Annotated in this window: 812 protein-coding genes, 9 tRNA genes, 3 rRNA genes, 6 pseudogenes and 4 riboswitches (2 of these 834 running past the window's edge); of the genes and pseudogenes, 533 read left to right on the top strand and 297 right to left on the bottom strand. The window is 72.0% G+C overall.

The annotated features are described in order from the left end of the window. The 3 genes from sucB to P8A18_RS08045 form a co-directional block, all read right to left on the bottom strand. On the bottom strand, positions 1–1411 hold the 5' portion of the coding sequence (gene sucB, locus P8A18_RS08055) for a 2-oxoglutarate dehydrogenase, E2 component, dihydrolipoamide succinyltransferase (protein ID WP_306053073.1). It extends 389 nt beyond the left edge of the window; 1411 of the gene's 1800 nt are visible here — the first part of the coding sequence; its start codon is at positions 1409–1411; its stop codon lies off the left edge, out of view. A gap of 60 nt (positions 1412–1471) precedes the next feature. Further along, positions 1472–2860, bottom strand: a complete 1389-nt coding sequence (lpdA, locus tag P8A18_RS08050) for a dihydrolipoyl dehydrogenase (protein ID WP_306053071.1) — start codon at positions 2858–2860, stop codon at positions 1472–1474. A 370-nt stretch (positions 2861–3230) separates the two neighbouring features. Continuing rightward, positions 3231–4784 carry a leucyl aminopeptidase gene (locus P8A18_RS08045; RefSeq protein WP_306053070.1) on the bottom strand — a complete coding sequence of 518 codons (1554 nt, stop codon included), beginning with the start codon at positions 4782–4784 and terminating at the stop codon, positions 3231–3233. Positions 4785–5042: 258 nt separating this feature from the next. Here P8A18_RS08045 and P8A18_RS08040 point away from each other — a divergent pair, with 258 nt between their 5' ends. Beyond that, positions 5043–5897: an endo alpha-1,4 polygalactosaminidase gene (locus P8A18_RS08040; RefSeq protein ID WP_306053068.1), complete on the top strand. Its 855-nt coding sequence runs from the start codon at positions 5043–5045 to the stop codon at positions 5895–5897. A 9-nt stretch (positions 5898–5906) separates the two neighbouring features. Here P8A18_RS08040 and cobS read toward each other — a convergent pair whose 3' ends face one another. Continuing rightward, complete coding sequence (gene cobS / locus P8A18_RS08035) at positions 5907–6686, bottom strand: adenosylcobinamide-GDP ribazoletransferase (protein WP_306053066.1); 780 nt, start codon at positions 6684–6686, stop codon at positions 5907–5909. Positions 6687–6774: 88 nt separating this feature from the next. Here cobS and P8A18_RS08030 point away from each other — a divergent pair, with 88 nt between their 5' ends. Then, on the top strand, positions 6775–7536 hold the full coding sequence (locus P8A18_RS08030; protein WP_306053063.1) for a hypothetical protein: 762 nt from the start codon (positions 6775–6777) through the stop codon (positions 7534–7536). Here the strand turns inward: P8A18_RS08030 and P8A18_RS08025 are convergent. The 4 genes from P8A18_RS08025 to P8A18_RS08010 form a co-directional block, all read right to left on the bottom strand. Beyond that, positions 7479–8201: a hypothetical protein gene (locus tag P8A18_RS08025; protein WP_306053061.1), complete on the bottom strand. Its 723-nt coding sequence runs from the start codon at positions 8199–8201 to the stop codon at positions 7479–7481. The genes P8A18_RS08030 and P8A18_RS08025 overlap by 58 nt on opposite strands. Beyond that, complete coding sequence (locus P8A18_RS08020; RefSeq protein ID WP_306053059.1) at positions 8198–10027, bottom strand: phosphatidylglycerol lysyltransferase domain-containing protein; 1830 nt, start codon at positions 10025–10027, stop codon at positions 8198–8200. The genes P8A18_RS08025 and P8A18_RS08020 overlap by 4 nt, the downstream gene beginning before the upstream one ends. A 91-nt stretch (positions 10028–10118) precedes the next feature. Beyond that, positions 10119–11207, bottom strand: a complete 1089-nt coding sequence (locus tag P8A18_RS08015) for a nicotinate-nucleotide--dimethylbenzimidazole phosphoribosyltransferase (RefSeq protein ID WP_306053057.1) — start codon at positions 11205–11207, stop codon at positions 10119–10121. A 283-nt stretch (positions 11208–11490) separates the two neighbouring features. Then, on the bottom strand, positions 11491–12693 hold the full coding sequence (locus tag P8A18_RS08010) for a bifunctional adenosylcobinamide kinase/adenosylcobinamide-phosphate guanylyltransferase (RefSeq protein ID WP_306053055.1): 1203 nt from the start codon (positions 12691–12693) through the stop codon (positions 11491–11493). 127 nt (positions 12694–12820) lie between these two features. On the opposite strand from P8A18_RS08010, the gene P8A18_RS08005 reads away from it, so the two are divergent. Next, a complete protein-coding gene (locus tag P8A18_RS08005; protein ID WP_306053053.1) occupies positions 12821–13033 on the top strand; it encodes a hypothetical protein in 213 nt (70 codons plus the stop codon). A 66-nt stretch (positions 13034–13099) separates the two neighbouring features. Here the strand turns inward: P8A18_RS08005 and P8A18_RS08000 are convergent, their stop codons facing one another. The 3 genes from P8A18_RS08000 to P8A18_RS07990 form a co-directional block, all read right to left on the bottom strand. Continuing rightward, positions 13100–14191, bottom strand: coding sequence for a S1C family serine protease (locus tag P8A18_RS08000; RefSeq protein WP_306053051.1), 1092 nt, complete (start codon positions 14189–14191; stop codon positions 13100–13102). Between the two features lie 78 nt (positions 14192–14269). Further along, positions 14270–14953, bottom strand: coding sequence for a class I SAM-dependent methyltransferase (locus P8A18_RS07995; protein ID WP_306060748.1), 684 nt, complete (start codon positions 14951–14953; stop codon positions 14270–14272). 158 nt (positions 14954–15111) lie between these two features. After that, entirely contained in the window at positions 15112–15711 is a 600-nt protein-coding gene (locus P8A18_RS07990; protein ID WP_026249333.1) for a DUF3043 domain-containing protein, read from the bottom strand. Between the two features lie 338 nt (positions 15712–16049). Here P8A18_RS07990 and P8A18_RS07985 point away from each other — a divergent pair, with 338 nt between their 5' ends. The 5 genes from P8A18_RS07985 to P8A18_RS07965 all read left to right on the top strand — a co-directional run bounded on the left by P8A18_RS07985 (position 16050) and on the right by P8A18_RS07965 (position 22553). After that, entirely contained in the window at positions 16050–16826 is a 777-nt protein-coding gene (locus P8A18_RS07985) for a PspA/IM30 family protein (protein ID WP_026249332.1), read from the top strand. 9 nt (positions 16827–16835) lie between these two features. After that, a complete protein-coding gene (gene pspAA / locus P8A18_RS07980) occupies positions 16836–17114 on the top strand; it encodes a PspA-associated protein PspAA (RefSeq protein WP_018550150.1) in 279 nt (92 codons plus the stop codon). Positions 17115–17265: 151 nt separating this feature from the next. Then, the gene (locus P8A18_RS07975; RefSeq protein ID WP_306053048.1) at positions 17266–18540 is read left to right on the top strand and encodes a sensor histidine kinase; all 1275 of its coding nucleotides are present in this window, start codon (positions 17266–17268) and stop codon (positions 18538–18540) included. After that, positions 18537–19232: a response regulator gene (locus tag P8A18_RS07970; RefSeq protein WP_306053046.1), complete on the top strand. Its 696-nt coding sequence runs from the start codon at positions 18537–18539 to the stop codon at positions 19230–19232. The genes P8A18_RS07975 and P8A18_RS07970 overlap by 4 nt, the downstream gene beginning before the upstream one ends. Before the next feature lie 165 nt (positions 19233–19397). Continuing rightward, a complete protein-coding gene (locus P8A18_RS07965) occupies positions 19398–22553 on the top strand; it encodes an efflux RND transporter permease subunit (RefSeq protein ID WP_306053044.1) in 3156 nt (1051 codons plus the stop codon). 112 nt (positions 22554–22665) lie between these two features. Here the strand turns inward: P8A18_RS07965 and P8A18_RS07960 are convergent, their stop codons facing one another. The 3 genes from P8A18_RS07960 to P8A18_RS07950 form a co-directional block, all read right to left on the bottom strand. Further along, the gene (locus tag P8A18_RS07960) at positions 22666–27723 is read right to left on the bottom strand and encodes a tetratricopeptide repeat protein (RefSeq protein ID WP_306053042.1); all 5058 of its coding nucleotides are present in this window, start codon (positions 27721–27723) and stop codon (positions 22666–22668) included. A 284-nt stretch (positions 27724–28007) separates the two neighbouring features. Next, positions 28008–28202 (bottom strand): DUF397 domain-containing protein, encoded by a 195-nt coding sequence (locus P8A18_RS07955; RefSeq protein ID WP_306053040.1) that lies wholly within the window; start codon positions 28200–28202, stop codon positions 28008–28010. Then, on the bottom strand, positions 28199–29026 hold the full coding sequence (locus P8A18_RS07950; RefSeq protein WP_306053038.1) for a helix-turn-helix domain-containing protein: 828 nt from the start codon (positions 29024–29026) through the stop codon (positions 28199–28201). Before P8A18_RS07950 ends, P8A18_RS07955 begins: the two co-directional genes overlap by 4 nt. Before the next feature lie 177 nt (positions 29027–29203). Between P8A18_RS07950 and P8A18_RS07945 the strand changes: the two genes are divergently transcribed. Then, a complete protein-coding gene (locus P8A18_RS07945) occupies positions 29204–29542 on the top strand; it encodes a hypothetical protein (protein ID WP_306053036.1) in 339 nt (112 codons plus the stop codon). On the opposite strand, the gene P8A18_RS07940 is transcribed toward P8A18_RS07945, so the two are convergent. From P8A18_RS07940 to nadA, 4 genes are all read right to left on the bottom strand, one after another. After that, positions 29472–29840: a hypothetical protein gene (locus P8A18_RS07940; protein WP_306053034.1), complete on the bottom strand. Its 369-nt coding sequence runs from the start codon at positions 29838–29840 to the stop codon at positions 29472–29474. The two genes, P8A18_RS07945 and P8A18_RS07940, sit on opposite strands and share 71 nt — an antisense overlap. 322 nt (positions 29841–30162) lie before the next feature. Beyond that, complete coding sequence (locus P8A18_RS07935; RefSeq protein WP_306053032.1) at positions 30163–35202, bottom strand: tetratricopeptide repeat protein; 5040 nt, start codon at positions 35200–35202, stop codon at positions 30163–30165. A 2-nt stretch (positions 35203–35204) separates the two neighbouring features. Next, on the bottom strand, positions 35205–36608 hold the full coding sequence (locus P8A18_RS07930; RefSeq protein WP_306053030.1) for an alpha/beta hydrolase: 1404 nt from the start codon (positions 36606–36608) through the stop codon (positions 35205–35207). A 158-nt stretch (positions 36609–36766) separates the two neighbouring features. Next, a complete protein-coding gene (gene nadA / locus P8A18_RS07925) occupies positions 36767–37963 on the bottom strand; it encodes a quinolinate synthase NadA (protein ID WP_026250333.1) in 1197 nt (398 codons plus the stop codon). A 234-nt stretch (positions 37964–38197) separates the two neighbouring features. On the opposite strand from nadA, the gene P8A18_RS07920 reads away from it, so the two are divergent. After that, positions 38198–38554 carry an iron-sulfur cluster assembly accessory protein gene (locus P8A18_RS07920; RefSeq protein ID WP_018555456.1) on the top strand — a complete coding sequence of 119 codons (357 nt, stop codon included), beginning with the start codon at positions 38198–38200 and terminating at the stop codon, positions 38552–38554. A 100-nt stretch (positions 38555–38654) separates the two neighbouring features. Here the strand turns inward: P8A18_RS07920 and P8A18_RS07915 are convergent, their stop codons facing one another. Next, positions 38655–40112 carry a hypothetical protein gene (locus P8A18_RS07915; protein ID WP_306053026.1) on the bottom strand — a complete coding sequence of 486 codons (1458 nt, stop codon included), beginning with the start codon at positions 40110–40112 and terminating at the stop codon, positions 38655–38657. Positions 40113–40258: 146 nt separating this feature from the next. Next, positions 40259–40456 (bottom strand): hypothetical protein, encoded by a 198-nt coding sequence (locus P8A18_RS07910; protein WP_306053024.1) that lies wholly within the window; start codon positions 40454–40456, stop codon positions 40259–40261. A gap of 156 nt (positions 40457–40612) precedes the next feature. Here P8A18_RS07910 and P8A18_RS07905 point away from each other — a divergent pair, with 156 nt between their 5' ends. Further along, a complete protein-coding gene (locus P8A18_RS07905) occupies positions 40613–41587 on the top strand; it encodes a carbohydrate kinase family protein (RefSeq protein ID WP_306053022.1) in 975 nt (324 codons plus the stop codon). Between the two features lie 10 nt (positions 41588–41597). Here the strand turns inward: P8A18_RS07905 and P8A18_RS07900 are convergent, their stop codons facing one another. Further along, a complete protein-coding gene (locus tag P8A18_RS07900) occupies positions 41598–42992 on the bottom strand; it encodes a cysteine desulfurase/sulfurtransferase TusA family protein (RefSeq protein ID WP_306053020.1) in 1395 nt (464 codons plus the stop codon). A gap of 262 nt (positions 42993–43254) precedes the next feature. On the opposite strand from P8A18_RS07900, the gene ctaC reads away from it, so the two are divergent. From ctaC to P8A18_RS07880, 4 genes are all read left to right on the top strand, one after another. Then, the gene (ctaC, locus tag P8A18_RS07895) at positions 43255–44217 is read left to right on the top strand and encodes an aa3-type cytochrome oxidase subunit II (protein ID WP_018555461.1); all 963 of its coding nucleotides are present in this window, start codon (positions 43255–43257) and stop codon (positions 44215–44217) included. Further along, complete coding sequence (ctaD, locus tag P8A18_RS07890; RefSeq protein ID WP_018555462.1) at positions 44214–45950, top strand: aa3-type cytochrome oxidase subunit I; 1737 nt, start codon at positions 44214–44216, stop codon at positions 45948–45950. Before ctaC ends, ctaD begins: the two co-directional genes overlap by 4 nt. Then, positions 45947–46345: a cytochrome c oxidase subunit 4 gene (locus P8A18_RS07885; RefSeq protein WP_306053018.1), complete on the top strand. Its 399-nt coding sequence runs from the start codon at positions 45947–45949 to the stop codon at positions 46343–46345. Before ctaD ends, P8A18_RS07885 begins: the two co-directional genes overlap by 4 nt. A 125-nt stretch (positions 46346–46470) precedes the next feature. After that, positions 46471–47727, top strand: a complete 1257-nt coding sequence (locus tag P8A18_RS07880; RefSeq protein WP_306053016.1) for a L,D-transpeptidase — start codon at positions 46471–46473, stop codon at positions 47725–47727. Positions 47728–47773: 46 nt separating this feature from the next. Here P8A18_RS07880 and P8A18_RS07875 read toward each other — a convergent pair whose 3' ends face one another. Further along, a complete protein-coding gene (locus P8A18_RS07875) occupies positions 47774–48175 on the bottom strand; it encodes a response regulator transcription factor (protein WP_018104389.1) in 402 nt (133 codons plus the stop codon). 202 nt (positions 48176–48377) lie between these two features. Here P8A18_RS07875 and ctaE point away from each other — a divergent pair, with 202 nt between their 5' ends. The 6 genes from ctaE (at position 48378) to P8A18_RS07845 (ending at position 55547) form a co-directional block, all read left to right on the top strand. Then, positions 48378–48998 carry an aa3-type cytochrome oxidase subunit III gene (gene ctaE / locus P8A18_RS07870; RefSeq protein WP_026250335.1) on the top strand — a complete coding sequence of 207 codons (621 nt, stop codon included), beginning with the start codon at positions 48378–48380 and terminating at the stop codon, positions 48996–48998. 62 nt (positions 48999–49060) lie between these two features. Then, the gene (gene qcrC / locus P8A18_RS07865; RefSeq protein WP_026250336.1) at positions 49061–49870 is read left to right on the top strand and encodes a cytochrome bc1 complex diheme cytochrome c subunit; all 810 of its coding nucleotides are present in this window, start codon (positions 49061–49063) and stop codon (positions 49868–49870) included. Beyond that, complete coding sequence (gene qcrA, locus P8A18_RS07860; RefSeq protein WP_306053013.1) at positions 49867–50919, top strand: cytochrome bc1 complex Rieske iron-sulfur subunit; 1053 nt, start codon at positions 49867–49869, stop codon at positions 50917–50919. The genes qcrC and qcrA overlap by 4 nt, the downstream gene beginning before the upstream one ends. After that, positions 50916–52565 (top strand): cytochrome bc1 complex cytochrome b subunit, encoded by a 1650-nt coding sequence (gene qcrB / locus P8A18_RS07855; protein ID WP_306053011.1) that lies wholly within the window; start codon positions 50916–50918, stop codon positions 52563–52565. Before qcrA ends, qcrB begins: the two co-directional genes overlap by 4 nt. Before the next feature lie 126 nt (positions 52566–52691). Then, positions 52692–53756: an anthranilate phosphoribosyltransferase gene (gene trpD, locus P8A18_RS07850; protein WP_306053009.1), complete on the top strand. Its 1065-nt coding sequence runs from the start codon at positions 52692–52694 to the stop codon at positions 53754–53756. 82 nt (positions 53757–53838) lie between these two features. Next, a riboswitch (SAM riboswitch) is annotated at positions 53839–53956 on the top strand. Between the two features lie 175 nt (positions 53957–54131). After that, positions 54132–55547, top strand: a complete 1416-nt coding sequence (locus P8A18_RS07845) for an aminotransferase class V-fold PLP-dependent enzyme (RefSeq protein ID WP_306053007.1) — start codon at positions 54132–54134, stop codon at positions 55545–55547. A 73-nt stretch (positions 55548–55620) separates the two neighbouring features. Here the strand turns inward: P8A18_RS07845 and P8A18_RS07840 are convergent, their stop codons facing one another. Together P8A18_RS07840 and P8A18_RS07835 are read right to left on the bottom strand one after the other, a co-directional pair. After that, positions 55621–55902, bottom strand: a complete 282-nt coding sequence (locus P8A18_RS07840) for an Lrp/AsnC family transcriptional regulator (protein ID WP_018555470.1) — start codon at positions 55900–55902, stop codon at positions 55621–55623. Next, on the bottom strand, positions 55899–56636 hold the full coding sequence (locus P8A18_RS07835; RefSeq protein ID WP_306053004.1) for a rhomboid family intramembrane serine protease: 738 nt from the start codon (positions 56634–56636) through the stop codon (positions 55899–55901). Before P8A18_RS07835 ends, P8A18_RS07840 begins: the two co-directional genes overlap by 4 nt. Positions 56637–56796: 160 nt before the next feature. On the opposite strand from P8A18_RS07835, the gene P8A18_RS07830 reads away from it, so the two are divergent. From P8A18_RS07830 to P8A18_RS07810, 5 genes are all read left to right on the top strand, one after another. Continuing rightward, positions 56797–57039 (top strand): hypothetical protein, encoded by a 243-nt coding sequence (locus P8A18_RS07830; RefSeq protein WP_018555472.1) that lies wholly within the window; start codon positions 56797–56799, stop codon positions 57037–57039. A gap of 34 nt (positions 57040–57073) precedes the next feature. Beyond that, positions 57074–58435, top strand: a complete 1362-nt coding sequence (locus P8A18_RS07825) for an NYN domain-containing protein (protein ID WP_306060746.1) — start codon at positions 57074–57076, stop codon at positions 58433–58435. A gap of 286 nt (positions 58436–58721) precedes the next feature. Beyond that, complete coding sequence (locus P8A18_RS07820) at positions 58722–59747, top strand: C40 family peptidase (RefSeq protein ID WP_306053001.1); 1026 nt, start codon at positions 58722–58724, stop codon at positions 59745–59747. A 236-nt stretch (positions 59748–59983) separates the two neighbouring features. Further along, positions 59984–61015, top strand: a complete 1032-nt coding sequence (locus P8A18_RS07815; RefSeq protein ID WP_306052999.1) for a C40 family peptidase — start codon at positions 59984–59986, stop codon at positions 61013–61015. A 29-nt stretch (positions 61016–61044) separates the two neighbouring features. Then, positions 61045–62298 (top strand): hypothetical protein, encoded by a 1254-nt coding sequence (locus tag P8A18_RS07810; RefSeq protein WP_306052997.1) that lies wholly within the window; start codon positions 61045–61047, stop codon positions 62296–62298. On the opposite strand, the gene P8A18_RS07805 is transcribed toward P8A18_RS07810, so the two are convergent. Continuing rightward, positions 62255–63523 (bottom strand): glycosyltransferase 87 family protein, encoded by a 1269-nt coding sequence (locus tag P8A18_RS07805; protein ID WP_306052995.1) that lies wholly within the window; start codon positions 63521–63523, stop codon positions 62255–62257. The genes P8A18_RS07810 and P8A18_RS07805 overlap by 44 nt on opposite strands. Before the next feature lie 101 nt (positions 63524–63624). Here P8A18_RS07805 and P8A18_RS07800 point away from each other — a divergent pair, with 101 nt between their 5' ends. Then, entirely contained in the window at positions 63625–64767 is a 1143-nt protein-coding gene (locus P8A18_RS07800) for a glycosyltransferase family 4 protein (RefSeq protein WP_306052993.1), read from the top strand. A gap of 76 nt (positions 64768–64843) precedes the next feature. Here the strand turns inward: P8A18_RS07800 and P8A18_RS07795 are convergent, their stop codons facing one another. Continuing rightward, a complete protein-coding gene (locus tag P8A18_RS07795; protein WP_306052991.1) occupies positions 64844–66640 on the bottom strand; it encodes an AMP-dependent synthetase/ligase in 1797 nt (598 codons plus the stop codon). A gap of 277 nt (positions 66641–66917) precedes the next feature. Here P8A18_RS07795 and P8A18_RS07790 point away from each other — a divergent pair, with 277 nt between their 5' ends. The 6 genes from P8A18_RS07790 to P8A18_RS07765 all read left to right on the top strand — a co-directional run bounded on the left by P8A18_RS07790 (position 66918) and on the right by P8A18_RS07765 (position 71897). Continuing rightward, the gene (locus P8A18_RS07790; RefSeq protein WP_306052989.1) at positions 66918–67721 is read left to right on the top strand and encodes a metallophosphoesterase family protein; all 804 of its coding nucleotides are present in this window, start codon (positions 66918–66920) and stop codon (positions 67719–67721) included. Positions 67722–67838: 117 nt separating this feature from the next. Continuing rightward, positions 67839–68288 (top strand): SRPBCC family protein, encoded by a 450-nt coding sequence (locus tag P8A18_RS07785; RefSeq protein WP_306052987.1) that lies wholly within the window; start codon positions 67839–67841, stop codon positions 68286–68288. A gap of 4 nt (positions 68289–68292) precedes the next feature. Beyond that, positions 68293–69501, top strand: coding sequence for an ArsA family ATPase (locus tag P8A18_RS07780; RefSeq protein ID WP_306052985.1), 1209 nt, complete (start codon positions 68293–68295; stop codon positions 69499–69501). Positions 69502–69581: 80 nt separating this feature from the next. Beyond that, positions 69582–70040 carry a DUF5304 domain-containing protein gene (locus P8A18_RS07775; RefSeq protein WP_306052983.1) on the top strand — a complete coding sequence of 153 codons (459 nt, stop codon included), beginning with the start codon at positions 69582–69584 and terminating at the stop codon, positions 70038–70040. 73 nt (positions 70041–70113) lie between these two features. After that, positions 70114–71055, top strand: coding sequence for an ROK family glucokinase (locus P8A18_RS07770; protein ID WP_018555484.1), 942 nt, complete (start codon positions 70114–70116; stop codon positions 71053–71055). Between the two features lie 80 nt (positions 71056–71135). Beyond that, the gene (locus P8A18_RS07765; protein ID WP_306052980.1) at positions 71136–71897 is read left to right on the top strand and encodes an endonuclease/exonuclease/phosphatase family protein; all 762 of its coding nucleotides are present in this window, start codon (positions 71136–71138) and stop codon (positions 71895–71897) included. Positions 71898–71907: 10 nt separating this feature from the next. Here P8A18_RS07765 and P8A18_RS07760 read toward each other — a convergent pair whose 3' ends face one another. Together P8A18_RS07760 and P8A18_RS07755 are read right to left on the bottom strand one after the other, a co-directional pair. Beyond that, positions 71908–72600 (bottom strand): hypothetical protein, encoded by a 693-nt coding sequence (locus tag P8A18_RS07760; protein ID WP_306052979.1) that lies wholly within the window; start codon positions 72598–72600, stop codon positions 71908–71910. After that, on the bottom strand, positions 72593–73369 hold the full coding sequence (locus P8A18_RS07755) for an alpha/beta hydrolase (protein WP_306052977.1): 777 nt from the start codon (positions 73367–73369) through the stop codon (positions 72593–72595). Before P8A18_RS07755 ends, P8A18_RS07760 begins: the two co-directional genes overlap by 8 nt. A gap of 208 nt (positions 73370–73577) precedes the next feature. Here P8A18_RS07755 and P8A18_RS07750 point away from each other — a divergent pair, with 208 nt between their 5' ends. From P8A18_RS07750 to P8A18_RS07735, 4 genes are all read left to right on the top strand, one after another. Continuing rightward, entirely contained in the window at positions 73578–74315 is a 738-nt protein-coding gene (locus tag P8A18_RS07750; RefSeq protein ID WP_306060744.1) for a lysophospholipid acyltransferase family protein, read from the top strand. Between the two features lie 36 nt (positions 74316–74351). Then, positions 74352–75584 carry a MacS family sensor histidine kinase gene (macS, locus tag P8A18_RS07745; protein ID WP_306052975.1) on the top strand — a complete coding sequence of 411 codons (1233 nt, stop codon included), beginning with the start codon at positions 74352–74354 and terminating at the stop codon, positions 75582–75584. Continuing rightward, the gene (locus P8A18_RS07740) at positions 75581–76273 is read left to right on the top strand and encodes a response regulator (protein WP_306052973.1); all 693 of its coding nucleotides are present in this window, start codon (positions 75581–75583) and stop codon (positions 76271–76273) included. The genes macS and P8A18_RS07740 overlap by 4 nt, the downstream gene beginning before the upstream one ends. A 67-nt stretch (positions 76274–76340) precedes the next feature. Continuing rightward, on the top strand, positions 76341–77345 hold the full coding sequence (locus P8A18_RS07735) for a 2-hydroxyacid dehydrogenase (RefSeq protein ID WP_306060742.1): 1005 nt from the start codon (positions 76341–76343) through the stop codon (positions 77343–77345). A 28-nt stretch (positions 77346–77373) separates the two neighbouring features. Here P8A18_RS07735 and P8A18_RS07730 read toward each other — a convergent pair whose 3' ends face one another. The 3 genes from P8A18_RS07730 to P8A18_RS07725 all read right to left on the bottom strand — a co-directional run bounded on the left by P8A18_RS07730 (position 77374) and on the right by P8A18_RS07725 (position 82330). Beyond that, complete coding sequence (locus P8A18_RS07730; RefSeq protein ID WP_306052971.1) at positions 77374–79287, bottom strand: anthranilate synthase family protein; 1914 nt, start codon at positions 79285–79287, stop codon at positions 77374–77376. A gap of 100 nt (positions 79288–79387) precedes the next feature. Continuing rightward, positions 79388–79444 carry a trp operon leader peptide gene (locus P8A18_RS34275; RefSeq protein WP_073735655.1) on the bottom strand — a complete coding sequence of 19 codons (57 nt, stop codon included), beginning with the start codon at positions 79442–79444 and terminating at the stop codon, positions 79388–79390. A 93-nt stretch (positions 79445–79537) separates the two neighbouring features. Continuing rightward, complete coding sequence (locus P8A18_RS07725; RefSeq protein WP_306052969.1) at positions 79538–82330, bottom strand: N-acetylmuramoyl-L-alanine amidase; 2793 nt, start codon at positions 82328–82330, stop codon at positions 79538–79540. A 157-nt stretch (positions 82331–82487) separates the two neighbouring features. Between P8A18_RS07725 and P8A18_RS07720 the strand changes: the two genes are divergently transcribed. Together P8A18_RS07720 and P8A18_RS07715 are read left to right on the top strand one after the other, a co-directional pair. After that, positions 82488–83834, top strand: coding sequence for a class II 3-deoxy-7-phosphoheptulonate synthase (locus tag P8A18_RS07720; RefSeq protein WP_306052968.1), 1347 nt, complete (start codon positions 82488–82490; stop codon positions 83832–83834). A gap of 163 nt (positions 83835–83997) precedes the next feature. Continuing rightward, on the top strand, positions 83998–84267 hold the full coding sequence (locus P8A18_RS07715; protein ID WP_371933648.1) for a (2Fe-2S)-binding protein: 270 nt from the start codon (positions 83998–84000) through the stop codon (positions 84265–84267). 24 nt (positions 84268–84291) lie between these two features. Here the strand turns inward: P8A18_RS07715 and bfr are convergent, their stop codons facing one another. Continuing rightward, on the bottom strand, positions 84292–84771 hold the full coding sequence (bfr, locus tag P8A18_RS07710; protein ID WP_018555496.1) for a bacterioferritin: 480 nt from the start codon (positions 84769–84771) through the stop codon (positions 84292–84294). 154 nt (positions 84772–84925) lie between these two features. Here bfr and P8A18_RS07705 point away from each other — a divergent pair, with 154 nt between their 5' ends. After that, on the top strand, positions 84926–85558 hold the full coding sequence (locus P8A18_RS07705; RefSeq protein WP_306052963.1) for a sulfite oxidase-like oxidoreductase: 633 nt from the start codon (positions 84926–84928) through the stop codon (positions 85556–85558). 30 nt (positions 85559–85588) lie between these two features. Here the strand turns inward: P8A18_RS07705 and P8A18_RS07700 are convergent, their stop codons facing one another. The 5 genes from P8A18_RS07700 to thiO form a co-directional block, all read right to left on the bottom strand. Beyond that, positions 85589–86446, bottom strand: a complete 858-nt coding sequence (locus P8A18_RS07700; RefSeq protein ID WP_306052961.1) for a deoxyribonuclease IV — start codon at positions 86444–86446, stop codon at positions 85589–85591. A gap of 6 nt (positions 86447–86452) precedes the next feature. Next, positions 86453–88399, bottom strand: coding sequence for a Stk1 family PASTA domain-containing Ser/Thr kinase (pknB, locus tag P8A18_RS07695; protein WP_306060740.1), 1947 nt, complete (start codon positions 88397–88399; stop codon positions 86453–86455). 137 nt (positions 88400–88536) lie between these two features. After that, positions 88537–89331, bottom strand: coding sequence for a thiazole synthase (locus P8A18_RS07690; protein ID WP_306052959.1), 795 nt, complete (start codon positions 89329–89331; stop codon positions 88537–88539). Positions 89332–89333: 2 nt separating this feature from the next. Then, on the bottom strand, positions 89334–89552 hold the full coding sequence (gene thiS / locus P8A18_RS07685) for a sulfur carrier protein ThiS (protein ID WP_306052957.1): 219 nt from the start codon (positions 89550–89552) through the stop codon (positions 89334–89336). Then, positions 89549–90727: a glycine oxidase ThiO gene (thiO, locus tag P8A18_RS07680; protein ID WP_306052955.1), complete on the bottom strand. Its 1179-nt coding sequence runs from the start codon at positions 90725–90727 to the stop codon at positions 89549–89551. The genes thiS and thiO overlap by 4 nt, the downstream gene beginning before the upstream one ends. Next, a riboswitch (TPP riboswitch) is annotated at positions 90725–90836 on the bottom strand. (Overlaps the previous gene by 3 nt.) 99 nt (positions 90837–90935) lie before the next feature. Between thiO and P8A18_RS07675 the strand changes: the two genes are divergently transcribed. From P8A18_RS07675 to P8A18_RS07655, 5 genes are all read left to right on the top strand, one after another. Further along, on the top strand, positions 90936–92165 hold the full coding sequence (locus tag P8A18_RS07675) for an NAD(P)/FAD-dependent oxidoreductase (protein ID WP_306052953.1): 1230 nt from the start codon (positions 90936–90938) through the stop codon (positions 92163–92165). Between the two features lie 66 nt (positions 92166–92231). Continuing rightward, positions 92232–92597, top strand: coding sequence for an Rv2175c family DNA-binding protein (locus tag P8A18_RS07670; RefSeq protein WP_306052951.1), 366 nt, complete (start codon positions 92232–92234; stop codon positions 92595–92597). A 105-nt stretch (positions 92598–92702) separates the two neighbouring features. After that, entirely contained in the window at positions 92703–93356 is a 654-nt protein-coding gene (gene thiE, locus P8A18_RS07665) for a thiamine phosphate synthase (protein ID WP_306052949.1), read from the top strand. A 128-nt stretch (positions 93357–93484) separates the two neighbouring features. Then, positions 93485–94402 carry a methylenetetrahydrofolate reductase [NAD(P)H] gene (gene metF / locus P8A18_RS07660; protein WP_306052947.1) on the top strand — a complete coding sequence of 306 codons (918 nt, stop codon included), beginning with the start codon at positions 93485–93487 and terminating at the stop codon, positions 94400–94402. A 50-nt stretch (positions 94403–94452) separates the two neighbouring features. After that, positions 94453–95364: a hypothetical protein gene (locus P8A18_RS07655; RefSeq protein WP_306052945.1), complete on the top strand. Its 912-nt coding sequence runs from the start codon at positions 94453–94455 to the stop codon at positions 95362–95364. A 19-nt stretch (positions 95365–95383) separates the two neighbouring features. Here P8A18_RS07655 and P8A18_RS07650 read toward each other — a convergent pair whose 3' ends face one another. From P8A18_RS07650 to P8A18_RS07630, 5 genes are all read right to left on the bottom strand, one after another. Next, positions 95384–96892 (bottom strand): phytoene desaturase family protein, encoded by a 1509-nt coding sequence (locus tag P8A18_RS07650; RefSeq protein ID WP_306052942.1) that lies wholly within the window; start codon positions 96890–96892, stop codon positions 95384–95386. Between the two features lie 51 nt (positions 96893–96943). Next, a complete protein-coding gene (locus P8A18_RS07645; RefSeq protein ID WP_306052940.1) occupies positions 96944–97558 on the bottom strand; it encodes a DUF4126 domain-containing protein in 615 nt (204 codons plus the stop codon). Between the two features lie 362 nt (positions 97559–97920). Then, the gene (locus P8A18_RS07640) at positions 97921–98532 is read right to left on the bottom strand and encodes a TetR/AcrR family transcriptional regulator (protein WP_306052938.1); all 612 of its coding nucleotides are present in this window, start codon (positions 98530–98532) and stop codon (positions 97921–97923) included. Positions 98533–98561: 29 nt separating this feature from the next. Next, a complete protein-coding gene (locus P8A18_RS07635) occupies positions 98562–100649 on the bottom strand; it encodes a YhgE/Pip domain-containing protein (RefSeq protein ID WP_306052936.1) in 2088 nt (695 codons plus the stop codon). Then, a complete protein-coding gene (locus tag P8A18_RS07630; RefSeq protein WP_306060738.1) occupies positions 100621–101421 on the bottom strand; it encodes an ATP-binding cassette domain-containing protein in 801 nt (266 codons plus the stop codon). Before P8A18_RS07630 ends, P8A18_RS07635 begins: the two co-directional genes overlap by 29 nt. 185 nt (positions 101422–101606) lie before the next feature. Here P8A18_RS07630 and P8A18_RS07625 point away from each other — a divergent pair, with 185 nt between their 5' ends. From P8A18_RS07625 to P8A18_RS07615, 3 genes are all read left to right on the top strand, one after another. Continuing rightward, positions 101607–102134: an SAV_6107 family HEPN domain-containing protein gene (locus tag P8A18_RS07625; RefSeq protein ID WP_306052934.1), complete on the top strand. Its 528-nt coding sequence runs from the start codon at positions 101607–101609 to the stop codon at positions 102132–102134. A 99-nt stretch (positions 102135–102233) separates the two neighbouring features. Next, positions 102234–102992, top strand: a complete 759-nt coding sequence (locus P8A18_RS07620) for a class I SAM-dependent methyltransferase (protein ID WP_306052932.1) — start codon at positions 102234–102236, stop codon at positions 102990–102992. A 285-nt stretch (positions 102993–103277) separates the two neighbouring features. After that, complete coding sequence (locus tag P8A18_RS07615; protein ID WP_306052930.1) at positions 103278–103679, top strand: SCO2097 family morphological protein; 402 nt, start codon at positions 103278–103280, stop codon at positions 103677–103679. Between the two features lie 172 nt (positions 103680–103851). Here the strand turns inward: P8A18_RS07615 and P8A18_RS07610 are convergent, their stop codons facing one another. The 4 genes from P8A18_RS07610 to P8A18_RS07595 all read right to left on the bottom strand — a co-directional run bounded on the left by P8A18_RS07610 (position 103852) and on the right by P8A18_RS07595 (position 109501). Next, entirely contained in the window at positions 103852–106263 is a 2412-nt protein-coding gene (locus tag P8A18_RS07610) for a transglutaminase TgpA family protein (protein WP_306052928.1), read from the bottom strand. A 10-nt stretch (positions 106264–106273) separates the two neighbouring features. Next, positions 106274–107629: a DUF58 domain-containing protein gene (locus P8A18_RS07605; protein ID WP_306052926.1), complete on the bottom strand. Its 1356-nt coding sequence runs from the start codon at positions 107627–107629 to the stop codon at positions 106274–106276. Beyond that, positions 107629–108678, bottom strand: coding sequence for an AAA family ATPase (locus P8A18_RS07600; protein WP_306052924.1), 1050 nt, complete (start codon positions 108676–108678; stop codon positions 107629–107631). The genes P8A18_RS07605 and P8A18_RS07600 overlap by 1 nt, the downstream gene beginning before the upstream one ends. Before the next feature lie 274 nt (positions 108679–108952). Then, positions 108953–109501: a beta-class carbonic anhydrase gene (locus P8A18_RS07595; protein WP_018555519.1), complete on the bottom strand. Its 549-nt coding sequence runs from the start codon at positions 109499–109501 to the stop codon at positions 108953–108955. Between the two features lie 377 nt (positions 109502–109878). On the opposite strand from P8A18_RS07595, the gene rsmH reads away from it, so the two are divergent. The 16 genes from rsmH to P8A18_RS07515 all read left to right on the top strand — a co-directional run bounded on the left by rsmH (position 109879) and on the right by P8A18_RS07515 (position 127711). Next, positions 109879–110844 carry a 16S rRNA (cytosine(1402)-N(4))-methyltransferase RsmH gene (gene rsmH / locus P8A18_RS07590; protein ID WP_306052922.1) on the top strand — a complete coding sequence of 322 codons (966 nt, stop codon included), beginning with the start codon at positions 109879–109881 and terminating at the stop codon, positions 110842–110844. 97 nt (positions 110845–110941) lie between these two features. Next, positions 110942–111439, top strand: coding sequence for a cell division protein FtsL (ftsL, locus tag P8A18_RS07585; RefSeq protein ID WP_306060737.1), 498 nt, complete (start codon positions 110942–110944; stop codon positions 111437–111439). Positions 111440–111443: 4 nt separating this feature from the next. Continuing rightward, positions 111444–113429: a peptidoglycan D,D-transpeptidase FtsI family protein gene (locus P8A18_RS07580; RefSeq protein WP_306052920.1), complete on the top strand. Its 1986-nt coding sequence runs from the start codon at positions 111444–111446 to the stop codon at positions 113427–113429. Positions 113430–113446: 17 nt separating this feature from the next. Beyond that, positions 113447–115165, top strand: a complete 1719-nt coding sequence (locus P8A18_RS07575; protein WP_371933647.1) for a UDP-N-acetylmuramoyl-L-alanyl-D-glutamate--2,6-diaminopimelate ligase — start codon at positions 113447–113449, stop codon at positions 115163–115165. 4 nt (positions 115166–115169) lie between these two features. Then, on the top strand, positions 115170–116576 hold the full coding sequence (locus P8A18_RS07570; protein ID WP_306052916.1) for a UDP-N-acetylmuramoyl-tripeptide--D-alanyl-D-alanine ligase: 1407 nt from the start codon (positions 115170–115172) through the stop codon (positions 116574–116576). After that, the gene (gene mraY / locus P8A18_RS07565) at positions 116573–117643 is read left to right on the top strand and encodes a phospho-N-acetylmuramoyl-pentapeptide-transferase (protein ID WP_018555525.1); all 1071 of its coding nucleotides are present in this window, start codon (positions 116573–116575) and stop codon (positions 117641–117643) included. The genes P8A18_RS07570 and mraY overlap by 4 nt, the downstream gene beginning before the upstream one ends. Beyond that, a complete protein-coding gene (murD, locus tag P8A18_RS07560) occupies positions 117640–119067 on the top strand; it encodes a UDP-N-acetylmuramoyl-L-alanine--D-glutamate ligase (RefSeq protein WP_306060735.1) in 1428 nt (475 codons plus the stop codon). Before mraY ends, murD begins: the two co-directional genes overlap by 4 nt. Before the next feature lie 109 nt (positions 119068–119176). Further along, positions 119177–120508, top strand: coding sequence for a putative lipid II flippase FtsW (gene ftsW / locus P8A18_RS07555; protein WP_306052914.1), 1332 nt, complete (start codon positions 119177–119179; stop codon positions 120506–120508). A 6-nt stretch (positions 120509–120514) separates the two neighbouring features. Next, positions 120515–121609 (top strand): undecaprenyldiphospho-muramoylpentapeptide beta-N-acetylglucosaminyltransferase, encoded by a 1095-nt coding sequence (gene murG / locus P8A18_RS07550; protein WP_306052913.1) that lies wholly within the window; start codon positions 120515–120517, stop codon positions 121607–121609. Positions 121610–121660: 51 nt separating this feature from the next. Then, a complete protein-coding gene (locus P8A18_RS07545; RefSeq protein WP_306052911.1) occupies positions 121661–122455 on the top strand; it encodes a cell division protein FtsQ/DivIB in 795 nt (264 codons plus the stop codon). Positions 122456–122731: 276 nt separating this feature from the next. Further along, entirely contained in the window at positions 122732–123952 is a 1221-nt protein-coding gene (ftsZ, locus tag P8A18_RS07540; protein ID WP_306052909.1) for a cell division protein FtsZ, read from the top strand. Further along, complete coding sequence (gene pgeF / locus P8A18_RS07535; RefSeq protein ID WP_371933646.1) at positions 123949–124707, top strand: peptidoglycan editing factor PgeF; 759 nt, start codon at positions 123949–123951, stop codon at positions 124705–124707. Before ftsZ ends, pgeF begins: the two co-directional genes overlap by 4 nt. Positions 124708–124713: 6 nt before the next feature. Next, positions 124714–125433, top strand: a complete 720-nt coding sequence (locus P8A18_RS07530; RefSeq protein WP_018555532.1) for a YggS family pyridoxal phosphate-dependent enzyme — start codon at positions 124714–124716, stop codon at positions 125431–125433. A 127-nt stretch (positions 125434–125560) separates the two neighbouring features. Next, positions 125561–126166: a cell division protein SepF gene (locus P8A18_RS07525; protein WP_306052904.1), complete on the top strand. Its 606-nt coding sequence runs from the start codon at positions 125561–125563 to the stop codon at positions 126164–126166. 71 nt (positions 126167–126237) lie between these two features. Beyond that, positions 126238–126522, top strand: a complete 285-nt coding sequence (locus P8A18_RS07520) for a YggT family protein (RefSeq protein ID WP_018518688.1) — start codon at positions 126238–126240, stop codon at positions 126520–126522. 49 nt (positions 126523–126571) lie between these two features. After that, a complete protein-coding gene (locus P8A18_RS07515; protein WP_306052899.1) occupies positions 126572–127711 on the top strand; it encodes a DivIVA domain-containing protein in 1140 nt (379 codons plus the stop codon). A 299-nt stretch (positions 127712–128010) separates the two neighbouring features. On the opposite strand, the gene ileS is transcribed toward P8A18_RS07515, so the two are convergent. Beyond that, positions 128011–131187, bottom strand: coding sequence for an isoleucine--tRNA ligase (gene ileS, locus P8A18_RS07510; protein WP_306052897.1), 3177 nt, complete (start codon positions 131185–131187; stop codon positions 128011–128013). Positions 131188–131752: 565 nt separating this feature from the next. On the opposite strand from ileS, the gene P8A18_RS07505 reads away from it, so the two are divergent. The 5 genes from P8A18_RS07505 to P8A18_RS07485 all read left to right on the top strand — a co-directional run bounded on the left by P8A18_RS07505 (position 131753) and on the right by P8A18_RS07485 (position 136333). After that, complete coding sequence (locus tag P8A18_RS07505; protein WP_306052895.1) at positions 131753–132472, top strand: TraR/DksA family transcriptional regulator; 720 nt, start codon at positions 131753–131755, stop codon at positions 132470–132472. Between the two features lie 57 nt (positions 132473–132529). After that, entirely contained in the window at positions 132530–133201 is a 672-nt protein-coding gene (lspA, locus tag P8A18_RS07500; RefSeq protein ID WP_306052893.1) for a signal peptidase II, read from the top strand. 23 nt (positions 133202–133224) lie between these two features. Further along, positions 133225–134166 carry an RluA family pseudouridine synthase gene (locus P8A18_RS07495; protein ID WP_018555538.1) on the top strand — a complete coding sequence of 314 codons (942 nt, stop codon included), beginning with the start codon at positions 133225–133227 and terminating at the stop codon, positions 134164–134166. Beyond that, complete coding sequence (locus P8A18_RS07490; protein WP_306052889.1) at positions 134163–134639, top strand: GNAT family N-acetyltransferase; 477 nt, start codon at positions 134163–134165, stop codon at positions 134637–134639. The genes P8A18_RS07495 and P8A18_RS07490 overlap by 4 nt, the downstream gene beginning before the upstream one ends. Positions 134640–134746: 107 nt before the next feature. Further along, positions 134747–136333, top strand: a complete 1587-nt coding sequence (locus tag P8A18_RS07485) for a Na+/H+ antiporter (protein WP_306052887.1) — start codon at positions 134747–134749, stop codon at positions 136331–136333. A gap of 24 nt (positions 136334–136357) precedes the next feature. On the opposite strand, the gene P8A18_RS07480 is transcribed toward P8A18_RS07485, so the two are convergent. Continuing rightward, positions 136358–137482, bottom strand: coding sequence for a mechanosensitive ion channel family protein (locus P8A18_RS07480; protein ID WP_306052885.1), 1125 nt, complete (start codon positions 137480–137482; stop codon positions 136358–136360). Between the two features lie 37 nt (positions 137483–137519). Between P8A18_RS07480 and P8A18_RS07475 the strand changes: the two genes are divergently transcribed. Then, complete coding sequence (locus P8A18_RS07475; protein WP_018555542.1) at positions 137520–138098, top strand: dienelactone hydrolase family protein; 579 nt, start codon at positions 137520–137522, stop codon at positions 138096–138098. A gap of 57 nt (positions 138099–138155) precedes the next feature. Here the strand turns inward: P8A18_RS07475 and P8A18_RS07470 are convergent, their stop codons facing one another. From P8A18_RS07470 to P8A18_RS07460, 3 genes are read right to left on the bottom strand one after another with little or no spacing between them, the layout of a single operon-like run. Beyond that, the gene (locus P8A18_RS07470) at positions 138156–139001 is read right to left on the bottom strand and encodes a thioredoxin domain-containing protein (protein WP_306052882.1); all 846 of its coding nucleotides are present in this window, start codon (positions 138999–139001) and stop codon (positions 138156–138158) included. 51 nt (positions 139002–139052) lie between these two features. Beyond that, positions 139053–139772 (bottom strand): hypothetical protein, encoded by a 720-nt coding sequence (locus P8A18_RS07465; RefSeq protein ID WP_306060733.1) that lies wholly within the window; start codon positions 139770–139772, stop codon positions 139053–139055. 60 nt (positions 139773–139832) lie between these two features. Continuing rightward, complete coding sequence (locus P8A18_RS07460) at positions 139833–141158, bottom strand: DUF2252 domain-containing protein (RefSeq protein ID WP_306052880.1); 1326 nt, start codon at positions 141156–141158, stop codon at positions 139833–139835. A 192-nt stretch (positions 141159–141350) separates the two neighbouring features. Between P8A18_RS07460 and dnaE the strand changes: the two genes are divergently transcribed. Further along, on the top strand, positions 141351–144887 hold the full coding sequence (gene dnaE, locus P8A18_RS07455) for a DNA polymerase III subunit alpha (RefSeq protein ID WP_306052878.1): 3537 nt from the start codon (positions 141351–141353) through the stop codon (positions 144885–144887). 88 nt (positions 144888–144975) lie between these two features. Here the strand turns inward: dnaE and P8A18_RS07450 are convergent, their stop codons facing one another. After that, a complete protein-coding gene (locus P8A18_RS07450; protein ID WP_306052876.1) occupies positions 144976–145155 on the bottom strand; it encodes a hypothetical protein in 180 nt (59 codons plus the stop codon). 222 nt (positions 145156–145377) lie between these two features. Between P8A18_RS07450 and P8A18_RS07445 the strand changes: the two genes are divergently transcribed. From P8A18_RS07445 to P8A18_RS07430, 4 genes are all read left to right on the top strand, one after another. After that, entirely contained in the window at positions 145378–146676 is a 1299-nt protein-coding gene (locus P8A18_RS07445; RefSeq protein WP_306060731.1) for an NYN domain-containing protein, read from the top strand. Positions 146677–146886: 210 nt separating this feature from the next. Then, positions 146887–147861, top strand: a complete 975-nt coding sequence (locus P8A18_RS07440; protein ID WP_306060729.1) for an ABC transporter ATP-binding protein — start codon at positions 146887–146889, stop codon at positions 147859–147861. Continuing rightward, positions 147858–148643, top strand: a complete 786-nt coding sequence (locus P8A18_RS07435) for an ABC transporter permease (protein ID WP_306052874.1) — start codon at positions 147858–147860, stop codon at positions 148641–148643. Before P8A18_RS07440 ends, P8A18_RS07435 begins: the two co-directional genes overlap by 4 nt. A gap of 34 nt (positions 148644–148677) precedes the next feature. Next, a complete protein-coding gene (locus P8A18_RS07430) occupies positions 148678–149460 on the top strand; it encodes an ABC transporter permease (RefSeq protein ID WP_306052872.1) in 783 nt (260 codons plus the stop codon). Between the two features lie 127 nt (positions 149461–149587). Here the strand turns inward: P8A18_RS07430 and ybaK are convergent, their stop codons facing one another. From ybaK to P8A18_RS07410, 4 genes are all read right to left on the bottom strand, one after another. After that, complete coding sequence (gene ybaK, locus P8A18_RS07425; protein WP_306052870.1) at positions 149588–150100, bottom strand: Cys-tRNA(Pro) deacylase; 513 nt, start codon at positions 150098–150100, stop codon at positions 149588–149590. A 26-nt stretch (positions 150101–150126) separates the two neighbouring features. Continuing rightward, positions 150127–150870 (bottom strand): LON peptidase substrate-binding domain-containing protein, encoded by a 744-nt coding sequence (locus tag P8A18_RS07420; protein WP_306052868.1) that lies wholly within the window; start codon positions 150868–150870, stop codon positions 150127–150129. Positions 150871–150875: 5 nt separating this feature from the next. Further along, on the bottom strand, positions 150876–151913 hold the full coding sequence (locus P8A18_RS07415; protein WP_306052866.1) for a hypothetical protein: 1038 nt from the start codon (positions 151911–151913) through the stop codon (positions 150876–150878). 219 nt (positions 151914–152132) lie between these two features. Further along, positions 152133–153734: an oxidoreductase gene (locus P8A18_RS07410; protein WP_306052864.1), complete on the bottom strand. Its 1602-nt coding sequence runs from the start codon at positions 153732–153734 to the stop codon at positions 152133–152135. Between the two features lie 146 nt (positions 153735–153880). On the opposite strand from P8A18_RS07410, the gene hisD reads away from it, so the two are divergent. The 12 genes from hisD to P8A18_RS07350 all read left to right on the top strand — a co-directional run bounded on the left by hisD (position 153881) and on the right by P8A18_RS07350 (position 166441). Beyond that, positions 153881–155203 carry a histidinol dehydrogenase gene (gene hisD / locus P8A18_RS07405; RefSeq protein WP_306052862.1) on the top strand — a complete coding sequence of 441 codons (1323 nt, stop codon included), beginning with the start codon at positions 153881–153883 and terminating at the stop codon, positions 155201–155203. Then, on the top strand, positions 155200–156327 hold the full coding sequence (locus P8A18_RS07400) for a histidinol-phosphate transaminase (protein ID WP_306052860.1): 1128 nt from the start codon (positions 155200–155202) through the stop codon (positions 156325–156327). Before hisD ends, P8A18_RS07400 begins: the two co-directional genes overlap by 4 nt. Beyond that, positions 156324–156926 (top strand): imidazoleglycerol-phosphate dehydratase HisB, encoded by a 603-nt coding sequence (gene hisB, locus P8A18_RS07395; protein WP_037711239.1) that lies wholly within the window; start codon positions 156324–156326, stop codon positions 156924–156926. Before P8A18_RS07400 ends, hisB begins: the two co-directional genes overlap by 4 nt. After that, entirely contained in the window at positions 156923–157090 is a 168-nt protein-coding gene (locus P8A18_RS07390; protein WP_306052858.1) for a CG2302 family histidine operon protein, read from the top strand. The genes hisB and P8A18_RS07390 overlap by 4 nt, the downstream gene beginning before the upstream one ends. A 10-nt stretch (positions 157091–157100) precedes the next feature. Then, complete coding sequence (gene hisH / locus P8A18_RS07385; RefSeq protein WP_306052856.1) at positions 157101–157742, top strand: imidazole glycerol phosphate synthase subunit HisH; 642 nt, start codon at positions 157101–157103, stop codon at positions 157740–157742. Then, complete coding sequence (gene priA / locus P8A18_RS07380; protein ID WP_306052854.1) at positions 157742–158467, top strand: bifunctional 1-(5-phosphoribosyl)-5-((5-phosphoribosylamino)methylideneamino)imidazole-4-carboxamide isomerase/phosphoribosylanthranilate isomerase PriA; 726 nt, start codon at positions 157742–157744, stop codon at positions 158465–158467. The genes hisH and priA overlap by 1 nt, the downstream gene beginning before the upstream one ends. Further along, positions 158464–158862 (top strand): RidA family protein, encoded by a 399-nt coding sequence (locus P8A18_RS07375; protein ID WP_306052852.1) that lies wholly within the window; start codon positions 158464–158466, stop codon positions 158860–158862. The genes priA and P8A18_RS07375 overlap by 4 nt, the downstream gene beginning before the upstream one ends. After that, positions 158859–159614 carry an imidazole glycerol phosphate synthase subunit HisF gene (gene hisF / locus P8A18_RS07370; protein ID WP_306052850.1) on the top strand — a complete coding sequence of 252 codons (756 nt, stop codon included), beginning with the start codon at positions 158859–158861 and terminating at the stop codon, positions 159612–159614. The genes P8A18_RS07375 and hisF overlap by 4 nt, the downstream gene beginning before the upstream one ends. A 110-nt stretch (positions 159615–159724) precedes the next feature. Further along, positions 159725–162742, top strand: a complete 3018-nt coding sequence (locus P8A18_RS07365) for an AAA family ATPase (RefSeq protein WP_306052848.1) — start codon at positions 159725–159727, stop codon at positions 162740–162742. A 232-nt stretch (positions 162743–162974) separates the two neighbouring features. Beyond that, positions 162975–164324 carry an RsbRD N-terminal domain-containing protein gene (locus P8A18_RS07360; RefSeq protein WP_306052846.1) on the top strand — a complete coding sequence of 450 codons (1350 nt, stop codon included), beginning with the start codon at positions 162975–162977 and terminating at the stop codon, positions 164322–164324. Between the two features lie 256 nt (positions 164325–164580). After that, positions 164581–165168 carry a winged helix-turn-helix domain-containing protein gene (locus tag P8A18_RS07355; RefSeq protein ID WP_306052844.1) on the top strand — a complete coding sequence of 196 codons (588 nt, stop codon included), beginning with the start codon at positions 164581–164583 and terminating at the stop codon, positions 165166–165168. 25 nt (positions 165169–165193) lie between these two features. After that, positions 165194–166441: an MFS transporter gene (locus P8A18_RS07350; protein WP_306052842.1), complete on the top strand. Its 1248-nt coding sequence runs from the start codon at positions 165194–165196 to the stop codon at positions 166439–166441. Positions 166442–166499: 58 nt separating this feature from the next. Here the strand turns inward: P8A18_RS07350 and P8A18_RS07345 are convergent, their stop codons facing one another. Next, positions 166500–167132: a TIGR03085 family metal-binding protein gene (locus P8A18_RS07345; RefSeq protein WP_306052841.1), complete on the bottom strand. Its 633-nt coding sequence runs from the start codon at positions 167130–167132 to the stop codon at positions 166500–166502. A gap of 84 nt (positions 167133–167216) precedes the next feature. Here P8A18_RS07345 and hisI point away from each other — a divergent pair, with 84 nt between their 5' ends. The 11 genes from hisI (at position 167217) to lgt (ending at position 176156) form a co-directional block, all read left to right on the top strand. Then, complete coding sequence (gene hisI, locus P8A18_RS07340) at positions 167217–167597, top strand: phosphoribosyl-AMP cyclohydrolase (protein WP_306052839.1); 381 nt, start codon at positions 167217–167219, stop codon at positions 167595–167597. 11 nt (positions 167598–167608) lie between these two features. Beyond that, on the top strand, positions 167609–169096 hold the full coding sequence (locus P8A18_RS07335; RefSeq protein ID WP_306052838.1) for an anthranilate synthase component I: 1488 nt from the start codon (positions 167609–167611) through the stop codon (positions 169094–169096). A gap of 58 nt (positions 169097–169154) precedes the next feature. Further along, a complete protein-coding gene (locus P8A18_RS07330; RefSeq protein WP_306052837.1) occupies positions 169155–169811 on the top strand; it encodes a TIGR02234 family membrane protein in 657 nt (218 codons plus the stop codon). A gap of 137 nt (positions 169812–169948) precedes the next feature. Further along, a complete protein-coding gene (locus tag P8A18_RS07325) occupies positions 169949–170197 on the top strand; it encodes an HGxxPAAW family protein (RefSeq protein ID WP_306052835.1) in 249 nt (82 codons plus the stop codon). Between the two features lie 131 nt (positions 170198–170328). After that, positions 170329–170802 (top strand): DUF2752 domain-containing protein, encoded by a 474-nt coding sequence (locus P8A18_RS07320; protein WP_306060727.1) that lies wholly within the window; start codon positions 170329–170331, stop codon positions 170800–170802. A 126-nt stretch (positions 170803–170928) separates the two neighbouring features. Further along, positions 170929–171738, top strand: coding sequence for an indole-3-glycerol phosphate synthase TrpC (gene trpC, locus P8A18_RS07315; protein WP_306052832.1), 810 nt, complete (start codon positions 170929–170931; stop codon positions 171736–171738). Further along, positions 171735–171911 carry a tryptophan biosynthesis modulator TrpM gene (trpM, locus tag P8A18_RS34270; RefSeq protein ID WP_371933764.1) on the top strand — a complete coding sequence of 59 codons (177 nt, stop codon included), beginning with the start codon at positions 171735–171737 and terminating at the stop codon, positions 171909–171911. Before trpC ends, trpM begins: the two co-directional genes overlap by 4 nt. A gap of 145 nt (positions 171912–172056) precedes the next feature. Continuing rightward, the gene (trpB, locus tag P8A18_RS07310) at positions 172057–173343 is read left to right on the top strand and encodes a tryptophan synthase subunit beta (protein WP_306052830.1); all 1287 of its coding nucleotides are present in this window, start codon (positions 172057–172059) and stop codon (positions 173341–173343) included. Beyond that, positions 173340–174152 (top strand): tryptophan synthase subunit alpha, encoded by an 813-nt coding sequence (gene trpA, locus P8A18_RS07305; RefSeq protein WP_018555576.1) that lies wholly within the window; start codon positions 173340–173342, stop codon positions 174150–174152. Before trpB ends, trpA begins: the two co-directional genes overlap by 4 nt. A gap of 76 nt (positions 174153–174228) precedes the next feature. Further along, positions 174229–175047 carry a DsbA family protein gene (locus P8A18_RS07300; RefSeq protein WP_306052828.1) on the top strand — a complete coding sequence of 273 codons (819 nt, stop codon included), beginning with the start codon at positions 174229–174231 and terminating at the stop codon, positions 175045–175047. Positions 175048–175208: 161 nt separating this feature from the next. Further along, positions 175209–176156, top strand: coding sequence for a prolipoprotein diacylglyceryl transferase (gene lgt, locus P8A18_RS07295; RefSeq protein ID WP_306052826.1), 948 nt, complete (start codon positions 175209–175211; stop codon positions 176154–176156). A gap of 106 nt (positions 176157–176262) precedes the next feature. Here lgt and P8A18_RS07290 read toward each other — a convergent pair whose 3' ends face one another. Genes P8A18_RS07290 through P8A18_RS07260 form a run of 7 tightly spaced genes read right to left on the bottom strand, consistent with a single transcriptional unit; the run spans position 176263 to position 183974 of the window. After that, positions 176263–177075: an HpcH/HpaI aldolase/citrate lyase family protein gene (locus P8A18_RS07290; RefSeq protein WP_306052824.1), complete on the bottom strand. Its 813-nt coding sequence runs from the start codon at positions 177073–177075 to the stop codon at positions 176263–176265. Next, on the bottom strand, positions 177072–178271 hold the full coding sequence (locus P8A18_RS07285) for a CaiB/BaiF CoA transferase family protein (protein ID WP_306052822.1): 1200 nt from the start codon (positions 178269–178271) through the stop codon (positions 177072–177074). The genes P8A18_RS07290 and P8A18_RS07285 overlap by 4 nt, the downstream gene beginning before the upstream one ends. After that, the gene (gene rbsK / locus P8A18_RS07280) at positions 178268–179152 is read right to left on the bottom strand and encodes a ribokinase (protein WP_306052820.1); all 885 of its coding nucleotides are present in this window, start codon (positions 179150–179152) and stop codon (positions 178268–178270) included. The genes P8A18_RS07285 and rbsK overlap by 4 nt, the downstream gene beginning before the upstream one ends. Beyond that, entirely contained in the window at positions 179149–180531 is a 1383-nt protein-coding gene (locus P8A18_RS07275; protein WP_306052818.1) for an ADP-ribosylglycohydrolase family protein, read from the bottom strand. Before P8A18_RS07275 ends, rbsK begins: the two co-directional genes overlap by 4 nt. Beyond that, positions 180528–181721, bottom strand: coding sequence for an ADP-ribosylglycohydrolase family protein (locus P8A18_RS07270; protein WP_306052816.1), 1194 nt, complete (start codon positions 181719–181721; stop codon positions 180528–180530). The genes P8A18_RS07275 and P8A18_RS07270 overlap by 4 nt, the downstream gene beginning before the upstream one ends. Continuing rightward, on the bottom strand, positions 181657–182865 hold the full coding sequence (locus P8A18_RS07265) for an ADP-ribosylglycohydrolase family protein (RefSeq protein ID WP_306052814.1): 1209 nt from the start codon (positions 182863–182865) through the stop codon (positions 181657–181659). Before P8A18_RS07265 ends, P8A18_RS07270 begins: the two co-directional genes overlap by 65 nt. Then, on the bottom strand, positions 182862–183974 hold the full coding sequence (locus tag P8A18_RS07260) for an ADP-ribosylglycohydrolase family protein (RefSeq protein ID WP_306052812.1): 1113 nt from the start codon (positions 183972–183974) through the stop codon (positions 182862–182864). The genes P8A18_RS07265 and P8A18_RS07260 overlap by 4 nt, the downstream gene beginning before the upstream one ends. A gap of 270 nt (positions 183975–184244) precedes the next feature. Between P8A18_RS07260 and P8A18_RS07255 the strand changes: the two genes are divergently transcribed. From P8A18_RS07255 to P8A18_RS07245, 3 genes are all read left to right on the top strand, one after another. Then, entirely contained in the window at positions 184245–184979 is a 735-nt protein-coding gene (locus P8A18_RS07255) for a VIT1/CCC1 transporter family protein (protein ID WP_306052810.1), read from the top strand. 398 nt (positions 184980–185377) lie between these two features. Next, the gene (gene gltB, locus P8A18_RS07250) at positions 185378–189937 is read left to right on the top strand and encodes a glutamate synthase large subunit (RefSeq protein WP_306052808.1); all 4560 of its coding nucleotides are present in this window, start codon (positions 185378–185380) and stop codon (positions 189935–189937) included. Continuing rightward, on the top strand, positions 189930–191390 hold the full coding sequence (locus tag P8A18_RS07245) for a glutamate synthase subunit beta (protein WP_306052806.1): 1461 nt from the start codon (positions 189930–189932) through the stop codon (positions 191388–191390). Before gltB ends, P8A18_RS07245 begins: the two co-directional genes overlap by 8 nt. A 117-nt stretch (positions 191391–191507) precedes the next feature. Here the strand turns inward: P8A18_RS07245 and P8A18_RS07240 are convergent, their stop codons facing one another. Continuing rightward, the gene (locus P8A18_RS07240; RefSeq protein ID WP_306052804.1) at positions 191508–192737 is read right to left on the bottom strand and encodes an SLC13 family permease; all 1230 of its coding nucleotides are present in this window, start codon (positions 192735–192737) and stop codon (positions 191508–191510) included. Positions 192738–192773: 36 nt separating this feature from the next. After that, on the bottom strand, positions 192774–193697 hold the full coding sequence (locus P8A18_RS07235) for a rhomboid family intramembrane serine protease (protein ID WP_306052802.1): 924 nt from the start codon (positions 193695–193697) through the stop codon (positions 192774–192776). 186 nt (positions 193698–193883) lie between these two features. Between P8A18_RS07235 and P8A18_RS07230 the strand changes: the two genes are divergently transcribed. From P8A18_RS07230 to P8A18_RS07215, 4 genes are all read left to right on the top strand, one after another. After that, entirely contained in the window at positions 193884–194390 is a 507-nt protein-coding gene (locus P8A18_RS07230; RefSeq protein WP_306052800.1) for a pyridoxamine 5'-phosphate oxidase family protein, read from the top strand. Between the two features lie 48 nt (positions 194391–194438). Next, entirely contained in the window at positions 194439–195050 is a 612-nt protein-coding gene (locus tag P8A18_RS07225; RefSeq protein WP_306052798.1) for a TetR/AcrR family transcriptional regulator, read from the top strand. A 210-nt stretch (positions 195051–195260) separates the two neighbouring features. Further along, positions 195261–195464 carry a cold-shock protein gene (locus tag P8A18_RS07220; protein WP_018555593.1) on the top strand — a complete coding sequence of 68 codons (204 nt, stop codon included), beginning with the start codon at positions 195261–195263 and terminating at the stop codon, positions 195462–195464. Between the two features lie 84 nt (positions 195465–195548). Next, positions 195549–197123 (top strand): DEAD/DEAH box helicase, encoded by a 1575-nt coding sequence (locus P8A18_RS07215; protein WP_306052795.1) that lies wholly within the window; start codon positions 195549–195551, stop codon positions 197121–197123. Positions 197124–197206: 83 nt separating this feature from the next. Here the strand turns inward: P8A18_RS07215 and P8A18_RS07210 are convergent, their stop codons facing one another. Continuing rightward, entirely contained in the window at positions 197207–198115 is a 909-nt protein-coding gene (locus tag P8A18_RS07210) for a hypothetical protein (protein WP_306052793.1), read from the bottom strand. A 73-nt stretch (positions 198116–198188) separates the two neighbouring features. After that, complete coding sequence (locus tag P8A18_RS07205; RefSeq protein ID WP_306052791.1) at positions 198189–199976, bottom strand: glycoside hydrolase family 35 protein; 1788 nt, start codon at positions 199974–199976, stop codon at positions 198189–198191. Positions 199977–200124: 148 nt separating this feature from the next. On the opposite strand from P8A18_RS07205, the gene P8A18_RS07200 reads away from it, so the two are divergent. Continuing rightward, the gene (locus P8A18_RS07200; protein ID WP_306052789.1) at positions 200125–201003 is read left to right on the top strand and encodes a helix-turn-helix domain-containing protein; all 879 of its coding nucleotides are present in this window, start codon (positions 200125–200127) and stop codon (positions 201001–201003) included. Between the two features lie 51 nt (positions 201004–201054). Continuing rightward, on the top strand, positions 201055–201393 hold the full coding sequence (locus tag P8A18_RS07195) for a chorismate mutase (protein ID WP_018555598.1): 339 nt from the start codon (positions 201055–201057) through the stop codon (positions 201391–201393). Between the two features lie 35 nt (positions 201394–201428). Here P8A18_RS07195 and P8A18_RS07190 read toward each other — a convergent pair whose 3' ends face one another. Next, on the bottom strand, positions 201429–202865 hold the full coding sequence (locus P8A18_RS07190; RefSeq protein WP_306052787.1) for an MFS transporter: 1437 nt from the start codon (positions 202863–202865) through the stop codon (positions 201429–201431). Positions 202866–203200: 335 nt separating this feature from the next. On the opposite strand from P8A18_RS07190, the gene P8A18_RS07185 reads away from it, so the two are divergent. The 11 genes from P8A18_RS07185 to P8A18_RS07135 all read left to right on the top strand — a co-directional run bounded on the left by P8A18_RS07185 (position 203201) and on the right by P8A18_RS07135 (position 213686). Continuing rightward, positions 203201–204685 (top strand): aldehyde dehydrogenase, encoded by a 1485-nt coding sequence (locus P8A18_RS07185; RefSeq protein ID WP_306052785.1) that lies wholly within the window; start codon positions 203201–203203, stop codon positions 204683–204685. A gap of 38 nt (positions 204686–204723) precedes the next feature. Next, on the top strand, positions 204724–205773 hold the full coding sequence (locus tag P8A18_RS07180) for a VOC family protein (protein WP_306052783.1): 1050 nt from the start codon (positions 204724–204726) through the stop codon (positions 205771–205773). Continuing rightward, positions 205770–206609 (top strand): aspartate dehydrogenase domain-containing protein, encoded by an 840-nt coding sequence (locus P8A18_RS07175; protein ID WP_018555602.1) that lies wholly within the window; start codon positions 205770–205772, stop codon positions 206607–206609. Before P8A18_RS07180 ends, P8A18_RS07175 begins: the two co-directional genes overlap by 4 nt. Continuing rightward, the gene (locus tag P8A18_RS07170; RefSeq protein ID WP_306052781.1) at positions 206606–207394 is read left to right on the top strand and encodes an alpha/beta fold hydrolase; all 789 of its coding nucleotides are present in this window, start codon (positions 206606–206608) and stop codon (positions 207392–207394) included. Before P8A18_RS07175 ends, P8A18_RS07170 begins: the two co-directional genes overlap by 4 nt. 42 nt (positions 207395–207436) lie before the next feature. Continuing rightward, positions 207437–207958: a cupin domain-containing protein gene (locus P8A18_RS07165; RefSeq protein WP_371933645.1), complete on the top strand. Its 522-nt coding sequence runs from the start codon at positions 207437–207439 to the stop codon at positions 207956–207958. Beyond that, positions 207958–208716: an SDR family oxidoreductase gene (locus P8A18_RS07160; protein WP_306052779.1), complete on the top strand. Its 759-nt coding sequence runs from the start codon at positions 207958–207960 to the stop codon at positions 208714–208716. Before P8A18_RS07165 ends, P8A18_RS07160 begins: the two co-directional genes overlap by 1 nt. 186 nt (positions 208717–208902) lie before the next feature. Further along, on the top strand, positions 208903–209688 hold the full coding sequence (locus tag P8A18_RS07155; protein WP_018555606.1) for an SDR family oxidoreductase: 786 nt from the start codon (positions 208903–208905) through the stop codon (positions 209686–209688). A 35-nt stretch (positions 209689–209723) separates the two neighbouring features. Beyond that, positions 209724–211400, top strand: a complete 1677-nt coding sequence (locus P8A18_RS07150) for a thiamine pyrophosphate-binding protein (protein WP_306052777.1) — start codon at positions 209724–209726, stop codon at positions 211398–211400. Continuing rightward, positions 211397–212359 (top strand): PDR/VanB family oxidoreductase, encoded by a 963-nt coding sequence (locus tag P8A18_RS07145; protein ID WP_306052775.1) that lies wholly within the window; start codon positions 211397–211399, stop codon positions 212357–212359. Before P8A18_RS07150 ends, P8A18_RS07145 begins: the two co-directional genes overlap by 4 nt. 21 nt (positions 212360–212380) lie before the next feature. Beyond that, positions 212381–212611 carry a recombinase-like helix-turn-helix domain-containing protein gene (locus P8A18_RS07140; protein WP_306052773.1) on the top strand — a complete coding sequence of 77 codons (231 nt, stop codon included), beginning with the start codon at positions 212381–212383 and terminating at the stop codon, positions 212609–212611. 7 nt (positions 212612–212618) lie between these two features. Further along, complete coding sequence (locus P8A18_RS07135) at positions 212619–213686, top strand: Rieske 2Fe-2S domain-containing protein (RefSeq protein WP_306052771.1); 1068 nt, start codon at positions 212619–212621, stop codon at positions 213684–213686. A gap of 143 nt (positions 213687–213829) precedes the next feature. Here P8A18_RS07135 and P8A18_RS07130 read toward each other — a convergent pair whose 3' ends face one another. Next, entirely contained in the window at positions 213830–214342 is a 513-nt protein-coding gene (locus tag P8A18_RS07130) for a MarR family winged helix-turn-helix transcriptional regulator (protein WP_018555611.1), read from the bottom strand. A gap of 127 nt (positions 214343–214469) precedes the next feature. Between P8A18_RS07130 and pepN the strand changes: the two genes are divergently transcribed. The 3 genes from pepN to P8A18_RS07115 all read left to right on the top strand — a co-directional run bounded on the left by pepN (position 214470) and on the right by P8A18_RS07115 (position 220072). Continuing rightward, complete coding sequence (pepN, locus tag P8A18_RS07125; RefSeq protein WP_306052769.1) at positions 214470–217010, top strand: aminopeptidase N; 2541 nt, start codon at positions 214470–214472, stop codon at positions 217008–217010. Positions 217011–217265: 255 nt separating this feature from the next. Then, positions 217266–218669 carry a pyridoxal phosphate-dependent decarboxylase family protein gene (locus P8A18_RS07120; RefSeq protein WP_306052767.1) on the top strand — a complete coding sequence of 468 codons (1404 nt, stop codon included), beginning with the start codon at positions 217266–217268 and terminating at the stop codon, positions 218667–218669. After that, on the top strand, positions 218666–220072 hold the full coding sequence (locus P8A18_RS07115; RefSeq protein ID WP_306052765.1) for a lysine N(6)-hydroxylase/L-ornithine N(5)-oxygenase family protein: 1407 nt from the start codon (positions 218666–218668) through the stop codon (positions 220070–220072). Before P8A18_RS07120 ends, P8A18_RS07115 begins: the two co-directional genes overlap by 4 nt. Positions 220073–220159: 87 nt before the next feature. On the opposite strand, the gene P8A18_RS07110 is transcribed toward P8A18_RS07115, so the two are convergent. Further along, positions 220160–221971, bottom strand: a complete 1812-nt coding sequence (locus tag P8A18_RS07110; protein WP_306052763.1) for a bifunctional metallophosphatase/5'-nucleotidase — start codon at positions 221969–221971, stop codon at positions 220160–220162. 278 nt (positions 221972–222249) lie between these two features. Between P8A18_RS07110 and P8A18_RS07105 the strand changes: the two genes are divergently transcribed. Next, positions 222250–222954, top strand: a complete 705-nt coding sequence (locus P8A18_RS07105; RefSeq protein ID WP_018555616.1) for an SIMPL domain-containing protein — start codon at positions 222250–222252, stop codon at positions 222952–222954. Positions 222955–223099: 145 nt separating this feature from the next. Beyond that, positions 223100–224533 (top strand): pyruvate kinase, encoded by a 1434-nt coding sequence (gene pyk / locus P8A18_RS07100; protein ID WP_306052761.1) that lies wholly within the window; start codon positions 223100–223102, stop codon positions 224531–224533. 10 nt (positions 224534–224543) lie between these two features. On the opposite strand, the gene P8A18_RS07095 is transcribed toward pyk, so the two are convergent. Next, positions 224544–225302 carry a helix-turn-helix domain-containing protein gene (locus tag P8A18_RS07095; protein ID WP_306060723.1) on the bottom strand — a complete coding sequence of 253 codons (759 nt, stop codon included), beginning with the start codon at positions 225300–225302 and terminating at the stop codon, positions 224544–224546. Positions 225303–225410: 108 nt separating this feature from the next. Further along, positions 225411–225485 (bottom strand) — tRNA-Leu (locus tag P8A18_RS07090). A gap of 97 nt (positions 225486–225582) precedes the next feature. Here P8A18_RS07090 and P8A18_RS07085 point away from each other — a divergent pair. Further along, a complete protein-coding gene (locus tag P8A18_RS07085) occupies positions 225583–226233 on the top strand; it encodes an ANTAR domain-containing response regulator (RefSeq protein ID WP_306052759.1) in 651 nt (216 codons plus the stop codon). A gap of 63 nt (positions 226234–226296) precedes the next feature. Here the strand turns inward: P8A18_RS07085 and P8A18_RS07080 are convergent, their stop codons facing one another. From P8A18_RS07080 to P8A18_RS07050, 7 genes are all read right to left on the bottom strand, one after another. Then, positions 226297–227013: an ABC transporter ATP-binding protein gene (locus P8A18_RS07080; protein WP_018555620.1), complete on the bottom strand. Its 717-nt coding sequence runs from the start codon at positions 227011–227013 to the stop codon at positions 226297–226299. Beyond that, positions 227010–227945 (bottom strand): ABC transporter ATP-binding protein, encoded by a 936-nt coding sequence (locus tag P8A18_RS07075; protein WP_306052756.1) that lies wholly within the window; start codon positions 227943–227945, stop codon positions 227010–227012. Before P8A18_RS07075 ends, P8A18_RS07080 begins: the two co-directional genes overlap by 4 nt. A gap of 5 nt (positions 227946–227950) precedes the next feature. Continuing rightward, positions 227951–229735: a branched-chain amino acid ABC transporter permease gene (locus P8A18_RS07070; RefSeq protein WP_306052754.1), complete on the bottom strand. Its 1785-nt coding sequence runs from the start codon at positions 229733–229735 to the stop codon at positions 227951–227953. A 5-nt stretch (positions 229736–229740) separates the two neighbouring features. Continuing rightward, complete coding sequence (locus P8A18_RS07065; RefSeq protein WP_018555623.1) at positions 229741–230670, bottom strand: branched-chain amino acid ABC transporter permease; 930 nt, start codon at positions 230668–230670, stop codon at positions 229741–229743. A 99-nt stretch (positions 230671–230769) separates the two neighbouring features. Beyond that, the gene (locus P8A18_RS07060; protein WP_018555624.1) at positions 230770–231987 is read right to left on the bottom strand and encodes a branched-chain amino acid ABC transporter substrate-binding protein; all 1218 of its coding nucleotides are present in this window, start codon (positions 231985–231987) and stop codon (positions 230770–230772) included. 651 nt (positions 231988–232638) lie between these two features. Further along, positions 232639–233109 (bottom strand): PaaI family thioesterase, encoded by a 471-nt coding sequence (locus tag P8A18_RS07055; RefSeq protein ID WP_306052752.1) that lies wholly within the window; start codon positions 233107–233109, stop codon positions 232639–232641. A 97-nt stretch (positions 233110–233206) separates the two neighbouring features. Next, on the bottom strand, positions 233207–235480 hold the full coding sequence (locus tag P8A18_RS07050) for an FdhF/YdeP family oxidoreductase (protein ID WP_306052750.1): 2274 nt from the start codon (positions 235478–235480) through the stop codon (positions 233207–233209). A 132-nt stretch (positions 235481–235612) separates the two neighbouring features. On the opposite strand from P8A18_RS07050, the gene polA reads away from it, so the two are divergent. Then, positions 235613–238324, top strand: a complete 2712-nt coding sequence (gene polA, locus P8A18_RS07045; protein ID WP_306052748.1) for a DNA polymerase I — start codon at positions 235613–235615, stop codon at positions 238322–238324. Here polA and P8A18_RS07040 read toward each other — a convergent pair. Next, a complete protein-coding gene (locus P8A18_RS07040; protein WP_306052746.1) occupies positions 238310–239203 on the bottom strand; it encodes a DUF4184 family protein in 894 nt (297 codons plus the stop codon). The two genes, polA and P8A18_RS07040, sit on opposite strands and share 15 nt — an antisense overlap. A 222-nt stretch (positions 239204–239425) precedes the next feature. Between P8A18_RS07040 and P8A18_RS07035 the strand changes: the two genes are divergently transcribed. The 3 genes from P8A18_RS07035 (at position 239426) to pgfA (ending at position 242421) form a co-directional block, all read left to right on the top strand. Next, a complete protein-coding gene (locus tag P8A18_RS07035) occupies positions 239426–241141 on the top strand; it encodes a lytic transglycosylase domain-containing protein (protein WP_306052744.1) in 1716 nt (571 codons plus the stop codon). 128 nt (positions 241142–241269) lie between these two features. Beyond that, a complete protein-coding gene (locus tag P8A18_RS07030; RefSeq protein ID WP_018555630.1) occupies positions 241270–241407 on the top strand; it encodes an SPW_0924 family protein in 138 nt (45 codons plus the stop codon). Positions 241408–241443: 36 nt separating this feature from the next. Continuing rightward, entirely contained in the window at positions 241444–242421 is a 978-nt protein-coding gene (pgfA, locus tag P8A18_RS07025; RefSeq protein WP_306052741.1) for a cell envelope lipid trafficking protein PgfA, read from the top strand. Here pgfA and hrpB read toward each other — a convergent pair. Both hrpB and P8A18_RS07015 read right to left on the bottom strand, forming a co-directional pair. Further along, the gene (gene hrpB / locus P8A18_RS07020; RefSeq protein WP_306052738.1) at positions 242408–244915 is read right to left on the bottom strand and encodes an ATP-dependent helicase HrpB; all 2508 of its coding nucleotides are present in this window, start codon (positions 244913–244915) and stop codon (positions 242408–242410) included. The genes pgfA and hrpB overlap by 14 nt on opposite strands. Positions 244916–244964: 49 nt before the next feature. Continuing rightward, positions 244965–245777: a class I SAM-dependent methyltransferase gene (locus P8A18_RS07015; RefSeq protein WP_026250358.1), complete on the bottom strand. Its 813-nt coding sequence runs from the start codon at positions 245775–245777 to the stop codon at positions 244965–244967. A gap of 396 nt (positions 245778–246173) precedes the next feature. On the opposite strand from P8A18_RS07015, the gene rpsA reads away from it, so the two are divergent. After that, positions 246174–247685, top strand: coding sequence for a 30S ribosomal protein S1 (rpsA, locus tag P8A18_RS07010; RefSeq protein WP_306052736.1), 1512 nt, complete (start codon positions 246174–246176; stop codon positions 247683–247685). An 89-nt stretch (positions 247686–247774) separates the two neighbouring features. On the opposite strand, the gene P8A18_RS07005 is transcribed toward rpsA, so the two are convergent. After that, entirely contained in the window at positions 247775–248737 is a 963-nt protein-coding gene (locus P8A18_RS07005) for a right-handed parallel beta-helix repeat-containing protein (RefSeq protein WP_306052734.1), read from the bottom strand. Positions 248738–248891: 154 nt separating this feature from the next. On the opposite strand from P8A18_RS07005, the gene P8A18_RS07000 reads away from it, so the two are divergent. The 3 genes from P8A18_RS07000 to P8A18_RS06990 all read left to right on the top strand — a co-directional run bounded on the left by P8A18_RS07000 (position 248892) and on the right by P8A18_RS06990 (position 250939). Continuing rightward, complete coding sequence (locus tag P8A18_RS07000; protein WP_199783874.1) at positions 248892–249830, top strand: PAC2 family protein; 939 nt, start codon at positions 248892–248894, stop codon at positions 249828–249830. A 57-nt stretch (positions 249831–249887) separates the two neighbouring features. Continuing rightward, the gene (gene coaE, locus P8A18_RS06995; RefSeq protein ID WP_306052732.1) at positions 249888–250490 is read left to right on the top strand and encodes a dephospho-CoA kinase; all 603 of its coding nucleotides are present in this window, start codon (positions 249888–249890) and stop codon (positions 250488–250490) included. An 83-nt stretch (positions 250491–250573) separates the two neighbouring features. Then, positions 250574–250939 carry a tetratricopeptide repeat protein gene (locus P8A18_RS06990; protein ID WP_018555638.1) on the top strand — a complete coding sequence of 122 codons (366 nt, stop codon included), beginning with the start codon at positions 250574–250576 and terminating at the stop codon, positions 250937–250939. Between the two features lie 10 nt (positions 250940–250949). On the opposite strand, the pseudogene P8A18_RS06985 reads toward P8A18_RS06990, so the two are convergent. The 4 genes and pseudogenes from P8A18_RS06985 to P8A18_RS06970 form a co-directional block, all read right to left on the bottom strand. Further along, positions 250950–251195, bottom strand: a pseudogene (locus P8A18_RS06985) (DUF6343 family protein); the annotation flags it as partial. Positions 251196–251287: 92 nt separating this feature from the next. After that, the gene (locus tag P8A18_RS06980; RefSeq protein ID WP_306052729.1) at positions 251288–252367 is read right to left on the bottom strand and encodes a tyrosine-protein phosphatase; all 1080 of its coding nucleotides are present in this window, start codon (positions 252365–252367) and stop codon (positions 251288–251290) included. 37 nt (positions 252368–252404) lie between these two features. After that, positions 252405–254396 (bottom strand): hypothetical protein, encoded by a 1992-nt coding sequence (locus tag P8A18_RS06975; RefSeq protein ID WP_306052727.1) that lies wholly within the window; start codon positions 254394–254396, stop codon positions 252405–252407. A gap of 3 nt (positions 254397–254399) precedes the next feature. Then, on the bottom strand, positions 254400–255302 hold the full coding sequence (locus tag P8A18_RS06970) for an SGNH/GDSL hydrolase family protein (RefSeq protein ID WP_306052726.1): 903 nt from the start codon (positions 255300–255302) through the stop codon (positions 254400–254402). Positions 255303–255507: 205 nt separating this feature from the next. Here P8A18_RS06970 and P8A18_RS06965 point away from each other — a divergent pair, with 205 nt between their 5' ends. Both P8A18_RS06965 and P8A18_RS06960 read left to right on the top strand, forming a co-directional pair. Then, a complete protein-coding gene (locus tag P8A18_RS06965) occupies positions 255508–256719 on the top strand; it encodes a helix-turn-helix domain-containing protein (RefSeq protein ID WP_306060721.1) in 1212 nt (403 codons plus the stop codon). A 38-nt stretch (positions 256720–256757) separates the two neighbouring features. Further along, on the top strand, positions 256758–257450 hold the full coding sequence (locus tag P8A18_RS06960) for a class I SAM-dependent methyltransferase (RefSeq protein WP_306052724.1): 693 nt from the start codon (positions 256758–256760) through the stop codon (positions 257448–257450). A gap of 14 nt (positions 257451–257464) precedes the next feature. On the opposite strand, the gene P8A18_RS06955 is transcribed toward P8A18_RS06960, so the two are convergent. Next, entirely contained in the window at positions 257465–257812 is a 348-nt protein-coding gene (locus P8A18_RS06955) for a hypothetical protein (RefSeq protein ID WP_306052722.1), read from the bottom strand. 246 nt (positions 257813–258058) lie between these two features. Here P8A18_RS06955 and P8A18_RS06950 point away from each other — a divergent pair, with 246 nt between their 5' ends. The 3 genes from P8A18_RS06950 (at position 258059) to P8A18_RS06940 (ending at position 263658) form a co-directional block, all read left to right on the top strand. Next, positions 258059–259093, top strand: a complete 1035-nt coding sequence (locus P8A18_RS06950) for a slipin family protein (protein ID WP_306052720.1) — start codon at positions 258059–258061, stop codon at positions 259091–259093. A gap of 330 nt (positions 259094–259423) precedes the next feature. Then, positions 259424–262327 carry an SCO1167/SCO6262 family helicase gene (locus tag P8A18_RS06945; protein WP_306052718.1) on the top strand — a complete coding sequence of 968 codons (2904 nt, stop codon included), beginning with the start codon at positions 259424–259426 and terminating at the stop codon, positions 262325–262327. Next, positions 262324–263658 carry an SWIM zinc finger family protein gene (locus tag P8A18_RS06940; protein ID WP_306052716.1) on the top strand — a complete coding sequence of 445 codons (1335 nt, stop codon included), beginning with the start codon at positions 262324–262326 and terminating at the stop codon, positions 263656–263658. Before P8A18_RS06945 ends, P8A18_RS06940 begins: the two co-directional genes overlap by 4 nt. Before the next feature lie 26 nt (positions 263659–263684). On the opposite strand, the gene P8A18_RS06935 is transcribed toward P8A18_RS06940, so the two are convergent. Beyond that, on the bottom strand, positions 263685–264275 hold the full coding sequence (locus P8A18_RS06935; RefSeq protein WP_306052714.1) for a TetR/AcrR family transcriptional regulator: 591 nt from the start codon (positions 264273–264275) through the stop codon (positions 263685–263687). A gap of 86 nt (positions 264276–264361) precedes the next feature. Here P8A18_RS06935 and P8A18_RS06930 point away from each other — a divergent pair, with 86 nt between their 5' ends. Continuing rightward, positions 264362–264907: an HXXEE domain-containing protein gene (locus P8A18_RS06930; RefSeq protein ID WP_306052712.1), complete on the top strand. Its 546-nt coding sequence runs from the start codon at positions 264362–264364 to the stop codon at positions 264905–264907. Positions 264908–265031: 124 nt separating this feature from the next. Here P8A18_RS06930 and P8A18_RS06925 read toward each other — a convergent pair whose 3' ends face one another. After that, positions 265032–265577, bottom strand: a complete 546-nt coding sequence (locus P8A18_RS06925; protein WP_306052710.1) for a DUF3574 domain-containing protein — start codon at positions 265575–265577, stop codon at positions 265032–265034. Positions 265578–265804: 227 nt separating this feature from the next. Continuing rightward, positions 265805–267019 carry a pyridoxal phosphate-dependent aminotransferase gene (locus P8A18_RS06920; protein ID WP_306052708.1) on the bottom strand — a complete coding sequence of 405 codons (1215 nt, stop codon included), beginning with the start codon at positions 267017–267019 and terminating at the stop codon, positions 265805–265807. 84 nt (positions 267020–267103) lie between these two features. Here P8A18_RS06920 and P8A18_RS06915 point away from each other — a divergent pair, with 84 nt between their 5' ends. Both P8A18_RS06915 and P8A18_RS06910 read left to right on the top strand, forming a co-directional pair. Beyond that, the gene (locus P8A18_RS06915; RefSeq protein WP_306052706.1) at positions 267104–267781 is read left to right on the top strand and encodes a winged helix-turn-helix transcriptional regulator; all 678 of its coding nucleotides are present in this window, start codon (positions 267104–267106) and stop codon (positions 267779–267781) included. A 110-nt stretch (positions 267782–267891) separates the two neighbouring features. After that, positions 267892–268404, top strand: coding sequence for a cupin domain-containing protein (locus P8A18_RS06910; protein WP_306052704.1), 513 nt, complete (start codon positions 267892–267894; stop codon positions 268402–268404). A 64-nt stretch (positions 268405–268468) separates the two neighbouring features. Here the strand turns inward: P8A18_RS06910 and P8A18_RS06905 are convergent, their stop codons facing one another. Further along, on the bottom strand, positions 268469–268834 hold the full coding sequence (locus P8A18_RS06905) for a nuclear transport factor 2 family protein (protein ID WP_306052702.1): 366 nt from the start codon (positions 268832–268834) through the stop codon (positions 268469–268471). Between the two features lie 99 nt (positions 268835–268933). Between P8A18_RS06905 and P8A18_RS06900 the strand changes: the two genes are divergently transcribed. Then, complete coding sequence (locus tag P8A18_RS06900) at positions 268934–269572, top strand: nucleoside/nucleotide kinase family protein (protein WP_306052700.1); 639 nt, start codon at positions 268934–268936, stop codon at positions 269570–269572. Between the two features lie 36 nt (positions 269573–269608). Continuing rightward, positions 269609–270862, top strand: coding sequence for an MFS transporter (locus tag P8A18_RS06895; protein WP_306052698.1), 1254 nt, complete (start codon positions 269609–269611; stop codon positions 270860–270862). Positions 270863–270943: 81 nt separating this feature from the next. Here P8A18_RS06895 and P8A18_RS06890 read toward each other — a convergent pair whose 3' ends face one another. Further along, positions 270944–271858, bottom strand: a complete 915-nt coding sequence (locus P8A18_RS06890) for a carbohydrate kinase family protein (protein WP_306052696.1) — start codon at positions 271856–271858, stop codon at positions 270944–270946. Then, positions 271855–272796: a pseudouridine-5'-phosphate glycosidase gene (locus P8A18_RS06885; RefSeq protein WP_306052694.1), complete on the bottom strand. Its 942-nt coding sequence runs from the start codon at positions 272794–272796 to the stop codon at positions 271855–271857. Before P8A18_RS06885 ends, P8A18_RS06890 begins: the two co-directional genes overlap by 4 nt. Positions 272797–272922: 126 nt before the next feature. Here P8A18_RS06885 and P8A18_RS06880 point away from each other — a divergent pair, with 126 nt between their 5' ends. Further along, positions 272923–273771: a class I SAM-dependent methyltransferase gene (locus tag P8A18_RS06880; protein WP_306052692.1), complete on the top strand. Its 849-nt coding sequence runs from the start codon at positions 272923–272925 to the stop codon at positions 273769–273771. Between the two features lie 76 nt (positions 273772–273847). On the opposite strand, the gene P8A18_RS06875 is transcribed toward P8A18_RS06880, so the two are convergent. Beyond that, complete coding sequence (locus tag P8A18_RS06875; protein WP_306052690.1) at positions 273848–274792, bottom strand: glycerophosphodiester phosphodiesterase; 945 nt, start codon at positions 274790–274792, stop codon at positions 273848–273850. A 215-nt stretch (positions 274793–275007) separates the two neighbouring features. Between P8A18_RS06875 and P8A18_RS06870 the strand changes: the two genes are divergently transcribed. The 5 genes from P8A18_RS06870 to P8A18_RS06850 all read left to right on the top strand — a co-directional run bounded on the left by P8A18_RS06870 (position 275008) and on the right by P8A18_RS06850 (position 282222). Beyond that, positions 275008–275892, top strand: a complete 885-nt coding sequence (locus tag P8A18_RS06870; RefSeq protein ID WP_306052688.1) for an MHYT domain-containing protein — start codon at positions 275008–275010, stop codon at positions 275890–275892. Between the two features lie 73 nt (positions 275893–275965). After that, complete coding sequence (gene uvrB / locus P8A18_RS06865; RefSeq protein ID WP_306052686.1) at positions 275966–278113, top strand: excinuclease ABC subunit UvrB; 2148 nt, start codon at positions 275966–275968, stop codon at positions 278111–278113. A gap of 128 nt (positions 278114–278241) precedes the next feature. Then, entirely contained in the window at positions 278242–278820 is a 579-nt protein-coding gene (locus tag P8A18_RS06860) for a TerD family protein (RefSeq protein ID WP_026250367.1), read from the top strand. Positions 278821–278979: 159 nt separating this feature from the next. Next, positions 278980–280968, top strand: coding sequence for a TerD family protein (locus tag P8A18_RS06855; protein WP_306052683.1), 1989 nt, complete (start codon positions 278980–278982; stop codon positions 280966–280968). Positions 280969–281241: 273 nt separating this feature from the next. Continuing rightward, positions 281242–282222, top strand: coding sequence for a TerC family protein (locus tag P8A18_RS06850; RefSeq protein WP_306052681.1), 981 nt, complete (start codon positions 281242–281244; stop codon positions 282220–282222). Positions 282223–282234: 12 nt separating this feature from the next. Here the strand turns inward: P8A18_RS06850 and P8A18_RS06845 are convergent, their stop codons facing one another. After that, entirely contained in the window at positions 282235–282891 is a 657-nt protein-coding gene (locus P8A18_RS06845) for an MBL fold metallo-hydrolase (protein ID WP_306052679.1), read from the bottom strand. Between the two features lie 26 nt (positions 282892–282917). Then, positions 282918–283607 carry a maleylpyruvate isomerase family mycothiol-dependent enzyme gene (locus P8A18_RS06840; protein ID WP_306052677.1) on the bottom strand — a complete coding sequence of 230 codons (690 nt, stop codon included), beginning with the start codon at positions 283605–283607 and terminating at the stop codon, positions 282918–282920. 176 nt (positions 283608–283783) lie between these two features. On the opposite strand from P8A18_RS06840, the gene uvrA reads away from it, so the two are divergent. Together uvrA and P8A18_RS06830 are read left to right on the top strand one after the other, a co-directional pair. After that, entirely contained in the window at positions 283784–286786 is a 3003-nt protein-coding gene (uvrA, locus tag P8A18_RS06835) for an excinuclease ABC subunit UvrA (RefSeq protein WP_306052675.1), read from the top strand. Between the two features lie 222 nt (positions 286787–287008). Beyond that, complete coding sequence (locus tag P8A18_RS06830; RefSeq protein ID WP_306052673.1) at positions 287009–287437, top strand: Rieske (2Fe-2S) protein; 429 nt, start codon at positions 287009–287011, stop codon at positions 287435–287437. A gap of 30 nt (positions 287438–287467) precedes the next feature. Here P8A18_RS06830 and P8A18_RS06825 read toward each other — a convergent pair whose 3' ends face one another. Next, entirely contained in the window at positions 287468–288394 is a 927-nt protein-coding gene (locus tag P8A18_RS06825) for a hypothetical protein (protein WP_306052671.1), read from the bottom strand. 226 nt (positions 288395–288620) lie between these two features. Here P8A18_RS06825 and P8A18_RS06820 point away from each other — a divergent pair, with 226 nt between their 5' ends. The 12 genes from P8A18_RS06820 (at position 288621) to pgi (ending at position 301263) form a co-directional block, all read left to right on the top strand. Continuing rightward, positions 288621–289292, top strand: coding sequence for a papain-like cysteine protease family protein (locus P8A18_RS06820; RefSeq protein ID WP_306052669.1), 672 nt, complete (start codon positions 288621–288623; stop codon positions 289290–289292). Between the two features lie 4 nt (positions 289293–289296). Then, positions 289297–290163 (top strand): hypothetical protein, encoded by an 867-nt coding sequence (locus P8A18_RS06815; protein ID WP_306052667.1) that lies wholly within the window; start codon positions 289297–289299, stop codon positions 290161–290163. 110 nt (positions 290164–290273) lie between these two features. Next, on the top strand, positions 290274–292307 hold the full coding sequence (gene uvrC, locus P8A18_RS06810; protein WP_306052665.1) for an excinuclease ABC subunit UvrC: 2034 nt from the start codon (positions 290274–290276) through the stop codon (positions 292305–292307). After that, positions 292304–293269 carry an RNase adapter RapZ gene (rapZ, locus tag P8A18_RS06805; protein ID WP_026250370.1) on the top strand — a complete coding sequence of 322 codons (966 nt, stop codon included), beginning with the start codon at positions 292304–292306 and terminating at the stop codon, positions 293267–293269. Before uvrC ends, rapZ begins: the two co-directional genes overlap by 4 nt. Then, on the top strand, positions 293266–294300 hold the full coding sequence (locus tag P8A18_RS06800) for a gluconeogenesis factor YvcK family protein (protein WP_018555681.1): 1035 nt from the start codon (positions 293266–293268) through the stop codon (positions 294298–294300). Before rapZ ends, P8A18_RS06800 begins: the two co-directional genes overlap by 4 nt. After that, positions 294291–295280 carry a DNA-binding protein WhiA gene (gene whiA / locus P8A18_RS06795; RefSeq protein WP_018104603.1) on the top strand — a complete coding sequence of 330 codons (990 nt, stop codon included), beginning with the start codon at positions 294291–294293 and terminating at the stop codon, positions 295278–295280. The genes P8A18_RS06800 and whiA overlap by 10 nt, the downstream gene beginning before the upstream one ends. A gap of 259 nt (positions 295281–295539) precedes the next feature. After that, entirely contained in the window at positions 295540–296550 is a 1011-nt protein-coding gene (gene gap, locus P8A18_RS06790) for a type I glyceraldehyde-3-phosphate dehydrogenase (protein WP_306052663.1), read from the top strand. A gap of 111 nt (positions 296551–296661) precedes the next feature. After that, on the top strand, positions 296662–297873 hold the full coding sequence (locus tag P8A18_RS06785) for a phosphoglycerate kinase (protein WP_306052661.1): 1212 nt from the start codon (positions 296662–296664) through the stop codon (positions 297871–297873). 6 nt (positions 297874–297879) lie between these two features. After that, on the top strand, positions 297880–298656 hold the full coding sequence (gene tpiA, locus P8A18_RS06780; protein ID WP_018555685.1) for a triose-phosphate isomerase: 777 nt from the start codon (positions 297880–297882) through the stop codon (positions 298654–298656). A 110-nt stretch (positions 298657–298766) separates the two neighbouring features. Continuing rightward, entirely contained in the window at positions 298767–299003 is a 237-nt protein-coding gene (gene secG / locus P8A18_RS06775; RefSeq protein ID WP_018104607.1) for a preprotein translocase subunit SecG, read from the top strand. Positions 299004–299112: 109 nt separating this feature from the next. After that, positions 299113–299448, top strand: coding sequence for an RNA polymerase-binding protein RbpA (locus P8A18_RS06770; RefSeq protein ID WP_078622699.1), 336 nt, complete (start codon positions 299113–299115; stop codon positions 299446–299448). 150 nt (positions 299449–299598) lie between these two features. Next, a complete protein-coding gene (gene pgi, locus P8A18_RS06765) occupies positions 299599–301263 on the top strand; it encodes a glucose-6-phosphate isomerase (RefSeq protein ID WP_306052655.1) in 1665 nt (554 codons plus the stop codon). 69 nt (positions 301264–301332) lie between these two features. Here pgi and pgl read toward each other — a convergent pair whose 3' ends face one another. From pgl to tkt, 5 genes are read right to left on the bottom strand one after another with little or no spacing between them, the layout of a single operon-like run. After that, on the bottom strand, positions 301333–302118 hold the full coding sequence (gene pgl, locus P8A18_RS06760) for a 6-phosphogluconolactonase (protein WP_306052653.1): 786 nt from the start codon (positions 302116–302118) through the stop codon (positions 301333–301335). Further along, positions 302115–303134: a glucose-6-phosphate dehydrogenase assembly protein OpcA gene (gene opcA / locus P8A18_RS06755; protein WP_306052651.1), complete on the bottom strand. Its 1020-nt coding sequence runs from the start codon at positions 303132–303134 to the stop codon at positions 302115–302117. Before opcA ends, pgl begins: the two co-directional genes overlap by 4 nt. After that, on the bottom strand, positions 303131–304663 hold the full coding sequence (zwf, locus tag P8A18_RS06750; protein WP_018555691.1) for a glucose-6-phosphate dehydrogenase: 1533 nt from the start codon (positions 304661–304663) through the stop codon (positions 303131–303133). Before zwf ends, opcA begins: the two co-directional genes overlap by 4 nt. Positions 304664–304668: 5 nt before the next feature. Continuing rightward, positions 304669–305787 carry a transaldolase gene (gene tal, locus P8A18_RS06745; RefSeq protein ID WP_306052649.1) on the bottom strand — a complete coding sequence of 373 codons (1119 nt, stop codon included), beginning with the start codon at positions 305785–305787 and terminating at the stop codon, positions 304669–304671. A gap of 34 nt (positions 305788–305821) precedes the next feature. Next, positions 305822–307909 carry a transketolase gene (gene tkt / locus P8A18_RS06740; RefSeq protein ID WP_306052647.1) on the bottom strand — a complete coding sequence of 696 codons (2088 nt, stop codon included), beginning with the start codon at positions 307907–307909 and terminating at the stop codon, positions 305822–305824. 447 nt (positions 307910–308356) lie between these two features. Here tkt and P8A18_RS06735 point away from each other — a divergent pair, with 447 nt between their 5' ends. Continuing rightward, the gene (locus P8A18_RS06735; protein WP_306052645.1) at positions 308357–309310 is read left to right on the top strand and encodes a heme o synthase; all 954 of its coding nucleotides are present in this window, start codon (positions 308357–308359) and stop codon (positions 309308–309310) included. Positions 309311–309411: 101 nt separating this feature from the next. Then, positions 309412–309768, top strand: a complete 357-nt coding sequence (locus tag P8A18_RS06730; protein ID WP_371933763.1) for a hypothetical protein — start codon at positions 309412–309414, stop codon at positions 309766–309768. A 97-nt stretch (positions 309769–309865) separates the two neighbouring features. On the opposite strand, the gene P8A18_RS06725 is transcribed toward P8A18_RS06730, so the two are convergent. The 3 genes from P8A18_RS06725 to P8A18_RS06715 form a co-directional block, all read right to left on the bottom strand. After that, complete coding sequence (locus tag P8A18_RS06725) at positions 309866–310879, bottom strand: COX15/CtaA family protein (RefSeq protein WP_306052641.1); 1014 nt, start codon at positions 310877–310879, stop codon at positions 309866–309868. A 75-nt stretch (positions 310880–310954) separates the two neighbouring features. Continuing rightward, positions 310955–311722 (bottom strand): ABC transporter permease, encoded by a 768-nt coding sequence (locus P8A18_RS06720; protein ID WP_306052639.1) that lies wholly within the window; start codon positions 311720–311722, stop codon positions 310955–310957. Then, a complete protein-coding gene (locus P8A18_RS06715; protein ID WP_306052637.1) occupies positions 311719–312666 on the bottom strand; it encodes an ABC transporter ATP-binding protein in 948 nt (315 codons plus the stop codon). Before P8A18_RS06715 ends, P8A18_RS06720 begins: the two co-directional genes overlap by 4 nt. A gap of 136 nt (positions 312667–312802) precedes the next feature. On the opposite strand from P8A18_RS06715, the gene P8A18_RS06710 reads away from it, so the two are divergent. The 9 genes from P8A18_RS06710 (at position 312803) to P8A18_RS06670 (ending at position 319932) form a co-directional block, all read left to right on the top strand. Next, on the top strand, positions 312803–313546 hold the full coding sequence (locus P8A18_RS06710) for a helix-turn-helix transcriptional regulator (RefSeq protein WP_306052635.1): 744 nt from the start codon (positions 312803–312805) through the stop codon (positions 313544–313546). Beyond that, a complete protein-coding gene (sufB, locus tag P8A18_RS06705) occupies positions 313543–314964 on the top strand; it encodes a Fe-S cluster assembly protein SufB (protein WP_306052633.1) in 1422 nt (473 codons plus the stop codon). The genes P8A18_RS06710 and sufB overlap by 4 nt, the downstream gene beginning before the upstream one ends. Positions 314965–315048: 84 nt before the next feature. Next, on the top strand, positions 315049–316266 hold the full coding sequence (sufD, locus tag P8A18_RS06700; RefSeq protein WP_371933644.1) for a Fe-S cluster assembly protein SufD: 1218 nt from the start codon (positions 315049–315051) through the stop codon (positions 316264–316266). After that, on the top strand, positions 316266–316583 hold the full coding sequence (locus P8A18_RS06695; RefSeq protein ID WP_018555702.1) for a bifunctional 3-phenylpropionate/cinnamic acid dioxygenase ferredoxin subunit: 318 nt from the start codon (positions 316266–316268) through the stop codon (positions 316581–316583). Before sufD ends, P8A18_RS06695 begins: the two co-directional genes overlap by 1 nt. 7 nt (positions 316584–316590) lie before the next feature. Continuing rightward, a complete protein-coding gene (sufC, locus tag P8A18_RS06690) occupies positions 316591–317382 on the top strand; it encodes a Fe-S cluster assembly ATPase SufC (protein WP_306052629.1) in 792 nt (263 codons plus the stop codon). After that, positions 317379–318635: a cysteine desulfurase gene (locus tag P8A18_RS06685; RefSeq protein ID WP_018555704.1), complete on the top strand. Its 1257-nt coding sequence runs from the start codon at positions 317379–317381 to the stop codon at positions 318633–318635. Before sufC ends, P8A18_RS06685 begins: the two co-directional genes overlap by 4 nt. Before the next feature lie 19 nt (positions 318636–318654). Continuing rightward, complete coding sequence (gene sufU, locus P8A18_RS06680; protein WP_306052627.1) at positions 318655–319110, top strand: Fe-S cluster assembly sulfur transfer protein SufU; 456 nt, start codon at positions 318655–318657, stop codon at positions 319108–319110. After that, entirely contained in the window at positions 319107–319445 is a 339-nt protein-coding gene (locus P8A18_RS06675; protein WP_018518837.1) for a metal-sulfur cluster assembly factor, read from the top strand. Before sufU ends, P8A18_RS06675 begins: the two co-directional genes overlap by 4 nt. Positions 319446–319566: 121 nt before the next feature. Further along, a complete protein-coding gene (locus P8A18_RS06670) occupies positions 319567–319932 on the top strand; it encodes a VOC family protein (RefSeq protein WP_018555706.1) in 366 nt (121 codons plus the stop codon). Positions 319933–319954: 22 nt separating this feature from the next. On the opposite strand, the gene P8A18_RS06665 is transcribed toward P8A18_RS06670, so the two are convergent. Next, a complete protein-coding gene (locus P8A18_RS06665) occupies positions 319955–320974 on the bottom strand; it encodes a DUF7847 domain-containing protein (protein ID WP_306052625.1) in 1020 nt (339 codons plus the stop codon). Positions 320975–321181: 207 nt separating this feature from the next. Here P8A18_RS06665 and P8A18_RS06660 point away from each other — a divergent pair, with 207 nt between their 5' ends. Next, on the top strand, positions 321182–321502 hold the full coding sequence (locus P8A18_RS06660) for a DMT family transporter (protein ID WP_018555708.1): 321 nt from the start codon (positions 321182–321184) through the stop codon (positions 321500–321502). Further along, the gene (locus tag P8A18_RS06655) at positions 321502–322038 is read left to right on the top strand and encodes a TetR/AcrR family transcriptional regulator (RefSeq protein ID WP_306052623.1); all 537 of its coding nucleotides are present in this window, start codon (positions 321502–321504) and stop codon (positions 322036–322038) included. Before P8A18_RS06660 ends, P8A18_RS06655 begins: the two co-directional genes overlap by 1 nt. A 39-nt stretch (positions 322039–322077) precedes the next feature. Here P8A18_RS06655 and P8A18_RS06650 read toward each other — a convergent pair whose 3' ends face one another. Continuing rightward, positions 322078–322968: a winged helix-turn-helix transcriptional regulator gene (locus tag P8A18_RS06650; RefSeq protein ID WP_306052621.1), complete on the bottom strand. Its 891-nt coding sequence runs from the start codon at positions 322966–322968 to the stop codon at positions 322078–322080. A gap of 197 nt (positions 322969–323165) precedes the next feature. Here P8A18_RS06650 and dapD point away from each other — a divergent pair, with 197 nt between their 5' ends. After that, positions 323166–324155, top strand: coding sequence for a 2,3,4,5-tetrahydropyridine-2,6-dicarboxylate N-succinyltransferase (dapD, locus tag P8A18_RS06645; protein WP_306052619.1), 990 nt, complete (start codon positions 323166–323168; stop codon positions 324153–324155). Here dapD and dapA read toward each other — a convergent pair. Beyond that, the gene (dapA, locus tag P8A18_RS06640) at positions 324152–325054 is read right to left on the bottom strand and encodes a 4-hydroxy-tetrahydrodipicolinate synthase (RefSeq protein WP_306052616.1); all 903 of its coding nucleotides are present in this window, start codon (positions 325052–325054) and stop codon (positions 324152–324154) included. The genes dapD and dapA overlap by 4 nt on opposite strands. Before the next feature lie 302 nt (positions 325055–325356). Here dapA and P8A18_RS06635 point away from each other — a divergent pair, with 302 nt between their 5' ends. The 3 genes from P8A18_RS06635 to P8A18_RS06625 all read left to right on the top strand — a co-directional run bounded on the left by P8A18_RS06635 (position 325357) and on the right by P8A18_RS06625 (position 328888). Further along, positions 325357–326838, top strand: a complete 1482-nt coding sequence (locus P8A18_RS06635; protein WP_306052614.1) for a hypothetical protein — start codon at positions 325357–325359, stop codon at positions 326836–326838. Positions 326839–327017: 179 nt separating this feature from the next. Continuing rightward, positions 327018–328493, top strand: coding sequence for an alkaline phosphatase PhoX (locus P8A18_RS06630; protein ID WP_306052612.1), 1476 nt, complete (start codon positions 327018–327020; stop codon positions 328491–328493). A gap of 164 nt (positions 328494–328657) precedes the next feature. Further along, on the top strand, positions 328658–328888 hold the full coding sequence (locus tag P8A18_RS06625) for a hypothetical protein (RefSeq protein ID WP_037711258.1): 231 nt from the start codon (positions 328658–328660) through the stop codon (positions 328886–328888). A 100-nt stretch (positions 328889–328988) separates the two neighbouring features. Here the strand turns inward: P8A18_RS06625 and P8A18_RS06620 are convergent, their stop codons facing one another. The 3 genes from P8A18_RS06620 to P8A18_RS06610 all read right to left on the bottom strand — a co-directional run bounded on the left by P8A18_RS06620 (position 328989) and on the right by P8A18_RS06610 (position 331421). Further along, the gene (locus P8A18_RS06620; RefSeq protein ID WP_306052604.1) at positions 328989–330224 is read right to left on the bottom strand and encodes a TerD family protein; all 1236 of its coding nucleotides are present in this window, start codon (positions 330222–330224) and stop codon (positions 328989–328991) included. Positions 330225–330334: 110 nt separating this feature from the next. Continuing rightward, a complete protein-coding gene (locus P8A18_RS06615; protein WP_306052603.1) occupies positions 330335–330553 on the bottom strand; it encodes a hypothetical protein in 219 nt (72 codons plus the stop codon). A 52-nt stretch (positions 330554–330605) separates the two neighbouring features. Beyond that, complete coding sequence (locus tag P8A18_RS06610; RefSeq protein WP_306052602.1) at positions 330606–331421, bottom strand: NAD-dependent epimerase/dehydratase family protein; 816 nt, start codon at positions 331419–331421, stop codon at positions 330606–330608. 750 nt (positions 331422–332171) lie between these two features. Here P8A18_RS06610 and P8A18_RS06605 point away from each other — a divergent pair. Continuing rightward, positions 332172–333131: a 5-dehydro-4-deoxyglucarate dehydratase gene (locus P8A18_RS06605; protein ID WP_306052600.1), complete on the top strand. Its 960-nt coding sequence runs from the start codon at positions 332172–332174 to the stop codon at positions 333129–333131. Continuing rightward, positions 333128–334303, top strand: a complete 1176-nt coding sequence (locus P8A18_RS06600) for a hypothetical protein (protein ID WP_306052599.1) — start codon at positions 333128–333130, stop codon at positions 334301–334303. The genes P8A18_RS06605 and P8A18_RS06600 overlap by 4 nt, the downstream gene beginning before the upstream one ends. Here the strand turns inward: P8A18_RS06600 and P8A18_RS06595 are convergent. Further along, positions 334289–335494, bottom strand: coding sequence for an MFS transporter (locus P8A18_RS06595; RefSeq protein WP_306060719.1), 1206 nt, complete (start codon positions 335492–335494; stop codon positions 334289–334291). The two genes, P8A18_RS06600 and P8A18_RS06595, sit on opposite strands and share 15 nt — an antisense overlap. 265 nt (positions 335495–335759) lie before the next feature. On the opposite strand from P8A18_RS06595, the gene P8A18_RS06590 reads away from it, so the two are divergent. From P8A18_RS06590 to P8A18_RS06535, 11 genes are all read left to right on the top strand, one after another. Further along, on the top strand, positions 335760–336416 hold the full coding sequence (locus P8A18_RS06590; RefSeq protein WP_306052598.1) for a GntR family transcriptional regulator: 657 nt from the start codon (positions 335760–335762) through the stop codon (positions 336414–336416). A 29-nt stretch (positions 336417–336445) separates the two neighbouring features. Then, the gene (locus P8A18_RS06585) at positions 336446–337348 is read left to right on the top strand and encodes a dihydrodipicolinate synthase family protein (RefSeq protein ID WP_306052596.1); all 903 of its coding nucleotides are present in this window, start codon (positions 336446–336448) and stop codon (positions 337346–337348) included. Continuing rightward, the gene (gene araD / locus P8A18_RS06580) at positions 337345–339075 is read left to right on the top strand and encodes an L-arabinonate dehydratase (protein ID WP_306052594.1); all 1731 of its coding nucleotides are present in this window, start codon (positions 337345–337347) and stop codon (positions 339073–339075) included. Before P8A18_RS06585 ends, araD begins: the two co-directional genes overlap by 4 nt. 138 nt (positions 339076–339213) lie before the next feature. Beyond that, positions 339214–340143 (top strand): carbohydrate ABC transporter permease, encoded by a 930-nt coding sequence (locus P8A18_RS06575; RefSeq protein ID WP_018553282.1) that lies wholly within the window; start codon positions 339214–339216, stop codon positions 340141–340143. Continuing rightward, complete coding sequence (locus P8A18_RS06570) at positions 340140–341057, top strand: carbohydrate ABC transporter permease (protein ID WP_018553283.1); 918 nt, start codon at positions 340140–340142, stop codon at positions 341055–341057. The genes P8A18_RS06575 and P8A18_RS06570 overlap by 4 nt, the downstream gene beginning before the upstream one ends. A 5-nt stretch (positions 341058–341062) precedes the next feature. Next, positions 341063–342244 carry a Gfo/Idh/MocA family protein gene (locus P8A18_RS06565; protein ID WP_306052591.1) on the top strand — a complete coding sequence of 394 codons (1182 nt, stop codon included), beginning with the start codon at positions 341063–341065 and terminating at the stop codon, positions 342242–342244. Then, positions 342241–343068, top strand: coding sequence for a DUF6807 domain-containing protein (locus P8A18_RS06560; RefSeq protein ID WP_306052590.1), 828 nt, complete (start codon positions 342241–342243; stop codon positions 343066–343068). Before P8A18_RS06565 ends, P8A18_RS06560 begins: the two co-directional genes overlap by 4 nt. Positions 343069–343193: 125 nt before the next feature. Continuing rightward, the gene (locus P8A18_RS06555) at positions 343194–344678 is read left to right on the top strand and encodes a glycoside hydrolase family 43 protein (RefSeq protein WP_306060717.1); all 1485 of its coding nucleotides are present in this window, start codon (positions 343194–343196) and stop codon (positions 344676–344678) included. An 87-nt stretch (positions 344679–344765) separates the two neighbouring features. Continuing rightward, the gene (locus tag P8A18_RS06550; protein WP_306052588.1) at positions 344766–346100 is read left to right on the top strand and encodes an ABC transporter substrate-binding protein; all 1335 of its coding nucleotides are present in this window, start codon (positions 344766–344768) and stop codon (positions 346098–346100) included. Between the two features lie 366 nt (positions 346101–346466). Continuing rightward, a complete protein-coding gene (locus tag P8A18_RS06540) occupies positions 346467–347786 on the top strand; it encodes a pectate lyase family protein (RefSeq protein ID WP_445978204.1) in 1320 nt (439 codons plus the stop codon). Positions 347787–347892: 106 nt separating this feature from the next. Beyond that, the gene (locus P8A18_RS06535; protein ID WP_306052584.1) at positions 347893–348984 is read left to right on the top strand and encodes a pectinesterase family protein; all 1092 of its coding nucleotides are present in this window, start codon (positions 347893–347895) and stop codon (positions 348982–348984) included. Positions 348985–349025: 41 nt separating this feature from the next. On the opposite strand, the gene P8A18_RS06530 is transcribed toward P8A18_RS06535, so the two are convergent. From P8A18_RS06530 to P8A18_RS06500, 7 genes are all read right to left on the bottom strand, one after another. Beyond that, entirely contained in the window at positions 349026–349763 is a 738-nt protein-coding gene (locus P8A18_RS06530) for a hypothetical protein (RefSeq protein WP_306052582.1), read from the bottom strand. Continuing rightward, entirely contained in the window at positions 349760–350335 is a 576-nt protein-coding gene (locus P8A18_RS06525; protein ID WP_306060715.1) for a SigE family RNA polymerase sigma factor, read from the bottom strand. The genes P8A18_RS06530 and P8A18_RS06525 overlap by 4 nt, the downstream gene beginning before the upstream one ends. A gap of 117 nt (positions 350336–350452) precedes the next feature. Next, complete coding sequence (locus P8A18_RS06520; RefSeq protein WP_306052580.1) at positions 350453–351898, bottom strand: peptidoglycan D,D-transpeptidase FtsI family protein; 1446 nt, start codon at positions 351896–351898, stop codon at positions 350453–350455. A 94-nt stretch (positions 351899–351992) separates the two neighbouring features. After that, positions 351993–352652, bottom strand: a complete 660-nt coding sequence (locus P8A18_RS06515; protein ID WP_306052578.1) for a response regulator transcription factor — start codon at positions 352650–352652, stop codon at positions 351993–351995. After that, positions 352649–353914, bottom strand: coding sequence for a sensor histidine kinase (locus P8A18_RS06510; protein ID WP_306052576.1), 1266 nt, complete (start codon positions 353912–353914; stop codon positions 352649–352651). The genes P8A18_RS06515 and P8A18_RS06510 overlap by 4 nt, the downstream gene beginning before the upstream one ends. Further along, a complete protein-coding gene (locus P8A18_RS06505) occupies positions 353911–354885 on the bottom strand; it encodes a hypothetical protein (RefSeq protein WP_306052574.1) in 975 nt (324 codons plus the stop codon). Before P8A18_RS06505 ends, P8A18_RS06510 begins: the two co-directional genes overlap by 4 nt. Positions 354886–354972: 87 nt before the next feature. After that, a complete protein-coding gene (locus tag P8A18_RS06500) occupies positions 354973–355743 on the bottom strand; it encodes an IclR family transcriptional regulator (RefSeq protein WP_306052572.1) in 771 nt (256 codons plus the stop codon). Positions 355744–355912: 169 nt separating this feature from the next. On the opposite strand from P8A18_RS06500, the gene P8A18_RS06495 reads away from it, so the two are divergent. The 7 genes and pseudogenes from P8A18_RS06495 to P8A18_RS34265 all read left to right on the top strand — a co-directional run. Further along, a complete protein-coding gene (locus P8A18_RS06495) occupies positions 355913–357433 on the top strand; it encodes an aldehyde dehydrogenase (NADP(+)) (RefSeq protein ID WP_306052570.1) in 1521 nt (506 codons plus the stop codon). Next, positions 357430–358041: a DUF1349 domain-containing protein gene (locus tag P8A18_RS06490; protein ID WP_306052568.1), complete on the top strand. Its 612-nt coding sequence runs from the start codon at positions 357430–357432 to the stop codon at positions 358039–358041. The genes P8A18_RS06495 and P8A18_RS06490 overlap by 4 nt, the downstream gene beginning before the upstream one ends. Before the next feature lie 113 nt (positions 358042–358154). Next, complete coding sequence (locus tag P8A18_RS06485; RefSeq protein ID WP_306052566.1) at positions 358155–358883, top strand: type 1 glutamine amidotransferase family protein; 729 nt, start codon at positions 358155–358157, stop codon at positions 358881–358883. A 63-nt stretch (positions 358884–358946) separates the two neighbouring features. Next, positions 358947–359432: a GNAT family N-acetyltransferase gene (locus tag P8A18_RS06480; RefSeq protein WP_306052564.1), complete on the top strand. Its 486-nt coding sequence runs from the start codon at positions 358947–358949 to the stop codon at positions 359430–359432. 113 nt (positions 359433–359545) lie between these two features. Beyond that, a complete protein-coding gene (locus tag P8A18_RS06475; RefSeq protein ID WP_306052562.1) occupies positions 359546–360265 on the top strand; it encodes a DsbA family oxidoreductase in 720 nt (239 codons plus the stop codon). A gap of 101 nt (positions 360266–360366) precedes the next feature. After that, the gene (locus P8A18_RS06470) at positions 360367–361428 is read left to right on the top strand and encodes an aminotransferase class V-fold PLP-dependent enzyme (RefSeq protein ID WP_306052560.1); all 1062 of its coding nucleotides are present in this window, start codon (positions 360367–360369) and stop codon (positions 361426–361428) included. Positions 361429–361539: 111 nt separating this feature from the next. Beyond that, a pseudogene (locus tag P8A18_RS34265) lies at positions 361540–361752 on the top strand (hypothetical protein); the annotation flags it as partial. Here the strand turns inward: P8A18_RS34265 and P8A18_RS06465 are convergent. From P8A18_RS06465 to P8A18_RS06435, 7 genes are all read right to left on the bottom strand, one after another. Then, positions 361700–362725 carry a VOC family protein gene (locus tag P8A18_RS06465; protein ID WP_306052558.1) on the bottom strand — a complete coding sequence of 342 codons (1026 nt, stop codon included), beginning with the start codon at positions 362723–362725 and terminating at the stop codon, positions 361700–361702. The pseudogene P8A18_RS34265 and the gene P8A18_RS06465 overlap by 53 nt on opposite strands. Before the next feature lie 86 nt (positions 362726–362811). Continuing rightward, positions 362812–363729 carry a hypothetical protein gene (locus P8A18_RS06460; RefSeq protein WP_306052557.1) on the bottom strand — a complete coding sequence of 306 codons (918 nt, stop codon included), beginning with the start codon at positions 363727–363729 and terminating at the stop codon, positions 362812–362814. Positions 363730–363877: 148 nt separating this feature from the next. Beyond that, positions 363878–364771 carry an ectoine hydroxylase gene (thpD, locus tag P8A18_RS06455; protein WP_306052555.1) on the bottom strand — a complete coding sequence of 298 codons (894 nt, stop codon included), beginning with the start codon at positions 364769–364771 and terminating at the stop codon, positions 363878–363880. Positions 364772–364775: 4 nt separating this feature from the next. Next, a complete protein-coding gene (locus P8A18_RS06450) occupies positions 364776–365174 on the bottom strand; it encodes an ectoine synthase (protein ID WP_018553312.1) in 399 nt (132 codons plus the stop codon). Positions 365175–365245: 71 nt separating this feature from the next. Then, positions 365246–366508 carry a diaminobutyrate--2-oxoglutarate transaminase gene (gene ectB / locus P8A18_RS06445; RefSeq protein WP_018553313.1) on the bottom strand — a complete coding sequence of 421 codons (1263 nt, stop codon included), beginning with the start codon at positions 366506–366508 and terminating at the stop codon, positions 365246–365248. 86 nt (positions 366509–366594) lie between these two features. Further along, the gene (gene ectA, locus P8A18_RS06440) at positions 366595–367059 is read right to left on the bottom strand and encodes a diaminobutyrate acetyltransferase (protein ID WP_018553314.1); all 465 of its coding nucleotides are present in this window, start codon (positions 367057–367059) and stop codon (positions 366595–366597) included. Between the two features lie 384 nt (positions 367060–367443). Beyond that, a complete protein-coding gene (locus P8A18_RS06435; RefSeq protein ID WP_306052548.1) occupies positions 367444–368550 on the bottom strand; it encodes an aminotransferase class V-fold PLP-dependent enzyme in 1107 nt (368 codons plus the stop codon). Positions 368551–368686: 136 nt separating this feature from the next. Here P8A18_RS06435 and P8A18_RS06430 point away from each other — a divergent pair, with 136 nt between their 5' ends. Then, positions 368687–369787, top strand: coding sequence for an amidohydrolase family protein (locus P8A18_RS06430; protein ID WP_306052546.1), 1101 nt, complete (start codon positions 368687–368689; stop codon positions 369785–369787). A gap of 322 nt (positions 369788–370109) precedes the next feature. Continuing rightward, positions 370110–371234 (top strand): SCO1860 family LAETG-anchored protein, encoded by a 1125-nt coding sequence (locus P8A18_RS06425; protein WP_306052544.1) that lies wholly within the window; start codon positions 370110–370112, stop codon positions 371232–371234. 426 nt (positions 371235–371660) lie between these two features. Here the strand turns inward: P8A18_RS06425 and cobC are convergent. Beyond that, positions 371661–373182: pseudogene (gene cobC / locus P8A18_RS06420) on the bottom strand (Rv2231c family histidinol phosphate aminotransferase CobC). A gap of 138 nt (positions 373183–373320) precedes the next feature. Here cobC and P8A18_RS06410 point away from each other — a divergent pair. Continuing rightward, positions 373321–374043 (top strand): ZIP family metal transporter, encoded by a 723-nt coding sequence (locus tag P8A18_RS06410; protein WP_306052540.1) that lies wholly within the window; start codon positions 373321–373323, stop codon positions 374041–374043. A gap of 5 nt (positions 374044–374048) precedes the next feature. Here P8A18_RS06410 and P8A18_RS06405 read toward each other — a convergent pair whose 3' ends face one another. The 7 genes from P8A18_RS06405 to P8A18_RS06375 all read right to left on the bottom strand — a co-directional run bounded on the left by P8A18_RS06405 (position 374049) and on the right by P8A18_RS06375 (position 382752). After that, complete coding sequence (locus tag P8A18_RS06405; RefSeq protein ID WP_306052538.1) at positions 374049–375560, bottom strand: cobyrinic acid a,c-diamide synthase CobB; 1512 nt, start codon at positions 375558–375560, stop codon at positions 374049–374051. Continuing rightward, positions 375554–376153 carry a cob(I)yrinic acid a,c-diamide adenosyltransferase gene (gene cobO, locus P8A18_RS06400; RefSeq protein WP_306052536.1) on the bottom strand — a complete coding sequence of 200 codons (600 nt, stop codon included), beginning with the start codon at positions 376151–376153 and terminating at the stop codon, positions 375554–375556. The genes P8A18_RS06405 and cobO overlap by 7 nt, the downstream gene beginning before the upstream one ends. Further along, entirely contained in the window at positions 376153–378204 is a 2052-nt protein-coding gene (locus P8A18_RS06395) for a putative cobaltochelatase (protein WP_306052535.1), read from the bottom strand. Before P8A18_RS06395 ends, cobO begins: the two co-directional genes overlap by 1 nt. After that, entirely contained in the window at positions 378201–379763 is a 1563-nt protein-coding gene (locus P8A18_RS06390) for a cobyric acid synthase (protein WP_306052533.1), read from the bottom strand. The genes P8A18_RS06395 and P8A18_RS06390 overlap by 4 nt, the downstream gene beginning before the upstream one ends. After that, a complete protein-coding gene (locus tag P8A18_RS06385) occupies positions 379760–380773 on the bottom strand; it encodes a cobalamin biosynthesis protein (RefSeq protein ID WP_306052531.1) in 1014 nt (337 codons plus the stop codon). The genes P8A18_RS06390 and P8A18_RS06385 overlap by 4 nt, the downstream gene beginning before the upstream one ends. Before the next feature lie 144 nt (positions 380774–380917). After that, a riboswitch (cobalamin riboswitch) is annotated at positions 380918–381046 on the bottom strand. Positions 381047–381196: 150 nt separating this feature from the next. Further along, positions 381197–381430, bottom strand: coding sequence for a hypothetical protein (locus P8A18_RS06380; RefSeq protein ID WP_306052529.1), 234 nt, complete (start codon positions 381428–381430; stop codon positions 381197–381199). A 50-nt stretch (positions 381431–381480) separates the two neighbouring features. Continuing rightward, entirely contained in the window at positions 381481–382752 is a 1272-nt protein-coding gene (locus tag P8A18_RS06375) for an inorganic phosphate transporter (protein ID WP_018553327.1), read from the bottom strand. Positions 382753–382884: 132 nt separating this feature from the next. On the opposite strand from P8A18_RS06375, the gene P8A18_RS06370 reads away from it, so the two are divergent. From P8A18_RS06370 to P8A18_RS06360, 3 genes are all read left to right on the top strand, one after another. Continuing rightward, the gene (locus P8A18_RS06370) at positions 382885–383544 is read left to right on the top strand and encodes a class II aldolase/adducin family protein (RefSeq protein ID WP_306052527.1); all 660 of its coding nucleotides are present in this window, start codon (positions 382885–382887) and stop codon (positions 383542–383544) included. Between the two features lie 72 nt (positions 383545–383616). Further along, a complete protein-coding gene (locus P8A18_RS06365; protein WP_306052525.1) occupies positions 383617–384744 on the top strand; it encodes an alpha/beta hydrolase in 1128 nt (375 codons plus the stop codon). 186 nt (positions 384745–384930) lie between these two features. Continuing rightward, positions 384931–386241, top strand: a complete 1311-nt coding sequence (locus tag P8A18_RS06360; RefSeq protein ID WP_306060713.1) for a hypothetical protein — start codon at positions 384931–384933, stop codon at positions 386239–386241. 34 nt (positions 386242–386275) lie between these two features. Here P8A18_RS06360 and P8A18_RS06355 read toward each other — a convergent pair whose 3' ends face one another. Next, positions 386276–386689: a VOC family protein gene (locus P8A18_RS06355; protein ID WP_306052523.1), complete on the bottom strand. Its 414-nt coding sequence runs from the start codon at positions 386687–386689 to the stop codon at positions 386276–386278. 286 nt (positions 386690–386975) lie between these two features. Here P8A18_RS06355 and P8A18_RS06350 point away from each other — a divergent pair, with 286 nt between their 5' ends. From P8A18_RS06350 to P8A18_RS06340, 3 genes are all read left to right on the top strand, one after another. Beyond that, a complete protein-coding gene (locus tag P8A18_RS06350; RefSeq protein WP_018553332.1) occupies positions 386976–388574 on the top strand; it encodes an ABC-F family ATP-binding cassette domain-containing protein in 1599 nt (532 codons plus the stop codon). A 320-nt stretch (positions 388575–388894) separates the two neighbouring features. Beyond that, the gene (locus P8A18_RS06345) at positions 388895–389116 is read left to right on the top strand and encodes a helix-turn-helix domain-containing protein (protein WP_018518904.1); all 222 of its coding nucleotides are present in this window, start codon (positions 388895–388897) and stop codon (positions 389114–389116) included. A gap of 151 nt (positions 389117–389267) precedes the next feature. After that, complete coding sequence (locus P8A18_RS06340; RefSeq protein WP_306052512.1) at positions 389268–390059, top strand: enoyl-CoA hydratase/isomerase family protein; 792 nt, start codon at positions 389268–389270, stop codon at positions 390057–390059. Positions 390060–390104: 45 nt separating this feature from the next. Here P8A18_RS06340 and P8A18_RS06335 read toward each other — a convergent pair whose 3' ends face one another. Beyond that, entirely contained in the window at positions 390105–390815 is a 711-nt protein-coding gene (locus tag P8A18_RS06335) for an Asp23/Gls24 family envelope stress response protein (RefSeq protein WP_306052510.1), read from the bottom strand. Between the two features lie 93 nt (positions 390816–390908). On the opposite strand from P8A18_RS06335, the gene P8A18_RS06330 reads away from it, so the two are divergent. From P8A18_RS06330 to amaP, 5 genes are read left to right on the top strand one after another with little or no spacing between them, the layout of a single operon-like run. Next, positions 390909–391391, top strand: coding sequence for an Asp23/Gls24 family envelope stress response protein (locus P8A18_RS06330; protein WP_018553335.1), 483 nt, complete (start codon positions 390909–390911; stop codon positions 391389–391391). A 32-nt stretch (positions 391392–391423) separates the two neighbouring features. After that, positions 391424–391615 (top strand): hypothetical protein, encoded by a 192-nt coding sequence (locus P8A18_RS06325; RefSeq protein WP_018553336.1) that lies wholly within the window; start codon positions 391424–391426, stop codon positions 391613–391615. Beyond that, entirely contained in the window at positions 391612–391974 is a 363-nt protein-coding gene (locus P8A18_RS06320; protein WP_371933643.1) for an Asp23/Gls24 family envelope stress response protein, read from the top strand. The genes P8A18_RS06325 and P8A18_RS06320 overlap by 4 nt, the downstream gene beginning before the upstream one ends. Next, on the top strand, positions 391971–392657 hold the full coding sequence (locus P8A18_RS06315) for a DUF6286 domain-containing protein (protein WP_306052507.1): 687 nt from the start codon (positions 391971–391973) through the stop codon (positions 392655–392657). Before P8A18_RS06320 ends, P8A18_RS06315 begins: the two co-directional genes overlap by 4 nt. Next, positions 392654–393241 carry an alkaline shock response membrane anchor protein AmaP gene (gene amaP / locus P8A18_RS06310; protein WP_306052505.1) on the top strand — a complete coding sequence of 196 codons (588 nt, stop codon included), beginning with the start codon at positions 392654–392656 and terminating at the stop codon, positions 393239–393241. The genes P8A18_RS06315 and amaP overlap by 4 nt, the downstream gene beginning before the upstream one ends. A 57-nt stretch (positions 393242–393298) precedes the next feature. Here the strand turns inward: amaP and P8A18_RS06305 are convergent, their stop codons facing one another. The 5 genes from P8A18_RS06305 to P8A18_RS06285 form a co-directional block, all read right to left on the bottom strand. Continuing rightward, entirely contained in the window at positions 393299–394054 is a 756-nt protein-coding gene (locus P8A18_RS06305) for an SDR family oxidoreductase (protein WP_306052503.1), read from the bottom strand. A 4-nt stretch (positions 394055–394058) separates the two neighbouring features. Beyond that, entirely contained in the window at positions 394059–395888 is a 1830-nt protein-coding gene (locus P8A18_RS06300) for a glycoside hydrolase family 15 protein (RefSeq protein ID WP_306052500.1), read from the bottom strand. Positions 395889–395971: 83 nt separating this feature from the next. Beyond that, the gene (locus P8A18_RS06295) at positions 395972–396781 is read right to left on the bottom strand and encodes an SURF1 family cytochrome oxidase biogenesis protein (protein ID WP_306052498.1); all 810 of its coding nucleotides are present in this window, start codon (positions 396779–396781) and stop codon (positions 395972–395974) included. A gap of 71 nt (positions 396782–396852) precedes the next feature. After that, positions 396853–397086 (bottom strand): metallothionein, encoded by a 234-nt coding sequence (locus tag P8A18_RS06290; protein WP_026249933.1) that lies wholly within the window; start codon positions 397084–397086, stop codon positions 396853–396855. Between the two features lie 64 nt (positions 397087–397150). Then, positions 397151–398155: a DEDDh family exonuclease gene (locus tag P8A18_RS06285; protein ID WP_306052496.1), complete on the bottom strand. Its 1005-nt coding sequence runs from the start codon at positions 398153–398155 to the stop codon at positions 397151–397153. A gap of 114 nt (positions 398156–398269) precedes the next feature. On the opposite strand from P8A18_RS06285, the gene P8A18_RS06280 reads away from it, so the two are divergent. From P8A18_RS06280 to P8A18_RS06270, 3 genes are all read left to right on the top strand, one after another. Beyond that, complete coding sequence (locus P8A18_RS06280) at positions 398270–398983, top strand: VIT1/CCC1 transporter family protein (protein WP_306052494.1); 714 nt, start codon at positions 398270–398272, stop codon at positions 398981–398983. A gap of 122 nt (positions 398984–399105) precedes the next feature. Next, positions 399106–400002, top strand: coding sequence for a sterol desaturase family protein (locus P8A18_RS06275; RefSeq protein ID WP_306052492.1), 897 nt, complete (start codon positions 399106–399108; stop codon positions 400000–400002). Continuing rightward, positions 399999–400700 (top strand): lysoplasmalogenase, encoded by a 702-nt coding sequence (locus P8A18_RS06270; RefSeq protein ID WP_306052490.1) that lies wholly within the window; start codon positions 399999–400001, stop codon positions 400698–400700. The genes P8A18_RS06275 and P8A18_RS06270 overlap by 4 nt, the downstream gene beginning before the upstream one ends. Here P8A18_RS06270 and P8A18_RS06265 read toward each other — a convergent pair. Further along, a complete protein-coding gene (locus P8A18_RS06265) occupies positions 400675–401166 on the bottom strand; it encodes a pyridoxamine 5'-phosphate oxidase family protein (protein WP_306052488.1) in 492 nt (163 codons plus the stop codon). The two genes, P8A18_RS06270 and P8A18_RS06265, sit on opposite strands and share 26 nt — an antisense overlap. A 405-nt stretch (positions 401167–401571) precedes the next feature. Here P8A18_RS06265 and P8A18_RS06260 point away from each other — a divergent pair, with 405 nt between their 5' ends. Then, positions 401572–402051, top strand: coding sequence for a hypothetical protein (locus P8A18_RS06260; RefSeq protein WP_306060709.1), 480 nt, complete (start codon positions 401572–401574; stop codon positions 402049–402051). 139 nt (positions 402052–402190) lie between these two features. Here the strand turns inward: P8A18_RS06260 and P8A18_RS06255 are convergent, their stop codons facing one another. Beyond that, a complete protein-coding gene (locus P8A18_RS06255; RefSeq protein ID WP_306052486.1) occupies positions 402191–402616 on the bottom strand; it encodes a hypothetical protein in 426 nt (141 codons plus the stop codon). A 65-nt stretch (positions 402617–402681) separates the two neighbouring features. Continuing rightward, the gene (locus tag P8A18_RS06250) at positions 402682–403512 is read right to left on the bottom strand and encodes a globin domain-containing protein (protein ID WP_306052485.1); all 831 of its coding nucleotides are present in this window, start codon (positions 403510–403512) and stop codon (positions 402682–402684) included. A 327-nt stretch (positions 403513–403839) separates the two neighbouring features. Between P8A18_RS06250 and P8A18_RS06245 the strand changes: the two genes are divergently transcribed. Continuing rightward, positions 403840–404583 (top strand): response regulator, encoded by a 744-nt coding sequence (locus P8A18_RS06245; protein WP_306052483.1) that lies wholly within the window; start codon positions 403840–403842, stop codon positions 404581–404583. A gap of 65 nt (positions 404584–404648) precedes the next feature. On the opposite strand, the gene P8A18_RS06240 is transcribed toward P8A18_RS06245, so the two are convergent. After that, on the bottom strand, positions 404649–406319 hold the full coding sequence (locus P8A18_RS06240; protein WP_306060706.1) for a GAF domain-containing sensor histidine kinase: 1671 nt from the start codon (positions 406317–406319) through the stop codon (positions 404649–404651). A 607-nt stretch (positions 406320–406926) separates the two neighbouring features. On the opposite strand from P8A18_RS06240, the gene P8A18_RS06235 reads away from it, so the two are divergent. After that, a complete protein-coding gene (locus P8A18_RS06235; RefSeq protein ID WP_306052481.1) occupies positions 406927–407277 on the top strand; it encodes a hypothetical protein in 351 nt (116 codons plus the stop codon). Between the two features lie 46 nt (positions 407278–407323). Here the strand turns inward: P8A18_RS06235 and P8A18_RS06230 are convergent, their stop codons facing one another. Further along, on the bottom strand, positions 407324–408841 hold the full coding sequence (locus tag P8A18_RS06230) for a S8 family peptidase (RefSeq protein WP_306052479.1): 1518 nt from the start codon (positions 408839–408841) through the stop codon (positions 407324–407326). 290 nt (positions 408842–409131) lie between these two features. Between P8A18_RS06230 and P8A18_RS06225 the strand changes: the two genes are divergently transcribed. From P8A18_RS06225 to moaA, 3 genes are all read left to right on the top strand, one after another. Beyond that, on the top strand, positions 409132–409497 hold the full coding sequence (locus P8A18_RS06225; protein ID WP_306052477.1) for a DUF485 domain-containing protein: 366 nt from the start codon (positions 409132–409134) through the stop codon (positions 409495–409497). After that, on the top strand, positions 409494–411131 hold the full coding sequence (locus tag P8A18_RS06220; protein ID WP_306052475.1) for a monocarboxylic acid transporter: 1638 nt from the start codon (positions 409494–409496) through the stop codon (positions 411129–411131). Before P8A18_RS06225 ends, P8A18_RS06220 begins: the two co-directional genes overlap by 4 nt. A gap of 174 nt (positions 411132–411305) precedes the next feature. After that, on the top strand, positions 411306–412295 hold the full coding sequence (gene moaA / locus P8A18_RS06215; protein WP_306052473.1) for a GTP 3',8-cyclase MoaA: 990 nt from the start codon (positions 411306–411308) through the stop codon (positions 412293–412295). A 14-nt stretch (positions 412296–412309) separates the two neighbouring features. Here the strand turns inward: moaA and P8A18_RS06210 are convergent, their stop codons facing one another. After that, positions 412310–412573, bottom strand: a complete 264-nt coding sequence (locus tag P8A18_RS06210) for a hypothetical protein (protein WP_306052471.1) — start codon at positions 412571–412573, stop codon at positions 412310–412312. Between the two features lie 216 nt (positions 412574–412789). Then, positions 412790–413170 (bottom strand): DUF3099 domain-containing protein, encoded by a 381-nt coding sequence (locus tag P8A18_RS06205; protein ID WP_306052469.1) that lies wholly within the window; start codon positions 413168–413170, stop codon positions 412790–412792. Positions 413171–413375: 205 nt separating this feature from the next. Here P8A18_RS06205 and P8A18_RS06200 point away from each other — a divergent pair, with 205 nt between their 5' ends. Next, the gene (locus P8A18_RS06200; RefSeq protein ID WP_018553361.1) at positions 413376–413651 is read left to right on the top strand and encodes a GlsB/YeaQ/YmgE family stress response membrane protein; all 276 of its coding nucleotides are present in this window, start codon (positions 413376–413378) and stop codon (positions 413649–413651) included. Between the two features lie 107 nt (positions 413652–413758). Here P8A18_RS06200 and P8A18_RS06195 read toward each other — a convergent pair whose 3' ends face one another. The 4 genes from P8A18_RS06195 to P8A18_RS06180 all read right to left on the bottom strand — a co-directional run bounded on the left by P8A18_RS06195 (position 413759) and on the right by P8A18_RS06180 (position 419465). Then, on the bottom strand, positions 413759–414823 hold the full coding sequence (locus P8A18_RS06195; RefSeq protein WP_306052466.1) for a 2,3-butanediol dehydrogenase: 1065 nt from the start codon (positions 414821–414823) through the stop codon (positions 413759–413761). Between the two features lie 228 nt (positions 414824–415051). Continuing rightward, complete coding sequence (gene tyrS / locus P8A18_RS06190) at positions 415052–416320, bottom strand: tyrosine--tRNA ligase (RefSeq protein ID WP_306052464.1); 1269 nt, start codon at positions 416318–416320, stop codon at positions 415052–415054. 58 nt (positions 416321–416378) lie between these two features. Then, entirely contained in the window at positions 416379–417773 is a 1395-nt protein-coding gene (locus P8A18_RS06185; protein WP_306052462.1) for a metallopeptidase TldD-related protein, read from the bottom strand. A 168-nt stretch (positions 417774–417941) separates the two neighbouring features. Next, positions 417942–419465, bottom strand: a complete 1524-nt coding sequence (locus tag P8A18_RS06180) for a TldD/PmbA family protein (protein ID WP_306052460.1) — start codon at positions 419463–419465, stop codon at positions 417942–417944. A gap of 220 nt (positions 419466–419685) precedes the next feature. Here P8A18_RS06180 and P8A18_RS06175 point away from each other — a divergent pair, with 220 nt between their 5' ends. The 3 genes from P8A18_RS06175 to P8A18_RS06165 are packed head-to-tail and all read left to right on the top strand — an operon-like array spanning position 419686 to position 426520. Next, entirely contained in the window at positions 419686–423369 is a 3684-nt protein-coding gene (locus tag P8A18_RS06175; RefSeq protein WP_306052458.1) for a DEAD/DEAH box helicase family protein, read from the top strand. Further along, positions 423366–424892, top strand: coding sequence for a restriction endonuclease subunit S (locus P8A18_RS06170; protein ID WP_306052456.1), 1527 nt, complete (start codon positions 423366–423368; stop codon positions 424890–424892). Before P8A18_RS06175 ends, P8A18_RS06170 begins: the two co-directional genes overlap by 4 nt. Positions 424893–424900: 8 nt before the next feature. Beyond that, entirely contained in the window at positions 424901–426520 is a 1620-nt protein-coding gene (locus tag P8A18_RS06165) for a class I SAM-dependent DNA methyltransferase (protein ID WP_306052454.1), read from the top strand. Between the two features lie 66 nt (positions 426521–426586). Here P8A18_RS06165 and P8A18_RS06160 read toward each other — a convergent pair whose 3' ends face one another. From P8A18_RS06160 to P8A18_RS34255, 3 genes are read right to left on the bottom strand one after another with little or no spacing between them, the layout of a single operon-like run. Continuing rightward, the gene (locus tag P8A18_RS06160; protein WP_306052452.1) at positions 426587–426808 is read right to left on the bottom strand and encodes a DUF397 domain-containing protein; all 222 of its coding nucleotides are present in this window, start codon (positions 426806–426808) and stop codon (positions 426587–426589) included. Continuing rightward, a complete protein-coding gene (locus P8A18_RS34260; RefSeq protein WP_371933642.1) occupies positions 426805–427209 on the bottom strand; it encodes a DUF5753 domain-containing protein in 405 nt (134 codons plus the stop codon). Before P8A18_RS34260 ends, P8A18_RS06160 begins: the two co-directional genes overlap by 4 nt. Further along, a complete protein-coding gene (locus tag P8A18_RS34255; protein ID WP_371933641.1) occupies positions 427145–427675 on the bottom strand; it encodes a Scr1 family TA system antitoxin-like transcriptional regulator in 531 nt (176 codons plus the stop codon). The genes P8A18_RS34260 and P8A18_RS34255 overlap by 65 nt, the downstream gene beginning before the upstream one ends. A gap of 157 nt (positions 427676–427832) precedes the next feature. On the opposite strand from P8A18_RS34255, the gene P8A18_RS06150 reads away from it, so the two are divergent. The 9 genes from P8A18_RS06150 to P8A18_RS06110 all read left to right on the top strand — a co-directional run bounded on the left by P8A18_RS06150 (position 427833) and on the right by P8A18_RS06110 (position 435170). Beyond that, entirely contained in the window at positions 427833–427988 is a 156-nt protein-coding gene (locus P8A18_RS06150; RefSeq protein WP_306052450.1) for a hypothetical protein, read from the top strand. A gap of 6 nt (positions 427989–427994) precedes the next feature. Continuing rightward, on the top strand, positions 427995–428303 hold the full coding sequence (locus P8A18_RS06145; RefSeq protein ID WP_306052446.1) for an ATP-binding protein: 309 nt from the start codon (positions 427995–427997) through the stop codon (positions 428301–428303). A gap of 206 nt (positions 428304–428509) precedes the next feature. Further along, positions 428510–430015, top strand: coding sequence for an HsdM family class I SAM-dependent methyltransferase (locus P8A18_RS06140; protein WP_306052444.1), 1506 nt, complete (start codon positions 428510–428512; stop codon positions 430013–430015). A 59-nt stretch (positions 430016–430074) separates the two neighbouring features. Next, positions 430075–432231 (top strand): AIPR family protein, encoded by a 2157-nt coding sequence (locus P8A18_RS06135; protein WP_306052442.1) that lies wholly within the window; start codon positions 430075–430077, stop codon positions 432229–432231. Positions 432232–432323: 92 nt separating this feature from the next. Next, a complete protein-coding gene (locus P8A18_RS06130; protein WP_306052441.1) occupies positions 432324–432608 on the top strand; it encodes a type II toxin-antitoxin system Phd/YefM family antitoxin in 285 nt (94 codons plus the stop codon). Between the two features lie 5 nt (positions 432609–432613). Beyond that, positions 432614–433000, top strand: a complete 387-nt coding sequence (locus tag P8A18_RS06125) for a type II toxin-antitoxin system VapC family toxin (RefSeq protein WP_306052439.1) — start codon at positions 432614–432616, stop codon at positions 432998–433000. A gap of 126 nt (positions 433001–433126) precedes the next feature. Next, positions 433127–433846 (top strand): 3-oxoacyl-[acyl-carrier-protein] reductase, encoded by a 720-nt coding sequence (gene fabG, locus P8A18_RS06120; RefSeq protein WP_018553366.1) that lies wholly within the window; start codon positions 433127–433129, stop codon positions 433844–433846. A 5-nt stretch (positions 433847–433851) separates the two neighbouring features. Further along, complete coding sequence (gene fabI / locus P8A18_RS06115; RefSeq protein ID WP_306052436.1) at positions 433852–434619, top strand: enoyl-ACP reductase FabI; 768 nt, start codon at positions 433852–433854, stop codon at positions 434617–434619. 173 nt (positions 434620–434792) lie between these two features. After that, on the top strand, positions 434793–435170 hold the full coding sequence (locus P8A18_RS06110) for a hypothetical protein (protein ID WP_306052434.1): 378 nt from the start codon (positions 434793–434795) through the stop codon (positions 435168–435170). 32 nt (positions 435171–435202) lie between these two features. Here P8A18_RS06110 and P8A18_RS06105 read toward each other — a convergent pair whose 3' ends face one another. Then, positions 435203–435889 carry a FadR/GntR family transcriptional regulator gene (locus P8A18_RS06105; protein WP_018553369.1) on the bottom strand — a complete coding sequence of 229 codons (687 nt, stop codon included), beginning with the start codon at positions 435887–435889 and terminating at the stop codon, positions 435203–435205. 101 nt (positions 435890–435990) lie between these two features. Here P8A18_RS06105 and P8A18_RS06100 point away from each other — a divergent pair, with 101 nt between their 5' ends. From P8A18_RS06100 to P8A18_RS06085, 4 genes are all read left to right on the top strand, one after another. Then, the gene (locus P8A18_RS06100) at positions 435991–437301 is read left to right on the top strand and encodes a CynX/NimT family MFS transporter (protein WP_306052432.1); all 1311 of its coding nucleotides are present in this window, start codon (positions 435991–435993) and stop codon (positions 437299–437301) included. Positions 437302–437327: 26 nt separating this feature from the next. Then, on the top strand, positions 437328–437438 hold the full coding sequence (locus P8A18_RS06095) for an SGM_5486 family transporter-associated protein (RefSeq protein ID WP_018553371.1): 111 nt from the start codon (positions 437328–437330) through the stop codon (positions 437436–437438). Between the two features lie 145 nt (positions 437439–437583). Further along, the gene (locus P8A18_RS06090) at positions 437584–437790 is read left to right on the top strand and encodes a hypothetical protein (protein ID WP_306052430.1); all 207 of its coding nucleotides are present in this window, start codon (positions 437584–437586) and stop codon (positions 437788–437790) included. Between the two features lie 86 nt (positions 437791–437876). Next, positions 437877–438395: a SixA phosphatase family protein gene (locus P8A18_RS06085; protein WP_306052428.1), complete on the top strand. Its 519-nt coding sequence runs from the start codon at positions 437877–437879 to the stop codon at positions 438393–438395. A gap of 85 nt (positions 438396–438480) precedes the next feature. On the opposite strand, the gene serB is transcribed toward P8A18_RS06085, so the two are convergent. Beyond that, complete coding sequence (serB, locus tag P8A18_RS06080; RefSeq protein ID WP_306052426.1) at positions 438481–439737, bottom strand: phosphoserine phosphatase SerB; 1257 nt, start codon at positions 439735–439737, stop codon at positions 438481–438483. 229 nt (positions 439738–439966) lie between these two features. Here serB and P8A18_RS06075 point away from each other — a divergent pair, with 229 nt between their 5' ends. Continuing rightward, positions 439967–442495, top strand: a complete 2529-nt coding sequence (locus tag P8A18_RS06075; RefSeq protein WP_306052424.1) for an ABC transporter ATP-binding protein/permease — start codon at positions 439967–439969, stop codon at positions 442493–442495. Between the two features lie 85 nt (positions 442496–442580). On the opposite strand, the gene P8A18_RS06070 is transcribed toward P8A18_RS06075, so the two are convergent. Beyond that, on the bottom strand, positions 442581–443318 hold the full coding sequence (locus P8A18_RS06070) for a transglycosylase SLT domain-containing protein (RefSeq protein ID WP_306052422.1): 738 nt from the start codon (positions 443316–443318) through the stop codon (positions 442581–442583). 434 nt (positions 443319–443752) lie between these two features. Between P8A18_RS06070 and P8A18_RS06065 the strand changes: the two genes are divergently transcribed. Further along, on the top strand, positions 443753–444898 hold the full coding sequence (locus P8A18_RS06065; RefSeq protein ID WP_306052420.1) for a GAF domain-containing sensor histidine kinase: 1146 nt from the start codon (positions 443753–443755) through the stop codon (positions 444896–444898). Beyond that, the gene (locus P8A18_RS06060; protein WP_306052418.1) at positions 444891–445541 is read left to right on the top strand and encodes a response regulator; all 651 of its coding nucleotides are present in this window, start codon (positions 444891–444893) and stop codon (positions 445539–445541) included. Before P8A18_RS06065 ends, P8A18_RS06060 begins: the two co-directional genes overlap by 8 nt. 51 nt (positions 445542–445592) lie before the next feature. On the opposite strand, the gene P8A18_RS06055 is transcribed toward P8A18_RS06060, so the two are convergent. After that, complete coding sequence (locus P8A18_RS06055; protein WP_306052416.1) at positions 445593–446372, bottom strand: Rv1486c family protein; 780 nt, start codon at positions 446370–446372, stop codon at positions 445593–445595. 154 nt (positions 446373–446526) lie between these two features. On the opposite strand from P8A18_RS06055, the gene P8A18_RS06050 reads away from it, so the two are divergent. The 4 genes from P8A18_RS06050 to P8A18_RS06035 all read left to right on the top strand — a co-directional run bounded on the left by P8A18_RS06050 (position 446527) and on the right by P8A18_RS06035 (position 449681). After that, positions 446527–447324, top strand: a complete 798-nt coding sequence (locus P8A18_RS06050; RefSeq protein WP_306052414.1) for an ABC transporter ATP-binding protein — start codon at positions 446527–446529, stop codon at positions 447322–447324. Between the two features lie 91 nt (positions 447325–447415). Next, entirely contained in the window at positions 447416–447847 is a 432-nt protein-coding gene (locus tag P8A18_RS06045; RefSeq protein WP_306052412.1) for an NfeD family protein, read from the top strand. A gap of 74 nt (positions 447848–447921) precedes the next feature. Next, on the top strand, positions 447922–448851 hold the full coding sequence (locus tag P8A18_RS06040) for an SPFH domain-containing protein (protein WP_306052410.1): 930 nt from the start codon (positions 447922–447924) through the stop codon (positions 448849–448851). 62 nt (positions 448852–448913) lie between these two features. Beyond that, complete coding sequence (locus P8A18_RS06035) at positions 448914–449681, top strand: sulfite exporter TauE/SafE family protein (protein ID WP_306052408.1); 768 nt, start codon at positions 448914–448916, stop codon at positions 449679–449681. A 61-nt stretch (positions 449682–449742) separates the two neighbouring features. On the opposite strand, the gene P8A18_RS06030 is transcribed toward P8A18_RS06035, so the two are convergent. The 3 genes from P8A18_RS06030 to P8A18_RS06020 all read right to left on the bottom strand — a co-directional run bounded on the left by P8A18_RS06030 (position 449743) and on the right by P8A18_RS06020 (position 451804). After that, positions 449743–450249, bottom strand: a complete 507-nt coding sequence (locus tag P8A18_RS06030) for an HNH endonuclease (RefSeq protein WP_018553384.1) — start codon at positions 450247–450249, stop codon at positions 449743–449745. 147 nt (positions 450250–450396) lie between these two features. Next, positions 450397–450936 (bottom strand): YbhB/YbcL family Raf kinase inhibitor-like protein, encoded by a 540-nt coding sequence (locus P8A18_RS06025; RefSeq protein ID WP_306052405.1) that lies wholly within the window; start codon positions 450934–450936, stop codon positions 450397–450399. Positions 450937–451021: 85 nt separating this feature from the next. Continuing rightward, positions 451022–451804, bottom strand: coding sequence for a sporulation protein (locus P8A18_RS06020; protein WP_018553386.1), 783 nt, complete (start codon positions 451802–451804; stop codon positions 451022–451024). 73 nt (positions 451805–451877) lie between these two features. On the opposite strand from P8A18_RS06020, the gene P8A18_RS06015 reads away from it, so the two are divergent. From P8A18_RS06015 to P8A18_RS05990, 6 genes and pseudogenes are all read left to right on the top strand, one after another. Further along, positions 451878–452519 (top strand): DNA-3-methyladenine glycosylase, encoded by a 642-nt coding sequence (locus P8A18_RS06015; protein ID WP_306052403.1) that lies wholly within the window; start codon positions 451878–451880, stop codon positions 452517–452519. Between the two features lie 591 nt (positions 452520–453110). Continuing rightward, positions 453111–454636, top strand: a 16S ribosomal RNA gene (locus P8A18_RS06010). 306 nt (positions 454637–454942) lie between these two features. Further along, positions 454943–458067, top strand: a 23S ribosomal RNA gene (locus P8A18_RS06005). A 111-nt stretch (positions 458068–458178) separates the two neighbouring features. Next, positions 458179–458295 (top strand): 5S ribosomal RNA (gene rrf / locus P8A18_RS06000). Together the 16S, 23S and 5S rRNA genes form the textbook arrangement of a ribosomal RNA operon. A gap of 129 nt (positions 458296–458424) precedes the next feature. Beyond that, positions 458425–459492 (top strand): annotated as a pseudogene (locus tag P8A18_RS05995) (hypothetical protein); the annotation flags it as partial. A gap of 423 nt (positions 459493–459915) precedes the next feature. Beyond that, positions 459916–460662, top strand: a complete 747-nt coding sequence (locus tag P8A18_RS05990) for a tetratricopeptide repeat protein (protein WP_306060703.1) — start codon at positions 459916–459918, stop codon at positions 460660–460662. Between the two features lie 70 nt (positions 460663–460732). Here P8A18_RS05990 and P8A18_RS05985 read toward each other — a convergent pair whose 3' ends face one another. Continuing rightward, a complete protein-coding gene (locus tag P8A18_RS05985) occupies positions 460733–462013 on the bottom strand; it encodes a DUF1015 domain-containing protein (protein WP_306052401.1) in 1281 nt (426 codons plus the stop codon). 71 nt (positions 462014–462084) lie between these two features. Here P8A18_RS05985 and P8A18_RS05980 point away from each other — a divergent pair, with 71 nt between their 5' ends. The 4 genes from P8A18_RS05980 to P8A18_RS05965 all read left to right on the top strand — a co-directional run bounded on the left by P8A18_RS05980 (position 462085) and on the right by P8A18_RS05965 (position 466211). Continuing rightward, entirely contained in the window at positions 462085–463113 is a 1029-nt protein-coding gene (locus P8A18_RS05980; RefSeq protein WP_306052399.1) for an HAD-IIA family hydrolase, read from the top strand. 202 nt (positions 463114–463315) lie between these two features. Then, a complete protein-coding gene (locus tag P8A18_RS05975; protein ID WP_306060701.1) occupies positions 463316–464275 on the top strand; it encodes a FecCD family ABC transporter permease in 960 nt (319 codons plus the stop codon). Continuing rightward, on the top strand, positions 464272–465345 hold the full coding sequence (locus P8A18_RS05970) for a FecCD family ABC transporter permease (protein ID WP_306052397.1): 1074 nt from the start codon (positions 464272–464274) through the stop codon (positions 465343–465345). The genes P8A18_RS05975 and P8A18_RS05970 overlap by 4 nt, the downstream gene beginning before the upstream one ends. A gap of 56 nt (positions 465346–465401) precedes the next feature. Further along, positions 465402–466211: an ABC transporter ATP-binding protein gene (locus P8A18_RS05965; protein WP_306060699.1), complete on the top strand. Its 810-nt coding sequence runs from the start codon at positions 465402–465404 to the stop codon at positions 466209–466211. A gap of 59 nt (positions 466212–466270) precedes the next feature. On the opposite strand, the gene P8A18_RS05960 is transcribed toward P8A18_RS05965, so the two are convergent. Beyond that, positions 466271–466618: an SCP2 sterol-binding domain-containing protein gene (locus P8A18_RS05960; protein ID WP_306052395.1), complete on the bottom strand. Its 348-nt coding sequence runs from the start codon at positions 466616–466618 to the stop codon at positions 466271–466273. A gap of 55 nt (positions 466619–466673) precedes the next feature. Here P8A18_RS05960 and P8A18_RS05955 point away from each other — a divergent pair, with 55 nt between their 5' ends. The 6 genes from P8A18_RS05955 to P8A18_RS05930 all read left to right on the top strand — a co-directional run bounded on the left by P8A18_RS05955 (position 466674) and on the right by P8A18_RS05930 (position 472766). Then, positions 466674–466943 carry a hypothetical protein gene (locus P8A18_RS05955; RefSeq protein WP_306060697.1) on the top strand — a complete coding sequence of 90 codons (270 nt, stop codon included), beginning with the start codon at positions 466674–466676 and terminating at the stop codon, positions 466941–466943. Positions 466944–466950: 7 nt separating this feature from the next. After that, complete coding sequence (locus P8A18_RS05950) at positions 466951–467766, top strand: TlyA family RNA methyltransferase (RefSeq protein ID WP_018556008.1); 816 nt, start codon at positions 466951–466953, stop codon at positions 467764–467766. Next, positions 467763–468668: an NAD kinase gene (locus P8A18_RS05945; RefSeq protein ID WP_306052393.1), complete on the top strand. Its 906-nt coding sequence runs from the start codon at positions 467763–467765 to the stop codon at positions 468666–468668. The genes P8A18_RS05950 and P8A18_RS05945 overlap by 4 nt, the downstream gene beginning before the upstream one ends. A gap of 74 nt (positions 468669–468742) precedes the next feature. Next, positions 468743–470488, top strand: coding sequence for a DNA repair protein RecN (recN, locus tag P8A18_RS05940; protein ID WP_306052391.1), 1746 nt, complete (start codon positions 468743–468745; stop codon positions 470486–470488). A gap of 216 nt (positions 470489–470704) precedes the next feature. After that, complete coding sequence (locus P8A18_RS05935) at positions 470705–471790, top strand: glycosyltransferase family 4 protein (RefSeq protein WP_306052389.1); 1086 nt, start codon at positions 470705–470707, stop codon at positions 471788–471790. A 91-nt stretch (positions 471791–471881) separates the two neighbouring features. Further along, entirely contained in the window at positions 471882–472766 is an 885-nt protein-coding gene (locus tag P8A18_RS05930) for a sulfurtransferase (protein WP_306052387.1), read from the top strand. A 302-nt stretch (positions 472767–473068) separates the two neighbouring features. Here the strand turns inward: P8A18_RS05930 and P8A18_RS05925 are convergent, their stop codons facing one another. Beyond that, a complete protein-coding gene (locus P8A18_RS05925; RefSeq protein WP_306052385.1) occupies positions 473069–473689 on the bottom strand; it encodes a TetR/AcrR family transcriptional regulator in 621 nt (206 codons plus the stop codon). Positions 473690–473759: 70 nt separating this feature from the next. Between P8A18_RS05925 and P8A18_RS05920 the strand changes: the two genes are divergently transcribed. Then, entirely contained in the window at positions 473760–474653 is an 894-nt protein-coding gene (locus P8A18_RS05920; protein WP_306052383.1) for an NADP-dependent oxidoreductase, read from the top strand. A gap of 193 nt (positions 474654–474846) precedes the next feature. Here the strand turns inward: P8A18_RS05920 and P8A18_RS05915 are convergent, their stop codons facing one another. Further along, a complete protein-coding gene (locus P8A18_RS05915) occupies positions 474847–476673 on the bottom strand; it encodes a glycoside hydrolase family 15 protein (RefSeq protein WP_306052381.1) in 1827 nt (608 codons plus the stop codon). A gap of 379 nt (positions 476674–477052) precedes the next feature. Between P8A18_RS05915 and pyrG the strand changes: the two genes are divergently transcribed. From pyrG to P8A18_RS05845, 14 genes are all read left to right on the top strand, one after another. Then, positions 477053–478726, top strand: a complete 1674-nt coding sequence (gene pyrG, locus P8A18_RS05910) for a CTP synthase (RefSeq protein WP_306052379.1) — start codon at positions 477053–477055, stop codon at positions 478724–478726. A gap of 88 nt (positions 478727–478814) precedes the next feature. Continuing rightward, complete coding sequence (locus P8A18_RS05905; protein ID WP_306052377.1) at positions 478815–479441, top strand: NUDIX domain-containing protein; 627 nt, start codon at positions 478815–478817, stop codon at positions 479439–479441. Between the two features lie 168 nt (positions 479442–479609). Further along, positions 479610–481673 carry a tetratricopeptide repeat protein gene (locus P8A18_RS05900; RefSeq protein WP_306052375.1) on the top strand — a complete coding sequence of 688 codons (2064 nt, stop codon included), beginning with the start codon at positions 479610–479612 and terminating at the stop codon, positions 481671–481673. A gap of 142 nt (positions 481674–481815) precedes the next feature. Continuing rightward, positions 481816–482931 carry an alanine dehydrogenase gene (ald, locus tag P8A18_RS05895; RefSeq protein WP_306060695.1) on the top strand — a complete coding sequence of 372 codons (1116 nt, stop codon included), beginning with the start codon at positions 481816–481818 and terminating at the stop codon, positions 482929–482931. A 367-nt stretch (positions 482932–483298) separates the two neighbouring features. Next, positions 483299–484417, top strand: a complete 1119-nt coding sequence (locus P8A18_RS05890) for a ParA family protein (RefSeq protein ID WP_026250431.1) — start codon at positions 483299–483301, stop codon at positions 484415–484417. Then, the gene (locus tag P8A18_RS05885) at positions 484414–485007 is read left to right on the top strand and encodes a hypothetical protein (RefSeq protein ID WP_306060693.1); all 594 of its coding nucleotides are present in this window, start codon (positions 484414–484416) and stop codon (positions 485005–485007) included. The genes P8A18_RS05890 and P8A18_RS05885 overlap by 4 nt, the downstream gene beginning before the upstream one ends. A gap of 107 nt (positions 485008–485114) precedes the next feature. After that, the gene (locus tag P8A18_RS05880; protein ID WP_306052372.1) at positions 485115–486086 is read left to right on the top strand and encodes a segregation and condensation protein A; all 972 of its coding nucleotides are present in this window, start codon (positions 485115–485117) and stop codon (positions 486084–486086) included. Continuing rightward, a complete protein-coding gene (gene scpB, locus P8A18_RS05875; protein WP_306052370.1) occupies positions 486083–486730 on the top strand; it encodes an SMC-Scp complex subunit ScpB in 648 nt (215 codons plus the stop codon). The genes P8A18_RS05880 and scpB overlap by 4 nt, the downstream gene beginning before the upstream one ends. Further along, the gene (locus P8A18_RS05870; RefSeq protein ID WP_306052368.1) at positions 486730–487878 is read left to right on the top strand and encodes a pseudouridine synthase; all 1149 of its coding nucleotides are present in this window, start codon (positions 486730–486732) and stop codon (positions 487876–487878) included. The genes scpB and P8A18_RS05870 overlap by 1 nt, the downstream gene beginning before the upstream one ends. Before the next feature lie 132 nt (positions 487879–488010). Further along, positions 488011–488664, top strand: a complete 654-nt coding sequence (pnuC, locus tag P8A18_RS05865; RefSeq protein WP_306052366.1) for a nicotinamide riboside transporter PnuC — start codon at positions 488011–488013, stop codon at positions 488662–488664. Continuing rightward, a complete protein-coding gene (locus P8A18_RS05860) occupies positions 488661–489740 on the top strand; it encodes an AAA family ATPase (protein ID WP_306052364.1) in 1080 nt (359 codons plus the stop codon). Before pnuC ends, P8A18_RS05860 begins: the two co-directional genes overlap by 4 nt. Beyond that, on the top strand, positions 489737–490471 hold the full coding sequence (locus P8A18_RS05855; protein WP_306052362.1) for an NUDIX hydrolase: 735 nt from the start codon (positions 489737–489739) through the stop codon (positions 490469–490471). Before P8A18_RS05860 ends, P8A18_RS05855 begins: the two co-directional genes overlap by 4 nt. Continuing rightward, positions 490468–491484, top strand: coding sequence for an ADP-ribosylglycohydrolase family protein (locus P8A18_RS05850; RefSeq protein ID WP_306052360.1), 1017 nt, complete (start codon positions 490468–490470; stop codon positions 491482–491484). The genes P8A18_RS05855 and P8A18_RS05850 overlap by 4 nt, the downstream gene beginning before the upstream one ends. 3 nt (positions 491485–491487) lie before the next feature. Then, the gene (locus P8A18_RS05845; RefSeq protein WP_306052358.1) at positions 491488–492279 is read left to right on the top strand and encodes a nucleotidyltransferase domain-containing protein; all 792 of its coding nucleotides are present in this window, start codon (positions 491488–491490) and stop codon (positions 492277–492279) included. On the opposite strand, the gene P8A18_RS05840 is transcribed toward P8A18_RS05845, so the two are convergent. Continuing rightward, positions 492268–492984 (bottom strand): nucleotidyltransferase domain-containing protein, encoded by a 717-nt coding sequence (locus P8A18_RS05840; RefSeq protein ID WP_306052356.1) that lies wholly within the window; start codon positions 492982–492984, stop codon positions 492268–492270. The genes P8A18_RS05845 and P8A18_RS05840 overlap by 12 nt on opposite strands. 129 nt (positions 492985–493113) lie before the next feature. Between P8A18_RS05840 and aroH the strand changes: the two genes are divergently transcribed. The 5 genes from aroH to der all read left to right on the top strand — a co-directional run bounded on the left by aroH (position 493114) and on the right by der (position 497636). Further along, complete coding sequence (gene aroH, locus P8A18_RS05835; RefSeq protein WP_306052354.1) at positions 493114–493476, top strand: chorismate mutase; 363 nt, start codon at positions 493114–493116, stop codon at positions 493474–493476. Continuing rightward, positions 493473–494558, top strand: coding sequence for a prephenate dehydrogenase (locus tag P8A18_RS05830; RefSeq protein WP_306052352.1), 1086 nt, complete (start codon positions 493473–493475; stop codon positions 494556–494558). The genes aroH and P8A18_RS05830 overlap by 4 nt, the downstream gene beginning before the upstream one ends. Positions 494559–494684: 126 nt before the next feature. Beyond that, positions 494685–495401, top strand: coding sequence for a (d)CMP kinase (gene cmk / locus P8A18_RS05825; protein WP_306052350.1), 717 nt, complete (start codon positions 494685–494687; stop codon positions 495399–495401). Beyond that, positions 495398–496102: a lysophospholipid acyltransferase family protein gene (locus tag P8A18_RS05820; protein WP_306052348.1), complete on the top strand. Its 705-nt coding sequence runs from the start codon at positions 495398–495400 to the stop codon at positions 496100–496102. The genes cmk and P8A18_RS05820 overlap by 4 nt, the downstream gene beginning before the upstream one ends. Positions 496103–496166: 64 nt before the next feature. Then, entirely contained in the window at positions 496167–497636 is a 1470-nt protein-coding gene (der, locus tag P8A18_RS05815) for a ribosome biogenesis GTPase Der (protein WP_306052346.1), read from the top strand. A gap of 101 nt (positions 497637–497737) precedes the next feature. On the opposite strand, the gene P8A18_RS05810 is transcribed toward der, so the two are convergent. Together P8A18_RS05810 and P8A18_RS05805 are read right to left on the bottom strand one after the other, a co-directional pair. Then, positions 497738–498088 (bottom strand): hypothetical protein, encoded by a 351-nt coding sequence (locus P8A18_RS05810; protein WP_306052344.1) that lies wholly within the window; start codon positions 498086–498088, stop codon positions 497738–497740. 152 nt (positions 498089–498240) lie between these two features. Next, positions 498241–499023, bottom strand: a complete 783-nt coding sequence (locus P8A18_RS05805; protein ID WP_306052342.1) for a DUF8842 C-terminal domain-containing protein — start codon at positions 499021–499023, stop codon at positions 498241–498243. A 666-nt stretch (positions 499024–499689) separates the two neighbouring features. On the opposite strand from P8A18_RS05805, the gene P8A18_RS05800 reads away from it, so the two are divergent. Further along, on the top strand, positions 499690–499905 hold the full coding sequence (locus P8A18_RS05800) for an I78 family peptidase inhibitor (protein ID WP_306052340.1): 216 nt from the start codon (positions 499690–499692) through the stop codon (positions 499903–499905). Between the two features lie 76 nt (positions 499906–499981). Here the strand turns inward: P8A18_RS05800 and P8A18_RS05795 are convergent, their stop codons facing one another. After that, positions 499982–501001, bottom strand: coding sequence for a phosphatase PAP2 family protein (locus P8A18_RS05795; RefSeq protein ID WP_306052338.1), 1020 nt, complete (start codon positions 500999–501001; stop codon positions 499982–499984). Positions 501002–501535: 534 nt separating this feature from the next. Here P8A18_RS05795 and P8A18_RS05790 point away from each other — a divergent pair. Both P8A18_RS05790 and P8A18_RS05785 read left to right on the top strand, forming a co-directional pair. Then, positions 501536–503272, top strand: a complete 1737-nt coding sequence (locus P8A18_RS05790) for an MFS transporter (RefSeq protein ID WP_306052336.1) — start codon at positions 501536–501538, stop codon at positions 503270–503272. A gap of 63 nt (positions 503273–503335) precedes the next feature. Beyond that, positions 503336–504547, top strand: coding sequence for an acyl-CoA dehydrogenase family protein (locus P8A18_RS05785; RefSeq protein WP_306052334.1), 1212 nt, complete (start codon positions 503336–503338; stop codon positions 504545–504547). A 15-nt stretch (positions 504548–504562) separates the two neighbouring features. Here P8A18_RS05785 and P8A18_RS05780 read toward each other — a convergent pair whose 3' ends face one another. Beyond that, positions 504563–505006 (bottom strand): cell division protein SepF, encoded by a 444-nt coding sequence (locus tag P8A18_RS05780; protein ID WP_306052332.1) that lies wholly within the window; start codon positions 505004–505006, stop codon positions 504563–504565. Positions 505007–505282: 276 nt separating this feature from the next. Between P8A18_RS05780 and P8A18_RS05775 the strand changes: the two genes are divergently transcribed. From P8A18_RS05775 to P8A18_RS05750, 6 genes are all read left to right on the top strand, one after another. Further along, positions 505283–506533, top strand: a complete 1251-nt coding sequence (locus P8A18_RS05775; protein WP_306052330.1) for a DUF5685 family protein — start codon at positions 505283–505285, stop codon at positions 506531–506533. A gap of 530 nt (positions 506534–507063) precedes the next feature. Next, entirely contained in the window at positions 507064–508908 is a 1845-nt protein-coding gene (locus tag P8A18_RS05770) for an FAD/NAD(P)-binding protein (RefSeq protein ID WP_306060691.1), read from the top strand. Positions 508909–508978: 70 nt separating this feature from the next. Then, on the top strand, positions 508979–510046 hold the full coding sequence (locus P8A18_RS05765) for an LLM class flavin-dependent oxidoreductase (RefSeq protein WP_306052328.1): 1068 nt from the start codon (positions 508979–508981) through the stop codon (positions 510044–510046). Then, on the top strand, positions 510043–511386 hold the full coding sequence (locus P8A18_RS05760) for an NtaA/DmoA family FMN-dependent monooxygenase (protein WP_306052326.1): 1344 nt from the start codon (positions 510043–510045) through the stop codon (positions 511384–511386). The genes P8A18_RS05765 and P8A18_RS05760 overlap by 4 nt, the downstream gene beginning before the upstream one ends. A 3-nt stretch (positions 511387–511389) precedes the next feature. Then, positions 511390–512190, top strand: a complete 801-nt coding sequence (locus tag P8A18_RS05755) for a DUF1684 domain-containing protein (RefSeq protein WP_306052324.1) — start codon at positions 511390–511392, stop codon at positions 512188–512190. Positions 512191–512431: 241 nt separating this feature from the next. Further along, positions 512432–513340, top strand: a complete 909-nt coding sequence (locus P8A18_RS05750; RefSeq protein ID WP_306052322.1) for a S1 family peptidase — start codon at positions 512432–512434, stop codon at positions 513338–513340. Between the two features lie 154 nt (positions 513341–513494). Here the strand turns inward: P8A18_RS05750 and P8A18_RS05745 are convergent, their stop codons facing one another. Continuing rightward, positions 513495–514058 (bottom strand): DUF4231 domain-containing protein, encoded by a 564-nt coding sequence (locus tag P8A18_RS05745; RefSeq protein WP_306052320.1) that lies wholly within the window; start codon positions 514056–514058, stop codon positions 513495–513497. Between the two features lie 128 nt (positions 514059–514186). Between P8A18_RS05745 and fxsT the strand changes: the two genes are divergently transcribed. The 3 genes from fxsT (at position 514187) to P8A18_RS05730 (ending at position 520057) form a co-directional block, all read left to right on the top strand. After that, complete coding sequence (fxsT, locus tag P8A18_RS05740) at positions 514187–517870, top strand: FxSxx-COOH system tetratricopeptide repeat protein (protein WP_306052318.1); 3684 nt, start codon at positions 514187–514189, stop codon at positions 517868–517870. 209 nt (positions 517871–518079) lie between these two features. Then, positions 518080–519165, top strand: coding sequence for a S1 family peptidase (locus tag P8A18_RS05735; protein WP_306052316.1), 1086 nt, complete (start codon positions 518080–518082; stop codon positions 519163–519165). A gap of 73 nt (positions 519166–519238) precedes the next feature. After that, complete coding sequence (locus P8A18_RS05730) at positions 519239–520057, top strand: tetratricopeptide repeat protein (RefSeq protein ID WP_306052315.1); 819 nt, start codon at positions 519239–519241, stop codon at positions 520055–520057. A gap of 57 nt (positions 520058–520114) precedes the next feature. Here P8A18_RS05730 and P8A18_RS05725 read toward each other — a convergent pair whose 3' ends face one another. Next, complete coding sequence (locus P8A18_RS05725; protein WP_306052313.1) at positions 520115–520612, bottom strand: phospholipase; 498 nt, start codon at positions 520610–520612, stop codon at positions 520115–520117. 333 nt (positions 520613–520945) lie between these two features. Beyond that, a complete protein-coding gene (locus P8A18_RS05720; protein ID WP_306052311.1) occupies positions 520946–522025 on the bottom strand; it encodes a DUF3533 domain-containing protein in 1080 nt (359 codons plus the stop codon). Between the two features lie 110 nt (positions 522026–522135). Here P8A18_RS05720 and P8A18_RS05715 point away from each other — a divergent pair, with 110 nt between their 5' ends. The 4 genes from P8A18_RS05715 (at position 522136) to P8A18_RS05700 (ending at position 529831) form a co-directional block, all read left to right on the top strand. Continuing rightward, on the top strand, positions 522136–525690 hold the full coding sequence (locus P8A18_RS05715; protein WP_306052309.1) for a DNA polymerase III subunit alpha: 3555 nt from the start codon (positions 522136–522138) through the stop codon (positions 525688–525690). A 284-nt stretch (positions 525691–525974) separates the two neighbouring features. After that, complete coding sequence (locus tag P8A18_RS05710) at positions 525975–526946, top strand: DNA polymerase Y family protein (RefSeq protein WP_371933762.1); 972 nt, start codon at positions 525975–525977, stop codon at positions 526944–526946. A gap of 374 nt (positions 526947–527320) precedes the next feature. Continuing rightward, a complete protein-coding gene (locus P8A18_RS05705) occupies positions 527321–528217 on the top strand; it encodes an esterase/lipase family protein (RefSeq protein WP_306052307.1) in 897 nt (298 codons plus the stop codon). Between the two features lie 135 nt (positions 528218–528352). Further along, positions 528353–529831 carry a trifunctional class I SAM-dependent methyltransferase/NUDIX hydrolase/VOC family protein gene (locus P8A18_RS05700; RefSeq protein ID WP_306052305.1) on the top strand — a complete coding sequence of 493 codons (1479 nt, stop codon included), beginning with the start codon at positions 528353–528355 and terminating at the stop codon, positions 529829–529831. Positions 529832–529859: 28 nt separating this feature from the next. Here P8A18_RS05700 and P8A18_RS05695 read toward each other — a convergent pair whose 3' ends face one another. Together P8A18_RS05695 and P8A18_RS05690 are read right to left on the bottom strand one after the other, a co-directional pair. Continuing rightward, positions 529860–530357: a ribonuclease FAU-1 family protein gene (locus P8A18_RS05695; RefSeq protein ID WP_306052303.1), complete on the bottom strand. Its 498-nt coding sequence runs from the start codon at positions 530355–530357 to the stop codon at positions 529860–529862. Next, on the bottom strand, positions 530338–531258 hold the full coding sequence (locus P8A18_RS05690) for a GNAT family N-acetyltransferase (RefSeq protein WP_306052301.1): 921 nt from the start codon (positions 531256–531258) through the stop codon (positions 530338–530340). Before P8A18_RS05690 ends, P8A18_RS05695 begins: the two co-directional genes overlap by 20 nt. A gap of 80 nt (positions 531259–531338) precedes the next feature. Here P8A18_RS05690 and P8A18_RS05685 point away from each other — a divergent pair, with 80 nt between their 5' ends. Next, positions 531339–531713: a GntR family transcriptional regulator gene (locus tag P8A18_RS05685; RefSeq protein WP_306052300.1), complete on the top strand. Its 375-nt coding sequence runs from the start codon at positions 531339–531341 to the stop codon at positions 531711–531713. A 15-nt stretch (positions 531714–531728) separates the two neighbouring features. Here the strand turns inward: P8A18_RS05685 and P8A18_RS05680 are convergent, their stop codons facing one another. Continuing rightward, complete coding sequence (locus P8A18_RS05680; RefSeq protein WP_306052298.1) at positions 531729–532823, bottom strand: DUF5925 domain-containing protein; 1095 nt, start codon at positions 532821–532823, stop codon at positions 531729–531731. 234 nt (positions 532824–533057) lie between these two features. On the opposite strand from P8A18_RS05680, the gene P8A18_RS05675 reads away from it, so the two are divergent. From P8A18_RS05675 to P8A18_RS05665, 3 genes are all read left to right on the top strand, one after another. Further along, positions 533058–533840, top strand: a complete 783-nt coding sequence (locus tag P8A18_RS05675) for an SGNH/GDSL hydrolase family protein (protein WP_306060686.1) — start codon at positions 533058–533060, stop codon at positions 533838–533840. A 195-nt stretch (positions 533841–534035) separates the two neighbouring features. Beyond that, positions 534036–534299: a hypothetical protein gene (locus tag P8A18_RS05670; protein WP_018556059.1), complete on the top strand. Its 264-nt coding sequence runs from the start codon at positions 534036–534038 to the stop codon at positions 534297–534299. Between the two features lie 167 nt (positions 534300–534466). Continuing rightward, complete coding sequence (locus tag P8A18_RS05665) at positions 534467–535093, top strand: TetR/AcrR family transcriptional regulator (protein ID WP_306052296.1); 627 nt, start codon at positions 534467–534469, stop codon at positions 535091–535093. Positions 535094–535102: 9 nt separating this feature from the next. On the opposite strand, the gene P8A18_RS05660 is transcribed toward P8A18_RS05665, so the two are convergent. From P8A18_RS05660 to hmgA, 3 genes are all read right to left on the bottom strand, one after another. Then, complete coding sequence (locus tag P8A18_RS05660) at positions 535103–536347, bottom strand: type ISP restriction/modification enzyme (protein ID WP_306052295.1); 1245 nt, start codon at positions 536345–536347, stop codon at positions 535103–535105. 109 nt (positions 536348–536456) lie between these two features. Then, positions 536457–537257 carry a GntR family transcriptional regulator gene (locus P8A18_RS05655; protein ID WP_306052293.1) on the bottom strand — a complete coding sequence of 267 codons (801 nt, stop codon included), beginning with the start codon at positions 537255–537257 and terminating at the stop codon, positions 536457–536459. 28 nt (positions 537258–537285) lie between these two features. Next, on the bottom strand, positions 537286–538614 hold the full coding sequence (hmgA, locus tag P8A18_RS05650; RefSeq protein ID WP_306052291.1) for a homogentisate 1,2-dioxygenase: 1329 nt from the start codon (positions 538612–538614) through the stop codon (positions 537286–537288). A gap of 121 nt (positions 538615–538735) precedes the next feature. On the opposite strand from hmgA, the gene P8A18_RS05645 reads away from it, so the two are divergent. The 7 genes from P8A18_RS05645 to P8A18_RS05615 all read left to right on the top strand — a co-directional run bounded on the left by P8A18_RS05645 (position 538736) and on the right by P8A18_RS05615 (position 547790). Beyond that, on the top strand, positions 538736–540844 hold the full coding sequence (locus tag P8A18_RS05645) for a right-handed parallel beta-helix repeat-containing protein (RefSeq protein WP_306052289.1): 2109 nt from the start codon (positions 538736–538738) through the stop codon (positions 540842–540844). Further along, on the top strand, positions 540841–541650 hold the full coding sequence (locus tag P8A18_RS05640; RefSeq protein WP_306052287.1) for a cupredoxin domain-containing protein: 810 nt from the start codon (positions 540841–540843) through the stop codon (positions 541648–541650). Before P8A18_RS05645 ends, P8A18_RS05640 begins: the two co-directional genes overlap by 4 nt. Then, complete coding sequence (locus tag P8A18_RS05635; RefSeq protein WP_306052285.1) at positions 541647–542969, top strand: hypothetical protein; 1323 nt, start codon at positions 541647–541649, stop codon at positions 542967–542969. Before P8A18_RS05640 ends, P8A18_RS05635 begins: the two co-directional genes overlap by 4 nt. Positions 542970–543010: 41 nt before the next feature. After that, positions 543011–543631: a TetR/AcrR family transcriptional regulator gene (locus P8A18_RS05630; RefSeq protein WP_018556067.1), complete on the top strand. Its 621-nt coding sequence runs from the start codon at positions 543011–543013 to the stop codon at positions 543629–543631. Between the two features lie 138 nt (positions 543632–543769). After that, on the top strand, positions 543770–545131 hold the full coding sequence (locus P8A18_RS05625; RefSeq protein WP_306052283.1) for an ABC transporter ATP-binding protein: 1362 nt from the start codon (positions 543770–543772) through the stop codon (positions 545129–545131). Positions 545132–545268: 137 nt separating this feature from the next. After that, on the top strand, positions 545269–546663 hold the full coding sequence (locus tag P8A18_RS05620) for an aldehyde dehydrogenase family protein (protein ID WP_306052281.1): 1395 nt from the start codon (positions 545269–545271) through the stop codon (positions 546661–546663). Between the two features lie 47 nt (positions 546664–546710). Then, on the top strand, positions 546711–547790 hold the full coding sequence (locus P8A18_RS05615) for a Zn-dependent alcohol dehydrogenase (RefSeq protein WP_306052279.1): 1080 nt from the start codon (positions 546711–546713) through the stop codon (positions 547788–547790). Here the strand turns inward: P8A18_RS05615 and P8A18_RS05610 are convergent. Further along, on the bottom strand, positions 547787–548455 hold the full coding sequence (locus tag P8A18_RS05610) for a TetR/AcrR family transcriptional regulator (protein WP_306052277.1): 669 nt from the start codon (positions 548453–548455) through the stop codon (positions 547787–547789). The two genes, P8A18_RS05615 and P8A18_RS05610, sit on opposite strands and share 4 nt — an antisense overlap. 64 nt (positions 548456–548519) lie before the next feature. Here P8A18_RS05610 and P8A18_RS05605 point away from each other — a divergent pair, with 64 nt between their 5' ends. The 3 genes from P8A18_RS05605 (at position 548520) to P8A18_RS05595 (ending at position 550741) form a co-directional block, all read left to right on the top strand. Next, positions 548520–549671: an acyl-CoA dehydrogenase family protein gene (locus tag P8A18_RS05605; protein ID WP_306052275.1), complete on the top strand. Its 1152-nt coding sequence runs from the start codon at positions 548520–548522 to the stop codon at positions 549669–549671. Between the two features lie 59 nt (positions 549672–549730). Further along, positions 549731–550021: a YiaA/YiaB family inner membrane protein gene (locus P8A18_RS05600; RefSeq protein ID WP_037711450.1), complete on the top strand. Its 291-nt coding sequence runs from the start codon at positions 549731–549733 to the stop codon at positions 550019–550021. A 96-nt stretch (positions 550022–550117) separates the two neighbouring features. Next, positions 550118–550741: a TetR/AcrR family transcriptional regulator gene (locus P8A18_RS05595; protein ID WP_018556074.1), complete on the top strand. Its 624-nt coding sequence runs from the start codon at positions 550118–550120 to the stop codon at positions 550739–550741. Positions 550742–550811: 70 nt separating this feature from the next. Here the strand turns inward: P8A18_RS05595 and P8A18_RS05590 are convergent, their stop codons facing one another. Next, complete coding sequence (locus tag P8A18_RS05590; RefSeq protein ID WP_306052272.1) at positions 550812–551273, bottom strand: MaoC family dehydratase; 462 nt, start codon at positions 551271–551273, stop codon at positions 550812–550814. 130 nt (positions 551274–551403) lie between these two features. On the opposite strand from P8A18_RS05590, the gene soxR reads away from it, so the two are divergent. Beyond that, positions 551404–551904, top strand: coding sequence for a redox-sensitive transcriptional activator SoxR (soxR, locus tag P8A18_RS05585; RefSeq protein WP_306052270.1), 501 nt, complete (start codon positions 551404–551406; stop codon positions 551902–551904). Between the two features lie 16 nt (positions 551905–551920). Here the strand turns inward: soxR and P8A18_RS05580 are convergent, their stop codons facing one another. Continuing rightward, on the bottom strand, positions 551921–552532 hold the full coding sequence (locus P8A18_RS05580; protein ID WP_018556077.1) for a hypothetical protein: 612 nt from the start codon (positions 552530–552532) through the stop codon (positions 551921–551923). A gap of 229 nt (positions 552533–552761) precedes the next feature. Here P8A18_RS05580 and P8A18_RS05575 point away from each other — a divergent pair, with 229 nt between their 5' ends. After that, on the top strand, positions 552762–555596 hold the full coding sequence (locus P8A18_RS05575) for a penicillin acylase family protein (protein ID WP_306052268.1): 2835 nt from the start codon (positions 552762–552764) through the stop codon (positions 555594–555596). 82 nt (positions 555597–555678) lie between these two features. Here the strand turns inward: P8A18_RS05575 and P8A18_RS05570 are convergent, their stop codons facing one another. Next, a complete protein-coding gene (locus P8A18_RS05570; protein ID WP_306052266.1) occupies positions 555679–556968 on the bottom strand; it encodes an exo-beta-N-acetylmuramidase NamZ family protein in 1290 nt (429 codons plus the stop codon). A gap of 188 nt (positions 556969–557156) precedes the next feature. Here P8A18_RS05570 and P8A18_RS05565 point away from each other — a divergent pair, with 188 nt between their 5' ends. The 3 genes and pseudogenes from P8A18_RS05565 (at position 557157) to P8A18_RS05555 (ending at position 560211) form a co-directional block, all read left to right on the top strand. After that, on the top strand, positions 557157–557921 hold the full coding sequence (locus P8A18_RS05565; protein ID WP_306052264.1) for an SDR family oxidoreductase: 765 nt from the start codon (positions 557157–557159) through the stop codon (positions 557919–557921). Then, positions 557918–559566, top strand: a pseudogene (locus tag P8A18_RS05560) (AMP-binding protein). The gene P8A18_RS05565 and the pseudogene P8A18_RS05560 overlap by 4 nt, the downstream one beginning before the upstream one ends. Before the next feature lie 51 nt (positions 559567–559617). Further along, a complete protein-coding gene (locus P8A18_RS05555; protein ID WP_306052263.1) occupies positions 559618–560211 on the top strand; it encodes a TetR/AcrR family transcriptional regulator in 594 nt (197 codons plus the stop codon). On the opposite strand, the gene P8A18_RS05550 is transcribed toward P8A18_RS05555, so the two are convergent. Further along, positions 560201–561088 carry a LysR family transcriptional regulator gene (locus P8A18_RS05550; RefSeq protein WP_306052261.1) on the bottom strand — a complete coding sequence of 296 codons (888 nt, stop codon included), beginning with the start codon at positions 561086–561088 and terminating at the stop codon, positions 560201–560203. The genes P8A18_RS05555 and P8A18_RS05550 overlap by 11 nt on opposite strands. 74 nt (positions 561089–561162) lie before the next feature. Between P8A18_RS05550 and P8A18_RS05545 the strand changes: the two genes are divergently transcribed. After that, positions 561163–561327, top strand: a complete 165-nt coding sequence (locus P8A18_RS05545; protein ID WP_306052259.1) for a hypothetical protein — start codon at positions 561163–561165, stop codon at positions 561325–561327. 94 nt (positions 561328–561421) lie between these two features. On the opposite strand, the gene P8A18_RS05540 is transcribed toward P8A18_RS05545, so the two are convergent. Beyond that, positions 561422–562636, bottom strand: coding sequence for an acyl-CoA dehydrogenase family protein (locus tag P8A18_RS05540; RefSeq protein ID WP_306052257.1), 1215 nt, complete (start codon positions 562634–562636; stop codon positions 561422–561424). Positions 562637–562644: 8 nt separating this feature from the next. Then, positions 562645–563667 (bottom strand): phosphotransferase family protein, encoded by a 1023-nt coding sequence (locus P8A18_RS05535; RefSeq protein ID WP_306052255.1) that lies wholly within the window; start codon positions 563665–563667, stop codon positions 562645–562647. Positions 563668–563821: 154 nt separating this feature from the next. Between P8A18_RS05535 and P8A18_RS05530 the strand changes: the two genes are divergently transcribed. Both P8A18_RS05530 and P8A18_RS05525 read left to right on the top strand, forming a co-directional pair. Next, a complete protein-coding gene (locus P8A18_RS05530; protein ID WP_306052253.1) occupies positions 563822–565126 on the top strand; it encodes a glucarate dehydratase family protein in 1305 nt (434 codons plus the stop codon). A gap of 49 nt (positions 565127–565175) precedes the next feature. After that, the gene (locus P8A18_RS05525) at positions 565176–566120 is read left to right on the top strand and encodes an NADP-dependent oxidoreductase (protein ID WP_306052252.1); all 945 of its coding nucleotides are present in this window, start codon (positions 565176–565178) and stop codon (positions 566118–566120) included. A 194-nt stretch (positions 566121–566314) separates the two neighbouring features. On the opposite strand, the gene P8A18_RS05520 is transcribed toward P8A18_RS05525, so the two are convergent. Genes P8A18_RS05520 through P8A18_RS05505 form a run of 4 tightly spaced genes read right to left on the bottom strand, consistent with a single transcriptional unit; the run spans position 566315 to position 568521 of the window. Continuing rightward, positions 566315–566626 carry a DUF202 domain-containing protein gene (locus tag P8A18_RS05520; protein ID WP_306052250.1) on the bottom strand — a complete coding sequence of 104 codons (312 nt, stop codon included), beginning with the start codon at positions 566624–566626 and terminating at the stop codon, positions 566315–566317. Further along, entirely contained in the window at positions 566623–567018 is a 396-nt protein-coding gene (locus P8A18_RS05515; protein ID WP_306052249.1) for a YidH family protein, read from the bottom strand. Before P8A18_RS05515 ends, P8A18_RS05520 begins: the two co-directional genes overlap by 4 nt. A 43-nt stretch (positions 567019–567061) precedes the next feature. Then, positions 567062–567580, bottom strand: a complete 519-nt coding sequence (locus P8A18_RS05510) for an NUDIX domain-containing protein (protein WP_306052247.1) — start codon at positions 567578–567580, stop codon at positions 567062–567064. A 47-nt stretch (positions 567581–567627) separates the two neighbouring features. Further along, positions 567628–568521 (bottom strand): DMT family transporter, encoded by an 894-nt coding sequence (locus P8A18_RS05505; protein ID WP_306052245.1) that lies wholly within the window; start codon positions 568519–568521, stop codon positions 567628–567630. A gap of 189 nt (positions 568522–568710) precedes the next feature. Between P8A18_RS05505 and P8A18_RS05500 the strand changes: the two genes are divergently transcribed. Together P8A18_RS05500 and P8A18_RS05495 are read left to right on the top strand one after the other, a co-directional pair. Beyond that, positions 568711–570366 carry an FAD-binding dehydrogenase gene (locus tag P8A18_RS05500; RefSeq protein ID WP_306052243.1) on the top strand — a complete coding sequence of 552 codons (1656 nt, stop codon included), beginning with the start codon at positions 568711–568713 and terminating at the stop codon, positions 570364–570366. 122 nt (positions 570367–570488) lie between these two features. Then, positions 570489–571736, top strand: a complete 1248-nt coding sequence (locus P8A18_RS05495) for an FUSC family protein (RefSeq protein ID WP_306052242.1) — start codon at positions 570489–570491, stop codon at positions 571734–571736. A 17-nt stretch (positions 571737–571753) separates the two neighbouring features. Here the strand turns inward: P8A18_RS05495 and P8A18_RS05490 are convergent, their stop codons facing one another. The 3 genes from P8A18_RS05490 to P8A18_RS05480 form a co-directional block, all read right to left on the bottom strand. Continuing rightward, positions 571754–572182 carry an ASCH domain-containing protein gene (locus tag P8A18_RS05490; RefSeq protein WP_306052240.1) on the bottom strand — a complete coding sequence of 143 codons (429 nt, stop codon included), beginning with the start codon at positions 572180–572182 and terminating at the stop codon, positions 571754–571756. Positions 572183–572263: 81 nt separating this feature from the next. After that, positions 572264–573661: a GntP family permease gene (locus P8A18_RS05485; protein ID WP_306052238.1), complete on the bottom strand. Its 1398-nt coding sequence runs from the start codon at positions 573659–573661 to the stop codon at positions 572264–572266. Positions 573662–573672: 11 nt separating this feature from the next. Then, complete coding sequence (locus P8A18_RS05480) at positions 573673–574182, bottom strand: gluconokinase (RefSeq protein ID WP_306052236.1); 510 nt, start codon at positions 574180–574182, stop codon at positions 573673–573675. A gap of 142 nt (positions 574183–574324) precedes the next feature. Here P8A18_RS05480 and P8A18_RS05475 point away from each other — a divergent pair, with 142 nt between their 5' ends. The 3 genes from P8A18_RS05475 (at position 574325) to P8A18_RS05465 (ending at position 576845) form a co-directional block, all read left to right on the top strand. Then, a complete protein-coding gene (locus tag P8A18_RS05475) occupies positions 574325–575026 on the top strand; it encodes a FadR/GntR family transcriptional regulator (RefSeq protein ID WP_306052234.1) in 702 nt (233 codons plus the stop codon). A 104-nt stretch (positions 575027–575130) separates the two neighbouring features. Then, positions 575131–576216, top strand: a complete 1086-nt coding sequence (locus tag P8A18_RS05470; RefSeq protein ID WP_306052232.1) for an S-(hydroxymethyl)mycothiol dehydrogenase — start codon at positions 575131–575133, stop codon at positions 576214–576216. Beyond that, positions 576216–576845, top strand: a complete 630-nt coding sequence (locus tag P8A18_RS05465; RefSeq protein WP_306052230.1) for an MBL fold metallo-hydrolase — start codon at positions 576216–576218, stop codon at positions 576843–576845. The genes P8A18_RS05470 and P8A18_RS05465 overlap by 1 nt, the downstream gene beginning before the upstream one ends. Before the next feature lie 12 nt (positions 576846–576857). On the opposite strand, the gene P8A18_RS05460 is transcribed toward P8A18_RS05465, so the two are convergent. The 4 genes from P8A18_RS05460 to P8A18_RS05445 all read right to left on the bottom strand — a co-directional run bounded on the left by P8A18_RS05460 (position 576858) and on the right by P8A18_RS05445 (position 583243). After that, the gene (locus P8A18_RS05460) at positions 576858–577793 is read right to left on the bottom strand and encodes a pseudouridine synthase (protein WP_306052228.1); all 936 of its coding nucleotides are present in this window, start codon (positions 577791–577793) and stop codon (positions 576858–576860) included. Between the two features lie 74 nt (positions 577794–577867). Beyond that, positions 577868–579136, bottom strand: coding sequence for a hypothetical protein (locus P8A18_RS05455; protein WP_306052226.1), 1269 nt, complete (start codon positions 579134–579136; stop codon positions 577868–577870). After that, complete coding sequence (locus P8A18_RS05450; protein ID WP_306052224.1) at positions 579133–580212, bottom strand: hypothetical protein; 1080 nt, start codon at positions 580210–580212, stop codon at positions 579133–579135. Before P8A18_RS05450 ends, P8A18_RS05455 begins: the two co-directional genes overlap by 4 nt. Before the next feature lie 145 nt (positions 580213–580357). Further along, positions 580358–583243, bottom strand: a complete 2886-nt coding sequence (locus P8A18_RS05445; RefSeq protein ID WP_306052222.1) for a glycoside hydrolase family 2 TIM barrel-domain containing protein — start codon at positions 583241–583243, stop codon at positions 580358–580360. 316 nt (positions 583244–583559) lie between these two features. Between P8A18_RS05445 and P8A18_RS05440 the strand changes: the two genes are divergently transcribed. The 8 genes from P8A18_RS05440 to P8A18_RS05405 are packed head-to-tail and all read left to right on the top strand — an operon-like array spanning position 583560 to position 596779. Continuing rightward, the gene (locus P8A18_RS05440; RefSeq protein WP_306052220.1) at positions 583560–585395 is read left to right on the top strand and encodes a hypothetical protein; all 1836 of its coding nucleotides are present in this window, start codon (positions 583560–583562) and stop codon (positions 585393–585395) included. A 27-nt stretch (positions 585396–585422) separates the two neighbouring features. Beyond that, positions 585423–586604, top strand: coding sequence for a hypothetical protein (locus P8A18_RS05435; RefSeq protein WP_306052219.1), 1182 nt, complete (start codon positions 585423–585425; stop codon positions 586602–586604). Continuing rightward, positions 586601–589243, top strand: coding sequence for a hypothetical protein (locus P8A18_RS05430; protein WP_306052217.1), 2643 nt, complete (start codon positions 586601–586603; stop codon positions 589241–589243). The genes P8A18_RS05435 and P8A18_RS05430 overlap by 4 nt, the downstream gene beginning before the upstream one ends. Beyond that, on the top strand, positions 589240–590577 hold the full coding sequence (locus P8A18_RS05425; protein ID WP_306052215.1) for a hypothetical protein: 1338 nt from the start codon (positions 589240–589242) through the stop codon (positions 590575–590577). Before P8A18_RS05430 ends, P8A18_RS05425 begins: the two co-directional genes overlap by 4 nt. Beyond that, entirely contained in the window at positions 590574–592139 is a 1566-nt protein-coding gene (locus P8A18_RS05420; protein ID WP_306052213.1) for a vWA domain-containing protein, read from the top strand. The genes P8A18_RS05425 and P8A18_RS05420 overlap by 4 nt, the downstream gene beginning before the upstream one ends. Then, on the top strand, positions 592136–592801 hold the full coding sequence (locus tag P8A18_RS05415; RefSeq protein ID WP_306052210.1) for a 4Fe-4S single cluster domain-containing protein: 666 nt from the start codon (positions 592136–592138) through the stop codon (positions 592799–592801). The genes P8A18_RS05420 and P8A18_RS05415 overlap by 4 nt, the downstream gene beginning before the upstream one ends. Beyond that, positions 592791–594197, top strand: coding sequence for a hypothetical protein (locus tag P8A18_RS05410; RefSeq protein WP_306052208.1), 1407 nt, complete (start codon positions 592791–592793; stop codon positions 594195–594197). Before P8A18_RS05415 ends, P8A18_RS05410 begins: the two co-directional genes overlap by 11 nt. Next, the gene (locus P8A18_RS05405) at positions 594194–596779 is read left to right on the top strand and encodes an AAA family ATPase (protein WP_306052206.1); all 2586 of its coding nucleotides are present in this window, start codon (positions 594194–594196) and stop codon (positions 596777–596779) included. The genes P8A18_RS05410 and P8A18_RS05405 overlap by 4 nt, the downstream gene beginning before the upstream one ends. A gap of 36 nt (positions 596780–596815) precedes the next feature. On the opposite strand, the gene P8A18_RS05400 is transcribed toward P8A18_RS05405, so the two are convergent. Then, complete coding sequence (locus tag P8A18_RS05400; RefSeq protein WP_306052204.1) at positions 596816–597808, bottom strand: coiled-coil domain-containing protein; 993 nt, start codon at positions 597806–597808, stop codon at positions 596816–596818. A 273-nt stretch (positions 597809–598081) separates the two neighbouring features. Between P8A18_RS05400 and P8A18_RS05395 the strand changes: the two genes are divergently transcribed. The 3 genes from P8A18_RS05395 (at position 598082) to P8A18_RS05385 (ending at position 604044) form a co-directional block, all read left to right on the top strand. Then, positions 598082–598411: a CU044_2847 family protein gene (locus P8A18_RS05395; RefSeq protein ID WP_306052202.1), complete on the top strand. Its 330-nt coding sequence runs from the start codon at positions 598082–598084 to the stop codon at positions 598409–598411. Positions 598412–598417: 6 nt separating this feature from the next. Beyond that, on the top strand, positions 598418–602902 hold the full coding sequence (locus tag P8A18_RS05390) for a tetratricopeptide repeat protein (RefSeq protein WP_306052200.1): 4485 nt from the start codon (positions 598418–598420) through the stop codon (positions 602900–602902). 95 nt (positions 602903–602997) lie between these two features. Further along, entirely contained in the window at positions 602998–604044 is a 1047-nt protein-coding gene (locus P8A18_RS05385) for a methyltransferase domain-containing protein (protein ID WP_306052198.1), read from the top strand. An 85-nt stretch (positions 604045–604129) separates the two neighbouring features. On the opposite strand, the gene P8A18_RS05380 is transcribed toward P8A18_RS05385, so the two are convergent. Next, positions 604130–604217 (bottom strand) — tRNA-Leu (locus P8A18_RS05380). A 183-nt stretch (positions 604218–604400) separates the two neighbouring features. Between P8A18_RS05380 and P8A18_RS05375 the strand changes: the two genes are divergently transcribed. The 3 genes from P8A18_RS05375 (at position 604401) to P8A18_RS05365 (ending at position 607010) form a co-directional block, all read left to right on the top strand. After that, complete coding sequence (locus P8A18_RS05375; protein ID WP_306052196.1) at positions 604401–605735, top strand: M20/M25/M40 family metallo-hydrolase; 1335 nt, start codon at positions 604401–604403, stop codon at positions 605733–605735. A 145-nt stretch (positions 605736–605880) separates the two neighbouring features. Further along, complete coding sequence (chpH, locus tag P8A18_RS05370; RefSeq protein ID WP_306052194.1) at positions 605881–606114, top strand: chaplin ChpH; 234 nt, start codon at positions 605881–605883, stop codon at positions 606112–606114. Between the two features lie 137 nt (positions 606115–606251). Further along, complete coding sequence (locus tag P8A18_RS05365) at positions 606252–607010, top strand: chaplin (protein ID WP_306052192.1); 759 nt, start codon at positions 606252–606254, stop codon at positions 607008–607010. 103 nt (positions 607011–607113) lie between these two features. Here P8A18_RS05365 and P8A18_RS05360 read toward each other — a convergent pair whose 3' ends face one another. After that, entirely contained in the window at positions 607114–607302 is a 189-nt protein-coding gene (locus tag P8A18_RS05360) for a DUF5703 family protein (protein WP_018103708.1), read from the bottom strand. Between the two features lie 47 nt (positions 607303–607349). Between P8A18_RS05360 and P8A18_RS05355 the strand changes: the two genes are divergently transcribed. Beyond that, entirely contained in the window at positions 607350–608009 is a 660-nt protein-coding gene (locus P8A18_RS05355) for a hypothetical protein (protein ID WP_306052190.1), read from the top strand. A gap of 76 nt (positions 608010–608085) precedes the next feature. On the opposite strand, the gene P8A18_RS05350 is transcribed toward P8A18_RS05355, so the two are convergent. Beyond that, positions 608086–610302: a helix-hairpin-helix domain-containing protein gene (locus P8A18_RS05350; RefSeq protein WP_306052188.1), complete on the bottom strand. Its 2217-nt coding sequence runs from the start codon at positions 610300–610302 to the stop codon at positions 608086–608088. After that, positions 610299–611282, bottom strand: coding sequence for an aldo/keto reductase (locus P8A18_RS05345; RefSeq protein ID WP_306052187.1), 984 nt, complete (start codon positions 611280–611282; stop codon positions 610299–610301). Before P8A18_RS05345 ends, P8A18_RS05350 begins: the two co-directional genes overlap by 4 nt. Before the next feature lie 141 nt (positions 611283–611423). On the opposite strand from P8A18_RS05345, the gene P8A18_RS05340 reads away from it, so the two are divergent. Both P8A18_RS05340 and P8A18_RS05335 read left to right on the top strand, forming a co-directional pair. Next, entirely contained in the window at positions 611424–612473 is a 1050-nt protein-coding gene (locus P8A18_RS05340) for an LLM class F420-dependent oxidoreductase (RefSeq protein ID WP_018556121.1), read from the top strand. Between the two features lie 350 nt (positions 612474–612823). Further along, positions 612824–613612 carry a ferritin family protein gene (locus tag P8A18_RS05335; RefSeq protein WP_306052183.1) on the top strand — a complete coding sequence of 263 codons (789 nt, stop codon included), beginning with the start codon at positions 612824–612826 and terminating at the stop codon, positions 613610–613612. 12 nt (positions 613613–613624) lie between these two features. Here the strand turns inward: P8A18_RS05335 and corA are convergent, their stop codons facing one another. Next, the gene (gene corA / locus P8A18_RS05330) at positions 613625–614620 is read right to left on the bottom strand and encodes a magnesium/cobalt transporter CorA (RefSeq protein WP_306052181.1); all 996 of its coding nucleotides are present in this window, start codon (positions 614618–614620) and stop codon (positions 613625–613627) included. An 86-nt stretch (positions 614621–614706) separates the two neighbouring features. Here corA and P8A18_RS05325 point away from each other — a divergent pair, with 86 nt between their 5' ends. From P8A18_RS05325 to P8A18_RS05305, 5 genes are all read left to right on the top strand, one after another. Beyond that, positions 614707–615405: a histidine phosphatase family protein gene (locus P8A18_RS05325; RefSeq protein WP_306052179.1), complete on the top strand. Its 699-nt coding sequence runs from the start codon at positions 614707–614709 to the stop codon at positions 615403–615405. A 107-nt stretch (positions 615406–615512) separates the two neighbouring features. Then, complete coding sequence (locus P8A18_RS05320; RefSeq protein ID WP_018556125.1) at positions 615513–616103, top strand: Rv2134c family protein; 591 nt, start codon at positions 615513–615515, stop codon at positions 616101–616103. Continuing rightward, a complete protein-coding gene (locus P8A18_RS05315) occupies positions 616067–616906 on the top strand; it encodes an Rv2133c family protein (RefSeq protein WP_306052177.1) in 840 nt (279 codons plus the stop codon). Before P8A18_RS05320 ends, P8A18_RS05315 begins: the two co-directional genes overlap by 37 nt. A gap of 138 nt (positions 616907–617044) precedes the next feature. Next, a complete protein-coding gene (gene mshC, locus P8A18_RS05310; protein ID WP_306052175.1) occupies positions 617045–618274 on the top strand; it encodes a cysteine--1-D-myo-inosityl 2-amino-2-deoxy-alpha-D-glucopyranoside ligase in 1230 nt (409 codons plus the stop codon). Between the two features lie 124 nt (positions 618275–618398). Next, on the top strand, positions 618399–621449 hold the full coding sequence (locus P8A18_RS05305; RefSeq protein WP_306052173.1) for an NPCBM/NEW2 domain-containing protein: 3051 nt from the start codon (positions 618399–618401) through the stop codon (positions 621447–621449). A gap of 108 nt (positions 621450–621557) precedes the next feature. Here the strand turns inward: P8A18_RS05305 and P8A18_RS05300 are convergent, their stop codons facing one another. Beyond that, on the bottom strand, positions 621558–622697 hold the full coding sequence (locus P8A18_RS05300; RefSeq protein WP_306052172.1) for a PAC2 family protein: 1140 nt from the start codon (positions 622695–622697) through the stop codon (positions 621558–621560). Between the two features lie 206 nt (positions 622698–622903). Between P8A18_RS05300 and P8A18_RS05295 the strand changes: the two genes are divergently transcribed. From P8A18_RS05295 to P8A18_RS05275, 5 genes are all read left to right on the top strand, one after another. Then, positions 622904–624238, top strand: coding sequence for an L-fuconate dehydratase (locus P8A18_RS05295; protein ID WP_306052170.1), 1335 nt, complete (start codon positions 622904–622906; stop codon positions 624236–624238). Continuing rightward, positions 624235–625014, top strand: a complete 780-nt coding sequence (locus P8A18_RS05290) for an SDR family NAD(P)-dependent oxidoreductase (protein WP_306052168.1) — start codon at positions 624235–624237, stop codon at positions 625012–625014. The genes P8A18_RS05295 and P8A18_RS05290 overlap by 4 nt, the downstream gene beginning before the upstream one ends. A gap of 62 nt (positions 625015–625076) precedes the next feature. Beyond that, the gene (locus P8A18_RS05285) at positions 625077–626117 is read left to right on the top strand and encodes a sugar ABC transporter substrate-binding protein (RefSeq protein WP_018556132.1); all 1041 of its coding nucleotides are present in this window, start codon (positions 625077–625079) and stop codon (positions 626115–626117) included. A gap of 9 nt (positions 626118–626126) precedes the next feature. After that, positions 626127–627644 carry a sugar ABC transporter ATP-binding protein gene (locus P8A18_RS05280; RefSeq protein ID WP_306052166.1) on the top strand — a complete coding sequence of 506 codons (1518 nt, stop codon included), beginning with the start codon at positions 626127–626129 and terminating at the stop codon, positions 627642–627644. Next, on the top strand, positions 627641–628693 hold the full coding sequence (locus tag P8A18_RS05275; RefSeq protein WP_306052164.1) for an ABC transporter permease: 1053 nt from the start codon (positions 627641–627643) through the stop codon (positions 628691–628693). The genes P8A18_RS05280 and P8A18_RS05275 overlap by 4 nt, the downstream gene beginning before the upstream one ends. 104 nt (positions 628694–628797) lie before the next feature. Here P8A18_RS05275 and P8A18_RS05270 read toward each other — a convergent pair whose 3' ends face one another. From P8A18_RS05270 to P8A18_RS05250, 5 genes are all read right to left on the bottom strand, one after another. Further along, positions 628798–629469, bottom strand: a complete 672-nt coding sequence (locus tag P8A18_RS05270; protein ID WP_306052162.1) for a FadR/GntR family transcriptional regulator — start codon at positions 629467–629469, stop codon at positions 628798–628800. 109 nt (positions 629470–629578) lie between these two features. After that, positions 629579–631192, bottom strand: a complete 1614-nt coding sequence (locus P8A18_RS05265) for a glycerol-3-phosphate dehydrogenase/oxidase (RefSeq protein WP_306052160.1) — start codon at positions 631190–631192, stop codon at positions 629579–629581. A 5-nt stretch (positions 631193–631197) separates the two neighbouring features. Next, positions 631198–632739, bottom strand: coding sequence for a glycerol kinase GlpK (gene glpK / locus P8A18_RS05260; RefSeq protein WP_018556137.1), 1542 nt, complete (start codon positions 632737–632739; stop codon positions 631198–631200). 52 nt (positions 632740–632791) lie between these two features. After that, positions 632792–633583 (bottom strand): MIP/aquaporin family protein, encoded by a 792-nt coding sequence (locus P8A18_RS05255; protein WP_306052158.1) that lies wholly within the window; start codon positions 633581–633583, stop codon positions 632792–632794. 261 nt (positions 633584–633844) lie between these two features. Then, entirely contained in the window at positions 633845–634609 is a 765-nt protein-coding gene (locus P8A18_RS05250; RefSeq protein WP_306060684.1) for an IclR family transcriptional regulator, read from the bottom strand. A gap of 238 nt (positions 634610–634847) precedes the next feature. On the opposite strand from P8A18_RS05250, the gene metH reads away from it, so the two are divergent. Next, entirely contained in the window at positions 634848–638360 is a 3513-nt protein-coding gene (gene metH / locus P8A18_RS05245; protein ID WP_306052156.1) for a methionine synthase, read from the top strand. Between the two features lie 119 nt (positions 638361–638479). Next, positions 638480–639172, top strand: a complete 693-nt coding sequence (locus P8A18_RS05240; protein ID WP_306052154.1) for an HAD family hydrolase — start codon at positions 638480–638482, stop codon at positions 639170–639172. A gap of 46 nt (positions 639173–639218) precedes the next feature. On the opposite strand, the gene P8A18_RS05235 is transcribed toward P8A18_RS05240, so the two are convergent. Beyond that, positions 639219–639890, bottom strand: coding sequence for a response regulator (locus tag P8A18_RS05235; RefSeq protein ID WP_018103734.1), 672 nt, complete (start codon positions 639888–639890; stop codon positions 639219–639221). A gap of 9 nt (positions 639891–639899) precedes the next feature. Next, positions 639900–640745 carry a RecB family exonuclease gene (locus P8A18_RS05230; RefSeq protein WP_371933761.1) on the bottom strand — a complete coding sequence of 282 codons (846 nt, stop codon included), beginning with the start codon at positions 640743–640745 and terminating at the stop codon, positions 639900–639902. Between the two features lie 172 nt (positions 640746–640917). Between P8A18_RS05230 and P8A18_RS05225 the strand changes: the two genes are divergently transcribed. The 3 genes from P8A18_RS05225 to P8A18_RS05215 all read left to right on the top strand — a co-directional run bounded on the left by P8A18_RS05225 (position 640918) and on the right by P8A18_RS05215 (position 643951). Beyond that, positions 640918–642168, top strand: coding sequence for a site-2 protease family protein (locus P8A18_RS05225; RefSeq protein WP_306052150.1), 1251 nt, complete (start codon positions 640918–640920; stop codon positions 642166–642168). A gap of 61 nt (positions 642169–642229) precedes the next feature. Continuing rightward, positions 642230–643135: a tRNA (adenine-N1)-methyltransferase gene (locus P8A18_RS05220; RefSeq protein WP_018556144.1), complete on the top strand. Its 906-nt coding sequence runs from the start codon at positions 642230–642232 to the stop codon at positions 643133–643135. Positions 643136–643369: 234 nt separating this feature from the next. Continuing rightward, positions 643370–643951: a hypothetical protein gene (locus tag P8A18_RS05215; RefSeq protein ID WP_306052148.1), complete on the top strand. Its 582-nt coding sequence runs from the start codon at positions 643370–643372 to the stop codon at positions 643949–643951. A 22-nt stretch (positions 643952–643973) separates the two neighbouring features. Here P8A18_RS05215 and P8A18_RS05210 read toward each other — a convergent pair whose 3' ends face one another. Then, positions 643974–644285, bottom strand: coding sequence for a ferredoxin (locus tag P8A18_RS05210; RefSeq protein ID WP_306052145.1), 312 nt, complete (start codon positions 644283–644285; stop codon positions 643974–643976). A gap of 241 nt (positions 644286–644526) precedes the next feature. On the opposite strand from P8A18_RS05210, the gene arc reads away from it, so the two are divergent. The 6 genes from arc to prcA all read left to right on the top strand — a co-directional run bounded on the left by arc (position 644527) and on the right by prcA (position 650371). Beyond that, on the top strand, positions 644527–646293 hold the full coding sequence (gene arc / locus P8A18_RS05205) for a proteasome ATPase (protein ID WP_026250450.1): 1767 nt from the start codon (positions 644527–644529) through the stop codon (positions 646291–646293). A 238-nt stretch (positions 646294–646531) separates the two neighbouring features. Then, positions 646532–648043: a depupylase/deamidase Dop gene (gene dop, locus P8A18_RS05200; RefSeq protein ID WP_306052143.1), complete on the top strand. Its 1512-nt coding sequence runs from the start codon at positions 646532–646534 to the stop codon at positions 648041–648043. Between the two features lie 121 nt (positions 648044–648164). After that, positions 648165–648383 (top strand): ubiquitin-like protein Pup, encoded by a 219-nt coding sequence (locus P8A18_RS05195; protein WP_306052141.1) that lies wholly within the window; start codon positions 648165–648167, stop codon positions 648381–648383. Between the two features lie 31 nt (positions 648384–648414). After that, positions 648415–648669 carry an endonuclease domain-containing protein gene (locus tag P8A18_RS05190; RefSeq protein WP_306060682.1) on the top strand — a complete coding sequence of 85 codons (255 nt, stop codon included), beginning with the start codon at positions 648415–648417 and terminating at the stop codon, positions 648667–648669. Further along, positions 648621–649466, top strand: coding sequence for a proteasome subunit beta (prcB, locus tag P8A18_RS05185; protein ID WP_306052139.1), 846 nt, complete (start codon positions 648621–648623; stop codon positions 649464–649466). The genes P8A18_RS05190 and prcB overlap by 49 nt, the downstream gene beginning before the upstream one ends. A 59-nt stretch (positions 649467–649525) precedes the next feature. After that, complete coding sequence (prcA, locus tag P8A18_RS05180; protein ID WP_306052137.1) at positions 649526–650371, top strand: proteasome subunit alpha; 846 nt, start codon at positions 649526–649528, stop codon at positions 650369–650371. 68 nt (positions 650372–650439) lie between these two features. On the opposite strand, the gene P8A18_RS05175 is transcribed toward prcA, so the two are convergent. After that, positions 650440–651477, bottom strand: coding sequence for a LacI family DNA-binding transcriptional regulator (locus P8A18_RS05175; protein ID WP_306052135.1), 1038 nt, complete (start codon positions 651475–651477; stop codon positions 650440–650442). A 130-nt stretch (positions 651478–651607) separates the two neighbouring features. On the opposite strand from P8A18_RS05175, the gene P8A18_RS05170 reads away from it, so the two are divergent. The 12 genes from P8A18_RS05170 (at position 651608) to P8A18_RS05115 (ending at position 663696) form a co-directional block, all read left to right on the top strand. Continuing rightward, complete coding sequence (locus P8A18_RS05170) at positions 651608–652867, top strand: MFS transporter (protein WP_306052133.1); 1260 nt, start codon at positions 651608–651610, stop codon at positions 652865–652867. 9 nt (positions 652868–652876) lie between these two features. After that, a complete protein-coding gene (pafA, locus tag P8A18_RS05165; protein ID WP_306052131.1) occupies positions 652877–654238 on the top strand; it encodes a Pup--protein ligase in 1362 nt (453 codons plus the stop codon). Between the two features lie 148 nt (positions 654239–654386). Next, entirely contained in the window at positions 654387–655343 is a 957-nt protein-coding gene (locus tag P8A18_RS05160; RefSeq protein ID WP_306052129.1) for an FKBP-type peptidyl-prolyl cis-trans isomerase, read from the top strand. A gap of 43 nt (positions 655344–655386) precedes the next feature. Further along, on the top strand, positions 655387–655761 hold the full coding sequence (locus tag P8A18_RS05155; protein WP_306052127.1) for an FKBP-type peptidyl-prolyl cis-trans isomerase: 375 nt from the start codon (positions 655387–655389) through the stop codon (positions 655759–655761). Between the two features lie 113 nt (positions 655762–655874). Continuing rightward, the gene (locus P8A18_RS05150; RefSeq protein WP_018556157.1) at positions 655875–656828 is read left to right on the top strand and encodes a helix-turn-helix transcriptional regulator; all 954 of its coding nucleotides are present in this window, start codon (positions 655875–655877) and stop codon (positions 656826–656828) included. A gap of 14 nt (positions 656829–656842) precedes the next feature. Then, positions 656843–657799 (top strand): helix-turn-helix transcriptional regulator, encoded by a 957-nt coding sequence (locus P8A18_RS05145; RefSeq protein WP_306052125.1) that lies wholly within the window; start codon positions 656843–656845, stop codon positions 657797–657799. Positions 657800–657817: 18 nt separating this feature from the next. Beyond that, on the top strand, positions 657818–658096 hold the full coding sequence (locus P8A18_RS05140; RefSeq protein WP_306052123.1) for a hypothetical protein: 279 nt from the start codon (positions 657818–657820) through the stop codon (positions 658094–658096). Positions 658097–658153: 57 nt separating this feature from the next. Continuing rightward, on the top strand, positions 658154–658351 hold the full coding sequence (locus tag P8A18_RS05135; RefSeq protein WP_306052121.1) for a hypothetical protein: 198 nt from the start codon (positions 658154–658156) through the stop codon (positions 658349–658351). Between the two features lie 229 nt (positions 658352–658580). Next, the gene (gene tatA, locus P8A18_RS05130) at positions 658581–658868 is read left to right on the top strand and encodes a Sec-independent protein translocase subunit TatA (protein ID WP_026250455.1); all 288 of its coding nucleotides are present in this window, start codon (positions 658581–658583) and stop codon (positions 658866–658868) included. A 51-nt stretch (positions 658869–658919) separates the two neighbouring features. Beyond that, a complete protein-coding gene (tatC, locus tag P8A18_RS05125) occupies positions 658920–659882 on the top strand; it encodes a twin-arginine translocase subunit TatC (RefSeq protein ID WP_306052119.1) in 963 nt (320 codons plus the stop codon). 17 nt (positions 659883–659899) lie between these two features. Continuing rightward, on the top strand, positions 659900–660817 hold the full coding sequence (locus P8A18_RS05120) for a diacylglycerol kinase (protein WP_306052117.1): 918 nt from the start codon (positions 659900–659902) through the stop codon (positions 660815–660817). A 44-nt stretch (positions 660818–660861) separates the two neighbouring features. Beyond that, positions 660862–663696, top strand: a complete 2835-nt coding sequence (locus P8A18_RS05115) for a DEAD/DEAH box helicase (protein ID WP_306060679.1) — start codon at positions 660862–660864, stop codon at positions 663694–663696. A gap of 117 nt (positions 663697–663813) precedes the next feature. Here P8A18_RS05115 and P8A18_RS05110 read toward each other — a convergent pair whose 3' ends face one another. The 6 genes from P8A18_RS05110 to P8A18_RS05085 form a co-directional block, all read right to left on the bottom strand. Beyond that, on the bottom strand, positions 663814–664263 hold the full coding sequence (locus tag P8A18_RS05110; RefSeq protein WP_199783888.1) for an SPW repeat protein: 450 nt from the start codon (positions 664261–664263) through the stop codon (positions 663814–663816). Between the two features lie 182 nt (positions 664264–664445). Continuing rightward, a complete protein-coding gene (locus P8A18_RS05105; RefSeq protein ID WP_306052114.1) occupies positions 664446–665099 on the bottom strand; it encodes a fasciclin domain-containing protein in 654 nt (217 codons plus the stop codon). 109 nt (positions 665100–665208) lie between these two features. Next, on the bottom strand, positions 665209–666819 hold the full coding sequence (locus P8A18_RS05100; RefSeq protein WP_371933640.1) for a molybdopterin-dependent oxidoreductase: 1611 nt from the start codon (positions 666817–666819) through the stop codon (positions 665209–665211). Between the two features lie 135 nt (positions 666820–666954). Next, a complete protein-coding gene (locus P8A18_RS05095; protein ID WP_306052112.1) occupies positions 666955–667719 on the bottom strand; it encodes an anti-sigma factor in 765 nt (254 codons plus the stop codon). Beyond that, positions 667716–668300, bottom strand: a complete 585-nt coding sequence (locus tag P8A18_RS05090) for a sigma-70 family RNA polymerase sigma factor (protein WP_306052110.1) — start codon at positions 668298–668300, stop codon at positions 667716–667718. Before P8A18_RS05090 ends, P8A18_RS05095 begins: the two co-directional genes overlap by 4 nt. Before the next feature lie 189 nt (positions 668301–668489). Beyond that, positions 668490–669428, bottom strand: a complete 939-nt coding sequence (locus P8A18_RS05085; protein WP_306052109.1) for a hypothetical protein — start codon at positions 669426–669428, stop codon at positions 668490–668492. Between the two features lie 166 nt (positions 669429–669594). On the opposite strand from P8A18_RS05085, the gene P8A18_RS05080 reads away from it, so the two are divergent. After that, positions 669595–670248, top strand: coding sequence for a MerR family transcriptional regulator (locus P8A18_RS05080; RefSeq protein WP_306052107.1), 654 nt, complete (start codon positions 669595–669597; stop codon positions 670246–670248). A 63-nt stretch (positions 670249–670311) separates the two neighbouring features. Here P8A18_RS05080 and P8A18_RS05075 read toward each other — a convergent pair whose 3' ends face one another. Beyond that, positions 670312–671154, bottom strand: a complete 843-nt coding sequence (locus tag P8A18_RS05075) for a siderophore-interacting protein (protein WP_306052105.1) — start codon at positions 671152–671154, stop codon at positions 670312–670314. Between the two features lie 78 nt (positions 671155–671232). After that, a complete protein-coding gene (locus P8A18_RS05070) occupies positions 671233–672141 on the bottom strand; it encodes a 5'-3' exonuclease (RefSeq protein WP_306060675.1) in 909 nt (302 codons plus the stop codon). A gap of 318 nt (positions 672142–672459) precedes the next feature. Between P8A18_RS05070 and P8A18_RS05065 the strand changes: the two genes are divergently transcribed. From P8A18_RS05065 to P8A18_RS05055, 3 genes are all read left to right on the top strand, one after another. Continuing rightward, entirely contained in the window at positions 672460–673524 is a 1065-nt protein-coding gene (locus P8A18_RS05065; protein WP_306052103.1) for a quaternary amine ABC transporter ATP-binding protein, read from the top strand. Beyond that, complete coding sequence (locus tag P8A18_RS05060; RefSeq protein WP_306052101.1) at positions 673517–676153, top strand: ABC transporter permease/substrate binding protein; 2637 nt, start codon at positions 673517–673519, stop codon at positions 676151–676153. The genes P8A18_RS05065 and P8A18_RS05060 overlap by 8 nt, the downstream gene beginning before the upstream one ends. A gap of 170 nt (positions 676154–676323) precedes the next feature. Then, positions 676324–676869 (top strand): helix-turn-helix transcriptional regulator, encoded by a 546-nt coding sequence (locus P8A18_RS05055; protein ID WP_018556176.1) that lies wholly within the window; start codon positions 676324–676326, stop codon positions 676867–676869. A gap of 33 nt (positions 676870–676902) precedes the next feature. Here the strand turns inward: P8A18_RS05055 and P8A18_RS05050 are convergent, their stop codons facing one another. Then, positions 676903–678051, bottom strand: coding sequence for a TDT family transporter (locus P8A18_RS05050; protein WP_306052099.1), 1149 nt, complete (start codon positions 678049–678051; stop codon positions 676903–676905). 70 nt (positions 678052–678121) lie between these two features. On the opposite strand from P8A18_RS05050, the gene P8A18_RS05045 reads away from it, so the two are divergent. Both P8A18_RS05045 and P8A18_RS05040 read left to right on the top strand, forming a co-directional pair. Next, the gene (locus P8A18_RS05045; protein ID WP_306052097.1) at positions 678122–679060 is read left to right on the top strand and encodes a LysR family transcriptional regulator; all 939 of its coding nucleotides are present in this window, start codon (positions 678122–678124) and stop codon (positions 679058–679060) included. A 99-nt stretch (positions 679061–679159) separates the two neighbouring features. Next, positions 679160–680131 (top strand): phosphotransferase, encoded by a 972-nt coding sequence (locus P8A18_RS05040; RefSeq protein WP_306052095.1) that lies wholly within the window; start codon positions 679160–679162, stop codon positions 680129–680131. On the opposite strand, the gene P8A18_RS05035 is transcribed toward P8A18_RS05040, so the two are convergent. Further along, positions 680099–680863 carry a gamma-glutamyl-gamma-aminobutyrate hydrolase family protein gene (locus tag P8A18_RS05035; protein WP_306052093.1) on the bottom strand — a complete coding sequence of 255 codons (765 nt, stop codon included), beginning with the start codon at positions 680861–680863 and terminating at the stop codon, positions 680099–680101. The genes P8A18_RS05040 and P8A18_RS05035 overlap by 33 nt on opposite strands. Positions 680864–680986: 123 nt before the next feature. Here P8A18_RS05035 and P8A18_RS05030 point away from each other — a divergent pair, with 123 nt between their 5' ends. Genes P8A18_RS05030 through P8A18_RS05015 form a run of 4 tightly spaced genes read left to right on the top strand, consistent with a single transcriptional unit; the run spans position 680987 to position 685559 of the window. Then, positions 680987–682354, top strand: a complete 1368-nt coding sequence (locus tag P8A18_RS05030) for a glutamine synthetase family protein (RefSeq protein ID WP_306052091.1) — start codon at positions 680987–680989, stop codon at positions 682352–682354. A gap of 48 nt (positions 682355–682402) precedes the next feature. Beyond that, on the top strand, positions 682403–683767 hold the full coding sequence (locus P8A18_RS05025; protein ID WP_306052088.1) for an aldehyde dehydrogenase family protein: 1365 nt from the start codon (positions 682403–682405) through the stop codon (positions 683765–683767). Between the two features lie 6 nt (positions 683768–683773). Further along, a complete protein-coding gene (locus P8A18_RS05020) occupies positions 683774–684562 on the top strand; it encodes a 3-oxoacyl-ACP reductase (RefSeq protein WP_306052086.1) in 789 nt (262 codons plus the stop codon). Between the two features lie 40 nt (positions 684563–684602). Continuing rightward, positions 684603–685559, top strand: a complete 957-nt coding sequence (locus tag P8A18_RS05015) for a DUF2510 domain-containing protein (RefSeq protein ID WP_306052084.1) — start codon at positions 684603–684605, stop codon at positions 685557–685559. Between the two features lie 8 nt (positions 685560–685567). Here P8A18_RS05015 and P8A18_RS05010 read toward each other — a convergent pair whose 3' ends face one another. Next, entirely contained in the window at positions 685568–686770 is a 1203-nt protein-coding gene (locus tag P8A18_RS05010) for an amino acid deaminase/aldolase (protein ID WP_306052082.1), read from the bottom strand. 537 nt (positions 686771–687307) lie between these two features. Between P8A18_RS05010 and P8A18_RS05005 the strand changes: the two genes are divergently transcribed. Both P8A18_RS05005 and mycP read left to right on the top strand, forming a co-directional pair. Further along, complete coding sequence (locus P8A18_RS05005; protein ID WP_371933639.1) at positions 687308–688045, top strand: hypothetical protein; 738 nt, start codon at positions 687308–687310, stop codon at positions 688043–688045. Continuing rightward, positions 688042–689232: a type VII secretion-associated serine protease mycosin gene (gene mycP, locus P8A18_RS05000; RefSeq protein WP_306052078.1), complete on the top strand. Its 1191-nt coding sequence runs from the start codon at positions 688042–688044 to the stop codon at positions 689230–689232. Before P8A18_RS05005 ends, mycP begins: the two co-directional genes overlap by 4 nt. Positions 689233–689244: 12 nt before the next feature. Here the strand turns inward: mycP and P8A18_RS04995 are convergent, their stop codons facing one another. Next, positions 689245–690165 (bottom strand): serine hydrolase, encoded by a 921-nt coding sequence (locus tag P8A18_RS04995; protein ID WP_306052076.1) that lies wholly within the window; start codon positions 690163–690165, stop codon positions 689245–689247. 86 nt (positions 690166–690251) lie between these two features. Here P8A18_RS04995 and P8A18_RS04990 point away from each other — a divergent pair, with 86 nt between their 5' ends. Together P8A18_RS04990 and P8A18_RS04985 are read left to right on the top strand one after the other, a co-directional pair. Then, positions 690252–690980 carry an SseB family protein gene (locus P8A18_RS04990; RefSeq protein WP_306052074.1) on the top strand — a complete coding sequence of 243 codons (729 nt, stop codon included), beginning with the start codon at positions 690252–690254 and terminating at the stop codon, positions 690978–690980. Positions 690981–691063: 83 nt separating this feature from the next. Further along, entirely contained in the window at positions 691064–691783 is a 720-nt protein-coding gene (locus tag P8A18_RS04985) for an MIP family channel protein (protein ID WP_306052072.1), read from the top strand. Between the two features lie 87 nt (positions 691784–691870). Here P8A18_RS04985 and P8A18_RS04980 read toward each other — a convergent pair whose 3' ends face one another. After that, entirely contained in the window at positions 691871–692233 is a 363-nt protein-coding gene (locus P8A18_RS04980; RefSeq protein ID WP_306052070.1) for a DUF1844 domain-containing protein, read from the bottom strand. Between the two features lie 310 nt (positions 692234–692543). Here P8A18_RS04980 and infC point away from each other — a divergent pair, with 310 nt between their 5' ends. The 9 genes from infC (at position 692544) to P8A18_RS04935 (ending at position 702384) form a co-directional block, all read left to right on the top strand. Then, positions 692544–693299, top strand: a complete 756-nt coding sequence (infC, locus tag P8A18_RS04975) for a translation initiation factor IF-3 (protein WP_306052068.1) — start codon at positions 692544–692546, stop codon at positions 693297–693299. A gap of 122 nt (positions 693300–693421) precedes the next feature. Continuing rightward, a complete protein-coding gene (rpmI, locus tag P8A18_RS04970; RefSeq protein WP_003970213.1) occupies positions 693422–693616 on the top strand; it encodes a 50S ribosomal protein L35 in 195 nt (64 codons plus the stop codon). Positions 693617–693723: 107 nt separating this feature from the next. Then, a complete protein-coding gene (gene rplT, locus P8A18_RS04965; protein WP_143625552.1) occupies positions 693724–694107 on the top strand; it encodes a 50S ribosomal protein L20 in 384 nt (127 codons plus the stop codon). 131 nt (positions 694108–694238) lie between these two features. Then, positions 694239–695081, top strand: coding sequence for a TrmH family RNA methyltransferase (locus tag P8A18_RS04960; protein WP_306052058.1), 843 nt, complete (start codon positions 694239–694241; stop codon positions 695079–695081). A gap of 122 nt (positions 695082–695203) precedes the next feature. Then, on the top strand, positions 695204–696355 hold the full coding sequence (locus tag P8A18_RS04955) for a sensor histidine kinase (RefSeq protein ID WP_306052056.1): 1152 nt from the start codon (positions 695204–695206) through the stop codon (positions 696353–696355). A 155-nt stretch (positions 696356–696510) separates the two neighbouring features. After that, on the top strand, positions 696511–697638 hold the full coding sequence (gene pheS / locus P8A18_RS04950) for a phenylalanine--tRNA ligase subunit alpha (protein ID WP_018556195.1): 1128 nt from the start codon (positions 696511–696513) through the stop codon (positions 697636–697638). Continuing rightward, positions 697638–700148: a phenylalanine--tRNA ligase subunit beta gene (pheT, locus tag P8A18_RS04945; RefSeq protein ID WP_306052052.1), complete on the top strand. Its 2511-nt coding sequence runs from the start codon at positions 697638–697640 to the stop codon at positions 700146–700148. Before pheS ends, pheT begins: the two co-directional genes overlap by 1 nt. 304 nt (positions 700149–700452) lie before the next feature. Beyond that, positions 700453–701802, top strand: a complete 1350-nt coding sequence (locus tag P8A18_RS04940; protein WP_306052051.1) for an NsdA family TPR-like regulatory protein — start codon at positions 700453–700455, stop codon at positions 701800–701802. 51 nt (positions 701803–701853) lie between these two features. Continuing rightward, on the top strand, positions 701854–702384 hold the full coding sequence (locus P8A18_RS04935) for an NUDIX domain-containing protein (RefSeq protein WP_306052049.1): 531 nt from the start codon (positions 701854–701856) through the stop codon (positions 702382–702384). A gap of 160 nt (positions 702385–702544) precedes the next feature. On the opposite strand, the gene P8A18_RS04930 is transcribed toward P8A18_RS04935, so the two are convergent. Genes P8A18_RS04930 through P8A18_RS04920 form a run of 3 tightly spaced genes read right to left on the bottom strand, consistent with a single transcriptional unit; the run spans position 702545 to position 705563 of the window. After that, positions 702545–703393 carry an amino acid kinase family protein gene (locus P8A18_RS04930; RefSeq protein ID WP_306052046.1) on the bottom strand — a complete coding sequence of 283 codons (849 nt, stop codon included), beginning with the start codon at positions 703391–703393 and terminating at the stop codon, positions 702545–702547. Next, entirely contained in the window at positions 703390–704913 is a 1524-nt protein-coding gene (locus P8A18_RS04925) for a sulfatase-like hydrolase/transferase (protein WP_306052044.1), read from the bottom strand. Before P8A18_RS04925 ends, P8A18_RS04930 begins: the two co-directional genes overlap by 4 nt. Next, positions 704910–705563 (bottom strand): pyridoxine/pyridoxamine 5'-phosphate oxidase, encoded by a 654-nt coding sequence (locus P8A18_RS04920; RefSeq protein WP_306052042.1) that lies wholly within the window; start codon positions 705561–705563, stop codon positions 704910–704912. The genes P8A18_RS04925 and P8A18_RS04920 overlap by 4 nt, the downstream gene beginning before the upstream one ends. Positions 705564–706025: 462 nt before the next feature. Between P8A18_RS04920 and P8A18_RS04915 the strand changes: the two genes are divergently transcribed. The 12 genes from P8A18_RS04915 to P8A18_RS04860 all read left to right on the top strand — a co-directional run bounded on the left by P8A18_RS04915 (position 706026) and on the right by P8A18_RS04860 (position 721218). After that, complete coding sequence (locus tag P8A18_RS04915) at positions 706026–707648, top strand: isocitrate lyase/phosphoenolpyruvate mutase family protein (RefSeq protein ID WP_306052040.1); 1623 nt, start codon at positions 706026–706028, stop codon at positions 707646–707648. Next, a complete protein-coding gene (gene aepY / locus P8A18_RS04910; RefSeq protein WP_306052038.1) occupies positions 707645–708772 on the top strand; it encodes a phosphonopyruvate decarboxylase in 1128 nt (375 codons plus the stop codon). Before P8A18_RS04915 ends, aepY begins: the two co-directional genes overlap by 4 nt. Next, a complete protein-coding gene (locus P8A18_RS04905; protein ID WP_306052036.1) occupies positions 708769–709926 on the top strand; it encodes a pyridoxal-phosphate-dependent aminotransferase family protein in 1158 nt (385 codons plus the stop codon). The genes aepY and P8A18_RS04905 overlap by 4 nt, the downstream gene beginning before the upstream one ends. Beyond that, the gene (locus P8A18_RS04900) at positions 709923–711602 is read left to right on the top strand and encodes an Sden_1168 family B12-binding radical SAM P-methyltransferase (RefSeq protein ID WP_306052034.1); all 1680 of its coding nucleotides are present in this window, start codon (positions 709923–709925) and stop codon (positions 711600–711602) included. Before P8A18_RS04905 ends, P8A18_RS04900 begins: the two co-directional genes overlap by 4 nt. A 92-nt stretch (positions 711603–711694) precedes the next feature. Beyond that, positions 711695–713971 carry an FAD/NAD(P)-binding protein gene (locus tag P8A18_RS04895; RefSeq protein WP_371933638.1) on the top strand — a complete coding sequence of 759 codons (2277 nt, stop codon included), beginning with the start codon at positions 711695–711697 and terminating at the stop codon, positions 713969–713971. Next, positions 713968–714786 (top strand): Sden_1164 family protein, encoded by an 819-nt coding sequence (locus tag P8A18_RS04890; protein ID WP_306052032.1) that lies wholly within the window; start codon positions 713968–713970, stop codon positions 714784–714786. Before P8A18_RS04895 ends, P8A18_RS04890 begins: the two co-directional genes overlap by 4 nt. A gap of 168 nt (positions 714787–714954) precedes the next feature. Next, a complete protein-coding gene (locus P8A18_RS04885) occupies positions 714955–715776 on the top strand; it encodes a nucleoside/nucleotide kinase family protein (RefSeq protein ID WP_306052030.1) in 822 nt (273 codons plus the stop codon). Positions 715777–715799: 23 nt separating this feature from the next. Next, entirely contained in the window at positions 715800–717086 is a 1287-nt protein-coding gene (locus tag P8A18_RS04880; RefSeq protein ID WP_306052028.1) for an MFS transporter, read from the top strand. Between the two features lie 67 nt (positions 717087–717153). Then, entirely contained in the window at positions 717154–719364 is a 2211-nt protein-coding gene (asnB, locus tag P8A18_RS04875; RefSeq protein WP_306052026.1) for an asparagine synthase (glutamine-hydrolyzing), read from the top strand. A gap of 20 nt (positions 719365–719384) precedes the next feature. Then, positions 719385–720149 (top strand): CPBP family glutamic-type intramembrane protease, encoded by a 765-nt coding sequence (locus tag P8A18_RS04870; RefSeq protein ID WP_306052024.1) that lies wholly within the window; start codon positions 719385–719387, stop codon positions 720147–720149. Further along, positions 720146–720934: a nucleotidyltransferase family protein gene (locus P8A18_RS04865; protein WP_306052021.1), complete on the top strand. Its 789-nt coding sequence runs from the start codon at positions 720146–720148 to the stop codon at positions 720932–720934. The genes P8A18_RS04870 and P8A18_RS04865 overlap by 4 nt, the downstream gene beginning before the upstream one ends. Next, the gene (locus P8A18_RS04860) at positions 720934–721218 is read left to right on the top strand and encodes a PqqD family protein (RefSeq protein WP_306052019.1); all 285 of its coding nucleotides are present in this window, start codon (positions 720934–720936) and stop codon (positions 721216–721218) included. The genes P8A18_RS04865 and P8A18_RS04860 overlap by 1 nt, the downstream gene beginning before the upstream one ends. 176 nt (positions 721219–721394) lie before the next feature. On the opposite strand, the gene P8A18_RS04855 is transcribed toward P8A18_RS04860, so the two are convergent. After that, the gene (locus tag P8A18_RS04855) at positions 721395–722252 is read right to left on the bottom strand and encodes a 3-hydroxybutyryl-CoA dehydrogenase (RefSeq protein ID WP_306052017.1); all 858 of its coding nucleotides are present in this window, start codon (positions 722250–722252) and stop codon (positions 721395–721397) included. Between the two features lie 188 nt (positions 722253–722440). On the opposite strand from P8A18_RS04855, the gene P8A18_RS04850 reads away from it, so the two are divergent. Beyond that, positions 722441–723721, top strand: coding sequence for a glycoside hydrolase family 10-like protein (locus P8A18_RS04850; RefSeq protein ID WP_445978189.1), 1281 nt, complete (start codon positions 722441–722443; stop codon positions 723719–723721). A 63-nt stretch (positions 723722–723784) separates the two neighbouring features. Here the strand turns inward: P8A18_RS04850 and P8A18_RS04845 are convergent, their stop codons facing one another. Together P8A18_RS04845 and P8A18_RS04840 are read right to left on the bottom strand one after the other, a co-directional pair. Continuing rightward, positions 723785–724000 carry a DUF1918 domain-containing protein gene (locus P8A18_RS04845; RefSeq protein WP_136204415.1) on the bottom strand — a complete coding sequence of 72 codons (216 nt, stop codon included), beginning with the start codon at positions 723998–724000 and terminating at the stop codon, positions 723785–723787. A 42-nt stretch (positions 724001–724042) separates the two neighbouring features. Beyond that, positions 724043–725002: a DMT family transporter gene (locus P8A18_RS04840; RefSeq protein WP_306052012.1), complete on the bottom strand. Its 960-nt coding sequence runs from the start codon at positions 725000–725002 to the stop codon at positions 724043–724045. Between P8A18_RS04840 and P8A18_RS04835 the strand changes: the two genes are divergently transcribed. Together P8A18_RS04835 and P8A18_RS04830 are read left to right on the top strand one after the other, a co-directional pair. After that, on the top strand, positions 725001–726467 hold the full coding sequence (locus tag P8A18_RS04835; RefSeq protein ID WP_306052011.1) for an aminotransferase-like domain-containing protein: 1467 nt from the start codon (positions 725001–725003) through the stop codon (positions 726465–726467). The two genes, P8A18_RS04840 and P8A18_RS04835, sit on opposite strands and share 2 nt — an antisense overlap. 72 nt (positions 726468–726539) lie before the next feature. Next, positions 726540–727115 carry a histidine phosphatase family protein gene (locus P8A18_RS04830; protein WP_306052009.1) on the top strand — a complete coding sequence of 192 codons (576 nt, stop codon included), beginning with the start codon at positions 726540–726542 and terminating at the stop codon, positions 727113–727115. A 92-nt stretch (positions 727116–727207) separates the two neighbouring features. On the opposite strand, the gene P8A18_RS04825 is transcribed toward P8A18_RS04830, so the two are convergent. The 4 genes from P8A18_RS04825 to P8A18_RS04810 form a co-directional block, all read right to left on the bottom strand. Next, positions 727208–727987, bottom strand: a complete 780-nt coding sequence (locus P8A18_RS04825; RefSeq protein ID WP_018556205.1) for a Clp protease N-terminal domain-containing protein — start codon at positions 727985–727987, stop codon at positions 727208–727210. Between the two features lie 156 nt (positions 727988–728143). Next, positions 728144–728641: a peptidylprolyl isomerase gene (locus P8A18_RS04820; protein ID WP_306052007.1), complete on the bottom strand. Its 498-nt coding sequence runs from the start codon at positions 728639–728641 to the stop codon at positions 728144–728146. 46 nt (positions 728642–728687) lie between these two features. After that, the gene (locus tag P8A18_RS04815) at positions 728688–729200 is read right to left on the bottom strand and encodes a DinB family protein (protein WP_306052006.1); all 513 of its coding nucleotides are present in this window, start codon (positions 729198–729200) and stop codon (positions 728688–728690) included. A gap of 51 nt (positions 729201–729251) precedes the next feature. Further along, positions 729252–730037, bottom strand: a complete 786-nt coding sequence (locus P8A18_RS04810; RefSeq protein ID WP_306052005.1) for a LysR substrate-binding domain-containing protein — start codon at positions 730035–730037, stop codon at positions 729252–729254. 67 nt (positions 730038–730104) lie between these two features. On the opposite strand from P8A18_RS04810, the gene P8A18_RS04805 reads away from it, so the two are divergent. Continuing rightward, positions 730105–730509 (top strand): DUF5997 family protein, encoded by a 405-nt coding sequence (locus P8A18_RS04805; protein ID WP_306052004.1) that lies wholly within the window; start codon positions 730105–730107, stop codon positions 730507–730509. A 69-nt stretch (positions 730510–730578) separates the two neighbouring features. Here P8A18_RS04805 and P8A18_RS04800 read toward each other — a convergent pair whose 3' ends face one another. The 5 genes from P8A18_RS04800 to P8A18_RS04780 form a co-directional block, all read right to left on the bottom strand. After that, entirely contained in the window at positions 730579–732048 is a 1470-nt protein-coding gene (locus P8A18_RS04800; RefSeq protein WP_371933760.1) for an FG-GAP-like repeat-containing protein, read from the bottom strand. Positions 732049–732245: 197 nt separating this feature from the next. Next, entirely contained in the window at positions 732246–733244 is a 999-nt protein-coding gene (gene gap / locus P8A18_RS04795; RefSeq protein ID WP_306052002.1) for a type I glyceraldehyde-3-phosphate dehydrogenase, read from the bottom strand. Positions 733245–733390: 146 nt separating this feature from the next. Continuing rightward, on the bottom strand, positions 733391–734359 hold the full coding sequence (locus tag P8A18_RS04790) for a GlxA family transcriptional regulator (protein ID WP_306052000.1): 969 nt from the start codon (positions 734357–734359) through the stop codon (positions 733391–733393). A 77-nt stretch (positions 734360–734436) separates the two neighbouring features. Next, on the bottom strand, positions 734437–735198 hold the full coding sequence (locus P8A18_RS04785; RefSeq protein WP_306051998.1) for a DUF6193 family natural product biosynthesis protein: 762 nt from the start codon (positions 735196–735198) through the stop codon (positions 734437–734439). 49 nt (positions 735199–735247) lie between these two features. Further along, the gene (locus P8A18_RS04780) at positions 735248–735682 is read right to left on the bottom strand and encodes a VOC family protein (protein ID WP_306051996.1); all 435 of its coding nucleotides are present in this window, start codon (positions 735680–735682) and stop codon (positions 735248–735250) included. Positions 735683–735911: 229 nt separating this feature from the next. Here P8A18_RS04780 and argC point away from each other — a divergent pair, with 229 nt between their 5' ends. From argC to P8A18_RS04755, 5 genes are read left to right on the top strand one after another with little or no spacing between them, the layout of a single operon-like run. Continuing rightward, positions 735912–736940, top strand: a complete 1029-nt coding sequence (gene argC, locus P8A18_RS04775; protein WP_306051995.1) for an N-acetyl-gamma-glutamyl-phosphate reductase — start codon at positions 735912–735914, stop codon at positions 736938–736940. Continuing rightward, complete coding sequence (argJ, locus tag P8A18_RS04770; protein ID WP_306051994.1) at positions 736937–738091, top strand: bifunctional glutamate N-acetyltransferase/amino-acid acetyltransferase ArgJ; 1155 nt, start codon at positions 736937–736939, stop codon at positions 738089–738091. Before argC ends, argJ begins: the two co-directional genes overlap by 4 nt. Next, complete coding sequence (argB, locus tag P8A18_RS04765) at positions 738088–738990, top strand: acetylglutamate kinase (protein WP_306051993.1); 903 nt, start codon at positions 738088–738090, stop codon at positions 738988–738990. The genes argJ and argB overlap by 4 nt, the downstream gene beginning before the upstream one ends. After that, positions 738987–740198, top strand: coding sequence for an acetylornithine transaminase (locus P8A18_RS04760; RefSeq protein ID WP_306051992.1), 1212 nt, complete (start codon positions 738987–738989; stop codon positions 740196–740198). Before argB ends, P8A18_RS04760 begins: the two co-directional genes overlap by 4 nt. A gap of 10 nt (positions 740199–740208) precedes the next feature. Beyond that, on the top strand, positions 740209–740745 hold the full coding sequence (locus P8A18_RS04755; protein ID WP_018556219.1) for an arginine repressor: 537 nt from the start codon (positions 740209–740211) through the stop codon (positions 740743–740745). A 16-nt stretch (positions 740746–740761) separates the two neighbouring features. On the opposite strand, the gene P8A18_RS04750 is transcribed toward P8A18_RS04755, so the two are convergent. Together P8A18_RS04750 and P8A18_RS04745 are read right to left on the bottom strand one after the other, a co-directional pair. Next, a complete protein-coding gene (locus P8A18_RS04750; protein ID WP_306051991.1) occupies positions 740762–741469 on the bottom strand; it encodes a L,D-transpeptidase family protein in 708 nt (235 codons plus the stop codon). Between the two features lie 28 nt (positions 741470–741497). Further along, complete coding sequence (locus P8A18_RS04745; RefSeq protein ID WP_306051990.1) at positions 741498–742670, bottom strand: HEAT repeat domain-containing protein; 1173 nt, start codon at positions 742668–742670, stop codon at positions 741498–741500. A 230-nt stretch (positions 742671–742900) separates the two neighbouring features. On the opposite strand from P8A18_RS04745, the gene argH reads away from it, so the two are divergent. Together argH and P8A18_RS04735 are read left to right on the top strand one after the other, a co-directional pair. Beyond that, positions 742901–744334 (top strand): argininosuccinate lyase, encoded by a 1434-nt coding sequence (argH, locus tag P8A18_RS04740; RefSeq protein WP_306051989.1) that lies wholly within the window; start codon positions 742901–742903, stop codon positions 744332–744334. 66 nt (positions 744335–744400) lie between these two features. Continuing rightward, positions 744401–745372, top strand: coding sequence for an aldo/keto reductase (locus tag P8A18_RS04735; RefSeq protein ID WP_018556223.1), 972 nt, complete (start codon positions 744401–744403; stop codon positions 745370–745372). 4 nt (positions 745373–745376) lie between these two features. On the opposite strand, the gene P8A18_RS04730 is transcribed toward P8A18_RS04735, so the two are convergent. Next, complete coding sequence (locus P8A18_RS04730) at positions 745377–745901, bottom strand: HAD domain-containing protein (RefSeq protein WP_306051988.1); 525 nt, start codon at positions 745899–745901, stop codon at positions 745377–745379. Between the two features lie 84 nt (positions 745902–745985). Between P8A18_RS04730 and P8A18_RS04725 the strand changes: the two genes are divergently transcribed. Next, positions 745986–746537, top strand: coding sequence for a TetR/AcrR family transcriptional regulator (locus tag P8A18_RS04725; protein WP_026250467.1), 552 nt, complete (start codon positions 745986–745988; stop codon positions 746535–746537). After that, positions 746534–748078, top strand: coding sequence for an MFS transporter (locus tag P8A18_RS04720; protein WP_306051987.1), 1545 nt, complete (start codon positions 746534–746536; stop codon positions 748076–748078). The genes P8A18_RS04725 and P8A18_RS04720 overlap by 4 nt, the downstream gene beginning before the upstream one ends. Positions 748079–748183: 105 nt before the next feature. On the opposite strand, the gene P8A18_RS04715 is transcribed toward P8A18_RS04720, so the two are convergent. After that, on the bottom strand, positions 748184–748855 hold the full coding sequence (locus tag P8A18_RS04715) for a lysophospholipid acyltransferase family protein (RefSeq protein WP_136315766.1): 672 nt from the start codon (positions 748853–748855) through the stop codon (positions 748184–748186). A 234-nt stretch (positions 748856–749089) separates the two neighbouring features. On the opposite strand from P8A18_RS04715, the gene P8A18_RS04710 reads away from it, so the two are divergent. The 3 genes and pseudogenes from P8A18_RS04710 (at position 749090) to P8A18_RS04700 (ending at position 751038) form a co-directional block, all read left to right on the top strand. Then, positions 749090–750244, top strand: a complete 1155-nt coding sequence (locus P8A18_RS04710) for a glycerophosphodiester phosphodiesterase (protein WP_306051986.1) — start codon at positions 749090–749092, stop codon at positions 750242–750244. Positions 750245–750278: 34 nt separating this feature from the next. Then, positions 750279–750494, top strand: a pseudogene (locus P8A18_RS34430) (sigma-70 family RNA polymerase sigma factor); the annotation flags it as partial. 37 nt (positions 750495–750531) lie between these two features. Continuing rightward, complete coding sequence (locus tag P8A18_RS04700) at positions 750532–751038, top strand: GNAT family N-acetyltransferase (protein WP_306051985.1); 507 nt, start codon at positions 750532–750534, stop codon at positions 751036–751038. Between the two features lie 24 nt (positions 751039–751062). Here P8A18_RS04700 and P8A18_RS04695 read toward each other — a convergent pair whose 3' ends face one another. Together P8A18_RS04695 and P8A18_RS04690 are read right to left on the bottom strand one after the other, a co-directional pair. Continuing rightward, complete coding sequence (locus tag P8A18_RS04695; RefSeq protein WP_306051984.1) at positions 751063–751506, bottom strand: hypothetical protein; 444 nt, start codon at positions 751504–751506, stop codon at positions 751063–751065. Positions 751507–751508: 2 nt separating this feature from the next. Continuing rightward, positions 751509–751868, bottom strand: a complete 360-nt coding sequence (locus tag P8A18_RS04690) for a hypothetical protein (protein WP_306051983.1) — start codon at positions 751866–751868, stop codon at positions 751509–751511. A gap of 635 nt (positions 751869–752503) precedes the next feature. Here P8A18_RS04690 and P8A18_RS04685 point away from each other — a divergent pair. The 8 genes from P8A18_RS04685 (at position 752504) to P8A18_RS04650 (ending at position 763568) form a co-directional block, all read left to right on the top strand. Further along, the gene (locus tag P8A18_RS04685) at positions 752504–753562 is read left to right on the top strand and encodes a methionine ABC transporter ATP-binding protein (protein WP_306051982.1); all 1059 of its coding nucleotides are present in this window, start codon (positions 752504–752506) and stop codon (positions 753560–753562) included. Further along, on the top strand, positions 753559–754227 hold the full coding sequence (locus P8A18_RS04680) for a methionine ABC transporter permease (protein WP_306051981.1): 669 nt from the start codon (positions 753559–753561) through the stop codon (positions 754225–754227). Before P8A18_RS04685 ends, P8A18_RS04680 begins: the two co-directional genes overlap by 4 nt. A gap of 73 nt (positions 754228–754300) precedes the next feature. Continuing rightward, positions 754301–755158 (top strand): MetQ/NlpA family ABC transporter substrate-binding protein, encoded by an 858-nt coding sequence (locus P8A18_RS04675; RefSeq protein ID WP_306051980.1) that lies wholly within the window; start codon positions 754301–754303, stop codon positions 755156–755158. Positions 755159–755260: 102 nt separating this feature from the next. Further along, entirely contained in the window at positions 755261–755938 is a 678-nt protein-coding gene (locus tag P8A18_RS04670) for a GNAT family N-acetyltransferase (RefSeq protein WP_018556235.1), read from the top strand. Positions 755939–756035: 97 nt separating this feature from the next. Continuing rightward, positions 756036–757274, top strand: a complete 1239-nt coding sequence (cbiE, locus tag P8A18_RS04665) for a precorrin-6y C5,15-methyltransferase (decarboxylating) subunit CbiE (RefSeq protein WP_306051979.1) — start codon at positions 756036–756038, stop codon at positions 757272–757274. 332 nt (positions 757275–757606) lie between these two features. Then, a complete protein-coding gene (gene cobT / locus P8A18_RS04660) occupies positions 757607–761008 on the top strand; it encodes a nicotinate-nucleotide--dimethylbenzimidazole phosphoribosyltransferase (protein ID WP_306051978.1) in 3402 nt (1133 codons plus the stop codon). Between the two features lie 427 nt (positions 761009–761435). Further along, entirely contained in the window at positions 761436–762686 is a 1251-nt protein-coding gene (cobA, locus tag P8A18_RS04655) for a uroporphyrinogen-III C-methyltransferase (protein WP_306051977.1), read from the top strand. A 63-nt stretch (positions 762687–762749) separates the two neighbouring features. After that, the gene (locus P8A18_RS04650) at positions 762750–763568 is read left to right on the top strand and encodes a TrmH family RNA methyltransferase (protein WP_306051976.1); all 819 of its coding nucleotides are present in this window, start codon (positions 762750–762752) and stop codon (positions 763566–763568) included. A gap of 11 nt (positions 763569–763579) precedes the next feature. Here P8A18_RS04650 and P8A18_RS04645 read toward each other — a convergent pair whose 3' ends face one another. After that, positions 763580–764869 carry a serine/threonine-protein kinase gene (locus P8A18_RS04645; protein WP_306051975.1) on the bottom strand — a complete coding sequence of 430 codons (1290 nt, stop codon included), beginning with the start codon at positions 764867–764869 and terminating at the stop codon, positions 763580–763582. Positions 764870–765074: 205 nt separating this feature from the next. Here P8A18_RS04645 and P8A18_RS04640 point away from each other — a divergent pair, with 205 nt between their 5' ends. The 4 genes from P8A18_RS04640 (at position 765075) to P8A18_RS04625 (ending at position 767650) form a co-directional block, all read left to right on the top strand. Further along, positions 765075–765335, top strand: a complete 261-nt coding sequence (locus tag P8A18_RS04640) for a DUF8836 family protein (RefSeq protein ID WP_018556252.1) — start codon at positions 765075–765077, stop codon at positions 765333–765335. Between the two features lie 186 nt (positions 765336–765521). Further along, positions 765522–765731: a hypothetical protein gene (locus P8A18_RS04635; RefSeq protein WP_018556253.1), complete on the top strand. Its 210-nt coding sequence runs from the start codon at positions 765522–765524 to the stop codon at positions 765729–765731. 585 nt (positions 765732–766316) lie between these two features. Beyond that, positions 766317–767303, top strand: a complete 987-nt coding sequence (locus P8A18_RS04630; RefSeq protein ID WP_306051974.1) for a phosphotransferase enzyme family protein — start codon at positions 766317–766319, stop codon at positions 767301–767303. Between the two features lie 68 nt (positions 767304–767371). Beyond that, the gene (locus P8A18_RS04625) at positions 767372–767650 is read left to right on the top strand and encodes a TFIIB-type zinc ribbon-containing protein (protein WP_306051973.1); all 279 of its coding nucleotides are present in this window, start codon (positions 767372–767374) and stop codon (positions 767648–767650) included. A gap of 54 nt (positions 767651–767704) precedes the next feature. On the opposite strand, the gene P8A18_RS04620 is transcribed toward P8A18_RS04625, so the two are convergent. From P8A18_RS04620 to P8A18_RS04600, 5 genes are all read right to left on the bottom strand, one after another. After that, positions 767705–767776: transfer RNA gene (locus tag P8A18_RS04620), tRNA-Val, on the bottom strand. Between the two features lie 22 nt (positions 767777–767798). Beyond that, positions 767799–767870 (bottom strand) — tRNA-Val (locus P8A18_RS04615). Positions 767871–767906: 36 nt separating this feature from the next. Beyond that, positions 767907–767978, bottom strand: a tRNA-Val gene (locus P8A18_RS04610). 1 nt (position 767979) lies between these two features. Further along, positions 767980–768053: transfer RNA gene (locus tag P8A18_RS04605), tRNA-Cys, on the bottom strand. Between the two features lie 37 nt (positions 768054–768090). Next, positions 768091–768163, bottom strand: a tRNA-Gly gene (locus P8A18_RS04600). A gap of 162 nt (positions 768164–768325) precedes the next feature. Here P8A18_RS04600 and P8A18_RS04595 point away from each other — a divergent pair. The 3 genes from P8A18_RS04595 to P8A18_RS04585 all read left to right on the top strand — a co-directional run bounded on the left by P8A18_RS04595 (position 768326) and on the right by P8A18_RS04585 (position 771094). Then, on the top strand, positions 768326–769363 hold the full coding sequence (locus P8A18_RS04595) for a chorismate-binding protein (RefSeq protein WP_306060671.1): 1038 nt from the start codon (positions 768326–768328) through the stop codon (positions 769361–769363). Beyond that, on the top strand, positions 769360–770181 hold the full coding sequence (locus P8A18_RS04590; RefSeq protein ID WP_306051972.1) for an aminotransferase class IV: 822 nt from the start codon (positions 769360–769362) through the stop codon (positions 770179–770181). Before P8A18_RS04595 ends, P8A18_RS04590 begins: the two co-directional genes overlap by 4 nt. A 76-nt stretch (positions 770182–770257) precedes the next feature. Next, complete coding sequence (locus P8A18_RS04585) at positions 770258–771094, top strand: GNAT family N-acetyltransferase (RefSeq protein ID WP_306051971.1); 837 nt, start codon at positions 770258–770260, stop codon at positions 771092–771094. Positions 771095–771109: 15 nt separating this feature from the next. Here P8A18_RS04585 and P8A18_RS04580 read toward each other — a convergent pair whose 3' ends face one another. Continuing rightward, entirely contained in the window at positions 771110–771625 is a 516-nt protein-coding gene (locus P8A18_RS04580; protein ID WP_306051970.1) for a DsbA family protein, read from the bottom strand. 156 nt (positions 771626–771781) lie between these two features. Between P8A18_RS04580 and P8A18_RS04575 the strand changes: the two genes are divergently transcribed. From P8A18_RS04575 to P8A18_RS04565, 3 genes are all read left to right on the top strand, one after another. After that, complete coding sequence (locus P8A18_RS04575) at positions 771782–772243, top strand: hypothetical protein (protein ID WP_306051969.1); 462 nt, start codon at positions 771782–771784, stop codon at positions 772241–772243. 228 nt (positions 772244–772471) lie between these two features. Beyond that, complete coding sequence (locus P8A18_RS04570; protein ID WP_306051968.1) at positions 772472–773443, top strand: acetylxylan esterase; 972 nt, start codon at positions 772472–772474, stop codon at positions 773441–773443. 169 nt (positions 773444–773612) lie between these two features. After that, entirely contained in the window at positions 773613–773768 is a 156-nt protein-coding gene (locus P8A18_RS04565; RefSeq protein ID WP_018551415.1) for a hypothetical protein, read from the top strand. A gap of 4 nt (positions 773769–773772) precedes the next feature. On the opposite strand, the gene P8A18_RS04560 is transcribed toward P8A18_RS04565, so the two are convergent. After that, entirely contained in the window at positions 773773–774348 is a 576-nt protein-coding gene (locus P8A18_RS04560) for a CGNR zinc finger domain-containing protein (protein ID WP_306051967.1), read from the bottom strand. Between the two features lie 250 nt (positions 774349–774598). Beyond that, positions 774599–775012, bottom strand: a complete 414-nt coding sequence (locus tag P8A18_RS04555; RefSeq protein ID WP_003959770.1) for an SsgA family sporulation/cell division regulator — start codon at positions 775010–775012, stop codon at positions 774599–774601. A gap of 189 nt (positions 775013–775201) precedes the next feature. Between P8A18_RS04555 and P8A18_RS04550 the strand changes: the two genes are divergently transcribed. Then, positions 775202–775693, top strand: a complete 492-nt coding sequence (locus tag P8A18_RS04550) for a TIGR02611 family protein (RefSeq protein ID WP_306051966.1) — start codon at positions 775202–775204, stop codon at positions 775691–775693. 54 nt (positions 775694–775747) lie between these two features. After that, positions 775748–775819 (top strand) — tRNA-Val (locus tag P8A18_RS04545). Positions 775820–775880: 61 nt separating this feature from the next. On the opposite strand, the gene P8A18_RS04540 is transcribed toward P8A18_RS04545, so the two are convergent. Then, complete coding sequence (locus tag P8A18_RS04540) at positions 775881–778403, bottom strand: SCO7613 C-terminal domain-containing membrane protein (RefSeq protein ID WP_306051965.1); 2523 nt, start codon at positions 778401–778403, stop codon at positions 775881–775883. Between the two features lie 161 nt (positions 778404–778564). Here P8A18_RS04540 and P8A18_RS04535 point away from each other — a divergent pair. Beyond that, positions 778565–778636: transfer RNA gene (locus tag P8A18_RS04535), tRNA-Val, on the top strand. Between the two features lie 59 nt (positions 778637–778695). Here the strand turns inward: P8A18_RS04535 and P8A18_RS04530 are convergent. Next, positions 778696–779421, bottom strand: coding sequence for a 3'-5' exonuclease (locus tag P8A18_RS04530; RefSeq protein WP_306051964.1), 726 nt, complete (start codon positions 779419–779421; stop codon positions 778696–778698). Positions 779422–779727: 306 nt separating this feature from the next. Between P8A18_RS04530 and thrS the strand changes: the two genes are divergently transcribed. Next, positions 779728–781704 carry a threonine--tRNA ligase gene (thrS, locus tag P8A18_RS04525; RefSeq protein WP_306051963.1) on the top strand — a complete coding sequence of 659 codons (1977 nt, stop codon included), beginning with the start codon at positions 779728–779730 and terminating at the stop codon, positions 781702–781704. A 38-nt stretch (positions 781705–781742) separates the two neighbouring features. Here the strand turns inward: thrS and P8A18_RS04520 are convergent, their stop codons facing one another. Beyond that, positions 781743–782420: a potassium channel family protein gene (locus P8A18_RS04520; protein ID WP_306051962.1), complete on the bottom strand. Its 678-nt coding sequence runs from the start codon at positions 782418–782420 to the stop codon at positions 781743–781745. Between the two features lie 66 nt (positions 782421–782486). Here P8A18_RS04520 and P8A18_RS04515 point away from each other — a divergent pair, with 66 nt between their 5' ends. Next, positions 782487–783050 carry an HIT family protein gene (locus tag P8A18_RS04515; RefSeq protein WP_306051961.1) on the top strand — a complete coding sequence of 188 codons (564 nt, stop codon included), beginning with the start codon at positions 782487–782489 and terminating at the stop codon, positions 783048–783050. A 66-nt stretch (positions 783051–783116) separates the two neighbouring features. On the opposite strand, the gene P8A18_RS04510 is transcribed toward P8A18_RS04515, so the two are convergent. Further along, on the bottom strand, positions 783117–784787 hold the full coding sequence (locus tag P8A18_RS04510; protein WP_306051960.1) for an AbeC-like domain-containing protein: 1671 nt from the start codon (positions 784785–784787) through the stop codon (positions 783117–783119). Positions 784788–784941: 154 nt separating this feature from the next. Next, positions 784942–787149, bottom strand: a complete 2208-nt coding sequence (locus tag P8A18_RS04505) for an elongation factor G-like protein EF-G2 (RefSeq protein ID WP_306051959.1) — start codon at positions 787147–787149, stop codon at positions 784942–784944. Positions 787150–787546: 397 nt separating this feature from the next. On the opposite strand from P8A18_RS04505, the gene pgsA reads away from it, so the two are divergent. The 15 genes from pgsA to P8A18_RS04430 all read left to right on the top strand — a co-directional run bounded on the left by pgsA (position 787547) and on the right by P8A18_RS04430 (position 802900). Continuing rightward, positions 787547–788188 carry a phosphatidylinositol phosphate synthase gene (gene pgsA, locus P8A18_RS04500; RefSeq protein WP_018551405.1) on the top strand — a complete coding sequence of 214 codons (642 nt, stop codon included), beginning with the start codon at positions 787547–787549 and terminating at the stop codon, positions 788186–788188. Continuing rightward, entirely contained in the window at positions 788185–789153 is a 969-nt protein-coding gene (locus tag P8A18_RS04495) for a phosphatidylinositol mannoside acyltransferase (RefSeq protein WP_306051958.1), read from the top strand. Before pgsA ends, P8A18_RS04495 begins: the two co-directional genes overlap by 4 nt. Next, positions 789150–790313 carry a glycosyltransferase family 4 protein gene (locus P8A18_RS04490; RefSeq protein WP_306051957.1) on the top strand — a complete coding sequence of 388 codons (1164 nt, stop codon included), beginning with the start codon at positions 789150–789152 and terminating at the stop codon, positions 790311–790313. The genes P8A18_RS04495 and P8A18_RS04490 overlap by 4 nt, the downstream gene beginning before the upstream one ends. 70 nt (positions 790314–790383) lie before the next feature. Continuing rightward, a complete protein-coding gene (locus P8A18_RS04485) occupies positions 790384–790938 on the top strand; it encodes a LemA family protein (protein ID WP_306051956.1) in 555 nt (184 codons plus the stop codon). Between the two features lie 230 nt (positions 790939–791168). After that, entirely contained in the window at positions 791169–792089 is a 921-nt protein-coding gene (pdxS, locus tag P8A18_RS04480) for a pyridoxal 5'-phosphate synthase lyase subunit PdxS (RefSeq protein WP_306051955.1), read from the top strand. A gap of 7 nt (positions 792090–792096) precedes the next feature. Next, positions 792097–792690, top strand: coding sequence for a pyridoxal 5'-phosphate synthase glutaminase subunit PdxT (gene pdxT, locus P8A18_RS04475; RefSeq protein ID WP_306051954.1), 594 nt, complete (start codon positions 792097–792099; stop codon positions 792688–792690). 61 nt (positions 792691–792751) lie between these two features. Continuing rightward, positions 792752–793504: a YebC/PmpR family DNA-binding transcriptional regulator gene (locus P8A18_RS04470; RefSeq protein WP_306051953.1), complete on the top strand. Its 753-nt coding sequence runs from the start codon at positions 792752–792754 to the stop codon at positions 793502–793504. 125 nt (positions 793505–793629) lie between these two features. After that, positions 793630–794199, top strand: a complete 570-nt coding sequence (ruvC, locus tag P8A18_RS04465; RefSeq protein WP_306051952.1) for a crossover junction endodeoxyribonuclease RuvC — start codon at positions 793630–793632, stop codon at positions 794197–794199. Next, the gene (gene ruvA, locus P8A18_RS04460; RefSeq protein ID WP_306051951.1) at positions 794196–794822 is read left to right on the top strand and encodes a Holliday junction branch migration protein RuvA; all 627 of its coding nucleotides are present in this window, start codon (positions 794196–794198) and stop codon (positions 794820–794822) included. Before ruvC ends, ruvA begins: the two co-directional genes overlap by 4 nt. A gap of 79 nt (positions 794823–794901) precedes the next feature. Continuing rightward, positions 794902–795975, top strand: coding sequence for a Holliday junction branch migration DNA helicase RuvB (ruvB, locus tag P8A18_RS04455; RefSeq protein ID WP_306051950.1), 1074 nt, complete (start codon positions 794902–794904; stop codon positions 795973–795975). A gap of 164 nt (positions 795976–796139) precedes the next feature. Beyond that, positions 796140–796625 (top strand): preprotein translocase subunit YajC, encoded by a 486-nt coding sequence (gene yajC, locus P8A18_RS04450; RefSeq protein WP_306051949.1) that lies wholly within the window; start codon positions 796140–796142, stop codon positions 796623–796625. Between the two features lie 147 nt (positions 796626–796772). After that, complete coding sequence (gene secD, locus P8A18_RS04445) at positions 796773–798503, top strand: protein translocase subunit SecD (protein ID WP_306051948.1); 1731 nt, start codon at positions 796773–796775, stop codon at positions 798501–798503. Position 798504: 1 nt separating this feature from the next. Then, the gene (gene secF, locus P8A18_RS04440) at positions 798505–799617 is read left to right on the top strand and encodes a protein translocase subunit SecF (protein WP_306051947.1); all 1113 of its coding nucleotides are present in this window, start codon (positions 798505–798507) and stop codon (positions 799615–799617) included. Then, positions 799617–800168: an adenine phosphoribosyltransferase gene (locus P8A18_RS04435; RefSeq protein ID WP_306051946.1), complete on the top strand. Its 552-nt coding sequence runs from the start codon at positions 799617–799619 to the stop codon at positions 800166–800168. The genes secF and P8A18_RS04435 overlap by 1 nt, the downstream gene beginning before the upstream one ends. Before the next feature lie 170 nt (positions 800169–800338). After that, entirely contained in the window at positions 800339–802900 is a 2562-nt protein-coding gene (locus tag P8A18_RS04430) for a RelA/SpoT family protein (protein ID WP_306051945.1), read from the top strand. A 5-nt stretch (positions 802901–802905) separates the two neighbouring features. Here P8A18_RS04430 and P8A18_RS04425 read toward each other — a convergent pair whose 3' ends face one another. The 3 genes from P8A18_RS04425 to P8A18_RS04415 form a co-directional block, all read right to left on the bottom strand. Further along, positions 802906–803517: a hypothetical protein gene (locus tag P8A18_RS04425; protein ID WP_306051944.1), complete on the bottom strand. Its 612-nt coding sequence runs from the start codon at positions 803515–803517 to the stop codon at positions 802906–802908. A 212-nt stretch (positions 803518–803729) separates the two neighbouring features. Continuing rightward, complete coding sequence (locus tag P8A18_RS04420; protein ID WP_306051943.1) at positions 803730–804959, bottom strand: DUF349 domain-containing protein; 1230 nt, start codon at positions 804957–804959, stop codon at positions 803730–803732. A 194-nt stretch (positions 804960–805153) separates the two neighbouring features. Then, entirely contained in the window at positions 805154–805948 is a 795-nt protein-coding gene (locus P8A18_RS04415; protein ID WP_306051942.1) for a peptidylprolyl isomerase, read from the bottom strand. 147 nt (positions 805949–806095) lie between these two features. Between P8A18_RS04415 and P8A18_RS04410 the strand changes: the two genes are divergently transcribed. The 4 genes from P8A18_RS04410 (at position 806096) to P8A18_RS04395 (ending at position 810429) form a co-directional block, all read left to right on the top strand. Continuing rightward, positions 806096–806791 (top strand): MBL fold metallo-hydrolase, encoded by a 696-nt coding sequence (locus tag P8A18_RS04410; RefSeq protein ID WP_306051941.1) that lies wholly within the window; start codon positions 806096–806098, stop codon positions 806789–806791. A 13-nt stretch (positions 806792–806804) separates the two neighbouring features. Then, complete coding sequence (gene hisS / locus P8A18_RS04405) at positions 806805–808067, top strand: histidine--tRNA ligase (RefSeq protein ID WP_306051940.1); 1263 nt, start codon at positions 806805–806807, stop codon at positions 808065–808067. Between the two features lie 286 nt (positions 808068–808353). Then, entirely contained in the window at positions 808354–808989 is a 636-nt protein-coding gene (locus P8A18_RS04400; protein WP_306051939.1) for a vitamin K epoxide reductase family protein, read from the top strand. Between the two features lie 63 nt (positions 808990–809052). Next, on the top strand, positions 809053–810429 hold the full coding sequence (locus tag P8A18_RS04395) for a replication-associated recombination protein A (RefSeq protein ID WP_306051938.1): 1377 nt from the start codon (positions 809053–809055) through the stop codon (positions 810427–810429). A gap of 54 nt (positions 810430–810483) precedes the next feature. Here P8A18_RS04395 and P8A18_RS04390 read toward each other — a convergent pair whose 3' ends face one another. Continuing rightward, positions 810484–811185, bottom strand: a complete 702-nt coding sequence (locus P8A18_RS04390) for a DUF2470 domain-containing protein (protein WP_306051937.1) — start codon at positions 811183–811185, stop codon at positions 810484–810486. Between the two features lie 188 nt (positions 811186–811373). Between P8A18_RS04390 and rpsD the strand changes: the two genes are divergently transcribed. Next, a complete protein-coding gene (gene rpsD / locus P8A18_RS04385) occupies positions 811374–811988 on the top strand; it encodes a 30S ribosomal protein S4 (protein WP_018103888.1) in 615 nt (204 codons plus the stop codon). A gap of 18 nt (positions 811989–812006) precedes the next feature. Here rpsD and P8A18_RS04380 read toward each other — a convergent pair whose 3' ends face one another. Continuing rightward, positions 812007–814247, bottom strand: coding sequence for an ATP-binding protein (locus P8A18_RS04380; RefSeq protein WP_306051936.1), 2241 nt, complete (start codon positions 814245–814247; stop codon positions 812007–812009). 275 nt (positions 814248–814522) lie between these two features. On the opposite strand from P8A18_RS04380, the gene P8A18_RS04375 reads away from it, so the two are divergent. The 13 genes from P8A18_RS04375 to nusB all read left to right on the top strand — a co-directional run bounded on the left by P8A18_RS04375 (position 814523) and on the right by nusB (position 827849). Beyond that, the gene (locus P8A18_RS04375; protein WP_018551381.1) at positions 814523–814963 is read left to right on the top strand and encodes a DUF948 domain-containing protein; all 441 of its coding nucleotides are present in this window, start codon (positions 814523–814525) and stop codon (positions 814961–814963) included. A 7-nt stretch (positions 814964–814970) separates the two neighbouring features. Next, a complete protein-coding gene (locus tag P8A18_RS04370) occupies positions 814971–815315 on the top strand; it encodes a DUF6167 family protein (RefSeq protein WP_306051935.1) in 345 nt (114 codons plus the stop codon). After that, the gene (alaS, locus tag P8A18_RS04365) at positions 815315–817984 is read left to right on the top strand and encodes an alanine--tRNA ligase (protein ID WP_306051934.1); all 2670 of its coding nucleotides are present in this window, start codon (positions 815315–815317) and stop codon (positions 817982–817984) included. Before P8A18_RS04370 ends, alaS begins: the two co-directional genes overlap by 1 nt. A gap of 8 nt (positions 817985–817992) precedes the next feature. Next, positions 817993–818466 (top strand): Holliday junction resolvase RuvX, encoded by a 474-nt coding sequence (gene ruvX / locus P8A18_RS04360; RefSeq protein WP_199783776.1) that lies wholly within the window; start codon positions 817993–817995, stop codon positions 818464–818466. A 95-nt stretch (positions 818467–818561) separates the two neighbouring features. Next, the gene (gene mltG / locus P8A18_RS04355; protein ID WP_306051933.1) at positions 818562–820370 is read left to right on the top strand and encodes an endolytic transglycosylase MltG; all 1809 of its coding nucleotides are present in this window, start codon (positions 818562–818564) and stop codon (positions 820368–820370) included. After that, positions 820348–821193 (top strand): shikimate dehydrogenase, encoded by an 846-nt coding sequence (locus P8A18_RS04350; RefSeq protein WP_306051932.1) that lies wholly within the window; start codon positions 820348–820350, stop codon positions 821191–821193. Before mltG ends, P8A18_RS04350 begins: the two co-directional genes overlap by 23 nt. Positions 821194–821338: 145 nt before the next feature. Further along, on the top strand, positions 821339–822523 hold the full coding sequence (gene aroC, locus P8A18_RS04345) for a chorismate synthase (protein ID WP_306051931.1): 1185 nt from the start codon (positions 821339–821341) through the stop codon (positions 822521–822523). After that, positions 822520–824154, top strand: a complete 1635-nt coding sequence (gene aroB / locus P8A18_RS04340) for a 3-dehydroquinate synthase (protein ID WP_306051930.1) — start codon at positions 822520–822522, stop codon at positions 824152–824154. Before aroC ends, aroB begins: the two co-directional genes overlap by 4 nt. Continuing rightward, a complete protein-coding gene (gene aroQ, locus P8A18_RS04335) occupies positions 824151–824591 on the top strand; it encodes a type II 3-dehydroquinate dehydratase (RefSeq protein ID WP_306051929.1) in 441 nt (146 codons plus the stop codon). Before aroB ends, aroQ begins: the two co-directional genes overlap by 4 nt. Positions 824592–824731: 140 nt before the next feature. Then, on the top strand, positions 824732–825598 hold the full coding sequence (locus tag P8A18_RS04330) for a Pro-rich N-terminal domain-containing protein (protein WP_306051928.1): 867 nt from the start codon (positions 824732–824734) through the stop codon (positions 825596–825598). Positions 825599–825691: 93 nt separating this feature from the next. Then, the gene (locus P8A18_RS04325; protein WP_306051927.1) at positions 825692–826798 is read left to right on the top strand and encodes a M24 family metallopeptidase; all 1107 of its coding nucleotides are present in this window, start codon (positions 825692–825694) and stop codon (positions 826796–826798) included. A gap of 50 nt (positions 826799–826848) precedes the next feature. After that, positions 826849–827415, top strand: coding sequence for an elongation factor P (efp, locus tag P8A18_RS04320; protein ID WP_018551370.1), 567 nt, complete (start codon positions 826849–826851; stop codon positions 827413–827415). Between the two features lie 2 nt (positions 827416–827417). Then, the gene (gene nusB / locus P8A18_RS04315) at positions 827418–827849 is read left to right on the top strand and encodes a transcription antitermination factor NusB (RefSeq protein WP_018551369.1); all 432 of its coding nucleotides are present in this window, start codon (positions 827418–827420) and stop codon (positions 827847–827849) included. Between the two features lie 170 nt (positions 827850–828019). Here nusB and bldD read toward each other — a convergent pair whose 3' ends face one another. Beyond that, positions 828020–828520, bottom strand: a complete 501-nt coding sequence (gene bldD, locus P8A18_RS04310; RefSeq protein ID WP_018103903.1) for a transcriptional regulator BldD — start codon at positions 828518–828520, stop codon at positions 828020–828022. A 220-nt stretch (positions 828521–828740) separates the two neighbouring features. Between bldD and pyrR the strand changes: the two genes are divergently transcribed. From pyrR to P8A18_RS04240, 14 genes are all read left to right on the top strand, one after another. Further along, on the top strand, positions 828741–829325 hold the full coding sequence (gene pyrR, locus P8A18_RS04305; RefSeq protein WP_018551367.1) for a bifunctional pyr operon transcriptional regulator/uracil phosphoribosyltransferase PyrR: 585 nt from the start codon (positions 828741–828743) through the stop codon (positions 829323–829325). An 86-nt stretch (positions 829326–829411) separates the two neighbouring features. Further along, the gene (locus tag P8A18_RS04300) at positions 829412–830401 is read left to right on the top strand and encodes an aspartate carbamoyltransferase catalytic subunit (RefSeq protein WP_018551366.1); all 990 of its coding nucleotides are present in this window, start codon (positions 829412–829414) and stop codon (positions 830399–830401) included. Positions 830402–830403: 2 nt separating this feature from the next. Next, entirely contained in the window at positions 830404–831690 is a 1287-nt protein-coding gene (locus P8A18_RS04295) for a dihydroorotase (RefSeq protein ID WP_306051926.1), read from the top strand. Next, positions 831687–832262 carry a PH-like domain-containing protein gene (locus P8A18_RS04290; RefSeq protein WP_306051925.1) on the top strand — a complete coding sequence of 192 codons (576 nt, stop codon included), beginning with the start codon at positions 831687–831689 and terminating at the stop codon, positions 832260–832262. Before P8A18_RS04295 ends, P8A18_RS04290 begins: the two co-directional genes overlap by 4 nt. Next, positions 832259–833398 (top strand): glutamine-hydrolyzing carbamoyl-phosphate synthase small subunit, encoded by a 1140-nt coding sequence (carA, locus tag P8A18_RS04285; protein ID WP_306051924.1) that lies wholly within the window; start codon positions 832259–832261, stop codon positions 833396–833398. Before P8A18_RS04290 ends, carA begins: the two co-directional genes overlap by 4 nt. After that, complete coding sequence (gene carB, locus P8A18_RS04280) at positions 833391–836699, top strand: carbamoyl-phosphate synthase large subunit (protein WP_306051923.1); 3309 nt, start codon at positions 833391–833393, stop codon at positions 836697–836699. The genes carA and carB overlap by 8 nt, the downstream gene beginning before the upstream one ends. Before the next feature lie 55 nt (positions 836700–836754). Then, entirely contained in the window at positions 836755–837864 is a 1110-nt protein-coding gene (locus P8A18_RS04275; RefSeq protein WP_306051922.1) for a quinone-dependent dihydroorotate dehydrogenase, read from the top strand. Beyond that, entirely contained in the window at positions 837861–838700 is an 840-nt protein-coding gene (gene pyrF, locus P8A18_RS04270; protein WP_306051921.1) for an orotidine-5'-phosphate decarboxylase, read from the top strand. Before P8A18_RS04275 ends, pyrF begins: the two co-directional genes overlap by 4 nt. A 245-nt stretch (positions 838701–838945) precedes the next feature. Continuing rightward, on the top strand, positions 838946–839269 hold the full coding sequence (locus P8A18_RS04265; RefSeq protein ID WP_018524251.1) for an integration host factor: 324 nt from the start codon (positions 838946–838948) through the stop codon (positions 839267–839269). Positions 839270–839307: 38 nt separating this feature from the next. Continuing rightward, positions 839308–839925: a guanylate kinase gene (gene gmk / locus P8A18_RS04260; RefSeq protein WP_136318255.1), complete on the top strand. Its 618-nt coding sequence runs from the start codon at positions 839308–839310 to the stop codon at positions 839923–839925. 96 nt (positions 839926–840021) lie between these two features. Then, positions 840022–840294, top strand: coding sequence for a DNA-directed RNA polymerase subunit omega (rpoZ, locus tag P8A18_RS04255; protein ID WP_003970369.1), 273 nt, complete (start codon positions 840022–840024; stop codon positions 840292–840294). A 148-nt stretch (positions 840295–840442) separates the two neighbouring features. Further along, on the top strand, positions 840443–841645 hold the full coding sequence (coaBC, locus tag P8A18_RS04250) for a bifunctional phosphopantothenoylcysteine decarboxylase/phosphopantothenate--cysteine ligase CoaBC (protein WP_306051920.1): 1203 nt from the start codon (positions 840443–840445) through the stop codon (positions 841643–841645). 241 nt (positions 841646–841886) lie between these two features. Next, positions 841887–843095 (top strand): methionine adenosyltransferase, encoded by a 1209-nt coding sequence (gene metK / locus P8A18_RS04245; RefSeq protein ID WP_018551357.1) that lies wholly within the window; start codon positions 841887–841889, stop codon positions 843093–843095. Between the two features lie 121 nt (positions 843096–843216). Further along, positions 843217–845355 (top strand): primosomal protein N', encoded by a 2139-nt coding sequence (locus tag P8A18_RS04240; RefSeq protein ID WP_306051919.1) that lies wholly within the window; start codon positions 843217–843219, stop codon positions 845353–845355. 203 nt (positions 845356–845558) lie between these two features. On the opposite strand, the gene P8A18_RS04235 is transcribed toward P8A18_RS04240, so the two are convergent. Further along, the gene (locus tag P8A18_RS04235; RefSeq protein WP_306051918.1) at positions 845559–846086 is read right to left on the bottom strand and encodes a hypothetical protein; all 528 of its coding nucleotides are present in this window, start codon (positions 846084–846086) and stop codon (positions 845559–845561) included. Positions 846087–846316: 230 nt separating this feature from the next. On the opposite strand from P8A18_RS04235, the gene fmt reads away from it, so the two are divergent. From fmt to P8A18_RS04215, 4 genes are all read left to right on the top strand, one after another. Further along, entirely contained in the window at positions 846317–847249 is a 933-nt protein-coding gene (gene fmt / locus P8A18_RS04230) for a methionyl-tRNA formyltransferase (RefSeq protein ID WP_306051917.1), read from the top strand. 73 nt (positions 847250–847322) lie between these two features. Then, a complete protein-coding gene (locus tag P8A18_RS04225; protein WP_306051916.1) occupies positions 847323–848756 on the top strand; it encodes an RsmB/NOP family class I SAM-dependent RNA methyltransferase in 1434 nt (477 codons plus the stop codon). Positions 848757–848879: 123 nt separating this feature from the next. Then, positions 848880–849563: a ribulose-phosphate 3-epimerase gene (gene rpe / locus P8A18_RS04220; RefSeq protein ID WP_306051915.1), complete on the top strand. Its 684-nt coding sequence runs from the start codon at positions 848880–848882 to the stop codon at positions 849561–849563. Between the two features lie 151 nt (positions 849564–849714). Beyond that, positions 849715–850731, top strand: coding sequence for a sugar-binding transcriptional regulator (locus P8A18_RS04215; RefSeq protein WP_306060669.1), 1017 nt, complete (start codon positions 849715–849717; stop codon positions 850729–850731). A 63-nt stretch (positions 850732–850794) separates the two neighbouring features. On the opposite strand, the gene P8A18_RS04210 is transcribed toward P8A18_RS04215, so the two are convergent. Then, positions 850795–851817, bottom strand: coding sequence for a terpene synthase family protein (locus P8A18_RS04210; RefSeq protein WP_306051914.1), 1023 nt, complete (start codon positions 851815–851817; stop codon positions 850795–850797). Between the two features lie 306 nt (positions 851818–852123). Between P8A18_RS04210 and P8A18_RS04205 the strand changes: the two genes are divergently transcribed. From P8A18_RS04205 to P8A18_RS04180, 6 genes are all read left to right on the top strand, one after another. Then, the gene (locus tag P8A18_RS04205; RefSeq protein ID WP_306051913.1) at positions 852124–853590 is read left to right on the top strand and encodes a GuaB1 family IMP dehydrogenase-related protein; all 1467 of its coding nucleotides are present in this window, start codon (positions 852124–852126) and stop codon (positions 853588–853590) included. A gap of 198 nt (positions 853591–853788) precedes the next feature. Further along, positions 853789–855246 carry an aldehyde dehydrogenase family protein gene (locus P8A18_RS04200; protein ID WP_306051912.1) on the top strand — a complete coding sequence of 486 codons (1458 nt, stop codon included), beginning with the start codon at positions 853789–853791 and terminating at the stop codon, positions 855244–855246. 140 nt (positions 855247–855386) lie between these two features. Then, entirely contained in the window at positions 855387–855842 is a 456-nt protein-coding gene (locus tag P8A18_RS04195) for an Lrp/AsnC family transcriptional regulator (RefSeq protein WP_018103925.1), read from the top strand. A gap of 151 nt (positions 855843–855993) precedes the next feature. Continuing rightward, positions 855994–856791, top strand: coding sequence for a carbon-nitrogen hydrolase family protein (locus tag P8A18_RS04190; protein WP_306051911.1), 798 nt, complete (start codon positions 855994–855996; stop codon positions 856789–856791). Positions 856792–856850: 59 nt separating this feature from the next. Next, positions 856851–858551: a flavin monoamine oxidase family protein gene (locus tag P8A18_RS04185; protein ID WP_306051910.1), complete on the top strand. Its 1701-nt coding sequence runs from the start codon at positions 856851–856853 to the stop codon at positions 858549–858551. Between the two features lie 120 nt (positions 858552–858671). Then, positions 858672–859781 (top strand): glycoside hydrolase family 6 protein, encoded by a 1110-nt coding sequence (locus P8A18_RS04180; RefSeq protein ID WP_306060667.1) that lies wholly within the window; start codon positions 858672–858674, stop codon positions 859779–859781. A gap of 5 nt (positions 859782–859786) precedes the next feature. Here P8A18_RS04180 and P8A18_RS04175 read toward each other — a convergent pair whose 3' ends face one another. Both P8A18_RS04175 and P8A18_RS04170 read right to left on the bottom strand, forming a co-directional pair. After that, complete coding sequence (locus P8A18_RS04175; protein WP_018551344.1) at positions 859787–861178, bottom strand: uracil-xanthine permease family protein; 1392 nt, start codon at positions 861176–861178, stop codon at positions 859787–859789. Between the two features lie 140 nt (positions 861179–861318). Continuing rightward, positions 861319–862554, bottom strand: a complete 1236-nt coding sequence (locus P8A18_RS04170; protein WP_306051909.1) for an MFS transporter — start codon at positions 862552–862554, stop codon at positions 861319–861321. Positions 862555–862675: 121 nt separating this feature from the next. Between P8A18_RS04170 and P8A18_RS04165 the strand changes: the two genes are divergently transcribed. Next, a complete protein-coding gene (locus P8A18_RS04165; protein WP_306051908.1) occupies positions 862676–863905 on the top strand; it encodes an ROK family transcriptional regulator in 1230 nt (409 codons plus the stop codon). Positions 863906–864414: 509 nt separating this feature from the next. Here the strand turns inward: P8A18_RS04165 and P8A18_RS04160 are convergent. Beyond that, positions 864415–866760, bottom strand: a complete 2346-nt coding sequence (locus tag P8A18_RS04160) for a chitinase C-terminal domain-containing protein (RefSeq protein WP_306051907.1) — start codon at positions 866758–866760, stop codon at positions 864415–864417. A 275-nt stretch (positions 866761–867035) separates the two neighbouring features. Further along, a riboswitch (FMN riboswitch) is annotated at positions 867036–867166 on the top strand. Between the two features lie 156 nt (positions 867167–867322). Here P8A18_RS04160 and ribD point away from each other — a divergent pair. The 10 genes from ribD (at position 867323) to P8A18_RS04110 (ending at position 875857) form a co-directional block, all read left to right on the top strand. After that, positions 867323–868426 carry a bifunctional diaminohydroxyphosphoribosylaminopyrimidine deaminase/5-amino-6-(5-phosphoribosylamino)uracil reductase RibD gene (ribD, locus tag P8A18_RS04155; RefSeq protein ID WP_306051906.1) on the top strand — a complete coding sequence of 368 codons (1104 nt, stop codon included), beginning with the start codon at positions 867323–867325 and terminating at the stop codon, positions 868424–868426. Then, positions 868427–869050: a riboflavin synthase gene (locus tag P8A18_RS04150; protein ID WP_306051905.1), complete on the top strand. Its 624-nt coding sequence runs from the start codon at positions 868427–868429 to the stop codon at positions 869048–869050. It abuts the gene before it with no gap. Continuing rightward, a complete protein-coding gene (locus tag P8A18_RS04145; protein ID WP_306051904.1) occupies positions 869047–869691 on the top strand; it encodes a nicotinamide mononucleotide transporter family protein in 645 nt (214 codons plus the stop codon). Before P8A18_RS04150 ends, P8A18_RS04145 begins: the two co-directional genes overlap by 4 nt. After that, positions 869688–870986: a bifunctional 3,4-dihydroxy-2-butanone-4-phosphate synthase/GTP cyclohydrolase II gene (locus P8A18_RS04140; RefSeq protein ID WP_306051903.1), complete on the top strand. Its 1299-nt coding sequence runs from the start codon at positions 869688–869690 to the stop codon at positions 870984–870986. The genes P8A18_RS04145 and P8A18_RS04140 overlap by 4 nt, the downstream gene beginning before the upstream one ends. 39 nt (positions 870987–871025) lie before the next feature. Beyond that, positions 871026–871511 (top strand): 6,7-dimethyl-8-ribityllumazine synthase, encoded by a 486-nt coding sequence (gene ribH, locus P8A18_RS04135; protein ID WP_306051902.1) that lies wholly within the window; start codon positions 871026–871028, stop codon positions 871509–871511. Between the two features lie 34 nt (positions 871512–871545). Next, the gene (locus tag P8A18_RS04130; protein ID WP_306051901.1) at positions 871546–871818 is read left to right on the top strand and encodes a phosphoribosyl-ATP diphosphatase; all 273 of its coding nucleotides are present in this window, start codon (positions 871546–871548) and stop codon (positions 871816–871818) included. Positions 871819–871879: 61 nt separating this feature from the next. Continuing rightward, complete coding sequence (gene hisG, locus P8A18_RS04125; protein WP_306051900.1) at positions 871880–872728, top strand: ATP phosphoribosyltransferase; 849 nt, start codon at positions 871880–871882, stop codon at positions 872726–872728. 22 nt (positions 872729–872750) lie between these two features. Then, positions 872751–873215 carry a PH domain-containing protein gene (locus tag P8A18_RS04120; RefSeq protein WP_018551333.1) on the top strand — a complete coding sequence of 155 codons (465 nt, stop codon included), beginning with the start codon at positions 872751–872753 and terminating at the stop codon, positions 873213–873215. Between the two features lie 186 nt (positions 873216–873401). After that, entirely contained in the window at positions 873402–874763 is a 1362-nt protein-coding gene (locus P8A18_RS04115; protein ID WP_306051899.1) for a hemolysin family protein, read from the top strand. Beyond that, positions 874760–875857, top strand: coding sequence for a hemolysin family protein (locus tag P8A18_RS04110; RefSeq protein ID WP_306051898.1), 1098 nt, complete (start codon positions 874760–874762; stop codon positions 875855–875857). The genes P8A18_RS04115 and P8A18_RS04110 overlap by 4 nt, the downstream gene beginning before the upstream one ends. Before the next feature lie 75 nt (positions 875858–875932). Here P8A18_RS04110 and P8A18_RS04105 read toward each other — a convergent pair whose 3' ends face one another. Both P8A18_RS04105 and P8A18_RS04100 read right to left on the bottom strand, forming a co-directional pair. Further along, on the bottom strand, positions 875933–877849 hold the full coding sequence (locus P8A18_RS04105; RefSeq protein ID WP_306051897.1) for an AAA family ATPase: 1917 nt from the start codon (positions 877847–877849) through the stop codon (positions 875933–875935). Positions 877850–878251: 402 nt separating this feature from the next. Further along, positions 878252–878836, bottom strand: a complete 585-nt coding sequence (locus tag P8A18_RS04100; RefSeq protein ID WP_306051896.1) for a uridine kinase family protein — start codon at positions 878834–878836, stop codon at positions 878252–878254. 188 nt (positions 878837–879024) lie between these two features. Here P8A18_RS04100 and P8A18_RS04095 point away from each other — a divergent pair, with 188 nt between their 5' ends. The 6 genes from P8A18_RS04095 (at position 879025) to P8A18_RS04070 (ending at position 885668) form a co-directional block, all read left to right on the top strand. Further along, positions 879025–880380, top strand: a complete 1356-nt coding sequence (locus P8A18_RS04095) for a C39 family peptidase (RefSeq protein WP_306051895.1) — start codon at positions 879025–879027, stop codon at positions 880378–880380. 438 nt (positions 880381–880818) lie between these two features. Then, entirely contained in the window at positions 880819–881553 is a 735-nt protein-coding gene (locus P8A18_RS04090) for a MerR family transcriptional regulator (protein ID WP_306051894.1), read from the top strand. A 5-nt stretch (positions 881554–881558) separates the two neighbouring features. Beyond that, positions 881559–882332, top strand: a complete 774-nt coding sequence (locus P8A18_RS04085; RefSeq protein WP_306060665.1) for a TIGR03084 family metal-binding protein — start codon at positions 881559–881561, stop codon at positions 882330–882332. A gap of 92 nt (positions 882333–882424) precedes the next feature. Then, positions 882425–883735, top strand: coding sequence for an ABC1 kinase family protein (locus P8A18_RS04080; protein ID WP_306051893.1), 1311 nt, complete (start codon positions 882425–882427; stop codon positions 883733–883735). 212 nt (positions 883736–883947) lie between these two features. Continuing rightward, positions 883948–884970, top strand: a complete 1023-nt coding sequence (locus tag P8A18_RS04075) for an NAD-dependent epimerase/dehydratase family protein (RefSeq protein ID WP_306051892.1) — start codon at positions 883948–883950, stop codon at positions 884968–884970. Then, positions 884967–885668 (top strand): maleylpyruvate isomerase family mycothiol-dependent enzyme, encoded by a 702-nt coding sequence (locus tag P8A18_RS04070; protein WP_306051891.1) that lies wholly within the window; start codon positions 884967–884969, stop codon positions 885666–885668. The genes P8A18_RS04075 and P8A18_RS04070 overlap by 4 nt, the downstream gene beginning before the upstream one ends. 131 nt (positions 885669–885799) lie before the next feature. On the opposite strand, the gene P8A18_RS04065 is transcribed toward P8A18_RS04070, so the two are convergent. From P8A18_RS04065 to P8A18_RS04045, 5 genes are all read right to left on the bottom strand, one after another. Then, positions 885800–886597: a helix-turn-helix transcriptional regulator gene (locus P8A18_RS04065; protein WP_306051890.1), complete on the bottom strand. Its 798-nt coding sequence runs from the start codon at positions 886595–886597 to the stop codon at positions 885800–885802. 357 nt (positions 886598–886954) lie between these two features. After that, the gene (locus P8A18_RS04060; RefSeq protein WP_306051889.1) at positions 886955–888010 is read right to left on the bottom strand and encodes a carboxymuconolactone decarboxylase family protein; all 1056 of its coding nucleotides are present in this window, start codon (positions 888008–888010) and stop codon (positions 886955–886957) included. A gap of 276 nt (positions 888011–888286) precedes the next feature. After that, positions 888287–889165 (bottom strand): SDR family NAD(P)-dependent oxidoreductase, encoded by an 879-nt coding sequence (locus P8A18_RS04055; RefSeq protein WP_306051888.1) that lies wholly within the window; start codon positions 889163–889165, stop codon positions 888287–888289. Next, positions 889162–889797 carry a carboxymuconolactone decarboxylase family protein gene (locus P8A18_RS04050; RefSeq protein WP_018551319.1) on the bottom strand — a complete coding sequence of 212 codons (636 nt, stop codon included), beginning with the start codon at positions 889795–889797 and terminating at the stop codon, positions 889162–889164. The genes P8A18_RS04055 and P8A18_RS04050 overlap by 4 nt, the downstream gene beginning before the upstream one ends. Positions 889798–890057: 260 nt before the next feature. Continuing rightward, a complete protein-coding gene (locus P8A18_RS04045) occupies positions 890058–891605 on the bottom strand; it encodes a GMC family oxidoreductase (protein ID WP_306051887.1) in 1548 nt (515 codons plus the stop codon). A gap of 321 nt (positions 891606–891926) precedes the next feature. Between P8A18_RS04045 and P8A18_RS04040 the strand changes: the two genes are divergently transcribed. Genes P8A18_RS04040 through P8A18_RS04020 form a run of 5 tightly spaced genes read left to right on the top strand, consistent with a single transcriptional unit; the run spans position 891927 to position 901813 of the window. Continuing rightward, positions 891927–893867 (top strand): FG-GAP-like repeat-containing protein, encoded by a 1941-nt coding sequence (locus P8A18_RS04040; RefSeq protein WP_306051886.1) that lies wholly within the window; start codon positions 891927–891929, stop codon positions 893865–893867. Then, positions 893864–894883 carry an enediyne biosynthesis protein gene (locus P8A18_RS04035; protein ID WP_306051885.1) on the top strand — a complete coding sequence of 340 codons (1020 nt, stop codon included), beginning with the start codon at positions 893864–893866 and terminating at the stop codon, positions 894881–894883. The genes P8A18_RS04040 and P8A18_RS04035 overlap by 4 nt, the downstream gene beginning before the upstream one ends. Next, complete coding sequence (locus tag P8A18_RS04030; RefSeq protein WP_306051884.1) at positions 894880–900765, top strand: type I polyketide synthase; 5886 nt, start codon at positions 894880–894882, stop codon at positions 900763–900765. Before P8A18_RS04035 ends, P8A18_RS04030 begins: the two co-directional genes overlap by 4 nt. Further along, positions 900762–901238, top strand: a complete 477-nt coding sequence (locus P8A18_RS04025; RefSeq protein ID WP_306051883.1) for an acyl-CoA thioesterase — start codon at positions 900762–900764, stop codon at positions 901236–901238. The genes P8A18_RS04030 and P8A18_RS04025 overlap by 4 nt, the downstream gene beginning before the upstream one ends. Before the next feature lie 5 nt (positions 901239–901243). Next, positions 901244–901813 (top strand): flavin reductase family protein, encoded by a 570-nt coding sequence (locus P8A18_RS04020; RefSeq protein ID WP_371933636.1) that lies wholly within the window; start codon positions 901244–901246, stop codon positions 901811–901813. Positions 901814–901971: 158 nt separating this feature from the next. On the opposite strand, the gene P8A18_RS04015 is transcribed toward P8A18_RS04020, so the two are convergent. Both P8A18_RS04015 and P8A18_RS04010 read right to left on the bottom strand, forming a co-directional pair. Further along, positions 901972–903369 (bottom strand): cytochrome P450, encoded by a 1398-nt coding sequence (locus tag P8A18_RS04015; RefSeq protein ID WP_306051881.1) that lies wholly within the window; start codon positions 903367–903369, stop codon positions 901972–901974. Next, positions 903366–904349, bottom strand: a complete 984-nt coding sequence (locus tag P8A18_RS04010) for a DUF1702 family protein (protein WP_306051880.1) — start codon at positions 904347–904349, stop codon at positions 903366–903368. The genes P8A18_RS04015 and P8A18_RS04010 overlap by 4 nt, the downstream gene beginning before the upstream one ends. Positions 904350–904617: 268 nt before the next feature. Here P8A18_RS04010 and P8A18_RS04005 point away from each other — a divergent pair, with 268 nt between their 5' ends. Beyond that, positions 904618–905586 carry a hypothetical protein gene (locus P8A18_RS04005; protein WP_306051879.1) on the top strand — a complete coding sequence of 323 codons (969 nt, stop codon included), beginning with the start codon at positions 904618–904620 and terminating at the stop codon, positions 905584–905586. 47 nt (positions 905587–905633) lie between these two features. On the opposite strand, the gene P8A18_RS04000 is transcribed toward P8A18_RS04005, so the two are convergent. After that, on the bottom strand, positions 905634–906284 hold the full coding sequence (locus P8A18_RS04000) for a TetR/AcrR family transcriptional regulator (RefSeq protein WP_306051878.1): 651 nt from the start codon (positions 906282–906284) through the stop codon (positions 905634–905636). A gap of 80 nt (positions 906285–906364) precedes the next feature. Here P8A18_RS04000 and P8A18_RS03995 point away from each other — a divergent pair, with 80 nt between their 5' ends. After that, positions 906365–907750, top strand: a complete 1386-nt coding sequence (locus P8A18_RS03995; RefSeq protein ID WP_306051877.1) for a carotenoid oxygenase family protein — start codon at positions 906365–906367, stop codon at positions 907748–907750. Between the two features lie 122 nt (positions 907751–907872). On the opposite strand, the gene P8A18_RS03990 is transcribed toward P8A18_RS03995, so the two are convergent. From P8A18_RS03990 to P8A18_RS03980, 3 genes are all read right to left on the bottom strand, one after another. Beyond that, positions 907873–909246, bottom strand: a complete 1374-nt coding sequence (locus P8A18_RS03990; RefSeq protein WP_371933759.1) for an MFS transporter — start codon at positions 909244–909246, stop codon at positions 907873–907875. Between the two features lie 294 nt (positions 909247–909540). Further along, the gene (locus P8A18_RS03985) at positions 909541–909897 is read right to left on the bottom strand and encodes an ArsR/SmtB family transcription factor (RefSeq protein ID WP_103516765.1); all 357 of its coding nucleotides are present in this window, start codon (positions 909895–909897) and stop codon (positions 909541–909543) included. Beyond that, positions 909894–910340, bottom strand: a complete 447-nt coding sequence (locus P8A18_RS03980) for an SRPBCC domain-containing protein (protein WP_018551305.1) — start codon at positions 910338–910340, stop codon at positions 909894–909896. The genes P8A18_RS03985 and P8A18_RS03980 overlap by 4 nt, the downstream gene beginning before the upstream one ends. A gap of 473 nt (positions 910341–910813) precedes the next feature. On the opposite strand from P8A18_RS03980, the gene P8A18_RS03975 reads away from it, so the two are divergent. Next, complete coding sequence (locus tag P8A18_RS03975) at positions 910814–911155, top strand: VOC family protein (protein WP_306051875.1); 342 nt, start codon at positions 910814–910816, stop codon at positions 911153–911155. 121 nt (positions 911156–911276) lie between these two features. On the opposite strand, the gene P8A18_RS03970 is transcribed toward P8A18_RS03975, so the two are convergent. The 9 genes from P8A18_RS03970 to P8A18_RS03930 form a co-directional block, all read right to left on the bottom strand. Beyond that, a complete protein-coding gene (locus P8A18_RS03970) occupies positions 911277–911780 on the bottom strand; it encodes a pyridoxamine 5'-phosphate oxidase family protein (RefSeq protein ID WP_306051874.1) in 504 nt (167 codons plus the stop codon). Positions 911781–911886: 106 nt separating this feature from the next. Beyond that, the gene (locus tag P8A18_RS03965; RefSeq protein WP_306051873.1) at positions 911887–912294 is read right to left on the bottom strand and encodes a GFA family protein; all 408 of its coding nucleotides are present in this window, start codon (positions 912292–912294) and stop codon (positions 911887–911889) included. Between the two features lie 98 nt (positions 912295–912392). Next, positions 912393–913109 carry an NADPH-dependent F420 reductase gene (locus P8A18_RS03960; RefSeq protein WP_306051872.1) on the bottom strand — a complete coding sequence of 239 codons (717 nt, stop codon included), beginning with the start codon at positions 913107–913109 and terminating at the stop codon, positions 912393–912395. Positions 913110–913167: 58 nt separating this feature from the next. Then, complete coding sequence (locus P8A18_RS03955; protein ID WP_306051871.1) at positions 913168–914352, bottom strand: acyl-CoA dehydrogenase family protein; 1185 nt, start codon at positions 914350–914352, stop codon at positions 913168–913170. Positions 914353–914385: 33 nt separating this feature from the next. After that, complete coding sequence (locus tag P8A18_RS03950; RefSeq protein WP_306051870.1) at positions 914386–915333, bottom strand: alpha/beta fold hydrolase; 948 nt, start codon at positions 915331–915333, stop codon at positions 914386–914388. A gap of 279 nt (positions 915334–915612) precedes the next feature. Then, positions 915613–916359: an SDR family NAD(P)-dependent oxidoreductase gene (locus tag P8A18_RS03945; RefSeq protein WP_306051869.1), complete on the bottom strand. Its 747-nt coding sequence runs from the start codon at positions 916357–916359 to the stop codon at positions 915613–915615. Positions 916360–916499: 140 nt separating this feature from the next. After that, entirely contained in the window at positions 916500–917198 is a 699-nt protein-coding gene (locus P8A18_RS03940; protein WP_306051868.1) for a DUF899 domain-containing protein, read from the bottom strand. Between the two features lie 36 nt (positions 917199–917234). Beyond that, positions 917235–918785 carry an AMP-binding protein gene (locus tag P8A18_RS03935; RefSeq protein WP_306051867.1) on the bottom strand — a complete coding sequence of 517 codons (1551 nt, stop codon included), beginning with the start codon at positions 918783–918785 and terminating at the stop codon, positions 917235–917237. Next, entirely contained in the window at positions 918782–919606 is an 825-nt protein-coding gene (locus tag P8A18_RS03930) for a p-hydroxycinnamoyl CoA hydratase/lyase (protein WP_306051866.1), read from the bottom strand. Before P8A18_RS03930 ends, P8A18_RS03935 begins: the two co-directional genes overlap by 4 nt. 496 nt (positions 919607–920102) lie before the next feature. Here P8A18_RS03930 and P8A18_RS03925 point away from each other — a divergent pair, with 496 nt between their 5' ends. After that, positions 920103–920876 carry a DUF6008 family protein gene (locus P8A18_RS03925; protein WP_306051865.1) on the top strand — a complete coding sequence of 258 codons (774 nt, stop codon included), beginning with the start codon at positions 920103–920105 and terminating at the stop codon, positions 920874–920876. Between the two features lie 1200 nt (positions 920877–922076). Then, positions 922077–922746: the 5' portion of a helix-turn-helix transcriptional regulator gene (locus P8A18_RS03920; RefSeq protein WP_306051864.1), read on the top strand. Its footprint extends 170 nt past the window's final position; the window shows 670 of its 840 coding nt (coding positions 1–670); its start codon is at positions 922077–922079; its stop codon lies off the right edge, out of view.

Genomic DNA, 922746 nt, shown 5'->3' with positions numbered 1-922746 from the left:
GGGTCATCAGGCCCTTCTCGGCGTCCACGGCGATGCCGATGTTCTCCGAGTCGAAGTACGTGATCGTGCCTTCGTCCTCGTTGATCCGGGCGTTGATGACCGGGTGGGCCTTCAGCGCCTGGGCGGCGGCCTTGACGTAGAACGGCATCGGGGAGAGCTTGACGCCCTCGCGGGCCGCGAAGCCGTCCTTCGCCTTGTTGCGCAGCTTCATCAGCTTGGTGACGTCGACCTCGACGACCGAGGTCAGCTGGGCCTGCGAGTGCAGCGCCTTCATCATGTTGTCGCCGATGACCTTGCGCATGCGGGTCATCTTGACCGTCTGACCGCGCAGCGGGGAGGCCTCCAGCTTCGGCGCCTTGGAGGCGGCGGCACGGCCCCCGGCAGTCACGGCGGCGGGCGCCGGGGCGGCAGCGGCGGCCTTGGCGGCCTCCGCGGCGGCCACCACGTCCTGCTTGCGGATACGGCCACCGACGCCGGTGCCCTTGACCGAGCCCAGGTCGACGCCGTTCTCGGCGGCGAGCTTGCGGACCAGCGGCGTGACGTACGCGCCGTCGTCACCGGAGGTCGCGGCCGGGGCGGCCGGAGCCTGAGCGGCCGGAGCCGGAGCCGGGGCAGCCGGAGCCGCGGGCGCCGGAGCGGCCGGTGCCGGGGCCGCCGGAGCCGGAGCGGGCGCGGCGGGTGCCGGCGCGGGGGCGGCCGGAGCGGCGGGCGCCGGAGCCGGAGCCGCCGGAGCCGGTGCGGGGGCGGCCGGGGCCGGGGCCGGAGCGGCGGCCGGGGCGGCACCGGGCGCACCGATGACGGCGAGCTTGGCGCCGACCTCGGCGGTCTCGTCCTCGGCGACGACGATCTCCAGCAGCACGCCGGAGACCGGGGCCGGGATCTCGGTGTCGACCTTGTCCGTGGAGACCTCCAGGAGGGGCTCGTCCTCCGTGACCTCCTCGCCGATCTCCTTCAGCCAGCGGGTGACGGTGCCCTCGGTGACGCTCTCGCCGAGCGCCGGCAGGGTGACGTCGGTACCGGAGGCGGAGGAGGCGCCGGCGGTGGCCTCGGCGCTCGGCGCCTCGGCCGGGGCCTGGGTCTCGGTCGACGGGGCGGCCGGGGCCTCGGTGGCGGCCGGGGCGGGGACCGCGGCCGGCTCGGCGGCCGGGGCGGCCTCGGCGGCCGGAGCGCCCGAGCCGTCGTCGATGACGGCCAGCTCGGCGCCGACCTCGACGGTCTCGTCCTCGGCGACCTTGATGGCGGAGAGGATGCCGGAGGCGGGGGCCGGGATCTCGGTGTCGACCTTGTCGGTCGACACCTCGAGCAGCGGCTCGTCGGCCTCGACGCGCTCGCCCTCGGCCTTCAGCCAGCGGGTGACAGTGCCCTCGGTGACGCTCTCTCCGAGCGCCGGCAGGGTTACGGAAACCGACATGGTTTCAGTTGCTCCTAACGAAAATGCGGAAGTGGTCGGTCGTCGCGCCCGGTCGACTGGTCAGTCGTGGGAGTGCAGGGGCTTGCCGGCCAGGGCCAGGTGGGCCTCGCCGAGCGCCTCGCTCTGGGTCGGGTGGGCGTGGATGAGCTGGGCGACCTCGGCCGGCAGCGCCTCCCAGTTGTAGATCAGCTGGGCTTCGCCGACCTGCTCGCCCATACGGTCACCGACCATGTGGACGCCGACCACGGCACCGTCCTTGACCTGGACGAGCTTGATCTCGCCCGCGGTCTTGAGGATCTTGCTCTTGCCGTTGCCCGCGAGGTTGTACTTCAGCGCGACGACCTTGTCCGCGCCGTAGAGCTCCTTGGCCTTGGCCTCGGTGATACCGACGGAGGCGACCTCGGGGTGGCAGTACGTCACCCGGGGAACACCGTCGTAGTCGACCGGGACGGTCTGCAGACCGGCCAGTCGCTCCGCCACGAGGATGCCCTCGGCGAAGCCGACGTGCGCCAGCTGGAGCGTCGGGACCAGGTCGCCGACGGCGGAGATCGTCTCCACGTTGGTCCGCATGTACTCGTCGACCAGGACGTAGCCGCGGTCCATGGCGACCCCGGCCTCCTCGTAGCCCAGGCCCTGCGAGACCGGGCCGCGGCCGATGGCGACCAGCAGCACCTCCGCCTCGAAGGTCTTGCCGTCGGCGAGGGTCACCCGGACGCCGTCCTGTGTGTACTCGGCGCTCTGGAAGAACGTGCCGAGGTTGAACTTGATGCCGCGCTTGCGGAACGCGCGCTCCAGGAGCTTCGAGCTGTTCTCGTCCTCGACCGGGACGAGGTGCTTCAGGCCCTCGATGATCGTCACGTCGGTGCCGAACGAGGTCCACGCGGAGGCGAACTCGACGCCGATGACGCCGCCGCCCAGCACGATCGCGGACTTCGGCACGCGGTCCAGCTTCAGCGCGTGGTCCGAGGAGATGATGCGGTTGCCGTCGATCTCCAGGCCCGGGAGCGACTTCGGCACGGAGCCGGTCGCCAGGAGCACGTGGCGGCCCTGGACGCGCTGGCCGTTCACGTCCACCGAGGTGGGGGAGGAGAGCCGGCCCTCACCCTCGATGTAGTGCACCTTGCGGGAGGCGACGAGACCCTGGAGACCCTTGTACAGGCCCGAGATCACGTCGTCCTTGTACTTGTGGACGGCCGCCATGTCGACGCCCTCGAAGGTGGCCTTGACGCCGAACTGGCCGGCCTCGCGGGCCTGGTCCGCGATCTCGCCCGCGTGCAGCAGGGCCTTCGTGGGGATGCAGCCGTTGTGCAGGCAGGTGCCGCCGACCTTGCCCTTCTCGATCAGAGCGACGTCCAGGCCCAGCTGCGCTCCGCGCAGGGCCGCGGCATACCCGCCGCTGCCACCGCCGAGGATCACTAGGTCGAAAACGGTGCTGGCGTCGTTCGCCACGTCACGTCCTCCATGCATGTGCGCCGTACGCCGGGCCCCGTCCTCGGGGTGTGACCGGCCGGTCGGCTGGTGTGCGGCCGCTTTGTCTTCGGCCCTGTGGTGGGGGCCCTGTCCTGCCGAGAACCCATCTTCGCACTTGTTGACGGTGGGCGGGACGCGGGGCCCGTGTCCGGGACGGATGATCGTCCGTCCCAGTGGATTACCGCTGGGTAGGAAACAGAGGATTTCGTCGAGAGCGAAACCGTCCCTTTCCCGGCCGCGGTGCCGTGAGGGGAACGCGTACGGCCCCGGACGTATGCCCGGGGCCGCAGGGGCGCCTCGCCGTTCGTGGCCGGGGCCGCGGCGCGACGCCCCTGGCGCGGCCGTCGCCTCAGCCGAGGTCGCCGTCGGCGGTGCGCTCCGCCAGCTTGACCAGGGTGCGGATCGCCGATCCGGTGCCGCCCTTGGGCGTGTAGCCGTACGGGGCGCCCTCGTGGAAGGCGGGGCCCGCGATGTCCAGGTGCGCCCAGGCGATGCCCTCGCCCACGAACTCCTTCAGGAACAGACCGGCCACCAGGCCGCCGCCCATCCGCTCGCCCATGTTGGCGATGTCGGCGGTCGGCGAGTCCATGCCCTTGCGCAGGTCGGCCGGGAGCGGCATCGGCCAGGACGCCTCGCCGACCTCGTCGGCGATCTCGTGGATCGAGGTCCGGAAGGCGTCGTCGTTGGCCATGATGCCGAACGTGCGGTTGCCCAGGGCCAGCACCATCGCGCCGGTCAGGGTCGCCACGTCGACGATCGCGTCCGGCTTCTCCTCCGACGCGCGGGTCAGCGCGTCGGCCAGGACGAGCCGGCCCTCGGCGTCGGTGTTGAGGACCTCGACGGTCTTGCCGCTGTACATGCGCAGGACGTCACCGGGGCGGGTGGCGCTGCCCGACGGCATGTTCTCGGCGAGCGCCAGCCAGCCGGTGACGTTGACGCGCAGGCCCAGACGGGCGGCCGAGACGACGGTCGCGAACACAGCGGCCGCGCCGGCCATGTCGCACTTCATCGTCTCGTTGTGCCCGGCCGGCTTGAGCGAGATGCCGCCCGAGTCGTAGGTGATGCCCTTGCCCACGAGGGCCAGGGTCTTCTCCGCCTTCGGGTGCGTGTAGGCGAGCTTCACCAGGCGCGGGCCGCGGGCCGCGCCCTGGCCGACGCCGAGGATGCCGCCGAAGCCGCCCTTGACGAGTGCCTTCTCGTCGAAGACCTGCACCTTGACGCCGTGCTCCTTGCCGGCGGCGGTGGCCACGGCGGCGAAGGACTCGGGGTACAGGTCGTTCGGCGGGGTGTTCACCAGGTCGCGGGCGCGGTTGATCTCCTCGGCCACGGCGAGGGCGCGCTCCGCGGCGGCCTTGAACGCCTTGTCACGCGGCTTGGCGCCGAGCACGGCGACCTCGGCGAGCGGCAGCTTCGGGCCGCCGGCCTTGGCGTCCTTGGGGGCGAGCTTGTTCTCGCCGGCCTGGTAGGCGGTGAAGGCGTACGCGCCGAGCAGCGCGCCCTCCGCGATGGCCTCGGCGTCCTCGACGGAGGCGATGGGCAGCGCGAAGCCGGCCTTCTTGGCGCCGGCCAGCGAGCGGGCGGCCGCACCGGCGGCCCGGCGCAGCGCCTCGGCGTCGTACGCGCCGTCCTTCTTCGGGGCCGCGCCGAGACCGGCCGCGACGACGACCGGGGCCTTGAGGCCCTCGGGGGCGGGGACCTTGGTCAGCTCGCCCTCGGCACCCGAGGCGCCCAGGGTCGCCAGGACGGCGGCGAGCTTCCCGCCGAACGCCTTGTCCACGGCCTCGGCGCCCGGTGCGAGGACGAGGTCCCCAGACTTGGATCCAGCGCCCTTGGCGACGCCCACGACGAGGGCGTCGGCGCGCAGCGTCGCCGCACCGGCAGTGCTGAGAGTGAGAGCAGTCACGGTGGTGAAATCTCGCTTCCGTTGAGTTCTTTTCCGGTCTGTGTCGGTCGAAGGGGTGGCCGACCGGGCCCGGCGCATCGTAGACGCCGCCGCAATGTGCCGGGAATGAGCCTACGCGCGCCTTTGCTGCCTGATCACGGCGGCGGGGCGTCCGGCGTCCGCGGGCGTCGTACGGTGGTGGTCCCGGGAAGATCGTCCCGGCGGAACGGGTCCCGGGCGCAGAGGCGTTGGCGGGGGCCGAGGGAACATGGGGGAACGATGCGCGACCGGACGGCCGCTCGGGTGACCGCGGGGCGCGGTGCTCTCGCCGTCACCGTACTGATGGTGCTGGTGACGCTCACGGGCTGCTCGTCGCGGTCCGAGCGGGCCCCCGAGGGCAAGGAATCCGCCTCCCCGCGGCCCGCCGCGCGCTGGCAGCCGGAGCCGGGCACCGACTGGCAGTGGCAGCTGTCGGGCGGGCTCGACACGACGGTGGACGCCCCGGTGTACGACATCGACGGCTTCGACCGGGACGCGGCCGACGTCGAGGCGCTGCACGGCGCGGGGCGCAAGGTCATCTGTTACCTGTCCACCGGCGCCTGGGAGGACTTCCGCCCGGACGCGGCGCGGTTCCCCACCGCCGTTCTCGGCAAGGGCAACGGCTGGAAGGGTGAGCGCTGGCTCGACATCCGGCGCACCGACGTCCTGGAGCCGCTGATGGAGACCCGGATCGCGATGTGCGCGAAGAAGGGCTTCGACGCGGTGGAGCCGGACAACATGGACGGCTACCGCAACAAGAGCGGCTTCCCGCTGACCGCCGCCGACCAGCTGCGCTACAACCGGCTCATCGCGCGCCTGGTCCACCGCCACGGGATGGCCGTCGGCCTGAAGAACGACCTCCCGCAGATCCCGGAGCTGGTCGCCGACTTCGACTTCGCGGTCAACGAGCAGTGCGCCCAGTACGAGGAGTGCGAGGAGCTCACCCCGTTCGTGAAGGCGGGCAAGGCGGTCTTCCACGTGGAGTACGAGCTGCCCGCGGCACGGTTCTGCGAGCGGTCCCGGAAGCTGGGGCTCAGCTCCCTGCGCAAGGAGTACGAGCTGGGCGTCGAGCGCGAGACCTGCGCGCGGGGCTGACGGGCCGCCTCAGCCGAGCGCCAGGCCCACCAGCGTCACCGTCGCCGCCGTCTCGGCCAGGGCGCCGAACACGTCCCCGGTCACCCCGCCGAACCGCCGCACGCAGTGCCGCAGCAGCAGCTGGGCGACCACGAGCGCGGCCACCGCCGACAGGGCGCAGCGCGGCGCCCCGTACCCGCCGAGCAGCGCGCCCGCGCCCGCGCAGGCCGCCATCGTCACGAGCGCGGCGGCCACCGCGCCGGCCACCGGGACCGTGCCGGCGACGGCCGCGCCCAGCCCCTCGGGCCGGGCCGGGGGGACGCCGCGCCGGGAGGCCAGGGTGAGCGCGAGCCGGGCGGTGACGGCGGAGACGACGGCCGCGACCGCCCCGTGCGTCCAGCCCCGCGCGTACAGCTGCTGGAGGACCGCCACCTGGGCCAGCAGGACGAACAGCAGGGTGATCACGCCGAAGGGCCCGATGTCCGACTGCTTCATGATCCGCAGCGCGTCGTCGGCCGGCTTGCCGCTGCCCAGCCCGTCGGCGGTGTCGGCGAGACCGTCCAGGTGGAGCCCCCGGGTGAGGGCGGCCGGCACCGCGGCCGAGGCGACGGCGGCGAGCAGCGGCCCCGCGCCGCCCCACAGCAGCAGGCTGCCCGGGACGGCCGCGAGCACGCCGACGACGAGCCCGGCCAGGGGCGCGCACAGCATCCCGGCACGCGCGGCCTCGCGGTCCCAGCGGGTGACGCGGACGGGGAGCACGGTCAGGGTGCCGAAGGCGAAACGTACGCCGTGGCTGTTCAGGGAGGTCACGGCGCGCAGGCTAATCGGTGGGGGCGCCCGCTAGATTGTCCGAAATACCGCATAACGGGGCAGAAGCGGATTGTCGGGAGTGAGTGGCATGGGTCACTGGTTCGATCAGAACTTCGTCGAGCCGGGGAAGCTGCCGCTGCTCCTGGCCCTGGCCGCCTTCGTGCTGACGTTCGGGATCACCCGGGTCATCACCCGGATGATCCGGGCCGGGAAGGGACCGTTCCGCAACATCACACCCGGCGGCGTCCACGTCCACCACGTGGTGCCCGGTGTGGTGCTCACGGTGGTCGGCGGCTTCGGCGCGGTGGCCGGCGGGCAGCACGGCGTCACGGCTTCGGTCTGCGCGGTCGTCTTCGGGATGGGTGCGGGGCTGGTGCTGGACGAGTTCGCGCTGATCCTGCACCTGGACGACGTGTACTGGACCGAGGAGGGGCGCCAGAGCGTGGAGGTCGTGGTGCTCACGGCGGCCCTGGTGCTGCTGGTGCTCGGCGGGTTCTCCCCGCTGGGCGTGGACGACCTGAGCGACGATCAGCAACAGGGCCGCCTCGGCGCCGTGCTCACCGTCGTCGTCAACTTCTGCTTCGTGCTGATCGCCCTGTTCAAGGGCAAGGCGCGGATGGCCGTGGTCGGCACGCTGATCCCGTTCGTCGCCCTGGTTGGCGCCGTCCGGCTGGCCCGGCCGACCTCGGTGTGGGCCAAGCGGTTCTACCGCGGCCGGCACCGCGCCCGCTCCCGCGCGGTGCTGCGGGCCTACCACCACGACCTCCGCTGGGCCGGGCCGCGCCGCAGGTTTCAGGACCTGATCGGCGGGGCGCCGGACCGCGTCCCCACCCCGTCGCCCAAGCCCTGACCGCCCCGCCGCCTCCCGCGCACCACCGGGGTCGCGCACAGGGCGACGGCCGCCACGATGGCCGCCAGGTGCTCCCGGCCCGCCAGGTTGTCCTTCATCACGGTCTCGGCCGCCATCGCCGCGATCACCAGCGCCCCGGTGACCCGGGCCCGGTGGGCGCAGCAGACGCAGACGGCCAGCGCGACGACCGCCGCCGACGGGCCGGTGTCCACGATCCACGCGTCGGAGGCGGGCAGCCCGAAGAACCCGTCGGGCCCGGCCGCTATGCCGGCCCGCGCGTACAGCGTCCCGGCGAGCGTCGCCGCGTACGCGATCAGCAGGGTCCGCCACCGGCCGAGGCAGATCTCCGCCGCCCCGAACACCACCAGCATCTGCGCCAGCGCGCCCCACACCGGCAGGTCCAGCGCGGGTACGAACAGCGACAGCGGGGTACGCAGCAGGGCCATGCCGAGCGGGTCCTGGGCCCGCACCGCGCCGAGCGCCTGCACCGGCCCGTAGCCCCAGGGCCGGTTCTGCACCACCTGGAGCAGCCCCGTCAGGCACACCGCCGCCAGAGTCATCGGCACGGCCCGCGGCCCCTTGGCGGCGAGCGGGGCGCTTACGGCGGACCGGAGCGGGCCCCACTCGTGGCGGGCCGCCCGGCGGAGCACGCCCAGGACCTTCATCCACGCGGTCCCGACGGGACGTCGCGGCCCCGGCCGAGCCGCGAGCGGTGCAGCCACTTGGGCAGGCCCGGGGCCTCCAGGAACCCTTCGGCGCGGCCGGCCGCGACGCCGATGCGCAGCAGGTCCGCGCTCTTCTCGAAGAGCAGGAACCGGGGCTCCCAGATCGGGCGGTACTTGGCGTTGGCGCGGTAGAGCGACTCGATCTGCCACCACCGCGAGAAGAAGCTGAGCAGCGACCGCCACATGCGCAGCACCGGCCCCGCGCCGAGCCGCGAGCCCCGCTCGAAGACCGAGCGGAACATCGCGAAGTTCAGCGACACCTGCGTCACGCCGATCTTCTCGGCCCGTTGCAGGAGTTCGATGACCATGAACTCCATCAGCCCGTTCTCGGCGTCCCGGTCACGCCGCATCAGGTCGAGCGAGAGCCCTTCGGGGCCCCATGGGACGAAGCTCAGCAGGGCCCGCAACTCGCCCCGCGTACCGTCCTCGCCGGGGGTGGCGTCCCGGCACTCCAGCATCACGCACTGCCCGTCGGCCGGATCGCCGAGCCGGCCCAGCGCCATCGAGAAACCGCGCTCGGTCGCCCCGTCGCGCCAGTCGTCGGCCCGCCGCACCAACTCCGCCATCTCCTCATCGGGGATGTCGGCGTGCCGGCGCACCGTCACCTCGTACCCCGCCCGCCGCACCCGGTTGTAGGCCTGGCGGACCGTCCTCATCGCCCGGCCCTCCAGGGTGAATTCGGCGGTCTCCACGATCGCCTCGTCGCCCAGCTCCAGGGCGTCGAGGCCGTGCCGGGCGTAGACCGTGCCGGCTTCCTCGCTCGCCCCCATCACGGCCGGGATCCAGCCGTGCTCGCGGGCCTCGGCCAGCCACGGTGTGATCGCCCCCGGCCAGGCCTCCGGGTCCCCGATCGGATCGCCGGACGCCAGCGAGACCCCGCCGACCACCCGGTAGGCGACCGCCGCCTTCCCGGTCGGGGACCAGACGGCGCTCTTCTCGCGGCGCAGCGCGAAGTAGCCCAGCGAGTCCCGCTCGCCGTGCTTGTCGAGCAGCGCCCGCAGCGCCGCCTCGTCCCCGGGGGTGATCGGGTCGACCGCGCGACGGGAGCGGAAGGCCGCGTACACGACGGCGATCAGCAGCAGCGTGGACAGGACGTTGACGGCGACGTCGACCCAGCCCGGCGCGGTGATGCCGGGGAACCGGTAGTCGCTGGCCGCGACGGACACCAGCCGCAGCGCGCCGTAGCCCCAGCGGTCCAGGAACGTCGAACGGTATTCGTCGTGCGCGGTGTTGGTGACCGTGACCAGGAGGGCCGCGAGCAGCGAGGTGATCAGCAGCCCGCCGACCGCCACCGCCGCCGCGAGCTTCGGGTTGGACCGGTCGCCCTTCGCGTAGAACTCGCGCCGGCCGAGGGCCAGCGCCACCACGAACGCGGCGGTCAGCGCCAGCGAGATCCAGTTCTGCGGGTACCGCCGGACCTCCGGGAAGCCGATCACGGCGGCGAGCAGCAGCAGCGTCAGCCCGCTCAGCACCATGTTGACGATCCAGGCGGCCCGTTTGCGCCGCCGCATGGTGACGGCCAGGAAGAGCGCGACCACACCCGAGGAGAAGCCCGCGGTGAGCAGGTACGGGGTGAAGTAGTTGTCCGTGTTGTGACGGCGCAGATCCTGGCCGAAGGTGACCCAGACGGCGCTCAGGAAATTGATGAACGACACGACGCGCAGGTACCAGATGACCAGAGCCGCGCCGCGCCGTGAACGCTGTGTGCTGGGTCTGCGGGCGGCACCCCGCCCGGATTCCTCACCGGCCATCTGGACCTCTCCCATGGAAAGCGATCATATGGGGCATCACGCTTCATGGGGGCTGCTCCGCGGCCGGTGTCAGGCAGCCGCGGAGCGAGGAACCGGCAGCCTGCCGTCAGTCCTCCGCGTCGCCCTTCCCGGCGTCCGTGCCGTCCTCCTGTGCCACCGGCTCACGCTCGGGCAGCTCCGCCGCCAGCGCGGCCGCGGCCTGGACGAACGGCAGGGCGAGCAGCGCCCCGCACCCCTCACCGACGATGACGCCGTGGTCCAGCACCGGGTTGAGCGCCATCCGGTCGAGCGCCTTCGCCTGCGCCGGCTCACCGCTCAGCTGCCCCGCCAGCCACCAGTCCGGCGCCCGGAACGCGGCCCGCTGGCCGACCAGCGCCGCGGCCGCGCCGACCACCCCGTCCAGGACCACCGGGAGCCGTCGCACCGCGCACTGGAGCAGGAAGCCGGTCATCGCGGCCAGATCGGCGCCGCCCACCGTGGCCAGCAGCTCCAGCTGGTCGCCCAGCACCGGCCGGGCCCGCCGCAGCGAATCGCGTACCGCCGCGCACTTGCGCATCCACGCCAGGTCGTCGATCCCCGCGCCGCCGCGCCCGGTGACCACCGAGGCGTCCGTGCCGCACAGTGCCGCGATCAGCGTGGCCGCGGCCGTCGTCCCGCCGACGCTCAGGTCGCCGAGCACCACCAGATCGGTGCCCGAGTCGGCCTCCTCGTCGGCCACCGCGACACCGAGCCGGACCGCCGCCTCGGCCTCCTCGGCCGTCAGCGCGTCCTCGACGTCGATCCGGCCGCTGCCCCGGCGCACCCGGGTCCGTACCACCGCTTCCGGCAGCAGCTCCGGGTCGCAGTCGAGACCGGCGTCGACGATCCGCACCGGCACGGAGAACCGGCGGGCCAGCACCGCCAGCGGCGTCGCCCCGTCCAGCGTGGCCCGCACCAGCTCGTGCGCCGTACCGGCCCCGCGCCCGGACACATCGAGCTCCGCCACCCCGTGGTCACCGGCGAACAGCACCACGCGCGGCTGCTCGACGGCCCGCACCGGTACCGCCTGCTGGGCGGCCGAGAGCCACGCGCCCAGCTCGTCCAGGCGGCCGAGGGCCCCCGGAGGGACGCTGAACCGCTCCCGGCGTTCCTCGGCGTCTCGCCGTACACCCCCGTCGGGGCGTTCGATCAGGTCGGAGAAGTCGTCCAGATTCACGGGGATCTGCCTCGCGGGTCGATACGTGGGGTGGGCCGGGGAGCCCGGCGGGGGCTCACTGCGGAACAGTACCCGCCGCGTTTTCCGGCCCCGGCCGGTGCGCCGGAGCCCATGCGCGCGCGACCGGGCCCGCCCGACGGTTCGGCATGCCCATCGAGTCGGACCGGAGCCCACGCGCGCGGCCGGACCGGGACGCCCGTCCGGTCGGCCCGGACGGCCGTCCCCGGAGCCCACGCGCGCAGGGCCGGCCCCGCGAAGCGCGCGGCTGCCCCGCCCGGCACGGTCAGCCGCGCAGCGTCAGCACCTGTCCGGCCACGACCAGCAGCACCTGCTCGCACTCCTCGGCCACCGCCGCGTTCAGCCGCCCCAGCTCGTCCCGGAAACGCCGCCCGGCCGCCGTCGCCGGGACCACACCGGAGCCGGTCTCGTTGGTCACCAGGACGACGGTGCGCCGCGTCCCGCGCACCGCGGCGACCAGCTCGCCGGTCCTGTCCCGCAGCGCCCGCTCACCGCCCCGCGCCCACGCCGCGTCGTCCCAGGCGCCCACCCGGTCCATCGCGTCGGTCAGCCAGAGCGACAGGCAGTCGATCAGCAGCGGCGGCCCGTCCGAGGCCAGCAGCCCGGCCACCTCGCACGTCTCCTCGGTGCGCCAGGCCGCCGGCCTCCGCTCCCGGTGCAGCCCCACCCGCGCCGCCCACTCCGCGTCCCCGTCCCGGCCGCCCCCGGTCGCCACGTACACGACCTCGGGGTACGTCTCCAGGCGCCGTTCCGCCTCGACCGACTTGCCGGAGCGCGCGCCGCCGGTGACCAGCGTGCGCCGGGGCACGACGGGCGGCGCGGGGTAGCCGCCCACCGTCAGGGTCGTGCCGTCCGGGACGGCCCGCGCCCCGGCCGCGGCGAGCCGGCGCTCCAGCTCGGGCCCCGGCGGGGCGTCGTGGTCCAGGTGGACGGCGACCAGCTCGGTGGCCGGCCCGGCCGCCCCGACGGCCCGCAGCCGTGCCACCGCGTCGGGCCGCCCCACGATGTCCGCCGCCACCAGGTCGTACGGCTGGGCGGCCGGCTCGGTGAGGCCGGCCGGTGCGCCGCCCGGCGGCAGGTAGAGCAGCCGGGCGCCCTCCGGCGACGTCACCTCGTAACCCGTCCCCGGCGCGTCCATCGGCACGGCCCGCACCCGGTGTCCGCTGATCAGCGTCAGCACCCGGCCGTCCGGCACCCGGCCCGCGGGCGGCAGCCCGGCGGGCAGTTCGACGGCGGGCCCGTCGTGCGGATGGGTGAGGAGCACCTGGCGTACGCCGGTGAGCGAGTGCCCCGCGCGGGCGGCGGCGAACACGGCCCCGGGCGTGAGGTCGAGCAGCAGCGCGTCGTCGACCAGAAGGGCGGTCGCGGCCCGGCTGCCCGCCCCGCGGGCGGTGGCGCAGGCGGCGCAGGGGCAGTCGGGCCGCGGCAGCCCGTCGGGGGCTCCGGTGCCGAGGAGAGTCAGTTCCACGTTCCGATCCTCCCGCGTGCACGCGGGAGGTGCGCGACGTGGGGTACGCGAGGCGCGACCGGGCCCCTTCTGTTCCGGACCGGAGCGATTAGGCTGCGGACCGTAACAAATGACCAGGGAGGCGCACATGGCGTGGACGTGGCGGTTCGAGAAGTCCGACGGTACGGAGACGGAGCCGGCCCTGCAGCCGGAGGAATTCACGACGCAGGGTGACGCGGAGTCCTGGATCGGCGAGTACTGGAAGGAACTCCTGGACGGCGGGGCGGAGCAGGTGACGCTCTTCGACGACGGGACGAAGATCTACGGCCCGATGAGCCTCCGGGCCGACGAGGCCGGCTGACGGGACGCGACGGCCGCCGGGCGGGCCCGATGGGCCTGCCCGGCGGCCGTCGCCGTGCCGCGTCCCTCAGATCTCGCCGAGCGTCACATCGGCGGTCTTCTCCGCGTTGCCGCGCATGTAGGTCACGGTCACCTTGTCGCCCGGCTTGTTCCCGGCCAGGGCCTCGGAGAGCGAGGTGATCGTGGTGACGGGGGTGCCGCCGACCTTGGTGATGATGTCGCCGGACCGCAGCCCCGCGTCGGCGGCCGCGCCGCCCTTTTTCGCGCTGACGATCGCGACGCCCGCGGGCTGGTAACTGGCGTTGACGACCGTGCGGCCCGTGATGTCCAGAGCGGCCCGGCCCGAGTCGATGACCTTGCCGTTCTTGATGATCTGGTCCGCCACCGTCCGCACCATCGAGGCGGGGATGGCGAAGCCGATCCCGGGCGCCGCGCTGTCGCCCATCTGCGGGTCGGAGGCCGCGAGCGTCGGAATGCCGATGACCTGGCTGTTCAGGTTGACGAGGGCGCCGCCGCTGTTGCCCGGGTTGATCGCGGCCGACGTCTGGACCATGTTCGCGATGGTCGCTCCGGTCCCGCCGCCCGAGCTGCTCTCGCTCACGGTCCGGCCGAGCGCCGAGACGATGCCCTGGGTGACGCTGCTGGACAGGCCGAGCGGCGAGCCCATCGCCAGCACGATCTGTCCCACGGCGACCTTCTCCGAGTCGCCGAACTTCGCGGCCCGCAGCCCGTCGGGCACGTCGTCGAGCTTGATGACGGCGAGATCCTGCTCGGGATAGGTGGCGACCAGTGACGCCTTCAGGACCTTCTCGCCGGTGGCCACCGTGACCTTGAACGTCTTCTCCTCGCCGACGACGTGGGCGTTGGTGACGATGTGGCCCTTGGCGTCGTAGACCACACCGGAGCCGAGGCTGTCGGACGCGTCGATCTGCACGACGGACGGCAGCACGTCGTTGATGACGGACTGGTACTCGCTCTGCAGATCACCGGCGGCCTTCGGGGCAGGGCCGGGCTGGGCCGATCCGGACTTCGTCGCGTCGGGCTTCGAGGCGGAGGCGTTCGAACCGGAGCAGCCGCTCACCAGCGCGAGGGCGCAGAAGCCGGCGGACAGGGGCAGCAGCAGCCGGCGCGCACGACGGCGGGAGTGAAAGACATCCATGTCCGGATTATTACTTTCGGCCCCGATGGCGGCCTGTTGAGCGCATCCACCGGGGCACCGCGCGGCCGGACGGGAGATCTACCCCCGCACCCCGCACAGGTGCAGCAGCGCGGCCACCCCGCGATAGGGGTCCGTCCGCCCCGCCCGGTCCTCCGCCGCGAGCACCCGTTCCAGCTCTGCCGCGGGCGGCAGCTCGACGTCGTTGCTCACGTTGTCCGTGAAGATCCGCACCCCGTACCAGGCGTGCAGCGGCGCCGCGATCGAGGCCAGCGTCGCCGTGAGCGCGTCGAGCCGGTCCGCGCGCACGGACAGCCCGAGCCGGTTGGTGTACCGGGCGCTGTCGAACGCGGCCAGCGCCCCGTCCCAGTCCCCGGCCGTCCCGGGCCGCATCGCCAGCGCGTCCGCGTTCCGTACGAGCAGCGACAGCAGCCCGCCCGGCGCCAGCATCCTCGCCAGGCCCGCGACCATCGCGTCCGGCTCCTGGACGTACATCAGGACGCCGTGGCAGAGCACCACGTCGAAGCTGCCGGGCAGGAAGTGCACCCCGGTGTCCTGGCCGTTGCCCTCGATGAGGCGGACCCGCTCGCGGATGCCCGCGGGCTCGCCGCCGAGCGCCTCACGGGCGACCCGCAGCATCTCCGGGTCGGACTCCAGCCCGGTCACCGTGTGGCCGGCGCGGGCGAGCCGGAGCGCCTGCGTGCCCTGGCCCATGCCGACGTCGAGGATGCGCAGCCGCTGCCCGACCGGGAAGCGGGCCGCCATCTGCTCGTCCAGCTGCCGGGCGACCAGCTCCTGGCGCACGGTGTTGCGCAGCCCGGAGAGCCCCTTCGTCCAGGCCGGAGCGGCCCCGGCGAAACCGGTGACCGCACCGTCCCGCCGGCCGGCGGCTACGCCGTCGGCCGAGCCGGGGAACTCCGTACTCAGGGCCGCTCCCCGCGCTTGACCTGCGGCTTCGGCAGACGGAGCCGACGCATCTGGAGCGTACGCATCAGCCCGTAGGCGACCGCGCCGCGCTTCGGGGTGTCCGGGAAGCGCGTGTTCAGCTGCTTGCGCAGCCGGAACGCGAGCCCGATCGAGTCGATCACGATCAGCACGATCACGATCAGCCACAGCAGCAGCGAGATGTTCTGGATGCCCTGCACCTGGATCACGCTGAGAATCAGGATGATCACGGCGAGCGGCAGGAAGAACTCCGCGATGCAGAAGCGCGAGTCCACGAAGTCGCGGACGAAGCGGCGCACGGGCCCCTTGTCGCGCGCGGGCAGATAGCGCTCGTCACCACTGGCGAGCGCCTCCCGCTGCTTGGCCATGTCCACACGCCGCGCTTCGCGCTGGCGCTTCATGGCCTCCTTGCGGTCGAGCGGCGCGCCACTGGAGGCACGACGGCGCTGCGACTGGGCCTCGCTGCGCTTGGGGGTGGGGCGACCTTTGGGGGCCTGCGGGTCGCGGGACGTCTTGGAGAGGTCCGCCGTCACCTTGTCGGTGGGGGCCTTCTCTTCCTTGGAGCGGCTACGGAACACAAGGCCCAAGGGTACGGGGTCGATCGCGACGACCCCAGACCGGCCGGGAACGATCCGGCAACGGCCTGCGTCCTGGTGGGTGTACGAGCGGGACGATACGGGCGTCATCAGCGGATTCCCGGACCTTCACCCGCCCGATTCCCGGCCTTCACACCGTTTCCCGGACCCTCACCTACTCCCTGGGCCGGAGCGGTCCGGGGGCACAGTCGTCCTTGGGGAGGACCCCATCCTCGCTCGAACAGTGCGGTAATAGAGGCAGGGCCCGTACTGTGGGTTCTGTTGGAGTGCTGGAGCCCAGTTGAGTCAGAAGGGGGCGCGCGAAGCCCATGAGCGGTGTCATGAAGCGTATGGGGATGATCTTCCGCGCGAAGGCAAACAAGGCCCTTGACCGGGCCGAGGATCCGCGCGAGACCCTCGATTACTCGTACCAGAAGCAGCTGGAGCTGCTTCAGAAGGTGCGCCGCGGGGTCGCCGACGTGGCGACTTCGCGCAAGCGGCTGGAGCTGCAGCTGAACCAGTTGCAGGGCCAGTCTTCGAAGCTGGAGGACCAGGGCCGCAAGGCGCTCGCGCTCGGCCGCGAGGACCTGGCGCGCGAGGCGCTGTCGCGCCGTGCCGCCCTCCAGCAGCAGGTCACCGACCTGGAGACGCAGCACACCACGCTGCAGGGCGAGGAGGAGAAGCTCACTCTGGCGGCCCAGCGGCTGCAGGCCAAGGTGGATGCCTTCCGGACGAAGAAGGAGACCATCAAGGCCACCTACACGGCGGCCCAGGCGCAGACCCGGATCGGGGAGGCCTTCTCCGGCATCTCCGAGGAGATGGGCGACGTCGGCCTCGCCATTCAGCGGGCCGAGGACAAGACCCAGCAGCTCCAGGCGCGCGCGGGCGCGATCGACGAGCTGCTCGCCTCCGGCGCCCTGGACGACCCGAGCGGCACGGCGAAGGACGACATCGCCGCCGAGCTGGACCGGATCTCCGGTGGTACGGATGTGGAGCTGGAACTTCAGCGCATGAAGGCCGAACTGGCCGGCGGTTCCTCCTCGCAGCAGGCGATCGAGGGCGGCCCGCAGGACGCCCAGCAGCAGACCGGTCAGTCCCACAAGTTCGACAAGAATTAAGGCAGCGTCATGATCGTACGGATCATGGGGGAGGGCCAGGCAGTCCTGGCCGACAGTCATCTCGCCGAGCTCGACAAGCTCGACGACGCCCTGCTCACCGAGATGGAGAGCGGTGACGGGCCGGGCTTCCGCACCACCCTCCACGCGCTCCTGGCCCGGGTGCGCGAACTCGGCACACCCTTGCCCGACGACTCCCTGGAGCCGTCCGAGCTGATCCTGCCGTCGCCCGACGCGACCCTCGAAGAGGTACGCGCCATGCTCAGCGACGACGGCCTGATCCCCGGCTGACACCCGGCGGCTCTCCAGCACCCGCACTCTGTGCCCCGCGCCCGGCCCCCGCCGGACGCGGGGCACAGTGCCGTACGGGCGGCCCCGCCGCTCGCCGCGCTCCCCGGCGGCCGGACCGGGCCGCGAGCGACACGCCGTAACGTAGCTGGACGTGACCACCCTCGGAACCGGGGTCCTGCGCGTACGCCACTGGCTGCGCGCCCATCCCCTCGCGCTGGACGGCGCGCTCGCCCTGGCCGTCCTCGTGGCCATGCTCGTCGCGTCGTACGTCGACCCGGGCGGGCACCACGGGCCGCCCACCTTCGGCACCCGCACCCCGGCCCCGAGCAGTCTGCTGCTGATGACGCTGGGCGGCCTGGCGCTGGTCCGGCGCCGCCGCGAACCCATGGCGGTGCTCGCCGTCACCGTCGCGCTGGCCTTCGTGGAGCTGGTCACGGCCGACCCGCCGACGCCCGTGGTGATGAGCGCGGTCATCGCGCTGTACACCGTCGCCGCCCGCACCGACCGGCCCACCACCTGGCGGGTCGGGCTGCTCACCATGGCCGCGCTCACCGCCGGCGCCATGCTCTTCGGCTCGGCGCCCTGGTACGGCCAGGAGAACCTGGGCGTCTTCGCCTGGACCGGCATGGCCGCGGCGGCGGGCGACGCGGTCCGCTCCCGGCGCGCGTTCGTCGACGCGATCAGGGAGCGCGCCGAGCGGGCCGAGCGCACCCGCGAGGAGGAGGCCCGCCGCCGGGTGGCCGAGGAGCGGCTGCGGATCGCCCGCGACCTGCACGACGTCGTCGCCCACCACATCGCCCTGGTCAACGTGCAGGCCGGAGTCGCCGCCCACATCATGGACAAACGCCCCGACCAGGCCAAACAGGCCCTCGCCCACGTCCGCGAGGCGAGCCGCTCCGCGCTCAACGAACTCCGCGCCACCGTCGGGCTGCTGCGCCAGTCCGGCGACCCGGAGGCCCCCACCGAACCGGCCCCCGGCCTCGCTCTCCTGGGCCAACTCGTGGCGAGCGTCCGGCAGGCGGGACTGTCCGTCGAGGTGGCCTGCGCGGTGGGGGAGGAGCCCCCGCTGCCCGCGGCCGTCGACCTGGCCGCGTACCGGGTCATCCAGGAGGCCCTGACCAATGTGCGCAAGCACGCCGGTCCGGGTGCCAGGGCCGAGGTGAGTGTCGTACGGGTCGGAGCCACGGCCGAGGTCATGGTGCTGGACGACGGCCGGGGGAACGCCGCCGGCACCCCGCAGGCCACGCGCGGCGGCGGCCACGGCCTGCTCGGGATGCGTGAACGCGTCACCGCGCTCGGCGGCACCCTCACCGCCGGTCCCCGCTACGGGGGCGGCTTCCGCGTCCATGCGATCCTGCCCGTCGAGGCCCGCGCGCAGGAGCCCGGTCGGCCGGGCGCGGCGGACCGGACGGGGGAGAACGCATGACAGCTGCCATCAAGGTCCTGCTCGTGGACGACCAGGCGCTGCTGCGCAGCGCGTTCCGGGTGCTGGTCGACTCGGAGCCCGACATGCGGGTGGTGGGCGAGGCGGCGGACGGGACGCAGGCCGTGGAGGTGGCCCGCACCGAGCGGCCCGACGTGGTGCTGATGGACATCCGGATGCCCGGTACGGACGGGCTGACCGCGACCCGGATGATCAGCGCCGACCCGGATCTCGCGGACGTCCGCGTGGTCATGCTCACCACCTTCGAGGTGGACGAGTACGTGGTGCAGTCGCTGCGCGCCGGTGCCTCGGGCTTCCTCGGCAAGGGCGCCGAACCGGACGAACTCCTCAACGCCATCCGGATCGCGGCCGGGGGCGAGGCGCTGCTCTCGCCCGCCGCGACCAAGGGCCTGATCGCCACGTTCCTCGCACAGAGCGCGAACGGGGCCGACGCGGGGCCGGGCGCGGCCGTGTACTCCGAGCGGCTGGCGGCCCTCACCGGCCGGGAGCGCGAGGTGCTGGTCCTGGTCGCGGGCGGGCTGTCCAACGACGAGATCGCCGAGCGCCTGGTCGTCAGCCCACTCACCGTCAAGACGCATGTGAACCGGGCCATGGCGAAGCTGGGCGCCCGGGACCGCGCGCAACTGGTGGTAATTGCGTACGAATCGGGCCTGGTGCGCCCTCGGGTGGAGTAAGGGTGCAGCTGGGGCGTACTCCAGCTGCGGTATGCGCGGCATCAGAAAGCGACCCTGGGGCCGACGCTTTTGCCTTCGGGGATCGGCGATCGTATAGGTGGGCCGGGTGTGTCCCCGAGTTACCCCGCCCACCTGCCGCGTAAGCCACAGAAGAGAGACCCACCCATGTCCTGGCTGTCCAGATTCAGCCTCGCGCAAAGGGCCCTGATCGGGCTGATCTCGATCGTCGCGCTCGTTTTCGGCGCGATCGCGATCCCGCAGCTCAAGCAGCAGTTGCTGCCCACCATCGAACTTCCGATGGTGTCGGTGCTCGCCCCCTATCAGGGCGCGTCCCCCGATGTGGTCGAGAAGCAGGTCGTCGAACCGCTCGAGAATTCGATCAAGGCCGTAGACGGTGTCACCGGCATCACGTCGACCGCCAGCGAGGGCAACGCCGTCATCATGGCGTCCTTCGACTTCGGTTCCGACGGCACCAAGCAGCTTGTCGCCGACATCCAGCAGGCCGTGAACCGCGCCCGCGTCCAGCTGCCCGCCGATGTCGACCCGCAGGTCATCGCCGGCTCGACGGACGACATCCCGACCGTCGTCCTCGCGGTCACCTCCGACAAGGACCAGCAGGCGCTCGCCGACCAGCTGGACCGCACCGTCGTCCCCGCCCTGGAGGACATCGACGGTGTCGGCCAGGTCTCCGTCGATGGTGTACGGGACCTCCAGATCTCCGTCACCCCCGACGACAAGAAGCTCGCCGCCGCCGGTCTGGACGCGTCCTCGCTCTCCCAGGCCCTCCAGGCGGGCGGCGCGACCGTCCCCGCCGGCGCCTTCTCCGAGTCCGGCAAGAGCCGCACCATCCAGGTGGGTGGTGCCTTCTCCTCGCTGAAGCAGATCGAGGACCTGCGGGTCACCGGTCAGGACCCGGCGTCCGGCAAGCCCGGCAAGCCGGTGCGCGTCAGTGACATCGCGACGGTGAAGCAGGAGCCCGCCGCCGCGGACTCCATCACCCGCACCAACGGCAGGCCGAGCCTCGCCGTCATGGCGACGATGGACAAGGACGGCAGCGCCGTCGCCATCTCGAACGCGGTCGAGGACAAGCTCCCGGACCTGCGCAAGGACCTCGGCTCCGGCGCCGAGCTGACCGTCGTCTCCGACCAGGGCCCCGCCGTCTCCAAGGCGATCTCCGGCCTGACCACCGAGGGCGCGCTCGGCCTGGTCTTCGCGGTCATCGTGATCCTGGTCTTCCTCGGCTCGCTCCGCTCCACCCTGGTCACCGCGGTCTCCATCCCGCTCTCCGTGGTCCTCGCGCTGATCGTGCTCTGGACCCGTGACCTCTCGCTCAACATGCTGACCCTGGGCGCGCTCACCATCGCGATCGGCCGGGTCGTGGACGACTCGATCGTCGTCCTGGAGAACATCAAGCGGCACCTCGGCTACGGCGAGGAGCGCCAGTCGGCGATCCTCACCGCGGTGAAGGAGGTGGCCGGCGCGGTCACCTCGTCCACGCTCACCACCGTCGCCGTCTTCCTGCCGATCGGCCTCGTCGGCGGCATGGTCGGCGAGCTGTTCGGCTCCTTCTCGCTGACCGTCACCGCGGCCCTGCTGGCCTCGCTGCTCGTCTCGCTGACCGTGGTCCCCGTCCTGTCGTTCTGGTTCCTGCGCGCCCCCAAGGGCACCGCGGAGGACCCGGACAAGGCGCGCCGCGACGCCGAGGAGAAGGAAGCCCGCAGCCGGCTCCAGCGGATCTACGTCCCGGTGCTCCGCTTCGCCACCCGGCGCCGCATCACCAGTGTCGTCATCGCCGTCGCCGTCCTGTTCGGCACCTTCGGCATGGCCCCGCTGCTGAAGACGAACTTCTTCGACCAGGGCGAGCAGGAAGTCCTGTCCATCAAGCAGAAGCTGACCCCGGGCACCAGCCTGGCGGCCGCCGACGAGGCGGCCAAGAAGGTCGAGAAGCTCCTCTCCGACGACAAGGGCGTCAAGGACTACCAGGTCACCGTCGGCTCGTCCGGCTTCATGGCGGCCTTCGGCGGCGGTACCGGCGCCAACCAGGCCTCCTACCAGGTCACCCTGAAGGACTCGGCCGGCTTCGAGGCCACCCAGGACCGCATCGAGAAGGGCCTCGCCAAGCTCGACGGCATCGGTGACACCACCATCAGCGCCGGCGACGGCTTCGGCAGCCAGGACCTGAGCGTCGTGGTCAAGTCGGCCGACGGGGACACCCTGAGGAAGGCGTCCGAGCAGGTGCGCGCCGAGGTCGCCAAGCTCAAGGACGTCACCGACGTCCAGAGCGACCTGGCGCAGAGCGTCCCGCGGATCTCGGTCAAGGCCAACGACAAGGCGGCCGACGCCGGATACAACCAGGCCACGCTGGGCGCGGCCGTCGCCGCGGCGGTGCGCGGCACCCCGTCCGGCAAGGCGATCATGGACGACGCCGAGCGCGACGTCGTCATCAAGTCGGCCCACCCGGCCACCACGATGCAGGAGCTGAAGGATCTTCCGCTCGGCGGCACCAAGCTCGGCTCGATCGCCGAGGTGAAGCTGGTCCCCGGTCCGGTCTCCATGACCCGCATCGACGGTCAGCGCGCCGCGACCATCACCGCGCGCCCCACGGGTGACAACACCGGCGCGGTCAGCACCTCGCTCCAGACGAAGATCAACGCCCTGGACCTCCCGGACGGTGCCACCGCCACCATCGGCGGTGTCTCCGAGGACCAGGACGACGCCTTCGTGAACCTGGGCCTGGCCATGCTGGCGGCCATCGCGATCGTCTTCATGCTGCTGGTCGCCACCTTCCGGTCGCTGATCCAGCCGCTGATCCTGCTGGTCTCCATCCCGTTCGCGGCCACCGGCGCGCTCGGCCTGCTCATCGTCACCGGCACCCCGATGGGTGTCCCGGCGATGATCGGCATGCTGATGCTGATCGGCATCGTGGTGACCAACGCGATCGTGCTGATCGACCTGATCAACCAGTACCGCACCCAGGGCCTGGGCGTCGTCGAAGCGGTCATCGAGGGCGGACGCCACCGTCTGCGCCCGATCCTCATGACCGCCCTGGCGACGATCTTCGCCCTCCTCCCGATGGCGCTCGGCGTCACCGGCGAGGGCGGCTTCATCTCCCAGCCGCTGGCCGTGGTCGTCATCGGCGGCCTGATCAGCTCGACCCTGCTGACGCTCCTCCTGGTGCCGACGCTGTACGCGATGGTCGAGCTCCGCAAGGAACGGCGCGCCGGGAAGAAGGCCGCGAAGCGCGCCAGGAAGGCGGGCCTCCCGGCCCCGGCCGAGTCGCAGGAAGCCTCCTCCGACGAGCTGGAGCCCGCGAAGGGCTGATCGGGCCGGAGAAGGCCTGATCCGGTCCGGCTGTCCGGTCCGCCCGGCACGAACAGGGGCCTGTCCCGCACCGAGTGTGCGGGACAGGCCCCTTCGGGTTCGGCGGCGGGTGTCAGGCGGCCCCGCTGAGCGCCTGGACCATGCGGAGCCACAGCTCGCCGTGCGGGTGGGCGTGCTGGACGCTGAGGCCGGCGATCTCCCTCAGCAGCCGGACCCGGACCTCCTCGCGCGAGCGGGGGATCAGGATGGCCAGTTCGCTCGGTTCGACGCCCTCGACGGCACCGGCGAGCACCATGCCGGCCTGGGCGTGGGTGAGGGAGGACAGCTGGTCGTTGAAGACCTGCCCCTCGATGGCCGCCGCGGTCATCAGGGCGTTGCCGTCCCCGTCCGCCATCGCCCGCTCCACATAGGCGTGGAGGGCGTCGCGGTCCTCCACCAGGCGGTACGCGGCGTCCATCCCCTCCGCGCGGGAGACATCGAGGAGGGCGACGTGCGAGAGCGGGGTGTCCGGGGACGGCCGGACCCCGAGAAGGCGCGGGTGGTCCTGGAGGAAGGCCCGCGACTCGGCCCAGGACTCGCAGCCCACCCACTCGGCCAGCTGCTCCGAGAGGATCAGCGGGTCGTACGCGGCGGTCACCCCGTGGACGAGTACGAGCTCACGGAGCGCGGCGTGCCGCTGCGCGGTACGGGCGTCCAGGAGCGCCAGTTCCTCGAGAGCCGTCGCGGTCTCCTCGCCGCCGAGGACCTCGGTGTTCCGGGACCAGACATCGCGTGACGTGGGCCAGTCGGGCGCGAACAGCCAGGAGCTGACCAGGTCCAGCGTCTCCTGCGACAGGCCGAGCCAGTCGGGCGCCGGGCCGAAGGTCTCCGCCTCCCACGCGGCGCGCACGGCCTCGGCATCGCCGTGGGCGCGAAGCGCACGCCGGGCCCGTACGGTCACCACGTCCGGGCCGTCGTCCTCCTCGGCACCGCCGTCCCCGCCGAGGAAGGACACGAGTGCCCGTACGCCGTCCGAGGGGCGGGTACCGGGGCAGTCCAGCAGGAAGATGCTCCGCTCGACACCGAGGCGCCGGGCGGTCGCCGGGTGGACGGCGGCGAACTCCGCCACGACCGCGTCGAACGCCGCGACCGCCGCGTCGTGGTCGTCGGTGCGGGCGAGCGCGTGGGCCAGGTCGCCCAGGGAGTGCAGCAGGTCCCCCGCGAAGGCGCGGGGGTCAGTCAGGGCCAGGGCCCGGTAGGCGGCGACCGCTTCCCGGGCCGTGCCCACCGCCCTTTCGGGGTCCTGGCCCATCCCCAGGAGCTTGCCGAGGTTGCGCAGGGCGAGAGCCAGATCGGGGCGGTGGGCGCCGCTCTGCTCGTCCGCGAGCCCGCGCCAGAGGAGGACACCTTCCCGGGCCGCGGTCAGAGCCTCCTGCGGACTGCCGGTGTGGGCGAGGTTCTGGGCCAGGGTGCCGAGCGAGCCCGCGAGGGAGGAGCGGAGGACGGGCGCGTCGGCGACGAGTTCCCGCAGCAGCGCGACGCCCTCCTCCGATGCCCGCAGCCCCTCCGCCGGTTCCCCGGCCCTGTTCAGGTGGGCGGCGAGATTGGCGAGCGAGGTGGCCAGCTCCTGCCGGAAGACGTCGGGCTGCTGTGCGGCGAGTTCACGGCGGATGGCGACCGCTTCCCGGCCGGCCGCGAGCGCCCCCGACATGTCGCCCAGGGTCGCGCGGAAGTTGCCGAGGTTGTTGAGGGCGACCGCGAACTCCGCGAGGAAGGCGTCCCGGTCCTCGGCGGCGAGGTGCCCGTAGAGCGCGACCGCCTCCTCGGAGTGGGGCAGGGCCTCCCCGGGCTCACCCGCGGTGCCGAGATGCATCGCGAGGTTGTTGAGCATCGCGGCCAGCCCCGGCGCCGAGGCCGTCGGGCGGTTCCGGACCAGATCGCGCTGGATGCGGACGGCCTCGCGGGCGAGCAGCACACCCGACGCCCGGTCTCCGGCGGTGGCGGTCTTGTTGGCCAGCGAGGTCAGGGTGCGCGCGAGATCCGGCTGGAAGACGTCGGGGTGCTCCTTGGCGAGTCCGGCGAACATGCGCGCGGCCTCCCGGGCCGGGGCGAGCGCGCCCTCGTGGTCCCCGGTGGCGGAGATCCGTTCCGCCAGGTTGTGGAGGGCGGCGGCCAGGTCCTGCCGGAAGGCGTCCGGGTGCCGTGAGACGAGTTCCCGGCAGATGTCCACGGCCTCCCGGGCGGGCGCGAGAGATCCCGCGAGATCGCCCATGTCCGCCCGGTGCTCGGACAGATTGGTCAGGGAGCCCGGCAGCGCGGCCCGCAGGGCGGTGGGGTGGCGCTCGGCGACCTTCCGGTTGACCCGGACCGCCGCCTCCGCGTGCGGGAGCGCGTCCGCCTGCCGCCCCACGGCCTTCAGGACGTAGGCCAGATTGGTCAGGGAGGAGGCGAGGGGCGCCAGGAACTCGTCCGGATGCGAGGCGGCCAGCTCGGTGTGGAGCCGTACCGCCTCCTGCGCGGGCTCAACGGCGGCCCGGCGTTCCCCGACGGCCGCCAGGCTCACCGCCAGGTTGGTCAGCGAGGCGGCGAGCCGCGGACGGAAGGCCGCGGGTTCCTCCTCGGCCAGCTCCCGGAAGATACCGGTGGCGGCCCGCGTCAGCGTGAGCCCCTCCTCGCGGTCACCGATGCCGTGGACGCGGCGGCCGAGCGTGGCGAGGGCGAGAGCCAGGTCCGGCCGCGACGCGCTGCCTTCCGCCTCGGCGGCTCTCCGCTGGAGCGCGACCGCCTCGCGCGCCGGAACCAGCGCCCCTTCACGGTCGCCGATGTCGGCGCACCGGTTGGCGACGCTGACGAGCGTGTGGACCAGCGACGTCGTGCAGGACCCGGGGGCGGCCTCCTCCAGCGCCCCGTAGAGGAGGGCGGCCTCCCGCGCCGCCTCCACCGCCGCGTCCAGTTCCCCTTCCCTCCCGAGCCGTTCGGACAAGCCGTGCAACGCCTGGGCCAGCACCGGCACCGCGCTCGGCCCGACCCGCTCCGCCAGTCCCCGCAGCATCCCGATGCCCGGCTCACCCGCCCGCACCGCGTGCCGCGACAGCCCCCGCACCACGTACGGATCGACCGACTGCCAGCCGCCGTCCGCCGTGCGCCGCTCGGTGTGCGCGGCGAGCGCGGCGAGCACCACCTCGGCGGCCTTGGCGCCCCCCGGCGCCGGCCGGTCCGCGAGGTGGGACACGAACTCCCGGTGGTACAGCCGGTACACCGCCTGCCCGCTCTCCGAGTCCTCGACGATGTAACGCCCGTACGCGGACAGCACCCAGTCCACGTCGCTCTCGTCGTACGGCACGTCACGGCCGCCCAGCGCTCCGGCGACCTCCTCCCAGACGCCTCCGGCGGGCATCCCGCGCCCCACCGTCCACGCCAGCGCGGTCAGCAGATCCCGGGCGGCGGACGGCAGTTCGGTGCCGTCCACCAGGGACCGGACCGGACCCGCCCGCAGATCGTCCTCGAACGCCGCCTCGATGGAGTCCGGCAGCCCGTCCCGCAGGCCGTCCTCCCCGGCGGCCTGCCCCCGCGCCAGCAGCGAGCCCGTCACCAGCCGGGCGAACAGGAACCCGCCGTCCACCGCCGTGGCCCGCGAGGCGACCGCTTCGCCCGCCTCCCGCGCCCGGTCCTCCGGGACACCGGCCGCCGCGCACCTGCGGAACACGTACGCGGCGATGTCCTCCTGCGTGTGCGGCTCCCGCTCCAGGTCCGCGGTGACGACGCCCGCCCCGATCAGCCTGGCCAGCGCGTCCGGCAGGGTCTCGTCCTGGTGCCCGCCGTCCGACAGGCGGCTGCGGAACGCGCGTTCGCGGGAGCCGAGCAGGACCGGGACCGCCCGCCCGAGCGGGAAGACCAGCTCCTCGATCATGGCGCGCAGATGCTCGGCGGGCACCTCGTCCAGACCGTCCAGCACCAGCACCGGCTGCCGGGGCAACTCGCGCAGCTCACCCCGGAAGTCGTCCGTGTTGCGGGGCTCCGGCAGCCCCAGCTGCCGGGCCAGCTCCGCGGCTGCCTGGAGCGGGCTCAGTCCGCGCAGATGCACCGAGGCGAGGGAGCGCTCCGGGCGCGGGCCCGGATCCGGGTCGCCCTCGCGCAGCCCGCCCTGGGCCTCGGTCTCCTCGCGCTGCACGGGATCGGTCAGCGTCGCGATCCGGCCGAGCACGGCCGACTTGCCGCTGCCGGCGGGACCGGTCACCAGGAAGAGCCCGGCCTCGTCCGCCTCCAGCCAGGAGACGATCCGGCCCAGCACCTCCTTGCGGCCCGTGAAGAACCAGCCCTCCTCGCGGTAGCCGACCCCGCGCGCCGCGAGCACCAGGTGCTCCACGAGCCGGGCCGGGGCCCCGGGCACATGGCGCGGGTTGGGGAAGACCGGCCGCCCGGTGCCCACGGTCGCGGGCACCGGCGTCTGACCCTCGCCGCGCCAGCGCTCACCCAGCGCGGCCAGCAGGTCCGGGCCGCTGATCCACGCGTTGTGCGCGCTCCACGCCGAGCGGTACTCGGTGGTGGCCGGACCGGCCTTCAGCACCTCCGTCAGCGCGTCGAGCAGCGGGCCGTCGCCGTCCGAGGTCTCCCCGCGCCGGCAGCTCGCCATGATCCCGAACCACTGGACCCGGCCGGGCGGCATGGACGCGGCCTCCCAGCGCCGCAGCGCCTTCTCCAGGCCCCGGCCCACCGCGTCCCCCGCGTGGCAGGTGTCGATGACCATCAGAATCTGGTCGGCTCCCGAGGCCACCGCCTCATTGACCAGCGTCTCGGCCGCGACGCCCCGCCTGAGGGCGCGTGTCTCGCGCGTCACCTGATCGTCGCCGAGATCCAAATCGCTCAGGGCAAGGCGCAGTTCGCCGTCCACCAGCACCCCGTGCCCCGACCAGACGATGACCGCGGGCTTGGGCGCGCCCGACCCCCGCCACCCCTCGCTCCAGGCGCCGAGGGCCTGCTCGAAGGCCGCCCAGGACGGGTTCCCGTCGTCCACCACCCGCGCCGCGATCCCCAGCCCCTCCAGCAGTTCCGCGATGCCCTCCATCTGGGCCACGGCCCCGGTCAGCCGGGGAAAGCTCCGCTCGTCGGCGTACTCCTCGCACACCACACACAGCGCCGTTCCCGCGGGCTCGTGTCCCTCGTCGTCCACCACGCCCGCCTCATACGCCATCGTTCGCTTCGCCTTCCCGTACCAGCATCAGAGAGGTCATCACCGATCGCCGGACACGCTGCGTGTGCAAGCGGGCCCGCTCCGTACTCACGCCGATGAAGAAAGCAGCGTACGCACGGATGGGGCGCCCCGGGGCCGGTCCGGACAAACTCGGCTGTTTCCAGCCCTCGGGTGGTAAGGGCGAGTTCGGGCGGTGCGGAGGTTCGGCCAGGTGCCGGGCGCAAAGGAAGACGGCCTGTCCCACACCCGCGTGTGGGACAGGCCGTTGCGCTGTTTCCGAGCCCCTACTTGAGGAACGTGACGAACTCGGTCCAGGCTGCGGCCTGGACGACGAGGGCGGGGCCGGTGGGGTTCTTGCTGTCGCGTACGGGGACGATGCCGGGGAAGTCGTCGCTGATCTCGACGCATTCGCCCCCGTTGGAATTGCTGTAGCTGCTGCGGCGCCAGCGGGCGGTACTCAGCTCGGGGGAGTGAGTCATGGTCGGAAGTCCTCCATCACGGTACGGATCAGTTCCGCCGACTCGGCCAGGGGGAGCGAGTTGGCGCGCAGTACCTCGTACTGCCGCCGCCACCTCTTCACCGCGGCCGGGTCCTCGTAGAGATGACCGGCCTGGATGCTCTCCTCGTACGCCACCGAGGTGCCGTCCGGCAGGGTCAGCAGAGTCAGCGCGCCACCCAGGAGCGAGTGGAGTCCCGCACTGAACGGCATCACCTGAACTTTACTGTTCGGAGTATCCACTTGCTCCAGCAGCGAGGCCAGTTGCTGGTACATGCAGGCCCGGCTGCCCATCTGCCTCCGTAGTACGGCTTCGTCGATGACTGCCCATCGGAACGGCGGATTCTCTGAACGCTGCCGCTCCTGCCGGGACATGCGCGCGGTGACGCGTTCCTCGATCACTTCCTCGCTCAGGTCCTCCTGGCAGCGGAGGAACGTGCGCGCGTACTCCTCGGTCTGTAACAAGCCGGGCAGCGCCTGCGCGCCGTACTGCTCTATGACCTCGGCCCGAGCCTCGAAGTCCATGTACCGCTGGTACTGGTCGGGGTGGATCTCGCGGCGGGCGAGTTCGTAGAGCCCATGGAAGTGCCTGTCCGTCCCGAATGCCGTGTCCAGTCGGCTGGGAATGTCCGGTGGCGGCATCAGTTCCGCCGTCTCGATCCGGGCGAGGGTGCTCTTGCTGGAGTTGAGGATGTCCGCCAGCTGTACGAGGGAGAGGTCCGCGCGCTCGCGGTGGCGGCGCTGCTCCGAGCCGAAGTAGTGGCGGGCGGAGAGGTAGGGCGTGAGTGGCTGGGGTCTGAACGTCATGGAGCGCGCCTTCCGTGTGTCCCGCGCTGAACGTCGGGACGGGGCGGGCCTGTTGCTGCGACCCGCCGCAGCGCGACGATTGCGGCACACACCGTAACCAGCGGGTGCGACCGGGGGCCAGAGTGCTCCTCGAACGGAGGCGGAGACGACATGATGTTCGACGCGCAGGGGAGCCCGATGAGGTTGCTCCCATGGGTCGGCGAGAGCGGGGCGCCGTGCTACCTGAGCACCGACGACCCGGGCAGCCGGATGTCGCTCCTGGCCGACGAGGTGGAGGCGGACCTGCTCGACTCGGCCCAGTACGTCCTGACCGAGGCGCGGGCGTTGTTGGCCGAAACGGGCGTGGGGACGCGCGAGTTGCGGTTCACCGGGGTGCGGCTGGCGGAGTCGTTGCGGGACACCCTGCGGATCGCGGAGAGCCGGGGGTACCGGCTGGCTCCGGCCCTCACGTCTCCGGAGGACGAGGAAACCACGGCTTGCGCGGCGGCCCCGGGGGCCGGTACCAGCGAGGCTTGAGCGGCTTGCCCGGCGGGACGGGGCGGTCGGAGGCGGCGATCAGGAAGTGGGCCTCGGGGAGGTGGCCCGGAGTGCTGTGCAGCACCGGCGGCGTGGTGCAGCCGATGAGCGCGAGCAGCTTGCAGGCGGTGGCGTGGGCGCTCAGCACGGAGTCGCCCTCGGCGAGGTTGCGGTAGAAGACCCGGGCGTACGTACACGCGTGCGCGTGGGGGACCTGCCCCTCCCACCCGATGGCCACGGGGACGAGGCCGGCCATCTCCTTGGCCAACGGCTCCGTCCAGCACGCGTTGAGGACCACCAGCCGCAGCCCGAGCGGGGCGGCGTCGGCGACGCAGTCGCGTAACCCGTCCAGGGCAACGGGCGCCTCGCCGCCGTCGTCGGTGACGAAGCGGGGCCCGCCTCGGGCGTGCCGCGCCCCGCGAAGTGCAGGACGTGCGGCACGGTGGCCGCCAGGTACTGCACCAGATCCTCGGCCCGAGCGGCCGGCAGGACGTCGAGCCGGAACAGGTGCCCGAACCGGGCGTGCGTGACGCTGCGCTGCACGTCCCGGTGCTCCTCATGGAGCGCGGGCGCCCGGCCGGCCTCGGGCGAGGCGGCGAGCACGAGACAGACGGCGGTCGTCACCCGGTGGTGGCCAGTGCCTGAATGATCCGCGCCCAGTGCGCGGCGTGCTGGGGCGCGTGCGCCGCGCTCAGGGCGGCGGTCTCGGAGATCAGCCGGTTGCGGGTGTCGGGTGAGGCGTCGGCGACGAGGGGGGCGAGGCTTTCGGGGTCGGCCTCGTCGGGGGTGCCTGCGAGGAGCAGGGCGGCCTGGTGGTGGGTGTGGGCGGAGAGCTGGTCGTCGTACACCTCGTACTCGATGGAGGCCGCGTGGCGGAGGGCTTCGGCGTCGCCGCTGGTGAGGGCGTTGTCGATGTGCTGCTGGAGGGCGGTGCGGTCGCGTACGAGGGCGTAGGCCGTGGGGATGTCGTGGGTGCGGGCTGCGTGGAGGAGGGCGGCCGGAGTGGGCGGGGCGAAGGCGGGCGGGTCGGTGGCGAGGAGGTCCGGGTGGGCTCGGAGGAACTGTTCGGACTCCTCCCAGGTGGTGGAAGCCGCCCAGTCGGCCAACTGCTCGCCGACGATGAGGGGGTGGTAGGCGGCGGGTGCGCCTCGGGTGAGGATTTCCTCCCGGAGCGCCTCGTATTCGGCTACGGCCTCGGGGTCGAGGAGCGCGTATTCGGTGAGGGCTGCTGCGGCTTCGGGGTCACTCAGGAGCTCGGCGTGTTCGGTCCAGTGGGTGTACGAGTCGGACCAGGTGGGTGAGGTCAGCCACTTGGCGACTGTGTCCAGTGCCTCGGGGGAAAGCGCCAGCCAAGCGGGAAGCGACCCGGCGGTTTCGTCCTGCCAGATGGTTGTTAACTCCTCGTGGTGTGCAGCACTTTCCTGTACGCGTCGGCGGAGTATTCCCCGGGCTCGGAATGTCACTTGGTCCGGTACTTCTGCGGTTGGGGTGCTCGCCAATCGAGCGAGACCTCGCAGGCCGGCTGGGGCAGAACACTCCGTCCTGCTGATCAGAAACGTGTCCCGTTCGAGAGTGATGGCGCGGCCTGCTGTCGGGCGCTTGGGGCTGAGGTCGGCGATGACGCGCTCGTAGGCATGGATTGCACCCGACAGGTCTCCAGAGTCTGCGAGTTGGTTGGCGAGGTTGTTGAGTGATGCGGCGAGGTGGGGGGTGAAGGTTGTGGGGTGTTGTTCGGCGAGGGCGCGTCGGAGTTGTACGGCTTCGTGGGCCGCCGTGAGTGCGCCTCGGCGGTCTCCCACACTGGCGAGGCAGTTGGCGAGGTTGTTGAGTGATGCGGCGAGGTCGTGGGTGAAGGTTGTGGGGTGTTGTTCGGCGAGGGCGCGTCGGATGTGTACGGCCTCGTGAGCGGGTGCGAGTGCGCCTTGGCGGTCTCCCACATCGGCGAGGCGGCTGGCGAGATTGCTGAGGGCGGTGGCGAGGTGGGGGGTGAAGGCTGTGGGGTGTTGTTGGGCGAGGGCGCGGTAGAGGTTGGCCGCTTCGTGGGCCGGTGCGAGTGCGCCTTGGTGGTCTCCCACACTGGCGAGGCAGTTGGCGAGGTTGTTGAGTGATGCGGCGAGGTCGTGGGTGAAGGTTGTGGGGTGTTGTTCGGCGAGGGCGCGTCGGATGTGTACGGCCTCGTGAGCGGGTGCGAGTGCGCCTTGGTGGTCTCCCACATTGCCAAGGTGGTTGGCGAGGTTGCTGAGGGAGCCGGCGAGGTGGGGGGTGAAGGCTGTGGGGTGTTGTTCGGCGAGGGTGCGGTAGATGTCGGTGGCTTCGTGGGCGGGTGCGAGTGCGCCTTGGTGGTCTCCCATATCGGCAAGGTGGTTGGCGAGGTTGTTGAGAATGCCGGCGAGGTCGGGGGTGAAGGCTGTGGGGTGTTGTTCGGCGAGGGTGCGGTAGAGGTTGGTGGCTTCGTGGGCGGGTGCGAGTGCACCTTGGCGGTCGCCTGTGTTGGCGAGTTGGTAGGCGAGGTTGTTGAGGGCGGTGGCGAGGTCGTGGGTGAAGGCTGTGGGGTGTTGTTCGGCGAGGGTGCGGTAGATGTCGGTGGCTTCGTGGGCGGGTGCGAGTGCACCTTGGCGGTCTCCCACATCGGCGAGGCGATTGGCGAGGTTGCTGAGTGATGCGGCGAGGTCGTGGGTGAAGGCTGTGGGGTGTTGTTCAGTGAGGGCGCGTCGAATGTGTACGGCATCCTGGGCCGCCACGAGTGCGCCTCGGCGGTCTCCCACACCGGCGAGGCGATTGGCAAGGTTGTTGAGGGAACCGGCGAGGTCGGGGGTGAAGGCTGTGGGGTGTTGTTCGGCGAGGGTGCGGTAGAGGTTGGTGGCTTCGTGGGCGGGTGCGAGTGCGCCTTGGCGGTCGCCTGTGTTGGCGAGTTGGTAGGCGAGGTTGTTGAGGGCGGTGGCGAGGTGGGGGGTGAAGGTTGTGGGGTGTTGTTCGGCGAGGGTGCGGTAGAGGTTGGTGGCTTCGTGGGCGGGTGCGAGTGCGCCTTGGCGGTCTCCCACATCGGCGAGGCGGACGGCGAGGTTGTTGAGTGATGTGGCGAGTTCGTGGGTGAAGGTTGTGGGGTGTTGTTCAGTGAGGGCGCGTCGGATGTGTACGGCATCCTGGGCCGCCGCGAGTGCGCCTTGGCGGTCGCCTGTGTTGGCGAGTTGGTTGGCGAGGTTGTTGAGTGATGCGGCGAGGTCGGGGGTGAAGGCTGTGGGGTGTTGTTCGGCGAGGGTGCGGTAGAGGTTGGTGGCCTTTTGGGCCGGTGTGAGTGCGCCTTGACGGTCCCCCATATCGGAGAGGAAGACAGCGAGGTTGTTGAGGCAGGCAGCGAGATCCGGCAGGTAGTTCTCTGCACTCGTCGCGCATAGCTGTTCGTAGTGATCGACTGCCTCGCGCGAATAGACCAGAGCCTCGTCACGCAGCCCCGACTTCGACAACACCTGGGACAGTCTGTGCATGGCCGCAGCCAGGTAGGTCGGCCCACACCCCCCGTCCCAAGCCACCACCCCCCGCAGCATTTCCACCCCCGCCCCGCCACACCGCACCGCATGCCCCACCAGTCCCCGCGTCACATACGGGTCCACCCCCGACCAGTCACCCACCCGCCCCTGCCGCTTGACCAGCTCCACCAGCGTCCGCAACACCACCTCGTCCGCAGCCGTCCCGCCCAGCCCCTCCCGCCGCATGAGGTGAGCAACGAACTCCCGGTGGTACAGGCGATACACCGCCTGCCCCTCCTCCGCGTCCTCCACGATGTAGCGGCCGAAGACCGACAGCGCCCAGTCCACGTCGCTCTCGTCGTACTCGACTCCTCCGCCCAGCGCCCCGGCCACCGCCTCCCACACGCCGCCCGCAGGCATCCCCTGGCCCACCGTCCAGGCCAGCGCGGACAACAGGTCCCAGGCCGCCGACGGGAGCACCGTGCCGTCGTCCCGCACCCGCGCGGGAACCGCCCGCAGCTCGTCCTCGAACGCGGCGTCGATGGAGTCGGGCAGCTCCGTCAGCAGAGCCCCGTCCTCCTCTGAGCCGACCCGCGCCAGGACCGTACTCGTGACCAGGCGGGCGAACAGGAAGCCGCCCCCGACATCTGTGGCCCGCTCCGCGATCGCCGCTCCGGCGTCCCGCGCCAGGCCCTCCGCGACCCTCGCCGCCTCGCACCGGCGCCGCACGTACTCGCCGATGTCGTTCTGCGTGTGCGGTTCGACTTCGAGGTCGACGGCCGTGACACCCGCCCCGATGTGCCGGGCCAGCGCCTGCACCAGCGACTCGTTGTCCTCCAGCTTGTTGCGGAACGGGCGCTCCCGCGAACCGAGCAGCACCGGGACCGTCCGGCTGAGCGGGAACACCAGGTCCTCGATCATGCTCTGCGTGTGCTCGGCCGGTACCTCGTCCAGGCCATCGATGACCAGGACCGGCTGCGGCGACAACTCCCGTACCTCGGCACGGAAATCGTCCGTGTTTCGGGGCCGGGGCAGCCCCAGGGCGCGCGCCAGCCGCTCCGACGCCTGCAACGGAGTCAGGTCGCGCAGGTGCACCGCCGCGAGGGTGCGCTCCGCGCGGACGCCGGGGTCCGGGTCGCCCACGCGCAGTGCGCCGTTCTCCTCGGCCCTCGCGCGCTGCTCCGGGTCCGCGAGCGTGGCGATACGGCCCAGCACGGCGGACTTCCCGCAGCCTGCGGGGCCGGTCACCAGGAACAGGCCGGGTGCGTCCTCGCCCAGCCACTCCACGATCCGGCCCAGCACCCTCGTACGGCCCGTGAAGAACCAGCCCTCCTCCGTGGGCCCGACCCCGCGTGCCGCCTGCACCAGGTGTTCTACGAGCCGGGCCGGGGCGCCGGGGGAGTGGAGGGGGTTGGGGAAGACGGGGCGTCCGTCGCCCACGGACGCGGGAACCGGTGTCTGGCCCTGGCCGTCGTCCCACCGCGTGGCGATGGCACTCATCAGGTCCGGGCCGCTGACGAAGGCGTTGTGGTCACTCCACGCGGAGCGGTACTCGCTGCCCGCAGGGCCTGCCCTCAGCACCTCGGCCAGAGCGGCCAGCAGCGGACCGCTGCCGTCCGAGGTCTCGTGGCTCTGACAACTCGCAAGGAATCCCAGCCACTTGGCGTGCCCGGGTGGCGCGGACTCCTCCGCCCAGCGCCCGAGGGCCGTATCCATCGCCGGAACCGCGCCGCCGCCCGCGTAACAGGTGTCGACGACCAGCAGGACGTGTTCGGCGCCGGACCCGACGGCCTCGCTGACCAGATCATCGATGATGACCCCGTGCCGCCGCACGCGTGCCTTCCACTGCCCGGGGTCGGCGACAGGCTTCAGGTCCGAGAGCACAAGCCGTGTCTGACCGTCGACGCGCACGCCGTGCCCCGACCAGATCACGAGAGCCGGTCTGGCGATACCGGTGGCCACCCACCCCTCGGACCACTCCTCGCTCTCCCTGCGGAACGCCTCCGACGAAGGGTCCCCACCCCCCACCTTCCGCGTCTCGTACCCCAGCCCCTCCAGCAGCCCCACGATCTCGTCCATCTGGGCCCCGGCCCCCACGAGCCGGGGAAACCGCGCCGCGTCCGCGTACTCCTCGCACACCACACACAGCGCCGTCCCCGCCGGTCCCGGCCTGCCCTCGTCCGCACCCGTCATCGTCAGCCCCGCTCCAAAACCAGTACCAACGCGGTCATCACCACATTGGCCGAATTACGCGTCCCGATCCGCACCCGATGCCCGCCCGCCGGAAGGCTCTTGACCCGGGCGGTGTACACCCCGCCGCCCCGGTTGGTCATCGTGCGCATCGGACCGCCCTCCACCCCCGCGAAGACCGCGATCCGGTCGTGGCCCGGCACGTCCGGGGCAGCGGTGGCCCGGATCTCGTACGCGTCCCCCTCCACCAGGATTTCCGGCGCGTCCACCGAGAGCGGCACATCGTCGTCGTCCGGGCCCCGGTGCACCGGCGGCTCCGGGGTGAGCCAGTTGTAGAGGGCCTGGCGCACCGCCTTGTTGTTCTGGAGGGAGCCGTGCTTCTCCCACGGGGTGTACGCGTGCCGGCCCGCACCCACAGCCCGGCTGGAAAGATGCGGCACCCGCCCGTCGCCCCCCTCGTCCGCCCCGTCGATGGTGAGCAGGGCGCGCAGGCCGTCGCCCTCCGCCTCGGCGGTCGTCGGCGTCGGCTGGCGTACCCCGCCGACCGGGACGTACTCCACCCCGTACCGCGCACCCGCGCCCGAGTCCCGCAGGTCCGCGTGGAACCGGCCCGCGTGGCGCAGCAGTTCCTCATCCACCCCCGGCAGGCCCGTGACCTCGCGGGCGTACCGCAACGGCGAGCCGCCGGCCGTCGTCAGGCAGGCGTAGTCCGGGGTGAGCTGGTGCAGCGACGGGAGGCTGCGGGCGAACGCCGTGAGGTCGAGGCCCACCGGGCCGATCCCGTACCGCATGCCGTTGACCAGGTACAGCAGCGCGTCGAGCGACCCCCGGTACGGCGTCCCGAGCGTGACCACGCGGCGCGTGACCTCCGCGCCGCCGCACTGCTCGACGTAGCCGCGCGTGACGAGGCCGCCCATGGAGTGGCAGAGGAAGACGACCTTGGCGTCCCGCCGGTCCGGCCGGGACGCCCGCCAGCGGCCCAGCTCCTCGTCCACGCGCTCGGCCAGCCGCTCCGCGTTGTAGCGGCAGGAGAGCCGCCAGTCGTAGGCGAAGCCGACGAGGTTGGCCGGGACGTCGGCCGCCTCGCCGGGCAGGCGGCGCCGAAGGGTGAAGTTGGCTTCCAGCCAGTTCAGCAGGCCGCTGTACCCGTCCACGGGGTTCCACACACCCGGCAGGGCGTGCACATCGGACATGAGCCCGGTGGGCCGTACGCCGTCGCCGGGATGTTCGTCGCCCAGGCCGGCCGGGAGCGTCAGGCCCTTGACCGAGTTCCCGAAGGTGCGGATGCCCCGCAGCAGGGCCTTCCCGGAGGCCGCCCAGACCTCGTGCCCTTCCGCGTCCGCCAGCGTGCTGCCGAGGATTCCCGGTACGACGACCACCAGGTCCTCGGCCCTGCTGCGCTGCGCCATATGACAGTCCCCCGTATCCACGCCGCCGATCGAGGACAGCAGCGTAGATACGGGGGACGGGGTTCCGGGCCGGTCCGGACAAAATCGGCCGCGTCCGGACCTTCCGCACGAAGAGCGCTACCGGAGGCAGCGGGAAGCGCCTACGGCAGCGCGGAGCGCTACGGCAGCGCCAGCATCCGCTCCAGCGCCAGCTTCGCGTACTTCTCCGTCTCCGGGTCCACCACGATCCGGTTGACGAGCTTGCCCTCCGCGAGCGACTCCAGCGTCCACACCAGGTGCGGCAGGTCGATGCGGTTCATCGTCGAGCAGAAGCACACCGTCTTGTCGAGGAAGACGATCTCCTTGTCCTCGGCGGCGAAACGGTTCGCCAGGCGGCGTACGAGGTTCAGCTCGGTGCCGATCGCCCACTTGGAGCCGGCCGGGGCCGCCTCCAGGGCCTTGATGATGTACTCCGTCGAGCCGACCTGGTCCGCGGCGGCGACGACCTCGTGCTTGCACTCCGGGTGCACCAGCACGTTGACGCCGGGTATCCGGGCGCGCACGTCGTTGACGGACTCCACCGAGAAGCGGCCGTGGACCGAGCAGTGCCCGCGCCACAGGATCATCTTCGCGTCGCGCAGCTCCTCGGCGGTGAGCCCGCCGTTCGGCTTGTGCGGGTTGTAGAGGACACAGTCCTCCAGGGACATGCCCATGTCCCGGACGGCGGTGTTGCGGCCCAGGTGCTGGTCGGGCAGGAAGAGGACCTTCTCGCCCTGCTCGAAGGCCCACTCCAGGGCCCGCTTCGCGTTGGACGAGGTGCAGATCGTGCCGCCGTGACGGCCGGTGAAGGCCTTGATGTCGGCGGAGGAGTTCATGTAGGAGACGGGCACGACCTGCTCGGCGACGCCCGCATCGGTCAGCACGTCCCAGCACTCGGCGACCTGCTCGGCGGTGGCCATGTCGGCCATCGAGCAGCCCGCCGCCAGGTCCGGCAGCACGACCTGCTGGTCGTCGGTGGTCAGGATGTCCGCGGACTCGGCCATGAAGTGCACACCGCAGAAGACGATGTACTCGGCCTCCGGGCGGGCCGCCGCGTCACGGGCGAGCTTGAAGGAGTCGCCGGTCACATCCGCGAACTGGATGACCTCGTCGCGCTGGTAGTGGTGCCCGAGGACGAAGACCTTCTCCCCCAGCTTCTCCTTGGCCGCGCGGGCGCGCTCCACCAGGTCCGGGTCGGACGGGGAGGGCAGGTCGCCGGGGCACTCGACACCGCGCTCGCTCCTGGGGTCGGCGTCGCGGCCCAGCAGGAGCAGGGCGAGGGGCGTCGGCTGGACATCGAGATCCTGGACGGGGTGGGCCGTGGTCACGTCACGCACCCTTTCTTCTGCGGACTTCTCTGCCGAGAAAGCCTTTTCGTCTAATTGACGCTATCTATCATAGCCGCTTCACGTCACTTTGACGATGCCGATAGCGTCAATGTGACGCATCCGCCGGCCGGACCGGTGTGCGAGCATGAAGGGAACAGGCAAGCGCGCGGCCCGGAATGAATCCGCGGTCCCGACGGTTGCTACGTCGGCAAGCAGTCTCCGTACAACCCGGGAGAGAAGCAGATGTCCGTATCGGACGAGACCACCACCGTGAGCGACGGCATCCTCCTGTCCGACGCCGCCGCAGCCAAGGTCAAGGCCCTGCTGGAGCAGGAGGGGCGCGAAGACCTGGCTCTCCGTGTCGCCGTCCAGCCCGGCGGCTGCTCGGGCCTGCGTTACCAGCTCTTCTTCGATGAGCGTTCCCTCGACGGCGACGTCGTGAAGGACTTCGACGGTGTGAAGGTCGTCACCGACCGCATGAGCGCCCCGTACCTGGGCGGCGCCTCGGTCGACTTCGTGGACACCATCGAGAAGCAGGGCTTCACCATCGACAACCCGAACGCCACGGGCTCCTGCGCCTGCGGCGACTCCTTCAGCTAAAGCGCGCAGCGGCAGGCGGAGGTACGGCGGCGGCCCCGGGATTCCGATCCCGGGGCCGCCGCCGTTGTCGCTCCGTTGTCGCTGCCGTACGCGGGTGGTGTCAGGTGCGCGGGACCGTGGAGCCCGAGGCCGCGTCGACCACCTTCCGGCCGTCCAGCGGCTGGTCCAGCGTGACCGTACGGGTCATCTCCTTGGCGATCATCACGCAGACCTTGCCCGGCTCCGCCTTCTCCTCCCGGACGCTCACCCGCACCGTGTCGCCGTCCTCGCGCGCGCTCGCCGTGTACGTACTGCACGCGCCGCCCCAGAACGTCACCGCGAGGGACCGCCCGCCGGCGCTGTACGACCGGACCGTGCGGGCCTTCGTCGTGGCGTCGCCGTCCGGGGTCGCCCCCTGTGACGGCCCCCGCGTCAGATACGCCGGGTCCACGGCCACCTGGGTGACCGTGTCGCCCCGGCCGCCGGCCGGCTCCACCGAGAAGATCCAGGACGGTACGAGCAGCTGCTCGCCCCCCGCGGAGTGGACCGCCAGACCGAAGACCGCCTTGCTCACCGTCACCGTCGTCGTGGGCGGCTCCGCCTCCCCCTTCTGCTTGCCGCAGCGGTAGAGGGGCGCCATCTCGCCCTCCTTGGCCGGCGGGGGATCGATGCAGCCGCCGATCCTCCCGCTCTCCGGCTGCGCGGCGTTCAGCTGCTTCACCGCCTCGTCCGCGCTGATCACCGGATACTCCGCACCCTTCTCCAGGCCCTTCAACTGCCCGCTGCCGCCGATCACTTCACCGTCCGGGCCCACCTGGACGCCGGTCGACCAGCCGTACGTGGGCAGCCCGTCCACCACCGGATCGGCGTTCACCACCCGGGCCGAGCCCATGAGCTGGCCCGCGTCGAGCGCCGCGTCGCCCTGGCCGGCCGCCTTCAGCACCGGGGCGGCGGCGGCCTTCGCGGCCTTCTCGCTCACCGGGGAGCCGGAGCCGCCGGGCGCCACCTGCCCGCCCGAACAGACGGCCCCCTTCTTGCAGTTGTCCGTGGAGCCGGAGCCGTAGCGGGTGAAGGTCCAGGTCCCGGGCGCCTGCTTGTCCACCCGCAGGACCGGCCCCGAACCGTCCCCGTCGGAGCCCACCTTCCAGAAGGTGGCCCCGGACTGCGGGGCGCCGGTCAGCCCGAGCGCCTTCGCCAGCCTGGTCACCTCGGCGGCCGACACGGTCCCCTTCGCGCGCTGGACGGCCGCCCGCTCGGGGCCGTCCGGAAGTTCGCCGGAGGCGCGGTAGACCAGCCGGCCGCCGTGCGGATCGGGCTCACCGGGGGCGATGCCCTCGGGCGCGCCGGAGGGATCGGGCGACGGCTCGGCGGGTGTGCCCGTGGCGTCCAGCGACAGGGGTGGGGGAGTGGAACCGTCCCCCGCCGCGCTCCGCGCGCCGTCCCCGCCGTCCGCCGCGGTCGCCGCCCAGTAGGCGCCGCCGCCACCGGCCAGCAGTACGGCCGCCGCCACCGAGGCCGCGACCAGCGGCGAACGCCGCCGGGAAGTGGTCACGTCGTTGTCGGGTCGCTCGGTGCTCACCGGATCGCTCCTTCGCCTGCATCGCCGTCGTACGCCTGGACCGGCGTACGGCCCGCCCCGGAGGGTGGACGGGGATGGGACGGGGCGAAGGGGCGCATGGTTCCCCCGGGCCGGCGAAGGAGGGGGCGCCGGCGAGGGAGGGGGGCTCAGTCCCCGTACTCCGCCGTCGCGTCGATCAGCCGGGCCGATGCGGGCGGCACGGTCACGCCGTTGATCAGGGCGGGTGCGACAGGGGTAGGGGTGATCTTCGCGGGTACCACCCAGTGCGGGGCCATCCGTGCGCAGTCTCCGCGCAGCTCGGCCAGACCGGTCTCGGACTCGCGCGGGGCGATGTGGTTCGACATAACCGCACCGTAGGCACCACCGAGCTCGGGAAGAAAGCCCTACTATCGGGTAGTTTTTCCGCTTCGGGCCATGGGAAAGCGGGTAGCGTGAACTGTCACGCCACCCAGGGGATACGGACAAGCGTTCCCCTCGACCTCCGCAGGAGCAGTCTCCCCGTGCGTATCGCAGTCACCGGCTCCATCGCCACCGACCACCTCATGACCTTCCCCGGCCGCTTCGCCGACCAGCTGGTCGCCGATCAGCTGCACACGGTCTCGCTCTCCTTCCTGGTCGACAACCTGGACGTGCGCCGGGGAGGTGTCGCCGCCAACATCTGCTTCGGCATGGGCCTGCTCGGCACCCGGCCGATCCTGGTCGGGGCCGCCGGGTCCGACTTCGACGAGTACCGGGCCTGGCTCGACCGCCACGGCGTCGACACCGGATCGGTGCGGATCTCCGAGGTCCTGCACACCGCCCGGTTCGTCTGCACGACCGACGCCGACCACAACCAGATCGGCTCCTTCTACACCGGCGCCATGAGCGAGGCCCGGCTGATCGAGCTGAAGGCCGTCGCCGACCGGGTGGGCGGGCTCGACCTCGTCTCCATCGGCGCCGACGACCCGGAGGGCATGCTCCGCCACACCGAGGAGTGCCGTACGCGCGGCATCCCGTTCGCCGCGGACTTCTCCCAGCAGATCGCCCGGATGAACGGCGACGAGATCCGCATCCTCCTGGAGGGCGCCACCTACCTCTTCTCCAACGAGTACGAGAAGGGGCTCATCGAGTCCAAGACCGGCTGGACCGACGCGGAGATCCTGGCCAAGGTCGGCCACCGGGTCACCACGCTCGGCGCCCAGGGCGTGCGCATCGAGCGGGCGGGCGAGGAGCCCATCGAGGTCGGCTGCCCCGAGGAGAACGCCAAGGCCGACCCGACCGGCGTCGGCGACGCCTTCCGGGCCGGGTTCCTCTCCGGTCTCGCCTGGGGCGTCGGCCTGGAGCGGGCCGCCCAGGTCGGCTGCATGCTCGCCACGCTCGTCATCGAGACCGTCGGCACCCAGGAGTACACCCTGCACCGCAACCACTTCATGGACCGCTTCACCAAGGCGTACGGCCACGAGGCCGCCGCCGAGGTCCACACGCACCTCGCCTGACGCGGACCGGTCAGGAGAGCCGGCGGACCACATGGGCCGCGCCCCGGTCCGCCGGCTCCTCGCCCACGTACTCCTGCTCCCGCATCGCGCACCAGGCCGGGATGTCCAGCCGGGCCGCCTCGTCGTCGGACAGCACGGTCACCGTCCCGCCCACCGGCACCCCTCCGATCACCTTTGCGAGCTCGATCACCGGAATCGGGCAGCGCTTGCCGAGCGTGTCCAGCACCAGCGAGTCGTCCGGAGCGGGGGAGGGGGAAGGGGAGGGGGCGGCCGGCGCGGACGCCTCCAGCTTCTCGCGCACCCCGGCCACCAGACCGGGGAGCACCGCCAGGAAGCCGTCGACGTCCTCGTCCGTGGTGCCCCGGGGCAGCGACACCCGGACATTGCCCTCCGACAGCACCCCCATCGCCTTGAGCACATGGCTCGGCGTCAGGGTGCTGCTCGTGCAGGACGAACCGGACGATACGGAGAATCCGGCCCGGTCGAGCTCGTGGAGCAGGGTCTCCCCGTCGACATAGAGACAGGAGAAGGTGACCAGATGCGGCAGCCGCCGCTCCGGATCGCCGACCACCTCCACATCGGGTACCAGCTCGGGCACCCGGGTCCTGATCCGGTCGACCAGCGCCCGCAGCCGCACCGCGTCCGCGTCCGCCTCCGCCCGCACCGCCCGCAGGGAGGCGGCCGCCGCGACGATCGCCGGAAGGTTCTCGAAGCCGGGCGCCCGTCCCGACTCCCGCTCGTCCGCCGGGCCTTGCGGTGCGAACCGGACACCCTTGCGCACCGCGAGCAGCCCGACCCCGGCGGGCCCGCCCCATTTGTGCGCGCTGCCCGCGAGCAGCGACCACCCCTCCGGCACCGGTCCCCAGGCCAGCGACTGGGCGGCGTCCACCAGCAGCGGCACCCCCGCCGACCGGCAGATTCCGGCCACCTCGGCCACCGGCTGCTCGGTGCCGACCTCGTGGCTGGCGGACTGGAGGCAGGCCAGCGCGGTGTCCTCGCGCAGCGCCTCCCCGAACACCCGCGGGCTCACCGCGCCCGTGCGGTCCACCGGCACCCGGGCGACGGAGCCGCCCCGGTCCTCGTGGTCGGACGCCGCGTGCAGGACCGACGAGTGCTCGACCGCCGACACCACCAGATGGCGGCCGACACGCCGACGCCCGGCGAGCGCCCCGGAAATTCCGGAATGCACCGCACGGGTGCCCGACGAGGTGAAGGTCAGCTCGTCCGGCCGGCACCCGACGGCCTCGGCGGCCGCCTCCCGGGCCGCGTCCAGCAGCAGCCGGGCGCGCCGCCCCTCGCGGTAGAGCCTGGCCGGGTCGGCCCAGCCCTCGTCCAGCGCGGCAAGCAGCGCCTGGCGGGCGACGGGATGCAGGGGGGCGGCCGACGCCGCGTCGAAGTAGGGCACCCGGCCACGCTAGCCGGGCCGGGCCCGGGGCCCGGGACCGGCCGTGCCGGGAGAGGGGGCGTCAGATGGCGGCCGGAGGCGCGAATTCCACCCCTTCGGGGAGTCGGGCGGCGCGTTGGGCACCCTCCCCGCGCGACCCCAAATAGCGTCCAGTAGGGTTTGGTCCGCATAAACATCCAAACCCCTGCCCGCACAGGGCCGGCGACCGACCAGCGAGACGGCCGCGCCGACCGTGCGGGCGAGACTCTCGGGAAGGCGCTACGTGAGTCCCAACGGCTCCGACCGCTCGTCGCGGCGCCCGATGCGGCGGAAGCTGCCGCAGGTGCTGACTGCGGGCCTGATCCTGGCGACCGCCACAGGTTGCACGTACAAGGACTTCCCCCGCCTTGGTATGCCTACGCCGGTAACGGAAGAGGCCCCACGGATCCTTTCCCTCTGGCAGGGCTCGTGGGCGGCAGCGCTCGCCACGGGCGTGCTGGTCTGGGGCCTGATCCTGTGGAGCGTCATCTTCCACCGGCGCAGCCGCACCAAGGTGGAGGTACCTCCGCAGACCCGGTACAACATGCCCATCGAGGCGCTGTACACCGTGGTCCCCCTGATCATCGTCTCGGTGTTGTTCTACTTCACCGCACGGGACGAGACGAAGCTCCTCACGCTCTCCCCCAAGCCCGCCCACACCATCAACGTGGTCGGCTACCAGTGGAGCTGGGCCTTCAACTACATCGAGAACGTGGACGGCTCCGCCGCCACGGGCAACGAGATCCCCAAGGAGCTCGACGCCATCCCGAACAGGTTCCGTGAGGCTTTCCCCAAGAACGCTGACGGCGTCTACGACGCCGGCATCCCGGGGGACCGGAACCCGCAGACCGGCAACCCGGGGCCGACCCTCTGGCTGCCCAAGGGTGAGACGGTCCGTTTCATCCTGACTTCGCGTGACGTCATCCACTCCTTCTGGGTGGTGCCGTTCCTCATGAAGCAGGACGTCATTCCGGGCCACACCAACGCCTTCGAGGTGACTCCCAACCAGGAGGGCACCTTCCTGGGCAAGTGCGCCGAGCTCTGCGGCGTCGACCACTCCCGGATGCTCTTCAACGTCAAGGTCGTCTCCCCGGAGCGCTATCAGGCGCACCTCGAGGAGCTGGCGAAGAAGGGCCAGACGGGCTACGTGCCGGCCGGCATCGAGCAGACTGACCCGGCCAGGAATGCGGAGACGAACAAACTGTGAGCATCCTCAACGAACCTCAGGGTGCCGCGGCAGCAGACGACTCGTACGAGGACGAGCTGCCGGTCCGGCGCAAGCAGCCGGGAAACGTCGTCATCAAGTGGCTGACCACCACTGACCACAAGACGATCGGCACGATGTACCTGGTCACATCGTTCGCCTTCTTCTGCATCGGCGGTCTGATGGCGCTCTTCATGCGCGCCGAGCTGGCCCGTCCGGGCACGCAGATCATGTCGAACGAGCAGTTCAACCAGGCGTTCACGATGCACGGCACGATCATGCTGCTGATGTTCGCGACGCCGCTGTTCGCCGGATTCGCGAACTGGATCATGCCGCTCCAGATCGGCGCGCCCGACGTGGCGTTCCCGCGGCTGAACATGTTCGCGTACTGGCTGTACCTCTTCGGCTCGATCATCGCGGTGGCCGGCTTCCTCACCCCGCAGGGTGCGGCCGACTTCGGGTGGTTCGCCTACTCCCCGCTCTCGGACGCCGTCCGTTCGCCGGGTGTCGGCGCCGACATGTGGATCATGGGTCTGGCCTTCTCCGGCTTCGGCACGATCCTCGGTTCGGTCAACTTCATCACCACGATCATCTGCATGCGCGCCCCCGGCATGACGATGTTCCGCATGCCGATCTTCGTCTGGAACGTCCTGCTGACCGGTGTGCTGGTCCTGCTGGCCTTCCCGGTGCTGGCGGCCGCGCTGTTCGCCCTGGAGGCGGACCGGAAGTTCGGTGCGCATATCTTCGACGCGTCCAACGGCGGCGCGTTGCTCTGGCAACACCTCTTCTGGTTCTTCGGGCATCCAGAGGTGTACATCATCGCCTTGCCGTTCTTCGGGATCATCTCGGAAGTGATCCCGGTGTTCAGCCGCAAGCCGATGTTCGGCTACATCGGCCTGGTGGCCGCGACGATCTCCATCGCCGGTCTCTCGGTGACCGTGTGGGCCCACCACATGTACGTCACCGGCGGGGTACTGCTGCCGTTCTTCTCCTTCATGACGTTCCTCATCGCGGTACCCACCGGGGTGAAGTTCTTCAACTGGATCGGCACGATGTGGAAGGGCTCGCTGTCCTTCGAGACACCGATGCTCTGGGCGATCGGCTTCCTGATCACCTTCACCTTCGGTGGTCTGACCGGCGTCATCCTGGCCTCGCCGCCGATGGACTTCCACGTCTCGGACTCGTACTTCGTGGTCGCGCACTTCCACTACGTCGTCTTCGGCACCGTGGTGTTCGCGATGTTCTCCGGATTCCACTTCTGGTGGCCGAAGTTCACCGGCAAGATGCTGGACGAGCGGCTCGGCAAGATCACCTTCTGGACGCTGTTCGTGGGCTTCCACGGCACGTTCCTGGTGCAGCACTGGCTGGGCGCGGAGGGCATGCCGCGGCGTTACGCGGACTACCTCGCCGCGGACGGCTTCACCGCGCTGAACACGATCTCGACGATCTCCTCGTTCCTGCTCGGCCTGTCGATCCTGCCGTTCTTCTACAACGTCTGGAAGACCGCCAAGTACGGCAAGAAGATCGAGGTGGACGACCCGTGGGGCTACGGCCGCTCGCTGGAGTGGGCGACCTCCTGCCCGCCGCCGCGGCACAACTTCCTCACGCTGCCGCGCATCCGCTCCGAATCGCCGGCGTTCGACCTGCACCACCCGGAGATCACGGCACTCGAACAGCTGGATCACCTCTCCGAGGGTGACAAGGCCCTCGCGGGTGGCAAGGAGGCGGGCAAGTGAAGATCCAGGGCAAGATGTTCCTCGGTCTGGCGCTGTTCATCCTCATCATCGCCATCACGTACGGCGTGTGGTCGAAGGAGCCCGTCGGCACCACCGCGCTGGTCCTGGCGTTCGGCCTGAGCGTGATGATCGGCTTCTACCTGGCCTTCACGGCCCGGCGGGTCGACGCGCTGGCGCAGGACAACAAGGAAGCCGACGTGGCGGACGAGGCCGGCGAGGTGGGGTTCTTCTCCCCGCACAGCTGGCAGCCGCTCTCGCTGGCGATCGGCGGAGCCTTCGCCTTCATGGGCGTCGTCTTCGGCTGGTGGCTGCTGTTCTTCTCGGCCCCGCTCCTCCTGATCGGCCTGTTCGGTTGGGTGTTCGAGTACTACCGGGGTGAGAACCGCACCCAGTGACACCGTTGCACCGGTGACACACCGCTCCACCTGACGGGGGGCCGACACTTCCGAGAGGAAGAGCCGGCCCCCCGTTTGCAGTCATCCGGCGCGCTGAAACGGATGAATCTTCTTAGCGTGAGTTCATGAACCACACGCCGCGCATCCGTCCCGTAGTGAGCTGCACTCTGCTGGCCGCGACCCTGGTCGCCGGGGCGGCAGCCTGCGGGAAGTCCGAAGGTCACCCGCTCTCGGCCCAGCCGTACGACGCGGCCGACGAGATCTCCTTCAACACCCCCGACGGCGGCAAGAAGGTCGATCCCGACAAGCCCCTCGAAGTCACCGTCGACAGCGACGACGGCCGGATCACCGACGTATCGGCCGTGGACGCCGCAGGACGCCATCTGGCGGGCGAACTCGACGCCGACGGACACCGCTGGCACTCCACGGCCCCGCTGGCCGCAGGGACCCGCTACACCGTCAAGGTCCGCATGGAGGACGACGACGGCGCCCCGGGCACCCGCACGATGTCCTTCGACACCGCGGCGGCCCAGAAGTTCCTGAAGGTCACCTTCGGCCCCCACGCGGGCACCTACGGCGTCGGGCAGCCCCTCACGGCCCAGCTCAGCGCCCCGGTCACCGACAACGCCTCCCGCGCCACCGTCGAGCGCGGTCTGAGGGTGCGCTCCACGCCCGCGGTCACCGGCTCCTGGTACTGGGTCGACGACAAGACGCTGCACTACCGGCCCAAGGAGTACTGGCCGGCGAAGGCCACCATCGAGGTCAGCAGCAACCTGACCGGCATCAAGGTCACCAACGCGCTCTACGGAGCACCCGCGAAAGCGCTGAAGATCACTACCGGCGACCGCATCGAGGCCGTCACCGACGCCTCGGAGCACTCCATGACGGTGCTGCGCAACGGCGAAGTGATCAACACCATTCCGGTGACCACCGGCAAGCCGGGCTTCGACACCCGCAACGGCGTCAAGGTCGTGCTGGGCAAGGAGTACTACGTACGTATGCGCGGGGAGTCCATCGGCATCGCCGAGGGTTCGTCGGACTCCTACGACCTCGATGTCTACTACGCCACCCGGGTCACCTGGAGCGGCGAGTACGTGCACGCGGCCCCCTGGTCCACCGGATCGCAGGGGTCCGCGAACGTCAGCCACGGCTGCACCGGCATGAGCACCAGCGAGGCCGAGTGGTTCTTCAACACCGTCCGCGAGGGCGACATCGTCAGCGTCGTCGGCAGCGACGGCGAGACCATGACGCCGTTCGACAACGGCTACGGCGACTGGAACCTGTCCTGGGCCAAGTGGCAGAAGGGCAGCGCACTGCACAACGACACCACCGCACCGCGCGTCGACACGGTGCGGGCGGCGCGGCTGCGCCCCCAGGTCTGACGGCCCGGGAGTGCGCCGCCCCTCCGGAAGGCCGGCGGGCGGGGGCTCAGGCCCCCACGGAGAGCCTGGTGCGCAGCAGGGCGGCCAGGGAGTCGGCGAACTCCACCGGTTCGACCGGCAGGGTCACCGCGGCGTCCGCGCGGCTCCAGGTGGCCAGCCAGGCGTCCTGCGGGCGTCCGATCAGGACCAGGACGGGCGGGCAGCGGAAGATCTCGTCCTTGATCTGCCGGCAGACCCCCATCCCGCCCGCCGGGGCCGTCTCACCGTCCAGCACGCAGACGTCGACACCCCCGTGCTCCAGGGCGTCCAGGACGGCGGGCAGGGTGGCGCACTCCAGGAACTCCACCGGCGGCACGTCCGCCGCGGGCCTGCGACCCGCTGCCAGCCTCACCTGCTCACGGGTGTGCGCGTTGTCGCTGTAGACCAGGACCGTGGCGGTCGGCTGCATGGTTCCTCCGTGACATCCGTGTCTTCGGGGCACTCGGGGCGCTCGGTGTACGAGAGCGGCCCGATGCGCGGATCGTACTCCGACCGACAGCCTGTCAGCATCGGTCCGGACAGGGGAAGCATGGGCCGTTCGAGCAGGACACACCCCCCTGACACACCGAACGGCACCCCCCGGAGTGAGGGCGGGATAAGCGACCGACATAATGTCGGTCGTGGCGACAGCAACGACAGTAGATACCGGGCACGCGCACCCGTCGGTCAATCGACCGAACCTCACCAGCGTCGGAACCATCATCTGGTTGAGTTCCGAGCTGATGTTCTTCGCGGCCCTCTTCGCGATGTACTTCACCCTGCGATCGGTGACCGGACCGGAACACTGGAAGGAAATGGCGTCCGCCCTGAACTTCCCGTTCTCGGCGACGAACACCACGATCCTGGTGCTCTCCTCACTCACCTGCCAGCTCGGCGTCTTCGCCGCGGAGCGGGGCGATGTGAAGAAGCTCCGTGCCTGGTTCGTGATCACTTTCGTGATGGGTTCGATCTTCATCGGAGGCCAGGTCTTCGAGTACACGGAGCTGGTGAAGAAGGACGGCCTCTCGCTGTCCTCGGACCCGTACGGCTCGGTGTTCTACCTGACCACCGGCTTCCACGGTCTGCATGTGACAGGCGGCCTCATCGCCTTCCTGCTCGTCCTGGGCAGGACATACGCGGCCAAGAGGTTCACCCATGAACAGGCGACCGCTGCCATCGTCGTGTCCTATTACTGGCACTTCGTCGATGTCGTGTGGATCGGCCTCTTCGCCACGATCTACATGATCAAGTAACCGGGCCCGAGCCCGAACCACATCCAGCATCGACGCAGAAGATCCTGACACCGGGGTAATCCGTGAAAAAGCTCTCCGCACGACGACGCCATCCGTTGGCGGCGGTCGTCGTACTACTCCTCGCGCTGGCGGCCACCGGGGGGCTGTACGCCGCGTTTGCGCCCGCGAGTAAGGCGCAGGCCGACGACACCGCCCAGTCCCTCGCCATCGACGAGGGCAAGAAGCTGTACTCCGTCGGTTGCGCCAGCTGCCACGGAACCGGCGGTCAGGGCACCACCGACGGGCCCCAGCTTGTCGGCGTGGGCTCCGCCGCCGTGGACTTCCAGGTCGGTACGGGCCGTATGCCCGCGCAGCAGCCGGGCGCCCAGGTACCGAAGAAGAAGGTCATCTACAGCCAGGCCGAGATCGACCAGCTCGCGGCCTACGTCGCGTCGCTCGGCGCCGGCCCGGTCGTTCCGACCAAGAGCCAGGTCAGCCCGGAAGGTGCGGACGTCGCCAAGGGTGGCGACCTGTTCCGTACCAACTGCGCCCAGTGCCACAACTTCACCGGCAAGGGCGGCGCGCTGACGAACGGCAAGTACGCGCCCGACCTCAACGGGGTGGACCCGAAGCACATCTACGAGGCCATGCAGACCGGCCCGCAGAGCATGCCGTCCTTCCCGGACTCGACGATGCCCAATCAGCAGAAGCGGGACATCATCGCCTACATCAAGACCGTGAACAGCTCCGAGTCCGCGAGCCCCGGCGGCCTCAGCCTCGGAGGTCTGGGTCCGGTCAGCGAGGGTCTGTTCGGCTGGATCTTCGGGCTGGGCGGTCTGATCGCAGTTGCCATTTGGGTCGCGGCCCACACCGCTAAGGCCAAGAAGTCATGAGTAGCCAAGAGATTCCAGAAGAGAACCTGCCGGAAGAGCAGGGCGCCGCGCACGACGCGGTGGACAAGTCGCACGACCCCTTCGCCGACCCCGGACTGCCGGCACACCAGCCGCGCATCCAGGACATCGACGAGCGGGCCGCGAATCGCTCCGAGCGCGTCGTCGCGACCATGTTCCTGTTGTCCATGCTGGCGACGGTGGGCTTCATCGCCTCCTACGTCATCTTCCCGGTCGACAAGATCGTCTTCATCTTCCCGTTCGGTCATGTGAGCGCGCTCAACTTCTCCCTGGGTCTGACCCTGGGCCTGGCGCTCTTCCTGATCGGCGCGGGTGCCGTCCACTGGGCGCGCACGCTGATGTCCGACGTCGAGGTCGCCGACGACCGGCACCCCATCGAGGCGGCGCCCGAGGTCAAGGCCAAGGTCATGGCCGACTTCGCGGACGGCGCCCGGGAGTCCGCTCTCGGCCGGCGCAAGCTGATCCGCAACACGATGTTCGGCGCGCTGGCCCTGGTGCCGCTCTCCGGCGTGGTGCTGCTGCGCGACCTGGGTCCGCTGCCGGAGAAGAAGCTCCGCAACACCCTGTGGGCCAAGGGCAAGCAGCTGGTCAACATGAACACCATGCAGCCGCTGCGTCCCGAGGACGTCGTCGTCGGTTCGCTGACCTTCGCCATGCCCGAGGGCCTGGAGGAGGACTCGCACGACTTCCAGACGCAGATCGCCAAGGCCGCGCTGATGATCATCCGCATCGAGCCGGACGACATCAAGGACAAGCGCGAGCGCGAGTGGGCCCACGAGGGCATCGTGGCCTTCTCGAAGATCTGCACCCACGTGGGCTGCCCGATCAGCCTGTACGAGCAGCAGACGCACCACGTGCTCTGCCCGTGCCACCAGTCCACCTTCGACCTGTCCGACGGCGCCCGCGTCATCTTCGGTCCGGCCGGTCACGCCCTCCCGCAGCTGCGGATCGGCGTGAACAGCGAGGGCAACCTCGAGGCGCTCGGTGACTTCGAAGAGCCCGTCGGTCCTGCATTCTGGGAGCGCGGATGAGTACTGCGACCACGAACACGCCCGGCGCGGCAGCGCCGGACAATCGGAAGGCGCCCGCCGGTGAGCGGGTGGCCGACTGGGCGGACGGCCGGCTGGGGATCTACTCCCTCGCCAAGGCCAACATGCGCAAGATCTTCCCGGACCACTGGTCCTTCATGCTCGGTGAGATCTGCCTCTACAGCTTCATCATCATCATCCTCACGGGTGTGTACCTGACGCTGTTCTTCCACCCGAGCATGAACGAGGTCGTCTACCACGGCCCGTACGAGCCCATGCAGGGCATCCGGATGTCCGAGGCGTACGCCTCGACGCTGAACATCAGCTTCGACGTCCGCGGTGGTCTGCTGGTCCGGCAGATCCACCACTGGGCCGCGGTCATCTTCCTGGCCGGCATGTTCGTGCACATGTTCCGGGTGTTCTTCACCGGCGCGTACCGCAAGCCGCGCGAGATCAACTGGCTGTTCGGCTTCCTGCTGTTCGTCCTCGGCATGTTCACCGGTTTCACCGGTTACTCGCTGCCGGACGACCTGCTCTCCGGTACGGGTGTGCGCTTCACCCAGGGCGCGATCCTGTCGATGCCCGTCGTCGGTACGTACATCTCGATGTTCCTGTTCGGCGGGGAGTTCCCCGGCGGCGACATCATCGCGAGGTTCTACTCGATCCACATCCTGCTGCTGCCGGGCATCATGCTCGGGCTCGTGGTCGGCCACCTGATCCTGGTCTTCTACCACAAGCACACGCAGTTCGCGGGTCCCGGACGCACCAACAAGAACGTCGTCGGCATGCCGTTGCTGCCGGTGTACATGGCGAAGGCCGGCGGGTTCTTCTTCCTGGTCTTCGGCTTCATCTCGGTCATCGCGGCCATCGCCACGATCAACCCGATCTGGGGAATCGGCCCGTACCGTCCCGACCAGGTGTCCACGGGCGCCCAGCCGGACTGGTACATGGGCTTCGCCGAGGGCTTCGTCCGTGTGATGCCGGGCTGGGAGATCAACCTCTGGGGCCACACGCTGGTCCTGGGCGTGCTCATCCCGCTGGTCCTGTTCGGTCTGATCCTCGGTCTCCTGGCCCTCTGGCCGTTCATCGAGTCCTGGATCACCGGGGACAAGCGCGAGCACCACATCCTGGACAAGCCGCGCAACGCCCCGACCCGGACGGCGCTCGGTGTCGCCTGGGTGACGATCTACTTCGTCATGCTGATCGGTGGCGGCAACGACATCTGGGCGACGCACTTCGACCTGTCGCTCAACGCGATCAGCTGGTTCGTGCGCGTCGCGTTCTTCGCCGGACCCGTCCTGGCGTTCATCGTCACCCGGCGGATCTGCCTCGGCCTCCAGCGCCGCGACAAGGAGAAGGTGCTGCACGGGCGCGAGTCCGGGCTCATCAAGCGCCTGCCGCACGGTGAGTTCGTCGAGGTCCACGAGCCGCTCTCGCCCGAGCACCTGCACAAGCTCACGGCGCACGAGCAGTACAAGCCGCTCGAAATCGGCCCGACGGTCGACGAGAACGGCGTGGAGCGCAAGGTGTCCAGGCTCCAGAAGGTCCGGGCCAGGCTCAGCAAGAGCCTGTACGGCGAGGACAACCAGATCGCCAAGCCCACCGCCGAGGAGTACAAGGAGATCACCAGCGGCCACGGCCACCACTGATCACCCGTTCTGATCGCCACGGCGAGAGCCCCGTCCATTCGCTGGACGGGGCTCTTTGCCGTCCGTGGGGCTCGATAGGGTGTTCCCGACCCCCTTTATCGGCTGTGGACCCCCCAGGAGCGGACCATGAACGTTGTGACCCCGGACGGCGGCGACAGCGTGGCGGCCCCTTCCTGGCCCGGCGTGCTGACCCCCCTGCTGCGCGGCGAGGACCTGAGCGCCGACGCCACCGCGTGGGCGATGGACCGCATCATGAGCGGCGAGGCGACCGACGTGCAGATCGCCGGTTTCGCGGTGGCCCTGCGCGCCAAGGGCGAGACGGTCACGGAGGTCTCCGGCCTGGTCCGCGCGATGTACCAGCACGCCACGACCATCGAGGTGCCCGGCCGGACCGTCGACATCGTCGGCACCGGCGGCGACATGGCCAAGACCGTCAACATCTCCACGATGTCCGCGATCGTCGTGGCCGGGACCGGTGCCAAGGTCGTCAAGCACGGCAGCCGCGCCTCGTCGTCGGCCAGCGGTTCCTCCGACGTCCTCGGGAAGCTCGGCGTCAACCTGGAGCTGTCCCCGCGGCGGGTGGTGGAGGTGGCCGAGGAGGCCGGCATCACCTTCTGCTTCGCGGTGAAGTTCCACCCGGCCCTGCGCCACGCGGCCAAGGCGCGGGCGGAGCTGGGCGCGCCGACCACCTTCAACATCCTCGGGCCGCTGACCAATCCGGCCAGGGTGCGCTCGCAGGCCATCGGGGTCGCCGATCTGCGGATGGCCCCCATCGTCGCCGGTGTCCTCGCCGAACGCGGCAACTCGGCCCTGGTCTTCCGGGGGGACGACGGGCTGGACGAGCTGACCACCACCGCGACCTCGCGGGTGTGGGTGGCCCGGGACGGCGCGGTGCGCGAGGAGTCCTTCGACCCGCGCGACGTCGGCCTGGAACTGGTCCCGGTGGAGGCGCTGCGCGGCGCCGACGCCTCGTACAACGCCGATGTGGCCCGCCGGCTGCTGGCCGGTGGGACGGGCCCGGTGCGGGACGCCGTCCTGCTCAACTCGGCGGCCGCGCTGGTCGCGCTGGACCCGGGCGAGGGCACGCTCACCGAGCAGATCCGCGCCGGAATGGCGAAGGCCGCCGAGTCCATCGACTCGGGGGCGGCCGGGCGGGCGCTGGAGAGATGGGTCGTCGCCAGCAACGCGTGAGCCCATGGGTGTGCGGCAGGGCGCGGTCCGGATTCTGGACCGCGCCTTGCGCGTTCCCGTACATATGGCAGGATGCTGCGCAGGTCATGAGTGACAGCGACTACGGCCCCGGCCCGCTGTCCGGCAACCCTCCGTCCGTGGCGGGGTGCCCCGGGTGAAGACCAGGCCGTAGGCAGCGAGGTCTGCGGCAAGCGCGGACCCCTTGACGTCGCGTGACGTCCGCCCGTGGGGTCCTTGGTCCTCAGGGAGCCTCTTGTGAGCAAGCGAATGCGTTAGGGCCCTCGGCCCTGTTCCGCGTACCCCTCTTCTCTCCACTCCGTGCTGCCGCGTACCCGCAGGCACGCGGAATTCGCCTGCCTGTAACGGGAGTTCGTCATGTCTGTCTTCGCCGCTGCCGCCGACCAGTCCCTTTGTGCGCCTCTGCCGGTTCTGGGTGAGGATGTCCTCGTCCCGTTGGTCACCGGGGGAGAGGTCGGGTACGCCGCGCTGGACTACGCCGCGAGCGCCCCGGCGCTGAAGCGGGTGTGGGACGACGTGGCCGCGTACGCCCCGTACTACGGCAGCGTCCACCGCGGGGCCGGTTACCTCTCGCAGCTGTCCACGGATCTCTTCGAGGGCAGCCGCGCCACGGTGGCCGAGTTCCTGGGCTGCCGCCCCGGGGACCAGGTGGTCTTCACCCGGTCGACCACCGATTCGCTGAACCTGCTGGCCGCCGCGCTGCCCGCCGACTGCCAGGTCTTCGTCTTCGAGACCGAGCACCACGCCTCGCTGCTGCCCTGGCGCGATGCCCGGGTGACCTACCTGAACGCCCCGCGCACCCCCGCCCAGGCCGTCGCCACCCTGGAGCGCGCCCTCGCCGACCGTGAGCCTTCCCCGAGCTCTCAGCTTCGTTCGAGCAGGGGAGGCCCCATTGGTCCCGCGCTGGTCTGCGTGACCGGCGCGTCCAACGTCACCGGTGAGCTGTGGCCGGTCAGGGAACTGGCCGCCGCCGCGCACGCCCACGGCGCGAGGATCGTCCTGGACGCCGCCCAGCTGGCCCCGCACCACCCCCTCGACATCGCCGAACTGGACGTGGACTGGGTCGCCTTCTCCGGGCACAAGCTGTACGCGCCGTTCGGCTCGGGTGTCCTGGCCGGCCGCTCCGACTGGCTGTGCGGCGCCGAGCCGTACCTCGCCGGCGGCGGCGCCTCCCGCAAGGTCGCCCGGCGCGCGGACGGCGGGGTCGACGTCGAGTGGCACACCACCGCCGCCCGCCACGAGGCCGGTTCGCCCAACGTCATCGGCGTCTACTCCATCGCCTCCGCCTGCAAGGCGCTCACCGAGGCCGGCTTCGACCGGCTGGTCGCCCGTGAGCAGCACCTCGTCGGCGAGGTGCTGGCCGGGCTCGCCGAGGTCCCCGAGGTCAAGGTGCTCTCGCTGTTCGGCGACGACGCCCCGCGGGTCGGCGTGATCTCGTTCGTGGTGGAGGGCTGGAACAGCTCCCACTTCGCCGCCGCCCTGTCCGCCGAGTACGGCATCGGGGTGCGCGACGGCCTCTTCTGCGCCCACCCGCTCGTGCGCACCCTGCTCGGCAGCGACCCGGGTGAGGCCGGCGAGTGCGGGGCGCCGGAGGCCGAGCCGGGCGAGAGGTCGCTCAACGCCATCCGGGTCAGCTTCGGCGCCGGTACGCCGGACGAGCACATCGAGCGGTTCCTGCGGGCGGTCCGGGAACTGGTGAGCGACGGGGCCCGCTGGAAGTACCGCACCGAGGACGGCCGTTGCGTCCCGGACCGGGGCGCGGCCCAGGTCTGACACGGGTCCGCGTGCGACCGCGGCCGGGTACGGAGCCCCGTACCCGGCCGCGGCCGCGTGTGCGCGTACGTCCCTACGCGTCCAGGCCGATGGAGAAGGCCGCCTCCAGGTCGTGCTGCGAGTACGTACGGAAGGCGACGTGGGTGTCGGTTCCCTCGACCCCGGGGATCTTGCTGATCCGGCCGGGGATGACCTCGGCGAGATCGTCGTGCTTGGACACCCGGACCATGGCGATCAGGTCGTAGGTACCGGTGACCGAGAAGACCTCGCTGACGCTGTCCAGCGCGGCGATGGCCTCGGCGATCTCGGGAATCCGGTCCACGCTGGTTTTGATGAGCACGATCGCGGTGATCACGGCTGGCTTTCTCCCTCGGTGGCCGTGGCTGGAGACTTCACTCTAGCCCCACGTCCGTACCGCCCCCAGGCGTAGAGGAACCCGGTGGCGAAGCCGACCACATGGGCCAGGTAGGCCACCCCCGGGCCGCTCCCCGCGCCCTCGGCGGCCAGCCACTGGAGGACGAACCAGAAGATCAGCACCATCCAGGCGGGGAAGCGCAGCGGCAGGAAGAGCAGGAACGGGAAGAGGCTGGTGACCCGGGCGCGGGGGAAGAGGTAGAGGAACGCCCCCAGCACCGCCGAGATCGCCCCCGACGCGCCGACGAGCGTCTGGTCGGACGTGGCGTGCGCCGCCGCGTAGGCGAGCAGGGCGAGATAGCCGCAGCCGAGGTAAAAGAGGGCGAACTCCGTGTGGCCCATGCGCTCCTCGGCCATCGCGCCGAACACGTACAGGAACAGCATGTTGCCGAGCAGGTGCAGCCAGCTGCCGTGGACGAAGAGCGCGGTGAACGGGGCCAGCACGGCGTGTGCCGAGCCGTCCCACAGTTCGCTCGGGATGACGCCCCACCGTTCGAAGTACCCCGCCTGGGCGGCGAGCAGGGCGTCCGCGCCCCCGCTCACCGGGACGAAACCGGAGAGCGGGCTGATGACGAACACCGCGCAGCACAGGGCGATGAGGGCGTACGTCACCGGCGGCCCGCCCGAAGTGGCCGCGCGCAGGAGCCTGCCGGCCGCACTCCGCCGATCGATCATGAACAGAGCATGACGCAAGCGGAGCGAACCGGACAGAGCGCCTCGCCGTGCCGGAGGGAAGCGCCGAGGCCGTAGGGTGACAGGTGGACATCCGCAGTTCGACGGCGCACCGCGAGACCCTTGTCCGGCAGCTCACGGCTCGACGAAAGAGGACGCACCGATGACGACCGTTCCCCAGCCGACCGACGCGACCCGCTGGCGCTGCACGCTCTGCGGAAACCTCACGCGCTTCGACGTGACGCGCTCGTCCAAGGTCGTCGAGTACGTCCATCTCGACCTGGCCGGGGAGTCGAGCGTCGAGGAACGCGAGGTGGTCAGTGAGACCATCGAGTCGGTGCGCTGTCGTTGGTGCAACGCAGTGGACCAGATCGAGCTGGTTGACAGGCCGGGTGCCGACTCCTGACGGGGCCGTGCGGAGACACATGAGGTGACGGATGGTGGAGCAGCCCGCGGGCGGCGCCGCGTCGGCCGAAGGGGCCGACGACGCCGTGGAGGCGCTCGACCGCCCGCTGCCCGAAGGGGTACGGCGCCGGGTCGTCGCGCTGGTCTCGGACGCGTTCGGCGGTCTCACCGTGACCGAACTGCCCACTCAGCTGAGACAGTACGCCCGCTTCACGCCGTCCCGGCGCGCCAAGTTCGCCGGGAACGCGATGGCGGCCGCGGTCGCGGGCGACGCCGTGTTCCGACGCCGTATCGGCGACCGGCTCCGGGAGTCCCAGCCGGAGCTGACGGGCGCCCTGGAGGCCGGGGCGCCGCCCGCCGCCGCCGACCCGGTGGACGTGGCGGCGGCCGCCTATGTGCTGCGGCCCGACGGCTGGGTGAAGCTGGTCGCCGCGGCGGGCGAGGAGGTCCAGCGGGCCGACGCCGAGCGGGCCGACGAGGAGACCAGGCGCGAGCTGGAACGGCTGCGTGAGGAACTCGCCCTGGCCAGGGCCCAGACCAGGAGCGAGACGGAACGGCTCCGCGCCGAGCTGGAGGCGGCCCGCAGGGAGGCCGACTCCCTCCAGCGCAAGCTGCGCAGCGCGCTCAGCGAGGTCAAGCGCGGCGAGGCCGCGCTGCGCCGGGGCAGGGCCGAGACCGATGCCGTACGCGCCGAGGCGGCCGCCCAGGTCTCCGCGGCCGAGAGCGAGACCCGGCGGCTGCGGGCGAGGCTCGGGGAGGCCGAGGCGTCCGTCGAGGCGAGCCGCCGGGCCGCCCGCGAGGGGCGCTCGGTCGAGGACATGCGGCTGCGGCTGCTGCTGGACACGGTGCTCGAAGCGGCCGGCGGGCTGCGGCGCGAACTGGCGCTGCCGCCCTCGTCGATGCGGCCGGCGGACAGTGTGGACGCGGTCGAGCCGGGCCGGATGTCGCCCAAGGACATCGCGGCCAGGGCACTTTCGGAGACCGATCCGGCGCTGCTCGACCAGCTCCTCGCGCTGCCGCAGGCCCATATGATCGTGGACGGCTACAACGTCACCAAGACCGGCTATCCGCAGATGCCGCTGGAGAAGCAGCGGCTGCGGCTGCTCGGCGGCCTTTCGGTGCTGGCGGCGCGCACGGGCGCCGAGATGACCTGTGTGTTCGACGGGGCCGAACTGGCCGCTCCGGTGCTGCTCGCGCCGCCGCGCGGGGTGCGGGTGCTGTTCAGCAAGCCGGGTGTCACCGCCGACGAGCTCATCCGTCAACTGGCGCGCGCGGAACCGTCCGGGCGGCCGGTGGTCGTCGTCTCCACCGACCGCGAGGTGGCCGACGGAGTGGCGAAGGCGGGGGCCAGGCCCGTTGCGTCCGCCTTGCTCCTGAAGCGGCTTTCGCGGGTTTAGCGCACCTTGCGGTGACTTGCCGGAGGTTAAGGAACGGACCGTCAAGTCACCGCTACACCCGGTGGGGTGTGGGTAAAGAAGTGCCGGGTGTGACGAGATTTTGCCTGTGAGGATTTGAACTGATCACAAGATGGTCACTAGGGTCAGGCCTCGAACCTTCGCACGGTCGATCACCCATCCGGGGTGACGGCGAAGGAACCGCCGAGTCCGTGACGTGCACGGAGCCGGGGATTCACCTCCCCCCATTTGGCCCGGTAGGCGGCTCAGGAAGAAGGAGCTCGCCTTCGTGGCGTCCCACCGTCGTCCCAAGCAGCCGAGCCGCACTCGTGTGACCGTGCTCACCGCGACCGCGGCAGCGGCCGTGGCCCTGTCCGCCCAGGCCGCCCACGCCGACCCCAAGCCGACCAAGAGCGAGGTCAAGGCGAAGGTCGACAGGCTCTACCACGAGGCCGGGGCGGCCACCGAGCAGTACAACGGGGCCAAGGAGAAGCAGGAGAAGCTCGAGAAGCAGATCAGCGCGCTCCAGGACAAGGTGGCCCGCGGGCAGCAGGAGCTCAACTCGCTCCGCTCCGGCCTCGGCTCCCTCGCCGCCGCGCAGTACCGCTCCGGAGGCATCGACCCCTCCGTGCAGCTCTTCCTCTCCTCCGACCCGGACAGCTTCCTCGACCAGGCCTCCGCGCTCGACCAGCTGACGGCCAAGCAGACCGAGGCGCTGTCCAAGGTCCAGGAGAAGCAGCGGGCCCTCGCGCAGCAGCGCAAGGAGGCCCAGGACAAGCTCAGCGACCTCTCGGACGTCCGCAAGACGCTCGGCGAGAAGAAGAAGAAGCAGCAGGCGAAGCTCGCCGAAGCGCGTCAGCTGCTCAACAGCCTCACCGCTGCCGAGCGCGAGAAGATCCGCGAGGACGAGGCCCGCGCCAGCCGTGACGCCGGCACCCGCGTCGAGCTCGGCAACGAGGCCCCCGCCTCCGGTCTCGGCGCCGCCGCCCTCAACGCCGCCGCCACCCGGCTGGGCATGCCGTACGTCTCCACGGCCACCGGCCCCAACTCCTTCGACTGCTCGGGCCTGACGATGTGGGCCTACGCGCAGGCCGGCGCCAACATCACCCGCACCACCTACACCCAGATCAACCAGGGAACCAGGATCGGGGTCAGCCAGCTGAAGCCCGGCGACCTGGTCTTCTTCAACGGCAACGAGCACGTGGGCCTCTACGCGGGCAACGGACAGGTCCTGCACGCCCCGTACCCCGGCGCGTACGTCCGCTACGAGTCGATGAGCACCATCGGCAGCATCTACGGCGCGGTGCGCATCTGACCACGCCCGAACGGGCGAATTCCCGCGCCCCGTACTGACGGCCGCCCCGCCGGAGACCACAGGTCACCGGCGGGGCGTCACTGTGTGTGCTCCCCGCCGCACCGGCGTGTCTTTGTCCGCTCCGTGATCACACGGTTACTGTCTGCCTGCTGTGCGGCTCCCGTGTGTCGGTCCGCCCGTCCGGGCGGCAGGGGCCGCGCGCGTCTGCGTACAAGCGGAAGGGAGCGCGGCGTCCTGTGGGGTCCCATCGCCGTTCCACACAGCCCGGTGCCGGTCTCGGTGCCCGGGTCACCGTCCTGACGGCCGCCGCGGCGACCGCCGCCGCGACACTCGGCGCGGCCACCGCGAACGCCGAGCCGCAGGACACCCCGCAGACCGCCGGGGCCCGCGTCGACCGCCTCTACACGGAGGCCGAGCGCGCCACCGAGCAGTACAACAAGGCCGGCGAGGACGTGGCGCGGCTGCGCGGCGAGGTGAGCCGGGCCCAGGACCGCGCCGCCCGGGGCCAGGAGCGCATCAACCGCATGCGGGACGAACTCGGCTCGGCGGCCAGGGCGCAGTACCGTTCCGGCGGCATCGACCCCTCGCTCGCCCTGCTGCTCACCTCCGACCCCGACAGCTACCTCGACCGGGCCGCCGCCGTCGGCCGGGCCGACATCCGGCGCGCCGCCGCCCTGGCCGAGCTGAGCAGGGCCCAGCGGGCACTCGCCCAGACCCGCGCCGAGGCCACCCGCTCGCTCGCCGGACTGGAGCGCGGCCGGGAAGCCGTCAGCCGCCACAAGCGGACCGTCGCACGCAAGCTGCTCCAGGCCCGGCAGGTGCTGAAGTCGCTGCCCGGCCCCGAGCGGGCCGCCTTCGAACGGGCCTCGCGCGACAGCCGGGACATGACCGCGGGGCCCGTCACCGGTCTGCCCGCGGGCTCCTCACGGGCGGCGGCCGCCGTCCTCGCCGTCCACCGGGCGCTCGGCCGGCCGTACGTCTGGGGCGCGAACGGCCCCTCCGGCTTCGACTGCTCCGGGCTGATGCAGTGGGCCTACGCCCAGGCCGGGGTCAGCCTGCCGCGCACCTCCCAGGCCCAGCGGTACGCCGGCCGCATGGTGCCGCTCTCCGAGGCCCGCCCCGGCGACCTCGTCGCCTACCGCGCGGACGCAAGCCACATCGGCATGTACGTCGGGAACGGCCAGGTCATCCACGCCCCGTACCCCGGCGCCCCGGTCCGCTACGACCCCGTCGGCATGATGCCCGTCTCCTCGGTCACCCGCGTCTGACCGCACGGGACAGCCCTTACGCTCGTCATGTGGCGGATCAGGTGCGCACCGCGGAGCGGGCGCGTGGCGGACGGCGGCGGGCTGCGGGTGCCGTGCTCGCCGCGCTGCTGTGCGCGGCCGGCTGCTCGGCCCCGGCCGACGAGGCGCCGGACACCACCGCCCGCGACATCCGCGCCACCCTGGACCGGCGCGCCGCCGCCGTGCTGCACCACGACGCGGCCGGCTACGCCGCCGTCGTCGCCCCGGACGCGACCGCCCTGCGCAGCGCCCAGCGGCGCGAGATCGCCCGGCTCGCGGACGTACCGCTCGGCTCCTGGTCGTACGAGCTGACCGACCTGTCCGCGCACGGGAGCGACCGGGCCACCGCCGACGTCCGGCTCGGCTACCGGATCAAGGGCTACGACGGCGCCCCCGTCTCCGTCGACCGGATCGTGGAGCTGGCCCGCGACCCCGGGGACGGCCGCTGGTACGTCACCGCGGACCGGGCCGCGGACGGCGGCGTCCGGCAGCTGTGGGAGCAGGGCGACATCGAGGTGGTGCGCGGGGCGCACAGCCTGGTGCTCGGCGTCGGCCGCTCGCGGGACGAGCTGGACAAGATCGCCGCCACCGCGGACGAGGCGGTACCGGCCGTCTCCGCCGCCTGGCCGGAGCGGTGGGCCGGGCGCGTGGTGGTGCTGGTGCCGGACAGCGTGACGGAGATGGGTGAGCTGCTCGGGTCGCCCGCCGCGAACTACCGGGGCATAGCGGCCGTCACCACCGGCGAGACCGGCGGCTCGGGGAAGGCGCCCGCCGACCGGGTCATCGTCAACCCGGAGGCGTACGCCCAGCTCGGCGACTTCGGGCAGCGCGTCGTCCTCACCCACGAGACCACCCATGTGGCCACCCGGAAGCGGACCTCGGCCGCCACCCCGACCTGGCTCTCCGAGGGCTTCGCGGACTGGGCGGCCTACCGCGACCAGGAGCGCACCGCCGAGGAGATCGCCCCCGAGCTGGCCGACGCCGTCCGGGCCGGCGACGGGCCCGCCGCACTGCCCGAGGACGAGGACTTCGCCTTCGCCGGTGAAGCGGGCCGGCTGGCGAAGGCGTACGAGGGTGGCTGGCTGGCCTGCGAGCTGATCGCCGGCCACTGGGGCGAGGCGAAGCTGTTCGCGTTCTACCGGGCCGTCGGCGCCCACCGGGGGCGGGACGGCGCGGTGGAGGAGGCCCTGCACGAGGTGCTGGGCACCACCCCGCAGGACTTCACCGCACGCTGGCGGGTGTATCTGCGGGACCGCCTCGGCTGAGCGCGGGGGCGGCTCCCGCCTCCCGCGCACCGGGCTCCGCCTCCGGGGCCCGTACGGTGTCCCGCCACAGCCGTACGGCAGCGAGCACGGACGCGGCGACCAGCAGCCCGTTGCGCAGGAACATCAGGGTCACGCCCGTCGCGTCGCTCGTCACCACATGGACGAAGCCGATCGGGAACTCCAGCTGCGTGACGCCCGTGGCCACCACCACCAGAACGGCGGGCCACCCCATCCGGCTCTCGCGCAGCACCAGGCACACCGCGGCGAGCCCGACCAGCCACAGCATGTACTGCGGGCTGATCACCCGGCTCGTCGTCGTGAACAGCAGCACCGCGGTGAACGCCGCGTCCGCCGGCGTACTCGGCCCGAACGCGCGCGCCCGCAGCCGCCACACCAGCAGCCAGCCGAACGCGGCCAGGCTCAGCCCCAGCGCCAGCGTGCTCACCAGACCCACGTGCGGGCCCAGGAACTCCAGCGAGCCGTAGTGCAGCTCCACCCGGCCCTCCCAGCCGAACTGCCGGGCCACATGGAAGTACAGCGCCCCCAGCGACTCCACCTCGGTGCCCCGGTCGCGCTGGAAGCCCAGGAACGCCAGCGACCCCGGAGCCGCCGCCGCGCACAGCACCAGCAGCCCGGCCGCCACCCCGGCCGCCGTCGCCCACGCCAGCCGGGTCTGCCGCCCCCGGGCCGTCCCCGCGAGCAGCAGCGCGGGCCACACCTTCAGCAGCGCCCCGAACGCCGCCAGCGCCCCCAGCACCCGGGGACGGCGCAGCCCGGCCAGCAGCGCCGCCACCGCCACCGCCGTCACCATCACGTCGTACCGGGCGTACGCCGTCGTGCCGAGCAGCGGCACCCCCGCCACCCACACCCACACCCCGGCCTGCCGCCGGCCCGCGCCGCTGCTCGCGCGCAGGAGCAGGCCCATGACCAGCGCGTCGCACAGGAACGCCAGGACGTAGAAGGCCGTGGCGTAGTCCAGGAACGGCAGCAGGGCGGGGGAGAGGATCGCCAGGGCCGCCACCGGCGGGTACTGCCAGGTGACGTCGGACTGCGGATAGGTGCCCGAGCGCAGCACGTCGTACCAGCCGTGGTAGATCACCGACACGTCACTCGTCACGTCGAGCCCCGGCGGGACGATCACCTTGCTCACCCAGAGCAGCAGCAGTGCCCTGCTCAGCGCCCACACCGCGAACGCCGCCGGACGTGTGCCGCTGGAACCCGTCATGACCTGTCTCACCCGTCCTGTTCGCCGTACGAGGAGCCATGATGCCCGTCCGGGCTGTGCGCGGGCCATCAGGCAGGGCCGGGCCGGTACTGTCGGCGGCGATGGACAAGACCTTGATCGTGACCAATGATTTCCCGCCCCGCCCCGGGGGCATCCAGGCGTTCCTGCACAACATGGCGCTGCGGCTGGACCCCGACCGGGTCGTCGTCTACGCCTCCACCTGGAAGCGGGGGGCCGAGGGCGAGTCCGCCACCGCCGCCTTCGACGCGGAGCAGCCCTTCACAGTGGTCCGCGACCGTACGACGATGCTGCTGCCGACCCCGCGCGTGACCCGGCGCGCCACCGAGCTGCTGCGCGGCCACGGCTGCTCGTCCGTCTGGTTCGGGGCCGCCGCCCCGCTCGGGCTGATGGGCCCGGCGCTGCGCGAGGCGGGCGCCAGGCGGCTGGTCGCCACCACACACGGCCACGAGGCCGGCTGGGCCCAGCTGCCCGCGTCCCGGCGGCTGCTGCGGCGCATCGGCGAGGGCACCGACACGCTCACCTACCTCGGCGAGTACACCCGCTCCCGGATCGCCGCCGCGCTCACCCCGGCCGCCGCCGCCCGCATGGTCCAGCTGCCGCCGGGCGTCGACGAGAAGACCTTCCACCCGGACTCCGGCGGCGACCTCGTGCGGGCCCGGCTCGGGCTCACCGACCGGCCGGTCGTGGTCTGCGTGTCCCGGCTGGTGCCCCGCAAGGGCCAGGACACCCTGATCCTCGCGATGCCCGCGATCCTGGCCGAGCAGCCGGAGGCGGTCCTGCTGATCGTGGGCGGCGGGCCCTACGAGGGGCAGCTGCGCAAGCTCGCCGCGCGCACCGGTGTGGCGGACTCCGTGCGGTTCACCGGTCCCGTGCCCTGGGCGGAGCTGCCCGCGCACTACGGGGCCGGTGACGTCTTCGCGATGCCGTGCAGGACCCGGCGCGGCGGCCTCGACGTGGAGGGGCTGGGCATCGTCTACCTGGAGGCGTCCGCGACCGGGCTGCCGGTGGTGGCGGGCGACTCGGGCGGTGCCCCGGACGCCGTGCTCGACGGCGAGACGGGCTGGGTGGTGCGCGGCGGCTCGGCCGACGAGGCGGCGGAGCGGATCAACGCGCTGCTCGGCGACGCGGAGCTGCGTCGGCGGATGGGGGAGCGGGGCCGGGCCTGGGTCGAGGAGAAGTGGCGCTGGGACCTGCTGGCGCAGAGGCTCAAGGAGCTGCTCTGACACGGGGACGGGCCCGCACCGGAAGCGGTGCGGGCCCGTACGCGTCACGTGCTCAGGCGCTCACGAACTCACGTGTTCACGAGCGGTAGAGCGACTCCACCTCGTCCGCGAAGTCCTTCGCCACCACGTTCCGCTTCAGCTTCAGCGAGGGCGTGATGTGGCCCGCCTCCTCCGTGAACTGGGCGCCCAGGACGCGGAACTTGCGTACGGACTCCGCCTTGGAGACCGCCGCGTTCCCGTCGTCCACCGCGCGCTGCACCTCGGCCAGCAGCTCCGGGTCCTCGCGCAGCGACAGGGCGGTCGAGCCGGCCGGCTTGCCGTGCTCCTCGGCCCAGTGCCCCAGGAACTCCTCGTCCAGCGTCACCAGCGCGCCGACGAACGGGCGGCCGTCGCCGACCACCATGCACTCCGCCACCAGGGCGTGGCCGCGGATGCGGTCCTCGATGACGGCGGGGGCGACGTTCTTGCCGCCGGCCGTGACGATGATCTCCTTCTTGCGGCCGGTGATCGCGAGGTAGCCGTCCTCGTCCAGGGTGCCGATGTCCCCGGTGTGGAACCAGCCGTCGGCCAGCGCCTCGGCCGTCGCCGCCTCGTTGTTCCAGTAGCCGGAGAACAGGTGCTCGCCGTGCAGCAGCACCTCGCCGTCGTCGGCGATCCGCACCACGGAGCCGGGCAGCGGCTGGCCGACCGTACCGATCTTCTGCCGGTCCCACGGGTTGAAGGCGGTCGCCGCGCACGTCTCGGTCAGGCCGTAGCCCTCCAGGACGGTGAAGCCGATGCCCCGGTAGAAGTGGCCGAGCCGCTCGCCGAGCGGGGCGCCGCCGGAGATCGCGTACTCGCCGCGCCCGCCGAGTACGGCCCGCAGCTTGCCGTAGACCAGCCGGTCGAAGACCTTGTGCCTGACCTTCAGGCCCATCGACGGGCCCTGCGGGGTGCCCAGCGCGCGGCTGTAGGCGATCGCCGTGTTCGCGGCCCGGTCGAAGATCTTGCCCTTGCCGTCGGCCTGCGCCTTGGCGCGCGCCGCGTTGTAGACCTTCTCGAAGACGCGCGGCACACCGAGGATCAGCGTCGGCCGGAACGCGGCCAGCTCGTCGGTGAGGTTCTTGATGTCCGGTACGCAGCCGAGCTTGATCGGGGCCATCACCGAGGCCACCTCGACCAGGCGGCCGAAGACATGGGCGGCGGGCAGGAAGAGCAGGACGGAGCACTCGCCGGTCCGGAAGAGGGGCTTGAGCCGCTCCACCACGTTGCCGCACTCCGCGAAGAAGCTGCGGTGCGTCAGCACACAGCCCTTGGGGCGGCCCGTGGTGCCCGAGGTGTAGACGATGGTGGCCGGGTCGTCGGCGCCGGCGGCGGCGCTGCGCAGGTCGACGGTCTCCTCGGAGACCTCCGCGCCCCCCGTCCGGAGCGCGTCGACGGCGCCCTTCTCGATCTGCCAGACGTGGCGCAGCTCCGGCAGCCGGTCGTGCACGGCGGCGACGGCCTCGGCGTGCGCGTCGCTCTCCACCAGGACCGCGACGGCCCCCGAGTCACCGAGGATCCACTGCACCTGCTCGGGGGAGCTGGTCTCGTAGACCGGGACGGTGACCGCGCCCGCGCTCCAGATCGCGAAGTCCAGCAGCACCCACTCGTACCGGGTGCGGGACATCAGGGCGACCCGGTCGCCGGGCTCGACGCCCGCGGCGATCAGGCCCTTGGCGGCCGTCCGGACCTCGGCCAGGAACTGGGTGGCGGTGACGTCGGTCCAGACACCGGCCACTTTGCGGCTCATCACCGCGACATCGGGATGCTGAGCGGCATTGCGGCGGATGAGATCCGTCAGGTTGCCGTCCGAGGGAACCTCGTACAGGGCCGGAAGGCTGAACTCGCGCAAGACTGCTGCTCCTCATCGGGCTCCGGTGCCACGGCTCTGTGTGATGCACCGGCGCGGTCCAAGATGGCGGGTGCTCAGTGGGGTGAGCACGACTGGACTGCCCGGACGTTACCCACCAGTACTCGGTTCCGGATAGGGGGTTCCGGCCAGATGTCTTATGCGTCACACATATCGGTCGTTCTTTCGCGCACAGTAGTCCACCCGCGCGCACACCCGGAAGTAACCGCAGGTCCGGGGCCTCTACCCAGGTGAGAGCGGTCGTCCTAGGCTGATCCGCATGCGAGCAGGAGTGAACGGCCGGGAGGCCGCCGGGCGGCGCACCCGCGTCCACGTGGTCAGCGACGTGCACGGCAACACCGAGGCGCTGGCCCGCGCCGGGGACGGCGCCGACGCTCTGGTCTGCCTGGGCGACCTGATCCTGTTCCTCGACTACGCCGACCACTCGCGCGGCATCTTCCCCGACCTCTTCGGCGTCGAGAACGCCGACCGGATCGTCGCCCTGCGCACCGCCCGCCGCTTCGACGAGGCCCGCGACTTCGGCCGCGCCCTGTGGCAGGGCATGGACCGCGACGCCGCGATCACCGGGGCGGTGCGCAGGCAGTACGCGGAGATGTTCGCCGCCCTGCCCACCCCGACCTACGCCACCTACGGCAACGTCGACGTCCCCGCCCTGTGGCCCGAGTACGCCGGCCCCGGCACCACCGTCCTGGACGGCGAGCGGGTCGAGATCGGCGGCCGGGTCTTCGGCTTCGTCGGCGGCGGCCTGCGCACCCCGATGCGCACCCCGTACGAGATCGGCGACGAGGAGTACGCCGCGAAGATCGAGGCGATCGGCGAGGTCGACGTGCTCTGCACCCACATCCCGCCCGAGGTGCCGGAGCTGGTCTACGACACCGTCGCGCGCCGCTTCGAGCGGGGCAGCCGGGCCCTGCTCGACGCCATCCACCGCACCCGCCCGCGCTACGCGCTTTTCGGCCATGTCCACCAGCCGCTGGTCCGCCGGATGCGCGTCGGCGCCACCGAGTGCGTGAACGTCGGCCACTTCGCCTCCACCGGCCGGCCCTGGGCACTGGAGTGGTGAGCCGCCGGGCCGGCCTCCCGGGCCCGACCCTGGGACGGGCCGCCGGGTCCACGCGATAGCCTTCTGGCGGCAGGCCTCTGCCGACGTACCGGTACACCGCACTGGAGGGCCACAGCGATGGCTGAACACACCAGCTCGACGATCACGATCGAGGCGGCACCGGCCGACGTCATGGATGTGATCGCCGACTTCGACCGCTATCCGGAATGGACCGGCGAGGTCAAGGAGGCCGAGGTCATCGGCACCGACGAGCGCGGCCGCGCCGAGCAGGTCCGCCTCGTCCTCGACGCCGGCGCGATCAAGGACGACCACACCCTCGCCTACACCTGGATCGGCGACTACGAGGTCAGCTGGACCCTGGTCAAGTCGCAGATGCTCCGCGCCATCGACGGCTCCTACGCGCTCGCGCCGCTCGGCGACGGCGACCGCACCGAGGTCACCTACCGGCTCACCGTCGACGTCAAGATCCCGATGCTCGGCATGATCAAGCGCAAGGCCGAGAAGGTCATCATCGACCGGGCGCTCGCCGGCCTCAAGAAGCGCGTCGAGTCCGTCCCGAAGGGCTGAGCCCGTGCGTACGGTCCTGGTCACCGGCCCCGGCGGAGCAGGCCGTACCACGCTCGCCGCGGCGACCGCGCTGGCCGCCGCCCGCGACGGCGCCCGCACCCTGCTGATCTCCGCCGACCCCATACCCGGCTTCCCCGCCACCACCGCGCCCGCCCCGGTCACCGAGGGGCTGTGGTCCGTCCGGCTCGACTCCGGCGCCCACTTCCGCGGCGAACTGGTCACCCTCCAGGAGCAGTTGTCCGGGGTGCTCGAACTGCTCGGCGGCAACCCGCTGGACGCCGAGGAGCTGACCGAACTCCCCGGCAGCGCCGAACTCGCCCTCCTGCACGCACTGCGCCGCGCCACCCACGGCGACTGGTCCCACGAGGCGTACGACCTCCTCGTCGTCGACCTGCCGCCCCTGCGCGAGGCCCTCGCCCTGCTCGCCCTGCCCGAGCAGCTGCGCCGCTACCTGCGCCGGCTGCTGCCCCAGGAACGCCAGGCCGCCCGCGCCCTGCGCCCGATGCTCGCCCAGCTGGCCGGTGTGCCCATGCCGGCCCAGTGGCTGTACGAGGCCGCGGCCCGGCGCGATGCCGAGCTGGCCCAGGTCCAGGCGCTGATCGAGGACCGTGCCACCACCCTGTGGCTGGTCGCCGAACCGGGCCCGGCCGCCGAGGACGCCCTGCGCACCGCCCGCACCGGACTCGCCCTGTACGGCCTGCGCACCGAAGCCCTGGTGGCCAACCGGGTGCTCCCCGGCCACTCGTCGGACCCGTTCTTCGCCGCGCTCGCCGCCCAGCAGGAGAAGACCCTCGGCCACTGGGGCGAGGAGGGGCCCGCCCCGGTCCGGGTGGCACACCTCGGCCGCGACCCGCAGGGCCCCGACGACCTCCTGGCCCTCGCCGGGCCGGACGGCGCGCCGACCGTCCCCGCGACCGGTGGCGAGGGCGGCAGGGCCGAGGCCCCCTGGTGGATCGAGGAGGCCGGCGCCCCCGGAGAGCCGGAGGGCGACGGGATACTCGTCTGGTGCCTGCGGCTGCCCGGCGCCGTCAAGAAGGACCTCCAGCTCGTCCGGCGCGGCGGCGAACTCCTCCTGACCGTCGGTCCGTTCCACCGCATCGTGCCCCTGGAGCCCGCGCTGCGCCGCTGCACCGTGACCGGCGCGGCGCTCACCGACGGGGTGCTGCGGGTCCGTTTCACCCCCGACCCCGCACTGTGGCCCCGGACGAGCTGAACGGCGTACCACCGTTCGGGTACCGTCGAAGGTACGTGTCCGGAATGCCGGGCCGGCCATCCATGTCGCAGGAGTCCGCCATGAGCGAAGCCACCGATCGTCCCGTCGACGACGACGCGTGGGCCCAGGCCTGCGCCGAGGACCTCGCCGCCGAGAAGGCCCGCCGCCGCGCCGCGTACGGCCCGCCGCCCGGCTCCGCCGCCGAGGAGCTGCGCAAGCTGGTGGACGCCGTGGCCGACAAGCTCGGGTCGCTCCAGACGCCCCTGCTCGGCCTCGCCGCCCAGGGCGCCGTGCAGCAGGCCATCCAGCAGGCCAAGGCCGCCGTCGAGCCCGTCATCGAGCGCAATCCGGACGTTTTCGATCACATCGCGGCGGCCGGAAGCGAACTGCTCGCCGCCTACCGCTCGGCGGTCCAGAGCCAGGAGGGCCGCTGGACCCAGGGCGCGGGCGACCCCGCGGGCACGGAAAAGAAGGCGGACGACCCCTCCGACCCCCGCGACGAGGGGCCCGGAGCCGGCGAGCACATCGACCTGGACTGACCGGCGCCGACAGGAGGAGGCCCGGCCTCGGGTACGGTTGGCTCAGCGGGGCTCGACCGAAACTGAGGGATTCATGGGACTCACCATCGGCGTCGATATCGGCGGCACGAAGATCGCAGCTGGAGTGGTCGACGAAGAGGGCCAGATCCTCTCGACCTTCAAGGTGTCGACCCCGCCGACGGCCGAAGGCATCGTGGACGCGATCGCGGCGGCGGTGTCCGGCGCGAGCGAGGGGCACCCGGTCGAAGCGGTCGGTATCGGCGCTGCCGGATACGTCGACGACAAGCGGGCCACGGTGCTGTTCGCACCCAACATCAACTGGCGCCACGAGCCGCTCAAGGACAAGGTCGAACAGCGCGTCGGCCTCCCCGTGGTCGTCGAGAACGACGCCAACGCGGCGGCCTGGGGCGAATACCGCTTCGGTGCCGGCCAGGGCCACGACGACGTCATCTGCATCACGCTGGGCACCGGCCTCGGCGGCGGCATCATCATCGGCAACAAGCTGCGCCGCGGACGCTTCGGCGTGGCCGCCGAGTTCGGCCACATCCGGGTCGTCCCGGACGGCCTGCTCTGCGGCTGCGGCAGCCAGGGCTGCTGGGAGCAGTACGCCTCCGGCCGCGCGCTCGTCAGGTACGCGAAGCAGCGTGCCAACGCCACCCCGGAGAACGCCACGATCCTGCTGGCGCTCGGTGACGGCACCGTCGAGGGCATCGAGGGCAAGCACATCAGCGAGGCCGCCCGCCAGGGCTGCCCGGTGGCCGTCGACTCGTTCCGCGAGCTGGCCCGCTGGGCCGGCTCCGGACTGGCCGACCTCGCCTCGCTGTTCGACCCGTCCGCGTTCATCGTCGGCGGCGGCGTGTCGGACGAGGGCGAGTTGGTCCTCGACCCGATCCGCAAGTCGTTCCGGCGCTGGCTGATCGGCGGCGAGTGGCGCCCGCACGCCCAGGTGCTCGCGGCCCAACTGGGCGGCAAGGCAGGGCTCGTGGGCGCGGCGGACCTGGCCCGCCAGGGCTGAGCGGCCCGCACGCAGCGAAACACCGGACGCCCGTCGCGCCCCTTCGGGGAGCGGCGGGCGTCCGGCATATCGTGAGCGGCATGGCCACGATGTCGCTGCCCGATTCCCGCACCGAGCAGGACGGCACCGCCGTCATCAGAGTGCTCAGCTACAACATCCGGTCGATGCGCGACGACCGCGCGGTCCTCGCCCGGGTCGTCCGCGCCTGCGCCCCCGACCTGGTGCTCGTCCAGGAGGCGCCGCGGTTCTTCCGCTGGCGCAAGTACGCCGCCCGGCTCGCCGCCGCCACCGACCTGGTGGTCCTCGGCGGGGGCGCCACCGCCGCCGGGCCGCTGCTGCTGTGTTCGCTGCGGGCCACGGTGGAACGCACCGATGACATCCTGCTGCCGCGCACCCCGGGGCTGCACCGCCGGGGCTTCGCCACCGCCGTGGTCCGGTTCGCGGGCGCCCGGCTCGGGGTGGTGAGCTGCCACCTGAGCCTCCAGCGGCAGGAGCGGCTGGCCCAGGCGGAGCGGCTGGTGGAGACCGTGGACGCGTTGGACGTGGAGCACGCCGTCGTCGCGGGCGACCTCAACGACGTACCGAGCGGGCGGTCCTTCCGGCGGCTGGCCGGGCGCTACCAGGACTGCTGGGAGGTGCGGCCGCAGGGCGGCGAGTACACCTTCCCCGCGCACGACCCGCGCCGGCGGCTCGATGCCGTCTTCGCGTCCGACGGCATCGAGGTGCTCGGCTGCGGGGTCCCGAGCGGGCTGCCCGGTGTACGCGACGCCGACCTGCGGGCGGCGACCGACCACCTGCCGGTGCTGGCCGCGCTGCGGGTGCCCGCGGCGCGGGCCGTCTGAGCCGTCCGGCTCAGACCACCGCGCCGCGGCCGGGGTCGTCGTTGTCCTCGTCGTCGGACTCCATCCGCGCCACCAGCGTCACGAAGCCGCCCAGGAAGCCGCCGACGCAGACCGTCGTCAGCCACCACGTCATCTCCCAGGACAGCAGCACCGCGAGCAGCATCAGCACCGGCCCGCCGACCACCGCGAGCCAGGCGAACTTCGCCGTGACATCGGCCTCCGGCAGCGGCGGCGGCTCCGGCGGCACGAAATGCCCCTCGTCGCTGTCGTCCGGGCCGGAGCCGGGGCCGGAGCCGGTGGGGGCGTCCGGGTCGGCCGGCGTGTAGTCGCGCGGGCCGACGCCGGGCGCGAACACCACGGAGCTGCCGAGCGGCGGGTCCGGTTCGGGCTCCGGCTTGGGCGGCTTCTTGCCGAAGCCCTTGTCCGGGTCGAGTGCGGTCAGCGGCCCATCGCCCGGCAGAGCCAGGTCCTCGATCGAACGGAACGGCCGCGAACCCGGCGGGTCCGGCGGCTCCTGTCCGTACCCCGCGACGATGGCCTGCCAGGCGGCCTCCTCGTCGATCGGCTTCTCCACCTCGCCGCCGGCCGGTGCGGCCGGGGCGTCGGACACCGCGGCGCCACCGCCGTCGGCCGCCGCCCCCTCGGCGGCGATCGGCTCGCGCTCCTCGTCGCTGCCCGCGCGTTCCGCGTCGTGCTCAGCCACTGGACGTGCCCCCCTTCTTCAGACTCGGAGCGAGGCGGTCGATGAACGCATGGCTCTCCTCGAAGATCCGCTTCGCATCATGGTCCAACGTCGCCACGTGGTAGCTCTGTTCCAGCAGGATCTCCCGGACATCCGTCGAGGAGACCCGGCTCAGGACGCGGGCCGAGTCGGCGGGCGGCACCACATGGTCCTGCGGGCTGTGCAGCAGCAGGAGCGGCTGGGTCACCTGGGGCAGATCGCCGTCGACCAGCCGGAAGAACGTACGCACCGAATGCGCCGCGTGCAGCGGCACCCGGTCGTAGCCCACCTCCTTCGAACCCCGCAACGCGATGTCGCTGACCAGCCCCTTCGTCGTGGGCACCAGATGGCGGACCACCGGCAGCGCGTGGGCCGCCAGACCGTGCACCTTGTTGGCCGGGTTGACGAGGACCAGGCCACTGACCGCGTCCCCGTGCTTCGCCGCCAGCCGCAGCGCCAGCGCACCACCCATGGAGAGCCCGAAGACGAACACCCGCGCGCAGCGCTCCAGCAGTCCGCGCAGCTCCCGGTCCACCTCCGCGTACCAGTCCTGCCACCCGGTCACCTGCATGTCCTGCCAGCGGGTGCCGTGTCCGGGCAGCAGCGGGAGCGAGACCGTCAGGCCCTGCTCGGCCAGATACCCGGCCCAGGGGCGCAGCGACTGCGGGGAACCGGTGAATCCGTGACAGAGGAGGACGCCGACCTCTCCGCCCTCGTGGCGGAACGGCTCGGCTCCGGGAAGGACCGGCACCAAGATCTCCTGTTCGTGAGGCTCGCGGGGAGCGAAAGGGGGGAGTGCGGAAGGATTACTTCACCGTACGCGACCGGGCCGACACCGACCAGGGCCGTCACCGGCCGGGGCGCGGGCACCCCGTCCGTGCCAGGAGGGAAGACGGGACACGGCGGGTTAAGGTCTGTCGGACAGCACACAGGAGGCACCCGAGTTGATCTACGGCGCTATGAAGTTCTCCATCGGCGGGTCCCTGAAGCTCGCCTTCAGGCCGTGGGTGGAGGGCCTGGAGAACATCCCCGAGCGGGGGCCCGCGATCCTCGCCAGCAACCATCTGTCGTTCTCCGACTCCTTCTTCCTGCCTGCCGTCCTGGACCGCAAGGTCACCTTCATCGCGAAGGCCGAGTACTTCACCGCGCCCGGCGTCAAGGGCAAGCTCACCGCCGCGTTCTTCAAGGGCGTCGGCCAGCTCCCCGTGGACCGCTCCGGCGCGCGCGGCGCCGGCGAGGCGGCGATCCGGGCGGGCATCGAGGTCATCGAGAGCGGCGGCCTCTTCGGCATCTACCCGGAGGGCACCCGCTCGCCCGACGGCCGGCTCTACCGGGGCAAGCCCGGCGGGCTCGCCCGGGTCGCGCTCGCCACCGGGGCGCCGGTCGTCCCCGTCGCGATGATCGACACGGAGAAGATCCAGCCGCCCGGCCAGGTGATGCCGAAGCTGATGCGCCCCGGCATCCGCATCGGCAAGCCGCTCGACTTCAGCCGCTACCACGGCATGGAGGGCGACCGCTTCATCCTGCGCTCCGTCACCGACGAGGTGATGTACGAGATCATGAAGCTCTCGGGCCAGGAGTACGTCGACATCTACGCGACCGCGGCCAAGCGGCAGATCGCCGACGAGGCCAAGCGGCGGACCGAAGCCGCGAAGAGGACACCGTCGGGCACGGAGGCGGACCGCGACGGCGCCTGAGGGCGCACCGGTCCGCCGGGGGTGGGGGAGGACAGCATGGTCAAGCGCGTACGCGTGGTACGGATGTCGGTCGAGCAGCCGCTGTGGCGTGCCCTGTCGGCGTACCGCGTCCTGACGATGCTCTACGCGGTCCTGCTCGCCGCCTTCGCCCGGCACGACTACGAACGGCCCTGGATAGCGATCACCTTCCTGTCGCTGATGTCCGTCTGGACGCTCGCCACCCTGCCCAAGGTGGGCAGCGCCGCCGCCTGCACCAGACGCTTCCTCGGCGCCGACCTGGCCATCGCCCTCACCGGCATCATCGTCACCCCGCTCGCCGACCTCCAGGCCCAGCACGTCGACGGACCGACCCTGCCGTCCATCTGGACCGCGGGCTCCGTCCTGGCCTTCGCGATCAAGGGCGGCTGGCGCTGGGCCGGCTTCGCCTCCAGCCTCGTCGCCGTCGCCAACCTCATCGAGCGCGGCGAGCCCAGCCGCGACACCCTGCACAACGTGATGCTGGTCTGGGTCGCCTCCATCGCCATCGGGTACGTCGTGGAGGTCGCCCGCGCCAGTGAGCGCACCCTCGCCCGCGCCCTGGAGATCGAGGCCGCCACGCGCGAACGGGAGCGGCTGGCCCGGGACATCCACGACGGCGTGCTCCAGGTCCTCGCGATGGTGCAGCGGCGCGGCGCCGCGCTCGGCGGGGAGGCCGCGGAGCTGGGCCGGATGGCCGGGGAGCAGGAGGTCGCCCTGCGCACCCTGGTCTCCAGCGGCCTGGTGCCCCCGACCCGGGTCTCCGAGGACGTCTCCGAGGGCGCCGTCGTCCGCACCGTCGACACGGACGACGACGAGCCGGGCGACGCGGACGGCGGCGAGCGCGATCTGCGTACGCTGCTCGCCCCGCACGCCGGTTCCCGGGTCAGCTTCGCGGAGCCGGGCGCCCCGGTGCTGCTGCCCGCCCCGGCGGCGGCGGAACTGGCGGCGGCCGTCGGCGCGGCCCTGGACAATGTCCGGGCGCACGCGGGGGAGAACGCCCAGGCGTGGATCCTGCTGGAGGACTGGCCGCACGAGGTGATCGTGACGGTCCGGGACGACGGCCCAGGCATCCCCGAGGGGCGCCTCGCGCAGGCCGAGGGCGAAGGGCGGCTCGGCGTCGCCCTGTCGATCCGCGGGCGGCTGCGCGACCTGGGCGGTACGGCAGAGGTGATCTCGGTGCCCGGCCAGGGCACCGAAGTCGAATTGAAGGTTCCGAAGGTTTCACGGGGGAAGGCGGGTTCGGTCCGATGAGCGCGACACACGAAGAGGGCACCGGGCAGCGGACGATCAGGGTGATGGTGGTCGACGACCACCCGATGTGGCGCGACGCCGTCGCCCGGGACCTCGCCGAGGCGGGCTTCGACGTGGTGGCGACCGCCGGCGACGGGCCGCAGGCCGTCCGCCGGGCCGGAGCCGTCACCCCCGAGGTCCTGGTCCTCGACCTCAACCTGCCCGGCATGCCCGGGGTCCAGGTCTGCAAGACCCTCGTCGGCGCGCAGCCCGGCCTGCGGGTCCTGGTGCTCTCCGCCAGCGGTGAGCACGCCGACGTCCTGGAGGCGGTCAAGTCCGGCGCCACCGGCTACCTGATGAAGTCGGCGAGCACCCAGGAGCTGACCGACGCGGTCCGCCGCACCGCCGCGGGCGACGCCGTCTTCACGCCGGGCCTCGCCGGTCTGGTGCTCGGCGAGTACCGCAGGCTGGCCTCCGAACCGGCCCCGGCCGCCTCCGACGAGCCGAAGGCCCCCGAGCTCACCGAGCGGGAGACCGAGGTGCTGCGGCTGGTGGCCAAGGGGCTCTCGTACAAGCAGATCGCCGAGCGGCTCGTCATCTCGCACCGCACCGTCCAGAACCACGTCCAGAACACCCTGGGCAAGCTCCAGCTGCACAACAGGGTCGAGCTGGTGCGGTACGCCATAGAGCGCGGTCTGGACGACGCCTGAGCGGCGGGGCCGGGTCCGCGGCCGTATATTCGCGATGACCGGCCGCGCACAGAGCAGGGGAGACGTCGTGGAGATCCTGGCCTTCGGAGTGCAGTCCGACGAGAAGCCGCTGATCGAGAAGGCCTTCGCGGGCAAGCACGACGTCCGGTGCCTGGACGTCTTCCTGAACCGGGACACCGCGCCCATCGCGGCCGGCTACGAGATCATCTCCACCAGCGTCAACGCCGACCTGGGCGGCGGCGTCCTGCAGACCCTCGCGGCCGGCGGCACGCAGATGATCGCCCAGCGCTCCACCGGCTTCAACAACATCGACCTGGACGTCGCCGAACGCCTCGCCCTGCGCGTCTCCCGGGTCTCCTCCTACTCCCCCTACTCGGTCGCCGAATTCGCCTGGACACTCGCCATGGCGGTCAACCGCCGGGTGATCCGGGCCGCCGGCCGCACCCGCGACTTCGACTTCCGCCTCGACGGGCTCCTCGGCCGCGACATGCACGGCCGCACGGCCGGCGTCATCGGCACGGGCAAGATCGGCGAGGCCTTCACCCGGATCGCCCACGGCTTCGGTATGGAGCTGCTCGGCTGGGACGTCGCCGAGAACCCGGCCTGCGCCGAGCTGGGCATGCGCTACGTCGACAAGGAGCAGCTGCTCGCCGAGGCGGACGTGATCAGCCTGCACGTACCGCTGCTGCCCTCGACCCACCACCTCATCGACAAGGCCGCCCTCGCCCGCATGAAGGACGACGCGATCCTGGTCAACTCCAGCCGCGGCGGCCTCATCGACACCTCGGCCCTCGTCGGTGAGCTGCGCGCGGGCCGGTTCCTGGGCGTCGGGCTCGATGTGTACGAGGCGGAGGCCGGGCTCTTCTTCCTCGACAAGTCCCTGGAGGGCGTGGACGACGACACGCTGGCCCGGCTCGTCACCTTCCCGAACGTCATCGTCACCTCGCACCAGGCGTACTACACCGAGGACGCGGTGGGCCAGATCATCGACGCCACCGTCCAGAACGTCGACGACTACCTGGCCGGCCGCCGCGGCGACAACGTCCTGGTGCCCGCGCGCCCCGGGTCCTGACCCCCCTCCCAGGACCCGGGGCCGCGCCTCAGCCCACCGGGAGCCCGGCCAGCAGCTCGGTCACGATCTCGGACCCGCGCAGCGTCAGCACCGACTCCGGGTGGAACTGCACCGAGGCGAACCCGCCCCCGCGCAGCGCGTGCAGCTCCCCGCTCTCCGCGTCCCGGCTCGCTTCGATGCCCCGCGCCGCCAGCGCGGCCGCCCCCGCTCCGTCGCAGCGCGCGGTGAAGCTGTTGTAGAAGCCGACCGTCTCCGGCCGCCCGAACAGATCGATACGGGTCTGCGCACCCTGGTACGGCACCGCCTTGCGGACGATCTCCAGGCCCAGTTCCGCCGCGATCAGCTCATGGCCCAGGCACACCCCGAGCAGCCCGTGCCGGTGCTCCCGCACCAGCTCGGCGGCCATCGCGCGCAGCAGCCGCATCTTCGGGTCGGCCGCGTTGCCAGGATTCCCCGGGCCGGGGCCGAGCACCACGGGCCCGGCGTGCGCCCGCACGGCCTCGCGCAGCCCCGGCTCGTCGTACCGGCGCACGGTGACATCGAGCCCCGCGGCGCGCAGCAGGTGCCCCAGCATCGCGGTGAACGTGTCCTCCCCGTCCACCACCAGCGCGTGGCCCAGGCGTTGGCCGGAGCGTTCCTGCATCCGCAGCCAGAACGGGGCGAGCCCGTCCCGCCGGGAGTCCAGCGCCGCCCGCACCCGCGGGTCGGCGGCCAGCCGGGGCCGCGCCCCCTCCGCCTCGGGCCGGGCCGGCCGCACGCCCAGCGCCGCCAGCACCCCGGCCGCCTTCGCATGGGTCTCGGCGACCTCGCCCTCCGGGTCGGAGTGGCGCACCAGCGTCGCGCCGACCGGCACCCGCAGCCCGCCGTCGGACGCGATGTCGGCGGTCCGGATCAGGATCGGCGAGTCCAGGGTCTGCGTCCCGTCGGGCGCCCGGTGCAGCAGGGCCAGCGCGCCCGCGTAGTAGCCGCGCCCGCCGTCCTCGTACCGCTCGATGACCCGGCAGGCGTTCTGCACGGGGGAGCCGGTGACGGTCGCCGCGAACATCGTCTCCTTCAGCACCTCCCGCACGTCCAGCGAGGACCGGCCGCGCAACTCGTACTCGGTGTGGGCGAGATGGGCCATCTCCTTGAGGCGCGGGCCGATCACCACCCCGCCCATGTCGCCGACCGTGCACATCATCTTGAGCTCCTCGTCGACCACCATGGAGAGCTCCTCGGTCTCCTTGCGGTCGCCGAGGAAGGCGAGCAGGCTCTCGGCGCTCGGCCCCTCGGCGGGGTAGCGGTAGGTGCCGCTGATGGGGTTCATCACGACGGTCCCGCCGGACATCCGCACATGCACCTCGGGGCTCGCGCCGACCAGCGTCCGCCCGCCCGTCGCCCGCCGCCCCGATGAGGAGTGCCCTTCGGGCTCGCCGCCTCCCGTGTGCACGACGAACGTCCAGTACGCCCCCCGCTCCCCGGCCAGCAGCCGCCGGAACAGGGCCAGCGCGTCCGCCCGGCCGAACCCCGGGATCTCCCCCCGGAAGGTCCGCCGGATCACGAAGTTCGCCCCCTCGCCCCGGCCGATCTCGTCCTCGATCACCCGCCGCACGGTCCCGGCGTACTCCTCGTCGGTGACGTCGAACGCCCCGTTCTCCACCCGCACTTCATGGCGCGGAAGCTGATCGAGCGCCTCGTCCAGGGGCATCGTGTACGACTCGTCGGCCACCAGGACCGACAGCGGCGTCCCGTCGTCGCGTACGTCGAAGCCGCGCTCCGCGATCTGCCGGAACGGCACCAGCGCCAGCGACGGCCGCTCGCCGACGGGGATCTCGGCCAGCCGGTCCACCTCGTGGACCCGGCCGATCAGCACCTCGACCGTGTCGTGGTCGTGGCCGGGGGTGCGCCTGCGCAGCAGGGCGAAGGGCGGGCAGTCGTCGCTCAGGAGTCTGTCGAGGTTCATGGGGTCGGTTCCTTCCAGGGGAATCAGCTGGGAGGAACGGCCCGCGGACACGGAAAAGGCCGCCCCTCGGGCGGCCTCTGCGTCGGTGTGTACGCGCGAATCAGTGGGCCGCCGGATGAGCGGTCCACCACCAGTTACGGGTCGAGTGCGCGAACATGCCCCGTACCTTAGCCCACGCCGTACGACGACGGGGCCCGCCGCCACCCGGCCGGGTGGCGGCGGGCCCCGTCGTCAAGGGGCGTCCGGTTGACTAGAACAGGGTGTCGTAGATCTGCCACCCGGTCCCGACCTGCGACTTCGTCGCGAACGGAGCCGTCACGCTGCCGGTGGAGCGGTAGAACCAGAAGTTCCCGGAACCGTCCACGGCGACCAGGTCGCCCCGGCCGTCACGGTCCAGGTCGCTCGGTCCGAGCAGCAGCTTGTACTTGCCCCAGCCCGTGCCGATCCGCACCCGCTTGTCGTACGGGGAGGCGGCCGAGCCGGTGCCCGTGTAGATCCACAGCACCCCGGACTTGTCCCGGGCCACGAAGTCCGCCTTGCCGTCACCGTTCAGGTCGCCGGTGGAGACGATCGCGTCGTAGATCTGCCAGCCGGTGCCGATCTGGGCCTTGGGCAGGAAGGGCTTCGACGGTTCGCCGGTGCCCTTGTAGAAATAGATCACGCCGGCGGCGTTGCGGGCGATCAGGTCGGCCTTGCCGTCACCGTCGAGGTCGCGCATGCCGGTCAGGCTGTCGTACTGGTTCCAGCCGCTGCCGACCTTGAGCCGGGCCATGTACGGCTTGTCCGGGTTGCCGCTGCCCCGGTAGTACCAGAGCACCCCGTCCTTGTCGCGGGCCACGAAGTCACCCGTGCCGTCCGCCCGCAGCGCGGTCATGGCGGTGATCGCCGTGTAGCTGCCCCAGCCGTAGCCCGCCTGGTAGCGGCGGTAGTACGGCGAGGAGGCGCTGCCGGTGCCCTGGTACTGCCAGATGCGTCCGGCGCTGTCCCGGCCGATCATGTCGTACCGGTCGGTCCCGGCATCCGGAACGGTGCTGCTCGCCTGCTGGACGTCGCTCGCCTTCACCCACGCGATGCGGTGGTTGTAGCGGATCGGGGTGTAGAGCGTGGTGCCCACGACCCGGGTCTGCGAGGAGCCGAAGTAGTCGTCGCCCCGGACGTCCGCCCCGGCCCGCACGTACGCCTGCCCGGCGGGCAGCTTGTACTTCGTCAGGTGGTCGGGGTTGTCCGTCGGTGCGTCGGCGCCCGTTCCCTCGTAGGCCGCGGCCTCCGGGAAGGTGCGGCCGTAGAGCCGGGCCGTGGCGCCGTCCTTCAGCTTGATCACGGCCGGGGCCTGGCCGCCGACGCGTGCGGTGAACTGGCCGCCGGGGTTCGAGAACCACGCCTTCTGTCCGCCGTACCAGATCGCGGTCCAGTCGGCCTTGGCCTCGGCGACGACGTACTCACCGCCGGCGACGACCTTGTTGCCCCAGTTCGGGCCGTCGGTCGCCTTCACGTTCGGCATGTACGGGTCGACGATCTTCGCCCCGGACGTGGAGGGCGAGGTGTAGAGGTAGCCGAAGTTCGCCGGCTGCTTGGCGACGTTGGCGCCGCCGTACGTCAGCTCCGGCTGGTTGGCGGTGGTGAACGGGGGAACGACCCGGACCACCTGGCCGGCCTTGACCGGGCCGCCGGCGCCCTCGGCCCCGGTCGGGGCACCCATGAGTGCCATGTAGTGGTTCCAGTCCCAGAACGGGCCCGCGTCCCAGTGCATCCCGCCGACATCGCCGTCCAGCGACCCGGGCACCTCGTCGTGGCCGACGATGTGCTCACGGTCGAGCGGGACGCCGTACTTGCCGGCCAGGAACTTCACCAGGGCGGCGGAGGATTCGTACTGCGGCTCCGTGTACCAGCTGCCCGACTTGATCGCGTAGCCCTCGTGCTCCACGCCGATCGAGTGCATGTTCATCGACCAGTTGCCCGCGTGCCACGCCAGGTTCTTGTTCTCGACCAGCTGGGTGACCAGGCCGTCCGAGGCGCGGATCAGGTAGTGGGCACTCGCCCCGCTCGCCGAGTTGCGGAAGGTGTCCAGCGAACCCTGGTAGCCGCCCTCGGTGTCGTGGATGACGATCTGGCGGATGTCGAACCCGCCGTTGGCCCGGTTGGCCAGGCTGTAGTTGCGCGCGCCGTTCTTCGGGTCCTCGGCCGGGATGAAGTTGCAGTTCAGGCCCGAGGGGCACTCCGGCGTCACGGCCGCGGCCGCGGCCGGGCTCGCGGGCGCCGCGGCGAGGGAGAGCTTCGACGGCTCGACCGGCTCCACCGAGGGGTCGGCGGCCAGGACGACCTGCTGGCCGTCGGACGTGACCTGCTGCTCGCCGGTCCTGATCGACTCGAAGACCCGCTCGGCGAAGAGGTCGGCCCCCTTCTTGTCCGGGGACTGGCTGTACCTGGCCACCGCGGCGTACCAGCCGCCCGGGTCGTCCGGCAGCGAGCCGGTCGCGTCCCGCTGGTACTCCGCCAGCAGCGCCGCACCCGCGCGGATGCTCTGCTCCGTACTGTCGCGGACCGCGTCGATGCCGGTGCCGATCAGCCCGGCGGCCTTGTCCAGCGTGTGCAGCCGGGGGTCGCTGGTGTCGACGGCCTCCTTCGGCAGGGTGCTCACGGCCTTGGCGGCGTCGTACTTCCGTTCGACCTCGGGGCTGTCGCTCGCGTTGAAGTGCGCGACGCGCTCCTCGGAGTCCGGCTGGACGACGTCCTGCGCCGTCACCCGGGTCAGCCCCATGACGTTGTACGCGCCGCTGGTGCTCGGCTCGCCGTCGTGGCTCTCCCACAGCGTCTGCCGGTAGGAGACCGCCATCAGGACGCTCTGCGGCACGTCGAACTCGCGAGCCGCGTTCTCGAACTGGGCCTGGAGCACCGCGGAGGGCGATGCCGGCTTCGCGTCCGTGGACCCGGGGTCCTGGGAGGCGATGGCCAGGGTGCTGATCGTCGCGGTGGCGACGACAGCGGCACCGGCGGCGAACAGCAGCCGTTTCTTCCGGAGGTCCCTACGGTGATTCCGCTTCAAGTCCCCACCCCTGTTGTCCACTTGTTCAACGCTGAAAAGTGTGAGGCTAGCAGGCAGCTCCGCCGCGCCCCGCGCGTGCCGCGCCGAGACGTCCGTCTCAGTCACTGAGCAACCGGAAAAGCAGTGGACGCGAACCCGTAATGTGGGAGCCGTGACCGTGAACGCCAATACCTCCGTCGCCGGTGGCAACACCTGGCGAGACCTTCCCGCGGCGCAGCAGCCCGAGTACCCCGACTCCGAGGCCCTGCGCGATGTACTCGCGGACCTCGCGTCGTATCCGCCGCTCGTCTTCGCCGGTGAGTGCGACCAGCTGCGTGCCCGTATGGGAGCCGTCGCCAAGGGCGAGGCGTTCCTGTTGCAGGGCGGCGACTGCGCCGAGGCCTTCGACGCCGTGTCGGCCGAGCACATCCGGGCGAAGCTGAAGACGCTGCTCCAGATGAGCGCCGTCCTGACCTACGCGGCCTCCGTGCCCGTCGTCAAGGTCGGCCGGATCGCCGGCCAGTACTCCAAGCCGCGCTCCAAGCCGACCGAGACCCGCGACGGCGTGACGCTGCCGACCTACCGCGGCGACTCCGTCAACGGCTTCGCCTTCACCGAGGCCGAGCGGGTCCCCGACCCGGACCGGCTGAAGCGGATGTACCACGCCTCCGCCTCCACGCTGAACCTCGTCCGCGCCTTCACCACCGGCGGTTACGCGGACCTGCGCCAGGTGCACGCCTGGAACCAGGACTTCGTGAAGTCCTCGCCCTCCGGCCAGCGCTACGAGGCCCTGGCCCGCGAGATCGACAACGCGCTGAACTTCATGAAGGCGTGCGGCACCGACCCGGCCGAGTTCAAGGCCGTCGAGTTCTACGCCTCGCACGAGGCGCTGCTGCTGGACTACGAGACGGCGCTGACCCGCACCGACTCGCGTACCGAACGGCTGTACGACACCTCGGGCCACATGGTGTGGATCGGTGAGCGCACCCGCCAGATGGACGGGGCGCACATCGAGTTCGCCTCGAAGATCCGCAACCCCATCGGCATCAAGCTCGGCCCGACGACCACCGTCGACGAGGCCCTCGGCTACGTCGAGCGCCTCGACCCCGACCGCGAGCCCGGCCGGCTGACCTTCATCGTCCGGATGGGCGCCGACAAGGTCCGCGACAAGCTGCCGGAGCTGGTCGAGAAGGTCACCGCGTCCGGTGCCACCGTGGCCTGGGTGACCGACCCGATGCACGGCAACACCTTCGAGGCGGCCTCCGGCCACAAGACGCGCCGCTTCGACGACGTCCTGGACGAGGTCAAGGGCTTCTTCGAGGTGCACAAGGGCCTCGGCACGCACCCGGGCGGCATCCACGTCGAGCTGACCGGCGACGACGTCACCGAGTGCGTCGGTGGCGGCCACGAGATCTTCGTGGACGACCTCCACCAGCGCTACGAGACGGCGTGCGACCCCCGGCTCAACCGCAGCCAGTCGCTCGACCTGGCGTTCCTGGTCGCCGAGATGTACCGCGACCAGTGAGCCGTCACGGCAGGTAGCACCCGTACGACTGTGGGGCACGGATCGCATGTGATCCGTGCCCCACAGGGCGTTCACGGGCTTTTGCCACCCCGGGGCGACGGGTAAGGTTAGGTTAGCCTCACCGATTATCGGGGCGGCGCCCAAGACCCGTCCCCGCCGGGAGGTGAACCGCGTGTACGTCTGCTCGTGCTTCGGCGTTACGGAGCAGCAGGTCAAGGACCATGCGGCAGCCGGCGCCTGCACACCCCGCCAGATCGCCTCCGCCTGCAAGGCGGGCACGGACTGCGGCGGCTGCGTGCGCACGATTCAGGCGATGCTCGGCCGCGGCGCCTGCCCGCGCCGCGAACTGCTCGACCGGAAGCAGACGCCTGCCACCGCCGCCGTTCCCGCGCCCCTCCCCGAACCGGCTTCCGGGCTTCCCGAAGCGGCCTGAGCGCCGCCCGGCCGCGCCGCGCGGTCAGCTGTCCGGCTGCTCGATCAGCTGGGCGATGTACAGCGGCTCACCGAGCTTCTCGACCAGGTCCAGCTGCGTGTCGAGATAGTCGATGTGGTGCTCCTCGTCCGCGAGGATCGACTCGAAGATGTTCGCCGACGTGATGTCGCCCTTGGCGCGCATCAGCTCGATACCGCGCTTGAGGCGGTCGATCGCCTCCACCTCCACCTGCCGGTCCGCCTGGAACATCTCGGTGACCGTCTGGCCCACGCGCACGTGGAAGAGCCGCTGATAGTTCGGCAGGCCGTCGAGAAAGAGAATGCGGTCGGTCAGGATCTCGGCGTGCTTCATCTCGTCGAAGGACTCCGAGCGCGTGTATTTCGCGAGCTTCGTCCAGCCGAAGTTGTCCTGCATCTTCGCGTGCAGGAAGTACTGATTGATGGCAGTCAATTCGGCGGTCAGCTGTTCGTTGAGGAACTCGATGACCTCGGGGTCGCCCTGCATCGCAGAGGCTCCTTCCAACCGGTGAACTGGGCAAGTTGGCCGCATCCTCGCATCGCACCCGGTGGTCGTCCAGTAAGTGCACGCTTAGTACGAGTTGCCCCAATCGACTCCGCCCTGGTCACGACCACCCCCGCCTGTCTGTCACCATGGAGGCATGGGTCAGCCGGAAAGCCGGGAACACCGCGCATCAGAGCAGTCCGAGCTTCCGCCGGGCCAGCGACTGCAGCGCGGATGGCCGGTCACCCACTACGGACCGGTGCCCAAGTTCAAGCCCGACCGCTGGGAGTTCCGCGTTTTCGGCGCCACTGCCGACGGCGACAAGCACTGCTGGAACCACGAGGAATTCTCGGCGCTGCCGTTCTCCTCGGTCGTCGCCGATCTGCATTGCGTGACGAAATTCAGCATGCTCGGAGCCGAATGGGGCGGCGTGCTCGCCCGCGATGTCGTGGCTCTCGCGCCGCCCGCCCCTCAGGTCACCCATGTGATGGTGTGGGCCGAGTACGGATTCAGTTCGAATCTCCGGCTCGACGATTTCATCTCCGACCGGACCCTTTTCGCCACCCACAAGGGCGGTGAACTGCTCACCGCCGAGCACGGCTTCCCGCTCCGGCTCGTCGTGCCGCACCTGTACGCCTGGAAGGGCCCGAAATGGGTCCGGGGCATCGAGTACATGACCGCGGACCGCCGGGGCTTCTGGGAGGAGCGCGGCTATCACAACGTCGGCGATCCCTGGAAGGAACAGCGCTACTCCTACCAGGAGGAGCCGGAGGACGGCCCCGAGCTCTGACCCGGGCGTGGCGTCCGCGCCCCCGCCCGGTCAGTTCCCGTCGCGCAGCGCCTGGAGCCGGGCCACGTCGGCGGCGTGTCCCTCCTTGCCGCCCGGGGTCTCGATGACCAGGGGGACTTTCTCGGTGGCGGGATGCGTGAACAGCTCGCGGAACGGCTCCTCGCCGATGTGACCCGCCCCGATGTTCTCGTGCCGGTCCTTGTGGGCGCCGCTGACGTCCTTGGAGTCATTGGCGTGGATCAGCTTCAGCCGGCCCTCGCCGACCGTCTCCACCAGCAGGTCCAGCGTCTCCTTCATGCCGCCGGGGCCCGCGAGGTCGTGCCCCGCCGCGAAGATGTGGCAGGTGTCCAGGCAGACACCGAGCTTCGGGTGCGCGTCCAGCGCCTCGAAGTACGGGCCGAAGTCCCAGGTCCGCGAGCAGAGCGAGGAGCCCTGGCCGGCGGTCGACTCCAGCAGCAGGAACGGGTCGTCGTCGTGCGTCAGCTCGTCCAGCAGCGGCCGCAGGTACGTGCGCACCTGGGCCAGGGCCTCCTCGCGGGGACGCCCGCCGGTCGCCGACCCGGTGTGCACCACGACGCCCAGAGCGCCGATCTCGCGGGCCCGGCGCAGCGAGTGGCGCAGCGACTGGACGGACCGCTCCACCGTGGCCGGGGTGTGCGAGCCGAAGTTGATCAGGTACGGGGCGTGTACGTACGCCGGTAGGGACGCGGCGGCGCACCCGGCACGGAACAGCTCGTCCTGCGCCGGGCTGCCGGCCGGGGTGGCCCAGCCGCGCGGGTTGGCGACGAAGACCTGGACGGCCTCCGCGCCCATCTCGCGGGCGTACGGAAGGCCGACCTTGGCGAGGCCGCCGGCCACCGGCACATGGCCGCCGACAGGATTACGCATGCGGATCTACAGTCCCTTGGTCTTGATGGTGATGGTGCTGCCCTCGGGGGCCGTGTCGCCGCCGTGCACGGACTGGCCGGCGATCTTGTCGCTGAAGGAGAGGAACCCGCGGTCGACCTTGACCTCGAAGCCGGCCGCCTCCAGCTCGTCGCGGGCGTCGTCCACGTCCTTGCCGACGACGTCCGGGACCTCGATCATCCGGGGCCCGTCGGACACCGTCAGCGTAACGGTGTCGCCCTCGGCCGCCTCGGTGCCCTCGGCCGGCGACTGGCGGGCGATGTCGCCCTTGTCCTCGGGCGAGTGCACCCGGCCGGGCGCCACCTCGGCCTTCAGCCCCTCGTCGGCCAGCGCGTCGGTGGCGTCCTCGACGGAGAGCCCGGTGACGTCGGGGACGTCGATGGGGCTGCCCTTGGAGACGACGATCGCGACCGCCGAGTCCGGGTGGCGCTCGGTGCCCGCCTCGGGGTCCGTACGCACCACCTCACCGGCCGGCACGTCGTCGTCGAACTCCTTGGTGACCATGCCGGGGAGCAGGCCCGCCTTCGTCAGCTGCCGCTTGGCGTCGGCGAGGCCGACGCCCTCGACGTCGGGCACCTCCACGATCTCGGGCCCGCGCGAGACGACCAGCTTCACCGAGCCGTTGTCCCTGATCCGCGCGCCCGACTTCGGATCGCTGCTGATCACCTTGCCCCGGTCGACGGTGTCGCTGTAGGCGCGATCGACGCCCTTCACGTCGAGACCGCTGTCCGAGAGCCGCTGGCGGGCGGTCTTCTCGGTCTGGCCGAGCAGTGAGGGGACCTTGGTGAACTGCCCGGAGTTGATGTACCAGACGCCGCCGCCGACGCCCAGGACCAGCAGCACCGCGAGGACCGCCGCGATCACGCCGCGCCGGGGGCCGCCGCGCAGCCCGGTCCCGCGGGGCGGCAGCGGGTGCTCCGGGGGCGGGGGCGTCTCCAGCCGGCTGGTGTGGTGGGCGGTGCCCAGTTCGTTCGGGAGGACCCGGGGGAGCACCGTCGTGCGGGCGTCGGTCTTCTCCGTGTCCCCGTCCGCCCCGGCGGAGTCCCGCGCCCCGGTGCGGGCCTGCGGGGGTATGGCGTCGAGCTGCTCGTCGGTGAGGGCGGCGCGCGCCCGGCGGGTCGCGGCGAGCAGCGCCACCGCGTCGAACGGACGGACCTCCGGGTCGCGGGCGGTGGCGCTCGCGACCAGCTCGTCCAGTTCGGGGGCGAGCCCGGGGACGGCGGCGGACGGGGGCGCCACGTCCTCGTTCAGGTGCTGGTAGATGATCTGGGCGGGCGAGTCGCCGTCACGCGGCTTGTCGCCGGTCAGCATCTCGTACAGCACGACGCCGCAGGCGTACACGTCGGCGCGGGTGTCGGCCGTGCCGTGCTCGATCTGCTCGGGGGCGAGGTAGGAGACGGTGCCGAGGATCGTCCCGGTGGTGTTCGTCACCGAGTCCACGGCCCTGACCAGGCCGAAGTCGGCGACCTTGACCCGGCCGTCGTCCCCGATGAGCACGTTCTCCGGCTTCATGTCGCGGTGCACGAAACCCGCCCGGTGCGCCGCGCCGAGCGCCGCGAGCACCGACTCCAGCACGTCCAGCGCGGCCCGCGGCTGGAGCGCCCCGCGCTCGCTCAGCACATCGCGCAGCGTGCACCCGGCGACGTACTCCATCGCCAGGTAGACGTACTGCCCCTGGGCACCCTGGTCGAAGACCGCGACGACGTTGGGGTGGGCGAGCAGCGCCACCGACTTGGCCTCGCGGATGAAGCGCTCGACGAACGAGGCATCGGTCGCCAGCGCCGGGTGCATCACCTTGAGGGCGAGCACCCGGTCGAGCCGGGTGTCCATGGCCCGGTAGACCGTGGCCATGCCGCCCACGGCGATGCGGGCATCGACGCGGTAGCGGCCGTCGAGCAGCTGCCCGACGAGGGGGTCCTGGAGGGTCGTATCCACCATGCGAGTCTACGAGCCGCCACGGACAGGCCCGACGGTCCGGGGCGAACCCGGCGCAGTACTGAAGCCGAGCCGTGACAGGGACATGCGGGCGGCGGCCGGAATCACGGGCTCCGGCCGCCGCCCGGTGACGTACGTCAGAACGCCGGCCGCTCCGGGTCGAGCACCGCACGCCCGGCCACCGGCGACGACGCCTCGGCGAAGTGGCGGCGCGGGATGCGCCCGGCGCGGTACGCGAGGCGTCCGCCCCGGACCGCGTGCCGCATCGCGGCGGCCATCAGCTCGGGCTCCTGGGCGCGGGTCACCGCCGACGCGAGCATCACGGCCGCGCAGCCGAGCTCCATGGCGAGCGCCACGTCCGACGCGGTCCCGGCGCCCGCGTCCAGGATCACCGGCACCCGGGCCCGCTCGGTGATCAGCTGGAAGTTGTGCGGGTTGCGGATGCCCAGACCCGAGCCGATCGGGGAGCCGAGCGGCATGACCGCGGCGCACCCCACGTCCTCCAGCTTCCGGGCCAGGACCGGGTCGTCGTTGGTGTACGGCAGCACCGTGAAACCGTCGTCGACCAGCGTCTCGGCGGCGTCCAGCAGCTCGACCGGGTCGGGCAGCAGGGTGCGCTCGTCGGCCACCACCTCCAGCTTGATCCAGTCCGTCCCGAGCGCCTCGCGGGCCAGCCGGGCGGTGAGCACGGCCTCGCCCGCGGTGTAGCAGCCGGCCGTGTTCGGCAGCACCCGGATGGCGAGCTTCTCCAGTACGGAGAGGACGGAGCCCCGGACGGTCGGGTCGAGGCGGCGCATCGCGACCGTGGTCAGCTCGGTGCCGGACGCGGTCAGGGACCGTTCCAGGACGTCCAGGCTGGGCGCCCCGCCCGTTCCCATGATCAGCCGGGAGCCGAAGTCGCTCCCGCCGAGGGTGAAGGTGTCGTCGGACATGGTCAGCCTCCCTGGACCGCGGTCAGGACCTCGACCCGGTCGCCGTCGCTGAGCGCGGCCGATGGCCACTGGCCGCGCGGTACGACGGTCTCGTTGAGCGCGGCCGCCACCCCCGCCGGGGCGCCGGTCAGCGTCGCGACGAGGGCGTCCAGGGTGGTGCCGGCGGCGACGGCGACCGGCTCGCCGTTCACGGACACGGTGAGCGGGGTGGACTGGGTCATGCGGGCTGCTCCTGGGGTACGGGTGCGGCAGGCGGGAATCGGCCGGGGGAGAAGGGGCGGACCGCGTCCGGCAGCGCGCCGTCGGCCAGCAGCGACGCCATGGCGTCTCCGGTGACGGGGGTGAGCAGCACGCCGTTGCGGTGGTGGCCGGTGGCGAGGTGGAGGCCGGGCAGCGCGGTGCGGCCGAGCAGCGGGGCGTTGTCGGGGGAGGCGGGGCGCAGACCGGCCCGGGTCTCGGTGAGCGGCAGTTCGGTGATGCCGGGCACCAGCTCGTGCGCGTCGCGCAGCAGCTCGTACACCCCGCCCGCCGTCACGGTGGTGTCCCAGCCCATCTCCTCGCTGGTGGCGCCGACGACCAGCTCGCCGTTCTCGCGGGGCACGAGGTAGATGTGGCTGCCCCGGACCACCGCCCGCACGGTGCGCGAGAGGAAGGGGGCGTACGCCGGGGGTACGGTCAGCCGCAGCACCTGGCCCTTCACCGGGCGGACCGGCGGCAGGACATGGGTGGGCACCCCGGCGAGCCGGCCGCTGAGACTGCCGGCCGCGAGCACGACCTGATCGGCCGCCGCCTCCGTGCCGTCGTCCAGGACGGCCCCGGCGGCCCGGCCCGCCACCACCGAGAGGCGGTCGGCCCGGCGGCGGTGGAAGACCACGCCGGCCCGTTCGCAGGCCGTCAGCAGCGCGGCGGCCAGCCGGCGCGGGTCGACCTGGTGGTCGCCGTCCACCCGCAGCCCCCCGCGCACGCCGGGCGCGAGCATCGGTTCCAGGCGGCGGCACTCGCGCCCGGTGAGCCACTCCGAATCGAGCCCCGAGCGGCGTTGCAGCTCGTGGAGTTCGCGCAGATGGGCGCGGTCGTCGGCGTCCAGCGCGACGGCCAGGGTGCCGCAGGCGCGGAAGCCGATGTCCTGCCCGCTCGCCGCCTCCAGCTCGGCCGTGAACGACGGATAGCGCCGGGCCGACGCGAGGTTGAGCCCGAGCAGCGTCTCCTCGCCGTAGTGCAGCTCGGTGACGGCGGCCAGCATTCCGGCCGCGACCCGGGCCGCTCCGCCGCCCGGTCCGGGATCGGCGAGCGCGGTGGACAGGCCGCGCTGCGCGGCCCGCCAGGCGGTCACCAGGCCGATGACGCCGCCCCCGATGACGAGGACGTCGGACCCGTCGGTGCGATGAGTGCCCATGGGTGTCCAGCCCCTCCCTTCGCCGGCATGACCCGGATCAGGTTCGTACGGTCGGAGGCCGCCAGCCTCCCTCTCAGCCCGGTGCGTCCGGGCTCCCGCGAGTGTCTTACCGTGGCCACCCTAACGACCTCACCCACGGAGCGGGCGGGGAGGGCGGTGAATGCGGCCGCCCCTTCCTGACGTTCCGTCAGATGCGTAAGGTGGACAGGTGAGCGAGCAACAGCAGCGGACGGAGCGCCGGGTCGTCATCGCCGGTGCGGGCATGGCGGGCGTGCAGACCGCCGTCGCCCTGCGGGAACAGGGCTTCACCGGCCCCGTCACCCTGATCGGCGCCGAACCCCACCAGCCCTACGACCGGCCCCCGCTGTCCAAGGCGGTGCTGCTCGGCAAGGCCGAGGAATCCGCCTTCGACATCGACTTCGACGGGCTCGGCATCACCCTGCGCCTGGGCTGCGAGGTGACCGGGGTGCGCTCCGGCGCCCATGAACTGGACACCTCGCAGGGCCCGGTCCCCTACGACGTCCTGGTCCTCGCCACCGGCGCCGAACCCGTCGCCCTGCCCGGCTCCGACGGGATGCCCGGCGTCCACCTCCTGCGCACCCTGGACGACGCGGCCCGGCTGCGCCCCGTGCTCGAAGCGGGCCACACCGTCGTGGTCGTCGGCGCCGGCTGGATCGGCGCCGAATTCGCCACCGCCGCCCGTGCCGCCGGCTGCGCGGTCACCGTCGTCGAGGCCGCCGGCCGCCCCCTGGCCGGCGCCCTGCCCGCCGAGGTCACGGCCCCGATGGCCGACTGGTACGAACAGAGCGGCGCCCGGCTCCTCACCGGGGCCCGGGTGGCCCGCGTCGAGCCCGGCGCGGTGGTCCTCGCCGACGGCCGCACCCTGGCCGCCGACGCGGTCGTCGTCGGCATCGGCGCCCGGCCCGCCACGGGCTGGCTGGCCGGCTCCGGCATCGCGCTCGGCCCCGAGGGATCGGTGACCGCCGACGCCGCGCTGCGCACCTCGCAGCCCGATGTGTACGCGGTCGGCGACTGCGCCTCCTTCCCCTCCGCCCGCTACGGCACCCGCCTGGTCGTCCACCACTGGGACAACGCCCTCCAGGGCCCCCGGACCGCCGCCGCCCACATCGCGGCCGAGGACGCCGGGGAGATCCCGCCCTACGACCCGGTGCCCTACTTCTGGTCCGAGCAGTTCGGCCGGTTCGTCCAGTACGCGGGCCACCACGCGGACGCCGACACCCTGCTGTGGCGCGGCGACCCGGCCGGGCCCGCCTGGTCGGTGTGCTGGCTGCGCGACGGCGTCCTGGCCGCGGTGCTCGCGGTCGGCCGGCCGCGCGACCTGGCCCAGGGGCGCCGGCTCATCGAGGCCGGTGCCCGGCTCGACGCGGAGCGGGCCGGCGACCCGTCCGTACCGCTGAAGTCGGCGGTGCTGCCGTGAGGGGCGCGCCCCTGAAGGGCCGAGTCCGGGTTTCGGCTGTCAGTCCGGGATGGCAGGCTTGTCCCCGTGACCGAGATTGACGCAAAGATCGATGCACTCGTCCCCGCCTGGCTCTACCTGCCCGACATCGCCGAAATGCTCGATGTCGAGGTGACGCGTGTGCGGCAGCTGGTCAAGGAGGGCCAGCTCATCGCCGTACGCCGTGGGGAGAACCGGGCCCTCCAGGTGCCCGCCGCCTTCATCGACGACAGCCGGGTGGTCAAGGGCCTCTCCGGGACCCTGACGCTCCTGAAGGACGACGGCTACTCCGACGAGGAGATGCTCGAATGGCTCTTCACCCCCGACCCGACCCTGCCCGGCACCCCCGCGCAGGCGCTGAGTGAGAATCGCGGCACGGAGGTGAAGCGCCGCGCCCAGGCGCTCGCCGTCTGACCGACCGCAGTACCGGGAACGCGGGCCGCGCCGCACGGGCGGCCCGCGTTCCCGCGCCCGCACCACCGCTTCGCCGTCACCGTCTTCCCCGGGGGGAACCACACCATGTCCACGCCTCGCGCGGCGCTGTCCGATGCCCGGCTCTACCTGTGCACGGACGCGCGCAGGCGCCAGGGCGACCTTCCCGAGTTCCTCGACGCGGTGCTCGCGGGCGGGGTGGACATCGTCCAGCTGCGCGACAAGGGCATGGAGGCGGCCGAGGAGCTCGACCACCTCGCGGTCCTCGCCGACGCCTGCGAGCGCCACGGCAAGCTCCTCGCGGTCAACGACCGGGCGGACGTCGCCCACGCCATCGGCTCCGACGTGCTGCACCTGGGCCAGGGCGACCTCCCGGTGCCCGCCGCCCGCGCGATCATCGGACCGGACGTGGTCATCGGCCGCTCCACACACGCCGAGTCCGAGGTCGACGCGGCCATCGCCGAGCCCGGCGTCGACTACTTCTGCACCGGCCCCTGCTGGCCCACCCCCACCAAGCCCGGCCGGCACGCCCCCGGACTGGACCTCGTGCGCTACGCGGCCTCGCGCGTCCCCGCCCGCCCCTGGTTCGCCATCGGCGGGATCGACGCGGACAACCTCGACCAGGTGCTGGACGCCGGAGCGCGCCGGATCGTCGTCGTACGGGCGCTCACCGAGGCGTCCGACCCGGGCGCGGCCGCCGCTGAGCTGGCACGAAGGGTCCGTGAGCGCGCCGGAGCCTGACCGGGACGCTCCCGCCCGGACAGCGACTCTGGGACAGATCTGTCCGAAGGGTGGACAAGAATCAGTCAATTCCGGCAAATGACCCCGGTTCGGTTGGGGGGTCGCTCCGCCCTGGTTAACCTGCCGGTATGGCCCTTGGCACACCCTCCACCAGGACAGATCACGCGCGTACCGTGCGTGAGATGCTCGCGACCGGCGAGACCTCGTACTCGTTCGAGTTCTGGGCGCCCAAGACCGAGAAGGGCGAGCGCAACCTGTGGAACGCGCTGCGCCGGGTCGAGGCGGTCGGGCCGAGCTTCGTCTCCGTCACGTACGGGGCCGGTGGCTCCACCCGTGCCGGGACGGTCAAGGCCACCCAGGACATCGCCGCCGAATCCACGCTCACCCCGGTCGCCCACCTCACCGCGGTCGACCACTCCGTCGCCGAACTGCGCAACATGGTCGGCCAGTACGCGGACGCGGGCATCCGGAACATCCTCGCCGTGCGCGGGGACCCGCCGGGCGACCCGATGGGCCCGTGGGTCGAGCACCCGCGGGGCGTGAAGTACGCGGCGGACCTGGTCCGGCTGATCAAGGAGGCCGGCGACTTCTGCGTCGGCGTCGCGGCGTTCCCGGAGAGGCACCCGCGCTCCACCGACTGGGACACCGACGTCCGGCATTTCGTGGACAAGTGCCGCGCGGGCGCCGACTACGCGATCACGCAGATGTTCTTCGACCCGGACGCGTATCTGCGGCTGCGTGACCGCGTGGTCGCCGCGGGTTGCGACACCCCGATCATTCCCGAGGTCATGCCCGTCACCAGCGTCCGGCAATTGGAGAGATTCCCCCAGCTCAGCAACGCGAAGCTGCCCGAGGAGCTGAAAGAGCGCATCCTCGCGGTCAAGGACGACGCCGCCGCTGTACGCTCCATCGGTATCGACTTCGCAACGCGGTTCTGCGCGAAGCTGCTGTCCGAGGGTGTGCCCGGACTGCACTTCATCACGCTGAACAACTCGACTGCGACGCTTGAGATCCACGAGAATCTCGGACTGCACAGGCAGTCGTGACCGGCCGTACCCGCCATGATCCCGGGCGGTGGCCGTAGAAGGGGGCGGGCATGGGCTGGACGGTCCTCTACATCGCGTTCGGTGTCGTCGCGCTTTGGCTGCTCGGCGAAGTGCTGCTGCAGTACAAGGCGCGGCTGCGCTGGCGGCTGCTCGCCTTCACCGGCTTCCTCGGTGTGGTCATCGGCGTCCTGGTGCCGTCCGTGCCCGTCATCGCCCTCGGCGCGGTGGCCTTCGCCACCGGCCAGACCTACGTCACGCTCTCGTTCCGCAAGGGCTTCTCGACCGGCTGGGCGATAGGGGGCAAACCCGGGGAGAGCCGCCGCCGGCGCGGCGGACGCGACCGCAAGCCCACGCTGGAGGTCTCCGGCCTGGAAGCGGAGTACGAGGGCGACGCCCCGGCCGCCCCTCCCGCCCCGCAGTTCGCCCCGTCCCCGGCCGCGGTCTACGAGCCGGAGCCGATGCCCGAGGACACCGGGCAGTACGGCGTCTACACCGGCCAATCCCCATCACAGCCCCAGCCGCAGCAGCAGTCCCAGGAGCCCCAGGGCGCGCCGCAGTACGACGCGTACGACCCCTACGCCGGCTACCCGGCCCCCCAGCCCCAGGACCAGGGCGCCTACCCCGGCCAGGACACCTACGCCGGGACCGGGCAGTACGACTACGGCACGGACCGGCAGCAGTACGCCGCCTACTCCGACCCGTACATCGGCACCACCACGGGCACCCCGCAGTACGGCACGTACGACAGCTACGGGAACTACGACGCCTACGGCGGCCAGCAGCAGCACACCGGGGCGTACGGGCAGTCCGACGCGTACGCCTCCGAGACCCCGCCGGGCGGTGTCTGGGTGCCGCAGCAGCGCGAGGGCGAGCAGTACCCGCCGGAGCAGCCCGCCGCCCAGCCGCCGGCCCCGTACCCGCACGGCTACGACCCCGGCCACAACGAGCAGTACCGCTACTGACGGCCCGCCGGCCGGCACCTCACCGGGACCCGCGGAAGCCGTCCCCCTCGACCACGGTCCCCGCGACCAGCGCCCCGGACATGCCCGCGTGCGCCAGACCGCCGCCCGGATGGGACCAGCCGCCCGCCAGCAGCAGACCCGGCAGCCGCGTGCGGTTCGCGGCGTGCAGGAACCCGCCCCCGGCACCCGCCAGCGCGGGCGGGGGAACGGCGCCGCCCTCCGCGCCCGTGTCCGCGGCGGTCTCGGCGGGCGTCCGCACCCAGCTGTGCAGCACCCGCTCGCGCAGGCCGGGCACGGCCGCGTCCGCCGCGTCGATCAGCGTGTCCGCGTACCGCGCCCGCAGCGACTCGTCCGTCCAGTCCACCGGACCGTGCGGGGCGACCGTCGCCGTCAGCGTCACCGCCTCGTGCGCCTCGTCGGGGCGGGTCGACGGGTCGTCGGGCCGCAGCACGGTCACCGTGGGATGCGCCGCGGTCCGGCCCCCGAACACCGCCTCGCGCTCGGCCGCCCCGTCCGCCGGGTGCACCACCGTCCGGTGCACCGTGCCCGCGGGCCGGGCCCCGCGCAGCGCCAGCAGGACCACGAAACGGCCGGAGCCGGAGCCCCCCGGACGCACCGTCACCCCGCCCTCACCCCACAGCTCCTGACCCGGCACCAGATCCGGCCTCGGCCGGGCACCCAGCACCACATGGGCGGCCTCCGCGACCGTCCCGTCCGCCAGCTCCACGCCCGCCGCCCGGCCGTCCTTCTCCACGACCCGGGCCACCTCGGCGCCGAGGACGAACTCCACCTTCCGCGCCAGGCACCGCTCGTACACCGCCCGCGCCAGCTCCCGCATGCCGCCCACCACGTACCAGCTGCCGAACGTCTCCTCCATGTACGGCAGCAGTGCCGCGCTCGCCGGGGCGCGCAGCGGGTCCAGGCCGTAGCCGAGGGCGTATCCGTCGAGCAGGGCCGCCAGCCGGGCATCCGCCAGCTCCCAGGCGCCGATCTCCGCCACCGTCCCCGCCCGCCGGGCCGGGCGCAGCAGCCGCCGCCGTTCCTCGGCCGGATACGGATCGCGGGCCAGCACCTGCCGGTCGGGGCGCAGCGGCTCCTCCAGGAGCGGCCGGCGCGAGCGGTCCCAGGCATCCCCGGCCCGGTCGAGGAACGCCCCCCACTTCGCCCCCGCCCCGCCGCCGAGCGCGGCGTCCAGGGCGGCGACGGTCCCGGCGCGTGACGCGTTCGGCAGGGACACCGCGGTGCCGTCGGCGAAGACATGACGGCTCGCCGGGTCGACCTGGGCCAGCGTGACGCACCGCTCCAGCGGCTCCTTGCCGGTCTTCACGAACAGGTCCCGGTAGACCGCGGGGAGCGGGAGCAGACCGGGCCCGGTGTCGAAGGTGAAGCCCTCGGCGGCATGCCGGCCGAGCGAGCCGCCGTACGTCCCGGACCGCTCGTACACCGTCACCCGGTGGCCTGCCACGGCCAGCCGGGCCGCCGCCGCCATCGCGCCCATCCCGGCGCCGATCACCGCAATTCGTGCCATGGCTGCGACCCTAACGGCCGCCACCGACAGCCCGGCCGCCGGCCTCGGCCGTCAGGCCGGTGGCGGGAAGGCGGCCTGGGCCCGGCGTTTCTCCTCGCGGCGCTGCGCCCTGCGGCGCAGGAACCGGCGGATGCGGGAGGCCAGGAAGACCAGTATCACCAGGCCGAACAGGAGCAGCGTCCCGGCGATGGCCGCCGCGATCCACGGATGGAATATCGCGAAGGTGACGACGCCCGCGACGCCCAGGTCCTCGACCGCGCTCAGCGCGATGTTGCTGAACGGCTCGGGGGAGGTGTTGACCGCCATCCTCGTGCCGGCCTTCACCAGATGGCTCACCAGCGCGGTGGAGCCCCCGATGGCCCCGGCCGCGATCTGCGGCAGCGAACCGCTCTCACCGGCCAGCAGGGCCGCGACGACCGCGCCCGCCAGCGGCCTGACGACGGTGTGCACCGAGTCCCAGACCGTGTCCACGTACGGGATCTTGTCCGCGACCACCTCGACGAGGAAGAGCACCGCGACGACCACGAGCACGTCGGTGCGCTGGAGCGAGGCGGGCACCTCGTCGCTGACACCGGTCGCGCCGAAAATGCCGAGCAGGAGGACCACCGCGTACGCGTTGATCCCGCTCGCCCAGCCGCTTGTGAACACCAGAGGGAGTACGGACACGGACGTGATCGTAGCCAAGGGGTCCGACAGCGCGGCAGGGCGCGGAGGCCCGGAGCTGAGTACGCGTACTCAGCGGGCGGGATGAGTAGCCGCACGGATGGGCCGGGACCCGCCCGAGAGGCAGAGTGGTCGGCACGGAAGGGGCGCTGCCCCGGTACCCGCCGGCACGGGGCGGCGGAACCGGAGCGGCGCTCCCATCCGAACGGGGGTGCGCGGCGGAGGACTCGGGACCACGGGGGACACGGGGTCACGGGGGATGGTCCTCCGGCAGCACGGAAGGCGCCGGTCGGGCGGGCCCGGAAGCATCGGGCCACGCCGGACCGGCGCCTTCGTGCGTACGCGGTCGTGGCCGGCCGGCGGGCTCAGTGGCCGCTGACGCGGCCGCGCAGCAGCAGGGACAGCGCCGAGTGCACGTCGTCGATCGAGCGCTCCGGCTGGAACGCCTGCCAGTCCAGCGCCGCCACCAGCACCATGCCGACCAGCGCCGCCGCCGTCAGCGGCACGTCGATCTCCTCGCTCAGCTCACCGCCCGCCACGCCGTCCGCGATCACGCCCTCCACCACCGCGACGGCGTCGCGGCGCACCACCAGCAGGGTGGACTGCCAGGCGCGGTTGGTGCGCCACAGCTCGGCCACGTACAGCTGGGTGAAGGCGGGATAGCGGTCGATGAAGACCAGGCCGGCCCGGATCATGGCGTCCAGCGACTCGACCCGGCTGCCGCCGCGCGCGGCGGTCTCCTCGGCCGCCGTCCGCAGGGACGCGGTGAGCAGCCCGACGCCGTGGCGCAGCAACTCCTCGAACAGTTCGGTCTTGCTCTTGAAGTTGTAGTAGACCGTGCCCTTCGCGACCCCGGCGCGGTCGGCGATCTCGTCCACCGTGGTCGCCGAGAAGCCCTTCTCGGCGATGAGGGTGACGGCCGCTTCGTAGAGCTTCTGCCGGGTGGCCTGGCGGCGCGTGCTGCTACTGCTTTCCATACCTCCGATTCTCACAGGTCCCGGTGCGCTCACAGGCTCAGCTCCGGGTGGAGCCGCTCCAGCGTCCACATCTGCTTGCGGCGCGCGGTCAGCGAGGTCAGCGCGAGCGCCCCGGCGGTGAAGGCCACGAGGACCGCGCAGCCCTGCCAGACGGGGCCCGGTCCGCCGCCTGTGATCAGCCGGCGCAGCCCCTCGACGACGTAGCTCATCGGCAGGTAGGGGTGGATCGCGTTGAAGAAGCCCGGACTGGTCTGTACGGGGTACGTGCCGCCCGCCGAGGTCAGCTGGAGCATCAGCAGCGCGAGCACGAGGATGCGCCCCGCCGCTCCGAAGCAGGCGTTCAGCCACTGCACGATCGCCGCGAAGCAGCAGGTGACCAGGGCCAGGAATCCGAGCGTCCCGGCGGTGTGCGCCATCCGCAGGCCCGGCCCGAAGTACAGGACGGTCATCAGCGCGGCCACCTGGAGCAGCCCGATCGCGGCCACCGGCAGCCAGCCCGCCAGCGCGATCCGCCGGGCCGGTGCCCCGGCGGCCAGGGCGCGCCTGCTGAGCGGCTGGATCAGCATGTACGCCACCATCGCGCCGACCCAGAGCGAGAGCGGGATGAAGTAGGGCGCGAAGCCCGTGCCGTAGTTGGGGGCGGAGTGCAGCGACTGGGAGGCCAGCCGCACGGGGTCGGCCATGACCTCCGTACGGGCGTCGCGGTCCTTCTTGTCGTAGTCGGGGATCCTGCCGACGCCGTCGCCGAGGCCCTGGGCGAGCGTGGCGGAACCGTCGCTGAGCCGGACCATCCCCTTGTCCAGGTCGGTCGCGCCCTTGTCGAGCTTGCCGACGCCGGTCTTCAGGTCGGCCGAACCGGTCCTGGCCGTGGCCAGCCCGGTGTGCAGCTGGGCCGCGCCCTTGGCGACCTTGTGGGCGCCGGTGTTGAGCGCGTTGACCTTCTTGACGGCGGCTTCGAGGTCCTCGTCCAGATGCGGGGAACGCGCGGCGAGGGCCTTCGCCTGCTTCTCCAGGGTGGTCAGCTGGGTGCGCAGCTGCTTGAGGTCCCCGTTCTGGTTCTCGACGAGGGCGTTCACGTCGTCGGCCACGGCCGCGACATCGGCCGCGGACGTCACGGCGCGCTTCAGCGGCGGGCACACGGCGGGGTCGGGGTCCGGCTGCTCCTCGCACTGGGTGCGGTGGACCTCGGTGAGGTCGTCGGCGGCGGTGTGCGCGGCGGTCGCGGCGGTGGGCGCGGCCTTCACGAGCAGGTCGAGGTTGTCCCGCACGGTCCTGGAGGAGTCGGCGACGAGCCGGGCGGTGTCCCCGATGGCCTTGCCGTTGTCCTTCAGGAAGGGGCGTACGTCGGCGGCCACCCCGTTGACCTTGTCGGCGAGCAGCTGGGTGCCGTCGGCGACCTGGTGCGAGCCGGTCTTCAGGTCGCCCGCGCCCTTGTCCAGCTTCACGATGCCGTCCGCCAGCCGGCTGCTGCCGGACTTCGCGTCACCCAGCCCGTCGGCGAGGTCCTTGGAGCCCTTCTTCGCCTTGCCGATCCCGCTCCTGAGGTCGGCGGCGCCCTTGGCGGCCTTCGCCGTCTCGTCGTGCAGGTCGGAGAAGCTGATGAAGATCCGGTCCAGGAACCCGCGCGACGCGTTGGCCGAGGCGGCCGTGCGGACCTCGGAGAACACCGTCCGCGAGATCTGCCCGACGATGTAGTTGTTCGCGTCGTTGGTACGCACCTGGAGCGCGCCGGTCTCGGGGGAGTCGCCCGCGCTGGAGGCGATGCGCTCGCTGAAGTCGGCGGGCATGCGCAGCGAGAGGTAGTACGTGCCGTCCTCGACGCCCTTGTCCGCCTCGGCGGCGGAGACCTCGTGCCAGGCGAAGACCTTGGAGTCGAGCAGCTTGCCGGTGATCTCGTCGCCCGCGGTGATGCGCTCGCCGTCGGCGGTGGCGCCCTTGTCGTCGTTGACCAGGGCGACCGGGATGCGGTCCAGGCGGCCGTACGGGTCCCAGAAGGACCACAGGTACAGGGCGCCGTAGAGCAGCGGGAGCAGGAGGAGCGCGGCGAGGGCCGCGCGCGGCAGCCGCCCCCTGCCGAAGCGCCTCAGCTCAAGCGTGGCCAGTCTCGGCGAACGCATCGGCCGCCCCCTCCTCGTGCGTGGTCGTGCCGGATTCCCCGGTCTTCGCCGGTCCCCCGGCGTCGGTGGTGCCGGAAGCGGTGCCCGTGCGTACGGTGACGGCGCCCTCGGGAGCCTCGCTGCAGACGGCCAGCACGGTCGTCCCCGCTCCGGCCACGGAACGCAGCAGCCGCCAGGCCTCGGCCCGCTCGGCGCCGGACAGCTTGAGGTCGGCGTCGTCCACCGCGAGCAGCCGGGGCCGGCCGATCAGCGCGAGGGCGACGGAGAGCCGCAGCGCCTCCAGCCGCTCCAGGTCCCGTACGGCGGTCCGCTCGGCCTTCGGGAGCGTGGCGGGGTCGAGTCCGGCGGCGTCCAGGGCCGCGTCGATCCGGTCGCGCGCCGCGGCGGTCCGCTCGCGGGGCGACCGCAGCAGGGCGCGCACGGGGCCGCCGTAGCGGCGCTGGAGCAGGGCCCGCTCGCGCAGGTGCTCGGCGACCGTGAACGCCGGGTCCAGCTCGCTGACCCCGGGCACCGGGCCCAGGGCCGCGATACGGCGCACGGCGGCCGCCCGGCGCGGCAGGGCGAGGCCCCCCGTCCCGGCCTCGCCCTCGGTGGGGCGCATACGGCCGGTGAGGGCGAGCAGGAGACAGGTGCGGCCGGAGCCGGACGGGCCCTCGACCGCGATCAGGGAGCCGGGCCCGGCGTCGAACGTCACATCGCGGAAGGCCCAGCCGCGTGGTCCTTCGAGCCCGAGGCCCTCGGCACTGACGGCTGCTCCGTGCGGACTGTCCACTTGCTTCGGCCTGTCCACGGAACCCCTCCCCTCTTTGAACTGACTGGTCAGTACAAAAAGGTAGCCCGAACTCGCGATCGAAGCAAAAGCCCAGGTCAGGGCCGGATCGAGACCGATTGTCAGTGGGGGCCGTCACGATGGACACAGACGGCCACGAAGCCGTTACCGAGACAGGAGGTTCTGTCATGGCCCACTCGTCCGCAGCCGCCGCCCCGCGACGCCGCGCAGACGGCCCTGCTCCCTCACCGACCGGCCCGGCCCACGATGTCCACCCCGTCGTCCGGCGCACCACCGCGCCGCCCGCTGCCCTCGATCTCCTCGCCCAGGCCCGTGCCGGCCTGGCGGAGGCAGCTGTTCTCGACGTGCCCAACGAGCGGTACGCCACGGCACACCTCGCGGCCCTGCGCACCGCGGCGGCCGTGCTCGCCGTCCGCGGCCGCCCCGAGACCTCGCGCCGGCGCCGGGAGAGGATCCGCAGCGCCTGGGAGATCCTGCCGGAGCTGGCCCCCGAGCTGACCGAGTGGAGCGCCCTGTTCGCCGCGGGTGCCGCCCGGCGGGCCCGCGCGGAGGCGGGGATACCCGGCGCGGCGGGCCGGCGGGACGCGGACGACCTGCTGCGGGACGCGGCGATGTTCCTGCGCCTGGTCGAGCGGCTGCTCGTGCTCCAGCCGGTGCTGCCACAGCCCCGCGGGGAGCGGCCCGAGGCGGGATGACCGCGGGGGCGGTGCCAGGCAATAGGGTGGACAGGACCTATCACCTGCGCTGTTCACGCTCCGCCCCCGCCGGCGGCCCGTGCCGAGGAGTCAACTGCCGTGTCGGACCCGCTGCGCCCCCGCGCCTCCCTCCGTACCGCTGTGGTCTGGGAGGTCCTCAAGGACGCCCTCGACCGCCGGGTCAAGGCGACCGGCAGGGACGCCCTGGACGTGCTGGACACCGGCGGCGGCACGGGCAATTTCGCCGTGCCCGTCGCCCGTCTGGGCCACCGGGTCACGGTCGTCGACCCCAGCCCCAACGCGCTGTTCGCGCTGGAGCGCCGGGCCGCCGAGGCCGGGGTCGCCGACCGGGTCCGCGGGGTGCAGGGCGACATCCTCGGTCTGTTCGACGTGGTGGAGCGCGGTGGTTACGACGCGGTGCTCTGCCACGGCGTCCTGGAGTACGTGGACGACCCCGCCGAGGGCGTGCGGCACGCGGTGGAGGCGCTGCGCCCGGCCGGTGCGCTGAGTCTGCTCGCCGCCGGGCTGGGGGGAGCGGTCCTGGCCCGCGCCCTGGCCGGCCACTTCACCGAGGCCAGGCACGCGCTCGGCGACCCGGAAGGCCGGTGGGGCGAGGGCGACCCGATGCCCCGGCGGTACACCGCCGAGCAGCTCACCGCGCTGGTCACCGGAGCCGACGTGGAGGTCGGCGCGGTCCACGGCGTCCGCGTCTTCGCCGACCTCGTCCCCGGAGTCCTGGTGGACACCGAACCCGGCGCGATGGAAGCCCTCCTCAAGCTGGAGGCCGCGGCCGCCGAACTGCCCGCCTTCCACTCGGTGGCCACCCAGCTGCACGTCCTGGGCACCAAACGCGGCTGAGACACCGGCCCGGCGACCGGCGGCAGCGCGGCTGATCAGCAACGCAGCCGCAGACGGAGTACGCACCGGCAGCCCCGTTCGGGCCCCGGGCCCCGTATGATCGGGGGACACCATCCGGCATGACGGATCGGAGGTTGGGGAATCAACGCCTCAGCAGCTGAGCCGCCGTGGCGGCCCGGACTGGCTGATTGGCAATGAGGGCGGGTTTCACGGGGGCGATTCCCTGCCTATCCTGGAAGGGCCGCATACCGGCCGCCCCCCGCGGCCGACGACGAGGAGGACTCCGTGCCGCTCTCGGAGCACGAGCAGCGAATGCTCGAGCAAATGGAGCGAGCGCTGTACGCCGAAGATCCCAAGTTCGCGACAGCGCTCGAGGGAAGTGGGCTGCGTACATACACCCGGCGACGGGTCTACCAGGCAGTTGCTGGCTTTCTGGTGGGTATCGCGCTCCTCATGGCCGGAATGGTCGCTCAGCAGATCTGGATCAGCGTGGTGGGCTTTCTCGTCATGCTGGGCTGCGCGGTGCTCGCGGTCACGGGCTGGCGCAAGGCACCCAAGCCGGGCGAGCAGCAGCAGGCGGTGCGCGCCGGTGGTGCGAGTGAGCGCCGGCAGTCCCGACAGCGCCGGTCCGTGATGAACCGGATCGAACAGCGGTGGCAGCGCCGCCGCGACGAGCAGGGACAGTAGACGTACAGAGCGTTTCGCAGACGTACAGAGCACTTCTGGGTGAGGGGCGGTCGCGGACATCGCGACCGCCCCTCACGCGTGCGGTGACGAGGCGAAGCGGGTAACGGGGAGAAACGGGGCTGGGGCGGGGCTGGGGCTGGGGCGGAGACGCCCCGCCCCAGCCCCGCCCTCCTCAGCCCTCCTGACGGGACGGGCGCCGGGTCCAGGCCGGCCTGGCCGGCAGCCGCAGGCGCCCCGCCAGGGCCGCCCGGCGCCGGGAGAGCGCCCACACCACTCGTACGGCCGAGCGCGGCGCCACGAGCGCCCGGAGCCGGATGGCCCGCCCGGCCGCGACGCCGAGCCCGGCCCGTACCGCGCGGGCGTCCTCGGCGAGCCCCGAGACCGGACGCGGCTCCGGCGCGTACAGCACCTGCTCCACCGCCCCCGCGACCCGGTGCGCCGCGTCCGCCGCCTCCGTGTCGAGCCGGCCCAGGCGCACCAGCCGCTCGGCGGCCCTGCGCGGGGTCAGCGCGTCGTCCGGGAGGACGCCGTGGTCCCACGCCGTGTCGGTGACCTCCCGCCACACCGCCAGCGTCCTCGCGGTGGTGTCGGCGGGGGTGCGGCCCGCCGACGAGCCCAGCCTGCGGGCCCGCGCCCGCAGGCGCCAGCACATCGGCAGCAGCGGCAGCACCAGGACCAGCACGGCCGCCAGGGCGATGCCGAGCACAGTGCCCGCCGGAGTGCCCGTGTCCGTCGGCGCGGCGGCCCCGGGCGCCGCCGTCTGCCCGCACTCGCCCTGCTTGCGCATCTGCGCCGGGCAGCTCTCCGACGCGGACGGGGCGGCCGCCTCCGGCGCCGAGGCGTCCGCCTCGGGCCTGGCCGGGTCCGCCGTGTCACCGGTCGGGGCGTCGGGCAGCGTGTACGACGGGACGAAGCCACGCGTCGGGGTCGGCTCGAAGCGGGTCCAGCCGATGCCCTCGAAGTACAGCTCGGGCCACGCGTGCGCGTCCCGCAGCCCGACCGAGTACGTACCGTCGGCCTGCGCCGAGCCCGGCGTGAAGCCCACCGCGACCCGGGCCGGAATCCCCAGCGTCCGGGCCATCGCGGCCATCGTGAACGAGAAGTGGACGCAGAAGCCCTTCCGGTCCTTGAGGAAACGGGCGATCGCGGCCGTGCCCGTACCCGAGCTGACCGAGGTGTCGTACGTGAACCCGCCGTCGGTGGAGAAGTAGTCCTGGAGCTTCACCGCCCGCTCGTAGGCGTTGCCCGTGCCCCGCGTGACCTCCTCGGCGGTTTCCGCGACCACCTTCGGCAGCGTGTCCGGCACCTGGGTGTACTCACGCAGCAGCGCCGCCGGGACCGCGCCCGCACGGGCGAGCTGCTCGGCCGTCGGCTGCACATCGAGGCTGGTCACCGTGTACTGAGCGCCGCTGGTGGTCTCCCCGTCGTCCCCGACGAGCGTGCGGCCCTCCTCCTCGAAGCGCCACCGCCCGTCGACCCGCACCTCGGCCGCCGGAAAGGGCAGCGGCAGATAGGTCTGCCGGTACGAGCGGGAGGCCGAGACGGTCGACTTGACCTCCGAGACCGTGACGGCGGGGGAGAGGCCGGCCGGCGTCGGAAGCCGCTTCGGCACGTCCTGGAGCCGGCGCGTGGAAGCCCGCCACTCGTTCCCGTTGAACTGGTCCAGGGCCAGGATGCGCAGATAGAAGTCGCCGGGGCTGTCGGAGTCGGTGCGGTACGACATCACCTGCCGGTTCTCCGGCTGGTTCAGGTTGTCCTGGAGCGAGACCAGCGGGTTGACCGCGGAGATGGTGCCGCCGCCGCGCCCCTTGGCGCCCCCGCTGCCCGAACCCGTCAGCAGCCCGCCGTCCAGCGCGGGCAGCGCCGCCGGCACGACCAGCGCGATCCCGAGGGCCAGCGCGCCGATCCGCCGCCCCGTACGAACCGGGGCGAGCGCCCTGCCGCCCGAGGCTTCGAGCCCGGCGGACGAACCGCCCCGGGACCCGGCCGCTCCGGCGAAGACCCGCCCCCACTGGGAGAGCCGGTCGCGCCCCTCGGCCAGCAGGAGCAGCAGATAGCCGCAGGCCGCCAGCAGGAACCACAGCCAGTCCGTGCCGCCGTCCGAGAGCCCGGCGGCCACCGAGTAGAGCGCCAGCAGGGGCAGCCCGGCGGGCGCGGCGCTGCGGAAGGTCACCGCCAGCGTGTCCACCGCGAGCCCGACCAGCAGCACCCCGCCCACCAGCATCAGCCGGATGCCCGGGGTCGCCGGCGCCGGAATCGCGTACCGGCTGACGTCGTCCGTGCCGGCCGTCAGCAGGTCCGTGAGCTGCCGCACCGCCTGCGGTCCGGGCAGCACGCCCGCCACCGCCTGCTCCCTGGCGAACGCCACCGTCAGCAGCACCAGCACGACCAGCGCCTGCGCGACGACCGTCAGCAGCCTGGGCAGCGGCACCCGCCGGCCCAGCGCGCCCACCCCGAACTGGATCGCCAGCAGGAACGCGGCCTGCACGAGCCATTTGGCCGGGTCCACCAGTGGCAGCATCGAGCAGGCCGCCATCAGTGTCGCCGCGAAGGCGCACAGCGCCAGCCGACCACGACCGCTCATGACCGCCCCCTCATGACCAGCCCCCGGAGAATCCCGCCGTGCCGGAACCGGCCGGCGTGCCGTGGCGTCCGGCCTGCTGCCACAGCACGGGCAGCTCGGCGCCGGGCTCCACCGGCACCACCGTCCACCCCGACTCGCGCAGCGGCCGCAGCCGCCGCTCGGACGCCTCGCGGGTGGCGGGCGAGGCGCCGTTCACCCAGGCGGTGGCGTCCAGGACGAAGGCCACGGCCCCGCTGCTGCGCTGCCGCATCCGGGCGGCCACGGCGGCCTGCGCCTCGTCCAGATCGCCGAGGAAGGCGATCAGCAGCCCCTCGTCGCCCCCGCGCAGCCCGTCGTACGCGCGGGACAGGCCCCCGCCGTCGGAGTGCTCGACGACCGCGAGGGTGTCCATCATCAGCCCGGCGGACTCCGCCGAGTCGTGGGTGGCGCCGGCGAGGCCGGCCCCGCCCGGCGCCGCGCCGCCCACGTCGGTGAGCAGCTGGACCGCGAAGCCGCGCTCCAGCATGTGCACCAGCGCGGAGGCCGCCCCGGAGACGGCCCACTCGAACGCGGAGTCCGGCCCCGTGCCCCGGTAGGCGACGCGCCGGGTGTCGAGCAGGACCGTGCACCTGGCCCGCTGCGGCTGCTCCTCGCGGCGCACCATCAACTCGCCGTGGCGCGCGGTGGAGCGCCAGTGGACGCGGCGCAGATCGTCCCCGTAGCGGTAGCCGCGCGGGATCACGTCGTCCTCACCGGCCAGCGCCAGGGAGCGCTGGCGCCCCTCGCCGTGGCCGGAGGCCTCGCCGGCCAGCCGCACCGGCGGCAGCGGCTCGGTCCTCGGGACCACGACCAGGGTGTCGTAGGCGCTGAAGGAACGCGTCAGCTCGCACATGCCGAACGGGTCGCTCAGCCGCAGTTGCAGCGGGCCGAGCGGATAGCGCCCGCGCAGGTCCGAACGGACCCGGTAGGACACCTCGCGCCGGCCGCCCGCCTCCACCCGGTCCAGCACGAACCGGGGACGCGGACCGAGCACGTACGGCACCCGGTCCTGGAGCATCAGCAGGCCCGTGGGCAGGCGCGAGACGTTGTCCATCCGCAGACGCACGCGGGCCTCGGAACCTGCCGGGACCCGCGAAGGGGAGAGCCGGCGGGTGCCCGCCACCCGGTAGCGGGTCCGGTAGAGCACGGTCGCGCACACCAGCGGCAGCACGGCGAGCAGCAGACCGACCCGCAGCAGGTCCCCCTGGCCCAGCGCGTAGGCGCAGACCGCCGCGGCGATCCCGGCCGCGAGGAAGGACCGCCCCCGGGTGGTCAGCCCGCCGAGCGCGGCCCGCACACCCCCCTTGCCCTCGCCGCCGTCCATCGCGACGGGCCCCGCCCCGGCCATCACGTCCGCCGGGGGGCGGGCTGCTGTCGGCCGCCGTACGCCGGGCCCGCCTGATACTGCGGAGCGGCGGCGGCCGGGCCGCCCACGGCCGTGGGCACCGGGGTCTGCTGGAGGATCTCCAGCACGACCTGCTCGGCGCTGCGGCGGTTCAGCTGGGCCTGCGCGGTGGGCAGCAGCCGGTGGGCGAGCACCGCCACGGCCAGGGCCTGCACATCGTCCGGCAGGCAGTAGTCCCGGCCGCACAGCGCCGCGGACGCCTTGGCGGCCCGCAGCAGATGCAGCGTGGCGCGCGGCGAGGCGCCGAGCCGGAGGTCGGGGTGGTTGCGGGTGGCGCCGACGAGCTGCACCGCGTACCTGCGGACGGCCTCGGCGACATGGACCGCCCGCACCGCGTCGATCAGCTTCACGATGTCGTGCGCGTGGGCCACCGGCTGGAGGTCGTCCAGGGGGGAGAGCCCGCCGTGCACGTCGAGCATCCGCAGCTCGGCCTCCGCGCTGGGATAGCCGATCGACACCCGGGCCATGAACCGGTCGCGCTGGGCCTCGGGCAGCGGATACGTGCCCTCCATCTCCACCGGGTTCTGCGTGGCCACGACCATGAAGGGGTCGGGCAGCTCGTAGGTGTGCCCGTCGATGGTGACCTGGCGCTCCTCCATCGACTCCAGCAGCGCGGACTGGGTCTTGGGGGAGGCGCGGTTGATCTCGTCGCCGATCACCACCTGGGCGAAGATCGCCCCCGGCTTGAACTCGAAGTCGCGGCGCTGCTGGTCGTAGATCGACACCCCGGTGATGTCCGACGGCAGCAGGTCCGGCGTGAACTGGATGCGGCGCACCGAACAGTCGATGGACCTGGCCAGCGCCTTGGCCAGCATGGTCTTGCCGACGCCCGGGACATCCTCGATGAGCAGATGCCCCTCCGCGAGCAGCACGGTCAGCGAGAGCCGTACGACCTCCGGCTTGCCCTCGATCACGGCCTCCACCGACCTGCGCACCCGCTCTGCGGTGGTGGTCAGATCTGTGAGGCTCGCTCGATCGTCATAGGTCGTCACCCGGCCCTCCTCGGCCCTGCCCCACGCTCACCAGGAGCACGGGATTCCCCAGTCACGGGCCGGTGCCCTCGTGCGGCCCGGCCCTCCCCGAAATGCGGACACCGCGCCGGACGGCGAGGTCCGACGGGGTGTCACTCACGCATTCTTGTTGCCGTTACCGCTTTGTGTCACTCGCCTGTGGACAACCAAGGGCGATATGTCGGATTGGGTGAGGATTTCGTCACCGGAAGGTGCTCGTCCGCCACCTCCCGGCGACCTCGGGCGCACGGCCGGATCAGGAAGCCGGGAAGATCTCGCGCAGCTTGCCGGAGGTCACGTCGAAGACAAAACCGCGCACGTCATCGGTGTGCTTGAGGAACGGCGAGGTGCGCGCGCGCTGCATCGACTGCCGCACGTCCTGGTCGGCGTCGGTGTACGACTCCACGGCCCAGGACGGGCGCTGGCCGACCTCCATCTCCAGCTCCTGGCGGAAGTCCTCCGTGATCGACTCCATGCCGCAGTTGGTGTGGTGGATCAGGATGATGCTGCGGGTGCCCAGCGCCCGCTGGCTGATCGCCAGCGAACGGATGACGTCGTCGGTGACCACGCCGCCCGCGTTGCGGATGGTGTGGCAGTCGCCCAGCGACAGGCCGAGAGCCTTGTGCAGGTCGAGCCGGGCGTCCATGCAGGCGACCACGGCGACGCGGAGCACCGGCTTGGCGTCCATCCCGGGGTCCTTGAACTCCGAGGCGTAGTGGCCATTCGCCTCGACCAGACGGTCGGTGACCGTACCGGCGGCGGCGGAGGCGGGAGGTTCGGCGGGGGCGTGCGCGGAAGTCGACATGGACAAGACGTTAGCCCCGCCACCGGCGGCGACCGGAGGGGGAAGCGGACAAAAAACGTCAACAGTGCTTGTTGTGAGGTACTCCACAAGCCCGCCCGCGGTCATCCGGGCGGGTGAACGCGCGGCGGCCGACGCGCTGCCGGGTTGATTGATCGGGAATCGATCGAGTGGCAGGGTGGACTAAAGTGACGGGAAGTTACCGACACCCTGCACATTTCGAACTTTTCCCCGTGTGCGCGGCGTACGTACGGCCCGGCCCTCTCCCGCTCGCCGGTCGGCTGACGCCCCTTCCCCGGCGCCGGCGGACCTCCCCTTCGCGAGCGGGCGGGGACCAGGCCGTACGTCCCGCCACCCGGGACCTGAGCCTGAGAGGGCGCATGAGCCAGACCCGACACGTCCCGGTGATGCTCCAGCGATGCCTGGACCTGTTGGCACCGGCTCTGGAGGCGCCCGGCCCCCGGCCCCCCGTGGTCGTCGACTGCACCCTGGGCCTCGGCGGACACAGCGAGGCGCTCCTCGCCGCCTTCCCGACCGCCCGGCTGATCGCCCTGGACCGCGACAAGGAGGCCCTCCGCCTCTCCGGCGAGCGGCTCGCCCCCTACGGCGACCGCGCGACGCTGGTGCACGCCGTCTACGACGAGCTGCCCGAGGTGCTCGACCGGCTCGGCATCCCCAAGGTGCAGGGCGTCCTGTTCGACCTCGGCGTCTCCTCCATGCAGCTGGACGAGGCCGACCGCGGCTTCGCGTACGCCCGCGACGCCCCGCTCGACATGCGCATGGACCAGACGACCGGCATCGGCGCCGCCGAGGTCCTCAACACCTACCCGCCGGGCGAACTGGTGCGCATCCTGCGCGCGTACGGCGAGGAGAAGCAGGCGAAGCGGATCGTCTCCGCCGTCGTGCGCGAACGCGAGAAGGAGCCCTTCAGCAACAGCGCCCGGCTCGTCGAGCTGATCCGCGAAGCCCTGCCGCAGGCCGCCATGCGCACCGGCGGCAACCCCGCCAAGCGCACCTTCCAGGCCCTGCGCATCGAGGTCAACGGCGAACTCACCGTGCTGGAGCGGGCCATTCCGGCCGCCGTCCGGAGCCTCGCCGTCGGCGGCCGCATCGCGGTCCTGTCGTACCAGTCGCTGGAGGACCGGCTGGTCAAGCAGGTCCTCGCGGCCGGAGCCGCCAACACCGCGCCGCCCGGCCTGCCCGTCGTCCCCGAGCGCTACCAGCCCCGGCTGAAGCTGCTCACCCGGGGCGCCGAGCTCCCCACCGAGGAGGAGGTCGCCGAGAACCGGCGGGCCGCCCCCGCCCGGCTGCGCGGCGCCCAGCGCATCCGTGAGGACGAGCGGTGAGCGCCCGGCTCCCGGCCGCCGGCGCCGGGGACGGAGCGGTGCGGTGAGCGAACCGGCCGGGCAGCGGCAAGGACGCGCCGCACGGCTCACCCGGCTGATGCCCGCCGGGCCGAGCACCGCGGCCCGCACTCCGTTCGTCCTGCTGGTCGTCCTGCTGCTGGGCGGCGGCCTGATCACCCTGCTGCTGCTCAACTCCGCGCTCAACGAGGGATCGTTCCGGCTGAGCGAGCTGAAGAAGCGGACCACCGAACTCACCGACGAGCAGCAGGCCCTCCAGCGCGACGTCGACGCCTCCTTCGAGCCCGACGCCCTGGCACGCCGGGCCCGGGAGCTGGGCATGGTCCCCGGCGGCAGCCCCGCCTTCCTCGACCCGGGCGGCACGGTCCGGGGGGTGCCGTCCAAGGCCACGCCGGGCCCGGACCCCGTATCCACCCCGACCACCCCCGCGCCGGCCACGTCGGCGCCCGCGAGCCCGGCCACGCCCACGGCCCCCGCGGCCACCACCCCCGCGCCCGGCACCGCGACGGCGGGACCGGGCACCTCCACGGCCTCCGGCGCGCCGGCGGCACAGCCCTCCACGAGCCCCGGCAGGTGACCGAGTGCCCTCCAAGCAACCACCGCGCCGCCGGGTCCCCGGCCCCGCGCGCCCCCGCAACGCCGCCTCGTCCGGCCGCCCGCGCCCCGAGCAGCGGCGGCGCGGCCCGTCCGGCGCACCGCGCGGGCGCACGGCGCGCAGCCGCTCCGGCCGGCCGCTGCGGCTGGGCAGCCCGCGCCCGAGGCTGCGGCTGGTCAGCCTCGCGCTGACGCTCGTCATGATCGCGTTCGTCGTCCGCCTCCTCCAGGTCCAGGCAGTCGACGCCCACGCGTACGCCGCGAAGGCCGAGGAGAACCGCTACCTGAGCTACACCGTGGCGGCGGAGCGCGGTGAGATCACCGACCGCGGCGGCATCGCGCTGGCCACCAGCGTCGACGCGTACGACATCACGGCCGACCCCAAGATGTTCACGCCGGCCGACAGCAAGGCGCCCGACGCCCCCCAGCAGGCCGCCGCCCTCCTCGCGCCCATCCTCGGCGTCGACGCGGCCGATCTGACGAAGCGGCTCTCCAAGCCCAAGAGCCGCTACGCGGTCCTGGCCCGCAGGCAGACCCCGCAGGTCTGGAAGCAGATCAAGGACCTGAAGTCCGCCTTCGCCGAGAAGGCCGCGAAGGACAAGGCGGCCGGCGGCCCCGGCGCCAACGTGCTGGCCGGCGTCTTCCAGGAGGCGACCACCAAGCGCGTCTACCCCAACGGCGCCCTGGCCGCCGGGATACTGGGTTATGTCAACGCCGAGGGCAAGGGCGCGGGCGGCCTCGAATCGCAGCTGGACAAGGAACTCGCGGGCGAGGACGGCACGATCAAGTACGCCCAGTCCGGCGGCCGGCGGGTGCCCACCGCGGGCACCAAGGAGGTGCCGGCGGTCCCCGGCTCCGACATCGAGCTGACCATCGACCGCGACATCCAGTGGGCGGCCCAGAAGGCCATCTCCGACCAGGTCGAGAAGTCGAAGGCCGACCGCGGCTACGTCATCGTGCAGAACACCCGCACCGGCGAGGTCCTCGCCATGGCCAACGCCCCCGGCTTCGACCCCAACGACCTCTCCCAGGCCGACGCCGCGTCCCTGGGCAACGCGGCCCTCCAGGACGTCTACGAGCCCGGCTCCACCAGCAAGGTGATGTCCATGGCCGCCGTGCTGGAGGAGGGCGTCGCCACCCCCGGTACGCACGTCACGGTCCCCAACCGGCTGCACCGGGGCGACCGGCTCTTCAAGGACGACATCGACCACCCCACGTGGTACCTGACGCTCAACGGCGTACTCGCCAAGTCCAGCAACATCGGAACGATCCTGGCCACCGGTCAGCTCGGCAAGACGCAGGCCGAGTCGAACAAGGTGCTGCACTCCTACCTGAGGAAGTTCGGCATCGGGTCGCCCACCGGCCTCGACTACCCCGGCGAGACCCCCGGCATCCTCGCCAAGCCGCAGGACTGGTCGACCTCGCAGCAGTTCACGATCCCCTTCGGCCAGGGCCTCTCCCTCAACGCCATGCAGGCCGCCTCGATCTACTCGACCATCGCCAACGGCGGCGTCCGGATCGAACCGACCCTCGTCCGCGGCACCAGGGGCGCCGACGGCCGCTACACCCCCGCCGAGGCCCCCGAACAGACCAGGGTGGTCAGCGAGAAGACGGCGAAGACGCTCGCCACCATGCTCGAATCGGTGGTCGGCGACGAGGAGGGCACCGGAACGAAGGCCAAGATCCCCGGCTACCGGGTCGCGGGCAAGACCGGCACCGCCAACCGGGTCGACCCGGTGCGCGGCGGCTACCACGGCTACACGGCCTCCTTCGCCGGCTTCGCGCCCGCCGACGACCCCCAGATCACCGTCTACTGTGCGATCCAGAACCCCACCAAGGGCAGTTACTTCGGCGGCCAGATCTGCGGCCCCATCTACAAGCAGGTCATGGAGTTCGCCCTCAAGACGCTCCAGACCCCCCCGTCCGGCAGTGAGCCGGCCCGGCTGCCGGTGTCCTACGCACCCGGCGAGTGAACTCGCGGAGACCACCAGTGACAACCATCACCCCCGATCCCGGGAACCGGAACGAGAACCCCCGGACCCCGGCCCCCTCACTTCGCGAGAGGTCCGGTGCGCCCGGTACGCTCACCGCCGTGCCCCACGCTGAACAGTCCCGAACGACCCAGAAGGACGCGCCTGTGAACTACCCGGGAGCGCCCCGCCCGGATCGGCTGCGGCCGACCCCCCTGGTAACACTGGCGGCCCGTCTGGGAGCCGAACCGCCGGGCACCGGTGACGTCACCGGCATCACCCACGACTCCCGCGCCGTACGCCCCGGGGACCTCTACGCGGCCCTGCCGGGCGCCCGGCTGCACGGCGCCGACTTCGCCGCCCAGGCGGCCGGTCTCGGCGCGGCGGCCATCCTCACCGATCCGTCCGGCGCCGAGCGCGCCCGCGCCACCGGGGTGCCGGTCCTCGTCACCGACGACCCGCGCGGCCGGATGGGCGAACTCGCCGCCGAGATCTACGGCCACCCCGGCGCCGACCTGCTCCAGATCGGCATCACCGGCACCTCCGGCAAGACCACCACCGCCTACCTCATCGAAGGCGGCTTCCGCGGCGCCGGACGCGACACCGGCCTCATCGGCACCGTCGAGATGCGGATCGGCGACGAACGCATCAAGTCCGAGCGCACCACCCCGGAAGCCACCGATCTCCAGGCCCTGTACGCCGTCATGCGCGAACGCGGCGTGGACGCGGTGACCATGGAGGTCTCCAGCCACGCCCTGGTGCTCGGCCGGGTCGACGGCTGCGTCTTCGACGTCGCCGTCTTCAACAACCTCAGCCCGGAGCACATGGAGTTCCACTCCGGCATGGAGGACTACTTCCAGGCCAAGGCGCGGCTGTTCACCCCGCAGCGCAGCAAACAGGGCGTCGTCAACTACGACGACGAGTACGGCCGCAGGCTCATCACCGAGGCGTCCGTGCCCATCACCACCTTCTCCGCCGAGGGCCACCCGGACGCCGACTGGCGGGCCGAGGACGTCGTCGTCGGCCAGCTCGGCTCCACCCTCACCGTGGTCGGCCCGAACGGCGAGCGGGCCACCGCCAAGGCCCCGCTGCCCGGCCCGTTCAACGTCGCCAACACCCTGGCCGCGATCGTCACCCTCGCCGTCGCCGGCATCGACCCGCAGACCGCGGCCGACGGCGTCGCGTCCGTCCCCGGGGTGCCCGGCCGGCTGGAACGCGTCGACGCCGGACAGCCCTACCTCGCGCTCGTCGACTACGCGCACAAGACCGACGCCGTCGAGTCCGTGCTGCGCTCCCTGCGCAAGGTCACCAAGGGCAGGCTGCACATCGTCCTCGGCTGCGGCGGCGACCGCGACACCACCAAGCGCGGCCCGATGGGCGCCGCCGCCGCCCGGCTCGCCGACACCGCCGTACTGACCTCCGACAACCCCCGCTCCGAGGACCCGCTCGGCATCCTGGCCGCCATGCTCTCCGGCGCCGCCGAGGTGCCCGTCCACGAGCGCGGCGACGTCCTGGTCGACGCCGACCGGGCCGCGGCCGTCGCCGCCGTCGTCGGCCGCGCCGAGCCCGGGGACACCGTGCTCATCGCCGGCAAGGGCCACGAGCAGGGCCAGGACATCCACGGCGTCGTCCGCCCCTTCGACGACCGGGTGGTCCTGCGCGCCGCCATCGAGCGGTCCCTGGGGCACGAGAGCGCCACCCCCTGTGCCTCCACCCACGAGAACAACAGTCAGGGATGACCAAGTGATCGCCCTTTCCCTCGCCGAGATCGCCGCAATCGTCGGCGGGCAGACGCACGACATACCGGATCCGTCAGCAACCGTCAGCGGGCCGGTCGTCATCGACTCCCGCAAGGTGACCCCAGGCAGCCTTTTCGTCGCCTTCGCCGGCGAACGCGCCGACGGCCACGACTACGCCGGGCGCGCCGTCGAGGCGGGTGCGGCGCTCGTCCTGGCCACCCGCCCCGTCGGCGTCCCCGCGATCGTCGTGGACGACGTGGTGGCGGCCCTCGGGGCGCTCTCCCGCGCCGTCGTCGCCCGCCTCGGCACCACCGTCGTCGCCCTGACCGGCTCCGCGGGCAAGACCTCCACCAAGGACCTCATCGCGCAGCTCCTGGAGCGCAAGGGGCCCACCGTCTACCCCGAGGGCAACCTCAACAACGAGATCGGCCTGCCGCTCACCGCGCTGCGCGCCACCGACGAGACCCAGCACCTGGTCCTCGAAATGGGCGCCCGCTACATCGGCGACATCCGCTACCTCACCGGACTCGTCCCGCCGCGCGTCGGCCTCGTACTGAACGTCGGCAGCGCCCACATCGGCGAGTTCGGAGGCAAGGAGCAGATCGCCCAGGCCAAGGGCGAGATGGTCGAGTCGCTGCCCGAGGACGGCACCGCCGTGCTCAACGCCGACGACCCCCTCGTACGCGCCATGGCCTCCCGCACCAAGGCCCGTGTGCTCTTCTTCGGCGAAGCCGCGGATGCGGACGTACGGGGTGAGAACGTCCACCTCACCGACGACGGACGCCCCGCGTTCCGGCTCCACACACCCACCGGGTGCAGCGATGTGACCATGCGCCTGTACGGTGAGCACCACGTGTCGAACGCGCTCGCCGCGGCCGCCGTCGCCCATGAGCTGGGCCTGTCCGCAGACGAGATCGCCGAAGCGCTCTCCGAGGCGGGCACCCTCTCCCGCTGGCGCATGGAGGTCACCGAGCGTCCGGACGGCGTGACGTTCGTCAATGACGCCTACAACGCCAACCCCGAATCCATGAAGGCCGCGCTGCGCGCGCTGGCCGCCATGGGGAAGGGGCGTCGTACGTGGGCGGTGCTCGGCCTGATGGCCGAGCTCGGCGACGCCTCGCTCGCCGAGCACGACGCGGTCGGACGGCTCGCCGTCCGGCTCAACGTCAGCAAGCTCGTCGCGGTCGGGGGCAGAGAAGCCTCCTGGCTGCAACTGGGCGCATACAACGAGGGTTCGTGGGGTGAGGAGTCGGTGCACGTGTCCGACGCACAGGCTGCCGTCGACCTGTTGCGCAGGGAACTGCGCCCGGGAGACGTCGTGCTGGTGAAGGCGTCCCGGTCGGTAGGCCTGGAGCAGGTCGTAACGGCACTGCTGGAGAACGCGACCGAGGGCGAGGTCGCGGGCCGATGAGGCAGATCCTCTTCGCGGGAGCCATCGGGCTCTTCCTGACCCTGGTCGGCACTCCGCTGCTGATCAAGCTCCTGGCCCGCAAGGGATACGGGCAGTTCATCCGGGACGACGGGCCGCGCACCCACGGCTCGAAGAAGGGCACGCCCACGATGGGCGGCATCGCCTTCATCCTGGCGACGATCATCGCGTACGTCCTGGCGAAGGTGATCACCGGCGAGGACATGCGCTTCTCCGGCGTGCTGGTCCTCTTCCTGATGGCCGGTATGGGACTCGTCGGCTTCCTCGACGACTACATCAAGATCGTCAAGCAGCGCTCGCTCGGACTGCGGGCCAAGGCGAAGATGGCCGGCCAGCTGATAGTCGGGATCGCCTTCGCGGTGCTCTCGCTCCAGTTCGCCGACGCCCGGGGCAACACCCCGGCGTCCACCAAGCTCTCGTTCGTCGAGGACTTCGGCTGGTCCGTCGGCCCGGTGATCTTCGTCGTCTGGGCCCTGTTCATGATTCTCGCCATGTCCAACGGCGTGAACCTGACGGACGGTCTGGACGGCCTGGCCACCGGTGCGTCGGTGATGGTCTTCGGCGCGTACACCTTCATCGGGCTCTGGCAGTTCCAGGAGTCCTGCGCCAACGCCGCCACCCTCACCAATCCGAGCGCCTGTTTCGAAGTGCGAGATCCACTCGACCTCGCGGTCGTGGCCTCCGCGCTGATGGGTTCCTGCTTCGGCTTCCTGTGGTGGAACACCTCCCCGGCCAAGATCTTCATGGGCGACACCGGCTCGCTCGCCCTCGGCGGCGCGCTCGCGGGGCTCGCGATCTGCTCCCGCACCGAGTTCCTGATGGCGGTGCTCGGCGGCCTCTTCGTGATGATCACGATGTCCGTCGTCATCCAGGTCGGCTCGTTCAAGATGACCGGCAAGCGCGTCTTCCGCATGGCACCGCTCCAGCACCACTTCGAACTCAAGGGGTGGTCCGAAGTCCTTGTCGTGGTCCGCTTCTGGATCATCCAGGGCATGTGCGTGATCGTCGGACTCGGCCTCTTCTACGCAGGATGGGCAGCCAAGAAGTGAGCAACGCGGACTGGCAGGGCAAGCACGTCACGGTCGCCGGACTCGGAGTATCCGGAATCCCGGCGGCCCGCGTCCTGCACGGCCTCGGCGCCGTCGTCACCGTCGTCAACGACGGGGACGACGAGCGCTCGCGCGCCCAGGCCGCCGAGCTGGAGGCGCAGGGCATCACCGTGCGCCTCGGCGACGGGGACACCCTGCCCGAGTCCACCGAGCTGATCGTCACCGCCCCCGGCTGGAAGCCCGGCAAGCCGCTGTTCGCGGCGGCAGCCGAAGCGGGCGTCCCGGTCTGGGGCGATGTCGAACTCGCCTGGCGGCTGCGCGGGCGGGACGGCCGGGAGCCGGCACCCTGGCTCGCGGTCACCGGCACCAACGGCAAGACCACGACCGTACGGATGCTCGCCTCCATCCTGGAGGCCGCCGGGCTGCGCACCGCCGCCGTCGGCAACATCGGCGTCTCCCTCCTGGACGCCGTGGCGGGCGAGCAGACGTACGACGTACTCGCCGTCGAACTCTCCAGCTACCAGCTGCACTGGGCGCCCTCGCTGCGCGCCCACTCCGCAGCCGTGCTCAACCTGGCCCCCGACCACCTCGACTGGCACGGCTCCATGGAGGCGTACACCGCCGACAAGGGCCGGATCTACGAGGGCAACCAGGTGGCCTGCGTCTACAACGCCGCGGACCCCGCCACCGAGGACCTGGTGCGCGAGGCGGACGTCGAGGAGGGGTGCCGGGCCATCGGCTTCACCCTCGGTACGCCTGGGCCCTCCCAGCTCGGTGTCGTCGACGGCATCCTCGTCGACCGGGCCTTCGTGGCCAACCGGCAGAAGCAGGCCCAGGAGCTGGCCGAGGTGGCCGACGTCAACCCGCCGGCCCCGCACAACATCGCCAACGCCCTGGCCGCCGCCGCCCTGGCCCGCGCCTTCGGCGTCGAGCCCGCGGCCGTGCGCGACGGGCTGCGCGCCTTCCGCCCCGACCCGCACCGCATCGAGCACGTCGCCGACGTCGACGGGGTCGCGTACGTGGACGACTCCAAGGCGACCAACACGCACGCCGCCGAAGCCTCCCTCGCCGCCTACGACCCCATCGTCTGGATCGCCGGCGGCCTGGCCAAGGGCGCCACGTTCGACGAGCTGGTGACCGGCTGCGCCAAGCGCCTGCGGGGCGTCGTGCTGATGGGCGCCGACCGCGCCCTGATCCGCGAAGCCCTCGCGCGACACGCCCCCGAGGTCCCGGTGGTCGACCTCGACCGGACCGACACTGGGGCGATGTCCGAGGCGGTCCGCGAGGCGGCACGGCTCGCCCGGCCGGGAGACACCGTACTGATGGCCCCGGCCTGCGCCTCCATGGACATGTTCGTCAACTACAACAAGCGGGGCGAGGCCTTCGCGGACGCCGTCCGCGCACGCGCCGCCGAGAGCGCCTGACGGCCCGGCCGCCGCGCCGTACCGTCCCGGACCACCGGGGCGGTACGGCTGTGCCGGGGCGGGCCCCGGCACCGGAGCCCCGGGCACGAGCAGTGGAGGGGACAGGGACATGCCGGCCGAAGAGAGCGTGCGTGTACGGCCCGCCAAGGCGCGGCGCCCCGCGGCGGTGCGCGCCCGGAGCACGAGCAGCCCGCGCAGCCCCCGAGGCGGCGGCGCGCGGCGGCTGTACGAGCAGGCGCGCAGGGCCTGGGACCGCCCGCTGACGGCGTACTACGTGATCCTGGGCGCCGGACTCCTGATCACCGTGCTCGGCCTGGTGATGGTCTACTCCGCCTCGATGATCAAGGCCCTGGAACTCGGCAAGCCGGGCACCTACTTCTTCCGCAAGCAGTTCCTGGCCGCGGTGATCGGGGCCGGGCTGATGGCGCTCGCCGCCCGGATGCCGGTCAAGCTGCACCGGGCGCTGGCCTACCCGCTGCTCCTGGGAGCCGTCTTCCTGATGGTGCTGGTCCAGGTGCCGGGGATAGGGATGTCGGTCAACGGCAACCGCAACTGGCTCTACCTGGGCGGCCCCTTCCAGCTCCAGCCCAGCGAGTTCGGCAAACTGGCCCTCGTGCTGTGGGGGGCGGACCTGCTCGCCCGCAAACAGGACAAGCGGCTGCTGGCCCAGTGGAAGCACATGCTCGTGCCGCTGGTCCCGGTCGCCTTCATGCTGCTCGGGCTGATCATGCTCGGCGGCGACATGGGTACTGCGATCATTCTCACGGCCATCCTCTTCGGACTGCTCTGGCTGGCCGGTGCGCCGACCCGGATGTTCGCCGCAGTGCTCGCCACCGCCGGTCTCATCGGCTTCCTGCTGATCAAGACCAGCCCCAACCGCATGTCCCGGCTGGAGTGCATGGGAGCCAGCGAGCCCGGCCCCGGCGGCTCGTGCTGGCAGGCCGTGCACGGCATCTATGCTCTGGCGTCGGGCGGATGGTTCGGATCGGGGCTCGGTGCGAGTGTGGAAAAATGGGGTCAACTTCCTGAACCCCACACCGACTTCATCTTCGCCATCACCGGGGAGGAACTGGGGTTGGCGGGGACGCTGTCGGTACTCGCCCTCTTCGCGGCTCTAGGCTATGCGGGTATCCGCGTGGCGGGACGCACGGAGGACCCCTTCGTGAGGTACGCAGCGGGAGGTGTGACCACCTGGATCACGGCGCAGGCCGTGATCAACATCGGTGCGGTGCTCGGCCTGCTGCCGATCGCCGGTGTCCCGCTCCCGCTGTTCTCCTACGGGGGGTCGGCCCTGCTGCCGACCATGTTCGCCGTCGGGCTGATGATCGCGTTCGCGCGGGACGAGCCCGCCGCGAAGGCTGCCCTGGCCGTGCGGAGGCCCGGGGTGAGATGGAAGACGATGAGACGGCGCGTCAAGAAGCGTTCGTCCGGAGAGCGGTGAATTTCGGTGCATGTCGTACTCGCCGGCGGGGGGACCGCCGGCCACATCGAGCCCGCGCTTGCCCTCGCGGACGCCCTGCGCAGGCAGGACCCGAGCGTGGGGATCACCGCACTCGGCACGGAGCGGGGACTTGAGACCAGGCTCGTACCCGAGCGGGGGTACGAACTCGCCCTGATCCCGGCCGTACCGCTGCCGCGCAAGCCGACCCCCGAGCTCATCACCGTCCCGGGCCGGCTGCGCGGCACCATCAAGGCGGCCGAGCAGATTCTCGAACGCACCAGGGCCGACTGCGTGGTCGGCTTCGGCGGTTACGTCGCCCTGCCCGGCTACCTGGCCGCCAAACGCGCCGGCGTCCCGATCGTGGTCCACGAGGCCAACGCCCGCCCGGGGCTGGCCAACAAGATCGGGTCGCGGTACGCGCACGGCGTCGCCGTCTCCACGCCCGACAGCAAGCTGCGCGGCGCCCGCTACATCGGCATCCCGCTGCGCCGCACCATCGCCACCCTCGACCGGGCCCGGATGCGCCCCGAGGCGCGTGCCGCGTTCGGCCTCGACCCCAACCTGCCGACGCTGCTGGTCTCCGGCGGCTCGCAGGGCGCCCGCCACCTCAACGAGGTGGTCCAGCGGGTCGCTCCGCTGCTCCAGCGCTCCGGCATCCAGATCCTGCACGTGGTCGGCCCCAAGAACGAATTGCCGCGCGTGGACAACATGCCCGGGATGCCCCCCTACATCCCGGTACCGTACGTGGACCGGATGGACCTCGCGTACGCCGCGGCCGACATGATGCTCTGCCGCGCGGGCGCGATGACCGTCGCCGAACTCTCCGCCGTCGGGCTGCCCGCCGCCTACGTCCCGTTGCCCATCGGCAACGGCGAGCAGCGGCTGAACGCCCAGCCGGTGGTCAACGCCGGCGGCGGCCTGCTGGTGGACGACGCGGTGCTCACCCCCGAGTGGGTGCAGGGAACCGTCCTTCCGGTGCTGTCCGATCCGCACAGGTTGTATGAAATGTCCCGCGCCGCCGCGGAGTTCGGGCGCCGGGACGCCGACGATCTGCTGGTCGGCATGGTGTACGAGGCGATTGCCGCACGTCGTAACGCGTGAGGCGGGCGGGTCCGGGGGCGCAGGCCCCCGGACCCGGCATAAGGAGCGAGCGTGGCCGGACCGACGACCGCCCAGCGTGGTGCAGGGAAGCAGGAGGGCGCCCGGGACCGGCCGCCGGGCCCACGCCCGGAGGGGTCCCGCATTCCCCGGCGCAGGCTGCTGATCCTGATCGCCGCGGCCGTCCTCCTGCTCGGCTCGGGCGCCGTCTGGGCGCTCTACGGCTCCTCCTGGCTCCGGGTCGAACAGGTCAGGATCACCGGGGTGCGGGTGCTGACGCCGGCCGAGGTGGAGAACGCGGCGCGGGTGCCGATGGGCACCCCGCTCGTATCCGTGGACACCGGCGCGATCGAGAAAAGGTTGCGCCAGAAGTTGCCTCGTATCGACTCGGTGGATGTCGTACGGTCATGGCCGCACGGCATCGGACTTAAAGTGACCGAGCGAAAGCCGGTCCTGTTGGTGAAAAAGGGCGCAAAGTTCATTGAAGTGGACGCCGAAGGCGTGCGTTTCGCCACGGTGGACAAGGCTCCCGGGCACGTGCCTCTGCTGGAAACGGCCACCGGCCGGTCAGCGAGTCTGCGCCGTTTCGGGGCCGACCGGCTGGTGCGGGAAGCGGTCCGGGTCGCGGGCGACCTCCCGGGCGGCGTCGCGGAGGACACCCGGGTCGTACGGGTCGCCTCGTACGACGCCATCTCCCTGGAGCTCACCGGGGACCGCACGGTGAACTGGGGAAGTGGTGAACAGGGCGCGGTGAAGGCGAAAGTCCTCACCGCTCTCATGAAAGCCGCCCCCAAAGCGGGACACTTCGACGTGAGTGCACCCACCGCTCCCGCGGTGTCGGGTAGTTGACGCACATTTGGCCTGGCCAGCACCCTGGTTGGTCAGCGCTACGGGTGATCACATAGGGTGAAAAGAAAAACGGGAGGTTCGGCGTGTTCGTTGAACGGGCGCCACTTGTCGACTTAGTGTCCTGTTCGGAAGAGTCCATGAAGCAGACACACTGGTAACCCTAAACTTCAGCGTTAGGGTTTGGGTCGGCGTTCGGACCGTCCCAATCGGCATCCGTCGTCGCGGCGGGATCACCGCGAAGCGACGACACGTAACTCGAGGCGAGAGGCCTTCGACGTGGCAGCACCGCAGAACTACCTCGCAGTCATCAAGGTCATCGGTGTCGGCGGCGGTGGTGTCAATGCCATCAACCGAATGATCGAGGTCGGTCTCAAGGGCGTCGAGTTCATCGCGATCAACACGGATGCGCAAGCCCTGTTGATGAGCGACGCCGACGTCAAGCTCGACGTCGGCCGCGAACTCACCCGCGGCCTCGGCGCCGGGGCGAACCCGGCCGTCGGTCGTAAGGCGGCAGAGGACCACCGTGAGGAGATCGAGGAGGTCCTCAAGGGGGCCGACATGGTCTTCGTCACCGCAGGCGAAGGCGGCGGCACCGGTACCGGTGGCGCACCCGTCGTCGCGAACATCGCGCGCTCGCTCGGCGCCCTGACGATCGGTGTGGTCACCCGCCCGTTCACCTTCGAGGGCCGGCGTCGCGCGAACCAGGCGGAGGACGGCATCGCCGAACTCCGCGAAGAGGTCGACACCCTCATCGTCATTCCCAACGACCGTCTGCTGTCCATCTCGGACCGCCAGGTCAGCGTGCTCGACGCGTTCAAGTCGGCCGACCAGGTGCTGCTCTCGGGTGTCCAGGGCATCACCGACCTCATCACCACCCCGGGTCTGATCAACCTCGACTTCGCCGACGTCAAGTCGGTCATGTCCGAGGCCGGATCGGCGCTCATGGGCATCGGCTCGGCCCGCGGCGACGACCGCGCGGTGGCCGCCGCGGAGATGGCGATCTCCTCGCCGCTCCTGGAGGCGTCCATCGACGGCGCCCGCGGTGTCCTGCTCTCCATCTCCGGCGGCAGCGACCTCGGTCTCTTCGAGATCAACGAGGCCGCCCAGCTGGTGAGCGAGGCGGCGCACCCCGAGGCGAACATCATCTTCGGCGCGGTCATCGACGACGCGCTGGGCGACGAGGTGCGGGTCACCGTCATCGCGGCGGGCTTCGACGGCGGGCAGCCGCCGGCCCGGCGGGAGAACGTCCTCGGGGCGAACAGCGCCAAGCGCGAGGAGCCGGCCCCGACGCCGGTCCGGGCCGCCGAGCCCGTGCGCCAGTCGGGCGGACTGGGCTCCGTGCCCCCGCGCGAGGAGCCGCCGGTCCAGTCGGAGCCGGCGCCGGTCGCCCACGAGACGCACCTGCCGCCGGTCGTCGCGCCGCCGCACGTCCCGCCGGCCCGTCCCTACCAGGACTCCCAGGCCGAAGAGCTGGACGTACCGGACTTCTTGAAGTGATAGGTCCGCATGACGCAGTGAGCTCGAAGGTTTCTGTCTTTTCGCGGGGCGGCGCTCACTTCTCCTTCACCGACAGGTGGGGCGGGGTGAGCGCCGCTCCGTACGCGGAGCTCAACCTCGGCGGCGCGGTCGGCGACGACCCCGCCGCCGTTCTCGCCAACCGGGAGCGGGCCGCGCGCGCCCGGGGGCTCGATCCGGCGCGGGTCGTCTGGATGAACCAGGTCCACGGCCGCGATGTGGCCGTGGTCGACGAACCCTGGGGCGACACGCGGGAGATCCCCGCCGTGGACGCGGTGGTGACCGCGCGGCGCGGGCTCCCGCTCGCCGTTCTCACCGCCGACTGCACCCCCGTCCTGCTCGCCGACCCCGTCGCCGGTGTCGTCGCGGCGGCGCACGCGGGACGGCCGGGGCTGGTCGCCGGAGTCGTGCCGGCCGCGGTCGGGGCCATGGTCCGGCTCGGCGCGGAGGTCTCCCGGATCACCGCCCGTACCGGGCCCGCCGTCTGCGGGCGGTGCTACGAGGTGCCGGCCGCGATGCGGGACGAGGTCGCCGCGCGCGTGCCGGGCTCCCGGTCCGAGACCGGCTGGGGCACTCCGGCGGTGGACGTCACCGCCGGAGTCCACGCCCAGCTGGCGGAGCTCGGCGTCACCGACCGGCACAAGTCGCCCTTCTGCACCCTCGAATCGGGCGACCACTTCTCGTATCGACGCGACCGCACCACCGGGCGGCTCGCCGGATATGTCTGGCTGGACTGATAGGGCATGACGGAACGCAAGGAACAACTCGCAGCGAATCTGGCGCGGGTGGAGGAACGGATCGTTTCCGCCTGCGCCGCGGCCGGCCGCGCGCGGGAAGAGGTGACCCTCATCGTGGTCACCAAGACCTATCCCGCGAGTGATGTGCGGATTCTGCACGGACTCGGTGTGCGTCAGGTCGCGGAGAACCGCGACCAGGACGCCGCTCCCAAAGCCGCCGCCTGTACGGATCTGTCGCTCTCTTGGCACTTTGTCGGTCAATTGCAGACCAACAAGGTCCGTTCTGTGGCGAGTTATGCCGATGTTGTGCAGTCGGTGGACCGTACGAAGCTGGTGACCGCCCTCTCGGCCGCGGCCGGCCGCGGCGGTCGCGAACTCGGCTGCCTCATCCAGGTCGCGCTCGACGCGGAGAGCGGCGAGCGCGGGGCCCGCGGTGGCGTCGCACCCGACGGGATCGAGGAGTTGGCCGACGCGGTCGCGGCGGCGCCGGGCCTGCGGCTGGACGGTCTGATGACCGTCGCGCCGCTCGCCGGGCCGTACGCCGGACGGCAACGGGCCGCGTTCGACCGGCTGATGGAATTCTCATCCCGGCTGCGCGGGAACCATCCGGCTGCGAACATGGTCTCCGCAGGGATGAGTGCGGACCTGGAGGACGCCATCGCGGCCGGAGCGACACATGTGCGCGTCGGTACTGCGGTACTCGGAGTCCGCCCCGGGCTCGGGTAACGTCGCCAAGCAAGTCGGACCACAGCAGAAAATATGGTCATTACCGCCCATGGCGGTACAGGCCGGAGTGGATCGCGGGCACTTGGTGAACAGATGCCGATCCACCACAGAGCGGAGGACTCAGAGCATGGCCGGCGCGATGCGCAAGATGGCGGTCTACCTCGGCCTCGTGGAGGACGATGGGTACGACGGCCCGGGGTTCGACCCCGACGACGAATTCGAACCCGAGCCGGAGCCCGAGCGCGACCGGCGCCGGCACCAGCCCGCACATCAGGTGGAGCGCGACGAACCGGTCCGGGCGGTGCAGCCGCCGGCCCAGCGGGAGCCGGTCCAGATCCCGGCGGAGCGCGAGCGACCCGCCCGGATCGCACCCGTGGCATCCATCACACCTGAACGCCCGAACATGGAGAAGAACGCACCGGTGATCATGCCCAAGGTCGTGTCCGAGCGGGAGCCCTACCGGATCACCACGCTGCACCCCAGGACGTACAACGAGGCCCGTACCATCGGGGAACACTTCCGTGAGGGCACCCCCGTGATCATGAATCTCACGGAGATGGACGATACGGACGCAAAGCGACTTGTCGACTTTGCCGCGGGACTCGTCTTCGGTCTCCATGGCAGCATTGAGCGCGTGACACAGAAGGTGTTCCTGTTGTCGCCTGCTAACGTCGATGTCACGGCGGAGGACAAGGCCCGCATCGCAGAGGGCGGATTCTTCAACCAGAGCTGAGAACACGACACCGGGAACAACCCGGCCGCGAGGCCGGAGCTACGAGAGCCAGGGGAGAGGGAAGCGCGAGGATGGGCGTCGCACAAAGTGTTGTCTACATCGCGTTGATGTGTTTCCTCATCGTGCTGATCTTCCGGCTCGTCATGGACTACGTCTTCCAGTTCGCACGTTCATGGCAGCCGGGCAAGCCGATGGTGGTGGTCCTGGAGACCACTTACACGGTCACCGATCCACCGCTCAAGCTCCTGCGGCGGTTCATCCCGCCGCTGCGTCTCGGGGGCGTGGCACTCGACCTGTCCTTCTTCGTTCTGATGATCATCGTTTCCATCCTGATCAGCATCGTGACCAGGCTGTGAGCGATACGGTCTTGCCGACTGCCGACGACTACGTAGAGGTGAAGAAGAGATGCCGCTGACTCCCGAGGACGTGCGGAACAAGCAGTTCACGACGGTCCGCCTCCGAGAGGGCTACGACGAGGACGAGGTCGATGCCTTCCTCGACGAGGTCGAGTCGGAGCTGACCCGCCTGCTCCGTGAGAACGAGGACCTGCGCGCGAAGCTGGCCGCCGCCACGCGTGCCGCCGCGCAGAACCAGCAGCAGGGCATGCGCAAGCCGCCCGAGCAGCAGGACCGGCCGGGGGCCCCGGTGCCCGCCGCCATATCGGGCCCGCCGGTTCAGCAGCAGCCCCCGCAGATGGGTCCCCCCCAGCTGCCCGGTGGTGCTCCGCAGCTGCCGGCCGGTCCCAGCGGCCACGGCCCCCAGGGTCCGCACGGCCCCGGTCCGCAGGGCCCCCACGGCCCCGGCCCGATGCAGGGTGGTCCCATGGGCGGACCGATGGGCGGCCCCATGGGAGGTCACAACCCTCAGCAGCAGCAGATGCAGCAGCAGCAGCCGCCGCAGATGCAGCAGCAGCAGGGCCCTGGTGGCGACAGCGCCGCCCGTGTCCTGTCCCTCGCCCAGCAGACCGCCGACCAGGCGATCGCGGAGGCCCGTTCCGAGGCCAACAAGATCGTCGGCGAGGCCCGCAGCCGCGCCGAGGGCCTGGAGCGGGACGCCCGCGCCAAGGCGGACGCGCTGGAGCGGGACGCGCAGGAGAAGCACCGCGTGGCGATGGGCTCGCTGGAGTCGGCCCGCGCGACGCTGGAGCGCAAGGTCGAGGACCTGCGGGGCTTCGAGCGCGAGTACCGGACCCGTCTGAAGTCCTACCTGGAGAGCCAGCTGCGTCAGCTGGAGACCCAGGCCGACGACTCGCTGGCCCCGCCGCGGACCCCGGCGGCCGCTTCGCTGCCGCCGTCGCCCTCGCTGGCTCCGGCCGGTGCCGGTGCCATGGGACACACGATGGGCGGCAACCACGGCGGCCACGGCAGCCAGCCGATGGGCGGCAACCCGTCCATGGGCGGTGGCCCGTCCTACGGTGGCCAGCAGCAGATGTCCCCGGCGATGACGCAGCCGATGGCGCCGGTGCGGCCGCAGGCGCCGCAGCCGATGCAGCAGCAGGCGCCGTCGCCGATGCGGGGCTTTCTGATCGACGAGGACGACAACTGAGCGGGGCGCGCTCGTCGAGCGCGTAGCCGTCGGCAGGCTGAGGGCCGGGCCCCGGGGTTTCCCCGGGGCCCGGCCCTTTTGCGTGGCCGCTGCGCGGGGCTTGTTCCCCTACCCGCCCCTTCCCGAAACTGGGGCTCCGCCCCAGACCCCGCGCCTCAAACGCCGGCGAGGCTGGTTCTTCAGCCCCTCCGGCGATTGAGGAGCGGGGGCCCGGGGGCCCCGGTTCGGGAAGGGGCGGGTAGGGGAACAGCAAAGGGCCCGGCCGGAGCGTTCTCCGGCCGGGCCCCCTCGGGTTACGGCTACGCCTTGCGTAGGCGGAACGTCAGGGACAGGGGCTCGTCCTCGAACGGCGTGCCGTACGTGTCGTCCGCGCCGCCCTGTGCGTAGTCCACGGCCAGGACCTCGTCCGCGATCAGCGCCGCGTGCTCGGTCAGGGCCTCCGTCGTCGCGGGGGAGGCGGAGGTCCAGCGGACGGCGATGCGGTCCGCGACGTCCAGGCCGCTGTTCTTGCGGGCCTCCTGGATCAGGCGGATCGCGTCACGGGCCAGGCCCGCCCGGCGCAGCTCCGGGGTGATCTCCAGGTCCAGGGCGACCGTGGCGCCGGAGTCGGAGGCGACCGACCAGCCCTCGCGCGGGGTCTCCGTGATGATGACCTCGTCCGGGGCGAGGGTGATCCGCTCGCCGTCGACCTCGACCGTCGCCGTGCCCTCGCGCAGGGCCAGCGACAGCGCCGCCGCGTCCGCGTTCGCCACGGCCTTGGCCACCGCCTGGACGCCCTTGCCGAAGCGCTTGCCCAGCGCCCGGAAGTTCGCCTTGGCCGTGGTGTCGACCAGCGAGCCGCCCACCTCGGACAGGGAGGCCAGCGAGGAGACGTTCAGCTCCTCCGTGATCTGGGCGTGCAGCTCCGGGGAGAGGCGCTCGAAGCCCGAGGCCGCGACCAGCGCGCGGGAGAGCGGCTGGCGGGTCTTGACGCCCGACTCGGCACGCGTGGCCCGGCCCAGCTCCACCAGGCGGCGCACCAGCGCCATCTGCGTGGAGAGCGCGGGGTCGATCGCCGACAGGTCCGCCTTCGGCCAGGAGGACAGGTGGACCGACTCCGGGGCGTCCGGGGCGACCGGCACGACCAGGTCCTGCCAGACCCGCTCGGTGATGAACGGGGTCAGCGGGGCCATCAGCCGCGTCACCGTCTCGACGACCTCGTGGAGCGTGCGCAGCGCCGCCTTGTCGCCCTGCCAGAAGCGGCGGCGGGAGCGGCGCACGTACCAGTTGGACAGGTCGTCGACGAACGCGGACAGCAGCTTGCCGGCGCGCTGGGTGTCGTAGCCCTCCAGCGCCTGAGTGACCTGGTCCACCAGCGCGTTCAGCTCGCTGAGGAGCCAGCGGTCCAGGACCGTGCGGTCGGCCGGGGCCGGGTCGGCGGCCGAGGGGGCCCAGTTCGACGTACGGGCGTACAGCGCCTGGAAGGCGACCGTGTTCCAGTACGTGAGGAGGGTCTTGCGGACGACCTCCTGGATCGTGCCGTGGCCGACGCGGCGCGCCGCCCAGGGGGAGCCGCCGGCCGCCATGAACCAGCGGACCGCGTCGGCGCCGTGCTGGTCCATGAGCGGGATCGGCTGGAGGATGTTGCCCAGGTGCTTGGACATCTTCCGGCCGTCCTCGGCGAGGATGTGGCCCAGGCAGACCACGTTCTCGTAGGACGACTTGTCGAAGACCAGCGTGCCGACCGCCATCAGCGTGTAGAACCAGCCGCGCGTCTGGTCGATGGCCTCCGAGATGAACTGCGCCGGGTAGCGGCTCTCGAAGACCTCCTTGTTCTTGTACGGGTAGCCCCACTGCGCGAACGGCATCGAGCCCGAGTCGTACCAGGCGTCGATGACCTCGGGGACGCGGTACGCCTCCAGCTGGCAGCTCTCGTGCGAGCAGGTGAACGTGATCTCGTCGATGAACGGCCGGTGCGGGTCCAGGCCGGAGAGGTCGGTGCCGCTCAGCTCGCTCAGCTCGGCGCGCGAGCCCACGCAGGTGAGGTGGCCGTCCTCGCAGCGCCAGATCGGCAGCGGGGTGCCCCAGTAGCGGTTGCGGGACAGCGCCCAGTCGACGTTGTTGGTCAGCCAGTCGCCGAACCGGCCGTGCTTGACCGAGTCGGGGAACCAGTTGGTCTTCTCGTTCTCCTGGAGCAGCCGCTCCTTGACCGCCGTGGTGCGGATGTACCAGGACGGCTGCGCGTAGTACAGCAGCGCGGTGTGGCAGCGCCAGCAGTGCGGGTAGCTGTGCTCGTACGGGACGTGGCGGAAGAGCAGGCCGCGGTCCTTGAGGTCCTCGGTCAGTGCCTCGTCGGCCTTCTTGAAGAAGACCCCGCCGACCAGCGGCACGTCCTCCTCGAAGGTGCCGTCGGGGCGGACCGGGTTCACCACCGGCAGTCCGTACGCCTTGCAGACCTGGAGGTCGTCGGCGCCGAAGGCGGGGGACTGGTGGACCAGACCCGTACCGTCCTCGGTCGTCACGTACTCGGCGTTGACGATGAAGTGCGCCTCGGCCGGGCTGTGCCCATCGCTTCCCTCGCCTGCGCTCGGGAAGTCGACGAGGGCGAACGGGCGCTCGTAGGTCCAGCGCTCCATCTCGCGGCCCGTGAAGGTCCGGCCGGTGAGCTCCCAGCCCTCGCCGAGCGCCTTCTCGACCAGCGGCCGGGCGACGACGAGCTTCTCCTCGCCGTTCGTCGCGACGACGTAGGTGACGTCCGGGTGCGCGGCGACGGCGGTGTTGGAGACCAGGGTCCACGGGGTCGTCGTCCAGACCAGGAGCGCCGCCTCGCCGGCCAGCGGGCCGCTCGTCAGCGGGAAGCGCACGAAGACCGAGGGGTCGACGACCGTCTCGTAGCCCTGCGCCAGCTCGTGGTCGGACAGGCCGGTGCCGCAGCGCGGGCACCAGGGGGCGACGCGGTGGTCCTGGACCAGCAGGCCCTTGTTGAAGATCTCCTTCAGCGACCACCAGACGGACTCGACGTACTCGGGGTCCATCGTGCGGTACGCGTCGTCCAGGTCGACCCAGTAGCCCATGCGGGTCGTCAGCTCGGCGAAGGCGTCGGTGTGCCGGGTCACGGACTCGCGGCACTTGGCGTTGAACTCGGCGATGCCGTACGCCTCGATGTCCTTCTTGCCGTTGAAGCCCAGCTCCTTCTCGACCGCGAGCTCGACCGGCAGGCCGTGGCAGTCCCAGCCGGCCTTGCGGCCCACGTGGTAGCCCTGCATGGTCCGGAAGCGGGGGAAGACGTCCTTGAAGACGCGGGCCTCGATGTGGTGGGCACCCGGCATGCCGTTGGCGGTCGGCGGGCCTTCGTAGAACACCCACTCGGGGCGGCCGGCGGACTGGTCGAGGCTCTTGGTGAAGACCTTGCTCTCGCGCCAGAAGTCGAGCACGGCGTGCTCCAGCGCGGGCAGGTCGACCTGGGCGGGTACCTGGCGGTACTGCGGCGATGTCATGTGCGGGCTTCCTCCGGCGGACGTCTTCCACTTCCGTCGGAGGGACGAGAACCGACGCCGGTCCCCGCGGTACCACCCTCCTTGGCCCCGGGCGTGCGCCCCGGGCCCCCTCATTGGGGTGCGATGCCGGTTCTACTGGCTCCGGGGACCGTGGGCGGACCCACCTGTCCCGGGCTTTCTTCCGACGGCTCCGGGTGATCTTCACGACGCGCTCGCCCCCGGGCTTCCACCGTCCCCGGGTCGCTCCTGGCTGCGTACGACGCTACTCGTCCCATCCACGCCTCTCGCTGGCCCCAGTGTACGGGCCCCGGGGGCGGCGGCCGACCCGTTTACCGAGCGGCCCGCGCGTGACCCGAATGGCCAGACGGGACGTACCCGGTCGCGGCGCCCGGCGGAAAGCCGGAATACCCGGCGGGGAGCTGGGCACAACGGATGCAGGCGCGCGGTGATCCGGACACGGGGAGGGGCGATGCGGCGGCGTGCCCCGTTGCCGCGGGGCTGGGGTCGACTTATCGTCCCAGCACGACTCGCGAGCAAGATCACACTGCGTGAAGGGGCCGCGGCCATGGTGGAGAAGAAGGCAGCCGCACGGAAGACGGCGGCGGCCGACAAGGCGCCCGCCAGGAAGGCCGCGGCGAAGAAGGCGCCCGCGAAGAAGTCCGCCGGGAAGTCCGCGGGCAAGTCCGCCGGCAAGTCCGCCGGGAAAGCCGCAGCCAAGAAGACCCCGGCCGGGACTCCGGCAGGGGAGGGGTCGAAGACCACGGGGGCGGCGCAGGCCGCCGAGCAGACGGGAGCCCACACGGTGGTAGCCAAGAAGAGCGCGGCCGGCACCCGAACCGCAGGCGCGAGCACGGCACCCGTGCCGCCTGCCCGGGTCGCCGCGGCACCGGGGGAGCTGGCCGTACGGCCGGGCGAGGACCCCTGGACGCCGGAAGAGGTCGCGGCCGCGCGCACCGAGCTGACCAGCGAGAGCACCCGGCTGCGCGACGAGCTGGAGGCCTCAGGTCTGGCGCTGGCCGGGCTGATGCGGGACTCCGGCGACGGGGCGGGCGACGACGAGGCCGACACCGGCACCAAGAACATCACCCGCGAGCACGAGATGCAGCTCGCCGCCAACGCCCAGGAGATGCTGGACCAGACCGAGCGGGCGCTGGCCCGGCTGGAGGCCGGTACGTACGGGCTCTGCGAGGTCTGCGGCAACCCGATCGGCAAGGCGCGGATGCAGGCGTTCCCCCGGGCCACCCTCTGCGTCGAGGACAAACAGAAGCAGGAGCGACGAGGCTGATCCGCACTGGTGTGCCGTACCCTCGTTCTCTGTCGGGAACTAGCTTGAGGGACTCACGTGGCAGAGGCGGAGCGCATCATCGGTACGCCGGACATCACCGGGGCTGAGGGAAGCGGAGAGACCGGGCCGGACGGCGCGGCCGCTTCCCCGGACGCCGTCACGCCGGACGGGCAGGACACCGCCGCGACAGCGGCCGACGCCGAGGCCGATGCGGAAGCGGCGGTCGACCGGTCGCCGGCCACTCGCCGGCGCCGGATCATCCTGCTCTTCTGCGTCGCCGTCGTCGCCTACCTGTTCGACCTCGGCAGCAAGATGCTCGTCGTGGCGAAGCTGGAGCACCAGGAGCCGATCGAGCTGCTCGGCGACTGGCTCAAGCTCGACGCCATCCGCAACGCGGGCGCCGCGTTCGGGATCGGCGAGGCCTTCACGATCATCTTCACCATCATCGCGACGACCGTCATCGTGGTGATCGCGCGGCTCGCTCGCAAGCTGTACAGCCTGCCGTGGGCCGTCGCGCTCGGTCTGCTGCTCGGCGGGGCGCTCGGCAACCTCACCGACCGCATCTTCCGCGCGCCGGGCGTGTTCGAGGGCGCGGTGGTGGACTTCATCGCCCCCGCCCACTTCGCCGTCTTCAACCTCGCCGACTCCGCGATCGTCTGCGGCGGCATCCTGATCGTCCTCCTCTCCTTCAAGGGCCTGGACCCCGACGGCACCGTGCACAAGGACTAGTAAGGGCAAGGCATACTCGACAGGTGAGTACGCAACCCGAGGTCCGCACCCTGCCCGTCCCCGATGGCCTGGAGGGCGAGCGCGTCGACGCCGCCATCTCCCGGATGTTCGGTTTCTCCCGCACCAAGGCCGCCGATCTGGCCGCTGCCGGGAAGGTGCAGGTGGACGGCTCGGTGGTCGGGAAGTCCGAGCGGGTGCACGGCGGTGCCTGGCTCGAAGTGGAGATGCCGCAGGCCCCCGCACCCGTGCAGATCGTCGCCGAGCCCGTCGAGGGCATGGAGATCGTGCACGACGACGACGACATCGTCGTGATCGCGAAGCCGGTCGGCGTCGCCGCGCACCCCAGCCCCGGCTGGACCGGCACCACCGTCATCGGCGGCCTCGCCGCCGCCGGCTACCGGATCTCGACCTCGGGCGCCGCCGAGCGCCAGGGCATCGTCCACCGCCTCGACGTCGGGACCTCCGGGCTGATGGTCGTCGCCAAGTCGGAGCGCGCCTACACCCTGCTGAAGGCCCAGTTCCGCGACCGGGTCGTCGAGAAGAAGTACAACGCGCTGGTCCAGGGCCACCCGGACCCGATGAGCGGCACCATCGACGCGCCCATCGGCCGCCACCCCAACCACGACTACAAGTGGGCGGTCGTCGCGGACGGCAAGGCATCGGTGACGCACTACGACCTGATCGAGGCGTACCGGGCCGCCAGCCTCCTGGACATCAAGCTGGAGACCGGCCGCACCCACCAGATCCGGGTGCACATGTCCGCCCACCGGCACCCCTGCGTCGGTGACCTCACCTACGGCGCCGACCCGACCATGGCCAAGCGCCTCGGGCTGACCCGGCAGTGGCTGCACGCGGTCAAGCTCGGCTTCGAGCACCCCTCGGACGGCCGCTGGGTCGAGTTCACCAGTTCCTACCCCGACGACCTCCAGCAGGCGCTGGACCGTATCGCCGCGGAGAGCGAATGACCCCCAGGCCCCCTTGGTACGTCACCCGTACCGTCACCGACGAGCAGGACCGCGCCGCGTGCTTCCAGCTCCGCAAGGACGTCTTCGTCGGTGAGCAGAACGTGCCCGAGGAGATCGAGTACGACGTCCACGACGCCGACGCGGTGCACGTGATCGCGGTCGCGGCCGACGGCACCGCGCTCGGTACCGGGCGGCTGCTGCACGGCCCGGCCGCCGCGGGCCACACGGGCGGGGACCCGGCGGTCGGCTCGCTCGGCCGGCTCGCGGTGAGCAAGGAAGCGCGCGGGCTCGGCGTCGGCGCCGCCCTGGTGCGGGCCATAGAGGACGCGGCCCGGGACAACGGCCTGGCCGCCGTCGACCTGCACGCCCAGACGCACGCGCTCCGCTTCTACGAGCGCCTCGGCTATGTCGCGTACGGCCCCGAGTTCACCGACGCCGGCATCCCGCACCGGGCGATGCGCCGGACGATCTGACGCCCCGCCGCACCCCCTGACCCCGGGGCCGCCGGGGTGCGTGGCAGGGTAAAGGGCATCGGCCGAGCGGAGACCGGGCCCGGCCGGAGCGCTTCGGAAGGCACCCCGTGGACCAGATGACCCTGCTGTTCCTGCTGTTGCTCGGAGCAGTGGTCACGGTTCCGCTCGGGGACCGTCTCAAGCTGCCCGCGCCCGTGCTGATGACGCTCCTGGGCGTCCTGATGGCCTTCGCCAGCTTCGTGCCCAAGGTGGACATTCCGCCGGAGATCATCCTCCCCGCGCTGCTGCCCCCGCTGCTCTACGCCTCCGTCCAGCGCACCTCCTGGCGGCAGTTCGCCGCCAACAAGCGGCCCATCTTCCTGCTGGCCGTCGCGCTGGTCTTCCTGACGACGGCGGCCGTCGCCGCGGTGGCCAACGCGATCGTCCCCGGACTGCCCATCGCCGCCGCCGTCGCGCTCGGCGCGCTCGTCGCACCCCCCGACCCGGTCGCCGCCACCGCCGTCGCGGGCTCGGTCGGGCTGCCCCGCAGGCTCGTCTCCATCCTGGAGGGCGAGGGACTGTTCAACGACGTCACCGCGATCGTGCTGTACCACGTGGCCATCGCGGCGGCGGTCAGCGGGACCTTCTCGCTGCCCGAGGCGTTCGGCCTGCTGGTCCTGTCCGCCGTCGTCGCCGTCGCGGTCGGTGTCGCGCTCGGCTGGATCACCATCAAGCTCATGGGGCTGCTCGGTGACGCCACCCTCCAGGTCGGCCTGACCCTGCTGGTGCCGTTCATCAGCTACGTGCTCGCCGAGGAGCTGATGGGCTCCGGCGTGCTCGCCGTCCTGACCACCGCGCTCTTCCTCGCCGAGCACACCGCGGACGCCGACGACGTGCTGGGCCGGCTCACCGGACGCACCTTCTGGGAAATCGTCGACACCCTCGTCACCGGTGTCGCCTTCGGGCTGATCGGGCTCGAACTGCACAACGTGTTCGGCACGGCCGACGGGCGCGAGCTGGAGATGGCCGGCTGGGCGCTCGCGGTCGTCGCGGTCGTCGTCGGCGTACGGCTGCTGTATCTGCTGCCGGCGACCTGGCTGGCCAAACGGCTGCACACCCGGCGGGACGTCAGCGAGGAGATCCCCACCAGCTGGCGCGAGACGGTGATCATGTGGTGGGCCGGGATGCGCGGGGTGGCCTCCGTCGCCCTGGCGCTCGCGATCCCGCTGGAGACGGACGACGGCCGGCCCTTCCCCGGCCGCGACGAGATCGTCTTCATCGCCTTCGCCGTGATCATGGTGACCCTGGTCTTCCAGGGCCTGACGCTGCCGTGGCTGGTGCGCCGGCTGGGCGTGCGCGCGGACACGGACGCCGAGGCGGCCCTGGAGAAGGACCTCGCCGTACGGGCGGCCAAGGCGGCCAGGCAGCGGCTCAAGGAGATCGAGGAGACCGAGGACTTCCCGGAGGAGGTCACCGAGCGGCTGCACCGGCTCGCCTACGACGTGGGGGCGAGGATCAGCCCCGAGATGGTCGACGACGAGCGGCGCGACGCCTACGCGAAGCGCGCCGAGCGCTTCCAGGCGGTCAGCCGCGTCCAGCGCGAGATGATGTCGGCCGCCCGCCACGCCGTGCTCTCCGCCCGCAGCGAGCCCGGCGCCGACCCCGAGGTCGTGGACCGGGTCCTGCGGCAGCTGGACGTACGCAGCCTGCGCTGACCCCGGCCGCCCGGGGCGGGCCCGTCAGCCGCGTCCCGTGCGCGGGGCCCTGCCCCAGCCCGCCGGGCTCTCCGCCCGGCCGTTCGCGGAGGGCCGCGGGATCTCGGGCGGGAGCGCCGCGGGGGACGTCGCGACCCGCGGCAGCGCGTACGGGTGGTGGTCGCGCAGCCAGCCGATCATCTGCTCGCGGACCGCGCAGCGCGCCGTCCAGAGGTCGCCCGAGTCCTTCGCCGTGACGACCGCGCGCACCTGGATCGTGGTGGGCGTGGTGTCCGTGACCGCGAGCGACCAGTCCCGGCCGTCCCAGGCGGCGCATTCGCCGAGGATGTCCCGCAACTGGTCGCGCATCGCCTCGATGGGCGCCGAGTGGTCGAGATGGAAGAAGACCGCGCCGGTCATCTGCACACCGCCGCGCGACCAGTTCTCGAAGGGCTTGCCCGTGAAGTAGGAGACCGGCATGGTGATCCGCCGCTCGTCCCACGTCCGCACGGCGAGGAAGGTCAGCGTGATCTCCTCGATGGTGCCCCACTCCTCGTCCACCACCACGGTGTCCCCGATCCGCACCATGTCGCCGAAGGCGATCTGGAGTCCGGCGAAGAGATTGCCGAGCGTGGACTGGGCGGCGACACCGGCGACGATGCCGAGGAGACCGGCCGAGGCCAGCATCGAGGTGCCGACCGTCTGCATCGCGGGGAACGTCAGCAGCATCGCGGCCACCGCGACGGTCGCCACCACCGCGACGACCACGCGCTGGATCAGCGTCACCTGCGTACGCACCCGGCGCACCCGGGCCGGGTCCCGGTTGTGGGCCGCCGCGTAGCGCGCGTACACCGAGTCCACCACCGCGACGGCGATCCGCACCACCAGCCAGGCCGAAGCGCCGATCAGCACCAGCGTCAGCAGCCGGCCGATGCCCACCCGGTGGTCCCGGACCGCGCCGAGCCCGGTGTGGGCGTACGTGCCGCGCAGCAGGGCCGCGCACATGACCAGCTGGAACGGTATCCGGCAGCGCCGCAGCAGGCCCCACAGCGGGGTCTCGTGGTGCCGGGCGTCGGCACGTCTGAGCAGCAGGTCGAGCAGCCAGCCCGCCGCCAGCGTGATCACGATCGAACCGCCGAGGACGATCAGCGGCCGCAGAACGTTCTCCATGCTGTCGCTCTCCATCCCTTCGAACGCAACTGGCACCATGGGCCTCATGAACATCATGCTTTTCCACTCGATGTACGGTCTGCGCCCTGCGGTCCACGCGGCAGCCGACCGGCTGCGCGCCGCCGGGCACGAGGTGCGCGTGCCCGATCTCTTCGAGGGCCACACCTTCGAATCGGTGGAGGAAGCGGAGGCGTTCCGGGAGGAGACCGGCAAGGAGGAGCTGCTGAAGCGGGCTGTGCTGGCCGCAGCGCCCTACTCCGACCAGGGCCTGGTGTACGCCGGTTTCTCGCTCGGCGCCTCGGTCGCGCAGACGCTGGCCCTCGGTGACGCGAAGGCGCGCGGGCTGCTGCTCTTCCACGGCACGTCGGACATCGCCGAGAACGCCTCCGTGGACGAGCTGCCCGTACAGCTGCACGTCGCCGATCCGGACCCGTACGAGACGCACGACTGGCTGAACTCGTGGTACCTGGAGATGCAGCGCACCGGGGCGGACGTCGAGGTCTACCGCTACCCGGGCGCCGGGCACCTGTTCACCGACGCGGAGCTGCCGGACTTCGACCAGGCGGCGGCGGAGCTGGCCTGGAAGGTCGCGATCGGGTTCCTCGCCACGCTGTGACGCGCGAGGGGCTCCGCGCGGTGGCCGCGCGGAGCCCCTCGGGTGGTGCGGGGCGGATCAGCCCTTCAGGGCGGCGGTGATCGCCTTGTTGAAGGACTCCACGCTCATCGGCGCGTTGTCGCTGCCTTCCTCGGTGAGCTTCTTGCCGTCCATGACGAGCGAGGGCGTGCCGGTCACCTCGTCCTTGTTCTTGTCGAACGTCTCGGACATCTTCAGGGCCCACGCGTCGTACGTGCCGTCGTTGACGGCGTTCTGGAAGGTCTTGTTGCCCTTGAGGGCGTCCACCGATTCGGCGACCTTGATCAGGTAGCTGTCGTCCTTGAACTTGTCGTCGGACTCCTCGGGGTGGAACTCAGCGGAGTAGAGCGCGCTCTTGTAGTCCAGGAAGGCGTCCTGGCTCACGTTCAGCGCCGCTCCGAGCGCGCTCAGGGCGTTCTTGGAGCCCTCGCCGCGGTTGCCGATGACGCCGTCGCCGAGGCTGTCGCCGTCGATGAACGACGCACCGATGTACTGGATCTTGTACTTGCCGTCCTCGACGTCCTTGGCGAGGGTCGGGCCGACGGTCTGCTCGAAGGACGCGCAGATCGGGCAGCGGGAGTCCTCGTACAGCTTCAGGGTCTTCTTCGCGCTGTCCTTGCCGATGACGACGGTGGTGCCGTTCTCGCCCGAGGTGTTCTTGGGCGCGGTCACCGACTTCTCGTCCTTGAGGGACTCCCAGTGCGACGGCTTGTTCATCTCCATCACGGCGTAGCTGACGCCGGCGACGACGGCGAGGCCGGCGACGACCGAGACAGCGACGACGAGCTGCCGGCGGGCCTTGTCCTTCTTCGCCTGGCGCTCGCGTTCGGCGCGCAGCCGCTCGCGGGCGGCGGACTTGTTGGCCTGGCTGTTGCGGTTGCTCATGGGGGTGTCTTCTCCGTGGGGTGGGTGGTCTGCGGTACGGGGTCGCGGTGCTCAGGCGGCACAGGCGCCGAGCGGCGGTCCCCTCCGTCCCACGGAGTGCACGAGGAGGCGGGCGTGGACGAGCAGATGCGGCCGGGGCGCTGCGGCGAGCGCCTCGCGGTGTACGGAGCGGCCGGCCGTTCCCACCACGGCCACCGCGGTGAGCAGCGGGCGGAACGCCAGCAGCGCGCACGCCCCCAGCAGCCCCGCGAGCGCCAGTTCGCCGCGGTGCAGCCAGGCGGCGGCGAGCAGCCCGACCGACACATGGGCGGCCAGCAGCAGCCACGGGACCAGCGGGCCGGGAGAGGCGAACAGCGCGGCGGCGCCCTGGCCGCCCGCGGTCACCGAGGCCAGTGGGGTGCCGACGTCGCCGAGGTGCGGGGCACCGGCCCCGACCTCACCGCCGCCGCACAGCACATCGACGCCGACCGACCGCAGCGGGCCCGCTATCGGGCCGCCCGCCGCCCCGTAACAGAGGTGCTGGCCGGTGGTGAAGAAGGTGTCGGCGGCCAGCTCCAGCGGAACCAGCAGCCCGGCGATCGCCCCGAATCCGCGCTGCCGGCCGGCCAGCGCGTAGGCGGCGGCGAAGACGGCACCGGCCAGCACGGCGATCGGGACCAGCGGCAGCGGGGCCTGCGAGAGCAGCACATGGGACGCGGCGGAGAGCGTCACGACGAGCGCTGTGAAAAGCGCCGCGCGTGCCGCTCTGAGCTGCGTCCCGGATATGTCCATCGCCCAGGAGTGTCGCATGCGAACCTGTAAACGACTCCTAAAGCCCCGGCGGCCGCCTGCTCACAGCCCCGGGATGCGGCCGTTGCGGAAGAGGTCCACGAAGATCTGGTGGTCCGCCCGCGCCCGCGCCCCGTAACTGTGGGCGAAGTCCACCAGCAGCTCCCCGAACCCCTCCTCGTCGGCCGCGATGGCCGCGTCGATCGCGCGCTCGGTGGAGAACGGCACCAGCGAGTGGCCGCTCTCGTCGTCCGCCGCCGCGTGCATCGTCGCCGTGGCCCGGCCGAGGTCGGCGACGACCGCCGCGATGTCCTCCGGCTCGTCGATGCCGGACCAGTCCAGGTCGACCGCGTACGGCGAGACCTCGGCGACCAGCTGGCCCGCCCCGTCCAGCTCGGTCCAGCCCAGCCACGGGTCGGCGTGTGCCTGGAGGGCACGCTGCGAGATCACCGTGCGGTGCCCCTCGTGCTGGAAGTAGTCCCGCACCGCCGCGTCCGTGATGTGCCGGGAGACGGCGGGGGTCTGGGCCTGCTTGAGGTAGATCACCACATCGTTCTCCAGGGCGTCGCTGTTGCCCTCCAGCAGGATGTTGTACGAGGGCAGGCCCGCCGACCCGATGCCGATGCCGCGCCGGCCCACGACGTCCTTCACCCGGTAGGAGTCGGGGCGGGCCAGGCTCGACTCCGGCAGCGTCTCCAGGTAGCCGTCGAACGCGGCCAGCACCTTGTACCGCGTCGCCGCGTCCAGGTCGATGGCGCCGCCGCCGTCCGAGAACCGGCGCTCGAAGTCGCGGATCTCGGTCATCGAGTCGAGCAGCGAGAACCGGGTCAGCGACCGGGCGGTCCGCAGCGCGCCGAGCAGCGGGCCGTCGGCGGTGTCCAGCGTGAACGGCGGCAGCTCGTCGTTCTTCGCGCCCGTCGCCAGGGCGTGGACGCGCTCGCGGTAGGCAGCCGCGTAGATCCGGACGAGCTCGGTGATCTGCTCGTCGCTCAGCGCCTTCGCGTACCCCAGCAGGGCGACCGAGGCGACGAAGCGCTTGAGATCCCAGGTGAAGGGGCCCACGTACGCCTCGTCGAAGTCGTTCACGTTGAAGACGAGGCGGCCGTTGGCGTCCATGTAGGTGCCGAAGTTCTCCGCGTGCAGGTCGCCGTGGATCCACACCCGGCCGGTGCGCTCGTCCAGATACGGGCCGCCGCGCCGCTCGCGCTCCAGGTCCTCGTAGAACAGGCAGGCCGTGCCCCGATAGAACGCGAAGGCCGAGCCCGCCATCCTGCGGAACTTGACCCGGAAGGCGGCCGGATCGGCGGCCAGCAGCTGACCGAAGGCGGTGTCGAGGACCTGGAGGATCTGCTCCCCGCGCCGCGCCGCGCCGGTCTGCGTGTCCGACATCTCTGGGTGCCTCCTGTGTACCTGGTCCGCATGACGACGTACATGACAAAAGGGACGGGTGGTCCCGCCCCTCCAACGCGTGACCGTCTCGGGGAGTGCCCGCCGTTCGGCTCCGCGGAGACGTAGACTTCCACGCTGTCCCCCCAGACATCCCCAGCCCCGTCGTCCCCATTTCTCCGGAGGCACAGCGCCGTGACCAAGCCGCCCTTCACGCACCTTCACGTCCACACCCAGTACTCGCTCCTGGACGGTGCCGCGCGGCTCAAGGACATGTTCAACGCGTGCAACGAGATGGGCATGTCCCATATCGCGATGACCGACCACGGCAACCTGCACGGGGCGTACGACTTCTTCCACTCGGCGCAGAAGGCGGACGTGACGCCGATCATCGGCATCGAGGCGTACGTCGCGCCCGAGTCGCGCAAGCACAAGCGGAAGATCCAGTGGGGACAGCCGCACCAGAAGCGCGACGACGTCTCCGGTTCGGGTGGTTACACCCACAAGACGATCTGGGCGGCGAACGCGAAGGGGCTGCACAACCTCTTCAAGCTGTCCTCGGACGCCTACGCCGAGGGCTGGCTCCAGAAGTGGCCGCGCATGGACAAGGAGACCATCGCGCAGTGGTCCGAGGGCCTGATCGCCTCCACCGGCTGCCCCTCCGGCGAGGTCCAGACACGGCTGCGGCTCGGCCAGTTCGACGAGGCGGTCCAGGCGGCCTCCGACTACAAGGACATCTTCGGTGAGGGCCGCTACTTCCTGGAGCTGATGGACCACGGCATCGAGATCGAGCGCCGGGTCCGCGACGGGCTCCTGGAGATCGGCAGGAAGCTCGGCATCCCGCCGCTCGTCACGAACGACTCGCACTACACGTACGCCTCCGAGGCGACCGCGCACGACGCCCTGCTGTGCATCCAGACCGGCAAGAACCTCTCCGACCCGGACCGCTTCCGCTTCGACGGCACCGGCTACTACCTCAAGACCACGGACGAGATGTACGGCGTCGACTCCTCCGACGCCTGGCAGGAGGGCTGCGCCAACACCCTCCTGGTCGCCCAGCAGATCGACACCACCGGGATGTTCGAGAAGCGCGACCTGATGCCGAAGTTCGAGATCCCCGAGGGCTACACGGAGATCACCTGGTTCCAGGAGGAGGTCCGGGTCGGGATGAACCGCCGTTTCCCGAACGGCGTCCCCGAGGACCGGCAGAAGCAGGTCGAGTACGAGATGGACATCATCATCCAGATGGGGTTCCCGGGGTACTTCCTGGTCGTCGCCGACTTCATCATGTGGGCCAAGAACAACGGCATCGCCGTCGGCCCCGGCCGAGGCTCGGCGGCCGGTTCGATCGTGTCGTACGCCATGGGCATCACCGACCTCGACCCGATCGAGCACGGACTGATCTTCGAGCGCTTCCTCAACCCCGAGCGCGTCTCCATGCCCGACGTCGACATCGACTTCGACGAGCGCAGGCGCGTCGAGGTCATCCGGTACGTGACGGAGAAGTACGGCGCCGACAAGGTCGCCATGATCGGCACCTACGGCAAGATCAAGGCCAAGAACGCGATCAAGGACTCGGCCCGCGTCCTCGGCTACCCGTACGCCATGGGCGACCGGCTCACCAAGGCCATGCCCGCCGACGTCCTCGGCAAGGGCATCGACCTCAACGGCATCACCGACCCCAAGCACCCGCGCTACAGCGAGGCGGGCGAGATCCGGGGGATGTACGAGAGCGAGCCGGACGTCAAGAAGGTCATCGACACCGCCAAGGGTGTCGAGGGCCTGGTCCGGCAGATGGGCGTGCACGCCGCGGGCGTCATCATGTCCAGCGAACCGATCGTCGACCACGCCCCGGTCTGGGTGCGGCACACCGACGGCGTCACCATCACGCAGTGGGACTACCCGCAGTGCGAGTCGCTCGGCCTGCTGAAGATGGACTTCCTGGGGCTGCGCAACCTGACGATCATGGACGACGCCATCAAGATGGTGAAGTCCAACAAGGGCATCGACCTGGAGATGCTCGCCCTCCCGCTGGACGACCCCAAGACCTACGAACTGCTCTGCCGCGGTGACACGCTCGGCGTGTTCCAGTTCGACGGCGGCCCGATGCGCTCCCTGCTGCGCCAGATGCAGCCCGACAACTTCGAGGACATTTCCGCCGTCTCGGCCCTCTACCGGCCGGGCCCGATGGGCATGAACTCGCACACGAACTACGCCGAGCGCAAGAACGGCCGCCAGGAGATCACCCCGATCCACCCGGAGCTGGAGGAGCCCCTCAAGGAGGTCCTCGGCCTCACCTACGGCCTGATCGTGTACCAGGAGCAGGTGCAGAAGGCCGCCCAGATCGTCGCCGGCTACTCGCTCGGCGAGGCCGACATTCTGCGCCGTGTGATGGGCAAGAAGAAGCCCGAGGAACTGGCGAAGAACTTCGTGCTCTTCGAGGCGGGCGCCAAGGAGAAGGGCTTCTCCGACGCGGCGATCAAGGCGCTGTGGGACGTGCTGGTCCCGTTCGCCGGGTACGCGTTCAACAAGGCGCACTCCTCCGCGTACGGCCTGGTCACCTACTGGACCGCCTACCTCAAGGCGAACTACCCCGCCGAGTACATGGCCGCCCTGCTGACCTCGGTCAAGGACGACAAGGACAAGTCCGCGGTCTACCTCAACGAGTGCCGGCGCATGGGCATCAAGGTGCTCCCGCCGAACGTCAACGAGTCGGAGTCCAACTTCGCCGCGCAGGGTGACGACATCATCCTCTTCGGGCTGACCGCCGTCCGCAACGTCGGCCAGAACGTCGTGGACTCGATCATCCGGTGCCGCAAGACGAAGGGGAAGTACAGCACCTTCCCCGACTTCCTGGACAAGGTCGAGGCGGTCGTCTGCAACAAGCGGACCGTGGAATCGCTGATCAAGGCCGGCGCCTTCGACGAGATGGGCCACACCCGCAAGGGGCTCGTCGCCCACCACGAGCCCATGATCGACAACGTGGTGCAGGTCAAGCGCAAGGAGGCCGAGGGGCAGTTCGACCTCTTCGGCGGCGGCGAGGAGGACAGCGACGAGCCGGGCTTCGGGCTCGACGTGGAGTTCTCCGACATCGAGTGGGAGAAGTCCTACCTGCTGGCCCAGGAGCGCGAGATGCTCGGGCTCTACGTCTCCGACCACCCGCTGTTCGGTCTGGAGCACGTCCTGTCCGACAAGTCGGACGCGTCGATCTCGCAGCTGACCGGCGGTGAGCACGCGGACGGCGCGATCGTGACCGTGGGCGGCATCATCTCCGGCCTCCAGCGCAAGATGACCAAGCAGGGCAACGCCTGGGCCATCGCCACGGTGGAGGACCTGGCCGGTTCCATCGAGTGCATGTTCTTCCCGGCCACCTACCAGCTGGTCTCCACCCAGCTCGTCGAGGACACCGTCGTCTTCGTCAAGGGGCGTCTCGACAAGCGCGAGGACGTGCCGCGTCTGGTCGCGATGGAGATGCAGGTCCCCGACATCTCGAACGCGGGAACCAACGCCCCCGTGGTGCTGACCATCCCCACCGTCAAGATCACCCCGCCCATGGTCAGCCGGCTCGGCGAGGTGCTCAGCAGCCACCGCGGCGACACCGAGGTGCGCATCCGGCTCCAGGGCCCCCGCAAGACCACGGTGCTCCGGCTCGACCGGCACCGGGTGAAGGCCGATCCGGCGCTCTTCGGTGACCTGAAGGTGCTGCTCGGCCCGTCCTGCCTGGCCGGCTGAGCACAGACGTACGAGAGGGGCGGCTCCGCTTGCGCGGGGGCCGCCCCTCTCGGTCCTACCGGCCTGTGGCCGTACCGGAAGAGTCCGGTCAGTTGTGGCCGAAGCGCCGCTGATGCTTGCGCGCAACATCGGCAGGGCTGCCCTGGGACTGTGCCTGCGGCTGGTCCTGCGACTCGTAAGCCGTCGAACGTGCCTCCTGCGCACCGCGCTCCGCCTGCGAAGCGCGGTCCTGCTGGCTGCCCTGCTTGCGGTTCTTGTTCTTGGCCATGGTGTTCCTCCTGTAAGGACTCTCGGGGCCAGGACCACCGTCAGATTCACATAATCGGATAAACATCGCATGTCGGATCATTACCGTGCGTAGTGACGGGGTATGATGCGCGCTTTTCCCGATCCGCCACGCCGATGATCGAGTTCCGGCCGTTAACCCCGGCGTGGTCGGGCAGACTCGAAGGAACTCTTGGAAAACCCGATCCCGAATTCCTGGAAGAGGGTGGAACGCGTGGACCGTTGCGTCGTCCTGGTGGACGCCGGGTATCTGCTGGGCGCAGCCGCGAGCCTGCTGGCGGGAGAGCCCGCCCGGTCCCGCATCACCGTCGACCACGCGGCCCTCATCCAGCAGCTGCGCGAACGGGCCGAGGCCGACACCGAGCAGCCGCTGCTGCGGATCTACTGGTTCGACGGCGCCCCCGACCGCGTGCCGCAGCCCGAGCACCGGCGGCTGCGCGTCATGCCGAGGGTCACCGTCCGCCTGGGAGCGCTCACCCGCAGTGACGGCCGCTGGGCGCAGAAGGGTGTCGACGCGGCCATGCACGCCGAACTCACCGAGCTCGCGCGCAACCGGGCCTGCTCCGACGTCGTGCTGGTGACCGGCGACGGCGACCTGCTGCCCGGCCTGATGTCCGCCAAGGAACACGGCGTCGCCGTCCACCTCTGGGCCGTCCAGGCAGCCGACGGCGACTACAACCAGTCCGAGGACCTGGTCGCCGAGGCCGACGAGCGCCGCGTCCTGGACCGGGCCTGGATCACCCAGGCCGTACGGGCCAAGGAGACCGGCGGCGCCTGCGCCCCGACGCCCGTGACGCGGCCCGAGATCGCCGCGATCCTCTCCGCGCCGCTGCCCGAATCGGCCCTCGCCGCCTCCGCCGAGCGTGCCTCCCGGGCCGCGCGGGCCGAGGCCGCCCGCACCGAGGAGGAGGCGGCCCCGCCGCCCGACGCGGGCACCGCCGCCCAGCCCCCGCCCAGCCACGGCACCAAGGGCGTTCCCACCCCGAAGGACCTCGCCGGCACCCTGCGCGGCCCCGTCGGACAGGCCGAGCGGCCCCCCGCCCCGCAGTCGGCGGCGACCCTGCGCTGGTCCTCCGACCGGGGCTGGGTGGAGCGCGGCGGCCCCCTGGGCGAACCCGCCGAGACGGCGTCCCTGCCCACGCTGGCCCAGCTCACCAGCGCCGAACAGCGCTGGGCCGACCGCGAGGAGGACATCACCACGGTCGGCGGCGACCCCTTCGAGGTGGGGCAGGTCTTCGCCCGGCGCTGGATGGAACGGCTGCCGGAGGCCACCCACCTCCAGAAGCTCTCCACCCTCTACCCCCGCGTCCCGCACCGCATCGACGGCGAACTGCTGCGGTACGCGGCACGCTTCGGGCTCCTCGCCCACAAGGACGACCAGATCGACGAACACGACCGGTACGCGATCCGGGCCGGGTTCTGGCGCGAGATCGACGTACGGGCGGCGGCCGATCACGCCCCGGCGGCGGAGAAGGCGGCGAAATCCGGCCCGGCAGGGGAGTGAGGCGGCGCGACCGGGCCGCGTCGTGGAGTGAATCCGCATTTGTTCCCCCGCCGGGCGCACGAGAAACCTTTCCGGGCGCTCAACCCGCCCGCCGCTCGCCGCGTTGATGTCCGATCGGTGCGGCCCCGGGCGTAATGCCGGTCCCCGGACCCCGTACTCTCGTACCTCGTGAGTACGGGGACAGCGCAGGCGCCGACGACGACCGGCACCGTGTGCGCGGTGCGTGATCTGGTGAAGACCTACCCCCCGGCCCGGGGACGCCGCGGCACGCCCGCGACCCCGGAAGTACGCGCCACCGACGGCATCAGCCTCGACGTCAGGCGCGGCGAGATCTTCGGCCTGCTCGGGCCCAACGGAGCGGGGAAGTCCACCCTCGTACGGCAGCTCACCGGCCTCATGCGGCCCGACTCCGGCACCGTCGACATGCTGGGCCACGACCTCGTACGCCACCCCGAGCGGGCCTCCCGGCTGATCGGCTACCTCGGGCAGGAGTCCACCGCGCTGGACGAGCTGACCGTCTCCCTCGCCGCCGAGACCACCGCGCGGCTGCGCGGGCTCCCGGTGCGCGAGGCCCGTGCCGAGCGCGACGCCGTCCTGGACGAACTCGGCCTCGCCGATATCGCGGGCCGGCCCCTGAAGAAGCTCTCGGGCGGCCAGCGGCGGCTGGCCTGCGTCGCCGCCGCGCTCGTCGGGGAGCGCCCGGTGCTCGTCCTGGACGAACCGACGACCGGTATGGACCCGGTGGCCCGGCGCGCGGTCTGGGCCGCCGTCGACCGCCGTCGCGCCGAACGCGGCGCGACGGTCCTGCTGGTCACCCACAACGTCATCGAGGCCGAGACCGTCCTCGACCGGGTCGCCGTCATCGAACGCGGCAGGGTCATCGCCTGCGACACCCCCGCCGGGCTCAAGGAGCGCGTCGCGGGTGAGGTCAGGGTCGAGCTGGTGTGGCGCGAACGCGCCCCCCTGGAGATCCCCGAGGTCGCCGCCCTGCGCGCGTGCGCGCAGGAGTCCGGGCGCCGCTGGGCGCTGCGGCTCGCGCCGGACGAGGCGCGGGCGGCGGTCGCCGCGGTGACCGGTGGCGCGGCCTTCGCCGCGCTGGACGACTTCAGCCTGGCGACGCCGAGCCTGGAGGACGTCTACCTGGCCCTCGGCGGCGGCGCGACCAAGGGACTGGTGAAGGCGTGAGCGCCCTCGGTGCGGCGGCCGGGGCGGCCGCGACCCTCGCGCCCCGGGCCCGGCTCTTCCCCTCCCTCGCGGCCGTCTACCGGGCCCAGCTCTCCCGGGCCCGGGTGGCCCGCATCCCGCTGCTGTTCGTCGCGACGTTCCAGTCCGTCGGGATCATGATCCTGATGCGCGGGGTCGTGGACGGCGGCTCCGAGGCGCGGGCCGTCGTGGCCGGGTCCAGCGTCCTGGTCGTCGCCTTCGTCGCGCTGAACCTGCTCGCCCAGTACTTCGGGCAGCTGAGGGCCGGCGGGGGGCTCGACCACTACGCGACCCTGCCGGTGCCGCCCGCCGCCGTGGTGCTCGGGGCGGCCGGGGCGTACGCCTCCTTCACCGTGCCCGGCACGATCGTCACCGCTGTCACCGGCAGTGTGCTGTTCGGGCTGCCGGTGACGCACCTGTGGGTGCTCGTCGCCGTCATCCCGCTCTCCGGGGCGGCGCTCTCCGGCCTCGGCGCCGCCCTCGGGCTCCTCGCGCCGCGCCAGGAACTCGCCACGCTGCTCGGGCAGCTGGGCATGTCCGCCGCGCTGCTGCTGGGCATCCTGCCGGCCGACCGGCTGCCGGGGCCGATCGGCTGGGCCCGCGATCTGCTGCCGTCCACGTACGGGGTCGAGGCGCTCTCCCGGTCCTTCGACGCCCACCCCGACTGGGCGGTCGTCGCCCTCGACCTGGCCGTCTGCGCCGTCGTCGGCGTGGTCTCGCTCGCCGTGGCCACGTGGGCGTACCGCAGGGCAGCGGTCCGGTGAGGCGCGGCGCGCGGGCGCCTGGCACGATGGCACGGTGACCGCACCCCTGACGCCGCCGCACCGGCCCTCGTCCGACGACCACCACGACTGGCAGAAGCCGCCGGCCGGGGGCGGGTCCGACGGGCCCCTCGGCCCCCACGGCTCCCACTGGGCCCCGTCGAAGGCCGAGCAGGAGAGCGACCTGGGTGCGGATCTGCGCAGGGCCGGCCTCGTCCTGGCGCTGGTGACCGTCTCCGGGGCGCTGCTCGGGCTCCTGTGGCTGTGGCTGGCGCCCCGGGTGCCGCTCGTCTCCGACAACACGGCCGTCTTCCTCGCCGACAGCGAGGGCGAGGAGGCGATCGGGGCCGACGGCACGTTCGTCCTGCTCGGGCTGGCGTTCGGGGTGGTCTCGGCCGCCCTGGTCTTCTGGTTCAACCGGCGCGGCGGCATCCTGCTGACGGTCGGGCTCGCCCTGGGCAGTGTGCTCGGGCCGGTGCTGGCCTGGCAGCTCGGGACGCGGCTCGGGCCGACGGACGACGTGGTGGCCCATGCGCGCGAGGTCGGCAAGGGCGTGATCTTCGACGCGCCGCTGGAGCTGCACGCGAAGGGGGCGCTGCTGGCGTGGGGGCTGGCGGCGATGGCGGTGTACCTGGGGGTGACCGCGGTGTTCGGGCCGCGGGAGTTCGAGGGGGAGTGGGGGACGTACGGGGGGTGGGGTTCGCCTGAGGCGCCGGCTTCGGGGGCGGGTGGGCCTTCGCCTTTGCCTTCGGAGCCGGTTTCCGGGGGGCCGGGGCCGGGGTCGTCGGCGCCGCCGCCGTTGCCGCCTGCGGGGGAGTGAGGGCGGGGGCCCTGCTTTCCCTCCCCGGAACCGGGGCTCCGCCCCGGACCCCGGTCCTCGAACGCCGGACGGGCTGGGAGTGGCCGGTCGGGCTGGAGGTGGGCGGTCGGTTCGTGAGGTGTGCGGGTTACGGCCTCCCGCCGCGGGCGATCGGGGCGAACACCGCCCCCGTCAGCGTCGCCAGGTCCTCGGGGGACAGCTCCACCTCCAGGCCCCGGCGGCCCGCCGACACGCAGATCGTCGCGTGGGCGCGGGCCGACGCGTCCAGGACCGTGGGGAGGCGTTTGCGCTGGCCCAGGGGGGAGATCCCGCCCCGTACGTAGCCCGTGGTGCGTTCCGCCGCGGCCGGGTCCGCCATCGTGGCGCGTTTGCCGCCGGCCGCCGAGGCCAGGGCCTTGAGGTCCAGGGAGCCCGCCACCGGGACCACCGCCACCGTCAGCCGGCCGTCCACGTCGGCCACCAGGGTCTTGAAGACGCGGTCGGGGGAGACGCCCAGGGCCTCGGCCGCCTCCTCGCCGTAGGAGGGGGACGCGGGGTCGTGCTCGTACGCGTGCACCGTGAACGGGGTGCCCGCCGCGGTCAGGGCGACCGTGGCGGGGGTGCCGCCGGACTGGGGCTGCTTCTTCTGCTTCTTCGCCACGGGGCGGGGCTCTCCGGGTGGTCGCGTCAGTTGAGGTGGGTCGGGGCGACGGTCAGATCCACCGCCGGGAGCGACGGCAGGTGCCGGATGACCGCGGTCTCCGAGCGCAGCAGCTTCAGCTCCTCGCGGAGGCGGGTCGCGGTGTCCGGGGCCTGGAGGAGGCGCTGCCGGGCGGGGACGTCCAGGACCACGGCGGAGGCGACCAGGTAGGAGACGACCGACGGGTCGTCGGGCAGGTCGGCGCCCGTGGTGAGGGACTGTTCGCTCGCCCCGGCCAGACGCTTCTGGTAGCCCCGGAAGGCCCGCAGGACGCCCTCGGCGAGCGGGCCCGCCTCGTCGCCCGGGTCCTCCTCCAGCTCCTCCAGCTCGGCCGTGAGGTACGGGCCGCTCGCGTCGACCGAGAGGAGCCGGACGCGGGTGGTGCCGGTGGCCAGCACCTCGTAGCTGCCGTCCGCGCGCTCCCGGATGCTCGCCGCGTCGGCGACGCAGCCCACCCGGTGCAGGGCCTGGACGGGGTCGGCGCCGAAACCGTCGGACGGGCCGCGTTCGACGGGTTTGCGCACCGCCTCCGGCATGCCGACGCCCGTGGCGGCGGTCTCGCGGCCGTCGCGGACGGCGACCACGGCGAAGCGGCGCGGTTCGTCCTCGTCGATGGTCAGGAGCTCACGCATCATGGCGCGATATCGCTCCTCGAACACGTTGAGGGGCAGCACGAGGCCGGGGAACAGCACCGCGTTCAGCGGGAACAGAGGCAGGCGAGCGGTGGTCACAGCGGTCAAGCGTAATGGCCGCGCGCCCGTCCTCGTCCGGCCCCGTGGCGCAGCGGTGTCGCGGAGGCCACCCGGAGCCTTGTGCTGTCCCGCGCGGCGAGGAACCGGCCCAGCGGATCTCCGGACACCGAGGCCCACGGGAACGAGGCCGCGTGCGGCCCGATCCGCCGGAACTGTTCCAGCGCCTCGGCCCAGCGGCCCCGTACCACCAGCACGTACGCGAGGAGGTTGCGCACCTCGGCCGGCCAGGGGTCGCCCGGGGCGAAACCGGCGGACAGCGTGATCGCCAGGTCCACCGCCGCGTCGATCCGCTCCTCCTGCACCGATGTGGACAGGGCCCCCGGCCCCTCGGCCAGCATCGCGAACGCGGCCCGCAGCGGCAGCGCCTGCACCAGGGAGGTGGGCAGCGAGTCCTCCGCGGCCCGCTCGGCGAAGTCGAAGCACTCGCGGTGCGAGCCGTACCAGGCGGCCGACAGGTACTGCAGGGCCGCGACATGGCAGCCGTAGTGGTGCGTGGAGCGTTGCAGCGCCTGCTCCCACAGCACCTCGAACGTGGTGTGAGTGGCCTGGGTGCCCCGGGCGTGGTCCAGCGCGAGGCGCCAGGGCACCGGGTCCCGCGGATCGCTCTGCGCGGCGGCCGTGATCATCGGCCCCACCTCGCGCAGCTGCTCCGCGCGGGCCGGTGACTCCCAGGCGCGGTCGACGGCGAGCTGGGCCTTGACCAGCAGGGCGTCGGGGTCGCGCGGCGCGGCGGACAGCCAGTGGCCGAGCCAGCCGTCCCGGTTGCGGGCGAACGCGACGAGCCGCTTCAGATAGCGGTCCCGGCTCTCCCACTCGGCCCCGTCCCGGGTGGTGGCCAGCAGCTTCGCGGCCGGTTCGTACTCCCCGGCGGCGGCGGCCACCAGCGCGGGTGACAACCGCTCGTCGGGGGCGTCGAGCAGCACCGCGTGGTCCGCGGCCAACCCGGAGGACAGCTCCGGGGTGTTGCGGATCACGCGCGCCGTACGGAGGAGAGCGCGGAGGAAAGGCATGGTGCAGACCATTGAAAAGCGCTGGTGGGGGCAGGCGCCAGGGGAGCGCTGTGAAGCTTTGGTGCCGAGTGGATGGGTTGCTCGGGCTCCAGTCAAGAAGAAGCAAAGGAAAGCGCGGATTCTGGCTGATACTCGCCGGTGCTGGGCAGAAGGTCCGTGGACTGCCCGGCGCCGACGGGCGGCTCCGCGGCCCGCCGCGCGAGGGAAGGCCGCCCCCGGCGCCGGTATCCGTCAGCCGCGGCGCAGCAGCCGGGAGGCGCCGGCCGCGACCGTGGTGGCCAGTATCCAGCCCAGCAGGATCAGCGCGGCGGCCATCCACTGCCAGCCGCCCTCCATCCGCCAGTAGCCGTCCTGGCCGAGATCGATCACCGGGATGAGCAGATCCAGCGCGTACAGCGACGCGTTCCACTGCGGATGCTCCTCGCCCTTGATCGCGGCCGGGTCGTACCGCGAGAACGCCAGCGTGCCCGCCGCCCACAGCACCGCCATCCACACCGCAGCCCGCCCCGGCCGGTAGCCGTACGCCACCGTCCAGTCCTGGAGGTAGCCCCAGAGCTTCCCGGCGGGCGGCAGCGTCTCCCGGCGGCGGCGCTGCTTGGCGAGCAGCACCTCCCGGGCGTCCGCGTCCTCGCCGCTGTTGCGCAGCACCGCCGCCAGCCGCTCGTAGGGCTCCGGCACGTACTCCGGGGTGGCCGCCGCCACCCACTCCAGGCGCCGGGAGAGCGGGAAGTGCCCGTACGGGACGAGGTTCTCGTAGACGAACCCGCCCATCGCCAGGCCGCCGGGGCCCGGCCAGCTCGTCGACACGTCGATCAGCGTGACCACCTTCGCGCCGTTGAGCACGACCCGCCCCCGGGCCGGGCGCTCGGGGTTGAACCGCAGCTCCGGGGTGACCGTGCGGCGCAGCGACAGCTCCTCGTGCGTGTCCAGTACGAAGACCGCCTTGTGCAGGTCCACCGCGTCACCGAACCGGCCGTCGTCCAGGCGCACCCCGCCCCGGCAGCGGAACACCTGCGAGCGGGTGCCGTGCGCCGGGGTCGGGGACGTGGCGATGCCGTACGGGGGAGTCGTGCCCTGGTTGCCCGTGTCCACGCTGACCCACGCCTCGCTCATGTACAGCGTCCGCTCGACGCTCAGCTGCGGTGCGTTCAGCGCGCGGCGGCCCCGGCCGGCGCGCAGCCGGCTGCCGCGCAGGCTCAGCGAACCGCCCACCTTGGCCCCGCGCAGACTCAGCTCGCCCAGTGTCTCGACCATCTCGGCCTGGAGGTCCTGGGCGACCGTCAGCCCGTCCCCGAGCAGCGCCCGGCCCTGCCGGTCCGGGCCGATGTCGATCTGGCTGAGCAGCAGATCCGTACCGATCTGGGCGTCCGTGAGCCGGATGCCGCGCTCCACCCGGCAGCGCGGCAGATGCAGATCGCCCTCGGTGCGCAGCCGGGCCGCCTCCAGGCGCGGCACCGCGCACCCCACCAGCCGCAGCGTCGTGAAGTGGCATTCGGGGAACGCCACCTCCTCGTCGAACCGGCAGCCGGTCAACTCCACGTACGGAGCGACACGCCCGCCCGCCAGGTCCAGCCTTCCCATGATCCGCACGCCCCTCAGCTTCAGGGCCGTCACCCGGCCGGGCCGGGCCGGCGGACCGCTCAGCAGCAGCCGGGCGACGACCCGGGCCTCCACGCTGCGCTCGGGGCCCCAGGCGTGCGGGGCGAAGGGATCGTCGCGGGCCCGGTCGCGGGCCCGCAGGTCGTAGGTGGTGCCGTTCCGGAAGGACTGCCACATGCCCAGCTCCGCGGCGCTGAGGCCGTCCGGGAGATCCCCGTCGTGCCGCTCCGTCACCGGTGCCCCTTTCGTTCGGAGGCGTGATCCCGTTATTCCCTCTGGGTGACCGGATGAACGCACATAGTCAGCCGTCACAGCGGGGGCATGTATCAGCCAGTGATACGGGCGTCCGGACGTTCGCGGCGGTCTGCGAGAATTGCCGGGTGATCTCTCGAATCGATCTGCGCGGCAATGTCCTCCCCGAGGGCGGCGTCCTGCGCGACCTGCTGCCCCGTGCCGAGTTCGACGTGGAAGCCGCCCTGGAGACGGTGCGGCCCATCTGCGAGGACGTACGCCATCGTGGCTCGGCGGCAGTGATCGACTGGGGGGAGAAGTTCGACGGCGTCCGGATCGAGTCGGTCCGGGTGCCCGCCGCCGCCCTCGCACAGGCGCTCGAAGAGCTGGATCCGGCCGTCCGCGCCGCCCTGGAGGAGTCGGTCCGCCGCGCCCGCCTCGTCCACCGCGAGCAGCGCCGCACCACGCACACCACCCAGGTCGTCCCCGGCGGCACCGTCACCGAGAAGTGGGTGCCGGTCCAGCGCGTCGGGCTCTACGTGCCGGGCGGCCGCGCGGTCTACCCGTCCTCCGTCGTGATGAACGTCGTCCCGGCCCAGGAGGCGGGCGTCGAGGGCCTCGCCGTCTCCTCCCCGCCGCAGAAGGCGTTCGGCGGACTGCCGCACCCCACGATCCTGGCCGCCTGCGCCCTGCTCGGGGTGGACGAGGTCTACGCGGCCGGCGGCGCCCAGGCCGTCGCGATGTTCGCGTACGGCACCGAGGAGTGCCTGCCCGTCGACCTGGTCACCGGACCCGGCAACATCTACGTCGCCGCCGCCAAGCGCCTCCTCAAGGGCCGCATCGGCATCGACGCCGAGGCCGGACCCACCGAGATCGCCGTCCTCGCCGACGCCACCGCCGACCCGGTGCACGTCGCCGCCGACCTGATCAGCCAGGCCGAGCACGACCCGATGGCCGCCGCCGTCCTGGTCACCGACTCCGAGGAGCTGGCCGCCGCCACCGAGGCCGAGCTGGCCCGGCAGGTCGCCGCGACCAAGCACGTCAAGGAGCGCATCGAGCCCGCGCTGGCCGGCCGCCAGTCCGCGATCGTCCTGGTCAACGACCTGGAGGACGGGCTCACGGTGGTCGACGCCTACGCCGCCGAGCACCTGGAGATCCAGACCGCCGACGCCGCCGCGCTCGCCGGCCGGGTCCGCAACGCCGGAGCGGTCTTCGTCGGCCCCTGGTCGCCCGTCTCGCTCGGCGACTACTGCGCCGGCTCCAACCACGTCCTGCCCACCGGCGGCTGCGCCTGCCACTCGTCGGGCCTGTCCGTGCAGTCCTTCCTGCGCGGCATCCACATCGTCGACTACACGCGCGACGCGCTCGCCGAGGTCACCCACCACGTGGTGACCCTCGCCGAGGCGGAGGACCTCCCCGCCCACGGCGCCGCGCTCAAGGCCAGGTTCGGGTGGAAGGTTCCGCAGCAGTGACGAACGACCGCACCGCGCTCAACCCCTGGGACGCCCTGCCCATCCGCGACGAGCTGCGCGGCCAGTCCCCGTACGGGGCGCCGCAGCTCGACGTACCCGTGCGCCTCAACACCAACGAGAATCCGTACCCGCTGCCCGAAGCGCTCGTCGACCGCATCGCCGAACGGGTCCGCGAGGCCGCCCGCGACCTCAACCGCTACCCCGACCGCAACGCCGTCGAACTCCGTACCGAGCTGGCCCGCTACCTCACCCGCACCGCCGGGCACGAGGTCGGGACCGCCAACGTCTGGGCGGCCAACGGCTCCAACGAGGTGCTCCAGCAGCTGCTCCAGACCTTCGGCGGACCCGGGCGCACCGCGATCGGCTTCGAGCCCTCGTACTCCATGCACGCCCTCATCGCCCGCGGCACCGGAACGGGCTGGATCTCCGGGCCGCGCAACGAGGACTTCACCATCGACGTGGACGCCGCCCGCGCGGTGATCGCCGAGCGCCGGCCCGACGTCGTCTTCATCACCTCCCCCAACAACCCCACCGGCACCGCCGTCGACGCCGGGACCGTCCTCGCGCTGTACGAGGCGGCGCAGGCGGCCAAGCCGTCGATGGTCGTGGTGGACGAGGCGTACGGCGAATTCAGCCACCACCCCTCGCTGCTCCCGCTGATCGGGGGCCGCCCCCACCTGGTCCTCTCGCGCACCATGTCGAAGGCGTTCGGCGCCGCCGGGCTCCGCCTCGGCTACCTCGCCGCCGACCCGGCCGTCGTGGACGCGGTCCAGCTGGTGCGGCTGCCCTACCACCTGTCCTCCGTCACCCAGGCCACCGCGCTCGCCGCCCTGGAGCACACCGATACGCTCCTCGGGTACGTCGCGCAGCTCAAGAGCGAGCGCGACCGGATCGTCGGCGAGCTGCGCGGCGCCGGCTTCGACGTCACCGAATCGGACGCCAACTTCGTCCAGTTCGGCCGCTTCGCCGACAGCCACGCCGCCTGGGAGTACATCCTCGACCGGGGCGTCCTGGTCCGGGACAACGGCGTACCGGGATGGCTGCGGGTCTCCGCAGGGACCCCGGAAGAGAACGACGCGTTCCTCGATGCGGTGCGCGGACTGAAGAAGGAGCACGACGCATGACTCGCGAGGCCCGCGTAGGAAGAGTGGAGCGGACCACCAAGGAGACGTCCGTGGTCGTCGAGATCGACCTCGACGGCACCGGAAAGGTCGATGTCGCGACCGGGGTCGGCTTCTACGACCACATGCTCGACCAGCTCGGCCGGCACGGTCTGTTCGACCTCACGGTCAAGACCGACGGCGACCTGCACATCGACTCGCACCACACCATCGAGGACACCGCCCTCGCGCTCGGCGCCGCCTTCAAGCAGGCGCTCGGCGACAAGGTCGGCATCTACCGCTTCGGCAACTGCACCGTCCCGCTGGACGAGTCGCTCGCCCAGGTCACCGTCGACCTCTCCGGCCGCCCCTACCTGGTGCACACCGAGCCCGAGAACATGGCGCCCATGATCGGCGCCTACGACACGACGATGACCCGGCACATCCTGGAGTCCTTCGTCGCCCAGGCGCAGATCGCCCTGCACGTCCACGTCCCGTACGGGCGCAACGCGCACCACATCGTGGAGTGCCAGTTCAAGGCGCTCGCCCGCGCCCTGCGCTACGCCAGCGAGCACGACCCGCGCGCGGCCGGCATCCTCCCCTCCACGAAGGGCGCCCTGTGACCGGCCTGAACACCATCCTGATCCTGGTCGGCCTGTTCCTGGCCGGCGGGGTCTACTCCTTCTCGAAGCAGGGCATGCCCAAGGGCGTCATCGTGCTGCTGTCGATCGCCTCCGTGATGTGCCTGGTAGCGGGCGTCATGCGGATCCAGGGCCTCTGGGACTGAGGGAGCACACGTGGATACGAAGAAGAAGGTCGTCGTCTTCGACTACGGCTTCGGCAACGTCCGCTCCGCCGAGCGCGCCCTCGCCCACGTCGGCGCGGACGTCGAGATCACCCGTGACTTCGACACCGCGATGAACGCCGACGGGCTGCTGGTGCCCGGCGTCGGCGCGTTCTCGGCGTGCATGGAGGGCCTGAGGAAGGCCCGCGGCGAGTGGGTCATCGGCCGCAGGCTGGCCGGCGGACGCCCCGTCATGGGCATCTGCGTCGGCATGCAGATCCTCTTCGAGCGGGGCATCGAGCACGGCGTGGAGACCGAGGGCCTGGACGAGTGGCCCGGCACCGTCGGCCCGCTGAAGGCCGACATCGTCCCGCACATGGGCTGGAACACCGTCGAAGCCCCCGAGGAATCCCAGCTGTTCGCCGGACTCGACCCCGAGGCCCGGTACTACTTCGTGCACTCCTACGCGGCGCACGACTGGTCCCTCGAAGTCACCAACGCGAAGATCCGCGCCCCCAGGGTCACCTGGGCCACGCACGGCGAACGGTTCGTGGCGGCCGTGGAGAACGGCGCGCTGTGGGCCACCCAGTTCCACCCCGAGAAGTCCGGCGACGCCGGCGCCCAGCTGCTGACCAACTGGATCGAGACGCTGTAATGCCGAAGCTTGAACTGCTCCCCGCCGTAGACGTCCGCGACGGCCAGGCGGTCCGCCTGGTGCACGGCGAGTCCGGCTCCGAGACGTCCTACGGCTCCCCGCTGGAGGCCGCACTCGCCTGGCAGCGCGCCGGCGCCGAGTGGCTGCACCTGGTCGACCTGGACGCCGCCTTCGGCACCGGCGACAACCGCGCGCTCATCGCCGAGGTGGCCGGCGCCATGGACATCAAGGTCGAGCTGTCCGGCGGCATCCGCGACGACGCCTCGCTCGCCGCCGCCCTGGCCACCGGCTGCCGCCGGGTCAACCTCGGCACCGCCGCCCTGGAGACCCCCGAGTGGGTCGCCAAGGTCATCGCCGAGCACGGCGACCAGATCGCCGTCGGCCTCGACGTGCGCGGCACCACCCTGCGCGGCCGGGGCTGGACCCGCGACGGCGGCGACCTCTACGAGACGCTGGAGCGCCTCGACTCCGAGGGCTGCGCCCGCTACGTCGTCACCGACATCGCCAAGGACGGCACGCTCCAGGGCCCCAACCTGGAGCTCCTGAAGAACGTCTGCGCCGCCACCGACAAGCCCGTCGTCGCCTCCGGCGGCGTCTCCTCGCTGGACGACCTGCGGGCCATCGCCTCACTGGTCCCGGCAGGCGTCGAGGGCGCCATCGTCGGCAAGGCCCTGTACGCGAAGGCGTTCACCCTCGAAGAGGCGCTGGAGGCGGTCTCCGTATGACCGATTCCGTACGCCGTGTCTCCTCCGGCGGTCCCTGGGAGGAGAAGTTCGGCTACTCCCGCGCGGTCGAACTGCCCAACGGGCTGGTGCTGGTGGCCGGCTGCACTTCGGTGGCGGGCGGCGAGATCGCCTCCGGCGGCCCCTACGAGCAGACCGTCACCGCCTTCCGGGTCGCCTTCGACGCGCTGAAGGAGCTGGGCCTGGGCCGCGAGGACGTCGTCCGCACCCGGATGTACGTCATGCACGCCCGGGACACGGAGGAGGTCGGCCGCGCCCACAAGGAGCTGTTCGACGCCGTGCGCCCGGCCGCCTCGATGATCGTCGTGTCCGGTTTCGTGGACCCCGGCCTCGTCGTCGAGGTCGAGGTCGAGGCCTACCGGGCGGGGGCGCGATGAGCCTCGCGGTACGCGTCATCCCCTGCCTCGACGTGGACGGGGGCCGGGTCGTCAAGGGCGTCAACTTCCAGAACCTGCGCGACGCGGGCGACCCCGTCGAGATGGCGAAGCTGTACGACGCCGAGGGCGCCGACGAGCTGACCTTCCTGGACATCACCGCCTCCAGCGGCGACCGGGCGACCACCTACGACGTGGTGCGCCGCACCGCCGAGCAGGTCTTCATCCCGCTCACCGTCGGCGGCGGCGTCCGCACCCCCGACGACGTCGACAAGCTGCTGCGGGCCGGCGCGGACAAGGTCGGCGTCAACACGGCGGCCATCGCCCGGCCGGAGCTGATCCGGGAGATCGCCGAGCGCTTCGGCCGCCAGGTCCTGGTGCTCTCCGTGGACGCCCGGCGCACCCCCGCCGGCACCTTCGAGGTCACCACGCACGGCGGCCGCAGGGGCACCGGCATCGACGCCGTCGAGTGGGCCCACCGGGCCGCCGAACTCGGCGCCGGCGAGATCCTGCTCAACTCGATGGACGCCGACGGCACGAAGGACGGCTACGACACCGAGATGATCGCCGCCGTACGCGAGCACGTCGGCGTCCCCGTCATCGCCTCCGGCGGCGCGGGCCGGCTCGCGGACTTCGCACCGGCCATCGACGCCGGGGCCGACGCGGTCCTGGCCGCGTCCGTCTTCCACTTCGGCGACCTGCGGATCTCCGAGGTCAAGGGCGCCCTCGCGGAGGCCGGACACCCGGTCCGCTGACCCCGGCCGGCTGTGCCGGCGCACAGCCCGGGGCGCTCCTCCTTGGGAGGGCGCCCCGTGGGCCGCCGCGCGCCTTCCGGCTCCGTACCCCCGGACGTAGCGTGCCCGGCGTGACTCCCCCCACGACCGTGCACAGTCCGCCCCGGCTGTACGGCCGCGGCGCCGAACTCGCCGTCCTCGACACCCTCCTGACGCGCCTTCGGCAGGGCGACGGCGGGGCCCTGGTCCTCACGGCCCCGCCCGGCACGGGCCTCACCGCACTGCTGGACCGGACCGCCGCCGCACACCGCGAGCGGCACACCGGACCCGTGCTGTGGGCCACCGCCGCCCCCGCCGAGCAGTGGCTGCCCCACAGCGGCCTGCACGCCCTGCTGTGCTCCGCGCCCGGCCCCCTGCCCCTCGACCCCGACCGGGTGCTGCGCGACGGCCTCCCGCCCGCCGCCCTCCTCGCCCTCCTGCGGCGGCTCGGTGCGGAGCGGCCCCTGCTGGTGTGCGTGGACGACGCCCACGCCTGGGACCCCGGCTCCAGGGCCGCCCTCGCCTTCGCGGCCCGCCGGCTCGGCCCGCGCAGCCGGGTCGCCGCGGTGATCGGCGCCGGGGACGGGGCGGGCTTCGCCGGGCTGCCCGCGCTCCGCCTCGGCCCCCTCGGCGACGAGGCGGCCTCGGCGCTCCTGGACCGGCTCACCGAAGCGGCCGGGACGGACCGGGCCGACCCGGTGGTCCGCGGCGAGCTGCTGCGCGAGGCGGCGGGGAACCCCCGGCTGCTCGCCGGTCTCACCGCCCGGCTCACCCCCGCACAGCTCGCCGGACGGACCCCGCTGCCCCACCCGCTGCCCGGCGGCGACGACGTCCTGGCCGCCCACGCCGCCCGCCTCGGCCACCTGCCCGCCGCCACCCGCACCCTCCTGCTGATCGCCGCCGCCGCCCACGCGCACGAACCGGAGGGCGCCGGCGCCGACCTGGACCTCGTACGCCGCGCCGCCCTCGCGGCAGCCGTCCGTCCCGCCGCGCTCGACCTGGCCCTGCTCGCCCCGGGCGGCACCGCGGGCGCCCTCCAACGAGCGGGCGACCGCGTCCACTTCAGCCACCCACTGCTGCGCCGCGCCCTCCTGCACCGAGCACCCCCGCACCACCGCCGCGCGGTCCACGACCTGCTGGCCGGCCTCCTGACGGGTGGGGGACGCGGCCCGGAGCCGGGTGCGGGCGGTGTGGTGACGGGATCGTGCGGCCTGGACCCGGTCGAGGGTTCTGTGGTGAGTGGCCCGTGCGGCCTGGACCCGGTCGCCGGTCCCGTGGTGACCGGCCCGAGCTGCCTGGACCCGGTCGCCGGCCCCGTTCCGACCGGCCTGTGCGGCCTGGACCCGGTCGCCGGTCCCGTGGTGACCGGATCGAGCTGCTCGGACCCGGTCAACGGCCCCGTTCCGACCGGCCCGTGCGGCTCCGCCCCGCTCGCCGCCCTCGTCCAGCGGGCCTGCGCCGCCACCGGGCCCGACGCGCCGCTCGCCGACGCGCTGGAGGCCGCCGCCGCGCCTCGTCCGCACGCCGAGCGGGCCGCCGCACTCGCCCGCGCCGCCGGCCTGACCCCGGGCGAGGCGCTGCGGGCGGCCCGGTTCGCGGCGGCGGCCGATCACACCCGGCTCGCCGGGGACCCCGGGCGGGCCCGCGCACTGCTGGCCAGGGCCGGTGCGCACCCCGCCGCCCACCACGTACGCGGCCTGCTCGCCCTGCGGGACGGCCCTGCCCCCGACGCCCACGAGGCCCTGCTCACCGCCGCCGCCCTGCTCGCCCCGAGTCAACCCGGCCGCGCGCTCGACGCCCTCCTCGGCGCCGCCGAGGCCGCCTGGGCGGCGGGCGACGCCCTCGGCTACCTGGACGCGCTGACCCGTATCCCCGCCGACGTACCCGACCGGGCCCTCGCGCAGTACCGGGACGGCATGTGCGCCGTGCTGCGCGGGCGGATCGGCGAGGGGCACGCGCTGCTGCGCCGCCTGCTCGGCTCGGCCGCCCGGTCCCAGGACCCCGCGGCCCTGCTGCGGAGCGGGGCGGCGGGGCTGGTGCTCGGCGATCTCGACGCCGCCTGCCGGGCCGGGGTCCGCGCGCTGGCCGCCGTGCGCGCGAGCGGCGCCGACGCGCTGCTGCCGCAGGCCCTGGAACACCTGGCCTACGCGGAACTGCGCGCCGGACGCCATGCCCGCGCCCGCGCCCACGCGCTGGACGGCCTGCGCGCGGCCCGCCGCTGCGGACAGCCCAACGCCGCCGCCCATCTGCACGCCGTGCTGGCCCTCGCCGCGTCGGTGGAGGGCGGGGCGCGGGAGTGCGCCGCGCACGCCGACGCCGCCCTGGCGGGCGCGGCACCGCACGGGCTCGTCCAGGCCGCGACCCTGGCCACCTGGGCGCAGGCCCGCGCCGATCTGGCGGCGGGGCGCTCGGCCGAGGCGGCGACCCGGCTCGACCCGCTGGTGCGGCCGGGGCCGGGGCGCGGCCACTTCGCCACCAGGATGCTCGCCGTCCCCTGCTACGTGGAGGCGTCGGTGCGGGCCGGGCGGGCGCGCCGGGGGAGGGCCGTGGATCCGGTGGCCGACGCGGTGGGGGAGTTCGCCGTGTGGGCCACCCGCACCACGGACCCCCAGGTACCCGCCCAACTGGCCCGCTGCCGGGCCCTGCTGGCGCCGCCGGGCGAGGTGGCCGGGCGGTACGAGGAGGCGCTCGCCCACCACGACCGGGCGGGCGGCGACTTCGAACACGCCCGCACCCGCCTCCTGTTCGGCTCCTGGCTGCGCAGGCGCCGCCGCACCCGGGAGGCCCGGGAGCCGTTGCGGGACGCGCTGGTGGCGTTCGAACGCTGCGGCGCGCGGGCCTGGGCGGACCGGACCAGCGGTGAACTGCGGGCCGCCGGGGAGTCGGTGGAAGCGCCGGACCCGGCCCGGGGCGCCGATCCGCTGGCCGCTCTGACCCCGCAGCAGCAGCGGATCGCCCGGTGCGTCGGGGAAGGGGCCACCAACCGGGAGGTGGCGCTGCGGCTCTCGGTGAGCACGCGGACCGTCGACCACCATCTGCGCAACGTGTTCGCCGCGCTGGGGGTGCGCTCCCGGACGGAGCTGGCCAGGCTGCTGGACGGGAGGCGGTAGAAACCAGGCCCCGGACCGCTGCGGGGGCGGTCCGGGGCCGCTTCGGGGCGGGTCCGGAGCGGCGAGGTTGCAGGACCGTGATGAGAAGGAGGACGCAGACCCCTAGGTACCGACTGGGCGGTATGTCATTCTGCGGGCGTCAGGATCATTCGGTGCGCCCGTGCCTCGTGCTGGGCAGGGCGAACCGGAGCCGGCCGTTGACCGAGCCGGCCGAATCCCGGTGGAGGCCGCCATGCCACAGGTCGTACGTTCACGGGTCAGGGCGCTGCACGCGCCGCCGCCCGTCGCCCCGGTCCCGCGCCGCTTCCGTTCGCTGGCCGACCGCGAGGCGGTCGCCGTACTGCACCGGGCCGCCCGGGTGCTGGTCGCGGCGCTGCCGGAGCTGACGGACCGGATGGTGGAGGCGCTGCGCGAGCGGGAGCCCGGCTACCGCGCGGCGATCGAGGCCGACCCGGCGGAGATCTGGCAGGAGGTGCACCAGTCGCTGCGGCACAACGTCGGCTCGCTGATCCAGCCCCGCGAGTTCCGGGACGCCGCACACCGCACCTCCCGGCGGATCGGCGAGGTCCGGGCGGAGCAGGGGGTGCCGCTGGACGCGGTCCTGCACGCGTTCCGGATGGGCGGGGCGATGGTCTGGCAGGACCTGGTGGACGAGACCGCGCGCCGCCACCCCGAGGACGTCCGGCTGCTCGTCCATGTCGCCGCGGACGTCTGGAACTTCGTGGACGAGCACTGCGGTGTCGTCGCCGACGCCTACCGGCGGGCCGAGCGCCGGCTGGCCTGGCGCCGGGAGAACCGCCAGCGCCTGATGACGGCCGCCCTGCTGGACGGCACCGCGCAGATCGCCGACCTCCCGGACACCGCCGCCGTGCTCGGGCTGCCGGAGGACGGCCGGTACGCGGTCCTCGCCTTCGTCGACGCCCGCCGCTCCCCGTACGGCGCCATCCATCCGCGCCTGGAACTGCCCGCGGGCCCGGACGCGCTCTGGCACGCGGGCCCGGAGGCGGAGTTCGCCATCCTGCCGCTGGGCCGGGGCGGGGACGCGGACCCGGGTGCGGACGAACCCGCCGTGCCCGGGGAGCCCGAGCGGGCGGAAGCGGTGGACGCCGGGGACGGGGCGCTCCTCGCGCTCGCCGCGGAGTTGCGCGTACCGCCCGGGGCCCGGGTCGGCATCAGCTCGGCCGTCGACGGCCTCGCGGCGGTCGGGGACGCCCGGCGGCTCGCGGAGACCGCCCTGCGGGCCTGCCCGGCGGACGGCGGGGTGGTCCTGCTCGACCAGCAACTGCCCGCCGCCCTGGTCGTCTCGTCCCCGGGACTCGGCACGGCCCTCGCCCACCGGGTGCTGGGGCCCCTGGACCGGCTGGACCCGGCCGACCGGGACGTGCTCATCGACACGCTCACGGCGTGGTTCGACTGCGACGGCTCGGCCCCCCGGGCGGGCGCCCGCCTCTACTGCCACCGCAACACCGTCCTGAACCGGCTCCGCCGCTTCGAGCAGCTGACCGGCCGCTGCCTGACCCGCCCGTCCGACGCGGTCGAGGTCTCCCTGGCCCTGGCGGCCCGGCGCCTGCTCCCCGGCTGAAGACGGGCCCTGGGCGGCGCGGGCTCGCGCCGGGGAGCCGTGGCCGGTCCCCGCTGCGGGGGCGTGGTCAGGCGGGTGTGCGCCCGCGCCCGCTGGCCGCGCCCCCCCCCGCTCGCCGCGCCCGCGCCCCCGCCTGTGCCCCCGCACAGTCCCCGCCCCCGCGCCCTGTCACCGCGCAGCGCCCCGGAAGCAGGCGTGCAACTTTTATTGCGCAATAGATATTGCGCAACTTTCCTTTCCTATCTACGGTCGGGGCATGGCAAGCGACGAATCACGCCGGGTCTCCGACCTCGGCACCCTCAAGGCGTTCGGGCACCCCCTGCGGATGAAGCTCTACCGGGCGCTGTACATCGCCCGGCAGGCCACCGCCTCCCAGCTCGCCGAGCAGGTCGACGAAGCGGTCTCGCTCGTCAGCTACCACCTGCGCAAGCTCGCCGAGCACGGCCTGATCGAGGAGGCCGAGGGGCAGGGGAGCGATGCCCGTGAGCGCTGGTGGCAGCCCGCGTCCAAGGGGCTGCGCTTTTACGACGAGGACTTCCGCGACGCCCCCGAGAAGGTCGCCACGCACGCCGCCGTCAGCCGGCTCTCCTTCGAACAGCACGTCGACATGTACCGCCGCCACCTCGACGCGACCCCCGGCTGGGCACCCGAGTGGCGCAGGGCCTCCTTCGGCTCGGAATACCTGGCCCGGCTGAACCCCGAGGAGCTCGCCGCCCTCGAACGCGAGATGGACGCGCTCGTCAAGCGGTACGAGGCACAGGGCCGCACCCGCGAGGAGGCCGGGGACACCGAGAACCGCGAGAACGTCGCCCTGCACCTGTACGGCTTCCCGTTCCGGACCTGACCCGGTGACCCGAGAGGACGATCCCGTGACCGCCACCCTGCCCGTCTTCGACGAGGCACCCGGCCGCCCGGCCCACCGCGACGGCAACGTCCTGCGCTGGCTCGGCGCGTACACCGCGTCCATGGTCGGCGACAGCGTCTACTACATGGCCCTCGCCTGGGCCGCCACCCGCACCGGCACCGCCTCGCAGACCGGCCTGGTGCTCGCCGTGGGCTCCATACCCCGGGCCGTGCTGCTGCTGGGCGGGGGAGTGCTCGCCGACCGGCTCGGGCCGCGCCGCGTGGTCGTCGCGAGCGACACCGCGCGCTGCCTCGTCATCCTCGGCCTGGCCGGCACCCTGCTCCTCACCTCGCCCACGGTGTGGATGCTGGTCGCCGTCGCGCTTGTCTTCGGCGCGGTCGACGCCCTCTTCCTGCCCGCCGTCGGCGCCCTGCCGCCCAGGATCACCGCCGCCTCCCAGCTCGCCCGCGTCCAGGGCATGCGCGGCCTCGCCGCCCGCACCGCCAACGTCGTCGGCGCCCCGCTCGGCGGCGCGGCCGTGGCCCTCGGCGGACCGGTCCTCGCCTTCGGCGCGGCCGGCGTGCTCTTCGCCGTCTCGCTGCCCCTCCTGCTGGCCGTACGGATGAGCCCGCTGCCCGAACAAGACGCGGCAGAACCCGCCGGCACCGCCCGGCGCGAACTGGCCGACGGGCTGCGGTACATCTGCCGCCACCCGCTGCTCGGCCCCGTCATGCTCGTCGTCGCCCTCAGCGAACTGGGCTTCGTCGGCCCCCTCAACCTCGGCCTGATCCTGCTCAGCGACGAACGCGGCTGGGGCGCCTCGGGCATGGGCTGGATCGTCGCCGCCTTCGGCGTCGGCGCGGGCGCCTCCGCACTGCTCCTCACCGTGCGCGGCCGGGCACCCAGGGCCGGGCTCACCATGTGCGTCACCGTGCTGATCGGCGCGGTCGCCATCGGCGCCCTGGCGTACGCACCCTCCCTGCCCCTCGCCGCGGGGGTCGCCGTCCTCATCGGACTCTTCGCGGGACTCGGCGGCGCCCTGTGCGGCGCGCTGATCCAGACCGCGGCCGACCCCGCCTACCTCGGCCGGGTCACCTCGGTCTCCACGCTCTTCACCCACGCCCTCGCACCGCTCAGCTACCCCGTCACCGGAGCCGCCGTCGCCCTGTGGGGCACCGGTCCCGTCTTCGTCACCAGCGCCGGGACATGCGCGGCCGGCGCCCTCACCGGCCTCGTCCTCACCCCACTGCGCCGCGCCGAACTCCCGCGCTGAACCGGGCGCACGTACGTACGACTCCCGCGCCGGGCACCGCGTACGAGGCGCGGGCGGGTCACATGCCCAGCTTCGCCGTCGTCACCCGGCCGATCGCGTCCGGCTCACCCTCCAGCTCCACCCGCGCCGCCTCCTGCCGCCCGAACGCGAACAGCAGCAGCTCGCCCGGCTCACCGGTCACCGTCACCACCGGCGTGCCCCGGTGCGCCACCGCGGTCTGCCCGTCCGGGCGGCGCAGGACCAGACCCACCGGCGCCTTGCGGCCCAGCATCCGGGCCGCCTTCTCCGTACGCGACCACAGGACATCGGCGAAGACCGGGTCCAGCTCCCGCGCCGACCAGTCGGGCTGGGCCCGGCGCACGTCCTCGGCGTGGATGTAGAACTCCACCGTGTTCGCCGCCTCGTCCAGCTGCTTCAGCCCGAACGGGGACATCCGCGGCGGACCCGTACGGATGAGCTGGATCAGTTCCTCGTACGGCTTCGCGGTGAACTCGGCCATGACCCGGTCACGCCGGTTCCGCAGCGGTCCGACGACCAGCCCGGCCGCCGCGTCCGGCCGTCGCTCCCGCACCACCACATGGGCCGCGAGATCACGGGCCGTCCAGCCGTGGCAGAGGGTCGGGGCCTGCGGGCCCGCCGCCTCCAACAGGTCGGCGAGCAGAAGTCGTTCGCGCTTCGCATGGGTCGACATGCCCGCCAGCGTACGGCCGCCGTCCCCCGTCCGCCCAGTGGACGCACGCCGGGACGCCCCGCGCCACCACGGCACAATGGGCGCATGACCAGCACGCCCACGCCCGGCACCCCCCGCCCCGCCAGCGCCCTCGATCCCGCCATCGCCGCCCGCCTCAAGCGCGGCGCCGACGGACTGGTCCCGGCCATCGCCCAGCAGTACGACACCGGCGAGGTACTGATGCTGGGCTGGATGGACGACGAGGCGCTGCACCGCACCCTCACCACCGGCCGCTGCACCTACTGGTCGCGCAGCCGCCAGGAGTACTGGGTCAAGGGCGACACCTCGGGCCACATCCAGCAGGTCAGGTCCGTCGCCCTGGACTGCGACGCCGACACCGTCCTCGTCAAGGTCGACCAGACGGGCGCCGCCTGCCACACGGGTGACCGCACCTGCTTCGACGCCGACGTCCTGCTCGGACAGTAGGGTCTGCCGCCATGGACCTCGACACGTTCCGCAAGCTGGCCGTCGACCGGCGCGTCATCCCCGTCACCCGCCGCCTCCTCGCGGACGGCGACACCCCGGTCGGTCTCTACCGCAAGCTCGCGGGCGAACGCACCGGCACCTTCCTCCTCGAATCCGCGGAGAACGGCCGCACCTGGTCGCGCTACTCCTTCATCGGCGTACGCAGCGCCGCGACTCTCACCACCCGCGACGGCGAGGCCCACTGGCTCGGCACCCCGCCCGTCGGCGTCCCCGTCGACGGCGACCCGCTCCAGGCCCTGCGCGCCACCATCGAGACCCTGCACACCCCGCACGACCAGGAACCCGGCCTCCCGCCCTTCACCGGCGGCATGGTCGGCTACCTCGGCTACGACATCGTGCGACGCCTGGAGAAGATCGGCGACAGCGGCGGCGACGACCTGAAGCTGCCCGAGCTGACCATGCTGCTCACCTCCGACCTCGCGGTCCTGGACCACTGGGACGGCAGCGTCCTGCTCATCGCCAACGCCATCAACCACAACGACCTGGCCACCGGCGTCGACGAGGCGTACGGCGACGCGGTCGCCCGGCTCGACGCGATGGAGCGGGACCTGCGCCGCCCCGTGGAGAACGCCCCCGCCGCCCTGCCCGCCTCCGAGCTGCCCCCGTACACCGCGCTCTGGGGCGGCAAGGCCTACCAGGACGCCGTCGAGGACGTGAAGGAGCGCATCCGGGCCGGCGAGGCCTTCCAGGTCGTGCCCTCCCAGCGCTTCGAGACGCCCTGCACGGCGAGCGCCCTCGACGTCTACCGGGTCCTGCGCGCCACCAACCCCTCGCCGTACATGTACCTCTTCCGGTTCGACGGCTTCGACGTCGCCGGATCCAGCCCCGAGGCACTCGTCAAGGTCGAGGACGGCCGGGCGATGGTCCACCCCATCGCCGGCACCCGGCACCGCGGCGCCACCCCGCAGGAGGACCAGGCGCTCGCCGACGAACTCCTCGCCGACCCCAAGGAGCGCGCCGAGCACCTGATGCTCGTCGACCTCGGGCGCAACGACCTGGGCCGGGTCTGCGAACCGGGCAGCGTCGAGGTGGTCGACTTCATGTCCATCGAGCGCTACTCGCACGTGATGCACATCGTCTCCACCGTCACCGGCCGCGTCGCCGAGGGCCGCACGGCCTTCGACGTGCTGACCGCCTGCTTCCCCGCCGGCACCCTCTCCGGCGCCCCCAAGCCCCGCGCCCTCCAGATCATCGAGGAGCTGGAACCCACCCGCCGCGGCCTGTACGGCGGCTGCGTCGGCTACCTCGACTTCGCCGGGGACTCCGACACCGCCATCGCCATCCGCACCGCCCTGCTGCGCGACGGCACCGCCTACGTCCAGGCCGGGGCGGGCGTCGTCGCCGACTCCGACCCGGTCGCCGAGGACAACGAGTGCCGCAACAAGGCGGCGGCGGTGCTCCGCGCCGTCCACACCGCCAACCGCCTCGGCGCCGCCTGAGCCGGGCCCCGGCCCACGGCGAGGGGCGCGGTGGGCCGCCGCGGGCCGGTAAGGGATAGTGGAGTACGTGAGTGCTGTCCCCGTACCCCAGCCACGTGCCGAAGCCGCCGCCGCGCCCGACAGCGCGGGAAACCGCCGCAGCCTGGCCGCCGGCCTGCTCCTCGGCGCGGCCGGCGCGACCGTCGTCCTGCTCGCCTCCGGGCAGACCTGGGCCGAGGGCAAGGCCCAGGTCGGCGGCGGCACCCTGCCCCTGAGCGCCGACGGCCAGGACGTCACCGGACTGCCCGCCGCCCTCGCCATCGTGGGCCTGGCCGCCCTCGTCGCCGTCTTCGCCGTGCGCGCCGCCGGCCGGCGCGTGGTGGCGGGACTGCTCGCGCTCAGCGGGCTCGGCGCCGCGCTGAGCGCCTTCCTCGGCGCTTCCGACAGCGGGGCGCTCGACGAGAAGGCCGCGCAGACCAGCGGCGACAGCTCCGCGACCATCACCGCCCTCACCCACACCGCCTGGCCCTACGTCACGGCGGCGGGCGGCCTGCTGATCCTGCTCGCCGGGCTGCTCGCCCTGCGCTACGGCAGCCGCTGGCCCACGATGTCGGGACGCTACGAGCGCGACGGCAGCCCCCGCCCCCGCAAGGCCCCCAGGGCCCCGGACCCGGACCGGCCCGAGGACCTGTGGAAGGCCCTGGACCGCGGCGAGGACCCGACGCGCGAGGCATGACCCCCCAGCTCACGTCCTACCCGCACGTACGGGACAATGGCCGTGAGCTCACAGCACAGCGGCACCCACAGCGGCACCGGCCGTGCGTACAGCCACCCGAGCGATTCCAACAGCGCAACACCAACGAGGAGCAACTCATGGCGGGCAGCAGCCACGGACACACCCCGGCCGCCTGGACCGGTGTCATCATCGCCTTCATCGGCTTCTGCGTCGCGGGCGTCTTCATGGTCGCGGCCAACCCGCTCGGCTTCTGGGCCGGCATGGGCGTCGTCCTCATCGGTGGTGTCGTCGGCCTCGCGATGAAGGTCGCGGGACTCGGCATGCCGAAGGAGTCGGCCGACCTGGCCGCCGCCAGGGCCCGCGCCGGCCACGCGCAGACCTCCTGACCCCGCGCGACCCGCGCATACGAGGCGCGGCCCCGGCCGGGGCTGCGCCTTCGCGCGTCAGGGGCGACAATCACCGGGTGGACGCATCGCCTACCCCCGCCCCGGTACCACCCGACCGGGCCCCCCTGCCGGTGGACGCCGGACCGCCGCCCGCCCCCGGCCCCCCGGCGGGCCCCCCGCCGCTCTTCCCCGCCGCGCCCGGCGGCTCCTCCCGGCTGCGCCGGATCGCCACCCCGGTGGGCGTCCTGGCCGCCGTCGTCGGTGCCTTCGGCTACGTGGCGACGGTCGACCCGAACCAGCCGGGCCACTACCCCGTCTGCCCGCTGCTGCGGCTCACCGGCATCTACTGCCCCGGCTGCGGCGGACTGCGCAGCGCCCACGCCTTCGCCCACGGAGACCTGGCGGCCGCCTTCGGCTCCAATGCCCTGGCCGTCGTCGGGTACGGGCTCTTCGCCGTGCTCTGGGCGGTGTGGATGGTCCGCGAGGCGGCCGGGAGGCCCTGGCGGTTCGCTCTGAGGCCGGTCCACTGGTGGGGGATCGGAGCCGTACTGCTGATCTTCACCGTCGTCCGGAATCTGCCGTTCGGGTCGGCGATCGCTCCCTGAATGCCCAGGTTGTGGGACAGGCGGTGGCCGGATGCGGGCCCAGCGGCCTCCTGCGGATACCATCTGAGTGGCTGATCCTGTGGCCTGTACGTTCCGTTGTCACCGTTCCGGAAGGGGGCCGCTCGCGTGAGTGTGCTCGACGAGATCATCGACGGCGTCCGCGCCGACCTTGCGGAGCGGCAGGCGCGCGTCGGCCTCGACGAGCTCAAGGAACGCGCCGCCCGCGCCCCCCAGGCCAAGGACGGCGTCGCCGCCCTGCGCGGCGAGGGCGTGACGGTCATCTGCGAGGTCAAGCGCTCCAGCCCCTCCAAGGGCGCGCTCGCCGCCATCGCCGACCCGGCCGCGCTCGCCGCGGACTACGAGGCCGGCGGGGCCTCCGTCATCTCCGTCCTCACCGAGGAGCGCCGCTTCGGCGGCTCGCTGGCCGACCTGGAGGCCGTCCGCGCCAAGGTCGACATCCCGATCCTGCGCAAGGACTTCATCGTCACCTCGTACCAGCTGTGGGAGGCCCGCGCCTACGGTGCCGACCTCGTGCTGCTGATCGTCGCCGCCCTCGAACAGGAGGCGCTGGTCTCCCTGATCGAGCGCGCCGAGTCCATCGGCCTGACGCCGCTGGTCGAGGCGCACGACGAGGAGGAGGCCGAGCGTGCCGTGGAGGCGGGCGCCAGGATCATCGGCGTCAACGCGCGCAACCTGAAGGACCTCAAGGTCGACCGCTCCACCTTCGAGCGCGTCGCCCCCGAGATCCCCGACCACATCGTCAAGGTCGCCGAGTCCGGCGTCCGCGGCCCGCACGACCTCATCGCCTACGCCAACGCCGGCGCGGACGCCGTGCTCGTCGGCGAGTCCCTGGTCACCGGCCGCGACCCGCGCACCGCCGTAGCCGACCTGGTCGCCGCCGGCGCCCACCCGGCCCTGCGCCACGGCCGGAGCTGAGCCGCGCCATGTCCCTCCCGCACCCCGAGCCGATGCGCTGCGCACTGCCGTCGTGGCACCGCGGCTGCCGGGCCCCGGCACGCCGTGTGCACGGCCGGCGGGTGCGGTACGTGATCGGCGACGAGCCCGGTCAGGTCAACGGCATGCGATGGCGCACGGGGTCCGCGCAGTAGAGCGAGCCCCGGCCGCCGTGACACCCCGGCCCACCAGGGCCGGGTTCCGCGCGCCCGCATCCGCCCCGGCCCCGGGCCGAGGCGGCGCTCCGCTCACGGCGCACACGCTGCAACCAGCCATGCCATGACGAGGAGCAACTCCACGATGTTGTCCGAATTCTTCATCCCGGACCCCGAGGGTCTGATCCCCAGCGCCGAGGGATACTTCGGCGCCTACGGCGGAAAGTTCATCCCCGAGGCGCTCGTCGCCGCCGTGGACGAGGTCGCCGACGAGTACGAGAAGGCCAAGGCCGACCCCGCCTTCGCGGCCGAGCTGGGCGAGCTGATGGTCCACTACACCGGCCGCCCCAGCGCCCTCACCGAGGTGTCGCGCTTCGCCGAGCACGCGGGCGGCGCCCGCGTCTTCCTCAAGCGCGAGGACCTCAACCACACCGGCTCCCACAAGATCAACAACGTGCTGGGGCAGGCCCTGCTGACCCGGCGCATGGGCAAGACCCGGGTCATCGCCGAGACCGGCGCCGGCCAGCACGGCGTGGCCACCGCCACCGCCTGCGCCCTCTTCGGCCTCGACTGCACGATCTACATGGGCGAGATCGACACCGAGCGCCAGGCGCTGAACGTGGCGCGGATGCGGATGCTGGGCGCCGAGGTCATCGCCGTGAAGTCCGGCTCCCGCACCCTGAAGGACGCCATCAACGAGGCGTTCCGCGACTGGGTCGCCAACGTGGACCGCACCCACTACCTCTTCGGTACGGTCGCGGGCCCGCACCCCTTCCCGGCGATGGTCCGCGACTTCCACCGCGTCATCGGCGTCGAGGCCAGGCGGCAGATCCTGGAGCGGGCCGGCCGGCTGCCGGACGCCGCCGTGGCCTGCGTCGGCGGCGGCTCCAACGCCATCGGCCTCTTCCACGCCTTCGTCCCCGACAGCGACGTCCGCCTCATCGGCTGCGAGCCCGCGGGCCACGGCGTGGAGACCGGGGAGCACGCGGCGACCCTCACCGCGGGCGAGCCCGGCATCCTGCACGGCTCGCGCAGCTACGTCCTCCAGGACGAGGAGGGCCAGATCACCGAGCCCTACTCCATCTCGGCGGGCCTGGACTACCCGGGCATCGGCCCCGAGCACGCGTACCTGAAGGACACCGGCCGGGGCGAGTACCGCGCGGTCACCGACGACGCGGCCATGCAGGCGCTGCGCCTGCTCTCCCGTACCGAGGGCATCATCCCGGCCATCGAGAGCGCGCACGCGCTGGCCGGGGCCCTGGAGGTCGGCAAGGAGCTGGGCAGGGACGGGCTGATCCTGGTCAACCTCTCCGGCCGGGGCGACAAGGACATGGACACGGCGGCCCGCTACTTCGGGCTGTACGAGACGGACGCGGCCGTCGAGGCGGACGCCGCCGGTGCGAACGCGGAGATCGAGGGGGACGTCCAGTGAGCGGCAACACCGAACTGCTGAGCACCACGCTCGCCACCGCGCGCGCCGAGGACCGGGCCGCGCTGATCGCGTACCTGCCGGCCGGCTTCCCGACCGTGGACGGCGGCATCGAGGCCGTCAAGGCGGTCGTCGCGGGCGGCGCCGACGTCGTCGAGGTGGGGCTGCCGCACAGCGACCCCGTGCTCGACGGCCCGGTCATCCAGACCGCCGACGACATCGCGCTGCGCGGCGGCGTGAAGATCGCCGACGTGATGCGCACGGTGCGCGAGGCGTACGAGGCGACCGGGGCACCGATCCTCGTCATGACGTACTGGAACCCGATCGACCGGTACGGCGTCGAGCGCTTCACCGCCGAGCTCGCCGCCGCGGGCGGCGCCGGGTGCATCCTGCCCGACCTGCCGGTCCAGGAGTCCGCGCTGTGGCGCGAGCACGCCGAGCGGCACGGTCTGGCCACCGTCTTCGTCGTCGCTCCCAGCAGCAGGGACGAGCGGATCGCCACCATCACTGAGGCCGGCTCCGGCTTCGTCTACGCGGCCTCCCTGATGGGCGTCACCGGCACCCGCGCCTCGGTCGGCGCCCAGGCCCAGGACCTGGTGCGGCGCACCCGCGCCACGACCGAGCTGCCGGTCTGTGTCGGCCTCGGCGTATCCGACGCGGCCCAGGCCGCGGAGGTCGCCGGCTTCGCCGACGGCGTCATCGTCGGATCGGCCTTCGTGAAGCGGATGCTGGACGCCCCCGACGAGGCGGCGGGCCTCGCCGCCGTCCGTTCGCTGGCGGCCGACCTCGCCGAAGGTGTTCGAAAGCGCTGACACCGGGCGTCATCCGAACGGGTGGACCTCGGCCCGGGGAGGCACGCGAGTGCCTCCCCGGGTCGTTGCTGCGGTTGTGAGCGAGAAGAACCAGCAAGGCAAGAGGGCCGCGCGAGACCGGCTGATCCAGCAGCGCGAGGAGGCGAGGGCGCGAGACCGCCGCCGCCGGACGCTGATCGTGTCCACCGCCGTGGTGGGGGTGCTGGGACTGGCCGCCGTCATCGGCGTGATCGCGGCCAATACCGACGGCAAGGGCGACAAGTCCAAGGCGTCCGGCCCGGCCGTGGCGCCTTCGGGCGCGACCGGCAAGGACGCCCTGGCGATCCGGGTCGGCGCGGACGACGCCCCGTCCACCCTCACCATCTGGGAGGACTTCCGCTGCCCGGTCTGCGCCCAGTTCGAGAACGCGTTCCGCGACACGCTCCACGAGCTGGAGCAGGACGGCCAGATCAAGGTCGACTACCACCTGGCCACGATCATCGACGGCAACATGGGCGGCAGCGGCTCCCTCAAGGCGGCCAACGCCGCGGCCTGCGCGCAGGACGCCGGCAAGTTCTCCGCCTACCACGACGTGCTGTACCGCAACCAGCCGCAGGAGACCGAGGACACCTTCGGTGACAACGCCGAGCTGATCAAGCTCGCCAAGAAGGTCGACGGGCTCGACACGCCCGGATTCCGCAGCTGCGTCGAGGACGGCAAGCACGACTCCTGGGTCGAGAAGTCGAACCAGGCCTTCCGCGACGGCGGCTTCCAGGGCACCCCGACCGTGCTGCTCAACGGGAAGTCGGTCTTCCCGAAGAACGGCGACGAGGCGATCTCCGTGGCCAACCTGAAGAAGTGGGTCGCCGAGGCCAACAAGGGCAAGAAACCGGGCACCGCGACGCCCACGCCGTAGGGCCTGTCGTCACATTCCCGTCTGCCGCCCTCCGGGCGAACGACGGGAATGTGACGACAGGCCCCAGGGCCGGTCGGGGGAATCGATGACCCGCTCGTTACCCAGACGTTGCCGGGCGGGTTGCCGTACCTCCCGCCCGGCAAGGTAGCGTCGATGCTGTCATGAACCTTGCCTACATTCCCAGCCCGTCGACCGGCGTGATCGATCTCGGACCGATCCCGCTCCGCGGCTACGCGTTCTGCATCATCATCGGTGTCTTCGTCGCCGTCTGGTTCGGCAACAAGCGCTGGGTCGCCCGAGGAGGCACCGCCGGCACTGTCGCCGACATCGCCGTCTGGGCGGTGCCCTTCGGGCTTGTCGGCGGCCGGCTCTACCACGTCATCACCGATTACCAGCTGTACTTCAGCGACGGTGAGAACTGGGTCGACGCCTTCAAGATCTGGCAGGGCGGCCTCGGTATCTGGGGTGCGATCGCGCTGGGCGCGGTCGGTGCCTGGATCGGCTGCCGCCGCCGCGGGATCCCGCTGCCCGCCTGGGCCGACGCGCTCGCCCCCGGCATCGCCCTCGCCCAGGCCTGCGGCCGCTGGGGCAACTGGTTCAACCAGGAGCTGTACGGCCGGCAGACCGACGTCCCGTGGGCGCTGAAGATCAGCGAAGGCCCGAACCGGGTGGCCGGCACCTACCACCCGACCTTCCTGTACGAGTCGCTGTGGTGCGTCGGTGTGGCGCTCCTCGTCATCTGGGCCGACCGCCGCTTCAAGCTCGGACACGGGCGGGCGTTCGCGCTGTACGTCGCGGCGTACTGCGCCGGGCGCGCGTGGATCGAGTACATGCGGGTGGACGAGGCCCACCACATCCTGGGCCTGCGGCTGAACGTGTGGACCGCGCTGATCGTGTTCGTCCTGGCGGTCGCGTACATCGTGGTCTCGGCGAAGATCCGGCCGGGGCGCGAGGAGATCGTCGAACCCGGGGCGCTGGAGGCGTCGGAGTCGTCGGACGAGCCCGAGGGCGAGGCCTCTGGGACCTCCGATGAGGCCGTGGACGCGGATGCGGATGCGGACGCGGATGCGCCGAAGGCGGATGGGGCTGCCGAGGCGGCCAAGGGCTGACGTCGCGCGACAACCGGGTGAGGGGCCGCCGAGATTCTCGGCGGCCCCTCACCCCTATCCAGCCCGTCCGGCGATCGCGGACAAAGCGGTCAGGCGGGGCGCCGGGTCACCGCTCGCGCTCGGCCAGGGCGAGCGTGCGTTGCGCTTGTGCGACCACCGCCGCGTCCACGAAGCGGCCGTCCGGGAGGGCCTGGGCTCCTGCCTGGTCGCGGGCCGCCTCCACGACGTGCCAGGCCGCTTCGACCTCTTGCGGGGTCGGCCGGAACGCCCGTTCGATCACAGGGAGCTGCCGGGGGTGGATCGCCGCCCGGCCCAGGAAGCCCAGCGCCCGGCCGTGGGCGCACGAGGACCACAGGCCGTCCAGGTCCCGGATGTCCGGGAAGACCGACTGGGCCGGCGGTGCCAGGCCGGCCGCACGGGCGGCGACCACCACCCGGCTGCGCGACCAGTCGAGCCCCGCGTCCTCCCGTACGCCCAGATCGGCCCTCAGGTCCGCCTCGCCCAGGGCGACCGCGTGGACCTGGGGGTGGGCGGAGGCCACCGAGTAGGCGTGCTCGATGCCGAGGGCGGACTCCAGCAGCGGGCAGAGGGCGACCCCGGGGGCCAGCGCCGCGATGTGGTGGACGGACGCGGCGTGGGTGATCTTCGGCAGCCGCAGCCCGCCGAGCCCCGGCAGCCCCGCCAGGGCCAGCACGTCCGCCTCGTCGTTGACCCGGACATGGACCGGCGCCGCCGTGGCGGAGGGCGGGTCGGAGAGGAGTTCCACCGTCGCCGAGCGCGCGTACTCCTTGCGGTCGGGGGCGACCGCGTCCTCCAGGTCCACGATCACCACGTCCGCCCCCGAGACGGCCGCCTTGCGGATCACGTCCGCCCGGTCCCCGGGCACGTACAGCAGGGTGAGCGGGGCCGCCGCGCTCACAGCACCCGCTCCGCCCGCAGCGCCGAGATCTCCGGGCCGCTCAGCCCCAGCTCGGTGAGGATCTCCTCGGTGTCGGCCCCGTGCGGGCGGCCCGTCCAGCGGATCGCCCCCGGGGTCCGGGAGAGCCGGAAGAGGACGTTCTGCATCCGCAGCGGGCCCAGCTCCGGGTCGTCCACCTCGGTGACGGAGTCCAGAGCGCGGTACTGCGGGTCCTCCATCACGTCCCGGATGTCGTGGACGGGTGCGATGGCTGCCTCCGCCTTCTCGAACGCGGACAGGGCCTCGTCCCGGGTGTGCCGGGCGATCCAGTGGCCGACGGCCTCGTCCAGCTCGTCGCTGTGCTCCGCGCGGGTGGTGCCGGAGGCGAACCACGGCTCGTCGATCAGCTCCGCCCGCCCGACCAGGCGCATCACCCGTTCCGCGACGGACTGCGCGGAGGTGGAGACGGCTACCCACTGGCCGTCCGATGTGCGGTAGGTGTTGCGGGGGGCGTTGTTGCGCGAGCGGTTGCCAGTGCGCGGCTGTACGTAACCGAGCTGGTCGTACCAGAGCGGCTGAGGGCCGAGCACGGTCAGGATCGGCTCGATGATCGCCATGTCGACCACCTGCCCCTCGCCGGTGCGGTCGCGGCCGGCCAGCGCCGCCATCACCGCGTACGCCGTGGCGAGCGCCGCGATCGAATCGGCCAGCCCGAACGGCGGCAGCGTCGGCGGCCCGTCCGGCTCACCGGTGATCGCCGCGAAGCCGCTCATCGCCTCGGCGAGGGTCCCGAAGCCGGGCCGGTGGGCGTAAGGGCCGAACTGGCCGAAGCCCGTGACACGGACCAGCACCAGCCGTGGGTTGACGGCGTGCAGTTCCTCCGGGCCGAGGCCCCAGCGTTCCAGCGTGCCCGGCCGGAAGTTCTCGATGATCACATCGGTGCTCCCGGCCAGCCGCAGCAGCAGATCGCGGCCGTCCGGGCAGGACAGGTCCAGCGTCAGGTTCCGCTTGTTGCGGCCGAGCAGTTTCCACCACAGGCCGATGCCGTCCTTCGCGGGCCCGTGACCCCGGGAGGGGTCGGGGCGGGTGGGGTGCTCGACCTTGATCACCTCGGCGCCGAAGTCGCCGAGCATCGTGGCGCAGAGCGGGCCCGCGAACAGCGTGGCGAGATCGACGACGCGCAGCCCGGTCAGCGGCGCCGCCCCCGGCGCGCTCACGCGGCGTCGATTTCGCTGCGGTACGGCATGGAGACCGAGGCGCCCGGTTTCTGCACGCAGAGCGCGGCGGCCGCCGAGGCCCAGGCGATGGCCTGCGGCACCGGACGGCCCTCGCCGAGCGCCACGGCGAGCGTGCCGACGAAGGTGTCCCCGGCGCCCGTGGTGTCGACGGCGATGACCTCCGGGGCGGGGAAGTGGATCGTGCGGCTGCCCCGGGCCGCGTACAGGCAGCCCTTCGCGCCGAGCGTGATGAGCACCGCCGGGACCTGGGAGAGCAGGATCTCCGCCGCCGCGTGCGGCTCCTCGTAGCCGGACAGCTCGGCCGCCTCGTGCTCGTTGGGGATCAGCAGATCGACGTGGTCGAGGAGTTCGGCGGGCAGTTTCCGCACGGGGGAGGGGGTGAGCAGGGTCCGTACACCCTGGGCGTGACCGGCCCTGGCGCCCTCGATCACCGCCGACAGCGGCAGCTCCAGCTGGAGCAGCAGCAGATCGGCCTCGGCGATGGCGGCGATCTCACCGGGGCCGAGCGAGGTGACGGTGCCGTTGGCGCCGGGGACGACCACGATCGCGTTGGAGCCCTGGGCGTCGACCACGATGTGCGCGGTGCCGCTGGGGCCCTCGGCGGTGTGCAGGAGATCGGTGTCGACGCAGGAGTGCTCCAGGCTCTCCCGCATCCGTACGCCGTACTCGTCGTCGCCGACCGCGCCGATCATCAGCACGTCGCCGCCCGCGCGGGCCGCGGCGACGGCCTGGTTGGCGCCCTTGCCGCCGGGGATGGTGCGGAACTCCCGGCCGGTGACGGTCTGCCCGCGCTCCGGGGCCCGGTCGACGTAGGCCACAAGATCCATATTGGTGCTGCCGAGCACCGCGACTCTGGTCATGGGCGGAGTGCCTCCTCGTGGGTGAGCCGGTGGGTCAGGCCGGCCAGGGTGTCGAAGCCGGCCGAGTCGAATCCGGGGACGGACGTGGCGAGCCGGTTCTTCAGCGGGGTGGTCCACCGGTCCGGCAGCGCGTCGGGCCGCCCGGCGAGCAGTCCGGCGAGCGAACCGGCGGTCGCGCCATTGGAATCGGTGTCCCAGCCGCCGGAGACGGCCTTGCAGACGGAACCGGTGAAGTCGCCGTCGGCATGGGTGAGGGCGGCGGCCAGCAGGGCCGCGTTGGGCAGCACATGCACCCAGTGATACCTGCCGTACACCGCGTGCAGGTGGTCGACGACCGTATCGAAATCATGTTCCGCGCGGGCCGCCGCGATGCCGTCCCGCACCGCGCGGGCGTACCGCGAGCGCGGCGGCACCACCCGCAGCCCGGTGGCCAGGCAGCCGTGCACATCGGTCTCGCCCGCGGCCGCCTCGGCCAGCGCCGCCGCCGTGAACATCGCCCCGTAGACGCCGTTCCCGGTGTGGGTGAGGACCGCGTCGCGGTACGCCTGCTCCGCCGCACCCGCCGGGTCGCCCGGCCGGGTCCAGCCGTGCATGTCGGCGCGGATCCGGGCGCCGATCCACTCCCGGAACGGGTTGCGGTGGCGGGCGGTGTCCGGCGGCTCCACCCCGTCCAGCAGATTGCGGTACGCGATCCGCTCGGCGGTGAAGGTACGCCCCGCCGGAAGCTCGTCCAGCCACAGCCGGGCCAGGTCGGCGGTGGTGAACGACCGGCCGTGCCGCTGGAGCAGCAGCAGGGTGAGCAGCGGGTGGTTGAGGTCGTCGTCCTCGGGCATCCCGTCGATGTTCTCGGCCAGCGAGGTGGCGGCGGAGCGCCGGTTCCACGGGTAGGTGGCCGCCAGCGACGCGGGCAGGCCCCGGGCGGTGAACCAGGTGTCCAGCGGCCAGTTCCCGGTGGCGCGGGCCAGGGCGCGGATGCCTTCGAGCGGCAGCTTCTCGACGGGTTTGCCCAGCAGACAGCCGGCCGCGCGCCCCAGCCAGGCCGCGTGCAGCCGTTCCCGGCCGGCCGCCGCCTGCCAGGTCCGGGGGTGCGGCCACTGCGGGCAGGCGGCCCGGATCGCGTCCAGGCCGGTCGGTTCGTCGTCCGCCAGCGGGGATTCCAGCTGGGCGAGTTCGTCCAGCAGCCGTTCGGCGACCGCGCGCAGTCCGGGCGGGGCGCCCGGGGCGGAGGCGCCCGCGCGCTCCGGGGCGGGGGAGCCGCCGGCCTCGTACCACCGGCGTGCGATGTCGCGCGCGTCGCGCCCGTCCTCGGCGGCCTGCCGCAGCTCGTGGCCCACCAGGTCCTCCGGCTGCACCCAGGTCACGCGCACCGCCGTGGTCACGGGGTGCCCGCCAGCGTGGCGAAGGCGGCCTCGTGGGCCCGGCGGCGGTCGGTGTCCTGCGCGAACACCTCGCGGGCCACCTCCGCCAGGGTCCGGGCCGGGGCACGCAGATCGAGGCGGCTGGCCTCGGCCACCGTCGTCGCCCAGTCGGCGGGGACGGCCCGCTCGCCGTGCAGGGCGCCCGCGAGCGCGCCGCTCATGGTGGCGATCGAGTCGCAGTCGCGCCCGTAGTTGACCGAACCGAGCACCGCCCGCCGGTAGTCCCCGCCCGCGACGAGCAGCATGCCGAGCGCGATGGGGAGTTCCTCGATGGCGTGCAGCCGTGAGGGGCGGCGGGCGCCGAGCGAGGGCGCGCGGTAGTCGGGACCGACGGTGTCGAAGGGGGCGACGGCCTCACGCAGCGGGGCGAGCGCGGCCTCGAAGTCCTGGTGGCGGGCGGCGGTTTCGCAGACGGCCTCGATCGCGGCCCGGGTGCCGTCCTTGGCCAGCGACAGACAGGTTTCCACGACCGAGGCGGGCGTCGCCCGGGGGGCGCAGGCCGCGGCGACGGCCGCCGCGAAGACGCCCGCCGCCTCCCGGCCGTAACTGGACTGATGGGCGCCCGCCACATCGAGCGCCTCGGCGTACGCGGCGTGCGGCTGGGCGGCGTTCACCAGCCCGACCGGCGCCATGTACATCGCCGCCCCGCAGTTGACGATGTTTCCGCAGCCCGCCTCGCGCGGGTCGACGTGCCCGTAGTGCAGCCGGGCCACGATCCACTTCTCGGCGAGGAAGACCCGCTGGAGCGGCAGCGCCTCGGCCTCCAGCTCCGGAATCCAGCGTGTTTCGCCGATCAGTTCCGGCACGAGGTGGTCGGCCACCGCGTACGCGTCGAGATGGCCGCGCACCTTCCCGTACACCCGCACCAGCGCATGGGTCATCAAGGTGTCGTCGGTGACGTGCCCGTCGCCCTTGTGGTACGGGGCGATCGGGCGGGCGGTGCGCCAGTCGGCGCCGTCCCACGGGCCGACGACGCCGGTGATCCGGCCGCCGTGGCGCGCCACGATCTGCTCCGGGGGGCGGCCCTCGACCGGGCCGCCGAGCGCGTCGCCGACCGCGGCGCCGAGCAGGGCGCCCGCGATCCGGTCATCGAGCGTGGGTGTCGTGGGGGACGCGGACGTCGGGGGCGCCAGGGGCACTGTGGATGTCATGCCCGAATTGTCCACCTCCGGGTGCCGGTTCCGTGGCTGCCAGCAGCCCGGCGAGTTCGATCAGATCCGTGCCCGCGAACCGGGGCAGCGCACACCCGGCCAGCGTCCGGCACGCCTCGCGCCAGCCGTCGGGTACGGAGCCGAGCGATCCCAGGGCCCCGGTCAGCGCCCCGGCCAGGGCGGGCGCCGAATCAGCCACCCTGGACAGGCAGGCCGCCGCGGGCACCGCCTGCGCGAGGTCGCCCCGGGCCGCGGTGGTCAGGGCGAGGGCGACCGGGACGGTCTCGGCGGCGGCGATCCCGTAGCTGTAGACGTGGTCCACGATCTGATGCTCCAGCACGGGGACCAGGGCGAACGCCCCGGCCCGCTCCCCGGCGAACTCCCGGGCGATCCGGACCGCGTGGGCGGCGTTGCGCGCGATCTCGGTGCCCTCGGGGAGCTGGTCGAGCGCGGCGTTCACCGCCGTGTCGACGTCCGCGCCGCCCAGCGCCTCGGCGCTCGCGGCGGCCATGGCCCGCGCCCCGTGCACCCCGTCGCCGTCCTGCGTGTAGCGGGCGTCGAACTCCGCGAGGGCCGCCGCCGCGACCGGGTCGCCGGGGTGGACGACGGCGAGCACGGCCGCCCGTACGCACGCCGCGTCGTCGAAGTAGTGCGGGTTGTCGTGGCCGGTGGCGGGCGGGCGGAGCCCGGCGGCGAGGTTGCCGAGCCCGGCCCGCACCGAGATCCGGGCGCGCAGTGGCAGCACCGCCGACTCGACCTCGGGCGCGCGGGCGGCGGCAGCGGCGACCTCGGCGGCCAGCGCGTTCCAGGCGCTGTCCACGGCGGCCCGCATCCGGCGGCCGGGGGAGCGGCCGTCCCGGGGACCGGTGGCCGCGGCGAGTACGGTGCCCGCCGCGAAGGCCGCCCACTCGGCGTCGTCGGACGGGCCGAGCCGCAGCGGCTCCGGGGGCTGGTTGAGCGCGATGGGGACGGGCAGTGTGGTCGTCGCGTTCTGCTCGGCGAAGGTGTCCAGCTCGCGGGTCAGGCGCCGGGTCCACTCCGGCATCCGGGCCGCCCGGTGGCGCGCGGCCGGCCACCCCGCCGCGTCGCCGGCCGCCAGCCCGATCAGCAGCCCCTCGATCCGGGCCCGCCGCACCCCGCTCACCGCCGCACCGCCCCGGCGTCCGGCCCGCGCGGGGCCTCGCCGCCGTCGGCTCTCGTCGCTCGGTCCGGAGCGAGCAGATCCGCGATGTCCAGGACGTGGTACCCGCGCATCGAGGGCAGGCAGCTCCCGCGCACCGGCCCGATCGCGTCCGCCCAGACGCGCGGGACGGCCGAAGCCCCGTGCAGCGCCCCGGCCAGCGCACCCGCCACCGCGGCCGTCGTATCGGCGTCCCGGCCCATGTTGACCGCCGTCAGCACCGCCGTACGGAAGTCGCCGCGCGCCGCCGCGAACGCGCCGAAGGCCAGGCCCACCGCCTCCGGCGCCAGGTCCGTCCACGGGTAGCCGCCGACCACGACGGCCGAGCGCAGCGCGCGTTCCCCGGTGAGCCGGTCGGGGTAGGGGCGCCGCGCGGCCGTCACCGCGCGGCGCAGCGAGCGGGCCGTCCAGGAGTCCATGGGGACGACGGAGAGCGCGGCGGCGATCACGGAGGTGACACCGGCCCCGGTCATCGCGGCCGCCACGCCCGCGGCGACGGCCTGGCCGCCGTAGATGCCCTCGCCCTCGTGGCTGACCCGGCCGTCGACCGCGACCAGCCGGGCCGCCTCGGCGGGGTGCCCGGCCGCGAAGACGCCGAAGGGCGCGGCCCGCATCGCCAGGCCGTCGCTCCAGGCGTGCCGGTGCTGGGCGGAGATCGGGGCGGCGAGGCCCCGGCGCAGGTTCTCCAGCGTGCCGCGCTCGCTGAAGCCCGCGCCCCGGAACGGCCCCTCGTCCAGGTCCGCGATCCACAGCCGCCAGGCCCGCTCCACATCGGTGACGGTCAGCGCCGAACCGTGCCGGGCCAGCAGCAGCCCGGAGAAGATCGCGTACTCGGTGTCGTCGGTGCCGGCCGGGTCGTCGCTGACGAAGCCCTCGATCCGGCCCCAGCGGCGGCGGATCTCGGAGGGCCGCATGTTCTCCGCCGGGGCGCCGAGCGCGTCGCCGACCGCGAGGCCGAGCAGCGCGCCCCTGGCCCGGTCACCCGGTGTGTCCCGGTCCGGACCGGCCGGGAGCCGGGCCGTCTGTGTGCCGCCCGCCCGCGGCGCCGCCGGATTTCCTGCGACCGTCTCCATCGCGTCGACCCTTCGCTCGTACCGAGCCAGTTCTCGTCTCTGTGGGATCCGTTCCACGCGGAGCGCGCGCGAAGGCCGGTTATCCGTACAAAAAGCCCAGTCGGATGAAACCTTCCGGACAGCAAGGCAAGCCGTACCTATCCGGTTACGCAGGGTGGTAAGTACGGCCTTCCTTGCTGGCGGGGGCCCTTTTTCGTGCGTACTTTCGATGGTGTCGAGCGGGGGCGGAGCGGGTGAACGCCGTTCCCGGAGAAGGGGAGAGGGACAGCTGTGGCCATCATCGAGACCGACGCCGTACTGCACGAGGCACACCGGGACAACCACACCCACCGTGACGTCAACGGCGGCTGGCTGCGTCCCGCGGTCTTCGGCGCGATGGACGGGCTCGTCTCGAACCTGGCCCTGATGACCGGTGTCGCGGGCGGCGCCGTCTCGCACCGCACCATCGTCATCACGGGCCTGGCCGGTCTGGCCGCGGGCGCCTTCTCCATGGCGGCCGGCGAATACACCTCCGTGGCCTCCCAGCGCGAGCTGGTCGAGGCGGAGCTGGACGTCGAGCGGCGCGAGCTGCGCAAGCACCCGGTGGACGAGGAGCGGGAGCTGGCCGAGCTCTACGTGTCCCGGGGTGTCGAGCCGGTGCTGGCCCGTGAGGTCGCCCGGCAGCTCTCGCGCGACCCCGAGCAGGCCCTCGAAATACACGCCCGCGAGGAGCTGGGCATCGACCCCGGCGACCTGCCCTCCCCGCTGGTGGCGGCCGTGTCCTCGTTCGGCGCCTTCGCGCTGGGCGCGCTGCTGCCGGTCCTGCCCTACCTGCTGGGCGCGGACACCCTGTGGTCGGCCGTGCTGCTCGCCCTGGTGGGGCTGTTCGGCTGCGGTGCCGTGGTGGCCCGGGTCACGGCCCGCAGCTGGTGGTTCAGCGGGCTGCGGCAGCTGACGCTCGGTGGCGCGGCCGCCGCGATCACCTACGGGCTCGGCGCGCTGTTCGGTGTGGCCGTCGGAGGCTGAGACCGCCTCGCGCTCACGCGATCGGCCCGTAACGGCCTCATCCGCGCGCCATCCGTGTGACGTACGTCTTGGTCCGCGCCACTGGGCGTGACGGCCGCACGCGCCGTAAAATGAGTCTCTATGCAGGGCTACACATAAGTAGCCATTACCCGGCGGTTTCGTTTTCTCTCCCACCGGGCAAGAGCCGTAGACACCACAGGCAACGTCGCCTGGGTTTCTCGGGTCCCGGGCGCCGATCCTCCGACAGCGACCCTCCCACCGTCATCGACGGTGTCCGTATGTTGGACGATCCATCCGCTTTGTGAGAAGCGACCCATCATGTAATCTGCACCAACTTTCGCAGAGGGCCAACGTCGTCCCTCGGCACTGCATATGCCACGACGACGACGGGAGAGCCGATGCGCACCGACGCCTGGTCGCCCATGGACGGTCGCCCCGCCCCGCAGGGAATGTACGACCCCCGCAACGAGCACGACGCCTGTGGCGTGGGCTTCGTAGCCACACTGACCGGTGTGCCCGGCCACGAGATGGTCGAGCAGGCGCTGACCGTCCTGCGCAACCTCGAACACCGCGGAGCCACCGGATCCGAGCCGGACTCCGGTGACGGCGCCGGAATCCTCCTCCAGGTGCCGGACGCCTTCCTGCGCGCCGAAGCCCCCTTCGCCCTCCCCGACGCCGGCGCCTACGCCGTCGGCATCGCCTTCCTGCCCGCCGACGACTCCGCCGCCGCTGTCGACGCCCTGGAACGGATCGCGGGCGAGGAGGGCCTGAACGTCCTCGGCTGGCGCGAGGTCCCGGTCACCCCGGACATCCTCGGCAACGGCGCCCGCGCCACCATGCCCGAGTTCCGCCAGCTGTTCGTGGCGGACGGCGAGAGCACCGGCATCGCCCTGGACCGCAAGGCCTTCGCGCTGCGCAAGCGCGCCGAGCGTGAGGCCGGGGTCTACTTCCCGTCGCTCTCCGCCCGCACGATCGTCTACAAGGGGATGCTCACCACCGGGCAGCTGGAACCTTTCTTCCCGGACCTCTCCGACCCCCGCTTCGCCACCGCCGTCGCGCTGGTCCACTCGCGCTTCTCGACGAACACCTTCCCGAGCTGGCCGCTCGCACACCCGTACCGCTTCGTCGCGCACAACGGCGAGATCAACACGGTCAAGGGCAACCGCAACTGGATGAAGGCCCGCGAGTCCCAGCTCGCCTCCGGCCTCTTCGGTGACGCGCCCCTCGACCGGATCTTCCCCGTCTGCACCCCCGACGCCTCCGACTCCGCCTCCTTCGACGAGGTCCTGGAGCTGCTCCACCTCGGCGGCCGCTCGCTGCCGCACTCGGTGCTGATGATGGTCCCCGAGGCGTGGGAGAACCACGACTCCATGGATACAGCACGGCGCGCCTTCTACCAGTACCACTCCGCGATGATGGAGCCCTGGGACGGCCCGGCCTGCGTCACCTTCACCGACGGCGTCCAGGTCGGCGCGGTCCTCGACCGCAACGGCCTGCGCCCCGGCCGTTACTGGGTCACCGACGACGGCCTCGTCGTGCTCTCCTCCGAGGTCGGCGTCCTGGACATCGACCCCGCCAAGGTCGTCCGCAAGGGCCGCCTCCAGCCCGGCCGGATGTTCCTCGTGGACACCGCCGAGCACCGCATCATCGAGGACGACGAGATCAAGGCGTCCCTCGCCGCCGAGCACCCCTACCAGGAGTGGCTGGAGACCGGCGAGATCGAACTGGAGGACCTCCCCGAGCGGGAGCACATCGTGCACACGCACGCCTCCGTCACCCGCCGCCAGCAGACCTTCGGCTACACCGAGGAAGAGCTGCGCGTCATCCTCGCCCCGATGGCCCGCACCGCTGGCGAACCGCTCGGCTCCATGGGCACCGACTCGCCCATCGCCGCGCTCTCGGCCCGCCCCCGGCTGCTCTTCGACTACTTCACCCAGCTCTTCGCACAGGTCACCAACCCGCCGCTGGACGCCATCCGCGAGGAGCTCGTCACCTCGCTGCGCTCCGTGCTGGGCCCCTCGGGCAACCTCCTGGAGCCGGGCGCCGCCTCCTGCCGCAGCGTCGCGCTCCCGTTCCCGGTGATCGACAACGACGAGCTGGCCAAGCTCATACACATCAACGCCGACGGCGACATGCCGGGCATGAAGGCCGCCACGCTCTCCGGCCTGTACCGGGTGGGCGGCGGCGGCGAGGCGCTGGCCGCGCGGATCGAGGAGATCTGCACCGAGGTCGACGCCTCCATCGAGGACGGCGCCCGCCTGATCGTCCTGTCCGACCGGCACTCCGACGCCGAGCACGCGCCGATCCCCTCGCTGCTGCTCACCTCCGCCGTCCACCACCACCTCATCCGCACCAAGCAGCGCACCCAGGTGGGCCTGCTGGTCGAGGCCGGTGACGTCCGCGAGGTCCACCACGTCGCGCTGCTGATCGGCTACGGCGCCGCCGCCGTCAACCCGTACCTGGCCATGGAGTCCGTCGAGGACCTGGTTCGCGCCGGCACCTTCATCGAGGGCATCGAGGCCGAGCAGGCCATCCGCAACCTCATCCACGCCCTGGGCAAGGGCGTCCTGAAGGTCATGTCCAAGATGGGCATCTCCACCGTCGCCTCCTACCGGGGCGCCCAGGTCTTCGAGGCCGTCGGCCTCGACCAGGCCTTCGTCGACCGGTACTTCAACGGCACCGCCACCAAGATCGGCGGCGCCGGGCTCGACGTCGTCGCCAGGGAGGTCGCCGCCCGGCACACCAAGGGCTACCCCGCCTCCGGCATCTCCGCGTCGCACCGCGCGCTGGAGATCGGCGGCGAGTACCAGTGGCGCCGCGAGGGCGAGCCGCACCTGTTCGACCCGGAGACGGTCTTCCGCCTCCAGCACGCCACCCGCAACCGCCGGTACGACATCTTCAAGAAGTACACGGACCGGGTGAACGAGCAGTCCGAGCGGCTGATGACGCTGCGCGGCCTGTTCGGCTTCAAGCCGGACCGCGAGGCGATCGACATCGAAGAGGTCGAGTCCGTCGCGGACATCGTCAAGCGCTTCTCCACGGGCGCCATGTCCTACGGCTCGATCTCCCGCGAGGCGCACGAGACCCTCGCCATCGCCATGAACCAGCTGGGCGGCAAGTCCAACACCGGCGAGGGCGGCGAGGACGCCGACCGCCTCTACGACCCGGCCCGCCGCTCGTCCATCAAGCAGGTCGCCTCCGGCCGCTTCGGTGTCACCAGCGAGTACCTGGTCAACGCGGACGACATCCAGATCAAGATGGCCCAGGGCGCCAAGCCCGGCGAGGGCGGCCAGCTGCCCGGCCACAAGGTCTACCCCTGGGTCGCCAAGACCCGGCACTCCACCCCGGGCGTCGGCCTCATCTCCCCGCCCCCGCACCACGACATCTACTCCATCGAGGACCTGGCCCAGCTGATCCACGACCTCAAGAACGCCAACCCGGCGGCCCGCATCCACGTGAAGCTGGTCTCCGAGGTCGGCGTCGGCACGGTCGCGGCCGGTGTCTCCAAGGCCCACGCGGACGTCGTCCTCATCTCCGGCCACGACGGCGGAACGGGCGCCTCCCCGCTCACCTCGCTCAAGCACGCGGGCGGCCCCTGGGAGCTGGGCCTCGCCGAGACCCAGCAGACGCTGCTGCTCAACGGCCTGCGCGACCGCATCGTCGTACAGACCGACGGACAGCTCAAGACCGGCCGCGACGTCGTCATCGCCGCGCTGCTCGGCGCAGAGGAGTTCGGCTTCGCGACCGCCCCGCTCGTCGTCTCCGGCTGCGTCATGATGCGCGTCTGCCACCTCGACACCTGCCCGGTCGGCATCGCCACCCAGAACCCGGTCCTCCGCGACCGCTTCTCCGGCAAGGCCGAGTACATCGTCAACTTCTTCGAGTTCATCGCCCAGGAGGTCCGCGAACTCCTCGCCGAGCTCGGCTTCCGGACGATCGAGGAGGCCGTCGGCCACGCCGAGCTGCTCGACACCGACCGCGCCGTCACGCACTGGAAGGCGCAGGGCCTGGACCTCGCCCCGCTGTTCTACGTCCCCGAGCTGCCCGAGAGCGCGGTCCGGTACCGGAACACCGAGCAGGACCACGGACTGGCCAAGGCCCTCGACAACGAGCTGATCAAGCTCGCGGCCGACGCCCTCAAGGCTGACAGCCCCGAGAGCGCCCAGCCGGTCCGCGCGCAGATCGCCGTACGCAACATCAACCGGACGGTCGGCACCATGCTCGGCCACGAGGTGACGAAGAAGTTCGGCGGTGCGGGCCTGCCCGAGGACACCATCGACATCACCTTCACCGGCTCCGCCGGCCAGTCCTTCGGCGCCTTCCTGCCCAGCGGCGTCACCCTGCGCCTGGAGGGCGACGCCAACGACTACGTCGGCAAGGGCCTGTCCGGCGGCCGCGTCATCGTCCGCCCGGACCGCGGCGCCGACCACCTCGCCGAGTACTCCACCATCGCGGGCAACACCATCGCCTACGGCGCGACCGGCGGCGAGCTGTTCCTGCGCGGCCGTACCGGTGAGCGGTTCTGCGTCCGCAACTCCGGCGCCACCGTCGTCTCCGAAGGCGTGGGCGACCACGGCTGCGAGTACATGACCGGCGGCCACGCCGTGGTGCTCGGCGAGACCGGACGCAACTTCGCGGCCGGCATGTCCGGCGGCGTCGCCTACGTCATCGACCTGAACCGCGACAACGTCAACGCCGGCAACCTCGGCGCGGTCGAGGAGCTCACCGGCACCGACAAGCAGTGGCTGCACGACGTCGTGCGCCGCCACCAGGAGGAGACCGGCTCCACTGTCGCCGGGAAGCTCCTCGCCGAGTGGGACACCGCAGTGGCCCGCTTCAGCAAGATCATCCCGTCCACCTACAAGGCAGTGCTCGCCGCCAAGGACGCCGCTGAGCTCGCCGGTCTCTCCGAGCAGGAGACCACCGAGAAGATGATGGAGGCGGCGACCAATGGCTGACCCCAAGGGCTTCCTGACCACCGGCCGCGAGGTCGCCGAGACCCGCCCGGTGGGCGAGCGCGTCAAGGACTGGAACGAGGTCTACGTTCCCGGCTCGCTGCTCCCGATCATCAGCAAGCAGGCCGGCCGCTGCATGGACTGCGGCATCCCGTTCTGCCACAACGGCTGCCCGCTCGGAAACCTCATCCCCGAGTGGAACGACTACGCCTACCGCGAGGACTGGTCCGCCGCGTCCGAGCGGCTGCACGCCACGAACAACTTCCCGGAGTTCACCGGGCGGCTGTGCCCGGCCCCCTGCGAGTCGGCGTGCGTGCTCGGCATCAACCAGCCGGCCGTCACCATCAAGAACGTCGAGGTCTCGATCATCGACAAGGCGTGGGGCAACGGCGACGTCACCCCGCAGCCGCCCGAGCGCCTCTCCGGCAAGACCGTCGCCGTCATCGGCTCCGGCCCGGCCGGACTCGCCGCCGCCCAGCAGCTGACCCGGGCCGGCCACACGGTCGCCGTCTACGAGCGGGCGGACCGCATCGGGGGCCTCCTGCGCTACGGCATCCCCGAGTTCAAGATGGAGAAGTCGCACATCAACCGCCGCGTCGAGCAGATGCGCGCGGAGGGCACCAAGTTCCGCACCGAGACCGAGATCGGCCGGGACATCGACGCCGCGAAGCTGCGCCGCCGCTACGACGCCGTGGTCATCGCCGCCGGCGCCACCGTCTCGCGCGACCTGCCCGTCCCGGGCCGTGAGCTGAACGGCGTGCACTTCGCGATGGAGTACCTGCCGCTCGCCAACAAGGTGCAGGAGGGCGACCTGACGGTCTCCCCGATCACCGCCGAGGGCAAGCACGTCGTCGTCATCGGCGGCGGCGACACCGGCGCCGACTGCGTCGGCACCGCACACCGCCAGGGCGCCCTGTCCGTCACCCAGCTGGAGATCATGCCCCGGCCGGGCGAGGAGCGGAACGCCAACCAGCCCTGGCCGACCTTCCCCATGCTCTACAAGGTCACCTCCGCGCACGAGGAGGGCGGCGAGCGGGTCTACTCCGTCTCGACCACGCACTTCGAGGGCGACGAGGACGGCAACGTCCAGGCCCTCCACCTCGTCGAGGTGGAGTTCAAGGACGGTAAGCTGGAGCAGAAGCCCGGCACCGAGCGGACCATTCCCGCGCAGCTGGTCACGCTCGCGATGGGCTTCACCGGCACCGACCAGGCCAACGGCCTGGTCCAGCAGTTCGGTCTGGAGCTCGACGCACGGGGCAACGTCGCCCGTGACGAGGACTACGCCACCAACGTCGGCGGCGTCTTCGTCGCCGGAGACGCGGGCCGCGGCCAGTCCCTCATCGTGTGGGCCATCGCCGAGGGCCGCTCCGCGGCACGCGGCGTGGACCGCTTCCTGACCGGAGCCAGCGCACTGCCGGCCCCGATCCGCCCGACGGACCGTTCGCTGATGGTCTGACACGGCACACAGACGTCCCGTACAACGGCGTGCGGAACTGAACGCGGCGCCTGCCCGTCCCCGACCGGACGATTCGGCAGGCGCCGTGGCGCATTCGGGGCCGGGCGCCGCCCGGCCTCAGACGGTCAGGGCCAGCGCACAGGTGGCGGCGCCCGTCGCCCCCACCGCCAGCACCAGACCGGTCAGCGCGAACCGCCGCACCCCGATGCGCGTCCCCTGCCACCGGCACCGCTCGAACCACAGCAGCGTCGCCAGCGACCCCCACGGCGTGACCAGCGGGCCCGCGTTGACCCCGACCAGCAGGGCGAGCAGCTGATGGTGGTTGCCCGCCGGGACGACCGCCTCGCCCGCCACGTACGCCGGAAGGTTGTTCAGCACGTTGGCGAGCCCCGCGCCGACCCCGGCCGTGCGCAGCATGCCCGCGAGGCCGTCGTCCGAGCCGAGCGCCCGCACCAGCAGCCCGTGCAGCCCGTGCGCGTCGACCGTCTCCACGACCAGGAACATCCCGGGCACCAGGACCAGCAGCCGCCACGGCACCAGCGACAGCCGCAGCTCCGCGCGGCGCCGCACCGCGTAGGCCGCCACCACGACCGCCATCGCCACCAGCGAGGCCGACCACAGCGGCACGTCCACGACCAGGATCGCCAGCAGGAACCCGGCGCACGCCACCGAGCTGACACCCAGCAGCACCCGGTCGTCGGGGGAGGGCACCGGCGGCGGGGTGTACGTGTCGGCGCCCCGCCGGCCACGGCGCCAGTAGAACACCCACAGGCACAGGGCCGTCACCCCGATCGCGGCCAGCTGCGGCAGCCACATCACGGCCGCGAGACCGGTGGGCGACAGCGCCACCCGTTCCGCCGCCAGCAGGTTGGTCAGATTCGACACCGGCAGCAGCAGGCTCGCGGTGTTGGCCAGCCACACCGTCGTCATGGCGAGCGGCACCGCCGCGATGCCCACCCGGCCGGCCAGCGCCAGCATCACCGGAGTGAGCAGGACGGCCGTGGTGTCCAGGTTCAGGGTGATCGTGGTGAGCGAGGCGAACGCCACGCACAGCGCGAACAGCAGCGGATAACGGCCCCGGCCCGCTCGGGCCACCCAGGCCGCCACCACATCGAAGACCTGGGCCCGGCCCGCCAGTTCCGCCAGCACGATCACCGTGGCCAGGAACGCCAGCAGCGGCCCGATGCGCCGCATCTGGTCCTGGGCGGGACCGGCGGGCAGCAGCCCGGTCGCCGCGGCGACCACTCCGGTCAGAAGCAGCCCGCCCGCCAGCCAGTCCAGCGGATGCAGCCGCCGGACCCGGGCCCCGAGGCGCGGGCCCACGGAAGTGGAGTGATCGTTCCGCATGCGGTCATCGTGTCAGACCTGGCACCCCGGACCCGCTCAGCCCGTCAGCGCCGACGTCTTGAGGACCACCAGAAGCACCAGCACCGCCGCCAGCACCACACACCCGGCCGCCTGCACCGCCGTACGCCGCCCGGCGGGGGCGTACGCGTACACGACCGTCACCGCCGCCCCGGTCAGCAGCCCGCCCAGGTGCGCCTGCCAGGAGGTGAAGCCCGCCGAGATCAGCATCCAGATCAGGAACACGGCCAGGAAGCGGTTGACCGCCCCCATGTCCCGGCCCAGACGGCGGCTGATCACGTAGAACGCGGCCGCGAGACCGAAGATCGCACCCGAGGCGCCCACCACGGAGTCGGACGGCACGATCAGGTAGACCAGCACCGAACCGCCGAGCGCGGACAGCAGGTACAGCCCCAGATACCGGGCCCGCCCGAGCTGCTCCTCGACGAGCCTGCCCAGATTCCACAGCGCGTACATGTTGAACACGATGTGCAGCACACCGAACGGCACCGAACCGAGCGCGGAATCGCCCGGCGGCAGGTGCAGGAAGGACCCGGTCAGCAGCCGGTACCACTCACCGTCCAGTACGCCGATCACGTCGAAGCCGGGGAGATCCCCGCTCACGTACAGGTACCGGCCGCCGTCCGGACCGGTCAGCCCGGCCCCCGTCATCGAGAACCGGTCCACGACCTCCGGACGGATCAGCTCCGCCAGGTACCCCAGGACGTTGAGGCCGATCAGTACGTAGGTGACGACCGGCACCGCGCCGCGCGCCACCGCACCGCCGAACGCCGTCCGAGCCTGCCGGACCGAGCGGTGCCCCTCCTTCACGCACTCCACGCACTGATGGCCGACAGCCGCCTCGCGCATGCAGTCCGGGCAGATGAAGCGCTCGCAGCGGACACAGCTCACATACGTCTCGTACGAGGGATGGCGGTAGCACGTGGTGACGGCGGCCTCCATGGCCGGCTCCTTCGTCTGTACGGGGACCAGAGGCCGGTGGGGGCGGCGGCGATCAAGATAGCGAACGCGGCACCGCACCCCGCAGCCGGGCTCCGCGGGCCGCGAAGGCGTCCGAACGGGTGGGCCGTGGCAGGTCCCGCCGGAATCCCGACAGAGGATGTCGGGATTCCCGGGTTCGATGACCTCATGACTTCGAGTTCCTGGACAGACTTCCGGACCGCCGAGCCCGTCTTCGCCGACACCGTGCGCCGGCGGTTCGCGCGGTACCGCCACCACGTCCTCGCCACGCTCCGCACGGACGGATCGCCCCGGCTCACCGGCCTGGAGGTCGACTTCTGGCGGGACGAACCGCATCTCGGCATGATGCCGAACTCCCGCAAGGCCCTCGACCTGCGCCGCGACCCCCGCTTCTCGGTGCACGCCAACCCGGGGCCGGACGCCGAGATGGCCGACGGGGACGTCCGGATCTCCGGGCGCGCGGTCGAGGTGACCGACCCCGCCGTGCTCGCCCGCTTCATCGAGGAGCGCAAGCCCCCCGAGCCCTTCCACCTCTTCCGCGTCGAGCCCACCGAGGTGGTGCGCGTCGGCCTGGAGGGCGGCGACACCCTCGTCATCAGCACCTGGCGGCCCGGCCGCCCGCTGCGCACGATCCGCCGGGGCAACGACGAGGGGACGCCCCCGCGGGACGCCTGAGGGCGGCCTTCGGCCCGTGAGCCGCGCCGCGGGCGGGAGAATGGGCGGGTGCCTACCAAGAAGAAGCCCCAGGGGACCCCCTCGCCCGAGCGCCGCGCCGAACTGCTCGCCACCGCCGCCGAGGTCTTCGCCGCCCAGGGATACAACGCCACGACCGTGCGCAGGATCGCGGACGCGGCCGGAATGCTCGCGGGCAGCCTCTACTACCACTTCGATTCCAAGGAATCGATGGTGGACGAGATCCTCTCCACCTTCCTGAACGAGCTCTGGGAGGGGTACGACGTGGTGCTGGAAGCCGGGCTCGGCCCCAGGGAGACCATCGAGGCGCTGGTCACCGAGTCCTTCCGGGAGATCGACCGGCACCGCGACGTCGTCGCCATCTACCAGAAGGAGGCCCGGCACCTGGCCGCCCAGCCGAGGTTCCAGTACCTGGACGACTCGCAGCGCAAGTTCGAGAAGGCCTGGCTCGGCACCCTGGAGCGCGGCGTCGCCGATGGCACCTTCCGCGCCGACCTGGACATCCGTCTCACCTACCGGTTCGTCCGCGACACCGTCTGGGTCGCGGCGTCCTGGTACCGGCCCGGCGGGCGCCACAGCCCCGAGGAGATCGCCCGCCAGTACCTGTCGATGGTCCTGGACGGAATCGCCCTGCGGCACTGACACGTCCCGCCCGCCCGACACCCGCCGCCGGATCGTGCTACGGTGTTCCCGTTGCAGTTTTGGTACCCATGAACTTTATGTGCGCCTGACGGGAATGCTTCGTCAGGCGCTTTATTGTTTTTCCGGCTTTCTCCGGAGTGGGGCTCAATGCGGCGACTTGGAATTCGTAAAGTGCGAATTTCCGGCACTGCACCTCCTTAGGAGAATGACATGGCTACTGGAACCGTGAAGTGGTTCAACTCTGAAAAGGGCTTCGGCTTCATCGAGCAGGACGGCGGCGGCGCCGACGTCTTCGCCCACTACTCGAACATCGCCACCTCGGGCTTCCGCGAGCTCCTGGAAGGCCAGAAGGTCACCTTCGACGTCACGCAGGGCCAGAAGGGCCCGCAGGCGGAGAACATCGTCCCGGCCTAATTGCCGGACGCGTACCTCGCAGCCGGGGCCCGCACCGTGAAGGTGCGGGCCCCGGCTCGTGCTGTCCCAGGAGGACATTCCGTTATGACCCGCTCCGAACGTCAGGACCGTCCCGCCCGCAACCGCCCGTCGAGGGGGCGCGGTACGGCCCAGGCAAAGGCAACCGCACAGGGTTCCGGCAAGGGATCCGGAAAGGCGTCGCCCCGTCGCAGGGCCACGCCGCCGCAGGGCGAATTCGCGCTGCCCGAGACCATCACCCCCGCACTGCCCGCCGTCGAGGCGTTCGCCGAGCTGGACATGCCCGCCGCCCTGCTGAAAACCCTTGCCGCGCAGGGCGTCACCGAACCGTTCCCGATCCAGGGCGCCACCCTGCCGAACTCGCTGGCCGGCCGGGACATCCTCGGCCGGGGCCGCACCGGCTCCGGCAAGACCCTCGCCTTCGGCCTCGCGCTCCTGGCCCGCACCGCCGGCCGCCGCGCCGAGCCCAAGGCACCCCTGGTCCTCGTCCTCGTCCCGACCCGCGAGCTCGCCCAGCAGGTCACCGACGCCCTGACCCCGTACGCCACCGCGGTCAACCTGCGCCTGGCCACCGTCGTCGGCGGCATGTCGATCACCAAGCAGTCGGCCACGCTGCGGCGCGGCGCCGAGGTGCTCGTCGCGACCCCGGGCCGGCTCAAGGACCTCATCGAGCGCGGCGACTGCCGCCTGGACCAGGTCGCCATCACCGTCCTGGACGAGGCCGACCAGATGGCCGACATGGGCTTCATGCCGCAGGTCGTCGCCCTGCTCAAGCAGGTCGAGCCGGACGGACAGCGGATGCTGTTCTCCGCGACCCTCGACAAGAACATCGACCGCCTGGTCAAGATGTTCCTCACCGACCCCGTCGTGCACTCGGTCGACCCGTCCGCCGGCGCCGTCACCACCATGGAGCACCACGTGCTGCATGTGCTGGACGAGACCGACAAGAAGGCCGTCGCCACGAAGATCGCCGCCCGGGAGGGCCGCGTGATCATGTTCGTGGACACCAAGCGCGCCGCCGACCGCTTCGCCAAGCGGCTGCTGGCCAGCGGGGTGAGGGCCGCCGCCCTGCACGGCGGGCGTTCCCAGCCGCAGCGCAACCGGACCCTGGACCAGTTCAAGAACGGCCAGGTCACCGCCCTCGTCGCGACGAACGTGGCGGCGCGCGGCATCCACGTCGACGACCTCGACCTCGTCGTCAACGTGGACCCGCCCACCGACCACAAGGACTACCTGCACCGCGGCGGGCGCACCGCGCGGGCCGGGGAGTCCGGCAGCGTCGTCACGCTGGTGCTGCCCGAGGAGAAGCGGGAGATGACCCGGCTGATGCAGGACGCGGGCATCGCGCCGCGCACCACCCGCATCAAGTCCAGCGACGAGGAGCTGACCCGGATCACCGGGGCACGCGAACCGTCCGGTGTCGCGGTCGTCATAGAGGTCCCGCAGCCCACCCAGCCCAAGCCGCGCACCCGGCCGGCCGGGAACGGAGCGGGTACGGGTACCGGGACCCGGGTCCGCTCGGGCAGCCGGGGCCGCGGGCGACGCGGCGGTGGCGCGGGTGGCACCGGGGCCGCCGCCGGTGGCGCTTCGCGCGGGACCGGCCGGGGCGCAGCGCCCTCGCGTGGGCGTCGCGCGGCGTAAGCAGGCCCGTTCGCCGGAGGGGCGACAAGCCCCTCCGGCGACTGAGGAGCGGGGCCCGGGGCGGAGCCCCCGCACCGGGACGCTCAGGTCGTGCAGTCCAGCACCGTGCGGCACAGCCCGCACCGCACCCGCACCCGGCCCCGGACCGGCACCCTGTTGCGCTGGTGACAGGTCGGGCACGGGAAGGAGACCCGCAGCCCGTCCCCGGTGGTCTCGAAGCCGTACGGGACCTCCCGGCCCGGTGCCGCCCCCGCGCCCGGGTGGTCCAGCGCGTACCGCCGGTCCTTCGCGTACCTGCGGCGGCCCGCCCAGCCGGCCGCCGTGAGCGGCGGCTGCGCGCTCTCCCGCAGCGCCCGCGCCCGGCCCTCGGTGTACGCGGTGTACGCCTGCGGGCTGGTGAACCACGGCGAGGGGTCCTCGCCGAACACCAGCGCCCGCTTGGCCAGCACGTACCCGAACTCCTCCGGGGTGAGGTAGCCCAGCTTCTGACTGGACGTGGCGTCCTCGCGGAACGCGTCCAGCAGCAGCCAGCCCGCCCCCAGATAGGCCGCCGCCGTGTCGGTCAGGATCTCGTTGTCACGGGTCCCGGGGAATTCGAGGCCGAGCCGGTGCAGCAGCACATGCGTGACCTCGTGCGACAGGGCCGCGCCGATGTCCCGGCGGTGCGTACGGAAGCGGTCGTTCAGCTCGATGAAGTACTCGGGGCCCGCCGCGAGTTCGACACTGCCCGCGTGCTCCATCGACCGGAACGCCACGATCATCCGCGCGTCGGGCAGCCGGAAGTGGTGCACCATCGCCCGCGCCACCCGCTGCGCGCCCCCATGGAGATCGTCCGTGTCGGCGAACGCGGCGTCGACCGGGGCGAGGCTGGAGGCGAACTGCTGGACCCCGTCGTACGAGAGCCGCCGGTACAGCGCGGTGATCGCCGAACGGACCGTGGCCAGATGCGGGAAACCGTGCTCCACCGGGCTGCGACGGGGGCTCTCCGGCACCTGCCCACCCCCACTCGCGCGCCGCTCCGGACTCCTCGCCACTGTAGACCTCGGCGGCCGCCCCGGGGTTGACTCAGCGGCCCGCCCGCACCGGCAGCCCCGGACCCAGCTCGACGTACGGCGCCCCCGCGCCCTCCGTCTCCAGCACCCACACCTCGTTGGCACCCTCCCGCAGCACGGGCCCCGGCACGTACAGCGTCCGCTGCGGCCCCACCGACCAGTAGCGGCCGAGGCAGAAGCCGTTCACCCAGACGAATCCGCGCGTCCAGCCGGGGAGTTCGAGACCGGCGTGGTCCAGGCCGTCCGCGCCCGCGATCTCGAACGCGCCCCGGTACAGGCCCGTAGTGCCGGACCCGTCGACCGGCGCGAACGCGACCCCCGCCACCGCGCCCGGCTCGTCGAACGCGTCGAGCCGCAGCGCCCGCGCCCGCACCCCGTGCAGGTACTGGCGCTCATGCAGCACACCCCCGGTGATCCCCTTCGGCTCGCCCAGGCGCGGCCCGTAGTTGACCCGGCCCAGCGACTCCACCCACAGCTCCACTTCGGCGGGCCCGGCCACCGGCTCCGCCAGGTCCGCCGCCTCCTCGCTCAGCACGCCCCGGAGCTCCCCGTCCACGTACACCACGGCCCGGTCCCGCAGCCCCGCCACACCCAGGGTGTACGGGCGGCGGGGACCCGGCACGGCGACCCGGTAACGCACCAGGCCCCGGTCGACGCCCAGCTCCTCGAAGGTGGGCGGCACCCCGGACTCCTCGGACTCCTCCTCACCCAGCGCCTCCAGCACGGCGGGCAGCGGCGCCCACTCGGTCAGCTCGGCCCGCACCGGGGCGGCCGGTCCGACGGGCTCGGGCGGCGGCTCCGGCAGCGGCCCGTCCGCGTACCCGGCGAGGACCTCGCGGAACAGGCGGAACTTCTCCGTGGCCCGGCCGTACTCGTCGACCGGCGCGTCATAGTCGTACGACGTCACCGTCGGCCGCAGCTCCCCGTCCTGGAGCGGGCCCGAGCGGTTGGCGCCCGCCCAGCCCGCGAAGTTCGTGCCGCCGTGCGCCATGTAGACGTTCACCGACGCCCCGCACTCCAGGATCTCCGCCAGCGCCCCGGCGGCCTGCGCCGGGTCCCGGACGACCGGCGGCGCGCCCCAGTGCTCGAACCAGCCGCACCAGAACTCCATGCACATCAGCGGGCCCGTCGCCCGGTGGCGGCGCAGCACCCGGAACGCCTCACGGGCGCCCGAGCCGAAGTTCGCCGTGGCGAGCAGACCGGCCACCGAACCACCGGTGAGCATGTGGTCCTCGGGGCCGTCCGATGTGAACAGCGGAACGCCCACGCCGCACTCGCCGAGCATCTCGGCCACGCGGCGCAGATACACCTCGTCGGTGCCGTAACTCCCGTACTCGTTCTCGGCCTGCACCATGATCACCGGGCCGCCGCGGCCGATCTGCCGCTCCGCGACCTGCGGCAGCAGCGCGGCGAACCAGGAGCGCACCGCGCCGAGATAGTCCTCGTCCCGGGTCCGGACCCGCCGCCCGAACCGGCCGGTCACCCAGGCGGGCAGGCCACCGTTCTCCCACTCCGCACAGATGTACGGCCCGGGGCGCACGATCGCCCACAGCCCGGCCCGCTGCGCCGCGTCCAGGAACCGGCCGAGCGCCCCGACGTCCCGGAAACGGCCGGGCGCCGGCTCGTGGAGGTTCCACGGGACGTACGTCTCCACGCAGTTCAGACCCATCGCCCGGAGCATCGCGAGCCGGTGGTCCCACTGGGCCTCGTGCACCCGGAAGTAGTGCAGGGCCCCCGACAGCAGCCGTACGGGCCTCCCGTCGATCCGGAAGCCGTCGTCCCCCACGGTGAAGTCAGCCATCGTGCTCGTTCTCTCCATGTGCGCGGAATGTGTCGGTCCAGGCTCACCCCTGGTGTGCGGCCGGTCCATGGACAAAGATCATGGCTGTTTGGACGCAGCGCCCGTGCGGCTGCGGCGCGCGAGGCGAGGACCGGGGGAGTGACAGCCGATGTACCACACCTGGATGCGTTTCTTCACCCCGAGCCCGCTCCACCACCGCCTCGGCCTGGTCTGCCTCGGGGTCGGCCTCCAGCACGGCACGCTGCCGACCGTGGGCCCGCGCACCCTCGACCACCACGTGGCCGTCGTCATCAACGCGGGCAGCGGGTGGTTCGCCGGGCCGGACGGGCGCCGGGTGCCCGTGACCGCGCCCAGCCTGATCTGGCTGACCCCGGGCACCCCGCACCACTACGGCGCGGACCCGGCGACCGGCTGGGACGAGAGCTTCGTCGACTTCACCGGGCCCGCCACCACCACGTACACCGAGCTCGGCTACATCGAGCCGGACCGCCCCCTGGTCCCGCTGGCCGACACCGCCGCCCCGCGCGCCGCGGTCGGCCGCATGGTCCGCGCTGCCCGGCGCGGCAACCCGCTCCTGGAGGTGGAGACCGGGGCGGCCGTCCACGAACTCCTGGTCGCGCTGCGCAGGGCCCGCGCCGATGTCGGCCCGGACGGCGATCCGGTCCTCCAGGCACTGGCCCGGGACGCCTTCCAGCCGCTGTCGGTGGCCGAGCACGCGGCCCGGCACGGCATGACGTCCGCCGAGCTGCGGACGGTGGTGCGCCGGGGAGCGGGGTGCAGCCCGAAGGACTACCTCCTGGGCATCCGGCTCGGCCGTGCCAAGGAACTCCTGGCCACCGGCGACCTGCCGGTCGCGGCCGTGGCCCGCCGCGTCGGCTACGACGACCCGGCGTACTTCTCGCGCCTGTTCGCCCGCCGGGTGGGCATGGCCCCGGTCCGCTTCCGCGAACAGCAGGGGCGCAGTGTGCCGGGCGGCTGGAGCGACCGGGTCCCCGACGCCGAGCACCCGCCGACGGTCATCCCCTAGGCCCTGTCCGGCGGATCTTCGTGGGCCCGCGAGGCCCTAAGCTCGCTGACCATGACCACGAGCGACATCGACGACTCCGTACGCGTCGAACTGAACCGGCTGCGCCAGAGCATCGACAACATTGACGCGGCCGTCGTCCACATGCTGGCCGAGCGCTTCAAGTGCACCCAGCAGGTCGGCCACCTCAAGGCCGCCCACCAGCTGCCCCCGGCCGACCCGGCCCGCGAGGCCCGGCAGATCGCCCGGCTGCGCGAGCTGGCGGAGAGCGCCCACCTGGACCCGGCCTTCGCCGAGAAGCTGCTGAACTTCGTGGTCGCCGAGGTCATCCGCCACCACGAGCGCATCGCGGAGGAGTCGGTCAACGACGCGGCGAGGGCCGGGGAGCGGTAGCCTCCCCGGCCCTCCTGGCCTCCCGCGCCCCGGTCTCAGGGGGAGATCTCCTCCAGGGGCCGGTTCGCGGTCTCCTCCGCCAGGGTGCCGGCGACCACCGCGCCGACCACCGCCACCGCGGCGAGCATCACGAAGACGGCGGTCACGCTGTCGTTGGCCGCGTAGACCACGCCGACGAGGATCGGGCCGAGGATCACGCCCAGCCGGTTGACCGCGCCGCCGACGCTGCACCCCAGCGCCCGCATCCGGGTCGGGTACAGCTCGGGCGTGTACAGGTACAGGCAGATGTTGGAGCCGAAGAAGCCGACCGCCGAGAGCGAGGTCCAGATCAGGACCTGGACGGGGGAGCCGGCGCCGAGCGCGGCCAGGGTGAGCAGGAGGGCGGCCGAGGCGCCGAGGCAGATCGCGAAGATCCGCCGGCGGCCCAGGGCGTCCACGGTGAGGGCGACGACCAGGCAGCCGATCAGGCCGGCGACCGAGGTCACCGTGGAGTAGAGCAGGGCGTCGGAGAGGGTGAGGCCGTACTCGTCCTTGTAGATGCTGGGCAGCCAGGACGTCACGCCGTAGTTCACGAAGTAGCCGGTGAACCAGATCGCGCCGACGACCAGGGTGCGGCGCCGGTAGCGGCCGGTGAACAGGCCGCGCACGCCGGTCGCGGCGCGCTCCGCCGCGGTGGCGGTGGCGGCCCGGGGAGCGGTGGCGGGGGAGGTCTTCGGCGTACCCGGGGCGGGGAGCGGCTGCCCCGTCGCCGCCACCACCTTCGCCTCGATCTCGGTCATCACCGCTTCCGCCTCGGCGAGCCGGCCCCGGTCCGCGAGCCAGCGGGGCGACTCCGGGACCCGGCGCTGGACGAGGAAGGCCAGCAGCCCGGGCACGGCGGCGACCGCGAACATGGTGCGCCAGCCGGCCGCCGGGACCACCCAGGCCGCGACCAGCGCCCCGACGGTGAGGCCCGCCGGGAAGACCAGCTCGTACAGCAGGACGAAGCGGCCCCGCTTGAAGCTGCGCGTGATCTCGCTGATGAAGGCGGCGGCCACCGGCACCTCGCCGCCGATCGCGAGCCCCTGGACGAAGCGCAGCGCCAGGAACGGGGTGAGCGAGGTGCAGGCGGTCAGGGCCAGGCTGACCAGGCCCGAAGCGGCCACGCAGTACGCGATCACCTTCACCCGGCCGTAGCGGTCCGCGAGCCTCCCCGAGAGCAGGGCGCCGACGAGCATGCCGACCGAGCCGACGGTGAGGACGGCGGTGGCGTCGCCCGTGCTCAGGTGCCACTCGTCACGCAGCTCGGGCAGCGCGTAGGCGATCAGCAGCTGGTCGAACGCCTCGAAGAAGGTGACCACACCCACGATCAGGCGGACGGTGACGTGCCAGCGGGAGGGCGGCAGCCGCTCGAAGCGGGCCGCGACGGCGGTGCGGGTGGTGCCGCCGGGCGAGGAGCCCGGTGCGGCGTCCTGCGAGATGTCGGTGCTCATCCAGGGTTCCTCCTGCTCCGCGGGGGGCCGGAGCGGTTGGGGAGCCAGGTGTACGGGTTTGCAGAGGGATGTGGGTCAGCCGAGCGTACGGGTGGGGGAGCGGCACGCGGTGCCCGTGGGGCGGGTGACGTCGCCCACGAACCTCTGTAAGCACCTAGCTTCTTAGGGCTTAAGTTCTATCCGTCCGGGGGTGGCGGCCGTCAAGACCCCGGGAGCAAAAGAGTTTTTGCCCGGGGGGCTTGCGGGCAGTTACTTAAGCACTTAGCTTTTTAGCCCTGAGGTAACCGGCTCCCGTGGCCGGACCGAGAACCGCTACGACCGCAGGAGGCCAACCGATGCTTGCCGACGAGGTGTTGGTCGCAGGACAGTGGCGCCAGGGGCGGGGCGCCCTCATCGAGACCGCCGACCCGGCCACCGGCCAGGTCATCGCCACCGTGCACGCCGCATCCCTCGAAGACGTCGAGGAAGCCGCGACCGCGGCCGCCCACGCCGCCCAGGACCCCGCCTGGCGCGAGCTGCCCGCCCACCTCCGCGCCCGGCTGCTGCACCGCGTCGCCGACCTCGTCGAGCAGAGCGCCGAGAGGCTCTCCGCCCTCCAGACCGCCGACACCGGCAAGTGCCGCACCGAGACCCGCGCCCTCGTCCTCAGCGCCGCCGGCACCTTCCGCTACACCGCCGCCGCCCTGGAGACCGCCGAGGACGCCCTCACCCCCGCGCGCGGCCCGTACGTCACGATGAGCGTCCACGAACCCATCGGCGTCGTCGGCGCGATCACTCCCTGGAACTCGCCGATCGCCAGCGACGCCCAGAAGCTCGCCCCCGCGCTCGCCGCCGGCAACGCCGTCCTCCTCAAGCCCGCCGAGTGGACCCCGCTCGTCGCCCTCGCGCTCGGCCGCCTCGTCCACCAGGCGCTCACCGAGGCCGGCCTGCCCACCGCGCTGCTCTCGGTCCTGCCGGGGCGCGGCAGCGTCATCGGCGACGCGATCGTGCGCCACCCGGCCGTCGGGAAGATCACCTTCACCGGCGGTACGGCCACCGGCCGCACCCTCGCCCACGCCGCCGCCGACAAACTGATCCCCGTCTCCCTCGAACTCGGCGGAAAGTCACCGACGATCGTCCTGGAGGACGCCGACCTGGAGCAGGCACTCGCCGGCGTCATGTACGGCGTCTTCTCCTCCACCGGGCAGAGCTGCATCGCCGGCTCCCGCCTCTTCGTCCACCGCTCCCGCTACGAGGAGTTCCTCGGCGAACTCGTCGCCCGTACGCAGAAGCTGCGCGTCGGCCCCGGCACCGACCCGGACACCCAGGTCGCCCCGCTCGTCCACCACCGCCACCGCGACAGCGTCGCCGCCTACGTCGACCTGGCCCGCGAGGAGGGCGCCACCGTCCGGTGCGGGGGAGCCGCCCCCGAGGGCCCGCGCCACCGGGCCGGCGCCTACTACCTGCCCACCGTCCTGGACGGGCTCCCCCACACCGCCCGGGTCTGCCAGGAGGAGATCTTCGGCCCGGTCCTGGTCGCCCTGCCCTTCGATGACGACGACGACCTCGTCACCCGGGCCAACGCCAGCGTCTACGGCCTGGCCTGCGGCATCTGGACCCGCGACCACGCCCGTGCCTGGCGCCTCGCCCGCCGGATCGACGCGGGGACCGTCTGGATCAACACGTACAAGCAGTTCAGCATCTCCACCCCGTTCGGCGGGCTGAAGGACAGCGGCATCGGCACCGAGAAGGGCCGCGACCTCATCCGCGGCTACCAACGGCAGAAGTCCCTCTACTGGGCCACCGACACCACCCCGCTGCCCTGGGCCGCCGCCCACTGACACCGCACGCGCCCCACCCACCCGAGCGGGAGAACACCATGCCCCACCCCCACCCCCAGCCGATCGCCCGGCTCCGCGCCCTGCGCTCCGTCGAACTCCGCACCCCCGCCTTCACCGAGTCCGCCGACTTCTACGCGGAGGTCTGGGGCCTGGAACCCGTCGAACGCGACACCGACACCACCTGGCTGCGCGGCACCGGCGAGGAACACCACGTCCTCCAGCTGACCCGCGGCGAACACAACGGGCTCGGCCGCATCGCCTTCGCCGTCGCCACCCCCGCCGAGGTGGACGAGGCCGCCCGCCGGCTCCTCGCCCGGTCCATCGTCCCCGTCGCCGGTCCCGGCCCCCTCGACCAGGCCGGCGGCGGCTACGGGCTCCGCTTCACCGACCCCGAGGGCCGGCTGATCGAACTCAGCGCTCAGACCCACGCCGTCACCCCGCGCGGCCGGGACGCCGCCGTGCCCGTCGGCGTCACCCACACCGTCCTCAACACCACGGACATCGACGCCGCCGTCGCCTTCTACACCTCCGTGCTCGGGCTGCGCGTCTCCGACTGGTCCGAGCACCAGATGGCCTTCCTGCGCTGCAACGCCGACCACCACTGCATCGCGTTCAACCAGGCCGAGTGGACCTCCCTCAACCACGTCGCCTACGAGATGAGCGACGTCGACCACTTCATGCGCGGCCTCGGCCGGCTCCGCCACCACGGCATCAGCCCCCAGTGGGGGCCCGGCCGGCACGGCCCCGGCAACAACACCTTCTCCTACTTCACCGACCCGGCCGGACTTGTCTGCGAATACACCTCCGAGGTCGCGCAGATCGTCGAGGACGCCTGGATCGCCAAGGTCTGGCGCCGCACCCCCGACCTCTCCGACCTGTGGGGCACCGCCGGACCGCCCTCGCCCGCGATCCGCTCCCACATGGCCGGCACCCCCGACCCGGGCCCCCTCGCCGGAGCCACCCCGCGCCCCTTCGCCGGAGCCACCCCGCGCCCCTTCGCCGGAGCCACCCCGCGCCCCTTCGCCGAAGCCACCCCCGGCCCTCTCGCCGACACCACCGCCGACACCACCGAAGAGGTGACCGCGTGACCGCCACCCTCACCCCCCGGCCGGACACCCCCGCCCGTCCCGACCGCCCCGTGCGCCGCATCGGCCTCGTCGGCTGGGGCGCCATCGGACGCGTCGTCGGCACCGCACTCGCCGAAGGCCGCGTCCCCGGCGCCGAACTCACCTGCGTCATCGACAACCGGCCCCTGGTCGACGCCCCCGCACCCCAGCTCTCCTTCGACGACGCCCTCGCCGTCTGCGACCTCGTCGTGGAAGCGGCCGGCCAGGGAGTCGTACGCGAATGGGCCGAACGCGTCCTCACCAGCGGCGCCGACCTGCTCATCGCCTCCACCGGAGCCCTGGTCGACCCCGAACTCACCGCCCGGCTGCGCGCCGCCGGACCCGGCCGCGTCTACTTCACCGGGGGCGCCGTCGGCGGCCTCGACCTCCTCCAGGCCGTCCGCGGACTCGGCCCCCTCACCTCGGTCACCCTCACCACCACCAAGCTCCCCGCCACCCTCCACCAGCCCTGGATGGACGCCGCGCTCACCGCCCGGCTGCACACCACCACCGAACCCGTCGAGGTCATGCGCGGCACCGCCCGCGACGTCCCGGCCAAGTTCCCCAAGTCGACCAACGTCGCCGCGTCCGTCGCCCTCGCCACCGGCGACCCGGACCTCGTGGAGGTCGTCGTCGTCGCGGACCCGGACGCCACCCTCACCCGGCACGTCATCGAGGCGGCCGGCCCGCACGGCACATACCGCTTCGAGGTCGAACACCGGCCCGACGCCGCCAACCCCGCCACCAGCCAGGTCGTCCCGCACGCCGTGCTCCGCAGCCTCGGCGCCGTCGTCGGCCGGGCGGGACAGATCCTGTGACCGCCGCCGGAATCCACACCCGGGAAGCCGGCGACCCCGAAGCCCCGCTCCTGCTCTGCCTGCACGGCATCGGCTCCTCGTCCGCCGCCTTCGCCCCCCAGCTCGCCGGCCTCGCCGACCAGGTACGCGTGGTGGCCTGGGACGCCCCGGGATACGCGGACTCCGCCGACCCCGCCCACGCCCCCGGCCTCGACGGCTACGCCGACACCGCCGCCGCCCTCATCCGCGCCCACGGCGGCCCCGCCCACGTCCTCGGCGTCTCCTGGGGCGGCGTCATCGCCCTGCGCCTCGCCGCCCGCCACCCCGGCCTCGTCGCCTCGCTGATCGTCGCCGACTCCAGCCGGGGCTCCGGCACCGACCCGGACAAGGCGAAGGCGATGCGCGCACGGGCCGGGCAGCTCGCCGCCGAAGGACCCGACGCCTTCGCCGCGGCCCGCGGCCCCCGCCTCGTCTCGGACGCCGCACCGCCCGCCCTCGTCCAACACGTCGTCGCCACCATGGCCGCCGCCGTCCGCGACCCCGGCTACGGATACGCCGCCGAGGCCATGGCCGGGGCCGACCTCACCGACGACCTGCCCGCCATCACCGCACCCGCCCTCGTCCTGTGCGGCGAGCAGGACACGGTCACCGGCACCGACGAGTCCCAGATCCTGGCGGGCGGCCTGGAGAAATCCGTCTACGTCACCCTCTCCGGCGCCGGACACCTGGCCAACCAGGAACGCCCCGAGGCCTTCAACGCCTGGGTCCGCGCCCACCTCCACGTCGTCGCCCGCGTTCCCGCGTAACGACGAGACCCCCACCCCCACCGATACACCGAGGAGCATCCCGTGCCCATCGACAAGACCCCGTACGAGAACAACGGCGACCTCGCGAAGTTCACCGACTCCCTCATCGCCACCAAGGACTCCCGCGAACCCGACTGGGACACCCTGTCCTTCCAGGAGAAGGCCGGCGCCCAGTACCGCCGCGCCCAGATCCGCTACGTCGGCTCCGGCGCCACCGGCAACCACGAGAGCGACAACCGCATCCTGCCCTCGGGCGGCTTCACCCTCTCCAACATGCTGCTCCCGCCGGGCGCCGAGGGCCCCGAGCACACTCACCACGACGTGGAGGAGGCGTTCTTCGTCCTGGAGGGCCGGGTCAGGGTCGGCATCCACCGCGGCGCCGGCGAGAGCGAGTACCGCACCCTCGGCTACCGCGACATGATCGTCGTCCCCGCCGGAGTGGCCCGCTCCCTGAAGAACGAGGGCGACACCGACGCCCTGTTCTGCGTCATCATCGGCACCCGCAAGCCGCAGGTCCCCACCTACCCCGAGCACTCCCCGATGCACGGCGTCACCCGCGACTGATGGCCGCCGACGACACCCCCCGCACGGTCGTCGTCACCGGCGCCGGCCGCGGCCTCGGACTGGCCGCGGCCCGCCGGATCGGCGGCGACGGATTCCGCGTCGTCATCGCCGAACTCGACGCGGCCACCGGCCGGCGGGCGGAGGCAGAACTGCGCGCCGACGGCATCACCGCGGACTACCGCCCGCTCGACGTCGCCGACCCGCACTCCGTCACCGCCCTCGCCGACTCCCTCGCCCACGACGGCAGCCGGCTCCACGGGCTGGTCAACAACGCCGGGCTCGCCAACGCGGTCGGCGGCAAACCGTTCCACGAGATCGACATCGAGACCTGGGACCGCATCATGACGGTCAACGCCCGCGGCCCCTGGCTCGTCGCCCGCGCCCTCCTCCCGCTCATGCGGGCCAACGGCGCCGGACGCATCGTCAACCTCGCATCGGACGCCGCCCTCTACGGCTCACCCCGGCTCGCCCACTACATCGCGTCCAAGGGCGCGGTGATCTCCCTGACCCGGGCCATGGCACGCGAGACCGGCGACCTCGGCATCACCGTCAACGCGGTCGCCCCCGGCCTCACGGAAGGGGAGTCCGCCGTGGACATCCCGGCCGAACGCCACGAGCTGTACCGGCTGAACCGGGCCATCTCCCGTCCCCAGCAACCCTCCGACCTGGTCGGCCTGATCGCCTTCCTCATCGGCGAGGAGTCCGGCTACATCACCGGCCAGACCTTCGCGGTCAACGGCGGCTTCACGATGAACTGACCAACCCCCGAACGAATCCGAGCCAGCCCGGCACATCCGGGCCAGCCCGGCACATCCAAGCCCGTCCGGCGATTGAGGACACCGCCCGCACCGGGGTCCCGGCGCCCCCGCGGAGCGCCCCCGCGAACCGCCCCCGCGGAGCGCCCCGCAGACCGCCCCGCCCACCCACCCGCAAGGAGCCGCGACATGGACCTCCGCCTGAAAGGCACCCGCATCCTCGTCACCGGCGGCAGCTCCGGCGTCGGCCTCGCCACCGTCCGCACACTGCTCCGGGAAGGCGCCCGCGTCGCCACCTGCGGCCGCCGCGCCGACGCCCTCGCGAAGGCCCTCGACGGCCTCGCCGGACCCGGCTCGCTCTACCACGCCCCCTGCGACGTGACCGACGAGGCCGCCGTACGCGCCTTCACCGACGCCGCCGCCGACCACCTCGGCGGCCTCGACGGCCTCGTCAACAACGCCGGCGCCTCCCGGATGAAACCCTTCGCCGAGACCACCCCCGCCGACTGGCGCGAGGAGCTGGAACTCAAATTCTTCGGCGTCCTCAACCCCCTGCACGCCGCCCTGCCCCACCTGCGCGCATCCGGCGCCGCCTCCGTCGTCAACATCAACGCCGTCCTCGCCAAACAGCCCGAGACCCGGCTGATGACCACCAGCGCCGCCCGCGCCGGCATCCTCAACCTCTCCACCTCCCTGTCCAAGGAACTCGCCCCCGACAACATCCGCGTCAACTCCGTCTGCCTCGGCCTCATCGACACCGGGCAGTGGGAACGCCGCCACGCCGCCTCCGGCAGTCCCCTGGACTACCCCGCCTGGCAGGCCGAACTCGCCGCCGACCGGGGCATCGCGCTCGGCCGCCTCGGCAACGCCGACGAAGTCGCGTACGCCGTCACCGCCCTGCTCTCACCCAGGGCCTCCTACATCACCGGCACCACCGTCGACGTCTGCGGCGGCGTCAACCGAGCCGTCGCATAACCCCCTGCCCGCACCCCTCACCAGGAGCACCCGACATGACCCGACCCAACGGCGGCGACCTGCTCGTCGAGACGCTACGAGGACTGGGCGTCGACACGGTGTTCGGCATCGTCAGCGTGCACAACCTGCCGCTCGTCGAAGCCGTCGACCGCGACCTGCGCTTCGTCCCCGTCCGCCACGAGGCCGCGGCCGTCAACGCCGCCGACGGCTACGCCCGCGCCACCGGCAACCTCGGCTGCGCCCTCACCAGCACCGGTACCGGGGCGGGCAACGCGGCCGGCTCCCTCATCGAGTCCCTCAGCTCCGGCACCCCCGTCCTCCACATCACCGGACAGATCGACAGCGCCCACCTCGGCTCCGGACGCGGCTTCATCCACGAGACCAAGGACCAGCTCGGCATGCTCCGCGCGGTCTCCGCCCACGCCGTCACCGTCACCGACGCCGAGAACGCCGGCAGTCTCCTGCGCGAGGCGGCGGCCCGCGCCCTGACCGCCCCGCACGGCCCGGTCAGCGTCGAGTGGCCCATCGACCTCCAGTTCGCGCCCCAGCGGCTCACCGGCACCCCCGTGCCCCGGGCCCCCGCCCCCGCCCTGCCCGACGCGGCGCTCCTGGACGAGGCGGCCGCCCTGCTGTCCGCCGCCCGCCGCCCCCTGCTCTGGGCCGGCGGCGGAGCCAACAGCGCCCGCCCCGAGGTCGCCGCCCTCCTGGACGCCCTGAACGCCGGACTCGTCACCTCCAACTCCGGCCGCGGCGCCGTCCCCGAGTCCGACGACCGGGTCCTCGGCAACTACGCCACCGCCCCGGCCGGCCGCGCCCTGCTCGCCGAGGCCGACACGCTGCTCTCCATCGGCACCCACTTCCGCTCCAACGAGACCGCCGACTACGGCCTCGAACTCCCCGCCACCCACATCCAGATCGACCTGGACCCGGCCGCCCCCGGCCGCGTGTACCCGGCCACCGTCGCCCTCACCGGCGACGCCACCGCCGTACTCGCCGCCCTCCTGGGCCGCGTCACCAGCGGCGGTACGGAGCCGAGCTGGCCCGAGCGCGTACGCGAGGCCCGTACCGGCGCCCGCACCGCGCAGCGCCACGCCATCGGGCCGCAGGCGGCGATCAACGACGCGATCCGCGACACCTGCCCGCCCGGGTCCGTCATCGCCAGGGACGTCACCATCCCGTCGTCCACCTGGGGAAACCGGCTCCTGGAGATCACCGACCCGGCCACCAACGTCTTCCCGCGCGGCGGCGGCATCGGCCAGGGCCTCGCCATGGGCATCGGCGCCGCACTCGGCCGCCCCGGCACCCCCACCGTCGTCATCGCCGGAGACGGCGGCCTCGCCGTCCACCTCGGCGAACTCCTCACCCTCGCCCAGGAGAAGCCCGACCTCACCCTCCTCGTCTTCAACGACGGCGGCTACGGCGTCCTGCGCAACATGCAGGACAGCCACTTCCCCCGCCGCTCCGGAGTCGACCTCACCACCCCCGACTTCGCCCTGCTCGCCGCCGCCGTCGGCCTCCCGTACGCCCGGATCGCCGCCGAGGCCGACGCGGGGCCCGTCATCAAGGAGGCCGTCACCACCCCCGGCCCGGCCCTGGTCGAGATCGACCTCGTCGCGCTCGGCCCGATGAACACCCCGTTCACCCCGCCCGTCAAGCTTCCCGCCACCGCCACCGCCGCCGACACCCAGGGAGAAGGAGGCAACCCGTCATGACATCCGCCGAGGAACCCCGGCTCGACCTGCTCGTCCACCGCATGACGTGGGAGGCCGACGGGGTGCTGAGCATCGAACTCACCCACCCCGACGGCGCCCCCCTCCCCGCCTGGCAGCCCGGCGCCCACATCGACGTGCACACCGGCGGCCGCATCCGCCAGTACTCCCTGTGCTCCGACCCCGCCGACACCACCCGCTGGCGCATCGGCGTCCTGCGCGAACCCGCCTCACGCGGCGGCTCCGCCCACATCCACACCCAGCTGAGGCCCGGCCAGACCCTCCACATCCAGGGCCCCCGCAACCACTTCGCGCTCGACCCAGCGGGCGACGCCACCGGCTACCTCTTCATCGCCGGAGGCATCGGCATCACCCCGCTCCTGGCCATGGCCCGCGAGGCCGCCCGCACCGGCACCCCCTGGCGACTCGTCCACGGCGGCCGCACCCGCGCCTCCATGGCCTTCACCGCCGAACTCACCGCACTCGCCGGGCTCCCCGGCGCCACCGTCGAGTTCATCCCCCAGGACGAACAGGGCCACCCCGACCTCGACACCCTGCTCGGCACCCTCGAACCGGGCACCCAGGTCTACTGCTGCGGCCCCGAACCCCTCCTCGCCGCCGTCGAGGAACGCTGCCCCGACGCCCGTACCGAACGCTTCGCCGCACCCGCCGCCCCGCGGCCCGACGGCCAGGACACCGGCTTCGACGTCGTCTGCTCCCGCACCGGACGCACCGTCGAGGTCACCCCCGGCACCACCGCGCTCGACGCCCTGGAGAACGCCGGTATCCCCGTCGCCTCCTCCTGCCGCGACGGCATCTGCGGCACCTGCGAGACCAAGGTCCTCGAAGGCGTCCCCGACCACCGCGACTTCCTCCTCAGCGACGGCGAACGCGAAGCCGGCGCCTCGATCATGCTCTGCGTCTCCCGCTCCCGCACCCCCCGCCTCGTACTCGACCTCTGAACCGCCCCGAAGGGAGCCGACATGACCGGCCCGACCAGCCCGCAGTACCTCGACCCGAACCAGGCCCGCACCGCCGAGCCCACCCCGTACGAGAAGAAGCTCGCCGCCGTCATCGAGGAGGTCTTCGGCAGCGGAGCCCACGACCTGCCCGGACTCGTCGCCGGACTCAACGCCCGCGACCTGCCCGCCCCCGACGGCAGCCCCTGGACCGAGGACACCTTCCGCACCGAGATGCGCCGACTGGGAGCGTGAGACACCCATGACCACCGCCACCACCCCCGTGCCGCAGGGCACCCCCACCCGCCCCTCCGAAGTCGCCCGCCCCGGCGACCGCACCGCCGACCGGCTCTTCGCCACCGGCATCCGCAACCAGTGGTACGCCGTCTGCCCCTCGGACTTCGTCCCCGCCGGCGGAATGAAACGCCTCACCCTCCTCGGCGAGGAATGGCTCCTCTTCCGCCGCGCCGACGGCACCCTCCACATGCTGGAGGACCGCTGCCCCCACCGCGGCGCCCGCCTCTCCCTCGGCAAACACCTCGGCGACCGCATCGCCTGCTGGTACCACGGCGTCCAGGTCGACGGCACCGGCACCGTCGCCGCCGTCCCCGGCCTGCCCGGCTGCAACCTCGAAGGCAAACAGCTCGTCGCCGCCCCCCACCTCATCGAGACCGGCGGCGCGATCCTCGCCTACTTCGGCGACCACACCCACGCCGAACCCGCCCCGCTCACCCTCCCCGAACCGCTCACCGACCCCGGCACCTCGGCCTTCCTCTGCTACGCCGAGTGGAACGTCAACTGGCGCTACGCCGTCGAGAACCTGCTCGACCCCATGCACGGCTCGTTCCTCCACCGCGACTCGCACAGCATGGCCGAGGGACAGACCACCGCCCGCTTCCGCATCCGCGAGACCGAACGCGGGTTCTTCTTCGAGAAGACCGACCAGAGCGGCGTCAACTTCGACTGGGTCGAGCTCTGCCGCACCGGCGTCGACTGGGTCGACCTCACCATCCCCTACCCGCCGACCGCCGGCCCCGGCGGCCCGTTCGGCATCGTCGGCATGGCCACCCCCATCGACGAGAACCGCTGCTCCGTCTTCTTCTGGCGCTACCGCAAGGTCACCGGCTGGCAGCGCGACACCTGGCGCTTCCTGTACAAGACGCTCCTGGAGGACCGCCACTGGGAGGTCCTCGAACAGGACCGCGTCATGCTGGAGGACCTGCGCGCCGACGCCGACCAGGCGGAGAACCTCTACCAGCACGACCTGGGCGTGGTACGAGTCCGCCGCATGTACCGCACAGAGGCGGAGACCCAGGCCGCGAAGGCCTGACGACCCTCCCCGGCCGCCGGCGGCAAGCCCGTCCGGCGGCCGGGGACTCCCGCACGAGGCCGAGGACGCCCACGAACCAGGCCCGTCCGGCGACCGACCGGGGACCCCACCCGCACCGGGTTCACCGGTGCCCCGCGGAGCGCCTACGCACCGCCCTCCGCGTCGAGCACCGACCGCTCCAGCTTCTCCAGCAACCCCGCCAGCTGCTCGCACTCCGCCTCCGACAACCCCGCCAGCATCCGCCGCTCGTTGTCCAGATGCTCCGAGAACAGCTCGTCGATCAGCGAAAGCCCCTCGTCCGTCAGCCGCGAGTGCACCACCCGCCGGTCCTGCGGATCGCGCTCGCGCCGGATCAGCCCGTCCTTCTCCAGCCGGTCGATCCGCAGCGTCACACCCGCCGAACTGATCAGCCCGGAATCCGCCAGCTCACCCGCCGTACGCCGGAACGGCGCCCCCGCCCGGCGCAGCGCCGTCAGCACGTCGAACCCCGCCATCGACAGACCCTTGCGCTCCACCGGCCGGGAGATCGCCGTGCTGTACCGCAGGAACGCCCGGTGCAGCCGGCCGAAGACCTCCAGCGGAGCCGTGTCCAGCTCGGGCCGCTCGCGCCGCCAGTCCGCCACGATCGACGCCACCGCGTCCTGGTCCTTCGCCATCCCGCCACACCCTCCGCGCAGGTACACAATGGGGTAAGAATCTTAGCCCTCAAAGGATCGGCCGCCCCCGCCCGGTTCCGCCGGAACCCGCCTGCACGCCGCCCCGCGGATACGGCAGCATGTCCCCATGTCCGTACTGACGCGCGATGAAGCGCAGACCCGAGCCCAGATCCTCGACGTACAGCGATACACGATCGAACTCGATCTCACCGCGGGGGAGGAGACCTTCGGCTCCCGCGCCGTGATCGACTTCACCGCACGCACCGCCGGTGACACCTTCATCGAGCTCAAGCCCGCGACCCTGCGCTCGGTCAGCCTGGACGGACAGCCGCTGAACCCCGCGGACCTCACCGAGAACCGCTTCCCCCTGCGCGGCCTCACCGCCGGGACCCACGAACTGCGCGTCGACGCCACGATGACCTACTCCCGCACCGGCGAAGGCATGCACCGCTTCACCGACCCCAGCGACAACGAGACGTACGTCTACACCCAGCTGTTCATGGACGACGTCCAGCGCGTCTTCGCCGCGTTCGACCAGCCCGACCTGAAATCCGTCTTCGCCCTCACCGTCACCGCCCCCGAGGGCTGGACCGTCCTCGGCAACGGAATCGCCGAGCACACCGGAAACGGCCGCTGGACCATCGCCCCCACGCCGCCGGTCTCCACCTACCTCGTCGCCGTCGCCGCAGGCCCCTGGCACTCCGTGACCACCGAGCACGCCGGCCTGCCCTTCGGCATCCACTGCCGCCGGTCCCTCGCCCCCCACCTCGACGCCGACGCCGACGAGATCCTCGGCATCACCCGGGCCTGCTTCGACCGGTTCCAGGAGAAGTTCGACGAGCCCTACCCGTTCGACTCCTACGACCAGGCGTTCGTCCCCGAATTCAACGCCGGCGCCATGGAGAACCCCGGCCTCGTCACCCTCCGCGACGAATTCGTCTACCGCTCGGCCGTCACCGACACCGAACGCCAGACCCGCGGCATGGTCATCGCCCACGAGATGGCGCACATGTGGTTCGGCGACCTCGTCACCCTCGCCTGGTGGGACGACATCTGGCTCAACGAGTCCTTCGCCGAGTACATGGGCTACCAGACCCTCGCCGAAGCCACCCTTCCGCACGGCCTCAACTCCGTTCGAGCAGGCAAGACCCCATTCCCCGGCATCTGGGTCGACTTCGCCCTCGCCCGCAAGGGCTGGGGCTACGACGCCGACCAGCGCCCCTCCACCCACCCCGTCGCCCCCGACCCCGCCGACGTACCCGACACCGCGTCCGCCCTGCTCAACTTCGACGGCATCTCCTACGCCAAGGGCGCGTCCGCCCTGCGCCAACTCGTCGCCTGGCTCGGCGAAAAGGACTTCCTCGCCGGCATCAACACCCACTTCGCCCGCCACAAATTCGCCAACGCCACCCTCGCCGACTTCATCGACAACCTCGCCTCGGCCACCGACCGCGACGTCCACGGCTGGGCCGACCAGTGGCTGCGCACCACCGGAATCGACACCCTCACCGCACACACCACCGAGACCGACACCACCTGGTCCCTCACCATCGGCCACCAGGGCACCCGCCCCCACCGCATCAGCGTCGGCGCCTACGACCACTCCCTCGACACCCGGCACGGCCCCGCCACCCTCGTCCTGCGCGAACGCTTCGAGACCGGCATCCCCGAAGACACCCCCCTCACCCGCCCCGGCCGCCGCCCCGCCCTCGTCGTCATCAACGACGAAGACCTCACCTACGCCAAGATCCGCCTCGACCCCCACTCCTGGAACACCGTCCTCACCAGCCTCTCCGGCATCCCCGACGCCCTCACCCGCGCCGTCATCTGGAACGCCGCCCGCGACATGGTCCGAGACGGCGAACTGGCCCCCGCCACCTACCTCGAAGCCGCCCGCACCCACATCCCGCACGAGACCGACCCCGTCATCATCCAACGCGTCCTCACCTTCGCCGACACCCAGATCGCCGCCCGGTACACCGCCCCCGACAACCGGCCCGCCGCCCTCGCCACCCTCACCGCCCTGTGCCGCGACCTCATCCGCCGCACCGAGGACGGCACCCGCCCCGGCCTCCGCCTCACCGCCGTACGCCACCTCATCGACGCCGCCACCCAGCCCGACACCATCCAGGGCTGGCTCAGCGACGACACCGTCCCCGGCGGACCCGAACTCGACCCCGAACTGCGCTGGCGCATCCTCACCCGCCTCGCCGTCCTCGGCGCCACCGACGAAACCGCCATCGCCGCCGCCCTCGAAGCCGACCCCAGCGCCACCGGCCAGGAAGGCGCCGCCCGCTGCCGCGCCGCCCTGCCCACCCCCGAGGCCAAAGCCGCCGCCTGGCACGCCATGTTCAGCGACGACACCCTCTCCAACTACCTCTTCACCGCCATCGCCCAAGGCTTCTGGCAGCCCGAACAGACCGACCTCGTCCGCGCATACGTGCCCCGCTACTACCCCGACGCCAACCGACTCGCCAACCGCCGCGGCCCCGCCATCGCCGAAGCCGCCGGAGCCCACGCCTTCCCCGCCCACGCCATCGACACCGACAGCCTCCACCTCGGCGAAGAAGCCCTCACCGACCAGACCCTCACCCCCGCCCTGCGCCGCAAGATCACCGACCAGCTCGACGACCTGCGCCGCGCCCTGACCGTACGCGCCGCCCACTGACCCGAAACATGCTCTGAACGACCCGCACCACCCGTGCCCGGCCCGCCCCACCACCGAGGAGCAGGCCGGGCACACCCGTACGAGCACACCCGCATACCACCCCGACCACCGGCAACCCGGACCGATCCACACGCGGCCACCCCTTCGAGTTCAGATCATCCGCCTCCCCGGCAGAGCCACCCGAAAACCGGACAAGCTGGCATGCACACCCATGCCCGCACACCACCCACGCACGCCCGAAGGACCAACCACCCCATGCCCACCCCACCCCTCGCCGGATCCACCACCGGACCCACCGCACTGCGCCCCCTCCTCGACACCGTCCTCACCGCACTCACCGAAGGCGCCCGCCGCCGCGACGGCCCCCTCCCCGCAGGCGGACCCGACACCGTCACCCCCCACATGCGCACCACCCTCACCCCCCTCATCCCCGACCAGGGAACCGGCGCCCACCACGCCCTCGCCACCATCGTCCAAGCCCTCACCGAAGGCGCCGCCGACCCCGCCGACCCACTCTGCGCCGCCCACCTCCACACCCCGCCCCTCGCCCTCGCCGCCGCCGCCGACCTCGCCGCCTCCGCCCTCAACCCCTCCATGGACTCCTGGGACCAGGCCCCCGCCGCCTCCACCCTCGAAGCCGACACCACCGCCGGGCTCGCCGCCGAGATCTACCCCCACCACCCCGCACCCGACGCCGTCATCACCACCGGCGGCACCGAGGCCAACCAACTCGCCCTCCTCCTCGCCCGCGAACGCCACGGCCCCGTCCAGACCGTCACCGGCACCAACGCCCACCACAGCACCGCCCGCGCCGCCTGGCTCCTCGGCCTCCCCGAACCCCTCACCGTGCCCGCCCCCACCGGCACCATCGACCTCACCGCCCTCCACGACACCCTCACCCGCAACCAGGGCAAGGCCCCCCTCCTCGTCACCGCCACCGCAGGCACCACCGACACCGGACAGATCGACCCCCTCACCGACATCGCCGACCTCTGCGCCCAACACGGCGCCGAACTCCACATCGACGCCGCCTACGGCGGACCCCTCCTCTTCAGCCCCACCCACCGCCACCTCGTCAACGGCCTCGACCGCGCCGACAGCGTCACCTTCGACCTGCACAAACTCGGCTGGCAACCCGCATCCGCCGGCATCCTCGCCGTCCCCGACCGCCGCCACCTCCACGCCCTCCACCACCACGCCCCCTACCTCAACGCCGACGACGACACCGAAGCCGGCCTCCCCGACCTCCTCGGCCGCTCCCTGCGCACCACCCGCCGCCCCGACGCCCTCAAAATCGCCATCACCCTCCAGGCACTCGGCCGCACCGGACTCGCCGACCTCATCGACCGCACCTGCGCCGCCGCCCACCACCTCGCCGACCTCATCACCCGCACCCCCACCCTCGACCTCTACGACCGCCCCACCATCAGCACCGTCCTCTTCCGCCCCACCGCCGCTGACGACCACACCGTCGCCACCATCCGCCGCACCCTCCTCACCCGCGGCCACGCCGTACTCGGCCGCACCCACGCCCACGGCCGCCTCTGGTTCAAAGCCACCCTCCTCAACCCCCACACCACCCCCGAGGACCTCCGCCGCCTCCTCGACCTCGTCACCCACCTCACCACCGAACTCAAGGAAGGCAGCACCCTGCGATGACCGACCGGCCCACCCCCGAGGACCCCCACCGCCCGCACGACCTCGTCGGCATCGGCATCGGCCCCTTCAACCTCTCCCTCGCCGCCCTCGCCCACGGCGTGACCACCCCCCTCACCACCGCCTTCTACGAACAGCGCCCCGCCTTCCACTGGCACCCCGGACTCCTCATCGACGGCGCCACCCTCCAAGTCCCCTTCCTCGCCGACCTCGTCACCCTCGCCGACCCCACCAGCCCCTGGAGCTTCCTCAACTACCAACGCACCCAGGACCGCCTCTTCCCCTTCTACTTCGCCGAGCGCTTCCATATCCACCGCGCCGAATACGACGCCTACTGCCGCTGGGTCAGCGACCAGCTCCCCGGTCTCTACTTCGGCCACCGGGTCGACGCCGTCCGCTGGAACCCCCGGGCCGCCCACTTCGAAGTCGACCACACCCAACTCGACGCCCTCGGCGAAGCCGCCTCACCCGGCCGCACCCACACCCGCCACATCGCCCTCGGCATCGGCACCGAACCCCACATCCCCGAACCCCTCAAACCCCTCACCGACGCCGGCACCGTCCCCGTCATCCACTCCGCCGACTACCTCCACCACCGCGACCGCCTCCTCGACGCCGGACACATCACCGTCATCGGCTCCGGCCAGTCCGGCGCCGAGATCTTCCTCGACCTCCTGCGCGCCCGCCCCGCCGGCCACGAAAAACTCCACTGGCTCGCCCGCACCCCCGCCTTCGCCCCCATGGAGTACTCCAAACTCGGCCTCGAACACTTCACCCCCGACTACACCCGCTACTTCCACGCACTCCCCGAACCCACCCGCGACACCCTCGTCCCCCACCAATGGCAGCTCCACAAAGGCATCGACCACGACACCATCGCCGCCATCCACGACGAGCTCTACCGCCGCACCCTCCACGGCGGCTGGCCCGACGCCACCCTCACCCCCGGCGTAGCCGTACGCACCGCCGGCCGCATCGCCAACACCCGCGTCGAACTCCACCTCGAACACACCCAGCAAGGCACCCGCAGCCGCCTCACCACCGACGCCGTCGTCCTCGCCACCGGCTACCGCGAACGCCCCCTCGACCACATCCTCGAAGGGCTCGCCCCCCACCTGCGCCGCGACACCTCCGGCCGCCCCCGCATCGACGACCGCTACCGCCTCGACCTCGGCCCCGCCATCACCGGCCACATCTACGTACAGAACGCCGAACGCCACACCCACGGCGTCGGCGCCCCCGACCTCGGCCTCGCCGCCTGGCGCAGCGCCACCATCCTCAACGACCTCACCGGCACCACCCCCTACCCCCTCCCGCGACGCACCGCCTTCACCACCTTCGGCCTCACCCAGCCCGCCATCCCCGCCCAGAACCCCACCCCCACCCCCCTCACCCGCAACAACTGACCACCCACACACGCGAAAAGGGCGGCCGCCCCACCTCCCGCACCGGGAAGAGGAACGACCGCCCACAGCACACCCGAACCGCCGGGATCAGAACACCGGCGTACCGTCCCGCGTCAGCCGCCAGTCCACCGAAGCGAACTGCGCACCATCCACCGAACCCTTCGCCTGCACCCAGCCGATGATCGTGTTCCGGATCTCCTCCGAATTCGCCCACAACTGCTTCGCACCCGGCACATGCGGGAAATTACCCCCGCCGCTCGCCCGGTAATTGTTCACCGCCAGCACGAACTGCGCCGCCGGGTCGATCGCCTTCCCCTCGAACGACAGATCCACGATCCGCGAACCCGCCGGCTTCGCGATGTCGATGTCGTACGTCAGACCCGACACCGCGTCGTAGTTGTAATCCGGCGTGTCGTCCGCATTCGTCAACTTCTCCGGGTCCACCGCCGCACCCGCGGCCGTCTGCACGTAATACCGCGCCGAGAACTCCAGGTAATCCAGGATCTGCGCGCCCGTCAGCAGCCGCGCCTCCAGCGTGTTCTCGAACGGATACAGCCCCGCCGCGTCCTTGATCGTCACATCACCGGCCGGAATCCGAGCCGTACGCGAGAAGCACGACGCCTGCGACAGCACCGGCAGATCCGCGTACTCGCCACCGGCCAGCGCCTCCTTCACCGTCTCCGTCTGGACGACATTGATCAGATCGATGATCGGCTCGTCCTTCCACGCCGCCTCGGCCGTCGTCATCGCCGCCGTCGACGTCCCGATCACCTGGTTGACGTACGCCACGACCTTCTTGTGCTCGCCCGTCAGCAGCTTCGTGATCTTCGGGTCCTCCGCCGCCGTGTTCGAGTTCAGCACCCGGGAACCGGCCTTCTCCACCACCCAGCGGCCCTTCTCCCACACCACGTCGAAATCGAACAGCGTCAGCCGCTGCCCCCACTTCAACGGCTCCGAGAGCACGACCTTCTTCCCGGTCTTCTTGTTCTCCACGAAGTACTCGGGAATCTCCAGATGCGCGTGACCCACCAGAATCGCGTCGATCCCCGGCACCTGCTCCGCCACCAGACCCGCCGCGTTCTCCACATACGGAATCTGGTCCCCGTACGACGACGTCCCGCTGTTACCCGAGTGCGCCGACACGATCACCACGTCCGCGCCCATCGAACGCAGCCGCGGCACATACTTCGCCGCCTGCTCCTCCAGACCCGGGAACACCATCTTCCCGCCGACGTTCGCCTTGTCCCAGATCGCGATCCCCGGATTCGTCAGACCCAGCACCGCCACCTTCACATCCCGGCCGTGCGGCGTGCGCAGCTTCTTGATCACGTACGGCGCGAACGCCGGCCGCAACGTCTTCGCGTCCAGCGCGTTCGCCCCGAGCAGCGGGAAATCGCACTGCTCCTCGAACTTCCGCAGCACCGGAATGCCGTAGTTGAACTCGTGGTTGCCCAGCGCCGCCGCGTCGTAACCGATCGCGTTCATCGCCCGCGCCATCGGGTGCACCGGACCGCGCTTCGCCGTGATCGGGTCGATCTTCGCGTAGTAGTACGACAGCTGGGTGCCCTGAATCGTGTCACCCGCGTCGATCATCAGCGTGTTGTGACGGCCCTTCTCCCGCCGCACCTGATCCACCAGCGTCGAGATCTTCGCCAGACCGACGTCGTTGTGGTCCTTGTCGTCGAACTCCGCGTCGGTGAAATAGTCCCAGTTGAAGACGTTCCCGTGCAGGTCGGTCGTCCCCATCACGGTGAACGAATACCGCTTCTGCCCATGCCCGTGCCCATGACCCGGCCCGCGACCGTGCGCCTGGGCGGGCGCCGCGGCACCGCCCGCGATCACCGCACCCGCGCCGGCCGCGGCCGATGTCCCCAGGAACGTCCTTCGGTTCAGCGGCATCTCGTCTCCCACATCTCAGTTCTCTTGGTGCGAAGTTCCGTCGTGCGCGGCTCAGCCGCGCACCGTTGCGTCGGTCACCGTTCCGTCGTGCGCGGGTTTGTCCCTCATGTGACGCGTGTAGATCGAACGCATACGGCCGGACGACGCGCGTAGATAATCACCCACGCACCACCCCCGGCAACACCCCCGGCAGGTTTCCGTTCCATGACCACCCGTTGTCCCCCCACCGTCGCCACGAAGACGCACCGACTGTCACACCGGGATGCCACAGTGAACGCATGACCGACACCGCCCAGCCCTACGGCACCCCCGACCAGCCCCGCCTCGCCGTCCGAGGCGAAGCCCGCCTCGAAGTCGACCCCGAGATCGCCCACCTCTCCATCACCGTCACCGCCCGCGGCAAGGACCGCCGCGCCGCCCTCGAAGACCTCACCCGCCGCAACACCACAGTCCTCGACCTCGCCCGCGGCTACGGGAACGCCGTCGAGAAACTCGAAACCGGCGCCCTCTCCATCACCCCCGAACTCACCCAGCGCGGCCGCGACGAGAAGATCCGCGCCTACCACGGCCGCGTCCACATCACCGCCGTCCTCAACGACTTCACCGCCCTCGGCGAATTCATCACCCGCGTCGGCGACCTCGACATGACCCGCGTCGGCGGCCCCTGGTGGGCCCTGCGCCCCACCTCACCCGCCCACGGCGAAGCCCGCCGCCAGGCCGTCCGCGAAGCCGTCCAGCGCGCCCGCGAATACGCCGGAGCCGTCGGCGCGGAGCTCGCCGCCCTGGTGGAGCTCGCCGACATCGGCGCGGAGAACGCCGCCCCCGCCGGCTACGCCCGGCGCGGCGCAGCCGCACCCCCCGCCCCCGGAGGTTTCGCGGGCGCCGCCGCCGCCCCGCCGCCCGCCATGGACCTCGAACCCCAGCAGCAGACCGTCTACGCCCAGGTGAACGCCCGCTTCACCATGACCCCGCCGAAACTCTGAATTCCCGCCCACCGCACGACCCGGCGTGCTCATCCGAGCACGCCGCCGCACAATTCAACACTTGTCAATAACCCTTCATTCAAAGGTGGTTGGACAGTCATACAGAGCCAATTACCTACCCATAGGTAAGGTCTAGGGTCGAACCATGCGCCGAGCCAAAATCGTTTGCACCCTGGGACCCGCCACCGACACATACGACCAGATCAAGGGCCTTGTCGAGGCGGGAATGGACATCGCCCGCCTCAACCTCAGCCACGGCAGCTACGCCGAACACGAAGAGCGCTACCACCGCGTCCGCAAGGCGTCCGACGAGGCCCGCCGCAGCGTCGGCATCCTCGCCGACCTTCAAGGCCCGAAGATCCGCCTCGGACGCTTCCGCGAAGGCCCCGTACTCCTTGAACGCGGCGACGACTTCACCATCACCGTCGAACCCATGGAGGGCGACCGCCACGCCTGCGGCACCACGTACAGCGGCCTCGCCGCCGACGTCACCCCCGGCGAGCGCATCCTGATCGACGACGGCCGCGTCACCCTCGAAGTCATCGAGGTCGACGGCCCCCGCGTCCGCACCACCGTCGTCGAGGGCGGCATGGTCTCCGACCACAAGGGACTCAACCTCCCCGGCGTCGCCGTCTCCGTCCCCGCGCTCTCCGAGAAGGACATCGACGACCTGCGCTGGGCCATCCGCACGGGCGCCGACATCATCGCCCTCTCCTTCGTCCGCAGCGGGCGCGACATCGAGGACGTCCACCGCGTGATGGACGAGGAGGGCCGCCGCCTCCCCGTCATCGCCAAGGTCGAGAAGCCCCAGGCCGTCGACAACATCGAGGACATCGTCGCCGCCTTCGACGGCATCATGGTCGCCCGGGGCGACCTCGGCGTCGAAATGCCGCTGGAGCAGGTTCCGATCGTCCAGAAGCGCGCGGTCAAGCTCGCCAAGCGCAACGCGAAGCCGGTCATCGTCGCGACCCAGATGCTCGACTCGATGATCGACAACTCCCGGCCCACCCGCGCCGAGGCCTCCGACGTCGCCAACGCCGTCATCGACGGCACGGACGCGGTGATGCTCTCCGGTGAGACCAGCGTCGGCAAGTATCCGATCGAGACGGTCCGCACGATGTCCCGCATCGTGGAGGCGGCCGAGGAGGACATCCTCGCCAAGGGGCTCCCGCCCCTCACCGACCGCAACAAGCCCCGCACCCAGGGCGGCGCGGTCGCCCGCGCGGCGGCCGAGATGGGCGACTTCCTCGGCGCGAAGTTCCTGGTGGCCTTCACCCAGAGCGGCGACACGGTCAAGCGCCTCTCCCGCTACCGCTCACCCATCCCCGTCCTGGCCTTCACCCCGGACCCGGCCACCCGCTCCCAGCTGAACCTGACCTGGGGCGTGGAAACGTTCCTCGGCCCGCACGTGGACTCGACGGACGCGATGGTCGCCCAGGTGGACGAGGAGCTGCTGAAGATCGGCCGCTGCCAGAAGGGCGACGTGGTGGTGATCACGGCCGGCTCCCCGCCGGGCGTCGCCGGATCGACGAACCTGGTGCGCGTACACCACATCGGCGAGGACGACAGCCCGAAGTAGGGCGGCTCGCTCAGTATTTCGGCCCGACGTGTGCATCCATGAGGGCGACGGATGCCCGTCGGGCTACGGAGATGTTCTTGCCGTTGGCGCGCTTCCACTCGACGCCCACCTGATCGAGGGTGCTGGTGAAGAGGTCCAGGATGTCGGCGGACAGGTTGGTGAAGAAGTAGCGGGGGTACTCGTAGCGCCGCCGTTCGCCGCGGACGGTGCGGGTGGTCCAGTTGATGACCCGGCAGCCGTCGGAGTGGATGAGGCCCCGGATGAACTCCCATGGATGTGCGTCCACGATGTCCTGTTGCCACTCGGCCGGCTCGATGGTGCGGTCATGCTTCTTGCCGGGACCGTGCTGGGGGAACAGGCAAGGCCAGTGCTTGCTCAGACATGTGACGTACTGGCAGCCCTGCCGCTGAACGCGAAAGACTTTGTTGTTCGGCCGAATGACCTGCATGGCCTCGCTGCACGCGTCGATGAGTCCGGGCCATGCGTCGGCACAGGCGATGCGGAGTGAGTACACGCCGCGTTTGCCCTGGCTGATGCAACCGTCTCCGAGGTAGAGCCCGAGTAAGTACGCGTACGCGGACGGGTCATCGAATGGCCGGGATGCGCATCGCGGGCACTCCGAAGCCCGTCCACGGCCGATGGGCTCCAACCGCTGCCGCCAAGAACGAATGGCTGCCCGCGAAATGCCCGTCTGCTTGCTTACAGAGTTCTGGCTGAGGCCGCGATCCAGGAGGGCCAGCGCGCGCTTGCGTGTTTCAAGGTCGTACACATCGGCGATCATGTCCGAGTCCAGCGAAACGGTGCTGGAAAAGGTGGCGGCTCACACGTTTCCGTGAAAACTCAAAATTTTGCTGCGACCTTCAGATCGAAGGAAAAGTGCCCCGAGTCGGATTCGAACCGACACTGTATGGGTTTTGAATCCATTGCCTGCTGCCAATTGGGCTACCGGGGCTGGCAGAATCGAAGGTTTCCTTCGACCCGCTGCGCGACCACCATACCGTAGCTGGGTAGGCTCAGGGCAGCAGTCCCTGCCCTGAACGAGGAGCCCCGTGACCACCCCCGAGTCGCCCCAGCCCGTCGCCGACGACGACAAGTCGCACGTCCCGCCGCTGACGACCCGCGTCGTCATCGCCGAGGACGAGGCGCTCATTCGCCTCGATCTCAAAGAGATGCTCGAAGAAGAGGGCTACTCGGTCGTCGGTGAGGCCGGGGACGGGCAGCAGGCTGTCGAGCTGGCCCGGGAGCACAAGCCGGACCTGGTCATCCTCGATGTGAAGATGCCCGTCCTCGACGGGATCTCCGCCGCCGAGAAGATCGCCGAGGAGTCCATCGCGCCGGTCCTCATGCTCACCGCCTTCTCGCAGCGCGACCTCGTGGAGCGGGCCAGGGACGCCGGGGCGATGGCGTACCTCGTGAAGCCGTTCAGCAAGAGCGACGTCGTGCCGGCCATCGAGATGGCCGTCTCGCGGTTCTCGGAGCTGAAGGCCCTGGAGAGCGAGGTCGCGGACCTGGCACAGCGGCTGGAGACGCGGAAGCTGGTGGACCGGGCGAAGAGCATTCTGCAGACGGACTACGGGCTGTCGGAGCCGGAGGCGTTCCGGTGGATCCAGAAGACGTCGATGGACCGCCGGCTGTCGATGCAGCAGCTCGCCGAGGCGCTGATCGAGGACGCCGAGGAGAAGAAGCGGGCCGCCGAGTAGGTTGCCAGGAGTACGAGAAAGGCCCGCGCCACGAGGCGCGGGCCTTTCTCGTACTCCTGGGGCTCAGTCCTCGCCGAGGTACGCCTTGCGGACGGACTCGTCGTGGAGGAGGTCCGCTCCGGTGCCGGAGAGGACGATCTTGCCGATCTCCATGACGTGGCCCTGGTCCGCGAGGGAGAGCGCGGCCTGGGCGTTCTGCTCGACCAGGAGGATCGTCGTGCCGGAGGCCCGCAGTTCGACGATGGTCTCCATGATCTTCTGCATCATGATCGGGGAGAGGCCCATGGACGGCTCGTCCAGCATGAGGAGCTTCGGCTGGGACATGAGCGCGCGGCCCATGGCGAGCATCTGCTGTTCGCCGCCGGAGAGCGTTCCGGCGGCCTGCTTGCGGCGTTCCCCGAGGATGGGGAAGAGGTCGTAGGCGCGCTGGACGTCCTTCTCGATGCCTGCCTTGTCGCTGCGGAGGTAGGCGCCGAGGAGGAGGTTCTCCGTGATCGTCAGCCGGGGGAAGATGTGGCGGCCCTCGGGGGAGTGGGCGAGGCCCAGGGAGACGATCTTGTGTGCGGGGATGTTGGTGAGCGGTTTGCCCTCGAAGAGGATGCGGCCGCCGAGGGGTTTGAGCAGCCCGGAGAGGGTGCGCAGGGTGGTGGTCTTGCCGGCGCCGTTGGTGCCGATGAGGGTGACCACCTGGCCGGTCTCGACGGTGAACGAGATGCCCTTGACGGCTTCGATCTTGCCGTAGGCGACGCGGAGGTCCTCGACCTCCAGCAGTGCGGTCATCGGTTGTCCTCCTCTTCGGTGGGAGCGGTGGTGGCGGCCGGGGCGTCCTCGGCCGGGGTGGCCGGGGTGGCCGCTTCCGGTGCTGCCGCGGCTTCCGCCTCGGCGGCTTCGACCTCGGCGACCTCCTCGGCGCCGGGGGCGCCCTCGAAGGGGGTGCCGAGGTAGGCGGCGATGACGCGTTCGTCGCTCTGGACGACGGAGGCCGTGCCCTCGACCAGCTTCTCGCCCTGGACGAGGCAGGCGACGCGGTCGCAGAGGTTGAAGATGAAGCGCATGTCGTGCTCGATGACGAGGACGGCGATGCCCTGGTCCCGGATGGCGAAGATGAGTTCTTCGGTGACGCGGGTTTCCTGGGGGTTCATGCCGGCGGTGGGCTCGTCCAGGAGGAGGAGTCCGGGGTCGCTGGCGAGCGCGCGGGCGATTTCCAGCTTGCGCTGGTCTCCGTAGGGGAGGTTGCGCGCGAGGTGGTCGGCCTTGTCCTGGAGGCCGATGAACTCCAGGAGTTCCATGGCGCGTTCGCGGCTGCCGTTCTCCGCCTTGGTGTAGCCGGGCAGGCGCAGGAGCGCGGACCAGAGGCCTTCCTTGGTCCTGGTGTGGCGTCCGACGAGGACGTTCTCCAGGACGGTCATGTTGGCGAAGAGCCTGATGTTCTGGAAGGTGCGGGCGATGCCGGCCTTGGTGACGAGGTGGGGCTTGGGCGGCAGGACGGTGCCCTTGTAGCTGACCTTGCCCTCGGTGGGGACGTAGAGGCCGGTGAGGCAGTTGAAGAAGGTGGTCTTGCCGGCGCCGTTGGGGCCGATGAGACCGACGATCTCGCCGGCGTTGACGGTGAGGTCGACGCCTCGTACGGCGGTGAGGCCGCCGAAGCGCATAGTGACTCCGCTGGCGTCCAGGACGGTCGTCGCGGTGGTGGCGGTCTTTGTGGTGGTCATGGTGGTTACGCCCCCGCCTTGGCGATGCCGGCGTCTGTCTCGTCGGGCTTCCGGGGTTTGGGCACGTCGAGCTGGTCGGTCTCGTGGAATTCGAGCTGCTTCCTGCGGTCGGCGACCAGGCCCTCGGGGCGGAAGCGCATGAGGAGGACGAGCGCGATGCCGAAGAGGAAGAGCTGGTAGTCCTGCATGAACTGCAGCTTGGCCGGGATCAGGTAGAGCAGCGCGGCGCCGACGAAGGGTCCGCTGAGGGTTCCCATGCCGCCGAGGATGACGGCGGCGAGGAGGAACGCGGAGTTCGGGGGAACGGAGCCGGCGAACTGGTACTGCTCGGGCGTCACGGTGTAGTTGACGTGTGCCTGGACCGTGCCGGCGAGGCCGGCGAGGGTGGCGCCGAGGGCGAAGGCGAGCAGCTTGAGCCGGAAGGCGTTGATGCCCATGGCGGTGGCGGCGGTCTCGTCCTCGCGGATGGCGACCCAGGCGCGGCCGATGCGGGAGTCGCCGGAGCGGCGGAAGACGAGGACGACGACGGCGGTGACGACGAGCATCAGCAGGTAGTAGTTGGCCGGCCTGCTGAGGGTGAAGGGGCCGAGTTCGTGGGTGAGCCCGAAGTCGATCCCGAACAGGTTGAGGTCGGGGATGCTGGGGATGCCCTGGGAGCCGTTGGTGAGGTCGGGTCCGCTGTTGCCGTTGAGGTTGTTGACGGTGACGCGGAAGATCTCTCCGAAGCCGAGCGTGACGATGGCGAGGTAGTCGCCGCGCAGGCGCAGGGTCGGGGCGCCGATGAGGACGCCGAAGATCAGGGAGACCACGGCTCCGGTGAGGACGGCGGCCCAGAAGGGGAACTGGACGCCGATCGCGGAGAGCGGTGCGCCGGAGACGAGTGCGGCGGTGTAGGCGCCGACGCCGAGGAAGGCGACGTAGCCGAGGTCGAGGAGGCCGGCGAGGCCGACGACGACGTTCAGGCCGAGTGCGACGGTGGCGAAGATGAGGATGTTCGCGCCGATGAGGGCGTATTCCGCGGTGTTCTGGGTGAAGGGGAAGCAGAACGCCGCGACCAGGGCCGCGGTGAGGGTGACGTTGCGGTGCTTGGAGGTCAGCGCGGTGATGCGGGCGATGAGTCCGGCCCGGGTGAGCGCGGTGAACGCGAGGACCGCGGTGATGAGGAAGCCGATGAACTGCTCGGAGTCCTCGGTGGGGATGTCGATCCCGTAGGTGAAGAGGTACAGCGCCAGGCCGAAGGCTCCGGCGATGACGAGGATCTCGGCCCAGCCGGGGAGGGCCCTGGCGCGGGGTGCCGAGGGGGCGGCGAGGCTGTTGCGGAAGCGCTGCCACCCGGTCGGTTCGGGTCCTTCGGCGGGGAGTGCCACGTCGCTGGGGAGTGCGAGGGAGGCGATGACGGCGACGAGTGCGCCGATGCCGCTGACCCAGGCCCCGGGTTCGAGGTTGACGACGCCGCCGAGCTCGTAGGAGATGGCGCCCATGGCGTAGCCGGTGGTGCCGAGGACGGCGAGGGCCAGGAGGCGGACGGGGCTGTTGGTGCCGCCGGGGATGAGCCAGCGCAGTCCGGGGATGCCGTATCCGGTGAGGGTGAACAGCAGGGTGAGGACGGCGCCGGTGAGGGTGAGGACCTGGAGGCCGCCGGGGTAGCCGGTGACGGTGAGGTCGCCGGGGAATTCGGAGGTCCAGGTCCAGGGGAGGAAGGTTCCGGCGAGTGCGGCCGCGGCGCCGGCGAGGGTGGCGATCCGGGCGATGGGTGCGGGGAGCGGGACGAGCGGGTTCTGGGTGGTCATCCGTATCACGCCCTGTCCGCGACGCGTTCGCCGAGCAGGCCTTGTGGCCGCAGCAGCAGGACGACGATGAGGAGGACGAAGGCCCATACGTCCTTCCAGGCGCCGCCGCCGAAGAGGTCCATACCGGGGACGTCGCTCATGTAGCCGGTGGCGAGGGATTCGGCGACGCCGAGTACGACGCCGCCGAGCATGGCGCCGTAGATGTTGCCGATGCCGCCGAGTACGGCCGCGGTGAAGGCCTTGAGGCCCATGAGGAAGCCCATTTTGAAGCCGATCTGGCCGTTCTTGAGCCCGTAGGCGACGGCGGCGACGGCGGCGAACGCGGCACCGATGGCGAAGGCCATGACGATGATGCGGTCGGTGTTGATGCCCATGAGCTTGGCGGTGTCGGGGTCCTGCGAGGTGGCCTGCATGCCGCGGCCGGCGCGGGTCTTGGAGACGAAGAGGCCGAGGGCGATCATGCAGACGGGGGCGGAGATGAGGACGAAGAGGTCACCGCGCTGGACGTGGGCGCCGAAGATGTCGAAGGCCTCGCCCTTGAACTGGGGGAAGGGGCGGTCCTTGGTGGCGTTGGGGTACCACTTCCAGATGGCCTGCTGGAGGGCGAGGGAGAGCCCGATCGCGGTGATCAGCGGGGCGAGCCGGGGGGCGTTGCGCAGCGGCCGGTAGGCGAAGCGTTCGGCGGCGACGCTGACGGCGACGGAGCATATGACGCCGCCGATGATCATGAGGGGGACGATTGCGAGGAGGTTGGAGCCGGCCGGCATCCAGAGGTACACGGTGAGAGCTCCGAAGCCTCCGATCATGAAGATCTCGCCGTGGGCGAAGTTGATGAGCTGGATGATTCCGTAGACCATCGTGTAGCCGATCGCGATGAGTCCGTACATCGCGCCGAGGATGAGTCCATTGGCCAGCTGTTGCGGCAGTTCGTGCACCGCAGGGCCTCCGTGGAGTGGTTCGGATATGGCACCGCGCGGGAGTGCTGGTAGCGCTCCCGCGCGGTCTGGGGTCAGTCGGGCGTGACCGGGAGCTTGTTACGGCTTGTAGGCCTCGCTGAGCTTGGAGACCCACTTGCCGCCGTCGACCTGGTAGGCGGTCATCATGGTGTTGGTGGTGTCGCCGTACTCGTCGAACGAGACGGGGCCGGTGACGCCGTCGAACTTGACCTTGCTCATGGCGTCGAGGACCTTGGCGCGGGCGTCGTCGGGGAGCTTGCCGTCGTTCTCGGAGACGGCGAGCTTGACGGCCTCGATGATCGACCAGGTGGCGTCGTAGGTGCCGCCCCCGTAGGCCTCGTAGGCGTCCTTGTAGCCGGCCGTCTTGTAGTCCTCGATGAACTTCTTGGCGGAGTCGAGTTCCTCGACGGGCTTGCCGACGGAGGTGGCGATGTCGCCCTGGGCCTTCTTGTTGAGCTTGATGAAGTCGGCGCTGTACATGCCGTCGCCGCCCATGAGGGGGATCTGGACGCTGTCCTTGAGCTGCTGGCTCAGGGGGGCGCCGGCGGGGTATTCGCCGCCGTAGTAGACGGCCTTGGCGCCGGACTTCTTGACCTTGGTGACGACGGCGTTGAAGTCGCGGTCCTCGGGGTTGACGTGGTCGGAGCCGGCGATCTTGCCGCCGAGGTCGGTGAAGGTGGCCTTGAAGGAGGCCGCGAGACCGGCGCCGTAGGGCTTCTGGTCGTCGATGAGGTAGACCTGCTTGATCTTCGCGTCGTTGTACAGGTACTTCGCTGCGAAGGCGCCCTGGATCTGGTCCGTGGTGGCGGTGCGGAAGTAGGTCTTGAAGGGGCGCTTCTTGTCGCCGGTCTTCCAGTCGTTGCCCTGGGTCAGCTCGGTGCCGGTGTTGGCGGGGGAGACCTGGGTGAGGCCCGCGTCGTTGAGCGGCTTCTGCATCGACTGGGAGACGCCGGAGTTCAGCGGGCCGACGACGCCGACGACCTTCTTGTTGTCGATGAACTTCGTGGCGTTCTGCTGGCCGACGGAGGGCTGGGCCTGGTCGTCGAGCGGCTGGATCTCGAAGGTGATGCCCGGGACGGTCTTCTCCTTGTTCGCCGTTTTGGCGGCGAGGTCGGCGGAGTTCTTGATGCCGAGGCCGAGGGCGGAGAGGTCGCCGGTGAGGGGTGCGTCGAGACCGATGACGACGGTCTGGTTGCCGCTGCCGCTGTTGCCGTCGCTCTTGTTGTCGTCGTCGCGCGACCCGCAGGCGGTGAGCGTCAGTGCGCCTGTGGTGAGCACTGTGGTGAGGATGAGCAAAGAACGGTGTCGCACGAAAGGTCCTTTCCCTGGCGCGGCCTCCTCTGCTTGAGGTGCCGTGTCGTTCGCCGGGCCGTACTGGGTTGGTACAGGGCCGTGCTGCAGACGCGCCCGGCGGCGCGGTGACTGGCGGTGACTCTAAGGGCAGTGGTGGGGGTCGGGGATGGTGGTGGCTCAGGATGTGACTGTCTTGTTATGCCCTTGAGCAAGGCTTGAGGTGGCTGTGCGGACATGTACGGCTTTTTACCGGATCGTAAAGTGACCGCATTCTGAGAACCCCCAGCTCTGCTAAGGGGCTTGGAGTGATCTTGCTGCTGTCGCCCGATGAGGGTTGCGCGGGGGTGTGCGTGGGCAGGCCGCGGGGCCCGGCGGCGGTGGGGGCCGGGCTGGTGGCGTCGCGGCGGGGTTTCTCACCCCGGTCGTTGATTACGCAGTGTTACTTCGGTGGGGGTGCGGCGACGCGGTGTGGCGGTGGGGCGGGCCGGGTGTGGGAGCCGAGTGGGCCATGGAACGAGGCGTGGGGTCAAGGGGGTTGACGCGGTGTGCCCGGCAAGTGCCTTATGTGTGGCGCTGGTTGTGTCCGGATATGGCCCTGCCCGGCCGCTTTGGGGTGCGGCCGGGCAGGGGTGTGGTGACGCGTGTCGGTGCGGGTCAGGAGGCCGTGGGGGTGGGGGTGTCACGCAGGAGGCAGGTGAGGCGGGCGGTGCAGACGCGCTTGTCGTGCTCGTCGGTGATGGCGATCTCGTACGTGGCGGTGGTGCGGCCGCGGTGTACGGGGGTGGCGACCCCGGTGACGAGGCCGCTTCGTACCCCTCGGTGATGGGTGCAGTTCAGGTCGACGCCGACGGCGAGCTTGGAGGGGCCGCCGTGGAGCATGGAGCCGACGGAGCCGAGGGTCTCGGCGAGGACGGCGGAGGCGCCGCCGTGCAGGAGGCCGTAGGGCTGGGTGTTGCCCTCGACGGGCATGGTGCCCACGACGCGCTCCGCGGAGGCCTCGGTGATCCGTACGCCCATGCGCTCGCCGAGGTGGCCGGCGGAGAACAGGGCGGGCAGGTCGACGCCGAGCGCGGCGTACTCGTCGATGATCTCCTGGGGGAACGTGGGTGCGGTGTGCTCGCCCATGGGGCCGCCTTCCGTCTGGTGCGTGTCTGTGTGCGTCGTTCTTATCAGACGGCTGAGCGGGCGCTTAGGCCCTGTCCGGCGGGGGCTCCCGCGCGGCTCAGCCCGCGGGCTCGAAGCGCACCACGACGGACTTGCTGGCGGGGGTGTTGCTGGTGTCGGCGGTGGAGTCGAGGGGGACCAGCACGTTGGTCTCGGGGTAGTAGGCGGCGGCGCAGCCCCGGGCGGTGGGGTAGTGGACGACGCGGAAGCCGGGGGCGCGGCGTTCGACGCCGTCCTTCCACTCGCTGACGAGGTCGGTGTAGGCGCCGTCGGCGAGTCCGAGGGCGGCGCCGTCGTCGGGGTGTACGAGGACGACGCGGCGGCCGCCCTTGATGCCGCGGTAGTGGTCGTCGAGGCCGTAGATGGTGGTGTTGTACTGGTCGTGGGAGCGCAGGGTCTGGAGCAGCAGCCGGCCTTCGGGGAGTTCGGGGAACTCGACGGGGGCGGCGGTGAAGTTGGCCTTCCCGGTGGCGGTGGGGAAGCGGCGGGAGTCGCGGGGGGCGTGCGGGAGGGTGAAGCCGCCGGGGTGGGCGATGCGCGCGTTGAAGTTCTCGAAGCCGGGCACGACGCGGGAGATGCGGTCGCGGATCGTCGCGTAGTCCTTCTCGAACTCCTCCCAGGGTGTCGCGGATCCGGGGCCGAGCACGGCGCGGGCGAGGCGGGCGACGATGGCGGGTTCGGAGAGCAGGTGGGGGCTCGCGGGGGTGAGGTTGCCGCGTGAGGCGTGGACCTTGCTCATGGAGTCCTCGACGGTGACGAACTGCTTGCCGCCCGCCTGGACGTCCTTGTCGGTGCGGCCGAGGGTGGGCAGGATCAGCGCCCGGGTTCCGGTGACGGCGTGGGAGCGGTTGAGTTTGGTGGAGACGTGGACGGTGAGACGGGCGTTGCGCATCGCGGCCTCGGTGACGGCGGTGTCGGGGGTGGCGGCGACGAAGTTGCCGCCCATGGCGAAGAAGACCTTGGCGTCGCCGTCGCGCAGGGCTCGGATCGCGCGGACCACGTCGTAGCCGTGGTGGCGCGGTGAGGTGATCGCGAATTCCTTGTCGAGGGCGTCGAGGAAGGCGGGTGAGGGCCGTTCGAAGATGCCCATGGTGCGGTCGCCCTGGACGTTGGAGTGTCCGCGGACGGGGCAGACGCCGGCGCCGGGGCGGCCGATGTTGCCGCGCAGCAGGAGGAAGTTGACGATCTCGCGGATGGTCGGGACGGAGTGCTTGTGCTGGGTGAGGCCCATGGCCCAGCACACGACGGTGCGCCGCGAGGCGAGGATCAGGTCGAGGGCCTGTTCGATGGCGGCGCGGTCGAGTCCGGTCGCGGCGAGTGTGGTGTCCCAGTCGGCTTCGGCCGCGGTGGCGGCGAACTCCTCGTAGCCGTGGGTGTGTTCGGCGACGAACGTCTCGTCGACGGCGCCCTCGGTCTGAAGGATCAGCCTGTTCAGGAGCCGGAAGAGTGCCTGGTCGCCGCCGATGCGGATCTGGAGGAAGAGGTCGTTCAGCGCGGCGCCCCTGACCAGGCCGAGGGGGGTCTGCGGGTTCTTGAACCGTTCGAGGCCGGCCTCGGGCAGCGGGTTCACCGAGATGATCTTCGCCCCGGCGGCCTTGGCCTTCTCCAGGGCGGAGAGCATCCGGGGGTGGTTGGTGCCGGGGTTCTGCCCGGCGATGATGATCAGGTCGGAGTGGTGGAGGTCTTCGAGGGACACGGAGCCCTTGCCGACGCCGATCGTCTCGGTGAGCGCGGAGCCCGAGGACTCGTGGCACATGTTGGAGCAGTCGGGCAGGTTGTTGGTGCCGAATTCGCGGGCGAACAGCTGGAGCAGGAACGCGGCCTCGTTGCTGGTGCGCCCGGAGGTGTAGAACAGCGCCTCGTCGGGCGAGCCGAGCGCGCCCAGTTCCTCGGCGATGATCCCGAAGGCGCGCTCCCAGGTCACGGCCTCGTAGCGGTCGGCGCCCTCGGGCAGGTACATGGGCTGGGTGATGCGTCCCTGCTGGCCGAGCCAGTAGCCGCTGCGGCCGGCGAGGTCGGCGACGGGGTGGGCGGCGAAGAAGTCCGGGGTGACCCGGCGCAGGGTCGCCTCCTCGGCGACGGCCTTGGCGCCGTTCTCGCAGAATTCGGCGGTGTGCCGCTGGTCGCCCTCGGGCCAGGCGCAGCCGGGGCAGTCGAAGCCGTCCTTCTGGTTGACCTTGAGGAGGGTCTGCGCGGTGCGGCGCAGCCCCATCTGCTGCTGGGCGATGCGCAGGCTCCGGGCGACGGCGGGCAGCCCGGCGGCGGCGTGCTTGGCCGGTTCGACCTGCGGGGCGTCCTGGACGGGGTCTCCTGCGGGCGGCTTGCTGGCCATGGTGCTCCCCTTCGGTCCTGCTGGGTGTCTCCTTGCCTTCGATCCTGGCACGCGGGGCGGGCGGGGCGCCCGGTGAGGCGTCGCGGGCGGTGGCCGGTCCGGATTGTCAGTGGTACGTGGCAGGATCGGGGTGTGGCTGAGACGGCATCGAAGAAGACGGCAGACAACCGACCGCGCCTGCTCCTGATGGACGGGCACTCCCTGGCGTACCGGGCGTTCTTTGCGCTGCCTGCGGAGAATTTCACGACGGGGGCGGGCCAGCCGACCAACGCGGTGTACGGCTTCATGTCGATGCTCGCGAACACGTTGCGTGACGAGGCGCCCACGCACTTCGCGGTGGCGTTCGACGTGTCCCGCAAGACGTGGCGGGCGGCGGAGTTCCCGGAGTACAAGGCGAACCGGTCGAAGACCCCCGACGAGTTCAAGGGGCAGGTCGAGCTGATCGGGGAGCTGCTCGACGCGATGCACGCGGACCGTTTCGCGGTCGAGGGCTTCGAGGCGGACGATGTCATCGCCACGCTGGCCACGCAGGCGGAGGCGGCCGGCTTCGAGGTGCTGATCGTCACCGGTGACCGCGATTCGTTCCAGCTGATCACGGACAACGTGACGGTGCTCTACCCGACCAAGGGTGTCTCCGAGCTGACCCGGTTCACACCGGAGAAGGTCGTTGAGAAGTACGGCCTCACCCCCCGGCAGTATCCGGACTTCGCGGCGCTGCGCGGTGACCCGTCGGACAACCTTCCGGGCATTCCCGGGGTCGGTGAGAAGACGGCCGCCAAGTGGATCAACCAGTTCGGTTCGTTCGACGAGCTGGTGGAGCGGGCCGATGAGGTCAAGGGCAAGGCGGGCCAGAATTTCCGCGACCACCTGGACGCGGTGAAGATGAACCGCGTGCTGACCGAGATGGTCCGGGACGTGGAGCTGCCGAAGACCCCGGCCGACCTGGAGCGCGCCCCCTACGACCGTACGGCGGTCACTGGTGTCCTGGACGTGCTGGAGATCCGCAACCCGAGCCTGCGCGAGCGGCTGCTCGCGGTGGACCCGGGCGCGGCCGAGGACGAGGCCCCGGCGCCCGCCGCGGGCGTCGCGCTGGACGGTGCGGTGCTCGGCGCGGGCGAGCTCACCCCGTGGCTGGAGGCGCACGGCGCGCAGCCGCTCGGTGTCGCCACGGTGGACACCTGGGCGCTGGGCATCGGCACGGTCACGGAGATCGCGCTCGCCGCGGCGGACGGGGCGGCGGCCTGGTTCGACCCGGCGCTGCTCGACGAGCCCGACGAGCAGGCGTTCGCGGCCTGGATCGCGGACCCGGCCCGTCCCAAGGTCATGCACAACGCCAAGAGCGCGATGCGGGTCTTCCCGGAGCACGGCTGGCGGATCGAGGGCGTCTCGATGGACACCGCGCTCGCCGCCTACCTCGTCAAGCCCGGCCGGCGTTCCTTCGCGCTGGACGCCCTGGCCGTGGAGTACCTGGGCCGGGAGCTGGCCCCCGCCGCCGCCGCGGACGGGCAGCTGGCCTTCGGCGCCGAGGACCAGGCCGAGGCCGATGCCCTGATGGCGCAGGCCCGCGCCGTCCTGGACCTGGGCGACGCGTTCACGGAGCGGCTGAAGGAGGTCGGCGCGGCCGAGCTGCTGCACGACATGGAGCTGCCGACGTCGATTCTGCTGGCCCGCCTGGAGCGGCACGGCATCGCGGCGGACCGGGCGCACCTGGAGGGCATGGAGCAGCAGTTCGCCGGGGCCGTCCAGCAGGCGGTGAAGGAGGCGCACGCGGCGGTGGGCCGGGAGTTCAACCTGGGTTCGCCCAAGCAGCTCCAGGAGGTCCTGTTCGGTGAGCTGGGCCTGCCGAAGACGAAGAAGACCAAGACCGGTTACACGACGGACGCGGACGCGCTGGCCTGGCTGGCCGCGCAGACCGAGCACGAGCTGCCCGTCCTCATGCTGCGCCACCGCGAGCAGGCGAAGCTGCGGGTCACCGTCGAGGGCCTGGTGAAGTCGATCGCCGCGGACGGCCGCATCCACACCACGTTCAACCAGACCGTGGCGGCGACCGGCCGGCTCTCGTCCACCGACCCCAACCTGCAGAACATCCCCGTCCGCACGGACGAGGGCCGGGCGATCCGCCGGGGCTTCGTCGTCGGTGAGGGTTTCGAGACGCTGATGACGGCGGACTACAGCCAGATCGAACTGCGGGTGATGGCCCACCTCTCCGAGGACGCGGGCCTGATCGAGGCGTTCACCTCCGGCGAGGATCTGCACACCACGGTCGCCTCGCAGGTCTTCGGCGTCGAGAAGTCGGCGGTCGACCCGGAGATGCGCCGCAAGATCAAGGCCATGAGCTACGGGCTCGCGTACGGCCTCTCCGCGTTCGGTCTCTCCCAGCAGCTGAACATCGAGGCGGGTGAGGCCCGGGGCCTGATGGACACCTACTTCGAGCGGTTCGGTGGTGTCCGCGACTACCTGCGCCGGGTGGTGGAGGAGGCCAGGGCCACCGGATACACCGAGACGGTCTTCGGCCGCCGCCGCTATCTGCCGGACCTGAACAGCGACAACCGCCAGCGCCGTGAGACCGCCGAGCGGATGGCGCTCAACGCCCCGATCCAGGGCACCGCCGCCGACATCGTCAAGGTCGCCATGCTGCATGTCGACCGGGCGCTGACCGGGGCGGAGCTGAAGTCGCGGATGCTGCTCCAGGTGCACGACGAAATCGTGCTGGAGATCGCGGCGGGCGAGCGGGAGCAGGTCGAGCGGATCCTGCGTCACGAGATGTCCACGGCGGTGCGTCTGCGGGCCCCGCTGGATGTGTCGGTGGGCGTCGGCGGCGACTGGGAGTCAGCGGCGCACTGACCGCGATGTGCCGGGGCGCGCGGAGGCCCCGGCACCGGTCCCGGGCCGCTTGGGCGGCGGGCCGGGGCGGCGGTGGGTGAGCCGGATCGCCGCCCCGTAGAGCAGGAGTCCGGCCGCGAGGCCGGCGCCCGCGCCGAAGCAGGCCGTAGGAATGATGTCCAGCGGGGTGTCGATGTGCCCGAAGTAGGCGTACCAGCGGGCGCACCGGTGGGCGATGCCCAGCAGGACGCACAGCCCGATGCCGGTGAGCGCCCAGCGCCGGGTCCGCCGGTCCAGGACCGGTACGGAGGCGGGCACCGGCCGCTCCCCGGCCCGTCGCAGCGCCGACGTCGTGAACCAGGCGAGGACGAGTAGGGCGGGTGCCGACGTGCCGTACTGGACGAGGGTGAAGACGGGGAGCCCGCCGACGCTGCCGTCGAGCCCCGGCACCAGCCGTACGCCCCAGCGGTCGTGGTGGGTGAAGGCGTCCCAGACGACGTGCGTGGCCGAGCCGATGACCGCCGACACGGCGAACCACGCCGCGCCCCGCAGGTGAAGTGCGCCGCGCCCGGCGCCTGTTGCGGAGCGGGGCCCGCCCAGACACGCGTACACCCGCCCCCGCGCGCGTTGCGGCAGCAGGGCCACCAGGGGTTCGCGCAGCAGCAGCCACACGGCGACCGCGAGCCCGGTGATCAGGACGTCCACCGTGACGACGCCCCACGCCGCGTGGGTGACCTCGCCGAACGCCATCGCGCCCGGGATCGCCGTGTCCGCGAAGTACGTCAGGTCGGGGGCGAACGAACCGGCGACCAGGGCCGAGGCGACGAGCGGGCCGCGGCCTCTGCCGTCGCGCCGGATTCCCGGCAGTACGGCGGCGGCATGGCTGAGAGTGAAGGGCATGCGGGCAGTATGCGTGCACCGGGGGGACAGTGAAGGGTGGCCTATCGGGCCTGAGCGGCCGTCATCCGCCCGCCCTCCCGTGGACAACATGTGTTCGGGAAGGTGAGAAAGCGGTAAGAACCGGTCCGTCCGCTGTGTGCGGGCGAGATGAGTTGCCGTAGGGTCGCCTGAGTCCAGGCGCAGGGGAGCGCCGACAGCGACGACGGGGAGGGCCCACACGTCATGGCAGCGCAATTCGGTCGCCGACTGTACAGAGGGGCGGCCACCACCGCCGTGGCAGCCGCCGCGGTGGCGGCACTCTCCGCCTCGCAGGCCCCGGGATCTCCGCTGGTCGCGGCGGACGGCGAGCAGCCGGCCGCCGGGGCGACGACGCCCGGCGCGGGGAGCGGGGACGGCAGCGTCTCCGGCGACTCGCCGTACTACACGGACCTGCCGCCGCTGAACACGCCGGAGAAGACGGACACTTCGGCCGTTCTGCCGGTGACCGGCAGTGCGGAGTCGGGGATACCGGCCTCCGTGCTGGCGGCCTACAAGAAGGCCGAGCGGACCGTCGCGGGCACCGACGCGGCCTGCCGGCTGCCGTGGCAGCTGCTCGCCGCGATCGGCAAGGTCGAGTCCGGGCAGGCCCGGGGCGGCAAGGTCGACGCGCAGGGCACCACGCTCACGCCGATCCTCGGTCCCGCCCTCAACGGCCAGGGTTTCGCCCTGATCAAGGACACCGACAACGGCGCCTACGACGGGGACCGGGAGCACGACCGGGCGGTCGGCCCGATGCAGTTCATCCCGTCCACGTGGGAGGTCTGGGGCCAGGACGGCAACGGCGACGGCCGCAAGGACCCGAACAACATCTACGACGCGGCGCTCGCCGCCGGACGCTACCTCTGCGCCGGCTCCCGCGACCTGTCGACCGCCACGGACCTGGACCGGGCGGTCCTGAGCTACAACCATTCGGACGAGTACCTGCGTACGGTCCGCTCCTGGTTCGAGTACTACAACCGGGGCACGCACGAGGTCCCCGACGGCACCGGCGTCCTGCCGTCCGGCCCCACGAGCCGTGACCCGGGCTCGGGAAGCAGCCATGTGGGCGGCGGCCCCTCGAAGTCGCCGTCCCCGACGCCCTCCCCGAAGCCGGGCGGCTCCACCAAGCCGAAGCCCCCCTCGGAGCCGAGCCCCGAGCCGTCGGCGCCGGGCGACCTCGGCAAGCCCACGTCGCCCACCCCGACACCGGCCCCCACCCCGTCCGAGACCGTGACCGGGCTGCGGAACGCCGGTACCGGCGCGCTCACCGCCACGGCGGGCGACCCGTTCGCCGAGCGGATCAAGGTGCGGGCGCACAACGGCCTCGGCGGCGCGGTCGCCAAGACGTCGGTGACCTTCAAGGTCACCGGCGACACCGACGCCACGTTCGCCGGCGGCGGGAAGACGGCGACCGTCGCCACCGGGACCGACGGCACCGCCACCGCCCCCGTGCTCGAAGCGGGCGAGAAGACCGGCGGGTTCACCGTGCTCGCCACCGCCACGGGCACCTCGCTGGCGCCCGTCACGTACACCGCGACCGTCACCGCCCGCCAGGCGGACGCCCTCGCCAGGACCGGCACCGAGGAGCTGACCGCCCTGGCCGGCGAGACGTTCGAGGACATCGCGGTCGCCGCCACCTACAAGGGCGAGACGGCCGACCGGGTCGCCGTCACCGCCACCATGATCACCGGCGGGCTGCTGCCGGTCGAGAACGACAAGGGCCCCTACCTCACCGACGACAACGGCGACCCCGTCCGCAGCATCGTCCTGACCACGGACGCCGACGGGAAGCTCACCCTCCCGAAGGTCTACGCCGACGGCCCGGCGGGCACGTACAAGCTGCGCCTCACCACCGAGGGCGGCGCCGACCTCGTCATCGAGCTGACCGTCGAGGAGCGCACGGCCTCCGCCGCCTCCTGACCCGTCCGCTCCGAACAGCCCCTCGGCCGCCACCCGGCCGGGGGGCTGTTCGGCGTGTTCTCATCTCGCGCCCCGGTTGCTACGGTGCCTCAGCCCTGACGACCCATCAGCTCACCGGGAGGCCGAGCATGCGTGCCCTCGTCGCCGCCGCCATCGGACTGGCCGCCGCCCTCGCCCTCGTCCTCACCGTCAGCGCGGTGGGGGCCCCGCCGGGCGAGACGTCCCCCAAGCCCCTGCTGACCACCGTCCCGGGCCCCAAGAAGTAGCCGTCCGCGCCACGCACCGCCGAGGGAGGACACCCCATGCGCCGTCGAGCAGGCCTCGTACTCCTGGCCTTCGCCGTCTTCTTCGCCGCGCTGTCACCGCTGCTGCGCTGGTACGCCTTCCCGAGGCTCGCGAAGATCCCGCCCAGCCAGTACCAGGAGACCGTGCTGGAGGCGAAGCCCGCCACGCTGCTCGACTACAGCACCCTCACCGCCAAGAAGGTCGACAAGCTCACCATCGTGCAGACGCTCAAGGGCAACGTCGAGGAGTCCGAGCGGATCGAACGCACCGCGGGCCGTGACGTCGTCGTCTGGGACGCGCTCTCCTACGTCCAGGGCCCCGACGGCAAGATGGTCTCCAAGATCCCCGAGCGCTACATCTTCGACGCCCACAGCCAGGACCCCGTCCACGCCACCGGCGAGATGGTCGACGGCGACCCGGTCACCCGCGACGGCATCGAGTTCAAGTGGCCCTTCCTCACCGAGAAGCGCGACTACCAGTACTTCGACGCGCAGACCCGCACCAGCTCGCCCATCCACTACCGGGGCACCCGCACCTTCCACGGCCTGGAGGTCTACTACTTCGAGCAGACCGTCCCGTGGACCGAGGTCCCCATGCCCAAGACCATGCCCATCAAGGGCATCACCCCGCAGCAGATCGCCAGGACCGGCATGACCCGCTGGTACACCACCAAGCGGATGTTCTGGGTCGACCCCGTCACCGGGGCACCGGTCAACGGCGAGGAGATCCACCGCGAGGAGATGCGCAACGCCAAGGCCATGGGCATGCCCCAGGACACCGTCACGGTGTTCGCCGGACACGTGAAGATGCGCGCGGACTACGTCGACTCGATCGTCGACCTGGTCAAGTCCCAGCGGCTGCTGGTCCTGCTGCTGACCTCGTACCTGCCGTGGGGCTTCCTCGCCCTGGCCGCCGTGCTCCTGGCGCTCGCACTCTGGCTGGAGGCCCGCTCCCGGCGCCCGGTACCGGCGCAGGCGCCTCCTACTCCCGCCTGAGCCGCGCCTTGGTGAACCGGGTCGCCGCCACCGTCGTGGGGTCCTCGGGCCACGGATGCCTCGGATACCGGCCGCGCAGCTCCGCCCGCACCGCCCGGTAGCCCTCGCGCCAGAACGACGCCAGGTCCGCCGTCACCGCGGCGGGCCGTCCGGCCGGGGAGAGCAGATGGACCAGGACCGGTACGCCGGCCACCCTCGGGGTCTCCTGTAGACCGAACAGCTCCTGGAGCTTCACCGCCAGCACCGGCTGGTCCCCGCCGTACTCCACCCTGATCCGCGAACCGCTCGGCACCTCGATCCGCTCCGGCGCCAGCTCGTCCAGCCGCACCGCCTCACCCGTCGCCCACGGCAGCAGCCTGCGCAGCGCCTGGCCCGCGTCGATCCCGGCCAGGTCCGCCCGGCGCCCGGCCCGCGACAGCTCCGGCTCCAGCCACTGCTCCGGGCGCTCCAGCAGCGCCTCGTCCGACACGTCGGGCCAGGGCTCGCCCAGCTCCCGGTGGAGGAACGCGAGCCGCTCCCGCAGCTGCCCCGCGTCCCGGCTCCAGCGCAGCAGACCGGGCCCCTCCCGCCGCAGCCCCTCCACCAGGGCCTCGCGGACCAGCGCCGGACCGGGCCGCTTCAGCGGGCGCGCCGACAGCTCGACCGCCCCCAGGCGCTCCACCCGGCGGGCCACCACGTCCCGGCCGTCCCAGCGGACCTCCTCGCCCGCGAACCGCAGATGCCCGGCCGCCAGGCGCGCGGTGTCCTCGTCGATGACGGCCGCGAGGCGCACCCGGGCCGACGCCGCGTGCGCCGGCCGGTCCGCGACCGCGACGGCCAGCCAGGGCGCGCTGCGCAGCCGTGAGCCCTCGCCCAGCTCCGCGCCCGTGCCCGACGCCATCAGGAACGCCCCGTCGCCCCGCGCCCGCGCCACCCGCTCCGGGAACGCCAGGGCCGCCACCAGCCCCACCGCCGCATCGTCGGTACCCGGCCCGCCCGGCCCGCCGCCGTCGCCCTTCACCGAGGACGACAGGCGCCGCACCTCCTGGCGCCAGCGCGCCGCGTAACCGTCCTGGCCCCGGCGCGCGGTGCGCAGCGCGGCCGCCAGATCGTCCCCGTACGCCCGCGGCGGCTCCTCGCTGAGCAGCGCCACCACCTCGGCGGCCCGGCGCCCGCCGGCCTCGGCCGCCCCGTCCAGCAGCGCGCGGGCCAGCCGGGGGTGCAGCCCGATGCGGGACATGCGCACCCCCCGCTCGGTGACCCGCCCGTCCGGGCCCACCGCGCCGACCGCGGCCAGCACCTCGCGCGCGGCGGCCATCGCCCCGTCCGGCGGCGCGTCCAGCAGCGCCAGCCCCGAGGCGTCCGGGTCGCCCCAGCAGGCCGCCTGGAGGGCGAACGCGGCAAGGTCGGCCACCTTGATCTCCGGGGACGGGAACCGGGCGAGCCGTCCGTCCTCCGCCTGCTCCCAGCACCGGTAGACCGTCCCGGGCGCCTCGCGTCCCGCCCGGCCCGCGCGCTGGCGGCCCGCCGCCTGCGAGGCCCGTACCGTCGTCAGCGCGCTCAGGCCCCGGGCGTGGTCGGTGCGCGGCTCCCTGGCCAGCCCGGAGTCGACCACCGTCCGCACCCCGGGCACGGTCAGCGACGACTCCGCGACCGAGGTCGCCAGCACGACGCGCCGCCCTCCGGACGGTCCGGCCAGCACGGCGTCCTGCACCGCCGCCGGGGCCCGCCCGTGCACCTGGAGCACCTCGGCCCCCGCCCCGGCCAGCTGGCCGGCCACCCGGCCGATCTCGCCGACCCCCGGCAGGAAGCACAGCACGTCCCCTTCGCGCTCGGCCAGGGCCCGCCGCACCACGGAGGCGACATGGCTCAGCAGCGCCGGATCGACCCTCATCCCGTGCGGTGGCCGCACCGGCGCGGCCGGCGGGGCCCACACCACCTCCACCGGGTGCGACACCCCCCGCGCCTCGATCACCGGGGCGTCGCCCAGCAGCCGCGCCCAGCCCTGCGCGTCCGTCGTCGCCGACGCGGCCACCAGCCGCAGATCGGGGCGGATCGCCTCGCGCACGTCCAGCAGGAACGCGGCCACCGTGTCCGCGTCGAGATGGCGCTCGTGGCACTCGTCGATGATCACCGCGTCCACGCCCGCCAGCTCCTGGTCGCGTTGCAGCCGCTGGAGCAGGACCCCGGTGGTGACGACCTCCACGACGGTGCCGGGGCCCACCACCCGCTCGCCGCGCACGGTGAAGCCGACCCGCTCACCGGCCCGCTCGCCCAGCAGCCAGGCCATGCGCCGGGCCGCCGCGCGGGCGGCGATCCGGCGCGGTTCGGCGACCACGACCCGGCGCACCGGGCCGTCCCCGGTCAGCCCGGCCAGGACGAGCGGGACGAGCGTGGTCTTGCCGGTGCCCGGGGGTGCGCACAGCACCGCGACCCCGCGGTCGTCGAGCGCCCGCCGCAGCGCGGGCACGGCGGAGCGGACGGGCAGCAGGTCGAGGGCGTCGGTGCGGATCACGCCCCCAGTCTCGTACGGCCGGCGCCCGCCCCCCGCACCGGCCGGTCTCTCAGTCGCGTACGCAGACGAAGATCGCGGTGCCCGGGATCAGGTTGCCGCGCAGCGGGGACCAGCCGCCCCACTCCTGGTCGTTCCAGGCGGGCCACTCCGGCTCGACCAGGTCGGCCAGCCGGAAGCCGCCCGCCACCACGTCCCGCACCCGGTCGCCCAGCGTGCGGTGGTGCTCGACGTACACCGCCTCGCCCCGCTCGTCCTGCTCGACGTACGGGGTGCGGTCGAAGTAGGAGGCGGCCACCGACAGGCCCTCGGGGCCCGGCTCGTCCGGGAACGCCCAGCGGATGGGGTGCGTCACGGAGAAGACCCAGCGGCCGCCGGGGCGCAGCACCCGGTGGACCTCCCGGAAGACCTGGACCGGGTCGGCGACGAAGGGGACCGCGCCGTAGGCGGAGCAGGCCAGGTCGAAGGAGTTGTCCCGGAAGGGCAGCCGCCCGGCGTCCGCCTCGACCAGCGGGACGTCCTCGCCGATGCGCAGGGCGTGCTGGAGCTGGCGGTGGGAGAGGTCCAGGGCGACCGGGCGGGCGCCCCGCGCGGCCAGCCAGCGCGAGCACTGCGCCGCGCCGGCGCCGATCTCCAGGACGTCGAGGTCCTTCAGCGCGGCGGCGGGGCCGAGGAGTCCGGCATCCGCCTCGTCCAGGCCCTCCGGGCCCCAGACGAAGCGGTCGTCGCCGAGGAAGGCGCCGTGGTCGCTCTGGTACTCGTCGGCGTTGCGGTCCCACCAGCCGCGGCTGGCCCGGCTGCTCTCCGTCCCGCCCGCGTTCCGGCGTGTCGCCTCGGGTTCGGCGGCGTACATCTCTTGGCTCATCGTGTCCGTCGTTGTAGTTTGCCTTCACCCCGTCGTACGCGGTACGTACCAAGGGGGCCTGTGGAGTGCGGGACCCGTGTGTCCGGACTTCGCCGGGGCCGATCCCGCCTCGGTGAACCCGAGTTGTGCCGGGTATGGGTCGTTCCGCCCGTGGTGTGCGCCTTCGCGCATTGACCCTGCCTTGCTGCCCCCGTATGCTACAAGTTGCGCTGCGAGCCTGCGCGCCTCAGACCTAGCAGGCCGCGCTCGCATCTGTTGTATGTCCCCTCGGTTCACGAGGCGCCTCCCGGACACGGGCTGGGTGCTTCCCAGGCTGTCCGGCTTATGCAGAGGCGATACGGGTTCACGGCGTAGCAGTACCTACGACTCACTGTCCGTACCGGAGCCCTTTCCCACATGACGAGCAGCACCGAGACCACCGCCACCACTCCGCAGGTTGCGGTCAACGACATCGGCGACGCGGACGCGTTCCTCGCGGCGATCGACGAGACGATCAAGTACTTCAACGACGGCGACATCGTTGACGGTGTCATCGTCAAGGTTGACCGGGACGAGGTTCTCCTCGACATCGGTTACAAGACCGAAGGCGTCATCCCGAGCCGCGAGCTCTCGATCAAGCACGACGTCGACCCGAACGAGGTCGTCAAGGTCGGTGACGAGATCGAGGCCCTGGTTCTCCAGAAGGAGGACAAGGAAGGCCGCCTGATCCTCTCGAAGAAGCGCGCTCAGTACGAGCGTGCCTGGGGCACCATCGAGAAGATCAAGGAAGAAGACGGCATCGTCACCGGTACCGTCATCGAGGTCGTCAAGGGTGGTCTCATCCTCGACATCGGCCTCCGCGGCTTCCTGCCGGCGTCGCTCGTCGAGATGCGCCGCGTCCGCGACCTCCAGCCGTACGTGGGCAAGGAGCTCGAAGCCAAGATCATCGAGCTGGACAAGAACCGCAACAACGTGGTCCTGTCCCGCCGTGCCTGGCTCGAGCAGACCCAGTCCGAGGTCCGTCAGACGTTCCTCACGACCCTCCAGAAGGGTCAGGTCCGCTCCGGCGTCGTCTCCTCGATCGTCAACTTCGGTGCCTTCGTGGACCTGGGTGGCGTCGACGGTCTGGTGCACGTCTCCGAGCTGTCCTGGAAGCACATCGACCACCCCTCCGAGGTTGTCGAGGTCGGCCAGGAAGTCACCGTCGAGGTCCTCGACGTCGACATGGACCGCGAGCGCGTGTCCCTGTCGCTCAAGGCGACGCAGGAAGACCCGTGGCAGCAGTTCGCCCGTACGCACCAGATCGGGCAGGTCGTTCCCGGTAAGGTCACCAAGCTCGTTCCGTTCGGTGCGTTCGTGCGCGTCGACGAGGGCATCGAGGGCCTGGTCCACATCTCCGAGCTGGCCGAGCGCCACGTGGAGATCCCGGAGCAGGTCGTCCAGGTCAACGACGAGATCTTCGTCAAGGTCATCGACATCGACCTGGAGCGCCGTCGCATCAGCCTCTCGCTGAAGCAGGCCAACGAGTCCTTCGGTGGCGACCCGGCCTCGGTCGAGTTCGACCCGACCCTGTACGGCATGGCCGCGTCCTACGACGACCAGGGCAACTACATCTACCCCGAGGGCTTCGACCCCGAGACCAACGACTGGCTCGAGGGCTTCGAGGCTCAGCGCGAGGTCTGGGAGACCCAGTACGCCGAGGCGCAGCAGCGCTTCGAGCAGCACCAGGCCCAGGTCATCAAGTCCCGCGAGGCCGACGAGGCCGCTGCCGCCGAGGGCGCTGCCGCCCCCGCCGGCAACGCCCCGGCCGCCTCGGGCGGCAGCGGTGGCGGCTCGTACTCCTCGGAGTCGGCGGACAACTCCGGCGCCCTGGCGTCGGACGAGGCCCTTGCCGCTCTGCGCGAGAAGCTGGCGGGCGGCCAGAGCTGAAGCTCTGACCTTCCGGCCGGTCATCGGCTGCGGTCGTAGGTGACCGTGAGGCCCGCTCCCTCCGGGGAGCGGGCCTCACGCGTTTCCGGCTACGGGGTCACCGGGATGTTGGTCAGCCCGTTGCCCCCGGTGACGGTGTTGCTCGCGTAGACCGTCGTGGGGCAACTCGCGCTGTAGTTGGTGACGTTGAACGCGATCCGCTTGTCGCCGCTCGCGCCGGCCAGGTCCGAGGTGTTGTCCTTGAAGACGGTCCCGCAGCCCCAGCCGCTCTGCTGGGTGTGCGTCTCGTACCCGTTGTTGGTCGTACGGGTGCCGTGGTTGCCCTCGACCAGCACGTCGTTGCCCTTCACGTCGACCCAGGAGTCGTCGTAGTTGGCGCCGGTCAGGCCGCTGCCGTCGAAGGTGTTACCGATGACGCGGGTCCCGGTGGTGCCCTCCTTGATGTCGACGTTCTCGCCGCCGACGTCCGGCCCGATCGTGTTGTTCACTATCCGCACCCGGTCGCTGTTGTCGGAGAGGTCGCCCGCCGTGCCGACGTAGACGCCCTCACCCATGCCGCGGCCGTTGTGTCCGGTGTCGTAGATCCGCGAGTCCCGGATGATGCCGTCGCTGCTGGACGTACGGAAGTGGACGCCCTCCATGTCGAGGTCGTGCACGGTCACCGATTCGATGACCACGCCGTTCGCGCCGTCGGTCACGATGCCCTTCTGGCCACCGGTGACGGTGACGCCGCGCACCGTCCAGTACGAAGCGCCGTTGAGGTGCAGCCCGTAGCCGCCGCCGGCGGTCAGGACCGCCCCGGCGGAGCCGGTGAGGGTGATGCGCGCGGAGGCGGTCGCGGGGACGAGCGCCTTGAAGTTCCCGGTGTACGTGCCGTCCGCGAGGTGGATCGTGTCGCCGGGGACGACGGCGGTCAGCGCCGCCTTGAGCTGGGCGGCGGTGCTCACCTCGATGACGGTCGCCGCGCCGGCGCTGCCGGCGCAGCCGAGGACCAGGCCGCCGGTGGCGAGTGCGGTGCTCAGCAGGGCGGGGAGGAGAGTGCGGGTGCGCATGGGGGGCCTTCCCGTGAAGGGGTGCGGATGTTCTGGCACTTGAGACTTCCCCGCGGCGAAGATCGGCAAGTTCCGTCCGGGAAAGGGGTGCGCACGGGAATGCCCGTGATCCGCGGGACGTTCTTCCCCAGGAACACAAGGAGGAGCGGTAACCGTGCCTGATCCGCAGAGTTTGTACGAATGGGAGCCGAAGGGCCTGGCTGTCGTCGACATGGCGCTCGCCCAGGAGTCGGCCGGTCTGGTCATGCTCTACCACTTCGAGGGATACATCGACGCGGGTGAGACGGGTGAGCAGATCGTCGACGGCCTGCTCGAATCGCTGCCGCACCAGGTCGTGGCCCGCTTCGACCACGACCGTCTCGTCGACTACCGCGCACGGCGCCCGCTGCTGACCTTCAAGCGCGACCGCTGGTCGTCGTACGCGACCCCGACCCTGGACGTCCGCGTGGTCCAGGACGCCACCGGGGCGCCGTTCCTGCTGCTGTCCGGGCCGGAGCCGGACGTCGAGTGGGAGAGGTTCGCCGCCGCCGTCGAGGAGATCGTGGAGCGGCTCGGTGTCCGCCTCGCGGTCAACTTCCACGGCATCCCGATGGGCGTGCCGCACACCCGCCCCGTCGGCATCACCCCGCACGGCAACCGCACCGACCTGACCCCCGGCCACCGCAGCCCCTTCGAGGAGGCGCAGGTGCCCGGCTCCGCCGAGGCGCTGGTCGAGTTCCGCCTGATGGAGGCCGGACACGATGTGCTGGGCGTCGCCGCCCATGTGCCGCACTACGTGGCCCGTTCCTCCTACCCCGACGCCGCGCTCACCGCGCTGGAGACGATCACGGCCGCGACCGGCCTGGTCCTGCCCACCGTCGCGCACGCACTGCGCACCGAGGCGCACCGCACCCAGACCGAGATCGACCGCCAGATCGACCAGGGGGACGAGGAGCTGGTCTCGCTGGTCGAGGGCCTTGAGCACCAGTACGACGCGGTCGCGGGCGCCGAGACCCGGGGCAATTTGGTCGCCGAACCGGCGGACCTGCCGTCCGCCGACGAGATCGGCCTCGAATTCGAGAAGTTCCTCGCCGAACGCGAAGGGGACGTCTGAGCCGCGCCGCCGCCCCGCCCCTGGGTCCCCCGGGCGGCGGGCACTAGGCTGCCGCCCATGCTGAAAGTGGGCCTGACCGGTGGCATCGGCGCCGGCAAGAGCGAAGTGTCCCGGCTGCTCGTCGGCCATGGAGCCGTCCTCATCGACGCGGACCGGATCGCCCGCGAGGTGGTCGAGCCCGGCACCCCGGGCCTCGCCGCCGTCGTCGCCGAGTTCGGCTCCGGCATCCTGACCCCGGAAGGCACCCTGGACCGGCCCGCGCTCGGCTCCATCGTCTTCGCCGACCGCGACCGGCTCGCCGCGCTCAACGCGATCGTCCACCCCCTCGTCGGCGCCCGTTCCGCCGAGCTGGAGAAGGCCGCCGGGCCCGGGTCCGTCGTCGTCAACGACGTGCCGCTCCTCACCGAGAACGGCCTCGCCCCCCTCTACGACCTGGTCGTCGTGGTCGACGCCGCCCCGGAGACCCAGCTCGACCGGCTCGTACGGCTGCGCGGCATGACCGAGGCGGACGCCCGCGCCCGTATGGCCGCCCAGGCCACCCGCGAGCAGCGGCGCGCGGTGGCGGATCTGGTCATCGACAACGACGGGCCGGTCGAGGAGCTGGAGGCTCAGGTGCGTACGGTCTGGGCGGAGCTGGAACGGCGGGCCGCGGCCGCCTGACCCCGGGGCCGGAATACCGGCGGGCGGGCCGATGTTGACCCCGGAACGGACGAGTCCCGCGAGGACGACGGAAGGATGCGACCGTGCCCGAGAGGAACCCGGAGACCGACGTCATCGACTTCCGCGCGGCCGAGCAGCTGCTCGCCGCGCGCGACCCCCGGGGCGCCGTGCGGCTGCTCGACTCGGTGATCGCCGCCCACCCCGAGAACACCGCGGCCCGGCTGCTGCGCGCCCGCGCGTTCTTCGCCGCCGCGCAGCTGCGCCCCGCCGAGCTGGAATTCGAGCTGGTGCTGGAGCGGGAGCCGGACAACGCCTTCGCGCACTTCGCCCTCGCCCGCACCTTCGAGCGCTCCGGCCACCCGGAGCGGGCCGTCCGCCATTTCCGGCTGGCCGCCGCGCTCGACCCGAAGCCGGAGTACCTGCGAGCGGCCCGCTTCGACAGCCCTTAGGGCGCCCTTAGGGCCTGTCCGGCGGATCAGGGCCCGAGCGGCCCGGCTGGCCGCCTCTGCGCAGGCGGTACACCACCACGCACAGGTCCACGAGGATCAGTGCGAGCAGCACCCCGCAGGCGACGGCCCAGCCGGTGCGGCCGTTCACCGCGAAGGCGGTCACGCCGAAGACGGCCCAGGCCAGTCCCCACAGACTGAGCCAGAGCCGCATCCGCAGGGGGCTGCGGGCGGTCGTCGGTTCCTTGCCGGTACGCATGGCATCGCCTCACCTACCAGCATGGACCCGTGGCGGCGTATGTGCAGCAAGGGACCGGCCCCCGGCTCGCCGCCGGGGGCCGGCCGGAGGGTTCAGGCGGTCAGCATCCTGGCCCGCAGCGTCTCCACGGTCGCCGCGTCGAGCCTCAGCCCCTCGCGTACGTACGTGTCGAAGTCGCCGTAGATGTGGTCCACCTCCGCGAACGCGGCGCGCAGCCAGTCCAGTTCGACGGCCTTCGGGTTGCCGGTGTACTCGTTGCTGGCGAGGAAGTCCGCCTCGACCGTCTCCCGGGGGACCCCGAGCAGGGTCAGCAGGACGGCGGTGCCCCAGCCGGTGCGGTCCTTGCCGGCGCTGCAGTGGAAGACCGTGGCACCCGAGGTGTTCGTGGTGACGGCCGTGACCAGGTCGTGGAAGGCGTAGTCCGCGCCCACGAAGTTGACCATGAACGGGTAGCCGATGGACTGGCCCAGGTTGGAGGAGCCGGAGAAGAGACCGGCGGCGATGGCCTCGGCCAGGGTCATGAGGGCCGAGTCGTGGAAGCGGATGCCGTGGGCGAGCGAGACGACGTCGGCGACCTGGTAGGTGACGCCCGCGGGCAGCCGGTCGGGGTCGTCGTGGCGCTCCATGGCGTTGCGCAGGTCCACGTCGAGCGTGAGGTTCTGGGAGACCAGCCGCTGCTGGTCGGCGTCGGTGAGACCGCTCAGCTTGTTGGAGCGGTAGACGAGACCGGGGCGGACCCAGTGCCCGTCCGTGGTGCGGTAGCCGCCGATGTCCCGGAAGTTGCGGGCCGACTCCAGGCCGAGCGACCGGTCGGCGACGACCAGGGGGCTCCCGCTGTCCGGGACCAGCCGGAAGTACCAGCGCCCCGCCTCCGGGAGCGTCCCCGGCGCGACGGTCAGCGAGCCGGTGCCCGCCGCCGTGCCGAGCGCGGTGCCGGTGGTGGCGTCGGGCGAGGTCACGGCGGTGACGGTCACCGATCCGGCGGGCGAGGCCCAGGACAGGGCGTAACCCCCGTCGGCGGCGCGCGCGGCGGTGGCGGCGGTGAACGGTACGGCGGCCTGCGCGACGGCCGACGCGGCCGCGGGCGGCGCGGCGAACGCGGCCGGCGCCATGGCCGTACCGGTGAGGAGGGCGGCCGCGAGGACGGCTCCGGCTGTGCGGTGCGTACGCATGGTGCTCCTTGTCTGGTCCCTGCGGACAGGGGAGGCGTCAGGAGGTCGGTGTGGCGGTGCACGGCGTGGTGCCGCAGACATTGATGACACGGCCGGTGGTCAGGAAGGTGGCCTTCTGCTGACGCGCGGCGGGCGAGTTGCGGGGATCTTCGTGCGGGTCGTGCCCGTAGGCGGGCCCGGTGGGCGGGGTGTTGCTGACGGGCGGCGTGGGCGTGCCGCTGTCCCAGACGGTCATGGCCGAGCCCCGGTAGGGCGGTTGGCCGGGGCCGATGCGGCGGATGCCCCAGTACGGGACGGTGTCCGGGCTCCGGCCGGCGGCGAGCGCGGGGGAGAGGAGCCGGGCGCCGATGGTCCGGGCCTGGACGTCGGCCGCCGCGTTCGCGACCTGGTGGTCGCCGTACGCGATGTGCATCAGGACCTGGTGGTGGTCGGTGAGGTGGTTCGCGTACGCGTCGGTCTCGCCCCGGTCCCAGACCATCTGGAACAGCTGGAGGACCAGTTGCTGGCGCAGCTTGTCCGGGTAGGCGGCGTCCAGGACCTGCTGGAACGGGGCGAAGTCGGCGCTGCGGTTGAGGAGCAGCCCGTAGTTCATGCCGGTGACGCCGAGCACGGCGCGCCGGATGTCGGACGAGGCGGCGACGAGGGCCCCGCCGAGGATGCCGCCCTGGCTGTTCCCGTCGTAGGCCAGGCCGTGCCGGATGTCGACGAGCGGGCGTCCGGCGGCGGTGCGGAACGCCGGGTCGGTGGTCAGGCCCTTGGCGTGGATCAGGGCGCGGCCGAGGAACAGGGCGCCCAGCATGCCCTGTTCGCTGCGTTCGGGGACGGCCGGGAAGAGGGTCGGGTCGGCGAGCGCGGCCAGTACGACGGGGATGTCGTCCTTGGCCATGCCGATCCAGTCCGTCGCGCAGAAGGTGAAGTCGTGCTCGGCGGCCATGTCCTTGACGTTGCCCGCGCCCACCTCGTCGCGGGAGCCGAGCAGCCCGTGCCCGTAGAGCGAGGGCCGGGAGGGGGTACGGAAGGCGGCGCGCGGGATCTCGCAGCGGAAGGCGGCGAGCTGGGTGCCGTGCGGGAGCCTGCGCGGGGTGCCGTTCCGGTCGCGGTTCAGCACGGCGCCGGGCGGGCCGCCCGGCTCGTCCAGATAGCCGGGGACGGTGATCCGTCCGGTGACCTCGCGGGCGATCCGGGGGTCCTGGTCCGCGGTGAAGTCGGTGACCTGGGTGACGGTGAAGTCGGGCGAGCGGTCACCGAGCCGGCGGAACGCGTCGTCGCGGATGGTGAAGAGGTCGCCGGTGAGACCGCGGGTGGAGGCGACCGTGAAGTCCCAGGCCAGATTGAGGCCCCGGGTGGAGACCCCGGCTCCGCGCAGGGCGGTCAGTGCGGGCCGCAGCCGGTCCTGGCGGGCGCGCAGCGGATCGTGTGCCGGCAGCCGCTTCCCGGCGACGGCGGCGAACGGGGCGGCGGCCGGGATCGTGCGGCCGGAGCCGTCCTTGAGCCGGCGCAGCGCCACGGCGTAGTGGTGGCCGTCGCGGAAGTTGCGGGCCGGGTGGATCAGCAGGGCGCGGCGGGCGGGGTCGGTGGCGTTGGCGTCGGGCTCCGCCCAGTAGGGCCACCGCTCACCGGTCGTGGTGTCCAGGAGGACGATTGGGGCGTCCCGGTCCAGGGAGCCGCCGATGTCGGTGAGCGGGGCGGCGCCGGTCCTGGCCAGGTCGAGGCCCGGCACCTGGGCGATCAGGGCGGAGCCGGGGGAGAAGCCGTCGGCCCGGTTCCAGGCGGCCGGGTCGACGGCCGTCCCGGTCGCGGGGCGGGGCAGGACGGAGGCGTCGAAGGCCACCCGGCGGCCCGTGTCGGTGCGCGGGTCCGGCCGGGTGTACCAGTCGTTGGGGAACGGCAGCAGGCACTCCGCGGGTGCCAGCGGGTCGCATCCCCCCGCCCGGGAAGGTCCCGCCGGTGCCGCGTGGGCGGGCGGGGCGAGGAGCGCGGCGGCGCCGAGCGCCGCCGCGAGCAGTCCGTGAAGGAGCCGCTGCCGCACGGGTCAGCTCCCCTGGAGGTGCGCGCCGATGATGCGGGCGTAGGCGGCCTCACCCTGCTTGTTCGGGTGCAGCGGTGCTGCCGCCGCGGTCGGCACGTACCCCTCGACCCACTTGTCCGACGGTGCCTGGCAGGCGTCGTGGCCCTTGCTCGGGGTGGCGACGTCGACGTACTCGGCGCCGTGCGCGGCGCTCTGCTCGGCGATGACCGTGTTCATCCGGTCGACGCTGCCCTGGAGGAAGTCGGCGTCCACCGGGAGCACGGGCTGAAGCGGCCAGCAGCCGCCCGGCTTGATGTAGAGGCCGTAGCCCGTGACGAGCACCCGGGCCTGCGGCGAGCGCTGGTGGATGCCGTCCAGTACGGCTCCGAGGCGCGGCGCGAACTCCGCGATCCGCTGCGCCACCTGGTCGACCCCGCCCTCGGTCAGCTTCTCCTTGCACGGGGTGGCGGTCGGGTCGAGCTGCATGCAGTCCTGCGCGATGCCGACGAGACCGGCGTCGTTGCCGCCGATGGTCAGGGTCACCAGGTCGGTGTCCGTGCGCAGCGCGTCGAACTGGGGCGGGGCCGAACCCATCGGGATGTCGAGCAGCGACAGCGACTGCTTCTCCGTCATGTGCGTGGACTTGGCGCCGCTGCATGTGACGTCGCGCAGCGAGGCGCCGATGCTCGCCGCCAGTTCGTGCGCGTAGTTGTGGGTGGAACGGCCGCAGGCCACCGGCCCTGTGATGTCCGGGATGAGCGGGCCCGAGGCCATGGAGTCGCCGAGCGCCACGTACGAGACGGGTTCGTCGGCGGCCGCCGCCCAGGCGCCGGACGCGGTGGTGCCGACGGCCAGGCCGGCCAGTGCGACGGCGGTGGCCGCGCCTCTGACGGTCCGACAGAATGCCTTGTTTCGGGACGAGTTCACGGCGACCTCCGGTGCGGTGCGAGTGGGGGTATGGCGGGTGTCGCCGGTCATCATGCAGACTCGAACGCCGTCGTTTAACTGGTGGGTAACGCAGACTTCGCCGGGGGCTTTTGTGACGCATGACAAAGAGCGGCTCGCCGCGGGAGGCGGACGCACGGGCCGCGGGGCCGCCCGGCAGCGGCCGCTCTCCATCGCGGGACGCCCCGTGGCGGGCCGGCTGCGGGCCCGGGTCCCCGCCCTGACCGCCCGGGTCGTCGCCCGGCTCCTGAGCGATCTGCCGGTCTACGCGGAGCTGCCGCACGAGGAGATCGCGGGCGACATCGCGGACATCGTCCAGCACAACCTGCGCCTCTTCGCGGACGTACTGGAACACCGCAGGGGCGCCACCGACGCCGAACTCGCCCAGCAGCGCGACTCGGCGGCCCAGCGCGCCGAGGAGGGTGTGCCGCTGGACGCCATCCTCGCCGCGTACCAGGTGGGCATCGCGATGTGCTGGGAGGAGACCGCGCGGGACGCCGGGCCCGGGGACCTGCACGCCGTGCTGGAGATCATGGACCGCATCCTGGTCCTCCAGCAGCAGCTGACCTCCGCGGTGAGCGGCGCCTATCTGGAGGCCCGGACGATCCTGGACAGCCAGGAGCACGGCGGGCGGCACGCGCTGATGGCCGCGCTGCTGACCGGTGAGGACCTGGACGGCTTCACCCGGCGCACCGGCCTGCGCCCGGCGGCCCGCTATCTGACGATGACGCTCGCGCTGGCCCCGCATCCGGACGAGGCGTGCGGGCAGGGGGCGGGGGCGGTGATGCCGCAGGGTCCGGGCGCGGGGGTGGCCGCCCGGCGCAAGATACGGCGCATCCGGACGGCCCTGGACCGGTTCGCCGGTACGCCGGCGCTGACCGCCCTGGACGCGTCCGGCGGCACCGTGCTGCTGCCGGTCGCCGAGCCGCCGCCGTGGAGCGGGCCCGGCGGGCTGTGCGAACTGATCGCCGAGGCGACCCGGGCGGCGGGGGTCCCCGTCACGGCCGCCGCCGAGACCGCGCGGCCGGAGGGGGTGCCGGCGGCGGTGGCCCGCAACGGCGAGATCGTCGACCTCGTCGCCCGTACCGGACGGGCCCCCGGCCTCTACCGGCTGGCCGACGTGCTCCTCGAATACCAGCTGAGCAGGCCCAGCGAGGCGCTGCGCGGGCTCGCGGGCCTGCTCGACCCGCTGGAGGCCAAACCGGAGCTGCTGCACACCCTGGAGACGTATCTCGGACACGGGCTGGACCGCCGGGCCGCGGCGGCGGCGCTGCATGTGCACCCCAACACCGTCGACTACCGCATCCGCCGCATCGACCGCCTCACCGGTCTCTCCCCGGGCCGCCCGGCCGACCTCCAGCACCTGAGCGCGGCCCTGGTCGCGCGGCGCTCGGTGTGAACGGGGAACGGCCGCTTTCCGCCGATCGTTCGGTGGGCATGGGAGGACAACTGGTACGTGAGGGTTATTCAGGGACGGGGCCGGGCGCCATCACCCCGGACGGCTGCGCGGTCGAGCTGTACACGCGGCTGGCGGTGGGCGACGAGCCGGACGTGATCGAGGCGGCGGTCCCCGCCGGGGCGAGCATCCTCGAACTGGGCTGCGGCGCGGGCCGGGTGACGCACCCGCTGATCGAGCGCGGCTTCACGGTCACGGCGGTGGACGAGTCGGCGCAGATGCTGGAGCACGTGCGCGGGGCGCGGACGGTGCGCAGCCCCATCGAGTCGCTGGACCTCGGGGACGAGACCTTCGACGTGGTGATGCTGGCGTCGTTCCTGGTGCACGCGGGCGAGCACCGGGTGCGCGACGGGCTGCTGCGGACCTGCCGCAGATATGTGCGCGAGGGGGGAGTGGTGCTCATCCAGCGCGAGGGCGCTGACTACCACGAGGTCCCGCGCGAGCGCGTCCACCCCGCCGGCTACACCGTGCGCATCGTCTCGTCGGAGCCGGTCGGGGACGGGGTGCGCTCGGTGCGCGCCGAGTACGTGTTCGACGACGCGCGGTGGACGCAGACCTTCCTGTCCCGGGAGCTGTCGCAGGAGGCGTTCGAGGGATACCTGGAGGCGGCCGGGCTGAGGGTGGACCGCTGCCTCACGGACGACGGCATCTGGGTACGGGCCGTGCCGTTCTAGGGTCCGTACGGCGGTCAGTGGATGGTGCTGAAGCTGCGCCAGGGCTTGGCGTCGGCCGCGTTGACGTCGGAGAACGTGGTCGCCAGATAGGTCGTGCCCGGCCCGGTGCAGTCCGGTGTCGGGTACAGGATGATGTCGATCAGGGTGTTGTTGGAGACCTCTTTGGCACCCTCGGGTACGAGCCGGTGGCAGCCCTTGACCGAAGGGCTGTTCACCTCGACCACGGCGTCCTGCTCGGTCGTGTAGATGACCGGTCCGACCGCGGTCCGGCCGAGGCCCGAACAGCCCGCGACGGTCAGGGTCAGGAACACGGCCTGGGCGGCGATGCCGAGCCGGCGGCGTCGGCGTTCGATCACGGGCATGGGCGGGTCCTCGTCTGTCTCGTCACCACGCACACCCGCGGTGCACGTGCCGGTGCTGGTCACCCTGCCCGCTTCCCCGGGCCCCGGCATCCGGGACGCGGCCGGGTGGGGGAGTAGGGCGTACGGGGGGAGTGCGGGGAGACGTTCGCCCCACGGCTCGACCGGGCATACCGTGGTATTAGCGCCCAATGGGGTGTGAGTGGTACGAGCAGTGAGTACGGTACTTCCGGCCGGCAGGGGGCCGTCATGGTTCAGGACCTCTTGATCGCGTTGATCGCGGTGGTGGCGGCGGGCGCCGTGTACATGATGGCCGCCGCCCGGATCATCAAACAGTACGAGCGGGGTGTGGTCCTCAGACTGGGGCGGCTCCGCGACGACGTGCGCGGACCAGGTTTCACGATGGTGCTGCCGGTCGTCGACCGGCTGCGCAAGGTCAACATGCAGATCGTGACCATGCCCGTCCCGTCGCAGGACGGGATCACTCGGGACAACGTCACGGTCCGGGTGGACGCCGTCATCTACTTCAAGGTGGTCGACGCGGCGAGCGCGGTCGTCCGGGTGGAGGACTACCGCTTCGCGGTCTCGCAGATGGCGCAGACGTCGCTCCGTTCCATCATTGGTAAGAGCGACCTGGACGACCTCCTTTCCAACCGGGAGAAGCTGAACGAGGGCCTCGAAATCATGATCGACAGCCCGGCGGTGGGCTGGGGCGTCCAGATCGACCGGGTCGAGATCAAGGACGTCTCGCTGCCGGAGACGATGAAGCGGTCCATGGCCCGGCAGGCCGAGGCGGACCGTGAGCGGCGGGCCCGGGTCATCAACGCGGACGCGGAACTCCAGGCGTCCAAGAAGCTGGCCGAGGCGGCGTCGCAGATGTCCGCCCAGCCCGCGGCGCTCCAGCTGCGACTGCTCCAGACCATGGTGGCCGTCGCGGCGGAGAAGAACTCGACGCTGGTGCTGCCGTTCCCGGTGGAGCTGCTGCGCTTCCTGGAACGGGCCCAGCTGGGGCAGGCACCGGACCAGGGCACACCGCAGGTGACGCCGGGCACCGGGCAGGAACCCGGATCGCCCGCACCGGCGGGCCAGGAGCCCAATTCGGCCGGGCAGGAGCCCGCACCGGCCGCACCGACCGGCCAGGAGCCCGCATCGGCCGCATCGGCCGGTCAGGAGCCCGCACCGGCCGGTCAGGAGCCCCGATCGCCTGAGCAGCCGCCCGCGCCCGGCCCCGACGCGGAGGCGTCCGACGACCTGGGCGCGTCGCGACACTTCGCCCGGCACTGACCGGACACCGGACATCGGACGCCGGACACCGGAGCCCGGCACCGGCCGGGCGTCCGGGACACCGGACCGGCCCGGCGACCGCGCGGCGCGGAGGGCGCGAGGAGGTTCCCGGGCAGGCGTACCGGCCCCGCGGCCCGCGACCGCGCGGCGCCTTCCCCGGCCGTCGCCCGACCCCGTACGAGCTGCGGGAACGGCGGCGGCCGGTCCGTTGTCGTACCCCCCGCCTAGACTCGCGAGTCAGAGGATTCGATTCCGGGGAATCCCGTGCTGACCTGGCACGGAGCGCGAGGACGCGGCACCCGGGCCGCCAGGACGGGAGGGGAGGGACGGGTGACCACCGCAGCACCGCCGCAGGACGCGGACGAGAACCGCCTGCTGCGCTGCGCCGCCGTCTTCCTGCCCGGTACGCCGCCCCGCCAGGGGCGCATCGCGTTCTGGGACCCGGGTCACACCCCGCTGCCCATCGCGACGGACGGCGGCGCCCGGAGCGAGGAGATCACGGTGGTGCGGCCGTACGGCGAGGAGGGCGAGGTCCGCCGGCACACCGTGCCCGCCTTCCTGCTCCCCGTCGCCGAGGCCCTGCCCCTGCTGGCCCGCGCCCGGCACCTGCGCTCCGCCCACCCCGCGACCCGGTGCTGGGGGGCCGCCGCCCTGCACGCGCTGCACCTGGTGGCGGGCGGCCGGATGCTCCCCGGGCTGACGGCCGACGACTACGACGCCTGGCGGGCCGGCCCCCGTGACGCCGGGGACGTCGCCCATCTGCGGGCGGTGGCCGCCGCCCTGCCGTGGGAGGGGCACGCCGTCCCGCTGCCCGACCGGACCCCGCTCCACCTCCCCGACCCCGAGGCGCTCATCGGCTCCTTCCTCGACGCGGTCGCCGACACACTGCCCCGGACCCCCGCCGCCGCGTTCGCCATGGGCGCGCCCTTCGCCGCGCCCGAGCCCCAGCACCTGCCCGGCGCGCGGGAGTGGGCCGTGGAGGTCGCCTCGGGTCTGGACGCCGGGGTGCGGGTGTCGCTGCGCCTGGACCTCTCCGCGTACGAGCTCTTCGACACGACCGGCCCCGCCGGCGAGGAGCGCGACCCCGAGGCCACCGCGCCCGAAACCGCCTCCCCCTCCGCCGCCCGGCACGCCGCGGCCGCCGTGACCCAGGTCCACAGCCTCGCCGACCCCACCCACGTGGTCGACGTCGCCGCACTGTGGGCGGGCGAGGCGGGCGAGCCCTTCGGCCCCCGGGCCCGGGTCGACACCGCGCTGGCCCTGCGCCGCGCCGCCCGTGTCTGGGCCCCGCTCGAACGGCTGCTGGACCAGCCGGTGCCCGACGTGCTGGCCCTCGGCGAGGACGAGCTGTACGAGCTGCTGGGCGACGCCGGGGCCAGGCTGTCGGCCGCCGGGGTGAGCGTGCACTGGCCCCGGGAGCTGGCCCGGTCCCTCACCGCGGCGGCCGTGGTCAGGCCCGCGCCCGGGACCGCCACCGACGGCACCTCGTTCTTCGACGCCGAACAGCTCTTCGCCTTCAACTGGCAGCTCTCCCTGGGCGACGAGCAGCTCACCGAGGCCGAGATGGACGTGCTCGCCGAGGCACACCGGCCCGTGGTGCGGCTGCGCGACCAGTGGGTCGTGGTCGATCCCGCGCTCGTCCGCAAGGCGCGCAAGCGGGAGCTGGGCCTGCTCGACCCCGTGGACGCCCTGGCCGTCGCCCTGACCGGCAGCGCGGAGGTGGACGGCGAGCAGGTCGAGGCGGTGCCGCTCGGCGCGCTGGCGCAGCTGCGTACGCGCATCCTCACCGACGACGCCACCCTCGCCCCGCCACCAGGACTCCACGCGACGCTCCGCGACTACCAGCTGCGCGGGCTCGCCTGGCTGGACCGGATGACCTCGCTCGGCCTCGGCGGCTGCCTCGCCGACGACATGGGCCTCGGCAAGACGATCACTCTGATCGCCCTCCACCTGCACCGCGCCCACCCCGCGCCCACCCTGGTGATCTGCCCCGCCTCCCTCCTGGGCAACTGGCACCGCGAGATCAACCGCTTCGCACCCGGGGTGCCCGTGCGCCGGTTCCACGGCACCGGCCGCACCCTCGCCGGAGCCGGCGGCGGCTTCGTCCTCACCACCTACGGCACGATGCGTTCCAGCGCGGCCGAGCTGGCCGCCCACGGCTGGGGGCTGGTCGTCGCCGACGAGGCACAGCACGTGAAGAACCCCCACTCCTCCACCGCGAAGGCCCTGCGCACCATTCCGTCCCCCGCACGGGTCGCCCTGACCGGCACGCCCGTGGAGAACAACCTCTCCGAGCTCTGGGCGCTGCTCGACTGGACGACGCCCGGACTGCTCGGCCCCCTCAAGGCGTTCCGGGCCCGCCACGCCCGGATCGTGGAGAACACCGGCACGGCGGCGGGCCTCGGCAACGACGAGGCGGTGGAGCGGCTGTCCCGGCTGGTGCGGCCCTTCCTGCTGCGCCGCAAGAAGTCCGACCCCGGCATCGCGCCCGAGCTGCCGCCCAAGACGGAGACCGACCACCCCGTCTTCCTCACCCGCGAGCAGGTCACGCTCTACGAGGCCACCGTGCGCGAGACCATGGCGTACATCGAGGCGTCGGAGGGCATCGCCAGACGCGGCCTGATCATGAAGCTGCTCGCCTCCCTCAAGCAGATCTGCAACCACCCCGCGCAGTATCTGAAGGAGGACGCGGCCCGCCTCACCGGCCGCTCCGGCAAGCTCGCCCTGCTCGACGAACTCCTCGACACGATCCTCACCGAGGACGGCTCGGTCCTCGTCTTCACCCAGTACGTGACGATGGCCCGGCTGCTCTCGGCGCACCTGGCCGCGCGCGCGATCCCCTCCCAGCTGCTGCACGGCGGCACCCCGGTGCCCGAGCGGGAGCGGATGGTGGACCGTTTCCAGTCCGGCGAGGTGCCGGTCTTCCTGCTCTCCCTGAAGGCGGCGGGCACCGGCCTCAATCTGACCCGGGCCGCGCATGTCATCCACTACGACCGCTGGTGGAATCCGGCGGTCGAGGAACAGGCCACGGACCGCGCCTACCGCATCGGCCAGACCCAGCCCGTCCAGGTGCACCGGCTGATCGCCGAGGGCACGGTGGAGGACCGCATCGGCGAGATGCTCCTCGCCAAGCGTGCCCTGGCCGACGCCGTCCTCGGCACCGGCGAGAGCGCGCTGACCGAGCTCAGCGACCGCGACCTGGCCGACCTCGTCTCCCTCCGGAGGCCGTCATGAGCCCCGCACCCGGCGCCGCCCGCCCCGCCTCCGGGCCGCTCGCCGCCCGGCGCGACGCACGGCCCGCCGCCCGCTCCCGCCCCGGCCCCGACGATCTGCGGCGCACCTTCGAGGCCGTGCCCGCGCGCACCTCCGGCGAGGACGGGCCGTTCGCGGAGAGCTGGTGGGGCCGCGCCTGGGTGGCCGCCCTGGAGTCCCTGTCGATGGACGCGCCGAGGCTCGCCCGGGGCCGGGCGTACGCGGACGGCGGGCACGTCGCCGCGATTACCGTCACCCCGGGGCACGTCGTCGCCTATGTGCACGGCAGCCGCCCCCGCCCCTACCGCGCCGAGCTGCGGCTGCGCACCTTCGCCGACGCCGACTGGGACACCCTGCTCGACGCGGTCGCCGCCCGCCCCGGCCACCTCGCCGCGCTGCTCGCCAAGGAGATGCCGCACTCCCTGGCCGAGACCGCCACCACCGCCGGGATCACCCTGCTGCCCGCCCCCGGCGACCTCGATCCCGCCTGCACCTGCCCCGACCGGGGCCGGCCCTGCAAGCACGTGGCGGCCCTCTGCTACCAGATGGCCCTCCTCCTGGACACCGACCCGTTCGTCCTGCTCCTGCTGCGCGGCCGGGGCGAGCGGGCCCTCCTGGAGGAGCTGGGCCGGCGCAACGCCGCGCACTCCGCCCGGGAGCGGCCCGCCGCCCCCGACACCCCGTCCGTACCGGCGAAGGAGGCACTCGCCGGCCGCTTCCTGCCGCCGCTGCCCGCGCCCTTCCCGGTGGAGCCGCACCCCGGCCGCCCGCCCGCCTGTCCGGCGCTCCCCGGCGCCCGGGACCCGCTCGCCCTCGACCAGCTCGCCACCGACGCGGCGGCCCGCGCCCACGCGCTGCTCACCACCGGCCGCGACCCGCTCGCCGGACTCACCGCCTGGCAGGACGCCGTCCGGCTGGCAGCGGCAGGCCCCACCGCCGGGCTCACCGCCACCACCCGCGCCCTCTACCGGGAGCTGGCCTCCGCCACCGGCCGCAACACCACGGACCTGGCTCGCGCCGTGGCCGCCTGGCGCCAGGGCGAGGCCGAGGGACTGGCGGTCCTGGAAACGCCGTGGGACCCCCCGGCGGGCCCCTTCGACCGCGCCCGCCCGGCCCTCGCCGCCGCCGGCTTCCCCCGCTTCCAGCCCTGGCGCAACCACCTCACCCACCCGGGCCACGCCTTCCAGCTCCGCTTCGGCCGCGACGGCCGCTGGTACGGCTACGAGTCCGACCCCGGCGAGGACGACTGGTGGCCCCGCGCCGCCCCGGGCCGCGACCCGGTGACCACGCTCCTGGAGCTGACCGGCGGCTGAAGGGCTCCCGCACCACGTCCGGCGGTTCAGGCCGTGCGCCGGGCGGGCAGCACCGCGTCGACGACGGCGGCCGCGAAGCCGGGCGGAACCGGCTCGTTCCGGAGCAGCGCCCGCACCCAGACGGCTCCGGCGATCAGGTCGAGCAGCAGCATCGGGTCGGTGTCCGGGGGCAGTTCACCGCGTGCGAAGGCCCGGGTGAACACGGGCTGCTCACGGGAGAACCGGTCGGCGAAGAAGTCCCTGGCCAGGGAGGCGAGACCGTCGTCCGGCAGACCGGGACCCGAGGCGACGGCCCGCACGATCGCCCGACTGCGTACGCCCGTGACCAGGTCGATCACCTGGTCCGCCAGGGCGATCAGGTCCCCGCGCAGGGAGCCGGTGTCGGGGATCTCGATGTCCAGGACCCGGGCCCGGAGCAGGGCGGCGTGCAGCAGCGCCGCCTTGGACGGCCACCAGCGGTAGATCGTCGTCTTGTTGACCCCGGCCGCCAGGGCGACGGCCTCGATGGTGAGCCCGTCGTATCCGCGCTCGGCGAGCAGACGCAGCGTGGCGTCGAAGATCGCCCCGGCGGCGCGGGGGCCCTTGCCGGGGCGGGGCTGCGGGGACGGGACTGACATGGCGGCTCCAGAGAAATGCAACGCAACGTTGCGTTGCATTATATGCTGCGGCCGACTGGCGGCGCACGACACGCAGAGGGGTGCTCATGAGGAGCGACAGGACCTCCGGGGTTTCCGGAGCGGTGACCTGGGGACTGCTGGCAGCCTGGGCCGCCAACGACCTGGAGGAGATCGTCACCATGGCGGGCTGGCTCCGCACCGCCCGGCCGAAGCTCAAGGAGCGGTTGCCGTGGGTGCCCGGCCGGGTGTGGGAGCGCACGGACCTCTCGCAGCGCGAGGTGAACGCGGCCATCGGCCTCATGGGCGGGATCGTTGCCGCTGCCGCCGCCGACGGGGCGCGCACCGGCGGGCGCAGCCCCTTCTTCCGTACCGTCCTGGCCGGATTCGGGCTCCACGGGGTGGCGCACATCGCGCAGTCGGCCGCGTACGGCGGCTACACCCCGGGCGTCGCCACCTCGCCGACCGTCGTCATCCCGTACTCGCTCTGGGCGCTGCGCCGGCTGCGGGCGGCGGGGATCGGGGCGGGCGGGGGGCGCGCGGCGGCCACCGGGCTGATGTTCCTGCCGGTGGCCGTGGCGGGGGTGCACGCGGCGGCCCGCGTCCTGGCCGGGCCGCGTACGGCGGACGCGTGAGCCGAACACCCGGGGCGGCGACGGCCTGCCGAACCGTCAGACGTACCGCGCCGCTCGCCGGTGGACGTACCGCGTCGCTCGCCGTCGTGCGTACCGCGCGCGGCTCCCGGCGGGTCGCGCGGTGTCAGAAGTCGGCGTTCAGCCGCTCCTCCAGCCGTGCCACCGAGTCCTGGGCGTACGCCTTCTCGTAGGCGTCGCGGATGCGCTCGATCTGCGGGCCGCGGACCCGGGCCTCGGACGCCGGGTAGAGCAGGGTCAGCTCGTAGCTCCGCTCCCGCTCGATCACCCCGTTGGAGTCGCGCCACTGTCCGCGGCCGTTCTGGATGGTCAGCCCGTTGGGGAAGCGCGGGGTGACCTCGGAGTCGATGAAGTCCAGGAACTGTCGGTCAGTCACATCGGGCCCGCCGTCCGGGCGTTCGGTGCCGAACAGCAGCCGCGTCTCGATGTAGTCCTTGCCCCGCACGGCGCTCGCGACCGCGGGCCGCGGCTCCGGCGTGGCGGCCGAGCCGAGCGTGGCGTAGGCGACGGGGGCGCCCGCCGCCAGGACGGCGATGCCCGTCGTGGCGGCGACGAGCGCGGCACGCCGTCGCGGGCGGCGACGGTCGTCCGGGCAGTCGCGGGGGGCGGTGGCCCGGGTCTCGTTGCCGGTCGGGCGGGGGAGGAGAGGCATGACGGAGCCCTTCGTTCCGGATGCGGGGGAGTGCGCTGACGCGCGCCGGGCTCACTGTCGCAAGCGCCCCCCGGCCGACGGGGGCGGACGGGAGGCGTCACCGGGAAACCACCCGAACGGGCGGGAGCGCACAGGGGCACACCCGGGCTCGCTCCCGTCACACGGAGTGGCTCGCTCCCGTCATGCGGAGAGGGGCGTCCCCGTCACACGCCCGGAGGCCCGCCCCGTCACCGCTGCCGGTACCCGGCAAGGAACCGGCCGATGCGGCTGATCGCCGCGTCCAGGTCGTCGACGTAGGGCAGGGTCAGGATGCGGAAGTGGTCGGGGCGCGGCCAGTTGAAGCCGGTGCCCTGGACCACCTGGATCTTCTCGCGCAGCAGCAGGTCCAGGACGAACTTCTCGTCGTCCACGATCGGGTGCACCTTCGGGTCGATGCGCGGGAAGGCGTACAGCGCGCCCTTGGGCTTCACGCAGGAGACGCCGGGAATCTCGTTCAGCTTCTGCCAGGCGCGGTTGCGCTGCTCGTACAGTCTGCCCCCGGGCACCACCAGCTCCCGGATCGACTGCCGGCCGCCGAGCGCGGCCTGAATCGCGTACTGGGCGGGGGCGTTGGGGCACAGCCGCATGGAGGCGAGCATGGTCAGCCCCTCCAGATAGCTGCGGGCGTGCTGCTTCGGTCCCGAGACCACCATCCAGCCCGAGCGGAACCCGGCCACCCGGTACGTCTTCGAGAGCCCGCTGAAGGTGAGGCAGACCAGGTCGGGGGCGAGCACCGCCACGCTGTGGTGCTCGGCGTCGTCGTACAGGATCTGGTCGTAGATCTCGTCCGCGAACACCATCAGGCCGTGCCTGCGGGCCAGGTCGAGGATGTCCTCCAGGACCTCGCGCGGATAGACGGCGCCGGTCGGGTTGTTGGGGTTGATGATCACGACGGCCCGGGTGCGGTCGGTGATCTTCGACGCCATGTCGGCGACATCGGGGTTCCAGTCCGAGGCCTCGTCGCACGTGTAGTGCACGGCCTTCCCGCCGGCCAGTGTCGTCACCGCGGTCCACAGCGGATAGTCGGGGGACGGGATCAGGACCTCGTCGCCGTCCTCCAGCAGCCCCTGCACGGCCATCGAGATCAGCTCGGAGACGCCGTTGCCGAGGAAGACGTCGTCCACGCCGATCTCCGTCAGGCCCATCGCCTGGTAGCGCTGGGCCACGGCGCGGCGGGCGGACAGGATGCCCCGTGAGTCGGTGTAGCCGTGGGCCTGCGGGAGCATCCGGATCATGTCCTGGACGATCTCCTCCGGCGCCTCGAAGCCGAACAGCGCCGGGTTGCCCGTGTTGAGCCGGAGCACGCTGTGGCCCGCCTCCTCCAGGGCGTTGGCGTGCTCGATGACCGGGCCCCGGATCTCGTAACAGACCTCGTTGAGCTTGCTGGACTGGCGGAATTCCATGCGGTGCCTCCCGACCCGATTGCGATACTTGGTTTTACCAAGCTCGGGCTTGGAAAGTCCAACAACATGTCTAGACTGCGTCGCATGCCACGTCAGCAACAGCCCGCAACCCGCCCGGTCCGCCGCCGGAGTTACGACCAGTTCTGCGCCAGTGCCCGCGCGCTGGACGCGGTCGGCGACCGGTGGACCCTGCTGATCGTCCGTGAACTGCTGGCCGGTCCCCGCCGCTACACCGATCTGCACGCCGACCTGCCCGGCGTCAGCACGGACGTCCTGGCCTCCCGGCTCAAGGACATGGAGCAGGGCGGCCTCGTCACCCGCCGCAAGCTGCCGCCGCCGGCCGCCGCCTCGGTGTACGAACTCACCGCGCGCGGCCACGGACTGCTGCCGGTCCTCGCCGCCCTCGCCGAGTGGGGCGCCCCGGCACTGGCCGAGCGCCGGCCGACGGACGCGGTCCGGGCACACTGGTTCGCGCTCCCGCTGCTGCGCGCGCTGGAGGGACCGGGCGGCCCGATCGCCACGGGCGTGCTCGACGTCCACCTGGACGAGGGCGAGTTCCATGTGCGTACGGGAGTGACGGCCGCCGGGGGCCCGGTGTACGGGGACGGGCCCGCCGCCCGCGCCGACGCGCGCATCGCCCTCGACGCGGAGCTGTGCCTCGCGCTGGGGCGCGGCGAGCCGACGTTCGCCGAGGCGGTCAAGGACGGCCGGATCGAGGTGTCGGGCGACGGCGCGCTGGCCGCGGAGCTGCGCGGCGAGTGACCGGCGGGAGCACGGGGCGGAGCGGGCCGATGGCGGTGACGGGGTTCCTGCGGCCTGCATCCGGGTAGCGTCGGGGCATTTGGGATGTCCGTGACACCTGTGGAGAGGGGATGCCCGTGAGGATCGGCAGATACCAGGAGCAGCAGGGGCTACCGGGACGACAGGGGCGGCTGGGAAAGTCGCTCGTCATCGCGGGATGCGTGGCCGCGCTCGCCTTCGTACCGACGGCGGCCGGCGCCACCCCCGGCAGCGGGGTGAGCGCCACCGTCGTGGCCGAGGGCACCTCGGCGGGCAAGCTGAAGGTGAAGACGCCCAAGGGGCGCACCGATGTCACCTTCCGCAGGATCACCATCGAACCGGGCGGCTCCACCGGCTGGCACACCCACCGCGGTCAGCTGATCGCCGTCGTCAAGGCCGGGACGCTCACCCGCACGCTGGACGACTGCTCGGTCGAGGTGTCACCGGCGGGGACCTCGTTCATCGAGCCGTCCGGCAAGAAGCACCGCCACATCGGGCGCAATCTGGGCAGCGAGCCCGTCGTGCTCTGGGTGACCTATCTGCTGCCCGAGGGCAGCGAACTCTCCGACGACGCCGACGCGGTGGACTGCGGACCGGGCAAGTGACGCGCGGCGGCACCCGCCCGCGTGCCACCGCGTCGCCGGCCACCGCGCCGCCGGGCGCCGGATGTCAGCGGGCGAGTGTCTCCCCGTACGCGCCGAGACCGGCGCTCACCAGGCCGTCGCGGAAGGTCAGCACCTCGTAGACCCGGCCGCCGATCTGGTTGCGGTAGTCGATGACCAGCGTGTCGACGCCCGCCCGGACGTCCATCACCTCGAACTCCAGGTCGGGGATGAGTTCGAGGCCGCGCGCCCAGTACGCCCGCAGCGCGTCCTTGCCGCGTACGGTTCCCGAGGCGTCCCCGGTGAACCGGGCGATCATCGGGGAGCTGAACGTCACGTCCTCGTGATAGTGCGTCAGGACGCGTTCCAGGTCGTGGGAGTTCCAGTCGTCCTGCCACTCGGCGGCGAACTTACGGGCGAATGCGAGATCCATGAGTACGACCGTAATCGGCCGAGCGGGCCGTGACCGCGGGTTTTCGCACCGAGTGCCTCCCCCGGTCCCGGGCCGCCGGCCGGGGGACATGATGGACGCGTGCGATTCGAAGCGATCACCTGGGAACGGCTCACGGACGCGCTGGCCGAGCACGCCGACGCGCGGGAGCCGGCCGACGGCTCGGCCTGGCTCAAAGTCGCCGTGGACGGCGCACCGGCCGCCCGCCCCGGCGGCCTGGCGGAGTCGGTCGCCGACGCCCTGCGACTCCGGGGCCGCGCCGTACTGCCCGTATCCACCGCCGGTTTCCTGCGGCCGGCCAGCCTGCGGTACGAGTACGGCAAACGGGACCCGGACTCGTACTACGGCAGCTGGTTCGACACCGGGGCCCTGTGGCGTGAGGTGTTCGGGCCTCTGGAACCGGGCGGCAGCGGACGCGTGCTGCCCGACCTGTGGGACCCGGCGACGGACCGGGCCACCCGCAGCCCGTACGCGCACCTGCCGGACGGCGGGGTGCTGATCCTGCACGGGCCGATGCTGCTCGGGCACTGGTTCCCGTTCGACCTGACCGTCCATCTGCGCCTGTCCCCCGGCGCACTGCGGCGCCGTACGGCGCAGGACGAGCACTGGACCCTCCCCGCCTTCGAGCGGTACGAGGACGAGGCGGCGCCCAGCGAGAACGCGGACGCGGTGGTGCGCGCCGACGACCCGCACCACCCCGCCTGGACCGGGCTGCGGTGAGCCACGAAAACGCCCGGTGATCAGTAAGAGGTGACGATGTTCTCCGTACTGCGGACTCCCAAGGTCGGCCGCGTGTGGTCCGGTCAGCTCGTCAGCATGCTCGGCGACGGGGTCTACACCGTCACCGTCTCCCTGTACCTGCTGCCCCGGGCCGACGCCGCGCAGGCGCTGGGCAGTCTGCTGGCCGCCACCGCGCTCGGCAGCATCGCCACGCTCGTCGTCGGCGGAGCCGTCGCCGACCGGGTCCGCAGGTCCCTGGTGATCTGTGCCGCCGACCTGCTGCGGATCCTCGGGGTCGTCGCCCTGCTGCTCGCGGGCCAGGACGCGCACATCGGGGTGCTGGTCGTCCTCGGGGTGGTGTTCGGCTGCGGCGCCGGTATCCACCGGCCCGCGTACACGGCGCTCATCGCCCAGCTCGCCGGACGGGAGAAGCGCCGGGAGACCTCGGCCCTGCGTTCGGCCACCAGCCGATTCACCGGGATCGTCGGTCCCGTCGTCGGCGGGGCCGTCGCGGCCGCCTCGTCACCTCGCTGGGGCCTCCTGATCAACATCCTCACCTTCGTGTTCAGCCTCGCCACGCTCGCGAGGCTGGACGAACCGCACGTCCGCGGGGACGAGGACAAGAAGGAGGAGAAGGCCGGAATACTGCGCGAGGCCCAGGACGGCCTGCGGTATGTCCGGCGCCGGAAGTGGATGCTCGGCGTCATGCTCCAGGGCACGGCGCAGGCGGCCCTGGTCATCGCCCCGATGGCGGTGATCCTGCCGCTCGTGATGGGCGGACGCGGGCCCGCCGCCCTCGGCCTCGTCACGAGCGCCACCGCGTGCGGTGCGCTCGCGGCGTCCCTCACCGCCTCCCGGATCCGCGCCAGGCAGCCCGGCGCGGTCGCCATGCTCGCCCTGATGTGCGAACTGCCCCAGATCGTCGCCGTGGCGGTGGACGCGCCGACCGTGCTGGTGGTCGCCTTCAGCGCCCTCACCGGAGCGGGGGCCTCGGTGTTCGCCGTCCTGTGGGGAGCGGCGTTGCAGGAGCGGACCCCGGACGCCATGCTCGGCCGGGTCTACGCCCTGGACGCGCTGCTCACCCAGGCCCTCATGCCGCTGTGCATGGCCGCGGCCGGGCTCCTGCTGGCCGTGCTCTCCACGTCCGCCATCGCGGTCGTCGCCGCCTGCGCCCTGCCGGTGACCGTGGTCGCCGTCCTGCGCATACCCGGGGTCATGACCCTGGGCGGCACCACCGAGGACCGGGGGACCGGCGAGGCGGTGTCCGCGAAACCGGCCGGCCTGGCGTGAACCGGCCGCCGCGCTCCGCAGGAGGTACGGGCCACGCCGCGAGAGGGGCCGGACGTTCACGGGACGGCAGCCACGGTGCTTTCACGGCACGTCCCGCTCGCCCGGCAACGGCGGCCGCCCGCCCACCGTCCCGACGGCCTCGGCACCCGCCCGGCACCCCGCCGCCGCGGCCTCCGTGTCGCCCGCCCCCGCCAGCCGCGCCGCGAGGAAGCCGCCGGTGAACGCGTCGCCCGCCCCGGTGGAGTCCACGGCCACCCGCACCGGACCGGCCGGAACGCGCCCGGTCACCACGCCCCCGGCGGCGAGCAGCGCCCCGTCCCCGCCGAGTGTGACGACGACCTGGCGGGCGGGCATGCTCAGCTTGGCCGCCGCGTCAGCGGCCTCGGGCAGTCCGGTCAGGAGCAGCGCCTCGTCCGCGTTGGGCAGCAGGAGGTCCGCCTCCTCGGTCAGGGCCAGGAACCGGTCGACGCCGAGACCGGTGAGGAAGCCGGCCGAAGCGGGGTCGACGCTGACCGGGATGTTCCGCCGCCGGGCCTCCCGCAGCGCGAGCAGGGCCGTCTCCCGGCTCGTCGCGGCGAACAGCAGGTAGCCGGAGAGGTGGAGGTGGGCGACCCCGTCGAGCAGCGAGGGCGACCAGTCGTCGGGGGACAGCCGCAGCACCGCACCGCTGTCGGTGAGGAACGTGCGCTCGGCGGCGGAGTCGACCAGGGCCACGACGGTCGCGGTCGGCGCCTCCTCGTCCACCGCCAGCAGCCCGCGCACCCCCGCCCGGCGCAGCAGCTCCCGGTGCCAGCCGGCCGAGTCGGCGCCGACCCGGGCCAGCAGCCGTACGTCACGGCAGCCGGCCCGCACCGCCCAGCACGCCACGTTGGCCCCCGCGCCGCCCGCCCGCGTCCGGATCGCGGCCATCGTGTCCGTGCCGTGGACCAGCGCCGAACCGTGCCGGGCCACCACATCGGTGACCACGTCCCCGACGACGAGCAGGGCGCCGGTCACCGGGCCGTCCAGGCGGTGGCGATGCGGGCGGCGAGCGTCACATTGCCGCGGACGGCCGCGAGGTTGGCCTCCAGGGACGCGCCCTTCGTGTGCCGCGTCAGATGGTCGAGCAGGAACGGCGTGACGGCCTGCCCCACGACCCCCCGCTCCCGGCACGCCGCCAGCGCCTCGGCGAGCACCCGGTCGTGCAGGGCGGGGTCCAGCTGCCGCGCACGCGGTACGGGGTTGGCCACGATCAGCGCCGCGTCCGGGCCGCCGAGCGCGTCCTGGGCCCGCATCACCTCGGCGACCTCCTCCGGCGATTCCACCGTCCAGTCGACCGGCTCGCCCGAACTGCTCAGGTAGAAGCCGGGGAACCGGTCGGTGCCGTAGCCCAGCACCCCGACCCCCAGCGTCTCCAGGCGTTGCAGCGTGGCCGGCACGTCCAGGATCGACTTCACGCCCGCGCAGACCACGGTCATTCCGGTCCGCGCCAGCAGCCGCAGGTCCGCCGACTCGTCCTGGGTCTCCGTCCAGCCCCGGTGCACCCCGCCGAGCCCGCCGGTCGCGAAGATCCGCAGCCCCGTCCGGGCGGCGAGGAAGGCGGTCGCGGACACCGTCGTCGCCCCGCTCGCGCCCGCCGCCAGGGCCGGGGCGAGGTCGCGGTGGCCCAGCTTGCGCATCGCCGGGTCCTCGGCCACCCGCTCCAGCTCGGCCTTGTCCAGGCCGACCCTGGCCCGGCCGTCCAGCACGGCGATGGTGGCGGGGACGGCCCCGGCCGACCGCACGAGCCCCTCCAGCTCCTCGGCGACCCGCAGATTACGGGGGCGGGGCAGACCGTGGGCGATGATCGTCGATTCCAGGGCGACGACGGGCCGGTGTGCGGCGAGGGCGTCCCGCACCTCGGCGGAGAGCGCGGGGGCGTACGGGCCGGCGTCGGAGCGCGCAGTTAGTGACATGTCCACATCCCTGTCGCGGGCGGGCGGGGCTCAAACGTGCGGTGACGGCGTGCGCCCGCGCGCGGACGGGGCGATGGCGCGAAAAGTCCCACCACCCCGTGCACCCAAGCGCGTTAGGGTCAGCGCATGCGGCACGCGACGACTCCCGCCCTCGCCACCGTGCGTCACTTCTACGACGGCCTGGCCGCCGGCTACGACCTCATGTACGCCGACTGGCAGGCGAGCATCGACCGCCAGGCGACCGCGCTCTCCACCCTGATCGACGCGGCCCTCGGGAGCGGCGAGGGCGTCGCCCACGACGTGCTGGACTGCGCCTGCGGCATCGGAACCCAGGCGCTGGGCCTCGCCGCGCGCGGACACCGGGTCACGGGCAGCGACCTGAGCCCCGTGGCCGCGGGCCGCGCCGCGAGGGAGGCGGCCGCGCGCGGGCTGGGCCTGCGCACCCTGGCCGCCGACATGACGCGGCTGCCGTTCGGTGACGGCTTGTTCGACGTCGTCGTGTGCGCGGACAACTCGCTGCCGCACCTGCTCACACCGGAGGCGGTGGAGGCCGCGCTCGGCGAGATGCGCAGGGTGCTGCGGCCCGGCGGCGTGCTGCTGCTGTCCACCCGGCCGTACGACCGGCTGCGCCGCGAACGGCCCGCGTCCACACCGCCGCAGGTCAGGCAGGACACCGGCGGCCGGGTCGTCACCTTCCAGCTCTGGCACTGGAGGCCGGACGGCGAGCGCTACGACCTGGAGCACTTCCAGCTGCTGCCCGGCGGTGCGGGGGAGGCCGGGGACGCCGCGTACGAGGTGCGTACGCGCCGCACCTCGTACTGGGCGCTGTCGCAGGCACAGCTCACCGCGTTCGCACGGCGGGCCGGGTTGACGGAGCCCGCCTGGCACGAGCCGGAGGAGTCGGGCTTCTTCCAGCCGGTACTGGTGGCACGCGGGCCCGGGGCGGACGGCGAAGGGCCGCCCCGGCCCACGTGACGACCCCGTTGCTGTTCATGGGAACCACCGTACGACCGGCCACTGACAACGGACGGCGGCGGCCGGTCCCGGGAGGTCAGGAACCCGGGCGGGTCGCCGCGCGCACCACGTCGGGGGTGTTGCTGATGATGCCGTCCACGCCCATGCCGTTCACCTGGAGCGCGTGCGTCGCGTCATTGACCGTCCACGTGTTCACCTGGAGCTTCTTGTCGTGCGGCCCCTTCAGCGCGTGCACCGCCGCCACGTAGTCGCCCGACAGGGTGGTGTAGGACGGGTTGATCTGGTCGGTGAACGCGGCGTACGAGGGCAGCTCCGCGACGGCCGGGGTGCCGAGGAAGCCCGTGATCACGTCCGGGCGCAGTGCGTGCACCGTGCGCACGCTGTCGGCCCCGAAGCTCTGGATCACGAGGCGGTCCCTGACGTGGCTGCGGTCCAGCCAGCCCTCCTGGTTCAGCACCTGGAGGGTGGCCCGCTCGATCCCCGGGTAGATCTCGGGGCTCTTGATCTCCAGCAGGAGGTTCTGCCGGTTGCGGGTGATCCGCTTCAGGTACTGGTGGAGGGTGGGCACCCGGGTACCGGTGTACTTCGCACCGAACCAGCTGCCCGCGTCCAGCCGGGAGATCTCGGCGGCCGTGAAGTCCTTGACCGCCCAGGGCGCCCGGTCCGGGAACACCTCCTCGGCGTTCGTCGTCCGCTTGAGGTCCGTGTCGTGGATGACGACCAGCACCCCGTCCTTGGTGAGCTGGACGTCGTTCTCCACCCAGTCGAAGCCGAGCGCGTCGGCCCTGTCCACGGCGGCGAGGGTGTTCTCGGGGGCGTACGCGGAGGCCCCTCGGTGCGCGAAGACGCGCGGGCCCCGGGCCGTGGCGTCGGTGGCATGACGGACCGGGGCGAGCTGGGGCGCGGGCCGCCGGGCCGCGGGGGTGTCCGTGACCGGCGTGCCGGTGCCCGGCATCAGCAACGTGCCGGCGCCCATCAGGGCGGCAGCGGCGACGGAGGCGGTAGCGGTGCCTGCGTACACGTGGACTCCTAGCGTCAGAGTTGCGGACGGCCCGAGCGTCCCAGGCGCCCCCGAACGGGGAACAGGCGAAGGATGGCCACCGTGTGAACGCCCCGGGGTACCGCCTCATGCGCCGGTGGCCCCGCCGATAAAATGCAGTTCCTCTGTTTGTTTGCCGGGCCTTGCGCCTTAGGGTCGTCCGGACCCGGGCTTGCTGCTGCGAAGGGCGTACAAGGATGCAGGGCACAATCGACGGCTTCAGCTATGGGGCGGTGACCCCGGCGGCGGCGTTCCTCATGGCGTGCCTCGGCGCGGCACTGGGCCTGCGCTGCACCACGCGGTCGCTGCGTACCGAGCGTTCCTTCAAGGCCGGGTGGCTGGCTCTCGGGGCGACCTCCATAGGTTCGGGCATCTGGACCATGCACTTCATCGCGATGGTGGGCTTCTCCGTCGACGAGGTGCCGGTCGGATACGACAGAACGATCACCTTCGCCAGCCTTGCCGTCGCGATCGTCATGGTCGGCGTCGGGATCTTCCTGGTCGGGTACCGGGGCGCCACCCGTATGGCCCTGGTGACGGGAGGCACGGTCACCGGGCTCGGTGTGGCCTCCATGCATTATCTCGGCATGGCCGGAATGCGGCTTGATGGGCAGTTCGAGTACGACACGGTGACCGTGGCCCTCTCCGTCGTGATCGCCGTGGTGGCCTCGACCGCCGCGCTGTGGACCGCGGTCTCCATCCACGGCTTCCTGCCCAGCCTCGGCGCGAGCGTCGTGATGGCCGTCGCGGTGAGCGGCATGCACTACACGGGCATGGCCGCCCTCCGGGTCCACCTGCACACGTCCGCCACCGGCACGGGGCACGCCCCGGGGGACAGCGCCACGTCGCTGCTGGTGCCCATGCTGCTCGGACCCGCCTGCTTCCTGCTGCTGGCCGGGGTCGTGGTCATGTTCGACCCGCTGGTCGTCATGGGCACGCCGGACTGGGACGGCCCCGCCACCACGCACCGCCCGGCCCGCGGAATCCCGGCCCAGCGCCAGGTCCCGCGCTTCGGTACGCACGCCGACCCGGCGTCCTTCCACTCCCGTCCGCGCGACGCCGTACAGCCCGGGGACTGGTGAGGGGACTCGTGAACGGGGCCCTGCGCGACCGCTGACCGACCCCGTTGTCAGTGGGGGGTCGTACGGTGGATTCATGCGGCCAGTCTCGAAGATCGAACGTACGGTGGCGCCTTTCGAGGTCATCAGTCCCTACCAGCCCAGCGGCGACCAGCCCACGGCCATCGCCGAGCTGGAGAAGCGCGTCCGGGCGGGTGAGAAGGACGTCGTGCTCCTCGGCGCGACCGGCACCGGCAAGTCCGCCACCACCGCCTGGATGATCGAGAAGCTGCAGCGCCCCACCCTGGTCATGGCGCCGAACAAGACCCTCGCCGCCCAGCTCGCCAACGAATTCCGCGAGCTCCTGCCCAACAACGCCGTCGAGTACTTCGTCTCGTACTACGACTACTACCAGCCCGAGGCGTACGTCCCGCAGTCGGACACCTACATCGAGAAGGACTCCTCGATCAACGAGGAGGTCGAGCGGCTGCGCCACTCCGCGACCAACTCGCTGCTCACCCGGCGCGACGTCGTCGTGGTCGCCTCCGTCTCCTGCATCTACGGCCTGGGTACGCCGCAGGAGTACGTCGACCGGATGGTCCAGCTCAAGGTGGGCCAGGAGATCGACCGCGAGCAGCTGCTGCGCCGCTTCGTGGAGATCCAGTACACGAGGAACGACCTGGCCTTCACCCGCGGCACCTTCCGGGTGCGCGGCGACACCATCGAGATCTTCCCGGTCTACGAGGAGCTCGCCGTCCGCATCGAGATGTTCGGCGACGAGATCGAGGCCCTGTCCACCCTGCATCCGCTCACCGGCGAGGTCATCAGCGAGGACCAGTCCCTCCACGTCTTCCCCGCCAGCCACTACGTGGCGGGGCCCGAGCGCATGGAGAAGGCCGTCACCGGCATCGAGCAGGAGCTGGAGCAGCGCCTGGCCGAGCTGGAGAAGCAGGGCAAGATGCTGGAGGCCCAGCGGCTGCGCATGCGCACGACGTACGACATCGAGATGCTCCGCCAGATCGGCACCTGCTCCGGCGTCGAGAACTACTCGATGCACTTCGACGACCGTTCCCCCGGCACCGCCCCCAACACCCTCCTTGACTACTTCCCGGAGGACTTCCTCCTGGTCCTGGACGAGTCCCACGTCACCGTGCCGCAGATCGGCGCCATGTACGAGGGCGACGCCTCCCGCAAGCGGACCCTGGTCGACCACGGCTTCCGGCTGCCGTCCGCCCTGGACAACCGCCCGCTGAAGTGGGAGGAGTTCCTCGAACGGATCAACCAGACGGTCTACCTCTCCGCGACCCCCGGAAACTACGAGCTGTCCCGGGGCGACGGCTTCGTGGAGCAGATCATCCGCCCCACCGGCCTCATCGACCCGGAGGTCGTCGTCAAGCCCACCGAGGGCCAGATCGACGACCTGGTGCACGAGATCCGCGAGCGCGCCGAGAAGGACGAGAGGGTCCTGGTCACCACCCTCACCAAGAAGATGGCCGAGGACCTGACCGACTACTTCCTGGAGCTCGGCATCCAGGTCCGCTACCTCCACAGCGACGTCGACACGCTGCGCCGCATCGAGCTGCTGCGGGAGCTGCGCTCCGGCGAGTACGACGTCCTGGTCGGCATCAACCTCCTGCGTGAGGGCCTCGACCTGCCCGAGGTGTCCCTCGTGGCCATCCTCGACGCCGACAAGCAGGGCTTCCTGCGCTCCGGCACCTCCCTGATCCAGACCATCGGCCGCGCGGCGCGCAACGTCTCGGGCCAGGTCCATATGTACGCGGACAAGGTCACCCCGGCGATGGCGCAGGCCATCGACGAGACCAACCGCCGCCGCGAGAAGCAGATCGCCTACAACACCGAGCGCGGAATCGACCCGCAGCCGCTGCGCAAGAAGATCAACGACATCGTCGCCACGATCGCGCGCGAGGAGGTCGACACCGAGCAGCTGCTCGGCACCGGCTACCGCCAGGCCAAGGAGGGCAAGGCGCCCGTGCCCACGCTCGGGAAGCACGCCGTCCCGGGCGACGGGAAGGCGGCGAAGGGCGGGAAGGGGAAGGCCGGCCGGGACGCGGCGGCGGTCACCGACCGCCCGGCGACCGAGCTCGCCGGGATCATCGAGGAGATGACCGACCGGATGCGCGCCGCCGCGGCCGACCTCCAGTTCGAGGTCGCCGCCCGACTGCGCGACGAGGTGGGGGAGTTGAAGAAGGAGCTGCGCCAGATGCGTGAGGCCGGTCTGGCCTGACGTGCCGGCCGGTGTGTTGCAGGACCGACACAAAACACCCCGGGCCCTCGGCGCGGGTGACACCACTGCGTAGGGTGCGGGGAAACCGCACAAGGACGGTTGCGGGGACAGCGGAGAGGGGACAGCGCGTGACGGTCAATATGACCAAGGGTCAGGCCATCAGCCTGCAGAAGAGCGACGGGGGGACCCTGACCGCGGTACGGATGGGGCTCGGCTGGCAGGCGGCACCGCGCCGCGGTCTGTTCGGTTCGCGCACCCGGGAGATCGACCTGGACGCCTCGGCGGTCCTGTTCGCCGACAAGCAGCCGGTCGACGTCGTCTTCTTCCGGCACCTCACCAGCGACGACGGATCGGTCAAGCACACCGGGGACAACCTGGTGGGCGGCGCCGGCTCCGGCGGCGACGACGAGGCGATCCTCGTGGACCTCCAGCGGGTCCCGGTCCACATCGACCAGATCGTCTTCACGGTGAACTCCTTCACCGGCCAGACGTTCCAGGAGGTGCAGAACGCGTTCTGCCGCATCGTGGACGAGACCAACGGCCAGGAGCTCGCCCGCTACACGCTGGACGGCGGCGGGCAGTACACGGCGCAGATCATGGCGAAGGTGCACCGCTCGGGGAACGCCTGGAAGATGACCGCCATCGGCAACCCGGCCAACGGCCGCACGTTCCAGGACCTCATGCCGGCGATCCTGCCGCACCTGTAGACGGCACCGGACCGACAGGTCCGCTCGCGGTACGCGCAGCTCCCGGAGGCATCGGCCGCCGGGAGCTGCACCGCATCACAGCACCCCGCGTGCCACCGGGCGCGCGCATCCGGCACAGACCCGCACCACGCAGCAGAAACTCGTCGAGGGGACAGGGCAATGACGGCCGAGCTGGTCCGGGGGCAGAACCACACCTTGCCCCAGACCCGTCTGGAGATCCGGATATCGGCCGGGGCGCCCGTCGTGGCCGGTGCCACGCTCGGCGACGAGCACGGCAGGGTGCACGGCGTGGAGTGGGTCGCCCACCCGGGATCGCCGCAGCTGCACGGCCTCGAAGTCTCCCGGCAGGCCGCCGCCGACCACCGGCTCGCCGTCGACCTCGACGCCCTGCCCGGCGGGGTCCACCGGGTCACGGTGCTGCTGGCCCTGCCGCTGGGCGTGGGCGGCCCGACCCGGTTCGGGGCCGTCGCCGCGCCCTTCGTCGCGGTCACCGGCCTCGAAGGCGACGAGATCGCCACGTTCACCCTGACCGGGCTCGACAGCGAGTCCGCGGTCGCCGCGCTGGAGCTGTACCGGCGCCAGGGCGGCTGGAAGGTCCGGGCGGTCGGCCAGGGCTACGCGGGCGGTCTCGCCGCGATGCTCACCGACCAGGGTGTGGACCGGGCCGCCGAACTGGCCGGATCGATCCAGGAGGCGGTCGCCCGAGGACTGGCCCGCTCCGTGGCCCCGCCCCCGCCCCGCACCCCGGAGGGCGACCGCGTCAGACACACCCCGGCCCAGGCCCCCGCGCCGGCCCCCGCCCCGGGCAACGGGCAGCCCACCGCCCCGGGTAACGGGCAGCCCTCCGTCCCGCCGCCGGGCGCGCCCTCGCCGGCCCCGCAGCCCGAGCCCCTGGCCCAGCCGGCGGCCCCGGCGCCCCAGGGCGGGCCCGTCGACTACGCGCACCCGCGCCGCCAGTCCACCGCGCCCCCGCCGCCCCCTCCGGCCGCGCCGCCCGCCGAGCCGGGGCGGCCCGCCCAGCCCGTCGCCGGGGACGCGACCGGCTGGTCCATGGACGAGCGCCTCTACAACCAGGTGTGGGGCATGTTCGAGGACATGGCCCGGACCGTCGCCGCGTACCGCAGCGCCGTCGACTTCGCCGAGTCCCGGATGGACCAGGAGCTGGAGCGGACCCTGTCCGACCCGCGCAGCCGCATCGGCGGTGCGGGGGACCGGGCCCGCGAGGCGGCCCGCGCCAAGCGCGACGAGCTGACCGGCCGGGCCCGCGAGTCGCTGGACCGCGACCTGGCCCAGCTCGCCGCCGAGTCCGCCGTCGTGGAGCCCGCGCTCCCCGCCGCCTACGCGGGCTGGGACAACCCCGTCTGGCACGGCTACCGCGTGCCGATGGAGATACCCATGGCCCTGCGGATCGGGGACCTCCGCCTGCCGGAGAGCACCGGGCTGCGCATCCCGCTGCTCGTCCGGCTGCCGCTGGAGCGGGGCATGTGGATCGACAGCGGGCGTACGGCGTCCGGGGCCGATGCGCAGGCCGACCCGGAGCACCTGCGCCGGCTCGCGATGGAGAGCGCGGTGCTGCACGCCGCCCGGCTGCTGGCCGTCTACCCGCCGAACGAGTTCTCGGTCCATGTGATCGACCCGGCCGGTTCGGCCGCCGGGGCGCTCGCCCCGCTGGTCCGCTCCGGGGTTCTCCCGGCTCCGCCCGCTTCCGGGGCCCAGGGGGTCTCCTCGGTCCTCGCCCACCTGACCCGGCGCGTCGACCTGGTGCAGATGGCGATCCGGGCCGGTGCCGCCGACTCGCTGCCGCCGGATCTGGACCCGGCCGAGCAGCTGCTGATCGTCAACGACTTCCCGCACGGTTTCGACGACCGCGCGGTCACCCAGCTGCGCTACCTCGCCGACGAGGGGCCCTCCGTCGGCGTCCACCTCATGATGGTCGCCGACCGGGAGGAGGCCTCCGGGTACGGGCCGGTCCTCGACCCCCTGTGGCGTTCGCTGCTGCGCGTCACCCCGGTCGCCGACGACCATCTGGCCGACCCCTGGGTCGGTCACGCGTGGACGTACGAACCGCTGCGGACGCCGCCGGGCAGCGCGGTTCTGGACCAGGTGCTGGCCCGGGTGGCGAACGCCCGCCGCACCGGACACCGCTGAGCCCACACCTCGGGATGCGTGCCCGCGCGCCCTTCGCACCTCACCCACCTGGGCTTTTGGAGATTCTTTAGCCTTCTCTTTACCTTTTCTTGGGGTTTCCTGTACCGTTCATCGGGCGGAGGGGAGTACTCCCATACGCGGCGTTCCCGTCAGTACGGACCGTGACCGGTCCCGGGGCGCCGGCCCGGACGCGCGTCCCGTGCGCCCGGGTGGAAGAGACCTCCGGCAGCGACGACGCTGATCAGTAGCACGTAGCGAACTGCCGGAGGCGCAGTGGACGTTTCATGGACCCTCTGGGCGCTGACCATCATCGGTCTCTGCGCCCTCATCGCCGTCGACTTCTTCATCGGGCGCAAGCCCCATGACGTGTCGACCAAGGAAGCCGGGATCTGGACGATCGTCTGGGTCGCGCTGGCCGTCCTCTTCGGCCTCGGCCTGCTCGTCTTCGGCGAGAGCCAGGCATCGGGCGAGTTCTTCGCGGGCTTCATCACCGAGAAGTCGCTGAGCGTCGACAACCTCTTCGTCTTCGTGCTGATCATGGCGAAGTTCTCGGTGCCCTCCCACCTCCAGCAGCGGGTGCTGCTCGTCGGCGTGCTGATCGCGCTGGTGCTGCGGGCGGGCTTCATCGCCGCCGGTGCCGCGGTCATCGCCAACTTCTCGTGGGTCTTCTACATCTTCGGCGCGTTCCTGATCTACACCGCCTGGAAGCTCATCCAGGAGGCGCGGGGTGACGAGGAGGAAGAGGAGTTCGAGGAGAACCGTCTCCTCAAGAACATCGAGCGCCGCTTCGGCGTCGCCGACCGGTACCACGGCACCAAGCTGTTCATCCGCAACAACGGCAAGCGGGTCCTGACCCCGTTGATGGTCGTCATGCTCGCCATCGGCACCACCGACGTGCTGTTCGCGCTGGACTCCATCCCCGCGATCTTCGGCCTGACCCAGGACCCGTACATCGTCTTCACCGCCAACGCCTTCGCCCTGATGGGGCTGCGCCAGCTGTACTTCCTGATCGGCGGACTGCTCAAGAAGCTGGTCCACCTCAGCTACGGGCTGTCGGTGATCCTCGGCTTCATCGGCGTCAAGCTCGTGCTGCACGCCCTGCACGAGTCCGGGGTGCACGTCCCCGAGATCTCCATCCCGGTCTCGCTCGGCGTCATCTGCGGGGTGCTGGTGATCACCACGGTCACCAGTCTGATCGCCAACAGGAAACAGGCCGAGGCCGAGGAGCGGGCCGAGAAGAGCCACGCTTCCTAGGGGGGCGTTGGTTCACCAGCCCCGGGCGCGCCACTCGGGCAGGTGGGGCCGCTCGTCGCCCAGCGTGGTGTCGCGCCCGTGGCCCGGGTAGACCCAGGTCTCGTCCGGCAGCGGGGCGAAGAGCTTGGTCTCCACGTCGTGCAGCAGGCTCGCGAACGCCTCGGGGTCCTTGTGCGTGTTACCGACTCCGCCGGGGAAGAGGCAGTCCCCGGTGAACAGGTGCGGCGCCCCGTGCGGGTCGTCGTACAGGAGGGCGATCGAGCCCGGGGTGTGGCCGGTCAGGTGGCGGGCGGTGAGCGCCACCTGACCGACCCGGATCGTGTCGCCGTCCTCGACGAGCACCTCCGTCGGCACCTCGATGCCCTCGGCGTCGAACCGCCCGGCACAGGTGCGTGCCCCGGTCGCCGCGACCACCTCGGCCAGTGCCTGCCAGTGGTCGCGGTGCCGGTGGGTGGTGACGACCGCGATGATCGAGTCGTCACCGATGAGTCGCAGCAGAGTCCCGGCGTCGTTGGCCGCGTCGATCAGGAGCTGCTCGCCGGTGGTCCGGCAGCGCAGCAGATAGGCGTTGTTGTCCATCGGGCCGACGGCGACCTTGGAGATCATCAGATCCGTCAGTTCGTGCACATCCGCAGGCCCGCCGACCCTGACCGCTCCGCTGTACGTCATGTCTCTCAGCCTATAGCGGGGGCGGCCTAGAGCGGGGGCAGCGCCGGAAGGGCTCCGCCTTCCACCGTCAGCGCCGATCCGTCGCGCCGCCCGCTGAGCCAGCCCAGCAGCTCGGAGGCGTTGCCGCGTACGGAGACCGCGCCGCCCTCCGCGCCGCCGCCGGTCGTCCACGCGCGCCCGGTGTCGTCGGCCAGCCCCGTCGACACGACATCCGGGTGCCCGGTGAACCGCTCGGCCAGGAAGTCGATCTCCCGCGCGGTGAACTCGTCAGGCAGGTCCTCCAGCTCGTAGCCGGCGTTCAGGTCGACGTGGTGCAGCTCGACCTCGGCGCGGCGCCGGAAGGGGATCTGGGAGGCCGAGTCCGTCACACCGTTGCGCAGGGTCACCGTGCGCGACCAGTCCGCGGGCTCGGCCGCCGCCGCCACGAAGCGGGCCGCGCTCGCCGTCAGGTCGGCCAGCTGCTCCGCCTGTGGACGGGGGGCGTCCCGCTCGATGTCGCGGTCGCGGGTTTCGCTGTCTGCGTACATCGGCCGGCCCTGGAGAACATTTACGAGCGCGTCGGCGTTAAGAGAGAGGTGCGCGACGACATGACCGCGGCTCCAGCCCGGCAGTCGTGACGCTTCGGCCAGGGCCGCGTCGTCCAGTTTCTCGGTGGCGCTGAGCAGTCGATCGGTCGCTTCACGGAGTGCTGCCAGGTCGTGCGCATGGTCAGTCATGGGGCCGAGCCTAGCCCCGGCCACTCGTTCGGGTGAAGGAGTCATCAGCCGTCCGCAATTCGAATGTGCGTGCTATACCCTCGGAGTCGAAAGCTCCGTACACCGCTGTGGCGCCCCCCATAACCTGGGCCAGGGGCTCAGTTCCCCCGCTTCTCTCCAGAAAGGTGCGGACCGGCGTGACCGACCGTCTCATCGTCCGTGGCGCTCGCGAGCACAACCTCAAGAACGTCTCGCTCGACCTCCCCCGCGACTCCCTCATCGTCTTCACCGGGCTCTCCGGGTCGGGCAAGTCGTCGCTCGCGTTCGACACGATCTTCGCCGAGGGCCAGCGGCGTTACGTGGAGTCCCTCTCCTCGTACGCCCGGCAGTTCCTCGGCCAGATGGACAAGCCGGACGTCGATTTCATCGAGGGCCTGTCGCCCGCCGTCTCCATCGACCAGAAGTCGACCTCGCGCAATCCCCGCTCGACGGTCGGCACCATCACCGAGGTCTACGACTACCTGCGGCTGCTCTTCGCCAGGATCGGCAAGCCGCACTGCCCCGAGTGCCACCGCCCGATCTCGCGCCAGTCGCCGCAGGCCATCGTGGACAAGGTCCTCGGCCTGCCCGAGGGCAGCCGCTTCCAGGTGCTCTCGCCGCTGGTGCGCGAGCGCAAGGGCGAGTTCGTCGACCTCTTCTCCGATCTCCAGACCAAGGGGTACAGCAGGGCGAGGGTCGACGGCGCGACCATCCAGCTCTCCGAGCCGCCCACGCTCAAGAAGCAGGAGAAGCACACCATCGAGGTGGTCATCGACCGCCTCACCGTGAAGGACAGCGCCAAGCGCCGGCTGACGGACTCCGTCGAGACCGCGCTGGGCCTCTCCGGCGGCATGGTCGTGCTGGACTTCGTCGACCTCCCCGAGGACGACCCCGAGCGCGAGCGGATGTACTCCGAGCATCTGTACTGCCCGTACGACGACCTCTCCTTCGAGGAGCTGGAGCCGCGCTCCTTCTCCTTCAACTCGCCCTTCGGCGCCTGCCCCGACTGCACCGGTATCGGTACGCGGATGGAGGTCGACCCGGAGCTGATCGTCCCCGACGAGGAGAAGTCCCTCGACGAGGGCGCGATCCACCCCTGGTCGCACGGCCACACCAAGGAGTACTTCGGCCGCCAGATCAACGCGCTGGCCGACGCCCTCGGCTTCCGTACGGACATCCCCTGGGCGGGGCTGCCGCAGCGCGCCAAGAAGGCCCTGCTGCACGGCCACAAGATCCAGACCGAGGTCCGCTACCGCAACCGCTACGGGCGCGAGCGCGCCTACACCACGCCGTCCTTCGAAGGCGCCGTCCAGTTCGTCAAGCGGCGGCACTCCGAGGCCGAGAGCGACTCCAGCAGGGAGCGCTTCGAGGGCTACATGCGCGAGGTCCCCTGCCCGACCTGTGAGGGCACCCGGCTCAAGCCGATCGTCCTCGCGGTCACCGTGATGGACAGGTCCATCGCCCAGGTCGCCGCGATGTCGATCAGCGAGTGCGCCGAATTCCTCGGCCGCCTCAAGCTGAACGCCCGCGACAAGAAGATCGCCGAGCGGGTGCTCAAGGAGGTCAACGAGCGGCTGAGGTTCCTGGTCGACGTGGGCCTGGACTACCTCTCGCTGAACCGCGCCGCGGGCACCCTGTCCGGCGGCGAGGCCCAGCGCATCCGGCTCGCCACCCAGATCGGCTCCGGCCTCGTCGGCGTGCTGTATGTGCTGGACGAGCCCTCCATCGGGCTGCACCAGCGCGACAACCACCGGCTGATCGAGACCCTGGTGCGCCTGCGCGACATGGGCAACACGCTCATCGTCGTGGAGCACGACGAGGACACCATCAAGGTCGCCGACTGGGTGGTCGACATCGGCCCCGGCGCCGGCGAGCACGGCGGCAAGGTGGTCCACTCCGGATCGCTGAAGGAGCTGCTGGCCAACGACAAGTCGGTCACCGGGCAGTACCTGACCGGCAAGAGGTCGATCCCGGTGCCCGACGTCCGGCGTCCCGTGGACCCCTCCCGGCTGCTCACGGTGCACGGCGCCCGGGAGAACAACCTCCAGGACATCGACGTCTCCTTCCCGCTCGGCGTGCTCACCGCCGTCACCGGCGTCTCCGGCTCGGGCAAGTCGACGCTGGTCAACGACATCCTCTACACCCACCTGGCCCGCGAGCTGAACGGCGCCAAGTCGGTGCCCGGCCGGCACACCCGGGTCGACGGGGACGACCTCGTCGACAAGGTGGTGCACGTCGACCAGTCGCCCATCGGCCGTACGCCCCGGTCCAACCCGGCCACGTACACCGGCGTCTTCGACCACGTCCGCAGGCTGTTCGCCGAGACGATGGAGGCCAAGGTCCGCGGCTATCTGCCGGGCCGGTTCTCCTTCAACGTCAAGGGCGGCCGCTGCGAGAACTGCTCAGGCGACGGCACCATCAAGATCGAGATGAACTTCCTGCCCGATGTGTACGTCCCGTGCGAGGTCTGCCACGGAGCGCGCTACAACCGGGAGACCCTGGAGGTCCACTACAAGGGCAAGTCCATCGCCGAGGTGCTGGACATGCCGATCGAGGAGGGCCTGGAGTTCTTCGAGGCCGTCCCGACCATCGCCCGCCACCTGCGCACGCTCAACGAGGTCGGCCTCGGATACGTGCGGCTCGGCCAGTCCGCGCCGACGCTCTCCGGCGGTGAGGCCCAGCGGGTCAAGCTCGCCAGCGAGCTCCAGAAGCGCTCCACCGGCCGTACGGTCTACGTCCTGGACGAGCCGACCACCGGTCTGCACTTCGAGGACATCTCCAAGCTGATCAAGGTGCTCTCCGGTCTGGTCGACAAGGGCAACTCGGTGATCGTCATCGAGCACAACCTCGATGTCATCAAGACCGCCGACTGGGTCGTGGACATGGGCCCCGAGGGGGGCAACGGCGGCGGCCTGGTCATCGCCGAGGGCACCCCGGAGTACGTGGCGGGCGTCCCCGCCAGCCACACCGGCAAGTTCCTCCAGGACATCCTGGACTCGGACCGGGTCAGCGAGGCGGCCGTCCCGACGGCCCGCAAGCCCGCCCGGAAGACGGCGGCCCGGAAGACGGCCGCCGCGAAGACACCGGCGAAGACCGCGTCGGCCAAGGCGGCGGCGAAGAAGCCCGCGGCCAAGAAGACGGCCCGCGCCCGCAAGGCCTGACACCGGAGCGAAGCAGTGCGAGGCGGCGGCCCCCTCCCGGGGGTCGCCGCCTCGCCGTACCCCGACCCTGACCAGGCACGACCGGGCGGGACCGGCCCGCGCGCAGACACGTCCTTCTCCGCCGGTATCGTCGGTTACCGCACCGATGCCGCCGCCGCCCCGGGCAGCTCCGGCACGGCCTCGCACCCTGCCCCATCTGTCGCTTCGACCCGTGGAGACCGCATGTCCGGCCAGCCCGCCGCCCGCCGCACCGTGCTGAAGGGCGCCGCCCTCGCGGGCGTCGCCGGGCTCGGAGCGGCCGCCTGCTCGACCGACTCGAAGCTCGGCCACGCCGAGACGCCCACCCCCACCGCCCCCGTCGAACTCGGCGCGCCGGACGAGATCCCGGTCGGCGAGTCCAAGCTCTTCCGCGAGCAGCGCGTCATCGTCAGCTGCCCGGCCAAGGGGCAGTACAAGGCCTTCAGCGCCCAGTGCACCCACGCAGGCTGCCTGCTGGACAAGGTCGAGAAGAACGAGGGCCACTGCCCCTGCCACGGCAGCCTCTTCGACACGACGACCGGAAAGGCCGTGCACGGCCCCGCGACCGTGCCGCTGCCCTCCGTCCCGGTCCGCGTCGAGGGCGGAAAACTGATCGCGGGCCCCAACGCCTGACCCCGCCGGGACCGGCCCCGGCGGGCCGGTCTAATCCCAGTCCCAGTCGATCCCGACCAGCCCCGGCCGCACACCCTGCTCCACCAGATGCACGGTCCGGTGCCGGCCGGTGAGCGTGAGATCCGCCCGCGCGCCCCGGGGCGCGCCCGCCGACACCTGGGCGAAACTGCGGCACCGCACCGGCAGCGCCTCCTCGTCGAAGCCGACCTGGAGCACGTACTGCCCGCCGCCGAAGGTGAAACCCCGCAGGTACTCGCCGCAGGGCCCTCCCGTACCGTCCTCGAAGCCGTAGCCGAACAGGTACGTGTCGCCCGCCCGCAGCCGGGTGTCGAAGAGCAGCTCGGCGACCAGCACCCCCGTCTCCCGGTCCCAGCGGACCCGGCCCGTGCGGCAGTTCTCCCGGGCGCTCACCACGACCTGCCCCGGATCGCAGCCCGGATCACCGATGTACACGGCGAGGTAACGGTCGATCCCGTCCCGGTGGGCGCGCACGACGTGCTGGGAGTCGCGGTGCTGCATCTGGCGGCCGGGCCCGATCCGTACCCGCTCCTGGTGGCCCACCGTGTGCAGCCCGCCGTCGGCGGGTGACTCCAGGTCCGCGAGCAGCCGCTCCACCGCCCCGGAGGCGTCCATCAGCGAGCGGTACGTCCTGGCCGGCGGGCGGTCGGTGTCCGGGCGGGACTCCGCGGCGTCCAGCAGCCCGAGCAGCGAGTTCACCGGCAGGCCGAGCACCTCCTCCAGCGCCTTCACGGCCCGCAGCGACTCCGGGCGCTGCGGGCGGCGGGCGCCCTGCTGCCAGTAACTCAGGCTGGTCACCCCGACCTTGATCCCGCGGTGCGCCAGATGGTGCTGGACCCGCTGGAGCGGCAGCCCGCGCACCGAGAGCGCCGTGCGCAGCGCCAGATGGAACGGTCCGGTGTGCAGCACCTGCGCCAGTTCGGCCTCGGTGTGCTGCATGGGTCCTCCAGGTGAACGTTCACGCCGGCCGGGCACGGGGCCGCGCCGGCAGGTGCCGGACCGCAGGTGGTCAGGGGGGCGCGTTCACGCCGGGGCCCCGGGCATTCACACCGCGGTGTTCACCCGCATTGAAGCGTGTTGACCCGTTCCCGACAACGGTTGATGCTCCTCCACAGCGTCCGGACGCGCTCCTTGGACCCCCACCCCCCGCCCCGGGAGGAACGCCATGCGCAACCGAAGAATCCGGCCGGCACGGCTGTCGGTGACAGCCGTTCTCGCCGCCGTCCTGCTCGCCGCGCCCACGGCGACCGCCACCGCCGCCGACCAGCCCCGCGCCGCCACCGCCGCGGTCCTGGACCACCGGGCTGCCGCCGCGGCCCCGGACCGGGCCGCCGCCGCCCCGACGGCCGCCCTCGCCGCCACCCGGCGGCTGAACATCACCATGCAGGCGCAGCAGAAGACCAACTGGTGCTGGGCCGCCTCCGGCAACACCATCGCCACCTGGTACGGCCGCAACTACAGCCAGAACGAGTTCTGCAACGCGGCCTTCGGCCGTGCCCAGGGCTACGAGTGCCCCAACTCGCAGGCCGCGCTCGACAACGTCCAGAACGCCCTGTACTGGGCCGGCATCAACCCCGGCTCGTACGTCAGCGGCTGGCTGCGCTACCCCACCGTGCAGGCCGAGATAGCCGCCGGACGGCCGGTGGAGACCCGCATCCAGTGGTCGTCGGGCGGCGGCCACATGCACGTGCTGTACGGGTACGACGACGCGAACAGCCTCGTCTACTGGGGCGACCCCTGGCCGTCCAGCAATCGCTACAACTGGGCCTCGCACGCCTGGTACGTGAACAACAACGAGTTCTCCTGGACCCACTCGCTCTACCGGATCGGGGCGTGACGGCATGACCTCCACCCGTAACGCGCGCGGCCCCCGCCCCGTCGCCGCCGCCCTGGCCGCCGCGGGCGTACTGGCCGGCGCCGCCCTGCTCACCGCCGCCCCGCAGGCGGCCGCCGCCACCGGACCCTCCACCACCCCCGCCGCCCTGGCCGCCGCCCACGACGCGGCCACCGACGCCACCACCCTGGACACCCTGTCCCGGTTCTTCGCCCGGGAGGGCGCCGTCAGCGAGACGGCGGCCGCACCCCGCATCCAGGGCGCCGCCGTGCCCGTACGCACCCTGTCCGCCGGCTTCGTCGCGGGGGAACCCGGGGCACCCATCGCCTCCCTGGACTACCTGGCCAGCACCGCCGTCTCGTCGGACGGACAGAAGGCGTCGCTGTGGACGCTGCCCGAGCCGGGCAGGGACGGCGGCTACCAGGTGGTGAACATCGCCACCGGGGACGACGAGGCCCGGTACGCCGCGGCGGGCGCCCGCAAGCTGCCCGGCGGCATCGTCTTCCACGAGCCTCAGATCGACGCCTGGTACGTCCAGAAGGGGAGCAAGGTACTCCCGCTCGACCAGGACGCCGTCCGGGCGGTCGGCAAGGAGGGGACGACCGTCTCCGCCTACCGCACCCGGGTGCGGGCCGCCTACGCCGACAAGCTCCCCGGCTCCGCCTACGCCCGCAAGGGCGAGGCCGGCGGCTACGGGCCCGCCGAGGCGAAATCCGCCCCGGCGAAGCCGTCCGGGCCCGCCATCGCCGCGGGCAGCGGCAGGGACACGGCCCTGACCGCGGGCTCCACCGCGGCCGCCGGGGGAGCCGTCGCCGTCCTCGCCCTCTGCGGCGTCACCGCCCTGCGGCTGCGCGGCCGGCGCAGGACCGGATGACGCGCACCCCATGACCCCGCGCTCCGGGACAGGTGACCCCACCCCTGTCCCGGGGCGCGGCGACATCCGGGCACCCCGCACTGTCACTGCCCGCAAGTAGGGTGGGAGACATGGCAGACCCCTCCAGCTACCGCCCCAAGCCGGGACAGATCCCCGACTCCCCGGGGGTCTACAAATTCCGCGACGAACACCGCCGGGTGATCTACGTCGGGAAGGCCAAGAGCCTGCGCCAGCGCCTGGCCAGCTACTTCCAGGACCTCTCCGGCCTCCACCCGCGCACGCGCACGATGGTGACCACGGCCGCCTCCGTGGAGTGGACCGTCGTCTCCACCGAGGTCGAGGCGCTCCAGCTCGAATACTCCTGGATCAAGGAGTTCGACCCCCGGTTCAACGTCAAGTACCGTGACGACAAGAGCTACCCCTACCTCGCGGTCACGCTGAACGAGGAGTTCCCCCGGGTCCAGGTGATGCGCGGCGCCAAGAAGAAGGGCGTGCGCTACTTCGGCCCGTACGGGCACGCCTGGGCGATCCGCGAGACCGTCGACCTGATGCTGCGGGTCTTCCCCGTCCGTACGTGCTCCGCCGGCGTCTTCAAGAACGCCGCGCGCACCGGCCGCCCCTGCCTCCTCGGCTACATCGGCAAGTGCTCGGCCCCCTGCGTCGGCCGCGTCACCCCCGAGGAGCACCGCGAACTGGCCGACGACTTCTGCGACTTCATGGCCGGCCGCACCGGCACGTACATCCGCCGCCTGGAGAAGGACATGATGGCGGCGGCCGAGGAGATGGAGTACGAGCGGGCCGCGCGCCTGCGTGACGACGTCGAGGCGCTCAGGCGCGCCATGGAGAAGAGCGCCGTCGTCCTCGCCGACGCCACCGACGCCGACCTCATCGCGGTCGCCGAGGACGAGCTGGAGGCGGCCGTCCAGATCTTCCACGTACGCGGCGGCCGGGTGCGCGGCCAGCGCGGCTGGGTCACCGACAAGGTGGAGAACGTCGACACCTCCGGCCTCGTGGAGCACGCCCTCCAGCAGCTGTACGGCGAGGAGAGCGGCGACGCCGTCCCCAAGGAGGTCCTCGTCCCGGCCCTCCCCGAGGACCCCGCGGCCGTCTCCCAGTGGCTCGCGGACCGGCGCGGCTCCCAGGTCAGCCTGCGCATCCCGCAGCGCGGCGACAAGAAGGACCTGATGGTCACGGTCCAGCGCAACGCCCAGCAGGCCCTCGGGCTGCACAAGACCAAGCGCGCCTCCGACCTCACCACCCGCTCCCGGGCCCTGGAGGAGATCGCCGGAGCCCTGGGCCTGGACACCGCCCCGCTGCGCATCGAGTGCTTCGACATCTCCCACCTCCAGGGCGACGACGTCGTTGCGTCCATGGTCGTCTTCGAGGACGGGCTCGCCCGCAAGGGGGAGTACCGCCGCTTCCAGATCAAGGGCTTCGAGGGCCAGGACGACGTCCGTTCGATGCACGAGGTGATCAGCCGCCGCTTCCGCCGCTACCTCCAGGAGAAGGAACGCACGGGGGAGTGGGAGGAGACCCCGGCCCCCACGGGCCCGGCGCCCACCGGCCCCGTACCGGCGTCCGCCGAGCCGGCCGCCGAGGGGGCCCGCGAGGACGACGGCCGGCCCAAGCGCTTCGCGTACCCGCCGCAGCTCCTCGTGGTCGACGGCGGGCAGCCGCAGGTCGCCGCCGCCAAGCGGGCCCTGGACGAGCTGGGCATCGACGACATCGCCGTCTGCGGCCTCGCCAAGCGCCTCGAAGAGGTCTGGCTGCCCGATGACGACGACCCGGTGGTCCTGCCCCGCTCCAGCGAGGGGCTGTACCTCCTCCAGCGCATCCGCGACGAGGCCCACCGCTTCGCCATCACCTACCAGCGCGCCAAGCGGGCCAAGCGCATCCGCTCCAGCCCCCTGGACGACGTCGCCGGTCTCGGGGACACCCGCAAACAGGCTCTGATCAAGCATTTCGGCTCCGTGAAGAAGCTCAGGCAGGCGACAATCGACGAGATCTGCGAGGTTCCCGGGATAGGCCGCAGGACGGCGGAATCAGTGGCCGTCGCCCTCGCGGCGGCCGCCCCGGCCGCACCCGCCGTGAACACGGCCACAGGAGAGATCATGGAAGAGGACGACGGGGGCAGCACGACATGACTGACCACGAACATGAACACGGGCACGACCGCACCGACCGAACAGACGGAGCAGCAGACGTGAGTACGGGCACCTCGACCGAATCGGGTGACAGCGCGGCCGCCATCCCCGAGCTGGTGATCATCTCCGGCATGTCCGGCGCCGGGCGCAGCACCGCCGCCAAGTGTCTGGAGGACCTCGGCTGGTTCGTCGTGGACAACCTGCCGCCCGCGCTGATCCCCACCATGGTGGAGCTCGGCGCCCGCTCCCAGGGCAACGTGGCACGGATCGCCGTCGTCGTGGACGTGCGCGGCCGCCGCTTCTTCGACAACCTGCGCGAATCCCTCGCCGACCTGGACGCCAAGGGCGTCACCCGCCGGGTGGTCTTCCTGGAGTCCTCCGACGACGCGCTGGTCCGCCGCTTCGAATCGGTCCGCCGCCCCCACCCGCTCCAGGGCGACGGCCGGATCGTCGACGGCATCGCCGCCGAGCGCGACCTGCTGCGCGAGCTGCGCGGCGACGCCGACCTGGTGATCGACACCTCCAGCCTCAACGTGCACGAGCTGCGCGCCAAGATGGACGCCCAGTTCGCCGGCGACGAGGAACCGGAGCTGCGCGCCACCGTGATGTCGTTCGGCTTCAAGTACGGCCTGCCGGTCGACGCCGACCTGGTGGTCGACTGCCGCTTCCTGCCCAACCCGCACTGGGTCCCGGAGCTGCGCCCCTTCACCGGGCTCAACGAGGAGGTCTCCTCCTACGTCTTCGACCAGCCGGGCGCCAAGGAATTCCTCAACCAGTACACCGAACTGCTCCAGCTCGTCGCCGCGGGCTACCGCCGCGAGGGCAAGCGCTACGTGACCATCGCCGTCGGCTGCACGGGCGGCAAGCACCGCTCCGTGGCCATGTCCGAGAAGCTGGCGGCGCGGCTCGCCACCGAGGGGATCGAGACCGTGCTCGTACACAGGGACATGGGGCGCGAGTGACCAGCCGCAATCTGCGCCTGCGCCGGCTGCGCGGCGCCACGCCCGCGTTCGCCAAGCGCAAGCGCGGCGCCCAGCCCAAGGTCGTCGCGCTCGGCGGCGGCATGGGCCTGTCCGCCTCCCTCACCGCGCTGCGGCGGATCACCGGCGACCTGACCGCCGTGGTCACCGTCGCCGACGACGGAGGCTCCAGCGGGCGGCTCCGCGAAGAGCTGGGCGTCCTGCCCCCCGGCGACCTGCGCAAGGCGCTGGCCGCCCTGTGCGGGGACGACGAGTGGGGCCAGACCTGGGCGCAGGTCATCCAGCACCGCTTCCAGTCCAAGGGCGACCTGCACGAGCACGCGGTCGGCAATCTGCTGATCGTCGCCCTGTGGGAGCAGCTCGGCGACCACGTCCAGGCCCTGGACCTGGTCGGCAAGCTCCTCGGCGCGCACGGCCGGGTGCTGCCCATGTCCGCCGTGCCGCTGGAGCTCCAGGCCCTGGTCAAGGGCCACGACCCCGACCGCCCGGAGGACGTGGACACCGTGCGCGGCCAGGCCACCGTCGCCCTCACCCCGGGCGAGGTGCAGTCGGTGCACGTGGTCCCGGCCGACCCTCCGGCCGTCCCCGAGGCGGTCGCCGCCGTGCTGGACGCGGACTGGGTGGTCCTCGGTCCGGGCTCCTGGTTCTCCTCGGTCATCCCCCATCTGCTCGTCCCCGAACTGCTGGACGCGCTGATCGAGACGAAGGCCCGCAAGGTCCTCTCGCTGAACCTCGCACCGCAACCCGGTGAAACAGATGGCTTCTCACCGCAGCGTCATTTGGAGGTTTTGGGACGACACGCCCCTAAACTCGCCCTGGACGTGGTGCTGGCCGACGAGGCCGCCGTGCCCGACCGCGAATCACTCGCCGACGCAGCGAAAAGGCTCGGTGCCGCGGTCGAGCTGGCGCCCGTGGCCTCACCCGACGGCGTTCCGATCCATGATCCGGAGCTGTTGGCCGCCGCGTACGACCGTATTTTTCGGATGCATGGAAGGATCGGCCCATGGCGATGACGCCGGCGGTGAAGGATGAAGTCTCTCGGCTTCCCGTGACCCGGACCTGCTGCAGGAAGGCAGAGGTTTCGGCGATTCTTCGGTTCGCGGGTGGACTCCACCTGGTGAGCGGCCGGATCGTGATCGAGGCGGAGCTGGACACCGCGATGGCGGCGCGCCGGCTGAAGCGGGACATCCTGGAGATCTTCGGGCACAGCTCGGAGCTGATCGTGATGGCACCCGGCGGCCTGCGGCGCGGCTCGCGCTACGTCGTACGCGTGGTGGCGGGCGGTGACCAGCTGGCGCGCCAGACGGGCCTGGTCGACGGCCGGGGCCGCCCCATCCGCGGCCTGCCCCCGCAGGTGGTCTCGGGGGCCACCTGCGACGCGGAGGCCGCCTGGCGCGGGGCCTTCCTGGCGCACGGCTCGCTCACCGAGCCCGGCCGCTCCTCCTCGCTGGAGGTGACCTGCCCCGGCCCGGAGGCCGCGCTCGCGCTGGTCGGTGCCGCCCGCAGGCTCTCCATCGCGGCGAAGGCCCGCGAGGTGCGCGGAGTGGACCGGGTCGTCGTCCGCGACGGCGACGCGATCGGCGCCCTGCTCACCCGGCTCGGCGCCCATGAATCGGTGCTGGCCTGGGAGGAGCGGCGGATGCGGCGCGAGGTCCGCGCCACCGCCAACCGCCTCGCCAACTTCGACGACGCCAACCTGCGGCGCTCGGCCAGGGCGGCGGTCGCCGCGGGCGCCCGGGTGGGCCGCGCGCTGGAGATCCTGGGCGAGGAGGTCCCCGAGCACCTCGCGGCGGCCGGCCGGCTGCGCATGGAGCACAAGCAGGCCTCCCTGGAGGAGCTGGGCGCGCTCGCCGACCCGCCGCTCACCAAGGACGCGGTCGCCGGGCGCATCCGGCGGCTCCTCGCGATGGCCGACAAGCGCGCCCAGGACCTGGGTATCCCCGGCACGGAATCCACTCTCAGCGAAGAGCTGGCCGACGGGCTGGTCGGCTGACCCGCGCACCCGGCCCGGGCGCCGCGGCGGGAACGGCCCGCGCACCCGCGGGTGTTGACGCTGCGTAATCGTCGCGAGGGGCCGGGGAAGGCGCCCGGAGGCCCGTATTCCTACTGGGGAGTACGGGCTTTCCGCGTCCGTCCGGCCGTGGCCGATGTCACCCCGACGGCTCCGGAGAGGTAGGGTCGTAGGCGGTCGGGGACATCCCATACAACTCGCCGGCGTCGAAAACCGGCGTACCTAACGAGGAGATCGGTTCGTGACGATCCGCGTAGGCATCAACGGCTTTGGCCGCATCGGTCGTAACTACTTCCGCGCGCTGCTGGAGCAGGGTGCGGACATCGAGATCGTGGCTGTCAACGACCTGGGTGACACTGCGACCACGGCCCACCTGCTGAAGTACGACACCATCCTGGGTCGTCTCAAGGCAGAGGTCAGCCACACCGCCGACACCATCACCGTCGACGGTCACACCATCAAGGTGCTCTCCGAGCGCAACCCGGCCGACATCCCCTGGGGTGAGCTGGGCGTCGACATCGTCATCGAGTCGACCGGCATCTTCACCAAGAAGGCCGACGCCGCGAAGCACATCGCGGGTGGTGCGAAGAAGGTCCTCATCTCGGCTCCGGCCAAGGAGGAGGACATCACCATCGTCATGGGCGTCAACCAGGACAAGTACGACGCGGCCAACCACCACGTCATCTCCAACGCGTCCTGCACGACCAACTGTGTCGCTCCGATGGCCAAGGTTCTCGACGAGAACTTCGGCATCGTCAAGGGCCTCATGACCACGGTGCACGCGTACACCAACGACCAGCGGATTCTGGACTTCCCGCACTCGGACCTGCGCCGCGCCCGCGCCGCCGCCGAGAACATCATCCCGACCACGACCGGCGCCGCCAAGGCGACCGCTCTGGTCCTCCCGCAGCTCAAGGGCAAGCTCGACGGCATCGCGATGCGCGTCCCGGTCCCGACCGGCTCCGCCACCGACCTCGTCGTGACCCTGCAGCGCGAGGTCACCAAGGACGAGGTCAACGCCGCGTTCAAGAAGGCCGCCGACGACGGCGACCTGAAGGGCTTCCTGACGTACACCGAGGACCCGATCGTCTCCTCGGACATCGTCGGTGACCCGTCGTCCTGCACCTTCGACTCCTCCCTGACCATGGTCCAGGAGGGCAACACGGTGAAGATCCTCGGCTGGTACGACAACGAGTGGGGCTACTCCAACCGCCTCGTCGACCTGACCGTCTTCGTCGGCAGCCAGCTCTGACCGGCGCCGAACCGGCAGGCATCTCGATGTGAGCACGGGGCTCGAACAGCGCAACGCCGCGCCGTTCGAGCCCCCTCGCATGCTCCCTCGTCCTCCAAGGAGTCCAGACAGATGAAGACGATCGACGCACTTCTCGCCGAAGGGGTCGCCGGCAAGCGGGTATTCGTCCGCGCCGACCTCAACGTGCCGCTGAGCGGCACCACCATCACCGACGACGGCCGCATCCGCGCCGTCACCCCGACCGTCCGGAAGCTGGCCGAGGCCGGCGCCCGGGTCGTCGTCGCCTCGCACCTGGGCCGCCCCAAGGGCGCCCCGGACCCGGCGTTCTCGCTGGCCCCCGCCGCCACCCGGCTCGGTGAACTGCTCGGCACCGACGTGGCCTTCGCGACCGACACGGTCGGCGAGTCCGCCCGCGCCACCGTCGCGGCCCTCACCGACGGCCGGGTCGCCGTCATCGAGAACCTCCGCTTCAACCCCGGTGAGACCTCCAAGGACGACGCCGAGCGCGGGGCGTTCGCGGACCGGCTCGCCGAGCTCGCCGACCTGTACGTGGGCGACGGCTTCGGTGCCGTCCACCGCAAGCACGCCTCGGTCTTCGACCTCCCGGCCCGGCTCCCGCACGCCGCGGGCGACCTGATCGCCACCGAGGTCGGCGTCCTGAAGAAGCTCACCGACGACGTGCGGCGGCCGTACGCGGTCGTGCTCGGCGGCGCCAAGGTCTCCGACAAGCTCGGCGTCATCGACCACCTGCTGGAGCGCGCCGACCGCATCCTCATCGGCGGCGGCATGGCGTACACCTTCCTCAAGGCCCAGGGCCACGAGGTCGGCAGCTCGCTGCTCCAGGAGGACCAGATCCCGGCCGTGCGCGAATACCTGCGGCGCGCCGAGGAGAAGGGCGTGGAGTTCGTACTCCCCGTCGACGTCGTGGTCGCCCCCGCGTTCCCCGACCTCAGGACCAAGGCCCCGGCCAACCCCTCCACCGTCGCCGCCGACGCCATGCCGGCCGGGCAGATGGGGCTGGACAACGGCCCGGAGACCAACAAGCTCTACGCATCGAAGCTCGCCGACGCGGCCACCGTCTTCTGGAACGGCCCGATGGGCGTCTTCGAGCACCCCGACTTCGCCGAGGGCACCCGGGCCGTCGCCCAGGCCCTCGTCGACTCCTCGGGCTTCAGCGTGGTCGGCGGTGGCGACTCCGCCGCCGCCGTCCGCATCCTGGGCTTCGACGAGAACGCGTTCGGACACATCTCGACCGGTGGCGGCGCCAGCCTCGAATACCTCGAGGGCAAGACGCTTCCCGGCCTCGCCGCACTGGAGGACTGACCTTTCATGACCACCCGCACCCCGCTGATGGCGGGCAACTGGAAGATGAACCTCAACCACCTTGAGGCCATCGCCCACGTCCAGAAGCTCGCCTTCGCCCTGGCCGACAAGGACTACGACGCCGTCGAGGTCGCCGTCCTGCCACCCTTCACCGACCTGCGCTCCGTGCAGACGCTGGTCGACGGCGACAAGCTGAAGATCAAGTACGGCGCCCAGGACATCTCGGCGCACGACTCCGGCGCGTACACCGGCGAGATCTCCGGCGCCATGCTCGCCAAGCTGAAGTGCACCTTCGTCGCCGTCGGCCACAGCGAGCGCCGCCAGTACCACGGCGAGACCGACGAGGTCTGCAACGCCAAGGTGAAGGCCGCCTACAAGCACGGCCTGACCCCGATCCTGTGCGTCGGCGAGGGCCTGGACGTCCGCAAGGCCGGCGACCAGGTCGCGCACACCCTCGCGCAGCTCGACGGCGCCCTGAAGGACATCCCGGCCGAGCAGGCCGAGACCATCGTGGTCGCCTACGAGCCGGTCTGGGCCATCGGGACCGGCGAGGTCGCCACCCCCGAGGACGCCCAGGAGGTCTGCGGCGCGATCCGCGGCCGGCTCGCCGAGCTGTACTCGCAGGAGCTGGCCGACGCGGTCCGCATCCAGTACGGCGGCTCGGTCAAGTCCGGCAACGTGGCCGCGATCATGGCCCAGCCCGACGTCGACGGCGCCCTGATCGGCGGCGCGGCGCTGGACGCCGACGAGTTCGTCAAGATCGTCCGCTTCCGCGACCAGTGAGTATGCGGTAGCGCGGATCCGTCGTACCCTTGCGGGGGCCGGGGAGGGCAGCCTCCCGGCCCCCGTTGTTCGTACATGCAGTCAGGATTTCCGGAAAGTAGGGACCAGCCGTGATTTTGGGGTTCGAGATCGCCCTGATCGTCTTCAGCCTGCTGCTGATGCTGCTGGTGCTGATGCACAAGGGCAAGGGCGGCGGTCTTTCCGACATGTTCGGTGGCGGCATGCAGTCCTCCGTCGGTGGTTCCTCGGTCGCCGAGCGCAACCTCGACCGGATCACCGTCGTGGTCGGTCTGGGCTGGTTCGCGTGCATCGTGGTGCTCGGCCTGCTCATCAAGCTGGACAACTGACCCGTCGTACGCGATTCCCGGTGACGGTGTAACTCCTTTCACTGGACGCGCGTTGGGCCTTACGTAGACTGGGGCATCTTCGAGCACCATCACGCAGGGAGTTACGACCGTGGCAAGTGGCAACGCGATCCGGGGAAGCCGGGTCGGAGCGGGGCCGATGGGGGAGGCCGAGCGCGGCGAGTCCGCGCCACGCGCCCGCATCTCCTTCTGGTGCTCGAACGGGCACGAGACGCAGCCGAGCTTCGCCCATGACGCGCAGGTACCGGAGACCTGGGACTGCCCGCGCTGCGGTTTCCCGGCCGGCCAGGACCGGGACAGCCCGCCCGACCCGCCCCGCACCGAGCCGTACAAGACGCACCTCGCGTACGTGCGCGAGCGGCGCAGCGACGCGGACGGCGAGGCCATCCTCGCCGAGGCCCTGGCGAAACTCCGCGGCGAGATCTGAATCGTTCACCGGCCGGACACCCCACGGGTGCCCGGCCGGACTGCTTCCGTCGTGCCGCAGCCCGCCGCTGCCACGTCCGGCCGCCTGATCAATTAGGTTGGAGGGGCAGCGGGGAACTGCGGTTACGAGAGAAGTGGGCTGATGTCCGGGATGAACGCAACAAGCCGTACCAGGCTCAACCAGACGCCGGAATGGGCGGCGCTGGGCAAGCACCGTGAGCAGCTCGGGTCGACCCATCTGCGCCAGCTGTTCGCGGACGACCCGGCGCGCGGCACCGGGTACACCCTGCGGGTCGGCGACCTGTACCTCGACTATTCCAAGCACCTGGTCACCGACGAGACTCTGGCGCTGCTGCGCGAGCTCGCCGCCGCCACCGACGTCGCCGGGCTGCGCGACGCCATGTTCCGCGGCGACAAGATCAACACCACCGAGGACCGCGCCGTCCTGCACACCGCGCTGCGTGCCCCGCGGGGCGCCGTGATCGAGGTCGACGGCGAGAACGTGGTGCCCGCCGTCCACGCGGTGCTCGACAAGATGGCGGCCTTCTCCGACCGCGTCAGGTCGGGGGAGTGGACCGGCCACACCGGCAAGCCGATCAAGAACATCGTCAACATCGGCATCGGCGGCTCCGACCTCGGCCCCGCCATGGCGTACGAGGTGCTGCGCTCCTTCACGGACCGCTCGCTCACCTTCCGCTTCGTCTCCAACGTCGACGGTGCCGACCTGCACGAGGCCGTGCACGATCTCGACCCCGCCGAGACGCTGTTCGTCATCGCGTCGAAGACCTTCACCACGATCGAGACGATCACCAACGCCACCTCCGCCCGCGACTGGCTGCTGACCGGGCTGAGGGCCGGTCAGGACGCGGTGGCCAAGCACTTCGTGGCGCTGTCGACCAACGCCGACAAGGTCGCCGGCTTCGGCATCGACACGGCCAACATGTTCGAGTTCTGGGACTGGGTCGGCGGCCGCTACTCGTACGACTCCGCCATCGGGCTCTCCCTGATGATCGCCATCGGCCCGGACCGGTTCCGCGAGATGCTCGACGGCTTCCACCTCGTCGACGAGCACTTCCGCACCGCCCCCGCGGAGGAGAACGCCCCGCTGCTGCTCGGCCTGCTGGGCGTCTGGTACGGCGCGTTCTTCGACGCCCAGTCGCATGCCGTGCTGCCCTACAGCCACTACCTGTCCAAGTTCACCGCGTACCTGCAGCAGCTGGACATGGAGTCCAACGGCAAGTCCGTGGACCGGGACGGCAATCCGGTCGACTGGCAGACCGGACCGGTCGTCTGGGGCACCCCCGGCACCAACGGGCAGCACGCCTACTACCAGCTGATCCACCAGGGCACCAAGGTCATCCCGGCCGACTTCATCGGCTTCGCCCAGCCGGTCGACGACCTGCTGCCCGGCCTGGTCGCCCAGCACGACCTGCTGATGGCCAACTTCTTCGCCCAGACCCAGGCCCTGGCCTTCGGCAGGACACCGGACGAGGTACGCGCCGAGGGCGTCCCCGAGGAGCTGGTGGCGCACAAGACGTTCCGGGGCAACCACCCGACGACGACGATCCTCGCCGACCGGCTGACCCCCTCCGTGCTCGGCCAGCTGATCGCCCTGTACGAGCACAAGGTCTTCGTCCAGGGCGCCGTCTGGAACATCGACTCCTTCGACCAGTGGGGTGTCGAGCTCGGCAAGGTCCTCGCCAAGAAGATCGAGCCCGTGCTGACCGGGGACGAGGGTGCCGAGGGCGCGGGGGAGCAGCTGGACAGCTCGACCGCCGCGCTCGTCACCGCCTACCGCGAACTGCGCGACCGCTGACCACGCACCCGGGCCCGGCCCGCTCGCGGAGAGCGGACCGGGCCCGGAAGCGCGGCCGGTGACGGCCTGTCAGGCGGAAGCCGACGGGTACAGGTCGCGCGGCAGGCGGGAGGCCGCCGCCGCGTCCAGCAGCCACAGCGTGCGGCTCCGGCCGTACGCCCCGGCCGCCGGGGCCTGGATCTCCCCGGCCCCCGACAGGGCGATGGCCACGGCCTCCGCCTTGTCCTCGCCCGCCGCCAGCAGCCACACCTCGCGCGCCGCCCGGATGGCGGGCAGCGTCAGCGAGATACGGACGGGCGGCGGCTTGGGCGCGCCGTGCACACCGACGACGGTGCGCTCGGTCTCCCGTACCGCCGGCAGCTCGGGGAAGAGCGAGGCGACATGGGTGTCCGGGCCGACGCCCAGCATCAGGACGTCGAACTCCGGCACCGGGCCGTGGTCCTGCGGCGCCGCCGCGGCGGCCAGCTCCGCCGCGTACCCGGCGGCCGCGGCGTCGGCGTCCGGGCCGTAGGGGCCGTCGGACGCGGGCATGACGTGCACCCGGGACGGGTCCAGCCCCACCGCGTCCAGCAGGGCCTCGCGGGCCTGGGTGACATTGCGCTCCGGGTCGCCCTCCGGCAGGAACCGCTCGTCGCCCCACCACAGGTCGAGCCGCGACCAGTCGACCGCGTCCCGGGCGGGGGCGGCGCCCAGCGCGGCCAGCAGACCGTTGCCGTTGCGGCCGCCGGTGAGCACCACCGAGGCGTCGCCGCGCGCGGCCTGGGCGTCCACGACCCTCGTGATCAGCCGGGCCGCCGCGGCCTGCGCCATCAGCTCCTTGTCGCGGTGCACGACGAGCTGCGGAACCGTGCTCACTTCGACGCCGCCTTCTTGGCCGGGGCGGCCTTCTTGGCGGCCGGCGCCTTGGCGGGGGCCTTGGCCGGCTCCTCGGCGGCGGGCACGCCCGCCATGTCGAGGCGGTCCACGCCGAACTTCACCGTGGACTCGTAGACGTTGTCCGGGTCCAGCCGGCGCAGCTCCTCCGCGAGCAGCTCCGCCGTCTCGCGGCGCTTGAGGGCCACCGCGCGGTCGGGCTGGCCCACCATGCAGAGCGTGGCGAGCGAGCCGTCGGCCCGGTCCAGGACGATGTCGCCGTTCTTCGTCGCCATCCGGACGGCGGTGAGGCCGGGGCCGCCGGACGTGGTGCGCTCCACCGGAACGCCCAGCCGGTCCGCCAGCCACATGGCCAGCAGCTCGCAGCTCGGGTTGTCCGACTCGCCCTCGACCGTGGCGGAGACGACCTCGGCGGGCTGCTGGTCGAGCGCCGCCGCCAGCATCGAGCGCCACGGCGTGATGCGGGTCCACGCCAGGTCCGTGTCACCGGGCCGGTACGTCGCCGCGCGCACCGCCAGTTCGTCGAGCGGGTGCTCGGCCGAGTAGGTGTCGGTGATCCGGCGCTGGGAGAGGGCGCCGAGCGGGTCCTTCGCCGGGTCGGCGGGGGCGTCCTGCGGCCACCACACCACCACCGGGGCGTCCGGCAGCAGCAGCGGCAGGACCACCGACTGGGCGTGGTTGGCCAGCTCGCCGTGCAGCCGCAGTACGACGGTCTCGCCGGAACCCGAGTCGGAACCGACCCGGATCTCGGCGTCCAGCCGCGCGTCGCGGCGGGCCCGCGGCGAACGGCTGACCCGCTTGATGACCGCGATGATGCGCGAGGGGTGCTCGCGCGAGGAGTCGCTGGCCGCCTTGAGCGCGTCGTAGGCGTTCTCCTCGTCGGTGACGATGACGAGGGTGAGGACCATCCCGATGGCGGGGGCGCCGACCGCGCGCCTGCCCGAGACCAGGGCCTGGTTGATCTTGCTGGACGTGGTTTCCGTGAGGTCGATCTTCATGGCCGGCGCCAGCTCCGTCCGTCGCGTGCGAGCATCTCGTCCGCCTCGGCCGGTCCCCAGGTTCCGGCCGGGTACTGGGCGGGCTTGCCGTGCTTGTCCCAGTACTCCTCGATCGGGTCGAGGATGTTCCAGGAGAGCTCGACCTCCTGGTGGCGCGGGAAGAGGTTGGCGTCGCCGAGCAGGACGTCGAGGATGAGCCGCTCGTACGCCTCCGGGCTGGACTCCGTGAAGGACTCGCCGTACGCGAAGTCCATCGTGACGTCCCGTACCTCCATCGAGGTGCCGGGCACCTTGGAGCCGAACCGCACCGTGACGCCCTCGTCCGGCTGCACCCGGATGACCAGGGCGTTGCCGCCCAGCTCCTCCGTGGCGCCGGACTCGAACGGCAGATACGGGGCGCGCTTGAAGACGACCGCGATCTCCGTGACCCGGCGGCCGAGCCGCTTTCCGGTCCGCAGGTAGAACGGCACACCCGCCCAGCGGCGGTTGTTGATCGTCAGCTTGATCGCGGCGAAGGTGTCGGTCTTCGACTTGGGGTCGATTCCCTCTTCCTCCAGGTAGCCGGGGACCTCCTGGCCGCCCTGCCACGCGTGCGTGTACTGGCCGCGCACGGTGTGCTTGCCCAGGTCGTCGGGCAGCTCGACCGCCGTGAGCACCTTGAGCTTCTCGGCGACCAGAGCCTTGGGGTGGAAGGAGCCGGGCTCCTCCATCGCGGTCAGCGCCAGCAGCTGGAGCAGGTGGTTCTGGATGACGTCGCGGGCCGCGCCGATGCCGTCGTAGTAGCCGGCCCGGCCGCCGATGCCGATGTCCTCGGCCATCGTGATCTGGACGTGGTCGACGTACGACCTGTTCCAGATCGGCTCCCACATCGTGTTGGCGAAGCGCAGGGCCAGGATGTTCTGGACCGTCTCCTTGCCGAGGTAGTGGTCGATGCGGAAGACCTCGTTCGGCGGGAAGACGTCGTGCACGATCTGGTTGAGCTCCTGAGCGCTCTCCAGGTCGTGGCCGAACGGCTTCTCGATGACGGCCCGCCGCCAGCTGCCGTCCTTCTGGTCGGCCAGCCCGTGCTTCTTGAGCTGCTGGACGACCTTGGGGAAGAACTTCGGCGGCACGGACAGGTAGAAGGCGAAGTTGCCGCCCGTTCCCTGCGCCTTGTCGAGCTCCTCGATCGTGGCCCTGAGGGTCTCGAAGGCCACGTCGTCGTCGAAGTTGCCCGGCACGAAGCGCATGCCCTGGCTGAGCTGCTGCCAGACCTCCTCGCGGAAGGGCGTACGGGAATGCTCCTTGACCGCGTCGTGCACGACCTGGGCGAAGTCCTCGTCCTCCCAGTCGCGGCGCGCGAAGCCGATGAGCGAGAAGCCCGGTGGCAGCAGGCCGCGGTTGGCCAGGTCGTAGACGGCGGGCATCAGCTTTTTACGGGACAAATCGCCCGTGACGCCAAAGATGACCAGGCCCGACGGCCCCGCGATGCGCGGGAGCCGTCGGTCCTGGGCGTCACGGAGCGGGTTGGCTCCGGGAACACCAGACAAAGTGGTCAGCCCTCCGAAGGGGCGAGGCGCTTGAGCTCCGCCTCGGTCGAGTTCAGCAGGTCGGTCCAGGACGCCTCGAACTTCTCGACGCCCTCGTCCTCCAGGACCTGGACGACGTCGTCGTAGTCCACCCCGAGCTTCTTGATCGCTTCGAGGTCGGCGCGGCCCTGGTCGTACGAACCGGCGACGGTGTTGCCGGTGATCTCCCCGTGGTCCGCCACCGCGTCCAGAGTCGCCTCCGGCATGGTGTTGACCGTGTTCGGCGCGACGAGGTCGACGACGTACAGGGTGTCCTTGAGGGACGGGTCCTTCACACCGGTGGAGGCCCACAGCGGGCGCTGCTTGTTGGCGTGCGCCTTGTCGAGGGCGTCCCAGCGCTCACCGGCGAAGACCTGCTCGTACGCCTCGTAGGCCAGGCGCGCGTTGGCCAGGGCGGACTTGCCCCGCGCGGCCTTCGCCTCGTCGCCGCCGATCGCGTCCAGCCGCTTGTCGATCTCGGTGTCCACGCGGGACACGAAGAACGACGCCACCGAGTGGATCTTGGAGAGGTCCAGGCCGGCGGCCTTCGCCTTCTCCAGGCCCGCCAGGTAGGCATCCATGACCTCGCGGTAGCGCTCCAGCGAGAAGATCAGCGTGACGTTGACGCTGATGCCCCGGCCGATCGTCTCGGTGATCGCCGGCAGACCGGCCTTGGTCGCCGGGATCTTGATGAGCGTGTTCGGCCGGTCCACCAGCCAGGCCAGCTGCTTGGCCTCGGCGACGGTGGCCGTGGTGTTGTGGGCCAGGCGCGGGTCGACCTCGATGGAGACCCGGCCGTCCTGGCCGTCGGTCGCGTCGAAGACCGGACGCAGGATGTCGGCCGCGTCGCGGACGTCCGCGGTGGTGATCATGCGGATCGCTTCCTCGACGGTCACCCGGCGGGCGGCGAGGTCGGCGAGCTGCTGCTCGTAACCGTCGCCCGAGGAGATCGCCTTCTGGAAGATCGACGGGTTGGTCGTGACGCCCACGACGTGGCTCTGGTCGATCAGCTCCGCCAGATTGCCCGACGTGATCCGCTTGCGCGAGAGGTCGTCGAGCCAGATCGCCACGCCCTCGTCGGAGAGGCGCTTGAGTGCGTCTGTCATGAGAATTGCATCTCCTACTAGTCGTATAACAGCGTCAGCGCGCTGCGGCGGCGAGGGATTCCCGCGCGGCGGCGGCGACGTGTGCGCCGGTGAAGCCGAACTCGCGGAACAGGACCTTGGCGTCCGCCGAAGCGCCGTAGTGCTCCAGCGAAACGATCCGGCCGGCGTCCCCGACGTACCGGTACCAGGTCAGACCGATGCCCGCCTCGACGGCCACACGGGCCCTGACCGACGGCGGCAGCACGCTGTCCTTGTAACCCTGGTCCTGCTCCTCGAACCACTCGACACACGGCATCGACACCACGCGGGTCGGAATTCCGGCCGCCTGGAGCTCCTCGCGCGCCTCCACGGCGAGCTGGACCTCGGAGCCCGTACCGATCAGCACGACCTGCGGCTCGCCGCCCTCGGCGTCGCGCAGCACATAGCCGCCCTTCGCCGTGTCCTCGTTCGCCTCGTACGTCGGCACGCCCTGGCGGGTCAGCGCCAGACCGTGCGGGGCGCCCTTGCCGAACACCTTGGTGTAGCGGCGCAGGATCTCGCGCCAGGCGATGGCGGTCTCGTTGGCGTCGGCCGGGCGCACGACGTTCAGGCCCGGGATGGCGCGCAGCGAGGCCAGGTGCTCCACCGGCTGGTGGGTCGGGCCGTCCTCGCCGAGACCGATCGAGTCGTGCGTCCACACGTACGTCACGGGCAGGTGCATCAGCGCGGACAGCCGCACGGCGTTGCGCATGTAGTCGGAGAACACCAGGAAGGTGCCGCCGTAGACGCGGGTGTTGCCGTGCAGCGCGATGCCGTTCATGGCGGCGGCCATGGCGTGCTCGCGGATGCCGAAGTGGATCGTGCGCCCGTACGGGTCGGCCTCCGGCAGCGGGTTGCCCGCCGGGAGGAACGACGACGTCTTGTCGATCGTGGTGTTGTTCGAGCCCGCCAGGTCGGCGGAGCCGCCCCACAGCTCGGGGACGATCTCGCCGAGCGCCTGGAGCACCTTGCCGGACGCGGCGCGGGTGGCGACGCCCTTGCCGGCCTCGAAGACCGGCAGGCTGTCCTCCCAGCCCTTGGGCAGCTCGCCCGCGCGCACGCGGTCGAAGTCGGCGGCGCGCTCCGGGGCGGCCGCACGCCACGCGTCGAAGGTCTTCGTCCACTCGGCCTTGGCCTCGCGGCCCCGGTCCAGGGCGCGGCGGGTGTGCGCGATGACCTCGGCGGAGACCTCGAAGGACTTCTCCGGGTCGAAGCCCAGGACCCGCTTGGTCGCGGCGACCTCGTCGTCGCCGAGCGCGGAGCCGTGCGAGGCCTCGGTGTTCTGGGCGTGCGGGGCGGGCCAGGCGATGATCGAGCGGGCCGCGATGAACGACGGGCGCCCGGTCTCGGCCTTGGCGGCCAGCAGCGCGTGGTAGAGGCCCTCGGGGTCGAGGTCGCCGTTGGGCAGCTGGTCGACGCGCTGGACGTGCCAGCCGTACGCCTCGTAGCGCTTGACGGTGTCCTCGGAGACCGCGGTCTCCGTGTCGCCCTCGATGGAGATGTGGTTGTCGTCCCACAGCAGGACCAGGTTGCCCAGCTTCTGGTGCCCGGCCAGCGAGGACGCCTCCGCGGAGATGCCCTCCTGGAGACAGCCGTCACCGGCGACGACCCACACCATGTGGTCGAAGGGGGAGGTGCCGGGGGCCGCCTCCGGGTCGAACAGACCGCGCTCGTAGCGGGCGGCCATGGCCATGCCCACGGCGTTGGCGACACCCTGGCCCAGCGGACCCGTGGTCGTCTCCACCCCGGTGGTGTGGCCGTACTCCGGGTGGCCCGGGGTCTTGGAGCCCCAGGTGCGGAACGACTTCAGGTCGTCGAGCTCCAGGCCGTAGCCGGCCAGGTAGAGCTGGATGTACAGCGTCAGGCTGCTGTGGCCCGCCGAGAGCACGAACCGGTCGCGGCCGGTCCACTCCGCGTCGGCGGGGTCGTGCCGCATCACCTTCTGGAAGATGGTGTACGCGGCGGGAGCCAGGCTCATGGCCGTACCCGGGTGGCCGTTTCCGACTTTCTGTACGGCGTCCGCGGCGAGGACGCGGACGGTGTCCACGGCCCGCTGGTCCAATTCGGTCCACTGGAGGTCTGTGGTGGTCGGCTTGGTGCTCACCCTGAGTCAGGGCTCCTCTCCAACTGTTGTAGACCGGTGACTTCGACCGCACCGGATGCAGCCGAGCCTACCCTCGTCCGTACCCGCGATTTCCGGCTCCTACCAGGGTGCGGGCGGCCCGTGGAATCCGCCTCCCGTATGAGCGGGAAGGCTCACCGATGGGCCTCTCCGATGAGCGCGCGGGCCCACTCCTGAGACGCTCCGACGAGCGGCCGGGAGCGCGGTCGCGAGGCCCTCCGAAGCACCCGGCGCCGCCCCTGCGACACATGTACGTCACTCGTACGTGCGAAGCCTCGCGGGGGTGCTCCGCGACGGCCTCCGGCGCCACATCAACACGACCCCACCCCCGCGAAGGGCGGCCTGTCCCCAACGTCTACAGTGGTCGGGTTCGCGCAAGTCTTCACCGGGCCCTCACGCCCGGAGCTTGCTGGGATTTCTCTGTCAGGGGTGTGCGTGACGGCCGTCGAGTCCCGACCCGCAGGGGTCGCCTTGACTCCGAGCCCAGGGGGCCAACGCCCGTTCGGGGCCCGTGTCAAGGCATTCGTGGCACTGACCAAGCCTCGGATCATCGAGCTTTTGCTGATCACCACTGTTCCGGTGATGTTCCTGGCCGCTCAGGGTGTACCCGACCTGTGGCTCGTGCTCACAACCACCATCGGCGGCTATCTGTCCGCCGGCGGTGCCAATGCACTGAACATGTACATCGACCGCGACATCGACGCGCTGATGGACCGTACGTCGCAGCGCCCGCTGGTCACCGGCATGGTGAGCCCGCGCGAGTGCCTGGCCTTCGGCATCTCCCTCGCGGTGATCTCGACGGTCTGGTTCGGGCTGCTCGTCAACTGGCTGTCCGCGGCCCTGGCCCTGGGCGCCCTGCTCTTCTACGTCGTGGTCTACACGATGCTGCTGAAGCGACGTACCTCGCAGAACATCGTCTGGGGCGGCATCGCGGGCTGCATGCCGGTCCTCATCGGCTGGTCGGCCGTGACGAACACGGTCTCCTGGGCCGCGGTGATCCTCTTCGCCGTCATCTTCTTCTGGACGCCGCCGCACTACTGGCCGCTGTCCATGAAGGTGAAGGAGGACTACGCGCGGGTCGGCGTCCCGATGCTGCCGGTCATCGCCTCCAACCGGGTGGTCGCCCGCCAGATCGTCGCCTACAGCTGGGTGATGGTCGCCGTCTCGCTGCTGCTCACCCCGCTGGGCTACACCGGCTGGTTCTACACCGCGGTGGCCCTGCTGACCGGCGGCTTCTGGCTCTGGGAGGCGCACGCGCTGCTGGGCCGGGCCAAGTCCGGGGTGACCGGTACGAAGCTCAAGGAGATGCGGCTGTTCCACTGGTCGATCACCTATGTCTCCCTGCTGTTCGTCGCCGTGGCGGTGGACCCCTTCCTGCGGTAGCACCTCCGCTCCGGCCGACGGGCGGGGAGCGTGGCAGAGGCCACGCTCCCCGCCCGTCGCCAGTTGATCTACCCATCGGTAGCATCTTGTTCATGGCAGAGATGGCAGAGACGGCTGAGACCCAGCAGGCGGACGGCAGGCAGGCGGCGCGCGCGGAGCGCAGGGCGGCCCGGCTGGCCAAGCAGATCGGCGCCTTCGCGAAGGCGCACGGCGGCGCCGAGGGGCAGCTCGCCTACCTCGGGCAGATGGGCACCCGCATCGTCCTCGTGGGCGAGGACGGCGGCTGGGGCGACCTGGTGGCCCCCTCGTACGCGGTGGCCGAGAGCGCCGCGCAGCGGTCCGGGATCACCCTGCACGACGAGTTCGACGGCGAGTTCGCGGCGAAGGTGCACACCGGCCCGTACGAGTGGACGCGGATGGCCGGCATCCAGGTCGGCGGCCCGTCCAACAAGGCCTGAGGCCCACAGCCTGAGGCCCACAGAACGGATCAGGGGCTCCCGCTCCACGGCGCACAGCCGTGGAGCGGGAGCCCCTGATCCGTGGTCGAGCGCGGTGTCAGCCGGCCGCCGCGGGCTCCGGCCGCTCGGTCGCGGGCTCCGGAACCCGGGGGACCTCCACCGGCCGCTCGCGCAGCGACAGCAGGACCCGTACGACCCCGATCCACACCAGGCACGAGCCGAACATGTGCAGTCCGACCAGGATCTCCGGAGTGTCGGTGAAATACTGCACATAGCCGATCACGCCCTGCGCCATCAGGATCAGGAACAGGTCCCGGGCCCGGTGCAGCGGACCGATGGGGGCGTCCACCGCCTTCAGGACGAACCAGAGCGCGACGGTCAGGGCCACCACGACCCAGGCCAGGTCGGCGTGGAGCTGGGCGATCATCTTCCAGTCGATCGGGATGCGGTGCACATCGCTGGAGTCGCCCGCGTGCCGCCCGGCGCCCGTGACCACCGTGCCGACGGCGATCAGCAGCCCCGCCGCGACCGCCAGCAGCCAGGACAACTGCGCGACCGCCTTGCCGACCAGCGGGCGCGGTGCCTCGTCACCCTCACGCACCCGCTGCCAGGTCACCAGGGCGACCGCGAGCAGCCCCGAGGACAGCAGGAAGTGCGCCGCCACGGTGTACGGGTTGAGGCCGACGAGCACGACGATGCCGCCGAGCACGGCGTTGCCCATCACGATCCAGAACTGCGCCCAGCCGAGCCGGGTGAGGCTGCGCCGCCAGGGCTTCGCGGACCTGGCCGCGATGATCGCCCAGCCGACCGCCGCACACAGGACGTACGTCAGCATCCGGTTGCCGAACTCGATGACGCCGTGGAAGCCCATCGCGCTCGTGGTCGTCAGGCTCTCGTCGGTGCACTTGGGCCAGGTCGGGCAGCCGAGACCGGAGCCGGTCAGCCGGACGGCGCCGCCGGTCACGACGATGACGACGGCCATGACGACCGCCGACATGGCCGCGCGGCGCACCGTCCTGGGCTCGGGGGTCCAGCGCTCGGCGATGTACAGCAGCGGATTGCGCAGGGCTTGAGCGACTTCGGCTCTGGTCAGCTTGGGCACGCGCACCATCGTAGGACGCCGCTTGTGCAAGCTTTCACGAGGGGGACGAGTTACCCGAAACGGCGACGGAAAGCGTCCGCCCTCTCACTCCCAGCGGAAGAACCGCGCCGCGGCCCCGAGCCCCAGCACCGTCCAGACCGCGAGGATGCCCAGGTCGCCCCACGGCATCCCGGCGCCGTGCTGGAGGACGTCCCGCAGCCCGTCCGACAGGGCCGTGATCGGCAGCAGCCCGAGCACCGACTGCACGGCGTCCGGGAACTTCTCCAGCGGCACGATCACCCCGCCGCCCACCAGCAGCAGCAGGAACACCAGGTTGGCGGCGGCGAGCGTCGCCTCCGCCTTCAGCGTCCCGGCCATCAGCAGCCCCAGCCCGGAGAACGCGGCAGTACCCAGCACCAGAAGCAGCAGCACGGCGAACGGATTGCCGTGCGGCGACCAGCCGAGCGCGAACGCGATCACCGTCAGCAGGACCACCTGGAGCACCTCGGTGACCAGCACGGAGAGGGTCTTCGCGGTCATCAGCGCCCAGCGGGGCAGCGGCGAGGCGCCGAGCCGCTTGAGCACCCCGTAGCGCCGTTCGAATCCGGTGGCGATGGCCTGGCCGGTGAAGGCCGTCGACATGACGGCCAGCGCCAGGACGCCCGGTGTCAGGAAGTCGACCGGTTCGCCGGAGCCGGTGTCCACGATGTCGACGGAGCTGAACAGCACCAGCAGCAGCGTCGGGATGACCACGGTCAGCAGCAGCTGCTCGCCGTTGCGCAGCAGCATCCGCGTCTCCAGAGCGGTCTGCGCGGCGATCATGCGCGGCAGCGGGGCGGCGCCCGGCCGGGGGGTGTACGTACCGGCGCTCATGCGCGCAGCTCCTTGCCGGTCAGTTCCAGGAAGACGTCCTCCAGGGTGTGGCGCTCCACGGAGATGCCGGAGGGCATCACGCCGTGCTGTGCGCACCAGGAGGTGACGGTGGCCAGCAGCTGCGGGTCGATGTCGCCGGTGATGCGGTAGGCGCCGGTGGTCAGCTCGACCGCCTGGCTGCCGTCGGGCAGCGCCTTCAGCAGCGAGCCGAGGTCGAGTCCGGGCCGGCCGGTGAAGCGCAGGGTGTTCTCGGCCCCGCCCCTGCACAATGCCTCGGGACTGCCTTGAGCGACGATCCGGCCCGAGTCGATGACGGCGACCTCGTCGGCCAGCTCCTCGGCCTCGTCCATGAAGTGGGTGGTGAGCACCACGCTCACGCCGTCGGCGCGCAGCTCACGCACGAGGTCCCAGGTGGAGCGGCGGGCCTGCGGGTCGAGCCCGGCGGTCGGTTCGTCCAGGAAGACGAGCTCCGGCCGGCCGACGACGGCCATGGCCAGGGCGAGTCGTTGCTGCTGGCCACCGGAGAGCCTGCGGTAGGTGGTGCGGCCGCAGCCGCCGAGGCCGAGGCGCTCGATCAGGGCGTCGACGTCGAGCGGGTGGGCGTGCAGTTTCGCCGTGTGGCGGAGCATCTCGTCGGCGCGGGCCCCGGAGTGGATACCGCCCGACTGGAGCATGACGCCGATCCTCGGGCGCAGCCGCGTGGCGTCGGCGACGGGGTCGAGGCCGAGGACCCGCACCGTCCCGCCGTCGGGGCGGCGGTAGCCTTCGCAGGTCTCGACCGTGGTGGTCTTGCCGGCGCCGTTGGGGCCGAGCACGGCGGTGACCGCGCCGGCCGGGATCTCCAGGTCGAGGCCGTCCACCGCGGTCTTTTCGCCGTACCGCTTGACCAGGCCGCTGATCCGGACAGCCGGGCCGGAGGAGGGTGGGGCGGGCTCGCTGTTCATGGGAATCGAGTGTATGCAGCCGCCCCCGGGGGCCCGGCCCTGGGGCTTGATTAGGTAACCCTAAGTGATGGATTCCACGGTTGATCGTTTCGGAACGTGGTTGTCAGGGCCGGATGAATTACGCAACAATGGCGTTGTGAAATACATGGGCGAGGCTCCTCAGGAGGAACTCGCGACCGGTGAGCGCTCGACGCGCAACCGCGTCGCGCGCTCCATCCTGGACCACGGCCCGTCCACCGTCGCCGACCTGGCGAAGCGCCTGGGGCTCACCCAGGCGGCTGTCCGCCGCCACCTCGACGCCCTCGCCTGCGACGGCGTCGTGGAGGCCCGCGAGAAGCGGGTGTACGGGGCGCGGGCCCGTGGCCGTCCGGCCAAGGTGTTCGCCCTCACCGACTACGGCCGGGACGCCTTCGACCAGTCCTACGACTTGCTCGCCGCCGACGCTCTGCGCTGGATCGCCGAGCTCGCGGGCGAGGAAGCGGTCATGGCGTTCGCCCGCGCGAGGACCGCCGAGCAGTCGGCGGCCTACCGCGCGGCGATCGAGGCCGCGGACCCCGAGGACCGGACCGAGGCGCTGGCCAAGGCCTTGTCCGCCGACGGGTACGCTGCTACGGCGCGAAGCGCGCCGGGCCCGCAGCAGGGCGAGCAGCTGTGCCAGCACCACTGCCCGGTCGCCCATGTCGCCGAGCAGTACCCGCAGCTGTGCGAGGCGGAGACGGAGATCTTCTCCAGCCTCCTGGGGACCCATGTGCAGCGTCTGGCCACCATCGCCCACGGCGACGGGGTGTGCACGACGTACATTCCGCGCAGCGGACACCCCACCCCACAGACCACCGATTCAGCTTCTGCAAGCACCACGGCCGGGAGGAACCCCGCATGACGCTCCCTACGGAGACTGCCCACCCTGAGCTCGAGGGCCTGGGCACGTACGAATTCGGCTGGGCCGACTCCGACGCGGCAGGTGCGGCGGCCAAGCGCGGCCTCTCCGAGGCCGTCGTCCGCGACATCTCGGAGAAGAAGAACGAGCCCGACTGGATGCTGAAGCTGCGGCTCAAGGGCCTCAAGCTCTTCGGCAAGAAGCCCATGCCGAACTGGGGCTCGGACCTCTCGGGCATCGACTTCGACAACATCAAGTACTTCGTGCGCTCGACGGAGAAGCAGGCGGAGTCCTGGGAGGACCTGCCCGAGGACATCAAGAACACGTACGACAAGCTCGGCATCCCGGAGGCGGAGAAGCAGCGCCTCGTCGCCGGTGTCGCCGCGCAGTACGAGTCCGAGGTCGTCTACCACCAGATCAACGAGGAGCTGGAGGCGCAGGGTGTCATCTTCATGGACACCGACACCGCGCTGAAGGAGCACCCGGAGCTCTTCAAGGAGTACTTCGGCACCGTCATCCCCGTCGGTGACAACAAGTTCGCCTCGCTGAACTCGGCCGTGTGGTCGGGTGGCTCGTTCATCTACGTGCCGAAGGGTGTGCACGTCGAGATCCCGCTCCAGGCCTACTTCCGTATCAACACGGAGAACATGGGCCAGTTCGAGCGGACGCTGATCATCGTGGACGAGGACGCCTACGTCCACTACGTCGAGGGCTGCACGGCCCCGATCTACTCCTCCGACTCGCTGCACTCCGCGGTCGTCGAGATCATCGTGAAGAAGGGCGGCCGCTGCCGCTACACGACGATCCAGAACTGGTCGAACAACGTCTACAACCTGGTCACCAAGCGTGCCGTGGCCTACGAGGGCGCGACCATGGAGTGGGTCGACGGCAACATCGGCTCCAAGGTCACCATGAAGTACCCCGCCGTCTACCTGATGGGCGAGCACGCCAAGGGCGAGACCCTGTCCATCGCCTTCGCGGGCGAGGGCCAGCACCAGGACGCCGGCGCCAAGATGGTCCACATGGCCCCGAACACCTCGTCCAACATCGTCTCCAAGTCGGTGGCGCGAGGCGGCGGCCGCACCTCCTACCGCGGTCTGATCGAGATCGGCGAGGGCGCGCCGGGCGCGAAGTCCAACGTGCTGTGCGACGCGCTGCTGGTCGACACGATCTCCCGGTCCGACACCTACCCGTACGTCGACGTCCGCGAGGACGACGTGTCGATGGGCCACGAGGCGACCGTCTCCAAGGTCTCCGAGGACCAGCTCTTCTACCTGATGAGCCGCGGCATGACCGAGTTCGAGGCCATGGCCATGATCGTGCGCGGCTTCGTGGAGCCGATCGCGAAGGAGCTCCCGATGGAGTACGCCCTGGAGCTCAACCGGCTGATCGAGCTGCAGATGGAGGGTTCGGTCGGCTGATCCGCCGACGGCCGGGGCCCATGGCTCCGGCCCCCGAATCCTCCCGACATCTGTCCGACTGAGAAAGCGAGCACTACGACAGCCATGGCTGAGGCTCATAACTCCCCCACTCTCGGCTCCGCGCGAGCGGGGGGTCCCCCTCCTGCGGGGTCCACCACCTCCGGTTCCATCGCGGTGGCCGCGGAGTCGACCGTCGCCACGCGCATGAGCGCGCCCCCGTCCTTCGACGTCGCGGACTTCCCCGTCCCGCACGGCCGCGAGGAGGAATGGCGGTTCACCCCGCTGGAGCGGCTGCGCGGTCTGCACGACGGCACCGCCGTCGCCAACGGCGGCGGTGTGAAGGTCGCGATCGACGCCCCCGGGGGCGTCGAGGTCGAGTCCGTCGGCCGGGACGACGCCCGGCTCGGCAAGGCCGGCACGCCGGTGGACCGGGTCGCCGCCCAGGCCTACTCGTCCTTCGAGCAGGCCCACGTGGTCACGGTCGCCAAGGAGGCCGTGCTCACCGAGCCGGTCCGGATCGCCGTGCACGGCGAGGGCGGCGTCGCCTTCGGCCACCTGGTGGTCGAGGTGGGCGCCTTCGCCGAGGCCGTCGTCGTCATCGACCACACCGGTGACGCGGTGCTCGCCGCCAACGTCGACTACGTCCTGGGCGACGGGGCCAAGCTGACCGTCGTCTCCGTGCAGGACTGGGACGAGCGGGCCGTGCACGTCGGCCAGCACAACGCGCTGGTCGGCCGGGACGCCTCGTTCAAGTCGATCGTCGTCACCTTCGGCGGCGACCTGGTCCGGCTCCACCCCCGGATCGCGTACGCGGGCACCGGTGGCGAGGCCGAGCTGTTCGGCCTCTACTTCACCGACAAGGGCCAGCACCAGGAGCACCGCCTCCTGGTCGACCACAACACCCCGCACTGCAAGTCCAACGTGGCCTACAAGGGCGCGCTCCAGGGCGAGGACGCCCACGCCGTGTGGATCGGCGACGTGCTCATCCAGGCCGCGGCCGAGGGCACCGACACCTACGAGATGAACCGCAACCTGGTCCTGACCGACGGTGCGCGGGTCGACTCGGTGCCGAACCTGGAGATCGAGACCGGCGAGATCGTCGGCGCCGGCCACGCCTCGGCGACCGGCCGTTTCGACGACGAGCAGCTGTTCTACCTCCAGTCGCGCGGCATCCCGGCCGAGGAGGCCCGCCGCCTCGTCGTGCGCGGCTTCTTCGCCGAGTTGGTCCAGCAGATCGGTCTGCCGGACGTCGAGGCCCGCCTGCTCGACAAGATCGAGACCGAGTTGAAGGCCTCGGTCTGATGGCCTTCGTGAAAGCCTGCGCGCTGAGCGAGCTGGAGGACGACACCCCCAAGCGGGTGGAACTCGACGGCACGCCGGTCTCCGTCGTCCGCACCGAGGGCGAGGTGTTCGCGATCAACGACATCTGCTCGCACGCGAACGTCTCGCTGTCCGAGGGCGAGGTCGAGGACTGCTCGATCGAGTGCTGGCTGCACGGATCGAGCTTCGACCTGCGCACAGGCAAGCCGTCCGGCCTTCCCGCGACGCGCCCCGTCCCCGTATACCCCGTCAAGATCGAAGGGGACGATGTGCTCGTCTCCGTCACCCAGGAGTCCTGAGTCACCCATGGCAACGCTTGAAATCCGCGACCTGCACGTCACCGTCGAGGCCGACAACGCCACGAAGGAGATCCTCAAGGGCGTCGACCTGACCGTGAAGCAGGGCGAGACCCACGCCATCATGGGCCCCAACGGGTCCGGCAAGTCCACCCTCGCCTACTCGCTGGCCGGTCACCCCAAGTACACCGTCACCAGCGGCACGGTCACCCTGGACGGCGAGGACGTCCTGGAGATGTCCGTCGACGAGCGGGCCCGCGCCGGCCTGTTCCTCGCCATGCAGTACCCGGTCGAGATCCCCGGTGTCTCGGTCTCCAACTTCCTGCGCACCTCCGCCACCGCCGTCCGCGGCGAGGCGCCCAAGCTGCGTACCTGGGTGAAGGAGGTCAAGGAGGCGATGTCCGAGCTCCAGATGGACCCCGCCTTCGCCGAGCGCAACGTCAACGAGGGCTTCTCCGGCGGCGAGAAGAAGCGCCACGAGATCCTTCAGCTGGAGCTCCTCAAGCCGAAGGTCGCCATCCTCGACGAGACGGACTCCGGTCTGGACGTCGACGCGCTGAAGACCGTCTCCGAGGGCGTCAACCGGGTCCGCGAGTCCGGTGAGGTCGGCACGCTGCTGATCACCCACTACACGCGCATCCTCAAGTACATCAAGCCCGACTTCGTGCACGTCTTCGCCAACGGCCGCATCGCCGCGTCCGGCGGCGCCGAGCTGGCCGACAAGCTGGAGAACGAGGGCTACGAGGCCTACACGAAGGGTGGCCCCGTGAGCGGAGTGAACTCTGGAGGTGCGGTCGCGTGACACAGCTGCCGGGCCTCCTCGACACCGAGGCGATCCGCAAGGACTTCCCCATCCTGGACCGCACGGTCCACGACGGGAAGAAGATCGTCTACCTGGACAGTGCCGCGACTTCGCAGAAGCCGCGCCAGGTCCTCGATGCCCTCAACGAGTACTACGAGCGGCACAACGCCAACGTGCACCGCGGCGTGTACACGATCGCGGAGGAGGCCACGGCGCTGTACGAGGGCGCCCGTGACAAGGTCGCCGCTTTCATCAACGCGCCCAGCCGCAACGAGGTCATCTTCACCAAGAACGCCTCGGAGTCGCTCAACCTCGTGGCCAACATGCTCGGCTGGGCCGACGAGCCCTACCGGGTCGACCACGAGACCGAGATCGTCACCACGGAGATGGAGCACCACTCCAACATCGTGCCCTGGCAGCTGCTCTCGCAGCGGACCGGTGCGAAGCTGAAGTGGTTCGGCATCACCGACGACGGCCGCCTCGACCTGTCCAACATCGACGAGATCATCACCGAGAAGACGAAGATCGTCTCCTTCACCCTGGTCTCGAACATCATGGGCACGCACAACCCGGTCGAGAAGATCGTCCGGCGCGCCCAGGAGGTCGGTGCGCTCGTCTGCATCGACGCCTCCCAGGCCGCCCCGCACATGGTGCTCGACGTGCAGGCGCTCCAGGCCGACTTCGTGGCCTTCACCGGCCACAAGATGGTCGGCCCGACCGGCATCGGCGTGCTCTGGGGACGGCAGGAACTCCTGGAGGACCTGCCCCCGTTCCTCGGCGGCGGCGAGATGATCGAGACCGTGTCGATGCACTCCTCGACCTACGCGCCCGCCCCGCACAAGTTCGAGGCCGGTACGCCCCCGATCGCCCAGGCCGTCGGCCTCGGCGCGGCCGTGGACTACCTCTCGGCGATCGGTATGGAGAACATCCACCGCCATGAGCAGGCCATCACCGCCTACGCGGTGAAGCGGCTCCTGGAGGTGCCGGACCTCAGGATCATCGGCCCGGCCACCGCGGAGGACCGCGGCGCGACGATCTCCTTCACTCTCGGCGACATCCACCCGCACGATGTGGGCCAGGTCCTGGACGAACAGGGCATCGCGGTCCGGGTCGGCCACCACTGCGCCCGCCCGGTCTGCCTGCGCTTCGGAATTCCTGCGACGACGCGAGCGTCGTTCTATCTGTACTCCACGCCCGCCGAGGTCGACGCCCTGGTGGACGGGCTGGAACACGTCCGGAACTTTTTCGGTTAGAGCGGCTGGGGATTGACTCGTGAAGCTTGATTCCATGTACCAGGAAGTGATCCTGGACCACTACAAGCACCCCCACGGGCGCGGCCTGCGGGACGGCGACGCCGAGGTGCATCACGTCAATCCGACGTGCGGTGACGAGATCACGTTGCGGGTGCGGTACGACGGCGAGACCATCGCCGATGTGAGCTACGAGGGCCAGGGCTGCTCCATCAGCCAGGCCAGCGCCTCCGTACTGAACGAGCTGCTGGTCGGCAAGGAGCTGGGCGAGGCGCAGAAGATCCAGGCCGCGTTCCTGGAGCTGATGCAGTCGAAGGGGCAGCTGGAGCCCGACGAGGCGATGGAGGAGGTGCTGGAGGACGCGGTCGCGTTCGCCGGTGTCTCCAAGTACCCGGCCCGGGTCAAGTGCGCGCTGTTGAGCTGGATGGCGTGGAAGGACGCGACGGCGAAGGCGCTGTCCGAAGGGAAGACCGCATGAGCGACAACGAGACCGTGACCACCAAGCCGGCTTCCGAGGAGGAGGTCCGCGAGGCGCTGTACGACGTGGTCGACCCCGAGCTGGGCATCGACGTCGTCAACCTGGGGCTGATCTACGGCATCCACATCGACGACGCCAACATCGCCACCCTCGACATGACCCTGACGTCCGCGGCCTGTCCGCTGACCGACGTCATCGAGGACCAGGCGCGCTCCGCGACGGACGGCATCGTCAACGAACTCCGGATCAACTGGGTCTGGATGCCGCCGTGGGGCCCCGACAAGATCACGGACGACGGCCGCGAGCAGCTGCGCGCGCTGGGCTTCAACGTCTGAGCACACGCGTACCGCCGTACACGTGGGAACGGCCCCGGCACCTGTGCCGGGGCCGTTCGCCGTTCTCGTACGGGGCGGGCCCACGTTGTGCGTACGGGGCGGGCGGACGCAGACTGGGGGCATGGCCCTCCGCTTCTATCAACTCGCCGTCGACGCGCACGACCTGCCCGCCCAGGCCCGGTTCTGGTGCGCCGTCCTGGACTGGCAGGTGCTCTTCCAGGACGAGGACGAGATCGTCATCGGCGCCGACGAGTCCGCCCTGCCCGGCATCTGCTTCCTGCCCGTGCCCGAGGGCAAGGAGGTCAAGAACCGGCTGCACATCGACCTCACCCCGGACGACCAGGCCGCCGAGGTCGAGCGCGTCATCGGGCTCGGTGCCCGGCGCGCCGACGTCGGCCAGACGTCCGAGGCGACCTGGGTGGTGCTGACCGACCCCGAGGGCAACGAGTTCTGCGTACTGCGCCCGAAGAAGACGCTCACCGACTGAGCCGGGAGGCCGGCCGGGGCCGCTACGCCGTGTACTGCGGCGGTACGGCGGCGGCCTCGGCGAGCACCGGGGCGAGGTTCTCGGTGCGGATGCGGCGGTCGACGTAGAGCAGCCCCGTCACCAGCGGCGGGAACACCGCCACGACGAGCTGGCTCACGAGCTGGCCGAGCGCGACGAGCACCAGGTACCCGCTCATCGCGGCGATGACCGCCGTCGGATTCGGGTCGTCGCTCAGGTTGGCGGAACCCAGCATGCCGCTGAACATGCCGAGGAAGGTGAACGGCAGCTGGATCACGTAACTCACGACACCCGCGAGGAGCCCCGCCAGCATCGTCATCCCGAAGACCCGCCACCAGCTGCCGCGCATCAGCGTGGCCGAGCGGCGCATCGAGGCGACCGGCCCCTGGTCCTCGAAGACGGCGGCCGAAGGGGCCAGGGAGTACTTCACCCAGATCCACACGGTCAGCGGGATGCAGGCCAGGAAGCAGATCACGCCCACCACGACCAGGGCCGCCGAGCCCCCGCCGTTGTCCATGGTGACCGCGCCGATGATGCAGGCGATGAGGGCGCCCATGGCGAGCAGCATCGGAACGAACGTGATCAGCCCGGTCAGCAGGACCGCGCCGGTCACCGCCGGCACCCGGGCCCAGGCCCGCCGCCAGACCGCGGAGAAGGTGGTCGGCCGGCCCAGCACCGCTTCCTGGAGGACCACCGGCACCGCCGCGTAGACCACGGCCGTGGCCACCACCATCGAGAGCATCGCCAGCAGCCAGACCACACCGAAGGCCACGAGCACCGGAGTCAGGTCCCGCCCGGCGGGGTCCTCGTCAGCGGTCAGCGCGAACAGCCGGTCCAGATGGTCCGCGACGGCCGCGTACGCGATGGCGACCGCCGCGCCCACCACGAGCAGCGCCCCTCCGTAGAGGGCCGCGCCCACGGCGATCAGCTGCTTGCCGTAGCGGCCCAGCGTGGAGAAGGCCCCGCTGAATATGTCCCCCAGCCGCAAAGGCCCCAGGGGTATCACCCCCGGCTTCGGCGGCATCCAGCCACCGCCCCAGCCACCCCACCCGGGAGCCCCGGACGGTCCCCCGTACGGCGCGCCTCCATAGGCCCCGCCGCCCCACCCTGCGTCCTGCGCCACTGCTGCTCCGTCGGTCCGTCGATCATGTACTGGACGAACCACGGTAGCGTCCCGCCCCGCCGCCGACTCCGGCCCGTACGCGAGCAGCCGTTGCGTACACTCGTACACATGGGATACGGACTGCTCGCCGCGGCCATCGCCGCCGAGGTGGCGGGGACCACCGCCATGAAGTACAGCGAGGGATTCACCCGGCTCTGGCCCTCGCTGATCACCGTCGCCGGCTATCTGCTGGCCTTCTCGCTGCTCGCCCAGACGCTCAAGACGCTGTCGGTGGGGACCGCCTACGCGATCTGGGCCGGTGTCGGCACCGCCGCCGTCGCCCTCATCGGCATGGTGTTCCTGGGGGAGTCCGCGGGACCGGTCAAGGCGGCCGGCATCCTGCTCGTCATCGCCGGTGTGGTGGTGCTCAACCTGGGCGGGGCGCACTGATGGCACGGCGGTACGACCCCGAGCGGCGCGGCCGGATCATCGACGCGGCGATCCGGGTGGTCGGCGAACGGGGCATCGCCGGGCTCAGCCACCGCTCGGTCGCCGCGGAAGCCGACGTGCCGCTCGGCTCGACCACGTACCACTTCGCCTCGCTCGACGAGCTGCTGATCGCCGCGCTGCGCAGGTCCAACGAGAACTTCGCCGCCGTCATGCGCGAGAGCCGTGCCCTCGCCGACCCGGCCGCCGACCTCGCGGCCGAACTCGCCCGCCTGCTCGGCCAGTTCTTCGCCGCGGGCCGGGGCCGGGCGGAGCTGGAGTACGAGCTCTACCTCGCCGCCCTGCGCAGACCCGCGCTGCGGCCGGTCGCCGCCGAGTGGACCGACGCCACCGCCGCCCTGCTCCAGCCGCGCACCGGCCCGGCCACCGCGCGGGCCCTGGTCGCTCTGATGGACGGCATCTGCCTCCAGGTGCTGCTCACCGGAGGCGCGTACGACGAGGCGTACGCGCGGGAGATGCTGGGCCGGGTCGCGCGCTGAGCGGACCTGGGAAAGAGGGGGCCAGGAGGGCCGCCCCCTTCACGGGGTGTCCGTGACGCCCGCGCCCCGGACCGTCGTCAGGGCCGCCCGCACGCTGTCCTCGATGTCCGTGACCGGGTACAGCACCTCGCGGACCGTACGGTTGCGGTCCACCACCAGGGTCAGCCGCTTGGGCCTGCTGACCCCGCCGGCGCGGAACGTCGGCAGGCGCAGCGCGGCGGTCAGCTCCAGGTCCGCGTCCGACAGGAGCGGGAAGCGCAGCCCCTCCGCCTCGGCGAACGCCAGCTGCTCGTCCGGGCGCTGGGCCGAGACGCCGTGCACGGTCGCGCCCGCCGCGGTGAACTCGGCGAGCCGGTCGCGGTAGGTGCAGGATTCGAGCGTGCAGCCCCGGGCGCCGGGGATCTCCGCCCAGCCCGGCGGATAGGACTCCTGGCGGGCGTAGGCCCCGGGGAAGAAGTACAGGACGGTGTACGGGGTCGCGGCCACCGGGTCCTGCCGGCCGCCGGTGTTCCGGGGCAGGGTCAGCTCCGGCACCCGGGTGCCCAGCAGGGCGTGCACCCGTGCGGCCTCCCGCGAGGACTCCTCGGCGGTCGCCATGGTCTCTCCGTCTCCCCTCACCCAGGTGTCGCCCCAGTCCTGGAGCGCGATCAGTACCGGCAGCAGGGCGCGGCCGCGCGGGGTCAGCCGGTACTCGTACCGCGCCGGCCGTTGCTGGTACGGCTCCCGTGTGAGCACCTCCGCGTCGACCAGCAGCCGCAGCCGTTCCGCGAGGACCTTGCGGGACACGCCCAGTTCCCGCTGGAGCGCGTCGAAGCGGTGCACCCCGCGTGCCGCGTCCCGCACGATCAGCAGGGTCCACCAGTCCCCGACCACGTCGAGCGCCTGGGCGATCGCGCAGTCGGCGTCGGCCTGGCTGATGCGCTGGGGCACGAGGACTCCTCGGTCGTGCGGAGCGGCCGCTTGCATCCGTCCGGCCGCGATGACCTGCGGAAAGCATGCTGCCACAGTGGGTTCCCAAAAGGAACTGGCGGGGAGGCCGTGTGGAGGGGGCGGTGGCCCGGCGACGCGACGCCCGGACGCTGAGACCGGTTGGCCCGCGCGGCCCCCGGCCGGTTAGGTTTCTGGTCATGACCGACACGACTTCCACCCGTACCACCGGCGCGGTCGCCGCCGGCCTCGCCACCATCGCCGGCGACGGTTCCGTCCTCGACACCTGGTTCCCCGCGCCCGAGCTCTCCGCCGAGCCCGGCCCGGCCGGAACGGAGCGGCTCACCCCCGACCTGGCCGTCAACCTGCTCGGCGAGGGTGCCGCGAAGGCCATCGGCGTGGACGCCCGCCGAGGGGTCGAGGTCGTCGCCGTCCGCACGGTCATCGCCTCGCTGGACGACAAGCCGCTCGACGCCCACGACGTCTACCTGCGCCTGCACCTGCTCTCGCACCGCCTGGTCCGGCCGCACGGGCAGAACCTCGACGGCATCTTCGGCTTCCTCACCAACGTGGCCTGGACCTCGCTCGGCCCGGTCGCCGTGGACGACCTGGAGAAGGTGCGGCTCAACGCCCGCGCCGACGGTCTGCACCTCCAGGTCACCTCCGTCGACAAGTTCCCGCGCATGACGGACTACGTGGCGCCCAAGGGCGTACGGATCGCCGACGCCGACCGGGTGCGGCTCGGCGCGCACCTCGCCTCGGGTACGACCGTGATGCACGAGGGCTTCGTCAACTTCAACGCCGGCACGCTGGGCACGTCCATGGTCGAGGGCCGGATCTCGGCCGGTGTCGTCATCGGTGACGGTTCGGACATCGGTGGCGGCGCCTCCACCATGGGCACGCTCTCCGGCGGCGGCAAGGAGCGCATCGTGATCGGCGAGCGCTGCCTCGTCGGCGCGGAGGCCGGGGTCGGCATCGCGCTCGGTGACGAGTGCGTCGTGGAGGCCGGTCTGTACGTCACCGCCGGTACGCGGGTCACCCTGCCGGACGGTCAGGTCGTCAAGGCCCGCGAACTCTCCGGAGCCTCGAACATCCTCTTCCGCCGCAACTCGGTGACCGGGACCGTCGAGGCCCGCCCGAACAACGCGGTCTGGGACGGCCTCAACGACGTCCTGCACAGCCACAACTAGGCGGCGGCGAGGAGTTCCCCGTACGCCTCGCGCAGCCCGTCGGACGCCTCGCGCCCGGCGGGCTGCAGCGGTTCGCGGACCGGGCCCGCGGCCAGCAGCGCCTTCGCCGTGACCGTGCCCGGCAGTCCGGACGCCATCATCAGCGCGGTGAGCGGAGCCAGCCGGCCGTTGAGCCGGGCGGCCCCGGCCGTGTCCCCGGCGTCGAAGGCGTCCAGCACGGCCCGCATCCGGCCGGGCACCACATTGGCGACCGTGCTGACGTAGCCCGCGCCGCCCACCGCGTACAGCGGCAGATTCAGCTCCTCGCAGCCCGAGTAGTACGCGAGCCCGCCCGCGGCGATCACCCGCGTCGCCCCGAGCAGATCCTGCGAGCAGTCCTTCACCGCCACGATGCGCGGGTGCTCTGCCAGCCGCAGCATGGTTCCGGTCTCGACGCGGGTGCCCGTGCGGCCCGGGATGTCGTACAGCATCACGGGCAGGCCCGCCGCGTCCGCGACCCTGCGGAAGTGCGCCTCCACGGCGGCCTGCGGGGGCCTGCTGTAGTACGGGGTCACCACGAGGAGTCCGTCGGCGCCCGCCCGTTCGGCCTGCCGGGACAGCTCCACGGTGTGCCGGGTGTCCGAGGTGCCGACGCCCGCGACCAGCGGCACATCCGGGCCGACCGCCTCCCGGACCACCCGCAGCAGCGTCGCCTTCTCCGCGTCGGAGGTGGTCGGTGACTCCCCGGTGGTGCCGCTCAGCACCAGCCCGTCGCAGCCGCCCGCGACCAGTGCGGCGGCGTGCGCGGCCGCCGCGTCCGGGTCGAGCGCCCCATCGGCGGTGAACGGCGTGATCATGGCGCAGAGGGCGCGGCCGAAGGGGCGCGGGCGCGAAGGCGTGGCAGGCGTGAAAGGCGTCATATCCGCAGTCTCGGCCCCCGGACCGTGAAGGTCCACTTAGTTCTGCTGCGGGTGAAGGTGAAGCGATGCTCAAGGGTGAACGGTGTTCCCGCACCCTCCCGCGGCTGTCACCGCATTCCGGTCGGCACGCGGCGAAATGCGTCTACGCTTAGGGGGTGTCCCGCGCGTTCCGCCCGCCGTGCGACAACTCCGGGCGGGCGGCCGGCCCCGCGGAACACAGCATGAGCCGCCCGGCCCCGTACGCACCCGGTGCCGCATCCCGGCGCTCCCAACGCCCCCCCATGTTCCGAGGAGACACCCTGATGTCCGCAGAGCGCCCGACCATGCCACCGGCCCCGCTGCTCACCGAGGCGGAGCTGGCACGGGACGCGCTTGCCTCGCCGCTGCTCGCCCGTGCCGCACGGATCGCCCGCTGGGCCGGCCCGGACACCAAGGTCGGTGCCGGCGGCGAACTCGCCGACGTACAACTGTCCGCAGCCGCCGAGCACCTCGGCCTCACGCCCGACGACGACGGCATGGCGGACGCCAGCGAGGCGTGGAGGCTCGCCGTCGACACCGGGCTCGTCGAGATCGAGGACCCCGCCGTGGAAGGGGACGACCCGGACGAGGACGCCGAGGGTGAGGACGTGTGGGGGACCGCCACCGCGGGCGAGAACCTCGCGCTGCTGACCGGCGGTTCACCGGCCGACGTCCTGGCGATCTGGCTCGACGGCCTGGAGGCCGCGCACGCCGACGCCACCGCGCCCGTCTTCGAGGACTTCGCGGACCTCGTCGGCGAGGACGGTTCGATCGACTTCGACGCCCTGGACTGGGACCCGGAGACCGAGGCGGACTTCCTCGACGGGGTCCTCGGCAACCTCTACCTGCTCACGGTCGGCGAGGGGCCGGACGGTCCGCCCGTGCCGCTGCCCGCGCTCGCCGCCTCGATGATCGTCCCCGACGACATGGGCGAGCCCACCGACGACATCCTGGAGCAGGTCTCGGACGCGATGATGCGCCTGGACGACCAGTTCCGGGTCCTCGAACCCATCGGCATCGTCGAATACCACCCGGTGGACGAGGCGTTGCTCGTGGAGGAGGGCGAGGAGGCCGAGTCCCCCGCCGACGACGAGGACGTCACCCGGTACGGGATGGTGAGGCTAACACCGCTGGGCATCTACGGCATCCGCGCCCGCATGCTGGAGGCCGGGGTGGAGGCCCCGGCGGTCGGGGATCTCGCGGACAAGGGCGCCGACGCGCTCCTCGGCGGCATCGCCTACTACCCGGAGGCGGCCGCCCGCGCCGAGATCCAGCTGTGGCTCACCCGGCGCGGCTCCGACGGCGCCGCCGCCGAACTCCTGGACGCCGCACGGGGCACGGACGCCCTGGCCCCGCTGCGCCGGCTGCACTGCCAGCAGGCGCTCGCCCTGGTCGGCGCCGAGGCGGAACCCGCCGTACGCGCGGTGCTCGGCGACCCGGAACTCGGCGGACTGGCCCGGGTCTGGCTCGCGGAACGCGGCGCGGCCGACGTCCCCGCGCCCTCCGAGACGATGATCTTCTGGCTCGCCATCGACACGATCGCCGCCCAGCTGGAGGCGGACGGCGACCTGGACGAACTCCAGGGCCTGGTCGAGGGCCTGTCCGGCCAGCACAGCGGCTTCTTCGAGGAGGCCTGGCGGGTCGACCACCCGGCGACGGCGGACGTGCTGGAGGCGATGGGGCGGCTGCACAGCGACAAGAAGCAGGCCAAGGACGCCCGTAAGGCCGCGTTCAAGGCGCGCTCGCGGGGCGGCTCGGCCGACTGAACCGGCCGGTGAGGGGCCGGGAGGCGTGACGGGAGGGCGGCCGGGTACGGGCCGCCCTCCCGCTGTCGATGCTCCCCGAAAGGGCCACCCCGACGTCGCCACCGGTTCAACTGGTGTTGGGGCATGGCCGCAACGGTGGGCCTGTCAGCAACACGCCCCCGCAGCACCAGGAGTACCTGATGGCCTTCACGCGCAGGCAATTCACCAGGCAGTCCGCCCTCACGGGTGCCGGCATCGCCCTCACCGGAACCGTCGCCGCGCTGGCCACCGCGCCCGGCGCCCTCGCCGCCGGGGACACCGGCCACGGCCACGACGGCCACGGCCACGGCGGCCACGGCCACGACGGCCACGGGCACGGGCGCGAACCCGGGTACGGCGCGCTGCGCCCCGACCCGAAGGGCATACTCGCGCTGCCCGCCGGCTTCTCGTACAGGATCATCACGCACTGTGGTGTCACCCGGCTGGAGAGCGGTGAGTACACCCCCTCCAACCACGACGGCACGGCCGCCTTCGAGGGCGCGCGCGGTGTGACGCTGCTGGTGAACAACCACGAGCTGAGCGGCACCCGCGCCGACTGGGAACACCCGGTTCCGCTCACCGACGGCCTCGTCTACGACCCGGTCGCGGCTGGCGGCTGCACCGTCGTGGAGACCCGCCGCGACGGCCGCACCGCCGAGTGGGTCGGCATCGCCGGCACCTCCACCAACTGCGCCGGCGGCACCACCCCGTGGGGCACCTGGCTCACCTGCGAGGAGACCGAGGACAGGGCCGGCACCAACGGCCTGCTCAAGGACCACGGCTACGTCTTCGAGGTCGACCCGTCCGACAGGCGCGCCAACCGCTCCCCGCGCCCCGTCAAGGCCTTCGGCCGGTACGCGCACGAGGCGGTCGTCATCGACCCCAAGCAGGGCCACGCCTACCTCACCGAGGACGCTGCGGGCCCCAACGGGCTGCTCTACCGCTGGGTCCCGCCGCACGGCTTCCGGCACGGCCGCGGCAAGCTGCGCACCCTCGCCGACGACGCCGGGGTGCTCCAGGCCACCAAGTGCTTCGACCGGAGCGGCGCATTCGTCGACGACCTCTCCCGGGCCACGAAGATCGGCACCGTGTACGGCGTGGACTGGGTCGACGTGCCCGACCGCGATGCCGGGACCGTGCCCGTGCGCAAGCAGTTCGGTGACCAGGAGATCACCCGCGCCCGCAAGCTGGAAGGCATGTGGTGGGGCGACGGCGGCGCGTACATCGTCTCCTCGTTCGCCCGGGACGAGAGCCCCGTCCAGCACGACGGCCAGGTCTGGTTCTACGACCCGAAGCGCCGCACGCTGACCCTCAAGGTGCTCCTCGGCGTCAACGCCGACCCCTCCGAGGACGGCGCCTTCGACGGCCCGGACAACATCACCGTCTCGCCCTACGGGGGCCTGGTCATCGCCGAGGACGGCGAGGGCATCCAGCACCTCTTCGGGGCGACCGAGAGCGGCCGCACCTACCCGATCGCGCGCAACGAGCTGAACCTGGGCACCGAGGCGGAGCCGGAGTACAGCGAATTCACCGGTGTCACGTTCTCGCCGGACGGCAAAACGCTGTACGCCAACATCCAGACGCCGGGAATCATGGTCGCCATCACCGGTCCGTGGAAGCGGCAGCCGAACCACTGACGGCAGGGGGCTGTGGCCCGGCGGGGCTTGGGCGGAAGCGCTTCCAGAGGGGCCCGGAGGGGTGGGGCCGTAGCGGAATCCCTGATTACAAATCCGGTATCAGTTGGGGCCCCAGAGGTGGCAGGGCATGGCGCCGGGCGTTCCCGAGGCGCATACTCAAGGTAATGAAACAGTCAGCCGGCTCCCGGCGCCACCTGCCTTCCAGTCCCTTCAACCGCCCGGCCCAGGCGGCCCCACCGGTCGAATTGTTCGATGTGGGCGACAGGGTTTCGCACGACCAGTTCGGCCTCGGACGCGTACTCGCGGTCGAGGGCGACAACGACGCGGTACTCATCGACTTCTCGGGGCGCCAGGGCAGGATCCTGAGCCCCTACTCCAAGCTGACCAAGCTCTGAGAGAAGCGACGAGCACACGCCTCCTCCTTATCCGTTCCGCCGACCGTCCTCAGGGGCCCCCGCCGACCGTGCGGGCGGCCCCTGAAGACGTTCACGGCCCCTACAGGGCCTGGGCGGCGGGCTTGACCATGCCGCGCACCGTGCGCGACTTCACGAAGTCGCCCACCGCGGTCATCTCCCACTCCCCGGTGAACTGCCTGATCAGCTTGGCCATCATCACGCCCGTCTGCGGCTCGGCCCCCGTCAGGTCGAAGCGGACCAGCTCCTCGTCCGTCGCCGCGTCGACCAGCCGGCAGTAGGCCTTGGCCACCTCGGTGAACTTCTGGCCCGTGAACGAGTTGACCGTGAACACCAGGCCGGTCACCTCCGGGGGAATCCGGCCCAGGTCCACGACGATCACCTCGTCGTCCCCCTCGCCCTCGCCCGTGAGGTTGTCCCCGGAGTGCTTGACCGCGCCGTCGAGGATCGACAGCTTGCCGAAGTAGCAGCTGTCCAGGTGGTTGCGCTGGGGCCCGTACGCGATGACCGAGGCGTCCAGGTCGATGTCCTTGCCGCGGTACGCGGGCTCCCAGCCGAGGCCCATCTTGACCCGGGACAGCAGCGGCTTCCCGCCCTTGACCAGCGACACCGTCTCGTTCTTCCGCAGGCTGACCCGGCCCTTGTCGAGGCTGATCCGGCCGGGGGCCGACGCGGGGGGCGCGGGCGGCGCGGTCGGGGCCGGGGGCGCCGTGGGGGCGGTCGGGGCCGGGGGCGCGATGCGCGGGTCCACCCGGGCGGCGGGGGGCGGGGGCGGTGCGGTGGCCGGGGCCAGGGGGGCCGCCGGGGCGGGTGTGGTGGCGGGTTCCTCGTCGACCGTGACGCCGAAGTCGGTGGCGATGCCCGCCAGCCCGTTCGCGTAGCCCTGGCCGACCGCGCGGACCTTCCACGCGCCACCGCGCCGGTAGATCTCCATGACCACGAGCGCGGTCTCGGAACCCAGCTGGGGCGGGGTGAACGAGGCGAGCACGCTGCCGTCGTCCGCGTTGCGCGCGGTGGCGGTCGGCTCGATGCCCTGGAAGGTCTGACCGGCCCCGTCCGGGCTCGCCGTGACCACGATCTTCTCGATGCCGGCGGGCACGGCGGCGGTGTCCACCACGATGGCGTCCGGCGCGCTGCCGCCGCCGGAGCGGTAGGTCACACCGGGGCCCGAGGGCTGGTTGTAGAAGATGAAGTCGTCGTCGGAGCGCACCTTGCCGTCGGCGGTGAGCAGCAGGCCCGACACGTCGAGCCTGACCGGCGCGGAGACGTCGACCGCCACGCGGACGGCGGGGAGCGGGAGGTTCGAGCCAGGTGTCATAGCGGTCATGCCCGGGTGAACGAACGACCCGGCTTTGCCGTTCCCTTACCTTTCGCTGGGTTCGCCCGTCCGGACGCGGCGTCGGTTCCGCGTCGCTTTGTCAGCTCATGTCATCTGTTTCTGGGGTGGTTGCGCGCGGTCCGTTCGTTCCCGTGCTTGTACGCCCCCGTCCAGCGGGCCATCACCAGCTGGGCGTCCCCCGACTCCACCTCCGCCAGGAACTTCTCCGCCCGGCCGCCGCGCAGGGTGCCGGCCGGGCGGCCGTGGTGGGTGATGGTGACGCTCGCGTCGCCGTGCTGCTCGTACCGGAATCCCGAAGGTCTCGTCATGACCGCATCATGCCTGCCGGGTACGCTCCCGGGCGCGGGTATTTATCCGTGCTCAGTGCGGCCAGATCGGCGGGTTCGTGCAGAAGTGGCCCCCGAGGTGGGCGTGGTCCGGGTTCTCCGGGTCCAGCTCGCCCTGCTCCGCGACGAGCTTCGCCGCGTACGGCTCCGAGTCGTCCTGCGGCTCGTAACCCAGCGCCCGCGCGGACGTCAGGTCCCACCACAGGCGGGTGTTGTCCGACGAGCCGTTCACGACCGTGTGCCCGACGTCCGCCGCGGTGAGCGCGGCGTCGAACAGGCGGGCGCCGTCGGCGGGGCTCATCCACACCGACAGCATCCGCACCGAGGTCGGCTCCGGGAAGCAGGAGCCGATGCGGATGGACACGGTCTCCAGGCCGTGCCGGTCCCAGTACAGCTGGGCGAGGTCCTCGCCGAACGACTTCGACAGGCCGTAGAACGTGTCCGGGCGGCGCGGCGTGTCCACAGGGATCAGCGGGGCGCCCGCCTGCGGGCGCGGTGTGAAGCCGATGGCGTGGTTGGACGAGGCGAACACGATCCGCGGCACGTGGGCCGCTCGCGCGGCCTCGTACAGGTTGTACGTGCCCTCGATGTTCGCCCTGAGGATCTTCTCGAACGGGGCTTCCAGGGAGATGCCCGCGAGGTGGATGATCGCGTCGACCCCCCGCACGGCGTCGCGCAGCGCGTCCTTGTCGCCCAGGTCGGCGGTGATCGCGTCCGGCTCGCCCTCGATCGGCACCATGTCGAACAGGCGCAGTGTGTAGCCGTGGGCGGGCAGCAGCTCACGCATCAGCGTGCCGAGGCCGCCTGCGGCGCCGGTGAGCAGGACGGTGCGAGGGGTGGGGGCGGGCATGCGGGGTCTCCTCTTGGATCAGGTTCACATGCGTGGACAAGGTATGGGGTGGGGGTGCGGGGGTCAAGGTGCGGGGTTCCGTCCTCAATCGCCGGACGGGCTTGGGGGTGTCGTCGTCCGTGGGGTGCGGGTCGCCCACCGTCCGGTGGGTGGGGGCGGGGTCCCTCCGGGCAGACTCCTCAAAAATGGCGTGTTCACCCGACGACGCGATGAACCCCGGTCGTACGCCATTTTCTGCGGGGACTGCCCTGCGCGCCCCCACCCACGTCCACCTGCGTCTGTACGCCGGTGGTACGTCTGTCGCAGACGCGTGGCGGCCGGTCCGGGGGCGTGCAGGGGAGTCCCCGCAGGACGACGAACGGATACCCGGGTGCGGCTGCGTACCGGCGGAACGTTCGTCGTTTGAGGAGACGCCCCGGAGGGACCCCGGACCCCACCCGGGACGCGCAGGCGTGCTCTTCAGCCCGTCCGGCGATTGAGGACGGAACCCTCCGGTTGGGACCAGGGCAAACCCACGGGGGCCGGCGCCCACCCAAGCCCGTCCGGCGATTGAGGACGGAACCGGTCGGCCGGACCGGGCCAAACCCACGGGGACCGACGCCCCACCCAAGCCCGTCCGGCGCTTGAGGACGGAACCCTCCGCCCCGGCGCGGGGCAACCGCCTTGACCGCGGCGCCCGGAGGGGCCTAGCTTGGGAGCGTTCATATGTGTGGACGTTAATCAGAGATGCGCACGCTTCAGGGAGCGCCCGTGAGCTCAGATCCGCTTGCCGTCCGGCTTACCGCTGTCGCCGGGCCGCTGTTCTTCCCCGTTACCGCCTTCCGCGCGGACGGCTCCGTCGACGTGGAGGCCTTCCGGGCCCACGTCCGCCGGGGCGTCAACGCCGGTGCGGCGGCGGTGTTCGCGTGCTGTGGCACCGGGGAGTTCCACGCGCTGACGCCGGAGGAGTTCCGGCTCGTCGTCGCCGCCGCGGTGGAGGAGACCGCGGGACAGGTGCCGGTCGTGGCGGGAGCCGGATACGGCACCGCGCTGGCGGTCCGGTTCGCGGAGCTGGCCGAGGAGGCCGGCGCGGACGGGCTGCTGGCGATGCCGCCGTACCTGGTGCAGGCGGACCAGGCGGGGCTGCTGGCGCACTACACGGCGCTGGCCGGGGCCACCGGCATCGAGACGATCGTGTACCAGCGCGACAACGCGGTCTTCGCCCCGGAGACGGTCGTCGCCCTGGCGCGGACGCCGGGGATCATCGGCCTCAAGGACGGCTACGGCGACCTGGACCTGATGCAGCGCATCGTCAGCGCGGTCAGAACCGGGCTGCCGGGGCGGGACTTCCTGTACTTCAACGGGCTGCCCACCGCGGAGCTCACCGGCCTCGCCTACCGGGGCATCGGCGTCACGCTCTATTCGTCCGCCGTCTTCGCCTTCGCCCCGGACATCGCCCTGGCCTTCTACCGGGCCCTGCACTCCGGCGACGACGGGCTGGTCAACGCGCTGCTGGACACGTTCTACCGGCCGCTCGTCGAGCTGCGGGCCCAAGGGCGCGGTTACGCCGTATCGCTGGTCAAGGCGGGCGTCCGGCTCCAGGGGCTGGACGTCGGGGAGGTGCGCAGCCCGCTCACCGAGCCGCCGGCCGCGCACATCGAGGAGCTGACGGAGATCATCGCGAGCGGCCGCGCGCTGCTGGAGCCGCACGGGGCCGGGGGGCACGCGTGAAGACCTCCGTCTTCCTCTACCCGTGGGACGTCGTGGGGGACCCCGACGCCCCCGCCCGCATCGCGGACCTCGGCGTCCAGCAGGTGACGCTCGCCTCCGCCTACCACTCGACCCGGGCGCTGACCCCCCGCCATCCCGCCCGCCGCATCGTCACCGCCGAGCACGCGGCGGTGCTGTACCCGCCGGACGCCTCGCGGTGGGCGGGGCGGGCGCTGCGCCCGTACGAGCAGGCGTGGGTCGCATCGGACGACCCCTTCGCCGAGGCCGCGGGCGCGCTGGCCGGTGCCGGGCTCGACGTGCACAGCTGGGTGGTGCTCGCGCACAACTCCCGGCTGGGCGCGGAGCATCCGCGGACCTCCGTGGTCAATGCCTACGGGGACCTCTACCCGTGGGCGCCCTGCGTCGCGCAGCCGGAGGTCCGGGCCTATCTGGTGGACCTGGCGGCGGAGGCAGCGGTGCGGGAGGGGGCGCGGGGCACCGAACTGGAGTCCTGCGGCTGGTACGGCTTCGCCCATCTGCACGCCCACGACAAGGTGGCGGGTGTCGGGCTCGGGGACGCGGCGCAGTATCTGATGTCGCTGTGCTTCTGCGGTGCCTGCCGGGCCGGTTACGCCGGGCAGGGGCTGGACGCCGAGGAACTGGGCGCGGCCGTACGGGGTGCGCTGGAGCCGGTCTGGGCCGGTGGCGGGGCCCCGGACGCCGGGTGGGACGCGGTCGGCAGGCTGCTCGGCGCCGACCTCGCGGCGGCCACCCTGCGGTGGCGGACCGAGGTGGCCCGGGGGCTTCAGGAGGCGGTGGCCGGTGCGGTGCGGGAGGCCGCGGACCCCGGGTTCCAGGTGCTGCTGCACGCCGATCCGGCACCGTACAGGTCCGGGGCGAACGTGGGAGTCGAACCCGGGCACGTCCTGACCGTGGCGGACGGGGTGGTGCTGCCCTGCACCGGTACCGACGCGGTGCGGGAGGCCGTGCTCGGACCGTTCGCCGGCCGGGACGGGATCATCGCGGCCAACCTCACCGTGGTGCGGGGGATGGGCGGCAGCCCGGACACGCTGGAGCGGGACGCCGCCCACGCGGCCTCGCTCGGGGCGGACCAACTGCGGCTGTACCACGGGGGGCTGGCCTCCGGCCCGGACCTGGAAGCCGTCGCCGGGGCACTCTCACGCCTCGGGTGACACGCGCGGGCCGGCGGGGGCGGGTTCCCGCCGGCCCGTGAGCAGGAGCGCCGCCGTCAGCAGGGCCACCGCGCCCACCAGCGGCAGCAGCACCGACATCTCCACCCGGGCCACCAGCACCGCCCCGATGCCCAGCGCCACCGCGTTCGGCGACATCATCAGCGTGTCCGCGCTCGCCGCCGTACGGCCCAGCACCGCGTCCGGCGTCTCCCGCTGCACCGCCGTCAGCGCGGCGATCAGCACGCACGGCAGCCCGGCCCCGATCAGGGCGCAGGCGGTGAGCGCCACCGCGTCGTCGGGCACCGCCCGCAGGCCCACCGCCAGCCCGAACACGGCGATCCCGGCCGCCGGGAACACCCGTCCCGGCAGCCGGCGCATCAGCGGGCCCGCCAGCAGCCCGATCGCGACGGACCCGGCGCCCTGCGCGACGGACAGCACCCCCGCGAACGTGGGGGAGTGGCCCAGCGTGCCGTCCACGACGGCGTACAGGGTCGCCCCGTTGAGCCCCGCGCACAGCATCGTGGCCGAGGCGGCGAGGACCAGGGGGCGCAGCACCGGGGAGCCCCACAGCTGCCGCAGCCCGGCGGACCAGCCGCCCGCGCCGCGGGGTGCGGGGGCCGTCCGCCGCACCCGCAGCAGACCGTAGAGTCCGGCGGCCAGGGTGAAGGAGACCGCGTCCAGCAGGGCTACCGCGCCGCCGCCGAAGCGGGCGTACAGGGCGGCGCCGGTCAGCGGAGCCACCAGCTTCATGCCCTCGTTGGCCGTCATCCGCAGGCCGTTGAAGTCCCCGAGCAGGGTGGGGGCGACGGCCCCCGCGACCAGGGCCGATTCGGCGGAGTCCAGCAGGACCGAGGCGCAGCCGTACAGCACCAGGACCGCGAACAGCAGCCAGACCCGTCCCGCCGAGTCCACCGTCGTGAGGGTGGTCAGCAGCACGGCCATGGTGAGGTTCGTGCCCACGAGGAGCGGCTTGCGCGGCAGGCGGTCGGCCAGGGCGCCGAGCAGCGGGCCGCACAGGACCGGGAGCCAGACGGCGAACAGCGCGAGCGCGGCCAGACTGTCCGAGCCCGTCAGCGACTTGACCCAGATCCCGGCCGCCAGGGTCATCGCCGAACTGCCGAATCCCGACACGACGACCGCCGCGAGGAACAGCCCCGCCGTCCGGTCCCTCAGTACCCGCCCCGCCGCCATCGCACCCACCGAACCTTCCTGACCTGCGCATCCGTTGCCCTGTCAGGCTGGCGACTGAGGCCCCCGCGAGGCATCGGGCAGATGCCGTACCCCGCCGGGCCCCCGGGAGGGGACGCGGAATACGTGTACGGCGCATGTCCTGGTTCCGCGAAGTTCTTTTGTCAGAAGCGTTGACGAAACATTTGCGGCGCCTCTAGCTTCATCGCGTCGTACTTCGTACGTCATATATGAGACGCGATACGCGAGATGTGAGAGCCCTTCACCCATGACCTTTGCGCCCACCCCGATTCCGTCCCGGACCCAGTACGTGCTGGAGGCGATCAAGCACGCGATCCTCACGGCGCAACTGAGGCCGGGGCAGGCGCTCGTGGAGACCGAGCTCGCCGCACAGTTCGGGGTCTCCAAGACCCCCGTCCGTGAGGCGCTCAAGACGCTCGCCGGCACCGGGCTCGTCGTCATGAGCCAGTACAAGGGCACCACCGTGCGGCTGGTCGACGCGGCCATGGCCCGCGAGGTGTACGACGTACGGCTGCTGCTCGAACCCGAGGCGCTGCGCCGCTCCATCACCCGCAAGGCGTCCCTCGACGCGGCGCAGGAGGCCCTGGAGCGGGCGGACTCGGCGGGCGACAAGGCCGACCGCTCGCTCGCCAACCGGGACTTCCACCGGGCGCTCTACCTGCCCTGCGGCAACCCGCTGCTGGCGCGGATGCTCGACGAGGTCCGCGATCAGGCCGCGCTCGTGTCGACGGTCGCCTGGTCGGCCATCCCGTCCTGGGAGCGGGAGGCGGCCGAGCACCGGGAGATCCTGCGGCTCGCGCTCGCCGACGACGCGGACGCGGCCGCCGGGGCTCTGCACGACCACATCGCGTCGTTCGTCCGCCGCGCCTTCCCCGACGACGAGGACGGGGGCGACGCGGCGTGACCCCGCACACCGACGAAAGGCCAGTCCGCATGGACCTCACACCGCTGAAGGCGGCCCTCGCAGATGTCGTGGCGATCCCGGTCACCCCGTTCGCCGGGGACGGGACCATCGACACGGCGGCGCACCGCGCCCTGCTGCGCCGGCTGCTCGACGGCGGCGTGCGCATCGTCACCCCGAACGGCAACACCGGGGAGTTCTACGCGCTCACCCCCGAGGAGCGGCGCACCGTCACCGAGCTGACCATCGAGGAGGCCGGCGGCCGGGCCACGGTCCTGGTCGGCGTCGGGCACGATGTGCCGACCGCCGTCGCCGCCGCCGAGCACGCCCGGGACGCGGGCGCCGAGATGGTGATGGTGCACCAGCCCGTCCACCCGTACGTCTCGCAGGACGGCTGGGTCGACTACCACCGGGCCATCGCCGAGGCCGTCCCCGGACTCGGCGTCGTCCCCTACATCCGCAACCCGCACCTCGACGGCGCCTGCCTCGCGGCCCTCGCCGACAGCTGCCCCAACGTCATCGGCGTCAAGTACGCCGTGCCGGACGCCGCCCGGTTCGCCGCGTTCGCCCGGGACGCGGGGCTGGAGCGGTTCGTCTGGGTCGCCGGGCTCGCCGAGCTGTACGCGCCGTCCTACTTCTCCGCCGGGGCCACCGGATTCACCTCCGGTCTCGTCAACGTGGCGCCCGGCGTCTCGCTGGCCATGCTGGAGGCGCTGCGGGCCGGGGACCACCCGGCCGCCATGAAGGTCTGGGAGCAGATCCGCCGCTTCGAGGAGCTGCGCGCCGACCGGCAGTCCGCCAACAACGTCACCGTCATCAAGGAGGCGCTGGCCGCCCTCGGGCTGTGCGACCGCGCGGTGCGCCCGCCCAGCCGGGAGCTGCCCGAGGCCCAGCGCGCCGAGGTCGCCGACGAGATCGCCGGGTGGTCCATATGACCGCCGCCCGCATCGCCCCCGAGGAACTGCGCAGCCACCAGTGGTACGGCACCGACGGGCTGCGCTCCTTCAGCCACCGCGCCCGCACCCGGCAGCTCGGCTACCTCCCCGAGGAGCACCTCGGCAAGCCGGTCGTCGCGATCCTCAACACCTGGTCCGACATCAACCCCTGCCACGTCCACCTCCGCGAACGCGCGCAGGCCGTCAAGCGCGGGGTCTGGCAGGCGGGCGGCTTCCCGCTCGAATTCCCGGTCTCCACGCTCTCGGAGACGTTCCAGAAGCCGACCCCGATGCTCTACCGCAACATGCTGGCGATGGAGACCGAGGAGCTGCTGCGCTCCTATCCGGTCGACGGCGCGGTGCTGCTCGGCGGCTGCGACAAGTCGACACCGGCGCTGCTGATGGGCGCCGCTTCGGTCGACCTGCCGACCGTCTTCGTACCGGCCGGGCCGATGCTCCCCGGGCACTGGCGCAACGAAGTCCTCGGCTCCGGCACCGACATGTGGAAGTACTGGGACGACAAGCGTGCCGGGCTCATCGGCGACTGCGAGATGGGCGAACTGGAGAACGGCCTCGCCCGCTCACCCGGCCACTGCATGACCATGGGCACCGCCTCCACCCTCACCGCCGCCGCCGAGGCCCTCGGCGTCACCGTCCCCGGCGCCTCCTCCATCCCGGCCGTCGACTCCGGCCACGACCGGATGGCCGCGCGGTCCGGGCTCCGGATCGTCGAACTGGTGTGGCAGCAGCGGAAACTGTCGGAGATTCTCACGGCGGAGGCGTACGAGGACGCCGTCGCCACCGTCCTCGCGCTCGGCGGCTCCACCAACGCCGTCATCCACCTCATCGCGATGGCGGGCCGCTCCGGGATCAAGCTCACCCTGGACGACTTCGACCGCATCGCCCGTACCGTCCCCGTGCTCGCCAACCTCCGGCCCGGCGGGAAGTACCTCATGGAGGACTTCCACTTCGCCGGCGGGCTGCCCGGCTTCCTCGCCCGGCTCACCGACGTCCTGCACCTGGACCGGCCCACCGTCGCCCACGACACCCTGCGCGAACAGCTCGACGGGGCGCTCGTCCACGACAGCGACGTCATCCGGGAGCGCGACCACCCCCTCGCCGACGAGGGCGGGGTGGCGGTGCTGCGCGGCAACCTCTGCCCGGACGGCGCGGTCATCAAGCACATCGCCGCCGAACCGCACCTGCTGCGCCACACCGGACCCGCGGTCGTCTTCGACGACTACAAGGAGATGCAGCGCACCATCAACGACCCGGCGCTCGCGCTCACCGCGGACCACGTCCTGGTGCTCCGCAACGCCGGTCCCAAGGGCGGTCCCGGCATGCCCGAGTACGGCATGCTGCCGATCCCCGACTACCTGCTGAAGCAGGGCGTACGGGACATGGTGCGGCTCTCCGACGCCCGGATGAGCGGCACCAGCTACGGCGCCTGCGTGCTGCACATCGCGCCCGAGTCCTACGTCGGCGGGCCCCTCGCGCTCGTCCGTACCGGTGACCTCATCACCCTGGACGTCGAGGCGCGGCGGCTGGACCTCGGCGTGTCCGACGAGGAGCTGACCCGGCGCCGGGCCGAGTGGACCCCGCCGCCCCAGCGGTACGAGCGCGGCTACGGCGCGCTCTACCAGGACCAGATCACCCAGGCCGACACCGGCTGCGACTTCGCCTTCCTGGCCCGGCCGGGAGAAGTGCCCGACCCGTACGCCGGCTGAACGGCCCCAGCGGAATTCCGGCGCCCGCCTTGTTCGGCATACCGAACACCATGCGGTAAGCGCTTGCGCACTCCACGCACCGCCCGGCACCACCCCCGCACCGCCCGCACCCCCGTACAGAGAGAACGGAGACGTGTCATGGCCCAAGCCTCCGCCGCGGCCACACCGCCCAAGGTGCCCAGGCGCCGCTCCGCGAGCCCCCGCCGGCTGCCGTATCTGCTGATCGCCCCCGCGGGGCTGCTGATGCTCGGCTTCATCGCCTACCCGGTGGTCAGCGTCTTCTACTACAGCCTGCAGAACTACAACGTCACCAAACCCTGGCGGAACGGCTTCGCGGGCTTCGACAACTTCACCCGGATCTTCACCGAGGACGACCAGTTCTGGACGACGCTCGGCTTCAGCGCCCAGTGGGTCGTGGTGCAGGTCGCGCTCCAGCTCACCCTCGGGCTCGCACTGGCCCTGATCGTGAACCAGAGCTTCATCGGCCGGGGCATCTCCCGCGCCATGGTCTTCTCGCCCTGGGCCGTCTCCGGCGTGCTGACCAGCACCATCTGGATCCTGCTCTACAACTCCTCGACGGGCTTCAGCCGCTACCTCGCGGACGCCGGGATCGGCGACTACGGCACCTCCGTGCTCTCCGACACCGGCACCGTCTTCTGGGCCGCGACCGTCGCCGAACTCTGGCGCGGGGTCCCCTTCTTCGCCATCCTCATCCTCGCCGACCTCCAGTCCGTCTCCAAGGAGCTGTACGAGGCGGCCTCCGTCGACGGCGCCGGACGGATGCGGCAGTTCTTCCACATCACCCTGCCCCACCTGCGCGACGCGATCATCCTGTCCACGCTGCTGCGCGGCGTCTGGGAGTTCAACAACGTCGACCTCCTCTACACGCTCACCGGCGGCGGACCGGCCGGCGAGACCACCACCCTGCCGCTCTACGTCGCCAACACAGGCATCGAGGGCCACGACTTCGGCTACGCCTCCGCGCTCACCACCGTCGCCTTCGTGATCCTCCTCTTCTGCTCGATCGTCTATCTGCGCCTGAGCAAGTTCGGAGGCGACCACAAGTGACTGCCGCCCTCGCCGAGAAGAACGGCACCCACTCCGCACGGCCGGCCGCCCCCGCCGGCCCGCCGCCCGCCACACCGCGCCGCAGGCCCGGCCGCGAGCGCGCCTTCGACGAGGTGCCGCGCTGGCAGATCTACGTGCCGCTCGGCGTCTACCTGGTCTTCACGCTCGTCCCGTTCTACTGGATGTTCCTCTTCGCCGTCCGGCCCGCCGGCTCCACCTCGCTGGTGCCGTGGCCGATGACCGGGGAGCACTTCTCCAAGGTCTGGAACGAGCGCAGCTTCGCCCTCTTCTTCCAGAACAGCATGATCGTCGGGATCTGCACCCTGATCAGCACCACCCTCGTCGCGCTGGCCGGCGGCTACGCGCTCGCCCGGTTCGACTTCAAGATCAAGAACGGCTTCATGCTGGCGCTGCTGTGCTCGCAGTTCATCCCCGGCGCGCTGATGCTCGTACCGCTCTTCGAGATCTTCAAGAACCTCCAGCTGATCAACTCCCTGGGGAGCGTGGTCATCGCCGAGACCGTCTTCCAGCTGCCCCTCTCCATCATCCTGATCAGCGGATTCATCAAGAACGTGCCCCCTTCGCTGGAGGAGGCCGCCTGGGTGGACGGCTGCTCGCGCTTCCGGGCCTTCTGCGCGGTCGTGCTGCCGCTGCTGCGGCCCGGCCTCATCGCCGTCGGCTCCTTCGCCTTCGTGCACAGCTGGAACCACTTCCTGTTCGCGCTGATGTTCCTCAGCGAGCAGGACAAGCAGACGATCCCGGTCGGCCTGAACACCCTCATCGGCGCGGACAGCGTCGACCTGGGCGCGCTGGCGGCGGGCGGGGTGATCGCCGCGGTCCCCGTGGTGATCGTCTTCGCCTTCATCCAGAAGTGGCTGATCACCGGCTTCAGCGCCGGCGCCGTGAAGGGGTGACGGACATGAACACGCCCCACACCGCCACGCCCGTCCCGATCGTCCTCGCCGGCGCCCGGGGGCACGGCCGCCAGCACCTCGCCAACATCCGCCGCCTCCAGCACCAGGGCCTCGTGCGGCTCGCCGGCATCTGCGAACTCACCCCGCTGGACGCCTCCGAACTCGACGCCTTCGCCGGTGAACTCCCCGAGCAGTCCGTCGACTTCGGCACCCTCCTGGACTCCACCGGGGCCCGCGCCGCCGTCATCTGCACCCCCATCCAGACCCACACCGACCTCGCCCTCACCGCCGCCGGACGCGGCGTCCACCTCCTCCTGGAGAAGCCGCCCGCCGCGACCCGCGCCGACTTCGACCGCATTCTGGCCGGGGTGCGCGACGCCGGCATCGCCTGCCAGGTCGGCTTCCAGTCCTTCGGTTCGCACGCCGTACCCGCCATCCGCGAACTCGTACGCACCGGAGCCATCGGCACCGTACGGGGCTACGGGGCCGCGGGCGCCTGGGTCCGCGACGACGCCTACTACCGGCGGGCGCCCTGGGCCGGGCGGCGCAGGCTCGGCGGCACCGACGTGGTCGACGGCGTCCTGACCAACCCGCTCGCCCACGCCGTCGCCACCGCACTCGAACTCGCCGGCACCACCACCGCCGAGGACGTCGCCTCCATCGACACGGAACTCTTCCGCGCCCACGACATCGAGGCCGACGACACCTCCTGCGTACGCGTCACCACCACCTCGGGGCCGCCCGTCACCGCCGCCGTCACCCTCTGCGCGGAACAGGCCGGGGAGCCCTATGTCATCGTCCACGGCGACCGCGGCCGCATCACCTTCTGGTACAAGCAGGACCGCGTCCTCGTCCAGCGGGCCGGGCACGGCCCCCTGGAGACGGTGCACGGGCGGACCGACCTCCTGGAGAACCTGGTCGACCACCTCGTGCGGGACACGCCGCTCCTCGTACCACCGCGGAACACCGGCGCGTTCATGGAGGTCGTCGAGGCCGTACGTACCGCCCCCGAACCCCGCGCCCTGCCGTCCGGCGCCTGGCACACCGCCGCCGTGCCCGGCTCCGGCGCCACCCGCCGGGTGGTGCGCGGCATCGACGCCCTCGTCGCGTCCGGCGCCGAGACCCTCGCGCTCTTCTCCGAACTCGGCGCCCCCTGGGCGCTCCCCACCGAGGTGAGCTCCCCATGACCGCCACCGCGCTCCTCAGCTGCGCCGGCCGCCCGGTCGGCCGCTACACCTACCTCCCCGACACCGCGGGACGCCCCTACCTCCACCCGGTCACCACCCTCGGCGGCACCCCCGTCACCGAGGAGCGCCCCGCCGACCACCTCCACCACCTGGGCGCGTCCGTCGCCGTCCCCGACGTCGCCGGGCGCAACTTCTGGGGCGGGCGCACCTTCGTCCGGGGCCGGGGGCCGACCGAGCTGGACAACCACGGCGTGCAGCGCCACCTCGGCTGGAAGCTGTGCGACCCGGACGGATTTGTCCAGGAGCTGAGCTGGGAGGCCGAAGGCGGCGAACTGCTGCGCGAACACCGCACAGTGGCCACCGCCGCGCTCTCCGGCACCGCCTGGGCGCTCGACCTCTCCTTCTCGCTCACCAACCCCGGCTCCACGGACCTGTCGATCGGCAGCCCCGCCACCAACGGCCGCCCCGGCGCCGGATACGGCGGTTTCTTCTGGCGCGCCCCCAAGGAGGCCGCGCCGCCCGCCGTGTTCAGCGCGTCCGCGGCCGGCGAGGAGGCGGTGCACGGGCGGGCCGCCGACTGGGTCGCGCTCTGCGGCGACGGCTGGTCCCTGGTCTTCGCCGGGGCGACCGATGAGACCCGCCGCGACCCGTGGTTCGTGCGGACCGCCGAGTACCCGGGCGTCGGCTCGTCCCTCGCCGCCGCCGAACGGCTCCCCGTCCCCGCGGGCGCCACCCTCGTCCGCCGGATCGTCACCGTCGTCGCGGACGGCCGGCTCGACCGGGCCGGCGCCGCCGCCCTCGTCCGCCGGGCGGTGACCGCGTGAACGCCCCCGGCGAGCGCCCCAGGACCGAGAACTCGGGGAAGCACCGGACGCCGCAGGCCACGCCCTCCGGGCGGACGACGGGACTTCTCGGACACGACCCGGGCGACGGCACCTACCGCAACCCGGTGCTCGGCGCGGACTGGTCCGACCCCGACGTCGTGCGGGTCGGCGACGACTTCTATCTCACCGCCTCCAGCTTCGGCCGCGTCCCCGGCCTCCCGCTGCTGCACTCGCGCGACCTCGTCAACTGGACCCTGACCGGGCACGCCCTGGACCGTCTGGAGCCGGCCGCCGACTTCGCCGTGCCCCGCCACGACTGCGGGGTGTGGGCGCCCTCGCTGCGCCACCACGCCGGACGGTTCTGGATCTTCTGGGGCGACCCCGACCACGGCATCCAGCAGATCAGCGCCGAGGACATCAGGGGCCCGTGGACCGAGCCCCACCTGCTCAAGGCCGGCCAGGGGCTGATCGACCCCTGCCCGCTGTGGGACGAGGAGACCGGCGAGGCCTATCTCGTCCACGCCTGGGCCAAGTCCCGCTCCGGCGTCAAGAACCGGCTCACCGGCCACCGCATGAGCCCCGACGGGCGGGAACTGCTCGACGAGGGCAGGATCCTGATCGACGCCGACACGCTGCCCGGCTGGTTCACGCTGGAGGGCCCCAAGCTCCACCGGCGCGACGGCGAGTTCTGGATCCTGGCCCCGGCGGGCGGGGTGGCGACGGGCTGGCAGGGCGCCTTCCGCTCCCGCGAGTTCTTCGGACCGTACGAGGAACGCGTCGTCCTCGCCCAGGGCCGCACCGAGGTCAACGGCCCGCACCAGGGCGCCTGGGTCACGACCCCGGCCGGTGAGGACTGGTTCCTGCACTTCCAGGAGCGCGGGGCCTACGGGCGGGTGGTCCACCTCCAGCCGATGCGCTGGGACAGCGACGGCTGGCCGGTCATCGGCGACGCGGGCGAACCCGTCACCAGGCACACCAAGCCCGCTCTGCCCGCCCAGCCCGTGGAGGCCCCGGCCCGCGACGACAGCTTCCCGGGCGGCCGCTACGGCAGGCAGTGGCAGTGGACCGCCAACCCGCGCCCCGGCTGGACCGTCGAGCACGCCGGGGACGGCCTGCGGCTCAGCTGCGTACGGACCGCGTACGCGCACGACCTGCGCGCCCTGCCCCATGTGCTGGTCCAGCGGCTGCCCGCCGAGACGTTCACCGTCGAGGTCGCGCTCGCCCTCGACAGCGAGGTCCCCGGGGCGAAGGCGGGGCTGACGGTGCTCGGGGACGCGTTCGGCTGGATCGGCCTGGAGCGGCCGGCCGGGGGCGGGGCGCGGCTCGTGCACCGGTTCGCCGAGCCGGGCGCCACCGCCGAGCGCGATGCCGCGCCCGGCAGGCCCGCGCCCGGGGCCACGGCCCGGCTGCGGATCGAGGTCGCCCCGGGCGCCCGCTGCCGGTTCCTCGCCGACACCGGGGACGGGGCCGGGTTCCGGCCGTCCGGCCAGGTCTTCGCCGCCACCCCGTGGCGCTGGGTCGGCGCGCTGCTCGGCCTGTTCGCCACCGCGCCGCCCGGCACCGGCCCGGCCGGGACGGCCCGCTTCACCCGCTTCCACGTCACCGCGTGACCCGCACCCGTACCGGCCGGGACCACCGGCCAACGAACCCCCCACTCATGCGTACGAACCGAGAGAACCGAGAGAGAAGAGCCGATCATGAACATCTCGAAGTCGCAGCGGGGGCGCGCCACGGCCGCCGTTTCCCTCGCGGCGGTGCTCGCCCTGACCGCGACCGCGTGCGGTGACGACGGCAGCGACACCGGCAACGAGGGCAGTGGCAAGGGCGAGATCACCTTCTGGGACAACAACGGCGGTCCCCGTACCGCCGTCTGGACCGAGATCATCAAGGACTTCGAGAAGAAGTACCCGGACATCAAGGTCAAGTACGTGCCGATCCCGATCGCCGACGTGCAGTCCAAGTACGACACGGCCATCGCGGGCGGCGGCCTGCCGGACGTCGGCGGGGTCGGCACCGCCTACCTCGCCAACATGGTGTCGCAGGAGGCCCTGGAGCCGCTGGGCGACCGGATCAAGGACTCCTCGCTCAACGGCAAGCTCGTCGAGGGCATGGTCGAGAGCGTCAAGGACGCGGCGGGGCGCGGCGACGACATGTACACCGTGCCGACCTCCGCGAACAACGGCGCCCTCTGGTACCGCACCGACCTGTTCGAGGCGGCCGGTCTCGAAGCGCCCACCACCTGGGCCAAGTTCTACGAGGCGGCCGAGAAGCTCACCGACTCCAAGCACAACAAGTTCGGCTACACCATCCGCGGTGGCGCCGGCTCCATCGCCCAGGCCATCGACGCGGCCTACGGGCAGTCGGGCATCACGGAGTTCTGGAACGGCGACAGGACGACCCTCAACGACGCGAAGAACGCGGCGGCGCTGGAGAAGTACGTCGCGCTCTACAAGAAGACGACGCCCTCCGCCGACGTCAACAACGACTTCACCAAGATGGTCGCCCAGTTCGACACCGGCACCATCGGCATGCTCAGCCACAACCTCGGCTCCTACCAGGACCACCTGAAGGCCCTCGGCAAGGACAAGTTCGCCGGCGTCCCCAACCCGATCGGCGACGGCGGCACCCGCGTCCAGGTCTCCAACCCGGTCGACGGCCTCGGCCTGTTCCGGTCGGGCAAGAACAAGACGGCCGCCTGGAAGTTCATCGAGTTCGCGGCCTCGCACGAGGCCAACAGCAAGTGGAACGAGTCCGCGGGCGCCATTCCGGCCAACACCGAGGCCGCCAAGGACCCGTGGATCAGCGAGGCGGCGCCGACCGAGCTCGCCGCCAAGGCCCTCACCGACGGCTCCACCAAGATCGTGCAGCTGCCGTACTACCTGCCCGACTGGAACAACATCAGCAAGGCCGACAACGAGCCGGAGTTCCAGAAGCTGCTGCTCGGCAAGACCACGGCCAAGGACTTCCTGGACAAGATGGCCGACGAGCTGAACAAGGCCCAGAAGGAGTGGAAGGAGATCGGCAACGGCTGACCCCGGCCCGGCTCCGCACCGGCCGGCCCCCGTGACGCGGGGCGGGCGGCGGGACACACCGTACGAACGGACCCGCCGTCACCCCCGCCCCGGCGCACGGCACCGCCCGCCGGCCCCGCACCCGGACGGCCGGCAGGACAACACCCACTTCCGCCCCGCCGGTGCCATCGAGGTGGCCCGGATGACGGCGCGCGCCCTGCTCGACGCGCGGGTGCTCGCCCCGCACGAGCCGCGCCGCCGCGGCGGACACGTACCCGGGACGTGGACCGGCCGGCCGCAGGCCTGACGCTCCACGCCCGGCAACCCCCCTCTCCCTTTCCCGCAGTCCCGCACGAGAACCGAGGATTTGTCATGTCCACACGCAGAATGCGCGCCCGTGCCATCGCCGTCGCGATGGGCTGCGCGTCGCTGTCCCTTGCCTTGAGCATCCCCGCCCAGGCCACCACCCCGCACTCCGGCACGAGGGGCATCGATCGCGCCGTCCTCGCCAAGGGCGACGGCTGGGCCGCCGCCGAGGGCTCCACGACCGGCGGTGCCGCCGCCACCCCCGACCACGTTTACACGGTGCACAACCGCGCCGAACTCATCGCCGCCTTCAAGGACGCGGGCGACGCCCCGAAGATCGTCCGGATCGACGGCACCATCCACGGCAACGCCGACGCCGAGGGCAACCCGATCGACTGCGAGGCGTACCAGACCGACGGCTACACGCTGGACAAGTACCTCGCCGCCTACGACCCCGACACCTGGGGCCGCGAGGAGGTCCCCTCCGGCCCGCTGGAGGACGCCCGGCTCGCCTCCGCCAAGCTCCAGAAGGCCGCCGTCAACGTCTACGTCCCGTCCAACACCACGCTCGTCGGCGTCGGCCGGAACGCCACGGTCATCGGCGCCGGCATCCAGATCCAGAACGTCTCCAACGTCATCGTCCGCAACATCTCCTTCGAGGACACCTACGACTGCTTCCCGCAGTGGGACCCGACCGACGGCGACACCGGCCACTGGAACTCCGAGTACGACAACCTCGTCGTCTACGGCTCCGACCACGTCTGGGTCGACCACAACACCTTCAGCGACGGCGACCGCCCCGACGCCGACCAGCCCTCCTACTTCAACGAGCTGTACCAGCAGCACGACGGCCTCTTCGACATCGTCAAGGGCGCCGACCTCGTCACCGTCTCCTGGAACGTCCTCAAGGACCACGACAAGACGATGCTCCTCGGCAACAGCGACGGCGCCGGGGACACCGACCGGGGCAAGCTCCGCGTCACCCTGCACCACAACCTCTTCAAGGACGTCAACGAGCGCGCGCCCCGCGTCCGCTTCGGACAGGTCGACTCGTACAACAACTACTTCGTCGCCACCCGGGGCAGCGTCTACGGCTACTCCTTCGGGGTCGGCGCCGAGTCGCACCTCGTCGCCGAGCACAACGCGTTCACGCTGAGCGGCGAGTTCGACAAGGCGAAGATCCTCAAGAAGTGGTCCGAGTCCTCGCTCACGGCCGGCGACAACTACGTCAACGGCCGCCGGACCGACCTGATCGCCGTCCACAACGCGGGCGTCCCCGAGGAGCACCTCACCTCGGGCGCCGGCTGGACCCCGACCCTGCGCAACCGGATCGACCACCCGCTGCTCGTCCCCCTCGTCGTGGGCATCGGAGCGGGCACCGGCCGGCTGCCCGGCGCCTGATCCGTACCATCCCTCCCCGCCGGCGCCCCCGGGCGCCGGCGGGGCCTTCGCACCCCGCAAAGGAACGCAAGGAACGCAAGGAACGCAAAGAAGTGGAGTACCGCCCATGCCCAGCAGACGAACCGCTCTCGCCCTCCTCGCGGGCGGCACCACGGCCCTCGCCCTCGGCACCGCCCCCGCGGCCCTCGCCCACGACCGCCCCTTCGGGCGCTACGGCACACCCGCCCGCCGCCTCGACCCCGCGACCCTCTACGTCGACGCGCGCGGCCGCGGCGACCACACCCGGGTCCAGGACGCCGTGGACGCCGCTGCCGGCACCGGCCGCACCCTGGTCATCGCGCCCGGCACCTACCGGGAGACCGTCGACATCCCCGCCGCACGCACCGGACTCACCCTCATCGGCGCGAGCGGCGACCCGCGTGACACCGTGATCGTGTACGACAACGCCAACGGCACCCCGCTGCCCGACGGTTCCGGCACGTACGGCACCAGCGGGTCCGCCACCGTCACCGCCCGGCCCGCCGGACTCACCGCCCGCCACCTGACCTTCGCCAACGACTGGCTGCGCGCCGGCCACCCCGACTACACCGGCACCCAGGCCGTGGCCATCAAGGTCACCGGCGACCGCTCGGCCTTCCACGGCTGCCGCTTCCTGGGCCACCAGGACACCCTGTACGCCGACTCGGCCTCCCTCACCGACTTCGCCCGCCAGTACTACCGCGACTGCTACGTCGAAGGGGACGTCGACTTCGTCTTCGGCCGCGCGTCGGCCGTCCTGGAGCGCTGCCACTTCCGCACCCTGGCCCGCACCGACCTGCCCGCACCGCCCTACGGCTTCGTCCTCGCGCCCAGCACCGCGGGGACCAACCCGCACGGCTTCCTGGTGCTGCGCTCCCGTGTCACGAGCACCGCCCCCGACGGGTACTTCAAGCTGGCCCGCCCCTGGGTGCCCTCGTCCGACCTCACCGCACATCCCATGCTGACCGTGCGCGACAGCCACCTCGGCGCGGGCATCGACACCGACGAGCCGTACGGGACGATGTCGGCCGGCTTCCCGTGGCAGGAGCAGCGCTTCGCCGAGTACCGCAACACCGGCCCCGGCGCGCGCGTCACCGTCCCCGCCAACCGCCCCCGGCTGACCGCCGCCGAAGCCCGCCGGCACACCCCGGCCGCCTGGTTCGGCGACTGGCGTCCCTGAGGAGCGCCACGCCGGCGGCGGTCCGCCGGCCGGCGGACCGGTCAGCGGTCCTGGCCGAAGCGGTCGCCCACCGCGGCCGGCCGGCCGGTGACCCGGACGGCGTGCGCGGTCACGTAGTCGCCGGTCGCGTCCCGCTCGCCCTGCGCGTGGTTGTACTGCCCGGCGAACGTGTGCGTGCCGGCCGGGACCGTCCGGCCGGCCCTCAGCGTCCACCGGTAGACCAGGTAGCCGCCGTCCTCGGTCGCCGACACGGTGAAGTCCGGCTCCGGCAGCGAATGCCAGGAGCCGGTGCTGTTCACCCCGCCGGTGAGCGCGATCCGCAGTTCCACGGTGAGCGAGGACAGCGGCTCGGTCGTCCGCAGCGTCACATTGCTCTGCGCCCAGTACGCGTTGCTGTGCGGGTCGACCACGCCACCCGTCCACAGCGGCCCGTCCTCGGGGCGCAGGGTGCCGAGCGCCATCGGCGGTGTCGTGGCCGCGGTGGGGGAGGGGGACGGGTCCGGGCCGGACGGTGCCGCCGCCACCCGCCGGCCGTGCGCCGGGCCGTCGTCGCCCGCCGATGTGACGGCGAACGTCCCCGCCGCCAGCACTCCGCAGACCGCCGCCGTCGCACCCGCGACCCGCAGCCACGGCAGCGCCGCGCGCGCCGGGCGCACCGCCCGTACCGGGCCGCGGCCCGCCGCCATGCCCCGCTCGACCCGGGCCAGCATCCGCTCCCGGTCGGGGCGGTGGGCCTCGGCGGCGTCCCGCAGCCGCCCGGTCAGCTCCTGGTCCTTCACCGGTCTCCTCCGCTGCGCTGCGCCGCGAGGGCCACCCGGACCCGCGCGGCGGGCGTCTCGGGCCCGGGGGACGTCAGCAGCCGTTGCAGTTCCGCGACGGCGCGCGAGGTCTGGCTCTTCACCGTACCCACCGAGATCCCCAGCACCAGCGAGGTGTCCCGTTCCGAGAGGTCGAAGGCGTGCCGCAGCACCACACAGGCGCGCTTGCGGAACGGCAGCCGGCGCAGCGCCTCCTGGACGTCGATCACCGCAGGCACGTCCGGACCGTCCGCGGCGCCGCCCTCCCCGCCGCGCGGCGCCCAGAACAGCGCGATCCGGCGGCGTTCGCGCACCGCGCTGCGGATGCGGGTCCTGGCCAGGTTGGCGACGACCCCGCGCGCGTACGCCACCGGGTGGCCGGCCTCGCGGACCCGGTCCCAGCGGTGCCAGAGCGCGAGCAGCGCGTCGGCCGCGAGATCGTCGGCGGCATCGGCCTCACCGGTCAGCAGATGGGCGAGGCGGGCGAGTTCTGCGTAGTGGGCCTCGAAGAACTCATGGAACTCGGCGGCGGCATCGTCGACGGCTGCGCCCACAGCTACCTCGTCCCTGCGCTCGATCCCGCGCACCCCCGGCCCGTGCGGATACGTCACCGCCCGGAGTGCGGGGCGGGGCGTGAGCGTACCGCGTCCCGCAAGCGCTTCGACACGCCCCTACCGCCGCAGCGCAGCCTCCATCATCTTCCGGGCGATCGGCGCCGCGAGGCCGTTGCCGCTGACCTCGGATGCAGCCGCGCCGGAGTCCTCCACGACCACCGCGACCGCCACCGCCTGGCCGCCGGACTTCGCGTACGAGGTGAACCAGGCGTACGGGGTGTTGCTGTTGTCCACGCCGTTCTCGGCGGTGCCCGTCTTGCCGCCCACCTCGGCGCCGGAGATCCGGGCGTTGGTGCCGGTGCCCTGCTCCACCACGGTGACCATGGCGCTGCGCAGCTGCTCGGCGGTGGACGCGGAGACGATGCGCTCCGTGTCGCCGTCCGCGAAGTCCTCCAGGGTGCCGCCGTCCCCGTCGGTCACCTTGGAGACCATGTGCGGGGCGGCCAGCTCACCGCCGTTGGCCAGGGCCGCCGAGACCATCGCCATCTGCAACGGGGTGGCGGTCACCTCGAACTGGCCGATGCCGGTGAGCGCCGTCTGCGCCTTGTCCATCTCCGTCGGGTACACGCTCTTCGAGGCCCGGACCGGCACGTCGAGCTTCTCGGTGTTGAAGCCGAACTTCTCCGCCATCGCCCGCACCTTGTCCTGCCCGAGGTCGGCGGCGACCTTGCCGAAGACGTTGTTGCACGAGTACTGGAGCGCCACGCGCAGCGAGGCGTTCTCGCAGGGGGCGGAGGCGCTCTCGTTCCTCAGGGGGGTGCTGGTGCCGGGCAGCGTGTACGGGCTGGGGCTCTTCGTCGGCTCGTCGACCGAGCCGTAGAGGCCGTTTTCCAGCGCGGCGGACGCCACCACCAGCTTGAACGTCGAACCGGGCGCCAGCGGCTGCCGCAGCGCCCGGTTGACCAGCGGCTTGTCCGGGTCGGTGAGCAGCTTCTGCCAGGTGTCGCCGTCGTTGGTCCCGCTGATCGTGGACGGGTCGTAGGAGGGCGAGGAGACCATGCCGAGGATCTGTCCGCTCCGCGGGTCGATCGCCACGGCCGCGCCCTTGTCGTCACCGAGCGCGTCGCGCGCCGCCTTCTGGACGTCCGGGTCGATCGTGGTCACGACGTCGCCGGGCTCGGCCTGCTTGCCGGTCAGCACGTCCAGCGGATTCTTCAGCCGGTCGTCGGTGCCGTCGAGGACCGAGCTGTAGATCCCTTCGAGCTGGGTGGAGCCGTACGCCTGCGAGCCGTAGCCGGTTACGGCCGCGTAGAGGTCACCTCGCGGGTAGGTCCGCTTGTACGCGAGGTCGCTGCCCTCCGTCCTCTTCGAGCCCGTGACCGGGGAGCCGGCCACGATGATGTCGCCCAGCGGCTGCGCGTACTGCGCGATGGTCTTCCGCCGGTTGTGGTCGTCGTCTGCGAGCGCCCGTGCCTGGTACGCCTGCACCCAGGTCGCCCGCCCCAGGAGGGCGAGGACCAGCAGCAGGCAGAAGACCGAGGCGCGCCTGATCGTCTTGTTCATCCCGCTGGTGGGACGAGCGGCGCCCGGCGCTTCGTTCCCCGTTGTGCCGCTTCTCACCGATTCCTCATGTGGGCGGGAGCGGGTGCCGGGTCGCTCAGCCGGGCGTGACGAACCCCGACTCGTACGCCGTGATGACGGCCTGCGTGCGGTCCCGGGCCCCGGTCTTCGCGAGGACCGCGGCCACATGCGTCTTGGCCGTCGCCGCGCCCACCGCCAGCCGGCCGGCGATCTCCGCGTTGGTCAGCCCCGCCGTCATCAGCCGCAGCACCTGTGCCTCCCGCTCGGTGAGCCGGGCGGCCCAGGGCGGGGCGGGGGCCGGCCGGGGCGTCCCGTACGCGGCGGCCAGCCGCCGCACGGCGGACGGGAAGAGCAGCGAGTCGCCGCACGCCACCAGCCGCACCGCCCGCACCATCTCCTCGGCCGCCGCCCGCTTCAGCAGGAAGCCCGCCGCCCCGGCGCGCAGCGCCTCGTACACGTAGGCGTCGTGCTCGAAGGTGGTGACGACCAGGACGCGCGGGGCCGGGTCGAGACCGGCGAGGATCTGCTCGGTGGCCCGGATGCCGTCGGTCTCGGGCATCCGGACGTCCATCAGCACCACATCGGGCCGCAGCGCCCGCACCACGGAGACCGCCTCGGCGCCGGTGGCGGCCTCCCCGACCACCTCCAGGCCGTCCTCCGCGTCCAGGATGGCCCGCAGGGCGGTGCGCACCATCTGTTCGTCGTCGGCCAGGACGATCCGGACCGTCGTGCTCATCGTCGCTCCTTCACGGGTGTGTCCAGGGGGAGGCGGGCGGCCAGCCGCCACACGCCGTCGTCGCGGGGCCCGGACTCCGTCGTGCCGCCCAGCAGCAGGGCGCGCTCCGCGATGCCGGTCAGGCCGCGCCCGCCACCGGGGCGGGCCACCGGCGGACCCGGCGGGAGCGCGCTGTCCAGGACGAGCCCCAGCTCCCGGGGGCCGACATCGACGCGCAGCCGGACCGGCGAACCGGGCGCGCCGTGCCGCAGCGCGTTGCTCAGTCCCTCCTGCACGATCCGGTACGCCTCGGCCGACACCGGTCCGGGGACCGTGCCCGGGTCGCCGTCGGCCGTGTACCGCACGGGCACCCCGCACCGGGCCAGCAGCCCGCCCAGCGCTTCGAGCCCCGGTCCGGCGGGCGTGCCGGGCCCTTCGCCGCCCTGCCGCAACAGCCCGAGCACCGCGTCGAGTTCGCCGACCGTGCGGCGCGTGGTCTCCTCGATCGCGGTGAGCGCCCGCCGGGCGAACTCCGGGTCGCTGTCCAGGACCCGGCGGGCCGCCCCCGCCTGGAGGGTGACGGCGCTCAGCGCGTGGCCGACCGAGTCGTGCAGCTCGCGGGCGAGGCGGTTGCGTACGGCGAGATCGGCGGCCCGGCGTTCGGCGGCGGCCAGCCGGTCGTCCGGGGTGGGGCCGAGCAGCACCGGGGCCCGGCCGGCGAGCAGGGCCCCGGCCGCCGTCGCGCAGCCCGCCAGCGCGAGGAGCATGGCCGCCCCGGCCGGGGGCGCGAGGACCAGGACCCAGGGCCGGTCCAGGGCCGGGGGGACGTGCGGGACGAAGGAGTCGCGCAGGGCGGGGAGGAACGGCAGCCCCATGACGCAGACGGCGAACGGGACGAGCGCCAGGGTCATCCCGCTGATGACGCCGCCGAGCCCGACGTGCAGCGTGAACCAGCCGGAGCAGCGGACCCGCGCCTGCCGGGAACGGCCGGGGCCGTCCGCGAGCGGCCGGTCCGGGGCGAGACCGCACAGGGCGCGGGCGGCGGCCACCGAGAGGGGCCGGGCGGTGGGCAGCAGGGCGGTGACGGCGGCCATCGGCAAGGCGCAGGCGAGAGCGGCGAGCTGGGCGGGGAGCGAGGTGAAGACGTTCGTGTCGGGCGCGTACAAGCCGACGAACACCGTGCCGACCAGGAAGTACGGCATGAGCAGGGCGCCGCCGACGATCAGGTGCAGCCAGCGCAGCCGGGCCCGCCGGCCCAGGAGCCGGCCTATGAGCGGGGTCATGCGGGGGCGCCCCGCGAACCGGCCGCGCGCTCCGCGAGGAAGTACGCGCCGAGGGTCACCACCAGCGTTCCGACCAGCATCTGCACAGCGTAGGTGAGCACCATGCCGGGGGCGTCCCCTTCGGCACGGCCCAGTGAGGCGAGGCTCAGCCAGCCGCCCCAGCAGGCCGTCGCCCCGGAACCGCCCCACGCCAGCGCGAGCGGCACCCGCAGCGGCAGCGCGGACCGGCGGAAGGCGAGCAGCAGGATCCCGGCCACGGTAGCGGCGGCCCACAGCGCGTACACCGCTTCGACGACCTGGAAGCCGCTGTCCCGACCGGCGTCACGGCCGGAGACCAGGCCGGCCGCCCGGAGCAGATGCGTGGTGACCGGCACCAGGGCGAGCAGTGACGCGGCGACGGCCCCGGCTCGCAGCGCCGGTGCGGTGGGGCTGCCGGGCAGATCGCGCAGCGTGCCCCGCCAGAGGTGGCCCCAGCGGTCGCGGGCGTACAGCGCGAAGAGGGTACCCAGGGACAGGCCCTGGAGGATGAAGCCGCCGTAGACGACCCCGAACACCCACTCGTGCAGGAAGGGGCCGCCCGTGTCCTCCGGGCCGGCGGTGTCTGCGCTCAGGGCCCGGACCAGCAGTTGCAGCGGGTACCCGGTCATGATCGGCAGCAGCAGCCCGGTCGCCGTCCACATCGGCAGCGCGAGCAGCCAGGCGGGCACCCGCAGGCCCCAGGGCCGGGTGAGCAGCAGGGCGAGGACCACCACCGCGCCGTCCATCAGCACCGAACCGCCGTTGGCGACAGCCATCGGGGCGCGGTGGTCCAGCAGCGCGCTGCCGTCCGGAATCCCGACCCGGCTGCCCGCCACCCACGCCGTCTTGAGCGCGATGTACGGCAGGCAGGAGACGATCGCGACGGTGCGCAGCGCGGCGCGCAGGGGGCGGAGGGCCGTCGCGGGAACGGGCGGGGCGGAGATCCGTGTCATGCCCCCACGCTGCCGGGCGGCGCGTCGCCGCACGTCCTGCCGGATGACGATCCGCCTCCGCCGCGCGGGGGAGGACCGGCCGGGCGGTCAGAGCCGCCGGGTGGCGAGCGTCAGGCGGTCGCGCGCGTCGAACAGCGCGTCCTTGACCATCTGCTCGTGTGCGGGCGTCAGCCGGGCGACCGGCACCGAGCAGCTGATGGCGTCCCTGGCCGGGGTGCGGTAGGGGACGGCGACACCGAAGCAGCGCAGCCCCAGGGTGTTCTCCTCGCGGTCCACCGCGTACCCCTGCTCGCGGATCCGGTGCAGCTCCTCGATGAGCTTCTCCCGGTCCGTCAGGGTGTGTTCGGTGAGCGCGGGCAGCGTCTCGGGCAGCATCTTGCGGACCTGCTCGTCGCTGTAGGTGGCCAGCAGGGCCTTGCCGAGCGAGGTGGAGTGGGCGGGCAGCCGGCGGCCGACGCGGGTGAAGGGGCGCAGGTAGTGCTGGGACTGGCGGGTGGCCAGGTAGACCACGTTGGTCCCGTCGAGCCGGGCCAGGTGGATGGTCTCGGTGGTGTCGTCGGAGAGCCGGTCCAGGGTGGGGCGGGCCGCGGCGACCACCTCGTCCCCGTCGATGTACGAGGTGCCGACGAGCAGGGCCCGTACGCCGATCCCGTACCGCGTGCCCGTCGCGTCCGTCTCCACCCAGCCCAGCTCGACCAGGGTGCGCAGCAGCATGTAGAGGCTGGACTTGGGGTATCCGACGGCCTCCTGGACCGCGGCGAGCGAATGCATGCCGGGCCGCCCGGCGAAGTACTCCAGCAGTTCCACCGTCCGTACCGCGGACTTGACCTGCGCTCCACCCGACTCGGCAACCGACATCGCCCTACGCCCCTTCCAGCCCACCGACGAAACCCCGGGACTTCTTGCCAACACCGAACGCCCGGAAATAGAGTCGCTTCATATTCACGATCAGGAACTCTGTTCAGAATACCGAACAACTTATACCGGACAGCGTCTGATGTGCGGCAGTGGAGCGGAAGGAATCATGGTGGCAGCAGCACCAGTCTGGAGCGTCGACCCCCGCACCGGGAACCCGCGCGAGCAGGTTGCGGTGGAGGCCACAGCCGAGGAGGTCGACCGCGCGGTCAGGGCCGCCCACGCCGTACGCGGCGCGCTGGCCGACCGCACCGTGCGCGCCGCCTTCCTGCGTACCGCGGCCGAGCTGCTCACCGAGGCCGGTGACCACGTCATCGAGGCCGCCGACGCCGAGACGGCCCTCGGCCCGGCCCGGCTGACCGGCGAACTCGCCCGCACCGCGGCCCAGTTGCGGGCCTTCGCGGAGGTCGTCGACGAAGGCGCCTACCTCGACATCCACATCGACCACGAGGACGCCACCCGCACCCCGCCCTGGCCCGACCTGCGCCGCTACAAGATCCCGCTCGGTGTCGTCGCCGTCTACGCGGCCAGCAACTTCCCGCTCGCCTTCTCCGTCCCCGGCGGCGACACCGCCAGCGCCCTCGCGGCCGGCTGCCCCGTCGTCGTCAAGGCCCACCCCGACCACCCCGCGACCTCCGAGCTGTGCGCCTCCGTGCTGCGCCGGGCCGCCGTAAGGGTCGGCCTGCCCGAGGACGTCGTCACCCTCCTGCACGGCTTCGAGGCCGGAGTCGCCCTCGTCAAGCACCCCCTCGTCGGCGCCGCGGGCTTCACCGGCTCGGTGCGCGGCGGACGCGCCCTGTTCGACGCGGCGGCCGCCCGGCCGGTCCCCATCCCCTTCCACGGCGAGCTCGGCTCCCTCAACCCCGTCGTCGTCACCGAGGCGGCCGCCGCCGAGCGCGGCGAGCAGATCGGTACGGGCCTGGCCGGCTCGATGACCATGGGCGCGGGCCAGTTCTGCACGAAGCCCGGATTCGTCCTGGCCCCCGAGGGCGAGGGCGGCGACCGCTTCCTGAAGTCCCTCACCGAGGCCGTCAGCGACAGCGAGGCCGGCGTCCTGCTCGACCACCGGATGCGCGACGCCTTCCTCGCCGGGGTCACGGAGCGGACCGCGCTCCCGGACGTGGACGCCCCGGTCACCCCCGGCGCGGGCGGCGAACACACGGTCGCGGCCGGCTTCCTGACGGTCCCGGCCCGGCTGCTCACCGCCGAGGGCCCGCACGACGCGCTCCTGGAGGAGTGCTTCGGCCCCGTCACCGTCGTCGCCCGCTACGCCTCCGAGGACGAGATCACCGCCGTCCTGTCCCGGCTGCCCGGCAACCTCACCGCCACCCTCCACATCGCCACCGACGAGGCCGGCGGCAGCGCGGCCGGGCTCCTCGCCGCGCTCACCCCCCTCGCCGGCCGGGTCCTCGTCAACGGCTGGCCGACCGGCGTCGCCGTCGCCCCCGCCCAGCACCACGGCGGCCCCTACCCGGCCACCACCTCCACCTCCACCTCGGTCGGTGCCACCGCGATCGAACGCTGGCTGCGCCCCGTCAGCTACCAGACCACCCCCGAAGCGCTGCTCCCGCCGGAGCTGCGCGAGGACAACCCGCTGGGCCTGCCCCGCCGCGTGAACGGACGACCCGCATGACCACCACCCTCCCCGAACTCCCCTTCGCCCTGGAGCCGTTCGGCCCGGACGCCGGATGGAGCTACGAGAACGGCGTGCTCACCGGCCGCGCCGGTGCCCGCCAGGACCGCTTCGTCCCGCCGGGCGGCGACAGCCTGGAATCCGTCAGCGACGCGCCCCGGCTGCTGGGCCCCGCCCCGGAGGGCGACTTCCAGCTGATCGCCCGGGTGCGGGCCGGCTTCGCCGCCGCCTTCGACGCGGCCGTCCTCTATCTGCACGTCGGCGACCACGAGTGGGCCAAGCTCTGCCTGGAACTCTCCCCGGACCACCCGACCATCTGCACCGTCGTCACCCGCGGCCACTCCGACGACGTCAACTCCTTCGTCGTGGAAGGCGACAGCCACTGGCTGCGCCTGAGCCGCACGGGCCACTCCTTCGCGTTCCACGCGTCGGCCGACGGCGAGAAGTGGACCTTCGTCCGCGTCTTCGCCCTCGGCACGCCGGAGCAGTCGGCCGCCGCCTCCATCGGCTTCCTCGCCCAGTCACCCACGGGCGAGGGCTGCGAGGTGTCGTTCGACCGGATCGCGTTCCGGCCGGCCGCCCCGGCCGACCTCCGCGACGGCAGCTGACGGAGCCCCGGAGACGGGCGGCGCACGCGGACGGAAACCCGTACCGCCGCGCCGCCCGGCCATGAGAGCCTGCCCCACGGCCTCGGAGACCGGAACGTGGGGGAGGGACCGTCGTGAGCGTGCATCTGATCGGGGGCGGCTGGGACGAGGACGCCGCGCCACTCGTGTACGGGCCGTTTCTCGCCGAGGCGGGGGACGAGGGCGTGGTGGGCTGCCTGCTCGTCGACGAGGGGGACGGGGCCGGGCAGTTCACCCGCTGGGCCGGCGTGCTGCGCCGGGTCGCGCCGGGCGTCAGTCCCGTCCCGCTGCTCGTACCGGAGGGCGGCGTGTTCGACCCCGGGGAGCTCGCCGGGCTGGACGGGCTGCTCGTCGGCGGCGGACTGACCCCCGCCTATCAGGACGCCCTCGCCCCGGTGCGGGAGACCGTCGCCCGGATCATCGCCGAACGGCCGCTGCCCTACGCGGGCTTCTCCGCCGGCGCCGTCGTCGCCGCCCGCCGCGCCCTCGTCGGCGGATGGCTCGACCGGGGCGTCCCCGTCTGCCCCGACGACGCGGCGGAGGACCTGGACGAGATCGAGGTCCGCGACGGCCTGGGACTCCTCCCGCACACCGTCGATGTGCACACCTCGGCCTGGGGGACGCTCGGGCGGCTGATCGCGGCGGTGGCCCGGGGCGAGGCGCCCTCCGGCGTCGCCCTCGACGAGAACACCCTGCTGTCCGTCACGGCCGACGGCCGGGCGGCGGTGGCCGGGGCGGGGCAGGTACGCCTCGTGCGCGCCGGGGCGGAGCCCGGTTCCGTCGTCGTACGCGCCCTGCGCGCGGGGGAGCGGTTCGCCCTCTGAACCCTCTGAACCCTCTGAACCCCGTACGGCAACCGGCCGCGGGCCGGGCGCGTCCCTCACTTCATGATCCGTACAGCTACCGCCGCCGATCTCGACGCCATAGTCACCCTGCACACCGAGGCACGCGCCACCTACTACCGGGGCCACCTGCCCGAGGAGGAGTACGCGGGCGCCGCCGAGGTGGCCCGCAGCCGGGACGGCTGGGCGGGAGCCATCGGCCGGGACGACGCCACCGTGCTCTGCGCGGAACGGGACGGCGCCCTCGTCGGCATCGCCGCCTACTCGGTACGCGAAGGCTCCGCGCACCTCTCCCAGTTCCATGTGTCCCCGGCCCACTGGCGCGAGGGCGTCGGCAGCGCCCTGCACATCGCGTGCGTGGCCGGCTGGCAGCGCCACGGCGTGACGGAGGCCCGCCTGGAGGTCTTCGCCCCCAACACGGGAGCCCAGGCCTTCTACTCCGCCTGCGGCTGGACCCCCGACCCGGACGGTCCCCGCTCGGGCGACCACCTGGTGCTGTGCCGCGCCGTGCCGCCGGCCGGGCAGCGCTGAGCGGGAGAGCGGTGGCGGGAATGGCACGGGCCCCGCATGCGTTGGGGCGGGGAGCGGAGGGTGCCTCCGCGCTGTGTGAGCAGCCGCCCGAGAGTCCGGAGAGAAGAAGAGTCATGCGCGTCGAGATCTGGAGCGACATCGCCTGCCCGTGGTGCTACATCGGCAAGGCCCGCTTCGAGAAGGGCCTCGCGGGCTTCGCCCACCGCGACGACGTCGAGGTGGTGCACCGCTCCTTCGAGCTGGACCCCGGGCGTGCCAAGGGCGACACCGGGCAGGTCATCGACATGCTGGCGCAGAAGTACGGGCGCACCCCCGAGGAGGCCCGCTCGATGGAGGCCAACGTCGCGTCCAACGCGCGGGCCGAGGGGCTCGGCTACCGCGCCGAGGGCCGCGACCACGGCTCCACGTTCGACATCCACCGGCTGCTGCACCTGGCCAAGGCACGCGGCCGCCAGGACGAGCTGCTGACCCTCGCCTACCGGGCGAACTTCGCCGAGGAGCGTTCCGTCTACGACGACGCGGTGCTGGTGGAGCTGGCCGTCGAGGCGGGTCTCGACGCGGACGAGGCGCGCACGGTGCTCGCCGACCCGAACGCGTACGCCGCCGAGGTGCGGGCCGACGAGCGGGAGGCGTCCGAGCTGGGCGCCAACGCCGTGCCGTTCTTCGTCTTCGACCGGCGTTACGGCATCTCCGGCGGCCAGCCCGCCGAGGTCTTCGCCCAGGCGCTGGAGCAGGCGTGGAAGGACCGTCCGGTGACCGCGTCCGGCACGGACGCGGCGGCCTGCGACGCCGACGGGGCGTGCGAGGTGCCGGGGGCGGCCGGGAACGCCTGACCCACGCGGGCCGCGGCAGCCCCGGGGCATAAGCATGGCTTGGGGTTTTCCGTGAAATATTATCAATTGACCGGAGGTCGGGGAGGCACCAGGCTGGGCGCATGATGACGTCTTCGCTCAGCCGTGCCGTGGCCGACGAGTTCGCGCCGGAGACCACCTACCTCAACACCTCCACCTGCGGGCTGCTGCCCCGCCGCACCGTCGACGCCGTGAAGGCCCTCGCCGAGGAGAACGCCCGTGGCGGCAGGGCCGGGTCGGGGGACTTCGAGGCGGTGGACCGGGCCCGGGACGGGTTCGCCCGCATCGCCGGGGTCCCGGCCGGCCGGGTCGCCGTCGGCAGCTCGGTCGCGGGCCACGTCGGGCTGATCGCTTCCTCGCTGCCGCCCGGGGCCGAAGTCCTGGCGCCCGAGGGAGAGTTCAGCTCGGTGGTCAGCCCGTTCGCGGTCCGGGGCGACCTCACCGTGCGGTACGTGCCGCTGGCGGAGCTGGCCGACGCCGTGCGGCCCGGGACCGCGCTGGTCGCCTTCTCGTCGGTGCAGTCCGCCGACGGCCGGCGCGCCGACCTGGACGCGGTCCGGGCCGCGGCCGCCGCCCACGGCGCCCGGACGCTGCTGGACGCCACCCAGTCGGCCGGCTGGCTGCCGCTGGACGCCGGGGCGTACGACTACACGGTCACCGCGGGCTTCAAGTACCTGCTCTGCCCCCGGGGCACGTCGTTCCTCACCGTCACCGAGGAGGCGCAGGCGGAGCTGAGGCCCGTCTTCGCCGGATGGGTCGCGGCCGAGGACCCGTGGGGCAGCACCTACGGGCCGGTCACCGAGCTCGCGTCCGACGCCCGCCGCTACGACGAGCCGCCCGCCTTCCTCGCGTACCACGGCGCCGAACAGTCCCTCGCGCTGCTCCACGAGACCGGCATCGAGCCGCTGCACGCCCACGCCACCGGGCTCGCCGACCGCTTCCGCGCGGGGCTGGCGGAGCTGGGCCGCACCCCGGTCCCGGCGGACACCGCCGTCGTCGCGGTGCCGGGGCTCGGCGACCGGGCGCCGGAGCTGGAGCGGGCCGGGGTGATGGTCGCCGGGCGGGCCGGCAACCTTCGGGCGTCCTTCCACCTGTACAACACCGAGGCCGACGTCGACCGCGCGCTGGAGGTCCTCGCCGGCTGACGCACCGGAGCACCGGAGCGTGGGGCACGGGGGCCACCGGCGGTCCGCCGCGTCAGCGGGACGGGCCGTCCGGCCTGCGCACCGGACAGCCGGCGGTCCGCCGCGTCAGGCACGATGTGGTCCTACGCCGACGGCATCGCGGCCGGCCGCCCCGCCGTCACCCGCCACCGCCTCGGCGAGGGCAGCGCCTGGGAGAACCAGGCCCTGTTCGGCTACGGCACGGAGCTGCTCCCGGCGGCGAACTGGTTCTCCCACAGGCAGCCGCGCGGGGTCACCCTTGCGGGGCGGCGTCGAGCGGGGCGCCGTGCCACTTCCACGAGGTGACGCGCTCGCGGCCCGGCAGGTCGCCGCGGCCGGTGGACCAGAGCAGGACGGCCCACCGGTCCGCGTCGTCCGGGGCGTCGGGGAAGAGCCGGGCCAGCACCCGGTCGCACAGGGCGGCGGGCGGCTCCCAGGAGACGCGCAGGCCCGACGCGATGTCATGGGCGTGCACCAGGGTCTCCACGACGCCCATGGCCGCGAAGCCCTCCGGGTCGGAGACCCCGTACCCGTGGTACGAGCGGAGGGCCGGCGAGGCCGTACGCGCCATCGCCGCCAGCAGCGCGCCGCTCGCCTCCAGGGTCTGGAGCAGTCCCGCCGTGCCGGCCTCCGGGTCGGCGAAGACCGCGTTCCACGGTCCGCCCTCGCGCCGGGGCCCCCAGTGGTAGGGCACCTCGGTCTCCAGCGGCGGCGTGCGCGGGCCGAGTTGGACGGCGTACGCGAACAGGTCGTCGCTCAGGTGCTCCGCGGTCTCCCAGCAGTCCCAGGCCAGCGTGCCGGCCGGGACACGCCAGTCGGCGTCCGCGGCGGCGGCGAGGGTGTCGACCGTCAGCCGTACCGCCTCGGTCACGTCGTCGGCGGTGACCGGCAGCCGCGTACCGGTGAGCGCGGCCCGTTCACCGGCGCCGCACTCCACGCAGAACTCGTTGCCCTCCGGGTCGGCCAGGGTCGCCCAGCCGCGGCCGTTCGGCTTGCGGTGGTCGGCGACCAGGGTGGCGCCGAGGGCCAGCAGCCGTTCGACCTCCTCGTCCCGGGTGCGGTCGTCGGGCTGGATGTCCAGGTGCACGCGGTTCTTGGTGGCCTTCGGGTCGGGCACGGTGACGAACAGGAGGGCCGCGCCGGGCGTTTCGAGCAGCGCCTCGGGATCACCGGGAAGGTCGTCGTCGGCAAGCGATCCGCCCAGCACCCGCGCCCAGAACGATCCGAGTTCGTAGGCGTTCGCGCAGTCGACGGTGACGTGATGTACGTGAGAGGTCATCCGCCCACTGTCGCCGCCGGACCGTGGCGCGGTCCAGCGAGTTGATTCCGGCGCCGGGCCCCCGCGGGCGGTCGGCCCGGGACCGTTCACTTCCGCTCCTCCACGGTGTACAGCCGCCGTCCCCGCCCCTCCTTGTCCGGGCCCCAGAAGTCGGTGTACTGCGTGTCGTCGACCGAGCCGGAGATCCGGAAGACGCCGACGGGGGTACTGGGCTCCTTCACCTGGAGCGAGCGCTGCTCGCCCTTCGCGTCGAGGTAGTCCACCCTCAGGTGGTACTCGACGTACTCCTTGCCCAGGAGCTTCGCCTCCACGGCCATGACGAAGCCCTTTCCCGCTTCGAGGACCTGTGACGTGCTGGCGAAGTACGGCCTTCCGGCCCGGGTGAACACGGGAGACCGCTCGTCCAGGTCCAGCCTGACCTCGATGCTCTCCTCGGCCTCGCCTCCGAGGGGTTCGATCATCGTGGCGTGGAGCGCCCCGGAGCGGCGCGTGATCACGGGGACGATGTCGACGACCCGGACCGTGGAGGAGGAGACATTGGTGACGGCGATCTTGTACGCGGTCTTGTGTTTCGACGTGGCCCTGATCTTCCGCAGCAGGCTGTTCCATTCCTCCAGGGACGTGTCTCCACGGGTCACCGCGTCCGTGTCCGCCCCCGTCACGCGGTGCTCGGAGACGAGGAAAGGGCCGCCCTCCTCCGGTATGACCGCCACCTTGACCGGGACCGCCGGGTCCGGGCGCGGTGCGGCGGGGGCCGGTGACGTCCCGTCCTGCGGTGCGGCGGCGGCCGGTTTCCCGTCACCGCTCAGCGCGTCCGTGACGGCGTCCTGGAGCGTGGTGCCCAGGCCGGTGATGAGGCCGACGATCACGGCGGACACCCCGGCCAGCACCGACGCGGTGATGACCGTACGGGCCGAATTCCGCTCGGCCGGCGGGCCGTCCGTGCTCCGTCGCCGTTCGGACACCCGTCGGAGGCGCTCGCCCTGACCGGTCCGTCGCGCCATGGTTCCCCCCACACTTACGCACACATTCGGAGTTCCGTGATTCTAATGGGGTGTCCGGGGGCGGCCCACAGGAATACCGGTGTGCGGTGATCAAGCCGAAGGGCGGTACGCGCAGCCGCGTACCGCCCCAACAGGCTTTTCGGGAAAGCTACTTCACCGGAGTGAAGTCGCGCGCCCCGATGAACTCCGGGCGGCGGATCGGAGCCGCGAAGGGCTCCTGGGCCGTGTTCTCCACACTGTTGAACACGATGAACACGTTGCTGCGCGGATACGGGGTGATGTTGTCGCCCGAGCCGTGCATCGCGTTGCAGTCGAACCAGGTCGCCGAACCGGCCTTGCCCGTGAAGAGCTTGATGCCGTGCCGGTCGGCCATCTTCGTCAGCGCCTCGTCGGACGGGGTGCCGGCGTCCTGCATCTGGAGCGACTTCTTGTAGTTGTCCTTCGGCGTCTCACCCGCGCACCCGAGGAACGACTTGTGCGAGCCGGGCATGATCATCAGCCCGCCGTTGGTGTCGTAGTTCTCGGTCAGCGCGATCGACACGGACACCGTCCGCATGTTCGGCAGACCGTCCTCGGCGTGCCAGGTCTCGAAGTCCGAGTGCCAGTAGAACCCCGAGGCACCGAAACCGGGCTTGACGTTGATCCGCGACTGGTGGACGTAGACGTCCGAGCCGAGGATCTGGCGGGCCCGGCCCACCACCCGCTCGTCGCTGACCAGCCGGGCGAAGACCTCGCTGATCCGGTGGACCTCGAAGACCGACCGTACGGACTGCGACTTCGGCTCGATGATCGAGCGTTCGTCCGCGCGTACGGCGGGATCGGCGATCAGCCGCTCCAGCTCGGCGTGGTAGCCGGCCACCTCGTCCGGGGCGATCAGCTGCCCGACGGTGAGGAAGCCGTCGTGCTCGTAGCCCTGCAGTTCCTTCGCGGTGATGGGACCCGGCGCGCCCGGCGCGGACCAGATGACCGGGTCCTGGCGGGGAGTGGTCATCTCGGCGGCGCCGCGCGAGGGGTACAGGTCGTTGCGTGCGTCGGTGGTCATGGGCTCAGCCCTCCTCGGTCAGCAGTGGATAGACACCGTTCTCGTCGTGCTCCTCCCGTCCGGTGACCGGCGGGTTGAAGACGCAGACGCAGCGGAAGTCCGTCTTGGGACGCATCGTGTGGTGCTCGTGGCCGTTGAGCAGATACATCGTGCCCGGCGTGATCCAGTGCTTCTCACCGGTCTCGTCGTTGGTCAGCTCGGCCTCGCCCTCCACACACAGGACCGCCTCGATGTGGTTCGCGTACCACATCGACGTCTCGGTCCCGGCGTACATCGTGGTCTCGTGGAGCGAGAAGCCGACCTTCTCCTGGGCGAGCACGATGCGCTTGCTCTCCCAGGTGCCGGAAGCGGCCTTCACATGCCGGTCGGTGTTCTCGATGTCGGCGAACGATCGGACGATCACGGTGGCTCGGTGCCTTTCTCTCTACGACGTGTTGCGTGCCGGGGGGCCGCCGCGGCGGCCCCCCGGTGGTCTCAGGCGGTCTCGCGGACGGCGCGGGCCAGCGTGCGCAGGCCCTCGTCCAGCTCCTCCGGGGTGATGGTGAGCGGCGGCAGCAGCTTCACGACCTCGCTCTGCGGGCCCGAGGTCTCCAGCAGCAGCCCCAGCTGGAACGCGCGGGCGCAGACGGCCGAAGCGCGCGCCGGGTCCTCGAACTCCAGGCCCCAGACCAGGCCCCGGCCGCGGAAGCGCGCGGTCTCGTGCTCGCCGCAGATGGCCAGCATCGTCTGCTCGACCTGCTCGCCCCTGGCCAGCGTCTGCTTCTCCATCTGGCCGTCCGACCAGTAGGCGTCGAGCGCGGCGGCGGCGGTGACGAACGCCGGGTTGTTGCCCCGGAAGGTGCCGTTGTGCTCGCCCGGCTCCCAGACGTCCAGCTCCGGCTTGAACAGGCACAGGGACATGGGCAGTCCGTAGCCGCTGATGGACTTCGACAGCGTCACGATGTCCGGCGTGATGCCGGCCTCCTCGAAGGAGAAGAAGCCGCCGGTACGCCCGCAGCCCATCTGGATGTCGTCGACGATCAGCAGCATGTCCTGGCGGTGGCACAGGTCCTGGAGCGCGCGCAGCCACTCGGCGCGGGCCACGTTGATGCCGCCCTCGCCCTGGACCGTCTCCACGATCACGGCGGCCGGGTGGTTGAGGCCGGAGCCCTGGTCCTCCAGCAGCCGCTCGAACCAGAGGAAGTCCGGGACCTGGCCGTCGAAGTAGTTGTCGAACGGCATAGGCGTGCCGTGCACCAGCGGGATGCCGGCGCCGGCCCGCTTGAAGGCGTTGCCGGTCACGGCCAGCGAACCGAGCGACATGCCGTGGAAGGCGTTGGTGAACGAGACGACGGACTCGCGGCCCTTGACCTTACGGGCCAGCTTCAGCGCCGACTCGACGGCGTTGGTGCCCGTCGGGCCGGGGAACATCACCTTGTACGGCAGGTCGCGCGGCCGCAGGACGACGTTCTGGAAGGTTTCGAGGAAGGCCCGTTTGGCGGTGGTCGCCATGTCGAGGCCGTGCGTGATGCCGTCGCGTTCGATGTAGTCGATCAGCGCGCGCTTGAGCACGGGGTTGTTGTGGCCGTAGTTGAGCGAGCCGGCGCCGGCGAAGAAGTCCAGGTACGAGTGGCCGTCCTCGTCGGTCAGCCGGGCGCCCTGGGCGCGGTCGAAGACGGCGGGCCAGCCGCGGCAGTAGCTCCGTACCTCGGACTCGAGGGTCTCGAAGACACTGAGGGCGGGCGGGGTGATGGTCACAGCGGGTCTCCTGCGTGAGGTGGTGTGACGGGCGGCGGTGAAGGTTGGCTGCGGCGGGCCTGCGGCCCGGCGGAGGAAGTGCCTGCTCAGGCGTGGAACGGGCCGATGCGGTAGAGCACTTCCGGCAGATGGGTGCCTTCGGGGAACAGGCCGCCGTCGAAGAGCACCTCGCGCTCCAGAGCCACGTCGTGGCGCTGCGCGTAGGAGGTGAACAGGCGGTCCGATGCGGTGTTGTCCGGGGTGACGGTCGTCTCGACCGAGGCCAGGCCCTGTTCGGCGGCGACGCGCGCGGTCAGGGAGTCCAGCAGCTTCGCCGCCAGACCGGTCCCGCGGTGGCCGTGGTCGACGGCCACCTGCCAGACGACGAGGGTCTCGGGTCGGTCGGGCCTGATGTACCCCGTCACGAAGGCGACCGGGTCACCGGTCTCGTCGCGAGCGACCACGGAGGTCGCGGCGAAGTCACGACACCACAGCAGGTAGCTGTACGAGGAGTTGAGGTCCAGTACCTCGGAGTCGCGGGCAATGCGCCAGATCGCGGCTCCGTCCTCCACTCGTGGGGTGTCGATGGTGATGAATTCGCTTCGGGCACTTGCAAAATCTGCTGGTGCGGCGGTCATGGCAATTGAATTTACCCAGCAAATTTCGAAATTGCATCGACGTCAGGGGTTGGGTGGGAAGCTTCTCTGTGTTATCAGGCGGGTGCGCGCACCAGCGCGAATCGCTTCCGTTTCCTCCCGTTTTGGTCGCCATTTATCGGGCAAATCGCCGTGTGTGTGGAGTCGGTCACAAGCTCATAACTCTCTCCACACACAACCGAAATGCGCCCCACGAGTCCCTCTGGAACTGGGGTGTTTAGCCTCGGGGAAAGCGGGCAGAAGAATGCGGGGAGCTGCTCTGAATATGGCAGCTCCCCGCATTTATGGATGCGTCGCGATTTATGCGCTGGGCCAGGTTTCCGAAACGGCCTTCCGGGCAGCTTCCAGATCGACCCGCCGGCCGGCGTCGGCCAGCGCCGCTCCCAGAGCCGCGAGCGAGGACAGCACCGCGCCCCGCGTCGCATCCACCCCGTAGTGATTGACCCGGATCATCTCCTTGGACAGCGCCCCGCCGCCCGCGATCAGCGGCAGCGAGGGCTCACCCGCGAGCGCCCGCGCGACCAGCTCCGATCCGTCGACACCCTCGGGCGTGCGCAACGTGGTCGCCACCGGGGCCGCGTCCCGTGCCTCGTGCACGTACGGGGTCAGACCGCCGCCCAGTGCCAGTGCCCCGGCCCGGGTGGCCGCGGCGGCCGCCGCGTGACGGGCCATCAGCGCGTCCTGGCCCTCCGCCTCGATCCGCTCCACGCACGCCTCCAGGGCCAGCATCTCCAGCTGCGCCGGGGCGTGCGGCAGCGCCTTGCGGCCCGCGTCGATCCAGCGCTCCTTCCAGTCGAGCAGCGACAGGTAGGAGCGGCGGGGGGCCCGCGGGTTGGCGGCGATCCGCTCCCAGGCCCGCGCGCTCACCGACACCGTCGACACCCCGGCGGGCCCGCCCATCGCCTTCTGCGCGCCGATCACGCACAGGTCCACGCCCCAGACGTCCGGCAGCAGCGGCTCGGCGCCCACCGAAGCGACGGCATCCAGCATGAACAGCGCCCCGTGCGCCCGTACGACCTCGCCGATCTCCGCGACCGGATTGGTGTTCCCGGTCGCCGCCTCGGCGTGGACCAGCGAGACGAAGTCGATCTCCGGGTGCGCGGCCAGCGCGTCGGCGACCTGGGCGGCGGTGACGGCCGTGTGGAACGGCACCTCCAGGTCGACCACCTCGGCCCCGCAGTCGCGCAGCCAGTTGCCGAAGGTCTGCCCGTAGGGGCCGGTCACCACGTTCAGCGCCGTCGAACCGGGGCGGGCGCCGCCCCGGATGCAGCCTTCGAGGGGGAGCAGCGCCTCGCCCTGCATGATGACGACGTCCTGCTCGGTGGCCAGCAGACCGGCCAACCGCCGCTCGATCGCCGCGAAATGCGCGGGTGTCAGCGGGGCGAGGTCGAGGAAGGGGTGCGTCACGGCGGTGCTCTCTTCGGGTTCGGATCACTGGACGCCCGGCCTGCGGACCGGGCCTGCTCCGAGAGTACCCAGCGCCTGCCGTCGGGCCCCGGCCCGTCCGTGGGGGCCGGCCCCGGCCCCTCGTACAGTGCTGTCCATGAGTGATCACGAGGCGCCACGGGTGCTGCATGTGAAGGGGCGGGTGCTCATCGGGCCCGATGAGGTCAGGGACGAGCTGTGGGCGGTCGGCGGCCGTGTCACCTTCGAGCGGCCGCCCGGGGCGGACGACGCGCTCGTCGTCACCGGCTGGGCGCTGCCCGGCCTGGTCGACGCCCACTGCCACGTCGGCCTCGACCACCACGGCGCCGTCGACACGGCGACCACCGAGCGGCAGGCGCTGGACGACCGGGAGGCCGGCGCGCTGCTCCTGCGCGACGCGGGCTCGCCCGCCGACACACGGTGGATCGACGACCGCGAGGACCTGCCGAAGATCATCAGGGCCGGCCGCCACATCGCCAGGCCCCGCCGCTACACCCGTAACTACGCCTACGAGATCGAGCCCGACGAACTCGTGGCGTACGTCGCCCAGGAGGCGCGCCGGGGCGACGGCTGGGTCAAGCTCGTCGGCGACTGGATCGACCGGGAGGTGGGCGACCTGACCGCCTGCTGGCCGCGCGAGGCGGTCGAGGCGGCCATCGCCGAGGCCCACCGGCTGGGCGCCCGGGTCACCGCGCACTGCTTCGCCGAGGACTCGCTGCGCGACCTCGTGGAGGCCGGCATCGACTGCGTGGAGCACGCAACGGGGCTGACCGAGGAGACCATTCCGCTCTTCGCGGAGCGCGGCGTGGCGATCGTCCCGACCCTGGTCAACATCGCCACCTTCCCCTCCCTGGCGCTGGGCGGCGAGGCCAAGTTCCCGCGCTGGTCCGCCCATATGCGCCGGCTGCACGAACGCCGCTACGACACCGTGCGCGCCGCCTACGACGCCGGGGTGCCGGTGTTCGTCGGCACCGACGCGGGCGGGGTGCTGGCGCACGGGCTGGTGGCCGACGAGGTCGCGGAGCTGGTCAAGGCGGGCATCCCGCCCCTCCAGGCGCTGTCGGCGACGACCTGGGGCGCCCGCGCGTGGCTGGGCAGGCCGGGCCTGGAGGAGGGGGCGCCGGCCGACCTCGTGGTGTACGACGAGGACCCCCGGGCCGACGTCCGCGTGCTGGCGGGGCCGCGCCGGGTGGTCCTGAACGGACGCGTGATCGGCTGACGCACGGGGTTGACCGGCAGTGACTCCGGGGTGGCCCGCTCGTTGAACCCCTTCCGCCCGCGCGGGAGGTGGTGGCCGTGCGCCGCTCGTGCGCGTCCCGAAACGCAGTGAAGCTCAGCGGTTCGGGTGAACGTGACACGCACACGTGCCGGAATATTCGAATACAGGGGCGGAAACCCCCCTTTGGAGTGAACTCACCTCAGGTGTCCGCCAGTTCACCCTCTGTGCGTAAAGATTCACGGAGTCGAGGCCACCGGTGCCCGCGATGTCCCCCATTGGACGGCGCCGGTGGCTCCATGTCTCTTGTGGGGGTTCCACCATCTTGAACAGCAACACCTTCCGCCTCGCCGCCCTGGCGGTCGCCGCGGCTCCCGTCGCCCTGCTGGTCACCGTTCCGGCTCACGCCGCCACCGCGACCACCGCCACGGCCGGCGGCGACGGGAAGGCGAGTGCGGTCGTGCTCCGCACCGCGCTCGACGTCTCCCTCCTGAACAAGACGGTCGACGTGCCGTTGAAGGCCACGCTCAACGAGGTCCAGGCTCCGCGCAGCGCCGAGCGGACCGCGCTCAGCGTGCGGCTCGACGGCGTGGACCAGGGAAAGCCGGTCGACATCCTGCGGGCCGACGTGGCCACCGCGAAGGCGACCGTCGACGAGCACCGCGCCGAGGGCTACAGCAACCTGGCGAAGGCGCGGGTCCACGTGCCCGGACTCGCCGCGCTGTCGCTGATCGAGGTGGAGAAGGTCACCTCCAAGGCGGTGTGCGAGGTGGGCGCCGAGCCGGTCGCCGAGTCCAATGTGCTCGGGCATGTCACGGTGCTCGGCAAGCGCGTCACGCTCACCGCGGACGGCACCACGCGGGTCGCGGTGCCGGAGGTCGGCGACGTGACCCTCGACCTGTCGAAGACGGAGACCACGTCACGCACGGCCGCGGCGGTGGCGCTCCGGCTGAAGGTCTCCGTCAACCCGCTCCACCTGAACGTCGCGGAGGTCGAGGGCGAGGTCACGCTCGCCGAGGCGACCTGCGAGACCCCGAAGCCGGGCCACGGTCACAGCGGGGGTGGCGGCAACGGCGGCGGTGAGAATGGAGGCGGTGAGAACGGCGGCGGTGAGAACGGAGGCGGCGGCAACGGCGGTTCCACCGGGGGTGGTTCGACCGACGGCGGCTCCGGGAACGGCGGTGCGACCGGAGGCGGCGACACCGGCAACGGCGGCTCCACGGGGGGCGGGGACACGGCCGGCGACACGGCCGGTGACACCGGGGACGACGACGGTGGCGGCGACGTGAAGACCCAGACCGGCACGGACCGGGCGCCCGCCGCCGCGACCGGCGACCTCGCGGAGACGGGCAGCAGCTCCAGCACCCCGTACATCGCGGGCGGCGCGGCCCTTCTGCTGGCGGCCGGCGCCGCCGCGATGGTCGTGACCAGGCGCCGCGCGCGCGGCTGACGAAGCCGGGGGGAACGGGGGGACCGGGGGCGGGGGAGGAGAACGGGGAGCGGGGGAGCGGGGGAGCGGGGGAGCGGGGAGGAAAGCGGGGGTGGTGAGCGGTGCTCCGGACGCGGGGCACCGCTCACGCGTGTGTGCGCCGACCCAGATACGGAGCACCGATCATCTCGAGGGCTGCCGCTCCAGGATCGGAGCACCGCTCACTATCCGGGCGCCGCCCCACAGGCAGAGCACCGCACACCTACCCGAGCGCCGTCCCGCATGCAGAGCACCGCTCACCACAAGGGCTGGCGCTCCGGGAGCAGAGCACCGCTCACCGCCCGGGCGCCGCCCCACAAGCAGAGCACCGCACACCTACCCGGGCGCCGCCCCACAAGCAGAGCGCCGCTCACCACCCGGGCGCCGCCCACCCCGCAAGGCAGTCGGCTACCGCCCCGCCACCGTCAGTGCCTGGAGGGCCAGGTCGAGTGCCTGGAGGAAGCGATTCGTCGTCGTACGGTCGCGCACCGCCAACCGCAGCCACTCGGTGCCGAGCCCGGGAAACGTATCGCCGCGCCGCGCCGCGAAGCCCAGCATCCGCAGCCGTTCCCGTATCTCCGCGGCCCCTTCGAGGCGGACCAGTACGAACGGCCCCTCGGCCGGCTCCACCACCCGGATCTCGGAGAACTCCCGCAGGCCGGCGACCAGATGGGCCCGGTCGACCGCGATCCGGTCGGCCGCCGCGGCCGCCTCGGCCAGCGCCCGGGGCTCCACGCACGCCTCCGCCGCGGCCAGCGCCGGGGACGAGACAGGCCACAGGGGCTGCGCCTCCTCCAGGGTGCGGATGGTCTCCGGCGCGGCCGCCACGTATCCGACGCGGAGCCCAGCGAGCCCCCACGTCTTGGTGAGGCTGCGCAGGACGACGAGCCCCGGGATGTCCGTACGCCCGCACAGCGCCTCGCGCTCGCCCGGGACCGCGTCCATGAACGCCTCGTCGACCACCAGGGTCCGCCCGGGGCGGGCCAGCCGTTCCAGGACGCCGACGGGATGCAGGACGGAGGTCGGGTTGGTCGGATTGCCGACGACGACCAGGTCCGCTTCGGCGGGCACGTCCGCCGGGTCCAGCCGGAAGCCGTCCTCGGGGCGCAGCAGCACCCGCCCCACGTCGTGCCCGGCCGCGCGCAGCGCCGCCTCCGGCTCGGTGAACTGCGGATGGACCACGTACGGCCGCCGGGCCGGCAGGGCGCGCGCGATCAGCACGAACGCCTCCGCCGCGCCGGCCGTCAACAGGAGTCGTTCGGGCGGCAGTCCGTGCCGCGCGGCGACCGCCGCGCGCGCCTGACGCCCGTCCGGGTACGCGGCGAGCGTGGCCAGCGAGGCGGCTATCCGCTCCTTCAGCCAGGCCGGCGGGGTACCGGCCCGTACGTTGACGGCGAGATCGGTCAGATCCCGGTCCTGTCCCCGTACTTCCGCGTCGCCGTGATGACGCAGATCGTGCGCGCCCGCGCCTGTCGCGTCGGGACTCTCAGTGGGAGTGTGCATGACCGCCATGGGGGGTGGGTGTGGGGGTGATGGCCGTCGTCGGGGGTCAAGTCCGGCAGGACGACTATGCGCCTCGCACCGGGTTTCACGCAACGGTCCGGAGGGGCCGGCGCACGACCGCGCAGGTGGCCATGGGCGGGCGCCCGCCGCCGGGTGCCGACTTGCGTTTGGGGACGAGGAGTTGGCCGCCGCCGGCGAGTGCCGCGGCCTCGGCGACCGATCCGGTGCCGACGGCGCGGAGCGGTGCGCCGGAGGGGTGCGGCACCTCGATACGGGCCAGCACCTCGGCCGGGTGGGTACGCAGTGGGACGCCGAGCCGGGCGGCGGCGGCGGCGACCCCCGGTTCCCCGGCCTTCGCGTCGACGGTCGCCAACTCCACGACCTCGCGCGGCGAGAGCCCCGCCGCGCGCAGGGCATCGAGGACCAGCCCGGTCACCTCGTCCTCGGACACGCCCCGGGACGCGCCGACGCCGACGACGAGGCGGCCGGCCGCCGGGTCTCCCGCGACCGGCTCGGGCGGACGGCTGAGATGCGGGGACCTGGGTGCATCGGCTAGCAAGAGCGCATGGCGGTGTTCGTCGCGCTCGGCGCGTTCCTGATGACCCTGGCCGGCGGCTGGGTCGCCCAGCGCGTCAGCGACCGCCGCCACCTGGTCCTCGGTTTCGCCGGCGGGCTGATGCTCGGCGTGGTCGGCCTGGACCTGCTGCCGGAGGCGGTGGAGGCCGCGGGCGGCCTCGTCTTCGGCGTACCGGCGGCGCTGCTGCTGTTCGTGGGCGGCTTCCTCGTCGCCCACCTGGTGGAGCGGCTGCTCGCGGTGCGCCAGGCGGCACACGGCGCGGCGGAGGAGCGGGTCCCGCAGGTCGGGCTGACGGCGGCGGCCGCGATGGTCGGCCACAGCCTGATGGACGGGGTGGCGCTCGGCGCGGCCTTCCAGGTCGGCGGCGGCATGGGGGCGGCGGTCGCCCTCGCCGTGATCACGCACGACTTCGCCGACGGCTTCAACACGTACACGATCACCAGCCTGTACGGGAACGCCCGCCGCAGGGCCCTGACGATGCTGTACGCGGACGCGGCGGCGCCCGTCGTCGGGGCGGCGACGACGCTTCTGTTCACCCTTCCGGAGGAACTCCTCGGCTGCTATCTCGGCTTCTTCGGCGGCGCCCTGCTCTACCTCGCCGCCGCCGAGATCCTGCCCGAGGCGCACCACGACCACCCGGCCCGCTCCACCCTGCTGTGCACGATGACCGGAGTGGGCTTCATCTGGCTGGTGGTGGGCCTCGCCCAGTGACCGGCTCACCCCCGGCACCGCTCGACGAACCGCAGCGCCGCGCCGGGCGCCGAGGCCCAGTGGGTGTGCAGATAGCTGGCGTGCACCCCCCGCCGGACGAACCCTTCCACGCGCCGCTCGGGCCGGTGCATGCCCCAGGCCGGATCCTCGCCCGCACCCGGTTCCAGCACGGAACGGTGGAACTCGTGCCCCCGCATCCGCGCCCCGGCCGGTGCCAGCACGTTGTCCACGAGCGCCACGGCGTCCCGGTAACCGAGCGTCAGCCGCTTCGACATCCGCGCCTCGGCGTCGAGGACCCCGCACATCGGCAGCCCGTCCAGCGACCGCGCCAGATACAACAGCCCCGCGCACTCGGCGGCGACCGGCGCCCCCGATTCCGCCAGCTCCGCCACGGCCTTGCGCAAAGGCTCGTTGGCCGACAGTTCGGGCGCGTACACCTCCGGAAACCCGCCCCCGATCACGAGCCCCCGGGTCCCCTCGGGCAACGCCTCGTCCCGCAACGGATCGAACACCACGACCTCGGCCCCGGCAGCGGCGAGCAGCTCGGTGTTCTCGGCGTAGGAGAACGTGAAGGCGGCCCCACCGGCAACAGCGACGACAGGCCGCCCCGCCGAAGCCCCCTCCAGCCCCTCCGGAGCCGAACCCAGCCCCCTCGGCGCCCGTTCCAGCCCCGCCGGAGCCCGCTCCAGCCCCTCCGGCGTTCGAGGAGCGGGGTCCGGGGCGGAGTCCCGGTTACGGGAAGGGGCGGGGAGGGGAACAGCACTCCCACCGAAGGCGCCGCCCACCGCCTCGCCGGCCCCCCAGACCTCACCCGACAGGGGCCCGGCGGACCGCGCCAACGCCAACAGCCCCTCCAGATCGCACCCAGCCGCCACCTGCCCCGCCATCGCCGCGACAGCGGCCACCGCGTCGGCACGCCGCTCCGCCACCGGCACGAGCCCCAGGTGCCGCGAAGGCACCGACACCCCTTCGGCCCGCCGCAGCGCCCCCAGCACCGGCACCCCGGACTCCTCCAGCGCCTCCCGGAGCAGCGCCTCGTGCCGGTCGGAGCCGACCTTGTTGAGGATCACCCCGCCGATCCGCACCCCGGTGTCCCACGAGGCGAAGCCGTGCACCAGGGCCGCCACCGACCGGGACTGCGAGGACGCGTCCACGATCAGCACCACCGGGGCCCGCAGCAGCTTCGCCACGTGCGCGGTCGAGGCCAGCTCGCCGAGGCCCGACGCCCCGTCGTACAGCCCCATCACGCCCTCGACGACGGCAAGCCCGCACCCCTGCGCCCCGTGGGCGAACAGCGGTGCGACCAGATCGGGCCCGCACATGTACGCGTCGAGATTGCGGCCCGGCCGCCCGGTGGCCAGGGTGTGGAAGCCGGGGTCGATGTAGTCGGGGCCCACCTTGTGCCCGGACACGGCGATCCCGCGCGCGGCGAACGCGGCCATCAGCCCCGTCGCGACGGTGGTCTTGCCGCTGCCCGACGAGGGAGCGGCGATGACCAGGCGTGGCACATTCACCACTCGATGCCCCTCTGGCCCTTCTGCCCGGCGTCCATCGGGTGCTTGACCTTCGACATGTCCGTCACCAGGTCCGCCGCTTCGAGCAGCGCGGCGGGCGCGTTGCGGCCGGTGATCACCACGTGCTGGTTGCCGGGCCGGTCGCGCAGCACCCGGACGACCTCGTCGGTGTCGATCCACCCCCAGTGCAGCGGGTAGGCGAACTCGTCGAGCACGTACAGCCGGTACGTCTCGGCGGCCAGGTCGCGCTTGACCTGTTCCCAGCCCTCGCGGGCCTTCGTCTCGTTGTCCTGCTGGTCGTCGCGCTGGACCCAGGACCAGCCCTCGCCCATCTTGTGCCAGTCGACGGACCCGCCCTCGCTGCCGGCGCCGAGCACCTTCAGGGCGTTCTCCTCGCCGACCTTCCACTTCGCCGACTTCACGAACTGGAAGACGCCGATGGGCCAGCCCTGATTCCAGGCGCGCAGCGCGAGCCCGAAGGCCGCCGTCGACTTCCCCTTGCCGACGCCGGTGTGCACCATCAGCAGCGGGCGGTTGCGCCGCTGCCGGGTGGTGAGTCCGTCGTCCGGCACGCTCTCCGGCTGTCCCTGCGGCATTACGCGGCCCTCCTGTCGCTGTTCCCGGGGCCCGCGCCCCGGACGTCCTTGACGAGCCCGGCGATCGATTCGGCGCGCAGCTCGTCGAGCGTGACGGCGGTGCCGCCCAGCTCGCCCGCGAGGCTCGCCGCGAGCCCGAGCCGCACAGGACCCGACTCGCAGTCCACGACGACGGACGCCGTGCCCTCGGCCGCGTGCAGCCGGGCGGCCCGCGCCGCCAGTGCCACCGGGTCGGGCCCGCCGGTCGCCCGCCCGTCCGTCACCACGACCAGCAGCGCCCGCCTCGACGGGTCGCGCAGCCGTTCCACCCGCAGCACGTCATGGGCCTTCAGCAGCCCGGCGGCCACCGGGGTCCGCCCGCCGGTCGGCAGCGTCTCCAGCCGGGCGGCCGCCGCGTCCACGGACGAGGTCGGCGGCAGCGCCAGCTCGGCGTCCCGGCCCCGGAAGGTGACCAGCCCGACCTTGTCGCGCCGCTGGTAGGCGTCCATCAGCAGGGACAGCACCGCGCCCTTCACGGCGCCCATCCGCTGCCGGGCGGCCATCGAACCGGACGCGTCCACGACGAACAGCACGAGGTTGCCCTCGCGCCCCTCCCGCGTCGCCTGCCGCAGATCGTCCCGCCGCACCACGAGCCCCCGCCCGGACCGGCCCCTGGCCCGCTGGTGCGGGGCGGCGGCCCGCACGGTCGCGGCCAGATGCAGCTTGGTCAGCGCACCCCGCGGCCGCCGCGCACCGGTCGTCCGCCCGTGCTCGGTGCGCGCCCGGGACCGCCGCCCCGCCGCGCCCTCGCCGAGACCGGGCACGCTCAGCATCTTCGTACGGAACGGCTCACCGGCCCGTACGGGCTGCTGCTCGCCGCCCTGGCCGGGCACCGAGGGAGCGGGGCCGGACGGCTCGGATTCGGGCCGGCCGGGCGTGTCGTCGGCGCTGTCCGCGGGCGGGGGCGGCGTGTCGGGGCCGTCCCCCCGCGGCGGCAGGCCACCGCCGCCTCCGTCGCCACCGCCGTCACCGGGCCCGTCCGGCTCCGGGTCCTCGTCCCCGCCGCCGTTCTCCTCCAGCGTGTCGTCCAGCTTGTCCTCGTCGAGCCCCGGCGCGTCGAACGGATTGCGCCGGCGCCTGTGCGGGAGCGCGAGCAGTGCCGCCTGCCGGACGTCCTCGGCGAGCACATCGGTGCGGCCCGCCCACGCGGCCAGCGCGGTGGCGGTCCTGGCCATCACGATGTCGGCACGCATCCCGTCGACCTCGAAGGCCGCGCAGGTCGCCGCGATCTGCCGCAACGCCTTGTCACCGAGCCGGACTTCGGGCAGCAGCGCCCGCGCGGCCACGATCCGGGCCCGCAACCGGGCCTCCTCGTCGGCCCAGCGCGCCGCGAAGGCCGCCGGGTCGTCGTCGTACGCGAGGCGCCGCCGCACCACCTCCACCCGCTGGTCGGTCTCCCGGGACGCGGCGACCTCGACGGTCAGCCCGAACCGGTCGAGCAACTGCGGGCGCAGTTCGCCCTCTTCGGGGTTCATCGTGCCGACGAGCAGGAACCGCGCCGCATGCCGTACGGAGACACCTTCGCGCTCCACGTACGAGGCGCCCATCGCTGCCGCGTCCAGCAGCAGGTCGACCAGGTGGTCGTGGAGGAGGTTGACCTCGTCCACGTACAGGATTCCGCGGTGGGCGTCGGCGAGCAGCCCCGGTTCGAAGGCCTTCACGCCCTCCGAGAGCGCCCGTTCGATGTCGAGCGCCCCGACGAGCCGGTCCTCGGAAGCGCCGACGGGCAGCTCCACGGTCCGGGCCGGCCGCGACACGCCGGAGACGTCCTCGTGGGGTCCGTCCGGACACGCCGGGTCGGGCGAAACGGGGTCGCAGGAGAACCGGCAGCCGGGGACGACGGAGACCTGGGGCATCAGCGCCGCCAGCGCGCGCACGGCGGTCGACTTGGCGGTGCCCTTCTCGCCGCGTACGAGGACTCCGCCCACCGCGGGGCTCACCGCGTTGAGCAGCAGACCGAGCCGCAGATCGTCCTGCCCGACGATGGCGGTGAACGGGTAAGGCGTACTCATATGCACTCCTTGGCGGGGGTTGCGGGCGCCGCGGGCGCGCCCGGCGGGATGAACGGAAGCCCGGCCGGCGCGCCCGACTCGATGAGCCGCCACAGCGCGTCGGTGTCGGCGTGTTCCTCGATCAGGTCGCCCAGGCGGTCGAGCTGTTCCTCGCGCAGCGCGGCGAAGCAGGTGTCCGGGGCGGGCACGAAGCGGCGGCCGGTGAGCCGGGCGGTCTCGGTCAGGAACCGGCGGCGGAACGCGTCGCTCTCCAGCGAGCCGTGCCAGTGGGTGCCCCACACGGCCCCGGAGCGGCAGCCGTCCAGCGGTGTGCCCCGCCCGTCCGTGAGGAACGGTTCGCCGCCGCGCACATCGGCGACGCCGTGGTGGATCTCGTACCCCTCGACCGGTGCGCCGAGCGCCTCACCGGCCGGCCGGGCGAGGGTCTTCTCGCGGTCGAACCGCACGCGTACGGGCAGCAGGCCCAGCGCGTCGACCTGCCCGGCGCGCGACTCCACCTCGTCCTCGATGTGCTCGCCGAGGATCTGGTAGCCGCCGCAGATGCCGAGCACCGGGCGGCCTTCGGCGGCGCGCCGCCGCAGCGCGTCGGCGAGGCCCCGCTCGCACAGCCAGGCGAGCGCCTTCACGGTGCCCCGGGTGCCGGGCACGATGACGAGGTCGGCGTCGGCAAGCTCCTCGGCCCGGTCCACGAACCGCACGACGACGCCCGGTTCGGCGGCCAGCGCGTCCACATCGGTGAAGTTGGACATCAGCGGCACCGCGCACACGGCGACGCGCAGGATGTCCTCGCCGTGCGGCGGGGCGACGGCCGACTCGCGCACGGTGCCGCGCAGCGACACACGGAGGCCGTCCTCCTCGTCGATGCCGAGGCCGTGCGCGAAGGGCAGCACCCCGTAGGTGGGGCGGCCCGTCAGATCGCGCAGCATGTCGAGGCCCGGTTCGAGCAGCGAGACGTCGCCGCGGAACTTGTTGACCAGATAGCCCGCGATCAGCTCCTGGTCCTCGGGCGCCAGCAGCGCGGTCGTCCCGAAGAACGAGGCGAAGACCCCGCCGCGGTCGATGTCCCCGACGACCACCACCGGGAAGCGCGCCGCCCGTGCGATGCCCATGTTCACGATGTCCGTGCGCCGCAGGTTGATCTCGGCCGGACTGCCCGCCCCCTCGCAGATCACCGCGTCGTACGTGCCCCGGAGCTGCTCCAGGCAGTCGACGACGGTGGACAGGAGCTTCTCCTGCCGGCCGCCGTGGTAGCCGCGGGCGCTCATCTCACCGACGGGCCGTCCCATCAGGACGACCTGGCTGGAGCGGTCGCCGCCGGGCTTGAGGAGGACCGGGTTCATCAGGGCGGTCGGCTCCACCCGGGCGGCCTGGGCCTGCATCGCCTGGGCGCGCCCGATCTCGGCGCCCTCGCGGGTGACGAAGGAGTTCAGCGACATGTTCTGCGCCTTGAACGGGGCGACCTTCACCCCCCGGCGCACCAGCCAGCGGCAGATCCCGGCGGTGACGACGCTCTTGCCCGCGTCCGACGTGGTTCCGGCGACCAGCAGTCCACCGCTCATCCCGTTCTCCGTCCAGAGGTCCGTCCGGGCGCGTGGGGGCCTGGGCCCCGCCCCGCTCCCGAGATCCGTCGCGCGGCCGCCCCCGCGCCCAGCCGGGCCGCCACGCTGACCCCGAGGGCCAGCACGCCCACCCGGCGCGAGAGGCGCACGGCGCGTTCGATGTCGCCGGTCTCCACCGCGCGGCCGGAACCGCCGTTGAGCACCGGCCGGTGTTCGATCCGCCCGCCGTAGGCGAGGGTGCCGCCGAGCCGTACGCCGAGCGCGCCGGCGAACGAGGCCTCCACCGGCCCCGCGTTGGGGCTGGGGTGCTGGGCCGCGTCCGCCCGCCAGGCGCGTACCGCTTCTCGCGGCCGGCCCCCGGCGGCCACGGCGAGCAGGGCCGTCAGCCGGGCGCCCGGCCAGCCCGCGAGGTCGTCCAGCCGGGCCGATGCCCAGCCGTAACGCCGGTAGCGGGGCGACTTGTGGCCGACCATCGCGTCCAGCGTGTTGGCGGCGCGGAAGCCGACGAGCCCGGGGACGCCGCCCAGGGCGCCCCACACCAGGGCGCCGACCACGGCGTCGGAGGTGTTCTCGGCGACGGACTCCACGACGGCGCGGGCGATCTGCGGGGCGTCCAGGGACTGCGGGTCGCGCCCGCACAGATGCGGCAGCCGCTCCCGGGCCAGCTCGACATCGCCCGCCGCGAGGGCCGCGCCGATGGACCGCGCCTCGCGCCCCAGAGACGTACCGCCGACGACGGACCAGGTGGCGGCGGCGGTCAGGGCTACGGACGCGGCGGGGTGGCGGCGCAGGGCGCGGGCGGCCAGCGCGGCGCTCCCGGCGGCGCCTCCGGCGCAGAGCAGGGTGTGCAGTGCGCCCCAGCCCCGGTGGTCGCGCCAGAGCCGGTGTTCGACGCCTGCCGCGGCCCGCCCGAAGGCGGCGACCGGGTGCCCCCTGCGGGGGTCACCGAGCAGCAGATCGCCGATCAGACCGGCCGTGGCGCCGTACGCGTAGATGCGATCGGCACGCACGGTTCAGCCGGCCGTCACGCCTCGGAGGACCTTCGTACGGGCAGCCGCCCGCGGGGGCGGCGGGGGAACGGTCGCACGGCAGCCGGGCATGGCGATATGTCCTCACTCAGGGTCCGCGCCCTGGTTCGACGTGACGGCGGCGAGAGTCTCCTGGCTTCCGGATCGGCGGTTTCCCCGGTCTTCCAGTCCGCCTCGGCGGGCCGTGACGTGCGGTGGTGGGGACCGCTCCCCGGTGACAGTGGCGGGACCGCGCCGGATTCGCACCGGCTTCCTCTGCTGTCGCCGTAATGGCTCCGGCAGTCCACCACGCCCCGCGAACGCCCGTCAACTTGCTGTTGACCTGCGACGGCGCAGTGTGCGCAGACGCACATCGGGCCGGAAGCGCACGAGGTGCGTCCGGCCCGATGCGAGGGGGAGGAGGTGTCAGGCGACGATCAGATAGATGCCGTACGCGACCGCCGCCGCGCACAGCCCGAAGCAGACGTACGCGCCGGCGCGGGCCAGCAGGAGCGAGGTGCCCGCCCGGCCGCCCCGCGTGGCAGGCTCGGGCTGCTTGGAGAGGCCGACGATGCCGAGGGTGAAGAGGCCCACCAGAGCGACGGTGGTGACGAGGGAGACGCCGAAGACGGTTCCCAGGGCTGCCCAGTCGATGTTCATGCGGAGTGTCCTTACCGAGTACCGGAGTACCGGGATGAGTGCCGGGTCGCTCAGACCGTGGCGGGCCGGGGAGGATCGGCGACGGGTGCCGCGGGGGCCGGGATGGTGGCGGTGAGGTCGTGGGCCTGGGCGGCGATGGTGGGCGGCGGGCTGACGGCCGCGATGGCGGTGGTGACGACGCCCGCGGGTTCGGCCGCGATCCCGTCCCCGGAGCCGGGCGCGACATCGCCGTGGCCGACGGGCTTACGGCGGGAGAGCACCCAGATCGTGCCGGAGCCGGCGACCAGCAGGGCCGCGACGACCACGACGCCCCAGGTGCCCTGCTTCGTGAGGAACTCCGCGCCCGCGCCGACCAGTCCCGCGGCCGGCAGGGTCAGTCCCCAGGCGATGAACATCCGGGTGGCGGTGGACCAGCGGACCACGCCTCCCTTGCGGCCGAGGCCCGCGCCCATCACGGCGCCGGAGCAGGACTGGGTGGTGGAGAGGGAGAAGCCGAGGTGCGAGGAGGCCAGGATGACGGTGGCCGCGCCGGTCTGGGCGGCGAAGCCCTGCGGCGGCTTCAGCTCGGTCAGGCCGCTGCCCATGGTGCGGATGATGCGCCAGCCGCCCAGGTAGGTGCCCATCGCGATGGCCAGGCCGGCGCTGACGATGACCCAGACCGGTGGGTTGGAGCCGGGGGAGAGGACGCCGCCGGTGACGAGGGCCAGGGTGATGATGCCCATCGTCTTCTGCGCGTCGTTGGTGCCGTGGGCGAGCGAGACGAGCCCGGCCGACGCGATCTGGCCGGCCCGGTAGCCCTTGGCGGTCGCCTTCTCCTGGGCGTCGTTCCGGATCTTCCCGCCGATCCGGTACGTCAGCCGGGTGGCCAGCAGCGCGGCCAGACCGGCCACGATCGGGGCGGCGACGGCGGGCAGCAGCACCTTGGTGACGACGGTGCCGCCGTTGACCGACGACCAGCCGGCGGACATCACCGCGGCGCCGATGAGGCCGCCGAACAGTGCGTGGGAGGAGCTGGACGGGAGCCCGACCAGCCAGGTCAGAAGATTCCACAGGATGGCGCCGACGAGCGCCGCGAAGATGACCTCGGTTCTGAGGCCGTTCTCATTGACGATCCCGCCGGAGATCGTCTTGGCGACCTCCACGGACAGGAACGCGCCGACCAGATTGAGAACGGCGGACATCGCGACCGCCGTCTTGGGTTTGAGTGCGCCGGTCGAGATGGTGGTGGCCATCGCGTTGGCGGTGTCGTGGAAACCGTTCGTGAAATCGAACACTAGAGCTGTCACGATCACTATCGCGAGCAGCAGCGTGATGTGTTCCATTTACCCAGGCAATCGTTCGACGTCATTGGCACGTGGAACGTAGGCAACTTGAGTGAACGGAAGATGAACTGAGCAGGGCGTTGCGGTGACCCCATCCGGAGCGGGCCGCTCATCCATCGAAAGGATCTTCGTATGAGTGACCGGGACGCGATCGCACAGGCATGGGAAGCGGTCGTCGCCACGGCCCGCAGAACGGCGGCCGAAGGGCTGGTCGTCGGGACCTCCGGAAACGTCTCCGCGCGGGTCGGCGACACCGTGCTCGTCACCCCCAGCGGAGTGCCCTACGAACGGCTCCGCCCCGAGGACGCGGTCGGCGTCGATCCGGAAGGCAACCAGATACTCGGCGAGCTGGCCCCCACCAGCGAACTCCCCCTCCACCTCGCCGTCTACCGGAACACCGGGGCGACCGCCGTCGTGCACACCCACGCGGTGCACGCCACCGCCGTCTCCACGCTCGTCACCGAGGTCCCCACCGTCCACTACGCCGCGGCCGTCCTCGGCGGCACCGTCCGGGTCGCGCCCTACGCCAGATACGGCACCGTCGAACTGGCCGAGAACATGCTCACCGCCCTGCGCGACCGCACCGGCTGCCTGCTCGCCAACCACGGCACGGTCACCTACGGCGCCACGCTCGACGAGGCGTACGACCGCACCGCCCAGCTCGAATGGCTCTGCCGCGTCTGGCTCACCGCCAGTTCCGTGCCCGGCCGCTCCCCGGCCCTGCTCACACCGGACCAGCTGGACGAGGTGGGCGAGGCGCTCAAGGGGTACGGGCAGCGCCGACGGGGTTGAGTCCGCACCCGTCCGGCCACCGGACGGCCCTGTCCACTGGCATCGTGCCGCCCCGGCCCCGAGACTGATGACGTGCGCCCGGTAACAGCGACGGCACTGGCCGTCACCACACTCATCGGCGCCGGAGCGGCAGCGGTCGCGGTCGGCCGGTTCGCCGGCGACCGCGCCCTCAGGACACCGCCCGGACGCCCCCTGCCCGCCGACCGTGAACTCACCGTGCACGCGACAGCGGCCGGACAGATCACCCTGACCCGGTCGCTCACCTCGCTGCGCCCCGGCGTCTACGGGCTGACCGGCAAGGACGTCCACGCCGTCGTCGGCCCCGTGATCGACCGCGCCCACCAGGCCGCCGACACCGTCGTACGCCGGCTGGAACGCGTCGACCACGGCATCCTGGCGCCCGGCGACAAGGTCCGCATGACGCCCCAGGTCCACACCGGCGACCCGGAGACCGCGCTCGGCCTCGCCTTCCGCGAGGTGGAGATCCCCGGCGAACTCGGCGCACTGCCCGCCTGGTACGTACCGGCCCCCCGCTCCACCTGGGTCATCATCGTGCACGGCATCGGCGCCACCCGCGAACAGCCCCTCAACATCATGGGCTTCCTGCACGGACAGCAGCTGCCCGTGCTCAACCTCGCCCACCGCGGCGACCCGGGCGCGCCCCGCTCCCCGGACGGCCGCGGCCACCTCGGCGAGTCCGAGTGGCGCGACCTGGACGCCGCCATCCGCTTCGCCGTCCGCAACGGCGCCGAGCAGGTCGTCCTGCACGGCTGGTCCACCGGCGCCTCCATGGCCCTGCACGCCTGCGTCGGCTCCGCGCTCCGGGACCGGATCTGCGGCCTCGTCCTCGACTCCCCGGTGCTGGACTGGGCCACCACCCTGCGCAGCCTCGCCTCCGCCCGCGGCGTCCCCGCCGCGCTGCTGCCGCTCGCCGTGCGCGCCGCCCAGGGACAGACCGGGCTGCACGGGGCCAGGCTTCTGGACACCACCCTGCCCGCGACCCTGCACACCCCGACGCTGATCTTCCACGGCCCCGACGACACGCTGGCCCCCTGGCTGCACTCCCGCCGGCTCGCCGCCCGCCGCCCCGAACTGATCGCCCTGCACACCGTGGCCGGGGCTCCGCATGCGTCGATGTGGAACGCCGACCCGGCCCACTACGAAGAGACCCTGCGCCGCTTCCTCACGCCCCTGATGTGAGGTGATGCGCCGCTTCGGCCGATTGGTCCCGGCCGGAGCGCGCTGCCTGCGGACACCGGTGCACCGGGTTCCGTTTGGGCTTTCGGGCCGACAGGGGCAAGACTGCTCCCCGTGACGTCCCGTACCCCGCGCGACTCCAGGCTGCGACTTGTCCGCCCGCGACCCCTCGCCACCGCTCGCAAGGCCGTGACGACCCGGCGCACCAGGCCCGCGCCGCGCCCGCCCGAGGGCACACCGCCCCGGGCGGAACTGGCCCGCCAGGCCAGGAAGGCCCTCGCCGACGCCGTACGGATCGCCCGCTGGGCGGCCGACGGGGCGGGACCCGGCGGCCCGCCGCTGGCCGCCCAGGCCCTGGAGCACGCGGCCGCCGCGCTGGAGCTGTCCCCGGCCCAGGTGCGCTCGGGCTGGGACCGGGCCCGCCTCGCCGGCCTGGTGGAACTGCACGGCGACACCGCACGGCCCGGCTGGCGGCTGCGCGCCTGGGACCGGGACGACTCCGCGGTGCTCCGCGGCTGGGTCGCCCTCTTCGACGCCTGGTCGCTCGTCCACCCCGCGCCCCGGGACATCGAGTCCACCGCCGTCGCCGAGGCCGTCGAGGCCGTGCCCCAGGTGCTCTCGCTGCTCCAGCTCTCGGCGGGCCCGGTCACCGTGCCCGCCCTGCTCGACCTCCTCGGCCAGCGCGTCGCGGAACTCCACGAGGAGCGCTGCGAGGTGCCGTACGGCCCCCAGCCGCTGCCCGCCCCCGCCGAATCCGTGCCCACCGCCCACTCCCCGGAGCTCGTCGCCCTCCTGCTGGACTGGGCCCTGGAAGGGCTGGCCGCCGTCGGGGCGCTCACGCTCGGCGCCGGGCAGGCCACCCTGACACCGCTCGGCAACTGGGCGGTCTGGGTCAAGCTGGAGCAGATCTGCGTCGCCGCCCAGAGCCCCGCGGGCAACATCGAGCAGGCCGCCGCCGACATGCTGCTCGGCTGCGCCCGCCTCACCCCCGGACCCGCCCGCGCCGAATACCGGGCCTGGCTGGCCGCCCGCCCGGTCGGCAGCGCCGTCGCCGAACTGCTCGGCGTCGCCCGGGGCGAGGACGCGCTGCTGCGCGGACTCGCCTTCGAGGCGCTCCGCGTCGTCGGCGCCCCCGCCGAACCCGAGGTCCGGGCCGTGGCCACCGACCCGTCGCTGCGCCCCTACGCCCTGCTCTGGCTCGCCGAGTACGACGGAGCGGACCCGGAGGACGCGCAGGAGGTCCTCAGCCGCGAGGAGGCCACCTGGCTCTGGGTCGACACCGCCGCGGCCGTCGCCGACCACGGCGAGACGGGGCTCCTGGTGCGCCACCTCGACACGGCCGTGCAGGGCACCGTCCCGGCCCTGCTGGACGAGGTGCGGGCCGTCGGCCACCCGCGCACCGTCCAGGTGCTCGTCGCGCTGGCCGCGGCGCACCCCGACCCGGCGCTCGCCAAAGCGGTCCGCAAAGCGGCGTTCCAGGTGCACACCGGGGGAGCCTGACCGCGCCGCCCGTCCCTCCGGCCCGGGGGCGGGCTCAGCCCGCCGCCCCCGGGGCGTACGTCCCGAAGCTCCACACGTTGCCCTCCGCGTCGCGCGCCATGTAGTCCCGGGAGCCGTAGTCCTGGTCGGTGGGCGGCATCAGGATCTCCACTCCGTGCTCCACGGCCCGCGCGTGGTGTGCGTCGACCTCGTCGACCACCACGTAGACGCCGGCCGGGCCCGCTCCCGCCATCGCCTCGGCGAAGACCCCCTCGCGGCCCCGCGAGCCCAGCATCACCCTGCCGTTGCCGCAGGACAGCTCCGCGTGCGCCACCGAGCCGTCCTCGCCCTCGTACACCGCTTCCTCGGTGAAGCCGAGGGCTTCGGTCAGCGTCCTGATCGCGGCCTTCGCGTCGTCGTAGAGGATCGTCGGATACACCGTCGCCACGCCTGTTCCCGCGTCCGCCATCGTGATCGGCCCCTTTCCGTACGCCTGTGCTCCGGGCCGCCGGAGCGCCCGGTTGTGATCCGCGTCTCAGTCTGGCACCGGGCACTGACAACGTCGCCCCGGCGCGGGGGCCCGGGGGCGTGCTCCGCGCGGCCCGGCCGCCCGGAGCACGCGGAAAAGTCGTTGGACACCGCCAGTAGACTGGTCCCCATGGCAATTCTCCTTGTGCGTGTGCGTGAGTAACGGCGTCGAGTCGTGAACCGCTAGCCGTTCCTCCGCCGTCCATTCCGCCCTGGAGTTCTTCCCCGTGATCACCGCTTCCGGCATCGAGCTGCGCGTCGGCGCCCGTCTGCTCATCGAATCCGCCACCTTCCGCATCGCCAAGGGCGACCGCATCGGCCTCGTCGGCCGCAACGGGGCGGGCAAGACCACCCTCACCAAGTGCCTCGCGGGCGAGGGCACCCCCGCCGCCGGCACCATCAGCCGCTCCGGCGAGGTCGGCTACCTCCCGCAGGACCCGCGCACCGGCGACCTCGACGTGCTGGCCAGGGACCGGGTCCTGTCCGCCCGCGGCCTCGACGAGATCCTGCGCAGGATGCGGGAGAACGAGGACCGGATGGCGAACGGCAAGGGCGCCACCCGCGAGAAGGCGATGAAGAAGTACGAGCGCCTGGAGACGGAGTTCCTCACCAAGGGCGGGTACGCCGCCGAGGCCGAGGCCGCCACCATCGCCGCCGCGCTCAGCCTGCCCGACCGGGTGCTCGGCCAGCCGCTGCACACCCTCTCGGGCGGTCAGCGCCGCCGCGTGGAGCTGGCCCGCATCCTCTTCTCGGACGCCGACACCCTGCTCCTGGACGAGCCCACCAACCACCTCGACGCGGACTCCATCGTCTGGCTGCGCGACTACCTCAGGAACTACCGCGGCGGCTTCATCGTGATCTCCCACGACGAAGAACTGGTCGAGACGGTCGTCAACAAGGTCTTCTACCTCGACGCCAACCGCTCGCAGATCGACGTCTACAACATGGGCTGGAAGCTCTACCAGCAGCAGCGCGAGGCCGACGAGAAGCGCCGCAAGCGCGAGCGGCAGAACGCCGAGAAGAAGGCCGCCACCCTCAACGCGCAGGCCGACAAGATGCGCGCCAAGGCCACCAAGACCGTCGCCGCGCAGAACATGGCCAAGCGCGCCGACCGGCTGCTGTCCGGCCTGGAGAGCGTCCGGGTCGCCGACAAGGTCGCCAAGCTGCGCTTCCCCGACCCCTCGCCGTGCGGCAAGACGCCCCTGATGGCAGAGGGTTTGTCCAAGTCGTACGGGTCGCTGGAGATCTTCACCGACGTCGACCTCGCGATCGACAAGGGCTCCCGCGTCGTCATCCTCGGCCTCAACGGCGCCGGCAAGACGACCCTGCTCCGGCTGCTCGGCGGCGCCGAACAGCCCAACACCGGCCGGATCATCCAGGGCCACGGGCTCAAGCTCGGCTACTACGCCCAGGAGCACGAGACCCTGGACCCCGACCGCACCGTCCTGGAGAACATGCGCTCCGCAGCGCCCGACCTCGACCTGGTCGCGGTCCGCAAGACGCTCGGCTCGTTCCTCTTCTCCGGCGACGACGTGGACAAGCCCGCCGGCGTGCTCTCCGGCGGCGAGAAGACCCGGCTGGCCCTGGCGACCCTCGTGGTCTCGTCGGCCAACGTCCTCCTGCTCGACGAGCCCACCAACAACCTCGACCCGGCCAGCCGCGAGGAGATCCTCGGCGCGCTGCGCACGTACAAGGGCGCGGTCGTTCTCGTCACGCACGACGAGGGAGCCGTCGAGGCCCTCCAGCCCGAGCGGATCATCCTGCTCCCGGACGGGATCGAGGACCTGTGGGGCGCGGACTACCGGGACCTGGTCGCACTGGCCTGATCCCCCCGCACTGGATCATTCGGCCTACACGTGATCCATCATCTGCGTGAGTACGTCTCGTACCTCGGCGCGGCGCCCGGCAGATAGCTGCCGGGCGCAGTCATTTCGGCGGTCCTTCCCTTGCGGCCCCTGACCTGGACGTTCCTTCCGAGCGGCGGCCAGGAGGCCTTCCGAGGCTCGGTGGAATTCTGGATTCCGGTCGCTCCGGCGCGCTGCCGGGGCGTGAATCCGGTCGCAGAGACCTTGCCGAATGGGTGGCCAGGAAGCGCCCGAGGGGTGATCATGAGAGTCCAGAGCGCACTTCCCATGAGGAGGCACGGGTGGCCGAGACTCTGAAGAAGGGCAGCCGGGTGACCGGCGCCGCGCGCGACAAGCTCGCGGCAGACCTGAAGAAGAAGTACGACTCCGGTGCGAGCATCCGGGCGCTGGCCGAGGAAACGGGCCGCTCCTACGGATTCGTCCACCGGATGCTCAGCGAGTCCGGAGTGACGCTGCGAGGACGCGGCGGCGCGACACGAGGCAAGAAGGCCGCGACGGCCTGACGGCCGGCCGCGGACCGGGGTGCGTCCCAGGACGGCTCCGGGGCTCACCGGTTCCGGGTGCCGCCACCCGGTCGACCGTATGGTCGATCAGGTGGTTACTGTTCAGTCACTTAGCTCCATGTGCTGACTGCACCCGATCCGGAGGCTCCCCATGACCTCGCTCGACTCCGTGCTCGACAAGGATGGCGTACGACTCACCGTCGATGACGCGATAGCCACGGTGACCCTCACCAACCCGGCCAAGCGCAACGCTCAGTCCCCCGCTCTGTGGCGGGCGTTGACCGAGGCCGGACGGGCCCTGCCCGGCAGTGTGCGGGTCGTCGTGCTGCGCGGCGAAGGCGTGTCGTTCTCCGCCGGGCTCGACCGCCAGGCGTTCACCCCCGAGGGATTCGACGGCGAGCCGTCCCTCCTCGACATGGGGCGCGGCCCGGAGTCCGAGCTCGACGCACTGATCGCCGAGTACCAGGAGGCGTTCACCTGGTGGCGCCGCAACGACCTCGTGTCGATCGCGGCCGTCCAGGGCCACGCCATCGGCGCGGGCTTCCAGCTCGCCCTCTCCTGCGACCTGCGCATCGTCGCCGACGACGTGCAGTTCGCCATGCGTGAGACGAGCCTCGGGCTGGTGCCCGATCTCACCGGCACGCACCCCCTCGTCCACCTCGTGGGCTATGCGCGCGCGCTCGAAATCTGCGCCACCGGCCGCTACGTCCACGCCGCCGAGGCCGAGCGCACCGGCCTGGCCAACCTCGTCGTGCCCGCTGCCGAGCTCGAAGGCGCCGCCCGCGACCTGGCCGGCGCCCTGCTGGCCGCCCCGCGCGACGCCGTCATCGAGACCAAGGCGCTGCTGGGCGGGGCCGTCTCGCGCACCTACGACGAGCAGCGCGCCGCCGAGCGGGCCGCCCAGGGCCGCCGGCTCCGCGACCTGGCCGGCGCCCTCGACTGAGACATGTCCCGGGAGCACCGGCCGGCCGGACGCGGTACGCCTCCGTCAGCCGGCCGGGTCCTCCCCGGTCACCGCGGTGACCAGCACCGCGACCGGCGGGCGCCCCTCGACCGCGTCCGCCACCGCCTCCCGTACCGCCAGCGCCACGTCGAGCGCCCGGTGACCGCTCCGCGTCGCCAGCTCGACCCGCACCTGATCCGCACCCGTGTGCACCGCGTCGCCCAGCACACCGGTCAGCGCCGCCACACCGCTCACCCCTTCGGCCGCACGGCCCGCCGCGTCTTCCGCCGGCGCCGGGCGCACCTCCACGGGCTCCGGTTCGACCCGTTCGGCCGAGGCGTCGAGCAGGCCGGTCACCCGCAGGTCCACCTCGGAGACCACCAGACCGAGCCGCCGCGCGGCGGCCGAGAGGAGGGCCGCGCGCAGTGCGTCGGCGGCTGCGGGCAGGGGCTGGTCGGCCGTCGCGGTCATCGTCGCCTCGATTCGTAGAGGACCCGGCGGCAGCGCGCTCGGGGGTGGGGGCACCTGGGCGGCGGGCGCCGATTCCGGGTCGGCCACGGAGATCCGCAGCTCGCCGATGACCGGTCCGGGCGCCGGACCGGTCACCGCCTGCCGCAGCACCGCGGCGGCGGCCCGCTCCGAGATCCAGGCGCCGTCCGCCGGACCGCCCAGAGGAAGCAGCCGGCCCAGAGAGAGCCGTTGCCGTACCGCAGCCGTCCACGCATGGGCCCTGTTCGGGCTGTCAGCCGTCGTCATGGCCACCAGACTGCCGCATCCACGGCGCGAGTCGGGGCAAGCGCACTTAATGTGTGCAAGGAAGTCAAACCTCCTCCGAAGGGAAGAACGGCGATGACCGAGACCCCACAGCGGAACCGGCCCGAGAACCCCGACAACAACGGGTCCGGCGGCAGCAGCCTGACCAAGCGTGGTGGGGGGGACCCCGGCGGCCGCGGCCGTACCACGATCGCCGACGGAGTCGTCGAGAAGATCGCCGGAATGGCGGCCCGTGACGTCTTCGGGGTGCACGCGATGGGCAGCGGCCTGTCGCGGACCTTCGGCGCGGTCCGCGACCGGGTCCCCGGCGGCACCAAGTCCGTCACCCGCGGGGTCAAGGCCGAGGTCGGCGAGTCCCAGACCGCCCTGGACCTGGAGATCGTCGTGGACTACGGCGTGTCGATCGCCGATGTCGCCCGCGATGTACGGGAGAACGTGATCTCGGCCGTCGAGCGCATGACGGGCCTTGAGGTCGTCGAGGTGAACATCGCGGTCAGCGACGTGAAGCTGCCCGACGAGGACGACGATGACGACGATTCCGAGTCGCGCGTCCAGTAGCCCATGCGCCCACAGCAGTTGAGGAGCACACGATGAGCATGGCTGTGGTCGGCCTGTTGGCCGGCATGGCGCTCGGGTTCGCCGGGTACTTCGGCGGGTTCGGAGCCTTCCTGTTGGTGGCCGCCCTCGGAGCGATCGGCTTCATCGCCGGCCGGTTCCTCGACGGCGACCTGGAACCCGGCGACTTCTTCCGGAGTCGCGAGCGCGGCGACCGACGGCGGTGACGGCGTTGTCGGGGGCGAGCGGCCCGGTCGAGGCGGGGCAACGGGGAGAAACGCGGATCGCCGACCGGGTGGTCGCGAAGATCGCCGCGCAGGCGGCGAAGGAAGCGGTCGACACGCCGCCCGATGACGCGGCGACGCCGCACGCCACGGTCACCGTGCACCGTGACACCGCCCGCGTACGGGTGAGTCTGGAGCTGGGATACCCCGGCGACATCGGCCGGCAGTGCGGTGCCGTGCGTCGGCGGGTCACCGAGCGGGTAAAGGCGTTGGCGGGGATGGAGGTGCCCGAAGTGGCCGTACAGGTCGAACGCCTGCACCCCTCAGGAGCGAGCCTCGCGGCACAGGGGAGGATCCGATGACCGAGCCCCATGACCCGGACGACGGCACGCGGCGCCCGTCCACCGACGGCGCGGTGGAACACGGCGACGTCCTCGCGCTCGACCAGTCCGCCTCCTCGGCGGCGTACGACCCGGCGCCCGGCAAGGAACGCACCGGAGGCCACGCGGGCCGCTTCTGGTCGGGCCGCCGCATCCCGGCGGGCATCGTCGCCCTGGTGACCCTCGGCGCCTGCGGTCTGCTCCTCTACGACGTGTCGGCGGTCCGGGCCGGCCATCCGGCGATGCAGTGGCGCCGCTCGCTGGCCGACGAACTCGCCCATCGGCGGCTCGACGACGTCTGGGTGCTGACCGGCGCGTCCGTCGCCGCGGCCCTCGGCCTCTGGCTGCTGCTCCTCGCGCTGACCCCCGGGCTGCGCGACCTGCTGCCGATGCGCCGCGAACAGCCCGACGTGCGCGCCGCGCTCGACCGGACGGCGGCCGCCATGGTCCTGCGGGACCGGGCCGTCGAGGTCGCGGGTGTGCAGTCGGTCCGGGTCCGGATGGGCCGCGGCAAGGTGGGAGTGCGCGCCGTGTCGCACTTCCGTGAACTCGACGACGTACGGGCCGATCTGGACACCGCGCTCTCCACGGGCATCGGAGAGCTGGGACTCGCCAGGCAGCCGAGCCTGTCGGTCCATGTCCGCCGGCCGGCGAAGAAGGGGTGAACGGCGTGCTCAGGACCGTCAACCGGGTGCTGCTGGGCCTTGCCGGGCTGGTACTGATCTGTGTCGGCGGCGGCGTCCTGGCCGCCGCGACCGGTCTGTCCGTACCGTCCTGGTGGCCCTGGTACGGCAAACACGATGTGCTGCTCAGCGAAGCGGACCGGGACCGCTGGCGCTCCGAGGGCTGGTGGTGGCCGACGGTGATCGCGGTCCTCGCCGTCCTCGTGGTCCTCGCCCTGTGGTGGCTGCTGGCCCAGCTGCGCCGCTCCCGGCTGTCCGAGGTGCTGGTGGAAAGCGGCGACGGCGAAGGCGCCCTGCTGCGCGGCCGGGCCCTGGAGGGCGCGCTCGCCGCGGAGACGGGCGCCCTGGACGGGGTGTCCCGCGCCAATGTCACGCTGACCGGCAAGCGCAGCACCCCGGCCGCGAGGATCCGGCTGCTGATGGAGCCGCACGCCGCGCCGGACGAGACCCTGGACCGGCTGAGCGACGAGGCACTGGCCCACGCCCGGAACTCCGCGGGCCTTGAGCGGCTGCCCGCCGAGGTGCGGCTGAAGGCCGTCAAGCACCGGGCCGAACGGGTCACCTGACGGACGGTGCGGCGGCGCGGGCTCCCGGCTGCGGGGCCCGCGCCGCCGTGCGCGGGCTCAGAAGCCGTGCCGGTACCCGCCGTCGACCGGCACCATGATGCCCGTCAGATACGAGGCGGCGGGGGAGAGCAGGAAGGCCGCGGTGCGGCCGAACTCCTCGGTGGTGCCGTAGCGGCGCAGCGGGATGCACGCCTCGTTGGCGGTACGCGAGGCCTCCGCGTCGCCCGAGAGCGCGTCCAGCTCCCGCACCCGGTCCGTGTCGATCCGGGCCGGCAGCAGCCCCACCACCCGGATGCCGCGCGGGCCGAGCTCGTCGGCCATCGACTTGGCGACCCCGGCCAGACCGGGGCGCAGCCCGTTGGAGATGGTCAGCCCGCCGATCGGCTCGTGGACGGAGCCGGAGAGCACGAAGCCGATGACGCCGCCCTCGCCGAGCGCCGCGGCCGCCGACCTGGCCAGCCGTACCGCGCCGAGGAAGACCGAGTCGAAGGCGGACTGCCACTGCTCGTCGGTGTTGTCCGCGATGCCGCCGGGCGGCGGGCCGCCGACGCTGATGAGGATGCCGTCGAGCCGGCCGAGCCCCTCCCGCGCGGCCGCCACCAGCCGCCCTGCGGACGCGGGGTCGGCGTTGTCGGCGGCGAGCCCGACGGCGGCCGGGCCCAGCTCGGCGGCGGCCGCCTCGGCGCGCTGCGCGTCCCGGCCGGTGATGATCACCTTCGCGCCGTCCGCCACCAGGGCGCGCGCGGTGGCGTAGCCGAGGCCGCGCGTCGCTCCGGTGACGATGTACACACGGTCCTTCAGTCCAAGATCCATGGCCCTATCCTGCCGTGCCGCCCCCGGCGTCGTCCTCGGCGGCCCGCGCTTCGGCGGGCTGCGCCTGGGCCGCCAGCGCCACCGCCGTGCCGACCAGGCCGATGTGGCTGAAGGCCTGTGGGAAGTTGCCCAGCTGGCGCCCGGCCGCGGTGTCGTACTCCTCGGCGAGCAGGCCCACGTCGTTGCGCAGGGCCAGCAGCCGTTCGAAGAGTGCGGTGGCCTCGTCGGTGCGCCCGGTCATCCGCAGCGCGTCCGCCAGCCAGAACGAGCAGGCCAGGAAAGCGCCCTCGCCGCCCGGCAGCCCGTCGATCGAGGTGCCGTCGGTGCTGTACCGGCGCAGCAGGCCGTCGATGCCCAGTTCGTCGCGTACGGCGTCCACCGTCCCGACCACGCGCGGGTCGTCCGGCGGCAGGAACCCGGTTCTGGCGATCAGGAGCGTCGCCGCGTCCAGCTCCCGTGAGCCGTACGACTGGGTGAAGGTGTTGCGCACGGGGTCGTAGCCCTTCTCGCAGACCTCCCGGTGCACGGCGTCCCGCATCGCGCGCCAGCGGTCGGCGTCACCGGAGAGCGTGGGGTCCTGCTCCAGGCTGCGCACCGCGCGGTCGGCGGCGACCCAGGCCATCACCTTGGAGTGCACGAAGTGGCGGCGCCGGCCGCGGATCTCCCACAGCCCCTCGTCCGGCTCGCGCCAGGTGGACTCCAGGAACCCGAGCAGGCTGAGCTGGAGGCTCCAGGCGTGCGGTTTGTCGTCGAGACCCGCGTCCCGGGCCAGCCGGAGCGAGTCGATGACCTCCCCGTACACGTCGAGCTGGCGCTGACGCACCGCCGCGTTGCCGATCCGGACCGGGCCGGAGTTCTCGTAGCCGCGCAGCCACGGCAGCTCGGACTCGGGCAGTCTGCGCTCGCCGGCCAGGCCGTACATGATCTGGAGGTCGGCCGGGTCGCCGGCGACCGCGCGCAGCAGCCAGTCCCGCCAGGCGGCGGCCTCCTCCAGGTAGCCGGCCGAGATCAGCGCGCCGAGGGTGAGGGTGGAGTCGCGCAGCCAGCAGAAGCGGTAGTCCCAGTTCCGTACGCCGCCGATCTCCTCGGGCAGCGAGGTGGTGGGGGCCGCCACGATGCCGCCGGTCGGGCCGAAGGTGAGCGCCTTCAGGGTGATCAGCGAGCGGATCACGGCGTCCCGGTAGGGCCCCTGGTACTTGCAGCGGGCCGACCACTCGGCCCAGTCGGACAGGGTGTTCTCCAGCGCCTCGTACGGGTCGACGAGCTTGGGGCGGGGCGAGTGCGAGGGGTGCCAGGTCAGTACGAAGGCCACCCGCTCGCCCGCCGAGACGCGGAACGAGGAACAGGTCGAGAACTGCTGGCCCCACGTCTTGACCGGCGGTTCGCTGCGCAGCCAGGCGGAGTCCGGTCCCGCGACCGCCACCCGGTGGCCGTCCGAGCGGCGCATCCACGGCACGATGGAGCCGAAGTCGAAGCGGAGCCGGATCACCGAGGACATGTCGACGGTGCCGCTGACCCCCTCGACGATCCGCATCACGTCCGGTTCCCTGTCGCGCTGCGGCATGAAGTCGATGACCTTGACGGTGCCGGTGCGCGTCTCCCAGTACGTCTCCAGGACGAGGGATTCGCCCGCGTAGGCACGCCGGGTGCAGGTGTCCGCGCCCTTGGGGGCGATCCGCCAGTGGCCGTTCTCCTCGTCGCCGAGCAGGGCGGCGAAGCAGGCGCCCGAGTCGAAGCGGGGCAGGCACAGCCAGTCGACAGAACCGTTTTTGCCGACCAGGGCGGCCGTCTGGAGATCGCCGATGAGGGCGTAGTCCTCGATGCGTGGGGTCACGTTCTGGCGTCTTCCCGAACCTGGCCCCCGTTAAGCAGGCAGCCGGTGAGGAGAGGCGGGAGTCACCCCCCGCGAGCCCGGCGTCACGCCTGCGCGGGCTCGGGCTCCGGTGTCGCGTCCTCCGCCGCGGCGGCAGCGGCGGCGGCCGCCGCGACCCGGTCGCGCTTCTCGCGCCGGGCCAGCACCACGAAGCCGACCGGGACCCCGGCGGCGAACAGCCACCACTGCACGGCGTACGCCATGTGCGGGCCGATGGAGCTGTCGTCGGGGGACTCGATCAGCTCGGGGGAGTTGTTCTCCGGCGCCGGACCGGTCTGCTCGATGTAGCCGCCGAGCACCGGGCGGGAGAGCAGTTCGGCCTGCTGGGCGCTGTTGATCAGCATCACCTGGCGGTCCGGGAGATCCGAGATGTCCTTGATGCCGCTGGCGCTGGTCGTCTCGTCGGCCTTCAGCCGCCCGGTGACGGTCACCTCGCCCCTGGGTACCGGCGGTACGTCGGGGAAGGCGTGCTGGTCGGCGGCGGAGGGGACCCAGCCGCGGTTGATCAGGACCGTGCCGCCGCCCTTGAGGTCGAACGGGATCAGCACATGGACGCCGATGCTTCCGTCGGTCGCCGTCCGGCGGCGCACGACGACCTCGTGCTTCTCGTCGTACGTCCCGGTGGCCGTCACCGCACGCCAGTAGTCGGAGCGCGGAACGGTGTGGCCGGGGGAGGTGAGCGCGGAGACGGCAACCGGGGCCGCCTTCAGATTGCGCGAGATCAGGGCGTTCTGCGCGACCTTGTGCTCATGCCGGTGCAGCTGCCAGAAACCCAGCTCGACCATCGTGGGAATGAGGACGAGGGAGAGGAGGGCGAGGATCAGCCACTGCCGGGTCATCAGGAAGCGGTACACCCCACGACGGTACAACCGGTCGTGGGGCGCATCGCGCAGGGGGTGGCCGAAGGGGCGGGCACCGGGTGATCTCAGACCTTGTCGACGATGCCCACCTTCCCCTCCGCGCGGGCGCAGTGCCCGCCGCAGAACCAGTGCCCGTCGACCTCGACGCCCTGGCCGATGACCTGGACCCGGCAGTGCTCGCAGATGGGCGCCATGCGGTGGATGGCGCAGGCGAAGCAGTCGAAGACGTGCACCGCGCCCTGCGCGTGCACCTCGAAGGACATCCCGTAATCGTTTCCGCAGACCTCACAACGTGCCATGCGCCACAGGGTGGGACGCGAGGGCGGCGGCGGGCGAGCGGAGGGCGGGCGAGTCGCCCCCGGTTCACTCCGATGACGGCGTCGGGGCCGGCACCTTCGCGACGGCCGGGGCGACATCCCGCAGGAGATGGGTGAAGGCGCTCTCGTCCAGGACCGGCGTGCCGAACGACTTGGCCTTCACCGTCTTCGACGTCGCCGAGTCCGGGTCGTTGGTGACGAGCAGGCTGGTCAGCCGGGACACGCTGGTCGCCACATGCAGCCCGGCCTCCACGGCCCGGTCCTCCAGCAGTTCGCGGTCGACCGAGGTGTCCCCGGAGAACGCCACCCGCATGCCCTGCATGAGCGGTTTGTCCTTCTCGTACCGCCCCGGATTCGGATACGGGCAGGCCGGGCGCTTGCGCGAGGGCCGCCAGCTGTTCTGTCCCCCGTACGAGGAGGAGCCGGTCCGCGGTGTCACCGGTGAGTGGGACCACTCGGTCAGTGGCCGGCACTCCAGCAGCGGCAGCCGCACCCCGCCCCGCGCCGCCGCGTGCAGGCTCGGGCGGAACGCCTCGGCCAGTACCCGGGCGTCGTCCAGCGCGTGGTGCGCGTGCTGCTGCACGACCCCGAAGTGCTCGGCCAATGACGCCAGCTTGTGGTTGGCCAGCGGCAGCCGCAGCTCCTTGGCGAGCGCGATGGTGCACAGCCGCTGCCGCACCGGCGCGGTCACCGACGCCCGCGCGTACTCCCGCGCCAGCATCGACCAGTCGAACGCGGCGTTGTGCGCGACGAGCACCCGGTCCGCGAGCCGCTCCGACAATTCGGCGGCGACCTCGGGGAAGAGCGGGGCGCCCTCCAGCACGTCGCTCGTCAGTCCATGGATCCAGACCGGCCCGGGATCGCGCTCCGGATTGACGAGCGTGTACCAGTGGTCCTCGACATCGCCCCGCGCGTCCAGGCGGTAGACGGCCGCGGACACTATCCGGTCGTCCCGGGCGAGCCCGGTGGTCTCCACGTCGACGACCGCGTACCCCTGCGGGTAGGCGGCCGGCCACGGTGCTGCGGTCTGCGGGTCGTCGAGCATGGTCACAGAGAATACGGGCCACGACCGACAGTCCCCTATTCGGCCGCCGCCCCGGTCGCTGGCGGACCGTCACCCGGGCCGTACTCGTCCGGCGGCGCCGCGAGGTGAGACCATCCCGGGATGACGCGAACCCCGGCGCACGACGAACCCCACGGGACCGGTCTGGGGGCCCGGCTGAACTGGCTGCGGGCCGCCGTGCTCGGGGCGAACGACGGTGTGGTCTCCACCGCCGGGCTCGTCGTGGGCGTCGCCGGCGCCACCGACGACCGGGGCGCCCTGCTCACGGCGGGGCTGGCCGGGCTGCTGGCCGGGTCCCTGTCGATGGCGGCGGGCGAATACGTGTCGGTCTCCACCCAGCGCGACTCGGAGAAGGCGGCGCTGGCGACCGAGAAGCGTGAGCTCCAGGAGACACCGGAGGAGGAACTCGCCGAGCTGACAGGGCTGTTGGAGGGCAAGGGGCTCAGCCGTGAGGTCGCCCGCGAGGCCGCGGTCCAGCTCACCGAGCGCGACGCGCTGCGCGCCCACGCGGAGGTCGAGCTGGGCATCGACCCGGACGACCTCACCAACCCGTGGCACGCGGCGGGCGCCAGTTTCCTCGCCTTCACGGTGGGGGCACTGCTGCCCCTGCTGGCCATCGTGCTGCCGCCCTCCTCCCTGCGGGTGCCGGTGACCGTGCTGTCGGTCCTCGCGGTGCTGGCCGTGACCGGCTGGTGGAGCGCCCGGCTGGGCGAGGCGGCGGCAGGGCCCGCGGTGCTGCGGAACATGGGCGGGGGAGCGGTGGCCATGGCCGTGACGTACGTGGCGGGGCACCTGCTGGGGGCGGCCGGGGTCTGACGGTGCGCGGCCGTGCGGCGCACCCGCTGTCGGAACTCACCAAAGACCGCTGACACCACGTCTCACATACTTGTTGGTAACAACGTCTAGCACCCGGCCGGACGCCGCTCTACGGTGCAGGCATGCCGACGAACCTGCCCGACGTAGTGCTCTGGTCCATACCGGCCTTCGTGCTGCTCACCGTCCTGGAAATGGCGCTGCACCACTTCCACCCGGACGAGGAGGCCGCCGGGTACGAGGCGAAGGACGCCGCCACCAGCATCACGATGGGGCTGGGCAGCCTGGTCTTCGACCTGATGTGGAAAGTGCCCATCGTCGCCGTCTACACCGCCGTGTACGAGCTGACGCCGCTGCGCGTCCCGGTCCTGTGGTGGACCGTCCTGCTGATGCTGCTCGCGCAGGACTTCTTCTACTACTGGTCCCACCGCGGCCACCACGTCATCCGCATCCTGTGGGCGTGCCACGTGGTCCACCACTCCAGCCGGAAGTTCAACCTCTCCACCGCGCTGCGCCAGCCCTGGACCTCGCTGACCTCCTGGCCGTTCTACCTGCCGCTCATCGCGTGCGGGGTGCACCCGGCGGCGCTCGCGTTCTGCTCGTCGGCCAATCTCGTCTACCAGTTCTGGGTGCACACCGAGCGCGTCGGGAAACTGCCCCGGCCCTTCGAGTACGTGCTGAACACGCCGTCCCACCACCGGGTGCACCACGCCTCGCAGGGCGGCTACCTCGACCGCAACTTCGGCGGCATCCTCATCGTGTGGGACCGGTGGTTCGGTTCGTTCGCCTCGGAGACGGTCCGGCCGGTGTACGGGCTCACCAAGAACATCGAGACGTACAACCCGCTGCGAGTCGCCACCCACGAGTACGCCGCCATCGCCCGTGACGTGCGCGCGGCGGGCAGCTGGGGCGAGCGGGCCGGGCGGGTCTTCCGCGGACCGGGCTGGCAGCCGGCCGGAGCGCGTACCGTGCCCGCGTCCGCCGCACCCGTCGCCGCTCCGGCCCCGGAGCGCACCGGATGAGCGGCGGCCCCGCGCCCGAGCGGCGCGAACGGTACGCACGGCCCCTGCTCATCGCCTTCCTCATCGCCTGCGCCGCCGACCTCGTCGGCGTACTCACCGGTCCCGACGCCCTCCACCTGGCCGCCAAGCCGCTCCTGATGCCGCTGCTCGCCGGGTACGCCGTCGCGCGGGGCGGACCCCGGCTCCTGACCGCCGCGCTGCTGTGCGGCTGGGCCGGTGACGTGTTCCTGCTCGCCGACTCCGATCCCGCCTTCCTCGTCGGGATGGCCGGATTCGCCGCCGGGCACGTCTGCTACCTGGTGCTGTTCGGGCGGGCGCGCGGGGCGCTGCCGCCGGCGATCGGGTACGCCGTCGTACTGATCGTCTTCGTGGCCCTGCTCTGGGACGGGCTGCCGGGCGGGCTGCGGGTGCCGATGGCGGGCTACAGCCTGCTGCTGACCGCCATGGCCTACCGCGCCGGCGTCCTCGGCCGCTACGCGGCGACCGGCGGGGCCCTCTTCCTGCTCTCCGACGCGCTGATCGCGACCGGTGTCGCGGACTGGCCGCAGCTGCCGGGCCACGGCTTCTGGGTGATGCTCACCTATGTGGCCGCGCAGTTCCTGCTGACCCTGGGCGCGCTCGCCCCGGGGCGCGGGGGCGGCCGGCCGCCGCGGGCCACGGAGCCGCCTCCGGTCAGCCGGTCAGCCGGACCCCGCTGACCAGGTCGGGGCTGATGCGTACCGCGGCCTCCACCGGCCGGTCCGGCCAGGGTCTGAGCAGCCGCCGGTACCGCAGCAGGGCCTCCGGTTCGGTGACGGGGTGGCAGTACCCCGTGGCGACGACGCTCCAGCCCAGATGGGTCAGCGGATCGATGTCGTCGGCCTGGTAGGCGACGACGACCCCCGCGTCGCCGTGCCGGCGGACCTGGCGGAAGAGGTCCGATTCGTGGTGCGTCCGGATGACGATCCGGCCGCCGTCCAGCAGGTGGTTCACCGGGCGGATCGCGGGCAGCGCCCGCCGGGTGAAGACGATCCGCCCGAGGGGCGCACCGCCGAGCAGCGTCAGCGCCTGACCGGCCGTCAGCTCGACCGTGCGCCGGGGCGCGCCGGAGCCCGGCACCGGAGGGGGGCCGGGCTCCGGCGCCCGCGCGGACGTCCGGGACGACTGATGCCGTGTGTGGCTCATGGTGCGGCCTCATCTCCCTCGGTCTGCTCGCCTGCCGCCCGAGTACACCGGGTGCCGCCGCCCGGCGGAAGGGCCGAACGGCCCGGGGCCGAACGGCCCTAGGGCCTGTCCGGCGGATCTTCGCGGGCCCACGACGCCTGGCACGCACTCTCGCCGCACGCCCGAATCACCCAAGTACGTCCAGTACGAGGGCGATCCGGGCGCACGCCGAGAGCACGCACCAGACGCCGCGGGCTGATCCACGAAGATCCGCCGGACAGGCCCTAGCCGGGCCGGGTCCCCGCTGGGTTCACTCGGGTGTCGCGTGCCTGGGCACCGGTCCGACGGCGGCTCCGGTGGCCGGGCCCGGGCATGCGACACGCTCCGCCGGACGGGCGGGACACGGACGCGCGGGAGGGGAACGCGGTGATCGCGGTCGTCGGACACAGGGACCTCAGCAACAGGACCCTGGAACTGGTGGAGGCCGAGCTGAGAGCGCGGCTGGAACGTCTCGCGGAGGGCGCGGCGGCCTTCGTACGGGCCGGAGCCGGGCTGCCCCTGGTGGTCGGGCGGGCCGCCCGGGAGGCAGGCCGGAAGCTGGCCGTCCTGCTGCCGGCCCAGGGCGTGGTGCCCGGCCCCGTGCCCGAGCGGGACCGGCGGGCCACGGGCGAACTGCTCGTCCTGGCCGGACAGGTACGGCTCCTGGCCTTCGACCCGGCCGACCGGGATGCCTGTGTCGGCGCCGACGAACGCCTGGTCGAGGAGAGCCGGACCGTGTTCGCCGTGTGGGACGGTTCGCACTCCGACGGCCGGGACGCCACCGCGCATCTGGTCGCCTTCGCCCGTGCGCGGGGGATCCGGGTCGAGATCGTCTGGCCCGAGGGCTCCGCACGGGTGCGGTCGTGACGGTGGCGGTGCACGGGCCGGGGACGGCCACGGAGAAGGACGCCCGACGCCGGCGGCCGGCCGGACCGCGGGGCGCGGCGGGGGTTCGGACGGCCGCCGGTGATCACCGCGGTGCCGGTGACCTGGTGCCTGAAGATCCTCACGCCGACAGGCACCCGGTTCCGGTCGTACGGGCAGAGCCTTCTGCGACCTCCGCGATCCCGGAGGCGTCCTGATGGACCCGCGCCGCCGGCACCCCGGCGGCGGCCAGTGCGGCCGCGAGGGCCGGAGCCGGCCCGGCCGCCGGCGCCTCGGGGGCCAGGGCCAGGAAGGCGTGCGGAGGGACGGCGCTCCCGGGGAGCGGCCGGAGCACCTCGTCGAGGACCCGCAGGGCGCCTCCCGCGGCGTGCACCTCCGGGTGCGTCGGCAGGACGGTCAGCCACGGCCGCCCGCGCCGGAACGTCTCCAGATACGCCGTGTCGTACGGGGCCGGCCCGGACTCCTCCGGCGGGCCGGTCTCCAGCAGCAGCCGCACCCGCGTGCGGCCCGGGGACAGGGCGTCGATCTCCTGGAGCAGCGCCTTCATCGGGGCCCAGCCCGTACCGGAGGCGATCAGCAGGATGTCGGAGGCCGGAGCGTCGCCGGGGAGCGTCAGCAGGCCGCGGGGGCACCGAGCCGGAGTGTGTCGCCCGCCCGCGTCCCGTGCGCCAGCGCGTCGCTCACCCCGCCGGCCCGCCGGGCCCGTACATGGAATTCGAGTTCGCCGTCCTGGTGCGGGGCGCGCGCCAGATAGTACGGACGCCAGGCCTGCTCCAGCAGCGGTGTCTCCAGCGAGGCGTACTGTCCCGCCCGGAAGGGATAGGGCTGCTTCGGCCGCACCCGCAGGACCGCGAGGCCGGGCGCGCGCAGCTCGTGCGCCGTCACCGTCGCCTCCCAGCTGGGGGGTTCGGCGATCGCGTCGTTCTCGCCCCGGACCATCGAGGACACCGCCAGCCGCAGCATCCGCAGCCAGGCGTCCTCCAGCGCACCGTTCCACCGGACCCCCGCACGCACCCGCAGCGCCTCGACGAGCGCCCCTTCGAACGCGGCGAAGTGCGCCGGGCGCACACCGAGCTTGCGGTGGTCGCGGCCCAGCTGCGTGAAGCGTTCGGCCACCGCGTCCGTACGGTGCAGATTGCCGATCAGATACCGGAAGGCGACGGCCAGATGGGCCTGCTGGAACGCCATCGACTCCGGGAACAGCGACCGCAGATACGGATGCCGGTCGAACAGCGCCCGGTACAGGTCCGCGATCAGCTCATCCAACGGGCCCACCAGAGGCAGGAACTCCTCGACGAGCAACTGGTCGGCCGTCCCGTCGTACGTCTTCGGGGCGGCGGTACGCCCGCCGGAACTTCCCTCCGGCAGCAGAATGCGTCGTCGCAGCCGCATCGCGTCGTGCCGCGCGAGCAGTGCGTGATAGTCCTCGCTCGGGGTGTTCATGGGCAGGTGACTCCTCGGGACAGCACGGTGGGGGACTCCCGGCGGGCGTACGGCGACGGCTGCGGCATCTCGCGGCACGCTCGCCGCGCCGGGCGGCCGGGCCGGCGGGACGGGCCTCGGCCGCGCAGGGCCGGCCGTGACGTGGGGACCTGCGGGGCGGCGCCAGTATGGCACCGCGTGCCGCCTGCTGACCGGCCCTGGTCACAGGGCCTTTCGGCCCCTTCCGCGAAGCGGTCCACCGTGCCGCGGAACCCCGCCGCCGCCCCGTCCGCGAGCGCGCACATACTGGTTCCGGTCCGCCCCGAACCCCGACCGATCGAGCATGGTGTGAACGACGATCCCGCCCAGCCCCCGAGCAGTACGCCCCCGACCGGATCCGCCTCCCCGGTACGCGTCTTCATCCTCGACGACCACGAGGTCGTACGGCGCGGTGTACGCGATCTGCTGGAGGCCGACGACGGCATCCGGGTCGTCGGCGAGGCCTCCGACGCCCGGGAGGCGCTGGCCCGCGTACCGGCGGTCGCGCCCCAGGTCGCCGTGCTGGACGTACGGCTCGGCGACGACCGGGACGGGGACCACGCCGGCATCGAGGTGTGCAGGGAACTGCGGGCCCGGATGCCCCAGCTCGCCTGTCTGATGCTGACGTCGTTCGACGACGACGAGGCACTGTTCGACGCCATCATGGCCGGGGCGGCCGGTTATGTGCTGAAGCAGATCAACGGGGCCGGTCTGGTCGCCGCCGTGCACACCGTGGCGTCCGGCACCTCCATGCTGGACCCGCGGACGACCGCCCGCGTGATGGCCCGGCTGCGGGGACCCCAGCAGCCGCCCGCCGCCGAGGCGTCGGAGCTGGATCGGCTCACCCCCCGGGAGCGGCAGATCCTGGACCTCATCGGTGAGGGGCTCACCAACCGGGAGATCGCCGAGCGCCTCTTCCTCGCCGAGAAGACGGTCAAGAACCGCATCTCCGCGATCCTCGCCAAACTGGGCGTCGGCCGCCGCATCCAGGCCGCGATGCTCGCCGGCCGCATCCGGGAACGCCAGGCGCGACCGCCGGCCCCCGGGCGCTGACCGGCGGGGTCGGCGGAGCGGAGTCGGCGGAGCGGAGTCGGACGAGCGGGGCCGGACGAGCGGAGTCAGTCGAGCGGGGCGCGCCAGACGATCCGGGTGCCCCCGCCGGCCGGCTGCTCGACGGCCAGGGTGCCGTCGCACAGCTCGGCCCGCTTGCGCATGTTGGCCAGCCCGCCGCCGCGCTCCGCCCCGGTCCCGGCCGCGGTGCCGCGGCCGTCGGTCCCGGTCGCGGCCCCGATCCCGGTCCCGTCGTCCGTGACGGTCAGCGTCACCGAGTCACCGGCGGACAGCACGATGTCGATACGGCTCGCGCGGGCGTGGCGGGACGCGTTGGACACGGCTTCGGCGGCGACCGCCACGACATGCTCCGCCAGTTCGTCCGGGACCACGGAGTCCACCGGTCCCTCGATCTGCACGGAGGGACGGAAACCGAGCGCGCGGGCCGCCGTACGGGCGGTCTCCGCGATCCGGTGCCGCAGCCCGCCGCGGCCCGACCCGTCCGTCGTCCGCAGGTCGAAGATGGTCGACCGGACGATCCGTATCGTGGTGTCCAGGTCGTCGACCGCGCGGCTGACGCGTTCGGCGGCCTCCGGGCGGTCCGCGATGGCCCGGGTGGTGCTCTGGAGCGTCATCCCGGTCGCGAAGAGGCGCTGGATCGCCAGGTCGTGCAGATCGCGGGCGATCCGGTCGCGGTCGTGCATGACGGCGAGCTCCTCGGACTCCGCCCGCCCGCGCGCCAGTTCGAGCGCGATGGCCGCCTGGTCGGCGAAACCGGACACGAGGGCCACCTCGGTGTCGTCGAACGGCGGACGGCCCACCGGGCGCCCCAGCCGCAGCGCGCCCATGGCCCCGGTGCCCACCCGCAGCGGCACCGCGACCACCGGGCCCAGGCCCTCCTCGGCCCCGTCGCCGAACGGGTGCGCGCGCGGATCCGTTCGCACATCGGCACAGTGCACCGGCGTCCCGGTACGGGCCGCGAGCCCGGCCAGCGACCCGTGCGCCGGTACGGACAGGCCCCGTACCCGGCCGGCGTCACGGCCGTGGGCGACGGCGACGGTGAGACGGGCGTCGAAGGCCGCCGGGGCCGGCGCACCCGGCGGCGACGGGGGCAGCAGGACGGCGGCCCGGTCGGCGCCCGCGACCTCCATCGCCCGCTCCGCGACCAGGTGCAGCACCTCGTCGGCGTCCGTACCCGAGAGCAGGGCACGGGTGATCTCGCCCAGCGCCTCCAGGCGTTGTTCCCGGCGGCGGCTCTCCTCGTACATCCGGGCGTTGTCGATGGCGACCCCGGCCGCGATCGACAGGGTGGTCAGCAACGCCTCGTCGTCCGCGTCGAAGCTTTGCCCGCCCCGTTTCTCGGTGAGGTACAGGTTGCCGAACACCTCGTCGCGCACCCGCACCGGGACGCCGAGGAAGCTGTGCATCGGCGGGTGGTGGGGCGGGAAGCCGTAGCTGTGCGGGTGACTGCTCAGATCGGCGAGCCGCAGCGGCTGCGGGTGGTGGATGAGCTCGCCGAGGATGCCGCGCCCGCACGGCGTCTGCCCGATCCGCGCGGTCAGTTCGTCCGACATGCCGACGGTCAGGAACTCCAGCAGCGTCTGCCCGTCGCCGACGATGCCGAGCGCCCCGTACTCCGCGTCGGTCAGGGTCACCGAGGCCTCCACGATGCCCCGCAGCACCTCTTGCAGCTCCAGGCCGCGCCCCAGGCTCATCACGGCGTCCAGCAGGCCGCGCATCCGGTCCGGCCGGCTGGGCCGCGGCCGGCTTCCGGGGCCGGAGTCCCCGGCGCCGTGGCCCGTGACGGGGCAGTAGGGGGCTTGGGGCGCCGGGGACTCTGCGTCTGTCATCGGGGCGCCGCTCTCTGGGTCCGTGTGCCGTAGGCCGGGTCATCGCTCACCGGCTCACCGCAGAGCTGGGACCGGTCCACGGGCGGTCAGTTTACGGCAGCCGCCGCGGGCGCGGCCCGGCGGCGGGGGCCGGACGCACGCGCTGTCGCGGGCCCGGCGGGCGACCACCGGAGGCGCCCCGCGCAGGGGCTGGACCGGCCGCCGTAGGCCTCCCGCACGGGGACCGCCCCCGGCGCGCCCGCGCCAGGGCCGACCGGCCCTGGCCGAGGGTGCCCCCCGGCCCCCGCCGAAGGTGTCCCCCGGCCCGGCCCCGCGGTGCCCCTCGGCCCCTGGAGACCGCCCGGGGCCGCGGCCAGCATGGTGCGGCCGGGAAGGCCGGCTCTGTCCCCCGCATGAAATCGGCCTTCCCGGCCGCATCCCCGTCCCGCCGTCCCGCTCCGGGGCGGCGGGACGGGGACGCGCTCGGAGAACCGCACGAGCTGGAGGACACGGTCCGGTGGACGCAACGGAATCGCAGGGTGGCAAGGCCGCTCCCGCACAGGGCCCCAAGCCGCCCGACGGCCCGCACCCCGGGCCCGGTCCGGCCTGCGTCGACCTGCGGGCGGGGCCGGACCGCCCGCGCTCCCGGCGGGCGGCGGCCGGCGCCGTACTGACCGGCTGGGCGTCCGCCGCCCTGACGGCGCTGCTCCTGCTGACCCCCGCACCGCTCGCCGCGGTCGCGGTGACCGCGACCGCGGGCGCCGCCGCCATGGGGGGCCTGGGTGTCGTGGCGGGGCTGCGGCGCAGGGAGGAGCGCCGCGAGACCGAGGCCCTCACGGCGGCCTTCGGTTCCACCCGCACCCCGTGATCCGGCGGTCCGGGGGCGGCGTCACGTGCGCCCCCGGACCCCGGCGTCACCAGCGCACGGCGTCCAGCGCGTCCACCACACCGGCCCCGTAGAAGCCGTTGTGGTTCCTGCCGCCCTCGCAGACCGCGTCGACTTCGCCGTCACCGTCGATGTCGAACGGCGCGCCGCACGCCTTCGCGTCCGCCTCCAGCGTCAGCAGCGCCTTGACCACGGCCGGCGACGCGTACGGGTGCTTCGACTTGATCAGGGCCACGACGCCCGCGACATGCGGGGACGCCATCGACGTACCGGCCTTGTAGCCGTACGCGCCGCCCGGCAGCGTCGAGAGGATCAGACCGCTCGTCGCCGGCGGCTGTGGCGTCTGGTAGGCCGTCGAGTCCCCGCCGGGCGCCGCCACGTCGATGACCCCGTTCCCGTAGTTCGAGTACGAGGCCTTCAGGCCCTTCGCGCCCGTCGCCGAGACCGTCACTACACCCGGCAGCATCGTCGGGATGTCGGGGCACTGCGTCGGGTCGATGGTCCGGTCGGCCGTGGTGGTGTCGTTCGGGCTGGTCGAGTCCTCGATGGTGTCCGCCGCCAGGTCCTCGGCGGAGTTGCCCGCGGCGGCGACGTTGACCGCGCCCCTGCGCTCGGCGTACCGGGTGGCCCGTGCGACGGCCTCGACCAGGGCGCCCTGGTCGGGGTCGTTCTTGCAGTTGTACATCCACGGGTCGGTGTAATAGCTGTTGTTCGTCACGTCCACGCCGTGCTCGGCCGCCCACATGAAGCCGCAGACGACGGCCTCGGTGTAGAAGAAGCCGTCCGGGTTGCCCACCTTGATGCCGGCGACCTTCACGCCCGGCGCCACGCCCGTCACGCCGACGCCGTTCTTCGCCGCCGCGATGGTGCCCGCCACATGGGTGCCGTGGTCGCTCTCGCCGGCCTTCGGACGCCAGGCGCCCTCCGTCGTGTCCGGGGCGCCCGACACGCAGTTCGCGGAGGCCGCCCGGTCGAAGTTCGGCGCGAGGTCCGGGTGCGTGTCGTCGACCCCGGTGTCGATGACCGCGACCGTCACCTTCCGGCTGCCCAGCGACTTCTGGTGCGCCTTGTCCGCCTTGATGGCGGGCAGGTCCCACTGGAGCGGCTCCATGGGGTCCTGGCCGGCCGTCGCCCTCGCCGCCGCGGCCCGCTCCTGCTCGGCCGTCAGCGGCTGGTCCACCCCGATGTCCTTGGTGGCCTGCGGCACGATCGGGTTGGTACGGGTGGCGCCCGCCGACAGGACGCCCCTGACCCGGCGGACCGTCTTCGCGAAGTCCGGGTTCCGCGAGTGGACGACGATGACACCGATCCGGTCGTAGGCGGTCACCACCGTGCCGCCGGCCCGCTCTATCGCCTCGCGCACCTGCCCGGCGGTGCCGGTACCGCCCTGCGTGTTGACCACGTACGAAAGCTTCGGGCCGTCCGCCGGTGCCGTCGCCGGCGCGGCGGAGGCGGCGCCCGTCGGCAGGAAGCCGAGCGAGGCGGTGAGGGCCAATCCGACGGGCAGCGTCAGTGCGCGCGTCCGCCTGGATCCCAGATGAGCCATGGGGTCTCCACATCATCCGTGCCAGTCGACCGGACACGGGCTGTGTCCAGTCGCGTACATGACGAGTGAAGCTATCGCCGTTCATCCCGGCACATCAATCGATTCCTGCGAACACGTGCCCGGCGAAGCGCCCGAAGGAGTGATCCGGAGAAGGCACGCGCCGTGGTGAACCGCTTCGCCGCGCGCCGCGTGCCGTTGTCAGGGGAAGCGCACCACCACCCCCGATCACGAGGTTCACAGTGAAATCCACCGTCCCCACCACCACCGCACCCGCGTCGCGAGGAGAATCCGTGGCTACCGATGCACCGCCGCCCGAGGGCAGTACGGATAACAGCCCTGCCCAGCCCACGACCGAGGCGTTCCTCGCGGAGCAAGGCAGCGCGGAATTCGGCGAACTGCGCCGCTCCCACCGCTCCTTCGCCTTCCCGCTGACCATCGCCTTCGTCCTCTGGTACCTGCTGTACGTGCTGCTCTCCAACTACGCGGGCGGCTTCATGGGCACCAAGGTGTTCAGCAACATCAACGTGGCCTTCGTCTTCGGCCTCGCCCAGTTCGTCACCACCTTCCTCATCGCCTGGTTCTACTCGCGGCACGCCAACGCGAAGCTCGACCCGAAGGCCGAGGCCATCAAGTCCCGTATGGAGGCCGACGCATGAGCGCCGCGTACCACTCCCACGCCACCGTGACCCTCGCCGCGTCGGCCACCGAGCACCGGCCGCTGATCATCACGCTCTTCGCGGTCTTCGTCGCGGCCACCCTCGGCATCACCGTCTGGGCCGGCCGCCAGACCCGCAGCGCCTCCGACTTCTACGCGGGCGGCCGCCAGTTCACCGCCTTCCAGAACGGCCTCGCGGTCTCCGGCGACTACATGTCCGCCGCGTCCTTCCTCGGCATCGCCGGCGCCATCGCCCTCTTCGGCTACGACGGCTTCCTCTACTCCATCGGCTTCCTCGTCGCCTGGCTGGTGGCGCTGCTGCTGGTCGCCGAACCCCTGCGCAACTCCGGCCGCTACACCATGGGCGACGTCCTCGCCTACCGGATGCGCCAGCGCCCCGTCCGCACCGCGGCGGGCGTCTCCACCATCGTCGTATCGATCTTCTACCTGCTGGCGCAGATGGCGGGAGCGGGCGTCCTGGTCTCGCTGCTCCTCGGAATCACCAGCGACGCGGGAAAGATCCTCATCGTTGCGCTGGTCGGCGTACTGATGATCGTCTACGTCACCATCGGCGGCATGAAGGGCACCACCTGGGTGCAGATGGTCAAGGCCGTACTGCTCATCGCCGGCGCCATCCTGATGACCTTCATGGTGCTGTGGAAGTTCAACTTCAACGTCTCCGACCTGCTGGGCACCGCCGCCGAGAAGAGCGGCCACGGCGCCTCGTTCCTGGAGCCCGGCCTGAAGTACGGCGCCACCGGCACCTCGAAGCTCGACTTCCTCTCCCTCGGCATCGCCCTGGTCCTGGGCACCGCGGGCCTGCCGCACATCCTGATCCGCTTCTACACGGTGCCGACCGCCAAGGCCGCCCGTAAGTCGGTCAACTGGGCCATCGGCATCATCGGCGCGTTCTACCTGATGACGATCGCCCTCGGGTTCGGCGCCGCAGCGCTCATCGGCCCGGACGAGATCAAGGCGAAGAACCCCGCGGGCAACGCGGCCGCCCCGCAGCTCGCCGAATACCTCGGCGGGGTCGGCACCACAGGCGGCGCCGTCCTGCTCGCCGTCATCTCCGCCGTCGCCTTCGCCACCATCCTCGCCGTCGTCGCCGGACTGACCCTCGCCTCCTCGTCGTCCTTCGCCCACGACATCTACGCCAACGTCATCCGCAAGGGGAAGGCCACCGAGAAGGAGGAGATGAGGGCCGCCCGCTGGGCCACCGTCTTCATCGGCGCCGCCGCGATCCTCCTCGGCGCCTTCGCCCGCGACATGAACGTCGCCGGCCTGGTCGCCCTCGCCTTCGCCGTCGCCGCGTCCGCCAACCTGCCGACGCTCCTCTACAGCCTCTTCTGGAAGCGCTTCACCACCCAGGGCGCGCTGTGGTCGATCTACGGCGGCCTGGCCTCCTCCGTGATCCTGGTGCTCTTCTCGCCGGTCGTCTCCGGCAACGAGAAGACCTCGATGTTCAAGGGCGTCGACTTCGCCTGGTTCCCGCTGGAGAACCCCGGCCTGATCTCCATCCCGCTCGGCTTCCTGCTCGGCTGGATCGGCTCCCTCCTCTCCAAGGAGGAGCCCGACAAGGGCAAGTACGCCGAACTGGAGGTCAAGTCCCTCACCGGCATCGGCGCCCACTGAGAGCAGAAGTTCACCGGGCGCAGACCCCGCCGTACGAGGCCGCGTCGTAGAGTCCTACGACGCGGCCTCGCCGCACCTCGTGGCAAACGGTCCCCCTGCGCCGTCACCGGTCTCGCGTAGGCTCGAAAGAGTCAGCTACCGCGACCGGGAAGTCACCGGGGGAGGGGGCCCACCATGCTCATCGACACCTACGACCGGGTCGCCACCGACCTGCGCGTCTCGCTCACCGACCGCTGCAATCTGCGCTGCACCTACTGCATGCCGGAAGAGGGCCTGCAGTGGCTCGCCAAGCCCGACCTGCTCAACGACGACGAGATCGTCCGGCTCGTCCGCATCGCCGTCACCCGGCTCGGCATCACCGACGTCCGTTTCACCGGCGGCGAGCCGCTGCTGCGCCCCGGACTCGTCTCCATCGTCCAGCGCTGCGCGGCCCTCGAACCCCGCCCCAGGATGTCCCTCACCACCAACGGCATCGGGCTTAAGCGGACCGCCGCCGCGCTCAAGGACGCCGGACTCGACCGGGTCAACGTCTCCCTCGACACGCTGCGCCCCGACGTCTTCAAGACCCTCACCCGCCGCGACCGGCACCACGACGTGCTGGCGGGCCTGGAAGCCGCCCACGAGGCCGGGCTCACCCCCGTCAAGGTCAACAGCGTCCTGATGCCGGGGCTCAACGACGACGAGGCCCCCGACCTGCTCGCCTGGGCCGTGGAACACAACTATGAGCTCCGCTTCATCGAGCAGATGCCGCTCGACGCCCAGCACGGCTGGAAGCGCGAAGGCATGATCACCGCGGGCGACATCCTCCGCTCGCTGCGCACCCGCTTCGACCTCGCCCCCGAGGGCGACACCGACCGCGGCTCCGCCCCCGCCGAACGCTGGACCGTCGACGGCGGACCGCACCGGGTCGGCGTCATCGCCTCCGTCACCCGCCCGTTCTGCCGGGCCTGCGACCGCACCCGGCTCACCGCCGACGGACAGGTGCGCACCTGCCTGTTCGCCCGAGAGGAGACCGACCTGCGCGCCGCGCTGCGCTCGGAGGCACCCGACGAGGAGATCGCCCGGCTCTGGAAGCTCGCCATGTGGGGCAAGAAGGCCGGATCCGGCCTTGACGACCCGAGCTTCCTCCAGCCCGACCGCCCGATGTCCGCGATCGGCGGCTGAGCCCGCCCGCCCGGTCACGCGGACGGGGGCCGCGACTCCCACTCCGCCAGCGTCACCACGTCCTTGAGGAAACCCCGCACGCCCAGGAACGAGGACAGGTGCTCCCGGTGCTCGTCGCAGGCCAGCCAGGTCTTACGGCGCTCCGGCGTGTGCAGCTTCGGATTGTTCCAGGCCAGCACCCATACGGCGGCGGACCGGCAGCCCTTGGCCGAACAGACGGGGGCGGCATCGGACGGTGCGGGGGAGCCGGGGAACGCGGCGGAATCGGGGGAGTTCACGGACTCAACCCTAGAGGGTGCCGACGTGGGCCCTGCCGGTGAGAGGCCGGAGAAATGGCGACGCCGGGCAGCCACGGGGGGAGCTGCCCGGCGTCGGTCCATCGCTCCGACGGGGGATGCGGAGCGCGTACAAAGTATGTCACGCACACCCCGCCGCGGTGCACTGGAACTTCATGATTGATCTGAGCTTTTCTTGAGCTTGGGCCCGCCGCGGCCTCAGCCGTGCTCCTGCGCATCCGGAGACCGGAAGGAGCGTCCGGACTGCGGTGAGGCGGGCCCGGCACCCGCCGCCGGAGCGGCGTCCAGCGCCGGATGGGCCGGAGCCGGCAGCACGAAGGTCGAGGGCAGCGCGGGGGTGTTCTCACGGCCGGCGTTGGCGATGACGACCGCGACGTACGGCAGCAGTACCCCGAGCCCGAGCGCCACGAACGCGATGTGCCGCTCCACGTTCCACAGGAGCGCGGCCGCCACCACCGACACCGTCCGCACGGACATCGAGATCACGTAGCGCCGCTGCCTGCCGCGCACGTCGTCCGCGAGCCCCTGCCGGGCTCCCGTGATCCGGAAGACCTCCGCACCGCTCTGCTTGCTCACCACGTCCCCACCAACCTTCCCCGGACCCGGACCGGCCGCTCCCACGCTACGCCCGGCACCCGGCGCGTTCGAGACCGGGGCGCGCCGTATCCGTACATTCCGCCACCCGGCCGCGATGCCCGATCGGCCCCGCCCGACATGCGGCACGCCGGCCCGGCACCGAGACTGGGCGGGACATGCGCGACACCGCGTCGCTCAAGGAGGCAGCATGGGCTGGTTGTGGGCAATCATCGTGGGCCTGGTGCTCGGTCTGATCGCGAAGGCGATCCTCCCCGGCAAGCAGCAGATCCCACTCTGGCTGACGATCATCTTCGGCATGATCGGCAGCGTCCTCGGAAATGCTGTCGCCACCTGGATCGGTGTCAACGACACCAAGGGCATCGACTGGACGCGCCATGTGCTCCAGCTGATCGGAGCAGTGGTGGTGGTCGGAGTCGGCGACATGCTGTGGGCCTCGCTGCGAGGCACCAAACAGCGGACCTGAACCGCGCGGCCGGAGGGAATTCCGGCCGCGCCGACGGCACTTCACCGATGCCGAAGACCTCCTGGGCGATGCCCGGGAGGTCTTCGGCTGTGAGGCGGGGCCGGCCGTCAGGAACGGGGGTCCACCAGCACCTTGACCGCCGTCTCGTTGTGATGGATCAGGGTGTCGAAGCCCTCGGAGACGAGAGCGTCCAGCCCGATGGTCCTGGTGATGAACGGCTTCAGATCGACCCGTCCCTCCCGCACCAGCTCAATGGTCTTCGGATGCGAGTTGACGTAGGCGATCGTGCCGCGCAGGTCGACCTCCTTGAGGACGAGCTTCTGCATGTCGAGCGAGGCCGGCTTGCCCCAGATCGAGATGACGGTGATGACGGCACCCGGCCGGACGGCGTCGAACAGGGCGTCGAGGACGACGTTGACCGACGTCGCTTCGAACGCCACATCCGCGCCCCTGCCGTCCGTGAGGCGGCGCACCTCTGCCGCGACGTCCGAGACGGCGGGGTCGATGACATGGTCGGCGACCCCGGCGTCCAGGGCCTTCTGCCGGCGCAGCCGGCTCAGCTCGGTGACCGCGACCTCGACATCCATGGCCTTCAGCACCGCACAGGTCAGCAGCCCGATGGGCCCCGCCCCGCCGACGAGCGCGAAGTCGCCCGCCTTCGCGCCGGAGCGCTCGAACGCGTGGTACGCGACAGAGAGCGGCTCGATGAGAGCGGCCTCGTCCAGCGGAATGTCCCCGACCGGGTGCACCCACCGGCGCTCGACGACGATCTTCTCCGCGAGCCCGCCGCCATGGCCGGCCAGCCCGATGAAGTTCATGTCGGGTGAGAGGTGGTAGGCGGAGTTGTCCGGCCCGGTGTCGACCTCGGGCCGCAGGATGTAGGGCTCCACCACGACGCGGTCACCCGGCTTGAGGTCCTCCACCCCCTCGCCCACCGCGTACACGACGCCGGACATCTCGTGGCCGAGTGTCACGGGGGCGGACTCGCCCGACACCGGGTGCGGCTGACCGGCCGGCGGGACGAAGATCGGTCCGTCGAGATACTCGTGCAGGTCGGTACCGCAGATCCCGCAGTACGCGACGTCGATGCCCACCGTCCCCGGCTGGACCGTGGGCTCCGCGATGTCCTCGATACGAATGTCTCCGCGGTCGTAATAGCGCGCAGCCTTCACTTGTACCGACTCCTTCGTCTGGTTCAAAGGGCGCCTTGGCCGAGCCGGCCTACCCTTGCGAGTCGTCCGATCAGGGGTGGTTTGTCGGCTACCAGAATGATAGGCACCCCGGCGCGCGCGTGCGCGGTGCGCCGGCCGGGACCGTCACGGCATATGCCGGAGGCCCCCAGGAGCAACTCCTGGGGGCCTCCGGCCCGCGTCGTACGCCTGGAGGGCGCGGCCCGGGGTTCAGCCGGCCGCGACCTCGATCGCCGCGAGGTTCTTCTTGCCCCGGCGCAGCACCAGCCAGCGCCCGTGCAGCAGCTCCTCGCGGGCCGGTGCCGCCTCGCCGTCGAGGACCTTCACGTTGTTCACGTACGCGCCGCCCTCCTTGACCGTGCGCCGCGCACCCGACTTGCTCGGCGCGAGACCGACCTCCACCAGCAGGTCGACCAGCGGGCCCAGCTCGGTGACCCGGGCGTGCGGCACCTCGGACAGGGCGGCGCTCAGCGTCGCCTCGTCCAGCTCACCCAGCTCGCCCTGGCCGAACAGGGCCTTCGACGCGGCGACGACCGCGGCGCACTGGTCCGCCCCGTGCACCAGCGTCGTCAGCTCCTCGGCCAGCGCGCGCTGCGCCGTCCGCGCCTGCGGGCGCTCCTCGGTGACCTTCTCCAGCTCCTCCAGCTCGGCCGGGGTCCGGAAGCTGAGGATGCGCATGTAGCGCGAGATGTCCCGGTCGTCCGCGTTCAGCCAGAACTGGTAGAACGCGTACGGCGTCGTGAGCTCCGCGTCGAGCCAGATGGCCCCGTTCTCCGACTTGCTGAACTTGGTGCCGTCCGCCTTCGTCATCAGCGGGGTCGCCAGCAGGTGCACCTCGGCGTCCGGCTCCAGGCGGTGGATCAGGTCGATGCCCGCCGTGAGGTTGCCCCACTGGTCGCTGCCGCCCTGCTGGAGCGTGCAGCCGTAGCGGCGGTACAGCTCCAGGAAGTCCATGCTCTGGAGCAGCTGGTAGCTGAACTCGGTGTAGCTGATGCCCTCGTCGGACTCCAGCCGCCGGGCGACGGAGTCCTTGGTCAGCATCTTGTTGACCCGGAAGTGCTTGCCGATGTCCCGCAGGAACTCGATCGCGGACATGCCCGCGGTCCAGTCCAGGTTGTTCACCATGACCGCGGCGTTCTCGCCCTCGAAGGACAGGAACGGCTCGATCTGCGAGCGCAGCCGGGTCACCCACTGGGCGACCGTCTCCGGATCGTTCAGCGTGCGCTCGGCGGTCGGCCGGGGGTCACCGATCTGGCCGGTGGCCCCGCCCACCAGGGCGAGCGGCCGCAGACCGGCCCGCTGGAGCCGGCGCATGGTGAGCACCTGCACCAGGTGGCCGACGTGCAGACTCGCCGCGGTGGGGTCGTAGCCGCAATAGAACGTGACCGGACCGTCCGCGAGAGCCTTGCGCAATGCGTCCTCGTCGGTGGACTGGGCGAACAGCCCGCGCCACTTCAGCTCGTCGACGATGTCCGTCACGGTTCCGTGCTCCTTATCAAGACGGGTCAGGTTTTACGCGTCAGTCAGTCTAGGCGGGTCACACCCCCCGGCTGACCGAGCTCATGTTGAAGTCCGGGATGCGCAGGGCGGGCATCGCGGCCCGGGTGAACCAGTCGCCCCACTCGCGCGGCAGCGTCTTCTCGGTGCGGCCCGCCTCCGTGGCCCGGGACAGCAGGCCGACCGGGGACTCGTTGAAGCGGAAGTTGTTCACCTCGCCGGTCACCTCCCCGTTCTCGACGAGATAGACCCCGTCCCGGGTCAGCCCGGTCAGCAGCAGCGTCGCCGGGTCCACCTCGCGGATGTACCAGAGGCAGGTCAGCAGCAGCGCCGGGCCGCTCGTCGCGGCGACCATCTCCTCCAGCGACTGCTCGCCGCCGCCTTCCAGGATCAGGTTGTCGACCGCCGGGGCGAGCGGCAGCCCGGTCAGGCCCGCGGTGTGCCGGGTCGTCGTCAGCTGCTCCAGCCGGCCGTCACCGATCCAGTCGGTCCTGGCCAGCGGCAGCCCGTTGTCGAAGACCGAGGCGCCGTCCCCGGAGGAGTGGGCGATGACGAAGGGCGCCGACTCCAGCCCGGGGGCGTGCGGGTCGCTGCGCAGGGTCAGCGGCAGCGGGGACAGCGTCTCGCCGAGCCGGGTGCCGCCGCCCGGCTTGGAGAACACCGTCCGGCCCTCGGCGGCGTCCCGGGCCGTGGAGGACCAGAGCTGGTAGATCAGCAGGTCCGCGACGGCGGTCGGCGGCAGCAGCGTCTCGTACCGGCCGGCGGGCAGCTCGATGCGGCGCTCGGCCCAGCTCAGGCGGCGCGCCAGCTCCGCGTCCAGCTCGCCCGGGTCGACGTCCTTGAAGTCCCGCGTGGAGCGGCCCGCCCAGGCCGAACGGGAGCGGTCGGGCGACTTGGCGTTCAGCTCCAGCGTGCCGTTCGGCTGGTCGTGGCGCAGCCGCAGCCCGGTGGACGTGCCGAGGTAGGTGGAGGTCATCTCGTGGTGCGCGAAGCCGTACAGCTCGCGCCCCCCGGAGCGGGCGCGGGCGAAGGCGTCGCCGAGTGCCGGGGCGAACGCGGCGAACACGTCCGAGTCCGTCTCGGCCGGCGCGTCCGTGAAGTCGGGCGACGCGGGCACCCCGCTGACCAGCGGCTGAGCGTCCTCGGCCGGTCCGGCGCCGCGCGCGGCAGCCTCCGCGGCCCGCACCAGCGGTTCCAGGTCGGCGTCGGTGACGGCGGACCGGGACACCACACCGGACGCGGTGCCCTCGGAGCCGTCGACCGTGGCGATGACGGTCAGCGTGCGGCCCCGGGTCACCCCGTTGGTGGTCAGCGCGTTGCCGGCCCAGCGCAGATTGGCCGACGACTCCTCGTCCGCGATGACCACACAGCCGTCGGCGGTGGACAGGTCGAGCGCGCGCTCGACGATCTCGTACGGCTTGCTGACGCGGCTCATCGTCCGGCCTCCTGCGTCGTATTCAGGCTGTGCTTTCCCGGGGGACGACCCCCGGACCCCCAGCCGGTCCCGTGGTCGCGGCTCATCGTCCGGCCTCCTGCGTCGTATTGAGGCTGTGCTCTCCCGGGGGGCGACCCCCGGACCCCCAGCCGGTCCCGTGGTCGCGGCTCATCGCCCGGCCTCCTGCGTCGTATTCAGAATGTTCACGCCTCGGAAGAGGGCGGAGGGGCAGCCGTGCGAGACGGCCGCTACCTGGCCCGGCTGGGCCTTGCCGCAGTTGAAGGCGCCGCCCAGGACGTACGTCTGCGGGCCTCCGACCTTCTCCATCGAGCCCCAGAAGTCCGTCGTCGTCGCCTGGTAGGCGACATCGCGCAGCTGTCCGGCGAGCCTGCCGTTCTCGATGCGGAAGAACCGCTGCCCGGTGAACTGGAAGTTGTACCGCTGCATGTCGATGGACCACGACCGGTCGCCGACCACGTAGATCCCCCGCTCGACCCCGCCGATCAGGTCCTCCGTGGACAGCCCGCCCGGGTCCGGCTGCAAGGACACGTTCGCCATGCGCTGCACGGGGACGTGGCCCGGGGAGTCCGCGTACGCGCACCCGTTGGACCGGCCCAGGCCCGTCAGCTTCGCGATCCTGCGGTCCAGCTGGTAGCCCACCAGCGTCCCGTCCTTGATCAGGTCCCAGGACTGCGCCTCGACGCCCTCGTCGTCGTAGCCGATCGTCGCGAGCCCGTGCTCAGCGGTGCGGTCGCCCGTCACGTTCATCACGGGCGAGCCGTACGCCAGCTTCCCCAGCTGGTCGAACGTGGCGAACGAGGTCCCCGCGTACGCCGCCTCGTAACCGAGCGCCCGGTCCAGCTCGGTGGCGTGGCCGATCGACTCGTGGATGGTCAGCCACAGGTTGGACGGATCCACGACCAGGTCGTACGTCCCCGCCTCGACGCTCGGCGCCCGCATCTTCTCGGCGAGCAGCCCCGGGATGCGCTCCAGCTCCGCGTCCCAGTCCCAGCCGGTCCCGGTCAGGTACTCCCAGCCCCGCCCGGCCGGCGGTGCGATGGTGCGCATCGAGTCGAACTCACCGGTCGCCGCGTCCACGGCCACCGCGCTGAACTGCGGATGCAGCCGGACGCGCTGCTGCGTGGTGACCGTGCCCGAGGTGTCCGCGTAGAACTTGTTCTCGTGGACGGTCATCAGCGAGGCGTCCACATGCGCCACGCCCTCGGCCGCCAGCAGCCGCGCGCTCCACTCGGCGAGCAGTCCCGCCTTCTCCTCGGCGGGTACGTCGAAGGGGTCGACCTCGTATGCCGAGACCCAGCTCCGCTCCCCGTGCGACGGCTCGTCCGCCAGCTCCACCCGCTCGTCGGAACCCGCCGCCGCGATCACCTTCGCCGACAGCTTCGCCATGGCGACCGCCTGCGAGGCCACTCTCGCCGCGGCGTCCATCGTCAGATCGACGCCCGAAGCGAACCCCCAGGCCCCGCCGTGCACGACCCGCACCGCGTACCCGAGGTCCGTGGTGTCGGAGCCCCCGGCGGGCCGGGCGTCCCGCAGCCGCCAGGTGGCGCTGCGCACCCGCTCGAAGCGGAAATCGGCGTGCGCCGCCCCGAGCGCCCGCGCGCGAGCCAGCGCCGCGTCGGCGAGGGCCCGCAAGGGCAGCGCCGTGAAGGACGGATCGATCTCGTTGGCCATGTAGAGCCTCCCCATAGAGTCATGGCGCGGTCCGAGTGAGTGAATCATGCGCCGACGGGTGCGGCGTGGCTTTCCCTGCAGGGGCAATCGGAATCGCAGCAGGGTGCGCAGTGAGGTGAAAGCCGCAGCATCACGGCCGGGTCGCCCGTTAGGCTCGACGGGTGATCACGGCGTACGAGTGGAAGCAGCCCTCGTACTGGCGGAAGGCTGGAATCAACGCATGAGCAGCACGGACGGGGTTTCGCGGACGTCGGATCCCCGGCTCGTACGTCTGGCCGGACAGTCCCGCAACTTCGGCTTTTTGCTGCCGCACCTTCCGCTGCTTGTCGCCTATGGAACCGCCGCCGAGAGCCACGTTTTCAGCGACCCGAACACATCCCTGATCAAATCCCGCCAGTTCGCGGAGGCCATGGCGGCCGATCTCGTCAGCCGAGGGCGGGTCCGGGCAGAGGGCACCACCCAGTTCGACCGGCTGCGGGCTCTGGACCGGGAGGGCTACCTCCACGGCGACGTGGGCACCGCCTTTCACGAGGTCCGCACCCTCGGCAACGACGCCAACCACTCGGGGCTCGACAGCGCCGACGACGCGTTCCGAGCTCTGCGTACCTGCTTCCGCCTCGGAGTCTGGTATCACCGACTGCTCACCGGCTCACGTGAGCAGCTGCCGTTCGTACCGCCCAGCCCCGACCACACCCCCGCCGCCGAGAACGCGCGTCTCGTGCAGGATGTTGCCCAGGCACGCAGGGAGCTGGAGGAGGCCCGTCTCAGCTATCACGACCAGGCATCCCAGGCCCAGGCCGAACAGGCCGCCCGGAGCGCCGTCGAACGCGAGCTCGCCCAGGCGCAGGCCGAGCGCGAGAATATGGCCCGTGCGGTCGCTGCCATGCAGCACCGGCTCAAGGAATTCCAGGCCGCCGCCGAGGCGACCCAGCTCGACCGCCGTCACACCGCCACCATTGACCGAGCCGCCGCCTCGGCCGCCGTCGCGGAGCGGGCCCGCCTCCTCGACAACGCCGAGCAGGCATCCCGAGAACCACTCAGCGAAGTGCAGGTCCGCAAGCGACTCGACGCCATGCTCGTGGCAGCGGGCTGGGACGTTCAGGACGGCGGCGCGGACCTCAACCTTCACATCCAGGGCGACCGACGGGGCAACGGTGTCGCCGTCCGAGAGGTCACCACAGCCCGGGGCCGCGCCGACTACGCCCTCTACGTCGACCGCAAGCTCGTCGGCGTCATCGAGGCCAAGCGTGAAGGCGCGGACCTCTCCGCCGCCGAGGCCCAGGCCGATCGCTACGCTGACAACCTCACCGGTGCCCAGCAGCGCTTCAGCGCCTGGCGCACCCCGCTCCCGTTCCGCTACGTCAGCGATGGCGGCGAGACCCGCTTCCGGTCCGTCCTCGACCCGGACTCCCGCACCCGCCGCATTTTCTCCTTCCACCAGCCGCGCACCCTGGCCCGCTGGGTACGCCAGGCCGAGGAGGACGAGCAGGCCCCCAGCTACCGGGCCCGACTGTGTCACCGCATGCCCGAACTCGACGAACGCCCCCTACGGCCCGCGCAGATCGAGGCCGTACGCGGCGTGGAGAACTCGCTGGCCCTGGGCAAGGGGCAGCAGGGCATGGGCCAGGCCCGTGCCCTCGTTCAGATGGCCACCGGCGCCGGCAAGACATTCACGGCCGTCACGTTCTCGTACCGAACCCTCAAGCACGCCCGCGCCGAGCGCGTCCTGTTCCTGGTGGACCGCAACAACCTCGGCGCGCAGGCGTTCGCCGAGTTCGAGAACTTCAAGACTCCGGACACCGATCGCAAGTTCGCCGACCTCTACAACGTCCAGCGTCTCGGTGCGGAGGGCATGCTCACCTCCTCCAAGGTCGTGATCTCCACCGTGCAGCGCCTCTACATGGAACTCACCGGCGCGATCCTGCCGGGGGCCGCACAAGGGGACGGGGAGGTCGAGTACGACATCGATGTGCCCGGCGGCATCGAGGTCGGCTACAACGCGGACATCCCGCCGGAGGCCTTCGACCTGATCATCGTCGATGAGTGCCACCGTTCCATCTACGGCAAGTGGCGCTCAGTCCTCGAATACTTCGACGCCCCCATCGTCGGCCTCACCGCCACCCCCGTCGCTCAGACCTTCGGCTATTTCAACGGCAACCTGGTCAGCGAGTACTCGTACCAGGAGGCTGTGGCCGACCGCGTCAACGTCGACTTCTCCGTCTACGAGATCAACACGCGCGTCACCGCTGAGGGTGGCGTCATAGCGCAGGGGACCATCCCGGTCCGTGACCGCCGCACGCGCCGTCAGCGCTATGAGGACATCGATGAGGACATCGCGTACGGAGCGAGCCAGGTTGGTGTCGGGGTCATCAGCAAGGACCAGCTTCGCACGGTCGTCCAGACCTTCCACGACCGGCTGTTCACGGAGATATTCCCCGAGCGGGCGAAGCGTGACCAGGCCACGGGAGCCCTGCTGTGGGACGAGATGTACGTGCCCAAGACGCTGGTCTTCGCCAAGAACGACAACCACGCGGAGGAGATCGTCGAGGTCGTCCGCGACGTCTTCGGCAAGGGCAACAACTTCTGCGCGAAGATCACCAGCGCGGCCCGTAACGCCGCCGAACGCCTGGCTGCCTTCCGGAACCTGCCTGACCTGCGGATCGCTGTGACGGTCGACATGATCGCCACCGGCACGGACGTCAAACCGCTGGAGTGCCTGCTCTTCCTGCGGGACGTCAAGAGCTGGGCCTACTTCGAGCAGATGAAGGGCCGCGGGGCCCGGACTCTGTCTCTCACGGAGTTCGAGAAGGTCACTCCCGGCGTGGGCCCGAAAACCCGCTTCGTGATCGTCGACGCGGTCGGTGTGACGAAGAAGCCGAAGGTCGACGCGGCACCGCTGGAACGCCACACCGACAAGCAGATCAGTCTGGAGAAGCTCCTCCGCAAGACCGCCGCGAACACCATCGAGGAGGAAGAGGTCTCCACCCTCGCGGCCCGCCTCGCCAAACTCGACGTCCAGATGACGGACGAGGAACGTGCCGAGATCCAGCGCCTGAGCGGTGGACTGGAGCTGACGAGGATCGTCCACGGAATGGTCGACGCCGTCTCGGCGGACCGGCAACTGGAGGCCCGCGAGGCCGCCCAGCACGCCGGCCGCGATCCCGAGCACGCGGTACGCGACCTCATCGAACGGGCCGTGCGGCCACTCGCCGCCCAGCCACCGCTGCGCGCCCGACTGCTGGAGATGCGGCGAGCGAAGGACATCCTCTACGACGAGACCGGCACGGACGAACTGCTCGGGGCGGGCGCGGTCGTGGAGGACGAGGACTCGGCGTCGCGGACCGTCCGGGACTGGCGCCAGTACATCGCCGACAACCGGGACGAGATCGCGGCCATGTCCATCGCGTTCAGCGCTGGCTCGGACGTGTCACCGAGCGCCGCCATGAACAGGCTCGACGACGTGGCCCGCAGCATCGCTCGCCCACCGCGCGCCTGGACCCCGGACCGGCTCTGGCAGGCGTACGAGCGGCTCGGCGAGGCGGTGATCGACGGCGCCCGTCGCACACGTACGACCTCCGACCTGCTGGCCTTGCTCCGTTACGAGCTCGCGGGCGGCGCGGAGCGGGGGGCACCGGCTCCACGTCCGTACGAGGAGCTCGTACGCGAGCGCTACCAACGCTGGATCGCCGGCCAGGAACAGGTGGGCAACCGGTTTACGACGCGTCAGCGCTGGTGGCTCGACCGCATCGCCGAAGCGACGGCCAGGCGTGTACGCTTCGACACCGCCGACCTGGATTATCCCCCTTTCACCACACGCAATGGTACGGACGGCTTCATTGCTGAATTCGGGGGGACACGGGCCGAACACATCATCACCGAACTGGACAGGGAGCTGAGCGCGTGACGACCGACTCGGGAACGGGGCCGGAGCCGGAGGGCTCGGGGGCCGAGGAGGGGGTTGCGGGGGAGTTGCCTGCGGGGTGGGTTTGGGCGACGCTCGGAGAATTGGGGGTCGAGGCACAACCGGGCTTCGCCAGCGGTAAGCACAATCGCGATGGTGTTGGAATCCTCCATCTCCGCCCGATGAACATCACCCGCAATGGAGTCTTGGATGCGCGGGATGCGCGGTTCGTTGCTGATGAGACCGGCAGGCGTGTTGAGCGAGGCGATGTTCTTTTCAATAACACGAACAGTCCGGTGCTGGTTGGGAAGACGGCTTGGGTCGACTCCATTCAGCCGCTCGCATTCTCGAACCACATGACTCGGTTGCGTGGACCGGAGGGGCTGGACGGGAGGTTCCTGGCAGTGCAAATGCACCACTTGTGGGCCACTGGGTACTTCAAGTCGATCCTGAACAACCACGTGAACCAGGCAAGCGTGTCGCGCAAGGCCCTCCTGGGTACAGTGATTGTTGTCCCGCCTCTCGCCGAACAGCACCGCATCGTCGCCAAGCTGGACGATCAGCTGGCGCATATTGACGCGGGAGAGGGGGCCGTGCAGGCTGCTTTGACTGCCTCCGCAGTTTTGGAAGACGTAATCACCGGAAGAGGTGCATGCGGCGGACTGGACGGAGTTGAGTGTTTTCCTGCCTCGCTTGAACCCGCAGATGCTGATGACGGCGTACTTCCTGATCTCCCGCTCGGATGGAAATGGGCGCGTCTCGGGGAAATTGCGGATGTGGTCGGGGGAGTCACGAAAGATGGAAAAAAGCAGAGTGACCCCGAGTACGTTGAAGTCCCGTACCTTCGGGTTGCGAATGTGCAGCGTGGACGCCTTGTTCTTGATCGCGTGGAAAAAATCAGGGTGCCCGCGAAGAAAGCTCAGTCTCTGAAGCTTGAATTCGGTGATGTCCTCCTCAATGAGGGGGGAGACCGGGACAAGCTGGGACGCGGGTGGATCTGGGAAGAGCAGATAGAGGACTGCATTCACCAGAATCACGTCTTTCGTGCGCGCGTCAGAGGGGACGTGCTCGACCCCAGATTGCTTGCCTGGCATTCCAATGCATTCGGTAAGAATTGGTGTGATCGAAATGGGAGGCAGACGGTCAATCTTGCCTCCATCAGCCTTCGAACAATCAAGCTGATGCCTGTCCCTGTTCCACCAAAGTTCATTCAGGGAGAACTGGTCAAGGCTATTGAGAGTCACCTAGCGGAGGCGAAATCTGCCCAGCAGGTGATTCAGGGCGTGCGCGAGCAGGGCGAAGGGCTGCGCAGCGGCCTCCTCCACGCCGCCTTCACCGGCACCCTCGTCCCCCAGGACCCCGACGACGAGTCCGCGTCCGCCCTGCTCGACCGGATCCGCGCGCAGCGGGCCGCCGACACCAAACCGGCCAAGCGCAAGCGCGCGCCCCGCAAGACTTCCCCGGCTGCACCCGAGACCTCCGGCCGACCGGTTCCGGCCGGTACCCAGGACACACTTCCCCTGTGAGAACGATCATGAGCAGCAGTACCGAGACCCCGGCCTCCGAGAGCCCCACCAACGCGGAGACCGAGTCCGCACCCGGCGCGGACACCCCCCGCGAGGCCGGGGTCAAGAACAAGACCAAGGCCGCCCCGGCGGCAGCCCCGGTCTCGACCTCCACCCTCGTCAACCGTCTCTGGTCGTACTGCGAACTGCTTCGCCACTCCGGCGTCTCCACGCTCGACTACGTCGAGCAGCTCACGTACCTCCTCTTCCTCAAGATGGCCGACGAGCGTGCGAACCGCCCGGCCGTCTTCCGGCGCAACATGCCCGAACAGCCCCTCGTGCCCGAGGGACGGGACTGGAAGAGCCTGATGACCCGGTCCGCCGAGGCGCTGCTCGACCACTACGAGTTCATCCTCAAGGATCTCGGCCAGCGCGGCGGCACCATGCTCGGCGAGGTCTTTACCAAGGCGCAGAACAAGATCCAGGAACCCGCGGTCCTCGAACGGCTGATCAAGGACCTGATCGATCCCCATACCTGGACCACCGAGAACCAGGACCTCAAGGGCGACGCCTACGAAGGGCTCCTCCAGCGCGGAGCCGAGGACCGCAAGACCGGTGCGGGCCAGTACTTCACACCCCGCCCCCTCATCGACGCGATGGTCGACTGCGTCCAGCCGAAGCCTGGTGAGACCATCACCGACCCCGCCTGCGGCACCGGCGGCTTCCTCATCGCGGCGCACGCCCACCTCGTTCAGCACTACGAGGACGAGCTGTACGGCGACAAGGGGCGGGCCCTCCAAACCGGTGCGATCACCGGCTACGAGCTCGTCCGCGAGACCGGCCGCCTCGCCCTGATGAACATGCTGCTGCACGGCATCGGAAACTCCGAGGCCAAGCCGCTCATCACCATTCAGGACTCACTCGCCCGCCCCCCGAAGCGGCATTACGACATCGTGCTCGCCAACCCGCCCTTCGGTGTCGGCTCGGTGACCGGTGAGTCGTACACGGCTCGCACCGACTTCTGGGCGCAGACGACCAACAAGCAACTCAACTTCGTCCAGCACATCTACAACCTGCTGAAGACCAACGGCCGGGCAGCCCTCGTCCTCCCCGACAACGTCCTCTTCGAGAGCGGTGCCGGCGAGACCATTCGCAGGAACCTTCTCAACCTCTGCGACGTCCACACCCTGCTGCGCCTGCCCACCGGCATCTTCTACGCCAACGGCGTCAAGGCCAACGTCCTGTTCTTCGACAAGACGGGCCAGCGCACCGGAGGCCGCCCCGGCACCCGCAAGCTCTGGGTCTACGACTTCCGCACCGATCAGCGCTTCACGCTCAAGCAGCGCCAACTTGGCCGCCAGCACCTCGACGACTTCGTCGCCGCCTACCACTCCGGCGGCACGGGCTTCACCAAGCGCACCCCGAGCGACCGTTTTCGTGCCTACGACTACGACGAGTTGATCGCACGGGACAAGACCAACCTCGACCTCACGGTCCTCAAGTCCGATTCCAGCACGACCGCGACATACGCGTCGCCGGACGTGATCGCTCAGGAGATCGTCGACGAACTCGAAGTGGCACTGGCCGAGTTCACCGCCGTGGCCCAGGCGTTGAAGAAGGACGTGCCGCCGCCGGTCGGTGACACGTAGGAATGGACGGCGGGCCCGTGGTTCAGGAAGAACCACGGGCCCGCCGTCGTGCCCTGCTCCACGGGCTCAGAGCTCGCCCGCTATCACGCCTGCCCGGAACGCGGCCCACTCCGACGCGGTGAACCGCAGCGGTTCCCGTTCCGGGCTCTTGGAGTCCCGTACGGCCCGTGCGCCGTGCGGCAGTTCGGCGACCTCGACGCAGTCGTTCTCACCTGCGCTCGCAGACGCCTTGTGCCACTTCGCGGCAGACAGATCCTCCGCGTACAGCTCCGCCTTTGGTTCCTTCACCTGCGACTTTCCTCTTCCAATCGTGTGATGAGGGCCATCGAGTCATCCACCGGGAGTGCTGCCGCGACGATGCGCTCGAAGGCGTCGGCGAAGACCTGTACTTCGTCGACGCCCTCAACGTAAGTCGCCCCGATGAGATTCTCCAAGAGAACGACGTCCGGCACCGGACCGGGAAAACCAACCAGGTTGAAGCCGCCGGCGCCACCTGGGTGAGGGGTCGCGGCCAGGGGCATGACCTGAAGGGTGACACTGGGCAACTCGGCAATGTCCAACAGGCGCCGCAACTGGTCGCGCATGGTGTCGGGCCGCACTGCGAACCGCTGGTACAGGACCGCTTCATGGAGAACGGCCCAGAACTTCATAGGGCCATCGGGCCGGGTGAGTACCGCCTGCCGCGCCATGCGTACCTCGGACAGAGCAGCAACCTCTCCCGGAGTACGGGTGGTTGCGTTGGCGTTTACGGGTCTCGCGCGCGTATCCAGCCGTCTGGAGCAGACCTGGGACCAGGAGCGGGCTCCAGACGTGCAAGCTCTCCGCGTCCGATTCCAGGGAGATGCAGTCCGCGTACGCCTGGGCCACCATTCTACTGTCGGTCTGCCACCAGCGCTGCTTTCGTGCGTCTTTGGCGAGGCCTTCCAGAGCGTTCACGACATCGGGATCTGTTACCCCGTAGACCTTGAGCAGCGGAGCGACGTCGGCCGGGCGGATGTGGCCGTTGGCGGTCTCGATCTGAGACAGCTTCGGGCCCAGCCAGCCGAGCTCAGCGGATGCCGCGTCGAGACTCAGCCCGGTCGTGTTGCGGTACCTGCGTAGGGCTTCGCCGAGTCGTCGGCGTCGAACGGTAGGTACGGGGCGTGCGTTTGGCATTCAAGGAGCCTCTCAGCGGAAAACCTTGACGGTCCAGGGGAATAGAGGTTCGATCCATCATATTGGGTGATAGACTTGCGGGTTTATATGAATGAAGGGCACCTTCAGGTGAGCGTAGGGCGGGCAGAGTTCGCCCCCTTCCGACGTAGGAGCCCCCATGCCCCACTCCCTCGGCTGGTACCACACCCCCACCCCCACTGGCTTCGTCCTCCGCCTCTCCGCCACTCCAGACCATCTTCGCGCCACCCGCGCCCTGATCGGCAAGACGCTCGCCGACGCGGGTGTCGGCGAAGGGCGGGCGCACGCGGCGTAGTTGGTGATGTCCGAACTGTTCGGGAACGCGGTGCGGGCCTGTGGCGACTTCCTGCCGCTCGTCGCCGAGGTGGCCGTGGAGCCGTCGCGGGGGTACGGCGAGGGGGCGGAACGCGGGGTGCGGGTCAGGCTGCACGATCCGTACCGGCTGGCGCTGCCCGTGGCCGGCGGCGTGCGGATGGACGACCCCGAGGCGGGGTCGGGGCGCGGGTTGCCCACGATCGACCTGCTCGCGCCGGGGTGGCGGGTCGAGGGCACGCCGGTGGGGAAGCAGGTGCGCTGCCGGATCCCGGGAGAGGGGGAGGCAGGGGCCTGACAGGTCTTCTCGTCACCGACCGTCAATCTTGTCGTGCTGATCGTGAAGGTATGCCTACGATGGGAGGGAGTTGATCGCCTGCGGCCCGGTCGTCCGGTCCGATGCGTTGCCGAGAGCCTTGGCCGCCGTAGTCGGCGTCTGCCCAGGACGGTGAGCGGCCGGCCGGCGCATCCACTCGAACCGGGACGCACGAGGGCGGGCGAGGCATGGCGGCAGAGCGCGACGGAATCGGGGCCAGGGGGCCAGAGACGCACTGGACGGCGAAGGGAATCTTCGAACGCTGGCAGCGTTTCTACGAACTCAAAACCAGCGCCAAGGCGCTGACCCGACTGGAATTCACCGAGCACATCGCCTACCTGCTCTTCCTCAAGATCGACCACGAACACACCCAGCGATCCGGGATGTTCGCAAGCCGGCCGATCGCCCCGGCGGAGAGCTGGCCGTGCCTCGTACTTGCCAGCGGGGAGGATCTGCACGCAGCACTGACCCGGCTGATGACGGAGCTCGGCAGGCCGAATCCGGAGGACCCGCGGAGGGCCATCGCCAGTGTCCTGTTCCAGGAGTCCCGTCCCTGGCCTGTGGACCGGATGGCAGAACTCGGACGGCTGATCATCGAGGAGTTCGACCCGTACCGCTGGGCGGACGTGAAGCGGGACGAACTCGGTGCGGCCTTCTCCCTGTTGATCGGAGGCTGCCGCGACGACATCCGGGCCAAGCGGGAGACGGGCCAGTTCCTTACCCCTCCGTACCTGCTGAAGGTCATTGCCGAGGCGCTCGCCCTCGCCCCTCAGGACCGGGTGATCGACACGGCCGTCGGGGCTGGTACCAGTCTGATTGCCGCGCACCGGGAGATGGCGGCGCACGGGGACCGCGTCGACGCCTCCGCCATAGCTGGTGCCGACATCGACGTGCAGATGTGCCGCCTGGCGACGATGAACGTGCTGCTGAACACCGGACGGCAGTTCCACGACGTGCCCCCGGTCCTGCGCGCGGACTCGCTCAGGGTGAAGGACCGGCTGGTTCGCCGGCACGAACGGGACGTGGCCGCGACGGTCGCCATCTGCAACCCGCCGTTCAAGAGCGTGGAGACGAACACCGAGCAGCGGGACGACTTCTGGGCGCAGAACGCCACGCTTCCGGCCAACTTCCTCCAGCACCTGGCCATCACCCTGCCCCGAGGCGCCCGGGCGGCCGTCTTCGTCCCGGACGGTGTGCTGTTCCAGCGTGGTGCGGCGGCCGCAATCCGCAGGGAGCTGCTGAAGAACTGCACCGTGCACACTCTGCTGCGCCTGCCGACCGGCATGTTCCACGACACCAACTCGAAGTCGAACGTTCTCTTCTTCACCAAGTCGGTGAGGCGTCCGACCGGTGAGCCGAACACCGACGAGCTATGGGTGTACGACGCTCGCGACATCCACCACACGGACACCGAGAATCCGCTTTCCGAAGACGACTTCGCGGAGTTCCTGGAGGCGTTTCGGCCCGGGGAGGAAGGATTCACCGGCCGCACCGAATCGTCGCGCTTCAAGCGCTACGACCGTGATGCCGTACGGAAGATCCTGAACAGTTCCGGCGTCAGCCTCGACCTGCGAGCCAACCTCGCCGAGGCACAGGGCGACTCCGGCGATCCACGCGACATCGCGCGCTCGATCATCGACCACCTCGGCGACGCGCAGCGGAGCTTCGAAGCAGTGCTGGATTCCCTCGGCTGAGACTGCCGTCCTCGTATCCGCACCCGTCACCCACACGCATTCGGCCGGACAGGAAGACCATGAACGCCGCCCCTCAGCAGCCCGATGTCCCCACTCAGGTCCGCCAGACCGAGCGCGCCTTCGACGAAACGTATGCCGACCTCATCGACATGAGCGACTTCGGTAACCGGCCGCCGAAGCAGACCGCGCCGGCCTTCCGCTCCCGCGCGCTGGCGGCGCACGCTGTGCGGCTTATGACGGGGTGGACGGCCGAGCAGGCGGCAGAGTGCGTCATCGACGGGGGCCAGGACCAGGGGATCGACGCCATTGCCATCGACGAGGCAGCGGCACGCATCCACCTCGTCCAGGCCAAATGGAGTCCGAAGGGGACGGCCACCGCGGACGAGACCGCCGTGCAGAAGCTCTTCGCGGGACTGACCCTCATCGACTCCGGAGAGGCCGCCCAGTTCAACCCGCGCGGTCAGATACTCGCCAAGCGAGCCCATGAGCTGATCGGTGAGAAGGCGACCCGGATCACGCAGGTGATCGTCCTCATGGGAACCGAGCCTCCCGCACCGGGCGTGTTGCGGGCCCTCAAGAACGGCGAGAGCGAATTCAACTCCCACGGCGACTACGTCGATCACGAGTTCCTGCGCGCCCCGGAGGTCCATGCTCTCGTGCGCGAGGACCAGCAGAGTGAGCCCGTCACCCTGGAAGTGATGCTGCGCCCCTGGTTCAGTGTGTCCTCGCCCTATGTCTCGTACGAGGGAATCGTGCAGGCGGAGGAGATCGCGACCTGGGCTGAGCACGGCAACGAGCTGTTCGCCCGCAACATCCGTAATCCGCTGGGGCTGACCCCCATCAACAAGGAACTGGTGGACACCCTCACCGAGGAACCGTCCCACTTCTGGTACTTCAACAACGGTGTCACGGTCCTATGTGACGCCGTAGACGCGGTGCCCGCGTCGCAGAAGTTCCCTGAACGTGGCCACGTCCGGCTCACTGCCCACGGCGCCAGCGTGGTGAACGGAGCCCAGACTGTGCGCTCCGTAATCGACGCGGCCCAGCAGGCGGAGGAAGCCGAACTCGCCCAGGTGACCGTCCGCTTCATTGTCACCGGCGGCGACGCCGAATTCGCAAACCGGACCACCCAGGCCACCAACCGGCAGAACCACATCACCGAACGGGACCGCATCGCCCTCGATCCCGTCCAAGCGGAGCTCATGGCAGATTTCCGAGCTGAACTCGGCCTCGACTACAGCGTGCGCCGTAGCGAACTCGAACCGCAGGGCGATGAGGGCTGCTCCGTCGTGGAGGCGACGTGCGCGTTGGCTTGCGCCCATACCGGGAGCCGGTTCGCCGCGCGGCTCGTGGCGGCTGGTTCCACCGATGTGCTGTGGGAACGGGGTGGCAGCGGCATTTACGACCCTCTTTTCCGCTCGGTGCCGGGTGTGTACGAGATCTGGAATGCAGTAAAGGTCCTACGGGCGGTGCGGACGGCTCTGCGTACAGAGCGCGAGCAGTACACCGGGCGGGCGGCCGCTGCGGTAGACGACGGTGCCTTCCTCATCGCCCACCTGGTGTTCCGGTGGCTGCTCGCTCAAGACGCCGGAATGGGGGAACCGGACCAGACTCTGGCCTGGGCCGCTGAAGCGGTGGCCCAAGCCCCGGGTGTCGTCAAGCGGGTGGTCCCCGTGCTTGTGCAGGTTCTGGACGACGAGGTGGGTCCCCGGACCAGTGTGCAGCGACTGTGTGCCGACCCTGGGCAGACGGCGGAGGTTGTCACCGCCGTGCTGGCAGTTCTGGACGGGGGAGGGGCCGCAGACGCTGCGGCGAAGTACCGGCGACAGGCAAACAAGCCGCGTAAGACACGCAGGCCCAACGCCGTGCATGTGATCGTCGACAGTGGTGCGCTTGACGAAGGTGCCCCCCTGAACCTTGCCCTGTATGTCCAGCCCGAGAAGGACGCGCTGGCGGACTGGCTCGCTGCGAACCCGCGACGGGCACTCGCGAAATGGACCAACACCAACCGGGCCCGCCCCGTCGTCTGGGCCGCCGATGGACTCTCGTACTCGCCCACCGGGCTCATCGCACGTATGTGGGAGCTGGCCGGCTGGGAAGGGCGCCCGGTCTCGAACCAGGGCACCGCCCGTTGGGCCACCCAGGACGGGGAGACGCTGGCAGGCCTCGCCCGGAGGCTTCTTGACAGCCTGGAGAAGGACAAGGACGCAGAGTGACGGCCAAGGGGGGTTGGGGCGGCCAGCCGCAAGTCGAGTCTCACATTTGTGGGTACAGTCGAATCTAAGTAGGCACGACTCTAGGGGCCGCCATGAGCACCATTTCCGTCCGAGAGTTCTCGTACAACCCCAGTGCGGTCTTCGCCCGGGTCGAGAAGGGCGAGGCGATCGAGGTCACCCGGCACGGCAATGTGATCGCGATACTGTCACCGGCTGGCAGTCCTATGGAGCGGTACGCGCACCTGGTGGCGCAGGGAAAGATCAAGCTGAAGCCGGTTACCGCCGCCGAGCGGGACAGCATGCCGCACTACGAGGTGCCGGAGGGCGTCGACCCCATGGCGCTGCTGCTGGCCGAGCGCGAAGAAGACGACCGTTGATCTACATGGACACGTCCGCCCTCGTCACCTGGATGACCCGGCGGAGCCACTGGGGTGCGCTCGACGCCTTTCTCCAGGAGAAGGCTGTGGAGCCGCTCGCCACCAGCACACTCGGCTTCGTGGAGACAGTGCGGACGCTGGACCTCATGGGGCATTTCCCAAAGGCCATGGAGGACCTGGACGCTCGGATCACCGAGGTTCTCCTCACCCGTGAGGTGCGTGACGCGGCGGCTCTGCTGGTCGGGCGTCTGAGGACGCTGGACGCGATCCACGTGGCCAGCGCGCTCTCGTTGCGGGACGATCTGACCGCCCTGGTCACCTACGACCGGAGGATGCTCGAAACCGCGCGTGCCGCGGGGCTGTCGGCTCACGCCCCCGGTCTGGCGGACTGAGGGGGCGGGTCACTGTAGGAACCCCACAGTGACCGGGGGGAGGCCCTGTCAGGGGGCGATTCCCCGCGGCGCGGGCGGTACCGATAGGTTTTCGAGGTACCAGACCGCTATCGAAAGGGTGATCCGTTGAGCCGCTCGGTTCTCGTCACCGGAGGAAACCGGGGCATCGGCCTCGCCATCGCCCGCGCTTTCGCCGACAACGGCGACAAGGTCGCGATCACCTACCGTTCCGGCGAGCCACCCGTGGCGCTCACCGATGCCGGTGTTCTCGCGGTCCGTTGCGACATCACCGACACGGAGCAGGTGGAGCAGGCCTACAAGGAGATCGAGGAGAAGCACGGCAACGTGGAGGTGCTGGTCGCCAACGCCGGTATCACCAAGGACCAGTTGCTGATGCGGATGTCCGAGGACGACTTCACGTCCGTACTCGACACCAACCTCACCGGCACCTTCCGGGTCGTCAAGCGCGCCAACCGCGGCATGCTGCGCGCCAAGAAGGGCCGCGTGGTCCTCATCTCCTCGGTCGTCGGCCTCCTCGGCTCGGCAGGCCAGGCCAACTACGCCGCGTCCAAGGCCGGTCTGGTCGGCTTCGCCAGGTCGCTGGCGCGCGAGCTCGGTTCGCGCAACATCACCTTCAACGTCGTCGCGCCCGGCTTCGTCGACACCGAGATGACGCAGGTGCTCACCGATGAGCAGCGCAAGGGCATCCTGTCCCAGGTGCCGCTGGCGCGTTACGCGCAGCCCGAGGAGATCGCCGCGGCGGTGCGCTTCCTCACCTCCGACGACGCGTCGTACATCACTGGAGCCGTCATTCCCGTTGACGGCGGATTGGGCATGGGTCACTGATCACCATGAGCGGAATTCTCGACGGCAAGCGCATCCTCATCACCGGGGTGCTGATGGAGTCGTCCATCGCGTTCCACGCCGCCAAGGTGGCCCAGGAGCAGGGCGCCGAGGTCATTCTGACCGCGTTCCCCCGGCCCACGCTGACCGAGCGCATCGCCAGGAAGCTGCCCAAGCCGGCCAAGGTCATCGAGCTGGACGTGACCAACACCGAGCACCTGGACCGCCTCGCCGGCCTGGTGCGCGACGAGCTGGGCTCGCTGGACGGCGTCGTGCACTCCATCGGCTTCGCGCCGCAGGACGCGCTCGGCGGCAACTTCCTGAACACCCCGTTCGAGTCGGTCTCCACGGCGATGCACGTCTCGGCGTTCTCGCTGAAGTCGCTCGCCATGGCGTGCAAGCCGCTGATGAGCGAGGGCGGCTCGATCGTCGGCCTCACCTTCGACGCCCAGTTCGCCTGGCCGCAGTACGACTGGATGGGCCCGGCCAAGGCCGCGCTGGAGGCCACCTCCCGCTACCTCGCCCGTGACCTGGGCCCGGACGGCATCCGCTGCAACCTGATCTCGGCCGGACCGCTCGGCTCCATGGCCGCGAAGTCCATCCCGGGCTTCGACGGGCTCGCCGACGTGTGGAACACCCGCGCGCCGCTCGCCTGGGACATGAAGGACCCGGAGCCGGCCGGCCGCGGCATCGTCGCGCTGCTCTCGGACTTCTTCCCGCGGACGACCGGCGAGATCATCCACGTCGACAGCGGCGTGCACATGATGGGCGCCTGACCGCTCCGCCGTACGCACCGGCCGCGCACCGCCTCCCCGGAGGCGGTGCGCGGCCGTTTCCGTGCCCGGTACGGGCTGAGGGCGCTCAGGTCGAAAAGCCGGCCGATCCACCGCAGAATGTGGAGGAACCGGACTTCCAACCGGACTTCTGGTCAGGCGGGGAGGAGATCGCTGTGCGTCGCACACATCGCCGAACCCGGTCCCTGCTGGCGTCCGGCGCGGCCGTCGCCGCACTCCTCGTCCCGGCCGGCCTGTACGCGGCCGGTCATGTGGGTGCCGCCGCCGGCGCCGCCGCGCCCCCCGCCCCCAGCCCCGAACCCTCCGGCGCCGAGTGCCGTACGGCCGTCCACGGTTCCCGGGTCGTCGCGTACTGCCACAACCCGTACCCCTCGGCCGACCGGGTCCAGCTGCACACCGAGTGCGCCCGGTGGTGGGACATCGACGCGGACTCGGCACCGGTCGAGGTCGGACCGGGCCGGACCGTACGCCTGGACGACCGCTGCTGGAAGGAAGTCGCCGCGGTGTGGATCACCCACGCGACGAGTGCCTGAGGGCTGTCCCGCCAGGAATTGCGGGACAGCCCTCAGACGCCCGTCCGGCCCCGGTCCGCCAGGCAGGTCAGCGCGTGGGCGGCCGCCTCGGCCGCCGCCGTCTCCGCGTCGCCCGCGCGGATCGCCTCGACCAGCCGGCCGTGGTCCATGTGGTTCTCCGGCCGCAGCTCACGGCCGACGTCGACCCGCAGGTAGTCCCGCAGCAGATCGCCCAGGTCGGCGTACAGCCCGGTCAGGACGTCGTTGTGGGAGGCGGCGACCACGGCCAGGTGCAGGGTCGCGTCGGCGGCCACGAACGCCTCGGCGTCCCCCGCCGCCCAGGTCTCCTCCCGGCGCCGCATGAGCGCGTCCAACTGCTTCAGATCGCGCTCGGTGCGCCGGGCGGCGGCCAGGCGGGCGGCCGACGACTCCAGCGTCGAGCGCAGCTCGGCCACGTGCCGCGGGTCGGCGGTGGCGAACCGGCGGTGCATCACGCCGGCCAGCTCGCTGGTGGCCACCACATAGGTGCCCGAGCCCTGCCGGATGTCGAGGAGGCCGTTGTGCGCGAGCGCGCGCACCGCCTCACGGACGGTGTTACGGGCCACCCCCAGCTGCTCGACCAGCTCGGGCTCGGTCGGAATACGGGAACCCACCGGCCACTCACCCGTGGTGATCTGGTTCCTCAGCTGGGCAATCACCTGGTCGGCGAGTGCCGAACGCCGCGTGGACGTCAGCGCCATGGTGCTCCTCGGTCGCAACTTCTCATGGGCCTGGATCTTCTCAGGGTTCGGTGGGTGGACGGAATGGACAACCAATCATCCCATGATTCTATGATGACCTCATGCGTGACGACGAAACCATTCCCCAGACCGCCACCGGGACCCTGAGCCCCACCACCCCGGCAGCCCCCGCCCGGCGGACCGGCACATCGCCGTGGACGCTGCGCCTGGTGGCGATCGCGCTCGTCCTCACCGCGCTCAACCTCCGCCCCGCCATCACCAGCCTCGGCGCCCTCCTCGAAGAGGTCCGGGACGGGCTGCACATGAGCGGCAGCGTGGCCGGTGTCCTCACCTCCGTACCGCCGCTGTGCTTCGCGGTCTTCGGCGTCATGGCACCCCGGCTGGCCCGCCGCTTCGGGCCCGGCGCGGTGGTCTGCGCGGGCATGGTCGCCATCACCGCGGGCCTGGTGATCCGGCCCCTGATCGGCGGCACCGCGGGCTTCCTCGCCGCCAGCGCCCTGGCCCTCATGGGCATCGCCGTCAGCAACGTCCTGATGCCGGTCATCGTCAAGCGCTGGTTCCCCGACCGCGTCGGCTCCATGACCGGGCTCTACTCCATGGCCCTGGCCCTCGGCACCTCGCTGGCCGCCGCCGTGACCGTGCCCCTGACCGACGCCATGGGCGGCAGCTGGAAGGCCGGCCTCGGCATCTGGGCCGTCCTGGCCGCCGCCGCGATCCTGCCCTGGCTCCCGCACGTACGGAACCGGTCCGGTGACCGGGGACAGCCCGCGGCCGACCGGGGCACGCCCGCGGCCGAGGCGCGGTCCGGTGCCCGCCTGCCGCAGGCGGCCGCCCTCCGGATCACCCGCAGCCGCACCGCCTGGGCCCTCGCCTGCTTCTTCGGCCTCCAGGCCACCGCCGCCTACATCACCATGGGCTGGATGCCCCAGATCTTCCGCGACGCCGGGGTCTCCGCCGGCACGGCGGGCGTCCTGCTCGCGCTCACCATGGCCATGGGCGTCCCGCTCGCCTTCGTGATCCCGCGCGTCGCCGCCCGGATGAAGAACCAGGGCCCGATCGTCGTCGTCCTCGGCGCCTGCGGCCTCGCCGGCTACGCGGGCCTCTACCTGGCCCCGTCCGGCGGTGCCTGGGCCTGGGCGCTGCTCCTGGGCATCTCCAACTGCGCCTTCCCGCTCGCCCTCACCATGATCGGCATGCGGGCCCGCAGCGGCGCCGGCGTGGTCCGGCTGTCCGCGTTCGCCCAGTCCACCGGCTACCTGATCTCGATCCCCGGCCCGCTCCTGGTCGGCGTCCTCTACCAGCACAGCGGGGGCTGGGGGCTGCCCATCGCGCTGATGGCCGCCCTCATGGTGCCGCAGATGGCCGCGGGCATCCTGGCCGGCCGGGACCGGACGATCGAGGACGAATCCTGAGATGCGAGACTGGGGCCATGTCACCTGTGCTCGATCCGAATCCCCAGAACGGTCAGAAGAAGCTGCTCCTCGTCTTCGGGGCGATGCTGCTGATCACGGTCGTCGTCGGAGTCATCGCCTCCATCGCCTCCCCGTGACGCCGCCCGGCGGCGGGGGTGGGGCTAGCACCACCGTCCCCTAGGGGGCCAGGGTCAGGGTGAAGTGGGTGGGTCACCGGATGGGAGCGGCGCCTCCGCATCCGTAGGTTCTGAGTACCAGAACCGACCACCCACGGAGGCGGACATGCCGGCCCGTACGCACCCCCGGACCACCCAGCCGGATGCGAGCAGCGTCGATGTCCGGCTGCCGTGGTGGGCCATCGCGCTGCCCGCCGTCGCCTTCGCCGCGCTCCTGCTCCTGATCGCCGGACCGGGCCAGGCGCACGCCGCCACCGGAGACTCGTCGACCGGCCAGTTGCTCCAGCGAATCGTGGAGCTGCTGGTCCGCTGACGCCCGGCGCCCGGGGCGGTGAGGCTCCCGGGAGAAGGCTCCAACACCCTGCGCCAGCTGGCACATTTCATGCGAAGCTGAGATGTATGAGCGCCGATACATCTCGCAGGATCGTCCTTCTCAGGCATGCCAAGGCGGAATGGTCGCAGGAGTCCGACCACGAGCGGCCCCTCGCCGAGCGCGGCCGCACGGACGCCCCCGTGGCGGGCCGCAAACTCGCCGATTCGGGGATCGTCTTCGATCTGGCCCTCTGCTCGACCGCCGTCAGAACGCGTGAGACGTGGAAGCTGGCCGTGCACGAGATGCCGCAGCGCCCGAAAACCGTGTACGAGGAGCGGATCTACGAGGCCTCGCTCGGCGAACTGATCGCTCTGGTCGACGAGACCCCGGACGACGTCTCCAACCTGCTGGTCATCGGCCACAACCCCGGCATGCACGCCCTCGCGGACGCCCTCTCCGGCAGCAGCGAGGGCGACGCGCTCGCCCGGCTGGCCCGCGGCGGCTTTCCGACCGCGGCCTTCGCCGTCGTGGAGTTCTCCGGCCCCTGGAAGACCGTGGAGCACGGCGTCGGCCGGCTCACCGCCTACTGGACCCCCAACGACTGACCGGCCACGCGTACGCACAGGGCCCCGGCGCACACCGCGAGGTGCGCGCCGGGGCCCTGTCCGCTTTCCCGGCGGGGGAGGGAGGCTACTCGACCAGGCCGTCGGCCGCCTCCACCTCCTCGCGGGTGACGCCGAGCAGGTAGAGCACGGTGTCCAGGAACGGCACGTTCACCGCCGTGTGCGCGGCCTCGCGGACCACCGGCTTGGCGTTGAAGGCGACCCCGAGCCCGGCCGTGTTCAGCATGTCCAGGTCATTGGCCCCGTCGCCGATCGCCACCGTCTGCGCCAGCGGCACCCCCGCCTCGGCGGCGAAGCTCCGCAGCAGCCGGGCCTTGCCCGCCCGGTCGACGATGTCCCCGGTCACCCGGCCCGTGAGCTTTCCGTCGACGACCTCCAGCGTGTTGGCAGAGGCGAAGTCGAGCCCCAGGCGCTCCTTCAGATCGTCGGTCACCTGCGTGAACCCGCCCGAGACCACCCCCACTTGGTAGCCGAGCCGCTTCAGCGTACGGATCAGCGTCCGGGCGCCCGGCGTCAGCCGCACCTCGGAGCGGACCTTGTCCACCACCGACACGTCGAGCCCCGCCAGCAGCGCCACCCGGGCGTGCAGCGACTGCTCGAAGTCCAGCTCGCCCCGCATCGCCCGCTCGGTCACCTCGGCGACCTCGGCCTCGCAGCCGGCATGGGCCGCGAAGAGCTCGATCACCTCGTCCTGGATCAGCGTCGAGTCGACGTCCATCACCACGAGCCGCTGCGCCCGGCGGCTCAGCCCGGCCGAGACGACCGCCACGTCCACGCCGATACCCGCGGCCTCCGGCGCCAGCGCGCTGCGCAGCTCCTCGGTCCCCGTACCGGACACCGCGAACTCGACCGCGGTGACCGGATACTTCGCCAGCCGGAAGACGCGGTCGATGTTGCCGCCGGTCGAGGTGATCCGGGCCGCTATGGCGGCGGTCGACTCCGCGGTCAGCGGGTGCCCGAGCACCGTGACATGGGAACGGCCGTAGCCGCGCGGCCGGTTGTCACCCGTACCGGAGATGATCTCGGCCTGGAGCTTCAGCGACTCGGCCCAGCTGTGCACGGTGGCCCGCAGGTCGCCCTCGGTGGTCCCGCCCGCGGTGGGCGCGGTGACCAGCGCGCACAGGACGATACGGCCACGCGTGACGACCTGCTCGATGTCCACGACATCGACCGAGTACGCGGCGAGGGTGTCGAAGAGGCCCGCGGTGATCCCGGGGCGGTCCTTCCCGAAGATCTTCACCAGAAGGGTCGGAATGTCCGGACCCTGCGGTGTTACGGGAGGCTCAGGAGACGGGGAGGACTCAAGGGGCTGCGATGCGCTCATGGTGCCTCCCACCGTATCGGTCCGCGCGCCGCCCCCGGCAGCCCGTCCCGAGTGCCGGACAGCGCGTCCCGCACGCACCGGTCCGTCCCTTTGGCCACGCTATGCAGGTCTCGGTGAGGTCACCCTGCGCCGCCCGGCTTTCGTATCGGGGACGGGTCCTGGAATAGTTCCCCACGATGTTCAGCATCCCTAGACTCCCTGCAACGGGGGTAACACGGGGGACAACTAGGTGGGGCGCGGAGTGCCGGAACTCGTACTGGAATTGAATGGCAGGACCTGGACGCTCGATCCGTCCAGGTCGTACACCCTGGGACGTGATCCGCAGGGGGACATGACGATCGACGACGCCAGGGTGTCGTGGCGGCACGCCACGATCAGCTGGAACGGCCGCAGTTGGTCCATCGAGGACCACGGCAGCACCAACGGCACGTACCTGCACGGTCAGCGGATCCAGCAGGTGGAGCTCGCGGCCGGCTCCACCGTGAACCTGGGCAACGCCACCGACGGGCCCCGGCTCGCCTTCAGCGGCGCCGGTGTGTACAGCGGACAGGCCGCCGGGGGCGCCGCCGCACCCGTCCAGCCGCAGCAGGCCCCGCCGCAGCGGCCCCAGCAGGGCCCCGGCCCGCAGCAGGGCTGGCAGCAGCCGCAGCAGCCGCAGCAGCCCCATGTGCCGCAGCAGCAGGGCATGGCACAGGGCCCGCCCGGACCGGGAGCCGGCGCTCCCGCCGGGACGCCCCCGGTGTACGGGGACCGCAGCCCGACCACGTTCCACCAGCTGGCGCTCGGCCGGGTCATGCGGATCGGCCGTGCCCTGGAGAACGAGCTGGTCGTCTCCGACCTCCAGGTCTCCCGGCACCACGCCGAATTCCACGCCACCCCGGACGGCCGCTTCGAGATCCGGGACCTCGGATCGCACAACGGCACGTACGTCAACGGCCAGCCGCTCTCCAAGTCCGGCTCGGCCCTCATCGGCCCGAACGACATCGTCGGCGTCGGCCACTCCACGTTCCGGCTCGTCGGCGACCGGCTGGAGGAGTTCGTCGACACCGGCGAGGTCTCCTTCGCGGCCCGCCACCTCACGGTGACGGTCGACGGCGGCAAGCAGATCCTCAAGGACGTCTCCTTCGGCGTCCCGGAGAAGTCGCTGATCGGCGTCATCGGCCCGTCCGGCTCCGGAAAGTCCACCCTGCTCAAGGCGCTCACCGGCTACCGGCCCGCCAACCAGGGCGACGTCCTCTACGACAACCGGAACCTCTACAAGCAGTTCGCCGAGCTGCGCCAGCGCATCGGCCTGGTCCCGCAGGACGACATCCTGCACAAGGAACTGACCGTCACCCGCGCCCTCAAGTACGCGGCCAAGCTCCGCTTCCCCGCGGACACCACCGAGGCCGAGCGCCAGTCCCGCATCCACGAGGTCCTCGCCGAGCTCAAGCTCGACGTCCACAAGGACAAGAAGGTCACCTCGCTCTCCGGCGGCCAGCGCAAGCGCGTCTCCGTGGCGCTCGAACTGCTCACCAAGCCGTCGCTGATCTTCCTGGACGAGCCCACCTCGGGCCTCGACCCGGGCATGGACCGCGACGTCATGCAGCTGCTGCGCGGCCTGGCCGACGACGGCCGCACGGTCCTGGTCGTCACGCACTCGGTGGCCGAGCTGGCCATCTGCGACAAGCTCCTGGTGATGGCGCCGGGCGGCGCCGTGGCCTACTTCGGCCCGCCGGACGAGGCGCTGAACTTCTTCGGCTACACCAGCTGGGCCGACGTCTTCTCGGCGTTCGAGAACTACCGCGACTACGACTGGTCGGGCCGCTGGCGCGGCTCGCAGCACTACCAGATGTACGCCGCCGACATCGACGCCGTCGCCGTGCAGTCCGTGCACATGCCGCCGCCGCAGCAGATGCGCCCGCCGAAGCCGCAGGGCTGGGGGACGCAGCTGTGGACGCTGATGCGCCGCTACGTCTCGGTGATCGCGTCCGACAAGGGCTTCATGGGCCTGATGGTGATCCTGCCCGCGGTGCTCGGCATCGTCAGCGTGGTCATCCCGTCGGACTACGGCCTCGCCCCGCCCAAGCCGCCGCACAAGTTCAACAGCGACGCCGGAACAATCATGCTGATCCTGGTGATCGGCATGACCTTCTCGGCCGCGGCCAACTCCGTACGCGAACTGATCAAGGAACGCGTCATCTACGAACGGGAACGGGCCACCGGCCTCTCCCGCTCCGCCTACCTGATGTCCAAGGTCATCGTCCTCGGCGTGATCACCGCGATCCAGGGCGTCATCATCTGCGGCATCGGCTTCGCCACCCGCGACCTGCCGGCCGAGGGCCTGATCATGCCGCCGGCCGTCGAGATCTGCCTGACGATCATCGCGCTCGGCTTCACCTCGATGATGTTCGGCCTGGTCATCTCCTCGCTGGTGAAGACCTCCGAGAAGACCATGCCGCTGCTGGTCATGTTCGCGATCGTCCAGGTCGTCTTCACCGGCATCCTCTTCCAGGTCTACGGATCGCCCGGCCTGGAGCAGTTCGCCTGGCTGATGCCGTCCCGCTGGGCGATCGCGGGCGCGGGCACGACGCTCGACCTCGCCCACCTCATGCCGCCGTGGGACCAGAACAACCCCACGGACCTGGACCCGCTGTGGGAGCACTCGGCGAGCCAGTGGGGGATCAACATCACGGTGCTGCTCTTCCTCGGCGTCATCTGCGGCTTCGCGGTCGCACGGCTGCTGCGCCGCCACGAGCCCGAGGTCATGCGCAAGTAACCGGGCCGTACGCACGCCGGAGGGCGGCACCCCACGCGGGGTGCCGCCCTTCGGCATGTGCCGTCGGCGTACGGATCGCTGCGGATCAGTACGCGCTGTTGACGTTGTCGATCGAGCCGTACTTGTCGGCGGCGTAGTTGGCCGACGCGGTGATGTTGGCGACCGGGTCGTACTGCGTGTGCGGGGTGCCGGAGACGTGGTAGTAGTCGAACGTCGGCTTGATGATCTGGAGCAGACCGATCGACGGAACACCGTTGATCGCGTTGATGTCCCAGTCGTTGATGGCGTTCGGGTTGCCGCTGGACTCACGGATGATGTTGCGGTGCAGGCCCTCGTAGGTGCCCGGGATGCCCTTGGCCTTCATGATGGACAGGGATTCCTTGATCCAGCCGTCCAGGTTGTTCCCGAAGGCGTGCGTACGGGCGGACGAGCGGCTCGCGGACTGGTCGCCGCGCGAGGCGGCGGCCTTGCGGGCCTTGGCCTTCGCCTTCTTCAGCTTGGCTTTCTTGGCCTTCGCCTCGGCCTTCTCCTTCACCGCGGAGGCCTTCTTGGCCTTGGCGGCGTCGGCGGCCTTGACCAGCTTCTCGGCGGTCGAGTGCTGCTCGATGAGGCTGTCCTGGATGGCCTTGGTCTGCTTGGAGGCGGCGGAGTCGAAGATGACCGGAGCAGCGGAGAGTGCCTGGGGCTCGGTCTCGGCCTCGGCGTTACCGGGCACCAGGGACAAGGAGAGGGCAGCGGCGGCGACGGCGGACACGCCGGCGGCGGAGAGCTTCTGGGTCTTGTTCAGGCGGCGGAGACGGCCGGTGATGCGGGACGCGGACATACAGGCTTACCTCTTCGTATTCGCGGGGGTCCTCACGGAGGACGAAGACGGGAGCGGCTACGCATCTCCGTCGGGGACGAGAGCAATTCTTAGCGCCGGCAAAATGCCATGGCAAAGGTGTGACGTACGAAGCCGGATAGTGGATTACCGCACTGTTCGCACCACGGCATCCCAGGTCAAGACCACCCAAATCGCCCTTTTTGCTCCACTAGGTAGCTTCGTAAGTGACGTGGGCCCTATGCGCGGCCTCACATCGGGCGGGTAACGGAATCACCATGTGTTGCGCCAGCAATGCGGAATGTGACGTTCCGGAAAGAGGTGGCGGACAGGGATGCGCAGCTCGGGCCCGGGTCTCCGGTCCTAGTCCTCACGCCCCGGCCCACGGCCGTCCGCAGCCCGATACGGGGCCGGGAGGGCGCCGGTACGGTGAGGCCATGAGCCACCGCCCACCCTCGGGCCTCGCAGCCGTCAGCGCCGCGCTGCTCGCCATGAGCCGCCACCTGGAGGTACGGGACGTCCTGAAGACGATCGTCGCCTCGGCCCGCGAACTCCTGGACGCCGAATACGCCGCCCTCGGGGTCCCCGACGACCACGGCGGCTTCGCCCAGTTCGTCGTCGACGGCGTGAGCGACGAGCAGTGGAAGGCCATCGGACCGCTGCCCCGGCAGCACGGCATCCTCGCCGCGATGCTCCACGGCGCGAAGCCCGAGCGGCTGGCCGACGTCCGCAAGGACCCGCGCTTCGAGGGCTGGCCCAGCGCCCACCCCGACATGTCCGACTTCCTCGGCCTGCCCATCCGGGACGGCGACGAGACCATCGGCGCGCTCTTCCTCGCCAACAAGAGGTGCCCCAAGCCCGAAGGCAGCTGCGGCTTCACCGCCGAGGACGAGGAACTGCTCTCGATCCTCGCCCAGCACGCCGCGATAGCCCTCACCAACGCCCGGCTCTACGAGCGCAGCCGCGAGCTCACCATCGCCGAGGAACGCTCCCGCCTCGCCCACGAGCTCCACGACGCGGTCAGCCAGAAGCTCTTCTCGCTCCGCCTCACCGCCCAGGCCGCCGCCGCCCTCGTCGACCGCGACCCGGCCCGCGCCAAGGGCGAGCTCCAGCAGGTCGCCGCACTGGCCGCCGAGGCCGTGGACGAGCTGCGCGCCGCCGTCGTGGAGCTGCGCCCGGCCGCCCTGGACGAGGACGGCCTCGTCGCCACCCTCCGTACCCAGATCCAGGTCCTGGACCGGGCCCACAGCGCCCGCGTCACCTTCACCGGCTCGGGCGTCCGCGCCCTGCCCGCCGCCCAGGAGGAGGCGCTGCTGCGGGTCTCCCAGGAGGCCCTGCACAACGCCCTGCGCCACTCCGGCGCCGCGCACGTCGATGTCACCCTCGCCCGCCGAGACGGCTCCACCGTGCTGCGGATCACCGACGACGGCCGGGGCTTCGAACCCGCGGCCACCCGCCAGGCCGGGCGCCATCTGGGCCTGGTATCCATGCGGGACCGGGCGAGCGGCGTCGGCGGCCGGCTCACCGTCGAATCCGAACCCGGCAGGGGCACCACGATCGAGATGGAGATACCCGGTGGCTGACACGATCATCAGGGTGCTGCTGGTGGACGACCACCAGGTGGTCCGCCGCGGCCTGCGGACCTTCCTGGAGATCCAGGACGACATCGAGGTCGTCGGCGAGGCGTCCGACGGCGCCGAGGGCGTGGCCAGGACCGAGGAGCTGCGGCCCGACGTGGTGCTGATGGACATCAAGATGCCCGGCACCGACGGCATCGAGGCGCTGCGCAGGCTCCGCGAACTGGCGAACCCGGCCAAGGTGCTGATCGTCACCAGCTTCACCGAACAGCGCACGGTCGTCCCCGCCCTGCGCGCCGGCGCCTCCGGCTACGTGTACAAGGACGTCGACCCCGACGCGCTGGCCGGCGCCATCCGCTCGGTGCACGCCGGGCACGTCCTGCTCCAGCCCGAGGTGGCCGGGGCGCTGCTGGCCCAGGACGAGCCGGGCTCGGGAACCGGCCGGGGGAGCACCCTGACCGAACGGGAGCGGGAAGTCCTCGGCCTGATCGCCGACGGCCGGTCCAACCGGGAGATCGCACGGGCCCTGGTCCTGTCCGAGAAGACCGTCAAGACCCATGTCTCGAACATCCTGATGAAGCTGGACCTCTCGGACCGCACCCAGGCCGCCCTGTGGGCCGTCCGCCACGGGGCCGCCGGACAGGACTAGGGCCTGTCCGGCGGATCTCCGCGCCCGCCACGGATTACCACGGGACAGCTCTCAGCGCGCCCGCTCCTCCACATACGCGTTGTACGCCGCCACCTGCGCCCGCCGGGCCACCCGCTCCACCGGCCGCAGCGCCTCGCCCCGTGCCGCCATCTCCGAGGCGCTCACCGCACCGCCGTGCCCGTTCTCGTACGCCACCGAGACCAGCAGCCCGACCCGCTGCGCCAGCTCCAGCACCCGCACCGCCCGGGGCGGATACCCGGGGGCCAGCACCTCGCGCCCGCGCTCGGCCCGTGCCCGGTACGCGTCCACCGCCGCCTCCGCCACCGGCCCCGAACCGGCCACGTCGAGCCGGGACAGCACGGCCGTCGCGTCCCGCAACGCCTCCGCCAGCTCCCGCTCCGCCTCGCCCAGCGACGGCACATCGGCCGGCGGAGCCTCCCGTACCGCCAGGCAGTGCCAGACCACGTCCACGTGCAGATCCCCGGCGGGCCCCGCCTCGCGCACCTCGGGCACCAGTCCGTACGGAGCACCGTGCGTGACCACCGCCTCCTCCGCCTCCAGCGCCCGCGCGTTGAAATCGGCCGGACCGCTCAGCCCCAGCGGATGCCCCGGCACCGGCAGCGCCACCCGGAACCCGCTCACCCCCAGCGACCGCAGCCGCCCCAGCGCGAACGTGAGGCCGGCCGGCCCCGCCTCGCCGGGCAGCCCCTCGACGCGGTGCACCGCGTCCTCTCCGACGATCGCGAGCGCCGCGTCGTCCGGCGACACGAGCCCCGAGAGCAGCGCGTTGCCCCAAGCGGCCAGCAGCCCTGAGCGTGGTTCCGAAAGCATGCCGACAGCTTAGAAGCTCCGGCCGCACCCCCCGTCCGCCTCGCGACGACGGGCCCAGCGCCCTTTGCACTCCTGCGGTGGCGTAGGTTTTCCCTGGGAGCTGTGCCCACAGGCACGCGACGATCTCGACACTGCATGGGGAGACAACGCGCTCATGAGCGATGTACTGGAGCTGGTGGACGTATCCGTGGTCCGCGACGGACGCGCTCTGGTGGACGACGTCTCCTGGTCGGTCAAGGAGGGCGAACGCTGGGTCATCCTCGGCCCCAACGGCGCCGGCAAGACCACCCTGCTGAACATCGCGTCCAGCTACCTCTTCCCCACCAAGGGCAGCGTCACCGTCCTCGGCGAGCGCCTCGGCGGCGTCGGCACCGACGTCTTCGACCTGCGCCCCCGCATCGGCATCGCGGGCGTCGCCCTCGCCGAGAAGCTCCCCAGGCGCCAGACGGTCCTGCAGACGGTGCTCACCGCCGCCTACGGCATGACCGCCACCTGGAACGAGAACTACGACAAGGTCGACGAGGACCGCGCCCGCGCCTTCCTCGACCGGCTCGGCATGAGCGAATACCTCGACCGGAACTTCGGCACCCTCTCCGAGGGCGAGCGCAAGCGCACCCTGATCGCCCGCGCCATGATGACCGACCCCGAGCTGCTCCTCCTGGACGAGCCCGCCGCCGGCCTCGACCTCGGCGGCCGCGAGGACCTCGTCCGGCGCCTCGGCCGGCTGGCCCGCGACCCGTACGCCCCCTCCATGATCATGGTGACCCACCACGTCGAGGAGATCGCCCCCGGCTTCACCCACGTCCTGATGATCCGGCAGGGCAAGGTGCTCGCCGCGGGACCCATGGAGACCGAGCTGACCTCCCGCAACCTCTCCCTCTGCTTCGGCCTGCCCCTCGTCGTGGAGCACCAGGGCGACCGCTACACCGCGCGGGGACTGCCCCTCGCCTGAGCCGGTAGGGCGGCCCGCCCGCCGTACTCGCCGCCGTACGGGCCCGGTTGCGCCCTGTCGGTGGAGGTGCTCGCGGACCTACGATGACCACGTGGACATCGACGCGTGGGTGTGGTGGCTGATCGGTGCGGCAGGACTGGGCATTCCGCTCGTCCTCACCGCGATGCCCGAATTCGGCATGTTCGCCGTGGGGGCGGTCGCCGCCGCGGTGGTCGCGGCCCTCGGCGGCGGAATCGTCGCCCAGGTCCTGGTCTTCGTCATCGTCTCGGTGGCGCTGATCGCCGTGGTGCGTCTGATCGCGGGCAGACAGCGCGCGGACCGTACCCCGCAGCATGCCACCGGCATCGACGCCCTGAGGGGCCGTCAGGCCGTCGTCCTGGAACGGGTGGACGGAGCCGGCGGCCGCATCAAGCTGGCCGGAGAGGTCTGGTCGGCACGCGCGCTCGACGCCGGAATCAGCTTCGAACCGGGCCAACAGGTCGATGTGGTCGACATCGACGGGGCGACGGCCATCGTCATGTGACCGAACGGCCCCCGGACCACGGCGTGTTCTGACAGACTCGATGACGATCATCAACCGAAGGGCACGAGGAAACGATGCAACCGATCATCATCGTCCTGATCATTCTGGTGGTGCTCGTCTTCATCGCTCTGATCAAGACGATCCAGGTCATCCCCCAGGCCAGCGCCGCCATCGTCGAGCGATTCGGCCGGTACACCCGCACCCTGAACGCGGGCCTGAACATCGTCGTCCCGTTCATCGACTCGATCCGCAACCGGATCGACCTGCGCGAGCAGGTCGTACCCTTCCCGCCGCAGCCCGTGATCACCCAGGACAACCTGGTGGTCAACATCGACACCGTCATCTACTACCAGGTGACCGACGCGCGGGCCGCGACCTACGAGGTCGCCAGCTACATCCAGGCCATCGAGCAGCTCACCGTCACCACGCTGCGCAACATCATCGGCGGCATGGACCTGGAACGGACCCTCACCTCCCGCGAGGACATCAACGCGGCCCTGCGTGGAGTCCTCGACGAGGCCACCGGCAAATGGGGCATCCGCGTCAACCGCGTCGAGCTCAAAGCGATCGAGCCGCCCACCTCCATCCAGGACTCGATGGAGAAGCAGATGCGCGCCGACCGCGACAAGCGCGCCGCCATCCTCCAGGCCGAGGGCACCCGCCAGTCCGCGATCCTCACCGCCGAGGGCGAGAAGCAGTCGGCGATCCTGCGCGCCGAAGGTGAGGCCAAGGCCGCCGCCCTGCGCGCCGAGGGCGAGGCCCAGGCCATCCGTACGGTCTTCGAGTCCATCCACGCCGGTGACCCGGACCAGAAGCTCCTGTCGTACCAGTACCTCCAGATGCTGCCGAAGATCGCCGAGGGCGACGCCAACAAGCTCTGGATCGTGCCCAGCGAGATCGGCGACGCCCTCAAGGGCCTGAGCGGCGCCTTCGGCAACCTCGGCTCCGGCGTACCCGGCTTCAACACCGGCAAGGAACGCCGCGAGGAACCCCCGGTCGACTGACGTGTACATCCCCCGTGCATGATTCGGTGCACCAAGCACCGATCACGCACGGGGGATACGCCATGTCCATCTGGGAGATGCTCGCCGTCTTCGCGGCGGGGATCAGCGCAGGCACGATCAACACGATCGTCGGTTCGGGGACGCTGATCACCTTCCCCGTGCTGCTCGCCACCGGCCTGCCCCCGGTCACCGCCACCGTCTCCAACGCACTCGGCCTGATCCCCGGCTCCATCAGCGGCGCGATCGGCTACCGCAAGGAACTCGAAGGCCAGCGCCCCCGTGTCCTCAAACTCACCGTGGGCGCCCTCGTCGGCGGCCTGACCGGCGCCACCCTGCTACTGGCCCTGCCCTCCACGGCCTTCGAGACCATCGTCCCGGTCCTGGTCGCGCTGGCCCTCCTCCTGGTCATCCTGCAACCGCGCATCAGCAAAGCGGTCCAGTCCAGGCGCGCCCGCACCGGGACGCCGGCCCACCCGGACGGCGGCCCCCTGCTCTTCATCGGTCTGACGCTCGCCAGCGTCTACGGCGGCTACTTCACCGCCGCCCAGGGGATCATCTACCTCTCCCTCATGGGCATGCTCGTCGACGACACCATGCAGCGCCTCAACGCCGTGAAGAACGTCCTCGCGGCCATCGTCAACAGCATCGCCGCGCTCTTCTTCCTCTTCGTCGCCGACTTCGACTGGACGGCCGTCGTGCTGATCGCGGTGGGCTCCGCGCTCGGCGGCCAGATCGGCGCCAAGGTCGGCCGCCGGCTCAGCCCCGCCTTCCTGCGCGCCCTCATCGTCACGGTCGGCACGGCGGCCATCGTCCAGCTGGTGCTGCGCTGACGGACCGAGGCCCGCCTCCTCGCGGAGACGGGCCTCGGTCACGGCGCCGGGCGTACGGCGGCTACGCCGCGGACTGCGCGAGCCACTCCGGCAGCGCCGACCGGTCACCGGCCCCGAGTGCCAGCAGCATCGCGTCCGCCGGGGACGGCACGAACGGCTGCCGCAGGAGCGGCATCCCCGCCTGCTCCGGCGTCCGGGCCGCTTTGCGGTGGTTGTCCTCGGCGCACGAGGCCACCGTATTGAGCCAGGTGTCCTGGCCGCCCTGGGCGCGTGGCACGACATGGTCGACGGTGCTCGCACGCTTCCCGCAGTACGCGCACCGGTGCTGGTCCCGGACCAGCACACCCCTTCTGGACCACGGGGCCTGTCTTCGGAACGGCACCCGTACGTACCGGCAGAGCCTGATCACCCGGGGCACCGGTATGTCCACGGCGGCCCCGCGCATCCGGAGGCCGGGGTGCGACTGCTCGACGACGGCCTTGTCCTGCAGAATCAGCACCACCGCGCGATTCAGCGTCACCGTCGACAGCGGCTCGAAGCTCGCGTTCAGAACCAGCGTGTCCCGCATCCCGCCCACCTCCCGTGTGCCGGCCGCCCCCTGGCAGGCCCGGATCAACTCTGGCCGGGCGGGCCGTGATGGACAACGCATTAAAAAACGCCCTGCCCTGATCTCTCCAGGACCAGGGCAGGGCAAACGGCTGCGGGGTTTTTCGTCTCAGTCGGTTTCGGCGGGCTCCGCGTATTCGGCGATCAACTGGGCGCGGCCCAGGGTGTGGAAACGCAGGTTGAAACCGACCGCCGCGGGCGAGGTGTCGCTGTCGGGGCCGAGCTTCTCACTGTCCACCGCGTACACGGTGAACACATAGCGGTGATTCTCACCGGCCGGCGGGGCGGCCCCGCCGAAGTCCTTCGTCCCGTAGTCGTTGCGGGCCTGTACGGCACCGGCGGGCAGCCCCTCGAACTTTCCGCTGCCCGCACCCGCCGGGAGCCGCGTGACCGATGCCGGGATGTCGAAGACCACCCAGTGCCAGAACCCGCTGCCCGTCGGGGCGTCCGGGTCGAAGCACGTCACGGCGAAGCTCTTGGTCTCCGCCGGGAACCCCTCCCACCGCAGCTGCGGCGAAGTGTTCCCGGCCGCGTACACCTGTGCGTCCGCAAGCACGGCGCCCGGGGCGATGTCCTCGCTCACCACGGTGAACGAGGGCACTTCCGGGTGGAAGTCGTGCGGCAGCGGCGCCCTCTTCGGCTCGGTCACGTCAGCACCTCTCTGTCGGCTCTGCGGGTTCTGTCGGTTCTGTCGGGTTGCGCGGGAGATCTCTCTCCCCCCGCTCCTTCCGACCCTAGAGCCAGTTGCGCTGACCGCCGACCTGCGCCAGCCACTGGTTCAGGTAGGCCGCCCAGTCGGTCTCGTGGAAGTCGTGCAGACCCACCCGGAAGGCGCGGTAGGAGTCGCTGCCCTCGCTGAAGAGGCCCGCCTTCTTGTCCATCTCCAGAACGACGTCCATCTCGCGGTCGTCGGCGACGAACGACAGCTCCACCTGGTTCAGCCCCCGGTACTGGGACGGCGGGTAGAACTCGATCTCCTGGTAGAAGGGCAGCCGCTGACGCGTGCCGCGGATGTGGCCGCGCTCCATGTCCGCGCTGCGGAAGCCGAAGCCCAGCTGGCCGAAGGCGTCGAGGATGGCCTCCTGGGCCGGCAGCGGGTGCACGTTGACGGGGTCGAGGTCGCCCGAGTCCAGCGCCCGCGCGATCTCCAGCTCGGTGGTCACCCCGATGTTCATGCCGTGCAGGTGCTGGCCCGCGAACATGGTGATGGGCGTCTCCCAGGGGATCTCCAGGCCGAACGGCACGACGTGCACCGCCCCGGCCCGCACCTCGAAGGCGCCGCCGAGCCGCAGCTTGGTGAACTCGATGTCCTGCTTGGTCTCCTGGTCGTGGCCCTCGACCTCGACCCGGGCCTGAAGACCTACGGAGAGCCCCTCGATCTGCTGGTCCACCGACCCGCCCTGGATGCGCACCTCACCCTGAACGACCCCGCCCGGGACGACGTTCAGCTCGGTGAGCTCCGTCTCCACCGAAGCGCCACCGGCACCCATGCTCGCGAGCAGCCGCTTGAAGCCCATGTTTTCTCCTCCTAGGTCCTGATCCCTACATACGCGCGACGATCGCGGTCGGTTCCCGCTAACCTCGAACCTCATGATCGACAGTCCGGACCGTACGCCGCTGACGCGGGAGTTCTTCGACCGTCCCGTGCTGGAGGTGGCACCCGATCTCCTCGGCCGGACCCTGGTCCGCAGCACACCGGACGGCCCGATCGCCCTGCGCCTCACGGAGGTCGAGGCGTACGCCGGCGAGATCGACCCCGGCTCGCACGCCTTCCGGGGCCGCACCCGGCGCAACGACGCGATGTACGGACCGCCCGGCCACGCGTACGTCTACTTCACCTACGGCATGTGGCACTGCATGAATCTGGTGTGCGGTCCCGAGGGCAGGGCGAGCGGGGTGCTGCTCCGGGCCGGCGAGATCTTCGAGGGCGCCGAACTCACGCGCAAACGTCGAGTTTCAGCCCGTAATGACAAGGAACTGGCCAAAGGGCCGGCCCGCCTGGCGACGGCCCTGGACATCGGCCGGGCCCTGGACGGCACGGACGCCATCGCCCACGAGGACGCCGAGCTGTCGGTGCTCCACGGCACCCCGCCCCGGCGTGACCAGGTGCGCAACGGTCCACGCACCGGCGTGGGCGGGGACGGGGCGGTGCACCCGTGGCGCTTCTGGATCGACGGCGACCCGACGGTGAGCCCGTACCGCGCCCATGTGCCGCGCCGGAGGTCAACTTGACTCGCCCATGCGGGGCACCTAATGTTGACCGAGTCGCTTGACACGGGTACAGCTGTTGGTTCGGTCCATCGGATCGCATGCCGCGCCTACCCGGAGCGGCCACACCACTACCTACGACTCACCCCAGAGGGTGCGGATTTCGGCATGCCGGAATTCGGTCCCGCTGACTCGATTATGAGTAACCGGGAGAATCCGCTAAAGTAGTGGACACGCCGAAAGGGAAACGCGAAAGCGAAGAACTGGAAAGCGGAAAAGCATGGCCCGCTTCGACCGGGAATCGGACACGAAAGAGTCTGATAGAGTCGGAAACGCAAGACCGAAGGGAAGCGCCCGGAGGAAAGCCTCAGAAAATGTTCTGCGGTGAGTACAAAGGAAGCGTCCGTTCCTTGAGAACTCAACAGCGTGCCAAAAGTCAACGCCAGATATGTTGATACCCCGGCCTGCTTCGGCAGGTTGGTGGTTCCTTTGAAAAGTCCTACGGGGTCACTGACCTGGTAGGCAATTACACAGCGAGGACGCAGTGGACGACGGGTCTTATTCCGACCTTGTTGTTCCGCTCTCGTGATGTGTGGTCCCGATTACGGGAAAACATTCACGGAGAGTTTGATCCTGGCTCAGGACGAACGCTGGCGGCGTGCTTAACACATGCAAGTCGAACGATGAAGCCCTTCGGGGTGGATTAGTGGCGAACGGGTGAGTAACACGTGGGCAATCTGCCCTTCACTCTGGGACAAGCCCTGGAAACGGGGTCTAATACCGGATAATACTTTCCCTCTCCTGGGGGAAGGTTGAAAGCTCCGGCGGTGAAGGATGAGCCCGCGGCCTATCAGCTAGTTGGTGGGGTAATGGCCTACCAAGGCGACGACGGGTAGCCGGCCTGAGAGGGCGACCGGCCACACTGGGACTGAGACACGGCCCAGACTCCTACGGGAGGCAGCAGTGGGGAATATTGCACAATGGGCGAAAGCCTGATGCAGCGACGCCGCGTGAGGGATGACGGCCTTCGGGTTGTAAACCTCTTTCAGCAGGGAAGAAGCGAAAGTGACGGTACCTGCAGAAGAAGCGCCGGCTAACTACGTGCCAGCAGCCGCGGTAATACGTAGGGCGCAAGCGTTGTCCGGAATTATTGGGCGTAAAGAGCTCGTAGGCGGCTTGTTGCGTCGGTTGTGAAAGCCCGGGGCTTAACCCCGGGTCTGCAGTCGATACGGGCAGGCTAGAGTGTGGTAGGGGAGATCGGAATTCCTGGTGTAGCGGTGAAATGCGCAGATATCAGGAGGAACACCGGTGGCGAAGGCGGATCTCTGGGCCATTACTGACGCTGAGGAGCGAAAGCGTGGGGAGCGAACAGGATTAGATACCCTGGTAGTCCACGCCGTAAACGTTGGGAACTAGGTGTTGGCGACATTCCACGTCGTCGGTGCCGCAGCTAACGCATTAAGTTCCCCGCCTGGGGAGTACGGCCGCAAGGCTAAAACTCAAAGGAATTGACGGGGGCCCGCACAAGCAGCGGAGCATGTGGCTTAATTCGACGCAACGCGAAGAACCTTACCAAGGCTTGACATATACCGGAAAGCATCAGAGATGGTGCCCCCCTTGTGGTCGGTATACAGGTGGTGCATGGCTGTCGTCAGCTCGTGTCGTGAGATGTTGGGTTAAGTCCCGCAACGAGCGCAACCCTTGTTCTGTGTTGCCAGCATACCCTTCGGGGTGATGGGGACTCACAGGAGACTGCCGGGGTCAACTCGGAGGAAGGTGGGGACGACGTCAAGTCATCATGCCCCTTATGTCTTGGGCTGCACACGTGCTACAATGGCCGGTACAATGAGCTGCGATGCCGCGAGGCGGAGCGAATCTCAAAAAGCCGGTCTCAGTTCGGATTGGGGTCTGCAACTCGACCCCATGAAGTCGGAGTTGCTAGTAATCGCAGATCAGCATTGCTGCGGTGAATACGTTCCCGGGCCTTGTACACACCGCCCGTCACGTCACGAAAGTCGGTAACACCCGAAGCCGGTGGCCCAACCCCTTGTGGGAGGGAGCTGTCGAAGGTGGGACTGGCGATTGGGACGAAGTCGTAACAAGGTAGCCGTACCGGAAGGTGCGGCTGGATCACCTCCTTTCTAAGGAGCATCTAGATTCCGCAAGGGATCCAGAGCCACAACGTCGGCAAATGTTCGACGGTGGTCAGCTCATGGGTGGAACGTTGACTATTCAGTATCCGGTGGCTCCATCGGTCGTGAGTACTGCTCTTCGGGGCGTGGAAAACGAACCGGCGGGATTCCGGATACTGGGCACGCTGTTGGGTGTCTGAAGGTATGGCCGTAAGGCAGCCTTCAAACGCCGGCCCCAGTGCACTCGTTCGTAAGAACGGGGTGATGGGTGGCTGGTCGTTGCTTGAGAACTGCACAGTGGACGCGAGCATCTGTGGCCAAGTTTTTAAGGGCGCACGGTGGATGCCTTGGCACCAGGAACCGATGAAGGACGTGGGAGGCCACGATAGTCCCCGGGGAGTCGTCAACCAGACTTTGATCCGGGGGTTTCCGAATGGGGAAACCCGGCAGTCGTCATGGGCTGTCACCCGCTGCTGAACACATAGGCAGTGTGGAGGGAACGAGGGGAAGTGAAACATCTCAGTACCCTCAGGAAGAGAAAACAACCGTGATTCCGGGAGTAGTGGCGAGCGAAACTGGATCAGGCCAAACCGTTTACGTGTGATACCCGGCAGGGGTTGCGTGAGCGGGGTTGTGGGATCTCTTTTTCATAGTCTGCCGGCTGTGAGACGAGTCAGAAACCGTTGATGTAGGCGAAGGACATGCGAAAGGTCCGGCGTAGAGGGTAAGACCCCCGTAGCTGAAACATTGACGGCTCGTTTAAGAGACACCCAAGTAGCACGGGGCCCGAGAAATCCCGTGTGAATCTGGCGGGACCACCCGTTAAGCCTAAATATTCCCTGGTGACCGATAGCGGATAGTACCGTGAGGGAATGGTGAAAAGTACCGCGGGAGCGGAGTGAAATAGTACCTGAAACCGTGTGCCTACAAGCCGTGGGAGCGTCGCGCATCGAGCTTGCTCGGTGCGTCGTGACTGCGTGCCTTTTGAAGAATGAGCCTGCGAGTTTGCGGTGTGTTGCGAGGTTAACCCGTGTGGGGAAGCCGTAGCGAAAGCGAGTCCGAATAGGGCGGTTTAGTAGCGCGCTCAAGACCCGAAGCGGAGTGATCTAGCCATGGGCAGGTTGAAGCGGAGGTAAGACTTCGTGGAGGACCGAACCCACCAGGGTTGAAAACCTGGGGGATGACCTGTGGTTAGGGGTGAAAGGCCAATCAAACTCCGTGATAGCTGGTTCTCCCCGAAATGCATTTAGGTGCAGCGTCGTGTGTTTCTTGCCGGAGGTAGAGCACTGGATAGGCGATGGGCCCTACCGGGTTACTGACCTTAGCCAAACTCCGAATGCCGGTAAGTGAGAGCGCGGCAGTGAGACTGTGGGGGATAAGCTCCATGGTCGAGAGGGAAACAGCCCAGAGCATCGACTAAGGCCCCTAAGCGTACGCTAAGTGGGAAAGGATGTGGAGTCGCAGAGACAACCAGGAGGTTGGCTTAGAAGCAGCCACCCTTGAAAGAGTGCGTAATAGCTCACTGGTCAAGTGATTCCGCGCCGACAATGTAGCGGGGCTCAAGCGTACCGCCGAAGTCGTGTCATTCATACACATATCCTCAACGGGAGTATGGATGGGTAGGGGAGCGTCGTGTGCCGGGTGAAGCAGCCGCGGAAGCGAGTTGTGGACGGTTCACGAGTGAGAATGCAGGCATGAGTAGCGATACACACGTGAGAAACGTGTGCGCCGATTGACTAAGGGTTCCTGGGTCAAGCTGATCTGCCCAGGGTAAGTCGGGACCTAAGGCGAGGCCGACAGGCGTAGTCGATGGACAACCGGTTGATATTCCGGTACCCGCTTTGAAACGCCCAGTACTGAATCAGGCGATGCTAAGTCCGTGAAGCCGGCCCGATCTCTTCGGAGTTGAGGGTAGTGGTGGAGCCGATGAACCAGACTTGTAGTAGGTAAGCGATGGGGTGACGCAGGAAGGTAGTCCAGCCCGGGCGGTGGTTGTCCCGGGGTAAGGGTGTAGGCCGTGTGGTAGGTAAATCCGTCACACATTGAGGCTGAGACCTGATGCCGAGCCGATTGTGGTGAAGTGGATGATCCTATGCTGTCGAGAAAAGCCTCTAGCGAGTTTCATGGCGGCCCGTACCCTAAACCGACTCAGGTGGTCAGGTAGAGAATACCGAGGCGTTCGGGTGAACTATGGTTAAGGAACTCGGCAAAATGCCCCCGTAACTTCGGGAGAAGGGGGGCCATCACTGGTGAGGGAACTTGCTTCCTGAGCTGGGGGTGGCCGCAGAGACCAGCGAGAAGCGACTGTTTACTAAAAACACAGGTCCGTGCGAAGCCGTAAGGCGATGTATACGGACTGACGCCTGCCCGGTGCTGGAACGTTAAGGGGACCGGTTAGCTGCCTTTCGGGGTGGCGAAGCTGAGAACTTAAGCGCCAGTAAACGGCGGTGGTAACTATAACCATCCTAAGGTAGCGAAATTCCTTGTCGGGTAAGTTCCGACCTGCACGAATGGCGTAACGACTTCTCGACTGTCTCAACCATAGGCCCGGTGAAATTGCACTACGAGTAAAGATGCTCGTTTCGCGCAGCAGGACGGAAAGACCCCGGGACCTTTACTATAGTTTGATATTGGTGTTCGGTTCGGCTTGTGTAGGATAGGTGGGAGACTTTGAAGCGGCCACGCCAGTGGTTGTGGAGTCGCCGTTGAAATACCACTCTGGTCGTGCTGGATGTCTAACCTGGGTCCGTGATCCGGATCAGGGACAGTGTCTGATGGGTAGTTTAACTGGGGCGGTTGCCTCCTAAAGAGTAACGGAGGCGCCCAAAGGTTCCCTCAGCCTGGTTGGCAATCAGGTGTTGAGTGTAAGTGCACAAGGGAGCTTGACTGTGAGACCGACGGGTCGAGCAGGGACGAAAGTCGGGACTAGTGATCCGGCAGTGGCTTGTGGAAGCGCTGTCGCTCAACGGATAAAAGGTACCCCGGGGATAACAGGCTGATCTTCCCCAAGAGTCCATATCGACGGGATGGTTTGGCACCTCGATGTCGGCTCGTCGCATCCTGGGGCTGGAGTCGGTCCCAAGGGTTGGGCTGTTCGCCCATTAAAGCGGTACGCGAGCTGGGTTTAGAACGTCGTGAGACAGTTCGGTCCCTATCCGCTGTGCGCGTAGGAATATTGAGAAGGGCTGTCCCTAGTACGAGAGGACCGGGACGGACGAACCTCTGGTGTGCCAGTTGTCCTGCCAAGGGCATGGCTGGTTGGCTACGTTCGGAAAGGATAACCGCTGAAAGCATCTAAGCGGGAAGCCTGCTTCGAGATGAGTATTCCCACCAACTTGATTGGTTAAGGCTCCCAGTAGACGACTGGGTTGATAGGCCAGATGTGGAAGCCCGGTAACGGGTGGAGCTGACTGGTACTAATAGGCCGAGGGCTTGTCCTCAGTTGCTCGCGTCCACTGTGTTGTTCCCGGGTTGCGAACAGTTATCGCACCGGTTGAACAGCTTCACTACTTAATTGAAAAGTGTGCTTGTTCGCTAGAACCCGATAGGGTTTCGGTGGTCATTGCGTTAGGGAAACGCCCGGTTACATTCCGAACCCGGAAGCTAAGCCTTTCAGCGCCGATGGTACTGCAGGGGGGACCCTGTGGGAGAGTAGGACGCCGCCGAACAATCTTTGAAGGACCCTTGGTCCCAGCGTTCAACGCTGGGACCAAGGGTCCTTTTTGTTTTGCCGAAGCGCGTCGGATGACCGGCTGCGCAAGAATGTCTGTAGTACCCCGATGACAGGAGCCCCACCGATGTCCACCAACTCTCCCGACGATCGTTCGGAGCGCGAGCCGCGTCGCCGGGAAGGCGGCGACCGGGGCGGCTTCGGCGGCGGCCGTGACGACCGTTCGCGCGGTCCGCGCCGGGACAATGACCGCGGTGGATTCCGCCGTGACGACAGCCGGCCCACCGGGGGCGGTGGCGGTGGCGGGTTCCGCCGCGACGACCGCGACCGTGACCGTGCCCCGCGCCGTGACGACAGCCGAGGTGGCTCGTCGGGCGGTGGTTTCCGGCGTGACGACAGTCGGGGTGGCACCTCGGGCGGTGGTTTCCGTCGCGATGACCGGGGTGGGGGCTTCGACAATCGTGGTAGTGGTCTCCGGCGTGATGACCGTGCGCCGCGCCGTGAGGACGACCGGGGTGGCCGGCCGGGCGGTTTCGAGCGCCGGGACGACCGGCGTGACGACCGGCGTGATGACCGCCCCCGTGGTCCGCGCCGGGACGATGACAACCGTGGCGGCGGCTTCCGCCGCGACGACAACCGGGGCGGCACCTCCGGCGGTGGTTTCCGGCGTGACGACAGCCGAGGTGGCTCGTCGGGCGGTGGTTTCCGCCGCGATGACAGCCGAGGCGGTTCCTCGGGCGGTGGTTTCCGGCGTGACGACAGTCGGGGTGGCACCTCGGGCGGTGGTTTCCGTCGCGATGACCGGGGTGGGGGCTTCGACAATCGTGGTAGTGGTTTCCGGCGTGATGACCGTGCGCCGCGCCGTGAGGACGACCGGGGTGGCCGGCCGGGCGGTTTCGAGCGCCGGGACGACCGGCGTGATGACCGCCCCCGTGGTCCGCGCCGGGACGATGACAACCGGGGCGGCGGTTTCCGCCGCGACGACCGGCCCTCGGGCGGTGGTTTCCGCCGCGATGACAGCCGGGGCGGTTCCTCGGGCGGCGGCTTCCGGCGTGACGACAACCGGGGCGGTGGCTCGTCCGGTGGCGGGTTCCGGCGCGACGACCGTGGAGCCAGCTCCGGTGGTGGCGGGTTCCGGCGTGACGACAGCCGGCCCACCGGGGGCGGTGGCGGTGGCGGGTTCCGCCGCGACGACCGGGACCGTGACCGTGCCCCGCGTCGTGAGGACGACCGGGGCGGCCGCCCCGGCGGCTACGAGCGGCGCGACGACCGCAGGGACGACCGTCGAGATGACCGGCGCGACGACCGTCCCCGTGGTCCCCGCCGCGATGACAGCCGGCCGGGCGGCGGCTCCTCCGGCGGCGGCTTCCGGCGCGACGACCGCGACCGTGGTCCGCGCCGGGACGACAACCGCCGCGACGACAACCGTGGTGGCGGCGGCTACCGCGGCCGCGACGACCGGGACCGGGGCGGCTACCGGGGCCGGGACGACCGTGGTGGCCGTCCGGGCGGCGGGTACGAGCGCCGGGACGACCGGGACCGCGAGCCCATCAAGCGGCTGCCCATCCCCGACGAGGTCACCGGTCACGAGATCGACCCGGATGTCCGGCAGGAGCTGCTGAGCCTGCCGAAGACCCTGGCCGAGGACGTGGCCAGGAACCTGGTCATGGTCGCCCGGCTCATCGACGAGGACCCCGAGCAGGCGTACGCGTACTCGCGCATCGCCCTGCGGCTGGCCTCACGCGTCGCCGCTGTCCGTGAGGCCGCGGGCTTCGCCGCCTACGCGACCCAGAAGTACGCGGAGGCACTGGCGGAGTTCCGGGCGTCCCGTCGCATGACCGGGTCCGTTGAGCTGTGGCCCGTCATGGCCGACTGCGAGCGCGGTCTCGGCCGGCCCGAGAAGGCCATGGCGATGGCCGGTGAGCCCGAGGTGCAGAAGCTGGACAAGGCCGGCCAGGTCGAGATGCGTCTCGTCGCCGCCGGTGCCCGCCGGGACATGGGGCAGATCGACGCCGCCATCGTGACGTTGCAGAGCCCCGAGCTGGCGTCGAGCGCCGTGCACCCGTGGACCCCGCGCCTGCGCTACGCCTACGCCGACGCCCTGCTCGCCGCGGGCCGCGAGGACGAGGCACGCGAGTGGTTCGGCAAGGCGCTGGAGGCGGACAAGGAAGGCACGACGGACGCGTCGGACCGCCTCGCCGAGCTCGACGGCGTCGAGTTCGTCGACGCCCTCGACGAGGACGAGGACGTCACCGAGACGCCCGTGGTGGCCGTGTCGGACAGCGACGGCACCGACGAAGCCGACGGCACCGACGACAGCGAGATCGCCGACGCCGCCGACGAGGACGGTCCGGCCAAGGCGTAACGCATGACATGAGGAGGAGGGCGGCACCCACGGGTGCCGCCCTCCTCCTCATGTGTGGGCATGTGTGGGCTCAGCCGAGAGCGAGGCTCCGCAGGACCAGGCCCGTGGCCGGTTTCGGGCCGAAGGATGTCGACTTGCGGGGCATGGTGACGCCCTGCCGGGCCAGGTCCCGGACGAGTTCCTCACGTACCGGATGCATCAGCACCGCCGTCGAACCGTTGCGCTCGGCCTGTTCGACGGCGGCCGCGGTGTCGTGGATGTACGCGATGTGCGCCGGGTCGTCCGGGATCCGCCAGACATGGTCGAGCAGCGCCGAGTGCAGGACCGTCGCGTCCAGGGTGCGCCAGGCGTCCGGCCGGTCCGCCGGAACCGTACGGGCGAGCAGCGCCTCGTCGGGCCGGTCGACCAGATGGAAGCCGCCGTCACCCGCCAGCAGGAACGCGTTCCCCTCGGTGGCCGCGGCGGCCAGGGCGTCCAGGGCGTGGGGGAGCGGCCCCTCGACCTCGCGTACGCGGAACAGGCCGGTCAGCGCGGCCAGCGCGTCCGCGACGGGCAGGCCGTGCAGCAGCCGGTGGATGGAGCGGACCCGGAGCGGGTAGCGGGCCGTGTCGACCAGGAGGACCAGGCCGAAGTCCCAGGGGCCCGGGTCGGCGTGCTCCTGCTGGAGCCTGAGGTAGGTGGCCCAGCGGTGGTGGCCGTCCGCGATCAGCGCCTGGCGTCGGCTCAGGTCCGCCGTCGTCTCCGCGCGGTCGGCGGGATCGGTGACCGCCCACAGCCGGTGGCGGAAGCCGTCCTCCGTGGTCGTGGCGAGCAGCGGCGGACCCTCGACGGTCCGCTCGATGACGGCGGTCGCCCCCGTGGCCGCGTCCCCGTCGCTGCGGTAGGTCAGCAGCAGCGGCTCCAGATGGGCCGCGGTCGTGCGCATCAGATCGGCCCGGTCCTCGACGACATGCGCCATCACGTCCTCGTGCGGGAGCACCACGCCGTCGGCAGGGCCGGACAGCGCGAGGGCGCCGACGATGCCCCGTTGCAGGATCCCGTCGCCGCGCTGCTCGTACACGTACAGGGTGGGCTCCGCGTCGGGGGCGAGTATGCCCTCGGCGAGCCAGCTGTCCAGGGTGGCGGCGGCCTGTTCGTTGCGGGCGGTGACCGTTTCGGCCTGCGGCAGGATCAGCCGCACGATGTTGTGCGGGTCGGCCGACTCCAGGTGGAGCAGCCCGTCGGGCCGTACGACGACGTCGTACGGGGGCGAGGTCACCGCGGAGAGACTGCCGACCCGCTCGGGGACGTAACGCAGTCCACGGAAGGGGATCAGACGCAGTCCCTGCTCCGCCGTGCCTCGTGTGTTCATTTCTGCATCGTATGTGCGGCACGGCGATGCGCGATGATCGGGGGAGAAGCAGGCGATGAGGAGCGCGCGATATGAGTCAGGCGAGCAGGACCACCCCGAGCGGCAGCAGCACCGCGCTGAGCACGGCGTACGACACGGCGCTGCTCGACCTCGACGGGGTGGTGTACGCGGGCGGGCTGGCCATCGACCACGCGGTCGAGGCGCTCGGCGCGGCCCGGGACGGCGGGATGCACCTGGCGTACGTCACCAACAACGCGCTGCGCACCCCGGCCGCCGTCGCGCGGCACCTGACCGAACTGGGCGTCCCGGCCGAGCCCGCCGACGTGATCACCTCGGCGCAGGCGGTGGCCCGGCTCGTCGCCGACCAGCTGCCCGCCGGGGCGCGGGTGCTGGTCATCGGTGGCGAGGGGCTGCGGGTCGCCCTGCGCGAGCGGGGCCTTCAGCCGGTGGAGTCGGCGGACGACGACCCGGCCGCGGTGGTGCAGGGGTACGGCGGCCCGGACCTCGCGTGGGGCCGGTTCGCCGAGGCCTCGTACGCGATCAACCGCGGGCTGCCGTGGTTCGCCTCCAACACCGACCTGACGATTCCGGGCGCCCGGGGGATCGCGCCGGGCAACGGGGCGGCCGTCGAGGTCGTCCGGATCGCGACCGGCGCCGAGCCGCAGGTGGCCGGGAAGCCGCTCCCGCCGATGCACCGCGAGACCGTGCTGCGGACCGGGGCCGAACGGCCGCTCGTCGTGGGCGACCGGCTCGACACCGACATCGAGGGCGCGTTCAACGGGGGCGTCGACTCGCTGCTCGTACTCACCGGAGTCACGGACGCGGCGCGGTTGGTGGCCGCGGCACCCGAGCACCGGCCGACGTACATCGACGCGGACCTGCGCGGCCTGCTCACCGGTCAGCCCGAGGTGACGCCGGCCGGCGAGGGCTTCGGCTGCGGCGGCTGGACGGCGACCGCCCGGGACGGCCGGCTCGTGCTGGACGGCGACGGCGACCCGCTCGACGGACTGCGGGCGCTGTGCGCGGCCGCCTGGTCGCACGCCGGTGACGGGGCGTGCGCGCTGGACGCGGGAAGGGCCGTGGCCCGGCTCGGGCTGTAGGAGCCGTAGCGGGGCGGGTGGTGGGCGGGGTGAAAGCGCAGGTGGAGGGGGAATCCGGGCCAGGAGCGCGAAAGGCTGGATAGGCTAACCTAACCGGGTGTTGGTTGAGAGCCCCCCGGATTCCAGTTCCGGCCCGATAGCCGCGCCGGACAAGCCCGCCGCCCCCCGCAGACGTCACGCGGCACGAGCGGCGGGGCTCCTGGTGGCCGTGGCCGTCCTCGTGCTGGTGTGCTTCGCGAGCATCGCGATCGGCGCCAAGGCGCTGCCCCTCTCCGACGTATGGCACGGCCTGTTCCACCACACCGGCGGCAACGACGACGTCCTCGTACGCCAGGTGCGGATTCCGCGCACCCTGCTCGGGCTGCTCGTCGGCGCCGCGCTCGGGCTCGCCGGGGCGGTGATGCAGGCGCTGACCCGCAACCCCCTCGCGGAGCCCGGCATCCTCGGCGTCAACGCGGGCGCGTCGGCGGCCGTCGTCTCGGCCATCAGCTTCTTCGGTGTGACCTCGCTGACCGGTTACGTCTGGTTCGCCTTCGCGGGCGCCGCGATCGTGTCGGTGGCCGTGTACTTCCTCGGCGGCAGCCGCTCCGCCACCCCGGTGCGCCTCGCGCTCGCCGGGACGGCCGTCACCGCCGCGCTGTACGGGTACGTCAACGCCGTACAGCTGCTGGACTCGGCGGCGCTGGACCGGCTGCGGTTCTGGACGGTCGGCTCGCTGGCCTCCGCGAACACCGAGACGGTCGGCAAGGTGTGGCCGTTCATCGCGCTGGGCGTGCTGCTGACCGTCTTCATCGCGCGCCCGCTCAACGCCCTGGAGATGGGCGACGACACGGCGCGGGCCCTCGGCGCCCATCTGACCCGGACCCGCGTCCTCGCGATGCTCGCCGTCACCCTGCTGTGCGGGGCGGCCACCGCGGCGTGCGGGCCGATCGTCTTCATCGGGCTGATGATCCCGCACCTGGTGCGCACCCTCACCGGACCCGACCTGCGGTGGATCCTGCCGTACGCGGCGGTGCTCTCCCCGGTGCTCCTGCTCGGCGCGGACGTGGTGGGCCGGATCATCGCCCGCCCGTCCGAACTCCAGGTCGGCATCGTCACGGCACTCATCGGCGGGCCCGTCTTCATCCACCTCGTACGACGCAAGAGGATGTCCCAGCTGTGAACGCCACGACCACGAAGGGGCCGGCCCGCGGCGGCCGGCCGGTGCGGGCGGTGCGCACACCCGGCGGGTACTCGTTCCGGACGAACGTCCGGGCCGCCCTGGTCGTCCTGCTCCTGGCCGTCGTGGCGGCCGGGGCGGCGGTCGTCCTCATCGGCAGCGGCGACTTCCCGATGACGCCCGGCGAGGTCCTCACCACGCTCTTCGGCCACGGCACCTTCCAGCAGGAGTTCATCGTCACGGACCTGCGGCTGCCGCGGGTGCTCGTCGGGCTCCTGGTCGGCGCGGCGCTCGGGGCCGGCGGAGCCGTCTTCCAGACCATCTCCCGCAACCCGCTCGGCAGCCCCGACGTCCTCGGCTTCGGGCAGGGCGCCGCGGTCGGCGCGCTCACCGTCATCGTCCTGTTCCAGGGCAGCGCGGCGGCGGTCTCGGCCGGTGCCGTCACCGGCGGCCTGCTGACCGGTGTCGCCGTCTACCTGCTCGCCTGGAAACGCGGCGTGCACGGCTTCCGGCTCGTCCTGGTCGGGATCGGCGCCGCCGCCATGCTGACCGCCGTGACCCAGTACCTGATCACCAAGGCCGATCTGGTCGACGCGACGCGTGCCGTCGTCTGGATGACCGGCTCCCTCGACGGCCGGGACTGGGCCCAGGTCTGGCCCCTGCTCGCCGTCTGCGCCGTGCTGCTCCCGCTGGTGTACGGACACGGTCCCGCCCTGCGGGTCATGGAGATGGGCGACGACGCCGCGTACGCGCTCGGCGTGCGGGTCGAACGCACCCGCCTCCTCCTCATGGGCTCCGCCGTCCTGCTCGTCGCCGTCGCCACGGCCGCCGCCGGACCCATCGCGTTCGTCTCGCTGAGCGCTCCGCAGCTGGCGCGCCGGCTCACCCGGTCCACGGGCCCCAACCTGGTGGCCGCGACCGTCATGGGCGCGGCGCTCCTGCTCGTCGCCGACTGGATCGCGCTCGACGCGTTCGGGGACCGGCAGCTGCCCGTCGGCGTCGTCACCGGGGTGCTGGGCGGCTGCTACCTGGTGTGGCTCCTGGTGACCGAGCGCAAGGCGGGCCGCATATGAGACCCCGTGCCGGCACCGCCGCCCCCATCGAACCGTCCGACCCCCGGAGTACGACCATGCAGCGCCTCACCGCGGACCAGGTGACCCTCGGATACGACCAGCGGGTCATCGCGGAGAACCTCTCGGTCGAGATACCCGACCACTCGTTCACCGTGATCGTCGGCCCCAACGCCTGCGGCAAATCGACCCTGCTGCGGGCGCTGTCGCGGATGCTGAAGCCGAGCCGGGGCCAGGTGCTGCTGGACGGGCGGTCGATCCACGGCCTGCCCGCGAAGAAGGTCGCGAAGACCCTGGGCCTGCTGCCCCAGTCCTCGATCGCGCCCGACGGCATCACCGTCGCGGACCTCGTGGCACGGGGGCGCTACCCGCACCAGGGGCTGCTGCGGCAGTGGTCGCCCGAGGACGAACGCGTGGTCGAGGAGTCGATGGCGTCGACCGGGGTCGGTGAACTCGCCGATCGCTATGTCGACGAATTGTCCGGCGGTCAGCGCCAGCGGGTCTGGATCGCGATGGCCCTCGCCCAGCAGACACCGCTGCTGCTCCTGGACGAGCCGACGACGTACCTCGACATCCAGCACCAGATCGACGTCCTCGACCTGTGCGCCGAACTGCACGAGACACGGGGGCGCACGCTGGTGGCCGTGCTGCACGACCTGAACCACGCGGCGCGATACGCCACGCATCTCATCGCGATGCGGGGCGGGGAGGTCGTCGCGGAGGGGGCACCGGGGGAGATCGTCACCGCGGAGCTGGTGGAGCGGGTGTTCGGGCTGCGGTGCCAGGTGATCTCCGATCCGGAGACGGGGACGCCGTTGGTGGTGCCGGCCGCGCGGGGGCGCGGGGCGCGCGGGTCCGCGGCGGTGTGACCCCGGCCCCCGGGCCCCGGTTCTGTCCTCGATCGCCGGCCGGGCCCGGACCGGTGCGGCTACAGCAGCGACTTCAGCTTCAGCAGGTCCCTGAAGCCTGCCTCCAGGCGGACTCGGCCCGCGGACCAGGCCTTGGCGAAGTTCAGGTCGCCGTCGACCATGGCGACCAGATCGTCGCCGGTCATCGCGAGGCGGATCTCCACCTTGTCGCGGGGCGGGCCCTCCAGCGTGTCCAGGACCTGGATGCGGCCGCCGGACAGGCGGCCGGTGAACGTGATGTCCAGGTCCTTGATGTGGCAGCTGAGCGAGCGGTCCAGGTCGGCCGCGCGGCGCACGTCGCCGTCCGCCCCCGCGAGGTTGTCGGAAAGTCTGTCGAGTGCGCTGCGGCACTCCGCCATGGTCGCCATCGTGATCGACGGTACCCCAGCCCCACGCGGTAGCGTTTCCCGCATGAGCGACCCGATGCCCGAGCCCGAGACGGACGCCCCGCCGGAGCCGGCCGAGCCCGCGGGGCCCGCGCCCCTCGGCGTCGTACGGGCCCCGACGGGCGACCCGGGGGTGGACGCCCTGCTGGAGCGCCTGGCCGATGCCGACCACCTGTCGGCGGACGGACACGGCGAGGTGTACGAGGATGTACACCGTGGCCTGCGCGAGACGCTGAGCGCGCTGGACGCCGGGCCCGCACCCGCACCGGTACCCGCACCGATGCCCTCGTACAACCACAGGAGCTGAACCGAACGTGGCAGGAGTCGCCCGTCGCCGTCTGGACGCCGAGCTGGTACGCCGAAAGCTGGCCCGCTCGCGCGAGCACGCGAGCCAGCTGATCGCGGCGGGCCGGGTGACCGTCGGCGGCAACACCGCGACCAAAGCGGCCACCCAGGTCGAGACCAGCGCCGCCGTCGTCGTCACCAAGGACGACAGCGACCCCGAGTACGTCTCGCGCGGCGGCCACAAGCTGGCGGGCGCCCTCGCCGCCTTCGTCCCGCTCGGTCTTGAGGTCGAGGGGCGTCGGGCGCTGGACGCCGGAGCGTCGACCGGCGGGTTCACCGATGTGCTGCTGCGCGCCGGGGTCGCCCGGGTCGTCGCCGTGGACGTCGGCTACGGGCAGCTCGCCTGGTCGCTCCAGTCCGACGCACGCGTCACCGTCAAGGACCGCACGAATGTGCGGGAACTGACCCTGGAGGCGATCGACGGCGAGCCGGTGGACCTGGTGGTGGGCGACCTGTCGTTCATCCCGCTCGGGCTCGTCCTGCCGGCCCTGGTCCGCTGCGCCGCCCCCGACGCCGACCTGGTCCTCATGGTCAAGCCGCAGTTCGAGGTCGGCAAGGAACGGCTCGGCAGCGGCGGCGTGGTCCGCAGCCCCGAACTGCGGGCCGAGGCGGTACGGGAGGTGGCCCGCCGGGCGTGGGCGCTGGGCCTGGGGGTCCGGGGAGTGACGGCGAGCCCGCTGCCGGGGCCGTCCGGGAACGTCGAGTACTTTCTGTGGCTGCGGGCCGGAGCACCTGAACCGGATCCCGCGGATGTCGACCGTGCAGTGGCGGAGGGGCCTCGTTGACGACGAATGCGGCACGTACAGTCTTCCTTTTGGCGCACACCGGCCGCCCGGCCGCGATCCGCAGCGCCGAACTCGTCGTCCAGGGGCTGCTCCGCAACGGCCTGGGCGTACGGGTCCTGGCGACGGAAGCGGCCGACCTGCCGCTGCCCGCGTCCGTCGAGACCGTCACCGATGCCACGCCCGAGGTACTGAACGGCTGTGAGCTCCTGATCGTGCTCGGCGGCGACGGGACCCTGCTGCGCGGCGCCGAACTCTCGCGCGCCTCCGGGGTGCCCATGCTCGGCGTCAACCTCGGCCGGGTCGGCTTCCTCGCCGAGGCCGAGCGCGACGACCTCGACAAGGTCGTCGACCGGGTCGTCACCCGGGCGTACACGGTCGAGGAACGCATGACGATCGACGTCCTCGTGCACAGCAACGGGGAAGTCGTCCACACCGACTGGGCGCTCAACGAGGCGGCCGTGCAGAAGGTGTCGCCCGAGCGGATGCTCGAAGTCGTCCTGGAGATCGACGGCCGCCCGGTGACCGGCTTCGGCTGCGACGGCATCGTGTGCGCGACGCCGACCGGCTCGACCGCGTACGCCTTCTCGGCCGGCGGCCCGGTCGTCTGGCCCGAGGTCGAGGCGCTGCTCATGGTCCCGATCAGCGCCCACGCGCTGTTCGCCAAGCCGCTGGTGACCTCGCCGACCTCGGTGCTCGCCGTCGAGGTCCAGCCGCACACCCCGCACGGGGTGCTGTGGTGCGACGGGCGCAGGACCGTCGAGCTGCCCTCCGGGGCGCGCGTCGAGGTGCGGCGCGGTGCCGTGCCCGTACGGCTGGCCCGGCTGCACCAGGCGTCGTTCACGGACCGGCTGGTCGCCAAGTTCGCGCTGCCGGTTTCGGGGTGGCGGGGCGCGCCCCACTGACCCCTGGCGGGCCGGACGATCCGGTGCCCCGGCCGTGGCCCGTGTGCGCGCGGGCGGGGAAACCTCGTATGGTCATGTCCGTGTTGGAGGAGATGCGGATACGGTCGCTCGGGGTCATCGACGACGCGGTGGTGGAGCTGTCACCCGGTTTCACCGCGGTGACGGGCGAGACCGGCGCCGGTAAGACCATGGTCGTCACCAGCCTGGGGCTGCTGCTCGGCGGGCGCGCCGACCCCGCCCTGGTGCGGATCGGCGCCAAGGCCGCGGTGGTCGAGGGCCGGATCACGGTGGACGAGGGCGACGCGGTGGCGGTCCGGGCCGAGGAGGCCGGGGCCGAGGTCGAGGACGGTGCGCTGCTCATCAGCCGTACCGTCTCCGCCGAAGGGCGCTCCAGGGCGCATCTCGGCGGCAGATCCGTGCCGGTGGGCGTGCTGTCCGAGCTGGCCGACGAACTCGTCGCCGTGCACGGCCAGACCGACCAGCAGGGCCTCCTCAAGCCGGCCAGACAGCGGCAGGCCCTCGACCGGTACGCGGGCGACGGCGTCGCCGTGCCCCTGGCGAAGTACGCGGCGGCCTACCGGCGGCTGCGGGCCGTCGCGACGGAGCTGGACGAGCTGACCACGCGCGCCCGCGAACGCGCCCAGGAAGCCGACCTGCTGCGCTTCGGGCTGAACGAGATCGCGGCCGTCGAACCGCTGCCCGACGAGGACACGGAGCTGGCCGCCGAAGCCCAGCGCCTCGGCCACGCCGACGCCCTGGCCTCCGCCGCAGCCCTCGCGCACACCGCGCTGGCCGGCAACCCGGAGGACCCGGAGGCCCTGGACGCCACGACCGTGGTGGCCGCCGCCCGGCAGGCACTCGACGGGGTGCGTTCGCACGATCCGGCGCTCGCCGCGCTCGCCGACCGGGTCGGGGAGATCTCCATCCTGCTCGCCGACGTCTCGGGCGAACTGTCCGGGTACGCGGACCAGCTGGACGCCGACCCGCTGCGGCTCGCCGCGGTCGAGGAGCGGCGTGCCGCGCTCACCGGCCTCACCCGCAAGTACGGCGCGGACATCGCCGCCGTGCTGGCCTGGTCGCAGGAGGGCGCCGAGCGGCTGACCGAGCTGGAGGGCGACGACGACCGGATCGGTGGGCTCACCGCGGAGCGGGACGCGCTGCGCGCCGAACTCTCCGGCCTCGGGCAGGCGTTGACCGACGCCCGGACGGCGGCCGCCGCGTCGTTCGCCGAGGCGGTGACCGAGGAGCTGGCGTCCCTCGCGATGCCGCACGCCCGGGTGTCCTTCGACATCCGGCAGACCGAGGCGGCGGACGAGGCGTCCGGCATCGAGATCGGCGGCCGCGACGTGGCCTACGGCCCGTCCGGTGCCGACGAGGTGGAACTGCTGCTGGCCCCGCACCCCGGCGCCCAGCCCCGGCCGATCGCCAAGGGCGCGTCGGGCGGTGAGCTGTCCCGGGTGATGCTCGCCGTCGAGGTGGTCTTCGCGGGCTCCGACCCCGTACCCACCTATCTCTTCGACGAGGTCGACGCGGGCGTCGGCGGCAAGGCGGCCGTCGAGGTCGGGCGGCGCCTCGCGAAGCTCGCCAGGTCGGCCCAGGTCGTGGTCGTCACCCACCTGCCCCAGGTCGCCGCGTTCGCCGACCGGCAGCTGCTGGTCGAGAAGACCGTGGACGGCTCGGTGACCAGCAGCGGGGTCACCGTCCTGGAGGGCGAGGACCGGGTACGCGAACTGTCCCGGATGCTCGCGGGCCAGGAGGACTCCGAGACGGCCCGCGCCCATGCCGAGGAACTCCTCGCGACGGCCCGCGCCGACGGCTGACGGCCGCCGGCCGGGGTCGCGCCGCGACCCCGGCCGGCGCGCGGCGTACGGATGTCGCGCCGCCGCACACACTTTCACCCGTGCGGGTGGTGTGACCCGCCCGGTTTGTCGCGATGAGCACCGGAGTAACGGTTCCGTCGTGCCGGAACGTGCGTGCGGACTGGCATCCTTGGCCGTGTTCGTACCCCCGAATCGGGAGCCCCGGGAGCCAATCAGGTGTCACAGCTGCGTGCGGTCCAAGTCCTCGGCGGCGGCAGTGCCGGCAGCAGCGCCCATGTCGGCTCGCTGGCCGCAGGTCTGGTCGCCCGGGGCGTGCGGGTCACGGTCTGCGCGCCGGCCGCACTGGACCGCGCCTACGGCTTCTCCGCCGGGGGAGTCCACTTCGCGCCCGTGCCCCGGCGCAGCGACCCCGCCGCCGTCGCCGCGCTGCGCGCCGCCTGTGCCGGTGCGGACGTCGTCCACGCGCACGGACTGCACGCCGCCGTCCGGGCCGCCCTGGCGCTCGGTGGGCAGCGCGTCCCGCTGGTCGTCACCTGGCACACCCGCGCCCACGCCGAAGGCGCCCGCCGCCGGCTGCTGCACCTGCTGGAGCGAAAGGCCGTGCGCGCGGCGGCCGTTGTGCTCGCCACCTCCTCCGACCTGGTCGACCGGGCACGCAGCAGGGGCGCCCGCGATGCCCGGCTCGCGCCCGTGTCCGCACCGCTGCCGCCTCTCCCCGCGGCGCCGCCCGCCGACAAGCTGCGGGCCGAACTGGGCGCGGTGGGGCGGCCGTTGATCGTCGCGGTGGGCAGCCTCGTTCCGCACCACGGCTACGGCACCCTGCTCGAAGCGGCGGCCGCCTGGCGCGGGCTCGACCCCGTACCGCTGCTGGTCGTCGTCGGTGAGGGGCGGGAGCGGGCGGCCCTGCGGCGGCGGATCACCGCCGATGACCTGCCGGTCGAGCTGCTCGGCAGCCGGTCCGACGCCACCGCGGTCCTGGCCGCCGCCGATGTGGCCGTGCTGCCCAGCCGCTGGGAGTCCCGCTCGACGGTGGCCCAGGAGGCGCTGCGGGCCGGGGTGCCGCTGGTCGCCACCGCGGTCGGCGGCACGCCCGAACTCGTGGGCGACGCGGCGGTGCTCGTGCCGTACGCGGACGCCGAGGCGCTGTCCGGTGCGGTGGCCCGGCTGCTCGGCGACCCGGCCGAGCGGGCCCGGATGGCCGCCGACGGCCCCCGACAGGCGGCGCGTTGGCCGAGCGAGGACGACTCGATCGTCCAGGTGCTCGCCCTGTACGACGAATTGGTCCAGCCGCTCGGCCGCTGAGCGGCGGCCGGGGGCCGTTGACAGTGCCGGTACCGGCTGCGATCTTGAAAATTCGTGCCGGACGCACCGGCCGGGGCAGCGGGGAGGGCATGTGAGCGAGGACGTTCAGCCGTACGGGGACCGGGGCGCTCCCGTGGGCGCGCTGCCGGGACCGCTGGTCGGCACCGACTGGCTCGCCGCGCGTCTCGGTGCCCCCGGACTGCTGGTGTTCGACGCCTCGGTCGGCGCGCACCGGGGCGCCGCCCGGCGGATCGCGGCCGCCCGGCCCTTCGACATCGACGGTGCGCTGTCCGAACCCGCGGGTCCGCTGCCGCACACCATGCCGGACGCCGGCCGGTTCACCGAAGAGCTGCGCGCGCAGGGTCTGAACGACGGGGACACGGTCGTCGTCCACGACGCCGTCGGCATCTACTCCAGCGCGCGGGCCTGGTGGATGCTCCGGGCGATGGGCTTCGACCGGGCCGCCGTCCTCGACGGCGGGCTGCCCGCCTGGACCGCCGCCGGACTGCCCGTGGAGGAGGGCGCGCCGGGGGCCGCCCCCGAGCCCGGCGATTTCACGGCGAGGCCCCGCCCCGGACTCGTCGTGGGCGCCGACGCGGTGGCGGACGCGCTGGGCGACCCGGGGGCGGTGGTCTTCGACGCCAGGACCCGGGGCCGGTTCGCGGGTACGGAGCCCGAGCCGCGTTCCGGGCTGCGCGGGGGCCATATGCCGGGGGCCGTGAACCTGCCCTTCGGCGAGATCCAGGACGGGGGCAGGATGCGGGGGCCCGCCGAGCTGCGGGCCGCGTTCGCCGCCCTGGCCGGTGACCGGGAGCGGCTGTACTTCAGCTGCGGGTCGGGCGTGACCGCCTGCGTGCTGGCGCTGGGCGCCGAGCTGGCCGGCTACCGCGGGACGGCCGTGTACGACGGGTCCTGGAGCGAGTGGGGACTGCCCGCGGGTGGCCACCCGGTCGAGATGGGCCCCGGGCAGGACTGAGCCGGGCCGGACCGGTCCGGTCGGGACTTGGCCGGGCCGGTCGGGGATCACAGAGGCACGGAATCCCCGACCGGCCCCGCCGTCGTGGGGTCGCGCGGCTCGTGGCGGACATCGGTTCCGCGAGCAGCGGGTCTGTCCGCTGTCCCACGTCGTGCGGGACGCCCGGTGTCTTCGGCTTCGTATCGCTTCCCCGGCGGCCCTTGTGGCCACCACCGCGCATGGGCCACCAACGAGTTCGAGCAGTGCTCTTCGCTTGCCGCGGCGACGCCGACTTCGTGCCTCGCGTGGTGAGCGACGCCGTCTCAGACCCGCGGCCGCGGCCCATCGGAACCTGGGTGACCGCTTGCAGACGGGCAGGCGACCTTCCAGGCCGCCTCGATCATGGGGAAGATCTCGTCCAGAGCGGCCTGCGGGTCGGCCGCTTCGCCGGCCAGCGAGTAGGCGTCGATCACGAACCTCGCGATGGTGCGGGCGGCGGTTTCGCTCCGGGTCAGGTCGGGATCGGCGGCGATGGCCGTGGCCAGGGCGTCCGCGTGGCGCAGGCGGAGCGACTCGTCGTACTTCCGCAGGGCGGGAGACGCGTCGATCATGCGCCGGACCGGGGCGGCGCTGTCCGCGGTGCAGTGCCGCACCAGGGCCAGGATCTCGCGGTGCAGCGCGGGGATGAGCGGCTCGTGCGGCGCCCGGCCGGTGACCGCCCGCGTGAGGCGCTGCTCGAAGTCCTCGTCCTGCTCGAACACCAGGGCCTCTTTCGAGGCGAAGTGGGAGAAGAGCGTGGTGACGGCCACGTCGGCCTCGGCGGCCACGTCACGGATGCCCACCGCGTCGTAACCGCGTTCCAGGAAGAGCCGCAGCGCGGTGTCCGCGATCTTCTGGCGGGTCGCGGCCTTCTTGCGCTCACGGCGCCCGGACTGCACGGTCATGCCCGCAGGCTATCAGGTAGGAAAGAGTAACCGTTATGAAAAGCTATCCGTTAGTGTTACGTTCGGCGGCATGAGGAAAGTGAGCTTCGCCGAGTTCGGCGGTCCGGACGTTCTGCGACTCGTTGATGCCGAGGAGCCCCACGCGGGCCCCGGCCGGATACGCATCGCCGTGCGGGCGGCGGGCGTGAATCCCGTCGACTGGAGGATTCGTGAAGGCCAGGTCCTGGGGGCCCATCCGGTCGCGCTGCCCTCCGGGCTCGGGCTGGACGCCGCCGGGGTGGTGGACGAGGTGGGCGAGGGAGTCGCGGGGGTCGAGGTCGGTGACCGGGTGTTCGGCGAGGGCTCCAGCACCTACGCGGAGTTCGCCGTACTGTCGGCCTGGGCCCGGATGCCCGAGGGCCTGACGTTCGAGGAGGCGGCCGGGTACCCCTCCGTGGTGGAGACCGCGCTGCGCGTCATCCGCGAGGTCGGTGTGCGGTCCGGGCAGACGCTCCTGGTCAGCGGCGCGTCCGGGGGAGTCGGATCGGCGGTGCTGCAGATCGCCCGCGACCGCGGCATCACGGTGATCGGCACGGCCGGTGCCGCGAACCAGGAGTATCTGCGCGGCCTTGGTGCCGTCGCTACGACGTACGGCGAGGGCTGGGACGAGCGGGTTCGGCGGCTCGGCGACGTCGACGCGGCTCTCGATCTGGCTGGGTCGGGCGTGATCCGCGAGCTGGTCGAGCTGACCGGGAGTCCGGAGAAGGTCGTCTCCATCGCCGATCTCGGTGCGCCGGAGTTCGGTGTCCGGTTCTCCGGCGTGGCCGGAAGCGTGCCTGCGGCGCTGGCCGAGGCCGTCGACCTGATCTCGCGGGGCCGGCTCCACATCCCGGTCGAGAAGTCGTACTCGCTGGCCGAGGCTGCGGCGGCCCACATCGACAGCCACGCCGGTCACACGCGCGGGCGCCGGGTCCTGGTCGTCTGAGCCGCTTCCGGCGCCGTCACACGGCACGGCGAGTCGCATCCCCCGCAGCACTTCCGCCGGGGCCCACCCCGAGGCCGCGCACCACACAAGGGCCCCATGCCGACCCGCGAATCCCACGACGGACGTCGGATCCGGGCCGGATCCGACGTCCGTCGTGGGACTCCGGCACGCGAGGTGAGAACCCTCGCCGCCGTCAGCCCACGTACGCCCCGCTCGCCGTCAGCCGCAGGGCCGTGTCGATCAGCGGCACGTGGCTGAACGCCTGCGGGAAGTTGCCCACCTGGCGCTGCTGGCCCGCGTCCCACTCCTCGGCCAGCAGGCCCAGGTCGTTGCGCAGGGACAGCAGCTTCTCGAAGAGCCGGCGGGCCTCGTCGACCCGGCCGATCATCGCCAGGTCGTCCGCCAGCCAGAACGAGCAGGCCAGGAACGCGCCCTCGTCGCCCTCCAGGCCATCCACGCCCGCGTCGTCGCCCGCGGTCGGGTAGCGGAGCACGAAGCCGTCCTCCGTGGACAGCTCCCGCTGGATCGCCTCGATCGTGCCGATGACCCGCTTGTCGTCGGGCGGCAGGAAACCCATCTGCGGGATCAGCAGCAGGGAGGCGTCCAGCTCCTTCGACCCGTAGGACTGGGTGAAGGTGTTGCGCTCCTTGTCGTAGCCCCGCTCGCAGACGTCGCGGTGGATGTCGTCGCGCAGCTCGCGCCACCGCTCAAGCGGGCCCTCCGAGTCGCCGGACTCGATGAGCTTGATGGTCCGGTCGACGGCGACCCAGGCCATCACCTTGGAGTGCACGAAGTGCCGGCGCGGCCCGCGCACCTCCCAGATGCCCTCGTCCGGCTCGCTCCAGTGCTTCTCCAGGTACTCGATCAGCTTGAGCTGGAGCCCGGTGGCGTAGTCGTTGCGGGCCAGACCCGTCATGTGCGCGAGGTGCAGCGCCTCGGTGACCTCGCCGTACACGTCCAACTGGAGCTGGCCCGCGGCCCCGTTGCCGACCCGGACCGGTGCGGAGCCCTCGTAGCCCGGCAGCCACTCCAGCTCCGCCTCGCCCAGCTCGCGTTCGCCCGCGATCCCGTACATGATCTGCAGGTTCTCCGGGTCGCCGGCGACCGCGCGCAGCAGCCACTCGCGCCAGGCGCGGGCCTCCTCGCGATAGCCGGTGCGCAGCAGCGACGACAGGGTGATCGCGGCGTCGCGCAGCCAGGTGTAGCGGTAGTCCCAGTTGCGGGAGCCGCCGATGTCCTCGGGGAGCGAGGTCGTCGGAGCGGCGACGATGCCGCCGGTCGGCGCGTACGTCAGGGCCTTCAGCGTGATCAGCGAGCGGACCACGGCCTCGCGGTAGGGCCCGTGGTACGTACACTGCTCGACCCACTCGCGCCAGAAGTCCGCGGTCGCCTCCAGCGAGCCCTCCGGGTCCGCGAGCGCGGGCGGCTCGTGGTGCGAGGGCTGCCAGCTGATGGTGAACGCGATCCGGTCACCGGGGGCGACGGTGAAGTCGGAGTACGTGGTCAGGTTCTCGCCGTAGGTGTCGGCCGAGGTGTCCAGCCAGACCGAGTCCGGCCCGGCGACGGCGACCGTACGGGTGTCCACCTTGTGTACCCAGGGAGTGACCCGCCCGTAGCTGAACCGCATGCGCAGCTCCGAGCGCATCGGCACCCGGCCGCTGACGCCCTCCACGATCCGGATCAGCTGGGGTGCGCCGTCACGCGGCGGCATGAAGTCGGTCACTCTGACCGTGCCGCGCGGCGTATCCCATTCCGATTCGAGGATCAGTGAGTCCCCTAGGTAGCGGCGCCGGTCGGCCGGGGGCGGCTCCGAGCCCTCGGGGCGGGCCGGCCCCAGGCGCCAGAAGCCGTGTTCCTCGGTGCCCAGCAGCCCCGCGAAAATGGCGTGTGAATCGAAGCGGGGCAGGCACAACCAGTCGGCTGTGCCGTCCCGGCAGACCAGGGCAGCGGTCTGCATGTCTCCGATGAGTGCGTAATCCTCGATGCGCCCGGCCACGTGCATCTCCAGTCGAACGGCCATGTCGCCCCGTGGGGCGCTTACTGCGGGTCAAGAGGTCGTTGCAAGGGGTTGTTGTGGGGGAACCTGCGAGCTCGTACCTCGCCCGAGCGAGTGTCCGAGCAGGATACGACGCACCTGGGGGGTCCGCGCGCCCCTTCTCGCCAACTGGGCTGAGCCGATCGAGTGGGGGACGAGTGACACGTGGGATCGGGGAGGTGCGCGCGTGCCGGTGGCCGGAAGCGGTCTCCCCCTGTCGCTGTTACCCTGGTAGCCCGTGGACCGGTGGTCGTCGGCGAGAGCAGACGAGGCCCCCGAACCGCAGCGACGGCATCTCCGGAATCTCCGGACGGCAACGCCGGCACGCACCTCACGATCGCGACCACGGGAGCCCCCTTTGGCTATGCAGCCCACATCCACGACGACCAAGCACATCTTCGTCACCGGGGGTGTCGCCTCTTCCCTCGGCAAGGGTCTGACTGCCTCCAGCCTCGGTGCCCTGCTCAAGGCGCGCGGCCTCCGGGTCACCATGCAGAAGCTCGACCCGTACCTGAACGTCGACCCCGGCACGATGAACCCGTTCCAGCACGGCGAGGTCTTCGTGACCAACGACGGCGCGGAGACCGACCTCGACATCGGCCACTACGAGCGCTTCCTCGACGTGGACCTCGACGGTTCGGCCAACGTCACCACCGGGCAGGTGTACTCGCAGGTCATCGCCAAGGAGCGGCGCGGCGAGTACCTCGGCGACACCGTGCAGGTCATCCCGCACATCACCAACGAGATCAAGCACCGCATCCGCCGGATGGCCACCGACGACGTCGACGTGGTCATCACCGAGGTCGGCGGCACGGTCGGCGACATCGAGTCGCTGCCGTTCCTGGAGACCGTCCGCCAGGTCCGCCACGAGGTCGGGCGGGACAACGTCTTCGTCGTGCACATCTCGCTGCTGCCCTACATCGGCCCCTCCGGTGAGCTGAAGACGAAGCCCACCCAGCACTCCGTGGCCGCCCTGCGCAACATCGGAATCCAGCCGGATGCCATCGTGCTGCGCGCCGACCGCGACGTGCCGACCGCCATCAAGCGCAAGATCTCGCTGATGTGCGACGTGGACGAGGCCGCCGTGGTGGCCTGCGTGGACGCCAAGTCGATCTACGACATCCCCAAGGTGCTGCACACCGAGGGCCTGGACGCCTACGTCGTGCGCAAGCTCGACCTGCCGTTCCGCGACGTCGACTGGACCACCTGGGACGACCTGCTGGACCGCGTCCACAACCCCGACCACGAGGTCACCGTCGCCCTGGTCGGCAAGTACATCGACCTGCCCGACGCCTACCTCTCGGTCACCGAGGCCATCCGGGCCGGCGGCTTCGCCAACAAGGCGCGGGTCAAGGTCGAGTGGGTCGCGTCCGACGACTGCAAGACCCCGGCGGGCGCGCAGAAGGCCCTCGCCGGTGTCGACGCGATCTGCATCCCCGGCGGCTTCGGCGAGCGCGGCGTGATCGGCAAGGTCGGCGCCATCCAGTACGCCCGCGAGAACAAGATCCCGCTGCTCGGCCTCTGCCTGGGTCTCCAGTGCATCGTGATCGAGGCGGCGCGCAACCTCGCCGAGATCCCCGACGCCAACTCCACCGAGTTCGACGCGGCCACCTCCCACCCGGTCATCTCGACCATGGAGGAACAGCTCGCGTACGTCGAGGGCGCGGGCGACCTGGGCGGCACCATGCGGCTCGGCCTGTACCCGGCGAAGCTCGCCGAGGGCTCGCTGGTCCGCGAGGCCTACGACGACCAGCCGTACGTGGAGGAGCGCCACCGCCACCGCTACGAGGTCAACAACGCCTACCGCGCCGAGCTGGAGAAGAAGGCCGGACTGGTCTTCTCCGGCACCTCCCCGGACAACAAGCTCGTCGAGTACGTCGAGTACCCGCGCGAGGTCCACCCCTACCTGGTCGCCACCCAGGCGCACCCGGAGCTGCGCTCCCGCCCGACCCGCCCGCACCCGCTCTTCGCCGGCCTGGTGAAGGCGGCCGTCGCCCGCAAGACGGGCGCGGCGGCCGAGGCCGCGCCGGGCAAGTAGCGGCACGCCCGCAGGCGTTACGGTTGACCGGGGCGCGCGTCCGGAGCAGGACGCGGGTCCCGGTCAACGTTTTCGTGGGAGGACGCAGATGGGTTTCCAGGACACGGCCGAGGAATGGCGGGTCACCGCGACCGTGACCCCGTTCCGGGGCAAGAAGACCAGCGTCCGCACCGATGAGGTCGAGATGCCCGACGGCTCGGTGGCGCACCGCGACTACCAGGTCCACCCCGGCTCGGTCGCCGTGCTCGCGCTGGACGACGAGGGCCGGGTCCTGGTGCTGCGCCAGTACCGTCACCCGGTGCGCCACAAGCTGTGGGAGATCCCGGCCGGGCTGCTCGACGTACCCGGCGAGAACCCGCTGCACGCCGCGCAGCGCGAGCTGTTCGAGGAGGCGTACGTCAAGGCCGCCGACTGGCGGGTGCTGACCGACATCTACACCTCGCCCGGCGGCTCCGACGAAGCCGTACGGATCTTCCTCGCGCGGAACGTCTCCGAGGCCGTCGGCGAGCGCTTCGAGGTCGCCGACGAGGAGGCCGACATGGAGCTGGCCCGGGTGCCGCTCCAGGACCTGGTGCGCGGCGCGCTCGCCGGGGACCTGCACAACAGCTGCCTGGTCGTGGGCGTGCTGGCGCTCGCCGCGGTCCTGGCCGGCGACGGCGTCGACTCGCTGCGCCCCGCCGACGCCCCCTGGCCGGCCCGCCCCTTCGAGGCCTGACGGCCCATCGGTCACCCGGGCGCATCCCCCGATCGTAAAAAATGCTGATCCGATCGGGGGATGCGTGCGTCGCGCTCCACCCGGTTCGCCCACCCGCCTGAACTACGCTCTGAATGCCCTGACCGGAGTCCCGGCGGGCGACGCGTGCAGCGAAGTGGAGCGTGGCCCGTGACGGATCAGGCGGTGGACACCAGCGGCCCGGCCGAGGCAGCGGGGACCGAGGAGCCTGCCGCCTGTGAACCCGCCCGATTCTTCGGCCGCGAACGCGAGTTGAAGGAACTGCGCGACGACATCGAGCGCGCCGGACTCGACACCATGGCCGGCCGCCGCAGCGCCCGCGCCCGGGTCCTCCTGATCGCCGGCCGCCCCGGCTCCGGCCGCACCGCGCTGGCCGGGGAGCTCACCCGCCGGCTCCTGGCGACCGGGGACTACCCCGACGGGCTCCTCCGCGTCCGGCTGACCGAGAGCGGCGGCGCCCCCGTCCCCACCGAGCGGGCCGCCCGCGACCTCCTGGGGCAGCTGGACGTGGCCGGCCCGCCGGGCGCCGACGTGGACGAGCTGTCCGAGATGGTCCGCGAGGCGCTCGCCGTGCGCCGGGTCCTGCTCCTGCTGGACGACGCCCCGGACGCCGAACAGGTCGACCCGCTGCTCCCGGACAACCCCGACTGCCTGGTCGTCGCCACCTCCGAGGGCCCGCTGACGGGCCTGTCCGGCGTCCGGCCCTGCACCATCGGCGGCCTGGACGCGGGCTCCGCCGTCCAGCTGCTCGGCCGTGCCACCGGCCAGGTCAGGATCACCGTCGACCCGCTCACCGCCCAGACGCTGGCCGAGGAGTGCGGCGGGCAGCCGGCCGCGCTGGTCATGATCGGGGGCTGGCTGGCCGCCCGCCCGACCGCCTCCGTCGCCGACGCCCGGCGGCAGCTGCGCGAACTGCCGGACGACCCCGACCAGCCCGCCGGCACCCGTCCGCTGACCCGCGCCTTCCGCCTCGTCCACGACTCGCTGCCGCCCACCCCCGCCCGGATACTGCGGCTGCTCTCCCTCGCCCCCGCCGGGCTCGCCGACGCCCACACCGCGTCCGCGCTGGCCGGCTGCTCCGTCTCGGCGGCGCGGACCACGCTGGACGACTTCGTGACGCTGGGCCTGCTGCGCCGCGACGGTGCGGACGAGCCGCAGTACGAGGTGCCGGGCTGCCTCGCCGCGCTGCTGCGGGCGCTCCTGGAGGACCGGGACCGGCCGGCCGAGATCCAGCTCGCCCGCGCCCGGATGCTGGAGCGCACCGTGCGGCTGCTCCAGTCCTGCCGCGCGGTCACCGACCCCGAGGGCTCCCCGTCCCGGCGCAAGCTGGCCGGACTGCCGCGCTCGCTGCGCTTCCCGAACCCCGGGACGGCCGCCGCCTGGCTGCGCGTCCGCAGACCCGCGCTGCTGGCCTGCGCCCGCATCGCCGTCGAGGACGGCGGACTGGACACGCTGGCACGCCGGCTGGTGGCGGCGCTGGTCCGGGCACTGGCCGCGCACGAGGGCACCGACGCCGCCGCGCCCGACCTCTACGCCCTGCACGGCCTGGTGCTGGCCGTCGCCGAGCGGCGCGACCTGCCCCGCGAGCGGGCGGCGGCCCTGCTCAACCTCGCCGACCTGGACGCCGGGACCGGCAGGACCCGGGAGGCGCTGGCCCGCTACCGCGAGGCGCTGGACGCCGGGCGGGAGGCGAAGGACCTGTACGCCACCGGGCGGGCCATGGAATCGGTGGGCGGCGCCTACGCCGAACTGGGGGACTACCACCGGGCCTCCGACTGGTACGGCCGGGCGCTCGCCCAGCGCCTCACCCAGGGCGAGCGGGCCGACGCGGCCCGGCTGTACGGGCGGCTCGGCACCGTCCACACCTACGCCGGACGGTACGGCGAGGCGCTGCGCAACTGGCGGGCCGCCGCGGCCGGCCACCGCAGGCTCGGCGACCTGCCCGCCCAGGCGCGGGCGCTCAGCGAGATGGCCCGGGTGCAGGAGTACGCGGGCCGGCCGCAGGAGTCGCTGCGGACCTGCCGGGAGGCGGTGGAGTGGGCGCGGCGGGCCGAGGACACGCGGTTGCAGGCCGCGCTGGAGCTCCGGCTCGCCGACACCCTCGACCGTCTCGGGGACCCGGCGGCCGCGGGGCTGCACAGGAGCGCGGCGGACAGATTGCTGGGCGAGGAGAGCCCGGCCTACGAAACCCGTAGTGCATCGACTGAAAGTTAATGCTTTGTAAGGCTAGACAGCGGGAAGCCCTTCATTAAACTGGCTCTACCGCGTCAGTTCGCGGTGTCTTCCTATGCGGTGCATCTACCCTGAATGTATCGCTATGCCCGGATTACCCTCTGAGCCAAGGACCGTGATCGACGTGAAGGTCGGCATCCCCCGCGAAGTCAAGAACAACGAGTTCCGCGTGGCGATCACGCCCGCCGGCGTGCATGAACTCGTCCGCCACGGCCATCAGGTCGTCGTAGAGCAGAACGCCGGAGCGGGCTCCTCCATCACGGACGAGGAGTACGTCGGGGCCGGGGCGCAGATCCTCCCCACCGCCGACGAGGTCTGGGCCGCCGCCGACCTGGTTCTCAAGGTCAAGGAGCCGGTCGCCGAGGAGTACCACCGCCTCCGCAAGGGCCAGACCCTCTTCACGTACCTGCACCTCGCCGCCTCCCGCGCCTGCACGGACGCGCTGCTGGAGTCGGGCACGACGGCCATCGCCTACGAGACCGTCGAGACGTCGAGCCGCGCGCTGCCGCTGCTCGCCCCGATGTCCGAGGTCGCCGGCCGGCTGGCCCCGCAGGTCGGCGCGTACCACCTGATGCGCTCGGCCGGCGGCCGCGGCGTGCTGCCCGGCGGGGTGCCCGGCACGGCGGCCGGCCGGGCCGTCGTCATCGGCGGCGGTGTCTCCGGCTGGAACGCGACGCAGATCGCCGTCGGTCTCGGCTTCCACGTCACGCTGCTCGACAAGGACATCAACAAGCTGCGCGAGGCCGACCGGATCTTCGGCACCAAGGTGCAGACGGTCGTCTCGAACGCCTTCGAGCTGGAGAAGGCGGTCGTCGAGGCGGACCTCGTCGTCGGTGCCGTGCTGATCCCCGGCGCCAAGGCTCCGAAGCTGGTCACCAACGAGCTCGTCGCCAGGATGAAGCCCGGAAGTGTACTTGTCGACATTGCAATTGATCAGGGTGGCTGCTTCGAGGACTCCCACCCGACGACGCACGCCGAGCCGACCTTCATGGTTCACGACTCGGTCTTCTACTGCGTCGCGAACATGCCCGGCGCGGTGCCCAACACCTCGACGTACGCCCTCACCAACGCGACGCTTCCCTACATCCTGGAGCTGGCGAACCGGGGCTGGGCGGAGGCGCTGCGCCGGGACGCCGCGCTCGCCAAGGGCCTCAACACCCATGACGGACAGGTCGTTTACCGCGAGGTCGCCGAGGCCCACGGCCTCGCGCACGTCGAACTGAGCACCCTCATCGGCTGACGGGTCAATCGCGTTCGTCAACCCCGTGCGTCCGGCCGGACCTTGCTGTCAAGGTCCGGCCGGACGCACGCCGGGCCCGCGCGCGCCCCCGAGCAACTCGTCTCGAACGTAACCCTTTAACCGTTTCGTACACCCGCGAAAAGTACGCCCGGAGGGTTGCGCGCCCTTGACAGCGGGGCGTTCGATTGCCGACACAACGGGCCGGGTCCGGCGGATTGTGTTGCTGCGAACCGGTGACACGCCATAGAGTCGCCAATCGTCGGCATGGTGCCACGCTGACCTATCGATAAGTTTCCTGGTCACGTCCAAGGAGGTAAGACGACTTGTGAATGAGTCGACAATTACTCCCGGGGGTGTTCATCCAGGGATGCCTGCACGGGGCCAGAGCCCGAACGGGCTGGAGGCTGTCGGCTCCGTCGCTGTTCGCACCTTCGCCACCCACCAGCACATGACGACAGCCCCTCAGATGATGGACGGCCTACACGTGAACGCCATGGCCGGCAACGAGAGTGGCCGGAACACCGCCCCCCTCGCCGACTTCGACGAATCGCCCCAGGGGCACTTCTACGACCCCGACGCCGAGTACGAGCCCGACCCGGAGTACGCGGCCACCCTCGCGCCCGACGCCGCACGGCAGCGCCGCGAGCGGATCGGCCCGACCGGCCGGCCCCTGCCCTACTTCCCGATCCCGGGCCCGCTGACCGATCACGGCCCCGCGAAGATCATCGCGATGTGCAACCAGAAGGGCGGCGTCGGCAAGACCACGTCGACCATCAATCTGGGCGCGGCACTCGCGGAGTACGGACGACGTGTCCTGCTCGTCGACTTCGACCCGCAGGGCGCCCTCTCGGTCGGCCTCGGAGTCAACCCGATGGAGCTGGACCTCACCGTCTACAACCTGCTCATGGAGCGGGGCATGGCGGCCGACGAGGTCCTGCTCAAGACCGCGGTCCCCAACATGGACCTGCTCCCCAGCAACATCGACCTCTCCGCCGCCGAGGTGCAGCTCGTCAGCGAGGTGGCCCGCGAGTCCACGCTCCAGCGCGCCCTGAAGCCGCTCATGGCCGACTACGACTACATCGTGATCGACTGTCAGCCCTCGCTCGGCCTGCTCACCGTGAACGCGCTGACCGCCGCGCACAAGGTGATAGTGCCGCTCGAGTGCGAGTTCTTCGCGCTGCGCGGTGTGGCGCTGCTCACGGAGACCATCGAGAAGGTCCAGGAGCGGCTCAACCCCGAGCTGGAGCTCGACGGCATCCTCGCCACCATGTACGACTCCCGCACGGTGCACAGCCGCGAGGTCCTGGCGCGCGTCGTCGAGGCCTTCGACGACCACGTCTACCACACGGTCATCGGGCGTACGGTCCGCTTCCCGGAGACCACGGTCGCCGGTGAGCCCATTACCACGTACGCCTCCAACTCGGTCGGTGCCGCCGCCTATCGCCAGCTCGCCAGGGAGGTGCTCGCCCGGTGTCACGCCGAGTGAGTCTGCCCGGGGCCGACGAGCTGTTCCGTACGACCGGGGGGATGGGGCTGCAGTCCTCGTCGCCCGCGGAGCGGAGGCGCAAGGCGAACGGCGAGGCCCGGGTGCCGGCTCCGGCCGGTGAGAACGAACCCGGGACCGAGACGCCGGGCGACACCGCCCCGGAGTCCGGTGCCACGCCGGCCCCCGCCCGCCCGGAGCACGCCGCGGCCGACACCGACGCCGGCGACTCGCGCGCCCGGGGCGCCGAGAACGACCGGGTCGCGGTCGCCGCGCGGGCCGGGCGCCGCCCGCAGCCCGCCGCGCAGGAGCCGGTCCCGGCCCCCGTCGTGCAGCAGCAGCGCAGACGCGGCGGCGGACGCGGGGCGAACCGCCGGCCCAGCGGCCGGGAGCGCCACGACGAGAAGATCACGGTCTACGTCTCCGCCGAGGAGCTGATGGACCTCGAACACGCGCGGCTCGTCCTGCGCGGCGAGCACGGCCTCGCCGTCGACCGCGGGCGGATCGTCCGCGAGGCGGTCGCCGTGGTCCTGGCGGACCTGGAGTCGCGCGGCGACGCGAGCATCCTCGTACGGCGGCTGCGCGGCCGCTGACCGGCGCGGCGCCGGTAGCCTGCCCGGGAGGGCCACCGCGGCCGAGCGGTCCGGCCCCTCCCGTACGGGCCGCCGCCGCCCGTGTCCCCGCCGCACCCTGGATCTCCATGCCGACACCCCACGAGCCCGCCCGCACCGCTCGCCGCCCCCTGGGCCGCGGGCCGGGGACAGGGCCCGAGCGCGAGCCCGCGCCCGTGGACGAGCCGCCCGCGCCGGCCCCGGCTCAGGCGCCCGCACCGCGGGAGGTCCGTGAGGCGCCCGAGGACGGCCGTTTCACCGTGCGGCTCGCGAACTTCGAGGGGCCCTTCGACCTGCTGCTCCAGCTGATCTCCAAGCACAAGCTGGATGTGACCGAGGTCGCGCTGTCGAAGGTCACCGACGAGTTCATGGCCCACATCCGGGCGATGGGGCCGGACTGGGACCTGGACCAGACGACCGAGTTCCTGGTGGTCGCCGCGACCCTGCTCGACCTGAAGGCCGCCCGGCTGCTCCCGGCGGCCGAGGTGGAGGACGAGGCTGACCTCGCGCTCCTGGAGGCCAGGGACCTGCTCTTCGCCCGGCTCCTCCAGTACCGCGCGTACAAGCGGGTCGCCGACATCTTCAGCGGCCGCCTCGAAGCGGAGGGCCGCCGCTTCCCCCGTACCGTCGGGCTCGAACCGCACCACGCCGAGCTGCTGCCGGACGTCGTCATCAGCATCGGCCCGGAGGGCTTCGCCCGGCTGGCTGTGAAGGCGATGCAGCCCAGGCCCCGGCCGCAGGTCTACGTCGACCACATCCACGCCCCGCTGGTCAGCGTGCGCGAGCAGGCGGGGATCGTGGTGGCGCGGGTCCGCGAGGCGGGGGAGATCAGCTTCCGGGCGCTCACCGAGGACGCGCCGGACACCCTGACCGTCGTCGCCCGCTTCCTCGCCCTGCTGGAGCTGTACCGGGAGAAGGCCGTCGCCCTGGACCAGGACGTGGCGCTCGGCGAGCTGCTGGTGCGCTGGGCCGGGGGAGCCGGGGCCGGGCCCACCGTGACGGACGAGTTCGACCAGGAGGCCCCGGACGCCTCCGATACCCCGCAGGATGTGACGCCATGAGCGAGCAGGACCCCACCGGCTCCGCCGTCGCTGGCCTCGACCTCAAGCCCGCGCTGGAGGCCGTCCTCATGGTCGTGGACGAGCCCGCGACCGAGGAACACCTCGCCAAGATCCTGGAGCGGCCCAGGCGGGCCGTCGCCGCCGCGCTGCGGGAGCTGGCCGACGAGTACACCGCGCAGCGCCGGGGCTTCGACCTCCGGCTGGTCGCGGGCGGCTGGCGCTTCTACACCCGGCCCGCCTACGCGGCGGCCGTCGAGGGCTTCGTCCTGGACGGCCAGCACGCCCGGCTGACCCAGGCCGCGCTGGAGACCCTCGCGGTCGTCGCGTACCGGCAGCCGGTGAGCAGGTCACGGGTCTCCGCGGTGCGCGGGGTGAACTGTGACGGGGTCATGCGGACCCTGCTGCAGAGGGGCCTCGTGGAGGAGGCGGGCACGGAACCCGAAACAGGTGCGATCCTGTACAGGACGACGAACTACTTTCTGGAGCGGATGGGCCTGCGTGGCCTGGATGAGCTCCCGGAGCTCGCGCCCTTCCTCCCCGAGGCGGAGGCGATCGAGGCCGAGACGCCAGAGGGTGTGCCGTCGTTCGATCCGGACGCACCGGACACCCCGGATACTCACGCAGACGACAAGACGGACTTTTGATGCGAAGCAGCGGCAGGAACAGCGGTAGTGGCGGCAGCGGCGGGGGCCGGAGCGGCGGCAGGAACAACAGCGGCACCGGGAGGAACAGCAACCCGAACCCGCGGACTCCCCGCTCCGAGCGCGACGACCAGCGGCAGGAGCGGCCCCGCCGGCCCCGCCCCGAGGAGCGCAGCTACGACGTGGGCTCCGACAAGCCCGGCGGCGGCCAGGGCGGTGTCCGCAAGGGGCGCGGCGCGGCGGCCCGGGGCGGTGCCAAGGGCGGCCCGAAGAGCGCGCAGGGCGGTTCGAAGGGCGGCGCCCGGCGGGGCCCGTACGGCGCCCCGGCGCGCCCGCGCGAGCTGGACGCCAAGATCGAGCAGCGCAACCGCGACAGGTACGCGAACAAGCCCGAGATCAGGACCCCGAAGACGCACCCGGGCGCCGAGCAGGAGGGCGAGCGGCTCCAGAAGGTCCTCGCCCGCGCCGGCATGGGCTCGCGGCGTGCCTGCGAGGAGCTGATCGACCAGAGCAGGGTCGAGGTGAACGGCGAGATCGTCGTCGAGCAGGGCATGCGCGTCGACGTGCACAAGGACGAGATCAAGGTCGACGGGCTGACCGTCGCCACCCAGTCCTACCTGTTCTTCGCGCTGAACAAGCCGGCCGGTGTCGTCGCCTCGATGGAGGACCCGGACGGCCGCCAGTGCCTCGGCGACTACGTCACCAACCGCGAGACGCGGCTGTTCCACGTGGGCCGTCTCGACACCGAGACCGAGGGCATCATCATGCTCACCAACCACGGTGAGCTGGCCCACCGCCTCACCCACCCCAGGTACGGCGTGAAGAAGACCTACCTGGCGGCCGTCCAGGGCCCGCTCCCGCGCGACCTGGGCAAGCGGCTCAAGGACGGCATCCAGCTGGAGGACGGCTACGCCCGCGCCGACCACTTCCGCGTGGTGGAGAACACCGGCAAGAACTACCTGGTCGAGGTGACCCTGCACGAGGGCCGCAAGCACATCGTCCGCCGGATGCTGGCCGAGGCGGGCTTCCCCGTCGACCGGCTGGTGCGGACGGGCTTCGGGCCGATCGCGCTGGGCGACCAGAAGTCGGGCTGGCTGCGCCGGCTGACCAACACCGAGGTGGGCATGCTGATGCGCGAGGTCGGCCTGTAGCCGTACCCGCCCAGCGTTCGAGAGGCCCGCGGCCGGTCCCGATCCCGGATTCTTCCGGAAGGGAACCGGCCGCGGGCCTTTCGTACGACCGGGCGAACCTTTATAGTCATAGTGACTATTAAGGAGGCGGGCGTGAGTCTCGCGGACATACTCGATCCCCTTCAGCAACCCCTGGTGACGGTCCTGGACACCCCGGTCAGCTGGACCGAGGTGCTGGGCTTCGGCAGCGGGGCGCTGTGCGTCTGGCTCGTGGCCCGCCAGCACCTCGCCAACTGGCCGATCGGCATCGCCAACAACCTCTTCTTCATCCTGCTGTTCACCCAGTCCGGCCTGTACGCCGACGCCGGACTCCAGATCGTCTTCATCGCCCTCGCCGCGTTCGGCTGGTGGACCTGGACCCACGGGGGTGGACCAGGGACGGACACGCTGCCGGTGCGGCGCACGACCCGCACCGAGTGGACCTGGCTGCTCACGGCGGGGGCGGTGGGGACCGTCGCGCTGACCGTCCTGCTCGACCGGGCCACCGACTCGACGGTCCCGGTCTGGGACGGCCTGACCACCGCGCTCTCCCTGGCGGCGACCTACGGACAGTGCCGCAAGCTGGTCGAGTCGTGGTGGCTGTGGATCGCCGCCGACATCGTGTACATCCCGCTGTACGCGTACAAGGAGCTCTACCTGACCTCGCTGCTGTACGCCGGCTTCCTGACGCTGTGCCTGATCGGCCTGCGCAACTGGCGGCGTGACCTCACCGCCCTCACCCCGCGACCCGCGAAGGCCCTGGCATGAAACGCTTCCCGCACGGACTCGTGCTCGGCAAGTTCTACCCGCCGCACGCCGGCCACCACCACCTCGTCCGCACCGCGCGGGCCCGCTGCGAGCGGCTGACCGTGCTGGTCTGCGCCGCGTCGGTGGAGTCCGTACCGCTCGCCGACCGGGTCGAGTGGATGCGCCGCGCGCACCCGGACGTGACGGTGGTGGGCGCCGTGGACGACACCCGCATGGATCTCCACGACCCCGCGATCTGGGACGCCCACATGGCGGTCTTCACCGGGGCGGTGCCCGAGCGGGTGGACGCCGTCTTCACCTCGGAGTCGTACGGGGACGAACTGGCCCGCCGCTTCGGCGCCGAGTCCGTCTGCGTCGACCCCGCCCGCACCGCCTACCCGGTCTCCGGCACCGCCGTCCGCGCGGACCCGGCCGGCTGCTGGGACTTCCTCGAAGCACCGGTCAGGGCGGCGCTCGCCCGCCGCGTCGTCGTCCTGGGCGCCGAGTCCACCGGCACGACCACGCTGGCCCGCGAGCTGGCCGCCCACTACCGGCGGCGCGGCGGGGTGTGGGCGCGCACGGGGTACGTGGCCGAGTACGGGCGTGAGTTCAGCGAGGAGAAGCTGGCCGAACTGCGCGCCCGGTGGCCCCGGGCCCAGTGGGAGGACGTCACCTTCACCACCCACGACTTCCCGCTGATCGCCGAGGTCCAGAACGCCCGCGAGGAGGAGGCGGCCGGCACCGGGTCCCCGGTGCTCGTCTGCGACACCGACTCCTTCGCCACGACCGTCTGGCACGAGCGGTACGTCGGCGGCCGCAACCCCCTGGTCGAGCGGATCGCGGACCGGGCCCGCCACCACCTGTGGCTGCTCACCGACCACGAGGGCGTCGCCTTCGAGGACGACGGGCTGCGCGACGGGGAGGAGCTGCGGCCCTGGATGACCGACCGGTTCCGGGCCGAACTCACCCGGACCGGGCGGCCGTTCATCGAACTGACCGGCAGCCGCGAGGAGCGCCTGGCCCGCGCGGTCGAGGCCGTCGACACCCTGCTCGCCGAGGGCTGGGACTTCGCCGCGCCCCTCCCGGAGCACCGATGAGCGCCGCAGCCCCCGAGGGGTACGACCCGCACGCCTTCGAACCGTTCGCCGTCACCGTCGACCTGGCCGTCTTCACGGTCCGCGACTCCCGGCTGCACGTCCTGCTCGTCGAACGCGGCGAGGCCCCGTACAAGGGCCACTGGGCGCTGCCCGGCGGCTTCGTCCTGCCCCGCGAGTCCGCGGGCGTCGCGGCCCGCCGGGAACTGGCCGAGGAGACCGGGCTGAGCGGCGACACCGTCTCCGGCCTCCACCTGGAACAGCTGCGCACCTACAGCGACCCCGACCGCGACCCCCGGATGCGCGTCGTCTCCGTCGCCTACACGGCCCTCGTCCCCGACCTGCCCGAACCGCGCGGCGGCGGGGACGCGGCGGGCGCCCGGTGGTGGGACACGGGCCTGACCGGCCCCCTCGCCTTCGACCACGACCGCATCCTCACCGACGCCCGCGACCGCATCGGCGCCAAACTCGAATACACCTGCCTGGCCACCGCCTTCTGCCCGGCGCACTTCACCCTGGGCGAGCTCCAGCAGGTCTACGAAACCGTCTGGGGCGTCCCGCTGGACCGCCCCAACTTCCGCCGCAAGGTCCTCGCCACCCCCGGCTTCGTCCAGCCCGCCGAGGGCGCGCCGCGCCGGACCGGCGGACGCGGCAAACCGGCCGCCCTCTACCGGGCGGGCGACGCCACCACCCTGCACCCCCCGCTGCTGCGACCCGAAGGACGGAACACATGACCACGACCCGCACGCGGAGGGCGGCCACCGGATCGCTGACCGGGCTCGCGCTCGGCGACGCGCTCGGATTCCCGACCGAGTTCAACGACGTGCCGTCGATCCTCGCCAAGTGCGGGCCCTGGCGCGAGATGGAACTGCCGCGGCCCGCCTTCGTCACCGACGACACGCAGATGACCCTCGCGCTGGGCCGCGGCGTCCGCACCGCCATGGACGGCGGACTGCTCACCCCCGAGCGGCTGGTGGACCCGGTGCGCGCCGAGTTCGTCGCCTGGTACCACTCGCCCGACAACAACCGCGCCCCCGGCCGCACCTGCCTGGAGGCGTGTGAGCTGCTCGACGGCGACCGTGTCTGGCAGGAGGCCAGCCGGACCGGCTCCAAGGGCTGCGGCGCCAATATGCGCGTCGCGCCCATCGGCCTCGTCCCCGGCCTCAGCGACGAACAGCGCGCCGGAGCGGCCCAGCTCCAGTCCGCGCTCACCCACGGCCATCCGACGGCCCTGGCCGCCTCCGACCTGACGGCCCACGCGGTGTACCTGCTCGCCCACGGCGCCGAACCGCTCGGCCTGATCGGCCAGCTGCGCTCGTACGCGTACGAGAACCGTGACCGTTACCTCACCCGGTGGCTCGGGGACCTGTGGCGCCACACGCACGACGCCTCGCCCGAAGCGTTCATCAGCCGGGGCTGGGACGAGTGCCTGGCCGCGCTGGAGACCGTCCGGGACGCCCTGCGCGACCCGTCACCGGAGACCGACCCGTGCGAGCGGACCGGGGACGGCTGGATCGCCGAGGAGGCCCTCGCCACGGCCCTGCACTGCTTCCTGCTCTTCCCCGGCGACCCCGTCACCGCCCTGCGCCGGGCCGCCTGCACCCGGGGCGACTCGGACTCGATCGCCTGTCTGACCGGCGCGCTGGCCGGCGCGCACCTGGGGGACGAGGTCTGGCCCGACGCGTGGGCGGAACGGATCGAGTACCGCAGCGACCTGCTGTCGCTCGGGGCGCTCTGGGACGCTTGAGCCATGCCTTCGCACGTCACACTCCTCCAGGAGGCCGGTCTGCCGGTCACCGACCTCGGCCCGGTCCTCGCCGAGGAACGCCACCCGCTGCTGTTCGCCACGGTCTCCGGGGCTCATCTGTACGGGTTCCCGTCCCGGGACTCGGACGTGGACCTGCGCGGGGTCCATCTGCTGCCCGCCGAGGACCTCCTCGGGCTCCGTGAGCCCGAGGAGACCAGTTCGCGGATGTGGGACCGGGACGGCGTGGAGATGGACCTGGTCACCCATGATCTGCGCAAGTTCGTCCGGCTGATGCTGAAGCCCAACGGCTATGTGCTGGAGCAGTTGCTCTCGCCGCTGGTCGTGCACACGACCGCGCTGCACACCGAACTGATCTCCCTCGCACCGGACGTCCTCACCCGCAACCACGCCCACCACTACCGGGGTTTCGCCAACACCCAGTGGCGGCTCTTCGAGCGGACCGGCGAGCTCAAGCCGCTGCTCTACACCTTCCGGGCGCTGCTCACCGGCATCCATCTGATGCGCGGCGGCGAGGTGCTCGCCCATCTGCCGACGCTTCTCACCCATGTGCCGGCGCCCGCCTATCTCCCCGGTCTGATCGCGGCCAAGGCCGAGGCGGAGCACCGGGGCGCGGACGGGGTCGAGAGGGCGGTGGTGGCCCGGGACGTCGAGGCGCTGCACGGGGTCCTCGACGCAGCGCAGGCGGCTTCCGCGCTCCCGGAGCGGCCCGGCGGCTTCGACGCGCTGCACGACCTCGTGGTGCGCGCCCGGCGCGCCCCGCTCTCAGCCGGCTGAGGTTTCCCCGTCCGCCGCCAGGGCCGACGCCCGGCGGGTGCGGATCAGGAAGTCCTCGACGCGCGCCCGGTCCGGCTCGGGCGGCAGCGGGGAGGCGGTGGCCGCCTCCTCGTTCTCCGTGGCCAGGAGGGTCATGCGGCGCTCCACCTCCGGCCAGGGCACCTCGCCCCGCTTGACCGCGAGCAGGACCTCGCGGGCCGGGCCCACGTCGATCGTCAGTTCGCCGGTGCGCAGCAGTTCGCGGCTGCTGGTCAGCAGGCGCAGCAGGTGCATGGCGTGCTTCCAGCGCGGGGCGCCGTACTGGCGGACGTCGGCCTCCAGCTTGCGGCGCTGGCCCAGCGCGTACCGTACGAACGTTTTGTGCGCGTGGCGGGAGAGGAACGCCCCGCGCAGGGCGAGGAGTTCGCGGCCGGTCGCGTCGATCCGTTCCACCAGGGGCGAGTGCAGGCACTCCAGTACGTTGGGGTTGGCCCGCAGCGCCAGCTCGCAGAAGCGTTCCAGCTCCCAGGAGAACTGCTCGTCGGCCGGGCCGTCGACATGCGTGGGCGGCTTGTCGAAGCGCCAGAACAGCGGGGTCGGCGCCAGGTACACACCACGCAGGTCGGTGTCGCTGCCCTCCGTCGCGAGACCGAAGGCGCGCGAGCCCATCACGCAGGAGTACACGGTGTGGCCGCGCACCAGGTCCTCACCGGTGGGAGTGATCATGCGGGGGAGGGTACGCGAGGGCCCGCTCCGGGCGCGTCTCATAAAAAGGGCGGCCGGGCGGGGGACCCCGCCGCCCCTCTACGCTGAAGCACAAGCACACGAAGCGGTGGGACGAGCAAGGAGCACGACGTGGCGGTACGAGCGGTCCGCGGGGCTGTCCAGCTGGAGCGGGACGAGGCCGGACACATGGACGAGCAGGTCAGCGCCCTGCTCACCGCCGTCCTGGAACGGAACGAACTCGTCGCGGACGACCTGATCAGCATCTGGTTCACGGCCACTCCCGACCTGCACAGCGACTTCCCGGCCGCCGCCGCACGCGGCATAGGGATCGTCGACGTCCCGCTGATCTGCGCCCAGGAGCTGGACATCGAGGGCGCCATGCCCCGGGTGGTCCGCATCCTCGCCCACATCGAGACGTACCTGGCCAAGGCCGAGATCAGCCACGTCTACCTCGGCGCCACCGCCGCCCTGCGCAAGGACATCGCCCAGTGAGAACCGCCGTCGTCATCGGAACCGGCCTCGTCGGCACCTCCGCGGCCCTCGCCCTCGCGAGCCGCGGCGTCCGGGTCCACCTCGTCGACCACGACCCCGAGTCGGCCAGGACCGCCGCCGCGCTCGGCGCCGGTACGGACGAGCCGGCCGAGGGCCCCGTCGACCTGGCGATCGTCGCCGTACCGCCCGCGCACACCGCCGCCGTGCTCGCCACCGCGATGCGCGACGGCGTCGCCCGGGGCTACCTCGACGTCGCCAGCGTCAAGGGCGGTCCGCGCCGCGAGCTGGAGGCGATGGGGGCCGACCTCGCCCCGTACATCGGCTCCCACCCCATGGCCGGCAAGGAGCGCTCCGGGCCGCTCGCCGCCACCGCCGACCTCTTCGAGGGGCGCCCCTGGGTCCTCACCCCGACCCCGGGCTCCGACACCGAGGTCCTCAACCTCGCGCTCGAACTGATCGCGCTCTGCCGCGCCGTCCCGGTCGTCATGGACGCCGACGCCCACGACCGGGCCGTCGCCCTCGTCTCCCACACCCCGCAGCTGATCTCGTCCATGGTCGCCGCCCGGCTGGAGGACGCCGACGAGACCGCCGTACGCCTGTGCGGCCAGGGCATCAGGGACGTCACCCGCATCGCGGCCTCCGACCCCCGGATGTGGGTCGAGATCCTGTCCGCCAACCCCGGACCCGTCGCCGACGTCCTCGCCGGGGTGGCCGCCGACCTGGACGAGACCGTCGCCGCGCTGCGCGGGCTCCAGTCCGCCGACGAGGACAAGCGGCGCGCGGGCACCGAGGGCATCCAGGACGTCCTGCGCCGGGGCAACGCCGGCCGGGTCCGGGTGCCCGGCAAGCATGGCGCCGGCCCTGCCGCGTACGAGGTCGTGGCCGTCCTCATCAGCGACCGCCCCGGCGAACTGGCCACGATCTTCGCCGACGCGGGCCGGTCCGGGATCAACATCGAGGACGTGCGCATCGAGCACGCCACCGGCCAGCAGGCGGGCCTCGTCCAGCTCATGGTCGAACCCAGCTCCGCCCCCGCACTGGCCGCCGCCCTCCGGGAACGGGGCTGGTCGATCCGGCAGTGACCCCGGGGAGCCGGGCCCCGGGTCGCACGCTTGTCCACAGGGGTGGTCGGACCCGTCCCGGTACTCGGTAACCTTGTGCGGGGCGGGTTCACGCGTCCCCGTCCAGCCCGCCCGAGCACCAGGAAGGTGTCCACCACCGTGGAAACCGTAAGCGCCGCCGTCCGGACCGCCCCGGCCGCAGTGATCGTCGCCATCGACGGCCCCTCCGGTACCGGCAAGTCCAGCACCTCCAAGGCCGTCGCCGCCCAGCTCGGCCTGAGCTACCTGGACACCGGCGCCCAGTACCGCGCCATCACCTGGTGGATGCTGAACAACGGCATCGACGTGCGGGACGCCGCGCAGGTGGCGACCGCCGCCGCCAAGCCGGTCATCGTCTCCGGCACCGATCCCTCGGCCCCGACGATCACCGTCGACGGCGAGGACGCCTCCGGCCCGATCCGCACCCAGGAGGTCACCTCCGAGGTCAGCGCTGTCAGCGCCGTCCCCGAGGTGCGCACCCGGATCACCGAGCTCCAGCGCGCCATCGCCGCCGGAGCGGAGAAGGGCATCGTGGTCGAGGGCCGCGACATCGGCACCACCGTGCTGCCCGACGCCGACATCAAGATCTTCCTCACCGCGTCGCCCGAGGCCCGTGCCGCCCGCCGCAGCGGCGAGGTCAAGGGCTCCGATCTCGCCGCCACCAAGGAGGCGCTGATCAAGCGGGACGCCGCCGACTCCGGCCGCAAGACCTCGCCGCTCGCCAAGGCGGACGACGCGGTCGAGGTGGACACCACCGAGCTGACGCTCCAGCAGGTCATCGAGTGCGTCGTCACCCTCGTCGGGGAGAAGCGGGCCGCGAAGTGACCGACGCCACGGACGCGCCGTCCGCACGCGGAGCGGCGGTCGGGCGCGGCATCGGAATCGGGCTGATGTACGGGCTCTTCAGGCCCCGTGTCCTCGGCGCCTGGCGGGTCCCCGCCTCCGGACCCGTCATACTCGCGGTGAACCACTCGCACAACATCGACGGGCCGATGCTGATGGGCACCGCGCCCCGGCCCGTCCACTTCCTGATCAAGAAAGAGGCGTTCGTCGGCCCCCTGGACCCGTTCCTGCGCGGAATCGGCCAGCTGAAGGTGGACCGTACGACCGTCGACCGCACCGCCATCACCCACGCGCTCGGCGTGCTGGGGGACGGCGGGGCGCTCGGGATATTCCCCGAGGGCACCCGCGGCGAGGGAGACTTCGCCTCGCTGCGCTCCGGGCTCGCGTACTTCGCGGTGCGCAGCGGGGCGCCGATCGTGCCGGTGGCCGTCCTGGGAAGCACCGAGCGCCGCGGCCGGTTGATATCAGCACTGCCACCGCTGCGCAGCCGCGTCGACGTCGTCTTCGGAGCACCCTTCGAAGCCCAGGAGGGGGCGCGAAGCTCGCACGAGGGTGGTGGGAGACGGGCGGGCGGGAGCGGCAGGCGTACGCGCAAGGCGCTGGACGAGGCCACGCTGCGCATCCAGGCCCGGCTGACCGGCCACCTGGAGCATGCCGGGCGCCTCACCGGGCGCACCGGGTAAGACTTGAGTAGTGGACCGCGCGCTGCGTGGTCCATCGATGATGATGCAAAGAGGAACGGACTTCATGAACGACCAGATTCACTCCGGCGGCTCGGACCACGAGCACGGAGAGCTTGGCGATGCCGAGTACGCGGAGTTCATGGAGCTCGCCGCGCAGGAGGGGTTCGACCTCGAAGACGTCGAGGGTGCGATCGGTGAGGCCGGTCACGGACCGCTGCCCGTCCTCGCCGTGGTCGGCCGCCCCAACGTCGGCAAGTCGACCCTCGTGAACCGGATCATCGGCCGCCGTGAGGCCGTCGTCCAGGACAAGCCGGGCGTCACCCGCGACCGCGTCAGCTACGAGGCCGAGTGGGCGGGCCGCCGCTTCAAGGTCGTCGACACCGGCGGCTGGGAGCAGGACGTCCTCGGCCTGGACGCCTCCGTCGCCGCCCAGGCGGAGTACGCGATCGAGACGGCCGACGCGGTCGTCTTCGTGGTGGACTCCACCGTCGGCGCCACCGACACCGACGAGGCCGTCGTCAAGCTGCTGCGCCGGGCCGGCAAGCCCGTCGTGCTGTGCGCCAACAAGGTCGACGGGCAGAGCGGCGAGGCCGACGCCACCGCGCTGTGGTCGCTCGGTCTCGGCCAGCCGCACCCGGTCTCCTCGCTGCACGGCCGCGGCACCGGCGACATGCTGGACGCCGTCCTGGAGGCCCTTCCCGAGGCCCCGCCGCAGGCCTTCGGCTCCGCCATCGGCGGCCCCCGGCGCATCGCGCTCATCGGCCGCCCGAACGTCGGCAAGTCCTCCCTGCTGAACAAGGTGGCGAACGAGGACCGCGTCGTCGTCAACGCGCTGGCGGGCACCACCCGTGACCCGGTGGACGAGCTGATCGAGCTCGGCGGCGTCACCTGGAAGTTCATCGACACGGCCGGTATCCGGCGCCGCGTCCACCTCCAGGAGGGCGCCGACTACTACGCCTCGCTGCGCACCGCCGCCGCCCTGGAGAAGGCGGAGGTCGCGGTGATCCTGATCGACGCCAGCGAGTCGATCAGCGTACAGGACCAGCGCATCGTCACCATGGCCGTGGAGGCGGGCCGCGCCGTCGTGCTCGCCTTCAACAAGTGGGACACGCTGGACGAGGAGCGCCGCTACTACCTGGAGCGCGAGATCGAGACGGAGCTCGCACAGGTCGAGTGGGCCCCCCGGGTCAACGTCTCGGCGCTCACCGGCCGTCACATGGAGAAGCTGGTCCCGGCGATCGAGACCGCGCTCGACGGCTGGGAGACCCGCGTCCCGACCGGCCGGCTGAACGCCTTCCTCGGTGAGATCGTCGCCGCCCACCCGCACCCGGTCCGCGGTGGCAAGCAGCCCCGCATCCTCTTCGGCACCCAGGCGGGCACCAAGCCGCCGCGGTTCGTCCTCTTCGCCTCCGGCTTCCTGGAGCACGGCTACCGGCGCTTTGTGGAGCGCCGCCTGCGCGAGGAGTTCGGCTTCGAGGGCACCCCGATCCACATCTCGGTGCGGGTCCGCGAGAAGCGCGGCCGCAAGAAGTAGGCCCTCGGGTCTGTTCACGCGCATGCGACGCAGCCCCGGACCCGCTCGGTCATCGAGCGGGTCCGGGGCTGCGTCGTGCGGGGAGTCCGTCGTGCGGGGAGTCAGGCGTCCCGCGAGCCCGGGGGCAGCGCCGCGGGCCGGCCGCGCCCAGCGTGCCGTCCCACCCGCTGCCAGGAGCCGAGACTCCCGGCGCGCGTGCCCCCGCCGCCGTGGTCGCCGACGGAGGACCCGGTGCCGGCCGTGACCGCGCCGCCGGGCGCGGAGTGGCCCGAGTGCCCGCGCAGCGGGGCGCGCGAGCCGAAGAGGCCGGTGCCGAAGGCCTGGAGCCCCAGACTTTCCTCGCCGGTCCGGTCGCCCGGCAGCGCCCGGAACGAGCGGCGGTACTCGGAGTACAGCGCGTCGTAGATCGGGGTCTGGGACGGGCCGCCCGATGGGTCCTGCGAGGGACGCATGGCAGGGATCGGGCTCGGACGCTGGTGGGAGGGGTCGTATGAGTGCACATAGGTGCCAACGACCCCATCGGCCGTCGGATGCGGGCCCGCCGGAGAAACACCCGTCGGGGAAACAGCTGTTCGTCGTCGGCGCGGGGGTCGCGCGGGCACGGTCAGGTCCCGGCCAGCGGCATGGCCGCGGCGACCAGCAGCCCGCCGGCCGACGCCTTCTCCAGCGCGTCGCGCAGCAGGTCCTCGCGGGGCTGCTGGCCGATCGAGCCCGCCGGAGCGGCGTAGACCAGCACGGTCTGCGACTTGTTGGCGGCGGTCCGCCAGCCCTCGGTGACCTGGAGGGGGGCGTGCGCCTGCCACCACGCCACCGGGGAACCGCCCCCCGTGCCCGGCTGGAGCACGGCGTGCAGCTGGCCCATGGCGAGCAGGATCGACCAGCCGTGCAGCACCTCGGGCACCTGGCCCATGCGGTGGACCGGGTGGAAGCCCTGCTCCAGGAGCAGCTGGAGGAACTGGTCGCCGTCCCTGCCGTCCGTGCCGGGCCGGGCGATGGCCCCGGTCGGCTCGACCACCAGGGCGGGGTGCAGCTCGTCGTCGATCAGGACGAGGCCGCTGGTGATCCCGAGGACGGCCTGATCGGGGCTGATCCGGTCCGGCTCCGTCTGCTCGCCGCCGGTGATGCTGCGGACGGCCCCCTGGAGCTGCTCCTCGGCGACCTGGACGACCTGCGAGGGGATGCAGCTGGCGTGCGCGAAGGCGAGGACCGCGGTCTCGTCGCCGACGAACAGCACCGTGCTGGTGCGCTCCTGCTCGGAGTCGCCGGGGGTGCGGCAGGAGGTGCAGTCGTAACTGCCCGGGGCGTTGTCGCCGACGAGCAGCCGGTCGGCTTCGGCATCGCCGATCTCGGCGCGTACGTCCTCGCTGACGTCGAGCATGCGCGGCACGGGTGGCTCCTCGAACTCGGTGCGTGCGCCGGGCGGTTCCCGGCTCATGAGATGACAACGGGCGAGCCGCTGCCGGGGTCACGCGGGAAGGCGGACGGAATCGGACCGGGCCGTGCGGGGCGGGCGGGGATCAGCCGACAAAGCGGGAAAAAGCTGGCCCGGCAAGGGTGTTCGGCGGGGCGGGGAGGCAGGGGGAGGGGCCTGGGGCGTCGCCGGGCCGTACGCGCTCCGCCGGGGCGGCCGGCCGCTGGTGCGGGTGCCGGAAAGCGGGGCGCGGATCGTCCGCTATACGGTCCGGCGTGTGCGGGCCGTCCTGTCCGATGGTGTGGATATCGTCCCTGCGGGATAAGGGTGCGATAAGGGAGAGTGAATAGCGGGTGACGGCTGTCTTTGCGGGCCGTTATCCGGTGGATAATTCGGCCTCCCCGTGAGGCGAATTTCCCCCTCGTTCCGCCGCCCCGTCAATGCCTTTTGGAAGATCGTTTGCGGGGCTGTGTGATTACTGTGCGTCCGGTTGTGAATCGCACGTTCGGGTGAAGGGGTTCGAACGGGGCACGTGTCGTGATCCTGTGACACAAGCGTGACCGGTGAGGGACGTGAGGATGCCGTGCGCCCCGGCGCGGCCCCCGCTACCGGTGCGGCCCACGGGCGCCTACGGTGAGAGGCATGGCACCCCTACCGACACCTCCCGCCCAGCCCGACGACGCCACCGGCGCGTATGTGGGGCTCGCCGCCGAGACCGCGGAACAGCGGGCCCGGGAGCACGGCTGGTCCACCGTCCGGGCCCTTCCGCCGGGCACGGTCATCACCATGGAGTTCCAGGCCGGCCGGATCAACTTCGAGGTCGACGGCGGTGTCGTCAGACGCTGCTGGACCGGCTGAGAGCGCCGCGGCCCCCGTCGTACGTGTGAGGGCCCCGACCCTGCCCGGGTCGGGGCCCTCACACGTACGACGGGCGTCAGCCGCCGGCGACCGGCCGGGCCGGAGCCGTACCCCCGCGCGGCGCGCGGTCCGCGTGCGGGGGGCGGCGGCTCCCGGCCGGGGTGACCGGGGTCCGCTCCGAGCGCACCGCGTGGGCCGGGTGCGCGGCAGGCGCCGGGTGGGGGCGCGGGCGGCCGCTCGCGGTCTGGGGGCGTCCGGCCGGGCCGGGCGCGGGGCCCTGCGCCGCCGCCTCGTCCGCGGCCGGCTGTCCGGCCGGCACGGGCAGCGGGGCGCCGGTGGCGGGCGTGGCGGGGACGGGACGGCTGCCGGGTGCGCCGAGCCGGGCGCGGGCGGCGAAGATCCAGTCCTCGGCGCGGGTGATCAGCGGCTCCACCCAGGGCAGGCCCAGCAGGATCAGCAGGCCGGCGGCCCAGCCGAGGAGCACGTCGCTGAGCCAGTGCGTACCGAGGTACACCGTCGTCAGGCCGACCCCGAGCGAGACGATCGCGGACATGGCCGACAGATAGCGCCTGGCCCGCGGAGTGGCGGCCAGGTAGGCCAGGATTCCCCAGGTCACCACGGCGTTGGCGGTGTGGCCGGAGGGAAATATATCGCCGCCGGCGAAGAGCTCGGCCGAGCCGATCCTGGTCGCGTAGTGCGGGCCGAGCCGGCCGAGGCCGATCTTGACCGCGCCCACCGTCAGGTTGAGCAGCAGTAGCGAGGCGCCCAGCGTCAGCAGCGGGCGCAGGGTGTGCTGGCGCCAGGAGCGCCAGCCGAGCCAGCAGGCGACCATGACCGCCGTGGGGCCGCGCTGCCCGAGGACCACGTAGTAGTCGAGGGCGGCGTGGATTTCGGGCCACTGCTGGTAGGGCCGGAAGAGCATGACCTTCCAGTCCAGGGTCACCAGCCAGGAAGACATGAGCACGGCAATGACGATGGCCACATAGAACGCCAACGTCCCGCCGAAGAGAGCGATGCGGTGACGGCTCATCCGCGGTGTCTCTATCTTCGGCGGTTCCGGCTCCCGGTCCAGCCGGGCGAAGATGTCGGTACGCACCCAATCGACGTTACAGCGAGTGAGTGGGCGCGCCGGTCGATCCGGGCGCTTTGTGATGACGATGTGATGTGGACTATGTCTCAGTCGGTGGGATTCTCCAAGGTGTCTGAATAACTCCCGAATTCCTTTCCGAGCTTTATGCGACGCGCGTTCGGAAATGGAATTCGGTGACACGGCGGAAGAATGCGCGGGACGCCTGGGCCCAGTTTTTTCAGGGCGTGGCGAAACGGAACGGACGGTGTCAGTCCGGTTACGGTACGGCTTCGGGCAGGGGGACTTCCGGTGCCGGCCGCGCGGCTCGGGCGGGTCTGTGCAGGTCGTGGCGGTGCCCCCGGGCGGGGTGGCGCGGCGGGCTCGCAGTGGCGTACGCCACACTTCGCACGGTCACGCGGTATGAGATCGAGCACATGTGGCCCTGCCGAACTCGCGTACGCTGACGCAGCACTCGCCCGTCGACGCCGGGCCCCGAGGGACAGCGGCCGCCGCGCCCGGGTGGGCCCGCCGAGCGCGAGGGACCATTTGGGAGGTAGATGCATGTCCGGGACGCCCACAGCCCGTGTCCGCCTGCGCGCAGCCGCCGACGGTGCCAACCGATGGGTCGTCCTGGTCGTCCTCTGCCTCAGTCTGCTGCTCGTCGCGCTCGACGCGACGGTGCTGCACGTCGCCGTTCCCGCCGTCACCGAGGACCTCCGGCCGAGCGCCGCGGGACTGCTGTGGATCGTGGACGCCTACCCGCTCGTCTGCGCCTCGCTGCTGATCCTCTTCGGCACCCTCGGTGACCGAGTCGGGCGCCGGCGCATCCTGCTGCTGGGCTACGCCCTCTTCGGCGTCGCCTCGGCCGTGGCCGCCCTGGCCGACACCGCGGCGGTGCTCATCGCGGCCCGTGCCCTGCTGGGCGTCGGCGGGGCGATGATCATGCCCGCGACCCTCTCGATCCTGCGGCAGGTCTTCCCCGACCGGCGCGAACGGGCCGTGGCGATCGGGGTCTGGTCCGCCGTCGCGGCGGTCGGCGCGGCCACCGGGCCCGTCATCGGCGGCTTCCTCGTCGAGCACTTCTGGTGGGGCTCGGTCTTCCTGATCAATATCCCGCTGATGGCCCTGATCCTGCCGCTCGGCCGGCTGCTGCTCCCCGAGTCCCGGGGCAGCGACGACGGGCCCTGGGACGTGCTCGGCGCGCTGATGGCCGCCGCCGGGGTGCTCGGCGTGGTCCTGGGCGTGAAGCGGGCCGGTACCGGCGAGGGGCTGACCGGCCTCGCCACTGTGGTGCCGCTGGTGCTGGGCGCCGCGTTGCTCGTCGCCTTCGTCCGCCGCCAGAAGCGGCGCACCCATCCGCTGATCGACATCGGCATGTTCGCCAGGCCGGCCTTCTCGACGGCGGTGGGCTGCATCGTCCTCGCCATGCTGGCCCTGGTCGGTCTCGAACTCGTCGCCGTCCAGTACCTCCAGCTCGTCCTGGGCCTCAGCCCCCTGGAGACCGGCCTCAGACTGCTGCCGCTCACCTTCGCCGCGATGGCCGCGGGCGCCACCGGCTCCCACACCCTGCGCCGGATCGGGCCGCGCCGGATGGTCGGCTGGGGCTTCGTCCTGACGGCGGCCTCGGTGCTGACGCTGACCGCGATGGGCCGGACCGACCGGCCCGCCCTGCTGACCGCCGCCTTCGTCGCCCTCGGCTTCGGCCTCCAGTCCACGCTGTTCGGCGCGTACGAGTCGATGCTCAGCGAGGCCCCGGCGGACCGGGCGGGCGGGGCCGCCGCGATCGGCGAGACCTCCTACCAGCTGGGCGCCGGGATGGGGATAGCACTGCTGGGCAGCGTCATGAACGCCGCGTACGCCCCCGGCCTCGCCGGGCTCCCGGCCGCCGGTGTCCCCGCTTCGGCCGGTGCCGCCGCCTCCCACTCGCTCGGCGAGGCCTACCAGGAGGCCGCGCACCTGGGCGGCCCCCTCGGCGCCGTCCTGCGCGCCACCGCCCGGGACGCCTTCATCGACGGGCTGCACATCACGCTGCTGGTCAGCGCCGGTCTGCTGCTGCTCGGCGCGCTCGCCGCGATGAAGCTGCCCCGGGTCATGGAGTGCGCGCCGAAGCTGTGCGAACCCCGGGAATCCGCGGAACGCCTCGACGCGCGGGCCCCCGAGGACGCGACGCCCCTCCCCGGCGCCCAGGAGGGAGCCGGGGCTCAGCTGCGGCTGCCGGCCCGGCGCCACCCGGCCGGGGCGGCGGGCTCTGGACGCGCGGCACACCGGGTCGTAACGTCGGCACCGCGGCGTAACTAACGCTGCTAGTTTTCTGCTGTCCACCGACATCGGTACCGTGCGAGCCGCCGGAGGCGCCCCCTCATGTCCACCGCTCCCACCTCGAAACTCCCGCCCTTCGACCCCCGCGACCCGATCGGCGTCGACGACCTGCTGAGCCCCGAGGACCTCGCGATCCGCGACACCGTCCGCACCTGGGCCGCCGACCGCGTCCTGCCGCACATCGCCGAGTGGTACGAGAACGGTGAGCTGCCCGGCATCCGGGAGCTGGCCCGCGAACTGGGCTCGCTCGGCGCGCTCGGCATGTCGCTCCAGGGCTACGGCTGCGCGGGCGCCACCGCCGTCCAGTACGGGCTGGCCTGCCTGGAGCTGGAAGCGGCCGACTCGGGCATCCGCTCACTCGTCTCCGTACAGGGTTCCCTCGCCATGTACGCGATCCACCGCTTCGGCTCCGAGGAGCAGAAGCAGCGGTGGCTGCCCGGCATGGCGTCGGGCGAGACCATCGGCTGCTTCGGCCTCACCGAGCCGGACCACGGCTCGGACCCGGCGGCCATGCGCACGTACGCCAGGCGCGACGGCGAGGACTGGGTGCTCAGCGGCCGCAAGATGTGGATCACCAACGGCTCGGTCGCCGGAGTCGCGGTCGTCTGGGCGCAGACCGGTGAGGGCGAGGCCGGCAGCGGCATCCGCGGATTCGTGGTGCCGACGGACGCGCCCGGCTTCTCCGCGCCCGAGATCCGGCACAAGTGGTCCCTGCGCGCCTCGGTCACCAGCGAACTGATCCTGGACGAGGTGCGGCTGCCCGCCGACGCCGTCCTGCCCGGCGTCACCGGGCTGCGCGGACCGCTCAGCTGTCTCGGCCACGCCCGTTACGGCATCGTCTGGGGGGCCATGGGCGCGGCCCGGTCGAGCTTCGAGACGGCCGTCGACTACGCGCGGACCCGCGAACAGTTCGGGAAGCCGATCGGCGGCTTCCAGCTCACCCAGGCCAAGCTCGCGGACATGGCCGTCGAGCTGCACAAGGGAATCCTGCTCGCCCACCATCTGGGCCGGCGGATGGACGCGGGCCGGCTGCGCCCTGAGCAGGTCAGTTTCGGGAAGCTGAACAATGTGCGGGAGGCCATCGAGATCTGCCGGACCTCGCGCACGATCCTCGGTGCCAACGGGATCTCGCTGGAGTACCCGGTGATGCGGCACGCGACGAACCTGGAGTCGGTGCTCACCTACGAGGGGACCGTGGAGATGCATCAGCTGGTCCTGGGTAAGGCGCTCACCGGCCTGGACGCGTTCCGATGAGCGCCCGCGGGACGGTCAGCTCTGGTTGAAGAAGCCGTCGGCCGGCCGGCCGACGGTTTCGCCGTTCAGTACCTGGGTGTCGGCGGGGGTCAGCAGGAAGACCCGGGTGGCGACGCGGTCGATCGACCCGCGCAGTCCGAAGATCAGCCCTGCGGCGAAGTCCACCACGCGCTTGGCGTCGGCCGAGTCCATGGACGTGAGGTTCATGATCACCGGGACGCCGTCCCGGAAGAGCTCGCCGATGCTGCGGGCGTCCCGGAAGCTGTCCGGGGTCACGGTGGCGATCCGGCGGCCCGTCTCCTCGGCCGTCTCGGAGGCCACCCGCACCCGAGGATCGGTCACCCAGGCCTGGCCGGTCCCGGTCCGTGCACCCTCGGCGTACTCGTCGTCGTCGTAGTACCGCTCGTCGTTGTCCTCTACGAGGCCCAGCCAGGCACTCGCCTTGCGCACCGATCCCATGGACGCCTCCTCTCACCGCGGTTCCTTGGTGTTCCGCATCTCTTTCGTATCCCTATGGTCGTCCATGATGCGGATCGTGCGCCAAGGGGATAGGCGGCGCGCAGGGCATTCGTGACGGTACTGGTGCAGAGGATGTGGCGATTCGTCAGGGTTCCTGCCGGTAAAGGGCCCTGAAGAAAGAAAATATGATCCACCGGTCCGTACGGGTGACATGGGGGACGTACGGGTGAACGGGCCGCTCGGTACGATGCCGTCGCGCCCGGCAGTGGCGCACACATGAACGACTCCCGGGGGATGAGCGTGTTCGGAATAGTCAGGCCCTGTACGCACCGCCTCTCCGAGGGGCTCAAGGCCGAGTGGATGGCCCATCTCTGCGGGCTGTGTCTGGCGCTCCGCTCCGACCACGGGCAGTTCGCCCGGATCGTCACGAACTACGACGGCCTGATCGTCTCGGTCCTGACGGAGGCTCAGACCGAACGCACCCCCGCACAGCGCCGCACGGCCGGGCCCTGCCCCCTGCGCTCCATGCGCACCGCCCCGGTCGCGCGCGGCGAGGGCGCCCGGCTCGCCGCCGCCGTCTCGCTGGTGCTGGCATCGGCGAAGGTGCGCGACCACGTCGCCGACCGGGACGGGCTGTTGGCTCGCCGACCGGTGGCCGCGGCGGCCCGCCGGGTCGCGGCGGGCTGGGACCGGGCCGGGGCGCGCACCGGCGCGCGGCTCGGCTTCGACACCGCCGTCCTCGTCGACGCCGTCGACCGGCAGACCGGCATCGAGCTGCTGGCCGGCCCCGGCACCCCGCTGCTGACGGTCACCGAACCCACCGAGACCGCCACGGCCGCGGCCTTCGCGCACACCGCCGTACTCGCGGGCAGGCCGCACAACACCGAGCCGCTCGCCGAGGCCGGACGCCTCTTCGGGCGCCTCGCGCACCTGCTGGACGCCGTGGAGGACCAGGAAGCCGACGCCGCGTCAGGTGCCTGGAACCCGCTCACCGCGACCGGCACCTCGCGCGCCGAGGCCCGGCGGCTGTGCGACGACGCGCTGCGCGGCGTACGGCTGGCGCTGCGCGACGCGGAGTTCACCGACGGCAGGCTGGCGCATGTGCTGCTGGCCCACGAACTGCGGCGCTCGGTGGACCGCGCCTTCGCCACGGAGGTCTGTTCGCACCGGAGCGGCGGCCTGCCGGCCGTGTCCGGCGACCCGTCAGGAACGGGCCCCACGGGCTCGTTCGGGCCGCCGCCGGGCAATCCGTACGCCCCCTCCGGACCGGGCGCGCCCTTCGGCCCGCCCCAGCCGCCGCCCGAGCCCCCGCGTGACCGGCGCGGGCTCGTCATGGGCTGCCTGGTGTGGGCGGGGCTCGCCTGCACCTGCCAGATGTGCTGCGGCACCTTCGAGGACCCCTGGTCGCATCAGCGGCGTGAGGGGCTGTGCAGCCAGTGCGACTGCGGGGACTGCTGTGACGGCTGCGATGCGTGCAGCAACTGCTGCGATTGCTGCAACTGCTGTGACTGCGGGTGCGACTGCTGAGGCGGCGTCACCCAGCCGTCCCGCTCCGCGAGGTGGCGGAGCGGGACGGCGTGAGGGGAGGGTGCTGCTGTGCTGTGTACGCGAAGGTGCGCGGGGAGCCGCCCGGCGCCGGTCGGGGCGCGGGCGGGAAGGCGCGGGAAGCAGGGCGTCGGCTCAACAGGAACAGGACCACACGCGACCGAAGTCGATGTGGGAGCGCTTGACCAGCCACTGCTGCGAATGCATGGCCCCAGTGGAACAGGCATCCGGTGACCCGTCAACTGCCCTGAGACCGCCTGCCCACAGTGTGGACAGGCTTGACAGCCCGCCGTGAACAGCGCTTTTCTCGGAGAAGGACCGGGCTGAGGGGCCCGTCCTTCTCGTGTTCCACGCTGCTGTCCTCCGTACCGAGGGTGCGTCCGTGTTCGATCACCGCATCCACGGAGCTTCCGCATGCCCCCGCAGACCGCCATCCTTGCGCCCGCCCCTGCCGCCGCGCCCCCGGAAGACAACGATGCCGTCCGGTGCGCACGTGCCGCGTCGGGCAGCCGGTGAGCGCCCGGCCCGTGCTGGCCGTCGTCGGGGCGGGGCCGCGCGCCACCGGACTGGTCGAACGGCTCGCCGCCAACGCTCCCGCCCTGTACGGGGACCGGCCGCTGGACCTCCACCTCATCGACCCCCACCCGCCCGGGAGCGGCCGGATCTGGCGGCGGGACCAGTCCGCGCTGCTGTGGATGAACTCCATGGCCGAGGACGTCACGATGTTCACCGACGACACCGTCCGCCAGGAGGGCCCGGTACGCCCCGGTCCCGCGCTCGACGCCTGGGCCGCGGACGTGCGGGAGGGCCGGACGGACTGCGCCGAGGCCGCCGCCGACCCCCGTATCCGCGCCGAGATCGAGACCCTGCGGGGCCGGGACTTCCCGAGCCGGCGGCTCCAGGGCGCCTATCTGCGCTGGGTGTACGCGCGGTCGGTGGCCGCGCTCCCGCCCGCGGTCACCGTCCACGAACACCGCGACCTGGCCCTGCGCGTCACCGGCCCGCGCGACGGCCGCCAGCTCGTCCACCTGGCCGGCCGCCCCGAACCGCTCGCCGCCGACCTGGTCGTCCTCACCCTCGGCCACCTGGATGCCGGGCCGGACGGTGAACAGCGCGCGCTCTCCGCCTTCGCCCGCCGGCACGGGCTGGTCCACCTGCCGCCCGACTTCACCGCCGACAGCGACCTGGGCGTGCTGCCCGCGGGCGAACCCGTCATCGTCCGGGGCCTCGGGCTCGCCTTCATCGACCTGATGGTGCTGCTCACCGAGGGACGCGGCGGACGGTACGAGAACGGGGCGTACGTGCCCTCGGGCCGGGAGCCCGTCCTGTACGCGGGGTCGCGGCGCGGCATCCCGTACCGCGCCAAGATCGGCTACGGGTTACAGGGGGAACGGCCGCCGCTGCCGCGCTTCTTCGGGCCCGAGCGGGCGGCGGAACTGCTGGACCGGCCGCAACCGCTCCACTTCCGCCGTGAGATATGGCCATATATCGATAAAGAGCTCGGACACGCCCACTACCACCGGCTGTTCACCGCCCACCCCGAGCGCACCGCCGCCGGCCGGGCCGCCTTCGAAGAGAAGTACGCGGCCGCCGAACCGGGCAGCGCCGCACTGCGGGACCTGATCGCCGACGCCGTCCCCGACCCCGCCGACCGGCTCGACCTGGCGGCGCTCGACCGCCCGCTGGACGGGGTGCGCCACGCCTCCCTCGACGGCCTCCAGGAAGCGGTCCGCGCCCACATCGAGGCCGACCTCGCCCGCCGGCACGACCCCGGGCACAGCGAGGACCTCGCCGTCTTCCTCGGACTGCTCTCGGTCTACGGCACGCTGGTCCGGCTCGGTGACACCGGGAACGAGTGGCACGGCTTCTTCAGCTACCTCGCCTCCGGACCGCCGGGGCCCCGGCTGCGGCAGCTGCTCGCGCTGTCCCGGGCGGGCGTCGTCCGCTTCCTCGGCGCCGGCACCACGGTGGAGGCCGACGAGGAACGGGGCGTCTTCCGGGCGTCAAGCTCCACCGTACCGGGGGAGCGGGTCGAGGCACGGGCCCTGGTCGAGGCCCGGCTCCCCGGCCCCGCACCCGGGCGCACCCGCTCCTCCCTGCTGCGCACCCTGCACGCGGACGGGGCGGCCGTCACCGCCACCGGGCTGCTCGCGGTCGACCCCGGCGACGGGCGGATCCTGGACCGCTCCGGCCGCCCGCACCCGCGCCGCTTCGCGCTCGGCCCGCACACCGCGGCGCGGGCCGGCGGCGCCTTCACCCGGCCGCGCACCGGCGGCCCGGCGTTCGCCCAGAACGACGCGACCGCGCGCACCGCGCTCACCCTCCTGCGCGACCTCCACCCGGACCCGGGGGACTGAGGACCGCGCTCCGGACACCCTCACCGTGCCGCCCAAGGCCGGCACCCACGCTCCGCCGAAAGGATTTGCCATGCCAGCCCTCAGGCCCCTCCATCTGGCCGCCGAGATCGGCGGCCCGCCCCGCTACGACGCCGCGCACCACACCGGACTCGCCCGGCTCGCGGAGGGCGGCGCCCTCGACTTCGTCACCCTCGGCGACTCCTTCGCCCGGCCGGGGCCCGACGCGCTCGCCGTGCTCGCCCGGGTCGCCCCCGCCACCCGCCGCGTCGGCCTCGTTCCGACGGTCACCACCACCCACACCGAGCCCTTCCACGTGTCGTCGGCCGCGGCCACCCTGGACTGGGTCAGCCGCGGCCGGGCCGGTTGGCAGGTCGGCGTGTCCACGACCGAGGCCGAGGCCCGGCTGTTCGGCCGCCGCCCCGCCGCGCCCGCCGGGGACCTCTGGCACGAGGCCGGCGAGTGCGCCGACGTCTGCGCCCGGCTCTGGGACAGCTGGGAGGACGACGCGGAGATCCGCTCCACCGCCACCGGCCGCTTCATCGACCGCGACAAGCTGCACTACGTCGACTTCGAGGGCGCCGCGTTCAGCGTCAGGGGACCGGCCATCGTGCCCAGACCGCCGCAGGGCCACCCCGTCGTCGTCATCGACGGCACGGCCGAGCCGGCCAGGGACGCCGCCGCCCGCCACGCCGACGTCGTCCTCGTACGGGCCACCACCCCCGAGCGGACCGCCGCGATCCGCGACGACGTGCGCCACCGTGCCGCGGCCCACGGCCGGGCCCCCGACGCGCTGCGGGTGCTCGCCGCGCTCACCGTCGACCTCGGCGACGCCGAGACGGCACCCGAACCCGGGCTGGCGAGCGGGCCGCCGCTGGCCGGCCGGGGCACGTACTACCGGGGCGGTCCGGTCGACCTCGCCGACCTGATCACCCAGTGGCACCGGGCCGGCGCGGTCGACGGCTTCCACCTCACGCCGATCACCCCCGCCCGCGACCTCGAACGGATCGTCAACGGCACGGTGGCCCTGCTCCAGCACCGCAGCCTGTTCCGGACCTTCTACCCGGGCGGCACCCTGCGCGAGCACCTGGGCCTGGCCCGCCCCGCCAACCGGTACGCGCGCGCGGGGGAACGGGTATGACGGCCGCCGCCCCGAAACAGATGCACCTCGCCGCGCACTTCCCCGGCGTGAACAACACCACCGTCTGGTCCGACCCGCGCTCCGGCAGCCAGATCGAGTTCTCCTCGTTCGAACACCTCGCGCGCACGGCCGAGCGGGGACTGTTCGACTTCTTCTTCCTCGCCGAGGGGCTGCGGCTGCGCGAGCACAAGGGGCGCATCCACGATCTGGACGTGGTCGGCAGACCCGAGTCCCTGACCGTGCTGTCCGCGCTGGCGGCCGTCACCGACCGGATCGGTCTCGCCGCCACCGTCAACACCACCTTCAACGAGCCCTACGAACTGGCCCGCCGGCTCGCCACCCTCGACCACCTCAGCGCAGGCCGGGCCGCCTGGAACGCGGTCACCTCCTCCGACGCCTTCACCGGCGAGAACTTCCGGCGCGGCGGCTATCTGGACCGGGCCGGTATCCCCCGGGCTCCCGGCTCCGCCCGACCAGAGGGGACCCCCTACACCCGCGCCGCCGAGTTCGTCGCGACCGCCCGCGAGCTGTGGGACTCCTGGACCCCCGAAGGCGCCCCGCGCCCCGTCTCCCACCGCGGCCGGCACTTCACCGTCGAGGGCGAGTTCACCGTCCCGCGCTCCCCGCAGGGCCACCCCGTCGTCATCCAGGCCGGCGACTCCTTTGAGGGCCGGGAGTTCGCCGCCTCCGCCGCCGACATCGTCTTCACCCGGCACGGCACCCTCGACGCGGGCCGCGCCTTCTACGCGGATGTGAAGGGGCGGCTCGCGGCCCACGGGCGGGCGCCCGACGAGCTGAAGGTCATGCCCGGCGTCACCTTCGTCCTCGGTGACACCGACGCCGACGCGCGGGAGCACGCGGCCGACATCCGCCGCCGGCAGGTCTCCCCGCAGAACGCGATCGCCGCCCTGGAGCAGGTCTGGGGCCGCGACCTGTCCTCGTACGACCCGGACGGGCCGCTGCCCGCGAGCGATCCGGACCCCGGCGCGGAGCTGGTCCGGGGGCGGGTCCGGCAGGGCGACCCGCTCGCGGTGGCGGCCCGCTGGCGCGCGCTGTCCGAGGAGAAGGGGCTCTCCATCCGGCAGACGGTCATCGAGGCGACCGGCCGCCAGTCGTTCATCGGCAGCCCGGCCACGGTCGCGGCCCTGCTGGCCGAGTACGTGGCGGCCGGCGCCGCCGACGGCTTCATCCTCGTCCCGCACCTCACCCCCGGCGGCCTCGACGACTTCGTCGACCGGGTCGTCCCGCTCCTCCAGGAACGGGGGGTCTTCCGCCGGGCGTACACCGGTTCCACGCTGCGGTCGCACCTCGGTCTCGCCGAACCGGTGTGGAAGGGTTGATCCATGAGCACGCAAGCACAGCAGCAGGCGGCGCGGGACTGGGAGCGCTGGCACGAGGAGCGGACCGCCACGGTCTCGGGGCCGTACGGGCCGCTCTCCCTCACCGGCACCCATTGGCTCGCCGATTACCCGGAGGGGCGAATTCCGGCCGTCCCGGGCCGATGGCGGGAGGAGGACGGCGCCCCGGTGCTGGAAGCCGCCCCCGAGGACGGGCTGACCGTCGACGGGAAGCCCTTCACCGGCCGGGTCCGGCTGGGCGCCGACCGAGGTCCGGTCGACACGTCCCGGGTGGCGCACGAGGGGCGCAGGCTGGTCGTCCTGAGCCGCGAGGGCCTGTGGGCGGTACGGGTCTTCGACCCGGACTCCGCGGCGCGGCGCGCGTTCCGGGCGATCGGGGCGACCCCGTACGACGCCCGCTGGGTGGTGCCGGGGACCTTCCGGCCGTACCCGGACTCCCGCACCGTCCGGGTCGAGAACGCCGACGGTGTGGAGCGCGGGCTCGGGCTCGCCGGGGAGATCGCCTTCGAGCTGGACGGGGCCGGGCACACGCTCCGGGTCGCGGTGGAGCCCGACGGCTCGCTCTGGGCGGTCTTCGCCGACGCCACCAGCGGGAACAGCAGCTACCGCTTCCGGTTCCTGCGGCCCGCCGCGCCGGCCGGGGACGGCTCGGTGACCGTCGACCTCAACCGCGCGCTGCTGCCGCCGTGCGCCTTCGCGGACCACTTCATCTGCCCCTTCCCGCCGCCCGGCAACACCCTCCCGGTCGCCGTCGAGGCGGGGGAGCGCCACCGGATCGACGCCTGAGGCACCGTCCTCGCCCGGCCCCCGCGGGTCTCGCCCGCGGGGGCCGGGCGGTGCCTGTCGCGCCGGGCTCAGGCCAAAAGACGCCCTTGCGCGCGAAGTTGACGCCTTGAATACTCCCGAGCAGCGCTTGTCAGGGACACGGCATGTTCGGAATGCGGACGGATGGCTGTGAACCTGACTGCGCCTCACGGGTCCGACCACCCCACAGGCGGACCCCCGATTCCCCTCGGGAGGAATGACAGTGAGGATCAAGCGCACCACCCCCCTCAGCGGTATAGCGAGACGGAGCAGGGCCATCGCCATCGCGGCGGGCCTCGTGGCCGTCGCCGCCCTGGCCGTCCCCACCGCGCAGGCCAGTTCCAGCGGAACGTACAGCGCCAACCAGATCGCCGCGGCCGGCGACGCCGTCCTCGGCGCCGATGTCGCCGGCACCGCCTGGCGTGCCGACCCGGCGACCGGCAAGCTCGTGGTCACCGTCGACAGCACGGTCTCCGCGGCGGAGGTCCAGCAGATCAAGGACTCCGCGGGCAGCAACGCCGGAGCCCTGCGCATCGAGCACACCCCCGGCAAGTTCAGCAAGCTGCTCTCGGGCGGTGACGCCATCTACGCACCCGGCTGGCGCTGCTCCCTCGGGTTCAACGTCCGCAGCGGCAGCACGTACTACTTCCTGACCGCCGGTCACTGCACCGACGGCAAGCCCCCCTGGTACACCAACTCCTCGAACACCACCTACATCGGCCCGACGGTCGTCTCCAGCTTCCCGGGCAACGACTACGGGCTGGTGCGCTACGACAACGCCGCGGTCTCCCACGAGGGCACGGTGGGCAGCGTCGACATCACCGGCGCGGCCAACGCCACCGTCGGGCTGTCCGTCACCCGCCGTGGCTCCACGACCGGCATCCACAGCGGCACCGTCACCGGGCTCAACGCCACGGTCAACTACGGCGGCGGCGATATCGTCTACGGCATGATCCAGACCAACGTGTGCGCCGAACCCGGCGACTCGGGCGGTCCGCTCTACTCCGGCTCCAAGGCGATCGGTCTGACCTCGGGCGGCAGCGGCAACTGCTCCTCGGGCGGCACGACGTTCTTCCAGCCGGTCACCAACGCGCTGAGCGCGCTCAGCCAGTACGGCATCAGCCTGTACTGACGGCCTGACCGGACCCGCGCCGGCCCGTCGCGTACGGGCGGGCCGGCACGGTACGGACACGGCTCGGCACCAGCCGGCCCCCGGGCGGACCACGCCCGGGGGCCGGCTTCGTCGTGTCCCGGTGTCCGGACCCGCGGACGAGACGGGCGACGCGTCACGCCACGGGTGATCCGCCGCCGGGGCGCAGGTCCTGACGGGCGCCGGGGATCTGGCCGGCCTGGACATCGGCATTCACCTGGCCGCCCAGAGTCAGCACGTTCAAGGTCGCCGAGTTCTCGTTGGCGATCGCGCTCTCGACGCGGGCGACCAGAGTGGTGAACGCCTCGTTCTCCGCGAGACCGGCGTACGGGCCCACCTTCGTCTGGAAGTAGATCCGTTCGTGCCCCAGGAGCTGCTCGGTGGACCGGTAGTTCTTCCACTGCTCCCGATAGCGGTACACGCTCTCCAGCGAAACGGAGCCGACGACGATCAGACTCAGCACCGTGGCGATGAGCTTCGAAGCCGGTAGATCCACGTTGACTAAAACGGGAACCAGGGCGCCTCCGACGACGGACAGTGTGCGCATCCGCAGATGCATGGCCTTGGTCTTGACCGCCTTTCGGTCATACCACTTCTGATACTGCGCCAGCCTGCCCTCCACGTAGTCGTGCGCGGTGGTCAAGGACTGATTCGGGAGAGGGTGCGAGTCGACCGACTCCTGGGCATGCGTGCTCGGCATGCAGGGGAGTACATCGGTGAAGTCGTGACGCGGTCAACTACGTGCTCGCATGCGCCTCACGCCTCACGCCTCAGGTGCGGGCACTCATGCAGGAGGGGCCATGACTTCGACGGATGCGGAGGACGCGGATGACGGACGGTCGTGACGGGAGCATCGTCACCTTCTACTCGTACAAGGGCGGTACGGGGCGCACCATGGCCCTGGCCAACATCGCCTGGATTCTGGCCGCCAACGGCAAACGGGTACTGGCCGTCGACTGGGACTTGGAGGCGCCCGGACTGCACCGGTTCTTCCATCCGTTCCTCAGCCCCTCGACGCTCGGGGCCACCACCGGCGTCATCGACCTGATCATCGACTACGCCTGGGCCGCGACCAGTCCCGCGCAACGGGCCGACGAATGGCACCGGGAGTACGCGCGGATCCAGCCGCACGCGGTCTCGCTCACCCCCGAGGCGCTCGGCTGGGAGTTCCCGCACGGAGGAGCGCTCGACTTCCTCTCCGCCGGACGGCAGAACCGCGAGTACTCCGCGACCGTTTCCACGTTTGACTGGGACAACTTCTACGACCGGCTCGGAGGCGGCTGCTTCTTCGACGCTTTGCGCGACGACATGAAGGCCGACTACGACTACGTCCTCATCGACAGCCGTACCGGCCTCAGCGACATCGCCGACATCTGCACCGTCCACCTGCCCGATGTGCTCATCGACTGCTTCACCCTCAGCGACCAGTCCATCGACGGTGCGGCCTCGGTCGCCCGGCAGATATCCGAGCAGTACACCGGCCGCCCCATCTCCGTTCTCCCCGTCCCGATGCGGATCGACGAGAGCGAGAAGGCGAAGGCGGACGCCGGACGGGCCCTGGCCCGGCTGAGGTTCGAGCGGATACCGCGCGACCTGTCGGGTGACGAACTCACCGGCTACTGGGGCGCGGTGGAGATCCCATACCGTCCCTACTACGCGTACGAAGAGACGCTGGCCACCTTCGCGGACGAGGCGGGGCTCAGCAACTCCCTCCTCTCCGCCTTCGAACGGCTCACCTCCGTCATCACCGGCCAGGAGATCACCTCGATGCCCCCGGTCGGGGAAGAGGCGCGACTGCGCATCCGCGACGCGTTCACCAGGCGCAGGCCCGCATCGCCCACCACTCTCATCCTGAGCTATGTGCCGGAGAACCGGATGTGGGCCGACTGGATCGAGTCCGTCCTCACCCGGGCCGGCCTCCGTGTCGTGCCCCAGGACGCGTCCGTCGAGCGGGGCCCCCAGGAGACGGCCGCCGTCACCAGCGAGAACGCGGTCACGACCGTGTTCCTGCTCTCCAGCGCCTACCTCGGGTCGCGACACGCGGCTGACCTCTGGGGCCGGGCCGTCGCCGAGAACCCGGACGGTGGGCGGCGTCGTCTGCTGCCGCTCAGGGTCGGGGACGTACGGCTGTCCGCGGCCTTCACCGACCACGACCCTGTCGACCTGTTCCGGCTCGACGAGGTGCACGCCATCGCCGCCCTGTTACGCGCCCTGGACCGGCCCGTGCCGCTCACCGGCGCGGTCTCGCCCGGCCCGCGCTTCCCCGGCACCGTCCCACGGATCTGGAACGCACCGCCGCGCAACCCAGGTTTCACCGGCCGCTCGCCGGCCCTGGAGCGGATGCGCGACCGGCTCGGCGGCGGCAAGGCAGTCGTGCTGCCGCAGCCGCAGGCGCTGTACGGACCTGGTGGCGTCGGCAAGACCCAGGTCGCCCTGGAGTACGCGCACCGCTTCATGGCCGACTACGACCTGGTCTGGTGGATATCGTCCGAGCAGGCCGACGCCGTCGTCGCCGCTCTCGCCGAACTCGCCGTCCGGCTTGGCGCCCGGAGCGGCGACGACATGGCTGCCGCCTCCCGGGAGGCCGTCGACCTGCTGCGCCACGGGGTGCCCTCGGACCGCTGGCTGCTCGTCTTCGACAACGCGGACGACCCTGAACGGCTGAGGCGCTACTTCCCCGAGGGCGGCCCCGGCCACATCCTGGTCACCTCCCGCAACCGGGCCTGGTCCCAGCACGGCGACGCGGTGCCCGTCGACGTCTTCCCGCGCGAGGAGTCCATCGAGCACCTCCGGCGCCGGGCGCCGGGTCTGAGCGACGCGGACGCGGACCGGGTGGCCGCCGCCGTGGGCGACCTGCCGCTCGCCGTCGAGCAGGCGGCCGCGTGCATCGCGGAGACCGCCACCCCGATCGACACCTACCTGGAACAGCCGGCTCGGCGGGCCCCGGAGGTCCTGGCGCTCAACCAGCCTGCCGGATACCCCGAGCCGGTCGCGGCGACCTGGAACATCTCCATCCGGCGTCTTGAGGAGCGCTCGCCCGCCGCGATGCGTCTCCTCCAGCTGTGCGCCTTCTTCGGCCCCGAGCCGATCTCCGGGAACCTCCTGTACGGCGAGGAGACGATCGAGGCGCTGAAGCCGTACGACGCCTCGCTCCGGGGGAAGCTGATGCTGGGCCGCGTCATCAGGGAGATCGACCGGTTCGCCCTTGCCGAAGTCGACCAGGTCTCCAACTCCATCCGGGTGCACCGGCTCGTCCGGGCCGTCATCCGGGCCCGGATGACCGAGGAGGAGCAGCAGGACGCCCGGCACACCGTCCATCGGATCCTGGCGGGTGCCAGGCCCGATAACGACGAGCCGGTCGACATCCCCGCCAACCGGCCGCTGTATTCCACGCTGTGGCCGCACCTGGGCCCGTCCGACGCCCGCAACTGCAAGGAGCCCGAAGCCCGCAGGCTCATGATCGACCGGGTGCGCCATCTGTGGAAGCGCGGTGACCTCAAGGCAGCCACCATGCTCTGCGAGGAGCTGCGTGTGCTCTGGCGCGAGACGCTGGGGCGGCGGGATGTCGAGTACCTTCACCTCTGCTTCCACCTCGCCAACATCTACCGCACGCGCGGCCGTTACGCGGAAGCCATGGAGCTCGACGAGATCACCCTGGCGACAGAGCGCGAGGTCCTGGGCCCGGAGCACCCGCGCAGCCTCTCCTCGGCCGTGAGCCTGGCCCGTGATCTGCGGGACATCGGGCGGTTCGAGGACTCGGCGGACCTCCTCAGGCGTACGTACGACAGCTACGAGGCCATCCTCGGCCCGTCCTTCCCGGGCGCACTTGTTGCGGCCAGGGGCCTGGCGGTCTCGCTGCGCCGGGCGGGCAGGCTGGAGGAAGCGCGCCGGCTCACGGTGGCGACCCGGGCCCGGTACCGTGCCGAGTACACCTCCGCCGACCCGGAGTCGCTGGCCTGCGACCTCAACCTGGCGGCCGACCTGTTCGCGGCGGGTGGGGCGGCAGAGGCCGGGGACACCGCTCGGGAGGTCCTCGGTCAGTACCTCCGGTTGTACGGCGAGAGGCACCCGTACACCCTGGCGGCGCTGAACAACCTGGGCCTCTACCTCGCGGGAGCCGCTGCGGCGCAGGAGGCACAACGGACGCTGATCCGCGTGGTTGCCGCGATGGAGGAGGTGTACGGGCGGGAACACCCCCACACGCTGTTCAGCACGATGAACCTGGCCAACGTCACGGCCGGAGGGGGCGACATGCACCCGGTGCTGGAGACCGAACAACGATTGGCCGGGCAGTTCCGGGAGGTTCTGGGGGTCCATCACCCGGAGACGCTCGCCATGACGGCGAACATGGCGGTCACCCTCGATGCGCTGGGGCGCGGGGACGCGGCGCGTCGGGTCAGGGCGGAGACAGCCGGCGAACTGTCCCGGCAACTCGGCGACGAGCATCCGCTGACCCGGACCGCTCGTGACGGGGGCCGGTTCCGGCGCGAGCTGGAACCGCTCGCCGTCTGAGAGCGCGGTCGCACCGTTCATACACGAACGAAACGGTCACGGCATGCCCCGGGGGACGTGAACGCCGCGAGACCGAACCGGTGTTGTCGTGTGTGCGTCCAGGATTCGGCCTTGTGTGCCCATCCGGGCGCTGACCATAGTGGGCGCTTCATCCTCCGTGCACGGACGACCCCACATCATCTGTGCGCGGCCCCCACAGGAGGTCGAAGTTGAAGCATCGACACATATCGAGGAAGCGCGCAGTGCTGGCCGGCTCGGCGGTCGTCGGCCTGGTCGCGGCGGGCGTGACGTTCCAGAGCGCCAACGCCAGTGAGCAGGTGCCGCAGTTCACCGCGCGGACGCTGAGCGCGGACGCGGCCGGGAAGCTCGCCACGGGTCTGGGCAAGGACCTGGGGACCGGCGCGGCCGGCGCGTACTACGACGCCGGCAGCAAGCACCTCGTGATGAACGTGGTCGACGAGGCCGCCGCCGAGCGGGTGCGGCAGGCGGGCGGCACGGCCAGAATCGTGCAGAACTCGCTCGCCGACCTGAAGTCCGCCCGGCAGACCCTGGCCGGCAAGGCGACGATCCCCGGCACCTCGTGGGCCGTCGACCCGGTCAGCAACAAGGTCGTCGTCACCGCCGACCGCACGGTCAAGGGTGCCGACCTGAAGAAGCTCGGCGCGGTGGTCGACTCGCTGGGCGGCAAGGCCGAACTCAAGAAGACGGCCGGGGAGTTCAAGCCGTTCATCGCGGGCGGCGACGCGATCTGGGGCAACGGCGGGCGCTGCTCGCTCGGCTTCAACGTGGTCAAGGACGGCGAGCCGTACTTCCTGACCGCCGGGCACTGCACCGAGGCGATCTCCAGCTGGTCGGACTCCCAGAGCGGCGCCGAGATCGGCACGAACGCCGGCTCGGACTTCCCGGGCAACGACTTCGGCCTGGTGAAGTACACCTCGGACACGGCCCACCCCAGTGAGGTCGACCTCTACAACGGCTCCACCCAGCCCATCACCAAGGCGGGCGAGGCCACCGTCGGGATGACGGTGACCCGCAGCGGCTCCACCACCCAGGTCCACGACGGCGAGGTGACGGGCCTGGACGCCACGGTCAACTACGGCAACGGCGACATCGTCAACGGGCTCATCCAGACCACGGTCTGCGCCGAGCCCGGCGACAGCGGCGGCTCGCTCTTCGCCGGTGACACGGCGATCGGCCTGACCTCGGGCGGCAGCGGTGACTGCTCGTCGGGCGGCGAAACGTTCTTCCAGCCGGTGCCGGAGGCGCTGGCGGCGTTCGGCGCACAGATCGGCTGACCGTTCCGTACGGTGACGCATGGCCCCCGGCTCCGGCCGGGGGCCATGCACGCGTGGGAGGGGACGGGGGCACATGGGCAGGACAGTGAGGCGATGGGTCCGCATCGGTCTGGGCGTCATCGCCGACAGCCGCGACATCCGCAGGGAGCTGAAGTGGCATCCGCACCGGCTGATGACGGACCGGGACCGGCTGCTGCGCGAGGAGGAGGGGGAGGCCCGCACCCTCCGCCACACCGCCCTGCGGCGCAGGCGGAGCGGGCAGCCGGCCGCCGCCGTGGAGACGTACGGGCAACTCGTCGCGGCACGGACCCGGGCCTGGGGAGCGGATCATCCGCTCGTCCTGGACACCCGGCTCGCCCTGGCGGGGACGCGGGCCGAGGCCGGTGACGGGGCCGGGGCGGCCCGGGCGTACGAGCAGGTGCTGCCGGACCTGGCGCGGGCGCTGGGCGAGGAGCACCCCCGCGTCCCGTGGGCGCGGCGCAACTCGGCCTACTGGCGGGTGAGGCCGGGGTGGACGCCGCCCTTGCCGGTGAGGGACGAGCTGGAGGGGCCGGTCCGGGAGGCGGTGGTCCTGCGCAAGGAGCCGGACGGATTCGGCGCCCTGCTGAGACTGGCCCGGCTGCGGTGGAACCAGGGGGACGAGGCCGGTGCCGTGGACGCGTACGAGCAGCTGCTCGCGGAGCGGGTACGGGTGCGCGGCGCCGGTCACCACGTCGTGCTGCTCACCCGGCTGACCCTGGCCGGCACGCGGGCGCGGGCCGGTGACGGGGCCGGGGCGGCCCAGGCGTACGAGCGGCTGTTCGACGACATGGTGCGGGTGCTGGGCCCCCGCCACCGGGGCACCCGGTGGACCCGGCGGCAGCGGGACCTGTGGCGGGGCGGCGCGGCGTGACGTGCGCGGAGGCCGGGCCCGTCGGTGGCGGGCCCGGCCTCCGGGGAAGAGGGCCGGTCAGCGGGCCGCGACCGCTCTGCCGGCGCCCGCCGAGGCCGGTGCGACGCCGAAGATGTCCACCGCGTGGTAGTACGTCCAGGCCGTGGCGTTGCACGAGGTCAGCTTGGCGCCGGAGTAGGCGGCGCACACGCGCTTGAGGTCCGAGTAGAGGGCGTTGTCGAGGCGTGCCTTGTTGGCGGAGAACGTGCCGGCGGCCTTGTAGTTGCGGTAGCCGAAGTCGTGGCGGGCGCAGGCCGTCTGGAAGGGGAAGCCGAACGGGTTGTCGGGCGAGCTGCTGCAGTAGTCCGTCGACCAGTCGAAGCCGTACGCGGACCACGCGCCCTGGTTGTTGCGGGCGGAGTTCCACGCGTTGTAGCTGGCGGCGCTCGTCTGCGTCCAGGAACTGAGGACCTGGGGCTTGTCCGCGGGCGCCGCCGATGCGGACGTGGCGGGCAGCAGGGCGAGCGGGAGCGACAGGCCGACGGTGGCGAGCAGGATGGCGACGCGGCGACGCATGAGCAACCTCCATGGGGTGGGGGGAAGTCGGCACGGCCGCTGACCGGCCTGCCTGCCTTCGCCTCGCGGGTGACACGAGGTCGCCCCAGCATGACGTCATGTACCTGTCATGCCTAGAGGTGTGATCCCCCTGCTGTGCGGGGTTGTTGTAGGGGTCAGCCGCCGCGCCGCCGCCCCGGCGGCGGGCCTGTTCCTTCTTCGGTTCGGCGAACCCCTGGTGCGCGTACGCGGCTGTCTCCTGGCTGGGGAACGACACGACCGGGAGACGCTGGTCGTGGCTTCCCTCCCCTGGCCGCCGGGCGGATGCCGAGGCGCGGCCCCCGGCGGGGGCCGCTACGCCGGGCTCGACCCGGTGCCGCCCGTCCCCGTCCCCGGCCCCGTCACCGCCGGACCGGCCCCCGTCCCCGGGGTGTCCGCCGTCTCCGGCTTCTTCCGCAGGGCCAGGAGCATGGTGCCGATCGTGCCCACCACCGCCCAGGCGGACAGCACCAGCAGCGGGCCGGTCACGGCGTTGCCCCTGAAGTACGCGATCGAGCGCGCCGTCCAGGTCGAGGCGCCCGGGGGCAGGGCGGGGCCGATCGCGCGCCAGAAGTCCGGGAGCATGGGCAGCGGGAAGGCGCCGCCCGCGCTCGGGTTGCCCGCGATGACCACGATCAGCACGGCCAGGCCGATGCCGACGATGCCGGTGAGCGCCTCCAGAGCGAGCGTGATCATGCCGACCGCGAAGACGGTCAGCGCGCCCAGGCCCGACATCCCCCAGAAGCTTCCGGGCAGGGCGTTGAGGATCGGGCCGATGATGACGGCGCCGCCGATGCCGCCCGCGATCGAGTACAGGGCCATGACCCCGGTCCGGATGAGTGCGCGCTGACGGTTGGCGGGGCGGCTGCCCGCGCTGATCGCGAGGATCGAGGCGCAGAGGTAGCCGCCGACGCACCAGCCCACGGCCAGGTAGAACGAGGACAGCCCGTCGAAGTCCCGGCGTGAGGCCGGGGCCACGTCCACGGCGCCCGCGGTGCGCCCCTGGCTGAGCTCGGCCTCCTTGATGATCTTCGTCAGGGAGTTGGCCAGGACGGTGCCCCCACCGGAGGCGACCAGCACGGTGTCCTTGGTGCTCCTGGGGTCGACGATCAGGGCGCCGTCGATCTCGCGGTCGAGGATCTGCCGGCGGGCGGTGGCGGCGTCGGCGAGTGCGCGGGGGTCGAGCGGGCCGCCGGGGAGGCCGTTCAGTTCGGTGACGAGGCGGGCGGACATCTGCTGGGGGGCGACGACGCCGAAGGGGACGTCCTTCGCCTTCGGGCTGTGGAGCGCCCCGATGTAGGACGCGATGAACAGCAGCTGGAGCGCCAGCACCCCGATGACCAGCAGTGCGGCCCGGGGAGTGACGGCTCTTCTCACCTCGTCAGCGAAAGTCATGCCCCCACGGTCCGGGCTGCCCGCCGCCCACGCAGTCGGGGCGGGGCTGAACGGTTGAAGGGGGAAGTGCCCGCACACCGGGTATCGTACGAATGTTCGAAACTTGGTTTATGGTGGAGAGCGAGGGGGTGGCCAGCGCGTACGGATCGGCTCAGGAGGTGCAGGTGCCAGGGTTCACGCATCTGCATACCGTCTCCGGGTTCTCCCTGCGGTACGGGGCCTCGCACCCGGAGCGGCTCGCGGAGCGCGCCGCCGAACGGGGGATGGGCGCCCTCGCGCTCACCGACCGCGACACCCTGGCGGGCGCGGTCCGGTTCGCCCGTGCCTGCGAGCGGGAAGGGGTCCGCCCGCTGTTCGGGGTGGACCTCGCGGTGGGCCCCGCGGCAGGGGACGGGCGTACGCGGCGGGACCGGCCCCGGACCCCGGCCCGCGGGGGTGCCTTTGTCGATGAATCCGCACCCCGGGTCACCTTCCTCGCCCGCGACGGCGCACAGGGCTGGGCCGAGCTGTGCCGTCTGGTCACCGCCGCCCACGCCGCCGTCCCCGAAGGCGGCCGGCCCCTGGTCGAACGGCTCGCGCTGCCCGCCGAAGGGCTCACCGTGCTGCTCGGCCCCGCGTCCGACGTGGGCAGGGCGCTCTCGGCGGGCCGCCCCGACCTGGCCGCCGCCCTCCTCGCCCCCTGGCGGGAGCTGTACGGCGACGACCTGCGGCTCGAAGCCGTCGACCACGGCAGGACCGGCACCGGCCCCGGTTCGCTGCGGCTCGCCGCCCGTACCGTCGGCCTCGCCGCCGAGCAGGGCGTACGGGCCGTGCTGACCAACGCCGTCCGGTACGCCGACGAGGGCCAGGGCCCGGTCGCCGACGTGCTCGACTCCGCCCGCGGGCTCGTCCCCGTGGACCCGCGCCGCGCCCCGCTCGACAGCGGTGAGCGCTGGCTCAAGGGCGCCCGCGCGATGGCGGAGAACGCCGAGCGGATCACCATGGCCGCCGGACTCGGCCCGGACGCCGGGGCGCGGCTGCTCGCGGAGACCCGGCACACCGCCGAGGCCTGCGTGGTCGAGCCCGGGGGCGACATCGGCCTCGGCTCCGTCCGCTTCCCCGAACCCCGCCTCGTCGGCGCGGACCGGCGCACCGCCCAGCGGGTGCTGGCCTCCCGCGCCGCCGCCGGCATGGTCCTGCACGGCTACGACCGCAGGCCGGAGTACTGGGACCGGATGCACCGCGAGCTGGACATCATCGCCCACCACGGCTTCGCCTCGTACTTCCTCACCGTCGCCCGGGTCGTGGACGACGTACGGGAGATGAAGGTGCGGGTGGCCGCCCGCGGCTCCGGCGCCGGTTCGCTGGTCAACCACCTCTTGGGCATCGCCCACGCCGACCCGGTCGAGCACGGGCTGCTGATGGAGCGCTTCCTGTCCAAGCGCCGCTTCGTGCTGCCCGACATCGACATCGACGTCGAGTCGGCCCGCCGCCTCGACGTCTACCGCGCGATCATCGGCCGCTTCGGCGCCGAACGGGTCGCCACCGTCGCCATGCCCGAGACCTACCGGGTGCGCCACGCCATCCGCGACGTCGGCGCCGCGCTCTCCATGAACCCGGCCGAGACCGACCGGCTCGCCAAGGCGTTCCCGCACATCCGGGCCCGCGACGCCCGCGCGGCCATGGAGGAACTGCCCGAACTGCGCGAGGTGGCCAGGACCAAGGAGAAGTACGGGCGGCTGTGGGAGCTGGTGGAGGCGCTGGACGCCCTGCCGCGCGGCATCGCCATGCACCCGTGCGGGGTCCTCCTCTCGGACGCCTCGCTGCTGCGGCGTACCCCCGTCATGCCCACCAGCGGCGAGGGCCTCCCGATGTCCCAGTTCGACAAGGAGGACGTGGAGCACCTCGGGCTGCTCAAGCTCGACGTGCTGGGCGTACGGATGCAGTCGGCGATGGCGCACGCGGTCACGGAGGTGAAGCGGGCCTCGGGCCGGGAGATCGACCTGGACGGTGTGGAGCCGGGCGACCCGGAGACGTACCGGCTGATCAGGACGGCCGAGACGCTGGGCTGCTTCCAGATCGAGTCGCCCGGCCAGCGCGACCTGGTCGGCAGGCTCCAGCCGGAGGACTTCCACGATCTGGTGGTCGACATATCGCTGTTCCGGCCGGGCCCCGTCTCCGCCGACATGGTCCGCCCGTTCATCGAGGCCCGGCACGGCCGGGCGCCGGTCCGCTATCCGCACCCCGACCTGGAGGGGCCGCTGCGCGAGACGTACGGCGTGGTGGTCTTCCACGAGCAGATCATTGAGATCGTCGACATCATGACCGGCTGCGGCCGGGACGAGGCCGACCGGGTCAGGCGCGGGCTCTCCGACCCCGAGTCGCAGGGCCGGATCAGGATCTGGTTCGCCCAGCACGCGGCGGCGCGCGAGTACGGCGCGGAGGTGATCGCCCGTGCCTGGGAGATCATCGAGGCGTTCGGCAGCTACGGCTTCTGCAAGGCGCACGCGGTGGCCTTCGCGGTGCCCACGTACCAGTCGGCCTGGCTGAAGGCGCACCACCCGGCGGCCTTCTACGCCGGTCTGCTCACCCATGACCCGGGGATGTACCCCAAGCGGCTGCTGCTCGCCGACGCGCGGCGGCGCGGGGTGCCGGTGCTGCCGCTGGACGTCAACCGGTCGGCGGCCACCCACCAAATCGAACTGGTGTCCGATGAGGGGGAGATGGGGGAGCGCTGGGGGCTGCGGCTGGCGCTCTCGGACGTCCACGGGATCAGCGCGGCCGAGGTCGACCGGATCGAGGCCGGACAGCCCTACAGCTCGCTGCTGGACTTCTGGCAGCGGGCCCGTCCCGGCAGGCCGGCCGCCGAACGGCTGGCCCAGGTCGGCGCGTTGGACGCGTTCGGGGCCAACCGGCGCGACCTGCTGCTGCACCTGTCCGAACTGCACCGCGCCCAGCGGGGCGCGGGTTCCGGCGGCGGCGGCGCTCAGCTCCCGCTCGGCGGCGGCCACCGCACCGCGTCCGTCGGCCTGCCCGACCTCAACGAGGCGGAACGGCTCAGCGCCGAGCTGGGCGTGCTGAGCATGGATGTCTCGCGCCACCTGATGAGCGATCACCACGCCTTCCTCAAGGAGCTCGGCGCGGTCTCGGCCAAGCAGCTGCGCGAGGCGCGGCACGGGGAGACCGTGCTGGTCGCGGGCGCCAAGGCGGCGACCCAGACCCCGCCGATCCGCTCCGGCCGCCGGGTCGTCTTCACCACCCTGGACGACGGTACGGGCCTGGTCGACCTCGCCTTCTTCGACGACAGCCACGCCGCCTGCGCGCACACCGTCTTCCACTCCTGGCTGCTGCTGGTGCGCGGGGTGGTGCAGCGGCGCGGGGCGCGGAGCCTGAGCGTGGTCGGCGCGGCCGCCTGGAACCTGGCGGAGCTGGCCGAGCTGCGGCGTACCGGCGGGCTCGACGCGGTCGCGGCCCGGCTGGCGCGGGTGCCGGAGCCGGAGCCGGAGCCTGGGTCCGAGCCCGGGTCCGGGTCCGGGGAGGCCCCGGCGCCGGCCGGTGACGACGGACGCCGCATCCGGATGCCCACCGGCTACGAGATGAACCCGTGGGCCGACCTCCGGCCGCCCGGCGAAGGGCTGCCCACCGGAAGGAAACTCTGGCACCAGAGCCCGGGGAGTGCGGGATGAACGAGCTGCGTGGGGGTGACGAGGTACGCGGGGCCGGTGAGATGCCTGAGGCGCTTGCGGTGCCTGAGGTGCCTGAGGTGCCCGAGGTGCTTGTGGTCGGCGATGTACCCGAGGCACTTGCGGCTGACGATGTGTCCGGGATGCGTGGGGCCGGCGAGATGCCCGGGGTACGTGGGGCCGGTGAGGTGCCCGAGGCGCTTGTGGCTGACGAGTTGTCCGAGGTACGCGGGGCCGGAGCGGAATCCGGGGTGCTCCTGGCCGGTGAGCAGCCCGGGATTCTCTGTCTGCGGTTCCGGCGGGTCGCCGGTGGGCCCCCGGACGCCGCCGGCTACGCGGGGCTGCTCGCCCTGCTCGGTTCGTTCACCCCGGTCGTCGAGGCGGTGCCGCCCGACGGCGCGCTCGTCGATGTGCGGGGCGCGCTGCGCTACTTCGGGCGGGACGCGAAGGGCCTCGCCTCCGTGATCCGGGTCCGCGCCCTGGCCCTGTACGGGGTGGACTGCGCGATCGGGGCCGCCCGGAATCCGATGCTGGCCCGGATGGCGCTGCGGCAGGCCGCGCCAGGGACCACCTTCGTGGTGCCCGCGGGCGGGGCCGCCGCCTTCCTGGCGGACCGGCCGGCCGCCGCGCTGGACGGCGTAGGGACGGCGACGGCCCGCACCCTGTGTGGATACGGGCTCGACTCCGTCGGCCGGATCGCGGCCGCCCCGCTCGGCACCCTGCAACGGATCACCGGGGCGCGGACCGGGCGCGACCTGTGGGAACGGGCGCGCGGCATCGACCGCACCGCGGTCGTGCCGAACGCCGCCGCCCGCTCGGTCGCCGCCGAACGGACCTTCCCGCGCGACGAGCTGGACCGGGAACGGCAGCGCCGCGCGCTCATGTCGCTCACCGAGGAGCTGGGGGCGAGGATGCGCGGCGAGGGCCAGGTGTGCCGTTCGCTCGCGGTCTCCGTGCGCTACGCCGACCGCACCGGCTACTCGACGCTGACCCGCAGCCGTACCCTGCGCGAGCCCACCGCACACTCCGCGGAGCTCACCGCGCTGGCGTACCGCGTCCATGACTCGTTCGCCCTGCAACGGGCCCGGGTGCGGGGGATCGGGCTGCGCGCCGAGGGACTCGGCGATGCCGGGCGGGCCGCCCACCAGCTGACCTTCGACCCGGTGGACGAGCGGGCGCGGCGGATCGAGGCGGTCGCGGACCGGCTGCGGGAGAGGTTCGGGCCCCGGGCCGTCATGCCGGGACGGCTCGCGGCCTGACCCCGGCCCCCGTGTACGCGGTCGTGCCGGGACGACTCGCGGCCTGACCACCCCGGCCCCCGCGCACGCCGTCATGCCGGGACGGCTCGCGGCCTGACCCCGGCCCCCGCGCACGCGGTCGTGCCGGGACGGCTCGCGGCCCGACCGCGTGCGCGAAGGCCGGGGACGGCTCGCGGCCGGCCACGAGGCGCGGCGTGCCCGGGGTCCGGACGGCGCTCCGGCCGATCCCGCGCACTTTTTACCGACGCGTAACTTCCCAGGAAACCCTACTCGTGCGTAATTTGGCATGAGCACGCAGAACGCGCAGTACTTGTGGTCCGGGCCGCAGGGTGCACAGACGTCGCAACTCCCTTGAGCCGCAAGGAGACCCCACGATGCTGCCCTGGACCCGCGCGCCGCGCTCCCCCCGCGCGCGCCGGACGCTCGCCGCCCTGCTTCTCGCCGTCGCAGCGGTCGCCACCCCCACGGCCACCGCTGCCGCGGCCACCCCCACCGCCGCGACGGCCGCCACCTCGCACGGCTGGAACGACTACTCCTGCAAGCCCTCCGCAGCACACCCCCGCCCCGTCGTCCTGGTGCACGGAACCTTCGGGAACTCGGTCGACAACTGGCTGGTCCTCGCCCCCTACCTGGTGAACCGGGGCTACTGCGTCTACTCCCTCGACTACGGCCGGCTCCCCGGTGTGCCGCTCTTCAACGGCCTCGGCCCGATCGACAAGTCGGCGCAGCAGCTCGCCACGTTCGTCGACAAGGTGCTCTCCTCGACCGGCGCTGCCAAGGCGGACATCGTCGGCCACTCGCAGGGCGGCATGATGCCCAACTACTACCTGAAGTTCCTCGGCGGGGCGGCCAAGGTGAACGCCATGATCGGGCTCGCGCCCGACAACCACGGCACCACCCTGCTCGGCCTGACCAAGCTCCTGCCCTACTTCCCCGGCGTCGGTGACCTGCTCAACGCCGGTACGCCCGGACTCGCCGACCAGGTGGCCGGATCGCCCTTCATCACCAAGCTCAACTCCCTGCCGGACACCGTCCCCGGAGTGCACTACACCGTCATAGCGACCCGGTACGACGAGGTCGTGACCCCGTACCGGACGCAGTTCCTGGACGGGCCGGACGTGCGCAACGTCCTGCTCCAGGACCTGTGCCCGGTCGACCTGTCCGAGCACGTGGCGATCGGGACGATCGACCGCGTCGCCTACCACGAGGTGGCGAACGCCCTGGACCCGGCGCACGCCACCCCGACCACCTGCCTCTCGGTCATCGGCTAGGGCCTGCCCGGGGCCGTACCACCCCCGTCCCGCCGCCCGGCGTCCGTGCCGGGCGGCGGGACGGGGCGCTGTCCGGCCCCGGGCGCGTCGGCCGCCGGAGCGGGCGTTGTCAGTGGCGGCTGGCACGATCGGACCATGACGACGACCGACTGGGATTCCGCCGCCGCCTCGTTCGACGAGGAGGCAGACCACGGCCTGCTCGACCCGGTGGTCCGCGACGCCTGGGCGCGGCGGCTGAAGAGCTGGCTGCCCACCGAGACCTGCGACGTGCTCGACCTGGGCTGCGGTACGGGGAGCCTGTCCCTGCTCGCGGCCGGCCGGGGACACCGGCTCACCGCCGTCGACAGCTCGCCGCGCATGGCGGAGCGCGCCCGCGCCAAGCTGGCCGGCACGGACGCCGATGTGCTCGTCGGGGACGCGGCCCGGCCCCCCGTCGGCGACCGGAGATTCGACGTGATCCTCGCCCGGCACGTGGTGTGGCTGCTGCCCGACCCGGCGGCCGCCCTGCGCCACTGGGCGGGGCTGCTGCGCCCCGGCGGAAGGCTGGTGCTGGTGGAGGGGGTGTGGAACGGGGACGGCCTGTCCGCCGGGTACCTCACCACGCTGCTCGCCCCGCTCACCGAGCGCGTCCACCACGAACGGCTGTCCGACGACCGCGATCTGTGGGGCAAGGAGGTCGACGACGAGCGGTACGCCCTGGTGGCCCGCGCGCGCCGGCCGCACCGGCACACCGAGGTCGTGGACGTGCACCTGATCCTCCGTCGCGGCTCCGACGTGCTGCTCGCCCGCCGGGCCGGCACGGGATACGCCGACGGCCTGCTGCACGCCCCGTCCGGGCACGTGGAGGACGGCGAGGACGTGCGGCAGGCGGTGGTCCGGGAGGCGGCCGAGGAGATCGGTCTCGTCCTCGACCCGGAGGAGCTGCGCATGGCGCTGGTCATGCAGCACCGGGCCCCGGGCGGCAGCCCCCGGACGGGGTGGTTCTTCGAAGCGGCGTACGACCGGACCAGGCCCCCGTACAACCGCGAACCGGACAAGTGCTCCGAGCTGGCCTGGTACCCGCTGGACGACCTTCCCGACGACATGGTCGCGTACTGCCGCGCGGGCCTCGACGGCTACCGGGCGGGCGAGCGCTTCCTGATCCACTGGCACGAGGACGGCGACACGGTCGCGTTCGAACCGGAGGGGGAGCGCCGCGCCGTCGCGTTGCCGCCCGGCGGGACCCGCACCGGGCTGCTCCACCACATCGAGCTGTGGGTGCCCGACCTGGCGGCGGCCACGCCCGGCTGGGAGTGGCTCCTGGGCGAGCTGGGCCACGTCCCGTACCAGCGGTGGACGCACGGGCGCAGCTGGCGGCGCGGCGACAGTTACGTGGTGGTCGAGCAGTCGCCCGCCCTGGCCGCCGGAGCGCACGAGCGGAAGCGTCCCGGCCTCAACCACCTGGCCTTCCATGTCGAGGACCGGGCCACCCTGGACACGCTGGTGGCCCGGGCCCCGGACCACGGCTGGCGGCTGCTCTTCGCCGACCGCCATCCGCACGCGGGCGGCGAAGGATGCGTGGCCGCCTATCTGGAGGACGCGGCGGGGTACGAGGTGGAGCTGGTGGTGCGCTGAGGGGGAGCGGTCCGGGGAGGGGCGGGGCTCAGCCCAGCAGGGCGGCGAACCCCTCCTCCGTCCGCGCGAGCCGTTCCAGCCCGTCCAACGCCGCCACCGCGGCCTTCGCCGCCTCCGGGTCGCGCCCGGCCAGCCCGCTCTCCTCGAACTCGTCCTCGTCCAGCCGCAGGACCTGCGCGCGGTCGGCGGACACCCACAGGTCGAGGTCCAGGTCCTCTACGACCAGCTCGCCGTCCCGGACCGCGGCCGGGCGGGTCACATCGCAGTACCAGCCCTTGAGTTCGCCCGAGCCCGTGCGGACCTCCTTCACCGCGAACCAGGCGTCACGCCAGTAGTGCTCGGTGAAGACGTCGCCGGGTTCGAAGCGCACGAAGCCGAAGTCGCGTGTGCCCGGAGCGGCCCAGGGCGCCCGCACGGTCACCCGGACACCGTCGTCGGCGACCAGGGCCGCCGGATACCTGATCTTGGTCTTTCCCGCCTTGACCAGGACGATCGTCAGACCGGCGTCAGCCGAACCTACGGACATGGCGTACCTCCGTGGCACAGATCTCGTAGCCGAACCAGCCGTTGACCGCCAGCATCGGACCGTTCTCGGCGTCGTTGCCGGTGTAGGCGTCGGTGTACCCGGTGGCCCGCGCCCGGTGCAGCGAGTCGTTCTTCGCGAGCTTGGCGAGGCCGCGGTTGCGGTGGGCGCGCCGGGTGCCGGTCATCCCCGACCAGTAGCGGCCGGCGCCGTCCGTCCGCGCGGCGCTGAAGGCCGCCACCTCACCGTCGGCCACCACGACCGAGGTGAGGCGGTGGTCGAGGCAGGGGTCGCGCCAGGTCCGGGCGAGCCATTCCTCGTAGTCCGCCAGTTGGGCCGGTGTGTCGCTGGGCTCGTCCTCGGTGGCCTCGGCGTCCATCTCGAACAGCGGGCGCGGGTCGTCCGCGAAGTCGGCGGCGGTCCGCAGCTCGATGCCGGGCGGCAGTTCCTGACGGGGCGGCAGTGGGCCGTCCGTCAGGTCGAGATGGAGGAAGTGCGCCGAACGGCGCGGCGCGTAGCCGCGCTTCCCGGCGAACGCCCGGTTGCCGGGCGTGTCCAGGACCCAGGTGTAGACCGAGGTCGCACCGGCCAGGGCCAGATACTCCTCGGCGGTGCGCAGCAGCAGCGCACCCGCGCCCCGGCCGGTGCGCTCCGGATGCGTGTACGGATTGCAGAACGCCTGCCCGGGTTCGGGGCTCTCGTGGGCGAGACCCACCTGTGCCGTCCCGATGACCTCGCCGTCCTCCTCCGCGACCAGCAGCCGGTAGCGCCGCCCGGGAGGCGAGCCGGCCAGCTCGAAGACGACCTGCTCCGGCGTGGTGATCATGTACGGGAGGGCCGCGCGCCGCACCCGCACCCAGCCCTCGGCGTCCTCGGGCCGGAAGTCGCGCACGATGACAGTCATGGCCCGGACCGTATCCACGCGTCGGGCCCGGCCGCCTCCCATTTTCCGCGGGCCGGGGGCGCGTGGGGGACAATCGTTCCGTGACTTCGAGAATCACTGTGGACCAGGACTCCGGCACCGCCCCGTACGAGCAGCTGCGCGCGCAGATCTCCGAACAGGCCCGCTCCGGCGCGCTGCCGGTCGGCTACCGGCTCCCGACCGTACGCGGCTTCGCCGAGGAGCTGGGCCTGGCCGCCAACACGGTCGCCAAGGCCTACCGCGCGCTGGAGGCGGACGGCGTCATCGAGACCCGCGGCCGCAACGGCACGTTCATCGCCGCCGCGGGCGACACCGCCGACCGCAACGCCGCCGCCGCGGCCCGCGACTACGCGGAACACGCCCGGCGCCTGGGCCTGTCCCGCGCCCGCGCCCTGGAACTGGCCGAGGACGCGGTGCGGGCGGTGTACCCGGGCTGAGGCGGGCCCGGTCCCTCAGAGGTACAGCCCCGCGTCCGCCCCCGAGTCCTGCTTCGGGACCGAGGCGGGGCGGGTGCCGCGGCGCAGGGCGTAGAGCTCGGCCAGGGTCGCGCCGTCGCGGGGGAGGCCCTCCTCGGTGCCGAGCCAGGCCAGTGACTCCTGGCGGGTCAGGGGGCCCACCTCGATGCGGGCGAGGCAGCGGCCGGGGCGGACGACGGCGGGGTGGAGGCGCTCCAGGTCCTCGTTGGTGGTCACGCCGACCAGGACGTTGCGGCCCTGGCCGAGCAGACCGTCCGTCAGGTTCAGCAGACGGGACAGGGCCTGGCCGGCCGTGTGGCGGGCCTCGCCGCGGATCAGTTCGTCGCAGTCCTCCAGGAGCAGCAGCCGCCAGCGGCCCTTCGCGTTGCCGTCGTCCTCGCCGATCGCGATGTCCATCAGATAGCCGACGTCGTTGAACAGGCGCTCGGGGTCGAGGACGCAGTCCACCTGGCACCAGTCCCGCCAGGACCTGGCCAGGGTGCGCAGGGCGGAGGTCTTGCCGGTGCCGGGCGGGCCGTGCAGCAGGAGCAGGCGGCCGGCGATGTCGTCCGGGGTGACCTTCATCAGCCGGTCCATCGCCCCGGCCACCGGGGCGGTGTAGTTGGGGCGGACCTCGTCCCAGGAACCGGCCGCGATCCGGCGGGTCGTGCGGTACGGGCCGCGGCGCGGTGAGACGTACCAGAAGCCCATCGTCACGTTGTCCGGCTGCGGTTCCGGCTCGTCGACGACGCCGTCCGTGGCCTCCTTGAAGATCCTCTCGGCCAGTTCGGGGCCGGTCGCCGTGACCGTGACGTCGGCGCCCCGGTTCCAGCGCGAGACGAGCAGGGTCCAGCCGTCGCCCTCGGCGAGCGTCGCGCTGCGGTCGTCGTCGCGGGCGGAACGCAGCACCTTCGCGGCCGGGGGAAGCATGGTGGCGCCCGCCCTGACCCGGTCGAGGGAGGTGCTGTGCGAGTGCGGCTGCTCGCCCGTCGCGAAGCGGCCGAGGAACAGGGCGTCGACGACGTCGGACGGGGAGTCGCTGTCGTCGACGTTGAGCCGGATCGGCAGCGCGGTCTCGGGGTTGTCGGACATGACGCCCATGATCCGGCACCGGGCCATGCGGCGCACCCGTGTTTCGTGACCTTCGCGTGGTTCGGGGTGTTGTGCCAGGTGGTGGCTGACGTGCCGTCATGCGCCTCTCGGTAAAAGCTCATCCGTTCGACTTGGCATGAACACTTCCGGAAATGGCGTCCGCACTGCTACCACTGAGTAGGCAGAGATCCTGCCGGTCGGTCCAAGGGAGATTCCGTGAAATTGTCCAGACTTGTGGCGTTCTCGTCCTCGCTCCTGCTCGGTGCTGTCATCGCCCTGACCGGGGCCGCCACCGCGAGCGCCGCGCCGTCCGTCGACTACGTCGCTCTCGGGGACTCGTACTCCTCGGGCGTCGGCTCCGGCAGCTACATCAGTTCCAGCGGGGACTGCAAGCGCAGCACGCTGGCCTATCCCTCCCTGTGGGCGGCCGCCAACTCGCCCTCCTCCTTCGCCTTCACCGCCTGCTCCGGGGCGATCACCAGCGATGTCACCGCCAAGCAGCTCGGGCCGCTGAACGCCTCGACCGACCTCGTCTCGATCTCCATCGGCGGCAACGACGCGGGCTTCGCCGACGTCATGACGACCTGTGTCCTCCAGTCGGAGGCCACCTGCCTCAACCGGATCGCCACCGCCCGCAGCTTCGTGGACACCACCCTGCCGGGGCGGCTCGACTCCGTGTACAACGCGATCAGCGCCAAGGCCCCTTCGGCCCATGTCGTCGTCCTCGGCTACCCGCGCTTCTACAAGATCGGCGGCAGCTGCATCGTCGGTCTGAGCGACAAGGTGCGCACCGCCATCAACGGCGCCGCCGACTACCTCAACGCCGCCACCGCCAAGCGCGCCGCCGACCACGGCTTCAGCTTCGGTGACGTCGCCGCCAAGTTCACCGGGCACGAGATCTGCTCGGGAAGCGCCTGGCTGCACAGCCTGAACTGGCTCAACATCGGCGAGTCCTACCACCCCCTCGCCGCCGGGCAGTCCGGCGGCTACCTGCCCGTGCTCAACGCGCTCGACTGACCGCGGGTGCGCCCCGGAAGGGGCGCGCCTTCCGCAGGGTGGCCAACTCGCCCCGGAATCGGGCGCATTCGCCGACGGGTCGTCAATCTCCGTATGTGTGTGCGTAATCCTGTGCCCGGGATACACGAGTGCCGGCGCGGGGCGATAGGGTTAACCTGCCCCGGGCCGAGTGCCCTCGTACGGGTGGGGAGTGACATGGAACAGATAACGGTGCGCAGCAGGGCGCGCGTGCCTGCCATTACATGCGGGAGCAGCGCGACGAGTTCGCGCCTCGACCGCCATCTCGCGGTGTTGGGCGGTCCCGTCGTCCCGCAGCGCGAGTCCGCGGAAGCGACGCTGCTGATGCGCGAGCTCACCTCGCGCGACGCCGCGCACAGCCGCCGCAGCAGAAGTGCGCGGGTCTCGCTCTTCGCGCCACTGCGCCGACTGCGTCGTTCGCTCTTCGGCAGCCGCCGCTGACCCGACCGCGGCCCCGGATATCGCATCGCGCTGCTGCCCGCTCTCCCGTCATCCCCGGAGCCGGCAGTGGCGCGTCGCCATGTCCGGACCCGGTCACGCACCGTGTGTGAGCGGGGTGACATGGGTGGAGAGGTAATTCGGTGCCGAAATACTTCTACACTGTCGGCATGCCCGAGAAGCGAGCCGCCCGCCTGAGCCCCGACGAGCGGAGGGCGCAATTGGTAGCGATTGGCGTGGACATGCTGGTAGATCGCTCCCTGGACGAGCTCTCCACCGATGACGTGGCCCGCCGCGCCGGTATATCGCGGGGCCTGCTTTTCCACTATTTCGATTCCAAACGCGACTTCTACCGCTCCGTGGTGCGCAGCGAGTGCGACGATTTCGCCGCCGCCACCGAGCCGGACGCCTCGCTGGAGCCCGTAGCCTGGCTGCGGTCGTTCATCGCCGGTTTCGTGGCGTACGTGACCGAGCACCGCAGGGTCTATCTCGCCCTCGTCCGGGGCGCCGCCGGCAGCCATCCCGCCGTCGAGGACATCGTCGAAGCGACTCGCTCCACGCTCGCCCGCCGGGTGGAGGAGGGGCAGCGGCGGCTCGGGATGCCCCACTCGCCCCGGCTGTCCGTCGCCACCCGCGCCTGGATGGCCTTCGCCGAGGAGGCCGTCACCAGCTGGCCGCTGGACGAACCGGACGCCCTCGCGGAACTCGGCGCGTTCCTGGAGTCCAGCTTCATCTGCCTGCTGGGCACCCTGGACCGGCCGGTCGCCCTGCCCGACCAGGACCTGTCCCCGCTGTGACACCCGGCGTCACAGCAGCGCGAACTGCCCGTCCGGGCCCTCCTCCCGGTGATCCAGTACGGAGGCGGGGCGCCGGGCGGCGTCCGGCACCGGCAGCACGCCCGCCGTACGCAGCTCATCCGCGCCGATCCCCGGGCCGGACGCCAGCGCGTCGGCCAGCTCCTCCTGCCGGGGACGCAGCTCGGCGAGGAGGGCCAGCAGCGTGATCAGCTCCAGCAGCTCCGAGGTCCACTCCTGCGGCCAGACGCGCGGGCCCATCGCCTCCAGGCCGGCCGCCTCCGGCCCCGCCGCCCCGGCAGCGGCCGCACGGTGTCCGAACCACAGCTCCAGCAGGCGCACGCCGCTCACCCGGAACTCCCACGCCCCGGCGGGCACCGGCGAGACGCGCCCCGTACCGAGGCTCAGCACCCGCTCGTCGGCGTCGTAGGACAGCGGCGCCGGGTCCGGCGGCACGGCGGCCCGGACGTACGGGCGCTGCCCGCCGGGCAGCCGGGGCCGCTCCGCACCGCGCGCCCCGCGCAGCTGGAGCCGCAGCAGCTCCCGGCCCAGCTCGACCCCCGACGTCCAGTGCGCGGTGTCGGCGGGCAGCGGGACCACGCAGCCGGCGGGGGAGGGGCGGGCCGCCGCCAGGATCCAGGCGAGCGCCGAACCGGCGGTGACGGTGTCCCCGTGGCGGGCGCGCAACAGGTCGAGCAGGCCCGGGGCCAGGTTGGGTTCGAGGCCGCCGGGGCGGCGGTACAGCGGGCGGACACGGCCGGCGCGGCCCGCCGGGCAGTGGCCGTCGGGGAGCAGCGTCGTCACCGAGAGGGCCGGGCCCGGGTCCCGGGGCACCCGGCTGTGCTCGACCACGAAGAGCTGGTGGCCGTCGGCGACCCGCCACAGCTCGGGCCGCGCCGCGTCGATCAGGCGGTGGTCGGGGAGCAGCCACTGCTCGTCGTACGGCCCGTGCAGGACGCGCACCGGCTCCGGGCAGGGGCCGGACTCGCGGGCGAAGCGGCCGGTGGCGCCTGAGCGGCCGGGCAGGGCGGCCACCGCGGTGTGCTGCGTACGGGAGCGGGTGGGGGCGAACAGCCGGTCGCGCTCCTCGCCCGATGCCCGCACCAGCCGGTCCCAGCGGGCCCGCAGCGACACCGCGTCCGGGGCGGTCACCCAGGGGCGCCCGGTCCGCAGCGGCCGCACCGACCAAGGCATGAGGTCGTCGAGGAGCGGGGCGCGCGGGTCCTCGCCGGAGCCGGCCGCTGCCGGTGCTGCCACCGTGTCGTCCTCCCCGTAGCCCACCGGGCCCCGTCCGCCGCCTTCCCCGGCATCGTAACGGCGGCGCCACGTCCGGCGGCAGGGCGCCCCTCGGCGCGGTGGGACGGTGTCAGTGCGCCTCCACCGTGACCGAGAAGGAGAAGCGGTCGCCCCGGTAGCGGATCTGCGCCACGTCGACCACCCGCCCGCTCTCGTCGTAGGTGACACCCGTGTAGTACAGGATCGGGCTCAGCAGCGGGACGTCGAGCAGTTCGGCGGTGGCCGGGTCGGCGAGCCGGGCCTCGACCGTGTCGGTGATCCGGGAGATCGGGACACCGACGCGGTCGCGCAGCACCTTGGTCATCGGCCAGCGGTCGAGGTCGGCCGCGTCCAGCCCCGCCGCCACCTGCGGATGCACCCAGTTCTGCGCCCAGTTGGTCGGCTCGCCGCTCGCCTCCTCGCACCGCAGCCTGCGGTAGCCGACGACCTCGGCGCAGTCCGGGAAGAACTCAGCGACCTCGCCCGGCACGGGGACCGGCCCGTGGTCGAGCAGGGTGCTGCGCTCGCCCGACTGCTGGGCCACGATCGCGTCGATCGAGCCGAGCAGCCGGACCGGCGAGCCGCGGCGGGCGCGCGGCTCGATGAACGTGCCGCGCCGCCGGTGCCGGCTGATCAGGCCCTCCGTCTCCAGCTCCTTGAGCGCCTGGCGCATGGTCAGGACGCTGACCCCGTAGTGCGCGGCGAGCTGTTCCTCGGTGGGCAGCCGCAGCGTGGCGTCCGGTGTGCGGCCCAGTATCGAGGCGCGCAGCGACTGCGAGACCTGGTACCACAGCGGCAGTTTGCGGTTCAGGACCAGCGAGTCGGGCGCGAAGGCGGTGTCCCGGGGCGCGGGGGTGTTCAAAGCGGGCTGCGGCACCTGGTTCTCCTGCATGCGTCGTCGCCGGCTCGGGCGGGGTCCGTCATGGCCTGAAGTTGCTGCTCAGACCCTGCCACACGTCGTCGTAGCCCTGCTGCAGATGGTCCGCCACCGCCGCCTGCCCGGTCGCGGTGACCGGCCAGCGGGTCTCGAACATGAAGGCCAGTCCGTCGTCGATCTTCTGCGGCTTCAGCTCCGCCGCGCTCGCCCGGTCGAAGGTCTCCCGGTCCGGACCGTGCGCCGACATCATGTTGTGCAGCGAGCCCCCGCCGGGTACGAAACCGCCCTCCCCGGCCGTCTTCGCGTCGTACGCGCCCTCGATCAGGCCCATGTACTCGCTCATCACGTTGCGGTGGAAGTAGGGCGGGCGGAAGGTGTCCTCACCGACCAGCCAGCGCGGGGCGAACACCACGAAGTCGACTCCGGCCAGCCCCGGCGTGTCGGACGGCGAGGTCAGCACCGTGAAGATCGACGGGTCCGGGTGGTCGTAGCTGACCGAGCCGATCACATTGAAGCGGCGCAGGTCGTAGACGTACGGGGTGTGGTTCCCGTGCCAGGCGACGACATCGAGCGGCGAGTGGTCGTACGTGGCCGACCAGAGGTTGCCGCAGAACTTGTTGACCACCTCGACCGGGCGCTGCACGTCCTCGTACGCGGCGACCGGGGCGAGGAAGTCCCGGGCGTTGGCCAGGCCGTTGGCGCCGATCGGGCCCAGGTCCGGGAGGGTGAAGGGGCGGCCGTAGTTCTCGCAGACGTACCCGCGGGCGGTGGCGTCGAGCAGCTCGACGCGGAAGCGGACACCGCGCGGGATCAGGGCGACATGGCCGGGTTCGGCGCGCAGGAGGCCCAGTTCGGTGCGGAGCAGCAGGCCGCCGTGCTCGGGGACGATCAGCAGCTCGCCGTCGCTGTCGCTGAACACCCGGTCCGTCATGGCCGCGTTGGCGTGGTAGAGGTGCACGGCCATGCCGGTGCGCTGCGCCGCGTCGCCGTTGCCGCCGAGGGTCCACAGGCCGGACAGGAAGTCCGTGCCGGGCGCGGGCTCGGGGAGCGGGTCCCAGCGCAGCCGGTTGGGGTCGGGGACGGTCTCGGTGAACGGGGCGCTGCGCAGGGCGCCGTTGCCGGTCCGGACGAACGGCGGATGCGCCGCCGACGGGCGGATGCGGTAGAGCCAGGTGCGGTGGTTGTGGGCGCGCGGCTCGGTGAAGGCGGAGCCGCTCAGCTGCTCGGCGTAGAGCCCCAGCGGGGCGCGCTGCGGTGAGTTGCGGCCGTGCGGCAGCGCTCCGGGCACCGCCTCCGAACTGTGCTGATTCCCGAAACCGGCGGAATGCTCCAGCCCTTCCGCCGTCTTCCTCGCCTGCTCGATGCCGCTCATGTGCGCTCCCGGTGCCGAAGAAATCCTATGGACAACCGTAGGAATGGAACCGGGGCGAGTCAACGGCATTCGTCGTGCAAGAGGGGTTCAAAAAGCTGAACAATGCTCTACTCTCCCGCACATGTCGTGGACACGAAGACTTCTGGTGGTTCTGGCGGCCCTCGCCGCCGCCCTACTCGCGGCCCCGTCCGCCGCCCAGGCGCACGAGGAACGGCCGGTCACCCTGCCCGACGGCACCGGCAGCGTCCCCGTGTACCGCACCGGCGAGCCCGACCTCCTGGTCTGCAAGACCGACCGGGCCGACTTCGAACGCCGGATATCCGGCTTCCCCGACGCCCTGAAGGCGAGGAACCTCAAGCTCTTCGAGCGGTGCCGCACCTCCGGCTACCGCCATCTGCAACAGGCCGTCGACGCCGTCACCGGACCCGGGAAGAACATCGCGATCCTCCCCGGCCTGTACGAGGAGGAGCCCTCGCTGCCCGCACCGAAGGGGGAGTGCGCCCGGCTCAAGGCCCCCGACTCCAAGCTCGGCTACCAGATCCTCAGCTACGCCCAGCAGGCCGAGTGCCCGCACAACCAGAACCTGGTGGCGATCCTCGGCAAGGAGGACCTCCAGATCGAGGGCACCGGGGCGGCCCGTACGGACGTCGTCATCGACGCCAAGTACCGCAAGCTCAACGCGATCCGCTCGGACGGCTCCGACGGCGTCTACTTCAAGAACTTCACCGCCCAGCGCACCACCTTCAACTCGCTCTACATCCTCGCCCAGGACGGCTTCGTCATCGACGACGTCCTGACCCGCTGGAACGACGAGTACGGCTTCCTGACCTTCGCCAGCGACCACGGCCTGTACAAGAACTGCGAGTCCTACGGCAACGGCGACTCCGGCATCTACCCGGGCAGCGCCTCCGACATCAACGACGGCTACGGCTACGAGGTCCCGCGCTACTCGATCGAGATCACCGGCTGCCGCAGCCACCACAGCATGGTCGGCTACTCGGGCACCGCGGGCGACTCCGTCTACGTCCACGACAACGAGTTCGACCACAACATGGGCGGCGCCTCGATGGACAGCGCCTTCCCCGGCCACCCCGGACTCCCGCAGAACCACGCCCGCTTCGAGCGCAACCTCATCCACGACAACAACGCCGACTACTACCGCTACGTCGCCGACGGCACCTGCGCCAAACCGCCCGCCGAGCGCGGCTACGAGGACGGGGTGGTCTGCCCGCAGATCTCCATGCCGCCGGGCACCGGCATCATCACCGCGGGCGGCAACTGGAACATCTACGAGAACAACTGGATCTACGGACAGCAGCGCGCCGCCTTCTTCCTGAGCGCCGTCCCCGCCTTCATCCGCGGCGAGAACGCCCTCGGCAAGCAGACCGACACCTCCCACCACAACCGGTACGCGGACAACCACCTCGGCACCGACAGGAACGGCGACTCCCACCCCAACCGCACCGACGTCTGGTGGGACGGGCAGGGCGACGGCAACTGCTGGCAGTCGGACACCGGAGCCTCCACCCCGCGCTCCCTGCCCACCTGCGGCGACGAGCGGGGCGCGGTCTCCGGCAGCACCGACCGGATCGCCGGCGAACCCGTCAAACTCGCCCAGCTGCTGGTCTGCGCCGACTACGACGTCCAGGCACGCCGGCTGCCTGCCGGCTGCGACTGGTACGGGGCGCGCGGCATCGAACGCATCGAGGTGCAGGCCGCCCTGGGCATCGCCGTGGTCCTGGTCCTCGTCGGCGGGGTGCTGTGGTGGCGCCGGCTGCGCTCCAGCCGGCTCGCCACGGCCGCGTCGGTCCTCGGCGTCATCGGACTCGGCCTCGACGTGGCCGGCTCGACCATGGGCCTCGCGGCCACCTGTGTCCCGGCCGTCGCCCTGCTGCTGACCGGCCTCTGGTGGACCGGAATCGGCCTGGCGCTGCGGGCGACACGGCCGGTGCTGGCGTGGGTGACCGTGGCGCTGGGCGCGCTGACGCTGCTGGACGCGCTGGACAAGGGCGTGTTCATGATCCCGTGGATTCCGCTGAGCCCGGCCTGGATTCGCGGGCTGCTCGGCCTGGTCTGGGTCGTATGGGCCGTGGTGGCCGCCGCCCGGCACGGGGAGCGGGGCGCGGAGACGGAGACCGGCGCGGACGGGGACGACGGCGACGGCGCGGCACCGGTACCCGCCCCGCCCGCACCGGCCACCGCCACCACCCCGGAAGGGGACGCCTCATGAACCGCGCACGCCCCGCCCGTACCGTCCTCGCCCTGCTCACCGCGGCCGTCCTCGCCCTCGGCGCGGGCGCCTGCGGGGGCCGGCCCACCACCCACCACAAACCCGGCACCAGCCACGCCGAGGACACCGGCAGCAACGGCCGGCTCCTGAGCACCGACGACGGCAACGGCCACCGGCTGCGCCAGGTCGGCGCCGACGGCGCGCCCGGGGTGAGCATCACCGTACGGGCCGACTCGGAGGACGGCTGGAACGTCCACCTCACGGTCCGCGACTTCCGGTTCACCCCGGACAGCGTGGGCGGCGCCGCCCTCGCCGGACGCGGCCACGCCCAGCTCTTCCTGGACGGACACCCGCTCGCCCGCGTCTACGGCACCTGGTTCCACCTCCCCGAGTCGCTGCTGAGCGCGGCCGGGGGCGGCACCCGGCTCACCGTCGGCCTGTACGCCGACGACCACACCGCCTGGGCCGTCGGCTCCACCCCGGTCCGGGCCGCCGCCACCCTCGGCGACGCCTCCCCGGGCGCCGACGCCACGCCCGACGAGAACACCACCACCGTCGAACTCGCCATCGAGAACGGCAAGGTGAGCCCGGCGCCGGGCCGCACCGAGATCAAGAAGGGCCGCACCGTGCGCCTGCGCATCCGCAGCGACCGCGACGACACCCTGCACGTCCACGGCTACGACAAGAAGGCGACGCTGCCCGCCGGACGCACCGTCACGCTCACCTTCACCGCCGACCGCACCGGCCTCTTCGAGGTGGAGACCCACGAGTCGGACCTGCTCCTGACCCAGCTCGTCGTCCGGTGACGGGCACCCCCGCCCCCGGTGCCGTGAGCGTCCTCGCCCACGGCATCGGGGCCCAGCACGATCTGCCCCTCTCGCCGTTCTACGCCTTCGCGGGCGCCTTCGCCGCGCTCTTCGTCTCGTTCCTGGCGCTCGGCCTGCTCTGGTCGGCCTCCCGCTTCCGCGGCGAGAGCGCGGGCCGCCCGCTGCCGGCCGCGATCCAGCGCGCGGCCGACGCCCGCGCCACGCGTGCCACCGCCCGCGCGCTCGGCCTCGCCGCCGCGCTCCTCGTCGTACTGAACCTGCTCGTCGGGCCCGCCGACGCGGACCGCAACCCGGCACCCGGAGCCGTCTACGTGCTCCTGTGGGTCGGGCTCGTCCCCGCCTCGCTGCTCCTCGGGCCCGTCTGGCGGCTGCTCAACCCGCTGCGCACCCTGCACCTCATCGGCTGCCGGGCCCTCGGGCGCGACCCGGAGGCCGGCCGCCCCGTTCCCGCACGCCTCGGCATGTGGCCGGCGGCGGCCGGGCTCCTCGCCTTCACCTGGCTCGAACTCGTCGCCCCCGACCCGGCATCGCCCACCGCCCTGCTGGTGTTCCTCGGCGTCTACACGGCCGTCCACCTCACGGGCGCCGCCCGGTACGGGGCCCACTGGTTCGACCACGCCGACGCCTTCGAGGTGTACTCCGGCCTCCTCGCCCGCCTCTCCCCGCTCGGCCGTGCCCGTGAAGTCCCGTCCGGCCCGCGGCGCCTGGTCCTGCGCTCCCCGTTCAACGGACTCGACGCCACCCCCCAGCTCCCCGGGCTCGTCGCCACCGTCTGCGTGATGCTCGGCTCCACCGCGTACGACGGGTTCTCCGACTCGCCGCGCTGGATCACCACCGTCCAGACCGCCGCGCTCGGCCGCACCACCACGGCCACCCTCGGGCTCCTCGGCGCCGTCGCCCTCGTCGCCACCCTCTACGGGCTCTGCGCCGGAGCCACCCGGCTCGTCTGCGGCCGGCTGCCCCACCCGCTCACCGCCTTCGCGCACTCACTCGTGCCGATCGCCCTCGGCTACCTCGTCGCCCACTACTTCACGCTCTTCGCCACCGAGGGCCCGCGCACCCTGGCCCTGGCGTTCGGCGCCGACCGTCCCGCCCCGCCCGAACCGCCCCTGGGCCCCGGCGGCGTCGCCACCCTCCAGGTCGTCGCCATCGTCACCGGACACGTCCTCGGGGTCGTCGCCGCGCACGACAGGTCCGTACGGCTCCTGCCGGCCGGGCGCGCCGTCGTCGGCCAGCTCCCGCTGCTGATCCTGATGATCGCGTACACCGTCGGAGGACTCGCGCTGCTCATCGCCTGAGTCCGCCACCCCCGCCGCCCGCGCAGGAGGCCCACGGCATCATGGAAGGCGTGCCCCATGCGAACACGAACCTCCGCCGCACCCCGGTGCAGCAGCGCAGCGCAGAACGCCTCGCCCGGATACTCGACGCCTGCGCCGAACTCCTCGACGAGACCGGCTACGAGCAGCTCTCCACGCGGGCGGTGGCCGCACGCGCCGGGGTGCCCATCGGCTCGGTCTACCGCTTCTTCTCCAACAAGCGCGCCCTGGCCGACGCGCTCGCCCGGCGCAACCTGGACAGCTACGCCGAGCGCATCACCGACCGGCTGACCGCCATCGGGGCCACCGACTGGCGCGGTGCGATCGACGCCGTGCTGGACGAGTACCTGGCGATGAAGCGCTCCGTCCCCGGCTTCGCCCTGGTCGACTTCGGCGCCCCCGCACCCGACGAGGACCCGGCCGACGACGCCAACCAGCGGGTCGCGGGCCGGCTCGCCGAACTCCTCACGGGCCACCTCGGCCGACCGGCCGACGAGGACCTGCTGCGGGCCGTCCTGGTCTGCGTGGAGGCCACCGACGCCCTGCTCAAACTCGCCTTCCGCACCGACCCGTCCGGCGACGGCGCGATCGTCGCCGAGACCCGGGTGCTGGTCCAGGCCTACCTCGCGCGTCTGCTGGACTGAGCGCGCCGGGGCCGTGAACACCCCGAGGGACCGCCCAACCTTTGCGCGAGTCATTCCCTCACGGGGCGTAGTGGGTTAATTTCAGGCCACTGCTGCCGCTCCCCACCGCTCCACCACCATCCTTCACGGGCGGAACACATGACTCGCGCCATCACTCTGAACAACGTCAGCAAGACCTACGGACGGTCCTCGCGCGCCGTCGACCGTCTCTCGCTCTCCATCGACCCGGGCGAGTTCGTCGTCCTGCTGGGCCCCTCGGGGTGCGGCAAGTCGACCGTGCTCCGCATGATCGCCGGCCTGGAGGACGTCACCGAGGGCGAGGTCCTGCTCGACGGCGAACCGGCCAACCACCTCACCCCTCGCGAACGCGAGATGGCCATGGTCTTCCAGAACTTCGCGCTCTACCCGACCATGACCAACCGGGCCAACATCGGCTTCCCGCTGAAGCTGGAGAACCCGCGCCAGGACCACAACGAGCGCATCGAGAACACCGCCAGGATGCTCGGCATCGAGCGCATCCTGGACCGGCTGCCCGGCCAGCTCTCCGGTGGTGAGCGCCAACGGGTGGCGATGGGAAGGGCGATTTCACGCCAACCTTCGGCGTTCCTGATGGACGAGCCGCTCTCCAACCTCGACGCGAAGCTCCGCAACCACCTGCGCGCCGAGATCTCCCAGCTCACCAAGGAACTCGGCGTCACCACCGTCTACGTGACCCACGACCAGGCCGAGGCCATGTCGCTCGGCCACCGGGTCGCCGTGATGCGCGGCGGGATCCTCCAGCAGGTCAGCCCGCCGCGCGAGGTGTACGCCCTGCCGGAGAACGTGTTCGTCGCCGCGTTCATCGGGACCCCGAGGATCAATCTGCTCCAGGCCGTCGTGCACGCGCCCCTGGAAGGCCGGATGTCGATCGACATCGGCCGCCAGCGCCTCCCGCTGCCCGAGCCGCTCAGCCCGGACCACCAGCTGCTGCGCATCCAGCAGGGCCGCCGGATCATCGTCGGGCTGCGCTCGGAGGCGGTCCGGATCGCCCCGCCCAGCCAGGCCCGCCCCGGCGAGGTCGCGCTCAGCGGCATCGTCGAGCACGTCGAGTACCAGGGCCACGAGGCGCTGGTCCACCTCAACACCGGCTCGCAGCCCGCCGTCGTGCCGGAGCTGGAATCGGCCCGCACCGACCGGGGGGCCGTGCGCAGGCGCCGCGGCGGCCAGGGCGGTGCCGGTGTGCTGGGACGGATCAAGGAGCGCGCCGCCGGTTACGTCTCCGGGGGCTCCGTCGCCGTCCTGGACGCCCCGGACAGCGACACGCTGCCGCCGGGCGCGCACAGCCCGGACCGCCCCGCCGTCACCGCCAGCGACCTCGTCGTCCGCACCGGCCCCGACATGCGGCTGCGCACCGGGGGACAGGTACCGCTCCTGGTCGACCTCGCTCACCTGTACGTCTTCGATCACCAGGGCCGCCGGATCTGCCCGCTGCCGAAGGACGTACCCGGCCTGGAGGTGTAGCGGGGCCGGAACGCCCGCCCGCCGCGCGGCGGGCGGGCGGGCGGGGCGCGTGACGGGGGTCTCTGGCGTCTGAAAACTAACAGCGCTAGTTTGGGGTCGGACGATCCCGTCCGTCACCGTGCCCGGGAGGAACAGCGATGAAGGCCCACGACGGTATGTACATCGGCGGCGCATGGCGGCCCGCCGCGGGAACGGACACGATCGCGGTCGTGAATCCGGCGGACGAGCAGGTCATCGCCCATGTCCCGGCCGGTACCGCCGAGGACGTCGACGCCGCGGTACGGGCCGCACGCGCCGCCTTCCCCGGCTGGGCCGCCACCCCGCCCGCCGGGCGCGCCGCCCGCATCGGGGCGCTGCGCGATGTGCTGGCCGCCCGCGCGGACGAGATCGCCGAGACGGTCACCGCCGAACTGGGCGCGCCGCTCAAGCTGTCGCAGACGGTGCACGCCGGACTGCCGGTCATGGTCGCCGGTTCCTACGCCGAACTCGCCGCCTCGTACGCCTTCGAGGAGCGGCACGGCAACTCCACGGTCTTCCTGGAGCCCGTCGGCGTCGTCGGCGCGATCACCCCGTGGAACTACCCGCTGCACCAGATCGTCGCGAAGGTCGCCCCCGCGCTGGCCGCCGGCTGCACGGTCGTCCTCAAGCCCGCCGAGGACACCCCGCTCACCGCACAGCTCTTCGCCGAGGCAGTCGAGGAGGCCGGGCTGCCCGCGGGCGTCTTCAACCTGGTCACCGGTCTCGGCCCGGTCGCCGGACAGGCGCTCGCCGAGCACGAGGACGTCGACCTGGTCTCCTTCACCGGCTCCACCGCGGTCGGCCGGCGGATCGGCGCCCTCGCGGGCGGCGCGGTCAAGCGCGTCGCGCTGGAACTGGGCGGCAAGTCCGCCAACGTCATCCTGCCCGGCGCCGACCTCGCCAAGGCGGTCAGCGTCGGCGTCGCCAACGTCATGTCCAACTCCGGCCAGACGTGCAGCGCCTGGACCCGGATGCTGGTCGACGCCGACCGGTACGAGGAGGCCGTGGCGCTCGCCGCCGAGGCCGTCGCCAAGTACGTGCCGGGCGAGCGGGTCGGTCCGCTCGTCAACGCCAGGCAGCGGGCCCGGGTGCGCGGTTACATCGAGAGGGGCATCGAGGAGGGCGCCCGCGTCGTCGCCGGCGGCCCCGAGGCGCCCCTGCCCACCGGCTACTACGTCAGCCCCACGGTGTTCGCCGACGTCACCCCGGAGATGACCATCGCCCGTGAGGAGATCTTCGGCCCCGTCGTCTCGATCCTGAAGTACGAGGACGAGGCGGACGCGCTGCGCATCGCCAACGACACGGTGTACGGGCTCGCGGGCGCCGTCTGGGCCGCCGACGACGCCGAGGCCGTCGCCTTCGCCCGCCGGATGGACACCGGCCAGGTCGACATCAACGGCGGCCGCTTCAACCCGCTCGCCCCCTTCGGCGGCTACAAGCAGTCCGGCGTCGGCCGCGAACTCGGCGCGCACGGTCTGGCCGAGTACCTCCAGACCAAGTCCCTCCAGTTCTGACCTTATCCGGCCTCCGTACCGCCCATCGATCAGCAAGGAGCCAGTCCGTGGTCCGCGCCGCCGTACTGCCCGCCGTCGGAGCTCCGCTGGAGATCACCGACATCACCCTGCCGGAGCCCGGCCCCGGCCAGGTGCGCGTCCGCCTCGCCGCCGCCGGGGTCTGCCACTCCGACCTCTCCCTGTCCAACGGCACGATGCGGGTGCCCGTCCCGGCCGTCCTCGGCCACGAGGGCGCCGGCACCGTCGTCTCGGCCGGCGAGGGCGTCACCCATGTCGCCCCCGGCGACGGCGTCGTCCTCAACTGGGCGCCCTCCTGCGGGAGCTGCCACCACTGCGGGATCGGTGAGGTCTGGCTCTGCGCCGGCGCCCTGGCCGGGGCGGCGAACATCCACGCCCGCACCGCGGACGGCACCGAACTGCACCCGGGGCTGAACGTCGCCGCCTTCGCCGAGGAGACCGTCGTCGCCGCCAACTGCGTGCTGCCCGCCCCGGACGGCATCCCGCTCAGCGACGCGGCGCTGCTCGGCTGCGCGGTGCTCACCGGCTACGGCGCCGTCCACCACAGCGCCCGGGTCCGGGCGGGCGAGTCCGTCGTCGTGTTCGGTATCGGCGGCGTCGGCCTCGCCGTCCTCCAGGCCGCCCGGATCGCCGGCGCCTCGAAGATCATCGCGGTGGACGTGTCCCCGGAGAAGGAGGAGCTGGCCCGCCGGGCGGGCGCCACCGACTACGTCACCGCCTCCGACACCACACCCCGGGAGGTCCGTAAGCTGACCGGCGGCCAGGGCGCGGACGTGGCCGTCGAGTGCGTGGGCCGCGCCGCCACCATCCGCGGCGCCTGGGAGGCCACCCGCCGGGGCGGCCGCACCACGGTCGTCGGCATCGGCGGCAAGGACCAGCAGGTGACGTTCAACGCCCTGGAGATCTTCCACTGGGGCCGGACCCTGACCGGCTGCGTCTACGGCAACAGCGACCCGGCCCGCGACCTGCCGGTGCTGGCCGGCCACATCCGGGCGGGCCGCTTCGACCTCTCGATGATGGTCACCGAACGGATCGCCCTGGACGGCATCCCGGCCGCCTTCGACAACATGATCGCGGGCAGGGGCGGCCGGGCGCTGGTGGTGTTCTAGCCGCTCGTCGCACGCCTTGCGGGGGCGGGCTCCAGCTGCTCGTACTGGAGCACGAGCCCGTCCACCAGGGCCCGCAGCCCGGTCTCGAAGGCCCCCTCGTCCACCTGCTGGCGCCGTTCGGCCAGCAGGTGCGCCTGGCCCAGGTGCGGGTAGTCGGCGGGGTCGTACGCCGTCTCGTCGTCCACGAAGCCCCGGGCGAACGAGCCGAGCGCCGAGCCGGTGATGAAGTAGCGCATCAGGGCGCCGATGTACGTGGCCTGGGCCGGCGGCCACCCCGCGCGCACCATCGCGCCGAACACGGCGTCCGCCACCCGCAGCCCGGCCGGCCTGCGCCCCGGGCCCCGGGCGAGCACCGGGACGATGTGCGGGTGCGCGGCGAGCGCCGCACGGTAGGAGAGTGCCCAGTCGTGCAGGGCGGCCCGCCAGTCACGCGGATCGGACTCCTCGAACATCGACAGATCGACCTGCGCGGAGACGGCGTCGGCGACCGCGTCCAGGATCTCGTCCTTGTTGCGGAAGTGGTTGTACAGGGACGGCCCGCTGACCCCCAGTTCGGCCGCGAGGCGGCGCGTCGACACGGCGTTCAGGCCCTCGGCGTCCACGAGGGCGCTCGCCTTCTCGACGATGCGTTCTCTGCTCAGGAGGGGCTTGCGCGGGCGGGCCATGCGGCACATAGTAGGCCCTGCGAACCTAAAACTAGCAGTGCTAATTTCGAAGAGGGTGCGGCCGATGAATCTGGAGCTCAGCGAGGAGCAGGAGGCCGTCCGCCGGCTCGCCGAGGACTTCGTCGCCCGCGACGTCGCCCCGTACGCCGTCGAGTGGGACCGGTCCGAGAACGTCGACAAGTCGATCGTGAAGAAGCTCGGCGCCCTCGGCTTCCTCGGCCTGACCGTCCCCGAGGAGTACGGCGGCTCGGGCGGCGACCACCTCGCGTACTGCCTGGTGACCGAGGAGCTGGGCCGGGGCGACTCCTCGGTGCGCGGCATCGTCTCGGTCTCCCTCGGCCTGGTCGCCAAGACCCTCGTGGCCTGGGGCGACGAGGAGCAGAAGCGGCAGTGGCTGCCCCGGCTGACCTCGGGGGACGCCATCGGCTGCTTCGGCCTGACCGAGCCCGGCACCGGCTCGGACGCGGGCAGTCTGACGACCCGGGCCGTACGGGACGGCGCGGACTACGTCATCAACGGCAGCAAGATGTTCATCACCAACGGCACCTGGGCCGACGTGGTGCTGCTCTTCGCCCGCACCAACGACACCCCCGGCCACAAGGGCATCTCCGCGTTCCTCGTCCCCACGGACACCCCCGGCCTCACCCGCCGCACCATCCACGGCAAGCTCGGCCTGCGCGGCCAGGCCACCGCGGAACTGGTGCTGGAGGACGTCCGCGTCCCCGCCGCCGCCCTCATGGGCCCCGAGGGCAAGGGCTTCTCCATCGCCATGTCCGCCCTGGCCAAGGGGCGGATGTCGGTGGCGGCCGGCTGTGTCGGCATCGCGCGGGCCGCCCTGGACGCGGCCGTCGGCTACGCGGGCGAGCGCGAGCAGTTCGGCAGGCCCATCGCCGGCTACCAGCTCGTCCAGGAACTCATCAGTGACATCTCCGTGGACGTCGAGGCCGCGCGCCTGCTGACCTGGCGGGTCGCCGACCTCGTCGACCGGGGCCAGGACTTCGCCACCGCCGCGTCCCGGGCGAAGCTGTTCGCCTCCGAGGCCGCCGTCCGCGCCGCCAACAACGCCCTCCAGGTGTTCGGCGGCTACGGCTACATCGACGAGTACCCGGTCGGCAAGCTGCTGCGGGACGCCCGGGTGATGACGCTCTACGAGGGCACCAGCCAGATCCAGAAGCTGATCATCGGCCGGGCCCTGACAGGAGTCTCCGCGTTCTGAGTACCATCTGAGTATCCGCACGGATGTGGCGTGGGACACGCCGCCGGATGCTGGGCGGCATGAGTGAGACGACACCGGTCAGACAGCAGAACACCGCCGCCTACTACGGTCAGGCCGTCGCGTCCTTCGGGATCGCGATGGGCGCGGTGACCCTCGGAATCTACTTCCTCGACGCCGATGCCTGGGTGCGCGGTTTCCTCGCCATCGGCGTCCTCTACCTCGTCACGTCCGCCTTCACCCTGGCCAAGGTCATCAGGGACCGGCAGGAGGCGGGCCAGCTGGTCAGCCGGGTCGACCAGGCCCGCCTGGAGAAGATCCTCGCCGAGCACGACCCGTTCCAGAAGCTCTGACGGGGCCTCGGCGATCTCAGCCCGCGGCTGCACCTAAGCGCTTGCTCAGGATCGCGGTATGGTGTTCGTCCTGTTGACTGAGAGGGGCGAGCGACGATGAGCACGGCGCAGGAGACCGACGCCGAGGACCCGCCGTGGGCCGAGGTGACGCCCGAGGCCGCCCGGCGGCTCCTCGTCGCCGCCGTCGACGCCTTCGCCGAGCGCGGGTACCACGCGACCACCACCCGGGACATCGCGGGCCGCGCCGGCATGAGCCCCGCCGCGCTCTACATCCACTACAAGACGAAGGAAGAGCTGCTCCACCGGATCAGCCGGATAGGCCACGACCGGGCCCTGGCCGTGCTGGAGTCCGCCGCGGACAGCGGGGGCACGGCCGCCGAGCGGCTCGCCTCCGCCGTCCGTTCCTTCGTCCGCTGGCACGCCGAGCGGCACACCACCGCCCGCGTGGTCCAGTACGAACTCGACGCGCTCGGCGAGGAACACCGCGCCGAGATCATCGCGCTGCGCCGCAGGAGCGACGCGGTGGTGCGCCGGATCATCGGCGAGGGCGTCGAATCCGGCGAGTTCGACGTCCCGGACGTGCCGGGGACCACGCTCGCGGTGCTCTCGCTCTGCATCGATGTGGCGCGGTGGTTCAACGCCCAGGGCAGCCGGACGCCGGACGAGGTCGGCGAGCTCTACGCGGGCCTCGTCCTGCGGATGGTCGCCGCCGGACGCTGAGCGCGGACCCGGAGAACGGCGCGCCCCCGGCCCACTGCGGGCCGGGGGCGTTCACGTACCGGGGCGCGGCTCAGAAGTAGTAGCGGGACACCGACTCGGCGACGCAGGCGGGCTTGTCGCCGCCCTCGCGCTCGACGGTCACGACGGCGGTGACCTGCACACCGCCGCCCGCCTCCTCGACGCTCTTCAGGACGGCCGTCGCCCGCAGCCGCGAACCCACCGGCACGGGGGAGGGGAAACGGACCTTGTTGGTGCCGTAGTTGATGCCCATCTTCACGTCGTCGACCCGCATCACCTGCGGAACGAGCGCCGGAAGCAGGGAGAGCGTCAGGTAGCCGTGCGCGATGGTCGTGCCGAACGGGCCGGTCGCGGCACGCTCCGGGTCCACGTGGATCCACTGGTGGTCACCGGTGGCGTCGGCGAACAGGTCGATCCGCTTCTGGTCGACCTCCAGCCAGTCGCTGTGCCCCAGCTGCTCGCCCACCCCGTCGCGCAGCTCCTGCGCGGACGTGAAGATCCTCGGCTCAGCCATGTCCCTGGTCCCTGCCTTCCCGCTCTGCCGTCCATGCGTCAGCGCTTTCTAAGCGCTTGCTCAGCATGCTGGGCGGGTGCGTTCCTGTCAACGACGGACCGGCGGAGCCGGGCCACGTAGGCTTGTCCGGGTGCCCCAGATCCCGCAGACACTCCATGAACTCACGGTCGGCCAGCTCTCCGCACGCAGCGGCGCCGCCGTGTCGGCCCTGCACTTCTACGAGGCCAAGGGCCTGATCAGCAGCCGCCGCACCAGCGGCAACCAGCGCCGCTACAGCAGGGACGCCCTGCGCCGGGTCGCCTTCGTCCGCGCCGCCCAGCGGGTCGGCATCCCGCTGGCCACCATCCGCGAGGCGCTGGCCGAGCTGCCCGAGGAGCGCACCCCGAACCGCGAGGACTGGGCGAGGCTCTCCCACGCCTGGCGCTCCGAGCTGGACGAGCGCATCCAGCAACTGGCCCGGCTGCGCGACCACCTCACCGACTGCATCGGCTGCGGCTGCCTCTCGCTGGAGACCTGCGTCCTGTCCAACCCGGACGACGTCAGCGGCGAGCGGATAAGCGGCTCGCGCCTGATGCCCGAGCGCAAGCCGGCGGACCGCGCCGACGCCGGGTGCCGAACGGCCCGCGGCTGACGGGCCACTCCGGTTCTCAGGCCGCCGGTGCCAGATCGCCGGCCCGGGTCCGCCGGGCCCTCGCCAGCGCCGCCGGGGTGAGCACCGGCTGCGGCACCACGATCCCGCACCCCGTGCACACCGGCCCGGACCACGGCTCGCTGTCCAGGTCGTGCCGCCAGGTGATCCGGGGCTGGGCGCACACCGGGCAGCCGGTGCCCGGCTCCGCCTCCAGGGCCGAGATCAGCCGGGCCAGCACCTCGGCGAGCGGCGCCGACGGGTGCACCGCCGGATCGTCGCAGCGCGCCACGCCGTTGCCGCCCCAGGTGCGCCGGTGCCAGTCGTCGAACGCGCCGGGCCGGCGCAGCCCCCGGTGCTTCTCCCGCCTGCGGCGCTCGGCGAACCCCGCCTCGTAACCGAGCCAGACCGTGCGGGCCCGCTCCAGCTCGTCCAGTGCCCGCATCAGCCGCACCGGGTCGGGTGCCCGGTCCTCGGGGGCTATGCCGTGCCGTGCGCACAGATGGTCCCAGGTCGCCCGGTGCCCGTAAGGGGCGAAGCGCTCCAGGCACTTGCGCAGCGAGTACCGCCGCAGCGCCAGATCGCTCCGCGGATCGCGGACCTGTCTCGCCAGACTCCGGAAACCGGCCATTGAGCCGCCACCTCCGTCGCTCGTACTCCGTCGCCCGTACTTCGGCGTCAGGGGATGGACGTACAACTGCCCGGATCGGCTCCATCCAAGGGTGCGGAGTCCGATGGGTGAGACGGCGGCACAGGACCCGCCGGCATGTGGCGATTCGGAAAAGGTGACCGATGTTCACCTTACCGGTCGGTCATACCGTCGGTAACCTGCGGCGCATCGGCCTCTCGGAGGAGTACGCATGCCCCCACGCACCCGTATCACCGCCCGCACCGGTACCACCAGAGCCGCCGCGTTCGCCGCCGCTCTCGCCCTCGGTACGTCCCTGCTCGCCGCCGCTCCGCACGCGGGCGCCGCCGAGGCGGACCCCGTCCCCGACTACTGCCAGGGCCAGTGCGACGACATCCTGCCGCCCGGCGAGAACGGCAACGCCACCCTCGTCGAGATCCTCGGCAACAAGGCGTTCGGTACCCATCCCGCGCACAGCGACGACCAGCTCGACCGCTACAACGGTCTGGTCGCCGGGCACACCGGCCTCACCGACCAGAAGCTGACGGAATTCTTCAACGACGCCTCCTTCGGCGTCCCGGGCGACCAGGTCGAGTCCGTCACCTCGCCCCGCGACGACGTCACCATCACCCGTGACAAGTCGTCCGGCGTCCCGCACATCAAGGGCACCACCCGCTACGGCACCGAGTTCGGCGCCGGGTACGCCGCCGGGCAGGACCGGCTCTGGCTGATGGACCTCTTCCGGCACATCGGGCGCGGCGAGCTGACCTCGTTCGCCGGCGGCGCCCTCGCCAACCAGGGCCTGGAGCAGGAGTTCTGGCCGCAGGCCCCGTACACCGAGGCCGACCTGGAGGCGCAGGTCGAGTACATCAGGACCCATGAGGGCGCCCGCGGCGAACAGGCCATGGCGGACGCCCAGGCGTATGTGGACGGCATCAACGCCTACCGGACGAAGTCGAAGAACGGCCGCTACTTCCCCGGCGAGTACGTCCTCACCGGCAAGATCGACGCCATCACCAACGTGGGCGAGATCCAGCCGTTCAAGCTGACCGACCTGATCTCCATCGCCTCGGTCGTCGGCGGCCAGTTCGGCGGCGGGGGCGGCGGCGAGGTGCAGGCGGCGCTGTCCCTGCTGTCCGCGCAGCAGAAGTACGGCGTCGCCGAGGGCACCGAGGTCTGGGAGTCGTTCCGCCAGCGCAACGACCCCGAGGCCGTCCTCACCATCCACGACGGCACCTCCTTCCCGTACGCGAACAAGCCCGACAACGCCGTCGGCACCGCTCTCCCGGACCCCGGCTCCGTCACCGCCGAACCCTTGATCTACGACCGCACCGGCTCGGCCGGCACCGGCGTGAAGGCGCCCGTCAAGGCCCCCGCCGATCTCAGGAAGGCACAGGGCGTCTTCGACGACGGCGTCATCCCGGAGGGCTCCCTGCCCGGCTCCGGCGCCCAGAAGCGCGGCATGTCCAACGCCCTGGTGGTCTCCGGCAACAGCACGGCGAGCGGCAATCCCATCGCCGTGTTCGGGCCGCAGACCGGCTACTTCGCCCCGCAGCTGATGATGCTCCAGGAGATCCAGGGCCCCGGCATCAGCGCCCGCGGCGTCTCCTTCGCCGGCGTCGGCATGTACATCCAGATGGGCCGCGGCCAGGACTACGCCTGGAGCGCCACCTCGGCCGGCCAGGACATCACCGACACCTACGCCGTCGACCTGTGCGAGCCCGACGGCTCGACGCCCACCAAGGACTCCACGCACTACCTCTACCGGGGCACCTGCACCGCGATGGAGAAGATGGAGCGCGTCAACTCCTGGAAGCCGACCGTCGCCGACTCCACCGCCAAGGGCTCCTACCGGATGCAGGTGTGGCGCACCGGCTACGGCATCGTCACCCACCGCGCCACGGTGGACGGCAAGCCCGTCGCGTACACCTCGCTGCGCACCACCTACCGGCACGAGGCCGACTCGATCATCGGCTTCCAGATGCTCAACGACCCGTCGTACGTCACCGACGCCGCCTCCTTCCAGCAGGCGGCGAGCAACATCGACTACGCCTTCAACTGGTTCTACGCCGACTCCCGCACCGCCGCCTACTACAACAGCGGCATGAACCCGGTGCGCGCCCCCGGCGTCGACCCGGCGCTGCCCATCAGGGCCGAGCAGGCGTACGAGTGGCAGGGCTACGACCCGGCGGCCAACACCGCCGCCTACACCCCGTTCGCCGAGCACCCGCACTCCAGCGGCCAGGACTACTACATCTCCTGGAACAACAAGCAGGCCGAGGGGTACGCCGCCGCGGGCTTCGGGCTCAGCGCGGTGCACCGGGGCGACCTGCTCGACGACCGGGTCTCGAAGCTGGTCGACGAGGGCGGCGTGACCCGTGCCTCGTTCACCCGGGCGATGGCGGACGCGGCCCTCACCGACCTGCGCGGGGAGCAGCTGCTGCCCGAGCTGCTGAAGGTGATCCGCTCCCAGCCGGTCACCGACCCGGAGCTGAACGCGGTGGTCCAGCAGCTGGACTCCTGGCGGGCGTCGGGCGCCCAGCGCAAGGAGAGCAGCCCCGGCTCGCACACGTACACCCACGCCGACGCGGTACGGATCATGGACGCGTGGTGGCCGAAGCTGATCGACGCGGAGTTCCGGCCGGGGCTCGGTGACGACCTGTACGGGGCGCTGACCGCGAACCTCGCCACCGACGAGTCCCCGGCCGCCAGCCACGGACCCAGCGGGGCGCACAGCGGTTCGGCCTTCCAGTACGGCTGGTGGGGCTTCGCCGACAAGGACCTGCGCCAGGTGCTGGGGCAGCCGGTCAAGGGCCCGCTCGCCAAGTCCTACTGCGGCAACGGCGACCTGAGCGCCTGCCGTACGGCGCTGCTGTCCTCGCTGAAGGAGGCGGCGGCGGTGCCGGCCGCCGAGGTCTACCCGGCGGACGACAACTGCAAGGCCGGCGAGCAGTGGTGCACGGACTCGATCATCCACCGGGCGCTGGGCGGCATCGGCCAGAAGGCCATCCACTGGCAGAACCGCCCGACCTACCAGCAGGTGGTGGAATTCCCGTCCCACCGCTGACGGCCACTGAGCCCCGTCCGGCGATCGAGGACAGCTGCCGGGCCGGGCGGGCCCGTATCCGACGGGCCCGCCCGGCGACACCTCACCGGTACCGCAAGTACCGCTTGCGCACGGCCCGGAACGCCGCGAGGTCAGCGGCCCACGCGCCCACCACCTCGTCCACATCGGCCCCCGCGTCGATCATCGTGCGGACGCGCGTGTTGCCGGTGAGCTTGTCGATCCAGTTGTCCGACCGCCACTCGAACCCGCTCCACGTCCGCTTCGCCGTGATCAGCAGCGCGATCCCCGTGCGCACCGGGTCGAAGACCTCGCGGTCCAGGACGTGCACCTGCACCCCGCCGACCGTCACGCCCGCGAACTTCGAGAACGTCGGCGCGAAGTACGCCTCGCGGAACCCCACCCCCGGCAGGTCCAGCGCGTTCGCGGCGGCCGCCCAGGTGTGGTCGATGCCCTCCGCGCCCAGCAGCTCGAACGGCTGGGTCGTGCCGCGCCCCTCGGAGAGGTTCGTCCCCTCGAACAGGCAGGTGCCCGAGTAGACGAGCGCCGTGGCGGGCGTCGGCATGTTGGGGCTCGGCTGCACCCACGGCAGGCCCGTGTCGTCGAAGAAGTCGGAGCGCGACCACCCCGACATCTTCACGATCTCCAGGTCCGCCGGGCGGTCCGCCAGGAACTCCCCGTTGAACAGCAGCGCCAGTTCGGTGACCGTCATGCCGTGCGCCTGGGAGATCTCCCGGCGGCCCACGAACGTCCCGAACGCCGGGTCGAGGACGGGCCCGAGCGCGGCCCGCCCGGTCACCGGGTTCGGCCGGTCCAGCACGACGAACTTCTTGCCCGCGAGGGCGGCCGCCTCCATGCAGTCGTACAGCGTCCAGATGTACGTGTAGAAGCGGGCGCCGGCGTCCTGGATGTCGAAGACGATCGTGTCCACACCGGACGCGGTGAAGACGTCGGCGAGATCCTGGCCGTTCTTCAGGTACGTGTCGTAGACCGGGAGCCCGGTCGCGGGGTCGTCGTACCGCCCCTCCGAGCCGCCCGCCTGCGCGGTCCCCCGGAAGCCGTGCTCGGGGCCGAAGACGGCGGTCAGGTTCACCCGGCGGTCCGGGTGCATGACGTCCACGATGTGCCGGACATCGGATGTGATCCCGGTCGGATTGGTGACGACGCCGACCCGCTGCCCCTTCAGCAGCGCGTAACCGTCCGCCGCCAGCCGGTCGAATCCGGTACGGACGCGGGGCCGCCCGTTGCCGTTCCCGTGACCGTGGCCCTTGCCGTGCGATGGGCCGGCGGCCGCGGGCGCGGCCGAAGCGGCTGTCGCCGCGAGGGCCCCCACCGCACCGCCGGCGGCCAGCAAACCACGCCTGGACAGGCTCATTCGGCTACCTCCATGATCGCGACGTCTGTCATGGTCACGCACGCTAGCGCGCGGACGGGCCGCGGGGAACGTGTCGGACGGGGCCGCTGTGACCCGAGTGACCCATGAGGTGGGGCCCACCCCTTCCCCGACGACATACCGACTGGTTAGTCTGCCGGTGCGGTCGTCGGCTGAGAAAGGCGTGAGCGATGAGTACGGTGCAGGGCGCGGGCGTAGTGGTCACCGGGGCCGGAGGCGGCATCGGCGCCGCGCTCGCCCGCAGATTCGCCGCCGAGGGCGCACGGGTCGTCGTCAACGACCTGGACGGGTCCCGGATCGAGGCGCTCGCCGAGGAGACCGGAGCCGTCGCCGTCGCCGGGGACGCCTCGCGGATCGTGGACGCGGCCCGGGACGCGCTGGACGGCACCATCGACATCTACTGCGCCAACGCGGGCCTCGCCTCGCCGGGCGACCCGCTCGCCGACGAGGAGGTCTGGGCGGCGGCCTGGGACGTCAACGTCATGGCCCACGTCCGGGCGGCCCGCGCCCTGCTCCCCGACTGGCTGGAGCGCGGCAGCGGCCGGTTCGTCTCCACCGCGTCCGCCGCCGGACTGCTGACGATGATCGGCGCCGCGCCGTACAGCGTCACCAAGCACGGGGCGGTCGCCTTCGCCGAGTGGCTCTCCCTCACCTACCGCCACCGCGGCCTCAAGGTCCACGCGATCTGCCCGCAGGGCGTGCGTACGGACATGCTCACGGCCGCCGGATCGGCCGGGGAACTCGTCCTCGCCCCCAGCGCCATCGAGCCCGAGGACGTCGCCGACGCCCTCTTCGACGCCATGGCCGCCGACCGCTTCCTCGTCCTGCCGCACCCCGAGGTCGCCGGCTACTACCGGGCCCGCGCCGAGGACACCGACCGCTGGCTCGGCGGCATGAACCACCTTCAGCGCACCTGGGAGGAGACCGGCGCATGAGCGAGTCGATCTACGCGGCGAAGCCCTGGCTTTCGCTGCTCAGCGAGGCCCAGCGGGCCCCCGTCCACCCCGCCGAGACCCTGGTGCACGCTCGGTGGCACGCACCCCGGACCACCCGGCGCTCGCCTACTTCGACGGCCGCCTCAGCTACCGCGAGACGGATGAGCTGTCCGACTCCGTGGCCGGCCATCTCGCAGCCCGGGGACTCGGGCGCGGCGACCGGGTCGCGATCATGCTCCAGAACTCCCCGCAGTTCGTCCTCGCCCTGCTCGGCGCCTGGAAGGCCGGGGCGACCGTCGTGCCGCTCAACCCGATGTACAAGTCCGCCGAGGTCGGCCACGTCCTCAAGGACGCCGAGGTCGCCGCGCTCATCTGCTCGGACCGCGCCTGGGAGGCGTATCTGCGGGACACGGCCGCCGCCGCGCCGGGCGTCCGGACCGCCCTCACCGCGTGCGAGCTGGACCTCCAGACGGAGAACGACGCGCGGGTCCTCGACTTCGAGCGGCTGCCCGCGGCCCCGGACGCCGACGATCTGGTCGCCGTCGCCCGCCGGGGCATCCCCGCCCCCGCCGGACGCGGCCTCACCGCCGCCGACGTGGCACTGATCAGCTACACCTCCGGGACCAGCGGCACCCCCAAGGGCGCCATGAACTCCCACGGCAACATCATGGTCAACGCCGAACGCCAGCGAACCGGCCACCCCGTCCCCGGGGGCGCCGCCTACTTCGCCCTCGCCCCGCTCTTCCACATCACCGGCATGGTCTGCCAGCTCGCCGCCTGCCTCACCAACGCCGGCACCCTCGTCCTGGCCTACCGCTTCCACCCCGGGGTCGTCCTCGACGCCTTCGCCGAGCACCGCCCCGCGTACACCGTCGGTCCCTCGACCGCCTTCATGGCGCTCGCCGCCACCCCCGGCGTCACACCCGGGCACTTCGCGTCCTTCCGGGTCATCTCCTCCGGCGGCGCGCCGCTGCCGCCCGCGCTCGTGGAGAAGTTCCGGGCGGGCCTCGGCCCGTACATACGCAACGGCTACGGCCTCACCGAGTGCACCGCCCCCTGCGCCTCCGTACCGCCCGAGCGCGAGGCCCCCGTCGACCCGGTCTCCGGCACCCTCTCGGTCGGCGTGCCGGGACCGGACACCGTCGTACGGATCATCGACGAGAACGGCGCGGAGGTGCCCTTCGGCGAGCAGGGCGAGATCGCGGTGCGCGGCCCGCAGGTCGTGTCCGGCTACTGGCGGCTGCCCGAGGCCACCGCCGCCGCCTTCCCCGACGGGGAGCTGCGCACCGGGGACATCGGCTTCATGGACCGCGAGGGCTGGCTCTACGTCGTGGACCGCAAGAAGGACATGATCAACGCCTCCGGGTTCAAGGTCTGGCCGCGCGAGGTCGAGGACGTCCTCTACACGCACCCGGCCGTGCGCGAGGCCGCCGTCGTCGGCGTGCCCGACGCCTACCGGGGCGAGACGGTCCGCGCCTACGTCAGCCTGCGCCCCGGTGCCACGGCCGGCCCGGCCGAACTGGGCGCGTACTGCAAGGAACGGCTCGCCGCGTACAAGTACCCGCGCGAAGTCGAGATCCTGGCCGAGCTGCCCAAAACGGCTAGTGGGAAGATCCTCAGGCGGGAACTGCGTTCACCCCGCTAGAAACGGCTCACCGGGCACGGCCCACCACGGAACGGAAGGAAGGCGGCGGCTATGGCCAAGGAGACGGACGGGGGCGGCACCCCCGTCCCCCAGCGGCTGCTGGCCGCCGCCACCCGGCTCTTCGCCGAGCAGGGCTACGACCGCACATCGGTCCAGGAGATCGTGGAGGCGGCCGGCGTCACCAAGGGGGCGCTGTACCACTACTTCGGCTCCAAGGAGGACCTGCTCCAGGAGGTGTACGCCCGGGTGCTGCGCCTCCAGCAGGAGCGCCTGGACGCCTTCGCGAACGCCGAGGCGCCCATCGAGCAGCGGCTGCGCGACGCGGCGGCCGACGTGGTCGTCACCACCATCGAGAACCTGGACGACGCGTCGATCTTCTTCCGCTCCATGCACCACCTGAGCCCCGAGAAGAACAAGCAGGTACGGGGCGAGCGGCGCCGCTACCACGAGCGCTTCCGCGCCCTGGTCGAGGAGGGCCAGCGCGGCGGTGTGTTCTCCACGGCCACCCCGGCGGACCTGATCGTCGACTACCACTTCGGATCGGTCCACCACCTGTCGACCTGGTACCGCCCGGACGGCCCCCTCACCCCGCAGGAGGTCGCCGACCACCTGGCCGACCTGCTGCTCCGCGCGCTCAGGCCGTAGCGACGCCCTCCGCGGTCAGCCGCCCGAGCAGCGCCTCTGCCGCCGGGTTGCGCGGCCGGGGCGCCCGGCCCACCAGCAGCACCGTCCGGCCCGGTTCCGGCTGCCGGACGGCCACGCACGGCAGCCCGGCGTCCTCACCGATCCGGCGCGGCACGATCGCGACGCCGATGCCCGCCCGCACGAGGTCCACGAGCAGCCGGATCTGGGTGACGTCACAGGTGATCCGGCGCTCCAGACCGCAGTGCGCGGCCAGCCGCCGCACCGCCGTCTCCAGGCCCGTGCCCGCCCGGAAGTCCACGAACGGCTCATCGGCGAGATCCCGGATCAGGGCCCGCCCGGCCGTCGCCAGCCGGTGTCCGGGGGCGGTGATCAGCACCAGGTCCTCCCGCCAGGAGGCGAACGCCGTGATGTCCTCGGGCAGCGCGGCGTCGTCCGGCGCCAGATAGGCGAGGTCCAGCTCACCGGCGCGCACCCCCGCCACCAGCTCCGGCGTCGTCGCCTCCCGCAGCGAGATCTGCACCCCGGGCCACACGCGGTGGAACGCCGCCAGCTCGGCGGCCAGGTCCACGCAGGTCAGCGTCTGGATCGTGCCGATCCGTACCCGCCCGGAGGCCAGCCCCGACACCGCGGCCACCGCGTCGCGCGCGGCGTCCGTACCCGCCAGCACCGTCCGCGCCGACGGGATCAGCGCCCGCCCCGCCTCCGTCAGCACCACCCGGCGGCCGGTGCGCTCGAACAGATCGGCGCCCAGTTCCCGTTCGAGATTGCGGACGGACGTGCTCAGCGCGGACTGCACGATCAGCTCGGCGCGGGCGGCCGCGGTGAAGCTGCCGTGCGTGATCACCGCCATGAAGTGGCGGAGCTGGCGTATCTCCATGCATCTACGTTATCGATGGCCACCAGCGAATCCATCTGTTGGACCGGGTCCGCGACCGGGGTGAAGCTGGATTCATGGCGCACATCCAGAGCTCCACCCGCATCCCCGTCCTGTGGACCGCGGCCTACGGCCCCCACCGCCCCCGCCCCGTCCGCACCCTCGCCCGCTCGCTGCTCAGGGTCCGGGCCTTCGCCCGTGACCTGGCCCTCGCCGATCACGTACCGTCGGGCGGCTATTGACGACACGGCTGGGCAGGACCGGCCGGCCCGCGCCTTCGGGTGGGAGGCCCGCCTCCGCCGGGGCCTCCCCGCCTTCCGCCTTCCGGCCCGGCCCCTACAGGTACTGCTTGATCTCCCGCCGGGCCAGCGACCGCTGGTGCACCTCGTCCGGGCCGTCCGCCAGGCGCAGCGTCCGGGCCGACGCCCACAGCTCGGCCAGCGGGAAGTCCTGGCCGACCCCGCCCGCGCCGTGCAGCTGCACCGCCTGGTCGAGGATGGCGACGACGGCGCGCGGGGTGGCGATCTTGATGGACTGGATCTCGGTGTGCGCGCCCCGGTTGCCGACCGTGTCCATCAGCCAGGCGGTCTTCAGCACCAGCAGCCGCAGTTGTTCGACGGTGACCCGGGCGTCCGCGATCCAGTTCTGCACGACGCCCTGCTGGGCGAGCGGCTTGCCGAAGGCGGTACGGGAGACCGCGCGCCGGCACATCAGCTCGATCGCGCGCTCCGCCATGCCGATGAGCCGCATGCAGTGGTGGATGCGGCCGGGGCCCAGCCGGGCCTGGGCGATGGCGAAGCCGCCGCCCTCCTCGCCGATCAGGTTCGACGCCGGCACCCGCACCTGGTCGAAGACGACCTCCGCGTGGCCGCCGTGCCAGTGGTCCTCGTAGCCGTACACCTGCATGGCGCGCTTCACCGTGAGGCCCGGGGTGTCGCGGGGGACGAGGATCTGCGACTGCTGGCGGCGGATGTCCGCGCCGTCCGGGTCGGTCTTGCCCATCACGATGAAGATCGCGCAGTCCGGGTTCATCGCCCCGGAGATGTACCACTTGCGCCCGTTGATGACGTAGTCACCGCCGTCGCGGGTGATCCGGGTCTCGATGTTGGTCGCGTCCGATGAGGCGACCTCCGGCTCCGTCATCGCGAACGCGGAGCGGATCTCGCCGGCCAGCAGCGGTTCCAGCCACCGCTTCTTCTGCTCGTCCGTGCCGAACTCGGCCAGCACCTCCATGTTCCCGGTGTCCGGCGCGCCGCAGTTCGTCGCGGTCGGCGCCAGGCGCGGGGAGCGGCCCAGGATCTCCGCCAGCGGGGCGTACTGGAGGTTGGTGAGCCCGGCGCCGTGCCCGGTGCCCGGCAGGAAGAGGTTCCACAGGCCCTGCCTGCGGGCCTCCGCCTTCAGGTCCTCCACCACCTGCGGGGTCTGCCACGGCGATGCCAGCTCGGCGCGCTGCTCGTCAGCGACCGCCTCGGCCGGGTAGACGTGCTCGTCCATGAAGGCGAGCAGCCGGGCGCGCAGCTCCTCGGTCCGGGCGTCGAATGCGAAGTCCATGGGGTGGGTCAGCCTTCCTGGAGGGTGGTGAGGCCGTGCTCGATGAAGACGGGGACGAGGTCGCCGATGCGGTCGAAGCCGCTGCCGACGGTCTGGCCCAGGGTGTAGCGGTAGTGGATGCCCTCCAGGATCACGGCGAGCTTGAACCAGGCGAACGCCGTGTACCAGGAGATGGCGGAGGTGTCGCGGCCGGACCGGGCGGCGTAGCGCTCGATCAGCTCGGCGGGGGAGGGGTGGCCGGCCGCGCCGCTGGTGGTGGAGACGGGCGACTCGGGCAGGCCCAGGTCGGAGCTGTACATCACCAGCAGGCCGAGGTCGGTCAGCGGGTCGCCGAGCGTCGACATCTCCCAGTCCAGGACGGCCTTGATCGCGTCGTCGGCGCCGATCAGGGCGTTGTCCAGGCGGTAGTCGCCGTGCACCACGGTGGGCGCGGGGGATACGGGCAGCTCCCGGCCGAGCGCCGCGTGCAGCGCGTCGATGCCGGGCAGCTCGCGGTTGCGCGAGGCGTCCAGCTGCTTGCCCCAGCGGCGCAGCTGCCGGTCGAGGAAGCCGTCGGGGCGCCCGAAGTCGCCGAGTCCCACGGAGTGCGGGTCCACGGCGTGCAGTTCCACCAGGGTGTCGACCAGGGCGAGCACCGCGGCCCGGGTGCGCTCGGGACCGAGCGGGGCCAGCTGCTCCGCCGTGCGGTACGGGGTGCCCTCGACGTACTCCATGACGTAGAACGGCGAGCCGATGACGCTCTCGTCCTCGCACAGCAGCACCGGCTCCGGGACCGGGACGGCCGTCGGGTGCAGGGCGCTGATCACCCGGTGCTCGCGCTTCATGTCGTGCGCGGTGGCCAGCACATGCCCCAGCGGCGGCCGGCGGACGACCCAGCGGCCGGTGCCGTCGGTGACGACGTACGTCAGGTTCGACCGGCCGCCCTCCACGATCCGGGCGTCGAGCGGCCCGTTCACCAGCCCCGGACGCTCGCGGTCGAGGTGCCCGCGCAACCGGTCGAGGTCGAGACCTGGCGGGTGGACGTGGCTCATCGTGCGTACCTCCGGACTGGGCGAACGGTCGGTCTTATGATGCCGACCAGTCGGTATGTCGTCCAGTGAACTCCCGTAACCGGATACGCGAACTCCGGTCGCCGCGGCTGCCGCGCCTCTGGTGCTCGATCGCGTCCCTGAATAGAGTTCACGTATGGATACGACGCTGCTGATCGACGAAGTCCGGCTCACCCCGATCCTGATAGCCGACCCGCCCCTGCTCAACACCCAGGGCGTCCATCAGCCGTACACCCCCAGGCTGGTCGTGGAGGTCGTCACCCGGGGCGGGGTGACCGGCGTCGGGGAGACCTACGGCGACAGCGCCTACCTCGCGCTCGCGCCGCCCCTCGCCGCGGCCCTGCGCGGACGGCCGGTCAGCGATGTGAACGGGCTGTTCGCCCTGGCCGACGAGGTGTGCGGAGATTCACGGGCGGCGGGGGAGCGGGCCGCCGGCGCGCGGGTGGACGCGGGCGGGCTGCGCGGCGTCCAGACCTCCGACAAGCTTCGCCTCTCGGTGGTCTCCGGCTTCGAGGTGGCCTGCCTGGACGCGCTCGGCAAGACCCTCGGCCTTCCGGTGCACGCGCTGCTCGGCGGCAAGGTCCGCGACCGCGTCGAGTACAGCGCCTACCTCTTCTACCGCTGGGCCGCCCACCCGGACGGCGGCGAGCGCGACGACTGGGGCGCGGCCCTCGACCCGGCCGGAGTCGTCGCCCAGGCCCGGCGCTTCGCCCGCGCGTACGGCTTCTCCTCCTTCAAGCTCAAGGGCGGCGTCTTCCCGCCCGACCAGGAGATCGCGGCCGTCCGCGCGCTCGCCGAGGCGTTCCCCGGCCGGCCGCTGCGCCTGGACCCCAACGGCGCCTGGTCCGTGGAGACCTCGCTGTACGTCGCCGAGCAGCTGAAGGACGTACTGGAATACCTGGAGGACCCGGCGAGCGGCACCGGGCCGATGGCCGCCGTCGCGGCGGGCACCGACGTGCCGCTGGCCACGAACATGTGCGTCACGACCCTCGCCGAGATCCCGGAGGCGTTCGCGCGGGACGCCGTACAGGTCGTCCTCTCCGACCACCACTACTGGGGCGGGCTGCACCGTACCCGTGAGCTGGCCGGGATCTGCCGCACCTTCGGCGTCGGGCTCTCGATGCACTCCAACACCCACCTCGGGATCAGCCTCGCCGCCATGACGCACGTCGCGGCCACCGTCCCCAACCTCGACTACGCCTGCGACAGCCACTACCCCTGGCAGAGCGAGGACGTCATCACCACCCGCCATGTCTTCGAGGACGGCCACCTCACCGTCCGCGACGCCCCCGGTCTCGGCGTCGAACTCGACCGGGACCGGCTGGCCGCCCTGCACCGCCGCTGGCTCGACGACGACGGCACGATGCGCGAGCGCGACGACGCCGCCGCGATGCGCAAGGCCGAACCGGGGTGGGCCACGCCACCGATCCCGCGCTGGTGACGGCCCCGGCTGAGTTGCGGACGCCCCGGCCCGCCTTGAGGGTCGAACCATGAAGGCGATCAGCTACAGCAGCTTCGGCGATGCCGGCGTCCTGGAGTACGGCGAGCGGCCCGACCCCAAGGTCGGCCCCGACACCGTCCTGGTGAAGGTGCGGGCCGCCGCGGTCAACCCGGTCGACCGGCAGGCCAGGGAAGGCAACCTGGACGGCCTCCTCGACACCGTCTTTCCGGTGATCCCCGGCTGGGACGTCTCCGGGGTCGTCGTGCAGCCCGGGGTCGCCGTGGACGAGTTCGCGGTCGGTGACGAGGTCATCGGCTATGTGCGGGAGGACTTCCTGAGCCGGGGGACCTTCGCCGAATACGTCGCGGCACCCGTGCGCACCCTCGCCCGCAAACCGCTCAGCCTCAGCTTCGAGGAGGCGGCCGGCCTGCCCCTGGCCGGTCTCACCGCCTACCAGGTGCTCCACCGCACCCTGCGCGTCCGCGAGGGCGACACCGTCCTCGTCCACGCGGCGGCCGGCGGCGTCGGCTCGCTCGCCGTACAGCTCGCCCGGCACGCCGGCTGCCGGGTCATCGGGACCGCCAGTGAACGCAACCACGAGCACCTGCGCACCCTCGGCGCGCAGCCCGTGGAGTACGGCGACGGGCTCGCGGACCGGCTGCGGGCCCTGGCGCCCGACGGGATCGACGCCGCGTTCGACACCGTGGGCGGCGAGGCCCTGCGCGCGTCCGCCGAGACGCTCGCCCCCGACGGGCGGCTGGCCTCCATCGTGGACACCGAGGTGTTCTCCTACGGCGGCCGGTACGCGTTCGTCCGGCCCGACGCCCAGGACCTGGCACACCTGGCGGAGCTGGCCGAACAGGGCATCGTCTCGGTCCACGTCGACCGGGTCTTCCCGCTGGCCGAGACGGCCGAGGCCCACCGGCTCAACGCCGAGGGACGCACCCGCGGAAAGATCGTCGTCACCGTGGACTGGGACGCGCCGGAGGGCTGACCGCCCCCAGGACCTGTCTTCAAACTGCCGTCTGCCGGGCGACGCCATGCACGCACTCTCGCCGCACCGGCCCCAGCCCCCGGTACGTCCAGTACAGGGGCCTGGGGCCGGCACACCGAGAGCACACACCTGACGCCGCCCGGCCGCCCTTCGGGCGACGACGGCAGTTTGAAGACAGGCCCTACGGCCGCCCGTCAGAACAGCGTGGCCGCCGCGAACACCGCCAGCGCGATCGTGCAGGCGGCGGCCGTCACCGCGCCCGCGGCCTCCAGCGGGCGCGGCCGGGCGCCGCTCATGGCCTGCACCCGGCGGTTGGCGACCCACAGGAACCCCAGCCAGGCCAGCACGCTCAGCGCCAGGGCGAGAATCCCGGCGCCCGTCGCTCCGCCGTGCAGCGCCTGCTTGCCGGCCAGCAGCGCCGCCACCGTGCAGGACAGCGTCGTACGCCGCCACGCCAGCCGGGTCCGCTCCGGCTGGAGACCCGGGTCGCGCTCCCCGGCGGTCACCGGCTCTCCCAGCCGAAGAGGACCACCACCACCATCGCCACCGCCACCACCGCGACCGCGAGGCTCAGCAGCGTCGGGAACCGGGAGACCGGCAGATCCTCGCCGCGCCGCATCGCCCGCTCGCACCGCACCCAGTGGTTGACGGCCCGCAGCGCACACAGCACCCCGGCCGCCAGCAGGGCCAGCGCCAGGCCGGCGCGCACCCCCCAGGACAGCCCCGGCAGGAACTGGTCGACCGCGAAGCCCCCGCCGATCAGCGCCAGAGCCGTCCGTATCCAGGCGAGGAAGGTCCGCTCGTTGGCGAGCGAGAAGCGGTAGTCGGGAGTGTCGCCCTCGTCGCGGATGCGCTGCGGTGCGAACCACAGCCGCAGACTCTGTACGAATTCGTTCACGAGTGGACCCTATCCGCCAACTTCTCGCACACTCCCGAACTGTTCAGGACACCTCCCGGTCCCGGAACGCCCGCAGCCGCCGGTAGCAGTCGAGGCCGTCCGGTACCCACAGCCAGTCGTCGAGCCGCCGCTCCAGCTCCCCGTCGTCCAGGAAGGTGTGCCAGGCGACCTCCTCGACCTGCGGCCGCACCGGCAGCTCGCACCGGACCCGGTAGACGGACGACCACCAGGTGTGCCGGCCGCCCTCGTAGAGGAACTTGAACAGCGGCTCCGGGCGGGGCAGTCCCGAGACACCCAGCTCCTCCTCGGCCTCCCGCAGTGCCGCCTCGTCGTAGCTCTCCCCGGCGCCGACCACCCCGCCGACGAACATGTCGTAGTGGGAGGGGAAGACCAGCTTGGTGGCGGTCCTGCGGTGCACGAAGATCCGGCCTTCGGCGTCCCGGGCCTCGATGAAGACGCACCGGTGGCGCAGCCCCCGGGCCGTCGCCTCGCCGCGCGGGGCCTGCCCCACGACCACGTCGTTCTCGTCGACGATGTCCAGGATCTCGTCAGAAGGTGTCATGCCCGCCATCCAACCGCAGACCCCCGGCGCGCTTCTGACCCGTCCGCTCAGCGCGGCTGGAGGCTCTGCGAGCGGCGCCCGCCCACCGGCCCCTCGGGCATCGCCGGATGCAGCCCCAGCAGCACGATCCCGGTCACGATCGCCGTGAGCCCCACGGCCTGCCAGGCCAGCGCGCCCGTGTCGGTCCGCACCCGGTCGCCCATGAACCCGATCCCGCAGGCGATCCCGGCCAGCGGCTGGGCCGCCGTCAGGGCGGGCAGCGACATCCGCAGCGGGCCCGTCTCGAACGCGCTCTGCACCAGCAGCAGCCCCGTCACCCCGAGCACGATCACCGCGTACGGCTGCCAGGCCGTCACCAGGCCGGCCCAGCCCGCGTCCGACAGGCGCTGCCCGCTGACCCGGGTCAGCGCGTCCTGGAGTCCGTAGAGCAGTCCGGCCGCCACCGCGAGCAGCGCGGGGGAAGCGGTGGACCGGGCGCGCTTGGCGAAGGCGGTGAGCAGCAGGGCCAGGCCCGCCACCACGCCCACCACCAGCCAGTGCCGCAGGGGGCTGGACACCGCTTGGCCGCCCCTCGGCTCGCCCGCCAGCAGGAACGCGGCGACCCCGCCGGCCAGCAGCCAGAGCCCCGCCCAGCCCTGCCGGCCCAGCCGCTGGCCGGTGCGGTGCCGGGACAGGGTCATCGCGAAGAGCAGATTGGTGGCCAGGAGCGGTTCCACGAGGGAGACCTCGCCCTTGCCCAGAGCCAGGGCGCCCAGCACCATGCCGCAGACCATCAGACCGATACCGGCCAGCCAGCTGCGCACCTTCATCAGGTCGAGCAGCAGCCGGAACGTCAGATAGTCGCGCTTGGGCGCGTGGGCGGCGGCGGCCTGCTGGAGCACGAAGCCGAAGCCCAGGCAGCAGGCGGCAGCCACGGCGAGCACGAGGACCAGCACCGACACGCTTCTCCACCCCACGTCAGGCCGGAAGAGGGTGATGTGGTTCGACGATAGCGCCTGGATACGGCCGGTGCGGCGGCAGCGCGGCCGACCGGGCGGTTGACGCGGGGACGGGCGGTGCCCAAGATCTGACGCACGAGTAACTTCGGTGGGTTCTGTCAGACACCCTCGGCCCCGACAAGGATGGAAGCCATGGCGTACGACGCTGATGTGATCGTGATCGGGGCAGGGCTCGCGGGGCTCGTCGCCACCGCGGAACTCGTGGACGCGGGGCGTTCGGTCATCCTGCTCGACCAGGAGCCCGAGCAGTCGCTCGGCGGCCAGGCGCACTGGTCCTTCGGCGGCCTCTTCTTCGTTGACTCGCCCGAACAGCGCCGGCTGCGGATCAAGGACAGCCGGGAACTGGCCCTCCAGGACTGGATGGGCACGGCCGGTTTCGACCGCGAGGAGGACCACTGGCCGCGCAAGTGGGCCGAGGCGTACGTCGACTTCGCCGCCGGTGAGAAGCGTGCCTGGCTGCGCGCGCAGGGCCTGCGGCTCTTCCCCGTCGTCGGCTGGGCGGAACGCGGCGGCTACGACGCGACCGGCCACGGCAACTCCGTCCCCCGCTTCCACATCACCTGGGGCACCGGCCCCGGTGTCGTCGCCCCCTTCGAGCGCCGGGTGCGCGAGGGCGTCGCCAAGGGCCTCGTCACCTTCCGCTTCCGCCACCGCGTCACCGGCCTCGCCCGCACCGGGGGCGCCGTCGACACGGTGACCGGCGAGGTGCTGGAGCCGAGCGCCGCCCCGCGCGGGACCGCCAGCGGCCGGGAGAGCGCCGGCACCTTCGAGCTGCGGGCCCAAGCGGTGATCGTCACCTCCGGCGGCATCGGCGGCAACCACGACCTCGTACGCGAGCAGTGGCCCGAACGGCTCGGCACCCCGCCGGCCAAGATGCTCTCCGGGGTCCCCGCGCACGTCGACGGGCTGATGCTCGGCATCGCCGAGGAGGCGGGCGCCCACCACATCAACCGCGACCGGATGTGGCACTACACCGAGGGCATCGAGAACTGGAACCCGATCTGGGACAAGCACGCCATCCGCATCCTGCCCGGCCCCTCGTCGCTCTGGCTGGACGCGCGCGGCAAACGGCTGCCCGTCCCCCTCTTCCCCGGCTTCGACACGCTGGGCACCCTCGAACACATCATGCGCACCGGCCACGAGTACACCTGGTTCGTGCTGGACCGGAAGATCATCGGGAAGGAGTTCGCGCTCTCGGGCTCCGAGCAGAACCCCGACCTGACCGGCAAGTCGATCCGCGACGTGATCGGGCGGGCCCGCGCGGACGTGCCGGGCCCCGTCCAGGCGTTCATGGACAACGGCGCGGACTTCGTCGTGGAGAAGGACCTCGGCGCTCTCGTACGTGGCATGAACGCGCTCACCGGGGACGGACTCATCGACGAGGACGAACTGCGCCGCGAGATCACCGCCCGCGACCGGGAGATCGCCAACCCCTTCACCAAGGACCTCCAGGTCACCGCGATCCGCGGCGCCCGCAGCTACCTCGGCGACCGGCTGATCCGCACCGCGGCGCCGCACCGCATCCTCGACCCCGCGGCCGGTCCGCTGATCGCCGTACGGCTGAACATCCTGACCCGCAAGTCGCTCGGCGGCCTGGAGACGGACCTGTCCTCGCGCGTCCTGACCGCGGACGGCACCCCGCTCGCCGGGGTGTACGCGGCGGGGGAGGCGGCCGGCTTCGGCGGCGGCGGGGTGCACGGCTACCGCTCGCTGGAGGGCACCTTCCTCGGCGGCTGCATATTCTCCGGCCGGGCCGCGGGCCGCGCGGCCGCGAAGGCCGTCGGCTAGCGGTCTGTCCGGCGGATCGTCGCGGGCCCGCGAACGGGCGTTACACGGCCCGCGCGCGTCCGTCCGGTGGGGTTCCTGGCCCCGGACCGTGGTGAGGCGCCGGATGCGGGCATGGGAAGAAGATGCCAGGAGTAGCCGAACCCGTCATCAACCTCGTCCGGCGCACCACCGAGCCCGTGGCGGCGCAGACCCTGCGCTCCACGGGCGCGGCGGTGATCGCCTATGCCGTGGCGACCGCGACGCTGAGCGAACCGGCGCCGCTGACCGCGCCGCTCACCGCCCTGCTCGTCGTCCAGGTGACCCTCTACGCCACCGTCAACATGTCGGTCAAACGTGTGACCGCTGTGATCGTCGGCGTCCTCATCGCGAGCGGCTTCAGCTCCCTGGTCGGCCTGTCCTGGTGGAGCCTGGGGCTGACCATCTTCACAGCGCTGATCATCGGCAGACTGGTCCGGGTCGACGAATTCGTTCCCGAGGTGGCGATCAGCGCCATGCTCGTCCTCGGCGTCACCTCGGTGACCGCGAGAACGAACATGGCGTGGGAGCGCGTGTTCGAGACGCTGATCGGCGCCGGCGTGGGCCTGCTGTTCAACCTGCTGTTCGCCCCGCCCGTCTGGGTGCAGACGGCCGGGACCTCCATCGACGGACTGGCCCGCGAGATGGGGCAGATGTTCCGCGACCTCGGCAGCGACCTCGCCCGCCCGGTCACCGTCCCGGAGGCGGCCGACCGGCTGCACCGGGCCCGCCGCCTCGACCACGACATCGTGGAGGTGGACGCCTCGCTGCGGCAGGCCGAGGAGAGCCTCATGCTCAACCCGAGGGTGCGGCAGGGGCTGCTGCACCGCGTGGTGCTGCGCACCGGTCTGGACACGCTGGAGATCTGCGCGGTCGTCGTCCGGGTGCTGTCCAGGACGCTGACCGACCTGGCCAAGGACCGGGTCGACGAACCGCTCTTCCCGCCCGAGGTCGCCGCCCACATCACGGAACTGTTCGAACAGATGGCGGGGGCCATCGAGAGCTTCTCGCTGCTCATCACCACCCCGGTGGCCGCCAGCGCGGAGGAGGCCGAGGACCGGCTCACCGAAGCGCTCACCACCAGCCGGGAGACCCGCGACCGGGTGGCCGACATGCTGCTGGCCGCGGTCCAGGAGCACCCCAGGAAGTGGCAGCTGCACGGGGCGCTGCTCGCCGAGGTGGACCGCATCCTGGACGAGCTGGACATCGAGAAGCGCGCCGAGCGCCTGGGTCAGGAACTCGACCGCCGCTCGGCCGACCTGCACGAACGCCATCCCCGGCTGCTCACGATCCGCCGCCGGCTGGGCCTGGTCAAGCAGTCGGTCCGGGAGGGGTCCGAGAGCGGCGCGCGGTGAGGTCCGCCGGACAGGCCCTAGAGGCCGAGGCGTTCGACGACCCGGAACCGTTCGGCGACGATCATGGTCTCGTCGTCCACCGTGAACTCCGGGTCGCCGAGCGCCTCGCGCATCTCGTCGCTGTGCCAGAAGCGCTCGTGGCCGGCCCGCCACTCGGCGACCGACGCGTAGCCCTCGCCCTCGTCCAGCGCGTGCTGGAGGTCGACGTCGGCGAGCCGCAGCACGCGGACCTCGGTTACTTCGAGCACCGCGGTCTCCCGGCCGTCCGAGTCGATGAGGGCGGAGCGCTCACCGACCGGAGGCAGCTCCTCGTTCTCGGTCTCGTACTCCAGGAGCAGGCCCGAGGTCGACACCTTCCGGCCGTCCAGGACCGCAGCGACCAGCTGGTCGCGCAGCGGCCCGGGGAAGGCGAGGAGGCAGGGCTTGAGCGCTTCGCGGTTCTCCATGGCGCAAGTCTGGCATCCACCGCGGCGGACGCCGGACTCGCGGGCGCCGTCCGGCCGGAGCACCCGGCCGGACGGCCCCGGCTACAGCACCAGCGACAGCAGCAGGATGAAGACCAGCGAGGTCACGGAGATGATGGTCTCCATCACCGACCAGGTCTTCACCGTCTGGCCGACGTCCATGCCGAAGTACTCCTTCACCAGCCAGAAACCGGCGTCGTTGACATGGCTGAAGAAGAGCGAGCCGGCACCGACGGCGAGGACCAGCAGGGCCGCGTGCGAGGTCGACATGTCGGCCGCCAGCGGGGCGACCAGACCGGCCGCCGAGATGGTCGCCACGGTCGCCGAACCGGTCGCGAGCCGGATCGCCACGGCGATCAGCCAGCCCAGCAGCAGCGCGGGGATCGACCAGTTCTCCGAGAAGTCGAGGATCATCTCGCCGACCCCGGCGTCGATCAGCGTCTGCTTGAAGCCGCCGCCCGCGCCCACGATGAGCAGCACACCGGCGATCGGGGCGAGGGACTTCTCCACCGTGGTGGAGAGCCGCGCCCGGGTGAACCCGGCGGCCCGGCCCAGCGTGAACATGCCGACGAGCACGGCCGCGAGCAGCGCGATCAGCGGCGAGCCGATGACGTCGGTGACCTTCTGGAGCCCCTGCTCGGGGTCGTCCACCACAATGTCGACAAGTGCCTTGATCAGCATCAGGACGACGGGCAGCAGGATCGTCGCCAGGGTGGCGCCGAAGCCCGGCCGGCGGTCCAGGTCCTCGGAGGGACGCTGCGGGATCATCTTCTCCGGTGCCTGGATGTCCACCCAGCGGGCGGCGTAGCGGGAGAAGACCGGGCCGGCCAGGATCACCGTCGGGATCGCGACCACCACGCCGAGGGCCAGCGTGACGCCGAGGTTGGCGTCGAGCGCGTCGATCGCGACCAGCGGGCCGGGGTGCGGCGGGATGAGCCCGTGCATCACGGACAGGCCGGCCAGGGCGGGGATGCCGATGCGCATCAGGGAGTAGTTGCCGCGCTTGGCGACGAGCAGCACCACCGGGATCAGCAGGACGATCCCGACCTCGAAGAACAGCGGCAGGCCGATGATCGAGGCGATGAGGACCATCGCCCACGGCATGGCCCGCTTGCCCGTCCGCGCCAGGATCGTGTCCACGATCTGGTCGGCGCCGCCCGAGTCGGCGAGCAGCTTGCCCAGGATCGCGCCGAGCGCGATGAGGACGCCGACGCCGGCGACGGTCGAGCCGAGGCCCGCGGTGAAGCTGGCTATCGTCTTCGCCGGCGCGGCGCCGGCGAACGAACCGAGCGCCAGCGAGCCGATGGTGAGCGCGAGGAACGCGTGCATCTTGAGCTTGGTGATGAGCAGGACGATGACGGCGATGCCCGCCAGGACGGCGATGCCCAACTGCGCGTTGCCGGCCGAGGTGATCGGTTCGACGGCGTCCGCTGCCAGCGTCTCGACGCTGAGACTGGTCACGGTGGTGATCCTCAGTTCTTGAGCCGGCGCAGCGCGGCGACGGCTCGCTGGGTGATTTCTTCGGGGGTGCCGCAGACGTCCACGGCGACGCCTGCCTCGTCGTCCTCCAGGGGCTGGAGGGTGGCGAACTGCGAGTCGAGGAGGGCGGTCGGCATGAAGTGGCCCTTGCGGCCCGCCATCCGCTCCTCGATCAGGGACCGGTCGCCGGTCAGATGCAGGAAGACGGCACCCGGGGCCCCGGCGCGCAGCCGGTCGCGGTAGGCGCGCTTGAGGGCCGAGCTGCTGACGACCCCGCCGAGCCCCGCCCGGCCGTGCGCCCACTGCCCGATCGCGTCCAGCCACGGCCACCGGTCCGTGTCGTCCAGCGGGGTGCCGGCCGACATCTTGGCGATGTTCGCGGGGGGATGGAAGTCGTCGCCCTCGGCGTACGGAACTCCCAGTGCGGCGGCGAGCAGGGGACCGATCGTGGTCTTGCCGGTCCCTGCGACGCCCATCACCACGACGACGTGGGGGGTGCTCATTACGGTGCCTCGCTGTCTCTTCGATGTCTCCCTCGACATCGGTCCGTCGCGCTACTGAAACGCATACATACGACTTATTCAAGATGCTGTGACGTAAACGTCGTACTTTTATGTGCCGGAGGGTCCCCCGTACCCTGGGGCCATGACCACACCTGCCCCGGGGCTCCATACGCATGTGCTGGACACCCTGGGCAAGGAGATCGCCGCGGGTGAGCACCGGCCGGGCCAGGTTCTGCGTACGGACGAACTCGCGCGGCGCTTCGACGTCTCGCGCACCGTCGTCCGGGAAGTGATCCGGGTCCTGGAATCCATGCACCTGGTCGAGTCCCGCCGCCGGGTCGGCGTGACCGTACGGCCGGCCGAGGCGTGGAACGTGTACGACCCCCAGGTCATCCGCTGGCGGCTGGCCGGCGCCGACCGCCCCCGCCAGCTGCGCTCCCTGACCGTCCTGCGCTCGGCGATCGAACCGGTCGCCGCCTCGCTCGCCGCCCGCAACGCCACCCCCGAGCAGTGCGCCGAGCTGACCGAACGCGCCCTCGGCATGGTCGCCACCTCACGCGGCGGGCAGCTGGAGGGCTACCTCGCCCACGACATCGCCTTCCACCGCATCGTCCTCAACGCCTCCGGCAACGAGATGTTCGCGCGCCTGGGCGACGTGGTCGCCGAGGTCCTGGCCGGCCGCACCCATCACCAGGTGATGTTCGAGGACCCCGACCCGGCCGCCGTCACCCTGCACGTCCGGCTCGCCGAAGCCGTGCGCGGGGGCGACGCGGCCGGGGCGGAGCGGCTCACGAAGGAGATCGCGGTCGGCGCCCTGCACGAGCTGGACGTTCTCGCGCCCTGAGGCCGGCCTGGCCCCCGCACGGCGTACCGTTGCCCGTGATCGATCCCGGACGAATCCGGGAGGACCGGTCTCAGCGAAGAGTCGGGAAAAGGGAGTCCACGGGAATGCCGCAGCACGTACAAGGGGTCATCGCACCGGGAAAGAACGAACCGGTACGCGTCGAGACGATCGTCATTCCGGACCCCGGCCCCGGTGAGGCCGTGGTCAGGATCCAGGCGTGCGGCGTCTGCCACACCGACCTGCACTACAAGCAGGGCGGCATCAACGACGAGTTCCCCTTCCTCCTCGGCCACGAGGCCGCGGGCGTCGTGGAGTCCGTCGGCGACGGGGTCACCGACGTGGCGCCCGGCGACTTCGTGATCCTCAACTGGCGTGCCGTGTGCGGCCAGTGCCGGGCCTGTCTGCGCGGGCGCCCCTGGTACTGCTTCGACACGCACAACGCGAAGCAGAGGATGACCCTCCTCGACGGGACCGAACTCTCCCCGGCCCTCGGCATCGGCGCCTTCGCCGAGAAGACCCTTGTCGCCGCCGGCCAGTGCACCAAGGTCGACCCCGAGGTCTCCCCGGCCGTCGCCGGACTCCTCGGCTGCGGCGTCATGGCGGGCATCGGCGCCGCCATCAACACCGGCCAGGTCGGCCGCGGCGACTCGGTCGCCGTCATCGGCTGCGGCGGCGTCGGCGACGCGGCGGTCGCGGGCGCCCGGCTGGCCGGCGCGGCGAAGATTATCGCCGTGGACATCGACGACCGCAAGCTGGAGACGGCGAAGTCGATGGGCGCCACCCACACCGTCAACTCCCGCTCCACCGACCCGGTCGAGGCCATCCGCGAGCTGACCGGCGGCAACGGCGCCGATGTCGTCATCGAGGCCGTCGGCCGCCCGGAGACGTACAAGCAGGCCTTCTACGCCCGCGACCTCGCCGGCACCGTCGTCCTGGTCGGCGTCCCCACCCCCGAGATGCGGCTCGAACTCCCGCTGCTCGACGTCTTCGGCCGCGGCGGCTCGCTCAAGTCCTCCTGGTACGGCGACTGCCTGCCCTCCCGCGACTTCCCGATGCTGATCGACCTCCACCAGCAGGGCCGCCTCGACCTCGCCGCGTTCGTCACGGAGACCATCGGCCTCGGCGACATCGAGCAGGCCTTCGGCCGGATGCACGACGGCGACGTCCTGCGCTCGGTGGTGGTCCTCTGATGGCCGCCCGCATCGACCACCTCGTCACCTCCGGCACCTTCGCCCTCGACGGCGGCGAGTGGGACGTCGACAACAACGTCTGGATCGTCGGCGACGACACCGAGGCCGTCGTCATCGACGCCGCCCACGACGCCGCCGCCATCGAGGACGCGCTCGGCGGGCGCAGGCTGCGCGCCATCATCTGCACCCACGCGCACAACGACCACATCGACGCCGCCCCCGCGCTCGCCGACGCCACCGGAGCGCCGATCCTGCTGCACCCCGACGACCTGCCGCTGTGGAAGCGGACCCACCCCGACCGGGCGCCCGACGGCGAACTGGCCGACGGCCAGGAGATCACCGTCGCGGGCACCACGCTCACCGTCCTGCACACCCCGGGACACGCCCCCGGCGCGGTCTGCCTGTACGCCCCGGGGCTGGCCACCGTCTTCACCGGTGACACGCTCTTCCAGGGCGGGCCCGGCGCCACCGGCCGGTCCTTCTCGTCCTTCCCGGTGATCGTCGACTCGATCAGGGACCGGCTGCTCACCCTGGACCCGGAGACCGCCGTCCGCACCGGACACGGCGACTCCACCACCATCGGCGCCGAGGCCCCGCACCTGGAGGAGTGGATCGCCCGCGGCCACTGACCGCCCGGCCGCTCAGCCCTCCGGCCACGCGGAGAGCCGCAGCCCGCTCTCGAAGCGGTGCGGCTCTCCCGTGACCGGATCGGTGAACTCCAGTACCCGGGCCAGGAGTTGCAGCGGGCGCGAGAAGTCGCCCGGCGCGGCGTCCGGCCGCAGCACGGGGTAGACCGGGTCATGGACGAGCGGCACGCCCAGGCCGTTCATATGGACCCGCAGCTGGTGCGTGCGCCCGGTGGCGGGCAGCAGCCGGTAGCGGCCGAGACCCGCCCGGTGCGCCAGCAGCTCGATCCGGCTCTCGCTGTTCGGCTCGCCCGCCTCCTCGCGGGCGGCGATCACCCCGCGCTCCTTCACGACGCGGCTGCGCACGGTGCGCGGCAGGACGAGACCGGGATCGTACGGGGCCACCGCCTCGTACTCCTTGCGCACCAGCCGGTCCCGGAACAGCGTCTGGTACGCGCCCCGCTCCCCGGGCCGCACCACGCACAGCACCAGCCCGGCGGTCAGCCGGTCCAGCCGGTGCGCGGGCTGGAGCAGCGGCAGGTCCAGCCCGCGGCGGAGCCGGGCCACGGCCGTCTCGGTGATGTGCCGGCCGCGCGGGGTCGTCGCCAGGAAGTGCGGCTTGTCCGCGACGACCAGGTGCTCGTCGCGGTACACCACCGCGACCGGGAACGGCACCGGCTCCTCGGGTGCGAAGTCCCGGTGGAACCACAGGTGGCGGCCCGCCGCGTACGGCTCGTCGCCGGACACCGGGCCCGCCGTCGACACGATCCGGCCCCCGTCGAGCAGCGCATCCACCCGGTCCGCGCCGATCGCCCCGGCGAACCGGTCCAGCAGATGGTCGCGGACCGTCGCCCACCGCCCGTCCGGGTCTTCGGGGAGCCGCACCCGGACCGGGTCGACGCCGTCGCGCTGGGGGAGCGGCGAAGGCGGCGGCTTCGCCCGGCCCCTCACCCGGGACCCCCGCCCGGCACCGGCAAGCTGGTTGTTCTCATGGTGCCGGGCATCATTTCACGGCCGCGCGGGCCTCAGGACTCGGCGTCTCTCAGCTTCTGCGGCCCGCAGCCGATCCGCTCGGACTCCGCCGCCACATAGTCCGCCAGCAGGTCGCTGGTGAACGTGAAACGGCTGCCCTTGCCCGCCGGGCGCAGCTGCTCCACGATCAGCATCACGGGACCGGTCTGGCAGACCGCCCGGTACACGGCCCGGTTCGCGCCGACCTTGCCGTAGCCCCCGGTGCCCCTGACGGCCGCGCCGGAGCGCAGCGAGTCCCAGCCGAAGATCTCCGAGAGCGCCGGGTCCACCACCGTCGTCAGCCGCACGGAGGACTCCCGGGAGCTGGTCCCCGCCTCGCAGACCCGGGCAGGGCCGCCCTCGCCGCCGACGCGCACCTGTCTCAGTTCCTCGCGGTAGGCCTGGGGAAGGGTCAGGCCCTTGATCCCGCAGAAGGCGGACGCCTTGGTCGCGTCCCATTTCACCGGCGCGGGCAGGGTGCGCGGCTCCTGGTACGTGCCGGTGCAGCCGAACGACTCGATGACACCGTTGGCCGCGTCCAGGAGGGCGCCGGTCAGGGCGTTGCGGTCCTTCAGGGTGTACTCGGAGGAGACCTCGAAGTCCGCCCGGCCCATGCCGATGTCCACCACGGTGGGTCCGGTGAACTCCTCGCGCCCCGTGCAGGCCTGCGGCAGCGCGATCCAGGCGCGCGAGGCGGACACCATGCCGGGCAGCCCGTCGCCGAGCCGGACCATGCCGGCGGAGAGGAACTCGCCGGGCCAGCTCTGCGAGTCGGTGCCCCGCAGGCCGTCCAGCCGGCGCACGTTCAGCGTCACCTGGCGGCGGGCCCGGTCGCCCTCGTAACTCGTGATGCGGCACTGGCCGTACGTCCCGCCCTCGCCCATCGGGTCGGTCTGCAGCGCCTGCTCGTCGACCTCGGTCCTGCGGTCGCCGAACAGCGACTTCATGGAGCCGTCACCGAGCGAGTCCCAGCAGGGCGCGGGTCCGAGCAGCGGCAGCGTGTCCGTGCGCCAGGCCACCGCACCGGCCCCCACGAGCGCCCCGGCCACGGCGGCGGCGGTGACCGCGCGGACGGTACGGCTGCGCAGCAGACGGCGGACGAACGAGGGCCGCGGGCCCTCGGGTCCGCGGGTGCCGGCGTCCTCGGCCACGGCGGGGCTCTGGGAGGCGGCGGGGTCCTCGGGGGCGGCGGCCGGCGCCACGGACCCGTCCTGGGCGTCCGTCACGGGCTTGTCCTCACTCTTTCCCTCGGGGCCCTGTCCCTCGTGCGTCTCCTCGTTCACGCGTCCTCACCGCTCCCGCTCTTGTCCCCGCACCCGATGCGCTTGCTCACGGAGTCGACGAAGCTGTCGAACACCCGCCGGTCGTCGGGCCGGCCCCGGCCCTTGAGGCCCGTCTCCACATGCCCGTAGAACACCGTCGGCCGGCCGTCGCAGCGCAGCCGCACCAGGCCCTGGGCGGAGCCCTCGGGCAGGCCCCGGAACAGGTCGGCCATCCGGGGCCGGTTCGTCATCACGTACTGCGCGGACGGCTCGTCGGGCATCCGCAGCGTCTTCCACACCACCGAACACGTCTGGAGCCCTTCGGTGACCGCGCCCACCTGCTGGTAGTAGCGCGAGCCCTCACCGAAGTCGAAGGTCACCCCCGGAATCCGGCACAGCGGGCTTTCGGCCCGCACGTCGCGCTCGGCCACCGTCACCATCGGCGAGCTGGTGCGCAGAGGCTGTGCGGATGCACACCCCGCCTTCTCCATACCGGTGTTGGCGGCGTCGAGCAGCATCCGGCCGACATCCGGACGGGTGCCGATCGAGAAGGGCATGGCGACCTTGCCGAGGTGGCCGTCGCCCGTGCTCTCGCTGCGGATGGTCACCACGGTCGCCGCCCCGCCCTTGTCGCACTTCGACGGCAGCACCAGCATCGCCCGGTCGGCCGCGACCAGACCGTCGAGCCCGTCCGGCAGGGGGGAGGCCGAACCGTGGAAGAAGTGGGCCAGCCAGTCCCGGCGGTCCTTGGCGGCGGCGGGGACCGGGCCGTACTCCAGGGTCACCGACTCCTTGAAGGTCAGCGGCTCGTCGGAGTCGTCGTCCTCGATCTCGGAGGTCACGTACACCGTGCAGGTGCCCCGCGGGTGGGCGGCCGAGGGCGCCGCGGACTCGGTCGACGCCCGCTCGGACCCCGACTTGCCGAGCGCGTCGTCGCCGAGGAAGGACGCACCGCTGTTCTGCTCCCAGGCCCCCCAGCAGTAACTGTCGCGGAAGGGCCAACTGTCCGTCGCCCACAGGCCGATGCCGGTCGCGAGCACCGCGCCGGCCACCACCCCGGCGACGATCGTGGTCCGCCGCCTGCGGCCGCTGCCCATTACATTCCCCCTTGCGAAAGCGAAGATCGCACAAAACGCCGATGCTACGACGCCATCGATCACGCGGGGGAAGCGGGGCGCGGGCCCAACCCGTCACAGAACGGTCGCCGTTGCCGATTCCGTGCGCGGGGCCGGGCCCGGAGCGTCAGCCCAGCGGCGAGAACACGAACGAGAACTCCGCGGGCGCCGCCTCCAGCCGGTACGCGGGCAGCACACCGGGCCCGCACGACTGCGAACCGATGCCCTGCACCGCGTGGTCCAGGCCGACGTGGACGCGGTCCCCGGCCACCAGATCCGTCAGGTGCTCCGCCGCGTCCAGCTCCTCGCTCGTCCAGCGCCGCGCGGTGAACCAGAACGGCGCCCCGCCCGCGGCCCGCAGCCCGCGCCCGTCGTCGCCGGTCAGCTCCACCCACCGCACATCGCCCCGCGCCCCGTTCTCCTGCGGCCGGACGTAAGGGGTCTGGAGCGCGTCCACCCCCAGGGCCCACTGCCCGAGCATCGCGGCCGCCCGCGTGTCCGGGTACGCCTCGCCGGGCCCGCCGCCGAACCACCGCACCGCGTCGTACGCCGGGGGCAGCGCGAACCGGATGCCGAGCCGGGGCAGCGGCACCCGCCAGTCGCCCTCCGGCACCACGGAGACCGTCAGCCCGAGCCGGTCCCCGGCCGCCGTCCACCGGTACACGGTGCGCAGCCCCACGTCCCGGCCGGCCGGCGCCACCCGGGTGCGTACGGTCAGGGCGTCCGAGCCCGTCTCCACCGCGTCGGCGCGGTGGCGCATCCGGTGCAGCCCCCACTCCCGCCAGAGCCGCCCGTACCGTTCGTCCGGCTGCCACGGGGCCCCGTTGTCGTTGTCGGTGGGCGCCCGCCACACATCCAGCCGCAGCCCTTCCACCGGGACGTCCCCGACGCGCAGGAGCGCCCCGGTCGCCGCGTCGAAGACACCCGGGCCGAGCGTGACCGTGCTCCCCGACAGCGCGGGGCGCGCCCCGGTCGCCGGTGCCGGACGGGGCGGGGTGCCGACCTCCGCCTGGCCCCACGCCACGAGGTGCCCGCGCCCGGCCCAGCCGGTGTCATCGGCGAGCACCGCCCGCACCGTCCACAGCCCGTCGCCCGCCGCGTCCGGCGCCACGTCGGCCGAGGCTCCGGGGGCGAGCGGGGGCACGGCCAGCGTGCCGGAGGCGACGAGCGCGCCGTCCACCTCGCGCGACCAGCGGAACTCCAGGTGGCCGAGCCCGGTGAAGTCGTACCCGTTGGTGACGGTGAAGGCGCCGGCTGTCGCGCCCGGGGCGATGCGCACCGGCTCGATGACCTTCTTGTACTCGATGAGACCGGGGGAGGGGGTGCGGTCGGGGAAGAGCAGGCCGTCGCAGACGAAGTTCCCGTCGTGCGGCTCCTCGCCGAAGTCGCCGCCGTAGGCGAAGCCCAGCTCCGGGTGGGCGAGCCCGTGGTCGATCCACTCCCAGACGAAGCCGCCCTGGCACCGCTCGTACCGTTCGAACAGCCGCTGGTACTCGCTCAGTCCGCCCGGACCGTTGCCCATGGCGTGCCCGTACTCGCACAGGACGAACGGCATCGCCCGCCGCCCGGCGTCCAGCTCCGCGTCGGCCGGCGGCTCCTCGGCCCGCTTCCCGATGCGTTCGACCTCGGCATGCGTCGGATACATCCGGGAGTACATATCGACGTCCGCGCACGACGGGTCGCCCTCGTAGTGCAGCAGCCGCTCCGGGTCCCGGCCCCGCATCCACCGGGCCATCGCGCCCAGACCGGCGCCCGTGCCGCACTCGTTGCCCAGCGACCAGATGATGACCGAGGGGTGGTTCTTGTCCCGCTCGACCATCCGGGCCGCCCGGTCCAGCAGCGCGGGCGTCCAGCGGGCGTCGTCGACCGGGTTGCCCCGCCAGCCCACCTCGGCGAAGCCATGGGTCTCCAGGTCGCACTCGTCGATCACCCACAGCCCCAGCTCGTCGCACAGGTCCAGGAAGGCGGGGTGCGGCGGATAGTGGCTGGTCCGTACGGCGTTGACGTTGTGCCGCTTCATCAGCACCAGGTCGCGCCGCATGGTCCGGGCATCGACGGCCCGGCCCGTCTCCGGGTGGAACTCGTGCCGGTTCACACCCCGCAGGAGCAGCCGCCGCCCGTTGACCGTGATGACACCGTCCTGGACGGCGACCGTACGGAACCCGATGCGCAGCGCGATCCGCTCGCCGGGCGTCACCAGCTCCGCCGCGTACAGCCGGGGCGTCTCGGCGGTCCACGGCTCGACCGGCAGCGTCACCGTGTCGCCCGTCGCGACGTCGGCGCCCAGCTCGGGCACCAGGACCCGCCCCTCGGCGCCCTCGCACTCGACGCGCAGCGTCCCGGAGCCGTCGCGGTGGTCGTATCCGGCGTGCACGAAGAAGTCACGGGGTGCGCCGGGCGGGCGGTGCAGCAGCGTCACGTCACGGAAGACGCCCGGCAGCCACCACTGGTCCTGGTCCTCCAGATAGCTGCCGGACGACCAGGTGTGCACCCGTACGGCCAGGACGTTGGCGCCGGGCCGCAGACGGCGGCCCACGGCGAACTCGTGCGGCAGCCGCGAGCCCTTGAAGTCGCCCAGCTCCACACCGTTCAGCCAGACCCGGGCGCACGAATCCACCCCGTCGAACCGCAGTACGGTTTCCCCCTCGTCCGGCCATCCGGCGGGCAGCTCGAAGGTCCGCAGATGGTCACCGGTCGGATTCTCGGAGGGCACGCGCGGCGGATCGACCGGGAACGGATAGACGACATTCGTGTACGCGGGCGCCCCGCCCGCGCCCTGGAGCACCCAGTGCCCGGGTACGGCCACCGATGTCCACGCCGACGCGTCGAATTCCGGCCGCGCGAACGATTCGTCCTCGGTCCCGGCGGCGGGCGAGAGGCGGAAGTCCCACCGGCCGTTCAGCGACAGCCGCCGGGCGTCGGACGCCGCGTACCAGGAACGCGGCGCCAGCGTGCCGGTGCCGGGGGCCGGATTCTCGTACCAGGGCAGCGAGTCGGTGTCGTTGCGGCTCATGCGTCTCCTCCGTCGGTTTCGCCCTTCGCACAGGCACGCTAGTCAGCGAAGAAACGTTTCACCACGGGGCGTCGGACGAGATCGACCGGCCCATCTGTCCGAACCCTGACGTATCCGTCCCCCCTTGTGCCACCATGACGCCTCCGGAGTCGGACGCCGTTGGTCAGGGGCCGTGCGCGGAGGGTGAACCCCGCCGGCTCCGGACCGGACCGAGCAGCGAGGGGGTCGGGGATTGGCGAGTGGAAACGACGCGGTGTGCCCGGTGTGCGCGACACCCGACGCGGGCGGGCCGCGATGCCCCGGATGCTCCTGGCGGATGCGGGGCGATCCGACCCTGGGGGCGCTGACCGACCAGGACCTGGAAGCCGCCCGGACCGCGCTGCGGGGCGCCCAGCACACCTGGGACCTACGGGCCGCGACGCTCGCCGGGGGCGAAGCGGGACGGGCACGGCGGGCCGCCCCGCCGCTCCGGGCCGGACCCGCGGGCCCCGGAGACCGCGCCCCCGCCCCACCGCCTCCGCCCACCCGCCCGCTGCCCCCGCACGACCCCGCCGCCTGGCAGCAGATCCTCAACGACCTGGTCGGGGGCCGCATCGCCGACGTGGTGTTCGCCGAATTCACCCCCGACCGGGTGCACGTCGTCAAGGCCGCCGTCGACGCGTCCGGCATCCCCCGGCAGACCGACGCGGGCAGCACCGACTGGGACACGCTCCTCCCGCCGCTCGGCCAGGACGACGACCTGCGCAGGTTCCGGCTCGCCGGAGGCATCGGCACCCAGGAGGCGCCGGACCGGGCGGAGTTCGACGCGGCGGTCACCCGGTGGCTCCGCACGCACCCCGTGCTCTCCCGGGCCCGCACCCTCGTGCTGCTCGACCGCCGCGCCGGCTGGGTCCTGCTGGAGCGGGCCGCCGCCCTGCTGCGGGCCGCCCGCCCGCCGGCCGCCGAGATCGGCCCCGGACCGCCGGAGCCCGCCGGGACACGGGGCACGGACACCGCCGAAGCGGTGCGCGCGGCGCTGCGGACGGCGCCGCTGATGGTCGACCACTCCCTGCTGCTCGCCCGGGTGGACCGCCGCACGGGTGAGGTGCACGCCCACACCCAGGTTCTCTTCCCCGCCGGGTCCCGCCTCCGGCGCGGCGAGACCGCGACCGTCGAGATCACCGTGTACGGCGGCCTCGCCACCCGCGCCCCGGTTCTCCTGCCCGTGCTCGCCGGAGCACCGGCCGCCGACGGCACCGGAGCGGTGACCCTGTCCGCACGGCAGACCGCGCTCGCCGCCTTCGCCCCGGCCCGGCTCGCGTTCGTCCTGCACGGCCCCGGCGAGGTGACCGGGGCGGGCGCCGGCTCCGGCGGGACGCCACCGGCCCCCGGCCCGGACGAAGGCCGCGCCCCGGGCGCGTTACCCGACCTCGCGGCGCTCCTCGGGGGCCTGCCCCGGCACGTCATCCACCCGCCCGCACTCGATGTGCTCCTCACCGTCGAGATGAGCGGCGCCGACCTCGCCGAGACCGCCGAGCGGCTGGAGTTCGTCCGCGGCCTCGTCGCCGCCCTCTCCCGCCGCCACGGCCCCGGGCTGCGCGTCGGCCTCGTCGGCCACTACGACCACGTGACCCACGAGAACCGCTACGGGCCGCGCCCCGTGCTCCTGCACCGCATCCCGGCCGGCCCCGCGCACGCCGCTCTCGACGCCCTGGCCGGCTGGCGGCCCGCCCGGCGCGAACAGGACACCGTGTCCTCGCTGGAGGACGCGCTCAAGGAGACGGGCCGGCTCCTGCGGGCACGCCCGGACCGCGGCGCCGGCCCGCGCGCCGAACGCATCGTGCTCGTCGTCGGCCGCCGCCCGCCCGGCCTGCCCGAACAGCACGAGGTGGTGCCCGTCTGCCCGCTCGGCGCCGACTGGCGCACCGAACTGGACGCCCTGCGCGCCCGCGGCGTACGCGTCATGGCCCGCGCCGACCCGCACACCGCCCCCGGCAAAGGCCCGCAGGGCCTCGTACACCGCTACACCGCGTCCACGTGGGACGCCCTGCGGGCCGACGGCTCCTTCCGCCCCGGCTCCGACACGGCGGACGACGTGGCCGAGGCCCTCGCCCCTCCCTGGCAGTGGGACGGCCCGCCCTGCCGGCTGGCCCTCGCGACGCCCCTGCTGTGACCCACCGCTCGGTTACGAGGAGAGACCATGACCGATCCGTACTACGACCCCAACGAGCCCCCGCAGGACGCGGTCGGCAGCCCCCCGCCGCCGGGTCCCGGACCCTCGTCCTCCGAGCCCGACGCCACCACCACCCCCTGGGCCAACATCCCGCCGCAGCCGGACTCCGCCCCCGGGTACGGGCCCCAGCAGCCGCCGTACCCGGCCATCGACGGCAACCTCGACCCCCTGCCCATCCCCAGCCCCCCGACCGGGGTGGAGAACCCGGCCGATGAACGCGTCCGCATCGGGCTGTGGGGCGCGCCCCGCTCCGGGAAGACGACCTACCTCGCCTCGATGGCCATCGCCGCGATGCAGATGCAGCGCCACAGCCGCTCCAACTGGGTCATCGGCGGGATGAACCCGGAATCCATCGAATTCCTCAACGACGGCGTGACCCAGCTCGCGATCCAGCGCGTCTTCCCGGACGCCACCGTCGGCCTCCAGCCGCTGTCCTGGTCCTTCCAGGGCTCAGAGGAGGGGACCGGGCCGTTCAAGAAGAGCAAGCAGACCGGTTTCATCCTGGAGGTCCAGGACGTGACCGGCGAGGCCTACCGGGGGGACGAGGCCAACGCCCTGCGCCCCAGGGTCCTGGACCAGCTGGCCCGCTCCCAGGGGCTGATCTACCTCTACGACCCGCTGCTCGACAGCCAGCGGGCCGCCGAAGGGCTCAACTTCCTGTACTCCATGCTCACCGAGCTCAACGCCCGGGTACGGGACGCCGGGAAGCTCCACCGCAACCGGCTGCCGCACCACGTCTCGGTCTGCATCACCAAGTTCGACGACCCCGAGGTGTTCCGCCCCGCCGTGGAAGCGGGCTACGTCACACAGAGCATGGAGGGCAACCGGCTGCCGCGCGTGCCCGACGAGCAGGCCGGCCGCTTCTTCCAGTGGATGTGCGACGACGTACGCGGCGCCAGCGCCCGCCTCGTACGCGACTGCCTGGCGGCCTTCTTCCACCCCCAGCGCATCTCGTACTACGCCACCTCCGCGATCGGCTTCCGGCTCAACCCGCAGCACATCTTCGACTACCGCAACTACCTCAACGTCGAGGTCGTCAACGGCGAACGCCGCATCTGCACCTCGCCCGTGCCCATCAACGTGCTGGAGCCGCTGACCGACCTGGAGAAGCGCATCCGGTCCGGCGGATCCAAGCTGTGGCAGCGGTGAGCGACAACCCGGGCACGGTCCCGCTGCCCGCCCGGTGGGCCGTCCTCGGCAAACAGCCCGGCCGCAGCATGGGGTACGAGGTGCTGGACGGCAGCCTGCCCGGGGACCGCGCCCAGCGCTATCTGTGGAGCGCCACCACCGGCACCCCCGACGGCCGCGACCCGGCGGGCGGCCTGCCCTGGCGGGTCTTCCTCAGCACCGCGGACGGTGAGGACCGGCCCGTCTGTGCGGTGGTCGACACCACCTGGGACGGCTCCAAGGACGGCACCAGCAGGCCCAGTTACACATGGCGGCTGCTGCTCGCCGAATGGCAGCCCGCCAGCCTGGCCGGGGTGACCTGGACCTCGCTCGGCCGGGCCGCCGCGCAGGCCGACCCCATGCCCGGCGCCGACCTCACCCTGCGCGCCGAACGGACCCCGGCCGCCGAACTGGCCGCGACCGTCGACCGGCTGGGCTTCGACTGGGCCGCCGGGATCGCCGCCCTCCTCCTGGACGGCCGGCACCTCGTCATCACCGCCCCGCGCGGCGGCACCCTGCCGGACCTCGACGAGCGGGTGCGCATCCTGGACGCGGTCTGCGCCCTGCTGCCGTACGGCTGCCGCACCTGGCTGAGCGGCGCCACCTGGGCCGGGAAGACCGAGCACGGCCTGCGGCTGGTGTTCGCCTCGTCCGCGCGCACCGGGCAGCTGGAGACCCCGCTGCGCACCGGCCGCCCGCCGGCCCCGAGCGGTGACACCGCCCGCACCTATCTCGCCGAACTCACCCGGGTCAGAGCCAAGTACGACTCGACCACCGACGTCGTCGCCCACCTCCTCGCGGCCACCGCCCCCGTCCCGCTGCGCGAGGGCGCCGACGCGGTACGCGTCCTGCGCGAGATGGACCTCCTCGACTCCGTCCTGGACGACGTACGCCAGGGCCGGGGCCGGCTGGACGACGTACGGCGGCTGCTCGACCTGCACGCCGTGGAGACGCTGGACGCGCAGCGGCAGCGGGAAGTCGTACGGTTCCTGGGCCGCGCCGCCCTGCGCCCGGACGGCGCCGCCGCCGCGGCGGTCCTCGCACACCACTGGACCCGGGACGTCCCCGAACTGCTGGCCGCCGACGTGGTGGCACAGCCGGCGTCCCTGGACACGTTCGGGCTGGCCAGGGGATATCTCAGCCTGATGCAGCAGCTGGAGGGGCCCGCGCGCGCCGGCGCCTTCGGCCGGCTGTTCGCCGCGCTGGCGACCACCCCCGGCTACGAACCCGTCTGGGTCGGGCAGCTCGCCTTCATGGTGGAGCAGAAGTACGGCTACTCCACCGAATCGGTCGACCGGGTCCTGGCACGCACACCCAAGGCCGGACTCGCCTGGGTGCGTGGCCTGTTCGCCGACAACACCCGCGAACTGCGCCCACTGGAACGCCTGCTGGCGTTCGCCTCCACGGCCGAGGGGGGCCCGGTCCCCGGCTGGCTCCGCTTCGCCGGGGCGCTCACCGGCCACTGCGCACCCGCCGAGGTCGGTCCCGCAGACGCCGCCGAGTTCACCGGCAGCCACGAGGACGGCTGGCGCATCGCCCTGGAGACCGCGCGGCACCACCGGCGGCCCGAGGCGATCGGCCCCATGTGGCCGGTGCTGCGGCAGACCCTGCACGGCAGCAAACGGGCCGAACTGCTCCCGCTCCTGGAGGCCCTGGCACCCGCGGACTCACCCGGTGTCCCGCCCGCGACGGCCGCCGACGCCGACCTGCTGTGGCTGCTCTCCCGGGCGGCGGGCCCCGACTACCGCCCCGCCCCCGCGCTGCCCCGGCTGCGGCACCTCGCCGCCGACGCCACCGCACTCGACCGGTACGCCGCCGTGCTCGTCACCCGCACCGAGGGCGACCCGGACCTGCGGGACAAGGCCGTCGCCGCCCTCCTCGGGGAGCGGCCGGACCCCGTGCACGGCTGGCCCGTCCTCACCCGGTGGATGCGGCAGCGGCCCAGCATCGAGATCACCGTGGGCGAGGAGCTGGCCCGGCGGCTCATGGCGGCGGACTACGCCCACTGGCTCGGCCTCGACCTCCCCGAGGAGCTGGTCGAACGCATGGAGCGCTCCGGCCTCGGCTGGCTGCGGCCGGTGCGCCGGCTCCGGCTGGCCATCAACGCCGCGGCCCCGCTGGACGAGCTGGCCCGCATCATCATCAGCGGCTCCCCGCACCGCTCGGTCACCGGCCGCCTGCTCGACGAGGTCGCCGCCCTGCTGCGCGAGTGCGGTGCCGAATTCGCCTTCCGCCTCACCACGGAACTCGACGGACAGCAGCCCGGCTTCGGATACGGGGTGTACCAGGCACTGGGCCGCGACTCCAGATTCCGCGAGCTGCGCGCCCGGCTGATCGGCTTCAGCACCCAGGAGGAGATGCGCCACCGCCGGATCATCGGAGCCCTGAGCGCACCCGCCGGATACACCACCACCCCGCCCCCGGGACAGTACGGCCACCGGCCGCACCACCCGCCGACCCCGCCGGCCACCCCCGGCGCGCCCCCGGCCCCCATCCCGGCCACGCCGCCGCCCCAGTCGCCCGACGGCCGCTCCGGCTACCCGCCGCAGTCGCCGCCACCCCCGGACGACCAGCCGTCCCGGCGGCTGCGCGACAAGTTCATCAACTGGGGGCGCCCGTGACGGCCCTGGCGATCGACGCCGGATCGCGCTACACCCGGATCGCCCGCGTCGGCCCGCACGGCGATCCGGAACCGGTCGAGCTCCCCGGCTCGGTGCCCGGCGAGGGCCTGCCCGTGCCCGAGGCGGCGGCCGGCGACCGGGGCGCCGCCCTGCGCGCCGCGTACGACGCCTACCGCCGGCAGCACGACGCCCCCGGCCGGCTGCTCGTCGTCGTCCCGCACCAGGACCGGGCCGCACACGCGCGCCGCGCCGCCGACGCCCTCTCCGCGCCGCCCGGCACGGGCCGCGCCCCCGAGGTGCACACACTCGCCACCCCGCACGCGGTGCTCGCCCTGCTGAGGCACGCGGGAGCCGCCGGACCCGGCCGGTACGCGGTCTGCGACCTCGGCGCGGCGGCCGCCGACGTCACCGCGTGCGTGGTGACACACGGCGCGGTCGCCGTCGCCGGCACCTCGCGCCACGCCCCCGCCGACGGCTACGGCACCGCCTACGACACGGCCCTCCTGACCCGGTCCGGGCTGCCCGCCGACGCGGCGGGCCACCACGCCCTGGCCGCCGTCCGCGCCGAGCCCGGCGCCGGCCGCCGCATCGGCCTCGTCCTCGACCGGGCCGCCCGCGACCCCGGCCGCTTCGCCGCCACCGCCGTCCACCACGTGGCGGGCCGCCCCGTCACCGCGGGCGCCGTCCGCTCCGCGCTGCCGCTGCTCACCGACGGGCTGGACCGGGCACTGGCCGAGGCACTGGGCCCCGGCCCCGCCGCACCCCTGGCCCTGGTGGGCGGCGTCGCCCGGTTCGGCCCCCTGCGCGCACACCTGGAAGCCGCGGGACGCCCGCTCGCCGCGCTGCCCGACGGCACCGACCCCGCCCACGCGGCGGTCCTCGGCGCCGCCCTCGTCGCCGCCGGGCGCGTCGACCCGGCCGACCGCTACCCGTACGCCGTGTGGGTCGGCGCGCACCGGACCGTGGCCGGCCGCCCGGCCGACATCGAACTGCTCGTCAGCGCCGCCGGGACGCTGGAGCCGGGCGGACCCGCCGTCTTCGCCGAGGCGGACGGGCAGCGCGTCGGCGTCCGCACCGGACCGGACGGAGCCGCCGTCGGCCGCCCCGTCCGGGTGCGCGTGGGCGACCCGGAAGACGGCGGCAGCACACCCGTCCGCACCCTGATGCTGCCCGGCGGCGGCCCGGACGACCGCTTCCACATCGGCGTCCGCTACGCCGTCGACGGCACGGCGGCCCTCGAACTCCACCCGCTGGGCTCCGGGCAGCCCGGCTCGTATCCCCTGGGCACCCTGCCGACCGACCTCGGCACCGACTCCAAGGAAGTGGGCTCGTGAAGCACACCGGTCCCTCGCGGCCGCTCCGGTACGGCGCGCGCTGCGCCGCGCTGCTCGCCGCCGCCCTCCTCGCGGCCACCCCGGCGACGACCGCCCATGCCGCCCCCGCCGCCCCGGACCCGACCCGCGCCGAGATATACCGCGCGCTGCGCCTGGACCAGGAACCCGCGGACTACGTGATCCTCGTGGACACCTCCGGCTCCATGACGCAGGAGGGCCGATACAACACGGTCCGCTCGACGCTGCGCCCCTTCCTGGACGGGCTCACCCCCGAGGACCACGTCGCGCTGTTCACGTTCGACTCCCGGACCGAGGCCCGGTACGTCGGCGCGGCCGGCGACACCTCGAAGATCATCGCGGCGCTGCCGGGCTCGCCCACCCCGGACGGCGACACCGACATCGGCGCCGCGCTGGACGCCGCCCTCAAGGAGGTGGCCCGTGACGACGCGTCCCCGGTGGCCTCGATCGTGCTCCTCACCGACGGCGAGCACCGCCCGGCCGCCCACTCCCGCTACCCCAAGGCATCGGGCCCCGCCTGGAACGCACTGAACGAGCGCGCCGAGTCCGTCGCCGGCCGCACCGAACTCGCCGGATACGCCATCCCCCTGGGCGGCGGCGCGACGGGCGCCGGCCTCCTCGGGAACGTCGTACCGGACACCACCGTGCTCCGCCCCGACGGCATCCAGGACCTCGGCGCCTACCTGTCCCGGGCCGGCGACCGCACCCGGGCCCGCAAGGCGGCCCGGCTGCTCGCCCCGGACATCGGCAAGGGCGTCACCGCCACCTGGCAGAACGACGGCGAAACCGACCTCAGCGACGGCTCCGCCACCGCGAAGCTCACCCTGCGCTCGACCACCGCCCGCCTGCCCCTGACCGTCACCGGCCTGCACGCCTCCGTCACCGACCCGGACCTGACCGTCCGCCGGCTGCCCGACCACCTCACCCTGGAGCCCGGCGCCTCCCGGACGTACGAGATCGAGCTCAGCGGCCGGCCGCACGCCGGAGCGCTGCCCTACCGCAGGACCGAGCACACCCGTGCCACCCTCCGCCTGACGGGCAAGGTCACCTCCGCCTGGCAGCAGCCGCTCGGCCCCGACGTCCGGCTGAGGACCCCGCAGGCGGTGCGCGTCGCGAAGGCGGAGCTGCCGCTGCGGGCCACCGTGGGCTCCACCGCCTTCCTGCCCGCCCTCGCGGTGGCCCTGGTGCTGATCGCCGGGGCCGGGTGGCTGGCCTGGCGGCGGGTCAGCCGGCCACCGCTGCGGGGCGTCCTCCTGCTCTCCACCCCCTTCGGCGGACCGCTGCCCGAACGCATCGTGATCCAGGGCCGCCGCATGGCCCTGCGCCCCGTCTCGACCGGCGGCCACGGCACACTGCACGGCCGGCGCAGATCCACGGGCGAGGGCCCCCGCGTCGACCTGCACATCCGGTTCACCCCGGACGGCTCCGCGGCCCGCACCACCAACGCCGTCTGCGGCCCGGGTGGCGAAGTCGTCGTCGGCGGCGTGTCCTTCACCTATCTCGGCGAGCACGGCCGCGTCCCGGCCGAAGGGGGGCCCGGATGACCGGCACCGCGCTGAACGTGGCGGCCACCCGCGTCGGCACCGAGGCCCTCGGCCCCGGCGTGCGGTCCGCGCTCTGGGTGCAGGGCTGCCCGTTCAGCTGCGCCGGATGCATGGCACCCGACTGGATTCCCTTCCGGCCCGCCCGGCAGGCCGAACCGGGCGACCTGGCCAGGGAGCTGCTGGCGGACCCACGGGTGACCGGGCTGACCTTCTCCGGGGGCGAGCCGATGGCCCAGGCGGCCGGCCTCGCCGAAGTGGCCCGTAAGGCCCGGGAGATACGGGACGTGTCGGTGATCTGCTTCACCGGTCACCGGCTCGAACGGCTCCGCACCCGGCCGCCCGGCCCCGGCGTCGCCGCGCTCCTGGCCGCGGTCGACGTCCTCATCGACGGCGTGTACGTGGCCGCGCTGGACGACGGACACGGCCTGCGCGGCAGCTCCAACCAGCGTATCCACCACCTCACCGGCCGCCTGGCCGGCGGCGGCTACGACTTCGCCCACCGCGCCCGGTCCGCCGAGATCGCCGTCAATGGCCCGGAGGCCCTCCTCATCGGGGTCCCGCCGCGCGGCCTGCTCGACGCGTTCGACCGGGCGGTCGACGCGGTCCGCACCCGCACCACCACCCCCACACGTGTGAGAGGACAGGAACACGATGAGCGGTAGGAAGCGCATCCAGGTCGACGAGGCGGAGTGGTACCGCATCCAGCGCAAGGCCCAGCAGCTCAAGAACGTACAGCGCAAGATCCCCAAGCTGATCGACGAGGTGCGCCGGCAGACCGGCGAGGACCTGGACCGGGTCTTCTCACGCGTCGAGGAGCGCCAGCAGCGCCACGAGGAAGTCGTCCAGGGCCTCAGCGAGCAGACCCGGCAGCTGGAGGCCGACACCGCGCGCCGGCTCCGGGAACAGACCACCGAGGTGCGCGGGGCGCTCGCCGCGTCCGCCGGGCAGATCCGCGAGGAGACCCGGCAGCGGCTGGCCGAGCAGCAGCAGCGGGTCCGGCAGGCCATCGCCGACGAACGCGCCGAACGACGGGCCGAGACCGCCCGGCTCTCCGCCGAGATCGGCGTGCTCAGCCAGGACCGGGCCCAGGCAGGCCGCGCGGTGAAACCCTGGCTGGCCGACGCCCGGTCCGTCGCCTCCGAGATCGCCGACGCCGGACTCCACGAGCGCTACGCGCCGGGGGAGCTGGACCGGCTGACCGGCCGGCTGACGACCGCCGAACAGAACGCGGCCGAGGGCAGGTTCGACGCCGCGCTCGCCGTGGCCCAGGAGACGTACCACTCGCTGAGCGAGCTGCGGGCCGACACCGAGCAGCGCGAACTGGAGCGCTGCACGGCCCAGATGGCGGCCATCGACGCCCTGGCCACCGTGGCCGGCGAGATCGAGGACGGCCGGGAGCAGCCCGTCGACGGCCCCGACGGGACGGTCCTGCCCGGCTATGTGGTGGACGTCGACTACTGGTCGGAGGGCGAGTGGGACCGGCTGCGGACGGAGGCCGCCGACATCCTGGCCCGCGCCCGGGACGACGGCACGGGCACCGACGAGCTGCTCCTGCTGCGGGACCGGGAGGCGCCCAGGCTGGAGGAGGAGCTCGGCGAGACCGTGGAGCAGGCGACGATGCGTCACCTGGCCTCGCAGCTCCGGGTGAACCTGGCGGACACCGTCGCCCAGACCCTCAGCCGGATCGCCTTCTACGACTTCGTCGACGGCGAATACCAGGACGCCGACCCGCGAGGCACGTACTACGCGAAGCTGCGCCACGAGAACGGCAACGAACTCGTGCTCGACATCTCGCAGGCCGCCCCCGACTCCGGCGAGCAGGTCGTCCGGGTCCTGTCCTACGACTACGACGTCACCGCCGAGGAAGAGCTGCGCAACCGGGCCGAGGCCGTCCGCCTGGCCCTCGCGGACGACGGCCGGGCGGTACCCGCGGCCCCGGAGTCCGAGCCGGGCGCCCCCGACCCGCGCTTCCTCGACATCGAGGCCCACCGCAGGCGCGGACAGCAGCGGGCCGGACGCCGGCAGGACCAGGCGGGGGGCCGGGGGAGCGGCGCATGACGCGGACGACGAAACAGCCCGGACCCGTCGTGGAACGCCTGGACGGGGCGGCGCTGCGCAGCGGCGAGCCCTTCACCATCCTCTACGGGCCCGGCGCGAGCGACCTCTTCGTCGACACCGCCTACCAGGTGTGCCACCTGGAGGAGGCGGTCTGGCGGCTGCTGCGCGCCGAGGGGTACGAGCGGATCGTCTTCAGCTCCAGCGACCACCCGGTGTACTTCCGGGACACCGCGTCGCGCGACCTGTCCCGGCGCACCCCGCCCGGAGTCCGCCCGGCCGGCCGCACCGGGCTGCCCACGATGCGCACCCCCGGCATGCGGGGGCCGATGGGCGACCTCCGGGTGACCGGCGCGACCGCCCCCGCCCCCGCCCGGCACGAGTCCGAACCGCTGCCGCCGCCCGCCCCCGGCGTCAGCGACCCGTTCGCCGTGATGAGCCTCAAGGGCTACCTGAGACAGCGCGAGCACCGTACCGCCGTCGTCTTCGCCCACGCCGAGGCCACCCTGCGCCACCACCGCGCCCAGCGCGAACTGGCCGGCGCCATGGACCAGTGGATCCACGACCACGGCAACGGCAACCTGTGGGTGATGGTCTTCCGCAAGGCCGACCTCAACGAGGTGGCGCAGTTCGTGGAGTCCTGCCACGACTACCCCGACCTGGAGACCCTGGTACGCCAGCAGGCCCGGGAGCCCGGCCGGCCGGGAACCGCCCGGATCGACTACCCGCCGGCCGCCGAGGTGGAGCGGCTGATCCACACCGTGCGGCTGCGCACCGGGCTGCGCGTCCAGGACTGGCGCGAGCTGGACTCCGTCGTCAGGGCGATGGGCAGCCACCCCCTCAAGGCCCGCGCCTGGCAGGCCTGGCTGGAGAGCCTGAGCGACACCCCGGGCGCCGTCCTCGGCCCGGCGGCGGTACGTGAGGCCTTCCCCGGCGCCGCCACCGCGGCCGACCCCCGGGACCCCTGGGAGCGGCTGGCGGCCATGCCGGGGCTCGACGTGGTGCGCGAGCGCTTCGAGCAACTGCGCGCCGAGGTCGAGACGGTGGAGGCCCTGCGCGCCGAAGGCCGGTCCGCCGTCCTCGAACCGCCCTCCCTGCACCTGGTGTTCACCGGCAACCCCGGCACCGGGAAGACCACCGTGGCCCGGCTCGTCGGGGAGATCTACCGCGACCTCGGACTGCTGAGCCGGGGCCATGTGATCGAGCCGAAGATGCGGGACCTGGTGGCCGGCTACGTCGGGCAGACGGCCGCGCTGACCGACGCGACGATCGACCGGGCCCTGGACGGCGTGCTGTTCATCGACGAGGCGCCCGGACTGAGCGACCAGAGCGACGGATTCGGCGACGAGGCCATCCAGACGCTGCTCGCCCGCATGGAGAACGACCGCGGCCGCCTCGTCGTGATCGTCGCCGGATACCCGGACAAGATGAAGGAGTTCCTGGAGTCCGACCTCGGCCTCCAGAGCCGGTTCGCGGCGGCCAACGTCCTGCGCTTCCCCGACTACCCGCCACAGACCCTGCACGCCATCGCGCTCGGCCGGCTCCGCGAGCGCGGCGCCCTCCCCTCGGCCGAGACCGGGGACCAGCTCCTGGAGATCGTCACGGGGATGCACCGCACCCGGGACGCCTCCTTCGGCAACGCCCGCGACATGCGCACCCTCGCCGACGCCGTCTTCTCCCAGTGGTCCCAGCGGGTGCGCCGCCGGGTGGACGAGCCGGTCCTCCCCGAGGACGTGCCGGAGGACTACCGCGCCTACCGGGCGCAACCGGCCCCCGACCCCTCGGCGCTGCTGGCCGAACTGGACGCCTACGTCGGCCTCGGCCCCGTACGCAAGGTGCTGGAGAGCCTGGCCAAGCGGCAGCGGCTGCGCCAGGCCCACGGCACCGGCGACCTCGTGCCCCCGCACATGGTGTTCACCGGGCCGCCCGGCACCGGCAAGACGACCGTGGCCCAGCTCGTCGGCAAGCTCTTCCGCGACCTGGGCCTGCTGCGCAAGGGGCACGTCGTCCCGGCGAGCCGCGCCACCCTGATCGGCGGCTACCTGGGGCAGACCGCCCCGCTGGTCCGCAAGGCGGTGCAGGACGCCCTGGACGGCGTGCTGTTCATCGACGAGGCGTACAGCCTGGTCAGCGACGCGCGCCACGGCGGCTACGGCAAGGAGGCGATCGACACCCTGGTCCTGGAGATGGAACAGTGGCGCGGCCGGCTCGCCGTGATCGTCGCCGGCTACCCCCGCGACATGGACTCTCTCCTGGCCGCCAACTCCGGCCTCCCCTCCCGCTTCACCGAGTACGTCCCCTTCCCGCACTACGGGACCGACGACCTGGTGGAGATCCTGCGCCGGATGGCCGCCAAGGAGGGCTACACCCTGGACCCCGAGGTGGACCGGCACGCCGCCGCCTGGCTCCGCGCGGTCAAGCGCGCCGACCCGGCGGGGTTCGGCAACGCCCGCACGGTACGCAAACTGCTGGAGCTCATGGAAGCCCGGCTGGCCGACCGCTACGACCCGGGGAGCGCGGAGACGGGGAGCACGGAGTTCACCCGGTTCCTGCCCGACGACGTACCCGGGCCGCCATCCCACTGACCCCGGGCCGGGCGCGCCGCCGCGGGGCGCCCGGCCTCAGTCGGTCCGCCGGACCACGGACTTGCCGTCCCCGTCCCGGCCGGCGCGCTCGGTCAGCACCCGCCGCAGGGCCGCGTCGGCCTCGCCGAGCCGCCGCTCGATGTCCCCGGCCACCGCCTCCACCTCCGCCAGCGTGACGCGGTGCTCCGGCGCGACCACCCCGGCCGGCGCGCCACCGGGCGTCGCCAACGCACCGGCCAGATCGCGGTCCACGGCCGCGTAGCGGCGCAACGAGGCGACCCGGTCGCCCTGTGCGTCCCGGATGCGCTCGAGACGGGCCTGCCGCTCCGCCAGTTCGGCCGCCACATCGCCGTGCTCGCGCTCCTCGGCGCTCAGCGCCCGCTGCGCCGCCTCCGCCCGCTCCAGGACCTCCCGGGTCTGCGGGGCGAGCGCGGCGAGCTGGTCCTCGGTCAGCCGTACGAGCGCGTCGCTGCTGGTGCGCAGCGTCCCCTCCACCCCGGCGTCCCGGCCGCGCAGCGCGGCCAGCCGCTCCGCGATGACCTCCTGCTGTTCCTGGAGGGCGTCCAGGGCGAGCACCAGCCGCTCCAGCCGGCGCAGCTCGTCCACCTGGCGGCGCAGCGCCCGGTGCTCGGCGAGCCGGCCGCGCAGCGTCTCCTCGGCGGCCGTCAGCTTCTCCAGCGCGGCGTGCGCCAGGTCGGCCCGCTCCCGCGCCTCGCGGACCTCCGCCCGCACCTCGGCGAGCCGGCGCATCAGCGTCTCGGTGCCGCCGCCGAACGCGTCCCCGGGCATCGCCGCGGCCAGCAGGGCGGGCAGCGCGCCGGCCAGCGCCGCGGACTCCTCCAAGGCGTCCTCGAACGCGAACAGCGCGGCGAGCGCGTCCGCGCCGCTCCCGCCCCCGTCGACCCGGCCGAGCGCCGCCGCGGCCCACCGGAAGGCCAGCGAGAGCACCCGCAGCGCGGTCTCCGCCTCCGGCCCCTCCGCCCCCGGACCCGACAGAGCGGCGGCGATCTCGTCCGCTGCCTCGTTCACGACGCCTCTCCGTCCCCCGGGGTCATCCACTCGGCCCTGCCGTCACATTCCCGTCTGCCGTGCGACGCCGTGCACGCGCTCTCGCCGCACGGCCGCCCTACGGGCAACGACGCCGATGTGACGACAGGCCCTCGGCCCAGCCGTCTCCTCGGCGTACAGCCGCACCATCATCACATCACCCGAAGCCCCGCCGCAGGGCCGCTCCGGCCGATACGATCGAATCGCCGGAACGTCCCGGCCGTCACACAACCACCGCGGGTAAAGGGGGACTTCATGCCGGAAGTCGTGTCCTTCGAGGGGCCGGACGGCGCCTCGCTCCAGGTCGAGGTGCCCGACGACGCACCAGGGCTCGAACGCATCTCGCGGGACTCCGGCGACGTCGTGCGGGCCCGCCGCCGGCTGGAGGACGCCCTCGCCCAGACCCGGCCCGCCCTGCGCGCGGTCATGGACTCGGTGCGGGCCCTGGGCCCCGACGGCTTCGAGATCGAGTTCGGCATGAAGTTCAACGCCGAATCCGGTGTGGTGATCGCCAAGACCGCGATGGAGGGCCACTTCACGGTCAAGGTCCACTGGGGCCGGCCCGCCCCGGAGACGGCGGACTGACGCCCGGTGTCCGCCCCCGACTGGGAGCGCCCGCCCTGGCTGGTCGGCGTCCGCAGGACCGAGCACGGCGACCCGGTGGGCGCGGGACTGCTCGTCACCCCGCGCCACGTGCTGACCTGCGCCCATGTCGTGGGACCCGCCCGCGCGCCCGAGCCGCCCGGACGACCGGTGTTCGTACGGTTCCAGTACGCCGCCCCGCACGACCCGCTGCCCGCCACCGTGGTGCCCGGCGGCTGGCACCCGGACACCGGGGACGGCACGGGCGACGTCGCCGTACTCGAACTCGCCGCGCCGGCGCCCCCCGAGGCCGTCCCCGCCCCGCTGCGGGCCACCGACCCCGGCACCTGGGACCACCGCTTCCGCGCCTACGGCTACCCCGAGGAGCACAAGCGCCGGGGCGTCCCGGTGCGCGGCGAGATCATCGGCCACGCCGGCAGCGAGTGGATCCAGGTGGAGGCGGGAGCGCAGACCGGCTGGGGCCTGGAGAAGGGGTTCTCGGGCGGCCCGGTCTGGGACGTCAACAGCCAGGGCGTCGTCGGCATGCTCGTCGCCCGCGACTCGGTGACCTCCGTCGACCGGCGCACCGCCTACGCCATCAAGGTCGAGGCCCTGGTCCGCTACTGGCCCGAACTCGGCCCCCTCGTACGTGACATGACGTCGTCCGAGGCGCGCGACCGGCTGGAGAACCTGCTGTGGACGCCGCTCGCCGACGACGGCGGCATCCCCCGGGTCGACGAGGTCGACCCGTACGACATCGGCGTCTGCCGCTCCAAGTACAGCGACCCCGACCGCGAAGGACCGGCCCGAGCCCCCTACGTGCACCGCAGCCCGCAGGACGAACGGCTCGCCGAACTCCTTGCGAGCCGCAGGTTCGTGCTGCTGGCAGGGCGCTCCAAGGCCGGCAAGTCCCGCACCCTGTACGAGGCGCTGCGGCGTGCCGTGCCGGACGCCCGGCTGGTCGTGCCGCGCCCCGGCGACCCGGCCCGCCGCACCCTGGACGACCTCAGCCGGCTGAACCTGCCCACCGGCTCCGACCCCGTGGTGCTCTGGCTGGACGACCTGCACCGCTACCTCCACCCGGGCGGCCTCGACCTCCAGATCCTGGACCGGCTCGCCGGAAGGGAACCCGCCGTCACGATCGTGGCGACCATCCCCGCCAAGCAGCGGGCCGCGCTCATCGGCATGGAGAACGACGTCGGCCGCATTGCCCGCACCGTTCTGAGCAAGGCGAGCACCGTCGAACTGCCCTCGCTGCTGGGGCCGCGGGACGCCGAGGCGGCCCGGGACCTGTACCCCGGCGAGGACTTCACCGCCCGGGGCATCGGCGAACTCATGGTCGCCGCCCCCAGCCTGGAACAGCGCTTCACCGACGGGGCCGAGAGCTGCCCGGCCGGCTGGGCCCTGGCACGGGCGGCGGCCGACTGGATGCGCATGGGCGTCAGCGATCCGGTCCCCGCCGGCGTGCTGCGCGAGCTGTTCGCCGCCTACATGGTCGAGCACCACCCGGCGCTCGACGCCGACGACACCGCCTACCGCACGGCCCTGGCCTGGGCCCGCGAACCGGTGGCGGGCACCATCGCCCTCGTCCACCGCGCGCCCGGCTCCGACGGATACGCCGGCACCCCGTACCTCTCGGAGTACCTGGACAGCCGCGACGACGACCCGTCGGCCCCGGTCCCGTGGTTCGCCTGGAAGTACCTCGCCGACCGCCGCCCGGCCGCGGCCCTCCTGCCCAGCGCCTACACCGCGCTCGTCCGGGGTGAGGCCGTGACGGCCGAGCGGCTGCTGCTGGGGATCGCCGACGGCGGCGACGACCGCGACACCGCGGCCTGGGCCTCGCTGATGCTCGGCGAGATGTACCTCTACCTGGCGGACTTCACGGGAGCGGCCCGGCTCCTGGAGCGCGCCGCCGACTCCCGCGTGGACAGCGTGGTCCCGCTCGCCCAGGCCGTGCTCGCCGACCTGCTCATGATGTACGGCGACCGCACCCGCTCCCGTCGGCTCCTCGAAAGCGCGGTGGCGGCCCGCGATCCCCAGCTCTCCCAGGTCGCCCAGGTGGGCCTGGCCACCCTGCTCTTCGCGGACGGCGAGTACGAGCGCGCGGAACGGATGCTCGAAGCGATCGTGGCGGCCGGCGACACCGAGGCGGCCCCGCTGGCCCAGGCCCGTCTGGTCAGCGTGCTCAGCGGGGCGGACGGCGACGCGGCAGGGGCGCGTACCGGACACCGGCCCGGCAGCGGCCTGGGCAAGTCCACGGTGCGCGCGAGCACCACCACCGTCGGCCGGGCCGAACCGTCCGAGCAGCCCTGGTCCCTGTCCCGGGCGGTCGGCGAATCCATGGCGGGCCAGGTCACCTCGGTCGCCCAGGCCAACCTGGGCTCCATGCTGCTCAGCCAGGGCGATGTCGACCGCGCCGAGGAACTGCTGCGCTCGGCCCTGGCCGGCGGCCGCTTCCACGCGGTGCCGCTGGCCCAGATGGGCCTGGGCGAGCTGCTGATCGTCCGCGGCCGCCACGAGGAGGCGGAGCAGGTCCTGCGCACGCTGATCGGCTCGGGCAACCCCCTGCTCATCCCGTACGCCAAGATCCTGCTGGCCGTCTCGCTGCGGCCGCGCGGGCTGATCGAGCAGGGCATGGACCTGCTGCGCGAGGCGGCCGATTCCGGGCACCCCGCCCAGGGCCCGCGCGCGGTCTGCGGCCTCGCCGAGTGGTACGCCAACGAGGGCGACCTGCCCGCCGCCGAGGAGTGGTTCGAGCGGGCCATCGCGACCGGCCACCCGGAGTGGGGCGGCATGGCCAAGGTCGAACTCGCCCTGGTCCTCGCCGGCAGCGGCGAAGGCACGGAACGGCCGGCTGAGCTGCTGACGGCTGTCATCGACTCCGGCCACCCCTTCCTGTCCCCGCTCGCCGCCGCCGCCCTCGGTGACATCCTCGTCCGGGAGGACCGCATCGAGGACGCCGAGCAGGCGTACGGCCTCGCCGTCGCCTCCGGACACCGCGACTGGGCCCCGGCGGTCCGGATCGAGCTGGCGTTCATCCAGGCGGCCCGCAACGGCGGTGCGGAGGCCGCCGCCGACCTGCTCACCACCGTTGTCGACTCCGGCCACCCGAACCAGGCCCCGCGCGCCGCCGACCTGCTCGGCGACCTCTTCGTCCGCGAGGGCCGCTTCGCGGAGGCCGAGCGCGCCTACCGGCACGCCATCGACTCCGGGCACGCCCAGTGGTCGCTGATCGCCCGCATGGACCTCGCGGTCCTGCTCGCCGACCACGGCGACTTCGAGCAGGCCGAGCGCCTGCTGCTGGTGGTGGCCGAGGCGGGCGACCCGAACGCCGAGGCGTGGGCGCGCGGCGTGCTCGGCGTGGTCCACATCGGCAACGACCGGGAGGCGGAGGGCCGGGAACAGCTGCGGGCCGCGGCCGACGCGGACGTCGGGGCCGCCTCCCAGTTCGCCCGCTTCCACCTCGCCAAGTGCCTGGCCGCGGACGGCGAGGACGAGGCGGCCGAGGCCCTGATCCGCACGGTGGTCGACGGGGAGCCCTCCCAGGTCACCGAGGTGGCCCGCGCCTGGCTCGCGGTACGGCTGCTGCACCGGGACCCGGAGGCCGCGCAGGACCTCCTGGTCCGGGTGGAGGACTCGGGCGACGAGGAGGCCATCGTCGGGGCCTACCTCGGCGCCGGTGAATACCTCCTGGAGATCGGTGAGGTCCAGACGGCCGGCGAACTGCTCGAAGCGGCACTGGAGCTGGCAGGACCCGCCACCGCCCCCCGGATCGGCGCGCTCCTCGGCGTGGTCCGCCGCTCGGTCAACGACCTGGACCGGGCCCGTGAGCTGCTGACCGACGCCCTCGCCGCGGGCGACCCGGAGGTCGAACCCCTCGCCCGGCGCTACCTCGGCAGCACGCTCTTCCGGCTGGGCCTGCTCCCCGAGGCCGAGGAGGTCCTGCTGCCGCTGGCCCGCTCCGACGACATCGGGCACCGGCCGCAGGCCCTCCTGCTGCTGGGCCTGGTGCTGGCGGCGGACAACCGGCCGGAGGACGCGTACCCCTGGCTGGAGCAGGCCATCGAATGCGCCGACGGCGACATCGACACCGAGACCTCCGCGCGCGAGACCTACGCGGAACTGCTGATGAGCGCCGGGCAGCGGGAGCGGGCCCTGGAGATCTACGCGCCCCTGGCGGCGGCCGAGGAGGACGCGGCCGGGGCCGAGGAGGACCCGGCCGGGGACGCGGAGGACCGGGCCCCGGACGAGGACACCCCGGACCCGCCCGCGCCCGGCACCGACCGCCCGACGCTCGCTCTGCCCCGCCCCGCCCGGCCCGCGCGCCCCGCCCCGCCCGCGGCTCCCGCACCGCACCCGCTCCCGCCGGCCCTGCTCGCGCTGCTGGCCGAGGTGGCGGATGCGGAGGGCGCGCACGAGGAGGCCGCGTTCTGGTCCGGCCTGGCCGGCCGCACACGGGAGGGCGGTGCGGCGGCCCGGCCCCACGGTTCGTGAGCCCCCGCACCGGCCCGGATTGCTACGTGACACGTACTACGCGCCGTGTAGCATCGGGGAGCCCGTTCCGGAGCCCGGTCACACCTGGAGAAGCCATGCGCACCAACGACGCCCAGATGCTCGTGCTGTGCGCACTGGCCGACGGGCCGTTGCACGGGTACGCCATCAACGCGGCCATCGAGCAGGTATCCGGTCACCGCCTCGGGCCCGGGAGCCTCTACGGAGCCCTGGCCCGTCTTGAGGCGAAGCGGCTGGTGGAGCCCCTGGAGGAGAAAGGCCGTCAACGCCCGTTCCGCCTCACGCCCGGGGGGCGGGGGCTGCTGGAGCGGGAGGCGCACTCCATGGCCCGTCTGTCCGGCCGCGTGTTCGAGAGCGCTGTCCCCGACGCCGTCGGGTACCTGGACCAACTGGCCGCGACGGAAGCGGCCCGTTCCTACAAGAGCGTGATGCTCGACGCGCTGGATGTCCGGCCCGGCGAGAGGGCACTCGATCTGGGCTGCGGACCGGGGACGGATCTCGGCACCCTCGCCGAGGCGGTCGGCCCGTCGGGCAGGGTGATCGGCATCGACTCCAGCCGGGAGATGGTCGGGCGGGCACGAGAGCGTACGGAGAATCTGCCGGTGGTCGGTGTCGAACCGGGCGACATCCACGCGCTCCCGATCGAGGACGACGGCATCGACCGCGCCCGGACCGACCGGGTGCTCCAGCACGTGGCGGACCCGGCCCAGGTGCTCGCGGAGGCCCGGCGGGTGCTGCGGCCGGGCGGCAGGCTCGTCATGGGCGAACCCGACTGGGACTCGCTGGCCATCGACTACCCCGACGTCGAGGTCTCGCGCGCCTACACCCGCCATGTGACGGACAAGGTCGTACGCAACGGGGTCATCGGCCGTCAGCTGACCCGGCTCGCGCTGGACGCGGGATTCGCCGTGCCGGCCGTCGTCCCGGTCACCTCGGTCTTCCGTGATGTCCGCGCCGCGGACCGGGTCCTCGGCATCCAGCGCAACACCGAGCGCGCGGTGTCTGCGGGCTACCTGCCCGCCCCGGCGGCGCGGAAGTGGCTCGACCGTCTCGCCACCGGGCCGTTCTTCGCCTCGGTGACGCTGTACGTCGTCGTCGCGGACGCCGAAGCCGTCCCCGGGTGACCGCCGGTTCACGGCGGCACGCACGACAGAGCCGGTCAAAGCGACGAAGCGTCGCTCTGACCGGCTCTATTTGGTCGGTCGACCGTGGTGTCCGAGGGGGGACTTGAACCCCCACGCCCGATAAAGGGCACTAGCACCTCAAGCTAGCGCGTCTGCCATTCCGCCACCCGGACAAGGTGTCTGTCTCGCGGGCCCGGCCCGTTCCGACGTGGAAAACCATAGCAAACATTGGAGGGTGCTCGATCACGCCCGGGTCCATGTGAAGGGCGCATGACGGGACGCGGGCCCCCTTGGGTGTGCGGGCGGCGCGCGGGAGGATGAGAGGGAGCACCACAGCGACAGTGGAGGGAATCAGCGTGAGCGAGACCAATGCGGCCCGGACCGGTTCGGGTGAGACCGCCGAGAACGAGGTGGTGGATCTCTGTCGTGACCTGATCCGGATCGACACCAGCAACTACGGGGACCACTCCGGGCCGGGGGAGCGGGCGGCCGCCGAGTACGTGGCGGAGAAGCTCGCGGAGGTCGGGCTCGAACCGAAGATCTTCGAGTCCCACAAGGGCCGGGCCTCCACCGTGGCGCGGATCGAGGGCGAGGACCCGTCCCGGCCGGCGCTGCTGATCCACGGCCACACCGACGTCGTCCCGGCGAACGCCGACGACTGGACGCACCACCCCTTCTCCGGCGAGATCGCGGACGACTGCGTGTGGGGCCGGGGCGCGGTCGACATGAAGGACATGGACGCGATGACCCTGGCGGTCGTGCGCGAGCGCATGCGCAGCGGCCGCAAGCCCCCGCGCGACATCGTGCTGGCCTTCCTCGCGGACGAGGAGGCGGGCGGCACGTACGGGGCCCGGTACCTCGTGGACAAGCACCCGGACCTGTTCGACGGAGTCAGCGAGGCCATCGGCGAGGTCGGCGGCTTCTCGTTCACGGTCAACGAGAACCTGCGGCTCTACCTCGTGGAGACGGCCCAGAAGGGCATGCACTGGATGCGCCTGACCGTGGACGGCACGGCGGGCCACGGCTCCATGACCAACGACGACAACGCGATCACCGAGCTGTGCGAGGCGGTCGGACGGCTCGGCCGGCACACCTGGCCGGTGCGGGTGACCAAGACGGTGCGCTCCTTCCTGGACGAGCTGTCGGACGCGCTCGGCACCCCGCTGGACCCGGAGGACATGGAGGCCACGCTCGCCAAGCTGGGCGGCATCGCCAAGATGGTCGGCGCCACCCTGCGCAACTCCGCGGCCCCCACCATGCTGGGCGCCGGCTACAAGGTGAACGTCATCCCCGGACAGGCCACCGCCCACGTCGACGGCCGCTTCCTGCCGGGGTACGAGGAGGAGTTCCTGGCCGACCTCGACCGCATCCTCGGCCCGCGGGTCCGGCGCGAGGACGTGCACGGGGACAAGGCGCTGGAGACGGACTTCGACGGCTCGCTGGTGGACGCCATGCAGACGGCGCTCAAGGCGGAGGACCCGATCGCCCGCGCGGTCCCGTACATGCTCTCCGGCGGTACGGACGCCAAGTCGTTCGACGATCTGGGCATCCGCTGCTTCGGATTCGCCCCGCTGAAGCTGCCGCCGGAGCTGGACTTCGCGGGCATGTTCCACGGCGTGGACGAGCGGGTTCCGGTCGAGGGCCTGAAATTCGGCGCGCGTGTCCTGGACCGTTTCATCGACGAGAGCTGACACGCGTCACGGCGTAAATCGACAGGATGTGCGCATATAACCGGAACGAGTGAATGGAGCGTTCTACTCGTAGCCCCGCTACTTCCTCCTCGTTACAGGTGATGCGGTCCGCGGCTGGGACCGCGTTTGCCAACTAGGAGGAATAATGATCAAGAAGATCGTCGCCGCTGCGGCTGTCACCGGTGGTCTGGTGCTCGCGGGTGCCGGCATGGCCGTCGCCGACTCGGGCGCCCAGGGTGCCGCCATCGGCAGCCCCGGCGTGCTCTCGGGCAACGTCGTCCAGGTTCCCGTCCACGTCCCCGTGAACGTGTGCGGCAACACGATCGACGTCATCGGTCTGCTGAACCCCGCCTTCGGCAACGTCTGCGTCAACAACTGACGTTGCGCGTCAACCCGTAAGGGTTTGAGCCCGCTCGGCCCCGGAGCGCACTCCATGCGCCTCGGGGCCGTCGGGTCCTTTGCCTCCGCACAGTCGAGTCCGGGGGTACTCCGGAAGGTAGAAGGCAGGAAACACCTATGCGACAGGTCACGCGTAAAGGCCTGATCACCATGGCGGCCGCGGGCGGCGTTCTCGCCCTCAGCGGTGGCTACGCGCACGCCGACGCGGGAGCGGCCGGCGCCGCGTCGAATTCCCCGGGGGTGCTTTCAGGGAATTCGGTACAGATTCCGGTCAACGTGCCGGTCAACGTGTGCGGCAACACGGTCGACGTCGTCGGCCTGCTCAACCCGACCGCGGGCAACGCCTGCGCCAACGGTTCGGGCGGCGCGTCCGCCGGCTCCCACGGCTCCACCGCGGGCACGTCCGGCAGCCACGCCGGCGACGGCCACGCCTCGAACGAGCACGGCCAGGCGGGCGCCGGGAAGCACCGGGGCACCCGCGGCGACGACGGGGGCGGAGCCACCGCCCAGGGGTACACGCAGGGATCACCCGGTCTGCTCTCGGGCAACCTGGTCCAGGCGCCCATCGACATTCCCGTGAACGCCTGCGGCAACAGCATCGATGTCATCGGCCTGCTGAACCCCGCCATGGGCAACACGTGCGAGAACGAGAGCACGCCGCCGGTCGACGTTCCGGAGCCGCCGGTCCGCCATGTGACTCCGCCGGCGCCGCCCACCGTCCCCAATGCGCCCGAGCCGCAGACCGTGCCCGAGGACACCCCGCAGCTCGCCCACACCGGAGCGGGCGGGCTCGACCTGCTCATCCCGGCCAGTGCCGGCCTGCTCCTCGCGGGCGCGGGCACGGTGCTCTACCGCCGCGCCAAGGCCGCCGCCTGACGGCAGCGCCCGCAGCGGCGAGCACCATGAAGTGAGTGAACGGGCCCCGCGGCAGCGGGGCCCGTTCACTGTGTCCGGACGGCCTGCGAGTCCACGGGTGCCGTCACCAGGTGGCCCGCAGCTGGCGGATGATCCGGCGGCGCAGCCGCACGCGGCGGCTGCCGTCCCGGCGCAGCGTCAGACGGTCCAGCTCCCAGTGCCCGTACTCGGCATGGTCGGTCAACAGGCGGGCCGTGTCCTTCCGGGACACCCCGCGCGGCACGTACACGTCGACAAATTCGTATTCCGGCATCGAATCTATTGTGCGGGCAGAGCCCCGGTACGGATAGCGTCTGCCCCATGTCTGATGCTGCGCAGCCCACCGCTGCCGAGGTACGCGCCGCCGCCGATGCGGTCAAGGCCGCGATCGACCACCACCTCCAGGCGGTCGAACGCCGGTCGGGGGACGATGACCCAGCTGTCTACGACGCGTTCAACGCACTGGCCGCCGCGGCCGAGGCCTACGACGAACTCCTCTACGACCGTCACGACGAGGTCACTCCCTTCGAGATCCCGGGCGCGCAGGACTCCCTGCCGCCCTACAACGGCCCCGAGGAGCCGCACGCGCTCAGCGTGCTGATCCGCCGTGACTACGCGGTGGTGGAGCCGCAGCGGCTGCTCGCCCAGGCACAGCACCTCGCCGACGCCGACCCGGACGTCCGGGAGGGCAGCGGCGCGGCGGTGGTCGGCGGCAGCGTCCACGCGGCCCTGGGGGTGATCTTCGGCGAGTACGAGGCGGACGAGATCGCCTCCCGGCACGAGGAGTTCGGCCTGGAGGAGGGCGACTCCACGCTCTGGGTCGCGGCGGCCGAGGAACTGCCGGAGCCGGGGGAGTGGCTCGACGCCCCCTTCGACGACGCCGACCCGCAGCTCGTGGTCTGCCGCTTCGACGTCAGCGCCGTGTTCGACGAGGACGACCCCGACGAGGCACCGGACGGACCGGCGTACAACACCGTCTGACCGCGGGCCGGAACCGGCCCCGAGGGCCCTGTGGACGCCTGGTGCGCCCGCAGGGCCCTCATGGGTCTCACTGGGCTCACCGCTCCTGCGGTGAGCCCTCCAGCAGCGTGCGCAGCCGTGTGGTGCGCTCCTGGGCGGGGGCCTCGGCCACCGCCCGCGGCAGGGCCTGGTCGACGCCGTGGACCACGGACAGATGCCGCTCGCCCCGGCCGAACGCGGTGTAGACCCACGCCCGGCTCAGCCCGCGCGCCGCGTCCCCCGGCAGTACGACGACCACAGCGGGCCACCGCATCCCGGCCGCCTGATGGGCGCTGAGCGCCCACGCGTGGCGCACCGAGGCCGCCACCCGCTCCTGCGGTACGACGACCGGGGTCCCCGCGCAGTCCAGGTGCAGGCCGTCGGCGTCCGCCGAGACGACCACGCCGGGCACGGTCCGCCCCGGGGCCGGGACGTGGGCGACCCGGTCGCCCGGGTCGAAGCCGCCGAACCGCCCGGGGCCGGGGTTGAGACGCTGCTTGAGCGCCTCGTTCAACGCCCGGGTGCCCGCCGAGCCGCCGTGGCCGACCGTGATGACCTGGGTGTCGCCCGACGGCACCCCGATGGCGCGCGGCACCGAGTCCGCGACCAGCTGCACCGTGCGGTGCACCGCCTCGCCCGCGTCCCGCACCGGGACGATGACGACCTCCTTGCCCGGGGCCTCCACCTGATGCAGCTCGCCGACGCCGATGCCCGAGACCAGCTCGCCGATCGGTCCGGCGTCCGGGGTGCGGGAGACGATCCGGGGACAGGCGCGGGCGGCCAGCACATCGGCGAAGACCTGTCCCGCACCGGCCGAGCCGAGCACCCCGGGGTCGCCGCTGAGCACCAGCCGGGCGCCGTCGGCCAGGGACTCCACCAGCATCGCGCCGGTCTCGACGTCCAGCTGGGGCGCGTCCAGCACGACGAGCAGGTCGACGGCGAGCGCCCCCTCCTCGTCCCGGCCGGGTCCCTCGGCGCCCGACAGCAGCCCGGAGAGCGTGACCGCCGCGTCCGGGGCGCCGGTCCGCGCCGCCAGCCGCTGCCTGCCGTCCACGCTGTGCGCGGCGCCCAGGGCCCGCAGGCTGAGGCCGCGTGCGGCGGCGATCAGCGCGGCGGCCTCGGCCCGCGCCGCCTCGCCGCCCGTGTGCGCGACGAGGCCGTGCGCACCGGCCGCGCGGATCAGCTCGGCGGCCGAGGGGGAGGGCGCGGAGGAGGCCGCCCGCGACCAGTCCGCGTCCTTCTCGCAGGCGTTGACCAGCCGGGCCAGTCCGTCGGCGAGGCTCTCCTCGGCCAGTGCGTACCGGTCGAGCCCCAGGAGCACCCGCACCGGCTCGGCCGGCTCGCCGGACGCCTCGTCGCCGGCCGTCCCACCGGTCTCCTCGGCGGGCTCCTCGCCCTCGGGGCCGTCCTGGAAGACCAGCACCACGCCCTCCGCGATCGCGTGCTGAACGGCGGCGTCGGCGTCGCTCACGCCTCGGCCTGCCAGGGCCGTGCGGACCTGGTCCGCGTCCAGCGCGGTGTGGCCCTGGAGAGCGGCGCGCTCCAGCAGCCAGCCGGTCAGGGCGGCCGTGCGCCGTTCGTCGTCGGGGCCGCAGCCCGCGCCGAGCACCTTCCGGGCGAAGCCGTCGGCCTGCTCGGGCCCGACGCCGGGCAGTGCGAGCAGCTGCCAGGGGTCCTCGCGCAGGACCTCGGCGGCCCGGTCCCCGAGCAGGGCCGCCGCGGGCTCCGCCAGGGCGGCGGGGGCGCCGCCCGCGGACAGCACGGAGGCCGCCGCCGTGACGGCCTCGGGCGAGCCGGCCCGGGGCGCGGGGGCGGGCTCGGGCGCCCGGTCCCGTACCGGCTGCGGGACGGGGGCGGCGCGGCGGGCGGGGGCAGGGGCGGGGGAGTCGAAGAAGGCGGTGGCGGGCTTCGCGCCGCTCTCCACCGCCCGGACGGCCGCCAGCAGATCGGCCGCCGTGCCGCTCAGCTTCGCGCCGGCGTCGATCGGGCCCTCCTTCCCGGCCTTGCGCTTCTCGATCCGCTCGCGCAGCTCGCGCTGGGCGGCGAGCTCGGCCTCGGCCTCGGAGGGCGCGGGAGTCTCGTCCGTGCCGGCCTCGGCGGGCGCGGGAGTCTCGTCCGCCGTACTCTCCGCGTCCGCGTCCGCCTCCGCGACCTCTGCCACGCCGGCGTCCTCGCCCGCCCCGGGAGCGGTGGCGGGCTCGTCCGGGACGGCGGCGGCACCGTCCTCGTCGGTGGCCGGGGGGCCAGGGGATTCCCCCCGGGGAAGCGCAGTCACAGCGTGCTCCAGTCCTGGTCGGGATAGCGGTGCACGGGCGCCGACACATCGTCGAGCGCCTGGCAGATCTCGTAGGGAAGACTAAGCGCCTCCACTGACAACGCCTCCGTCAGCTGCTGCGCGTTGCGCGCGCCGACGATCGGCGCCGCGACCCCGGGCCGGTCCCTGACCCAGGCGAGGGCCACCTGGAGCGCCGTCGTGGCCAGTCCCTCGGCCGCAGTCGCCACGGCGTCCACGACGCGGCTCGCCGCTTCGTCGAGATACGGCTCCACGAAGGGCGCCAGCAGCTCGGACGCGCCGCGCGAGTCGGCCGGTGTCCCGGTGCGGTACTTCCCCGTCAGCACGCCCCGGCCCAGCGGCGACGAGGGGAGCAGCCCGACACCGAGGTCGAGCGCCGCCGGCAGCACCTCGCGCTCCACGCCCCGCTGGAGCAGCGAGTACTCCATCTGCGTACTGGCCAGCCGGGTCCGCGCCCCGGCCCCGGCGAGCTGCCAGGTCGCGGCCTTCGCCAGCTGCCAGCCGCAGAATCCGGAGACGCCTGCGTAGCGGGCCCGCCCCGACGACACCGCCAGGTCCACGGCCTGGAGGGTCTCCTCCAGCGGGGTCGCCGGATCGAAGGCGTGCAGCTGCCACAGGTCCACGTGGTCCGTGCCGAGCCGGTCCAGCGAGGCGTCGAGGGCGGCCAGCAGATGACCGCGCGAGCCGTCGACCCTGCGGTAGGGATCGGCGACGCTGCCCGCCTTGGTCGCGATGACCAGGTCGTGCCGGGGGACAAGGCCCTCCATGAGCCTCCCGAGCAGGTATTCGGCCTCGCCGCCGCCGTACACGTCGGCGGTGTCGACCAGGGTGCCGCCCGCCTCCCAGAACACCTTCAGCTGCTCGGCAGCGTCGTGCTCGTCGGTGTCCCGGCCCCAGGTGAGGGTGCCGAGCCCGATCCGGGACACTCGTAGGCCGGTGCGGCCGAGATGCCTCTGCTCCATGGGCGCCGAGATTACTGGCCGCGCCCGGCGCGCGTCGCGGGCCCGTGGACAACCGGGCCCGGGATGGCCCCTGCCGGATCGCGCGGCCGCGCGCTAGAGTCCGGAGCTCAGGGACGTTACTGATCAGTAAGGGGTTCGGCTATGCGGCTCGGCATCAATCTCGGTTACTGGGGCGCGGGGATGGACGGCGACAACCTCGCCGTCGCGCAGGAGGCCGACCGGCTCGGCTACGACGTCTGCTGGGCGGCCGAGGCCTACGGCTCCGACGCGCCCACCGTGCTGGCCTGGGTGGCCGCGCAGACCGAGTCCATCGACGTCGGCTCCGCGATCATGCAGATCCCGGCGCGCCAGCCCGCCATGGCGGCGATGACCGCGGCCACGCTCGACTCCCTGTCAGGCGGCCGGTTCCGTCTCGGCCTCGGGGTGTCCGGCCCGCAGGTCTCCGAGGGCTGGTACGGCGTCAGGTTCGACAAGCCACTGGCCCGCACCCGGGAGTACGTCGACATCGTCCGCAAGGCGATGACCCGCGAGCGGCTGTCGTACGAGGGCAGTCACTGGACGCTCCCGCTGCCGGACGGGCCGGGCAAGCCGCTCAAGCTGACCGTGCACCCGCAGCGCGAGCACATCCCGCTCTACATCGCCGCGATCGGCCCGAAGAACCTGGAGCAGACCGGCGAGATCGCCGACGGCGCGCTGCTGATCTTCCCCTCCGCCGAGCACCTGGAGGAGACCGCGGTCCGCCACCTGCGGGCCGGCCGGGAGAAGGCGGGCAGGACCATGGAGGGCTTCGACGTCTGCCCGACCGTCCCGCTCGCCGTCGGGGACGACATCAACGGCCTCGCCGACATGTTCCGCCCCTACACCGCGCTGTACGTCGGCGGCATGGGCAGCCCGAAGCAGAACTTCTACAACCGGCTCGCCCAGCGCATGGGGTACGAGAAGGAGGCCGCCGAGATCCAGGAGAAGTACCTCTCCGGCGACAAGAGCGGAGCGGCCGCCGCGGTCCCGCACCAGCTGATCGACCAGACCACGCTGCTCGGACCGGTGGAGCGCATCGCCGAGCGCATGCGCGCCTACGCGGAGGTGGGCGTCACCACGCTGACCCTGGCGCCGGCCGGATTCACCCTCGACGAGCGGATCGCCGCGCTGCGGGCCGGCACGGAGGCCCTGGAGCGCGCCGGGCTCGCCTGAGCACCGAGGGACACGCGGAGGGCGGCACTACGGCCGTGGTGGGGGCTCGGGGGTCTCCCCGCCACGGCCGTCACGCGGAACAACGCGGGCGGGCCGGCCGGGTTACGGGTCCGTGCAAAAACGGTTCGCCGGGCGTTGCGCAAACGGTTCGCCGGTCGTGCGGAACCGGGCGTGCCGAACCGGTCGTGCGGAACCGGGCGTGCCGAACCGGTCGTACGAAGACGGTTCGCCGTCCGTCGCCCGGCACCCGGACCGCGCTCGTTCGGCGCAGTCGCGGGGCGCTCCTGTTGCCCGCCGGGGCCGGGCGCATTTGACTGGCGCTCGGCGACGCCGGCACGGAGGTGGCAGTGATGCTCTCGGCAAGGAACCTGTTCCAGGAGATCCTCGACAACGACGAGTCGTTCCGGCTGTTCTGCTCCATCGCGGCCAGCGGGGAGTCCCAGGGCGGCTGGGAGAACGGGCGCATCGCGGCCCTCGTACCGCTGAGCCAGCGCCCCCTGGCCCCGAAGATCGCCCGGCACGGCGCCGACGAGGACAAGCACGGCAGGATCTTCAACGCCCTGCTCAAGAAGCGCGGCCTGACCCCCGCCGACGTCCCCCCGGACACCGACTACACCATGCTCCTGGAGCGGCACGGCATCGGCCTCGCGCACGAGCAGCTGAGCCGCGACGAGCCCCTCACCGAACGCGACATCATCACCTACCTGGCCCACAGCCGGGTCACCGAACAGCGCGCGTCCGAGCAGATGCGGCTGCTGAACAAGTACTTCGCCGACCACCCCGGACTCGGCCGCGCGGTGCGGATGATCTCGAACGACGAGGACAACCACCTGGCGTACTGCCACGAGGAACTGCTGCGCCTCGCCCGCGCCGGACACGGCCGGACCATCCAGCACATCCTGCGCGAGTGCGCGCTCGCCGAGATCCGCGTCTACCGCGACGTCAGCCTCGCCGTGATGGACCACATGGGCCGCATCCTCGGCTGGTCCCGGGCGAAGGCGGCGCTGCTCGCCACGGGCATCCGCGCCGCCTACGCGTACGAGCGCCTGGGCGGCTGGCGGCGCATGGTCAGCCTGGCACCGCCCCAGCGGCGCGACGCGCTGGGCGGCCCCGCGACCCCGGCGCCCGAGTACGCCTGAGTCCGCGGCCCCTCAGAGCCAGCCGCGCCGTTTGAACTGGCGGTACAGGCCGAAGACCGCCCCCGCCATGAGCAGCAGCACCACCGGGTAGGACACGACCCAGTGCAGCTCCGGCATGTGATCGAAGTTCATGCCGTAGATCCCCGCGACCATGGTCGGCACCGCGGCCATCGCCGCCCACGCGGAGATCTTGCGCATGTCGTCGTTCTGCCGCACCCCCATCTGCGCGAGGTGTGCGGACAGGATGTCCGACAGCAGCCGGTCGAGGCCCTCCACCTGCTCGTTGGCACGCGTCAGATGGTCCTGGACGTCCCGGAAGAACGGCCGCGCGTGCTCGTGGACGAACGGCACCCCGGCGCTCGACAGCCGGCCCATCGGCGCGACCAGCGGGACCGTCGCCCGGCGGAACTCCAGCACCTGGCGCTTGAAGGTGTAGATGCGGGCCGCCGTGTTCTTGGAGTCGGTGGTGCCGCTCGGCGCGAAGACCTGCGTCTCCAGCTCCTCCAGGTCGACCTGGAGCTCGCCCGCCACATCTATGTAGTGGTCCACGATCGCGTCGCTGACCGCGTACAGGACGGCCGTCGGCCCGTGCTTGAGCACCTCGGGCTCGGACTCCAGCCTGCGGCGCACCGCGGCCAGCGGCGCGCCCTCGCCGTGCCGCACGGTCACGACGAACGAGTCGCCGATGAACACCATCAGCTCGTGGCTGGTCACCGTGTCGTCGCCGTGGTCGTACAGGACCGGTTTGATCACCGCGAACAGCGAGTCGTCGTACACCTCCAGCTTCGGCCGCTGATGGGCGGACAGGGCGTCCTCGACGGCCAGCGGGTGCAGCCCGAACTCGGTGCTGACCTGGTCGAACTCCTTCTCCGTCGGCTCGTACAGCCCGATCCAGAGGAACGCGTCGCCGGCCGCCCGCGCCTGGGCGAGCGCGTCGGAGAAGTCGGCGGGGCCTTCGGTCCGGCGTCCCTCGCGGTAGATGGCGCAGTCGACAATCACGGCGCGCATTCTTCCCTGGTCCGCCCCCGTACGCACGTCCGGCGGGTCCTCGCGCGCCCGTCGGGGAGCACCCGGCAGCCCGTACGCTGGGGCCCATGCCCACCCTGATCCTCGTACGCCACGGACGCTCCACCGCCAACACGTCCGGGGTGCTTGCGGGCCGGACGCCCGGTGTCGCGCTCGACGAGCGCGGTACCCAGCAGGCCGCCGCGCTCCCCGGACGGCTGGCCGAGCTGCCGCTCGCCGCCGCCGTCAGCAGCCCCCTCCAGCGCTGCCGCGAGACGCTGGCCCCCCTGCTGGAGGCCCGCCCGGAGCTGCCGCTGCACATCGAGGACCGGATCAGCGAGTGCGACTACGGCGACTGGTCGGGCCGCAAGCTCGCCGAGCTGACCGACGAGCCGCTGATGACCGTGGTCCAGCAGCACCCCTCCGCCGCGGCGTTCCCCGGCGGCGAATCGATGCGCACGATGCAGGCGCGCGCCGTCGACGCGGTACGGGAGTGGAACGCGCGGATCGAGGCCGAGCACGGCGAGAACGCCCTCTACGTCATGTGCTCGCACGGCGACATCATCAAGTCCCTGGTCGCCGACGCGCTCGGCATGCACCTGGACCTCTTCCAGCGCGTCCACGCCGACCCGTGTTCGGTCACCGCGATCCGCTACACCCGGCTGCGCCCCTACCTGTTGCGGCTCGGCGACACCGGCGACCTCGCCGCGCTGGCGCCCCGCGAACCGGGCCCGGACGCCGGCGCCGCGCAGGACGCGGCGGTAGGGGGCGGCGCTGGGGCGCCGTGATCGCCGCGCGCAGTAGGGTGGACGCGCCGTAGGCGCTTTCGCGGGAGAACGCTTCCCGAGGCTCCGGCCCACCCTCATCTGCCGTCAATTCTCAAGGGAGACAGGACGTGTCCCGTCAGGTGTTCCTCTACGACCCCCCGGACCGTTTCGTGGCCGGTACGGTCGGGCTGCCTGGACGTCGTACGTTCTTCCTGCAGGCTTCCTCAGGCGGACGTGTCACCAGCGTGGCCCTGGAGAAGACCCAAGTCGCCGCGCTCGCCGAGCGCGTGGACGAACTGCTCGACGAGGTGGTGCGGCGTACCGGCGGGAACTCCCCGGTGCCCGCCGTCGCCCCGATGGACGTCACCGACACCGCGCCCCTCGACATCCCGGTCGAGGAGGAGTTCCGGGTCGGCACCATGGCGCTCGCCTGGGACGGCGAGGAACAGCGCATGATCGTCGAGGCCCAGGCCCTGGTCGAGCTGGACGCCGACTCCGTCGAGGACCTGGCCGAGGCCGAGGAGCGGCTGCTCCAGGACGAGGAGAACGGCCCGCCGATGCTCCGCGTCCGGCTCACCGGCGCCCAGGCCCGTGCCTTCGCCAAGCGCGCCCTGGACGTCGTCAACGCGGGCCGCCCGCCCTGCCCCCTGTGCAGCCTGCCGCTCGACCCGGAAGGACACGTATGCCCGCGCCAGAACGGATACCGCCGGGGCGCCTGACCGACGCCGAGACGGTCACCCTGCTCGGCGAGGGAGAGCTGACCGTCCTCGGCCGGGTGCGCGGGGCTTCCAACGCGGTGCTGTACTGCTCGGTCGCGCACGAGGGCGAGGAGGCCACGTGCGTCTACAAGCCGGTGGCCGGCGAGCAGCCCCTGTGGGACTTCCCCGACGGCACCCTCGCCCAGCGCGAGGTGGCCGCGTACGAGATCTCCGAGGCGACCGGCTGGGGCCTGGTCCCGCCGACCGTGCTGCGGGACGGACCGTACGGCCGGGGCATGTGCCAGCTGTGGATCGAGGCGGAGCCGCCCGGCGACGAGGAGCCGGGCCTGCTCGCGCTCATCGACGAGGAGGAGCCCGGCGAGGGCTGGAAGGCCGTGGCGTTCGCCGAGGTGGCGGAGGGGAGGACGGCCCTGCTCGTGCACGCGGACGACGTCCGGCTGCGGCGGCTCGCCGTGCTGGACGCGGTGATCAACAACGGCGACCGCAAGGGCGGCCACCTGCTGCCGGCGCCCGGTGGCCGGCTCTACGGCATCGACCACGGTGTGACCTTCCACGCGGACGACAAGCTGCGCACCCTGCTGTGGGGCTGGGCGGGCGAGCCGCTGCCCGCCGAGGCCGTCGAGATGCTGGACCGGCTGGCCGCGGAACTGGAGCCGGGGGCTGCCCTGGTCACCCGGCTGGCCGAACTCATCACGGCGGCCGAGATCGAGGCGCTGCGGGCCAGGGTGGGCGCCCTGCGGGCCACCGGGCTGCACCGGGAACCGAGCGGCGAGTGGCCCTCCATCCCCTGGCCGCCGGTCTGACCGCGCCCCGGTGCTCCGCCGGGGCGCGCCCGGGGAGCACCGGCATGCACGTCACGGGCCGGGGCACAAGAGTGCCTCTTCGGCCAGGATCGCCCCTCCGGTTCGTATCCGGAAGCCGCATCCGGTTACGCTCGTGGCATGCATGCCTGGCCCGCTTCTGAGGTCCCCGCCCTGCCCGGCAAGGGCCGCGACCTTCGGATCCACGACACCGCGACCGGCGGACGGATCACCCTTGACCCCGGTCCCGTCGCCCGCATCTATGTCTGCGGCATCACGCCGTACGACGCGACCCATATGGGTCATGCGGCGACCTACAACGCGTTCGACCTCGTGCAGCGCGTGTGGCTCGACACCAAGCGGCAGGTCCACTACGTCCAGAACGTGACCGACGTGGACGACCCGCTGCTGGAGCGGGCCGTGCGCGACGGGCAGGACTGGACCGAACTCGCCGAGCGCGAGACGGCCCTGTTCCGGGAGGACATGACCGCGCTGCGCATGCTCCCGCCGCAGCACTACATCGGAGCCGTCGAGGCGATACCCGGCATCGTGCCGCTCGTCGAACGGCTCCGCGACGCGGGCGCCGCCTACGACCTCGACGGGGACGTGTACTTCTCCGTAGACGCCGACCCGCACTTCGGCGGGGTCTCGCACCTCGACGCCGAGGCGATGCGGCTGCTCTCCGCCGAACGCGGCGGTGACCCGGAACGTCCGGGCAAGAAGAACCCGCTCGACCCGATGCTCTGGATGGCGGCCCGCGAGGGCGAGCCGAGCTGGGACGGCGGCTCGCTCGGAGCCGGCCGGCCCGGCTGGCACATCGAGTGCGTGGCCATCGCCCTGGACCACCTCGGCATGGGCTTCGACGTCCAGGGAGGCGGCTCCGACCTCGTCTTCCCGCACCACGAGATGGGTGCCTCGCACGCCCAGGTGCTGACCGGCGAGCACCCGTTCGCCCAGGCGTACGTGCACGCCGGCATGGTCGCCCTGGACGGCGAGAAGATGTCCAAGTCCAAGGGCAACCTGGTCTTCGTCTCGGCGCTGCGCCGTGACGGCGTCGACCCGGCTGCGATCCGCCTCGCCCTGCTCGCGCACCACTACCGCTCCGACTGGGAGTGGACCGACCAGGTGCTCGCCGACGCCGTGGCGCGGCTCGCCCGCTGGCGCGCCGCCGTCTCCCGCCCCGACGGGCTGTCCGCCGACGCCCTGGTCGAGGAGGTCCGCGCGGCCCTCGCCGACGACCTGGACACCCCGGCAGCGCTGGCCGCCGTCGACCGCTGGGCCGGACGGCAGAGCGCCGAAGGCGGTGCGGACGAGGGTGCGCCCGGCCTCGTCTCCCGTACCGTCGACGCGCTGCTCGGCGTCGCGCTGTAACCACCCTGTCCGTAACTCTCCGTTGCGGCAGCCCACTTCACCGGCCCCGAACTTCTTGATGAAGTTCGGGGCCGGTTCCGTTTTGTCCATGGTCAAATGCTTGATGCTGCGCTAAAAGCGCTCTATGCAATCATCAACGCGCATCAGATCGGCGGTAGTTGCAGCGCTGCTGGGACTGCTCGCCGTACTCACAGGACCGGGCAGCGCCAGTGCCGCGGACCCGGCCGCGCCCACCGGCACGACCGTCGGCGACCTCACCGGCTTCGCCGCCGACGGGGCCGTGTACCGGCTGACGGCGGGCCCGGCGAAGGCCCGGGTCAGCTTCGTGTCCGAGGAGACCTTCCGCATCGAACTCGCCCCGGACGGAACCTTCCAGGACCCGGCCGGCGACGCGATCGTGCTGCCGCAGGGCTCCGCGCCCCGCACCCGCTGGAAGGAGCGCGGCGACCGCTACGAACTCTCCACCCGAAGCGTCACCCTCCGTGTCTACAAGTCGCCTCTGCGGTTCGCCCTGTACCGGGCCGACGGCAGCCAGGTCTGGTCCGAGGCGAAGGGGCTGAGCTGGGACGCCGAGCAGACCACGCAGACCCTGGCGCGCGGGGCCGACGAGCAGTTCTACGGCGCCGGCATGCAGAACGGCCGCGGCAACACCTCGCACCGCGGCAAGACCGTCGAGGTGGGCGTCGACTACAACTGGGACGACGGCGGCCACCCCAACTCGGTGCCGTTCTACCTCTCATCGGCCGGCTACGGCGTCTTCCGCAACACCTTCGCGCCCGGCACCTACGCCTTCAACGACCCGGTGACCACCAGCGAGCGGGAACAGCGCTTCGACGCCTACTACTTCGCCGGCGACAGCGCCAAGGACGTCATCGGCCAGTACACCCAGCTCACCGGCAAGCCGTTCCTGCCGCCCGTCTACGGCATGGAGATCGGTGACGCCGACTGCTACCTGCACAACGCCAACCGGGGCGAGCGGCACACCCTGGACGCGCTGGAGGTCGCCGACGGCTACCTCGACAACGACATGCCCAACGGCTGGATGCTCGTCAACGACGGCTACGGCTGCGGCTACGAGAATCTCGCCGAGACCGCGCAGGGCCTCCAGGACCGCGGCATGCAGGCCGGGCTGTGGACCGAGGACGGCATCGACAAGCTCGCCGACCAGGTCGAGGCGGGCCAGCGCGTCGCCAAGCTCGACGTGGCCTGGGTCGGCGACGGCTACAAGTTCGCGCTCGACGGCTGCAAGGACGCCTACCAGGGCATCGAGGACAACAGCGACGCCCGCGGCTTCACGTACGCCCCCGAGAGCTGGGCGGGCGCCCAGCGCTGCGGTGTCCAGTGGTCCGGCGACCAGTACGGCACCTGGGAGTACATCCGCTGGCAGATCCCGACCTACGCCGGCGCCACGATGTCCGGACTCGCCTACACCACGGGCGACGTCGACGGCATCTTCGGCGGCAGCGCCAAGACGTACACCCGTGACCTCCAGTGGAAGATGTTCCTGGGGACCACGATGACCATGGACGGCTGGGCGGCGGCCGACAAGCAGCCCTTCCGCTACGGCGAGCCGTACACCAGCATCAACCGCGACTACCTCAAGCTCAAGGAGTCACTGCTGCCCTACCAGTACTCCTACGCCCACGAGGCGACCAAGACCGGTGTCGGCATGGTCCGGCCCCTCGTCCTGGAGTACCCGGACGACCCGAAGGCCGCCACCGACGCCGCGAAGTACGAGTTCATGTCCGGCGAGGACTTCCTCGTCGCCCCGGTCTACGAGGACAGCACCGAGCGCGACGGCATCTACCTGCCGAAGGGCACCTGGACCGACTACTGGACCGGGCGCACCTACCAGGGCCCCGTCACCCTCGACGACTACAGCGCCCCGCTCGACACCCTGCCGCTGTTCGTCAGGGCCGGTGCCAGTGTGCCGATGTGGCCGGGCATCCGCTCCTACCAGGACCGCACCGCCACCTCCCCGCTCGCCTGGGACATCTACCCGCAGGGCCGGTCGTCGTTCACGCTGTACGAGGACGACGGCGTGACCCGCGAGCACCGCGACGGCGCGTACGCCACGCAGACCGCCGACGTCCGCGCGCCCGCCCGGGGCTCCGGCGACGTGACGGTGGACATCGGGGCGAGCAAGGGGAAGTTCTCCGGCAAGCAGACCACCCGCCCCTACGAGTTCACCGTGCACACCGGCTCCGAGCCGAGCGCGGTCAAGCTCAAGGGCAAGCTGCCCCGGCTCACCTCGGCCGCCGCGTACGCGAAGGCGAAGCAGGGCTGGTGGTACGACCGTGACGACCGTGGCGGCGTGGTGAAGATCAAGACCGCCTCGCTCTCCACGGGCAAGAAGTTCTCCCTGAAGCTGGAGAACACCAGCGCGGTCGGCGGCCGCGACGCCGCCGCCACGGCCACCGTCTCCGCGCCCCAGGGGCAGGAGACCGGCGCCGGCGCCCCGGGCACCGTCGCCGTCGACGTCACCGCGGGCAAGGCGGACGTGACGGACGCGGTCCTCGCCCTCGACGTCCCGAAGGGCTGGCAGGCCACCCCCGCCGCGCCCGTGAAGCGGATACCCGCCGGAACCACCCGGCGCGTCGAGGTGAAGGTCACCCCGGCGAAGGACGCCCGGATCGGCGAGGCACGGATCACCGCCCTGGCGCGCTACCGCTCGGCGGGCGAGTCCCGGACGGCCGCCCAGCGGCTGGCGGTCTCCGTCATGCCGGCCCCGCCCAGCGGCGAGACCTGGGCGAGCGACATGGAGTGGCTGAACGAGACGAACGGATACGGCCCCGCCGAACGCGACCGCAGCAACGGCGAGTCGGGCGCGGCCGACGGGAACCCGATCACGCTGGCCGGGAAGGTGTACGAGAAGGGGATCGGCACCCACGCCGACTCCGACATCGAGGTGTATCTCGGCGGCCGGTGCTCGACGTTCACCGCGGACGCCGGCATCGACGACGAGATCGACGGCTACGGCGAGGTGGCGTTCTCCGTCGAGGCGGACGGCAAGGTGCTGTGGACCTCACCGAAGGTGACCGGGGCGTCGGACGCCGTGCCGGTGGACGTGGCGCTCGACGGCGCGCGGCATGTACGCCTGAAGGTCACCGACACCAATGACTCCAAGACCGGCGACCACGGGGACTGGGGCGCGGCGCGCTTCACCTGTTCCTGAATGACGCCGAAGGAGCGGGGGAGCCGGGCGGGCACGCACCCGCCCGGCTCCTTGCTGCCCGGAGCGGTCCTGCCCGGACCCGCCCCGGCCGAGACCGTCCCGCCCGGCTCAGTCCCGCGAAGGGCCGTCCGGTCCGTCCGGGCCGTTGTCCGTGTCCTCGTCCGGTCCGTCGCCGGACGGCTGCTCCGGCTCGCCGTCCGCGGCGCGCTCGTCGGGGCCGCCCGGCGTGGGCCGGCCGGTCCCCGGGCCGCCCGGCCGGCCGGTGCCGGGCCCGCTCACCGGTCCGGGTCCCGTCTCCGGCCGGACCGGCTTCGGCGGCCTGGTGCGGCCGCTCGACGTGTCCCGGAGATATGTCGCCTCCCCGCTCTCCGTGGCGTGCCCGCCGGACGGCTGGCCGGGGCCGGGTCCCGGGTCGCGGCGCCTGAGATAGCGCTCGAACTCCCGGGCGATGGCCTCGCCGCTCGCCTCGGGCAGCTCCGCGGTGTCCCGGGCCTCCTCCAGCGTCTGCACGTACTCGGCCACCTCGCTGTCCTCGGAGGCGAGCTGGTCGACGCCCACCTGCCAGGCGCGCGCGTCCTCCGGCAGTTCGCCGAGCGGGATGCGCAGCCCGAGCAGATCCTCCAGACGGTTCAGCAGCGCCAGCGTCGCCTTCGGGTTGGGCGGCTGCGACACATAGTGCGGCACCGCGGCCCACAGGCTCACCGCGGGCACGCCCGCGTGCGTGCACGCCTCCTGGAGGATGCCGACGATGCCCGTCGGACCCTCGTACCTGGTCTCCTCCAAGTCCATGGTGCGCGCCAGATCGGCGTCGGACGTGACGCCGCTGACCGGTACCGGCCGGGTGTGCGGGGTGTCGCCGAGCAGCGCGCCGAGCACCACCACCATCTCGACGCCCAGCTCATGCGCGAAGCCCAGGATCTCGTTGCAGAACGAGCGCCAGCGCATGGACGGTTCGATGCCCCGGACCAGCACCAGATCGCGGGGTTTGTCCCCGCCGATGCGGACCACGGAGAGCCGGGTGGTCGGCCAGGTGATCTTGCGTACCCCGCCGTCCAGCCACACCGTCGGGCGGTTGACCTGGAAGTCGTAGTAGTCCTCGGCGTCCAGCGCCGCGAACACCTCGCCCTTCCACTCCCTGTCCAGGTGCGCGACCGCCGTGGAGGCGGCGTCACCTGCGTCGTTCCACCCCTCGAACGCGGCCACCATGACCGGGTCGATCAGCTCGGGAACCCCGTCGAGCTCGATCACCCAGGCCTCCTTCCGAAGTTCCCTTGCGTACGGAACAACCTTACGGCTTACGGCCTCCCGCACAGCAGGCCCTTGGCGCGACCCGTGCGATACATCCGAGCTGTGGGCCGTGAATTTGGGCCCGACTCTGGACTTACCGGCTCCGAGGCGGCTATACATCGGATGACCGGAACAGAGGTCCGATGTTATTTCCCCTGGGGGCGCGCATGAGTCAGACCGTCACGGATTTCGAGGTCCACGACATCCGTTTTCCGACCTCGGAGCAGCTGGACGGCTCGGACGCCATGAATCCGGACCCCGACTACTCGGCCGCCTACGTCGTCCTGCGCACCGACGCCGACGACAGCGGCGCCACGGCCGAGGGGCATGGTTTCTGCTTCACCATCGGGCGCGGCAACGAGGTGATGGCCGCCGCCATCGAGGCGCTGCGGCCCCACGTCACCGGCCGCCCGGTGCCCCGTACGGCGGCCGACCTCGGCGCCCTGTACCGCGACCTCACGCACGACTCCCAACTCCGCTGGCTCGGGCCCGAGAAGGGCGTGATGCACATGGCGGCCGGCGCGGTGATCAACGCCGCCTGGGACCTGGCGGCGAGACAGGCGGGCCTGCCCGTCTGGGAGTTCCTGGCCGGGATGACACCCGAGGAGCTGGTCTCCCTGGTCGACTTCCGCTACCTCACCGACGCGCTCACCCCCGACGAGGCGCTGGCCATCCTGCGGGCCGCCGAACCGGGCCGCGCCGAACGCGCCGCCGTCCTGCGGACCGAGGGCTACCCCGCGTACACCACATCGCCCGGCTGGCTCGGCTACTCCGACGACAAGCTGGTCCGGCTCGCCAAGCAGGCCGTCGCCGACGGCTTCACCCAGATCAAGCTCAAGGTCGGCGGCGAGGTCGGCGACGACGTCCGCCGGATGGCGCTCGCCCGCGAGGCCGTCGGCCCCGGCGTGCGGATCGCGGTCGACGCCAACCAGCGCTGGGACGTCGCCGACGCGGTCGCGTGGCTGACCGCGCTCGCCCCGTACGACCCGCACTGGATCGAGGAGCCGACCAGCCCCGACGACATCCTCGGCCACGCCGCCGTGCGCGCCGGGCAGCCGGTCAAGGTCGCCACCGGCGAACACGTCGCCAACCGCGTCGTGTTCAAGCAGCTGCTCCAGGCCGGCGCCGTCGACTTCGTCCAGATCGACGCCGCACGCGTCGCCGGCGTCAACGAGAACCTGGCGATCCTGCTGCTCGCCGCCAAGTACGGCATCCCGGTCTGCCCGCACGCCGGCGGCGTCGGACTGTGCGAACTGGTCCAGCACCTCTCGATGTTCGACTACGTGGCCGTCGCCGGCACCTGGGAGGACCGGGTCATCGAGTACGTCGACCACCTCCACGAACACTTCGTGGACCCCGTCGTCATCGAGAACGGGCGCTACACCACCCCGGCCGCACCCGGCTTCTCGGCCAGGATGCGCCCCGAGTCGATCGCCGCGCACAGCTACCCGCACGGGCCCGTCTGGCAGGCCCGCCGCATCGAGAAGGAGGAGGGCCGATGACCGGCACACACGACTTCGAGGGGATGAACGCCCTGGTGACGGGCGGCGCCTCCGGCATCGGGGCCGCCGTCACGGCCCAGCTCGTCGAGCGCGGGGCCCAGGTCGCCGTCCTCGACCGGGACACCTCCCACACACCCCTCGGCGCCCTCGCCATCGAGGCCGACCTCGGCGACGACGCGGCCGTGCGCGCCGGCGTGGAGCGGGCGGTCTCCGCCATGGGCTCCCTGCACACCCTCGTGTCCAACGCGGGCATCGGCTCCATCGGCACCGTCGAGGACAACGACGACGCCGAGTGGACCCGGGTCCTCGACATCAACGTCCTCGGCATGGTCCGCACCGCCCGGCACGCCCTGCCCCACCTGCGCCGGGCCGCCGCCGGACGCCCCGGCGCCGTGTCGGTCACCCACACCTGCTCGATCGCCGCCACCGCCGGGCTGCCCCAGCGCGCCCTGTACAGCGCGAGCAAGGGCGCCGTCCTCGCGCTCACCCTCGCCATGGCCGCCGACCACGTCCGCGAGGGCGTCCGCGTCAACTGCGTCAACCCCGGCACCGCCGACACCCCGTGGGTCGGCCGGCTGCTGGACCAGGCCGACGACCCGGCCGCCGAACGCGCCGCCCTCAGCGCCCGGCAGCCGCTGGGCCGGCTGGTCTCGGCCGACGAGGTGGCCGCCGCGATCCTCTACCTCGCCAGTCCCGCCGCGGCCTCCGTGACCGGCACCGCACTGGCCGTCGACGGCGGGATGCAGGGCCTGCGCCTGCGCCCCGCCGGCAGCTGAACCGCACCTCCGCAATGCCGTCAGGGCTCCGAGCCGCGACCTCACCAAGGAACGGGACACCAATGAGAGTGCGTACGACGAGTGCGGCCGCCTGTGCCGTACTGCTGGCCGTCACCGCCCTCGCGGGCTGCAACCGCGAGTCGTCGGACAGCGGTACGGGCGGCGGCAAGGTCGGCATCGACCTGCCGCGCAGCGACAGCGACTTCTGGAACTCCTACCAGAACTACATCAAGCAGGGGGTCAAGGACGGCGAGGTCTCCGCGCTCCCGCTGACCAACTCGCAGAACGACATCGGCAAGCTCGTCGCCAACGTCCAGACCTTCAGGGACCAGGGCGCCAAGGCCGTGGTGATGGCCCCGCAGGACACCGGCGCGATAGCCGAGTCGCTCAACGCGCTCAACGAGAAGAAGATCCCCGTCATCAGCGTCGACACGCGCCCGGACAAGGGCGACATCTACATGGTGGTGCGGGCCGACAACAAGGCGTACGGCACGAACGCCTGCAAGTACCTCGGCGAGCAGCTGAAGGGCAAGGGCAAGGTCGTGGAGTTCCAGGGCGACCTGTCCTCCATCAACGGCCGCGACCGGTCCGAGGCCTTCAAGGCGTGCATGGACAAGGACTTCCCGGACATCAAGGTGTTCGAGCTGGCCACCGACTGGAAGGGCGACGTCGCCTCCGCCAAGCTCCAGTCGACGCTGGCCGCCCACCCCGACATCAACGGCATCTACATGCAGGCCGGGGGCGTCTTCCTCCAGCCCACCCTCGCGCTCCTGGAACAGAAGAAGCTGCTGAAGCCGGCCGGTTCGCCCGGCCACATCACCATCATCTCCAACGACGGCATCCCGGAGGAGTTCGACGCCATCAAGGCCGGGAAGATCGACGCGACGATCTCCCAGCCCGCCGATCTGTACGCGAAGTACGCGCTGTACTACGCGAAGGCGGCCCTGGACGGCAAGACCTTCGAGGAGGGTCCCACCGACCACGACTCCACCATCATCAAGATCCCGAACGGCTACGAGGACCAGCTCCCCGCGCCCCTGGTGACCAAGGACAACGTCGACGACCCGAAGCTCTGGGCCAACCAGCTGGGGAAGAAGAACTAGGACCTATCCATGAACCAGGCACCAGCACCCGCCGTACAGGCGGAAGGCGTCGTCAAGCGCTTCGGGCCGACCGTGGCGCTGGACGGGGTGAAGCTGACCGTGCGGCCCGGCGAGTCGCACGCGCTCGTCGGCCGCAACGGCGCCGGCAAGTCCACGCTGGTCAGCGTCCTGACCGGACTCCACAAGGCGGACGCCGGCACGGTCACGTTCGGCGGGGAGCCCGCGCCCGCCTTCGGGGACACCTCGGCCTGGCAGTCCAAGGTCGCCTGCGTCTACCAGAAGTCCATGGTCGTCCCCGACCTGACCGTCGCCGAGAACCTCTTCCTCAACCGGTTCGACGACCGGGCCCGCTGGATCAGCTGGGGCAGGCTCCGCAAACGCGCCGAACAGGTCCTCGAAGCGTACGGAGTCCAGGTCGACCCGAACACCCGGGCGCGGGATCTCGCCGTCGAGCAGCGGCAGTTCGTGGAGATCGCCCGCGCGCTGTCCTTCGGCGCCCGGCTGATCATCCTGGACGAGCCGACCGCCCAGCTCGACGCCCGGGGCATCGCCCGGCTCTTCGACCGGCTCCGTGAACTCCAGAGCCGGGGCGTGGCCTTCCTGTTCATCTCGCACCACCTCCAGGAGGTGTACGAGCTGTGCACCGCGGTCACCGTCTACCGCGACGCCCGCCACGTCCTGACCGCCCCCGTCGCCGACGTCTCCAAGGAGGACCTGGTCGCGGCGATGACCGGCGAGAAAGCGGCGGGCGCGACCGCCTGGCACGCGGCCGGCGACACCGCGCCCGACCCGTCGGCAAAACCCGTCCTGGCCACCGAACAGCTGTCCCTGGACGGCCGGTTCGAGCCCCTGGACCTCCAGGTGCGCCCCGGCGAGGTGCTCGGCCTCGCCGGCTCGGCGGCCAGCGGCAACACCGCGGTCGGCGAGGTGCTCGCCGGCATGCGCAAGGCGGGCGGCGGCACGGTCCGGGTGCGCGGCCGGGCCGTACGGACGGGCAGCGTCCCGCACGCCCTGGACGCCGGGATCGGCTACATTCCCGAGGACCGGCACGACCAGGGCCTCGTCCTGGAACGCAGCGTCGCGGAGAACGCCACCCTCACGGTCACCGACCAGCTCGGCCCCTGGGGGACCGTCCTGCCCTCCCGAACCAGGGAGTTCGCCCGGTCCATGATCGACTCGCTCGACATCAAGACCCAGGGCCCCGAGCAGCCCGTCTCCGGGCTCTCCGGCGGCAACCAGCAGAAGGTCGTGGTCGCCCGCGCCCTGGCCCGGGACCCCAGCGTCCTGGTCGCGGTCCGGCCCACCGCGGGCGTGGACGTCAAGTCCAAGGACTCGCTCCTCGGAGTCGTACGCCGGGTCGCCGACGCGGGCAACGCCGCGGTCGTCGTCTCGGACGAGCTGGACGACCTGCGGGTCTGCGACCGGGTCCTCGCCCTGTTCCACGGGCGGGTCGTCGCAACGTTCGACAGCGGGTGGACCGACGGGGAACTCGTCGCCGCCATGGAAGGTGTGGGGGAAAGGGAATGACCGGCACGGTACGGCCGTCCACGGCCGACGACTTCGACACGGCACTGAAGGGCTCCCCGGACGGGAACAGCCCGCTGAGCAGGCTCAAGCTGATCCGGTGGAGCGACTTCTCGCTGGTGCCGGTGATCCTGGTGCTGATGCTGATCGGCTTCATCGTCTCGCCGGTCTTCCTCACCTCCGACAACCTGATCAGCGTCGTCCAGCAGTCCTCCGAGCTGAGCCTGCTCGTCCTCGGCCAGGCGCTGATCCTGATCTGCGGCCGCATGGACCTCTCGCTGGAGTCGACGATCGGCATCGCGCCCGTCGTCGCGATGTGGCTGGTGCTGCCCACCGAGGGCGGCCGCTTCGCCGGCCTCGGGCTGCTCCCCGCCTGGTCGGCGATCCCGCTCTGCCTGCTGGTCGGCCTCGCCGTCGGAGCCGTCAACGGCTTCCTGATGCTGAAACTCCGGGTCAACGGCTTCATCGCCACGCTCGGCATGCTGACGATGCTGCGCGGCCTCCACATCGGCATCACCGAGGGCAAGTCCATCACCGACGTCCCGGAGTCCTTCCGCTACCTCGGCAAGACCTCGTGGTTCGGTGCGCCGGCCGCGGTCTGGATCTGCCTGGTCCTCTTCGCCGTCGGCGGCGCGGCCCTCGCCTGGCTGCGCCACGGGCGCTCGCTGTACGCGATCGGCGGCAACCCGGAAGCGGCCCGCGCCGCGGGCATCCGCGTCGACCGCGTCACCTGGATCGTGCTCGCCATCGGCGGCCTGCTCGCCGCCTTCGCGGGCATCCTCTACACCGGCCACTACGGTGCGGTCGCCGCGACCCAGGGCGACGGCTGGATCTTCCAGGTGTTCGCCGCCGCCGTGATCGGCGGAATCAGCCTCAAGGGCGGCCGGGGCACCCTCTTCGGCGCCCTGACCGGCGTACTGACGCTCCAGCTGGTCGTCAACGTGATGACCCTCGGCGGCGTCCCCGCCCTCTGGAACCAGTTCCTCAACGGCGCGATCATCATCGTCGCCCTGGTCATCTCCCGCTTCGCCAGCGGCGAGAAGCAGGACTAGTCCCAGCCCCTCCGGCGCTTGAGGAGCGGGGTCCGGGGCGGAGCCCCGGTTACGGGAAGGGGCGGGTGGGGGAAATCCCCACCCGCCCCTTCCCGCGGTCGCCGCTACAACGTCGACCGCAACCACTGCTCCACGCTCGCCACATGCACCGTCGCCCAGGCCCGCGCAGCCTCCGCGTCGCGATCCCGCAACGCCGATACGATCGCCCGGTGCTCATGCAGCGTCCGGCTCACCGCGTCCTCCTGGGTCAGCCCGCGCCACACCCGCGCCCGCGTCGTCGGCCCCGAGAGGCCGTCGAGCAGCGAGCAGAGCACCGAGTTCCCCGACGCCTGGACGATGCCCCGGTGGAAGTCCAGGTCGCACGCCACCAACTCCTCCACCGACGGCCGCTCGCCCAGCGCGTCCAACTGGGCGCCGAGCGCGTCCAGCCGCTCCTCGCTGATCCGGCTCGCCGCCATCGCCGTGGCGGCCGGTTCCAGGATCCGGCGCACCGCCAGGAACTCCAGCACCGTGTCGTCGCGGTGGAAGTCCACCACGAAGCTCAGCGCTTCGAGCAGCAGCTGCGGATCGAGGCTCGTCACGTACGTGCCGTCGCCCTGGCGCACGTCGAGAATGCGGATCAGCGACAGGGCGCGCACCGCCTCCCGCAGCGAGTTGCGCGACAGGCCCAGCTCCGCGGCGAGTTCGCTCTCCTTGGGAAGACGATCGCCGGGCCGTAGCGCACCCGAGACGATCATCCCCTTGATCTTCTCGATGGCCTCGTCGGTGACAGCCATGGGCGACCTCCAGACATCCGATGTATCGCCCCATTATGCGTCCCCGACGAGGGCCGGTACGACCTTCGGACCAACTCGCGAGCCGCCCGGCCCCGCGCCGGTGCTTCTCTCAGCCGCGCCGCTCCTTGAGCACCGACTCCACACCGGCCCTGATCTCGTCCGTGGCCAGGCCCCGGATCGTCAGCGTCGTCCGCCGCCGCAGGACGTCGTCCGCCGTCTCGGCCCACTCCCGGTCGCGCGCGTAGGCGACCTGCGCCCAGATCTCCGGGGCGTCCGGGTGGACGCGCTCGGCCAGCGCCGGGTTCTCGTTGGCCAGCCGGGCGATGTCGAAGGACAGCGAACCGTAGTGCGTGGCCAGGTGCCGTGCCGTGTCGGCGGCCATCCGGGGACCCGGGGTCCCGCCGTCCACCAGCAGCCGGTGCGCCACCGCGTTCGGGTTGGCGATCCCCGGCAGCGGCAGCTTCCTCGGCAGCCGGGCCATCGGCTCCATGTCCTCGCCCAACGGGTGCCCGGGGAGCGCGGCCAGCTTGTTCATCACCGTACGGCCGATGTGCCGGAACGTCGTCCACTTGCCGCCCGCCACCGACAGCATCCCGCCCCGGCCCTCCGTCACGACCGTCTCGCGCTTGGCCTTGGAGGTGTCACCGGGCCCGCCCGGCAGCACCCGGAGGCCGGCGAAGGAGTACGTGATCAGATCCCGCGACAGCTGCTGGTCGCGTACCGAGAACGCCGCCTCGTCCAGGATCTGCGCGGTGTCCTTCTCGGTCACCGCGACATCCGCCGGATCGCCCTCGTACTCCTCGTCCGTCGTGCCCAGCAGCAGCATGTCCTCCCACGGCAGGGCGAACGTGATGCGGTACTTGTCGATCGGCGTGGCCAGCGCCGCCTTCCACGGGCGCGTCCGCTTCAGCACCAGGTGGGCGCCCTTGGACAGGCGTATCGAGGGGGCCGCGCCCGGGTCCTCCAGCTTCCGCAGGTGGTCCACCCACGGCCCGGTCGCGTTCAGCACCAGACGGGCGTTCACGCCGAACTCCGTGCCGTCCGTGCCGTCGGTCAGCTCCGCGCCCGTCACCCGGCCCCTGGTGAACCGCAGCCCGGTCACCCTCGCGTGGTTGAGCACCGCCGCGCCCGCGTCGACGGCCGCGCGGACCGTCATCAGCGCCATCCGCGCGTCGTTCATCTGGTCGTCGCCGTAGACGGCGACGGCCTTGAGGTTCTCTGTGCGCAGTTCCGGCACATCGCGCCGCGCCCGCGCCGGACTGATCACATGGCCGACGCCGTCACCGAACGCGGACAGCGCCGAGTACGCGAAGACGCCCGCGCCCAGCTTCGCCGCGCCGTGCGGCCCGCCCTTGTACACCGGCAGATAGAAGGTGAGCGGATTGGCCAGGTGCGGGGCGACCTGGCGGGAGACCGCACGGCGCTCGAAGTGGTTCTCCGCCACCAGCTTCACCGCGCCGGTCTGGAGGTAGCGCAGACCGCCGTGGAGCAGCTTGGAGGAGGCGGAGGAGGTGGCGCCGGCGAAGTCGCCGGCGTCCACCAGGGCCACCCGCAGCCCGGACTGCGCGGCGTGCCAGGCGGTGGAGATGCCCAGAATGCCGCCACCGATCACCAGGAGGTCGTACGTCGCCTTGGAGAGCTGCTCCCGGGTCTCGGCCCGGCTCGGGAGGGAGCCGGATGCCGGATGCGTCCCGAGGGCGGGGACGCTCTGCAGGGTGGTCATGTTGTCTACTCCTCGTCGTCCAGCCAGCCCATGGTGCGTTCCACGGCCTTGAGCCAGCTCTTGTACTCGCGGGCGCGGGTGTCCGCGTCCATGCGGGGGGTCCACTCGGCGGCCCTGCGCCAGTTGGCGCGCAGCGCGTCGGTGTCGGGCCAGAAGCCGACGGCCAGTCCGGCGGCGTAGGCGGCGCCGAGGCAGGTGGTCTCGGCGACCATCGGCCGCACCACGGGCGCGTCCAGGAAGTCGGCGAGCGTCTGCATCAGCAGGTTGTTGGAGGTCATACCGCCGTCGACCTTGAGCGCGGTCAGCTCGACGCCGGAGTCCTTGGTCATGGCGTCGCTGATCTCCCGCGTCTGCCAGGCGGTGGCCTCCAGCACGGCACGGGCGATGTGCGCCTTGGTGACGTAGCGGGTGAGACCGGCGATGACACCGCGGGCGTCGGGGCGCCAGTACGGGGCGAACAGGCCGGAGAAGGCCGGCACGAAGTAGGCGCCGCCGTTGTCCTCGACCGAGGAGGCCAGGGTCTCGATCTCGGCCGCGGACTGGATCAGGCCCATCTGGTCGCGCATCCACTGCACCAGCGAACCGGTGACGGCGATCGACCCCTCCAGGGCGTACACCGGCTTCTGGTCGCCGATCTGGTAACCCACGGTGGTCAGCAGCCCGTTGTAGGAGTTCACGGGCGTGTCACCGGTGTTCATCAGCATGAAGGTGCCGGTGCCGTACGTGGACTTGGCCTCGCCCTCGGCGAAGCAGGTCTGGCCGAACAGCGCCGCCTGCTGGTCGCCCAGCGCGGAGGCCACCGGCACACCGTCGAGCACGCCGCCCCTGGCGGTGCCGTAGACCTCGGCCGAGGAACGGATCTCGGGCAGCATGGCCATCGGCACGCCGATGGAGGAACAGATCTTCTCGTCCCACTGCATGGTGTGCAGGTTCATCAGGAGGGTGCGCGAGGCGTTGGTGACGTCGGTGACGTGGACGCCGCCGTCGGTGCCGCCGGTCAGGTTCCAGATGACCCAGGAGTCCATGGTGCCGAAGAGGATGTCGCCGCGCTCGGCCCGCTCGCGCAGCCCCTCGACGTTGTCGAGCAGCCAGCGGGCCTTGGGCCCGGCGAAGTACGAGGCGAGCGGCAGCCCGGTCTCACGGCGGAAACGGTCCTGCCCGACGTTGCGGCCGAGCTCCTTGCAGAGCGCGTCCGTGCGGGTGTCCTGCCAGACGAGGGCGTTGTGGACGGGCTCACCGGTGTGCTTGTCCCACAGCAGGGTGGTCTCGCGCTGGTTGGTGATGCCGATGGCCTTGACGTCGGCGGCCGTGATGCCCGCCTTGACGATGGCGCCGGCGACGACCTCCTGGACGTTGTCCCAGATCTCGGCGGCGTCGTGCTCCACCCAGGCGGGCTTCGGGAAGATCTGCTCGTGCTCCTTCTGGTCGACGGAGACGATCCGGCCGTCCTTGTCGAAGACGATGCAGCGGCTGGAGGTGGTGCCCTGGTCGATGGCCGCGATGAACGGCCCGGTGCCATGGGTGCCGGTGGTGTGTGCGTCGGTCACGGTGTGCTCCCGGAAGTCTGTGTGGTGTGGGGATGGGGCGAGCGGCCGGGGCCTAGGCGAAGGCCAGGTTGTAGAGCCCGCCGGCGAGCGCGCCGCCGATCAGGGGACCGACGACGGGAACCCATGCGTAGCCCCAGTCGGAGCCGCCCTTGTTCGGCAGCGGAAGCAGCGCGTGCACGATGCGCGGACCGAGGTCGCGGACCGGGTTGATCGCGTACCCCGTCGGGCCGCCGAGAGAGAGACCGATGGCGACGACGACCAGGGCGGTGATCAGTGCGCCGAGCGCGCCGATGCCGTGGCCCTCCTCGTTGAGGCCCTGCGTGAGGATCGCCAGCACCAGCACGACCGTGGCGATGATCTCGGTGAGGACGTTCTGTACGGCGTTGCGGATCTCAGGACCGGTCGAGAAGACACCGAGAACCGGTCCAGCCTTGGGGGCCGAAGCCTGGTCGACCATGCCCTCCTCACCCGTATGGGCGCGCAGGACCTCCGGATCGTTGAGATGGGCCCGGAACTGCCCGTAATAGGTGAGCCAGACCAGCACCGCGCCGATCATCGCGCCGAGGAGTTCGGAGGCGAGGTAGAGCGGTACGTCGCTCCACTTCGTGCCGCCCTCGATCGCCAGGCCGATGGTGACGGCCGGGTTGAGATGCGCCCCCGACACGCCGCCGGCCAGATAGGCGCCGGTCAGGACCGCGAAGCCCCACCCGAAGGTGATGGCGAGCCAGCCGGCGTTCTGTGCCTTCGAGTGCTTGAGCGTGACGGCGGCACAGACGCCGGCGCCGAGCAGGATGAGTACGGCGGTACCGATGGTCTCGCCGATGAAGATGTCGGAGCTGGACACCCGCGACTCCTTTGTCCTTCGTCCAGGGAAGCCGAACCCCGGGTCCCTCCGGTGGTCCGCGCCCTCGTGTGAGGGCTTGGCCGGCCCTTGGCACGGTCATACCCTAACGCGTATTTCCGTTAAGTGTTCGACAATGCCGACCGATGAACGGCAGTGTTTCCTCCGGGCGAAGCCAGCGTCAAGAGGTTGTGACCCCGGACTCAGGAGTGGCGAGCGCGGTGCGTGCTCGTAGGAGTGCCCGCCGTGACGGCGGGGGAGGGCTCAGAAGCGCCTGGCACCCAGGTCACGGGAGACCGCGCGGGCGCAGTCGCGCACCGCCGCGACCAGCTCGGGACGCAGTTCGCCGTCCTTGCAGACCCGCTCCACCGCCCCGGTGACGGCGATGGCCCCCACGGGCATCCGGCGCCGGTCGTGGATGGGGGCGGCCACCGCGGCCACGCCCTCCCAGGTCTCCTCCACATCGGACGCCCAGCCGCGGGCCCGGGTCAGGTCGAGCGTCGACTCGAACTCCTCGGGGGCGGTGACGGTCCGGGGCGTGAACGACCGCCGCTCGGCCTCCAGCGCCTCGGTGTGGGCCACCGGGTCGTATGCGGAGAGCACCTTGCCCAGCGCCGTGGAGTGCAGCGGCTGCATGGCCCCCACCTCCAGGACCTGCCGGCTGTCGTCGGGGCGGAAGACGTGGTGGACGATCAGCACGCCCTGCTGGTGCAGTACGCCCAGATGGACGCTCTCGCCGCTGGAGCGCGCCAGGTCGTCCGTCCAGACCAGGGCCCTGGCCCGCAGCTCGTGGACGTCGAGATAGCTGTTGCCCAGGCGCAGCAGCTCCGCGCCGAGCTGGTAGCGGCCGGACGCCGCGTCCTGCTCGACGAAGCCCTCGTGCTGGAGCGTGCGCAGGATGCCGTGCGCGGTGCCCTTGGCCAGGCCCAGTGAGGAGGCGATGTCGGACAGCCCGAGCCGCCGCTCGCCGCCTGCCAGCAGCCGCAGCATCGCGGCCGCCCGCTCCAGCGACTGGATGTTCTTGGCCATCGCGCCGTACTCCTCCACCTTGTTCGACAATGCTGAACACTATCGGCCCATGCCGACCAGCGCTCGACCGAGGCGAAAGTCCGCGGCACCCCGCCACGCCGGACACGCCCGAGCACAGCATGCAGTCCGGCTCGTGGGACACACTGACCGCCCTCGAGGAGGCCCGGCTACCCTGAGCGAGTGCGCCTTCCGCCGAGGGTGCAAAGCCGACAGCCGTCGCAACCCAGGGAGTACATCCATGGCCTCGTCGCCGACCTCTTCCGCCGACAGCCGGAACCGAGCCACAGCCCTCCGTGAGGCGCTCGCCACCCGAGTGGTGGTGGCCGACGGAGCCATGGGCACCATGCTCCAGGCACAGGACCCCACGCTCGCCGACTTCGAGGACCTCGAAGGCTGCAACGAGATCCTGAACCTCACCAGGCCCGACATCGTGCGCTCCGTGCACGAGGCGTACTTCGCGGTCGGCGTCGACTGCGTCGAGACCAACACCTTCGGCGCCAACACGGCGGCCCTCGGCGAGTACGACATTCCCGAGCGGGTCCACGAGCTGTCCGAGTCCGGTGCGCGGATCGCCCGTGAGGTCGCCGACGAGTTCACCGCCTCCACCGGGCAGCAGCGCTGGGTGCTCGGCTCCATGGGCCCCGGCACCAAGCTGCCGACCCTGGGCCACGTGCCGTACAGCACCATCCGGGACGGCTTCCAGGCGAACGCCGAGGGCCTGGTCGCCGGCGGCGCCGACGCGCTGATCGTCGAGACGACCCAGGACCTCCTGCAGACCAAGGCCGCGATCCTCGGCGCCCGCCGCGCCCTGGACGCCCTGGGCAGCGACCTGCCGCTGCTGTGCTCGCTCGCCTTCGAGACGACCGGCACCATGCTGCTGGGCTCCGAGATCGGCGCGGCCCTGACCGCCCTGGAGCCCCTCGGGATCGACATGATCGGCCTGAACTGCTCGACCGGGCCGGCCGAGATGAGCGAGCACCTGCGCTACCTCACCCGCCACTCCCGCATCCCGCTGCTCTGCATGCCCAACGCCGGACTGCCGGTCCTCACCAAGGACGGCGCGCACTTCCCGCTCGGCCCCGAGGGGCTGGCCGACGCCCAGGAGACGTTCGTCCGGGAGTACGGGCTGTCGCTGGTCGGCGGCTGCTGCGGTACGACCCCGGAGCACCTGCGCGAGGTCGTCGAGCGGGTGCGCGGCGCCGCCCCGGCGGTCCGTGACCCGCGCCCCGAGCCCGGCGCCGCCTCGCTCTACCAGACGGTTCCCTTCCGGCAGGACACCTCGTACCTGGCGATCGGTGAGCGTACGAACGCCAACGGGTCCAGGAAGTTCCGTGAGGCCATGCTGGAGGGCCGCTGGGACGACTGCGTGGAGATGGCGCGTGACCAGATCCGTGAGGGCGCGCACATGCTCGACCTGTGCGTGGACTATGTGGGCCGTGACGGTGTCGCCGACATGGAGGAGCTGGCCGGCCGGTTCGCGACCGCCTCGACCCTGCCGATCGTCCTGGACTCCACGGAGCTGCCGGTGCTCAGGGCCGGTCTGGAGAAGCTGGGCGGGCGTGCGGTCCTCAACTCCGTCAACTACGAGGACGGTGACGGGCCCGAGTCCCGCTTCGTCAAGGTCACCCGGCTGGCGGCCGAGCACGGCGCCGCGCTGATCGCGCTGACCATCGACGAGGAGGGCCAGGCCCGCACCGCCGAGCACAAGGTCGCCATCGCCGAGCGGCTCATCGCGGATCTGACGGGCAACTGGGGCATCCAGGAGTCGGACATCCTGATCGACACCCTGACCTTCACCATCTGCACCGGGCAGGAGGAGTCCCGCAAGGACGGTGTCGCCACCATCGATGCCATCCGCGAGCTGAAGAAGCGCCATCCGGCCGTGCAGACCACGCTCGGTCTGTCGAACATCTCCTTCGGCCTCAACCCGGCCGCCCGCGTCGTGCTGAACTCCGTCTTCCTGGACGAGTGCGTCAAGGCCGGTCTCGACTCCGCCATCGTGCACGCCTCGAAGATCCTGCCGATCGCCCGGCTGGAGGAGGAGCAGGTCAAGGTCGCCCTCGACCTCGTCTACGACCGCCGCGCCGAGGGCTACGACCCCCTCCAGAAGCTCATGGAGCTGTTCGAGGGCGTCAACATGAAGTCGATGAAGCAGGGCAAGGCCGAGGAACTGCTCGCCCTGCCGCTGGAAGAGCGCCTCCAGCGCCGCATCATCGACGGCGAGAAGAACGGCCTGGAGGACGACCTCGCCGAGGCGCTGCGGGACACGCCGGCCCTGGACATCGTCAACAACACCCTCCTGGCGGGCATGAAGGTCGTCGGTGAGCTCTTCGGCTCCGGGCAGATGCAGCTGCCCTTCGTCCTCCAGTCCGCCGAGGTCATGAAGAGCGCGGTGGCCTACCTGGAACCGCACATGGAGAAGACCGACGCCGAGGGCAAGGGCACCATCGTCCTGGCCACCGTCCGCGGCGACGTCCACGACATCGGCAAGAACCTCGTCGACATCATCCTGTCCAACAACGGCTTCAACGTCGTCAACATCGGAATCAAGCAGCCCGTCTCCGCGATCCTGGACGCCGCCGAGGAACACAAGGCCGACGTCATCGGGATGTCCGGCCTCCTGGTCAAGTCCACCGTGATCATGAAGGAGAACCTGGAGGAGCTGAACCAGCGCAAGCTGGCCGCCGACTACCCCGTCATCCTCGGCGGCGCCGCGCTGACCCGCGCCTACGTCGAGCAGGACCTCCACGAGATCTACGAGGGCGAGGTCCGCTACGCCCGCGACGCCTTCGAGGGCCTGCGCCTGATGGACGCGCTCATCGCCGTCAAGCGCGGCGTCCCCGGCGCCACCCTCCCCGAGCTGAAGCAGCGCCGCGTCCCCAAGCGCGACACCCCGGTGCTGGAGGTCGAGGAGCCGGAGGAGGGCGTGCGCTCCGACGTCTCCGTCACCAACCCGGTGCCCACCCCGCCGTTCTGGGGCAGCCGGGTCGTCAAGGGCATCCAGCTCAAGGAGTACGCGTCCTGGCTGGACGAGGGCGCCCTGTTCAAGGGCCAGTGGGGCCTCAAGCAGGCCAGGGCCGGCGACGGACCGACCTACGAGCAGCTCGCCGAGAGCGAGGGCCGCCCGCACCTGCGCGGCTGGCTGGACAAGCTGCACACGGAGAACCTGCTGGAGGCGGCCGTCGTCTACGGCTACTACCCCTGCGTCTCCAAGGGCGACGACCTGATCCTGCTGCACGAGGACGGCTCGGAGCGCACCCGCTTCACCTTCCCGCGCCAGCGCCGGGGCCGCCGCCTGTGCCTGGCGGACTTCTTCCGCCCCGAGGAGTCCGGCGAGACGGACGTCATCGGGCTCCAGGTCGTCACCGTCGGCTCGAAGATCGGCGGCGAGACCGCCAAGCTCTTCGAGGCCAACTCCTACCGCGACTACCTGGAACTGCACGGCCTCTCCGTCCAGCTGGCCGAGGCCCTCGCCGAGTACTGGCACGCCCGGGTCCGCTCGGAGCTGGGCTTCGCGGGGGAGGACCCGGCCCAGGTCGAGGACATGTTCGCCCTGAAGTACCGGGGCGCGCGCTTCTCACTGGGCTACGGCGCCTGCCCCGACCTGGAGGACCGGGCGAAGATCGCGGACCTGCTCCAGCCGGAGCGGATCGGGGTCCACCTCTCCGAGGAGTTCCAGCTGCACCCCGAGCAGTCCACCGACGCGATCGTCATCCACCACCCGGAGGCCAAGTACTTCAACGCGCGGTAACGAGCCGTTCGCCGCGCGGCAGCCGATCACGCCGTACACTGGTCGGTCCAGTGCAGGCCGGTCGCCCTTCCTCCGGGACGGGCGGCCGGCCTTCTCGTCCCTCATGGAAGGTGTGCCGGATGACCAGTACGGTTCCCGCGTCCTTGACCCGTACGGCCGAGGGCGCTGCCCTCCAGGCCGTCCTCCTCGACATGGACGGCACCCTGGTCGACACCGAGGGCTTCTGGTGGGACGTCGAGGTGGAGGTCTTCGCCGACCTCGGACACCGGCTGGACGAGGCATGGCGCGAGGTCGTCGTCGGGGGGCCGATGACCCGCAGCGCCGGCTACCTCGTGGAGGTCACCGGGGCAGACGTCACCCTGGACGAGCTGACCGTGCTGCTCAACGACCGGTTCGAGAAGCGCATCGGCCGCGGCGTGCCCCTGATGCCGGGCGCGGCCCGGCTCCTGGCCGAGCTGCACCGGCACGAGATCCCCACCGCCCTCGTCTCCGCCTCGCACCGCCGCATCATCGACCGGGTCCTGGACTCGGTGGGCCGCCACCACTTCGCGCTCACCGTCGCGGGCGACGAGGTCACCCGCACCAAGCCGCACCCCGAGCCCTACCTCACCGCCGCGCGCGGCTTCGGCGCCGACCCCCGGCTGTGCGCCGTCATCGAGGACACCGCGACCGGGGTCGCGGCGGCGGAGGCCGCGGGCTGCCGGGTCGTCGCCATCCCCTCGGTCTCCCCGATCGCGCCCGCCGAGGGCCGGGTCGTCGTGGGCTCCCTCGAAGAGGTCGACCTCGCGTTCCTCAGGGGCCTGGTCACCTGAACGGACCAGGACCCTGCGCGGCCGCCGAGCCCCCGCGGCCCCCGCCTCACTGGGCGCCGGGGCGCACCAGACCGCTCTCGTACGCGTACACCGCGGCCTGCACGCGGTCGCGCAGCCCCAGCTTCGTCAGCACATGGCCCACATGCGTCTTCACCGTCGTCTCGCTGACGAACAGGTCGGCGGCGATCTCCGCGTTCGACAGGCCGCGCGCCACCAGCTTCAGGACCTCCACCTCGCGGTCCGTCAGCGTGTGCAGCGTGTCCGGCACCGGCTCCTCGCCGGACGGCAGGTGGTCCGCGTACTTGTCCAGGAGGCGGCGCGTCACGCTCGGGGCGAGCATCGCCTCGCCGCCCGCCACCACCCTGATGGCCTGCACCAGCTCATCGGCCGGCGCGTCCTTCAGCAGGAAGCCGCTGGCACCGGCCCGCAGCGCCTCCACCACGTACTCGTCGAGGTCGAACGTGGTCAGCACCAGCACCTTGGCCGGACCGTCCCGGCCGGGACCGGTGATCTGGCGGGTCGCCTCGACGCCGTCCATCCGCGGCATCCGGATGTCCATCAGCACCACATCGGGCTGGAGCGCACGCACCTGGTCGAGAGCCTGGAGGCCGTCACCGGCCTCGCCCACCACCGCCAGATCGCCCTCGGCCTCCAGAATCATCCGGAAGCCGGTGCGCAGCAGCGGTTGGTCGTCGACCAGAAGGACGCGGATTGCCACCAGATCTCCTCAATGCCCGTCAAGGGCCACAGGCCGGCCGGCCTCAGCCCGGACCGGGTCCATTCTGCCCTGGTCATCCTCCGCCGTATCCGCCGGGCGCACGGTCAGCGGATAGACCGGGGGAGTCCCCCCGAATTCGGGACAGAGCGCCTGGTGATCACACCAGCCGCACAGCTTCGTCGGCCGCGGCCGCCACTCGCCCGTCCGCGTGGCCAGCGAGATCGCCTCCCACAGCGCCAGCAGCTTGCGCTCCACCCGCTCCAGATCCGCCACGACCGGGTCGTACGTCATCACGTCACCGCTGCCCAGATAGACCAGCTGGAGCCGGCGCGGCACCACACCCTTCAGCCGCCACACGACCAGGGCGTAGAACTTCATCTGGAACAGGGCACCCTCCGCGTACTCCGGACGCGGCGCCTTCCCCGTCTTGTAGTCGACGATCCGGACCTCGCCCGTCGGCGCCACATCGATCCGGTCGATCACCCCGCGCAGCCGCAGCCCCGACTCCAGCTCCGTCTCCACGAACAGCTCGCGCTCCGCCGGTTCGAGCCGCGTCGGGTCCTCCAGCGAGAACCAGCGCTCCACCAGCCGCTCCGCCTGCGCCAGCCACCGCGCGAGCCGCTCGCCCTCCGGATCCTCCGCGAAGAGCTCCGAGAGCTCCGGCTTCGACTCCAGCAGCCGGTCCCACTGCCCCGGAACCAGCGACGTCGCCCGGCCGGGCGTGCGCTCCGCCGCCGGATTGTCGAACAGCCGCTCCAGCACCGCATGGACCAGCGTCCCCCGGGTAGCGGCCTCACTGGGCTTCTGGGGCAGCTTGTCGATGACCCGGAAGCGGTACAGCAGGGGGCACTGCATGAAGTCACTCGCCCGCGACGGAGAAAGCGACGAGGGCGGCTGCGGCTGCGGCGGAACGGAGGTCATGACGAAGACCCTACGACCCGCCACTGACACCAACCGGCATACCATCGACCACAGACCCTCGAACACTGCATCATCGTGCCGAAAGGCACCGAACCGAAGGGACCTCGTGGACGAGAGCGGCGACAGCCGGCGGCCGCAGCCCGGCCCAGGGGGAGCGGGCCCCGGCGACGACCCCGGCAAGGGCACGCCCCGACGCCGGGAGGATCCGGGAGGCGGCATCCTCATGGGCCGCCCCTTCGGCGTGCCCGTCTACGTCGCCCCCAGCTGGTTCGTGGTGGCGGCCCTGATCACCTGGGTCTTCGGCGGCCAGCTCGACCGGGTCCTGCCCGACCTCGGCGCCGTCCGCTACCTGGTCGCGCTCTTCTTCGCGGTCGCCTTCTACGCCTCCGTACTCGTGCACGAACTCGCGCACACGGTCGCCGCCCTGCACTACAAGCTCCCGGTCCGCCGCATCCAGCTCCAGTTCTTCGGCGGCGTCTCCGAGATCGAGAAGGAGTCCGAGACCCCCGGCCGCGAATTCGTCCTCGCCTTCGTGGGCCCGCTGCTCTCCCTCGTCCTGGCCGGCGTCTTCTACGTACCGCTGCTCTTCGTCGAGCGCGGTACCGTCCCCGCCGTCCTGCTCGGCGGCCTGATGATCTCCAACCTCATCGTCGCCGCCTTCAACCTCCTGCCCGGACTCCCGCTCGACGGCGGCCGCATGCTCAGGGCCGTCGTCTGGAAGATCACCGGCAAGCCGATGAGCGGCACCGTCGCCGCCGCCTGGGTCGGCCGCGCCCTCGCCGTCATCACCCTCGTCGGCCTGCCGCTGCTCACCCGCACCGGGGCCCTCGGCAACGACCCCGGCGAGATCAGCGGCATGGAAACCGTCACCGACGCCCTGCTCGCCGCGATCCTCGCCGCCATCATCTGGACCGGCGCGGGCAACAGCCTGCGCATGGCCCGGCTCCGCGAACACCTCCCCGACCTGCGCGCCCGCAGCCTCACCCGGCGCGCCGTCCCCGTCGAGGCCGCCACCCCGCTCTCCGAGGCCCTGCGCCGCGCCAACGAGGCGGGCGCCCGCGCCCTCGTCGTCGTGGACGGCACGGGCGCGCCCAAGGCCCTCGTCCGCGAGACCGCCATCGTCGGCATCCCCGAACACCGCCGCCCCTGGGTCGCCGTCAGCGGCCTCGCCCAGGACCTCACCGACGGCATGAAGGTCTCCGCCGAACTCGCCGGCGAAGCCCTCCTGGACCGCCTCAAGGCCACCCCCGCCACCGAGTACCTCGTCGTGGAGGAGACCGGAGAGATCTACGGCGTGCTCTCCACCGCCGACGTCGAACGGGCCTTCGTGGCCGCCATGGCCCGCCCCGCCGCCTGACACCCGCACGCCTGTACGGACGGGCGGTCGGCGGCCCCCGAAACACCGGTACGCTGGTCACATGTCTGAACCGACCGGTGCCGCCCGCCGACGCGGGCCCTTCAAGGTCGGGGACCAGGTCCAGCTCACCGATCCCAAGGGACGCCACTACACCTTCACGCTCGAAGCCGGAAAGAACTTCCACACCCACAAGGGTTCTTTCTCGCACGACGAGCTGATCGGTGCTCCCGAGGGCAGTGTGGTCCGTACCACGGGAAACGTCGCCTACCTCGCGCTGCGCCCCCTGCTCCCCGACTACGTCCTGTCCATGCCCCGCGGCGCCGCCGTGGTCTACCCGAAGGACGCGGGGCAGGTCCTCGCCTTCGGCGACATCTTCCCCGGCGCCCGCGTCGTGGAAGCGGGCGTCGGCTCGGGCGCGCTCTCCACCTTCCTGCTCCGCGCCATCGGCGAACAGGGCATGCTGCACTCCTACGAGCGCCGCGAGGACTTCGCCGAGATCGCCCAGCAGAACGTCGAGCGCTACTTCGGCAGCCCCCACCCGGCCTGGCAGCTCACGGTCGGCGACCTCCAGGACAACCTCACGGACACCGACGTGGACCGCGTCGTGCTGGACATGCTGGCCCCCTGGGAATGCCTGGAGGCCGTCTCCAAGGCGCTCGTCCCCGGCGGCATCCTCTGCGCGTACGTCGCCACCACCACCCAGCTCTCCCGGACGGTCGAGTCCATCCGCGAGATCGGCTGCTTCGCCGAACCGCAGCCCTGGGAGTCGATGATCCGCAACTGGCACGTCGAGGGTCTCGCCGTCCGCCCGGACCACCGCATGATCGGCCACACCGGCTTCCTCGTCACCGCCCGCAGGCTCGCCGACGGCGTCCAGGCCCCGGCCCGCCGCCGCCGCCCCTCCAAGGGCGCCTACGGCGAGGACTACGACGGACCCGGCAGCCAGAGCGGCTCCGCCCGCGACTGACCTCCCGCGCAACGCACCGGCGCCGCCGCCGAGTTCCCGGACCGACCCGGGGCTCGGCGGCGGCGCCCTTTCGCTCCCCGGACCGCTGCGGGAGGCCGCCGGCCTTCCCACCCCACCGTTCCGCTGCCGTGTGAGGTGTGGCACGATGCTGGCCACCCCGCACCGCCGACGCCGAGGCGGCGGCACCGCCTCATCCGGCATCCCGCACCACAGGAACCACAGGAGACATCCCGCGTGCAGCCCTCCGAACTCCCGGACCTCGCGCACACCGACACCAGGCCCATGCACTGGTTCGCCACAGCGGCCGCCATGGCCGCCGTCGTCGCCGCGGCCGGTCTGCTCCAGCCCGGCGCACGCGCCTCGGCCTCGACACCCCACCCCACCACCCACGCGACCGCCCCGGCCGCCGCGCCCGACCCGGCGAGGGCGTCCTTCCCGCTCGACTGCGGCGGGGCCGGCACCACCGTGGTCAAACAGGCCCCCGGCGACCTCGACGGCGACGACCGGCCCGAGACCGTCGCCGTCGTCCACTGCACCGCCGGAGCCGGCACCCCGCCCAGCGGCGTCTACGTCCTCACACAGGGAAGCGGGGCCACACCCAGGATCGTCGCGACCCTGGTGGACCCCGCCCAGCAACTGAGCGTCGGCGACTTCACGGTCCGCGACCGCGTCATCTCCGCCACGCTCCTCGGCTACTCCTCGTCCTCCGTGCCCTCCTGCTGCCCCGACCAGCAGGAGAAGGTGACCTGGCAGTGGCAGAACGGCGCCTTCGTCCGCACCAGCCAGACCGCCGAACCCTCCGACGAGGGCATCTGACCCCCCGCCCGGCAGCCGCGGATCAGGCCGCCTCGGGCCCGTAGACCTCGACCCTGTCCGAAACGCGCCGCACATGAATGCAGTCGCCCGGACACTCCTTCGCCGAGTCGACGACGTCCTGCAACAGCGGCAGCGGCACCGGCGTGGTCGCGCCCTTGTCCTGGAGCAGCTCGTCCTCGTCGCTCTTCACGTACGCCAGACCGTCGATGTCCAGCTCGAACACCTCGGGCGCGTACTGCACGCAGATCCCGTCCCCCGTGCAGAGGTCCTGGTCGATCCAGACCTCAAGGTCCTGCCCCTCGCCCTTGGTGGGAGCGTCCTGCCGCGCGGTCATGTCGCCTGCCGTTTCCTGCGTATCCGGACCGGAAAATGCCGACCCTGACGGGTGTTGAACGCTTCGACGATACAACCGGCGGCTTTCCGATGTTGAACGGTGGGTATTCACCTGTGACGAGGGAGAGCGCAAGGGTGAAGATCGGACACACCCCACAGTCTTTGTGATCTAGGGGTTTCAATCACCACCCACCCAGGTAGGGTCAGGAAGCGTCCAGCTCCCCTTGGAGGAGGTGAGGACCGTGGCAGCCCACGACGACGACATCAACCGCGGCACCCGGCCCGGCCGGGGGTCCGAAGACCCAGCCGGCCAGGTCGCCTATCTTGAGCAGGAAATCGCCGTCCTGCGACGTAAGCTCGCCGACTCTCCGCGGCATACGAGGATTCTCGAAGAGCGGATCGTCGAGTTGCAGACCAACCTCGCAGGCGTGTCCGCCCAGAACGAACGGCTCGCCGGCACGCTGCGCGAGGCCCGCGACCAGATCGTGGCCCTCAAGGAGGAGGTCGACCGGCTCGCACAGCCACCGGCCGGCTTCGGCGTGTTCCTGCAGGCCAACGAGGACGGCACCTGCGACATCTTCACCGGGGGCCGCAAGCTCCGGGTGAACGTCAGTCCCAGCGTCGAGCTCGAAGACCTCCGGCGCGGCCAGGAAGTCATGCTCAACGAAGCGCTCAACGTGGTCGACGCCATGGAATTCGAGCGGGCCGGCGACATCGTCACCCTCAAGGAGATCCTTGAGGACGGCGAACGCGCCCTGGTCATCGGGCACACCGACGAGGAGAGGGTGGTGAGGCTCGCCGAGCCTCTGCTGGACATCACCATCCGCCCCGGCGACGCCCTGCTGCTCGAACCCAGGTCCGGCTACGTCTACGAAGTCGTTCCCAAGAGCGAGGTCGAGGAACTCGTCCTCGAAGAAGTACCGGACATCGACTACGACAAGATCGGCGGCCTGGGCGACCAGATCGAACTGATCCGCGACGCCGTCGAACTTCCCTATCTCCACCCCGACCTCTTCCGCGAGCACGAGCTGCGCCCGCCGAAGGGCATCCTGCTCTACGGTCCGCCCGGCTGCGGCAAGACGCTCATCGCCAAGGCCGTCGCCAACTCCCTTGCGAAGAAGGTCGCGGAGGTCACCGGCCAGCCCGCCGGAAAGAGCTACTTCCTCAACATCAAGGGCCCCGAACTCCTCAACAAGTACGTCGGCGAGACCGAGCGCCACATCCGCCTGGTCTTCCAGCGTGCCCGCGAGAAGGCGAGCGAAGGCACCCCCGTCATTGTCTTCTTCGACGAGATGGAGTCCCTCTTCCGCACCCGTGGATCGGGCGTCAGCTCGGACGTGGAGAACACCATCGTCCCCCAGCTGCTCGCCGAGATCGACGGCGTCGAGGGCCTGGAGAACGTCATCGTCATCGGCGCCTCCAACCGCGAGGACATGATCGACCCCGCGATCCTGCGCCCCGGCCGGCTCGATGTGAAGATCAAGATCGAGCGTCCGGACGCGGAGGCCGCGAAGGACATCTTCGCGAAGTACCTCACCCCCTCCCTGCCGCTGCACTCGGACGACCTGGCCGAGCACACCGGCTCCAAGGAAGCCGCCGCCCACGCCATGATCCAGTCGGTCGTGGAACGGATGTACACCGAGTCCGAGGAGAACCGCTTCCTCGAAGTCACGTACGCCAACGGCGACAAGGAAGTCCTGTACTTCAAGGACTTCAACTCCGGCGCGATGATCCAGAACATCGTCGACCGGGCCAAGAAGATGGCCATCAAGGCCTTCCTCGACCAGGGCCAGAAGGGCCTTCGCGTCTCCCACCTCCTCCAGGCGTGCGTGGACGAGTTCAAGGAGAACGAGGACCTGCCGAACACCACCAACCCGGACGACTGGGCCCGCATCTCCGGCAAGAAGGGCGAGCGGATCGTCTTCATCCGCACGCTCGTCACCGGAAAGCAGGGCGCGGACACCGGCCGCTCCATCGATACGGTGGCGAACACCGGGCAGTACCTGTAGAAGGCGTACCGGCTGCGGATGCCCGCCGGGCATCCGCAGCCCGTTGCTTTCCGGACAGCCGCGGCGACACCGCGGCAATGTCGACGCAATTGATCTCCCCACCGGCACAGAGGCGTTCTAGGCTCTGGCGTACCGCCCGTTCACGCAGCGCGGCACGGGCGGACCGCGCACGCACCGAAGAAGCAGCGGTACTTGAGCGCCGCCCCGGAAGGGAGCGCCGCCGGGCAAGGAGGGCCGCATGACCGTACGGCGAGTAATGGGCATCGAGACCGAGTACGGGATCTCCGTACCGGGACACCCCAACGCCAATGCCATGCTCACCTCGTCCCAGATCGTCAACGCCTACGCGGCGGCGATGCACCGGGCGCGGCGCGCCCGCTGGGACTTCGAGGAGGAGAATCCGCTGCGGGACGCGCGAGGCTTCGACCTCGCCCGCGAGACAGCCGACTCCAGCCAGCTCACGGACGAGGACATCGGCCTGGCCAATGTGATCCTCACCAACGGGGCCCGGCTCTACGTCGACCACGCACACCCCGAGTACAGCTCCCCGGAGATCACCAACCCCAGGGACGCGGTCCTGTGGGACAAGGCCGGCGAGCGGATCATGGCCGAGGCCGCCGAGCGCGCGGCCCAGCTGCCGGGTGCCCAGCCCATCCACCTCTACAAGAACAACACCGACAACAAGGGCGCCTCCTACGGCACGCACGAGAACTACCTGATGAAGCGGGAGACCCCGTTCTCGGACATCGTGCGGCACCTGACGCCGTTCTTCGTCTCACGGCAGGTGGTCACCGGCGCCGGACGGGTCGGAATCGGCCAGGACGGCCACGAGCACGGCTTCCAGCTCAGCCAGCGCGCGGACTACTTCGAGGTCGAGGTCGGCCTGGAGACCACGCTGAAGCGCCCGATCATCAACACCCGCGACGAGCCGCACTCCGACGCCGAGAAGTACCGCCGCCTGCACGTGATCATCGGCGACGCGAACCTCTCGGAGATCTCCACCTACCTCAAGCTGGGCACCACCTCGCTGATCCTGTCCATGATCGAGGACGGCTTCATCAACGTCGATCTGGCCGTGGACCAGCCGGTGCGCACCCTGCACCAGGTCTCCCACGACCCGGAGCTCCGGCAGCTGATCACGCTGCGCAGCGGCCGGACACTCACCGCGGTGCAGTTGCAGATGGAGTACTTCGAGCTGGCCCGCAAATACGTCGAGGAGCGGTACGGCCAGGACGCGGACGAGCAGACCAAGGACGTCCTCGGCCGGTGGGAGGACACCCTCAACCGGCTGGAGAACGATCCGATGAGCCTGGCCGGCGAGCTGGACTGGGTCGCCAAGCGCCAGCTCATGGAGGGCTACCGGCGCCGTGACGGCCTGGACTGGGACGCGGCACGCCTGCATCTGGTGGACCTCCAGTACGCCGACGTGCGCCCCGACAAGGGCCTGTACAACCGTCTGGTCGCCCGGGGGCGGATGAAACGCCTGCTCGACGAGAACGAGGTCCAGCGGGCCCGTACGGCGCCGCCGGAGGACACCAGGGCGTACTTCCGTGGCCGCTGCCTCGAACAGTACGCGGACGACGTCGCCGCGGCCTCCTGGGACTCGGTCATCTTCGACCTGCCGGGCCAGGACTCGTTGCAGCGCGTGCCCACGATGGAGCCGCTGCGCGGTACCCGCGAACACGTGCAGGGCCTTCTGGACCGGTGCCGTACGGCTCAGGAACTGGTCCAGGTCCTGTCGGGCGGCTGAAAGGGCTCCCGGCTGGGAATCATTCCGATGACCTCCGGACGTTGAGACAAGTACCGGGCCAATGTCGGACCCCATGGGTAGGGTCTGATCAAGTGCTTTCGAACCGAGCGGGGTGAGCTAAATGGCGACCAAGGACACCGGCGGCGGACAGCAGAAGGCGACGCGTTCCACCGAGGACGTCGAGGAGCAGGCGCAGGACGCGCAGGGCTCCGAAGACCTCAAGGAGCGCCAGGAGAAGCTGAGCGACGACGTGGACGACGTCCTCGACGAGATCGACGACGTGCTCGAGGCCAACGCCGAGGATTTCGTGAGGTCGTTTGTTCAGAAGGGCGGGGAGTAGCCGGCCCGGCGCCGGAGCCGGCGGCAGGTGTGTGCGGTGCGGGCGGACGCCCGCATCGCACGCCGCGGGCAGGGACCGGGCGACCGGTCCGATTGCCCCCGCCTCATATGTGGATCACTGCCGCCGGGCGGGTAGGGTCCGGGGCGTACTGTGCTGCAACTGCAATTCGGCCATCGGCAAGTTGGGAGATGATCCTGACGCCTTGCGCAGGGCCATCGCATACCTGGAGGGAAACGCGTGGAAGCCAACACTCGTAGCACCGGGCGTCTACCAGCTGCCTTCCTGACGCCGGGGTCGTCCTCCTTCATGGACTTCCTGTCCGACCAGGCGCCCGGGATGCTGCCGGGCAACCGGCAGACGCCGCCCATGAAGGGGGCCATCGAGGCCCCCCACGGCACGACGATCGTGGCGGCCACCTTCCCCGGCGGGGTCGTACTCGCCGGTGACCGGCGGGCCACCATGGGCAACATGATCGCGCAGCGCGACATCGAGAAGGTCTTCCCGGCCGACGAGTACTCGGCGGTGGGTATCGCCGGTACGGCCGGTCTCGCCGTGGAGATGGTCAAGCTCTTCCAGCTGGAGCTGGAGCACTTCGAGAAGGTGGAAGGCGCCCAGCTCTCCCTGGAGGGCAAGGCGAACCGGCTCTCCACGATGATCCGCAGCAATCTGGCGATGGCCATGCAGGGTCTGGCCGTCGTCCCGCTCTTCGCCGGCTTCGACGTCGACCGGGGGCGCGGGCGGATCTTCAGCTACGACGTCACCGGCGGGCGTTCCGAGGAGCACGGGTACGCCTCCACCGGCTCCGGCTCGATCTTCGCGCGTGGCTCGATGAAGAAGCTCTACCGCGAGGACCTGACGGAGGAGCAGGCGCTCACGCTGGTCGTCCAGGCGCTGTACGACGCGGCGGACGACGACTCGGCGACCGGCGGCCCGGACGTGGCCCGGCGGATCTACCCGATCGTCACCGTCATCACCGACGAGGGCTTCCGGCGGCTGACCGAGGCGGATTCCGCCGAGATCGCGCGCGCGATTCTGGAACGCCGCCTGGAACAGCCCGACGGCCCGCGCGCCGCGCTGCTCTGAGCGTTCGTATCCAGGCCTCTCTGATGCTCCTGCCACTGACAGAAAGGGACGGATAGCCGGTGTCGACGCCGTTCTATGTCTCACCTCAGCAGGCCATGGCCGACCGGGCGGAATACGCCCGGAAGGGCATCGCCCGTGGTCGCAGCCTGGTTGTGCTGCAGTACGCCGACGGAATTGTGTTCGTCGGCGAGAACCCGTCCCGTGCGCTGCACAAGTTCAGCGAGATCTATGACCGGATCGGTTTTGCCGCGGCCGGTAAGTACAACGAGTACGAGAACCTCCGCATCGGCGGAGTGCGCTATGCGGATCTGCGTGGATACACCTATGACCGTGACGATGTGACCGCGCGTGGACTGGCGAACGTCTACGCGCAGACGCTCGGCACCATTTTCTCCAGTGCGGCCGAGAAACCGTACGAAGTGGAACTGGTGGTCGCCGAGGTCGGCTCGGAGCCGGAGGGCGACCAGATCTACCGGCTGCCGCACGACGGCTCGATCGTGGACGAGCACGGCTCGGTCGCGGTCGGCGGCAACGCGGAACAGATCAGTACGTTCCTGGATCAGCGCCACCGTGACGGGATGTCGCTCGCCGAGGCGCTGAAGCTGGCCGTGCAGGCGCTGTCCCGCGACCCCAACGGCAGCGAGCGGGAGATCCCCGCCGAGCGGCTGGAGGTCGCGGTCCTGGACCGTACGAGGCCGCAGCAGCGCAAGTTCAAGCGGATCGTCGGTCGGCAACTGGCCCGGCTGCTGGAGGCGGACGCCTCGGCCTCGACGCCGACGGACGCCCCGTCCGACACGGAGGACGGCGACGGCGCGGACACCCCCACGGCCACGGCGGACCCGAAGAGCGCCAAGGGCGCGAAGGGTGCGACCGACACCACCGATTCCGGCGGGGACGTGGAGTAGCGGTTCGCTCCGCCCTCGCGGCGACGCTCCGGCCCCGGTCCGCCCTTTCCGGGCGGGCCGGGGCTCCGTCATGCGGTCGGAAGGCCGGGCGGCGGGGCCGATGAGCCCCGGACGACCAGCCGCACCGGCAGGCTGCCCGGCTGGGCCTGCCGGCCGGCCAGGACGGCCAGCAGGGCGGCCATGCCGCGCTCGCCGACCTGTTCGGCGGGCAGTTGCACGGTGGTCAGTTCCGGCTCCACGGCCGTGGCCAGGGCCAGATCGTCGAAGCCGGTGACCGAGAGGTCGTCCGGCACGCGCAGCCCGAGCCGGCGGGCGGCCTTGCAGGCACCCGCCGCCAGGATGTCGTCGTCGCACACGACCGCGGTGGGCCGGGGGCCCGGAAGCGTCAGCGCGTGCTCCGCCGCCTCGCGCCCCGCCCGTACGTCCAGCGCGGCGGACGCGGTGCGCACCTCGGTGCCCGGGACCTCGCGCAGCGCCGTGTGCAGGGCGCCGGCGCGGGCCGTGAACGTCCAGGTGTCGACGGCCGACGCGAGGTGGAGGAAGCGGCGGTGGCCGAGGGCGAGCAGGTGGCGGGCCACCTGGCGCATCCCGTCGGCGATGTCGAGGTTGACCCGGGCGGCGGGGCCCGGCGCCGAGGGGTCGCTGTCCAGCATCACCAGCGGGACGTTCGCGCCGTGCAGGGCGTCGAGCGCGTCGGCGGCCATGGACGAGGCGATGACCCCGTCCAGCGCGGCGCGTGCCGAGGGGAAGGGGTCGCGGGCCGGGCCCGTGCCGTCGGGCGAGGGGTAGAGGACGACCCCGAAGCCGTGCTCGGCGGCGACCGCGGCGGCGCCGGTGTAGACCCGGGCGAAGAACTCGTTGGTGAGGGCGGGGACGACCAGGAGGGCCGTCCGGGTGCGGCCCAGGCGCAGATTGCGGGCGGCGAGGTTGGGCCGGTAGCCGAGGCCGCGGGCGGTGTCGCGCACCCGTGCGGCGGTGGTCTCGGAGACCCTGCCCCGCCATTTCTCGCCGAGGACCAGGGAGACCGTGGCCTGGGAGACGCCTGCGGCCCGCGCCACGTCGCGGCTGGTGGGCCGGGGCGGGCCGGGCAAAGCTGGGCTGGTCACGCGGGCCTCCGGGCCGGTCGGAGCAGGCCCGTGCGGTGGACCTGAGGACGGGCTCATGGTACGTATGAACCCGGGAGTTATACGTAAAACCTCGCCGCCCGAACGGGCTTCCGGGGGAGAGGGGCGGGACATGGCCGCGGGATATCTGGACATCCTCAGGGCGCGGCACGCCGCCCGGCTGCTGACGGGCACCCTGGTGGGCCGGCTGCCCAACGGCACCGCCAACATCGCGATCGTCCTGTTCATCCGCGCCGAGGGCGGCAGCTACACGCTCGCGGGCGCGCTCGCCGCGGTCTACGGACTGGGCACGGCGGCCGGACAGCCGCTGCTGGGCCGCGCGGTGGACCTGTACGGGCAGCCGCGCGTCCAGTTGCCCGCCGCCGTCCTGTCCGCCCTCGGCATGGCCGTGCTCGCCGTGGCGGGCATCGGCCTCCTCCCGCTCGCCTACGCGGCGGTGGCCGTGGCCGGTGTCTTCACCCCGCCGCTGGAGGGCGGCCTGCGGGCCCTGTGGCCGAGCGTGCTGGGCCGCGAGGACCGGGTGCACCGGGCCTATGCCATGGACGCGGTCGCCCAGGAGATCATGTTCACGGCCGGACCGCTCCTCGTGACGCTCCTGGTCGCCCTCTGGTCACCGGCCGCGGCCCTGCTCGTCATCAACGCGATCGGCGTACTCGGCGCCCTGTCCGTCGTGCTCTCCGAGCCCTCCCGGACCTGGCGCTCGGCCCCGCGCGAGGCGCACTGGCTGGGCGCGCTGCGCTCGCCCGGTCTGCTGGCGCTGCTCGGCTCGTTCTTCTTCGTCGGGCTGGCGCTGGGCTCCATCACCGTGGCGGGCATCGCGTACGCCGACGACCACGGCCGGGAGTCCGTCTACGGCTGGCTGATGGCCGCCCTGGGGCTCGGCGCGCTGATCGGCGGGCTGGTGTACGGGGCGCGGCAGTGGGCCGGGGCGCCGGAGCGCCGGCTGCGGGTGATCGTGGCGCTGCTCGCGCTCGGCTACCTGCCGCTGATGCTGACGCCGGGAGTGGCCGCGATGACCGCGCTGGCCGCCGTCGCCGGGGTGTTCCTCGCGCCGGCCATCGCGTGCTCCTTCATCGTCGTCGACCGGCACGCCCCGCGCGGCACGGTGACGGAGGCGTTCTCGTGGCTCGTGACCACCTTCGGGGTGGGCGCGGCCGCGGGGACGGCGGTGGCCGGCCCGGCGGTGGAGCTGGGCGGGACCGCCTGGAGCTTCGCCGTCGCGGGGGCCGGTGGAGTGGCCGCGCTGGCCGTTCTCCTGGCCACCGGAAAGGTCCTCGCAGCTCCCGCCCGCACGGCCGTAGCGGTGCGAGGATCGGAAAATGATCGAAACGGTGCCGTCGAACCCGGTTTCAGCTCGGGCCATCAGGCGTAATGTTCAGTCATGGACCGCCGCATTTTCGGGCTGGAGAACGAGTACGGCGTCACGTGCACGTTCAGGGGACAGCGCCGACTGTCTCCTGATGAAGTGGCGCGCTACCTCTTCCGCCGTGTTGTGTCATGGGGCCGCAGCAGCAATGTCTTTCTGCGGAACGGCGCCCGCCTCTACCTCGACGTGGGATCGCATCCGGAATATGCAACCCCCGAATGCGACAACCTGACCGAACTGGTCACACACGACAAGGCCGGCGAGCGCATTCTCGAAGGCCTGCTCGTCGATGCCGAACGCCGCCTGCACGAGGAGGGAATCGCCGGCGACGTCTATCTCTTCAAGAACAACACCGACTCGGCGGGAAACTCCTACGGATGCCACGAGAACTACCTCGTGGCCCGGCACGGAGAATTCTCGCGCCTCGCGGACATCCTCATTCCCTTCCTCGTCACCAGGCAGCTGATCTGCGGCGCCGGCAAGGTGCTGCAGACCCCGAGGGGCGCGGTCTACTGCGTCAGCCAGCGTGCCGAGCACATCTGGGAGGGCGTCAGCTCCGCGACGACGCGTTCCCGGCCGATCATCAACACCCGCGACGAGCCGCACGCGGACGCGGAGCGCTACCGCCGCCTCCACGTCATCGTCGGTGACTCCAACATGTCCGAGACGACCATGCTGCTCAAGGTCGGCGCCACCGACCTGGTGCTCCGCATGATCGAGGCGGGCACGGTGATGCGTGACCTGACCCTGGAGAACCCGATCCGGGCGATCCGCGAGGTCAGCCACGACACCACCGGGCAGCGCAAGGTCCGCCTCGCCAGTGGCCGCGAGGCGTCCGCCATAGAGGTGCAGCGCGAGTACTACGAGAAGGCCGTGGACTTCGTCGACCGCCGCGGCATCCGCACGGGCAACGTGGCGCGGGTCCTCGAACTGTGGGGGCGCACGCTCGACGCGATCGAGGCGGAGGACCTCGGCCGGATCGAGACCGAGATCGACTGGGTCATGAAGTACAAGCTCATCGAGCGGTACCGGGCCAAGCACAACATGACCATGTCGAATCCGCGGGTCGCCCAGATAGACCTCGCCTACCACGACATCCACCGCCGGCGGGGGCTGTACTACCTGCTGGAGCGCAAGGGGCAGGCCGCCCGTGTGTGCAACGACCTGAAGATCTTCGAGGGCAAGTCGGTGCCCCCGCAGACGACCAGGGCGCGGCTGCGCGGCGACTTCATCCGGCGGGCCCAGGAGCAGCGGCGGGACTTCACCGTCGACTGGGTCCACCTCAAGCTCAACGACCAGGCTCAGCGCACGGTCCTGTGCAAGGACCCGTTCCGTTCGGTGGACGACCGGGTGGAGAAGCTGATCGCGGGTATGTGAGCCGGCGCGGGACACACCCCGGCACCGGCGGCGACTCGGGCCCCGTACGTTCCTCGTACGGGGCCCTTCGCACGGCCTAGAGTGGCGGGGTCCCGGAAGCTCCGGGGCGCGTGTCCCCCACATATGCCGTCTGAGATCTGAGGAACCAGTGCGCCGACTTGCCGGCCTTCTCGTCGTCCCCCTGCTGCTGTTGTCAGCGGCCTGTGGCAGCGACGACAAGGGCTCCGACTCCGCTTCCGCCTCCGCGTCCGCCCCCTCCAAGGGCGGTTTCCCCGCCATCACCGCGGGCGCGAAGTTCGGCGAGAAGCCCACCCTGGCCAAGGGCACGGGAACGCCGCCCAAGGAGCTGAAGACCAAGGTCATCAGTGAGGGCGACGGCGCGAAGCTCAAGAACGGCGACGTGACCCAGGTCAACTACCTCGGCCAGGAGTGGGACTCCACCAAGCCGTTCGACAACAGCTTCGACCGCAAGCAGCCGTTCGACCTGACGCTCGGCGCCGGCATGGTTATCCAGGGCTGGGAGAAGGGCCTGATCGGCCAGAAGGTCGGCAGCAGGGTCCAGCTCGTCATTCCGCCGGACCTCGGTTACGGCGCCCAGGGCCAGGGCGACATCAAGGGGAACGCCACCCTCGTCTTCGTCGTCGACATCCTGAAGGCGAAGCAGATCCCGGCGTCCGCCAAGGGCACCCCCGTCGCCCAGGACAACATCGACCTGCCGAAGGTGGGCACCGAGACGGACGGGAAGGCGCCGAGCCTGACCATCCCCAGCAAGGTCGACCCGCCGAAGAAGCTGGTCTCCAACTACGTCCTGGAGTCCAAGGGCGACGTGGTCAAGGACACCGACACGGTCGTCGTGAACTACGTGGCCAAGCTCTGGAAGGACGGCAAGGAGTTCGACAACACGTACACCACGGGCAAGACGGCCACCTTCCCGCTGGCCCAGGTCACCCTCAAGGGGCTCAAGGACGGCATGGTCGGCAAGAAGGTCGGCAGCCGTGTCCTCCTCGTCGTGCCGCCGGACCAGGGCCTCGGCGACAAGGAGCAGCAGTCGATCCCGGCCAACTCCACGCTGGTGTTCGCCGTGGACATCCTGGCGAAGATGTAAGACTGTCCCGGTTGCCCAGTTCATCAGTAAGAGGAGCAAGTCAGTGAGCATCGACAAGCCCGAGATCGACTTCCCGGGTGGCGAGCCGCCGGCCGACCTGGAGATCAAGGACATCTGGGAGGGCGAGGGCGCGGAGGCCAAGGCCGGCCAGACCGTCTCCGTCCACTACGTGGGTGTCGCCTTCTCCACCGGCGAGGAGTTCGACGCCTCGTGGAACCGCGGCAAGCCGCTGCAGTTCCAGCTCGGTGCCGGACAGGTCATCGCGGGCTGGGACAAGGGCGTGCAGGGCATGAAGGTCGGCGGCCGCCGCCAGCTGACCATCCCCGCGCACCTCGCGTACGGCGACCGCGGCGCCGGCGGCGGCACGATCGCCCCGGGCGAGACGCTGATCTTCGTCTGCGACCTGGTCGCCGTCTGATCCCGCGACCCGCGCTCCGAGGGCCCGTGCCGCAAGGCGCGGGCCCTCGCTTTTGTCCGGACACTCCGGGGCGGTACGGTCGAGCGTCGTAGAGCACAACAGAGAGGGCGTCGATGGCGATTGCCAAGGCCGAGCGGCTGATGAACCTGGCGCTGTGTCTGCTGGGGACCAGGCGCCCGCTCAGCAAGCGCGAACTGCGCGGTTCCATCGAGGCCTACCTCGAAGCCGGTTCCGACGACGCCTTCAACCGGATGTTCGAGCGCGACAAGGACGATCTGCGCGAGCTCGGTCTCGTCATCGAGACCGTGGAGAACCTGGACGGCGACACCGGCTATCTGGCCCGCCGCGACAGCAACCGGCTGCCCCCGATCACCCTGGACGCCGAGGAGGCCGCCGCGCTCGGCCTGGCCGCCAAGGTCTGGCAGCAGGCCCGGCTCGCCGGCGCGGCCAGCGGCGCGCTCCAGAAGCTGCGGGCCGCCGGCATGCCCGAGACCGGGGAGGCCTACGAGGTGCACAGCGCCCTCGAACCGCGTATCCCCGTCCACGAGGCCGCGTTCGAACCCCTGATGCTGGCCTGCCGCGACCGCCGCCCGGTGACCTTCGACTACCGCAAGGCCAACGCCGCCCAGCCCGAGCAGCGCCAGGTCGAGCCCTGGACGCTGGAGTGCTGGCGCGGCCACTGGTATCTGGCCGGCTGGGACCGCGAGCGGGGCGCCGAGCGCGTCTTCCGGCTCTCCCGGATCACCGGCAGGGTCCGCTCCCGGGCCGGAGCCTTCACCGCCGAGGTGCCCGACGTGGTCACCGTCCGCGAGACCGTGGAGAGCTGGGCGGGGGAGACCGCGACCCGCACCGCGCTGATCAGGCTGCGGGCCGACTCCGGCTACCCGCTGCGCGCCCGCGCGATATCGGTCCGGGAACTCGGTGATGGGTGGGAGGAGTTGGAGATCCCGTACGGACACGGTCTGGACGCCTGGCTCGTCGAGTTCGGCCCGGACGTCGTCGTCACAGGACCCGCGGACCTGCGGGCCGACGTGGTGGACCGGCTGCGCGCCGTGGCCAAGGACTGAGGGGACCCGAAATCATGGCCACGAACGCCATCGACCAGACCCGCCGGATGCTCTCGCTGGTGACGTATCTGCGCGAGCGCCCCGGCGCGCACGTCCAGGACGTCGCGCGGGCCTTCGGGATCACCGAGGACGAGCTGATCTCCGACCTCGACGTGCTGCCCATGTGCGGGACCAGCTTCCGGGGCGGTGACCTGCTGGACATCGACACCGACGGCGACCGGATCTGGTGGCACAACGCGGACGACGTCGCCGAACCGCTGCGGCTCGCGGCCGACGAGGCGACGGCCCTGCTGGTCGCCGCCCGCGCCGTGGCGACCCTGCCGGGTCTGCGGGAGAGCGACCGCCAGGCGCTGCTGCGCGCCACCGCCAAGCTGGAGGCGGCCGCCGGAGAGGTCGGCGCGGCCAGCTCCCGGCTCTCGGTCACCTTCGAGTCCGAGGGCGGGGTCTTCGCCGAGGTGGACCGGGCGATCTCGGAGCGGCGCCGGCTGTGGCTGCGCTACTACTCGCCCGCCCGTGACGAGCTGACCGAGCGCGAGGTGGACCCGATCCGGCTGTTCGCCGTCGGGCACACCTATATGGAGGCGTGGTGCCGCTCCTCCGAGGACCGGCGCACCTTCCGGCTCGACCGGGTCGCCGAGATCCGGCTGCTGGACGAACCGGCGGCGCCGCCCGAGCTGGAGCTGCGGGACCTGTCCGAGGGCCTGGTCCAGCCGGCCGCCGAGGACCCGGAAGTCGTGATCGAGGTGGGCCCCGGCGGGCGCTGGGTCGCCGAGTACTACCCGCACGACCGGGCCGATGAGCTGTCCGACGGGGGCCTGCGGATCACCCTGCGCACCCCCGACCCGGCGTCGCTGCGCAGGCTGGCGCTCCGGCTCGGCCGGGAGGGGCGTATCGTCTCGCCCCCGGAGCTGGCCGAGAGCGCGCGGCGCGCGGCCCGTGCGGCGCTCGCGGCCTACGACGGCGCGGCCTGAAGGGACGGCTGAGGAGATATGGGCAACCTGTCCGTGGTGCCGGGTCTCGCCGGCGTGCCGACCGTCACGGTGCCGGAGTCGGCGCGCTTCAGGGCGGCCTGCCCCGACTGCCGTGCGCGGTCCGAGCTGGCGGCGGCGGAGTTCCGGCTCGTGATCGGCGCCACCAGCCGCACCACGTTCTACTCCTTCACCTGCCCGGAGTGCGCCGCCGGCGTCCGCAAGCCGGCGGGGGAGCGGATAGTGGAACTCCTCATGGACGGCGGCGTGCGGACGCTGCGCCTGCACACCGGTCCCTGAGACGTCCTCCGAGACGTCCTGGGGCCTTCGGACACGAGACAAGTCGAGGCTCTGCGCATGTTCTGGCCCATGCTCGCCATCGCCCTGGGATTCCTCGGGATCGCCGTGCTCGGCGTGCTGGCCATCAAGGTGTTCGTCGAGGCCCAGCGCCTCGGCCACCAGGTGACCCGCACCACGGAACGCATCAACCGGGCCGCCGAGGACCTGGAGCACGCGGCCACCCGCCTCGCGTCCACCGGGAAATCGCTGCCGTAGCGGGGCCGGGCGGCCGCGCGGAACGCGGCCTCCTGTTTCGGAGGCCCGGAGGGTACGCTGCTGCTGACGGCCCAGGCAGGGAGGTGCGGGCCGCTATCGAAAGTATGCACGGGCATTGCCCCGCGTTTACTCCCGCGGGTTACGATCGCTGCCAGCGCATTGGCCGGATGTGTATCCGGCCATCAGGGCAGCGAGCCCACCTCCAGCCGCCTCAGCCAGAAGGAAGCACATCATGGGCAATCTGAAGCCTCTAGAGATCGTTCTGATCATCGCTGTCATCCTGCTGTTGTTCGGCGCCAAGAAGCTTCCCGACATGGCCCGTTCGCTGGGCAAGTCGGCCCGCATCCTCAAGAGCGAGGCCAAGGCCATGAAGAAGGACGACGAGCCGGCGGCCACGACGGACGCCGCCGCCGACCCGGCCGCCCAGCAGGCCACCGCGCGCACGATCCAGGCCGCGCCCGGCGACGTCACGAGCTCCCGCCCGGTGAGCGAAGCGAAGCCCACCACCCAGAGCTGATCGCGTCGACGGGCTGACCCGTCGGCTGCCGCACGAGACGAGGGAAGTGGGTTGCTCAAGTCTGCCCGCAAGCAGGAGAAGGACGGCGAGGGGCGGATGCCTCTCGCTGATCACCTGCGTGAGCTGCGTAACCGGCTGCTGATCGCGGTCCTGGCGGTCGTCGTCATCACGTCGATCACCGCCTTCTTCTACGACGAGCTGATCAGCTTCCTGATCAAGCCCATCCTGGAGTCGGTCGGCTGCGCCAACGGCGAGAAGACCCAGGCCAACGGCCGGCCGTGCGCCGAGATGACGGTGAACGGCCTCGTCGCCCCGTTCTCCATCGCCCTCAAGGTCTCCCTCATGGCAGGGGTGGTGTTCTCCACTCCGGTCTGGCTCTACCAGCTGTGGGCGTTCCTCGCCCCGGGTCTGCACAAGCACGAGAAGAGGTACGCGCTCGGCTTCGTCGGCGTCGGTGTGCCGCTCTTCCTGGTGGGCGCCGCCCTCGCCTACCTGCTGATGCCGAAGACCGCGGAGGTCCTGCTCGGCTTCACCCCGGAGCACACGACCAACCTGCTGCCCGTCGACGACTACCTCAACATCGTCACGCGCATGGTGGTCGTCTTCGGCCTCGCCTTCGAGCTGCCGCTGCTGCTCATCCTGCTGAACTTCACCGGAGTGCTCACCGCCAAGCGGCTGGGCTCCTGGTGGCGCGCCATGGTCATGGGCATCACGATCTTCGCCGCCGTGGCGACCCCGACCGGCGACCCGCTCACGATGATCACACTGGCCGCGCCCATCGTGCTGCTGTACTTCATCGCGCTCGGCATCTGCATGGCCAACGACCGGCGCAGGCGCCGCAACAACCCCGACGCCGAACTCGACGACGACGAGGCCTCGCAGCTCGACCTCACCCCCGAGGCCATCGGTGACATGGAGCACGTGTCGTCCTCGCCCTCCGTACCCGGCCAGGCCGACGGGGAACGGGACGGCGGGCGGTCCTCGCTGCGCGACGGTTACGACGACATCACCTGACCTTGTAGGGTCCCCGGGTGACCAGCGAGATCACCCTCTTCGTCAATCCCACCGCAGGACGCGGCCGGGGCGCGCGAGCCGCGCAGCCGGCCGCTTCCGCCTTGCGGGACGCCGGCTTCTCCGTACGCACCATCCTCGGCGAGGACGCGGATGACGCCCTGCGCAGAGCGCGCGATGCCGTGGCGGAGGGGACCGGCGCCCTGATAGCCGTCGGCGGGGACGGGCTGATGTCCCTGGCCCTCCAGGCGGTGGCCGGGACGCCGACCCCGCTCGGCGTGGTGGCCGTGGGGACGGGCAACGACTTCGCCCGCGCGCTGGACCTGCCGATACGCGACCCCGCCGCGGCCGGCCGGGTCGTCGCCGACGCGCTCAAGGGCGGGCCCGTGCGCGAGATCGACCTCGGCCGGGTCGGGGACCGGTGGTTCGGGTCGGTGCTCGCCTCCGGCTTCGACTCCCGGGTCAACGACCGGGGCAACCGGATGCGCTGGGTGGGCGGCCGGTTCAAGTACGACCTGGCGATCCTCGCCGAGCTGGCCGCCTTCAAGCCGATCACGTACCGGATCACCCTCGACAACGGTCCCGCCCACGAGATCGAGGCGACTCTCATCGCCGTCGGGAACGGCACGGCCTACGGCGGCGGCATGCGCATCTGCGCGGACGCGGTCATGGACGACGGCCTCTTCGACGTGACGGTGGTCGGCGAGTGCAGCCGTACGACGCTGCTCAAGGTCTTCCCCCAGGTGTACAAGGGGACGCACCTCAGCCACCCCGTCGTGAGCGTGCACCGGGTCTCCTCGATCACGCTGGAGGCCGCCGGGATCACCGCGTACGCGGACGGCGAACCCCTCGGCGGCCTGCCGCTGACCGCCACCTGCGTGCCGCGGGCCGTGCGGGTGCTCGGGGCGGCTTCCCCGGCCCGTTCCACGGGCGATTAAAGATCGCGTCACTGTCGGAGGTGGCGGGTAGGCTCGTGGACAAGATGACAGAGGACCTCTCACCAGCTGAGCGATACCAGGCTTCCCGGCTCCGGGCCGCCGAGCAGGCGACCGCGCTCGGGCCGTTCCGCGAGATGTACGACTTCGCTCTCGACCCGTACCAGATCGAGGCGTGCCAGGCGCTGGAGGCCGGCAAGGGCGTGCTCGTCGCGGCCCCGACCGGCTCGGGCAAGACGATCGTCGGCGAATTCGCCGTGCACCTCGCCCTGGAGCAGGGCCGCAAGTGCTTCTACACCACCCCGATCAAGGCCCTGTCGAACCAGAAGTTCGCCGACCTGGTCAAGCGCTACGGCGCCGGGAAGGTCGGCCTGCTGACCGGTGACAACAGCGTCAACGCCGACGCGCCGGTGGTCGTGATGACGACCGAGGTCCTGCGGAACATGCTGTACGCGGGTTCCCAGGCGCTGAACGGCCTGGGGTACGTGGTGATGGACGAGGTGCACTACCTCTCCGACCGCTTCCGGGGCGCGGTGTGGGAGGAAGTGATCATCCACCTGCCCGAGTCCGTCACCCTGGTCTCCCTGTCGGCGACCGTGTCCAACGCCGAGGAGTTCGGCGACTGGCTGGACACCGTGCGCGGCGACACCGAGGTGATCGTCTCCGAGCACCGGCCCGTGCCGCTCTGGCAGCACGTGCTGGCCGGCCGGCGGATGTACGACCTCTTCGAGGAGGAGGGCGACCACGGCGGCCGGGGCGTCACCCGCCGCGAGGTCAACCCCGACCTCGTCCGGCTCGCCCGGATGGAGAACCAGCGCGGATACGACCCGCGCGAACGGCGGCGCGGCAAGATGGTGCGCGAGGCCGACCGCGAGCGCGAGCGCCGCCGGCGCAGCCGGATCTGGACGCCTTCGCGCCCCGAGGTCATCGACCGGCTGGACGCCGAGGGCCTGCTGCCCGCCATCACGTTCATCTTCAGCCGGGCCGCCTGCGAGGCCGCCGTACAGCAGTGCCTGCACGCCGGGCTCCGGCTCAACGACGACGACAAGCGCCGGCTGGTGCGGGAGATCGTGGAGGAGCGGACGGCGTCCATTCCCTCCGAGGACCTGCATGTCCTGGGCTACTACGAGTGGCTGGAGGGCCTGGAGCGGGGCATCGCCGCGCACCACGCCGGGATGCTGCCCCGGTTCAAGGAGATCGTCGAGGAGCTGTTCGTCCGGGGCCTGGTGAAGGCGGTCTTCGCGACGGAGACGCTGGCGCTCGGCATCAACATGCCCGCCCGCTCGGTGGTCCTGGAGAAGCTCGTCAAGTGGAACGGCGAGCAGCACGCCGACATCACCCCCGGCGAGTACACCCAGCTGACCGGCCGGGCCGGGCGGCGCGGGATCGACGTCGAGGGCCACGCCGTGGTGCTCTGGCAGCGCGGCATGGACCCGGGCGCCCTCGCCGGGCTCGCCGGTACACGCACGTATCCGCTGCGCTCCAGCTTCCGCCCGTCGTACAACATGGCGGTCAACCTCGTGCACCAGTTCGGGCGGCACCGTTCGCGCGAGCTGCTGGAGACCTCGTTCGCGCAGTTCCAGGCGGACCGGTCGGTCGTCGGCATCTCCCGCCAGGTCCAGAGGAACGAGGAGGGCCTGGAGGGCTACCGCGAGGGCATGACCTGCCACCTCGGGGACTTCGAGGAGTACGCGCGGCTGCGCCGCGACCTCAAGGACCGGGAGACGGAGCTGGCCAAGCAGGGCGCCACGCAGCGGCGGGCCGCCGCAGCGGCGTCCCTGGAGAAGCTCAGGCCCGGCGATGTCATCCATGTGCCGACCGGCAAGTTCGCCGGTCTCGCGCTCGTCCTCGACCCCGGGCTCCCGGCCGGCCGGACCAACGGGCACGGACACCGCGGCATGGAGTACCACGACGGCCCCCGGCCGCTGGTGCTGACCGCCGAGCGGCAGGTCAAGCGGCTCGCCTCGATCGACTTCCCGGTCCCGGTGGAGGCGGTGGAGCGGATGCGGGTCCCGAAGTCGTTCAACCCGCGCTCCCCGCAGTCGCGCCGCGATCTGGCGTCCGCGCTGCGCACCAAGGCCGGCCACATCGTCCCGGACCGGCACCGCAAGGGGCGCGCCCCCGCGGCCGACGACCGTGAGATCGCGCGCCTGCGCACCGAACTGCGCGCCCACCCCTGTCACGGGTGCGACGAGCGCGAGGACCATGCCCGGTGGGCCGAGCGCTACCACCGGCTTCAGCGCGACACCCGGCAGCTGGAGCGCCGCATCGAGGGCCGGACCAACACGATCGCCCGCACCTTCGACCGGATCGTGGCCCTGCTCACCGAGCTGGACTACCTGCGCGGCAGCGAGGTCACCGAGCACGGCAGGCGGCTGGCCCGGCTCTACGGCGAGCTGGACCTGCTGGCGAGCGAGTGCCTGCGCGCGGGCGTCTGGGAGGGGCTCAACCCGGCCGAGCTCGCGGCCTGCGTCTCCGCCCTGGTGTACGAGGCGCGGCAGGCCGACGATGCGGTGGCGCCGAAGCTGCCGTCCGGTCCGGCGAAGACCGCGATGGGCGAGATGGTCCGGATCTGGGGGCGGCTCGACGCCCTGGAGGAGGACTTCAAGATCAACCAGGCGGAGGGGGTCGGGCAGCGCGAGCCGGACCTCGGCTTCGCCTGGGCGGTCCACATGTGGGCGTCCGGCCGGTCGCTGGACGAGGTCCTGCGGGAGGCGGAGATGCCCGCGGGCGACTTCGTACGGTGGTGCAAGCAGGTCATCGACGTGCTGGGCCAGGTCGCGGCCGCCGCACCGCGGGAGAACAGCTCGGTGGCGCGCAGCGCGCGCAAGGCGGTGGACGAGGTGCTGCGGGGCGTGGTGGCGTACAGCTCCCTCGGCTGACCGGGAGGCTGCGACGGGCCGGCGCGCACCGGTCCCGTCGCACGGCCGCCGGCCGGACACGCGGTCCGGTCGGCGGAGGTGCGGGGGCTCCGTGCCCCGGGAGTGTGTCGCGGGAGGCTAGCCCCGTCGGCGACTGCGGCTCATCTTCATCGAGGCGCCCGCGCATACCAGTCCCAGCAGGGCGGCCAGTCCGCCGATGATGACGTTGTTCAGGATGACTCCCGTGTCCGGGCTGCTGCCCACCACCCAGGGCGAGACGATCATCCAGGCACCCATGGCGACGATGGCCCAGCTCAGGCCGTACATCCGCTGCGGCATCGCGGTGAACCCGAGACCGAGCACGGCGATCGCGATACCCATCACCAGGTTGTGCGTCACCAGGGAGGACTGCGAGGTCGTGAAGTGCAGCACCCACGGGGAGACGGCGCAGTACAGGCCGACCAGGAAGACCGGCGCGTCCACGAGCGCCACGTCGCGGCCGCCCATCACGCGCGCGTAGCGGTCGCTCATTTCCGATACATCGGGGTGTCCGGCCATGTCGTGGCCGGCATGCGAGACGTTTGACATGAGTTCGTTCCCCTTCGGATCGTGCGGACCTGGCCAACCGCTGTGTGCGGGAAGGCCCGCACACACCAGTGTGCTCTTATATGTGGCTTATGTGTAGTTTTATGGCGACCGGATCTCCGTGGGATCCGCGATGCCGCCGCCGGCCTCGCGGTGGGCGTGGGTGCCCACCGCGAGGAGAGCTGTTACGCGGCGGGCGGCATGAGCACCGTGTCGACGATGTAGACCGTCGCGTTGGCGGTCGGGACATTGCCGCAGACGACCTTCGACGCGTCGTTCACGGTGTACTCCGTGCCCGAGCCGGCCGTGGTCAGCTCCTCCTTCTCCAGGGTCTCGAAGGACCCCTTGTCCAGCTGCTCCGGCGTCAGCTTCTGGCCCACCACGTGGTACGTGAGGACCTTGGTGAGCGCGGCCTTGTCGGCGAGCAGCTTGTCGAGGTCGGCCTTCGGGATCTTGGCGAAGGCGTCGTTGGTCGGGGCGAAGACGGTGATGTTCTGCGCGCTGTTCAGCGTGTCGACCAGGCCCGCCTTCTTGACCGCGGTGACCAGGGTGGACAGGGCGGGATTGTGCGAGGCCGCGGTGGCGACCGGGTCCGTGGCCATGCCGGAGAAGGAGCCCGCGCCGGTCTTCGGGACCGAGGCGCAGGCCGGGCCGAAGGGCTTGTCCGCGCCCATGGAGTCACCGGCGGACGGCGAGTCGGACGCCGGTGCCTTCGCCGACGAGGCGGTGGAACCGGACGCGCTGTCCTTGGAATCGCCGCCGCAGGCCGTCAGGGCCAGCGGCAGGACGACCGCGGCGGACAGGGCGACGGCGGCGCGGCGGGCGTGGATGACCTTCATGATGTTCTCCTGGTTCGAATGCGTAACTGAATGATTGCGTCGAGTAGTCGAATGGGGCAGCGCGGGGCCCGGCCGGCCGCGCGCGCGTGGGGGTGGCGTGGCGCGCCGGTCAGGTCACGTCGACCACCACCGTGTGCCGGCCCGTCGCCCCGTCGGGTACGGTCCCGACGCGCCGGCCGGTCTGGACGGCGCCGGTCCGGTCCGTCGCGCGGACCTCCAAGGTGTGGCTGCCGGGAGTGGCCGGCCATTCCCACACCCACTGGCGCCAGGTGTCGCGGCCGTCCTGCGCCGCCAGCCGCGCGGGATGCCACGGGCCGTCGTCCACCCGGACCTCGACCCGCGTGATGCCGCGGTGCTGGGCCCAGGCGACCCCGGCGACCGGGACCGTGCCGGCCTTCGGGGAGGAGAAGGGGCGGGGGGTGTCGATGCGGGACTGGGTCTTGATGGGCGCCCGCGGGGACCACGACCGCCTGACCCAGTAGGCGTCGTACGCGTCGAACGTGGTCAGCTCGATGTCCTTGATCCACTTGCACGCCGACACATATCCGTAGAGGCCGGGGACGACCATCCGGACCGGGAAGCCGTGCTCGAAGGGCAGCGGCTCCCCGTTCATGCCGAGGGCGAGCAGGGCGTCGCGGCCGTCCATGACGTCCTCGACCGGCGTGCCGATCGTCATCCCGTCCACCGAGCGCGCCACGATCTGGTCGGCGCGCCCGCCCTCGGACGGCGGTCTGACCCCGGCCTCCCGCAGCAGATCGGCCAGCCGCACGCCGATCCACCGCGCGTTGCCCACGTAGGGGCCGCCCACCTCGTTGGAGACGCAGGTCAGGGTGATGTCGCGCTCGACGATCTCCCGGCGCAGCAGGTCCCGGAAGCTCAGCGTCACCGGCCGGGTGACTCCCGTACCGTGAATCCGCAGCCGCCACTCGCCGGCGTCCAGACGCGGTACGACCAGGGCCGTGTCGATGCGGTAGAAGTCCTTGTTCGGTGTGACGAAAGGACCGAGTCCCCGGATCCCCAGGTCCGCGCCCGCCGGTACGGCCGGGGCCGGCGAGTCGGGTACGGGGAGGGCCAGGTCCCGCCGGGAGGCGGCGGCCCCGGCCTGCACGGCGGAGGTGAGCTGCCGCCCCAGCAGACCGGCTCCGGCCGAGGCGGCCGCGGCCGCGCTCGCCGCGATGACGAACCCGCGCCGGTCGAACGCACCGGCCGCGGCTCCGCCGGGTGAGGACGCGGTGGCCGGGGACAGCCGCCCGGCCAGGAGGTACAGCACCCCCGCAGCGGCCACGGCGCCGAGCACGGACGGCAGGGCGTCGGACACCCGGCCCTCCGGCCGCCCGATCGCCGCCGCCGCCCCGACCGCCCCGAAGACCAGCACGGCCGCGGCGCCCGGCAGCCGGTGCCGCAGCGCCAGCAGCCCGACCGCCACGGCGAACAGCGTCAGCAGGGCCAGGATGCCGAGCTCCAGGACCAGCTTGTCGTTCGTCCCGAAGTTCCGTACGGCGAAGTCCTTGAGCGCCGGGGGAGTGCGGTCGATCACCGCACCGCCCACCGCCGTGACCGGCCCCGCCTCGGGACGTACGACCGCCGCCACCAGCTCCGCGAAGGCGAGGGCGCAGAACCCGGCGATCACACCGCTCAGCGCGCCGCAGGCCGCACGTGCCCAGCCGCGCCGCCGGGGCGCGGCGGCCCCGGTCTCCGGATCGTTCCGATCTTCACTCACGGACTGGATTCGGAGCCGGGGGCCGGGCGGATTGGTCTGTCACTCGATCGGATGAGACTTCGAACGGCCGGCAGTCTGCTGGCAGCCCATGAGGTGCCTTCCAGCCGTCGCTCATGCCGTCGCTCATGCCGTCGTTCATGCCGAAGGCAGGTCCATCATCGTCAGCGGGGCGGAGGTCGGCTGCGCCGAGCCGCCCGCGGGCTCGACCGTGACGCCCATGCCCGTGGCCCCGTCGACCGGTCCTTCGAGCATGGCCGCGTAGGTCGTCGGCGAGGCGCCCGAGGCCCGCATCAGGCCCGCCGGCCGCATCGTGCCGCCGTCGTCGAACCACAGCTGGTACACCTTGCCGCTCGGCGCCTGCCCCAGCCCCGAGGCCAGGAAGACAGCGCGGTCCTGGCTCCGGGAGACCACCACCGTGCCCTTCGCGCCGTTCTTCAGCGTCCCGGCCGACGACCGGGCGTCGGGGGCGGCGATGACCCGGGCCACCGCCGCGCCCTGCTGCCGGGCGGCGTCCGCCTCCTGGCGGGCGGCCCGCGCATCCTGGTGCTGCCAGACCGCGATGCCGCCGAAGCCCGCCGCCGCGGCCAGGCTCGCCGCCAGTGCGAACCGGGGCCACCGGCCCGCCCAGGGCGGCCGGACGCGCGGACGGTCGCGGCGGTCCACGGCGGGCGGCTCCTGACGTACCGCCGTGATCTCCCGCAGCACCCGCTCGCGCATGTCCCGGGGGACCGGGGCGGTGACGGCGAGCCCGAGCCGGGTCGCGGTCTCGGTCAGCTCGCGCACCTCGACGGAGCAGGCATCGCAGGCGCCGAGGTGGCGTTCGAAGTCGCGGCGTTCCGCGGCCGGCAGGGCGTGCAGGGCGTAGGCGCCCGTCAGTGTGTGGAGTCCGGCGTCACTCATGCGCTCACTCCGAGGCAGTCGCGCATCCGGATCAGTCCGTCGCGCAGTCGGGTCTTGATCGTGCCGAGCGGCACCGCGAGCAGTTCGGCCACCTCGCGGTAGGTCAGCCCGCGGTAGTACGCCAGCGTGACGGACTCCCGCTGCAGTTCGGAGAGGGTCAGCATGCAGCGGCGCACCTGCTCGCGCTCCAGCCGGCTCTCGACCTGTTCGGTGACGTTGTCGAAGGGCGGCGTGCGGTCGAGCAGCGCCGCCTTGTGCTCGCGGGCGGCGGCCGCCTGCGCCGAGCGGACGCGGTCGACGGCGCGGTGGTGGGCCAGGGTGAGCACCCAGTTCATGGCGCTGCCCCGGGCGGCCCGGAAGCGCGACGCCGTACGCCACACCTCGACCAGGACCTCCTGGGCGACCTCCTCGGACTGGGCCGGATCGCGCAGGACGCTGCGGACGAGCCCCAGCACCGGGCCGCTCACCGTGTCGTAGACCTGGGCGAAGGCGTCCTGGTCGCCCCGGGCGACCCTGCTCATCAACTCCTGGAGATCGGGCCCCGCCGAGGCCGTTCCGGTGATGTACACGGCTTCCTTCACGCGGGGTTCCCTTCGGTGGTCATCGCTCTCCTGGGGTGATTCGGAGCCGGTGCCGGTGCGGATGGGTCGGGGCGGGGAATCCTTCCACGCCTTCGCGGCCGGCGTGACGCCGTGAGCGGCGGACCCCGGCGGGAGCCGCCGGCCCGTACGTTGCGCTCGTACCGGAAGTCCGTCCGGCGGCCGGCCCGTTCACCGGCCCGACGGCACCGCTTCGGCCGTCCGGTCCGGGAGCCCGCTCTCCGGCCGGGCTGCGTCCGTCCGGGGCGGGCGCCGCAGCGCCGCGTACGCGCCGGCCGCGGTGGACAGGGCGATCAGCACGGCGCAGACGAGGGTCGCGCCGTCCGGGTGGATGAGGGGCTGGCCGCGCAGCGCCTGCCACAGGACCAGGGCGATGAGCGCCGCGTACGCGCCGGACGCCACCAGCACCAGGCGCAGCCGCACCCGCGGTTCCCGCAGCCGGGGCACGTGGGGCGCCAGGGCGGCGAGGACGAGCAGGAACAGCGGGAGGACCTGGAGCGCGTGCATCCCCACGAAGTGCGGGATACGCAGATCGCCTCCGGTCGTGGACCAGCCGGTGAGCGGCATCGAAGGCCCGCCGTCCGGGACGCCGACCGTGTGCGCGCCGATCACGTCCGCCGTGCCGAGCCGGTCGGCTGCCCGTTGTTCGGGCGTCGGCAGGGTCATCAGGAAGCCGAGGCCCGCGCCGGCGAGGGCCAGGAGAACGCCCGCCCGGATCGCCGCGGCGGACGCGCGGTCGGCGATCCGGGCGCGCAGCAGCAGGATCGCGATGACGAGCATCGCGGCCCACAGGAGGGCCACGGTCACCCCCATCACCCGGAACAGCAGGGCGTCGAGATGTGTGGCCACGTTGAAGTGGCTCCGCTTCCCCCGCACCACCTGCCCGGTGATGATCACCACCTCGGCCAGGCCGGTCAGCGCGACCACGGTCCCGGCCCACCAGCCGACGCGCCGGCCCCGGGTGACCAGCGTCAGCATCCAGGCGAGGCCGAGGGCGTAGACCACGAAGGAGATCGCGAACTTGAAGGGCTTGGCCCAGATCGCCGCGCCCGCCAGGATCCGGTCGTCGGCCAGCAGGCCCACGCCCGAGACGACGGTCATGACGGCCATCGCGGCCGCGAAGAGGACTAACGGTCGGTGCCAGGTGCGCCATTGCGGCATGGGTCCCCCTTGAGAGGTTCGAAAGTATGGATAGCGGCGCTCTCCACTATCGGTAGGGGTACTATCCATGCTGAGGGCGGAGTTGGCAATCGGAAGGAGCGAACGCGCGGTGCGCATGGGTGAGTTGAGCCGCAGGTCCGGGGTGCCGGTACCGACGATCAAGTTCTACGTACGGGAGGGACTGCTGCCCGCCGGACAGCTGACGAGCCCCAATCAGGCGAGTTACGACGCCGGGCACGAGCGCAGGCTGCGGCTGATCCGCGCCCTGCTGGACGTCGGCGGGCTCTCGCTGTCGGCCATCGGAGATGTGCTGCGGGCCATGGAGGACCCGGACCAGCCGGTGCACGACATTCTGGGGATCGCGGCGAAGCGCCTCACTTCGTCACCCCGCGACGACTCCGATCCCGAACTGCGGGGCGCCCGCGAGGAGGTGCTGGCCCTGCTGAAGCGCAGGGGGTGGCGTGCCGGAACCGGGAGCGCGGGTTCGGAGGCCCTGGCCGAGGTGCTGGTGGCGCTGCGCCGGGCCGGGCACGGCGCCTTCATCGACCTGCTCGACGACTACGCGGCAGCGGCCGAACAGGTCGCGCTCACCGACCTCGCCTACGTCAGCCGCGAGGCGGCGCGGGAGGACCTGGTCGAGAGAGTGGTCGTCGGCACCGTCCTCGGCGAAGCGATGTTCGGCGCGCTGCGACGGCTCGCCCAGGCGGAGGCGTCCGCGCGCGTCTACGAGGACGGGGGAGGGGCGGAGCCGGAAGAGGCCGGGGCCTGAGGCGGCACGCCTGTGCCCCGGTCCGAGGGGCCGGGGCACAGGCGGTGGTACGTACGCGGGGCGCTACGCGGCGCCCTCCTGCTCGCGCTCCACCTGCTCGTTCCACTCACGCTTGACGGAGCGCCAGGCGTCGTCGTCCTTGCCGAGCCGCCAGTAGCCGGAGATCGACAGCTGCGACACGGGGATCCCGCGCTCCAGACGCAGGTGGCGGCGGATCTCCTTGACGAAGCCGGCCTCGCCGTGGACGAACGCCTGCACATCGCCGGGCGGGAACTCCAGCCCCTTCACCGCCGCGGTGAGCCCCTCGCCGAACGGTCGGCCCGCGCGGTGCAGCCAGGTGACCTCGACGCCGTCGGGCGTGGCGACCTTCTGCTCCTCCGTCGCGTCCTCCACCTCGACGAACGCGCGGACCACCGCACCCGCCGGCATCTGCTCCAGCGCGGCGGCGACGGCCGGCAGCGCGCTCTCGTCGCCCACCAGCAGGTGCCAGCCGGCCGACGCGTCGGGGGCGTAACCGCCGCCGGGGCCCAGGAACGTCACCTGGTCACCGGGCTCGGCGCGCGCCGCCCACGGGCCCGCGAGGCCCTCGTCGCCGTGCACCACGAAGTCGATCGCCAGCTCGCGGGCGGCGGCGTCCCAGGAACGGACCGTGTACGTACGGGTGGTGGGCCACAGCTCGCGGGGGTACTCCTCGCGGATGCGGGCCATGTCGAAGGGGTGGGCGTAGTCCGCGCCCTCGGGGGCGAAGCACAGTTTGACGTAGTGGTCGGTGAAGCCCGAGAGCGTGAAGTCCGCGAGACCGTCACCGCCGAGCACCACCCGGATCATGTGCGGGGTGACCTGCTCGGTGCGCAGAACCTGCGCCCCCTGAGCCCTGGGTGCCCGCCGCTCCGGTCGTTCTGCCACGAGGTTTGCTCCCTGCTGCCGGAAATGGGGCCGTCGACCGATACGGACATCGATCTTAGGGTTACCTAACTTAACACCTCAGGGGTGCAGTACGGCGAGCAGGCGCTGAAGCGCTCCGCCCAGCCCCCACCGGGCCGCGAGAACGTCGAGTGCGGCCGGGTCGCGCGGCCCGGCCGGCAGCGCCGGGTCGAAGTCCGGCAGCGGCACGTCACCCGCGACCCGCACCACCTTCGGCGCGACGGCCACGTAGGCGCGGGCCTCGTCCAGCCGCTTGCGCTGCGAGGGCGTCAGCCCGGCCGCCGGATCGTCCACCGCGGCCATGATCCCGGCCAGGTCGCCGAAGGCGTCCAGCAGCTTCGCCGCCGTCTTCTCACCGATGCCGGGCACTCCGGGCAGCCCGTCGCTCGGGTCGCCGCGCAGCAGCGCCAGGTCCACGTAGCCCGGACCGTCCACCCCGTACTTCTCGCGCAGCCATGCCTCGTCCGTCACCTGGAGCGTGCCGACCCCCTTGAGCGGGTAGAGGACCCGCACCCGCCGGGCGTCGTCCACCAGCTGGTAGAGGTCCCGGTCGCCGGTCACGATGTCGACCGGCCCGGCCGCCCGGCCCGTCAGCGTGCCGATCACGTCGTCCGCCTCGTACCCCGCGACCCCGACCCGGGCGATGCCGAGGGTGTCCAGGACCTCCGCGATGACCGGCACCTGCGGCGCCAGCGTGTCGGGCGTCTCCTCCTCGTCGGGCACGCCGGCCCCGGTCCGAACCGCCACACGGTGCGCCTTGTACGAGGGGATCAGGTCCACCCGCCACTGCGGCCGCCAGTCCGCGTCCCAGCAGGCGACGAGGTCGTCGGGCCGGTGGTCCCGCACGAGCCGGCCGATGAAGTCCAGCAGCCCGCGCACGGCGTTGACCGGGGTCCCGTCCGGCGCGCGCACCGAATCGGGTACGCCGAAGTAGGCGCGGAAATAGAGGGAAGCGGTGTCGAGGAGCATCAGGCGTCGCGTCACACGCCGATGATGCCGCACGGCACCGACAGCGGCCGCCCCGGACGCGGTTCCCGGAGTCGGGGTTCGAATATGTGATCTGGGTCACTCTTGTGTTTGCTCCGGGTAAGGCCGGGCAGGCGCGCCATCGGAGCGGACCACGTCGCATTTCAACTTTTGCACGTGCCAAACGGACAGAATCCGTGCCGCTCCACGGTCTGCCGGCGGGGGTGGCAGACCGTTTTCGGTTCAACGCGTGAGGTGTATGTGTCCAGGCTGCAAGCCGAGCACTTGTACAAAGTTTTCGGCAGACGACCCGATCAAGCCGTGCAGAAGCTGAAGAGCGGCACCGACCGCGACGCGCTGCGCGCCGACGGAACGACCGCAGCGGTGATCGATGCATCGTTCACCGTGGAACCGGGCCACATCTTCGTCGTGATGGGTCTGTCCGGCTCGGGCAAGTCCACCTTGCTGCGGATGCTCAACGGCCTGCTGGAGCCCACTTCCGGCCAGGTGCTCTTCGACGGTGAGGATCTGACCGCGCTGAGCCCCGCCCAGCTCCGTCACGTCCGCTCCACCAAGATCAGCATGGTGTTCCAGCACTTCGCGCTCTTCCCCCACCGGAGCGTCCTGGAGAACGCCGCGTACGGCCTGGAGGTGCAGGGCGTCCCGCGCGCCGAGCGCCACCGCCGCGCCGCCGAGGCCCTGGAGCTGACCGGCCTCGCCGGCTGGGAGAAGTCCTGGCCCGACGAGCTGTCCGGCGGCATGCAGCAGCGCGTGGGCCTCGCCCGCGCGCTCGCCACCGACGCCGACCTGCTCCTGATGGACGAGTCGTTCAGCGCGCTCGACCCGCTGATCCGCCGCGACATGCAGGACCAGCTCCTGGAGCTGCAGAAGCGGCTGAAGAAGACGATCGTCTTCATCACCCACGACCTCAACGAGGCCATGCGCCTCGGCGACCGCATCGCCGTGATGCGCGACGGGGAGATAGTCCAGCTCGGCACCGCCGAGGACATCCTCGTCACCCCGGCCAACGACTACGTCGCCTCCTTCACCCAGGACGTGGACCGCTCCCGGGTGCTGACCGCGGGCGCCATCATGGCCGAACCGCACACCGTCATGGGCACCCCCGACGACGAGGGCAAGGAGCTGCGGACCCCGGCCGACGTGCTGCGGGCCGCCCCGGCCACCGTCACGGAGTCCACGCCGATCATCGAGCTGTTCACGCCCTGCTCGCAGAGCGGGGTCGCGGTCGCCGTGACCGACGACAAGGGCAAGCTCGTGGGCGTCGTGCCCCGGGCCCGGCTGCTCGCCGTGCTCGGCGAGCCGATGACCCCCGCCGAGGCGCCCCAGGACGCCGTGACCACGCTGAAGAAGGTGGCCGGTGTTTAGGCTTCATCTCGGCGACTGGGTCGACTCCGCCGTCGACTGGCTCCAGACCCACCTGTCCTGGCTCTTCGACGCCATCAGCTCCGTGGTCAGCGGCATGTTCGACGGCATCGCCGCCGTCCTGTCCGCCCCCGCGCCCCTGCTCTTCGCCGGCATCGTCGCCGTCATCGCCTGGTGGCTGCGCGGCCTGCTCGCCGGTCTCCTCGCGTTCGTGGGCTTCGCCCTCATCGACTCCGTCGAGTTGTGGGACGAAGCGATGGACACCCTCACGCTGGTGCTCGTCGCGACGATCGTGACGCTGGTGCTGGCCGTGCCGCTCGGCATCTGGGCGTCCCGTTCCAAGACGGTCAGCGCGGTGATCCGGCCGGTCCTCGACTTCATGCAGACCATGCCCGCCATGGTCTACCTGATCCCCGGCGTGATCTTCTTCGGCGTCGGTGTCGTCCCCGGCATCATCGCCACCATCATCTTCGCGCTGCCCCCGGGCGTCCGGATGACCGAGCTGGGCATCCGCCAGGTCGACGGCGAGCTCGTCGAGGCGGCCGAGGCATTCGGCACCACCTCCCGCAACACCCTGCTGCGGGTGCAGCTGCCGCTGGCCCTGCCCACGATCATGGCGGGCATCAACCAGGTCATCATGCTGGGCCTGTCCATGGTGGTCATCGCCGGCATGGTCGGCGGCGGCGGCCTCGGTGGCTCCGTCTACCGCGCCATCGGCAACGTCGACGTCGGTCTCGGCTTCGAGGCCGGTGTCTCCATCGTCATCCTGGCCATGTACCTGGACCGGATGACCAGTGCCCTGGGCCGCGAGGTCTCCCCGCTCGCCCGCCGCGCGCTCGCCAAGGCGCAGTCGGTGGCCGGCGGCCTGAAGATCTGGCACCACCGCCCGCAGCCCGTCGTGGCCGTGGCCGGTGTGGTCGCGCTCGCCCTCGTCGCCGGCGGCATGGGCCTGTTCGGTTCCTCGGACGACGACGCCACGACCGCCTCGGACCCGAAGAACATCGGGGCCGGCAAGAAGATCAGCATGGGTTACATCCCGTGGGACGAGGGCATCGCCTCCACGTTCCTGTGGAAGGAACTGCTGGAGCAGCGCGGCTTCGAGGTCGACGTCAAGCAGTACGAGGCCGGCGCGCTCTACACGGGCATGGCGAGCGGCCAGATCGACTTCGAGACCGACTCCTGGCTGCCGGTGACCCACGCCTCGTACTGGAAGAAGTACAAGGACCGCCTGGACGACATGGGCTCCTGGTACGGCCCCACCTCGCTGGAGCTGGCCGTCCCCTCGTACGTGAAGGGCGTCGACTCGCTCGACGACCTCAAGGGCAAGGCGTCCGACTTCAAGGGCCGGATCGTGGGCATCGAGCCGAGCGCCGGTGAGATGGGCCTGCTCAAGGACAAGATCCTGCCCGGCTACGGCCTGGACAAGGAGTACAAGGTCATCGACGGCTCCACGCCGTCCATGCTGGCCGAGCTCAAGCGCGCGTACGCCAAGAAGGAACCGATCGTCGTTCCGCTGTGGTCGCCGCACTGGGCGTACAACCAGTACGAGCTGACCAAGCTCAAGGACCCCAAGGACCTCTGGGGCAAGGGCGACGGGATCCACACGCTGACCCGTAAGGGCTTCGCCGAGGACAACCCCGAGGTCGGCACGTGGCTCAAGGACTTCAAGATGAGCGAGGACCAGCTCACCAGCCTTGAGGCGCAGATCCAGAAGAGCGGCTCCGGCAAGGAGCAGGAGGCCGTCCGTATCTGGCTCAAGGCCAACCCGGAGGTCGCCGACACGCTGGCCCCGGTCAAGAAGGCCGCCACCTCCAAGGGCGCGAACGGCAAGGACGAGCGCGACCGCGCGGTCGAGATGGCCTGGTTCCCCTGGGAGGAGGACATCGCCGCCACGTACCTGTGGAAGGCCGTCCTGGAGGAGCGCGGATACAAGATCAACCTCAAGCAGTTCGAGGTCGGTCCGATGTACACCGCCATGTCGCGCGGCCAGATCGACGTGCAGTTCGACGGCTGGCTCCCGTTCACCCAGAAGAACTACTGGGACAAGTACGGCTCCAAGCTGACGGACATCGGCTCCTGGTACGGCCCGACCTCGATCGAGGTCGCGGTGCCCGACTACGTCAAGGACGTCAAGTCCCTGGCCGACCTCAAGGGCAAGAGCTCGAAGTTCAAGGGCCGCATCGTCGGCATCGAGCCCGGCACGGCCACGATGGAGAACCTCAAGAAGAACGTGCTCCCGGCCTACGGCCTGGACGACGAGTACAAGGTCGTCGACGCCTCGACGCCCGGCATGCTCTCCGAGCTGAAGCGGGCGTACGCCAAGAAGGAGCCCATCGCCGTCCTGCTGTGGACCCCGCACTGGGCGTACAGCGAGTACAAGATGACCAAGCTCCAGGACCCCGAGAAGGCCTTCGGCGACGGCGACCGGCTGCACACCATCGCCTCCAAGGAGTTCCCGGAGAACTACCCGCAGCTGACGAAGTGGTTCAAGGACTTCAAGCTCAGCGAGGACCAGCTCGCCGGTCTGGAGAACCAGATCCAGAAGCTCGGTACCGGACACGAGGAGGAAGCCGTGAAGGCCTGGATGGAGAAGAACCCGGGCATCGCGGACAAGATGGCTCCCCAGTCGTAGCCGCGACCGGCCCCCACCGGGGCCGCGGCACATGAAGGGGTGGGTCCCGCCGACGGCGGGACCCACCCCTTCCGGCGTTCCGAAGAGGTCACTTTCCGGGCCGACCTGGCGTAACGGTGTGCGCGAGGCGCCCACAACCGGAAGGATGGCCAGTCGGGAGGGAGCCGGACATGGACGAGAAGGAAACACTCCGGGTGGGCGCCGCCGTCCGCCGACAGCGCAGATCCCTGGGACTCACCCTGGCCGCGGTCGCCTCGCGCAGCGGTCTGTCCGTACCGTTCCTCAGCCAGATCGAGAACGAACGCGCCAGACCCAGCGCCCGGTCCCTGGACCGGGTCGCCGAAGCGCTGGAGACCACCCCCGCACGGCTGCGCGCCGCCGCGGACTCCGCCCGCGCGGTCGACGTCGTGCGCGGCGTGCCGGAGGACGGGGTGCACCGCGTGGTGCGCGGACGCCACCAGCTCAGCGCGCTGGAGTTCACCGGGGAACTCGACCTCGGGCGCGAGTTCCAGCACCGCAACGACGAGGTGATGTACGTCGCGGAGGGCGCCGCCGAGGTGGAGGCCGAGGGCCAGGCCTACCGGCTGGTCCAGGGCGACACGCTGTTCCTGTCCGGCGGGGTGCGCCACCGCTGGCGGGCCACCCTCCCCGGCACCCGGCTGCTGTGCGTCGCGGTCGCCGAACACATCGACGCCACGTCCGACCCCCGGCGCTGACCGCGCCCGGGGGCCGGAGGCCGGCAGGCTTCCTCAGGCGGTACGGGCCGCCACCGCGGCGGCCCCCTTGGGCGCCGCGAGCAGCGCCCCGCTGACCAGTCCGCGCACCGTGCGCACCCCGGCCACCGCCCAGGCCGACACCAGCAGCACGTACAGCGCGACCGCCAGCCAGGTGTACGCGCTCAGCCCGGTGTGCCGGGCCAGACCGGCGGCGCCCGTCACACACGTACCGACGGGGAACGTGAAGCCCCACCACGTCATCGAGAACGTCATCCCGCCCCGCACGGCCCGGACCACCAGGGCGACGGCCAGGGCCAGCCACAGCAGGGCGAACCCCATCACCGGCACCCCGTACAGCACGGCGAACGCCCCCAGCGCGGAGGCGTACGCCCCCGGGACCGCGTCCGGCGCCACATCGGCCAGCGCGTTGACCGCCGTCGTCGACTGGCCCAGCGGACCGAGCACCAGGAACAGGGTCGGAGTCAGCGCGAGCGGCAGCGGGCCGCGGTGCACCAGCCGGCCGAAGACGAGCGGCAGCATCACCAGGGTCGCCAGCAGGCTCAGCCCGAACATCGCGTAGCAGCCCAGCAGCAGCGCCTCCCGGCCCTGGCCCGCGGGCAGTTCCGGCACCAGCAGCGGGCCGAGCGCGGCCGACACCATCGGGGCCACCACCGGCAGCAGCCACACCGGGGACGCCGTGCCCGGCTCCGGCCGGTGGCGCACGATCATCAGGTACGGGACCGCCACCGCGGCGGCCAGTCCGGTCAGCGTGCCCGCCGTGTACAGGACCACGTTCAGCGCGAGCGCCGCCGGATGGCCGATGACGTCCTTGCCCACGACCATGCCGGAGCCCCCGACGGCCAGCAGCGCCATCGAGAGGCAGCCGTAGAACGGCGCGACGGCCGGGTCCAGGAGGTGGGCGCGCGCCTGGTCGCGGTGGGCCGCCCAGTGCCCGGCGCGCGCCGTCAGCACGGCGGCGAGCAGCAGCGCGGAGAGCAGCCACACCGCCGTGCAGGCACCCCGCAGTCCGGGGACGTGCACGGGCAGCGCGACGCCCGCGCTCGCCACGATCGAGGTGCCCATGACCGTCGCGTACCAGTTGGGGCCGAAGTGCCGCAGCGTGGGCCGCCGGTCCGTGCCGGCGTGCGGGGTATATGTGCGGGTCTGCGGAAAGATGGCCATGCCACGATTCTCCGGGGCCGGGCAGGGCCCCACCAGGGAGTGCTGCTCTATGAGGTCATAAGGTGGGCTTATGACCAGCGAACCGTCCGCCCCCCTGTCCCACCGGGTGCCCGACCTCGGCGCGCTGGAGCTGCTCCTCGCCGTCGCCCGGCACGGCAGCCTCGGCCGGGCCGCCCGCGATGTCGGCATCACCCAGCCCGCCGCCAGCAGCCGCATCCGTTCCATGGAACGGCAGCTCGGCCTCGCCCTGCTCGACCGCTCGCCCCGGGGCTCCCGGCTCACCGACTCGGGCGCGCTGGTCACCGACTGGGCGCGCCGGGTCGTGGAGTCCGCCGAGGCGTTCGACGCGGGCGCCCAGGCGCTGCGGGACCGCCGTGACTCCCGGCTGCGGGTCGCCGCGTCCATGACCATCGCCGAATACCTGCTGCCGGGCTGGCTGATCGCCCTGCGCGCCGAACGGCCCGGCACCGCGGTCTCGCTGCTCGCCGGGAACTCCGCGGTGGTCGCCGAGCGGCTGCTGACCGGTGACGCCGACCTCGGCTTCGTCGAGGGCCTGTCCGTCCCGGAAGGGCTCGACGGCACCGTCATCGCCCACGACCGCCTGGTCGTCGTGGTCGCCCCCTCGCACGCCTGGGCCCGCCGCCGCACCCCGCTGACCCCGCGCGAACTGGCCGCGACCCCGCTGATCCTGCGCGAACACGGCTCCGGCACCCGCCAGGTCCTGGACGCCGCGCTCGCCGCGCACGGCCCGCTCGCCCCGCCGCTCCTGGAGCTGTCGTCGACCACCTCCGTGAAGGGCGCGGCGGAGAGCGGCGCGGGCCCCTGCGTCCTGAGCGAACTCGCGCTCGGCGAGGAGCTGTCGGCCCGCCGCCTGGTCAAGGTCCCCATCGCCGGGGTCCGGCTGCGGCGCCAGCTGCGCGCGGTGTGGCCGGCGGGCCACCGGCCCACGGGCCCGGCCCGCGACCTGCTCTCGCTGACCCGGTCGGAACCCTCCGGGGGCATGGCTTAGGGCCGGACCGGCGGATCTTCGCGGAGCAGCCCGCGAACATCCGCCGGACCGGCCCCAAACCGGTGGCCCGCCGGGCGGCCCGACGAGAAGAATGGGCCGATGACCGCCACCGCACCGCCCGCCCGGGGCGTCCGCCACCACTGGGCCGACCTGCCCGCCGCCGTCCGCCGCGGCGTCGAGGACATCCTCGGCGCGCCCGTCGTGGAGGCCCGCACCCAGCACGGCGGCTTCTCGCCCGGGGTCGCCGCCCGGGTCCGGCTCGCGAACGGCGGCCGGGCCTTCGTCAAGGCCGTGAGCGCCGACGTGAACGCCGACAGCCCGGACATGCACCGTGCCGAGATCCGCCTCACGGCGGCCCTGCCGGCGCACGCCCCGGTGCCCCGGCTGCTCGGCTCGTACGACGACGGCACCTGCGTCGCGCTCGTGCTCCAGGACATCGAGGGCCGCCAGCCCCGCGTCCCCTGGAGCCGCAACGAGCTGGACCGGGTCCTTGAGGCCCTCCAGGATCTGGCCGGCGTCCTCACCCCCGCCCCGGCCGGGGCGCCGGTCGCCGACGGGGGCAAGTCCACGATGTTCACCGGCTGGCGGACCCTGTGCGCCGCGGGCGACACGACGGGCCTGGACCCGTGGGCGGCCCGCCGGCTCGGCGTCCTGGCGGAACTGGAGTCGGGCTGGGCACGGGCCGCCGAAGGGGACACCCTCGTCCACGGCGACCTGCGCGCCGACAACATCCTGCTCACCGAGGACCGGGTCGTCTTCGTCGACTGGCCGCACGCGGTGCGCGCCCGGCCCTGGTTCGACCTGCTGGCGATGCTCCCCTGCGTGGCGGCCCAGGGCTTCGCCTCCGGGCAGGCCCCGGACCCGGAGGCCCTGTTCACCGCCCACCCGCTCGGCCGGGACGCGGACCCCGGCGCGGTCACCGCCGTACTCGCCGCCATGGCCGGTTACTTCGCGCAGCACGCGCTGCGCCCCGCCCCGCCGGGCCTGCCGACGCTCCGGGCCTTCCAGGCGGCCCAGGGCGCCGCCGCCCTGGACTGGCTACGCCGACGGCTGGGCGAGCGGGCCGGGTAGCTCCGTCGCGGGAGCCCCCGCCCCCGTCGCGGTGTCCACCGCCCTCGTCGCGGCGTCCACCAGCCCCCGCAGCACGCGGAGGTCGTCGCCCGCCTCCGGATGCCACTGCACCCCCAGGACCCAGCGGGAACCCGGCAGTTCCACCGCCTCCACCGTGCCGTCCGCCGCGTACGCCGAGACCACCAGGCCGGTGCCGATCCGGTCGACGGCCTGGTGGTGGTACGCGGGGACGGCACACACGTCCGGCACCAGCGACGCGTACCGGGTGCCCGGCACCGGAGTCACCGGATGCGAACCGAACACGCCCGTCGCCCCGTCGGGGCCCGCGTGCCCGTCCAGATGCTGTGTCAGGGTGCCGCCGCACACCACGTTCAGCAACTGCATCCCCCGGCAGATCCCCAGCAACGGCGTCCCGGCGTCCAGCGCCGCACCGATCAGCGCCGCCTCCCAGGCGTCACGCTCCGGCGCCGGCGGCCCGGTCCGCGGATCGCGCCCGGCCCCGTACCGCGCGGGCTCCACATCCGGCCCGCCCGCCACCACCACCGCGTCGAGCCGCGCCACCGCCTCCGCCGCGGCGTCCGGCGAGTCCGGCGGGAGCAGCGCGGCCAGACCGCCCGCCTCCCGCACCATCCGCGCGTACCCGGCGGGCAGCAGCGCGGCGGGCAGGTCCCACACGCCCCAGCGCACCGAAGTCTCCAGATAGGTGCTGATCCCGATCAGCGGACGGTTCACCGGACTCCTCCTCGCACGGAGCGTCCCCCGCACGGCGCGCGGAACACCCGGCACCGTACCCACAACCCCCGCCCTGCCCATAGATTTGGACCGCCTGCCGGCCCGTGAGGAGAGGACCCGTCCGTGTCCGACCGAACACCCCCGCTCGCCCTCGGAGACCTGCGCCGCCTCGTGCACAGCGGCGAGATCGACACCGTGGTCCTGGCCTTCCCCGACATGCAGGGGCGGCTCCAGGGCAAACGCTTCGCCGCCCCCTTCTTCCTCGACGAGGTCGTGCGGCACGGCACCGAGGGCTGCGCCTATCTCCTCGCCGTCGACACCGACATGAACACCGTCGACGGCTACGCCATGTCCTCCTGGGACAACGGCTACGGAGACTTCGCGATGCGCCCCGACCTCGGCACCCTGCGCCGGGTCCCCTGGCACGAGGGCACCGCCATGGTCCTCGCCGACCTCGCCTGGGCCGACGGCTCGCCCGTCACCGCCGCGCCCCGGCAGATCCTGCGCCGCCAGCTCGAACGCCTGGCCGAGCACGGTTACACGGCGCACGCCGGCACCGAACTCGAGTTCATCGTCTTCAAGGACACCTACGAACAGGCCTGGGACCGCGGCTACCGCGATCTGACCCCGGTCAACCAGTACAACGTCGACTACTCCGTCCTCGGCACCGGCCGCGTCGAGCCGCTGCTGCGCCGCATCCGCAACGAGATGGCGGGCGCCGGCCTCGCCGTCGAGTCCGCCAAGGGCGAGTGCAACCCCGGCCAGCACGAGATCGTGTTCCGCTACGACGAGGCCCTGGTCACCTGCGACCAGCACGCCGTCTACAAGACAGGCGCCAAGGAGATCGCCGCCCAGGAAGGCTTCGCCCTCACCTTCATGGCCAAGTTCAACGAGCGCGAGGGCAACTCCTGCCACATCCACCTCTCGCTCCGCTCCACCACCGACCCCGGCCGGTCCGCCATGGCCGACGAGGACGGCGCCATGTCCCCGGTGATGCGGCACTTCCTGGCCGGCCAGCTCGCCGCCCTGCGCGACCTCAGCCTCCTCTTCGCGCCGAACATCAACTCCTACAAGCGGCTGCGCCCCGGCTCCTTCGCCCCGACCGCCGTCGCCTGGGGCCACGACAACCGGACCTGCGCGCTGCGCGTCGTCGGCCACGGCCACTCGCTGCGCTTCGAGAACCGGCTCCCCGGCGGCGACGTCAACCCCTACCTGGCCGTCGCCGCCCTCGTCGCCGCCGGCCTCCACGGCATTGAGCACAAGCTCGAACTCCCCGACCCCTGCGAGGGCAACGCCTACACCGCCGCCTACGAGCAGGTCCCCGCCACCCTGCGCGAGGCCGCCGCGCTCTGGGAGGCCAGCGAGATCGCCCGCGAGGCCTTCGGCGAGGACGTCGTGGCGCACTACCGCACCATGGCCCGCGTCGAACTGGACGCCTTCGACGCGGCGGTGACCGACTGGGAGCTGCGCCGCTCCTTCGAACGCCTCTGACGCCCGCGTGACCCCGGCACCGCTCCTTCGAACGCCTGTGAGGCCCGCGTGATCCACGAGCACCACGTCCTGAACCCGGCGACCGGGGAGGTCGTGGCCACCGTCCCGGCCACCACCCCGGCCGGCGTGCACACCGCCATCACCCGCGCCGTCGCCGCCCAGCGCACCTGGGCCGCGCTCGCCCCCGCCGACCGGGCCCGGCTGCTGCGCCGCTTCGCCGCCGCCGTCGACTCCCGCACCGAGGAGCTGGCCCGTCTGGAGGTCACGGAGGCCGGACACACCATCAACAACGCCCGCTGGGAGGCGGGCAACGTCCGCGACCTGCTCGACTTCGCCGCCGGGGGAGTGGAACGGCTCAGCGGCCGGCAGATCCCCGTCCCCGGCGGCATCGACCTCACCCTCCTGGAACCCCTCGGCGTCGTCGGCGTGATCGCACCCTGGAACTTCCCCCTGCCCATCGCCGCCTGGGGCACCGCCCCCGCCCTCGCCGCCGGCAACGCCGTCGTCCTCAAACCCGCCGAGACCACCCCGCTGACCGCCCTCAGGCTCGCCGAGATCGCCCTGGAGGCGGGCCTGCCCGAACACCTCTTCCAGGTCCTGCCCGGCGCGGGCGACGAGGCCGGCAACGCCCTGGTCGAACACCCCGGCGTCGCCAAGATCGTCTTCACCGGCTCCACCCGCACCGGCAAGCGGATCATGGCCAAGTGCGCCGAGAGTCTGAAGCGGTTCACCCTCGAACTCGGCGGCAAGAGCCCCAACATCGTCTTCGCCGACGCCGACATCGAGGCCGCGGCCGCCGCCGCACCCCTCTCCTTCCTGGACAACGCGGGCCAGGACTGCTGCGCCCGCACCCGCATCCTCGTACAGCGCTCCGCGTACGACCGCTTCCTGGAACTCCTCGCCCCCGCCGTCGCGTCGGTCGTCGTCGGCGACCCCGCCGACGAGAAGACCCGGATGGGCCCGCTCATCTCCCGTACCCAGCTGGAACGGGTACGCGGCTACGTCCCCGAGGGCGCCGCCGCGATCCGGGGAAGCGCCCCCGAGGGGCCCGGTTTCTGGTTCCCGCCGACCGTCCTCACCGACACCCCCGCCGACGCTCCCGTCGCCACCGACGAGGTCTTCGGGCCCGTCGCCGTCGTGCTGCCCTTCGAGGACGAGGCGGACGCCGTGCGGCTCGCCAACGCCACCGAGTACGGCCTCGCCGGCTCGCTCTGGACGCGGGACGTGGGGCGCGCGCTGCGCGTCGCCCAGGCCGTCAGGGCGGGCAACCTCTCCGTCAACTCGCATGCCGCGGTGCGCTACTGGACCCCGTTCGGCGGGTTCAAGCAGTCCGGCATCGGCCGCGAACTCGGGCCCGACGCCCTCGCCGCCTTCACCGAGACCAAGAACGTCTTCCTCAGTACGGAGGCCTGAACCCCCATGACCACGGACCACTCGATCGTCTGCCGCCGCCTCGTCGGCCGCACCGCCGTCATCACCGGCGCCGGCAGCGGCATCGGCCTGGCCACCGCCCACCGGCTCGCCTCCGAAGGGGCCCACGTCGTCTGCGGCGACATCGACGCGGCGGCCGGCGAGGCGGCGGCCGAAGCGGTCGGCGGCACCTTCGTACGCGTCGACGTGACCGACCCCGGACAGGTCGCGGAGCTGTTCCGGACCGCCGACGACACCTACGGATCGGTCGACATCGCGTTCAACAACGCCGGCATCTCGCCGCCCGACGACGACTCGATCCTCACCACAGGACTGGAGGCGTGGCAACGCGTCCAGGACGTCAACCTCACCTCCGTCTACCTCTGCTGCAAGGCGGCCCTGCCCTACATGCGCCGCCAGGGCCGCGGCTCCATCATCAACACCGCCTCCTTCGTGGCCCGGATGGGCGCCGCGACCTCCCAGATCTCGTACACCGCCTCCAAGGGCGGGGTGCTGGCGATGACCCGCGAACTGGGCGTCCAGTTCGCCCGCGAGGGCATCCGCGTCAACGCGCTGTGCCCCGGACCCGTCAACACCCCGCTGCTCCAGGAGCTGTTCGCGAAGGACCCGGAGCGCGCGGCCCGCCGGCTGGTGCACATCCCGCTCGGCCGCTTCGCCGAGGCGACCGAGATCGCCGCCGCCGTCGCGTTCCTGGCGAGCGACGACTCCTCGTTCGTCAACGCCACCGACTTCCTGGTCGACGGCGGCATCTCCGGCGCCTACGTCACACCCCTGTAGCCGGGTCCCCGCCGGGCATCGCCTCTTCTAGAGTGGGGCGATGAGCAACGCGACCCCGCCCGGCTGGTATCCGGACACGTCCGCGCCCGGCAGCGAACGCTGGTGGGACGGGACGGCCTGGACCGCCCACATCCGCGCCGTCGCACCTGCCGCCGCCCCCGCCCCGCCGTACGCCGCGCACCAGCCGGCCGCCCCGGCGGGCGGCAGGGGCGGCGGCAGCGCACGAGCCGTCGCGCTCGTGGCGGCCGGTGCGCTCGTCGTCGGCGCCTTCGTGACCGGGGCCGTCCTGCTCACCGGCAACGGCGGCGACGAGGACCCCGCGAGCCCGCAGGCCCACTCCACGCGCACACCCACCCGGACCGGCACGGACGACGCGGCCCCCGGCGGCGAAAGCCCTTCCCCGGCCGGCTCGCCGTCGGCGCAGGACCCCACGGTGCTCGTGGACCAGCTCAACGGCATCACCCTGCCCATCCCCGACGGCTGGGAGCGGCCGGAGCGCGCCATCGGGGACGGCCTCCTCAGCATCCGCACCAAGGGCTCCTACGACTGCCCGGGGGCCTCCTCGTCCTTCTGCTACCACGGAACGGTCAGCACCCGGACCCCGAGCGGCACCGACGCCACCACACCGCAGGCGCTGGCCAAGGAGGACATCGGCGAGGCCGCCGACCGCGCCTACGAGGAGGACTACGTCGGCCGGCGCATCCACGGCGGCATCACCTCGCACCGGCAGATCGCCGCGGGCGAGGTCGCCGTGGCCGGCCGCACCGGCTACTTCATCCGCTGGAAGGTCACCACCGCCAAGGGCCCCGGCGGCTACGTACAGTCGCTCGCCTTCCCCTCGGCCGTCGGCAGCGAGTCGCCCGTCATCGTCCGGTACGCCTTCGACGCCGGCCCCGACGGACCGCCGCTCACGCTCATGGACACCCTCACCCGGGGCATCCGGCCGATCGGCGACAGCGCGACCGACGGCGGCGTCGGCAGCGCGATCGAACGGTAGAACGCGCCTCAGAGGAACGTGCGGCCCTCGCCCCGGTACGTCGGCACGGTCGCCGTCACCCGGTCGCCCTCGATCAGCCGCAACGTGTCGAACCGCTCGCACAGCTCACCGGCCTTCGCGTGCCGGAACCACACCTTGTCGCCGATCAGCAGATCGTCGGCCGGGGCGCCCAGCAGCGGGGTCTGCACCTCGCCGGGCCCCTCCTGCGGGTCGTAGCGCAGCCCCTCCGGCAGATACGGGACCGGCAGCCGGTCCGCCCCTGCCGCCCCCGACGCCGGGTAGCCGCCCCCGAGCACCGTCACCACGCCGACCCCGGGCCGGCGCACCACGGGCTGCGCGAACAGCGCCGCCGGGCGCGCGGTGAACGAGGTGTAGTTGTCGAACAGGCGCGGCACGTAGAGGCCCGAACCGGCAGCGATCTCCGTCACGGCGTCCTCCGCCGCGGTGTGCTGCACGCTGCCGGTACCGCCGCCGTTCACGAACTCCAGGTCCGGCGCCACGGCCCGCACCGCCCGCACCACCTCGGCCCGCCGGACCGCCAGCTCCCTGCGGGCCGTCGCCTGCATGAGCCGGATCGCCCGGGACCGCAGCGGCCGGCCCGCGACCGAGTCACCGACCCCCGCGATGTGCCCCTCGTACGCCATCAGCCCCACCAGCCGGAAGCCGGGCCGCCGCTCCACGGACCTGGCCAGCTCGGCCAGCTGGGCGGGGGAGCGCAGCGGCGAGCGCAGGGCCCCGATCCTGACCCGGCCGCCCAGCATCCGCAGCGAGGTGTCCAGCTCCAGGCAGACCCGGATCTCCTGGGTGCCGCCCGCCCGCGCCGCGTCGATCAGGTCCAGCTGGGCGTGGTCGTCCACCATCACCGTCACGGCGGCGGCGAGCTTCGGGTCGGCGGCCAGCTCCGCGTACGCCGGCCGGTCGGCGGAGGGATACGCGAGCAGCACGTCCTCGAACCCGGCGCGCGCCAGCCACAGCGACTCCGCGAGCGTGAACGACATGATCCCGGCGAACCCGGGCCGGGCCAGCACCCGTTCCAGTAGGGCCCGGCAGCGCACCGACTTGCTCGCCACGCGGATGGGCTTGCCGCCGGCGCGGCGCACGAGGTCGTCGGCGTTGGCGTCGAACGCCTCCAGATCGACGACGGCCACGGGCGCGTCGAGATGTGCGGTGGCCCGGTCGTAGCGGGTCCGGTCAGTGGCACGGGCAGTCATGGCCGCAGCTTGCCAGACGGTTGTACCGCTGGGTAAGGGCTGTCCCGTAATCCCTGGTGGATCAGCACGCGGCGTCGGGCGCGGTGCGCCGCGAGGCGGAAGGCCGTCCGCATACCGGATGTATCCGGGTGTTCCGGCCACACGGCGAGCGGCCGCAGCCGGCGTCGTACGCCCGCCAGGGATTACGGGACAGCCCCGAGGGGGACGATCCGCGCAGATCGTCCGGTGCCGGGCCGCCCGCTCCCACCTGGGGCGCCGCAGCCCGTAGAGTGACGCCCACACGGCGAGCGGCGTCCCGTCCGGCCAAGGCGGGGTCCGCGCGCGGTACGGAACGGACCAGGGGGGCGGATGAGTACCGAGGCGCAGCGCGCTCCCGTCCCGCCCCGCCCGACCACCCCGCCGCGTCCCGCGAGCCCGCCGCCCCCGGCCCCGTACTTCCCCCCGACCTGGTATCCGGGCACGAGTGCCCCACCGCCCCCGACGGCCCCGCCGCTCCCCGGAAAGCCCCCCGCGCACTTCCGGCGTCCGTACCGGACCGTGGCCGCCGGCGTCTGCGCCGTGCTCGGTCTCGGACTGATCGGCGGAGCCGCCACCGGCAGCTGGCTCATCAGCGACTCCACCGCCGACCCGGTCGCCCGCAGCGCCTACACCGTGGGCCGCGACGCCTGGCACAGCATCCCCGTGGACACCCTCTTCCCCCGCACCCTCAAGGGGAACGGCGCCGGGCCCGGCGGGGCCGACCGGGTCTGGACCAGGCTCGCCGTCGCCCCGGACAGCGGCTGCGCCACCGCACTGGACCCCCTGCTGGCCAAGACGCTCCGCCCGGCCGGCTGCGCGCACGTGCTGCGCGCCACCTACACGGACGCGACGGCCAGCAGCGTCACCACCGTCGGGCTCGTCTTCACCGAGGGCGACACCGACGCGATGCGCGCCCTGAGCACCCGGTTCGCCGACGAGCACCTCGACCGGCGCGCCGACCTGCTGCCCCGCACCTACCCCGTGGACAACAGCCCCGCCGCCGCGTTCGGCAACCGGCAGCGCGCCAGCTGGTCCGTGCGGGTGCTGAGCGAGCTGCCCGTCGTCGTCTACGCCGTGTCCGGGTTCGCCGACGGGCGCGTGACCGCCTCGCCCCAGCCCGCCGACCGGGCCATGGCGTCGGGCGCCACGACCGCCGCCGCGCAGGCCGGACTCGGCCACGAGGCCAAGGGCATGGCCGACCGCGTCGAGCGCGTCCTGCGCACCAAGATCGCCGACCTCACGGAGAAGCCGGAATGACCCGCCGCGCCCGCCGCCGCTTCCTGGGCGCCCTCTGCGCGGCCACCGCCTTCGCGCTGCTGCCCGCCACCCCGGCCGCCGCGGACACCATCCGGGCCCAGCAGTGGGGCCTGGACGCCCTGCACACCGACCGGGCCTGGCAGACCACCCGCGGCAAGGGCGTCACCGTCGCCGTCGTCGACACCGGGGTCGACGGAAGCCTGCCCGACCTGGCGGGCCAGGTCCTGGCCGGCAAGGACATGATCGGCTTCGGCGCGGTCCGCGGCGACAAGGCCTGGGCCCGGCACGGCACCGCCATGGCCGGGATCATCGCGGGCCGGGGCCACGGCGAGGGCCGCGCCGACGGTGTGCTCGGCATCGCCCCCGAGGCGAGGATCCTGCCGGTGCGCGTCATCCTCGAAGCGAGCGACCCGGCCCGCGCCGAGGCCCGCAGGACCCGGGGCACGGCACTCGCCGACGGCATCCGCTGGGCCGCCGACCACGGGGCCGACGTCATCAACCTCTCCCTGGGTGACGACAGCGAGTCCGCACACCCCGAGCCCGGCGAGGACGCAGCCGTCCAGTACGCGCTGAAGAAGGGCGCCGTCGTCGTCGCCTCGGCCGGCAACGGGGGAGAGAAGGGCGACCACATCTCGTACCCCGCCGCCTACCCCGGAGTGATCGCGGCCGCCGCCGTGGACCGGTACGGCACCCACGCCTCGTTCTCCACCCGCCGCTGGTACGCCACCGTGAGCGCACCCGGCGACGACATCGTCGTACCGGCCCCCGACCGCAAGTACTACGTGGAGTGGGGCACCTCGGCGGCCGCCGCGTTCGTCTCCGGGGCGGTGGCCCTCGTCAGGTCCGCCCACCCCGGGCTCTCGCCCGCGCAGATCAGGAAGCTCCTCACGGACACCGCGCGCGACGCCCCCGCCTCCGGCCGCGACGACGCGCGCGGCTACGGGATCGTCGACCCGGCCGCGGCCATCGAGGCGGGCGCCGCCCTGCGCCCCGCCGACGCGGGCGCCGACACCGCCGGCTACCGCAAGCGGTACTTCGGCACCGGACCCACGCCCGAGCCCGAGGACGACGGACCGGCCGGCTGGCTCGCCCCGGCGGCCGGCGGCCTGGGGGTGCTCCTGCTCGCGGGAGCCGTGGTGCTGTGGCGCGGGCGCGACGGCCGCTCCCCGTTCGCCCGGCGCCGCTGACCCCGCCCGCCCTCACCGCGCGGCCTTCAGCACCTCCACGGCCGCCTTCGCCGCTGACTCGACCAGCGAGATGCCCGACTCCTTGGTCTGCCCGCCGTCACAGAGCACCGCCACCAAGTAGGTGTGCCCGTCCGCCGTCACCCGGCCGATGCTGTTGACGTTCCACAGCCCGGTGGCGGAACGCGGCATCCAGCCGTTCTTCAGCGCCCAGCTCTCGCCCGCGGCCGACACGCCCCACTGCTGGTCGGCCTCCACCTGGGACATCAGCCCCCGCACATAGGCCCGGGACGTCGCGCCGAGCTCCGCGTCCGCCTCCGTACCGAACACCGCCCCCAGCAGCGTCAGCTGGTCGGCCGCCGTGGTCCTGGTCAGCCCCCACGCCTGCGCGGCGGTCGTGGCCGTCAGCCCCAGCCGCTCGTTCGCGGCGTCGAGCCCGGCCGCCCCGCCGACCGCCGCCAGCAGCGCGGTCGCCGAGTCGTTGTCGCTCTTCTCGATCATCGCGGCCGCCCGCGCGCGCTCGTCCGCGGTCAGCTCGCGCCCCTCGTCCTGCGCCCGCAGCAGCAGCGCCGCCAGGATGTCCACCTTGACGATGCTCGCCGTGTCGTACGCCGCCTTCCCGCCCCCGTACACCGCGCGCGCCCCGCCCCCGCTGTCCAGCACCGCGACCGAGAGCGCCGCCCCGGGCGCCGTGCCCAGCAGCGGTGCGACGGCCCCGGCCAGCTCCGCGTCCAGATCCACCACCGGCTCCTCACTCGACTCCGCGGACGCCGGCGACGAGGCCGGCGACGCCGACGATACGGAGGCGACGGCGGCCGGCGCCCGGTCCGGCGAGCGCCCCACGAGGTACGTGCCCGTCGCGGCCGACGCGGCCAGCATGACGGCGGCCGCCAGGGAGACGGGCGGAACGGATCGGCGCACGCGGTGTCGGGGCATGGTCCGGACGCTAGGAACCGAGGCTGAGAACGGGCTGGGCCCCACCTGTCGGCAGGATGAGAACGACCAGGCACTACGCTCGCCCTGTGGAGCAGAAGAACATTCCGGACCCCGGTTACTCCGACGACGACGGCACGGCCGACCCCGCACTGGCCGGGGCGCTGGCCGCCTGGGCCGAGGACCGCACCGCCGTCGAACCGGTGCTCGAAGCGCTACGGGGGGCCCGGCTCCTGGTCCCCGTCGTGGCCGTGCTCGGCGAGGTGGAGGAGGACGAGAGGGGCCTGCGCCGGGAGAAGACCAGCGACATGGCCGTCCCGACCCTCCAGGCCGGCGGCCGCCGCGCGCTGCCCGCCTTCACCTCCACCGCCTCGCTGGCCCGCTGGGACCCGCAGGCCCGGCCCGTCGCCGTACCCCTGCACCAGGCGCTCCGGGCCGCCGCGCACGAGAAGGCCGACACGGTGGTGCTCGACCTCGCGGGCCCGGTGGCCTTCGAGCTGACAGGACCGGCCCTGCTCGCCCTCGCCGAGGGCCGCACCAGCGCGAACCCGCTGGACGACCCCGCCGTCACCGCCGCCGTACGGGACGCGGTCGCCGCCGAACCCGCCGTGCTCAGCGCCCACCTCGGGCCGGGCAGCGCGGACGGCACCCTCGCCCTGGTCCTCGCGGCGGGCACCGACCCCGCCGAGGCGGCGGCCCGCGTCGCCCGTGCCCTGGCGGCCGACGAGGTGCTGCGCGCCCGGCTGGTGCGGGGCTTGGACCTCGCGCTTCTCCCGGCCGGAGCGCACACGCCCGGTGAGGCCCTGTTCACGCGCTGATCACCCGTACGGCTCAGCGCGCGCGACACCGCGACCGGCCGGAGAATTGCGAAGAAAAGGGACGATCTTCGCGAGGTGGTTGTATGCAGACGCGGACAGCCGTGTCGGAGTTTCTCGGCACCCTGCTGCTGGTCTTCTTCGCCGTGGGAGCGGCGGTGCTGTGCGTCGAGTACATCGGGACCGTGGGCATCGCCCTGGCCTTCGGTTTCGTACTCCTCGCGCTCGCCTACGCCCTCGGTCCGATCTCCGGATGCCATCTCAACCCGGCGGTCACCCTGGGCATGCTGACCGCCCGGCGGATCGACGTGCGCACCGCGGTCACGTACTGGATCGCGCAGTTCCTCGGCGGTATCGCCGGGGCGGCGCTGCTGTTCCTGCTGGCCAAGCAGGTGCCGGGGCTGAAGACCAGCGGAAAGTTCGGCAGCAACGGCTACGGCAGCCGCTCCGACGTGCACATCAACCTCGGCGGCGCCTTCCTCGCCGAGATCGTGCTCACCTTCCTGCTGGTCTTCGTGGTCCTCGCGGTGACCCACAAGGTGGCGGTCGTGGGCTTCGACGGACTGCCCATCGGGATCTCCCTCGCGGTGATCCACCTGGTCGGTATCCCGCTCACCGGCACCTCGGTCAACCCGGCCCGCAGCCTGGGCCCGGCCCTGTTCGCGGGTGGCGCCGCCCTCTCCCAGCTGTGGCTGTTCATCGTGGCCCCGCTGGTCGGCGGCCTGCTCGCGGCGCTCGCCCACCGGCTGACCCACCCCTCGATGCGCGGCGGGGAGGCCACCGCCGAGGCGACCGCCGAGGTCTGACCCGCGCCCGCGACGCGATGAGCCCCCTGCCGGAAGGACCGGCAGGGGGCTCATTCGGGTACGTACGGAGGAAGGGGCGGGCGGCGCTCAGCCGAAGACCGGGCCGGTGTACTTCTCGCCCGGCCCCTTGCCCGGCTCGTCCGGGACGAGCGAGGCCTCGCGGAAGGCCAGCTGGAGGGACTTCAGGCCGTCACGCAGCGGAGCAGCGTGGAAGGAGCTGATCTCGGTGGTGCTCGCGTCCAGCAGTCCGGCCAGCGCGTGGACCAGCTTGCGGGCCTCGTCCAGGTCCTTGTGGTCGTCGCCGTCCTCGGTCAGCCCGAGCTTCACGGCGGCGGCGCTCATCAGGTTGACCGCGACCGTCACGATCACCTCGACGGCGGGCACCTCCGCGATGTCGCGGGCCATCTCGTCGAAGCCGGGGGAATCACTGCTGGGGGTCGCGTCACTCATGCGCCTTACGATAGGCCCACGGCGCCGGCCCTCCGCCCGCGGGAGCGGGTGTGTGGGCCGGTTGGTGCGGGCCCCGCCGAGCTGCTAACCTTGTGTAACGACCGGCTGGGCAGCTATGTGCCCGGCCCACAAGTGGAGGCTCCGATCTCCCACCTGGCCGTCCTCAGGGCGGCGGGTCACCGGTCAGGTGGTGCCCATCGTTCCGTACGGACGATGGAACCGCCCGATGCGCCCCGCGGTTCACCGTGGCGGTGTTCCGGTTTGCCAGGAGCCCCGCCTGTGTCCCGTCCGGGGCATTTTTCTTGCTCCGATGCGGTTGGTCCGTCGAAACAGACGTTACGCGGCTGTCCGCCAGGCGGCCGCGTGGTGCTACCGAGGAGGATCCATCAGCGCCGAGCCCCGCATCAACGACCGGATTCGCGTGCCCGAGGTGCGACTTGTCGGTCCCAGTGGCGAGCAGGTCGGGATTGTTCCGCTTGCCAAGGCCCTGGAACTCGCACAGGAGTACGACCTCGACCTGGTCGAGGTGGCGGCTACCGCCCGTCCGCCCGTGTGCAAGCTCATGGACTACGGGAAGTTCAAGTACGAGTCGGCCATGAAGGCCCGTGAGGCGCGCAAGAACCAGGCGCACACGGTCATCAAGGAAATGAAGCTCCGGCCGAAGATCGACCCGCACGACTATGACACCAAGAAGGGTCACGTCGTCCGGTTCCTCAAGCAGGGCGACAAGGTCAAGATCACGATCATGTTCCGTGGTCGCGAGCAGTCCCGCCCCGAGCTGGGCTTCCGGCTGCTCCAGCGTCTCGCTTCGGACGTGGAGGAACTCGGCTTCATCGAGTCCAACCCGAAGCAGGACGGCCGGAACATGATCATGGTTCTGGGCCCGCACAAGAAGAAGACCGAAGCCATGGCCGAGGCCCGCGAGGCCCAGGCCGCCCGCAAGGCGGAGCGCCAGGGGAACAACACCCCCGACGCCGGGCCCGCGGACCAGGCGCCCGAGGCTCCGGCCGAGGCGCCCGAGGCTCCGGCCGAGGCGCCCGAGGCCGAGACACCTTCCGAGGCGTGACCTTCGGGGGCCGCCATCCAGGCGCCCCCCGGGTCCCCCCGGAATCCCATGAAGATCTGACGCCCCTGAGGTCCGGTGCCCCGCACCGAGAGGGGCGCCACTGACGAGGAGAGAACGGCGCGATGCCGAAGAACAAGACGCACAGCGGTGCCAGCAAGCGCTTCAAGATCACCGGCTCCGGCAAGGTGCTCCGCGAGAGGGCCGGCAAGCGCCACCTTCTTGAGCACAAGTCGTCCAAGAAGACCCGCTCGCTGACCGGCACGGTCGTCGTGGCTCCGGCCGACGCCAAGAAGATCAAGAAGCTTCTCGGCAAGTGAGGCCGCCGTCCCCGCCCAGTCCGGGGACGCGCCCTCGATCCGACCGGGACCAATTCGTTTCCGGGCCGTGTGAGTACGACCACGGCCCCGCTACAAGGAGTTAACAAGTGGCACGCGTCAAGCGGGCAGTCAACGCACACAAGAAGCGCCGGGCGATCCTGGAGCAGGCCAGCGGCTACCGCGGACAGCGCTCGCGCCTGTACCGCAAGGCCAAGGAGCAGGTCACCCACTCCCTGGTCTACAACTACAACGACCGCAAGAAGCGCAAGGGCGACTTCCGTCAGCTGTGGATCCAGCGCATCAACGCCGCTGCCCGCCAGAACGGCATGACGTACAACCGCCTCATCCAGGGTCTGAAGGCCGCCAACGTCGAGGTGGACCGCAAGATCCTGGCCGAGCTCGCGGTCAACGACGCCAACGCGTTCGCCGCCCTCGTCGAGGTCGCCCAGAAGGCCCTCCCGAGCGACGTCAACGCCCCGAAGGCCGCCTGATCCAGGCCGCACTTCTCGGTTTCCGAACCGGACCCGCAGGCGCTCGCCGTCTGCGGGTCCGGTGCGTTGCACGCCCCGTCACCACCTGTCACGACCCGCACCCTCGTACGCAGAGAGGCTCGCCGCCGATCATGGGCATCCCTGAACTGATCTCCCCGCGTTCGCCACGGGTCGCCGCCGCCCGGCGGCTGGCCAGGCGCAACTTCCGCGGCAAGGAGCGCAGGTTCATCGCCGAGGGGCCGCAGGCCGTGCGTGAGGCCGCCGTCCACCGGGGCGACGACGGCGAGCCGACCCTGACCGAACTCTTCGCCACCGTCGAGGCCGCCGAGCGCTACGCGCCCATCATCGAAGCCGCCCACGACGCGGGCGCCCGCGTCCACCTCGCCGACGGCGACGTCCTGGCCGACGTCTCCCAGACCGTCACCCCGCAGGGGCTGATCGGGGTCTGCCGCTTCCTCGACTCGCCCTTCGAATCGATCCTCGCCGCCCGGCCCAAGCTGGTCGCCGTCCTGGCCCACGTCCGCGACCCCGGCAACGCCGGCACGGTGCTGCGCTGCGCCGACGCCGCGGGAGCCGACGCGGTCGTCCTGACCGACGCCTCCGTCGACCTGTACAACCCCAAGTCGGTCCGTGCCTCGGTCGGTTCGCTCTTCCACCTGCCGGTCGCCGTGGGCGTGCCCGTCGAGCAGGCGGTACGGGGGCTGCGCGCGGCGGGCGTGCGCATCCTGGCCGCCGACGGCGCCGGAGCGGACGACCTGGACGACGAACTCGACGCCGGCACGATGGGCGGGCCCACCGCCTGGGTCTTCGGCAACGAGGCGTGGGGCCTGCCCGAGGAGACCCGCGCCCTGGCCGACGCCGTCGTGCGGGTCCCGATCCACGGCAAGGCCGAGAGCCTCAACCTCGCCACCGCCGCCGCGGTCTGCCTGTACGCCTCCGCGCGCGCCCAGCGCCCCCGCCGCACGGCCGGCTGACCCCGCCACGCACCCCTGTCCCCAGCGGAGAGTCCCCGCAGGGTGTCGCTCCGTCACCGACGACTAGTAGGGTGACGAACTCGGGGGCCCACTGCACCGGTTCGAGAGGTGGGGTACGGGATATGGCTGTCGGCATGAGCGGGCCGCGGGCGACACGCACGGCCGTCGTGCGCGCCGCCGGTGAGCCGGACGGCGTGACCGTCGCGGGCACCGGCCCCGGCGGACAGGCGCTGGACCCCGACGACCTCCCCGACGGGCTGGTCGTCGCGGACGAGACCGGCCGGATCATCTGCTTCAACGCCGCCGCCGTCCGCATCACCGCCGTCCCCAGGGCCGCCGCCCTCGGCCGCCCGGTGGAGCACGCACTGCCGCTGGAGGACCTCAAGGGCCGCCGCTGGTGGGAGCTGACCGACCCCTACGGCGGCCTCGCCACCCGCGTCGGCCAGCCCGAGCGCAACCTCCTGCTGCCCGGCGGCCGCGAGGTCCTCGTCTCCGCCCGCTACGTACGCGAGAGCCCCACCGGACCGGTGAGCCGGCTGGTGATCAGCCTGCGCGGCACCGAGGCCCGGCGCCGTACCGAGCGCAGCGACGCCGAGCTGATCGCGACCGTCGCCCACGAACTGCGCTCGCCGCTGACCTCGGTCAAGGGTTTCACCGCGACCCTCCTGGCCAAATGGGAGCGGTTCACGGACGCCCAGAAGCGCCTGATGCTGGAGACCGTCTACGCGGACGCCAACCGGGTCACCCGGCTCATCACCGAGCTCCTGGACATCTCCCGGATCGACTCGGGCCGCCTGGAGCTGCGGCGCCAGCCCGTGGACCTCTCCGCAGCCGTCGAGCGCCACGTCCGGGCGCACACGGCGGCCGGCCAGGACCCGGGCCGCTTCCTCGTCCGCACCTGCCAGCCGCTGCCCGCCGTGTGGGCCGACCCCGACAAGGTCGACCAGGTCCTCGGCAACCTGCTGGAAAACGCGGTGCGCCACGGCGAGGGAACTGTCACCATCGACGTGGCACCCGCACCGGCGAAGAGCGACGAGAGGGGAGCGGCCGTCACCGTGAGCGACGAAGGTCCCGGCATCCCCGAGGAGTCCATGAGCCGTGTCTTCACCCGGTTCTGGCGGGGGAGCAAGCGCGGCGGCACGGGCCTCGGCCTCTACATCGTCAAGGGCATCGTCGAGGCCCACGGCGGCACCATCACGGTCGGCCGCGGCCCCGGAGGCGGCGCCGAGTTCCGATTTATGCTGCCCGTGAGCACGCCGGCCTACATGCAGTAGCGGGCCCGAGCGGCCCACGGGCGCCCCGCACATCTCGTGACCCTTAGACTCGACCCTTGGCACCTTTGTGCCCTCCTGGCGTCGAGCGGGGCCACGGGGGCCCGGGGGTATCCCCCGGTAAGCGCAGTACCAGCCAATCGGAAGTACGGGAAGAGATGTCGGCACCGAACAAGTCGTACGACCCAGTCGAGGTCGAGGCACTGAAACCGGAAGAGATCGAGCGCATGCGGGACGAGGCGTTCGCCGCCTTCGCCGCCGCGGGCGACCTCGACGCGCTCGCCCAGGCGAAGACCGCGCACACCGGCGGCACCTCGCCCCTCTCGCTCGCCAACCGCGAGATCGGCGCGCTGCCCCCGCAGGCCAAGGCCGAGGCCGGCAAGCGCGTCGGCCAGGCCCGCGGTGCCGTGGGCAAGGCCCTCGCCGCCCGCCAGGCGGAGCTGGAGGCCGAGCGGGACGCCCGCGTCCTGGTCGAGGAGGCGGTGGACGTCACCCTGCCCTACGACCGCACCCCGGCCGGCGCCCGCCACCCGCTGACGACCTTCATGGAGCGCGTCGCCGACGTCTTCGTGGCCATGGGCTACGAGATCGCCGAGGGCCCCGAGGCCGAGGCCGAGTGGTTCAACTTCGACGCCCTGAACTTCGTGCCCGACCACCCGGCCCGGCAGATGCAGGACACCTTCTTCGTCCAGGGCGCCGACGGCGCGAAGAACGACGAGTCCGGTGTCGTCCTGCGTACCCACACCTCGCCGGTCCAGGCCCGCACGCTGCTCGACCGCGAGCCCCCCGTCTACGTCGTCTGCCCCGGCCGCGTCTACCGCACCGACGAGCTGGACGCCACGCACACCCCGGTCTTCCACCAGATCGAGCTGCTGGCCGTGGACGAGGGCCTCACCATGGCCGACCTGAAGGGCACCCTCGACCACATGGTCCAGGCGCTCTTCGGCGCCGACATGAAGACCCGGCTGCGCCCGAACTTCTTCCCGTTCACCGAGCCGTCCGCCGAGATGGACATGGTCTGCTACGTCTGCCGCGGCGCGTCCGTCGGCAACCCGGACCGCCCCTGCCGCACCTGCGGCAGCGAGGGCTGGATCGAGCTGGGCGGCTGCGGCATGGTCAACCCCAAGGTGCTCACCGCCTGCGGCGTCGACCCCCGGAAGTACAGCGGATTCGCCTTCGGGTTCGGCATCGAACGGATGCTGATGTTCCGCCACAACGTAGAAGACATGCGAGACATGGTCGAGGGTGACGTCCGGTTCACCCGGCCCTTCGGGATGGAGATCTGATGCGCGTCCCGCTTTCCTGGCTGCGGGAGTACGTCGACCTGCCGGCCACCGAGACCGGCCGTGACGTACAGGCCAAGCTCGTCGCCGTCGGCCTGGAGGTCGAGACGGTCGAGCAGATCGGCGCCGGCCTCACCGGCCCGCTGGTCGTCGGACAGGTGCTGACCATCGAGGAGCTGGAGGGCTTCAAGAAGCCGATCCGCTTCTGCACGGTGGACGTCGGCACGGCCAACGGCACCGGCGAGCCGCAGGAGATCGTCTGCGGAGCCCGTAACTTCGCCGTCGGCGACAAGGTCGTCGTGGTCCTGCCCGGCGCCGTGCTGCCCGGCGACTTCGCGATCGCCGCCCGCAAGACGTACGGCAAGACCTCGCACGGCATGATCTGCTCCACCGACGAGCTCGGCATGGGCGACGACGGTACGCACGGCATCATCGTGCTGCCGCCGGAGCACGAGGCCGGCACCGACGCCATCGAGCTGCTCGAACTCGTGGACGAGGTCCTCGACATCGCCGTCACGCCCGACCGCGGCTACTGCCTGTCGATGCGGGGCGTCGCCCGCGAGACCGCCACCGCCTACGGCCTGCCGCTGCGCGACCCGGCTCTCCTGGACGTGCCCGCGCCCAACGCGTACGGCTACCCGGTCGAGGTCTCCGACCCGATCGGCTGCTCCCGCTTCACCGCGCGCACCGTCGTCGGACTCCAGCCCGAGGCCCGTACCCCGATCTGGATGCGGCGCCGGCTCCAGAAGGCGGGCATGCGGCCGATCTCGCTCGCCGTCGACGTCACCAACTACGTGATGCTCGAACTCGGCCAGCCGCTGCACGCCTACGACCGCACCCGCATCGACGGGCCGATCGGGGTGCGCCGCGCCGAGCAGGGCGAGAAGCTCACCACGCTCGACGACGCGGTCCGCGTCCTGGACGCCGGGGACCTCGTCATCACGGACAACCGCGGCCCCATCGGCCTCGCGGGCGTCATGGGCGGCGCCGACACGGAGATCGCGGACGCCGCCGAGGGCGCGCACACCGCCGAGGTCGTCATCGAGGCCGCGCACTTCGACGCGATCTCGATCGCCCGCACCGCGCGCCGCCACAAGCTGCCCTCCGAGGCGTCCAAGCGCTTCGAGCGCGGCGTCGACCCGCAGGCCGCCGCCGCTGCCGCGCAGCGCACCGTCGACCTGCTGGTGCTCCTGGCCGGCGGCACGGCCGAGGCGGGTGTCACCGAGGTGACCGCCCCCTCCGCGCCCCGCACCATCACGATGCCCGCCGACCACCCCGACAAGGTCGCCGGTGTCACCTACGGCCGCGAGACCGTCGTGCGCCGCCTCCAGGAGGTCGGCTGCGACGTCTACGGGCAGGACGAGCTCTTCGTCACGACCCCGTCCTGGCGGCCCGACCTGAACGAGCCGAACGACCTCGCCGAAGAGGTCATCCGGCTGGAGGGCTACGAGAACCTCCCCTCCACCCTCCCGACGCCGCCCTCCGGCCGCGGGCTCACCGACCGCCAGCGGCTGCACCGCCGCGTCGGCCGGGCGCTCGCGGGCGCGGGCTACGTCGAGGCGCTGAACTACCCGTTCACCGGCGAGGCGGTCCTCGACCAGCTCGGTCTGGAGGCGGACGACGACCGCCGCCGCACCGTCGAGCTGGTCAACCCGATCTCCGACGAGGAGCCCTCGCTGCGCACCACGCTGCTGCCGGGCCTCCTCGGCGCGCTGCGGCGCAACGACGGCCGCGGCAGCCACGACCTCGCGCTCTTCGAGACCGGTCTGGTCTTCAGGCCGTCGGGGCAGGAGACCAAGCCCGTCCGGCTGCCCGTCGACCGGCGCCCGTCGGACGAGGAGATCGCCTCGCTCGACGCCGCGCTGCCGCGCCAGCCGCGCCACGCCGCCGTAGTCCTCGCGGGCGCCCGCGAGCAGGCCGGCTGGTGGGGCAAGGGCCGCCCCGCCGACTGGGCGGACTCCGTCGAGGCGGCGCGCACCGTCGCCCGCGAGGCCGGTGTCGAGGTCAGCGTCCGCGCCGACCGGCACGCCCCCTGGCACCCGGGCCGCTGCGCCGCGCTGTATGTGACGGTCGCCGGCGAGGAGACCCTGTTCGGACACGCGGGCGAGCTGCACCCGCGCGTCATCAAGGAGCTCCACCTGCCCGAGCGCACCTGCGCCATGGAGGTCGACCTCGACGTCCTGGAGCAGGCCGTGGACGGCGTCCTGCGAGCCCCGCGGATCTCCACCTTCCCGGTGGCCACCCAGGACGTCGCGCTGGTCGTCGGCCAGGACGTGCCCGCCGCCGACGTGGAGCGGGCGCTGCGCGCGGGAGCGGGTGAACTCCTGGAGTCGCTGCGGCTGTTCGACGTCTTCACGGGCGAGCAGATCGGCGAGGGGCGCAAGTCCCTGGCGTACGCGCTGCGGTTCCGTGCCGGCGACCGCACGCTGACGGTCGACGAGGCGAGTGCCGCCCGGGACGCGGCGGTGGCGCTGGCCGCCGAGCGTACGGGCGCGGTGCTGCGCGGCGCGTAGCCGCTCCGCACGATGAGGAGGGGCGTATCCGGGAGACCGGATACGCCCCTCCTGTGTCTCGCAGGTCCTCTCCGCCGCGGAGTGTCGGGCAGGCCGGCGGGGGACTGTGCGGGGGGCGGTCGCCGTGCTGTACGAGGGGGAGCAGGCGACCCGTCCGCGTCCTGCGAGGGATTCATTCAAGCGAGCCGCCGGTCCGTGCGGCAGCGTGCGCGGCGGGACGGTTCGGGCATTCCGTTCACACCCCGTGTGAATCGTGCTCCACTGGGGCGACACGTCCTGGCGTGCCGACCCACCGGAGGGGGACATGGGGCCAAGGGAGCCCAACACTGCGCTGGAGGCTCTGATCGACGAGGCGGGCGTCTCCCGGGCCGGACTCGCCGCCCATGTGAACCGGGCCGGCCGCACCCGGGGGCTGGGCCTGCGCTACGAACACACCGCCGTCGCCCGCTGGCTCAAGGGCCAGCGCCCGCGCGGCGAGGTGCCCGACCTGATCTGCGAGGTGCTCGGAAACCGCCTGCGCCGGGCCGTTTCGCTGGACGACATCGGCATGGCCGCCCCCGACGGCCACGCGCCCGCCCAGGGCTCCTCGCTCACCGGCTTCGTGGAACGGGCCACCGCCGTCTGGCGGTCGGACGCCCAGCAGCGCCCGTACGTCGTCACCGCGCCGGCCGCCACCGGGACCACCGCGGTGATGCCCGTCTGGGAGTGGGAGAACCCGCCGGAGGACGCCGATGTGTCACGGGCCGGGCCCAACCGGGTCGGTGCCGCCGACATAGCAACGCTGCGGGCCGCCCGTGACCACTACGAACTGATGTACCGCAGGGCCGGCGGAATCGCGACGCGTTCGCGCGTCGTCGGTTTTCTCAACGCCGAGACCGCCCCCCTGCTGCGGGGCGGCTACAGCGACACGACGGGGCGTCAGCTGCACCGCGCGACGGGCGCGTTGGTGGCCGTCGCCGGGATCTGCGCCTACGACTCCGACGCGCACGGCCTCGCCCAGCGCTACTTCCACCAGGCGCTGCGCCTGGCCAAGGCGAGCGGGGACCGGGGGCTCGGCGGCTATGTGATCGCCCTGCTGGTCAACCAGTCGCTGTTCCTGGCCGAGTACCGCCAGTCCGTGGCCTTCGCCGAGGCGGCCCTGCGCGCGGCGGGACGCGAGATCACCCCCGCCCTCGCCGCCGACCTCCACGCGATGCAGGCCAAGGCGTACGCCCGGCTCGGGGACCGGGTGGGCGCGCTGACGTGCATCGGCCACGCCGAGTCGGAGGCCGCCCGGATCCGGCCGGGCCGGGAGCCGGACGAGACCGGGTACGTCCAGCCGGGGCTGGTCGATGTGCAGGTGGCGGAGGCGCTGTTGAGCCTCGGGGATCTCGCGGGGGCGCGGGAGCACGCGGTGGCGGCGGTGAGCACGCCCGCGCACGACCGGGGCATGGTCCACCGGCTCGCGATGCTGACCACCATCGAGCTGCGGCAGGGCGAGGCGGACCGGGCTGCGGTCACGGCCACCGAGATGGCGGACCGGGCCCGCGGCATGGAGTCGCAGCGGCTGCGTGACCGGCTGCGGACGGTGCGCGAGGAGCTGGTCGCCAGCGGGTGCGCGGACGCGGAGCGGGCCGCCGAACGGGTCGAGGGGGCGCTGCGCGTACCGCTGTGAGCCCTGGTCTGCTGCGATACGGCCACCTACGAGCAAGAAGGTGGCAGAACCGTGCAATGGACGAACCTGAACGAACAGACTGTGTATGAGAACCGTTGGTTCCGGGTCAATCTGGCCGACGTCGCGCTCCCCGACGGGGGCCGTCTCGACCACTTCGTGATCCGGCTCCGCCCGGTGGCGGCGGCGACCGTCGTCAACGCGGCGAACGAGGTGCTGCTGCTGTGGCGGCACCGGTTCATCACCGACAGCTGGGGCTGGGAACTGGCCGCGGGCGTGGTGGAGGACGGCGAGGAGCCGGCCGCGGCGGCCGCCCGGGAGATGGAGGAGGAGACCGGCTGGCGCCCCGGCCCGCTGCACCCCCTGCTGACCGTGGAACCGTCCAACGGCCTCACCGACGCCCGGCACCACTTCTACTGGGGCGAGGAGGCGGCCTGGACCGGGGAGCCCCGCGACGCCTTCGAGTCCTCGCGCCGCGAGTGGATACCGCTCAAGCTGGTGCCCGACCTGATCGCCCGCGGCGAGGTCCCGGCGGCGGGCATGGCGGCCGGGCTGATGATGCTGCACCACTTACGGCTGGGCTGAGCCGCACCCGGTACGGGCGAGGGACGGCACGCCCCTCGCCCGTACCGTTGCGCCGTGTCGGTGGTACGGGTGGGCGGCCCCAGCCTCCACGCCACCGCGCAGCCCTTACCGATCAAGCGGGGTCACGCTGGACTCGTCCACCGAAGACGGCGCGGCGTCGTCAAGCGGGCACTGCGTCCACCCGTTGCCCGGTCGTCGGCTCGCTGGGGGCGATCCGGGTGTGCCGGAGCTGTGCGGGCCATTCGGACACCGGGCGGAGCAGGTGCCGCAGATCGGGCTGATCGGGGTCACCGCGCAGGATCAGGCACTCGGCACCGCGCCGGGCACAGTCGAGGACGGCGTCGAGCTTGCCGGCCATCGCCCCGGTGGTGTCCCAGTCGGGTGCAACCCGCAGGGCCTCGCGAGCGGGCCCGGTCGCGCGTGGATCGATCCACGGGATGGTCCGCCCGTCGTCGAGCACACCGTCCACGTCGGTGAGCATGGCGACCCGGACCGAGCCCGCCGACAGTCCGAGCAGCGCGGACGGCACGTGGTCGCTGCCGATTACGCGCAAGGAGCCGTCAGGGTGGGGAAGGCAGTCGCCGGTGAGTACGGGCAGCGATCCGGTGGCCAGGAGGCGCTGGAGGCTGCCGACACCGACGACCGCACCGCCCTCCTCCAGCACGGCGGCGGCTGCCAGTTGGACGGGGAATGCCCGTGCTCCGGCCCGCTGGAGGGCTGTGGTCCAGATCCAGCGCAACTCGGCGTTGGCACCGGTGAGGGGGAGGGCTGCCCATGGATCCTCCGGATCCAGATGACGCACCGCTCCATGGCCGTAGGACCCTCCACCCGAAATGAGCACCATTCGGCCGGGCGCCGCCGCGGCCAGGTCCGCGACCTGCCTGACGTAACCAGCGACGGCGTCGTGGTCGATGTCGTGGTCGCGACTCTTGACGGAGAACAGCCCCCCGCCGATTTTGAGGATCAGGAAATTCGGCAGGTCCGACGGGTCAGCGGTGGCCGGGGTCATGTGACTCTCCTGGGAGGACTCGGGGCGGGGCCATTGCCCGTGGCCGGTGCGGCCGTGGCGACAAGATCTGTACGCGCCTGGTCGACGTGCCGCATCCGATGGTCCAGCAGGCGGCGGGCGCAGTCGGCCAGCACCTGCCCGTACTGCGGTAGTTCGGCGAGGTTCCGGCATTCCCCCGGGTCCATCAACTGATCGAAAAGCAGGGGCCGTTGTGCCGGAAAGTGGACGTAGGTGAAGCGCGGTCCGCGCAGGACCGCGAGGTTGCACTCCTGTGGGCTGAGGCTCATCACCCGTTCCGGAATGTGGTCCACCGGGTCGCGGAAATCGAATTCGTGGACGATCTCGGATCGGGGCCATGGCGTGCGTTCCGCCGGGTCGGACAGGAGCGGAAGAAGCGAGTGCCCGCTGCTCCACGGCAGTGCCGGCGCCCGAGCCCAGTCGAGTACGGTCGGCGCGACGTCCACCGATTCTGTGGGAGCGGTCACTGCCGCGGCGGCTCGTCGGTCGGGGGCGGCGACAATCAGGGGCACCCGGTAGGCGGTCTCCCGGAAGCCTCCCGTCCCAAGGCTCCAGTGATCGCCGAGTGTGTCGCCGTGGTCGGCGGTGACCACGACGAGAGTGTCGTGCGCTCGGCCGAGGTTCTCCAGGGCGGCGAGGATCCGTCCGACGTGATGGTCCACCTCGCTCACCAGCCCGAAGTAGGTCGCCCGGTGCGCGGCGATGGCTTCCGCGGTCAGGTCTGCGGGAGCGGTGTCCGGTACGTCACGCCCGACCCAGTGGCGCAGGAAGGGATGGCGTCTGCCCTCCTCCGCCGGGCTCGCTGCCCGGAGAGGGGCCGCCATATCGGCCGGGTCGTGCAGCCGATCGTAGGGGAACGGCGCCACCCAGGGTGGATGCGGGCGCAGGAACGTCGCCAGGATGAGCCAGGGTTGGTCCTGCAGTCCGGTCATGCAGGCAATGGTGCGGTCGGCAACGAAGGCGGTGTCGCTGAGCTCGGCCGGGTAACGGGCGAGGTTGCGGCTGCCCGGCGCGGGGAGCAGCACGTCCATCGGGTCGTCGGGCACCAGCTGCCCGTGCGAGGCCAGTTGGTCGAGCCATGAGCGCAGCCCTGCACGGTTGAGGTTGAACCTGGTATGCCAGTTGAATCCCCTGGGGACGGTCTCGGCGTCGCCCGATGTCCCCTCGGCTACGGTGTCGGTGTAGCCGACGACATGGGAAGCAATGCCGGCCGGGGCAAGTGCGGTCGCCAGGTTCGGCCGCGTGTCGTCGGCGCGGGTACGGTTGCTTACCACGCGGTGGATCGACTGGTAGACACCGGTGAGCAGGGACGCGCGGGCGGGCCCGCACGGCGCGGTCACGGAGTAGTGCCGCTCGAAGCGCGTACCTCTGGCGGCCAGCGCGTCCAGGTGCGGGGTTCGTGCGTGGAGGGCGCCGTAGCAGCCCAACGCGTCTGCGCGGAGCTGGTCCGCGACGATCAGCAGGACGTTGCGGCGGTGTGGCGTTGCGGTCCGGTCAGTCACGGCCAGAGGTACTCGGTCTGCCAGCCGCCCGCTTCGCGCCGATAGATCACCCGGGTGTGGATGCGGTCCGGGCTGGCCTCCCAGAACTCCAGTTCGTTCGGCCGGATGCCGTAGAGGGTCCAACTCGGCAAGTAGGGCACCTCGTCGGGGTACGACGCGGACAGCCGTGCGTACTCGGACAGGACCTCGTCCCGGTCCGCCGGCGGGGTGGGCCTGTGCAGGTGCGCGGAGAGCCGCGAGCCGCGACCGCGCTCGGCGAAGTCCCGCCGGCTGTCGGCTTGCCCGGTCGCCTCGGCGTCCCCGACAATGCGCAGTTGGCGGCCCACCGTCGGCCAGTGGAACTGGACGGCGACACGCGGGTTCCGGGCGATCTCCTGGCCCTTGCGGCTGTCCGAGTGGGTGGCGAAGTAGAGCCGCTCGTCGTCGATGTCCTTGCAGAGCAGCACCCGGCTGGACGGCGTCCCGTCGGCGTCGACGGTGCACAGGGTCATGGCGTGGGGCTCAGCCTGCCCGGCCTCGGCTGCCGAGAGGATCCACTCCTCCAGGGCCCGCAGCGGATTGGCCGGCAGGTCCTCGATGGTGAATCCCGACGGCTCCAGGTCCGCGAAGACCTGGAGCGCCCTGAACTGGTTGCGTGTCTTCTCGCTCACGGCGGCCACGCTACCGGCCCGAAACGGCAACCGCTCCGGTCATATCACTTGCCCGGCCGTGCAGTTGGTGCTGCGACCGGCTGGATCTCGCCGGTAGGTCTCACCATTTCGGAGTCCGCCATCGCGGACATGTCTGCACATGGAGCCAATCACGGTGGGGCGTCCGGACGGTGATCCGTCATGCGCATTGCATCCACGGCAGATCGCTGTTCAGGGGTGATCCGCGCGGGCTGCCGGAATGCCAAGTCCCCCGCGTGTCAAGGGTAGTTGGATGCTTTTCGGTCAAGTCCTGATCACCGGCCGTACGGCCGGAATCCTGTGCTTAACTGCTGAGAGTGGCACCGGCTGCGGAGGCTCCGGTCCCACCTCGCCCAGGACAATGGCGTCGGGGCAGTCTCCAAACCACCCGGGCGCCGGCTCCGGGATTCGTCGACTGACTGAGGTCCCGGGGGTCCTACAGCGATGCGTGCCGAAAACGTCCTTGCCCAGACCCCGGGGCACCGGGTCGGCGGGGCCGCCCAACTCCGGGCGCTGTTCGAACGTCCCGGTCCGGTGAGGATCGTGGGGGCGCACAACGCTCTCGGCGCACGCCTCGCCGAGCGAGCCGGGTTCGACGGTGTCTGGTCGAGCGGTCTGGAGGTGTCCGCCTCGCACGCTCTGCCTGACGCGGACATTCTCACCATGACCGAACTTCTCGAAGTGGCGAGGTCGATGGCTGCCGCTGTGGCCGTTCCGGTGGTCGCCGACTGCGACGCCGGTTACGGCAACGCGAACAATGTCATGCACATGGTCCGCCGGTACGAGGCGGCCGGTATCGCTGCGGTCTCGATCGAGGACAAGCGGTTCCCCAAGATGAACAGCTTCATACCCGGCCGCCAGGAGCTGGCACCGATCACCGAGTTCGCCGGCAAGATCGCCGCAGCCAAGAGCGCCCAGGTGGGACCGGATCTGATGGTGATCGCCCGGGTCGAGGCCCTGGTGGCCGGCTGGGGCCTGGACGAAGCGCTGCGCAGGGCAGAGGCGTATGCCGAGGCCGGCGCGGACGCGGTCCTCATCCACGCGAAAGGTGAATCCCCGGAACCTGTCCTGGAGTTCCTGCGTCAATGGCAGCAGCGACTGCCCGTCGTTGTTGTCCCCACCACTTATCACACCATCACCGCTGAGGAGCTTTCCGCAGCCGGTGCGAAGCTGGTGATCTACGCGAACCATGGTCTGAGGGCGTCGATCACGGCAGTGAGCGAGACATTCGAGGCCATCTTGCGAGATGGCCGCACCAGCGGTATCGAGACACGCATCGCCGAGCTTGCCACCGTCTTCGATCTCCAGGGGATGGCCGCGCTGCAGCAGGCGGAGGAGCGCTTCCTCAGCAGGGCAGGCCGTCGCCTGCGAGCCGTTTTGGCCGTTGGAAGCGACCTGCCCGGCGGATCCGGCGTCGACGGCCGCACCGTCACCGAACTCCAGTGCGGATCCCTCCGGCGCGCCGGCATCGACAACATCACCGTTGTCACCGGCCGCGACGGCGGGGACGTCCATCCCGCAGGCGTCACCCTGGTCCACACACCAGGGCTGGAAGCGCCAGCCACTGCGGAGGTGGTTCTGAGCGCCGCACCGGACTTCCACGGCCATACCCTCGTAGTCGCCCCCGACCTGCTGTTCGACCCGGAGCCGCTGCTCCAACTCGTCGCCGACGGGCGCGACATCGCGGCACTGATCGACGTCTCCGCCGCGTCCGGTGACCCCGGGGACAGCCGGACATCGGTGACGATGGCAGCAGGGGCCGTGCTGGGCCGGCGACTCAAGGGGACCCGCAGCAACAGCGTCACCGGATTCGGTACCGGCCCCGGTGACGGCGAGTTCACCGGGATCGCCGCCTTCTCGGGCAAGGGCTGGGCGGCCCTGCGCGAGGCCGCCGAGAAGCGGCACGCCGAGGCCGACGGAGAGCCCGGCCTGGCGGTGCTCCTGTCCGACCTGATCAACGCGGGCTGGACGGTCGACGCCGTGGAGATTGCCTCCGGCTGGGCCGAGCTCAGGAACGAAGAGGACGTGCGGCGGGCCGAGCTGCTGCTCACCGGTCAGACGCGGTGAGCACCACGAAGACGCGTGGCTCGCTCGACAGTGCCACCGTGGCCCGGACCATGCTCGACTCCGGGTTCGGCCCGTTCGCGGGTGTTCCCTGTTCCTTCCTCGGACCGCTGATCAGCGTCCTCCAGGCGCAACACCCCGACAGTTACCTCACCGCGGCCAACGAGGGAGAGGCGGTGGCCATCGCGGCGGGCGCCCGCCTGGCGGGCCGACGGCCGGTGGTCATCCTGCAGAACTCAGGCCTCGGCAACGCGGTCAACCCCCTTACCTCGCTCTGCCAGACTTTTCGGCTTCCGGTGCTCCTGCTGGTGACCTGGCGCGGCGAACCCGGCCTCCCGGACGAACCCCAGCACCAGCTGATGGGCCGGATCACCCCCGACCTGCTCTCCACGATGGAGATCGGCCACGAGATGTTTCCCGCCGATGCGGCCGAGCTGGGGCCGGCACTCGACCGAGCCACCGGGCACATGGACCGCACGGGCAGCCCGTACGCCTTCATCGTGCCCAAGGGAGCCCTCGCGCCGCACCGGGCGGGGCCAGCTCCGGCGTCGGACCCGCGCCTGATGTCGCGGGCCGAGACGATCGGTCTGACTGTCGACTCGGTGGGCCAGGACGCGCTGCTCGTGGCAACCACCGGAAAGACGGCCCGCGAGCTGGAACGGGACAGGGACCGGCCAGGCAATCTGTACGTGGTCGGCTCGATGGGATGCGCCGCCAGTATCGGTCTCGGGGTCGCCCTGAACGCCCCCGACCGGGAGGTCGTCGTGCTGGACGGCGACGGCGCGGCCTTGATGCGCCTGGAGGCGATGGCCACCATTGGCCACCAGGCTCCCGGCAACCTGCTGCACATCGTGCTCGACAACGCCGTGTACGAGTCCACCGGCGGTCAACCCACGGTCTCCGGCGGGCTGGACTTCTGCGCGGTTGCCAAGGCCTGCGGCTACCGCACGACCGCCGACGTGAACCAGGCCACGCAGCTGCGCGACGCGGTGACCCGCTGCGCCGCGCAGGCGGGCCCGCATCTGATCCGCGTTCGCATCCGACCCGGATCCGACCCGGCACTCGGCCGGCCCGCTCTCACCCCGCCCGAGGTGGCGTCCAGATTTCGGCAGGCGGTTTCGTCATGACCTCGCCCACAGGCCCCGCGGCACGGCGCCTGGTACTCATGAACCCCGGCCCGGTACTCGCGGACGAGCGCGTCCGCGCCGCCCTCTGCGGGCCCGACTTGTGCCACCGAGAGATCGAGTTCGCCGAGCTGATGGGCCGCGTTCGCACCCGGATCACCCAAGTGTGCGGCGGAACCGAGGAGTTCACCAGCGTCGTTCTGACGGGGTCCGGTACCTCCGCTGTCGAGGCCCTGATCGCGTCCGTCCCTCCGGCGGACAGCGGTGTGCTCGCCATCGACAACGGCCACTACGGCCGCCGGATGCACGACATCGCTGCGATCCACAAAATCGCGGTCCAACACCTGGAGCTCGGCTGGGGCGTCCCAATCGACCTCGCTTCCGTGGAAGCGGCACTGGCCGCCGACACGTCGCTCGGATTCATCACGGTGGTGCACCACGAAACCAGTACCGGCATGCTGAACGACGTCGCGGCAGTCGCCCGGGTGGCGCACCGGTACGGCCGGAAGGTGATCGTTGACGCGGTCAGCAGCGTCGGCGCCGAGCCGCTCGACATCGTCGGCGACGGCCTCGACTGGGTCGCCGGATCAGCCAACAAGAACCTTGAGGGGATGCCCGGCCTGGGCTTCGTCTGCGCACGGCACGACGCCTTCGCAGCGCTCGGCCCCGAGCCGCGCCGGAGCTACTCGCTGGACCTCCACCGGCACTACACCGCCCAGGAGCACGCCCAGTCACCGGCCTTCACCCCGGGGGTGCCTGCCTTCTACGCCTTCGACACCGCGCTGGAGCTGATGCTGGCAGAGGGGGTGGCCGCCCGCGGGAAGCGCTACCAGGCGCTCGCCGCGCGGCTCAGGCAGGGTTTGGAGGATCTCGGCCTGCGCCTGCTGCTGCCCCCCGAACACAGATCGCTGGGTCTGACCGCCGTCCGTCTCCCGCAGGGCGTCGGCTACCCGGAACTCCACCGGGCCCTGCGCGCCGAGGGCTTCGTGATCTACGCCGCTCAGGAGCAGTTGGCGCGCGACTTCTTCCGGCTGTCCACGATGGGTCGGATGACCGAGCAGGACATCGAGGGCTTCCTCGCCGCGCTGGGCCGTCTTCTGGGCACCACCACCGCCGTACGGACCGAGCACGTGAGAGCCGATCGGGAGGGCAAGTGACCGAGCCGAACGCCGACCAGGATCTACGAGTCCGTCAGAACAAGCTGGACGACCACCTTCCGCAGGACAGTCCGCTGCGCCTCTACCTGGCGGAGAAGGATGAGACGGCGAGAGTCCGCAAGCCCCGCCCGGACACCCGGCTGATCGACGTCCGCGAGCCGCTCGGCCGGACTCCCCGCACACTGCTGGTGCTGCCACCGATGTGCGTGTACGAGGGCGCGGTGAAGCGCGTCGTCCCACCGCTGGGCCTGTGCTACATCGCCGGTGCGCTGGAGCAGGAGGGGATCGACATCTCCATCCTGGACTGCATCGTCGAGGGGATCGATGAGGAGACCCCGGTCGCCGAAGGCGTCTGGAACCTCGGGATGTCCGAGGAGAGGTTTCGCGCGTACATCGCCGAGAACGACTTCGAGGTCGTCGGCTTCACGATGATCTACTCGTCCGACCTGCAAAATCTCTACCGATACGCACAGATCGTCAAGGAGGTCCGGCCGCAGACGATGGTCATCGCCGGCGGTCTGCACGCCAGCATCTACGCCCGGCGGTTCCTTCAGGACGCGGTTGCGGACGGCACGCCGTTCATTGACTACGTGCTGCGAGGCGAGGGCGAGATCCGGCTCGGCGACTTCCTGCGCAACCTCGCCGACGGGAAGATCGACATCAGCGCCGACGGCCTGGCCGGCTGGCACCAAGGCAAGGTCTTCGCGAACCCGCAGTTCGCGCGCGTCACCGATCTCGACGCGCTGCCCTTCCCCGCGTACCACAAGGTCCCGATGGAGCGGTACTTCGCCCACAACGTGCCGTTCTCCCCGTACCCGCGGGGCAAACGCGTGATGCAGCTCTACACCTCCCGTGGCTGCCCGGTGGGCTGCACGTTCTGCGCCAGCACGAACTTCTCGAAGAGGTACATCGCCCGGTCGGTCGACAGCGTGATCGCTGAAATCCAGTACTACAAGGACGCCTTCGGCGTGGACGAGGTGCAGTTCGCCGACGACAACCTGACCTTTGACCGCAAGCGTGCCACCGAGCTCTTCGAGAGGATGACGGCGCTCCAACTGCCTTGGTGCACCCCCAACGGCATCATGGTGAACACCCTGAGCGCCCCACTGGTCGACCGCATGGTGGCGTCCGGGCTGTACCAGATCACCCTTTCCCTCGACAGTGGCAGCGCCGAGACACTCAAGGAGCAGCACCGCAAGCCCGTGGACCTGACCAAGGTGCCGGACCTGATGGCCTACCTGGACAACCTGGGTGTGCTGATGCACGGCACTCTGGTGGTCGGCATGCCGGGCGAGACCGAGGCGCAGATCGAGGAGGGCTTCGAGTACGTCGAGCAGCTCCCCTTCCACTCCATCAACGTCTTCATCGCGCAGGCGATCCCGGGGTCCGAGCTTTTCGAGCGGGCGGTCAGCAACGGGACCATCACCTACCAGGGCGCCTTGCACATCGACACGGCCCGTTCCACGCTGCGGCTCACCAGCATCGAGGCAGCACGGTTGGAAGAGCTCGTCGAGGACTTCCTGACGCGCTACAACCGCAGCATCTACGAGCGCGACCCGGTGGCCTGGGAGCGCAAGTACCGGGAGCACAAGGAGCGGATGGCACGGATCTGTGTGGGATCAGCCTCCGCCATCACCGCCACCATCATCGACGTGGGCGGCCGGGTGCCCGGCTGATAGCCCGACACCGGACCGGTCGACGGGGCGGTCCGCTTACTCCGGTGTGCTCCGCCGAGCGGAACACGTCTATCGCAGCAGAGGGGTGACCATTGGCCACGTCTACACCAGGTCGGGCCGCAGGGGCGGCAGGCGGTCCGGGGGACTGCGCAGCTGGGCCGTACCGCCTGGCCCTGGTCGGGGCCGGACCCAGCGCGACCTATGTCATGGAGCGGCTTTCGGCTGCCGCCGAGACCTCGGCAGACCGCAGACTGGAGGTTCATGTCTTCGACCGGGGCGGGGAGTTCGGAGCGGGGCGAGTGCACAGCTGGTCCCAGCCGACCACCAGTTTCCTGAACCGGATATCGGCTCAGATCGGGTTCGCGGCCGACGAGAGTGTTCTTGACGCGGGCCCGTTGCGGCCGCTCAGCGAGCGGCCGACCCTCTACGAGTGGTGCCGACAGAGGTTTGCTGAGACCGGGCATCCGGACTTCGATCTCCGGCCTGCCGACTGGCCCAAGCGGTACGTCCACGGGCTGGCGCTGAGCGACCGCTTCGCGGCCTTCGTCGCCGACCTGCGGAGCCGTCCCGGCGCTGTGGTGGAGCTGCACGCCACCGAGGTAGTGGACGTGGCCGAGCAGGGCCGGGCGCTGCGGCTCAGGACCGCGGATGGCGGTGAGTACGACTGTGACGAGGTCCTGCTGCTCACCGGACACTCGCACACCGACCCGACGACCGGCGGCGCTCCGGCGGAGTTCACCGACTTCGCCCGCCGCACCGGCGCCCACTACATCCCGTACGCCTACCCCCTGGACCAGGCGCTGCCCGAAGCCGTTTCGGGGCCGGACCGGGTGGTGGCCTGCGCCGGCATGGGCCTGACCGCCATCGACGAGATCCTGCACCTCACCGAGGGGCGCGGTGGACGCTTCGAGCAAGGACCCGACGACACCTTGACCTACCGGTCGAGCGGCGCCGAGCCGGCCGCCATCGTCGCGTTCAGCCCGACGGGAGTGTTCACCTACGCCCGGCCGCACAACGACAAGGAGCAGGACCTGGCGCGGCTGGAGCACCGGGGTGTCTTTTTGACCGTCGAGGCGCTGGACCGGCTGCGTGATGCGGTCGGCACGCCCGCCCCCCGCGGGGGCGGCACGGTCGGACGCCAGCTCGACTTCGAGCCGGATGTCCTCCCGCTGGTGCTGCTGGAGATGGCGCATCTGCACTACGCGACGCTCTTCGGGCCGGGCACGGCGGCTGTCCTCACCGAGCGGGTGGCGCCCGGCTACCGGTTGTTCCTCGACGGCGGACGCAACGATCTGCTGGCCCCGTTGGAAGCCGCGGTCGACGAGCTGACCGCACTGCTGGAGAAGATCCTCTCCGGTTCCGCCACAACCGGTGAGACACACGCGGGTGATGACTGGCCGCTGGAGGAGGCGCTGGCCCGCTGGGCGCAGGTCGTCTTCGGCCCCGAGGGCCGGCAGCAGGTGCTCGCCGCGCTCGGCGACCCCGGCGAGCTGTCTTCCGTGTCGGCCGGCCTGCGCTCGCCCTGGCGGCTGGAGGAGAGCGTGCGGGGCAACCGCTTCGACTGGGCGTGGCTCACCGACCCGCTGGGCGCGTGTGAGTTTGCCACCCCCGAGGAGTACCGGCGGCGGTTCGAGGAGTTCATGGCTGTGGACCACCTGTGGGCCGCGCAGGGGAATCTCGACAACCCGGCGAAGGCTGCGGCGGACGGTGTCTGGCGCGACCTGCGCCAGGTCCTGGGCCACGCCATCGACGACGCGGGTCTCACGGCGCGGTCGCACCGGCTGTTCCTGGAGCGTTACATGCGCCACCACAACAAGTTGGCCAACGGTGCCGCCCGCGAGGTGATGGAGAAGATCCTTGCCCTGGTCCGGCACGGCCTGCTGGACATCGGCACGGGCCCGGACGCCAGGGTGACCCCCGACGAGAGCTCCGGAAAGTTCCTGGTGTCCGGCCCGCGCACAGGCGCCTCGCGGCTGGTGGACACTCTGGTGGACGCCCGGGTCCACGCCTTCGACCCTCGCAGGGACGTCCTGCCGCTCTATCGGAGGCTGCTCGAACGTGGGCTGATCAGGATCTGGCGCAACACCTCGGCCGACGGCAGCAGCTTCGAGCCCGGTGGGATCGACCTGACTCCGGAGTTCCACCCGGTCCGGGCCGACGGGACGGAGGAGCGGCGGATCACGGCGCTCGGTCCGCCGTCCGAAGGCGCGATGTTCTTCCAACTCGGCGCCCTGCGACCGGACCAGAACCACCATGTGATGCGCGATGTGCTCGTCTGGCTCCAAGGCTTCCGGTCCGGATTCCGGGCACATCACCTCCGCTCGCAGCCTCGCCTCCCCGCTTCCCGACCCGAAGGTGTGCTGTCGTGATCGAAAGCGTCGTCGTGCTCGCCGCCGGTGAGAACCGCCGGATGGGGGCCGTGACAGGCCCGAAGGCGCTGCTCCCGCTACGGCCGGACGACCCGGCCGGGCCCACCTTCCTGAGCCGCAACCTGGAGCTCTTCCGGGCCATCGGTACCGAGCGGGTCTTCCTGGTGGTCGGCTCCGCCAACCGGGCGGCCTTCGAGGCCCTTGCGGACGACCTCGTCGAACTGGTCGTGATCGACTCGGGTCAGGGGACCACAGGATCCAGCGTCAGCATGCTCGCGGGCCTGCAGTCCCTGCTGCGCTGGCGCCCGCACGGCGCCCGGACGCTGGTGACGGATGCGGACGTGGTCTACGAACGCTTGCTGATGGACCACGTCAGGGCACTCGACGGGTCCCAGTTGCTGACCATCGACCGAGTGAACGGCGACGGAGAGGAAGTGCGGGTCTACGGGCGATCGGCCGACGAACCCGTCCTGATCGGCAAGGGTCTCGACAGTGGTATGACACGCGACCTCGAACTGCTCGGCGAGAGCCTCGGCCTGATCCTGCTGGATGCCGCAGGCACCGTCTCGGCAGCCGACGTGACCCGGTGGATCGTCGGCGAGCCCCCGGCTGTCCGCCCCTACGGCTTCGGCGGCCGGCTCTCCGAGCACGAGGAGGTCTGGCAGTACCTCTTCACGCTGGGGCGGCTACCGGCTGCCCAGCTCCCCGGCTCCCTGCTCTTCTCCGAATGCGACTTCCCGGCGGATTACCAGCACGTACAAGATGTCCTCTTCCCGGCAATTCTGGAACGTGACGCCATGGCCTTCACCCGCTGAATCCACATATGTCCTTCGCGTCGCCCTGGGTGTCGGCCCGCCATTTTGGCATTCCCGAAAACGGGTTCGCCTCCGCATGTGGTCGAATGATGAAATCTATTGACGCGCTGCAATGGCGGTCTGCAAGAATGATTGACGTCCGCAGATTTGATGGCAGATAATCTCAACTTGTCCGCCATTCTGAATCAAGCGGGGAATCCACTTGGGGGGGAGGTGAAGAAAAATGAAGAAGTACATCAAGCCGCAGGTCAAGAAGGTCAGCTTCGGTTCTGTTCTCTCGAACGTCGCGTGACACAAGGCTGTCGGGTCGCCGAGGCGTGGCGACCCGACAGTCGCCGCCTGAAAGGGGAATCCGTGCTGCTGGCACTCACTGGCACCGACGGGGTCGGTAAATCGACCGTCACCCGCGCATTCGTCGCCGAGTTGAACGCGCGTGGGTACCGGGCCCGCACGGTCGATCGGTGGGATATCGTAGCCGATTCCCGGTATCCAGCAGCACGATTCCTGAGCCATGACATCAAGGATATTCGTACCTGTATCGCCGACATGCCCGGAACATCCCGCCTGCTGTTTCTCATCTGGTCGATGGCCATGGCGTTGGAAGGCGCCCGTGAGGAGCCCGGGGAAATCGTGGTCGTTGACGGCTACTGGATGAAGCATGCCGCCGGCGAGATCGCCTACGGCCTTGACCCGGAATGGGTCGAGGCCCTGGTCGCGGGAGTTCCGACGGCACATCTGACCGTACGGCTCGGCCTTGACCTCACCTTGGCCTGGCAGCGCAAGCAGGGCGACCTCGTCCCCTACGAGTGCGGGATGGACCCGGCCTGCAGCAGGGACTCGTTCCTCACCCACCAACGCGCGATCTCGGATCAGCTGGACCGCTGGGCAGAACGCAACCACTGGCCGACCCTCGATTCCACCCGCCCCGTGCCCCGGATCGTCGCCGATTTGGTCGGCCTCGTCGAGCAGGCCGAACACCACCGCCACTAGCCTCCCTCCGGAGAATCGCACGCATGACCGCCACCACAGAAGAAGGTTCCGAACCCGACGTCGATGAGGTGTCGCGGCGTGCCAAGCGGTACTTCAACCGGCTGTGGGCAGGCGAGGCCGCGAGCGCCTTCGGCACCCGGATCAGCCATGTCGCGCTACCCCTGATCGCCGTGGTCGTGCTGCACGCCCCCGCCTGGCAGGTCGGCCTGCTGACCGCCGCGGAGGGGTTTTGCTACCTCGGTTTCGGGCTGCACGCCGGAGCCTGGGTCGACCGCTGGCGACGACGCCCGATCCTGATCGCGGCGAGTCTGCTGAGGTGCGTACTGGTCGCGCTGATCCCCATTGCGGCGGCCTTGGACCTGCTTTCGCTCGGCCTGCTCGTAGCCGTCGCGTTCGGGGTGTCCGCCCTGACCATGTTCTTCGACCTGGCACTCTTCGCGTTCGTCCCGCTCGTTCTGGACCGCACCCAACTGAACTGGGGCAACGCCCGCCTGAACGGTACCGACTCGGTGGCCCAGGTCGCCGGCCCGACCGTCGCCAGCGTGCTGATCGGGGTGCTCACAGCGCCATATGCGATGGCCGTCGATGCGGTCACCTATCTCGCCAGCGCGCTGGGTGCCCTTCTGGTTCCCGTACCCGAGGCCCGCCGCACTGCGGAGCCCGGTACTTCCCGGCGCCCGATCCGACTGGACATCCTCGAAGGCCTGCGCTTCCTGAAGGGCGAGAAGCTGCTGCTGATTCTGGCCGGCGTCTCCGCGAGCTACAACTTCTTCGCCACCGGTACGACGGCCGTCCTCGTCCCGCACCTGGTCCACGAGGCGGGCCTGGGCACCACCGGGGTCAGTATCGTCTTCGCGGTCTCCGGAATCGGCGGCGTGATCGGCGCCGCACTCACCGGTCGGCTCGCGGACCGGTCCCCCGCCACTGCCCTGTGGGCCTTTCCCACCGCCTGCCTGTTCGGCGGGCTTCTGCTGCCTTGGGGTGACGGCTGGGTTGCCGGGCTGCTGGCCGGAGTCGGCGGCACGTTCACCGGGATGGGCATCGTTGTGTACAACACCACCGCGACCTCGCTGCGCCAGAGCCGCACCCCGCCCGAAATGCTCGGCCGACTGCGCAGCGCCCTGCGCACCACTGCCTGGAGCGGGGCCACCCTCGGTGCCCTGGCCGGCGGGGCGCTGGCGAGCGCCGCCTCCCCGAAGCTGGCCCTGGTGATCGGCTCGATCGGCGGCCTGCTCGTCTTCCTGGCTGCCGGGCTCACGCCACTGCGCACGGTCACCCGGGCCGACGCCGAAGCGGCCAGACCCTCCTGAACCGTCCGCGGGAAGCCGGTTTGACCCCAAAGCATCAGCACAGCAAGTTCGGAGAGAGGTCATCATCATGTGCGGCCTGGCCGGTGTCATCAGCACCAGCGGGACAGCCCTACCGCCGGAGACCAGGGGCACTCTGCTCAAGATGGCCGCTGCCATCGCCCACCGGGGGCCCGACGACGAACAGCTCCTGCTGGACGGCCCGGTCGGGCTGGCGTTCCGCCGGTTGTCGGTGATCGACCCAGCCGGCGGTGCCCAGCCGTTGACCAGCCCGGACGGCTCAATCGTGCTGATCGCCAACGGCGAGATCTACAACCACCGGGAATTACTGGCAGGTCTTCCCGGCGTCCGACCGCGCACCGGATCCGACTGCGAGGTGCTGCTGCACCTCTACCAGGCCCGCGGCTTGGACTTCCTGGCTGAGGTCCGCGGGATGTTCGCCTTCGCCCTCTGGGACCGCACCCGCGGCACCCTGCTCCTGGGACGGGACCGCTTCGGTATCAAGCCGCTCTACCTCCACCGCGACGGGACCCGGATGGTCTTCGGCTCCGAGATCAAGGCGCTCTTCTCCGATCCCGGCACTCCACGCGGAATCGACTGGGCCGCAGCTCTCGCCGATCCGATGCTCTCGGCCACCCCTACTCTCTCCGGCGCGCCACCGACCAGCTGGTTCCAGGGCATTGAGCAGGTCCCGGCCGGCACCGTCCTGGAGATCGAGTTGGCGAACGGACGCACTCGCACCCACCGGTACTGGCAACTCCCGACCCCGGGTGGCGACTCGGACGCCTCCGACAACGAGTTCGCCGCCGCCTACCGCGAGTTGCTGGCCTCGTCGGTGGCCGAGCACATGACGGCCGACGCCGAGGTGGGCCTGTTCCTGAGCGGCGGGATCGACTCCGTAGCGATCGCCGCACTAGCCGCACGCACGGCCTCGTTGCAGACGTTCACCGTCCTCAGCGGGAGCACCCTCGTCAACGGCGACGCCGAACACGCCCACCGGGCAGCCGCCTCGCTGGGACTCACCAACCACCAGGTGCTCTTCGGCACGCAGGACATCCCCACCGCCGAGGAGTGGAAGCAACTGCTCTGGCTGCTGGAAACACCGCTGTGCGGTCCGGAGCAGTTCTACAAAGCGGGCCTGCACCGCTATGCCCGCGCCGCCCGCCCGGACCTCAAGGTCGTCCTGGTGGGCCAGGGCAGCGACGAGTTCAACGGCGGCTATTCGGTCGGGCTGGGCGGAGGGGACTGGGCGGACCATGAGGAGAGCCTTCGGCAGATGGCCCGGCGCCGCGCAATGATCGACCGTCCGGAACTCGCTGCCTGGTGGGAACACTCCGAGCTCCCGCTCGTCTCCGATCGCGCCCTGACCGCCGATGGCCGCTACGCACTCGATGACCCGTACGCCGCGTACACCTCCAGCAAATACCGCGATCTACAGCAGTACAACTGCTGGCACGAGGACCGCACCGCATCCGGCAGCGGCATCGAAACCCGGGTCCCGTTCCTCGATCACCGGCTGGTCGATCTGCTCGCGACCATCCCCCGGCACCGCCGCCCGGCGCTGCTTCTCGACAAGCGCATCCTGCGCCTGGCCGTGGCAGATCTGGTGGACCCGGTCCTGGCGGACCGGCCCAAGGTCCCCTTCTTCTACGGGGAGGGCCGCCGCCATGCCTTCACCACCATGGTCTCCATGCTCGCCCAAAACGGGGACGCGCTCCTGGAAGAGGCACTGGCGGCTCCCGGCGCCCGGACATATATCTCCGCGGACGCGGCCCGCGCCACACTGCGGCGCCTGGAGGCGGACTCCGAATCAGCACACGTCGACTTCCTGCTCAGGCTGGTCAACCTCGGCCTGCTGGAAACCATGGCCACCGACCTGCCGGCCCCTCCCGTCCAGCACTCGTACACCGTCCCGACGGCGCTGCCGGTCGAGGACTGGGACGCATCGGCGGACCAGCTCGCTGCCAGGTTCAGCGCCGCGCCGGGTACCGACATCGATCCGGACCGGGTTTTGGCCCTCGCTCCCGAGGTACTCATCGCCCACGCTCCGGCGCTCGACGACGGGTGGCTGATCCTGGTCGACGGGGCCATCGAGTACCTGGTCGATCCTCAGGAGTCGGCGCCCTGGCTGGCCGTGCTGCGGGCCGTTGACGGGGTTCGGTCGCTCAAGGAGATCCTCGCGGCGGTCGACTGCACGCTGAAGGACGTCCAGGAGCCGCTCGACGAGGCCCTACTCGCCGGGCTGGTCCGGCTCGGCGAACCTGCGGACGTGGCACGGTGACGGCCGATGAGCGGACTCGGATGACCCAGGCCGGTCCGGATCCGACATTCGACTGGAAGGCGTGGAAGCTGGACGGCGGGCGAACCGCGGCCGCTGCCTGCGTGCTCGCCTACGCGACAGCACTCTGGGGTCAGGGTGGTTCCCTCCGGTGGGCAGGCGTAGCCGTAGGGATCGAGACCGTTCTCGTCGGGCTGCCGTGGCGGGTGCCGCGCCGCCGACGCAGCGGACCGAGCTTCTGGGCCGAGACCTCGGCCGGAATGGTGGTGCCGGTCGGGGCCGCTGTCCTCGCTGTCGTGTCCGGCCCGTCCTGGTTCGGCGACTCGCCCGCGTGGTGGTGGTACCCGCTGGGCTCCGCCGCGGGCATCGCGCTCGTCCTGCTGGGCGGGATGAACCTTCGCGCGCTGGTCTCCGGCGATCTGGCCTTCCTGTACGGGCCGACCCCTCGGCCGCAGGCGCTGGCCCGAGTGACGACCAGCCTGCTTTCACCGACCGGCGAGGAGGTGGTGTTCCGAGGGACGTACCTGGCGGCCCCCGCAGTCGCCGCCGGGCCGCTGGGCCTCCTCGCCGCCGCGGCCTTCGTCGCCCGGCACCACATCGCACCTGGCGCCAATCGGCGCGGCTCGGCACGGGCGACCGTGACCGAAGTGAGTGCCGCGGCCGTGCTGCTGGGCCTCACCGTGGCTTCCGGCTCGATCCTGCCTGCGCTGGTCGCGCACGTGGTCAACAACGCGCCATCGATCGTCTTCGAGCTCCAGCGGGAGCACGACGAAGGAGGAACACCATGACCGACCTGCCAGGGGCCTCGCTGGCCTCCCTGGAGCAGTTGCAGGAGCTGGGGGTTCTCCCGGCCGCCTGCCGCAGCGTCTACATCAGTGGCTCACTGGTCCGCGGCTGGGGAAACGCACTGAGCGACGTGGACATCTACGTCATTACGGAGGAGGACTACCGCAGCGAGACGGCGGTGTACGTCCAGGTGCCGTTGGAGCCGGACACCCTCCCGGTGGAGATCAAGTACGTCGATGGCCGGCGCTGGGACATCGAGTACTGGCGCACCGATCAGATCCAGCAGGTGATATCCAAGGTCGACTGGTCGGTACTGGAAGGGACCCAGGAGGTCGGTCGCCGTCTGTCCACCGACGAGCTGGACTTCCTGGAGCGGCTTTCCTACGCGTATCCGCTCACCGGGGCGGACTGGCTCGGGAGCCGTCAAAAGCAGCTGGCCGACTCCGGTCTGCGGTCGGTCATGGTCGCCCGAGCCCTGAACAGCGTCGACACCTACACCCAGGATGTCGTCGGACAGCTCGAAGCAGGCGACGTGGAGAGCTCCGTGCTCTCCGTGAAGATCGCCTTCGGCTACGCGATGGACGCCTTGCTCGCCTTCGAAGGCGAGTACGGCCAGAACGCGAAGTGGCGGGCCCGGCGCTTCCGCACCGCCGACCCCACGATCGTCACCTTCGACCAGTACTGGGCGATCGAGACGATGCAATCGTTCGACCCTTCGGCGCCCCGCGCCTGGGTCGAGGAGGCACTCCGCCTTTGCCAGCACGTATCCATGGAGGTATCCGTCTGATGTCCGACACTCAGCAGAACGTCCACGCATCGGTCCCCACCCGCAGGCTCGATGCCCGGGTCCGCAATGTCCGGGGGCAGATGATGATCGCCGGCCCCACCCAGGCCTTCGAGCTCTCCGAGACGGCCGCGTTCATCTGGAAGCAGATCGACGGAAGCAACACGGTCGCCCAGATCGGCCGTCTGCTTGCCGCGGAGTACGAGGTGGACGAGCAGACCGCAGTCGAAGACACGGCCGAGGTCATCGTCGAACTAGCGGCCAGCAGCGTCATCACCCTGGCCTGACGCAGAAGGCCCGAGATCTCGGTCACGACCACCCACACCGCTGCTCCTCAGCGCTGTGACACTGCACTGGGCCGGCAGCGGGAGACGAGGAATTACGGGCCACACATGGGTCGGACCTCGGGCAACGCGCTCCGACAGGCCCGGCGGCATCAGCGCCGGGCCTGTCGGTAGGACGGTCAGTACGGGTAGAACCCCGACCCCGTCTTGCGCCCCAGCCGCCCCGCGTCCACCATGCGCTGGAGGAGCGGGGGAGCGGCGTACAGGGGCTCCTTGTATTCGGCGTACATCGAGTCGGCGACGGAGGCCACGGTGTCCAGGCCGATCAGGTCCGCGAGCTTGAGCGGGCCCATCGGGTGGGCGCAGCCCATCTCCATGCCGTTGTCGATGTCCTCGCGGCTGGCGATGCCCGACTCGAACATCCGGATCGCGGAGAGGAGGTAAGGGATCAGCAGTGCGTTGACGACGAAGCCGGAGCGGTCCTGGGCGCGGATCGGGTGCTTGCCCAGTATGTCCTGCACCACGGCCTCGGAACGTGCGATCGTCTCGTCCGAGGTGGTGAGCGCGGGGATCAGTTCGACGAGCTTCTGCACGGGCGCCGGGTTGAAGAAGTGGATGCCGATGACCTGGTCCGGCCGGGAGGTGGCGACGGCCAGCTTCACCAGCGGGATCGAGGAGGTGTTGGAGGCGAGGATCGCGTCCGGGCGGGTCACCACCTGGTCGAGGACCTGGAAGATCTCGGTCTTGACCTGCTCGTTCTCCACGACGGCCTCGATGACGAGGTCACGGTCGGCGAACTCGCCGAGGTCGGTGGTGAAGCTGAGGCGGTCCAGCGTCTCGTCGCGCTCCGCCGCGGTGATCTTGCCGCGCTCCGCCGCCTTCGACAGGGAGTTGTGGAGCCGGGTGCGGCCGATCTCCAGCGCCTCGCCGGTAGTCTCGGCCACCTTGACGTCCAGGCCGCTGCGGGCGCAGACCTCCGCGATGCCGGCGCCCATCTGGCCGCAGCCCACCACTCCGACGCGTGCAATGTCGGCCATAGAGTCCGTCACCTCGTGCCTCTCGATGTTCTCCGTTCGGCGGCTTCCGTCTGATTCCGGGCTCCACCACGACTCCACGACGTTACTCCGTCGCCTGCCGGGGATCGCGGGCCGGGGCGGGCATGCTCGGACCTGCGCCCGGATTGCGGGCATATGAACGAGTGCGAAGAAGGGGCAGGTGCGGGGCGATGCGAGGAGTGACCCGAAGGGGTTGGGTGACCGGTGCGGCCGGGACGGTCGCCGGGGTGGCGGGGGCGGCGGCCGTGGCCGGTGACGCCGCCGTCGCGACGCCCCGGCGGGAACAGGCCCGCCCGGGACCGGCCGGCCGGCGGGACGTGGTGCGGCGCGAGCTGCGCGGCATGTGGGTGGCGACCATCGCCAACACCGACTGGCCGTCGAAGGCCGGGCTGTCCGCCGCCGCGCAGCGGGCCGAGCTGATCGCGTACCTCGACCGGGCCGTCGAGCGGAAGCTGAACGCGGTGATCCTCCAGGTCCGCCCGTCCGCCGACGCGCTGTGGCCCTCCGCGTACGAACCGTGGGCCCAGTGCCTGACGGGGGTGCAGGGCAAGGACCCCGGCTGGGACCCGCTGGGCACCGCGGTCCAGGAGGCGCACAGCCGGGGGCTCGAACTGCACGCCTGGTTCAACCCGTACCGGGTGGCCAACCACACGGACCTCTCGAAGCTGACCGCGAGCCACCCGGCCCGGCGCCACCCCGACTGGGTCCTGCCCTACGGCGGCAAGCTGTACTACAACCCGGGGCTGCCCGAGGTCCGCGCCTTCGTGCGGGACGCGATGCTCGACGCGGTCCGCCGCTACGACATCGACGCGGTGCACTGGGACGACTACTTCTACCCGTATCCGGTGGCCGGCGAGACCTTCGCGGACGGCGCCGCCTACGAGAAGTACGGCGCGGGCTTCCCGGACAGGGCCGCCTGGCGGCGCGACAACACGGACCAGCTGGTACGCGAGACCGCCGAACGCGTCAAGGCGCTCAAGCCCGGCGTCCGGTTCGGGATCAGCCCCTTCGGCGTCTGGCGCAACGCCGCCACGGACCCGGCCGGCTCGGACACCAGGGCGGGTGTGGAGACGTACGACGACCTGTACGCCGACACCCGGGGCTGGATCAAGAAGGGCTGGATCGACTACATCTGCCCCCAGCTCTACTGGAACATCGGCTACCCGGCGGCCGACTACGCCGTGCTCGTGCCCTGGTGGTCCGAGGCCGTACGCGGCACGGGCGTCGACCTCTTCATCGGCGAGGCGCTCTACAAGTGCGGCGACCCGGCCCAGCCCGCAGCCTGGCAGGACCCGGCGGAGCTGTCGCACCACATCGTCCTGGCGGCCCGGCACGACCAGGTCCGCGGCCACGCCTACTTCTCGGCGAAGAGCGTGGTCACGGACCGGATCGGCGCGCTGGACCGGGTGGTCGCCGACCACTACCGCTCACGGGCGCGGCCGCCGCGCTGACGGTTCCGCCAGGGTTCTTCGTCTGGATCGGGCCCGGCTCGCGGGCCGGTCCGGACAGCGGGCCTACGTGATGTCCGCGTCCCGGCCGGACGCGCAGCCGGTGTGCTGGACGACCGTGTCGGGGCCCGGTGCGAGCAGATGTTCGTGTCCGTCGTCGAAGCGGACGCGGTACGGGGGAGTGCCCCCGTCCCCGAGGACTTCGACGATCTCCGCGACCCGGTCGTGCTGTCCCACGGTCCTGCCGTGCGTCAGCAGCCGGTCGCCCGTGTGTGCCTCCATCGGGAGTGACCTCCTCACGGGTGGCGTGCCGTTGCCGCCAGTCTAAGACCGGGTGCGCCCGGCGCGCTGGGTGAGCGCGATGCAGACCAGGACCGCGACGGCGGCCACCGGCGCCGCCGCCGCGACCTGTTCGTCCAGCAGGAAGAACGACCAGAACAGGGTCAGCAGCGGCTGGGCGAGCTGGAGCTGACTGGCCCGCGCCACCCCGATCTCCGCCATGCCCCGGTACCAGACGTACAGACCGAGGAAGGTGGAGACGGCCGACACCCAGACGAGCCCGACGACCCCGTGCGCCGTCAGCCGCACCGGCTCGTACACCAGCGCGACGGCGGTACCCGCCAGCGCGAGCGGCAGCGTCAGGATCAGCGCCCAGCCCGTCACCTGCCACCCCGGCATCACCTTCGCCAGCCTCCCGCCCTCGGTGTACCCGGCCGCGCACACCAGCAGCGCCCCGAACAGGAACACGTCGCCGGCCGACAGCGCCCCGCCGCTCTGCGCCACGGTGAAGGCGATCACCACGGCAGCCCCGGCCACCGCCGCCGCCCAGAACGCGCGGGGCGGGCGTATCCCGGTCCGCAGCGAGGAGAACACGGCCGTGGTCAGCGGCAGCAGCCCCACGACCACCGCGGCGTGCGAGGTCGTGGACGTCCGCAGGGCCAGCGTCGTCAGCAGCGGGAAGCCGACCACCACGCCGCCCGCCACCACGGCCAGGCCCGCCCAGTGCTCCCGGGCCGGCAACCGCACCCGGGCCACGAGCAGCAGCCCGCCGGAGAGCGCCGCCGCCAGCAGGCTGCGCAGCGCCACCAGGGACCAGGGCCCGAAGCTCTCCAGGCCCCACACCGTGGAGGGGAAGGTCAGCGAGAACGTCACGACGCCCAGGAGCGCGAGCAGCGTCCCCCGCCGGGCCGGCCGGCGGGCGAAGGGGGCGGGGCGCGGGAGGCCTCCCTCGGCGGGCTCGACCGCTATCGTGACCTGTGAAGTAGCGCTATCCTCTGCTCTCATGCATGAGCGTAGCAGCGTGGTGGAGCTGGCCGCAGCCCTGCGAGCGGAGCTGAACCGCTACTCCCCGGGTGAGAAGCTGCCGTCCAGTCGTGCCCTGGTCGAACGGTTCCGGGCCAGTCCGGTGACCGTGTCGCGGGCCGTCGCCCAGCTCGCCGCCGAGGGCCTCGTCGTCACCCGCCCCGGCTCCGGCGCCTACCGGGCCCGGCCCGCCGCGGACGCCGCGCCTCCGGCCGGCGACACCTCCTGGCAGGAGGTCTCGCTCAGCGGCGACGGCGGCCCCGAGGCGGTCCCCCGTACCGTCGACGTCTCCGGCCTGCTGGTCAGCCTGGTCGCCCCGCCGACCGGCGTCATCGAGCTGAACGGGGGCTACCTGCACGCCTCGCTCCAGCCCGAACGCGCCCTCGCCGCCGCCCTGACCCGGGCCGGCCGCCGGCCGGGCGCCTGGAGCCGTCCGCCCATCGACGGGCTGACCGAACTGCGCGCCTGGTTCGCCCGCGACATCGGCCCCGCGCTCGGCGCCGCCGACGTGCTGATCACCGCTGGCGGCCAGAGCGCCCTGGCCACCGCGTTGCGGGCGCTCGCCCCGCCCGGCGCGCCCGTGCTCGTGGAGTCGCCCACCTACCCCGGCATGCTGGCGGCCGCCCGAGCGGCGGGGCTGCGCCCGGTGCCCGTCCCGGTCGACCGCGACGGTGTGCGCCCCGACCTGCTCGCCGCCGCCTTCCACGCCACCGGCGCCCGCGTCTTCGTCTGCCAGCCCCTCTTCCAGAACCCGACCGGCACCGTCCTCTCGGAGGCCCGGCGCCCCGAAGTCGTCCGGATCGCCCGGGAGGCGGGGGCGTTCGTCATCGAGGACGACTTCGCCCGGCTCCTCGCCCACGACGACGCGGGCCCGCTGCCCAGGCCGCTGGCCGCCGACGACCCCGACGGAGTCGTCGTCCACACCCGCTCGCTCACCAAGGCCGCCTCGCCCAGCCTGCGGGTGGGCGCGCTCGCCGCCCGGGGCCCGGCCCTGGAGCGCTTGCGCGGCATCCAGATCGTGGACAGCTTCTTCGTCCCCCGGCCGCTCCAGGAGGCCGCGCTCGAACTGGTCGGCTCACCCGCCTGGGGCCGCCACCTGCGGTCCGTGTCGGCGGAACTGCGCGCCCGGCGTACGGCGATGACGGCGGCGCTGCGCGAGGCGCTGCCCGGCCTCGCGCTGCCGCACATCCCGGTAGGCGGCGGCTACCTCTGGCTGCGGCTGCCCGGGGCCGAGGGCGGGACGGACGAGTCCGCCATGGTCCAGGCGGCGCTGCGCGCGGGGGTGGCCGTCGCGCCGGGGCGGCCCTACTTCGGCGCCGAGCCCCCGGCACCGCAGATCCGGCTGAGCTTCGCCTCGGTCGCCGGGCCGGCCGAGCTCGCCGAGGGCGTGCGCCGACTGCGTACGGCATGGGAGGGCACCCCGGCCGTCCTGCCGCCCGGCACCTGACCGAGGGATCCGTCGTACGGGTGTGCGGAGGCACTCTTGACCGGCGCCGCGATCGGCTCCACGATCGCGGCCATGAGTGTTCGAGTCTCGCTCGTCGCCGCAGCGCGTGGTTCCGCCCTGCTCGCCGAGCGCTTCGACGACGACCGGCCGCTCGACGAGGCCGGCTGGCACGCGGTGCGGTTCGCCGCCCCGGCTCTGATGTCCCTGGGCGACGCCGAACTGCGCTACTGCTCACCGACCCCGCGCAGCCGCGCCACGGGCCGGGCGCTCGGCTTCCACCCGCTGGTCCAGCCCGCGCTGCGCGACTGCGACATGGGGCGGTGGCGGGGCTGCACGCTCGCCGATGTCACCGCGCGCGAACCGGCGGCCGTCGACGCCTGGCTGGCGGACCCGCGCGCGGCGCCGCACGGCGGCGAACCGCTGCTCGCGTTCATCACACGGATAGGCGGCTGGCTGGACACCCGCCCCGCCTGCGACGGCGCCATCGTCGCGGTCGCCGAGCCGGCCGTCGTGCGGGCCGCCCTCGTCTACGCGCTGAAGGCCCCGCCGTCCTCGTACTGGAACGTGGACGTCGGCCCGCTCTCCACCGTCACGCTCACCGGCCTGCCGCGCCGCTGGTCCCTGCGCCTGGAGACCGGGGTGCGCTGAGGCGGGGCCGCGTGGGGACCGGGCGCTTTGAGACCGGGCGCGGCGGCCGGTGCGGGGCGCCGGCCGCCGCGCCCGGACGCGCCACGTGGCGGTCAGTCCTCCTGGCCGGGGGCCTTCGGCTCCCCGGGGGCGGGCGTCCCCTGGGCGGCGACCAGGAGCGAGAGCGCCTCGGAGATGCCCCGCTCGGCGGTCGCCTTGTCGATGCCGAGACCGCTGAGCACGCCCGAGCCGTCCTCGTGCTCCAGCAGGGCGAGCAGGATGTGCTCGGTGCCGATGTAGTTGTGCCCCATCCGCAGGGCCTCGCGGAAGGTCAGCTCCAGCGCCTTGCGGGCGTCGCCGTTGTACGGGATCAGCTCGGGGATCTCGCCCTCCGCGGCGGGCGGCAGCGCCTCGGTGGCGGCCTGCCGGACCGAGTCCAGGACCACGCCCTGCGCCCTGATGAACGCGGCGGCGAGCCCTTCCGGCTCACTGAGCAGGCCGAGGACCAGGTGTTCGGTGCCGATCTCCGCGTTGGAGGCGGCCCGCGCCTCGTTCTGCGCGGCCATGACCACGTTCTTGGCGCGCGCGGTGAAGCGGCCGAAGCCCTGGCTCGGGTTGAGGTCGGAGCCCTCGGCGGGGTCCTTGGCGACGAAGCGCTTCTGTGCCGCCTGCCGCGTCACCCCCATGCTCTTGCCGATCTCGGTCCAAGAGGCGCCGGAGCGGCGGGCCTGGTCCACGAAGTGGCCGATGAGGTGGTCGGCGACGTCACCGAGGTGGTCGGCGGCGATGACGGCGTCCTGGAGCTGGTCGAGGGCGTCGGGATGGACCTTCTTGATGGCTGCGATGAGGTCGTCGAGGCGGACGGGTTGCGTCGGACCTACGGGATTCGTCATGTGTCAACCGTAAGTTGACAGGTGAGGGGTGTCAACTATTGGTTGACGCTGCATCGATCCTTACGTTCTCGCCCCGCATGACGAACGCGCCGGCCGACGGTGTACGTCGTCCGGCGCGTCCGGTCGGCTGTCAGCCGAGAGGTGCGGGGTGCGGGATCAGAGGACCCCGGAGTCGGCGATGGTGACCTTCGCCTTGGTGCGGCCGCTCTGCGAGCCGAGGCCCTCGATCTTCTTGACCAGGGACATGCTGTCCTCGTCGGCGACCTCGCCGAAGACGACGTGCTTGCCGTCCAGCCAGGACGTCACGATGGTCGTGATGAAGAACTGCGAACCGTTCGAGTTCGGGCCGGCGTTGGCCATGGAGAGCAGGCCGGGCTTGGTGTGCGCCAGCTTGAAGTTCTCGTCCTCGAACTTGGCACCGTAGATGCTCTTGCCGCCCGTGCCGTCGCCACGGGTGAAGTCGCCGCCCTGGAGCATGAACTCCGGGATGACGCGGTGGAAGGAGGAATCCTTGTAGCCGAAGCCGTTCTGCCCGGTCGCCAGCTGGCGGAAGTTCTCAGCGGTACGGGGAACGACGTCGTCGAACAGATTGAAGACGATCCGCCCGGCGGGCTCGTCGTTGATGGTGATGTCGAAGAAAACCTGACTCGTCATGGAACCATCCTGACATCTTCCCGGACCGCCCCGGCGCCCCGCCCCCTCACACGCCCGTCCTCCCGTCGATCCGCTCGCGCAGCAGATCGGCGTGTCCGCTGTGGCGGGCGTACTCGCCGATCATGTGGTGATGGATCCAGCGGAGATTCACCTCGCCGCCCATGAAGGGCACCGATTCCTCCAGCGACCGCGCCGCGCACACCGCGCGGGACACGGCGATCTCCTCCTGCCAGGCAGCGACGGCACCCGCGAAGGCGGCGTCCCCGGAGAGCTCGAACCCTCCGCTGTGGGCCCCGGGACCGGCCGGCCCGCCGTGCAGCGGCGGCACGTCCTCACCGGTCAGGATCCGGCGGAACCAGGTCCGCTCGACCTCCGCGAGATGCTGGACGAGCCCCATCAGCGTCAGCGACGAAGGCGGTACGGAGGCGAGGCGCACCTGCTCCTCGGTGAGGCCCTCGCACTTCTCGGCCACGGTGGCCCGGTAGAAGTCGAGCCAGCTCTCCAGGCCGGTCCGTTCGTCGGCGTCCAGCGGGGGCATCGGGCGTGCGGTGTGCGTCATGCTCACCGATGCTGCCAGCCGGGTCTGACAATCGCGCCCCGGACCGCCTGCCTACGGCCGCCGGCGGGGCTTGCCGCGCTTGGCCGCCGCCCCGCCCCTGGCTCCGCGCGAGCCCTTCGCGCCCTTGGCTCCCGCGGAACCGCTCTTCCCGGCCGCGGGCTTCCGCGCCCCCTGGCCGCCCCCGTCGCGCTTCGGCTTCTCCTTCGCACGGGCCGCGGGCGGAGCGGAGCGCCCCCGCGAGCTGTTCACGGTCCGCCCGCGCACGATGCCGATGAAGTCCTCCACCTGGTCGGTGGTCTTCTCCTGCGGCCACGACAGCGCGATGCGCGACTCCGGGGCGTCCGACAGCGGGCGGTACGTCAGGTCCTTGCGGTGGTGCAGCCGGGCGAGCGACTGCGGGACGACGAGGACGCCCACCCCCGCCGCCACCAGCTCCACGGCGTCCGCCGTCGTCGCCGGACGCTCGATCGCCGGGCGGCCGGGCAGCCGCTCCCAGACCAGGGTGTCGTCCTGCGGGTGGAGCACGATCTCGTCGGCCAGTTCGGCGAGGGACAGCTCGTCGACGGCGGCGGCCACGTGGTCCTTCGGGACCACCACGACGGTCGTCTCGGTGTAGAGGGGGATCGCGCTGAGATCGGTGCCGTCGACCGGCAGCCGGACGAACCCGGCGTCCGCGCCGCCCGCGCGCAGCAGATCCCGCGCCCCGGCGGCGGGCACCGGGACGAGGTCAAGGGGGATGCCGGGCAGGCGCTCGTGCCAGATCCGCACCCACTTGGTGGGCGTCACTCCGGGGACGTACGCCAGCCGGAACGAAGGGGATGCTTCCGAGCCTGTCACCCCGCCAGGTTACCGGTCGTCCCGGTCGTGGTCGGATCCACCGCGGGCGCTGGATACCCTTGGCACCATGAAGTCCCACCAGACCGCCCAGACCATGAAGCCCGCGACCGCGGCGAAGAAGCTGGGTGTGTACCTCGACGCCACCCCCGCCGAATTCCAGGACGGTGTCGTCTCGCGCGCCGAGCTGGCGGCCCTCCAGGCCGACCCTCCCCAGTGGCTGCGCGATCTGCGGAGCAATGGCCCGCACCCGCGCCCGGTCGTCGCCTCCAAGCTGGGCGTCTCCATCTCGGGCCTCGCCCGCGGCGGGGTCACGGAACCCCTGACCACGGAGCAGATCGAGGCGCTGAAGCAGGACGACCCGGAGTGGCTGCGCAAGGAGCGCGCCACCCAGGCCGACGTCCGCAAGGAGAACGTCCGCATCAAGGAGCGGAACGCCGAACGCGAGGCGAAGGAGCGGGACGACCGCGCCTGACCTCCCGGAGAGACGCCTGTGGGTGGCCCCCGTCCCGTACGAACGGAACGGGGGCCACCCACACGTCGTTCAGTCGCTGATGCCGGGCCCGTTGTCGTTGGACAGGTTCAGGCCGAACCCGGCCCCCTTCACGAGCGCGCCCAGGTCGACCGGGTTGAACGCGAAGGCACCCGTCGCCGTCAGGCCCGACGCGGTGCCGCGCAGGGACCACACCGCGCCCCCGTCCGCGACCGCCTCCAGGTCCTCGCCGGGCGCACCGGCCACCAGGTCCGCCCTGCCGTCGTTGTCGAGGTCGAGCAGCCGGACCGATGCGCCGAAGTGGTCGCCGGCCTCCGCCACGCCCGGCACGCCCGCGGTCTCCTGGTGGAAGGCCTGCGAACCGGTGCCGCTCAGACCGCCGGGGCCACCCTTCAGCAGCACGACCGCGCCCGCCGCCCTGGTCTTCTCGATGGCCTCGAACGGCACACCCACCGCCAGGTCGGCGTAACCGTCGCCGTTGACGTCGCCCGCGCTGAGCCGGGCGCCGAACTGGTCGCCCTTCTCGCTGACCCCGGGCACGCCCGCGGTGTCCTGGGTGATCGTCCTGGTCCGGGTGGTGCTGGGACCGGACGCGGAGCCGTAGTAGATCTTGACGGTGCCCGGGTCCGCGGGGAAGTCCTCCACGATGTCGCCCGGTACCACGCGGGTGGCGAGGTCGTCCTTGCCGTCCTTGTCGAAGTCACCCACCGCGAGGGCCGAGGCGCCGGGGAGCGGGGTGGAGACCGGCGACAGACCCTCGGGGGTGCCCAGCCACAGCTTGGCGCCCTCGGAGTGCTCCTCGTACACGTAGGTCGTGCACAGGTCGTCGATGCCGTCGCCGTTGAAGTCGCCCGCGGCGGTGGTGCCCATGTAGTTGTCCGTGTCGAACATCGTCACCAGCTGCTCGCGGGCGGGTACCCCGGACCGGTCGAACGGCCCGTACAGCACGCTGCGTTCCTCGTACTCCCCGCCGTGGTCCAGCATCAGGTCCGTGGTGCCGTCGCCGTCGAAGTCACCGGCGGTGAGGTTGTTCCCCACCTGGGAGTCGGGCGGCGCGGCCAGCCGCACCGCGCCCTGTCCCGTGAGACCGCCGGTGCGGCCCCACAGGACGATCACCGAGCCGAAGTTGTTCGGGGACGTCAGCCATTCGTTGGCGTACAGCGCCAGGTCGGTCAGGCCGTCGTGGTCGAGGTCCTCGGCGACCATCCGGGAACCGAAGCTGTTGCCGTTCTCGGGTTCGCCCGGCACACCGGGCGTGTTCTGGTCGATGACGGTCGTGTGCGCGGTGCTCAGGCCCTGTGCGGAGCCGTAGGCGACGGTGATGTACCCCGCCCACTCGTGGCCGTCGACAGCGGCGGCGGGGGCCGCGACGACGACGTCCTGGTAGCCGTCCCCGTTGAAGTCCTCCCGCACGGTGGTGGTTGCCGTTCCCCCGGCCGTACCCGCGTGCCCGCCGCCGGGCGCTGCGACGGCCGTGCCGCAGGACAGCGCCGTCGCGGCACAGACGGTTACGGTCAGCATGGTGCGAATGCCCACAGAATCTCCTTGGTCGCGTACGCGGAGCCATTGGCGTACGAGGTGTGAGGGCTCACATGGGAGACAGTCGCGAACCGGAGAAGGTTGCCCGGCGAACGGAAGGTGAACTCAGCGCGCGGGCAAAGGAGTCGGGGCCCGGCGGGGGCGGTCCGTGGCCGCCCCCGCACCCGGCCCCGCGCCGCTCAGCTGCCGGCGAGGAGGGTGAGTGTGTCGATCACCCGGTTCGAGAAGCCCCACTCGTTGTCGTACCAGGCGGACACCTTGATGTGGCGGCCGTCGACCCGGGTGAGCGCCGAGTCGAAGATCGAGGAGGCCGGATTGCCGGTGATGTCCGCTGACACGAGCGGGTCCTCGGAGTATTCGAGGACGCCCGCCAGGGGGCCGTCGGCTGCCGCCCGGTACGCCTCCAGCACCTGGTCACGGGTCACGTCGCGCGCCACCGTCGTGTTCAGCTCGACGATCGAACCGACCGGGACCGGCACGCGGATGGAGTCGCCGGACAGCTTGCCCTCCAGACGGGGCAGCACCAGCCCGATCGCCTTGGCCGCGCCGGTCGTGGTCGGCACGATGTTGACCCCGGCGGCGCGGGCGCGGCGGGGGTCGCGGTGCGGCCCGTCCTGGAGGTTCTGCTCCTGCGTGTAGGCGTGCACGGTCGTCATGAAGCCGTGCTCGATGCCCGCGAGGTCGTCCAGCACCGACGCCAGCGGCGCGAGCGCGTTGGTGGTGCAGGAGGCGTTCGACACGATCGTGTGCAGCTCGGGGTCGTACGCGTCGCTGTTGACCCCGTACGCCAGCGTCACGTCGGCACCGTCCGAGGGCGCGGCGACCAGCACCCGCTTCGCGCCGGCGTCGAGGTGGGCGCGGGCCGCCTTGGCGGAGGTGAAACGGCCGGTCGCCTCCAGGGCGATGTCGACGCCGAGTTCCGCCCAGGGCAGCTTGGCGGGCTCCCGCTCGGCGAGCACCTTGATGCGGCGGCCGTCGACCACGAGGGTGTCGCCGTCCACGGTGACGGGGCGGCCCAGCCGGCCGGCCGTCGTGTCGAACGCGAGCAGCCGGGCGAGGGCGGTGGGCTCCGTGAGGTCGTTGACGGCGACGATGTCGAGGTCGCTGTCGCGTTCGAGCAGCGCGCGCAGCACGTTGCGTCCGATGCGGCCGAATCCGTTGATGGCGATGCGAGTCATGAGATGTCCCTTTCTCTCTCTGCCCCTCCACCATCGCGCCCGGTGGCCGCCCGGGACAGCGGCGCGATCGCCACGGTCCGTAAGGATCCCGCCAGCCTCCTCGCGGTCCGCGCGGGAGGCCGCCGCGTGCCGTCCACTCGCCCTGGTCACTCGCCCCGGGCGAAGGTGCGCCGGTACTCGCTCGGTGTGGTGCCGAGGATGCGCTGGAAGTGCAGCCGCAGATTGGCGCCCGTGCCGAGCCCGACATCGGCGGCGATCTGCTCGACCCCCCGCTCGGAGCGTTCGAGCAGCTCGCGGGCCATGTCGACGCGGGCGCGCATGACCCACTGCATCGGCGTATAGCCGGTGTCCTCGGCGAAGCGCCGCGAGAAGGTCCGGGGAGAGACGGCCGCGTGCCGGGCGAGCGCGTCGAGGGTCAGGGGCTCGCCCAGCCGGTGCAGCGCCCACTCGCGGGTCGCCGCGAACCGCTCGCCCAGCGGCTCGGGCACGCTGCGCGGCACGTACTGCGCCTGGCCACCGCTGCGGTAGGGCGCCGCGACCAGCCGCCTGGCCGCGTAGTTGGAGGCCGCCACCCCGAGGTCGCCGCGCAGCACGTGCAGGCACAGGTCGATTCCGGAGGCGGCACCGGCCGAGGTGAGCACGCTGCCCTCGTCGACGAACAGCACGTTCTCGTCGACCCGGACCAGCGGGTACTTCGCGGCGAGCGCCCGCGTGTAGTGCCAGTGCGTCGTGGCCCGCCGGCCGTCGAGCAGCCCGGTCGCGGCCAGCGCGAACGCCCCGGTCGAGATGGCGGCCAGCCGCGCCCCCCGCTCGTGCGCGGCGACCAGCGCGTCGATCACCGCCCGGGGCGGGTCGTCCCGGTCCGGCAGCCGGTATCCGGGCACGAACACGATGTCCGCCCAGGCGAGCGCGTCGAGCCCGTGCGTGACGTAGTAGGCCAGCCCGTCGCCCCCGGCCACGAGTCCGGGCGCCGCCCCGCAGACCCGGACCTCGTAGGGCATACTCGCCCGGGTCGTGAAGACCTGGGCCGGAATCCCGACGTCGAGCGGCTTCGCGCCTTCGAGCACGAGGACCGCGACGCGATGAGGACGGGGGCGGGGGGATGGCGCCGGCATGGGCGTGAGGGTACGCGGCCGCGCGGCGCCCGCCGCTTCCCCCGGCCCGGCCGCGCCGCCGTGCCGGGCCCCGGGGCCTACGGTTTCGTGGCCGCGGGCGACCCGCCGAGGATGACCGGGCCGAGGCCCGGCGGCAGGTGGGCGACGGCACGGGCCACGGCCTCCCGGGCGGTGGCGAACCGGCCGAGGTCGCCGGTCACCGGCCCGCCGCCCACCTCGAACACACCGTCGCCGCCCGCCGACAGGCACGGCCCCGCCACCTTCAGGGCCGGGCGGGTCGCGGTGGAGAAACGCAGAGCCCAGTGGCTCGTGAACGGGTAGAGGGCACGGAGCGCCGGCTCGGCGTACGCCGCCCCGATCAGGGAGCGGTACGCCGGCGCCCACGGATACTCCAGCCCGGCCGCCTCCTGCCGCAGGCTCTGCCACTCGGACTCCGTCAGCCGTACGGGGTCAAGATCGGGCACCTCGAACCTGCCGGTGGGGCGCGCGAAGGGCGCCGCCGCGTGGATGTCCGCCAGGGACGCCCCGTCGTGCCAGGCCCGCGCAGCCGTCGCCACCTGCGCCAGTTCGTCCGTCCCGCCTTCGAGTACCGGGAGGGACTGGAAGGTGTCCGTCCCTCTGATGTGCCACCGCCGCTCGACCCGCCACGCGCTGATCACCAGTGGTTCGCGGTGCGGCAGCGTGGTGGCGACCGCCGCGTGGAACAACGGCTCGGAGCGGGAGGACGTGACGGGGACACCGTCCAGGCGGCCCGCCGCCTCGGCCCGGAGCGCGGCGGCGAGGCTGCCGTGCGCCGCGACTTCGGGGTACAGGGCGGCGGGCCCGCCAGGCGTGGTCATCCCGCCGATCCTGCCCGATCCGGGGCGGGAACGGAACGGGCGCGGGAAGTCAGTCGAGACAGAACTCGTTGCCCTCGACGTCCTGCATGTTGAGGCACGACTCGTTCTCCTCGTCGGCGAGCAGCAACTGCCCGCGCACCGCGCCGAGCGGGACAAGCCGCGCGCATTCCGCCTCCAGCGCGGCCAGCCGCTCCTCGCCCACCAGCCCCGTGCCCACCCGCACATCGAGATGCACTCGGTTCTTGGCGACCTTGCCCTCGGGGACGCGCTGGAAGTACAGCCGCGGGCCCGCCCCCGTGGGGTCGGAACAGGCGAACCCGGCGTTGCGCCGCTCGGGCGGCAGCGAGTCGTTGTAGGCGTCCCAGGTGGCGAACCCCTCCGGGGGCGGCGGCGCGACATACCCCAGCACCTCGCACCAGAAACGGGCGACGCGCTCCGGGTCCGCACAGTCGAAGGTCACCTGGAACTGCTTGATCGCTGCCATGAGTTCAGCCTAGGGGGAGCGGTCTCGTACGCCCATACGAGTCGGTCACCGGCGCCTCGCCGCGCGGGCGGCAACGATGTCCCGCCGGCCCGGCTCACCGCCGCACCCGCGAGGCCCGGAGACTGCTCGACCGTATCGACGGCGCCTGAGGCATCTCGCAACGCACACACATTCTTTGCATAAAAGTGCATCGCTGCGTATAGTCATGCCATCGACGAGGAGGCTATCGATGGCGGTACGTGCAGCAGTGGCAGGAGCGAGTGGATACGCGGGCGGGGAACTGCTCCGCCTGCTGCTCGTCCACCCCGAGGTGGAGATCGGCACCCTGACCGCGAACTCCAACGCGGGACAGCCCCTCGGAGCCCTGCAACCGCACCTGCGGCCCCTGGCCGGCCGGATTCTCCGGCCGACCACCGCCGACGTGCTCGCCGGACACGACGTCGTCTTCCTCGCGCTGCCGCACGGGCAGTCCGCCGCCGTGGCCGAGCAGCTCGGTGACGAGGTCCTCGTGGTGGACATGGGCGCCGACTTCCGCCTCCGCGAAGCCGCCGACTGGGAGCAATTCTACGGCTCGCCGCACGCCGGCACCTGGCCCTACGGGCTGCCCGAACTGCCCGGCGGGCGGGCCGCTCTGGCGGGGAGCAAGCGCATCGCGGTGCCCGGCTGCTACCCGACCGCCGTCTCCCTCGCGCTCTTCCCGGCGTACGCGGCGCGGCTCGCCGAGCCCGAGGCCGTGATCGTCGCCGCGTCCGGGACCTCCGGCGCCGGCAAGGCGGCCAAGCCGCATCTGCTCGGTTCCGAGGTGATGGGCAGCATGTCGCCGTACGGCGTCGGCGGCGTCCACCGGCACACGCCCGAGATGATCCAGAACCTCAGCGCCGCCGCCGGCGAGCCGGTCACCGTGTCCTTCACGCCGACCCTCGCGCCCATGCCCCGCGGCATCCTCGCCACGTGCAGCGCGAAGGCGAAGCCGGGGACGAGCGCCGAGACCGTACGCGCCGCCTACGAGAAGGCCTACGCGGACGAGCCGTTCGTCGATCTGCTGCCCGAGGGGCAGTGGCCCGCGACCGCCGCCGTGTACGGCTCCAACGCCGTGCAGATCCAGGTGGCGTACGACGCGGCGGCCGGCCGGATCATCGTGATCAGCGCCATCGACAACCTCGCCAAGGGCACCGCGGGCGGCGCCCTGCAGTCCATGAACATCGCCCTCGGACTGCCCGAGGACACAGGTCTTTCCACGATCGGAGTCGCACCGTGAGCGTCACGGCAGCACAGGGATTCTCGGCGGCGGGCATCGCCGCCGGAATCAAGGAGAACGGCAACCCGGACCTGGCCCTCGTGGTCAACAACGGTCCGCGCCGCGCCGCCGCGGGCGTCTTCACCTCCAACCGCGTCAAGGCCGCCCCGGTCCTGTGGTCGGAGCAGGTCGTCAAGGGCGGCGAGGTCACCGCCGTCGTCCTCAACTCCGGCGGTGCCAACGCCTGTACGGGCCCGCAGGGCTTCCAGGACACCCACGCCACCGCCGAGAAGGCCGCCGAGGTGCTGGACGGCCACAGCGCCGGTGAGATCGCCGTCGCCTCCACCGGGCTCATCGGTCTCCTGCTGCCCATGGACAAGCTGCTCCCCGGCATCGAGAAGGCCGCGGCCGCCCTCAGCGAGCACGGCGGCGAGAAGGCCGCCATCGCCATCAAGACCACCGACTCCGTGCACAAGACCGCCGTGGCGGGCGGCGAGGGCTGGACCGTCGGCGGCATGGCCAAGGGCGCCGGCATGCTCGCCCCCGGCCTGGCCACCATGCTCGTCGTGCTCACCACCGACGCCGACGTGGACGCCCCCGCGCTCGACGCCGCCCTGCGCGACGCCACCCGCACCACCTTCGACCGGGTCGACTCCGACGGCTGCATGTCCACCAACGACACCGTGCTGCTCCTGGCCTCCGGCGCCAGCGGGATCACCCCGGAGCAGAAGGACTTCGCCGAGGTCGTACGGGCGGTCTGCGACGACCTGGCCCGCCAGCTCATCGGGGACGCCGAGGGCGCCTCCAAGGACATCCGGATCGAGGTCGTGAACGCCGCGACCGAGGACGACGCCGTCGAGGTGGGCCGCTCCATCGCCCGTAACAACCTCCTCAAGTGCGCCATCCACGGCGAGGACCCCAACTGGGGCCGGGTGCTCTCCGCCATCGGCACGACGAAGGCCGCCTTCGAGCCGGACGCGCTGAACGTCGCGATCAACGACGTGTGGGTGTGCCGCGACGGCGCCGTCGGCGAGGACCGCGATCTGGTCGACATGCGCTTCAGGGAGGTCCGGATCACCGCCGACCTCGCCGCGGGGACCGAGTCGGCGGTCATCTGGGCCAACGACCTCACCGCGGACTACGTCCACGAGAACAGCGCGTACAGCTCATGAGCGCCGCGCGGAAGCACACCGCACTCCCGAAGGCGCAGACCCTCATCGAGGCCCTGCCCTGGCTGACCCGGCACAACGGCAGGACCGTCGTCATCAAGTTCGGCGGCAACGCCATGATCGACGAGGAGCTGAAGGCGGCCTTCGCCCAGGACGTCGTCTTCCTGCGGCACGCCGGCCTCAAACCCGTCGTCGTGCACGGCGGCGGCCCGCAGATCAGCGCCCAGCTCGACAAGCAGGGCCTGGTCAGCGAGTTCAAGGCCGGGCTGCGCGTCACCACGCCCGAAGCGATGGACGTCGTACGGATGGTGCTCGCCGGGCAGGTCCAGCGCGAGCTGGTCGGCCTGCTCAACCAGCACGGGCCGCTCGCCGTCGGCATGACCGGCGAGGACGCCCACACCATCACCGCCATACAGCACCGGCCCACCATCGACGGCGAGCCCGTCGACATCGGCCGGGTCGGCGAGATCACCGCCATCGACACCGGAGCCATCCAGGCCCTGCTGGACGACGGCCGTATCCCGGTCATCTCCTCCATCGCCCGCTCCGCCGACGACAACCACGTCTACAACGTCAACGCCGACACCGCGGCCGCCGCGCTCGCCGCCGCGCTGGACGCCGAGACGCTGATGGTCCTCACGGACGTGGAAGGGCTGTACGAGGACTGGCCCAACAGCGACGACGTGATCAGCCGGCTCACCGCCACCGAGCTGGAGAAGCTCCTGCCGGAACTCTCCAGCGGCATGGTGCCCAAGATGCAGGGCTGCCTGCACGCCGTACGCAACGGGGTGGAGACGGCCCGCGTCATCGACGGCCGGGTCCAGCACTCGATCCTGCTGGAGATCTTCACCGACGAGGGAATCGGCACGATGGTCGTGCCCGACGCGCAGGGGGAATCATGACCAACGCCGCACTCTCACAGCGCTGGCAGCAGGCGCTGATGGACAACTACGGCACCCCGAAGCTGTCCCTCGTGCGCGGCGAGGGCGCCCGGGTGTGGGACGCCGACGGCACCGAGTACCTCGACTTCGTCGGCGGCATCGCGGTCAACGCCCTGGGCCACGCCCACCCCGCCGTCGTCGAGGCGGTCACCCGCCAGATCTCCACCCTCGGTCACGTCTCCAACCTGTTCATCGCCGAACCGCCCGTCGCGCTCGCCGAACGGCTGCTCCAGCTCTTCGGCCGCACCGGCAAGGTCTACTTCTGCAACTCGGGCGCCGAGGCCAACGAAGCCGCGTTCAAGATCGGCCGGCTGACCGGGCGCACCCACATGGTCGCCACCGACGGCGGCTTCCACGGCCGGACCATGGGCGCCCTCGCCCTCACCGGCCAGCCCAAGAAGCGCGAAGGCTTCACCCCGCTGCCCGGAGACGTCACGCACGTCCCGTACGGCGACGCGGACGCGCTGCGGGCCGCCGTGACCACCGACACCGCGCTGGTGATCATCGAGCCGGTCCAGGGCGAGAACGGCGTCGTCGTCCCGCCCGGGGGCTACCTGGAGGCCGCCCGCGAGATCACCCGGGCCACCGGCACCCTCCTCGTCCTGGACGAGGTGCAGACCGGGATCGGCCGGTGCGGCACCTGGTTCGAGCACCAGGCCCACCAGGGCGTCGAGCCCGATGTCGTCACCCTCGCCAAGGGGCTCGGCGGCGGGCTGCCGATCGGTGCGACGGTCGCGTTCGGCGCCGCCGCCGACCTGCTCGCACCCGGTCAGCACGGCACGACGTTCGGCGGCAACCCGGTCGCCTGCGCGGCCGGCCTCGCGGTCCTCGACACCCTCGCCGCCGACGGCGCGCTGGACCGGGTGAAGCGGCTCGGCGAACGCCTCCGCAACGGCGTGGAGGCCCTGAACCACCCCCTGGTCTCCCATGTCAGGGGCTCCGGCCTGCTGCTGGGTATCGTGCTCACCGAGCCCCTCGCGCCCCAGGCGCAACAGGCGGCTCAGGGAGCCGGCCTCCTGGTGAACGTACCCGCCCCCGATGTCCTGCGGCTGATGCCGCCGCTGACCATCGGGGACGCGGAGGTGGACGCGTTCCTCGGGGCGCTGCCCGGCGCCCTCGACGCGGCATACGGGGACGGACGATCCGGAGAGAAGCGATCCGGAGAATGAGGCGACGACGATGACCGAGGCGCAGGAATCCGAGTTCGGCGGGCCGTCCGTGCCGCAGACCCGCACGGCGCGCCACCGCCGGATCGTGGACATTCTCAACCGGCAGCCGGTGCGCTCGCAGAGCCAGCTGGCCAAGCTCCTCAGCGACGACGGGCTGAGCGTCACCCAGGCGACGCTCTCCCGCGACCTGGACGAGCTGGGCGCGGTGAAGATCCGCAACACCGGGGGCGAGCTGATCTACGCGGTGCCGAGCGAGGGCGGATTCCGCACCCCGCAGGCACCGCTGGGCGGCTCCGCCAAGGAGGAGCGGATGCGCCGGCTCTCCGCCGAACTGCTCATCTCGGCCGAGGCGTCGGCCAACCTGGTGGTGCTGCGCACACCGCCGGGCGCCGCCCAGTTCCTGGCGTCGTCGATCGACCAGGCCGAACTGCACGACATCCTCGGCACCATCGCGGGCGACGACACGCTGATGCTGATCAGCCGTGACCCGGCCGGCGGGCAGGCGCTCGCCGACCACCTGCTGCGGCTCGCGCAGAACGAACGCTGACGGCGGGCGCCGGCCGTCAGTAGTTGGTGATCGCGGTCGCGCCGGAGACGGTGCCGATCGCGATGTGGGGGCTGCGGGCCGGATCGGCCCAGGCCAGGACGCGGTCCATCGCGGCCGCCGGTACGGAGACGCAACCGGCGGTCGCCCCGCTGCCGTTGACGTGCAGGAAGATCCCGGCGCCCCGGCCGCGTACCGGCTTGTCGTAGTTGAAGCCGACGACGAGGGCACGCGCGTACTGCGTGGGGTACGCGGTCAGCTGCTCGGACTCGGCGGCCCGGCAGTCGGCGGGCAGCGGCTCCACCCAGCGGTTGTAGTCGCGCGCCTCGTTGTCCTCGCACCACCACGAGGCGCTGTTGGCCTGCCGGTACGGGTAACGCGTCCCGGCCGGCGCCGCCTTGGTGCCGAAGGCGTACGGCAGGTCGTACAGACCGGTGGGCGTCGTCCAGGTGCCCTGCGTGCGTGAGGCGCCCTCGGCCAGGCCCTTGGACCCGAACCGCGCCGCCGCCGTACCGGCCGCCACCCACCGCCCGCCGCGCAGGTCCCACCAGGTGAGCGTGCCGGTCGTGGACGAGGTGGCGTCCGCCATGGCCGTGATCAGCTGGGTGCCGCCGCCCGTGTCGGCCAGCCGCACCGGCAGCGGTGCCGTGGCCAGTGGGGGCCGCCCGGCCCCGACCAGGGCGCCGAGAGCCAGCAGGACCGAACCGGTTGCCAGGAGTCTTCGCATGACCGGACTTTAGAACGCTCCGGCCGGATCAGCGCGGGAAAGCGGCGTATCCGGCGGCCCGCAGCAGCCGTTGCGCCGCCACCCGTGTGGCCCGGGGCCGGTCCGGGGCGTGGCGCGCGTCCAGCCACTCCCGGGGAAATCCGGCCGCGTGCGGCAGCAGGGCGCGCGTGGCCGCCCTGACGACGGGGGGTGACGGGTCGTCCAGCAGCGGGGTCAGCCCGTCCTGTGTCACCGCGTCGAGCGCCCGCAGCCCGGCGACCGCCTGGACGCGCACGGCCGGGACCGGGTGGCGGACCAGGGGCCACAGCGTGCCGGCGTCCGAGCGGTCGCCGCACTCGCCAAGCCCGGCGGCCGCGCCCGGTTCGGTGATCTCCCCGCCGCACAGCGCCCGGTACAGGGGCAGCGGGTCGCCCCCGCCCTGGCGCACCACGTACCGCGCGCAGGCCCGCACGACACTCGAACGGTCGGCGAGATGGGCCCGCGCCTCGTCGTACCGTCCGGTGCGCCGCAGCGCGGTGACGCCCGCCGCCCGGACGCGGGGCGCCCTGGCCGTCAGCAGGACGCCGAGCACCTGCCCGTACTCCTCCTCCCGCATCGAGGCGATGGCCGCGTCCGCGCACAGGTCCTGGAGGGTGGCGTCGCCCGAGCGCGCGGCGATGCGGGCCAGCCGGGCCGGCGGGAGGAGAGCGCGGTCGACGGCGATGCGGTGGGCGAGCCGGCGCGTGGCCCGGTCCTCGCTCGCGAGCAGGGTGTGCACGGGGCCGGCCGGGCCCTCGCGCAGTACGCGGTCGAGTAGGTCCACGGCGAACTCGCCCTGCCCGCGCCGGTCCAGCAGCAGGATCAGCGGGGTCTGCGCCAGGAGGCCGGCGGTGGGTGTCCTCGCCAGCAGGGTCCGGGCCCGGTCGCGTACCGGAGCCGCCCAGTCCGCGCAGCGCACGATCAGCAGTGGCAGCAGCGCGGGGTAGCGGGAGACGTGACCGAGCGCCGCCTCACGGACCCTGCCGTCGGGGTGGCACAGGGCGACGGCGGTCGTGGACGCGGAGCGGGCCCAGTCCGGGCGGCTCCCGAGCTCGTACGGCGGCAGGTCCCGCACCGCGTGGTCGAAGGCCGCCCAGGACTGCGCCGATGCCGTGCTGCCGAGCGCTTCGTGCGGGGACAGGCCGGCGGCGACGCGCCGCGCCGTGGTCCAGGCGTCGTTCATGATTCCCCCGTGAGGTGTGCCGGGTGGCGACCGTATCGGGGGTGGCGGGAGCCGGGCACGCGTATTTTCGGCGGGCCCTCCACCGCTCGACGGCGGGCCCGCCACCGTCTTTGACAAACCATGCAGTGGACCGCATAGTTATGCCTGTCAGTGATCGTAGCAGCGGCCGCACCGTGGATGGCGCCGGTGGCCGGGCATCCGATCCCCCTGGTTCTTCCGAGGAGCACGCAGTGAGCAACGGCAACGGCAACGGCGATGTACGTCTCTGGGGCGCCCGCTTCGCCGACGGCCCGGCCGAGGCGCTGGCCCGGCTGTCCGCCTCCGTCCACTTCGACTGGCGGCTCGCGCCGTACGACATCGCCGGCTCCCGCGCCCACGCCCGCGTCCTCAACAAGGCGGGGCTGCTCACCGAGGACGAGCTGACGCGGATGATCGCGGGCCTGGACCAGCTGGAGGCGGACGTCGCCGACGGCTCCTTCACCGGCACCATCGCCGACGAGGACGTCCACACCGCCCTGGAGCGCGGCCTGCTGGAGCGGCTCGGCCCCGACCTCGGCGGCAAGCTGCGCGCCGGCCGGTCCCGGAACGACCAGATCGCCACGCTCTTCCGGATGTACCTGCGCGACCACGCCCGCACCATCGGCGCCCTGGTCGCCGGCCTCCAGGACGCCCTGGTCGGCCTCGCCGAGGCGCACCCGGACGTCGCCATGCCCGGCCGTACGCACCTCCAGCACGCGCAGCCGGTGCTCTTCGCCCACCACATCCTGGCCCACGTCCAGTCCCTGTCCCGGGACGCGGAGCGGCTGCGGCAGTGGGACGAGCGGACCGCCGTCTCCCCGTACGGCTCCGGCGCGCTCGCCGGCTCCTCGCTCGGCCTGGACCCGGAGGCGGTCGCCGCCGACCTCGGCTTCGAGCGGGGTTCGGTGGGCAACTCGATCGACGGCACGGCGTCCCGGGACTTCGTCGCCGAGTTCGCGTTCGTCACCGCGATGATCGGCGTCAACCTCTCCCGGATCGCCGAGGAGATCATCATCTGGAACACGAAGGAGTTCTCCTTCGTCACCCTGCACGACGCCTTCTCCACCGGCTCCTCGATCATGCCGCAGAAGAAGAACCCCGACATCGCCGAGCTGGCCCGGGGCAAGTCGGGGCGGCTCATCGGCAACCTGACCGGCCTCATGGCCACGCTCAAGGCCCTGCCGCTCGCGTACAACCGCGACCTCCAGGAGGACAAGGAGCCGGTCTTCGACTCCTGCGACCAGCTGGAGGTCCTGCTCCCCGCCTTCACCGGCATGATGGCGACGCTCACCGTGAACCGCGCCCGCATGGAGGAGCTGGCCCCGGCCGGTTTCTCGCTCGCCACCGACATCGCCGAGTGGCTGGTCAAGAAGGGCGTGCCCTTCCGCGTCGCGCACGAGGTCGCCGGCGAGTGCGTCAAGGAGTGCGAGCACCACGGCATCGAGCTGGACGAGCTGACCGACGAGCAGTTCGCCAAGATCTCCGAGCACCTCACCCCGGAGGTCCGCTCCGTCCTCGACGTGGCCGGTGCGCTCGCCTCCCGCGACGGCCGGGGCGGCACCGCCCCGTCGGCCGTCGCCGTCCAGCTCGCCGAGGTCAAGGCGGACCTCGCCGCGCAGCACGCCTGGGCGGACGCGGGTAAGTAGCCGGACACGCATCGCGGGCTACGTTGGAGGGTAGGCGCGTTTCCTGCCGACGACGAGGAGCCCGCGATGCCGTTCGCCCGACTTTCCGCAGCGACCACCCCGACCGCCCACATCGGGCTCGGCCTGGCCGCCGTCGGCAGGCCCGGCTACATCAACCTCCACCGCGACCGGGACCTGCCCGGTGACCGCTCGCCCGACGCCCTGCGCGACCGTACGCACGAACTCCTGGACGCCGCCTACGCGCAGGGCGTCCGCTACTTCGACGCGGCCCGCTCCTACGGCCGCGCCGAGGAGTTCCTCGCCGGCTGGCTGGCGGCGCGTCCGGAGGCGGACGACGTCGTCATCGGGAGCAAGTGGGGCTACACCTACACCGCCGACTGGAGCGTCGACGCCGAGGCGCACGAGGTCAAGGACCACTCGCTCGCCGCGTTCGAACGCCAGCGTGCCGAGAGCGCGGCGCTGCTCGGCGACCGGCTCGACCTCTACCAGATCCACTCGGTGACCCCCGACAGCCCGGCGCTCACCGACAAGGAACTGCACGCCCGCCTCGCCGAACTGGCCGCGGGCGGCGTCAGCGTGGGCCTGTCCACCAGCGGCCCCGCCCAGGCCGAGGCGATCCGGGCCGCCCTCGCCGTCACGGTCGACGGCGCGCCCCTCTTCCGTACGGTCCAGGCCACCTACAACGCGCTGGAGACCTCCGCCGGGCCCGCGCTCGCCGAGGCCCATGCCGCCGGGCTCACCGTCATCGTCAAGGAGGGGATGGCCAACGGCCGGCTCGCGGGCACCCAGGCGCCCGCCGTGGTCCGGGAGATCGCCGACGAGGAGGGGCTCGGCAGCGACGCGGTCGCGCTGGCCCTGGTGCTGCACCAGCCGTGGGCCGGGGTCGTGCTCTCCGGCGCGGCCACCGCCGGCCAGCTCTCCGGCAACCTCCATGCCGCCGTCCTCGGTCTTGACGAGGAACGGCGGGCCCGGCTGGACGCCCTGGTGGAGGAGCCGGAGGCGTACTGGCGCCACCGCGCGTCACTCCCGTGGAGCTGACGCCTCAGCCGTCGCCCTCCCGGCCGTCCGCCCAGGCGGCCAGGGCGTCGAAGTCCGTGCGCTCCAGCCCGACGGCGGGATCGATCCACCGCAGCAGGCTGTCCCCGGCCGGCCGCCGGGCGCCGACCCACTCCCGGTCCCGGTCGGTGATCTCGTCGTCGACCCACGCGAACGGCCGCCCGGCCGCGTACCCGACCACGTACTGGGTCTTCCAGTACGTCCCCTCCGGCGCCGGCCCGTGCATCAGCGGCCAGTCGACGAACGGCAGCCGGGGCAGCCCGATCCGCGGGCCGATCCACTCGTTGGCCTCGTCCTTCCAGGTCGTCGCCCAGACCAGCTCGTAGCGCCCGGCCAGCGCCAGGAGCCGCTCGCCGTGTGCGGGGTCGAGCAGGACGGGCAGGGCGGGGCCCGCGGTCCACCCGGTCGGCCGCACGCGGTGGCGGGTGTAGCCCGGCGGGGGCTCGCGGCGGGAGAGCGCCGCGTACGGATTGAGCGGACCGTCGATGTCGATCAGCAGCAGCGGCTTCATGACGCCATGGTCCCCGCACCCGGCGGCCGGGGCGAGGACATTTCCGGTGAGACAATCATGTCTCAATTGGGCTAGTGTCGTCTCATGACTCTTGATCGTGAGCAGGTGCTGCGCAGTGCCGCCGCCCTGCTGACCCGCAAATCCACCGCCACCATGGACGAGGTCGCCAAGGCGGCCGGCATCGGCCGCGCCACCCTGCACCGGCACTTCTCCGGCCGGGATGCCCTGGTCCGGGCCCTGGAGGAGCTGGGCATCCAGGAGTTCGGCGCGGCCCTCGACGCCGCGGCGATGGACGAGGGCACCTGCGAGGAGGCGCTGCGCCGGTTCGTCGTCGCCGTCGAGCCGAGCGCCGGACTGCTGTCCTTCCTCGTGACCGAGAACCAGCTCTTCGAGGGCGGCGAGCAGAACGCCGGCTGGGACCGGCTGGACGCCCGCGTCGCCGCCTTCTTCCGGCGCGGACAGGAGCGCGGCGAGTTCCGCATCGACCTGACCCCCGCCTGGCTGACCGAGGCCCTCTACGGACTCATCGGCAGCGGCGCCTGGGCCGTTCAGGCGGGCCGGGTGGCGGCACGCGACTTCTCGTACATGATCGCCGAGTTGCTGCTCGGCGGCGCACGCCGGAGCGTGGAGCAATGAGCAGCGTCGAACAGCGCCCGGAGCCCGCCTTCGAGACGCACCGCCCCGGGCGATGGATCGCGCTGGCCGTGCTGGTCCTCGCCGTCCTGCTGGTGGCCGTCGACGCCACCGTGCTCGGCCTCGCGACCCCGTTCCTCAGCGAGGACCTCGAACCCACCGGCACCCAGCTGCTCTGGATCGGTGACGTCTACTCCTTCGTCATCGCCGGACTCCTGGTCTCCATGGGCAGTCTCGGCGACCGCATCGGCCGCAAGAAGCTGCTGCTGTGCGGCGCCACCGCGTTCGGCGCGGTCTCGGTGCTCAACGCCTATGCCCACACGCCCGAGATGATGATCGTGGCGCGTGCCCTGCTCGGCGTCGCCGGCGCCACCCTGATGCCGTCCACCCTCGCCCTCATCCGCAACCTCTTCCACGACCCGCGCGAGCGGAGCCTCGCCATCGGCATCTGGGGCGCGATGGCCTCGGCCGGCGCGGCCGTCGGGCCCGTGGTCGGCGGATTCCTCCTGGAGCACTTCTGGTGGGGCTCGGTCTTCCTGATCAACCTGCCCGTCATGGCGGTGCTGGTGGTCGTCGGGATCAAGATGATCCCCGAGTCGAAGAACCCGGCGCCCGGACCCTGGGACCTGCCGAGCGTGGGGCTGTCCCTGGTCGGCATGTTCGCCGTCGTCTACGCCGTCAAGGAGCTGGCCGCGCACGGCGGCAGCTGGAAGCTCGCGCTCGTGGGCGCCGCCGGGCTGCTGGCGCTCGTCTGGTTCGTACGCCGGCAGTTCCGGCTCCCCGCGCCCCTGCTCGACATGCGCCTCTTCCACCACCGGGGCTTCTCCGGCGCGGTCCTCGCCGACCTGCTGACCATCCTCGGCCTGTCCGGCCTGGTCTTCTTCCTCTCCCAGTTCCTGCAACTGGTCCAGGGGCGCGGGCCGCTGGAGGCGGGGCTCGCCGAACTGCCCGCGGCGGTCGGCGCGGTCACCGCGGGCCTGCTGGCCGGCACGGTCGCCCGGCGCTACTCCGTACGGTCGGTGGTGGCCGGCGGGCTCGGCGCGATCGGCGTGGCGCTGGCCGCGGTCGCCGCCGTCCACCGGGACACCGACTACCCCCTGATCGGCGCGCTGCTCCTGATCGTCGGCGTGGGCGCGGGCTTCGCGTTCACCGTGACCTCCGACGTGATCCTCTCCAGCGTCCCCAAGGAGCACGCGGGCTCGGCGTCCGCGGTCTCCGAGACGGCGTACGAGCTCGGCGCCGCCCTCGGCATCGCCCTGCTCGGCTCCATCGTGACCGGCGCCTACCAGAGCTTCAACGCCCCCGAGGGCACCCCGCCCGCCGTCTCGTCGGCCGCCCACGAGTCGCTCGGCGGCGCCGTGGAGTCCTCGCACCTGCTGCCGGGCCCGCAGGCGGCCGAGCTGGTGTCCGCCGCCCAGGACGCCTTCACCGAAGGGCTGCGGCTCGCCGCGGGCGTGGGTGCCGCCGTCCTCCTGGCGACGGCGGTCGTCGCCTGGTTCCTGCTGCGCGGGCAGGAGCTGGACGAGGGCATCGTGCACGAGTAGCGCCCCGGGCCCACCCGTCCGGTCAGCGGCCGGACGGGTGATCCGGAAAGACGAGAGGGCCCGTCCCCCCAGCCGGGGGACGGACCCTCTCGTACACCGTGCGGATCAGGCCGCCTTCGCCTTCGTGGCGTACATGTCGACGTACTCCTGGCCGGACAGCCGCATCACCTCGGCCATCACCGAGTCCGTCACCGCCCGCAGCACGTAGCGGTCGCGGTCCATGCCCTCGTAGCGGGAGAACTCCATCGGCTCACCGAAGCGCACCGTGACCTTGCCCGGCCGGGGCAGACCCGAGCCGCCCGGCTGGAGCTTGTCCGTGCCGATCATCGCGAACGGCACCACCGGCGCGCCCGTCATCAGCGTCAGCCGCGCGATGCCCGTACGGCCCCGGTAGAGCCGGCCGTCGGGGGAGCGGGTGCCCTCCGGGTAGATCGCGAAGGCCCTGCCCTCCTCCAGGATCCGGCGGCCCGTCATCAGCGCCGCGACCCCGCCGCGCCCGCCGTCGCGGTCCACCGGGATCATGCCCACGCCCGTGAAGAACCAGGCCATCAGGCGGCCCTTGAGCCCCTTGCCCGTGACGTACTCGTCCTTGCCGATGAAGAACACCGGCCGGTCGCAGCAGATCGGCATGATCATCGAGTCGATGAACGTCAGATGGTTGCCCGCCAGGATCACCGGCCCGGTCCCCGGGATGTTCTCGATGCCTTCCATCCGAGGACGGAACATCAGGCGCAGGATCGGTCCGAGCACTGCCTTGATGAGTGCGAGTCGGGACAACGCTTCCTCCGGAATAGTGGCCGGGCCGGCCGGGGCGACGGGTTGAGAGGGTCCATGCAGGTGAGGACGATACTCGCGGGTTCTCCCTGATCGCACATCGGGTTCACACGGCGGATACACCGTGTCGACGCGTGTTTGCGTCATGTTCGTCCAGGTGCCGCCGCCACGACCGTACCGCTGCCTACGCTCGATCCTCGCCCGACAGGTGCCGTACATCACATGCGAGGAGCATTCATGACAGAGCGTGCGCAGGCCGCGCCGGGACGACGGACCGTCATCGGAGCGGGGGCGGCGGTGCTCACGACCGCCGCGCTGGGCGTCACCACAACGGCCCAGGCGGCCGACAGGCCGGGCCACGGCGGCGGCCACCGCCTGGACCTGCCGGTCCCGACGGTCATCGGCCACCGGGGCACCAGCGGCTACCGCCCCGAACACACGCTGGGCTCCTACCAGCTCGCGCTCGACATGGGCGCGCACATCATCGAGCAGGACCTCGTGCCCACCCGTGACGGCCATCTCGTATGCCGTCACGAGAACGACATCACCGCCACCACCGACGTCTCCGCGCACCCCGAGTTCGCGAACCGCAGGACGACGAAGTCCGTCGACGGCGTGTCCCTCACCGGCTGGTTCACCGAGGACTTCACCCTCGCCGAACTGAAGACGCTGCGCGCCAAGGAGCGCATCCCGGCCAACCGCCAGAAGAACACCCTCTACGACGGCCGCTGGGAGATCCCCACCTTCGAGGAGGTCCTGCGCTGGGCCGACCGCGAGGGCCGGCGCCGGGGCAAGCCGGTCTGGCTGTACGTCGAGACCAAGCACCCCACCTACTTCCGGGGCCTCGGCCTCGGCCTGGAGGAGCCGCTCGCCGGGCTGCTGCGCCGCTACAACCGTCACCGGGCGCAGTCGCCGCTGATCCTCCAGTCCTTCGAGCCCGGCAGCATCCGGCGCCTGTCGAAGCTCGTCGCCACCCCGCGCGTCGTGCTGCTGTCCGACGCGGGCACGAAGCCCTGGGACTTCGAGGTGTCCGGCGACCCGCGCACCACCGACGACCTGGTGAAGCCGGCCGGCCTGAAGTGGATGGCCTCCTTCGCGCAGGGCATCGGCCCCACCCTGGACCTGATCATCCCCAAGGACGCGTCGGGCCGGCTCGGCGCACCGACCACCCTGGTCCGCGACGCCCACGCGCAGGGCCTCATCCTGCACCCGTACACCATGCGCAACGAGAACACCTTCCTGCCCGCCGACTTCCGGCGCGGTACGGACCCCAACGCGTACGGCGACGCGTTCGGCGCCTTCGCCACGTACTTCGCGACCGGGATCGACGGGATCTTCTCCGACAACCCGGACACGGCGCTGCTCGCGGCGGCGGACTTCACCGCGAAGTAGCCCACGGCCGGCGGTCAGGTGACCGGACCCGGCGTCAGCACCCCGCCGACCGGCGCGGGATGCCGCGACGCCCCGCCCGCCCGCCTGTCCGCCGGCCGCGCCCAGCGGTCCCGGCCACCGGCGAATCGCAGGGGAGTTGGGTATGTCACAGGAGAGTTTGGGCCCCATGCGTTCCCGATGCCTTGGATGTCTGCGCAGAATGCTCGCGGCGGAGGTTGTAGCTCCTGAACTGCGGGGAAAGGAGCGGTAGACAACCGGCGGATCAGGTGAGCGGGAGGCATGCGCACATGGGCATGAGCGTGATCATCTCGGCGGCGGACGCGCAGGACGCCGAAGAGATTCTGAAGCTTCAGTACCTCTGTTTCCAGAGCGAGGCGGAGCTGTACGGGAATTACCGCATCGACCCGCTCGTCCAGACCCTCGACTCGGTGCGCGCCGAGATCGCGGAGAGCCTGGTGTACGTGGCGCGGCTCGGCGACGAGGTCGTCGGCTCGGTGCGCGGATCGACGGACCCGGAGGGCACGGGCCGGATCGGCAGGCTCTGCGTCCACCCCCGGCTGCGCGGCCACGGCCTCGGCGCCCGGCTGCTGCGGGCGGCGGAAGCGGGCCTCGCCGACCAGCGCGCGGCCACCCGCTTCCGGCTGCACACCGGCCACCGCAGCGAGAGCAACCTGCGGCTCTACCAGCGTGCGGGGTACGCCGCCGTCGGCAACACCACCGGCGAGGACGGGGTCATGATGATCCTGCTGGAGAAGGAAGCGCAGGCACCGGCCGCCTACGTGGCCAGCGCTTAGCCGTACGGCTGCCGCGCCCCGCCGTCACACGGTCCGGGCGCGGCGCAGCCACATCATCCCGGTGACCGGAAGGATCACCGGGATGAACAGGTAGTCCCGGCCGCAGTACGACCAGACGGTGGCGTCGGCGAACGCGGACGGCTCCACCAGCGTCCACGTCCCCACGATCAGCACCCCGGCCAGCTCGGCGGCGCAGCACACCAGCGCCGTGCGGCGCGCCCGCTCGCCGCCGCGCACCAGCGAGTACGTGATGAAGCCGTAGACGGCCGCGGCGACCGCCGAGAGCAGATAGGCGAGCGGCGCACGGCCGAAGTCCAGGATCATCTGGACGATCGAGCGGGACGCCGCCGCCACGGTGAACACGCCGTAGAACCAGACCAGGACGCGGCCCGGCCCGGTGCCGAGGTCGAAGGGCCGCTTCTCGCCTTCGGCCGTCGCCGGGGTGCGGTCGGTTTCGGTGTCGGTCACGGTCAGCTTCCCCAGATGTCGTAGAGCCGTACTTCGAGGACGGCCAGGACGACCGCGCCCGCCGCCACCGTCACCGAACCCCACCGGGTCCGCTCGCTCAGCGACAGGAACCCCGCCGCCGGCACGGCCAGGAAGGCCCCGGCCAGATACGCGATGAAGATGGTCATGCCCTGTTCCGGCCGCTGGCCCCGGGCCAGCTGCACGATCCCCACCACCAGCTGCGCCAGGGCGAGGAGCGAGACCACGGCCATGCCCATGAAGTGCCAGTCCTTGGTGGGCTGGTCCCGGTAGGCGGCGAATCCGCACCAGGCGGCGAGGGCGAGGGCGGCCACGCCGACCGCGATCGTCAGGGCGTCAAGCATGAGCCGAGGGTATTACGGGGCGCCCGGCCCGCCGCGTGCGCCCCCGCGCCCTGGGACTCCGGCCGCCCGCGCCCGGCCCGTCGGACGGCGGCGGGCGGGTGCTCGGGCCGGTGACCGTGGCCTTGACCACAGCGACCGGAGCGCCCGGACCGCGGGGGAGCGGGCCGGAGGACCAGCTGTCGGCCATATCGCCGCAGGTCAGAGCGGTATGACTGGGAAAATCCGCGCGGCGCGGATGGCCGCCCGCGCATCATCCACGGCTGTCCGCTATCCGGACAGCCCGTCATGGCGGAACGTTACGTCTGTTTTACTTGGGCCCATGACCACGACGAGCAGCCGCATCCTTGCGACCGAGGCGATCACGACGCCCGGTGCTCGTTGTATGGGTCGAATGCGCGCCTTCTGAGGGCCCACGACCGAGCCTCGCGCCCCGAAGCGAGACCCACCCCAGGCCGTCCGCACCCAGCGGAACGAGCCCGCACGGGCACCCCGGCCCGCGGCCGTCGCCGCGCCCGGCCGCCCCGGGAACCCGCTCGGAACGTCCGATCGACATGTCCGGATCAGCCCCCCCCCCGGACGAATGCCCCGTGCCCGGCGGACACCGCGCCGCGCACTCGACAGTGACGGAAATCCCTGTGATCACCACGACGGGCCTCACCAAGGTCTACCGGTCGCGCGACCGCGAGGTCACCGCCCTGGACGGCGTCGACCTGCACGTCCGCGAGGGCGAGGTGTACGGCGTCATCGGCAGGAGCGGCGCCGGCAAGTCCTCCCTCATCCGCTGCGTCAACCTCCTGGAGCGCCCCACCTCCGGCACCGTGACCGTGGCCGGCCAGGACCTCACCGCCCTCGCGGGCCGGGGCCGCCGCGCCGGCAAGGAACTGCGCGAGGCGCGCAGCCGCATCGGGATGGTCTTCCAGCACTTCAACCTGCTGGCATCGCGCACCGTCCAGCGCAACGTCGAACTCCCGCTGGAGATCCTCGGCGTCACCGGCCGCGAACGGTCCCGCAAGGCACTCGAACTCCTCGACCTGGTCGGCCTCGCCGACAAGGCCAAGTCCTACCCGGGCCAGCTCTCCGGCGGCCAGAAGCAGCGCGTCGGCATCGCCCGCGCACTCGCCGGCGACCCCAAGGTGCTCCTCTCCGACGAGGCGACCTCCGCTCTGGACCCCGAGACCACCCGCTCCATCCTCCAGCTGCTGCGCGACCTCAACCAGCAGCTCGGCCTCACCGTCCTGCTCATCACGCACGAGATGGACGTCGTCAAGACGATCTGCGACTCCGCCGCGCTGATGCGCAACGGGCGCGTCGTCGAGTCCGGCACCGTCGGCGAACTGCTCGCCACCCCCGGTTCCGAACTGGCCCACGAGCTGTTCCCCGTCGGCGGCGCCGCCTCCGGACCCGACCGCACGGTGGTCGACGTCACCTTCCACGGCGACGCCGCCGCCCGCCCGGTGATCTCGCAGCTCTCCCGTACGTACAACATCGACATCTCGATCCTGGGCGCCGCCATGGACACCGTCGGCGGCAGGCAGATCGGCCGCATGCGCATCGAGCTGCCCGGACGGTTCGAGGAGAACGTCGTCCCGATCGGCTTCCTGCGCGAGCAGGGTCTTCAGGCCGAGCCGGTCGACGAACCCGGCACCGCACCCGTACCCGCCCCCGCACCGCTCACCAAGGAGGTGGCGAAGTGACCTGGTCCGAAATGCAGCCGCTGCTCACCCAGGGCACCGTCGACACCCTCTACATGGTGCTGTGGTCGGCCGTCGTCACCGTCCTGGCCGGGTTGCCGCTCGGCGTCCTGCTGGTCCTCACCGACAAGGGCGGACTCCTCCGGAACGCCCCGGTGAACAAGATCGTCGGCGTGATCGTGAACATCGGGCGCTCACTGCCCTTCATCATCCTGCTGATCGCCCTGATCCCGTTCACCACCTGGGTCGTCGGCACCTTCATCGGGCCCACCGCGATGATCGTGCCGCTCGCCGTGGGCGCCATCCCGTTCTTCGCCCGGCTGGTCGAGACGGCCGTGCGCGAGGTCGACCACGGGCTCGTGGAAGCCGTCCAGTCCATGGGCGGCTCCATCCCGACGATCGTCCGCAAGGTCCTGCTCCCGCAGGCCCTGCCATCCCTGGTCTCCGGCATCACCACCACCGTCATCGTGCTCATCGGCTACTCGGCGATGGCCGGCGCGGTCGGCGGCGAGGGGCTCGGCTCCAAGGCCGTCACCTACGGATTCCAGCGCTTCGACAACCGGTTCATGCTGATCACCGTCGCGCTGCTGATCGTCATCGTGACCCTGGTCCAGCTGATCGGCGACATCGCCGTCCGCCTGCTGGCCCGCCGCGGCCGCACCACCTGAGACCTCCCGTCCCCCCGAGCCCGCACTCCTTGTCCGGGCGCACCACCATCACCACCTGAAAGAGGCACTTTTCGTGCGTAACACCATCAAGTACACCGCTGCCACCGCCGCCACCGCCGCCCTCGCCTTCGGTCTCACCGCCTGCGGCACGGACTCCGACCCGGCGCCCAAGAGCGGCACCGCCGCCGACAGCTCCAAGGCCCTCGTCGTCGCCGCGTCCCCGACGCCGCACGCCGACATCCTCGGCTTCGTCAAGAAGAACCTCGCCGAGAAGGCCGGCCTCAAGCTGGAGGTCAAGGAGTTCACGGACTACGTCCTGCCGAACACCGCCACCGAGACCGGCCAGGTCGACGCCAACTTCTTCCAGCACCAGCCCTACCTGGACGACTTCAACCAGAAGAACGACACCCACCTGGTCTCCGTCGGCACCGTCCACCTGGAGCCCCTCGGCCTCTACTCCAAGAAGGTCAAGGGCCTCGACGGCATCAAGTCCGGCCAGACCATCGCCGTCCCCAACGACACCACCAACGAGGGCCGCGCCCTCCAGCTGCTCGCCGAGAACGGCCTCATCACCCTCAAGGACGGCGTCGGCACCAGCGCCAAGCTGAGCGACATCACCGACAAGAAGGGCCTGAAGTTCAAGGAGCTGGAGGCCGCCACGGTCCCGCGCGCCCTGAACGACGTGGACGCCGCCGTCATCAACGGCAACTACGCCATCGAGGCCAAGCTCAAGCCGGCCGACGACGCCCTCGTCCTGGAGAAGGCCGACGGCAACCCGTACGCCAACATCATCGCCGTGAAGAAGGGCAACGAGAAGGACGCCCGCGTCCAGAAGCTCGTGAAGCTCCTCCACTCCGACGAGGTCAAGAAGTTCATCGAGGACAGCTACGAGGGCTCGGTCATCCCGGCCTTCGGCGACGCCAAGTCCTGACCCCCGCACGGCACTTGCCCGACGAGCCCCGCACACCCCGCCCGGGGGGTGCGGGGCTCCGCCGTACCGACCCGGCCATGCGCCCCCTCCCCGTGATGCTGCATGCTGTGCATTTACACGGTCTTCGGCATGGAGCTGCGCATGACTTCCACCTTCCCGGACATCTCCATCAGCACGGACCGGTTGGTGCTGCGCCCGTTCGACATGGCGGACATCCCCGCGTACATCGAGATGATGAACGACGAACTCGTCACGGCCTGGACCGACGCACCCCACCCCTACGCCCAGGTGGACGCCGAGCGGTGGGTGCGCAGGATCGCTCCCGCACACCGCACCAAGGGCGACGGAATCGCCCTGGCCGTCACCGAGTTCCTCACCCAGCGCCTCGTCGGCGCGGTACGGCTGCACCACACCGACTGGCGCACCCTGGCCACCGAGGCCGACTACATCACCGCCCCCTGGGCCCGCGGCGAGGGATACGCCACCGAAGCCATGCTCGCCCTCGCCCAGTGGCTCTTCCGCGACCAGGGCTTCGAGCGCATCGAACTGCGCACCGCCGCCGACAACACCGCCTCCCAGCAGGTCGCGCAGAAGCTCGGCTGCATCAGCGAGGGCGTCCTGCGCAACGCCCGCATAGCGCGCTCACAGACCGAGGACGGAGGATGGACCGACATCAGGACCGACCTGATCGTCTGGGGCCTGCTGCCCGAGGACCTCGAAGGCGTCGCCGAACAGCTCGCCGACGCCGGCGGGTACGGCACGTACAACGACTGGAAATGACCGGCCCCGGGCTCCGGCGGGGACCGGGTAACCTCACCCTGCCTGCCTCCGGGCAACCCGCCCCCGCCTGCGACGACTCCAGGAGAATGACACCAAGATGGCCGACCGGGTCACAGTGATCGGCTGGGACGGCTCCCCGCTGACCAGCGCGGCCACCGCCGCACTCTCGGCCGCCACCCTGGTGGCCGGCGCGGCCCACCACCTCGCGCTGCCGGAAGTGCCCCGGGACGCGGAACGCATCCGCCTCGGCTCCGTCGACCTCGCCGCCCGCCGGATCGCCGGCCACCGCGGCAGCGCCGTCGTCCTCGCCGACGGCGACCCCGGCTTCTTCGGCGTCGTCCGCACCCTGCGCGCCCCCGAACACGGCCTGGAGGTCGAGGTGGTCCCCGCCGTCTCCTCCGTCGCCACCGCCTTCGCCCGCGCCGGCATGCCCTGGGAGGACGCCCAGACGGTCGTCGCCCACCCCCGCACCCTGCGCCGCGCCGTGAACGTCTGCCGCGCCCACCACAAGGTCGCCGTCCTCACCTCGCCCGGAGCGGGCCCCGCCGAGCTCGCCCTGCTCCTCGAAGGCGTCCACCGCACCTTCGTCATCTGCGAGGAGCTGGGCACCGACCGCGAACAGGTCACCGTCGTCACCTCCGACACGGCCGCCGACCACGTCTGGCGCGACCCCAACGTCGTCATCGTCATCGGCGGCGGCCCCGAGCAGCGGGCCGACGGAGCCTGGATCGCCGGCCGCCACCCCGCCTACCCCCGGGGCGTACGCGGCTGGGCGCTGCCCGCCGACGCCTACCGGGACACCGGCCCCCGCCCGGCGGGGGAGAGCGGCGAGGGCGACGGCCCGGTCCTGCGCGCCGCCCAGCTCGCCCACCTCGGCCCCCGTACCGGCGACCTGCTCTGGGACATCGGCTCCGGCTCCGGCGCCCTGGCCGTGGAGGCGGCCCGGTTCGGCGCCGCGGTCCTGGCCGTGGACAGCGACCCCGCCGCCTGTGCCCGCACCGCGGCGGCCGCCCGCGCCTTCGGCGTCCAGCTCCAGGTCGTCGAGGGCCGCGCCCCGCACGTGCTGGAACGGCTGCCCGAACCCGACGTCGTACGCATCGGAGGCGGCGGGGTCCCCGTCGTCACCGCTGTGGCCGACCGCCGCCCGGAACGGATCGTCACCCACGCCTCGACCCGCGACGAGGCCGAGGCTTTGGGCGCCGCCCTGACCGGGAACGGCTACACGGTCGACTGCTCGCTCCTCCAGTCCGTCGAACTCGACACGACCGCGTGGTCGGAGCGCGAACGCACGGTCGTGTTTCTGCTCTCCGCACTGCGTTCGGACCTCGCCCCCTGACCCGTCCGCACACGGTGCGGGGTAGGCTGGCCGATCGTCGCACCGCTCCGGGATGTTCGTCGCTTCGTTCGTCAATGTCCGGAAAAGGGGACCGTTTTGGTCCGCACTGTGGTACGGCAGAACCCTGGGACGCGCAACGTGGCGCAGTCCACAGCGAGCCGTGGCGAAATGAGCTGCCGCGGCAACGAACGACCGCGAGAATGCAGGATGTCCGCGACCGATTCGTGCCGCGCGGCGCGCCCGCTCGTTCCACTGGACGAGCACCGGCGTGCCGTGTTCGGGCGTCCCGGGCGAAGGGCCGAAGGAGCACTGACGATGGGCGAGGGGAACGCATGAGTGACACCGGCCGGATCCCGGGCGAGGGACTGCCGGAGAACGCAGGCATGGTGGAGCAGCCGGGAGCCCCCGCCCCCGACTCCTACACCTACCTCGAACCCTCCGCGCACACGCCCGAGGACGACGACCTGCTGCTGATGCCGAGCGCGCAGGGCGCCTGGGGCGAGCCCCAGCCCGCCCCGGCCCCCGGCCACTTCGCCGACGGTACGGCCGTACCGGACGCGTATCAGCAGCCGCACGCCCAGGGTCCCGTGCAGCTCCAGGAGCAGGTCCCGGTCCAGGTCCCGGAGTACGCGATGCAGCAGGCGGCCGCCGAGCCGCTGCCGCAGAACGGCCGGGGCGCCCACGAGACCGGCGGCCGCGACTCCGGCTCGGTCGACCTCGGCGGCGTACGCATTCCCGCGCCCACCCCCGCCGCCGCCCCGCAGCCCCAGACCCCGGCGCGCCGCCCGCTGCACCGCGGCCCGGCCTCGCCCGAGCCGTCCTACGGCGGTACATCGGGTGCCGGCGTGGTCCGCTCGCTCGCCGACCGCGGTCCGGCCGGAGCCCCCCAGACCCAGGCCCCCGCCCCTTCCGCCGCCCGCCACGCGGGCCCGGCGACCGCCGAACCCGAGTACTTCGAGCCCCCGCTCCCGGGCCCCCAGCTCGGCGCGATCCCCCCGCAGGACGGGTACCAGTGGACGGCCCAGCCGACCGCCCCGGAGCCCGTGGCGCAGGCCCCCGCAGCAGAAACGGTCGTCCCGGAGCCGGTCGCGAAGGCAGCCGTTCCGGTGGCCGCACCCGTGGACCAGCCGGTCGTCGTGGCCGAGGCACCCGTGGCCGACGAGGCGGTGCGGGCGGAGGTGGAGCCTGCCCCCGTGGACGGTTACGTGCCGGTGGCCGAGCAGCCGGCCGAGCAGTCGATACAGCCGGAGGCGACGGCCCCGGCTCCGGTCGCCGAGCCCGCGCCGGCCGTCGAGCCCGCACCCGTCCTGGTGTCCGCGCCCGTGGAGCCGGAGCCCGAGCAGGGGCCCGAGGTCATCGAGACCCCGGACCTGAGCGGTGAGGCGGAGCCTGTGGAGAAGGGGGCGCCGGAGCCGGTCCAGGAGCCCGTACAGCCGGAGCAGGCGGCCGGAGCCCCGGGCATCGAGGCGCCGGAGGCGGCGGAGATCCCTGCGGCCGACGAGATCCCTGCGGCCGCTGCCGTCCCGGAGGTTCCTGCGGTCCCTGAGGCCCCCGCGACGGCGGAGGCTGCTGCGGCACCGGAGGCCGCAGTGCTGGCGGAGGCTTCGCAGGCCGCTGGGCCTGCCGAGGCCACGGCGTTGCCCGTGCCTCCGGCAGCCTCCGAGACCCCGGAGACCGCAGAGACTGCGGCGACCGCAGAAAACACTGAGCCCACTGAGCCCACCGAGTCGGCCGAGGCCACCGAGCCCACCGAGTCCCCTGAGGCCGTGGTCGCTGCTGAGCCGGCCGAGGTTCCGCTGCCCGCTGAGGCCCCCGTGGAGGTTCCCGCGGTGGCCGAGGCGTCCGCCGCGGAGGCCCCGGAAGCACCGGAAGCACCGCACACCGACGAGGAGACCGGGCCCGAGTCCGTACAGGCAGAGGTACAGGCCCCCGCCCCGGCACCCGAGGCCGAACCCGGGCCGAAGCCCGAGGGAGAGGCGCCGGAGGAGACCCGCGTCGTCCCGCCGCCCGCTCCGGGGTACGACGACGCCGAGCGGGAGGCCGTTCTGCGGGTCATGCGGGAGCGCCGCGACATCCGTAACGGCTTCCGCAGCGACCCCGTCCCGCACGAGGTGCTGCTGCGCGTCCTGGAAGCGGCGCACACCGCGCCCAGCGTGGGGCACTCGCAGCCGTGGGACTTCGTCGTCATCAGGTCGGCCGAGACGCGCCGCTCGATGCACGAGCTGGCACAGCAGCAGCGGGAGGCGTACGCCAAGTCGCTGCCGAAGGCGCGGGCGAAGCAGTTCAAGGAACTGAAGATCGAGGCGATCCTCGACACGCCGGTCAACATCGTGGTCACCGCGGACCCGACGCGGGGCGGCCGCCACACGCTGGGCCGGCACACGCAGCCGCAGATGGCCCCGTACTCCTCGGCGCTGGCCGTGGAGAACCTGTGGCTGGCGGCACGCGCCGAAGGCCTCGGGGTCGGCTGGGTGAGCTTCTTCGACGAGCGCGAGATGGTGCGGGCGCTGGGGCTGCCGGAGCACCTGGAGGTCGTGGCGTACCTGTGCGTGGGGTACGTGGACGAGTTCCCGGAGGACCCCGAGCTGATGCAGGCGGGCTGGTCGAAGAGGCGTCCGCTGTCGTGGGTGGTGCACGAGGAGACGTACGGCCGCCGCGCCCTGCCCGGCGAGGCTCCGCACGACCTGTTGCAGGAGACGATCTCCAACATCCGGCCCCTGGACGCCAAGGCGCTGGGCGAGGCGTGGGAGCGCCAGAAGCGGATGACCAAGCCGGCCGGTGCGCTGGGCATGCTGGAGATCATCTCGGCGCAGCTCGCCGGGCTGTCCCGGCTGTGCCCGCCGCCGATCCCCGAACCCGCGGCCGTCGCGGTCTTCGCGGGTGACCACGGGGTGCACGCGCAGGGCGTCACGGCGTGGCCGCAGGAGGTCACCGGCCAGATGATCGCCAACATGCTCGGCGGCGGCGCGGTCTGCAACGCCTTCGCCGCGCAGGTGGGCGCCGAGGTGTGCGTGGTCGACGTCGGAGCGGTCGCGGAGCTGCCCGCGACGCCGGGTCTGCTGCCGCGCAAGGTGCGGGCCGGCACGGCGGACTTCACGGCGGGTCCCGCGCTCACCCGCGAGGAGGTCCACGCGGCGATCGAGGTGGGCATCGAGACGGCGCGCGATCTGGTCGCGGCGGGCAACAAGGCCCTCCTGACCGGTGAGATGGGCATCGCCAACACGACGGCGTCGGCGGCACTGATCTGCGTGTACACGGGGATGGACCCGGTCGAGGTGACGGGCCGGGGCACGGGCATCAACGACGAGATGCACGCGCGCAAGATCGACGTGGTGCGCCGCGCCCTCGAACTGCACCAGCCGGACCCGGCGGACCCGATCGGTGTGCTGGCGGCCGTGGGCGGCCTGGAGCACGCGGCGATGGCCGGGTTCCTCCTGGGCGGGGCGTCGCTCCGTACGCCGGTGATCCTCGACGGTGTGAGCGCGGGAGCGGCCGCCCTGGTGGCCCGTGCGATCGCCCCGGAGGCGCTGGCGGCATGCATCGCGGGCCACCGCAGCGCCGAGCCCGGCCACGTGGCCGCCCTCAACAAGCTGGGCCTGCGCCCCCTGGTCGACCTCGACCTCCGCCTAGGCGAGGGCACGGGCGCCCTGCTGGCCCTCCCGATCGTGCAGAGCGCGGCCCGCGCGATGCATGAGGTGGCGACGTTCGACTCGGCGGGCGTGACAGAGAAGTAGCCGACAGCCGCGGGCCGCTCGGGGGCGTTGCCCCCGGGCCTGGGGGCAACCCAGCCCCTCCGGCGTCCGAGAGCGGGGCCGGGGCCGAGCCCCGGAACCCAGTCCCTCCGGCGCTTGAGAGCGGGCCCGGGGCCGAGCCCAGAACCCAGCCCCTCCAGCGTTCGAGAGCGGCCCCGGGGCCGAGCCCCAAGCCCCAGCCCCTCCGGCGTTTGAGGAGCGGGGCCCGGGGCGGAGCCCCGGTTTCGGGAAGGGGCGGGTAGGGGAACAGGCCCGCCGCAGGCGCCCCCACCCGCACCGGCACTCCACCCGCACCCCCACCGCACCCGACCGCCCCACCCCCACCCCGTATCGTGAACCCCGCACATCACAGCCGCTCCACCGCCGCAGCGGCCGCGCACCCCGCATCGCACGAGGAGCCCGCACCGCCATGGCCGAGCACGCCGATCGCCCCGCTTACCCCGTCGGACTGCGCCTGAGCGGGCGCCGCGTAGTCGTCGTCGGCGGCGGCCAGGTCGCGCAGCGCCGCCTGCCCGCCCTCATCGCGGCCGGCGCAGACATCGTCCTCGTGTCCCCCTCCGCCACCGCGTCCGTCGAGGCGATGGCCGACGCGGGCGAGATCCGCTGGGAGCGCCGCCCGTACGCCGACGGCGACCTGACCGACACCTGGTACGCGCTCATCGCCACCGACGACGACGCGGCCAACGAGGCCGCCTCCGCCGAGGCCGAGCGCACCCGCACCTGGTGCGTCCGCAGCGACGACGCCGAGGCCGCCACCGCCTGGACCCCGGCCACCGGCCGCAGCGAGGGCGTGACCGTCGCCGTGCTCACCGCCGGCGCGCACGGCCGCGACCCGCGCCACTCGGCGGCCGTACGCGACGCGATCGTCGAGGGCCTGCGCGACGGCAGCATCGCCGCCCCGCACCACCGCACCCGGACCGCGGGCGTCGCCCTCGTCGGCGGCGGCCCCGGCGACCCCGACCTGATCACCGTCCGCGGCCGCCGCCTCCTCGCCGAGGCGGACGTCGTCATCGCCGACCGGCTCGGCCCGCGCGACCTGCTGGACGAACTCCCGCCGCACGTCGAGGTGATCGACGCCGCGAAGATCCCGTACGGGCGCTTCATGGCGCAGGAGGCCATCAACAACGCCCTGATCGAGCACGCCAAGGCGGGCAAGGCGGTCGTCCGGCTCAAGGGCGGCGACCCGTTCGTCTTCGGCCGGGGCATGGAGGAGGCACAGGCGCTCGCCGCCGAGGGCATCCCGTGCACCGTCGTCCCCGGCATCTCCAGCTCCATCTCGGTGCCCGGCGCGGCCGGCATCCCCGTCACCCACCGGGGCGTCGCCCACGAGTTCACCGTGGTCAGCGGCCACGTCGCCCCCGACGATGAGCGCTCGCTGGTCGACTGGGAGGCCCTCGCCCGGCTGCGCGGCACACTGGTGCTCCTGATGGCCGTCGACAAGATCGGTGCCATCGCGCGTGCGCTCATCGAGCACGGCAGGTCCCCCGAGACCCCGGTCGCCCTCGTCCAGGAAGGGACGACGGCCGCCCAGCGCCGCGTCGACGCGACGCTCGCGACCGTCGCCGAACGCGCGTCCGCCGAGGGCGTCCGCCCGCCCGCCGTCATCGTCATCGGCGACGTCGTCGCGGTCGGCCCGGCCACCGCCCCGACCGCCAGGTAACCAGCGGTAACGGATCTCCTCCAGACCGTTGGCAGCACACACCGGACAAGGCAGTATCAAACCGTGGCTGATCTCATCACCGTCGACGACCCCGAAGACCCCCGCCTGAGCGACTACACCGGCCTGACCGATGTCGAACTCCGGCGTAGACGGGAGCCCGCCGAGGGCCTCTTCATCGCCGAGGGCGAGAAGGTGATCAGACGCGCCCGGCACGCCGGGTACGAGATGCGCTCCATGCTGCTCTCGGCGAAGTGGGTCGACCTGATGCGCGACGTCATCGACGAGGTCCCGGCGCCGGTGTACGCGGTCAGCCCGGAGCTCGCCGAGCGTGTCACCGGCTACCACGTGCACCGCGGCGCCCTCGCGTCCATGCAGCGCAAGCCCCTGCCGGCCGCCGACGAACTGCTGCGCACCGCCCGCCGGGTGGTCGTCATGGAGGCCGTCAACGACCACACCAACATCGGCGCCATCTTCCGCAGCGCCGCCGCCCTCGGCATGGACGCCGTCCTGCTCTCCCCGGACTGCGCCGACCCGCTCTACCGGCGGTCCGTCAAGGTCTCGATGGGCGCGGTCTTCTCCGTCCCGTACGCCCGCCTCGACACCTGGCCCAAGGCCCTGGAGACCGTACGCGAGGCCGGTTTCACGCTGCTCGCGCTGACCCCCGACGAGAAGGCCAGCAGCATCGAGGAGGCGGCGCCGCACCGGATGGACCAGGTGGCCCTGATGCTCGGCGCGGAGGGCGACGGCCTCTCCACCCAGGCCCTCGTCGCCGCCGACGAGTGGGTGCGCATCCCGATGGCCCACGGCGTGGACTCACTGAACGTCGGCGCGGCGGCCGCGGTCGCCTTCTACGCGGTGGCGACGGGCCGCCCGGAGAACTAGACCCGGCCCCGCTACCGTCCCCGGACCTGGCTGTGGCTCCCGCCGTGGCCGAGGTCCGCGCCCAGGCCCCGGGCCGGCCCCTGGCAGCCCTGCGCCGCCGCGATCCCCAGCGCCACCAGCAGCGTCACCACCACGAAGACGACGAGCCGCTGCCGCAGCAGCCGCGGGTTGGCCGGGCGCCGGCCGGCCGAGGTCGTCCGGGTCCCCGGCCGCGTACCAGGCCGGCCGTTCGTCCCGTTGGTGCCCTGCGGACGCCTGCCGGGACGCGTCGCCCCGCGCGGCTGCTGCTGCGCCGGACGGCCGCCACCGGTCCGGGACGGGGCGGGACGTGAGGACGGCCGGTTCTGCGGACGCGACCCGGGCGGGGGCCCGGCGGCCCGGCGGGTCTGCTGCTCCGTGTATGGACCGTCCAGACGGCCGGTCGGCCGGTCCGCCTCCTGCGCCGAACGCTGGACGGGCGGCCGGCTCTCGTGCAGCCCCTGGGCCTCCCGGGCCGCGATCTCCTTGAGCCGCATCGACAGCTGGAGCGTGCTCGGGCGCTCCTCCGGGTCCTTCGCCAGACAGGCGCTCACCAGAGGCGCCAGCGCGTCGTGCACATCGAACAGCTGAGGCTCCTCGTGCACCACGCGGTAGAGCATCACCTCGGAACTGCCGTGTCCGAAGGGCGAGTCGGCCATCGCCGCGTACGCCAGCGTGGCGCCGAGCGAGAAGACGTCCGTCGCGGGGGTCACCGCCGCGCCCCGCACCTGCTCGGGGGCGAGGAAGCCGGGCGAGCCCACCGCCGTACCGACGTGCGTCAGCGTGGAGGCGCCGGTCGCCCAGGCGATGCCGAAGTCGATGATCCGGGGGCCCTTGGGGGAGAGGAGGATGTTCGACGGCTTCAGGTCGCGGTGGACGACACCGGCCTCGTGGACCGCCACCAGGCCCTCGGAGAGCGCGGCGCCGATCGAGGCCACCTCGGCGGCCGACAGCGGGCCCTCCTCGGCCACCTTGTCGTGCAGCGAGGGGCCCGGCACGTACTGCGTGGCGAACCACGGACGGTCCGCCTCCAGATCGGCGGCCACCAGCCGTGCCGTACAGCCGCCGCGAATCCGACGGGCGGCGGAGACCTCGCGCGCGAACCGCGAACGGAACTCCTGATCCTCCGCCAGGTCCGGCCGGATCACCTTCAGCGCCACCCGCTGGCCCCGCCGGTCCGAGCCGAGGTAGACGACACCCATGCCGCCGGCCCCCAGCCGCCGGTGCAGCCTGAACGAGCCGACGACACGCGGGTCCTCGCGCCGGAGCCGCATCATCGCCATGTCTGCCCATCCCCGCTGCCTGGTACGCCTGACGAGGCACAGCTTACGTACCCGTCGCCCGGGGCGCTCAGAGGCCGCGCCCTCGCCGGGGATCGGATTGTCAGTGCCGGGTGGGAGACTTGAGGAGTGGTCAGGGAGCCGCGGATCCAGGCGCCCCGGCCCGTGCGAGATCTCAAAGGTCCGTCGCAGAAGGGGGATTGGATCAGTGAAGGGCGATCGAGTCGAGATAGTCGTGGACGCCGGGGACACCACCCGGACGTACGAGGTAGTGGCCTCCAGAGCAGGCCGCAGGGTGGAGACCGCGGTCCGCCGAGGTGTGGTCGAAGTGAGTGAAGTCACGCGCAACGGTTCCGTGGTCCGCACAGCGCGATTCATGGCGACCAGGGTCCTCGCTCTGGTCGAACAGCCGGTCCCCAGGGAGGATGGCTCCGAGCATCCCCTCCGGGATGACCCCAACCCTGCGTAGCCCCGTCTCCACCCAGGGGAGTACGCCGACGGCGCGGGGCTCATCCTCCGGGAGGCCCGGCAATCGGTACGCGGGCATGACGCCGCCCGCCGCCCGAATCCCTAATGTTGAAGTCAAGCGGCGGGCGTCGCACTCGTCCCCCGAGGTCACACGCCCGCCGCCCCACATCAGGTCAGGAGAGGAATCATGGCGGACACGGCAACGCGGACCATCATCCGCACGCGAGGACGCAGGGCTCACGCCGCGTTCGGCAGCCGCCCGTCGTCCGGCACGCGCCACCCGCTGGTGGCGACGGCCATGGTTCTTCCTCTGGCGGCCCTGCTCGTCGTCGTCTTCGGCGGCTGGGAAGCAGTGGTCACACAAGCGTCGTCCGTGGGCGTGATGCTGGGGCGCTGAGCGGCGCCCCGGGTCCGGAAGAGCGGTCCGGACCGGGACATCCGGCCAACAACCCCGTGGGGACGGGGGTGCGGCGGACGGCAGCGTTTGTCCGGTCAGCTGGGGAGCTGACCGGACATCGCGCTGTCCAGGGCCGTTTCACCCGACCCGCGGGCCCCCGCCCGCCACGTTCGCTGCGCACGGCCCGCAAGCTCCCGCCCTCCGGGTACGTTCCCGCGCTCGCCCGCGCTGCCCGCGCTCGCCCGCGCTGCCCGCGCTCGCCCGCGCTGCCCGCGCTCGCCCGCGCTGCCCGCGCTCGCCCGCGCTGCCCGCGCTCGCCCGCGCTGCCCGCGCTCGCCCGCGCTGCCCGCGCTCGCCCGCGCTGCCCGCGCTCGCCCGCGCTGCCCGCGCTCGCCCGCGCTGCCCGCGCTCGCCCGCGCTGCCCGCGCTGCCCGCGCTGCCCGCGCTGCCCGCGCTGCCCGCGCTGCCCGCGCTGCCCGCGCTGCCCGCGCTGCCCGCGCTGCCCGCGCTGCCCGCGCTGCGCGTACGCTCTGCCGCGGGCGCGCCCGCCCGTCGAGAGCCCGTCCCGCGCCACCGGGGGAGACCGTGACCACCGCATTCGTACGCGCGCTGGGCGACCTCGCCCACCGGGCGGCCCACCCGCCCCCGGGCGCCGCCTGCTCCTGCCCGCCCCCGGCCGTGCTCGCCGACCGCGCGGACGGCACCGTGGTCCGCCGCGGCCCCGTCGTCGCCAAGGCCCACGCCCCCGGCACGGACACCGCCGCCCTGGCCGCACGCCTGCGCCTGGCGACCGACCCCGCCCTGGCAGGCACCCTCCTGGCACCGCTTCTCCTGTGCCGGCCGTCCCCGGACAGCCGGGCCGCGCACCTCACCGAACTGGACGGCCGCCCCGTCACCCTGTGGCCGCACGGCGAGCCGGTCGACCCCGGCGATCCCGACGCCGCCCCCTGGGAGGAGGCCGCCGCGCTCCTCGCGCGCCTGCACCGCACCGCGACCCCCGGGCCCGCACTCCCCGCCATGCGCGGCCCGGCCAAGGCCGCGCTCGCCGTGGCCCGGATGCGTACCGCCCGGCCCGGCGATCCGGCGACCGCCCCCGTGCTCGCCGCCTGGCGCGGGCTGCCGGGCTGGGCCCGCGGCGAGGCACCCCCTCCGGCGGACCGGGGGACCTTCCTCTGCCACGGCGACCTGCACCTGGGCCAGCTCGTCCGCCACCCCGCCCCGCACGGCCCCTGGCTGCTCATCGACATCGACGACGCCGGACGCGGCGACCCCGCCTGGGACCTCGCACGCCCCGCTGCCTGGTACGCGGCCGGGCTGCTGCCTCCCGAGGTCTGGCTCCGCTTCCTGGACGCCTACCGCGCCGAGGGCGGCCCCGCCGTACCGGCCGACGGTGACCCGTGGCCCGAACTCGACGTGCCCGCCCGCGCCCTGACCGTACAGACCGCGGCACTGGCCTGGGTGAAGTCGGCGGCGGAGGACCGGGTTCCGGACGAGGTGGAACAGGTCATGATCGACGCCTGTGCCCGTATCGCCTCGCTCGCACCGGAGTTGGACGTCGAACACTCGTCATAGGGTGAACCGACCGTCGGCGGGCATGCCTTCCGGCGACGGCGAACCGACAGCGAGGAGTGAGCCCGACCATGCAGTGTCCCAAGTGCCACGCACCGATGCACACGTACAACCGCAACGGCATCCAGATCGAGCAGTGCAGCGGCTGCCGGGGGATATTCCTCGACTACGGCGAGCTGGAGACGCTGACCCGCATCGAGTCCCAGTGGGCGCAGCAGGCACCCCCGCCGCCGGCCCCGCCGGCCTACCCGTCCGCTCCGGCGCCCGCCTGGGGTGCCCCGCAGCAGCACGGCGGACACCACGGCCACTACCGGCAGAAGGGCTTCGGCCGCATGCTCTTCTCCTCCTGACCGGGAGGGAACGACGAAGCCCCGGTCGTGGAGACGACCGGGGCTTCGTGACAGTGCGCGATACTGGGATTGAACCAGTGACCTCTTCCGTGTCAGGGAAGCGCTCTCCCGCTGAGCTAATCGCGCAGGTGACCCTGCGTGTACTGCGTGCGCGATACTGGGATTGAACCAGTGACCTCTTCCGTGTCAGGGAAGCGCTCTCCCGCTGAGCTAATCGCGCGGGGATCCTCGCGGACCGATGGTCCTTACGGACCAGTGGACGATACTGGGATTGAACCAGTGACCTCTTCCGTGTCAGGGAAGCGCTCTCCCGCTGAGCTAATCGTCCTTGGAGGTGGAGACGGGATTTGAACCCGTGTAGACGGCTTTGCAGGCCGTTGCCTCGCCTCTCGGCCACTCCACCAGGGATGGGAGCTCGGGAAGATCCCCCACCTACTGCGAGCGGACGACCAGGTTCGAACTGGCGACCTCAACCTTGGCAAGGTTGCGCTCTACCAACTGAGCTACGTCCGCTTGTCGTTTCCGGTTCACTCGCGTGTCCCGGCGACGTGTTGAACTCTAGCGGATTCCGGGGCCAGTACAAAAACGCGTTTGTGCAGCGTGCTGAGGTACACCGCCCCGGCGCAGGTCACCGCGCGCCGACCTAGACTCACCGACGTGCACGACCTCGCTCCCATGGCCCGCTTCGGCGGCCTCGTCGCCTCCGGTCTACGGGATGTGACCAGTGATCCCGCCGCCCTCGGCTCCTCCGGCTTCTGGGCCGTGTGCGCCGGCTTCGAGGGCTCCCTGCTCTGCGCCCGCTTCGACACGGTACGCACCGCGGACGTGCCCGCCCCGGTGCCCGGCGCCTGGCGCGGCCCCGCGGCCGGTGACTGGACCTCCTCGCTCGACCGCGCCGCGTACACGGCGGGCGTGCGGCGCATCCGTTCGTACATCGCGGCAGGCGAGGTCTATCAGGCCAACCTCTGCCGCGTGCTGAGCGCCCCGCTGCCCGACCCGGCGGGGGCGGATGTGGACGCCCTCACCGCCCTGCTGGCGCGAGGCAACCCCGCCCCGTACGCAGGAACGATTCGGCTCCCGGCGCACGGCGTGGAGATCGCCACCGCGTCGCCCGAGCTGTTCCTGCGCAGGGATGGCCGCACGGTCGAGTCGGGACCCATCAAGGGCACCGGCCGCACCGAGGCGGACCTGCTGGAGAAGGACTACGCCGAGAACGTGATGATCGTCGACCTGGTCCGCAACGATCTGGGCCGGGTCTGCGCCACCGGCTCGGTCACCGTCCCCGACCTGTGCGCCGTCGAGAAGCACCCCGGCCTCGTCCACCTCGTCTCCACCGTGCGCGGCCGGCTCGCCGAAGGCGCCGGCTGGCCGGAGATCCTCGCCGCCGCCTTCCCGCCCGGCTCCGTCACCGGCGCCCCCAAGTCCAGCGCGCTGCGGATCATCGGCGAACTGGAGACCGCCCCGCGCGGCCCGTACTGCGGAGGCATCGGCTGGGTGGACGCCGACCGGGCCACCGCCTCGCTCGCCGTCGGTATCCGGACCTTCTGGACCGACCGCAGCGGGCCCACCCCCCTGCTGCGTTTCGGCACCGGGGCCGGCATCACCTGGGGCTCCGATCCGGAACGCGAATGGGCGGAGACCGAACTCAAGGCGTCCAGGCTGCTCGCGGTAGCGTCGGGCACCTACGAAGCGACCGGAAGGACCGCACCATGAGGATCTGGGTCAACGGCGAACTGCGCCCCGCCGACGACGCCCGGCTGTCCGTGCTCGACCACGGGCTCACCGTCGGCGACGGAGTCTTCGAGACGCTCCGGGTCTCCCAGGGCCGGCCCTTCGCCCTGACCCGGCACCTGGACCGTCTGGCCCGCTCCGCCCAGGGCCTCGGCCTCCCCGCCCCCTACCTCGACGAGGTGCGCCGCGCCTGCGCCGCCGTCATCGAGGCCAACCCGGTGGAGCTGGGCCGGCTGCGCGTCACCTTCACCGGCGGCGTCTCGCCTCTCGGCTCCGACCGGGGCACCGATGGCCCCGGCCTCTTCGTCGCCCTCGGCGCCGTGAAGCGCCGCCCCGACACCACGGCGGTCGTCACCGTGCCGTGGACGCGCAACGAACGCGGCGCGCTCACCGGCCTCAAGACCACCTCGTACGCGGAGAACGTCGTCGCCCTCGCCCGCGCCCACGAGCACGGCGCTTCCGAGGCCCTGTTCGCCAACACCGCAGACCGGCTCTGCGAGGGCACCGGGTCGAACGTCTTCGTCGTCCTGGACGGGCAGCTGCACACCCCGCCCGTCGCTTCCGGCTGCCTGGCCGGGATCACCCGGGCGCTGACGGTGGAGTGGACCGGGGCGCAGGAGACCGACCTCCCGTTCGACGTCCTGGACCGGGCCGAGGAGATCTTCCTGACCTCCACGCTGCGCGACGTCCAGGCCGTCCACCGGGTCGACGGCCGCGAGCTGCCGGGCGCGCCGGGTCCGGTGACCGCCAAGGCGATGCGCGTCTTCGCTGAGCGGGCCGCGGACGACATCGACCCGTGACGACGGGCGCCCGCCGACCGGTCCTCGGCCGAAAATGCGGGTGACGGGCCCGCGCGCAGGGGATAGAAACGCATCGATGACGACGACACTGCGGCCGACCGGGCCGATCCAGTCAGGCGCCGACGGCGCACAGCGGCGTGCGTACGACGTGTGCGACAACGGGCGCCCCGTCGGCTCCGTCACGCTCGTCCTCGAACCGGGCGCGGGCGGTGCCACGGGGGTGGTCAAGGACCTCAGGATCGACGAGGCCGTCCGCCGGCGGGGCAGGGGCACCGTCGCCGCGCTGGCGGCGGAGGAGATCCTGCGCGGGTGGGGCTGCTCCCAGGTGTGGACGGAGGCGGCCGCCGGTGACCCCGCCGGGCAACGGCTGGCCGCCGCGCTCGGCTACACCGAGAACAGCCGGCACATGGTCAAGACGCTGCCCGAGCAGCCGGCGGCCCTGGCGGACGGGCTCACCGCGCGCCCGATGAGGCCCGAGGAGTTCGCCGCCTGGAAGGACGGGGCGGTAGCCGCGTACGCGGAGAGCCTGGTCACCCGCCGTGTCCCGCGGGAGGCGGCGCTGGAGGCGGCCCGCGCCTCCTACGCCCGGCACCTGCCGGACGGCCTCGCCACCGAGGGGGCGCGGCTGGAGCACCTGATCCACGAGGGCGGGACGGTGGGCTACGTCTGGGTGGCGCCGTTCGAGATGCACCCCGGCCTGCGGGTCGGCTACGTGTTCGACGTGGAGGTGCGGGAGGAGGCCCGGGGGCGGGGGTACGGGCGGGCGCTGATGCTCCGGGCCGAGCACATCGCCCTGGCGGCGGGCGAGCGGAAGATCGGCCTCCATGTCGTCACGGCCAATACTCCGGCGGTGCGCCTGTACGAGACCCTCGGCTACGCACCCACCAAGTTCCACCTGGTCAAACCCCTGTAACCGGACCCACGGGGCTCAGCCCCGCCCGTCGAGCAGCCGGTCGGCGATCTCCTCGATCCGCTCGCGCAGCCCCTCCTGGCTCTTCCCGCCGTCCAGGCGCTCCCCGCCGATCACGTACGTCGGCGTGCCCGTCACCCCGATCGCCTTGCCCTCGGCCTGGTCCGCGTCCACGATCAGCATGTGCCGGCCGTCGATCAGCGCGGTGTCGAACTCCTCGGCGTCAAGACCCAGTTCCCGGGCCACCTCGACCAGCAGCTTCTCGCCGCCGGCCGCGAGGTCGGCGGTGCGGGCGAGGAGCGCCTCGGTGTAGGGCCGGCCGCTGTCCTGGGCCACGGCCTCCTCGGCGGCCTGGGCCGCCGCGTAGGCGTGCCGGTTCTTGTCCAGGGGGAAGTGCCGCAGCCGGACCTCGATCCGGTCGCCGTACCGGGCCCGCAGGGCGTGCACATCGGTGAGGGCGCGGTGGCAGTCGGGGCACTGGAGGTCGCACCAGATGTCGAGGACGACCGGTGCCGCGGAGGAGGAATCGCTCATGGGACCAGTCTCGCAGGGTGTGCGCCACGGCTGCCGCCCGGCACCTGGGGAGGACTCCGGCCCCTGAGATCTCCCTGATGTGGGCCCGGGGCATGGCCGCCCACCCGGTGGCCGGTGCAGGATGGAAGGGACGTTTCCCCTGCGCCTGGAGGCACGATGCTTGCCGAGACCATTTGTTCCGCGGTGTCCGCGGCGGGCCTGGGCATCGCCGCCGTCACCGCGTACCGCAAGCGGTTCCTCACCGCGACGAGGATCGCCGCGTACTCGCTGGTGCCGGTCGGGCTGGTGCTGACGGGTGTCGTGAAGTGGCTGTCGGACATCGCCTTCAAGCCGAGCGTCTGGCTGGGCTTCGGCGTGCTGGGGCTGGCCTGGCTGCTGTTCATGATCACCCGCGCGATCGAACGCCGGGGTGGTGGCAGCCGCAAGGAACGCAGGGCGGCCGCCCGCGCCGCGCAGGGCGAGGCCGTGGCCCCGGCCGCGTCGGCCCCCTCGCTGGGCGCCGGATCCTCGCCCGACACCGCGCGCCCCCGGCGCAAGCCCGAGAAGCAGTCGGGCTCGGCCGGAGCGGGCGAGGACTTCAGCGACATCGAGGCGATCCTGAAGAAGCACGGCATCTGACACCGGCGGGCCCGCCCGGCCCGCCCGGCCCCCGGTCCCGCCGTACCACGCGGCGGGGCTGGGGGCCGGGCGCGTGCTGAATCGATTCGTCCAAGATCCCTTGCCCCTGCCCCATGAGGCCGCATAACGTCCCGATGGGCTGTGGACCAGTACGTTCAGGCCCTCAGCACCAGGGGGCGGGACGCGTGGCGCGTGCTGCTCCTTTCGCCTGCCCGAAACGGAGAAGCCATGGCCCTGTTCGACCTGCCCCTGGACCAGTTGCGCGGGTACCGCCCGGACCCCGATGAGCCGGCGGACTTCGACGCGTTCTGGGAGCGCTCCCTCGGCGAGGCCGCCGCCCATCCGCTCGACGCCGAGTTCACCCCCTACGACGCCGCGCTGACCGCGGTCGACTCCTACGACGTGTCGTTCGCCGGCTGGGGCGGGCACCGCATATCCGCTTGGCTGAACGTGCCCGCGGGCGCCGAAGGCCCGCTGCCGACCGTCGTCCACTACCTCGGCTACGGCGGCGGGCGCGGACTGCCGCTCGACCACCTGGTGTGGCCCGCCGCAGGCTGGGCCACGCTGGTCGTGGACACCCGCGGCCAGGGCGCCGTCAACCACCACTCGGCCGGGTCCACCCCCGACCCGCACGGTGCCGCCAACCCGCAGTCGCCGGGGTTCATGACCAACGGCATCCTCGACCCCGAGACCTACTTCTACCGCCGGGTCTTCACCGACGCGGTCCGCGCCGTCGAGGCCGCCCGCAGCCACCCGTCCGTCGACCCCGCCCGCATCGTCGTCAACGGCGCCAGCCAGGGCGGCGGCATCGCCCAGGCGGTGGCCGCCCTCAGCCCGCACGTCAAGGCCGCGTTCGTCGACGTACCGTTCCTGACGCACTACCGGCGGGCCGTCGAGATCACCGACAAGGACCCCTACCAGGAGATCGTCCGCTTCCTGGCCACCCAGCACGGCGCCCAGGAGCAGGTGTTCCGGACCCTGTCGTACTTCGACGGCGTCAGCTTCGCCGCCCGCGCCACCGTGCCCGCGCTCTACTCGGTCGCCCTGATGGACCCCATCTGCCCGCCCTCCACGGTCTTCGCCGCCTACAACCACTGGGCGGGGCCCAAGGAGATCGAGGTCTACCCCTGGAACGGCCACGAGGGCGGCACCACGGTCCACCGCCGGGCGCAGCTGCGGAAGCTGCGCGACCTGGCCTGATCCGGCGGCTCGGGCAGGGGGAGCGGGGGAGTGGGGGAAGAGTCCCGAAAATATGCTGGGCGATCGGACGCCGGAGCGATTACGACCGCCCCCATGACGAGTGAACTCCCGTCATGAAGAGGCATGTTGGTACGCGGCATGCCCCGGACTGCGTCATGATCGTCCCGAAATGGTGGACACCTCTCGGGGCGATGCCCCCGCACCCCCTGGCGAAGAGCCGCGCGGCTGCCTCTTCGCGCTTTCCCAGCCCCCTCTGATGATCTTCCTCACGGTCATCGGCAGCCTGCTGCTGATGGCCGCGTTGCACGATCTCTTCGTGCTGTGAGCCGTCAGCCGGCCGCTTCCCTGCGGCGCGCCCGGTACGCGGCCACGTGCAGGCGGTTACCGCAGGTGCGGCTGGAGCAGTAGCGGCGGGAGCGGTTGCGCGAGAGATCGACGAACGCGTGCCGGCAGTCCGGCGCCTCGCACCGCCGCAGCCGCTCCGTCTCGCCCGCCACGATGATGAAGGCGAGGGCCATGCCGCAGTCCGCTGCCAGGTGGTCGGCGAGCGAGGCGTCCGGCGAGAAGTAGTGCACGTGCCAGTCGTAGCCGTCGTGGTCGCTGAGCTGCGGCGTGGTGCCCGCGGCAGCCACCAGGGCGTTCACGAGGGCGGCCGCGGTCCGGGCGTCGGGTGCGGCGAAGACCTGGGCGAAGCGGGCACGTACGTCGTGCACGGCCCGCAGGTCCTTCTCGTCCAGCTCGCCGACCCCGCTCACCCGGTGGCGCGCGGCGAACGTGTGGAGCGCCGCGATGTCGCCGAGCCCGTCGGCCGGTGCCCCGTCCCCTTCCGGTTCGCTCTCCGGCGCGGTGTTCACCAGATCGACCACTACGTCGAGGGCGATCCGGGTGTCGTGGGGGATCAGCACGCTTTCGCTCCCTGGCCTCCGGCGGGCGGGCGCCCGCCGATGCCGCCCGACTCTACTGGCTCGGCCGGTGCGGACCGGGGCGTACGGGGGAGTACGGGGCCCGTGCGGGCTCACCGGGCCCCACGACGCGCACCGGCGCCGGTCACCACGGTGGATTCCGTGATCACCGGCGCCGGTGTCCGCCGTATGAGGTTGTCCGCGCGACGCCGTCTCCCCGAGTCGGACGGCGTCGTGCAGCTCTCGGCCTGGCTCAGCTCTCGGCCAGGATGTGTGAGAGCTCCGTATCGAGGTCGAAGTGACGGTGTTCGGTACCCGGCGGAACCGCGGCGTCGGTCCTCTTCAGGAACGACTCCAGGGCCCTTGCCGGGGCTTCGAGCAGTGCTTCGCCCTCTGGGGAGCTCAGCGCGATACAGACGACGCCCTGGCCGTGACTACGGGATGGCCAGACGCGGACGTCTCCGGTGCCGGTGGGCCGGTGCAGCCCCTCGGCAAGGAGGTCACGGGCGAAAACCCACTCGACCGTCTCCTCCGCTCCGGTGTGGAAGGTGGCGTGCACGGCATAGGGATCGGCCGTGTCATACCGCAGGCCCGCGGGTACAGGCAGTGAGGACTCGCTCGACACAACGAGGCGCAGGTGCAGCTCGCAGCTGACCGTGGTGTTCATAAGCGCCAGGGCCTTTCGCTCAGTGTGCGCTCGGGGATTCGCACGTCGGCGAAATCGACATGCCACCTACGGTGGCGTTGTAAACCCCTCTGACCGTTTTGCGATCCTTCAGATAGCTCGTACAGCGGTGTGTAACTTTGAGTCATGCGGCCATTCCAGTGACGGAAGGCGGTCCGGTAGGTTGACGCCATGAATGCGGAGAGTGACGGGCGGGACCCGGGTGGCGCGACGGCGCAACCGGCTCCCGCGGCGGGGGAAGCACCCCGCGAGGCGACGGGGGACGTCATCCCGGGAGTGACCAAGGAGGACCCGGCGCTCGGGTCCAGGGCGCCCGGCTTCATCAAGGCGTCCAGAGCGCTGCACCTGAGCTGGCAGGTCGGCGTCTTCGTGGTCGGCCTGGCCGTGGTGGTGGCCGGCATCATCATGCTGCCGCTGCCGGGCCCCGGCTGGCTGGTGATCTTCGGCGGCATGGCGATCTGGGCGACCGAGTTCGTCTGGGCCCAGCTGGTGCTGCGCTGGACCCGGCGCAAGGTCACCGAGGCCGCCCAGCGGGCGCTCGATCCCAAGGTCCGGCGGCGCAACATCATCCTCACGGTGACCGGCCTCGTGATCATCGCGGTGCTGGTCGGGATCTACGTGTGGAAGTTCGGGATCGTCATGCCGTGGAAGATCCACGAGTGACCCGGTGATGGTCGAAGGGCGCCGCTGACATGGGGTAATGTTTGCCGTGCGTCCGGGCGATTAGCTCAGTGGGAGAGCGCTTCGTTCACACCGAAGAGGTCACTGGTTCGAACCCAGTATCGCCCACCCGGACCGACGGCCCGGAAGCTTCCAGAGCTTCCGGGCCGTCGGCGTTCCCGAGGTCACCTCACCGCATCCGCCCCAGCGCGTCCCTCAGCCGCCGGGCATCGCGCAGCCGCTTCTCGTACGTCGCCCCCACCGCCAGCAGCAGCACCCCGGCCAGCGCCGGCGCCACCCACCGCGGCAGCGCGCCCGCCACCTGCACCACGTACGGCGCCAGCTCGTGCAGCGCGTCCAGCGCCAGCACCGCGCCGCCCAGCACCAGCAGTGCCTGGAGCCGCAGCCGCGCGCCCAGCAGCGTGATCACCAGGGCCGCCGCCCCCAGCAGCAGCGGCCGGGGCCAGTCCGGGTCCCCCCACGCCGCGAAGAGCGACGGCACCAGCGTCACCGCCAGCCCCGGCCCGTACGCCGTCCACGACGACGCCGAAGCGTCGCCGCGCCGGCGCAGCACCCCGATCACGAGCGCCGGCACCGTCACCGGCAGGGTGTACGCCTCCGGGGCGGACACCCCCGACACCGAGAGCCGTACCCAGGCCGCCAGCACGAACAGCCCCGTCGCCAGGTACCCGGCGAGCGGGCGCCGCTCCGGGCGCAGCGCCGTCCCCGAGGCCACCACCGCGCACAGCGCCAGCACCAGGGCCAGGGACCGGGCATCGCCCAGCGCCATGGCCACGGCCACCGCGCCCGCCGCCGCACCGGTCAGCTCGACCGGGAGCGCCACGGGATGCCCCCCGAGCCGGGCGCCGAGCAGGGCCGTGACCGCGGGGACGGCCAGCAGCAGCGCAGCGCTCTCGTGCACCGCGAGGCCCAGCGAAGCGCCCAGCGCGGCCGCAGGCACCGCCGCACACACCACGGCCGCGCACGCCGACGCCGCCCGCACCGCGACCGGCGCGGAGGCACGCTCCCCGGCCGGCTCCAGGGCGACCGCGACGGCCGTGAACACCGCCACCAGCAGACCGAACGCCGTGTACGTGGCCGCCTCCGTCGCCAGCGACAGCAGCCCCGCCCCGGCCGCACCCGCCGACCCGGTCACCCCGGCCGTCAGCGCCACGGCCGGCGCCCCGCCCCGCAGCCCGCCCACCGCGACGGCGAACGCCGCCACCACCAGCACCAGCTGCCCCGCGAGAGCCGTCGCGAAGGACAGGTCCAGCGCGGCCGGCAGCACCGTGAGCCCCGACCAGGCCAGCGCCACCGCCGCCGCGCCCGCCGCATCCCGCCACGCGGGCCGGGCACCGGCCGCGGGCCCGGCCCACCGCACCACGCCCTCCCACCACCGGTACGCCGCTCCGAGCGCCACGGCCACCAGCAGCAGCACCACAGGGGCGGCGGCCATCTCCCGCCACGGCAGTTCCCGCGCGCCCACCGCGTCCCGGGCGCTGTCGGGCAGGCCGGACCACACACCGCCCAGCCGCGTCACCGGACCCGTCGCCACCACCATCACCGCCGGCAGCGAGATCAGCACCGCACCCGCCGTCACCGCCCCGGACGCCCGCACCAGCCCCCGGGCCGCCGCCCGCCCCAGCGGGGCCCGCACACCGGCGAGCAGCGCCCCGCCGCACAGCAGGTACACCAGCACCGGCCAGCCGTCCGGCACCCCGGCGGCAGCGACCCCGCCCACCCCCGCCACGGCCGCCAGACCGGCCACCGCCCCACCGGCCACCGCGAACGGCCCGGGAGCCCGGTGGGCCCCGGCCAGCGCCAGACCCGCACCGGCCAGCAGCAGCGCCCCGGGCGCCACCGCCCCCGCGGGCCCGCCCGCCGTCAGCGACTCCACCAGAGCCACCAGCAGCCCGGTCCCACCCGTCACACACAGACCGACGCACGCCGGGACCCGTACCGAGGCCCGCGTGAGCCGCAGGGCGAGCACGCCGTCCAGCGCCGCCGTCACCAGCAGCGCCCCGGCGAACCACAGCGCCCCCGCGCCCCCGGCCCACGCCCACAGGACCAGCGGCAGCTGTGCGGCGCACACCGCCAGCGGCAGCGGCAGCCGCAGCCGGTCCAGGAGCAGACCGTAGGCCGCCCACAGCACCGCCAGCACCGCCGAGGCGGTCGCCGCGTAACCGGCCCCGTCCGCGTCCGGCACCGCCACCTCGTACAGCGCGTACGCGTCGAGCACCATCAGCACCGAGGCCAGAGCCGCGAGCGCCTCGGCCGTCGAGGACAGCCCCCGGCGCAGCAGCGCCGCCGGTGCGATCAGCGCTCCGGCCGTCACCGCGGTCAGCACCGCGCTGCGACCGCCGATCCCCATGTCCCCCCAGCTCACCAGGGTGAACGCGAGCGCGGCGACCGTCAGCAGCAGGCCGCCGAGCACGAGCAGCACGTTCTGCGCGCTGTGCGCGCGGGCGGCGGGAGCCGGCGGACCGAAAGCCGGAGCCGAGTGGGCCCGGGCCGGACCCCAGGGCGCGACCGGGCCCCGGGCCGGGGGCGGACCCCACGGGGCGGGTCCGGGGGCCTGGGCCGGACCGTTGGCCGCCAGCACACTCAGCAGCCAGGTGCGACGCGTCAGCAGCTGGGACCGGCGGGCGTCCAGCCGGACCAGTTCACGGTCGAGGAGCACCAATTCCTCGGCGGGTGGCGGCACATGTTCCATGGACGCGAGTGTGCTGCGCGCCACGCCGGCGGACATGCGCGCGCGTACTCAGATACCCGACTGAGTACGCCTGCCCCGCCGTTCGCCGCCGGGCGCCCGCCAACGCACCGCAAGCGGTTTGAACCACAGCCGCCGAGCCCTGTATGGTTCAACCCGTTCCCGGGCGATTAGCTCAGTGGGAGAGCGCTTCGTTCACACCGAAGAGGTCACTGGTTCGAACCCAGTATCGCCCACCCCGGGAGAGGCCGGTCCGTCAGCACCACCGACGGACCGGCCTTCGCGTGTCCGGCCGTCACGCGGCGGTGCGCAGCTCCGGGCGCAGCGGCCAGGCCGGGTCCACGGTCTCCGGCGTCCCGCTCCTGGTGAACCAGGCCTGAAGTCCCCGCGCCTGGGCGGCATGCCACACCGCCTGGAGCGTGTGCAGCTCCGCCGGGGTCAGCCGCTCCAGCCGGGGCGCGAACCGGCGCCCCACCGCCCGGACCAGCTCCAGCGCCGCCATGGCGTCCGCCGCCGCGTCGTGTGCTCCGGCCAGCTCCACCCCGTACAGCTCGCACAGATCCGTGAGCGTGCGCCGGCCCTTGCGGTAGCGGTCCATCTGCTTGTCCAGCACCCGTGGGTCCAGTACGCACAGCGAGGTGTTCTCCAGGTGGGTGCCCAGCGACGAGGCGCGGTGCCGCTTCAGCTCCCGGTCCAGCAGTGTCAGGTCGAACGGCGCGTTCATCACGACCAGCGGCCGGCCCGCCGCGCTCTGCTCGGCCAGCGCCCTGGCCATCTCGTCCACCGCGGGCGCCGGCCACCGGCCGTTGCGCTGGAGATGGCCGTCGGTCAGCCCGTGGATCTCGGTCGCCCCCGGGGGCACCGGCACCCCCGGGTTCACCAGCCAGCGGGTGACCCGCACCGGGCCGCCCGCGCTGTCCTGGACGGCGAGGGCGGCCGACACGATCCGGTCCTCCTCGACGTCCACACCCGTCGTCTCCGTGTCGAAAGCGGCCAGCGGCCCGTCGAACCAGTGAGTCATCCCCGAACTCCTCGCTCCCGCACGGCAGATGGAGTGATTTCCCTGCCCGGTCCGGTGATACCCGCACCCCGTGCCTGATACGCCGTTCGCGGACGCCCCGGTGCGGTGACCACACGGGTACCGGAGCCGGAAGCCGACTGCCCGGCACCCGGGAGAGCCCAGCGGAACGGCCCGGAAGGCTCAGGGAGCGGCGGGGGCGGGGGCGGCCGGGACGCGGCCCTTTCGCAATGGGGGCCCTCGGCTCGGTACGATTCCTCCTGCACGCGCTAGAGGAATGCGGTGCGCCCCCTGAGTCAGGAGAGACCGGTGTCAGACGTCCGTGTGACCATCCAACGCGATTCCGAGCGGGAAGAGCGCGTGGTGACGACGGGCACTACGGCAGCCGAGCTCTTCCCCGGCGAGCGCACCGTCGTCGCCGCCCGCGTCGGCGGTGAGCTGAAGGACCTCGCCCACGAGCTCAAGGACGGCGAGACCGTCGAGCCCGTGGAGATCTCCTCCGAGGACGGCCTCAACATCCTGCGGCACTCCACCGCGCACGTCATGGCCCAGGCCGTACAGGAGCTGCACCCCGAGGCCAAGCTCGGCATCGGCCCGCCGGTCAAGGACGGCTTCTACTACGACTTCGACGTCGAGAAGCCGTTCACGCCCGAGGACCTCAAGGCCATCGAGAAGCGGATGCAGGAGATCCAGAAGCGGGGCCAGAAGTTCTCCCGCCGGGTGGTCTCCGACGAGGAAGCCCGCGAGGAGCTGGCCGACGAGCCGTACAAGCTGGAGCTCATCGGCATCAAGGGCTCCGCGTCCTCCGACGACGGCGCGGACGTCGAGGTGGGCGGCGGCGAGCTGACCATCTACGACAACCTGGACCCGAAGACCGGCGAGCTGTGCTGGAAGGACCTCTGCCGGGGCCCGCACCTGCCCACCACCCGGTTCATCCCCGCGTTCAAGCTGATGCGGAACGCCGCCGCGTACTGGCGGGGCAGCGAGAAGAACCCGATGCTCCAGCGCATCTACGGGACCGCCTGGCCCACCAAGGACGAGCTCAAGGCGCACCTGACGTTCCTGGAGGAGGCCGCCAAGCGCGACCACCGCAAGCTCGGCAACGAGCTGGACCTCTTCTCCTTCCCCGACGAGATCGGCCCCGGTCTCGCGGTCTTCCACCCCAAGGGTGGCGTCATCCGCCGGGCCATGGAGGACTACTCGCGCCGCCGCCACGAGGAGGAGGGCTACGAGTTCGTCTACTCGCCGCACGCCACCAAGGGCAAGCTCTTCGAGAAGTCGGGCCACCTGGACTGGTACGCCGACGGCATGTACCCCCCCATGCAGCTCGACGACGGGGTGGACTACTACCTCAAGCCGATGAACTGCCCGATGCACAACCTGATCTTCGACGCGCGCGGCCGCTCCTACCGTGAACTGCCCCTGCGTCTCTTCGAGTTCGGCACGGTGTACCGGTACGAGAAGTCGGGCGTCGTGCACGGTCTGACCCGCTCGCGCGGCTTCACGCAGGACGACGCGCACATCTACTGCACCCGTGAGCAGATGGCGGAGGAGCTGGACCGGACGCTCACCTTCGTCCTGAACCTGCTCCGCGACTACGGGCTCACCGACTTCTACCTGGAGCTCTCCACCAAGGACGAGACCAAGTTCGTCGGGTCGGACGAGACCTGGGAAGAGGCCACCGAGACGCTGCGTCAGGTGGCCGAGAAGCAGGGGCTGCCGCTGGTCCCGGACCCGGGCGGCGCCGCGTTCTACGGCCCGAAGATCTCGGTGCAGGCGCGGGACGCCATCGGGCGGACCTGGCAGATGTCGACCATTCAGCTCGACTTCAACCTGCCGGAGCGGTTCGACCTGGAGTACACCGGTCCGGACGGCTCCAAGCAGCGCCCGGTCATGATCCACCGCGCGCTGTTCGGCTCCATCGAGCGTTTCTTCGCGGTGCTGCTCGAGCACTACGCGGGTGCGTTCCCGGTGTGGCTGGCCCCGGTCCAGGCGGTCGGCATCCCGATCGGCGACACCCACATCCCGTACCTCCAGGAGTTCGCGGCGGAGGCCCGGAAGAAGGGCCTGCGCGTCGACGTGGACGCGTCGTCGGACCGGATGCAGAAGAAGATCCGCAATCATCAGCGCGCCAAGGTGCCGTTCATGATCATCGTCGGCGACGACGACATGAACGCGGGCACGGTGTCGTTCCGGTACCGCGACGGTTCGCAGGAGAACGGCATCGCCCGTGACGAAGCGATCGCCAAGCTCGTCGACGTGGTGGAGCGTCGCGTGCAGGTGTGAGGTGCTCCCCGCGCGAGCGGGGACGGGCCCCCGGTGAGCTACCCGCTCCCCGGGGGCCCCTTCTCGTCCTCCCGCCGGAACACCTGGATCAGCCACGACGAGAACGAGCCCGTCACCGCCCCCAGCAGCCCGAGGCCGCCCACCATCAGGCCCGCCGCGATGACCCGGCCGCCCGGCGTGACCGGCACGGCGTCCCCGTACCCCACCGTCGTCAGCGTCGCGCACGCCCACCAGACCGCGTCCCCGAACGTCCGGATCGAGGCGCCCGGGGCGTCGTGCTCCCAGTGGTACACGCTGAGCGCGGCCGAGAAGCCGAGGAGCACGGCCGTCATCCCCGCGTACGAGATCACCCGCGCGTACAGGCCCAGCCGGGGCTGGTCGTGCCGTTCCTGGACGGCCGTGTAGACCTGGACCATGCGCAGCGGGCGCAGCAGCGGCAGGACGAGCACCAGCGTGTCGAGCCAGTGGACGCGGACGAAGCGGGGGCCGAGGCGGCTGAGCCGGAGGCGGACCGCGTAGTCGAGGACGAAGAGCAGCCAGGTGGCGCCGACGAGGACGAGGGAGATGTCGTGCCAGGGCTGTGCGTCGTGCGGGGCGAGGACGCGGAACGCGTAGCCGGCCAGGAAGACGAGTGAAGCGGCGAGGAGGGGGACCTCGGTCTGGTGCTCCCAGCGGGTGAGAGCGGGAGGGGGCGGGGCCGGGGTGCGCGCGCTCATGGGCTCAGCATCGCGGTGCGTGAACGGGATCGGCCCCGGCGACACGCTCCGCACAGGTGAAGCAATATGCTGATCGGCATGACGAGTGAGCCGGAGCAGCAGATCGGAGTGGGGACGCCCGACGCGTTCCAGCGCCTGTGGACGCCCCACCGGATGGCGTACATCCAGGGCGAGAACAAGCCGACCGGCCCGGAGGCCGGGGACGGCTGTCCGTTCTGTGGCATTCCGGCGCTGTCGGACGAGGACGGGCTCCTCGTGGCACGCGGTGAGAAGGTCTACGCCGTGCTGAATCTGTATCCGTACAACGGCGGCCACCTGATGGTGGTGCCCTACCGGCACGTCGCGGACTACACCGAGCTGGACGGTCCGGAGACCCTGGAGCTGGCCGATTTCACCAAGCGGGCGATGACCGCGCTGCGGGCCGCCTCGGGGGCGCACGGATTCAACATCGGCATGAACCAGGGCGCGGTGGCGGGGGCCGGGATCGCCGCGCACCTGCATCAGCACCTGGTGCCCCGGTGGGGCGGCGACGCCAACTTCATGCCGGTGGTCGGGCACACCCGGGTGCTGCCGCAGCTGCTGGCGGACACGCGCAAGATGCTGGCCGACGCCTGGCCGGGCGCCGCCTGATCCCAGGACTCACCGTGTGGGGCGCTCCGGAGCTTTCCGGGGCGCCCCACACGCGTGGGCGCTCGGTTACGCGTCGTACAGGTCGGCCTTGCGGGGAGAGGGGTCCTGGACGAGGCCGCTCAGTATCGAGGAGCGGTTGGTGAAGCGTTCGGTGTCGACGCCGTTCTCGTCCAGGACCTTCACGGCGGCGTTGTGCACGACGCGCAGGACGGGGGTGGCGGCGCGCATCGCGTCGTCGGCCATGAAGCGGTGGCGCCACGGCTTCTCGGCCCAGGCGTGCCGGAGACCGAAGGGCTCGGGGAGAGCGATCTTGCCGCCGAGGTAGTCCAGGAGCGGCGGATACCAGGTGAAGGGGGCGCGGAGGGCGAGGCGGGTGACCTCGTGGGCGTCGACCAGGGCCAGGGTGATGTCGCGGGTCTCCCAGAACCTGACGGTCTTGTTGACCGTCTTGGTCTTGGCGGACGGCTTGCTGGTGAAGAGGGAGTGGACGGGGCCGAGGGCGTGTCCGGTGACCTCGATCCGCAGGGTCTCGAAGAGGACGGTGACGGTGATCATCATGGTGATGACGAGCTGGCCGTCCCAGAGGGTGAACTGCACGCCGAGGTAGTGCCGGTTTCCGCCGCCGAACTGCTGGTGGTTGCAGATCCGCTGTATCTCGTGGGGCTTGATCTGGAAGGTGGCGACGTCCTCGCCCTCGGGGCGGGTGACGGAGCCGGCGTTCTCACCGACGGGCGAGACGATCCAGTGGGTGACCGAGGGGGTGGGGAATCCGCCCGTGTTCAGCGGGCCGCGCTCCAGCATCTTGAGCTGGTCGTGGATGACGCGGATCAGGTCCCAGCTGCGGAACTGGTGGAATTCCTTGCCCGGGTCCTTGGAGACGAGGTCCTCGGCGAGCTGCCAGCTGCCCCAGCGGGTGCCCATGCCGAGGATGCCCTTGGGGCCGGCGTAGAACACGGAGTTGGACTGCTGCTCGGCGGAGAGCTTCTCCAGGCCCTGGCGCAGCGCCTCGCGGGACGTCTCGCTGGGGTTCTTGGGGACCGCTTCGGGGATTTTGGCGGTGACGCCGCCTCCGGAGAGCACCCCTTCCCAGCGGCCGCGCAGGTCCTGGGCGGACTTCTCCGCGATCCGTTTGGCGAGATACCAGCCGATGACAGGGGCGACGACCATCGCGCGCAGGTACAGCCCGAGGATTCCGGTCACCGGCAGCTTGACCATGAGGAAGACGAGCCCGATGCCGAAGATCGGCAGCAGGCTGTTGCCGAGGGCGGTCAGGGCCTTGTCCGTGGTCTTGGCGAGACCGTCGCGCAGCCGGAAGACGATGACCCACAGCAGCATGCCGGGCAGGAACACGAACCCGAACAGGGCGGTGATGGCCGTGAGTTTGGTGTCGCGGGCCTTGCGCAGGCGGGACGCGGAGAGGCAGTGTTCCACGACGGTCTGCGGGTCGCTGCCGAAGGACTGGATGAGGGCGCCGCGCGCCCCGCCCAGCATGCGTTCCTGGACGGCGCGGGAGAAGGCCTCACCGAGGTTGGGCTTGAAGTAGTCCGACTTGAGGAAGGTGGAACGGCCCGCCTTCACCTCGGACTTGTGCCACTCGCTGTTGGCTTTGAGGATGTCCTCCACCGGGCTGTCGCGGTACGCGGCGGAGGCGAGGGCGTTGGTCGCCACCGCCGCGCCTGCCGACCCCTGGAGCGGAATCTGCGCTCCGGGAGAGAAATCGAATCCGTTGCTGGCCACTGTCGCCCCCACTCACCACCGAGGAACCGCTCCTGCGGCTGTTTCCCAACTGCCGTGCCCGGCACACTTTCTGAGCTGGGGTCCCAGCGTATCGTCCGGATACGTACGCCGTCCGGCCCTGTGGACAACGGGTGGCGCAGCGGCGTATTCCGGCTCACCCGTCCTGGGCGCGGACGCGGTCGGCGAGCTGTGCGGGCATGGGTGCGTGGCGGGCGTACGAGCGGCTGAACCGGCCGGTTCCGTGGGTCAGCGAGCGCAGGTCGACCGCGTACCGGTCGATCTCCAGCTCGGGCACGTCGGCGCGTACGAGGGTGCGGCCGGAGCCCGACTGCTCGGTGCCGGTGACCCGGCCGCGGCGGCCCGAGAGGTCGCTCATGACCGGGCCGACGTAGTCGTCGGGTATGAGGACGCGGACCTCGGCGACGGGTTCCAGGAACCGGACGTGCGCGTCGGCCGCGGCCTCGCGCAGGGCCAGCGCGCCGGCCGTCTGGAAGGCGCCGTCGGAGGAGTCCACGGAGTGCGCCTTTCCGTCGCGCAGGACGACCCGTATGTCGACCAGGGGGTGGCCGGCCGCGATACCCCGGGCGGCCTGGGCGCGGACGCCCTTCTCGACGGACGCGATGAACTGGCGGGGCACCGATCCGCCGACGACCCGGTCGACGAACGTGATGCCGGAGCCGGCCGGCAGCGGTTCGACGTCGATCTCGCAGACCGCGTACTGGCCGTGGCCGCCGGACTGCTTGACGTGGCGGCCGAGCCCGCTCGCCGGCCCGGCGAACGTCTCGCGCAGCGCGACGCGGTGCGGGACCGTGTCGACCTGTACGCCGTGTTGGTCGCGCAGCCGGTCGAGGGCGACGTCGAGGTGGGCTTCGCCGACGCACCACAGGACGAGCTGGCCGGTGTCCCGGTTCTGTTCGAGGCGCATGGCCGGGTCCTCGGCGACGAGGCGGGCCAGGCTGTGCGAGAGCTTGTCCTCGTCGGCCTTGCTGTGTGCCCGGACGGCCACCGGCAGCAGCGGGTCCGGCATGGTCCAGGGCTCCATCAGGAGCGGGTGGGCGGTGGCGGAGAGCGTGTCCCCGGTCTCGGCGGACTCCAGCCGGGCGACCCGGGCGAGGTCCCCGGCGACGCACGCGTCGATGGGGCGCTGCTGATTCCCGAAGGGGGAGGTCAGGGCGCCGACGCGGGTGCGCGCCTCGTGGCAGGGGCGGTCCTCGCGCCCGGGGTCGTCGAGCCCGTGCCCGTGGACGTGCACGGTGTCGTCGGGGCGCAGGGTGCCGGAGAAGACCCGGACGAGCGAGAGGCGGCCGGCGTACGGGTCCCAGGACGTCTTGACGACCTCGGCGACCAGGGGGCCCAGCGGGTCGCAGCCGAGGGCGGGGAGCGGGGCGCCGTCCGGGGTGGTGACGGCGGGCAGCGGGTGTTCGAGCGGGGTCGGGAAGCCGTCGGTGATCAGGTCGAGGAGTTCGACGGTGCCGATGCCCCGGCGGGCACCCTCGGCGGCCGGTGCGGCGGCCAGGACGGGGTGGAAGGTGCCGCGTGCCACGGCGCGTTCGAGGTCGTCGGTGAGTGTCTTGAGGTCGAGGCTCTCGCCGCCGAGGTAGCGGTCCATCAAGGTCTCGTCCTCGCTCTCGGCGATGATCCCCTCGATCAGCCGGGCGCGGGCCGCGGCCAGTGGCGCCTGCTGGTCCCCGGCCGGCGGGAGTCCGGTCCGTTCGCCGTCCGAGTAGTCGAAGACCCGCTGGGAGAGCAGGCCGGTGAGTCCGGTCAGCGGGGCGTGCCCGTCGGCGGCCTCGGGGCCGAACACCGGCAGGTGGAGGGGCAGTACGGCGTCGGGGTCGTCGGCGCCGAAGAGTTCGCCGCAGAGCCGGGTCATCGCGTCGAAGGGGGTGCGCGCGGTGTCGAGATGGGTGACCACGATGGCGCGGGGCATGCCGACCGCGGCGCACTCCTCCCACACGGCACGGGTGGTGCCCGCCACGGTCTCGGCCTCCTGGGCCGCCGAGACGACGAAGAGGGCGGCGTCCGCCGCCCGCCGCCCCGCCCTGAGCTCCCCGACGAAGTCGGCGTAACCGGGGGTGTCCAGCAGGTTGATCCTGCACCCGCCCCACTCCACGGGGACCAGGGACAGCTGTACGGACCGGTTCCGGCGGTGCTCGGTCTCCTCGTGGTCGGACACCGTGGTGCCGTCCTCGACCCGGCCGGGCCGGCTGACGGCGCCCGCGGTCTGCGCGAGCGCCTCGACGAGGGTGGTCTTGCCGGATTCGCTGTGGCCGACCAGCACCACGTTGCGCAGGGTGCGGGGGTGGCCGGCCGCCGGTGTCCCTCCGGCGGCTCCGGTGTGTGCGTGTGCCTTGTCGCCCATGGTTCGTGCCTTCCGTCGGCTGGCGCACGGGCACGGGGGAGCCGCCGCGGCGGCTGCGGCGACGCCCGCGGTAGTTCGAGCTTTGCACTCCCTCACGGCCGCGTCCACATCTCACGCCCGGGGCCCGGGCGCCGGGGTCCGGGGTGCCCGGACGGTGCGGGGCCCCGGGCGTGACTACGATGGGCGCGGAGGGTGCTGAAGGCCCCGGCCGGGCTCGCGGCGCCCGGGACGTACGTCTGCGCGTTGCCGAATCGCCTCAATGGTTCCGCCATGGAGGCGCTCCGGCGCCTCGCAGCCGCCCGCACCGGACGCCGCTCCCTGATCCGGCCAGGACCTTCAGCACCCTCCAGCCGGTGGCCGACGGGGCCACGCGGCCCACCGACCCCTCGGGAAGGCCATGCTGAACAAGTACGCGCGTGCCTTTTTCACGCGTGTCCTCACGCCGTTCGCCGCACTGCTCCTCCGCCTCGGCGTGAGCCCCGACGCGGTCACCCTGATCGGGACGGCCGGGGTGATGGCCGGTGCGCTGGTCTTCTTCCCGATGGGGGAGTTCTTCTGGGGCACGATCGTTATCACGATCTTCGTGTTCTCCGACCTCGTCGACGGGAACATGGCGCGCCAGGCCGGTATCTCCAGCCGGTGGGGGGCGTTCCTCGACTCCACGCTCGACCGGGTGGCCGACGGGGCGATCTTCGCGGGCTTCGCCCTCTGGTACGCGGGCAGCGGCGACGACAACGTCCTGTGCGCGGTCGCGATCTTCTGCCTGGCGAGCGGTCAGGTGGTCTCGTACACGAAGGCGCGCGGTGAGTCGATCGGGCTGCCGGTGGCGGTCAACGGGCTCGTGGAGCGTGCCGAGCGCCTGGTGATCTCGCTGGTGGCCGCCGGTCTCGCGGGTCTGCACAAGTTCGGTGTGCCGGGCATCCAGGTGCTGCTGCCGATCGCGCTGTGGATCGTGGCGGCCGGCAGCCTCGTGACGCTGGTGCAGCGGGTCGTCACCGTGCGCCGCGAGTCCGCCGAGGCCGACGCGGCCGCGCGGTGAGCGGCGCCGGCGGGGAGGCGAAGCCCGGTCCGCAGGCGAGGCCCGGTCCGGGCGAGCGGCTGAGCGACGCGCTGTACGGGCTGGGCTGGTCCGCGGTCAAGACGCTCCCCGAACCGGCCGCCCGAGCCCTGTTCCGTACCCTCGCCGACCAGGTCTGGAAGCGGCGCGGCAAGAGCGTGCTGCGGCTGGAGGCCAACCTGGCCCGGGTCGTGCCGGACGCCGGCCCGGACCGGCTCGCCGCCCTGTCGCGGGCCGGGATGCGCTCGTACATGCGCTACTGGATGGAGTCGTTCCGGCTGCCCACGTGGAGCCCGGAGCGGATCAAGGCGTCCATCGACGTGACGGACGCGCACCGGCTGACGGAAGGGCTCGACGCCGGGCAGGGCGTCATCCTCGCCCTGCCGCACCTGGGGAACTGGGACCTGGCGGGGGCCTGGGTCACCACGGACCTGAAGGTGCCGTTCACGACGGTCGCCGAGCGGCTGAAGCCCGAATCGCTGTACGACCGGTTCGTCGCCTACCGCGAGGGGCTGGGCATGGAGGTGCTGCCGCACAACGGCGGGGCCGCCTTCGGGACGCTGGCGCGACGGCTGCGGGCCGGCGGCCTGGTCTGCCTGGTCGCCGACCGCGATCTGTCGTCCTCGGGCGTGGAGGTGTCGTTCTTCGGCGACACGGCCCGGATGCCCGCCGGCCCGGCGCTGCTGGCCCAGCAGACCGGGGCGCTGCTGCTGCCGGTGACCCTCTCGTACGACGACACGCCGGTGATGAAGGCGCGGATCCATCCGCCGGTCGGGGTACCGGAGTCAGGTGACCGGGCCGGGAAGACGTCTGTGATGACACAGGCCCTGGCCGACGCGTTCGCCGTGGGCATCGCCGAGCACCCGGAGGACTGGCACATGCTGCAACGGCTCTGGCTCGCCGACCTGGAACCCCGCGAAGACCAGCAGGGCGGAGACCAGCAGTGAAGATCGGCATCGTCTGCCCGTACTCCTGGGACGTACCGGGCGGTGTGCAGTTCCACATCCGTGACCTGGCCGAGCACCTGATCCGGCTCGGCCACCGGGTGTCCGTACTGGCGCCCGCCGACGACGAGACGCCGCTGCCGCCGTACGTGGTGTCCGCCGGCCGGGCCGTGCCCGTCCCGTACAACGGCTCGGTGGCCCGGCTGAACTTCGGCTTCCTGTCGGCGGCGCGGGTGCGGCGCTGGCTGCACGAGGGCACCTTCGACGTCATCCACATCCACGAGCCGACCTCGCCGTCGCTCGGCCTGCTGACGTGCTGGGCGGCGCAGGGGCCGATCGTCGCCACGTTCCACACGTCCAACCCGCGGTCCCGGGCGATGATCGCCGCGTACCCGATCCTGCAACCCGCCCTGGAGAAGATCAGCGCGCGGATCGCGGTCAGCGAGTACGCCCGCCGGACCCTGGTCGAGCACCTGGGCGGCGACGCCGTGGTCATCCCCAACGGTGTGGACGTCGGGTTCTTCGCCGCCGCCGAGCCCCGGCCCGAGTGGCAGGGCGGCACGATCGGCTTCATCGGACGCATCGACGAGCCCCGCAAGGGTCTGCCCGTCCTGATGCGCGCGCTGCCCGCGATCCTGGCCGCCCGGCCGGAGACCCGGCTGCTCGTGGCCGGCCGGGGCGACGAGGAGGAGGCCGTCGCCTCGCTGCCCGAACCGATGCGCTCGCGCGTCGAGTTCCTGGGAATGGTCAGCGACGAGGACAAGGCGCGGCTGCTGCGCAGCGTCGATGTGTACGTGGCGCCCAACACCGGGGGCGAGAGCTTCGGCATCATCCTGGTCGAGGCGATGTCGGCGGGCGCCCCGGTCCTCGCCAGCGATCTGGACGCCTTCGCACAGGTCCTGGACCAGGGCTCGGCGGGCGAGCTGTTCGCCAACGAGAACGCGCAGGCGCTGGCCGCCGCGGCGGTGCGGCTGCTGGGCGACCCGGAGCGGCGGGCCCAGCTGCGCGAGCGCGGCAGCGCCCATGTCCGGCGCTTCGACTGGTCGACGGTCGGCGCGGACATCCTCGCGGTGTACGAGACGGTCACGGACGGCGCCGCCTCGGTCGCGGCGGACGAACGCACGGGGCTGCGCGCCCGGTTCGGGCCGGCCGGCCGGGACTGAGCCCGTCCCGCGCGGGCCCCCGGGCCCGGCGCGGCCGGGCGGCGCGCGCTCACCGGTAGCCTTGCCGCCCGTGACCGAAACCCTCATCTGGACCGCCGTCGGCCTCGTCGTCCTTGTCGCGATCGGCCTGTACCTCAGTTGGACCGCCGGCCGCCTCGACCGGCTGCACACCCGTATCGACGCGGCCCGCGCCGCCCTCGACGCCCAACTGCTGCGCCGCGCCTCGGTCACCCAGGAGCTGGCCACCTCCGGGGTCCTCGACCCGGCCGCGTCCATCGTGCTGTACGAGGCCGCGCACGCCGCGCGGCAGTCGCCCCAGGACCACCGCGAGGTCGCCGAGAGCGAGTTGAGCACGGCCCTGCGCGCGGTGTTCGGCGAGAGCGCGCAGGTGGAGGCGGTGAAGGAGATCCCGGGCGGTCAGGAGGCGGCGTCCGAACTCGCGGCGGCCGTACGGCGGGTGCCGATGGCGCGGAGGTTCCACAACGACGCGGTGCGGGCCGCGCGGGCCCTGCGCCGCCACCGCACGGTGCGCTGGTTCCGGCTGGCCGGGCACGCCCCGTTCCCGCTGGCCTTCGAGATGGACGACGAGCCGCCGGTGGCCCTGGCGGACCGCCCCGGCAGCTGAGACGGCCGGTGGGGGCGGGGGTGCGGCCCGCCCGCGCCGCGGCCCGGTGTTCGCGGCGCTGCCCGACGTGGCCCCCGGCGGACGCGGACCGCCCGTGCGGCCGTCCGCTGCCGGCCAGAACGATCCACCGGCCTCCTATTGGCCCTTGCTGTGGACTGGTGTCGGGGAGTTTGCTCGGCAGTGCGCCACCGAGCACGTTCCGCATCCGTTTCCCGCAGTGAGGTCGATCCGTGTCCACGCTTCCCACCACCCCGCAGTCCGCCGACACCCCCGCCACCGGCACCGCCCGCGTCAAGCGCGGCATGGCCGAGCAGCTCAAGGGCGGCGTGATCATGGACGTCGTCGACGCCGAGCAGGCGAAGATCGCCGAGGAAGCGGGCGCCGTGGCCGTCATGGCCCTGGAGCGCGTACCGGCCGACATCCGCAAGGACGGCGGCGTGGCCCGGATGTCCGACCCGAACATGATCGAGGAGATCATCGAGTCGGTGTCCATCCCGGTGATGGCCAAGTCCCGCATCGGCCACTTCGTCGAGGCGCAGGTCCTCCAGTCCCTCGGCGTCGACTACATCGACGAGTCCGAGGTCCTCACCCCGGCCGACGAGGTCAACCACAGCGACAAGTTCGCCTTCACCACGCCGTTCGTCTGCGGCGCCACCAACCTGGGCGAGGCCCTGCGCCGCATCGCCGAGGGCGCGGCCATGATCCGCTCCAAGGGCGAGGCCGGCACGGGCAACGTGGTCGAGGCCGTCCGCCACCTGCGTCAGATCAAGAACGAGATCGCCCGGCTGCGCGGCTACGACAACAACGAGCTGTACGCCGCCGCCAAGGACCTGCGCGCCCCCTACGAGCTGGTCAAGGAGGTCGCCGAGCTCGGCAAGCTGCCCGTCGTGCTGTTCTCCGCGGGCGGCGTGGCCACCCCGGCGGACGCCGCGCTGATGCGCCAGCTCGGCGCCGAGGGCGTCTTCGTCGGCTCCGGCATCTTCAAGTCGGGCGACCCGGCCAAGCGCGCCGCCGCCATCGTGAAGGCGACCACCTTCTACGACGACCCGAAGATCATCGCGGACGCCTCCCGCAACCTGGGCGAGGCCATGGTCGGCATCAACTGCGACACCCTGCCCGAGACCGAGCGCTACGCCAACCGCGGCTGGTAGTCCACCGATGAGCGACACCCCCGTGATCGGCGTCCTGGCTCTCCAGGGCGATGTACGGGAGCACCTGATCGCCCTGGCCTCGGCGGACGCCCTGGCCAGGCCGGTCCGGCGCCCCGAGGAACTCGCCGAGGTGGACGGCCTGGTCGTCCCCGGCGGCGAGTCCACGACCATCTCCAAGCTGGCCGCGCTGTTCGGCCTGCTGGAACCCCTGCGCGAGCGGATCGGGGCCGGGATGCCGGTCTACGGCACCTGCGCCGGGATGATCCTGCTCGCCGACAAGATCCTCGACCCCCGTTCGGGCCAGGAGACGCTCGGCGGCATCGACATGATCGTGCGCCGTAACGCTTTCGGGCGGCAGAACGAGTCGTTCGAGGCGGCCGTCGAGGTCGCCGGGATCGACGGCGGACCGGTGGAGGGCGTCTTCATCCGGGCCCCGTGGGTCGAGTCGGTGGGCGCCGGCACCCAGGTGATCGCCGAGCACGGCGGCCACATCGTGGCGGTACGCCAGCAAAACGCCCTTGCCACGTCATTCCACCCGGAACTGACCGGAGACCACCGGATCCACGCCTACTTCACCGAGATGGTGCGCGCCGTGGGGTGACTCGATCCCGGTAGGATCTCTCGGGTTCGTACGGAATTTGGTGACGCGAAGGAGAAGGCAGATGTCCGGCCACTCTAAATGGGCTACGACGAAGCACAAGAAGGCCGTGATTGACGCCAAGCGCGGCAAGCTCTTCGCGAAGCTGATCAAGAACATCGAGGTCGCGGCCCGCACCGGTGGTGTGGACCCCGAGGGCAACCCGACCCTCGTGGACGCGATTCAGAAGGCGAAGAAGAGTTCGGTCCCGAACAAGAACATCGACTCCGCGGTCAAGCGCGGTGGCGGTCTCGAAGCGGGCGGCGTCGATTACCAGACGATCATGTACGAGGGTTACGGCCCCAATGGTGTCGCGGTGCTCATCGAGTGCCTCACCGACAACCGCAACCGCGCCGCGTCCGACGTACGGGTCGCCATGACCCGCAACGGCGGTTCGATGGCCGACCCGGGCTCGGTCTCGTACCTCTTCCACCGCAAGGGCGTCGTCATCGTCCCCAAGGGCGAACTGTCCGAGGACGATGTGCTCGGTGCGGTCCTGGAAGCGGGCGCCGAGGAGGTCAACGACCTCGGCGACAGCTACGAGGTCGTCAGCGAGGCCACCGACATGGTCGCGGTCCGCACCGCGCTCCAGGAGGCGGGCATCGACTACGACTCGGCCGAGGCCAACTTCCTGCCCACCATGCAGGTGGACCTCGACGAGGAGGGCGCGCGCAAGATCTTCAAGCTGATCGACGCGCTGGAGGACAGCGACGACGTGCAGAACGTCTTCGCCAACTTCGACGTCTCCGACGAGGTCATGGAGAAGGTCGACGCCTGAGCCGCGCCCCGCGCGCAGCTGTCGTGGACGGGCCGACGGGGACACACCCCGTCGGCCCGCCGCATTGTCGGTGCCGCCCGATAGCCTGCTGGAACAGTTGACCGATCGGCAGGGAGGGGCGGACCGTGCGGGTACTCGGCGTGGACCCGGGACTGACCAGGTGCGGGGTCGGCGTCGTCGAAGGCGTCGCGGGCCGGCCGCTCACCATGCTCGGCGTGGGCGTCGTGCGCACCCCGGCCGACGCGGAGCTCGGCCACCGCCTGGTGGCCATCGAGCGCGGCATCGAGGAATGGCTCGACACGCACAGCCCCGACTGCGTCGCCGTGGAGCGGGTCTTCGCCCAGCACAACGTGCGTACGGTCATGGGCACCGCCCAGGCCAGCGCGGTCGCGATGCTCTGCGCGTCCCGGCGCGGCATCCCGGTCGCCCTGCACACGCCCAGCGAGGTCAAGGCCGCCGTGTCCGGCAGCGGACGCGCCGACAAGGCTCAGGTGGGCGCCATGGTGACCAGGCTGCTCAGGCTCGACGCCCCGCCGAAACCGGCCGACGCCGCCGACGCGCTGGCGCTCGCCATCTGCCACATCTGGCGTGCCCCCGCGCTCAACCGTCTCCAGCAGGCGCACGCGGCGGCCGCCGCCCGCACCCCGCGCGTCCCGCGCACCGCAGCCGTTCCCGTCCGGAAGGTCCCCCGATGATCGCCTTCGTCAGCGGCCCCGTCGCCGCGCTCGCCCCGACCACGGCCGTGATCGAGGTCGGCGGCATCGGCATGGCCGTCCAGTGCGCGCCGGGCACCCTGGCCGCCCTGCGCATCGGCCAGGAGGCCAGGCTCGCCACCTCCCTCGTCGTTCGCGAGGACTCGCTGACGCTCTACGGCTTCGCCGACGACGACGAACGCCAGATCTTCGAGCTGCTCCAGACCGCCAGCGGCGTCGGCCCCCGGCTCGCCCAGGCGATGCTGGCCACCCACAGCCCCGACGCCCTGCGCGTCGCCGTGGCCACCGGCGACGAGAAGGCGCTCACCGCCGTCTCAGGCATCGGCAAGAAGGGCGCCCAGAAGCTCCTGCTCGAACTGAAGGACCGGCTCGGCGAACCGGTCGGCGCGCACGCCGCGGGACAAGGCATCGGCGCCCCCGTCTCCGCCTCCTGGCGGGACCAGCTCCAGGCCGCCCTGATCGGCCTCGGCTACGCCACCCGCGAGGCGGACGAGGCGGTCGCCGCCGTGGCACCGCAGGCCGAGGAAGCCCTCGCGGCCGGCGGCCGGCCGCCCGTGCCGCAGCTGCTGCGCGCCGCCCTGCAGACCCTCAACCGCGCGCGCTGAGCGGACCCGGGGCCACCCTTCACGCCCGGCCGGGCACCGTACGGCCGCGCACCGAAACATCCGAGGCGGGACAGACGAGATGAACTGGGACGACACCGGAACCGACACCGGCGAGCGGTTCGACGACCGGCTGGTCGACGCCGGCGCGGACGGCGAGGACACCGCGGTCGAGGCGGCGCTGCGCCCCAAGGACCTGGACGAGTTCGTCGGCCAGGAGAAGGTCCGCGAACAGCTCGACCTGGTCCTCAAGGCCGCCCGCGCCCGCGGCGCCACCGCCGACCACGTGCTGCTCTCCGGCGCGCCCGGCCTCGGCAAGACCACCCTCTCCATGATCATCGCGGCGGAGATGAACGCGCCGATCCGGATCACCTCGGGCCCCGCCATCCAGCACGCGGGCGACCTCGCGGCGATCCTGTCCTCGCTCCAGGAGGGCGAGGTCCTCTTCCTCGACGAGATCCACCGCATGTCCCGGCCCGCCGAGGAAATGCTCTACATGGCCATGGAGGACTTCCGGGTCGACGTGATCGTCGGCAAGGGCCCCGGTGCCACCGCCATCCCGCTGGAGCTGCCGCCCTTCACCCTGGTCGGCGCCACCACCCGGGCCGGTCTGCTGCCGCCCCCGCTGCGCGACCGCTTCGGCTTCACCGGACACATGGAGTTCTACGCCCCCGCCGAACTGGAACGGGTGATTCACCGCTCGGCCCGCCTGCTCGACGTCGAGCTGGACGCCGAAGGCGGCGCGGAGATCGCCGGACGCTCCCGCGGCACCCCCCGCATCGCCAACCGGCTGCTGCGCCGGGTCCGGGACTACGCCCAGGTCAAGGCCGACGGCAGGATCGACCGCGAGATCGCGGCGGCGGCCCTCGGGGTGTACGAGGTGGACGCCAGGGGCCTGGACCGGCTGGACCGGGCGGTGCTCGGCGCCCTGCTGAAGCTCTTCGGCGGCGGACCGGTCGGCCTGTCCACCCTCGCGGTCGCCGTGGGGGAGGAGCGCGAGACGGTCGAGGAGGTCGCCGAGCCCTTCCTCGTACGGGAGGGACTGCTGGCCAGGACACCGCGCGGGCGGGTGGCCACGCCTGCCGCCTGGGCCCATCTGGGACTCGTTCCTCCCCAGCAAGGCGGAAAGGGACAACAGGGCCTGTTCGGGGCGTGATGCGTCACAGGTTGACCGGAAGCGGAACCACGGTGCCATGCTGGGCGTTGTTCCATCGATGCGGACTCGCTTAGACTCCGCCGATGCCGCCCTTAACGGTCGGTGTACCCACCCCCGTATACCAGGCCGCTTTCCAATGCGGTCGTGCGAAGGAAAATCGTCCCGTGAATCCCGTGACTCTCCTCCCCTTCATCGTGCTCATCGGGGCCATGTTCCTGATGACGCGGTCCGCCAAGAAGAAGCAGGCGGCGGCTGCGGCCATGCGCAATGAAATGCAGCCCGGCACCGGCGTCCGGACGATCGGGGGCATGTACGCCACCGTCAAGGAGCTTCACGACGACACGGTCACCCTCGAAGTCGCTCCCGGCGTCCACGCCATCTACGCCAAGAACGCCATCGGCGCGGTCCTGGACGACGCGGAGTACAACCGCATCGTCCACGGCGAAGAGGAGGAGGAGCTCGACGTCGACGGCGCCATCGTGCCCGACGACGCCTCCTCGCTGACCGAGCTCGACACCGCCGACGACGCCGACGAGGCGAAGACCGACCTGGTCAAGAAGACCGGCTCGGACGAGGGCGACGAGCCGGCCGAGGCCAAGGACGACAAGAAGTCCGAGGGCAAGGCCGACGGCGAGACCGACGCGAAGTAGCACACGACCCGGGGAGGCCGTGAGCCGGCAGGCATCCGGCCGTCCCCGGTCCGTGCGCTCCTTCACGGGGGCGGGTCCCCACTAAACTTCGTGGCCGCTTGGGCGCACACCCGGCGCGGGGCGGTTGGACTAGGGAGAAACGACAAGGTGGCAGCACCGAAGAAGGGCCGGGGAGCATCCGGCGGTCAGGGGAAGCCGGGGCGTTCCCTGGCTCTGATCCTGATCGCCATGGTCGCCCTCACCGGCGGGATGTTCCTGGCCCACCAGCCGACGCCGCGACTCGGCATCGACCTGGCCGGCGGCACCTCCATCACGCTGGAGGCGAAAGCCGAACCGGGCCAGGAAAAGGCGATCAACAAGACCAACATGGACACCGCGGTCCAGATCATGGAACGCCGCGTCAACGGTCTTGGTGTCTCCGAGGCAGAGGTCCAGACCCAGGGCGATCGCAACATCATCGTCAACATCCCCAAGGGCACGAACTCCGCCCAGGCCCGTGAGCAGGTCGGTACCACCGCCAAGCTCTACTTCCGGCCGGTGCTGACCGTCGCCCAGGGGTCGCCCACCCCTGAGCCCAGCGCCTCGCCCTCCGGCAAGGCCAGCTCCTCCCCGTCGCCGAGCGCCACGGCCTCCGAGAAGGCGGACGACGGCGACAAGGCCACCGGCTCCTCGTCGTCGCCGAGTGCGAGCGCCACCACCCAGGGCCGCGCGGTCACCGGCGCCCTGAAGACCGACGCCTCGCCGGAGGCCAGCGCCTCCGCGTCCGCCGAGGACGAGGCCGCCGCCGCGAAGCTGCAGAAGCAGTTCGAGGAGCTCGACTGCTCCAACGAGGCCTCACGCTCCAAGGCCGCCCAGGGCGGCAAGTCCACCGACACGGTCCTGGCGTGCAGCTCCGAGGGCGACGCGAAGTACGTGCTCGGCCCGGCCGAGGTGTCCGGCACCGAGGTCGACAGCGCCAAGGCCAACTTCGACCAGCAGCGCGGCATGTGGATCGTCCAGATGGAGTTCTCCGGCAAGGGCTCCAAGCAGTTCCAGACGATCACCAAGAAGCTCTCCGCGCAGCAGGAGCCGCAGAACCAGTTCGCCATCGCGCTGGACGGCGAGGTCGTCTCCGCCCCCCGCGTCAACGAGACCCTCAGCGGCAGCGCCGAGATCTCCGGCAGCTTCACCCAGCAGTCCGCCGAGGACCTGGCCAACGTGCTCTCCTACGGTGCGCTGCCGCTCTCCTTCAAAGAGCAGAGCGTCACCACCGTCACCGCCGCGCTCGGTGGCGAGCAGCTGAAGGCCGGCCTCATCGCCGGCGCCATCGGCCTGGCCCTCGTGATCATCTACCTGGTGGCCTACTACCGCGGGCTGGCGTTCATCGCCCTGCTCAGCCTCCTGGTCTCCGGCATCCTGAGCTACACGATCATGGCGCTGCTCGGCCCCGCCATCGGCTTCGCGCTGAACCTGCCGGCCGTATGCGGTGCCATCGTGGCCATCGGTATCACCGCGGACTCCTTCATCGTGTACTTCGAACGCGTACGGGACGAGATCCGCGAGGGCCGCACGCTGCGCCCCGCCGTCGAGCGGGGCTGGCCGCGGGCCCGGCGCACCATCCTGGTCTCCGACTTCGTGTCGTTCCTGGCCGCCGCCGTGCTCTTCGTGGTCACCGTCGGCAAGGTCCAGGGCTTCGCGTTCACGCTGGGTCTCACCACCCTGCTCGACGTCGTCGTGGTGTTCCTCTTCACCAAGCCGCTCCTGACGCTCATGGCCCGCAAGAAGTTCTTCGCCAGCGGTCACCCCTGGTCCGGACTCGACCCGAAACGGCTCGGCGCCAAGCCGCCGCTGCGCCGCTCCCGCCGTGTCAACGCCCCCACCGACCCGAAGGAGGCGTGAGATGTCGCGACTCGGCAATTTCGGCGCCCGTCTCTACCGCGGCGAGGTCGGCTACGACTTCATGGGCAACCGCAGGATCTGGTACGGCGTCTCGGTCCTGATCACCATCACGGCCATCGTCGCCCTGGCGGTCAGCGGCCTGAACATGGGCATCGAGTTCAAGGGCGGTGCCGTCTTCACCACCCCGAAGACGAGCGTGTCCGTCTCCGAGGCGGAGGACCTGGCGACGGAGGCATCCGGCCACCAGGCCATCGTCCAGAAGCTCGGCAACGGCGGTCTGCGCGTTCAGATCACCGAGGTCGACACCGCCAAGTCCGACGAGATCCAGGACAAGCTCGCCGCCGACCTCGACGTCCCGCGCGAGAAGATCGCGGCTGACCTGGTCGGTCCCAGCTGGGGCGAGCAGATCGCCAACAAGGCATGGACCGGTCTCGGGATCTTCATGATCCTTGTGGTCATCTATCTGGCCATCGCCTTCGAGTGGCGGATGGCCATCGCGGCCCTCGTCGCGCTGATCCACGACATCACCATCACGGTCGGCGTCTACGCCCTGGTCGGCTTCGAGGTCACCCCGGGCACCGTGATCGGTCTGCTGACCATCCTCGGTTACTCCCTCTACGACACGGTCGTCGTCTTCGACAGCCTCAAGGAGGGCACGAAGGGGATCACCAAGCAGACCCGGTGGACCTACAGCGAGATCGCCAACCGCTCCATCAACGGCACGCTGATCCGCTCGATCAACACCACCGTCGTCGCCCTGCTCCCGGTCGCCGGTCTGCTGTTCATCGGCGGCGGCGTCCTCGGCGCCGGCATGCTGAACGACATCTCGCTCGCCCTCTTCGTCGGCCTCGCGGCCGGTGCCTACTCCTCGATCTTCATCGCCACCCCGCTGGTCGCCGACCTCAAGGAACGGGACCCGCAGATGAAGGCCCTGAAGAAGCGGGTCCTCGCCAAGCGCGCGGCGGCCGCCGCCAAGGGCGAGGCCACCGAGGCCGAACAGGCCGAGCAGGGCGACCAGGACCAGGACCCCGAGGACGCCGCACCCGCCGGCGCGGTCGTCGGACAGCGCCAGCAGCCCCCCAGGGGCCACGGCCGCACCCCGGGAAGGCGCTGATGACCAGCACCACGGAGAGCACGAGAGAACTGCTGCTCAGCCGCATCCGTGACGTCGCGGACTACCCGAAGCCGGGCGTGATGTTCAAGGACATCACCCCGCTGCTCGCGGACCCGGTCGCGTTCACGGCCCTCACCGACAGCCTCGCGGAGCTGTGCCTGCGGCACGGCGCCACGAAGATCGTCGGCCTGGAGGCCCGCGGGTTCATCCTGGCCGCGCCCGTCGCGATCCGGGCCGGCCTCGGCTTCGTACCCGTCCGCAAGGCCGGCAAGCTGCCGGGCGCCACGCTCAGCCAGGCGTACGAGCTGGAGTACGGCACCGCGGAGATCGAGATCCACGCGGAGGACCTGTCCGCCGACGACCGGATCATGGTCATCGACGACGTCCTGGCCACCGGCGGCACCGCCGGTGCCTCCCTGGAGCTGATCCGCAGGGCCGGTGCCCAGGTCGCCGGGGTCGCCGTCCTCATGGAGCTGGGCTTCCTGGCCGGACGGGCCCGTCTGGAGGAGAACCTGCGGGGCGCTCCGCTGGAGGCCCTGATCACGGTCTGAGCGCCCGCCGTGCCGTAGCCGGCACAGCGACACGTGCACCGAAGAGGGCACCCGGGAACAACCGGGTGCCCTCCGGCGTTGTCAGGGCTCTCACGGTCCCCGGGGGAGGACTGGCCGTCGGGTCGATACGATGGCCCTTCCGGGTGTCCGGATCCGCACGAGGAGCGCTCTTGCCAGACGAGGCCCAGCCAGTCGCCGCCCCGCAGCCCGACAAGCCCGAGGCGGCCCCAGCCACGCCCGCGAAGCAGCAGCCCGCGGAGAAGCCGAAGCCCCCGGCCCCCGAGCCCGGCACGGGCCCGGCGTCCGCCGAGGCCAACGGCCCCGCGCCCGCTTCCCCCACCCAGCCGGCCGCACCCACCCCGACCGCCCCGAAGCCGCCGGCCAAGCCCTCGGCCGGAGCCCTCGTGCCCGCCACCGGCTCGGTGTCCCGCTCCGGCGGCTCCTCCAACCGGGTCCGGGCCAGGCTCGCCCGCCTCGGCGTCCAGCGCTCCAGCCCGTACAACCCGGTCCTCGAACCACTGCTGCGCACCGTGCGGAGCAACGACGCCAAGATCGAGACCTCCACGCTGCGCCAGATCGAGCGCGCCTACCAGGTCGCCGAGCGCTGGCACCGCGGCCAGAAGCGCAAGAGCGGCGACCCGTACATCACGCACCCGCTCGCCGTGACGACGATCCTCGCCGAACTGGGCATGGATCCGGCCACCCTGATGGCGGGGCTCCTGCACGACACCGTCGAGGACACCGAATACGGCCTGGACACCCTGCGCCGCGACTTCGGCGACCAGGTCGCCCTGCTGGTCGACGGCGTCACCAAGCTGGACAAGGTGAAGTTCGGCGAGGCCGCGCAGGCCGAGACCGTGCGCAAGATGGTCGTCGCCATGGCCAAGGACCCGCGCGTCCTGGTCATCAAGCTCGCCGACCGGCTGCACAACATGCGCACCATGCGCTACCTCAAGCGGGAGAAGCAGGAGAAGAAGGCCCGCGAGACGCTGGAGATCTACGCCCCGCTCGCCCACCGCCTGGGCATGAACACCATCAAGTGGGAGCTGGAGGACCTCGCCTTCGCGATCCTCTACCCGAAGATGTACGACGAGATCGTCCGCCTCGTCGCCGAGCGGGCGCCCAAGCGTGACGAATACCTCGCCATAGTGACCGACGAGGTCCAGTCCGACCTGCGCGCCGCCCGCATCAAGGCCACCGTCACCGGCAGGCCGAAGCACTACTACAGCGTCTACCAGAAGATGATCGTGCGCGGCCGCGACTTCGCCGAGATCTACGACCTGGTGGGCATCCGCGTCCTCGTCGACACCGTCCGCGACTGCTACGCGGCGCTCGGCACCGTGCACGCGCGATGGAATCCGGTCCCGGGCCGGTTCAAGGACTACATCGCGATGCCCAAGTTCAACATGTACCAGTCACTGCACACCACGGTGATCGGCCCCAGCGGCAAGCCCGTCGAGCTCCAGATCCGTACGTTCGACATGCACCGCCGCGCCGAGTACGGCATCGCCGCGCACTGGAAGTACAAGCAGGAGGCCGTCGCCGGCGCCTCCAAGGTGCGTACCGACGTCCCCAAGAACACCGGCCGCGGCCAGGACACCGTCAACGACATGGCGTGGCTGCGCCAGCTCCTGGACTGGCAGAAGGAGACCGAGGACCCCAGCGAGTTCCTGGAGTCGCTGCGCTTCGACCTCTCGCGCAACGAGGTCTTCGTCTTCACGCCCAAGGGCGACGTGATAGCGCTTCCGGCCGGGGCCACCCCGGTCGACTTCGCCTACGCCGTCCACACGGAGGTCGGCCACCGGACCATAGGGGCACGGGTCAACGGCCGGCTCGTACCGCTGGAGTCGACGCTCGACAACGGCGACCTGGTGGAGGTCTTCACCTCCAAGGCGGCCGGTGCCGGGCCCTCCCGCGACTGGCTTGGCTTCGTCAAGTCGCCCCGGGCCCGCAACAAGATCCGCGCCTGGTTCTCCAAGGAGCGCCGCGACGAGGCGATCGAACAGGGCAAGGACGCCATCGCGCGGGCCATGCGCAAGCAGAACCTGCCGATCCAGCGCATCCTGACCGGCGACTCGCTGGTCACCCTCGCCCACGAGATGCGCTACCCCGACATCTCGTCCCTGTACGCCGCGATCGGCGAGGGCCATGTCGCCGCCGCGGGCGTCGTCCAGAAGCTGGTCCAGGCGCTCGGCGGCGAGGACGCGGCCAACGAGGACCTGGAGGAGAGCACCCCGCCCTCCCGCAGCCGCAACAAGCGCCGCTCCAACGCCGACCCCGGGGTCGTCGTCAAGGGCGTCGAGGACGTCTGGGTCAAGCTCGCCCGCTGTTGTACGCCCGTGCCCGGAGACCCCATCATCGGGTTCGTCACCCGCGGCAGCGGGGTCTCCGTGCACCGGGCCGACTGCGTCAACGTCGACTCGCTCTCGCAGCAGCCGGAACGCATCCTGGAGGTCGAGTGGGCGCCCACCCAGTCCTCGGTCTTCCTGGTCGCCATCCAGGTCGAGGCACTGGACCGCTCCCGGCTCCTGTCGGATGTCACCCGCGTCCTGTCCGACCAGCACGTCAACATCCTGTCGGCCGCCGTGCAGACGTCCCGGGACCGGGTCGCCACCTCGCGCTTCACCTTCGAGATGGGCGACCCCAAGCACCTCGGGCACGTCCTGAAGGCGGTACGGGGCGTGGAGGGCGTCTACGACGTCTACCGGGTGACCTCGGCCCGCCGGCCGTAGAGGGCCTACGCGTCGACCTCGTACTGGCCGTGCTCCAGGAAGTACCGCATCTCCTCGGGCGTGCCCTGGATGGCCTCGATGACGGCGGCGCGCATCGCGTCGCTGATGTCCGGCTCGCCGAGCATGCGGAAGAGGGCGACGCTGTCGTCCTCGGCCTGGGCGAGGCGGTAGCCGTTGTCCAGCCACTCGCGGATCTCCTGGGCGGTGCCGTTGTCGAGGAGCGCGTTGATCTCCTTGATGACGCGCTTGCCGGAGGCCGGACTGCCGAGGATGCGGAAGAGGGCGACGCTGTCGTCCTCGGCCTGGGCGAGCGGGTAGCCCGTCTTCAGCCACTCGCGCATCTGCGCCGGGTCGTTGGCGTCGAGGAGCGCGTTGACCTCCTTCACGACCCGCTTCCCGGAGGCCGGGTCGGCGAGCAGGCGGACGACCGCGACGCGGACGTCGTCGTCGGACATGTCGTCCACCGGGAGGTCGGAGCCGTGGCCCGCCGGCGTCGAGGCGGCGGCGTTGGCGGCCGGCGGGGACGCCGTCCCGGCGGCGAAGGCCGGGCCGGACAGAAGAAGGGCCGGGGCGAGGGCGGTGGCCGCCGCGGTCAGGGCGACGCGGGTCAGTCTCATCGGTGAACCTGCCTCAGATGCGTAAGTGAACTCGGCGAAGCCGGCGAGAGCGCGAAGCACGCCGGTGCGAAGATCATCGCTTCCGGGCCCGCCCCGGATCACTGCTGCGTTCCGGCAGTTGTCACGGCCTTCTCATTGCCGTCCACGCCGCCCCACGGGGAAGGGGCCTTCCCGCGCGAACGCGGAAAGGCCCCCGGGACATGCGTGCGACGTCAGCCGCCGAACTCCTCCAGGCCCTTGAGCGCCTGGTCCAGCAGCGCCTGCCGGCCCTCCAGCTCGCGGGCCAGCTTGTCCGCGCGGGCGTTGTTGCCCGAGGCGCGGGCCGTGTCGATCTGCGTACGCAGCTTGTCCACGGCCGCCTGGAGCTGACCGGTCAGACCCGCGGCACGGGCACGCGCCTCCGGGTTCGTCCGGCGCCACTCGGACTCCTCGGCCTCCTGGAGCGCCCGCTCCACCGCCTGCATCCGCCCCTCGACCTTCGGACGGGCGTCACGCGGCACGTGGCCGATGGCCTCCCAGCGCTCGTTGAGACCCCGGAACGCGGCCCTGGCCGCCTTCAGGTCCTTCACCGGCACCAGCTTCTCGGCCTCGTCGGCGAGCTCCTCCTTCAACTTGAGGTTCTCGCCCTGCTCCGCGTCACGCTCCGCGAAGACCTCGCCGCGGGCGGCGAAGAAGACGTCCTGCGCACCGCGGAAACGGTTCCACAGTTCGTCCTCCGCCTCGCGCTGGGCGCGGCCGGCCGCCTTCCACTGCGTCATCAGGTCGCGGTAGCGGGCGGCCGTGGCCCCCCAGTCCGTGGACCCGGACAGCGCCTCGGCCTCGGCGACCAGCTTCTCCTTGGCCTTGCGGGCCTCCTCGCGCTGGGCGTCCAGCGAGGCGAAGTGCGCCTTGCGGCGCTTGGAGAACGCCGAGCGGGCGTGCGAGAAGCGGTGCCACAGCTCGTCGTCGGACTTGCGGTCGAGCCGCGGCAGGCCCTTCCACGTGTCCACGAGAGCACGGAGCCGCTCGCCCGCGGAGCGCCACTGCTCGCTCTGCGCCAGCTCCTCGGCCTCGGCGACCAGGGCCTCCTTGGAGTGCTTCGCCTCGTCGGCCTGCTTCGCCTTCTGCGCCTTGCGCTCCTCACGCCGCGACTCGACCGTCGCGACCAGCGCGTCCAGCCGCTTGCGCAGCGCGTCCAGGTCGCCGACGGCGTGGTGCTCGTCGACCTGGCCACGCAGATGCTCGATGGCGGTCGTCGCGTCCTTCGCGGACAGATCGGTGGTCTTCACCCGCCGTTCGAGGAGGCCGATCTCGACCACAATGCCCTCGTACTTGCGCTCGAAGTAGGCCAGGGCCTCCTCCGGTGAACCGGCCTGCCACGATCCGACGACCTGCTCGCCGTCGGCTGTACGCACGTACACGGTGCCCGTCTCATCGACTCGGCCCCACGGGTCGCTGCTCACAGCGCCTCCTCCACCTGATGCCCGCGAGAGGATCACCCCCCTGGCATCGTCCACAGTTTCCTGGGGCGGGCAGCGCCCGCCCTGCACCACGCCAATCTAGGCGACGGGCCGCCCGGCTGTCCGCACTCAGCGCGGCCGGATTTATTCGACCGCGCCACGTGCCCGCCCCGGACATCGCCCCTGGCCCGCCGGGCTCACACCTTGTCGACGGTCAGCTTCGAGATGTTCACGGCCTTCTTCGGCGCACCGTCGGCGCCGCCGTCGTCCACCCCGGCCTTGCCGATGGCCTCGACGGCCTTCAGCGACTTCTCGTCCATCGTGCCGAACGGCGTGTAGGTGGGCGGCAGCTTGCTGTCCTTGTAGACGAGGAAGAACTGGCTGCCGCCGGTGTGCTCCTGGCCGGTGTTGGCCATGGCCACCGTGCCCGCCGGGTACGTCACCATGCCGTCCTCGCCCGCCTTGCCCAGCGCGGTCAGGTTCTCGTCGGGGATCGTGTACTCGGGGCCGCCGGTGCCGTCGCCGTTGGGGTCGCCGCACTGCAGGACGTAGATGCCGTCCGTGGTCAGCCGGTGGCACTTCGTCCCGTCGAAGAACTTCTTGTCGGCCAGCGACTTGAAGGAGTTCGTGGTGTGCGGGGTCTTCGACGCGTCCATCGTGAACGCGATGTCGCCCTGGCTCGTCGTGAGCGACATCGTGTACTCGGCCTTCTTGTCGATCTTCATCGCCGGCTCGGGCTTCTCGCTCTTCGCCGGAGTGGGCGAGGCCTCGGCGGACGGACTCTGGCTCGCCGCCGCGTCCGTCTTGTCCTTGTCCCCGTCCCCCTTGGTGGCGAGGTACGTGCCACCGCCGATGACGGCCACCACGGCCACCGCGGACGTGATGACGAGCGTCAGCCGCCGTGTACGGCGCCGGGCCTCCTCCCGCCGCTGCTGCTGCCGCTCGTACTTCTCCCTGGCGAGCTGCCGCCGCCGCTGATCGCTGCTGACCACCGGGTGATCTCCTTGTACGTCGTGTGATCGGGCCTGGGTTGCCCCGTACGGTATATGGGTTAGCTGTGGAATGAGGAGCGCCGGTAGGCTCTGAACTGCTGCGACCTCGCAGCCGCCTTCCCCGTAGGACGACCATTAAGGACGATCGTGCTGATTGCCGGGTTCCCCGCCGGGGCCTGGGGGACCAACTGCTACCTGGTCGCCCCCGCCGCAGGTGAGGAGTGCGTGATCATCGACCCGGGCCATCAGGCGGCCCCCGGCGTCGAGGAAGCGCTGAAGAAGCATCGGCTCAAGCCCGTCGCCGTCGTCCTCACCCACGGCCACATCGACCACGTCGCCTCGGTCGTCCCGGTGTGCGGCGCGCACGACGTCCCCGCCTGGATCCACCCCGAGGACCGCTACATGATGAGCGACCCGGAGAAGGCCCTCGGCCGCTCCATCGGGATGCCGCTCATGGGCGAACTGACGGTGGGGGAGCCGGACGACGTCAAGGAGCTGAGCGACGGCGCACGGCTGCTGCTCGCGGGCATGGAATTCGGCGTCTCGCATGCGCCCGGCCATACCAAGGGGTCGGTGACGTTCAGGATGCCCGAGACGCATGAGGTCCCCCAGGTCCTCTTCTCGGGCGACCTGCTCTTCGCCGGCTCCGTCGGACGCACCGACCTGCCCGGCGGCGACCACGCCGAGCTCCTCGAGTCGCTGGCCCGTGTGTGCCTGCCGCTCGACGACTCGACCGTGGTGCTGTCCGGTCACGGCCCCCAGACGACCATCGGCCGCGAGCGCGCCACCAACCCGTACCTGAGCGGTACGGCCGGTACGGACGCGCCCCGACGAGGAATGTGACGAGAGCGGAATCGTGAGCACCTTCAAGGCCCCCAAGGGCACGTACGACCTGACCCCGCCGGACTCCGCCAAGTACCTGGCGGTGCGCGAGGCGATCGCCGCCCCGCTGCGGAACTCCGGCTACGGCTACATCGAGACCCCCGGTTTCGAGGACGTGGCCCTCTTCGCCCGCGGCGTCGGCGAGTCCACCGACATCGTGACCAAGGAGATGTACACCCTCACCACCAAGGGCGGCTCCGAGCTGGCCCTGCGCCCCGAGGGCACCGCGTCCGTGCTGCGCGCCGCCCTGGAGGCCAACCTCCACAAGCTCGGCAACCTGCCGGTCAAGCTCTGGTACTCCGGCTCGTACTACCGCTACGAGCGCCCGCAGAAGGGCCGCTACCGCCACTTCTCGCAGGTCGGGGCCGAGGCCATCGGCGCCGAGGACCCGGTGCTCGACGCCGAGCTGATCATCCTGGCCGACCAGGCGTACCGCGCGCTGGGCCTGCGCGAGTTCCGCATCCTGCTGAACTCGCTGGGCGACAAGGAGTGCCGCCCGGTCTACCGCGACGCGCTCCAGGGCTTCCTGCGCGAACTCGACCTGGACGAGGAGACCCGCCGCCGCATCGACATCAACCCGCTGCGGGTCCTCGACGACAAGCGGCCCGAGGTCCAGAAGCAGCTGGCCGGGGCCCCCGTGCTGCGCGACTACCTCTGCGACGCCTGCAAGGCGTACCACGAGCAGGTCCGCGACCTGCTCAACGAGGCGGGTGTGATCTTCGAGGACGACGAGAAGCTCGTCCGCGGCCTCGACTACTACACGCGCACCACCTTCGAGTTCGTCCACGACGGCCTCGGCTCGCAGTCCGCGGTGGGCGGCGGCGGCCGCTACGACGGCCTCTCCGAGATGATCGGCGGCCCGGCGCTCCCGTCGGTCGGCTGGGCGCTCGGCGTGGACCGCACCGTCCTGGCCCTGGAGGCGGAGGGCATCGACCTCGAACTGCCCGCCACCACCAGCGTCTTCGCCGTCCCGCTCGGCGAGGAGGCGCGCCGGGTCCTGTTCGGCGTCGTCACGCGGCTGCGCCGCGAAGGGGTGGCGGCGGACTTCGCGTTCGGCGGCCGGGGGCTGAAGGGCGCGATGAAGAGCGCCAACCGCTCGGGCGCCCGGTTCACGATCGTGGCCGGCGAGCGCGACCTGACCGACGGGCACGTCCAGCTCAAGGACATGGAGTCCGGCGAGCAGACGCCCGTACCCGTGTCCGACATCGTGGAGACGATCACCGCACGGCTCGTCTGAGGCGTGCCGGGGCGGCGGGCCGAGCGCCCGCCGCCCCCGGTGTCCCGCGTCAACCCGGTGATCGCCGGTTCATCCCGGACGGTGATTCCGCCCGGGAGGGCCGGTCACGCGCGGAGGGCCGCCGGGACGGCGCGATGCCCCTCGTCGCGGCTGCGGGGCCGTGTTCCGCTCCCTCACGGGCACCTCTCGGCGCACGCGTCTTTATGTGCATCGAACGGAGGAGCGGCCCGCCCGTACGGCACAATGACCGTGCCCCAGCAGGCTACTCAGTGACGGAAACGGCGATATGACGACTGCAGCGGTTGACCATCCCTCCTCCGACCAGGACGAGAGCAGCGGGACGCGCACCTTCGGGGGCAGCCGGGCGCTGGCCATCCTGCTGATGATCACTGGTGCCGCAGGAACCCTCGCCGCATGGGTCATCACGCACGACAAGCTCAAGATGATGGAGGACCCGTCCTTCGTCCCGGGCTGCAGTCTCAACCCGGTCGTGGCCTGCGGCAACATCATGAAGAGCGAGCAGGCCTCCGCCTTCGGCTTCCCGAACCCCTGGCTCGGGATGGTCACCTACCCCGTGATCATCGGGATCGGTCTGGCCCTGCTCGCGGGAGCCCGCTTCCGCAACTGGTACTGGCTCGGCATGAACGCGGGCACGCTGTTCGGCGTCGGCTTCTGCACCTGGCTCCAGTACCAGTCGCTGTACAACATCAACTCGCTGTGCCTGTGGTGCTGCCTGGCCTGGGTCGCCACCATCTTCATGTTCTGCTACGTCACCACCCACAACATCCGGCACGGGATCATCCCCGCGCCCGCCTGGCTGCGCAACGGGCTCACCGAGTTCCACTGGGTGCCCCCGGTGCTGTGGATCGGCATCATCGGCATGCTGATCCTGACCCGCTGGTGGGACTTCTGGACCAGCTGACCGGCCCCGTCCCGCACTGACGGCCCGGCCGGGTTGTCAGTGCGGTGACATAGGCTTCAAAACGTGGAGCCCGACCTCTTTACCGCAGCTGCCGAAGACCGCCAGGAGAAGGACCCGTCCAGCAGCCCCCTTGCTGTCCGGATGCGTCCGCGTACGCTCGACGAGGTCGTGGGCCAGCAGCATCTGCTCAAGCCGGGCTCGCCCCTGCGCCGCCTCGTCGGCGAGGCGAGCGGGGGACCGGCCGGCCCCTCGTCGGTGATCCTCTGGGGTCCGCCCGGCATCGGCAAGACGACCCTCGCCTACGTGGTCAGCAAGGCCACGAACAAGCGATTCGTCGAGCTGTCCGCGATCACCGCCGGCGTCAAGGAGGTCCGGGCCGTCATCGAGGGCGCCCGCCGGGCCACGGGTGGCTACGGCAAGGAGACCGTCCTCTTCCTGGACGAGATCCACCGCTTCTCCAAGGCCCAGCAGGACTCGCTCCTGCCCGCCGTCGAGAACCGCTGGGTCACCCTGATCGCCGCGACCACCGAGAACCCCTACTTCTCGGTCATCTCACCGCTGCTCTCCCGTTCGCTGCTGCTGACGCTGGAGTCCCTGACCGACGACGACCTGCGCGGCCTGCTGCGCCGGGCACTGACCGACGAGCGCGGGCTCGGCGCAGCGGTGACGCTGCCGGAGGACGCCGAGGAGCACCTGCTGCGCATCGCGGGGGGCGACGCGCGCCGTGCGCTGACGGCCCTGGAGGCCGCGGCCGGGGCCGCGCTGTCCAAGCAGGAGGCGGAGATCAGCCTCCTCACCCTGGAGGAGACCGTCGACCGGGCGGCCGTGACGTACGACCGGGACGGCGATCAGCACTACGACGTGGCGAGCGCCCTGATCAAGTCGATCCGCGGCTCGGACGTCGACGCGGCGCTGCATTACCTGGCCCGCATGATCGAGGCGGGGGAGGACCCGCGGTTCATCGCCCGGCGTCTGATGATCTCGGCCAGCGAGGACATCGGCCTCGCCGATCCGACGGCGCTGCCGACCGCGGTGGCGGCGGCGCAGGCGGTGGCCCTGATCGGTTTCCCGGAGGCGGCCCTCACCCTCAGCCACGCCACCATCGCCCTCGCGCTCGCCCCGAAGTCCAACGCGGCCACACTGGCGATCTCCGCCGCCCGGGAGGACGTGCGCAAGGGGCTGGCCGGCCCGGTCCCGGCCCATCTGCGCGACGGCCACTACAAGGGCGCGGCCAAGCTGGGCCACGCCCGGGGCTACGTCTACCCGCACGATGTGCCCGGCGGCATCGCCGCCCAGCAGTACGCCCCGGACGCTGTGCGCGACAAGCACTACTACCGCCCCACCCGCTACGGCGCCGAGGCGCGTTACGCGGACGTGGTGGACCGGGTCAGGGAGCGGCTCGGCCGGACGGCCGCCGAGGACGGTGCGGACCGGGCCTGATCCGGACCGCCGCCCCGGCCACGGCGGCGGCCGTCCGTATCCCGGCCCCGCCCCTCAGCGCGCGGCCGCCTCGAACAGCGTGTGCATGGCGTGGCTCAGCTCCGCCACGTCGCGCACCGGCTCGGGGAACTCGAAGCGCGCGTCGAAGCAGCCGCCGTCCCGCTCGCAGAAGCGCACCCGCAGCCCCAGCCGGTCCAGCGCCAGGGGCACCACGGCCGGCCGGTGCGCCGCGCAGGTGCAGGCCGCCCGCTCGCCGAGCAGCCCGCACAGCGTCGCCAGCTGCTCGCCGTGTGCCGAGTACAGGTGCTGGAGCAGGTCCGTCTCATGGACGGCGAGAGGATCGGGGACCGCGTCGCGGAAGTCCTCCGCGTCGACGCACTCCTCGCCCCACAGGTCGTCGATGTGGGCCTCGCCCGTCTCCAGCCGCAGCAGCATCCGGCCGGGGCCCGCCATGCCGGGCACGGAGGTCAGCCAGCCGCCGACCCGGGCGCGGCCGCGGATACGGTGGGGTACGGAGACGGGGGCGACGTCCGTGATCTCCAGCACGGCCGAGAGCTCGTCGTCCTGGGCGTGCGTCGCGGCCCGCACGGCCGGGGAATCGGCGGGGAGTTCCAGGAACAGGTCACCGTCGGGTCCCACACTGCGGGACAGCGGCATGAGCTGGTCCGAGGCGGACCGGTCGAGCCCGGGAACGAGCAGTACCGCCGAGCAGGTACTCTGTACGAGAGTTCGTGTGCGCTCGGCTGCTGACGGCATCCGTGTGTTTTCAAGCCCGCTGGGACGCGGCTGACCACGATCTGATCGGTCCTCCGTCGTTTCGACGCCTTCAGGCGCGTCGATGCTGTCTGTGCTGTCCGTGACGTGTGTGGTGTTCCCAGGGCGAGACATGCGATCTCCTTGAGTAAGGTGAGCCTAACCTAACCTACAACGGAGGTCTGGAGAACGTGCCTAATCAGTCGCGTCCCAAGGTCAAGAAGAGCCGTGCGCTCGGCATCGCGCTGACGCCGAAGGCGGTCAAGTACTTCGAGGCCCGCCCCTACCCGCCGGGCGAGCACGGCCGCGGCCGCAAGCAGAACTCGGACTACAAGGTCCGTCTGCTGGAGAAGCAGCGTCTGCGTGCGCAGTACGACATCAGCGAGCGCCAGATGGCGCGTGCCTACGACCGCGCCAAGAAGGCCGAGGGCAAGACGGGCGAGGCGCTCGTCGTCGAGCTCGAGCGCCGCCTCGACGCGCTGGTCCTGCGTTCCGGTATCGCCAAGACGATCTACCAGGCGCGCCAGATGGTCGTCCACGGCCACATCGAGGTCAACGGCGGCAAGGTCGACAAGCCGTCGTTCCGCGTCCGCCCGGACGACATCGTCATGGTCCGTGAGCGCAGCCGCGACAAGCACCCCTTCCAGGTTGCTCGCGAGGGTGGTTACGACACCGACGGTGAGACCCCGCGCTACCTGCAGGTGAACCTGAAGGCCCTGGCCTTCCGCCTTGACCGGGACCCGAACCGCAAGGAAATCCCCGTGATCTGCGACGAGCAGCTCGTCGTCGAGTACTACGCCCGCTGATCCAGGCGTAGCCGCTCGTCACCGGCGCTCAGGCCCGCCCCTTCCCGATGCCGGGGAGGCGGCGGGCCTTCGCGTTCCGCCGGGCGCGGGCGGGGCGCTCCCGGCCGGCTCGTCGGTGCCCGCCCGAGCCCGCTCCCGCCCGCCCGCCCGGCCCAGGAGTGCCCGGCCGACCACCGCGTCGGGCCCCAGCTCACCGCCCGCCCGCAGGGCGCTCGCGTACCGCCCCCCGCCCAGCTCGCGCAGGGCCAGCTCCTCGCAACGGGCCCGGGGCACCCCGTAGTGCGCCGAGCCGAACAGCGGCAGCCCCACCGATGGCCAGATCCGGTCGGCGGCTCCCTGGAGCAGCGCCGCCTCGGCCGCGTCGCCCTCGGTCACCGTGACGAGCGCCAGCAGCTCCAGGGACAGGACGGTGCCGAGCAGGTCGTTGAAGGCGTGGCTGATGGACAGCGACTTCTCGAGCAGTTCCCGCGCCCGCTCCGGGCGCCCGCGCTGCAAGGTGGCGTAGGCCAGGACGTACAGCGCGTAGCTCAGGGCCCACTGCTCGCCGTGGTCCTCGCAGATGTCCCGGACCTCCTCGCAGATCACCGCCGCCCGCTCCAGATCGCCCAGGAAGCCGGTGGACATGGCCAGTTCGACCTGGGCCATCAGGACGTTGCTGTTCAGCTCGCCCAGTTCGCGGTAGCGGCCGAGCGCGTCGTCCAGCAGGTCCCGGGCGCGCTCCAGGTCGTCGGTGACGAGGGCCAGGCAGCCGGTGCGGTGCACGGCGTACGCGGCGGCCGTGGCGTCTCCAGCCTCTTCCGCCTCCTCCCGGCACTCGGTGAGGGCGGAGATCGCGCCGACCGGGTCGCCCTGGAGCACCGCGACGTACCCCAGCACCCACAGGGCCTTCAGCCGCGAGGCGTCGTACGGGGTCTCCTCCTCCAGGACGTGGTCCAGCCAGTGCCGGCCCTCGGACAGCCGCCCGCAGCCGACCCACAGGAACCAGAGCGTGCCCGCCAGGTACTGGGCGAGATGCGCCTCCTGCGGCGATTCCAGCGAACACTCCATGGCCCGGCGCAGATTGGGCAGCTCGCTCTCCACCCGGGCCGCGACCTCCGCCTGCCGGGGGCTGAACCAGTCCAGCTCGCACCAGGTCGCGAGCCCCAGGAACCAGTCCCGGTGCCGCCTGCGCAGCCGGTCGGTGTCCCCGGTGGCCGCCAGCCACTCGGCGCCGTACTCGCGCACGGTGTCCAGCATCCGGTAGCGGGTGCCCGCGGGGGAGTCCTCGCGCAGCACCACGGACTGGGCGAGCAGCCCGGAGAGTACGTCGAGCACGGAGTCGGCGGGCAGGTCGGGGCCGCTGCAGATGTACTCGACCGCCTCCAGGTCGAACTGCCCGGCGAAGACCGAGAGCCGGGCCCACAACAGCCGTTGCGGCGGGGCGCAGAGTTCATGGCTCCAGCCGATCGCCGTACGCAGCGTCTGGTGCCGGTCCAGCGCGCTGCGGCTGCCGCCGGTCAGCAGCCGGAACCGGTCGTCGAGCCGTTGCAGCACCTGCTCGGTCGACAACGCGCGCAGCCGCCCGGCCGCGAGTTCCAGAGCGAGCGGGATCCCGTCCAGCCGGCGGCACAGGTCCTGGGCCGGGCCGCGGCTGTGCTCGGTCAGCCGGAAGTCCGGCCGCACCCCGGCGGCCCGCTCGGCGAAGAGCCGCAGGGCGTCCTCGTCGGTCATGGTGGCGAGCGGGTAGACGGCCTCGCCGGCCAGTTCCAGCGGTAGCCGGCCGGCCGCGAGCACCCGCAGCCCGGGGGCGCGGCGCAGCAGGTCCCGTACCAGCGCGGCGCAGTCGTCCACCAGGTGTTCGAAGCCGTCGAGGACCAGCAGGAGGTCACGGTCGGCGCAGTGTTCGATCAGCGCCGCGCGGGGCGGCCGGGGGGTGTGATCGGTGAGGCCCAGCGCGTCGGCGACGGCGTGTTCCAGCAGCCCGGCGTCGTGGACGGCGGACAGTTCCACCAGCCACACGCCGTCGCAGTACCGTTTCTCCAGAAGCGCCGCCGCCCGCGTGGCCAGCCGGGTCTTGCCCACGCCGCCCACCCCGATGACGGTGACGAGCCGGGATTCCTCCAGCATCCGGGCGACATCGGCCAGCTCGTTCTCCCGGCCCACGAAGTGGTTCAGCTCGGCCGGAAGGTTGCCCGGCAGCGGGTGCGCGCCATCGTCTCCGGCGGCGGCCGGGGAAGCGGAATCGTCGGCGGGCGGCAGTGGGCGCTGAGGGCGTCGCATGAAACACGCAGAGTACTGGCTTGAAAGCTCTCCGTACAATCTCGTCGCCCGAACTCCTGCGGCCCGGCCGGTCATGCGGTACGGGGCGTGAGCCCTGGCGCGATAGGCTCGGGGGACGGCGACCGGCCGCCAGGGCCTGTCGTCCCGTTCCCGTCCGCCGGCCGGGCGAACGACGGGAATGTGACGACAAGCCCTCCGGCGGCCCTCGCCGAGGAGCAGGAGAACAAGACAGACGACAAGCCAGAGAGCGCGGGTGCACTGTGTCCGGTGGTGAGGTGGCCGGGATCCTGGTGGCCGTCTTCTGGGCGATCCTGGTTTCGTTCCTCGCCGTCGTGCTGGTGAGGCTCGCCCAGACGCTCAGAGCGACCACCAAACTCGTGGCGGACGTGACCGAACAGGCCGTCCCCCTGCTCGCGGACGCCTCCGCGACCGTACGCTCGGCGCAGACCCAGCTCGACAAGGTCGACGCGATCGCGACGGACGTGCAGGAGGTCACCTCCAACGCCTCGGCGCTCTCGACCACCGTCGCCTCCGCCTTCGGCGGCCCGCTGGTCAAGGTCGCGGCGTTCGGCTACGGGGTGCGGCAGGCCATCGGCCGCAAGTCCGCTCCCGAACCGGAGGCGCGTTCGAGGCGCTCGGTGATCGTCGGCCGGACCGTGCCGTCGGCGCGCGGCAGGAAGCGCGACGGCAGAAATTCCCGCGGATCGAAGGACTGACGCAGCGATGTTCCGCCGTACGTTCTGGTTCACCGCCGGCGCAGCCGCCGGGGTGTGGGCCACCACCAAGGTCAACCGGAAGATCAAGCAGCTGACCCCCGAGAGCCTCGCGGCGCAGGCCGCCGACAAGGCTCTCGTCGCAGGTCACAAGCTCAAGGACTTCGCGCTGGACGTCCGCGACGGCATGGTCAGGCGCGAGGCCGAACTGGGCGAGGCGCTGGGCCTGGAGGCACCGGCCGGCCCCGAACTCCCGGTGCGGCGCAACCTCGCCGTCGAGGCCGCCGAGCCCGAGGCGCCCGCGGCCCACCGCAAGCTTCCCTACCACTCGTACAACCGGAATGAGGACCACTGATGGAGTCGGCAGAAATTCGCCGCCGCTGGCTGAGCTTCTACGAGGAGCGCGGTCACACCGTTGTCCCTTCGGCGTCGCTCATCGCGGACGACCCGACTCTGCTGCTGGTCCCCGCGGGCATGGTGCCCTTCAAGCCGTACTTCCTCGGTGAGGTCAAGCCGCCCGCCCCGCGCGTCACCAGCGTGCAGAAGTGCGTGCGCACGCCGGACATCGAAGAGGTCGGCAAGACCACCCGGCACGGCACGTTCTTCCAGATGTGCGGCAACTTCTCCTTCGGCGACTACTTCAAGGAAGGCGCCATCGAGTACGCCTGGGAGCTGCTGACCGGCTCCGTGGCGGACGGCTGCTTCGGGCTCGACCCCGAGCGCCTGTGGATCACCGTCTACCTGGACGACGACGAGGCCGAGGCCATCTGGCGCGACAGGATCGGCGTCCCCGCCGAGCGCATCCAGCGCCTCGGCAAGAAGGACAACTTCTGGTCCATGGGCGTCCCCGGCCCCTGCGGCCCCTGTTCCGAGATCAACTACGACCGCGGCCCCGAGTTCGGCGCCGAGGGCGGCCCGGCCGTCAACGACGAGCGGTACGTGGAGATCTGGAACCTGGTCTTCATGCAGTACGAGCGCGGCGCGGGCGAGGGCAAGGACGACTTCCCGATCCTCGGCGACCTGCCGTCCAAGAACATCGACACCGGCCTCGGCCTCGAACGCCTCGCGATGATCCTGCAGGGCGTGCAGAACATGTACGAGACGGACACCCTGCGCGTCGTCATGGACCGGGCCACCGGGCTGACCGGTGTGCGCTACGGCGCGGCCCACACCACCGACGTCTCGCTCCGCGTGGTCGCCGACCACATCCGCACCTCCGTCATGCTCATCGGCGACGGAGTGACCCCCGGCAACGAGGGCCGCGGCTATGTGCTGCGCCGCATCATGCGCCGCGCCATCCGCAACATGCGGCTGATGGGCGCCACCGGCTCCGTCGTGAACGAGCTGGTCGACGTCGTGATCGAGACGATGGGCCAGCAGTACCCGGAGCTGATCACCGACCGCAAGCGCATCGAGACCGTCGCGCTCGCCGAGGAAGCCGCCTTCCTCAAGGCACTCAAGGGCGGCACCAACATCCTGGAGACCGCTGTCACCGAGACCAAGGCCGCCGGCGGCCGGGTGCTCCCGGGTGACAAGGCGTTCCTGCTCCACGACACCTGGGGCTTCCCGATCGACCTCACCCTGGAGATGGCCGCCGAACAGGGCCTGTCCGTGGACGAGGACGGGTTCCGCCGCCTCATGCAGGAGCAGCGCGCCAAGGCCAAGGCCGACGCCAAGGCCAAGAAGACCGGCCACGCCGACCTGTCCGCGTACCGCCAGGTCGCCGACAACTCCGGCGTCACCGAGTTCACCGGCTACACCATGACCGAGGGCGAGTCGACGATCGTCGGCCTCCTCGTCGACGGTGTCCCCTCGCCCGCGGCCACCGAGGGCGACGAGGTCGAGGTCGTCCTCGACCGCACCCCGTTCTACGCCGAGGGCGGCGGCCAGCTCGCCGACCAGGGCCGCATCCGGCTCGACAGCGGCGCCGTCATCGTGGTGCGCGACGTCCAGCAGCCGGTCCCCGGCGTCTCCGTCCACAAGGGCTCCGTCCAGGTCGGCGAGGTGACGGTCGGTTCCTCCGCCTACGCGGCCATCGACTCCACCCGCCGCCGCGCCATCGCCCGCGCCCACAGCGCGACGCACCTCACGCACCAGGCGCTGCGCGACGCGCTCGGCCCGACGGCCGCCCAGGCCGGTTCGGAGAACTCCCCGGGCCGCTTCCGCTTCGACTTCGGCTCGCCCGCCGCCGTACCCGGCACGGTCCTCACCGACGTCGAGCAGAAGATCAACGAGGTCCTGGCCCGCGAGCTCGACGTGCAGGCCGAGGTCATGTCCATCGACGACGCCAAGAAGCAGGGCGCCATCGCGGAGTTCGGTGAGAAGTACGGCGAGCGGGTCCGCGTCGTCACCATCGGCGACTTCTCCAAGGAGCTGTGCGGCGGCACGCATGTGCACAACACCGCTCAGCTCGGCCTGGTCAAGCTGCTCGGCGAGTCGTCCATCGGCTCCGGCGTGCGCCGCATCGAGGCCCTCGTCGGCGTCGACGCCTACAACTTCCTCGCCAAGGAGCACACGGTCGTCGCCCAGCTCCAGGAGCTGGTCAAGGGCCGCTCCGAGGAGCTGCCGGAGAAGATCGCGGGCATGCTCGGCAAGCTGAAGGACGCCGAGAAGGAGATCGAGAGGTTCCGCGCGGAGAAGGTCCTCGCGGCCGCCGCCGGCCTCGCCGGCTCCGCGAAGGACGTCCGGGGCATCGCCCTGGTCACCGGCCAGGTCCCGGACGGCACATCCGCCGACGACCTGCGCAGGCTCGTCCTGGACGTGCGCGGCCGTATCCAGGGCGGTCGCCCCGCCGTGGTCGCCCTGTTCACGACGGCCAACGGGCGCCCGCTGACCGTCATCGCGACCAACGAGGCGGCCCGCGAGCGCGGCCTCAAGGCCGGCGACCTCGTCCGCACGGCCGCCAAGACCCTCGGCGGCGGGGGCGGCGGCAAGCCGGACGTCGCCCAGGGCGGCGGCCAGAACCCGGACGCGATCGGTGACGCCGTCGCCGCCGTCGAACGCCTCGTCACCGAGACGGCGTGACGCCGGACATGCCGCGGATGCGCCGCGGTCGCCGGCTGGCGATCGATGTCGGGGACGCCCGGATCGGGGTGGCCTCCTGCGACCCCGACGGCATCCTCGCGACGCCGGTGGAGACCGTGCCGGGACGCGACGTCCCGGCCGCCCACCGGCGGCTCGGCCAGATCGTCGCGGAGTACGAGCCGATCGAGGTCGTCGTGGGCCTCCCGCGCTCCCTGGGCGGCGGGGAGGGGCCGGCCGCCGTCAAGGTCCGCGCCTTCGCCGACGTGCTCGCTCGCGCGGTTGCACCCATTCCGGTGCGCTTGGTGGACGAGAGGATGACCACAGTGACGGCGAGTCAGGGGCTGCGCGCCTCGGGCGTGAAGTCCAAAAAGGGCCGTTCCGTCATCGATCAGGCTGCCGCTGTGGTGATCCTTCAGAACGCTCTGGAGTCCGAGCGGGCGTCGGGCAATCCTCCCGGCGAGGGCGTCGAAGTGGTTGTCTGATCGCATTACGGTAACGTTCCGCGCGATGCGGCGGTGGTCGGACGGACACCGCACAGCAAAGAGACGGGACATCGTCTCGCGGCCCTAGGGGATCGATGACTGAGTATGGCCGGGGCCCCGGCTCCGAACCGTGGCATCCCGAGGACCCCTTGTACGGGGACCAGGGATGGGGCGGCCAGCAGCCTGCCCACGGCCAGGGTCAGTACGACGGCCAGGGCCAGTACGACGGCGGCCAGGACCAGTACGGCGGACAGCAGCAGCAGTCCTACCCGCAGGGCCAGTACGACGGCGGCCAGAACCAGTACGGCGGACAGCAGCAGCCCTACCCGCAGGGCCAGTACGACCCGTACCAGCAGCAGCCGCACGATCCCTACGCGCAGCAGCAGCCGCAGCAGCAGGACCCGTACGCCCAGCAGCAATACCAGCAGCAGCAGGCGTACGGGAACCAGCAGGACCCGTACAACCAGCAGCAGCCCTACGATCCCTCCTGGGACACGGGCCAGCAGGCGGCCGCGATGCCGCCGTACGAGGGCCAGCCCGTCGCCACGTACGGCTACGGCGAGACGAACGACTACTACGGCACCCCTGACGCCTACCCGCCCCCGCAGCCGCCGGGCCGCCGCGAGGCCGCCCCCGCCGAGGCGTCCGAGCCGCACCCGGACTGGGACCCCGAGCAGCAGCCGGAGGAGACCCACCCGTTCTTCACGGGCGTGGACGAGAAGGACGGCAAAGGCGCCAAGGACGACGACTACGACGACGAGGACGACGACCCCCGCGAGTCCCGCCGCGGGGACGGCGGCGAGCGCCGGGGCAAGGGCAAGAAGAAAAAGGGCCGCAGCGGCTGCGCCTGTCTGGTCGTCTCCCTCGTCCTGGTCGGCGGCGTCGCCGGCGCGGGCTACTACGGCTACTCCTTCTACAAGGACAGGTTCGGCGCGGCCCCGGACTACTCGGGCAGCGGCTCGGGCTCGGTCGAGGTGGAGATCCCGAAGGGCGCGTACGGCTACGACATCGGCAACATCCTGAAGAAGGCGGGCGTCGTCAAGAGCGTCGACGCCTTCGTCTCCGCACAGAACGAGAACCCCAAGGGGAAGTCGATCCAGGCCGGGGTCTATCTCCTTCATTCGGAGATGTCGGCGTCCGAGGCCGTGAAGATGATGGTCGACCCGAAGAGCCAGAATCTTCTGGTGATTCCCGAGGGAACCCGCAATGTGGCCGTCTACGCGATGGTCGACAAGAAGCTGGACCTCAAGAAGGGCACGACCCAGGGAATTGCCAAGTCCATGAAGTCCGATCTGGGTCTGCCTGGCTGGGCGAGCAAGAACAAGGACATCAAGGACCCGCTGGAAGGATTCCTTTACCCGGCCGCGTATCCGGTGACGAAGGAAACCAAGCCGGAGGCGATTCTCAAGAAGATGGTCTCCCGGTCGAACGAGGAATACGAGAAGCTCGACCTAGAGGGAGCGGCCAAGAAGTACAAGCTGGACGACCCGTGGCAGGTTCTCACCGTCGCCAGCCTGGTCCAGGCGGAAGGCCTTACGCACGACGACTTCCGCAAGATGGCCGAGGTCGTCTACAACCGGCTGAAGCCGGACAACACGATCACGAATCGTAAGCTTGAATTCGACTCCGCCTACAACTACCTCACCAATCAGAGCAAGATCAAAATCAAGTTGAGTGAGATCCGGAACGACCCGGACCCCTACAACACCTATTATCACGCCGGCCTTCCTCCAGGCCCTATCGGCAACCCGGGCGACGAAGCCCTGCGCGCGACTCTCAATCCGACCGCCGGTGGGTGGATGTTCTTCATCTCGCTCGACGGAAAGAAGACCGATTTCACCAAGACGGTCGCAGAGCATGCCAGACTCACTGAGAAATTCAATGAACTCCATAATTCCGACTGACGGCCCCCGCCGCGCAGCCGTCCTCGGCTCGCCCATCGCCCACTCGCTCTCCCCGGTCCTGCACCGGGCCGCCTACGCCGAGCTGGGGCTCGACGGCTGGTCGTACGACCGGTTCGAGGTCGACGAGCAGGCACTGGCGGGGTTCATCGAGGGGCTGGACGGGAGCTGGGCGGGGCTCTCGCTCACCATGCCGCTCAAGCGGGCGATCATCCCGTTGCTGGACGGGATCAGCGCGACCGCTGCCTCCGTCGAGGCCGTGAACACCGTCGTCCTCGGCGAGGACGGGCGCCGCACGGGGGACAACACCGACATCCCCGGCATGATCGCCGCACTGCGTGAACGCGGCGTCGGGACGGTGGAGTCCGCCGCGATCCTCGGCGCCGGGGCGACCGCCTCCTCCGCGCTGGCCGCGCTGTCCGGGATCTGCGCCGGACCCGTCACGGCCTATGTGCGCAGCGCGGCCCGAGCCGACGAGATGCGCGGCTGGGGTGAACGCCTCGGCGTCGACGTCCGGATCGCCGACTGGGCACAGGCCGACCGGGCGCTGACCGCGCCCCTCGTCATCGCGACCACCCCCGCCGGGGCGGCCGACGCGCTGGCCGGTGCCGTGCCGGAGCGTCCCGGCACGCTGTTCGACGTGCTGTACGAGCCGTGGCCCACCCGGCTCGCCTCCGCCTGGGCCGAGCGCGGGGGCACAGTCCTCGGAGGTCTCGACCTTCTGGTGCATCAGGCCGTCCTCCAGGTCGAGCAGATGACCGGCCGCTCACCCGCGCCCCTGGCCGCCATGCGGAAGGCCGGAGAACAGGCGCTGGCCGCCCGCTGAAGCCTGCCCGGTCCTTGTCCTTCCGTCCGTCTGCTGGACCGGCGGCCGTTCCGGAGCCGTGGCCGTGGGAGGATCGGGGGCGGCGGGCCAGGGCCGCGCACCCGGTCGCGCCGTTGGATTTCAGGCGCGAGCATGAGGAGCACCGTTGAGCAGGTTGCGCTGGCTGACCGCGGGGGAGTCGCACGGCCCCGCACTGGTGGCGACGCTGGAGGGTCTTCCCGCCGGTGTCCCGGTCACCACGGAGATGGTTGCGGACGCGCTCGCCCGGCGGCGGCTCGGTTACGGCCGCGGCGCGCGGATGAAGTTCGAGCGGGACGAGGTCACCTTCCTCGGCGGCGTGCGGCACGGGCTCACCATGGGCTCCCCGGTCGCCGTGATGGTGGGCAACACCGAGTGGCCCAAGTGGGAGCAGGTCATGTCGGCCGACCCGGTCGACCCCGAGGTGCTGGCCGAGCTGGCCCGTAACGCTCCGCTGACCCGCCCCCGGCCCGGCCACGCCGACCTCGCCGGGATGCAGAAGTACGGCTTCGACGAGGCCCGGCCGGTCCTGGAGCGCGCCAGCGCCCGGGAGACCGCGGCCCGTGTCGCCCTCGGCGCCGTCGCCCGGTCCTACCTCAAGGAGACCGCCGGCATCGAGATCGTCTCCCACGTCGTGGAGCTGGCCGCCGCCAAGGCGCCGTACGGGGTCTACCCGGTCCCCGCCGACGTGGACAGGCTCGACGCCGACCCGGTGCGCTGCCTCGACGCCGACGCGAGCAAGCGGATGGTCGCCGAGATCGACCAGGCCCACAAGGACGGCGACACCCTCGGCGGCGTCGTCGAGGTGCTGGCGTACGGCGTGCCGGTCGGCCTCGGCTCGCACGTGCACTGGGACCGCCGGCTCGACGCCCGCCTCGCCGGTGCGCTCATGGGCATCCAGGCCATCAAGGGCGTCGAGGTCGGCGACGGCTTCGACCTCGCCCGGGTGCCCGGCTCCAAGGCGCACGACGAGATCCTGGTGACCGAGGACGGCATCAAGCGCGCCTCCGGCCGGGCCGGCGGCACCGAGGGCGGGCTCACCACCGGTGAACTGCTCCGCGTCCGCGCCGCGATGAAGCCGATCGCGACCGTGCCGCGCGCCCTGGCCACCATCGACGTGGTGACCGGCGAGCCCGCCAAGGCCCACCACCAGCGCTCCGACGTCTGTGCCGTTCCCGCGGCCGGCATCGTCGCGGAGGCGATGGTCGCCCTGGTCCTGGCGGACGCCGTCGCGGAGAAGTTCGGCGGCGACAGCGTGCCCGAGACCCACCGCAACGTGCAGTCGTACCTCGACCACCTCCAGATCCGATGAGCGCTCCGCTGATCGTCCTGGTCGGACCGATGGGTGTCGGCAAATCGACCGTCGGTGAACTGCTCGCCGCCCGGCTGGGCACGGGCTACCGGGACACCGACGCCGATGTCGTCGCCACGGCCGGCAAGCCCATCGCGGAGATCTTCTACGACGAGGGCGAGGACCACTTCCGCGCGCTGGAGCGGGAGGCCGTCCGGGCCGCCGTCGCCGAGCACGCGGGCGTCCTCTCGCTCGGCGGCGGGGCCGTCCTGGACGAACGGACGCGCGCCCTGCTCGCCGGCCACCCGGTCGTCTATCTCTCGATGGACGTGGACGAGGCCGTCAAGCGGGTCGGCCTCAACACCGCGCGCCCGCTGCTCGCGGTCAACCCGCGCCGGCAGTGGCGCGAGCTGATGGAGGCCCGCCGCCACCTCTACACGGAGGTCGCCCGCACGGTCGTCGCCACCGACGAGCGCACACCCGAAGAGGTCGCACAGGCGGTCCTCGACGCACTGGAACTGCCGGACGCACCCCCGTCCGGCCGGGAGAACACACCCATGACGGAGCAGGCACCCACCCGCGTCCAGATCGCCGGCAGCGCGGGCACCGACCCGTACGAGGTGCTGATCGGCCGGCAGCTCCTCGGCGAGCTGCCCAAGCTCATCGGCGAGCGCGCCAAGCGCGTCGCGGTCCTCCACCCCGAGGCACTCGCCGAGACCGGCGAGGCGGTCCGCCAGGACCTCGCGGGCCAGGGCTACGAGGCCATCGCGATCCAGTTGCCCAACGCCGAGGAGGCCAAGACCGTCGAGGTCGCCGCCTACTGCTGGAAGGCGCTCGGCCAGACCGGCTTCACCCGTACCGACGTCATCGTCGGCATCGGCGGCGGCGCCACCACCGACGTCGCCGGCTTCGTCGCCGCCTCCTGGCTGCGCGGGGTGCGCTGGATTGCCGTACCGACGACCGTGCTCGGCATGGTCGACGCGGCCGTCGGCGGCAAGACCGGCATCAACACCGCCGAGGGCAAGAACCTCGTCGGCGCCTTCCACCCGCCGGCCGGCGTGCTCTGCGACCTGGCCGCCCTGGACTCGCTGCCGGTCAACGACTACGTCTCCGGCATGGCCGAGATCATCAAGGCCGGATTCATCGCCGACCCGGCGATCCTCGACCTCATCGAGGCCGACCCGCAGGCCGCGCGCGGCCCCGAGGGGCCGCACACCGCCGAGCTGATCGAGCGTTCCATCCGGGTCAAGGCCGAGGTCGTCTCCAGCGACCTCAAGGAGTCCGGGCTGCGCGAGATCCTCAACTACGGCCACACCCTGGGCCACGCGATCGAGAAGAATGAGCGCTACAAGTGGCGCCACGGCGCCGCCGTCTCGGTCGGCATGGTCTTCGCCGCCGAACTCGGCCGCCTCGCCGGCCGGCTCGACGACGCCACCGCCGACCGGCACCGCGCCATCCTGGAATCCGTCGGCCTGCCGCTCACCTACCGGGGCGACCAGTGGCCCAAGCTGCTGGAGAACATGAAGGTCGACAAGAAGTCCCGCGGCGACCTGCTGCGCTTCATCGTCCTGGACGGCCTTGGCAAGCCCACCGTCCTGGAGGGCCCCGACCCGGCCGTGCTGCTCGCCGCCTACGGGGAGGTCTCGGCATGACCCGCAGGGTCCTCGTGCTCAACGGCCCCAACCTCGGCCGCCTCGGCTCCCGCGAACCCGACGTCTACGGCTCCACCTCGTACGCCGGACTCGTCGAGGCCTGCCGCACCCTCGGCAAGGAGCTCGGCTTCGACGTGGACGTCCGCGAGACCAACGACGAGGGCGAGCTGATCCGCTGGCTGCACGAGGCCGCGGACGGTTCAATTCCGGTCGTTCTCAACCCGGGCGCCTTCACGCACTACTCGTACGGGATGCGGGACGCGGCAGCTCAGCGCACCGCCCCGCTGATCGAGGTGCACATCTCGAACCCGTACGCGCGTGAGGAATTCCGCCATCACTCGGTGGTCGCACCGGTCGCCACCGGGACCGTCGCGGGATTCGGCATCGGCTCCTACCGGCTCGCCCTGCGCGCGCTCGCGGACGAGTCGACGGACTGATCCACCGCCCCGCACGGGAAGGCCGACCGGCCGGCGGGGCACTGTGGACCCTCCCCGGCCGTTGTCCGTGTGGCGGCCGGGGAAGGTACGGTTGCCGTTCCACCAGCGCCAGTTGCCTGTACGAGACGGAGTTGCACCGGATGCAGCACGCAGTGGGGGCCCCGCTGCCTCCGCCCCAGGGACCCGGACCCGGCCCTCTCGGCTGGTCACCCGGGGCCCAGCACCCCGGCCCGCCGGTCCCGCCCCCGGCAGGCCCGCCGTCCCGGCCCCCGGCCGGGCACCCGGGTCCGCCGCCCGCCGCACCGCCCGCCCCGCAGGGCCAGGGCTGGTCCGGGCCCGCCCCGCAGCACGCCCCGGCCCCCGCCACCCGCGAGACCACCGGGCACGTCCAGCTGCCGCCCGGCAGACCGGTGCCGCTGCCCGCGCCGCCCGCCGAGCCGGGCACCGGCAACGCGACCCTCGCTGTGCTCCTGATCGGCCCGGCCGGCGCCGGCAAGACCACGGTGGCCAGGCTCTGGGCGGCCCGCCGCCGGGTGCCCACCGCCCACGTCAGCCTGGACGACGTCCGCGAGTGGGTCTGCTCCGGTTTCGCCGACCCGCAGGCCGGGTGGAACGACCAGTCAGAGGCCCAGTACCGGCTGGCCCGCCGCACCTGCGGCTTCGCCGCCCGCAACTTCCTGGCCAACGGGATCTCCTGCATCCTGGACGACGCCGTCTTCCCCGACCGGCCGGTCGTCGGCCTCGGCGGCTGGAAGCGCCACGTCGGCCCCGGGCTCCTGCCCGTCGTCCTGCTGCCCGGCCTGGAGATCGTCCTGGAGCGCAACGCCGCGCGCAGCGGCAACCGCCGGCTCTCCGACGAGGAGGTCGCCCGTATCCACGGCCGGATGGCCGGCTGGTACGGCTCGGGGCTGCCCATCATCGACAACTCCACGTACGACGTGGAGACCACCGCCCGGGTTCTGGACGACATACTCGCCCGGTCCCTGGCCAGCCCCCCGGCCTGGTGAGACCGCGGACCCACCGGCCCGCCCACGGCCGCCCGACCCCCGGTCGGATGCGCTGACCGGGCGGGCCGCGCCCCGCGCTCGTACGCTCGACGCATGTCAGAGGTGTACGCCGTCCGACGCGGACTGCTCCGCGACCGGTGCGCCGCAGTCGGATCCGCGGCCGCCCTGGTCTCCCGCCCCGCCAACGTCCGTTACCTGGCCGGCGGGGCGCCCCCGGGCGCCGTGCTGCTGCTCGGCCCCGGCGAGGACGTCCTGCTCTGCCCCCGCCCCCCGACCGGCGACCCGGCCGACGGGCGCCCCGACGAACACCTGCGGGTGGACCTGCTGCCGGTGGCCGGCGGCGATCCGGTGGTCGCCGCGGCGGACCTGGCCGCGGCGGGCAGCGCGGAGTCCCTGGCCGTCGAGGAGCACGATCTGACGGTCTCGCGGCACCGGGCCATGGCCTCGGTCGCGCCCAGGCTCCGGCTGGCCGATCTCGGCGTCACCGTCGAGCAGTTGCGCATCGTCAAGGACGAGGAGGAGATCGGCTGCCTGCGGATCGCCGCCGAGATCACCGACCAGGCACTCGGTGAACTCCTCGAATCGATCCTCGTCGGCCGCACCGAACGGCACCTGGCGCTGGAACTGGAGCGCCGGCTGGTGGACCACGGCGCCGACGGCCCCGCCTTCGCGACCTCCGTCGCCACCGGCCCGCACTCCGGTCTGGGCCGTCACAGGCCCTCGGACCGGCGTGTGGAGGAAGGAGATTTCCTCTCCGTCCGACTCGGCGCGAACTACCGCGGCTACCGCTGCGAGATCGGCCGCACCTTCGTCATCGGAACGGCCCCGGCCGACTGGCAGATCGAGCTCTACGACCTGGTTTTCGCCGCTCAGAGGGCCGGCCGCGAGGCTCTGGTGCCCGGAGCCGAGTACCGCGACGTGGACCGCGCGGCCCGCCATCTCCTGGACTCGGCGGGGCACGGTGAGGGCCTCGCACCCTGGACGGGCCATGGGGTGGGGCTCGAAATCGACGAGGACCCGCAGCTGGCACCCGATGCCATGGGTAAACTGGACGCTTGTGTGCCGGTCACCGTCGAACCGGGGGTCCACCTCCCGGGCCGGGGCGGAGTCCGGATCGATGACACGCTCGTCGTGCGCCCCGAGGCGGACGGCGGACCCGAGCTACTCACCATTACGACCAAGGAGCTGCTCGCGCTCTAGCGCGCGTCCTCGGTCGTTCCACCAGCTTCAGTCCAGGAGATTCCGCAACCGTGGCTTCCACGAACGACCTCAAGAACGGCATGGTGCTCAAGCTCGACGGAGGCCAGCTCTGGTCCGTCGTCGAGTTCCAGCACGTCAAGCCCGGCAAGGGCCCGGCTTTCGTGCGCACCAAGCTCAAGAACGTGCTGTCCGGCAAGGTCGTCGACAAGACGTTCAACGCCGGCGTGAAGGTCGAGACGGCCACCGTCGACCGGCGCGACATGCAGTTCTCGTACATGGACGGCGAGTACTTCGTCTTCATGGACATGGACACGTACGACCAGCTCATGGTCGACCGCAAGGCTGTCGGCAACGCCGCCAACTTCCTGATCGAGGGCTTCACCGCCTCCGTCGCCCAGCACGAGGGCGAGGTGCTCTACGTCGAGCTGCCGGCCGCCGTCGAGCTGACCATCCAGCACACGGACCCGGGCGTCCAGGGCGACCGCTCCACCGGTGGCACCAAGCCCGCCACCCTGGAGACCGGTTACGAGATCGGCGTCCCGCTGTTCATCAGCACGGGCGAGAAGATCAAGGTCGACACCCGCTCCGGCGACTACCTCGGCCGGGTGAACAGCTAACCGTGGCTGCCCGGAACACGGCCCGCAAGCGCGCCTTCCAGATCCTCTTCGAGGCCGACCAGCGCGGCGAGTCCGTGCAGACGGTCCTCGCGGACTGGGTACGGCACTCGCGGTCCGACACCCGTCAGCCTCCGGTCACCGAGTACACGATGGAGCTCGTCGAGGGGTACGCGCAGTACGCGGACCGGATCGACGACCTCATCGTCACCTACGCCGTGGACTGGGAGCTCGACCGCATGCCGGTCGTCGACCGGAACATCCTGCGGCTCGGTGCGTACGAGCTGATCTGGGTGGATGCGACCCCGGACGCGGTGGTGATCGACGAGGCGGTGCAGATCGCCAAGGAGTTCTCGACCGACGACTCCCCGTCCTTCGTGAACGGCCTGCTGGCCCGTTTCAAGGACCTCAAGCCGAACCTCCGCCGGGAGAGCTGAGCCCCCGGCGGCGTTCCGCCGACGAAGGGCCCATGGCCGCAGAGCCGTGGGCCCTTCGGCATGTCCGGGCCCATCCGCCCACACGGCTCCGGGCATACGAACGCCGGGCCCGGAGGGGCGCCCCGAGGGGAACCCCGCCGGACCCGGCGGCACGTTTCTGCGGGGGCCGGTCAGCCCTCGTCGTGGGCGACGGCGCGGCGCGCGTCCGCGTCCAGCACGCCCCAGCTGATCAGCTGCTCCGTGAGCACGGACGGCGACTGGTCGTAGATCACGGCAAGCGTGCGCAGGTCGTCCTGGCGGATCGAGAGCACCTTGCCGTTGTAGTCGCCGCGCTGGCTCTGGATCGTCGCCGCGTAACGCTGGAGAGGACCGGCCTTCTCCGGCGGCACGTGGGCCAGGCGCTCCAACTGCAGGACGAGCTTCGGCGGCGGCTCGGCGGCACCGCCGGGCGTCGTGCCCGGCAGGAGCTCCTGGACCGGGACGCCGTAGAAGTCCGCCAGCTCGGCAAGGCGCTGCACGGTCACGGCACGGTCGCCGCGCTCGTACGAACCGACCACGACGGCCTTCCAGCGGCCCTGGGACTTCTCCTCCACGCCGTGGAGGGAGAGGCCCTGCTGGGTGCGGATGGCACGGAGCTTGGCCCCGAGCTGTTTTGCGTATTCGCTGGACATAAGGCTCCCCGGACGCTGGAACGTTCGCGGCTGGGCCGCGTGGCTGGTAACTCACTGTGAGGTTACGCAGCGTTACTTGGGTGCGTCAAGCTGAGATGGTCCGTACCGGCTTCTCCCGGGGCGGGGAGAGGGACCGGCGCGGGCCCTGGTAATGTCGGTAGTGCAATTTCGACGTCCTTTAAGGTCCGTCCCGTGAGGCGGAGAAGGAGGTCCGTTTCTTATGGACGCACAGCACGACGCCACCGGCAACGCGGCACGCCCCGTTCTGGAGGCTCCCGACATCGCCCGGGTCCTGACCCGCATCGCCCACGAGATCGTCGAACGCGCCAAGGGCGCCGACGACGTGGTGCTCCTCGGCATTCCGACCCGAGGTGTCTTTCTCGCCCGCCGGCTCGCCGACAAGCTCGAAGAGATCACCGGCCGCACGATCCCGGTCGGCTCCCTCGACATCACCATGTACCGCGACGACCTGAGGCTGCGCCCCGCGCGCGCCCTGGCCCGCACCGAGATCCCCGGCGAGGGCATCGAGGGCCGCCTGGTCGTCCTGGTGGACGATGTCCTCTTCTCCGGCCGCACGATCCGCGCCGCCCTCGACGCGCTCGGCGACATCGGCCGGCCCCGGGCGGTGCAGCTCGCGGTCCTCGTCGACCGCGGCCACCGCGAACTCCCGATCCGCGCCGACTACGTCGGCAAGAACCTCCCCACGTCGCTGCGGGAGACGGTCAAGGTCCAGCTCGCCGAGGAGGACGGCCGCGACGCCGTGCTGCTCGGGGTCGAGCAGGCCGCCCACGCGGTCGAGCGTTAGCTTCCCGCCCGTACGGCCAGTCCGCCGTACGGCGGCTTCCGCGCGCCCGCATGCCTGAAAACTCCAGCCACCCGGAGAACACCCAGATGAAGCGTCACCTCATCTCGGCCGCCGACCTCACCCGCGACGACGCCGTCCTGATCCTCGACACCGCCGAGGAGATGGCCAGGGTCGCGGACCGGCCGATCAAGAAGCTCCCGACCCTGCGCGGCCGTACCGTCGTCAACCTCTTCTTCGAGGACTCGACGCGCACCCGCATCTCCTTCGAGGCGGCCGCCAAGCGGCTCTCCGCCGACGTCATCAACTTCTCCGCGAAGGGCTCGTCCGTCTCCAAGGGCGAGTCGCTCAAGGACACCGCGCTGACCCTGGAGGCAATGGGCGCCGACGCCGTCGTCATCCGCCACGGCGCCTCCGGAGCCCCCTACCGGCTGGCCACCTCGGGCTGGATCGACGGCGCCGTCGTCAACGCGGGCGACGGCACCCACGAGCACCCCACCCAGGCCCTCCTGGACGCCTTCACGATGCGCCGCAGGCTCGTCGGGCCGGACGCCGGACTCGGCAAGGACCTCGAAGGGCGCCGCATCACCATCGTCGGCGACATCCTGCACAGCCGGGTCGCCCGCTCCAACGTCCACCTGCTGAACACGCTCGGCGCCCACGTCACCCTGGTCGCCCCGCCCACCCTGGTCCCGGTCGGCGTCGAGCGGTGGCCCTGCGACATCAGCTACAGCCTGGACGACGTGCTGCCGGACTCCGACGCTGTGATGATGCTGCGTGTGCAGCGCGAGCGGATGAACGCCGCCTACTTCCCGACCGAGCGCGAGTACTCCCGCCGCTACGGCCTGGACGGCGAGCGCATGGCGAAGATGCCCGAGCACGCCGTCGTCATGCACCCCGGCCCGATGGTCCGCGGCATGGAGATCACCGCCGAGGTCGCCGACTCCGACCGCTGCACGGTCGTGGAGCAGGTCGCCAACGGCGTCTCCATCCGCATGGCCGTGCTCTACCTGCTGCTCGGCGGCTACGAGTCGGCCGCCCCCTCCACCCCCGCCGCCCGTACCGAGGAGAACAAGTAACCATGAGCAAGATCCTTATCCGCGGTGCGAAGGTGCTCGGCGGCGACCCGCAGGACGTCCTCATCGACGGCGAGACCATCGCCGCGGTCGGTACCGGGCTGGACGCGGGAGACGCCACCGTGATCGAGGCGGCGGGCCAGGTCCTGCTGCCCGGCCTGGTCGACCTCCACACCCACCTGCGCGAGCCCGGCCGCGAGGACTCCGAGACCGTCCTCACCGGCACCAAGGCCGCCGCGGTCGGTGGCTTCACCGCCGTGCACGCCATGGCCAACACCTTCCCGGTCGCCGACACCGCCGGCGTCGTGGAGCAGGTCTGGCGGCTCGGCAAGGAGTCCGGCTACTGCGACGTGCAGCCCATCGGCGCCGTCACCGTCGGCCTGGAGGGCAAGCAGCTCGCCGAGCTGGGCGCCATGCACGACTCCGCGGCCGGCGTGCGGGTCTTCTCCGACGACGGCAAGTGCGTGGACGACGCGGTCATCATGCGCCGCGCCCTGGAGTACGTGAAGGCGTTCGACGGGGTCGTCGCCCAGCACGCCCAGGAACCCCGCCTCACCGAGGGCGCCCAGATGAACGAGGGCATCGTCTCGGCCGAGCTGGGCCTCGGCGGCTGGCCCGCCGTCGCCGAGGAGTCGATCATCGCCCGCGACGTGCTGCTCGCCGCCCACGTCGGCTCCCGGGTGCACATCTGCCACCTGTCGACCGCCGGCTCCGTCGAGATCGTGCGCTGGGCCAAGTCCAAGGGGTGGAACGTCACCGCCGAGGTCACCCCGCACCACCTCCTGCTCACCGACGAGCTGGTCCGCTCCTACAACCCCGTCTACAAGGTGAACCCGCCGCTGCGCACCGAGGCCGACGTACAGGCCCTGCGCGAGGCACTCGCCGACGGCACCATCGACTGCGTCGCCACCGACCACGCCCCGCACCCGCACGAGGACAAGGACTGCGAGTGGGCCGCGGCCGCCATGGGCATGGTGGGCCTGGAGACCGCGCTCTCCGTCGTCCAGCAGACGATGGTCGAGACCGGGCTGCTCGACTGGGCCGGCGTCGCCGACCGCATGTCGTCGCGGCCCGCGGCCATCGGACGGCTCGAAGGACACGGCCGCCCCGTCTCGGCGGGTGAGCCTGCCAACCTCACCCTGGTCGATCCGGCATACCGTGGAGCCGTGGACCCCGCGGGATTCGCCTCCCGCAGCCGCAACACCCCGTACGAGGGGCGCGAGCTGCCGGGCCGAGTGACCCACACCTTCCTGCGGGGCCGTGCCACGGTCGTCGACGGGAAGCTCGCGTGACTACACAGACCCTGTACCAACTGGCCGCCGAGCAGAAGTCGGCGGAGGTGACCGACTGGTCCGCCCGCATCAGCTGGGTGATCGGACTCGTCGTCCTCGTCGTGTTCGTCTACTGGCTGATGCGCCAGGGATGGAAGTGGCGCGGGAACCTCCAGTCGGACCTGCCCCCTCTCGCGACCACCCCCGAGGGCTACGCGGACGGCGAGAAGCTGCTCGGTCTCACCGGCCGCTACCACGCGTCGACCACGGCCGGGCAGTGGCTCGACCGGATCGTCGCCCACGGCCTCGGCACCCGCAGCCGCGTCGAGCTGACCCTGACCGCCGAGGGCCTCGACGTCGTACGGCCCGGCGCGGCGGACTTCTTCGTCCCGGCCGCCGACCTGCGCGGCGCCCGCACCGACAAGGCACTGGCGGGCAAGGTCCTGCCCGAGGGCGGCCTCCTCGTCATCACCTGGGCGCTCGGCGACCAGCTGATCGACTCCGGATTCCGCTCCGACCACTCGGCCGAGCACCCCGCCTGGGTCGAAGCCGTCAACCACCTCACCAGCACTACGGAAGGCATCGCACGATGACGACCTCCACCCGGGGAGCCCAGGTTCCCGCCGTACTCGTCCTGGAGGACGGCCGCGCCTTCCGCGGCCGCGCCTACGGGGCTGTGGGGGAGACCTTCGGCGAGGCGGTCTTCTCCACCGGCATGACCGGCTACCAGGAGACGCTGACCGACCCCTCGTACCACCGCCAGGTCGTCGTGATGACCGCCCCGCACGTCGGCAACACCGGCGTCAACGACGAGGACCCCGAGTCCCGGCGCATCTGGGTCGCCGGCTACGTCGTGCGCGACCCCGCCCGTACCCCCTCCAACTGGCGCTCCCGGCGCTCGCTGGACGAGGAGCTCGCGAACCAGGGCGTCGTCGGCATCAGCGGCGTCGACACCCGCGCCCTCACCCGCCACCTGCGCGAGCGCGGCGCCATGCGCGTCGGCATCTTCTCCGGCGACGCGGTCACCGACGACGCCACGATGCTCGCCCGCGTCCAGCAGGCCCCCGAGATGACGGGCGCCGACCTGTCCGCCGAGGTCGCCACCAAGGAGCCCTACGTCGTCCCCGCGATCGGCACCAAGAAGTTCACCGTCGCCGCGATCGACCTCGGCATCAAGGGCATGACCCCGCACCGGATGGCCGAGCGCGGCATCGAGGTGCACGTCCTGCCCGCCACCGCGACGCTGGAGGAGGTGTACGCGGTCCGGCCCGACGGCGTCTTCTTCTCCAACGGCCCCGGCGACCCCTCCACCGCCGACCACCCCGTCTCCGTCATGCGGGGCGTCCTGGAACGCGGGACCCCGCTCTTCGGCATCTGCTTCGGTAACCAGATCCTGGGCCGCGCGCTCGGCTTCGGCACGTACAAGCTGAAGTACGGCCACCGCGGCATCAACCAGCCCGTGCAGGACCGCTCGACCGGCAAGGTCGAGGTCACCGCGCACAACCACGGCTTCGCCGTCGACGCCCCCCTCGACAAGGTCTCCGACACCGCCTACGGCCGCGCCGAGGTCTCCCACGTCTGCCTGAACGACCAGGTGGTGGAGGGTCTCCAGCTGCTCGACCGGCCGGCCTTCAGCGTCCAGTACCACCCCGAGGCCGCCGCCGGCCCGCACGACGCCGCGTACCTCTTCGACCGCTTCGTTTCCCTGATGGAGGGCCAGCGTGCCTAAGCGCTCCGATATCCAGTCCGTCCTGGTCATCGGCTCCGGCCCGATCGTCATCGGGCAGGCCGCCGAGTTCGACTACTCCGGCACCCAGGCCTGCCGCGTCCTCAAGGCCGAGGGCCTGCGCGTCATCCTGGTGAACTCCAACCCGGCGACGATCATGACCGACCCGGAGATCGCCGACGCCACCTACGTCGAGCCGATCACCCCCGAGTTCGTCGAGAAGATCATCGCCAAGGAGCGCCCCGACGCGCTGCTGCCCACCCTCGGCGGCCAGACCGCGCTGAACACCGCGATCTCCATGCACGACAACGGCGTCCTGGAGAAGTACGGCGTCGAGCTCATCGGCGCCAACGTCGAGGCCATCAACAAGGGCGAGGACCGCGACCTGTTCAAGGGCGTCGTCGCGGCCGTCAAGGAGAAGATCGGATACGGCGAGTCCGCCCGCTCCGTCATCTGCCACTCCATGGACGACGTCCTCGCCGGCGTCGACACCCTCGGCGGCTACCCCGTCGTCGTCCGCCCCTCCTTCACCATGGGCGGCGCCGGCTCCGGCTTCGCCCACGACGAGGACGAGCTGCGCCGCATCGCCGGCCAGGGCCTCACGCTCTCCCCGACCACCGAGGTGCTCCTGGAGGAGTCCATCCTCGGCTGGAAGGAGTACGAGCTGGAGCTGATGCGCGACCGCAACGACAACGTCGTGGTCGTCTGCTCCATCGAGAACTTCGACCCGATGGGCGTCCACACCGGTGACTCGATCACCGTCGCCCCCGCGATGACCCTCACCGACCGCGAGTACCAGCGGCTGCGCGACATCGGCATCGCGATCATCCGCGAGGTCGGCGTCGACACCGGCGGCTGCAACATCCAGTTCGCCATCGACCCGGCCGACGGCCGCGTCATCGTGATCGAGATGAACCCCCGCGTCTCCCGCTCCTCGGCCCTCGCCTCCAAGGCGACCGGCTTCCCGATCGCCAAGATCGCCGCCAAGCTGGCCGTCGGCTACACGCTGGACGAGATCCCCAACGACATCACCGAGAAGACCCCGGCCTCCTTCGAGCCGACCCTCGACTACGTCGTCGTCAAGGCCCCGCGCTTCGCCTTCGAGAAGTTCCCCTCCGCCGACTCCACCCTCACCACCACCATGAAGTCGGTGGGCGAGGCCATGGCGATCGGCCGGAACTTCACCGAGGCCCTCCAGAAGGCGCTGCGCTCCCTGGAGAAGAAGGGCTCGCAGTTCACCTTCACCGGCGACCCCGGCGACAAGGCCGAACTGCTGGCCGAGGCGGTCCGCCCGACCGACGGCCGGATCAACGCCGTCATGCAGGCGATCCGGGCCGGCGCCACCCAGGAGGAGGTCTTCGACGCCACGAAGATCGACCCCTGGTTCGTCGACCAGCTCTTCCTGATCAAGGAGATCGCCGACGAGCTGGCCGCCGCCGACAAGCTCGGCCCCGAGCTGCTCGCCGAGGCCAAGCGGCACGGCTTCTCGGATCTCCAGATCGCCGACATCCGCGATCTGCGCGAGGACGTCGTCCGCGAGGTGCGGCACGCGCTCGGCGTCCGCCCGGTCTACAAGACGGTCGACACCTGCGCCGCCGAGTTCGCCGCGAAGACGCCATACTTCTACTCCTCCTACGACGAGGAGAGCGAGGTCGCGCCCCGCACCAAGCCCGCGGTGATCATCCTGGGCTCCGGCCCCAACCGCATCGGCCAGGGCATCGAGTTCGACTACTCCTGCGTCCACGCCTCCTTCGCGCTCAGCGACGCCGGCTACGAGACCGTGATGGTCAACTGCAACCCGGAGACGGTCTCCACCGACTACGACACCTCCGACCGCCTGTACTTCGAGCCGCTGACGCTGGAGGACGTGCTGGAGATCGTGCACGCCGAGACCCTCGCGGGCCCGGTCGCCGGTGTCGTCGTCCAGCTCGGCGGCCAGACCCCGCTGGGCCTGTCGCAGGCGCTCAAGGACAACGGCGTGCCCGTCGTCGGCACCCCGCCGGAGGCGATCCACGCCGCCGAGGACCGCGGCGCCTTCGGCCGCGTCCTGGCCGAGGCCGGCCTGCCCGCCCCCAAGCACGGAACCGCCACCACCTTCGCCGAGGCCAAGCAGATCGCCGACGAGATCGGCTACCCCGTCCTCGTACGCCCCTCGTACGTGCTCGGCGGGCGCGGCATGGAGATCGTCTACGACGAGACCCGGCTCTCCTCGTACATCTCCGAGTCCACCGAGATCAGCCCCACCCGGCCGGTCCTGGTCGACCGCTTCCTCGACGACGCCATCGAGATCGACGTGGACGCCCTCTACGACGGCACCGAGCTCTACCTCGGCGGCGTCATGGAGCACATCGAGGAGGCCGGCATCCACTCCGGCGACTCCGCCTGCGCCCTGCCCCCGATCACGCTCGGCGGCCACGACATCAAGCGGCTGCGCGCCTCCACCGAGGCCATCGCCAAGGGCGTCGGGGTACGCGGGCTGATCAACATCCAGTTCGCGCTGTCCGGCGACATCCTCTACGTCCTGGAGGCCAACCCGCGCGCCTCGCGGACCGTGCCCTTCACCTCCAAGGCGACCGCGGTCCCGCTCGCCAAGGCCGCCGCCCGGATCTCGCTGGGCGCGACCGTGGCCGGGCTGCGCGAGGAGGGACTGCTGCCGAAGAGCGGCGACGGCGGCACCCTGCCGCTGGACGCGCCGATCTCCGTCAAGGAGGCCGTCATGCCGTGGTCGCGCTTCCGCGATATCCACGGCCGCGGCGTCGACACCATCCTCGGCCCGGAGATGCGCTCCACCGGCGAGGTCATGGGCATCGACTCGGTCTTCGGCACCGCGTACGCCAAGTCGCAGGCCGGCGCCTACGGGCCGCTGCCCACCAAGGGCCGCGCCTTCATCTCGGTGGCCAACCGCGACAAGCGCTCGATGATCTTCCCGGCCCGCGAGCTGGTCGCCCACGGCTTCGAGCTGCTGGCCACCTCCGGCACCGCCGAGGTCCTCAAGCGCAACGGCATCAACGCCACGGTCGTACGCAAGCTCTCCGAGGGCGAGGGCCCGAACGGCGAGCGGACCATCGTCCAGCTGATCCACGAGGGCGGTGTCGACCTCATCGTCAACACGCCCTACGGGACCGGCGGCCGCCTCGACGGCTACGAGATCCGCACCGCGGCCGTCGCCCGCTCGGTGCCGTGCCTGACCACGGTCCAGGCGCTCGCTGCGGCCGTCCAGGGCATCGACGCCCTCAACAACGGAGACGTCGGCGTCCGTTCCCTCCAGGAACACGCGGAACATCTGACCGCGGCCCGCGACTAGCCCGCTCCCAGGGGGACACCGGAAACGGTGTCCCCCTCTTCATGAGGACACCGTGATGTACAAGTTCTTCTTCCGTCTCGTCTTCAAGCGGATGGACCCGGAGCAGGCCCACCACCTGGCCTTCCGCTGGATCCGCCTCGCCGCCCGCGTCCCCGTGCTGCGCACCTTCGTGGCCGCCGCCCTCGCCCCCCGCCACCGGGAGCTGCGCACCGAGGCCTTCGGCCTGCGGATGCACGGCCCCTTCGGCCTCGCCGCCGGCTTCGACAAGAACGCGGTGGCGATCGACGGCATGGCGATGCTCGGGTTCGATCATGTCGAGATCGGTACCGTGACGGGCGAGGCACAGCCCGGCAACCCGAAGCAGCGGCTGTTCCGCCTGGTGGCGGACCGCGCGCTCATCAACCGCATGGGCTTCAACAACGAGGGCTCCGCGGCCGTGGCCGAGCGCCTCGCCGCCCGCAACCCGGTCTTCCGCACCACCGTCGGCGTCAACATCGGCAAGACCAAGGCCGTCGCCGAGGCCGACGCCGCCGCCGACTACGTGAAGTCCACCGAGCGGCTCGCCGCCCACGCCGACTACCTCGTCGTCAACGTCTCCTCGCCCAACACCCCCGGCCTGCGCAACCTCCAGGCCACCGAGTCGCTGCGCCCCCTGCTCACCGCCGTGCGCGAGGCGGCCGACCGCACCGTCACCGGCCGCCGGGTCCCGCTGCTCGTCAAGATCGCCCCGGACCTCGCGGACGAGGACGTCGACGCCGTCGCCGACCTCGCCGTCGAACTGGGCCTGGACGGCATCATCGCCACCAACACCACCATCGCCCGCGAGGGCCTGGGCCTGAGGTCCCCGGCCGCCCTGGTGAAGGAGACCGGCGGCCTGTCCGGCGCGCCCCTCAAGGAACGCTCCCTGGAGGTCCTGAGCCGCCTGTACGGGCGCGTGGGGGACCGGATCACCCTGGTGGGCGTCGGAGGCGTCGAGAACGCCGAGGACGCCTGGCAGCGCGTCCTCGCCGGCGCCACCCTCGTCCAGGGCTACAGCGCCTTCATCTACGAGGGCCCGTTCTACGCCCGCGCCATCCACAAGGGCCTGGCCGCGCGCCTGGCCGCCTCCCCGTACGCCACCCTCGCCGACGCCGTCGGCGCGGAAACCCGGAAGGCAGCGAAATGACCCCGGAACCCTTCGGCGCCCGGCTGCGCCATGCCATGGACACCCGTGGCCCGCTCTGCGTCGGCATCGACCCGCACGCCTCCCTGCTCACCTCCTGGGGGCTGAACGACGACGTCGCGGGGCTGGAGCGCTTCACCCGGACCGTCGTCGAGGCGCTGGCCGGCCGGGTCGCCGTGCTCAAGCCGCAGTCCGCGTTCTTCGAGCGCTTCGGCTCGCAGGGCATCGCCGTCCTGGAGAAGACCGTCGAGGAAGCCAGGGCGGCCGGAGCGCTGGTCCTGATGGACGCCAAGCGCGGCGACATCGGCTCCACCATGGGCGCCTACGCCGCGACCTACCTCGACAAGGACTCGCCGCTCTTCTCGGACGCGGTCACCGTCTCGCCGTACCTGGGCTTCGGCTCGCTGCGCCCGGCGCTGGACGCGGCGGCGGTCTCCGGCGCGGGTGTCTTCGTACTCGCCCTGACCTCCAACCCGGAGGGCGCCGAGGTGCAGCGCGCCACGGCGGCCGACGGCCGGCCGCTGGCCCAGCTGATGCTGGACCACATGGCCGCCGAGAACGCGGGCGCCGCCCCGCTCGGCTCGGTCGGCGCGGTGGTCGGGGCCACGCTCGGCGACGCGGGCGTCGATCTCGCGATCAACGGTCCGCTGCTCGCCCCCGGCATCGGCGCCCAGGGGGCGACGCCGGCGGATCTGCCGGGCGTCTTCGGCGACGCCGTGCGCAATGTGGTGCCCAGCGTCAGCCGGGGTGTGCTGAGCCACGGACCGGCCGTATCCGGGCTGCGCGAAGCCGCCGGACGGTTCGCGGACGAGGTCCGCGCGGCCGTCTCGGACCGCTGACCCTGCCACGTAACTGCGTGTTGACGGAATTCTGACCAGAAAACTCAGGTGTTATGACGGAAATGTCCCGGTCGGCTGAGGCTGACCAGGACTTTTCGTCCGTTCTCGCTGACTCCGGCGGCCTTGGCCGCTAGTCTCCGTCGAGAGCCGACGAGCACGGGTTGTTCGCGGCTCAGCAGGTGAGGGGCGATTCAGCGGCCTCACCGGTCCGTATCCGACAGATCGACATCCGAGGTGACGTAGGCGTGGCTCTTCCGCCCCTTACCCCTGAACAGCGCGCAGCCGCGCTCGAAAAGGCCGCCGCGGCTCGCCGGGAGCGGGCCGAGGTCAAGAATCGACTCAAGCACTCCGGCGCCTCCCTCCACGAGGTCATCAAGTCGGGCCAGGAGAACGACGTCATCGGCAAGATGAAGGTCTCCGCCCTGCTGGAGTCCCTGCCCGGTGTGGGCAAGGTCCGTGCCAAGCAGATCATGGAGCGGCTCGGCATCTCCGAGAGCCGCCGCGTCCGGGGTCTTGGCTCCAACCAGATCGCATCCCTGGAGCGCGAGTTCGGCGGCAGCGCCGCCTGACGTTCTCGGGCACCCCTGAGAACCTGGATAATCGCTCCATGGCTGCAACATCCCGGGGGACGTCCCCCGTACCCCCGGACGTACGTCCGCGGCTGACCGTGCTCTCCGGCCCCTCGGGGGTCGGCAAGAGCACGGTCGTCGCGCATATGCGCAAGGTCCACCCCGAGGTGTGGCTCTCGGTGTCGGCGACGACCCGCAAGCCCCGCCCCGGTGAACGCAACGGCGTCCACTACTTCTTCGTGGACGACGAGGAGTTCGACAAGCTCATCGCCAACGGCGAGCTGCTGGAGTGGGCCGAATTCGCCGGCAACCGCTACGGCACCCCGCGCCGCGCCGTGCAGGAGCGGCTGGAGGCGGGTGAGCCGGTGCTCCTGGAGATCGACCTCCAGGGCGCCCGGCTGGTCCGCCAGTCCATGGCCGACGCCCAGCTGGTCTTCCTCGCGCCGCCGAGCTGGGAGGAGCTGGTACGCCGGCTCACCGGCCGGGGGACCGAGGCGCCCGAGGTGATCGAACGCCGGCTCGGGGCCGCCAAGGTCGAGCTGGCCGCCGAATCCGAGTTCGATACGACGCTCGTCAACACCTCCGTCGAGGATGTGGCGCGTGAGCTGCTAGCCTTGATGCTGGAGGCTTCCGGCCACCGTGCCGGCGGCGAGTGATCCACCGACACTGACCCACCGACACGGGGGCACCGGCAAACGAGCCCCTGACTGTCAAAGATTTCTTTGATCTTCATCCCCTTCGGAAGGCAGAGCGTGTCCTCTTCCATCACCACGCCCGAGGGCATCATCAACCCGCCGATTGATGAGCTCCTCGAAGCAACCGACTCGAAGTACAGCCTCGTGATCTACGCCGCCAAGCGCGCGCGCCAGATCAACGCGTACTACTCGCAGCTCGGTGAGGGCCTCCTCGAGTACGTCGGTCCGCTCGTCGACACCCACGTGCACGAGAAGCCGCTCTCGATCGCGCTCCGCGAGATCAACGCGGGCCTGCTCACGTCCGAGGCCATCGAGGGCCCCGCACAGTAAGCGGCGAACGCAACCTCACCTCGGGCCCGGCGGGCATTCCGCCGGGCCCGAGGCGTGTCCGGGCCGACGGACCGGCGCCCGCGCCCGTGAGGCAGCATGGGGGCGTACGTATGCCGGGTACGTACGCAGCCGAGTGCGGGGAGACGCAGTGGACAAGCCGAAGGTCGTTCTGGGGGTCAGCGGCGGCATCGCCGCGTACAAGGCGTGCGAGCTGCTGCGCCGGCTGACCGAGTCCGGCCACGACGTACGGGTCGTTCCCACCGGGTCCGCCCTGCACTTCGTCGGCGCCGCCACCTGGTCCGCGCTCTCCGGCCACCCGGTCTCCACCGAGGTCTGGAACGACGTCCACGAGGTACCCCACGTACGGATCGGACAGCACGCCGACCTCGTCGTGGTCGCCCCCGCCACCGCCGACATGCTGGCCAAGGCCGCGCACGGGCTCGCCGACGACCTCCTCACCAACACCCTGCTCACCGCCCGCTGTCCGGTCGTCTTCGCCCCCGCCATGCACACCGAGATGTGGGAGCACCCCGCCACCCGGGAGAACGTGGCCACGCTGCGCCGCCGGGGCGCTGTCGTCATCGAGCCCGCCGTCGGCCGCCTCACCGGCGTCGACACCGGCAAGGGACGGCTGCCCGACCCGGGCGAGATCTTCGAGGTCTGCCGCCGGGTGCTGGCCCGCGGCGCGGCGGCACCCGACCTGGCGGGCCGGCACGTGGTGATCAGCGCCGGCGGCACGAGGGAACCGCTCGACCCCGTCCGCTACCTCGGCAACCGTTCATCCGGCAAGCAGGGCTACGCGCTGGCCCGCACCGCCGTCGCCCGCGGCGCCCGGGTCACGCTCGTCGAGGCCAACACCGGACTGCCCGACCCGTCCGGCGCCGACGTCGTGCACACCGGTACGGCCGTGCAGCTGCGCGAGGCCGTGCTCAAGGCCGCGGCGGAGGCCGATGTCGTGGTGATGGCCGCCGCGGTCGCCGACTTCCGGCCCGCCCGGTACGTGACCGGGAAGATCAAGAAGAAGGACGGCCAGGAGCCCGCCCCCATCGCGCTCGTCCGCAACCCCGACATCCTCGCCGAGGTGGCCGCCGAGCGCGCCACGCCCGGACAGATCGTCGTCGGGTTCGCCGCCGAGACCGACGACGTCCTGGCCAACGGCCGCGAGAAGCTCCGCCGCAAGGGCTGCGACCTGCTGGTGGTCAACGAGGTGGGGGAGCGCAAGACCTTCGGCTCCGAGGAGAACGAAGCGGTGGTGCTCGGCGCGGACGGAACCGAGACGCCGGTGCCGTACGGACCCAAGGAAGCGCTCGCCGACACGGTGTGGGACCTCGTGTCGGCCCGGCTCGTATGAATTCCCTGTGACACGCCGGTGAGGCCACAACCCTTGGGGCGCCCGGCCGGACCCCGCCGGCAGCGGTCTCCCCAGGGGTTCCGGGCGCCAGTGGGGCAGGTCACATATCTCCCAAAGGGCGAGACACGTTGTCCGCGGGACGGAGCCGACCGATAAACTGCCCCCGGACCGTACCGGGCGCAGCTCCCGGACCCGTCCGCCCAATGATCAGCCAGCAGCCGCTGCAACCCCAGGGAGCGATGTGTCCCGCCGTCTCTTCACCTCGGAGTCCGTAACCGAGGGTCACCCCGACAAGATCGCTGACCAGATCAGCGACACCATTCTCGACGCCCTCCTGCGCGAGGACCCGTCCTCCCGCGTCGCCGTCGAGACCCTGATCACGACCGGTCTGGTGCACGTTGCGGGTGAGGTCACGACCAAGGCCTACGCCGACATTCCGACGCTGGTCCGCAACAAGGTCCTGGAGATCGGCTACGACTCCTCGAAGAAGGGCTTCGACGGCGCCTCCTGCGGCGTCTCGGTGTCCATCGGCGCGCAGTCCCCGGACATCGCGCAGGGCGTCGACACCGCGTACGAGAAGCGGGTCGAGGGCGATGAGGACGAGCTGGACAAGCAGGGCGCGGGCGACCAGGGTCTGATGTTCGGCTACGCCTGCGACGAGACCCCCGAGCTGATGCCGCTCCCGGTCAACCTCGCGCACCGGCTCTCGCGCCGGCTGTCCGAGGTCCGCAAGAACGGGACCATCCCGTACCTGCGCCCCGACGGCAAGACGCAGGTCACCATCGAGTACGACGGTGACAAGGCCGTCCGGCTCGACACGGTCGTCGTCTCCTCGCAGCACGCCAGTGACATCGACCTCGACTCGCTGCTCGCGCCCGACATCCGCGAGTTCGTCGTCGAGCACGTCCTGTCGCAGCTGATCGAGGACGGCATCAAGCTGGACACCGAGGGCTACCGCCTGCTGGTGAACCCGACCGGGCGCTTCGAGATCGGCGGCCCGATGGGCGACGCCGGCCTCACCGGCCGCAAGATCATCATCGACACCTACGGCGGCATGGCCCGCCACGGCGGTGGCGCCTTCTCGGGCAAGGACCCGTCGAAGGTGGACCGCTCCGCCGCGTACGCGATGCGCTGGGTCGCCAAGAACGTCGTCGCCGCCGGGCTCGCCGCCCGCTGCGAGGTCCAGGTCGCCTACGCGATCGGCAAGGCCGAGCCGGTCGGCCTGTTCGTGGAGACCTTCGGCACCGCCGCGATCGAGACCGAGAAGATCGAGCACGCCATCGGTGAGGTCTTCGACCTCCGCCCGGCCGCGATCATCCGCGACCTCGACCTGCTCCGCCCGATCTACGCGCAGACCGCCGCGTACGGCCACTTCGGCCGCGAGCTGCCCGACTTCACGTGGGAGCGCACCGACCGGGTCGAGGCGCTGCGCGCCGCCGCGGGCCTGTAAGGGCGCCCGAGGCTGTCTTCCGCCGGAGCCCGGACGCCGTCACGGTGTCCGGGCTCCGGCCTGTCGCGGGCCCGGTCGGGGGCGGGCGCCGCTGTCAGAGGTGTCTGGTAGGACTGTGGCTGTGAGCAGCGACGACGAGCGATCCGACGAGCCCGGGGCCGGGGCGCCGGAGCAGCTTGCGCTGATCCGGGAGACCGTGCGCCGGGCCAAGGTGCCGCGCGCCAAGCCGCGCACCTGGCGCGGTGCGGCGCTCGCCGAGGAGCTGCCCGTCGCCCGCGTCCTCGTCAACAAGGGCGCGCTCCACCTCGACCAGTACTTCGACTACGCGGTCCCCGAGGAGCTGGACGCCGACGCCCGGCCGGGTGTCCGGGTCCGGGTCCGGTTCGGGGCCGGAGGGCGCAATGTGCGGGGCGGCCGGCGCGAGGGCGGCGGACTGATCGACGGCTTCCTGATCGAGCGGCTGGCCGAGTCCGACTACAACGGCGCGCTGGCGGCGCTCGCCTCCGTCGTCTCCCCCGAACCGGTGCTCGGACCGGAGCTGCTCGCCCTGGCCCGCGCCGTCGCCGACCGGTACGCGGGCAGCCTCGCGGACGTCCTGCAGCTCGCCGTCCCTCCGAGGAACGCCCAGGCCGAGGCCAAGCCGTCCCCCGCCCCGCTGCCTCCCCCCGCGCCCCCCGCCCCCGGTACCTGGGAGCGGTACGAGCAGGGGCCCGCGTTCCTCACCGCGCTGGCCACCGGCGGCGCCCCCCGGGCCGTGTGGACCGCGCTGCCGGGTCCGCACTGGCCCGCGGAGATCGCGGCGGCCGTCGCCGCGACCCTCGCCTCCGGGCGCGGCGCCCTCGTCGTCGTCCCCGACGGGCGGACCGCCGGACGGGTCGACGCCGCCCTCACCGCCCTGCTCGGCGAGGGCCGGCACGCACTGCTCACGGCCGGCTCCGGGCCCCAGAAGCGCTACCGGGAGTGGCTCGCCGTGCGGCGCGGGTCCGTCCGGGCGGTGGTGGGGACCCGGGCCGCGATGTTCGCCCCCGTCGCCGGCCTCGGCCTCGTCGTCGTCTGGGACGACGGGGACTCCAGCCACAGCGACGACCGCGCCCCCTTCCCCCATGTGCGGGAGGTCCTGGAGCTGCGGGCCACGCACGGCCGGTGCGCCTTCCTGCTCGGCGCCACCAGCTGCACCGTGGAGGCCGCGCAGCTGGTCGAGAGCGGCTGGGCCCTCCCACTGCGCGCCGACCGGTCACAGCTGCGGTCGGCGGCGCCCATGATCCGTACCGTGGGCGACGGCGAGCTGGCGAGGGACGGTGCGGCTCGGGCCGCCCGGCTGCCCAGCCTCGCCTGGCAGACCGTCCGGGACGGGCTGCGCACCGGACCGGTGCTGGTGCAGGTGCCCCGCCGCGGCTACGCTCCCCGGCTGGCCTGCGAGCGCTGCCGGGAACCCGCCCGGTGCCTGCACTGTGCCGGGCCGCTGGAGGCGCCCGACCAGCAGGACCTGAACTGCGCCTGGTGCGGCCGGGCCGAGACCTCCTGGCACTGCGTCGCCTGCGGCTCCCGCCGGCTGCGCGCGCAGATCGTCGGCGCCCGCCGGACGGCGGAGGAGCTGGGCCGCGCGTTTCCCGCCGTGCCGGTGCGGACGTCCGGCCGCGATCACATCCTGGACTCGGTGCCGGACCAGCCCGCGCTGGTGGTCAGCACGCCCGGCGCCGAGCCGGTCGCCGAGGGCGGGTACGCGGCGGCGCTCCTGCTGGACGGCTGGGCGATGGTCGGCCGCCCCGACCTGCGCGCCGGGGAGGAGGCGCTGCGCCGCTGGACGGCGGCCGCCGCGCTGGTACGGGGCCGGCCCGAGGGCGGCACGGTGGTGATCGTCGCCGAGCCGACGCTGCGGCCCGTGCAGGCCCTGGTGCGCTGGGACCCGGTGGGTCACGCCCGGCGGGAGCTGGCGGAGCGGGCCGAGCTGGGCTTTCCGCCGGTGTCCCGGATGGCGTCGGTGGCGGGGGAACAGGAGGCGCTGGCCGGATTCCTGGCCGGGGCGCGGCTGCCGTCGGACGCCGAGGTGCTGGGCCCGGTCCCGGTGCCCACGGCCGAGCAGGGGCGGCCCCGCAGGCCGTTCGAGGCGCCGCCGGGGGAGACCTGGGAGCGGGCGCTGATCCGGGTGCCGCCGGGGAGCGGGGCGGCGCTGGCGGCCGCGCTGAAGGAGGCGCGGGTGGCGCGGGGGCCGCGTGCGGGGGCGGTGCGGATTCGGGTGGACCCGGCGGATATCGGGTGAGGTGGTGGGGGCGGGTGCGGGTCTGTTTCGGCGCGCGCCTTGTCCTCAATCGCCGGACGGGCTTGGTTGGAGCGGGCGGGCTTGATCGGGGCGGTGGGTGGGCTCGATGCGCCGGGTCCGCTCGGTCGTACCCGGCGGGCGCGACGTGTGAGTGGGGCCGCCCCGTGGCGTTGGCCTCGGGGCGGCCCCTGTCTCATGGGCGGTCAGCCGTTGCGGGGGCCCGGGAAGGCTCCCGGGCGTACGTCCTCGCGCGGTGCGGGCCGCTCCGCCGACGGCTGCGGCGGCATCGAGCGTGCGGCCGGGACGGCGGCGCCCGGGGGCACCGGCGACGGGCGCTGCGCCACGACCTCGGCGCCGGTCTCGTCCGACGCGGGCTGCGGTGCGGCACGCCGTGCGCCGTAGCGGCGGTGGACGGCCTGCTTGGTGACCCCGAGCGCGGAGCCCACCGCGTCCCAGGAGAAGCCCAGCGAACGGTCGAAGTCCACGGCCGCCGTGACCAGGGTCTCGACGCTGTCCCGCAATTCCTGGGCCAGTCTGACCGTGGGGGCCGGGGCCCTGCCGTAGACGACGAAGCCCGCGGAGGGGCCGGAGCGGCGTGGACGGTAGACGTTGCCCAGTTGGGCGGTGAGCGTGCGCAGTGCGTCCACCTGCCGCCGGACCCGCTCGATGTCCCGCACCAGAAGATGCAGGCTGGCCCGCGCTTGGGCGTCGTGGGTTGCGTGGTCGGCCATGAAGAAGCCTCTCGAACCGGCGTTGAAAGGGATCGGGCCGCACCAGGGCGGCTCGCTTCGGTCAATCTCTCTTGACCAACGCGGCACCCGGGGATCTGGTCACGCTCGGGGGGCGTATGAGCACGTGCAAGGGGCGCGCAACTGTGCGTACGCCCCCCGGGTCCGGGGCCCATAGACTTGTGCGTTGCTCGTCACCGTAACGTTTCGGCCTGAGAGGCAGTCAGCCACCCATGAAGCTCGTCTTCGCAGGCACCCCCGAGGTAGCCGTTCCCGCCCTGGACGCCCTGATCGCCTCCGGCCGCCATGAGGTGGCCGCCGTCGTGACCAGGCCCGACGCGCCCGCGGGGCGTGGCCGGCGGCTGGTGGCCAGCCCGGTCGCCCAGCGCGCCGAGGAGGCCGGGATCGAGGTCCTCAAGCCCGCCCGGCCCCGGGACGAGGACTTCCTCGCGCGGCTGCGGGAGATCGCGCCGGACTGCTGCCCGGTCGTCGCCTACGGCGCGCTGCTGCCCAAGGTGGCGCTCGGCGTGCCGGCCCGCGGCTGGGTCAACCTCCACTTCTCGCTGCTGCCCGCCTGGCGCGGCGCGGCCCCCGTGCAGCACGCGGTCATGGCCGGCGACGAGGTGACCGGGGCCTCCACCTTCCTCATCGAGGAGGGGCTCGACTCCGGACCGGTGTACGGCGTCCTCACCGAGGAGGTCCGCCCGACCGACACCAGCGGCGACCTGCTGACCCGGCTCGCGTTCGCCGGTGCCGGGCTGCTCGCCGCGACCATGGACGGCATCGAGGACGGCACCCTGCACGCCGTGCCGCAGCCCGCCGACGGGGTCACCCTCGCACCCAAGATCACCGTCGAGGACGCCCAGGTCCAGTGGTCGGCGCCCGCCCTGCGCGTGGACCGCGTCGTCCGTGCCTGCACCCCGGCCCCCGGCGCCTGGACGCTGTTCCGGGGCGAGCGCCTGAAGCTGGTCCAGGCGACCCCGGCCGTGGACCGGTCCGAGCTCGCGCCCGGCGAGCTGTCGGTGGGCAAGAACAACGTGTTCGTCGGCACCGGATCGCACGCCGTCGAGCTGCTCTGGGTCCAGCCGCAGGGCAAGAAGCCGATGCGCGCCGCGGACTGGGCGCGCGGGGTGCGCATCGCCCCGGGCGAACTGCTCGGCAGCTGACGGACGGGCGGGCCGGGACGGGGACGTAGGCTGGGAGGGTTCGTCCTCTCACCTTCAGCGGAGCACCTTTCACGTGAACGACCAGCCGCGTCGCCGTCCCGCCAAGCCGCACCGCCGTCCCAAGAAGGACCCGGTCCGCTTCCTCGCCTTCGAAGTCCTCAGGGCCGTCGACGAGCGCGACGCGTACGCGAACCTCGTCCTGCCCCCGCTGCTGAAGAAGGCGCGGGCCAAGGGCGACTTCGACCAGCGGGACGCGGCCCTGGCGACCGAGCTGGTCTACGGGACGCTGCGCCGGCAGGGCACGTACGACGCGATCGTCGCCGCCTGCATCGACCGCCCGCTGCGCGAGGTCGACCCGCCCGTCCTGGACGTGCTGAACATGGGCGTGCACCAGTTGCTCGGCACCCGCATCCCCACCCACGCCGCGGTCTCCGCGAGCGTCGAGCTGGCCCGGGTGGTGCTGGGGGAGGGACGCGCCAAATTCGTCAACGCCGTGCTGCGCAAGGTCTCGGCCGACGATCTCGACGGCTGGGTGGAGCGGGTCGCCCCCTCCTACGAGGAGGACGCCGAGGACCACCTCTCCGTCGTGCACTCGCACCCCCGCTGGATCGTCTCGGCCCTCTGGGACGCGCTCGGCGGCGGCCGGGCCGGCATCGAGGACCTGCTCGAAGCGGACAACGAACGGCCCGAGGTCACACTCGTCGCCCGCCCCGGCCGCTCCACCACCGACGAACTGGCCGAGGCGCTCGGCGAGGAGAACTCCCTCCCCGGCCGCTGGTCGCCCTACGCCGTGCGGATGGCCGAGGGCGGCGAGCCCGGCGCCCTGACCGCCGTCGGCGAGGGCCGGGCCGGTGTCCAGGACGAGGGCAGCCAGCTCGTCGCCGCCGCCCTCGCGAACGCCCCGCTGGAGGGCGGCGACACCCGTTGGCTCGACGGCTGCGCGGGCCCCGGCGGGAAGGCCGCCCTGCTCGCCGCACTCGCCGCCGGACGCGGCGCCGCCCTGCTGGCCGCCGAGAAGCAGCCGCACCGGGCCCGCCTCGTGGAACGCGCGCTGGCCGGCAACCCCGGCCCCTACCAGGTGATCACCGCCGACGGCACCCGCCCGCCGTGGCAGCCCGGCACCTTCGACCGCGTCCTCATGGACGTGCCCTGCTCCGGCCTCGGCGCGCTGCGCCGCCGCCCGGAGGCCCGCTGGCGCCGCCGCAAGGAGGACCTGGAGAGCTTCGCGCCCCTCCAGCGCGGTCTGCTGCGCGAGGCGCTGAAGGCCGTACGGGTCGGCGGCGTCGTCGGATACGCGACCTGCTCGCCCCACCTCGCGGAGACCCGGGTGGTGGTCGAGGACGTGCTCAAGGGGCGTGGCGGGGCACCCGTCGAGGCGGAGTGGGTCGACGCCCGCCCCCTGATGCCGGGTGTGCCCGCGCTGGGCGACGGACCCGATGTCCAGCTCTGGCCGCATCTGCACGGCACGGACGCGATGTACCTCGCCCTGCTGCGGCGTACCGCCTGATCGGCCCGTTCCGCCCCCGGACCGGGGGCGAAAACAACGGGAATGCGCGAACCGTAATGATCCCGTGAGGCTTTGGAGCGCACCGAGGCGGGGAAGTGACGCAGAACATGGCAGGCTTGGCCCATGGCCCAGATCAACCCCAGTATTCTCTCCGCCGACTTCGCGCGCCTCGCCGAGGAGGCGAAGGCCGTCGAAGGCGCCGACTGGCTCCATGTCGATGTCATGGACAACCACTTCGTGCCCAATCTGACCCTCGGCGTCCCGATCGTGGAATCGCTCAGCCGGGCCACGGACACGCCGCTGGACTGCCATCTGATGATCGAGGACGCGGACCGCTGGGCCCCGCAGTACGTGGAGGCGGGCGCGGGATCGGTCACCTTCCACGCGGAGGCGGCGGCCGCCCCCGTACGGCTGGCGCGGGAGATCCGTGCCAAGGGAGCCCGCGCCTCCATGGCGCTCAAGCCGGCGACGCCCATCGAGCCGTACGAGGACCTGCTCCCCGAGCTCGACATGCTGCTGATCATGACGGTGGAGCCGGGCTTCGGCGGCCAGGCGTTCCTGGACATCATGCTGCCGAAGATCCGCCGCACCCGTGAGCTGATCTCCAAGCACGGGCTCGATCTGTGGCTCCAGGTCGACGGCGGGGTCTCCGAGTCCACCATCGAGCGGTGCGCCGAGGCGGGGGCCGATGTCTTCGTCGCCGGCTCCGCCGTGTACGGCGCCCAGGACCCGGCCGCCGCGGTACGGGCCCTGCGGGCCAAGGCGGACGGGGCCATCGGGTCGGCCGGCTGGGCCTGCGCCCACTGAGGCCGTGCCGCTGCGGGCCCGTGAGCGCGGGTCGCCCCGGCCAAGGGCAGATGAACGGGGTCCGACGGGACCGGTCAGGGATCGCCGTATCTGACAGGATGAACGGCGTATCAAGAGCGTGAACAGCAGTGAGGAGAACGCGGTGTCTGCAATGTCGGCGGGCCGGTCCGCCCTGCGGATGGGGCCCGCGGAGCTGGTGCAGGCGGCGGCCATGGCCCGCCGCTTCTACCTTGAGGGCAAGTCCAAGATCCAGATCGCCGAGGAGTTCGGCGTCAGCCGCTTCAAGGTGGCCCGGGTCCTGGAGACGGCCCTGGAACGCGACCTGGTACGGATCGAGATCCGGGTCCCCGCCGAGCTGGACGCCGAGCGCTCCGACGCGCTCCGCGCCCGCTACGGGCTGCGCCACGCGGTCGTGGTCGAGTCGCCGGCGGAGGAGCAGGACGACGCGGCGGACCCGGAGAACCTGGGTGAGGTCGCGGCCGACCTGCTGGGCGAACTGGTGAACGAGGGCGATGTCCTCGGGCTCGCCTGGGGCCGCTCCACCATCCACATGGCGGCCGCGCTCGACCGGCTGCCGCCGTGCACCGTCGTGCAGCTCACCGGGGTGTACGACGCGGGCACCGCCGAACGCGGTTCGGTCGAGGCTGTACGGCGCGCAGCCCAGGTCTCCGGCGGCGAGGCCCACCCGATCTACGCGCCGATGCTGCTGCCCGACCCGGCCACGGCCGCCGCGCTGCGCCACCAGACGGGGATCGCCCGCGCCTTCGAGTACTTCGACAAGGTGACGGTCGCGGCCGTCTCCATCGGCTCCTGGGAGCCGGGCATCTCGACCGTCCACGACATGCTCTCCGACGAGGAGCGCGGGCACTACGCCTCGCTCGGCGTCGCCGCCGAGATGTCGGCCCACCTGTTCGACGCGGACGGCCGCCGGGTCGGCCGCGACCTCGGCGAGCGCTGCATCACCGTCGAGGCGGACCGGCTGCGCCGCATCCCCGAGGTGGTGGCCATCGCGGGCGGCCAGCGCAAGGCCGCGGCGATCGGCGCGGTCCTCCGCTCCGGCCTGGTCACGAGCCTCGTCACGGACACGGCGGCGGCCGATTATCTGCTGACGGAGTCCACTGCCCCGCTGCGGCCGGCCCTGGAGCGGGCCGACCCGGACGGCGACTGACGCACCGGACGACGTGAAGGGGCGGGCGGCCACCGGGCCGCCCGCCCCTTCACGTCGTCGGGCTCAGTCCTGCGCGACGCCCAGGACCCTGGCCTCCAGGTACTGCTCCGGTTCCTTGTACTGGCTGACGTCCGCCGGGTTGTAGCGGGGTGTCTGCCGGGACCAGTCGAGATTCCCGCGCATCCAGCTCCGCATCCCGTCGAGATACGGCTCCAGCATCCGCGCCAGCTGCGGATAGGCGGCCAGCAGCTCGGCCTCCGCCGTCAGGAAGCGCTCCGTCTCGGTGGCGATCTCCGCGCAGACGTGCTCCAGCGCCTGCTGCTTGCCGTAGCCGCGGTGGTGGCGGACCAGGTGGACGAGGTTGTGGATCTCGCCGAGCACCTGCTCCTTCTCGTAGGAATAGACGTCATTGGCCCAGCACACGACGTTGCACGAGGCCTCCAGCGCGGTGATGAACCGCGGGTCGTTGTGGATCGACTGGGGAGCCTCGATGCCCGCGACGATCTCTATGAGGTCCATGCAGACATGGATCGCTCCGGTGTGGCGGCGCTTCTCGATGTACAGGGCCTCCGACGGCACGATGTCCGCCGCCCGGTTCCCGGCCTCCCAGGTGGTGGCCGTGGTGAGGTACGTCATCAGGTGCCAGGCGAAGCGGCGCCGCCAGTGCACCGCGGTGGTCGGTGTCGTGCGGTGCCACAGGTCGATGAGGGCGACCACGGCGGCGGGCAGCTCCTCGTTCTCCAGGACGCCCGTGCGGGTGCCGTCGACCACGGCCTGCATCTGGGCGACCACGTCCCGGACCCGGTCGGGGCTGCGGCCGAGGTGGCCGTCGTCGAGCTGGTCGTCGACGAGGAAGAGCCAGACGAACCAGTCGGCGACGAGGTCCAGATTGTCACTGTCGGCGGTCGGGTACACCATCCCGACGAATGCGCCGAAGTCCGCCTGCTCGAAGCGCTCCCTGGCCGAATCCCGGTGCACCAGACCGGTGTTGCGGGTCCAGGTGTCGAGATGGCCCCGTACGTGAGCGACGTACGGATTCGTCCGTTGGGGGAACGGGCAGTAAATGTCCGGCAGTTCGTTCTCCACGGGCGGGTCGTGATCCTCTCCGGTCGTACGGGTGACGGCAGTTGTACATGATCCGTCCGTTCCTCCGGGGGCGTTGGGTGACCCACGGGACCTGCGGGTTTGAAGCTACCTGACCCCCTGTCACCAGGTCCAGGGCAGGCGTTCGAGAATGGTTGAAAGCTGTGCGGGTAGGGTCTGCGGGTAAGGCAGGTTCCACTTGCCCGGGACTCCCGCGATGGTTCCTTGGAGGAACGTACGAGAGCGGGAGTCATTCGCTGTGTCTTCGTGGAAGCGACCTGCGCCATTTCGTATGAAAAAATGAGTGTTATGCGTTTTCTTGAGCCCGGCACCGGTCGCTACACAGAGTCCCCCTCGGTCCCGTACGACCTCACGTACGACGACGTCTTCATGGTCCCGGGCCGGTCGGCGGTCGGATCGCGCCAGGGCGTGGACCTGTCCTCGCCCGACGGCAGCGGCACCACCATCCCGCTCGTCGTCGCGAACATGACCGCCATCGCGGGCCGCCGGATGGCCGAGACGGTCGCCCGCCGCGGCGGGATCGTCGTCATCCCGCAGGACATCCCGATCGAGGTCGTCACCGATGTCGTCTCCTGGGTGAAGACGCGCCACCTGGTGCTCGACACGCCCATCGAGCTGGCCCCGGGCCAGACGGTCGCCGACGCCCTGTCCCTGCTGCACAAGCGGGCGCACGGCGCGGGTGTCGTCGTCGACGACGAGCGGCGGCCCGTCGGTGTGGTCACCGACCACGACCTGTCGGGTGTGGACCGCTTCACCCAGCTCTCCGAGGTCATGTCCAAGGACCTGGTCCTGCTGGACGCGGACATCGACCCGCGCGACGCGTTCAACAAGCTCGACGGCGCCAACCGCAAGCTCGCCCCCGCGGTCGACGCGGACGGCCGGCTCGTCGGCATCCTCACCCGCAAGGCCGCCCTGCGCGCCACGCTCTACACCCCGGCCACCGACGCGGCCGGCAAGCTGCGGATCGCCGCCGCCGTCGGCATCAACGGCGATGTGGCGGGCAAGGCCGAGCAGCTCCTCGACGCGGGCGTCGACACCCTGGTCGTGGACACCGCGCACGGTCACCAGGAGTCCATGATCAGCGCGGTCCGCGCGGTCCGGGCTCTGGACCCGCGGGTGCCGATCGTGGCGGGCAACATCGTCGCCGCGGAGGGCGTGCGCGACCTCATCGAGGCCGGTGCCGACATCATCAAGGTCGGTGTCGGACCGGGCGCCATGTGCACCACCCGCATGATGACCGGTGTGGGCAGGCCCCAGTTCTCCGCCGTGCTGGAGTGCGCGGCCGAGGCGAAGAAGTACGGCAAGCACGTCTGGGCGGACGGCGGGGTCCGCCACCCCCGCGATGTCGCCATGGCGCTCGCGGCCGGCGCGTCCAACGTGATGATCGGCTCCTGGTTCGCCGGTACGTACGAGTCCCCGGGCGACCTCCAGCAGTCCGCCGACGGGCGCTTCTACAAGGAGTCCTTCGGCATGGCCTCCGCGCGCGCCGTGAAGAACCGCACCTCCGAGGAGTCCGCGTACGACCGGGCCCGCAAGGCGCTGTTCGAGGAGGGCATCTCCACCTCGCGGATGTTCCTGGACCCGACGCGCCCCGGCGTCGAGGACCTGATCGACTCGATCATCGCGGGTGTCCGCTCGTCCTGCACGTACGCCGGCGCGGCCTCGCTCGCGGAGTTCGCCGAGAAGGCGGTCGTCGGGGTGCAGAGCGCCGCCGGATACGCCGAGGGCAAGCCGCTGCACGCCAGCTGGATGTGATCCACCGCCCTGTGGCCACCGTGCCCCTCCCGGCCGTCCGCGCCGGGAGGGGCACCGGCGTGTCCGGGGGCGCGTGGGGGTGGTGAGTTGGCCGGATACCGCGCCAGGACCGGCCTGGAATGCCCGCCAACTCAAGTCGCCGATAAGTAGTATGAATTCCCGTCAGCCGTCCTCCGTCTCTCTGCTGCAAGGGATCTCATGTCCTTCTTCACCGACCTGGCCCATCAGTACATCGACGGAGAGTGGAGGCCGGGCAAGGGCTCCTGGGACATCGTCGACTTCAACCCCTTCGACGGGACGAAGCTCGCCGCGATCACGGTCGCCACGGCCGACGAGGTGGACCAGGCCTACCGCGCGGCCGAGAACGCCCAGCAGGCGTGGGCCGACACCAACCCGTACGCGCGGCGGGCCGTGCTGGAGAAGGCGCTGCGGATCGTCGAGGAGCGCGAGGGCGAGATCGGTGACGCGATCGTCGCCGAACTCGGCGGGACCCGGGTGAAGGCGGCCTTCGAGCTGTACCTGGCCAAGGAGTTCCTGCGCGAGGCCGCCGGGCTGGCGATGCGGTCCACCGGGCAGATCCTGCCCTCGCCGACCGAGGGCAAGGAGAACCGGGTCTACCGGGTCCCGGTGGGCGTGGTCGGCGTCATCAGCCCGTTCAACTTCCCCTTCCTGCTGTCGCTGAAGTCGGTCGCCCCGGCCCTGGCGCTCGGCAACGCCGTCGTCCTCAAGCCGCACCAGAACACACCGGTCTGCGGCGGCACCCTGGTGGCCAAGGTGTTCGAGGACGCCGGGCTCCCGGCCGGGCTGCTGAACGTCGTCGTCACCGACATCGCGGAGATCGGTGACGCCCTGCTGGAGCACCCCGTCCCGCAGGTCATCTCCTTCACCGGGTCCGACAAGGTCGGCCGGCACGTCGCCACCGTCTGCGCCGCGCTCCTGAAACGCTCCGTGCTCGAACTCGGCGGCAACAGCGCCCTCATCGTGCTGGACGACGCCGATGTGGACTACGCCGTCGACGCGGCGGTCTTCAGCCGCTACGTGCACCAGGGCCAGGTCTGCATGGCCGCCAACCGCATCCTGGTCGACCGCGCGGTGGAGGAGGAGTTCACCGGGAAGTTCGTCGCCAAGGTCGCCTCGCTGACCGTCGGCGACCCCGCCGACCCGGCGACCCTGATCGGCCCGCTGATCAACTCCACCCAGGCCGAGGCGATCAGCACCCTCGTGGACCGGACCGTCGAGGCGGGCGCCACCGCACTGCTGCACGGCCGGGCCGACGGCAACCTCGTCAGCCCCTCCGTCCTGACCGGGCTCCCGGCCGACTCCCCGGTGCTCTCGCAGGAGATATTCGGCCCTGTCGCGCTCCTCATCCCCTTCGACGGGGAGGACGAGGCGGTCCGGATCGCCAACGACACCCCGTACGGCCTGAGCGGCGCCGTCCACACCTCCGACATCGAGCGCGGCGTCCGCGTCGGGCAGCGCATCCGCACCGGCATGATCCACATCAACGACGGCACCATCCACGACGAGCCCGTCGTCCCCTTCGGCGGCGAGAAGAACTCCGGGCTCGGACGGCTCAACGGCGACGCGATGCTGGAGGCCTTCACCACCCAGAAGTGGATCTCCGTGCAGCACGGCCGCTCGCGCTTCCCCTTCTGACCCGGGTCGATACACCTGGCACCCCCCCCGGTGAGCGCGCCCGGAGGGGCGGGCCCATGGTCTACTGCCGGGGGCGGCACGCGCCGCCCCCGGCACAGCCGTGCCCGCCCGCGCCACCGCAGAGAAGTGACCCGTACGACGTGCGACTGAACGACCTCGACGAACGCATCGTCCACGCCCTGGCCGAGGACGCCCGCCGTTCCTACGCCGACATCGGCTCCATCATCGGCCTGTCCGCGCCCGCCGTGAAACGCCGGGTGGACCGGCTGCGCGCCGAGGGCGCCATCACCGGGTTCACCGTGCGGGTCGACCCGGCGGCGCTCGGGTGGGAGACCGAGGGCTACATCGAGATCTACTGCAGCCGCAACACCTCGCCGGAGTCGATCAAGCAGGGGCTCGCCCGCTATCCGGAAGTGGCGTCGGCGTCCACGGTCACCGGGGACGCGGACGCGCTCGTCCAGGTCTTCGCGGCGGACATGCGCCACTTCGAGCAGGTCCTGGAGCGGATCGCGGGCGAGCCGTACGTCGAGCGGACGAAGTCCGTGCTGGTGCTGTCGCCCCTGCTCAGGCGGTATTCGTCGGGGTCGCCGGGCTGACCCCGGCCCCCCGCGCAACGAATCGTCGCATCCCGCCCGAACAGCGCAACGGATCGGCGGTCGGTGCGCAACGGTCGCGCCTTGTCCGGGCCGAATCGCGGAACGTACGGTCAATACGTCCCCGTTCCGCCCGCACCGCCCGAGGTCAGCCATGCCGCCGTTGCGCACCGCCCTGCTCCAGAGCTCCGGACGCCCCGGCTCGGTCGCCGGCACCGTCGAGCTGCTGGAGGACGCCGCGCGACGGGCCGCGGACACCGGCGCCCGGCTGCTGGTCTGCCCCGAGATGTACCTGACCGGGTACGCGATCGGGGATGACGTGCCCCGGCTGGCCGAGGCCGCCGACGGGCCCGCCGCCCGCGCCGTCGCCGAGATCGCCGCACGGCACCGGATCGCCGTCCACTACGGCTACCCGGAGCGCGACGGCGACACCCTGTACAACTCCGCGCAGCTCATCGGACCCGACGGCACCGCGCTCGCCCACTACCGCAAGACCCACCTCTTCGGCGACTTCGAACAGCACTGGTTCACCCCCGGCGACGAGCCGGTCATCCAGGCCGTGCTGGACGGCGTCCGCATCGGCCTGCTGACCTGCTACGACGTCGAGTTCCCGGAGAACGTCCGCGCGCACGCCCTGGCCGGCGCCGATCTGCTGCTGGTGCCGACCGCGCTGATGCACCCCTTCTCGTTCGTCGCCGAATCCGTCGTCCCGGTCCGTGCCTTCGAGAACCAGCTCTACATCGCCTACGTCAACCGGACCGGCCAGGAAGGCCCGTTCGACTTCACCGGACTGAGCTGCCTGGCCGGCCCCGACGGCACGGTCCGCGCCCGTGCGGGGCGCGGCGAGGAACTCGTCACCGCCGACATCGACCCCGCCCTGCTGGCCGCGTCCCGGGCCGCCAACCCGTATCTGCGCGACCGCCGCCCCGGCCTGTACGGCTCCCTCGTCTGAGCCCGCCGCCCGCCCCTGCCTGCTGCCTCTCCCGCCTTCCCGCAAGGAGTCCGTACCCCATGACGTCCGTGCCCCCCGCCGTCCAGCACACCGAGGAAGCGGCCCCTGCGATCACCATGTTCGGGCCGGACTTCCCCTACGCGTACGACGACTTCCTCGCGCACCCCGCGGGCATCGGCCAGATACCGGCCACCGAGCACGGCACCGAGGTGGCCGTCATCGGCGGCGGGCTCTCCGGCATCATCACCGCCTACGAGCTGATGAAGATGGGCCTGCGGCCCGTGGTGTACGAGGCCGACCGCATCGGCGGCCGGCTGCGCACCGTGGAGTTCGAGGGCTGTGCCACGGACGGCGAGCCGCTCACCGCCGAGATGGGCGCGATGCGCTTCCCGCCGTCGTCGACCGCCCTCCAGCACTACATCGACCTGGTCGGCCTGGAGACGAAGGAGTTCCCCAACCCGCTCTCCCCGGCCACCCCCTCGACCGTCGTGGACCTCAAGGGCGAGTCGCACTACGCGCGGACCATCGATGAACTCCCGCAGGTCTACCGCGATGTGATGGACGCCTGGAACGCCTGCCTGGAGGAGGGCGCCGACTTCTCCGACATGAACCGGGCGATGCGCGAGCGCGATGTCCCGCGGATCAGGGAGATCTGGGCCCGCCTGGTCGAGAAGCTGGACAACCAGACCTTCTACGGCTTCCTCTGCGAGTCCGACGCCTTCAAGTCCTTCCGCCACCGCGAGATCTTCGGGCAGGTCGGCTTCGGGACCGGGGGCTGGGACACCGACTTCCCCAACTCCATCCTGGAGATCCTGCGCGTCGTCTACACCGAGGCGGACGACCACCACCGCTCCATCGTCGGCGGCAGCCAGCAGCTCCCGCTGCGCCTGTGGGAACGCGAACCGCAGAAGACCGTCCACTGGCCGCTGGGCACCTCGCTCGCCTCGCTGCACGACGGCGAGCCGCGCGGGGCCGTCACCCGGCTGCACCGCACCGCCGGCAACCGGATCACCGTCACCGACGCGTCCGGCGACATCCGCACCTACCGGGCGGCCGTCTTCACCGGCCAGTCCTGGCTGCTGCTCTCCAAGATCGCCTGCGACGACGCGCTCTTCCCGATCGACCACTGGACGGCGATGGAGCGCACCCACTACATGGAGTCGTCCAAGCTGTTCGTGCCCGTCGACCGGCCGTTCTGGCTGGACAAGGACGAGACCACCGGCCGCGACACCATGTCGATGACGCTGACCGACCGGATGACCCGGGGCACGTACCTCCTGGACGACGGCCCGGACCGGCCGGCCAGCATCTGCCTCTCGTACACCTGGTGCGACGACAGCCTGAAGTGGCTGCCGCTGTCGGCGGCCGAGCGGATGGACGTCATGCTGAAGTCGCTCGGCGAGATCTACCCGAACGTCGACATCCGGGGCCACATCATCGGCAACCCGGTGACGGTGTCCTGGGAGAACGAGCCGTACTTCATGGGCGCGTTCAAGGCCAACCTGCCCGGCCACTACCGCTACCAGCGGCGCCTGTTCACCCACTTCATGCAGGACCGGCTGCCCGCCGACAAGCGGGGCCTGTTCCTGGCCGGCGACGACATCTCCTGGACGGCGGGCTGGGCCGAGGGCGCCGTGCAGACCGCGCTCAACGCGGTCTGGGGCGTGATGACCCACTTCGGCGGCGCGAGCGACGCGACCAACCCCGGCCCCGGCGATCTCTTCGAGGAACTGGCCCCGGTCGAACTCCCGGAGGACTGAACACCCCCTAAGCTCCCCGTAACGCGGGGAAGGGAGCGGGGAGTGTCGGGGGCAGGTACACAACACCGGGGCGCGCGGCGGGAGTCCAGGCGGCGCAGGGTGCGGGCGCGTCGGCAGGCGATGGCCGTCGTCGCGTCCGCGGTGGTCGTCGCCGGCGTGGCGACCGGCGTGATGTCCGCCCTCGGCGGCCAGGACAAGGACACCCGCGCCGCCCCCGCCGTCTCGGCGTCACCCACGGCGGCGCCGCTGCCCGCGGTGCCGAGCGCCACGGCCGCCCCGCGCACCCCGTCCGCGCCGGCCTCCAGCGCCTCGCGTGCGCCCCGGCCGTTGAAACCCGCGCCCTCCGCGACCAGGACCACCGCACCGCCCGCCGACGGGCTCTACCGCCACCCCGGATCGCAGGTGCTGGACTGGGTCGCGGCGCACCGCACCGACCCCCGGCGCCCGCTGATCGAGACGCGGATAGCGGCGCGGCCCGCCGCCGTCTGGTTCGCCTCCTACAACCCCGGGGAGGTCACCGGCCAGGTCCGGGCGGTCACATCGGCGGCGACCCGGACCGGCCGGACCCCGGTCCTGGTGCCGTACGCCATCCCCGGCAGGGACTGCGGCGGGGCCTCCGAGGGCGGCGCGCCGGACCTCGTCGCGTACGACGCGTGGATACGGGAGTTCGCCGCCGGGCTCGGCGGCGGGCCGGTGATCGTGATCCTGGAACCCGACTCCGTCGCGCAGTCCGACTGTCTGCCGGCGGGTGACCTGGCGGCCCGCAACGCCTCGCTGGCCCGGGCCGGTGACGCCCTGCACGCGGCGAATCCGAAGGCCAAGGTGTATTTCGACGGCGGGCACTCGGGCTGGCACCCCGCCGCGAAGCAGGCCGCGGCGCTGCGGGCGGCCGGGGCGGCGAGCAGCGGCGACGGCATCTTCACCAATGTGTCGAACTTCCACCGCACCGCCGACGAGGCCGCCTACGCCCGGCAGGTGCTGGCCGCGCTCGGCGGACCCGCGCGGCTGGGCGCCGTCATCGACACCAGCCGCAACGGGAACGGGGCGCCCCGGGGCGACGAGTGGTGCGATCCGGCGGGCCGGGCGCTGGGGCGGGCCCCCACCACGCGGACGGGGGAGGCCCGGATCGACGCCTATCTGTGGGTGAAGCTGCCGGGCGAGTCCGACGGCTGCCAGGGCCCGGCGGGTTCGTTCTCGCCCGACTACGCCTACGCGCTCGCGACCGGCTGACCCGGTCAGGAACCGGCGGCCGGCGGCTCCTTGTCGTACGTGGAGGTGCCCTCGTCGAGGAGTGGCTCCTGCGTCTTGAGGTGGGCCGGGGCGAAGGCGCGCAGCACGTGGTAGCCGGTGATCACGACGATGGTGCCGAGGGCGATGCCGCCGAGTTCGAAGTTGTCGGTGATCTTCAGGCTGACCCCGCCGACGCCGATGATGATGCCCGCGGCGGCCGGCACCAGGTTCAGCGGGTTGCGCAGATCGACCTTGCCGTTCAGCCAGATCTGCGCGCCGAGCAGGCCGATCATGCCGTACAGGATGACGGTGATGCCGCCGAGCACCCCGCCCGGGATGGCGGCGACGACCGCGCCGAACTTCGGGCAGAGACCGAACAGCAGAGCGAAGCAGGCCGCGGCCCAGTAGGCGGCGGTGGAGTAGACCCGGGTCGCGGCCATCACCCCGATGTTCTCGGAGTACGTGGTGTTCGGCGGGCCGCCCACCGCCGTCGACAGCATCGAGGCGGCGCCGTCCGCGGCGATCGCCGTGCCCAGCTTGCCGTCCAGCGAACGACCGGTCATCTCGCCCACCGCCTTCACATGCCCGGCGTTCTCGGCGATCAGCGCGATGACCACCGGCAGCGCGACGAGGATCGCCGACCACTGGAAGCTCGGCGCGTGGAACGACGGCAGCCCGACCCAGTCGGCCTTCCCCACCCCCGAGAGGTCCAGCCGCCAGTGGTCGACGGCCTCGGCACCGCCGGCGGGGGAGTGGATCTTCCCGAGGACGCGGTCCAGCACCCAGGACAGGACGTAGCCGAAGACGAGCCCGAGGAAGATCGCGATCCGGGAGAAGAAGCCGCGCAGGCACACCACGGCCAGGCCGGTGAACAGCATCACCAGAAGCGCGGTCCACTGGTCCTGCGGCCAGTACGTCGACGCGGTCACCGGTGCCAGGTTGAACCCGATGAGCATGACGACCGCGCCCGTCACCACCGGCGGCATCGCCGCGTGGATGATCCGCGCGCCGAACCGCTGCACCGCGAGCCCGGCCAGGAAGAGCACCGCCCCGACCACGAACACCGCGCCCGTGACCACGGCGCTGTCGCCGCCGCTCGCCCGGATCGTCGCGGCGACCCCGACGAAGGAGAGCGAGCAGCCCAGGTAGCTGGGCACCTGGCCGCGCGTGGCCAGCAGGAAGATGGCCGTCGCGACGCCCGACATCATGATCGCCAGGTTCGGGTCGAGCCCCATCAGAACCGGCGAGACGAACGAAGCGCCGAACATGGCGACCACGTGCTGCGCGCCGAGCCCGAAGGTCCGGGGCCAGGAGAGCCGTTCGTCGGGACGGACCACCGCTCCGGGTGCCGGCGTCTTCCCGTCGCCGTGCAAGGTCCAGCGCACGCCGAGGCCCATGGTTGCTCCCTGTGTATAGGTGCGTGAGCCCGGCACCTCGCCCGGTTCGGCGCTCATCGCGGAAAAGATCAGCGCCATGGTAGTTCCGGCCGGTGCGCGCCTCCCGGCCGGACCCACCCGCTCCGGTTCGCCCGGCCGCGTCAGGGGCGGGGCTCGGCCGCCGGCACGTCCCGCGTACCGGCCCCGGTTCCGGCCCCGGACACCTTGCGGTCACCGGCCCGCAGCACCCCGGCACCCAGCACCAGACCGAACGCCAGCACGGACACCAGCCCGAACGACACCACCAGCGAGGTCGCCTCGGCCAGTGAACCGATCGCCGACGGGGCGATCAGCCCGGAGGTGTACGTGATCGTCGCGACGCCCGCGATGGCCTGGGCCGGCTTGGGGCCGCTGCGCCCCGCCGCGGCGAAGGCGAGCGGGACCACCACGGCGATCCCGAGCCCCATCAGACCGAAGCCGCACATCGCCAGGGCCGGGTGCGGGGCGACGACGACCAGCACCCCGCCGGCCGTGGCCAGGACGCCACCGGACCGTACGGTGCGCACCGCGCCGAAGCGGTCGACGACCCGGTCGCCGGCGATCCGGGCGACCGCCATCGTCAGTGCGAACGCGGTCGTGGAAGCCGCCGCGAGACCGGCCGAACTGTCGAGCGTGTCGCGGAGGTAGACCGCCGACCAGTCCAGGCTGGCGCCCTCCGCGAACACCGCGCAGAAGCCCACCGCACCGATGACCAGGGCCGACTTCGGCGGCAGCGCGAAGCGCGGCGGCGGCTCCTCGTCCGGCTCGCTGCGCAGGTCGAGCACCCACTGGCAGGCGATCAGCCCCAGGGCGGTCAGGACCAGGGCGGCTATGAGGTGGTGCAGCCGGGCGTCGGCCCCCAGATGAGCGGCCACCGTGCCCGCCGCCGAGCCGATCAGGGCGCCCACGCTCCACATCCCGTGCAGCCCCGACATGATCGACTTGTCGAGACGGTTCTCCACCTCGACCCCGAGCGCGTTCATCGCCACGTCGGACATGCCGGCCGACGCCCCGTAGAAGAACAGCGCCGTGCACAGTGTGAGCAGTCCGGGCGCCAGCGAGGGCAGGATCAGCGCCAGCGTCCACAGGGCCAGCAGTCCGCGCAGGGCGGTCCGGGCGCCGAAGCGGTGGCTGACCGCGCCGGCCAGCGGCATCGCGACCGAGGCGCCGATCGCGGGGAACGCCAGGGCGAGGCCGAGCTGACCGGCGCTGACTCCGGCGTGGTCCTGGATCCAGGGCACCCGGGTGGCGAAGCTGCCCGTCACCGCGCCGTGGACGGTGAAGACCGCCGCGACGGCATACCTGGCCCGCCTCACCTCGTGTGAGCCGAAGACCGCTGCCGTGGAATCCGATGTCATACCGCCGTGCCCTCCCCTGAGTCCGTCGCCTCGATGTGCGGCCCGTAAACTATCAGGAACCCTGCCTGATAAATAGACCGCCCGGTCCTCCACCGCGGCGGTGATCTGGAAGGATCCCGGCATGCCCGCATCACCGAGCACCGCTCGGGCCATCAACGACCGGCTCGCCCTGCGGCTCCTCCAGCAGGACGGCCCGTTGACGGCCACGCAGTTGAAGACCCTCACCGGGCTCTCCCGGCCCACCGTCGCCGACCTGGTCGAGCGCCTCCAGGGCGCGGGTCTGATCCATGTGGTCGGCGAGAGCGGCGCCGTGCGCCGGGGGCCCAACGCCCGGCTCTACGGGATCGTCGCGGACCGCGCCCTGCTGGCCGGCCTCGACGTGCGCACCGACAGCGTCGCCGTCGTGGTCACCGATCTGCTGGGCGCGACGCTGGCCGAGGCGACCCTGCCGATCGGGAGCGACACGGAGGGGGACGACGCCGTCGAGCAGGCCGCCGCACTCCTGGCGACCACCGCCCGCAGCGCGGGGAGCGCGCCCCTGCACAGCGTCGGCATCGGGGCGCCCGGACTCGTCGATCCCGTCACGGGGGAGCTGCGGGACACCACCGGGCTGCCCTCGTGGCACCGCAGCCTGGTCCGGGTGCTCCAGGAGCGGTTGCCGGCGACCGTGCTCGTCGAGAACGAGACCAATCTCGCCGCGGTCGCCGAGCACCGGGCCGGTGCCGCGCACGACTCCGACACCTTCGTCCTGCTCTGGCTGGGGCACGGGGTGGGCGCGGCACTCATGCTGGACGGGAAGCTGCGGCGGGGCGCGTCGGGCGGTGCGGGGGAGATCGGGTTCCTGCCGGTCCCCGGCACGGTCGGGACGCCGTCGGCCGTCAACTGCGAGGGGGGCTTCCACTCCCTGGCCGGTTCGGTGCCGCTCTGCGAACTCGCCGCCACGCACGGGATCGTCGCCCCGGCGGTGGGTCAGGAGCCGGGGGCGGCGGCTGCCGTACGGGCGGCGCTCGCGGGGGAGGGTGACGGCGAGGCGTACCTCGGCGCCCTCGCCGACCGCCTCGCGCTGGGTGTCGCCGCCGTCGCCTCGGTCCTGGACCCGGGGCTCGTGCTCCTGTCGGGCGAGGTGGGCCATGCGGGGGGCGACGCGTTGGCCGCTCGGGTGTCGGAGCGGCTGGAATCGATGTCCCCGCTGCGGACGGGGGTACGGGCGGGACGGCTCGGGGGGACGGCGGTCCTGCGGGGGGCGCTGCTGGTGGCGCGGGAGGCGGCCCAGGACGCGTTGTTCGCCCCGGCGGGGGTGGGGGGTCCGTCCTCAATCGCCGGACGGGCTGGGGGTGGCCCTCCTCCGTAGGGTGCGGGCCGCCCACCGTCCGGTGGGTGGGGGCGGGGTCCCTCCGGGCAGACTCCTCAAAAATGGCGTGTTCACCCGACGACGCGGAGGACCCGGGTCGTACGCCATTTTCTGCGGGGACTGCCCTGCACGCCCCCACCCGGACGCGTATGCGTCTGCGACAGTCGTTCCACCGGCGTCCAGACGCGTGGCGGCCGGTTCGGGGGCGTGCAGGGGAGTCCCCGCAGGACGACGAACAGATACCCGGGCACGGCTGCGTACCCGCCGAACGTTCGTCGTCTGAGGAGACGCCCCGGAGGGACCCCGGACCCCACCCGGGAGGCGCAGGCGTGCTCTTCAGCCCGTCCGGCGATTGAGGACGGAACCGGTCGGCCCGGGACGGGGCAAACTCCGTGGGGGCCGGCGCCCCACTCAAGCCCGTCCGGCGCTTGAGGACGGAACCCTCTGCCCCGGACCCGGGCGGGCCCCCGGGGATGCCGCCCGCCCAAGGGCCCCGCCCCGGAGGGGGATCAGCAGGCGCCCAGGTCCTGCCAGACGCCCCATTCGCCCGTGGACCCGGGCGTCTCGCCCTTCGTCCACCACTTCGCCTTCCACTGGTGCGACCCGTGGCTGACCGTCGTACCCGTGCCGTACTCCGCGCTCGCGTTCCACTCCGCCGCCGTGCACGCGCCGCCCGACGGGTCGGGGCTCGGGCCGGTGGAGCCGGACGGGTCGGGCGTCGGAGTCGAGCCCGTGTCCGGCTCGACGAGCGTCGTGCCGCGGGCCAGGTCCGCCGCGAGGGCGTACGACGTGCCGCCGAAGGTCACGGTCCAGTTGGACGGCGTGGAGGTCGGCAGGTAGTAGACGAAGTCGACCTGGACCGACGCGCCGGGCTCCAGGCTCTGCCAGGACGGCAGCTTCAGGGAGACGCGGTTGTAGTCGCCCTTCAGCCCGCCGATGTTGTTCGCCGCGGTGTGGTCGCTGCGCACGATCGTGGTGCCGAAGCCCGACTGGTCCTTGGCGTTGGCGGGCGCCGAGGTGGAGTAGTCGAACTGGAACTCCGTGCCGCCGGGCAGCGCCGTCTTCGTGTTGTTGGTGATCGTCAGCTTGGGGCTGATCGGGTAGTTGGAGTCGCCCAGCGGGAACTGGCCGAAGGAGACGTCGATGTCCAGCGCCCGCGTCGGCAGGTCGATGGTGGAGCGCGTGGCCCCGTACGGCGCGGCGTTCTTGAAGGTGTCGTACATCGTGGAGGTGAGCGTCGAGCCGGGCTCGTACTGCCCCTTGGCGGCGTCCCAGCCGTAGTCGCCGGCCAGCTCCCAGATCATCGTGCCGCCGATGCCCTTGTCGGCCACGTAGTCCGCCTTGGCCTGCACGGACTGCTCGTCCTCGGTGGAGAGGAAGACCTTCTTCTCGGCGTTCCACAGCCAGGGCGCGACCAGGGTGGAGTCGTAGTTGCGGACGTAGGTGCCGGTCAGCTTCGTGTCCGCGGGGAACCCGTAGTCCGTGACGTAGTCGCCGACGATGCCCTTCTCCAGGTTCTTGGCGTGCCACATCGGGTTGGAGCCGGCGGGCGACTCCTTGCCGGCGGTGTCCTCGTCGTGCCAGAGGTTGTCGATGCCGACGGCGCCGTCACCGCACTTGGTCAGGCCCGCGCCCGCCGGGCAGTCGGTCGAAGCCGCCTTGCCCCAGAGGCCGTTGGTGCCGCCCTGCACGTTCTTGAAGCCGCGGGTGTAGTACGGCAGGCCGATGTTGATCCGGCCGGACGGCATCGAACCGCGGAAGTAGTGGTAGGCCCAGTCGGTGTTGAGGTAGCCGGTCCCGCCGTACTGCGACGTCGAGTAGACGCTCGCCTGGGCGAGTTCCGCGTCCTTGCCGTCGTCGAAGAGCGCGGCGTTCGGGCCGACGTACTCGTTCCAGGCGCCGTGCAGGTCGTACGACATGATGTTGACGTAGTCCAGGTACTTCTGGACCTGGAAGGTCTCCATGCCGCGCAGCAGGTAGCCCGACGAGGGGGCGGCGACGCTGAGCAGGTAGTGGGTGCCGTCGGCGGCGGACGCCCGGTCGAGCTTCTCGCGCAGCGTCTTCATCAGCGCGGCGTAGCCCTTGACCAGACCGGCCCGGCGGGCGTTGGACAGCGTCCAGTCCAGCGGGTTGCCGGCGTCCTTCATGGTGGTCGGGTACTCGTAGTCGATGTCGACGCCGTTGAAGCCGTACTTCTGGATGAAGGCGACCGCCGAGTCCGCGAAGGTGTCGATCCCGGCCTGGTTGACCGAGCCGTCGGCGTTGGTGGCCATCGAGTAGAAGCCGCCGGAGTCGACGCGCTCGCCGCTGTCGTCGAAGTAGCCGCCGGTCTCGGCCCAGCCGCCGACGGAGACCATCGTCTTCACGTTCGGATACTGCTTCTTGAACTTGTTGAGCAGGTTGAAATGGCCCTTGTAGGGGAGATCGGGGTCCATTTCGGCACCGGCGACTCCCGGCCACGTCATGCCGGTCGACGCGTTCTCCGGTCCGTCGGTCCCGACCGAGAGCTTGTTCGCGCCGTCGACGTGTGCGAAGGCGTAGTTGAGGTGGGTGACCTTGTCCCAGGGGATGTCGGAGGCGAGGTAGGCGGGCTTGCCGTCCTTGCCGGTCCGCCAGTTCGTGAAGTAGCCGATGACGCGCCGCGGGTGGTCGGCGCCCATCTTCTCGCGGCCCTCGGAGTCGTACACGGAGCAGTAGGGGACCGAGACGCCCGGCGTCTCGTAGAGCCCGTCGGGGCGACAGGACTCCTGGTCGGCGGCTTGCGAGGGGGTCGCGGCGAGCGAGCCGAGCAGCAGCGCGGCGACACTGGCGCCGGCGGCGAGGAGCGTGGCTCTCGCGCGGGTGGGGGACAGCACGTTCGGTTCCTCCTGGGGAGGTCGGCAGAACACAACTGACAAGGGGGTGGGTCGTGTTGGGTCCCGGGCGTGCGCACGCCGGGGAACCGTTCCTCGGAGGTGACGCAGAGATTAAGAGGACTAGACCAGTGCGTCAATAGGTCTGGACCATTCGTGGTTCATTCCTGTGCGGGTGTCCGAAAAGAGCCCTTGTCACGCGGTGTCTGTGAGCCACTCCACAGCGTTCGCCCGTATGGGTCATGCCCGGTCGTGGCACACTGATCGTGTACCAGCAGCAGCGCACTCCGGGGTCGGTGCAATTCCGAACCGGCGGTTATAGTCCGCGACCCGTCCGCATCCAGCGGCCGGTTGACCAGGTGGGATTCCTGGACCGACGGTTAAAGTCCGGATGGGAGGCAGTGCGCGGCGGGCCGTTTCGCGGGTACGCCGCCGTCGGCGGATGGTTTTCGGGCAACCGGACCATCCGTGTTTTCCGGCATCCGGCGTCCCTGTCGTGCGTTCCGCTTCATCTGTCGTCATCGACAGGCCCCGGAGTCCGTGCCCGAAGAGGCAGGAGGACCCGGTGGACACCGCAGCCGACACCACCGCCATGCGCCGAGCCATCACGCTCGCCGCCCGCGGCCTCGGCTCCACCAGCCCCAACCCGGTCGTCGGATGCGTCGTCCTCGACGCGTCCGGGCAGACCGTCGGCGAGGGCTTCCACCAGCGCGCCGGCGGCCCGCACGCCGAGATCCACGCCCTGCGCGCGGCCGGCGGCACGGCCCGCGGCGGCACCGCCTACGTCACCCTCGAACCCTGTAACCACACCGGTCGCACCGGCCCCTGCGCCCAGGCGCTCATCGAGGCCGGCATCGCCCGTGTGGTGTACGCCGTCGGCGACCCGAACGCGCAGGCCGCCGGGGGTGCGGAGACTCTGCGCGCCGCCGGGATCAAGGCCGAGGCGGGCCTTCTCGCCGAAGAGGCCGAAGCGGTCAACGCCGCCTGGCTGACCTCGGTGCGCCTCGGCCGCCCGCACGTCACCTGGAAGTACGCGGCGAGCCTGGACGGCCGGGTCGCCGCCGCCGACGCCACCAGCCGCTGGATCAGCTCCGCCGAGTCCCGCGCCGACGTCCACCGGCTCCGTGCCGAGGCCGACGCGGTCGTCGTCGGCTCCGGCACCGCCCGCGCCGACGACCCCCAGCTCGGGGTGCGGGGCATCGACGGCGCCGTCCAGCCCCTGCGCGTCGTCGTCGACACCCGGGCCACCGCCGTACGGCCCGGCGCCCGGGTCCTCGACGCCGGCGCCCCCACCCTGATCGCGGTCGCCGACGACGCCGACAGCCGCCACCTCCCCGGCGAGGCCGTCCTGCGCCTGCCCCGCGCGGCCACCGGACCCGGCCTCGACCTGCCCGCACTGCTCGCCGCCCTCCACGCGCGCGGCGTGCGCTCCGTACTCCTCGAAGGCGGCCCGGTCCTGGCCGGCGCCTTCATCGCCGCGGGACTGGTCGACAAGGTCGTCGGCTACCTCGCTCCCGTACTCCTCGGCGCAGGCCCCGCGGCCCTCGCCGACGCCGGAATCTCCACCCTCACCGAGGCGTTGCGCCTCGATGTGACGGAGACCGTCCGCATCGGCCCCGATCTGCGCGTCACCGCCGTACCCGGCTCCGCCGCCCGGAAGGAAAACTGAGTGTTCACCGGAATTGTCGAAGAACTGGGTGAGGTCGTCGCCGTCGAGAAGCTGGAGGACGCCTCCCGCTTCCGTCTGCGCGGCCCCGTCGTCACCGAGGGCGCCGGGCACGGGGACTCCATCGCCGTGAACGGCGTCTGCCTGACCGTCGTGGACCTCGGCGAGCACGAGTTCACGGCCGATGTGATGGCCGAGACGCTGAACCGCTCCAGCCTCGGCGCCCTGACGACCGGCTCCCGCGTCAACCTGGAACGCCCCATGGCGCTCGGCGGACGGCTCGGCGGACACATCGTCCAGGGCCATGTCGACGGCACCGGCCGCGTCCTGGAGCGCCGGCCGTCCGAGAACTGGGAGATCGTGAAGGTCTCCCTGCCGGACGGCCTGTCCCGCTACGTGGTGGAGAAGGGCTCGATCACCGTCGACGGCGTGAGCCTCACCGTCGTGGACGCCGGACCCGACTTCTTCACCATCAGCCTCATTCCCACCACCCTCGCGCTGACCACGCTCGGCATCAAACAGCCCGGCGACCCGGTCAACCTCGAAGTGGACGTCATCGCCAAGTACGTCGAGCGGCTGCTCGGCGACTCCGCGCCCGGGAACCAGAAGCGGGAGCCGGTCGAATGAGCGCCCTGCACTGGCTGAACTCCGAGGCCTTCACCGTCCTCGGGCAGCACATCATCTGGTCCGACATGATCGGCAACACCATCGGGCTGATCGCCCTGACGCTGGGCTGGCTGCGCTCGATCTGGACCTGGCCCGCGCAGCTCCTGTCCGGCGCCGTGCTGGTCGCCGCCAACGTCTCCGTCCACCAGGCGGGCAGCGTCGGCAAGCAGGTCATCGTCATCGCCGTCGCCGTCTGGGGCTGGCAGCAGTGGACCCGGGGCCGGCAGCAGGCGCAGGACGGCTCCATCGCCGTACGGTTCGCCACCTGGCGCGAGCGCGGCTACCTGGCCGGCGGGGCCGCCCTCGGCACCCTCGCGGTCGGCGGGCTGTTCACCGCCTTCCCCTCGCTCTCCTGGAGCCCGTGGGCGGACGCCTACATCTTCGCCGGGACGCTCGTGGCGATGCTCGCCCAGGCCCGCGGCATGGTCGAGTTCTGGTTCGCCTGGCTCCTGGTCGACCTGGTCGGCGTCCCGCTGAACTTCCACAGCGGACTCGCCTTCTCCGGTCTCATCTACGTCGTCTACGGGGCCCTCGTCCTGTGGGGCATGCGCGACTGGTGGCTGCGTACGCGGACACCCGCTCTGGAAGGAGCCACGGCATGACAGCCCAGCCCACCTGGCTGCACCGGGAACACGAAGCAGCCGCCGACGACCTCTCGCTCGACCCCGTCGAGCAGGCCGTCCGGGACATCGCCGCCGGCCGGCCCGTCGTGGTCGTCGACGACGAGGACCGGGAGAACGAGGGCGACCTCGTCATCGCCGCCGAGAAGGCCACCCCCGAGATCGTCGCCTTCATGATGAGCGAGTGCCGCGGCCTCATCTGCGCCCCCATGGAGAGCGACGAACTGGAGCGGCTCGAACTGCCGCAGATGGTCGACCACAACACCGAGTCGATGAAGACCGCTTTCACCGTCTCCGTCGACGCCTCCGCGGACCACGGCGTGTCCACCGGCATCTCCGCCGCCGACCGCGCCACCACCCTGCGCCTGCTCGCGGGCGGCACCGCGGGCCCCGGCGACTTCGTGCGCCCCGGCCACGTCTTCCCGCTGCGCGCCCGCTCCGGCGGGGTGCTCGCCCGCAACGGCCACACCGAGGCGGCCGTCGACCTCGCCCGGCTCGCCGGGCTGCGGCCCGCCGGGGCGATCGTGGAGATCGCGGGCGAGGACGGCGTCATGCTGCGCCTGCCCCAGCTGGTGCCCTTCGCCCGCAAGCACGGACTGACGATCATCTCCATCGAGGACCTGATCGCCTACCGGCGCACCAGCGAGCCGACCGTCCGCCGCGAGGCCGAGGTCCGGCTGCCGACCCGCTTCGGCGCGTTCACCGCGTACGGCTACCGCTCCACCGTGGACGGCGTCGAGCACGTCGCACTGGTCCACGGCGACATCGGGGACGGCGAGGACGTCCTGGTCCGGGTCCACTCCGAGTGCCTGACCGGTGACATCTTCCAGTCCGAACGCTGCGACTGCGGCCCCCAGCTGCACGCCTCGATGCGCCGCATCACGGACGAGGGCCGCGGCGTCGTCGTCTATCTGCGCGGCCACGAGGGCCGCGGCATCGGCCTGCTGTCCAAGCTGCGCGCCTACGAACTCCAGGAGCGGGGCGTCGACACGCTCGACGCCAACCTGGAGCTCGGTCTGCCCGCCGACGCCAGGGACTACGCGGCGGGCGCCCAGATCCTCAAGGACCTCGGCGTGCGCAGCCTGCGCCTGATGACGAACAACCCGGACAAGACCGCCGCGGTCGTGCGGCACGGGCTGGCCGTCACCGGCCGCGAGCCGATGCCCGTCCAGGCCGGCGAGCACAACCTGCGGTACCTGCGCACCAAGCGCGACCGCATGGGACACGACCTGCCCTGGCTCGACGCCGCCGCCGCGGCGACCTGCGGCAATCAGTAGCACCACCAGCACTCACCCGTACACAGAAGCAGGAGAGACATGAGCGGCAAGGGCGCACCCGAACTGTCCGTACGCAACTGCGGCGACCTCCGCGTGGCGGTCGTCGCCGCGCAGTGGCACGAGAAGGTCATGGACGGACTCGTCAACGGCGCCCTGCGCGCGCTGCACGAGCTGGGCATCGACGAGCCGACCCTGCTGCGGGTCCCGGGCAGCTTCGAGCTTCCGGTCGTCGCGAAGGTGCTGGCCGGGCGCGGATACGACGCGGTCGTCGCCCTCGGCGTGATCATCCGCGGCGGCACCCCGCACTTCGAATACGTGTCCCACGGGGTCACCAACGGTCTCACCCAGGTCGCCGTCGACACCGGCGTCCCGGTCGGCTTCGGCGTCCTCACCTGCGACACCGAGGAGCAGGCACTCGACCGCGCCGGCCTGGAAGGGTCCAACGAGGACAAGGGGCACGAAGCGGTCACCGCCGCCGTCGCCACCGCCGCCACACTGCGCTCGGTCAGCGAACCCTGGCGCTGAGTGCGGGCCCGGCACCCCGTATTCTGAGCACATCATGGCGAACAAAACCTTCGAAGAGCTCTTCGCCGAGCTGAAGCTCAAGGCCGCCAACGGCGACCCCTCCACCTCCCGCACCGCCGAACTGGTGGACAAGGGGGTCCATGCCATCGGCAAGAAGGTCGTCGAGGAGGCCGCCGAAGTCTGGATGGCCGCCGAGTACGAGAGCAAGGACGCCGCCGCCGAGGAGATCTCGCAGCTGCTCTACCACGTCCAGGTGATGATGGTCGCGCGCGGGATCTCCCTGGACGACGTCTACGCCCACCTCTGAGCACGGCTCCCGCACCTCCCGTACGTATCCCGCCACCCCTTCGCAAAGGAAACCCGACCTCATGCTGCGCATCGCCGTCCCCAACAAGGGTGCTATCTCCGGGCCTGCGATGGCGATGCTCCATGAGGCGGGCTACCAGCAGCGCAAGGAGTCCAAGGAACTCGTCCTGGTGGACCCGGCCAACCAGGTCGAGTTCTTCTACCTGCGCCCCCGCGACATCGCGATCTACGTCAGCTCGGGCCGCCTCGACATCGGCATCACCGGCCGCGACCTGCTGCTGGACTCCGGCGCCGAGGCCGAGGAGATCCTCCAGCTCGGCTTCGCCCGCTCCACCTTCCGCTACGCCGCCAAGCCGGGCACCGTCGCGGGCCCGCAGGACTTCGACGGTCTGACGATCGCCACCTCCTACGAGGGCGTCGTCGCGAAGCACCTCGCCGACTCCGGGGTCAACGCCTCCGTCGTCCACCTCGACGGAGCCGTCGAGACCGCCATCGAACTCGGTGTCGCCCAGGTCATCGCCGACGTGGTCGAGACCGGGACCAGCCTGCGCAACGCCGGCCTCGAAGTCGTCGGCGAGCCCATCATGACGTCCGAGGCGGTCGTCATCCGCCGTACCGGCGCCCCGGCCGACGAGCCCAAGGTCCAGCAGTTCCTGCGGCGCCTCCAGGGCGTCCTGGTCGCCCGCAGCTACGTGATGATGGACTACGACTGCCGCGTCGAGCACCTGGAGCGCGCCGTCGCCCTCACCCCGGGCCTGGAGTCGCCGACCATCTCCCCGCTGCACCACGAGGGCTGGGTCGCCGTCCGCTCCATGGTCGCCGCCAGGGAGGCGCAGCGGATCATGGACGACCTCTACGACCTCGGCGCCCGCGCCATCCTCACCACGGCCATCCACGCCTGCCGCCTCTGACGGCGGGAGACAGAAGAAGCACATGTCAGACGCCACACCCCCGCCCGGCGCCCCGGCCCTGCCGGTCACCTTCCGGCCCACCCGCACCCGGGTGGTCCTGCTGACGGTCGGGGCGGCGATGTTCGCCGTCATCACCGTCGTCGCCTTCACCCTCGAACAGCTCAGCGGGGGCGAACGGGTCAGCTTCGTCTTCACCGCGCTGCTCTTCTTCGGCGTCCTGGCGCTGCTCAGCCGCCCCAAGGTCGTCGCGGACGACGAAGGGGTGACCGTGGTCAATCTCACGCGCACCCGGCGGCTCTCGTGGGCGGAAATCGTCCGGGTCAACCTGCGGGCCGGCGATCCGTGGGTCTTCCTGGACCTCAGCGACGGCACCAGCATGCCCGCCCTCGGCATCCAGCCCGGAATCGCCAAGCAGCAGGCCATCCGCGACGCCCGCGCCCTCCGGGACCTCGCCGAGACACGCGGCACCGGCACGGACAACGGCTGAGCCCCCTGCCCCGCAGGGGCTCTTGTTGATTACTCTGGAAGACGGCGGCGCCCTGTGCGCGCCCCGCCCCGCACCAAAGGCCCATGAGGCCGGCGGGGCTTTCCTGCGACCCGAGGAGTGACTCCCTCCAGCAATGGACGGATCGTCCGGTAGTACCTGCGCCGCCCCCTCAGCGGAGGCGGCGGCATGACAACCCCCTTGTTGCTGCTCTGCGCGGCATTCCTTCTCATCCTCGCCAACGGATTCTTCGTGGCGGCCGAATTCGGGCTCGTCACCGTGGAACGGGCGGACGCCGAGCGCGCCGCCGCCGAGGGCGACCGACGGGCCCGCACCGTCGTCGGCGCCCTGCGCGAACTCTCCTTCCAGCTCTCCGGCACCCAGCTCGGCATCACCATCACCTCCCTGGTGGTCGGCATGCTCGCCGAGCCGGCGCTCGCCCGGCTGCTGAACGGCCCCTTCACCCTGACCGGCCTGCCCGACGGAGCCGTCCCCACCATCAGCGTGGTGACCGGCATGCTGCTCGCGGCCGCCGTCCAGATGGTCATCGGCGAACTCGTCCCGAAGAACTGGGCGGTCTCCAAGCCGCTTCAGGTCGCCCGGTTCGTCGCCGGACCGCAGGACCGCTTCACGCGCGTCTTCCGGCCGGTCATCGGCGCCCTGAACACCGCGGCCAACCGGCTGGTGCGCCTCCTGGGCGTCGAGCCGACCGACGAGCTGGCCTCCGCCCGTACCCCCGGTGAGCTGGTCTCACTCGCCCGGCACTCGGCCGAGGCGGGCACCCTCGAACAGGACACCGCGGACCTCTTCGTACGGACCCTGTCGCTCGCCGGGCTCACCGCCCAGCACGTCATGACCCCGCGCGTGAAGGTCAGCGCCCTCCAGACCTCCGCCACCGCGGCGGACGTCCTCAACCTCACCCGCGCCACCGGTCTCTCCCGCTTCCCCGTCTACCGGGAGCGCATCGACGAGGTCGTCGGCATGATCCACCTCAAGGACGCCCTCGCCGTCCCGGCAGCGGAGCGCCTGCGCACCCCGGCCGGCCGGATCGCCGTGCCGCCGCTGCTGGTGCCCGAGACGCTGCCCGTCGAGCAGCTGCTCCAGCGGCTGCGCGAGGAGCAGCCGATCGCCGTCGTCGTCGACGAGTACGGCGGCACCGCCGGGGTCGTCACCCTGGAGGACATCATCGAGGAGCTCGTCGGCGAGGTCCGCGACGAGCACGACGCCGAGGGCGCCGACCGGCCCGAGCTGGCCCCCGCACCGCCCGAGGACGGCAGGCCCGCCTGGGACGCCGAGGGCAGCTGCCGGGTCCTCACCCTGCGCCGGATAGGACTCGACGTGCCCGACGGCCCGTACGAGACGGTGGCGGGGCTCGTCGCCGACCTGCTGGGCCGCATTCCCGCGCCCGGCGACCGGGCCGAGCTGCCCGGCTGGCGGATCGCGGTCCGCCAGGTCGGCCACTACCGGGCCGAGAAGGTCCGCTTCGTCCGCACGGCCGGCGTTCTCGGGGCGGACGTCCCGCAGCGGTCCGTCCTGGAGGCGGCGCGATGAGCCTGCTCCAACTGCTGTTCGCCGGACTCCTCGTCCTCGCGAACGGCTTCTTCGTCGGCGCGGAGTTCGCTCTCGTCTCCGTACGCCGCAGCCAGATCGAACCCCTCGCCGCGGCCGGTTCCGGCCGGGCCCGCCAGGTCCTGTACGGCCTGGAGCACCTGCCGCAGATGATGGCGGCCGCCCAGTTCGGCATCACCGTCTGCTCCCTGACCCTGGGAGCCGTCGCCGAACCCACCGTCGCCCACATCCTGGAGCCGGTCTTCGCCGCGGTGCACCTGCCCGAGGGACTGATCCACCCGCTCGGCTACGTGCTGGCGCTCGTCCTCGTCGTCTTCCTCCACCTCGTCATCGGCGAGATGGTCCCGAAGAACCTGGCGATGGCCGCGCCGGAGAAGACCGCGCTGTGGTTCAGCCCCGGCCTCGTCGGCTTCGCCCGGCTGTGCCGCCCGGTCACCGCGGCGCTCGGCGCCTGCGCCCGGCTGGTGCTCAGGCTCTTCGGCGTCGAACCGAAGGACGAGGTGGAGGCCGTCTTCACCAGCGAACAGCTCAACCGCCTCGTGGAGGACTCCGGTCAGGCCGGGCTCCTCGAACCCGAGGCCCAGGAGCGGCTGGAGGACGCGTTGGAGCTGGGCAGCAGGCCCGTCACCGACGTGCTGCTGCACCGCGCCACGCTGGTGACGGTGGACCCCTCCGTCACCCCGCGCCGGATCGAGGAGCTGACCGTACGCACGGGCTTCTCGCGCTTCCCGGTCTGCGCCGGGGGCGGCGGCCCGTTCATGGGCTACCTGCACGTCAAGGACGTCCTGGACCTGGAGGACGGCGACCGGGCGGTGCCGCAGCAGCTGTGGCGCCCGATGGCGACCGTACGGGCCGAACTCCCGCTGGACGACGCCCTCACCGTGATGCGCCGCGCCGCGACGCACCTCGCCCAGGTCGCCGACGCCTCCGGCCGGGTGCTCGGCCTGGTCGCCATGGAGGACGTCCTCGAAATGCTGGTCGGCGAGGTGCGCGACCCGGCGCACCGGGTCACCGAGCCCCGCCGCACCGAGGAGCGCACCGTGGACCCGGACGGGATCACGGCCCTGGTCGGCTGACCGCACCCGCACATCCGCCACATCCGCGCCCCCGGCCGCCGGAACGTCCCGGCGGCCGGGGGCGCGGCGCGTGGTTCACAGCACGGGCGGTTCCTGAGGCCCCCGGCCCACCGGACCGCGCCCCGACAGCACCTCGCCGTACGCCTGCATCAGGTCCGGCAGCCGCAGCGTCGCCAGGTCGTCCCGGGTCGGCACCGTCGTACAGCCCGAGAGCCGCAGATCGCGGTAGGCGCAGCTCTTCTCGTACAGCGTCCGCAGGAAGCGGCCGTTGCCCAGCTCGTCGAGCCAGCCCTGGTCGACCACATGGCCGCTGATCGAGCGCAGCTCGTCCAGCGACTCCTCGTCCCACACGTCGCCGTTCTCCGCGGCCAGCACCTCGCCGATCGCGGTGAGCTCCAGCGGCCGGTAGCTGGGGAAGTCGACCCGGGTGGTGAAGCGCGAGGAGAGCCCGGGGTTGGTGGACAGCAGCCGGTCCATGCCCTCGGGATAGCCGGCCAGGATGACGACCAGATGGTCCCGGTTGTCCTCCGCCCGCTTGAGCAGCACCTGAAGGGCCTCGTCGCCGTACGCGTCGCCCTTGCTGTACCCGGTGTTGGAGAGGCTGTACGCCTCGTCCACGAAGAGCACCCCGCCCAGCGCCGAATCGATCAGCTCATTGGCCTTCACCGCGGTCTGGCCCAGGAACTCGCCCACCAGATCCGCCCGTTGGGCCTCCACCAGATGGTCCCCGCCGAGCAGGCCCAGCGCGTAGAACACCCGGCCCAGGATGCGGGCCACCGTCGTCTTGCCGGTGCCGGAAGGACCGGAGAAGACGAAGTGCCGCTTCGGCGGCTGTACGGGCAGCCCCTGGCCGGCCCGCAGCCGCGCCATGTTCAGCTGCGCGGAGAGCGCCTTGACCTGACGCTTCACCGGCTCCAGGCCGACCATCCGCTCCAACTCGGCCAGCGCCTCGGCCAGCAGGGCCGGGTCGCTGGGCCCGGCGGGGAAGGGCTGCGGCGCCGGCTGCCCCGGGACGGAGGTCTTCGCCCGCGCCCCGCCGGGCAGTGGGGAGACCACGGACCCGGACAGATCCTGCGCCTCACCGCCGGGCGGCAGGTCCCGGCCGTCCAGCAGGTCGGCGCCCGGCGAGGAGTCGCCGTCCGTCCTGCTCTCCGCGAAGGCCACGTCCGCCTCCAGACCGGTCAGCGACACGGTGGCCAGACCCGGTACGTCCTCGGAACCGTCGAGCCCGTCGTAGTCCGCGATGGCCGCCAGCCGCGCCGAGGTGTCCATGAAGGCGGGGTCGATCCGGTGCACGGCCCGGTAGAGCGGCAGGGCGGCGGCGCTGCGGCCGGTGCCCTCGTGCGCGCGGGCCAGCCAGTAGCGCAGCTCCTTGCGCTGCGGCTGCTCGCTGCGGCAGCGCATCAGGGCCGTCGCGAGCATCGGTTCGGCCTGCCCGTACATCTCCAGCCGCACCCGCGCCATGCCGCCGAAGAGCCCCGCCTCGATGCCGAGCATCGGGTCGTCCACCAGCCGCTCGGTGTGGCGTACGAGCTGCTCCCAGTCCTTGACCAGGTAGGAGCGGCAGGCGTGCAGGAAGCGGACCTGCGGGTCGGTGTCCACCGGCGCCAGGGCGGCGAGCGCCCGGTCGAGCTCGGGCACATGGCGGCCGTCGAGCCAGTGGGAGGCGTGCGCCAGCAGCAGGTCGCGCGGACTCTCCAGCACCGGCTGCACCCACCAGCCGAGCCAGTACCAGGAGTTGAGAGTGCGCCGGTAGCGGCTGCGCTGCTCGCCGAAGCGGTCGCGGTGGCGGTGCATGTGCAGCAGCGCGGACGCCGTGTCGACCCGTAGCGCGTGCAGCCCGAGCCAGGCGTCCGCCATGCCGGGATCGTGGCGGACCGCGGCCCGGAATTCCTCCTCGGCCTGCGGATAGGCGCCCATCGTGTAGGCGTCCACGCCCCGCAGCCAGGCGAGGTCGGCGGGGGCCTGTGCGCCCTGCGTGCCGATGTCCATCAGGTCCCCCACAAACGTGCCCCCAGGATGTCCCGCCGCCCGAAAGCCCGCCGAGGCGCGCCGAAACACTGTGCCGTGGACGGGAATTGACCGCACCGAGAGGCATCGTACCTGTGCGGGGAGTATCCGACTAAGGGTGCCGCAGGCCGAAGACGCGTCGTGACCCAGGGTGAGGGAGAGGGGTCCGGTGGCGGCCGGGGAGGTGCGGGGAGCACAGGACGAAGCCCCCGATCACGGGGGAACAACCGGGGGCTTCGCGTCTGTGGGGGCTCCGAAAAGCCGCACATTGAGAACGTAAGACCTGTACCGCCCCCGGGTCAAGCGGAGTTGAGGTACTTCCCGGGCGATTTCCGACTGCCCGGTACGGCGCCGGGAAACGGTCACGCCATGTGACGGAACGGTTCAGCAGTGCGCCCGTACGGGCCCTTCCAGCCACTCGTACCCCACGGGCAACTGCCGTACCAGAGCGTCCGCATGGGGGCGCGAGGGGTCGGCCGAGAAGTGTGCCGTCTCGGCGGCGGTCCAGCCGTCCCAGAACGCGCTCAGCGCGGGCCCGTCCCGCCGCCGCCCGCGCTCCCAGGACTCCTCGGCCGCCAGGTCCATCCACAGCAGCCGGGCCAGCAGCGGGCGCAGGGCGCGCCGGCCCGCGCCGACCCCCTCGATGAGGATCACGGGCGCGGGCTCCAGGGTCCGCGGCGGCCCGAAGGCCCGGGCCGTCCAGTCGTACGGCGCGTAGCGCGCGGGCTCGCCGCGCGAGAGCGGTTCGGTCACCTGTTCGCGCAGCCGGTCCGTCCAGGCGAACAGCTCCTGGTGCGTCGCCAGGTCGTCCAGGTGCAGCACGGGGGCGCCGCCGAGCGCCTCGGCGAGGCGGGCGGCGAAGGTGCTCTTGCCCGATCCGGCGTGGCCGTCGACGGCCACGAGCCGCACCGGTCCGCAGGACGGCGCGAGGGCGCGCAGTCGCGCGGCGTGGTGCGGAAGGTCGTTCATGCGCCCAGCCTACGAGCCGGGCGCCTCGCGGGCGCTCCCGCGCAGCCGCAGGTCACGCCAGTGGTCGAGACCAATATTGATTGACCGGCGCGGGCCGAATCGCTGGCCGAACCGGGACGCGACCCGCGATAGTTGGCGCACTGTTGTGCACCGCAGCCCCATTCCGCCGACGACCGGGGGTCTCGCCCATGCCCAGTCCGACCTCACGCCGAACCGTGCTCACCGCCGCCATCGCGGCCGCGGCCGGCGCCGGAACGCTCTCCACCGCCGCCGTGGCGGACGCCACCCCGCACCACCGCCCCACGGCCCCGCCGCCCTCGGTGGACAACCACGCCTGGACCACGTACACCGACTGGCGCTGCGGCCACGGCGCCGGGACCCGCGCGGTCGCCGGCCGCCGCGCCGGGCTCGTCATCGGCCATGCGCTGGGCCGCACGGACTACACCGACCCGCACACCGGCACCACCGCCGCGTGGGACTACGCGACCTGGACCTCACCCGTCCACCGCTCGTCCGTCCCCGCGACCGAGGTGATCGCCTCCTGGAACGCGGACACCCCGGCCGGCACCTGGATCCGGATCGAACTGCGCGGCCGCTACTCGGACGGCACCGAGTCCCCCTGGTACGTCATGGGCCGCTGGGCGGCCGGCGACGGCGACATCCGCCGCACCTCCGTGGACGACCAGAGCGACGGCAAGAGCTCCGTCTGGACCGACACCTTCTCGGTGGACGACGCGGCGAGCGGCCTGCGCCTGCTCTCCTACCGGCTGCGGCTCACGCTGTACCGCACCCCGGGCAGCCGGCTCACCCCGACCGTGTGGCGGATCGGCGCGATGGCCTCGGACATCCCCGACCGCTTCACCGTCCCCGCCAGCACCCCCGGACTCGTCCGCGAGCTGCCGGTGCCGCGCTACTCGCAGAACGTCCACGTCGGGCAGTACCCCGAGTACGACAACGGCGGCGAGGCGTGGTGCAGCCCCACCTCCTCGCAGATGATCATCGAGTACTGGGGCCGCACCCCCTCCGCCGATGACCTCGCCTGGGTCGAGCCCGGACTCCAGGACCCCCAGGTCTGCCACGCCGCGCGCTTCACGTACGACAACCAGTACGAGGGCTGCGGCAACTGGCCGTTCAACGCCGCCTACGCGGCGACCTACCGCGACATGAGCGCCGCGGTGACCCGGCTCGGCTCCCTCAAGGACGTGGAGACCCTGGTCCGGACAGGCATCCCGGTCATCACCTCGCAGTCCTTCCTCAAGGAGGAACTGATCGGCGCGGGCTACGGCACCTCCGGCCACCTGATGACCGTCATCGGCTTCACCCCCGACGGCGACGTCGTCGCCAACGACCCCGCGTCACCGGACGACGAGGCGGTGCGCCACGTCTACCGCCGCCACGAGTGGGAGACCATCTGGCTGCGCACGAAGCGCTACGACGCGGAGGGCAAGGTCAAGAGCGGGACGGGCGGGGTCTGTTACGTCTACTGGCCCTCCCACCCCTCGCCGGCCCAGCGCCGGGCCCTGCGGTCGTTCGGGCTGCTGTGAGCACGTAGGTCCCCACGGTCCCCAAGGCCACGGCCGCTCGACGGCAACGCGCGTGGCCGCCCGTGCCCCGGAGAGCGCGCCTTCGCGACCGCCGGCCGGTTCCGCACCGATGTGGAGATGATCCGCACCGAGCAACGGACGAGAAGACAGATCGCCGGGTCCGGCGACAGACTCGTTCCGCCGCGTCGGCCGGCCTGGTCAGGAGCCCGTTCTCCGGGGAGGGACCCCTTTGACGAAACCACTGCACGCATGCGCGGATCCGGTGGCCGAGGGGGAGGGGACCGGCCCGCCGCCCGCTCCGGACGACGAGCGGCGGCAGCCGCCCGCACCGGCCCGCCCGCGGTACCCCGCCGAGAAGCCGGGCGCGGGCCGGGGCAGTCCGCACGTGAGGACGGGACCCGGCGCTCCGGCGGCACCGCCGCGGACGGGCGGGGCCCCATGACGTTGGCGGAACTCAGCAGCCTCAGCGGGACGCCGGCCGCGACGATCAAGTACTACCTCCGGGAAGGGCTGCTGTCCCCGGGCCGGCGTGTCAGCGCGACCCGCGCCGACTACGGCGAGGAGCACCTGCACCGACTGCGGTTGATCCGGGCGCTGATTGGTGTGCGCCGGCTGTCGGTCGGTGTGGCCGGGAGGGTTCTCGGCACCATGGCGCGGCAGCCGGATCCGTACCGGATCCTCGGACTGCCGATCGACGGCGGGCCGGCCTCGCCGGACGGGGACCGCGAGCGGGCGGAGGCGCCGGGCGTCGCGGGCGCGTGGAGCCTGATCGCCGAGATGGGCTGGGACGTCGGCTCCGGTACCGCCGCCGCCCGGAGCCTCGGCGAGATTCTGCACGCCTTGTCGGAGCTGGGTACGGAGATCGACTGGCGGACGCTGCTGCCCTACGCGCGATTGGCGGACCGTGCGTCGGAGCTGGACATCGAGCAGCTGGACGGCGCGTGGGGGCCGAGGGAGGCCGCCGAACGCGCGGTGCTGGTGTGTCTCCTTCTGGAACCGGCGCTGCTCGCCCTGCGCCGCCTCGCCGGGGAGGACAAGTCGGTCCGTCACTTCCAGGGCGTCGAAGGCGGCGCGCAGAGCACGTGCGAAGAAGCGGCGGTCCGTCCGCGCCCGGAAGATGGACCCGGTTCGCCCGCTGCGTTCTCCGGCGCGTCGAAAGGAATGGACACGTGACCGCAATGCAGGACGTGTACGCAGATCTGGCGGTGGAGGGCACCGAACTCGGTGATCTCGTGGCAGGACTCAGCCCCGAGGAGTGGGCGGCGGCGACCCCCGCCGCCTCCTGGACGGTCCGTCACCAGGTGGCTCACCTGGCGTACGTCTCCCGTCTGGTCCGGCTCGCGGTGAGCGACGCGGAGGCCTTCGCGGCCGAGACCGCGCCGGTCCGGGAGGACTTCCAGTCCGGGATGGACGCCGCGCTCGCCGAGTACGTCGCGGAGCCGGTCCCCGGTCTGCTGCGTCGCTGGGCCGAGGAACGGGCTGCCGCCGAGAAGGGGCTGGCCGCACTGGAACGGCGTGACCTGGTGCCGTGGCCGGCCGGGCCGCTGCCGGCCAGTGTGCTCGCCGCGGTTGCGTTGGCGGAGCTGTTCGCGCACGGCCAGGACATCCGCGACGGCCTCGGGCGTCCGCGCGTGCTCACCGACCGGATCGGCCACATCGTCTTCCTCGGGACCCGCACCCGGGACCTGGCCTACCGCGCCCGCGGTCTGCGGGCTCCGGCCGAGCCGTTCCGTTTCGAGCTGACGGCCCCGTCCGGGGAGCTGTGGGCCTTCGGACCGCCGGAGGCCGGGCAGCGGATCGCCGGCCCGGCCGAGGACTTCTGTCTGCTCGTCACCCGTCGCCGACACCGCGACGACCTCGCGCTGACCGCTGTCGGGACGGAGGCCGGCCAGTGGCTGGACATCGCGCAGTCCTACGTCGGACCGCCCGGCACGGGCCGGGCACCGCAGTGAGCAATATGGCGTATAGATCACCGGCCCGGGGGCTGCTTTCCTAGCTGGCGGGCCGTCTTCGGTCCGCCCGACACGAGGGATCTGGGGTTGCCGTGCGAGAAGAACGGACCAGCTGGTGGCTGCTGCCGAAGCGCGCCTGTGCCACCGCCCTGATCGTCACCGGACATCTGATCGCCGCCCTGCCGCACACGATGACCCGCGGCGGCCGGGCCGGGCTGGCGCACCGCGCTCCCCGGCTGCTGACCGCGCTGGGGCCGTTCTTCGTCAAGGCGGGGCAGCTGCTCAGCACGCGCCGCGACCTGGTCCCCGAACGCTGGTGCGACGCGTTGGGTGAACTGGCCGACGAGGTGCGGCAGCCGAGGCGGGCGGCGGTGGCCCGCACCCTCGCCGAGGCCGGATTCTCCGATGCCTTCGCCGAGTTCGACTGGGAGCCGGTGGCCTGCGGCAGTATCGCCAGCGTGCACCGCGCACGGCTCGCCGACGGTACCGAGGTCGCCGTCAAGGTGCAGCGGCACGGCATCCGCCCGGTGCTGGAGGCCGATCTGCGCCTCGCCCTGCTCGGCGCGCGGGCCGGCCGGCTGCTGCCGAGCATGCGGGACCTGCCCGCCGAGGAGATGATCGGCCAGCTCGGCGGCGCCGTCCTGCGCCAACTCGACTTCACCGCCGAACACGACTCCCTGCTCGCGCTGCGCGGCAACCTCTCCGACCACACCGAACTGCGTATCCCGGCGCCCGTCGAGGGACTGTGCGGGCCGACGGTGCTCACCATGGAGTTCGTCCCGGACATCGGCCGGTTCCGGCCCCACGGCATGTCGATGGCCCGCCGCCAGGAGGTGGTCCGCGACGTGCTCCGGGCGGTCTACCGGATGCTCTTCGTGGACGGCGTGGTGCACTGCGACCTGCATCCGGGCAACCTCTGCCTGGACGGTGAGGGGCGGGTCGTGGTGCTCGACGCCGGCTTCGTGGTGCAGCTGCCCGACGCGGTGCGGCGCTCCTTCGCCGGCTTCTTCCTCAACATGGCCCAGGGCAACGGCCCGAAGTGTGCGGACATCGTGCTCGACAGCGCCGCGCGGCTCCCCGCCGACATGGACCGGGAGGGATTCCGCAATGCGGTGACGGAGCTGGTGGACGAGGTGGCCGGGGCGCTGTCGAAGGACTTCGACCTCGGGGCGTTCGCACCGCGGCTGTTCAAGCTCCAGAAGGATTTCGGCGTCTTCGCCGCGGCCGAGTTCGCCTTTCCGCTGCTGTCGCTGCTGGTGCTGGAAGGAATGATCAAGGAGTTCGACTCCGAGGTCGACTTCCAGGCCGAGGCGGTTCCCGTACTCATGGCCTCCTTCGCCAAGGACGTCCAAGTGGACTCCGAGCGCCGCGAGAACGGCCCCTCCGGCGGGTGGGCCGCCTGAGAACCGCGCCGGCCCCGCCGCACCCCGTACGGTCCGCGGTCGCCCGTCTTCGCCTTCGTGCGGACCGGGCCGGCGGACGGTACGAGCCGCCGCACGGCGGACATCACCCGACAGCTCCTGCCGGACCGACACGCCTGCGGACGGGCCGCGACGGCGGCCGACGCGACACGTCGAGCAGGGGACGGAAAAGGAGGAACGACATGTTGGTCTGTGTGACAGGAGGCACCGGCTTCCTCGGCTCGCACACGGTCGCCGCCCTCGCGGCCGGTGGAGCACGGATCCGGCTGCTGGTGCGCGACCCGTTACGGCTGGCGCCCGCGCTCGGCCCGCTCGGCGTCGACCCGGACACGGTGGAGACCGTCACCGGCGACGTCGCCGACGAGGCGGCGGCGGCCCGCGCGGTCCGTGGCGCCGACGCCGTGATCCACCTGGGGTCGGTCTACTCCTTCGACCGCAGACGCCGTGACGACATCACCCGCACCAACGTGGCGGGCACCGAGGCGGTCCTGGACGCGGCGGTCCGGTCCGGGGCCGGCACGGTGCTGTACGTCTCGACCGTCGGGGCGCTGATTCCCACCACCGATTCCGAGCTGCGCGCCGAAAGCCCGGTGGGCGACCCCGACGAGCCCTATCTGGCGAGCAAGGCGGCCTGCGAGACGCTTGCCCGGCGGCACCAGGACGACGGGGCGCCGGTCCACATCGTCTACCCCCCGGCCCTGCTGGGCCCGGACGACCCGGGGCTCGGTGACCAGACCGGCCGGCTGCGCGACGCGCTGCGCGGCCTGATGCCGCTCTGGCCCACCGGCGGCTTCCCGCTGGGCGACGTGCGTGACACCGCCGCCGTACTCGGGGAGCTGGCCCTCGGCCCGCCGCCGGACAAGCCGGTACGCGTCTTCGGGCCCAACCGGTACGTGACGACGGCCGACTACCTGGCCCAGCTCCGCGCGGCGACGGGCCGCCGGCTCACGACGCTGCGGCTGCCGGGGCGGGCCATGCTTCCCGCCGCCCGGGTCACCGACGCGGTCCAGCGGTGGTGGCCGTGGCACATCCCCGCCGAGTTCGGCGCCGCCTACACCTGCGTGCACGCGGTACCGGTGTCCCGGGCCGCGACGGCCGACGCCCCCGCGGCGCGGCCCGTCGCGACGACGATGGCCGACACCGCCAACTGGCTGCACCGCACCGGGCTGCTGACGCGGCGCCAGGCCGGCACCGCGGGCGAGCGGAGCGGGTCATGACGGCGGCGGGGACCGGACACGATCCGGCCGAGCAGTACCGCGCCTACCGGCGGACCAGGCAGAACATCACCGGTCTGGTCACCCGGACGCCGGACACGGCCTTTGCCGGTGTGCCCGCCTGCCCCGACTGGAGCGTGCGCGACCTGATCGGACACCTGGTCCACATATGCGAGTCGTTCGTCGCCCTGGAGGACAACCAGATCGATCTGCGCCCGTCGGAGGGCGTCGGCCTGCCCGGTCTGCTGGACCGGTGGGACGCCCTGGACGGCGAGCTGCGCGAGGCGCTGGACCGCACCCCCGAACTGCGGCGGCGCATCCTGCTGCTCGACGTGTTCTCGCACGAGATCGACCTGCGCGTCGGCCTCGGGGAGACGGTCGCGCCACACCGCCATCCGGCGTTCCCCGGCGCGCTGGACCTGGCCACCATGGGCTTCGGCCTCGCCCTGCACGGCGGGAATCTGCCCGCGTTGCGGATCGACACCCCGGAGCGGGACTGGGTGGTGGGGGAGGGGGCTCCCGTCGCCACCGTTCACGGCCCGGCCTTCGACGTGTTCCGGTCGCTGACCGGCCGCCGCACCTGGCACCAGATCGAGGACCTGCGCTGGTCCGGGGACCCGTCGGTGACCTGGATGCCGGCCTTCGCCTGGGGGCCGTTCGCGCCGCCCGCGAAGGAAGTGGAGCCGGTCCGCGGGTTCTGACCCACACCCGGGCCCCGCGAGGGGCGCGGCAGGACCGCACCGGCCGGGGCCGGCGTACGGACGGGCCGCACCGCTCTCCAGCGGTGCGGCCCGTCCGTACGCCGGCCTGTGCGTCTCCTTCGCACCTACGGTCAGGTGCCGGTGATGGCGGGCAGTTCGAAGGGAGCGCCGCCCGCCTTCGGCAGACCCGAGAAGTCCAGCTCCGGCAGCGCCAGCAGGATCGGCAGGTCCAGGGGGGTCAGCGGACGCCCGGTCAGGTCGACCCGGGTGTCCTGGTCCCGCCGTACGTTCAGTAGCTGGCTCGAAGCCACCAGCAGCGGGCGCCGCTGACCGAGCGGCGAGGGCGGGTCGTCCATGGCGAGCACGGCCGCCCGGATGTACCAGGCGCCCTCCGGCAGGCGCAGCGAGAACGATCCGGGCCCGTCCAGGATCGCGCAGGCGGTCGGACGGCCCTGCACGATGGACTCACGGAACGCGCCGACGTAGATCCGTACCGGCTGTGCGGTGCCGGGGAGACGGATGGTGCCTTCGAGCACGCTGGTGGGCCGGCCGCCGTCGAGGAGCTGCTGCGGCCCCGTGGCGGACCCGCCGCTGGGTGCGAGCAGCCCGGCACGGGCCAGTGCCCGGTAGCGGGCCGGGGAGTGGCTCACACTGCGGGTGAAACGACTGGTGAAGGTGCCGAGACTGTTGTAACCGACCCGGTAGGAGATCTCGGTGACGCTGAGATCGGTCTCCAACAACAGGCTCTTCGCCTGGTGCAGCCGGACCACGGAAAGGAATCGTCCCGGAGAGGTCCCGGTGAGATTGCGGAACACCCGGGAGAAGTAGAACTTGCTGAGAATCGCGGTATTGGCGATCTCGTCGAGCGAGAGTGGTTCCTCGTATCGGTCCCACATCGTCGCTATCGCGCGCTCAACGGCGACCTGCATGGCAGTGCTCCAAGCTTGTCGATGAATCGAATGCGTCCTGACGGAAATGGCCGAGCAACATCTCAGAACTGACGCTCTGTCGGTGCGATAATGTGTACCGCAAAGATTTGCACGGTATTTCTCCGAGCGTGCCGATGAAGCGAGTGCGTCCTGACCGGACGCGCAGGGCAGCGCCTGCCGGCCGCCGGTCGGCGGTAATGGGACCCGCTTTCGGGCGACGGCATGGAAGTGTTGGATTCCGCTGCGCTGCATCGGTATCCACACCTGGAGAATTCAGGGCGCACGGACCCTATGTCGGAACACCACCGCAGGGCGGTGGTTGGAACAACTGCCTCCGGCCCGAGGGGAGCCGGGTATTCAGTTGTCGCGGAGCAGTTGGGAACCGCGCCGCCGGGCCGCCCGCAGGGCGGCCCATGAGGTGACCGCGAGGATCTCCCGGTCACCCGCGCCGTTCTGCCGGAAGGCCGCGATGACCTTGTCGTCCACCCGGTAGGAGGCCAGAGCGGTGAGCAGCGCGAGATTGCCCGCCGGCCGGTCGGGCGGCGGCAGTTCCCGCAGCGGTGCGTCCAGCCAGGCCCGGCCGAGGCCGGGGTCGCCGCCGTCCCAGCGGGCCAGTTCGGCGGCCACCAGCTCCCGGACCGGCTCCGGCACCAGTTCGGCCGCTGTCAGTTCGACGGCCGCCGTGCTGCGGGCCAGCGCCGCGGCGATCCGAGGATCGGCCGCCGCCCAGCCCAGGTCCTTCGGCAGTGGTGCCTCGGGCAGCAGCGACAGCGACGTACCCGGCCGGGCCCTGGCCCGGACCGAGCTGCGCATCAGGCCGGTCAGCACCCGCAGCACCGGGCCCACCGCCCGGTCCGGGGCGTGCGGCGGCAGCGGCTGCGCGCCCAGGAAGACGTTGACCATCCGGTTGAGGTACTGGAGACATAACGCGGTCCCGGCCAGCTCCGGTATCAGCTCGGGTGCGAACGGCGGCCTGCCCGCCGAGCCGATCCACGCCGTCAACTGGTCCGGCGCCGTCCCGGCGCCGCCGTCCGGTGCCGCCTTTGTGCCCCGCCCGGATGAAGTGGGCCGGGCGGTAAGGGAGTTGTGCATCGTGGAGTGCATGGTGGTGCAGAACGGGCACTGGTTGCCCCGTGACACAGCGGCGGCCACCGCTTCCTTCGAGGCCCGCGGTACCAGCCCGTCGACCAGCATGGTCTCGCGCAGCGTCATCCAGGAGGCAGCGAGCAGTTCCGGCACCGGGGCGTGCAGGGCGATGGGCGGGGCCAGCACCCCGAAGTCCCGTTCGAGCTCCCGGTAGACCCGGGCGGTGTCGCCGGCCGCCTCACCGAACTGCACGGTCGCGATGTGCCGGACCTGGAGCAGGGACAGCCTCCTGAGCGGCGACTGGACGAGCAGTCTCGGGTCCTTCATGCGTCCGCTCCGGGATCCGGACCGGTGACGTCGCGCCGCGGTGGCTCCGCGTGGCCTTCAAACATCGGTGGCACTTCCCTCAGCTCCTCAGCGGATGTCCTTCGGTGCGCCAGTCAATCGTCACACCGATGCGGTGTTCCTCCTTCTTCATTCTTGCGGTCTGACGGCCGGTGCCAAACGAGTTGGCGGCGCGGTCTGTCATCGGGTTCCGCCTCCGTGCGGCCGCACCACCGGGCCCCGCCGATGTTCCGGGCGGAGCCACGGTGACGGTACGTCCTAGGGGATGGGGAAGAACGCCCGGACAAAGCGTTCGAACATCCTGTCCCCGATGGTCCACCGCATCCGCGGCAGCAGCCGGGACGGCATGCCGATCCGGTACCTGATCTTCGGGTTGTCGCTGGTCACCGCCTTCTCGATGACCTTCGCCACGGTCTCGGCGCGCACCGCCATCCGGCCGCGGCCGCTCGGCTTCTCCGTCTCCCGGTAGGCGCCGTGCCAGTCGACGAAGTACCGCCAGAAGTCGTCGTACACACCGCCCCGCTCCTGCCCGGACATCCCGAGGTCGGCGACCGACATCGGTACGAACCCGCCGAGCACCGGCGACGGTTCGACCAGCACCACCTTGATGCCGAACGTGTCCACCTCCAGCCGCAGCGAATCGCTGATGGCTTCCAGGGCGTGCTTGGTGGCCTGGTAGTAGCCGCGGCCCGGGGTGGCGAACTGTCCGAAGATGGACGACATCATGACCACCCGGCCGCTGCCCTGGGCCCGCATGCCGGGCAGCACGAGCTGGGTGAGCCGGCACAGTCCGAAGATGTTCGTCTCGAACTGGCTGCGCACCTCGTCCATCGGGGTCTCGCCGATGGTGCCGTTGAGGCTGTAGGCGGCGTTGTTGATCAGAGTGCCGACCGAGCCGTGCTCGGCGGTGATCTTGTCGACGACGGCCGTCATCGATTCCTCGTCGTTGACATCCAGTTGGAGGACCCGGATGCCCTCGGCCTCCAGCTCGGCCAGCGCTTCGGGCTGCCGCGCGGTCGCGTAGACCGGCCAGCCGGCCCGGTGCAGCCGCAGTGCCACGGCCTTTCCGGTGCCGGAGGATCTGCCGGTGCTCGACGACGCCCCGGTCAGCAGGATCGCGCGCGAGGGGCTGCTCACCGGGGTTCTGCCAGCCGCTGCTCGGACACCGTGGCGTCCTCCGGCTGCGAGGCGATCCGGCTGCGGGCCACCGAGTCGCCCAGGCCCAGACCGTCCACCAGACGGTTGATGAAGGCGAACAGGGAAGCGGTGAACACCGCTTCCAGCATCTCCGCGTTGGTCCAGCCGGCGGCCTCGGTCCTGGCCCAGTCCTCGTCGGTGACCCGGAACGCACCCGTGCAGATCTGGGTGACCAGGCGCATGAGTTCCTTGGTGCGCTCGTCGATCGGCAGGTCCTCCACCGAGGCGGAGCCGGCGATCGCGTCGGTGAGTTCCTGGTCGCCGCCGAACTGGGCCAGGAACCAGTTGTGGGTGCCCACGCAGTACGGGCAGCCGTTGACCTTGGAGCTCCAGGCGGAGATCATCTCGCGGGTCGCACGCGGCAGCACGCCGTCGTTGAACACGCCGCCGTAGCCGGCGATCACGACCTCCAGCAGATCGGGCCGGCTGGACACCAGGCGGAACATGTCCGGCACGAAGGGAATGCCCATCCGGGACTTGATCGCCTCGTACAGCTCCGCGGTCCTGCCCTGGGCTTCGTCCTCTCCCACCAGGGGGACGCGGACCGTGCTCAGCACATTCGGATCGGTCATGGATGATCGCCTTTTCTTCCGATTGTGGGAGCCGCCCCGCGAACCAATTCAGAAAAACGGGAATAAATCCGGGTCTGCTGTCCGGCGGGTAATTGCGGCGTTGTTTTCTCTCATGGTGGCAGGAATGGTGACGGCGTCTCGTCTTTCAAATTGCCCTGCGTGCGCCTGCCGGCGGGTCCTGGACCCGGACATACGGACGGCCGTTCCGGCGCGGCAGGCGCCGGAACGGCCGTCGGAGGAGGAGGCCGGGCGGGTTCAGTTCACTCGGCGCGCAGCCAGTCCGCCAGCCGCTCGCCGATCATGATCGAGGTGAGGTTGGTGTTGCAGTTGACGATGCTCGGCATCACCGAGGCGTCGGCCACGTACAGGTTCTCCACCCCGTGCACCCGCAGTTGTTCGTCCACCACGGCGCCCGCGTCGTCAGCGGTGCCCATGCGGGCCGTGCCCACCGGGTGATAGCCGCTGTCCAGGCTCACCTTCACGTACTGCTCGACCATCGCGTCCTTCTCGACGAGCTTGTCGTTCAGCACGATGAAGCCGTCGCCCCGCGACGCGATCCCCGGGTGGTTGGCCAGCTCCCAGCAGGTCCGGACGCCCTGGACCATCTTCTCCAGGTCCCGTTCGGTGGAGAGGAAGTCGAGCTGGATGTCCGGCCCCGCCGCCGGGTCGGCCGAGGCCAGCCGCAGCCGGCCGACCGACTCCGGCTGCTGGTCCACCACCATCACGCCGAAGATCATCGAAGCGCCGGCCAGCATCTGGAGCTCCGGGAAGAGCTCCAGGTCGAAGTGGTTGACCATGTAGTACTGCATGTCGTTGAAGTCGGTCGACCCCTTGGCCGTGGTCCGCACCATGGACTGCAGGAACGGCACGTTCTCGTCCAGGGCCCCCTCCTTGGGCCGCATGAACACGCCGGTCCGCGGGTGGTCCATCAGATGGGCGCCGACCCCGGGCCGGTCCAGCCGGACATCGATCCCGAGCCTGGTCAGGTCGTCGGCCGGGCCGATTCCCGAACGCATCAGCAGCGTCGGGGTGTTGACCGCGCCGGCCGACAGGACGACCTTGTGCGCCCGCAGTTCCTCCGGCTCGCCGGCACCGGCCGAGACCAGGACGCCGACCGCGCGGTCGCCCTCGAAGAGCACCTCGTGCACCAGCGTCCCGCTGCGGATGGTCAGGTTCCCCCGTGCCCGTACCTCGCCCGTCAGGTACGCCATCGCCGTCGAGACCCGGAAGCGGGGGTCGCGCCGGTTGGACGGGATCGGGCCGATACCGGTCGCCTCGGGGTGGTTGTGGTCGGAGACCTCGGGGAATCCGGCCGCCAGGCTCGCTTCGGTGAACGCGCGCTGCATGGTGGTCATCTCGTCCGGCTGGAACCTGCGGATCGGCACCGGGCCGCCCTTGCCGTGGTACCGGCCCTCGAAGTTCAGGTCGTCCTCCAGCCGGCGGAAGTACGGCAGCACCTGCTCGTACGCCCACGCCGGGTTGCCCGCCGCCGCCCACTTGTCGTAGTTCTCGGGCACCCCCCGCAGCGCGATGGTGGCACCGACCGCGGACGAGCCGCCGGTGATCTTTCCTCGGGGGAAGAGGATGCGCCGGCCGTCCATGATCTCCGCGCGGTAGTGCCAGTCGTGCTTGCTCATCGACATGGCATTGCCGTTGGTGATGTCGTGCGGGATGTCGGCCGGATCGGGAAAGTCCGGGCCCGCTTCGATGAGGAGTACCGAACGGCCCGGGTCCTCGCTCAGCCGGGCTGCGAGCGCCGCACCCGCGGAGCCCGACCCGACGATGATCGCGTCATACGTGTGCGTCATGGATTTAAACCTCGCCAGACTGTGATTCGACAGGGTCCGATCTCACCCGAGTTTTACAGGCCGCCCGCATCCGGTCTTCTCCGAGACTGCTCAATGACCGGGGCCGTGGATATTCCCCGCACTGAAGGCAAGTGCTCCCTTCGAACCGTGGCAACGTCAGAGAAGCAGCGCTTGCCGGGGTGGTAGATCCTCAAGTGCCAGGTACTGCGACAGTAATTTCGGAATTACATTCGCAATGACCTCGGCCAGCCGTTCATTTCTCGTTCACGGGAGGGAATTGGGATGTCGTACCGACAGCGATTCCGCAGGCTCATACCAGGGGTGGTCACGATATTGGTGGCGACCTCGCTGTTCTTCGTCGTCCGTACATCGGTGTCCGTCGCGGGCGGTGACGAGGCTGCTGCGGCGTACAAGTTCAAGGAAATGCCGATCGCGATGCCGCCCGGATACGACTCGCAGCCGAAGAAGACGATCCGTGAGGTGAACCCGGCTTACGAGAAGATCCGCGCCTGGATCTCCTCGGTCGGCGCCAGCATCGCGGTCAACGATGTCACCGGCCACGGACTCGCCAACGGCATGTGCATCGTCGACACCCGTACCGACTCGGTCGTGGTCACCTACACCCCGACCGCTCGTGCCGCCGACCGGTTCACCCCGTTCGTGCTGGACGGCAAGCCGCTGCCGATGGACGACGCCATGGCGCCCACCGGCTGCACCCCCGGCGACTTCAACGGCGACGGCCGCAACGACTTCCTGGTCACCTACTGGGGACGCACCCCGGTGCTGTTCCTGGCGAAGTCCGACGCCAAGACCCCGTCCGAGTCCGCGTACGTCCCGCGCGAGGTCGTCGCCTCGCAGAGTCTCGACGGCAAGTACCACGGACCGCGGTGGAACACCGACGCCGTCTACGTCGCCGACCTCGACGGCAGCGGCCACCCGTCGATGATCGTCGGGAACTACTTCCCGGACTCCGACGTGCTCGACCCGAACGGCCTCAGCAACGTCGAGATGAACGACTCGCTGTCCAGCGCGAAGAACGCGGGCGGTGACCACGTGCTGCGCTGGTACAAGGGCTCGGCCGGCCCCGACCCCGACGTCTCCTTCGTCGAGGAGAAGGACGCCATCCCGTACGAGAACTCCACCGGCTGGACGCTGGCCATCTCCGGCGCCGACCTGACCGGCTCCGGGCTGCCCGACGTCTACATCGCCAACGACTTCGGCCACGGGCACCTGCTGCACAACCGTTCCACCCCCGGCAACATCCGCTTCACGGAGGCCAAGGGCGAGCGCACCGCGACGACCCCGAAGTCGTTCGTGCTCGGCAACGGCTCCTTCAAGGGCATGGGGGTCGACTTCGGTGACGTCGACGGCAACGGCAGCTTCGACATGATGGTCAGCAACATCACCGTCGCCTGGGGCCTGGAGGAGAGCAACTTCCTCTGGATCAACAAGGCCGACAGCCCGGCCGCCGCGAAGGCCAAACTGCAGGACGGCATCGCCCCGTTCAAGCAGGAGGCGCAGAAGAACGGCGTCGCCTGGACCGGCTGGGGCTGGGACGCCAAGATGGGCGACTTCCTCAACAACGGCCAGCAGAACATCCTGCAGGCCGACGGCTTCGTCAAGGGCGACATCGACCGCTGGCCGTGGCTCCAGGAACTGGCCATGACCAACGACAACCTGCTCTCCAACCCCGCGATGTGGCCGCATGTCGGCCCCGGTGACGACCTGGCCGGCGACGAGGTGATGGCGTTCTACGCCCGGACCAGCAGCGGCAAGTACGCGAACGTGAGCGAGCAGCTCGGCCTCGACGTCCCGATCCCGACCCGTGCGATCGCCACCGCCGACACCACCGGCAGCGGCGCGCTGGACTTCGCGATAGCCCGCCAGTGGGGCCCGCCCGCGTTCTACGCCAACCAGGCCCCGAAGCTGGGCAACGACCTGACACTGCGGCTGTACCGGCCCGCGCCGGACGCCACCGCCGGAGAGGGGCTGGCCGCCCCCGGCTCGCCCGCGTACGGCACCACGGTGAGCATCACCACGCCGCAGGGACGGCAGATCGCCCAGCTCGACGGCGGCGGCGGGCACGGAGGCTTCCGCAGCTTCGACGTGCGCTTCGGCCTCGACACCTACAGCGGCCCGGTGAAAGCGCACTTCACATGGCACGACAGCGAGGGCGGCCTGCACACCAAGACCCAGCAGCTCACCGCGGGCAGCCACACCCTCATGCTGACCGACGACATCCAGGAGGTGACGAGCCGATGACCGACAACCGTTCCCAGACAGTCAAGGCGGCTCCGCACGCCGCCCAGCCCCCCACCGAGAAGAAGAAACCCAACCGGGATCCCCGCTACCTGGCACTGCGCAACTTCGCCATCTCCATGAGCGTGTTCAACATCCTGGGCTACACCCTGCTCGGCTTCGAGCAGCCCTGGCTGTGGCCGATCATCTGCGCGCCGTTCGCCTACGCGGTCGAGATGGTGCTGGAGGTGATCAGCGCCTGGGCCCAGAACCGCCGGGCCCGCTTCCTGGGCGGTGGGTTCCGCAGGGTGTACGAGTTCCTGCTGCCCGCCCACATCACCGCGCTCGCGGTGAACATGCTGCTCTACGCCAACGACCTGCTGCTGCCCATCCTGCTCGGTGTCTTCATCGGCGTGGCCGGCAAGCACGTCCTCCAGGCACCGATCAACGGGCGCATGCGGCACTACATGAACCCGTCCAACTTCGGTATCACCGTCTCACTGCTCATGTTCGGCTCCTGGATCAGCATCGCCCCGCCGTACGAGTTCACCGAGAACGCGAACACGTTCTTCCGGGTCGGCATCCCGCTGGTCATCGCCACCGCCGGCACGGTCATCAACGCCATGCTGACCAAGCGGATACCGCTGATCGTCGGCTGGCTCGGCGGCTTCGTCATCCAAGCGGTGCTGCGCCACTTCATCTGGGACGTGGCCATCTGGTCCGCGCTCGGACCGATGAGCGGTGTCGCCTTCGTGCTCTTCACCAACTACATGATCACCGACCCCGGCACCACCCCGTCGAAGGGCCGCAACCAGTTCATGTTCGGCTCCTCGGTCGCCATGGTCTACGGGCTGCTGATGCTCTTCAACGTCGTATACACACTCTTCTTCGCCACCACGATCGTGTGTGCCGTCCGCGGCATCGGCTGGTGGGTCGCCCACGGCCTGCAACGGCGCCGAGGAAACGATGCGCCGGGCGGCACGGTGGCGCGGCCCGCCGAGCCGCAGCGCCTGGCCGACAACGAGGCGGTGGCGGCATGACCGCAAGCGAACCGAGGCCCGTCACCACGGCCGAGAACGACGAGCGGGAACCCTCCGGCCGGATCGCGGTGGTCGGCATCGCCTGCCGCTACCCCGACGCCGAGAACCCCGAACAGCTCTGGCAGAACGTGCTGGCGGGCCGCCGTGCCTTCCGTAAACTGCCCGACCAGCGGATGCGCGCCGAGGACTACTACTCACCCGACCCCACCGCGCCCGACCGCTTCTACAGCGCCAAGGCCGCGGTGATCGAGGGATTCGAGTTCGACCGGGTCCGCTACCGGGTGGCGGGCAGCACCTTCCGCTCCACCGACATGACCCACTGGCTCGCCCTGGACACCGCGGCCCGCGCCCTGGAGGACGCCGGCTTCCCGTTCGGCGAGGGGCTGGCGGACGTCAACACCGGCGTCATCATCGGCAACACCCTCACCGGGGAGTTCAGCCGGGCCAATCTCATGCGGCTGCGCTGGCCGTACGTCCGCCGCACCGTCGGCGCCGCGCTGCGCGAGCAGGGCTGGGACGACGAGGCGCTCACCGCGTTCCTCGACAGCCTCGAACAGCGCTACAAGAGCGCCTTCCCGCCCATCGGCGAGGACACCCTGGCCGGCGGCCTGGCCAACACCATCGCCGGCCGCATCTGCAACCACTTCGACTTCAAGGGCGGCGGTTTCACCGTCGACGGCGCGTGCTCGTCCTCCCTGCTGTCGGTCTCCACCGCGTGCGACGCGCTGGCCCGCGGCACGATGGACGTGGCGGTGGCCGGCGGTGTGGACCTGAGCATCGACCCCTTCGAGGTGATCGGCTTCGCCAAGACCGGCGCGCTCGCCACCGGCGAGATGCGGGTCTACGACAAGGGCGCCAACGGCTTCTGGCCCGGCGAGGGCTGCGGCATGCTCGTCCTGATGCGGGACGAGGACGCCCGCGCGCAGGGCCGGTTCCGCTACGCCACCATCGCGGGCTGGGGCTACTCCTCCGACGGGAAGGGCGGCATCACCCGGCCCGAGGCCAGCGGCCACCGGCTCGCCATCCGACGCGCCTACCGCACGGCCGGCTTCGGCATGGAGACCATCGGCCTCCTGGAGGGCCACGGCACGGGAACGGCCGTCGGTGACGCCACCGAGCTGCGCGCCTTCTCCGAGGCCCGCCGCGCCTCCGGGGCCCTCGCCCCGGCCGCCCTGAGCACCGTCAAGGGCAACTTCGGCCACACCAAGGCGGCGGCCGGCGTCGCCGGGCTCCTCAAGGCGATCCTCGCGGTCCGCCACCAGGTGATCCCGCCCGCCACCAGCCACGTCGACCCGCACCCCGAACTCCTCGGCCCCGAGCCCGCGCTGCGGGTCCCGGACCGCGCCGAGCTGTGGCCCCAGGACATGCCCATCCGGGCCGGGGTCTCCTCCATGGGCTTCGGCGGCATCAACGCCCACGTCGTGGTCGAACACGCCGACGGCCTGCGGCGCAGCGCCGTGCCGAGCGTCACCCGCAAACTGGTCGCCTCCCGGCAGGACGCCGAGCTGTTCCTGCTGGACGGCGCCGACCCGGAGGAACTGCGGGAGAAGGCGACCCGCCTCGCCGAGTTCTGCGCCCAGCTGTCGTACGCCGAACTCGGCGACCTGGCAGCCACGTTGCAGGGCGAGCTGGACGGCCGGCCGTTGCGCGCCGCGGTGCTCGTCGCCTCGCCCGAACAGGCCACCGAGCGGCTCACCGAGCTGGCCGGACAACTGGCCGCCGGAGTCCGCTCGCTGCTGGACACCCCGGGAGGCGTCTTCCTGGGCAGCGCCGGATCGGCCCCCCGGATCGGCTTCCTCTTCCCCGGCCAGGGCGCCGGAAAGCGGGGCGACGGAGGCGCGCTGCGCCGCCGGTTCGCCGCCGTGGACGAGCTGTACGATCGGCTCTCGCTGCCCACCGACGGCGACCTGGTCGCCACCGACGTCGCCCAGCCCCGGATCGTGGCCGCCTCGGTCGCGGGCCTGCGGATCCTGGACATCCTCGGCATCGAGGCGGTCCGGGCCACCGGGCACAGCCTCGGGGAACTGACCGCCCTGCACTGGGCGGGCGCGATGGACGAGCCGACCGTGCTGAGCGCGGCCGGCGCCCGTGGCCGGATCATGGCCGAGGCCAGCGACGGCGACGGCACGATGGCGGCGCTCGCGACGACCCCCGAACTCGCCGAGACCCTGACCGCCGGCGAGCCGGTGGTGATCGCCGGCTACAACAGTCCGCGGCAGACCGTGGTGTCCGGCCCGGTCGCGGCGGTCGAACGGGTCTGCGCACTGGCGGCCGGACAGGGCGTCGGCATGGCGAGGATCAATGTCTCGCACGCCTTCCACTCACCGGCCGTCGCCCCGGCCGCGGCCGGACTCGCCGAGCACCTGGCGACCGAGCGGTTCGGCCCGGTCGGCGAGGGCCTGGTCTCCACCGTCACCGGCGGGCTGCTGCCCGCCGACACCGACGTGGTGGACCTGCTCACCCGCCAGGTACTGCAACCGGTCCGGTTCACCGAGGCGCTCCAGGAGATGGACGGCGAGGTGGACCTGCTGGTCGAGGTCGGACCGGGCCACGTACTGAAGTCGCTGGCCGCCGAGATCCTGCCGGATGTGCCCGCGGTCGCCACCGAGGCGGACGCCCTGTCACTGACCGGGCTGCTCGGCACGGTCGCCGCCGCCTGGACGATGGGCGCGCCGGTCCGGCACAGCCGGCTCTTCGCCGGGCGCTTCACCCGGCCGCTGCCGCTGGACAAGGAGTTCCTGTTCTTCGCCAGCCCCTGCGAGTCCAACGGCGAGGACTTCGTGCTGGAGCAGTCGATGCCGGCCGCGCTGCCCGAGCTGACCGCTCTCGCGGCCACCGCCGGCACCGCGGCAGCCGACGGCGAGGACGCCTCCAGCCTGGAGGTACTGCTCCGGCTGGCCGCCGAGCGTGCCGAACTCCCGGTCGAAACGGTCGATCCGGCGGCCAACCCGCTCGACGAACTGCACCTGAGCTCCATCACCGTCGGCCAGATCATGAACCAGGCCGCCCAGGAGCTGGGCATCTCCGCCCCCATGGTCACCACCGCGTTCGCCACCTCCACGCTGGGGCAGCTCGCCGAACTCCTCGACGAGCTGGCCGAGCAGTCGCCCGACGACCACCAGCCGTCCGCCGCCCCCGGTGTCGCGAGCTGGGTACGCCCGTTCGTGGTCGATCTGACACCGGCCGAGCTGCCCGGCGGCCCCGCTGCCGGGCCCGGTGGCGACTGGGAGGTCTTCGCCTCCGACCGGCACCCGCTGGCCGGCCCGCTGGCCGAGAAGCTGCGCGCGAGCGGGCCCGGCGCGGGCGTCCTGCTCGCCCTGCCCCGCGACTGCGGTCAGGAGCACATCGGCCTGATGCTCGACGCCGCCCGGGCCGCACTCGACCCGGAACGGCGCGCCGCCGGCACCCGGCTGGTCGCCGTCGGCGACCGCAGGGGGGCGGCGGGCCTGGCCAAGACACTGCACCTGGAGGCACCGGACATCCCGGTCACCGTCGTCACTCTGCCGTTGCCCGAGGACATGACGGCCGACGCCGCTGAGCGGATCAGCGCCCGGATCACCGCGGACGTGCTGGCCACCACCGGGTTCAGCGGGGTGCACTACGACTCCGACGGTGTGCGGCGGGAGCCGGTGCTGCGGGCGGTGGAGCTGGCGAGGGACTCCACCCACCAGGCGCTGGACGCCGGCGACGTCCTGCTGATCACCGGTGGCGGCAAGGGCATCACCGCCGAGTGCGCCATCTCGCTGGCCGGGCAGAACGGCGCGGCGATCGGCCTGATGGGCCGCTCCGACCCCGCCGAGGACGCCGAACTCGCGGACAACCTGGCCCGGATGGAGGCGGCGGGTGTCCGGGTGCACTACGCGCGGGCCGACGTCACCGACGTCGACCAGGTCAAGGCCGCGGTCGGCGAGATCACCAAGGCGCTCGGCCCGGTCACCGGCCTGCTGCACGGTGCGGGCCGCAACCAGCCGCAGGCACTCGCCAATCTGGACGAGGACTCGTTCCGTCGCACACTGGCTACCAAGATCGACGGCGTGGAGGCCGTGCTGGCCGCGATCGACCCGGCGGCGCTGCGGCTCTTCGTGACCTTCGGCAGCATCATCGGCCGGGCGGGACTGCGCGGCGAGGCGGACTACGCCACCGCCAACGACTGGCTCACCGAGCTGACCGTCCAGTTCCAGCAGGACTACCCCGACTGCCGCTGCCTGGCACTGGAGTGGTCGGTCTGGTCCGGTGCCGGCATGGGGGAGCGGCTGGGCGTCCTGGAGGGGCTGGTCCGCGAAGGCATCGAGCCGATCCCCGCCGACCAGGGCGTGGAACTGCTCGGCCAACTGCTGGCCGACACCACCGTCCCGCCGGCCCTGGTGGTGATGGGCCGGGCCGGCGGCCTGCCGACGCTCACCCTGGAGCAGCGCGAACCTCCGCTGCTGCGGTTCCTGGAACGGGTCCAGGTGCACTATCCCGGCATCGAACTGGTCGCGGACGCCGAACTCGGCGCCGGCAGCGATCTCTACCTGGCCGACCACCTGCTGGACGGCGACCTGCTCTTCCCCGCCGTCCTCGGCATGGAGGCCATGACTCAGGTGGCCACCGCGCTGACCGGCCACCGGTCCACCCCGGTGCTGGAGGACATGGGGTTCCTGCGGCCCATCGTGGTCCCGGTGAACGGCACGACGACCCTGCGGGTGGCCGCCCTGGTCACCGGACCCGACACGGTCGAGGCGGTGGTGCGCAGCAGTGAGACCGGCTTCCAGGCCGACCACTTCCGGGCCACCCTGCGCTTCGGCGGGCCGGAGCCGGCCAGTGACCCGGCGCCGGTCACCGACGAGGTGCCGCGGGTGCCGCTGGCACCCGGTGAGCTGTACGGGCCGGTGCTCTTCCAGGGCGACCGCTTCCAGCGGCTGCTCGGCTACCGGGACCTGGCCGCCAAGCACTGCCTGGCCGAGATCGACGACACTCCCCGGGCCGACTGGTTCGCCGCCTACCACCCGGGCGAACTGGTACTGGCCGACCCGGGCACCCGTGACGCGCTCATGCACTCCATCCAGGCGTGCGTGCCCGACGCCACGCTGCTGCCGGTGAGCGTGGCACGGCTGCGTCTCGCGGACCGGCCGGCGGACGACACCGGGCGACTGCTGTTCCTCGACGCCCGCGAGCGGTCCCGGGACGGCGACAGCTACCTCTACGACCTGGACGTCCGCGACGAGGCGGGCCGGCTGGTCGAGCGCTGGGAGGGCCTGCTGCTGCAGGCGGTGCGCAAGCAGGACGGAGCCGGACCCTGGCTGCCGGCCCTGCTCGGCCCCTTCCTGGAACGGCGCGCCGAGGCGGCGCTCGGCCACCCGCTGCGGTGCGTCGTGCTGCCCGGCGGCCCGGTGGACGGGTCATCGGTGGACGAGCGCCGGCAGCGCACCGCCCAGGCGGTGAGCTGGGCGCTGGGGCGTACCACCGAGGTGCACCACCGGCCCGACGGGCGGCCCGAACTGACCGACCCGCGCCGGGTGTCGTCCTCGCACGCGGCGGGCGTCACCTTCGCCGTGGTCGCCGACCAGGCCGTCACCTGTGACGTCGAGGTGGCCGCCGAGCGGCCGGCCGACGAGTGGGCGGCGCTGCTCGGCCCCGACGGTCTGGCGCTGGCCCGGCTGCTCGCCGAGGGGCGGGGCGAGGCGCTGAGCCTGGCCGCCACCCGGGTGTGGGGCGCGGTGGAGACGCTGCGCAAGGCGGGCCACGCGGTGGCCGCGCCGAGCCTGGACGGCGACGCGGGACTGCCGGCCGGCTGGGTGGCCTTCCGCGGCGGCGCACACCGCATCACGTCCTTCGCGACCGCCCTGGAGGGTGTCGCCGATCCGGTGTCGTTCACCGTGCTGACCGAGGGGACCCGATGACGCAACCGGCCTACTACGAGTACCGCCACCTGGTCGGCTTCGAGGAGACCAACCTCGTCGGCAACGTCTACTACGTCAACTACCTCCGCTGGCAGGGCCGCTGCCGGGAGATGTTCCTGCGCGACCGGGCACCCGACGTGCTCGCCGACATCCGGGCCGACCTCAAACTGTTCACCCTGAAGGTGGACTGCGAGTTCTTCGCCGAGATCACCGCCTTCGACGAACTGTCCATCCGGATGCGGCTGCTGGACCTCACCCAGACCCAGATCGCGTTCACCTTCGACTACGTGCGGCTCGGGCCGGACGGAAGCGAAACCCTGGTCGCGCGCGGGCAGCAGAGGATCGCCTGCATGCGCGGCCCCAACACCGACACCCGTCCGACCAGGGTCCCCGAGCCGCTGCGGCTCGCCCTGGTCCCTTACAGCGTCTCCGGTACGGCGTCCTCCCGGATGCTCACAACTACTGCGGGGTGATCCATATGTCCATCGTCCCTTCCGCCTCCGTTCCGCTGCCCGGTCCGCTCGACCTGCCGCCACTTCCCGTGGAGGCGCCCGAGGCGGACATCCATGACCGTCGCGCACTGCGCGGGGTGCTGGGGCGCTTCGCCACCGGGGTGACCGTACTGACCGCGGGACGCGACGCTCCGCGCGGCATGACGGCCAACTCCTTCACCTCCGTCTCCCTCGAACCGGCCCAGGTGCTGGTGTGCGTCGTGAAGTCGGCGGCCATCCATCAACTCGTGCTGGCCGAGCAGGCGTTCGCGGTCTCGGTGCTCAGCCGGGACCAGGAGTGGGTGGCCCGTCACTTCGCCGACCACTCGCGCCCGCGCGGTGCGGCGGAGTTCGCCGGCATCGACCACGAACCCGGCCGGCACACCGGAGCCCCCGTGCTGGGCCACGTCCAGGCGTGGCTGGAGTGCCGGCTCAGCGCCATCCACGACGGGGGTGACCACACCATCTTCGTGGGCTCGGTACTGGGCGCGGGCAACGCGTCGGGCGAGGACCCGCTGCTCTTCCTGGGCGGGGCCTTCCGCCGCGTCGCCGCCTGACCCCGGTTCGATCGGGAAGCCCGGCCGGCTGCCCCGGCCGGGCTTCCCGCTTGCCCGCCGCACCTCGGCGGCGGACTCCGGAACACGAACGGCCGCCCCGGGCTACTGCTGCCCGGGGCGGCCGTTGGCGTGACCGTTCCGTCCTCGCCGGCACACCGTCAGTTCCGCGCCTCCACGGTCATCGGCAGGCCGCCCTTGACCCGCAGGGTCAGCATCGGCTCGGCCCGCACCTTGTGGCCCGGGGGGACCGAGAGCCGCAGCCGGCGCAGCAGGACGGCGAGCACCACCGTGGCCTCCATCATCCCCAGGCTGCTGCCGACACAGACCCGCGGTCCCGCACCGAACGGTACGTAGCTGTACCGGTGCCGGCCCGCGGAGCGGCCCGTGGCGAACCGTTCCGGGTCGAACCGGTCCGGGTCCTCCCAGAAGTCCGGGTGCCGGTGCAGTGTGTAGGGGCACAGCACCACATCGGCGCCGGCCGGCACCCGGTAGCCGCCGATCTCGTCCTCCGCCAGCGCCCTGCGCGGCAGCAGCCACACCGCCGGGTACAGCCGCATCACCTCCTGGAGCACCATCGACGTGTACGTGAGCCGGTGGAAGTCCTCGATGGCCGGCAGCCGGTCGCCCAGCACCTCGTCGACCTCGGCGCGTACCCGGTCGCCCGCCTCGGGGTGCCGGTCCAGCAGATACAGCGTCCAGTTGAGGGTGCTGGCGGTGGTGTCGTGCCCGGCGAGCAGCAGGGTGATCAGCTCGTCGCGCATCCGGTTCTGCCGGACCGTCGGATCCCGCTCGTCGGCCGTCGCGTCGATGAGGCGCGAGAGCACGTCGTCGCGAGTGCCGTCGGAAGCCGGGTGCTGTTCCCGCTCCCGGGCGAGCGCGGCCACGATGCGGTTCAGTTCGGCCCGAGCCCTGCGGAACCTCAGCTGCAGGGGCAGCGGTACCCAGGTGGGCACCGAACTCAGGCTCATCATCTCGAAGACGGCCTGGTCCTGGACGATTTCGAAGGCCTCGCCGATGGACTCGTACGCGCCCAGGTCCGCGTCCAGCAGCGAGCGGCCGAGCACCCCGAGGGTGAGCCCGGTCATCTCCTGCCGGATGTCCACCGCTCCCGCGCCCGCCGACTGCCTCAGCCGGTCGGCCAGCAGCAGCGCCTCCTCGCCGATGGCCCCGATCTGCCGGTTGATCCGGCGCGGCTGGAACGCCGGCTGGATCACCTTGCGCTGGGCACGCCACAGCGGGCCCTCACTGGTCAGCAGGCCGTTGCCGAGCGCGCGGCGGGCGTGCACCAGACCGATGCCCTTGTGGTAGTTGGCGCTGTTGTCGGTCAGCACCCGGCGGATGTGGTCGGGGTGGTTGAAGAAGTAGAGGGTCTTGGGGCCGAGCGGCAGCCGTACCGCGTCGCCGTAGGTGGCCGCCGCCTCGGTCATCACCGTCAGCCGGTCGGAGGCCATCCGGGCCAGGAGCACCGGGGTGCCGGCCCGCGACGGCCCCGGTGGCCGACGCGGCCGGCCGCCGCCCGGCGGGGCCGGGGCCGGTACCGAGTCCACGCCGGTCATGCCCGCGCCTCGGGGGCGTCGCTGGAGACCCGCTCGGCTATCTCCCGGCGCCATACCTCGTACGCCGTCAGCCGGCCGTCCACGACGGGATCGGGCCGGGCCTGCGAGCAGACCTCGGTGACCTGCTGCGGGCTCATACCGCAGAGCAGCCGCGCGGCCATTTCGGTGTGCGGTGTCAGCAGTCCGGACTCCACCCGGGTGGTCGAGGCGAAGGCCACGCCCTGGGCGAGCTGCGGCCGGTAGTGGCCGGCCCGTTCGAGCAGGTACAGCAGCTCGCCCTCGCCGGCACCGCCGGCGTAGCAGGCGGCCAGGCCGACCCCGCTGTAGAGATCGGCCCGCCTCTCCGCCGCGAAGCTGTCCACCAGGTCCGCGACCACGGCCGGGTCGGTGCCGCCGATGAACCACAGCGCCCGCCCGATGCCCTGGTCGACGGCGTGCCCGGCGTACCGCCGGGTCTCGTCGCCGGGCCACCGGAAGGACGGGTCCCGGTACTGCTCGCGCACATAGCGCTGGGTACGGAAGTAGGCCTGGTGGAACCCGTATCCGTCCAGGGCCAGCCAGCGCAGCAGTGGGTCGGCGGGCGCGATGGACGCCCACCGGAAGCGGGGCAGCCGGGCCATCGCCCAGCCGACCCCGACGTGCACCATGTAGCCGTGCGGGGCGCCGTGGCCCGCCAGGAAGGCCGATACCCGGCCGTTGCCGGGTATCGGAAGTCCGTCCAGCATGGCCAGTCCCATCGCCGCGCCCTCGTAGGCGAAACCGCGGAACCGCACCGGGATCCGTTCCAGCCGCTGGTGCGCCTCGTCCTGGTCGCGTGCCTCGACGGCGAACGCGTACCCGTCGAGGAAGGTCGCCCCGACCGTTTCGAGCGTCTCCCGCGCCTCGGGGCTCTTCTCGTGGAAGCCCCGGGTCGACAGCTTGGTCTCGTTGTGGCTCGGTGTCATCAGACGGCGCCTGACCGCTCGCCAGCTCGCGCTCATCGTTGCCCTCCAGCCCGCCGCGCGCCCGGACGGCCGCAGCTCTCCGGTTACATGCTCCGGTTCCGCGGCCCGCCGTACTACTTCTGCCGTGCCGGTACCGGGCAATTCAGGAGTAGGCACGGAACGGGTCGGGTCCCGACAATCAGTCGCGTCGCCCGCACGTCCCCACATCCGAGGTCTCGCATGCGGCTGTCCCGAACGGGAGCGGCCGGGATCGCGGACCTCGTGCACCGGTTCCGGCACCGCCCCGCCCCAGAGGAGACCTCACGTGACCGATACCACCTCCGTTCCGGCCCCGACGGCCCCGCCGCAGGCCACGTCGCTCTTCGTCAACGGCCTGTTCCCGCGCCGCCGGGTCCTGCTCCTCGTGCTCAGCCTGCTCGGCGGCTTACTGATCGCCTACGCGTGGTCCTCGAAGCTGGCGGACGACGAGATCGGCTTCCGCACCGCCAGCCAAATGCTCGGTCATGACGCCAAGGACACGCAGTTGTCCGGCATCGGCGCCGGGGTGCTCTTCGCCCTGGTGTCCGGCCTGGCCGGTTCCTTCACGGCCTGCAACGTGGCGGTGTTCGGCGCGGTGGGCCCGCTGGTCGGGCAGATCAGCCTCACCCGCCGTCAGCGGTTGGCACACGCGCTGCGGCCGCTGGGCTGGATGGCGGCCGGCATGCTGCCGGTGTCGGCCGCCTACGGGGTGCTGGTCGGTCTGGTCGGCACCCACATGCCGCAGTTCTCGACGGCCCAGACGCACGGCATCTCACCCCGGATCGCCCAGGCCATGATCGTGTACGGGGTGCTCGGGCTGTTCATGCTGGCGCTCGGGCTCGCCGCGGCCGGTCTGATCCCCGACCCGCTGGCGGCGCTCTCGCGCCGGCACCCGAACGCTCCGCTGGTGCTGATCGGCGTCATGGTCGGAGCCTTCCTGATCGGCCGCCCCTACCCGCTGTTCCGCAACCTGTTCCGGCAGGCGGCCGAGGAGCACAACCCGCTCTTCGGGGCCGTCGCCTTCTCGCTCCAGTCCATCGGCAACTTCCTGGTGATGGCGGTGCTCTTCCTGCTCCTGTCCTACAGCCTCAGCCGGCCCGTCCAGCGCTGGCTGGCCACCAAGCCGGGCCGGGTGGCGACGCTGACCGCTTCCGCGTTCCTCGTGGCCGGCGCTTTCACCGTCATCTACTGGGACATCCGGATGCTGGGCAAGCTCGATTACATATGGTTCCCGACGGCTCCCTGGAACGCGTAGCGGGTTTCCCTCCGCCCCGGCGGAACCACCAACGGCGGCTTCGGACCCTACTGGGTCCGGAGCCGCCGTTGTGCGGCCCTGGCCAGGGACTCCTGGGCCCGCTGCGGATCGTCCCCCGCGCCCAGGATCATTCCGCTCACCTGCGCCTCGAAGCAGACGTCCGCGGTGTTGGGCTCGACCAGGTAGCCGCCGAGGTCCAGGGTGACCAGGCCGTGCAGGGCGATCCACAGCTGATGGGCGACCAGTTCGGGGTCGAAGGGACGGAAACGGCCGGTCGCGGCGCAGCGCTTGACCGCTCCGACGAGGATGTCCAGGGTGTAGCGGCCGTGCTGCCGGTCGGCGTCGGTGAGGGAGAAGCCGCTGAGGCCCGAACCGCCGAACATCACGTTGTACAGGTGCCAGTGCTCCCGGGCGTTGTCCCGGTACGCCCAGCCGAGGGCGAGCACGTCGGCCACCGGGTCGTCGCTCTCCTCGACCGCCCTCATCCTGTCGCCGAGCAGCCTGAACCCCTCGTGGACCATCGCCCGCACCAGATCGTCCATACCACCGAAGTACGTGTAGACGGCCGTGGTCGAGGTGCCCACCATGGCTGCCAGCTTGCGGGTGGACAGTGCGGCCGGCCCCTCCTCGCCGAGCAGCTTCGCCGCAGCGTCGATGAGTTGGGGACGGAGGTTCGGGTCAACTCGGCGTGGGCTCACCCTTGACAGTATGGCGGGCGGCTGTGACGCTATTACGTGACAGCGTTACGTAACGGTGATACTCAACGGAGGAGGCGGCCATGCCTCGCACCACTGACCCGGCCCGCGGCACACTCCCGCACAGCACGGTGCACCTTCTCGGGCGTGGCTACCAGCCGGTGTCGGCCGAGACCGACCACACCGGACTGACGGTGCGCGGCACGCTGCCGCCGCAGCTCGACGGAACCTTCCTGCGGATCGGGCCCAACACCCGGGGCACCCACGACCCCGCCGTCGACCACGCCCTGGGGGGCGACGGCATGGTGCACGCGATCCGGCTGGGCGGCGGCCGCGCGCTGTCGTACCGCAACCGCTGGCTTCGGACCGACGCGATCAGCGGCGCGCTCAACGAACTGCCCACTCCCGGGCCCCGCAACGGACCGGACGACAACGTCAACGCGAACCTGGTCCGGCACGCCGGCCGCACCCTGGCCGTGGCCGCCGCCACCGCCCTGCCGCTCGTCATCGACTCCGGCCTCGCCACCCGCGCCCGCACCGACTTCGACGGCACCCTCCCCGGCGGCTTCTGCGCGCACCCCCTCACCGACCCGGTCACCGGCGAACTCCTCGCGGTCGCGACCGACCACGCGAGGGACGAGGCGGTCCTGCTCACCCTCGACGTCGCGGGCCGGGTCCGCGAAACACTGCCGATCCCGGTCAAGGGCCGCCCCTGGATGCACTCCTTCGCCCTCACCGAACGCCACGCCGTCCTCTTCGACCTGCCGGTGACCCACGACCCCGCCGAGGCGCGGGCCGGCTCGCCCGTGCCCTACTCCTGGCAGCACGACCACGGCGCCCGGATCGGGATCGTGCCCCGCGGCGGCACGGACGCGGCCGCACTCTGGCTCGATGTCGCACCCTGCTTCGTCTTCCACCCGGTCAACGCCTTCGAAGAGGGCGACGGCCGGATCACCGTGGACGTGATCCGCCACGAGCGGGCCTTCGACCGTGACCGGCTGCACGCCAGCGAGTCGGCGCCCACCCTGTGGCGCTGGACCCTCGATCCGCGGGGGAGCGCCGTGACGGAACGGCAACTCGACAGCCGGGTACAGGAGTTCCCGCTGATCGACGAGCGGTACACGGGGCTGCCGTACCGGTACGCCTTCACCGTCGAGCTCGACGCGGGCCAGGGCGCCGCCCTCTGCGGCCCGGCACTGCTGCGGCACGACCTCGCCACCGGCCGTTCGGAACGTCATGTCCTCGCCGGCGGACGGCTGACCGGCGAACCCGTCTTCCTGCCGCGCGAGGCGCGGGCGGCGGAGGCCGACGGCTGGCTGCTGACCCTGGTGTACGACCCCGCCACCGACCGCAGCGAACTGGTGGTCCTGGACACCGCCGACTTCACCGGGCCGCCCGTCGCCGTGGTCCCGCTGCCGGTGCGGGTGCCGCACGGCTTCCACGCGCAGTGGGTGCCGGGGGAGCGGTGAGCGGCGCGGGGGCCACGAGGACCCCCAGGGGCGGCCGCCGGGCAGTCACCCGGGCGCACCGGTCCGGCCCGGAAAACGACGGAGTCGCACTCGGCCGAGTGCGACTCCGGTGGGGCCGGGTGTCAGTCCAGCGGACGGGCCAACGCCTCGTCGGCGTTCCCCGGCAGCGGCACGACCGCCGCCGGAGCCTCCGCGCCGCGGGCGCGCAACCCCAGCCAGACCAGGACCACGCTCGCCAGGGTCACCGCGACGTTCACGATCAGCGCGAGGTGGAGGCCGTCCAGTTCCACCGCCTGGGTCGCGGCGACCGCGCTCAGGACCGGGATGCCGATCGTGACGGCCACCTGCTGGGTCATCGCGGTCATGCCCGTGGCCAGGCCCTGCTCCTCGTTGGGCAGGCCCGAGGTTCCGGTCACGGTGTAGGCCACGATGGAGGTCACGTGCCCGAAGAACGCGATGAACAGCGCGGGGATCACGATCGCGAGCGCCACCCGGTCGGTACCGAGGAAGATCAGCGGAACGATCGCCAGGCCCTGCACGGACATACCCACGGCCAGCACCTTCCGGCTGCCGTGGCGTCCGATGGAGCGCCCGGCGATGACCCCGGCGACCATGGCCGCCAGGCCCGGGACACCGAAGACCAGGCCGGTGATCAGCGGGGAGTAGTGCAGGACGTTCTGAAGGTAGAGGGTCATCAGGAAGATCATGGCGGTCCCCATGGAGAACGTCACGAGGCCCCCGTAGTTGCCCCACTTCACCGTCGGCCGCTTGAGGATGCGCACCGGGGCGAGCGGCGCGGGCGAACGCAGCTCGATCATCCAGAACGAGGCCAGCAGAACCACGCCGATGATGGCCGAGTAGATGTTCGTCTCGATGATCGCGTAGATGACGGCCAGCAGACCGCCGGCCGCGGTCACCGCCCCGGGCACGTCCAGCTTCACCCGGTCGGGGACGCTGCTCTCCCTGATCAGCGAGGGGGTGAACGCCAGGATGACCACCGCCACCGGGACGTTGATGAAGAACGCGGCGCGCCAGCTGAGCAGGCTGACCAGGACTCCGCCGACCAGTGCGCCGACCGTGAAGCCGCCGGAGAGCAGCGCGCCGTTGAGGCCGAGGACCCGGTCCCGCTGCGCGCCTTCCGCGAAGGTGCTGGTGAGCAGGGACAGGGACGCGGGGATCGCCATCGCGGTGGCGAATCCCTGCAGTGCGCGGGCGGCCAGCAGTACCTCGGGATTCTGGGCGAATCCGCCGAGCAGCGAGGCTGCGGCGAGCAGTGCCAGCCCCGTGATGAAGAGCCGGCGACGGCCGAACAGGTCGCCCATCCGTCCGAAGAGGAGGGCGAAGCCCGCCGCCGGGAGGGCGTAGGCCGAGGTGATCCAGGGCAGCCCGGACAGCCCCAGCCCGACGCCCGCGCCGACCTCGGGCAGCGCGACGTTCAGAATCGAGAAGTCGACGGACAACATGAATCCGGACCCGAGCAGGAGGAAAAGGATCATCCGTTCCCTGCTGGTGAAACGTGGAGCTGAGCTCGCTTCGCTCTTACCTGCGTCGGTCGTCATGAGATGGTTCCCTCGATCGAGAGTCCGATTTCGTGAACGGTCACCGCGTCGGCGGACCGTGCCGCCCGGCGGCACGCGTCACCGGACGCCGGGCCGACGCCTGACCGGCCGTCGGTCCGGTTCCCCTGCCGGGGTGACCTGGAGCTGGGGGAGTGCTGGGGGCTGCCGCCCCATTCCCGTCGTTCGCCCGGAGGGCGGGCCGTGCGACGGAGGGGAATGGGACGACAGGGTCTAAGGGGTGTCGTGCCGTTCCGCTGCCTCGGCGATGTGCTTGATCTTCGCCAGACGCCGATCCCAGTCGGCCGCGAGCATGGTCATCCAACGCGCCGTCGCGTCGAGGGTCGCCGGCTTCACCGCGTAGCGGACCTCGCGTCCGACCCGGCTGCCGGAGACCAGTCCGGCGGCGTCCAGGACGGCGAGGTGTTTGGCCACCGCCTGTCGTGATATCGGAAGACTCTCGGCAAGCGTCGTCGCCGTGGCCTCGCCCTGCGCGGCGAGCAGTTGCAACAGCTCACGTCGCGTGTTGTCGGCCAGCGCGACCAGCACGCTGTCGACCACCCCGACGGAGCCCTGGCGTTCGTCCGTCACACGGACGACGCCTCGACGCGCGTCTTGACCGCGTCGAGCACCTGGGGCCAGCCGTCGGCGTTGTCGCTGTGCGCCTTGGCGCGCAGATCCTCGGACCCGGCCAGCGCCGCGAACCCGCTCTCGACGACGCGCAGCCGCGTCTTGTCACCCTCGGCGGTCAGAGTGAACTCCACCAGGGTGCTGTTGTTCTCGCTCAGCTCCTCACCGGGGAACGCGCTGGCCCAGCGGTACGCCACATAGGTCTGCGGCCGCACCTTCTCCACCCGCACGGGGAAGCTGCCGTACTCGGCGTTCTTGGCCACCGTCGATTCGCCCTCGACGGCCGCGGTGCCGGACGGGCTGGACGGGTCGGCCACCCAGAACCCCGGCTCGGTCACCAGCGACCACACCCGGTCCACGGGGGCTGCGATCAGGGTTTCGCGTTCGATCAGCCGTTCGCTCATGAGGGACTCCTTCATTGGTGCTCTTGCCAGCAACCCGATGGTTGCACATCGGGTCGTCAGGCGCAATCGAAAGGTTGCGTTCAGCGGGGACGGGCGGTACTGCCGCGGGGGGCGGCTTTCGTGTGGGATCCGTGTACGCGTGTTGCCGCGTTTCCGGAGGCGTCAGGGTATCGCGCAAGGTTTGGGTTGCGTGAGGGTTGAGTGACGTGCAACACTTTGGTTGCGGAATCCGATGGACCGGCCGCCGGGCAGGTCGGCTGGTCCTCGGCAACCGGGTCGGGCGCGCGGTGAGGCAACCTCCGGCCTCCTGACCGGACGGCACCTTACGGTGGAGGTCTCCGCGGCCGGCCGGTGCCACCGGGCGGTGGTCGTCGAGCGCGCCGCCGAGGCGGATGACTTCACACAGCACCGAGAGGCGTGGCGTGGCGACAGCCGCTGCCGCGACCTGAGATCACACATCAAGGAGATTCGACATGGCGACACTGAAGCCCGGAAGCATGCTGGTCGGCTCGACCCGTCCCGAGGAGCTGAAGGCCTGGTACATCAAGGCGCTGGCCCCGGAGTTCACCGGCGATGGCCCGATCGACCTGGGCGGCTTCCACCTGGTCGTCTGCGAGCGCGACGACATCGACGCGAAGAACGACCAGCCGGGTCGCTCGATCGTCAACTTCCATGTCGACGACTTCGACGCGGTGGAGGCCCAGCTGAGCGCGGCCGGCGCGGAGTGGATCTCGATCGAGGACCGCGAGCCGGGCAAGTTCGGCACGTTCTCCGACCCCGACGGGAACTACCTCCAGATCATCCAGTGGAAGTAGGACGCCTGAGGCCGGGCGTTCTCGCAGCCCCTCTTCCGGTCCGATGCGGACCGGAAGAGGGGCTGCCCGTTCGTGCCGACAGCGGTGGAGGCCGCCGAGGGCGTTCGCTTTCCGGCCGGCCTCAGTCCCGCTCCGCGCCGTAGGCCTGGGCGTAGTTCACGGCCCGCGGTGGCGGGAAGCGGGTGACGAAGTCGCACACGACGACATGGGTGGGGACGATGGTGATCACGGCCATCTCGCTGGTGCTCTCCCGCTTCACCCGCATCCACTCCTCCATCTGCGCCTCGTCGCCGATGTTCCGGCGGGACGCGTCGATGTGTTCCTGGGGGATACCCTGCCGGATCTCGATCGAGGCCGTTCCGCGTACGTTCATGATCAGCGGTGTGTAGGTGGTGGTGTCGACCGTGAAGGCGACCTGCGGGTGCGCCGTGAGCGCCTTGACCTTGTACGCTCCGGTCGGGGTGGCGAAGACGAAGGCCTTGCCGTTCCACATGTAGGAGACCGGCACCGCGCGTGGGTGGCCGTCCAGCCCCACGTATCCGAGCCGCATCGGGATCGGTGCCTCGATCAGCGTCCGGATCACCGGGTCCGTCTCCATCAGGTGCAGGATCTCGGCGTAGTTCATGGATACCGCTCCTTCTCGCCGGGCGGAACTCTTGGTCCGGTCTCTTGGGCGTCGTGGACGCCCGCTTCTCTCGTCGTGCCTGGCCGCAGGGGGTGCGGGGCCGCGGTCACACGGCGGCCTTGGGCTCCGGCACCTGCGGGAGCCAGGACACGGCGTCGTCGCGGAAGTGCTGGTTCCGAGGGACGAACACACGGTCGTCGTCCAGGCTCATGATCGTCACGAACACGGCGTCCGAGCCTTCGTCGAGCGCGCACACCCGGGAGCCGCAGTCGCCGCAGAACCCGCGCCCGGCGCCCGGCGAGGTCGCGTACCAGGCCGGCTCGCCGCCCGGACCGTCCCAGGCGAAGCCGGACAGGGGGAAGCCGACAAAAGCCATCATCGGGCCGCCGGAGAGCTTCCGGCAGTGCGGGCAGCTGCACACATGGGGGTAGAACGGCCGGCTGCTCGCGCTGTACCGGATCTTCCCGCACAGGCAGCCGCCGGTAAGGGTCCGCTGCTGGTCCATCTCGCTCATCGTGGTGTCCCCAGGCTCTCGGTCCGTCGGTTGTGCCCCGCGGGGAAGCCCGCTGTCGCCGGCGGGCTTCCCCGTTTCCCGAGGGCATCGGGCAGGCGTCAGAAGGTGCGGTCCGCCACCCGTACCCTCTCGACGTCCACCAGCGCCGCTCGCAGCGCGGCGGCCGGCAGGGGAGCCCCGAGGGCTTCCGTCCGGTCCTCGAAGGCGGTGTCCTGGTCGGCCATGTAGAGCCAGGTGTAGGCGGAGGTCTCCGGCTCGATGCGCCAGCTGTCCGCCAGTGATCCCACGTCGACGGTGTCGAAGCCGATCGTGTTGATCAGCGCCGACGCCCCGGTCTTCGCGGAGGCGTCGTTGCCGGCGATGCCCACGGCGCTGCGCTCCGGATGGCCGGAGGGCCGGGCGAGCTGGGTGATGTGGTGGGCCAGGATGCCGCTGAACGCCTTGACCAGGTGGACCCCGTCGAAGTGCTGCTGGATCAGCTCGCTGGTGGTCAGCTTCTCCGAGTCCAGCTCCTCGATGCGGCCGTCGCGGATCGGGTAGTAGTTGCTGGTGTCCAGCAGGGTCCGGCCCCGCAGCGGCGCCGCCGGGACGGACCGGTAGTCGGTGACCGGCAGGGCCATCACGACGAACTCGCCGGCCCGGGAGGCCTGTTCGACGGTGCCGGCCGTGGCCAGCGGGCCCAGGTCCGCGACGAGGCCGGCGAGGCTCTCGGGGCCGCGGGAGTTGGACATCACGACCGGAATGCCGTTCCCGACGGCGAGCCGCGCGATCACGGTGCCCATGACTCCGCTGCCGATGATTCCAAGGGTGGACATGACGACTCCTCAGGATTTTTTGGTGGACTCTCTCGTGCCGGGGACGGCTCGGCACCGGTCAGATGTAGTAGGTGTTGGGCTCCAGGCCGCAGAGGATCCGGCCGTAGGTCTCGGCGTTGACATCCGGATTCATCATCGCGTGCAGGCCGAAGGTCTGGAGGTCGTTGGCTATCTGCTGGACCGGCACCTTGGTGTAGGCCGCGGAGCCGCCGCTGGACGAGGCGAGGATCTCCACCGCCTCCCGGGTCAGCCGCACGGCCGAGCCCTCGTCCGCGCGGCTGCGGCCGCGTTCCGCCATCTCCCAGGGCTCGGCCGAGGCGCACTTGGCGTCCAGCTGGGCGGCCAGCCGGGTCGCGTGGAACTCCGCCTCGTCGATCTTCATCACCGCTTCGGCGACCCGCAGATGGGTCACCGGGGCCTCGCTCTGGCTCGGGTACTCGGTGTAGGTGATCTTGCGGCCGGGGAGCCGCTCGAAGAAGAGGTCCCGCACCGCCTTGCCCATGCCGACGGCGACCCCGACCGTGGACGCCGCGCCCACGACGATGAGCGGAGCCCGGTACATCGGCGAGTCGGCGTTCAGCTTGGAGACCGACTGGCCACCGAGGACCATGGGCGCCGGCAGGATGCGTTCCTGCGGGATGAACAGGTCCTTCGCGGTCGTGGTGACGCTCCCGGTTCCGCGCAGGCCGCCGGTGTGCCAGTCGTCGACGATCTCCAGCTCCGACACCGGGACCGGGCCCATCACCGGGTACGGCTGCCCGTCCGGGTCGAGGAAGATCGCCGCCACCTGCTGCCAGGTGCTGCTCAGGGCGCCGCTGATGAACGGCCACGAGCCGTTGACCAGGACGCCGCCGGGAACGGGGACGGCCGTCGCGGTCCCGGCCCCGATGGTGGCGCAGAGCCCTGTGCCGGCCTCCGCGAACACCTCGTCCTGGACCTCGTCCGGGTACAGGCCCACGCCCCAGCCGGCGACCCAGGAGCTGGCCACCACCCAGGCGGCGGACCCGTCGGCCTTGGCTATCTCCTCGGCCACCGCCACCATGGTCTGCGCGTCGCTCTCGTACCCGCCGTAGCGCAGCGGGATCCGCATCCGGAAGACGCCCGCGTCGCGCAGGGCCTCCACCGAGTCCGGGTGCAGCCGGCGGTTCTCCGTCGACCACGCGGTGTTGGCCCGCAGCACGGGCGCGATCGCGGACACCTGCCGCACCAGCTGTTCCCGGGTCGGGATGACGAACGTTGACATGACTTCTCCTCAACGGACTTGTGGGATCAGGGGTCAGACGAAGAACGCGTTGAACGCGTCGATGACGGCCTGCGGCGCCTCCTCGACGAAGTAGTGGCCCGCGTCGGGCACCAGCACGACCCGCACGTCGCTCCCCTGGGTGGGCAGCGTCGCCTCCATCTGCTTGGCGAACATGCCGTCGCCGAGATTGGAGACCAGGCCGAGCATGGGCGCGGTCACCTGCCCGTAGGTTCCGAGGTCGGCGATGTCCTGGCCGAACGTCTGGTACCAGCCGTTCCCGCCGCGGATCCCGTCCGCCGTGTCGTACGCCCGGGTGTAGACGGCCCGGTCCGCCGGGGTCACCGCGCCCTGGTCCAGCAGGAAGTTGTCGAAGACCCAGTCGATGAGGAAGTGGGCGCGTCCGGCCAGCAGTTGTTCGGGCAGGCCGACGACCTGGTTGAAGGCGAACCACCACGGGAAGAAGGGCAGGCCCGGGGCCGGCAGCACGGGGATCTGGTACATCGAGGCGTCCGGGTGGAGCACGTCGAGCAGGGCGACCCTGCGGGTGGCCTCCGGGTGGTTGACCGCGAAGCTGAACGCGACCTGGGCGCCGACGTCGTGGCCGGCGATGTCCACCTGGTCGTAGCCGAGTGAGCGGACGAACCCGTGGACGACCCCGGCCATCGTCTTCTTGTCGTACCCGGTGGCGGGCTTGTCCGAGCCGCCCATGCCGGGGAGGTCGAGCGCGATGACCCTGCGGCCGGCCGCGGCGAGGGCGGGCATCACCTTGTGGAACTCCCACCAGGTCTCCGGCCAGCCGGGCAGCAGGACCAGCGGAGTGCCCTCCCCGCCTGCGACGTAGTGGAGGCGGAGACCGTTCACGGTGGCGTATTCGCTGCGGAAGCCGCCGTCCAGGGAGTTCGCGAGTTCGGCATCGGTCGGGACGCCCGGGGCTTCCCCGCCGGCGTCCGGTGTGTTCGTACGGCTGCTGTTCGTCGTCACTGTTCCCACTCCTCGTGGTCGTGGCCGAAACAGGTATGCGAAGGACCGGCCCACGGGCTCGGTGCTGCTCAGCCATCATCGAAGATGGAAATCCCACCGGCCTCTTCCTACGTGCCCTCCCGCTTTCCCGGGCGGGGCGGACGCCGGCTCCGGGGCATGCGTGCGCGACGGCTCGGCGGGCCGGTTCCCACCGCCTGCCAAGCCGTGTCCGGGAGTCGCGACGACGTACGGGGCAGCGCCGGCCAGCGGCCCTGCCCCGTACTCATGACGTGGACCGTGTCAGGGCAGCTTCTTCAGCCCGGCCCCGGTCAGGAGGTAGCCCGGCGCGACCGAGGCCGCCTCCGCCCGGACCAGCTCGACCATCGCCGAGCCGGCGATCTCCGGGGTGAGCAGCGGCCCCATCTGCTTCAGGTACTCCTCCTCGGACCGGCCGTCGCGGGCCGCGTACGCGCGGGCCGCCGACCGGCCCAGCTCGGTCAGCGGAGTGATCCGGGGCAGCACCGCGGAGAACGTGATGTCCAGTCCGGCGCGATTCGCCTCGTCCTGGGCGTATCCGGTGATGAAGCGCTGGGTGGCCTTGGCGCCGGCGTAGCCCCCGGAGAGCGGCGAACCCGCCATCGCGGCACCGCTGCTGACCACGATCACCCTGCTGCCGGGCCGCAGCGGAGTGAGCAGCGCCTCCCGCAGCCAGTGGAACGCGATCCTGACATCGGTCTGCCAGTTGACCGAGAAGGTCTCCCAGGTCTGGTGTTGCAGCGGACGCATGTGCGGGCTCGCGCCCGCCGCCAGGACGACGACCTCGGGCCGGTACCGGTCGAGGAGGCTGCCCGCCACTGTCGGGTCGCCGGCGTCGGCGAGTTCGGGCACGGTGCTGCCGGCGCCGCCGGCCGGCTCGGGGAACGGCGCCGCGGTGCGCGAGACGGCGACCACCCGGGAACCGGCCCCGGCGAAGGCCGTGGCGATCCCATGGCCCAGGCCGCGGCTCGCGCCGACGACGATGGTGGTCTTGCCGGACAGGTCGCTCATGATGTCCTCCAGGTAACGGGCGTGTCCGGTCGCGGACGGTCAAGAACTCCGGCCCCGGGACCTGTCGCGGGGAGGCAGCAGGTCCCGGAGCCGGAGTCACGGGCCCCCGGCTGTCGCCGGAGGGCGGGGAGGGCAACTCGCTACGACTTGAAGCGTGTGCCATTCCACCAGTTGTTGCCGGGCGCGGCCGCGTCCTTGCTGTCGTAGCTGTCCTTGTAGCGCCACCAGTCCCACGGGTGTTCGAGCTCGTCCTCCTGCCGGCCCAGGGCGGTGATGTCCAGGTAGTTGTAGAAGTTCTTGAAGATGTCCCCGCCCCGGTCGAAGACCGAGTAGGTGTGGAAGACGTCGTCGCCGTCACGGATGAACGAGCTCACCCCGGGCGACTCGCCCATCTCGGTGGCGGCCTCGTAGTCGTAGTTGAAGTCGCTGCCGAACGACGAGTACCAGGGGTACTTCCAGCCCATCCGGGCCTTGAAGGGTTCGAGCTTCGCCAGCGGTGCCCGGGAGACCAGGGCGAAGCTGGTGTCGCGGGCCCACATGTGGGCGAGTTCGCCGACGCTGTCCGTCTGCATGGAGCAGCCGATGCAGCCCTCTTCGTCGTCCGGGCCGAACATGAAGTGCCGGACGATGAGCTGGCGGCGGCCCTCGAACAGGTCGAGCAGCGTCGCTGTGCCGTCCGGCCCTTCGAAGAGGTACTCCTTCTCCGCCTTGACCATCGGCAGCTTCCGGCGCTCCGCGGCAATCATGTCGCGGGCGTTGGTGACCTCCTTCTCCTTCTCCAGGAGCGCCCTGCGGGCCTCCAGCCACTCCGACCGGGAAACTATCTTCGGAAGGTTCATCGGGTTCTCCCTGGGTGGTCTGCTTCGGAGTTGCGATTACCGGCCGGTCTTTTCGCGGGCCAGAAGACTGCGGCGCTCGATCTTGCCGACCGGTGTGCGGGGGATCTGATCGATGAACTCGATCCGCCGGATCTTCTTGTAGGGGGCGACCCGTTCGGCGACGAAAGCCATGATTTCCTCCGGCGTGACCGGCTCGCCGGTCACCACGAATCCCTTGGGGATCTCGCTGGCCTCCTCGTCCGGCACGCCTATGACCGCCGCGTCGGTGACGTTCGGGTGCGACATCAGGACCGCTTCGAGTTCGACCGGGGACACCTGCTGGCCCTTGTACTTGATGAGTTCCTTGATGCGGTCGACGAGGAAGAGTTCTCCGTTCTCGTCCACATGGCCGAGGTCGCCGGTGTGCAGGAAACCGTCCGGTTCGAGCACCTTGGCGGTGGCCTCCGGGGCGTTGAGGTAGCCCTTCATCACGTGCGGGCCGCGGATCAGGACCTCGCCGTCCTGGTTGTGCCCGAGTTCCTCGCCGGTGGTGATGTCGAGGATCTTGCATTCGATGTTGGGGGAGGTGGGGCCGACCGACCCCGGGGCCACCGGGTCGGCGAGCTGCATGAACGAGACCAGTGCCTCGGTGAGGCCGTATCCCTGGCCGATGCTCACCCCCAGGCGCCGCCGGCAGAGCTCGGCGGTACCGGGGTCGAGCGCGGCGCCGCCGGAGACGATCGAGCGGAGCGAGGAGAGGTCGTACCGGTCCACCAGCGGGCTCTTCGCGAGGAGGACGGCGATGGTCGGTACGACGTAGAGGCGCGTGACGCGGTGCTCCTGGATCGCCTTGAGGTAGGCCTCGGGGTCGAAGCGCGGCATCGTCACGAGTGTCGCGCCCTGGAGCAGACTGGCGTTCATCGTCATGATCAGGCCGAAGGCGTGGTGGAAGGGCGGGACGGCGAGCACCGTCTCGGCCTCGTCCAGGGGCGCGACCAGGCTGGTCTGGAGCACGTTGGCGATCATGTTCCGATGGGTCAGCAGCACCCCCTTGGGATAACCGGTGCTGCCGCTGGAGTGGAGCACGGTCACCACGTCCCGCGCCGGGTCGATGGCCGGCTCGGGCGGCGCTCCGTCGGCGAGCAGTGCGGAGAACGACGTAGCGCCCTCCGCCTCACCGAACACGATGATCTCCTCGACCTTCGTCCGCGCGGTCACCGCCGTGGCCTTGGCCACCTCGGACGGCACGGTCACCAGCAGGCGCGCGCCGGTGTCGTTCAGGTGGGCGGTGAGATCGTCCGCCGTGTCGAGGGGATTGAGCACCACCACCGTGCCGCCCGCCAGGGCGGCGGCGTGGTACGCGACCGGGTAGGCGGGCACGTTCGGGGCGAGGAGGGCCAGCACGTCGCCCTTGCCGAAGCCGCGGGCATGGAGTCCGGTGGCGGCGCGGCGCACCGCCGATGCGAGCTGCCCGTACGTGTGACCGTTCTCCCCGTCCACGTCGACCGTCGCCAGCCGGTCCGGGTACTGCTCCGCCTGCCGCAGGATGAAGGAGGTGAACGTGGTCTCGGGAACGTGGACGCGCGGACGTGGGCCGGTGAATATCATGACGCGGCGTCCACCCGGCTGTACGTGCTGAGGCCGGGCTGGTAGTCGCGCTTTTCGAACTGCTTGAGCGCCACGTTGATCCACTCGTTGCCGCTCAGACGGGAGAGCTCCCAGAGCTTCGCCTGGTCGTAGTCGATCGACGCCGGGAGGTCCATGGTCGTGGTGCGCTCATAGACCTGCTTCGCCAGTTCCAGGGTGATCGGGTTCTTGTTGACGATCCTGCCGACGATCCGGTCGGTCTCCGCGTCCAGTTGATCCGCCGGGACGGCCTTGTTCACCAGCCCGTACGTCTCCGCCTGCCGCCCGGTGAGCGTGTCGCCGGTGAGGATGTAGTACAGCGCCTGCTTGCGCGGCAGGTTGTGGGTGGCCGCCCAGGTGGCTCCACCCGCCGGGAAGATGCCGAAGTTGATTTCGGAGAGTCCGAACTTCGCGGTCTCCGACGTGATGGCCAGATCGCAGATCCCCGCCACCAGGAACCCACCGCCGAAGGCGTACCCGTTCACCTTGGCGATGGTCACCGCGGGGAAGGCCTTCAGCCGCTTGAACCAATTGAGCGCCACCAGATTGGTCCGGTAGAACAACTGCGGGTCGTCGAAAGGCCGCAGGAAGCACTCTTCGAGGTCCATCCCGGAGCTGAAACTGTCACCGGAGCCGGTCACGACGACCGCCTTTACGGTTCCGGCCGCCTCGATCGCGTCCAGGGCCTCGTTCATATCCAGGTGCATCTGCGGATTCATCGCGTTCTTCTTGCCCGGCCGGTTCAGGTAAATCGTGGCCTTCGGTCCGTCGATCTCGACGTTCACCGTGTCCAGCGTGATCATTTTTTTGGCCTCTTCTCCAGACGAAGTGCGCACGCGCACAGCAATTCACCAATCCACCGTCCGTGGCTCCGGCCACGGATATGAGCATCACATCGGCTGTATCGGGTCGGCTTCTCCCAATGTGCTTTGCCGGGAATCGGTCCGGAGCGGTCCGCGGCGGTGCCGGCGGCGGGTGCACCTGTCCGGGGTCGCACGCGGTCAAGGGCCTTGCCGCCGGCGAGGTCCGGTCCCACCACGCCGGGATCCGAAGAGAGCAATTTGGAAGAGGCGAACCCGGCGAACCGGGGGCAGTCTGTTGTGCGGGAGGCACGTAGGCAGGCCAGTTCGCCATCGTGAGCAGCGGGAGGGTGCTGGTTCCGCTCGTGCCGGGGGAACCCAGGGATGTGCTTACTCGCTGGTCTCGGAATTCGGTAACCACCTCAGGGGGTGCCGCACTCCGGCAGCTGTTTCTGCGATCTTTCCGCACAGTTGAGAGACAACCAGGGAGGAACTTCGTATGGATCACTCCGGCATGCCTGGGATGGCACCCACCGTTTCGACGGTGGACACCGTGGGCGCTGTTCTCTTCATCGGCTGGGCCGTCGCGATGTGGGCCGCCGTCGCCGTGCTCGCGGTCGGGAACCGGAGGGAGGTGAGGCCGTGGCTGTACAAAGTCGCCGTGGGGCTCGTAGGCGTTGGCGTGGTGGGCCAGATCGGCCACTTCCAGGAACATGTCACGCAGGCCGGCTACTGGATCGCCCATCCCTACGCTCCCGCGTGGATGACTCCGTGGGCCGACAGCTTTGCCCGTGGGATGGGTCAGGTCGACGCCGGCAAGCCCGCCCTCGGGATGGAGATCCTGCACCTGGTGGGCAACTTCATCTTCCTCGCCGGACTGGTCGGCATCGTGCAGATCACGCACCGGGTCGCCGGACAGCTGAAGGCGCGCAAGTGGGCCAGGATGGGCGTCTGGATGCAGGGCATCCACGGCATCGAGCACATCGTGCTGACGGCTTCCGTGGCGCTGGGCGCGAGCCGGGCCATCGGACTGTCCACCTGGTTCGGAGCCATCGAACCGGGCCCGGCACTGGCGACGTACCGGGTCTGGTGGCACTTTGTGGCCAACGCGGTGGGCACGGTCATCCTCGGTATCGCCGTCTACCACCTCTGGAAGGAGAAGCGGGCGGTCAGGGAGAGTTTCGGTCTCCTGGGGGACGTGGAAGTCGCGGCTGCCCCGGCCGGCTCCGAGGAGGGCTCCGCGAGCGCACTCGAACCTCTGGGGCGCCACTGAGGGACATCGGCTCCCTGGCCCGGTCATCGCGCGGAGCGTGTGACCGGGCCTGTTCATTGCCGAGCCCTTCGCGGCGCGATTCGGCCCGGCCCGGGTAGCCGCGCTCCTCGACGGGAGTCCGCCCCTGGGAGCCGAGCGCGTACTTCGGGAACACCATTCCACCCGCGGCCGTCCTCGCGGGTGACGATGAGCACGACGGGGAGCCAATGAGGCGCCCGTGCCGACGAGTTGAGACTTCGAATGTCTCCTCGACGCACGGGCGCCTCATGCGTTGCGCCAACGGCGCCTTCGTCCCCGTCGGTGGCCGCTGCGAATGGCTCACTCACGGGCGCGGTCCGGGTCCTGGCCCGTGAAATCAGCGGCCCTGATGGCTTGAGCACTTCAGTGATCTTCGTGCCGCATATTCTCGGCGTCGTCGCGAGAGCCGTGCCCAAGCGCCACGAAGCCGTGCTCGATGAGCGTGGCGTCGGGCGGAGCGCCGAAATGGCTGTGTCGAACAGCGGCGGAGACAGGCCACCGCACCGTGACGTCCCGGTGCCGGCGGGACCTCCGGTCCCCAAGTTCGGTAGGAACCCCAGACTTGAGGAACTACTTCATCACGGCCACGACGACGAGGTGGTGCTTGGAGTCGGGGACGCGCCGACGTGTCCCGGTTGCGCCGGGCTGCCTCGAACACCGCTTCGGGTCCCCCAGCTCCACCAGCGGGTGAAGCAGATGAAACCCGTTCCGGGGCAGAGATTTAATCCGCATCGCACTGAACGCCTTCAACGGACGCGGTACCGTAAACGCGATTTTCGGCCATCTTCTCTCAACGTCCTGCTCAAACCGCAATTTTGAAGATGCGAACGGTTTCGAACAGTTAAACGATATTCCTCCGCCAGACTCGGCCGCCACGGCATCGGCCGAGTTCGACACGTTCGGGGAAGGTGTACCGCCACATGAGGGAGCCACCGCACGACCGGTACAGAACGATCAGGCAACCCAAGACGGACCCGCCAACCCGCAGGGTAACTCGCTGTAACGAACGCGCCGGTGGGCCGGGCCGCGCTGCGACCGCTCACCGGAACAATTCTGATCGGGGATCCCGAAGTTCCCGACAGGCAATTGGTACTTCCGTGCACATGCAAATGCATTCTCAGCATCCAAAGCCGGGGGATACGGATGGCCACAGAGGCAGCGATCGAGCGCAGTATAAAAGCTATGTGGAATCACCACGCCGACCCGCTCTCCCTGGGACAACTGGCGGACACTGCCTTTTACAGCAAGTTCCACTATTCGCGGATGTTCAACGAGGTGACCGGGACGTCGCCGGGCCGGTTCCTCGCCGCGATCAGACTGTTCATGGCCAAGCGGCACCTGCTGGAGACCGCTGCCAGCGTCTCGGACATCACCTACCGAGTGGGATACAACAGCCTGGGCACGTTCACCAGCCGCTTCACCCGCAGCGTCGGCATCGCGCCGACCAGGTACCGCTTCCTGGCCCGCTGCGGCATGCCCCCGCTCACCCTGCCGGCCGCCCAGGCCGGCCACGGGTTGTCCACCGTGGCCGGAAGGCTGCACTTCCCGGCCGACGTCGGCCCGGTCCGGGTCTATGTGGGTGCTTTCAGCACCCCGATCATGGAGGGACTGCCGCGCTCCTGCGACATTCTTGACGAGTGCCGTCCGTTCCGCCTGAACGTCCCCGACGGGCTGTGGTTCATCCGGGCGGCGGCCGTGATGCTGCACGACGGCGCGCCGGGCCCGCAGGTCCGCCTGCCCAGGCTGATCGGCTCGGGGTGGGCGGTCCGGGCCCGCGGCGGACGTATGTACAACGCCGATGTGCAATTACGGGCGGCCACCCAGCTCGACCTGCCGATCCTGCTGGCCCTTC

The organism is Streptomyces sp. Mut1 (assembly GCF_030719295.1).
Lineage (GTDB): Bacteria > Actinomycetota > Actinomycetes > Streptomycetales > Streptomycetaceae > Streptomyces > Streptomyces castrisilvae.
Note: the sequence above shows the minus strand (reverse complement) of the source record. Positions and strands in the feature narration are given on the sequence as shown.

Coding starts and splice junctions, on each gene's coding strand:
- mraY (WP_018555525.1), top strand. CDS start 116,573: ATGAGGCAGATCCTCTTCGCGGGAGCCATCGGGCTCTTCCTGACCCTG.
- P8A18_RS07135 (WP_306052771.1), top strand. CDS start 212,619: ATGACCACCGCCACCACCCCCGTGCCGCAGGGCACCCCCACCCGCCCC.
- P8A18_RS07050 (WP_306052750.1), bottom strand. CDS start 235,480: ATGGCCAGCAAGCCGCCCGCAGGAGACCCCGTCCAGGACGCCCCGCAG.
- P8A18_RS05700 (WP_306052305.1), top strand. CDS start 528,353: ATGACGACGACCGACTGGGATTCCGCCGCCGCCTCGTTCGACGAGGAG.
- P8A18_RS05450 (WP_306052224.1), bottom strand. CDS start 580,212: ATGGGCAGCGGCCGCAGGCGGCGGACCACGATCGTCGCCGGGGTGGTG.
- P8A18_RS05195 (WP_306052141.1), top strand. CDS start 648,165: ATGGCGACCAAGGACACCGGCGGCGGACAGCAGAAGGCGACGCGTTCC.
- P8A18_RS05465 (WP_306052230.1), top strand. CDS start 576,216: ATGGCCGCCCGCATCGACCACCTCGTCACCTCCGGCACCTTCGCCCTC.
- P8A18_RS05385 (WP_306052198.1), top strand. CDS start 602,998: ATGCGCACCAACGACGCCCAGATGCTCGTGCTGTGCGCACTGGCCGAC.
- P8A18_RS06030 (WP_018553384.1), bottom strand. CDS start 450,249: ATGCGGGACACGCTGGTTCTGAACGCGAGCTTCGAGCCGCTGTCGACG.
- P8A18_RS06410 (WP_306052540.1), top strand. CDS start 373,321: ATGGCGGTGTTCGTCGCGCTCGGCGCGTTCCTGATGACCCTGGCCGGC.
- P8A18_RS05115 (WP_306060679.1), top strand. CDS start 660,862: ATGACAGAGGACCTCTCACCAGCTGAGCGATACCAGGCTTCCCGGCTC.
- P8A18_RS04425 (WP_306051944.1), bottom strand. CDS start 803,517: ATGAGACTGACCCGCGTCGCCCTGACCGCGGCGGCCACCGCCCTCGCC.
- P8A18_RS03980 (WP_018551305.1), bottom strand. CDS start 910,340: ATGAGCGAACGGCTGATCGAACGCGAAACCCTGATCGCAGCCCCCGTG.
- opcA (WP_306052651.1), bottom strand. CDS start 303,134: ATGAAGATCGACCTCACGGAAACCACGTCCAGCAAGATCAACCAGGCC.
- hisF (WP_306052850.1), top strand. CDS start 158,859: ATGAGCCTCGCGGTACGCGTCATCCCCTGCCTCGACGTGGACGGGGGC.
- P8A18_RS04635 (WP_018556253.1), top strand. CDS start 765,522: ATGGCGGACACGGCAACGCGGACCATCATCCGCACGCGAGGACGCAGG.
- P8A18_RS05925 (WP_306052385.1), bottom strand. CDS start 473,689: ATGACCGTGCAGTCCGGGCGCCGTGAGCGCAAGAAGGCCGCGACCCGC.
- P8A18_RS08005 (WP_306053053.1), top strand. CDS start 12,821: ATGGCGTGGACGTGGCGGTTCGAGAAGTCCGACGGTACGGAGACGGAG.
- P8A18_RS06730 (WP_371933763.1), top strand. CDS start 309,412: ATGGCAGAGACGGCTGAGACCCAGCAGGCGGACGGCAGGCAGGCGGCG.
- P8A18_RS07185 (WP_306052785.1), top strand. CDS start 203,201: ATGCTTGCCGACGAGGTGTTGGTCGCAGGACAGTGGCGCCAGGGGCGG.
- P8A18_RS06240 (WP_306060706.1), bottom strand. CDS start 406,319: ATGCGCGGCCTGCTGGACGCCGTGATGAGCCTGGGGCGCGGCCTGGAG.
- P8A18_RS06135 (WP_306052442.1), top strand. CDS start 430,075: ATGAACGCCGCCCCTCAGCAGCCCGATGTCCCCACTCAGGTCCGCCAG.
- P8A18_RS06785 (WP_306052661.1), top strand. CDS start 296,662: ATGAAGACGATCGACGCACTTCTCGCCGAAGGGGTCGCCGGCAAGCGG.
- P8A18_RS06305 (WP_306052503.1), bottom strand. CDS start 394,054: ATGGATCTTGGACTGAAGGACCGTGTGTACATCGTCACCGGAGCGACG.
- P8A18_RS06655 (WP_306052623.1), top strand. CDS start 321,502: ATGGCACGGCGGTACGACCCCGAGCGGCGCGGCCGGATCATCGACGCG.
- P8A18_RS05110 (WP_199783888.1), bottom strand. CDS start 664,263: ATGTCAAACGTCTCGCATGCCGGCCACGACATGGCCGGACACCCCGAT.
- P8A18_RS07770 (WP_018555484.1), top strand. CDS start 70,114: ATGGGACTCACCATCGGCGTCGATATCGGCGGCACGAAGATCGCAGCT.
- P8A18_RS03990 (WP_371933759.1), bottom strand. CDS start 909,246: ATGATCCTTTTCCTCCTGCTCGGGTCCGGATTCATGTTGTCCGTCGAC.
- P8A18_RS07260 (WP_306052812.1), bottom strand. CDS start 183,974: ATGGAGACGGTCGCAGGAAATCCGGCGGCGCCGCGGGCGGGCGGCACA.
- P8A18_RS06915 (WP_306052706.1), top strand. CDS start 267,104: ATGCCACGTCAGCAACAGCCCGCAACCCGCCCGGTCCGCCGCCGGAGT.
- P8A18_RS07140 (WP_306052773.1), top strand. CDS start 212,381: ATGACCGGCCCGACCAGCCCGCAGTACCTCGACCCGAACCAGGCCCGC.
- P8A18_RS05315 (WP_306052177.1), top strand. CDS start 616,067: ATGCCCGCGCCAGAACGGATACCGCCGGGGCGCCTGACCGACGCCGAG.
- P8A18_RS07190 (WP_306052787.1), bottom strand. CDS start 202,865: ATGAGCACCGACATCTCGCAGGACGCCGCACCGGGCTCCTCGCCCGGC.
- P8A18_RS03925 (WP_306051865.1), top strand. CDS start 920,103: ATGGATCACTCCGGCATGCCTGGGATGGCACCCACCGTTTCGACGGTG.
- hisG (WP_306051900.1), top strand. CDS start 871,880: ATGCTGCGCATCGCCGTCCCCAACAAGGGTGCTATCTCCGGGCCTGCG.
- P8A18_RS04090 (WP_306051894.1), top strand. CDS start 880,819: ATGACGTTGGCGGAACTCAGCAGCCTCAGCGGGACGCCGGCCGCGACG.
- trpD (WP_306053009.1), top strand. CDS start 52,692: ATGAACGTTGTGACCCCGGACGGCGGCGACAGCGTGGCGGCCCCTTCC.
- P8A18_RS06180 (WP_306052460.1), bottom strand. CDS start 419,465: ATGGCCAACGAGATCGATCCGTCCTTCACGGCGCTGCCCTTGCGGGCC.
- P8A18_RS05670 (WP_018556059.1), top strand. CDS start 534,036: ATGGAACAGATAACGGTGCGCAGCAGGGCGCGCGTGCCTGCCATTACA.
- bfr (WP_018555496.1), bottom strand. CDS start 84,771: ATGCAGGGCGACCCCGAGGTCATCGAGTTCCTCAACGAACAGCTGACC.
- P8A18_RS07160 (WP_306052779.1), top strand. CDS start 207,958: ATGGCCGCCGACGACACCCCCCGCACGGTCGTCGTCACCGGCGCCGGC.
- P8A18_RS04575 (WP_306051969.1), top strand. CDS start 771,782: ATGCTTGCCGAGACCATTTGTTCCGCGGTGTCCGCGGCGGGCCTGGGC.
- P8A18_RS05915 (WP_306052381.1), bottom strand. CDS start 476,673: ATGGCCGTTCGACTGGAGATGCACGTGGCCGGGCGCATCGAGGATTAC.
- thpD (WP_306052555.1), bottom strand. CDS start 364,771: ATGACCACCGACGCACGCAACGACCTGTACCCCTCGCGCGGCGCCGCC.
- P8A18_RS05840 (WP_306052356.1), bottom strand. CDS start 492,984: ATGATCACTCCCACCGGTGAGGACCTGGTGCGCGGCCACACCGTGTAC.
- P8A18_RS05905 (WP_306052377.1), top strand. CDS start 478,815: ATGGGTTTCCAGGACACGGCCGAGGAATGGCGGGTCACCGCGACCGTG.
- P8A18_RS05490 (WP_306052240.1), bottom strand. CDS start 572,182: ATGGAGAACCGCGAAGCGCTCAAGCCCTGCCTCCTCGCCTTCCCCGGG.
- P8A18_RS07120 (WP_306052767.1), top strand. CDS start 217,266: ATGCCCACCCCACCCCTCGCCGGATCCACCACCGGACCCACCGCACTG.
- P8A18_RS06720 (WP_306052639.1), bottom strand. CDS start 311,722: ATGAGCGCCGGTACGTACACCCCCCGGCCGGGCGCCGCCCCGCTGCCG.
- P8A18_RS04035 (WP_306051885.1), top strand. CDS start 893,864: ATGACCGACAACCGTTCCCAGACAGTCAAGGCGGCTCCGCACGCCGCC.
- P8A18_RS04585 (WP_306051971.1), top strand. CDS start 770,258: ATGACGACGACACTGCGGCCGACCGGGCCGATCCAGTCAGGCGCCGAC.
- P8A18_RS04840 (WP_306052012.1), bottom strand. CDS start 725,002: ATGAGAGCAGAGGATAGCGCTACTTCACAGGTCACGATAGCGGTCGAG.
- rpsA (WP_306052736.1), top strand. CDS start 246,174: ATGACGAGCAGCACCGAGACCACCGCCACCACTCCGCAGGTTGCGGTC.
- metH (WP_306052156.1), top strand. CDS start 634,848: ATGGCCTCGTCGCCGACCTCTTCCGCCGACAGCCGGAACCGAGCCACA.
- P8A18_RS07830 (WP_018555472.1), top strand. CDS start 56,797: ATGACGACCGTTCCCCAGCCGACCGACGCGACCCGCTGGCGCTGCACG.
- P8A18_RS04735 (WP_018556223.1), top strand. CDS start 744,401: ATGCCGTTCGCCCGACTTTCCGCAGCGACCACCCCGACCGCCCACATC.
- lgt (WP_306052826.1), top strand. CDS start 175,209: ATGAACCTTGCCTACATTCCCAGCCCGTCGACCGGCGTGATCGATCTC.
- P8A18_RS05655 (WP_306052293.1), bottom strand. CDS start 537,257: ATGCAGGAGAACCAGGTGCCGCAGCCCGCTTTGAACACCCCCGCGCCC.
- argB (WP_306051993.1), top strand. CDS start 738,088: ATGAGCGCCGCGCGGAAGCACACCGCACTCCCGAAGGCGCAGACCCTC.
- P8A18_RS04140 (WP_306051903.1), top strand. CDS start 869,688: ATGACAGCCCAGCCCACCTGGCTGCACCGGGAACACGAAGCAGCCGCC.
- P8A18_RS04165 (WP_306051908.1), top strand. CDS start 862,676: ATGCCCGCATCACCGAGCACCGCTCGGGCCATCAACGACCGGCTCGCC.
- P8A18_RS05965 (WP_306060699.1), top strand. CDS start 465,402: ATGCAGCGCCTCACCGCGGACCAGGTGACCCTCGGATACGACCAGCGG.
- P8A18_RS03960 (WP_306051872.1), bottom strand. CDS start 913,109: ATGTCCACCCTTGGAATCATCGGCAGCGGAGTCATGGGCACCGTGATC.
- P8A18_RS06620 (WP_306052604.1), bottom strand. CDS start 330,224: ATGACACCTGGCTCGAACCTCCCGCTCCCCGCCGTCCGCGTGGCGGTC.
- P8A18_RS04930 (WP_306052046.1), bottom strand. CDS start 703,393: ATGACCCCGGCCACCGCTGACCCGTCGGACCTGCCGAATTTCCTGATC.
- P8A18_RS07105 (WP_018555616.1), top strand. CDS start 222,250: ATGACCGACACCGCCCAGCCCTACGGCACCCCCGACCAGCCCCGCCTC.
- P8A18_RS06315 (WP_306052507.1), top strand. CDS start 391,971: ATGACCGAGCCCCATGACCCGGACGACGGCACGCGGCGCCCGTCCACC.
- P8A18_RS06145 (WP_306052446.1), top strand. CDS start 427,995: ATGTCCGAACTGTTCGGGAACGCGGTGCGGGCCTGTGGCGACTTCCTG.
- hmgA (WP_306052291.1), bottom strand. CDS start 538,614: ATGAGCGGCATCGAGCAGGCGAGGAAGACGGCGGAAGGGCTGGAGCAT.
- P8A18_RS07765 (WP_306052980.1), top strand. CDS start 71,136: ATGGCCACGATGTCGCTGCCCGATTCCCGCACCGAGCAGGACGGCACC.
- dop (WP_306052143.1), top strand. CDS start 646,532: ATGACCGTACGGCGAGTAATGGGCATCGAGACCGAGTACGGGATCTCC.
- P8A18_RS05620 (WP_306052281.1), top strand. CDS start 545,269: ATGAAGGCCCACGACGGTATGTACATCGGCGGCGCATGGCGGCCCGCC.
- P8A18_RS04980 (WP_306052070.1), bottom strand. CDS start 692,233: ATGAGTGACGCGACCCCCAGCAGTGATTCCCCCGGCTTCGACGAGATG.
- P8A18_RS06105 (WP_018553369.1), bottom strand. CDS start 435,889: ATGGCGCTGACGTCCACGCGGCGTTCGGCACTCGCCGACCAGGTGATT.
- P8A18_RS05240 (WP_306052154.1), top strand. CDS start 638,480: ATGACCAGTACGGTTCCCGCGTCCTTGACCCGTACGGCCGAGGGCGCT.
- P8A18_RS04855 (WP_306052017.1), bottom strand. CDS start 722,252: ATGGCCGACATTGCACGCGTCGGAGTGGTGGGCTGCGGCCAGATGGGC.
- P8A18_RS04820 (WP_306052007.1), bottom strand. CDS start 728,641: ATGACGAGTCAGGTTTTCTTCGACATCACCATCAACGACGAGCCCGCC.
- P8A18_RS06430 (WP_306052546.1), top strand. CDS start 368,687: ATGAGTGATCACGAGGCGCCACGGGTGCTGCATGTGAAGGGGCGGGTG.
- P8A18_RS06085 (WP_306052428.1), top strand. CDS start 437,877: ATGAGCGCCGATACATCTCGCAGGATCGTCCTTCTCAGGCATGCCAAG.
- P8A18_RS07605 (WP_306052926.1), bottom strand. CDS start 107,629: ATGGCCGGGGCGGGGCCCGTCGCGATGGACGGCGGCGAGGGCAAGGGG.
- pgfA (WP_306052741.1), top strand. CDS start 241,444: ATGCGCCGTCGAGCAGGCCTCGTACTCCTGGCCTTCGCCGTCTTCTTC.
- P8A18_RS05605 (WP_306052275.1), top strand. CDS start 548,520: ATGAATCTGGAGCTCAGCGAGGAGCAGGAGGCCGTCCGCCGGCTCGCC.
- P8A18_RS05715 (WP_306052309.1), top strand. CDS start 522,136: ATGGTGGAGAGCGAGGGGGTGGCCAGCGCGTACGGATCGGCTCAGGAG.
- cobT (WP_306051978.1), top strand. CDS start 757,607: ATGAGTGACACCGGCCGGATCCCGGGCGAGGGACTGCCGGAGAACGCA.
- P8A18_RS04350 (WP_306051932.1), top strand. CDS start 820,348: ATGAACTCCATAATTCCGACTGACGGCCCCCGCCGCGCAGCCGTCCTC.
- P8A18_RS05555 (WP_306052263.1), top strand. CDS start 559,618: ATGGCCAAGGAGACGGACGGGGGCGGCACCCCCGTCCCCCAGCGGCTG.
- P8A18_RS05525 (WP_306052252.1), top strand. CDS start 565,176: ATGAAGGCGATCAGCTACAGCAGCTTCGGCGATGCCGGCGTCCTGGAG.
- P8A18_RS04570 (WP_306051968.1), top strand. CDS start 772,472: ATGGCCCTGTTCGACCTGCCCCTGGACCAGTTGCGCGGGTACCGCCCG.
- P8A18_RS07805 (WP_306052995.1), bottom strand. CDS start 63,523: ATGACGGGTTCCAGCGGCACACGTCCGGCGGCGTTCGCGGTGTGGGCG.
- P8A18_RS06930 (WP_306052712.1), top strand. CDS start 264,362: ATGAGGAGCGACAGGACCTCCGGGGTTTCCGGAGCGGTGACCTGGGGA.
- P8A18_RS07935 (WP_306053032.1), bottom strand. CDS start 35,202: ATGACGGGTGCGGACGAGGGCAGGCCGGGACCGGCGGGGACGGCGCTG.
- P8A18_RS03975 (WP_306051875.1), top strand. CDS start 910,814: ATGGCGACACTGAAGCCCGGAAGCATGCTGGTCGGCTCGACCCGTCCC.
- P8A18_RS04865 (WP_306052021.1), top strand. CDS start 720,146: ATGACCGACCTGCCAGGGGCCTCGCTGGCCTCCCTGGAGCAGTTGCAG.
- P8A18_RS04730 (WP_306051988.1), bottom strand. CDS start 745,901: ATGAAGCCGCTGCTGCTGATCGACATCGACGGTCCGCTCAATCCGTAC.
- P8A18_RS07950 (WP_306053038.1), bottom strand. CDS start 29,026: ATGACGTTCAGACCCCAGCCACTCACGCCCTACCTCTCCGCCCGCCAC.
- P8A18_RS05440 (WP_306052220.1), top strand. CDS start 583,560: ATGCGGGGCGATCCGACCCTGGGGGCGCTGACCGACCAGGACCTGGAA.
- P8A18_RS05720 (WP_306052311.1), bottom strand. CDS start 522,025: ATGACTTTCGCTGACGAGGTGAGAAGAGCCGTCACTCCCCGGGCCGCA.
- P8A18_RS05860 (WP_306052364.1), top strand. CDS start 488,661: ATGAAACGCTTCCCGCACGGACTCGTGCTCGGCAAGTTCTACCCGCCG.
- P8A18_RS05290 (WP_306052168.1), top strand. CDS start 624,235: ATGACCGGCACACACGACTTCGAGGGGATGAACGCCCTGGTGACGGGC.
- P8A18_RS05305 (WP_306052173.1), top strand. CDS start 618,399: ATGCAATCATCAACGCGCATCAGATCGGCGGTAGTTGCAGCGCTGCTG.
- P8A18_RS06470 (WP_306052560.1), top strand. CDS start 360,367: ATGATGACGTCTTCGCTCAGCCGTGCCGTGGCCGACGAGTTCGCGCCG.
- P8A18_RS05845 (WP_306052358.1), top strand. CDS start 491,488: ATGCCTTCGCACGTCACACTCCTCCAGGAGGCCGGTCTGCCGGTCACC.
- P8A18_RS06955 (WP_306052722.1), bottom strand. CDS start 257,812: ATGCCCGTGATCGAACGCCGACGCCGCCGGCTCGGCATCGCCGCCCAG.
- P8A18_RS07480 (WP_306052885.1), bottom strand. CDS start 137,482: ATGGAGAACGTTCTGCGGCCGCTGATCGTCCTCGGCGGTTCGATCGTG.
- P8A18_RS06355 (WP_306052523.1), bottom strand. CDS start 386,689: ATGGCGGACGCGGGAACAGGCGTGGCGACGGTGTATCCGACGATCCTC.
- recN (WP_306052391.1), top strand. CDS start 468,743: ATGTCCGTGTTGGAGGAGATGCGGATACGGTCGCTCGGGGTCATCGAC.
- P8A18_RS05085 (WP_306052109.1), bottom strand. CDS start 669,428: ATGGCCGTCATGACCGTCGTCTCGGGCGTGGGCCTGCTGGCCGACGAC.
- P8A18_RS05960 (WP_306052395.1), bottom strand. CDS start 466,618: ATGGCGACCATGGCGGAGTGCCGCAGCGCACTCGACAGACTTTCCGAC.
- P8A18_RS06265 (WP_306052488.1), bottom strand. CDS start 401,166: ATGAGCCACACACGGCATCAGTCGTCCCGGACGTCCGCGCGGGCGCCG.
- P8A18_RS05890 (WP_026250431.1), top strand. CDS start 483,299: ATGCCTGCACGGGGCCAGAGCCCGAACGGGCTGGAGGCTGTCGGCTCC.
- P8A18_RS07525 (WP_306052904.1), top strand. CDS start 125,561: ATGGCCGGCGCGATGCGCAAGATGGCGGTCTACCTCGGCCTCGTGGAG.
- P8A18_RS04010 (WP_306051880.1), bottom strand. CDS start 904,349: ATGAGCGCGAGCTGGCGAGCGGTCAGGCGCCGTCTGATGACACCGAGC.
- P8A18_RS06090 (WP_306052430.1), top strand. CDS start 437,584: ATGCCGGCCCGTACGCACCCCCGGACCACCCAGCCGGATGCGAGCAGC.
- P8A18_RS05020 (WP_306052086.1), top strand. CDS start 683,774: ATGACCACGGACCACTCGATCGTCTGCCGCCGCCTCGTCGGCCGCACC.
- P8A18_RS05780 (WP_306052332.1), bottom strand. CDS start 505,006: ATGGGATCGGTGCGCAAGGCGAGTGCCTGGCTGGGCCTCGTAGAGGAC.
- pafA (WP_306052131.1), top strand. CDS start 652,877: ATGGACCGCCGCATTTTCGGGCTGGAGAACGAGTACGGCGTCACGTGC.
- P8A18_RS04670 (WP_018556235.1), top strand. CDS start 755,261: ATGCTGTGCATTTACACGGTCTTCGGCATGGAGCTGCGCATGACTTCC.
- P8A18_RS06870 (WP_306052688.1), top strand. CDS start 275,008: ATGCAGGGCACAATCGACGGCTTCAGCTATGGGGCGGTGACCCCGGCG.
- P8A18_RS05645 (WP_306052289.1), top strand. CDS start 538,736: ATGTCGTGGACACGAAGACTTCTGGTGGTTCTGGCGGCCCTCGCCGCC.
- P8A18_RS06330 (WP_018553335.1), top strand. CDS start 390,909: ATGACCGAGACCCCACAGCGGAACCGGCCCGAGAACCCCGACAACAAC.
- P8A18_RS05285 (WP_018556132.1), top strand. CDS start 625,077: ATGAGAGTGCGTACGACGAGTGCGGCCGCCTGTGCCGTACTGCTGGCC.
- P8A18_RS05600 (WP_037711450.1), top strand. CDS start 549,731: ATGAGTGAGACGACACCGGTCAGACAGCAGAACACCGCCGCCTACTAC.
- P8A18_RS06615 (WP_306052603.1), bottom strand. CDS start 330,553: ATGACGAGACCTTCGGGATTCCGGTACGAGCAGCACGGCGACGCGAGC.
- P8A18_RS04825 (WP_018556205.1), bottom strand. CDS start 727,987: ATGACGAATCCCGTAGGTCCGACGCAACCCGTCCGCCTCGACGACCTC.
- pyrF (WP_306051921.1), top strand. CDS start 837,861: ATGACCCCGGAACCCTTCGGCGCCCGGCTGCGCCATGCCATGGACACC.
- P8A18_RS05565 (WP_306052264.1), top strand. CDS start 557,157: ATGAGTACGGTGCAGGGCGCGGGCGTAGTGGTCACCGGGGCCGGAGGC.
- mycP (WP_306052078.1), top strand. CDS start 688,042: ATGACCCGCCGCGCCCGCCGCCGCTTCCTGGGCGCCCTCTGCGCGGCC.
- P8A18_RS05280 (WP_306052166.1), top strand. CDS start 626,127: ATGAACCAGGCACCAGCACCCGCCGTACAGGCGGAAGGCGTCGTCAAG.
- P8A18_RS06280 (WP_306052494.1), top strand. CDS start 398,270: ATGACGCGAACCCCGGCGCACGACGAACCCCACGGGACCGGTCTGGGG.
- P8A18_RS05980 (WP_306052399.1), top strand. CDS start 462,085: ATGAGTCAGGCGAGCAGGACCACCCCGAGCGGCAGCAGCACCGCGCTG.
- fabI (WP_306052436.1), top strand. CDS start 433,852: ATGAGCGGAATTCTCGACGGCAAGCGCATCCTCATCACCGGGGTGCTG.
- P8A18_RS04955 (WP_306052056.1), top strand. CDS start 695,204: ATGGCTGTCGGCATGAGCGGGCCGCGGGCGACACGCACGGCCGTCGTG.
- P8A18_RS07530 (WP_018555532.1), top strand. CDS start 124,714: ATGACGGAACGCAAGGAACAACTCGCAGCGAATCTGGCGCGGGTGGAG.
- P8A18_RS04020 (WP_371933636.1), top strand. CDS start 901,244: ATGTCCATCGTCCCTTCCGCCTCCGTTCCGCTGCCCGGTCCGCTCGAC.
- pgsA (WP_018551405.1), top strand. CDS start 787,547: ATGCTGAACAAGTACGCGCGTGCCTTTTTCACGCGTGTCCTCACGCCG.
- P8A18_RS34260 (WP_371933642.1), bottom strand. CDS start 427,209: ATGGCGCGGCAGGCGGTACTCACCCGGCCCGATGGCCCTATGAAGTTC.
- P8A18_RS07450 (WP_306052876.1), bottom strand. CDS start 145,155: ATGGCCAAGAACAAGAACCGCAAGCAGGGCAGCCAGCAGGACCGCGCT.
- P8A18_RS04530 (WP_306051964.1), bottom strand. CDS start 779,421: ATGACTCACTGGTTCGACGGGCCGCTGGCCGCTTTCGACACGGAGACG.
- P8A18_RS05265 (WP_306052160.1), bottom strand. CDS start 631,192: ATGACCACCCTGCAGAGCGTCCCCGCCCTCGGGACGCATCCGGCATCC.
- hisI (WP_306052839.1), top strand. CDS start 167,217: ATGACCAGCACGCCCACGCCCGGCACCCCCCGCCCCGCCAGCGCCCTC.
- thiE (WP_306052949.1), top strand. CDS start 92,703: ATGTCCACGCCTCGCGCGGCGCTGTCCGATGCCCGGCTCTACCTGTGC.
- P8A18_RS07875 (WP_018104389.1), bottom strand. CDS start 48,175: ATGCAGCCGACCGCCACGGTCCTGGTCTACAGCGACAACGCGCACACC.
- P8A18_RS05955 (WP_306060697.1), top strand. CDS start 466,674: ATGCCCGAGCCCGAGACGGACGCCCCGCCGGAGCCGGCCGAGCCCGCG.
- P8A18_RS05985 (WP_306052401.1), bottom strand. CDS start 462,013: ATGAACACACGAGGCACGGCGGAGCAGGGACTGCGTCTGATCCCCTTC.
- P8A18_RS04870 (WP_306052024.1), top strand. CDS start 719,385: ATGACCCAGGCCGGTCCGGATCCGACATTCGACTGGAAGGCGTGGAAG.
- P8A18_RS05105 (WP_306052114.1), bottom strand. CDS start 665,099: ATGAAGGTCATCCACGCCCGCCGCGCCGCCGTCGCCCTGTCCGCCGCG.
- P8A18_RS07415 (WP_306052866.1), bottom strand. CDS start 151,913: ATGGTCTGCACCATGCCTTTCCTCCGCGCTCTCCTCCGTACGGCGCGC.
- P8A18_RS07150 (WP_306052777.1), top strand. CDS start 209,724: ATGACCCGACCCAACGGCGGCGACCTGCTCGTCGAGACGCTACGAGGA.
- P8A18_RS06140 (WP_306052444.1), top strand. CDS start 428,510: ATGGCGGCAGAGCGCGACGGAATCGGGGCCAGGGGGCCAGAGACGCAC.
- P8A18_RS06845 (WP_306052679.1), bottom strand. CDS start 282,891: ATGACGTACAGCGGAGCGGTCAGGGTCGGCGGGCCTGCGGATGTGCAC.
- P8A18_RS05790 (WP_306052336.1), top strand. CDS start 501,536: ATGTCCGGGACGCCCACAGCCCGTGTCCGCCTGCGCGCAGCCGCCGAC.
- P8A18_RS07700 (WP_306052961.1), bottom strand. CDS start 86,446: ATGCGTAATCCTGTCGGCGGCCATGTGCCGGTGGCCGGCGGCCTCGCC.
- pgi (WP_306052655.1), top strand. CDS start 299,599: ATGAACGCAACAAGCCGTACCAGGCTCAACCAGACGCCGGAATGGGCG.
- fmt (WP_306051917.1), top strand. CDS start 846,317: ATGAAGCTCGTCTTCGCAGGCACCCCCGAGGTAGCCGTTCCCGCCCTG.
- P8A18_RS07995 (WP_306060748.1), bottom strand. CDS start 14,953: ATGGCGGCCCGCTTCCCGGTCGGGCAGCGGCTGCGCATCCTCGACGTC.
- whiA (WP_018104603.1), top strand. CDS start 294,291: ATGGCGATGACGCCGGCGGTGAAGGATGAAGTCTCTCGGCTTCCCGTG.
- pyk (WP_306052761.1), top strand. CDS start 223,100: ATGCGCCGAGCCAAAATCGTTTGCACCCTGGGACCCGCCACCGACACA.
- P8A18_RS05680 (WP_306052298.1), bottom strand. CDS start 532,823: ATGTCCGACAACCCCGAGACCGCGCTGCCGATCCGGCTCAACGTCGAC.
- P8A18_RS04550 (WP_306051966.1), top strand. CDS start 775,202: ATGAATGCGGAGAGTGACGGGCGGGACCCGGGTGGCGCGACGGCGCAA.
- P8A18_RS05210 (WP_306052145.1), bottom strand. CDS start 644,285: ATGACCGCGCGGCAGGACGCTCCCACCAAGGGCGAGGGGCAGGACCTT.
- dapA (WP_306052616.1), bottom strand. CDS start 325,054: ATGACGCCTTTCACGCCTGCCACGCCTTCGCGCCCGCGCCCCTTCGGC.
- aroB (WP_306051930.1), top strand. CDS start 822,520: ATGAGCGCTCCGCTGATCGTCCTGGTCGGACCGATGGGTGTCGGCAAA.
- P8A18_RS04880 (WP_306052028.1), top strand. CDS start 715,800: ATGACCGCCACCACAGAAGAAGGTTCCGAACCCGACGTCGATGAGGTG.
- P8A18_RS07920 (WP_018555456.1), top strand. CDS start 38,198: ATGTCCGTATCGGACGAGACCACCACCGTGAGCGACGGCATCCTCCTG.
- pdxT (WP_306051954.1), top strand. CDS start 792,097: ATGAGCGACACCCCCGTGATCGGCGTCCTGGCTCTCCAGGGCGATGTA.
- P8A18_RS06125 (WP_306052439.1), top strand. CDS start 432,614: ATGGACACGTCCGCCCTCGTCACCTGGATGACCCGGCGGAGCCACTGG.
- P8A18_RS05415 (WP_306052210.1), top strand. CDS start 592,136: ATGACCGGCACCGCGCTGAACGTGGCGGCCACCCGCGTCGGCACCGAG.
- P8A18_RS06980 (WP_306052729.1), bottom strand. CDS start 252,367: ATGCGTACGCACCGCACAGCCGGAGCCGTCCTCGCGGCCGCCCTCCTC.
- P8A18_RS07055 (WP_306052752.1), bottom strand. CDS start 233,109: ATGGGCGAGCACACCGCACCCACGTTCCCCCAGGAGATCATCGACGAG.
- P8A18_RS06840 (WP_306052677.1), bottom strand. CDS start 283,607: ATGACTGACCATGCGCACGACCTGGCAGCACTCCGTGAAGCGACCGAT.
- P8A18_RS07930 (WP_306053030.1), bottom strand. CDS start 36,608: ATGGCGCAGCGCAGCAGGGCCGAGGACCTGGTGGTCGTCGTACCGGGA.
- P8A18_RS04205 (WP_306051913.1), top strand. CDS start 852,124: ATGCGTTTTCTTGAGCCCGGCACCGGTCGCTACACAGAGTCCCCCTCG.
- P8A18_RS05570 (WP_306052266.1), bottom strand. CDS start 556,968: ATGAGCCTGTCCAGGCGTGGTTTGCTGGCCGCCGGCGGTGCGGTGGGG.
- P8A18_RS07015 (WP_026250358.1), bottom strand. CDS start 245,777: ATGAGCCAAGAGATGTACGCCGCCGAACCCGAGGCGACACGCCGGAAC.
- rbsK (WP_306052820.1), bottom strand. CDS start 179,152: ATGACCAGAGTCGCGGTGCTCGGCAGCACCAATATGGATCTTGTGGCC.
- argC (WP_306051995.1), top strand. CDS start 735,912: ATGGCGGTACGTGCAGCAGTGGCAGGAGCGAGTGGATACGCGGGCGGG.
- P8A18_RS05500 (WP_306052243.1), top strand. CDS start 568,711: ATGGCGTACGACGCTGATGTGATCGTGATCGGGGCAGGGCTCGCGGGG.
- P8A18_RS05275 (WP_306052164.1), top strand. CDS start 627,641: ATGACCGGCACGGTACGGCCGTCCACGGCCGACGACTTCGACACGGCA.
- P8A18_RS05435 (WP_306052219.1), top strand. CDS start 585,423: ATGACCGATCCGTACTACGACCCCAACGAGCCCCCGCAGGACGCGGTC.
- P8A18_RS07985 (WP_026249332.1), top strand. CDS start 16,050: ATGAAGCGTATGGGGATGATCTTCCGCGCGAAGGCAAACAAGGCCCTT.
- infC (WP_306052068.1), top strand. CDS start 692,544: ATGCGGTTGGTCCGTCGAAACAGACGTTACGCGGCTGTCCGCCAGGCG.
- P8A18_RS05755 (WP_306052324.1), top strand. CDS start 511,390: ATGAGCACGCAAGCACAGCAGCAGGCGGCGCGGGACTGGGAGCGCTGG.
- P8A18_RS04790 (WP_306052000.1), bottom strand. CDS start 734,359: ATGCCGGCGCCATCCCCCCGCCCCCGTCCTCATCGCGTCGCGGTCCTC.
- metF (WP_306052947.1), top strand. CDS start 93,485: ATGGCCCTTGGCACACCCTCCACCAGGACAGATCACGCGCGTACCGTG.
- P8A18_RS07005 (WP_306052734.1), bottom strand. CDS start 248,737: ATGCGCACCCGCACTCTCCTCCCCGCCCTGCTGAGCACCGCACTCGCC.
- P8A18_RS06035 (WP_306052408.1), top strand. CDS start 448,914: ATGTCCATCTGGGAGATGCTCGCCGTCTTCGCGGCGGGGATCAGCGCA.
- P8A18_RS04085 (WP_306060665.1), top strand. CDS start 881,559: ATGCAGGACGTGTACGCAGATCTGGCGGTGGAGGGCACCGAACTCGGT.
- P8A18_RS04390 (WP_306051937.1), bottom strand. CDS start 811,185: ATGCCGTCAGCAGCCGAGCGCACACGAACTCTCGTACAGAGTACCTGC.
- P8A18_RS04625 (WP_306051973.1), top strand. CDS start 767,372: ATGCAGTGTCCCAAGTGCCACGCACCGATGCACACGTACAACCGCAAC.
- P8A18_RS06185 (WP_306052462.1), bottom strand. CDS start 417,773: ATGAGCCGCGTCAGCAAGCCGTACGAGATCGTCGAGCGCGCGCTCGAC.
- P8A18_RS08030 (WP_306053063.1), top strand. CDS start 6,775: ATGGGTCACTGGTTCGATCAGAACTTCGTCGAGCCGGGGAAGCTGCCG.
- P8A18_RS08025 (WP_306053061.1), bottom strand. CDS start 8,201: ATGAAGGTCCTGGGCGTGCTCCGCCGGGCGGCCCGCCACGAGTGGGGC.
- P8A18_RS05410 (WP_306052208.1), top strand. CDS start 592,791: ATGAGCGGTAGGAAGCGCATCCAGGTCGACGAGGCGGAGTGGTACCGC.
- P8A18_RS05145 (WP_306052125.1), top strand. CDS start 656,843: ATGGCCACGAACGCCATCGACCAGACCCGCCGGATGCTCTCGCTGGTG.
- P8A18_RS06335 (WP_306052510.1), bottom strand. CDS start 390,815: ATGACGACGGCTGACAGCCCGAACAGGGCCCATGCGTGGACGGCTGCG.
- P8A18_RS05475 (WP_306052234.1), top strand. CDS start 574,325: ATGACCACACCTGCCCCGGGGCTCCATACGCATGTGCTGGACACCCTG.
- P8A18_RS04180 (WP_306060667.1), top strand. CDS start 858,672: ATGGCCGTCGTCGCGTCCGCGGTGGTCGTCGCCGGCGTGGCGACCGGC.
- serB (WP_306052426.1), bottom strand. CDS start 439,737: ATGAGCGCATCGCAGCCCCTTGAGTCCTCCCCGTCTCCTGAGCCTCCC.
- P8A18_RS06100 (WP_306052432.1), top strand. CDS start 435,991: ATGCGTGACGACGAAACCATTCCCCAGACCGCCACCGGGACCCTGAGC.
- P8A18_RS07625 (WP_306052934.1), top strand. CDS start 101,607: ATGGCCCACTCGTCCGCAGCCGCCGCCCCGCGACGCCGCGCAGACGGC.
- P8A18_RS03995 (WP_306051877.1), top strand. CDS start 906,365: ATGCCTCGCACCACTGACCCGGCCCGCGGCACACTCCCGCACAGCACG.
- ruvA (WP_306051951.1), top strand. CDS start 794,196: ATGATCGCCTTCGTCAGCGGCCCCGTCGCCGCGCTCGCCCCGACCACG.
- P8A18_RS06595 (WP_306060719.1), bottom strand. CDS start 335,494: ATGGCGGCGGGGCGGGTACTGAGGGACCGGACGGCGGGGCTGTTCCTC.
- P8A18_RS07245 (WP_306052806.1), top strand. CDS start 189,930: ATGGCTGACCCCAAGGGCTTCCTGACCACCGGCCGCGAGGTCGCCGAG.
- P8A18_RS05355 (WP_306052190.1), top strand. CDS start 607,350: ATGTCTGATGCTGCGCAGCCCACCGCTGCCGAGGTACGCGCCGCCGCC.
- P8A18_RS04580 (WP_306051970.1), bottom strand. CDS start 771,625: ATGAGCGATTCCTCCTCCGCGGCACCGGTCGTCCTCGACATCTGGTGC.
- pyrG (WP_306052379.1), top strand. CDS start 477,053: ATGCAGCCCACATCCACGACGACCAAGCACATCTTCGTCACCGGGGGT.
- P8A18_RS04780 (WP_306051996.1), bottom strand. CDS start 735,682: ATGGCAGCGATCAAGCAGTTCCAGGTGACCTTCGACTGTGCGGACCCG.
- P8A18_RS07240 (WP_306052804.1), bottom strand. CDS start 192,737: ATGCGGAACGATCACTCCACTTCCGTGGGCCCGCGCCTCGGGGCCCGG.
- P8A18_RS06820 (WP_306052669.1), top strand. CDS start 288,621: ATGCGCAACCGAAGAATCCGGCCGGCACGGCTGTCGGTGACAGCCGTT.
- P8A18_RS06695 (WP_018555702.1), top strand. CDS start 316,266: ATGGCCTTCGTGAAAGCCTGCGCGCTGAGCGAGCTGGAGGACGACACC.
- P8A18_RS06520 (WP_306052580.1), bottom strand. CDS start 351,898: ATGAACAAGACGATCAGGCGCGCCTCGGTCTTCTGCCTGCTGCTGGTC.
- P8A18_RS04110 (WP_306051898.1), top strand. CDS start 874,760: ATGAGCCTGCTCCAACTGCTGTTCGCCGGACTCCTCGTCCTCGCGAAC.
- P8A18_RS07520 (WP_018518688.1), top strand. CDS start 126,238: ATGGGCGTCGCACAAAGTGTTGTCTACATCGCGTTGATGTGTTTCCTC.
- pspAA (WP_018550150.1), top strand. CDS start 16,836: ATGATCGTACGGATCATGGGGGAGGGCCAGGCAGTCCTGGCCGACAGT.
- P8A18_RS05445 (WP_306052222.1), bottom strand. CDS start 583,243: ATGAGCCGCAACGACACCGACTCGCTGCCCTGGTACGAGAATCCGGCC.
- P8A18_RS04015 (WP_306051881.1), bottom strand. CDS start 903,369: ATGACCGGCGTGGACTCGGTACCGGCCCCGGCCCCGCCGGGCGGCGGC.
- P8A18_RS06830 (WP_306052673.1), top strand. CDS start 287,009: ATGTCCGGCCAGCCCGCCGCCCGCCGCACCGTGCTGAAGGGCGCCGCC.
- P8A18_RS04515 (WP_306051961.1), top strand. CDS start 782,487: ATGCTGATCGGCATGACGAGTGAGCCGGAGCAGCAGATCGGAGTGGGG.
- P8A18_RS07220 (WP_018555593.1), top strand. CDS start 195,261: ATGGCTACTGGAACCGTGAAGTGGTTCAACTCTGAAAAGGGCTTCGGC.
- P8A18_RS04330 (WP_306051928.1), top strand. CDS start 824,732: ATGCAGCACGCAGTGGGGGCCCCGCTGCCTCCGCCCCAGGGACCCGGA.
- P8A18_RS04470 (WP_306051953.1), top strand. CDS start 792,752: ATGTCCGGCCACTCTAAATGGGCTACGACGAAGCACAAGAAGGCCGTG.
- P8A18_RS05760 (WP_306052326.1), top strand. CDS start 510,043: ATGACGGCCGCCGCCCCGAAACAGATGCACCTCGCCGCGCACTTCCCC.
- P8A18_RS05580 (WP_018556077.1), bottom strand. CDS start 552,532: ATGGCCGGTTTCCGGAGTCTGGCGAGACAGGTCCGCGATCCGCGGAGC.
- P8A18_RS07075 (WP_306052756.1), bottom strand. CDS start 227,945: ATGACCACCACAAAGACCGCCACCACCGCGACGACCGTCCTGGACGCC.
- P8A18_RS06380 (WP_306052529.1), bottom strand. CDS start 381,430: ATGAACATCGACTGGGCAGCCCTGGGAACCGTCTTCGGCGTCTCCCTC.
- P8A18_RS05640 (WP_306052287.1), top strand. CDS start 540,841: ATGAACCGCGCACGCCCCGCCCGTACCGTCCTCGCCCTGCTCACCGCG.
- ftsW (WP_306052914.1), top strand. CDS start 119,177: ATGCCGGCCGAAGAGAGCGTGCGTGTACGGCCCGCCAAGGCGCGGCGC.
- pepN (WP_306052769.1), top strand. CDS start 214,470: ATGTCCGTACTGACGCGCGATGAAGCGCAGACCCGAGCCCAGATCCTC.
- aroQ (WP_306051929.1), top strand. CDS start 824,151: ATGACCCGCAGGGTCCTCGTGCTCAACGGCCCCAACCTCGGCCGCCTC.
- P8A18_RS07945 (WP_306053036.1), top strand. CDS start 29,204: ATGAGGTTGCTCCCATGGGTCGGCGAGAGCGGGGCGCCGTGCTACCTG.
- P8A18_RS07195 (WP_018555598.1), top strand. CDS start 201,055: ATGACCACGAGCGACATCGACGACTCCGTACGCGTCGAACTGAACCGG.
- P8A18_RS07325 (WP_306052835.1), top strand. CDS start 169,949: ATGGCGGGCAGCAGCCACGGACACACCCCGGCCGCCTGGACCGGTGTC.
- P8A18_RS04960 (WP_306052058.1), top strand. CDS start 694,239: ATGGGCATCCCTGAACTGATCTCCCCGCGTTCGCCACGGGTCGCCGCC.
- P8A18_RS07215 (WP_306052795.1), top strand. CDS start 195,549: ATGACCCGCTCCGAACGTCAGGACCGTCCCGCCCGCAACCGCCCGTCG.
- P8A18_RS06255 (WP_306052486.1), bottom strand. CDS start 402,616: ATGAAGGCGCTGCTCCAGGAGATCGACGCCCTGTCCCCGGGCCGCACG.
- P8A18_RS34255 (WP_371933641.1), bottom strand. CDS start 427,675: ATGCCAAACGCACGCCCCGTACCTACCGTTCGACGCCGACGACTCGGC.
- P8A18_RS07355 (WP_306052844.1), top strand. CDS start 164,581: ATGGCAAGCGACGAATCACGCCGGGTCTCCGACCTCGGCACCCTCAAG.
- P8A18_RS05765 (WP_306052328.1), top strand. CDS start 508,979: ATGCCAGCCCTCAGGCCCCTCCATCTGGCCGCCGAGATCGGCGGCCCG.
- P8A18_RS07970 (WP_306053046.1), top strand. CDS start 18,537: ATGACAGCTGCCATCAAGGTCCTGCTCGTGGACGACCAGGCGCTGCTG.
- P8A18_RS04235 (WP_306051918.1), bottom strand. CDS start 846,086: ATGGCCGACCACGCAACCCACGACGCCCAAGCGCGGGCCAGCCTGCAT.
- P8A18_RS07205 (WP_306052791.1), bottom strand. CDS start 199,976: ATGGCTGACTTCACCGTGGGGGACGACGGCTTCCGGATCGACGGGAGG.
- P8A18_RS06670 (WP_018555706.1), top strand. CDS start 319,567: ATGGCCCTCCGCTTCTATCAACTCGCCGTCGACGCGCACGACCTGCCC.
- P8A18_RS05335 (WP_306052183.1), top strand. CDS start 612,824: ATGCTCTCGGCAAGGAACCTGTTCCAGGAGATCCTCGACAACGACGAG.
- P8A18_RS05695 (WP_306052303.1), bottom strand. CDS start 530,357: ATGTCCGTAGGTTCGGCTGACGCCGGTCTGACGATCGTCCTGGTCAAG.
- P8A18_RS06065 (WP_306052420.1), top strand. CDS start 443,753: ATGAGCCACCGCCCACCCTCGGGCCTCGCAGCCGTCAGCGCCGCGCTG.
- P8A18_RS05545 (WP_306052259.1), top strand. CDS start 561,163: ATGGCGCACATCCAGAGCTCCACCCGCATCCCCGTCCTGTGGACCGCG.
- ftsL (WP_306060737.1), top strand. CDS start 110,942: ATGCCCGCCGGGCCGAGCACCGCGGCCCGCACTCCGTTCGTCCTGCTG.
- macS (WP_306052975.1), top strand. CDS start 74,352: ATGGTCAAGCGCGTACGCGTGGTACGGATGTCGGTCGAGCAGCCGCTG.
- P8A18_RS06050 (WP_306052414.1), top strand. CDS start 446,527: ATGAGCGATGTACTGGAGCTGGTGGACGTATCCGTGGTCCGCGACGGA.
- gmk (WP_136318255.1), top strand. CDS start 839,308: ATGGCTGCAACATCCCGGGGGACGTCCCCCGTACCCCCGGACGTACGT.
- P8A18_RS07640 (WP_306052938.1), bottom strand. CDS start 98,532: ATGGAAAGCAGTAGCAGCACGCGCCGCCAGGCCACCCGGCAGAAGCTC.
- P8A18_RS06275 (WP_306052492.1), top strand. CDS start 399,106: ATGCCGACGAACCTGCCCGACGTAGTGCTCTGGTCCATACCGGCCTTC.
- P8A18_RS07040 (WP_306052746.1), bottom strand. CDS start 239,203: ATGCCCTTCACTCTCAGCCATGCCGCCGCCGTACTGCCGGGAATCCGG.
- P8A18_RS05150 (WP_018556157.1), top strand. CDS start 655,875: ATGGCGATTGCCAAGGCCGAGCGGCTGATGAACCTGGCGCTGTGTCTG.
- P8A18_RS04850 (WP_445978189.1), top strand. CDS start 722,441: ATGCGAGGAGTGACCCGAAGGGGTTGGGTGACCGGTGCGGCCGGGACG.
- P8A18_RS05590 (WP_306052272.1), bottom strand. CDS start 551,273: ATGGCTGAGCCGAGGATCTTCACGTCCGCGCAGGAGCTGCGCGACGGG.
- cobO (WP_306052536.1), bottom strand. CDS start 376,153: ATGCCGCAGGGACAGCCGGAGAGCGTGCCGGACGACGGACTCACCACC.
- ruvX (WP_199783776.1), top strand. CDS start 817,993: ATGCCGCGGATGCGCCGCGGTCGCCGGCTGGCGATCGATGTCGGGGAC.
- P8A18_RS05850 (WP_306052360.1), top strand. CDS start 490,468: ATGACCACGACCCGCACGCGGAGGGCGGCCACCGGATCGCTGACCGGG.
- P8A18_RS04300 (WP_018551366.1), top strand. CDS start 829,412: ATGAAGCGTCACCTCATCTCGGCCGCCGACCTCACCCGCGACGACGCC.
- P8A18_RS07650 (WP_306052942.1), bottom strand. CDS start 96,892: ATGGCACGAATTGCGGTGATCGGCGCCGGGATGGGCGCGATGGCGGCG.
- P8A18_RS04700 (WP_306051985.1), top strand. CDS start 750,532: ATGGGCATGAGCGTGATCATCTCGGCGGCGGACGCGCAGGACGCCGAA.
- P8A18_RS06390 (WP_306052533.1), bottom strand. CDS start 379,763: ATGAGCGGTGGACTGCTGGTCGCCGGAACCACGTCGGACGCGGGCAAG.
- P8A18_RS05325 (WP_306052179.1), top strand. CDS start 614,707: ATGCCCACCCTGATCCTCGTACGCCACGGACGCTCCACCGCCAACACG.
- P8A18_RS07030 (WP_018555630.1), top strand. CDS start 241,270: ATGCGTGCCCTCGTCGCCGCCGCCATCGGACTGGCCGCCGCCCTCGCC.
- P8A18_RS04540 (WP_306051965.1), bottom strand. CDS start 778,403: ATGGAACATGTGCCGCCACCCGCCGAGGAATTGGTGCTCCTCGACCGT.
- P8A18_RS06905 (WP_306052702.1), bottom strand. CDS start 268,834: ATGGATCTCGCATTCGCCCGTAAGTTCGCCGCCGAGTGGCAGGACGAC.
- P8A18_RS04175 (WP_018551344.1), bottom strand. CDS start 861,178: ATGGGCCTCGGCGTGCGCTGGACCTTGCACGGCGACGGGAAGACGCCG.
- P8A18_RS05855 (WP_306052362.1), top strand. CDS start 489,737: ATGAGCGCCGCAGCCCCCGAGGGGTACGACCCGCACGCCTTCGAACCG.
- carA (WP_306051924.1), top strand. CDS start 832,259: ATGACGACCTCCACCCGGGGAGCCCAGGTTCCCGCCGTACTCGTCCTG.
- pyrR (WP_018551367.1), top strand. CDS start 828,741: ATGGACGCACAGCACGACGCCACCGGCAACGCGGCACGCCCCGTTCTG.
- P8A18_RS06855 (WP_306052683.1), top strand. CDS start 278,980: ATGACGGCCGAGCTGGTCCGGGGGCAGAACCACACCTTGCCCCAGACC.
- corA (WP_306052181.1), bottom strand. CDS start 614,620: ATGCGCGCCGTGATTGTCGACTGCGCCATCTACCGCGAGGGACGCCGG.
- P8A18_RS04985 (WP_306052072.1), top strand. CDS start 691,064: ATGCAGACGCGGACAGCCGTGTCGGAGTTTCTCGGCACCCTGCTGCTG.
- bldD (WP_018103903.1), bottom strand. CDS start 828,520: ATGTCCAGCGAATACGCAAAACAGCTCGGGGCCAAGCTCCGTGCCATC.
- P8A18_RS04845 (WP_136204415.1), bottom strand. CDS start 724,000: ATGGAGGCACACACGGGCGACCGGCTGCTGACGCACGGCAGGACCGTG.
- P8A18_RS05725 (WP_306052313.1), bottom strand. CDS start 520,612: ATGCGTCGCCGCGTCGCCATCCTGCTCGCCACCGTCGGCCTGTCGCTC.
- P8A18_RS05730 (WP_306052315.1), top strand. CDS start 519,239: ATGGGCAGGACAGTGAGGCGATGGGTCCGCATCGGTCTGGGCGTCATC.
- P8A18_RS05810 (WP_306052344.1), bottom strand. CDS start 498,088: ATGCGTCCCTCGCAGGACCCATCGGGCGGCCCGTCCCAGACCCCGATC.
- sufC (WP_306052629.1), top strand. CDS start 316,591: ATGGCAACGCTTGAAATCCGCGACCTGCACGTCACCGTCGAGGCCGAC.
- P8A18_RS06535 (WP_306052584.1), top strand. CDS start 347,893: ATGCCCAGCAGACGAACCGCTCTCGCCCTCCTCGCGGGCGGCACCACG.
- P8A18_RS07515 (WP_306052899.1), top strand. CDS start 126,572: ATGCCGCTGACTCCCGAGGACGTGCGGAACAAGCAGTTCACGACGGTC.
- P8A18_RS06040 (WP_306052410.1), top strand. CDS start 447,922: ATGCAACCGATCATCATCGTCCTGATCATTCTGGTGGTGCTCGTCTTC.
- P8A18_RS07080 (WP_018555620.1), bottom strand. CDS start 227,013: ATGACCGCACTGCTGGAGGTCGAGGACCTCCGCGTCGCCTACGGCAAG.
- P8A18_RS05495 (WP_306052242.1), top strand. CDS start 570,489: ATGCCAGGAGTAGCCGAACCCGTCATCAACCTCGTCCGGCGCACCACC.
- P8A18_RS05170 (WP_306052133.1), top strand. CDS start 651,608: ATGGCCGCGGGATATCTGGACATCCTCAGGGCGCGGCACGCCGCCCGG.
- P8A18_RS05745 (WP_306052320.1), bottom strand. CDS start 514,058: ATGCCGAGCACGCATGCCCAGGAGTCGGTCGACTCGCACCCTCTCCCG.
- P8A18_RS04860 (WP_306052019.1), top strand. CDS start 720,934: ATGTCCGACACTCAGCAGAACGTCCACGCATCGGTCCCCACCCGCAGG.
- P8A18_RS05510 (WP_306052247.1), bottom strand. CDS start 567,580: ATGACACCTTCTGACGAGATCCTGGACATCGTCGACGAGAACGACGTG.
- P8A18_RS04295 (WP_306051926.1), top strand. CDS start 830,404: ATGAGCAAGATCCTTATCCGCGGTGCGAAGGTGCTCGGCGGCGACCCG.
- araD (WP_306052594.1), top strand. CDS start 337,345: ATGACCGCCGCCCGCATCGCCCCCGAGGAACTGCGCAGCCACCAGTGG.
- P8A18_RS06465 (WP_306052558.1), bottom strand. CDS start 362,725: ATGACCTCTCACGTACATCACGTCACCGTCGACTGCGCGAACGCCTAC.
- mltG (WP_306051933.1), top strand. CDS start 818,562: ATGACTGAGTATGGCCGGGGCCCCGGCTCCGAACCGTGGCATCCCGAG.
- P8A18_RS04060 (WP_306051889.1), bottom strand. CDS start 888,010: ATGAAGGACCCGAGACTGCTCGTCCAGTCGCCGCTCAGGAGGCTGTCC.
- P8A18_RS04750 (WP_306051991.1), bottom strand. CDS start 741,469: ATGCGAAGACTCCTGGCAACCGGTTCGGTCCTGCTGGCTCTCGGCGCC.
- P8A18_RS03945 (WP_306051869.1), bottom strand. CDS start 916,359: ATGAGCGACCTGTCCGGCAAGACCACCATCGTCGTCGGCGCGAGCCGC.
- chpH (WP_306052194.1), top strand. CDS start 605,881: ATGATCAAGAAGATCGTCGCCGCTGCGGCTGTCACCGGTGGTCTGGTG.
- P8A18_RS04115 (WP_306051899.1), top strand. CDS start 873,402: ATGACAACCCCCTTGTTGCTGCTCTGCGCGGCATTCCTTCTCATCCTC.
- P8A18_RS06660 (WP_018555708.1), top strand. CDS start 321,182: ATGGGATACGGACTGCTCGCCGCGGCCATCGCCGCCGAGGTGGCGGGG.
- P8A18_RS06550 (WP_306052588.1), top strand. CDS start 344,766: ATGAACATCTCGAAGTCGCAGCGGGGGCGCGCCACGGCCGCCGTTTCC.
- P8A18_RS05015 (WP_306052084.1), top strand. CDS start 684,603: ATGAGCAACGCGACCCCGCCCGGCTGGTATCCGGACACGTCCGCGCCC.
- mshC (WP_306052175.1), top strand. CDS start 617,045: ATGCATGCCTGGCCCGCTTCTGAGGTCCCCGCCCTGCCCGGCAAGGGC.
- P8A18_RS04755 (WP_018556219.1), top strand. CDS start 740,209: ATGACCGAGGCGCAGGAATCCGAGTTCGGCGGGCCGTCCGTGCCGCAG.
- P8A18_RS03965 (WP_306051873.1), bottom strand. CDS start 912,294: ATGAGCGAGATGGACCAGCAGCGGACCCTTACCGGCGGCTGCCTGTGC.
- P8A18_RS07465 (WP_306060733.1), bottom strand. CDS start 139,772: ATGGACATATCCGGGACGCAGCTCAGAGCGGCACGCGCGGCGCTTTTC.
- P8A18_RS04720 (WP_306051987.1), top strand. CDS start 746,534: ATGAGCAGCGTCGAACAGCGCCCGGAGCCCGCCTTCGAGACGCACCGC.
- P8A18_RS06625 (WP_037711258.1), top strand. CDS start 328,658: ATGAAACAGTCAGCCGGCTCCCGGCGCCACCTGCCTTCCAGTCCCTTC.
- P8A18_RS06910 (WP_306052704.1), top strand. CDS start 267,892: ATGCCCGTGAGGATCGGCAGATACCAGGAGCAGCAGGGGCTACCGGGA.
- rapZ (WP_026250370.1), top strand. CDS start 292,304: ATGACTGACCACGAACATGAACACGGGCACGACCGCACCGACCGAACA.
- P8A18_RS08000 (WP_306053051.1), bottom strand. CDS start 14,191: ATGGATGTCTTTCACTCCCGCCGTCGTGCGCGCCGGCTGCTGCTGCCC.
- P8A18_RS07130 (WP_018555611.1), bottom strand. CDS start 214,342: ATGGCGAAGGACCAGGACGCGGTGGCGTCGATCGTGGCGGACTGGCGG.
- P8A18_RS06665 (WP_306052625.1), bottom strand. CDS start 320,974: ATGCCGCCGAAGCCGGGGGTGATACCCCTGGGGCCTTTGCGGCTGGGG.
- P8A18_RS05045 (WP_306052097.1), top strand. CDS start 678,122: ATGACCAGCGAACCGTCCGCCCCCCTGTCCCACCGGGTGCCCGACCTC.
- P8A18_RS05800 (WP_306052340.1), top strand. CDS start 499,690: ATGGCACCCCTACCGACACCTCCCGCCCAGCCCGACGACGCCACCGGC.
- P8A18_RS07345 (WP_306052841.1), bottom strand. CDS start 167,132: ATGTCGACCCATGCGAAGCGCGAACGACTTCTGCTCGCCGACCTGTTG.
- P8A18_RS07490 (WP_306052889.1), top strand. CDS start 134,163: ATGACCCCCAGGCCCCCTTGGTACGTCACCCGTACCGTCACCGACGAG.
- rpmI (WP_003970213.1), top strand. CDS start 693,422: ATGCCGAAGAACAAGACGCACAGCGGTGCCAGCAAGCGCTTCAAGATC.
- P8A18_RS07110 (WP_306052763.1), bottom strand. CDS start 221,971: ATGCCGCTGAACCGAAGGACGTTCCTGGGGACATCGGCCGCGGCCGGC.
- P8A18_RS04995 (WP_306052076.1), bottom strand. CDS start 690,165: ATGCCCCGACACCGCGTGCGCCGATCCGTTCCGCCCGTCTCCCTGGCG.
- P8A18_RS06325 (WP_018553336.1), top strand. CDS start 391,424: ATGAGCATGGCTGTGGTCGGCCTGTTGGCCGGCATGGCGCTCGGGTTC.
- sufB (WP_306052633.1), top strand. CDS start 313,543: ATGACGCTCCCTACGGAGACTGCCCACCCTGAGCTCGAGGGCCTGGGC.
- rsmH (WP_306052922.1), top strand. CDS start 109,879: ATGAGCCAGACCCGACACGTCCCGGTGATGCTCCAGCGATGCCTGGAC.
- P8A18_RS05405 (WP_306052206.1), top strand. CDS start 594,194: ATGACGCGGACGACGAAACAGCCCGGACCCGTCGTGGAACGCCTGGAC.
- P8A18_RS07690 (WP_306052959.1), bottom strand. CDS start 89,331: ATGTCCGACGACACCTTCACCCTCGGCGGGAGCGACTTCGGCTCCCGG.
- P8A18_RS07200 (WP_306052789.1), top strand. CDS start 200,125: ATGTACCACACCTGGATGCGTTTCTTCACCCCGAGCCCGCTCCACCAC.
- P8A18_RS06510 (WP_306052576.1), bottom strand. CDS start 353,914: ATGACCCCGCTCATAGGCCGGCTCCTGGGCCGGCGGGCCCGGCTGCGC.
- P8A18_RS06150 (WP_306052450.1), top strand. CDS start 427,833: ATGCCCCACTCCCTCGGCTGGTACCACACCCCCACCCCCACTGGCTTC.
- P8A18_RS05070 (WP_306060675.1), bottom strand. CDS start 672,141: ATGCTCCTCGACACCGCTTCCCTCTATTTCCGCGCCTACTTCGGCGTA.
- P8A18_RS05250 (WP_306060684.1), bottom strand. CDS start 634,609: ATGGCCAAGAACATCCAGTCGCTGGAGCGGGCGGCCGCGATGCTGCGG.
- scpB (WP_306052370.1), top strand. CDS start 486,083: ATGAGCGAGCAGGACCCCACCGGCTCCGCCGTCGCTGGCCTCGACCTC.
- P8A18_RS06200 (WP_018553361.1), top strand. CDS start 413,376: ATGGGCTGGTTGTGGGCAATCATCGTGGGCCTGGTGCTCGGTCTGATC.
- P8A18_RS07235 (WP_306052802.1), bottom strand. CDS start 193,697: ATGGAGGCCGCCGTCACCACGTGCTACCGCCATCCCTCGTACGAGACG.
- P8A18_RS07785 (WP_306052987.1), top strand. CDS start 67,839: ATGGCTGAACACACCAGCTCGACGATCACGATCGAGGCGGCACCGGCC.
- P8A18_RS04095 (WP_306051895.1), top strand. CDS start 879,025: ATGCCCAGTCCGACCTCACGCCGAACCGTGCTCACCGCCGCCATCGCG.
- P8A18_RS06515 (WP_306052578.1), bottom strand. CDS start 352,652: ATGAGCACGACGGTCCGGATCGTCCTGGCCGACGACGAACAGATGGTG.
- P8A18_RS06220 (WP_306052475.1), top strand. CDS start 409,494: ATGAGCGCCGCGTACCACTCCCACGCCACCGTGACCCTCGCCGCGTCG.
- P8A18_RS05535 (WP_306052255.1), bottom strand. CDS start 563,667: ATGAGCCACGTCCACCCGCCAGGTCTCGACCTCGACCGGTTGCGCGGG.
- P8A18_RS04800 (WP_371933760.1), bottom strand. CDS start 732,048: ATGCTGACCGTAACCGTCTGTGCCGCGACGGCGCTGTCCTGCGGCACG.
- alaS (WP_306051934.1), top strand. CDS start 815,315: ATGGAGTCGGCAGAAATTCGCCGCCGCTGGCTGAGCTTCTACGAGGAG.
- P8A18_RS03935 (WP_306051867.1), bottom strand. CDS start 918,785: ATGATATTCACCGGCCCACGTCCGCGCGTCCACGTTCCCGAGACCACG.
- P8A18_RS05220 (WP_018556144.1), top strand. CDS start 642,230: ATGTCTGAACCGACCGGTGCCGCCCGCCGACGCGGGCCCTTCAAGGTC.
- P8A18_RS04760 (WP_306051992.1), top strand. CDS start 738,987: ATGACCAACGCCGCACTCTCACAGCGCTGGCAGCAGGCGCTGATGGAC.
- P8A18_RS04905 (WP_306052036.1), top strand. CDS start 708,769: ATGACCTCGCCCACAGGCCCCGCGGCACGGCGCCTGGTACTCATGAAC.
- P8A18_RS06490 (WP_306052568.1), top strand. CDS start 357,430: ATGACCACCACCCTCCCCGAACTCCCCTTCGCCCTGGAGCCGTTCGGC.
- P8A18_RS04120 (WP_018551333.1), top strand. CDS start 872,751: ATGTCAGACGCCACACCCCCGCCCGGCGCCCCGGCCCTGCCGGTCACC.
- P8A18_RS07460 (WP_306052880.1), bottom strand. CDS start 141,158: ATGTCGGACACGCAGACCGGCGCGGCGCGGCGCGGGGAGCAGATCCTC.
- thiS (WP_306052957.1), bottom strand. CDS start 89,552: ATGACCCAGTCCACCCCGCTCACCGTGTCCGTGAACGGCGAGCCGGTC.
- P8A18_RS05340 (WP_018556121.1), top strand. CDS start 611,424: ATGCGGCTCGGCATCAATCTCGGTTACTGGGGCGCGGGGATGGACGGC.
- P8A18_RS05610 (WP_306052277.1), bottom strand. CDS start 548,455: ATGGCCCGCCCGCGCAAGCCCCTCCTGAGCAGAGAACGCATCGTCGAG.
- P8A18_RS07155 (WP_018555606.1), top strand. CDS start 208,903: ATGGACCTCCGCCTGAAAGGCACCCGCATCCTCGTCACCGGCGGCAGC.
- P8A18_RS07360 (WP_306052846.1), top strand. CDS start 162,975: ATGCCACAGGTCGTACGTTCACGGGTCAGGGCGCTGCACGCGCCGCCG.
- rpe (WP_306051915.1), top strand. CDS start 848,880: ATGGCCCAGATCAACCCCAGTATTCTCTCCGCCGACTTCGCGCGCCTC.
- P8A18_RS07775 (WP_306052983.1), top strand. CDS start 69,582: ATGAGCGAAGCCACCGATCGTCCCGTCGACGACGACGCGTGGGCCCAG.
- P8A18_RS07505 (WP_306052895.1), top strand. CDS start 131,753: ATGGTGGAGAAGAAGGCAGCCGCACGGAAGACGGCGGCGGCCGACAAG.
- P8A18_RS04130 (WP_306051901.1), top strand. CDS start 871,546: ATGGCGAACAAAACCTTCGAAGAGCTCTTCGCCGAGCTGAAGCTCAAG.
- P8A18_RS06565 (WP_306052591.1), top strand. CDS start 341,063: ATGAACACGCCCCACACCGCCACGCCCGTCCCGATCGTCCTCGCCGGC.
- P8A18_RS04400 (WP_306051939.1), top strand. CDS start 808,354: ATGACGACTGCAGCGGTTGACCATCCCTCCTCCGACCAGGACGAGAGC.
- pheS (WP_018556195.1), top strand. CDS start 696,511: ATGTCGGCACCGAACAAGTCGTACGACCCAGTCGAGGTCGAGGCACTG.
- P8A18_RS05630 (WP_018556067.1), top strand. CDS start 543,011: ATGGAAGGCGTGCCCCATGCGAACACGAACCTCCGCCGCACCCCGGTG.
- P8A18_RS05550 (WP_306052261.1), bottom strand. CDS start 561,088: ATGGAGATACGCCAGCTCCGCCACTTCATGGCGGTGATCACGCACGGC.
- P8A18_RS06475 (WP_306052562.1), top strand. CDS start 359,546: ATGCGCGTCGAGATCTGGAGCGACATCGCCTGCCCGTGGTGCTACATC.
- P8A18_RS07635 (WP_306052936.1), bottom strand. CDS start 100,649: ATGCGTTCGCCGAGACTGGCCACGCTTGAGCTGAGGCGCTTCGGCAGG.
- P8A18_RS04200 (WP_306051912.1), top strand. CDS start 853,789: ATGTCCTTCTTCACCGACCTGGCCCATCAGTACATCGACGGAGAGTGG.
- der (WP_306052346.1), top strand. CDS start 496,167: ATGAACGACCAGATTCACTCCGGCGGCTCGGACCACGAGCACGGAGAG.
- P8A18_RS07145 (WP_306052775.1), top strand. CDS start 211,397: ATGACATCCGCCGAGGAACCCCGGCTCGACCTGCTCGTCCACCGCATG.
- P8A18_RS06935 (WP_306052714.1), bottom strand. CDS start 264,275: ATGTCAGTCCCGTCCCCGCAGCCCCGCCCCGGCAAGGGCCCCCGCGCC.
- P8A18_RS04785 (WP_306051998.1), bottom strand. CDS start 735,198: ATGACCACGCCTGGCGGGCCCGCCGCCCTGTACCCCGAAGTCGCGGCG.
- P8A18_RS05705 (WP_306052307.1), top strand. CDS start 527,321: ATGCTGCCCTGGACCCGCGCGCCGCGCTCCCCCCGCGCGCGCCGGACG.
- P8A18_RS07070 (WP_306052754.1), bottom strand. CDS start 229,735: ATGACCACCCAGAACCCGCTCGTCCCGCTCCCCGCACCCATCGCCCGG.
- uvrB (WP_306052686.1), top strand. CDS start 275,966: ATGCGGCCAGTCTCGAAGATCGAACGTACGGTGGCGCCTTTCGAGGTC.
- P8A18_RS05360 (WP_018103708.1), bottom strand. CDS start 607,302: ATGCCGGAATACGAATTTGTCGACGTGTACGTGCCGCGCGGGGTGTCC.
- gltB (WP_306052808.1), top strand. CDS start 185,378: ATGCGCACCGACGCCTGGTCGCCCATGGACGGTCGCCCCGCCCCGCAG.
- P8A18_RS07955 (WP_306053040.1), bottom strand. CDS start 28,202: ATGACTCACTCCCCCGAGCTGAGTACCGCCCGCTGGCGCCGCAGCAGC.
- P8A18_RS05920 (WP_306052383.1), top strand. CDS start 473,760: ATGAGGAAAGTGAGCTTCGCCGAGTTCGGCGGTCCGGACGTTCTGCGA.
- pheT (WP_306052052.1), top strand. CDS start 697,638: ATGCGCGTCCCGCTTTCCTGGCTGCGGGAGTACGTCGACCTGCCGGCC.
- P8A18_RS07880 (WP_306053016.1), top strand. CDS start 46,471: ATGAACCACACGCCGCGCATCCGTCCCGTAGTGAGCTGCACTCTGCTG.
- P8A18_RS07965 (WP_306053044.1), top strand. CDS start 19,398: ATGTCCTGGCTGTCCAGATTCAGCCTCGCGCAAAGGGCCCTGATCGGG.
- ctaE (WP_026250335.1), top strand. CDS start 48,378: ATGTCGGTCGTGGCGACAGCAACGACAGTAGATACCGGGCACGCGCAC.
- gap (WP_306052002.1), bottom strand. CDS start 733,244: ATGACTCGCATCGCCATCAACGGATTCGGCCGCATCGGACGCAACGTG.
- P8A18_RS05140 (WP_306052123.1), top strand. CDS start 657,818: ATGGGCAACCTGTCCGTGGTGCCGGGTCTCGCCGGCGTGCCGACCGTC.
- P8A18_RS04190 (WP_306051911.1), top strand. CDS start 855,994: ATGCCGCCGTTGCGCACCGCCCTGCTCCAGAGCTCCGGACGCCCCGGC.
- P8A18_RS05295 (WP_306052170.1), top strand. CDS start 622,904: ATGAGTCAGACCGTCACGGATTTCGAGGTCCACGACATCCGTTTTCCG.
- P8A18_RS04370 (WP_306051935.1), top strand. CDS start 814,971: ATGTTCCGCCGTACGTTCTGGTTCACCGCCGGCGCAGCCGCCGGGGTG.
- P8A18_RS03930 (WP_306051866.1), bottom strand. CDS start 919,606: ATGATCACGCTGGACACGGTGAACGTCGAGATCGACGGACCGAAGGCC.
- P8A18_RS05095 (WP_306052112.1), bottom strand. CDS start 667,719: ATGAGTGACGCCGGACTCCACACACTGACGGGCGCCTACGCCCTGCAC.
- P8A18_RS04915 (WP_306052040.1), top strand. CDS start 706,026: ATGCGTGCCGAAAACGTCCTTGCCCAGACCCCGGGGCACCGGGTCGGC.
- P8A18_RS06270 (WP_306052490.1), top strand. CDS start 399,999: ATGAGCGGCGGCCCCGCGCCCGAGCGGCGCGAACGGTACGCACGGCCC.
- P8A18_RS05040 (WP_306052095.1), top strand. CDS start 679,160: ATGACCGCCACCGCACCGCCCGCCCGGGGCGTCCGCCACCACTGGGCC.
- P8A18_RS04380 (WP_306051936.1), bottom strand. CDS start 814,247: ATGCGACGCCCTCAGCGCCCACTGCCGCCCGCCGACGATTCCGCTTCC.
- P8A18_RS06500 (WP_306052572.1), bottom strand. CDS start 355,743: ATGTCGGTTGCCGAGTCGGGTGGAGCGCAGGTCAAGTCCGCGGTACGG.
- P8A18_RS04520 (WP_306051962.1), bottom strand. CDS start 782,420: ATGAGCGCGCGCACCCCGGCCCCGCCCCCTCCCGCTCTCACCCGCTGG.
- P8A18_RS04815 (WP_306052006.1), bottom strand. CDS start 729,200: ATGACGCACACCGCACGCCCGATGCCCCCGCTGGACGCCGACGAACGG.
- fxsT (WP_306052318.1), top strand. CDS start 514,187: ATGACGGACGGTCGTGACGGGAGCATCGTCACCTTCTACTCGTACAAG.
- P8A18_RS06370 (WP_306052527.1), top strand. CDS start 382,885: ATGAGTGACCGGGACGCGATCGCACAGGCATGGGAAGCGGTCGTCGCC.
- P8A18_RS07230 (WP_306052800.1), top strand. CDS start 193,884: ATGACTTCGAGTTCCTGGACAGACTTCCGGACCGCCGAGCCCGTCTTC.
- P8A18_RS07910 (WP_306053024.1), bottom strand. CDS start 40,456: ATGTCGAACCACATCGCCCCGCGCGAGTCCGAGACCGGTCTGGCCGAG.
- P8A18_RS06585 (WP_306052596.1), top strand. CDS start 336,446: ATGGACCTCACACCGCTGAAGGCGGCCCTCGCAGATGTCGTGGCGATC.
- P8A18_RS04830 (WP_306052009.1), top strand. CDS start 726,540: ATGAGTGTTCGAGTCTCGCTCGTCGCCGCAGCGCGTGGTTCCGCCCTG.
- P8A18_RS07740 (WP_306052973.1), top strand. CDS start 75,581: ATGAGCGCGACACACGAAGAGGGCACCGGGCAGCGGACGATCAGGGTG.
- asnB (WP_306052026.1), top strand. CDS start 717,154: ATGTGCGGCCTGGCCGGTGTCATCAGCACCAGCGGGACAGCCCTACCG.
- P8A18_RS06560 (WP_306052590.1), top strand. CDS start 342,241: ATGACCGCCACCGCGCTCCTCAGCTGCGCCGGCCGCCCGGTCGGCCGC.
- P8A18_RS06815 (WP_306052667.1), top strand. CDS start 289,297: ATGACCTCCACCCGTAACGCGCGCGGCCCCCGCCCCGTCGCCGCCGCC.
- P8A18_RS07960 (WP_306053042.1), bottom strand. CDS start 27,723: ATGGCGTATGAGGCGGGCGTGGTGGACGACGAGGGACACGAGCCCGCG.
- P8A18_RS06590 (WP_306052598.1), top strand. CDS start 335,760: ATGACCTTTGCGCCCACCCCGATTCCGTCCCGGACCCAGTACGTGCTG.
- P8A18_RS06895 (WP_306052698.1), top strand. CDS start 269,609: ATGTTCTCCGTACTGCGGACTCCCAAGGTCGGCCGCGTGTGGTCCGGT.
- P8A18_RS04070 (WP_306051891.1), top strand. CDS start 884,967: ATGACGGCGGCGGGGACCGGACACGATCCGGCCGAGCAGTACCGCGCC.
- P8A18_RS06920 (WP_306052708.1), bottom strand. CDS start 267,019: ATGGAATTCCGCCAGTCCAGCAAGCTCAACGAGGTCTGTTACGAGATC.
- P8A18_RS07655 (WP_306052945.1), top strand. CDS start 94,453: ATGGGCTGGACGGTCCTCTACATCGCGTTCGGTGTCGTCGCGCTTTGG.
- ruvB (WP_306051950.1), top strand. CDS start 794,902: ATGAACTGGGACGACACCGGAACCGACACCGGCGAGCGGTTCGACGAC.
- P8A18_RS03970 (WP_306051874.1), bottom strand. CDS start 911,780: ATGAACTACGCCGAGATCCTGCACCTGATGGAGACGGACCCGGTGATC.
- P8A18_RS05270 (WP_306052162.1), bottom strand. CDS start 629,469: ATGGCTGTCACCGACGAGGCCATCGAGAAGATCAAGGGGATGATCGTC.
- secF (WP_306051947.1), top strand. CDS start 798,505: ATGTCGCGACTCGGCAATTTCGGCGCCCGTCTCTACCGCGGCGAGGTC.
- P8A18_RS06885 (WP_306052694.1), bottom strand. CDS start 272,796: ATGTCACTAACTGCGCGCTCCGACGCCGGCCCGTACGCCCCCGCGCTC.
- cobA (WP_306051977.1), top strand. CDS start 761,436: ATGGCCGAGCACGCCGATCGCCCCGCTTACCCCGTCGGACTGCGCCTG.
- P8A18_RS06070 (WP_306052422.1), bottom strand. CDS start 443,318: ATGTCCGCGTCCCGCATCACCGGCCGTCTCCGCCGCCTGAACAAGACC.
- P8A18_RS07610 (WP_306052928.1), bottom strand. CDS start 106,263: ATGAGCGGTCGTGGTCGGCTGGCGCTGTGCGCCTTCGCGGCGACACTG.
- P8A18_RS06395 (WP_306052535.1), bottom strand. CDS start 378,204: ATGAGTACGCCTTACCCGTTCACCGCCATCGTCGGGCAGGACGATCTG.
- P8A18_RS06505 (WP_306052574.1), bottom strand. CDS start 354,885: ATGACACGGATCTCCGCCCCGCCCGTTCCCGCGACGGCCCTCCGCCCC.
- P8A18_RS04710 (WP_306051986.1), top strand. CDS start 749,090: ATGACAGAGCGTGCGCAGGCCGCGCCGGGACGACGGACCGTCATCGGA.
- P8A18_RS07705 (WP_306052963.1), top strand. CDS start 84,926: ATGGGTCAGCCGGAAAGCCGGGAACACCGCGCATCAGAGCAGTCCGAG.
- P8A18_RS06340 (WP_306052512.1), top strand. CDS start 389,268: ATGACCTCGCTCGACTCCGTGCTCGACAAGGATGGCGTACGACTCACC.
- P8A18_RS06960 (WP_306052724.1), top strand. CDS start 256,758: ATGGGAGGACAACTGGTACGTGAGGGTTATTCAGGGACGGGGCCGGGC.
- P8A18_RS07335 (WP_306052838.1), top strand. CDS start 167,609: ATGGACCTCGACACGTTCCGCAAGCTGGCCGTCGACCGGCGCGTCATC.
- P8A18_RS05480 (WP_306052236.1), bottom strand. CDS start 574,182: ATGAGCACCCCCCACGTCGTCGTGGTGATGGGCGTCGCAGGGACCGGC.
- P8A18_RS07730 (WP_306052971.1), bottom strand. CDS start 79,287: ATGAACCTCGACAGACTCCTGAGCGACGACTGCCCGCCCTTCGCCCTG.
- P8A18_RS05230 (WP_371933761.1), bottom strand. CDS start 640,745: ATGCAGTGCCCCCTGCTGTACCGCTTCCGGGTCATCGACAAGCTGCCC.
- ribH (WP_306051902.1), top strand. CDS start 871,026: ATGAGCGGCAAGGGCGCACCCGAACTGTCCGTACGCAACTGCGGCGAC.
- P8A18_RS04145 (WP_306051904.1), top strand. CDS start 869,047: ATGAGCGCCCTGCACTGGCTGAACTCCGAGGCCTTCACCGTCCTCGGG.
- P8A18_RS05595 (WP_018556074.1), top strand. CDS start 550,118: ATGAGCACGGCGCAGGAGACCGACGCCGAGGACCCGCCGTGGGCCGAG.
- tpiA (WP_018555685.1), top strand. CDS start 297,880: ATGACCACCCGCACCCCGCTGATGGCGGGCAACTGGAAGATGAACCTC.
- P8A18_RS04215 (WP_306060669.1), top strand. CDS start 849,715: ATGTCGGCGGGCCGGTCCGCCCTGCGGATGGGGCCCGCGGAGCTGGTG.
- qcrB (WP_306053011.1), top strand. CDS start 50,916: ATGAGTACTGCGACCACGAACACGCCCGGCGCGGCAGCGCCGGACAAT.
- P8A18_RS06165 (WP_306052454.1), top strand. CDS start 424,901: ATGAGCAGCAGTACCGAGACCCCGGCCTCCGAGAGCCCCACCAACGCG.
- P8A18_RS04025 (WP_306051883.1), top strand. CDS start 900,762: ATGACGCAACCGGCCTACTACGAGTACCGCCACCTGGTCGGCTTCGAG.
- P8A18_RS04170 (WP_306051909.1), bottom strand. CDS start 862,554: ATGACATCGGATTCCACGGCAGCGGTCTTCGGCTCACACGAGGTGAGG.
- P8A18_RS06055 (WP_306052416.1), bottom strand. CDS start 446,372: ATGCTTTCGGAACCACGCTCAGGGCTGCTGGCCGCTTGGGGCAACGCG.
- P8A18_RS04045 (WP_306051887.1), bottom strand. CDS start 891,605: ATGACGCACACGTATGACGCGATCATCGTCGGGTCGGGCTCCGCGGGT.
- P8A18_RS07270 (WP_306052816.1), bottom strand. CDS start 181,721: ATGACATCCACAGTGCCCCTGGCGCCCCCGACGTCCGCGTCCCCCACG.
- P8A18_RS04725 (WP_026250467.1), top strand. CDS start 745,986: ATGACTCTTGATCGTGAGCAGGTGCTGCGCAGTGCCGCCGCCCTGCTG.
- P8A18_RS04505 (WP_306051959.1), bottom strand. CDS start 787,149: ATGGGCGACAAGGCACACGCACACACCGGAGCCGCCGGAGGGACACCG.
- P8A18_RS03940 (WP_306051868.1), bottom strand. CDS start 917,198: ATGAACCTTCCGAAGATAGTTTCCCGGTCGGAGTGGCTGGAGGCCCGC.
- P8A18_RS03955 (WP_306051871.1), bottom strand. CDS start 914,352: ATGTCAACGTTCGTCATCCCGACCCGGGAACAGCTGGTGCGGCAGGTG.
- P8A18_RS05395 (WP_306052202.1), top strand. CDS start 598,082: ATGCCGGAAGTCGTGTCCTTCGAGGGGCCGGACGGCGCCTCGCTCCAG.
- priA (WP_306052854.1), top strand. CDS start 157,742: ATGCCGAAGCTTGAACTGCTCCCCGCCGTAGACGTCCGCGACGGCCAG.
- P8A18_RS06825 (WP_306052671.1), bottom strand. CDS start 288,394: ATGCAGCACACCGAGGCCGAACTGGCGCAGGTGCTGCACACCGGACCG.
- P8A18_RS06175 (WP_306052458.1), top strand. CDS start 419,686: ATGAGCAGCACGGACGGGGTTTCGCGGACGTCGGATCCCCGGCTCGTA.
- P8A18_RS06630 (WP_306052612.1), top strand. CDS start 327,018: ATGGCCTTCACGCGCAGGCAATTCACCAGGCAGTCCGCCCTCACGGGT.
- P8A18_RS04745 (WP_306051990.1), bottom strand. CDS start 742,670: ATGAACGACGCCTGGACCACGGCGCGGCGCGTCGCCGCCGGCCTGTCC.
- P8A18_RS05690 (WP_306052301.1), bottom strand. CDS start 531,258: ATGACTGTCATCGTGCGCGACTTCCGGCCCGAGGACGCCGAGGGCTGG.
- P8A18_RS04595 (WP_306060671.1), top strand. CDS start 768,326: ATGGCCCGCTTCGGCGGCCTCGTCGCCTCCGGTCTACGGGATGTGACC.
- P8A18_RS06610 (WP_306052602.1), bottom strand. CDS start 331,421: ATGCCCGCCCCCACCCCTCGCACCGTCCTGCTCACCGGCGCCGCAGGC.
- P8A18_RS06540 (WP_445978204.1), top strand. CDS start 346,467: ATGCGCGCCCGTGCCATCGCCGTCGCGATGGGCTGCGCGTCGCTGTCC.
- P8A18_RS06230 (WP_306052479.1), bottom strand. CDS start 408,841: ATGGCTCATCTGGGATCCAGGCGGACGCGCGCACTGACGCTGCCCGTC.
- P8A18_RS06725 (WP_306052641.1), bottom strand. CDS start 310,879: ATGGTGCGCGTGCCCAAGCTGACCAGAGCCGAAGTCGCTCAAGCCCTG.
- P8A18_RS05050 (WP_306052099.1), bottom strand. CDS start 678,051: ATGGCCATCTTTCCGCAGACCCGCACATATACCCCGCACGCCGGCACG.
- P8A18_RS08040 (WP_306053068.1), top strand. CDS start 5,043: ATGCGCGACCGGACGGCCGCTCGGGTGACCGCGGGGCGCGGTGCTCTC.
- P8A18_RS04100 (WP_306051896.1), bottom strand. CDS start 878,836: ATGAACGACCTTCCGCACCACGCCGCGCGACTGCGCGCCCTCGCGCCG.
- P8A18_RS05880 (WP_306052372.1), top strand. CDS start 485,115: ATGCCGACACCCCACGAGCCCGCCCGCACCGCTCGCCGCCCCCTGGGC.
- cbiE (WP_306051979.1), top strand. CDS start 756,036: ATGGCCGACCGGGTCACAGTGATCGGCTGGGACGGCTCCCCGCTGACC.
- P8A18_RS04050 (WP_018551319.1), bottom strand. CDS start 889,797: ATGACCGATCCGAATGTGCTGAGCACGGTCCGCGTCCCCCTGGTGGGA.
- P8A18_RS04805 (WP_306052004.1), top strand. CDS start 730,105: ATGAAGTCCCACCAGACCGCCCAGACCATGAAGCCCGCGACCGCGGCG.
- P8A18_RS07180 (WP_306052783.1), top strand. CDS start 204,724: ATGCCCCACCCCCACCCCCAGCCGATCGCCCGGCTCCGCGCCCTGCGC.
- P8A18_RS04275 (WP_306051922.1), top strand. CDS start 836,755: ATGTACAAGTTCTTCTTCCGTCTCGTCTTCAAGCGGATGGACCCGGAG.
- P8A18_RS04435 (WP_306051946.1), top strand. CDS start 799,617: ATGACCAGCACCACGGAGAGCACGAGAGAACTGCTGCTCAGCCGCATC.
- P8A18_RS07835 (WP_306053004.1), bottom strand. CDS start 56,636: ATGATCGATCGGCGGAGTGCGGCCGGCAGGCTCCTGCGCGCGGCCACT.
- thiO (WP_306052955.1), bottom strand. CDS start 90,727: ATGGGCACTCATCGCACCGACGGGTCCGACGTCCTCGTCATCGGGGGC.
- uvrC (WP_306052665.1), top strand. CDS start 290,274: ATGGCAGACCCCTCCAGCTACCGCCCCAAGCCGGGACAGATCCCCGAC.
- P8A18_RS06940 (WP_306052716.1), top strand. CDS start 262,324: ATGAGCCCCGCACCCGGCGCCGCCCGCCCCGCCTCCGGGCCGCTCGCC.
- P8A18_RS06460 (WP_306052557.1), bottom strand. CDS start 363,729: ATGGCGCGACGGACCGGTCAGGGCGAGCGCCTCCGACGGGTGTCCGAA.
- P8A18_RS04690 (WP_306051983.1), bottom strand. CDS start 751,868: ATGCTTGACGCCCTGACGATCGCGGTCGGCGTGGCCGCCCTCGCCCTC.
- P8A18_RS04835 (WP_306052011.1), top strand. CDS start 725,001: ATGCATGAGCGTAGCAGCGTGGTGGAGCTGGCCGCAGCCCTGCGAGCG.
- P8A18_RS04065 (WP_306051890.1), bottom strand. CDS start 886,597: ATGCAGGTCGCCGTTGAGCGCGCGATAGCGACGATGTGGGACCGATAC.
- P8A18_RS07800 (WP_306052993.1), top strand. CDS start 63,625: ATGGACAAGACCTTGATCGTGACCAATGATTTCCCGCCCCGCCCCGGG.
- P8A18_RS05365 (WP_306052192.1), top strand. CDS start 606,252: ATGCGACAGGTCACGCGTAAAGGCCTGATCACCATGGCGGCCGCGGGC.
- P8A18_RS06020 (WP_018553386.1), bottom strand. CDS start 451,804: ATGGGCTTCAAGCGGCTGCTCGCGAGCATGGGTGCCGGTGGCGCTTCG.
- P8A18_RS05055 (WP_018556176.1), top strand. CDS start 676,324: ATGGACGAGAAGGAAACACTCCGGGTGGGCGCCGCCGTCCGCCGACAG.
- P8A18_RS08020 (WP_306053059.1), bottom strand. CDS start 10,027: ATGGGAGAGGTCCAGATGGCCGGTGAGGAATCCGGGCGGGGTGCCGCC.
- P8A18_RS06675 (WP_018518837.1), top strand. CDS start 319,107: ATGAGCGACAACGAGACCGTGACCACCAAGCCGGCTTCCGAGGAGGAG.
- tal (WP_306052649.1), bottom strand. CDS start 305,787: ATGACAGACGCACTCAAGCGCCTCTCCGACGAGGGCGTGGCGATCTGG.
- P8A18_RS07475 (WP_018555542.1), top strand. CDS start 137,520: ATGGGCCTCATGAACATCATGCTTTTCCACTCGATGTACGGTCTGCGC.
- P8A18_RS06290 (WP_026249933.1), bottom strand. CDS start 397,086: ATGGCACGTTGTGAGGTCTGCGGAAACGATTACGGGATGTCCTTCGAG.
- ileS (WP_306052897.1), bottom strand. CDS start 131,187: ATGACATCGCCGCAGTACCGCCAGGTACCCGCCCAGGTCGACCTGCCC.
- P8A18_RS07750 (WP_306060744.1), top strand. CDS start 73,578: ATGAAGTTCTCCATCGGCGGGTCCCTGAAGCTCGCCTTCAGGCCGTGG.
- P8A18_RS06715 (WP_306052637.1), bottom strand. CDS start 312,666: ATGAACAGCGAGCCCGCCCCACCCTCCTCCGGCCCGGCTGTCCGGATC.
- P8A18_RS04645 (WP_306051975.1), bottom strand. CDS start 764,869: ATGGCGATGATGCGGCTCCGGCGCGAGGACCCGCGTGTCGTCGGCTCG.
- P8A18_RS06375 (WP_018553327.1), bottom strand. CDS start 382,752: ATGGAACACATCACGCTGCTGCTCGCGATAGTGATCGTGACAGCTCTA.
- P8A18_RS05470 (WP_306052232.1), top strand. CDS start 575,131: ATGCCGCAGCACGTACAAGGGGTCATCGCACCGGGAAAGAACGAACCG.
- P8A18_RS07375 (WP_306052852.1), top strand. CDS start 158,464: ATGACCGATTCCGTACGCCGTGTCTCCTCCGGCGGTCCCTGGGAGGAG.
- P8A18_RS05625 (WP_306052283.1), top strand. CDS start 543,770: ATGACTCGCGCCATCACTCTGAACAACGTCAGCAAGACCTACGGACGG.
- P8A18_RS06950 (WP_306052720.1), top strand. CDS start 258,059: ATGGTTCAGGACCTCTTGATCGCGTTGATCGCGGTGGTGGCGGCGGGC.
- P8A18_RS04555 (WP_003959770.1), bottom strand. CDS start 775,012: ATGAACACCACGGTCAGCTGCGAGCTGCACCTGCGCCTCGTTGTGTCG.
- P8A18_RS05135 (WP_306052121.1), top strand. CDS start 658,154: ATGTTCTGGCCCATGCTCGCCATCGCCCTGGGATTCCTCGGGATCGCC.
- qcrA (WP_306053013.1), top strand. CDS start 49,867: ATGAGTAGCCAAGAGATTCCAGAAGAGAACCTGCCGGAAGAGCAGGGC.
- P8A18_RS04590 (WP_306051972.1), top strand. CDS start 769,360: ATGAGGATCTGGGTCAACGGCGAACTGCGCCCCGCCGACGACGCCCGG.
- P8A18_RS05785 (WP_306052334.1), top strand. CDS start 503,336: ATGTCCACCGCTCCCACCTCGAAACTCCCGCCCTTCGACCCCCGCGAC.
- P8A18_RS07035 (WP_306052744.1), top strand. CDS start 239,426: ATGGCAGCGCAATTCGGTCGCCGACTGTACAGAGGGGCGGCCACCACC.
- P8A18_RS06880 (WP_306052692.1), top strand. CDS start 272,923: ATGCGGCACGCGACGACTCCCGCCCTCGCCACCGTGCGTCACTTCTAC.
- P8A18_RS05665 (WP_306052296.1), top strand. CDS start 534,467: ATGCCCGAGAAGCGAGCCGCCCGCCTGAGCCCCGACGAGCGGAGGGCG.
- P8A18_RS05575 (WP_306052268.1), top strand. CDS start 552,762: ATGCCCCCACGCACCCGTATCACCGCCCGCACCGGTACCACCAGAGCC.
- P8A18_RS07845 (WP_306053007.1), top strand. CDS start 54,132: ATGTCTGTCTTCGCCGCTGCCGCCGACCAGTCCCTTTGTGCGCCTCTG.
- sufD (WP_371933644.1), top strand. CDS start 315,049: ATGGCTGAGGCTCATAACTCCCCCACTCTCGGCTCCGCGCGAGCGGGG.
- P8A18_RS06250 (WP_306052485.1), bottom strand. CDS start 403,512: ATGAACACCCCGAGCGAGGACTATCACGCACTGCTCGCGCGGCACGAC.
- P8A18_RS06635 (WP_306052614.1), top strand. CDS start 325,357: ATGTCCGCAGAGCGCCCGACCATGCCACCGGCCCCGCTGCTCACCGAG.
- P8A18_RS06015 (WP_306052403.1), top strand. CDS start 451,878: ATGATCGACAGTCCGGACCGTACGCCGCTGACGCGGGAGTTCTTCGAC.
- trpB (WP_306052830.1), top strand. CDS start 172,057: ATGTTGTCCGAATTCTTCATCCCGGACCCCGAGGGTCTGATCCCCAGC.
- dapD (WP_306052619.1), top strand. CDS start 323,166: ATGACCGACACGACTTCCACCCGTACCACCGGCGCGGTCGCCGCCGGC.
- moaA (WP_306052473.1), top strand. CDS start 411,306: ATGCTCATCGACACCTACGACCGGGTCGCCACCGACCTGCGCGTCTCG.
- P8A18_RS06130 (WP_306052441.1), top strand. CDS start 432,324: ATGAGCACCATTTCCGTCCGAGAGTTCTCGTACAACCCCAGTGCGGTC.
- P8A18_RS04325 (WP_306051927.1), top strand. CDS start 825,692: ATGTCAGAGGTGTACGCCGTCCGACGCGGACTGCTCCGCGACCGGTGC.
- P8A18_RS05080 (WP_306052107.1), top strand. CDS start 669,595: ATGGGTGAGTTGAGCCGCAGGTCCGGGGTGCCGGTACCGACGATCAAG.
- P8A18_RS07115 (WP_306052765.1), top strand. CDS start 218,666: ATGACCGACCGGCCCACCCCCGAGGACCCCCACCGCCCGCACGACCTC.
- P8A18_RS07470 (WP_306052882.1), bottom strand. CDS start 139,001: ATGAGCAACCGCAACAGCCAGGCCAACAAGTCCGCCGCCCGCGAGCGG.
- P8A18_RS05540 (WP_306052257.1), bottom strand. CDS start 562,636: ATGGACTTCGCATTCGACGCCCGGACCGAGGAGCTGCGCGCCCGGCTG.
- hisB (WP_037711239.1), top strand. CDS start 156,324: ATGACTCGCGAGGCCCGCGTAGGAAGAGTGGAGCGGACCACCAAGGAG.
- P8A18_RS04185 (WP_306051910.1), top strand. CDS start 856,851: ATGACGTCCGTGCCCCCCGCCGTCCAGCACACCGAGGAAGCGGCCCCT.
- P8A18_RS04030 (WP_306051884.1), top strand. CDS start 894,880: ATGACCGCAAGCGAACCGAGGCCCGTCACCACGGCCGAGAACGACGAG.
- P8A18_RS04105 (WP_306051897.1), bottom strand. CDS start 877,849: ATGGACATCGGCACGCAGGGCGCACAGGCCCCCGCCGACCTCGCCTGG.
- P8A18_RS06925 (WP_306052710.1), bottom strand. CDS start 265,577: ATGCCTCTCCTCCCCCGCCCGACCGGCAACGAGACCCGGGCCACCGCC.
- P8A18_RS04565 (WP_018551415.1), top strand. CDS start 773,613: ATGGTGGACACCTCTCGGGGCGATGCCCCCGCACCCCCTGGCGAAGAG.
- P8A18_RS05345 (WP_306052187.1), bottom strand. CDS start 611,282: ATGGAGCAGAGGCATCTCGGCCGCACCGGCCTACGAGTGTCCCGGATC.
- P8A18_RS06480 (WP_306052564.1), top strand. CDS start 358,947: ATGATCCGTACAGCTACCGCCGCCGATCTCGACGCCATAGTCACCCTG.
- P8A18_RS05775 (WP_306052330.1), top strand. CDS start 505,283: ATGAACGACTCCCGGGGGATGAGCGTGTTCGGAATAGTCAGGCCCTGT.
- coaE (WP_306052732.1), top strand. CDS start 249,888: ATGCTGAAAGTGGGCCTGACCGGTGGCATCGGCGCCGGCAAGAGCGAA.
- P8A18_RS05530 (WP_306052253.1), top strand. CDS start 563,822: ATGGATACGACGCTGCTGATCGACGAAGTCCGGCTCACCCCGATCCTG.
- P8A18_RS07790 (WP_306052989.1), top strand. CDS start 66,918: ATGCGAGCAGGAGTGAACGGCCGGGAGGCCGCCGGGCGGCGCACCCGC.
- P8A18_RS05870 (WP_306052368.1), top strand. CDS start 486,730: ATGCGAAGCAGCGGCAGGAACAGCGGTAGTGGCGGCAGCGGCGGGGGC.
- P8A18_RS07595 (WP_018555519.1), bottom strand. CDS start 109,501: ATGTCGACTTCCGCGCACGCCCCCGCCGAACCTCCCGCCTCCGCCGCC.
- P8A18_RS06575 (WP_018553282.1), top strand. CDS start 339,214: ATGGCCCAAGCCTCCGCCGCGGCCACACCGCCCAAGGTGCCCAGGCGC.
- P8A18_RS04940 (WP_306052051.1), top strand. CDS start 700,453: ATGGGGCCAAGGGAGCCCAACACTGCGCTGGAGGCTCTGATCGACGAG.
- P8A18_RS05010 (WP_306052082.1), bottom strand. CDS start 686,770: ATGACTGCCCGTGCCACTGACCGGACCCGCTACGACCGGGCCACCGCA.